The organism is Nocardia spumae (genome assembly GCF_020733635.1).
GTDB classification, from domain to species: Bacteria; Actinomycetota; Actinomycetes; order Mycobacteriales; family Mycobacteriaceae; genus Nocardia; species Nocardia spumae.
The window spans coordinates 3,559,585-4,482,330 of the sequence record NZ_JAJFZL010000001.1 but is presented as its reverse complement, the minus strand read 5'-3'; the positions used below and the strand labels follow the sequence as shown (position 1 = coordinate 4,482,330).

Annotated in this window: 799 protein-coding genes, 2 tRNA genes, 3 rRNA genes, 7 pseudogenes and 2 riboswitches (2 of these 813 cut by a window edge); of the genes and pseudogenes, 454 read left to right on the top strand and 357 right to left on the bottom strand. The window is 68.3% G+C overall.

Going from position 1 to position 922,746, the window contains the following annotated elements:
• Both LKD76_RS19980 and LKD76_RS19975 read right to left on the bottom strand, forming a co-directional pair.
• Positions 1–1,396: the 5' portion of a multicopper oxidase family protein gene (locus tag LKD76_RS19980; RefSeq protein WP_227982837.1), read on the bottom strand. Its footprint begins 125 nt before the window's first position; only the first 1,396 of its 1,521 coding nucleotides appear in the window; the start codon lies at positions 1,394–1,396; the stop codon falls past the left edge of the window.
• 101 nt (positions 1,397–1,497) lie between these two features.
• Positions 1,498–2,235, bottom strand: a complete 738-nt coding sequence (locus LKD76_RS19975) for a DsbA family oxidoreductase (RefSeq protein ID WP_227982836.1) — start codon at positions 2,233–2,235, stop codon at positions 1,498–1,500.
• A gap of 170 nt (positions 2,236–2,405) precedes the next feature.
• On the opposite strand from LKD76_RS19975, the gene LKD76_RS19970 reads away from it, so the two are divergent.
• From LKD76_RS19970 to LKD76_RS19955, 4 genes are all read left to right on the top strand, one after another.
• Positions 2,406–3,599 carry an NAD(P)/FAD-dependent oxidoreductase gene (locus LKD76_RS19970; RefSeq protein WP_227982835.1) on the top strand — a complete coding sequence of 398 codons (1,194 nt, stop codon included), beginning with the start codon at positions 2,406–2,408 and terminating at the stop codon, positions 3,597–3,599.
• A 53-nt stretch (positions 3,600–3,652) separates the two neighbouring features.
• A complete protein-coding gene (sigJ, locus tag LKD76_RS19965; RefSeq protein ID WP_227982834.1) occupies positions 3,653–4,606 on the top strand; it encodes an RNA polymerase sigma factor SigJ in 954 nt (317 codons plus the stop codon).
• A gap of 108 nt (positions 4,607–4,714) precedes the next feature.
• Positions 4,715–5,029, top strand: coding sequence for a DUF3761 domain-containing protein (locus LKD76_RS19960; protein ID WP_227982833.1), 315 nt, complete (start codon positions 4,715–4,717; stop codon positions 5,027–5,029).
• 49 nt (positions 5,030–5,078) lie between these two features.
• On the top strand, positions 5,079–5,699 hold the full coding sequence (locus LKD76_RS19955) for a DNA-3-methyladenine glycosylase (protein WP_227982832.1): 621 nt from the start codon (positions 5,079–5,081) through the stop codon (positions 5,697–5,699).
• Between the two features lie 6 nt (positions 5,700–5,705).
• On the opposite strand, the gene LKD76_RS19950 is transcribed toward LKD76_RS19955, so the two are convergent.
• Positions 5,706–7,382: a 2-isopropylmalate synthase gene (locus tag LKD76_RS19950; protein ID WP_227985322.1), complete on the bottom strand. Its 1,677-nt coding sequence runs from the start codon at positions 7,380–7,382 to the stop codon at positions 5,706–5,708.
• A gap of 212 nt (positions 7,383–7,594) precedes the next feature.
• On the opposite strand from LKD76_RS19950, the gene LKD76_RS19945 reads away from it, so the two are divergent.
• Together LKD76_RS19945 and LKD76_RS19940 are read left to right on the top strand one after the other, a co-directional pair.
• Positions 7,595–8,263 carry a FadR/GntR family transcriptional regulator gene (locus LKD76_RS19945; RefSeq protein WP_227982831.1) on the top strand — a complete coding sequence of 223 codons (669 nt, stop codon included), beginning with the start codon at positions 7,595–7,597 and terminating at the stop codon, positions 8,261–8,263.
• Between the two features lie 80 nt (positions 8,264–8,343).
• Positions 8,344–8,748 (top strand): DoxX family protein, encoded by a 405-nt coding sequence (locus tag LKD76_RS19940; RefSeq protein WP_227982830.1) that lies wholly within the window; start codon positions 8,344–8,346, stop codon positions 8,746–8,748.
• A gap of 61 nt (positions 8,749–8,809) precedes the next feature.
• Here LKD76_RS19940 and LKD76_RS19935 read toward each other — a convergent pair whose 3' ends face one another.
• Together LKD76_RS19935 and LKD76_RS19930 are read right to left on the bottom strand one after the other, a co-directional pair.
• Entirely contained in the window at positions 8,810–9,778 is a 969-nt protein-coding gene (locus LKD76_RS19935; protein ID WP_227982829.1) for an AraC family transcriptional regulator, read from the bottom strand.
• A 106-nt stretch (positions 9,779–9,884) separates the two neighbouring features.
• The gene (locus tag LKD76_RS19930; RefSeq protein ID WP_227982828.1) at positions 9,885–10,823 is read right to left on the bottom strand and encodes an SDR family oxidoreductase; all 939 of its coding nucleotides are present in this window, start codon (positions 10,821–10,823) and stop codon (positions 9,885–9,887) included.
• A gap of 181 nt (positions 10,824–11,004) precedes the next feature.
• Between LKD76_RS19930 and tyrS the strand changes: the two genes are divergently transcribed.
• The 4 genes from tyrS to rrf all read left to right on the top strand — a co-directional run bounded on the left by tyrS (position 11,005) and on the right by rrf (position 17,989).
• The gene (gene tyrS, locus LKD76_RS19925) at positions 11,005–12,288 is read left to right on the top strand and encodes a tyrosine--tRNA ligase (RefSeq protein WP_227982827.1); all 1,284 of its coding nucleotides are present in this window, start codon (positions 11,005–11,007) and stop codon (positions 12,286–12,288) included.
• Positions 12,289–12,794: 506 nt separating this feature from the next.
• Positions 12,795–14,311, top strand: a 16S ribosomal RNA gene (locus LKD76_RS19920).
• Between the two features lie 323 nt (positions 14,312–14,634).
• Positions 14,635–17,750: ribosomal RNA gene (locus tag LKD76_RS19915) — 23S ribosomal RNA — on the top strand.
• Positions 17,751–17,872: 122 nt separating this feature from the next.
• Positions 17,873–17,989 (top strand): 5S ribosomal RNA (rrf, locus tag LKD76_RS19910).
• Together the 16S, 23S and 5S rRNA genes form the textbook arrangement of a ribosomal RNA operon.
• Positions 17,990–18,232: 243 nt before the next feature.
• Here rrf and LKD76_RS19905 read toward each other — a convergent pair.
• Positions 18,233–19,225 (bottom strand): hypothetical protein, encoded by a 993-nt coding sequence (locus LKD76_RS19905; RefSeq protein WP_227985510.1) that lies wholly within the window; start codon positions 19,223–19,225, stop codon positions 18,233–18,235.
• Here LKD76_RS19905 and LKD76_RS19900 point away from each other — a divergent pair.
• Together LKD76_RS19900 and LKD76_RS19895 are read left to right on the top strand one after the other, a co-directional pair.
• Entirely contained in the window at positions 19,214–19,804 is a 591-nt protein-coding gene (locus LKD76_RS19900) for a hypothetical protein (protein ID WP_372465879.1), read from the top strand. The genes LKD76_RS19905 and LKD76_RS19900 overlap by 12 nt on opposite strands.
• A gap of 3 nt (positions 19,805–19,807) precedes the next feature.
• Positions 19,808–20,695, top strand: a complete 888-nt coding sequence (locus tag LKD76_RS19895) for an HAD-IIA family hydrolase (protein ID WP_227982826.1) — start codon at positions 19,808–19,810, stop codon at positions 20,693–20,695.
• A 56-nt stretch (positions 20,696–20,751) separates the two neighbouring features.
• On the opposite strand, the gene LKD76_RS19890 is transcribed toward LKD76_RS19895, so the two are convergent.
• Positions 20,752–21,477 (bottom strand): YdcF family protein, encoded by a 726-nt coding sequence (locus LKD76_RS19890; protein ID WP_227982825.1) that lies wholly within the window; start codon positions 21,475–21,477, stop codon positions 20,752–20,754.
• Positions 21,478–21,707: 230 nt separating this feature from the next.
• Between LKD76_RS19890 and LKD76_RS19885 the strand changes: the two genes are divergently transcribed.
• From LKD76_RS19885 to recN, 4 genes are read left to right on the top strand one after another with little or no spacing between them, the layout of a single operon-like run.
• Complete coding sequence (locus tag LKD76_RS19885) at positions 21,708–21,998, top strand: hypothetical protein (RefSeq protein WP_227982824.1); 291 nt, start codon at positions 21,708–21,710, stop codon at positions 21,996–21,998.
• A gap of 1 nt (position 21,999) precedes the next feature.
• Positions 22,000–22,839 (top strand): TlyA family RNA methyltransferase, encoded by an 840-nt coding sequence (locus LKD76_RS19880; RefSeq protein ID WP_227982823.1) that lies wholly within the window; start codon positions 22,000–22,002, stop codon positions 22,837–22,839.
• Positions 22,836–23,858 (top strand): NAD kinase, encoded by a 1,023-nt coding sequence (locus tag LKD76_RS19875; protein WP_227982822.1) that lies wholly within the window; start codon positions 22,836–22,838, stop codon positions 23,856–23,858. The genes LKD76_RS19880 and LKD76_RS19875 overlap by 4 nt, the downstream gene beginning before the upstream one ends.
• Positions 23,836–25,617, top strand: coding sequence for a DNA repair protein RecN (gene recN / locus LKD76_RS19870; RefSeq protein ID WP_227982821.1), 1,782 nt, complete (start codon positions 23,836–23,838; stop codon positions 25,615–25,617). Before LKD76_RS19875 ends, recN begins: the two co-directional genes overlap by 23 nt.
• A gap of 3 nt (positions 25,618–25,620) precedes the next feature.
• On the opposite strand, the gene LKD76_RS19865 is transcribed toward recN, so the two are convergent.
• The gene (locus LKD76_RS19865; protein ID WP_227982820.1) at positions 25,621–26,043 is read right to left on the bottom strand and encodes an SRPBCC family protein; all 423 of its coding nucleotides are present in this window, start codon (positions 26,041–26,043) and stop codon (positions 25,621–25,623) included.
• Between the two features lie 170 nt (positions 26,044–26,213).
• Here LKD76_RS19865 and steA point away from each other — a divergent pair, with 170 nt between their 5' ends.
• The 11 genes from steA (at position 26,214) to der (ending at position 38,631) form a co-directional block, all read left to right on the top strand.
• On the top strand, positions 26,214–27,428 hold the full coding sequence (steA, locus tag LKD76_RS19860) for a putative cytokinetic ring protein SteA (protein ID WP_227982819.1): 1,215 nt from the start codon (positions 26,214–26,216) through the stop codon (positions 27,426–27,428).
• Positions 27,429–27,443: 15 nt separating this feature from the next.
• Positions 27,444–28,355, top strand: a complete 912-nt coding sequence (locus LKD76_RS19855; RefSeq protein WP_255660203.1) for a copper transporter — start codon at positions 27,444–27,446, stop codon at positions 28,353–28,355.
• Positions 28,356–28,556: 201 nt separating this feature from the next.
• The gene (pyrG, locus tag LKD76_RS19850) at positions 28,557–30,296 is read left to right on the top strand and encodes a CTP synthase (protein WP_227982817.1); all 1,740 of its coding nucleotides are present in this window, start codon (positions 28,557–28,559) and stop codon (positions 30,294–30,296) included.
• The gene (locus LKD76_RS19845; RefSeq protein ID WP_227982816.1) at positions 30,293–30,937 is read left to right on the top strand and encodes an NUDIX domain-containing protein; all 645 of its coding nucleotides are present in this window, start codon (positions 30,293–30,295) and stop codon (positions 30,935–30,937) included. Before pyrG ends, LKD76_RS19845 begins: the two co-directional genes overlap by 4 nt.
• Before the next feature lie 143 nt (positions 30,938–31,080).
• Entirely contained in the window at positions 31,081–32,013 is a 933-nt protein-coding gene (gene xerD, locus LKD76_RS19840) for a site-specific tyrosine recombinase XerD (RefSeq protein WP_227982815.1), read from the top strand.
• A gap of 267 nt (positions 32,014–32,280) precedes the next feature.
• The gene (locus tag LKD76_RS19835; protein WP_227982814.1) at positions 32,281–33,252 is read left to right on the top strand and encodes a ParA family protein; all 972 of its coding nucleotides are present in this window, start codon (positions 32,281–32,283) and stop codon (positions 33,250–33,252) included.
• Positions 33,253–33,341: 89 nt separating this feature from the next.
• Positions 33,342–34,202, top strand: a complete 861-nt coding sequence (locus LKD76_RS19830) for a segregation and condensation protein A (protein ID WP_227985321.1) — start codon at positions 33,342–33,344, stop codon at positions 34,200–34,202.
• An 83-nt stretch (positions 34,203–34,285) separates the two neighbouring features.
• Positions 34,286–35,044: an SMC-Scp complex subunit ScpB gene (gene scpB, locus LKD76_RS19825; RefSeq protein WP_372465998.1), complete on the top strand. Its 759-nt coding sequence runs from the start codon at positions 34,286–34,288 to the stop codon at positions 35,042–35,044.
• 40 nt (positions 35,045–35,084) lie between these two features.
• Positions 35,085–36,422 carry a pseudouridine synthase gene (locus tag LKD76_RS32190; protein ID WP_227982813.1) on the top strand — a complete coding sequence of 446 codons (1,338 nt, stop codon included), beginning with the start codon at positions 35,085–35,087 and terminating at the stop codon, positions 36,420–36,422.
• 101 nt (positions 36,423–36,523) lie between these two features.
• Positions 36,524–37,192: a (d)CMP kinase gene (cmk, locus tag LKD76_RS19815; protein ID WP_227985319.1), complete on the top strand. Its 669-nt coding sequence runs from the start codon at positions 36,524–36,526 to the stop codon at positions 37,190–37,192.
• The gene (gene der, locus LKD76_RS19810) at positions 37,189–38,631 is read left to right on the top strand and encodes a ribosome biogenesis GTPase Der (protein ID WP_227982812.1); all 1,443 of its coding nucleotides are present in this window, start codon (positions 37,189–37,191) and stop codon (positions 38,629–38,631) included. The genes cmk and der overlap by 4 nt, the downstream gene beginning before the upstream one ends.
• A gap of 166 nt (positions 38,632–38,797) precedes the next feature.
• Here the strand turns inward: der and LKD76_RS19805 are convergent, their stop codons facing one another.
• The gene (locus tag LKD76_RS19805; RefSeq protein ID WP_227982811.1) at positions 38,798–39,475 is read right to left on the bottom strand and encodes a class I SAM-dependent methyltransferase; all 678 of its coding nucleotides are present in this window, start codon (positions 39,473–39,475) and stop codon (positions 38,798–38,800) included.
• Positions 39,476–39,559: 84 nt separating this feature from the next.
• Here LKD76_RS19805 and LKD76_RS19800 point away from each other — a divergent pair, with 84 nt between their 5' ends.
• Positions 39,560–40,420 carry a helix-turn-helix transcriptional regulator gene (locus LKD76_RS19800; RefSeq protein WP_227985318.1) on the top strand — a complete coding sequence of 287 codons (861 nt, stop codon included), beginning with the start codon at positions 39,560–39,562 and terminating at the stop codon, positions 40,418–40,420.
• Between the two features lie 184 nt (positions 40,421–40,604).
• Here LKD76_RS19800 and LKD76_RS19795 read toward each other — a convergent pair whose 3' ends face one another.
• Positions 40,605–41,213, bottom strand: a complete 609-nt coding sequence (locus LKD76_RS19795) for a TetR/AcrR family transcriptional regulator (RefSeq protein WP_227982810.1) — start codon at positions 41,211–41,213, stop codon at positions 40,605–40,607.
• A gap of 82 nt (positions 41,214–41,295) precedes the next feature.
• On the opposite strand from LKD76_RS19795, the gene LKD76_RS19790 reads away from it, so the two are divergent.
• From LKD76_RS19790 to LKD76_RS19780, 3 genes are all read left to right on the top strand, one after another.
• Positions 41,296–42,516, top strand: coding sequence for an FAD-dependent monooxygenase (locus LKD76_RS19790; protein WP_227982809.1), 1,221 nt, complete (start codon positions 41,296–41,298; stop codon positions 42,514–42,516).
• Between the two features lie 210 nt (positions 42,517–42,726).
• Complete coding sequence (locus LKD76_RS19785) at positions 42,727–43,791, top strand: alpha/beta hydrolase (protein ID WP_227982808.1); 1,065 nt, start codon at positions 42,727–42,729, stop codon at positions 43,789–43,791.
• A gap of 282 nt (positions 43,792–44,073) precedes the next feature.
• Entirely contained in the window at positions 44,074–45,687 is a 1,614-nt protein-coding gene (locus LKD76_RS19780) for an MFS transporter (protein WP_227982807.1), read from the top strand.
• 64 nt (positions 45,688–45,751) lie between these two features.
• Here LKD76_RS19780 and LKD76_RS19775 read toward each other — a convergent pair whose 3' ends face one another.
• Entirely contained in the window at positions 45,752–47,920 is a 2,169-nt protein-coding gene (locus LKD76_RS19775) for a putative bifunctional diguanylate cyclase/phosphodiesterase (RefSeq protein ID WP_227982806.1), read from the bottom strand.
• 116 nt (positions 47,921–48,036) lie between these two features.
• On the opposite strand from LKD76_RS19775, the gene LKD76_RS19770 reads away from it, so the two are divergent.
• Together LKD76_RS19770 and LKD76_RS19765 are read left to right on the top strand one after the other, a co-directional pair.
• A complete protein-coding gene (locus LKD76_RS19770) occupies positions 48,037–48,843 on the top strand; it encodes an SAM-dependent methyltransferase (protein ID WP_227982805.1) in 807 nt (268 codons plus the stop codon).
• Between the two features lie 46 nt (positions 48,844–48,889).
• On the top strand, positions 48,890–49,324 hold the full coding sequence (locus tag LKD76_RS19765) for a protease inhibitor I42 family protein (protein WP_227982804.1): 435 nt from the start codon (positions 48,890–48,892) through the stop codon (positions 49,322–49,324).
• Between the two features lie 73 nt (positions 49,325–49,397).
• Here LKD76_RS19765 and LKD76_RS19760 read toward each other — a convergent pair whose 3' ends face one another.
• Entirely contained in the window at positions 49,398–50,069 is a 672-nt protein-coding gene (locus LKD76_RS19760) for a TetR/AcrR family transcriptional regulator (protein WP_227982803.1), read from the bottom strand.
• 589 nt (positions 50,070–50,658) lie between these two features.
• Positions 50,659–52,308, bottom strand: coding sequence for an ABC-F family ATP-binding cassette domain-containing protein (locus tag LKD76_RS19755; protein ID WP_227982802.1), 1,650 nt, complete (start codon positions 52,306–52,308; stop codon positions 50,659–50,661).
• Between the two features lie 285 nt (positions 52,309–52,593).
• Here LKD76_RS19755 and LKD76_RS19750 point away from each other — a divergent pair, with 285 nt between their 5' ends.
• Positions 52,594–53,028 (top strand): DoxX family protein, encoded by a 435-nt coding sequence (locus tag LKD76_RS19750; RefSeq protein WP_227982801.1) that lies wholly within the window; start codon positions 52,594–52,596, stop codon positions 53,026–53,028.
• Between the two features lie 92 nt (positions 53,029–53,120).
• Positions 53,121–55,811 carry an ATP-binding protein gene (locus LKD76_RS19745; RefSeq protein WP_227982800.1) on the top strand — a complete coding sequence of 897 codons (2,691 nt, stop codon included), beginning with the start codon at positions 53,121–53,123 and terminating at the stop codon, positions 55,809–55,811.
• Between the two features lie 15 nt (positions 55,812–55,826).
• Here the strand turns inward: LKD76_RS19745 and LKD76_RS19740 are convergent, their stop codons facing one another.
• Complete coding sequence (locus LKD76_RS19740) at positions 55,827–56,651, bottom strand: alpha/beta fold hydrolase (RefSeq protein ID WP_372465877.1); 825 nt, start codon at positions 56,649–56,651, stop codon at positions 55,827–55,829.
• A gap of 261 nt (positions 56,652–56,912) precedes the next feature.
• Between LKD76_RS19740 and LKD76_RS19735 the strand changes: the two genes are divergently transcribed.
• The 3 genes from LKD76_RS19735 (at position 56,913) to LKD76_RS19725 (ending at position 60,376) form a co-directional block, all read left to right on the top strand.
• Positions 56,913–58,175 carry a cytochrome P450 family protein gene (locus tag LKD76_RS19735; RefSeq protein WP_227982798.1) on the top strand — a complete coding sequence of 421 codons (1,263 nt, stop codon included), beginning with the start codon at positions 56,913–56,915 and terminating at the stop codon, positions 58,173–58,175.
• Positions 58,176–58,247: 72 nt separating this feature from the next.
• Positions 58,248–59,216: a helix-turn-helix transcriptional regulator gene (locus LKD76_RS19730; RefSeq protein ID WP_227982797.1), complete on the top strand. Its 969-nt coding sequence runs from the start codon at positions 58,248–58,250 to the stop codon at positions 59,214–59,216.
• Between the two features lie 128 nt (positions 59,217–59,344).
• Complete coding sequence (locus tag LKD76_RS19725; RefSeq protein WP_227982796.1) at positions 59,345–60,376, top strand: alpha/beta fold hydrolase; 1,032 nt, start codon at positions 59,345–59,347, stop codon at positions 60,374–60,376.
• A 91-nt stretch (positions 60,377–60,467) separates the two neighbouring features.
• Here the strand turns inward: LKD76_RS19725 and LKD76_RS19720 are convergent, their stop codons facing one another.
• Both LKD76_RS19720 and LKD76_RS19715 read right to left on the bottom strand, forming a co-directional pair.
• Positions 60,468–60,791 carry a hypothetical protein gene (locus tag LKD76_RS19720; protein WP_227982795.1) on the bottom strand — a complete coding sequence of 108 codons (324 nt, stop codon included), beginning with the start codon at positions 60,789–60,791 and terminating at the stop codon, positions 60,468–60,470.
• 401 nt (positions 60,792–61,192) lie between these two features.
• A complete protein-coding gene (locus LKD76_RS19715; RefSeq protein ID WP_227982794.1) occupies positions 61,193–62,263 on the bottom strand; it encodes an NAD(P)H-dependent amine dehydrogenase family protein in 1,071 nt (356 codons plus the stop codon).
• Positions 62,264–62,576: 313 nt separating this feature from the next.
• On the opposite strand from LKD76_RS19715, the gene LKD76_RS19710 reads away from it, so the two are divergent.
• The 5 genes from LKD76_RS19710 to LKD76_RS19690 all read left to right on the top strand — a co-directional run bounded on the left by LKD76_RS19710 (position 62,577) and on the right by LKD76_RS19690 (position 68,937).
• Positions 62,577–63,317, top strand: a complete 741-nt coding sequence (locus LKD76_RS19710) for a glucose 1-dehydrogenase (protein ID WP_227982793.1) — start codon at positions 62,577–62,579, stop codon at positions 63,315–63,317.
• 164 nt (positions 63,318–63,481) lie between these two features.
• Positions 63,482–65,017 carry an aldehyde dehydrogenase family protein gene (locus tag LKD76_RS19705; protein ID WP_227982792.1) on the top strand — a complete coding sequence of 512 codons (1,536 nt, stop codon included), beginning with the start codon at positions 63,482–63,484 and terminating at the stop codon, positions 65,015–65,017.
• A gap of 244 nt (positions 65,018–65,261) precedes the next feature.
• A complete protein-coding gene (locus LKD76_RS19700; protein WP_227982791.1) occupies positions 65,262–66,785 on the top strand; it encodes an acetyl-CoA acetyltransferase in 1,524 nt (507 codons plus the stop codon).
• A 40-nt stretch (positions 66,786–66,825) separates the two neighbouring features.
• Positions 66,826–68,442, top strand: a complete 1,617-nt coding sequence (gene fadD8, locus LKD76_RS19695) for a fatty-acid--CoA ligase FadD8 (RefSeq protein WP_227982790.1) — start codon at positions 66,826–66,828, stop codon at positions 68,440–68,442.
• Positions 68,443–68,733: 291 nt separating this feature from the next.
• The gene (locus LKD76_RS19690) at positions 68,734–68,937 is read left to right on the top strand and encodes a cold-shock protein (RefSeq protein WP_227982789.1); all 204 of its coding nucleotides are present in this window, start codon (positions 68,734–68,736) and stop codon (positions 68,935–68,937) included.
• A gap of 64 nt (positions 68,938–69,001) precedes the next feature.
• Here LKD76_RS19690 and LKD76_RS19685 read toward each other — a convergent pair whose 3' ends face one another.
• Complete coding sequence (locus LKD76_RS19685) at positions 69,002–69,961, bottom strand: LysR family transcriptional regulator (RefSeq protein ID WP_227982788.1); 960 nt, start codon at positions 69,959–69,961, stop codon at positions 69,002–69,004.
• A gap of 395 nt (positions 69,962–70,356) precedes the next feature.
• On the opposite strand from LKD76_RS19685, the gene LKD76_RS19680 reads away from it, so the two are divergent.
• The 4 genes and pseudogenes from LKD76_RS19680 (at position 70,357) to LKD76_RS19665 (ending at position 73,844) form a co-directional block, all read left to right on the top strand.
• Positions 70,357–71,499 carry a Glu/Leu/Phe/Val dehydrogenase dimerization domain-containing protein gene (locus LKD76_RS19680; RefSeq protein WP_227985317.1) on the top strand — a complete coding sequence of 381 codons (1,143 nt, stop codon included), beginning with the start codon at positions 70,357–70,359 and terminating at the stop codon, positions 71,497–71,499.
• A 247-nt stretch (positions 71,500–71,746) separates the two neighbouring features.
• Positions 71,747–72,121 carry a hypothetical protein gene (locus LKD76_RS19675; RefSeq protein WP_227982787.1) on the top strand — a complete coding sequence of 125 codons (375 nt, stop codon included), beginning with the start codon at positions 71,747–71,749 and terminating at the stop codon, positions 72,119–72,121.
• Positions 72,122–72,318: 197 nt separating this feature from the next.
• Positions 72,319–73,090: pseudogene (locus LKD76_RS19670) on the top strand (SDR family NAD(P)-dependent oxidoreductase).
• 127 nt (positions 73,091–73,217) lie between these two features.
• Entirely contained in the window at positions 73,218–73,844 is a 627-nt protein-coding gene (locus LKD76_RS19665) for a DUF308 domain-containing protein (protein ID WP_227982786.1), read from the top strand.
• Here the strand turns inward: LKD76_RS19665 and ligA are convergent.
• Both ligA and LKD76_RS19655 read right to left on the bottom strand, forming a co-directional pair.
• Positions 73,841–75,832, bottom strand: a complete 1,992-nt coding sequence (ligA, locus tag LKD76_RS19660) for an NAD-dependent DNA ligase LigA (RefSeq protein ID WP_227982785.1) — start codon at positions 75,830–75,832, stop codon at positions 73,841–73,843. The genes LKD76_RS19665 and ligA overlap by 4 nt on opposite strands.
• A gap of 91 nt (positions 75,833–75,923) precedes the next feature.
• Complete coding sequence (locus LKD76_RS19655; protein ID WP_227982784.1) at positions 75,924–77,024, bottom strand: GGDEF domain-containing protein; 1,101 nt, start codon at positions 77,022–77,024, stop codon at positions 75,924–75,926.
• A 732-nt stretch (positions 77,025–77,756) separates the two neighbouring features.
• On the opposite strand from LKD76_RS19655, the gene LKD76_RS19650 reads away from it, so the two are divergent.
• The 6 genes from LKD76_RS19650 to LKD76_RS19625 all read left to right on the top strand — a co-directional run bounded on the left by LKD76_RS19650 (position 77,757) and on the right by LKD76_RS19625 (position 84,625).
• Positions 77,757–78,878 carry a terpene synthase family protein gene (locus LKD76_RS19650; RefSeq protein WP_227982783.1) on the top strand — a complete coding sequence of 374 codons (1,122 nt, stop codon included), beginning with the start codon at positions 77,757–77,759 and terminating at the stop codon, positions 78,876–78,878.
• Between the two features lie 144 nt (positions 78,879–79,022).
• A complete protein-coding gene (locus LKD76_RS19645; RefSeq protein ID WP_227982782.1) occupies positions 79,023–80,306 on the top strand; it encodes a sensor domain-containing diguanylate cyclase in 1,284 nt (427 codons plus the stop codon).
• Positions 80,307–80,386: 80 nt separating this feature from the next.
• Positions 80,387–81,043, top strand: a complete 657-nt coding sequence (locus LKD76_RS19640) for a hypothetical protein (protein WP_227982781.1) — start codon at positions 80,387–80,389, stop codon at positions 81,041–81,043.
• 160 nt (positions 81,044–81,203) lie between these two features.
• On the top strand, positions 81,204–81,413 hold the full coding sequence (locus LKD76_RS19635) for a hypothetical protein (protein ID WP_227982780.1): 210 nt from the start codon (positions 81,204–81,206) through the stop codon (positions 81,411–81,413).
• A gap of 387 nt (positions 81,414–81,800) precedes the next feature.
• Positions 81,801–83,408: a fatty-acid--CoA ligase FadD5 gene (gene fadD5, locus LKD76_RS19630; RefSeq protein WP_227982779.1), complete on the top strand. Its 1,608-nt coding sequence runs from the start codon at positions 81,801–81,803 to the stop codon at positions 83,406–83,408.
• A gap of 104 nt (positions 83,409–83,512) precedes the next feature.
• The gene (locus LKD76_RS19625; RefSeq protein ID WP_227985316.1) at positions 83,513–84,625 is read left to right on the top strand and encodes an epoxyqueuosine reductase; all 1,113 of its coding nucleotides are present in this window, start codon (positions 83,513–83,515) and stop codon (positions 84,623–84,625) included.
• 45 nt (positions 84,626–84,670) lie between these two features.
• On the opposite strand, the gene ligD is transcribed toward LKD76_RS19625, so the two are convergent.
• The 4 genes from ligD to LKD76_RS19605 all read right to left on the bottom strand — a co-directional run bounded on the left by ligD (position 84,671) and on the right by LKD76_RS19605 (position 89,418).
• Positions 84,671–85,636, bottom strand: coding sequence for a non-homologous end-joining DNA ligase (gene ligD / locus LKD76_RS19620; protein WP_227982778.1), 966 nt, complete (start codon positions 85,634–85,636; stop codon positions 84,671–84,673).
• Between the two features lie 94 nt (positions 85,637–85,730).
• A complete protein-coding gene (locus LKD76_RS19615; protein ID WP_227982777.1) occupies positions 85,731–86,732 on the bottom strand; it encodes a phytoene/squalene synthase family protein in 1,002 nt (333 codons plus the stop codon).
• Positions 86,733–86,744: 12 nt separating this feature from the next.
• Positions 86,745–88,280, bottom strand: coding sequence for a phytoene desaturase family protein (gene crtI, locus LKD76_RS19610; protein WP_227982776.1), 1,536 nt, complete (start codon positions 88,278–88,280; stop codon positions 86,745–86,747).
• 16 nt (positions 88,281–88,296) lie between these two features.
• Positions 88,297–89,418 (bottom strand): polyprenyl synthetase family protein, encoded by a 1,122-nt coding sequence (locus LKD76_RS19605; RefSeq protein WP_372465876.1) that lies wholly within the window; start codon positions 89,416–89,418, stop codon positions 88,297–88,299.
• A gap of 354 nt (positions 89,419–89,772) precedes the next feature.
• Between LKD76_RS19605 and LKD76_RS19600 the strand changes: the two genes are divergently transcribed.
• From LKD76_RS19600 to LKD76_RS19585, 4 genes are all read left to right on the top strand, one after another.
• The gene (locus LKD76_RS19600; RefSeq protein ID WP_227982775.1) at positions 89,773–90,675 is read left to right on the top strand and encodes a MerR family transcriptional regulator; all 903 of its coding nucleotides are present in this window, start codon (positions 89,773–89,775) and stop codon (positions 90,673–90,675) included.
• An 84-nt stretch (positions 90,676–90,759) separates the two neighbouring features.
• Positions 90,760–91,257: a DUF6764 family protein gene (locus tag LKD76_RS19595; RefSeq protein WP_227982774.1), complete on the top strand. Its 498-nt coding sequence runs from the start codon at positions 90,760–90,762 to the stop codon at positions 91,255–91,257.
• A 1,140-nt stretch (positions 91,258–92,397) separates the two neighbouring features.
• Entirely contained in the window at positions 92,398–116,868 is a 24,471-nt protein-coding gene (locus tag LKD76_RS19590) for a non-ribosomal peptide synthetase (protein WP_227982773.1), read from the top strand.
• 86 nt (positions 116,869–116,954) lie between these two features.
• Positions 116,955–117,767, top strand: coding sequence for an FkbM family methyltransferase (locus LKD76_RS19585; RefSeq protein ID WP_227982772.1), 813 nt, complete (start codon positions 116,955–116,957; stop codon positions 117,765–117,767).
• 116 nt (positions 117,768–117,883) lie between these two features.
• On the opposite strand, the gene LKD76_RS19580 is transcribed toward LKD76_RS19585, so the two are convergent.
• Both LKD76_RS19580 and LKD76_RS19575 read right to left on the bottom strand, forming a co-directional pair.
• Positions 117,884–119,674, bottom strand: a complete 1,791-nt coding sequence (locus tag LKD76_RS19580) for a carboxylesterase/lipase family protein (RefSeq protein WP_227982771.1) — start codon at positions 119,672–119,674, stop codon at positions 117,884–117,886.
• A 346-nt stretch (positions 119,675–120,020) separates the two neighbouring features.
• Complete coding sequence (locus tag LKD76_RS19575) at positions 120,021–120,848, bottom strand: SigB/SigF/SigG family RNA polymerase sigma factor (protein WP_227982770.1); 828 nt, start codon at positions 120,846–120,848, stop codon at positions 120,021–120,023.
• Between the two features lie 597 nt (positions 120,849–121,445).
• Here LKD76_RS19575 and LKD76_RS19570 point away from each other — a divergent pair.
• The 3 genes from LKD76_RS19570 to LKD76_RS19560 all read left to right on the top strand — a co-directional run bounded on the left by LKD76_RS19570 (position 121,446) and on the right by LKD76_RS19560 (position 124,948).
• Entirely contained in the window at positions 121,446–122,300 is an 855-nt protein-coding gene (locus tag LKD76_RS19570) for an SDR family NAD(P)-dependent oxidoreductase (protein WP_227982769.1), read from the top strand.
• Positions 122,301–122,772: 472 nt separating this feature from the next.
• The gene (locus tag LKD76_RS19565; protein ID WP_227982768.1) at positions 122,773–124,086 is read left to right on the top strand and encodes a prenyltransferase/squalene oxidase repeat-containing protein; all 1,314 of its coding nucleotides are present in this window, start codon (positions 122,773–122,775) and stop codon (positions 124,084–124,086) included.
• Between the two features lie 4 nt (positions 124,087–124,090).
• A complete protein-coding gene (locus tag LKD76_RS19560; RefSeq protein ID WP_227982767.1) occupies positions 124,091–124,948 on the top strand; it encodes an EamA family transporter in 858 nt (285 codons plus the stop codon).
• Here LKD76_RS19560 and LKD76_RS19555 read toward each other — a convergent pair.
• From LKD76_RS19555 to LKD76_RS19540, 4 genes are all read right to left on the bottom strand, one after another.
• Positions 124,887–125,585, bottom strand: a complete 699-nt coding sequence (locus LKD76_RS19555) for a phosphoribosylanthranilate isomerase (RefSeq protein WP_227982766.1) — start codon at positions 125,583–125,585, stop codon at positions 124,887–124,889. The genes LKD76_RS19560 and LKD76_RS19555 overlap by 62 nt on opposite strands.
• 196 nt (positions 125,586–125,781) lie before the next feature.
• Positions 125,782–127,290 (bottom strand): WS/DGAT/MGAT family O-acyltransferase, encoded by a 1,509-nt coding sequence (locus LKD76_RS19550; protein ID WP_227982765.1) that lies wholly within the window; start codon positions 127,288–127,290, stop codon positions 125,782–125,784.
• 301 nt (positions 127,291–127,591) lie between these two features.
• On the bottom strand, positions 127,592–129,601 hold the full coding sequence (locus tag LKD76_RS19545; protein WP_227982764.1) for an erythromycin esterase family protein: 2,010 nt from the start codon (positions 129,599–129,601) through the stop codon (positions 127,592–127,594).
• Positions 129,598–130,779 (bottom strand): site-2 protease family protein, encoded by a 1,182-nt coding sequence (locus LKD76_RS19540; protein ID WP_227982763.1) that lies wholly within the window; start codon positions 130,777–130,779, stop codon positions 129,598–129,600. The genes LKD76_RS19545 and LKD76_RS19540 overlap by 4 nt, the downstream gene beginning before the upstream one ends.
• Before the next feature lie 390 nt (positions 130,780–131,169).
• Between LKD76_RS19540 and acsA the strand changes: the two genes are divergently transcribed.
• The 6 genes from acsA to LKD76_RS19510 are packed head-to-tail and all read left to right on the top strand — an operon-like array spanning position 131,170 to position 137,495.
• A complete protein-coding gene (acsA, locus tag LKD76_RS19535) occupies positions 131,170–132,963 on the top strand; it encodes an acetate--CoA ligase (protein ID WP_227982762.1) in 1,794 nt (597 codons plus the stop codon).
• Positions 132,963–133,970 carry a pyruvate dehydrogenase (acetyl-transferring) E1 component subunit alpha gene (gene pdhA / locus LKD76_RS19530; protein ID WP_227982761.1) on the top strand — a complete coding sequence of 336 codons (1,008 nt, stop codon included), beginning with the start codon at positions 132,963–132,965 and terminating at the stop codon, positions 133,968–133,970. The genes acsA and pdhA overlap by 1 nt, the downstream gene beginning before the upstream one ends.
• On the top strand, positions 133,967–134,938 hold the full coding sequence (locus LKD76_RS19525; protein WP_227982760.1) for an alpha-ketoacid dehydrogenase subunit beta: 972 nt from the start codon (positions 133,967–133,969) through the stop codon (positions 134,936–134,938). Before pdhA ends, LKD76_RS19525 begins: the two co-directional genes overlap by 4 nt.
• A gap of 1 nt (position 134,939) precedes the next feature.
• A complete protein-coding gene (locus tag LKD76_RS19520; RefSeq protein ID WP_227982759.1) occupies positions 134,940–136,325 on the top strand; it encodes a dihydrolipoamide acetyltransferase family protein in 1,386 nt (461 codons plus the stop codon).
• 4 nt (positions 136,326–136,329) lie between these two features.
• Positions 136,330–136,587, top strand: coding sequence for a phosphopantetheine-binding protein (locus tag LKD76_RS19515; RefSeq protein ID WP_227982758.1), 258 nt, complete (start codon positions 136,330–136,332; stop codon positions 136,585–136,587).
• On the top strand, positions 136,584–137,495 hold the full coding sequence (locus tag LKD76_RS19510; RefSeq protein ID WP_227982757.1) for a ribose-phosphate diphosphokinase: 912 nt from the start codon (positions 136,584–136,586) through the stop codon (positions 137,493–137,495). The genes LKD76_RS19515 and LKD76_RS19510 overlap by 4 nt, the downstream gene beginning before the upstream one ends.
• A gap of 315 nt (positions 137,496–137,810) precedes the next feature.
• On the opposite strand, the pseudogene LKD76_RS19505 reads toward LKD76_RS19510, so the two are convergent.
• Positions 137,811–138,835: pseudogene (locus LKD76_RS19505) on the bottom strand (APC family permease); the annotation flags it as partial.
• Between the two features lie 393 nt (positions 138,836–139,228).
• On the opposite strand from LKD76_RS19505, the gene LKD76_RS19500 reads away from it, so the two are divergent.
• The 3 genes from LKD76_RS19500 to LKD76_RS19490 all read left to right on the top strand — a co-directional run bounded on the left by LKD76_RS19500 (position 139,229) and on the right by LKD76_RS19490 (position 140,906).
• Complete coding sequence (locus LKD76_RS19500) at positions 139,229–139,441, top strand: hypothetical protein (RefSeq protein ID WP_227982756.1); 213 nt, start codon at positions 139,229–139,231, stop codon at positions 139,439–139,441.
• 69 nt (positions 139,442–139,510) lie between these two features.
• Positions 139,511–139,933: an Hsp20/alpha crystallin family protein gene (locus LKD76_RS19495; protein ID WP_305082766.1), complete on the top strand. Its 423-nt coding sequence runs from the start codon at positions 139,511–139,513 to the stop codon at positions 139,931–139,933.
• Between the two features lie 55 nt (positions 139,934–139,988).
• Positions 139,989–140,906 carry a universal stress protein gene (locus tag LKD76_RS19490; protein ID WP_227982755.1) on the top strand — a complete coding sequence of 306 codons (918 nt, stop codon included), beginning with the start codon at positions 139,989–139,991 and terminating at the stop codon, positions 140,904–140,906.
• A gap of 170 nt (positions 140,907–141,076) precedes the next feature.
• Here LKD76_RS19490 and LKD76_RS19485 read toward each other — a convergent pair whose 3' ends face one another.
• The gene (locus LKD76_RS19485) at positions 141,077–141,913 is read right to left on the bottom strand and encodes an SCO6745 family protein (RefSeq protein ID WP_227982754.1); all 837 of its coding nucleotides are present in this window, start codon (positions 141,911–141,913) and stop codon (positions 141,077–141,079) included.
• A 109-nt stretch (positions 141,914–142,022) separates the two neighbouring features.
• Entirely contained in the window at positions 142,023–142,916 is an 894-nt protein-coding gene (locus LKD76_RS19480) for an amidohydrolase family protein (protein WP_227982753.1), read from the bottom strand.
• On the opposite strand from LKD76_RS19480, the gene LKD76_RS19475 reads away from it, so the two are divergent.
• Positions 142,909–143,277: a MerR family transcriptional regulator gene (locus LKD76_RS19475; protein ID WP_227982752.1), complete on the top strand. Its 369-nt coding sequence runs from the start codon at positions 142,909–142,911 to the stop codon at positions 143,275–143,277. The genes LKD76_RS19480 and LKD76_RS19475 overlap by 8 nt on opposite strands.
• Positions 143,278–143,473: 196 nt before the next feature.
• On the opposite strand, the gene LKD76_RS19470 is transcribed toward LKD76_RS19475, so the two are convergent.
• A complete protein-coding gene (locus LKD76_RS19470) occupies positions 143,474–144,085 on the bottom strand; it encodes a malonic semialdehyde reductase (RefSeq protein ID WP_227982751.1) in 612 nt (203 codons plus the stop codon).
• A gap of 32 nt (positions 144,086–144,117) precedes the next feature.
• The gene (locus tag LKD76_RS19465) at positions 144,118–144,537 is read right to left on the bottom strand and encodes a nuclear transport factor 2 family protein (protein ID WP_063002511.1); all 420 of its coding nucleotides are present in this window, start codon (positions 144,535–144,537) and stop codon (positions 144,118–144,120) included.
• A 186-nt stretch (positions 144,538–144,723) separates the two neighbouring features.
• On the opposite strand from LKD76_RS19465, the gene LKD76_RS19460 reads away from it, so the two are divergent.
• Together LKD76_RS19460 and LKD76_RS19455 are read left to right on the top strand one after the other, a co-directional pair.
• Positions 144,724–145,506, top strand: a complete 783-nt coding sequence (locus LKD76_RS19460; protein WP_227982750.1) for an SDR family NAD(P)-dependent oxidoreductase — start codon at positions 144,724–144,726, stop codon at positions 145,504–145,506.
• A gap of 15 nt (positions 145,507–145,521) precedes the next feature.
• Positions 145,522–146,016 carry an acetyl-CoA carboxylase biotin carboxyl carrier protein gene (locus LKD76_RS19455; RefSeq protein ID WP_227982749.1) on the top strand — a complete coding sequence of 165 codons (495 nt, stop codon included), beginning with the start codon at positions 145,522–145,524 and terminating at the stop codon, positions 146,014–146,016.
• Here LKD76_RS19455 and LKD76_RS19450 read toward each other — a convergent pair whose 3' ends face one another.
• On the bottom strand, positions 146,017–146,409 hold the full coding sequence (locus LKD76_RS19450; RefSeq protein WP_227982748.1) for a lipocalin-like domain-containing protein: 393 nt from the start codon (positions 146,407–146,409) through the stop codon (positions 146,017–146,019).
• Positions 146,410–146,438: 29 nt separating this feature from the next.
• Entirely contained in the window at positions 146,439–146,933 is a 495-nt protein-coding gene (locus tag LKD76_RS19445; protein ID WP_227982747.1) for a luciferase domain-containing protein, read from the bottom strand.
• A 93-nt stretch (positions 146,934–147,026) separates the two neighbouring features.
• Here LKD76_RS19445 and LKD76_RS19440 point away from each other — a divergent pair, with 93 nt between their 5' ends.
• Complete coding sequence (locus LKD76_RS19440) at positions 147,027–147,398, top strand: winged helix-turn-helix transcriptional regulator (RefSeq protein WP_036508201.1); 372 nt, start codon at positions 147,027–147,029, stop codon at positions 147,396–147,398.
• Here LKD76_RS19440 and LKD76_RS19435 read toward each other — a convergent pair.
• Genes LKD76_RS19435 through LKD76_RS19405 form a run of 7 tightly spaced genes read right to left on the bottom strand, consistent with a single transcriptional unit; the run spans position 147,377 to position 154,076 of the window.
• Entirely contained in the window at positions 147,377–148,138 is a 762-nt protein-coding gene (locus tag LKD76_RS19435) for an alpha/beta fold hydrolase (RefSeq protein ID WP_227982746.1), read from the bottom strand. The genes LKD76_RS19440 and LKD76_RS19435 overlap by 22 nt on opposite strands.
• A 25-nt stretch (positions 148,139–148,163) precedes the next feature.
• The gene (locus LKD76_RS19430; protein WP_227982745.1) at positions 148,164–149,414 is read right to left on the bottom strand and encodes an FAD-dependent oxidoreductase; all 1,251 of its coding nucleotides are present in this window, start codon (positions 149,412–149,414) and stop codon (positions 148,164–148,166) included.
• On the bottom strand, positions 149,411–150,343 hold the full coding sequence (locus LKD76_RS19425; RefSeq protein WP_227982744.1) for an MBL fold metallo-hydrolase: 933 nt from the start codon (positions 150,341–150,343) through the stop codon (positions 149,411–149,413). The genes LKD76_RS19430 and LKD76_RS19425 overlap by 4 nt, the downstream gene beginning before the upstream one ends.
• Positions 150,340–151,290 carry an aromatase/cyclase gene (locus tag LKD76_RS19420; protein ID WP_227982743.1) on the bottom strand — a complete coding sequence of 317 codons (951 nt, stop codon included), beginning with the start codon at positions 151,288–151,290 and terminating at the stop codon, positions 150,340–150,342. The genes LKD76_RS19425 and LKD76_RS19420 overlap by 4 nt, the downstream gene beginning before the upstream one ends.
• Positions 151,287–151,544 carry an acyl carrier protein gene (locus LKD76_RS19415; protein ID WP_227982742.1) on the bottom strand — a complete coding sequence of 86 codons (258 nt, stop codon included), beginning with the start codon at positions 151,542–151,544 and terminating at the stop codon, positions 151,287–151,289. The genes LKD76_RS19420 and LKD76_RS19415 overlap by 4 nt, the downstream gene beginning before the upstream one ends.
• A gap of 52 nt (positions 151,545–151,596) precedes the next feature.
• Entirely contained in the window at positions 151,597–152,811 is a 1,215-nt protein-coding gene (locus LKD76_RS19410) for a ketosynthase chain-length factor (protein ID WP_227982741.1), read from the bottom strand.
• Positions 152,808–154,076: a beta-ketoacyl-[acyl-carrier-protein] synthase family protein gene (locus LKD76_RS19405; protein WP_227982740.1), complete on the bottom strand. Its 1,269-nt coding sequence runs from the start codon at positions 154,074–154,076 to the stop codon at positions 152,808–152,810. Before LKD76_RS19405 ends, LKD76_RS19410 begins: the two co-directional genes overlap by 4 nt.
• A gap of 219 nt (positions 154,077–154,295) precedes the next feature.
• Between LKD76_RS19405 and LKD76_RS19400 the strand changes: the two genes are divergently transcribed.
• A complete protein-coding gene (locus LKD76_RS19400) occupies positions 154,296–155,966 on the top strand; it encodes an acetyl-CoA carboxylase carboxyltransferase subunit alpha (RefSeq protein WP_227985313.1) in 1,671 nt (556 codons plus the stop codon).
• Between the two features lie 15 nt (positions 155,967–155,981).
• On the top strand, positions 155,982–157,340 hold the full coding sequence (locus LKD76_RS19395) for an acetyl-CoA carboxylase biotin carboxylase subunit (protein WP_227982739.1): 1,359 nt from the start codon (positions 155,982–155,984) through the stop codon (positions 157,338–157,340).
• 11 nt (positions 157,341–157,351) lie between these two features.
• Here LKD76_RS19395 and LKD76_RS19390 read toward each other — a convergent pair whose 3' ends face one another.
• Positions 157,352–158,215: an AfsR/SARP family transcriptional regulator gene (locus tag LKD76_RS19390; RefSeq protein ID WP_227982738.1), complete on the bottom strand. Its 864-nt coding sequence runs from the start codon at positions 158,213–158,215 to the stop codon at positions 157,352–157,354.
• 512 nt (positions 158,216–158,727) lie between these two features.
• Between LKD76_RS19390 and LKD76_RS32375 the strand changes: the two genes are divergently transcribed.
• Entirely contained in the window at positions 158,728–159,033 is a 306-nt protein-coding gene (locus LKD76_RS32375; protein WP_227982737.1) for a hypothetical protein, read from the top strand.
• Between the two features lie 246 nt (positions 159,034–159,279).
• On the opposite strand, the gene LKD76_RS19380 is transcribed toward LKD76_RS32375, so the two are convergent.
• Entirely contained in the window at positions 159,280–159,516 is a 237-nt protein-coding gene (locus tag LKD76_RS19380; protein ID WP_227982736.1) for a hypothetical protein, read from the bottom strand.
• A 75-nt stretch (positions 159,517–159,591) separates the two neighbouring features.
• Complete coding sequence (locus tag LKD76_RS19375; protein ID WP_227982735.1) at positions 159,592–160,104, bottom strand: MarR family winged helix-turn-helix transcriptional regulator; 513 nt, start codon at positions 160,102–160,104, stop codon at positions 159,592–159,594.
• Between the two features lie 112 nt (positions 160,105–160,216).
• On the opposite strand from LKD76_RS19375, the gene LKD76_RS19370 reads away from it, so the two are divergent.
• On the top strand, positions 160,217–161,344 hold the full coding sequence (locus LKD76_RS19370; protein ID WP_227982734.1) for an NADH:flavin oxidoreductase: 1,128 nt from the start codon (positions 160,217–160,219) through the stop codon (positions 161,342–161,344).
• 241 nt (positions 161,345–161,585) lie between these two features.
• Positions 161,586–161,954, top strand: coding sequence for a VOC family protein (locus tag LKD76_RS19365; protein WP_227982733.1), 369 nt, complete (start codon positions 161,586–161,588; stop codon positions 161,952–161,954).
• Between the two features lie 201 nt (positions 161,955–162,155).
• Here LKD76_RS19365 and LKD76_RS19360 read toward each other — a convergent pair whose 3' ends face one another.
• The 3 genes from LKD76_RS19360 to LKD76_RS19350 form a co-directional block, all read right to left on the bottom strand.
• Entirely contained in the window at positions 162,156–162,629 is a 474-nt protein-coding gene (locus LKD76_RS19360; RefSeq protein ID WP_227982732.1) for an NUDIX hydrolase, read from the bottom strand.
• Between the two features lie 154 nt (positions 162,630–162,783).
• Entirely contained in the window at positions 162,784–164,025 is a 1,242-nt protein-coding gene (locus tag LKD76_RS19355; RefSeq protein ID WP_227982731.1) for an esterase/lipase family protein, read from the bottom strand.
• Positions 164,026–164,743: 718 nt separating this feature from the next.
• Positions 164,744–165,514 carry a GTP pyrophosphokinase gene (locus tag LKD76_RS19350; RefSeq protein ID WP_227982730.1) on the bottom strand — a complete coding sequence of 257 codons (771 nt, stop codon included), beginning with the start codon at positions 165,512–165,514 and terminating at the stop codon, positions 164,744–164,746.
• 275 nt (positions 165,515–165,789) lie between these two features.
• Between LKD76_RS19350 and LKD76_RS19345 the strand changes: the two genes are divergently transcribed.
• The gene (locus tag LKD76_RS19345; RefSeq protein ID WP_372465875.1) at positions 165,790–166,917 is read left to right on the top strand and encodes an agmatine deiminase family protein; all 1,128 of its coding nucleotides are present in this window, start codon (positions 165,790–165,792) and stop codon (positions 166,915–166,917) included.
• A 106-nt stretch (positions 166,918–167,023) separates the two neighbouring features.
• Positions 167,024–167,599 (top strand): TetR/AcrR family transcriptional regulator, encoded by a 576-nt coding sequence (locus tag LKD76_RS19340; RefSeq protein WP_227982728.1) that lies wholly within the window; start codon positions 167,024–167,026, stop codon positions 167,597–167,599.
• 481 nt (positions 167,600–168,080) lie between these two features.
• On the opposite strand, the gene soxR is transcribed toward LKD76_RS19340, so the two are convergent.
• A complete protein-coding gene (gene soxR, locus LKD76_RS19335; protein ID WP_227982727.1) occupies positions 168,081–168,536 on the bottom strand; it encodes a redox-sensitive transcriptional activator SoxR in 456 nt (151 codons plus the stop codon).
• A gap of 52 nt (positions 168,537–168,588) precedes the next feature.
• On the opposite strand from soxR, the gene LKD76_RS19330 reads away from it, so the two are divergent.
• The 6 genes from LKD76_RS19330 (at position 168,589) to LKD76_RS19305 (ending at position 178,512) form a co-directional block, all read left to right on the top strand.
• Positions 168,589–169,170, top strand: a complete 582-nt coding sequence (locus LKD76_RS19330; RefSeq protein WP_227982726.1) for an NADPH-dependent FMN reductase — start codon at positions 168,589–168,591, stop codon at positions 169,168–169,170.
• 35 nt (positions 169,171–169,205) lie between these two features.
• Positions 169,206–170,270 (top strand): nitroreductase family deazaflavin-dependent oxidoreductase, encoded by a 1,065-nt coding sequence (locus tag LKD76_RS19325; RefSeq protein WP_227982725.1) that lies wholly within the window; start codon positions 169,206–169,208, stop codon positions 170,268–170,270.
• 579 nt (positions 170,271–170,849) lie between these two features.
• Positions 170,850–171,839 (top strand): site-specific integrase, encoded by a 990-nt coding sequence (locus LKD76_RS19320; protein ID WP_227982724.1) that lies wholly within the window; start codon positions 170,850–170,852, stop codon positions 171,837–171,839.
• Between the two features lie 1,064 nt (positions 171,840–172,903).
• Positions 172,904–175,765 (top strand): DUF4365 domain-containing protein, encoded by a 2,862-nt coding sequence (locus LKD76_RS19315; protein ID WP_227982723.1) that lies wholly within the window; start codon positions 172,904–172,906, stop codon positions 175,763–175,765.
• Positions 175,766–176,202: 437 nt separating this feature from the next.
• Positions 176,203–177,585 carry a helix-turn-helix domain-containing protein gene (locus LKD76_RS19310; RefSeq protein ID WP_227982722.1) on the top strand — a complete coding sequence of 461 codons (1,383 nt, stop codon included), beginning with the start codon at positions 176,203–176,205 and terminating at the stop codon, positions 177,583–177,585.
• A gap of 15 nt (positions 177,586–177,600) precedes the next feature.
• Complete coding sequence (locus LKD76_RS19305) at positions 177,601–178,512, top strand: NAD-dependent epimerase/dehydratase family protein (protein WP_227982721.1); 912 nt, start codon at positions 177,601–177,603, stop codon at positions 178,510–178,512.
• Here the strand turns inward: LKD76_RS19305 and LKD76_RS19300 are convergent.
• Positions 178,509–178,730 carry a hypothetical protein gene (locus LKD76_RS19300; protein WP_227982720.1) on the bottom strand — a complete coding sequence of 74 codons (222 nt, stop codon included), beginning with the start codon at positions 178,728–178,730 and terminating at the stop codon, positions 178,509–178,511. The two genes, LKD76_RS19305 and LKD76_RS19300, sit on opposite strands and share 4 nt — an antisense overlap.
• Positions 178,731–179,078: 348 nt before the next feature.
• On the opposite strand from LKD76_RS19300, the gene LKD76_RS19295 reads away from it, so the two are divergent.
• From LKD76_RS19295 to LKD76_RS19200, 20 genes are all read left to right on the top strand, one after another.
• Positions 179,079–179,279 (top strand): hypothetical protein, encoded by a 201-nt coding sequence (locus LKD76_RS19295; RefSeq protein WP_227982719.1) that lies wholly within the window; start codon positions 179,079–179,081, stop codon positions 179,277–179,279.
• Positions 179,279–179,584, top strand: coding sequence for a hypothetical protein (locus tag LKD76_RS19290; protein WP_227982718.1), 306 nt, complete (start codon positions 179,279–179,281; stop codon positions 179,582–179,584). Before LKD76_RS19295 ends, LKD76_RS19290 begins: the two co-directional genes overlap by 1 nt.
• Complete coding sequence (locus tag LKD76_RS19285; protein ID WP_227982717.1) at positions 179,581–179,733, top strand: hypothetical protein; 153 nt, start codon at positions 179,581–179,583, stop codon at positions 179,731–179,733. Before LKD76_RS19290 ends, LKD76_RS19285 begins: the two co-directional genes overlap by 4 nt.
• A complete protein-coding gene (locus LKD76_RS19280; protein ID WP_227982716.1) occupies positions 179,730–180,047 on the top strand; it encodes a hypothetical protein in 318 nt (105 codons plus the stop codon). Before LKD76_RS19285 ends, LKD76_RS19280 begins: the two co-directional genes overlap by 4 nt.
• Positions 180,044–180,403: a hypothetical protein gene (locus LKD76_RS19275; protein ID WP_227982715.1), complete on the top strand. Its 360-nt coding sequence runs from the start codon at positions 180,044–180,046 to the stop codon at positions 180,401–180,403. The genes LKD76_RS19280 and LKD76_RS19275 overlap by 4 nt, the downstream gene beginning before the upstream one ends.
• Positions 180,400–180,909 carry a hypothetical protein gene (locus tag LKD76_RS19270; protein WP_227982714.1) on the top strand — a complete coding sequence of 170 codons (510 nt, stop codon included), beginning with the start codon at positions 180,400–180,402 and terminating at the stop codon, positions 180,907–180,909. The genes LKD76_RS19275 and LKD76_RS19270 overlap by 4 nt, the downstream gene beginning before the upstream one ends.
• Complete coding sequence (locus LKD76_RS19265; RefSeq protein ID WP_227982713.1) at positions 180,906–181,211, top strand: hypothetical protein; 306 nt, start codon at positions 180,906–180,908, stop codon at positions 181,209–181,211. The genes LKD76_RS19270 and LKD76_RS19265 overlap by 4 nt, the downstream gene beginning before the upstream one ends.
• Positions 181,208–181,945 carry a DNA cytosine methyltransferase gene (locus tag LKD76_RS19260; RefSeq protein ID WP_227982712.1) on the top strand — a complete coding sequence of 246 codons (738 nt, stop codon included), beginning with the start codon at positions 181,208–181,210 and terminating at the stop codon, positions 181,943–181,945. The genes LKD76_RS19265 and LKD76_RS19260 overlap by 4 nt, the downstream gene beginning before the upstream one ends.
• Positions 181,942–182,970, top strand: coding sequence for a hypothetical protein (locus LKD76_RS19255; RefSeq protein ID WP_227982711.1), 1,029 nt, complete (start codon positions 181,942–181,944; stop codon positions 182,968–182,970). The genes LKD76_RS19260 and LKD76_RS19255 overlap by 4 nt, the downstream gene beginning before the upstream one ends.
• Positions 182,971–183,074: 104 nt before the next feature.
• Positions 183,075–183,854, top strand: a complete 780-nt coding sequence (locus LKD76_RS19250) for a helix-turn-helix domain-containing protein (protein WP_227982710.1) — start codon at positions 183,075–183,077, stop codon at positions 183,852–183,854.
• Positions 183,851–184,651 carry a hypothetical protein gene (locus LKD76_RS19245; RefSeq protein WP_227982709.1) on the top strand — a complete coding sequence of 267 codons (801 nt, stop codon included), beginning with the start codon at positions 183,851–183,853 and terminating at the stop codon, positions 184,649–184,651. Before LKD76_RS19250 ends, LKD76_RS19245 begins: the two co-directional genes overlap by 4 nt.
• Positions 184,648–186,855: a hypothetical protein gene (locus tag LKD76_RS19240; protein WP_227982708.1), complete on the top strand. Its 2,208-nt coding sequence runs from the start codon at positions 184,648–184,650 to the stop codon at positions 186,853–186,855. Before LKD76_RS19245 ends, LKD76_RS19240 begins: the two co-directional genes overlap by 4 nt.
• Positions 186,852–187,430: a hypothetical protein gene (locus LKD76_RS19235; RefSeq protein ID WP_227982707.1), complete on the top strand. Its 579-nt coding sequence runs from the start codon at positions 186,852–186,854 to the stop codon at positions 187,428–187,430. The genes LKD76_RS19240 and LKD76_RS19235 overlap by 4 nt, the downstream gene beginning before the upstream one ends.
• Before the next feature lie 45 nt (positions 187,431–187,475).
• Positions 187,476–188,795 (top strand): coiled-coil domain-containing protein, encoded by a 1,320-nt coding sequence (locus tag LKD76_RS19230; protein ID WP_227982706.1) that lies wholly within the window; start codon positions 187,476–187,478, stop codon positions 188,793–188,795.
• Between the two features lie 124 nt (positions 188,796–188,919).
• Positions 188,920–189,621 carry a DUF2786 domain-containing protein gene (locus LKD76_RS19225; protein WP_227982705.1) on the top strand — a complete coding sequence of 234 codons (702 nt, stop codon included), beginning with the start codon at positions 188,920–188,922 and terminating at the stop codon, positions 189,619–189,621.
• 1 nt (position 189,622) lies between these two features.
• A complete protein-coding gene (locus tag LKD76_RS19220; protein ID WP_227982704.1) occupies positions 189,623–190,057 on the top strand; it encodes a hypothetical protein in 435 nt (144 codons plus the stop codon).
• Between the two features lie 76 nt (positions 190,058–190,133).
• Positions 190,134–190,562 carry an ASCH domain-containing protein gene (locus LKD76_RS19215; RefSeq protein ID WP_227982703.1) on the top strand — a complete coding sequence of 143 codons (429 nt, stop codon included), beginning with the start codon at positions 190,134–190,136 and terminating at the stop codon, positions 190,560–190,562.
• A complete protein-coding gene (locus LKD76_RS19210) occupies positions 190,559–191,584 on the top strand; it encodes a sigma-70 RNA polymerase sigma factor region 4 domain-containing protein (protein WP_227982702.1) in 1,026 nt (341 codons plus the stop codon). The genes LKD76_RS19215 and LKD76_RS19210 overlap by 4 nt, the downstream gene beginning before the upstream one ends.
• On the top strand, positions 191,574–191,870 hold the full coding sequence (locus tag LKD76_RS19205) for a helix-turn-helix domain-containing protein (protein ID WP_227982701.1): 297 nt from the start codon (positions 191,574–191,576) through the stop codon (positions 191,868–191,870). The genes LKD76_RS19210 and LKD76_RS19205 overlap by 11 nt, the downstream gene beginning before the upstream one ends.
• Positions 191,870–193,144, top strand: a complete 1,275-nt coding sequence (locus LKD76_RS19200; protein WP_227982700.1) for a site-specific integrase — start codon at positions 191,870–191,872, stop codon at positions 193,142–193,144. The genes LKD76_RS19205 and LKD76_RS19200 overlap by 1 nt, the downstream gene beginning before the upstream one ends.
• Positions 193,145–193,184: 40 nt before the next feature.
• Here LKD76_RS19200 and LKD76_RS19195 read toward each other — a convergent pair.
• Positions 193,185–193,261 (bottom strand) — tRNA-Pro (locus tag LKD76_RS19195).
• A 386-nt stretch (positions 193,262–193,647) separates the two neighbouring features.
• On the opposite strand from LKD76_RS19195, the gene LKD76_RS19190 reads away from it, so the two are divergent.
• The 3 genes from LKD76_RS19190 (at position 193,648) to LKD76_RS19180 (ending at position 196,318) form a co-directional block, all read left to right on the top strand.
• Positions 193,648–194,085: a hypothetical protein gene (locus LKD76_RS19190; RefSeq protein WP_227982699.1), complete on the top strand. Its 438-nt coding sequence runs from the start codon at positions 193,648–193,650 to the stop codon at positions 194,083–194,085.
• Between the two features lie 227 nt (positions 194,086–194,312).
• Positions 194,313–194,867 (top strand): CAP family protein, encoded by a 555-nt coding sequence (locus LKD76_RS19185; protein ID WP_227982698.1) that lies wholly within the window; start codon positions 194,313–194,315, stop codon positions 194,865–194,867.
• Positions 194,868–194,956: 89 nt separating this feature from the next.
• Positions 194,957–196,318 carry an NAD(P)/FAD-dependent oxidoreductase gene (locus tag LKD76_RS19180; protein WP_227982697.1) on the top strand — a complete coding sequence of 454 codons (1,362 nt, stop codon included), beginning with the start codon at positions 194,957–194,959 and terminating at the stop codon, positions 196,316–196,318.
• A 200-nt stretch (positions 196,319–196,518) separates the two neighbouring features.
• Here LKD76_RS19180 and LKD76_RS19175 read toward each other — a convergent pair whose 3' ends face one another.
• Together LKD76_RS19175 and LKD76_RS19170 are read right to left on the bottom strand one after the other, a co-directional pair.
• On the bottom strand, positions 196,519–197,040 hold the full coding sequence (locus LKD76_RS19175) for an NADH-ubiquinone oxidoreductase-F iron-sulfur binding region domain-containing protein (protein WP_227982696.1): 522 nt from the start codon (positions 197,038–197,040) through the stop codon (positions 196,519–196,521).
• A gap of 149 nt (positions 197,041–197,189) precedes the next feature.
• Entirely contained in the window at positions 197,190–197,957 is a 768-nt protein-coding gene (locus LKD76_RS19170; RefSeq protein ID WP_227982695.1) for a trans-aconitate 2-methyltransferase, read from the bottom strand.
• Between the two features lie 418 nt (positions 197,958–198,375).
• Between LKD76_RS19170 and LKD76_RS19165 the strand changes: the two genes are divergently transcribed.
• On the top strand, positions 198,376–200,001 hold the full coding sequence (locus LKD76_RS19165; RefSeq protein WP_227982694.1) for a DEAD/DEAH box helicase: 1,626 nt from the start codon (positions 198,376–198,378) through the stop codon (positions 199,999–200,001).
• 24 nt (positions 200,002–200,025) lie between these two features.
• On the top strand, positions 200,026–201,360 hold the full coding sequence (locus tag LKD76_RS19160; RefSeq protein ID WP_227985312.1) for an LLM class flavin-dependent oxidoreductase: 1,335 nt from the start codon (positions 200,026–200,028) through the stop codon (positions 201,358–201,360).
• A 31-nt stretch (positions 201,361–201,391) separates the two neighbouring features.
• On the opposite strand, the gene LKD76_RS19155 is transcribed toward LKD76_RS19160, so the two are convergent.
• A complete protein-coding gene (locus LKD76_RS19155) occupies positions 201,392–202,603 on the bottom strand; it encodes a GNAT family N-acetyltransferase (protein WP_227982693.1) in 1,212 nt (403 codons plus the stop codon).
• 192 nt (positions 202,604–202,795) lie between these two features.
• Between LKD76_RS19155 and LKD76_RS19150 the strand changes: the two are divergent.
• Positions 202,796–203,433 (top strand): annotated as a pseudogene (locus LKD76_RS19150) (SDR family NAD(P)-dependent oxidoreductase); the annotation flags it as partial.
• On the opposite strand, the gene LKD76_RS19145 reads toward LKD76_RS19150, so the two are convergent.
• A complete protein-coding gene (locus tag LKD76_RS19145; RefSeq protein WP_227982692.1) occupies positions 203,427–204,086 on the bottom strand; it encodes a TetR/AcrR family transcriptional regulator in 660 nt (219 codons plus the stop codon). The pseudogene LKD76_RS19150 and the gene LKD76_RS19145 overlap by 7 nt on opposite strands.
• A 103-nt stretch (positions 204,087–204,189) precedes the next feature.
• Here LKD76_RS19145 and LKD76_RS19140 point away from each other — a divergent pair, with 103 nt between their 5' ends.
• Complete coding sequence (locus LKD76_RS19140; RefSeq protein WP_227982691.1) at positions 204,190–205,743, top strand: MFS transporter; 1,554 nt, start codon at positions 204,190–204,192, stop codon at positions 205,741–205,743.
• 114 nt (positions 205,744–205,857) lie between these two features.
• Positions 205,858–206,895, top strand: a complete 1,038-nt coding sequence (locus tag LKD76_RS19135; RefSeq protein WP_227982690.1) for a Gfo/Idh/MocA family protein — start codon at positions 205,858–205,860, stop codon at positions 206,893–206,895.
• Between the two features lie 10 nt (positions 206,896–206,905).
• On the opposite strand, the gene LKD76_RS19130 is transcribed toward LKD76_RS19135, so the two are convergent.
• Complete coding sequence (locus LKD76_RS19130; RefSeq protein ID WP_227982689.1) at positions 206,906–207,697, bottom strand: SAM-dependent methyltransferase; 792 nt, start codon at positions 207,695–207,697, stop codon at positions 206,906–206,908.
• A gap of 412 nt (positions 207,698–208,109) precedes the next feature.
• Between LKD76_RS19130 and LKD76_RS19125 the strand changes: the two genes are divergently transcribed.
• Positions 208,110–209,615, top strand: a complete 1,506-nt coding sequence (locus tag LKD76_RS19125; RefSeq protein ID WP_227982688.1) for a flavin-containing monooxygenase — start codon at positions 208,110–208,112, stop codon at positions 209,613–209,615.
• A gap of 86 nt (positions 209,616–209,701) precedes the next feature.
• On the opposite strand, the gene LKD76_RS19120 is transcribed toward LKD76_RS19125, so the two are convergent.
• Positions 209,702–210,313, bottom strand: a complete 612-nt coding sequence (locus tag LKD76_RS19120; protein ID WP_227982687.1) for a dihydrofolate reductase family protein — start codon at positions 210,311–210,313, stop codon at positions 209,702–209,704.
• 11 nt (positions 210,314–210,324) lie between these two features.
• Here LKD76_RS19120 and LKD76_RS32370 point away from each other — a divergent pair, with 11 nt between their 5' ends.
• Positions 210,325–210,525, top strand: a complete 201-nt coding sequence (locus tag LKD76_RS32370) for a DUF4158 domain-containing protein (protein WP_372465874.1) — start codon at positions 210,325–210,327, stop codon at positions 210,523–210,525.
• 54 nt (positions 210,526–210,579) lie between these two features.
• Here the strand turns inward: LKD76_RS32370 and LKD76_RS19115 are convergent, their stop codons facing one another.
• On the bottom strand, positions 210,580–211,602 hold the full coding sequence (locus LKD76_RS19115; protein ID WP_227982686.1) for an aldo/keto reductase: 1,023 nt from the start codon (positions 211,600–211,602) through the stop codon (positions 210,580–210,582).
• Positions 211,603–211,797: 195 nt separating this feature from the next.
• On the opposite strand from LKD76_RS19115, the gene LKD76_RS19110 reads away from it, so the two are divergent.
• Together LKD76_RS19110 and LKD76_RS19105 are read left to right on the top strand one after the other, a co-directional pair.
• Positions 211,798–212,691 carry a helix-turn-helix transcriptional regulator gene (locus tag LKD76_RS19110; RefSeq protein ID WP_227982685.1) on the top strand — a complete coding sequence of 298 codons (894 nt, stop codon included), beginning with the start codon at positions 211,798–211,800 and terminating at the stop codon, positions 212,689–212,691.
• 612 nt (positions 212,692–213,303) lie between these two features.
• On the top strand, positions 213,304–214,545 hold the full coding sequence (locus LKD76_RS19105; RefSeq protein ID WP_227982684.1) for a PucR family transcriptional regulator: 1,242 nt from the start codon (positions 213,304–213,306) through the stop codon (positions 214,543–214,545).
• On the opposite strand, the gene LKD76_RS19100 is transcribed toward LKD76_RS19105, so the two are convergent.
• On the bottom strand, positions 214,508–215,593 hold the full coding sequence (locus LKD76_RS19100; RefSeq protein ID WP_372465997.1) for an alpha/beta hydrolase: 1,086 nt from the start codon (positions 215,591–215,593) through the stop codon (positions 214,508–214,510). The two genes, LKD76_RS19105 and LKD76_RS19100, sit on opposite strands and share 38 nt — an antisense overlap.
• Positions 215,594–215,926: 333 nt before the next feature.
• On the opposite strand from LKD76_RS19100, the gene LKD76_RS19095 reads away from it, so the two are divergent.
• Positions 215,927–216,970 (top strand): alpha/beta hydrolase, encoded by a 1,044-nt coding sequence (locus LKD76_RS19095; RefSeq protein WP_372465872.1) that lies wholly within the window; start codon positions 215,927–215,929, stop codon positions 216,968–216,970.
• Between the two features lie 7 nt (positions 216,971–216,977).
• On the opposite strand, the gene LKD76_RS19090 is transcribed toward LKD76_RS19095, so the two are convergent.
• The 3 genes from LKD76_RS19090 to LKD76_RS19080 are packed head-to-tail and all read right to left on the bottom strand — an operon-like array spanning position 216,978 to position 219,343.
• A complete protein-coding gene (locus LKD76_RS19090) occupies positions 216,978–217,577 on the bottom strand; it encodes a dihydrofolate reductase family protein (protein WP_227982682.1) in 600 nt (199 codons plus the stop codon).
• A 41-nt stretch (positions 217,578–217,618) separates the two neighbouring features.
• Complete coding sequence (locus LKD76_RS19085) at positions 217,619–218,419, bottom strand: metalloregulator ArsR/SmtB family transcription factor (protein WP_227982681.1); 801 nt, start codon at positions 218,417–218,419, stop codon at positions 217,619–217,621.
• Positions 218,420–218,452: 33 nt separating this feature from the next.
• Positions 218,453–219,343 (bottom strand): alpha/beta fold hydrolase, encoded by an 891-nt coding sequence (locus LKD76_RS19080; protein WP_227982680.1) that lies wholly within the window; start codon positions 219,341–219,343, stop codon positions 218,453–218,455.
• A gap of 88 nt (positions 219,344–219,431) precedes the next feature.
• On the opposite strand from LKD76_RS19080, the gene LKD76_RS19075 reads away from it, so the two are divergent.
• Both LKD76_RS19075 and LKD76_RS19070 read left to right on the top strand, forming a co-directional pair.
• Entirely contained in the window at positions 219,432–220,442 is a 1,011-nt protein-coding gene (locus LKD76_RS19075; protein ID WP_227982679.1) for a helix-turn-helix transcriptional regulator, read from the top strand.
• Between the two features lie 70 nt (positions 220,443–220,512).
• Positions 220,513–221,139: a hypothetical protein gene (locus LKD76_RS19070; RefSeq protein ID WP_227982678.1), complete on the top strand. Its 627-nt coding sequence runs from the start codon at positions 220,513–220,515 to the stop codon at positions 221,137–221,139.
• Positions 221,140–221,194: 55 nt separating this feature from the next.
• Here the strand turns inward: LKD76_RS19070 and LKD76_RS19065 are convergent, their stop codons facing one another.
• From LKD76_RS19065 to LKD76_RS19055, 3 genes are all read right to left on the bottom strand, one after another.
• Entirely contained in the window at positions 221,195–222,208 is a 1,014-nt protein-coding gene (locus tag LKD76_RS19065; RefSeq protein ID WP_227982677.1) for a M48 family metalloprotease, read from the bottom strand.
• Positions 222,205–222,606, bottom strand: coding sequence for a BlaI/MecI/CopY family transcriptional regulator (locus tag LKD76_RS19060; protein WP_227982676.1), 402 nt, complete (start codon positions 222,604–222,606; stop codon positions 222,205–222,207). The genes LKD76_RS19065 and LKD76_RS19060 overlap by 4 nt, the downstream gene beginning before the upstream one ends.
• A 145-nt stretch (positions 222,607–222,751) precedes the next feature.
• Positions 222,752–224,146: a PQQ-binding-like beta-propeller repeat protein gene (locus LKD76_RS19055; RefSeq protein WP_255661777.1), complete on the bottom strand. Its 1,395-nt coding sequence runs from the start codon at positions 224,144–224,146 to the stop codon at positions 222,752–222,754.
• 131 nt (positions 224,147–224,277) lie between these two features.
• On the opposite strand from LKD76_RS19055, the gene LKD76_RS19050 reads away from it, so the two are divergent.
• Positions 224,278–225,168 carry an IclR family transcriptional regulator gene (locus LKD76_RS19050; protein ID WP_227982674.1) on the top strand — a complete coding sequence of 297 codons (891 nt, stop codon included), beginning with the start codon at positions 224,278–224,280 and terminating at the stop codon, positions 225,166–225,168.
• Here LKD76_RS19050 and LKD76_RS19045 read toward each other — a convergent pair whose 3' ends face one another.
• A complete protein-coding gene (locus LKD76_RS19045) occupies positions 225,169–225,645 on the bottom strand; it encodes a hypothetical protein (protein WP_227982673.1) in 477 nt (158 codons plus the stop codon).
• A gap of 146 nt (positions 225,646–225,791) precedes the next feature.
• Between LKD76_RS19045 and LKD76_RS19040 the strand changes: the two genes are divergently transcribed.
• Together LKD76_RS19040 and LKD76_RS19035 are read left to right on the top strand one after the other, a co-directional pair.
• Positions 225,792–226,232, top strand: coding sequence for a hypothetical protein (locus LKD76_RS19040; RefSeq protein WP_227982672.1), 441 nt, complete (start codon positions 225,792–225,794; stop codon positions 226,230–226,232).
• A 7-nt stretch (positions 226,233–226,239) separates the two neighbouring features.
• Complete coding sequence (locus LKD76_RS19035) at positions 226,240–227,403, top strand: cation:proton antiporter (RefSeq protein WP_227982671.1); 1,164 nt, start codon at positions 226,240–226,242, stop codon at positions 227,401–227,403.
• On the opposite strand, the gene LKD76_RS19030 is transcribed toward LKD76_RS19035, so the two are convergent.
• Positions 227,400–228,446, bottom strand: coding sequence for an alpha/beta hydrolase (locus LKD76_RS19030; RefSeq protein WP_227982670.1), 1,047 nt, complete (start codon positions 228,444–228,446; stop codon positions 227,400–227,402). The genes LKD76_RS19035 and LKD76_RS19030 overlap by 4 nt on opposite strands.
• A gap of 249 nt (positions 228,447–228,695) precedes the next feature.
• Here LKD76_RS19030 and LKD76_RS19025 point away from each other — a divergent pair, with 249 nt between their 5' ends.
• From LKD76_RS19025 to LKD76_RS19015, 3 genes are read left to right on the top strand one after another with little or no spacing between them, the layout of a single operon-like run.
• Positions 228,696–230,117, top strand: coding sequence for a condensation domain-containing protein (locus LKD76_RS19025; protein WP_227982669.1), 1,422 nt, complete (start codon positions 228,696–228,698; stop codon positions 230,115–230,117).
• Positions 230,118–230,157: 40 nt separating this feature from the next.
• Entirely contained in the window at positions 230,158–231,684 is a 1,527-nt protein-coding gene (locus LKD76_RS19020) for a glycosyltransferase family 39 protein (RefSeq protein WP_227982668.1), read from the top strand.
• Between the two features lie 10 nt (positions 231,685–231,694).
• Positions 231,695–232,651, top strand: a complete 957-nt coding sequence (locus LKD76_RS19015) for a glucosyl-3-phosphoglycerate synthase (RefSeq protein WP_227982667.1) — start codon at positions 231,695–231,697, stop codon at positions 232,649–232,651.
• Here LKD76_RS19015 and LKD76_RS19010 read toward each other — a convergent pair.
• Complete coding sequence (locus LKD76_RS19010) at positions 232,578–234,659, bottom strand: acyltransferase family protein (RefSeq protein WP_372465869.1); 2,082 nt, start codon at positions 234,657–234,659, stop codon at positions 232,578–232,580. The two genes, LKD76_RS19015 and LKD76_RS19010, sit on opposite strands and share 74 nt — an antisense overlap.
• A gap of 207 nt (positions 234,660–234,866) precedes the next feature.
• Between LKD76_RS19010 and LKD76_RS19005 the strand changes: the two genes are divergently transcribed.
• From LKD76_RS19005 to LKD76_RS18990, 4 genes are all read left to right on the top strand, one after another.
• Positions 234,867–235,436 carry a TetR/AcrR family transcriptional regulator gene (locus tag LKD76_RS19005; RefSeq protein WP_227982665.1) on the top strand — a complete coding sequence of 190 codons (570 nt, stop codon included), beginning with the start codon at positions 234,867–234,869 and terminating at the stop codon, positions 235,434–235,436.
• 2 nt (positions 235,437–235,438) lie between these two features.
• Positions 235,439–235,708 carry a hypothetical protein gene (locus LKD76_RS19000; RefSeq protein WP_227982664.1) on the top strand — a complete coding sequence of 90 codons (270 nt, stop codon included), beginning with the start codon at positions 235,439–235,441 and terminating at the stop codon, positions 235,706–235,708.
• 60 nt (positions 235,709–235,768) lie between these two features.
• Positions 235,769–238,204, top strand: coding sequence for a beta-glucosidase (locus tag LKD76_RS18995; RefSeq protein ID WP_227982663.1), 2,436 nt, complete (start codon positions 235,769–235,771; stop codon positions 238,202–238,204).
• A gap of 117 nt (positions 238,205–238,321) precedes the next feature.
• Positions 238,322–240,385 (top strand): neutral/alkaline ceramidase, encoded by a 2,064-nt coding sequence (locus LKD76_RS18990; protein ID WP_227982662.1) that lies wholly within the window; start codon positions 238,322–238,324, stop codon positions 240,383–240,385.
• A 17-nt stretch (positions 240,386–240,402) separates the two neighbouring features.
• Here LKD76_RS18990 and LKD76_RS18985 read toward each other — a convergent pair whose 3' ends face one another.
• Entirely contained in the window at positions 240,403–240,990 is a 588-nt protein-coding gene (locus LKD76_RS18985) for a TetR/AcrR family transcriptional regulator (RefSeq protein WP_227982661.1), read from the bottom strand.
• 97 nt (positions 240,991–241,087) lie between these two features.
• Between LKD76_RS18985 and LKD76_RS18980 the strand changes: the two genes are divergently transcribed.
• Positions 241,088–241,921 carry an alpha/beta fold hydrolase gene (locus tag LKD76_RS18980; protein WP_227982660.1) on the top strand — a complete coding sequence of 278 codons (834 nt, stop codon included), beginning with the start codon at positions 241,088–241,090 and terminating at the stop codon, positions 241,919–241,921.
• Between the two features lie 31 nt (positions 241,922–241,952).
• Here the strand turns inward: LKD76_RS18980 and LKD76_RS18975 are convergent, their stop codons facing one another.
• The 4 genes from LKD76_RS18975 to LKD76_RS18960 all read right to left on the bottom strand — a co-directional run bounded on the left by LKD76_RS18975 (position 241,953) and on the right by LKD76_RS18960 (position 245,355).
• Positions 241,953–242,966, bottom strand: a complete 1,014-nt coding sequence (locus LKD76_RS18975) for a DoxX family protein (RefSeq protein WP_227982659.1) — start codon at positions 242,964–242,966, stop codon at positions 241,953–241,955.
• A gap of 83 nt (positions 242,967–243,049) precedes the next feature.
• Positions 243,050–243,535, bottom strand: coding sequence for a universal stress protein (locus LKD76_RS18970; RefSeq protein ID WP_227982658.1), 486 nt, complete (start codon positions 243,533–243,535; stop codon positions 243,050–243,052).
• A gap of 10 nt (positions 243,536–243,545) precedes the next feature.
• Positions 243,546–243,989 (bottom strand): MarR family winged helix-turn-helix transcriptional regulator, encoded by a 444-nt coding sequence (locus LKD76_RS18965; protein WP_227982657.1) that lies wholly within the window; start codon positions 243,987–243,989, stop codon positions 243,546–243,548.
• On the bottom strand, positions 243,979–245,355 hold the full coding sequence (locus LKD76_RS18960) for an MFS transporter (RefSeq protein ID WP_227982656.1): 1,377 nt from the start codon (positions 245,353–245,355) through the stop codon (positions 243,979–243,981). The genes LKD76_RS18965 and LKD76_RS18960 overlap by 11 nt, the downstream gene beginning before the upstream one ends.
• 106 nt (positions 245,356–245,461) lie before the next feature.
• Here LKD76_RS18960 and LKD76_RS18955 point away from each other — a divergent pair, with 106 nt between their 5' ends.
• A complete protein-coding gene (locus LKD76_RS18955) occupies positions 245,462–246,880 on the top strand; it encodes an amino acid permease (protein WP_227982655.1) in 1,419 nt (472 codons plus the stop codon).
• A gap of 25 nt (positions 246,881–246,905) precedes the next feature.
• Here the strand turns inward: LKD76_RS18955 and LKD76_RS18950 are convergent, their stop codons facing one another.
• From LKD76_RS18950 to LKD76_RS18940, 3 genes are all read right to left on the bottom strand, one after another.
• Positions 246,906–247,559, bottom strand: coding sequence for a hypothetical protein (locus tag LKD76_RS18950; RefSeq protein WP_227982654.1), 654 nt, complete (start codon positions 247,557–247,559; stop codon positions 246,906–246,908).
• Between the two features lie 114 nt (positions 247,560–247,673).
• Positions 247,674–247,955 carry a hypothetical protein gene (locus LKD76_RS18945; RefSeq protein WP_227985310.1) on the bottom strand — a complete coding sequence of 94 codons (282 nt, stop codon included), beginning with the start codon at positions 247,953–247,955 and terminating at the stop codon, positions 247,674–247,676.
• Positions 247,956–248,118: 163 nt separating this feature from the next.
• Positions 248,119–248,334 (bottom strand): hypothetical protein, encoded by a 216-nt coding sequence (locus LKD76_RS18940; RefSeq protein WP_227982653.1) that lies wholly within the window; start codon positions 248,332–248,334, stop codon positions 248,119–248,121.
• A 490-nt stretch (positions 248,335–248,824) separates the two neighbouring features.
• Between LKD76_RS18940 and LKD76_RS18935 the strand changes: the two genes are divergently transcribed.
• Positions 248,825–249,061, top strand: a complete 237-nt coding sequence (locus LKD76_RS18935; RefSeq protein WP_227982652.1) for a DUF397 domain-containing protein — start codon at positions 248,825–248,827, stop codon at positions 249,059–249,061.
• 127 nt (positions 249,062–249,188) lie between these two features.
• The gene (locus LKD76_RS18930; protein WP_227982651.1) at positions 249,189–250,088 is read left to right on the top strand and encodes a Sco1979 family transcriptional regulator; all 900 of its coding nucleotides are present in this window, start codon (positions 249,189–249,191) and stop codon (positions 250,086–250,088) included.
• A gap of 75 nt (positions 250,089–250,163) precedes the next feature.
• Here LKD76_RS18930 and LKD76_RS18925 read toward each other — a convergent pair whose 3' ends face one another.
• A complete protein-coding gene (locus LKD76_RS18925) occupies positions 250,164–250,415 on the bottom strand; it encodes a hypothetical protein (protein WP_227982650.1) in 252 nt (83 codons plus the stop codon).
• A gap of 509 nt (positions 250,416–250,924) precedes the next feature.
• Between LKD76_RS18925 and LKD76_RS18920 the strand changes: the two genes are divergently transcribed.
• A complete protein-coding gene (locus tag LKD76_RS18920; RefSeq protein ID WP_227982649.1) occupies positions 250,925–251,767 on the top strand; it encodes an acyl-CoA thioesterase domain-containing protein in 843 nt (280 codons plus the stop codon).
• A gap of 22 nt (positions 251,768–251,789) precedes the next feature.
• On the opposite strand, the gene LKD76_RS18915 is transcribed toward LKD76_RS18920, so the two are convergent.
• The 3 genes from LKD76_RS18915 to LKD76_RS18905 form a co-directional block, all read right to left on the bottom strand.
• Positions 251,790–252,617 carry a hypothetical protein gene (locus LKD76_RS18915; protein WP_227982648.1) on the bottom strand — a complete coding sequence of 276 codons (828 nt, stop codon included), beginning with the start codon at positions 252,615–252,617 and terminating at the stop codon, positions 251,790–251,792.
• An 89-nt stretch (positions 252,618–252,706) separates the two neighbouring features.
• The gene (locus LKD76_RS18910) at positions 252,707–253,993 is read right to left on the bottom strand and encodes a PucR family transcriptional regulator (RefSeq protein ID WP_227982647.1); all 1,287 of its coding nucleotides are present in this window, start codon (positions 253,991–253,993) and stop codon (positions 252,707–252,709) included.
• A 157-nt stretch (positions 253,994–254,150) separates the two neighbouring features.
• The gene (locus LKD76_RS18905) at positions 254,151–254,372 is read right to left on the bottom strand and encodes a hypothetical protein (RefSeq protein ID WP_227982646.1); all 222 of its coding nucleotides are present in this window, start codon (positions 254,370–254,372) and stop codon (positions 254,151–254,153) included.
• A gap of 176 nt (positions 254,373–254,548) precedes the next feature.
• Here LKD76_RS18905 and LKD76_RS18900 point away from each other — a divergent pair, with 176 nt between their 5' ends.
• The 4 genes from LKD76_RS18900 (at position 254,549) to LKD76_RS18885 (ending at position 260,055) form a co-directional block, all read left to right on the top strand.
• A complete protein-coding gene (locus LKD76_RS18900; RefSeq protein WP_227982645.1) occupies positions 254,549–255,763 on the top strand; it encodes a lipase family protein in 1,215 nt (404 codons plus the stop codon).
• Between the two features lie 308 nt (positions 255,764–256,071).
• On the top strand, positions 256,072–257,373 hold the full coding sequence (locus tag LKD76_RS18895; protein WP_227982644.1) for a lipase family protein: 1,302 nt from the start codon (positions 256,072–256,074) through the stop codon (positions 257,371–257,373).
• Positions 257,374–257,794: 421 nt separating this feature from the next.
• Positions 257,795–258,988 carry a PucR family transcriptional regulator gene (locus LKD76_RS18890; RefSeq protein WP_227982643.1) on the top strand — a complete coding sequence of 398 codons (1,194 nt, stop codon included), beginning with the start codon at positions 257,795–257,797 and terminating at the stop codon, positions 258,986–258,988.
• On the top strand, positions 258,985–260,055 hold the full coding sequence (locus tag LKD76_RS18885) for an alpha/beta hydrolase (protein WP_227982642.1): 1,071 nt from the start codon (positions 258,985–258,987) through the stop codon (positions 260,053–260,055). The genes LKD76_RS18890 and LKD76_RS18885 overlap by 4 nt, the downstream gene beginning before the upstream one ends.
• Positions 260,056–260,085: 30 nt before the next feature.
• On the opposite strand, the gene LKD76_RS18880 is transcribed toward LKD76_RS18885, so the two are convergent.
• Entirely contained in the window at positions 260,086–260,712 is a 627-nt protein-coding gene (locus LKD76_RS18880) for a YdcF family protein (protein WP_227982641.1), read from the bottom strand.
• Positions 260,713–261,095: 383 nt separating this feature from the next.
• Between LKD76_RS18880 and LKD76_RS18875 the strand changes: the two genes are divergently transcribed.
• Both LKD76_RS18875 and LKD76_RS18870 read left to right on the top strand, forming a co-directional pair.
• Positions 261,096–262,322: an esterase/lipase family protein gene (locus tag LKD76_RS18875; protein ID WP_227982640.1), complete on the top strand. Its 1,227-nt coding sequence runs from the start codon at positions 261,096–261,098 to the stop codon at positions 262,320–262,322.
• 246 nt (positions 262,323–262,568) lie between these two features.
• The gene (locus LKD76_RS18870; RefSeq protein WP_227982639.1) at positions 262,569–263,591 is read left to right on the top strand and encodes an alpha/beta hydrolase; all 1,023 of its coding nucleotides are present in this window, start codon (positions 262,569–262,571) and stop codon (positions 263,589–263,591) included.
• Between the two features lie 13 nt (positions 263,592–263,604).
• Here LKD76_RS18870 and LKD76_RS18865 read toward each other — a convergent pair whose 3' ends face one another.
• The gene (locus LKD76_RS18865; RefSeq protein WP_227982638.1) at positions 263,605–264,573 is read right to left on the bottom strand and encodes an Lrp/AsnC family transcriptional regulator; all 969 of its coding nucleotides are present in this window, start codon (positions 264,571–264,573) and stop codon (positions 263,605–263,607) included.
• 245 nt (positions 264,574–264,818) lie between these two features.
• On the opposite strand from LKD76_RS18865, the gene LKD76_RS31935 reads away from it, so the two are divergent.
• The 5 genes from LKD76_RS31935 (at position 264,819) to LKD76_RS18845 (ending at position 285,121) form a co-directional block, all read left to right on the top strand.
• Entirely contained in the window at positions 264,819–264,944 is a 126-nt protein-coding gene (locus tag LKD76_RS31935; RefSeq protein ID WP_255660143.1) for a hypothetical protein, read from the top strand.
• A 5-nt stretch (positions 264,945–264,949) separates the two neighbouring features.
• Entirely contained in the window at positions 264,950–265,213 is a 264-nt protein-coding gene (locus LKD76_RS18860) for a DoxX-related protein (protein ID WP_227982637.1), read from the top strand.
• The gene (locus LKD76_RS18855; RefSeq protein ID WP_227982636.1) at positions 265,210–266,598 is read left to right on the top strand and encodes an ABC1 kinase family protein; all 1,389 of its coding nucleotides are present in this window, start codon (positions 265,210–265,212) and stop codon (positions 266,596–266,598) included. The genes LKD76_RS18860 and LKD76_RS18855 overlap by 4 nt, the downstream gene beginning before the upstream one ends.
• 57 nt (positions 266,599–266,655) lie before the next feature.
• Complete coding sequence (gene ygiD, locus LKD76_RS18850; RefSeq protein WP_227985309.1) at positions 266,656–267,492, top strand: 4,5-DOPA-extradiol-dioxygenase; 837 nt, start codon at positions 266,656–266,658, stop codon at positions 267,490–267,492.
• A 217-nt stretch (positions 267,493–267,709) separates the two neighbouring features.
• Positions 267,710–285,121: a non-ribosomal peptide synthase/polyketide synthase gene (locus tag LKD76_RS18845; RefSeq protein ID WP_227982635.1), complete on the top strand. Its 17,412-nt coding sequence runs from the start codon at positions 267,710–267,712 to the stop codon at positions 285,119–285,121.
• On the opposite strand, the gene LKD76_RS18840 is transcribed toward LKD76_RS18845, so the two are convergent.
• Positions 285,114–286,076, bottom strand: coding sequence for a ferritin-like domain-containing protein (locus tag LKD76_RS18840; RefSeq protein WP_227982634.1), 963 nt, complete (start codon positions 286,074–286,076; stop codon positions 285,114–285,116). The genes LKD76_RS18845 and LKD76_RS18840 overlap by 8 nt on opposite strands.
• A 369-nt stretch (positions 286,077–286,445) precedes the next feature.
• Between LKD76_RS18840 and LKD76_RS18835 the strand changes: the two genes are divergently transcribed.
• The 4 genes from LKD76_RS18835 to LKD76_RS18820 all read left to right on the top strand — a co-directional run bounded on the left by LKD76_RS18835 (position 286,446) and on the right by LKD76_RS18820 (position 292,107).
• Positions 286,446–287,840, top strand: coding sequence for an ATP-binding protein (locus LKD76_RS18835; RefSeq protein ID WP_227982633.1), 1,395 nt, complete (start codon positions 286,446–286,448; stop codon positions 287,838–287,840).
• A gap of 25 nt (positions 287,841–287,865) precedes the next feature.
• Positions 287,866–289,818, top strand: coding sequence for a vWA domain-containing protein (locus LKD76_RS18830; protein ID WP_227982632.1), 1,953 nt, complete (start codon positions 287,866–287,868; stop codon positions 289,816–289,818).
• A gap of 254 nt (positions 289,819–290,072) precedes the next feature.
• The gene (locus LKD76_RS18825) at positions 290,073–291,185 is read left to right on the top strand and encodes a glutamate--cysteine ligase 2 (protein ID WP_227982631.1); all 1,113 of its coding nucleotides are present in this window, start codon (positions 290,073–290,075) and stop codon (positions 291,183–291,185) included.
• Between the two features lie 133 nt (positions 291,186–291,318).
• A complete protein-coding gene (locus LKD76_RS18820; protein WP_227982630.1) occupies positions 291,319–292,107 on the top strand; it encodes an alpha/beta fold hydrolase in 789 nt (262 codons plus the stop codon).
• Here the strand turns inward: LKD76_RS18820 and LKD76_RS18815 are convergent.
• On the bottom strand, positions 292,101–292,859 hold the full coding sequence (locus LKD76_RS18815; RefSeq protein WP_227982629.1) for a helix-turn-helix transcriptional regulator: 759 nt from the start codon (positions 292,857–292,859) through the stop codon (positions 292,101–292,103). The two genes, LKD76_RS18820 and LKD76_RS18815, sit on opposite strands and share 7 nt — an antisense overlap.
• Before the next feature lie 199 nt (positions 292,860–293,058).
• Complete coding sequence (locus LKD76_RS18810) at positions 293,059–293,748, bottom strand: class I SAM-dependent methyltransferase (protein WP_227982628.1); 690 nt, start codon at positions 293,746–293,748, stop codon at positions 293,059–293,061.
• A 219-nt stretch (positions 293,749–293,967) separates the two neighbouring features.
• On the opposite strand from LKD76_RS18810, the gene LKD76_RS18805 reads away from it, so the two are divergent.
• The 6 genes from LKD76_RS18805 (at position 293,968) to LKD76_RS18780 (ending at position 298,950) form a co-directional block, all read left to right on the top strand.
• On the top strand, positions 293,968–294,342 hold the full coding sequence (locus LKD76_RS18805; protein WP_227982627.1) for an SHOCT domain-containing protein: 375 nt from the start codon (positions 293,968–293,970) through the stop codon (positions 294,340–294,342).
• A gap of 78 nt (positions 294,343–294,420) precedes the next feature.
• Positions 294,421–294,624: a DUF8691 family protein gene (locus LKD76_RS18800; RefSeq protein WP_227982626.1), complete on the top strand. Its 204-nt coding sequence runs from the start codon at positions 294,421–294,423 to the stop codon at positions 294,622–294,624.
• Between the two features lie 407 nt (positions 294,625–295,031).
• Positions 295,032–295,637 (top strand): sigma-70 family RNA polymerase sigma factor, encoded by a 606-nt coding sequence (locus tag LKD76_RS18795; RefSeq protein WP_227982625.1) that lies wholly within the window; start codon positions 295,032–295,034, stop codon positions 295,635–295,637.
• 322 nt (positions 295,638–295,959) lie between these two features.
• A complete protein-coding gene (lpqS, locus tag LKD76_RS18790) occupies positions 295,960–296,451 on the top strand; it encodes a putative copper homeostasis (lipo)protein LpqS (protein WP_227982624.1) in 492 nt (163 codons plus the stop codon).
• A 103-nt stretch (positions 296,452–296,554) separates the two neighbouring features.
• Positions 296,555–297,673, top strand: a complete 1,119-nt coding sequence (locus LKD76_RS18785; RefSeq protein ID WP_227982623.1) for a PLP-dependent cysteine synthase family protein — start codon at positions 296,555–296,557, stop codon at positions 297,671–297,673.
• A gap of 47 nt (positions 297,674–297,720) precedes the next feature.
• Positions 297,721–298,950: an MFS transporter gene (locus LKD76_RS18780; RefSeq protein WP_227985308.1), complete on the top strand. Its 1,230-nt coding sequence runs from the start codon at positions 297,721–297,723 to the stop codon at positions 298,948–298,950.
• Here LKD76_RS18780 and LKD76_RS18775 read toward each other — a convergent pair.
• On the bottom strand, positions 298,899–299,945 hold the full coding sequence (locus LKD76_RS18775) for an alpha/beta fold hydrolase (RefSeq protein ID WP_227982622.1): 1,047 nt from the start codon (positions 299,943–299,945) through the stop codon (positions 298,899–298,901). The genes LKD76_RS18780 and LKD76_RS18775 overlap by 52 nt on opposite strands.
• Positions 299,946–299,982: 37 nt before the next feature.
• Between LKD76_RS18775 and LKD76_RS18770 the strand changes: the two genes are divergently transcribed.
• A complete protein-coding gene (locus tag LKD76_RS18770; protein ID WP_227982621.1) occupies positions 299,983–300,750 on the top strand; it encodes an alpha/beta hydrolase in 768 nt (255 codons plus the stop codon).
• 96 nt (positions 300,751–300,846) lie between these two features.
• Positions 300,847–301,716 carry an alpha/beta fold hydrolase gene (locus tag LKD76_RS18765; RefSeq protein ID WP_227982620.1) on the top strand — a complete coding sequence of 290 codons (870 nt, stop codon included), beginning with the start codon at positions 300,847–300,849 and terminating at the stop codon, positions 301,714–301,716.
• Positions 301,717–301,759: 43 nt separating this feature from the next.
• Here LKD76_RS18765 and LKD76_RS18760 read toward each other — a convergent pair whose 3' ends face one another.
• The 3 genes from LKD76_RS18760 to LKD76_RS32185 all read right to left on the bottom strand — a co-directional run bounded on the left by LKD76_RS18760 (position 301,760) and on the right by LKD76_RS32185 (position 305,275).
• Positions 301,760–302,194 carry a hypothetical protein gene (locus LKD76_RS18760; protein WP_227982619.1) on the bottom strand — a complete coding sequence of 145 codons (435 nt, stop codon included), beginning with the start codon at positions 302,192–302,194 and terminating at the stop codon, positions 301,760–301,762.
• A gap of 73 nt (positions 302,195–302,267) precedes the next feature.
• Complete coding sequence (locus LKD76_RS18755) at positions 302,268–303,749, bottom strand: MutS-related protein (RefSeq protein ID WP_227982618.1); 1,482 nt, start codon at positions 303,747–303,749, stop codon at positions 302,268–302,270.
• Positions 303,746–305,275 (bottom strand): MutS-related protein, encoded by a 1,530-nt coding sequence (locus LKD76_RS32185; RefSeq protein ID WP_227982617.1) that lies wholly within the window; start codon positions 305,273–305,275, stop codon positions 303,746–303,748. The genes LKD76_RS18755 and LKD76_RS32185 overlap by 4 nt, the downstream gene beginning before the upstream one ends.
• A 300-nt stretch (positions 305,276–305,575) precedes the next feature.
• Between LKD76_RS32185 and LKD76_RS18745 the strand changes: the two genes are divergently transcribed.
• A complete protein-coding gene (locus LKD76_RS18745) occupies positions 305,576–305,950 on the top strand; it encodes a VOC family protein (RefSeq protein ID WP_227982616.1) in 375 nt (124 codons plus the stop codon).
• 145 nt (positions 305,951–306,095) lie between these two features.
• On the opposite strand, the gene LKD76_RS18740 is transcribed toward LKD76_RS18745, so the two are convergent.
• Positions 306,096–306,965, bottom strand: a complete 870-nt coding sequence (locus tag LKD76_RS18740; protein WP_308188542.1) for a MerR family transcriptional regulator — start codon at positions 306,963–306,965, stop codon at positions 306,096–306,098.
• A 207-nt stretch (positions 306,966–307,172) separates the two neighbouring features.
• On the opposite strand from LKD76_RS18740, the gene LKD76_RS18735 reads away from it, so the two are divergent.
• From LKD76_RS18735 to LKD76_RS18720, 4 genes are all read left to right on the top strand, one after another.
• Positions 307,173–307,802, top strand: coding sequence for a lipocalin family protein (locus tag LKD76_RS18735; RefSeq protein WP_227982615.1), 630 nt, complete (start codon positions 307,173–307,175; stop codon positions 307,800–307,802).
• An 11-nt stretch (positions 307,803–307,813) separates the two neighbouring features.
• On the top strand, positions 307,814–309,133 hold the full coding sequence (locus LKD76_RS18730; protein WP_227982614.1) for a cryptochrome/photolyase family protein: 1,320 nt from the start codon (positions 307,814–307,816) through the stop codon (positions 309,131–309,133).
• A 22-nt stretch (positions 309,134–309,155) separates the two neighbouring features.
• Positions 309,156–310,616 (top strand): SDR family oxidoreductase, encoded by a 1,461-nt coding sequence (locus LKD76_RS18725; RefSeq protein WP_227982613.1) that lies wholly within the window; start codon positions 309,156–309,158, stop codon positions 310,614–310,616.
• A gap of 85 nt (positions 310,617–310,701) precedes the next feature.
• Entirely contained in the window at positions 310,702–311,100 is a 399-nt protein-coding gene (locus LKD76_RS18720; protein WP_227982612.1) for a hypothetical protein, read from the top strand.
• 32 nt (positions 311,101–311,132) lie between these two features.
• Here LKD76_RS18720 and LKD76_RS18715 read toward each other — a convergent pair whose 3' ends face one another.
• A complete protein-coding gene (locus tag LKD76_RS18715; RefSeq protein ID WP_227985306.1) occupies positions 311,133–311,555 on the bottom strand; it encodes a LysR substrate-binding domain-containing protein in 423 nt (140 codons plus the stop codon).
• A 369-nt stretch (positions 311,556–311,924) separates the two neighbouring features.
• Here LKD76_RS18715 and msrC point away from each other — a divergent pair, with 369 nt between their 5' ends.
• Positions 311,925–312,443: a free L-methionine (R)-S-oxide reductase MsrC gene (gene msrC / locus LKD76_RS18710; RefSeq protein WP_227982611.1), complete on the top strand. Its 519-nt coding sequence runs from the start codon at positions 311,925–311,927 to the stop codon at positions 312,441–312,443.
• A gap of 50 nt (positions 312,444–312,493) precedes the next feature.
• Here msrC and LKD76_RS32460 read toward each other — a convergent pair whose 3' ends face one another.
• From LKD76_RS32460 to LKD76_RS18695, 4 genes and pseudogenes are all read right to left on the bottom strand, one after another.
• Entirely contained in the window at positions 312,494–313,327 is an 834-nt protein-coding gene (locus LKD76_RS32460; protein WP_504828451.1) for a helix-turn-helix domain-containing protein, read from the bottom strand.
• Positions 313,328–313,369: 42 nt separating this feature from the next.
• A pseudogene (locus LKD76_RS32455) lies at positions 313,370–314,173 on the bottom strand (GAF domain-containing protein); the annotation flags it as partial.
• Between the two features lie 207 nt (positions 314,174–314,380).
• Positions 314,381–315,496, bottom strand: a complete 1,116-nt coding sequence (locus tag LKD76_RS18700) for an NDMA-dependent alcohol dehydrogenase (RefSeq protein WP_227982609.1) — start codon at positions 315,494–315,496, stop codon at positions 314,381–314,383.
• A 25-nt stretch (positions 315,497–315,521) separates the two neighbouring features.
• Positions 315,522–317,033 carry an aldehyde dehydrogenase family protein gene (locus LKD76_RS18695; protein ID WP_227982608.1) on the bottom strand — a complete coding sequence of 504 codons (1,512 nt, stop codon included), beginning with the start codon at positions 317,031–317,033 and terminating at the stop codon, positions 315,522–315,524.
• Positions 317,034–317,303: 270 nt separating this feature from the next.
• Here LKD76_RS18695 and LKD76_RS18690 point away from each other — a divergent pair, with 270 nt between their 5' ends.
• Entirely contained in the window at positions 317,304–317,708 is a 405-nt protein-coding gene (locus LKD76_RS18690) for a hypothetical protein (protein WP_227982607.1), read from the top strand.
• A 186-nt stretch (positions 317,709–317,894) separates the two neighbouring features.
• Here LKD76_RS18690 and LKD76_RS18685 read toward each other — a convergent pair whose 3' ends face one another.
• On the bottom strand, positions 317,895–318,656 hold the full coding sequence (locus LKD76_RS18685; protein WP_227982606.1) for a dienelactone hydrolase family protein: 762 nt from the start codon (positions 318,654–318,656) through the stop codon (positions 317,895–317,897).
• Positions 318,657–318,881: 225 nt separating this feature from the next.
• Here LKD76_RS18685 and LKD76_RS18680 point away from each other — a divergent pair, with 225 nt between their 5' ends.
• Positions 318,882–319,649 (top strand): class I SAM-dependent methyltransferase, encoded by a 768-nt coding sequence (locus LKD76_RS18680; protein WP_227982605.1) that lies wholly within the window; start codon positions 318,882–318,884, stop codon positions 319,647–319,649.
• A 147-nt stretch (positions 319,650–319,796) separates the two neighbouring features.
• Here the strand turns inward: LKD76_RS18680 and LKD76_RS18675 are convergent, their stop codons facing one another.
• On the bottom strand, positions 319,797–320,426 hold the full coding sequence (locus LKD76_RS18675; RefSeq protein ID WP_227982604.1) for a class I SAM-dependent methyltransferase: 630 nt from the start codon (positions 320,424–320,426) through the stop codon (positions 319,797–319,799).
• 138 nt (positions 320,427–320,564) lie between these two features.
• Between LKD76_RS18675 and LKD76_RS18670 the strand changes: the two genes are divergently transcribed.
• Complete coding sequence (locus LKD76_RS18670) at positions 320,565–320,804, top strand: MetQ/NlpA family ABC transporter substrate-binding protein (protein ID WP_227982603.1); 240 nt, start codon at positions 320,565–320,567, stop codon at positions 320,802–320,804.
• A gap of 275 nt (positions 320,805–321,079) precedes the next feature.
• Positions 321,080–321,430 (top strand): hypothetical protein, encoded by a 351-nt coding sequence (locus tag LKD76_RS18665; RefSeq protein WP_227982602.1) that lies wholly within the window; start codon positions 321,080–321,082, stop codon positions 321,428–321,430.
• Positions 321,431–321,458: 28 nt separating this feature from the next.
• Here the strand turns inward: LKD76_RS18665 and LKD76_RS18660 are convergent, their stop codons facing one another.
• From LKD76_RS18660 to LKD76_RS18650, 3 genes are all read right to left on the bottom strand, one after another.
• Positions 321,459–322,700 carry a fatty acid desaturase family protein gene (locus tag LKD76_RS18660; protein WP_227982601.1) on the bottom strand — a complete coding sequence of 414 codons (1,242 nt, stop codon included), beginning with the start codon at positions 322,698–322,700 and terminating at the stop codon, positions 321,459–321,461.
• Between the two features lie 8 nt (positions 322,701–322,708).
• Positions 322,709–323,818, bottom strand: a complete 1,110-nt coding sequence (locus tag LKD76_RS18655) for a ferredoxin reductase (RefSeq protein ID WP_227982600.1) — start codon at positions 323,816–323,818, stop codon at positions 322,709–322,711.
• 332 nt (positions 323,819–324,150) lie between these two features.
• Positions 324,151–325,485: a DUF2254 domain-containing protein gene (locus LKD76_RS18650; RefSeq protein WP_227982599.1), complete on the bottom strand. Its 1,335-nt coding sequence runs from the start codon at positions 325,483–325,485 to the stop codon at positions 324,151–324,153.
• Positions 325,486–325,748: 263 nt separating this feature from the next.
• Here LKD76_RS18650 and LKD76_RS18645 point away from each other — a divergent pair, with 263 nt between their 5' ends.
• From LKD76_RS18645 to LKD76_RS18610, 8 genes are all read left to right on the top strand, one after another.
• Positions 325,749–326,825: a ferredoxin--NADP reductase gene (locus tag LKD76_RS18645; RefSeq protein WP_227982598.1), complete on the top strand. Its 1,077-nt coding sequence runs from the start codon at positions 325,749–325,751 to the stop codon at positions 326,823–326,825.
• A 94-nt stretch (positions 326,826–326,919) separates the two neighbouring features.
• Positions 326,920–328,104, top strand: coding sequence for an acyl-CoA dehydrogenase family protein (locus tag LKD76_RS18640; RefSeq protein ID WP_227982597.1), 1,185 nt, complete (start codon positions 326,920–326,922; stop codon positions 328,102–328,104).
• A gap of 29 nt (positions 328,105–328,133) precedes the next feature.
• Positions 328,134–329,039 carry a VOC family protein gene (locus LKD76_RS18635; RefSeq protein ID WP_227982596.1) on the top strand — a complete coding sequence of 302 codons (906 nt, stop codon included), beginning with the start codon at positions 328,134–328,136 and terminating at the stop codon, positions 329,037–329,039.
• A gap of 14 nt (positions 329,040–329,053) precedes the next feature.
• The gene (locus LKD76_RS18630) at positions 329,054–330,760 is read left to right on the top strand and encodes a 3-ketosteroid-delta-1-dehydrogenase (RefSeq protein ID WP_227982595.1); all 1,707 of its coding nucleotides are present in this window, start codon (positions 329,054–329,056) and stop codon (positions 330,758–330,760) included.
• A gap of 1 nt (position 330,761) precedes the next feature.
• Positions 330,762–330,980 (top strand): hypothetical protein, encoded by a 219-nt coding sequence (locus tag LKD76_RS18625; protein ID WP_227985509.1) that lies wholly within the window; start codon positions 330,762–330,764, stop codon positions 330,978–330,980.
• Positions 330,977–331,513: a flavin reductase family protein gene (locus tag LKD76_RS18620; protein ID WP_227982594.1), complete on the top strand. Its 537-nt coding sequence runs from the start codon at positions 330,977–330,979 to the stop codon at positions 331,511–331,513. Before LKD76_RS18625 ends, LKD76_RS18620 begins: the two co-directional genes overlap by 4 nt.
• Before the next feature lie 114 nt (positions 331,514–331,627).
• Positions 331,628–332,071 carry an aminoglycoside 6'-N-acetyltransferase gene (aac(6'), locus tag LKD76_RS18615; RefSeq protein ID WP_227982593.1) on the top strand — a complete coding sequence of 148 codons (444 nt, stop codon included), beginning with the start codon at positions 331,628–331,630 and terminating at the stop codon, positions 332,069–332,071.
• 173 nt (positions 332,072–332,244) lie between these two features.
• Positions 332,245–333,111, top strand: coding sequence for an alpha/beta fold hydrolase (locus LKD76_RS18610; RefSeq protein ID WP_227982592.1), 867 nt, complete (start codon positions 332,245–332,247; stop codon positions 333,109–333,111).
• Between the two features lie 52 nt (positions 333,112–333,163).
• Here LKD76_RS18610 and LKD76_RS18605 read toward each other — a convergent pair whose 3' ends face one another.
• Positions 333,164–333,799, bottom strand: coding sequence for a TetR/AcrR family transcriptional regulator (locus LKD76_RS18605; protein ID WP_227982591.1), 636 nt, complete (start codon positions 333,797–333,799; stop codon positions 333,164–333,166).
• 192 nt (positions 333,800–333,991) lie between these two features.
• On the opposite strand from LKD76_RS18605, the gene LKD76_RS18600 reads away from it, so the two are divergent.
• The gene (locus LKD76_RS18600; RefSeq protein ID WP_227982590.1) at positions 333,992–334,774 is read left to right on the top strand and encodes an IclR family transcriptional regulator; all 783 of its coding nucleotides are present in this window, start codon (positions 333,992–333,994) and stop codon (positions 334,772–334,774) included.
• Between the two features lie 68 nt (positions 334,775–334,842).
• Here LKD76_RS18600 and LKD76_RS18595 read toward each other — a convergent pair whose 3' ends face one another.
• The 3 genes and pseudogenes from LKD76_RS18595 to LKD76_RS32365 form a co-directional block, all read right to left on the bottom strand.
• Positions 334,843–335,112, bottom strand: a complete 270-nt coding sequence (locus tag LKD76_RS18595; RefSeq protein ID WP_227982589.1) for a ferredoxin — start codon at positions 335,110–335,112, stop codon at positions 334,843–334,845.
• Positions 335,109–336,245: a 3-ketosteroid-9-alpha-monooxygenase, oxygenase component gene (locus LKD76_RS18590; protein WP_227982588.1), complete on the bottom strand. Its 1,137-nt coding sequence runs from the start codon at positions 336,243–336,245 to the stop codon at positions 335,109–335,111. Before LKD76_RS18590 ends, LKD76_RS18595 begins: the two co-directional genes overlap by 4 nt.
• A 136-nt stretch (positions 336,246–336,381) precedes the next feature.
• Positions 336,382–336,477 (bottom strand): annotated as a pseudogene (locus tag LKD76_RS32365) (cyclase family protein); the annotation flags it as partial.
• A gap of 206 nt (positions 336,478–336,683) precedes the next feature.
• Between LKD76_RS32365 and LKD76_RS18580 the strand changes: the two are divergent.
• A complete protein-coding gene (locus tag LKD76_RS18580) occupies positions 336,684–337,727 on the top strand; it encodes a YdcF family protein (RefSeq protein WP_227982587.1) in 1,044 nt (347 codons plus the stop codon).
• 39 nt (positions 337,728–337,766) lie between these two features.
• A pseudogene (locus LKD76_RS18575) lies at positions 337,767–338,305 on the top strand (SDR family oxidoreductase); the annotation flags it as partial.
• A 141-nt stretch (positions 338,306–338,446) separates the two neighbouring features.
• Here the strand turns inward: LKD76_RS18575 and LKD76_RS18570 are convergent.
• The 4 genes from LKD76_RS18570 to LKD76_RS18555 all read right to left on the bottom strand — a co-directional run bounded on the left by LKD76_RS18570 (position 338,447) and on the right by LKD76_RS18555 (position 340,724).
• Complete coding sequence (locus tag LKD76_RS18570) at positions 338,447–338,968, bottom strand: hypothetical protein (protein ID WP_227982586.1); 522 nt, start codon at positions 338,966–338,968, stop codon at positions 338,447–338,449.
• Between the two features lie 182 nt (positions 338,969–339,150).
• On the bottom strand, positions 339,151–339,618 hold the full coding sequence (locus LKD76_RS18565) for a nuclear transport factor 2 family protein (protein ID WP_227982585.1): 468 nt from the start codon (positions 339,616–339,618) through the stop codon (positions 339,151–339,153).
• Between the two features lie 138 nt (positions 339,619–339,756).
• On the bottom strand, positions 339,757–340,209 hold the full coding sequence (locus tag LKD76_RS18560; protein WP_227982584.1) for an RDD family protein: 453 nt from the start codon (positions 340,207–340,209) through the stop codon (positions 339,757–339,759).
• Positions 340,206–340,724, bottom strand: coding sequence for a hypothetical protein (locus LKD76_RS18555; RefSeq protein ID WP_227982583.1), 519 nt, complete (start codon positions 340,722–340,724; stop codon positions 340,206–340,208). Before LKD76_RS18555 ends, LKD76_RS18560 begins: the two co-directional genes overlap by 4 nt.
• A 277-nt stretch (positions 340,725–341,001) precedes the next feature.
• On the opposite strand from LKD76_RS18555, the gene LKD76_RS18550 reads away from it, so the two are divergent.
• Positions 341,002–341,400: a PPOX class F420-dependent oxidoreductase gene (locus LKD76_RS18550; RefSeq protein WP_227982582.1), complete on the top strand. Its 399-nt coding sequence runs from the start codon at positions 341,002–341,004 to the stop codon at positions 341,398–341,400.
• Positions 341,401–341,445: 45 nt separating this feature from the next.
• Here LKD76_RS18550 and LKD76_RS18545 read toward each other — a convergent pair whose 3' ends face one another.
• Positions 341,446–342,108 carry a TetR/AcrR family transcriptional regulator gene (locus LKD76_RS18545; RefSeq protein ID WP_227982581.1) on the bottom strand — a complete coding sequence of 221 codons (663 nt, stop codon included), beginning with the start codon at positions 342,106–342,108 and terminating at the stop codon, positions 341,446–341,448.
• Between the two features lie 82 nt (positions 342,109–342,190).
• Between LKD76_RS18545 and LKD76_RS18540 the strand changes: the two genes are divergently transcribed.
• Complete coding sequence (locus LKD76_RS18540; RefSeq protein WP_227982580.1) at positions 342,191–343,162, top strand: zinc-binding dehydrogenase; 972 nt, start codon at positions 342,191–342,193, stop codon at positions 343,160–343,162.
• Positions 343,163–343,294: 132 nt separating this feature from the next.
• On the top strand, positions 343,295–343,600 hold the full coding sequence (locus tag LKD76_RS18535; protein ID WP_227982579.1) for a putative quinol monooxygenase: 306 nt from the start codon (positions 343,295–343,297) through the stop codon (positions 343,598–343,600).
• Positions 343,601–343,652: 52 nt separating this feature from the next.
• Here LKD76_RS18535 and LKD76_RS18530 read toward each other — a convergent pair whose 3' ends face one another.
• Both LKD76_RS18530 and LKD76_RS18525 read right to left on the bottom strand, forming a co-directional pair.
• Positions 343,653–344,774 (bottom strand): acyl-CoA dehydrogenase family protein, encoded by a 1,122-nt coding sequence (locus LKD76_RS18530; RefSeq protein ID WP_227985305.1) that lies wholly within the window; start codon positions 344,772–344,774, stop codon positions 343,653–343,655.
• Between the two features lie 124 nt (positions 344,775–344,898).
• Positions 344,899–345,924 carry an AraC family transcriptional regulator gene (locus LKD76_RS18525; protein ID WP_227982578.1) on the bottom strand — a complete coding sequence of 342 codons (1,026 nt, stop codon included), beginning with the start codon at positions 345,922–345,924 and terminating at the stop codon, positions 344,899–344,901.
• Positions 345,925–346,072: 148 nt separating this feature from the next.
• Here LKD76_RS18525 and LKD76_RS18520 point away from each other — a divergent pair, with 148 nt between their 5' ends.
• Both LKD76_RS18520 and LKD76_RS18515 read left to right on the top strand, forming a co-directional pair.
• Positions 346,073–347,074, top strand: coding sequence for a zinc-binding alcohol dehydrogenase family protein (locus tag LKD76_RS18520; protein WP_227985304.1), 1,002 nt, complete (start codon positions 346,073–346,075; stop codon positions 347,072–347,074).
• Positions 347,075–347,158: 84 nt separating this feature from the next.
• Positions 347,159–348,082, top strand: coding sequence for an alpha/beta fold hydrolase (locus LKD76_RS18515; protein WP_227982577.1), 924 nt, complete (start codon positions 347,159–347,161; stop codon positions 348,080–348,082).
• 12 nt (positions 348,083–348,094) lie between these two features.
• Here the strand turns inward: LKD76_RS18515 and LKD76_RS18510 are convergent, their stop codons facing one another.
• The 4 genes from LKD76_RS18510 to LKD76_RS18495 form a co-directional block, all read right to left on the bottom strand.
• Positions 348,095–349,495: a WS/DGAT/MGAT family O-acyltransferase gene (locus tag LKD76_RS18510; protein ID WP_227982576.1), complete on the bottom strand. Its 1,401-nt coding sequence runs from the start codon at positions 349,493–349,495 to the stop codon at positions 348,095–348,097.
• A gap of 56 nt (positions 349,496–349,551) precedes the next feature.
• Positions 349,552–350,268, bottom strand: coding sequence for a polysaccharide deacetylase family protein (locus LKD76_RS18505; protein ID WP_227982575.1), 717 nt, complete (start codon positions 350,266–350,268; stop codon positions 349,552–349,554).
• Positions 350,269–350,314: 46 nt separating this feature from the next.
• Positions 350,315–352,345 (bottom strand): SDR family oxidoreductase, encoded by a 2,031-nt coding sequence (locus LKD76_RS18500; protein WP_227982574.1) that lies wholly within the window; start codon positions 352,343–352,345, stop codon positions 350,315–350,317.
• A 326-nt stretch (positions 352,346–352,671) separates the two neighbouring features.
• Positions 352,672–353,352, bottom strand: coding sequence for a biliverdin-producing heme oxygenase (locus LKD76_RS18495; RefSeq protein ID WP_227982573.1), 681 nt, complete (start codon positions 353,350–353,352; stop codon positions 352,672–352,674).
• A 358-nt stretch (positions 353,353–353,710) separates the two neighbouring features.
• Here LKD76_RS18495 and asnB point away from each other — a divergent pair, with 358 nt between their 5' ends.
• From asnB to LKD76_RS18480, 3 genes are all read left to right on the top strand, one after another.
• Complete coding sequence (gene asnB / locus LKD76_RS18490; RefSeq protein WP_227982572.1) at positions 353,711–355,555, top strand: asparagine synthase (glutamine-hydrolyzing); 1,845 nt, start codon at positions 353,711–353,713, stop codon at positions 355,553–355,555.
• A 190-nt stretch (positions 355,556–355,745) separates the two neighbouring features.
• Positions 355,746–356,981, top strand: a complete 1,236-nt coding sequence (locus LKD76_RS18485; protein ID WP_227982571.1) for a cytochrome P450 — start codon at positions 355,746–355,748, stop codon at positions 356,979–356,981.
• A 126-nt stretch (positions 356,982–357,107) separates the two neighbouring features.
• On the top strand, positions 357,108–357,827 hold the full coding sequence (locus LKD76_RS18480) for a TetR/AcrR family transcriptional regulator (protein WP_227982570.1): 720 nt from the start codon (positions 357,108–357,110) through the stop codon (positions 357,825–357,827).
• 3 nt (positions 357,828–357,830) lie between these two features.
• Here LKD76_RS18480 and LKD76_RS18475 read toward each other — a convergent pair whose 3' ends face one another.
• A complete protein-coding gene (locus tag LKD76_RS18475; RefSeq protein WP_227985303.1) occupies positions 357,831–359,213 on the bottom strand; it encodes a threonine/serine exporter family protein in 1,383 nt (460 codons plus the stop codon).
• 190 nt (positions 359,214–359,403) lie between these two features.
• On the opposite strand from LKD76_RS18475, the gene LKD76_RS18470 reads away from it, so the two are divergent.
• The gene (locus LKD76_RS18470) at positions 359,404–361,332 is read left to right on the top strand and encodes an acyl-CoA dehydrogenase family protein (RefSeq protein ID WP_227982569.1); all 1,929 of its coding nucleotides are present in this window, start codon (positions 359,404–359,406) and stop codon (positions 361,330–361,332) included.
• 56 nt (positions 361,333–361,388) lie between these two features.
• Positions 361,389–362,081 carry a phosphatase PAP2 family protein gene (locus LKD76_RS18465; RefSeq protein WP_227982568.1) on the top strand — a complete coding sequence of 231 codons (693 nt, stop codon included), beginning with the start codon at positions 361,389–361,391 and terminating at the stop codon, positions 362,079–362,081.
• Here the strand turns inward: LKD76_RS18465 and LKD76_RS18460 are convergent.
• Together LKD76_RS18460 and LKD76_RS18455 are read right to left on the bottom strand one after the other, a co-directional pair.
• Complete coding sequence (locus LKD76_RS18460; protein ID WP_227982567.1) at positions 362,052–362,933, bottom strand: nuclease-related domain-containing protein; 882 nt, start codon at positions 362,931–362,933, stop codon at positions 362,052–362,054. The two genes, LKD76_RS18465 and LKD76_RS18460, sit on opposite strands and share 30 nt — an antisense overlap.
• Before the next feature lie 111 nt (positions 362,934–363,044).
• Positions 363,045–364,739: a GMC oxidoreductase gene (locus LKD76_RS18455; protein WP_227982566.1), complete on the bottom strand. Its 1,695-nt coding sequence runs from the start codon at positions 364,737–364,739 to the stop codon at positions 363,045–363,047.
• A 276-nt stretch (positions 364,740–365,015) separates the two neighbouring features.
• Between LKD76_RS18455 and LKD76_RS18450 the strand changes: the two genes are divergently transcribed.
• The 7 genes from LKD76_RS18450 to gcvP all read left to right on the top strand — a co-directional run bounded on the left by LKD76_RS18450 (position 365,016) and on the right by gcvP (position 372,087).
• Positions 365,016–365,585: a CDP-alcohol phosphatidyltransferase family protein gene (locus tag LKD76_RS18450; RefSeq protein ID WP_227985302.1), complete on the top strand. Its 570-nt coding sequence runs from the start codon at positions 365,016–365,018 to the stop codon at positions 365,583–365,585.
• A 99-nt stretch (positions 365,586–365,684) separates the two neighbouring features.
• Positions 365,685–366,083 carry a glycine cleavage system protein GcvH gene (gene gcvH / locus LKD76_RS18445; RefSeq protein ID WP_227982565.1) on the top strand — a complete coding sequence of 133 codons (399 nt, stop codon included), beginning with the start codon at positions 365,685–365,687 and terminating at the stop codon, positions 366,081–366,083.
• Positions 366,084–366,302: 219 nt separating this feature from the next.
• On the top strand, positions 366,303–366,773 hold the full coding sequence (odhI, locus tag LKD76_RS18440) for an oxoglutarate dehydrogenase inhibitor Odhl (RefSeq protein WP_036500944.1): 471 nt from the start codon (positions 366,303–366,305) through the stop codon (positions 366,771–366,773).
• Between the two features lie 55 nt (positions 366,774–366,828).
• A complete protein-coding gene (ftsR, locus tag LKD76_RS18435) occupies positions 366,829–367,602 on the top strand; it encodes a transcriptional regulator FtsR (protein ID WP_227982564.1) in 774 nt (257 codons plus the stop codon).
• A gap of 80 nt (positions 367,603–367,682) precedes the next feature.
• On the top strand, positions 367,683–368,156 hold the full coding sequence (locus tag LKD76_RS18430; RefSeq protein ID WP_040719032.1) for a bifunctional nuclease family protein: 474 nt from the start codon (positions 367,683–367,685) through the stop codon (positions 368,154–368,156).
• A gap of 164 nt (positions 368,157–368,320) precedes the next feature.
• Positions 368,321–368,911 (top strand): MerR family transcriptional regulator, encoded by a 591-nt coding sequence (locus LKD76_RS18425; protein WP_308188541.1) that lies wholly within the window; start codon positions 368,321–368,323, stop codon positions 368,909–368,911.
• Positions 368,912–369,008: 97 nt separating this feature from the next.
• Positions 369,009–369,103, top strand: a riboswitch (glycine riboswitch).
• 170 nt (positions 369,104–369,273) lie between these two features.
• Positions 369,274–372,087 (top strand): aminomethyl-transferring glycine dehydrogenase, encoded by a 2,814-nt coding sequence (gene gcvP / locus LKD76_RS18420; RefSeq protein ID WP_227982563.1) that lies wholly within the window; start codon positions 369,274–369,276, stop codon positions 372,085–372,087.
• A gap of 99 nt (positions 372,088–372,186) precedes the next feature.
• On the opposite strand, the gene LKD76_RS18415 is transcribed toward gcvP, so the two are convergent.
• From LKD76_RS18415 to LKD76_RS18390, 7 genes are all read right to left on the bottom strand, one after another.
• The gene (locus LKD76_RS18415; protein WP_227982562.1) at positions 372,187–373,857 is read right to left on the bottom strand and encodes a substrate-binding domain-containing protein; all 1,671 of its coding nucleotides are present in this window, start codon (positions 373,855–373,857) and stop codon (positions 372,187–372,189) included.
• Between the two features lie 120 nt (positions 373,858–373,977).
• Positions 373,978–374,238 carry a WhiB family transcriptional regulator gene (locus LKD76_RS18410; protein WP_227982561.1) on the bottom strand — a complete coding sequence of 87 codons (261 nt, stop codon included), beginning with the start codon at positions 374,236–374,238 and terminating at the stop codon, positions 373,978–373,980.
• A gap of 30 nt (positions 374,239–374,268) precedes the next feature.
• Positions 374,269–374,811 (bottom strand): HNH endonuclease, encoded by a 543-nt coding sequence (locus tag LKD76_RS18405; RefSeq protein ID WP_227982560.1) that lies wholly within the window; start codon positions 374,809–374,811, stop codon positions 374,269–374,271.
• A 56-nt stretch (positions 374,812–374,867) separates the two neighbouring features.
• A complete protein-coding gene (locus LKD76_RS31925; RefSeq protein ID WP_255660133.1) occupies positions 374,868–374,999 on the bottom strand; it encodes a hypothetical protein in 132 nt (43 codons plus the stop codon).
• A gap of 240 nt (positions 375,000–375,239) precedes the next feature.
• A complete protein-coding gene (locus tag LKD76_RS18400; protein ID WP_227982559.1) occupies positions 375,240–375,998 on the bottom strand; it encodes an NAD(P)H-dependent oxidoreductase in 759 nt (252 codons plus the stop codon).
• A gap of 120 nt (positions 375,999–376,118) precedes the next feature.
• Positions 376,119–378,302, bottom strand: a complete 2,184-nt coding sequence (locus LKD76_RS18395) for a malate synthase G (protein WP_227982558.1) — start codon at positions 378,300–378,302, stop codon at positions 376,119–376,121.
• Between the two features lie 179 nt (positions 378,303–378,481).
• Positions 378,482–379,546, bottom strand: coding sequence for a hypothetical protein (locus LKD76_RS18390; RefSeq protein ID WP_227982557.1), 1,065 nt, complete (start codon positions 379,544–379,546; stop codon positions 378,482–378,484).
• 97 nt (positions 379,547–379,643) lie between these two features.
• Here LKD76_RS18390 and LKD76_RS18385 point away from each other — a divergent pair, with 97 nt between their 5' ends.
• Positions 379,644–380,249 carry a TetR/AcrR family transcriptional regulator gene (locus tag LKD76_RS18385; RefSeq protein ID WP_227982556.1) on the top strand — a complete coding sequence of 202 codons (606 nt, stop codon included), beginning with the start codon at positions 379,644–379,646 and terminating at the stop codon, positions 380,247–380,249.
• A 193-nt stretch (positions 380,250–380,442) separates the two neighbouring features.
• Here the strand turns inward: LKD76_RS18385 and LKD76_RS18380 are convergent, their stop codons facing one another.
• The 3 genes from LKD76_RS18380 to LKD76_RS18370 form a co-directional block, all read right to left on the bottom strand.
• Positions 380,443–381,156 carry a PaaI family thioesterase gene (locus LKD76_RS18380; protein WP_227982555.1) on the bottom strand — a complete coding sequence of 238 codons (714 nt, stop codon included), beginning with the start codon at positions 381,154–381,156 and terminating at the stop codon, positions 380,443–380,445.
• Positions 381,157–381,246: 90 nt separating this feature from the next.
• Entirely contained in the window at positions 381,247–381,891 is a 645-nt protein-coding gene (locus LKD76_RS18375) for a DUF305 domain-containing protein (protein ID WP_227982554.1), read from the bottom strand.
• Between the two features lies 1 nt (position 381,892).
• Positions 381,893–383,446, bottom strand: coding sequence for an LVIVD repeat-containing protein (locus LKD76_RS18370; protein WP_372465859.1), 1,554 nt, complete (start codon positions 383,444–383,446; stop codon positions 381,893–381,895).
• Between the two features lie 201 nt (positions 383,447–383,647).
• Between LKD76_RS18370 and LKD76_RS18365 the strand changes: the two genes are divergently transcribed.
• Both LKD76_RS18365 and LKD76_RS18360 read left to right on the top strand, forming a co-directional pair.
• Positions 383,648–384,088, top strand: a complete 441-nt coding sequence (locus LKD76_RS18365) for a DUF8021 domain-containing protein (protein ID WP_227982552.1) — start codon at positions 383,648–383,650, stop codon at positions 384,086–384,088.
• A gap of 25 nt (positions 384,089–384,113) precedes the next feature.
• Positions 384,114–384,587, top strand: coding sequence for a nuclear transport factor 2 family protein (locus LKD76_RS18360; RefSeq protein ID WP_227982551.1), 474 nt, complete (start codon positions 384,114–384,116; stop codon positions 384,585–384,587).
• 73 nt (positions 384,588–384,660) lie between these two features.
• Here the strand turns inward: LKD76_RS18360 and LKD76_RS18355 are convergent, their stop codons facing one another.
• The 4 genes from LKD76_RS18355 to LKD76_RS18340 all read right to left on the bottom strand — a co-directional run bounded on the left by LKD76_RS18355 (position 384,661) and on the right by LKD76_RS18340 (position 389,702).
• A complete protein-coding gene (locus tag LKD76_RS18355) occupies positions 384,661–385,557 on the bottom strand; it encodes a 3-methyladenine DNA glycosylase (protein ID WP_227982550.1) in 897 nt (298 codons plus the stop codon).
• Positions 385,554–386,618 (bottom strand): hemolysin family protein, encoded by a 1,065-nt coding sequence (locus tag LKD76_RS18350; protein ID WP_227982549.1) that lies wholly within the window; start codon positions 386,616–386,618, stop codon positions 385,554–385,556. Before LKD76_RS18350 ends, LKD76_RS18355 begins: the two co-directional genes overlap by 4 nt.
• Positions 386,611–387,993: a hemolysin family protein gene (locus LKD76_RS18345; RefSeq protein ID WP_227982548.1), complete on the bottom strand. Its 1,383-nt coding sequence runs from the start codon at positions 387,991–387,993 to the stop codon at positions 386,611–386,613. Before LKD76_RS18345 ends, LKD76_RS18350 begins: the two co-directional genes overlap by 8 nt.
• Positions 387,994–388,265: 272 nt before the next feature.
• A complete protein-coding gene (locus tag LKD76_RS18340; protein WP_227982547.1) occupies positions 388,266–389,702 on the bottom strand; it encodes a GuaB1 family IMP dehydrogenase-related protein in 1,437 nt (478 codons plus the stop codon).
• Positions 389,703–389,773: 71 nt separating this feature from the next.
• Here LKD76_RS18340 and LKD76_RS18335 point away from each other — a divergent pair, with 71 nt between their 5' ends.
• Positions 389,774–390,232 (top strand): PPOX class F420-dependent oxidoreductase, encoded by a 459-nt coding sequence (locus tag LKD76_RS18335; protein ID WP_227982546.1) that lies wholly within the window; start codon positions 389,774–389,776, stop codon positions 390,230–390,232.
• Here the strand turns inward: LKD76_RS18335 and LKD76_RS18330 are convergent.
• Positions 390,229–390,756: a DnaJ family domain-containing protein gene (locus LKD76_RS18330; RefSeq protein WP_227982545.1), complete on the bottom strand. Its 528-nt coding sequence runs from the start codon at positions 390,754–390,756 to the stop codon at positions 390,229–390,231. The genes LKD76_RS18335 and LKD76_RS18330 overlap by 4 nt on opposite strands.
• A gap of 150 nt (positions 390,757–390,906) precedes the next feature.
• Between LKD76_RS18330 and LKD76_RS18325 the strand changes: the two genes are divergently transcribed.
• Entirely contained in the window at positions 390,907–392,328 is a 1,422-nt protein-coding gene (locus LKD76_RS18325; RefSeq protein WP_227982544.1) for an ethanolamine ammonia-lyase subunit EutB, read from the top strand.
• A complete protein-coding gene (gene eutC / locus LKD76_RS18320; RefSeq protein ID WP_227982543.1) occupies positions 392,325–393,116 on the top strand; it encodes an ethanolamine ammonia-lyase subunit EutC in 792 nt (263 codons plus the stop codon). The genes LKD76_RS18325 and eutC overlap by 4 nt, the downstream gene beginning before the upstream one ends.
• An 18-nt stretch (positions 393,117–393,134) precedes the next feature.
• Here the strand turns inward: eutC and LKD76_RS18315 are convergent, their stop codons facing one another.
• The 6 genes from LKD76_RS18315 to LKD76_RS18290 form a co-directional block, all read right to left on the bottom strand.
• Positions 393,135–394,490, bottom strand: coding sequence for a DEAD/DEAH box helicase (locus tag LKD76_RS18315; protein WP_372465856.1), 1,356 nt, complete (start codon positions 394,488–394,490; stop codon positions 393,135–393,137).
• Complete coding sequence (locus tag LKD76_RS18310) at positions 394,483–395,457, bottom strand: M56 family metallopeptidase (protein WP_227982542.1); 975 nt, start codon at positions 395,455–395,457, stop codon at positions 394,483–394,485. Before LKD76_RS18310 ends, LKD76_RS18315 begins: the two co-directional genes overlap by 8 nt.
• A gap of 63 nt (positions 395,458–395,520) precedes the next feature.
• Complete coding sequence (locus LKD76_RS18305) at positions 395,521–395,958, bottom strand: BlaI/MecI/CopY family transcriptional regulator (RefSeq protein ID WP_227982541.1); 438 nt, start codon at positions 395,956–395,958, stop codon at positions 395,521–395,523.
• A 77-nt stretch (positions 395,959–396,035) separates the two neighbouring features.
• On the bottom strand, positions 396,036–396,983 hold the full coding sequence (locus LKD76_RS18300; protein ID WP_227982540.1) for an ABC transporter ATP-binding protein: 948 nt from the start codon (positions 396,981–396,983) through the stop codon (positions 396,036–396,038).
• Positions 396,980–398,014 (bottom strand): FecCD family ABC transporter permease, encoded by a 1,035-nt coding sequence (locus LKD76_RS18295; RefSeq protein ID WP_227985299.1) that lies wholly within the window; start codon positions 398,012–398,014, stop codon positions 396,980–396,982. Before LKD76_RS18295 ends, LKD76_RS18300 begins: the two co-directional genes overlap by 4 nt.
• Positions 398,015–398,127: 113 nt before the next feature.
• Positions 398,128–399,165, bottom strand: a complete 1,038-nt coding sequence (locus LKD76_RS18290; protein WP_227982539.1) for a FecCD family ABC transporter permease — start codon at positions 399,163–399,165, stop codon at positions 398,128–398,130.
• A gap of 117 nt (positions 399,166–399,282) precedes the next feature.
• Between LKD76_RS18290 and LKD76_RS18285 the strand changes: the two genes are divergently transcribed.
• Complete coding sequence (locus LKD76_RS18285; protein ID WP_227982538.1) at positions 399,283–399,990, top strand: hypothetical protein; 708 nt, start codon at positions 399,283–399,285, stop codon at positions 399,988–399,990.
• Positions 399,991–400,180: 190 nt separating this feature from the next.
• Here the strand turns inward: LKD76_RS18285 and LKD76_RS18280 are convergent, their stop codons facing one another.
• Together LKD76_RS18280 and LKD76_RS18275 are read right to left on the bottom strand one after the other, a co-directional pair.
• Entirely contained in the window at positions 400,181–401,506 is a 1,326-nt protein-coding gene (locus LKD76_RS18280) for a bifunctional o-acetylhomoserine/o-acetylserine sulfhydrylase (protein WP_227982537.1), read from the bottom strand.
• Between the two features lie 101 nt (positions 401,507–401,607).
• Positions 401,608–402,150 carry an OsmC family protein gene (locus tag LKD76_RS18275; RefSeq protein ID WP_227982536.1) on the bottom strand — a complete coding sequence of 181 codons (543 nt, stop codon included), beginning with the start codon at positions 402,148–402,150 and terminating at the stop codon, positions 401,608–401,610.
• Between the two features lie 204 nt (positions 402,151–402,354).
• Between LKD76_RS18275 and LKD76_RS18270 the strand changes: the two genes are divergently transcribed.
• The 5 genes from LKD76_RS18270 to LKD76_RS18250 all read left to right on the top strand — a co-directional run bounded on the left by LKD76_RS18270 (position 402,355) and on the right by LKD76_RS18250 (position 406,037).
• Positions 402,355–402,756, top strand: a complete 402-nt coding sequence (locus tag LKD76_RS18270; protein ID WP_227985298.1) for a PaaI family thioesterase — start codon at positions 402,355–402,357, stop codon at positions 402,754–402,756.
• Positions 402,757–402,866: 110 nt separating this feature from the next.
• Positions 402,867–403,169, top strand: a complete 303-nt coding sequence (locus LKD76_RS18265; RefSeq protein ID WP_227982535.1) for an urease subunit gamma — start codon at positions 402,867–402,869, stop codon at positions 403,167–403,169.
• An 11-nt stretch (positions 403,170–403,180) separates the two neighbouring features.
• Complete coding sequence (locus LKD76_RS18260) at positions 403,181–403,585, top strand: urease subunit beta (RefSeq protein WP_227982534.1); 405 nt, start codon at positions 403,181–403,183, stop codon at positions 403,583–403,585.
• The gene (locus LKD76_RS18255) at positions 403,582–405,303 is read left to right on the top strand and encodes an urease subunit alpha (RefSeq protein ID WP_227982533.1); all 1,722 of its coding nucleotides are present in this window, start codon (positions 403,582–403,584) and stop codon (positions 405,301–405,303) included. Before LKD76_RS18260 ends, LKD76_RS18255 begins: the two co-directional genes overlap by 4 nt.
• Positions 405,304–405,371: 68 nt before the next feature.
• Positions 405,372–406,037 carry an O-methyltransferase gene (locus tag LKD76_RS18250; RefSeq protein ID WP_227982532.1) on the top strand — a complete coding sequence of 222 codons (666 nt, stop codon included), beginning with the start codon at positions 405,372–405,374 and terminating at the stop codon, positions 406,035–406,037.
• Between the two features lie 4 nt (positions 406,038–406,041).
• On the opposite strand, the gene LKD76_RS18245 is transcribed toward LKD76_RS18250, so the two are convergent.
• On the bottom strand, positions 406,042–406,614 hold the full coding sequence (locus LKD76_RS18245) for a PadR family transcriptional regulator (protein WP_227982531.1): 573 nt from the start codon (positions 406,612–406,614) through the stop codon (positions 406,042–406,044).
• A gap of 109 nt (positions 406,615–406,723) precedes the next feature.
• Here LKD76_RS18245 and LKD76_RS18240 point away from each other — a divergent pair, with 109 nt between their 5' ends.
• A complete protein-coding gene (locus tag LKD76_RS18240; protein WP_227982530.1) occupies positions 406,724–407,122 on the top strand; it encodes a nuclear transport factor 2 family protein in 399 nt (132 codons plus the stop codon).
• A 34-nt stretch (positions 407,123–407,156) separates the two neighbouring features.
• On the opposite strand, the gene LKD76_RS18235 is transcribed toward LKD76_RS18240, so the two are convergent.
• The 3 genes from LKD76_RS18235 to LKD76_RS18225 form a co-directional block, all read right to left on the bottom strand.
• Complete coding sequence (locus tag LKD76_RS18235; RefSeq protein ID WP_227982529.1) at positions 407,157–407,549, bottom strand: rhodanese-like domain-containing protein; 393 nt, start codon at positions 407,547–407,549, stop codon at positions 407,157–407,159.
• A 40-nt stretch (positions 407,550–407,589) separates the two neighbouring features.
• Positions 407,590–408,114: a cysteine dioxygenase gene (locus tag LKD76_RS18230; RefSeq protein WP_227982528.1), complete on the bottom strand. Its 525-nt coding sequence runs from the start codon at positions 408,112–408,114 to the stop codon at positions 407,590–407,592.
• Between the two features lie 159 nt (positions 408,115–408,273).
• The gene (locus tag LKD76_RS18225; protein WP_227982527.1) at positions 408,274–409,017 is read right to left on the bottom strand and encodes a TetR/AcrR family transcriptional regulator; all 744 of its coding nucleotides are present in this window, start codon (positions 409,015–409,017) and stop codon (positions 408,274–408,276) included.
• Positions 409,018–409,102: 85 nt separating this feature from the next.
• Here LKD76_RS18225 and LKD76_RS18220 point away from each other — a divergent pair, with 85 nt between their 5' ends.
• The 4 genes from LKD76_RS18220 to LKD76_RS18205 all read left to right on the top strand — a co-directional run bounded on the left by LKD76_RS18220 (position 409,103) and on the right by LKD76_RS18205 (position 413,150).
• The gene (locus tag LKD76_RS18220; protein WP_227982526.1) at positions 409,103–410,623 is read left to right on the top strand and encodes an MFS transporter; all 1,521 of its coding nucleotides are present in this window, start codon (positions 409,103–409,105) and stop codon (positions 410,621–410,623) included.
• Positions 410,624–410,711: 88 nt separating this feature from the next.
• Complete coding sequence (locus LKD76_RS18215) at positions 410,712–411,587, top strand: SDR family NAD(P)-dependent oxidoreductase (protein ID WP_227982525.1); 876 nt, start codon at positions 410,712–410,714, stop codon at positions 411,585–411,587.
• Positions 411,588–411,622: 35 nt separating this feature from the next.
• The gene (locus LKD76_RS18210) at positions 411,623–412,465 is read left to right on the top strand and encodes a helix-turn-helix domain-containing protein (RefSeq protein ID WP_227982524.1); all 843 of its coding nucleotides are present in this window, start codon (positions 411,623–411,625) and stop codon (positions 412,463–412,465) included.
• A gap of 73 nt (positions 412,466–412,538) precedes the next feature.
• Positions 412,539–413,150: a dihydrofolate reductase family protein gene (locus tag LKD76_RS18205; protein WP_227982523.1), complete on the top strand. Its 612-nt coding sequence runs from the start codon at positions 412,539–412,541 to the stop codon at positions 413,148–413,150.
• Between the two features lie 90 nt (positions 413,151–413,240).
• On the opposite strand, the gene LKD76_RS18200 is transcribed toward LKD76_RS18205, so the two are convergent.
• The 3 genes from LKD76_RS18200 to LKD76_RS18190 form a co-directional block, all read right to left on the bottom strand.
• On the bottom strand, positions 413,241–414,068 hold the full coding sequence (locus LKD76_RS18200) for an alpha/beta fold hydrolase (RefSeq protein WP_227982522.1): 828 nt from the start codon (positions 414,066–414,068) through the stop codon (positions 413,241–413,243).
• Positions 414,069–414,175: 107 nt separating this feature from the next.
• Complete coding sequence (locus LKD76_RS18195) at positions 414,176–415,180, bottom strand: zinc-binding dehydrogenase (protein WP_227982521.1); 1,005 nt, start codon at positions 415,178–415,180, stop codon at positions 414,176–414,178.
• Positions 415,181–415,213: 33 nt separating this feature from the next.
• Entirely contained in the window at positions 415,214–415,783 is a 570-nt protein-coding gene (locus tag LKD76_RS18190) for a TetR/AcrR family transcriptional regulator (protein ID WP_227982520.1), read from the bottom strand.
• Positions 415,784–415,934: 151 nt separating this feature from the next.
• On the opposite strand from LKD76_RS18190, the gene LKD76_RS18185 reads away from it, so the two are divergent.
• From LKD76_RS18185 to LKD76_RS18170, 4 genes are all read left to right on the top strand, one after another.
• A complete protein-coding gene (locus LKD76_RS18185) occupies positions 415,935–416,774 on the top strand; it encodes an oxidoreductase (protein ID WP_227982519.1) in 840 nt (279 codons plus the stop codon).
• Between the two features lie 48 nt (positions 416,775–416,822).
• Complete coding sequence (locus tag LKD76_RS18180; protein WP_227982518.1) at positions 416,823–417,455, top strand: urease accessory protein UreF; 633 nt, start codon at positions 416,823–416,825, stop codon at positions 417,453–417,455.
• A gap of 112 nt (positions 417,456–417,567) precedes the next feature.
• Positions 417,568–418,296, top strand: a complete 729-nt coding sequence (ureG, locus tag LKD76_RS18175; RefSeq protein ID WP_227982517.1) for an urease accessory protein UreG — start codon at positions 417,568–417,570, stop codon at positions 418,294–418,296.
• Positions 418,286–418,972, top strand: coding sequence for an urease accessory protein UreD (locus LKD76_RS18170; protein WP_227982516.1), 687 nt, complete (start codon positions 418,286–418,288; stop codon positions 418,970–418,972). The genes ureG and LKD76_RS18170 overlap by 11 nt, the downstream gene beginning before the upstream one ends.
• A gap of 13 nt (positions 418,973–418,985) precedes the next feature.
• Here LKD76_RS18170 and LKD76_RS18165 read toward each other — a convergent pair whose 3' ends face one another.
• A complete protein-coding gene (locus LKD76_RS18165; protein ID WP_227982515.1) occupies positions 418,986–420,491 on the bottom strand; it encodes an NAD(P)/FAD-dependent oxidoreductase in 1,506 nt (501 codons plus the stop codon).
• 96 nt (positions 420,492–420,587) lie between these two features.
• On the bottom strand, positions 420,588–421,259 hold the full coding sequence (locus LKD76_RS18160; RefSeq protein ID WP_227982514.1) for a TetR/AcrR family transcriptional regulator: 672 nt from the start codon (positions 421,257–421,259) through the stop codon (positions 420,588–420,590).
• A gap of 87 nt (positions 421,260–421,346) precedes the next feature.
• On the opposite strand from LKD76_RS18160, the gene LKD76_RS18155 reads away from it, so the two are divergent.
• Positions 421,347–422,843 (top strand): cytochrome P450, encoded by a 1,497-nt coding sequence (locus LKD76_RS18155; RefSeq protein ID WP_227982513.1) that lies wholly within the window; start codon positions 421,347–421,349, stop codon positions 422,841–422,843.
• Between the two features lie 12 nt (positions 422,844–422,855).
• Here the strand turns inward: LKD76_RS18155 and LKD76_RS18150 are convergent, their stop codons facing one another.
• Complete coding sequence (locus LKD76_RS18150; protein WP_227982512.1) at positions 422,856–423,743, bottom strand: serine hydrolase; 888 nt, start codon at positions 423,741–423,743, stop codon at positions 422,856–422,858.
• Between the two features lie 126 nt (positions 423,744–423,869).
• Positions 423,870–424,076, bottom strand: a complete 207-nt coding sequence (locus LKD76_RS18145) for a hypothetical protein (RefSeq protein ID WP_227982511.1) — start codon at positions 424,074–424,076, stop codon at positions 423,870–423,872.
• 348 nt (positions 424,077–424,424) lie between these two features.
• Here LKD76_RS18145 and recC point away from each other — a divergent pair, with 348 nt between their 5' ends.
• The 3 genes from recC to recD all read left to right on the top strand — a co-directional run bounded on the left by recC (position 424,425) and on the right by recD (position 433,236).
• Complete coding sequence (gene recC / locus LKD76_RS18140) at positions 424,425–427,823, top strand: exodeoxyribonuclease V subunit gamma (protein ID WP_227982510.1); 3,399 nt, start codon at positions 424,425–424,427, stop codon at positions 427,821–427,823.
• Between the two features lie 197 nt (positions 427,824–428,020).
• Complete coding sequence (locus LKD76_RS18135) at positions 428,021–431,356, top strand: UvrD-helicase domain-containing protein (RefSeq protein ID WP_227985297.1); 3,336 nt, start codon at positions 428,021–428,023, stop codon at positions 431,354–431,356.
• Positions 431,353–433,236 carry an exodeoxyribonuclease V subunit alpha gene (recD, locus tag LKD76_RS18130; protein ID WP_227982509.1) on the top strand — a complete coding sequence of 628 codons (1,884 nt, stop codon included), beginning with the start codon at positions 431,353–431,355 and terminating at the stop codon, positions 433,234–433,236. The genes LKD76_RS18135 and recD overlap by 4 nt, the downstream gene beginning before the upstream one ends.
• 4 nt (positions 433,237–433,240) lie before the next feature.
• Here the strand turns inward: recD and LKD76_RS18125 are convergent, their stop codons facing one another.
• Entirely contained in the window at positions 433,241–433,942 is a 702-nt protein-coding gene (locus LKD76_RS18125) for a TetR/AcrR family transcriptional regulator (RefSeq protein ID WP_227982508.1), read from the bottom strand.
• A 132-nt stretch (positions 433,943–434,074) separates the two neighbouring features.
• On the opposite strand from LKD76_RS18125, the gene LKD76_RS18120 reads away from it, so the two are divergent.
• Together LKD76_RS18120 and LKD76_RS18115 are read left to right on the top strand one after the other, a co-directional pair.
• Complete coding sequence (locus LKD76_RS18120) at positions 434,075–435,640, top strand: succinic semialdehyde dehydrogenase (RefSeq protein WP_227982507.1); 1,566 nt, start codon at positions 434,075–434,077, stop codon at positions 435,638–435,640.
• Positions 435,641–435,675: 35 nt separating this feature from the next.
• Positions 435,676–436,503, top strand: a complete 828-nt coding sequence (locus LKD76_RS18115) for an SDR family NAD(P)-dependent oxidoreductase (RefSeq protein ID WP_227982506.1) — start codon at positions 435,676–435,678, stop codon at positions 436,501–436,503.
• 9 nt (positions 436,504–436,512) lie between these two features.
• Here the strand turns inward: LKD76_RS18115 and LKD76_RS18110 are convergent, their stop codons facing one another.
• The gene (locus LKD76_RS18110; protein WP_227982505.1) at positions 436,513–437,028 is read right to left on the bottom strand and encodes an NUDIX hydrolase; all 516 of its coding nucleotides are present in this window, start codon (positions 437,026–437,028) and stop codon (positions 436,513–436,515) included.
• Between the two features lie 85 nt (positions 437,029–437,113).
• Between LKD76_RS18110 and LKD76_RS18105 the strand changes: the two genes are divergently transcribed.
• The 3 genes from LKD76_RS18105 to LKD76_RS18095 are packed head-to-tail and all read left to right on the top strand — an operon-like array spanning position 437,114 to position 440,193.
• On the top strand, positions 437,114–438,253 hold the full coding sequence (locus tag LKD76_RS18105) for an SPFH domain-containing protein (RefSeq protein ID WP_227982504.1): 1,140 nt from the start codon (positions 437,114–437,116) through the stop codon (positions 438,251–438,253).
• Positions 438,254–438,278: 25 nt separating this feature from the next.
• Positions 438,279–439,688 (top strand): TFIIB-type zinc ribbon-containing protein, encoded by a 1,410-nt coding sequence (locus LKD76_RS18100; protein WP_227982503.1) that lies wholly within the window; start codon positions 438,279–438,281, stop codon positions 439,686–439,688.
• Position 439,689: 1 nt separating this feature from the next.
• Positions 439,690–440,193: a hypothetical protein gene (locus LKD76_RS18095; protein WP_227982502.1), complete on the top strand. Its 504-nt coding sequence runs from the start codon at positions 439,690–439,692 to the stop codon at positions 440,191–440,193.
• A 15-nt stretch (positions 440,194–440,208) separates the two neighbouring features.
• On the opposite strand, the gene LKD76_RS18090 is transcribed toward LKD76_RS18095, so the two are convergent.
• Both LKD76_RS18090 and LKD76_RS18085 read right to left on the bottom strand, forming a co-directional pair.
• Positions 440,209–441,030, bottom strand: coding sequence for a putative protein N(5)-glutamine methyltransferase (locus tag LKD76_RS18090; protein WP_227982501.1), 822 nt, complete (start codon positions 441,028–441,030; stop codon positions 440,209–440,211).
• 63 nt (positions 441,031–441,093) lie between these two features.
• Positions 441,094–441,948, bottom strand: coding sequence for a YdcF family protein (locus LKD76_RS18085; protein ID WP_227982500.1), 855 nt, complete (start codon positions 441,946–441,948; stop codon positions 441,094–441,096).
• Positions 441,949–442,148: 200 nt separating this feature from the next.
• On the opposite strand from LKD76_RS18085, the gene LKD76_RS18080 reads away from it, so the two are divergent.
• Positions 442,149–442,997: a bifunctional 5,10-methylenetetrahydrofolate dehydrogenase/5,10-methenyltetrahydrofolate cyclohydrolase gene (locus LKD76_RS18080; RefSeq protein WP_227982499.1), complete on the top strand. Its 849-nt coding sequence runs from the start codon at positions 442,149–442,151 to the stop codon at positions 442,995–442,997.
• On the opposite strand, the gene LKD76_RS18075 is transcribed toward LKD76_RS18080, so the two are convergent.
• Complete coding sequence (locus tag LKD76_RS18075; RefSeq protein ID WP_227982498.1) at positions 442,998–443,735, bottom strand: L,D-transpeptidase; 738 nt, start codon at positions 443,733–443,735, stop codon at positions 442,998–443,000. It lies immediately after the preceding gene.
• A 141-nt stretch (positions 443,736–443,876) separates the two neighbouring features.
• On the bottom strand, positions 443,877–444,533 hold the full coding sequence (locus LKD76_RS18070; protein WP_227982497.1) for a cyclodeaminase/cyclohydrolase family protein: 657 nt from the start codon (positions 444,531–444,533) through the stop codon (positions 443,877–443,879).
• Between the two features lie 228 nt (positions 444,534–444,761).
• Between LKD76_RS18070 and LKD76_RS18065 the strand changes: the two genes are divergently transcribed.
• The gene (locus LKD76_RS18065) at positions 444,762–445,799 is read left to right on the top strand and encodes an LLM class F420-dependent oxidoreductase (protein ID WP_227982496.1); all 1,038 of its coding nucleotides are present in this window, start codon (positions 444,762–444,764) and stop codon (positions 445,797–445,799) included.
• Between the two features lie 59 nt (positions 445,800–445,858).
• On the opposite strand, the gene LKD76_RS18060 is transcribed toward LKD76_RS18065, so the two are convergent.
• From LKD76_RS18060 to LKD76_RS18050, 3 genes are all read right to left on the bottom strand, one after another.
• Positions 445,859–446,197, bottom strand: coding sequence for an STAS domain-containing protein (locus tag LKD76_RS18060; RefSeq protein WP_227985296.1), 339 nt, complete (start codon positions 446,195–446,197; stop codon positions 445,859–445,861).
• A 226-nt stretch (positions 446,198–446,423) separates the two neighbouring features.
• Complete coding sequence (locus LKD76_RS18055) at positions 446,424–446,747, bottom strand: branched-chain amino acid transporter permease (RefSeq protein ID WP_227982495.1); 324 nt, start codon at positions 446,745–446,747, stop codon at positions 446,424–446,426.
• Positions 446,740–447,483 carry an AzlC family ABC transporter permease gene (locus tag LKD76_RS18050; protein WP_227982494.1) on the bottom strand — a complete coding sequence of 248 codons (744 nt, stop codon included), beginning with the start codon at positions 447,481–447,483 and terminating at the stop codon, positions 446,740–446,742. Before LKD76_RS18050 ends, LKD76_RS18055 begins: the two co-directional genes overlap by 8 nt.
• 81 nt (positions 447,484–447,564) lie before the next feature.
• Here LKD76_RS18050 and LKD76_RS18045 point away from each other — a divergent pair, with 81 nt between their 5' ends.
• Positions 447,565–448,005 (top strand): Lrp/AsnC family transcriptional regulator, encoded by a 441-nt coding sequence (locus LKD76_RS18045; RefSeq protein WP_372465996.1) that lies wholly within the window; start codon positions 447,565–447,567, stop codon positions 448,003–448,005.
• 20 nt (positions 448,006–448,025) lie between these two features.
• Here LKD76_RS18045 and LKD76_RS18040 read toward each other — a convergent pair whose 3' ends face one another.
• From LKD76_RS18040 to LKD76_RS18020, 5 genes are all read right to left on the bottom strand, one after another.
• Positions 448,026–448,814 carry an SDR family NAD(P)-dependent oxidoreductase gene (locus LKD76_RS18040; protein WP_227982492.1) on the bottom strand — a complete coding sequence of 263 codons (789 nt, stop codon included), beginning with the start codon at positions 448,812–448,814 and terminating at the stop codon, positions 448,026–448,028.
• A gap of 84 nt (positions 448,815–448,898) precedes the next feature.
• A complete protein-coding gene (locus LKD76_RS18035) occupies positions 448,899–449,324 on the bottom strand; it encodes a hypothetical protein (protein ID WP_227982491.1) in 426 nt (141 codons plus the stop codon).
• Entirely contained in the window at positions 449,321–450,508 is a 1,188-nt protein-coding gene (locus LKD76_RS18030; RefSeq protein ID WP_227982490.1) for a molybdopterin-dependent oxidoreductase, read from the bottom strand. The genes LKD76_RS18035 and LKD76_RS18030 overlap by 4 nt, the downstream gene beginning before the upstream one ends.
• Positions 450,505–451,188 carry a TIGR04282 family arsenosugar biosynthesis glycosyltransferase gene (locus LKD76_RS18025; protein WP_227982489.1) on the bottom strand — a complete coding sequence of 228 codons (684 nt, stop codon included), beginning with the start codon at positions 451,186–451,188 and terminating at the stop codon, positions 450,505–450,507. Before LKD76_RS18025 ends, LKD76_RS18030 begins: the two co-directional genes overlap by 4 nt.
• The gene (locus LKD76_RS18020) at positions 451,185–451,847 is read right to left on the bottom strand and encodes a glycosyltransferase family 2 protein (RefSeq protein ID WP_227982488.1); all 663 of its coding nucleotides are present in this window, start codon (positions 451,845–451,847) and stop codon (positions 451,185–451,187) included. Before LKD76_RS18020 ends, LKD76_RS18025 begins: the two co-directional genes overlap by 4 nt.
• A 115-nt stretch (positions 451,848–451,962) precedes the next feature.
• Here LKD76_RS18020 and LKD76_RS18015 point away from each other — a divergent pair, with 115 nt between their 5' ends.
• Genes LKD76_RS18015 through LKD76_RS18005 form a run of 3 tightly spaced genes read left to right on the top strand, consistent with a single transcriptional unit; the run spans position 451,963 to position 455,115 of the window.
• Positions 451,963–453,369, top strand: a complete 1,407-nt coding sequence (locus tag LKD76_RS18015; RefSeq protein ID WP_372465846.1) for a hypothetical protein — start codon at positions 451,963–451,965, stop codon at positions 453,367–453,369.
• A 5-nt stretch (positions 453,370–453,374) separates the two neighbouring features.
• Positions 453,375–454,064, top strand: a complete 690-nt coding sequence (locus LKD76_RS18010; protein ID WP_227982487.1) for a response regulator transcription factor — start codon at positions 453,375–453,377, stop codon at positions 454,062–454,064.
• The gene (locus LKD76_RS18005; RefSeq protein WP_227982486.1) at positions 454,054–455,115 is read left to right on the top strand and encodes a sensor histidine kinase; all 1,062 of its coding nucleotides are present in this window, start codon (positions 454,054–454,056) and stop codon (positions 455,113–455,115) included. The genes LKD76_RS18010 and LKD76_RS18005 overlap by 11 nt, the downstream gene beginning before the upstream one ends.
• A gap of 13 nt (positions 455,116–455,128) precedes the next feature.
• Here LKD76_RS18005 and LKD76_RS18000 read toward each other — a convergent pair whose 3' ends face one another.
• From LKD76_RS18000 to LKD76_RS17970, 7 genes are all read right to left on the bottom strand, one after another.
• Positions 455,129–456,187 (bottom strand): NAD-dependent epimerase/dehydratase family protein, encoded by a 1,059-nt coding sequence (locus LKD76_RS18000; protein ID WP_227982485.1) that lies wholly within the window; start codon positions 456,185–456,187, stop codon positions 455,129–455,131.
• A gap of 101 nt (positions 456,188–456,288) precedes the next feature.
• The gene (locus tag LKD76_RS17995) at positions 456,289–458,601 is read right to left on the bottom strand and encodes a SpoIIE family protein phosphatase (RefSeq protein WP_227982484.1); all 2,313 of its coding nucleotides are present in this window, start codon (positions 458,599–458,601) and stop codon (positions 456,289–456,291) included.
• Between the two features lie 43 nt (positions 458,602–458,644).
• Entirely contained in the window at positions 458,645–459,277 is a 633-nt protein-coding gene (locus LKD76_RS17990) for a SpoIIE family protein phosphatase (RefSeq protein WP_227982483.1), read from the bottom strand.
• A complete protein-coding gene (locus LKD76_RS17985; protein ID WP_227985294.1) occupies positions 459,270–459,668 on the bottom strand; it encodes an ATP-binding protein in 399 nt (132 codons plus the stop codon). The genes LKD76_RS17990 and LKD76_RS17985 overlap by 8 nt, the downstream gene beginning before the upstream one ends.
• A gap of 17 nt (positions 459,669–459,685) precedes the next feature.
• Positions 459,686–460,063: an STAS domain-containing protein gene (locus LKD76_RS17980; protein ID WP_227982482.1), complete on the bottom strand. Its 378-nt coding sequence runs from the start codon at positions 460,061–460,063 to the stop codon at positions 459,686–459,688.
• 13 nt (positions 460,064–460,076) lie between these two features.
• Positions 460,077–460,970 (bottom strand): STAS domain-containing protein, encoded by an 894-nt coding sequence (locus tag LKD76_RS17975; protein WP_025349596.1) that lies wholly within the window; start codon positions 460,968–460,970, stop codon positions 460,077–460,079.
• Between the two features lie 150 nt (positions 460,971–461,120).
• A complete protein-coding gene (locus tag LKD76_RS17970; protein ID WP_227982481.1) occupies positions 461,121–461,657 on the bottom strand; it encodes a MarR family winged helix-turn-helix transcriptional regulator in 537 nt (178 codons plus the stop codon).
• 303 nt (positions 461,658–461,960) lie between these two features.
• Between LKD76_RS17970 and LKD76_RS17965 the strand changes: the two genes are divergently transcribed.
• Positions 461,961–463,637, top strand: coding sequence for a fumarate hydratase (locus LKD76_RS17965; protein WP_227982480.1), 1,677 nt, complete (start codon positions 461,961–461,963; stop codon positions 463,635–463,637).
• 30 nt (positions 463,638–463,667) lie between these two features.
• Here LKD76_RS17965 and LKD76_RS17960 read toward each other — a convergent pair whose 3' ends face one another.
• Positions 463,668–463,889, bottom strand: coding sequence for a hypothetical protein (locus LKD76_RS17960; protein ID WP_227982479.1), 222 nt, complete (start codon positions 463,887–463,889; stop codon positions 463,668–463,670).
• Between the two features lie 185 nt (positions 463,890–464,074).
• Here LKD76_RS17960 and LKD76_RS17955 point away from each other — a divergent pair, with 185 nt between their 5' ends.
• On the top strand, positions 464,075–464,566 hold the full coding sequence (locus tag LKD76_RS17955) for a M15 family metallopeptidase (RefSeq protein WP_227982478.1): 492 nt from the start codon (positions 464,075–464,077) through the stop codon (positions 464,564–464,566).
• Positions 464,567–464,648: 82 nt separating this feature from the next.
• Positions 464,649–465,113 carry a hypothetical protein gene (locus LKD76_RS17950; RefSeq protein ID WP_227982477.1) on the top strand — a complete coding sequence of 155 codons (465 nt, stop codon included), beginning with the start codon at positions 464,649–464,651 and terminating at the stop codon, positions 465,111–465,113.
• Between the two features lie 44 nt (positions 465,114–465,157).
• Here the strand turns inward: LKD76_RS17950 and LKD76_RS17945 are convergent, their stop codons facing one another.
• The 5 genes from LKD76_RS17945 to LKD76_RS17925 form a co-directional block, all read right to left on the bottom strand.
• Entirely contained in the window at positions 465,158–469,360 is a 4,203-nt protein-coding gene (locus LKD76_RS17945; RefSeq protein ID WP_227982476.1) for a TIGR02680 family protein, read from the bottom strand.
• Between the two features lie 3 nt (positions 469,361–469,363).
• Positions 469,364–470,791 carry a DUF2398 family protein gene (locus LKD76_RS17940; protein ID WP_227982475.1) on the bottom strand — a complete coding sequence of 476 codons (1,428 nt, stop codon included), beginning with the start codon at positions 470,789–470,791 and terminating at the stop codon, positions 469,364–469,366.
• Positions 470,791–472,299 (bottom strand): TIGR02677 family protein, encoded by a 1,509-nt coding sequence (locus LKD76_RS17935; protein ID WP_372465995.1) that lies wholly within the window; start codon positions 472,297–472,299, stop codon positions 470,791–470,793. The genes LKD76_RS17940 and LKD76_RS17935 overlap by 1 nt, the downstream gene beginning before the upstream one ends.
• A 159-nt stretch (positions 472,300–472,458) precedes the next feature.
• Positions 472,459–473,220, bottom strand: coding sequence for a DUF2127 domain-containing protein (locus tag LKD76_RS17930; RefSeq protein ID WP_227982474.1), 762 nt, complete (start codon positions 473,218–473,220; stop codon positions 472,459–472,461).
• Positions 473,221–473,268: 48 nt separating this feature from the next.
• Entirely contained in the window at positions 473,269–474,408 is a 1,140-nt protein-coding gene (locus LKD76_RS17925) for an NsdA family TPR-like regulatory protein (protein WP_227982473.1), read from the bottom strand.
• A gap of 340 nt (positions 474,409–474,748) precedes the next feature.
• Between LKD76_RS17925 and LKD76_RS17920 the strand changes: the two genes are divergently transcribed.
• Positions 474,749–475,054, top strand: coding sequence for a hypothetical protein (locus tag LKD76_RS17920; protein WP_227982472.1), 306 nt, complete (start codon positions 474,749–474,751; stop codon positions 475,052–475,054).
• 77 nt (positions 475,055–475,131) lie between these two features.
• On the opposite strand, the gene LKD76_RS17915 is transcribed toward LKD76_RS17920, so the two are convergent.
• Positions 475,132–475,992 (bottom strand): PAC2 family protein, encoded by an 861-nt coding sequence (locus LKD76_RS17915; RefSeq protein WP_227985292.1) that lies wholly within the window; start codon positions 475,990–475,992, stop codon positions 475,132–475,134.
• Between the two features lie 171 nt (positions 475,993–476,163).
• Here LKD76_RS17915 and metH point away from each other — a divergent pair, with 171 nt between their 5' ends.
• The 9 genes from metH to hisG all read left to right on the top strand — a co-directional run bounded on the left by metH (position 476,164) and on the right by hisG (position 487,923).
• Positions 476,164–479,742: a methionine synthase gene (gene metH, locus LKD76_RS17910; protein ID WP_227982471.1), complete on the top strand. Its 3,579-nt coding sequence runs from the start codon at positions 476,164–476,166 to the stop codon at positions 479,740–479,742.
• A 149-nt stretch (positions 479,743–479,891) separates the two neighbouring features.
• The gene (locus LKD76_RS17905) at positions 479,892–481,511 is read left to right on the top strand and encodes a serine/threonine-protein kinase (RefSeq protein ID WP_227982470.1); all 1,620 of its coding nucleotides are present in this window, start codon (positions 479,892–479,894) and stop codon (positions 481,509–481,511) included.
• A gap of 25 nt (positions 481,512–481,536) precedes the next feature.
• The gene (locus LKD76_RS17900; RefSeq protein WP_308188539.1) at positions 481,537–482,202 is read left to right on the top strand and encodes an HAD family hydrolase; all 666 of its coding nucleotides are present in this window, start codon (positions 481,537–481,539) and stop codon (positions 482,200–482,202) included.
• A gap of 337 nt (positions 482,203–482,539) precedes the next feature.
• A complete protein-coding gene (locus LKD76_RS17895) occupies positions 482,540–483,394 on the top strand; it encodes a HalD/BesD family halogenase (protein WP_227982469.1) in 855 nt (284 codons plus the stop codon).
• A 29-nt stretch (positions 483,395–483,423) separates the two neighbouring features.
• The gene (locus LKD76_RS17890) at positions 483,424–484,239 is read left to right on the top strand and encodes a class I SAM-dependent methyltransferase (RefSeq protein WP_227982468.1); all 816 of its coding nucleotides are present in this window, start codon (positions 483,424–483,426) and stop codon (positions 484,237–484,239) included.
• The gene (locus LKD76_RS17885; RefSeq protein WP_227982467.1) at positions 484,236–486,053 is read left to right on the top strand and encodes a choline/carnitine O-acyltransferase; all 1,818 of its coding nucleotides are present in this window, start codon (positions 484,236–484,238) and stop codon (positions 486,051–486,053) included. The genes LKD76_RS17890 and LKD76_RS17885 overlap by 4 nt, the downstream gene beginning before the upstream one ends.
• 42 nt (positions 486,054–486,095) lie before the next feature.
• Positions 486,096–486,713: a GNAT family N-acetyltransferase gene (locus tag LKD76_RS17880; protein ID WP_227982466.1), complete on the top strand. Its 618-nt coding sequence runs from the start codon at positions 486,096–486,098 to the stop codon at positions 486,711–486,713.
• A 46-nt stretch (positions 486,714–486,759) separates the two neighbouring features.
• On the top strand, positions 486,760–487,023 hold the full coding sequence (locus tag LKD76_RS17875; protein WP_227982465.1) for a phosphoribosyl-ATP diphosphatase: 264 nt from the start codon (positions 486,760–486,762) through the stop codon (positions 487,021–487,023).
• Between the two features lie 48 nt (positions 487,024–487,071).
• The gene (gene hisG / locus LKD76_RS17870; protein WP_227982464.1) at positions 487,072–487,923 is read left to right on the top strand and encodes an ATP phosphoribosyltransferase; all 852 of its coding nucleotides are present in this window, start codon (positions 487,072–487,074) and stop codon (positions 487,921–487,923) included.
• Positions 487,924–487,932: 9 nt separating this feature from the next.
• Here the strand turns inward: hisG and LKD76_RS17865 are convergent, their stop codons facing one another.
• Entirely contained in the window at positions 487,933–488,796 is an 864-nt protein-coding gene (locus LKD76_RS17865; protein ID WP_227982463.1) for a RecB family exonuclease, read from the bottom strand.
• Positions 488,797–488,879: 83 nt separating this feature from the next.
• Here LKD76_RS17865 and LKD76_RS17860 point away from each other — a divergent pair, with 83 nt between their 5' ends.
• Positions 488,880–489,713, top strand: a complete 834-nt coding sequence (locus LKD76_RS17860) for a tRNA (adenine-N1)-methyltransferase (RefSeq protein WP_227982462.1) — start codon at positions 488,880–488,882, stop codon at positions 489,711–489,713.
• 77 nt (positions 489,714–489,790) lie between these two features.
• Here LKD76_RS17860 and LKD76_RS17855 read toward each other — a convergent pair whose 3' ends face one another.
• Positions 489,791–490,384 (bottom strand): WKL family lipoprotein, encoded by a 594-nt coding sequence (locus tag LKD76_RS17855; RefSeq protein ID WP_479687479.1) that lies wholly within the window; start codon positions 490,382–490,384, stop codon positions 489,791–489,793.
• Positions 490,385–490,566: 182 nt separating this feature from the next.
• Here LKD76_RS17855 and arc point away from each other — a divergent pair, with 182 nt between their 5' ends.
• Complete coding sequence (gene arc / locus LKD76_RS17850) at positions 490,567–492,327, top strand: proteasome ATPase (RefSeq protein WP_227982460.1); 1,761 nt, start codon at positions 490,567–490,569, stop codon at positions 492,325–492,327.
• A gap of 74 nt (positions 492,328–492,401) precedes the next feature.
• Here arc and LKD76_RS17845 read toward each other — a convergent pair whose 3' ends face one another.
• Positions 492,402–493,121, bottom strand: a complete 720-nt coding sequence (locus LKD76_RS17845) for a peptidylprolyl isomerase (RefSeq protein WP_227982459.1) — start codon at positions 493,119–493,121, stop codon at positions 492,402–492,404.
• A 159-nt stretch (positions 493,122–493,280) separates the two neighbouring features.
• On the opposite strand from LKD76_RS17845, the gene LKD76_RS17840 reads away from it, so the two are divergent.
• Positions 493,281–493,961 carry a TIGR00266 family protein gene (locus LKD76_RS17840; RefSeq protein WP_227982458.1) on the top strand — a complete coding sequence of 227 codons (681 nt, stop codon included), beginning with the start codon at positions 493,281–493,283 and terminating at the stop codon, positions 493,959–493,961.
• Between the two features lie 9 nt (positions 493,962–493,970).
• On the opposite strand, the gene LKD76_RS17835 is transcribed toward LKD76_RS17840, so the two are convergent.
• Positions 493,971–494,489 (bottom strand): NUDIX domain-containing protein, encoded by a 519-nt coding sequence (locus tag LKD76_RS17835; protein ID WP_227982457.1) that lies wholly within the window; start codon positions 494,487–494,489, stop codon positions 493,971–493,973.
• Between the two features lie 106 nt (positions 494,490–494,595).
• On the opposite strand from LKD76_RS17835, the gene LKD76_RS17830 reads away from it, so the two are divergent.
• The 6 genes from LKD76_RS17830 to LKD76_RS17805 all read left to right on the top strand — a co-directional run bounded on the left by LKD76_RS17830 (position 494,596) and on the right by LKD76_RS17805 (position 499,445).
• A complete protein-coding gene (locus LKD76_RS17830; protein ID WP_227982456.1) occupies positions 494,596–495,345 on the top strand; it encodes a LamB/YcsF family protein in 750 nt (249 codons plus the stop codon).
• On the top strand, positions 495,342–495,974 hold the full coding sequence (locus LKD76_RS17825; RefSeq protein ID WP_227982455.1) for a 5-oxoprolinase subunit B family protein: 633 nt from the start codon (positions 495,342–495,344) through the stop codon (positions 495,972–495,974). Before LKD76_RS17830 ends, LKD76_RS17825 begins: the two co-directional genes overlap by 4 nt.
• Positions 495,975–496,006: 32 nt before the next feature.
• Entirely contained in the window at positions 496,007–496,867 is an 861-nt protein-coding gene (locus tag LKD76_RS17820) for a 5-oxoprolinase subunit C family protein (RefSeq protein WP_227985290.1), read from the top strand.
• Positions 496,868–497,001: 134 nt separating this feature from the next.
• The gene (locus tag LKD76_RS17815; protein ID WP_227982454.1) at positions 497,002–498,546 is read left to right on the top strand and encodes an ArnT family glycosyltransferase; all 1,545 of its coding nucleotides are present in this window, start codon (positions 497,002–497,004) and stop codon (positions 498,544–498,546) included.
• A 58-nt stretch (positions 498,547–498,604) separates the two neighbouring features.
• Positions 498,605–498,973 (top strand): arsenate reductase family protein, encoded by a 369-nt coding sequence (locus LKD76_RS17810; RefSeq protein ID WP_227982453.1) that lies wholly within the window; start codon positions 498,605–498,607, stop codon positions 498,971–498,973.
• 106 nt (positions 498,974–499,079) lie between these two features.
• Complete coding sequence (locus LKD76_RS17805; RefSeq protein WP_227982452.1) at positions 499,080–499,445, top strand: nuclear transport factor 2 family protein; 366 nt, start codon at positions 499,080–499,082, stop codon at positions 499,443–499,445.
• 4 nt (positions 499,446–499,449) lie between these two features.
• On the opposite strand, the gene LKD76_RS17800 is transcribed toward LKD76_RS17805, so the two are convergent.
• Positions 499,450–500,367 carry a DUF4873 domain-containing protein gene (locus LKD76_RS17800; RefSeq protein ID WP_227982451.1) on the bottom strand — a complete coding sequence of 306 codons (918 nt, stop codon included), beginning with the start codon at positions 500,365–500,367 and terminating at the stop codon, positions 499,450–499,452.
• Positions 500,364–501,263, bottom strand: a complete 900-nt coding sequence (locus LKD76_RS17795) for an AurF N-oxygenase family protein (RefSeq protein ID WP_227982450.1) — start codon at positions 501,261–501,263, stop codon at positions 500,364–500,366. The genes LKD76_RS17800 and LKD76_RS17795 overlap by 4 nt, the downstream gene beginning before the upstream one ends.
• Before the next feature lie 98 nt (positions 501,264–501,361).
• Between LKD76_RS17795 and LKD76_RS17790 the strand changes: the two genes are divergently transcribed.
• From LKD76_RS17790 to LKD76_RS17730, 13 genes are all read left to right on the top strand, one after another.
• A complete protein-coding gene (locus LKD76_RS17790) occupies positions 501,362–502,117 on the top strand; it encodes a TetR/AcrR family transcriptional regulator (RefSeq protein ID WP_227982449.1) in 756 nt (251 codons plus the stop codon).
• 83 nt (positions 502,118–502,200) lie between these two features.
• Complete coding sequence (dop, locus tag LKD76_RS17785; protein WP_227982448.1) at positions 502,201–503,700, top strand: depupylase/deamidase Dop; 1,500 nt, start codon at positions 502,201–502,203, stop codon at positions 503,698–503,700.
• A 157-nt stretch (positions 503,701–503,857) separates the two neighbouring features.
• Positions 503,858–504,052 (top strand): ubiquitin-like protein Pup, encoded by a 195-nt coding sequence (locus LKD76_RS17780; protein ID WP_025349636.1) that lies wholly within the window; start codon positions 503,858–503,860, stop codon positions 504,050–504,052.
• 26 nt (positions 504,053–504,078) lie between these two features.
• Positions 504,079–504,897 carry a proteasome subunit beta gene (gene prcB / locus LKD76_RS17775; protein ID WP_227985289.1) on the top strand — a complete coding sequence of 273 codons (819 nt, stop codon included), beginning with the start codon at positions 504,079–504,081 and terminating at the stop codon, positions 504,895–504,897.
• On the top strand, positions 504,894–505,670 hold the full coding sequence (gene prcA / locus LKD76_RS17770; RefSeq protein WP_227982447.1) for a proteasome subunit alpha: 777 nt from the start codon (positions 504,894–504,896) through the stop codon (positions 505,668–505,670). The genes prcB and prcA overlap by 4 nt, the downstream gene beginning before the upstream one ends.
• A gap of 376 nt (positions 505,671–506,046) precedes the next feature.
• Entirely contained in the window at positions 506,047–507,405 is a 1,359-nt protein-coding gene (gene pafA / locus LKD76_RS17765; RefSeq protein ID WP_227982446.1) for a Pup--protein ligase, read from the top strand.
• Between the two features lie 120 nt (positions 507,406–507,525).
• Positions 507,526–508,521 carry a helix-turn-helix transcriptional regulator gene (locus tag LKD76_RS17760; RefSeq protein WP_227982445.1) on the top strand — a complete coding sequence of 332 codons (996 nt, stop codon included), beginning with the start codon at positions 507,526–507,528 and terminating at the stop codon, positions 508,519–508,521.
• Between the two features lie 40 nt (positions 508,522–508,561).
• The gene (locus LKD76_RS17755) at positions 508,562–509,566 is read left to right on the top strand and encodes a helix-turn-helix transcriptional regulator (protein ID WP_227982444.1); all 1,005 of its coding nucleotides are present in this window, start codon (positions 508,562–508,564) and stop codon (positions 509,564–509,566) included.
• Complete coding sequence (locus tag LKD76_RS17750; protein ID WP_227982443.1) at positions 509,563–510,606, top strand: 2-dehydropantoate 2-reductase; 1,044 nt, start codon at positions 509,563–509,565, stop codon at positions 510,604–510,606. The genes LKD76_RS17755 and LKD76_RS17750 overlap by 4 nt, the downstream gene beginning before the upstream one ends.
• Positions 510,607–510,732: 126 nt before the next feature.
• Positions 510,733–510,999 carry a Sec-independent protein translocase subunit TatA gene (tatA, locus tag LKD76_RS17745; RefSeq protein ID WP_227982442.1) on the top strand — a complete coding sequence of 89 codons (267 nt, stop codon included), beginning with the start codon at positions 510,733–510,735 and terminating at the stop codon, positions 510,997–510,999.
• A gap of 113 nt (positions 511,000–511,112) precedes the next feature.
• Complete coding sequence (tatC, locus tag LKD76_RS17740; protein ID WP_227985288.1) at positions 511,113–512,105, top strand: twin-arginine translocase subunit TatC; 993 nt, start codon at positions 511,113–511,115, stop codon at positions 512,103–512,105.
• Entirely contained in the window at positions 512,102–514,798 is a 2,697-nt protein-coding gene (locus LKD76_RS17735; protein ID WP_255661691.1) for a DEAD/DEAH box helicase, read from the top strand. Before tatC ends, LKD76_RS17735 begins: the two co-directional genes overlap by 4 nt.
• 104 nt (positions 514,799–514,902) lie before the next feature.
• A complete protein-coding gene (locus tag LKD76_RS17730; protein ID WP_227982440.1) occupies positions 514,903–515,646 on the top strand; it encodes a DUF4333 domain-containing protein in 744 nt (247 codons plus the stop codon).
• 64 nt (positions 515,647–515,710) lie between these two features.
• On the opposite strand, the gene LKD76_RS17725 is transcribed toward LKD76_RS17730, so the two are convergent.
• Positions 515,711–516,670: a 5'-3' exonuclease gene (locus LKD76_RS17725; protein WP_227982439.1), complete on the bottom strand. Its 960-nt coding sequence runs from the start codon at positions 516,668–516,670 to the stop codon at positions 515,711–515,713.
• A 102-nt stretch (positions 516,671–516,772) separates the two neighbouring features.
• Between LKD76_RS17725 and LKD76_RS17720 the strand changes: the two genes are divergently transcribed.
• Positions 516,773–517,900, top strand: coding sequence for a M24 family metallopeptidase (locus LKD76_RS17720; protein WP_227982438.1), 1,128 nt, complete (start codon positions 516,773–516,775; stop codon positions 517,898–517,900).
• Positions 517,901–517,903: 3 nt separating this feature from the next.
• On the opposite strand, the gene LKD76_RS17715 is transcribed toward LKD76_RS17720, so the two are convergent.
• The gene (locus tag LKD76_RS17715) at positions 517,904–518,311 is read right to left on the bottom strand and encodes a PPOX class F420-dependent oxidoreductase (protein WP_227982437.1); all 408 of its coding nucleotides are present in this window, start codon (positions 518,309–518,311) and stop codon (positions 517,904–517,906) included.
• 118 nt (positions 518,312–518,429) lie between these two features.
• On the opposite strand from LKD76_RS17715, the gene dprE2 reads away from it, so the two are divergent.
• Genes dprE2 through LKD76_RS17700 form a run of 3 tightly spaced genes read left to right on the top strand, consistent with a single transcriptional unit; the run spans position 518,430 to position 521,136 of the window.
• Positions 518,430–519,185, top strand: coding sequence for a decaprenylphospho-beta-D-erythro-pentofuranosid-2-ulose 2-reductase (gene dprE2 / locus LKD76_RS17710; RefSeq protein ID WP_227982436.1), 756 nt, complete (start codon positions 518,430–518,432; stop codon positions 519,183–519,185).
• Positions 519,182–520,402, top strand: coding sequence for a precorrin-6y C5,15-methyltransferase (decarboxylating) subunit CbiE (gene cbiE, locus LKD76_RS17705; RefSeq protein ID WP_227985287.1), 1,221 nt, complete (start codon positions 519,182–519,184; stop codon positions 520,400–520,402). Before dprE2 ends, cbiE begins: the two co-directional genes overlap by 4 nt.
• The gene (locus tag LKD76_RS17700; protein ID WP_227982435.1) at positions 520,399–521,136 is read left to right on the top strand and encodes a cobalt-precorrin-6A reductase; all 738 of its coding nucleotides are present in this window, start codon (positions 520,399–520,401) and stop codon (positions 521,134–521,136) included. Before cbiE ends, LKD76_RS17700 begins: the two co-directional genes overlap by 4 nt.
• An 8-nt stretch (positions 521,137–521,144) precedes the next feature.
• Here LKD76_RS17700 and cobJ read toward each other — a convergent pair whose 3' ends face one another.
• The 6 genes from cobJ to LKD76_RS17670 all read right to left on the bottom strand — a co-directional run bounded on the left by cobJ (position 521,145) and on the right by LKD76_RS17670 (position 525,992).
• On the bottom strand, positions 521,145–522,755 hold the full coding sequence (gene cobJ / locus LKD76_RS17695; RefSeq protein ID WP_227982434.1) for a precorrin-3B C(17)-methyltransferase: 1,611 nt from the start codon (positions 522,753–522,755) through the stop codon (positions 521,145–521,147).
• Positions 522,752–523,387, bottom strand: coding sequence for a precorrin-8X methylmutase (locus tag LKD76_RS17690; protein ID WP_227982433.1), 636 nt, complete (start codon positions 523,385–523,387; stop codon positions 522,752–522,754). Before LKD76_RS17690 ends, cobJ begins: the two co-directional genes overlap by 4 nt.
• A gap of 36 nt (positions 523,388–523,423) precedes the next feature.
• Entirely contained in the window at positions 523,424–523,996 is a 573-nt protein-coding gene (locus LKD76_RS17685; protein WP_227982432.1) for a hypothetical protein, read from the bottom strand.
• An 88-nt stretch (positions 523,997–524,084) separates the two neighbouring features.
• On the bottom strand, positions 524,085–525,278 hold the full coding sequence (gene cobG / locus LKD76_RS17680) for a precorrin-3B synthase (protein WP_372465839.1): 1,194 nt from the start codon (positions 525,276–525,278) through the stop codon (positions 524,085–524,087).
• A gap of 160 nt (positions 525,279–525,438) precedes the next feature.
• Positions 525,439–525,759, bottom strand: coding sequence for a hypothetical protein (locus LKD76_RS17675; protein WP_227982431.1), 321 nt, complete (start codon positions 525,757–525,759; stop codon positions 525,439–525,441).
• A 5-nt stretch (positions 525,760–525,764) separates the two neighbouring features.
• Positions 525,765–525,992: a hypothetical protein gene (locus tag LKD76_RS17670; RefSeq protein ID WP_227982430.1), complete on the bottom strand. Its 228-nt coding sequence runs from the start codon at positions 525,990–525,992 to the stop codon at positions 525,765–525,767.
• Positions 525,993–526,365: 373 nt separating this feature from the next.
• Between LKD76_RS17670 and cobN the strand changes: the two genes are divergently transcribed.
• Positions 526,366–529,998, top strand: coding sequence for a cobaltochelatase subunit CobN (gene cobN / locus LKD76_RS17665; protein ID WP_227982429.1), 3,633 nt, complete (start codon positions 526,366–526,368; stop codon positions 529,996–529,998).
• Positions 529,999–530,086: 88 nt separating this feature from the next.
• The gene (locus LKD76_RS17660; RefSeq protein ID WP_227982428.1) at positions 530,087–530,464 is read left to right on the top strand and encodes a PPOX class F420-dependent oxidoreductase; all 378 of its coding nucleotides are present in this window, start codon (positions 530,087–530,089) and stop codon (positions 530,462–530,464) included.
• 6 nt (positions 530,465–530,470) lie between these two features.
• Here LKD76_RS17660 and LKD76_RS17655 read toward each other — a convergent pair whose 3' ends face one another.
• Together LKD76_RS17655 and map are read right to left on the bottom strand one after the other, a co-directional pair.
• Complete coding sequence (locus LKD76_RS17655) at positions 530,471–530,857, bottom strand: PPOX class F420-dependent oxidoreductase (RefSeq protein WP_227982427.1); 387 nt, start codon at positions 530,855–530,857, stop codon at positions 530,471–530,473.
• 58 nt (positions 530,858–530,915) lie between these two features.
• Positions 530,916–531,683 carry a type I methionyl aminopeptidase gene (gene map, locus LKD76_RS17650; RefSeq protein WP_227982426.1) on the bottom strand — a complete coding sequence of 256 codons (768 nt, stop codon included), beginning with the start codon at positions 531,681–531,683 and terminating at the stop codon, positions 530,916–530,918.
• Between the two features lie 76 nt (positions 531,684–531,759).
• Between map and LKD76_RS17645 the strand changes: the two genes are divergently transcribed.
• Positions 531,760–532,026, top strand: a complete 267-nt coding sequence (locus LKD76_RS17645; protein ID WP_227982425.1) for a helix-turn-helix domain-containing protein — start codon at positions 531,760–531,762, stop codon at positions 532,024–532,026.
• A gap of 5 nt (positions 532,027–532,031) precedes the next feature.
• On the opposite strand, the gene LKD76_RS17640 is transcribed toward LKD76_RS17645, so the two are convergent.
• The gene (locus tag LKD76_RS17640) at positions 532,032–532,664 is read right to left on the bottom strand and encodes a TetR/AcrR family transcriptional regulator (RefSeq protein WP_227982424.1); all 633 of its coding nucleotides are present in this window, start codon (positions 532,662–532,664) and stop codon (positions 532,032–532,034) included.
• Positions 532,665–532,763: 99 nt separating this feature from the next.
• Between LKD76_RS17640 and LKD76_RS17635 the strand changes: the two genes are divergently transcribed.
• Positions 532,764–533,264, top strand: coding sequence for a nitroreductase/quinone reductase family protein (locus tag LKD76_RS17635; RefSeq protein WP_227982423.1), 501 nt, complete (start codon positions 532,764–532,766; stop codon positions 533,262–533,264).
• Positions 533,265–533,268: 4 nt separating this feature from the next.
• Here the strand turns inward: LKD76_RS17635 and LKD76_RS17630 are convergent, their stop codons facing one another.
• On the bottom strand, positions 533,269–534,657 hold the full coding sequence (locus LKD76_RS17630) for a metallopeptidase TldD-related protein (RefSeq protein WP_227985285.1): 1,389 nt from the start codon (positions 534,655–534,657) through the stop codon (positions 533,269–533,271).
• A gap of 82 nt (positions 534,658–534,739) precedes the next feature.
• Positions 534,740–536,263: a TldD/PmbA family protein gene (locus LKD76_RS17625; RefSeq protein ID WP_227982422.1), complete on the bottom strand. Its 1,524-nt coding sequence runs from the start codon at positions 536,261–536,263 to the stop codon at positions 534,740–534,742.
• A gap of 206 nt (positions 536,264–536,469) precedes the next feature.
• Here LKD76_RS17625 and LKD76_RS17620 point away from each other — a divergent pair, with 206 nt between their 5' ends.
• On the top strand, positions 536,470–537,123 hold the full coding sequence (locus LKD76_RS17620) for a TetR/AcrR family transcriptional regulator (RefSeq protein ID WP_227982421.1): 654 nt from the start codon (positions 536,470–536,472) through the stop codon (positions 537,121–537,123).
• Between the two features lie 7 nt (positions 537,124–537,130).
• On the opposite strand, the gene LKD76_RS17615 is transcribed toward LKD76_RS17620, so the two are convergent.
• Positions 537,131–537,898 carry a TSUP family transporter gene (locus tag LKD76_RS17615; protein ID WP_227985284.1) on the bottom strand — a complete coding sequence of 256 codons (768 nt, stop codon included), beginning with the start codon at positions 537,896–537,898 and terminating at the stop codon, positions 537,131–537,133.
• 101 nt (positions 537,899–537,999) lie between these two features.
• Between LKD76_RS17615 and LKD76_RS17610 the strand changes: the two genes are divergently transcribed.
• The 8 genes from LKD76_RS17610 to LKD76_RS17575 all read left to right on the top strand — a co-directional run bounded on the left by LKD76_RS17610 (position 538,000) and on the right by LKD76_RS17575 (position 559,699).
• Positions 538,000–539,202, top strand: coding sequence for a sensor histidine kinase (locus tag LKD76_RS17610; protein WP_227982420.1), 1,203 nt, complete (start codon positions 538,000–538,002; stop codon positions 539,200–539,202).
• A gap of 41 nt (positions 539,203–539,243) precedes the next feature.
• Positions 539,244–539,903 carry a response regulator gene (locus tag LKD76_RS17605; protein WP_227982419.1) on the top strand — a complete coding sequence of 220 codons (660 nt, stop codon included), beginning with the start codon at positions 539,244–539,246 and terminating at the stop codon, positions 539,901–539,903.
• A gap of 85 nt (positions 539,904–539,988) precedes the next feature.
• Entirely contained in the window at positions 539,989–540,471 is a 483-nt protein-coding gene (locus LKD76_RS17600; RefSeq protein ID WP_227982418.1) for an FxsA family protein, read from the top strand.
• 59 nt (positions 540,472–540,530) lie between these two features.
• Entirely contained in the window at positions 540,531–542,126 is a 1,596-nt protein-coding gene (locus LKD76_RS17595) for an amidohydrolase (RefSeq protein WP_227982417.1), read from the top strand.
• Between the two features lie 64 nt (positions 542,127–542,190).
• Positions 542,191–543,786: an apolipoprotein N-acyltransferase gene (gene lnt, locus LKD76_RS17590; protein ID WP_255661682.1), complete on the top strand. Its 1,596-nt coding sequence runs from the start codon at positions 542,191–542,193 to the stop codon at positions 543,784–543,786.
• Between the two features lie 369 nt (positions 543,787–544,155).
• A complete protein-coding gene (locus tag LKD76_RS17585; protein ID WP_227982415.1) occupies positions 544,156–557,808 on the top strand; it encodes a non-ribosomal peptide synthetase in 13,653 nt (4,550 codons plus the stop codon).
• Positions 557,805–558,794 (top strand): ATP-binding cassette domain-containing protein, encoded by a 990-nt coding sequence (locus tag LKD76_RS17580; protein ID WP_227982414.1) that lies wholly within the window; start codon positions 557,805–557,807, stop codon positions 558,792–558,794. The genes LKD76_RS17585 and LKD76_RS17580 overlap by 4 nt, the downstream gene beginning before the upstream one ends.
• A 104-nt stretch (positions 558,795–558,898) precedes the next feature.
• Positions 558,899–559,699, top strand: coding sequence for an ABC transporter permease (locus LKD76_RS17575; protein ID WP_227985283.1), 801 nt, complete (start codon positions 558,899–558,901; stop codon positions 559,697–559,699).
• Between the two features lie 637 nt (positions 559,700–560,336).
• Here the strand turns inward: LKD76_RS17575 and LKD76_RS17570 are convergent.
• A complete protein-coding gene (locus LKD76_RS17570) occupies positions 560,337–560,672 on the bottom strand; it encodes an RNA polymerase-binding protein RbpA (RefSeq protein ID WP_062996890.1) in 336 nt (111 codons plus the stop codon).
• A gap of 208 nt (positions 560,673–560,880) precedes the next feature.
• On the opposite strand from LKD76_RS17570, the gene LKD76_RS17565 reads away from it, so the two are divergent.
• On the top strand, positions 560,881–561,207 hold the full coding sequence (locus LKD76_RS17565) for a hypothetical protein (RefSeq protein WP_227982413.1): 327 nt from the start codon (positions 560,881–560,883) through the stop codon (positions 561,205–561,207).
• A 1,032-nt stretch (positions 561,208–562,239) separates the two neighbouring features.
• On the opposite strand, the gene LKD76_RS17555 is transcribed toward LKD76_RS17565, so the two are convergent.
• Positions 562,240–563,220, bottom strand: coding sequence for a glycosyltransferase family 9 protein (locus tag LKD76_RS17555; RefSeq protein ID WP_227982412.1), 981 nt, complete (start codon positions 563,218–563,220; stop codon positions 562,240–562,242).
• 238 nt (positions 563,221–563,458) lie between these two features.
• On the opposite strand from LKD76_RS17555, the gene LKD76_RS17550 reads away from it, so the two are divergent.
• Positions 563,459–563,809 (top strand): hypothetical protein, encoded by a 351-nt coding sequence (locus LKD76_RS17550; protein ID WP_227982411.1) that lies wholly within the window; start codon positions 563,459–563,461, stop codon positions 563,807–563,809.
• A 3-nt stretch (positions 563,810–563,812) separates the two neighbouring features.
• Here LKD76_RS17550 and LKD76_RS17545 read toward each other — a convergent pair whose 3' ends face one another.
• From LKD76_RS17545 to LKD76_RS17525, 5 genes are all read right to left on the bottom strand, one after another.
• The gene (locus LKD76_RS17545; RefSeq protein WP_227982410.1) at positions 563,813–564,535 is read right to left on the bottom strand and encodes a TetR/AcrR family transcriptional regulator; all 723 of its coding nucleotides are present in this window, start codon (positions 564,533–564,535) and stop codon (positions 563,813–563,815) included.
• A 117-nt stretch (positions 564,536–564,652) separates the two neighbouring features.
• On the bottom strand, positions 564,653–565,843 hold the full coding sequence (locus LKD76_RS17540) for a Dyp-type peroxidase (protein ID WP_227982409.1): 1,191 nt from the start codon (positions 565,841–565,843) through the stop codon (positions 564,653–564,655).
• Positions 565,836–566,468, bottom strand: a complete 633-nt coding sequence (locus LKD76_RS17535) for a copper chaperone PCu(A)C (RefSeq protein WP_227982408.1) — start codon at positions 566,466–566,468, stop codon at positions 565,836–565,838. The genes LKD76_RS17540 and LKD76_RS17535 overlap by 8 nt, the downstream gene beginning before the upstream one ends.
• Positions 566,469–566,694: 226 nt before the next feature.
• Positions 566,695–567,255, bottom strand: a complete 561-nt coding sequence (locus LKD76_RS17530) for a hypothetical protein (RefSeq protein WP_227982407.1) — start codon at positions 567,253–567,255, stop codon at positions 566,695–566,697.
• 60 nt (positions 567,256–567,315) lie between these two features.
• Positions 567,316–567,825: a GtrA family protein gene (locus LKD76_RS17525; RefSeq protein WP_227982406.1), complete on the bottom strand. Its 510-nt coding sequence runs from the start codon at positions 567,823–567,825 to the stop codon at positions 567,316–567,318.
• 101 nt (positions 567,826–567,926) lie between these two features.
• On the opposite strand from LKD76_RS17525, the gene LKD76_RS17520 reads away from it, so the two are divergent.
• Positions 567,927–568,727 carry a helix-turn-helix domain-containing protein gene (locus tag LKD76_RS17520; protein ID WP_227982405.1) on the top strand — a complete coding sequence of 267 codons (801 nt, stop codon included), beginning with the start codon at positions 567,927–567,929 and terminating at the stop codon, positions 568,725–568,727.
• On the opposite strand, the gene LKD76_RS17515 is transcribed toward LKD76_RS17520, so the two are convergent.
• The gene (locus LKD76_RS17515; protein WP_227982404.1) at positions 568,713–570,482 is read right to left on the bottom strand and encodes a hydroxysqualene dehydroxylase; all 1,770 of its coding nucleotides are present in this window, start codon (positions 570,480–570,482) and stop codon (positions 568,713–568,715) included. The two genes, LKD76_RS17520 and LKD76_RS17515, sit on opposite strands and share 15 nt — an antisense overlap.
• A gap of 112 nt (positions 570,483–570,594) precedes the next feature.
• Positions 570,595–572,055, bottom strand: coding sequence for an NAD(P)/FAD-dependent oxidoreductase (locus LKD76_RS17510; RefSeq protein WP_227982403.1), 1,461 nt, complete (start codon positions 572,053–572,055; stop codon positions 570,595–570,597).
• 234 nt (positions 572,056–572,289) lie between these two features.
• Between LKD76_RS17510 and LKD76_RS17505 the strand changes: the two genes are divergently transcribed.
• Positions 572,290–573,639 (top strand): WS/DGAT/MGAT family O-acyltransferase, encoded by a 1,350-nt coding sequence (locus tag LKD76_RS17505; RefSeq protein WP_227982402.1) that lies wholly within the window; start codon positions 572,290–572,292, stop codon positions 573,637–573,639.
• Positions 573,640–573,689: 50 nt separating this feature from the next.
• Here the strand turns inward: LKD76_RS17505 and LKD76_RS17500 are convergent, their stop codons facing one another.
• The 7 genes from LKD76_RS17500 to LKD76_RS17470 form a co-directional block, all read right to left on the bottom strand.
• Positions 573,690–574,748 carry a cobalamin B12-binding domain-containing protein gene (locus LKD76_RS17500; RefSeq protein ID WP_227982401.1) on the bottom strand — a complete coding sequence of 353 codons (1,059 nt, stop codon included), beginning with the start codon at positions 574,746–574,748 and terminating at the stop codon, positions 573,690–573,692.
• A 25-nt stretch (positions 574,749–574,773) separates the two neighbouring features.
• Positions 574,774–576,381, bottom strand: coding sequence for a PP2C family protein-serine/threonine phosphatase (locus LKD76_RS17495; RefSeq protein ID WP_227982400.1), 1,608 nt, complete (start codon positions 576,379–576,381; stop codon positions 574,774–574,776).
• A 60-nt stretch (positions 576,382–576,441) separates the two neighbouring features.
• Positions 576,442–576,957, bottom strand: coding sequence for an ATP-binding protein (locus LKD76_RS17490; RefSeq protein ID WP_227982399.1), 516 nt, complete (start codon positions 576,955–576,957; stop codon positions 576,442–576,444).
• 6 nt (positions 576,958–576,963) lie between these two features.
• A complete protein-coding gene (locus LKD76_RS17485; protein WP_227982398.1) occupies positions 576,964–577,323 on the bottom strand; it encodes an STAS domain-containing protein in 360 nt (119 codons plus the stop codon).
• 640 nt (positions 577,324–577,963) lie between these two features.
• Complete coding sequence (locus LKD76_RS17480; RefSeq protein ID WP_227982397.1) at positions 577,964–578,374, bottom strand: NUDIX hydrolase; 411 nt, start codon at positions 578,372–578,374, stop codon at positions 577,964–577,966.
• Between the two features lie 347 nt (positions 578,375–578,721).
• Entirely contained in the window at positions 578,722–581,385 is a 2,664-nt protein-coding gene (locus LKD76_RS17475; protein ID WP_227982396.1) for an excinuclease ABC subunit UvrA, read from the bottom strand.
• A gap of 199 nt (positions 581,386–581,584) precedes the next feature.
• Entirely contained in the window at positions 581,585–582,292 is a 708-nt protein-coding gene (locus LKD76_RS17470) for a DUF8020 domain-containing protein (RefSeq protein ID WP_227982395.1), read from the bottom strand.
• 336 nt (positions 582,293–582,628) lie between these two features.
• On the opposite strand from LKD76_RS17470, the gene LKD76_RS17465 reads away from it, so the two are divergent.
• The 4 genes from LKD76_RS17465 to LKD76_RS17450 all read left to right on the top strand — a co-directional run bounded on the left by LKD76_RS17465 (position 582,629) and on the right by LKD76_RS17450 (position 585,378).
• Positions 582,629–583,258 (top strand): TetR/AcrR family transcriptional regulator, encoded by a 630-nt coding sequence (locus LKD76_RS17465; RefSeq protein WP_227982394.1) that lies wholly within the window; start codon positions 582,629–582,631, stop codon positions 583,256–583,258.
• Entirely contained in the window at positions 583,255–584,124 is an 870-nt protein-coding gene (locus LKD76_RS17460; protein ID WP_227982393.1) for a fructosamine kinase family protein, read from the top strand. Before LKD76_RS17465 ends, LKD76_RS17460 begins: the two co-directional genes overlap by 4 nt.
• A gap of 120 nt (positions 584,125–584,244) precedes the next feature.
• Positions 584,245–584,631: an SMU1112c/YaeR family gloxylase I-like metalloprotein gene (gene gloA2 / locus LKD76_RS17455; protein WP_227982392.1), complete on the top strand. Its 387-nt coding sequence runs from the start codon at positions 584,245–584,247 to the stop codon at positions 584,629–584,631.
• 255 nt (positions 584,632–584,886) lie between these two features.
• Entirely contained in the window at positions 584,887–585,378 is a 492-nt protein-coding gene (locus LKD76_RS17450; RefSeq protein ID WP_227982391.1) for a peptidylprolyl isomerase, read from the top strand.
• A 77-nt stretch (positions 585,379–585,455) separates the two neighbouring features.
• On the opposite strand, the gene LKD76_RS17445 is transcribed toward LKD76_RS17450, so the two are convergent.
• The gene (locus LKD76_RS17445; RefSeq protein WP_227982390.1) at positions 585,456–586,175 is read right to left on the bottom strand and encodes an SDR family oxidoreductase; all 720 of its coding nucleotides are present in this window, start codon (positions 586,173–586,175) and stop codon (positions 585,456–585,458) included.
• Between the two features lie 101 nt (positions 586,176–586,276).
• Here LKD76_RS17445 and LKD76_RS17440 point away from each other — a divergent pair, with 101 nt between their 5' ends.
• Positions 586,277–587,149 carry a helix-turn-helix domain-containing protein gene (locus LKD76_RS17440; protein ID WP_227982389.1) on the top strand — a complete coding sequence of 291 codons (873 nt, stop codon included), beginning with the start codon at positions 586,277–586,279 and terminating at the stop codon, positions 587,147–587,149.
• Here LKD76_RS17440 and LKD76_RS17435 read toward each other — a convergent pair.
• Positions 587,087–587,797, bottom strand: a complete 711-nt coding sequence (locus LKD76_RS17435) for a metal-dependent hydrolase (protein WP_227982388.1) — start codon at positions 587,795–587,797, stop codon at positions 587,087–587,089. The genes LKD76_RS17440 and LKD76_RS17435 overlap by 63 nt on opposite strands.
• 42 nt (positions 587,798–587,839) lie before the next feature.
• Complete coding sequence (locus tag LKD76_RS17430) at positions 587,840–590,110, bottom strand: serine/threonine-protein kinase (protein WP_227982387.1); 2,271 nt, start codon at positions 590,108–590,110, stop codon at positions 587,840–587,842.
• Between the two features lie 338 nt (positions 590,111–590,448).
• Here LKD76_RS17430 and LKD76_RS17425 point away from each other — a divergent pair, with 338 nt between their 5' ends.
• Genes LKD76_RS17425 through LKD76_RS17410 form a run of 4 tightly spaced genes read left to right on the top strand, consistent with a single transcriptional unit; the run spans position 590,449 to position 592,519 of the window.
• A complete protein-coding gene (locus tag LKD76_RS17425) occupies positions 590,449–591,195 on the top strand; it encodes an SCO6745 family protein (RefSeq protein ID WP_227982386.1) in 747 nt (248 codons plus the stop codon).
• A gap of 53 nt (positions 591,196–591,248) precedes the next feature.
• Positions 591,249–591,521: a hypothetical protein gene (locus tag LKD76_RS17420; RefSeq protein WP_227982385.1), complete on the top strand. Its 273-nt coding sequence runs from the start codon at positions 591,249–591,251 to the stop codon at positions 591,519–591,521.
• Positions 591,518–591,925, top strand: coding sequence for a hypothetical protein (locus LKD76_RS17415; protein WP_227982384.1), 408 nt, complete (start codon positions 591,518–591,520; stop codon positions 591,923–591,925). Before LKD76_RS17420 ends, LKD76_RS17415 begins: the two co-directional genes overlap by 4 nt.
• Positions 591,926–591,976: 51 nt before the next feature.
• Complete coding sequence (locus LKD76_RS17410; protein ID WP_227982383.1) at positions 591,977–592,519, top strand: hypothetical protein; 543 nt, start codon at positions 591,977–591,979, stop codon at positions 592,517–592,519.
• A gap of 10 nt (positions 592,520–592,529) precedes the next feature.
• Here the strand turns inward: LKD76_RS17410 and LKD76_RS17405 are convergent, their stop codons facing one another.
• On the bottom strand, positions 592,530–592,979 hold the full coding sequence (locus tag LKD76_RS17405; protein ID WP_227982382.1) for an SRPBCC family protein: 450 nt from the start codon (positions 592,977–592,979) through the stop codon (positions 592,530–592,532).
• A gap of 311 nt (positions 592,980–593,290) precedes the next feature.
• The gene (locus LKD76_RS17400; protein ID WP_227982381.1) at positions 593,291–595,573 is read right to left on the bottom strand and encodes an FdhF/YdeP family oxidoreductase; all 2,283 of its coding nucleotides are present in this window, start codon (positions 595,571–595,573) and stop codon (positions 593,291–593,293) included.
• Between the two features lie 299 nt (positions 595,574–595,872).
• On the opposite strand from LKD76_RS17400, the gene LKD76_RS17395 reads away from it, so the two are divergent.
• The 4 genes from LKD76_RS17395 (at position 595,873) to LKD76_RS17380 (ending at position 598,941) form a co-directional block, all read left to right on the top strand.
• Entirely contained in the window at positions 595,873–596,256 is a 384-nt protein-coding gene (locus LKD76_RS17395) for a thioesterase family protein (RefSeq protein WP_227982380.1), read from the top strand.
• A gap of 249 nt (positions 596,257–596,505) precedes the next feature.
• The gene (locus tag LKD76_RS17390) at positions 596,506–597,624 is read left to right on the top strand and encodes an NAD(P)H-dependent flavin oxidoreductase (protein ID WP_227982379.1); all 1,119 of its coding nucleotides are present in this window, start codon (positions 596,506–596,508) and stop codon (positions 597,622–597,624) included.
• A 280-nt stretch (positions 597,625–597,904) separates the two neighbouring features.
• Positions 597,905–598,681 (top strand): HNH endonuclease family protein, encoded by a 777-nt coding sequence (locus LKD76_RS17385; RefSeq protein WP_227982378.1) that lies wholly within the window; start codon positions 597,905–597,907, stop codon positions 598,679–598,681.
• Between the two features lie 8 nt (positions 598,682–598,689).
• Positions 598,690–598,941 carry a hypothetical protein gene (locus LKD76_RS17380; protein ID WP_227982377.1) on the top strand — a complete coding sequence of 84 codons (252 nt, stop codon included), beginning with the start codon at positions 598,690–598,692 and terminating at the stop codon, positions 598,939–598,941.
• A gap of 4 nt (positions 598,942–598,945) precedes the next feature.
• On the opposite strand, the gene LKD76_RS17375 is transcribed toward LKD76_RS17380, so the two are convergent.
• Both LKD76_RS17375 and LKD76_RS17370 read right to left on the bottom strand, forming a co-directional pair.
• Complete coding sequence (locus tag LKD76_RS17375; RefSeq protein ID WP_227982376.1) at positions 598,946–599,386, bottom strand: SRPBCC domain-containing protein; 441 nt, start codon at positions 599,384–599,386, stop codon at positions 598,946–598,948.
• A gap of 49 nt (positions 599,387–599,435) precedes the next feature.
• Entirely contained in the window at positions 599,436–600,014 is a 579-nt protein-coding gene (locus LKD76_RS17370; protein WP_227982375.1) for a TetR/AcrR family transcriptional regulator, read from the bottom strand.
• A gap of 39 nt (positions 600,015–600,053) precedes the next feature.
• On the opposite strand from LKD76_RS17370, the gene LKD76_RS17365 reads away from it, so the two are divergent.
• From LKD76_RS17365 to mtnC, 4 genes are all read left to right on the top strand, one after another.
• The gene (locus LKD76_RS17365; protein WP_227982374.1) at positions 600,054–601,298 is read left to right on the top strand and encodes a KasA/KasB family beta-ketoacyl-ACP synthase; all 1,245 of its coding nucleotides are present in this window, start codon (positions 600,054–600,056) and stop codon (positions 601,296–601,298) included.
• A 368-nt stretch (positions 601,299–601,666) separates the two neighbouring features.
• A complete protein-coding gene (gene mtnA / locus LKD76_RS17360) occupies positions 601,667–603,322 on the top strand; it encodes an S-methyl-5-thioribose-1-phosphate isomerase (protein ID WP_227982373.1) in 1,656 nt (551 codons plus the stop codon).
• Positions 603,319–603,891, top strand: coding sequence for a 1,2-dihydroxy-3-keto-5-methylthiopentene dioxygenase (locus LKD76_RS17355; protein WP_227982372.1), 573 nt, complete (start codon positions 603,319–603,321; stop codon positions 603,889–603,891). The genes mtnA and LKD76_RS17355 overlap by 4 nt, the downstream gene beginning before the upstream one ends.
• A 277-nt stretch (positions 603,892–604,168) precedes the next feature.
• Positions 604,169–604,864: an acireductone synthase gene (gene mtnC, locus LKD76_RS17350; protein WP_227982371.1), complete on the top strand. Its 696-nt coding sequence runs from the start codon at positions 604,169–604,171 to the stop codon at positions 604,862–604,864.
• 15 nt (positions 604,865–604,879) lie between these two features.
• Here mtnC and LKD76_RS17345 read toward each other — a convergent pair whose 3' ends face one another.
• The 7 genes from LKD76_RS17345 to LKD76_RS17315 all read right to left on the bottom strand — a co-directional run bounded on the left by LKD76_RS17345 (position 604,880) and on the right by LKD76_RS17315 (position 611,618).
• Positions 604,880–605,461, bottom strand: coding sequence for a GTP-binding protein (locus LKD76_RS17345; protein WP_227982370.1), 582 nt, complete (start codon positions 605,459–605,461; stop codon positions 604,880–604,882).
• 6 nt (positions 605,462–605,467) lie between these two features.
• Complete coding sequence (locus tag LKD76_RS17340; protein ID WP_227982369.1) at positions 605,468–605,851, bottom strand: DUF742 domain-containing protein; 384 nt, start codon at positions 605,849–605,851, stop codon at positions 605,468–605,470.
• Positions 605,848–606,273 (bottom strand): roadblock/LC7 domain-containing protein, encoded by a 426-nt coding sequence (locus LKD76_RS17335; protein ID WP_227982368.1) that lies wholly within the window; start codon positions 606,271–606,273, stop codon positions 605,848–605,850. Before LKD76_RS17335 ends, LKD76_RS17340 begins: the two co-directional genes overlap by 4 nt.
• Entirely contained in the window at positions 606,251–608,710 is a 2,460-nt protein-coding gene (locus LKD76_RS17330; protein ID WP_227982367.1) for a sensor histidine kinase, read from the bottom strand. Before LKD76_RS17330 ends, LKD76_RS17335 begins: the two co-directional genes overlap by 23 nt.
• Positions 608,711–608,924: 214 nt before the next feature.
• A complete protein-coding gene (locus tag LKD76_RS17325) occupies positions 608,925–610,163 on the bottom strand; it encodes an MFS transporter (protein ID WP_227985282.1) in 1,239 nt (412 codons plus the stop codon).
• Positions 610,164–610,240: 77 nt separating this feature from the next.
• Positions 610,241–611,203, bottom strand: coding sequence for an endonuclease/exonuclease/phosphatase family protein (locus LKD76_RS17320; RefSeq protein WP_227982365.1), 963 nt, complete (start codon positions 611,201–611,203; stop codon positions 610,241–610,243).
• Between the two features lie 55 nt (positions 611,204–611,258).
• Positions 611,259–611,618 carry an Rv2640c family ArsR-like transcriptional regulator gene (locus tag LKD76_RS17315; RefSeq protein ID WP_227982364.1) on the bottom strand — a complete coding sequence of 120 codons (360 nt, stop codon included), beginning with the start codon at positions 611,616–611,618 and terminating at the stop codon, positions 611,259–611,261.
• A gap of 96 nt (positions 611,619–611,714) precedes the next feature.
• Between LKD76_RS17315 and LKD76_RS17310 the strand changes: the two genes are divergently transcribed.
• The 5 genes from LKD76_RS17310 (at position 611,715) to LKD76_RS17290 (ending at position 615,906) form a co-directional block, all read left to right on the top strand.
• The gene (locus LKD76_RS17310) at positions 611,715–612,245 is read left to right on the top strand and encodes an ArsI/CadI family heavy metal resistance metalloenzyme (protein ID WP_227982363.1); all 531 of its coding nucleotides are present in this window, start codon (positions 611,715–611,717) and stop codon (positions 612,243–612,245) included.
• A 74-nt stretch (positions 612,246–612,319) separates the two neighbouring features.
• Positions 612,320–612,691 (top strand): ArsR/SmtB family transcription factor, encoded by a 372-nt coding sequence (locus LKD76_RS17305; protein ID WP_372465833.1) that lies wholly within the window; start codon positions 612,320–612,322, stop codon positions 612,689–612,691.
• Complete coding sequence (gene arsB / locus LKD76_RS17300) at positions 612,688–613,794, top strand: ACR3 family arsenite efflux transporter (protein WP_227982362.1); 1,107 nt, start codon at positions 612,688–612,690, stop codon at positions 613,792–613,794. Before LKD76_RS17305 ends, arsB begins: the two co-directional genes overlap by 4 nt.
• Positions 613,791–614,201, top strand: a complete 411-nt coding sequence (locus LKD76_RS17295; protein ID WP_227982361.1) for an arsenate reductase ArsC — start codon at positions 613,791–613,793, stop codon at positions 614,199–614,201. Before arsB ends, LKD76_RS17295 begins: the two co-directional genes overlap by 4 nt.
• A gap of 151 nt (positions 614,202–614,352) precedes the next feature.
• Positions 614,353–615,906 (top strand): succinic semialdehyde dehydrogenase, encoded by a 1,554-nt coding sequence (locus tag LKD76_RS17290; protein WP_227982360.1) that lies wholly within the window; start codon positions 614,353–614,355, stop codon positions 615,904–615,906.
• 46 nt (positions 615,907–615,952) lie between these two features.
• Here the strand turns inward: LKD76_RS17290 and LKD76_RS17285 are convergent, their stop codons facing one another.
• Positions 615,953–616,285: a hypothetical protein gene (locus tag LKD76_RS17285; protein WP_227982359.1), complete on the bottom strand. Its 333-nt coding sequence runs from the start codon at positions 616,283–616,285 to the stop codon at positions 615,953–615,955.
• 127 nt (positions 616,286–616,412) lie between these two features.
• On the opposite strand from LKD76_RS17285, the gene LKD76_RS17280 reads away from it, so the two are divergent.
• On the top strand, positions 616,413–617,153 hold the full coding sequence (locus tag LKD76_RS17280; protein ID WP_227982358.1) for a M50 family metallopeptidase: 741 nt from the start codon (positions 616,413–616,415) through the stop codon (positions 617,151–617,153).
• Here the strand turns inward: LKD76_RS17280 and LKD76_RS17275 are convergent, their stop codons facing one another.
• From LKD76_RS17275 to LKD76_RS17265, 3 genes are all read right to left on the bottom strand, one after another.
• Positions 617,154–617,939 (bottom strand): tetratricopeptide repeat protein, encoded by a 786-nt coding sequence (locus tag LKD76_RS17275; RefSeq protein WP_227982357.1) that lies wholly within the window; start codon positions 617,937–617,939, stop codon positions 617,154–617,156.
• Between the two features lie 109 nt (positions 617,940–618,048).
• Positions 618,049–618,261 carry a hypothetical protein gene (locus LKD76_RS17270; RefSeq protein WP_227982356.1) on the bottom strand — a complete coding sequence of 71 codons (213 nt, stop codon included), beginning with the start codon at positions 618,259–618,261 and terminating at the stop codon, positions 618,049–618,051.
• Between the two features lie 182 nt (positions 618,262–618,443).
• Positions 618,444–618,986, bottom strand: a complete 543-nt coding sequence (locus LKD76_RS17265; RefSeq protein WP_227982355.1) for a DUF8020 domain-containing protein — start codon at positions 618,984–618,986, stop codon at positions 618,444–618,446.
• A 409-nt stretch (positions 618,987–619,395) separates the two neighbouring features.
• Between LKD76_RS17265 and LKD76_RS32180 the strand changes: the two genes are divergently transcribed.
• Entirely contained in the window at positions 619,396–620,550 is a 1,155-nt protein-coding gene (locus LKD76_RS32180) for a PucR family transcriptional regulator (RefSeq protein ID WP_308188537.1), read from the top strand.
• A 166-nt stretch (positions 620,551–620,716) separates the two neighbouring features.
• Positions 620,717–621,703 carry an Acg family FMN-binding oxidoreductase gene (locus LKD76_RS17255; protein ID WP_227982354.1) on the top strand — a complete coding sequence of 329 codons (987 nt, stop codon included), beginning with the start codon at positions 620,717–620,719 and terminating at the stop codon, positions 621,701–621,703.
• A gap of 27 nt (positions 621,704–621,730) precedes the next feature.
• On the opposite strand, the gene LKD76_RS17250 is transcribed toward LKD76_RS17255, so the two are convergent.
• The 5 genes from LKD76_RS17250 to LKD76_RS17230 form a co-directional block, all read right to left on the bottom strand.
• Complete coding sequence (locus LKD76_RS17250) at positions 621,731–622,726, bottom strand: phosphotransferase family protein (protein ID WP_227985280.1); 996 nt, start codon at positions 622,724–622,726, stop codon at positions 621,731–621,733.
• 47 nt (positions 622,727–622,773) lie between these two features.
• Positions 622,774–623,544, bottom strand: a complete 771-nt coding sequence (locus LKD76_RS17245) for an SDR family oxidoreductase (protein ID WP_227982353.1) — start codon at positions 623,542–623,544, stop codon at positions 622,774–622,776.
• A gap of 1 nt (position 623,545) precedes the next feature.
• Positions 623,546–624,769: an acyl-CoA dehydrogenase family protein gene (locus LKD76_RS17240; RefSeq protein ID WP_227982352.1), complete on the bottom strand. Its 1,224-nt coding sequence runs from the start codon at positions 624,767–624,769 to the stop codon at positions 623,546–623,548.
• Positions 624,770–624,805: 36 nt separating this feature from the next.
• Positions 624,806–625,624: an SDR family oxidoreductase gene (locus tag LKD76_RS17235; protein ID WP_227982351.1), complete on the bottom strand. Its 819-nt coding sequence runs from the start codon at positions 625,622–625,624 to the stop codon at positions 624,806–624,808.
• A gap of 142 nt (positions 625,625–625,766) precedes the next feature.
• Complete coding sequence (locus tag LKD76_RS17230; RefSeq protein ID WP_372465994.1) at positions 625,767–626,402, bottom strand: TetR/AcrR family transcriptional regulator; 636 nt, start codon at positions 626,400–626,402, stop codon at positions 625,767–625,769.
• A gap of 263 nt (positions 626,403–626,665) precedes the next feature.
• Here LKD76_RS17230 and LKD76_RS17225 point away from each other — a divergent pair, with 263 nt between their 5' ends.
• Positions 626,666–628,558 carry a vWA domain-containing protein gene (locus tag LKD76_RS17225; RefSeq protein WP_227982349.1) on the top strand — a complete coding sequence of 631 codons (1,893 nt, stop codon included), beginning with the start codon at positions 626,666–626,668 and terminating at the stop codon, positions 628,556–628,558.
• Between the two features lie 14 nt (positions 628,559–628,572).
• Here LKD76_RS17225 and LKD76_RS17220 read toward each other — a convergent pair whose 3' ends face one another.
• The 5 genes from LKD76_RS17220 to LKD76_RS17200 all read right to left on the bottom strand — a co-directional run bounded on the left by LKD76_RS17220 (position 628,573) and on the right by LKD76_RS17200 (position 634,346).
• Positions 628,573–629,706: a polyprenyl synthetase family protein gene (locus LKD76_RS17220; RefSeq protein ID WP_227982348.1), complete on the bottom strand. Its 1,134-nt coding sequence runs from the start codon at positions 629,704–629,706 to the stop codon at positions 628,573–628,575.
• 421 nt (positions 629,707–630,127) lie between these two features.
• On the bottom strand, positions 630,128–630,730 hold the full coding sequence (locus LKD76_RS17215; protein ID WP_227982347.1) for a TetR/AcrR family transcriptional regulator: 603 nt from the start codon (positions 630,728–630,730) through the stop codon (positions 630,128–630,130).
• Positions 630,731–630,751: 21 nt separating this feature from the next.
• On the bottom strand, positions 630,752–631,897 hold the full coding sequence (locus tag LKD76_RS17210; protein WP_227982346.1) for an LLM class flavin-dependent oxidoreductase: 1,146 nt from the start codon (positions 631,895–631,897) through the stop codon (positions 630,752–630,754).
• The gene (locus tag LKD76_RS17205) at positions 631,894–633,258 is read right to left on the bottom strand and encodes an NtaA/DmoA family FMN-dependent monooxygenase (protein WP_227982345.1); all 1,365 of its coding nucleotides are present in this window, start codon (positions 633,256–633,258) and stop codon (positions 631,894–631,896) included. The genes LKD76_RS17210 and LKD76_RS17205 overlap by 4 nt, the downstream gene beginning before the upstream one ends.
• A gap of 2 nt (positions 633,259–633,260) precedes the next feature.
• Positions 633,261–634,346: an LLM class flavin-dependent oxidoreductase gene (locus tag LKD76_RS17200; protein WP_227982344.1), complete on the bottom strand. Its 1,086-nt coding sequence runs from the start codon at positions 634,344–634,346 to the stop codon at positions 633,261–633,263.
• Positions 634,347–634,612: 266 nt separating this feature from the next.
• On the opposite strand from LKD76_RS17200, the gene LKD76_RS17195 reads away from it, so the two are divergent.
• Entirely contained in the window at positions 634,613–635,674 is a 1,062-nt protein-coding gene (locus LKD76_RS17195) for an ABC transporter permease (protein WP_227982343.1), read from the top strand.
• 25 nt (positions 635,675–635,699) lie between these two features.
• Here the strand turns inward: LKD76_RS17195 and LKD76_RS17190 are convergent, their stop codons facing one another.
• The 6 genes from LKD76_RS17190 to LKD76_RS17165 all read right to left on the bottom strand — a co-directional run bounded on the left by LKD76_RS17190 (position 635,700) and on the right by LKD76_RS17165 (position 642,454).
• Positions 635,700–637,313, bottom strand: coding sequence for a dipeptide ABC transporter ATP-binding protein (locus tag LKD76_RS17190; protein WP_227982342.1), 1,614 nt, complete (start codon positions 637,311–637,313; stop codon positions 635,700–635,702).
• Positions 637,314–637,449: 136 nt separating this feature from the next.
• Complete coding sequence (locus LKD76_RS17185; RefSeq protein WP_227982341.1) at positions 637,450–638,319, bottom strand: ABC transporter permease; 870 nt, start codon at positions 638,317–638,319, stop codon at positions 637,450–637,452.
• The gene (locus LKD76_RS17180; protein WP_227985279.1) at positions 638,312–639,268 is read right to left on the bottom strand and encodes an ABC transporter permease; all 957 of its coding nucleotides are present in this window, start codon (positions 639,266–639,268) and stop codon (positions 638,312–638,314) included. The genes LKD76_RS17185 and LKD76_RS17180 overlap by 8 nt, the downstream gene beginning before the upstream one ends.
• A gap of 5 nt (positions 639,269–639,273) precedes the next feature.
• Positions 639,274–640,881, bottom strand: a complete 1,608-nt coding sequence (locus tag LKD76_RS17175) for an ABC transporter substrate-binding protein (RefSeq protein WP_227982340.1) — start codon at positions 640,879–640,881, stop codon at positions 639,274–639,276.
• Positions 640,882–640,993: 112 nt separating this feature from the next.
• A complete protein-coding gene (locus LKD76_RS17170) occupies positions 640,994–641,584 on the bottom strand; it encodes a GNAT family N-acetyltransferase (RefSeq protein ID WP_227982339.1) in 591 nt (196 codons plus the stop codon).
• A 1-nt stretch (position 641,585) separates the two neighbouring features.
• Positions 641,586–641,677: riboswitch (SAM riboswitch) on the bottom strand.
• Between the two features lie 90 nt (positions 641,678–641,767).
• A complete protein-coding gene (locus LKD76_RS17165) occupies positions 641,768–642,454 on the bottom strand; it encodes a rhomboid-like protein (protein ID WP_227982338.1) in 687 nt (228 codons plus the stop codon).
• Between the two features lie 321 nt (positions 642,455–642,775).
• On the opposite strand from LKD76_RS17165, the gene LKD76_RS17160 reads away from it, so the two are divergent.
• The 8 genes from LKD76_RS17160 to sigJ (LKD76_RS17125) all read left to right on the top strand — a co-directional run bounded on the left by LKD76_RS17160 (position 642,776) and on the right by sigJ (LKD76_RS17125) (position 652,051).
• Positions 642,776–643,933, top strand: coding sequence for a L,D-transpeptidase (locus LKD76_RS17160; RefSeq protein WP_227982337.1), 1,158 nt, complete (start codon positions 642,776–642,778; stop codon positions 643,931–643,933).
• Between the two features lie 26 nt (positions 643,934–643,959).
• Positions 643,960–644,400: an META domain-containing protein gene (locus LKD76_RS17155; RefSeq protein WP_227982336.1), complete on the top strand. Its 441-nt coding sequence runs from the start codon at positions 643,960–643,962 to the stop codon at positions 644,398–644,400.
• A 348-nt stretch (positions 644,401–644,748) separates the two neighbouring features.
• Positions 644,749–646,056, top strand: coding sequence for a S8 family serine peptidase (locus LKD76_RS17150; protein WP_227982335.1), 1,308 nt, complete (start codon positions 644,749–644,751; stop codon positions 646,054–646,056).
• Positions 646,057–646,065: 9 nt separating this feature from the next.
• Positions 646,066–646,344 carry a hypothetical protein gene (locus tag LKD76_RS17145; RefSeq protein WP_227982334.1) on the top strand — a complete coding sequence of 93 codons (279 nt, stop codon included), beginning with the start codon at positions 646,066–646,068 and terminating at the stop codon, positions 646,342–646,344.
• A gap of 192 nt (positions 646,345–646,536) precedes the next feature.
• Positions 646,537–648,276, top strand: coding sequence for a SulP family inorganic anion transporter (locus tag LKD76_RS17140; protein ID WP_227982333.1), 1,740 nt, complete (start codon positions 646,537–646,539; stop codon positions 648,274–648,276).
• 619 nt (positions 648,277–648,895) lie between these two features.
• A complete protein-coding gene (locus tag LKD76_RS17135) occupies positions 648,896–649,858 on the top strand; it encodes an acyl-ACP desaturase (RefSeq protein WP_227982332.1) in 963 nt (320 codons plus the stop codon).
• Between the two features lie 124 nt (positions 649,859–649,982).
• Complete coding sequence (locus LKD76_RS17130) at positions 649,983–651,164, top strand: NAD(P)/FAD-dependent oxidoreductase (RefSeq protein WP_227982331.1); 1,182 nt, start codon at positions 649,983–649,985, stop codon at positions 651,162–651,164.
• Positions 651,161–652,051 carry an RNA polymerase sigma factor SigJ gene (gene sigJ / locus LKD76_RS17125; protein WP_227982330.1) on the top strand — a complete coding sequence of 297 codons (891 nt, stop codon included), beginning with the start codon at positions 651,161–651,163 and terminating at the stop codon, positions 652,049–652,051. The genes LKD76_RS17130 and sigJ (LKD76_RS17125) overlap by 4 nt, the downstream gene beginning before the upstream one ends.
• Here sigJ (LKD76_RS17125) and LKD76_RS17120 read toward each other — a convergent pair.
• Positions 652,048–653,466 (bottom strand): amidase, encoded by a 1,419-nt coding sequence (locus LKD76_RS17120; RefSeq protein ID WP_227982329.1) that lies wholly within the window; start codon positions 653,464–653,466, stop codon positions 652,048–652,050. The genes sigJ (LKD76_RS17125) and LKD76_RS17120 overlap by 4 nt on opposite strands.
• 82 nt (positions 653,467–653,548) lie before the next feature.
• Here LKD76_RS17120 and LKD76_RS32175 point away from each other — a divergent pair, with 82 nt between their 5' ends.
• On the top strand, positions 653,549–654,199 hold the full coding sequence (locus tag LKD76_RS32175; RefSeq protein ID WP_227982328.1) for a TetR/AcrR family transcriptional regulator: 651 nt from the start codon (positions 653,549–653,551) through the stop codon (positions 654,197–654,199).
• 75 nt (positions 654,200–654,274) lie between these two features.
• Here the strand turns inward: LKD76_RS32175 and LKD76_RS17110 are convergent, their stop codons facing one another.
• The gene (locus tag LKD76_RS17110) at positions 654,275–655,306 is read right to left on the bottom strand and encodes a hypothetical protein (RefSeq protein ID WP_227982327.1); all 1,032 of its coding nucleotides are present in this window, start codon (positions 655,304–655,306) and stop codon (positions 654,275–654,277) included.
• Positions 655,307–655,606: 300 nt separating this feature from the next.
• Here LKD76_RS17110 and LKD76_RS17105 point away from each other — a divergent pair, with 300 nt between their 5' ends.
• The 19 genes from LKD76_RS17105 to LKD76_RS17020 all read left to right on the top strand — a co-directional run bounded on the left by LKD76_RS17105 (position 655,607) and on the right by LKD76_RS17020 (position 672,710).
• Positions 655,607–655,978 carry a hydrogenase maturation nickel metallochaperone HypA/HybF gene (locus LKD76_RS17105; protein WP_227982326.1) on the top strand — a complete coding sequence of 124 codons (372 nt, stop codon included), beginning with the start codon at positions 655,607–655,609 and terminating at the stop codon, positions 655,976–655,978.
• The gene (gene hypB / locus LKD76_RS17100) at positions 655,939–656,784 is read left to right on the top strand and encodes a hydrogenase nickel incorporation protein HypB (RefSeq protein ID WP_227982325.1); all 846 of its coding nucleotides are present in this window, start codon (positions 655,939–655,941) and stop codon (positions 656,782–656,784) included. The genes LKD76_RS17105 and hypB overlap by 40 nt, the downstream gene beginning before the upstream one ends.
• Positions 656,785–656,867: 83 nt before the next feature.
• Positions 656,868–657,923 carry an NADH-quinone oxidoreductase subunit B family protein gene (locus tag LKD76_RS17095; RefSeq protein ID WP_227982324.1) on the top strand — a complete coding sequence of 352 codons (1,056 nt, stop codon included), beginning with the start codon at positions 656,868–656,870 and terminating at the stop codon, positions 657,921–657,923.
• 12 nt (positions 657,924–657,935) lie between these two features.
• Entirely contained in the window at positions 657,936–659,732 is a 1,797-nt protein-coding gene (locus tag LKD76_RS17090) for a nickel-dependent hydrogenase large subunit (RefSeq protein ID WP_227982323.1), read from the top strand.
• A gap of 56 nt (positions 659,733–659,788) precedes the next feature.
• On the top strand, positions 659,789–660,685 hold the full coding sequence (locus tag LKD76_RS17085) for a NifU family protein (RefSeq protein WP_504828448.1): 897 nt from the start codon (positions 659,789–659,791) through the stop codon (positions 660,683–660,685).
• Entirely contained in the window at positions 660,682–661,323 is a 642-nt protein-coding gene (locus LKD76_RS17080) for a DUF5947 family protein (RefSeq protein WP_227982322.1), read from the top strand. Before LKD76_RS17085 ends, LKD76_RS17080 begins: the two co-directional genes overlap by 4 nt.
• Complete coding sequence (locus LKD76_RS17075; protein ID WP_227982321.1) at positions 661,320–661,967, top strand: DUF6084 family protein; 648 nt, start codon at positions 661,320–661,322, stop codon at positions 661,965–661,967. Before LKD76_RS17080 ends, LKD76_RS17075 begins: the two co-directional genes overlap by 4 nt.
• Complete coding sequence (locus tag LKD76_RS17070) at positions 661,964–663,283, top strand: hypothetical protein (protein WP_227982320.1); 1,320 nt, start codon at positions 661,964–661,966, stop codon at positions 663,281–663,283. Before LKD76_RS17075 ends, LKD76_RS17070 begins: the two co-directional genes overlap by 4 nt.
• Positions 663,284–663,327: 44 nt before the next feature.
• Positions 663,328–663,447, top strand: a complete 120-nt coding sequence (locus LKD76_RS32360; protein WP_372465832.1) for a DUF6893 family small protein — start codon at positions 663,328–663,330, stop codon at positions 663,445–663,447.
• A gap of 34 nt (positions 663,448–663,481) precedes the next feature.
• Entirely contained in the window at positions 663,482–663,958 is a 477-nt protein-coding gene (locus LKD76_RS17065; RefSeq protein WP_227982319.1) for a hydrogenase maturation protease, read from the top strand.
• Positions 663,959–663,960: 2 nt separating this feature from the next.
• Complete coding sequence (locus tag LKD76_RS17060; RefSeq protein WP_227982318.1) at positions 663,961–664,203, top strand: HypC/HybG/HupF family hydrogenase formation chaperone; 243 nt, start codon at positions 663,961–663,963, stop codon at positions 664,201–664,203.
• The gene (gene hypF / locus LKD76_RS17055; RefSeq protein WP_227982317.1) at positions 664,200–666,482 is read left to right on the top strand and encodes a carbamoyltransferase HypF; all 2,283 of its coding nucleotides are present in this window, start codon (positions 664,200–664,202) and stop codon (positions 666,480–666,482) included. Before LKD76_RS17060 ends, hypF begins: the two co-directional genes overlap by 4 nt.
• Positions 666,483–666,494: 12 nt before the next feature.
• Positions 666,495–666,833, top strand: a complete 339-nt coding sequence (locus LKD76_RS17050) for a HypC/HybG/HupF family hydrogenase formation chaperone (protein WP_227982316.1) — start codon at positions 666,495–666,497, stop codon at positions 666,831–666,833.
• The gene (gene hypD, locus LKD76_RS17045) at positions 666,830–667,942 is read left to right on the top strand and encodes a hydrogenase formation protein HypD (RefSeq protein ID WP_227982315.1); all 1,113 of its coding nucleotides are present in this window, start codon (positions 666,830–666,832) and stop codon (positions 667,940–667,942) included. Before LKD76_RS17050 ends, hypD begins: the two co-directional genes overlap by 4 nt.
• On the top strand, positions 667,935–669,020 hold the full coding sequence (gene hypE / locus LKD76_RS17040; protein WP_255660112.1) for a hydrogenase expression/formation protein HypE: 1,086 nt from the start codon (positions 667,935–667,937) through the stop codon (positions 669,018–669,020). Before hypD ends, hypE begins: the two co-directional genes overlap by 8 nt.
• A gap of 71 nt (positions 669,021–669,091) precedes the next feature.
• The gene (nicT, locus tag LKD76_RS17035; protein ID WP_227982314.1) at positions 669,092–670,225 is read left to right on the top strand and encodes a Nickel transporter NicT; all 1,134 of its coding nucleotides are present in this window, start codon (positions 669,092–669,094) and stop codon (positions 670,223–670,225) included.
• Entirely contained in the window at positions 670,222–670,986 is a 765-nt protein-coding gene (locus tag LKD76_RS17030; protein ID WP_308188535.1) for a DUF6390 family protein, read from the top strand. The genes nicT and LKD76_RS17030 overlap by 4 nt, the downstream gene beginning before the upstream one ends.
• Before the next feature lie 34 nt (positions 670,987–671,020).
• Positions 671,021–671,920 carry an alpha/beta fold hydrolase gene (locus tag LKD76_RS17025; RefSeq protein WP_227982313.1) on the top strand — a complete coding sequence of 300 codons (900 nt, stop codon included), beginning with the start codon at positions 671,021–671,023 and terminating at the stop codon, positions 671,918–671,920.
• A 40-nt stretch (positions 671,921–671,960) separates the two neighbouring features.
• Positions 671,961–672,710, top strand: coding sequence for a MerR family transcriptional regulator (locus LKD76_RS17020; RefSeq protein WP_227982312.1), 750 nt, complete (start codon positions 671,961–671,963; stop codon positions 672,708–672,710).
• Here LKD76_RS17020 and LKD76_RS17015 read toward each other — a convergent pair.
• A complete protein-coding gene (locus LKD76_RS17015) occupies positions 672,682–674,076 on the bottom strand; it encodes a type I glutamate--ammonia ligase (protein WP_227982311.1) in 1,395 nt (464 codons plus the stop codon). The genes LKD76_RS17020 and LKD76_RS17015 overlap by 29 nt on opposite strands.
• A 174-nt stretch (positions 674,077–674,250) precedes the next feature.
• Here LKD76_RS17015 and LKD76_RS17010 point away from each other — a divergent pair, with 174 nt between their 5' ends.
• Positions 674,251–675,177, top strand: coding sequence for a cyclase family protein (locus tag LKD76_RS17010; protein WP_227982310.1), 927 nt, complete (start codon positions 674,251–674,253; stop codon positions 675,175–675,177).
• Here the strand turns inward: LKD76_RS17010 and LKD76_RS17005 are convergent.
• A complete protein-coding gene (locus tag LKD76_RS17005) occupies positions 675,174–675,602 on the bottom strand; it encodes a DUF427 domain-containing protein (protein ID WP_227982309.1) in 429 nt (142 codons plus the stop codon). The two genes, LKD76_RS17010 and LKD76_RS17005, sit on opposite strands and share 4 nt — an antisense overlap.
• 401 nt (positions 675,603–676,003) lie before the next feature.
• Complete coding sequence (locus LKD76_RS17000; RefSeq protein ID WP_227982308.1) at positions 676,004–676,609, bottom strand: TetR/AcrR family transcriptional regulator; 606 nt, start codon at positions 676,607–676,609, stop codon at positions 676,004–676,006.
• 43 nt (positions 676,610–676,652) lie between these two features.
• Here LKD76_RS17000 and LKD76_RS16995 point away from each other — a divergent pair, with 43 nt between their 5' ends.
• Positions 676,653–678,086, top strand: a complete 1,434-nt coding sequence (locus LKD76_RS16995; protein WP_227982307.1) for an amidase — start codon at positions 676,653–676,655, stop codon at positions 678,084–678,086.
• A gap of 51 nt (positions 678,087–678,137) precedes the next feature.
• Here LKD76_RS16995 and LKD76_RS16990 read toward each other — a convergent pair whose 3' ends face one another.
• Positions 678,138–678,416 carry a Tn3 family transposase gene (locus LKD76_RS16990; protein WP_227982306.1) on the bottom strand — a complete coding sequence of 93 codons (279 nt, stop codon included), beginning with the start codon at positions 678,414–678,416 and terminating at the stop codon, positions 678,138–678,140.
• Positions 678,417–679,024: 608 nt separating this feature from the next.
• Here LKD76_RS16990 and LKD76_RS16985 point away from each other — a divergent pair.
• The 3 genes from LKD76_RS16985 (at position 679,025) to LKD76_RS16975 (ending at position 681,924) form a co-directional block, all read left to right on the top strand.
• Positions 679,025–679,987 (top strand): acyl-ACP desaturase, encoded by a 963-nt coding sequence (locus LKD76_RS16985; RefSeq protein WP_227985275.1) that lies wholly within the window; start codon positions 679,025–679,027, stop codon positions 679,985–679,987.
• Positions 679,988–680,170: 183 nt separating this feature from the next.
• Entirely contained in the window at positions 680,171–680,986 is an 816-nt protein-coding gene (locus tag LKD76_RS16980) for an SDR family NAD(P)-dependent oxidoreductase (RefSeq protein ID WP_227982305.1), read from the top strand.
• Positions 680,987–681,009: 23 nt separating this feature from the next.
• Complete coding sequence (locus tag LKD76_RS16975) at positions 681,010–681,924, top strand: NAD-dependent epimerase/dehydratase family protein (RefSeq protein ID WP_227982304.1); 915 nt, start codon at positions 681,010–681,012, stop codon at positions 681,922–681,924.
• A 33-nt stretch (positions 681,925–681,957) separates the two neighbouring features.
• On the opposite strand, the gene LKD76_RS16970 is transcribed toward LKD76_RS16975, so the two are convergent.
• Complete coding sequence (locus tag LKD76_RS16970) at positions 681,958–682,395, bottom strand: hypothetical protein (RefSeq protein ID WP_227982303.1); 438 nt, start codon at positions 682,393–682,395, stop codon at positions 681,958–681,960.
• Positions 682,396–682,554: 159 nt separating this feature from the next.
• Here LKD76_RS16970 and hrpB point away from each other — a divergent pair, with 159 nt between their 5' ends.
• The 4 genes from hrpB to LKD76_RS16950 all read left to right on the top strand — a co-directional run bounded on the left by hrpB (position 682,555) and on the right by LKD76_RS16950 (position 688,427).
• Entirely contained in the window at positions 682,555–685,014 is a 2,460-nt protein-coding gene (hrpB, locus tag LKD76_RS16965; protein ID WP_227982302.1) for an ATP-dependent helicase HrpB, read from the top strand.
• Between the two features lie 43 nt (positions 685,015–685,057).
• Entirely contained in the window at positions 685,058–685,948 is an 891-nt protein-coding gene (locus tag LKD76_RS16960; RefSeq protein ID WP_227982301.1) for a PIG-L family deacetylase, read from the top strand.
• Between the two features lie 234 nt (positions 685,949–686,182).
• Entirely contained in the window at positions 686,183–686,500 is a 318-nt protein-coding gene (locus tag LKD76_RS16955; protein WP_227982300.1) for a complement resistance protein TraT, read from the top strand.
• A 169-nt stretch (positions 686,501–686,669) separates the two neighbouring features.
• On the top strand, positions 686,670–688,427 hold the full coding sequence (locus tag LKD76_RS16950) for a BCCT family transporter (RefSeq protein WP_227982299.1): 1,758 nt from the start codon (positions 686,670–686,672) through the stop codon (positions 688,425–688,427).
• Between the two features lie 100 nt (positions 688,428–688,527).
• Here LKD76_RS16950 and LKD76_RS16945 read toward each other — a convergent pair whose 3' ends face one another.
• Entirely contained in the window at positions 688,528–689,769 is a 1,242-nt protein-coding gene (locus LKD76_RS16945; RefSeq protein WP_227982298.1) for an FAD-dependent monooxygenase, read from the bottom strand.
• 928 nt (positions 689,770–690,697) lie between these two features.
• Between LKD76_RS16945 and LKD76_RS16940 the strand changes: the two genes are divergently transcribed.
• Positions 690,698–691,129 carry a pyridoxamine 5'-phosphate oxidase family protein gene (locus tag LKD76_RS16940; RefSeq protein ID WP_227982297.1) on the top strand — a complete coding sequence of 144 codons (432 nt, stop codon included), beginning with the start codon at positions 690,698–690,700 and terminating at the stop codon, positions 691,127–691,129.
• A gap of 117 nt (positions 691,130–691,246) precedes the next feature.
• On the opposite strand, the gene LKD76_RS16935 is transcribed toward LKD76_RS16940, so the two are convergent.
• The 5 genes from LKD76_RS16935 to LKD76_RS16915 form a co-directional block, all read right to left on the bottom strand.
• Positions 691,247–692,161: a D-alanyl-D-alanine carboxypeptidase family protein gene (locus LKD76_RS16935; protein WP_227982296.1), complete on the bottom strand. Its 915-nt coding sequence runs from the start codon at positions 692,159–692,161 to the stop codon at positions 691,247–691,249.
• Between the two features lie 370 nt (positions 692,162–692,531).
• Positions 692,532–693,308 (bottom strand): glycoside hydrolase family 19 protein, encoded by a 777-nt coding sequence (locus LKD76_RS16930; protein WP_227982295.1) that lies wholly within the window; start codon positions 693,306–693,308, stop codon positions 692,532–692,534.
• 1,252 nt (positions 693,309–694,560) lie between these two features.
• Positions 694,561–694,646, bottom strand: a tRNA-Leu gene (locus LKD76_RS16925).
• A 96-nt stretch (positions 694,647–694,742) separates the two neighbouring features.
• Entirely contained in the window at positions 694,743–695,057 is a 315-nt protein-coding gene (gene mihF, locus LKD76_RS16920; RefSeq protein ID WP_030516894.1) for an integration host factor, actinobacterial type, read from the bottom strand.
• Between the two features lie 218 nt (positions 695,058–695,275).
• Positions 695,276–696,142, bottom strand: coding sequence for an NAD(P)-dependent oxidoreductase (locus LKD76_RS16915; RefSeq protein ID WP_227982294.1), 867 nt, complete (start codon positions 696,140–696,142; stop codon positions 695,276–695,278).
• A 133-nt stretch (positions 696,143–696,275) separates the two neighbouring features.
• Between LKD76_RS16915 and LKD76_RS16910 the strand changes: the two genes are divergently transcribed.
• On the top strand, positions 696,276–696,629 hold the full coding sequence (locus LKD76_RS16910) for a winged helix-turn-helix transcriptional regulator (RefSeq protein WP_227982293.1): 354 nt from the start codon (positions 696,276–696,278) through the stop codon (positions 696,627–696,629).
• A gap of 39 nt (positions 696,630–696,668) precedes the next feature.
• On the opposite strand, the gene LKD76_RS16905 is transcribed toward LKD76_RS16910, so the two are convergent.
• Both LKD76_RS16905 and LKD76_RS16900 read right to left on the bottom strand, forming a co-directional pair.
• Entirely contained in the window at positions 696,669–697,328 is a 660-nt protein-coding gene (locus tag LKD76_RS16905; protein ID WP_227982292.1) for a response regulator, read from the bottom strand.
• Positions 697,325–698,632, bottom strand: coding sequence for a sensor histidine kinase (locus LKD76_RS16900; protein ID WP_227982291.1), 1,308 nt, complete (start codon positions 698,630–698,632; stop codon positions 697,325–697,327). Before LKD76_RS16900 ends, LKD76_RS16905 begins: the two co-directional genes overlap by 4 nt.
• 169 nt (positions 698,633–698,801) lie before the next feature.
• On the opposite strand from LKD76_RS16900, the gene LKD76_RS16895 reads away from it, so the two are divergent.
• The gene (locus LKD76_RS16895; RefSeq protein ID WP_227982290.1) at positions 698,802–699,704 is read left to right on the top strand and encodes a sterol desaturase family protein; all 903 of its coding nucleotides are present in this window, start codon (positions 698,802–698,804) and stop codon (positions 699,702–699,704) included.
• A 32-nt stretch (positions 699,705–699,736) separates the two neighbouring features.
• Here the strand turns inward: LKD76_RS16895 and LKD76_RS16890 are convergent, their stop codons facing one another.
• Positions 699,737–700,105: a hypothetical protein gene (locus LKD76_RS16890; RefSeq protein ID WP_227982289.1), complete on the bottom strand. Its 369-nt coding sequence runs from the start codon at positions 700,103–700,105 to the stop codon at positions 699,737–699,739.
• Positions 700,106–700,108: 3 nt separating this feature from the next.
• Complete coding sequence (locus tag LKD76_RS16885) at positions 700,109–700,762, bottom strand: hypothetical protein (protein ID WP_227982288.1); 654 nt, start codon at positions 700,760–700,762, stop codon at positions 700,109–700,111.
• A 233-nt stretch (positions 700,763–700,995) separates the two neighbouring features.
• On the opposite strand from LKD76_RS16885, the gene LKD76_RS16880 reads away from it, so the two are divergent.
• Together LKD76_RS16880 and LKD76_RS16875 are read left to right on the top strand one after the other, a co-directional pair.
• Complete coding sequence (locus LKD76_RS16880; protein ID WP_227982287.1) at positions 700,996–702,351, top strand: M20/M25/M40 family metallo-hydrolase; 1,356 nt, start codon at positions 700,996–700,998, stop codon at positions 702,349–702,351.
• Positions 702,352–702,384: 33 nt separating this feature from the next.
• Positions 702,385–702,936: a YbhB/YbcL family Raf kinase inhibitor-like protein gene (locus tag LKD76_RS16875; protein WP_227982286.1), complete on the top strand. Its 552-nt coding sequence runs from the start codon at positions 702,385–702,387 to the stop codon at positions 702,934–702,936.
• A gap of 88 nt (positions 702,937–703,024) precedes the next feature.
• Here the strand turns inward: LKD76_RS16875 and LKD76_RS16870 are convergent, their stop codons facing one another.
• From LKD76_RS16870 to LKD76_RS16855, 4 genes are all read right to left on the bottom strand, one after another.
• Complete coding sequence (locus LKD76_RS16870) at positions 703,025–704,857, bottom strand: AMP-dependent synthetase/ligase (protein WP_227982285.1); 1,833 nt, start codon at positions 704,855–704,857, stop codon at positions 703,025–703,027.
• A gap of 169 nt (positions 704,858–705,026) precedes the next feature.
• Entirely contained in the window at positions 705,027–706,121 is a 1,095-nt protein-coding gene (locus LKD76_RS16865) for a quinone-dependent dihydroorotate dehydrogenase (protein ID WP_227982284.1), read from the bottom strand.
• 3 nt (positions 706,122–706,124) lie between these two features.
• Positions 706,125–706,415 carry a DUF5703 family protein gene (locus tag LKD76_RS16860; protein ID WP_227982283.1) on the bottom strand — a complete coding sequence of 97 codons (291 nt, stop codon included), beginning with the start codon at positions 706,413–706,415 and terminating at the stop codon, positions 706,125–706,127.
• Complete coding sequence (locus LKD76_RS16855) at positions 706,415–707,440, bottom strand: NHL repeat-containing protein (RefSeq protein WP_227982282.1); 1,026 nt, start codon at positions 707,438–707,440, stop codon at positions 706,415–706,417. Before LKD76_RS16855 ends, LKD76_RS16860 begins: the two co-directional genes overlap by 1 nt.
• Positions 707,441–707,711: 271 nt before the next feature.
• Between LKD76_RS16855 and LKD76_RS16850 the strand changes: the two genes are divergently transcribed.
• The 3 genes from LKD76_RS16850 to LKD76_RS16840 are packed head-to-tail and all read left to right on the top strand — an operon-like array spanning position 707,712 to position 710,636.
• Complete coding sequence (locus LKD76_RS16850) at positions 707,712–707,945, top strand: hypothetical protein (RefSeq protein WP_227982281.1); 234 nt, start codon at positions 707,712–707,714, stop codon at positions 707,943–707,945.
• A 56-nt stretch (positions 707,946–708,001) separates the two neighbouring features.
• Positions 708,002–708,535, top strand: a complete 534-nt coding sequence (locus LKD76_RS16845; protein ID WP_227982280.1) for a WKL family lipoprotein — start codon at positions 708,002–708,004, stop codon at positions 708,533–708,535.
• A gap of 7 nt (positions 708,536–708,542) precedes the next feature.
• Positions 708,543–710,636: an MMPL family transporter gene (locus LKD76_RS16840; RefSeq protein WP_227982279.1), complete on the top strand. Its 2,094-nt coding sequence runs from the start codon at positions 708,543–708,545 to the stop codon at positions 710,634–710,636.
• Positions 710,637–710,804: 168 nt separating this feature from the next.
• Here the strand turns inward: LKD76_RS16840 and LKD76_RS16835 are convergent, their stop codons facing one another.
• The 4 genes from LKD76_RS16835 to LKD76_RS16820 form a co-directional block, all read right to left on the bottom strand.
• The gene (locus LKD76_RS16835; protein WP_227982278.1) at positions 710,805–711,752 is read right to left on the bottom strand and encodes a heme ABC transporter ATP-binding protein; all 948 of its coding nucleotides are present in this window, start codon (positions 711,750–711,752) and stop codon (positions 710,805–710,807) included.
• Positions 711,749–712,825 carry a FecCD family ABC transporter permease gene (locus LKD76_RS16830; protein WP_372465992.1) on the bottom strand — a complete coding sequence of 359 codons (1,077 nt, stop codon included), beginning with the start codon at positions 712,823–712,825 and terminating at the stop codon, positions 711,749–711,751. The genes LKD76_RS16835 and LKD76_RS16830 overlap by 4 nt, the downstream gene beginning before the upstream one ends.
• A 167-nt stretch (positions 712,826–712,992) precedes the next feature.
• Complete coding sequence (locus LKD76_RS16825) at positions 712,993–714,078, bottom strand: heme/hemin ABC transporter substrate-binding protein (protein ID WP_227982276.1); 1,086 nt, start codon at positions 714,076–714,078, stop codon at positions 712,993–712,995.
• Positions 714,079–714,149: 71 nt separating this feature from the next.
• The gene (locus LKD76_RS16820; RefSeq protein WP_227982274.1) at positions 714,150–715,112 is read right to left on the bottom strand and encodes an aldo/keto reductase; all 963 of its coding nucleotides are present in this window, start codon (positions 715,110–715,112) and stop codon (positions 714,150–714,152) included.
• Positions 715,113–715,381: 269 nt separating this feature from the next.
• Here LKD76_RS16820 and LKD76_RS16815 point away from each other — a divergent pair, with 269 nt between their 5' ends.
• The 5 genes from LKD76_RS16815 to LKD76_RS16795 all read left to right on the top strand — a co-directional run bounded on the left by LKD76_RS16815 (position 715,382) and on the right by LKD76_RS16795 (position 722,220).
• A complete protein-coding gene (locus LKD76_RS16815; RefSeq protein WP_227982272.1) occupies positions 715,382–716,131 on the top strand; it encodes a histidine phosphatase family protein in 750 nt (249 codons plus the stop codon).
• Between the two features lie 24 nt (positions 716,132–716,155).
• Positions 716,156–716,740 (top strand): DUF3090 domain-containing protein, encoded by a 585-nt coding sequence (locus LKD76_RS16810; protein ID WP_227982271.1) that lies wholly within the window; start codon positions 716,156–716,158, stop codon positions 716,738–716,740.
• Between the two features lie 6 nt (positions 716,741–716,746).
• Positions 716,747–717,580 (top strand): SCO1664 family protein, encoded by an 834-nt coding sequence (locus tag LKD76_RS16805; RefSeq protein ID WP_227982270.1) that lies wholly within the window; start codon positions 716,747–716,749, stop codon positions 717,578–717,580.
• Positions 717,581–717,752: 172 nt separating this feature from the next.
• A complete protein-coding gene (gene mshC, locus LKD76_RS16800; RefSeq protein ID WP_227982269.1) occupies positions 717,753–718,991 on the top strand; it encodes a cysteine--1-D-myo-inosityl 2-amino-2-deoxy-alpha-D-glucopyranoside ligase in 1,239 nt (412 codons plus the stop codon).
• A gap of 247 nt (positions 718,992–719,238) precedes the next feature.
• Positions 719,239–722,220: a type II toxin-antitoxin system Rv0910 family toxin gene (locus tag LKD76_RS16795; protein WP_227982268.1), complete on the top strand. Its 2,982-nt coding sequence runs from the start codon at positions 719,239–719,241 to the stop codon at positions 722,218–722,220.
• A 25-nt stretch (positions 722,221–722,245) separates the two neighbouring features.
• Here the strand turns inward: LKD76_RS16795 and LKD76_RS16790 are convergent, their stop codons facing one another.
• Complete coding sequence (locus LKD76_RS16790) at positions 722,246–722,899, bottom strand: enoyl-CoA hydratase-related protein (RefSeq protein WP_227982267.1); 654 nt, start codon at positions 722,897–722,899, stop codon at positions 722,246–722,248.
• Positions 722,900–722,909: 10 nt separating this feature from the next.
• Positions 722,910–723,524, bottom strand: coding sequence for a TetR/AcrR family transcriptional regulator (locus LKD76_RS16785; protein ID WP_227982266.1), 615 nt, complete (start codon positions 723,522–723,524; stop codon positions 722,910–722,912).
• Positions 723,525–723,631: 107 nt separating this feature from the next.
• Here LKD76_RS16785 and LKD76_RS16780 point away from each other — a divergent pair, with 107 nt between their 5' ends.
• Positions 723,632–724,471: a patatin-like phospholipase family protein gene (locus tag LKD76_RS16780; RefSeq protein ID WP_227982265.1), complete on the top strand. Its 840-nt coding sequence runs from the start codon at positions 723,632–723,634 to the stop codon at positions 724,469–724,471.
• 33 nt (positions 724,472–724,504) lie between these two features.
• Here LKD76_RS16780 and LKD76_RS16775 read toward each other — a convergent pair whose 3' ends face one another.
• The 4 genes from LKD76_RS16775 to LKD76_RS16760 all read right to left on the bottom strand — a co-directional run bounded on the left by LKD76_RS16775 (position 724,505) and on the right by LKD76_RS16760 (position 732,792).
• Entirely contained in the window at positions 724,505–725,863 is a 1,359-nt protein-coding gene (locus LKD76_RS16775; RefSeq protein WP_227982264.1) for a M1 family metallopeptidase, read from the bottom strand.
• Positions 725,864–725,875: 12 nt separating this feature from the next.
• Positions 725,876–729,817 (bottom strand): Pls/PosA family non-ribosomal peptide synthetase, encoded by a 3,942-nt coding sequence (locus LKD76_RS16770; protein WP_372465829.1) that lies wholly within the window; start codon positions 729,815–729,817, stop codon positions 725,876–725,878.
• 281 nt (positions 729,818–730,098) lie between these two features.
• Positions 730,099–730,887 (bottom strand): CPBP family intramembrane glutamic endopeptidase, encoded by a 789-nt coding sequence (locus tag LKD76_RS16765; protein WP_227982263.1) that lies wholly within the window; start codon positions 730,885–730,887, stop codon positions 730,099–730,101.
• Positions 730,888–730,920: 33 nt separating this feature from the next.
• On the bottom strand, positions 730,921–732,792 hold the full coding sequence (locus LKD76_RS16760) for an APC family permease (RefSeq protein WP_227985273.1): 1,872 nt from the start codon (positions 732,790–732,792) through the stop codon (positions 730,921–730,923).
• A 539-nt stretch (positions 732,793–733,331) separates the two neighbouring features.
• Here LKD76_RS16760 and LKD76_RS16755 point away from each other — a divergent pair.
• Positions 733,332–734,591 carry an MFS transporter gene (locus tag LKD76_RS16755; RefSeq protein WP_227985272.1) on the top strand — a complete coding sequence of 420 codons (1,260 nt, stop codon included), beginning with the start codon at positions 733,332–733,334 and terminating at the stop codon, positions 734,589–734,591.
• Positions 734,592–734,691: 100 nt separating this feature from the next.
• Complete coding sequence (locus LKD76_RS16750) at positions 734,692–736,245, top strand: serine/threonine-protein kinase (RefSeq protein ID WP_227982262.1); 1,554 nt, start codon at positions 734,692–734,694, stop codon at positions 736,243–736,245.
• Here LKD76_RS16750 and LKD76_RS16745 read toward each other — a convergent pair whose 3' ends face one another.
• Together LKD76_RS16745 and LKD76_RS16740 are read right to left on the bottom strand one after the other, a co-directional pair.
• On the bottom strand, positions 736,246–737,244 hold the full coding sequence (locus LKD76_RS16745) for an SMP-30/gluconolactonase/LRE family protein (protein ID WP_227982261.1): 999 nt from the start codon (positions 737,242–737,244) through the stop codon (positions 736,246–736,248). It lies immediately after the preceding gene.
• A gap of 77 nt (positions 737,245–737,321) precedes the next feature.
• Positions 737,322–737,693, bottom strand: coding sequence for a nuclear transport factor 2 family protein (locus tag LKD76_RS16740; RefSeq protein ID WP_227982260.1), 372 nt, complete (start codon positions 737,691–737,693; stop codon positions 737,322–737,324).
• A 163-nt stretch (positions 737,694–737,856) separates the two neighbouring features.
• On the opposite strand from LKD76_RS16740, the gene LKD76_RS16735 reads away from it, so the two are divergent.
• The gene (locus tag LKD76_RS16735; RefSeq protein WP_227982259.1) at positions 737,857–739,503 is read left to right on the top strand and encodes a flavin-containing monooxygenase; all 1,647 of its coding nucleotides are present in this window, start codon (positions 737,857–737,859) and stop codon (positions 739,501–739,503) included.
• Positions 739,504–739,513: 10 nt separating this feature from the next.
• On the opposite strand, the gene LKD76_RS16730 is transcribed toward LKD76_RS16735, so the two are convergent.
• A complete protein-coding gene (locus tag LKD76_RS16730; RefSeq protein ID WP_227982258.1) occupies positions 739,514–739,687 on the bottom strand; it encodes a hypothetical protein in 174 nt (57 codons plus the stop codon).
• Between the two features lie 18 nt (positions 739,688–739,705).
• Here LKD76_RS16730 and LKD76_RS16725 point away from each other — a divergent pair, with 18 nt between their 5' ends.
• Entirely contained in the window at positions 739,706–740,368 is a 663-nt protein-coding gene (locus tag LKD76_RS16725) for a hypothetical protein (RefSeq protein ID WP_227982257.1), read from the top strand.
• 127 nt (positions 740,369–740,495) lie between these two features.
• On the opposite strand, the gene LKD76_RS16720 is transcribed toward LKD76_RS16725, so the two are convergent.
• A complete protein-coding gene (locus LKD76_RS16720) occupies positions 740,496–740,831 on the bottom strand; it encodes a histone-like nucleoid-structuring protein Lsr2 (protein ID WP_227982256.1) in 336 nt (111 codons plus the stop codon).
• Between the two features lie 55 nt (positions 740,832–740,886).
• Between LKD76_RS16720 and LKD76_RS16715 the strand changes: the two genes are divergently transcribed.
• Positions 740,887–742,494, top strand: a complete 1,608-nt coding sequence (locus tag LKD76_RS16715) for an AMP-binding protein (RefSeq protein WP_227985271.1) — start codon at positions 740,887–740,889, stop codon at positions 742,492–742,494.
• 54 nt (positions 742,495–742,548) lie between these two features.
• Here the strand turns inward: LKD76_RS16715 and LKD76_RS16710 are convergent, their stop codons facing one another.
• A complete protein-coding gene (locus LKD76_RS16710) occupies positions 742,549–743,385 on the bottom strand; it encodes an alpha/beta fold hydrolase (RefSeq protein WP_227982255.1) in 837 nt (278 codons plus the stop codon).
• A gap of 63 nt (positions 743,386–743,448) precedes the next feature.
• Here LKD76_RS16710 and LKD76_RS16705 point away from each other — a divergent pair, with 63 nt between their 5' ends.
• The 3 genes from LKD76_RS16705 to LKD76_RS16695 all read left to right on the top strand — a co-directional run bounded on the left by LKD76_RS16705 (position 743,449) and on the right by LKD76_RS16695 (position 745,687).
• Positions 743,449–743,991: a helix-turn-helix domain-containing protein gene (locus tag LKD76_RS16705; protein WP_227982254.1), complete on the top strand. Its 543-nt coding sequence runs from the start codon at positions 743,449–743,451 to the stop codon at positions 743,989–743,991.
• A gap of 121 nt (positions 743,992–744,112) precedes the next feature.
• Positions 744,113–744,376 (top strand): YbhB/YbcL family Raf kinase inhibitor-like protein, encoded by a 264-nt coding sequence (locus tag LKD76_RS16700; protein WP_227982253.1) that lies wholly within the window; start codon positions 744,113–744,115, stop codon positions 744,374–744,376.
• A 330-nt stretch (positions 744,377–744,706) separates the two neighbouring features.
• Positions 744,707–745,687: a bacteriocin fulvocin C-related protein gene (locus tag LKD76_RS16695; RefSeq protein ID WP_227982252.1), complete on the top strand. Its 981-nt coding sequence runs from the start codon at positions 744,707–744,709 to the stop codon at positions 745,685–745,687.
• 44 nt (positions 745,688–745,731) lie between these two features.
• On the opposite strand, the gene LKD76_RS16690 is transcribed toward LKD76_RS16695, so the two are convergent.
• From LKD76_RS16690 to LKD76_RS16680, 3 genes are all read right to left on the bottom strand, one after another.
• A complete protein-coding gene (locus LKD76_RS16690) occupies positions 745,732–746,082 on the bottom strand; it encodes a UBP-type zinc finger domain-containing protein (RefSeq protein ID WP_227982251.1) in 351 nt (116 codons plus the stop codon).
• A 211-nt stretch (positions 746,083–746,293) separates the two neighbouring features.
• Positions 746,294–746,593: a hypothetical protein gene (locus LKD76_RS16685; protein WP_227982250.1), complete on the bottom strand. Its 300-nt coding sequence runs from the start codon at positions 746,591–746,593 to the stop codon at positions 746,294–746,296.
• 43 nt (positions 746,594–746,636) lie between these two features.
• Positions 746,637–747,083 carry a GreA/GreB family elongation factor gene (locus LKD76_RS16680; protein WP_227982249.1) on the bottom strand — a complete coding sequence of 149 codons (447 nt, stop codon included), beginning with the start codon at positions 747,081–747,083 and terminating at the stop codon, positions 746,637–746,639.
• Positions 747,084–747,289: 206 nt separating this feature from the next.
• Here LKD76_RS16680 and LKD76_RS16675 point away from each other — a divergent pair, with 206 nt between their 5' ends.
• On the top strand, positions 747,290–748,816 hold the full coding sequence (locus LKD76_RS16675) for a PucR family transcriptional regulator (protein ID WP_227982248.1): 1,527 nt from the start codon (positions 747,290–747,292) through the stop codon (positions 748,814–748,816).
• A 634-nt stretch (positions 748,817–749,450) separates the two neighbouring features.
• Here the strand turns inward: LKD76_RS16675 and LKD76_RS16670 are convergent.
• Entirely contained in the window at positions 749,451–767,687 is an 18,237-nt protein-coding gene (locus LKD76_RS16670) for a non-ribosomal peptide synthetase (protein WP_372465827.1), read from the bottom strand.
• A 796-nt stretch (positions 767,688–768,483) separates the two neighbouring features.
• Between LKD76_RS16670 and LKD76_RS16665 the strand changes: the two genes are divergently transcribed.
• The 3 genes from LKD76_RS16665 (at position 768,484) to LKD76_RS16655 (ending at position 772,515) form a co-directional block, all read left to right on the top strand.
• Complete coding sequence (locus LKD76_RS16665) at positions 768,484–768,900, top strand: Fur family transcriptional regulator (RefSeq protein ID WP_255661625.1); 417 nt, start codon at positions 768,484–768,486, stop codon at positions 768,898–768,900.
• Positions 768,901–768,936: 36 nt separating this feature from the next.
• Positions 768,937–771,162, top strand: coding sequence for a catalase/peroxidase HPI (gene katG, locus LKD76_RS16660; RefSeq protein ID WP_227982246.1), 2,226 nt, complete (start codon positions 768,937–768,939; stop codon positions 771,160–771,162).
• Positions 771,163–771,303: 141 nt separating this feature from the next.
• Positions 771,304–772,515: a TerC/Alx family metal homeostasis membrane protein gene (locus LKD76_RS16655; protein WP_227982245.1), complete on the top strand. Its 1,212-nt coding sequence runs from the start codon at positions 771,304–771,306 to the stop codon at positions 772,513–772,515.
• A gap of 56 nt (positions 772,516–772,571) precedes the next feature.
• Here LKD76_RS16655 and LKD76_RS16650 read toward each other — a convergent pair whose 3' ends face one another.
• A complete protein-coding gene (locus LKD76_RS16650) occupies positions 772,572–773,183 on the bottom strand; it encodes a TetR/AcrR family transcriptional regulator C-terminal domain-containing protein (RefSeq protein WP_308188534.1) in 612 nt (203 codons plus the stop codon).
• Between the two features lie 136 nt (positions 773,184–773,319).
• On the opposite strand from LKD76_RS16650, the gene LKD76_RS16645 reads away from it, so the two are divergent.
• Positions 773,320–774,459, top strand: a complete 1,140-nt coding sequence (locus LKD76_RS16645) for an FAD-dependent oxidoreductase (protein WP_227982243.1) — start codon at positions 773,320–773,322, stop codon at positions 774,457–774,459.
• Between the two features lie 342 nt (positions 774,460–774,801).
• Here LKD76_RS16645 and LKD76_RS16640 read toward each other — a convergent pair whose 3' ends face one another.
• The 3 genes from LKD76_RS16640 to LKD76_RS16630 form a co-directional block, all read right to left on the bottom strand.
• Complete coding sequence (locus tag LKD76_RS16640) at positions 774,802–775,920, bottom strand: PDR/VanB family oxidoreductase (protein ID WP_227985269.1); 1,119 nt, start codon at positions 775,918–775,920, stop codon at positions 774,802–774,804.
• Between the two features lie 2 nt (positions 775,921–775,922).
• Positions 775,923–776,828, bottom strand: coding sequence for a metal-dependent hydrolase (locus tag LKD76_RS16635; protein WP_227985268.1), 906 nt, complete (start codon positions 776,826–776,828; stop codon positions 775,923–775,925).
• Between the two features lie 152 nt (positions 776,829–776,980).
• Positions 776,981–777,634, bottom strand: coding sequence for a TetR/AcrR family transcriptional regulator (locus LKD76_RS16630; protein WP_227982242.1), 654 nt, complete (start codon positions 777,632–777,634; stop codon positions 776,981–776,983).
• Positions 777,635–777,882: 248 nt separating this feature from the next.
• Between LKD76_RS16630 and LKD76_RS16625 the strand changes: the two genes are divergently transcribed.
• Entirely contained in the window at positions 777,883–778,971 is a 1,089-nt protein-coding gene (locus LKD76_RS16625; protein WP_227982241.1) for a DUF6670 family protein, read from the top strand.
• Positions 778,972–779,369: 398 nt separating this feature from the next.
• On the opposite strand, the pseudogene LKD76_RS32170 reads toward LKD76_RS16625, so the two are convergent.
• Both LKD76_RS32170 and LKD76_RS16615 read right to left on the bottom strand, forming a co-directional pair.
• Positions 779,370–779,992: pseudogene (locus LKD76_RS32170) on the bottom strand (Tn3 family transposase); the annotation flags it as partial.
• A gap of 202 nt (positions 779,993–780,194) precedes the next feature.
• Positions 780,195–781,097 carry a LysR family transcriptional regulator gene (locus LKD76_RS16615; protein ID WP_227982240.1) on the bottom strand — a complete coding sequence of 301 codons (903 nt, stop codon included), beginning with the start codon at positions 781,095–781,097 and terminating at the stop codon, positions 780,195–780,197.
• A 161-nt stretch (positions 781,098–781,258) separates the two neighbouring features.
• On the opposite strand from LKD76_RS16615, the gene LKD76_RS16610 reads away from it, so the two are divergent.
• The 3 genes from LKD76_RS16610 to LKD76_RS16600 are packed head-to-tail and all read left to right on the top strand — an operon-like array spanning position 781,259 to position 782,899.
• The gene (locus tag LKD76_RS16610; protein WP_227982239.1) at positions 781,259–781,567 is read left to right on the top strand and encodes an EthD family reductase; all 309 of its coding nucleotides are present in this window, start codon (positions 781,259–781,261) and stop codon (positions 781,565–781,567) included.
• Between the two features lie 48 nt (positions 781,568–781,615).
• Positions 781,616–781,933 carry an ArsR/SmtB family transcription factor gene (locus LKD76_RS16605; protein ID WP_227982238.1) on the top strand — a complete coding sequence of 106 codons (318 nt, stop codon included), beginning with the start codon at positions 781,616–781,618 and terminating at the stop codon, positions 781,931–781,933.
• A 6-nt stretch (positions 781,934–781,939) separates the two neighbouring features.
• Complete coding sequence (locus LKD76_RS16600) at positions 781,940–782,899, top strand: SRPBCC family protein (RefSeq protein WP_227982237.1); 960 nt, start codon at positions 781,940–781,942, stop codon at positions 782,897–782,899.
• Here the strand turns inward: LKD76_RS16600 and LKD76_RS16595 are convergent.
• The 5 genes from LKD76_RS16595 to LKD76_RS16575 all read right to left on the bottom strand — a co-directional run bounded on the left by LKD76_RS16595 (position 782,884) and on the right by LKD76_RS16575 (position 786,153).
• Positions 782,884–784,296 (bottom strand): MFS transporter, encoded by a 1,413-nt coding sequence (locus LKD76_RS16595; protein WP_227982236.1) that lies wholly within the window; start codon positions 784,294–784,296, stop codon positions 782,884–782,886. The two genes, LKD76_RS16600 and LKD76_RS16595, sit on opposite strands and share 16 nt — an antisense overlap.
• Positions 784,293–784,856: an isochorismatase family protein gene (locus LKD76_RS16590; protein WP_227982235.1), complete on the bottom strand. Its 564-nt coding sequence runs from the start codon at positions 784,854–784,856 to the stop codon at positions 784,293–784,295. Before LKD76_RS16590 ends, LKD76_RS16595 begins: the two co-directional genes overlap by 4 nt.
• Before the next feature lie 125 nt (positions 784,857–784,981).
• Positions 784,982–785,425 (bottom strand): MarR family winged helix-turn-helix transcriptional regulator, encoded by a 444-nt coding sequence (locus LKD76_RS16585; protein WP_227982234.1) that lies wholly within the window; start codon positions 785,423–785,425, stop codon positions 784,982–784,984.
• A 96-nt stretch (positions 785,426–785,521) separates the two neighbouring features.
• Positions 785,522–785,845: a ribbon-helix-helix domain-containing protein gene (locus LKD76_RS16580; protein ID WP_227982233.1), complete on the bottom strand. Its 324-nt coding sequence runs from the start codon at positions 785,843–785,845 to the stop codon at positions 785,522–785,524.
• A complete protein-coding gene (locus LKD76_RS16575) occupies positions 785,842–786,153 on the bottom strand; it encodes a hypothetical protein (RefSeq protein WP_227982232.1) in 312 nt (103 codons plus the stop codon). The genes LKD76_RS16580 and LKD76_RS16575 overlap by 4 nt, the downstream gene beginning before the upstream one ends.
• A gap of 406 nt (positions 786,154–786,559) precedes the next feature.
• Here LKD76_RS16575 and LKD76_RS16570 point away from each other — a divergent pair, with 406 nt between their 5' ends.
• The gene (locus tag LKD76_RS16570) at positions 786,560–788,758 is read left to right on the top strand and encodes a hypothetical protein (RefSeq protein WP_227982231.1); all 2,199 of its coding nucleotides are present in this window, start codon (positions 786,560–786,562) and stop codon (positions 788,756–788,758) included.
• Between the two features lie 497 nt (positions 788,759–789,255).
• Here LKD76_RS16570 and LKD76_RS16565 read toward each other — a convergent pair whose 3' ends face one another.
• A complete protein-coding gene (locus LKD76_RS16565) occupies positions 789,256–789,924 on the bottom strand; it encodes an FMN-dependent NADH-azoreductase (RefSeq protein ID WP_227982230.1) in 669 nt (222 codons plus the stop codon).
• Positions 789,925–789,989: 65 nt separating this feature from the next.
• On the opposite strand from LKD76_RS16565, the gene LKD76_RS16560 reads away from it, so the two are divergent.
• Complete coding sequence (locus LKD76_RS16560; protein ID WP_227982228.1) at positions 789,990–790,439, top strand: MarR family winged helix-turn-helix transcriptional regulator; 450 nt, start codon at positions 789,990–789,992, stop codon at positions 790,437–790,439.
• A gap of 143 nt (positions 790,440–790,582) precedes the next feature.
• On the opposite strand, the gene LKD76_RS32420 is transcribed toward LKD76_RS16560, so the two are convergent.
• The gene (locus tag LKD76_RS32420) at positions 790,583–791,461 is read right to left on the bottom strand and encodes a DUF4158 domain-containing protein (RefSeq protein WP_255661607.1); all 879 of its coding nucleotides are present in this window, start codon (positions 791,459–791,461) and stop codon (positions 790,583–790,585) included.
• A 98-nt stretch (positions 791,462–791,559) separates the two neighbouring features.
• On the opposite strand from LKD76_RS32420, the gene LKD76_RS16545 reads away from it, so the two are divergent.
• Positions 791,560–792,054: a LysR substrate-binding domain-containing protein gene (locus tag LKD76_RS16545; protein ID WP_227982227.1), complete on the top strand. Its 495-nt coding sequence runs from the start codon at positions 791,560–791,562 to the stop codon at positions 792,052–792,054.
• Positions 792,055–792,123: 69 nt separating this feature from the next.
• Here LKD76_RS16545 and LKD76_RS16540 read toward each other — a convergent pair whose 3' ends face one another.
• The gene (locus LKD76_RS16540) at positions 792,124–792,561 is read right to left on the bottom strand and encodes a MarR family winged helix-turn-helix transcriptional regulator (RefSeq protein ID WP_227982226.1); all 438 of its coding nucleotides are present in this window, start codon (positions 792,559–792,561) and stop codon (positions 792,124–792,126) included.
• An 86-nt stretch (positions 792,562–792,647) separates the two neighbouring features.
• Between LKD76_RS16540 and LKD76_RS16535 the strand changes: the two genes are divergently transcribed.
• Entirely contained in the window at positions 792,648–793,889 is a 1,242-nt protein-coding gene (locus tag LKD76_RS16535) for an epoxide hydrolase family protein (RefSeq protein WP_227982225.1), read from the top strand.
• Between the two features lie 101 nt (positions 793,890–793,990).
• Positions 793,991–795,217 carry a cytochrome P450 gene (locus LKD76_RS16530; RefSeq protein ID WP_227985266.1) on the top strand — a complete coding sequence of 409 codons (1,227 nt, stop codon included), beginning with the start codon at positions 793,991–793,993 and terminating at the stop codon, positions 795,215–795,217.
• Positions 795,218–795,311: 94 nt separating this feature from the next.
• Here the strand turns inward: LKD76_RS16530 and LKD76_RS16525 are convergent, their stop codons facing one another.
• Entirely contained in the window at positions 795,312–795,995 is a 684-nt protein-coding gene (locus LKD76_RS16525; protein WP_227982224.1) for a flavin reductase family protein, read from the bottom strand.
• A 78-nt stretch (positions 795,996–796,073) separates the two neighbouring features.
• Positions 796,074–796,937 carry an oxygenase MpaB family protein gene (locus LKD76_RS16520; protein WP_227982223.1) on the bottom strand — a complete coding sequence of 288 codons (864 nt, stop codon included), beginning with the start codon at positions 796,935–796,937 and terminating at the stop codon, positions 796,074–796,076.
• A 133-nt stretch (positions 796,938–797,070) separates the two neighbouring features.
• Here LKD76_RS16520 and LKD76_RS16515 point away from each other — a divergent pair, with 133 nt between their 5' ends.
• Complete coding sequence (locus tag LKD76_RS16515; RefSeq protein WP_227982222.1) at positions 797,071–797,694, top strand: TetR/AcrR family transcriptional regulator; 624 nt, start codon at positions 797,071–797,073, stop codon at positions 797,692–797,694.
• 123 nt (positions 797,695–797,817) lie between these two features.
• The gene (locus tag LKD76_RS16510; RefSeq protein WP_227982221.1) at positions 797,818–798,804 is read left to right on the top strand and encodes an SDR family NAD(P)-dependent oxidoreductase; all 987 of its coding nucleotides are present in this window, start codon (positions 797,818–797,820) and stop codon (positions 798,802–798,804) included.
• A gap of 59 nt (positions 798,805–798,863) precedes the next feature.
• On the opposite strand, the gene LKD76_RS16505 is transcribed toward LKD76_RS16510, so the two are convergent.
• A complete protein-coding gene (locus LKD76_RS16505; protein WP_227982220.1) occupies positions 798,864–800,063 on the bottom strand; it encodes an epoxide hydrolase family protein in 1,200 nt (399 codons plus the stop codon).
• Positions 800,064–800,167: 104 nt separating this feature from the next.
• Between LKD76_RS16505 and LKD76_RS16500 the strand changes: the two genes are divergently transcribed.
• Positions 800,168–800,737, top strand: coding sequence for a CGNR zinc finger domain-containing protein (locus LKD76_RS16500; protein ID WP_227982219.1), 570 nt, complete (start codon positions 800,168–800,170; stop codon positions 800,735–800,737).
• A 50-nt stretch (positions 800,738–800,787) separates the two neighbouring features.
• Here LKD76_RS16500 and LKD76_RS16495 read toward each other — a convergent pair whose 3' ends face one another.
• Both LKD76_RS16495 and LKD76_RS16490 read right to left on the bottom strand, forming a co-directional pair.
• Positions 800,788–801,711 carry an NADP-dependent oxidoreductase gene (locus tag LKD76_RS16495; protein ID WP_227982218.1) on the bottom strand — a complete coding sequence of 308 codons (924 nt, stop codon included), beginning with the start codon at positions 801,709–801,711 and terminating at the stop codon, positions 800,788–800,790.
• Between the two features lie 70 nt (positions 801,712–801,781).
• Entirely contained in the window at positions 801,782–802,519 is a 738-nt protein-coding gene (locus tag LKD76_RS16490; protein ID WP_227982217.1) for an SDR family oxidoreductase, read from the bottom strand.
• 105 nt (positions 802,520–802,624) lie between these two features.
• Here LKD76_RS16490 and LKD76_RS16485 point away from each other — a divergent pair, with 105 nt between their 5' ends.
• Positions 802,625–803,464 (top strand): LysR family transcriptional regulator, encoded by an 840-nt coding sequence (locus LKD76_RS16485; protein WP_227982216.1) that lies wholly within the window; start codon positions 802,625–802,627, stop codon positions 803,462–803,464.
• Between the two features lie 42 nt (positions 803,465–803,506).
• On the opposite strand, the gene LKD76_RS16480 is transcribed toward LKD76_RS16485, so the two are convergent.
• Positions 803,507–804,418 (bottom strand): LLM class flavin-dependent oxidoreductase, encoded by a 912-nt coding sequence (locus LKD76_RS16480; RefSeq protein WP_227982215.1) that lies wholly within the window; start codon positions 804,416–804,418, stop codon positions 803,507–803,509.
• Positions 804,419–804,746: 328 nt separating this feature from the next.
• On the opposite strand from LKD76_RS16480, the gene dinB reads away from it, so the two are divergent.
• A complete protein-coding gene (gene dinB / locus LKD76_RS16475) occupies positions 804,747–805,970 on the top strand; it encodes a DNA polymerase IV (protein ID WP_227982214.1) in 1,224 nt (407 codons plus the stop codon).
• On the opposite strand, the gene LKD76_RS16470 is transcribed toward dinB, so the two are convergent.
• Complete coding sequence (locus tag LKD76_RS16470) at positions 805,956–806,402, bottom strand: NUDIX hydrolase (protein ID WP_227982213.1); 447 nt, start codon at positions 806,400–806,402, stop codon at positions 805,956–805,958. The two genes, dinB and LKD76_RS16470, sit on opposite strands and share 15 nt — an antisense overlap.
• Before the next feature lie 97 nt (positions 806,403–806,499).
• Between LKD76_RS16470 and LKD76_RS16465 the strand changes: the two genes are divergently transcribed.
• Positions 806,500–807,474, top strand: coding sequence for a patatin-like phospholipase family protein (locus LKD76_RS16465; RefSeq protein WP_227982212.1), 975 nt, complete (start codon positions 806,500–806,502; stop codon positions 807,472–807,474).
• Positions 807,475–807,480: 6 nt separating this feature from the next.
• On the opposite strand, the gene LKD76_RS16460 is transcribed toward LKD76_RS16465, so the two are convergent.
• Positions 807,481–808,584, bottom strand: a complete 1,104-nt coding sequence (locus LKD76_RS16460; RefSeq protein ID WP_227982211.1) for a winged helix DNA-binding domain-containing protein — start codon at positions 808,582–808,584, stop codon at positions 807,481–807,483.
• A 246-nt stretch (positions 808,585–808,830) separates the two neighbouring features.
• Between LKD76_RS16460 and LKD76_RS16455 the strand changes: the two genes are divergently transcribed.
• Positions 808,831–809,544, top strand: coding sequence for a YoaK family protein (locus LKD76_RS16455; protein ID WP_227982210.1), 714 nt, complete (start codon positions 808,831–808,833; stop codon positions 809,542–809,544).
• Between the two features lie 15 nt (positions 809,545–809,559).
• Here the strand turns inward: LKD76_RS16455 and LKD76_RS16450 are convergent, their stop codons facing one another.
• The 5 genes from LKD76_RS16450 to LKD76_RS16430 are packed head-to-tail and all read right to left on the bottom strand — an operon-like array spanning position 809,560 to position 814,472.
• Positions 809,560–810,438, bottom strand: a complete 879-nt coding sequence (locus LKD76_RS16450; protein WP_227982209.1) for a phosphoribulokinase — start codon at positions 810,436–810,438, stop codon at positions 809,560–809,562.
• 29 nt (positions 810,439–810,467) lie between these two features.
• On the bottom strand, positions 810,468–811,544 hold the full coding sequence (locus LKD76_RS16445; protein WP_227982208.1) for a class 1 fructose-bisphosphatase: 1,077 nt from the start codon (positions 811,542–811,544) through the stop codon (positions 810,468–810,470).
• Positions 811,529–812,545, bottom strand: a complete 1,017-nt coding sequence (locus tag LKD76_RS16440) for an AAA family ATPase (RefSeq protein WP_227982207.1) — start codon at positions 812,543–812,545, stop codon at positions 811,529–811,531. Before LKD76_RS16440 ends, LKD76_RS16445 begins: the two co-directional genes overlap by 16 nt.
• 4 nt (positions 812,546–812,549) lie before the next feature.
• Positions 812,550–812,972: a ribulose bisphosphate carboxylase small subunit gene (locus LKD76_RS16435; RefSeq protein ID WP_227982206.1), complete on the bottom strand. Its 423-nt coding sequence runs from the start codon at positions 812,970–812,972 to the stop codon at positions 812,550–812,552.
• Between the two features lie 57 nt (positions 812,973–813,029).
• Positions 813,030–814,472: a form I ribulose bisphosphate carboxylase large subunit gene (locus tag LKD76_RS16430; protein WP_227982205.1), complete on the bottom strand. Its 1,443-nt coding sequence runs from the start codon at positions 814,470–814,472 to the stop codon at positions 813,030–813,032.
• A 121-nt stretch (positions 814,473–814,593) separates the two neighbouring features.
• Between LKD76_RS16430 and LKD76_RS16425 the strand changes: the two genes are divergently transcribed.
• The 3 genes from LKD76_RS16425 (at position 814,594) to LKD76_RS16415 (ending at position 817,226) form a co-directional block, all read left to right on the top strand.
• Positions 814,594–815,529: a LysR family transcriptional regulator gene (locus tag LKD76_RS16425; RefSeq protein WP_227982204.1), complete on the top strand. Its 936-nt coding sequence runs from the start codon at positions 814,594–814,596 to the stop codon at positions 815,527–815,529.
• Between the two features lie 156 nt (positions 815,530–815,685).
• Positions 815,686–816,132 (top strand): MarR family winged helix-turn-helix transcriptional regulator, encoded by a 447-nt coding sequence (locus LKD76_RS16420; protein WP_227982203.1) that lies wholly within the window; start codon positions 815,686–815,688, stop codon positions 816,130–816,132.
• 110 nt (positions 816,133–816,242) lie between these two features.
• Positions 816,243–817,226, top strand: a complete 984-nt coding sequence (locus LKD76_RS16415; RefSeq protein ID WP_227982202.1) for an aldo/keto reductase — start codon at positions 816,243–816,245, stop codon at positions 817,224–817,226.
• Between the two features lie 17 nt (positions 817,227–817,243).
• Here LKD76_RS16415 and LKD76_RS16410 read toward each other — a convergent pair whose 3' ends face one another.
• Together LKD76_RS16410 and LKD76_RS16405 are read right to left on the bottom strand one after the other, a co-directional pair.
• Entirely contained in the window at positions 817,244–817,645 is a 402-nt protein-coding gene (locus LKD76_RS16410; RefSeq protein ID WP_227982201.1) for a PASTA domain-containing protein, read from the bottom strand.
• A 1,110-nt stretch (positions 817,646–818,755) separates the two neighbouring features.
• Positions 818,756–819,184 carry a CBS domain-containing protein gene (locus tag LKD76_RS16405; protein ID WP_227982200.1) on the bottom strand — a complete coding sequence of 143 codons (429 nt, stop codon included), beginning with the start codon at positions 819,182–819,184 and terminating at the stop codon, positions 818,756–818,758.
• A gap of 227 nt (positions 819,185–819,411) precedes the next feature.
• Between LKD76_RS16405 and LKD76_RS16400 the strand changes: the two genes are divergently transcribed.
• From LKD76_RS16400 to LKD76_RS16320, 17 genes are all read left to right on the top strand, one after another.
• Entirely contained in the window at positions 819,412–819,822 is a 411-nt protein-coding gene (locus tag LKD76_RS16400) for an Rv3143 family two-component system response regulator (RefSeq protein ID WP_227982199.1), read from the top strand.
• Positions 819,823–820,170: 348 nt separating this feature from the next.
• Entirely contained in the window at positions 820,171–820,551 is a 381-nt protein-coding gene (locus LKD76_RS16395; RefSeq protein WP_227982198.1) for an NADH-quinone oxidoreductase subunit A, read from the top strand.
• Between the two features lie 103 nt (positions 820,552–820,654).
• The gene (locus LKD76_RS16390; RefSeq protein WP_227982197.1) at positions 820,655–821,209 is read left to right on the top strand and encodes a NuoB/complex I 20 kDa subunit family protein; all 555 of its coding nucleotides are present in this window, start codon (positions 820,655–820,657) and stop codon (positions 821,207–821,209) included.
• A 170-nt stretch (positions 821,210–821,379) separates the two neighbouring features.
• Positions 821,380–822,006 (top strand): NADH-quinone oxidoreductase subunit C, encoded by a 627-nt coding sequence (locus LKD76_RS16385; protein WP_372465990.1) that lies wholly within the window; start codon positions 821,380–821,382, stop codon positions 822,004–822,006.
• Positions 822,006–823,334 carry an NADH-quinone oxidoreductase subunit D gene (locus LKD76_RS16380; protein WP_227982195.1) on the top strand — a complete coding sequence of 443 codons (1,329 nt, stop codon included), beginning with the start codon at positions 822,006–822,008 and terminating at the stop codon, positions 823,332–823,334. Before LKD76_RS16385 ends, LKD76_RS16380 begins: the two co-directional genes overlap by 1 nt.
• The gene (gene nuoE, locus LKD76_RS16375; RefSeq protein ID WP_227982194.1) at positions 823,331–824,101 is read left to right on the top strand and encodes an NADH-quinone oxidoreductase subunit NuoE; all 771 of its coding nucleotides are present in this window, start codon (positions 823,331–823,333) and stop codon (positions 824,099–824,101) included. Before LKD76_RS16380 ends, nuoE begins: the two co-directional genes overlap by 4 nt.
• Positions 824,098–825,438 (top strand): NADH-quinone oxidoreductase subunit NuoF, encoded by a 1,341-nt coding sequence (gene nuoF / locus LKD76_RS16370; RefSeq protein WP_227982193.1) that lies wholly within the window; start codon positions 824,098–824,100, stop codon positions 825,436–825,438. The genes nuoE and nuoF overlap by 4 nt, the downstream gene beginning before the upstream one ends.
• A complete protein-coding gene (locus LKD76_RS16365) occupies positions 825,435–827,903 on the top strand; it encodes an NADH-quinone oxidoreductase subunit G (RefSeq protein ID WP_227982192.1) in 2,469 nt (822 codons plus the stop codon). Before nuoF ends, LKD76_RS16365 begins: the two co-directional genes overlap by 4 nt.
• Position 827,904: 1 nt before the next feature.
• Positions 827,905–829,761 (top strand): NADH-quinone oxidoreductase subunit NuoH, encoded by a 1,857-nt coding sequence (gene nuoH / locus LKD76_RS16360; protein ID WP_372465989.1) that lies wholly within the window; start codon positions 827,905–827,907, stop codon positions 829,759–829,761.
• Positions 829,761–830,612 (top strand): NADH-quinone oxidoreductase subunit J, encoded by an 852-nt coding sequence (locus tag LKD76_RS16355; RefSeq protein ID WP_227982190.1) that lies wholly within the window; start codon positions 829,761–829,763, stop codon positions 830,610–830,612. The genes nuoH and LKD76_RS16355 overlap by 1 nt, the downstream gene beginning before the upstream one ends.
• Before the next feature lie 15 nt (positions 830,613–830,627).
• Positions 830,628–830,927 carry an NADH-quinone oxidoreductase subunit NuoK gene (gene nuoK / locus LKD76_RS16350; RefSeq protein WP_227982189.1) on the top strand — a complete coding sequence of 100 codons (300 nt, stop codon included), beginning with the start codon at positions 830,628–830,630 and terminating at the stop codon, positions 830,925–830,927.
• 1 nt (position 830,928) lies between these two features.
• Positions 830,929–832,833, top strand: a complete 1,905-nt coding sequence (gene nuoL, locus LKD76_RS16345) for an NADH-quinone oxidoreductase subunit L (RefSeq protein ID WP_227982188.1) — start codon at positions 830,929–830,931, stop codon at positions 832,831–832,833.
• The gene (locus LKD76_RS16340) at positions 832,830–834,482 is read left to right on the top strand and encodes an NADH-quinone oxidoreductase subunit M (RefSeq protein ID WP_227982187.1); all 1,653 of its coding nucleotides are present in this window, start codon (positions 832,830–832,832) and stop codon (positions 834,480–834,482) included. Before nuoL ends, LKD76_RS16340 begins: the two co-directional genes overlap by 4 nt.
• Positions 834,479–836,104 carry an NADH-quinone oxidoreductase subunit NuoN gene (nuoN, locus tag LKD76_RS16335; protein WP_227982186.1) on the top strand — a complete coding sequence of 542 codons (1,626 nt, stop codon included), beginning with the start codon at positions 834,479–834,481 and terminating at the stop codon, positions 836,102–836,104. Before LKD76_RS16340 ends, nuoN begins: the two co-directional genes overlap by 4 nt.
• A gap of 108 nt (positions 836,105–836,212) precedes the next feature.
• Positions 836,213–837,034, top strand: coding sequence for an SAM-dependent methyltransferase (locus LKD76_RS16330; protein WP_227982185.1), 822 nt, complete (start codon positions 836,213–836,215; stop codon positions 837,032–837,034).
• Positions 837,035–837,054: 20 nt separating this feature from the next.
• Complete coding sequence (locus LKD76_RS16325; RefSeq protein ID WP_227982184.1) at positions 837,055–837,414, top strand: VOC family protein; 360 nt, start codon at positions 837,055–837,057, stop codon at positions 837,412–837,414.
• A 41-nt stretch (positions 837,415–837,455) separates the two neighbouring features.
• Positions 837,456–838,265 carry a cyclase family protein gene (locus LKD76_RS16320; protein ID WP_227982183.1) on the top strand — a complete coding sequence of 270 codons (810 nt, stop codon included), beginning with the start codon at positions 837,456–837,458 and terminating at the stop codon, positions 838,263–838,265.
• Between the two features lie 192 nt (positions 838,266–838,457).
• Here the strand turns inward: LKD76_RS16320 and LKD76_RS16315 are convergent, their stop codons facing one another.
• A complete protein-coding gene (locus LKD76_RS16315) occupies positions 838,458–839,114 on the bottom strand; it encodes a TetR/AcrR family transcriptional regulator (RefSeq protein WP_227982182.1) in 657 nt (218 codons plus the stop codon).
• A gap of 106 nt (positions 839,115–839,220) precedes the next feature.
• Here LKD76_RS16315 and LKD76_RS16310 point away from each other — a divergent pair, with 106 nt between their 5' ends.
• The gene (locus LKD76_RS16310; RefSeq protein WP_227982181.1) at positions 839,221–840,321 is read left to right on the top strand and encodes a glycoside hydrolase family 113 protein; all 1,101 of its coding nucleotides are present in this window, start codon (positions 839,221–839,223) and stop codon (positions 840,319–840,321) included.
• Between the two features lie 145 nt (positions 840,322–840,466).
• Here LKD76_RS16310 and LKD76_RS16305 read toward each other — a convergent pair whose 3' ends face one another.
• The 4 genes from LKD76_RS16305 to LKD76_RS16290 form a co-directional block, all read right to left on the bottom strand.
• Positions 840,467–841,450, bottom strand: a complete 984-nt coding sequence (locus LKD76_RS16305; protein ID WP_227982180.1) for an alpha/beta fold hydrolase — start codon at positions 841,448–841,450, stop codon at positions 840,467–840,469.
• Positions 841,451–841,671: 221 nt separating this feature from the next.
• Positions 841,672–842,253 (bottom strand): DUF4232 domain-containing protein, encoded by a 582-nt coding sequence (locus LKD76_RS16300; RefSeq protein ID WP_227982179.1) that lies wholly within the window; start codon positions 842,251–842,253, stop codon positions 841,672–841,674.
• A gap of 49 nt (positions 842,254–842,302) precedes the next feature.
• Positions 842,303–842,905 carry a maltokinase N-terminal cap-like domain-containing protein gene (locus LKD76_RS16295; protein ID WP_227982178.1) on the bottom strand — a complete coding sequence of 201 codons (603 nt, stop codon included), beginning with the start codon at positions 842,903–842,905 and terminating at the stop codon, positions 842,303–842,305.
• 9 nt (positions 842,906–842,914) lie between these two features.
• Complete coding sequence (locus LKD76_RS16290; protein ID WP_227982177.1) at positions 842,915–843,541, bottom strand: DUF308 domain-containing protein; 627 nt, start codon at positions 843,539–843,541, stop codon at positions 842,915–842,917.
• 182 nt (positions 843,542–843,723) lie between these two features.
• On the opposite strand from LKD76_RS16290, the gene LKD76_RS16285 reads away from it, so the two are divergent.
• Entirely contained in the window at positions 843,724–845,133 is a 1,410-nt protein-coding gene (locus LKD76_RS16285) for a cytochrome P450 (protein ID WP_227982176.1), read from the top strand.
• Here the strand turns inward: LKD76_RS16285 and narI are convergent.
• Genes narI through LKD76_RS16265 form a run of 4 tightly spaced genes read right to left on the bottom strand, consistent with a single transcriptional unit; the run spans position 845,048 to position 851,761 of the window.
• Positions 845,048–845,776: a respiratory nitrate reductase subunit gamma gene (gene narI / locus LKD76_RS16280; protein ID WP_372465988.1), complete on the bottom strand. Its 729-nt coding sequence runs from the start codon at positions 845,774–845,776 to the stop codon at positions 845,048–845,050. The genes LKD76_RS16285 and narI overlap by 86 nt on opposite strands.
• A gap of 2 nt (positions 845,777–845,778) precedes the next feature.
• Positions 845,779–846,414: a nitrate reductase molybdenum cofactor assembly chaperone gene (narJ, locus tag LKD76_RS16275; RefSeq protein WP_227982174.1), complete on the bottom strand. Its 636-nt coding sequence runs from the start codon at positions 846,412–846,414 to the stop codon at positions 845,779–845,781.
• Complete coding sequence (gene narH / locus LKD76_RS16270) at positions 846,411–848,069, bottom strand: nitrate reductase subunit beta (RefSeq protein ID WP_227982173.1); 1,659 nt, start codon at positions 848,067–848,069, stop codon at positions 846,411–846,413. Before narH ends, narJ begins: the two co-directional genes overlap by 4 nt.
• Positions 848,066–851,761, bottom strand: a complete 3,696-nt coding sequence (locus LKD76_RS16265; protein ID WP_227982172.1) for a nitrate reductase subunit alpha — start codon at positions 851,759–851,761, stop codon at positions 848,066–848,068. Before LKD76_RS16265 ends, narH begins: the two co-directional genes overlap by 4 nt.
• Before the next feature lie 492 nt (positions 851,762–852,253).
• On the opposite strand from LKD76_RS16265, the gene LKD76_RS16260 reads away from it, so the two are divergent.
• Both LKD76_RS16260 and LKD76_RS16255 read left to right on the top strand, forming a co-directional pair.
• Positions 852,254–852,925, top strand: a complete 672-nt coding sequence (locus LKD76_RS16260; protein ID WP_227982171.1) for an SDR family oxidoreductase — start codon at positions 852,254–852,256, stop codon at positions 852,923–852,925.
• 2 nt (positions 852,926–852,927) lie between these two features.
• Positions 852,928–854,019, top strand: a complete 1,092-nt coding sequence (locus tag LKD76_RS16255; protein WP_227982170.1) for an esterase-like activity of phytase family protein — start codon at positions 852,928–852,930, stop codon at positions 854,017–854,019.
• Positions 854,020–854,025: 6 nt separating this feature from the next.
• Here LKD76_RS16255 and LKD76_RS16250 read toward each other — a convergent pair whose 3' ends face one another.
• Complete coding sequence (locus LKD76_RS16250) at positions 854,026–854,784, bottom strand: MerR family transcriptional regulator (RefSeq protein WP_227982169.1); 759 nt, start codon at positions 854,782–854,784, stop codon at positions 854,026–854,028.
• 76 nt (positions 854,785–854,860) lie between these two features.
• Positions 854,861–855,493 (bottom strand): TetR/AcrR family transcriptional regulator, encoded by a 633-nt coding sequence (locus tag LKD76_RS16245; RefSeq protein ID WP_227982168.1) that lies wholly within the window; start codon positions 855,491–855,493, stop codon positions 854,861–854,863.
• A gap of 47 nt (positions 855,494–855,540) precedes the next feature.
• Between LKD76_RS16245 and LKD76_RS16240 the strand changes: the two genes are divergently transcribed.
• Positions 855,541–858,714, top strand: coding sequence for a carboxyl transferase domain-containing protein (locus LKD76_RS16240; RefSeq protein WP_227982167.1), 3,174 nt, complete (start codon positions 855,541–855,543; stop codon positions 858,712–858,714).
• 28 nt (positions 858,715–858,742) lie between these two features.
• Here the strand turns inward: LKD76_RS16240 and LKD76_RS16235 are convergent, their stop codons facing one another.
• From LKD76_RS16235 to LKD76_RS16220, 4 genes are all read right to left on the bottom strand, one after another.
• Positions 858,743–859,534, bottom strand: coding sequence for an SAM-dependent methyltransferase (locus LKD76_RS16235; RefSeq protein ID WP_227985265.1), 792 nt, complete (start codon positions 859,532–859,534; stop codon positions 858,743–858,745).
• 169 nt (positions 859,535–859,703) lie between these two features.
• On the bottom strand, positions 859,704–860,870 hold the full coding sequence (locus LKD76_RS16230) for a coiled-coil domain-containing protein (protein ID WP_227982166.1): 1,167 nt from the start codon (positions 860,868–860,870) through the stop codon (positions 859,704–859,706).
• A 666-nt stretch (positions 860,871–861,536) separates the two neighbouring features.
• Complete coding sequence (locus LKD76_RS16225) at positions 861,537–861,836, bottom strand: hypothetical protein (RefSeq protein WP_227982165.1); 300 nt, start codon at positions 861,834–861,836, stop codon at positions 861,537–861,539.
• 204 nt (positions 861,837–862,040) lie between these two features.
• Positions 862,041–862,412 (bottom strand): MerR family transcriptional regulator, encoded by a 372-nt coding sequence (locus tag LKD76_RS16220; RefSeq protein ID WP_227982164.1) that lies wholly within the window; start codon positions 862,410–862,412, stop codon positions 862,041–862,043.
• Between the two features lie 129 nt (positions 862,413–862,541).
• On the opposite strand from LKD76_RS16220, the gene LKD76_RS16215 reads away from it, so the two are divergent.
• From LKD76_RS16215 to LKD76_RS32345, 3 genes are all read left to right on the top strand, one after another.
• The gene (locus tag LKD76_RS16215; protein WP_308188532.1) at positions 862,542–862,979 is read left to right on the top strand and encodes an Hsp20/alpha crystallin family protein; all 438 of its coding nucleotides are present in this window, start codon (positions 862,542–862,544) and stop codon (positions 862,977–862,979) included.
• Positions 862,980–863,534: 555 nt separating this feature from the next.
• Complete coding sequence (locus LKD76_RS16210) at positions 863,535–863,768, top strand: Rv3202a family protein (RefSeq protein ID WP_227982163.1); 234 nt, start codon at positions 863,535–863,537, stop codon at positions 863,766–863,768.
• A complete protein-coding gene (locus LKD76_RS32345; protein WP_339429194.1) occupies positions 863,737–864,183 on the top strand; it encodes a cold shock domain-containing protein in 447 nt (148 codons plus the stop codon). The genes LKD76_RS16210 and LKD76_RS32345 overlap by 32 nt, the downstream gene beginning before the upstream one ends.
• A gap of 178 nt (positions 864,184–864,361) precedes the next feature.
• Here the strand turns inward: LKD76_RS32345 and LKD76_RS16200 are convergent, their stop codons facing one another.
• Positions 864,362–864,835: a flavodoxin family protein gene (locus tag LKD76_RS16200; protein ID WP_227982162.1), complete on the bottom strand. Its 474-nt coding sequence runs from the start codon at positions 864,833–864,835 to the stop codon at positions 864,362–864,364.
• 88 nt (positions 864,836–864,923) lie between these two features.
• On the opposite strand from LKD76_RS16200, the gene LKD76_RS16195 reads away from it, so the two are divergent.
• Positions 864,924–865,697, top strand: a complete 774-nt coding sequence (locus tag LKD76_RS16195) for an enoyl-CoA hydratase (RefSeq protein ID WP_227982161.1) — start codon at positions 864,924–864,926, stop codon at positions 865,695–865,697.
• A gap of 70 nt (positions 865,698–865,767) precedes the next feature.
• Positions 865,768–866,535 (top strand): hotdog domain-containing protein, encoded by a 768-nt coding sequence (locus tag LKD76_RS16190; protein WP_227982160.1) that lies wholly within the window; start codon positions 865,768–865,770, stop codon positions 866,533–866,535.
• 464 nt (positions 866,536–866,999) lie between these two features.
• On the opposite strand, the gene LKD76_RS16185 is transcribed toward LKD76_RS16190, so the two are convergent.
• Entirely contained in the window at positions 867,000–867,779 is a 780-nt protein-coding gene (locus LKD76_RS16185) for an SDR family NAD(P)-dependent oxidoreductase (protein ID WP_227982159.1), read from the bottom strand.
• Between the two features lie 321 nt (positions 867,780–868,100).
• Complete coding sequence (locus tag LKD76_RS16180; RefSeq protein ID WP_227982158.1) at positions 868,101–868,589, bottom strand: YbaK/EbsC family protein; 489 nt, start codon at positions 868,587–868,589, stop codon at positions 868,101–868,103.
• Positions 868,590–868,684: 95 nt separating this feature from the next.
• Here LKD76_RS16180 and LKD76_RS16175 point away from each other — a divergent pair, with 95 nt between their 5' ends.
• The 3 genes from LKD76_RS16175 to LKD76_RS16165 all read left to right on the top strand — a co-directional run bounded on the left by LKD76_RS16175 (position 868,685) and on the right by LKD76_RS16165 (position 871,852).
• Complete coding sequence (locus tag LKD76_RS16175; protein ID WP_227982157.1) at positions 868,685–869,203, top strand: helix-turn-helix domain-containing protein; 519 nt, start codon at positions 868,685–868,687, stop codon at positions 869,201–869,203.
• Between the two features lie 509 nt (positions 869,204–869,712).
• Positions 869,713–870,903 carry an NAD(P)/FAD-dependent oxidoreductase gene (locus LKD76_RS16170; protein ID WP_227982156.1) on the top strand — a complete coding sequence of 397 codons (1,191 nt, stop codon included), beginning with the start codon at positions 869,713–869,715 and terminating at the stop codon, positions 870,901–870,903.
• Between the two features lie 10 nt (positions 870,904–870,913).
• Positions 870,914–871,852, top strand: coding sequence for a sigma-70 family RNA polymerase sigma factor (locus LKD76_RS16165; RefSeq protein ID WP_227982155.1), 939 nt, complete (start codon positions 870,914–870,916; stop codon positions 871,850–871,852).
• A 90-nt stretch (positions 871,853–871,942) separates the two neighbouring features.
• On the opposite strand, the gene rox is transcribed toward LKD76_RS16165, so the two are convergent.
• Positions 871,943–873,382, bottom strand: coding sequence for a rifampin monooxygenase (gene rox, locus LKD76_RS16160; RefSeq protein WP_227982154.1), 1,440 nt, complete (start codon positions 873,380–873,382; stop codon positions 871,943–871,945).
• Positions 873,383–873,667: 285 nt separating this feature from the next.
• Here rox and LKD76_RS16155 point away from each other — a divergent pair, with 285 nt between their 5' ends.
• From LKD76_RS16155 to LKD76_RS31890, 3 genes are all read left to right on the top strand, one after another.
• Positions 873,668–874,891: a site-specific integrase gene (locus LKD76_RS16155; RefSeq protein ID WP_227982153.1), complete on the top strand. Its 1,224-nt coding sequence runs from the start codon at positions 873,668–873,670 to the stop codon at positions 874,889–874,891.
• 82 nt (positions 874,892–874,973) lie between these two features.
• A complete protein-coding gene (locus tag LKD76_RS16150) occupies positions 874,974–876,236 on the top strand; it encodes an NAD(P)/FAD-dependent oxidoreductase (protein ID WP_227982152.1) in 1,263 nt (420 codons plus the stop codon).
• A 37-nt stretch (positions 876,237–876,273) separates the two neighbouring features.
• A complete protein-coding gene (locus LKD76_RS31890) occupies positions 876,274–876,396 on the top strand; it encodes a hypothetical protein (protein WP_255660097.1) in 123 nt (40 codons plus the stop codon).
• Between the two features lie 51 nt (positions 876,397–876,447).
• Here LKD76_RS31890 and LKD76_RS16145 read toward each other — a convergent pair whose 3' ends face one another.
• Positions 876,448–878,739, bottom strand: a complete 2,292-nt coding sequence (locus tag LKD76_RS16145) for a molybdopterin guanine dinucleotide-containing S/N-oxide reductase (protein WP_227982151.1) — start codon at positions 878,737–878,739, stop codon at positions 876,448–876,450.
• A gap of 172 nt (positions 878,740–878,911) precedes the next feature.
• Here LKD76_RS16145 and LKD76_RS16140 point away from each other — a divergent pair, with 172 nt between their 5' ends.
• Together LKD76_RS16140 and LKD76_RS16135 are read left to right on the top strand one after the other, a co-directional pair.
• On the top strand, positions 878,912–880,246 hold the full coding sequence (locus LKD76_RS16140; protein WP_227982150.1) for a glycoside hydrolase family 1 protein: 1,335 nt from the start codon (positions 878,912–878,914) through the stop codon (positions 880,244–880,246).
• Positions 880,247–880,341: 95 nt separating this feature from the next.
• Positions 880,342–882,051: a hydrogenase maturation protein gene (locus LKD76_RS16135; RefSeq protein WP_227982149.1), complete on the top strand. Its 1,710-nt coding sequence runs from the start codon at positions 880,342–880,344 to the stop codon at positions 882,049–882,051.
• A 67-nt stretch (positions 882,052–882,118) separates the two neighbouring features.
• Here LKD76_RS16135 and LKD76_RS16130 read toward each other — a convergent pair whose 3' ends face one another.
• Positions 882,119–883,618 carry a flavin-containing monooxygenase gene (locus LKD76_RS16130; protein WP_227982148.1) on the bottom strand — a complete coding sequence of 500 codons (1,500 nt, stop codon included), beginning with the start codon at positions 883,616–883,618 and terminating at the stop codon, positions 882,119–882,121.
• Positions 883,619–883,715: 97 nt separating this feature from the next.
• A complete protein-coding gene (locus LKD76_RS16125; protein WP_227982147.1) occupies positions 883,716–883,988 on the bottom strand; it encodes a hypothetical protein in 273 nt (90 codons plus the stop codon).
• A gap of 270 nt (positions 883,989–884,258) precedes the next feature.
• On the opposite strand from LKD76_RS16125, the gene LKD76_RS16120 reads away from it, so the two are divergent.
• The 3 genes from LKD76_RS16120 (at position 884,259) to LKD76_RS16110 (ending at position 888,637) form a co-directional block, all read left to right on the top strand.
• Positions 884,259–885,521 carry a KasA/KasB family beta-ketoacyl-ACP synthase gene (locus tag LKD76_RS16120; RefSeq protein ID WP_227982146.1) on the top strand — a complete coding sequence of 421 codons (1,263 nt, stop codon included), beginning with the start codon at positions 884,259–884,261 and terminating at the stop codon, positions 885,519–885,521.
• Between the two features lie 83 nt (positions 885,522–885,604).
• Positions 885,605–887,638, top strand: a complete 2,034-nt coding sequence (locus LKD76_RS16115; protein ID WP_308188531.1) for an ArnT family glycosyltransferase — start codon at positions 885,605–885,607, stop codon at positions 887,636–887,638.
• A 195-nt stretch (positions 887,639–887,833) separates the two neighbouring features.
• Positions 887,834–888,637 (top strand): SAM-dependent methyltransferase, encoded by an 804-nt coding sequence (locus tag LKD76_RS16110; protein ID WP_227982145.1) that lies wholly within the window; start codon positions 887,834–887,836, stop codon positions 888,635–888,637.
• 41 nt (positions 888,638–888,678) lie between these two features.
• On the opposite strand, the gene LKD76_RS16105 is transcribed toward LKD76_RS16110, so the two are convergent.
• Together LKD76_RS16105 and LKD76_RS16100 are read right to left on the bottom strand one after the other, a co-directional pair.
• Entirely contained in the window at positions 888,679–889,014 is a 336-nt protein-coding gene (locus tag LKD76_RS16105; RefSeq protein WP_227982144.1) for a hypothetical protein, read from the bottom strand.
• A gap of 714 nt (positions 889,015–889,728) precedes the next feature.
• On the bottom strand, positions 889,729–890,004 hold the full coding sequence (locus LKD76_RS16100; protein ID WP_227982143.1) for a hypothetical protein: 276 nt from the start codon (positions 890,002–890,004) through the stop codon (positions 889,729–889,731).
• A gap of 134 nt (positions 890,005–890,138) precedes the next feature.
• Here LKD76_RS16100 and LKD76_RS16095 point away from each other — a divergent pair, with 134 nt between their 5' ends.
• On the top strand, positions 890,139–891,482 hold the full coding sequence (locus LKD76_RS16095) for a family 1 glycosylhydrolase (RefSeq protein WP_227982142.1): 1,344 nt from the start codon (positions 890,139–890,141) through the stop codon (positions 891,480–891,482).
• Positions 891,483–891,509: 27 nt separating this feature from the next.
• Here the strand turns inward: LKD76_RS16095 and LKD76_RS16090 are convergent, their stop codons facing one another.
• From LKD76_RS16090 to LKD76_RS16075, 4 genes are all read right to left on the bottom strand, one after another.
• The gene (locus tag LKD76_RS16090) at positions 891,510–892,541 is read right to left on the bottom strand and encodes an alpha/beta hydrolase (RefSeq protein WP_227985262.1); all 1,032 of its coding nucleotides are present in this window, start codon (positions 892,539–892,541) and stop codon (positions 891,510–891,512) included.
• Positions 892,542–892,721: 180 nt separating this feature from the next.
• Complete coding sequence (gene lexA / locus LKD76_RS16085) at positions 892,722–893,378, bottom strand: transcriptional repressor LexA (RefSeq protein ID WP_227982141.1); 657 nt, start codon at positions 893,376–893,378, stop codon at positions 892,722–892,724.
• Between the two features lie 32 nt (positions 893,379–893,410).
• A complete protein-coding gene (locus tag LKD76_RS16080; RefSeq protein ID WP_372465987.1) occupies positions 893,411–894,904 on the bottom strand; it encodes an LCP family protein in 1,494 nt (497 codons plus the stop codon).
• A gap of 533 nt (positions 894,905–895,437) precedes the next feature.
• Positions 895,438–896,160: a TetR/AcrR family transcriptional regulator gene (locus LKD76_RS16075; RefSeq protein ID WP_227982139.1), complete on the bottom strand. Its 723-nt coding sequence runs from the start codon at positions 896,158–896,160 to the stop codon at positions 895,438–895,440.
• Between the two features lie 262 nt (positions 896,161–896,422).
• Between LKD76_RS16075 and LKD76_RS16070 the strand changes: the two genes are divergently transcribed.
• Positions 896,423–898,138 (top strand): GMC oxidoreductase, encoded by a 1,716-nt coding sequence (locus LKD76_RS16070; RefSeq protein WP_227982138.1) that lies wholly within the window; start codon positions 896,423–896,425, stop codon positions 898,136–898,138.
• Between the two features lie 60 nt (positions 898,139–898,198).
• Here LKD76_RS16070 and LKD76_RS16065 read toward each other — a convergent pair whose 3' ends face one another.
• On the bottom strand, positions 898,199–898,642 hold the full coding sequence (locus LKD76_RS16065) for an HAD family hydrolase (RefSeq protein ID WP_227982137.1): 444 nt from the start codon (positions 898,640–898,642) through the stop codon (positions 898,199–898,201).
• A gap of 219 nt (positions 898,643–898,861) precedes the next feature.
• A complete protein-coding gene (locus LKD76_RS16060) occupies positions 898,862–899,950 on the bottom strand; it encodes a TerD family protein (protein WP_227982136.1) in 1,089 nt (362 codons plus the stop codon).
• 130 nt (positions 899,951–900,080) lie between these two features.
• Here LKD76_RS16060 and LKD76_RS16055 point away from each other — a divergent pair, with 130 nt between their 5' ends.
• The 6 genes from LKD76_RS16055 to LKD76_RS16030 all read left to right on the top strand — a co-directional run bounded on the left by LKD76_RS16055 (position 900,081) and on the right by LKD76_RS16030 (position 907,275).
• Positions 900,081–900,641, top strand: a complete 561-nt coding sequence (locus tag LKD76_RS16055) for a DUF2599 domain-containing protein (protein ID WP_227982135.1) — start codon at positions 900,081–900,083, stop codon at positions 900,639–900,641.
• Between the two features lie 149 nt (positions 900,642–900,790).
• Entirely contained in the window at positions 900,791–902,119 is a 1,329-nt protein-coding gene (locus LKD76_RS16050; protein WP_227982134.1) for an aminotransferase class V-fold PLP-dependent enzyme, read from the top strand.
• Entirely contained in the window at positions 902,116–903,453 is a 1,338-nt protein-coding gene (locus LKD76_RS16045; protein WP_227982133.1) for a heavy-metal-associated domain-containing protein, read from the top strand. The genes LKD76_RS16050 and LKD76_RS16045 overlap by 4 nt, the downstream gene beginning before the upstream one ends.
• On the top strand, positions 903,450–904,928 hold the full coding sequence (locus LKD76_RS16040) for a type III PLP-dependent enzyme domain-containing protein (protein ID WP_227982132.1): 1,479 nt from the start codon (positions 903,450–903,452) through the stop codon (positions 904,926–904,928). Before LKD76_RS16045 ends, LKD76_RS16040 begins: the two co-directional genes overlap by 4 nt.
• On the top strand, positions 904,928–906,256 hold the full coding sequence (locus tag LKD76_RS16035; RefSeq protein WP_227982131.1) for a pyridoxal-phosphate dependent enzyme: 1,329 nt from the start codon (positions 904,928–904,930) through the stop codon (positions 906,254–906,256). The genes LKD76_RS16040 and LKD76_RS16035 overlap by 1 nt, the downstream gene beginning before the upstream one ends.
• Before the next feature lie 92 nt (positions 906,257–906,348).
• Positions 906,349–907,275 (top strand): 2-hydroxyacid dehydrogenase, encoded by a 927-nt coding sequence (locus LKD76_RS16030; RefSeq protein ID WP_227982130.1) that lies wholly within the window; start codon positions 906,349–906,351, stop codon positions 907,273–907,275.
• Between the two features lie 48 nt (positions 907,276–907,323).
• Here LKD76_RS16030 and LKD76_RS16025 read toward each other — a convergent pair whose 3' ends face one another.
• Complete coding sequence (locus LKD76_RS16025; RefSeq protein WP_227982129.1) at positions 907,324–908,754, bottom strand: FtsW/RodA/SpoVE family cell cycle protein; 1,431 nt, start codon at positions 908,752–908,754, stop codon at positions 907,324–907,326.
• Positions 908,755–908,858: 104 nt separating this feature from the next.
• Between LKD76_RS16025 and LKD76_RS16020 the strand changes: the two genes are divergently transcribed.
• From LKD76_RS16020 to LKD76_RS16010, 3 genes are all read left to right on the top strand, one after another.
• A complete protein-coding gene (locus tag LKD76_RS16020; RefSeq protein ID WP_227982128.1) occupies positions 908,859–910,727 on the top strand; it encodes a Na+/H+ antiporter in 1,869 nt (622 codons plus the stop codon).
• Between the two features lie 96 nt (positions 910,728–910,823).
• On the top strand, positions 910,824–911,462 hold the full coding sequence (locus LKD76_RS16015) for a TetR/AcrR family transcriptional regulator (protein ID WP_227982127.1): 639 nt from the start codon (positions 910,824–910,826) through the stop codon (positions 911,460–911,462).
• 78 nt (positions 911,463–911,540) lie between these two features.
• Positions 911,541–912,140: a dihydrofolate reductase family protein gene (locus LKD76_RS16010; RefSeq protein WP_227982126.1), complete on the top strand. Its 600-nt coding sequence runs from the start codon at positions 911,541–911,543 to the stop codon at positions 912,138–912,140.
• Here the strand turns inward: LKD76_RS16010 and LKD76_RS16005 are convergent.
• On the bottom strand, positions 912,122–912,901 hold the full coding sequence (locus LKD76_RS16005) for a TetR/AcrR family transcriptional regulator (protein ID WP_227982125.1): 780 nt from the start codon (positions 912,899–912,901) through the stop codon (positions 912,122–912,124). The two genes, LKD76_RS16010 and LKD76_RS16005, sit on opposite strands and share 19 nt — an antisense overlap.
• Positions 912,902–912,954: 53 nt before the next feature.
• Between LKD76_RS16005 and LKD76_RS16000 the strand changes: the two genes are divergently transcribed.
• Complete coding sequence (locus LKD76_RS16000; RefSeq protein ID WP_227982124.1) at positions 912,955–914,436, top strand: MFS transporter; 1,482 nt, start codon at positions 912,955–912,957, stop codon at positions 914,434–914,436.
• Here LKD76_RS16000 and LKD76_RS15995 read toward each other — a convergent pair.
• The 3 genes from LKD76_RS15995 to LKD76_RS15985 form a co-directional block, all read right to left on the bottom strand.
• Positions 914,345–915,028 (bottom strand): hypothetical protein, encoded by a 684-nt coding sequence (locus LKD76_RS15995; protein WP_227982123.1) that lies wholly within the window; start codon positions 915,026–915,028, stop codon positions 914,345–914,347. The genes LKD76_RS16000 and LKD76_RS15995 overlap by 92 nt on opposite strands.
• Positions 915,025–915,393: a hypothetical protein gene (locus tag LKD76_RS15990; RefSeq protein WP_227982122.1), complete on the bottom strand. Its 369-nt coding sequence runs from the start codon at positions 915,391–915,393 to the stop codon at positions 915,025–915,027. The genes LKD76_RS15995 and LKD76_RS15990 overlap by 4 nt, the downstream gene beginning before the upstream one ends.
• Before the next feature lie 246 nt (positions 915,394–915,639).
• Positions 915,640–917,160, bottom strand: a complete 1,521-nt coding sequence (locus LKD76_RS15985; protein WP_227985261.1) for a DHA2 family efflux MFS transporter permease subunit — start codon at positions 917,158–917,160, stop codon at positions 915,640–915,642.
• Between the two features lie 212 nt (positions 917,161–917,372).
• Between LKD76_RS15985 and LKD76_RS15980 the strand changes: the two genes are divergently transcribed.
• The 5 genes from LKD76_RS15980 (at position 917,373) to LKD76_RS15960 (ending at position 921,401) form a co-directional block, all read left to right on the top strand.
• Positions 917,373–917,612, top strand: coding sequence for an NfeD C-terminal domain-containing protein (locus LKD76_RS15980; RefSeq protein ID WP_227982121.1), 240 nt, complete (start codon positions 917,373–917,375; stop codon positions 917,610–917,612).
• Positions 917,613–917,626: 14 nt separating this feature from the next.
• A complete protein-coding gene (locus tag LKD76_RS15975; protein ID WP_227982120.1) occupies positions 917,627–918,733 on the top strand; it encodes an SPFH domain-containing protein in 1,107 nt (368 codons plus the stop codon).
• Between the two features lie 32 nt (positions 918,734–918,765).
• On the top strand, positions 918,766–919,149 hold the full coding sequence (locus tag LKD76_RS15970; RefSeq protein WP_227982119.1) for a cold-shock protein: 384 nt from the start codon (positions 918,766–918,768) through the stop codon (positions 919,147–919,149).
• Positions 919,150–919,269: 120 nt separating this feature from the next.
• On the top strand, positions 919,270–920,364 hold the full coding sequence (locus LKD76_RS15965) for an ATP-dependent DNA ligase (RefSeq protein ID WP_227982118.1): 1,095 nt from the start codon (positions 919,270–919,272) through the stop codon (positions 920,362–920,364).
• Positions 920,361–921,401, top strand: a complete 1,041-nt coding sequence (locus LKD76_RS15960) for a DNA polymerase domain-containing protein (RefSeq protein WP_227982117.1) — start codon at positions 920,361–920,363, stop codon at positions 921,399–921,401. The genes LKD76_RS15965 and LKD76_RS15960 overlap by 4 nt, the downstream gene beginning before the upstream one ends.
• A 1-nt stretch (position 921,402) precedes the next feature.
• Here LKD76_RS15960 and LKD76_RS15955 read toward each other — a convergent pair whose 3' ends face one another.
• A complete protein-coding gene (locus LKD76_RS15955; protein WP_227982116.1) occupies positions 921,403–922,059 on the bottom strand; it encodes a TetR/AcrR family transcriptional regulator in 657 nt (218 codons plus the stop codon).
• Positions 922,043–922,746, bottom strand: the 3' portion of a protein-coding gene (locus tag LKD76_RS15950; RefSeq protein WP_227982115.1) for an acyl-CoA dehydrogenase family protein. It continues 442 nt past the right edge of the window; the window shows 704 of its 1,146 coding nt (coding positions 443–1,146); its start codon lies off the right edge, out of view — the gene reads right to left on this strand; the stop codon is at positions 922,043–922,045. Before LKD76_RS15950 ends, LKD76_RS15955 begins: the two co-directional genes overlap by 17 nt.

Here is a 922,746-nt window from a genome sequence, read left to right as displayed (position 1 = left end):
GATGGTCGGGATCGGCCGGCCCGTCGAACCGCAGGAGCAGCCGCATGGATCCGCCGGGCGGCAGCAGCACGGTGTCCTTGCGACCGCGCAATTCCGGCGGTGGCGGGCGGTCGTCGACGGCCGCGACGGCGAATTGGACGTCGTGGACGTGGAAGTTGTGCGGCATGCCGTCGGTATTGCGGACGATCCAGGTCTCGGTGGTGCCGCGTTCGATCGTGGCGTCGATGCGGTCCATCGACATCGGGTCTCCGTTGATATACGGAAACCGCAGATCCATGGTTCGCTCACGCACCGAGTCCGCGGCGCGAGGCAACGACAGCGGTATCGGCCGGCGCGGCGTAACCGTTGTGGTGCGCAGGGTTTCGGCGGCCCGGAGTTCCAGCACGTCGAAGGTGTCGTCCCCGCCGGTGAAGCGGCGGTTCCAGAATCCGGCGCCGAGATCGGTGGGGTACCCGCGCAGCGTCACCCGTTCCGCGGGACGCATCCGGACCACGATCTCGGCCCGTTCGCCCGGTGACAGCCGGATGCGGGTGCCCGGCGCCGGCCGCTCCAGCAGTCCGCCGTCGGTGCCGACCAGGTCGAAGGTGCGGTCGTCGGCGAAGCCGAAGGTGAATATCCGCGCCGAGGCGGCGTTCAGCAGGCGCAACCGGATCAGCTCGTCGCCGACCTCCCGATACGGCGCGAGCGTGCCGTTGACCATCGTCCGGTCGCCGAGTATGCCGGTATCGGCGAAGATGCCCCGGCGGTGGTCGAGGGCGCCGCCGCGCAGCCGCACATCCTGCACGATCAGCGGGAGATCGTCGACGCCGTAGGTGGCGGGCAGGCCGGTATCGATGTCGTCGTCGACGAGGAACATCCCGGCCAGACCGCGCCGCACGTGGGATTCGGTGTCGCCGTGGGGATGTGGGTGATACCAGAGGGTCGCGGCCGGCTGGTCGACGGTCCACTGCGGCGACCACTGCGCACCCGGCGCGATCATCTGATGCGGACCGCCATCGGCCGCCGCGGGCAGATGCATACCGTGCCAGTGCACCGTCGACGCTTCCGGTAGCCGGTTGCGGATGTCGACCCGGACCCGCTCGCCGCGGTGGGCGCGCAGCGTGGGGCCCAGGTAGTCCCCGTTGAAGCCCCAGGTGGAGGTCGGCTTATCGGGCAGGAAACGGCTCGTGCCCGGGCGCATGTCGAGTTCGAACACCCGCGTCCCGCCGGCATCCACGCGACCGGCCGCCACCGGTGGAATCGCGAGTTCGTTCGTGAATTCGATCCCTACCGTCGAGGCTCTCGACGAGGTGTAGGCCCAGCCGATGGCAGCACCGGCGAGCACCGTGGCCGCCACCGTGAATGCACTGAGCCACAAGGCTGTTCGTCGCAGCCGCGATCGCCGTGTCGATGCCATGCTCCGACGCTAAGCGGGTGCCGCGCGCCGAAACATCGGTGAGCGCCCGGATTTCGCCCTGATCGTGCCCGGAGCCGACCCCGATGGGGTCGGAGCGCGGATCAGCTGTGGCCGGATGCGGGCTCTGCGTCCGGAACCGCGCAGCCGTCGGAACCGCATGCCTCGCCGTCGCCGAGGACCTGCAGTGCGGGAGCCTGATCGGCCCAGGCGCGTTCGAGTGCCTGGGCGAACACCTCGGGCGGCTGGGCACCCGACACCGCGTAGGTGCGGTCGAAGACGAAGAAAGGCACACCCCTCGCGCCGAATTGGGCGGCCGCCTGTTCGTCGGAGCGCACATCGTCGGCGTAGGCCTCGGGATCGTCGAGGACCGCGCGCACCTGTGCCGCGTCCAAGCCGGCCGACGCCGCCACCTCCGCCAGCCGCTCCCGATTTCCGAACAGTGGCTGCTCGTCGGCGAAATTGCTCTGGTAGAGCGCATCGAGCAGGTCATCCTGGCGGTCCTGCGCGAGGGCGTAGTGCAGCAGCCGGTGCATATCGAAGCTGTTGCCGAAGTCCCGGCCCTCGGTGCGGTAGGGCAGTCCGGCCGCCTCGGCCTGGGTCGCGATGCCGCGCTCGTTGGCGGCGGCCTGAGCGGGGCTGATCCCGTACTTCTCGGCGATGTGCTCGACCACCGGCCCGCTGTGATCGGCCGGAAGTGTCGGATCCAGCTCGAAGGACCGGTGCACGACCCGCACCTGATCGCGATGATCGAAACCGGCCAGCGCCTGTTCGAAACGCCGCTTGCCCAGATAGCAGAACGGGCAGTTGATATCGGTCCAGATCTCGACCTGCACGGCCATGGTCACCTCGTTCGTATTCGCGGAAGTCTTTGATACGTCAACCAGAGGTGTGGCCCCCCTGTTCCCGGTGCTGTGACGGGCATCACAATGCGCGGTGTCACGAATCCGAGTACCCGCTTGTCCCATCACCGACAGCAGATCCGATCCGACCGGAAGAGGCGAAGAAGACCATGACCGACACCACGCGACCGTACGAGATCGTCGTCCTCGGCGGCGGGTACACCGGAATGCTGGCCACCATCCGGCTCGCCCGCCGTACTCGCCGGCGGCCGGTGCGCATCACGCTGGTGAATCCCGCCGAACGATTCACCGAGCGCCTGCGTATGCATCAGATCGCGGCCGGCGCCGAACTGGCCGACCACCGGATCCCCGATCTGCTGACGGGTACCGGGGTGTCGTTCCGGTGTGCGGCTGCTACCGCGATCGACCCGGTGACCCGCCGCATCCGCTGCTCCGACGGCGCCGAACTCGGCTACGACACCCTCGTCTACGCCCTCGGCAGCACGACCGACACCGCCGCGGTGCCCGGTGTCGCCGAGCACGCCGGGACGTTGAACGATCCGCGGGCCGCGCACCGCATTTCGCTGCGGCTCGCCGAACTCGACGCGGCCGGGGGCTCGGTGGTGGTCTGTGGCAACGGGCTCACCGGTGTGGAGGCGGCGACCGAGATCGCCGAGTCGCGTCCCGGGATCTCGGTCACGCTGATCGGGACCACGGAACCGGGCGCGATGATGGGGCCACGGGCCCGCGCTCACCTGAATCGGGCCCTCGACCGGCTGGGTATCGCGCGCCGGATCGGTGACCGGGTCGTCAAGGTGCTGCCCGACGCCGTGGCATTGGACAACGGTGTGGTGGTCCCGGCCGGCCTGACCCTGTGGACCGCGGGTGTCCGGATGCCGGATCTGGCGGCCCGCGCCGGAATCGTCACCGACGCGGCGGGTGCGATCGTCACCGACACGACGCTGCGGTCGGTCTCGCATCCGGAGATCTACGCCGTCGGCGACGCGGCGGCGATCACCCAGCCCTGGGGGCGGGTCCACGGCACCTGCCAGAGCGGAATGCCCTCGGCGGCCTATGCCGCCGACGCGATCGCGCGCCGCCTGCGGGGAAAGCCGGTGCGGCCGTTCCGGTTCGGCTACTTCCATCAGCCGGTCAGCCTCGGGCGCCGCGACGCGGTCATCCAGTTCACCAACGCCGACGACACCCCGAAGCGCTGGTACCTCACGGGACGCGCCGCGGTCCGCTACAAGGAGACCGTCAGCGGCAGCCCGGTTCCGACGTTTCGGATGAGCCGCCGGATGAACGTCTCGGTGACGTTGTCGCGGGGCGGGCGCGCGACCCGCGCCGCCGGCCCGGCCGCGTGAACTCGGCCGTACCGGGCAGCCCGGCGGGGTCGGCGGCTCGCGTATTGCGAGCGATGACCGATGCGGGAGAGGATGAGCGGATGGACGGTGTCCCCGAGGGCGTCGCATCACAGAGCCCGCGGCCGGAGGAGTCGCGGGCCGAACCGGGCGATCCCTTCACCACCCACCGCCGGCTCCTGTTCGCCACCGCCTACCAACTACTGGGCAGTGTGGCCGACGCCGAGGACGTCCTGCAGGACGCCTGGCTGAAATGGTATGAGGCGGAACGGGATCGGGTCCGCCACCCCAAGGCCTATCTGGTCCGCACGGTGACCAATCTGTCGCTGAACCGCCTCACCAGCGCCCGCGCGGTGCGCGAGAACTATGTCGGTCCGTGGTTGCCGGAGCCGCTGCTCGGCACGCCCGATGCCGCCGAGGGGATCGAGGACTTCGACACCGTCTCGACCGCCATGCTGGTGGTGCTGGAGACCCTCGGCCCGGTCGAACGCGCGGTCTTCGTCCTGCGCGATGTCTTCGGCTTCTCCCCGGCCGAGATCGCCGGATTCCTGGACCGTCCCGAACCTACTGTCCGGCAGATCTCGCATCGGGCCCGCAACCATGTGCACGCGCGCCGCCCGCGCTACGACACCGACCCCGAGGCGCGCCGCCGGATCACCGAACAGTTCCTGTCCGCCGCCAACGGCGGTGACGTCAACGCGCTGATGCAGCTGCTCGCCCCCGACGTCACCCTGTGGAACGACGGCGGCGGTAAGGTCACCGCGGCCCGGCGCCCACTGCACGGACCCGATCACGTCGCGCGCTGGCTGCTCGGGGTGCTCGCCAAACCGATTCTGACCGGGATCGAGATCAGGGCGGCCGTGCTGAACGGGGAGTGGGGAATGATCGGCGAGATCGGTGGTTACCCGGTCGGCGCGATCACCTTCGATCTGCTCGACGGCCGGGTGGTCAACATTCGCTTCCAGGTCAATCCGGACAAACTCGATGGGCTGCGCGGCCTGGAGTCGTAGTCGCGATCGCCCGGATTTCGGCCGTAACAACCTGCGCGCCAAGGCGATGCATTGAGTTGTGAGCGCCGGATCGGTCCGGCCGAAATTTGAATGGTAGGAGTTTCACAAGTGAACAGTGCTGCGAGTCGTGCCCGTCGATCCCGCACCGGATACCCGTCTCGTCGAACCACGCTGACCGGCTGGCTGCTCGCGGCCGGCGTCGGCGTCGCCGCGGTCCTGGCCCCGGCGGCCACCGTCGAGGCCGCCCCGGCATTCGTCTCCTGCCCCGCGGGCGACTACGAGAACGTGGACCACGCGTGCGTCCCGCGGCCCGGACAGGATCCCGACGGCGCCACCGCCCAGTGCCGCGACGGCAGCTACAGCTACAGTCGCAATCACCGTGGCACCTGCTCCCATCACGGCGGCGTCGACCACTGGCTCTGACGAACCCTTCCGGCAGCACGGGCCCGGACTCGAGGGAGAATGGTCACCCGTGTCTGCCGAGGAACTAGCCGTCGAACCGCTGACCGCCGCCCGTCGCGTGCTCGGCGCGACGCTGCGATCGGGGCCGGTCGCGGTACGGATCGTGGAGGTCGAAGCCTACGGCGGCGATCCGGCCGGGCCCTGGCACGACCCGGCCGCCCACTCCGGACGCGGGCGCACCCCACGCAATGCGGTGATGTTCGGCCCGCCCGGCATGCTCTACGTCTACTTCAGCTACGGCATGCATACCTGCGTCAACGTGACCAGCGGACCGGACGGCGTGGCCAGCGCGGTTCTGCTGCGCGCGGGTGAGGTGATCGAGGGCCTCGACATCGCCCGCACCCGTCGCCCGGCGGCGCGCACCGACGCCGACCTGGCCCGGGGCCCGGGGAATTTCGGCAGCGCGCTGGGCGTCACGCTCGCCGATTACGGTACCGCCCTGTTCGATCCGGCAGCGCCGATCCGGCTGGAGCTGGGCCCCGCGATCACCGATTCGCGGATCGGGTCGGGCCCGCGGGTGGGGGTGAGCCTGGCGGCCGACCGGCCGTGGCGACTGTGGCTGCGCGATTCCGCGGCGGTCTCGTCCTACCGCCGCAGTCCACGCGCACCGGAGGTCGGCCGGTCGGCCTGACCTCCGCTATCGGGGTGCGGGTACCCGATGCCGCTCGGTGGCGGCGGCGACCGCCGCCAGTTCGGCCGTCGCCGCACACTCCCCGAAGCCGATGCCCCACACTGTATCCGGGCCGATGCGCACCTGTGCGTAGCAGACCTGCGCGGTATCGCCGGGCATCCGGTGCCGGGGCGAATCCAATACCTCGATCGTGACACCGTCCGCGCGCAGGAGGCCGATCAGTGCCGCGACGGCATCGCCCGGCTCCGCCGTCGTCTCGACCGGCCCGCCGGCCGTCGCCGCGAGGAGGGCGATGCGACCGGAATCCAGTACCTGCCAACGGATTCGGCTTTCCTCGGTGCCGGCATCCGCACCGTAGACCGAACGCAGCAGCTCCCACAGCATCCGCGCGTTCACCTCGGAGCCACTGTCGTCGGTGTGGCGCTGGACGTGGCGTGCGAAATCGATCTGCAGGCGGCGCGGCAGGTCGAGGCCGTATTCGGTCTGCAGCAGATAGGCGATTCCGCCCTTGCCGGATTGTGAGTTGACGCGGATCACCGCATCGTAGGCGCGCCCCACATCGGCCGGATCGATCGGCAGATACGGTATCTGCCAATCGATCTCGGATGCGTCGGCCCCGGCTGCGGCGGCCCGGCGGCGATGGTCGGCGAACCCTTTCTTGATCGCGTCCTGGTGAGTCCCGGAGAACGCGGTGTACACCAGATCTCCGGCGTAGGGATGCCGCTCCGGAACCGGCATCCGGGTGCAGTACTCGACCGTGCGGCGGATCGCGTCGATATCGGAGAAGTCGATCATCGGATTCACCCCCTGCGCATGCAGATTCAGCGCCAGGGTCGCGATGTCGACGTTGCCGGTCCGCTCCCCGTTGCCGAAGACGCAGCCCTCGACGCGCTGCGCACCCGCCAGCACCGCCAGTTCGGCGCACGCGACACCGGTGCCGCGATCGTTGTGCGGATGCACCGACAGGATCACCGCGTCGCGCCGGCTCAGATTCCGGTGCATGTACTCGATCTGGTCGGCGTAGACATTGGGGGTGGCCACCTCCACCGTCGCGGGCAGATTCAGGACTACCGGTCGTCGCGGGGTGGCATCCCACAGCGCCGTCATCGCATCACACACCTCCAGGACGAAATCCGGTTCGGTGAGCATGAAGACCTCGGGGGAGAACTGGAATCGGATATTCGGCCGGCCGTCGGCGAGCCGGGCGATTTCGCGGCCGCCGGAGACGATCAGCTCGGCGACCTCCGCGCGTGAACGGCCCAGCACCACATCCCGCCACAGCGGCGCGGTCGCGGTGTACATGTGAATCACGACGTCGTTGGTGATTCCTTCGACCGATTCCAGGGTGCGTGCGATGAGATCGGCTCGCGCGGGGGTGAATACGACGAGCGTGACGTCGGCGGGAGCCAGCTCGGCGTCGCGGATGAGGCGCACGAAATCGAAATCGGTCTGCGAGGCGCTCGGATACCCGGCCTCGATCTCCTTGTAGCCGATCCGGACCAGCATCTCGAAGAATCGGCGCTTGCGATCGGGATCCATCGGTTCGGACAGCGCCTGATTGCCGTCGCGCAGGTCGACCGGAACCCACAGCGGCGCCGATTCGATCCGGTTGGACGGCCACCGGCGCTCGGTCAACGGCACCGAAACCCGTTGGTATACATCATGATATCGATGTGAGGGCATGGCGGACGGGCGCTGGCGATTCCAGTGGATGGGGGGATTGTGCACGGTGGTTGCTCTCGCGTCGGAGGTGTGACCGGCGCAGCCCAGCAACCCGCGGGCAGGGTGCCGGTCGATCAGGCCCCGCCGCGGCGGCCGAGGAGAAGCAGTCCCTGTCCCATGTCGGCTAGGATACTGGGCGAAAACCCCTCAGACAAGTAGAGAGGTGAGGCCCGATGGCGACGGTGCAGAGACAACCGCTGGCAGCGCAGGCCGCGCGGTTGCTGCTCGATCGGGTCAAGGCCGGGGAATGGCAGCTGGGGCACAGACTGCCCGGCGAGACCACCTTGGCCGCGCAGCTGGGGGTCGGCCGGTCGACGCTGCGCGAGGCGATCCGCGAGCTGGCGGGCCAGGGTGTGCTCGAAAGCCGCCAGGGTGCGGGCGTTTTCGTGACCGCACTCGATATCGTCGAGGACTGGGACGCGATACTGCGCCGCGCCGACATCCGTGCCGTGATCGAGGCCCGGGTCGCCATCGAGGCCGAGGCCGCGGCGCTGGCCGCCCGGCGGCGTACCCCGGCGGATCTGCGCGCCATGCGCCGGGCGTTGTCGATTCGCGCGGAGGCCGGTGACTCGGTCGATCATCTCGTCGACGCCGACACCGCCTTCCATCGCACCGTGATCGTCGCGGCCCACAACGAGATTCTGCTGCAGTTGTTCGACGCCTTCGTCCCGCGCCTGCGCCGGGCGATGTCGGAGATGCTGCGCATCCGGCCGATGGTCGATCCGGCCGCCGATCACCGTGCGCACGAGGTGCTGTTCGACGCGATCCGCGCCCGGTCGGCCGAGACCGCCGCGACCGCCAGCCGGGTCCATCTGACAGCGCTGGGAATCGCTCTGTCCTGACCGATGAATTCCGCTCCGGCCCACCGTCTCTTGTGGTGAGCGCGCTCGAACCGATACCGAGCACCGGAAGGACATCCATCATGGCCGCCATCACCGCCCCCGCCCCGACCGTCGCCACCCACCCCGGCAAGATCCGCGACCGCGTGTTGTGGACCGTGCAGATCGTGCTGGGCCTGTTCTTCGTCATCGCCTCCGGGCTGCCCAAACTGGTCGGCCAATCCGATGCGATCCGCATCTTCCACGAGATCGGGTGGGGCGACTGGTTCCGTTATCTCACCGGCGTGGTCGAGATCTCCGGTGGTATCGGGCTCTTGGTCCCACGGTTGAGCGCGTGGGCCGCCGCCGGGCTGTCGGTGACCATGGTGTGCGCCGCGGCCACGCAGGCCTTCGTGCTCGACGCCCCGGGAAATGCGGCCTTCCCGCTGGTACTGGCCGCCGTTTTCGGGTGGATCGCCTACGAACGCCGTCCCGCGCGCCGGGGGTGACCTCGCGCCGAATCCGATGGGCCGCTTCCGGTACGCAACCGGATGCGGCCATCGCCGCGTTTCAGCCGCCCGTGCCCGCGTCGGGCAGGGCATCCGCTTCCGCGGCCGCCCGACGGCGGTGAATACCCGGACTCGTCCCGAAACGTCGTTTGAAGGCGGCGCTGAGGCTGAACGCGGTGCCGTATCCCACCTGACGGGCGATCGACTCGATCGTCGCGTCGGTTCCCCGCAGCAGATCCGCGGCCCGCGCCAGCCGCCATTCGGTGAGATAGGCGATGGGCGGATCGCCCACCAGCTCGGTGAATCGGCGGGCCAGCGCGGCCCGGGACGCTCCGACCGTGGCGGCCAGTTCGGCGACGGTCCAGTCGTGGGCGGGATTGTGTTCGAGCAGCCGCAGGGCCTGCCCGACGACGGGGTCGGCGTAGGCCCGGTACCACCGCGGCGCGTCCTCGCGTGCGAACCAGGCGCGCAGCGAGGCGATGGTCAGCAGATCCAGCAGCCGATCGAGTACCGACGCCTGTCCGGGGATATCGCGTCCGGCCTCGTCGACCAGCATGCCGAGCAGGCGTTCGTCGACCTCGTGACCGTCGAGCACGGCCCGGGGCGGCAGCGCCCGGAGCAGCCGATCGCTGACGGTGCCGGCCACCTCGTAGGTGCCGGTCAGCAAAGCGGTGGTCCCGTCCGGATTGGTGCCCCAGCTGCGCACTCCGAGATCCCATGTCGCACACAACAACTCGCCGTCCGGCGTAGTTGTCGTCTGGCCGGGGTGCACGATCGCCTGCGGCGGCGTGGACGGATCGTCGGCCACGGTGTAGGGTGCGGGGCCGCGGATGATCGCGACCGCCCCCTGTCCGAGGCGAATCGGCTCCTCGTCGTCCGGAACGAGCACCGCGTTACCCCGGGTGACCACGACGACCGTGAGGGGCGCCTCGTCCTGGATACGCAGCGACCACGGCGGGTCCAGCAGTGAGCGCATCACGAAGGCGCCCCGGGCGCGGGGGCCGTCGAGCAGATCGGCGAGGGCATCCATGCCTCGACCATCGCGCATCCCGGCGGACCCGGCAACCGGGTATCCCCGCCGCGGAGACGGGCGGCGACACCCGGCGAACTCGTTGACGAGTACCGGCATCGGCGCCTCACCCCCGGGCGGCGTCGCCGACCGGCACGAACCAGTCGCCGGCCGCGGCGGTGCGGCGGGCATAGTCGGCAAACGAAGCCGCGGGCCGGCCGAGGGCCTGCGCCACCCCGTCCGCGGTGGCGCTGTTGCGACCGTCGAGAACCGTGCCGAACAGATAGGTCAGCGATCCCACGACGTCGGCGGGGATCCCCATCTCCGACATGGCGGCGGTGTAGTCGGTCAGCGAAACCGGCACATACTCGATCTCACGACCGATCGCCGCGGCGATGGTCGCGACCGCGTCGGCGAAGGTCAGCGACTCCGGACCGGTCAGCTCGTAGACGCGTCCCGCATGTCCGTCCTCGGTGAGCGCCGCCACCGCGACATCGGCGATATCGTCGGCGTCCACGAACGGTTCGGTCACGGTATCGGCGGGCAATGTCACCCGCCCGGCCAGAATCTCCTCGGTGAGGAAGTCCTCGCTGAAGTTCTGAGCGAACCAACTGCAGCGCACGACCGTCGTCTCGAGTCCGCTCGCCAACGCGATCTCCTCGCAGCGCTGTGCTTCCGGCTCACCGCGGCCCGACAGCAGCACCAGCCTGGAAATACCGGCCCGGCGGGCCGCGGTGGTCAACGCGGCGATCGCCTCGTCCGACCCGGGTGCGGCCAGATCCGGCTGATAGGCGACATATACCGCCCGTGCCCCCGATAGCGCCGGCTCCCAGGTCGAGCGGTCCGTCCAGTCGAACCGGACGACCGTGGAGCGCGACACCGGCCGGGCCGGCACGCTTCGTTCGGCGAGCCGCGCCACGATCCGCCGGCCGGTCTTCCCGGTCCCGCCCAGCACCACCACCGGGCCCGCGGGGTTCGTCCGCTGCGTGCCGGCAATGGTGTGGGTGTCCTCGGAATGAACTGTGCCGCTGTTGTTTTCATTGCTGAGGTGTTTGCTCTCGGTCATGTTCTCAGTACAGTCCGGCCGGCCGCCGGATGCCATGGCCCGGACGCTCGCGGACATACGCGAGCGTCCACCGTGGGTCCGGGCGGCCCGGGAGCCGGACTTCGTGGCCTGTGCGCCGGCACCACGGCACCGGGCGGACCCAGCGTGGGCCGGTGGCACGGGTGCGGAAAGATAGGAGGGCGTGAACGCCGACATCATCGACGAACTGAGCTGGCGTGGGCTGATCGCGCAGTCCACCGATCTGGACGCCCTGCGGGCCGAAACCGCGAAAGGCCCGATCACGCTCTATGCCGGCTTCGACCCGACCGCGGCCAGCCTGCATGCCGGACACCTGGTTCCGCTGCTGACCCTCAGGCGGTTCCAGCAGGCCGGACATCGCCCCGTCGTCCTGGCCGGTGGCGCGACCGGACTGATCGGCGATCCGCGGGATGTGGGCGAGCGGGTGATGAACTCGACCGATACCGTCGCCGAGTGGGCCGATCGGATCCGCGGTCAGCTCGCGCGGTTCGTCGACCTGGACGATTCGCCGACCGGTGCGATCATCGCGAACAACATGGACTGGACCGGCAACCTCAGCGCCGTGGACTTCCTGCGCGATATCGGCAAACACTTCTCGGTGAACGTGATGCTCGCGCGTGAGACGGTCAAGCGCCGACTCGATACCGACGGCATCTCCTACACCGAATTCAGCTACATGCTGTTGCAGGCCAACGACTTCGTCCAGCTCCGTCGCACTCACGATTGCCGCCTGCAGGTGGGCGGTTCGGATCAGTGGGGCAACATCATCGCCGGGGTGGAACTGAACCGGCGCCTCGACGGGGAACAGGTCCATGCCCTGACCACGCCGCTGGTCACCTCCGCCGACGGGAAGAAGTTCGGAAAGTCGACCGGTGGCGGAAGCCTGTGGCTGGATCCGGAGATGACCAGCCCCTACGCCTGGTACCAGTACTTCGTGAACACCGGCGACGCCGACGTGATCCGCTACCTGCGCTGGTTCACCTTCCTCGACCGCGACGAACTCGCCGAACTCGAAACCGCCACGGCCGAACGGCCCCATGCTCGCGAGGCGCAGCGTCGCCTGGCCGCGGAGATGACGACGCTCGTCCACGGCGAGGCGCACACCCAGGCGGTCCAGCTCGCCAGCCAAGCCCTGTTCGGCCGGGGGGACCTGCACGATCTGGACGAGTCCACGCTGGCTTCCGCGCTGTCGGAGGCCGCGGGCGAGGGTTCGGTGCCGGAGGCCGCACCCGACTCGACCATCGTCGATCTGCTGGTGGCCGCCGGTCTGTCCGATAGCCGCGGTGCGGCCCGCCGGGCAGTCACGGACGGGGGAGCGTCGGTGAACAACGTCCGGATCTCCGATCCGGAGTGGGTGCCCGGCGACACCGACTACCTGCACGGACATTGGCTGGTCCTGCGCCGCGGCAAGAAGAACTTCGCAGGCGCCCGGCGAGCCGGCCGTTGATTCGGCCATGACCTGAATCACATCTTTGTGATTCAGGTCGGGCCGGGCCCGAACCGGTCCTCGTGACCTGCGCGGATGCTCGCTGACGTGCCGATTTGACGTAGCGTTCTCCGGCACGTAACTTATTCCAGGTCAGAGCGACACGGACACCGACCCGGAGCCGAGAGGCCCGGGACAACGAGGTTGGACGAGGAGCGCCTGATTGCCAGTGGGGCCCGATGAGATTGCGTTTGACTTCGCAGTGCTTGTTGGCTAGGCTGGAGAACCTGCCTCTCGAAAAAGTCGGAATAAAAACCGGCCGGATCGTGTGTGCGTGTGTTCTTTGAGAACTCAATAGTGTGTCGATGAATGTCAGTGCCAAAATTTTGTTTTTGGTTCCGATCTTCACCCCCCGTGTGAGGGTCGGATATTTTTGTCAGCTAATTTTCCGGCTGGCGTTTAAGTTAGGTTTTCGGACTCTGGTTCGAGATACTTCTGATTTGCTCTTCGGAGTGAGTTGAGAGTCTTCAACGGAGAGTTTGATCCTGGCTCAGGACGAACGCTGGCGGCGTGCTTAACACATGCAAGTCGAGCGGTAAGGCCCTTCGGGGTACACGAGCGGCGAACGGGTGAGTAACACGTGGGTGATCTGCCTCGTACTCTGGGATAAGCCTGGGAAACTGGGTCTAATACCGGATATGACCACGAATCGCATGGTTTGTGGTGGAAAGATTTATCGGTGCGAGATGGGCCCGCGGCCTATCAGCTTGTTGGTGGGGTAATGGCCTACCAAGGCGACGACGGGTAGCCGACCTGAGAGGGTGACCGGCCACACTGGGACTGAGACACGGCCCAGACTCCTACGGGAGGCAGCAGTGGGGAATATTGCACAATGGGCGAAAGCCTGATGCAGCGACGCCGCGTGAGGGATGACGGCCTTCGGGTTGTAAACCTCTTTCGACAGGGACGAAGCGAAAGTGACGGTACCTGTAGAAGAAGCACCGGCCAACTACGTGCCAGCAGCCGCGGTAATACGTAGGGTGCGAGCGTTGTCCGGAATTACTGGGCGTAAAGAGCTTGTAGGCGGTTCGTCGCGTCGATTGTGAAAACTTGCAGCTCAACTGCAAGCTTGCAGTCGATACGGGCGGACTAGAGTACTGCAGGGGAGACTGGAATTCCTGGTGTAGCGGTGAAATGCGCAGATATCAGGAGGAACACCGGTGGCGAAGGCGGGTCTCTGGGCAGTAACTGACGCTGAGAAGCGAAAGCGTGGGTAGCGAACAGGATTAGATACCCTGGTAGTCCACGCCGTAAACGGTGGGTACTAGGTGTGGGTTTCCTTCCACGGGATCCGTGCCGTAGCTAACGCATTAAGTACCCCGCCTGGGGAGTACGGCCGCAAGGCTAAAACTCAAAGGAATTGACGGGGGCCCGCACAAGCGGCGGAGCATGTGGATTAATTCGATGCAACGCGAAGAACCTTACCTGGGTTTGACATACACCAGAAAGCTGCAGAGATGTAGCCCCCCTTGTGGTTGGTGTACAGGTGGTGCATGGCTGTCGTCAGCTCGTGTCGTGAGATGTTGGGTTAAGTCCCGCAACGAGCGCAACCCTTGTCCTGTGTTGCCAGCGCGTAATGGCGGGGACTCGCAGGAGACTGCCGGGGTCAACTCGGAGGAAGGTGGGGACGACGTCAAGTCATCATGCCCCTTATGTCCAGGGCTTCACACATGCTACAATGGCCGGTACAGAGGGCTGCGATACCGTGAGGTGGAGCGAATCCCTTAAAGCCGGTCTCAGTTCGGATCGGGGTCTGCAACTCGACCCCGTGAAGTTGGAGTCGCTAGTAATCGCAGATCAGCAACGCTGCGGTGAATACGTTCCCGGGCCTTGTACACACCGCCCGTCACGTCATGAAAGTCGGTAACACCCGAAGCCGGTGGCCTAACCCTTGTGGAGGGAGCCGTCGAAGGTGGGATTGGCGATTGGGACGAAGTCGTAACAAGGTAGCCGTACCGGAAGGTGCGGCTGGATCACCTCCTTTCTAAGGAGCATCTGCACTGTTCGCTCCGAAGAGTCGGACGCGAAAGTGCCAGAGCCGCTTATGTTCCCGAATGTGGAACTGCGGAGCTCATGGGTGGAACACTGACAAACTCCTCGCATGTGAGACGGTCGGACGGCCGGCTCGCGGTGGATATATCGGCACACTGTTGGGTCCTGAAAGAACAGACGTTCTTTCCAGGCAAAAAAACGATCCGTTCGGGTCTTCCTTGATACCGCGAAGGTTTCTTCGGTCCGGTCTTGTGAAATTCGATTCGATGCGGGTGTGTTGTTTGAGAACTGCACAGTGGACGCGAGCATCTTTGTTAGTAAGTGTTTAAGAGCGTACGGTGGATGCCTTGGCACCAGGAGCCGATGAAGGACGTAGGAGGCTGCGATAAGCCTCGGGGAGCTGTCAACCGAGCTGAGATCCGAGGATTTCCGAATGGGGAAACCCAGCACGAGTGATGTCGTGTTACCCGCGCCTGAATATATAGGGTGTGTGGAGGGAACGTGGGGAAGTGAAACATCTCAGTACCCACAGGAAGAGAAAACAAGAGTGATTCCGTGAGTAGTGGCGAGCGAAAGCGGATGAGGCTAAACCAGGAGCGTGTGATAGCCGGCAGGCGTTGCGTTCTTGGGGTTGTGGGACCCATCTTCTTGGTTCTGCCGAGCCAAGCAGTAGTCAGAAAAGTTCGTGTTAGCTGAATTGGTCTGGGATGGCCAACCGTAGACGGTGAGAGTCCGGTAAGCGAAAACATGTTCTCTGCTGTGATGGGCACCCGAGTAGCAGCGGGCCCGTGAAATCTGCTGTGAATCTGCCGGGACCACCCGGTAAGCCTGAATACTCCCTGGTGACCGATAGCGGACTAGTACCGTGAGGGAAAGGTGAAAAGTACCCCGGGAGGGGAGTGAAATAGTACCTGAAACCGTGCGCTTACAATCCGTCAGAGCCTTCCATCTTCGGGTGGTGGGGTGATGGCGTGCCTTTTGAAGAATGAGCCTGCGAGTCATCGGTGTGTGGCGAGGTTAACCCGTGTGGGGTAGCCGTAGCGAAAGCGAGTCCGAATAGGGCGTTTGAGTCGCATGTCATGGACCCGAAGCGGAGTGATCTACCCATGGCCAGGGTGAAGCGACGGTAAGACGTCGTGGAGGCCCGAACCCACTTAGGTTGAAAACTGAGGGGATGAGCTGTGGGTAGGGGTGAAAGGCCAATCAAACTCCGTGATAGCTGGTTCTCCCCGAAATGCATTTAGGTGCAGCGTCACGTGTTTCACACTGGAGGTAGAGCTACTGGATGGCCTAGGGGGCCCACAAGCTTACCGAAGTCAGCCAAACTCCGAATGCCGGTGTGTGAGAGCGTGGCAGTGAGACTGCGGGGGATAAGCTTCGTAGTCGAGAGGGAAACAGCCCAGATCGCCGGCTAAGGCCCCTAAGCGTGTACTAAGTGGAAAAGGATGTGGGGTCGCTGAGACAACCAGGAGGTTGGCTTAGAAGCAGCCACCCTTGAAAGAGTGCGTAATAGCTCACTGGTCAAGTGATCCTGCGCCGATAATGTAGCGGGGCTCAAGTACACCGCCGAAGCCGCGGCACTCAGTCATTAGATCGCCTTCGGGCCAGTCGACTGGGTGGGTAGGGGAGCGTCGTGTAGCCAGGGAAGCAGCGGGGTGACCTAGTTGTGGAGGCTGCGCGAGTGAGAATGCAGGCATGAGTAGCGAAAGACGAGTGAGAAACTCGTCCGCCGAATGACCAAGGGTTCCTGGGCCAGGTTAATCCGCCCAGGGTGAGTCGGGACCTAAGGCGAGGCCGACAGGCGTAGTCGATGGACAACGGGTTGATATTCCCGTACCCGTGTATCCGCGCCCAATGGCGAATCAGTTGTGCTAAGTGCCCAAAAGCGGATGGACCTCCTTCGGGAGGCCGGATGTGGCTGCGCACGACCCTGGCTGTAGTAGTCAAGCGATGGGGTGACGCAGGAAGGTAGCTGGGCCCGGTGGTGGATTACCGGGTGTAAGCCTGTAGGGCGTTGTGTAGGCAAATCCGCACAGCATGTGCCTGAGAGGTGATGCGTAGCCGTTTGAGGTGAATTCAGTGATCCTATGCTGCCGAGAAAAGCCTCTAGTGAGTTGGTACACGGCCCGTACCCCAAACCGACACAGGTGGTCAGGTAGAGAATACTAAGGCGATCGAGATAACTGTGGTGAAGGAACTCGGCAAAATACCTCCGTAACTTCGGGAGAAGGAGGGCCACGTCTGGTGACCGGTCTTGCACCGTGAGCTGGGGGTGGTCGCAGAGACCAGAGAGAAGCGACTGTTTACTAAAAACACAGGTCCGTGCGAAGTCGTAAGACGATGTATACGGACTGACGCCTGCCCGGTGCCGGAAGGTTAAGAGGACCGGTTAGCGTTTTCGGACGCGAAGCTGAGAATTTAAGCCCCGGTAAACGGCGGTGGTAACTATAACCATCCTAAGGTAGCGAAATTCCTTGTCGGGTAAGTTCCGACCTGCACGAATGGCGTAACGACTTCTCTGCTGTCTCCACCACAGACTCGGCGAAATTGCATTACGAGTAAAGATGCTCGTTACGCGCGGCAGGACGAAAAGACCCCGGGACCTTCACTATAGCTTGGTATTGGTGTTCGGTACGGTTTGTGTAGGATAGGTGGGAGACTGTGAAGCGGGCACGCCAGTGTTCGTGGAGTCGTCGTTGAAATACCACTCTGGTCGTATTGGACCTCTAACCTCGGGCCATGATCTGGTTCAGGGACAGTGCCTGGTGGGTAGTTTAACTGGGGCGGTTGCCTCCCAAAATGTAACGGAGGCGCCCAAAGGTTCCCTCAGCCTGGTTGGCAATCAGGTGTTGAGTGTAAGTGCACAAGGGAGCTTGACTGTGAGACTGACAGGTCGAGCAGGGACGAAAGTCGGGACTAGTGATCCGGCACCGGCAAGTGGAAGCGGTGTCGCTCAACGGATAAAAGGTACCCCGGGGATAACAGGCTGATCTTCCCCAAGAGTCCATATCGACGGGATGGTTTGGCACCTCGATGTCGGCTCGTCGCATCCTGGGGCTGGAGTAGGTCCCAAGGGTTGGGCTGTTCGCCCATTAAAGCGGCACGCGAGCTGGGTTTAGAACGTCGTGAGACAGTTCGGTCTCTATCCGCCGCGCGCGTTAGAAACTTGAGGAAGGCTGTCCCTAGTACGAGAGGACCGGGACGGACGAACCTCTGGTGTGCCAGTTGTCCCGCCAGGGGCACGGCTGGTTGGCCACGTTCGGAAGGGATAACCGCTGAAAGCATCTAAGCGGGAAGCCTGTTCCAAGATGAGGTTTCTCACCCCCTCGAGGGGGTAAGGCCCCCAACAGACCATTGGGTTGATAGGCCAGAACTGGAAGTGCAGTAATGCATGTAGGTGACTGGTACTAATAGGCCGAGGACTTACCAACAAAGCTGCTACGCGTCCACTGTGCGGTATCTGAAACAACACACAGATATCAGCGAGACTTGATCCGGGATCCCTGTTGAGGGGTGAAAGGGTTGTGGCTCTCTGTGTCTAGTTTCATAGAGTTACGGCGGTTATAGCGGTGGGGAAACGCCCGGTCCCATTCCGAACCCGGAAGCTAAGGCCACCTGCGCCGATGGTACTGCACTCGACAGGGTGTGGGAGAGTAGGACACCGCCGGAACATACATTCGCGAAGGCCCCCAACCTGATGGTTGGGGGCCTTCCGCATATGAGCGCCAGCTCGTACGGATCGGCAGACGAACCCGAGTTCGTCGCGGGAAGTTCGCGACACCGGTCGGCGCACCCGCAGAGGCCGGGCAGGTGAGAGTGCGCAGGTGTCGCGTGATTGAATTTATGGTGGTTACGGATAGGTGCCGACCACCGGTACATCATCTGTATGTCGTTGCCGGCGATTCGTGCCGGATCAGAGAAAGGTTGCGCTGTGTCGGAGCATGACGACGGTAGGAGACCCTTCCGCCGTGGTAATAGCGGTCCGGAATCGGCCGGCTCCGGCAAGCCCGCGCGTGATCGGGCCGAGGGCGAGCGTCGTTCGGGCGGATTCCGCCGGGACGAAGGCGACCGTGCCCAGGGCGGCTTCCGCCGCGGCGAAGGCGAGCGGCGCGCCACCGGGCGCGACGACGAGCGGCGTGGCGCACGAGACTCCGATCGCCGGTCCGGCGAGTTCCGGCGCGGCGACGACGATCGCCGCGGTAGTGGATATCGCGGTCGCGGCGGCGATGATGCTCGATCCGGTGGCTACCGGCGCAACGACGACGACCGCCGTTCGGGCGGCCCAAGGCGCGACGACGACCGCCGTTCGGGTGGATTCCGTAGCGGCGGCGACGACCGTCGCGGAGGTGGCGGCGGATTCCGTCGCAATGACGACGATCGTCGGCCGGGTGGATTCCGGCGCGATGACGATCGCCGCTCCGGCGGGTACAGCCGCGGTGACGACGATCGCCGCTCCGGTGGGTACGGCCGTGGAGAAGGTGATCGGCGTACCGCTGGATATGGGCGCGACCGTGACGATCGGCGGCCCGGCGGTTACCGGCGCGGCGAGAACGACCGAGGCGATTCCGGTGACAACCGCCAGGGATATCGGCGTGGAGGAGACGATCGGCGCGGCGGACTCGCCCGCGGTGACCGTGGCCAAGGCGGTTTCCGTGGAGACGATCGCCGACGGCAGGACCGGGATGCCTCGGCCGCCGGCGGGGCCGAGACCCGCTCCGGTGATTTCGACGACCGGGGCGCGCGGCGGCGCGGTGGCGAAGGCACTCGCGTCGGTGGTGAGAGCCGTACCGGCCGCCCGGACGAGCCCGCGCTGCCCGACGAAGTGCAGGCCGCCGACCTGGACGGCGCCGTACGCCGCGATCTGCTGAGCCTGGACAAGAACAATGCCGAAACGGTGGCCCGGCACCTGGTGATGGCCGCTGATCTGCTCGACGAGGACCCCGAACGGGCGCTGGAACACGCGCGTGCGGCGCGCCGGCGGGCGGGACGGATCGCCGTGGTGCGCGAAACCGCGGGTGTCATCGCCTATCACGCGGGTGAATGGGCGGAGGCGCTGTCGGAACTACGCACCGCGCGCCGGATGTCCGGCGGATCCGGCCTGCTGGCGGTGATGGCCGATTGCGAGCGCGGGCTGGGCCGTCCGGAACGCGCGATCGAGCTGGGCCGCAGCGATGAGGCCCGGACCCTGTCCGGTGACGAGGCGACCGAGCTCCGGATCGTCGTCGCCGGTGCGCGAATGGATCTGGGCCAATACGATCAGGCCGTGGTGACCTTGCAGACATCCGAACTGGATCCGTCGCGATCCGGTCCGGCCTCGGCGCGACTGTGCTATGCCTACGCCGAAGCCCTGCTCGCCGCCGAGCGGTCGGCAGAGGCGCTGCAATGGTTCCTCAACGCCGCCGCGGCAGACGTCGACGGTGACACCGACGCCGAGGAGCGCGCCGAGGAACTCGCGGGCGCACAGGGCGACGACGACGTGGAGTAGCCAGTGGCAGCATCGCTACGGGAGGGCTTCGAGGCCCTCCTCCTGGACCTGGACGGCACCCTCTACCGGGGCGCTGAGGTGATCGCCGGCGCACCGGCCGCGCTCGAAGCCGGTGACGGCCAGCAACTGATGTACGTCACCAACAACGCCAGCCGATCGGCGGGCGTGGTGGCCGAACACCTGCGCGAGTTGGGATTTCGCGCGGACGACAGCGACGTCGTCACCAGCGCGCAGGCGGCCGCCCATGTGCTGGCGTCGCGCCTCACCGCCGGGGCCACGGTGTTGATCGTCGGCACCGACGACCTCGCCGCCGAGATCGAGAACGTCGGCTTGCAGCCGATCCGGCGCTTCAACGGCGTCGCGCCCGCGGCCGTCGTGCAGGGGCATTCACCGACTACCGGATGGCCCGATCTGGCCGAAGCCGCCTACGCCGTGCGCGCCGGCGCACTGTGGGTGGCCGCCAACGCCGACGCCACCCTGCCCAACGAACGCGGGCTGGCGCCAGGTAACGGCGCGATGGTGGCAGCGCTGCGCGCCGCGACCGATCACGATCCGGTCGTGGCCGGAAAACCGTATGCACCGCTGCTCGAGGACGCACTCGTCCGGGCCGGCACCCGCAGTGCGCTCGTGGTGGGGGACCGGCTCGATACCGATATCGACGGCGCGAGCTGTGTGGGACTGCCCTCGCTGATGGTGCTGACCGGAGTCAGCACACTCGACGATCTGCGCGCCCGCCCGGCCGACCGCAGACCAACCTACCTCGCCCGCGATCTCGAGGCGCTGAATCATCCCGTACTTCAGCAGGATACGGGCGCCGGCGATCCCATCGATCGAATCGCCGAACTGCTCGATCACCACCCGGGTCGCGCCATCGCGCTGGCCGAACGGTAACCCGGTGCGGCCCTGAGTCCGGTACCGGCACGGCGTTGCGGCCGGGTGTCGTCGGACTACCGCGGCGATCCCGGCTCGTGTCCGTCGCCGAGGACGGTGACCGGTGCCTGCCGCGGCAGTCCCGTGCGGCGCAACAGGGCGATGGCGCCGGCGCCGGCACGGCGGCGCGCGATCGCGGCCAGTTCGTGCGCGGCGGTGGGGACTTTGAGCCACCAGCGTTCCAACGGCCGGTAATCGTCGGCCCGGATGAGCCGTCGGGCGAGGTCCGGGCGTTGCGCACGCAGGTAGCGACGGGCCCGCGCGGCGTGCATCGGATCGGACGCGATCATGATGCGGTCGGCGTGCTCGATGCTCGGAATAGTGAATTCTATGTTCTGCCAAGTGCTTTCGGCGCGCGGTTCGATGCGGATGCGATCGGCGGGGACCCCGAGCCGGTCGCGGGCGTAGGCCGCCATGACCTCGGCCTCCACCCACCGCCCGTGCACGGCGCCCCCGGTGAAGACGAGGAAGCCGTCGCGGGCCGGATCGAGTGACCGGGCGCCGATCCGGCACCGCCACCGCTGCAGTGCGCGGGTGCGGCCGTCGGCGGTGGCGGGATAGCCCAGCACGACGACGGCATCCTTTCCGCCCGGGAGCGGATTCCGCACCGGACCGAGTAGTCGCCGTGAGGCCCGTCCGTGCACCCGTTCGGCCGCGAACACCACCGCGGCGGCGCCCGCCGCGAACACCGCGGCCACGAGCGCGGCCGGCCGGGACGGTCCAAGACCTCGGTCACCTCGCACGTCGCCATTGTGCCAAGAACCGATCCGAACCGGCGGCCGCCCGCGGTCCCGCACTGCCCGTCGAGGCCGATCACCGGCCGTCACCGCGCGGTCCAGCGTGCGGGACGACCGTCCCCGGCGGACACGCCGACGGCGCGGCGAGAATCCCGGGCGTCCGGGCGTTCGGCGTGCTCGACCCCCTCACACCGGCTGCATCCCGGCACCGGAACTCCGGTAGCGTTGACGGCACCATGACTACGCCGACTCCACGCCCGCAGCCGCCCGGTTCCCCCGGTGCACGCCCGGGTGTCCCGTTGCCCGGTCAGCATCTCGCGGGCGGAACCGAGGGGTTCGCCGATCCGGACCGGGTACGCGGTGAGGTCGAGGCCTTGCTGGCGGAATTGCCTGGGGGACAGCGCAACAGCGAGGGGGACTCCGACGGAGTGGACCGGGCCGCCGCAGATATCACCCGACGCGCCCGCATCCTCGAACAGGCACACGAGGTGCTGGTCGGCGCCCTGGCGACGGTGGACAAGATCTGAGGTGGCCAGGCGCGCGCGAGTGGACGCCGAACTGGTTCGCCGCGGATTGGCGCGGTCGCGAGAACACGCGGTCGAGCTGATCGGCGCGGGCCGCGTCCTGATCAACGGTGCGGTCGCATCGAAACCGGCTACCGCGGTGGAAGCCGGAACCCCGCTGCTGGTCCGCGACGAGCCCGACGAGGTGCAGTGGGCCTCCCGCGGCGCGCGCAAGCTGCTGGGCGCCCTCGAGACATTCGAACCGCTGGGCGTGAGTGTCACCGGCAAGCGGTGCCTGGACGCGGGCGCGTCCACCGGCGGATTCACCGACGTCCTGCTGACCCGCGGCGCACGCGAGGTGGTGGCGGTCGACGTCGGATACGGGCAGCTGGTGTGGCGGCTGCGCAACGACGAGCGGGTTCGGGTGCACGACCGCACCAATGTGCGGGCCCTGACGGCGGACGCGATCGACGGCCCGGTGGACCTGGTGGTCGCGGACCTGTCGTTCATCTCGCTCGCACTGGTCCTGCCGGCGCTGGCCGGCTGCTGTGCGCCGGGCGCAGATCTGCTGCCCATGGTGAAGCCGCAGTTCGAGGTCGGTAAACAGCGAGTAGGCTCCGGCGGTGTGGTGCGAGATCCGGCTCTGCGCGCCGAGGCGGTGACCGAGGTGGCCGCGGCGGCCGCCGAACTGGGCCTGCGTACGCGCGGTGTGGTGGCCAGTCCCTTGCCCGGCCCGTCCGGGAACGTCGAGTACTTCCTGTGGCTGCACAGGGACGCTCTCGGCGCGAAGGCGGCCGATGCCGGACCGGGCGCGGCGGAGATCAGCGAAATGGTGCAGCGTGCGGTCGAGGAGGGGCCACAGTGAAGCGGGAAATCCTGCTCGTCGCGCATCCGGGCCGTTCCGAACTGCTCGAGACCGCGCATCGGGTGGCCAAGATCTTCGCCGATGCCGGAATCGGCCTCCGGGTTCTCGAAGACGAGGCCTACAGCACCAAACTGGATTTCGACGAGACCGGTGAACCCGACGGATGTCCGGTGCGGGTGGTGGCGCACGGTCCCGAGGCCGCGGTGGGCTGTGAGATGGTGCTGGCTCTCGGTGGTGACGGCACTTTCCTGCGCGGGGCGGAGATGGCGCATCCGGCGCGGGTGCCGGTGCTGGGAATCAACCTGGGCCGCATCGGATTCCTGACCGAGGCCGAGGCCGAACATCTCGACGACGCGCTCGCGCAGGTCGTGCGTGGCGACTATCGCATCGAGCAGCGGATGACCGTAGATGTCAGTGTCCGCGTCGATGATGTGGTGGTGGAACGCGGATGGGCCCTCAACGAGGCCAGCATCGAGAATGCCGCCCGCATGGGTGTGCTCGAGGTCGTGCTCGAGGTCGACGGCCGCCCGGTATCGCAATTCGGTTGTGACGGTGTGCTGATCGCCACGCCGACCGGTTCGACCGCCTACGCCTTCTCCGCCGGCGGGCCGGTGGTGTGGCCGGAGCTGGAGGCACTGCTGGTGATCCCCAGCAATGCGCACGCGCTGTTCGCTCGGCCGCTGGTGACCAGCCCGGAATCGCGCATCGCGGTGGAAACCGTTGCGTCGGGCCATGATGCGATCATCTTCCTCGACGGCAGGCGCACCCTGGCCCTGCCGCGGGGTGCCCGGTTCGAGGCGGTGCGCGGCACCGAACCCGTGCGCTGGGTCCGTCTGGATTCCGCCCCCTTCGCCGATCGGATGGTGCGCAAATTCAGGCTCCCCGTGACAGGCTGGCGGGGCCGGCGGCCCGAACGGCCGAGCGCGGCGCCGACGGGCGAACTCACCGAGCAACCCGGCTCAGGCGATATCGAAGACCGCCGAACGGAGAGCACACGTGCTGACAGAGATCAGGATTGACGGTCTGGGCGTCATATCGACCGCCACCGCCCAGTTCCACGAGGGGCTGACCTGTGTGACCGGTGAGACCGGTGCCGGTAAGACGATGGTGGTCACCGGGCTGCATCTGCTCGGCGGCGCCCGCGCCGATGCCGGACGGGTGCGCCAAGGCGCGTCGCGCGCGGTGGTGGAGGGCCGATTCAGTGTCGACGAGGTCCACGACAGCGCCCGCGACGAGGTCGAGAAGGTACTGGAATCGACCGGCGCCCAGCGCGATGACGACGACAGCGTCATCGCCGTGCGGACCGTCGGCAGCGATGGGCGTTCGCGTGCCCACCTCGGCGGGCGCAGCGTGCCCGCGGCGGTGCTGTCGGATTTCACGGCTCCGCTGCTGACCGTGCACGGGCAGAACGATCAGCTGCGTCTGCAACGACCCGATCAGCAACTGCAGGCGCTGGACCGCTTCGCCGGTGACACCGTGGCCGGCTTGCTGCGCAAATATCAGCTGGCCCGGCGCACCTGGCTACAGGCTCGCAGCGAACTGCTCGAGCGTACCGAGCGCAGCCGCGAACTGGCCCTCGAAGCCGATCGGCTGCAGCATTCGCTGAACGAGATCGATACCGTCGCACCGGAACCCGGTGAGGACGAGCGCATCGTCGCGGAGGTCCTGCGACTCGGCGATCTGGATTCGCTCCGCGAGGCCGCGGGAGGCGCCCACGACGCGCTCGCGGGATCCGCCGACGATCCGGGCGAGGGGTCGGGCGCGCTGGACGCGCTGGGCGCCGCCCGCGCTCGGCTGGAAGCCGGTGACGATCCGGCTCTGGCGGCTCTGGCGCCGCGGCTCGGCGAGGCGATCGCCGTGGTCGTCGACGTGACCACCGAGCTGAGTTCCTATCTGTCGGATCTGCCGTCGGATCCGGCGGCGCTCGACAGCCTGCTCACCCGCCAGGCGGAACTGAAGACCCTGACCCGTAAATACGCGCCCGATATCGACGCGGTGATCGCCTGGGCCGACGACGCGCGCGCCCGGCTCGCGTCCCTCGACGTCTCCGACGAGGCTTTGGCGGCGCTGGCCGCCGAGGTGGAGACCGCGGCGGCGCAGGTGCGTGAGACGGCGAAGAAGCTGACCGCCGCGCGCCGCAAGGCCGCGCGCAAGCTGGCCACCGCGGTGAGTGCCGAACTGAGCGGTCTGGCGATGGGCCGGGCCAAACTCGAGGTGGAGGTGCGGGCGCTGGCGGCGGCCGCGCAGGACAGTGCGCCCATCACCATCGACGGTGCGGATCTGCACGCCGGCGCGACGGGCGTCGACGAGGCGGAGTTCCGGCTGTCCGCTCATTCGGGGGCGCAGTCGTTGCCGTTGAGCCGCAGCGCGTCCGGTGGTGAGCTGTCGCGGGTGATGCTCGCCCTCGAAGTGGTACTGGCCTCCTCCGACTACGGTTCCACCATGGTGTTCGACGAGGTCGACGCCGGTGTCGGCGGGCGGGCGGCGGTCGAGATCGGTCGTCGCCTGGCCCGGCTGGCCCGCACCCATCAGGTGATCGTGGTGACACATCTGCCGCAGGTGGCCGCCTTCGCCGACACCCACCTGGTCGTGGACAAGGTCGACGACGGCAAGGGCGTCAACAGCGGGGTGCACGCATTGACCACCGATGAGCGGGTCGTCGAGCTGGCCCGGATGCTGGCCGGGCTCGACGACACCGAGACCGGTCGTGCCCACGCCGAGGAGCTACTGGCCACGGCGCGGGCGGAGAAGGCCGACGCCGAGTCGGCGGCCGGGTGAGCGCTACTTCGCGACAGCCTTCTTGGCGCCCTTGAGGAACGGTGAGATCAGGGCGCGCAGGAACAACTCGGTCGCCTTGTCCGGTACGGGCAGCGAGGGCTCCGATTCCATCCGATACGACACCAGGGTGCCGCCGGGGGCGTCGGCGAAGGTGATGGTGCCGACGTGCCGTTTCACCGGAGCGCCGGCGACGATCCGGTACTCCATCCGCTCACCGGGCACCAGGTCGGTGGTTTCCTCGGTGACACCGATACCGCCCAGGCCGACCAGATAGCGTGCGCCCACCCCGGACGCCTCGGGGGCACCCGGCTTGCGCAGCGTAATCCGCACGGGCAGATAGCCGTTGAGGCTGTCGCGCTCGGTGAACAGCTTGTAGACGACGTCGCGCGGTGCGGGAATGACCGTGTCGACGGTGGTGCTGGCCATGGCGTTCTCCTTCGGATGCAGTGAGCCGAAGCATATCGGTACCAGTGGTTACACCGGCACGCCAGTCGACGGTGGGAAGAGTGGTCGTATTGGCGTCACAGTTGGGCATGTGCTAGGACGTCGGCGCGCCTCCAGCATAGGTTGAGGGTTTGCGTCCATTATCGGATGCCATGAAGATGCTGGCGCTGTTGTCACGCAACACCGAAACGCTTCCCGGTGTCACCGGAATGGCCCGGGTGGACCGCAACACCCGGCGTCTGCTCAAGCGGGTCGGCGCGGGTGATGTGGTGGTTCTCGACGAGATGGACATCGATCGTCTGACCGCTGACCGGCTCGTAGAGGCCGGCGTGGCGGCGGTGATCAACGCCTCGCCATCGATTTCCGGCAGGTATCCGAATCTCGGCCCGGAAGTTCTGGCGGCCAATGGAATCGTGTTGCTGGATGCTGTCTCCGCCGATGTCTTCGGCAAGATCAAGGACGGCAGCAAGGTCCGTATCGACGCCGGGGTGGTCTACTCCGACAAGCTGACCAAGAAGGAACCGGAGGCGCTGGTCGAGGGCATCGAACTCACCGACCAGGTCGTCGCCGAGCGGATGATCGAGGCCCGTAACGGGCTCGCCGATCACCTGGAGGCCTTCGCGGGCAATACGATCGAATTCATCCGCAGCGAAAGCGCGCTGCTCATCGACGGTCTCGGGGTTCCGGCGCTGGAACTGTCCATGCGCCATCGCCATGTCGTGGTGGTCGCCGACGGACCCGACGGCCGCGACGATCTCAAGGCGATCAAACCGTTCATCAAGGAGTACGCGCCGATTCTGGTGGGCGTGGGCCGGGGCGCGGATATCGTGACGAAGGCCGGATACCGTCCCGATCTGATCGTCGGCGATCCGGAGGAGATCACCGCCGGCACGCTCAAATGCGGTGCGGAGGTCATTCTTCCGGCGGATACGGACGGACATGCCAAGGGACTGGAACGCATCCAGGACCTCGGTATCGGCGCCACCACGTTCCCGTCGTCGGGCGCGGCGGCGGATCTGGCGCTGCTGCTGGCCGACCATCACGGTGCGGCTCTGATCATCACCTGCGGGGCTCCGGCCTCACTCGACGACTTCTTCGATCGCAGTCGCCGCGAGTCCAATCCCGCGATGTTTCTGACCCGGCTCAAAGCGGGGCCGAAGCTGATGGACGCCAAGGCCGTGGCCAGTCTGTATCGGCAGGGCAGCTCCGGCTGGGCGACCGCGCTGGTGGTACTCGCGGCGCTGGTGGCGCTGATCGTCGGACTGCTGGTGTCGTCGCATCTGGGCGGTGACGTGCTGGACTGGCTGGATTCGGTGTGGCGGCAGTCGCAGGACTGGCTACATCGACTAGCAGACCACCGGGGGTAGAGGTACGTGGGTTTCATGCGGCGACTGCTCGTCTCTCTGATCGCGATCTTCCTGGCGCTGGTCGTAGGTGCCGTGGTCGGTGCCGTCGTCCGCAACGGCGGTTCCGGCGGTGCCGATCTGTCCCGGCGCAACGATGCGCTGTCGGCGGCCAACGGCCGGCTCGAACGACAGGTCGGGGCGGCCGATGACTTCGTCGCCCGTTCGGCGGGGCGCATCCTGGGCGGCACGCTGGCCGACCGGACGGTGCTGGTGTTCACCACTCCCGATGCCGACGCCGCCGACGTCGATGCGGTCACCGCCGCGCTCACCACGGCCGGGGCGAAGGTCACCGGCCGGATCGCGTTGACCGATGCCTTCGTCGACGCCGCGCAGGGCGACCGGCTGCGGACCGCGGTCACCAACATGATTCCGGCGGGTGCGCAGTTGCAGACCGACGCGATGGATCAGGGCAGTCTCGCCGGTGATCTGCTCGGGCTCGCCTTTCTGACCGATCCCGGCGACGGCGCCGAACGCGCCACCGGACAGGAGCGTGGACTGATCGCCGACACGTTGCACGGGGGCGGCTTTCTCGCCGCCGGTGAGTTCGCGCCCGCCCAGTCGGCGATCGTGGTGACCGGCGCGGGGGCTCGGGCCGACCACAACGGGCAGGGATCGATCATCGCGCGTTTCGCGGGCGCGCTGCGCGGCCGCGGCGCGGGGGTGGTGCTGGCCGGGCGACCGGGGTCTTCGGCGGCCGCCGGGCCCATCGCTCAGGTGCGAAGCGACAACCGCCTGGATGCGACCGTGAGCACGGTCGACAATGTGGATCGCGAAACCGGCCGCGTCACAACGGTGCTCGGACTGGGGGAGCAACTGGGCGGCAAAACCGGGCACTACGGAAGCGGCCCGGACGCCACCTCGCTGTCGGTGGCCGCCCTGCCCGGCTGAGCCGATCGGCGGCGATCACGAGCCGATCGTCATGTGGGACGGAGTGCCGGGCGGCCCGGGCGGCAGCGGTGCGCTCGCCGCGGCGGTGTCATGAGGTTGCTGCGGCGAGTGAGACGTATGTGACACATGCACACGACAACCACCGGATTGCCGCGCGTGGCATTCGTTTCGCAACCGTTTTTCGTGTTAGCGTGGGGTTCCGTGAGTCAATCGCGGATTCCGGCGCGCTCCCCCCATCAGACGGCCACGAAACATATCTTCGTGAGCGGCGGTGTCGCCTCCTCTCTCGGTAAGGGTTTGACGGCCTCGAGCCTCGGCCAGCTGCTGACCTCCCGTGGATTGCGGGTCACCATGCAGAAGCTGGACCCGTATCTCAACGTCGACCCCGGCACCATGAACCCCTTCCAGCACGGTGAGGTGTTCGTGACCGAAGACGGAGCCGAAACCGACCTCGATGTCGGCCACTACGAGCGGTTCCTCGATCGCAATCTGTCGCGTGATGCGAATGTCACCACCGGTCAGGTCTATTCGTCCGTGATCGCCAAGGAACGGCGTGGTGAGTACCTCGGTGACACCGTGCAGGTCATCCCGCACATCACCGATGAGATCAAGGACCGCATCCTCGCGATGAGCGGTCCGGATCTGCAGGGACAGACCCCGGATGTGGTGATCACCGAGATCGGCGGCACCGTCGGCGATATCGAATCGCAGCCGTTCCTCGAAGCCGCCCGTCAGATCCGGCACGAAGTGGGCCGGGACAACTGTTTCTTCCTGCACGTGACGCTGGTGCCGTACCTGGCGCCCTCGGGCGAGCTGAAGACCAAACCGACCCAGCACTCGGTGGCGGCCCTGCGCAATATCGGTATCCAGCCCGATGCTCTGATCCTGCGCTGTGATCGTGAGGTGCCGCAGGGTCTGAAGAACAAGATCGCGCTGATGTGCGATGTGGATGTCGACGCCTGCATCTCCACCCCCGACGCGCCGTCGATCTACGACATCCCCAAGGTGCTGCACCGCGAGGGCCTCGACGCCTATGTGGTGCGCAAGCTGGGACTGCCGTTCCGTGACGTCGACTGGACGGTCTGGGGCGATCTGCTCGACCGGGTGCACAACCCTCGTGAACAGGTGACCGTGGCACTGGTGGGCAAGTACGTCGATCTGCCCGATGCCTACCTGTCGGTGACCGAGGCACTGCGCGCCGGCGGCTTCGCGGCCAAGGCCAAGGTGAACATCCGCTGGGTGCAGTCCGACGAGTGCGAGACCGCCGAAGGCGCGCAGCACCATCTGGGCGACGTCGACGCGGTGCTGATCCCGGGCGGATTCGGCATTCGCGGTATCGAGGGCAAGGTGGGCGCCATCCGGTTCGCCCGCACCCGCTCGATTCCATTGCTGGGACTGTGCCTGGGCCTGCAGTGCGTGGTCATCGAGGCGGCGCGTTCGGTCGGGCTCGAGGACGCCAATTCCGCTGAGTTCGAGCCGGAGACAACGCATCCGGTGATTTCGACGATGGCCGACCAGGCGCAGGCGGTCGCCGGTGAGGCCGATCTCGGCGGCACCATGCGGCTGGGCGCCTATCCGGCGGTGCTGGAGGCGGGCTCGGTCGTGGCGCAGACCTACGGCGCCACCGAGGTGTCGGAGCGTCATCGCCACCGCTTCGAGGTCAACAACGCCTACCGCGACAAGATCAGCCAGAGCAAGCTGCGCTTCTCCGGCACCTCGCCGGACGGTCACCTGGTCGAATTCGTCGAGCTGCCCGCCGATGTGCACCCGTACTTCGTCGCGACCCAGGCGCATCCGGAACTCAAGAGCCGCCCCACCCGCCCGCATCCGCTGTTCGCCGGACTGGTCAGCGCCGCGCTGAAGTACAAGGCGGCCGAGCGGCTTCCGGTGGAGTTTCCCGACGAGGTGGAGGCCACCGACACCGAACGGGTCGGCGGGTGAGCGAACCCGGTAGTCACGAGTTCCGGACCATCGACTCCCGGACGGTGTACTCGGGCGCGATCGTGGCATTGCGCTTGGACCAGGTCGAGATGCCCGGCGGGCGGGTCGCCGAACGCGAAGTGGTCGAACATCACGGCGCGGTCGCCGTCGTCGCGGTCGACGACGACGGCGCGGTGGTGCTGATCAACCAGTACCGCCATCCGGTCGGCCGGCGGTTGCTGGAACTGCCCGCGGGTCTGCTCGATGTCGTCGGTGAGGATCCGCTCGCGGCGGCCCGGCGGGAACTGGCCGAGGAGACCGGTCTGGCGGCGCGTGAGTGGTCGGTGCTGGTCGATGTGGTGTTGTCGCCCGGATTCACCGATGAGGCATTGCGCGTCTATCTCGCGACCGGGCTGTCGGAGACCGACCGGCCCGACCCCGAGATGGAGGAGGCCGATCTGGCCGTGGTGCGGATGCCGCTGGATGAGGCGGTCCGGGCCACCCTGTCCGGGCGGATCGAGAACGCCACCGCGGTGGCGGGTCTGCTCGCCGCCGCGACCGCGCGTACCAGCGGTGCGCAACTGCGCCCGGCCGACGCGCCGTGGCCCGGTATGCCGACGCAATTGCTGGATCGCAAGGCGGCCGAACACACCAGCGCCTGAGCGTGGATGCGCGATCGGCGCGCTGTGTTTCGTGCGCCGATCGCCGGTCGCGGCTGTCATGATGGCACCGTGAATCTCGCCGACGCCGCTCTGCCCGCCCGGGTGTGCGCGGATGCGCCGCCGGGCCCGGGCGGGTGACGCGCGTGGTGGACCGGCAGATCCAGGCATTCCTCGACCATCTGACGGTGGAGCGTGGGGTATCCGGCAATACCCTCAGCGCCTATCGCCGCGATCTGCGGCGCTATCGGGAATTCCTGCGCGCCCGGGATATTCCGGATCTGGATCGGGTGACCGAAAGCGGGATCGCCGATTTCGTCGTATCGCTGCGCGCCGGAGGTGACGGATATCCGCCACTGGCCGCGAGTTCGGCCGCCCGCGCGCTGGTCGCGGTCCGCGGACTGCACCGGTTCGCGGCCGCCGAGGGACTGACCAGCGGCGATGTCGCCCACAGCGTGAAGCCGCCGACGCCCGCGCGGCGTCTGCCGAAAGCGCTTCCCTACGACGATGTTTCGAGACTGCTCGAGGCGGCCGGCGGCGGCGAGGACGCCGGATCCGGCGGAGGCCCGCGCGGCCTGCGGGACCGCGCCCTGCTGGAGCTGCTCTATTCCACCGGTGCGCGCATCTCGGAAGCGGTGGGACTCGATATCGACGATATCGATACCGCCGGGCGTGCGGTGGTCCTGCACGGTAAGGGCGGTAAGCAACGCATGGTCCCGATCGGCCGGCCCGCACTCGCCGCACTGGAGGGCTATCTGGTTCGCGGCCGGCCGGCGTTGTCCGCGCGCGGCATCGGGAACGCGGCCCTGTTCCTCAATGCCCGGGGCGGCCGGTTGTCCCGGCAGAGTGCGTGGCAGGTACTGCAGGACGCGGCGGACCGGGCGGGGATCGGCGCGGCGGTGTCACCGCATACGCTGCGGCACTCGTTCGCCACCCATCTGCTCGACGGCGGCGCCGACGTGCGGGTGGTGCAGGAATTACTGGGGCACGCCTCGGTGACGACCACCCAGATCTACACCCTGGTCACCGTGAATACGCTGCACGAAGTCTGGGCTACCGCGCATCCGCGCGCGCGGTAGCGAGGGGCCGGCGGTTCGCACGGGTTTGGCCCAAAGGGTTTCGCAATGCGCTCGAAAGGCGACAGAATGCGGTGTCGGCGCTGCGCAATGACACAAGTGCGCAACGATGGGGCGGATTCCCCGAGCGTGTCCGATCGTCGGTCTTGCGCTCGGAGGCGGTAGCGTCTATGGCGGCGGTCCGGTACATCGGTCACCGATGGACCGACCGCCCGCTGTTCCGCAGCGCGCGGCGGGGCAATGGGCAAGACAATTGAAGGAGCAGCGGACATGACGACAGCCGGTGCGGCCGAGCCGCCGAACAGTGCTGCGGCAGAACCGCTTTCGAGTATCCGAACCGGCCTCCGAATCGAACAGGCGGCCCGAAGTCTCTGGGAGGCGAACGACATCGTGGCGGACGGCACCGAACTCGGCCCGACCGGACGCCCGTTGCGCGACATCCCCGAACCACCCCCGTTGTCGCGCAACGGTGACGCCCTGATCGTCGCCATGTGCAATCAGAAGGGCGGCGTCGGCAAGACCACTTCCACCATCAATCTCGGTGCTGCCCTGGCCGAATACGGCCGCAAGGTGCTGCTGGTCGACCTCGACCCGCAGGGCGCGTTGTCGGCCGGCCTCGGTGTGGCCCACCACGACTTGGATCTCACCGTGCACAACCTGCTGGTCGGCGGGCGTGCCAGGGTCGACGACGTGCTGCTCAACACCAAGGTCGAGGGTATGGACCTGCTGCCCAGCAATATCGATCTCTCGGCCGCGGAGATCCAGCTGGTCAACGAGGTCGGCCGGGAACAGACCCTGGGCCGCGCTCTGGCACCGCTGCGTGACCGCTACGACTACATCCTCATCGATTGCCAGCCCTCGCTCGGCCTGCTCACCGTCAACGCTCTGGCCTGTGCGGACGGCGTGGTGATTCCGATGGAATGCGAATACTTCTCACTGCGCGGGCTGGCCCTGCTCACCGACACCGTGGAGAAGGTGCGGGACCGGCTCAACCCCCAGCTGGCCCTGTCGGGCATCGTGGTCACCATGTTCGATGCGCGTTTGCTGCACTCGCGGCAGGTGATGGCCCGGGTGGTGGAGGTGTTCGGCGATCTGGTGTACGACACTGTGATCAACCGGACCGTCCGCTTCCCCGACGCCAGTGTCGCCGGCGAGCCGATCACCACGTGGGCGCCGAAATCCGGTGGCGCGACCGCGTATCGGGCGATGGCACGGGAAGTCATCCTCCGGTCGGGCCGGTGAGCGAGGCCGGACCACCGGCTGCCGAGGTCGTATCGGAAAACCCTGCCGTCGAGTTGTCGAACACCGAAACACCGCATGCCGCCACCGATGTGTCCCCGGGTGCGGACACCGAGAAGGCGGACAGACCCAGTGGGTTCCACCTGCGGTTGAGCAATTTCCAGGGTCCGTTCGATCTGTTGCTGCAGTTGATCAGCCAGCGTCGCCTCGATGTCACCGAAGTGGCGTTGCACCAGGTCACCGATGAATTCATCGCCTACACCAAGGAATTGACGGCGAGCCTGGAACGCGATCCCACCCTGCGCGCGGATCGCATTCTCGATCAGACCACCGAATTCCTCGTCGTCGCCGCGACCCTGCTCGATCTCAAGGCGGCTCGGCTGCTGCCCTCGGGCGAGGTCACCGACGCCGAGGATCTGGAATTGCTCGAGGCGCGCGATCTGCTGTTCGCCCGGCTGCTGCAGTATCGGGCGTTCAAGCAGGTCGCGGAATTGCTCGGCGAGCTGGAGGCGGCGGCGCTGCGGCGCTATCCGCGTGCGGTATCGCTGGAGGACCGATTCCTGGATCTGCTGCCGGAGGTGAGCCTGGGTGTCGACGCCGCGGGATTCGCGGATATCGCCGCGGCCGCGTTCCGTCCGCGCCCCGCGCCGACGGTCGGGCTGGACCATCTGCACAACCACGCGATCTCGGTGGCCGAACAGGCGGCGCTGGTGCTGGAGATGCTGAAGAAGCGCGGTGTGGGGGAGTGGTCGACCTTCCACGAGCTGTGCACCGATTGCGAGCTGCCGATCCAGATCGTCGCCCGCTTCCTGGCGCTGCTCGAGCTGTATCGCGGTAAGACGATCGAATTCGATCAGCCCGACCCCCTGGGCCCGCTGGCGGTGCGGTGGATCGGCGACGATGCCGACGGCCGGGCGCCCGAGCCGGTGACGATCGACGAGGACTACGGATGACGACTGCGGAAGGGCAGCAGATGCCGGAGGGACAGCAGCCCCAGAATCGCCCGGATGCCGGCATCGCCACCACCGAGGCCGATATGTCCGCCGAGACCACGGTGGCCGGGCCGCCGGTGGGCGAGCCGGTCGGCGCGGCGGCCGCCGATGGTGCTCGACCGGAGGCCGGACCCGATCCGGACGAGGTGGTGGATCCGGACGACGAGGAGGCGATCCGGCCGCTCGACGACGAGGAGCTGCGATCGGCGCTCGAGGCGATGTTGCTGGTGGTGGACGCGCCGGCGCCGGTGGAACTACTGGCGGCGGCCGTCGACGACTCCCGGGCGCGCGTCGAACGCGTACTGCTCGAGATGTCGGCCGAGTGGACCGCGCGTGACAGCGGAATCGACCTGCGATACGTCGGTGACGGCTGGCGTCTGTACACCCGTACCCGGTACGCGCCCTATGTCGAACGCATGCTTCTGGACGGCGCGCGGTCCAAGCTCACGAGGGCCGCTTTGGAGACTCTGGCCGTCATCGCCTATCGTCAACCGGTTACGCGAGCACGAGTGAGTGCTGTGCGCGGTGTGAATGTCGACGGTGTCATCCGCACTCTGGTGGCGCGAGGACTGATCGCCGAGGCCGGTACCGATGTCGATACCAACGGCACGCTCTATGTCACCACCGAACTGTTCCTGGAACGGATCGGGCTCGCGTCGCTGGCGGAACTCCCGTCGCTGGCGCCCCTACTGCCGGGCGTCGACCTGATCGATGAGATCAACGAGAGCCTGGACACCGATCCCCGGTACGCCAAGCTGAAGAAGCCCGCCGAATCGGATATCGATCTCGGCGCCGAGAATTGACAGGACTCCGCACCGGAGCCTGCGAACAACAGAGGACCACGTGAATACACCCGCTCGCCGAGATGGCACACCGGACCGTAGGAATCGACACAGCGACCCGCCGCGCGGCGGTGCTCGCGCCGCGCGTGGCGGAGCAGGACGCTCCGACCGGCGTGAGGACAGCCGCGGCGGCTTCGGCGCCGAGCGCGGCGGACAGCCCGGCCGAGGCGACCGATACGCTCGCGGGGACGACTCCTACGGCCGTGGTCGCGACGCCCGCGGCTCGCGGTCCGGACGGCCGGACGACCGCACCGCGCGGGGTGGGGACAGCTACGGTCGCAGCGCGCGCACCGGCCGCACCGAGGACCGCTACGGGCGGCCCGAGAGCGGCGGCAGCCGCGGCGGTGACCGGTTCGCCCGCGGCCGGGCGGCCGGTGAGGCCCGCGGGGGCGGCGAAGCGCGCTACGGCCGGGACGACGCGCGTACCACGCGCGGTGACGCTGCGCCCGGAGCGCGTGACCGCGGCGCCACCCCGGGACGGCCTCGTCCCAGCGCACCGAGACCGAAGAAGCGCAAGACTCCGCCGACCGTGCTGAGTTTCGCCAAACCGGCGCGTCACCAGAACGTCGAGGTGGAGGAGACCGGGCCCAAGAAGTTGCCGTGGGGTGAGGGCGAACGCCTGCAGAAGGTGCTCGCCAAGGCGGGTGTGGCGTCGCGCCGCGCCGCCGAAGAGCTCATCGAACAGGGCCGGGTCGAGGTCGACGGCGCGATCGTGCGGGAACAGGGTCTGCGCATCGATCCCGACACCGCGGTCGTCCGGGTCGACGGCGTCCGCGTGGTCGTCCGCGACGAGCAGGTTTATCTGGCACTGAACAAGCCCAAGGGCTTCCAGTCGACGATGTCGGACGAGCTCGGCCGCCCCTGCGTCGGCGATATCGTCGCAGAACGCGTGATGGCCGGTCAGCGCCTGTTCCACGTCGGCCGCCTGGATGCCGATACCGAGGGGCTGCTGCTGCTCACCAACGACGGAGATCTCGCCCATCGCCTGATGCATCCCTCGTTCCAGGTGTCGAAGACCTATCTGGCCACCGTGCACGGCGAGGTGCATCGAGGCGTCGGCAAGCAGCTGCGCGACGGCGTCGAACTCGACGACGGCCCGGCGAAGGTCGACAAATTCCAGGTGCTCGACGTCAGCGAAGGTAAATCGCTGGTCCGGGTGGTGCTGCACGAGGGCCGCAAGCACATCGTGCGTCGCTTGCTGGCCGAGGTCGGCCATCCGGTCACCGCGCTGGTCCGCACCCATATCGGTCCGGTCGCGCTCGGCGATCAGCGGTCGGGCACGCTGCGGGTACTGGGACGTGACGAAATCGGGAAGCTCTACGAGGCGGTGTCGTTGTGAGTGGTGTGGAAATGCTGGACGATCGGATCCGAGGAGGCCGCGACGTGAGTGCATCCGGCATCGGCGAGGACGACAGCACGGGTTCGGCGCTCGTGGTCGCTATGGACGGCCCGTCGGGCACCGGCAAGTCGAGCGTGTCGCGCCGGCTGGCCGCCCGGCTCGCCGCCCGATATCTCGACACCGGCGCCATGTATCGAGTCGCCACGCTGCAGGTGCTGCGCGGCGGTGTTGAACTTGCCGATGAGGCCGCGATCGCGGCCGCGGTCAAAGATCTGCCGCTGACCATCGGTACCGATCCGGGTCGTGAGGTCATCGAACTCGACGGCGAGGACGTCTCCTCCGAAATCCGTGGTGACGCCGTCACCAAGGCGGTGTCGGCGGTCTCCGCGGTCGCCGAGGTGCGTGCCCAGCTGGTCGCCATGCAGCGTGAGATCGCGGCATCGGCCGGGCGGATCGTGGTCGAAGGCCGCGATATCGGCACGGTCGTACTGCCCGGCGCCGACGCCAAGATCTATCTGACCGCCTCGGCGCAGGCACGGGCGGTCCGGCGCAATCAGCAGAACATCGCCGAGGGACGCGGCGACGATTACGAGGCGGTCCTGGCCGATGTGCAGCGCCGCGACAATCTGGACTCCACCCGCGCGGTGTCACCGCTGCGTCCGGCCGAGGACGCAGTCCGGGTCGACACCAGCGAGCTGACCATGGAGCAGGTTATCGACGAGCTGTACCGGGTTGTGGCACAGCAGATTACGGTGGGAGAGCGCAGATGAGCCCGAGTGTGACGCCGAGTTCGAATGCCGACACCGTCGCCGGTGACGGCATCTGGTCCGACGAATCCGATTGGGAGATCGCCGATTTCGAGGGCGACGCCGAGGCGCACGAGCATGTGCCGATGCCCACGGTCGCCGTCGTCGGCCGTCCCAATGTCGGCAAATCGACACTGGTGAACCGGATTCTGGGTCGTCGCGAGGCGGTCGTGGAGGATATTCCGGGCGTCACCCGCGACCGTGTCTCCTACGAGGCGAGCTGGGCCGGACGCCGATTCCTGGTGCAGGACACGGGCGGCTGGGAGCCTGATGCCAAGGGGCTACAGCAATCGGTGGCGCGCCAAGCCGAACTGGCGATGCATACCGCGGACGCGATCCTGCTGGTGGTGGATGCCACCGTCGGCGCGACCGCGACCGACGAGGCGGTGGCGAAGACGTTGCGCCGCTCCAAGACTCCGGTGATCCTGGTCGCCAACAAGGTCGACGGCGAGAAGGCCGAGGCCGATGCCGCCGTGTTGTGGTCGCTGGGCCTGGGCGAGCCGCGGATGGTCTCGGCGGCACACGGCCGCGGCACCGGCGATCTGCTCGACGACGTGCTGGCCGTCCTGCCGGAAACCCCGCGCGAGGGGGTCGGCGGCGGGGGACCGCGTCGTGTCGCGCTGGTCGGTAAACCCAATGTGGGTAAGTCGAGTCTGTTGAACAAGCTGTCCGGTGACGAACGCTCGGTGGTGCACGATGTCGCCGGCACCACCGTCGACCCGGTCGATTCGCTGGTCGAACTGGGCGGTAAGACATGGCGTTTCGTCGACACCGCGGGATTGCGCCGCAAGGTCGGCAATGCCGACGGGACCGAGTTCTACGCCTCGCTGCGAACCAAGGCCGCGATCGAGGCGGCCGAGGTAGCGATCATGCTGATCGACGCGTCGGAACCGATCACCGAGCAGGATCTGCGGGTGATCGGCATGGTGGCCGACACCGGCCGCGCCCTGGTGCTGGCATTCAACAAGTGGGATCTGGTCGACGAGGACCGCCGCTATCAGCTCGAGCGTGAGGTGGAGCGGGAACTGGTGCGGGTGCCGTGGGCACAGCGGGTCAACATCTCCGCTCACACCGGCCGCGCCGTCCAGAAGCTCGTCCCGGCAATGGAAACCGCACTGGACTCCTGGGATCAGCGCATTCCGACGGGCCGCCTCAACACCTGGCTCAAGGAGGTCATCGCCGCCACGCCGCCGCCGATGCGGGGCGGGCGGTTGCCGCGAGTACTGTTCGCTACCCAGGCGACCACCCGGCCGCCGACCTTCGTGTTGTTCACCACCGGATTCCTGGAGGCCGGCTATCGCCGCTTCCTGGAGCGCCGCCTGCGCGAGGAATTCGGTTTCGCCGGTTCTCCGGTGCGTATCTCGGTGCGTGTGCGCGAGAAGCGGGATCGCTCCAAGCGATAGCGACGGTGACGGTGCGGGCCGATCACGGCCCGCACCGACCACTATCCGCAGGACACACTATCTCACGGACATATAAGCATCTATGCATGAATGATCGGCGAGGCGGGCAGGCCCGGCATTCGCGTCGCCGCCCGGTTTCGACAGGCAGCGACGCGGCGCGGGGAGGTCAGTCCGGACGGGAGGCGCGGTAGTAGGTGATGCGGCCGATGCGCCGCAGCTTCCGGGAGGCGATCTCGGCGCAGTCCAGGCCCGCGGCCGCCAATCGTGCCGGGATTCCGTCACCCAGATTGTCGGCCACGTAGGGGTTGTGCAGGGCGCGGCGCGCGTTGAACCCGTCGGCGGCGGTGATGTGGCCGCCGACATCGACCAGATACAGGCTGCCACCCGGCTGCAGTACGCGCCGGATCTCCTGCGCTGCCGCTGTTTTGACATCGTCGGGCAGGTGATGCCACATCAGCGACGACAGTACTCGGTCGAACGTCCCGTCCGGGAACGGCAGGCGCTGGGCATATCCGCGCTCGAAGCGGATTCCAATCAGTCCGCGTGCTTTTCGCTGCGCGCGTGCCAAGGCCAGTGGGTCCGGATCCGAGCCCACCGCCACGATGGTGGGCTGGGCTCGCTTCGCGCGCACGATGAGATTGCCGGTACCGCACCCTATTTCGAGGACCTGGTCTCCGGGCCGGAGCGCCGCGTAGTCGAGGAGGGTGTCGTAGATCTTGGGCATACCGACCAGGTGGGTGAGTAGATCGTAGAACGGGAGTAGGGAGTCCCGGCCCGCGGCGGGCAGATAGTCGTGGCTGTCGTCCGCGGTCCGAGTCGCCCGGCGTGGATTATTTTCGGTCATGAATCGATGGTGCCGGTGCCGAGGCCAGTATTGTCGGGGGATATTCGGCAAAAGTAGGACTATTATCGGCGCATGAGCGGGGACCTGTTCGAGATGGCCCGGGCGGTGCGACATCGCGACGGAGTGCCGGTCTACGGCTACCGCGGCGATCCGGCCGTGGCCCCGGTATCGGTGGTGCACATCGACGTACCGGTGGCGTCCACGACCGGTCACCGCCATATTCACGAATTTCCGGCGCTGCTGCGCAATCCGGGGACGGACGCGGTGTATGTCGTGGCCGCGGGGGAGGTCATCGACGCGGCGGGAACGCCGGTGCTCGACGGTTGTGTGGTCGTGACCTTCGATCCGCTGGCGCTCGACGGCGCGGGACGGGCGCCGTGGCCGGCCTGGCGTGCGCATCCTCTGCTGTTCCCGTTTCTACACGGCCGGCGCGGTGGCCTGTTGCGGCTCGAACTTCCCGCCGAGCGGGCAGCGATGTGGGACAGCATGATCGAGTCCCTGGAGTCGGAATTGGCGCGTCGCGAGGACGGATATCGGGAAGCGGCGCTGGCCTATGTGACGTTGTTGCTCATCGATCTGGCCCGGATCGCGGTCGACTCGGTGGGCGATCTGCGGCGCAACGGGGAACCGTTGCTGGCGGCGGTATTCGATGTCATCGGTGCGCGGTTCGGTGCGGAACTGTCGTTACGCGATGTGGCCGAAGCGGTCGGTATGTCGGCGGGCCATCTGACCACCGTCGTGCGCCGCAGAACGGGGCGGACGGTTCAGGATTGGATCATCGAGCGGCGGATGGCGGAGGCGCGCCGCCTGCTGGCGGTCACGGATCTGCCTATCGGTGAGATCGCCCGCCGGGTAGGGATTTCCGATCCGGGATACTTCGCGAGGGTATTTCGGACCACCGCCGGAGTGTCGCCGCGGCGCTGGCGCGCAATGGGTTCCGAATGATTCCGTTCCGGTCGTTCTGTGACCTCGCTCACGCTATGGTGAATCCGCTTGGCCCACAATCGAAGAGGTCCGCCATGTGGAGCATCGCCATTCTGTCCGTGATCGCCGCCGCGCTCATCGCCGTCGGATTCTCGGTGTCTTTCCCGGACAAGTAGGTCCGGCGCGGGGAGTGCCGGGATCATCTCTATTCCGGCTCGTTCTCACTATCGATCCGTGCGGCGAGGAAGCGGATCGCGCGGGCGAGATCGCGCCCGCGGGGTGTGCTCTGGGCGTCGATGAGTTGATGGGCGGCCAGGCCGGTGAGCAACACCTGGCACAGGGCGCCGACCGCATCGGCGTCCGAAGACGGCGCGGTCGCGCGGCCGGACACCGCGGTGTCCGGCTCGTCGATGTCCTCGAGCAGGTGTGCCAGGCCGGTGCGGGCCTCGCCGAGATTGTCCGCCAGTCGCCGGCGAATATCCGGCCGGGCCAGCGCGTCGAAGGTGGCCGACCACAGACCGTGATGTGCGGCGATGCTGTCGATCACCGCGTCCCAGCGAGCCTCGAACCGGGGGGCGCCATGATCGGCGGCCGCGGGTGAATTCGCGACGGCTCCGGCGAGGTCGTCACCCCACTCGCGAGTCGCCTGTGCCAGCGCCTCGCCCAGCAGGGCCTCCTTCGTGCCGAAGTGATAGCCGATCGCGGCCATGCTCACCCCCGCCGCTGTCGCGATATCGCGCACGGTGGTTCGGTCGTACCCCTTGTCGAACAGGCAGCGCTGCGCGCCCGCCAGCAGATCCTCGCGATTACCCATGCCGAACAGAGTAGCGCATCCGCATTAGACGGACGTCTTGCGCAGTTGCGCAATTTTGTCGTACCGTCGTGCCATGCAGCAGATGAGCAACCGCAGAGTCCTGATTTCCGGTGCGAGCATCGCGGGGCCGGCCCTCGCGTTCTGGCTCGCGCGCCACGGCTTCGAACCGACGATCGTGGAGAAGTCCGGTTCCCTGCGAGCCGGCGGCCAAGCCATCGACGTCCTGGGTACGGCCACCGAGGTGGTGCGCCGCATGGGGCTGCTGGAGCACGTGCACGAACGCAGCACCGGGAAGCGGGGGACGTCGTATGTGGATGCGGCCGGGCGGGTGCGGGCGAGTATCGACAGTGAGACCTTCAACGGCGTCGGTGCGGACGGCGATACCGAAATCCAGCGCGGTGATCTGGCCGAAGTGCTCTACGAGGCGACCCGCGACGACGTGGAATACCTGTTCGGCGACTCGATCGCCGCGCTGAGCCAGGACGACGAGGGTGTGCGCGTGGTCTTCGAACAGGCCGGGCCGCGGACCTTCGACCTGGTTGTCGGGGCCGACGGAGTGCACTCGAACACCCGGAAACTGGTTTTCGGGCCGGAGTCGGACTTCCTGCGGCACATGGGCTACTACATCTCGATCTACACCATCCCCAATGTGCTCGGCCTCGACCATTGGGAACTGGATTACAACTCGCCCGGAAAGATCGCCGGCAGCTACAGCGCGCGGTCGAACTCCGAGGCCAAGGCGATTTTCGCGTGGGCGTCGGAACCGCTCGACTACGACTACCGTGATACCGCGCGCCAGCGCGAGATTCTGACCGAAACCTTCGCCGGGGAGGGATGGGAGGTGCCGGCGTTGCTCGAAGAGTTGCCCGCGGCACCGGACTTCTACTTCGACGCCATGGCGCAGATCCGGATGCAGACCTGGTCGTCGGGTCGGGTGGCGCTGGTCGGCGACGCCGGGTACTGCGCCTCACCGCTGTCGGGGCAGGGTGCGGACCTGTCGCTGGTCGGCGCCTATGTGCTGGCCGCCGAACTGGCCGCGGCCACCGGTGATCACCGCATCGCCTTCGCGCGGTACGAACAGCGCATGCGTCCGATGGTCGACGCCTGTCAGAAGTTCGCCGAAGGGGTGGGTGCGTGGTACGCGCCGAACAGCAGAGTGATGATCGCCTTCCGCAATCTGAACGTGCGGATGCTGCCCTATCTGCCGTGGCGCGGGCTCATCGGCGGGGCTCCGCAGAAGGTGGCTCGCACGATCGCGCTGGACGATGCCGGGGTGCGGGCGTCCGATCCGTCCGCCGCCTAGGTTCGGTCGGTATGTCTGTTATGCGGAAACGGCCGCCTCGGAAGTAAACATCACATTTCAGTAACGGTGCCGGTCGAACGGTCGATACGAGCGTGACACGCGCAGTGCGGCGACTCCGCCGAGGCCGGAGTCGGGCGGTGGTACTGCGCACCGTCTCGATGCGTCAGGGGGTCGCGGATCGCGGCGTTCGATCACGAAAGGTGCTTTTACATGCGAAGATTGCGTCGTCGGCCGAGATCCGGCCGCACCGGCACGACGCTCGGGCGGACCGTGCTCACCCTGGCGCTGGCAGTGTTCGTGCCGCTGACCGCCGCGGTGTCGGGCCAGGTACCGCGGGCGGCCGCGGCCTTCGATCCGTCCGGGTTCGACTTCTGGGTCGATTCGAATATGGGCCCGGTCAAGTCCCGGATCTTCCGGGCGGCCGACGGCAACACCGATCGCGTGGTCTACGCCCTCGACGGGATGCGCGCCCGCGACGACCTCAACGGGTGGGAGATCGAAACCGATATCGCCCGCCTGCTGACCTCGTGGAATATCAACGTCGTGATGCCGGTCGGCGGCCAGTCCAGCTTCTACGCGGACTGGAACGCGCCCTCGAGCTTCCTGGGGGTACCGCCCGGATCCGGGTCGGCGGCCGGCTCCTCTTCGGGATCGGGTGCACTGGACGCGTTCTCCGGCGGTCCGGGTAAGTCCTACACCTACAAGTGGGAGAGCTTCCTGACCGGCAACCTGCGCAGCGCGCTGCGTGACCGGCTGGGTTTCCGGGCCGACCGCAACGGTGTCTTCGGGCTGTCGATGGGTGGTAGCGCCGCGTTGACGCTGGCTGCCTATCATCCGGATCAGTTCAGTTTCGCCGGGTCCTTCTCCGGTTACCTCAACATCTCCGCGCCCGGTATGCGGGAGGCGATCAGGGTCGCGATGCTCGATGCCGGCGGCTACAACGTCGATTCGATGGCTCCGCCGTGGGGGCCGCAGTGGTTGCGGATGGACCCGTTCGTCTTCGCGCCCCGGCTGATTCAGAACAACACCCGGCTGTGGATCTCGGCGGGTAGCGGTCTGCCGACCGCGGCCGACGGGCCGAACGCCGGAACTGTCAACGGGATGGGTCTCGAGGCGCTGGCGCTGGCCAATACCCGGTCGTTCCAGGTGCGCATGGGGTCGCTGGGGGCGCGCAATGTCGCCTACGACTTCCCGGCCTACGGAATCCACGCCTGGAACAACTGGCGGGACGAGGTGTACCGGATGGCCCCGGACCTGTCGGCGAATATCGGCTGACCCGCCCTCGCAGCACCGGAAAGCTGCGGTGGCAGTTCACAATCCGAGGATGTGACTCAGCCGTTCTCCCTCGAGCAGTAGGTAGAACAAGCCGTAGTACAAGTTGAGCATCACAGCATTGTGCCCTGCACCGGTCGCCGCCGGTACCGGGTTCGGTGAGACGGGTAATCGAGAGGTGTATCAGTGAGACCGGTCCCACTGACCGGGCTCGCTGATACTCCGGGCTTCAGGAATGTGACACGGTTCACGCCATCTTGTTCACCTGTCACCTGGAGGACGCCAATGTCCACCTCCCTCGAAGCCACGACACCGCCGGAGCCGGCCGATACGAGCGGCCGGCTCGACGGTGCGTCGCCGCTGCGCATCTTCACGGTGCTCGCGGTCATCGTGCTTTTCACCGAAGTCGCGCCGATGCAGTTCGTCATGGTGTCGGCGGCGTTGCGTCAGATCGCGCCGACGTTCCCCGATCAGGGCGCCAACATCAACTGGGCGATCATCATCTTCGGTGTGATCGGCGCCGCGGCCTCACCGCTGATCGGCAAGATGAGCGATATCTGGGGTAAGAAGCGCATGTTCCTGCTCTGCGGGGTGCTCTTCCTGATCGGTTGCGCACTGTGCGCGACCACCAGCAACTGGATGTTGTTCCTGCTCGGGCGCGGTCTGCAGGCCACCGCGATCGCCACGGCGATCATCTCCTACGGCCTGATCCGGGATCTGATGCCGCGCAAGTACGTGCCGATCGGATTGGGTGTCGCGTCCACCGGTCTGGGCGTCTCCGCGGTGGCGGGGCCACTGATCGGCGGCTACATCGTCGATCACCACACCTGGCGGGCGATCTTCTGGTTCCTGTTCGTGTTCACCCTGATCATGCTTCCGCTGGTGGCGCTGATCGTGCCGGAATCGAAGCTGCGCACACCGCAGCGACTGGATGTGGTGGGTGCGGTCCTGCTGGCCGCGGGCGCGACGCTGACGCTGATCTACCTGGACAAGGGGCAGGACTGGGGTTGGTCGAAGCCGTCCACCCTCGTATGGCTGATCGCCGGACTGGTGTTGCTGGCCGCCTTTCCGCTCGTCGAGCTTCGGGTGCGCCAGCCGATCATGGATATGAAACTGCTGTTCAACCCGCGGGTGAGCGTCGTGCTGTTCATCGCGCTACTGGCCTCGTTCATGATCGGTTATCAGGGCTACGCGGTGGGATACATGACCCAGTCGCCGCCGGCCTCGGAGGTCACCGCCGGTGTCGTGCAGGGCACGATCGCCGAGATCCAGGCGCAGACCGGGCAGACCTTGCCGGCGCAGGCCGTCCAGGTGAGCCTCGATCCGGGCTACACCTACGGCGACGATCTGAGCCTGCTGGGATTCGCCGTGAACGTGACGCTGGCGCAGGCGATCGTCGGCATGATCGCCGGCCTGATCGGCGGATTCTGGATCCGTCGCTCGGGTGCGCGGTTGCCGCTGATCGTGGCCCTGGGCGTGATGGCGGTGACCGCGACGGCCCTGGGCGTCTTCGAACACAGCTGGCCGGTCATCGCGGTGATCAGCGCCGTCTACGGTCTCGCCTTCGGCCTGTACTACGCCTCGACACCGAACCTCATCGTGGAGGGAGTGCCCGCTGAACAGCAGGGCATCAGCGCGGGCATGCTGGGAGTGATGAACTCGATGGGTGCCGCGATCGGTATCGCGGTGGCCACCGCGTTCCTGAACGCCAATCCGGTACGCGCCGAGATCTCGGTGGCCGGTAATCACGTGGCCACCAAGGATATTCCGCTGCTGTTCGCCGATCGCGGGTACGAGCTGGGCTTCTACTTCGTCGCTGCCGCGGCGGCGGTCGCACTGGTCGGCGCGGTGATCATGAAGCACGGTCGCAGCGCGGCCACCGGCGGAACCGCGTTCTGATCCGGTAAGGGTGCACACCGGTGGTGAGGTGCTCACCGCACCTCACCACCGGGGGCCGGAAGCCTCAGGGAGCGTGCGGATCCGGAAGCACCGCCGGCAGATCGATCGGTGGAGATCCGGGTGCGGTGAGCTCACGCTCGAGCAGGTCCGCGATCACATCGGCGTGGACCGGGTGGTGGAAGTACCAGCCCTGGGCGGTATCGCAGCGCAATCCCAGCAGCCGGTCGGCCTGATGCCGGGTCTCCACACATTCGGCGGTGACACTCAATCCCAGATCGTGGCTGAGATCGATGATCGTCTCCAGGATCAGCAGATCGCTGCGGCCGACCGTTCCGGCGTTGCGGATGCGGTGGATGAACGGTCCGGCGAGTTTCACCACATGCAACGGAAGCTGGCCCAGATAGGCCAGATTGGAGTAGCCGGTACCGAAATCATCGATGGCGATGCGGATTCCGGACTCGGCGAGGGTATGCAACGCCTGCAGCGGGCGGCCGATCGCATGCATGAACGTGCGTTCGGTGAGCTCCAGTTGCAGACGATCGGGTGCGATTCCGGTGTCGGCCACCACCTTCTGCACCCGCTCGAGCCACGCCGGATCGGCGACCTCCTCGGCGGAGACGTTCACGCTCACCACCGGGGCCTGCTCACCGAACCGATCGCACCAGCGCCGACCCTCCCGGCACGCCTGTTCCAGCACCACCGTGCCCAGCGCGATGATGTGACCGCCGTTCTCGGCGAGATCGATGAACCGGGCGGGACTCAGAATGCCCAGTTGCGGATGATGCCAGCGCACAAGCGCTTCCACCGCGACCGGGCGATGATCGGCCAGCGAGACGATCGGCTGGTAGTCGAGGAAGAATTCACCGCGCGCCAGCGCTCCGGGCAGGTCCGCGAGTAGTTCGGCCCGGGTGTGCTCGCGCCGCCGGCGACTGGGATCGAAGACCGCGTAGCGGCCGCGGCCGTCGGTCTTGGCCCAGTACATCGTGGAATCGGCGGCCTGCAGCAGTTCCTCGGTGGTGGTCTCGGCGGCCTGTTCGGAGATGACGCCGATACTCACCCCGATCCGCAGCCGATGGCCGTCGATGTCGAACGGCACGGTGAACGCGTCGAGCACGGTGCGGGCCAGATCGATCAATTCGCGCCGGCGGCGGGTGCGGGGGACCAGGATGACGAATTCGTCGCCGCCCATGCGGGCCACGAGATTGTTCTCCCCGACCGCGCACGCGCACAGCCGGGCCGCGGCGCGGGTGAGCAACTCGTCGCCGATGGAGTGGCCGAAGGTGTCGTTGACGGCCTTGAAGTGATCGAGGTCGACGTAGCAGAGTCCCACCCGCGCATCGGGATCGGCGAAGGCCTCGGTGAGCGCGTCGAAGAACCGGGATCGGTTGGCCAGGCCGGTCAGCGGATCGTGATGGGCGCGGTAGCTGAGCCGCTCGCGCAGTTCCCGTTGTTCGGAGATGTCCTCGACCAGCACCAGCGTGTACTGGGGTCGGCCGTGATCGTCGCGGATCAGTGAGACGTTGATATTGGTCCAGACCGTGTGCCCGTCGCGATGACGGTAGGCCTTCTCCATCTGGGCGTGCTCGTGTTCGCCCCGCAGCACGCCGGCGTACAACTCCCACATGCCCGGCGGATCGTCGGGATGGGTGAGGTCGGTGACCTCGAGTTCGTACATCTGCTCCGGTTCGTAGCCGAGCATCGCGGCGAACGCGTTGTTGACCTCGATGATCCGGCCGGACATATCCGACAGCCCCGTGCCGATACCGGCCTGGGAGAACACGGCCCGCAAACGGGCCTCACTGGCGCGCAACTGTTCCTCCACCACACTGCGCGCCGCGATTTCGGCGGTGCGCACACTTTCCTGTTCGCTGAGCAGCCATGCCCGGAACGCGCGTACGTAGCCGACGGCGAAGGCGCCGATCAGTTCGGCGGCCCGACCCGAGGCCATGTCGAGTTCGGCGAAATAGGTTGCCAGAACGGTCATGGTACGTCCCAGCACCTCGTCGCCGACGAAATGTGCGCGGGCGAGCTCGCCGCCGAGTTCGGTGGCGCGTGCGGTTCCGCCGGATTCGGCGGCGTCGAGCAAACCCCGGGCAAGGGTCAGTAGCAGGTGGCGTGCCTCGGACACACTCATCGGAACGATGTGATCGCGGACCCCGCCGCCGAGCGCCGTCGCCCATCGATGCGCCAGGTCGGCGTGCGGACCGTCGTGTTCGGACCCATCCCACGCCATGTCGATGATCGTAGCCGGGGCATGGACTTCATGTGAACTGCGGGAGTTTCGCAAGCGTGTCGAATACGATTGCGAGGCTTCGTCTTCCGGCGGGGCCGAGTTCGGAAGAGGTTGCGATGACCAGACCTGGTTGGGCGCCCGAAGGCATCGACCTGGATCGTCCCAGCGCATCCCGGGTTTACGACTATTTCGTCGGCGGGATGCACAATTTCGAGATCGATCGCACATTGGCGCGTCAGATCGAGGCGTTCACGCCCGATGTCGCCGAAACCATGCGCGCCAATCGAGATCTGTTGCGGCGCTGTGTGCGTTATCTGGTGGATGCGGGTATCACCCAATTCCTGGATCTGGGCTCCGGAATTCCGACCGTCGGCAATGTGCACGAGGTGGCCCAGGCGCGCCATCCGGGGGCGCGGGTGGTCTATGTCGATATCGACCCGGTGGCGGTGGCGCACAGCCGCGCGATCCTGGACGGTAATCCGCATGCCGCGGTGATCCAGGCCGATATGGCCGATACCGCGCGCATCCTGTCCGATCCGCTGGTGCGTGAGGTACTCGATTTCGACCGTCCGATCGCCGTATTGCTGCTGGGTGTCCTGCATTTCGTGCCCGACGAGGCCGATCCGGCCGGCTGTGTGGCGCGGTTGCAGCAGGCCGTCGTCCCGGGCAGTTATCTGGCGATCACCCATGCCACCGCCGACGGCCAGCCGGCCGAGGTGCTGGAGGCGCAGAAGTTGTCGGGGCGCACCTCGACCGAGATCGTGCTGCGCGACAAGGACCATATCGCCGGATTCTTCCACGACTGGCCGCTGCTGGAACCGGGCCTGGTCCAGTTGCCGCTGTGGCGGCCGGACCATCCCGTGGAGGGAGGCGGGCATCCCGAATTCTCCGGTGCCTATGGTGGTTTGGCATTACTGAGCTGACCGCGACTGTAGGGTGTGAGCGCCGTTCGAATATGGAAGGAATGCGGTGCGTACACCTTTGCTGATGGTTGTTTTCGGTTTGGCGGTGGCTGCCGGTGGGGCGGATGCGGTTGCCGGGGCCGACCCGATTCCCGCTGTGCCCGGCGTCGTGCAGGCGGTCTCGGAGCCGATCATCGTCGGAACCGATGGCGATGGCGGGAACACGGATCTGTCGGTCGGTCAGGAACTGGCGGTCGCTCTGCCGGACAACCCGTCGACCGGATATGTCTGGCAGATCGGCGAGGTCGATCGCGGCGTGCTCGCCCAGGAGGGTGACCCGGTGTTCCGGCCGGGCAGTGTGATGCCGGGAGCGCCCGGGACCAGCGTCTGGACCTTCACCGCCGCCCGCGCGGGCAGCACCCGGTTGAGCCTGGTGTCGGTGCGGCCGTGGGATCAGGGCAACCCGGGACAGCGGTTCTCCATGACGGTGACCGTGAAATAGCTCGGCCCGAACCGAACGGCCCACCCCCTCGGGGGTGGGCCGTCGTCGTATCCGGCAACGACGGCGGCGCGGTTCACGCGGCCGGTGACAGGCCTCGCTCCACCGCGCGGCTCGCCGACTGCCGCATCCGGTCCGGATCGGCGCCCATCCCGATCATGATGTTCACCATCGAGGGCAGCAGCACCTCACCCACCCCTCGGTCACCGTAGAGCCCGGCCAGGTCGAGCTGCGCGAATCCGTAGAGCCCGGTCCAGAACTGGGCCGCGGCCGCGCGCGCGTTGCCCGTGCGGACCAGTCCGGCGTCCACCGCGCGCTGGGTCGCGCACACCATGTGGTCGAAACTTTCGGCGAAGTTGTCGAAGTCGCAATCGCCGGTCCCGGACAGGATGTTGCCGCGATGCAACTCGACCTCGACCTTCGGCGGTTCGGTCGCGAACATCACTCGGAACAGTTCCGGTTTGCGTAAGGCCTCGTCGTGGAAGGCGAAGCCCAGCACCAGAATGTCGGTCAGCGGGTCGTCGGACCGGCCGCATCCGGCCAGCCGGGCCGACAGCTGAGCGAAGCCCGCCGAGCCGACGGCGCGGAGCAGTCCGGGCATTCCCGTGAAGTTGGAGTAGATCGCCATCGTCGAGACGTCGCAGATCTGCGAGACGCGGCGCACGGTCAGCGAGCCGAGGCCCTCGGTGGACAAGAGGTGAATGGTGGCCTGGATCAACCGATCTCGCAGCGTCACCGGGATGGTCATCGGAGCCTCATCTACTTCCACGTCATCGGCCGCGACCCCGCGGGCCGTCGAATCACAACCGCAAGAAACTCTACCCACGAAATCCTCGTATCGACGCCTCATTCTGCGATCTCGAATGTGAAATACTCTGTACCGGAACGACTTTCGATTCGACCGCCCTGTCGGCGGACACGCAAGGATCGCCGAATCCGCCGATATGGTCTGTGGCGGCGGCGTTTCGATCGATCGAATGGTGAGTGACGTGTCCTGGCCGGAGTGCGGGAGATGCACCCGGTCGCGATGCCCGGGGAGTGGGGCGGACCGCGTCGCGGAGGTGACGGCGAGCGCCGGTGCGTCATGGATCGGTGGGTCAGGTCTCGCTTCCGGCTACGGGCAGGTCATGCGGTGTGCACACGATCCGCGCCTACGCTCGATCCGAGTGACACCGGATGCTGGTGTTCCCCGCGCGCCGCTGTCCGAAACACATTCTTTCGGTGCCCGGTGTCCCGGCTCGTCACCCGCCGTGAGCCGGCTCGTTCGGGATGCCGGATGCGGAGAATCCCTATGGTGCACCCGAAACGAGTCGGCAGGCGGCGGGACCGGGCCGGACCTAGTCCGGAGTGGTGAGTGCCGACCCCGACGTGCTGTCCGAGAGCCGGCCTTGCTCGAGCAACAGCCGGCGTCCGACGTTCACCTCGTCGAGGAAGCGTTCGTCGTGACTGACGACCACGATCGCACCCCGATACGAATCCAGCGCGTTGACCAGTTGTCCGACACTCACCAGATCGAGGTTGTTGGTCGGCTCGTCGAGCAGCAGCAATTGCGGTGCCGGTTCGGCGAACAGCACACAGGCCAGGGTGGCGCGCAGCCGCTCGCCGCCCGACAGCACGCCGACCGGCAGATGCACCCGGGGACCGCGGAACAGGAAGCGTGCCAACAGGTTCATCCGCTGCGCCGCCGGCAGATGCGGGGCGAAGTCGGTCAGATTCTCGTTCACCGTGCGGTCGAGGTCGAGCAGATCCAGCCGCTGCGACAGGTAGGCCATCCGCCCGTCGGCGCGGGTGAGGGTCCCACTGTCGGGAGTGAGCTCGCCGCCGATGATGCGCAGCAGTGTCGATTTGCCCGCGCCGTTGGCACCGGTCAGGGCGATCCGTTCCGGCCCGCGGATGGTGAGATCGACACCGTCGCCGGCGAACAGATCACGATCGCCGAGCCGGAACCGGAGGTGTTCGGCGGTCACGAGTGTCCGCCCGGCCGGGACTTCGGTATCCGGCAGTTCGAGTGCGAGGCGGTGATCGGTGCGCAGTGCCCGCCCGGCTTCGTCGAGGCGGCTCTTCGCCGCGTCCAGGCGCGCACTGTGGGTCTGGCTCGCGCGCCCGGCCGACTCCTGGGCGTTGCGTTTCATGGTGCCCGCGAAGATCTTCGGCAGCCCGGCGTTGCCGAGATTGCGCTGTGCGGTCCCGGCTCGCCGGGCGGCGCGTTCACGGGCCTGCTGCAATTCGCGCTTCTCCCGCTTGACCTCCTGTTCGGCATTGCGGATGTTCTTCTCCGCGACCTCGCGCTCGGCCGCGACCGCGGCTTCGTAATCGGTGAAATTGCCTCCGTGGAAACGGATGTCACCGCCGTGCAGTTCGGCGATGCGATCGGTGCGGTCGAGCAGGGCGCGATCGTGGCTGACCAGCAACAGGCAGCCGTTCCATTCGGCGAGCACGTCGTAGAGCCGCAGGCGCGCATCCAGATCGAGGTTGTTGGTGGGCTCGTCGAGCAACAGGACATCGGGGCGGCGCAGTAGCTGCGCCGCCAGTCCCAGTGTGACGATCTGCCCGCCGCTGAGGGTGTGCAGCCGGCGGTCCAGCGGCAGTTCGCCGAGCCCCAAGCGGTCCAGCTGGGCCCGGGTGCGCTCCTCGATATCCCAGTCGGTGCCGATCACGGTGAAGTGTTCCTCGTCGGTGTCGCCGGATTCGACGGCCGCCAGCGCCGCCAGCACCGGTGCGACGCCGAGTACCTCGGCGACGGTGAGACCCCCGGTCAGCGGCAGATTCTGGGGCAGATAGCCCAGCACCCCGTCCACCGAGACGCTACCGGCGGTGGGAGTGAGGTCCGCGGCGATCAATCGCAGCAGCGTGGTCTTGCCGGCGCCGTTGGGTGCGACCAGTCCGGTCCGCCCACCGGGGACGCTGAACGACAGGTTCTCGAAGACGGGAGTGTCATCGGGCCAGGTGAACGACAGGTTCGAACAAACGATGCGAGCATCGGACATGTGTATATGACCTCGGAAGTCGGTGTGAGTGAACGACGACATGGCCACCGCGGCGGCGCCGCTCGCGCCCGCCGGTGGCCGCATTTCCGGATTTATCCGGAGATGACGAGTTCACCAACCATGTCCGGTCTCCTCGATTCCGATTCCGATTCCGCCCGACCTTAACAGTGCCAACGCCTCCGAGGCAGCCGAGTATTTCCCCGCTCGGGCGCGGCCGTTGACCGATCCGGCGATCCGAGCTAATCTAGCCACTGTCAAGATTGCATCGCGGCCCCGGGAGTCCTCATGGCACCGCTCATCGTTCTCGTCGTCGTCACCGGACTCGCCCGGCTGGCCGGTTGGGTGGATATCGTCGACTGGCTCGACTCGTGGCCACACGCGCTGCGCATCGGCCTGGCCGCGATGTTCCTGCTCACCGCCTCGGCCCATTTCCTGCAGCCGCGTCGTGACGGCCTGATCGCGATGGTGCCGCCGCGGCTGCCGTCGCCCGCGGGGCTGGTCACCCTCACCGGTGTGCTGGAGGCGGCCGGTGCGATCGGGTTGCTGATCCCGCCCGTGGCACCGATCGCGGCCGGCGCGCTGGTGGCGCTGCTGGTGGTGATGTTCCCGGCGAACGTGCGCGCGGCGCGCGCCGATCTGGGGATCAAGACGATGCCGCTGCCGCTGCGCACCCTCGTGCAGGTGCTGTTCATCGCCGCCGCTGTCGTCGCGGCGTTCTGAGCGCGCGGGTGCCGGTAGGCTCGATTGCCGGTGATACCGCCTTGCGGTGATCGGCGTCGGCCGGTCCCGGAATCGGACAGGAGTGCGAGCGGATGGCGCTGGTCGGGCGGGAATCGGAGCTCAAATATCTCGACGAGATGATCGCCGGGATCTCCGAACGTGGCGGTGCGGTCCTGATCGAGGGCGAAGCGGGTATCGGCAAGTCCGCGTTGCTGCGGGAGCTGCTGGCCATGGCATCGGTCGCGGGCGTGCGGGCGGTGAGCGCGACAGGCGTTCCGGCCGAACAGGATCTGCCCTACGCCGGACTGCATCAGATCGTGTTCCCGCTGCGCGCGGGCATTCCGGCGCTGCCCGCCCCCCAGGCAGCGGCCCTCGACGCGGCCCTCGGGTTCGCGGAAGCGCCTGCGCCGACCGAGTACCTGATCGGCTCGGCGGTGCTGACCCTGCTGTCGGACCGGGCGGCCGACCAACCCCTGCTGGTCGTGGTCGAGGATCTGCACTGGCTCGATCGTCCGAGTGCGGCGGTGCTGGCCTTCCTGGCGCGGCGACTGGAATCCGAACCGATCGTGCTGGCCGCGACCGCACGTGACGGTGCCGGCACCCCGCTGTCGGACGCCGGACTCGCGGTGCTGTCGCTGTCGCGGCTGAGCGAGGACGAGGCAGCGCAATTGCTCGACAGCGACGTCCCCGGACTGGAGCGGGGCATCCGCGCGCGGGTGTTGCGCGCCGCGGACGGAAATCCGCTGGCGCTGAGGGAATTACGCGCGGATGTCGATGCCGCGGCGGCGGAACTTCCCCTCACCGACCGGCTGGAACGCGCCTTCGGTCTGCGCGCCGACCAACTGCCCGCGCCGACGCGCGCGGCGTTGCTGGTCGCGGCCCTCGACGAACTGTCGGTGGCGCAGACGCTGACGGCCGCGGCCCTGCTGCAGGGCGACCCGGTCGACGCCGGCGTTCTCACGCCCGCGCTCGACGCCCGCCTCATCGATATCGATTCCGGCGCGGTGCGATTTCGGCATCCGCTGATGTGCTCGGCGATCCCGGCGGCCGCCGAACCGGAGCTGCGGCGCCGGGCCCACGCGGCGGTGGCGGACACTCTGGTCGATCGGCCGGATCGCGCGGCGCGCCACCGCGCCGCCGCCGTCACCGGACCCGACGACACCACCGCCGACGACCTGGAAGCCACCGCCGAACGCGCTCTGCGACGCGGCGGTGTCGCGGCGGCCGTCACGGCCCTGGAGCAAGCGGCGTATCTGAGCGAGGCGGCACCGCGGCGCGCCGAGCGGCTGCTGCGTGCCGCCGAACTGGCGGTCGAGACCGGCGATCGCGACACGGTGACCAGGCTGCTCGACGCCGCCGGCGATCTCACACCCCGGCAGCGCGCCCTGGCGACCTGGCTGCTGAGCGGTTTCGACGACGGTGTCGGCGAGGATCCGGCCCGGGTGACCGAACTCGCGCGGCTGGCCGAATCCGTTGCCGCCGAAGGTGATCGGGAGTCGGCGATGCGGATCCTGTGGGCCACCGCGATGCGATGCTTCTGGTCCGAGCCGGGCCCCGAGGCGCGCCGGGTGCTGCTCGAGGTCGCCGACGCGATGTCGCTGCCCGCCGACGATCCCCGGATCGTCGCGATCACCGCGTACGTGGCGCCCTTCGAACGTGGTGCGCGGGTATGGGCCGCGCTGCGCGCGCTGGCCGGTACGACCGGCGCCGACCCGGAGGTGGACCGCTACCTCGGCAGTGCGTCCCTGCAGATCGGCGCCTTCGATCTCGCGTCGCGCTTCTCCGCCGCGGCCATCCCCGGCCTGCGTGCGCAAGGCCGGCTCGGCCTGCTGACTCGTGCGCTGGCGGTGCGGGCCTGGAGTTGCGCGCGCACCGGAGATCTGAGCGGCGCCGCCACCGCCGCCGCCGAAGCCGAGCGTCTCGGCCCGGAAACCGGCCAGCACTACATGTACGGGCTGGCGGTCGCGGTCACCGCCGAAATCGCCGCGCTGCGTGGCGATTTCGATGCCGCCGCCGATGCCGCCGACCGGGCGCGACGCATCGGGCTGGCCGTCGCCGCACGTCCGGTGCTGGCCACCGTGCAACGCGCCCGCGCTCTCATCGCACTCGGCCAGGGCCGGTACGAGGACGCGCTGGCCGATCTGCAACGCATCCTCGATCCCGCCGATCCGGCATATCAACCCGCGCTGCGCGGCTACATCCTGGGTGACCTCGCCGAGGCCGCCGTGCGATCGGGCCGCGCCGGCGAGGTCGAGTCGATCGTGGCCGAACTCGGCGACCTCGGCCGGCGCACACCGTCCCCGGCGCTGTGGATCGGAGTGCGGTGCGCGCGAGCGCTACTGGATCCCGCCGAGAACCGGTTCACCGCCGCGCTCGACGCCGATCTCACCGCCTGGCCGCTCGAACGGGCCCGGATACAGCTGGCCTTCGGTGAATGGCTACGGCGGCAGCGGCGCATCGTCGAATCCCGCGCGCATCTGCGGGCGGCCCGCGACACCTTCGACGCCCTGGGCGCGGGGCCGTGGGCCGATCGGGCCCGTCGTGAACTGCGCGGTGCGGGCGAGACCAGTCCGCGCCGCGATCCCGACGCCCGCGACACGCTGACCGCACACGAACTGGGTATCGCGCAATTGGCCGCCGAAGGGCTGACCAACCGCGAGATCGGGCAGCGACTGTATCTGTCGCATCGCACGGTGAGTACCCATCTGCACCGCATCTTCCCGAAACTCGGCATCACCTCGCGCGCCGAATTGGCCGGAGTACTCGCGACGGCCGGGGACTGACCGGGGGCGGGCGGTTCAGGATGTGCCCGCGTGTTCCTCGAAGAACCCAGCGATCAGCGAGTTGACCTGTTCGGGTACCTCCGCCGCGGCCAGATGCGCGGCATCGTCGAGGACGACCAGCCGTGCCGTGGGCACGGCGCGTGCCATGGCCTCCACCTCCGCGAGCGGAAAGGTGGGATCCTCGCGCCCCGCGATCACCAGCACCGGACAGGTGATGGAGGCGAACAGGGCGCGCTGGTCGGGCCGGCGCATCACCACCGACCGCACCGCCCAGGACACCGACGCGACGTCATGGGCCGCGGCGGCGGTCCGGACCCGGCCCACCACCTGCGGTCGTGTTCGCCTGCTGGTCGGGCCCAGGAAAGCCCGCACCACCGCCGGGGTCAGTGGCGGTCGCACGCCGCCGAGCAGTCGCGCGCACGTCAGCAGGAACGAGTATTCGAGTCGCTGGCGTCGTGGCGCCGGCGACGCGGTCCCGTTGAGCAGCACCGCGGTTCGCACCCGATCCGGGAAGGTCGCGGCGAAGGTGCCGCCGATCATCGCGCCCCACGAATTGCCGACGATATGCGCCCGGTCCACGCCGAGATGGTCGAGAACGGCGACCACGCATCGGGCGCATTCGCCGAAGTCGAAGACCCGGGTCAGCGGTGCGGACCGGCCGTGCCCGGGTGGATCGATCGCGACGGTGCGGTAGCGGCGGGAGAAATGGTCGACCTGGGCCTGCCACAGACTCGCGTCCATCAGCAGACTCGGCCACAGCACGATGGTCTCGCCGGTGCCCGCGACCGTGGCGTGCAGATCACCGAGCGGTGTGGTGACGATGATGTCGGAACCGGGCACGTGAACCATCCTCGCAGTGATTCGGACAACGGAGCGGTGTCGATTGTGCTCGCCGGGAGCGGGGCGCAGTTCACCAACCACGGGACGGCCGCCGCCGCACGGAAACCGTCTGCCCGGCAGTGGATTTCGCGAGCGCTCTTTCGGTGGGTGACAGCGCTCTTTCGGTGGGAGGCTGAGTGCGCCCGAGTGCGCGGTGGCCGGACGCGGTGGGCGTGATACTCGTCGGCGAATGCCGGGGCAGGGCCCGGCAAGGTGAAAGGAATGCCCGTGACCACCGCACTGCCCGCCTTTCCTGCCGCGAACGAGGCTCCGCTCGATACCTGCCTGCGGCTACGCGATATCGCCCCCGTCGTCGAGGTCGAGTTCCCCGGCGGGGTGGCGGGCTACCTCGCCCTGACCCACGACGCCGTGCGCGAAATCCTGGCGGGCGACAACGCCACCTTCGCCCGCGATCCGAAACATTGGCCCGATCTGCACAACGGAGTGATTCCACCGGACTGGCCGCTGCGCGCGGTCGTGCAGGGTGAGCATCTGTCGACCATGGACGGACAGGATCACCGGCGGCTGCGCGGCATGATCGGCAAGGCGTTCACCCCGGCCCGGGTGCAGGCGATGCAGTCGCGCATCCAGCAGATCATCGACGAACTGCTCGACGAGGTGGTGGCCGCCGGCGACGGGGTCGATCTGGTTCCGGCGTTCACCGAGGCGCTGCCGATGGCGGTGATCTGCGAGCTGTTCGGTATCCCGCCGGAAGATCGGAAGCGGCTGCGGAACTGGACCGCGGTGCTGTTGTCCCACAACACTTCTCCGGAGGAGGCGTTCGCCGCGCAGAACGGGCTGCTGACCTATCTGCGGGATCTGGCCGAGAGCAAGCGCCGCGAACCCGGCGACGATCTCACCACCGGACTGGTACAGGCCCGCGATCGCGACGACAAGCTGACCACCGAGGAACTGGTCGCGGTGCTGTGGATCATGCTGGTCGCGGGCCACGAGACGACGGTGCACATGCTCGGCTACGCGATCATCGCGCTGTCGCAACATCCCGAACAGCTCGCCGCCGCCAAGGCGGGGGACCGCTGGGCCGAGGTCGTGGAGGAGACGGTGCGCTACCGGCATTCGGTCATGATGACCAGCTGGCGGTTCACGCTCACCGATGTGACCATCGCGGGCGTCACGATACCGAAGGGCAATGCCGTCGGCGTGGTCTACCAGGCCTGCGGTCTGGATCCGCAGCGCTACGGCGACACCGCCGACAGCTTCGACATCGACCGCGAACAGCGCAGTGATCACCTCGGATTCGGGCACGGCCCCCGCTACTGCATCGGCGCCGGGCTGGCCCGGCTGGAGGGCCGGCTCGCACTGGCCTCGCTGTATCGGCGGCTGCCCGATCTCGAACTCGTCGTCGATCCGGCCGATATCGCCTATTCGCCGTCGTTCTTCACCATCGGACCGCTGTCGATTCCGATCCGGCTGGGCGCGGTGCCGCCGTCGGATCCGGCGCCGGCGGGTCACCAGGACCGGTGAGTGGCCGCGGTTGACCCGGTGGGGAAATCTGCCATGCTCGGCACCTGACACCTCGACGGATGGAGGGTCGCAGTGAGGCACTACCAGGTGACCGCGCGGAACTCACGAGCATGGACCACTATCGCCGACGGGTTCGTGCCCATGGATCACGACTACCGCGAAGAAGGGCACTGGGGCGCCACGCTGACCGTGCAGGAGTCCGTGGACCACCGGCTCCTGCACTGGGACCAGCGCGGCACCCGCACCTCCCATCGCACCGGTTTCCACATCCAGCGCGTGCCCGGGGACGATTTCTACTGGATCGTGTTCCCGCAGCAGGGCGGCTATACCGTGCGCTACCGCGATCAGGAGGTCGGAGTCGGGCCCGGCGGCGGTGTGGTGACCACCGTCGACGAGGTCTGCAGTATCCACATCCCGCAGTCGAAGGCCTACGCGTTTCAGGTGCCGCGCACCGAAATCGACAGTCGCATAGGGTCTCTCGCCGACCGCGCCCGGGTACTGACCCTCGATTCCGGCCTCGGTCGCATCACCCACGGCCTCATCCGCAGCACTCATGCCGAGGCGGGGGCGTTGACGGGCCGGGAGTTCGACGCCGTCTGCGGCCGGATCGCGGAACTACTGTGCATGCTGGCCCAGGGCGATACGACACCGCAGCGCAGCCATCACGGTCGGGTGGTCGACCAGGTCCGTCGGTACGTCCGCGCCAATCTCGGCTATCGCGATGTCCGGCTGCCCGCCGTGGCGGAGGCACTGGGCTGGTCGCCGCGGCAGGTGCGGACGCTCCTGCAACGGTCCGGCACCACATTTCGTGACATCCGGCGCGAGGAGGCATTACGCGCTGCCCGCAGCTCCCTGGAGGATCCGGCGTTCCTGAGCGTGCCGGTCCATCAGCTGGCGAGCCGGGTCGGCCTCACCCCGGCATGGTTCTCCACCGCGTTCAAGGAGGCGTTCGGTGAGACCCCGCGCGAATTCCGGCAGCGCCGCCACCGCGAGCTCTACTCGATATCGGCTCGTGACCCGGATCGCGCCGGGCCGCGGTGATCCGGCCCGGATGACGTACGTCGATACCGTCATCCGACGGGCGCGCCGGGGGGTTCGCGACTCATAACGTAGTGCTCATCCCAGCCGTGGCAGTGGGCGCGGCGGATGAGGACACGGGAGACGAGCGGATGTTCACCAGGAAACGATGGGCACAACTGGCCGCGGTAGCGGCGATCACGGCGTCGCTGGCGGCGTGCGCGCCGGGCGCCGAGGCGCCGTCGACCCCGACCCCGGCCTCGGTTCTGGGTGTGGGCGCCGGTGAACACACCGCTCTCGGGCCGATCGAACATATCCGCGCCGGGGTGCTCGATACCGCCTATGTCGAATACGGTCCGCAGAACGGGCCGGTGGTGGTGCTGTTGCACGGCTGGCCCTACGATCCGGCGAGCTACATCGACGTCGGCCCGCGGCTGGCCGCCCAGGGGTATCGGGTGATCGTCCCGTATCTGCGCGGATTCGGCCCGACCCGGTTCCTGTTCCCGGATACCGTCCGCAACGGTGAGCAGGCCGCGATCGCGCACGATGTCATCGCGTTGATGGATGCCCTGCACATCGACAAGGCGGTGCTCGGCGGCTACGACTGGGGTGCGCGCACCGCGGATGTGGTCGCCGCACTGTGGCCGCAGCGAGTGAAGGCGCTGGTCGCGGTGAGCGGATATCTGATCACCGATGTGGCCGCGCAGCAGCAGCCGCTCGCGCCCGCCGCCGAGGCCGGCTGGTGGTACCAGTACTACTTCGCCACCGAACGCGGCCGGCTCGGCTATCAGCGCAACGTGCACGATTTCGGCAAGTACATCTGGAAGACGGCCTCGCCGAAGTGGAACTTCGACGACGCCACCTACGCGCGTAGCGCCGGCTCGTTCGACAACCCCGACCATGTCGCCGTCGTCGTCCACAACTACCGGTGGCGGCTGGGGCTGGCACCCGGCGAACCCCAATTCGACGCCGAGGAGCGCACTTTGGCCGCGGGGCCCGTGATCTCCGTTCCAGCGATCACCATCGGCAGTGATTTCGACGGCGCCAATGCCGACGGGAAGGCCTATCGCGCCAAGTTCACCGGGGCCTACGACCACCGCGTCTTCGCCGGTGTCGGACACGACGTTCCACAGGAGGCGCCTGCGGCGTTCGCTCAGGCCGTGGTGGACGCCGATCACCTCTGACCGGCCCGAAGCCCGGCGCCCGCGTCGCGAGACCAGCGCGACGGGGGCGCCGGGCTCCCACTACGCCGAACCCGCGGCGCGCGTCCGGAATTCATTCACGCCGCGGTACTTCACCGGTGGCCCACCGGGCGTAGGTGTGTTCCGGCGACACCGTGATGACGTCGGTGATCTCGATGAGTTCGGCCGGTACGAGGTGACCGTCGAAATGGTCGGCGGTGGGGACGATGACCGCTTCGGCGTTGAGCTCGATCACGGTATCCATCAGCCGCTGGATCGGTTCGTGGGTGCCCGCGAGGATGATCTCGCTCAACTCGTAGCCCAGTCTTCGTGCCAGCGAACGTATCTGCGCCTCGTCCCATCGGCGTTGCCGCTGTGACACATCCGTGCGGAGATATCCGAGAGCCAGGAAGGTCATCTCAGTCCATCCTCGAGGTCGACCGTCCGCGCTGGCCGAGGCCGGACGGGTGAAACCGTCAGCATCTTTCTAGCAAATCCGACTGTAGTGGCGAATTTCGAGTTGCGACAACCCTTTGTCCTGAGGTCTGCCCGGGGGTGTCCTGTCGCGTTTGCTGATCGGGGTGCGTCGTTCGGCCAGGTGAGCCCGGTGGATTCGAGTTCGCCGTCGAGAAATGAATGGGTTGTGGTGCGCGGGAGGTCATTCCCATCGCCGCTCGGTGTCCGCTCCGCGGCCGGCTCCAATCCGGTCGCGGCGGGCGGATGTCGCCGCATACAGTCAGCAAACTATCGGTGGTCGATGCGGGCGTGGAATCGGAGGTGCGCGATCGACGAGCGGCGATGGCCTCGCGGTCGCCGAATTCAGTGCGGCAGTACGGTTCCGGCGATCAACGGCAGATCCAGTGAGGTGCGGATGCCCGGAGGCGCCGCGACCACGGCGGGGATGGCGTTGACGATGCGGCCCGCCGCCGCCACGATCGCGGCGTGGTTGTGGTCGCCGTGGCGACTGGTCGGGCAGATGTCGACGGTGTAGGACGGTTCACCGACGATCTCCACCCGATAGGAGCCGCCGGGTTGCGCGGGCCGGGGCCAGTCGGGACGCAGATCCTCGCGCAGCCGTGTGGTGTGCTCGATGACGATCAGGGGGCGTCCCTGTACCCGGCCCTGAATCTCGAACCGGATCGCCGCGACCGAACCCTTCGGGACCTGGCCGGCCGCGATCTCGAAAGTCTCCGGAGCCGGTTCGCGCTCATAGGATTCGGTGATCTCGTCGACGGTGACGTCCAGCCCGGCGGCGAGTTGCCGGATGGTGGTACCCCAGGCCAGTCTCAGCACACCGGGCTGCAGCAGCATCGGCACCTCGTCGAGCGGTTTGCCGAATCCCATGACGTCGAACATGACCGTCGCACCGTCGTAGGTCGCGTAGTCGGCGATCTCCGAGCACCGTATCTGCTCGATATCGCGGCAGGTGCCCGAAAAGGCCAGCGGGATCAGGTCGTTGGCGAATCCGGGATCGATGCCGGTGACGAAGACGCTCTTGCCGCTCGCCCGCGCGGCGTCCTCGATGGGCGCGAAGTACTTGTCCGGCAACACCTGCCAGGGATATTGGAGCATGCCGGGAGCGGAGCCGACCAGATCGACACCGGCCGCCAGAATGCTGCGGCAGTCGTCGAGCGCCTCGAGCGGCCGGGTGTCGCCCATCGCGCAATACACCGCGCAATCGGGTGCGAGCGCGAGTACGGCATCCAGGCTGTCGGTGGCGCGCACACCCGTGCTGACGTCCAGCCCGGCCAGTTCACCGGCGTCCCTGCCGACCTTCTCCGCGGACGAGACGCACACTCCGACCACCTCGAACCGCGGATCGGTGATGAGGCCGGCCAGTGCGAGCCGCCCGACATTGCCGGTGCCGATGTGAACGACACGAATGGGCATATTCTCTCCTCTGTCCATGGGCGCAGCCGACTGGCCCCGGGCGGCCGCGACCATGTCGGCCACGCGGGGGTTGTGTGCCGGAGCCGGTCGGCGGCCTTCTCGGCGGCGTCGATCGCGTGCGATCCGTCGCGGTCGACGAGACGTATGCCATGACTCTCCGATCGAGCCGTGCGGGATTAACCGGACAGAGTGCTGGACATGTGTCTGGACGTTACTGGCTCGATTGCGCCGGGGCAACCGCTCGCTCGGGGGCCGACCGGGGTGCTGGAAAGGTGTCTGGATTGTTGTCCAGAGTTCGGGTAGCGTCCCGGGTATGGGACGTGTAGACGGTAAAGTTGCGCTGGTCAGTGGGGGTTCGCGAGGTATGGGCGCGGCTCATGCCCGGCTGCTCGTGGCGGAGGGGGCCGCGGTGGTGATCGGCGACATTCTCGACGACGAGGGCAAGGCGCTGGCGGTCGAGCTGGGGTCGTCGGCGCGGTATGCGCACCTCGATGTCACCGAGCCCGAGCAGTGGAACGCGGCGGTGGCCACCGCGGTCGGAGAGTTCGGCAAACTCGATGTGCTGGTCAACAACGCCGGCATCGTCAACGGCAATTCGTTGCGCAGGTTCGAATTGGAGCAGTGGCGGCGGATTCTGGATGTGAATCTGACCGGGACGTTCCTGGGTATGCAGGCGGTGGTCGATCCGATGATCGCCGCGGGGGGTGGCTCGATCGTGAACGTCTCCTCGATCGAGGGGTTGCGCGGTGCGCCGTGGGCGCACGGTTATGTCGCCACCAAGTGGGGTGTGCGCGGCCTGGCGAAGTCGGCCGCACTGGAACTGGCGCATCACAACATCCGGGTGAATTCGCTGCATCCGGGTCTGATCCGGACCCCGATGACCGCCGATATTCCCGATGATCTGGTCACGATCCCGCTGGGTCGTCCGGCGCAGCCGGAGGAGGTGGCGACGTTCGTGTTGTTCCTGGCCAGTGACGAGTCGTCGTACGCCACCGGATCGGAGTTCGTGGTCGACGGCGGGCTGGTGGCGGCGGTGCCGCACAAGACCTCCTAGTCCGGGCGTCGGGCCCGTCGCGCCGTGTGGGAAATTTAGAACAGGTTCTCGCCAAGGGTAGACAGATTTGATAAGTTGTCTACAAGTCCGTGGGGATGTCCTGGTGCGCGATGGGCTCGACCGCGACATCCCTTGTGTTACACAGCAATCACGAGGGGAAGACGATGGCCATCGTGCACGCACTGCCGACGACCGACAGCGACCGGCGCAAGCTGGCCCTGGAGAGTCCGGTGGACCGCCGGCACATCGGTGAACTCGAGGTGCAGACCGCCGCCGAGGTGCAGGAGGCGGTGGCGCGTGCGCGTGCGGCGCAGCCCGCGTGGGCGGCGCGCGGTATCGCCGAACGCGTCGAGATCCTGCGAGCCGCGATCGGTGTGATCGTGGCCCGGCGCGCGGAGATCGTGGAGACCATCCGCGCCGAGACCGGTAAGCCCGAGGCCGAGGCGCTCGGCGTCGAGATCGTGCCGGCCTGCGATTTCCTCAACTACTGGACCGCTCGGGCGCGCCGCGATCTGCGAGCGCATCCGCAGAAGATCCACGGCTACCTCAAGCCGTTCAAGAAGCTCTACATGCAGTATCAGCCGCTGGGTGTGATCGGTGTCGTCACGCCGTGGAACGCGCCCTTCGTGCTGTCGCTCAATCCGGTCGTGCAGGCGCTGGTCGCCGGAAATACGGTCGTGTTCAAGCCGTCGGAGGTGACCCCTCGCTCCGGTGAGTGGGTGGCGCGGGTACTGCACGAGGCCGGAGTGCCCGCCGATGTCGTGCAGGTGCTGCACGGTGACGGTGAGACCGGCGCGGCGCTGGTGGATGCCGATATCGACAAGGTGTGTTTCACCGGCAGTGTCGGTACCGGACGCAAGATCGCCGCCGCGTGCGCGCCCCGATTGCTGCCCTACACACTGGAATTGGGCGGTAAGGACGCGATGATCGTGTGCGCCGACGCCGACCTCGAGCGCGCCGCCTCCGGCGCGGTGTACCTGTCGATGTTCAACACCGGGCAGGTCTGTATGAGTGTCGAGCGCATCTACGTCGTCGACAGCGTCGCCGACGAGTTCATCCGGCTGGTGACCGAGAAGGCGGCGGCGATCACCCACGGCCCCGGTGAGACCGATATGGGTCCGCTGTTCTGGGATCGCCAGCGCGACATCGTGGTCCGGCATATCGACGAAGCGCGGGACAAGGGCGCCGATATCGTCGTCGGCGGTGCGGCCGATGCGGGCGAGGGCCTGTACTTCCAGCCCACGGTGGTGATCGGTGTCCATCACGATATGCAGTTGATGACCGAGGAGACCTTCGGGCCCGTCGCGGCGATCATGCGGGTGCGAGACGAGGACGAAGCGGTCCGGCTGGCCAACGACTGCAAATACGGTCTGAGTGGTTCGGTGTTCACCAAGGATGCCGCCAAGGCTCGGCGCATCGCGGCCCGGCTGACCACCGGATCGGTGGTGCACAACGACGCGGCCGTGATCTACGGCGTGCCCGAAGCGCCGTTCGGCGGCCGCAAGGACAGCGGTGTGGGGCAGGTCAACGGCACCGGCGCGCTGCGTGGATTCACCCATGCGCAGCCGGTCCTGATCGATCGGTGGCAGCCGAAGCGGGAGAGCATCTGGTACCCGTACTCGGAGAAGACGATTCAGAGTCTCGACGGCCTCATCCGCTACGGATTCGGTAACCGGATCGTGCGGCGGCTGCTGTCGTGAGGTCGCTCCGGGTGGCGGGCGATATCTAGAACAGGTTCCAGTTTTCGTGATAGCGTCCCCGGCATGGGACGCGTAAGCGGCAAGTCGCACTCATCAGCGGAGGTTCGCGCCGGATGGGTGCCGCCCATGCGCGGTTGCCGGTGGTCGACGGCGGCCTGGTGACCGCGGTCCCGCACAAGTCCTGGGCCGGGCGAGGTGATCGGCGCGTCGGTATCCGATGATCCGGCGCGATACGAGGCGGTAGGTGTTGATTGATCCACGGACCCCGGTGATCGTCGGTGTCGGGCAGATTTCCGACAGTATCGACGGACCGGACTATCGGCGGATGTCGTCGGTGGAGCTCGCGGCCGAGGCGTCGCGGCGGGCCATCGCCGACACCGCGGCCGACCTCTCGCGGGTGGCCGCATCGATCGAGCTCATCGCCGGTGTGCGGCAGTTCGAGATCTCGGGGCCGATGCCCGCTCCGCTGGGCCGGTCGGACAACTATCCGCGCTCGGTCGCCGGGCGGCTGGGAATCGCCCCCGCCCGCGCGGTCCTCGACGTCGTGGGCGGTCAGGGGCCGCAGCGCCTGGTCACCGAATTCGCCGCCGCGATCGCCGCGGGGCGGCTGGAGACGGCCCTGATCATGGGGTCGGACGCGATATCGACCGAACGCTTCTACGCTCGCCGCGACGACAAACCCGACTTCACCGAAACCGCCATCGGATCACTCGAGGACCGCGGCTTCGGATACGAGATGTTCATCGACGAGAACCTGATCGAGCATTCGGTCATAGGTGCGCCGACCCAGTACGGGCTGCTCGAGAACGCCCGCCGCGCCCGGCTCGGAGCAGGTCCGGCCGAGTACCGGCGGCAGATGGCGGAGGTGTTCGCGCCGTTCACCTCCGTCGCCGCGAAGAATCCGCTGGCCGCCTCGCCGGTCGTGCGCACCGCCGACGAACTGGCCACGGTCGGTGCGGACAATCGGATGATCTGCGACCCGTTTCCGCGGCTGATGGTCGCGCGCGATCTGGTCAACATGGGTGCGGCGGCGCTGGTGATGTCGGTGTCGCGGGCACGCGAGCTCGGCGTGCCGCCGGAACGGATGGTCTATCTTCGCGGCCACGCGGATCTCGAAGAGCAGTCACTGCTCGAACGCGCGGACCTCGGTACCGCGCCGACGGCGTGGACGGCGGCCCGAGAAGCCTTGCGGGTGGCGAATATCGGGCTCGACGAGGTGTCGACCTTCGATCTGTACAGCTGTTTCCCGGTCGCGGTGTTCAACTTCTGCGACGGCATCGGCCTGTCCACCACCGATCCCCGTGGTTTGACCGTCACCGGCGGGCTGCCGTTCTTCGGCGGTCCCGGCAACAACTACTCGATGCACGCCATCGCCGAAACCGTCGGCCGGATGCGGGAACATCCGGGCGCTTTCGGACTGGTCGGCGCCAACGGCGGCATCATGAGCAAATACTCCGTCGGCGTGTACTCGACCGCGCCGGCGGACTGGGCCGCCGATCGCAGCGCACAACTGCAGCAGGAGGTCGCGCTCACCCCCGCCGTCACGGTGCGTCGCCGGGCCGACGGCCCGGCGCGGATCGAAACCTACACCGTGCGCCACGCATTCGAGCCACGCACCGGAGTGGTCGTCGGGCGATCGCAGGCCGACGGCAGCCGGTTCCTGGCGACGATGGCGCCCGAGAGTCTCGGCGCGGTCGATGACCCGATCGGCCGCGACATCATCGTCACGTCGAGTGCGAAGGGCAATACCGCGGTCATGGTGTCGTGAACGCAACAGCAACACCGGATTCGCCGAGGATCGGAGAGAAATGATCGAAACTGCACCAACCACAATGGATCCCGCGACCCGCCTGCGGCTGCCGCTGCACAACGGCCACGCTCTGCTCGCCGGGCTGCGGCGGCACCGCCGCGAGCCGGTCATGACGCTCGGCGACACGATCCTCACCGGCGCCGATGTGCTCGATGCCATCAGCCGCTACGTGTCCGCCTTCGCCGAGCACGGCGTCGTCACCGGCACGCCCAGTGCGCTCCTGGCGCTCAACCGCCCGGAGGTGCTGTTCATCCTCGGCGCCGGACAGGTGGCCGGGCATCGGCGTACCGCGCTGCATCCGATGGGCGGGCTCGACGATCACGTCCATGTCCTCAACGATGCCGCGATCACGAGCCTGGTCATCGACCCGCAGCCGGCGTTCGTGCAGCGGGCCCGGGAACTGGTCGATCGAGTGCCCGCGCTGAACAAGGTCCTCGTCCTCGGCCCGGTGCCGCCGGAACTGTCCGATGTGGGTATCGACCTGATCGCCACCGCGGCGCAATTCGAGCCGCGGCCGATCGAAGCGGTGGATCTGGAACCGGACGCGGTCATCTCGATCAGCTACACCGGCGGCACCACCGGAAAGCCCAAGGGCGTGATCGGCACCGCCGCCACGATGGCCACCATGACCCAGATCCAGCTGTCGGAATGGGAATGGCCCAAGCGCCCGCGCTTTTTGATCTGCACCCCGCTGTCACATGCCGGCGCTGCCTTCTTCCTGCCCGTCGTCGTGCTCGGCGGCCAATGCGTGGTGCTGCCCCGCTTCGACGCCGGAGACGTGTTGCGCGCCATCGAGGAACACCGCATCAGCGCGACGATGCTGGTGCCGTCGATGCTCTACGCACTGCTCGACCACCCCGATATCGACAAGCGTGATCTGTCGTCGCTGGAGACGGTCTACTACGGGGCTTCCTCCATCGATCCCGCCCGCCTGACCGAGGCGATCGAGCGTTTCGGCCCGATCTTCGCCCAGTACTACGGCCAGTCCGAGGCGCCGATGGCCATCAGCTACCTCGGTAAGAGTGAACACGATCAGGCCCGCCTGACCTCCTGTGGCCGGCCGTCGGTCGCACTGCGCACCGCACTGCTCGGATCCGACGGGCGCGCGGTGGAGCGTGGTGAGGCCGGCGAGATCTGTGTATCCGGCCCGCTGCTGGCCGGTGGCTACCTCAATCTGCCGGAGGTGACCGCGGAGACGTTCCACGAGGGCTGGCTGCATACCGGCGATCTGGCCCGCGAGGACGAGGACGGCTTCTGGCATATCGTCGGCCGCAGCAAGGACATGATCGTCACCGGCGGCTTCAACGTGTTCCCGCGTGAGGTCGAAGACGTCGTCGGCGCGCATCCGCGGGTATCCGGTGTCGCGGTGGTCGGTGTCGCGGATGCGCGCTGGGGCGAGGCGGTCACGGCCGTCGTGGTCCTCACGCCCGGCACCTCGGACGACCCCGCCGCCGTCGCGACCGTGATCGAGGAGATCGGTGCGGAGGTCAAGCGCCGCAAGGGTTCGGTGCAGGCGCCCAAACATGTGCTGATCGTCGACGAGCTGCCCTTGACCGGGCTGGGCAAAATCGACAAGAAGGCGGTGCGCGCCCACGCCGAAGCCCAACTCGCCTGAGTTCGTCGCCCGCGCATCGATACCCACCGGGGGCGAGGTGATCTCCGCCCCGGTGGGCATCGGGACGGCCTGACGGACGCGACCGCTCGGCCGGGCGAATCTTTGCGGATTCCATACCGGCGCCCGCCGGATCCGGTCGGAGTTCACACAGTGAGTCGAGCCTGCGCGCATCGATATCCGGGCAATCGCGACCTGCCGGTGTGGGGAGGTCCGCCACGGTATGAGATGCTGAGTACCGGGCACGAGCTGTTGACATGATCGCTCGGCTCGCAACAGGAAGTAAAAGATAAAGTGTCGCAAGGCAGTGTGAAGTGGTTCAACGGCGAAAAGGGCTTTGGATTCATCGCCCAGGACGGGGGAGGCCCCGACGTTTTCGTCCATTACTCGGAGATTTCCGGCTCCGGCTTCAAGTCCCTCGATGAGGGACAGCGTGTCGAGTTCGAGGTCACCCAGGGCCAGAAGGGTCCGCAGGCCCAGAGCGTCCGCGCCATCTAGGAGCTGACTCCCACCGAAACCCGCGCCCCGGCGCGGGTTTCGTGCTTTTCGCGGGGGTTCGTGTTCACGGCGCCGGCGGCACCGCCTGCACCCCGGTCGGGGTGGGTAGTGCGGCGTCGGCGCCCAGGCCCTTCGCCGCCGCGGCGGTCCGGATCGCGTCCACGACGAGCAGCAGCGCCGCCCGCCGCGCCGTCGTGGTGCGGTAGGCGAGCGAGACGGTCCGGGTGAGCACGTCACTGAGCGCGAGGATGTCGACGCCCGGCGGGCGCAGCGCCAGGCCCAGGTCGGATACCAGCGTCACACCCAGACCGGACGCGGCCATGGCCATCGCCGTGGGCTGCTCCTCTACTTCGTGGTCGATCCGCGGTGACATCCCCGCCGATTGGAAGGCGAGCCGGGCGGCGTGGCCGAAGTGCGACCGGGCCGGCGCGAGGATCCACGGGTGGTCGACCAGTTCGGCCAGCGACACACTGGCCGAGGGCACCGCACCGGCCGGGACGGCGGCATAGATCCGCTCGACCGCGATGACCGCTCGTTCCAGGCCGGCATCCCAGGTCATCGGATAATTCGAGTAGTCGAGTACGAACGACAGATCCAATGCGCCGTCGCGGACCGCCGCGGCGGTCGCTTCCGGAGCGAGCTCTCGGGTTCGCACCAGGATGTTCGGATGGGTGCGGGCGAGGGTGTTCAGCGCGTCGGGCAGCAGACCGGAGGCCACCGACGCCCATACACCGGCGGTGAGCTTGGCCGATACCGATTCGCCGGCCTCCTCGAGGGCCTGGGTCGCGCGCTCGACCGCGTCGAGGATCTCCTCGGCGTGTTCGGCGAGCAGGACGCCCAGATCGGTGAGCTGCACCCGGCGCCCGCGGCGCTCGAACAGCCGGCTGCCGACATCCCGTTCCAGCTGGGCGAGCTGCTGGGAGACCGCCGAGGCGGTGTAGTGCAGCGCCGTCGCGGCGGCGGTGATCGTGCCGCGCCGATGCAACTCGCGCAGCATTCGCAGTCGGGCCAGCGACAGGTCCATACGAACGAGCCTAAAGGGCCGACGAGCGGGGCAACTCCCGGAGTCGGGGGGAGCCGGGCGGAGCGGCGCGCGAACCCGCTGTGCAGGAACGCTGAACACAGCCGTGAACAAACCGTAAATAGACGGGGGGTGTAGTCCGGCCGCACGCTGGTGGCACCGGATGTGAGCCATCGGCGAGACGACGGAGTCCGCACGGGATGTGACGCCAGCCAGCGTCTCCCGATGGGTGGTGGTTACCGGCACTGAGCCCGACGAGGAGGTAATTCGCCGTGACGACGATGCAGAACCCAGTCGAGGGCAACCCGCAGACAGGGAATACCCCGCAGGTGACCGCCCAAACAATTCCGACCGTCCCGGTCGCGCCCGCACCCGCCATCGGCCGTTCCGAACCGTATATGCGCCTGCAGTGGACGGATTCGCCGACCGGTGCGGTCGGCTACCTCGTCGTGCACACCCTGCGCGCCGGCCTGGCCACCGGTGGCACCCGGATGCGGGCGGGCTGCACCGTGGGCGAGGTCGAGGATCTGGCACGCGGAATGGCCAACAAGACCGCCACTTTCGACCTCCCCGTCGGGGGCGCCAAGGGCGGGATCGACTTCGACCCCAAGGATCCGCGCGCGCTGGGCGTGCTGGAACGCTTCTGCGAAGCCATGCGCCCGTGGATCGACGCGCACTGGGTGACGGCGGAGGATCTCGGCGTTCCGCAACATCTGATCGACGAGGTCTTCGAGAAGCTCGGCCTGGGGCAGAGCTATCACGCCGCCATCAGTCGCGCCGTCGACCCGTCCGCCACCCTCGAACGGGTCCGGAAGGGGCTGAACGCGGCAGTCGACGGCGGCTTCCTGCTGGGCGATGTGATCGGCGGCTACGGGGTCGCACACGCCTGCCTGGCCGCCGCGGTCTCGTGGGGGCAGGGACCCGCCGAGACGACCGTCGCGATCCAGGGCGTCGGCACGATGGGTGGGTCCGCGGCCTACTACCTGCACGAGGCCGGAATGAAGGTCACCACTGTGGCGGATGCCGCCGGCACGCTGTACTGCGCCGATGGGCTGGACATCCCCGCGCTGCTGGACCTGCGTGACGGCTTCGGCGAGATCGACCGCGCACGTCTGCCCCAGGGAATCGATCAGCTGCCCCGCACCGCGATCCTGTCCGCCGACGTCGACATCCTCGTGCCGGCGGCGATCTCCTACGCCATCACGCCGGACAACTCCTTCGATGTCCGGGCCCGCATCATCGTCGAGGCCGCGAACGCCGCGACCACGCCGGAGGCGGAGGCCATGCTCGCCGCGCGCGGCGTCCCGGTGGTTCCGGACTTCGTCGCGAACGCCGGTGCGGTGGCCTGGGCCTGGTGGCTGCTGCTGGGCCAGGTCGACGACGTGCCGGAGAACTCGTTCGACCGGCTGCGCACCATCATGCACAGCAAGGTCGCGCAGCTGCTCACCGCGTGGACCGACGAGAAGGTGACACCGCGCGAGTCCGGCCATCGCTGGGCCGACGACCCGGCACCCGTGGCCGGTCCGGTCGTCATTCCCTGACCGCCTCGCCAGGTGCGGGCGGGGAGTGGTCGACGGGGATGCCCGCCGGTCGGCACGCTCCTCACCCGCGCCGGTGCTTCGCCGGCGGCACCTGCCTCGCGTAACACGCCGACTCTCGCGGCCGTATCCGTGGCCGGTCCGCTCGTCGACGCACCGGACTCCTTGTCGCACAGCCGTATCGCCGCACCGGCGGGCCGGGGTCACCCACGCGACGGCGTACGGATACTTCTCGGCCAAACAGCATCTGGTGACCGAGGCGTACTGGCACCGAATCCGGCAATGGTGTGCGACACCGGTTTCCGGTGACAGCGCGTTGCGGCGCCTGGCGGAAGTGTTCACCGAGATGGGTGAACTGATGGCGACCGAACCCGAACTGAGCACCGCGGCCTCGGCCGCGGTCCTGAGCCGCGATCCCGATGTGGCGCAGTTGCGTACCCGCATCGGCGCGGCGATCAACGACCGATTGCGCGCGGCGGTGGGGCCGCAGTGCCCGGGCCCGGTGCTGGAGGCGCTCGACATCGCGGTCAGCGGTGCGATGGTCCAGGCGGGCATGGGCTATTCGACCTACTCCGAGATGGCGGTGCGACTGACCCGGATCGCGCGCCTGCTCATCGACGAATAGACCTGGGCGCCTGAGGATTGCCGCGCGCGGCGTGGCGCGAGCGGGTGAGAGAGGAACAGGTGCAATAGTTCGATCGTGCCGAGAGGGAGTCGTTGCGGCCGAGCCGGCTGGAGATCGACCGGCGCGCCCGGGAGCAGCCCGCCGTGGCCGGAGCCCGAGGTCTCGGAGTAGCCCGGAAGATGATCAACGACAGTACGATCGGGCCGCGCTGGACGATGTCCGACGCGGGCGATCAGACCGGCCGGGTCGCTGTGATCACCGGCGCCGATACCGGCATCGGACTCGAAACCGCGCGGGCCCTCGCCCGTGCGGGTGCCACCGTGGTGCTGGCCTGCCGCACGCCGGCCCGGGCCGAGACCGCACGAGCCGACATCCTGACCACCGCACCGGCCGCCGACGTGCACACCGTGCGGATCGACACCGTCGATCTGAGCTCGGTCACCGGGTGCGCGGCGCGGGTGCGCGAGCGATGGCCGGTCTCGACCTGCTGATCAACAACGCCGGTGTGATGGCCAGTGCGCCCGGCCGCACCGTCGACGGATTCGACATCGATTTCGGGACCAACTTTCTCGGCCATTTCGCGCTGACGGGCCACCTGATCCAGGCACTGACCGCCGCGCCGGCCGCCCGGGTCGTGACCGTCAGCAGCATCACCCACCGCAGTCGCCGCGCAAGCCTGGACGCTGGTGCAGCTCGTCTACCGCCCCCGATCCGGCCGCTCTCACCGGATGGTTCACCCAGAGCCCGGCCGGTGGCGCGCAGCCGATCCTGCGGGCGGCGCTGGATCCGGCCGTTCGCGGTGGCGACTTCTACGGTCCCGGTGGACGTTTCGAACTCATCGGCCCACCTGTGCCGGTCCGGATCTCCGCCCGCGCCAGCGACCCCGAACACGGCGCACGGCTGTGGGCCGTGGCAGAAGAACTCACCGGCGTCCATTTTCTCGACGATCGGGCCGGGGCCGGGAGGTAGCCCCGTACAGCGGTCGGCTGAATCCGCCGATGACGTACGTCGACATATACGTCGGTCGACGGATGCCGGGCGAGTTGTTCCAGCGCGACAGTGGGAGCCGGTCACAACGATTGAACGGAGTACTCCCATGAACAGTCGAACGCCCTCGGTTGCCGCGTCCGGCCGCTCGTCGCTCATCCGGTTGTTCGCCATTCGCGGTGTGCTGGCGGTGATCTGGGCCCTGGTGTTCGCCTCCGCCCACCAGACGCTCGGCGCGATCGCGGTGATCCTGCTCGTGAGCTATCCGCTGATCGATGCGGTGTCGTCCGTCGTCGACCACGCGGCGACCGCCGACCCTTCGGCACGACGCGTCACCGCCGTCAACGGAATCGTCAGCGCCCTCGCCGCCGTGGCGGTCGGGATCGCCGGGGTGACCGGTGGCGTGCCCGCCGTGCTGGGTGTCTTCGGCGGCTGGGCGGTGGTGTCCGGTGCGGCGCAACTGGTCGTCGGCCTGCGCCGCCGGAGCGCGGCATCGGGTCGGCAGTGGCCGACCTTGATCTCGGGCGGGCTGTCCGTCCTGGTCGGTGCGTTCTACATCGTCCAAGCCACCGGCGCGGATCCCAGTCTGGACGTGCTTTCGGTCTACGCGACCGGTGGCGGCGTGTTCTTCCTGCTGCAGGCGTTGCTGCTGGTGGTCGAGAGTCGCCGGCAGCGCACCGTCGCGGCGGTGAGCGAGGCAGACCGGACCCTCGACCAGCAGCACGCCGCGGGCTAGACGACCTTGGCGGCGATGAGCAGATCCCAGATCTCGCCCTGATCGACGACCTCGACGCCGAGCTTCTCCGCCTTGGTCAGTTTGCTGTCGCCGACTCCGGCGCCGGTGATGAGCAGGTCGGTGTTCGCCGACACCGACGACGCGGCGGTCGCACCGGCCTTCTCGCACAGGCGCTGAAAGGTCGGGCGAGCGACCTTCTCCCCGGAGCGCGGGTCGCTGATCGCGCCGGTGATCACCACCGTCTTACCGGCCAGCGGGGCGCCGGCCGCGACGACCGGCGGGAGGTCCTCCTCCCGGACGTCCAGGTTCACGCCCGCGGCGCGCAGCCGTTCGAGTTCGGGGCGCAGCCGGGTGAGGTGCTCGACCAGGGATGCGGCGACCTTCGGGCCGATGTCCTCGACCGCCACGAGCCGTTCCTCACCCGCGTCGGCGACCTCCTCCAGTGATCCGAAGCCCGACCGGGCCAGGCGGGCGGCGGTGCCGTCGGAGGCCATCGGGATCGCCAGGCCGATCAGCGCGCGGCGCAGGCCGACACCGCGACTCGTGTCGATCGAATCGATCATGCGCGCGGCCGATACCTCGCCGACCCGGTCGAATTCGAGCAGCCGCTCCTTGGTGAGCGTGTAGAAGTCCGACGGGCGCTCGAGGATGCCCGCCTCGGCCAGCCGCTCGATCCACACCGGCCCGATGGCCTCGATGTCGGCCGCCGCCCGCGACGCCCAGTGGATCAGCCGGCGCACCGTCTGCGCGGGGCAGGAGACGTTGGTGCAGAACAGTTCCCGGCTGTTGCCCTGTTCGGTGACCGGATGCCCGCACGAGGGGCAGGCGGTGGGCGCGACGATCTCGCGTTCCTCGCCGGTGCGCGCGGACGCGTCGAGCACACCCGCCACGAACGGGATCACATCGCCCGCACGCCGCACCAACACCGTGTCCCCGATCTTGATATCGCGGGCCCGGATCACCTCCTGATTCGCCAGCGTCGCCTTCGTGACCGTGGTGCCGCCCACGAAGACCGGCTCCAGCCACGCGACCGGGACGATCTTGCCGGTCTTGCCGACATCCCAGACCACGTCGGCGAGCAGGGTGGTCTTCTCCTCGGCGGCGAACTTGAACGCCAGCGCGCCACGCGGGGAGCTCGATCGAGTTCCGGCGGCCGCGTAGGCGTCGCGGTCGGCCAGGCGAAGCACCGCGCCGTCGATGTCGTAGTCGAGCTCGTTGCGGCCCTGTTCGATCGCGCCGATCGCGGCTTGGGCCTGCCCGGCGTCGGCGCAGAGCCGCATCTGCGCACCCGCGACCCCCAGCGCCCGCAAACCTTCCTCCAGATCGACCGCGGCGCCGCCGGAATCGGTGTCGAGGTCGAAGCCGAAGAACCGCAAGCGTCGTTCGGCGACAGTGGCGGGATCCTTCGCGCGCAGCGTGCCCGCCGCCGCGTTGCGCGGATTGATCAGCGGCTTGTCCGGATGCGCGGCGTTGTAGGCGACGAAGGTCGACCGCAGCATCACCGCCTCGCCGCGGACCTCCACCCGTCCCGGCACATCGATCCGTTCGGGAACGCCGTCGACCAGGGCGCGGACCAGCATCGTCACATCGTCACCGGTGGTGCCGTCGCCTCGGGTGACCGCTCGCACCAGTTGCCCGTCCTCGTAGACCAGCGCCAGCGACAGCCCGTCGAGCTTCGGCATCACCACCACCGGCTGGCCGGGGAAGCGATCGAAGAACGCCGCGACCTGTTCGGGTTTGGTCGCCTTCTCGAGCGACAGCATCGGACGCGAGTGCCGGATCGGGGCGTGTAACACCGCGGGCGCGCCGACCTGCTCGAGCGGATTCGGGTCCGGCGTGAGTTCCGGATGCGCCTCGATCAGGCCGCGCAGCTCGTCCTCGATCGCATCGAACTCGGCGTCGGCGACCAGCGGCGAGCCCTGATAGTAGGCATCGCGCAGCACCACGATCCGATCCGCGAGCTGTTGAATACGTTCCCCAGTGTCCACAGCACCAGACGCTACCGAGACCCACCGACACCCGGTGGCGCTCGGGTGTCGGTGGTCCTGCCCGTGGTGATACCGCCACGCCGGGCGTGCGTTATCCGGTCGCGGGGTGGTGGTGGTCCGGCGGTGGGGTGAGGTGTTCGACCACCACCAGATTTCCGCCGGATTGTTTGGCCCGGTACATGGCGGCGTCGGCGGACTGCAGCAGGCGGTCCGGTGTCGGGCGGGGACAGCGAGGACAGATGGTCGCGTCGTAGACGGCGACGCCGACGCTCGCGGTGACCTCGACCGCGGTCTCCGGAGGTTCGGCGACCGCGCGGCGCATGCGTTCGGCCTCGGTGTGCGCGGCGGCGGCGATCGGCGCGGCCACCACGAACTCCTCTCCGCCCGTGCGCGCCACGACCGCGCTCTCGCCCGCGGCTGCGTGCAGTCGCCGGGCGGTTCGGACCAGCACGGTGTCACCGACGCGGTGCCCCCAGGTGTCGTTGACGTTTTTGAACCGGTCGAGATCGAGAGTCATCACGGCGAACGCGGGGTACCGGTCGACCAGGCGCGGCAGGCGGATCTCGAGGCCGCGCCGGTTGAGCAGTCCGGTCAGCGGATCCGACAGCGATTCGGTGCGCAGCAGCCAATACAGGATCTGCAACGCGGGTAACGCGCTGACCACCGAGACGAACAACAGCAAGGCGACCGCGAGGGCCAGCCGGATATCGCCGCCCCCGGTCACGATGCGCACCGAGAACACGATCACCGACAGCAGCGACCATGCCGAATGCGCCGCCAAAGCGCGCGCACTGTGAAAAAAGCCCAGGTAACTGCCGGTCACCACGAGCAGTACCGTTCCCATCGCCGCGAACAACCGATCCGGCACCTGAAGAAACTCCAGGATGAACAGCACATCGGCGCAACCGATCAGCACCAGCGATTCGACCCTGCCCGGCCAGCGCAGCAACCACCAGCGCACGGCCCACAGCGTCCCGCACAGCACCCCGACCGTCGAGGCGATGCCCGGGTGTCCGGGCGGTCCCACCGGTGAGCCCGTGATCACCGCGCCCATCACCGCGATCACGGCGCCCGCGACGCCGACCAGCACCTTCAGCGGGCCCAGCGCCGATCTGGCGGTCAGGGTGTGCACCAGCCAGCGGTAGTCGACCGGATCGTTCCACCAGGCCCGCAGTGTGTTGCTGTCATTCATCGACTCACCCTTGGTCCCGACCGCGTTGCCTCACCGCCGCTCGCACGAATGCGAGAACTCCAGGAAATCTCTCCGGCTGATCCGGAGCAGTCTAGACCGGGCATTCCGGCCCGATGGGCGAATATGGGCCGCGGGCAGACGGCTCAGGCTCCGGACGAATCCGGCCCGGCGAATCTGATAGCGGTGCGGGGGAGCTGTCGAATCCGTCGTCGCGAGTGCCGGCTCGCGATGACGGCCGGTCGCGCGGCACACGCATGGAGCTATCGCGCGGCATGCGCCGGAGCTATCGTGCGGCAACAAGTGCTGGGTGCCGGGGCCGCTGTCCTGGGCGCACCGCGCGGCCGGCGCCTCCGGCGAGGTCGGCATACCGCGGCGAGCGGAAAGGGCGCCCGCCCGTGAATCGCTCGCGGTGACACCGCGACAGCCGACCGTGACGGACGGCGGCCGGCCTATCGAAATATATTGCGGCCCTGTGCTTTCGGTGCTCGGTTCGGCGCCGATCCGTGGGTGCGGAGGGCCAGGGCGCGCGGGCCGGCTCGTCGACGGCTGCCCTCCGCACTCCGACAGTCCCCGGACCCGAGAGGAGCTCACGGCGTGGCTGCCGGCGGAAGACCGGCGACGGATTATTGTGTCGCGCAGGCCATCCCCGAGAATCTCGTCTACCATTGGCTGTGAGGTAGCTGGCCGCCGTTGGGCGGCTTGCGCTTGCGTTCGCAGATCGGGAGAGTTGTTGTGGCACAGAAATACACGCCGCAGGTCCAAGCCGAACTCACCGAGATGTACGAGCAATATCGGGCGCTACTCGACCAGGGGCAGCGCTGGTCGTTGCGCAGACTGTTCAGCACCGCGGACTGTGATATCGCCGAGTACTGCGGTGACTTCACGCCGAACCGCTTCGGCGAGCAGGCCTGCGCGGCGGTCGAGGACTTCTGCCGCGGCCACGACATCTGGCTGGAGAACGGTGGCGCGCAGTACAACAGCATGACGCCCTATCTGCACCCGAGGGCCACGACCGCCGAGCGGATGACGACCATCGGGATCTACAACGCGATCCTGTTCTGGCTCAACGACACCGTGGGCCGCGAGAAGTTCGGCCATCTGTCGCCCGCGCAGCAGGCGCGAGCGCTGCACGAGGTCGACCGGCTGTGCCGATTATTCGAGGCGGACCACACTCCGCCGCATTCCGCTCCGCCAGGATCCGCCCCCATCGAAGCCGCGGCCACGGAATTTCTGTCGATCATCGCCGAACAGTCCGATCCGGTCTGGTTACGACGCTTCCGGGAATTGACCGTCGCCCATCTGCAGCCGGCCATCCGCGATCAGAACGCCAGTGCGCGCCGCGATCTGCTCGGCGTCGGCGAGTACATCGAACTCCGCAATCAGATCTCCGGTATGTACCCCGCGATCGCGCTCTGCGATTTCGCGCGCGGGGTGGTCCTGCCGTGGGAGCGGATCCGCGACGCCGGGCTCGATGACGAGGTGCGTGTCCTCATCCGGTTGACCGCCGAGATCGGGGCCTTGATGAACGACGTCTTCTCCTTCGAGAAGGAGTGCATCGTCGATCGTTCCGATTTCAATCTTGTTCCGATACTGCTGCTCAACACACCCGGCGCGACGCTGACCGATGCCGTGGCCGCCGCCGCTACCGTCGTACGCGACCGGCTGACCCACTTCCGCAGGTTGCGGGCGCGAGTGCTGCGGCACTGTGTGAGCAGCGGAAACGGCGAGCTCACCGACACGATCGCCGACTATCTCGAGGATCTGGACCAGTGTGTGCAGGCGAGCTGGGTGTGGCAATGCACGACCGCCCGGTACAAAGGTAGGTCGATCTTCATGGAAGATCACGACGCCTAGAGGTGTTCCCTGTCGTGAGGATTCCGGCGTGCAGTACTTTTGCAGCAGCGACGTTTAGCGTTGCGTACAGAGCGGTACCAGCCGGAGGAGGCACTACCGGACGCCCGACCTCGACGGGCTCCCGAACCGGGCAGGGGAGTTGTAGTGGACGACCTGGAGTACACCGCGTTCGCCCAGCAGTGGCGACGCGCTTTGGCCTCGCTCGCGGATTCCAGTCCCTACACTGATGTAGAAATATCGCTGCTCCGTGAGTTGCTGCGCGATCTTCTGGCCGGACTGAACGCCGCGACCTTCGATCCCGCTGTCGGCTCGCGAGTGGGCGCCGCCTTGGCGCACGCGCGGCTGACCGACCCCGGGGTACCCGTCGTCTCGGCGCCGGTGCTGTACGGGCTGATCGATTACTGCGACCATCCCGAATCCGGTCCGCGGCTGGCGGCGGTACTCGCCGCCCTCGGCCAGGGGCACCATGACGCCTCGGTGGCCGAACGCGCGGCCCAGTCGGAGTACGACAAGCGTTTCCGGATCGTGTTCGACCACGCGTCCATCGCCATCGCGGTCGGTGATACCGACGGCGCCCTGCTGGAGGCCAATCCACATCTGGCGGCGATGATCGGTGTGCCACAGGAGGCGTTGTACGGGATCTCGGTCTACGACTTCGCGCATCCGGACGATCAGAACGAGATCCGACGGATGGTCTACGACAAGCTCGTCCCGGCCAAGGAGGGCACCGCGCGGATCGAGCGGCGATTGCTGCGCGCGGACGGGAGCGTCGGCTGGGCCGCCTTCGCCATCACCTACGTCAAGGGGGCCGGTGACGAGCCGGACTATCTGCTGGCGATCGGTGAGGATGTGACCGAGCGCCATCAACTCCAGGAGCAGCTGCACTACCAGGCCCGCCACGACGCGCTCACCGGCCTGCCCAACCGCCGGCATCTGCTCGAACAGCTCAGCCAGGTCATCGCGGCGGCCGGCGATTGCGATCGGATGGGACTGTGCTTCACCGACCTCGACCATTTCAAGGAGGTCAACGACCGCTACGGGCACGGAACCGGTGATCAGGTCCTGGCGACGGTCGGCCGGCGGCTGCACGACAGCCTGGACGGGCAGGGGTGTCTGGTCACGCGTATCGGCGGCGACGAGTTCGTGGTCATGGTGTTTCCTCCGGCGGACAACGAGCGGGTCACCGCCGTCGCCGATCGGCTGCGCGGTGCCCTGTCGGAGCCGATCATCGTCGGCGGTCATCGGTTGCATATCTCGGCGAGCATCGGCGCCGTGGTCACCCCGATCGCCGGCACCGATCCGGAATGGCTGCTCGATGCCGCCGATACGACCCTCTACCACGCCAAATCCGATGCCAAGGGCGATTGGATCCTGCACACCGTGCACCCGGTGGACGGTAGCGACGACCATCGCGTCGGATCCCGCTGACCGGAGAGTGGGTCCCTGCCCGAGGGCCCCGAATTCCGCAATCCAGCGCTTTCGCGCGGTGAGGCGTCCACGATTGATCGATGACCGATACGCCGGACAGCGGACCGTACCGCCAGTTGACGACGCTGCGTGCCGCGGCCGTCGCCGGCATCGTCTTCGCCGTGCTGTTCGCGACCAGCCTGGTGTTGATGCGACTGACACTGCCCAGCGATCCGTTCACGCCCTGGGCGACGCGCAACGATGCGAGGATCACCATCGCGGTCCTCATGATGCCGTTCGCCGGTATCGCGTTCCTGTGGTTCCTGGGCGTGGTGCGCGACCGGCTCGGGCACCTCGAGGACCGGTTCTTCTCGACGGTGGTACTCGGCAGCGGAGTGCTGTTCCTGGCGATGGTGTTCGTCGCGACGGCGACCGCCGGCGCCACACTCGCGCTCTCCCGGCATTCGCACAGTCCGCATGACGAGGTGATCTCCTTCGGTCGTGAGTTCATGTTGCACATCAGCAACGTCTACGGTGTGCGCATGGCCGCGGTCTTCATGATCTCGCTGGCCACGATCTGGTTCCGCACCGCGCTGGTGCCCCGCCTGCTGGTGCTCGTCACCTACCTGCTCGCCCTGGTTCTGTTGATAGTGGTCAGCCACAGCCTCTGGGTGACCCTCGTCTTTCCCTCGTGGGTGCTGGTGATCAGTGTCTATCTCCTGGCCACCGGCCGGCGCGAATCGAGTCACAGCCCCTGAACGACTGGGGCGACCACCGGCGTCGAGCCGGTATTCGCGGTGGTATCCGGACTGTTCGCCCGTTCCCTCCCCCTAATCTGAAAAACGCTGTAACCCAACCGAATACCGCAGGGATACCTGGATGACCTGTCCAATCCGATGAGGGGAACAACCGAACAGCATGAGTCTCGAACGGCTCACCGCCACCGCGATCATCCTCGCCGGCGTCGCCACCATCCCGCTGCTGGGCGCCCCACCGGCCGACGCCCACGACACCGACGTCGTCCGCGGCCACGAGCGCTGCGACCTCACCCACGACCAGCGGCACTACACGCACGGCGAGAGACCGCATCCCGGCCGGAGGCTGTCCACCGGTAGTGCGGGGCGTTAGTCATGGGTGAGAGGAAACCAGCGTTGTCGGCCGAGGATCTCGCGCACATCGAAAAGGTTGTCCACGAACGGCTCCCGTCCCCGGATCGGTCGCTTGTCGAGATCGCGCGGACGATCGTCGACTACTACCAGCAACACCCGGACCGAATCCCGAAATGATCCTGTCTCGGCGGTCCGACCCGCCGAGCCGATATCCGGATTGCGCCCCGGAGGTTCCCGTCGCCCGGGGCGCGACCGCTTCGAGGCATCACGACATGGCGGCCGGGACGTCGTCGGCGAATCGTTCGATCGGCGCCGGTCGGCGATCTCGTCTCGCTACTGTGTGACCGAGAGCACATAGTCCGCAGCGGCTCAGAGTGACCGGGTCGCGCGTACGACGGGAGCGAGCATGACCGCCACCACCGAGTCGACGAACGAATCGATCACCGAGCCGATGCGCTCGCGACGTAACCACTGGAACAACCAGGTGCAGCGGCATTCGTTCATGACGCCGGACCGGACCGCAATCACCTACCTCGACCGATCGACGTCGTGGCGCGCGCTCGACGAACGCTCCCGCGCGTTCGCCGCCGCCCTGCATCGGCGCGGAGTCCGGTTCGGCGACCGCGTCCTGATGGCGCTGCTCAATCGCACCGAGTACATCGAGGCCGTATTGGGAGCCAATCTGATCGGCGCGATTCCGGTGCCGGTCAATATCCGGATGAGCCCGGCCGAGGTGTCGTTCCTGGCGACCGACAGCGGCGCCCGGCTCATCGTGACCGAGAAACCGCTCGCGCCGCTGATGGATGCTGTGAGCGTGGCCACCGGCGCGATCGATACGATCATCGTGGTCGACGGCGGTGACGATCCGGCCCATCTCGATTACGAGGCGTTGCTCGCCGAGGAGTCGGCCGATCCGCCCGAGATCGATGTTCCCGAGGACACCGTCGCGGTCATCATGTACACCTCGGGCACCACCGGAAAACCCAAGGGCGCCATGCTCACTCACACTAATCTGCAGGCGCAGGCGGTGACCACGATCAACGCGAGCGACGGCGGCACGGACGACGATGTCGCCTCGGTCGTACCGCCCCTCTTCCACATCGCCGGTCTGGCGGCGTTCGCACCGGTCTTCTACCGGGGCGTACGGGCGGTGATTCATCCACTCGGCGCGTTCGACGCCGACGCCATGCTCGACATCATGGAACGCGAGGGCACGACCTCGGTGTTCATGGTGCCCGCCCAATGGCAGGCCATCTGCGCGGCGCAACAGGCCAGGCCGCGTGCACTCGCGCTGCGCACCATCAGCTGGGGCGCGGCCCCGGCCTCCGATACCGTGCTCACGGCGATGAACGAGACCTTCCCGCGGGCGCTCAACATGACCGCGTTCGGCCAGACCGAGATGTCTCCGGTCACCTGTGTGCTCGAGGGCAAGGACGCATTGCGCAAGATCGGCTCCATCGGCAAGGTGGTGCCGGCGGTCACCGCTCGCATCGTCGACCCGATGATGAACGACGTCAAACCGGGTGAGGTCGGCGAAATCGTCTACCGCGGACCGAATTTGATGAAGGGCTACTGGCAGAATCCGGAGGGCACCGCGGAGGCGTTCCGCGGGGGGTGGTTCCACTCCGGTGACCTGGTCCGCCAGGACGAGGAAGGATTTCTCTACGTCGTCGACCGGGCCAAGGACATGATCATCTCCGGCGGCGAGAACATCTATTGCGCCGAAGTCGAGAACGTCTTGTACGGGCATCCCGCGATCGCCGAGGCCGCGGTCATCGGTCGGGCGCACGAGAAGTGGGGCGAGGTGCCGGTGGCCGTCGTCGTACTCGTCGACGGTGTCGACGGGTTGACACTCGCCGAACTCGAGTCCCATCTCGACGACAATCTCGCTCGCTTCAAGCATCCGAAGGATCTCGTGATCGTCGAGGAACTGCCGCGCAATGCCAGCGGCAAGGTCGTCAAGCCGGAACTGCGCAAGGCCTACGGGAGCAAGGATGCGGGGTTGGCCCACTGAGCGCTGCCGCGCACCGAGCTGTCCGATGAGTTTCGGTGGTCCGCGGTGTCTATCTCTTCGAGGCCGTCGCGGTCTCGCAGAGATGGGAGGGCCCGATGTCGGTAATGGACCAGGAGCCAACGGGGTCGAAGCGTTCGGCGCAGCATCCGACCGTGAAGCGGATGGCCGAGAAGGCGCGAAGGAGACCGGATCCGGTGGTGACCGCTGCCCGGCTGCGCGACATCTGCCTCGCTGCCGGGGCGGACGATGTGGGCTTCGTCGCCGTCGACGATTCACGGGTGGCAGCGGAACTCGAGCATGCGCGGGCAATCCTGCCCTCGGCGCGCACGTTCGTGGCGTTCTGTGTTCGGATGAATCGCGACAATCTGCGCAGTCCCATGCGCAGTCTCGCCAATACCGAGTTCAACCACGCCGATGACGACACCAACGAGGTCTCGCGTCGTATCACCAGAGCGCTTCAGGATGCCGGCTATCGCGCCGTGTATCCCGCACCGGGATATCCGATGGAGGTCGATCGGTTTCCGGGGCGGGTCTGGGTGATCGCGCACAAGGTGGTGGCGCAGGCTGCCGGCCTGGGCGTCATGGGAATTCACCGCAACGTCATCCACCCGAAGTTCGGCAATTTCATTCTGCTCGGCACCGTGGTCACCGATGCCGAGATCGACGAGCCGAGCGCTTCGCTGGAGTTCAATCCCTGTCTCGAATGCAAGCTGTGCGTCTCGGCGTGCCCGGTCGGCGCTATCACCGATGGCGGTGGTTTCGATTTCCAGGCCTGCTACACCCACAACTATCGAGAGTTCATGGGCGGCTTCACCGATTGGGCCGAAACCATCGCCGACAGCGCAGACCGCGAGGACTATCGCGCGCGGGTGAGCACCGGCGAATCCTTTTCGATGTGGCAGAGCCTGTCCTTCAAACCGAACTACAAGGCGGGATACTGCATGGCCGTGTGCCCAGCGGGCGAGGATGTGATCGGCGCCTTCCTCGACGACCGCAGAGGACACCTCGACGAGGTCGTGCGCCCGTTGCAGAACAAGTCCGAATCCGTCTACGTGCTGCCGGGATCGGCCGCCGAAGAGCATGTCACGCGCCGGTTTCCGAACAAGACCCCGAAGCCGGTGGGCAATGGCTTCGGCGACGAGATCAACGCCCTGCTCGATCAGATCGGGCCACGACCCCGCCCGCGCGACGTGCCGGATCGACGAGGTCTTCGATGAGCACCCGAGCTGGTGGCAGCGATTCGTCGAAAGCCGGGGTCGTGCTCACGATGGGCGTGGAGCGACCTGGGACGGATGCATGTCCCGCAGTCCGCGCCACACCGGGTGGCGCAGAATCCCGTCGCGGGTCCATTCGGTGAACGCCACTTCGCCGACCAGCACCGGGTCGACCCAGAACAGGTCCGCGTCTGTGACCGCGTTGACGACGGGCGGTGTATCTCGTTGCAGTACAGACAGTCTCGCGTACAGGTCGGCCAATGCCCGGCGGGTGAACCCGGTTCCGACGTTGCCGGCCCACACCAGATTCCCGCTGCCGTCGGGAATCGCGACCAGCAGTGATCCGATCCAGCCGCCGCGGTTGCCGCTGCCGCGGCGCCAGCCCACCACGATCACATCGACCGTGGCGACGTTCTTGATTTTGGTCCACAGCGGACTCCGTTGCCCGGGCAGGTAGCGGCCGTCCAGACGTTTGGCCACCAATCCCTCCAATCCGAGCTCCCGGGATTGGGCGAGCAGATCGGCACCGCGCCCGGCCAGCCGGGGCGAGAGCCGCCAGTGCGCGCCCCGGAGGCCGATCTGCTCGAGCAGTTCGCGCCTGCGCAGGTAGGGAAGGTCGATCAGCGACCGGCTGCCGATGTGGAGGAGGTCGAATACGACGAATACCGCCGGTGTCGTCTCCGTCAGCGCGGCGATCGCGCGCGGATCGCGCTGGTGCATACGTGGTTGTAGCGCCTCGAACGAGGGCCGGCCGTCGACGAACGCGACGATCTCACCGTCGACGACATAGGGCGGGTCCGCGGGGGCGAGGCCGGTCAGCTCCGGCCAGGCCGCGGTGATGTCGTTGCCGTTGCGGGAGATCAGCCGCAAACTCTCGGTGACATATGCCGCGGCGCGGATGCCGTCGTACTTCAGTTCATAGGCCCAGCCGGTATCAGTGCTGGGCAGCCGCCCTGGGGCCGCCAGCATAGCCGCGTATCGCGGCAGTCTCACCACCGCTGGTCCACCGGTCATTACCGGCTCCTTCGCCGATATCTGCCACTTATAGCTAACTTACGGCATTCGGGTGGTCGGCCGGTAGGTGAGGCGCAACGGAGGTCCGCGCGACCTACGGCGAACTGTTCGGCACCGCCGCGAGATCCTTGGCTCCTTCCTGCGACGAGCTCAGCTGGTCACCGCCGTTGTCGGTGCGGGTCAGGCGTGACCAGTACGCGCGGGTCAGGCCGCGCAATCCGACGACCGCGCGGCGTGGAACGCCGACGCGGGCGCGGTGGGCGAAGATGTCGAAGTCGAGGTCTTCGATGCGGTCGAGAATCTCGGAGTAGAGGGTGAGGGCGGCATGGACGCACGGCCGTGAGTGCGGTGGCAACAGGGCGATGCCGGCCCGGGCGAAGGCGTAGATCTCGCGGGTGAGTGCGTGCTGGGCGGTGAGAGCGCGCCGGACCCGAGCGTCGGTGCGGCGGTGGGCCTGGCACCACTGCAGCAAGTCGCGATCCACGTCGTCGGCGGCCAGTTCATCGGCCGGCAGATACACCCGATCTCGGGCCAGATCTTCGTTCACGTCGCGGAGAAAGTTGGTCAGCTGGAACGCTTTTCCGAGCGCGGCCGCGTACGGCGCGGCTTCCTCCAGCGATGCGACGGTGCCCAGCACCGGAAGCACTTGCAGCCCGATGACTTCCGCTGAGCCGTATACGTAACGGTCGAGTGCGCGGCGATCGGGATAGTCGGTGATCGACAGGTCCATGCGCATCGAGGTCAGGAATGCCTCGAACAGGGAGTCGGGGATCTCGTAGGTGGCCACGGTGTGCAACACCGCGGGCATGACCGGCTCACTGCTGGTGTCCGCTGTGCGGAACTGTTCGGCGAGCCGGTTCAGCTGCGCTGTCCGATCGGCCGTGGTGCGGGTCGGGTCGATATCGTCGCAGATATCGTCGGCGCGGCGGGCGAAGCCGTAGAGAGCGTGAATCGCGGGTCGCTGCACGGGGGTGAGGAGCCCGGTCGCGAGGAAGAAGGTGCGACCGTGCCGGGCATTGAGTTCACGGCAGGCTCGGTAGGAGTGACGCAGGGCTGGATCGTGGGCATCGGTGCGGGACAAGGTGATGGGATACATGGGCTTCCCCGGTCAGCGGGCGAGTGGACGTCGGGCGGCGGTGACCTCGATGAGGCGAGCGGGTGACCGCGGGCGTGACGGCAGACCGGTGATGCGGTCCGCCGCCAAGCGGCCGGAAATCAGAACCGGAGGAATTCCGACGCCCGGTATGGTCGATCCACCGGCCAGGACGACATTGTCGAGACCGCGAATCATGTTGGCGGGCCGGAAGGGCCCGGTTTGGGACAGGGTGTGGGCGAGCGCGAACGGACTTCCGTCCGCCAGGCCCTGACGCGCCCAGTCCGCGGGTGTCGTCGAATGCAGCAGTTGCGCGTCGGAGATCGGCATCGGCAGGCGGTCTCGAACCGTCGACAGGATCTCGTGGGCGTAGGTGGGCGCGAACCGATCCCAATTGATCGGCCCCCGAACGAGGTTGGGTACCGGCACGAGAATGTAGATGAGGTCTCGACCGGGAGGCGCCAGCGTGGGATCGGAAGCAGTCGGTCGGGTGACCAGCAGAGAGGGATCGTCCATGACCCGACCGTGGGTGATGATGTCGCGGAAGGACTCCTTCCACGCATGGCCGAACAGCAAAGAGTGGTGGGCCAGTTCGGGGGTGGCGGCGCAGCCGATGTGCAGGATCACCGCGGAGGGCGCGACGGCCGGCCGTATCGGTCGATGTGACCGGTGCGTCAGAAGCCGGTAGGAATCGGCGAGTTCCGTGGTGAGTACCAGGGCATCGCAGGGTATGCGCTCACCCGTGTCGGTGATGACCGCGCGGATGCGAGATCCGCTGCGGTCGAGGGAGGTGACAGTCCTGCCGTAGTGCACGCGCACTCCGGCGGTCCGCGCCGCGGCGGCCAATGCCTCGGGTAGAGCACGCATTCCGCCCTCGGGAAAATAGACACCGGCCACGGTATCCATGTAGGCGATCACCGCGTAGGCCGCCAGCGCTCGGGTAGGTGCGACCCCGGCGTACAGCGATTGGAAGGTGAACACGCGGCGCAGGTCCGGATCGCTGATGTGATTGGCGATCGCGCGGTCCCAGCGCCGAAATCCGCCCAGTGCGGCAAGCCGGGCCAACGACACCGGCGACAGCGACATCGGGGAATCGATATTGGCGGAGATGAAGCTGTCGAACTCGGCGCGATAAAGGCGCTGAAGCCACTGCCGCAACCGGAGGTAGCCGGCCGCTTGATCGGGACCGGCGAAGTCGGTGATCGCCTCGGCCATTCGGTAGCGGTCACTGTGTACCTCGAGTTGCCGGCCGTCGGCGAAATGGGCCCGGTAGGCCGGACTGACGGGGTGCAGTACCAGGCGATCACGCGTGTGTTCGCCGACCGCGGCGAACACGTCGTCGATCACCTCCGGCATCGTCAAGACGGTCGGGCCGGTATCGAGGTGATAGCCGTCGATATCGGCCCGCCCCGCGCGTCCGCCGGGCAGCCGCTCCCGTTCCACGATCGTGACGGCCCTGCCTCGGCCGGCCAGGTGCAGGGCGGTGGACAGTCCGGCCAATCCGGCTCCCACCACGACCACGTGGTCGGTACGACCGATAACCGTGCGCATGCGGGACTCCTCTCACTCAGCTGTGACGGGCGGTGCAGATCAGCGCCATGCCGTAGAGCAGGTGACGCTGTGTGTCGGGAAGCGAGGTGGTGTCCAGAACGCGGCGTGCCTCGGCTATCCGGTTGGTGATCATCGACTCGATGCACTCGGGTGCGCCGGTGTCGGCGATGAGTGTGCGGAGCCGGGCGAGTGTGGTCGGGTCGGCGGACGGCGCGGCCAGCAGCTCGGTCAATTCGCGCCGAGCGCGGGGGTCGGCAAGTTGCGCGGCGGCGACGACCACGGTGGTGGCTTTGCGCTGTCCGAGGTCGGTGTCGCAGGGTTTACCGGTGATCTCGGCGGTGCCGAAAACCCCCAGCAGATCGTCGCGTAGCTGGAATGCCTCACCGACGGCGTCGCCGTAACGTCCCAGGGCGGCCAGTGTGCGATCGTCGCAACCGGCCATGGCGGCGCCCATCTCCACGGGCCGTCGCACCGTGTAGTTGCCCGACTTGGCCCGCGCGATGGCGAGCACCGAGCTCAAGGTCGGCTCCGAGCGGGCATCGTTGAGCAGATCGGCGAATTGCCCGAGCGCCAATTCGATGCGCATGCTGTCGTAGCGTGGCCACAACCGGTCGAGCGCCTGTTGGTCGATGCCACTGTCGCGCAACATCTTCTCCGACCACACCAGGCAGATGTCACCGAGCAACGTCGCCGCCGACTCGCCGAATCGCGATGCCGAACCGGGAAGGGCGTGGTCGCGATGACGCTCGGCGAACCGTCGGTGGGCGGCGGGGCGGCCGCGACGTAGGTCGGCTTGGTCCATGACATCGTCCTGGATCAGCGCGAAGGCGTGCACCAGCTCCAGCGCCGCAGCGGCCCGCACGGCGGCGGCGCTCGGCGCGGCCCCGCACAGCCACCCCAGATACATGAACGACGAGCGCAGGCATTTGCCTCCGCTCAGATAGTGACGGGCGATGTCGTCGACGGCGATACCGCAGATCGGGTCGACGCCGTTGTGGTCGAGGAATGTCTCCAGCTCCGACACCACCCGCGTCCGCACGGCGGTTCGCCACCGGTCGACCAGTGCGTCGGACCCCTTCGGGGTGCGGGTGAGATCGAGTTCGGGACCCGATGATCGATCGGATGCGGCGACGCTCACAGGTACTCCTCGAATCGTGAAACAGTGGGTCATACAAGGAAAGTCGGATATCCCGGTGCTACCGGGACCGAGCCGGGCTCGACGTGCGCGGTCACGTCTCGGAGGGGCGCAGCGGGCTCACCCCCACCGGCGCCGCGGCGTGGCCCCGCCGCCGACAACTCGACGTGCCGCGGCGACGGGATGGATCCGCTCCGAGGCGCGGCATCGTCTGCATACGTCCGGGTAGCGGGCTCTCGGCGATCGGGTGTGTGCCCATGCGGGCCTCTTCCTTCCTCGATGACTTCCCCAGGGTACCCCATTCGATGCAGAATCGATGCAACAATGTGCAGGCGGGATGGAACGAGAGGACATGAGATGACCGATCAATTCGCGCACAACCGCCCCGGCCTCGCGGACGCGATCGGTCTCGAGTCCTCCGCGGGTGCGGCGGTGGCGCTGTTTCCGGTCGCCGAAGCCGCCCGGCAGGTGGGTATTCCCGTTGCCACATTGCGAAGTTGGAACACGCGGTACGGACTGGGGCCGGCCGAACATCGCGCCGGTCGGCACCGCGTCTACACCGCCGCCGACGTCGAGGTGCTGCGTCGGATGGTGGAGCTGGTGCACTCCGGGGTCGCCCCGAGTGTCGCGGCCGCCATCGTGCGCGGTCCGGTGGTCGTAGCCGACGTGGATTCGCTGCTCGCGGCGGCTTTCGCGCTCGACACCCGGGCGACGATCGCGCAACTGTCCGGTCATCTGCGCACCGAAGGTGTGGTGGCGACGTGGGAGCATCTGTGCCGGCCCGCGCTACAGCGTGTCGCCGATCAGCAGGACGCGGGTCGTTCGTGTATCGAGGTCGAGCATTTCCTGTCGTGGTGCATCACGGCCGCTCTGCACCGGATCGGCGCCGCCGGTGCCACGCGAGCGGATGTCGTGCTCGCGTGTACGCCGGGTGAAACCCATACCCTCCCACTGGAAGCGATCCGCGCCGCCCTCGCCGCCCGTGACGTCGCGACCGAAATGCTGGGTGCCGACGTGCCGGTCGGCGCACTCTCCGACGCCGTGGCTCGTCACGCCGGGACCGTTGCGGTACTGCTGTGGTCGCAGCGCGAATCGACAGGCTCGGCCGCTGCGGTCCGAGCCTGCGCACAGGCGGGTGCCACCGTGTGTGTCGCCGGTCCGGGATGGGCCGATGTGCGCCTGCCGGACGGGGTCACCGTCGTCGGCGATCTGGCCGAGGCGCAGACATTGCTGACAGCAGGTCGAAGCCCTCGCAAATGACGCATCGCTAACGCATCGATTGCGCGTATAGTCGGAAGTCTGATCGACCTCGCTATGAAGACCGCTGTTCGGAGGAGGACTCGGATGTCTCATTCATTCACTCGTCGCGCCGCACTCGTCTTCGCGGCCGGCCCAGGGGCCGTGCTGACATCTGCCGTGCTGATGGCAGTGCCCGCACAGGCCGCCTCGACGTCATGCCCCGCACCGGGCGCAACCTCGGTCGCCGCCGCACAGGACGAGGCTCAATGCTCTGCCACCAGCGTCGGCGGCAGCGCGGCCGCCGCTTACGGCGTCGGGGGCGCCGCTTCCGCGAACGCCGGTCCCACCAGCCTGTCGCTCGCTATCGGCGAGAACGGCGGTACGGCCGTGTCGCGCTCGGACGCGCTGTCGGGCCCGGCGGCCCTGGCGATCGGGCCTGGAGCCAAGGCCGATGTGCAAGGCGTGCGTCCGGGCCTCTCGATCGGCATCGCGGGTCCCGGTGCGACCGTCACGGTGACCGGAGCCACTACCCCTTCCTGCTCGGGCGGCATGGCGTTCGCCGGAGATTTCCAGACCCTGCAAGGGTGCATGTCCATGGGATAACCGCGCGAGCCTGAACGGCCGCCGCGTCGACGGCCGGCTCGCGCGACCGTCCCGGGCTGGCCGGGACGGCGATCATGGACGACTCCCCGCACCTGCTCGAGCACGGGCAGTGCGGGCCGGTGCGCGGGGGCGTCTGCTAGCGCCCGGCCGGCCGGGCGTTGGCCCGGGCCCCCGTCGCGACCTCGCATCAGGTATCCGAGCGGCGACACGCATGAGGCCCCGGCCGCGGTGGCGGGGACGAATCAACGGCCGGTGCTGCTGCGGATACCGCCACTCGATTCCACTGTTCGACAAGTCTCGCGGTCGACGCACCCGCGATCGGAAGATGACGCCGAGTGATCGAAAGGCCCGAGGCCGCGCAGCGATCGACGGGACAGACGCGAATGCGATGTCGTCGTCGAGTCCGCCCCGTACATTCGCAAAACGGTCGAACCGTGCGCGGTGAACCGTCATGGGCGATACGGCGCGCATTCGAGGCGTATGGATTCCGATGGCGCCATGAAAGAGACTCCCCCTAATCCACAACGGGGTATGAGCGTGCGTCCGGTCCGTTTGCTTGCTGCAAATGTGCTTGCATTTGTAAGGGTGGTCAACACACGTTGCCTTTTCGCCGCGGAAAAGTGGTGATCTTGCTGGATCGGGATCGTGGCTGTTATGCTCGGAGGCCGCTGAGCATCAGATTTGTGCTGACCTAATTGCATTGGTTGTCAGCGGTTTTGGATCACGTGACCGGCTTCTCGTCGAATTTTGCAAGAGAGTGAATCCCGGCATATCTTCTGGAATGCAGTCGGGAATTCCGTAGGTCGAGTGCATCGCGGACGGGTCCGTGACAGGCGTTCTGCAAGTTAGCTGTAGTGCCAATTTCTGTGTTGCGTTACCAGATGTTCTAAACGTCCGATTTCTAATAATTCGAGATGCTGGGAGACATCGATACATGGGTGCTGCGAGGTGGACCGCGCTACACCGTGGCGTCGGGGTTGGGTTCCGGGGGATTCGGAACGGTGAGTTCTTCCTGATTCGCGTATTCGCGCGGGAGATAGGCATCGCTTCATAGGCGAAGCGCTCACACAGGCACATTTCGGGCACGAAGAGGTTCATTCGCCGTGCTCCGGTGTTTCCGAATCTTAGCGAGGGGTGCAGATGAATCCGAGTTCAGTCGAACCTGCCGTCGGTCAGTCGGATCTGATTCCGCTGTCGCGAGCGCAACACGGGATGTGGCTCGCCGACCACCTTCCCGGTGGGCAGCCCATGAACATCGCGCACTACGTCGAGATCGACGGGCCGATCGACGCCGACGCCTTCGCCGAGGCGGTCAACACGGCCGGGCACGAAACCGAATCCCTCATCGTTCGAGTCGTCGAGATCGACGGCGTCCCATATCAATTCGTCGACCACAGCATCTTCTACGACGAGACCGTACTCGATCTCAGCGGAAGCGACGATCCGTTCGCCGCGGCGATGGAATGGATGCGCCGTGACTACAACACCAAGGCTGTCGACCTGAGTCGCGAACGCCTGGCTGCCACCCGGTTGATCCGGATCGCCGACAACCGTCATCTGTGGTACGCGCGCGCCCACCATCTCATCATCGACGGCTACGGTGCCTTCAACGCCCTGACCAGGGTCGCCGAGCATTACAACGCACTACTCGAGGGCAGACCGCCGGCGCCCATGGCCGGCGCGAAACTGCGCGACATCATCGAGGCCGAGCACACCTACCGCGACAGTTCCCGCTTCGCCGACGACAAGGCGTACTGGCTCGCCAAGGTGGCCGATCTTCCCGCGCCGACGAGCCTCTCCGGCCGCGCCGCGCGCCTTCACGACGTGGATCGGGTTGCCGGACTGGAGCTTTTATCTCGATTGTCCGGAACTCTCGACCGCGTCGCCGCCGGCCTGAACGCATCGCCCGCCCAGGTGGTCGTCGGCGCCTTCGCGGCGTTCCTGGCGCGGATGACCGGATGCGACGACGTGGTCCTCTCGATGCCGGTGACCGCGCGCGTGACCAAGCGGCTGCGCAACGCGGCCGCGATGCTGGCCAATATGGTGCCGATCCGATTCACCGTGTCCGCCACGACCACGGTGGAGCAGCTCATCCGCGCCTCGATGTCCGAACTGGTTCTCGCCATGCGCCATCAGCTCTACCGATTCGAGGATCTGCGCCGCGACTCGAATGCCGTGGACGCCTCCGCGAATTCGTTCGGCCCGATCGTCAACATCCTCTTCTTCGATTCGGAGATTCGCCTCGGCGGCGCCACCGGCCGCTATCGCGCCTTGACCTCGGGCGCCCTCGACGATCTGCAATTGAACATGTATCGCTCGGGGCCCGACGCGCCACTGCTGATCGAACTGCACGGCAACGCGAATCTCTACGGCCAGGACGAACTCGACGCACATGCCCACCGGTTCGTCGAGTTTCTGCGGCGCCTGCTGGAGACGCCGCTGGATGCGCCGGTGACCGGTGTACCGCTCACCGCCCCCGCCGAGCGAGCCCGCATCATCGAAGAGCTGGCCGGGCGCGATGGCAGAACGAGTACGGCGACGCTCGTGGATCTGCTGGAGTGGCAGGCCGCGATGACACCGGACGCTGTCGCCGTCACCGCGAATGCGAACGCTCTCACCTATCGCGAGCTGGACGAGCGGGCCAATCGGCTGGCCCGCACCCTGATCGCCCGCGGCGCCGGACCGGACACCCTGGTCGCGATCGCGATGCCACGCGACGCCGCTCTCGTCGTCGTCGCGCTCGCGGTGCTGAAGTCCGGCGCGGGATACCTGCCGTTGGACTTCGCCCATCCGCCCGAGCGGCTGGCCTATGTGCTGGGCGACGCCGACCCGATCGCCGTCGTGACGACTCCTGCTGTGCGCGCGCATATTCCGGCGGATCCGAGCCGGGTCGTGCTTGTCGGCAAGGAGGCCGACGCGGGCGGCGAGGCTGCCGCCGCACCGATCACCGATGCCTGCCGGACCCGTCCGCTGCGGCTCACGAATATCGCCTACGTCATCTACACCTCCGGCTCCACAGGTCGTCCCAAGGGCGTTGCCGTCACCCACCGCGCGGTGGCCACCTATCTGGCGAACGCCTGCGACGAGATCGGCGTGCGGCCGGGCGACGTGTGGATGCTGTTCCATTCGTTCGCCTTCGACTACTCGGTGTGGGAGATCTTCGGCGCGCTGGTCAGCGGTGGCCGCCTCGTCGTCGTGGACGGTCCCACCACCCGTGCACCCGACGACGTCGTGCGCGTGGCCGCCCGGGAGAAGGTCACCGTCCTCAGTCAGACCCCCTCGGCGTTCCAGCAGTTCGGAGTCGCGAAGCGGCGGTACGACGATTCCGGTGCGGCCGACGGGCAGCTGTCGCTGCGACTGGTCGTACTCTCCGGGGAACGTCTCGATCCCGCGGGGCTGACGGATTGGTACGAACACAATCCGACGCTGCCGGTGCTGGTGAACAGTTACGGCATCACCGAGACCACCGTCTTCGTGACCCACCGTGGTTTGACTCCGAGCGTCGCGGTGCCGGGTGCGCCGAGCACGATCGGATCGGCGCTGCCGGGGCTGCGCACGTACGTTCTCGACGAGCAGCTGCGGCCGGCTCCGGTGGGCGCCTGGGGCGAGATCTACGTCGCCGGAACCCAGCTCGCTCGCGGGTACCTCGGCCGGCCCGCATTGACTGCGGCGCGATTCGTCGCCGGGCCCTTCGGGCCGCCGGGCGAACGGCTGTATCGCAGCGGTGACGTCGCGCGCTGGAATCACAAGGGCGAGTTGGAATATCGCGGCCGTGCCGACCAGCAGGTGCAGCTGCGCGGGTTCCGCATCGAGCTGGACGAAATCCGCAATGCGTTGCTGAGCCACCCGGCGGTCGCCGCGGCAGTGGTCAGCGTGCACCTGCCCGGTACGGAGGCCGCCCGGCTGGTGGCCCACGTCGTGCTCGACGGCGCCGACGCGCCGGCGGAGGACGGCTTGCGCACCCATGTCGCGACCTCGCTGCCCGAGTACATGGTTCCGGCTGTCGTCGTCACCGTGCCGCGCATCCCGCTGACGGTCAACGGCAAAGTGGACCATCGCGCGCTGCCGGAACCGGTCTTCGACTCCTCGGCAGGCTACGTCGCGCCGAGTTCGGCCGTCGAGGAGGCGATCGCGGATGTCTTCGCCGAAGTACTGGGCCTGGAGCGGGTCGGCGTCCTGGACAACTTCTTCGAACGAGGCGGCAACTCGCTCACCGCGACCGGTGCGGCGGCACGTATCGCCGAACTGACCCGTTCCACCGTGTCGGTGCGCGATCTGTTCGGCCGGCCGACGGTCGCCGAACTGGCGGCGGGCATCGGCACCGGTGACGGCTCCGGACGGCTCGCGCTGCGGCCACAACCGCGGGTGGGGCCGATTCCGCTGTCACCGGCGCAGAACAGAATGTGGCTGATCAATCAGCTCGATCCGGCCTCCGCCGCGTACAACATTCCACTGGTGGTGCGGTTGACCGGCCGCCTCGACGTCGGCGCGCTGCGCGCCGCCATGGCCGACGTGATCGATCGGCACGAATCCCTGCGGACGGTCTATCCGGACGTCAAAGGTGAAGGCACACAGGTCGTTCTGCCCGCCGATCAGGTGCTCGCGGAACTCGATCCGACGCCCGTGGTGATCGACCCGGCCGATCTCGCACATCGCATCGAGGAGCTGACCACGGCCGGATTCGACGTGCGCACGGCTGCCCCGATCCGGGTCGCTCTGCTGGCCTGCGCCCCCTTGGACCAGCATGTGCTGGTGCTGGTGCTGCACCATATCTGCTGCGACGGATCGTCGCTGGCGCCGCTTGCCGCCGATATCGCCACCGCCTACGAAGCCCGATCGCAGGACAAGGCCCCGGACTGGCTGCCGCTCACGGTGCAGTATGCCGACTACAGCATCTGGCATCGCGCTCTGCTCGGCGACGAGCACGATCCCGAGTCGAGGGCCGCACGTCGATTGCGCTTCTGGACAGCGCAACTGGCCGGGATGCCGCCGGTGCTGGACCTGCCCGCGGACCGCCCACGCCCAGCACACCGCTCCCTGGCCGGAGATGTCGCGGACAGTGTGATCCCGGCCGGGACCTTCGCCGGCATCGAACGCCTCGCGCGCTCTGCCGATGTGACGACCTTCATCGTCGTCCACGCCGCGCTGGCGGCTCTGCTGGCCCGGCTGGCGGGTTCGAGGGATATCACCGTCGGGACGCCGGTCGCCGGTCGTGGCGAGACCGCACTGGAGTCACTGGTCGGGATGTTCGTCAATACCGTGGCGCTGCGTACCGAGGTGCGGTCCGGTGAATCGTTCCTCGCCTTCCTGGCCCGGGTCAAGGACATCGACGTCGACGCCTTCAGCAACGCCGACCTGCCCTACGAGCGGGTGGTCGAGGAGGTGGTTCCCCACCGTTCGACCGCGCACGCCCCGGTATGCCAGGTTTATCTCGCCTTCGAGAATATGGTCCTGCCGAGTCTGGCGCTGCCCGAACTCACGGTCGAGCCGCTGGACCCGGGCCCGCAGCCGGCGAAGGTGGACCTCATCGTCACCATCGCCGAAAACGCCGCCGCGGGTGGTGATGTCGCCATGCGGATCAACTACGCCACCGATCTGTTCGATCGCGAGACGGTCCGGGAACTGGCCGGGCGATTGAATCGGGTCCTCGCCGAGATCGTGGCGAACCCGAGCGTGCGGGTGGGCGATCTGGATGTGTTGACCGGCGCCGAACGGGCACGACTGGTGCCGGCGTCGGGAGGGCCTGCCGAGGCCCCGCGAGTGCTGGCGGATCTGCTGACGGTCGCGGACCCCGACGCTGTCGCGGTGGTCGCGCACGAACGCACGGTGACCTACGCCGAGTTGGACGGCTGGTCGAATCGCATTGCGCGCCAGCTGATCGCATGGGGTGTGGGCCCTGGTGATCAGGTCGCGCTGGCGATGGGACGGTCGGTGGAGTTCGTGACCGCGATCTGGGCGGTCGCCAGGGCGGGCGCCGCGTTCGTACCGATCGATCCACGCAATCCGGCCGAACGCGTGGCACTCATGCTCGCCGACGCCGGCGTGCGCGCGGCGATCACCGTCGCGGCGTCGCGGAATCTGCTCCCGGGTTCGGTCCGGCGGCTGGTGCTCGACGACCCGGATGCGGCGGAGGGGATCGCATCGTGGTCGTCGGCCACGGTGACCGATGGCGAGCGAGTGCGGTCCTGCCACCCCGCGGCAACGGCCTACGTGCTGTACACCTCCGGTTCGACCGGGACGCCGAAGGGGGTCGCGGTCACCCATGAGGGATTGGCGAATTTCGCTGCCGAACAACGGGATCGCTACCGCGTCGACAGCTCGGCGCGGGTACTGCAGCTGGCCGCACCGGGTTTCGACGCGGTCGTCCTGGAGTTGCTGATGGCGCACGGCTGCGGTGCGGCGCTGGTCGTGGCGCCGCCCGACGTCTTCGCCGGCGCCGCGCTGGCGGAATTGATCGCCGTGCACCAGGTATCGCACGCCTTCGTGACGCCCAGCGTGCTGGCGACGATGCGGCCGGCCGGATCGGATTCGCTGCGGGTGCTGGTGGCCGGTGGCGAGGCCGTATCGGCGGAAACGGTCGCGGCGTGGGCGCCGGGGCGTCGCCTGTTCAACGGTTACGGGCCGACCGAGACGACGATCATGGTCGCGATCAGCGATCCGCTGCGCACCGAGGATCGTCTCACGATCGGTGGCCCGATTCGCGGTGTCGAGGCCATCGTCCTGGATACGGATCTGCGGCCGGTCCCGGTCGGAGTGCCGGGGGAGCTGTACGTCTCCGGGGTTCAATTGGCGCGCGGCTACCACACTCGTCCGGCCGCGACAGCCGCCGCGTTCGTGGCGAATCCATACGGCGATCCGGGCGCGCGCATGTATCGCACGGGCGATCTGGTGCGCTGGACCTCAGCGGGAACCCTCGAATATCTCGGCCGCGCCGACTTTCAGATCAAGATTCGCGGGCAGCGCATAGAACTCGGCGAGATCGAGGCCGTGCTCGCCTCGCACCCCGCGGTGACGGTCGCGGTGGTGGTCGGCGCCGAACACGCCGGTGAGTCGCGGCTCGCCGCCTACGTCGTGCCGGTCGACGACACCTCGGACACCGACGGCCTGCTGGGGTACGCGGCGCAACGGCTGCCCGCGCATATGGTTCCCGACGCGCTGACGGTGCTCGACGCGCTGCCGCTGTCACCGGTGGGTAAGGTCGACCGGTCGGCGTTGCCGGAGCCGGTGTTCGTCACCGCGGCAAAGGAATTCGTGGCGCCGCGGGACGCGTTCGAACAGTTGGTGGCCGACGTATGTGCCGCGGTGCTGGACCTGGAGCGCGTCGGCGCCTCGGACAACTTCTTCGAGCTGGGTGGCAATTCGCTGTCGGCGACCAGGGCAGCAGCACAGCTGAGCGCGGCATTCGGCGTCGATGTCTCGTTGCGCGCGCTCTTCGACGCGCCGACCGTCGCCGCACTGGCGCGAGGTATCCGGGCCGCGAACGCGATCGGCCGGGAGCCGCTGGTCCCGCAGGAGCGTCCGGACCGGATTCCGCTGTCGCCCGCACAGACGCGCATGTGGTTTCTCGCCCGGCTCGACCGGCACTCGTCCCTGTACAACATTCCGATGGTCGTGCACATGGCGGGCGAACTGGACGTGCCGGCCCTGCGCGCGGCGATCACCGATGTGCTCGACCGGCACGAGTCGCTGCGCACGATGTACCCCGACAGCGACAGCGGACCGCACCAGGTGATCGTGTCCGCCCCGGCGGCGCTACCCACGCTGGCGACGATCCCGATTGCCGCCGGCGAGATCGACGGGCACGTGGCGGCGGCGGCGAGTATCGGATTCGATGTCACCGCCGAGGTTCCCTGCCGAATCACCCTGCTGCGCAGTGCGCCCGATGACCACACGCTGGTTCTCGTCGTCCATCACATCAGCTTCGACGGGTCGTCGCTGGCTCCGCTGGCCGCCGACCTCGCGGCTGCCTACCAAGCTCGCGTCGACCGGCAGCGGCCGTCGTGGGCCCCGCTACCGGTGCAGTACGCGGATTACGCGGTGTGGCAACGAAAGATGCTCGGTACCGACCGAGATCCGGACAGCGTCACCACCGCCCAGATCGAATACTGGCGTTCGGCCCTGGCGGAGCTGCCGGAGGTGCTCGACCTGCCGACCGACCGGCCGCGGCCGGCCAGGCAGTCCTTCCGCGGCGCGACGGTATCGGCGACGGTGCCCGCGCACCTGCATTCCGAGCTGGTGGAGTTGGCGCGTCACCACGACGTGACGGTCTTCATGGTCATGCAGGCGGCGTACGCCGTCCTGCTGGCCCGGCTGTCGGGAACCGGCGATATCGCGGTGGGCACCCCGATCGCCGGCCGCGGCGAGCGCGGTCTCGAGGGCCTGATCGGCATGTTCGTCAATACCTTGGTGCTGCGCACACCGGTCGACCTCCGCGCGAGCTTCGCGGAGGTCCTCGAGCAGGTCCGGCGCACCGATCTGAGTGCCTTCGAGAACGCCGACATCCCGTTCGAGCGCCTCGTCGAGGTACTGAATCCGCCGCGCTCGACCGCACACGCGCCGTTGACACAGGTCGGATTCTCGTTCCAGAACATCGAGATACCTGTGGTGGAATTGGCGGGCCTGACGGTATCGGCCAGGATGATCGATCCGAACATCGCCAAATACGACCTGCACCTCAACATCGTCGACGCGCCGGGAAGGGACGGTCGGCACGGTGAGATGTCCGTCGAATTGAACTATGCCACAGATCTTTTCGACGACAGCACCGTCACCACGCTCTTCGAGCGCTACCTGCTGTTGCTGCGGGCGGTCGTGGCCGATCCGACCGGTGTCGTCGGCGATGTCGATCTGTTGATCACGGGCGAGTGGAACGACGTGGCGACCCGTTCGGCGGGGGAGACGACAAGTCGGTCGTCCGCGACCGTCCCGTCCGTGTTCGCCGCACAGGCGGACCTGTGCCCGGACGCGCCCGCGGTGGTCGATGCCGTGGGTGGTGGCCGGTACGGCTATGGCGAATTCGCGGCGCGGGTCAACGCGATGGCCCGGGTCCTGATCGGGCGCGGAGTCGGCCCCGGGACCGTCGTCGGCGTCGCGATGCGCCGCGGCGTCGATCTGCTGACCACGCTGTACGCGATTCATGCGGCCGGTGCGGCCTATCTGCCACTGGATCCGGATCATCCGGTCGAACGCGTGCGCGCGGTCGTCGCCGATGCACGGCCGATCGCAGTGGTGACCCGCCCGGCCGATGCGGCGAAATTGCCCGCCGAGGTCGTCCAGTGGTGGTTCGAACAACTCGGAGCCGAGTACGCCGACGCGTCCCCGGTCACCGACGCCGATCGAATCCGGCCCCTGCACCCGGACGATCTGGCCTACGTCGTCTACACCTCGGGCTCCACCGGCACACCGAAGGGGGTGGCGGTCGCACATCGCGCGGTGGTGAACCAACTGCGCTGGCTGCGTGATCATTACGGCCTCAGTGGTGAGGACGTCATGGTGTGGCGCACGCCGGTCACCTTCGATCTGTCGGTCTGGGAGTTGTTCTCCGCTCTGACCTGTGGCGCGTCGCTCGTCGTCGCGGGTCCGGACGCACACGCCGACCCCGGGGCGCTGGCCGGTCTGCTGGCCGAATACCGGGTGACCACCGTGGATTTCGTGCCATCGCTGCTGTCGGCATTCCTCGACGTGGCCGGTGCGCGCGAGCTTCCGGCCCTGCGGCGGGTGCTGTGCATCGGTGAGGCGTTGCCGGCCGACACCGTCCGGCGTTTCCGGCAGCTCGGCACGGCCCGTATCGACAATCTGTACGGGCCGACCGAGGCCGCGGTGAGCGTGACCGCTCACCGGATCGACGAACTCGACGGCGGCACGGTGCCCATCGGCCGTCCGGAAGCGAATGTGACCGTCCGCGTGCTCGATTCGCGGCTCCATCCCGTTCCCGCCGGAGTGACCGGAGAGTTGTATCTGGGCGGCGTCCAGCTCGCTCGGGGCTATCACCATCGCCCTGGCCGGACGGCGGCGAGTTTCGTCGCCGACCCGGGCGGCGCGCCCGGTGCCCGGTTGTATCGGACGGGCGATCTGGTCCGCTGGGGCGCGGACGGGAACCTGCGCTATGTCGGCCGTGCCGATACACAGGTCAAGGTGCGCGGTCTGAGAATCGAACTCGGGGATGTGGAAGCCGCGTTGATCGCGCACGAGCAGGTCGGGGCGTCGGTGGTGCAGATGCGCACCGATCGCGGGGAGCAGCGCCTGGTCGCCTATGTGGTGGCCCAGGGATCTCTCGATACCGCACGACTCCGCGGATTCCTGCTCGAGCGGCTGCCCGCCTACATGGTGCCGTCCGCGGTGGTTCGCATCGATACGATCCCGGTCACGGCCAACGGCAAGGTCGACTATCAGGTGCTGCCGGAACCCGATGTGCGAGCGGAGGACTCGGCGTATCGCTCGCCGCAGGGGCTGCTCGAGCAGGCCGTCGCCGGCATCTTCGGTGAACTGCTCGACGTTCCGGACGTCGGCGCGGACGACAACTTCTTCGAACTCGGCGGCAATTCGCTTCTCGCGACGCGGGCGCTGAGCCGGATCGGCGAGGTCGCCGGAGTGACCGTGCCGGTACAGACGATCTTCGAGGCGTCCACCGTCGCCGAACTCGCCGACCGTGTCGCACAGCTGCGCGACGTGCCGAATCTGCCCGCGCCGACGCGCGGACCACGTCCGGATCGGATCCCGCTGTCGCTGGCGCAGCCACGGATGTGGTTCCTCAACCAGTTCGATCCGTCCTCGGCCGAATACACAGTGCCACTGGCGATGAGACTGGACGGAGTGGTCGACATCGCCGCGCTGACCGCGGCCGTCGGCGACGTCGTCGAACGACACGAGAGCCTGCGCACCGTGTACCCGGCCGCCGACGGCGTACCCACACAGGTCGTGCTGGACTCCGACGTGGTCGTCGGCGCCTGGGACCTCGTGCCACGCCCGGTCGGCGAGCGTGAGCTGCGCGCCCGGCTGACCGAGTTCTTCGCCACCGGATTCGACGTGTCGGCCGCAGTGCCGGTGCGCAGCGCGCTGTATCAGCTGTCGGACCAGCGATGGGTGGTCGCGCTCGCGATCCACCACATCAGCTGCGACGGCTTCTCGGTGGCGCCACTGGCGGCCGATATCGTCACCGCCTACCGTGCGCGCTCGCACGGCCGGGCGCCCGACTGGGCTCCGCTGGAGGTGCAGTTCGCCGACTACGCCCTGTGGCAGCGGGAGGTGCTGGGTTCGGCCGACGATCCGGACTCCTGCCTGGCCCGCGACATCGCCTACTGGCGGAGGCAACTCGCCGATGCCCCCGAGGTCATCGATCTGCCCACCGATCGGCCCCGGCCGGCGGTGCGGACCAAGCGGGGCGCCGTCGTGCACACCACGATCCCCGGTGAGCTGCAGGGCCGGGTCGAGGCGCTCGCACGACACTGCGGCGCAACCACATTCATGGTGGTGCATACCGCGCTGGCGGTATTGCTCTCCAAGCTCTCGGGCAGCGACGACGTCACCATCGGTGTGCCGCACGCCGGTCGCGGCCACCGGGCGCTGGACGACCTCGTCGGCATGTTCGTCAACACACTCGTGCTGCGCAGCCGGATCGGCGCGGATCGATCGTTCACGAGCCTGCTGAACCAGATGCGGCGCACCGCCGTCGAGGCGTTCGATCACGCCGCGGTGCCGTTCGAGCAGTTGGTCGAGGTGCTCGATCCGGCTCGATCCACGGCCCACACGCCGCTGTTCCAGGTCATGCTCGCCTACCAGAACATGGCGCGGGGGCGGATCGAACTTCCGGGCCTCACCGTCGAGAACATGGATCCGGGCGCCGGCGCCGCGGTCTACGACCTGCTGCTGATGATGACCGAGGGGCACGGCTCCCACAACGAGCCCACCGGCATGACACTGCGCCTGACCTATGCGACGGACCTGTTCGACGAGGAGTCGATCCACGGCTTCGTCGAGCAGTTCGTGCGCGTCCTCGATGCCGCCACAACCGACGCCGACGTCGCTGTCGGCGAGATCGATGTGCTCGATCCCGCGCAGCGGCGGCAGGTGCTCGAGCGCTGGAACGACACCGGTGGTCCGGCGGCCTCGGGCCGCACGCTGGTCGACGCCTTCGACGACCAGGTCGCCCGCACCCCGGACGCCGCGGCCCTGTGCCTCCCGGACGGCACGGTGGTGACCTACCGGGAGTTCGACGCGGGCGTCAATCGGCTGGCCCGCTGGCTCATCGCCCACGGTGCGGGACCGGAAACCGTTGTCGCGGTGCATATCCGGCGATCGTCCGAGCTCATCACGGCACTGTACGCGGTGGTCAAGACGGGCGCCGCGTTCCTGCCGATGGATCCGGACCATCCCAGCGCCCGGATCGCCGACGTCCTCGAGGCCGCGCGGCCGATCCTGGTACTCACCACCGCGGCGGCCGGCGAGGGGCCGGCGGGCCGGTTCGAGACCGCCTGCCTCGACACCATCGACCTGACCGGTATGCCCCAGACGCCGCTCACCGACGACGAGCGGCACGCACCGCTGCGGCCGGGAAACGTCGCCTACGTATTGTTCACCTCCGGCTCGACGGGCGTGCCCAAGGGCGTGGCGCTGACCCATGCCGCGACGGTGAGCCAGCTGGCGTGGGCACAGCGACAGTGGCCGCACGGCACGTCCGACATCGTGCTGCACAAGACCCCGGTCACGTTCGACATCGCGGTCTGGGAGTTGTTCTGGCCCTTGCAGACCGGGGCGCGAATCGTGATCGCCGAACCCGGCGGACATCGCGATCCCGCCTATCTGGCACACGTCATCGCGACATATCGGGTAACCACCGCGCATTTCGTACCGTCCATGCTCGACGTGCTGCTGGACACCACCGATGCCACGCCGCTGCCCTCGATCCGGCGGGTGTTCCTCGCCGGTGAGGCGCTCGCGCAGCGCACCGTCGACGCGGCATCGTCCGTCTTCGCCCACGCCGAGGTGGTGAACTGGTACGGCCCGGCCGAGGCGGAGGTCGTCGCGTCCGCACGCTGCCTGCCCGGCACGCGCACTCGTGCGATGGTGCCGATCGGCACCCCGGTTGCCGGAATGGCGGCCTACGTTCTGGATTCACGATTGCGGCCGGTGCCGGTCGGGGTCGTCGGTGACCTCTACGTCGCGGGTGTGCAGGTGGCGCGCGGCTATCACGACCGCGCCGGCCTGAGCTGTGGCGCGTTCGTCGCACACCCCTTCGGTGCGGCCGGTGAGCGGATGTACCGGACCGGCGATCTCGTCCGGTGGACGAAGGCCGGTGAACTGGAATACGTGGGCCGCAGCGATTTCCAGGTGAAGGTTCGCGGCCAGCGGGTCGAGCCGGGCGATATCGAGGCGGCGCTGGCGACGCTGCCGGATGTCGCGCGCTGCGCTGTCGTCGCCACCCCGGAACACATCATCGGCTACGTCACCCTCGTGCCCGATGCGGACACCGACGGGCGCGCCCTTCGCGCCCGGCTCACCCGGTCTCTCCCGGCATATCTGGTCCCCGCGACGGTGCAGGTCCTCGACGCGATGCCGGTCACCCCCAACGGCAAACTCGATCGATCCGCCCTGCCGGAACCGGTATTCGACGACGGCGAGGGTTTCGTGGCGCCCCGCACCGAATACGAGTCGCGGCTGGCGTCGATCGTCGGGCACCTCACCGGCGGCGATCCGATCAGCGTGACGGCGAACCTGTTCGAGATCGGCGTCAACTCGCTGTCGGCCGCCCGTATCGCGGCCCGTGCCACGACAGCACTGAATGTCGAGGTCGGCATCCGCGATATCTTCGACGAACCGACGATCGCGGGCTTGGCCGAACGGCTCGGCACGCGAACCGCTTCCAGGGTGTTGCCGCTCGAGCCTCGGCCACGACCGGCGAGGATTCCGTTGGCGGCGGCGCAACGGCGGATGTGGTTCCTGAACCAGTTCGACACCGCCTCGGCGGCGTACAACATCTGCTTCGCGGCCCGGTTGACCGGCCGGTTGGACATCGATGCCCTGCAGGCCGCGGTACTGGACGTGGTCGCCCGGCACGAGCCGCTGCGCACGATGTACCCCGTGGCCGAGGGCGAGCCGTATCAGCTGGTGCGCGAGGTGGCGGATGTGGCCGCGGAATCGACGTTCGAACCGGAGCCGGTCGAGGACGAGCAGGAGCTGGCCGACCGGATTCGGCAGGTCGTCGAAACCGGTTTCGATGTCGCGAAATCGGTGCCGCTGCGGACGCGGATCCTGCGCACAGGTCCCGACCAGCACGTGATCGTGGTGGTGGTACACCACATCGCGGCCGACGGCTCGTCGACCGCTCCGCTGGCCGCGGATATCTTCACCGCCTACGCGGCTCGGGTGAAACACGAAGCACCGCAGTGGATACCGTGCGAAATCCAGTACGCCGACTACGCGATGTGGCAGCGCGACATGCTCGGCGCCGAGGACGATCCGTCCTCCCCGATCGCGCGGCAGATCGCCCACTGGAGAACGGTTCTCGGTGACGCTCCGGAACTGCTCGACCTGCCCACGGACCGGCCCCGGCCCGCCACCATGTCGATGGCCGGTGGCAGTATCCGCTTCGGACTGTCGCCGTGGCTGCACGACGACATCGTGCGGCTGGCGCACCGCGAGGGTGTCACGGTATTCACCGTGCTGCACGCCGCCCTGGCGATCCTGCTGGCGCGCACCGCGCACAGCGAGGACGTCTCGGTCGGCTCACCGGTAGCCGGTCGGGGCAGCCAGGCCCTCGACGATCTGGTCGGCATGTTCGTCAATACCGTGGTGCTGCGCACGCGGGTCCAGGACGACCTGTCGTTCCGCGAACTGCTGGCGCGAGTGCGCGAAGTGGATGTGGACGCGCTCGCTCACGCCGACCTGCCCTACGAGAGGCTCGTCGATGTCCTGGATCGCGGCAGATCCGCCGCGTACACACCGCTGTTCCAGGTGATGTTCGGACTGCAGAACATGCGCGAGGCCAGGTTCGAACTGCCCGGTGTGCGGGCCGAACTGCTCGATCCCGGTATCGCGCAGGCGAAGACGGACCTCACCGTGCTGATGACCGAACGCACCGACGGCGACCGTGCCGCCGGGATCGACGGCGAGATCATTTACGCCACCGATCTTTTCGTCGTGTCGAGCGCGCGGTCGTTCGCGAACCGGTTCGTCCGCGTCCTCGAAACGGTGACGGCCGATCCGGCGCGGCCGGTGGGCGGTATCGATCTGCTCGACACCGCGGAGACCGAACGACTCGTCCCCGCCCGTGGCGGCGCGAGCGTCACACCGCGCGTGCTGCCCGAGCTGCTGGCCGCGCCCGTGGCCGCGGACCCGGCCGCGACCGCGCTGACCGGAGGGGGCGAAACCCTCACCTATGCCGAGCTCGACAGCCGTTCCAACCGGCTCGCCGCGCATCTGCTGGCGCAGGGCGCCGGACCTGGGGTGTTCATCGCGCTGGCCGTGCCGCGGTCGGTCGGCTATCACGTCGCGATGTGGGCGATCGCGAAGACCGGCGCCACCTTCGTCCCCGTGGATCTGCGATATCCGACCGACCGGATCGCGCATATGGTGCGCGATTCCGGTGTGGCCGTGGGACTCACCGTCGAGGCTGCCCGCGTGTCGCTGCCCGGCGATGTCCGCTGGCTCGCGCTGGACGACCCCGGGACCGCCGCCGAGATCGCCGCGCGCGCCGACCGTGCCGTGACCGACGCGGAGCGTCCACGGGCACTGCGAATTCCGGATGCCGCGTATGTCGTGTACACCTCCGGGTCGACCGGCACGCCGAAGGGTGTCGTGGTCGGGCACGCCGGACTGGCCGGGTTCGCGGCCGAGGAGCGGGAGCGCTACCGGGTGCAGCCCACCTCCCGAGTCCTGCAGGTCGCCGCGCCGGCTTTCGACGCGGTGCTGCTCGAGGCGTTCATGGCGTGTGCGGCCGGCGCGTGTCTGGTCGTGTCGCCGCAGGAGGTGTACGGCGGCCCGGATCTGGCGGCGCTGATTCGCACCCATCGGGTGACGCACGCGTTCCTGACGCCCAGTGTGCTGGCCACGCTGTCGCCCGCGGACTGCACCTCGGTGCGGGTGCTGGCGGTCGGCGGCGAGAGGGTGTCCGCGGACCTGATCGCGACCTGGGCGCCGGGACGGCGGCTGCACAATATCTACGGTCCGACCGAGACGACGATCGTGGTCACCATCAGCGAACCGGTGCGGCCGGGTGAGGTGATCGATATCGGCGGCCCGATCCGCGGTGTCGACGCGCTGGTGCTCGACGCTCGCCTGCGCCCGGTACCGGTCGGGGTGCACGGTGAGTTGTACCTGGCCGGCGCCGCGTTGGCGCGCGGCTACCTGAACCGGCCCGGTGCCAGCGGTGCCGCGTTCGTGGCGAACCCGTACGGCGAGCCCGGAGCGCGGATGTATCGCACCGGCGATATCGTCCGCTGGACACCGCGGGGCGCGCTCGAGTACGTGGGCCGCGTCGACTTCCAGGTGAAGATCCGCGGCCAGCGCATCGAACTCGGCGAGATCGACGCGGTCCTGCTGGCGCATCCGCAGGTGTCGGCCGCGGTCACCGTCAGCCGCAAAGGCCCCGGCGGCCAGCCGACGCTCGCCGCGTACATCGTGGCCGAACCCGGGGCGGCCGTGGACACCCGCGCGATACTCGCTCATCTCACCGCGGGCCTGCCCGCCCACATGGTGCCCTCGACGGTCACCGTACTGGACAGTATGCCGCTGGCCTCGACCGGCAAGGCGGATCGAAAAGCGCTGCCCGAACCCGTGTTCGGCACTCCCGAGGACGATGCCGTCGCCACGGCGACCGATCTGGAGCGCACCATCGCCGCCGCCTTCGCCGATGTGCTCGGCGTGGCATCGGTCGGCGCGACCTCCTCGTTCTTCGAGCTCGGCGGCGACTCCATCATGTCGATTCAGCTGACCTCCCGGCTGAAGGCGGCGGGTGTCGTCGTGACGGCCCGCGACATCTTCGAGCGCAAGACCGTTCGTGGCCTGGCGCAGGTGGCCGCCGCCGAACGGGTGGGCCTGGCCGAGCTGCCCGGCGGCGGCGTCGGCGACATCCCGCGCACCCCGATCGTGTCCTGGTTCGCCGAACGCCCCGGCCCTGCCACTCGTTTCGCGCAGTCGGTCCTGGTCAGGCTCCCGGGGCACGCCCGGGTCGAGCAGGTCACGGCAACCGTGCAGGCGGTGCTCCACCAGCACGACATGCTGCGCTCGCGCATGCTCGACCAGGGCCTGCGGGTGTCGCCCGCCGACACCGCCGACGCCTCCGCGGCGGTGTTCACCCGGACCTTCGGCGCACATGAGACGCCGGGGACGGACCGCTTCACCGCGGTGGTGGAAGCGGCGCTGGCAGAGGCGTCCGGTCGTCTCGATCCCGCCGCGGGACGGATGCTGCAGGTCGTGTGCCTGCTTCCGGAGCCGGGCGTCGACTCCGAAGCCCGCGCGCTGATCGTGATCCATCACCTGGTGGTGGACGGTGTCTCCTGGCGAATCCTGTTGCCCGACTTCGTCACCGCCTGGCAGCAGATCGGCCGGGGCGATGCCGTCGAGCTTCCCGCGCAGGGGACCTCGATGCGGCGGTGGGCACACGCACTCGCCGCCGCGGCGACCGAGCGTGACGGCGAGCTGGCGCTGTGGCAGCGGATGAGTTCCGCGGCCGATCCGCTACTGGGAAGCGCGCAACTGGATCCGGCACTGGACACCCAGGCGACGGTGCGGAATCTGACCGCGACCATCCCGGCCGCGGTGACCTCGGCGTTGCTGGACTCGGTGCCGCGCGTCGCGCGCGCCGGCGCGGACATCGCACTGCTGGCCGGATTGGCTGCGGCCCTGACTGTTTGGCGCAGACGACGCGGCGTCGAGCACGCGGGGATGAAGGTACTGCTGGAGGGACACGGCCGCGAGGAACAGCTCGTGCCCGGATCGGATCTGTCCCGCACCGTGGGCTGGTTCACCAGTGCCTACCCCGTCGCGCTGGAGCCGACCGGAATCGATGACGCCGATCTGCGCACGGCGGTGCTGGCCGTCAAGGATCAATTGCACGAGATCCCGGACCGGGGCATCGGTTACGGCCTGTTGCGCTATCTGAATTCGGAGACGGCCGACCGGCTCGCGACCGCACCGCAGCCGCAGATCAGCTTCAACAACCTCGGCCGCGCCGGTGTCGACCTGGCCGCACTGTCGGATCTCGCGTGGATCCCGACCGGCGAGCAGTTCGACCGGTGGGGCGCCTTCGATCCGGATATGCCCGCCGCGGCGGCGATCACGATCGACGTCGACATCGTGGACACCGAATCCGGCCCCGAACTCCGCGCCCACATCGGCTACGCCTCACGCCTGCTCGAACGCGACGACGTGGCCGAACTCGTCGCCGGATGGGTCGACGCGGTGAGCGAGATCGCCGCCCTCGCGACGACCGGTGACCCGTGGCCGCTGACCCGGGCGGATGTTCCGCTGGTCGCACTCACACAGCGGGATCTGGACGGGTTCGTCGACCGCTACGGTCCGCTGAGCGAGGTGTGGTCGCTGGCTCCGCTGCAGGAGGGCCTGCTGTTCCACGCCGAATTCGCGGCCGGCGAGATCGACGTCTACACCGCGCAGTCGGTGCTGACCCTGGCGGGTGAGGTCGACGAGGATCGGCTCGAGCGCGCCGTGCGCGCGTTGCTCGACCGGAACCCCAACCTGCGGGCCGGATTCACCCGTACCGCCGACGGCGTCGCCGCCCAGGTCGTCCCGGCGGAGATCGCGGTGCCCTGGCGGCGTGTCGACATCCCCGGCGGCACACCGGAAGTGGACGCTCTGATCGACGCGGAGCGGGCGGTCGTCTTCGATCCCGCCGACCCGCCGCTGCTGCGGTTCCTGTTCATCGCCACGGCGCCGCACGAGTACCGGCTGGTGCTGACCGCGCATCATCTGCTCCTCGACGGCTGGTCGCTGCCGTTGCTGTGGCGCGAACTGATCGGCTTGTACGCCGTTGCCGCGCACGCGGAGCTGCTCCCCGCGCCGGCGTCGTATCGCGACTATCTGTCCTGGCTGGACGGACGCGATCGCGAGGCGAGCCTCGAGGTGTGGCGGGGCGCGTTGCGAGAGGTCGACGAGCCCACGCTCGTGGCCGATCCGCAGACCGCGACCACGGCCGAGATTCCGATCGATCTGCCCGTCGTCCTGGACAGCGTCACCACATCGGACCTGGTGGGCTTCGCGCGAGCGCGCGGCGTGACCATGGCGACGATCACGCAGTTCGCCTGGTCCGTGGTGCTGGGCAACCTGCTCGGCGCCGAGCGGGTGGCATTCGGCAGCACGGTATCCGGCCGTCCCGCCGAATTGCCCGGCGTCGAGTCGATGATCGGCCTGTTCATCAATACGATTCCGGTCGCCGCCGACGTCCGCCGAGATCTGACGATCGAGGACGCCTTGGACCGGATGCAGACCGGCAACACCCGCCTGCTCGACCACCACTACCTCGAGCTGTCGCAGATCATCGCGAACGCCGGCGGCGGTCTGCTGTTCGACACGCTCGTGGTATTCGAGTCGTATCCGGTCGACAGCAGCGGCCTGGGTGAGGCGGATATCGACGGTATGCGGGTGGTCGGCGCGGACGGACGCGACGCGGCACACTATCCGATCACCGTGCAGGCGCACCTCACCGACGAGTTGCACGTGCGGGTGCGGTACCAGCGGGCCCGTATCGACGACGCGACCGCGGAGGGTCTGGCGGCACGCCTGGAAGCCGTGCTGCGGGCCATCACCAGCGATCCGGGCGCCAGGATCGGCGCGATCGATCTGCTGACCGAAACCGAGCGGCGCGAGCTCGTCCCCGCCTCGGGTGGCCGCGCCGCGGAACCGCGGCACATGGCCGCACTGCTGTCCGACGGTGTCGCGGTGAATCCCGCTGCGGCGGCCGTGATTTCCGGATCGCGTTCGATGTCGTACGCGGACCTGGACGCCAGGTCCAACCAGCTGGCGCGGCAGCTGATCGACTGGGGCGTCGGCGCGGGCGACCGGGTCGCGCTGGCGATGCCGGGATCGACGGCATCCGTGGTCGGCCTGTGGGCGGTGACCAAGACCGGCGCGGCGTTCGTTCCCATCGATGCGCGCAATCCGGCCGAGCGTGTCGCGCTCATGATGACCGATGCCCGGATCCGGGTCGCGGTCACGATCGAGGAAGCGCGAAAGCTGCTGCCCGGCACGGTGCGTCCGCTGGTGCTGGACGATCCGGATGTCGAGAAGGCGATTGCCGCACGTCCGAGTGGCGAGCTCACCGATGGCGAGCTCATGCGGGCGCCGCACGTGTTGGACACGGCCTACGTCCTGTATACGTCCGGCTCCACGGGAATACCGAAGGGCGTCGCGGTCACGCACTACGGGCTGGCCAATTTCGCCGCGGCGCAACAGGAGCGGTTCGAGGCGGACTCCCGCTCACGGGTCCTGCAGGCCGCCTCCCTCGGATTCGACGTGATGGTGCTGGAGACGCTGCTGGCCCACACCTGTGGCGCCGCGCTGGTGATGGCGCCGCGTGGCGTGTTCGCCGGTGCCGAACTGGCGGAACTGATTCGCACGCAGCAGGTCTCGCACGCATTCATCACGCCGAGCGTATTGGCCACGATGTCGCCGGACGGTCTGGACTCGCTGCGGGTGCTGATGGCCGGAGGCGAGGCGGTCACCGCGGAAACGGTGGACAGGTGGTCGCCGGGCCGGACCCTGCTCAACGGGTACGGCCCCACCGAGGCGACGATCCTGGCGGGGATCGGTGGCCCGCTGCTTCCCGGCAGGACGGTCACCATCGGCGTGCCGATCCGCGGCATGCGGGCCGTGGTGCTGGACGCGTGGATGCGCCCGGTGCCGGCGGGGGTGGTGGGGGAGTTGTATCTCGCGGGTGACCAGCTGGCCGGTGGCTATCTCGAACGGTTCGCTACGACCGCGACCGCGTTCGTGGCCGATCCGTTCGGTCCGGCGGGTGCGCGGATGTACCGGACCGGTGACATGGTCCGCTGGACGCCGGACCATACGCTGGAATACCTGGGGCGCCGCGACTTCCAGGTCAAGATCCGCGGCCAGCGGATCGAACTCGGCGAGATCGAATCCGTGCTGGCCGGACATCCCGGCGTCGAGCAGGCAGTCGTGCTGCGGCGCACGGACGATCGCGGCGTCGAACGGCTCGTCGGATATCTCGTCACCGATGAGGAGATCGACCCGGGCGAGGTGCGGGCCGCCGCGCAGACGCGGCTTCCGGCGCACATGGTGCCCGAGATGTTCTCGGTGCTGCCCGAGCTCCCGCTCAACACGAACGGCAAACTGGACCGCGCGGCCCTTCCCGTGCCGGAGTTCACCGAGACCCGCGAACGGATCGCACCCCGCACCGACGGCGAGCGCCGGGTCGCCGAGGTGTTCGGCGGTGTGCTGGGCATCGCCGATATCGGCGCCACGGACAGCTTCTTCGACGTCGGCGGCGATTCGCTGTCGGCTACCCGCGTGGCCGCGCAACTGAGCACAACTCTGGGCGTACGGCTGGGGGTCAGAGATATTTTCGAGGCGCCCGTGGTCGCGGACCTCGCCGCGCGCCTGACCGTCGTCGAGCGGGGCCCGCGAGTGCCGCTGACCCGGCGTACCAGGCCCGAACGGGTCCCCCTGTCACCGGCTCAGCAGCGGATGTGGTTCCTCAACCAATTCGACACCGCTGTCGGCGGATACAACATCCCGCTGGTGATCCGCCTGCGTGGAGATCTCGATATCGGTGCGCTGCGGCGGGCATGTGAACTGGTCGTGGATCGTCACGAATCGCTGCGGACCCGGTTCCCGCTGATCGACGGGCAGCCCGCTCAGGTCGTCGTCCCGACCGAACAGGTCGTCGCGGCGCTCACGCCGGTCCGAGTGCACGAGACAGAGCTCATGGACCGCGCGATCGCGGTGGTGTCGGCAGGTTTCGATGTGACACAGGCGCCGCCGCTGCGGGTCGAGTTGTTCGAACTCGGCGACCGCGACCATGTGCTGGTCATCTGTGTCCACCACATCTGCGCCGACGGACAGTCGATGATTCCGCTCGTGCGAGATGTCGCGACCGCGTATCAGGCCAGCAGATACGGGACCGAGCCGGCATGGCCGGCGCTCGCGATCCAATACGCCGACTATGCGCTCTGGCAGGACGAGCTGCTCGGCTCGGCCGAGGACCCGGATTCGGCGATGTCACGGCAGCTGCGATTCTGGAAGGACACACTCACCGGGCTGCCCGAACTCCTCGAGCTTCCGACCGATCTGCCGCGGCCCGCGGTCGCGTCGATGCACGGTCGCGCCGTCGATTTCGAGGTCTCCGCCGAACTGCACGAGCGCGTCGTCACCCTTGCGCGACAGACGAATACGACGGTCTTCATGGTTCTGCACGCCGCGCTGGCAGTGCTGCTGTCTCGAGTCGCGGGCGTCGGCGATATCGCGATAGGCACACCGGTGGCCGGCCGTGGCGAACGCGATCTCGATGATCTGATCGGCATGTTCGTCAACACCCTCGTCCTGCGATCGCGGGTGCCGATGCGCAGGCCGTTCGACGAACTGCTCGCCGCGGTCCGCGAGACTGATCTTGCGGCCCTGGCCAATGCGGACGTGCCGTTCGAACAGGTGGTGGAGACACTGAATCCGCCGCGCTCGACCGCGCATCTGCCGCTGTACCAGGTCACGCTCGATGTCCAGAACCTGAGCAAGGCCGCGTTGCGGCTGCCGGAGCTCAGTATCGAGCCGATGGAGAGCGGGTTCGAGCGGGCGCAGGCCGATCTGAACGTGAAGCTGGTCGAGCGCTTCGGCGCTCGGGGCGGCCCGGGCGGCATGGCGGGGCGGTTGACCTTCGCCGCCGACCTGTTCACCGACGAGACCATGACACGGTTCGCCGGAACCTACACGCGGATTCTGGAATCCGTGACGGCGAATCCGTCGTCGGTGGTCGGCGATATCGAACTCCTGGACGCGGTACAGCGACGCGAAGTCCTGGACGCGGCAGGGCAGGACGGCGCGGTGGCACCCGACGCCACCCTCGCCCGGTTGTTCACCGCCCGTGCCCGATGCCGGCCCGATGCTATCGCCGTCACCGACGGCCACACGCAGCTGAGCTTCGCGGAACTGGAGCGGCGTTCCGCCCAGGTCGCGGCCCGGCTGACCGCGCTGGGTCTGGGACCGGAATCGCTTGTCGCCGTGGCACTGCCGCGGTCGATCGATCTGGTCGTAGCGCTGGTGGGGGTGATCCGGGCAGGCAGCGGGTATCTGCCGCTGGATGTCGCCTACCCGGCCGATCGCCTGCGGTTCGTGCTCGACGACGCGCGTCCGGCCGCGGTACTCGCCTGCGCCGACACCGTTTCCGCACTACCCGGATACGCGGCACCGCTGGTGCTGATCGACGAGATCGCCGAGGGCAGCGGCGGACCCGAGCCGGTGGCGCCGGATCTGCGGCCGGACAACGTCGCGTACGTGATCTATACCTCCGGCTCCACCGGCCGTCCCAAGGGGGTGACGGTCACCCACCGTGATGCGGTCGCCTTGTTCACCGGCACGGCGCGACGATTCGAGCTGGGACCCGATGATGTGTGGACGATGTTCCATTCGTACGCATTCGATTTCGCGGTGTGGGAGATGTGGGGTGCGCTGCTGTCGGGTGGCAGGCTGGTCGTCGTCGACTACGCGACCTCCCGATCGCCGGAGGCGTTCGTGGATCTGCTCGCGCGGGAGCGCGTCACGGTGGTGAGTCAGACCCCGTCGGCGTTCTATGGGTTCGCCGACGCGGAGCGCGACCGCCGCGCATCCGGTCGCGCCGACGGTCTCGCCCTGCGCTACGTCGTATTCGGCGGCGAGGCGCTCGACACCTCCCGGTTGGCTCCGTGGTTCTCCGCGCACGAGCCGGGGTCGCCTCGGCTGATCGATATGTACGGAATCACCGAGACCACCGTGCATGTGACATTCCGTGAGATCGAAGGCCCGGGTCCGGCCGGGATCGGACATGCGCTGCCCGGGTTGCGGGTGTACGTCCTCGACGACCGGTTGCGGCCGGTGCCGATCGGTGTCGCCGGCGAGATCTACGTGGCCGGTGAGCAGCTGGCCCGCGGTTATCTGCGGGCCTCGGTGCCGACCTCGCAGCGATTCGTCGCGAACCCCTTCGGCCCCGGTGGAACCCGGGTGTACCGTACCGGCGACCGTGGCCGCTGGACCAGGGCCGCACACGGACTCGAACTGACCTACGCCGGACGAGCGGACACGCAGGTGCAGCTGCGTGGCTATCGCATCGAACTGGGGGAGGTGGAGTCCGCGCTATTGCGGCACCCGGCCGTGACGCGCGCCGCCGCGACGATCCATCGCCATGCCCTGGGCGTCGACCAGCTGATCGGCTACGTCGTGAGCGGCGACGGCCGGCAGATCGATCCAGGCGAGGTCCGCGACAGCGCCGCTCAGGTATTGACGAGCTACATGGTGCCCTCGGCGGTGATGGTGCTGGCGGATCTGCCGTTGACGGTCAACGGGAAATTGGACCGAAAAGCTCTGCCCGCACCCGATTTCCACGCGCCGACCGCCGAATTCACCGCGCCGAGAACACCTTCCGAGAAAGCGGTGACCGAGGTCTACGCACAGATCCTCGGTGTGGACCGGGTCGGGATTTCCGACGGCTTCTTCGATCTGGGCGGGAATTCGCTGCTGGCCACGATGGTGGTGTCCGAATTGACCGCCCGAGGGGTCCAGGTGGCGCTGCCATGGATGTTCGAGGACGCGACACCGCGGGCCCTGGCGCACCGGGCCGACGAAGCGGCGGGAAGTTCGGGCCTGGAAGTGCTGCTTCCACTGCGCGCGGCCGGATCCAAGCCCCCGGTGTTCGGCGTGCATCCAGCCGGCGGCCTGGCATGGTTCTACGGCGGGGTGATCGAGCACCTGGACAAGGATCGGCCGGTCTACGGCCTGCAGGACCCGCATGTCGTGGCGAGCGAGCCACGCGCGGATTCCGTGGACGAACTGGCCGAGCGGTATGCCCGAGAGATTCGCCGCGTCCAGCCGGAGGGCCCGTATCACCTGCTCGGATGGTCATTGGGCGGCCAGATCGCGCACGCGATGGCGGTGCGATTGCAACGCGACGGCGCCCATGTCGGAACCCTGACGCTGCTGGATTCCGGAGTAGGCGAGCCGAATTCGGCCGGCGCACCGGAGAGCGCCGGACCCGACGCACCGGCGCCCGGCCACGTCATGGCGGACCTGCTGGGCGGATGGCGCGAACTGTTCGACCTCGACGATGTGGTGCGGGCGCGGACCCACGAACAGGCGTGGACGGTGATCCGCGACCAAGTGGTCGGGACCGGGCTGTTCAGCGCGGAGCAGACCGATCGGGTGATGGAGAGTTTCGAGACCGCGAGCGATCTGTCCGCCGGCTACCGGCCCGGACTCTTCGACGGCGACCTGATCTTCTTCACCGCGGGCAAGGAACGCGCGGATCGCGACGCCCTGGCCCAGGCGTGGCGGCCGTACGTCACTGGGGAGATTCACAACACGGTGGTCGACGCACGCCACCTCGAGCTCAGTCATCCGCAATCCCTGGCCGTGGTCGGGGCCGTGCTGGAACGTTTCATGAATCGCGTCGAGAAATGAAATGAGACATGACCGGCGACGCGGATCGGTCCGTGTCGATTCCCCGAGCTCACCGTCGTCGGTCCCGATCGCGAAAGGTGTCACCTATGCCGACCGCACTTCAGCGACTGCGAGTGGACGACCGAACTGTCACCTGTACCAGTCCCGCCGAGGCACATATGTTGTGGAACGAGGCGACGGCACCCGATGGTTTCTACCGGCACGCCGCGGCGGGTCTGCGCCCCGGGGATATCGTCCTGGATGTCGGTGCGAACATCGGGCTCACCGCCATGATGTTCGCACAGGCATGTCCCGGCATCAGGCTGATCGCGGCCGAGCCGGCTCCGACGATCTTCCATTGTCTGCAGCTGAATATGAGCGCCTACGTTCCCGAGGGGACCGCGCTGCGGACCGCGGTCGGCGCGGTGCCCGGCATCGCGCCCTTCACCTGGTATCCGCACGCATCGGCCAATTCCGGTCTGTACGCCGACCGCGCGGCAGATGACGAGACGACCAGGATTTTCCTGCGCAACAGCGGCCTGGACGACGCATCGATCACGTCCATTACGGCGGCTCTGCACGACGGCGAGCGTATCGACGTGGAGGTCGCGACGGCCTCGGCGATACTGGCCGAGCACGCCTCCACCGGCGAGATCGGATTGCTCAAGGTCGATGTCGAACGGGCGGAACTGGACGTGCTACTGGGCGTCGACGAGTCGGACTGGCCCCGCATTCGCGCCGTCGTCGCCGAGGTCCACGACATCGACGGCCGGCTCCGGCAATTCTGCGAATTGTTGAACCGCTATGGGCTGTCGCCGCGCAGCAGACAGGACCCGACCTTGGCCGGAACCGAACTGTACGAGGTCTATGCGACCCGGCCGACCGCCGGCGCCGCGGTCGTCGACCTCACCGACAAATAGCCGGATCCACCGGAATCCCGTATCGCCGCGGTCCGGGGCGGCGCGTCGCCTCGCGCGGCGCGGCATGGCCGGCGCATCGCGAACCCGCTCCTCACCAACGGGCGCCGGTCGCCTGCCTAGCCGATGTGGTCGATGCCGGCCCACAGGTCACAGTGATGCTGTGCGGCGAAGGTATCGGCCAAGCCGACGTGGTCGGTACCGAGCTCGAGGGTGACGGCGGAGTCGACGTTGGGCCACGGGGTGAGGGCCGGCGTGACGGGATCGCCGGTGTGGGCGAATTGAGCCCAGCTGTCCTGGATGTTGCGTGACAGCCCATCGGCGGCAGGTGACAACGGGATCGGCAGCCCCATGAGCGCGGAGAACACGTAGGGCACTTCGGCGGCGTGGAATGCGCCGGGCAACAGGGGATTGGGAGGCAGTGGTGTGTCGTTGAATTGGTATCGCCACACATGTGCGCCCCCTCGGTGGGCGGATTCGGCGGTGAATTGCGCCGGGCAGGCGAAGAACCCGTCGGTGAGGACGCGTTCTTTTGCGGCTGTGGGTGTGGGGTATGCGGCGGTGGGATAGCGCTGGAGCACGCGATCGGCGTTGCCGCCGAACAGTTCTCGGACCCACCTCGGGTAGTCGGCGCCGCTGGGCGCGGTCCCGTGCGCGTAGTCCAGGAGTGCGATGAAGGTCGCGCCCTCGTCGGCGTTGCTGCCGACGATCAATGGCATGTCGCGCACCGCGCCGTCGGCCAAGGCGTTTTCGGGAGTGTCGGTCACCACGATCCCGTCGCGGATGGGGGTCCAGGTGACGGCCATCGTGTTCAGCTGCGTCGTCGGGGAGTCGAGGAGTCGGTCGACGGGCAATGCCCGCAGGCAAGCCAACCGGGTGGCGGCGTCGCCACAGCCCACGCTGGACGCGTAGTCGCCGGATCGCTGGTAGGCGACTTCGGTGGTGGGTGGGGCGAGCGGACTTCGTGCGCACGAACCGCTTTCGACGATGGCTTTGGTGTAGAGGCCGCGGGCGGAGGGGGAGGCGAGCTGGGTGCAGACGCTCATGCCGCCGGCCGATTCGCCGAAGAGCGTGACATTGCCGGCATCGCCGCCGAGGGCCGCGGCGTTGTCGTGAATCCAGCGCAGCGCGGTCTGCTGATCGAGGGTCCCGTATGTGCCTGTCGCGCCGCCGTTTTCAACGGCGAGTTCGGGCAGGGCCAGGAAGCCGAACGGCCCGACACGATAGTTGGGGACCGCGACGATGACCTGTCCGTCGCGGACGAGTCGGGCCGGGGAATCGTATTGAGCATTCGATCCGAGGACGAACGCGCCGCCGTAGAGCCACACCATCACCGGCAGCGTCGTGCCGGCGGGGTGCTCCGGGATGTAGAGGTCGATACTGAGGCAGTCTTCGCTCGATGGCTGTAGCGCCACCCCGGGCACGGGGGATGACTGCGGGCATTGAGGGCTGTGGGCGAACGCCGGACGGACACCCGGCCAGCCCGGTGCGGGCTGCGGCGGCGAGAACCGGCCGGCCTGTGCGAACGGTACGCCGAGATATCGAATGACCCCATCGGCTCGTACACCGCGAATCTGCCCGCCGCTAACGCGTGCCACCGGCTCCGAGCCGGCGTCCGGTACGGCGTGAGCGGCCGGTGCCACGGCCGCGGCAGCAACCGCGACAACGCTGATCAGGATCGATGACAGCCACCGCGTTCGTGCGCGAGGGGCGGTGTGGATCGGCATGCGAAGCTCCCTGCCTCCATTTAATTTTGTAACAAAAGCACTGTAGGCGGGCCCGCTCGCTGGGGGCGCCCTTTCCGCGAAAGTCCGCCGATGTCGCGTGCGCATCCGTTTCCTCTTGCGGTGCAGGAGTATCGGCAGATGCCGGCGGTGGAGGCGCTCGTCGAAGGCCGAAGCCGCCTTCACGACCGCGGCCTCGGAGCAGCCGGTGCCGAGCCGACCCACCGATGGTCAGCGCAGGACTACACCCCGATCGACGAAGTTCCCTACGCCGGCCCCCTGCTTCCCGGAACCGACAGCATCCTGCTCGCCACCGGCTACGCGAAGTGGGGAATGACCAATGCCGTCGCGGCGGGTCTCGCCATTGCCGCGAGCCGGCTCGGCACACAGAAGCCGTGGGCCAACGCCTACCGCAGCCGTCGCGGCAGCGAGGTGACGGCGTGGCCCCGCGCACTGTCGATGAACGCCCAGGTGTCCCGTCACCTGGCTACCGGTTGGATCGGTTGCGCACGAGATCTTTTCGCTATCGCCCTCACGCAGGGGTGGCCGCGGTGTCGCTTTCGGCCCATGCGCGATCCCGGAGGGTGCCGAGGATCTGCGTCAACAGCCGCGAAATCTGCATTTGTGAGACTCCGAGCCGCTGGGCGATCTGAGCTTGAGTCTTCGACTCGAAGAATCGCATGATCAGGATGCGGCGGTCCTGCTCGGGGAGCGCGGCGATCAGCGGCCGGACGGCAGCGGCTTGCTCGAGCAGCTCGTAGCACGGTTCGTCGGCGCCGAGCGACTCGGCCAACGGAATGGAATCGCCGACCGCGGGGGTATCCAGCGAATCGGTGCGGTATCCGTTGGCCGCGACGAGTGCGTGAATCACCTCGACGGTTTCGACGCCCGCCGCCGCGGCCAGGTCTTCGGCCGTGGGCGTGCGCCCGATGCGTTGAGTCAGCGCGTCGGCTGTCGCGGCGAGTTGCTGTCTGAGTTCCTTGTACCGGCGCGGCACTCGCGTCGCCCAGGTGTGGTCGCGGAAATGCCTGCGTACCTCGCCCATGATGGTGGGCACGGCGAAGGCCAGAAAGGGCGTACCGCGATCCGAATCGAACCGCTCGACAGCAAGCACGAGCCCCATGCGGGCTGTCTGCAACAGATCGTCGAAGGGCTCGCCGCGGCCCGCGTATCTGCGGGAAATGTGTTCGGCCAAGGGCAGGCACAACTCGATGATGTGGTCGCGAAGTTCGCGCCGATGAGGATCGCCGGCCTCCAATTCGCGCATCTTGTCGAACCACGGCTCGATGTTGTCGTAGCTGTTGCTGTGATGGCGCGAGGGGTGCTGAGCTGCGGATCGCCGGGAAATCTGCTGTGTCATCGGAGGTGCTCCGTTCCGTCGAATGCGATGACATCGACGCGTCCATGGGACCGAGAAGAGGCGATATCTGCCTGGTTCGTTGTCCGAAGGGCCGATCGGTTTGCCGGTCTACCTGGAACAAACGCGAAATACGCCGGATATCATCGTTGGATGCAACCCGCGCCGTGGTTTCGAAACAGGTTGGTGCGCAATGGCTCACAGCTTCACCGCGACCTGGAGAGTTCGACGTCTTCCGGTCGCTCCTGTTGAGCATAAGACGAGATCGGGCCCCCGCGTCAAGGGGTATGCAGCAAGCTGCAACCGGCTCGTAGCCGCATGTGCGCACAAGTGTTCGAACAGCGGCGGGTTCTGGTGGTCTCGTCACCGTGGGCGGCGCGCTGCCGCGTCACCGCACCTACCCGTGGTCCGGCCCGCATCTGCCGGCCATGGGGGCGGTACCGTATCGAGGATGTTGCCGCCGGTGCGAGCAGCGACCACATCGGCTGGTCCGGGCGAGTGCGCCGATCGTCGACCGGATCATCACCTGGTTGCGTGTGAGCCGCGACCATGTGAATCACCGCTCGCTCGTGAACCGCGCATCAACCCCGGGAGGCCGCTGTGACCGATAGCCGATCGACTTCGAACCGCCGCCGCAGGACGATCGTGATCACCGGCGCCAGCGACGGCATCGGCGCGGTGGCCGCGCGAGCGCTCGCCACACCGGATGCCGACCTCGTCATCGCCGGTAGATCGGCGAACAAGCTCGCTGCCGTGGCCGCCGATACCGGCGCCACCGCGTTCACGGCCGACTTCGCCGTCCTCGACGACGTACGCGGGCTCGCCGAACAGATCGGTGCGCGAGCCGGCGCGATCGATGTGTTGCTCAACAACGCGGGCGGCCTCTTCGATCCGGGGCTGCGGACCATCGACGGGCACGAACCCAACTTCCAGATCAATCACCTCGCACCGTTTCTGCTCACCAATCTGCTGCGCGAGCGCCTCGCGGGGGCCGAGGGCGCGCTGGTGCTGAACACCGCGAGTGTCGGCAATCTGTTCGGGCGGGTCGACGTGTCCGATCTCGACTATGAGCGGCGGCACGCGTTCGGGTGGCGTGCCTACGGGACGAGCAAGCTGATGAACATCCTGTTCACTCGCGGTATCGCGCGGCGCTGGGTGGCCGACGGAATCGTCTCCGCGGCAGTGCATCCCGGTCCGGTGGCGTCGAGTTTCGGTAGGGACTCGCGGGCGGTGGGTCTGCTCTATCGCACTCCGTTGCGCCATATCGGGACGATCACTCCCGAGCGCGGCGCCGAACCGTTGATCGAGCTTGCCCGTCGCGGAGCCGACCCGGAGATCAACGGCGTCTACTTCCATCGTCACCGGGCGCGCGGCCCCGAGTCGCCGCAGGCGCACAATCGCCGGCTCATCGACGAACTGTGGTCCGCTTCAGCCGGTCTGGTCGGGATCGGCTGACAGCGGACCGCGCGCGGGTGGGGGATCGCAACGGCCTTGCTTACCTGTTCCTGTGACAGGCGAAGTACGCATACCGCGCACTGTCATCCGTGTGGCCGCTGGAAGTTCGGGTATGTCACGGGATTTGCGCGACACGCCGGCAATCGCGGGCGAAGCGGCCGGAGCGTGGGTTGCAATTCGAACTCGGACCGGCGCAGTTCCGGTCACGTGGTGACGGCCGGACGGTAAACCCTCGGTCGGGGTGGCCGACTCCGTGGCGGGGGCGAGGCGAATCCATGTGGCTGCCCGCGTATTTGGTGGAGTCGCCGCGCCGAACGCGCTCGGGGCCCCCGAAATGTTCCCGAAATATATTCGCTACCAATCGATTCGGGCGATCTTCGGGCGAGCGGGTTGTCGGACCATCCGAGTAACTTGGCGGTTATCAGCGCTTCACAAAAGTCTGCGGGGCGACGTTCTAAGGGGGCGGAGGGCCGTGTCGAACATCGACGAGCGAATCCGGATGGCCGTGGAATGGCTGCGCGGTAGTCAGATACCGCATCTCAGCGGGGGTGCGGGCTGGGGCTGGATACCCGATGTGCCACCCAACCCGCAGAACACCGCCGAGGTGGTCTGCGTTCTGCATCGCGCCGGTTGCGAAATCCCGCGTGCCGCAAAGGTCGCCATGTTGGTGCGGGCAACGGTCGTGCAACGGCCGAACGGTGACGAATGGTACTTCCGTACCCCCATCGACGTCGCATGGCGCATCCGCGCGCTGCGCTGTCTGGGGGTCGAAGAGTGCGATCGCGATCTGGCCGCGGCCGTGCGATCCCTACTGGATCAACAGGATTCCGAAACCGGGGGATGGCGGATCTCGGGATTCCTCGGCCCGGTATCGATTACCGCCACCGCGGCCGCCGTCGAGGCGCTCGTCGGTGACACCGGCCTCGACGGTGAACGCCACCAAGCCATCTCACGGGGGGTCGGTTATCTGGTCTCATCGATGTATCAGGATCAGCGTTCCCTGCCGATGTACGCCGCGGCTCATATCGCCACCGTCCTGGCCCGTCCCGAGATCGTCCGGATCGGTGACAAACGCGCCGAACGGGCCTGCACGATGGCGGTCAACCGGCTGCTGAACGGGCTGCGCCGCGGTGAATGCGAGATCGAGACCGAGATCTTTCGTCGTGACGATCTCGTCGATACCTGGCGTCATCTCACCCTGCATCTAGCGGTCGGTGCGGTGATATCCGCCGACAGCCGTACCATCTTCGACCCCGCGGTGCGCGCGGCGATCGTGGCGCTGCTGGATATGCAGGAGATGGATGCGCTGGCCATCTATCGAGGCGGCTTCCGCATCTCCGACGAGGGGCCGGTCACCTCCTACGCCACCACCCAGGCGCTGGAAGCCCTGCTGCAGGTGCGGCCCGCGATCAACGAACGAGTGAACCCGGCCAGGGTGTACGACGAGATCTGCCGTGCCGACGGTACCCACCGCACCGATCCCCAGGCGATCGCCTCGGTGCGTGGCCATCCGATGCTGATGAATTCCACTGCCGGAGAAGCGCTGCTGGTGCTCGGCGCGGCGGCCGGTGCCACCGTCTTCGCGTTGGCGGTAGGCTTCGACACCGTATTCGGCACGGTCGGTAGCCGGGCCCTGGTCGTGTGGGGCACGGCGCTCGTCGCCTTCGGCACCTACTGCGGGCTGGCCACGCGCTTTCCGCGATTACCGAAGAAGCGGGTGGCGAGCTCGGTGTTCGCGGCGTTCACCGCGCTCGTATTGCCGGTGGTCACCTATCTGCTGGCCTAGACCCGTGGCCGGCCCGATCGCCCTCATGATCGCGGTCACCTGTCTGTGGGGTACCTCCAGCGCGCTGCTGGCAGCGCTCGCCGCTCCGGCCACGGCGGGGCTGGTGGCTCTCGGCGGGGCGGTGCCGTTGCTGGTGTCGGCGCGGCTGCGCGGCCAGCATCCCTGGGCGACACTCACCACCTACCCGGCGCTGTACGTGCGATTGGGGGTACTGGAGGCCGCGAATCTGGCGTTGTACGTCGCGGCGCTGCGGATCGGCCCGCTGCCGGTGGTGGTCGCCCTGCACCTCACGGCGCCGGTTCTGATCATCGCGGTGGCTCTGCTGCGCGGGCGCCGGGCACGGACGCTTCCGGTGCTGCTGGAGTTGCTGCTGGTCGCGGCGGCCATCTGGCTGGTGACCGGGCGGCACCCGGGCGGTGCGGTGGCCGGCCCGGCGGTGGCCGGATGTGGCCTGGCGCTCGGCAGTGCGGCGTGCGTGGCAATGCTGGTCAGTGTGATCGCCCGGCAGCCGGGTCCGAACCACACGACCACCTCCGCGGCACTGCAATTGGTGCTGGGCGGTATCGCCAGCAGCCCGCTCCTCGCGCTCGACCCACCGTCGGTGCCGGCCGCGGTCGAGCTCGCCGCGGTGGGCGCCACCCTCCTGGGCCCGGGGTTCGCCCTCTACTGGCGGGCGCTGAGGTGGCTCGACGCGCCGACGGCCAGCGTCGTCGGTCTCAACGAGGCGGTGGTGGCAACACTGGTCGGGGCTGTGTGCACCCGGAGCCTGCCCAGCTCCGCGACGGCCGCCGCGGGCGTGCTCATTCTGATCGCGGTCGGGCTAGAGCAGCGCTCGGCGCCGCGAGACCGTGTGCCGCCCTGACGAAGTCGCTGCACGCCGAGGCGTCCTTGTCGCCGCGTGAGTCGTCGACGCCGGAGTTGACATCGACCCAGGACGGTGCCACCGCGTCGATCGCGGCGGTGAGATTGCGCGGGTTGAGCCCGCCCGCCAGCATGACCGGGAATTCCGATTCGCCGAGCAGGTCGACGATCCGTGCGCTGATCGACCAGTCGTGGGTACGGCCGGTTCCGCCGAGCCGGTTCGCCGAGCGCGAATCGAGCACCAATCCATCGCAATTCGGCGCTGCCCGCACAGCGTCACCGACCGCGCCCGGCCCGGTGACGTGGACCGCGCGGATCACCCTCCGCCCGGCCGCGCCGCGGCGGACCTCCCGCACGGTGTCGAGGGAGATCAGCCCGTGCAACTGGATGCAGTCCACGCCGATATGGTCGGCCAGGCGCAGTACGGCGCCGGCCTCGGTCAGGTGAGTGACCAGCACGCGCTCCATCGACGATGGCACCAGCCGCGACAATCGCCGGGCTCTGCGGACGTCGAGTTCGTCCTCGCTGAAATGTGTCGTGCCCGAAATGAACCCGGCCGCGTCGGCATCGGCCGCGACAACGGCCCGGAGGTCGGATTCGCTCCGGATACCGCAGATTTTCGCTCGGACGTTGATCATCGGCACACGATACTGCTCGGACTGTGCCCTTCGAGCGGACCGCGTCATTATTGGGTGCACTCCCAGTATGAACACTCTCGGCGAGTTCGGGCCGGAACCATCGCCCGGAAACGTTTCGACGTGGTGAAATCACCGCCCGCCGGCCTACTCCCGTGCCGTGGCGCCGGATGCTGCCGGCCGGGCGGCCCCGATCGAGCTAGGAATCCAGTTCGGTCAGGGCCTGCCGCAGATACTGTGCGATGTGCCCGACGTCGGGCACCGTGTCGGGGCAGGCGAGGATGCCGAAATCGAGCCGGCCGTTGTAGGACATCACGGTGATATTGAGACTGCCGGACAATTCGGTCAGCACCGAGACCGGGTAGCCGGCCAGGACGCGGATTCCGTTCAGATACAACGGTATCTGCGGTCCGGCAACGTTCGACACGATCACGTTGGCCAGCGGCAGGGCCGGTGCCGCGGCGCGGAGCAGCGCACGAGTGGGCACGCCGTGCAGTATCGGGCTCAGCAGCGAGGTGATCTGATGCAGCACGGTCGCCGGTTGCGCGCGGAAGCGTTCTTTGGCGACGAGTAGATCGTTGCGCAGCAGTTTGAGCCGGTGACGAGGGTCCGCCTCGTTGATCGGCAGCGGTGCGAGCATGACGGAGAACTGGTTGCCCGCCGTGCCGAACTGCTCGGGAGTGCGTACGGAGGTGGGCACCGCCGCCAGCAGTGGCCGGTCGGTGGGCAGGCCGCGGTCGCGCATCCAGTTCCGCAGCGCCGATGTGCACAATGCCATCACCACGTCGTTGACGGTCCCGTCGACGGATTTCTTGACGGCTTTCACCACGTCCAGCGGCAGCGAGACGTAGGCGACACTACGAATTGGTGTGATGGGGCCGTTGAACGGCACATCGGGATGCCGGTACCGGAGATCGTCACGGGCGCGCACCAGCGCCGGCCCCGCCTGCATCGCGGCGCGTGCGCGAGCCGACTGCCTGACCACCGCGTTGGGGAGACTGCGCGCGAGCATCTCGATCGGCGACGGTGTCCGATCGCGGCGCATACCGGACTCGGGCACCGGTGTGGTGGTGGGTGTTTCGGAGATATCGAGCACGGCGGCCATGATCTCGGCCGCGGAGACACCGTCGATCACCGCGTGGTGCACCTTGGTGTAGACGGCCTGACGACCACCGGAGAGCCCGGAGACGAGGTGGCATTCCCAGAGCGGCCGCGATCGTTCGAGTGGTTGCGCGTGGCACCGCGCGACGTACTCGGCGAGGTCCTCGTCGGTCGCGCCGTCCGGCAGGAGTACGTCACGGACGTGGAAGCCCAGGTCCACGGTTGTGCAATCCTCCCAGTACGGCTGGTCCAGACCGAGCGGGACCGTCCGTATCCGGTGCCGCAACGGTGCCACCAGGTGCAACCGTGCGGCGAACAGCCGGCGCAGGGCCGACACCTCGAGCGCGCCACCCGCTGCGTGGGCGGAATCGAGCAGCATGATCGCACCGATGTGCAGCGGCGTCGAGGAGGTTTCGCTGTCGAGCAGATGCAGATCCAGCGGGCTCAATCGGCGCGGGGGCCCGAAGGACGCGGCATGGGGGATGGTGGTGACCGAGCGGGCCGGCGCGGGGGCCGCCCGGTCCACGCCGGCTATCGATTCACCAGGTGTGCTGAGGTAGACCGTCGTGGTACGAGCGTCGAGAACTGTGGTGTCCGAGGGGCCCATGAGTTTCCTCCGGTCGTATCGACGTCCGGGAGGGATGTTCCGATGGCCGGGTGTGGTCCGCATCGATCCCGGAACGGGGGTGATGCCGCGGATCGCGGCGCGCGTGCGACGTTCGCGCGCCTTTGCTCGAACAGGAAGGTCGTTCCGGCTGTCGGGAACGTGGGTGCCAGTCTAGTTTTGCCCGTGATGCCGTGGGCTTCCCGCGGCGTTACACCGCGTAAATTGTGTGCAAACAGCGTCTGTGGCGCGGGATCTGCGGGGAATTCGTGGCGGGCCGCGCGGGTGTCGAGAGTCGAAGGATCTAGAGCCCGCTCGGATAGGTGTCCGGAGTGGCCGCGGTGGTCCACGCGGGTGACGGTTCCAGTGGCCGCACGGCTGTGGTGTTGTCGATGTGGATGATCGCGTCGTAGCGTTCGGCCGGCCGGGAATGGAAATAGTGGCTGTGCCGTTCGCTGCTCGGCCGATAGATCACGCCGATGGCGCGCTCCAGGCGGGGACTGCGCAGGATTTCGGTGACGCCGTCGGCATCGGTGCGGATCAGGAAACTGTGGCGGCCGGTGTCGTGCAGCAACTCCTCGATACTGCTGGCCAACGCGGGGCGCACGGTTTTGTGCTCGCACTCGCCGTCCCATTCACTCGCCGCGGTGACACTGCCGCGGCTGGTGGTGAAGCCGATGGTGCGGCAGTCGGTTCCGTGCCGCTCACGAACCAGTTGCCCCAGCGAGATTTGGCCGTCGGCGCCCATCTCCGTCGCTCGCGCGTCACCGACGTGCGAGTTGTGCGCCCACACCACGATGCGGGCCGGTTCGCCGTCGCGGCTCAGATGTGCCGAGAGCGCGTCGAGGGTGTCGGCCATATGTTCGTCGCGCAGATTCCACGACGACACTCGATCTCCGAACATCGCCCGGTAATAGGCCTCGGCGTTGCGGACCGCCCAGGCGTTGCGCAAGGCGTCGAAGGATGCCTCGCCATCGACGACCTGTTGATGGATACCGGCGTTGCGCTGCAGGTCCACCAGCTGTCGGACCGCCTCGGCTTGACATGAGTGTCCGGCGCCGAAGGCGGCGGCGAAACCGTAGGCCTGGCTGTCGTTTTCGCTGGTGCGGTCGAAACAGGCGTAGCGCCGCTGGGCCCGCTCGGCCGCGGCCGGATCCACCTCCCGGAGGTAGTCGACGACGTGGCGCATCGAGCGGTGCATGCTGTACAGATCGAGGCCGTAGAAGCCGGTCCGCGGCCCGCCGATGCGATGCTGGTAGTCGTTGTGCAGCCGCAGCCAGCCGATGAAATCACGAACGACCGTATTGCGCCACATCCAGGTGGGGAAGCGCTCGAATCCGCCGAGGGCGAGGGTCGGTGTCGATTGTTCGACGCCGCGGACGAAGCGGTCGACCCGGTGGGCGTCAGGCCAATCGGCCTCCACGGCGACACCGGTGAAGCCCTTCTCGGAGATGAGCCAACGGGTGATCGCGGCGCGCGCGGCGTAGAACTCGTGGGTGCCGTGTGAGCTTTCGCCGATGAGTACGAACCGGGCATCGCCGACCAGGTCGTCGAGTGTGCGCTGAGGTGGAACACCCTCGGGTGCGTCCACGGCGGCCGCGGCGATCACCGCCGCCGGGTCGCCGACCGTCGACGGTGCCCCGACAGTGGGCGCCGCCAGGAGCCGAGCCACCTCCTCGTCATCGACCTGAGTGAAATCCCAGAACGAGTCGCCGACGGCGAGGAACGGCGAAGGCATTGTCGCGCAGACCATCTCATCGACCAGGGCATCGAATTCGCGGCAGGTGGATTCGGGTGCGGCGGGAACCGCGACGACGATCCGTTCCGGTTCACCGGCGCGAATGGCCGCCACGGCGGCGAACATCGTCGCACCGGTGGCCAATCCGTCGTCCACCAGGATCACTGTGCGCCCGGCCACCGGCAGTGGCGGCCGGCCGGCGCGGTAGAGGTGTTCGCGTCGTGCCAGCTCGACTGCCTCTTCGCGCGCGATGGACCGAATCTGTTCCGCGGTCAGGTGCAGCCCGCGGATGGTGTCGTCGTTGACGACGACGCGGCCGTCGGGTGCGAGCGCGCCGATCGCGAATTCCGGATGTCCGGGCGCACCGAGTTTGCGGACGATGAGCGCGTCCAGCGGTGCTCGCAAGGCGGCGGCGACCTCCCAGGCCACCGGCATTCCGCCGCGTGCCAGACCGAGGACGACAACCTCCCCGCGTCCCCGATAATGCGCGAGCAGCCCGGCCAGAACGCGACCCGCCTCGCGACGGTCGCGAAATATCGGCTGCGAGGAATCGCGCAGGATGGGTGCCGCGGTCATGGCTGTGTCCTCCGGTATGTCGAATCGGTGGCGGGGCGGTATGACGTCTCGCCCGGGGGGAGGCCCAGAGCCGAGCGGTCACAGGCGGTGGCGAGATCGGTCGCGGTGATCAGACCCGTCAAGTGGCCGGACGAGTCGACCACGGCGACGGCGTCGAGCCGGGGCCGCAGCACGACGCGGGTGGCGACATCGGCGAGCAGCTCGTCCTGCCGGGCGATGGCGGTCGCCCGCAGCGGTCGCGCGACCGAACGCACGAAAGTCGTGGCCCGCGCTTCCGCCCGGGTCGAGAGGAGATCCGACCAGGCCAGAACGCCGGTCGGGTGGCCGACGGCATCGACGACCGGAAACACCCGGTGGCCGGTGTGCGGTGCGTCCGACCCCAGCAACTGCGCGATCGTCCACTCACCCGGTACCGCCATCGGAGTTCGGGTCATGACATCGCGTACCGTGGTGCCGCCCAGGCGATGTCGCAGTCCGGCCACCGCGAGCTCGCTGTTGGCGGCGGTCTGCAGGAACCAGCCGAGCAGGATCAGCCACAGCCCGCCCAGCTGTCGCAGCGCGATGATGTCGATCGCGCCGACGACGACGAGCATCGTGCCGAGCAGCCGGCCGCTGCGGGCGGCCACCGTCGCCGCTCGCAGGCGATCGCCGGTGCGCCACCACACGATCGCACGCAGGACCCGGCCGCCGTCGAGCGGCGCTCCGGGGAGCAGATTGAACAGGGCCAAGACGATATTGGTCACCGTCAACCACGCCAGGGCGGCCACGACCGCACTATCCGGCCACACCGCATCGGCCACGACGGCCGCCGCGGCGAAGACGACGCCCAGCGCGAAGCTGGTGGCCGGGCCGGCGATCGCGATCCGGAGGTCGCCGCTCGCATCACGCGGTTCGTCACGGAGTTCGGACGCACCGCCCAGCATCCACAGCACGATGCGCTCGACCCGCACCCCGTGCCGCCGGGCGACGATCGAATGCGCCAGTTCGTGCGCGATCAAGCAGGCGAACAGCGCGACCGCCGCGCATACCGCGATCGGCCACACCAACGCCGGGCTCCCGGTGCCGCGCAGCTGCAGACCGAGTATCCACACGAACAGCGTGATGGTCACCAGTACCGACCAGTGCGCGCCGATACGGATACCGGCGATCCGGCCCAGCGGAACTGTCTGTTGAAACATCCGGTTACCTCGTTTCCAGCGCTCGGCGCCGGCGGTTGCTGATGTCGCCGGGTCGGAGCGGGCCGTGGCCGCGAGGGACTCGGTGATGCGATGATCGAGCGCATCGCGCTGTCGGCCGCGAGGGTGGCGTGCGCATATCGCGAGTCTGCGCCTGCGCCGCGGCCCGCAGGAGGGGCGAGATTCCCACGGTCACGGGACCTATGGCCCGTGTCATGGAATCGGAGCCGGGACGGTGGGCGTGGTGGTGCCGTTCCCCGCTGGGATCACCGATCCCCGCAGGGACGACAGAGGTCACCGCCGCCGGGGTCTTTCCGCCCTCCTGCGGGCAGACCGCACACCGTTGACTGGAAACCGAGGGAACAAGGTCCTACGACGGGGAGCGGAGGCGCGATGGGAACCGTGCGGCACCACGAGGCGCCGGCGCGATGGGTGCCGATCGAGAAGTCCGAGGCGGAGATCGCGGGCGCCACCATCGGCGATTACGCGCGCGCTCGTCGTGAATTCTCGTGGTCCGCGGCGCGTTCGGAGCTCGCGGGGCTCGACGGCGGCGGGGTCAACATCGCCGTCGAAGCCGTCGATCGCCATCTCGCGGCATCGTCCGGACCGGCACCGTCGTTGCGGTGGCTGCCGGCATCGGGCGGTGCCACGGTACTCCGGTGCGCCGATCTGGTGGTGCTGAGCAACAAGTTCGCCAATGTCCTGCGCACTCTCGGGGTCTATCGGGGACAGCGGGTGTGCACCCTGCTCGGCCGGACACCCGAGTTGTATATCGCCGCGCTCGGCGCGTGGAAGGCCGGCTGTGTCGTATCGCCGCTGTTCTCGGCGTTCGGTCCCGAGCCGGTCCGGCAGCGCCTCGAGCTGGCGGAGGCGAGCACCCTGGTCACCACCACGGCCTCCTACCTGCGCAAGGTCGCCCCGATCCGGGACGCGCTGCCCGCTCTGCGTCACGTCATCGTCATCGACAGCGACCATGACCAGCCCGGAATCATCGCCCTGCCGCCCGCGATGGCCGCGGCGGACGCCGAATTCCCGGTCGTCCGTACAGCATTCGAGGATCCCGCACTACTGCACTTCACCAGCGGGACCACCGGCAGACCGAAGGGCGCCGTCCATGTGCACGGCGCGATCGTGGCACACCGGGCAACCGCCCGTGCCGCGCTGGATCTGCGAGCCGGCGACGTGTTCTGGTGTACCGCGGACCCCGGCTGGGTGACCGGCATGTCCTACGGGGTGATCGCGCCACTGAGCCTGGGCGCCACCGTCATCAGCGACGAGGCCGAATTCGATCCGCAGCGCTGGTACGACATCCTGACCGCGGAACGCGTATCGGTCTGGTATACCGCACCCACCGCATTGCGCATGTTGATGCGCCGCGGGGACGACCTGCCACCCGGAACCGATCTGTCCTGCCTCCGTTTCGTCGCCAGCGTCGGCGAACCGCTGAACCCGGAGGTAGTGGCGTGGGGAGCACGCGCACTGGGACACCCGATCCACGACAACTGGTGGCAGACCGAGACGGGGGCCATCATGATCGCGAATATCGCTGCCGCGCAGATCCGTCCCGGTTCGATGGGCCGGCCACTGCCCGGAGTGGAATCGACGATCCTGCGTCGCGGCCCGGGCGGGCGTACCGTCACCGCGGACGGCGCGGTGATCCCCGCCGATATCGGCGAGGTGGGCGAGCTCGCCCTGCGGGCGGGGTGGCCGTCGATGTTCCGCGGCTACCTGAACGAACCGGTCCGATATGCGCGGTCGTTCGCCGCGGGGTGGTATCTCACCGGTGATCTGGCGCGTCGCGACGATGACGACTACTACTGGTTCGTCGGTCGAGCCGACGACGTCATCAAATCCGCCGGACATCTGGTGGGGCCGTTCGAGGTGGAAAGCGCGCTCATGTCGCACCCCGCGGTGGCGGAGGCCGGCGTCATCGGCACCCCCGACCCGATCGCGGGAGAGCTGGTCAAGGCATTCGTGGTGGTGCGGCCGGGGTACGAACCCGGCGAGACGTTGCGAGCGGAGCTGACCGCGTTCGGCCGGCGAACGCTGGGTGCGGTGGCGCCGAAGCGGATCGACTTCGTCGAAGCGCTGCCGCACACTCGCTCCGGGAAGGTGATGCGCCGCCTGCTGAAAGCTCGTGAGCTCGGGCTGCCCGAAGGCGACATCTCGACACTGGAGGCCGTGTGATGAGCACGACCGAGCCGATCGCCTCGGCCACGCCGGGCGAAGCCTCGGTACCGTCGGAACGAGAGCTGTTGCTGCGCCAGATGATTCGGATCCGGCGTTTCGAGGAACGTTGCGTCCAACTCTACAGCGCCGAGAAGATCCGCGGATTCCTGCACCTGTATGTGGGGGAGGAAGCGGTCGCCGCCGGACTGCTGAGTCAGATCGGAGCCGAAGACGCGGTGGTGTCCACCTATCGCGAACACGGGCACGCGCTGGCTCGCGGCATCCCGATGTCGGAACTGATGGCCGAGATGTTCGGCCGCACCACCGGCTGCAGCCACGGCCGCGGCGGTTCGATGCACCTGTTCGACGCGCGGCGCCGGTTCTACGGCGGAAACGCGATCGTCGGCGGCGGATTGCCGATCGCGGCCGGCCTCGCCCTCGCCGATGTGCTTGCCGGACACGACCGGATCACGGTGTGCCTGTTCGGCGACGGCGCCATGGCGGAGGGGGAATTCCACGAATGCGCGAATCTGGCCGCGCTGTGGCGGCTCCCGGTGCTGTTCGCCTGCGAGAACAACCGATACGCCATGGGGACGGCCCTGGCGCGTGAGCACGCGATGATCGATCTGGCGTTGCGGGCGGCCGGATACGGGCTGATGGCATGGCCGGTCGACGGTATGGACGCGGTCGCTGTCGCCGCCGCGACGCGTCGTGCCGTCACCGCGATTCGCGGTGGTGCCGGACCCTGTTTCCTGGAATTGCGCACCTACCGGTTCCGCGCGCACTCGCTCTACGACGCCGACCGCTATCGCGACAAAGCAGAGATCGAGCGATGGCGGCAGCGCGACCCCATCGAACTGCTGGCCGGAGCACTTCGTGCCGCGGGCGAACTCGACAACGGGACGTTGGACGCGCTGGAAGCGGAGGCGGACGCGGAGTTGGACGCGGCGATCGCCGCCGCCGAGGAGGCGCCGGAGGAACCGGTATCGGAACTGACTCGGCACGTCTACGCGGAGCGATCATGACCACCACCTACCGCGAAGCGATGCGGGAGGCCCTGCGCACGGCTCTGATCGAGGACGAGCGGGTCTTCCTGATGGGGGAGGACGTCGGAGCCTACGGTGGCTGTTTCGGTGTGAGCCGGGGACTGCTCGACGAATTCGGACCTCGTCGAATACGCGATACTCCGCTGAGCGAATCGGCCTTCGTCGGCGCCGGGATAGGTGCCGCGCTCGCGGGAATGCGGCCGATCGTGGAAATAATGACCGTCAACTTCAGCCTGCTGGCACTCGATCAGATCCTCAACAACGCCGCGACACTGCGGCACATGTCCGGCGGGCAGCTCGGGGTGCCGCTGGTCATCCGGATGGCCACCGGGCCGGGACGGCAGCTGGCCGCTCAGCATTCACACAGCCTCGAGACCTTCTACGCCCACATTCCCGGACTGCGCGTGGTGTGCCCGGCAACCGTCGCCGACGCCCGGGGCATGCTGTCGACGGCGCTGACCGACCCCGATCCGGTGGTGATCTTCGAACCGATCGCGCTGTACAACAGCCGATCCGAACTGGCCGCCGACGCCGGTGCGGTCGATATCGATAAGGCCGAGGTCCGCCGGCGCGGCACCGATATCACCCTCGTCGCCTACGGGGCGACAGTACCCGTCGCCCTCGCAGCCGCCGAACTGGCTGCGGCCGAGGGGATTTCGGTCGAAGTGGTAGACCTGCGCACCCTGCGTCCGCTCGACGAGATCACGGTGCTGGAGTCGGTGCGCCGCACCCATCGGCTGGTCATCACCGACGAAGCCTGGCGCAGTATGAGTGTCGCTGCCGAAATCGCCGCCCGCGCAGCCGAATACGCCTACTTCGACCTGGATGCGCCGATCGGCAGGATCTGTGGCGCGGAGGTGCCGATCCCGTACGCCCGCCAACTCGAGGATGCGGCGCTGCCACAACCGGCGACGGTGCTGGCGGCATTGCGCGAGGCGGTGGCGTGACATGGCCGAATTCCGGATGCCGTCGCTGGGTGCCGATATGACCGAGGGCACCGTGCTGCACTGGCTCGTTCACCCGGGCGACCGAGTGCGCCGCGGCGATATCGTCGCCGAAGTCGATACCACCAAGGCCGCCATCGAGATCGAATGCTTCGACGACGGTGTCATCGACGAGATCATGGTGCCCGAGGGCGAAACTGTGCCGGTGGGTGCCGTGCTCGCGACGATCGGCACCGTCGGCGTGGCGGACGGGGAACCGGTCCTCCCGCGGGAGCCTGCCGCGGGCGCGCAGCCGCACGACCGCGCGGATGCCGCAGCCACATCCGCGACGTCGAGTGGCCCGCCCGTGCGGATGACACCATTGGTGCGCCACCTGGCCGAGCAGGCGGGACTCGAGCCGGCGGCCCTGCACGGCACCGGTCCCGGCGGTCGCATTCTGCGAGCCGACGTGGAAGCGGCTGCCGGGCAGCAGAACTCGACCCCGGCGCCGACCGCGGCGCCGACCGCGAGCGGCGGGCCGGGAACGACCGACCATATCCGAGCGTCCGGCTTGGCTCGCCGACTCGCCGACGCTCGCGGACTGGATCTGTCCGCGGCCTCAGGCAGTGGGCAGGACGGCGCCGTGCGTGCTCGCGATCTCGGTCCGGACACACCGAAGCCCGATACGCGGCGACCGAGGCCACCGTCGGATCGCGGCACGGCGCCCGAGACCGCGCCCACCCGTGACGCGGCCGCGATGCGCTCGACCATCGCCGCGGCGATGGTGCGGTCCAAACAAACCGTGCCGCATTACTACCTGTCCGACATCGTCGATGTCTCCGTGGCCACGTCCTGGCTGCGAGAGACCAATACCGGCGCGCCTGTCGAGAAGCGGATACTGCTGCCCGCGTTGCTCTTTCGTGCCATCGCGGGAGCGGCCCGCCAGGTGCCGGCACTGAACGGGCAGTGGATCGACGACGCCTTCCGTCCCGCCCGGGCCGTACATCTCGGCGTGGTGGTCTCGCTGCGCGGCGGCGGCATTATCGTGCCGACCATCCCCGATGCCGACTCCATGGACACGCCGGCCATGATGTCGGCGTTGCGCGCGGTCGTGGAACGCGCCCGCGCGGGACGGCTGCGTTCCTCGGATGCGACCGAGGCCACGATTACGGTGACCAATCTCGGTGACCTCGGCGTGGATTCGGTATTCGGTGTGATCGCCGTGCCTCAGGTCGCCATCGTCGGACTCGGCGCGGTCTCGGAAAAGCCCTGTGCGGTCGACGGACTACTGGGTATCCGGCCGCAACTCACCGTCACGTTGTCGGCCGACCATCGCGCCAGCGACGGTGCGACCGGCGCCCGTTTCCTGCACAGTGTCGCCGATCTGCTGCAACGTCCTCAGGAGCTGTGAAACCATGTCCACCACCGTCTCTCGCGAATCCGCCGATGCCGCCGTCCGCGACGCGCTGCGCGGCTTCGCCACCGATGCCGAACTCGCCGCATTGGCGCCGGAGGCACCACTGCGAACCGCCCTGGAACTGGACTCTCTCGACTTCCTGACGTTCGTGGAACGACTGTCGAGAGTTCGCGGTGACTCCATCGCCGAAGACGATTACCCGCGGCTGGTCACGATTCGCGCCTGCGTGGATTTCCTCACCAGCAGTTCGTCATGAGTTCGATTCGAATCGTCGGGGGCAGCGCCAACCCACCGCTGACCGACGCTGTGATCGCCCACCTCGACGGTCGCGCGGGCCAGTGCCGGCTGGACCGGTCGGCAGACGGTGAGCGCCGGGTGGCCGTGGCCGATGTGGCGGGCGCGGATGTGTATGTCCTACAGCCGACAGCGCCACCTGTGGCCGACCACACCATGGAATTGCTGTTGCTCCTGGACGCGTGCCGGCGCGCGGCTGCGAGGCGGATCACCGCTGTCGTCCCGTACTTCGGTTACGCGCGCCAGGACCGGCGCACGGTGGCGGGCGAGGCGATCGCCTCCCGGGTCGCGGTGGAGGCGATCGCCGGTGCCGGCGCCGACCGGATGATCGTGGTCGACCCGCATAATCCGACGTTGGAGGCGATATGTCCGATGCCGGTGGAGGTCTTGACGGCGGTCCCGCTACTCGCCCGTGAACTGGCCCCGGCACTGATCGGCCGGGGCGTGGCGGTGGCTCCCGATCTCGCCGCGGCCGAGCGGGCCGAGCACTTCGCGTCGATGGCGCGCGCCGCCGTGGCGGTCGTGCGTAAACATCGGGAAAGCGAAACCAGCGTCGAGGCGCTGGAGCTGCTCGGTGACGTCTCGGGCCATCCCGTGGCGCTGGTCGACGACATGATCTGCACAGGTGCCACGATCGAGGCCGCGGCCCGCCTGGTGCGGTACCACGCGGACGGTATGGTCGCGGCGGCCACCCACGGTCCACTGGTGGCCGGTGCGGTGGCCCGCCTGCACGAGCTCGGCCTGCACCGGATCGTGGTGACCGACAGCGTGCTGCATCACGAGGACACGGGGCAGATCGACGTCTGCTCCATCGCGCCGTTGCTCGCCGCGGCGATAACCCGGCTGCACCGTGACCACGGCGCCGAATAGCAGGGCCGAAAGTCACCGGCGAGACGAGGACCCCGGTTGCCGATCCGCCGGTCCCGACAGAGCCGGACGGCCCGGCAACCGCGTCGATAAGGCCTCTGTGCCAATGCCTTCGGATTCTGCGCGACAGCTGTGAACTGCATCACAATGGAGCTATCGAAACACCGGCGCCAACGTCGTCGTCGCATCGATGGAATCGCCACAACGAGGTGGATTCGATCCCACCGGAGTGTTGTTTTCAGGGGGCGGACTCGACGTGGGAGTTCCAGCGGCCGCATGCGGCGGGCGCTGTGCTCACCGCGACGTCGCGGCCGGTCGGCGGCGCAGCAGGATGACCAGCGCACCGGCGGCGAGGACCGCGGCGCCGGACAGGACAGCGGTGAGCGGAAGGGCGCATGCCAGGATCACGCACCCCGCCAGCCCGAGCGCGGGAATCGCGCGGGGCGGGCGACCTTCGCCGGCAGTGAGCGTCCAGGCGGAGGCGTTGGCGATGGCGTAATAGGCCAGCACGCCGAAGGAGGAGAACCCGATCGCGCCGCGCACGTCGATGACGGCGGCGAGCACCGCGACGACCACGCCGACGGCCAGCTCGGCGTGATGGGGCACCTCGAAGCGGGGATGTACCGCCGCCAGCGCGTGGGGCAGATGCCCGTCACGGGCCATCGCGAAGGTGTGCGTGAGACGCCGAGGACCAGCGCCAGCAGCGATCCCGCGGCCGCGGTCGCCGCGCCGACCCGCACTACCGGCACCAGAGCCGGTACCCCGGCCGCGCGCACGGTGTCGGCCAACGGCGCTGCGGCAGAACCCAATCCGTGCGGGCCGAGTACCACCAGGGCCGATATCGCGACGGTGGCGTACACGGCCAGCGCGATCCCCAGCGCGGCCGGAATCGCGCGGGGAATGGTGCGTGCGGGATCGCGCACTTCCTCGCCGAGAGTGGCGATGCGCGCGTATCCGGCGAAGGCGAAGAACAGCAATCCGGCTGCCTGCAGCACCCCGCGCACCGAAGCGTCGGACCCGATCGCCAGCTGCCCGGCACCGGCCGCGGAAAAGGTGAGTGCGGCGATCACGACGGCGACCAGCACGGCGAGCACCACCGCGACGATGATCCGGGTCAGCAGCGCCGACTTCTGCACGCCTCGATAGTTCACCGCTGTCAGCGCCGCCACCGCGGCAACCGCGACCACATGCGCTCGGTCCGGCCAGACGTAGGCGCCGACAGTCAGGGCCATGGCCGCGCACGAGGCGGTCTGGCCGATCACGAACCCCCACCCGGCCAGAAACCCCCAGAACTCACCCAGGCGTTCACGTCCGTAGACGTAGGTGCCGCCGGAGGCCGGATAGTCCCCGACGCCGAGCCGCTGCCGCAACCCGGAATCGGGATCGGGTGTGGTCGGCACGACGGGTGCTCCTGACTGGCTGGGCCGGACACCCGCCACGATATCCGATGACGACGTGGTGGGCCGACGGCCGATAACGGGGACGCGGCGGTGGTCGCGCGGCCGAGCGAAACCGCGTGTGGCAGCGCGGATCCGATCACGGCGGCGCTCCCCGATCGGACGGCCATCGGGGATATCGGTACCCCTCACACCTGCGTCGTCGTCGAGTCCGTTTGTCGTGTAGTCAGCGGCGAACCGTTCGATGCCGTGCCGGTCGAGGACCTTCGGATCTGTACCGGACGACGGCGTCCGCCCACCATCGGTTCATGACAACTTCTGTCGGATGAGGCGATCGGCATGGCTACCGAATATGCGGCATTCCCTGTTCGCGGCGCCGCCAACAGCCCTGTGGCGCCGGTGGTTCACCGCGGTCACGACACCGTGGCGGCAGCCGCGGTCGCCGCGGTGACCGGAGTGTTTCTGGTCCGCACCGTCGGTGCGGGCCGGCCCGCACACCGCACCGCGGAAACGGGGACTTCCGTCACCCCCGGTGAAGACGCGATGCCCTAGGACTTCCGTGGCGGTACCGGTGCAATCGACAAGGTAGGACCGATACCACCACACAGCCGAGGAATGATCATGAATCTGCTTCCTGCCCACCGACCCGGTTCGCTGCTACCGGACTTCACCGACTGGTGGAACGCGTTCACTTCCGCACGGGCGCCGATGTTCGACAATCATCTGTTACGGGTCGAGGACTCCGTCGACGACGGCCACTACGTCGTCCGCGCCGAGATACCCGGCGTCGATCCGGCGCGGGACGTCGAGGTGTCGGTGCACAGCGGGCTGCTCACCATCCGGGCCGAGCGTAGCGAAACCCATGAGGAGAAGGGGCATTCGGAGTTCAGCTACGGGTCCTTCGAGCGGACGGTCGCCCTGCCGGAGGGCGCTCAGGACAAGGGCATCGAAGCGACCTACGGCAAGGGAATCCTCACCGTCACCGTCCCGATGGGGGAGCCCGAGCAGAAGGTGACCAAAGTCGACGTCAAGTCCGCGGACTAACCGATCGCCGCATGACCGTCGAACCGGACAACGACCAGCCGCGAAGGGACGAGCCATGGCCGATCACAGGGGCAGCGGCGCGTCCGGGGCGCCGATCGTGGTGGCGACCGATGGCTCCACCGAGTCCTGCCGGGCCGTGGAATGGGCCGCGGCGGACGCGGCACGACACGGATGCCCACTGCATGTACTCGCCTCCGTCGCATTTCAAGGGGCGTACGGACCGGTCCCGTATGTGACGGCGGCGGCGGTCGATCAGATGGCCGACGACGGCGAACGGGTCGTCGACGAGGCGATACGCATCGCCGATGCGGTGATCTGTTCGGATGCGGTCCGGATCAGCCGAGAAGTGAGTTTCGATCCGATCATTCCGAGCCTGATCGCGCGCTCGCGGAGCGCGCGCATGCTCGTGGTCGGCAGCAGGGGCCGTGGCGCCTTCCAGCGCGCGCTGCTCGGTTCGGTGAGTTCGGCCGTGGTGCACCACGCGCACTGCCCGGTCGCCATCGTCCGCACGACGTCGGGTAACGACCCGGTCGCTGCGGACAAGGCGGTCCTCGTCGGTACCGATGGGAGTGCCAACAGCGCGCCGGCGGTCGTGATTGCGTTCGACGAGGCCGCACTGCGCGGTGTCGCGGTCATCGCGCTGCGGTGCTGGAGCGATTCCAGTGGCGGCGATGTGCCAACCGATGCGTGGGAACAGGCGCGCGACAAGGAGTTCACGCTCCTGGCGGAAAGCCTGGCCGCCCACCGCGAACGTCACCCCGATGTCCCGGTGCACAGTATCGTCGTCCGCGACCGGCCCGCCCGAGCGTTGCTGACCCACTCCGTGGATGCGCAGCTGGTGGTCGTGGGCAGCCACGGGCGTGGGGGATTCGTCGGAATGTTGCTCGGTTCCACCAGTCGCGCTGTCGTGCAGTCGGTCGAGTGCCCGATCATCGTCGCGCGCCAGCTGGTCGCCGACCAGGAGGGGCAGTAGATCTTGGGGAATACGCGCCGCCCTGCCCACGGTGAGTGCGCAGACGCGCCACCCACACAGCGGTATCAGCGCCGGGGCGCAGGTTTCGCCGCCGGCGTCCTCGGATTCCACGGCCGGGAACGTCATCAGTGCCCGCACACGTGATCGTCGCTATCGTTGTGGGAAGTGGTTCAGGGGCGGGGGAGGGCGCCGATGGGGGTGCGGCCGGGCATCGCGGCATGGGCGGCGCGGGCCAATGGGCGCAGCAGCGCGGCGAGGCGTTCGGTCGCTGTGACGCCGGACTCCCGCCACGGGCGAAAGGCCAATTCGTCGGTGCGTCTTTCGATTTCGGCGAACTCGGCATGCCCGGCCGTGGTGGGACGTCCGTGGTCGTCGAGCCAGCCTCGTTCGATCAATCCGGTGCGGGCACGGTCCCACTGCGCATCGTCCCAGCCGCGGGCCGGTTGCAGGATCTCGCGGTCGGCATCGGTGGCGGCGCGCCAGGCCAGGCTCTGGCATCCGGTGAGTCCGGCCGCGGTCAGGGCTGCGACATGGCCGTCGCCGCGGTGCTCGCGCAGCACCGTGCAGGCGTGCCACAGCATCGACAGGGGGTCGGTGGGCCAGACAAGTTCGGCGTTGGCGGCGGCGAGGGGCTTGCCCGCGATATCCACCGCGGTCGCGGCGCGTCGGGCGAGTTCGGCTGCTTCGGCGTAGTCGTCGTCGTGGGCGCCGAGTCGGGTCAGGGCGGCGCGGGCGCCCGAACTGCGGGCGGTGAGCACTTGCCGGGGGGTCGCCAGCTCCCAGACGCCGGGCAGTGCTCGGGCGACCATCGCCGGGGCGAAACCGAAGAATGTCGCCGTGACCAGGCCGGGACCGACCGGCCCGAGCGGTGCCGCTCGCCCGGCGAAATAGCCGCGCCAGAATCCGCGCAGGCCTGCCTGTTCGAACTCGGCCCGGCATTCGGGGGCGAAATAGGTCACGGCGTGGATCGGCTCGAACACTGCCCACAGCTCGCGTGCTGAAACCACCGGTGCCCCTTGTCTGTTCACGCTCTCCGGCAATCGGAATACCTCGATCCTAGGCCGCGGGTCCGTGCGATCGCCGAGGCACCGTCCTGACCGGGCCGCGGGCCCCGGTTCAGAGGATGCCCAGGAGCTTGCCCAGGTTTCCTCCGAGCACCAGGTCACGGACCTCGCCGGGAGGGGTGACCCGTTCTATGGCGGTGCGCGCGAGCACGGGATCACCGTAGGGGGCATCCGAGCCGAACAGCGTTCGCTCGGGAATTTCGTGTATCGCCAGACGCACCGCGAAGATGATGGTGGCTGTGGACAGTTCCAAGTACATGCTCGGTGTGTCCCGCACCAGTTCGATGGCCTCCATCCAGTTCATCCCGCCGAGCTGGCTGACCACCAGCGGAACCTTCGGATATTGCGCGGCGAGGCGGGACAAGGTGCGCAGGTCTTGGGCAGTGGTGGGGGCGAAACCGTGGACAACGACAGGCAGCCCACTGTGGTCGTGCGCTGCGGCGAGCACCGGCTCGATCCGGGCAGCCTCACCCGCGGGAGGTGTGAGTTCCCCGATGCCGCGTAGTCCGCGGCCCACCACTTCGCGGTCGATCAGGGCCGCGATGTCCCGCGCGGGCAGGTCCACCGGCACGGAGCCGAACCCGATGAACCGGCTCGGGTGCGCGGCCAGGGTCTCATGAAGCTCCGCCCACGCGGTGCGATATCTGTCGATACTGTTCTCGCCGCCCGCCAGCGCGTTGTCGAGGACACTCATTTCGCGACGCAGTGATACAAGATCCCCGGCCCGTTCCGGATGCGGTCTGGTCCCGAAGAGCACGGCGCGATCCACCCCCGCGTCGTTCAGGGCGGCCAGGTGGCTTTCGACCGGGTCGTGGACATGACTGTGAGCATCGATGATCAAGGGTTCCTCCAGAGCAGGGCCGGCGCCGGAATGCGGCAGGGCAACCCCACTGTTGCTCCTTGACACTGTTGGAAGGTCAAGCCTGAGAGGAAACACGGTGCTCATCGGAGAACTCGCCGAGCGGACCGGGACCAGCGACCGCCTCCTGCGCCACTACGAACGGGCGGGGCTGCTGCGGCCCGAGCGTCAGTCCAACGGGTACCGGACCTATGACGAGACCGCCACCACGACAGTTCTGCGGATTCGGTCTCTGCTCGCGGCCGGCCTACCCATCCGCATCATCCGCCAGATCCTTCCCTGCACCAACGCTGAGGCCGCGGTCCTGCCCTGCCCCGGCGTACTGGACGCGCTGCATGCCCAGCTGCGCGTCCTCGAGCAGCGGTCGGCCGAGATCAACGCAGCCAGAAACGTTCTGCTGCAGATCATCACCACCGCGGAAGCCGCCACCACCCGTGCCGCATCCTGAGCGCCCAGCACTGGGTGAACCACCCCGCGGCTCGCGGTTTCGAGATCCGGACCGATCAGCTGATCGCGCCAGGGTGGGCCGGCCGCATCCACCGGCAGGTACAGCGATGACCGGCGCGGCCTGTACGGGCACCTCACCGGCGGCCGGATCGGAATGCCCGACCGGGGTGTTCCGATCGGGCTCTCCGGCGTCGATGTCACATGGTCGTGACGACTTGGTCGTAGGCCAGTCGCGGTGAGCGTGGGTACCAGGCGTCGGGGCCCGGCTTGCCGATGTTGACCACGACGAGCGCGCTGTGCGTGCCCTCGGGGAAGAACTCCTTGTCGACACCGGCGGCGTCGAACCCGTTCATCGGGCCGGCCGCCAGGCCCGCGGCGCGGATGCCGAGAATGAAGTAGCCGATCTGGATCAGCGCGTTGAACCGCGCCGACTCGGCACGATAGTCGTCGTCGGCGAAGTAGTCCTTGGCGTCGGGGACGTGCGGGAAGACCTTCGGCAAGTGGTCGTGGAAATTGAGGTCGGCGGCCAGAATCGCGGTCAGTGGCGCCTTTTCGGTCTTGGGCTTGTTGTTGTCGAGCATGTGCTCGACGAGGGCGGCACGTGCTTCGGCGCCGCGGACCAGCACGATGCGCAGCGGCTGCTGATTCATCGAGGTCGGCGCGTATTTGACCAGGTCGTAGATCTCGCGGATCTGCTCGTCGCTCACCGGCTCGTCGGTGAAGGTGTTGGCGGTGCGGGCCGTGCGGAACAGCAGGTCCTGGGCTTCGGCCGCGAGGGTGAGGTGGGTGGTGGGCTGAGCGGTGCTCACAGCGTAACTCCTTGTCGGGGTTGTGGTTTCGGTCAGTCGTGGGTGACTCGGCGGGAGTGGGTGCGCAGTTCACCGTCGATGCGGACGAGCACGTCGTGCACCACACAGCTCGGCGCGATCTCCGGCGCTGCGCCGGGCCGGATCTTGACCACCAGGCAGTACATGGTGGCGCCGATGCTGCCGTCGTCGCGCGGGGAAAGGTTGATCATGTTGAACCAGTGCCGGCGTTGCATCGGATCGCTGTCGAACCGCTTGTGGAACTCCACCAGATCCGACACGATCCCGGCGCGGGTGCGCGCGGGCGGACGTCCGGGGGTGTGCTCGAATTCGGCGTCCTCGGTGAAGGTTTCGGCGTAGCCGGTGATGTCGCGGTTGTCCAGGCGTTGCATCTGATCGGCGTAGAACTGCTGGACCTCGGCGTACAGCTCGGCACGGCTGGCGACAGTGGTCATGGACGGCTCCTCGGAAGACGGTGTGGCCGCCGGGATTCCGGGCGGACCTCGATCGCGCTCCACGGTCGCCGACAGCGCTCGAGATTCGGTCGAGCCCACACCGATTTGACCGGTCTTATAGGGGCTTTCGCGACGCTGGTGGCCGGACGGGCCGGTGGAATCGGATCCAGCACCGATGGAGGAGATATGGCGGACAGTCAGCGCGTGGCGCTGGTCAGCGGAGCGACCAGCGGAATGGGCTTGCAGATCACGAAACACCTTGCGGCACAGAATATTTCGGTGTTCATCTGTGCCCGGGACGAGCAGCGGGTGGCCGATACGGCCAAACAGTTGCAGGACGACGGGTTCGCGGTGGACGGGGTGGGGTGCGACGTCCGCGACGCCGCCCAGGTCCGGGAGTACGTCGACGCCGGGGTCCGGCGGTTCGGCCCGGTCGACATCCTGGTCAACAATGCCGGCCGCAGCGGCGGCGGCGTAACCGCGCAGATCGAGGACGAACTGTGGCTCGACGTCGTCGAGACGAACCTGCACAGCGTCTTCTACGCCACCAAGGCCGCGCTCACCGCCGGCGGCATGCTCGACCGGGGCAGCGGCCGGATCGTCAACATCGCCTCGACGGGCGGTAAGCAGGGGGTGCTCCACGGCGCGCCGTATTCGGCCTCCAAACATGGGGTCGTCGGCTTCACCAAGGCGCTGGGGCTGGAGCTGGCCAAGACCGGGATCACGGTCAACGCGGTATGCCCGGGATTCGTGGAAACACCGATGGCCGAACGGGTTCGGGAGGTCTACTCGGGTCTGTGGGGTGTCGATACCGACGAGGTGCACGCGCGGGTGAGCGCCCGGGTGCCGATCGGCCGCTACGTCCAGGTCGACGAGGTGGCCGCGATGGTGGACTACCTGATCTCGCCGGCCGCCGCCGCCGTGACCGCACAGGCATTGAATGTCTGTGGCGGCCTGGGCAACTACTGACCGCGGAGCACCGTCATGACAACAATGGACGAAAATGTCACGTCCGCGGCGGAACTCGACTCCAGCCAGCACGACTACCTGCAGATACTCGACGCCATCCAGTCGGGTGCGCTGCGTCTGCTGGCCGGGTTCCCCGCCCAGCCCAGCGGGCTGCGGATCCAGGTCGGTGAGGTGACCGTCGAGGCGCAGTGGCCACAGGGCCCGGGGGAGACGGCCGTGAGTGCCGGCGTGGCACCGGCACCCGATACCGCGACCGAGGTGCCGGCTACCGATCCGGTGATCCGCGCGCCCAGCGTGGGAGTCTTCTACCGGAGCCCGCAGCCCGGTGCCGAGCCGTTCGTAGCGGTCGGCGACCGGGTGTCGCCGGGGCGTCAGGTCGGCATCGTCGAGGCGATGAAGTTGATGATCCCGGTGACCACCGACTCGGGCGGAGTCCTCACCGCGATCCTCAAACAGGACGGTGAATCCGTGCAATTCGATGAACCCCTGTTCTCGTACTCGCCGGAGTGATCAACACGGGCGGGCGGACCTGCGCCAAGTGAGAATGCGGCGCTGAGTCCGCCCGTCCACCCGCGCGGCGCCGACCAGCGTCAGCACGTCACCGTCGAGTGACAAGTGGCGTACCTGCTCGGTGCCGGCCCAGGCGGGATTCGAGCAGACGCTGATCGCGTGCATCACCGTCGCGGTTCCCGTCGTGCGCCAGGTCCCGGCATAGCCCATGAAGGCATTCGTCGCGGCGGTGCTGTCGGTGCGCATCATGCTCACCGAGACCGAACCCTGTGCGGTGTAGATCAGCAGACCACGCGGCGCCGGGCCGAGCGGCCCTTCGCTGCGCACGTCCGCGTCATCGATGTCGTAGTAGGACAACAGTTCCCAGGTGCCGACGAGATCAGTCGCAGTCATGGGCCTCACGATGCGTGCCGTCGCTCGAATCATGCTCGAGCGTTCCCGCGGGCGTAGTCGTAGGCGGTACGCACCAACTGCCAGACCTGCTCGAGTTCGTCCTCGTCGCGCGGGCCGTAGACCATCAGCAGTGTCGCCGGCAGGACGCCGGCGCGGGCCATCGGATGCTGTTCGGCCCAGCCCGCCGAAACGGCTTCGGCGGCAGCCGATTCCGGCAGTCGTAGATGCAGGCTGCCGTCGGCGCGCCCGTGCAGATGCGCGAACTCGGTGCCGGTCAGGAAGGCGTCGTCCGGTCCGTGCGCGACCTCGGGTCGCAGATGCAGGGCGCGCGTATCGGGCAGCGAGACCGCACTGCGGGCGGCCAGCGTGCCGTCGAGCGTGACCATGCGCGCCCACAGCGCTTCCTGGAGCCGGACGTCCGGATTCTGGGTGAGCTGCTGATGGGGATTATGTGGCCGGGTGAGCGGGCGTTCGCCCCGCCGCTGGGGCAGGCGCAGACTTCCGTGGGGTGCGGTCGCAGTCATCACTGTGCTCCTCTCGCGCCGGTGAAGGCTTCTGGTCACACAGTAGTTTCCAAAGTATAGTAGTTACCAAATGGAAAGTGCCTAGGAGTGATCATGACGCCCGTCACGCCGCCGCCCGTCGCCGATCCCTGTCCGATCTCGCCGGTGGTCGACCTGTTCTTCGGACGCTGGTCCACCCAGGTGCTGTGGGTGCTGATCCACGACGGCCGGATGCGTTTCAACGAAGTGCAGCAACGCATTCCGGGCGTCACGCCCAAGGTGTTGACCCAGCGGCTGCGCCAGCTCGAACGCGACGGTCTGGTGCAGCGGACCTACCATCCCGAGGTCCCCCCTCGCGTCGAGTACGCGGCCACCGCGCTGGCCGCCACCCTCACTCCGCTGTTCGACGGTCTCGCGCGGTGGTCGAACGAGCACCTGGCGCAGGTGCTGGCGGCACGCGCCGCCTACGACGCGGGCGAACGCTGAGCCGCCGATTCCAGGAGCAGCTCGGCGAATTCGCGCGGCATGGTGATCATGCAGTCGTGGCCGGTCGGCAGGATCTTGAGCCGTTCGGCGGGCAGGTCCGCCGGGGGCAGGGTCCGCGGCATCGCCGCTCGCATCGCCTTGAAGGCCTCGCCGCCCTCGCTGCAGTGGATGTGGGTGACGGGGACGAGTGCCAGATCGTCCGGATTGCGCAGTGTCAGCGGCTGGTGAAAGGTTTTGAGCGACTGGGCCGTCAGCATCGAGGCCACCCAGCTCAGATCGGGTTCCTCGGTGACGCCGTTGATTCCGCTGTCACCCATCGGTTCGGTCGGCGGGGGCACCCGCCAGCCGTCTCCGACGGCGGCGGCAGCGGTCGTGAACGCCTCGACCATGTCCGGCATGATGTCGGCGACGGCTTCGCCGTCTCGTGGCACGAAGGTGTCCACGTAGATCAGCTCGGCGATGCGGTCCGGGAACCGGTCCGCGAGCGCGGTGACCACGATCCCGGCATAGCTGTGGCCCACCAGGATCACCTCCCGCAGATCCTCGGCGACGATCAGCTCGGCGAGATCGTCGACGTGGGTGTCGAGTCCCACGTCGGGAGTGAGCTCGTCGGCGCGTTCGCCCATGCCGGCGAGTGAGGGCGCGAAGACACGGTGGCCGGCCGCGGTGAGCAGCGGGGTCACCCGCTGCCACGCCCAGCCGCCGTGAAACGCGCCGTGAACGAGGAGATAGGTCGACACGACAAGGTCCTCCTGGGTATGGGAATCAGGTACTGGAAACGAGCTGGTCGCCGTGTGCGGGCGGGACGTGCTCGGGCCGGATCCCGAGGCCGATCACCCGTGCCACCACGTGCGAGAGGCCGGGGAAGCGACGCAGCAGCCGGGCCAGCAACGGCTTGTCGGTGCTGGGTCCGCCCGCGTTCGGATACAGGTCGGCGAGCAGTCGCAATTGCGCGAATTGCACCACGCGCATGGGGAATTCGCGGCGGCGCTGCACCGCGCGCAACAGCGCGAGACCCGGCACACCGCCCCCGGCCAGTGTCGGCGCCAGCAGCCGCGCGGCGGCGACCGCGTCCTGGACCGCGAGATTGATACCGACACCGCCCGCCGGCGACATCGCGTGCGCGGCATCGCCGATCGCGAGCAGACCGGGCCGGCACCAGTGCCGCAGTCGGTCCACCCGCACATCGAGCGGTTTCACATCGTCCCAGTCGCGGATCGCGGCCTCGAGACCCGGCGCCAGCACCGGATAGATGGCCGCGAGCTGCGCCCGGAACGCCGACAGCCCGCCGGCCTGGATCGCCTCGAATCCGCCTTTGGGAATCATGTAGGCGACCTGCAGGTAGTCGCCGCGATCGATGCAGACGATGAAGAAGCCCTTGCCGCTGCGCACCGTCGGCAGGCTCTCGCCGGCGGGTTTGCCCACCCGGAACCACAACACGTCCATCGGCGCCCGGCTCGCCGCCACCGCGAGCGCACCGCTGGTGCGTACCAGGGAATTACGTCCATCGGCGGCGATGACAAGACGGGCCCGCACCTCCAGCGGACCGTCCGGGGTGGCAGCGCGTACGCCGGTGACGGTGCCACCGGACTCGAGCAGTGCGGTGACCTCCGCCCGCTGCAGCAGACGGAATCCCGGGTATCGGCGGCCGGTTTCGGCGAGGAAGTTCAACACGTCCCACTGCGGCATGAACGCCACGAACGGAAACCGGCCGGGCAGCCGGCGGAAGTCGGCGAACACCACCGGTCCCATCGCGGTCGCCATCGGCAGCCGCGGGGCCCGCACGTGCGGCAGCCGGAGAAATTCCTCGGCGAGCCCGAGTTCGTCCATCACCGTCAGCGTCGACGGATGGACGGTGTCACCGCGGAAGTCGCGCAGGAAGTCCGGATGTTTCTCCAGCACAATGACTTTCGCCCCTGAGCGGGCCAGCAGCACACCGGCGACCAGTCCCGCCGGCCCGCCGCCGACCACGCACACATCGACGGTCTCGGCCGTGCCGGGTTCTTGCTCGCTCATGCCAGGCACGCCGGTACCCGGCCGTCGTTGTAGCCGACCATCTCGTCGAAGATGGCGAGCACATCCAGCGGCGCCCCCGGTGCCGCGCCGTCCGCTTCGGCATAGGCGCGATGGAGATTGCCGACCACCCGCTCGGCATCCACCAGATTCTCGAACTCGCCGGGATCGGCCTCGAGCGCGATGCCCAGCGGAGTCAGCCCCAGCGCGCGGCCGTCGAGCGCCAGCCTGCCGATCCACTCCAGGTACCGGATCGTGTGATCGAAGATCTCCGGTCCGGTGACCGGGCCGTGGCCCGCCACAACGGTTTCCGCGCCCAGCCCGGCCAGGGTCCGGACCGCGGCGAGGGTGCCCGCGACCGAACCGAACAAGCAGAACGGCGCCGCACCCGACATCACCAGATCCCCGGCGAACAGCACCTTCTCCGCGGGCAGCCACGCCACCACGTCGTTGTTGGTGTGCGCCGCCGGACCCAGATGGATCAGCTCGACCCGCCGATCGCCGACGTGCAGGGTCAACCGGTCGGAGAAGGTGACGGTGGGCGGCGTCACGCGCACGTCACCCCACCGGACCTGCGGCCACAGCTGCGTCAGGGCCAGCCCGGTGTCGATCATCTCGGCGCGGATCCGATCGTGTCCGATGAGGACCGCGGCCGGCCCGAACAGATGGTTGCCGAAATTGTGGTCGCCGTGGTGATGGGTGTTGACCACGGTGCGCGCCGGTCCGCCGGCGACCCGATCGACATGCTCGATCAGGCCGCGGGTGCGGTCCTCGGTGGCGAGCGTGTCGATCACCAGCGCACCGTCGGGCCCGGCGACGACACCGGCGTTGCTGACGCACCAGCCGCCGTGGCCGTGGGTGTAGGCGAACACACCGTCGGCCACTTCCCGCACCACCGGTTCGGCGAGCTGCGGACTTCCGGTCGCCGTCATGACGGGGCTTTCGCGGATTCGGCGCGGCGGGCCGCGATGTATTGCGCCGCGCACAGCAGGGTGTTGCGGCTGTTGGTGCCGAGGGCCTCGCCGAGGTAGGCGCGCGCCTCGGCGAGACCGGTGCCGGGGCCGAGGATGTCGCGCGCGGCGGCGGGGTTGATCGCCACCGTGTGCCGCGCGGTGACCACCACGCCGGCGGGATCGTCGGCGAATTCCCATGCGCCACTGTGCCCGAACAGCATCGCGGGTGGCAGTTGCTGTTTGTAGTCGATGCGCTCGGCCGGGACACAGATCCGGATCGACCGCGTGGTGTGCGGGATACCGCCCTCGGTGACGGTGTCCATTTCCATCAGCTGCACCCCGTCGGCATCCTCGGTCAGATCCACCCGGCCGACGTGCGGAACGTGGTCGGGCCAGCGGTCGCTGTGGTAGACGAAGTCGTAGAGTTCGGCCGCCGTCGCGTCCAGGGTCACCCGATCCTCGAAGGTGACGATGATGTCGTCGACCGGATGCCCGAGCTCGGCGATCCGGGCCAGCGCCGCGAGTTCCGCCACGCTGTTGCGGTCGACCGCCCCGGTGATCACGTCCGGATCCACACCGTCGGCGACGGTGAAATGGTGATCGAGTGTGACAGTCGTTGTGCGCGGCCCGGTTTCGTCGAATGTCCACTGCCCGCCCATGGAGGCGATCGGCGCCCGGCTGCGTTCCTGCTCGAACGTGATGCGCCGGCCGGCGGCATCCAGGGTCCGCCGCGAGGTCCAGTCGATGACCTGACCGTTCACCGTCGCCCACAGCCGGAATCGCTCCTCGTCGGCGCCGCGGTGCAGATGCCGCACCAGCACGGACGGTTCGAAGATCACCGGCCAGCGGCCGACGTCGGCGACCAGCCCGTAGACCTCGTCCGCGGGCGCCTCGACGACCCGGGTGTGCGTTGTGCGGATGGTCATGCCACACCCGCCAGCTGCTCGTTGACGATGTCGATCAGCTCCTGCGGGGTCTTGACGTCGATGAGCTGTTCCTCGGGGACCGTCACCCCGAACTCGCGCTGGATGCGCGAGGCGGCTTCGATCAGGGCCAGCGAGTCGTAGCCGAGCTCCTCGAACTCGACCTCGGCGATGTCACCGGCGAGTTCGGGGGCGTCCTCGTCGCCGCCGGCGCAGGCCACGAGAATTCGGCGCAGGGTGTCGATGGTGATGGTCATGATCTGCTCCTGAGTGCATTCGAACGGATACTGCGATTGCTGTGAAGTCGGGTCAGCGCGGGTTCGCGCGCACGACCACCGCGGAGTTGAAACCCCACCGGCCGCGCGCGAGCACCAACCCGGCGCCGAGGTCGGCCGAGCGCGGTTCGCCGCGGACGAGGTCGATCCGGCATCCTTCGGCGAGTTCGGTGGTGGCCACGGTCGGCGGGATCACCGCGTCGCGCATGGCCAGCAGGCAGGTGACGATGTCGAGCGGGCCCGCGCCGGAGAGCAGCCGCCCGGTGAGCGGTTTCGTGGCGGTCACCGGGACCCCGCCGGGACCGAAGACGGCCTCGAGGGCCGCGGCCTCGGCGCGGTCGGCGTCGGGGACACCGGCGGCATCGGCGAAGACGACATCGATGTCGTCGCTGCGCAGTCCGGCATCGGCGAGCGCCAGCTCGATGGCCCGCTGCAGTCCCGGCGGGCGCGGCGAACCCGGCGGCGGGTCGAAAGTCTGCGCGTATCCGGCGATTTCGCCGTAACAGTCGGGCACACCGCGGGCCTGGGCCGCCGCGGCGTCCTCGAGCACCAGCATGGCCCCGCCTTCGCCCGGCACGTTGCCCGCCGCCTGCGCGTCGAACGGCAGATAGGCGCGCGCGGGATCGGTTGCGGTACTGATCGTTCCGGCCGCGATGTGGGACACCCAGCCCCACGGGTCGAGCGCCGAATCGACGCCGCCGGTGACCACCAGGGGTGTGCCGCGGCGCACGGTGCGCCGGGCGTGGCCGATCGCGTCCAGGCCGCCGGCCTGCTCGGCGACCAGCGCGCTGCTCGGTCCCCGCATGCCGTGCCGGATCGAGATCTGGCCGGTGTTCACCGCGTAGAACCAGGCGAACGACTCGTACACGCTCACGTGCTCGGAGCCGCGCGACCACAGCTTGTTGAATTCGCGGTGGGTGAATTCGAAACCGCCGGAGGCGTTTCCGGTGACCACACCCATGCCGTAGTCGGTCAGTGCGCTGGTGTCGACCTTCGCGTCGTCGAGTGCCCACTGCGCGGCCACCAGCGCCATCCGGGTGGAGACGTCGGTCTGCGGCAGCAGCCGGCTCGGCAGATACTTGCCGGCGTCGAACTCGGCCACCTGTCCGGCCAGGGTCGCGCCGAACCCGGTGGTGTCGAAGCGGGTCAGCGGCGCGATCGCCCCGCGTCCCGCCAGCACGGCATCCCAGAAGTGCTCCAGGCCCAGCCCGTTGGGCGCCACCACACCCATCCCCGTCACGACGCTCATGCCGGCACCCCCTGCGGCCGGCGCAGCACCATGGCGCTCTGGAAGCCGCCGAAGCCGCTGCCGACGCTCAGTACCGTGTCGATGCGGTGATCGCGCGCGGTGAGCGGCACGTAGTCGAGATCGCATTCCGGGTCCGGCTCGTGCAGATTCGCCGTCGGCGGCACCACTTGGTGCTGCAGCGCGAGCAGGCAGGCCGCGATCTCCACCGAACCGATGGCGCCGAGGGAATGACCCACCATCGACTTGATCGAACTCATCGGCGTGCGGTACGCGTGCTCGCCCAGACTGCGTTTCACCGCCGCCGTTTCGTGGCGATCATTCTGGCGAGTGCCCGACCCGTGGGCGTTGACGTAGTCGACGGCGGTGGGATCGACCCGCGATTCGTCCAACGCCACCCGGATCGCCTCGGCCATCTCCCGCCCGTCGGCCTTGAGACCGGTCATGTGGTAGGCGTTGCAGCGGGTCGCGTAGCCGGTGATCTCCGCGTAGATGCGCGCGCCGCGGCGGCGGGCGCTGTCGTACTCCTCCAGCACGAACATCGCCGCCCCTTCGGCGAGGACGAAACCGTTGCGCGAGTTGTCGAACGGGCGCGAGGCGTGCTCGGCATCGTCGTTGCGCGGCGTGGTCGCCTTGATCGCGTCGAAGCAGGCCACCACGATCGGCGTGATCGGGGTATCGGCGGCGCCGGCCAGCACCACGTCGGCGGAGCCCTCACGGATCAACTGCACCGCGTGCCCGACCGAGTCCAGTCCCGACGTGCACCCGTTGGACACCATGGCCACCGGCCCCTCGGCGCCCACGCTCCACGCCACCTCGGCCGGCATCACACTCGGCACCATGTAGTCGAACATGTAGGGCGAGACGTGCTTCTCGTCGACCACCCAATCGCGCCCGGAGTCCGACAGCACCAGATATTCCTGTTCCAGGCTCGTCGCCGCGGCGACGGCACTGCCCAGGCTGACACCGATGCGCTGCGGATCGAGCGTCTCGATGCCGAGACCGCTGTCGGCCACCGCTTCGCGGGCACACACCACAGCGAACTGCGCGGCGCGGTCCATGCGGCGAATCTCCCTGGGCGACAACCCTTCCCGGGCCGCGTCGAAATCCGCCTCGCCCGCCACCTGGGACCGGTAGGGTGAGGCGTCGAAGAAGCTGATCCGGCGGGTGGCGGTGCGCCCTTCCGACAGCAACTTCCAGAATTCGTCCTTGCCGTTACCACCGGGCGCACGCACCCCGAGCCCGGTCACGACGACGCGACGGTTCATGACGAACCTCCGAATGCATTGGCGTACACAGCTGTTGTCCCTTCTCGCCGAACAGTCCCGAAAGTCCCCGAGATCACGATCAGGGTGAAGCGGGCCGCTCGAGCCCCGCTCGAGCAGCGCGATCGAGCTGTCCTCGAGTGCGCAGCGCGAACCTGAGGGCACCGGACGCTGCGGTCCGGCTCACCGTGGCCGATCGAGCACAGGAGACACCCCGTGAAGATGCCGCCAAGCTCCCATACCGCGGACTGGGTACTATGCCCAGGCTGCCGTATTCCGCTGTATCGCAAGCGTTTCGAACGAGACCTCGGCGTGTGTGGCGAATGCGGTCGGCACACCACCGTGTCCGCCGAACAGCGGGTGTGCCAACTGGCCGACGAGGGCCGGTTCGAGCCGCTGCCGATCGCCGGCACCGAGGACGACCCGCTGAACTTCCAGGACGTGGTGCCCTATGCCGAACGGCTGGCGGGCGCGCGGGCGCGCACCGGACTGCGGGACGCGGTCGTATGCGTGACCGCCCGCATCGAGGGCTCCGCGGTCGTCATCGTCGCCATGGACTTCCGCTTCCTCGGCGGCAGCCTGGGCACCGCGGTCGGTGAAATGATCACCGTGGCCGCCGAATACGCTCTGGCCGAGCGTATTCCGCTGCTCCTGGTCACCGCCTCCGGCGGCGCCCGCATGCAGGAGGGTCCGCTGTCGCTGATGCAGATGGCCAAGACCAGCGCGGCGCTCGAACAACTCGATCGCGCGGGCATCCTGACCGTCAGCCTGATCACCGATCCGACTTACGGCGGTGTCGCGGCCTCGTTCGCGACGCTGACCGACGTGCTGATCGCCGAACCCGGCGCCCGGCTGGGCTTCGCCGGACGCCGGGTCATCGAGCAGACGATCCGCCAGGAACTGCCGCCGCAGTTCCAGACCGCGGAGTTTCTGCTCGACCACGGCCTCATCGACATGATCGTGCCCCGGTCGGGACTGCGTGCGACGCTGGGTTCGCTACTGCGCATCGCGGGACCGGTCGACCCCACCGGCGGACCGGACGGGGAGGCGGGCATCATTACCGATCCGCATTCGCTGCCCGAGACCGAAGCCTGGGACCAGGTGCGTCGGGCGCGGCAGATCACCCGGCCCACCGCTCTCGACTATGTCGCCCTCGCATTCGACGGATTCCTCGAACTGCACGGCGACCGCATCGGCGCCGACTGTCCCGCGATCGTCGGCGGACCGGCCCGGCTCGGCGATCAGCCGGTGATGGTGATCGGCCAGCAGAAGGGGCACGATCCCAAGGAGCTGATGGCCCGCAACTTCGGCATGCCGACGCCGGCGGGATATCGGAAGGCCGCCCGGCTCATGCGGCTGGCGGAGAAGCTCGGCCTGCCGGTCGTCACGCTCATCGACACACCGGGCGCCTATCCGGGCGCGTCCGCGGAGGAACAGGGCCAGGCCATCGCCATCGCCGAGAACATCCGTCTGATGTCCGCCCTGCGCGTTCCCGTGATCAGTGTCGTGATCGGCGAGGGCGGCAGCGGCGGCGCGCTGGCACTCGCGGTCGCCAACCGGGTGCTGATGCTGGCCGACTCGGTCTACTCGGTGATCAGTCCCGAGGGCTGCGCGGCCATCGTGTGGAACGACGCGAGCGCATCGGCCGAAGCCGCTGCGGCACTGCATATCACCGCTCGCGACCTGTTGCGGTTGGGCATCGTCGACGGTGTCCTGCCCGAGCCCGGCCACGATGGCGCGGCCGCGTCGCGGCCGGCGGCCGAGCGGCTGCGTCGCGCCCTGGCCGCGACGCTACAAGCCTTGATCGGGCGCAGCGGTGAGGAACTGGCCGCGCAGCGCCGAGCCAGATTCCGCCGCTTCGGTGTCCCCCTGGCCGCCCGCACGGCGGCGTGAGAGGTAGCAGGCGCGATGTTCGACAAAATTCTGATCGCCAACCGGGGCGAGATCGCGATGCGGGTGGCCCGCACCTGCCGGGAGATGGGCCTGCGCACCGTCGCGGTCTATTCGGCGGCCGACCATGATTCGGCTGTCGTGACATTCGCCGACGAGGCCGTGCGGATCGGTCCCGCCGCGGCCAAACGCAGCTATCTCGACGCCGCCGCCATTCTGACCGCCGCGGAGATCACCGGTGCCGATGCCATCCACCCCGGCTACGGATTCCTCTCGGAGTCACCGGATTTCGCCGATGCCTGCCGGGCCGCCGGGATCACGCTCATCGGGCCGCCCGCGGACGTCATGGCCGAATTGGGCGATAAGCAGTCGGCGCGCACGCTGATGGCCAAAGCCGGACTGCCGCTGTTGCCGGGCAGTCTGGACGCGCTCGAATTCGACGAGGCGCAGGCTCTCGCGGACCGGATCGGGTACCCGGTGATCATCAAGGCCGTCGCCGGAGGCGGCGGGCGTGGGATGGCGGTGGTGCACGACAGCGCCGATTTCGCCCGGGCCTACCGGGATACCCGGGCCACGGCCCGCATGCTCTTCGGCGACAGCCGGGTGTATGTAGAGAGGTACCTGGACCGCGCCCGCCATGTGGAGGTCCAGGTGCTGTGCGACACCTTCGGCGCGGGTGTCCATCTCGGCGAGCGTGATTGCTCGGTGCAGCGCAGGCACCAGAAGCTGGTGGAGGAGTCCCCGGCGCCCCGGCTGCCGGACGGACTGGCCGCGCGGATCGGCCGGTCCGCGGTCGACGGGGTCCTCGCCGCCGGATACACCGGCGCCGGCACCGTCGAATTCCTGCTCGACTCGGCCGGCAACTACTACTTCATGGAAGTGAATTGCCGAATTCAGGTCGAGCATCCGGTCACCGAGATGGTCACCGGTATCGATCTGATCGCCGAGCAGATCAGGATCGCCGCCGGCGAACCGCTGGCGTGGACGCAGGATCGCATTCAGCCGAAGGGCGCCGCGATCGAATGCAGAATCAACGCGGAGAATCCGGCGGCCGGATTCGCGCCGACACCGGCCAGGATCTCCGAATTCACCGCGCCCGGAGGGCCGTTCACCCGAGTGGACACCCATATTCGGGCGGGCTACTCGATACCGTCCCACTACGATTCGCTGCTCGCGAAGGTTGTCGTGTGGGCGCCCGATCGCGACGCCGCGATCGCCCGCATGCGGCGAGCGCTCACGGAATTCCAGGTCGACGGCGAACGATTGTGCACCACTCGTGATTTCCTGCTGGAGGTCCTCGATCAGCCGAAATTCCGGGCCGGTACCCATACGACCGCCCTGGTGGAAGAAATATTCGAGGGTACCGGCCCGGAATGACAGGCGCCGGGTCAGGCGGGCGTCGCGGAGCGTTCCGCACCCGCCTGCCAGCCGATCAGATATCCGGCATGCCGGCGCTCGAGCATCAGAGTCACCGATTCGTCGGAGGCATTGAGAATGTCGCCGTGCAACCGGCGCAACTTCACACAGGGATCCAGCCCCAGTTCCCGCTGCAGCGAACGGGCGAATTCATGGTAGGACTCGAGCGCGCGATGCCGCCGTCCGGAACGGCACAGGGCGTACATGTAATACGCCTGCAGTCGTTCGTGCAGGGGCTGTTCGGCGGTCAGTCGCGCCAGGTCCGGGCAGACCTCGCGGTAGCGGCCCAGCCGCAGCTCGGCTTCGATCCGCAGCTCGAAGTTGGTCAGCCGCAACTGTTCCAGATGCGACAGCTCGGCCGACAGTGGCAGGCCGCTGTCGACGTCCAGCAACGCCGGACCGGTCCACAGCGCTTCGGCCGCCGTGAAAAGGTCCACGGCGCGCATATCGTCTCCGGCATTCAACGCGCAGCGACCGGCGTCGGTCATCGTGCGATAATCGCGCAAATCCAATACGCAGTCCTGTGCGTCGAACATATATCCTTTGCTCCAGGTGCGGAGAAATCTATCCGCGATCTCGCCCTGGTCGACATGCAGGTACTGCGCCATCTTCTTTCGGATACCCAGTACGTAGGTCTGTACGACCGTTATCGCGCTGCGTGGCGGGTCGTCGTTCCACAACTCCTCGATCAAAGTCGTGACAGGAACCACCGTCGAATGCCGAATCAACAGCAATGCCAGCAATTTACGTTGTTTCTGTGCGGTCGGCGTCGCATTGCGGTTGTCGAGGGCGAGAGTCAAAGGGCCCAGAACGCGGGCATACACAGGATTCGACACGTAGCGTCCCCTTGTAGCATGAATTGCTGCGGTGAGCGTGGAATCATACGTCGCTGTAGACCGTTTCAGGGTACCGAGGGCATTGTGGCGAGACTGTAAACCCATGGTGATCATACCGTTAACGCCTACAACCGTTCTTGTTCCCCGCAGGTCGGGAATGATGTGGACGCCCGACTGGGACGTGGCCCGGCCAAACTTCCCTGAAACCGATTGTCACTGAACGTGATCCGTGCTGTACACCGCCCGGAAACGCGCCCGCCCGAGAAATGCGTCCCACATCGGCGGCGGTCGTGGATCGGCACGGGGATGAGTGTGTGAACGGTCCTCGACGAGATGTCCAGCTCGTGAGCATCCGCTGCCGGGCGGCTCGCCGGATCACAACCGCCCCATGCCGGGCTCGTTCCCGTACCGGTACGCCCGAGCGTGCTGCGGCTGCTGGACTGTCGGACCTGCCGGCGCTCGTACTGTCCGTCAAATCCGATGTGCTGGACTGAAATTCACTCGCGGAGGCAGTGCTCGGTGACTTCTCCCAGTTGCCGCCCCGCACAGCGCAATCTGCTACGCCGGCGATTCCTCTGTGCGGAGAGGGGCACACAGCGATGCTGCCCGAGCAGTCCGCACTCCATGCCGCTGACTGCGTCGGCTGCCTGCGCAGCGCACACGCGAAGTACCCTCGGGATCCGAGCCTCGCCCGGCTCATCACCGAACTGCATAGCGGCAGCGCACATTCGAACAGCTGTGGAAAGCCGGCCGTCCGCGTCACCGGGCTCGAGCAATTCCGACCCACGACGTACCGTCCCGGCGCAGCGAAGCGGTGAGCACGACGCATCGGCGCCGCTGGGCAAGCCGACTGCGAACGGACCACGACGCATCGTGCGCCGGGTCGGCCTGGTAGCGGCACGCGGTCGCCGATGGAGCAGGGCCAGGTGTCGCCGCTGCCGGAGCGGGAACGTGGCAGATCTGCCCGGGCATCTGCCTACGAGGGGGACTCGCCCCGTCGAAACGGCATGTCTCGAGTCGAGATCTCGGGGTCGTCACCGGTCCGCCGTGGTTGTGGCGATCCGTCAGTCGACAGGCCCTCGGGCGGTCAGGACGGTCCTGAGCACGTACTCGACCGCGGACTCGAACAGCGCTCCCCGTAGCTCATCGCGTGCCGCGAGGGTGCGGGTGGCGAGGTCGAGCCTCTGATCAGGGGTCAGGCGGTGCACTACCAGGGCGGCAACGTCTTCCAGATCGAGGTCGCTGTTCGCGTTGTCCAGTCTGGTCAGGGCGAACGAGACGACGATCTCCTCGTCGGTCATACTCCGCCTCCGCCGTTCGCTTTTTCGGCCACGTCGTGGTGGTCAGACCCGATACTACGGCGTTGGTCGATCGGTTCACCCCTTCCGATGGATGGGATGGGGCCGATCGGGCGCGCTCGACGGCTGGTCCGGTGAACAGCGGTAGGTGGACTGGCTGGTCGATCGGTGCTGGACGAAGACCCGTTCCAGGAGCGTGTACAGCTGGACGCGGTCCTCGTCGGCGAGCCTGCTCAGGCCTTCTCGGGTCTGGTGCATCGTCGCGCGGATCGCGTCGACGGCACGCTCGCCCTCGGGTGTGATGACCAGATTGGTGACGCGCCGATCGGATGCGCTGGCCTCCCGACGCACGAGACCCCGCCTTTCCAGCCGGTCGATGATCCCGGTGACGTTGGACGCATCGCACGCCAGTATCTCGGCCAGTGTGCGCATCGCGGCGGGGCCCCGGCGCAGCACCGTCAAGGTCTTGCCCTGGCTTGCCGTGAGGTTTTCACTCGCCGCTGCGACCGTGAAGTCGCTGTAGTAGACGCCCAGCGACACCGAGAGCAGCTCCATGAGCTGGGCGGTGTCGATGTGCGGGACGTGGGCCATGTAATTCATCCTACGTGTCGAAACTTGACCATCTCAACCATTCGCCCCTACCGTGGAAAATGCTTGAGTATGTCAACCATCAAAGTTGTCAAGTTTTTATGAGGAGCATCCAGTGACCGTCACCGCGTCCGACACCTCCCGCGCAGCGGAGATCCTGTCCCGGCCCGTCGCGCTGAACAACCTGACCGTCCCCAACCGCATCGTGATGGCGCCGATGACGCGCATGTTCTCCCCGGGCGGCGTTCCGGGTGACGATGTGCGGTCCTACTATGCGCGCCGGGCCGCCGCCGGTGTCGGCCTGATCGTGACCGAGGGGACCTATGTCGGCCACGAGTCGGCCGGTCAGAGTGATCGGGTACCGCGGTTCCACGGTGAGGAGCAGTTGGCGGGCTGGGCGAAGGTCGCCGCGGACGTGCACGCGGCGGGCGGCGCGATCGTGCCGCAGCTGTGGCACATCGGCATGGTCCGCAACCATGGCGAACAGCCCTACCCCGATGCCCCGGCCATGGGCCCCTCCGGTATTCGCGTCGACGGCACCGAGGCAACCGGCCGAGCGATGACACAGCGCGACCTCGACGACGTCATCGCCGCGTTCGCCGAGGCTGCGGCGGACGCCGAGCGGATCGGTTTCGACGGCGTCGAGCTACACGGCGCCCACGGCTACCTCGTCGATCAGTTCCTGTGGGCGCACACGAACCGCCGGACCGATACCTACGGTGGAGATCCCGTGGCGCGCACCCGGTTCGCGGCCGAGATCGTCGCCGCGGTCCGCGCGGCCGTATCGCCCGGCTTCCCGGTGATCTTCCGCTTCTCGCAGTGGAAGCAGGAGGCCTACAACGCGCGGCTCGCCGAGACCCCGCAGCAACTCGAGGCGATCCTGGCGCCGCTCGCCGCCGCCGGTGTCGACGCTTTCCATGCCTCCACCCGCCGGTACTGGCTCCCGGAGTTCGATGGCTCGGACCTGAACCTCGCCGGTTGGACCAAGAAGCTCACCGGTCAGCCCACCATCACCGTCGGCTCGGTCGGCCTCGACGGCGACTTCCTGCACGCCTTCACGGGCAAAGGCGCCGAACTCGGTAGCCTCGACAACCTCCTCGACCGCCTGGAACGCGACGAGTTCGACCTGGTCGCCGTCGGTCGCGCCCTCCTGCAGGACCCGCAATGGGCAACCAAAGTCCTCGGCGGCCGGATCGACGAGCTGAAGCCCTACGACGCGGCGGCGCTGAAAACGCTGAGCTAGGAGTCGGAATCGCCGCGAGCTCGAGAGGTGTGAGTGTGCAATCCCCGAATCGCTGGAATTCGCCACCGCGTGGGCGCCCTACGGCGGGACCGACGAAGAGGCGTTCATCCGATTGTGTTCGCACTCCGTGACGAGCCGCGATCGCCGCTGGCCACAGGCCGGCGTCGCGTTTTTGCAATACCGCCCGGCGTCGGTGTTGCAGGCTGGGCCGTCAGTAGTTTCGTTCCGGAGAGGAAAACCCATGGCAGTTGCTACGTTGAAGATGCTCACCCTGGACAGCGCCGACGCGCGGCGCGACGCGGAGTTCTGGGCGGCGGCGCTCGGTTGGACGATCGCGCACGTGCAGGACGAGTACGCCATGCTGACCGGGCCGGATCACGCGCTCGGATTCGGCACTGTCGCGGATTACCAGGCGCCGACCTGGCCGAACGAGAACGGCACGAAACAGTTCCACCTGGATCTGGCGGTCGAGGACCTCGAGGTGGCCAGTAAACAACTGGTCGAACTGGGTGCGACGGTGCCGGAGTTCCAGCCGGGCGAGACCTGGCGGGTGTTGCTCGATCCGAGCGGCCACCCGTTCTGCCTCACACTCGCCGCCAACTGGGGCTAGGGCCACGATCGACGCCGTCGACACCTCCGGCCCCGGTCCGCGCCGCGCTCACCGCGCGGCGCGGACCGGCGAGTCACGCGGGACAGCGGCGAATCCGTTGCGCACGCCGGTTGACCGGGGTTGCGGGAGCCCGAGCCGTGCCCGCAGAACTCCTGCGTACCCCGGCGCCATGGCCAACCAGGGCGAGGTGCTGGGCCATCCTCATCCCACGGTCTCCGATAGCGGGTTTCGGGCTTCGCCGAGCTTGCGGTAGTCCTCGAGGATGCCGCGAATGGAGGGAGTTACGCGGAGGTCGCTGCCCAGCGGCGCCCAGGTGTAGGCGGTGTGGGCCGACAGGCGGATGGGATATGTGGCGGCCACGTCGACGGCGAAATGCAGGCGGCGGACCGGTTTTCCGACCGGGGAGAGATAGTCGAAATGCCCTACGTGGCAACGGATTCGGGTAACGATCAGGCCTGTCTCGGTGGCGACGCCGCGTGCGACGGCAGCGTCGAGCGGTTCGTGGGGTTCGACGGTGGTGCCGGGGAGTTTGAGGGTTGCCTTGATGGGGCCGCTGTCGTCACGTTCGAGTAGCAGGACCTCCCCGCGGCGATCGATGATCACGCCGATTCGTAATGCGACACTGTCCTTTTCCGCGCGTTCGTACAGTTCGTTGAACAGAGATGTGGAGATCATCTGACTCACCAACTCTCGATCGGTGCACCACACGGGCAGAACAGTGATGACCCATTATTGCGGTAGAACGTGGTCGCCCGTGGCCGGAACACGTCCGCCGGCCGGTATTCGTCAAGACGTGGCGAGACCCCGTACATCCTGGCCGATTCGTCTGTCAGCCTGGACGCAGCGACTTCTGTTCGCGCTCGCCGCACAGCCAGTGGGTCAAGGCTTCATAGACTGTCTCGTGGTTGAGCAGGGTGAAATGATTCGCCCCGGTCAGGTGCAGACCGTTGGTGTCGTCGAAACCGATGCGGCGGGCGCGATTCCGGCCCGAACCGCTCGTGGTCAGCACCAAACCGTCCCCGATGACTCGGCCCAGGGGATGGCGCGGGCTGCGAGTTATCGTCGCGGTGACGAAATAGTGATCGGCGCCCTCGAGAAGCGGGACCTCGCGGATCGCTCGGCGACGCAACGCGTCCGGGTCCGCACCGTCCCAGTCCCCATCGACCAGTGAACCATGGCGCAGATCTCGGATGCCCGCACTGCGGCGGCGTAGTAGCCGTCCGAACGGGCGGGTCTCCGGGACGCGGACCAGTGCCGCGGAGAGGTAATGGACGAATTGCTCGAGCGGCGCACCCAGATGAGGTGACCCGAGGCAGACCACCTGGCGCACCTGCCGTACCCAGGAACGTCGGTCCTCGACGGCGGCGAAACACGCGCCACGGGCGATGAGCCCACCCATCGAATGGCCGACCAGCGACAACTGTTCGATCTCGACCGGCCAGTGCTCGACGAGGCGCTCTAACAGATCGTTCAGTTGCTGGGCGTTCTCGGAAATGTGCAGACCGCTGTTGTATCGCACCTGAACCGATGAGCAGCCGAGATCGGCCTCGAGTCGTTCGGCATAGGTCGGTCTGCCGCCGAGCCGCCAAGCGTGTTCGGTTTCCGCCAATCCGTGCAGGAAGATCACGACCCGACCGCTGGGGTTCGTGATGTGCTTCGCGAACCGCTCGGGTGCCGCTGCTTCGCCATCGGACCGAAACATCATGGGCGCGGCCAGGATCGGCCGCTGCTGCGCGAGAGTGTCGCCGATCAAGCCTTGTAGGGCCGCGAGGACGCCGGAGCCGAAAACCGTGCGCGACGGGGCGGGTATACCGGAAAACGTCGCGGCATGTTCGGCCAGCATGCCTGCCGACACCGCGGCACCGCTGACGATCCGGTACATGTTGTCGGCGATGGTGTCGTGTACCACCTGCGCCGGCCGTGCGGCTGGGCCGACCCCTTGCCGCACGGCCGCGAAGACGTGATCGGAGATGGCACGGTGCACCGCGGCGACCCCGTCGACGGCACCACCGAGTTCATCGCCGGCCAACCGGGCGAGCGCCCTGATCTCCGCCTGCTGCCGATCGCTCATCCAGTCAGTGTACGACTGTGCACTGACTGTGGGTGCTGGGCCAAGCGGAAACTGTGCCTGCCCCTGGACGATTACCCGGTGCGCGAGCACGCCCCGGTCCGGGCTTGGTGTGCGGGCAACGACGTCGGGCGGGTGTTCCTGCCGACCTGTTCGTCATGGTGAATCGCGTCGTGCGCGAGTGAGGGGAGCACCGGTGCTTTGCGCTGAACGGCACTGATCACCGCGGCCACGAAGAGCACGACGTCGCGATCGCCGGCTACATCCGCTGGCGCAACCGACATGCGGCCCCGGCCCGTGACGCGGGTCAAGGCTGGTGAGGGAGTCCGAAATCGTGGACAGGTGAAGAAGTCGCACAGCCGGCGGTGGCGCCGGCACCCGCGCTGCTGACCATCACGGCCCGCTACATCCCGGTGGGTCGCATCGGCGTGAACATGGCCGCCGGAGCGACCTGGTATCCGCGCAAAGTTCGTGCCCTGACCGTCGTCGGCGGGGTCAGCTGGGCGACGCATTCGGTCACGATGGCATCGGTGTTCGGAGAATGGTTCAGTGATCAGCCGATGTCGGTCACCCGCCGGGCCGCGATATCGGGCAGCGGGGTGACCGAATCGCTGCTGCCGACTCCGGATACGAAGTCCCGCAATCGAAGTGAACTGCCGCATCGGCTGCGAGGGGAGCTTGACCAGGCACGGCAGCGATCGGGCAGGGCATGGGGCCCGGCTCAGGTTCGCCGGCTGTGGGAGAGGTTCGTGGCGAGGCTGTACAGCCGGCCGAGGTCCAGTGAATCGAGAGGATCGGGCGGGGTGTGCGTGGTGTGCTCGACCTGTCGGTGCAGGGCCTCCATCTTCTCGTCCAGCTGCCCGGCCACCTCGGCGGCTCGGGCCAGATCGCCGCGGAGATTCGGAGGCACCTCGCCGCTGTACTTGTAGTGGATCTTGTGTTCGAGGCTCGCCCAGAAGTCCATCGCGATGGTGCGGATCTGGATTTCGACCGGCATCCGCTCGGTGCGGTCGGAGCGGAACACCGGGATCGACACGATCAGATGCAGGCTCCGGTAGCCGTTCGGTTTGCGGTGCGTGATGTAGTCGCGTTCGTCCAGCAGCGTGATGTCCTCCTGGCCGACGAGCATGTCTCTGATCACGACGATATCGGAGATAAAGCTGCAGACCACCCGGACCCCTGCGATGTCGAGCACGTTCGCTCGAATGGAGGATAGGTTCATCGCGTAGTTCTTGCGCTGAGCCTTTTCCAGAACGCTTTCGGGTGACTTGAGCCGCGACCTCACGTGCTCGATCGGGTTGTACTCGTGTGTGTTGCTGAAGTCCTCACGCAAGATGTTGATCTTGGTTGTGATTTCGTCGATCGCGAACTTGTAGCCGAGCATGAAATCGCGGAACTGCTCGCGAAGCGCTCGGACGTCATCGATGGTGACCCGCTCCCGGTTGCCGGGAGGCTCGTCGTCGGCGCTGGGACTCGGCTGCAGGGCTTTCATTCCTTCAATTGTGCCTTTGCCCGGGGTGTTCAGGTCAGGGAGAGATCAGTCACCGCTGCGGCCGGCGCGTTCGGAGCGGTCAGAACGCGTTGGCCTTGGGGTGACGCCTGTCGGTCACAACTTGACTGAAATTTTAGTCAGACACTAGCCTGGGGTTGCCAGCGGATCGCTCGACTCGTCCGGCGGCCTGCGCGCACCACAGAGGCAGTGCTAGCCGTCCGACGCGTTGCAAGGGACTCGTCGCACACATGTCCACGACATAGGAGAACCCCGTTATGCGGCGACGCGCATTCCTTCAGGCCTCGATGACTGCGATCGGCACCATGCTGCTGGCGGGCTGCGATGACCGAGACCTGCCGGGGGGCGGCGGCACGACCAGCAGCGGTACACACGATGGGAGACGGTGGATGATGCCCGAGGAAGGGCAGCCGCACGCGCGGACCTGGATGGCCTTCGGTGCCAGCGAACGCATCTGGGGCGCGAAACTGCTGCCGCAAGCCCAACACGACTTGGCTACCATCGCCACCACTATCGCCGGGTTCGAACCAGTGTCGATGCTGGTACGCCCCGGCGAGATGGGGCTGGCCCAGACTCTGGTCGGGGGCGCGAACGTCGAGTTGATCCCTGCTGAGATCGATGATCTGTGGATGCGTGACACCGGCCCGGTGTTCGTCACCGGCCCCAGCGGACATGCCGGGGTGGACTTCAATTTCAACGGCTGGGGCGGAAAACAAGAGCACCGCCGCGACGCGAAAGTCGCCGCGCTGGTCACCGGCCGCGCCGGGGTCGAGCGGCTACGCACCGACCTGGTGCTCGAAGGCGGCGCCCTCGAGGTCGACGGGGAGGGTACCGCGATCATCACCGAAAGTTGCGTGCTCGACAACAACCGGAATCGGGGCTGGAAGAAGCCCGACGTAGAGAAGGAACTCGCCTACCTACTCGGCATCGAGAAGGTGATCTGGCTGCCGGGCATCACTGGGCACGACATCACCGACGGCCACACCGATTTCTACGCCCGCTTCGCCGGACCCGGGGTGGTGGTCGCCGGGCTCGACAACGACGAGGAGTCCTTCGACTACGACGTGACCCGCCGGCACCTCGACATCCTGCACAACGCGACCGACGCGCACGGCCGTCCGCTCGAGATCGAAACGCTGGAGGCGCCAAGCGAATTGCGCTTTCGGGACGCCGGCGAAGACTTCGCCGCCGGCTACATCAACTTCTACGTCTGCAACGGCGGCGTGATCGCCCCGCAGTTCGGTGCCCCGGAAACCGATGCGGCCGCGCACTCCACGCTGCAGCGCCTGTTTCCGGATCGCCAGGTCGTGCAGATCGCCATCGACGGTATCGCCGCGGGCGGCGGCGGCATCCATTGCACCACCCAGCAGCAACCCGCAGCCTGACAGCGGCACCGTGCACGTCGGCTACAGCTGCAACTCGCCGACTCCGGCGATCGGTCCGAAACGCCGCCCGCCCGGACCGGTCACCCCGGACCTACTGTGAGGACTCGTGTCGAAGCGTCGAACCCAGATCTTGGAAGCCGCCGTCCGCGTCATCGCCCGCGACGGCGTCCGCGGATTGCGCATCGAGAAACTCGCCGCCGCGGCGGGAGTGTCCACTGCGCTCATCTACTACCACTTCCATGACCGCGCCGGAGTGCTGCACGCCGCACTCGAACACATCAACCACCGCGCCACGAACTACACCGACCACGCCCTCGCCCACGCAGATGCCCGCGTCCGAGTCGAAACCATGCTGCTGCTGGAACTGCAAGACAGCGACGACGTCCGGGAAACCAGTATCGCCTGGGGCGAACTACGCGCCAGCGCGGTGTTCCATCCCGACCTGCGCGAAGCCTTGCGCACCACCACCGACGCCTGGAACGCCGACATCGCGGCACTGATCGGCCACGCCCAAGACGCCGGTACGATCAGCACCGGGATCGACGCCATCGCCGCCGCTGAACGCCTCACCGCCCTTGTCGAAGGACTCAGCCAGCGCTGGAACAGCGGCTCGATCAGCCTCGACCGAGCTCGCGCACTGCTCACCGACGCCATCAGCGTCGAACTCGACCATCGCCGCTGAACCTCCGACCCCTCTCCGGGGCCGCACGCAGGGACAAGGCGTCCCGCAAACCCTCGCTGTGGTCGCCGAGTTCGAGGCTGACCCCAACCAACCGCGCACCCGCGAGGGAAGCCGAGGCCCGCGCGAGGGTCGTCTCGAGGGCCAGCAGCCGAAACTGCCTCTGACAGTACGGAAGATAGTCCACCGCCGAATCTCCGAGACCGCTCCCGACAATCGGGAGGCCCTCGAGCGGTGGGCGCGGGTGAGGACTCGAAAATCTGAGATTGCCGGTCGGGCGCCACGACAGCCCCCAAGCGTTGGCGCACACCGTCGCGGCGATGATGCGCCGCGCGGGCACAGGGCTGGTCCTCGTCGATGAGATCCATCGTCTGGACCTGACGACCCGCACGGGGAAAGACGCCTCCGACCAGCTGAAGTATTTCTTCGACGTGGCGAACCGCAGCAGTGTTCGAGGCCGACGATCCTGCGAGACAGCGACGCCTCAGTTGTCGAAGAGCCGCCGCGGACCCGAACCCTCTTTGCCGAGTTCGTCGTTCGGGTTGACGAGTGCGCATTGCTGGAACGACAGGCAGCCGCAGCCGATGCATTCGGAGAACCGATCGCGCATCCGCTCCAGCCGCGCGATTCTGGAGTTGATGTCCTCGGTCCAGCAATCGGACGCCCTGGCCCAGAACTCCTGGCCCGGTATTTCACCGGGTGGCAGCAGTGCCAGGACCTTGCCGATCACCGACAGGGGAATGCCCAGATGGTGTGAGGCGCGGATGAAGGCAACCTGCCGCAACGTCGCACGGGTATAGCGACGCTGATTCCCGGTGGTGCGACGACTGTGGATGAGCCCCTGCCGCTCATAGAAGCGCAGCGCCGAGGCCGGAACGCCACTGCGTTCGGCCAGTTCGCCGATCGTCACTTCGGCGACTTCAGGATGCGGCGGTGTCACGCGGCTCACACTACCTTGACTTGAACTCGTGTTTAAGTTCGAGGCTTTTCGTATGACCGCATCCGAAAGTCCACTGACCCTCGCCGTGATCGTCGGCAGCACCCGCACGGGCCGATTCGGCCCGACAGTCGCCAACTGGTTCGTCGAACACGCCGAGCAGCGTGCGGGAATCACCGTCGATGTCATCGACCTCGCGGAATCGCCTCTGCCCGAACGGCTGTCGACCGAACTCGGGGCGCAGGAGGCCGCGGCACCGGCGGCTGTCAGCCCGCGCCTCGCGGCCGCCGACGCATTCGTCGTGGTGACACCGGAGTACAACCACAGCTATCCCGCGCCGCTGAAGAACGCCATCGACTGGCATTACACCCAGTGGCAAGCCAAGCCGATCGGATTCGTCTCCTACGGCGGCATGGCAGGCGGACTTCGCGCAGTCGAGCACCTTCGGCAGGTCTTCACCGAACTGCATGCGGTGACTGTTCGCGAAACCGTGAGCTTTCACAACGCCATGAGCGCATCGGGCGAGCTGACATCCACGGCGGCCAGTGACGCCGCCGCCGCGAAGTTGATCGATCAACTCCTCTGGTTCGGCCGAGCCCTGGAAGTCGCTCGATCCGAGCACCCCTACGCCGCCTGAACCGCCCCCGACCACCGATGACCGGAGAGTGAATCATGATCGCCCGTAATGTATTGCCCGACATCGCACATCCCGACGTCGACACCGTCCTGATCGTGAGGTCGGCGGTGGCGGAGGTCTTCGCCGATCTGGAACGCGGCTCCTGGCCGAAGGAACTCATCTCGTGCACCGCGTTCGTGAGCACCGACGGTGAGAAGAACGTCACCTACACCCAGTGGCGAAACGGCGAAGCCGGCCGCGAATATCTGACCGGATTCGCAGGCATCGAAGCAGTTGAATATCGGCTGTATCGCAGCAGCGTTGGGGTGAATCCACCGGTTCCAGGATGCATCGTCATCCTCGACGTCGAGTTCGACGGACCCGATCACGATCGGCAACGACGCTGGGTCGATACGGTTTTCGACGCAATGGCCGGCGAAACCGACCCACACCCCGGCGGTATCTCCGGCCACTTCCACGTCAGCACCGACGGCACCCGAGTGCTCCCCTACGCGGAATGGACAACTGCGGACGCCCATCGCGACGCGATCGAACGGTCGGGCCAAGGCATGATCGGATCAGGCAGCGGCTGGCGGCGAGTGAAAGAATTCCCTGGGGTCACCGACAGCGGATTCACGCGATACCACCTGCTGCACAGCCTATCCGAGAGTTCGGCGCCCGAACCCGACGACGTCCACGACAGCCCGACAGACTGGGTGGCGGACCACATCCGAGACTACGTCGAGACCGACGGGCAGAGTGGCCACCTCTACCAGGGCTGGCCCTCGCTGCTGCTCACCACGCGCGGAAGGAAATCAGGAAAGCTCCGACGCACCGCGTTGATCTACGGAGAGGACGACGACCGCTACGTCCTGGTGGCCTCGAATGCCGGATCGCCCACCCACCCCGCGTGGTACCTCAACCTGCTCGCGGACCCGGACGTCACAGTCCAGGTCGGAGCGGAGAAATTCACCGGGCGTGCGCGACCGGCGACCGCCGAAGAGAAACCACCGCTGTGGCACCTCATGACCGCGATCTTTCCGCTCTACGACACCTACCAGGCGAAATCCCACCGCGAAATCCCGCTCGTTGTCATCGAACGCCGCACCCAAGAGGTCTGAACCCGCACCGCCTGGGTTCGAGACTTCGCGGCGGTGATCGGGCCCCGCGACGATAACGCCGTCCGGCCTTGGAATACGCCGATTACGCGAGCGCCCTCACGCAGGCCGGGACACCGCGTTCCGGCGGCACCGGATCGTCGACCGACACCTGATTCGGCCAGTCCCGCTGTGCTCGAACGATTTCCGGCGACACCGCGCGCCCGACCGAGGTATCCCGATCTGCGGTGCGGCGATACCCATGCCCTTGCTGAAAATGGCATCTCATCATTCGGGTGATGGTTTTCGAAACGCCATTCGAGCCGGTAGGGCCGCCGTTGGTCACGATCTCCGATCGGACGACCGGATACAACGGTGCGGACCTGATTGCCTACCCGCAGGGCAGGCGTGTCGACCCCACGGCAGCAGCCTGATGAGTGACGACCGGATCGACCTGGTGCCGCAGGGCGTCGCGTTGGCCGGCTACGTCGAAGTTCGAGGGAAGGCCGGCCGATGCCGGGCACGGGTGCCTTGGACCGATCCGGTCGCGAAGCGCCGTGACTCGACGTCTGAATCGTTCGCCACCGAGGAGGAGGCCAGAGCGTGGATCGAACAGGTCGAGAAACCGCCACATCGATCCTGGCCGAATACGGAAATGCGCACTGGGACAACGCGATGCGTGGGGTGGAGCCCAAGACTCCGGATCCGTATCGGGCGGTCTGGCGATCGCGGGTGGTGAAGTCGCTCGGACATTTGCCGATCACGATGGTGACAACCGGGGTGGTCGACCGAGCTGTCACGAAGTGGATCGAGGCCGGCTGCGGTGAATCGACCATCAAGAACACCCTCGCGGCACTGGCCCAAGTGCTGAATCAGGCCGTGGGAGACGAGGTGATCGACCGCAACCGCGTCGACGTGACCGGTTGGCAGCGTCAACTCGTCAAGTACGAGGACGAGATCGACGATCCGAGATCGCTGGCTCCGCCGAACTGGGAAGCGCTGCAACAGCTGGCTGACGCACTGGTGGAGGCATCACACGGTCATTATCGCGGTTGGGGAGACGCCGTCGTGTTCGCCGCGTGCACCGCGCCGCGGATCGGCGAGGTTTCGGGTTGCCGAGTGGGCGATATCGACACCGAGCAGTGGGTGCGGACCCTCCGGCGCCAGACAACACCGGGGCCGGGCGGGATGAAAGATAAGCGTACGAAAGGCAAACGGTCCCGGCTGGGGCCACAAGGAGGACGGATCGCAACCGCGGTCCTGCGGGACACAACGAACTGGGACCGAGTAGTGGCCCGACTCGGCTTCGAGCACCTCCGCCGCCACGACCTGCGGCATACAGGGCTCACCTGTTCGCCGATGCCGGTGTCCCGCTACACCGGCTGCAGCGGATCGCCGGCCACACCGATCCGCGCATCACTCAGCGTTACCTGCATCCCGATATCGAGGCTTTCCGGGATGACGGTCAGAAGCTGTCTCAGCACCCGCAGAGCGGCGTTGGCCCCAAATTGGCCCCGGATAGCCCGGCAACGAAAAATCCCCTCCGACCGAGGTCAGAGGGGATTTTCTGTCTGTCGGGCTGACAGGATTTGAACCTGCGACCACTTGACCCCCAGCTCCCTGTTGATATCGTTTGCGCACGTCACGCGCGAAATCTTTCCAAGGACGGCGCGACGAAAGTGCTGCCCGTGCAGAGCTGCTGACGACGTGTGGCCCCAAAATGGCCCCAGGATTCCTGGGTGCACGCGGTGGGGACCAGCTTCGTGGTTACCGGCTACAGTAGATCTGCTGGTGACACGACGCGGCACTCTGTCGAGCTAGCTGTCGCATCCCAAACGCTCAAAACGGAACCGAACAGTGCGTCGAGGTGTTCGGCCACAACCGCTCCACGCGATCGGCTAGTCGACCAGTCGACAGCCCGCCAACTGCCATCGGGTTTCCTGCGTGATGCGTTGGCCAGAGGTCGGAGTTCGGCCTGCAGACGATGTTCGAGGCCGAGACTGACTTCCTGCTCCCCGAACTGCTCAATCATCGATTGCGCCTCGGGAAGTCGAGGCCAGGAGACCACTGCAACGCGGCTCCAGATCTCCGGCGGGTATGTGCTAGCCAGGTGATGACTTTCGCCGATCGCGAGGTCTCGGAGCCGGCGACCCGCTTCGCCAGTTTGTCCGACGTACAGAAGTCCCCACTCCAGCCACACGCCGTACACGACGTGGCCGGATATCGGAGGCTCGCCGTTTTCTCCCATCCCGGCCAGAGCTTGCCCGAGCCGGTGAGCGAACTGGTACCGCGTGTGACGCCACGATTGGGCAGCTGCTCTGGTCGAAGTGAGTGCTCGTAGGGACTGCCGCCAATCGCTGAACACTGGCGTTGAACCTTCTTCCACGCAATCACGGTACAGCGCCACCGCACCTCAAAAGGGCTGTCAGGCAACATCTATCAATGCATAACCTCAGGCCCAGCGTCACCTCGAGGCCAGGTTTCTTCAGCCCGTTCGGCGGTCGAGCAGCAATCGTTCATGCTTCCGCGGTTCCTGATCAAACGAGGCGATGAGCCGGTGTAACGTTCCGAACATGTTGGGGGACTTGCTCAATGAGGTGACGCTGCAGTTTGTCCGAGTGAAACCTGATGGTTGCCGGTGAAGAGGAGAAGCGTAAATGCGTGCGAGCGAACAAGAAAGGATTGGCTCAACAGGGCAAAGTGCCGTAGAGCGCCAATTCAAGAGCTTGGGATGGGGAGTTACTGACAACGCATACCATGATTTGGGTACGGATCTCTGGCTAATGGTGCGCGACGATCGCAGATTCGACCTGGGTCTTCTGATCGGTGCCCAAGTGAAGACCAGCGAGAATTCTTCTAGAACGTCGAAATATTTCAAAGAACCTATCCGTTCGAGCGAGACTGGTGAGGTTACGGGTTGGGTTTTTCGGGAATCGCGGGATCATTTTCACTATTGGCTCAACCATTCGGTCGTCCACCTCGTCGTCTTACATGACCTTGAAACCGGCACTTCATATTGGGCGCATGTGACGACGGATGCGGTCGAGTGGACTGAGCGCGCTGGAAAACTCACGGTGCCCAAAACTCAAACAGTGTGTCAAGATATGCGCGACAAGCTGGTCGAGGCCGCGGCGACCCAACGAAGCTCGCCAGGCTGGGAAGGCTCCGCCTGGAGTGAGGCTAATGACATTTCTCCTCGTGATGAGTTGCGTCATGCGCTAATAACGCCGAGATTGGTCGCTCCCCACCCCAATTCAGAGCCCGACACGGTCTCTGCTATTCAGTCTATCGCGATGTTGACGCTATGCAGGATGAACCGTTTCCAATCCGCGCAAGATATCGAAAGGTTGACCGGAAAAACGTCGCCCTACCGCTCCATCGAGATCCTTAGACAACTGCCCGAATGGGACTGGAAGTTGTTTACCGCGATCTACGATTTCATAAACCAGGGATCCTTGGAACTGTTCCCCCCGCTCCTAGAAGCTAGTATTACGCCCGGAGCGCTTGCTAATCGACCTGAGCAGCATGCGGCTGCCGTTGTCGTCTATGCGGCGGCGCTGATCGAGAATGGACAGTCCGAACAGGCATTGGTGGAATTGGAATCCGCTCTTGATTTGGACAAATCGTTGCCTATGGATAACGCATGGCTACGAGTGCAGAAGGCGCGGGCCCTTCGCGAGCTAGGAAATATCAGAGAATCGCGTGACGTTGCTCTTGACGTACAGCGTGTTCGAGCCACCTCATCGCATGATCCCACAGGTACCGCGATTGCGGCCGCTGCAGCAGAGCTTATCTTCGCGACGAGCGGTTGGGGAGAAAGAAACCTTGCCCAAGCGATCTCCGATTCAGACACCCTCGCTGGCTGGTGGCGGAACCAGCAGGTCGCTTGGGGGCTGGGCAGCGACTTCGGCGAGCGATTTGAGGACTGGGCGAACACGGCCTCGTTGAAGTCGTCCATCAAGTTCGGGTCCAGCAACTCCGCATGGCTACATCTGCGATCGGCCACTCTCATGTCTGGCTTCGCCGGTGATCAGAGCGGATGGCGACATGCACTCTCACTACTCTCTCGACATATCCTTGGGTCATCAGATAGCGACAGTTCAGTTGATTTAATAGCCGGTGCGCTAACAGATCTTCGGCGGTCTGGCGACTCGGATTCACTTGAATTGGCCCTGAATCGTATCGTCTTGGCTGGACCGGCGCTAGCAGCTAGAAATGCTTCAAGAGATGTCGATCTGGATGAATCCACGGTCACTTCTGCAAACGCAGACTTGAAACTTATAACGTGCGCAGCCGACATCCTTGAGGCAGATGAGGCCGACCGATACGCTAGGTGGGCGCTGCGCATTCTGGAGGACCCTGAAGAGTATTGTGAAAGGGTTCAGCCGACATTTGCTGTGCGAATATACGTATTGAAGATGTTGGCGGCGCTAGTGTCGTCAACGTCCGAGGTAGTAGCCAGTGAAGTAGTTGCACACATCGTTAACCTTCCCGCTCAGTCCGATCAAGCCTATGCCCACTCCTACGCTGCCGTGGTTAGGGCGATTCCGAGCGGATCGTGGACTACGCAAGATAGAAGTGGGATACATGCGAGAGAAGGCGATAATTGGGAATTACACAATGCGCTCTCGGCGCTCTTAGCTGAAAACGACGAGGAGGCCCGCGAGCAACTGCTAGATGCCGCTCGCGGCGGCTCATGGAGAGCGCTCATAGCGCTTAATAGCGCTTCGTCGTTGCCGGGTGATGTAGTTGCGGCGCAGATTACGGCGCTAGGAGAGGGAATTCGAAACATTATTACCGAGGCGAGCAGGCATGCCTACGCCAATGGCAGAAGAGGATTTGGCAGGGCTCTGACTCTGCTCAATGCGTGGCATCCGGAGTGGGCTGACTGGAATCCGATAAAAGAACTGCTGAGCGATCCACGGGTCGATCCTCGAGATATATCAGGGTCCCTGACGGCGCTAACAGAGGTTTCAGAAAAATTGACTGATGAAATTAAAAATGATCTGGAGGCGGTTATTCGAAATCTAGAACTTCGCGAAGGAGTCTCCTTGCTCGGCTGGCCAGGCGTTCAGCATCTAGCCACGGAGGTGCTAGAAGCATTCAGGCCCGGTTCGGTCTCCACTGTACGAAAGTGGAGTCTTATTACGTCAGGGCCGGAACAGCGGAAAACTCTGGCTCGGATAATCGAACGACGTCGCAATCCAGAGGAGTTGGACCTTTTTGCAGTGCTGGCAGATGACACAGTCGCTGATGTTCGAGCAGAGGTTGGGTGGTGCGTAGCGCGCTGGGTGACGTTAGGGGTAGCTATTCCGGAATCCAGTCTGCTGTTGGAGACCTTGCTGGCGAGAGATACTGGGACGTTACTCGCGAGGTATGTTGCGGCCGCACTGTCTGGTACCGAACCGTCGGAAACGGTGGTTCCACACCTTGAAATGCTCAGCCATCACACCTCTTCCGCAGCACGGAAGATGGCGTTCGATGGGCTTGGCCGGCGCGAGCAGGAAGCTTCGAGCTGAACTTCTAACTGATCCGTGGGGTGGACAGTGGCGTACGGACTATAGTCCGTACGCCACTGTCCACCCCTGTTTGCCCCGCCGACCAGCAGTTTTCGTGGTGGTGTCTGCCTGCCTGCCGCAAGGACACTAAACACACCCTGCGGGCGCATTTAGTGTCCTTGCGGCAGGCAGGCAGACAGTTGGGATGGATGGGGCTGGTCGGCGGGGCCAACAGGGGAGAACAGAGTGACTGGACAGGAAGACTGGACTAGGGAGAACCGGCACTGGGTGAGTGTGAGGTTCGTGGAGACTTCGGATTTCCGGGTTCTGTCAGAAGTTGGTCGAGTAGGGACCGGCACCGGGAGGTGGATTTCGCTGGAATGGCGATTGTTGGTCTCAGCTCAGCACTTTGGTAGTACCCTGGGTGGATAGCCACCGTTGGGTGCCAGGAGGGGTGTATGTCGAATTCCGTGCACGATTCCCGCTTGCCGGACGTGATCCGTGCCTACATGCGAGCGCATGGGTTGACCAAGCATGAGGAAATGGCGCGCGTGCTCGGCATCGATCGAACCTTGGTTTCGAAGTATCTCAGTGGTAGCCGGGTCTGCCGTGATGTTGTGCAACTCCGGCACTTTGCACATGCGATGGACTTGCCTCCAGAGACCTTCGGACTCACGGACTTGCCCGACACCGTCCAGGCCCAACGCGTAGACGAGGTCACCGACTGGCGACTCGTGCGACAAACCCTGAACCGGAACCGGCACGAACTGACGGCCGCCGCCGCGCGTCTGTACTGGGATGTGACGCCGATCGAAGGTACTACTTGCATCACTCGGCCGAGCTGGATGGCGCCAGCGCCGATTGATCTCGATGCTATACAGCTTGATTTTCAGGACGATGCTTCTCCGCCTGCGCTTGACGGCACCGAACCCGAGTCGGAGCATTGCAGGCCCCTTCGGACGAACGGACTGCGGTACAACCGATACAGCCAAGCGATCAGGGCAATTGCCCGTCCATCCCTGTTCGAGAATCGAACGTCGTACCGATTGCTCGACGTATCGTTCGACGAGCTCGGCGGCCGGATGACATTCGGGTTGACGACGTACTTCGACATGGTGGATGTATGTGAGGTCGTCGCGCATGAGACCGCCGCGGCGTGGATAGCGCACAGCGGGCCTGGACGATTCACCCTTGATGACCTACCGTTCCGCCGCCGGATTGGTGACTTGTTTACCCCTGAGCGTCGCCCAATCCTGCCGAGTATCAATACGCTGACCATAAGACGTGCTCCCGAAGGAGATACGTTCTTCCTTCATCGTCGCGGCTCGACTCAGGTGACACTCGCGGCCGGGCTGACACACATCATTCCTGCGGGAGTATTTCAACCAGCAGCGATCGGGCAGGCGAATATATCGAGAGATTTCAGCCTGTGGCGGAACATGATTCGTGAGTTTTCCGAGGAGTTTCTGGACACTCCGGAACATGACGGAAGTAGTGGCACGCCCGTCGATTACGACATCGAGCCGTTTCGGACGTTGACCGACGGCCGTGCTTCCGGGAAGGTTCAGGCATGGTGCTTTGGAATGGGTATGGATCCATTGGCGCCGGCGGGCGAGATCCTCACAGCAGTTGTCATGGACTCTGAGGTTTTCGATGCTGCGTTCGAAGGACTGGTGTCGCAGAACTCTGAGGGTGAGATCTACCCGTCGGAGGCCGGCACGGTCGGAATCAGTTGGACGCCCGACAATGTCCGGCGTGTTCTGAACCACGAGCCGCTCGCCGCGGCCGCCGCTGCATGCGTCGCGTTGACGTGGCGGTACCGCCACGTATTGCTCCCCTAGTGTCATGATGGCCTGGTGCGCGTACTGGTCACCGGAGCAAATGGCTACGTCGGTCGAGCTGTCGTCTCCGCGCTGGATGCCGCCGGACACGAGCCAATGGCCATGGTGCGATCCGTCGGCGCCGACATCGCTGGAGCAGCGGACGTGCGGTCGGCAGATCTGCTTGACGTCGACTCCCTGAGGCGAGCGCTAGATGGTGTCGATGCCGTATGCCATCTGGCAGGGCTGACGCGCGCCCGAGATTCATTTGCCGAGGCCGCACGATACGTCCGGGCGAACGTCGGTGGGACGATTGCTCTCCTGGATGCAATGAATGCCAGCGGGGTCGGGCGGATAGTGTTCGCGTCGACCGGGTCAATCTACGGAGCGCCGGAACGTCAACCAATGAACGAGCAGCTCCCTGATGCGCCCCCTCATCCCTACGCAAGCACCAAACTTGCGGCCGAACTTGTGATCGAGGCCCAAGCCAGCGGTGGCGAACTCGCTGGCGTCATCGCCCGGGTTTCCAACGTAGCCGGGGGAGTTGATCCCGACCCGACTCGATTGCTGCCACGCGCACTGACGGCCGCGGCGAGGCACACTCCCCTGTCCGTCAACGGCGATGGTTCCGCTGTTCGCGACTACCTGCATATTCACGATGTGGCCGACGCCTTCGTGGCGTGTATTGAGCATATTCCCGCAGCTGGCCGAACGGCCCGGTACAACATCGGTAGCGGTCGCGGTACCAGCGTCATGGATGTCGTGACCGCCGTCGAGCGAGTCGTTGGTAACCAGATTCCGCTTGAGTACCGTCCTCCCGCTCGCGAACCAGCAGTGCTGGTCATGGATCCATCCAAGGCAGCCGCAGAAATCGGTTGGGAGCCAATGCGTTCCAGCATCGAGGAGATTGTGCAGGACGCTTGGTCTGCGAGCGCCGCGGTTCTCTAGTCTCGCTTTGGCGTCGCCCGGTCGGAGCCGCTTCGCCGGTCATCCGACGAGTCCGGCCTAGGCGGTAACTCATTCGTGTCGCCGGCCAGCCAGCTCAGGAAAGCGATCACGTGGGCGTTCATATTCGAACCGACCTGTTCAACCGCCGCCTGGGCGCGCTGGTACAGCTCCGGGTCCGGCCGGTAGACCCGGGCTGGATTCAGATGCTTGCTCGGCATAGATAAAAGCATGTCACGGTGGCTAGCCATTCGTCCACTAGTGCGGTAATATTGGAGGTGGCTAGCCACCGTGACCAGGGTGTGACGGATTGTCACACCGTTTGGCGTCGTCTCAGATCACGCTATACGTATAAGCACGCGCTAGCTCACGGAAAGGGGCTTGTACAAACAACTTTGATTCGAGCTTCCGCCTCAACGGCGTTCGGCCGGACAGATCGTTCCAGCGATTCTGCTTGAGCCGACAAATGAGAACTCCCCGGCAGTTCCAGCTACCGGGGAGCCAAGCACCAAAGCGGTTCCAGCCGCTTCAGCAATTTTCCCACTTCCAGGACGAAAGGTCCCTGAAGCATGTCCAGTGTATCTGGCCTGAAGGCCAAATCTGTCTCCCGTGCACGCCGCGGCAACGCCCGGCCTGCCTCCCTGAATCGCTTGGAGCGAGCGGTGGACCCGGACGGTCTGCTGTCGCCCGAGGAGCGCGCGTGGCGCGCCGATCAGTTGCGCACGATGCGCAAGGTCGCCCGCGTGAGCCGCCGGATCGAGGTGGCGTGATGCGGGACTTCATGGGAGCCCACGTTTCCCAAATCAATAAGTACGGACACCAAGAGGACGTTGACGGCGTCTTTGTCACCACCAGCGTCCGCGGCTCGTTCAAGGTCCGGTACGCCGAAAGCATCGACAGGTTGGTCGTTGCGGTCGAGCCCGGGACCTGCAGCGACATGTCGATGCAGCTGACGCTCGATCAGGCGATCCTGATGCGCGATTTGCTCGATGCCGGCATCGCCGACATGCAGGCTGCCCAGGCCGTCGAGGTCGCGCAGGTGCTGGAGTTGCCCGCTGGCGGTGATGCGGCGTGAGGCTGGCAACGGAGTTCCTGAGCATCCTGTTCGTTCTCGCGGTCCTGCTGTTCCTCGTCTCGCCGAGCACCGTTCTCGCCGTGGTGTTCCTGGTGGTTCTGTGGGCTGGCTGGCGACGCCGCCCGCGGCGATCGGGGGCGCGGCGATGAGCACCACGGACCGCTATTACTACACCTTCGATCGCAAGACCGGTGAGCCGTTCGGTATCGGAGATTCCTGGATCGGCGGCGGACTGCCCACGAGCGGCCGTTCCCGCCGGGCACCGATGCTGACCGCGCGGCAGCGCGCGGCGCTGTTGGTGCTGGCGTTGACGTTCGCGGCGGGGTTCTACGCCGCGGTTCTACTGCTCGACCGGCACGGGAACCAGCAACCGACCGTCGTGGTCTGCCCGCAGCCGGGCACCGGATCGGTCGCCGTCGTGCCCGCCGAATGCGGTGCCCCGCAGGGGGTGACGACGCGATGAAGCTGCCGAAGTCATGGGGACCGGCCGAGTGGGCGCGCGCCGCGGCACCGGCGATTCCTTCGATCACCGTCGACCACGGTGTCATGCGATCGGAGGCGACCGAGCACCGCGCGATGGACGTCGGTGACGGCAAATGGGCCTTCACCGGTCTTCCTGGCCGTCAGTTCACGCCCGATCAGGCACGCGCCGGCATGCGGTTGGCAGTCGCACCCGATCGGCTGGAAGCCCGCGAATGGGCCAGCACGCTCGGATTGACCGTGAACGAGGCGATCGGCCTCATCCGCACCACGACGCCGACGGTCGAGAAGACCTCGAATCCGACCGCTGTGGAGCGGGATTGGGGGTTGGACCGGTGAACACTCGTCTGACTCACGCCGCCAGGGCGGCCGGCGTACGTGTGGCGCCGAACCGGATGAGCTTCGACGATCTGCCGCACACCGCCACACTCGGCGAGCAGGGCTGGCAGGTGTCGTGGCTGCCCGGCCGCAATGACCTGACCGCGGAGGAAGCCCGCGACGCCTTGGTGGTCGCACGCCTGTCGAACACCCACCGGGTACGGGCGTACGCCCGGCGCGATTGGCCGCAGATCAAGACGCTGGCGCTCGGTATCGGGGTCGACCCGCGTGAGGCGGTCAAGCTGGTCCGCGCCTCGGAGGCGGAAGCCCAGAAGACCTCGATTCCCACGCCGGCGCAGCAGATCCCGCACCTCGCCAGCGCGGCGGCCCGGCATCCGGAGACCGCCGATCGGCTCGTCTCGGTCGACGCGCCGACACCGCCCACCGTGCGTACTCCAGGGCGGGTGCCCGGCCAGTGGCTCGGATCCGGTGCATTTCTGGAGCAGGACCGGGGGGTGGACCGATGACCCAGTCGCGTTCACAGATCCTCGATTACGCGCAGAACGTCGAGCAGGACGCGCTCGCGGGGCTGTTCACAGACGACCTTCTCCCCGAGTGCGAGTTGCTGGCAGACCGACGTCCCTGCGAAAATCCGGTGTGCTGGATTGTGACGACCTTGTGCTGCAGCACAGTCGTTTTCGCCTGCGATAGCTGTTTGACCGATCTCCGGGACACCTTCGATGCGTACCGGACCATCCGGTGCGGAGCCCGTCATTGCCGAGCCCGGCTGACCAGCTTCGAAGACGCCGTGCAGGTGATGCCGCTATGACCAAGTTGTCATTCCGAAGCGGGTCGACGCGGCCGCGGTTGCTGGACCTGTTCTGCAAGGCCGGTGGTGCCGCGATGGGCTACCACCGGGCCGGGTTCGACGTCGTCGGTGTCGATATCGTCGATCAGCCCAACTATCCGTTCGAGTTCCACCGCGGTGACGCCCTGGAATTCGTCGCCGCCCACGGCACGGAGTTCGACGCAGTCCACGCATCCCCGCCGTGCCAGGCGTCGTGCGCACTGACCACCGGGACGAATCAGGCCCTGGCAGACAAGTATCCGCAGCTGATCCCAGCCACGCGCGTCGCGCTGGCACGGCTGCGCGTGCCGACCGTCATCGAGAACGTGCCCGGCGCCAGAATTCGCCGTGACGTGACCCTGTGCGGGGAGATGTTCGGGCTCGGGGTGATCCGCCACCGGTACTTCGAGGTCGACCGATGGTCGGTGACTCGGCCTGACCATCCCGCCCACCGGGGGCGGGTGGGCGGCTATCGCCACGGTGAACTGCACGCGGGCCCGTATGTGGCGGTGTACGGGTCCGGGGGCGGTAAGGGCAGCGTGCCGCAGTGGCAGAAAGCCATGGGCATCGACTGGACCGATGTGCGCGGCGAACTCGCCGAAGCCATCCCACCGGCCTACACCGAACACCTGGGCCAGCAGCTGTACGACCAGATCACCGGCGCCGACACCACTCCCAGCGGGCAGATGGAGCTGGATTGGGGGGTGGACCGATGAACGCCCATGACCATTCCCACGGTGCGTCGTTCGACCGCGTAGTGGACGCGTTGCGACAGGTCACCGTCGAGGCGTCGAGCAACTCCGGGCAGTGGACGAAGTTCCGTTGCCCGGCGCACGAGGACTCCTCGCCGTCGCTGGGAGTGAAGTACGACCCACGTCGAGAGAAGACGATCGTCAATTGTTTCGCCGGATGCCCGCAGGAAGAAGTACTGGAGGCCGCACACATTCGGGTGCGTGATCTGTTCGATCACCTGCCCGAGCGTGGCCGCAACGGGCAGCGGGCCGGGCAGCAGCGCCGGCCGGCCGCAGCGCCGAATCCGGTTCGCCGTCCGCGGCCGCAGCAGCCTTCGCATGATCTGGGTGCTGTGACCGGGCAACGGCGGCGGGTGGCGACCTACACCTACACGACCGCGGCGAATGAGCCTGTCGGGCAGGTGGTCCGGACCGAGACCCCGCACGAGCACGGCATCGAGAAGGGCTTCTATCAGCGCCGCTGGGATACCTCCGACCGCACGTGGGTGTCGGGTGGGTTCAAGCCGGTGCTGTATCAGGCGCCGATCGTGGCGTGGGCGATCGAGCAGGGTCACCCGATTCTGGTGTGCGAGGGCGAGAAGGACGTCGATCGTGCGATCACCGCCGGGTACCCGGCCACCTGCAACGCGGGTGGTGCGGGCAAGTTCCGGCCCGAGCACGCCGAGCAGCTTCGCGGCGCCCGGCACGTGGTCATCGTCGCCGACCGCGATGGCCCCGGGTTCGACCACGCGATCAGCGTGCACGACCGCCTGCAGGGGATCGGTGGGCGCGTCGAGGTGATGCAGGCCGCGACCGGCAAGGACCTGTCGGACCACTTCGACGCCGGCCACGACATCAACGAACTCACCCGCATCCCGGCCGATCAGCTCGCCCTCTACCGCGAAGGCCCGGCCGGGCGAAGCACCGGACCACGTCAGGTTCCCGCGGTCAATGTTCCACGCCGCCCGAATATGGCGCGTCCGCAGATGGATTGGGGGTTGGACCGATGACGCGCTCCGACGCTCATCCGATGTGCAGCTGTGGTTGCGGCCGACCGGGCGATCAAGGCCACGGGATGTGCAAGGCCGCGTACAGCCGGCACCGGCGCCGCCAAATGGCGTACGGCCGTTGGCAACCGCGCGTCACGCCCGATAGTGCTCGTGCGCACGTCGAGCAGCTGTTCGCGGCCGGACTCAAGCCGAAGCACGTGGCGGAGCTGGCCGGGGTCAGCCAGGCGACGATGTCCAACCTTGCCCGCCCGGAAACTACGCACATCAGCGCGAAGACCGAGCAGGCGATTCTGGCGGTCGAGGTGCCCGAACGGGTCGGCGACGTCGCCGCGGACACGGCGTTGGTGCCGATCACCGGGGCGCGGCGGCGGATTCAGGCACTGATCGCCTACGGGTATCCGCAGAGCCATCTGGCCAATGAACTGGGGATCAAGCCCAATCACACCACGATAGCCGCGCTGACCGAGCGTGTGCTGCCCGACAGCCACACCGGGCAATCTCTGCCGGCCGGGCGTGACCGCGACATCAAAGCGCTGTTCGACCGGTTGCAGTTGACGCCGGGGCCGTCGGATCGGGCGCGTGCGTATGGCCGTGAGCGTGGCTGGGCGCTGCCGTTCGAGTGGGACGAAGACGCGCTCGACGACCCCGATGCACGTGCGGTTCGTGGCGGATGGCAACCGCGGACGAGCAAGGAGCTGCGGCGCGAGCGTCGCGCTCAGGTCGCCGAACTCACCGCTCAGGGGCGGTCGGCGCCGCAGATCGCCGAGCAGCTGCACACCACGACACGCACGGTCGTGCGTGATCGGCGGTTCTCGCTCGCTCAAACCACCACCTCAGCCGGCGCTACCGACCGGCCCGACATGGATTGGGGGCTGGACCGATGACACGTCCCAAGCCGAACCCGCGATTGCAGTGGACCGACCGCGACGAACAGGTCACCCGTTTCGCCTGCCAGCAGTGGTGTCTCGACTTCGCCGCCGTGCAATTGGCGTGCGGCACTGAGCGTTCCCGCACCTACACGCTGATCGAGCGGTGGCGTGACGGTTTCGGCGTGCTGCGGTCGGTGTCGATCCGCCCGGACAACGCTGATCGGGATGTGACGGTGATCTGGCCGTGGCCGACCGTGGCTGCCGAGCGCCTCGATCACGCAGTGTCGCCGTGGAATCCGACCGGTACCAACATCACTCACAAACTGGCCGTCTCCCGGGTGCGGGCCGCGCTGTGCGGACTGGACGAATCACTGTGGGTGCCCGAACGGAATCTGCTGCGCGATGCCGCGATCGCGGCCGGGCAGCGCCCCGGCGGGTTGATGGTCATCGACCGCGGCGGTCTCGTACCACGCAAGGCCGGATTCGGGCGTGCGCATGTGCACGACGGCCGGTATCTGCACCACGGGCGCTGGCTGGCCGTCGAGGTCGAGCTGACGCTGAAGCGGCCCACGAAGAAGCGGCTGGCCACCACGGTGGTCGACGCCTACAAGCAGGCCGCCGCGATCGACGCCGGCCTGCTCTACGTCTACGGCACCGAGCAGATCAGTCGCGCGCTGATCGGCGTGATCGAAGACCTCATCCACGCGGGCCGGATCCCGGCCCGTCCCGACATCCGTTTGCGGTCGCTGGCCGACGTCATCGCGCACCGCTCGATCGATCTGCCCGCAGCCAGACGGGAGGGCACCGCATGACCACGTTCGACAGAATCCCCGCACCGACCCAGTGCCAGCCGATCATCACCCCGCACGACTGCGACGCGGCCACCGCACCGGCACCGCAGCAGGCCGTCCCCGCGCCGGCGGGCGATTGCCAGCCGCTGATCACTCCGCAGGACTGCGGAAACGCGCCGGCGCCCGCGCAGCATCCGGTGTTCGAGGTGACGCCCCAGCACGGTGAGCAGACGAAAGAGCCGGGGTTGCTGCACTTCATGAACACCCACGATCCGTCGCTGCACCCGGGTAACGAATGGGTGCATCACTTGGGCGCGTTTCTCGCCGATGCCAGTGTCGGAGTCGGTGTCACCGGCGCGATGACCGCGGCGGCGATCTATCAGGCGCGGCGCATGGGGTGGGAGCCGGCGCGGCTGCGCAACTACGCGACGGCCTCGTTGATCCTGCCCGCGACCACCGCGGTGGTCGGCACGTCGCCGTGGGCGCCGCTGGAGTTGTTCGCCCACGGCACCGCGCTCGCGGTCGAGTCCGATTGGCTGCCGGCCATGCTGGACATGAGCGTCACCGGCATCCCGGTCGCCCTGGCGGCGGCGACGTGGTGGTGGGCGCGCAATCGCAACCAGCTCCACACCGTCGGCAAGAAGGACATTCCCGCTACCGAGCGTGCGCAGCGCCGCGAGATCGACGCCAAGTTCAACGCCGCCCGCGCGTTGGCAGGCCGCGCCACACCGTTGACCACGGTCACCGGCCGCGGGCGGGGCCGCCGCGCCATCGTGCTCGGACGGCAGGCCACCACGGTGAGCCAGCATCGCAAATCCGTTGCCGGGCAACTTCGCTCGACCACCGACACCTTGCTGACGATTCCGCATGCCGCGGTCCGCAAGCACGTCGGGATCCTGGGCGGTCCCGGTTCGGGCAAGACCACAGGTGAGTGCCGGTTGTCGGTGGCCTCGCACTTCGCCAGCCACGAACGCTATCTGGCCGCCGCGGGTATGCCAGCGGCGACGCGGAAGGCGTTGGGGATCAAGCCCAAACGCGCGGTGAGCGTCTTTCTGTCCTGCAAGGGCGGCATCGAGGACCTGGTCACCTACGCCGATCTGAAAGCGGCGCTGCTCGCCGGTGGCGTGCATCCGTCGCGGATCGCGATGGTCCCGGCCGACAAACTCAACATCTGGGCGCTGAAGCCCGGCCCGTTGCGGCACGTCATCGAGGACCTGGCGCCGACGGCGAAGGCCAGTGATTCGGCGCAGAAGTTCTACGAAGAACTCCGTATCTCGCTGGTGCACTTGATCGTCGATGCCCCCGGCCCGGACACGGGGAAGGGGCCGAGCGAGAACCCGCCGGCCAACTCGAAGGAGTTCATGTCGCGGTTCGACCCGGCGTGGCTGTGGCACGCGTGGGGCGGTGAATTCAACGGTGACGGGCATTTCGTCTTCCCGGATAAACCGGCGCACCGGGCGGAGCTGAACGCGATCGTCGCCGCGAACGACGGCAAGCAGCCGGTCCTGCCGGCCGAGACCGCGCGTTTCGACAACCTGTTCCGTGAGCTGGACGGGGTGTTCGACGGACCGTTCGATCTGCTGGACAAGGACTACTGGTTCATCACCGTTCCGGGCACCGCACAGAAGAGTGTCGCGATCTCGCAGGCCAAAGCCGTGATCAAGCTGGTCGAACAGGTCGCTTCGACCCCGCATGGCTGCGAGATCACCTTCACCATCGACGAATTCTCCCGAGTGTCCGAGGGCGCCAGCCTTACCGACGCGTGCGAGGCACTGCGATCGCAGGGCGTGGCGTGCATCGTCGGCGCGCACTCGTTCGAATCGCTGGCCGGCACCGACCGCGACGCCAAACAGCTCATGAAGGCCTGGTCCGGTGGACTGCTGTGCTTCGGCATGGAAGGTCCCGACGACGTCGTCACCCTCTACGGCACCCGCCGGGCACTGGAACCGTCGCGGCACACGATGAAGGACCGCCACGGCGACGAGGGCCAGGTCCGCATGCAGGACGCCCTGCTCATCGACCCGAATCTGTTGCGGCGCCTCGAACCCGGTGACTGCGTCTACGTCAACCGCGGCACCGCGACCTGGGGCCGGATCACCCCGCTGGATCCCGACACGATCCCGCTGCGCCCGATGCAGCCGAGCACCAAACACACCACCGCGAAGCAGGGCCGGTGGCGGCGTGCCGGTGGCGCGTTGATCCACGGCCGCGGAGCGCCCGCGTGAGCCCCGCCAAGGACTTCGGCGACCACGACGAGCCCGACGACCAGTCAGACAAATCCCAGGACCAGCAGGCAAAGGAGGACCCCGAAATGCTGCCCGAACCCATCGAACCCGACCACACCGAACCCGTCCCCGAGAGAGCGATCGAAGCACCCACACCGGCCGACGGTGCGCGCCTCGATGTCGAAACCCCCAGTATCGGACAGCTGTACGCGATGTTCCCCGACGCCATGCCCAAGAACACCCCCGAACGCCGGGCACGTCATCTGGCCGCGGTGCCGGACCTCGATACCAGCGACACCGCGGCGTTGCCGGCCGGTGACGCCGAGGACGACCTGGACGATCCGTGGGTTGCCGCCGCGCTGCGGTGGCGGGCGGTCATCGCGTTCTGGTGGCGTCCGGCGGCCACCGGTGTGGTGGTCGTCGCGATCACCGTGATCGCGTTCTTCGCCGTCGGCGCCGCGGTCGGTATCGCCTGGTTCATCTACGGCGTCGGCTGGACCGGTCACAGCGTGTGGACCACCCACGGCCGCCCCAACCTCCGCCAGTTCGCCCGCGCCAAGCGGGCCCGCTGGTAACCGAGTTTCCCATCGAACCCATCGAACAGAGGAGGACCAAACCCTATGCCTGACAACACATCCGAGACCGACCAGATCGTGAACGAAGTTTCCGGGCTGGCCCGCCGGGTCAACCACGTTCTTGCCTCCTGGCGGACCATGAATCCCAGCGCCACCCGCGTGCCGCGCAGTGTGCGGCGCGAGATCAACGCACTGGTCAAGGCCGACGCTCACCAAACCATGTTCGCCCACTCCCAAGAGCGCCGGCGGCTGACCGCCAGCTTGGTCGAATACCGGTGGCGACTGCTCAACGAACAGCAGATCCGCGCGTGGGACACCCCTGACACCTGGTTCGATCGCCAGCGCGAGCTCGACACCGCCCGGCAGCGGATCGAAACCCGCATCTACGCCTCCCAGCATCTCACCGCGACCGAACGCGGTCAGGCCGTGACCTCGCTGGCCACCGTCCACGCCTACCCGCGCCACCCGGTCCGCCCGGTGTTCCGGCCGACCTTCGGCCTGGACACCCTGCGTGCCCGAGCACGCGACGGATTGACCAGGCTGCGCGCCGGTCTCGCCGGCCCGACCGAACGGCGCCAGCTTCAGCAGTGGGAGCAGCTGCACCGCGAACGCGCCGTATGGGCAGCCCAACAGCGCACCTACCAATCGCCGTTCACGATGTCGGAGCGGCCGACCATCGATCAAGGCCCGCTGCACAATTCGGCTCGGGGCGCCTTCGCCTTCGCGGCCACCGCGGGCCCGGTGGCGGATCGGCTCATCGACTCCAACGCCGAGCCGAGCTACCAGGAGCGGTTCGAGCCCACGCAGCAGCCGGAACCGGCTGCCGAGGCCGCGGCACCCCAGCAGGAACCGGAGCGTGAACCGACGCGCTATTACGAGGTGGTCGTCGGCACCGCCGAGATGGTGCGCACGCACCCGGAACTGGCGAAACGAGCCGAGTTCACCAGCCTCCCCGAGGGGCATGAGTGGGCTCTGGACCAGCTCGCCGACGATTCGTACGGCTGGCCTGACAAAGCCGATCTGACCGTCCAGATCGGCGACGCCGGGACCCAGTCGCCGATCTACCACGCCATCGGGCAGCGGAACGCGGTCATCGACGAGGTCGCCGGATGGCAGATCGACAACGATCACGGCCCGGTCAGCGAAATCGATCAGCTGCGCGCCGAACTGCACCAGGCCCGCACCGAGAACGAGCAGCTCCGTACCGAGAACACCGAGCTGACAAGCAAATTCGCCGATCACGACCTGGACCGGCAGCAGTCGCCGACCGCCGACGGTCCCGCAGCGGCGATGCCGCGCCCCGCGCAGCCGATCTTCCACGGCCCGGTCATCACCAAACCGGTACTCAACGGGCTCGACCGATGACGGACCCCGATCAGGCCCTCGCGGGCCGAAACAGCAACCCGGCCACCGGAGCCCACCATCGGTTAACCCACCCGGTGCCGGTCACCGAGCCCGCCACCCACACAACGATCGGAGGCCCGCAGCAGTGACACCCGACCAGGCCCGCGACAAAGTCACCAAGCTCCGAGCCCACGCCGACAGCGTCAAAGGCACCCCCGAGGCCCTGCTGTTCTACGCCAAGGCCAACGAACTCGCCGCAGCGCACGGGCTCCCGCTCATCGACCACCACCAGACCACCGCCGAGACACCGCGCCCCGATCGGGCGCGGCCCCGCGGCACACAGCAATCCACCCCCACGAACGCGAGGAGGACCACCACCATGACCAGCACCGCAACCAAGACCAAGCCGGCCCGGCCCGCGGGCGACACCACGATGAGCAAGGCGTTCACACCCCGTACCCGCGCCGCGTTCAACCGCAACAGCGAGCCCGGCACGCAGATCGAGGGCGTCATCGTCGCCATCGAGGAAGAGCCCGATCTCGATTACCGCACCCGCGCACCGAAACTCGATGCCAACGGCAACGAACGCATGGTCCCGATCCTGATCGTGCAGACCGACGGCACCACCAAGCCCTACGGGCAGGGACTGCGGAAGGTCTGGGTCCGCACCGGCATCGCCGACGCCCTGATCGGCGCGTGCATGGACGCCGGCGCCACCCGCACCGTCGTCGGCGGCAAGGTCCGGATCCGGTACGAGGGACTCGGCGAACCACCAGCCCCGAACTTCTCCGCCCCCAAGCTCTACACCGCCAGCTACCAGCCCCCGATCGACCAGGAGGCCTGCTGACATGCACTCCGAACACGAACAGGCCATGCGCGCCGACTTCGTCCGCTACACCGCACTCGAACCCAGCACCGATTCCGAGCTCGACCTCAACATCGAACTCGAACGCACCGAGATCGACCGCCACTGGCAGCGCGGACCCCACGCCGAACACTGGCGCGACCTGTCCGGCCTCGACCGGCAGTACCGCCACGCGCCCCAAGACATGCTCAGGGAACGAGACCTGTTGCGCGCCACCGATCCCACCTACCCCGCCACCGTGTACGAGCGCAGCCTGGAACAGGCCACCGACCTCGCGTTCGACCGGATCCCCCACATGCGCCGCATCTCCGCCGGCTACACCGAAATCGACGGACAGGTCGTACACGACGGCACCCGAAACAGTCTGGAATACCCCGAATCCCGTTTCAGCTCCAACCCATTCGAGCTGGACCTGTAGCCGGCCGGGCCGATTCCACCAGACCAATTCCCACCACGCCCGTTACGCCCCCCCAGATCACCGAGGAGGACAACTCATGCCCCGACTGATGTCCGTCGCACTGACCGAGACCCAGGTCCGCAACCGCACCAAGACCGTCACCCGCCGCACCGGCTGGCAAATGCTCCGACCAGGCGACCGGATCACGCTGTGCCGCAAGGTCCAAGGACGCAAACCCGGCGAGCCGCTCGACCGCATCACCGACGTCGAAATCGTCTCGGTCAACCGGGAACGACTCGACGCCATCACCGCCGTCGACGTCGCCGCCGAGGGGTTCCACAACTGGACCCGTGCCGAGTTCATCGAATTCTTCTGCAACACCCACCGCGGCGTGCGACCCGACAGCGAGATCACGCGAATCGAATGGCGCTACCTCGATTCGATCATCGAACTCATGCTGATCCAAGAGGACTATCTGCTCCACGGTGCAGACGGACCACTCCAGCGCAACGGGGGCTACCTGTGACTCTCGAAATCACCTCACCGCCGCAATTCGCGCCGCTGGAAATCGGCTCCCACACCCTCTACATTCCGGGACAGCCGACCGCCAGCGCACACGACACCAACGAATCCGAACAGCCACCGGTGCGCAGCGCCAGCCCTGCGCACCACAACGCACCAGCCGAAACCTCCGTGGTGCGCAGCGCGCCGCGGGCCTGGCCGGTCCTCTTGCTGGCACTGCCGGCGTTCGTCGCGATCTGGTCCGGCTGGGTCGGACTCGGACAGCTCACCGGATTCGGTCCGGTCCGACCTTTGCCGGGAATCTGGGATCAGTTCACGATCAACACCGCGATCACGTTGCCCATCGGGATGGAGGCATACGCCTCCTACGCGCTCTACGTCTGGCTGTCCGGACGCATCCGATCCGACCGAACCCGCAGCTACGCGAAGTATTCAGCATTCGGAAGCCTGATACTCGGCGCCGTCGGACAGGTCGCCTACCACCTCATGCGCGCCGCCGGCGTCGACGTGGCGCCATGGCCGGTGACCGTGCTGGTGGCCTGCCTTCCCGTCGGGGTTCTGGGCATGGGCGCGGCGCTCGCACACATGATCATCCGCGAGCACCACACCCCGAACCTGCACACCGACGGTGCACAGGCAGTGCGTAGCCCGGAAGACGCGGTGCGTAGCGCAGATGCGGAACGTGTCGTCGCAGTCCGAGATGGGCATCAAGAGCCCCCCGGCGTGCCGGTCTCGTTGCCGACGGCGCACCAGCTCCAGCAGATCGAGGCAGGCCCGCCGAGCACCAGCGCACCGGCCGGTGCGCGCGACCGGTGGGCCGACATCGCTGAGGAAGTTTGCAACGCCGATCCCTCCAGGCGCCGTAATCCGGAAAAGGTCGCGACCATCCTCCGGCTGCGGTTCGAGCGGAACTGGCCGCACGCGCGCATCGCAGACAACGTCGAACTGAGCCGTACGACGGTCACCCGCACCATCAACGCCGCGCGTGACCACATCACGGAAGGAGCAATCGAAAATGGACAGTAAGGAGTACATGCAGACCACGGATGGCGACCAGTATGGACAAAAGGGTCTGTCCGTCATCAGCGCCAAGCGGGAGCGGACTGTACTGGAGCCTGCGGATTGGTACACCACCGAGGAGGTCGCGGCGATGCTGAGAGTGGATGCGTCCAGCCTGCGACGCTGGCGGACCGCAAGGCCCCCGCAAGGGCCGCCGTTCGTCACAATCTCCGATCGGACGACCAGATACAGCGGTGCAGACCTGATTGCCTACCTCAAGGGCAGGCGTGTCGATCCAACGGCGGCAGCCTGATGAGCGACGACAGGGTCGATCTGGCGCCGTTGGGCGTCGCGGTGACCGGCTACGTCGAAATTCGAGGGAAGGCTGGCCGGTGTCGCGCTAGGGTGCGCTGGACCGACCCGCTCACGAAGCGCCGCGACTCGAAGTCAGAATCTTTCGCCACCGAGGAGGAGGCGACAGCGTGGATCGAACAGATCGAGCAGGCTGCCAAGCGGGGAGTTGATCCGAAGACCGCCACGTCGACCTTGGCCGAATACGGAAATGCTCACTGGGACACCGCAATGCGCGGAGTCGAGCCCAAGACTCTCGATCCGTATCGGGCTGGCTGGCGGTTGCGGGTGGTGAAATCGCTAGGGCACCTGCCGATCACGATGGTGACAACCGGAGTGGTCGACCGCGCTGTCACGAAGTGGATCGACGCCGGCTGTGGTGAATCGACCATCAAGAACACCCTTGCCGCGTTGGCCCGAGTACTGAATCAGGCGGTGAGAGACGAAGTAGTCGACCGCAACCGCGTCGACGTGAGCGGCTGGCAGCGTCAACTCGTCAAGCACGAAGACGAGATCGACAATCCGAGATCGTTGGCTCTGCCGAACTGGGAAGCGCTGCAACAGCTGGCCGACGCACTGGTGGAAGCATCGCACGGTCGTTACCGCGGCTGGGGTGACGCCGTCGTCTTCGCTGCATGCACCGCAACGCGGATCGGCGAGGTCTCGGGTTGCCGGGTGGGTGATATCGATACCGAACAGTGGGTGTGGACTCTCCGGCGTCAGACAACTCCGGGACCGGGCGGGATGAAGGACAAGCGCACGAAAGGCAAACGGTCCCGGCCTATTCCGGTAATCGAGGAGATCCGCCCGATCGTCCTGCGCCGCATCAACGTGGCGGCGGTGCGGGTTGCCGCGGATCCGGCGCTGCGGGATGCATCCGAAAAAGAGCGCGGTGAAGCGCTGAGGGATGCCCGGGTATTCGTGGGGCCACGAGGCGGACGAATCGCGACCGCGGTCCTGCGGGATGCAACGAACTGGGACGAGGTAGTGGCCCAGCTTGGCTTCGAGCACCTCCGTCGCCACGATCTGCGGCACACGGGGCTCACCTGGTTCGCCGATGCCGGTGTCCCGCTGCATCGGTTGCAGCAGATCGCCGGTCACACCGATCCGCGCATCACTCAGCGCTACCTACACCCCGACATCGAGGCTCTCCGAGACGACGGTCAAAAGCTGTCTCAGCACCTGCAGAGCGGTGCTGGCCCCAGATTGGCCCCAACTCTACGGATAGCCCAATAACGAAAAATCCCCTCCGACCCTGGTCGGAGGGGATTTTTCTTGGTCGGGCTGACAGGATTTGAACCTGCGACCACTTGACCCCCAGTCAAGTGCGCTACCAAGCTGCGCCACAGCCCGTTGCTCCCGCTCGGCGGGTGCTCGAAGAGATTACCTCACCACCCCCCGGTTGGACCAAATCGGGTCCATGGTGGCTGGTTGTACCAGGTCGGCGGGGGCGTCGGGTGTGGGAGTATCGGTCGGTGTCGTCAGTGACTGGGGATCGGTTTCGCCGGCTCGCTCGCTCTTCGCCGTGGCGATGGCGAACGCTCGAATTCCGTTGGGGCAGTGGCGCGGAGGTTCCGTTGCATGCGTGGATTCGGCGGCCGGGGAGTGTGCGGGTGGAGGATGTGCGGGGGAGGGTTGTCGAGGTCGTCGCCGGGACGCGGCCGTTTCCGGGGGCCGGTATCGACAGGGGGCGGGGGTGGGAGCCGATGCCGGGGCGGTGGCCGTCGGAGGTGGAGCCGGTGTATGCCGACGATGGGCTCGTCGAGGTCGTCCCGGATGTGTTCGATGTGGATTCCGATGTGGACTACGACAGCCCCTTCTTCCGGGACTACCACTGGGTGGCCATGTTGAATCCGATCGAGTTGGCCGATGGGGTGCGTGATGGTGGTGTTGCCGCTGAGCTGGGCGATGTGACGGTCGTCGAGCATCACGGCCGACCGGCGTGGCAGGTGACCGCCCGGTCGACGAGCGCGTACGAACCGCGGTGTGACTGCTGTGCGCTGCTCGGCGGGCAGTTCGACTATGACCGGCAGATATGGATGCCGGGGCCGTCGTCGGCGATTCGGCTCGATGTGCAGACCGGGGTGTGTGTCGGGATCGAATCGGACGGGTTGACGCAGCTTGATGTGGAGATCCTTACCGTCGATCAGCCTCTCGGTGATGACCTTTTCCGGTGATCCTGGTGTGGTCCGCCGCCGAACCTCGTGCGGGAGTGTGGAATCGAGTCGGTCGTTTCGCCGTGTGAGCCGGACCGCCCCGCTACACTTGGCGCCCGACATCTACTCCACCCCAACGATTTCCGGTACATCTCCCGCTCTGTCCGGGCTGCCGATCCGAAGGGGCGGCGTGGAGGTTGATGGCACTGTCGTCCGCTGCACCGGTATAACCATCTCAGGAGATCACTATGCGCGCAGGCCGGTTCCCCTCGGTCGTAATGGCCCTGGCCGTGGTGGCCGCCATGACGGGCGCCGGTACGGCGTCCGCCCGGGAGGAACCGGACTACTCGTGCACCGATACCGTGTTCGGGGAGCGGATGCTGTCGTTGCACAACGATTTTCGTGCCCGTCATCAGGCCGCGGAACTTCAACTCGATCAGGCGTTGAACCGGGTGGCCGAGGAATGGGCGCAGCACCTGGCCCGGACCCACAGCTTCGAGCATCGGCCGAACTCCGGCTACGGCGAGAACCTGTTCATGATGTCGAGCGGTGGTTCCGACCATGCGGGGGCCGATCAGGCGTTTCGCTCCTGGGCGGACGAAGAGGGTGCCTACGACTACGGCAAGCCCGGATTCAGCGTGGAGACAGGTCATTTCACGCAGGTGGTCTGGAAGGGCACCACGCGGATCGGAGTGGCGCGTGCGTGTCTACCCGGTTCCTCCGAGACCTACGTGGTCGCCGACTACGATCCGCCGGGCAACTACGAGGGCCGTTTTCCCGACAACGTGCGGCCGTCCGCTTGACCGGCGATCGGTCGCCAGGCACGCATGGCCCAGCCGTTATGCGGTGAAGCTGTCTGCGTCGCCCTGGCGCGGTGGTTAGAGTGAGCGTCGTGAGTCCCGCGAAGATCGTGATCGTCGGCGGTGGTTTCTCCGGCGTCGAATGTGCCCGTTACCTCGAACGTCATCTGAACCCGGAGGAAGCGTTCATCCAGCTCGTCACGCCGGATGCGGGGTTGCTCTATCTGCCCCTGTTGCCGCAGGTCGCCTCCGGTGTGCTGAATCCGCGGTCGATCTCGGTGTCGCTGCGGCGGGTGCTGCGCCGGACCGAGGTGGTGCCGGGCCGGGCGATCGGGGTGCATCCGGAGACCCGGCAACTCGTGGTGAGCCGGTCGGCGGGTGTGGAGAGCGCACTCGAATACGACCATCTGGTGCTGGTGCCGGGCAGTATCACCCGGGTGCTCGATGTGCCGGGTCTCGACGAGTACGGATTCGGGATGAAAACCCTGGCCGAGGCCATGTACCTGCGCGACCACGTGTTGCGCCAGCTGGATGTGGCCGCGATGCGCGGCGGGGAGGACGAGGATCGGGAGCGGCTGAATTTCGTCACCATCGGCGCGGGCTATGCGGGCACCGAGACCACGGCGGTGCTGAACAAGGTCACCCGGGCTGCCGCGCGCCGCTATTTCCCGAAGGCGGAATCGGAAATGGTCCGTTGGCATCTGGTGACTCGCGGCGACCGGATCATGCCCGAGCTCGGGCAGCAGCTCGGTGAGCAGACCAAACGGATTCTGGCCGAACGCGGGATCGAATTGATCTGCGGCGCGTCGGCGAAAGAGGTTACCGCGCACGGTGTTCAGCTCACCAACGGCCGGTTCATTCCGTCGCGGACGGTGCTGTGGACCGCCGGAGTCGCGCCGAGTCCGCTCGCGGGGCATCTGGGTGCGGCGACCGAGAAGGGCCGCATCGTCACCGCCGCCGATTTCACTGTGCCGGGCCTGCCCGGTGTGTGGGCGTGTGGTGACGCGGCCGCGGTGCCGGACCTGACCGCGGGTGAGGGCGCGGTGTGCGCGCCGACCGCCCAGCACGCCATGCGTCAAGGGCGTCATCTGGGAAGGAATCTGGTGGCCGGGCTCCGTGGCGGGCGCCCGGAACCCTACCGGCATCCCGATCTCGGCATGGTGGTCGACCTCGGCGGCACGGACGCGGTCGCGCGGCCGTTGGGGATCGGATTACGCGGCGCCCCAGCGCAATTCGTGACCCGTGGTTATCATCTGATGGCATTGCGGACGCTCATCGCGCGCGCCCGGGTGGCCTTCGACTGGGCTGCGCACGGGCTCGGCGGCGACGACTTCCTGCGCATCGGGTACGGGGATTTCGATACCCGCACCATCGGCGGGTTCGAACAGACCGGCTGCTATCTGCCGGCCGAGGATGTCCCCAAGGTTCTGGGCTCGCTCGGCGACAAGGATTGATGGAACGCTATGGCGACACCTGGCCTCGGGCCGGGGAGAACGACGCCGTTGCCGCACCGCGTGATGTTTCTCGGAACATGCTGTCGGACATATATTCTCGCGCCGGAATGGCCGTCGCTCACTCACTGTGCGGCCGCGTCGGGCGGGCGTCGGACGTATGGTGCGGTCCTCCGGACGCCGGGCCGGCCGCCGTCCGGCGTTCACCGTCGCTTTCGGACGATGGACAGAGCAGAGCGCGGGCACAGCGCCACGGCATCCCGTGCGGCATCCGGGTGCGGTGCGGCGTCGCACGAACCGTGCCGATGCATGGCCAGATCGTCGGCGAACACCGACAGTGCCGACCGCGCCAGCCGGGCGGCGCCGTCGGGGTGATGGCAGGCGTCGCGGCCGTCGACCGATCCGGCGAGGCGCAGGATCTCGGCGGGATCGCCGGAGCCGCCACGCGCGAGCTCGTTCAGTCGGGTCGCCAACTGCGGCAATCCGTTCCGGCAGGGGCCGCAGCGGCCGGAGCTCTGGGCCGCCAGGTAGCCGAGGATGTCGGCGGTGGCGCGCAGTCCGCAACCCCGGTGGAATTCGGCCAGGCCGGTGCGCGGCAGCAGTATCGCCCGTCCCGATCGGGCGGTGATTCCCGCGACGAGTGCCACCGACAGCAGAACCAGCGCGACCACGCCGCTACCGCGCCCGAACGCCCGCAGCGCCTCGTCGATTCCGGATCGCGTCACAACGACTCTCCGTTCACTGGATCGTGCTGGCCGCATTGGCGACCACACACGATCCGGCTGCCACCGATACCGTCCGCCACACCGGTTCGGCGCAGAGCGCGGTGCGCGATCGACGATGTGGTGCACCAGGTTTCCGCCGCGCAGTTGGTTCAGCCGAGTGTGCGGGCCACCGCGAAGACGCGGCGGAACGGCAGCCAGGTCGTGCCGTCCGCGCGGCGCGGGTAGGCGGTGGCCAGCAATGGGGCCAGCTGTGCGGTGAAGCGAGCCCAGCCGGCGTCGTCGAGTGCGTTGCGGACCGGGCGCAGTGCGGTGCCGCTCACCCATTCCAGCACGGGATCCTCGCCGCTCAAGCGCTGCAGATAGGTGGTCTCCCAGGCGTCGACGGTGCATCCGGCCGCGGTCAGCACCGTCGCGTAGCCTTCCGGATCGAGGACGTCGCGGGGCTGCAGGATTCCGGTCGAGGCCAGGTGCGGACGCCATTCGTCGCGGGCGGCCAGTTGCCGGATGGCCACGTGGGACGGGGCGTCGAAATTGCCGGGAACCTGCAGGGCCAGCCAGGCTCCCGCCGGCAGGGCGGCGACCCACTCCGGCAGGAGTTCGACGTGGGTGGGCACCCACTGCAGGACCGCGTTCGCGACCACGACATCGGTATCGGGCGCGGGACGCCAGTCCTGTGCGGTACCGACCTCGGCGTCGACTCCCAGTTCCCTTGCCGCGGAGACCATTTCGGGGGAGGAGTCGAAGGCTTCCAGGTGTGCGCCGGGCCAGCGGCTGGTCAGTGCGGCGGACAGGTGTCCGGGACCGCATCCGAGGTCGACCACCCGCCGGGGCTTTTCGGCGCCGATGCGCCCGATCAGTTCGAAGAACGGGCGAGACCGATGATCGCCGAAGCTACGGTACTTCTCGGGATCCCACATGAACCGCTCCCATCGCCGGAGATATAACCGTACGCGCGTTATATTATCTTGTGTGGCGGCCGTCTCGCCGGGCGGCCGGACATCGACGGGGCAGGGACCGCGGAAGCGGCCGGGTGGCCCCTGACCTCGGACTCGGGCTGTCCGCGAAGCCCGGTTCGGGAAGTGCGGGCGCCGTCGGGTAGGGTGGGTGGCAACACGGCAGCTCATCGAGCTGTCGATGCGGGGACGGCACCGTGGTTCCGTCCAGCGTCGTAGACGGCATTCATTGCGCGACCGGTTCGCTGCGTTGCTGCGCTACTCCTACGGCGATCGATTTTGCCTCTCGGCAATCTCGCCACGTCGTGCGTGTCCCCGTGTGGACGATGTCCACAGCCGGGCGTGGCACGACCCTATGCCCGAAAGGCACTGTCGCACAGTCATGAAAACCTCTTCTCCTTCGTTCGCCCTGCTCGGCGTCCGCCCGCCGCTGGCCCAGGCGCTGGCGGCCAACGGGATCGCCGCACCGTTTCCCATCCAGGCCGACACGCTGCCGGATTCACTCGCCGGCCGGAATATTCTCGGCCGCGGACGCACCGGCAGCGGTAAGACGCTCGCCTTCACGATTCCGGTGATCGACCGGCTCGGCGAGACCGGTCGGCAAGCCGCGCCGAACCGCCCCGTCGGGCTGGTCCTGGCGCCGACCAGGGAACTCGCCACCCAGATCGCCATGACGATGGAACCGCTGGCCGCCGTGTACGGGATGTCGGTCACCACCGTTTTCGGCGGTGTGCCACAACAGCGCCAGGTGCGTTCGCTGCGCCGTGGCGCCGATATCGTCGTCGCGTGCCCCGGCCGGCTCGAGGATCTGATGCAGCAGGAGCTCATCGCTCTCGACGACATCCGGATCACCGTGATCGACGAGGCCGACCACATGGCCGATCTCGGATTCCTGCCCGCCGTCACCCGGATCCTGGCGGCCACCCCGTCCGATGGCCAGCGCCTGCTCTTCTCGGCGACGCTGGACAAGAGTGTCAACCGGCTGGTCGACCGCTTTCTGCCGGGCGCGGTGCGGCATTCGGTGGGCGAGGCGGACACTCCCGTCGCGACGATGGCACACCACATCTTCGAGTCCGCCGACATGACCGCCAAGAAGGCGCTCGTACAGCAGCTCGCGGCCGGCGCCGGCCGGCGAATCCTGTTCACCCGCACCAAACACCAGGCTCGCCGGCTGGCCCGGCAATTGCGGTCGGCGGGCATCGCCGCTGTGGAGTTGCACGGTGACCTGGCGCAGAACGCCCGCGACCGCAATCTGGCGGCGTTCGCCGGTGATGCCGCGACGGTGCTGGTCGCCACCGATGTCGCCGCCCGCGGCGTGCACGTCGACGATGTCGAACTCGTGGTGCACGTCGACCCTCCCGCGGAACACAAGGCCTACCTGCATCGTTCGGGCCGCACCGCACGAGCGGGCGGTTCCGGGGACGTCGTGACGCTCATGCTGCCGGCCGAGCGTGGCACCGTCACCACCTTGCTGCGCAAGGCCGGTATCGATGCCGCGGTGCAGCAGGTTTCGGAGGACTCGCCGGCGGTGTCGCGGCTCGTGGGACCGATCGCCGCGCTCGTCGACCAGTCGCAGCGCGGTGCGCTTGTGCCGTCGGCCGAGGCGAAAAAGTCCGCGGCTCAACCGTCGCCACGTGCGCAGAAGTCGCGGCGACACGGCGCCGGGAGCGGTGGCGGCGCTGCGGCCGGTGGTGGCGGGCGACGTCGTGCCACCAGGGACCGCGTGGCCGGTGACCGCGTGGCCGGTGGGCGTGTGGGTGACCGCGGCTCCGATGGGCGGCCATCCGGTGACCGCACTGCCGGCGCCCGGACCGCCGGAGACCGCAGTACCCGTGCGCGCACGAACCGTGATCGTGGTACCGGTGGACGCGTCACCGCCGACCGCGCCGCCGGTGATCGCGTCGCCGGTCGCCGGGGGGCCCGCGGCCACGGTCAGGGTGTTGCCCCGGCGGGCAGCACCGGTGGCCGGGCCGGATTCTCGCGCACCGCGGGCAGCCGTAGTCGCTGACCGCGGCCGGGTGGGCGGCGTTTCCTGATCGCCTCGCACGTCACCCACTCGCATGCGGCGTGGCGGCATCCGGGGTCGGAGACCGACTATCTGAGCCCCGGCTACTACCGCCGGGTCGCGCAGACCCTCGAGCGTGGCAAGTTCGACTTCCTGTTCTTCGCGGACCTGCTGGCCACACCGGTCCGCTACGGCAACGACATCCGGGTGCCGCTGCGCAGCGGCACCCAGGCCTCGGCGACGATCGATCCGGCGCTGGTGGCGGCGGCACTGGCCGACACCACCGACCGGCTCGGGCTCGCGATCACCAAGTCCACCACCTACTTTCATCCCTACGAGGTGGCCCGGATCTTCGCCACGCTCGATCATCTGTCCGGCGGGCGGGCCGCGTGGAATGTGATCACGTCGCTCAATCAGGCGGAGGCGCAGAATTTCGGGCTCGACAACCATCTGGGCCACGACGAACGCTACGACCGCGCCCACGAGTTCCTCGAGGTGGCCTACAAACTGTGGGGCAGCTGGGATCCCGACGCGCTCGTGCGGGACAAGGAATCGGGAGTATTCGCCGATCCGGACAAGGTGCGCGTCGTCGACCACGACGGGCGCTGGTTCAAGACCCGCGGGCCGCTGACCGTCCCGCATTCGCCGCAGAGCCGGCCGGTGCTGATCCAGGCCGGATCATCGCCGGTCGGCCGCGACTTCGCGGCGCGCTGGGCCGAGGCGATCTTCGAGATCGACCCGACCCCGGAGGGCCGCCGCGCCTACTACGACGACATCAAGTCGCGCGCATCGGATTTCGGCCGTGATCCGGACCAGGTGAAGATCTTCCCGTCGTTCGTGCCGTTCGTGGGGGAGACCGAGACCATCGCCCGCGAGAAGCAGGCGTTCCACAACGAACTGGCCGATCCGGTATCCGGGCTGATCACCCTGTCGGTGCACACCGACCACGATTTCTCCCGCTACGACATGGACGCGCCGATCGAGGATGTCGTGGTCCCGGGCACGCAGGGACTGTTCGACGTGGCCCGGCGGCTGAGTCTGCGCGACAACCTGACCCTGCGCGATATCGGCACGCTGTACGCGCAGGGCGTGTTGCTGCCGCAGTTCGTCGGCACCCCCGCCCAGATCGCCGATCAGATCGAGGCCGGATTCCACGGCGGTGAGGCCGACGGCTACATCCTGTCCGCGGCTCAGGCACCGGGCACCTTCGACGATTTCGTCGACCTCGTGGTGCCGGAACTGCAGCGGCGCGGGCTGTTTCGCACCGAGTACACCGGCGCCACCCTGCGCGATCATCTCGGCCTGAGCCCCGCGAGCCTGAACCCGGTCCCGCGTCGCGTCACCGCCGCCGCCGGCGGCTGACCGGCCGGTTCTCGGGAGCCTCACCCGTGCGTCAGAAATAGGTCCCCGCGAACGGCGCCGTCGTGGTGGCGAACAGGGCGTCCGCGTCGTCGGCCGCGCCGTCACGATGTTCGATCACCCGGCCGGCCAGGGCCAGCTGCCGCCAGCCGGTGCCGCCGAGATAGGCCGCGGCGAGGGTGGACACGTCGGTCGTGAGATCGGCGGGCGCGTCGACCCGGGTCACCGTGCCGGCGGCGATGCGATACGAGCCGGTGTTGGCGGGCAGGATCTCGTCGTCGACCGCGATCACCACCGGGGCCGAGTCGCGGTAGTCGCGCCGATCGAGTGCGGCGTGCACATCGATCAGGCGCAACCAGGTCTCGTCGTGCACACCGGCGACGGTGACCACCCGTTCGTCGGCGAACAGCTGCCGCAGCGGGCTGTCCACCGGCGCGAAGGTCACCACGATCCGTTCCACGATGTCGAGTGCGAGCAGATGGCGCAGCAGTCCGCGGTAGGCATCCGGTGTCGTGGCGACCCAGTCGTCGACCACGACCGTGCGGTGCGGGTTGCGCGGCCAGGCCGCGCCGTCGGCGGGACGGTAGCGCAGAAAGCCGTCCTCGGCTCCGGGGGCGCCGTGCACCACGGTCCACCCCGCCTCTCCGGTGAACAGTTCCTGCAGCCGCCACCAGTACGAGGGCCGCTCGATCGCACCGGTCCACGAGATGTCCGCGGCAGCATAGATTTTCGCCAGGGTCTCCCAGCGGACCGCGGGGTCGAGGTAGCGCACCGGGCCGCTCGCCGGCACGGAATCGCGCAGCCGGGCGCGCGCCCGATCCAGCTCGAGGGTCGCGTACGAACCGGCCACGCCGTAACCGAACCGTTCGTAGATACCGCCCTGGGTGGCACGCAGGCTCGCCACGATCTCACCGCGGCCGGCGATGTCGGCGAGCTGGTGGCGGAGCAGCGCGCTCACCACCCCGCGCCGGGTATGGGTGGGTAGGACACCCACATGGGTGACCGCGGCGTGCGGGACCCATCGTCCGCCCGGCACCACCAATCGGCTGGTGTAGGAATCCGCGCCCCCGACCAGCTCCCCGTTCAGACGCGCGCCCAGGGTGCGGCCCGGCTCCACCAGTCCGTCGGGATCGTCGGACCGTGGCGGCAACCCGACCATCGCGGTGCGGAAGATGGCGCCGGCGGTGCGCAGATCCGCCGCGTCGGTGAGCGTGCGAACCTCGATGGACGATGTGCCGCTTGCCATTTCGTCACCTCCGGTGATTCGGGTAGTCGGTCCGCGCCGACGGTGCGATCGGGTCGCCCCAGGGTCCGGCGCGATATCCACCGTAGCGATTCGCCGATCGGACCGCCGTTCGACAGCGGGCTCGGTCGTGCGCCGAGATCGAGTCGATGACGACGACCGAGCTGCGGGACGCGCGTAGCCGCGGTGGGCGCCGAGACGGGATCGCGCGTCGTCGCGATTCCCACCGACGCCGGAGACGATGAGCGGGTGCGGGAGCTGGTCGAGCGCACGGTCGCCGAGTTGGGCGGCGTGGACATCCTGGTCAACTCCGCTGCCACCCCCTGGAGTGCGGGATCGCCCGCGGATCTGAGCGCCACCAGCGACGATATCGTCCGCCGGGAGGTCGAGATCAAGGTGCTGGGCTATCTGCGCACGGCCCGTGCCGTGGCGCCGCATCTGATCGCGCAGGGCTGGGGCCGGATCGTCAACATCAGCGGACTCGGTGCGCGACAGGCGAATTCGATCGCACAGACGGTGCGCAACGTCAGTGTCTCCGCCTTGACCAAGAATCTGGCCGACGAGCTGGGTCCGCACGGGGTGAACACGGTGGTCCACCCCGGCCTCACCCGGACCGAGCGCGCCTGCATGCGCGACTGACCACGCAGGCCGCCGAATCCGGTACCACGATCGAGGCATTGGAATCCGGCCTGGCCGCCAATTCGATTCGCCGTGTCATCGATGCCCGTGAGGTCGCCGACGTCGTGACCTTTCTCGCCTCACCCCGCAGCGTCGCCATCACCGGGGGCGCGATCGCGGCCGGCGGTGGCGTACCCGGACCGGTGTACTACTGAGCGGGTGATCGCCGCGCCCGCAGCCGATTGCGGGTCGCGGTGCGATCGGAGGCGGCGCACGCGGCCAGGAAGTCGTCGACGATGCGGGCGCAGTCGGCACGGGTGGCCCGGCCGATTCCGGACAGCCGCACGAACACGATCGGGCCGATGAGTTGTGCCAGGACCGCGGTGAGATCCCGGTCGCCCAGCAGTGCCCGGGCATGGTCGTCGTCGAACAGTTCGTCGAACGGCCGGCGGTAGGTCTCGATGAGGTGGGCGCGCAGCGAACCCGCCCGGATTCCCTCCCCGCCGGACTGCTCGTCCTCGGTGGCCAGCCACGCGAGCGTGGTCAGATGCAGCGGTACGTCGTTGATGCCCTGGGCCTGCCGGGCGAGTAGTTCGATCAGCCGTTCCCGCAGCGCGCCCCCGACCGGCACCTCGACCACCGGCGGTAGCAGCTCTTCCAATGTGGCGGTGCGTAATTCGGTGACGGTGTCGAAATGCCGGTAGAGCGTCGTGCGCGCGACCCCGGAACGCCGGGTGACCGCGTCGATGGTGACCGCGTCCAGGCCGCCGTCGCGCAGCAGCTCGGTGGCGGCGTCGAGCAGGCGGCGGCGCGAGCGAACCTTGCGCGGATCGTCGTCGGATTCGATCGCGGCACTCGGTGTGGTCATGACTCCCAGGATTCCCCCTCGGCGGCGATCACCGGCCGAATAAGATAGAAACGATACCGCTAGTATCATAGCGAAACCGGCAGTAGCGTTTCTGGGAGGCCCGATGAACGCAACCATGACCGAGCCCGTCGTGGTGCGCCGCCGCTGGGTGGTGATCGTGTCCTGTATGTCGGTCGCACTGGTCGTCGCCTCGATGGCGGCGCTGTACACCGCACTGCCGGAAATCGCGTCGGCGACCGGGGCCACCCAGTCCCAATTGACCTGGATCATCGACGGTTACACCCTGGCGCTGGCCTGTCTGGTGCTGCCCGCCGGGGCACTCGGTGATCGCTACGGTCGGCGCATCGTCATGATCGGCGGACTGGTGATCTTCGCCCTCGCCTCCGCGGTTCCACTGCTGATCAGCGGAACCGGCTGGCTGATCGGCGCCCGCGCGCTGGCCGGAGTGGGGGCGGCACTGGTCATGCCGTCGACATTGTCGCTGCTGACCGCCGGAACTCCGCCGGATCGCCGCAATGTCGCGGTCGGCATCTGGGCGGGCACCGTCGGCGGCGGTGCGGTACTGGGCATTCTCGGCTCCGGCGTCCTGCTCTGGCGGTGGTCCTGGTTGTCGATCACCCTGGCGATGGCGGTATCGGGCGCGGTGCTGGCGATCGCGGCGTGCACGGTTCCCGAATCCCACGACAGCGTGCGGGCCCGTTTCGATCCCTGGGGCGCGGTCACCGGGGCGGCCGCGGTGGGGTTGATCGTCGTGGCGGCGCTGGAGGCGCCGCAGCGGGGCTGGACCGATCCGTTCGTCCTGGGCACGGTGGTCGCGGCGCTGGCGGTGGGCACGGCGTTCGCGCTGGTCGAACTGCGGGCCGAGCAGCCCCTCCTGGACGTGCGGCTGTTCGCCCTGCGGGGTTTCGGCGCCGGTACGGCGTCGGTCGCGGTGCAGTTCCTCGTCTCGTTCGGGTTGTTCATGCTCATCGTGCAGTTCTTCCAGTTGATCCTCGGCTATTCGCCGTTGCTGTCGGCGGTGGCGATGGCGCCGATGATCGTGCCCATGGTCGCGCTGTCGGTGATCGCGCCGTGGCTGGCCCAGCGATTCGGACTGCGGCTGCCGACCACCGCGGGGCTGGTGATCGTCGGTATCGGATTGCTGTGCCTGTCCCGGCTGACCGCCGACAGTACCTTCGTCGACGTGCTGTGGCCGTTGTTGATCATGAGCACCGGGCTCGGTTTGTCCGCCGCGCCCGCGACCGCGGCGATCGTCGACGGCGCACCGGACGACAAGCAGGGGGTCGCGGCCGCGGTGAACGACGCGGCCCGGGAGATGGGCGCGGCACTGGGGATCGCACTGGCCGGAAGTGTGCTGGCCGCCGGGTACAGCCGTCGCATCGGTGAGATCGCCGCGTCGATCCCCGAACCGATCCGGGGGCCGGTCACCGGTTCGCTGGCCGGTGCGCTGCAGGTCACCGAGCGACTGGGCCCACAGGCCGACCCCCTTGCCACACAAGCGGAATCGGCGTTCGCCTACGGCTTGCACCAAGCCACCCTCGTCCTCGGTCTGTTCACCCTCGCGGTCGCCGCCATCCTCGGCTGCTGGGCGCCCGCTCGCACCCGACCGAAACCGGCCGGGCAGGCGCAGAAGCCGTCCCCGGCGGCCGTGGACTGACACCCCGCGGGCCGGACGCCCGGAGTGTCGCCGCGTCCACGCATCCGGTCGTGTTGTGATGAGCACGATGCGACGCGGGCGGTGCGCGCCGCGGGAGGGACCGAAAGGGCGGCGATGACAGTGCTGAACGTGGCGGTGATCGGTTTCGGCTTGGCCGGTGCGGTCTTTCACGCACCACTGATCGCCGCCGAACCCCGGATGCGGCTGGCCGCGGTGGTGACCTCCTCCGCCGAGCGGGCCGACCGGGCCCGGGCCGAACATCCGCAGGCCGGGGTATTCACCACCGTCGACGACCTGCTGTCCGGCGGCACGGACCTCGATCTCGTCGTGGTCGCCACCCCCAACCGCACCCACGCTCCACTCGCGCGGCGGATGCTGGCGGCGGGGCTGCCGGTGGTGGTCGACAAACCGTTCGCGCTCACCGCCGCGGAGGGCGAATCCGTGATCGCCGTCGCGCGCGAGGCCGGGCTGCTGCTGACCGTCTTCCAGAATCGCCGCTGGGACAGCGACTTTCGTACCGCGCGGCAATTGATCGAGACCGGTGCGCTGGGACAGGTGTGGCGGTTCGAATCCCGGTTCGAACGCTGGCGGCCGCGCCCGAAGGGAGGATGGCGCGAACTCGGCGGCGCCGAGGAGGGCGCCGGCATCCTCTACGATCTCGGTAGCCATCTGATCGACCAGGCGCTCACCCTGTTCGGTCCGGTCGCCGAGGTGTACTGCGAGCTCGATGCCCGCCGCCCCGGAGTGCGAGCCGACGACGACGCCTTCCTCGCGCTCACCCACAGCGGTGGGGTGCGCTCGCAGTTGTGGATGAGCGCCGTCGCCGCGCAGCTGGGCCCGCGTCTGCGCGTGCTCGGTTCCGAGCGTGCCTACGTGTGCTACGGCCTCGATCCGCAGGAGGCCGCGCTGCGTGCGGGGCGCCGGCCGGGTGACGGACAGCCCTGGGGGAGAGTCGATCCCGAGCAATGGGGTCTGCTCGGCACCGATGGCGAGCTGGCACCGGCGCCGAGCGCGCCCGGCGCCTATCCGGACTTCTACGCGGGGGTGGCCGCCGCCCTGCTCGACGGCGCCGCACCGCCGGTGGATCCCGCCGATGCCGTTGCGACGCTGCGGATCATCGAACGGGCCCGCGACTCGGCGCGAGCCCGCTGACGATATCCGCTCAGGGTTTGCGGGCGACGCCGCCGAAGGCCGCGATCTCCGGGGTGCAGCCGACCTCGCTGGAGCCGGGCAGCCACCGGGTGATGCAGGTATAGCCCGGGTCGATCAGATCCAATCCGTCGAACGCGGCGGCGATTTCGTCGCGGGTGCGCGGATAATACGGCGTCCCACCGGATTTGGCGTACTCGGCGCACAGCTCGACGTAGGCCGGGCTGTCGTCGGTGCCATCCCACAGCACCAGATAACTGCCGGACGGGACCGCCGCCAGGACGGTGCGCACGATCCGCAGCAGATCCTCGTAACTGCGGGCGTGTCCGAGAACGCCCATGAACATCACAGCCACGGGCTCGTCCAGATTCAGGATCGTGCGCGCCTCGGCGACGATCTTCTCCGGCTCGTGGAAATCGGCGTTGACATACGTCGTCACCCCCTCGGCGGTGGTGCTGGTGAGGAGCGCCCGGGCATGGGCGAGCACCAGCGGGTCGTGGTCGACGTAGACCACCTTGGCCTCGGGCGCGATGCTCTGCGCCACCTCGTGGGTGTTCTGCATGGTCGGCAGTCCGGTACCGATATCCAGGAATTGCCGGATACCGGCCTCCTCGGCGAGGTAGCTGACCGCGCGGATCAGGAATTGCCGCGACTGCACCGCCATCGTCGAGATATCGGGATCGATCTGCAGACTGGCCTCGCCGACCACACGGTCGACCTCGTAATTGTCCTTCCCGCCCATCCAGAAATTCCAGATACGCGCCGAATGCGGAATATCGGTGCGGATCTGTGCTGGATCCTCCATGGCCATATGCGTTGAGCTCCCGTGATGTGTGGGCGCCGCCGAACCGCGCGGCATGTCGTCGGTGCGAATTACGCGAGTATAGACCCGCGATTCGATGACGCGGCGGAAGATGTTGCAGGAACGGAATATTCGGTCGCCGCGAGATGTGGTAGCGAGGGCCGGACTTCGCGCGCGGTCTCGGCTGTTGCGATTCATCACACTGTGTGACAACGCTGTTCGCGACTCGGGGGTGGGGGATCGGCCGTGGAATGTCGTCGTTGTGCCACGGGCCGGTAAGCGTCGACCGAGGTGTGCGGTACCGGCCGGGAGGCAACGGCTCCCCGCCCGGCTGCCGAGCGCGTCGACGGACAGCTAGGTAATCGCGCCACCGGCACGTAGGGTTGCCGATCGGTTACTGAATGTCTCTTCGCACATGGAGGTGGTAGAGGGATTGCACAGCACAGTGGTCGTCGTCGGATCCGGATTCGGGGGCATCGGCATGGGAGCGGCACTACGCCGCGCCGGGATCGAGGACTTCCTGATCCTGGAGGAATCGCCCGAGCTGGGCGGAGTATGGCGGGACAACACCTATCCGGGCTGCAGCTGTGATGTACCGGCCCATCTGTATTCCTTCTCGTTCGCCCCGTATCGCAGCACCCGCATCCGATACCCCGGGCGCCGCCGGACGCTGGAATATCTGCGCACCGTGGCGGCCGCCGAGGGCCTGCCCGCGCATCTGCGTACCGGAACCGCGCTCACCGCGGCCACCTACTCCGAGGCCGATGGCCGCTGGGAATTGTCGACCGCGAACGGAACTCGGATGACGGCCGATATCGTGGTCTTCGCCGTCGGGCAGTTGCACCGCCCGAATATCCCCGATATTCCGGGCCGGGACGATTTCGCCGGGCCGTCGTTCCACACCACCGAATGGGACCGCTCCGTCGAACTCGCCGGCCGCCGGATCGCGCTGATAGGCACCGGTTCCAGCGCGGCACAGTGTTTGCCGACCCTCGCCACGTCTGCGGCCTCGGTGCGGGTATACCAGCGGACGCCCCACTGGATTCTGCCCAAACCGGCCACCGAATTCGGCCGGCTCGCCCGCACCGCACTGCGGCTGCCCGGCGCGCAGCGCGCCTACCGGTGGGGGCTGCAGCAGGCTGCTGATTCGTTGCTGGCGCCGATCATGCGCCGGGGCTGGCCGGCGCGGCCCGCGGAGTGGGCTGCGCGGCGATATCTGCGGCGCGAGGTCGCCGATCCCGTCCTGCGGGCCCGGCTCACGCCCGACTATCCGATCGGGGCCAAACGTATCGTGTTCGACCGGCACTTCTACCGTTCTGTCTGCCGCGACGACGTGGAACTGATCACCGCGCCGATCACCCGGATCACGCGCGACGGCGTCGAGACCGCCGACGGCGTCGCGCACGCGGCCGACATCATCGTCTACGCCACCGGATTCCGCGCCGCGGAATTCCTGGCACCGATCACCGTGCGCGGGCGCGACGGTGTGCTGCTGCACGAGCAATGGCGCTCGGGCGCACAGGCTTTCATGGGACTGGCGGTGCCGGGATTCCCCAACGCCTTCCTCATCGCGGGACCGAACTCGTTCAATCCCGCCGGCAGTAATCCGGGGATGAAGGAGGAGCAGATCGCCTACATCATGCGGTGTCTGCGCTGGCGGAACAGGATCGGCGCGGCGGCGATCGAAGTGCGCGCCGACGCGATGGCGGCCTACCGGCGGTGGATCGACGAGGCGCTCGCCGCGACCGTCTGGTCGTCGAGCGTGCCGAGCTGGTACAAGCATCACACCGGGGCGGTCACCAACCCGTGGCCGGCTTCGGCGCGCACCTACGCCCGGATGTTGCGCCGCCCGCCCGCGCTGAGCTTCGCCCCGCTCGCCGGGACCGTCGCCGAGGTCGCGGCCGAACCGATCCGGTCGTGAGCGCTCCCAGGTGAAAGGTGGCCCGGCGGCGTGGTTTTCGCTGCCGGGCCGCTATCGGCTCCCACTGCCGCCGCAGCAGCGCGCGATCAGTTCCGCTCGTGCGGCAGATGCAGTTTGGCCTGCTCGTATTCCCCCTGGAGTGCCTGGCCCGGTCCGTAGACCGAATGCACGACTCCGGTGCGAAATGCGGTCGAGCGGAGCAGGGTCAGCGGCAGCGGCGTGTCGGCATCGTCGAACAGGCGCAGCCCGGAACGGACGGCGATCGGATGCACCAGCAGGTGCAGTTCGTCGATCAGCCCGGCGCCGAGCAGGGCGCGCACCACCGAGACCGATCCGGAAATGCCGATATCACCACCGGATTCCTGTTTGAGCGCGGTGGCGCCGGCGATCAGATCGCCGCGCAGCCGTTCGGAATTGCGCCAGGTGAAGGTCAGCTCCTGGGTCGACACCACGACCTTGCGGGCATCGCCCAGTTTGCGGCCGAACTCGGCATCGGGGCCGCCGGCCTGCTCGCGTTCGGGCCAGGCACCGGCGAAGCTGTCGTAGGTTTTGCGGCCGAGCAGCAGGGTGTCCGCGCTGCCCAGTTGTGCGTCGACCGCGACGCCCATTTCGTCGTTGTAGTACGGAAAATGCCAGTCCTGTGGATTCTCGACGACTCCGTCGAGTGCGATGAACAAGCCCGCGGTGATCCTGCGCATGATGTCTCCCGATGGTGCGGTGTGGCGTTCTTGCTCGATCCGACGGCGCGAGTACCCGGAATTCATCGTTGCCCCTCCGAGGTCGCGGGTGGAGTGGGAGCGGCTCTTCGATCGCGGCACGTCGCCAGGATCACAACAGGCTCGGGTTCGCGGTCCAGGTCGTGACGGTCCGCTACCTCGGCATGTCTCGCCGAGCAGCTGGAGATCGATGACCCGTCGTGGCTGGGGGGAGCACGATCCCGGAGGCCGGTGCAGAATTCGAGCGGTTAGCGGCCGAGCATCGACGTGAACCGTTCTGGGACGCGCGCACCCTTGACTCGCGCCGCGGCCACCTCGATGCGTTCCACGTCGTCGATCGTCAATTCGACGTCGAGCGCTCCCAGGTTCTCTTCCAAGCGATGCAGCTTGGTGGTGCCGGGGATCGGCGCGAACCACGGCTTCTGCGCCAGCACCCAGGCGAGAGCGATCTGAGCCGGCGTAGCTCCCTTGTCGTCGGCAATCTGCTGCAGCAAGTCGATCAGTGCCTGATTGGCCTGTCGTGCTTCAGGAGTGAAACGCGGCAGGATGCGGCGGAGGTCGTCGTCGGCCAGCGATGTCGTGGAGTCGATGGTGCCGGTCAGATAGCCCTTGCCCAGTGGGCTGTAGGGCACGAGGCCGATGCCCAGCTTCTCCAAGGTCGGAATCACCTCGCCTTCGAGGTCTCGCGTCCAGAGCGAGTATTCACTCTGCAGTGCTGTCACAGGCTGCACGCTGTGGGCGCGGCTGATCGTCGTCGCGCCGGCCTCCGACAAACCGAAGTGCTTGACCTTACCTTCGGAAATCAGCTCCTTGACCGTGCCCGCTACCTCTTCGATGGGTACGTCGGGATCGACGCGGTGCTGGTAGAGAAGGTCGATATAATCTGTTCGCAGACGCCGAAGCGAGGCCTCGGCCACTCGGCGGATCTGCTCGGGTCGGCTGTCGACCCCCGACGCCGGGGTCGGTCCGTTCTCTCCGTGCTTGATACCGAACTTGGTGGCGATCACCACCTGGTCGCGTACCGGCGCCAGCGCCTGGCCGACCAACTCCTCGTTGGTGAAAGGGCCATAGACTTCGGCGGTGTCGAAGAAAGTTACGCCGCGGTCGACTGCCGCCCGCAGCAGCTTCGTCATCTCGGCTGGGTCCGGGGGCGCACCGTAGAAGAAGCTCATGCCCATGCAGCCGAGCCCCAGGGCTGAAACTTCGAGTTGCTGACCCAGTTTGCGCTTTTGCACTAGACATGCTCCTTCGGAAAAGACCTTCTGGCCCATTGCTTTCCCTGCGTTCGGCCGGGAACCGACCACAGGTTAAGCAGGCCTTGCGGCCGGCAGGGAGACCCTGGTGAAACAGGTACCGAGAGAACCCCTTGCCTGATGGACCTGACACTCTGCGCATGTGGCGTTCTCGGTGCTGTGGGGTACCCGCAGTGCCTCCCCTGGGCTGCGGGCCGGGCTTACGGTGAGGGGATGGCCACGATGGATCTACGCACCGATATCCGGGAGTTTCTCAGCTCGCGTCGCGCCCGCATCGCACCAGAGCAAGCGGGCCTGCCCGCTCACGGCGGCAACCGTCGGGTCAAAGGCCTGCGTCGCGAGGAGGTAGCTCTACTGGCTGGGGTATCGGTCGACTACTACGTGCGTATGGAGCGCGGCAGCCTCGCCGGCGCCTCCGACGGTGTGCTCGACGCGTTGGCCTCTGCCTTGCAACTCGACGAGGCCGAGCGCGACCACCTGTTCCACCTTGCCCGGCAGTCCAGGGCGCCCAGCGGTCCACGCCGGCTCAGGCCTGCCGTGACGGTGCGCCCGGCGCTGCAGCAGGTGCTCGACGCCGTCTCCGAGGCGCCGGCCTGGATTTGCAACGGCCGCTATGACGTCCTGGCCATGAATCACCTTGCTCGCGCGCTGTTTTCACCGGTGCCGGCCGACCCGCGACGGCCGGCGAACACCGCGCGGTTCGTGTATCTGAATCCCGAAGCGGCACAATCGTTCTTCGTCGACTATGACCGAATCGCCTGCGATGTGGCCGCGAAGCTACGCATGGAAGCCGGCCGCAATCCGCACGACGAGGAGCTGATCGCCCTGGTCGGCGAACTGTCGACGTGCAGTGAGCTGTTCCGGCAGCGGTGGGCATCTCGGGACGTGCGGCTGCACCGGTCCGGACGCAAGCGGGTACACCATCCGATCGTGGGCCGGCTCGACCTGGACGTCGAGTCCCTGGAACTGCCCGCCGAGCCCGGCCTGCTCCTGAACGTCTACACCGCACCCGCGGGCACGCCGACCGCTGACAATTCAGCGCTCCTGGCGTCGTGGGCGGCCACCCGGCAGACGCCGGCGACCGAACTCGAAGCACACGACGGATAGTCCACCCCTTCAGCCGTACTGATCAGCGGACCATTCATGACGTGGGGCGGCAATCTGCCACACCCGTATCGAGATCGGGCGCATTCGGCATCGGCACCTCCTCGGCGCGTGCCGAGGATTCGTAGAGAAGGCGCCACAACCCCCGTTCTCGCAGCGGCGCATCCGATCCCCGGATCTCGGTGACCCGATCCCGGGACAGCGCCCGGCTGGTGTCCGGTGGTGCGGCCGGGCTCGCAATCGGACCAGCGGATTCACCACCGGTCAGCCAGCCCTGTTCATGTCGGTATCCCCACGCGGAGCCCAGCGCGGTGAGATTTGGTGAGATTCCCGCAATCCCTGGTCGCCGCGGGAGCGGAGTGAAAAGTGAGCGGATCCCCATTTTTTGGCCGCGAATATCGCCCGTGGTCGCTGTTGGGTGGAGTATCCGCAGGTGAGAGGTCCTGCCCCGAGGTGTCGACGATCGCCAAAACGGAGTAGAAGGTGAGCGCGGACTCGCATTACCGTTTCAACACGTAACAGATAGCCGGGGAGCGGGAGATGTCGGAATCGCCCGATCACCGTGCGGCGGGTTTCGCGCAGGCGCGAAATCCGGTCCGTGACAAGGAGGTCAGAGTGACTACAGCAAGCACGGTCGGTGCTGAGCGCACGACATCCGGGCGCGCGCTCTCGCTATCGATGCGCGACGCCCACGAGATGGCCCGTGAACTGGTCGCGCACCTCGCCGCCGTGGTGCCACCGTTCACCACCCTGCCGGCCGATGTGCTGGCCACCGAGGTCTCCCCGATGGCGCGGTTGTGCGTGGAGTGGGCGGTCCGGCGCGTGGCCGGTGGCGACCTGCCCGAGCGAACCGATCGGCTCCGGGCGGCCGCGGCGCGCTGGTGCCGGGCCGGAATACCGATCGAGGTGGTCGTGCACGCGGTGCACGAGGGCTTCAAGGCCGGACTCGACCTGCTGTTCGCCCGCGCCCGCGCCAGCGATGCCGCACTTGTCATCAAGGGCACCGCGACCGCGCTGGAACTGCTGGATCTCATCACCGCGGCGGTGAACAAGGCCTATGTCCAGGAGCGGCGTGCCGATGCCGCCGAACACCACACCGCCGTCCACACGCTCACCTCGGCCCTGCTCGGTGGGCACGCCACCACGAAGTTGGCGCGAGAATGCGGAATCCGTATCGCGGACCGGTATTTCGTTCTGGCGGTATGGATTCCACCGCATCCCGACGAGACCCATCCGCGGCTGGACAAGCAGGTCGTCGCGCGGCGGAAGCTGCGCCGGGTGCAGGCAGCGCTGGCGAAGCTGCTGCGCGACAACCCGCTGGCCATGTTGTCGGTCGACGGTGGCAGCATCCTCGTTCCCGAGTCCGCCTGTGCGGAGCCCGACCTCGACGAACTGTTCGCCCGGCTGTCGGAGCTGGCCGGGGTGCCGCTGACCGCGGCCGTGGTGAGCGCATCGGCCGCTGAGGTGCCCGCGGCCGCCCAGCAGGCACACGATCTGCTCGATACGGTGCGGCGGCTGGGGCGCGGACCGGGGGTGCACCGATTCGCGGAGCTGGCATTGCAGTATCAGTTGACCCGGCCGGGAATCGGTCGCGACATCCTCGATGCGCGGCTGGCGCCGCTGGATTCCCATCCCGAACTGCTGGAGACCTTGCAGGTCTTCTTCGGCACCGATCTCAACCGGCAGCGTGCGGCCCGTCAGCTGTGCATCCACCCGAATACGATCGACTACCGGTTGCGGCGCATCGGGCAGCTGACCGGGTTCGATCCGTCGCGGACCACCGGATTGTGGTATCTGCGTTCGGCATTGATCGCCCGGCTCAGTGCGGGCGATCAGGATACGCGCCGTCCCGCGTGACCGGGTCCGCGCCGACGGCGGTGGCGATCATCGGCCAGGACCGGTGCAGATCCTGCTGCCAATAGCCCCACGAGTGGGTGCCGTCCGGGCGCATGTCGATCGTGGCTGGGATACCGAGTTCGGTGAATCTGTCCCGCAATTCGCGAGTGCATCGCACCGCACCGGTCTCGAGTGCGCCGCCGACGAGCAGCTGATCGGCCAGAGTCGCGGGATTGTCGTGGATGCCGGGTCCGTCGAGGGTGTCGAGTGGGCCCGGTAACCCGGTCCCGGTCGAGACGTAGATCGCGGTGCCTCGCAACCGATCCGCGTGCAGATACGGATCATTGGCCGCCCACGCCGGATCCGTGGGCGGACCCCACATATTCACCGTGTTACCCATCCGCCCACCGACCACCGCATCGACGATCAACTGCCCCTGCGGATCACTGGTCCGCACACACCCCGAATACGAACCGATCGCCTTGTACAAACCCGGCGCCGCCAACGCCAACTGGAACACCGACGTCCCCGCCATCGAAATACCCGCGATCGCATTCACCCCACTACCACCGAAACCCGAATCGATGATCGACGGCAACTCCCTAGTCAGAAACGTCGACCACCGCTGCCGACCCAGCACCGGATCATCGGCACGCCAATCCGTGAAATAACTACTCGCCCCACCGAACGGCACCACCACATTCACCTGCTTATCCGCGAAAAACGACGCCACATCCGTACGGTTGAGCCAATTACCGCCGGCTCCGCCGTCGATGCCGTTGAGCAGATAGAGGGTGGGTGCCGGACGCGAACGATCCGGTGCCGCGAGAACTTCCAGGCGCACGGGCACATTCATGGCGGCCGAGTGCACGGTGACGGTGAGCGCGCGCGGCGACCCGGCCACGGCATCGGCGAGGTACGATCCGTCGGCCGCGGGCCGGGCCGCCGAACGCACCCGGTCGGTCGAGATCGATGCTGCTGCAGCGGTATTCGCGGGTGCGGAGGCCGGCGGCGGCACCGACGGGTCCTGTGCGGTGGCGGGACCGGTGACCGCGAGACCGGCCGCCAGGCAGGCCGCCGCGGCCGCCCGGCCCGACAGTTGGGAGAGGCCGTGCCGGACAGCAGAATCCACGTGCCGCCTTCTCTCGGATACGAACTGCGCGATCGCCGCCGACGATAGGGCGGGCGCCGATACCCGGCAATTGCCGGTACCCAGGTTTGGCCCGGATGCCAGTACGTACCGCGCGGCGCTGGTATCGGCCACAAATTCGGCGATATCGGATGACGTATTCGCAGTGACGCCGTTGACTGGTCGAAAACGTCGATCCCGGCTCCCGAATATCGTCGGCGGCTGTCGCGTGACCACGTTGCGAACAATGGTGTCCGAGATCGGAGTACGAGGATGGACAGGCCCCCGCCGAGAATTCGTATCGCGCGGGTCGTGGCCGTCGTGACGGCGATGGTCGCCGTGGCGGCCGCGACCACCGTCACCGGTGCGCGGGCCGCCGCGGATCCGGCCGGGGATTTCTCGGCGGTGAGCGCTCCCGACGGTTCGCGCATCCACGACGTCCGCACCCGCGGCGACCGGATCCTCGATGTCGGTGTGTATTCGGCGGCGATGCGCAATGTGACGCGAGTGCAGGTCCTGCGTGCCGCCGATCCGGATCGTCCGGCGCCGACGCTGTATCTGCTCAACGGCGCCAACGGCGGCATCAGCGACGGCAGCTGGTCCGATCGTACGGATGTGGCGTCGTTTTTCGCGGATAAGCAGGTGAATGTGGTGGTGCCGTTCGGTGGGGCGAGTAGTTATTTCACGGATTGGCGTGCCGATGATCCGGTGCTGGGTCGGCAGCGGTGGTCGACGTTTCTGACTAGGGAGTTGCCGTCGATCATCGATTCGGGTTTCGGTGGTAGTGGGGTGAATGCGATCGCGGGTATTTCGATGGCGGGGACGTCGGTGTTCCAGTTGGCGTTGGCGGCGCCGGGTTTGTACAAGGCGATCGGTTCGTATTCGGGGTGTGTGCGGACCAGTGATCCGCAGGGGCAGTTGATCGTCGATGCGGTGGTCGGTGGGCGGATGGGTAACACGGTGAATATGTGGGGTCCGCCCACGGATCCGGCGTGGGCGGCCAATGATCCGTATCTGCACGCGGATCGGTTGCGAGGCACCGCGATCTACGTCTCGACCGGGACCGGGTTACCGGGCCCACTCGACACCCTCGACGGTGCGCACGGCGACACCACGCAACTGGCCTATCAACTGGTCTTCGGTGCGGCGCTGGAAGCGGTCACCGATCTGTGCACCCATCAGCTCCACGATCGGCTGCGGCAATTGAATGTGCCCGCCACCTTCGACTTTCGTCCGTCCGGCACCCATTCGTGGGGTTATTGGCAGCAGGATCTGCACCGATCGTGGGAGCTGTTCGCCGACGCGCTGAGGCAGTGAGCGCGCGTCAGCGGACCCGATCGTAGACCAGTGCCATCTCACCCAGTTCTCCGGTTTCCTGATGGGTCAGCGTCCATCGGGTGCCGGGCAGGCCGTCGTCGAACAAACGCTGTCCGGCGCCGGCGATCTCGGGGCAGACGATGAGATAGAGACGGTCGAGCAGATCCGCGGCGAGCAGGTCCTTGATGATGCTCGCGCTGCTGTTGACGAGAATGTCGCCGGTGCCGGAGGCGCGCAGTTCGGCGACGACCTCGGCGAGCGGGGCGTCGACGATGCGGGCGTGCTCCCACGGGGCCTCGGTCAGGGTGGTCGACAACACCACTTTCTCGGTATCCACCAGCCATTTCGCATAGCCGCGGTCGCGTGGATCGGCCGTGTCATCGGCGGCGACCGACGGCCAGAATCCGAGGAACCCCTGGGCATTACCCCTGCCGAGCACCGCCGTGGTCGCGTCGGCGCACATCCGGGTGAGCTGATCGCGCGCGACCTCGGTGGTCGCGTAGGGCACGATGGCGCCGAGATCGGCGGGGCCGCCGGGGCCGTTGTAGCGGCCGTCGAGGGTGATGCTGATGTTCGCGGTCACCTTGCGTGTGGTCGACTCGGACATGGTCGTACTCCTGTTCTGGGTGCCGGCGTCGCCGGTCGGATTCAGTGGGTGACGCCGACGGCGTCGGCGAGGTTGTCGAGGACCCGGCTCCATCCGGTCTCGATTCCGGCGATGGCGGAGACCGCCGCGACGGTGGTTTCGGCGATGGTCAGTTCCAGCCGCAGGTCGGTGCCGTCGGCGGCCGCGGCGAGGGTGAGCGTGTAGTGCCCGGTGAACATCACCGCACCGGTCGGGTCGAGCACCGACAGCTCGAAGACGAGACGGTCGTGGCGGCTCACGGCCCGCACCAGACCTTCCGAGCGGTACCGGTGTCCCTCGGCATCGTGGTACTCGAGGACAGCGCGCCCACCCGGCCGGGGTTCGAGGACACATTCGGTGATCCGCAGCGGTGCCGGAACCCACCAGGCCGCCAGCAGATCCGGATCGACCCAGTGCCGCCACACCACTTCCGGGGCGGCGGCCAGGGTGCGGTCGAAGACGAAACGCCGGCCCTCGGCCCACCGGTCATGTTCGGCCGCAAGGGATTCCGCGTCGATCGCCGCACGATAGCGGGCGATGACGTCGCGCTCGCCGGCGTGCGACTCGGCGGTTTCCGCCAATTCCCGCAACCGCCCTCCGAGTTCACGCAGCGGCTGCGGGTCGAGTGCGTAGACGCGGCGCTGCCCGAGCGGAAAGACCGAGACCACCTCCGCCCGCGCCAGCGTCTGCAGGTGTTTGGTGGTCTGCGGCTGCCGCAAACCTGTCAGTTCGGCGAGTTCACCGACCGAGCGGGGTTGTTCGGCGAGCAGTTCGACGATGCGCCACCGGGCGCTGTCGCCGAGGGCGGAAACGATCCGATCCATGACCCAAAGTATTCACCGTAATGAATATTCGTGTCAAGGAATATCTTCGGGCCTGCGTTGGAGTTGCGCGTCGAGCACCTCGCGCAGCCGCGCGGCGAACGCCTCCGGCTGCCCCGCGTATCCCTCGTCGCCGCCGACGAATCCGCTGTGGTGACTGGGGAATACGGTGGCGGACAAGCCGAGCAGCGCCGCCGTGGCCTCGGCGGTTCGTCCGGTCAGCACCCCGGAGGACTCCTCGCCGACGCCGATGAGGATGTGGGTCGACGCGGTGGTCAGGGCGGGCACGTCCGGGTGATAGTCGCTCACCGCCCAGGAACGGTCCGACACCAGCGGATCATCACGGGTGCCGTCGTCCTCGGCCGGCATGCCGAACTGGGCCGGATCGGGCGCGGGCAGCGCGAAGAAGTCGTCGGTGAACTCGCCCTGCCACGACGCCATCATGATGAAGGCCGCCATCGCCGCCCCGAATCCCTTGGCCTCGTAGATATCTCGTACCGCGGCCTGAGCGCGGTGTGCCGCCGCCGCGTCGGGAAGGACGTCGATCAGCGGTGGCTCGTGGGCGACCAGTGTGGCCACATCATCCGGGTGCGCGGCTACCAGCGCGAGGGCGGTGACCGCGCCGCCGCTGCTGGCGAAGATCTCCACAGCGGTGCCGAATGTCTCGATCAGCGCGTGCAGATCCCCGGCCTGTACCACCGGGGAATGATCGGTCCGCCCGTCCTTGCGCACGCTACGGCCCAGTCCCCGCGGGTCGTAGGTGATCACGGTGCGATCGGGAAAATACGAGGCCAGCGCGGCGAAACCGCCGGCATCCATGGGCTGGCCGACCATGAGCAGCGGAACCCGTCCATCGGCGGCCGGCAGTGGTCCGCGAACGTCGTAGACGAGGTCGGCTTCGGGCGTGGTCAGCGTGTGTGTCTGCATACCCCTGAAGACGGCGCGGTGATCACGAATTCACCGCTCCGGTCGTTCGCGGTCGGAAACTGTCCTACTTCCGCGCGAGAATGTGCCGGTGACCGATACGACACAGCGCCTGCTGACCCTGTTGTCGCTGCTGCAGACCCCACGCGAGTGGTCGGGACCGGAGCTGGCGCAGCGGCTGGGGGTCAGTCCCCGCACCGTCCGGCGCGATATCGACCGACTGCGTGAACTGGACTACCCGGTGGACGCGACGATGGGCGTCTACGGGGGCTATCGCCTGGCCGCCGGTGCCGCGATGCCGCCGCTGCTGTTCGACGACGCCGAGGCGGTATCGACCGCGGTCGGCTTGCGCACCGTCGCGGCACACGCGCTGACCGGCGCCGACGAGGCGGCCGTGCGCGCGCTGGCGAAACTCGAGCAGGTGCTGCCCACCCGGCTGCGGGCCCGGGTGCGGGCGGTCGGCGCGGCCACCGAAACCTTGACCGCGCCGGCCTCCTCACCGGTCGACACCGCGGTGCTGACGGCGCTGGCGGCCGCGATCGCGACGGCCGAGCAGGTGCGTTTCGGCTACCGCTCGAACGCCGGAGCCGAGTCCCGGCGATTGGTCGATCCGCATCGGCTGGTCGCCGCCGGACAACGCTGGTACCTGGTCGCCTTCGATCGCGACCGCGACGACTGGCGGATCTTCCGCATCGATCGGATCACCGGCCCGCGGCCGATCGGGCTGGCCGCCGAGCGCCGCGAACTGCCCGCCGACGACGCGGCGAGTTTCGTCCGCGCCTCGATGTACGGACTGCTTCCGGTCTATCGCGCCGAGATCACCGTCTTCGCCGCGGCGGACGCGGTCGCGGGTGTGGCCGGGCACCTCGGTGACATCGAGGCCGTCGACGAGCACAGCTGCCGCGTGCATACCGCTGCCGACACCCTGTCGTGGCTGGTGTTTCGCCTGATCCAGCTCGGTCACGACTTCCGTGTCGACGGTCCGGCAGAGGTCGCCGATTACGTGCGCGAACTGGGCGCACGTCTCCAGCGTGCCGCGCCGCCGAACCGATCGGTGAGCGTTACGGTGACCGAATCCGGCGTCTCGCCGCCCAGGCGGTGATTCCGGGCCCGACAGCGTGATGTGTCGAATTCTCAGCAAGCCGTACCGGAAAACTCGAGGAGAACTGGTTATGCGTCGACTGAGTGTCACCCGTCGTCTCACCGCAGTGGCCGCGACAGCGGCGGCCGCGGCCGTCGTTGTCGCCGGTCCCGCCGCGGCGGATCCGGCGACCGTGGACTGGAACTCGGCGACCGCGCATCTGCGCGCCGCCGCGGCCGGCAATCCCGCCGCCGAACAGGCGATCGACCGGTTGTCGGCGTCGGGGCCCGCGGTGGAGCACGCGGCGCTGCCCGCCCAGCCGTTCCAGATTCCCGCGCAGTCCGATATCGGCCGCGGTGCGGGCGCGGGCGTCTACGGCTCCGGCGTCGCCCTGAACTACGACGGTTTCCGCCTCGGCTTCTTCGGCGGCCCGGGCACCATCGCCCCCAATCAGGCCGGGGCGAATATGCAGGTCGTCTGGTACAACCTGTCCAACGGCCGCAACGGCACCCAGACGTTGATCGAGCACAACGATGTCCCGGTGGACACCACGATCCGCACGTCGGTCTTCGATCCGGGCCCGGGGATGGTCGTGGCCGCGGTGTACGGGACCCTGTGGCACCGCTGGCCGGTCCCGGTCTCCGCTGCCAACCCGGACGGTTTCCAGTACCAGCTGGGCACGATTTCGGTCCCGTCGTTCGGCGCGATCTACAACTGAGGGTGAGTGCGGGGCCGGTTCGCCGGAACCGGCCCCGCCGCGCCGGTCGCCCGGCTCAGTAGATGAACGGCAGACAGCCCGCCATACCGAGCTGCACCAGCACATACCCCGAGGCCGGGACGGTGGCGAGGACGGCCGCGACTATCGCCAGGGGCAGTCCGCGCCCGGCCCGCCGCAGCCGCGACTCGGTGCCGAGCAGGCGGTCGACCCGGTCGGCGACGGCGAGTGTGCTCGTGCCCAGTGCGATATCGGGGACCGCGCGCGGGCCGTCCGAGTGATCCTCGTCCTCATCGGACACGTCGGAGAGGGTGAGCAGCGCGGTCAGGATCGTGGTCCGGCTGTGCCGCCCCGCCGCCCGGTCGTCGGCGCACATCTCGAGCAGGTGCGCGATGCGATCGTCGGCCGCCGTGAACAGCGGAACCCGCGGCAGTGTCGTCGCCAGGGCGCGCGTCGACGCCCGGATCAGATGATGGCGCCCGGTCAGATGGGCGTGCTCGTGCGCCAGCACCGCCGCCAGCTGCGGACGGTCCAGCGCGGCGACCGCGGCGCTGGTGACCACGACGGTCCCGGGTCGCCCGGCCACGCAGTAGGCCGCCTTCTGCGGCGCGTCGATGATCACCATGTCGGCAGCTCCGGGCAGCTCGGTCCCGGTCACCCGCCGCCCGATGATGGACGCCGAGCGCGCATGGCGGGCACTGGTACCGCGGGCGCGAACCACCGTCCGCACCACCCGCGCCCCGCGTGCGGATACGAATCCGATGACCACCAGCGCCGACAGCAGTGCGATCGCCTGGGCAACGGGACCGTGGCCGCCCTCGGCCGCGGCCTCCATGGCCACGACGCAGTTGTCGAACAGATGCGCCATCGGCAGATTCCAGGTATGGGCGACCTGCACGACCAGTGCGGCCGCCGCGGCCGTCCACGCGACGAGGACCGCAGCCACCGCGGTGAGCCAAGCCAGCACGCCGAGGCGGGGCACACTTCCGTGCGCGGTGAGCCGGGTCAGCACGGGAGGGCCGAGCACACAGACCAGTGCCGAATAACCCAGCAGGCACAGCGCGAGGGTCACTCGGCGGCTCCGGAGCCGGAGCGGCTGTCGGTGGAGGTGTTCTTGGCGCGCACCTTCCGCAGCACCTTGCGCAGCGCGGCGGTGTCGTCCTCGGAGATCTGCTCGACGAAATGGGCCAGTACCAGGTCGGCGCGACCACCGCCGAGCGCTTCGCGCATCAGCTGGGCGCTGTACTGCTCACGGCTGAGCCGGGGCCGGTACCGATACGCCTTGCCATCGCGTTCGCGTTCCAGCCACCCCTTGCGATGCAGATTGTCCATGGTGGTCATGACGGTGGTGTAGGCGATGTCGCGGCTGCGCAGCAGATCCTCGAACACGGTCCGCACGGTGATGGTGTCGGGTGCGGACCAGATGCGGTCCATCACCACCGCCTCCAGATCCCCGAAACGATGTGCCATCGCACCTCTCCACCTTCGACTACGTACCCGGATAGTACCTAGTGGTTCCCGTTCCGGTCGCCGGGAACACCTGTGGCCCCGCCGCGAGGGCGGGGCCACAGGCGTGGCGAATGTGATCGACGTCCCGGCGGCGCGCCGGATCGACTCAGTTCGGGGTGATCCGGAACAGTCCGGTCGTGGTGCCTTGATACTGCACCCGCCCCGGTGCGATGGTGCCCACCATCTGCAGGGTGTCGTGGACCGTACTGGTTCCGATCAGGTGGCTCGAGGTCTCGGCGCCGCGTTCGGCGTCGATCGCGACCAGGTGATAGGAATCGACCACCGCACCGGCGCTACCGGTGCCGATGCCGGCGACCTCGTTCTTGCGCGCCACTGTGTAGATCAGCCCGTCGGCCAGCGAAAGCCGGGGCACCGCAGCCGATTTCACGTCACTGGTCCACGCGCGCGTGCACCCGTTGCCGTCCGGGTTCACATCGATGCGAACCATGCCGCCGGTGAAATCGGCTTTCGCGGGATCGCTGGGACCGGCGTTGTCCGGCAGCGCCGGATACGGGTAGCCGTAGGTGCTGGCCACGAAGACGCTGTTACCGGACCCGATGGGGGAGTTCTCGGTGCCGTCGACCGCGGGCACCGAGCACACCGTCCGGCCGCTGCGGGTGTCGTAGACGAGCAGATTCTCCTGCGGCACCGCGTTGTCGGTGATCGCCACATAGTCGGTGCCGTCACGCGGCCCGAAGAAGGTCGGGCTGGCGCCGCTGCCCCAGCTGAGTTGTCCCGGTTTGCGGGCCGGCCCGCGATCGTAGGGCTGACGCCAGACCTGATGCGGTGCACCGGATCCGTCCGCGGTGAACAGATAGGTGGCGTGATCGGTGGTCACCGCGGTGCCCTCGGGTGCGGTGGAGATACTGTTGTCGACGTGCTCACCGGACAGCGCGATCGACTGTGCGGCACCGGATTCCGGGTCGACCGCGCCGACCGCGCCGTTGGCGGTGGCGAACCAGACCCGCCCCTGCTGATCGGGCATGAGCGAGGCCACGCTGTCGCAGCCGTTGCCGCCGCAGTGTCCGGTGACCGCGGACCCGATCGGGGTGGACGAGTCGATCGCCAGCTTCCAGTCGTTGCCGTCCCGGTGGTGGCCGATGCGCACCAGATTGTTGTCGCCGTCCACCATGACCATGCGATCCTGGTGGTCCAGATAGGCGTAGACCCCGCCGAGCAGGCCGCCCTTCGGCAGCGACAGCGAGGTCATCGGCTGGCCGTTGCCGGGATTGATCAGGAATACCTTGGGCGAGCGGTCGGTGACGGTGGTGCACAATGCTTGTGGCAGCCCGTCGCCGCCCTGCAGAATTGTCGGACATGCCGCGGCGAGTTCCCGGAACTGCGCATTCACCCCGCCGGTACCCACGCCGGGCAGGGGAGTGCTGTCGGAGGATTCCGAATCGCCGTGCATCGTGGCCGTCCCCACCGGCCCGAGGGCGGGATTGACCGGAGGTGGTGGGCCGAATGCGGCATTCGCGGTTCCGGCGCCGATGAACAGCATCGCCGCGACGGCGGCCGCGGCCGAGGTCACCGTGGTCCCGGCAAGACGTCGAGTTCGCACACGCACTCCTCGATATGATTATTCGTATCGCAAAATTCGATTACTCGTATCGCGACAGGTTAGGAGACCCCGTGCCGACTGGCAACACCGGGCGGGCCGAAAGCTCGCCGCCGACCCGGCGCGTGGTGTCGGTCGTGGAACTGCTCGCCGCGCACGAGGGTTCGCTGACCTCGGCGGAGATCGCCGACGCGCTGGCACTGAATCGCTCCACCGTCGGCGCGATCCTCGGCACCCTCGAGGAATCCGGGTGGGTGCGGCGGTTGCCGGACCTCGGCTATGTGCCCGGCCCGGCGCTGGTGGTGCTGGGTGGGCGGCTGGGCGCTCGGCTGCGCGACCACGAACATCTGACCCGGGAGCTGCGCCGGCTCGCCGAGCGGGTCGCGTGCGGTGCCGCCCTGACCTCGATCGCGGGCGCCGAGGTGATCTTCGTCGCGGTCGCCGGCGGTCCGGGCGTGATTCCGGCCGGCATCGAGGCCGGTACCCGGATTCCGCTGCGCCCACCCGCCGGCGCCGCCGTGCTGGCGCACGCCGGATTACCCGATCAGCGGACCTGGTTGCAGCAGGCGCCGCCGGAGCGACGGGCCGAATTCGAGCAGATCCTGGAAACCGTTCGGGCACTGGGATATTGCGCATGGGTCCTGGACGCCGACAGTCTGCCGACGATGCGCGTCCTCGCCGAGGTGGTCGACCATCTGTCCGGCCATCCGGCGGGCAAGGCACTGCGTGAACGCGTGCTGGCACTGCTCGGCACCATCGGCGGGCACGCGCACACCCGCGCCGATCTGGACAGCGACCGCGAACTGCCGATCAGTTATCTCACCGTCCCCGTCTTCGACAGCGAAGGACAGGTGGCGATGGAACTGCAGATCGGACCGTTGTGTCCCGCCGTCGATCGCGCGGCCCGTGCGGAGTACGTACGCGAAATGACCGCTGCCGCACAGAGGATCGTCTCCGCCGACTGATTACCGCGGTGGTGTGGCGGCGGCGACGACCGCGTCCGCGACGAGGTCGAACGCCGGCAGTTCGGCGGCGCGCGGTTCACATACCCACTGCCGCCGGGGATTGCCGGGAGTGGGCAGCGCGAGCAGTGCTCCCGGCCCCGCCTGGATGACGAAGCGGGTGAACAACGCCAGCGAGCGGGTCCTGGATTCCTCCGGCGGGGTGCCCGGGCATTCGGTCAGGAAGGTCCACACACAACGATCGGGCCCGCCCACACTGATCACCGGACCGGATCGCGGCCCGAGCGAAGCGAGTACGGCGACGCCGAGCAACTCCGGCACGATGACCGCGCGGATGTGATCGTTGCGGGTGACCAGGGCGGCGATCCGGTCGTCGTACCAGGTCGCGCCGAAAACCTTCCGGTATCGAGACCGGGCCTCGACGATCGATCCGTGCGGCCCGGCGGCGGAGTGATCCGCGAATGCAACGGTGGCTGTCATTCGATGATCGTGCTGTGCGTTCGATATCGGCTCGTAGCGACGACGTGACGGCTGTGCTACGGCTGCCTCCGGAGTCGTCCGGGCGGGTGCGGCGACAACCGGCGTGTCGGCATGGAGGAGGGATTTCGGCGGTGGACAGTATCGGAATGTCGAGCGAACCAACTTCCGTGCGCTGGCTGGACGAGCCGCAGAAACACGATTATCCGGCGGCGGCCGACTATCTCCGGCTGCTGGCCGACCCCGAAACCGTCGGAGACCTCGTGGCGAAGCTGCAAGCGGCGCCCGTCGTGCACAAGAAGGCCAAGGATATTCTGCGTGCGGCGCGGCTGGAGCTGGTCCCGCCGGACAATCCGCACGTCCGCGCGGACCTGGCGAAGATCCTGACTGGGCGGCCGTTGTCGCCGATCCTGCTGGTGCAGGGCGATCTGCGCACCGGAACGCCGCTGCAGATCGCCGATGGCTATCACCGGATGTGCGCCTGCTACCACATGGACGAGAACATTCCGATTCCCGCCAAATTGGTGCCGATGCGTGACGGACGACCGACAGCCGCCCCCGCGGACCAGAAGCGCGAATCCGGGAAGTAGGCGCGCGGTGAGTTTCTCGACGCTGGCCCTCGTGCTGGTGCTCGGCCTGGCCGGACCGGTGCTGGCGTGGCGGTCGGCGTGGCACATCCCGGTGATCGTCGGCGAGCTGACGGCCGGAATCATCGTCGGTACCACCGGATTCGGGATCCTCGACGCCTCGGATCCGATGTTCGTCTTCCTCGCCGATATGGGTTTCGCCCTCGTGATGTTCGTCGCCGGAACCCATGTGCCGGTGCGTGATCCGCGAGTCCGCCCGGCCCTCGGGGTGGGTGCGTTGCGTGCCGCGTCGGTCGGCCTGGTCGCGGCGGCGGCCGGATATCTGCTCGCCGCCGCGTTCGGCACCGGCCACGGCGCGATCTACGCCGTGCTGATCGGATCCTCCTCCGCGGCGCTGGTGCTGCCGATCATCGATGCGCAAGGGCTGCGGGGCAGGTCGGTGCTCGAACTGACCGCTCAGGTGGCCATCGCCGACACCGCCTCGATCGTCGCGCTGCCGCTGGTGATCGATCTGGCCGAGGCCGGCCGGGCGGCACTCGGCGCGCTGGCGGTGGCGGCCGCGGCGCTGGTGCTGTTCGTGGCGCTGCGGTGGCTGGAACGTTCCGGGTTGCGCAGGCGGGCGCATCGAGTGTCCGAGGATCGGAAATTCGCGTTGGAGCTGCGAATCAGCCTGGCCGCGGTGTTCGCGCTGGCGGCTCTCGCCACCCGCACCCACGTGTCGATCATGCTGGCGGGATTCGCGGCCGGCCTGGCGGTGGCCGGAATCGGCGAACCCCGGCGGCTGGCGCGGCAACTGTTCGCCGTCACCGAGGGATTCCTCGGTCCGCTGTTCTTCATCTGGCTCGGCGCGCGGCTGAATCTGCGGGAGTTCGCGGACCGGCCACAGTTGATCCTGCTCGGTCTCGGGCTGGGCCTCGCCGCGATCGCCGCGCACCTGCTGATGCGGGTGCTCGGGCAGCCGATCACGCTGGGCGCCCTGGCGGCCACCCAGATCGGAGTGCCGGTCGCGGCGGTGACCGTGGGTAGTCAGCTGCACGTACTGGCCCGCGGTGAGGGGGCGGCGATCATGCTGGGCGCGCTGGTGACGATCGTGATCGCGGTGGGGGCCTCGGTGGCCGCCGGGCGACCGGTCCGGGCGGCCGGTCGCGGCTCGGCCGCCACCGCGGCGGACTAGCGGTCGAGCGCCTGCCGGAACATCGGCCATGAGCGGTGCAGATCCTCCTGCCAGTAACCCCAGGAATGGGTGCCGGTGGCGCGTAGGTCGAATGTCGCGGGAATACTCAACTGCGCCAGCCGATCTCGCAACGTGATGGCGCAGTTGTGTGTCGCGGCCTCCAGGACCCCGCCGTAGACGAGCTGTTCGACGAGTTTGTGTCCGTTGCCGTGAATTCCGGGGCCGTCGAGACCGTCGAGCGGGCCTGGAACACCGTTACCTGTCGATACGTAGATCGCCAGACCGCGCAGCCGATCGGCATTGACGTACGGATCGTGCGCCGCCCACAGCGGATCATCGGGCGCACCCCACAGATTCAGCGGATCCCCGTGCCAGCGCACGACGACTCCGTCGACGAAAGCTTGTCCCAGCGGGTCGCTGGTGCGGGCGCAGCCGCTGTAGGAACCGACTGCCCGATACAGCCCGGGGGAGGCCAGCGCCAGCTGGAAGACCGATGTCCCCGCCATCGAGATACCCGCCACCGCATTGGCTCCCGAACCGTAGAAGGCCGAATCGATGATCGGGGGGAGTTCCGCGGTGAGGAAACTCGCCCACTTCTGCCGTCCCAGGACGGGATCATCGGCGCGCCAGTCGGCGAAGTAGCTGCCGTTGCCGCCCATCGGGGTCACCACCGTGACCTGTTTGTCGCGGAAGAAGCCGACGACATCGGTCTGCTCGGGCCAGCTGCTGGATTCCGATCCGCCGCTGGCCCCGTTGAGCAGGTAGAGCACCGGCGCTGGAGACGAACCATCGGGTGCCCGAAGCACTTTCACATCGATCTCGCGGTTCATCGCCGACGAGTGCACGCGCACGTTCAGCATGCCGTCCTCGCCCTGCTCGACGGCGACGAGATGGGCGCCGTCGGCGGCGGGCCGGGCGGCGGCGGTCAGCGCGGCGATGCTCACCGGCGCCGGTGGCGGGTCGTCCGCCGTGGCCGGGACGGCGCACAGGGCCACGGTCAGCAGTGCCGCCGGTAGGGCGGCGAGGAGTGTACGGCGATCCATCCGGTACCTCTCTCGATCCGGCGGGTTCGGTCGGCGGCCAACGTAGGCCCGCGAAGGAGGTGGTCGCAAGGAGATCCGGCAAGTGTTGGGACCGAGGGCCTATCGGGTTCGACCGGATCTGGGGAAGGTCACAAACTTCGGTGGTGACGGTTGGCGCGGAGGGCTCGGTGGGCGTTGACTCGGTCCGCGTGACCCGGCGGCGTGGCCGGTGCGGGTCGGTCCGTCACTTCTGGACGAAACGAGGTATCCGTGGTCGGTTTCGGTTTCTTCGACGATTGGCATCCGCTGCCCGGCAGGCTGATCGCCTGGTCGCCCGCTCCGCACTCACGCGCGGCGGTGCTCTCCGCGCCCGAGCATCCGATCGGCCCGTCCTACCAGCAGCGCGAATATCTGCGAGCGGCATATCGGCAGCGCGACAGCGGATCTCGCGGCTCCCGGCTGTGCATGATCGCCTTCGACTTCCCCAGTCCGCTGGATCGCGAGGCGATGACCCGGACGATCACCGCGTTCGCCCGCCGCCACGACACCTTCTGGAGTTGGTTCTCGCACGAGCCCGGTGACCGGATCGCGCGGCACGTCGCCGACCCGGACGATATCGAATTCGTGCCCACCGACCACGGCGAGTGCGTCGACAGCCAGACGGTACGCGATCATGTGCAACGCCAGGCGCGAGATGTATTCGACTGGGACTGCTTCGGTTTCGGCGTCATCGACCGCGGCGACTCGTTCACCGTCTACGCCGCCGTCGATCATCTGCACACCGACGGTGTGGGGCAGGCGCTGTCGTGTGTGGACCTGTTGCTGCTCTACGGCAACGAATTGTCCGGCGGCCGGGTGAGTATCGAGCCGGTGGATGGGCATCTGGCGTACTGCGAGCGCGAACTGGCCCACAATGCCGCGCTCACCACCGAATCCTCCCCGGTGCGACGCTGGCTGGATCTGCTGGTCCGCCACGACGGCGCGGTGCCGTCGTTTCCGATGGACCTCGGGGTGACGCCCGGCGGCGGATTCACCGACGGCGCCCAGATCACCGTACCGCTGTTCGCGGAATCGGAGGCGGTGCGGTTCGAGGAGGTCTGCCAGGAATTCGGCGGCAAGTTCCTCGGCGGCCTCTTCGCGGCGATCGCACTCACCGAATACGAATTGACCGGCCGGGACCGCTATTTCGTCTTCACGCCGGTCAACACCCGGTCCACGCCGGGGGAGCAGGCGTCGATCGGCTGGTACACCAGCCTGGTACCGGTCGCGGTGGCGGTGCGGCCGGACGACGGGTTCACCTCACTGGTCGGGCGCGCCCAAGCGCAGACCGACGCGGCCAAGGAACTGGCCGAGGTCTGTGTGCACCGGGTGATCGAACTGGCCGCCGACGATCCCCGCATCCGCACCCGGCTCGGATTCTCCGCGCCGATGGTCTCCTACGTCGACGTCCGGCGGATGGCGGGGGTGGAGATGTTCGACCGTATCAACGGTGGGCTGTACGGCAATCGGGCCAGCTCCAGCGAGGTCTACCTGTGGATCAATCGCTTCCCCGACATCACGACGCTCACCATGGTGTTTCCGGATACGCCCCGCGCGCACGAGGCGATCGACAAGTATCTGTCGACGCTGACCACCCGCTGTCGCGATATCGCTCTGACCGGCACCGAGCGGGTCGGGGCCGCCTTATCGTGACGGTCCGCCAGGGCCCGGGCGCCGCCTCGGAGTGGTGCGAGTGAACGGAGTCGCCGCGCCGACGACACCGGTGGCGCGCGGCACAGCCCCTTCCGCTCCGGTGTGGGTCGGCGTGATCGCGGCGGTGGCGACCGTCGTGCTGGTGGTGCGGGCCGCGCGCTATCGGTGGTTCGGCGACGAGCTGTATTTCTCTGCCGCGGGCCATCATCCGGCTGCCGGATATGTCGATCAAGGACCGCTGATTCCACTGCTCGCGCGGCTGGCCGACGTCGTCGCACCGGATTCGCTGACGGTGTTTCGGCTGCCGGCCATCCTGGCCGGTGCCGTGACGATCGCCGTATCCGCCGCGCTGGCACGGGAATTCGGCGGCGGACCGGCCGCTCGAATCCTGGCGGCGCTCGGATACGCGAGCTGCCCCTATCTGATCACCCAGACCGCGTCGCTGTCGACTTTCGCGCTCGACGGAACCGCGGTCGCGGTGCTGATGTGGCTACTCGTGCGGTGGGTGCGTACCCGTCGCGACCGGCTGCTGCTGGCCGCCGGTGTCGTGGCCGTCATCGATCTGCAGGTGAAACTGCTGCTGCCGGTCTTCGCGGTCGCGGTCGCCGGTGGTATCGCCTGGTGCGGGCCGCGCGATATCGTGCGCCGGCCGGCGCTGTGGTGTGCCGTCGCTGTCGCGACGCTCTCGGCGCTACCGGCCTTGATCTGGCAGTGGCGGCAGGGCTGGCCACAGCTGGCGATGGGTGCGGTGATCCGGGACGAACAACAGGCCGCGACCGGCGGACCGGCGGGGTTGCCGGTGCAGATGGCGACGATGGCCGGTGTGCTGGGAGCGGTCCTGATGATCTGCGGCGCTTACGCTCTCGTGAGCGCGCGGCTGCGCCCCTACCGTTTCCTCGCCGTCACCTCGATCCTCGTACTGCTGTTCGTCGTCGTCGCGGGTGGGCGGCCCTACTATCTCGCCGGGTTGCTGCCGGTGCTGTTCGCCGCCGGAGCGTGCGTGCTGACCGAACGCCCGCCGGTGCGATGGTGGCGGACGGTCAGCGCGGTCGCGGCGGCCGTATCGATCGCGATCGCCGGGGGTGTGGTGCTGGCTCTGCCCTCGCAGGCACCGCCACGGCAGGTGAGCACACGCGCCGAATTGTCCACGCGCATGCGGATATCGGGGACCACGGGCTGGGATGCGCTCGTCGCCGGTGTGGTGAGGGCCGCCGGAACGGGCCACCGGGACGGCGCGGTGCTGACCCGGACCTACTGGCAGGCCGCGGCTCTGGCCCACGCCCGCGATCCGCGCCTGCCACCGGTGTACAGCCCCGATCGCGGATTCGCGGCGTTCGGACGGCCGCCGCCGGCGGCCACGACGATCCTGTTCGTCGATACCGACGCCGCCGAATCACGGTTGCGCCGGACCTTTTCCGAGGTGGAACCCGTCGTGCGGCTCGATGATCCCCGCGGTTTCCCGGGGATCGACGCCCATGTGACCATCTGGCGATGCACCGGTCCGCACGCGGCCTGGGAGCGGATCTGGCCGGAGCTGACGACCAACATTCTGGACCCGGGAATCTGAGGAGATATCGATGTCGTATGCCGCTCCCGCCGCCGAACCGCGCTGCCCCGGCGCGGCCGACCTGATCCGCGCCAAGGGCGAGCGCACCGTGTCGGTCGTCGTACCGGCGCTGAACGAACGCGACACCATCGCCGGGGTGATCGCCTCGATCCGGCCCCTGGTGGGAGGTCTGGTCGACGAACTCGTGGTGGTCGACTCCGGTTCGACCGACGACACCATGGCGCGGGCGGTCGCCGCCGGCGCCGGAGCCGTTCACACCCGGGAGGAGGCGATGCCGGGGGTGCCGGTGCGGGCGGGCAAGGGTGAGGTGCTGTGGCGATCGCTGGCGGTGACGACCGGCGATATCGTGGTCTTCATCGATTCCGATCTGCACGATCCCGATCCGGGTTTCGTGCCCGCGCTGGTCGCACCGCTGCTGCGCGATCCGCGGCTGCATCTGGTCAAGGGGTTCTATCGGCGGCCGCTCGGTGACGATCCGCACGGCGATACCGACGGCGGCGGCCGGGTGACCCAGTTGGTGGCACGTCCGCTGCTGACCGCGCTCGCGCCCGAACTGGCCGATGTGCGCCAGCCACTCGGCGGTGAATATGCCGCAACCCGTGCGCTTCTCGCCGGTATTCCCTTCGCTCCCGGTTACGGCGTCGAGATCGGCATTCTGATCGATGCGTGGCATCGCTACGGGAGAGCCGCGATCGGCGAGGCCGATCTGGGGACTCGCGTCCACCGCAATCGGCCGACCCACGAACTGGCGGTGATGAGCCGACAGATCATCGCGACGCTGCTCGCGCGGCTCGGTATCGCTGATTCGGGGGTGGCGCTGACGCAGTTCCGTCCCGAGGGTCCGGGGTGGCGGCGGGTGTCGACCCCGGTGTCGGCGGCGGACCGGCCGCCGTTCACCACCATCCCAGCAGGGGCTGCAGCCGGCGGCCGAGTTCGGGGCTCAGCGAGCGGGCATAGCTCGCGGTGAAGTGATGCTCGTCGTGGTAGACGAGGATATTGCCGACTTCGACGGGACAGACCTCGGGTTCGCACACGGCGTCGGTGAGGTCGATCGGGAACACGGTCGGGAAGGCGGCCGAGGCGTCCAGCGCCGGGTCGACCGGTGCCAGGGCATCGGCACGCCGCATCCCGCAGCTCATCCGATCGCCGTGCCGGGCCAGGCAATCGATAGCGCGGTAGCGGACTCCGTTGCGGCGCAGCCACGGGGTGTCGCGTACGGCGATCACCTTGATGCCCCTGTCCGACAAGGCTTTCCACACGTCCTGATAATCCTGCGGGGTCTCGTCGCCTCCCGCGTCGACCGGGCGGGTGCCGGTGGTGAACACCCAATCGGGTTGTTCGCTGCCCAGCAGGTCGATCACCTCACGTGACCAGTCACGGCAGTCCGGATTCGGTTCGCCCTTGTACATCGCGTTCGGATCGAGGGTGAGCGGACAGCCCATCTTCAGATGCACCAGGATCCGGAACCGGTGTTGCTCGGCCAGTTGTTGCAGCGCCGGCATCCAGTGCTCGGCATGGGAGTTGCCGACGACCGCGATGGTGTGCGGGGCATCGGCGACACCGTAGGTGCAGGTCACCACATCGCGGTGATCCCAGTCGGCGATACAGCCGTCGACGGTCGGACTGGGTAGTTCCGCCGGCGCTTCGTACAGCGTGGGCCGCATCCGGGCCCGAGGTACCGAGGCACCGTCGGCCAGGGCCTCGGCGCCGGGATACAGCACCGGATCGAGGATGCCGACCGCGCGGGGCGGATGGGCCTGCACGACGGCACTCCACGCCACCGCGGCCGAGGCGACGACCGCCGCCGTCACCGACAGCGCGACCCCGGCGGTGCGGCGATACCGCGGCCCGAACGCCGGTGCGGCGGAGTCCTGCTGAGGGCGGCGGATCCGCAGCGGCTGTTCGATGTAGCGATGTGTGAGAAAGGCCAGCACCAGTGAGATGGCCACCACGATCAGCCCGCCGGCGAAGCCGGCGTGGGCGCCGCCGCTCTCGGCCAGCAGGAAGATCAGCAGCGGCCAGTGCCACAGGTACAGCGAGTAGGCGAGGTCGCCGAGTCCGACCAGTGGCGCTGAGGCGAGTAGCCGGTTCAGCCATGGCTGCCCCGCCGCCTCCACTCCGGCACCGGACAGGATCAGCGCGACGGCCGCGCCCACCGGCAGCAGCGCGACCGGTCCCGGGTACTGGTTCGCGCCGTCGGTGATCCAGCCGCCGCCCGCGACGATCAGCAGACCCGCGACGGCCAGGATCACCCGCACCACACGCGGCGCCCGCAGTGCGGTCGCGGCCAGCGCCAGCCCGGCGCCGACCAGGAGCTCCCAGGCCCGGGCCGCGCTGTCGTAGTAGTTCCAGCCCTGATGGGTCGCCGACCCGTGGGCGGCGTAGAGGAACGAAGCGATCGCGGCCACCGTGATCACCGCGGCCAAGGCCGGGCGGACCGCGCCGGGCCGCCCCAGGCGCCGGCACGTCCAGACCGTCGCCGCTACCGCGAGCAGGGCCACCAGATAGTACTGCCCCTGTACCGACATCGACCACAGATGCTGCAGCGGACTCACCGAGGGATCGGCGGCCAGATAGTCCGACCAGGTCAGCGCGAGCCGCCAGTTCTGGTAGTACAGCAGCGAGGCCAGCGTCTGGCCGGCCAGGTCGCCCCACTGTGTGTAAGGCCGCAGCGTGACGGTGGCCACGAGAACCGCGCCGAGTACTACGACCAGCGCCGGCAGCAGCCGTCGTGCGGTGCGTCGCAGCGTCTCGCCGACCCCGATCGTGTCGCCGTTCACGGCGCGCCGCAACAGCGAACCGGTGAAGAAATAGCCCGACAGCACCAGGAAGATATCGACCCCGCCGGAGACCCGGCCGAACCAGATGTGGAACACCACGACCAGCGCGATCGCGAGACCGCGCAGACCATCCAGATCCCGGCGGTAGGCGAGTGCCGCCCGCTCGGTCGCCGTCGCGCTCACCGTCGCGGGCATGGCGGCGCAGCGGTATCGACGGAGTGAACGGAAGGGGCGGATGACACGACAATTCCCTATCACACCGGCCGGACCCCGGACCAACTCCGCGCGCGCGTCGTGCCTCGGATCTTGATTGCGCCGACCTGGTGACGGTACGGTTTGGGCATTCACCTAAGGTGGTCGCCCAAGGCGACCGCCGAGTCCTGTTCGCGGAGAGGAGCCTCGATGGTCACCGCCGCCGAACAGGGCCGCGACACCCGCGACCGGCTGATGGACGCCGCGGTCGCCCTGATCGACGAACGGGGCTGGGGTGCGGTCACCACCCGGCTGGTCGCCGACCGTGCCGGAGTCCGCGCCGGTCTGGTGCACTACCACTTCCGGTCGGTGGACGATCTCCTGATCGACGCCGCGTTGCGGACGGTGCGCCGGCTCGTCGACGGCGTGGCCGCCACCGCCGTGGATGATTCCGGCTCGGGCATCGCGGCACTGCTGGCGCGCATCGCCGAATTCGACGATGCCGCCGCCGGCACCCGGATCTTCAGCGAAACACTGCTGGCCGCGACCCGGCGCGACCGGCTGCGCGCGGGACTGGCCGGTGTCCTCGCCGAATTCCGCGCCACCCTGTCCGCCCGGCTCGAGACCACCGTCGCCGATCCGGAGGCCACCGCGGCGGTGCTGGTGGCCGCGCTGGACGGACTCGTCCTGCATCGGCTCATCGACCCGCGCGTCCGCGCACTGGATGCCGGCGCCGCACTGGGCCGGCTGGCCGGAATCGAACCACCGTCGAAGGAGTAGCCATGACGCTCGCCGATACCGCCGCCGGCTTCGGCGCCCGCGCCCAGTGGTACCGCACTATCGAGGCCGAGCCGTCCGTGCGGGTGTGGGCGGGCCTGCGGCGCGCGATCCCGGCCCGGGCCGCCGCGATGGATGCCGTGGAATCGGCTGCGGCCCTCGACCATTACATTCGGGTGCGCCCCAGGGCGTGGGAGCGGCCGCGTGCGGTGATCGAGCGAGCCACCGGCGCACCGGTCGATACGTTGCCGATGGTTCGATTGAAGTCGCGGTAGCCGCCGACGCGCGATCCGAATGCGGCGCGGCCCCCGCTGTGTCCCGTAGCGTCGAGGCCGATGCGCAGTCGAGACGAAACGGGGCAGCCGATGGAAGACCGGATCGAGCAGCTGGCAACGCAATTGGATCTTCCGGCGAAATTGCGACTCATTTCCGGCGCCGGGATGTTCCGCATGGCCGGCGATCCCGCCATCGGTCTGGCCGAGATGCCGGTATCGGACGGTCCGTCTGGGGTGCGCGGCGAGAACTGGGACGAACGCGATCCGTCGGTGAGCCTGCCGTCGGGTACCGCGCTGGCGGCCACCTGGGATCGGGATCTGCTCACCGAGATCGGCGCCCTGATCGCGGCGCAGGCGCACCGCAAGAAGGTCCACGCCGTCCTGGGCCCGACCGTCAACCTGCACCGATCTCCGCTCGGCGGAAGGCATTTCGAGTGCTTCTCCGAGGATCCGATGCTCACCGCCGAGATCGCGGCGGCCTATGTGCGCGCGGTGCAGGCCCACGGCGTCAGCGCCTGCCCGAAACACTACGTCGCCAACGATTCCGAGACCGACCGCTTCACCGTCGACGTCCGGGTCGCCGCGCGCGCCCTGCGCGAGCTGTACCTGTATCCGTTCGAGCGCGCGGTCGAGGCGGGCACCTGGATGGTGATGGCCGCCTACAACAGCGTCGCCGGTGCCACCATGACCGAATCACCACTCCTGGACGAACCACTCAAGGGCAGTTGGGGATTCGACGGCGTGGTGGTGTCGGACTGGACCGCGGTACGCACCACCGCGAGCGCCGCCCACGGGACCGATCTCTGCATGCCGGGCCCCTCCCCACTGTGGGGCGCCGACCTGGCCGACGCGATCGCCGCGGGGACGGTCCCGGAAGCCGCCGTCGACGAAAAGGTCAGGCGCATCCTGCGTTTCGCCGAGCGGGTGGGCGGGCTGGCACCGGCGCCCGGGACCTCCGCGGCCGCGCGGCCGGAGGCGGAGATCACCGACGAAGGGGCCCGCGAGCTGGTGCGCCGTGCCGCCGCGGCGGCGATGGTGCTGGTGCACAACGACGGTGTGCTGCCGCTGCCCCCGCGAACCTCGGTCGCCCTGCTCGGTCCGGCCGCCGCCGAGCCGCGGTACATGGGTGGCGGGAGTGCGACCGTGATCCCGGATCACACCGTGACCCCGATGGAGGGTCTGTCCGCGGTATTGCCGGTGACCCACACCGCGGGCGTCCGGTTGAGCGAGGACCTGAGCCCTGTCCCGCTGGACCTGGTCACCGATCCGGTCACCGGAACGCCCGGGCTGTGCCTGCGCTACCTCGACGGTGACCGGGTTCTCGACACTCAGCACCGCACCGCCGGGCGGTTGGTGCTTTTCGGCGATCCACATGCGGCGGCCGCGACCGCGATCGAGGTGAGCGCGCGGTTGCGGGCCGATGTCGCCGGTGTGTGGCGGATCGGTGTCGCCGCGCTCGGGCATTGTGTCCTGGAACTGGACGGCGAGCGCGTGATCGATACCGAGATCGCCTTCGACGGCTCGGATCCGGTTGCCGCACTCCTGGATCCGCCGCAGCGTTTCGTCGAGCGCGACCTCGAGGCCGACCGGACGGTGCAGGTTCGGATCACCGTCGGCGCCGGTGAGGCGGCCGCGGGGCTGGGCATGATCCTCGGTGTGGGACTCGGCATCGCCCGCCCGCAGCGAGAACCGGAGGCCGAATTCGCGGCCGCGATCGAGGCCGCACGCGGTGCCGATGTCGCCGTGGTGGTCGTCGGGACCACCGACCAGCTCGAGAGCGAGGGGCGTGACCGGACCACTCTCGCGCTGCCGGGCCGCCAGAACGATCTCGTCGCGGCGGTGGCCGCGGCCAATCCGCGCACGGTCGTGGTGGTGAATTCCGGTGCGCCGGTGGAGATGCCGTGGCGCGAGGATGTCGCGGCGGTACTGCTCACCTGGTTCCCTGGCCAGGAATTCGGTGCCGCCCTGGCCGATGTTCTCACCGGTGCGGCCGAGCCCGGTGGCCGGTTGCCCACCACCTGGCCGAAGGAACTCGCGGACGTGCCGGTCTCGGATACGGTTCCCGATGCCGACGGCACCCTCGCCTATTCCGAAGGTGTGCACATCGGATACCGGGCCTGGCTGCGCGAGGGGGTGCAACCGGCCTACCCGTTCGGTCACGGGCTCGGCTACACGGTCTGGGAACTGAGCGATCTGGTGGTCGAGGGCCGCGAGGTCGAGGTGAGCGTGGCCAATATCGGCGAACGGACCGGAAAACAGGTCGTGCAGGTCTACCTGTCGCGTGAGGACAGCGCGATCGAGCGGCCGGTGCGCTGGCTGGCCGCGTTCGCCGCGGTCACCATCGAGGCCGGCGGGCAGCGCCGGGTGCGGATCACGGTGCCGCAGCGGTCGTTCCAGCATTGGACCGAGGAGGGGTGGGCGACCGAATCCGGGCCGTTCACCGTGCACGTCGGTACCTCGGTCATCGCCCTGCCGTTGACCGCGCCGATCGAGTGATCGCCACCGGCGGTGTGAAATCGGGGCTAGCATACTGGACGAGTGACCAGTAATCTCCGGTGCACACGGTTGGACGAGACGGCCGCGGTGTGGCGGCCGGTACCGAAGGAGCGATCAGTGACGTTTACCCGGCGATCGATGCTGGCCGGTACCGTAACCGCCGCAGTGGCGGCAGGCATGACGGCGACCGGCTCCGCGGGGGCGTCGCCGGGCCGTGCGACCGATGCGGGGGCGGGGTATCTGGTCGGCGCCGGAATCGCCGATGTCACCGGCGCGGTCGCCGGCCAGGGCATGATGGGCTATTCCGAGCTGGACCAGGTCGCCACCGGGCTGCTGATGCGGACCTGGGCGCGGGCCTATGTCGTGGTCGATCAGGCGACCGGCGACCGGGTGGCGTTCGTCAGCGCCGATATCGCCTGTCTGTTCCAGTCGGTCCACCTGGCCGTGATGCAGCGGCTGGCACAGCGTTTCGGCGGGCTGTACACCGAACGCAATGTCAATCTCAACGCCACGCACAATCACAACTCCTGTGGTGGCACCGCGCGCGAATACGCGTATTCGCTGGCCGCGTACGGATTTCAGGGCAACTCCCATCAGGCCGAGGTCGACGGCATCGTCGCCGCACTCGTGGCCGCGCACGAGAATCTGGCGCCCGGCACGCTGTCGCTCGGGCACGGCGAACTTCACGACGCCTCCGCCAACCGCTCCCGGGTGGCCTTCGACCTGAACCCGCCCGAGGACAAGGCGGAATTCCCGAACGCCATCGACCCGCAGGTGACGGTCCTGCGCCTGCGGCAGGGCTCGAAGGACATCGGTGCGATCACCTGGTTCGCGACCCACGGCACCTCGCTGACCGACGCCAACACGCTGATCTCGGCCGACAACAAGGGCTATGCCAGCTACCGCTGGGAGCACGACGAGATGGGCGTGCGCCACGGTGCCGGCACACCCGCGTTCGTGGCGGCGTTCGCGCAGACCAACGCCGGCGATATGACCCCGAACCTCGCGCTGACGCCGTGGCATCCCTCCGGCCCCACCGAGGACAACCGCGCCAACTGCGCATTGATCGGCGAGCGCCAATATCAGGCCGGGCGTGCGGCTTTCGATACGGCGCGACCGATGGGCAGCGGGGGAGTCGATGCCGCGCTGCGGTACCTGAACATGGCCGACATCGCGATCGACGGCTCCTATACCCCTGACGGCAAGCCCGCCCGCACCGCCCCCGCGATGATGGGTGCCGCCGCGGCGGCGACGAGTTCGGAGGACAACTGGAAGACCCAGCTATCGTTCCTGCAGGAGGGCGAGGCCAATCCGGTGATTGCGGCCCTCGGTGGGCTCGACGGGCCGATCGAGGGGTGGATGCGGGATGCGCAGGCGCCCAAGCTGATCGTCGCGCCGCTCGGTGTACTGCCGCCACGCCCGTGGGTGCCGCTGACCGTGCCCATCCAGATCCTGCGCATCGGAGATCTGGTGCTGGCTTCGGGCCCGGCGGAGTACACCGTGGTTTCGGGCCTGCGGATCCGGCGGGTGGTGGCGCACGCGCTGTCGGTCCCGCTGGAAAATGTACTGCTGCAGGGATATTCGAACGGCTACTGCGGTTATGTGACGACTCCGGAAGAGTACGCGTCGCAGCAGTACGAGGGCGGCGAGACCCTCTACGGCCGGTGGACGCTACCAGCCTATGTGCAGGAATTCGATCGACTGGCTCGTGCGGTCGCCGCGCGCACCGATCTCGGGCGGGGGCCCGCGCCGCTTGATTGGAACTCCGGCCCGCAGCCGAATCTGCTGCCACCGGTGCCCGCCGATATGCCGATGGCCGGCCGGGCGTTCGGTGAGGTGGTGACGGCTCCGAAGCCGGGTTACGGGCGCGGTGATACCGTCACCGTGGAGTTCTGTGGTGCCCATCCGAACAATGATTTCCACACCGGCGCTACGTATTTCGAGGTGCAGCGGGCCGAGGGATCAGGGTGGCGGCCGGTCTTCGACGACAACGACTGGTGCACCGAACTGCACTGGTCGCGGCCGTCCGGGCAGCCCGCGGCCTCGCTGGTCGCCGTGCACTGGACGGTGCCCGATCGGGCCGAGGCCGGCCGGTACCGCATCGAGTATCGCGGCGACCGGCGCGACGGCGCCGTGACGACCCCGTTCACCGGCACCTCCGCCGAATTCACCGTGGGCTGAACGACTCTCGCGGACGGCTACTCCCTGGGCAGGGTGTCGAGGTAGGCCGCCATCGCCTGCCCGGCCGAGGCGAGCGGTGTGGTCGATCGCAGGGTGCGGCTGAGGATGAACGAACCCTCGAGGGCGCCCAGCACCGCGATCACGAAGTCGTGCGCCGCCGTCGCCGCGAGGCCGCGTGACCGGAAATACGCACCGCCCTGATCGATCCAGGAGTCGATCACCTCGGCGGTGACCTCGCGCAATGCCGGTTCGCTGTCGGCGACCTCGCCGGCCACCGTGCCGACCGGGCACATGTTCATCCACCCGGACTGCTCGATCTGTTCGGCGGCCGCGGTGAACGCCGCGACGACCGCCTCGCGCAGATCCGGATGGGGGTCCATCAACAGCGGAAGCAGCTGGATGTAGGCGGCACCGCTGGTGCGCAGCGCCGCTGCCGCGATCTGCTGTTTTCCCTGCGGGAAATGGTGATACAGCGAGCCGATGGGGGCATGTGCGGCCGTGGTGATCTGTTTGACGCTGGTGGCGCCGTACCCCTGCCGCCGCATCAACTCCGCGGTCGCGGTGACGATGCGCTCGGCGGTCGGGCTTGACACGATCTCGGGCATGCTCCCATACTAGAACAAACGCTCTAGAGCGAGTGTTCTAGCAGGTGAGAGCGATTTTCCAAGGCCCGGATAGCGGGCGATGCGGAGGTGGGCCGATATGCCGGTGATCGACGTCGCTGCCGGGCCGATTCATTACGCCGACGAGGGGCAGGGCCCGCCGGTGGTCCTGCTGCACGGATTGATCATGGATCACACCGTGTGGGATCGGGTGATGCCGCTGCTGCCCAGCGGATTTCGATATCTGCGGCCGGTGCTGCCCCTGGGGGCCCACCCCGAGCCGATGCGCGCCGACGCCGATCTGAGCCTGCCCGGATTGAACGCGATCATCGCGGACTTCCTCGCCGCCCTCGATCTCGACGACGTCACTCTCGTGCACTCGGACTGGGGCGGGGGACTGTTCCTCACCGCCTACGGCCTCGACGAACGTGTCTCGCAGCTGGTGGCCCTGCCCTGCGAGGCCTTCGACAACTTCCCGCCGGGAGTACCCGGCAAACTGGCGGTGCTCGCCGCGCGGATACCCGGCGGGTTGTCGCTCGCGCTGCGGCAGCTGCGCATCGGGTGGTTGCGCCGGGCACCGTTCCTGTTCGGCCGGATGGCCCGCCGCCCGCTGCCCGACGACCTGATGGACGGCTGGACCACGCCGGCGATGCGCGAGCCGGCGATCCGCCGCGATATCCGGAAGTACGGACTGTCGCTACCGCCGCCGGAGCAGCTGATCGCGAATACCGATGCGCTGCGCAAATTCCCGGGCAGGTCGCTGGTGCTGTGGTCCTCGGCGGGCAAGGTGATGCCGCGCGGCCACGGGCGCCGGCTCGCCGAACTGCTGCCCCAGGGGCGGCTGGTCGAGCTCGACGACGCCTATGTGCTCTCTATGCTGGACCGGCCCGACGCCGTGGCCGCCGAACTCACCGCGTTCCTCACCGAGGCCTGATCGCCCGCGCCGCGCGGATCGCCTGATGCGCCTACTCGTGCGCGCGGGCCTCGTTGAGCCGCTGCCGCGCGGTCTCGGCCGCGTGTTCGGCGCGCTCGCGGGCCAGGTGGGACAACACCGCACCACGATGCTTGGCGGCCTCGGCCCATTCGCCGCCGTGTTCGCGAGCGGCCTCGGCCCATTCGGCGCCGCGGGCCCGCGCGATCTCTGCCCAGTCGCCACGGTGATCACCGGCGGTGGCGGCGAACTCGGTGCCCTTGCGTTTGGCGATCTCGGCCAGGTCCTCGCCGTGTTCACGGGCGGCCGCGGCGAGGGTCTCGCCGTGGCGTTTGGCCGTCTCGGCCCACTCACCACGATGGTCGAGGGCGTTCCCGGCCAGCTCGGCGCCGCGGTTACGGGCCAGATCCGCCCATTCGGTGCCGTGTTCGCGTGCTACCTCGGCGATCTCACCGCCGCGTGACTGGGCCACGGCGGCCAGATCGGCGCCGCGGTCGGCGGCCACGGCGGCGAGTTCCTTGCCGCGAACGGCCTGCTGCTGCAGCCGATCGCGCACGGTCTCGGTCGTCGTGGCGGTGAACGGCAGGGCGGCGGCGGCCCGGCGGGCGGCACGCCGGCCGCGCCAGCCCAGCGAGGGTTTGCCCTCGGTATCGGCGGACGCGATCAGCAGCCCGCCCAGTAGCCCGACGTCCTTGAGGAACGCGGTGCGTTTGGCGGCCCGATGCTGCGGATCGGATTCGTTCCAGAAATCCTGCTCGGTGACGGTGGCCGGAACCACGCTCGCCGCCAGGGCCAGGGCGGACAGGCGAGGCGCACGGCCGAGCGCCAGCAAGGTTCCGGCGCCGACCCGGACGACGGCGTTGATCCGGACGACCTTCGCCGGGTCGCCCGGGAGTTTGGCCGATACCGAATCCGGCAGGCGCTGCTCACCATGGGACACCAGGGTGGTGGCGGCCTGCGTTCGTGATTCGGGATGCATCAGAGTGTCGATGCCGTCGACGACGAATACCGATGCGAGCAGCGGACGGGCCAGGCGGCGAATCAACATATGGAAAATCCCTTCCTCAACGGTCTCGTTCCGGCGGATTCCCCCGATGCGGCGTCTCAATCACCCGAGACGCGAGGTGGGCCTCAGGGCACGACTGTAACCGGCCAGCGTCCGGCTTTCACCAGACGCACCGCGACCGATCCGATGATTCGATGTCCGGCCTTCTCCGAGGCGCCGACCACCACACCGTCGGCCTTCAGTTCGTCGGCTACCTCGGACAACACCGTGAACGGATCGCCGCGGCGGGTGATGAACTTCCAGCGGATGCGGTAGACGTCCTCGACCTTCTCCGCGTGTTCGCGAATCTGGCGGGCCAGATCCTCGGCCACCTCGGCGGTCGCGCCCTGCACATCGACGCCGTAGGCGCCGGCCATGGCCATCCACGGTTGCACGTAAATCATTGCCAGCAGGGCGTTCTGCCGCCGAGCCAGACCGGCGGCGTAGGAGGTCGCCCGCCAGGAGGCGTCCGAACCATCGATGCCGACCATGATCACGCGCGGCCCGTCGGTGCCCAGCTCGAAGCCCGACGACAGGCCCGGCGCCCACTCCGGAGTTTTCTCTTCGGCCACGCCGTCGAGCCTAGAGCAGGCCGAGAAGATCGCGCAGGGTCCGCAACTGGTCGGCAGACAGCGACGACAGGGTGGGCGGCGGCGGATCCGGGGTGGCCTTGGCCGCTGCGACCACCTCGCGGCCGGCGTCGGTGATGGTGACCAGTTTCGAGCGCCGATCGGCCGGATCCATCTCGCGCGCCACCAGCCCACGCTGTTCGAGATCGTTGACCACCACCGTGGTGGCCGGCGCGTCCATGGCGGCGCTGCGGGCCAGCTCCTTGAGCTGCAGCGGTCCGGGCAGCAACCGGCGCAGGACACGGAACCTGCTGAAAGGCATGCCTATCCGCTCGGTGACCGCGCGCTTCCACGGATCGCGGGTGTCCTGGACGATATGGGTCAGCAGCAGCCAGACCTCCTCGGGAGTCGGTGCTGCGGACGACACCGGCTGGGGGGACGGGGGTTCATCGAGCATGGACGGGCACCTTGTGTTCGAGCAGGGGAGCGATTCGGTCGCGCGAGCGTAGCGCCCACGCGGTGTTGGCGCCGATGCCCAGTGCCACGATGCAGGCGGCCAGGGCGGCGACCACCCACCACAGTCCCGCCCCGGTGAGCAGACCGCACAAGGCCACACCGACGCTCACCCCGACCTGACGGCTGGTGGAGGCCACCGCCGCCGCGGCTCCGGCCCGGTCGAGCGGCATCCCGCTCACGGCGGCCGTCGTGATGGGGGCGTTGACCATGCCGAATCCGATGCCGAAGATCGCGAACATGACGATCAGCTGCCAGATCGGGGTATCGGCCCGCAAGGTCGTCAGCAACGCGGCCGCGACCGCCAGCAGCGTGCCGGCCACCACCAGCGACGGCCGCGTTCCGTGGCGCCCGACCATCCGCCCCGACAGCGGTGAACAGATCAGCATGCCCAGGGCCATCGGCAGATACAGCAGTCCGGTGTGCACGGCCGAGTAGTGCCGGACCCCTTGGAGATACAGCGAGGCGCTGAACAGGAAAGCGCCCAACCCGGCGAATGCGCAGACCGCGGTCAGGGTGGCCGCCGAGAACGGGACACTGCGGAAGAAGCGCAGGTCGATGAACGGCGAGTGATGCCGCCACTCGACGTAGACGAATCCGGCCAGGGCCACAGCGGTCACCGCGAGGATTTCCGGCTGGTGTTCGATCAGCCCGAAGACCAGCGTGAACATCACGACGATCGCCAGCCCCTGGCCCAGCGGATCGATACCGCGAGCCGTCGCCGATTTCGATTCCGGGACGAAGATCGTGGTCAGTACCAGCGCGATCGCGCAGATCGGCAGGTTTATCCAGAACACCGACTGCCATCCCAGCGCATCGATCAGCACACCGCCGACCATGGGGCCCAGCGCGGTGGAGATGCCAACCACACCACCCCATACGCCGACCGCGCGCGCTCGCTCCATCCGCCCGGTGAAGACCGTGGTGATGATCGACATCGCGATGGGATTCAGCATGGATCCGCCGATCGCCTGCACGAACCGCGCGCCGATCAGAAGATCGATGGTCGGGGCCAGGCTGCACAGCAGTGAGCCGAGCGCGAAGACGGCCAGTCCGATGCGGAACATGCGCTTACGTCCGAAGCGGTCGGCGGTGGCGCCGGAGAGCATGAGAAGGCTGGCGAGCGTCAGCGTGTAGATATCGACGATCCACTGCAGGCGTGACAGCGGTGCGTCCATGTCCGAGCGAATGGTTGGTATCGCGACGTTCACGATGGTCGCGTCCATCGACGAGATCAGCAGGCTCAGACAGCAGGTGACCAGCACGATCGTCTTGTGGCGTGAACTCGGCGCCGAATTAGTTGTAGGCACACAATGATTGTGAGACCACAACTAAATCGAGGCAAGGGGTGTGAGCTAGTTCACTGCGTGGTCGCTGGAGTCGCACCTGCGGCCGGACCCGGTACGGTGCTGCGATATGACGACCGACCGGAAACCGGAGCCGACGGGTACGCCGGCGCTCGCCACCGCGGGTGAAGAGGGCTATCAGCGCGGCCTCAACCCGCGCACCATCCAGATGATCGCCATCGGCGGGGCGATCGGCACGGGTCTGTTCTACGGCTCCGGTGGCGCCATCGAACAGGCCGGCCCGGCGCTGATCCTGTGCTATCTGGCAGCCGGTCTGGCGATCTTCGTGATCATGCGCGCGCTGGGGGAGTTGCTCACCTACCGGCCGGTGTCGGGCAGCTTCGGCGAGTACGCGCACGAATTCCTGGGCCGCTTCGCGGGTTTCGTCACCGGCTGGACCTACTGGGCGGTGTGGGTCGCGACCTGCATGGCCGAGATCACCGTGGCCGGCAAGTACGTCAAGTATTGGTTCGCGGTCCCGGAGTGGGTGACGGCGCTGGTGGTGCTGGGTGTGCTGTTCGCCGCGAACCTGATCTCGGTGAAACTGTTCGGTGAGGGCGAATTCTGGTTCTCCACGATCAAGGTGACCGCGATCGTGGCGATGATCCTCATCGGAATCGGTGTGCTGATCTTCGGTTTCGGCCACGCACCCGATCCCACGGTGACCAATCTGTGGTCCGAGGGCGGGGTGTTCCCCAACGGATTCGGGCAGGCGCTGCTGGCCTTGCAGATCGTGTTGTTCGCCTATGTGGGCGTCGAGTTGGTGGGCGTCACCGCGGGGGAGGCAGCCGATCCGCGCCGGACGCTGCGCCGGGCGATCAACTCACTGCCCTTGCGTATCGGGCTGTTCTACGTCGGCGCGCTGATCGTCATCATGTCGGTGTCGAGCTGGCGGGTGTTCCATTCCGGCCGCAGCCCGTTCGTCGAGGTGTTCGAGCAGATCGGCATTCCCGGTGCGGCCGGCATCATCAATTTCGTGCTGCTGACCGCGGCGCTGTCGTCGTGTAACTCCGGTATCTACTCCACCGGCCGGATGGTGCGCAGTCTGTCGCTGCGTGGTGAGGCGCCGAGCTCGCTGGGCGGGCTCAGTGCCCGCAGGGTGCCCTGGGCCGGCATCGTGTTGTCGGCGGCGATGATGGTGATCGGCGTGGTCGTCAATGTCATCTCACCGGACAAGGCGTTCAACTACATCACCTCGGTGTCGACCATCGGCATCATCTTCGTCTGGGGCATGATCCTGGTCTGCCACCTCATCTACCGTGTCCGGGTGCGCCGCGGCGTGCTGCCCGCCAGTGACTACCGCCTGCCGGGCGCTCCGGTCACCTCGGTGCTGGCGCTGCTGTTTCTCGGCCTGGTCGTGGTGCTGCTGTTCTGGACCGACAGCGGCCGCACCGCGCTGATCGTGGGCCTGGTGTGGGCGGTGCTGGTGTGCGCCGGATACCCGATCGTGAACCGGCTGGTGGGCCGGCGCGAGGCCGCAGCGAGCTGAGCGCCGCGAAATCACCGCGAAGCGACTACTTTCCGCCGGGGTGCCCGACCGCGGCCAGCGCGGTGGTCCAGTCGGCGGCGATGGCGCTCTGCGCGTCCGCCAGTCCGACGGCGCCGGAGCACACGAGTTCGTGCAGCTGGTTCTCCACCGTGTCCTTGGGGTTGCGCGGACCGGCCCCGGAGCGGTGGTCGGGCGAGGGTGGTTCGACCCATAGATTGCGCGGATCGTTCGGATCGCCACCGAGTTCCAGGGAGATCAGGTGGTCGTATTCGGCATCGCGCAGATCACCGGTGTAGCCATAGGATTGGGCATTGGCCCGCTTCTCCCGGTCCGTGATCGATGCCGGTGGCCGGATGGATTGGGTATATCCGCCCACGCAGATGGTCGACCGGATCGTTTCCGGGGTCACCTTCGGATTGATCGCCCCCGGCGTGCACCGGGGATCGGGAAGTGGCTGGTTACCGCCGGTCTTGCCGTAGTGGCAGCTGCCGGGCGCCGGCTGTGGCGCCACGGTGTAGGTTCCGGAAGGCCCCGGGCCGGGCGCGGGAGCGTCCTTCCGGGCCAGCGGCGCCGGGTGGGCGGCCGGGCTCACCGGCGACGAATGGTGGTGGGCGCACCCACCGGTCGACAACGGTGCCGCGATCATCGCGGCGATCAGCAGGGTGACGCGTGTATTCATGATGTCCTCGGGCCGAGCTTCATCCGGCTCCCATTGTGCGGTACCGCGGCACAATTGCCGAGATGGCGGACGAATCCGCAGGCGACCTGGGGTATTCGTCCGGATTGTCGGAATCTACTGCCCGAGAATGGAATTCATGATCGTACCGGCGCTCGTGGCCATGGCGCCTCCGACGAGCGCTCCGGCCACCATCTTCGGCGAGTCCAGTCGTCCGCCGCTCCACTTCTCCCAGGCGAACCGGCCGCCGGCGAAGATGATCGCGCTGGTACCCGAAAGCAGCATGAACCAGGTGAAGTAGCGCACCAGCTGCAGGAGTTTGTCCGCCGCCGGAGGAGTTTCGGGCGTCGGATTGCCGACTTGGGCCACTATGACGTCGTGCACCGCGAGAAGCATCATGATGTGCTCGTTCTCGAGAGGGTGTGGTGCGATCACCGACCATCCTAGATCCCGGAACAGGCCCGGGGACAGACGATTGCGAGCGCCGACGCGGAAACTCGGTGTCGTCGACCGGTTTCGAGACGTTCAGCCGTCTTGACGAATGCTCGTCGAAACGCCTCGACTACTCGTCGTCGAGGCCGGCGGACAGATACGCCGCCGCGGCGATCCACTGCCGGCAGGTCATATGCCGGTCGTGCGCATGGAGAATCGCGCGAGCACGGGGGTAGGTCAGTCCGTGGGGTTCGGTGGCGCAGTCACCGGCCGGATCGGCGCCGGTCGCGCGGCGCTCGGACGTGCTGTGCTCGCATGTACCGGAATGCTGAAGCAGTTGGTTCATGGGATGCCCTGACCGTTGGCGAGAGGATGCGGAAGCGATATCGCGCCACGGCCTCCCGCTGCTGCCGGCCTGCCTGCTCCGGTGTGGTCCGGCCATGGCGTGCGATCGAGTTTACGGCGATGCAAGAAGCAAATGCAAGTACATCTGCACAGTCGTCGGTACGTCGGATTCGTTGCGCCACAGGGCGGATGGGCACCGTGAACGGGCCGAAAAACAGACCGGTTGGACAGTGTTTTCGGGCGGTTCACGGCGTGTTCGAAAGATGACGAGTCAATGGAAAAGTCCATGTCGCCCTTGGTTTTTTCTCTTTTCCCGGAGCGCTCGATCCGGGCCAATCTGCGTGCTATCGTTCAAACCGTCGGTTTCAAATGCAAGTACATTTGCTCGAACATATGCAAGGGCTGAAGATTGGCATCGGCCCGATCATCCGGAATCGCCGAGAACCGGCCATCGCGGCCGGACTCGGCCACCACGAGACCTGGAGACAGTCATGACCGATTCCACTGCCACTGCCACTGCCGCCGGCCGCCTGTCCGAGGCCGGGTGGCGCAAGAGCACGTTCAGCAATCCGAGCGGGAACTGTGTCGAATTGGCCGATTTGTCCAATGGCCTGGTTGCCGTTCGTAACTCGCGTGATCCCGAGGGCGCGGTCCTCGTCTACACCCGCCCGGAGATCGACGCGTTCCTCCGCGGCGCGAAGAGCGGAGAGTTCGACGATCTGGCGTGATCGGCGGTAGCATGGCACTCGGCGCGGTGTCGGTACGCGACGAGGCAGGGTTACCTGATGTTCGACCAGCTGCACTCGATGGCTGTACCCTCATTGCCGGTGATCGTCGAGCATCGGAGTAAACCTCATGATGGCAGAGCCCGTCCGGATCGGCCGTGTGGATTCGCTTGTCGCCGAACGCGGCCCGACAGCGCTTCGGATCGCGGTCGGTGGACAGCTCCGCAAACTGCGGGAAGGCGCCAACATCACCCGCGAGGCGGCTGGTGAGCACATTCGTGGCTCACACGCCAAGATCAGCCGACTCGAGTTGGGGCGCACCGGATTCAAGGAACGCGATGTTCGCGATCTGCTGACGCTCTACGGCGTCACCGACGACGAGGATCGCGAGCTGTTCCTCGATCTGGTGAGCAAGGCGAACCAGCCGGGATGGTGGCACCGCTACAACGACCTACTGCCGCAATGGTTCGAGACCTACCTGGGTCTGGAGCATGCCTCGAAGTCCATTCGCACCTTCGAGGGGCAGTTGGTGCCCGGCCTGCTGCAAACCGAGGAGTACACCCGCTCGGTGGTGGCGCTCGGTCATGAGAACGCCGAGGCCGCGCGCCGGGTGGAACTGCGCCGGAAGCGCCAGGAAATCCTGGATCGTCCCGGGGCGCCGACCCTCTGGGCGGTGATCGACGAAGCGGTGCTGCACCGTCCTATCGGCGGCCGGCAGGTGCTTCGTGATCAGCTCGACCACCTGGTGGAGGTTTCCAGTAAGCCGAACGTGACGATTCAGGTGCTGCCGTACGCGGCCGGTGGGCATGCGGCCGCGGGCAGCTCGTTCACGATGCTGCGCTTCGCCGAGCCCGAGCTGCCGGATATCGTGTATCTCGAACAGCTCACCAGCGCGCTGTATTTGGATCGCCAGCAGGATCTCGAGCTGTACCGGCAGGTCATGGATCGCCTCAGCGTGCAGGCCGAACCGCCGGAGCGTTCGCGCGAGATGATGAAGCAGGCGGCGGCCGAGCTGCCCGATCAGGACTAGGCCGCCTGCGGCACGATCACCGATAAGACAACAGTGGCCGCCGACCCGAAGGTCGGCGGCCACTGTCGTGTTCGATTACTGCTTGATACAACTGGATGCGATGCGCCAGAAGGCTTCCGGTTGCATCACGTCGAAATCCCAATCGTTGACCAGTGCGTGTGCAGTGGCAACGATGCGATCGATATCGAAATCGTCCCGTGTCGCCGCGCCCGTGGACTCGACCGCGTCGATGACGAAACATGTTGCGGTTTCCCGCGAATAGAGGTGAGACTCGCTCCGGTCCCGATCCATCAGACCGATCCGGCCGAGACTCATTGGCTGGTTCATACGTGCGCCCCTGACGCCAGGCCGCACGATTTCCTTCTGCGAAAATTGGCTTCCGGTTCACCCTGCGGCTCACGGGTAGTCCCCTGCTTTGACTTGCAGCTCGAGTCTAGGTCGCTGTCCAGATCGTATGCAAGCACATCTGCAACATCGAATCGCCGGTCAGGGCAAGGATTTCGGGTGCTGACGAGTTGCTGCGAACGACCGCCACGGCCGTCGTTTGCGGGATGCGCCGGATGCCGATCACGATAGCGGCGACGATAACATCCTGATCATGCCAGGCCGATCCCGCGAATGGCTTGCTGCGCTGTTTCCGAGCGGACCGGACGGGTGGTTCAAACGGAAAATATATGTGTTATGGCAGCATAGCTCGGCGCGCTGGTTGTGACGGGGCGTGCTATATCTGCCATGAGCAGCAAGATCAGTCGCCGCCGGCGAGCGCGGGCTGTCGCGGAGGCGGCCGGAACGAGGGCGCGCGCCGGTACGGCGACCAGAGGAGACGGGCACGCGCAATGGACGGGTCGCAGGGATACTTCGCGGTCGACGGGCAGGGGTTCGCCCCGCACCCGATGGCGGCCAGCCAGTGGTCGGCCGATCAGGTGGTAGGACCGGCGCTGTGCGGACTGCTGGCGCGTGCGCTGGACACCGAGCACGCCACTGACGGATTCGTACCGGTGCGCCTGACCGTCGACCTGTTCAAGCCGGCCCGCATGCGTGAGTTGTCGGTCGCCACCACCCGCGTGCGTAGCGGTAAACGGATTCGGCTGGCAGATGCGGTCGTGACCCAGGACGGCGAACCCGCGGCGCGCGCTTCGGTGGTCCTGCTGCAGCCGTCCGAGCAACCTCCGGGCGAGATCTGGACCCGGGAGCAGCAGCCGATGCCGCCGTCGCTGGAGGTGGCGCCACCGTCGGACGGGCCCACCGCCCCGCTGTGGCACAGTGACGAATCGGCGCAATGGTCCCGGGTGCCGTCGGAACATGAGAACGGCAGCCGCAAGCGCAGCTGGCAGCATCCGGTGCATGTGGTCGACGGTGAACGGCCGTCGCCGTTCGTCGTGGCGGCGATGGCCGCCGAGCAGACCAGTATGGTCACCAACTGGTCCAGTGCCGGTGTGGGATTCATCAATACCGATCTGACACTGGCCCTGGTGCGGATGCCCGAGGGCACCGAGATCGGGGTGGAGGCCGATAACCACCTGAGCCGGCACGGTATCGCGGCCGGCACGGCCACGCTGTTCGATCGCGACGGCGCGTTCGGCAGCGCGATGATCACCGCGGTCTCCAATGCCGCCCGGCAGATCACGGCAGGTCACCTGGATGGCGTGATCGCCGCGGCGAGCGGCGTCCGGTCCTGACCCGCGGCTCGGCGCAGGCGGATCAACGGCCGCGGTGGTCGGCCCATCGGCGGGCCGCGTCGCGGAGGCCGTGGGTCCAGATGTTGGGGCGTCGATTGGCCGTCGCGGTCCATTCGGCGGCCAGCGCGCCGGAGAATATCCGCAGGTCCCGCTCGGAGGCGTTGTGCCAGGCGGGGACTCGGGCCGCCCACGTCTCGGCCGTCGCCGGCTCGTGCCCGGCGAAGATCAGCCAGACGATCCAGCAGCCGGGGTCGATCCACGCGGCGCCGCGGGTCGCCCACGGCCAGTCCACGAGCCGGGCGCCGGCGGGTTCGTCGATGATGACGTTGCTGTAGTTCCAGTCCGTGTGCAGGAGTGCGTCGCCGGCGAAGACCGCGGTGTCGGCGTCCGCGTCGAGATAGGAGCCCCAGCGGACCTCGGCGTCCTTGAGCTCGATCTCGCCGGGGCAGCGCAACCGGCCCAGCGCCGCCATCGCGGCAGCGGTGGCCTCGAGGTCGGAGTCGACGCGGAAGTCGGCGAAATGCCCTGCGACGAACTCGAATCCGAGCAGATTCCAGCCGCCCGCCGCGATCTGCCATTCCAGTCGCGGGCCCACCGGAGTGACATGCCGGGCGAGGGTGGCCTCGCGGTGCTGGGTCCAGACCTCCGGATCTCGTTGCGGCACACCCTTGATGAACGTGCGGCCCCGCGCGGTCTCGATCACCGTGGCCAACTGACTGCTGAATCCGGCGATCACCGAATCGGCCCGCACGACCGGCCCGGTCACCGCTTCGACTGCCGCCCGGGTGGCCGGGGGCAGTTCTTCCCAGTTACGCCGGCGCGACGACGTCTGCGCCCGATCGACTGTCACCCTCGAAGACTTACCCCCAATGAGGTGGTCTGGCAAGCGGACTCGGAGATTCCGCACCTGGTCCGGAAAACGTTCTTTCACCTGTGCTTTCAGTTGGTGGTGTAGGTGCGTGCGACGAGGGCGGAGCGGAGGTACCAGAGTCCGCTGGCTTGGGTGGGGTCGAAGCCGGTGAGTTGGGCGATGCGTTTGAGTCGGTAGTCGACGGTGTTGGTGTGGACGTGGAGGAGTCGGGCGGTGCGTTGTCGGTTGAGGTTGTTGGCGATGTGGGTTTGGAGGGTGGTGAGGAGTTCGGGGTGGTGGTCGAGGGGGTTGAGGAGGGTGCCGAGGTGGTCGCGTCCGGGGCCGGGGCGGGTGAGTTGGTATTCGAGGGCGAGGTCGTCGAATCGGTAGAGGCCGGGGATGGATTCGAGGCGGGTGACCATGTCGAGGAGTTGGTGGGTTTGGTCGGTGGCGGTGGGGATGTCGGTGGTGGTGGTGGTTGTGGTGGTGGCGGTGATGGGGACGCGGGCGGCGTGGGAGAGGTGGGTGATGAGGGGGTCGAGGTCGGTGGGTGTGGTGTGGGTGGTGGGGATGAGCAGGGTGCCGCCGTCGGTGGACAGGAGGGAGAGTGTGGTGGTGTGGGTGGTGGTGGCGAGGGCGGCTTGGATGCGTCGGAGTTTGCGGCGGGCGATGATGGTGGGGTCGAGGTGGGGGTTGTGTTGGTCGGGGTGTGGGGGGATGTGGAGGGCGAGGATGTGGTAGTTGTCGGCGATTTCGATGCCGCATTCGCGGGCCATGGTGCTGGTGGGGTGGCCGCCGAGGAGTGCTGAGGTGAGGGTGTGGACGGCGTTGTGGTGTTCGGAGACGACGGCGCGGAGTTCGCGGACGTAGGCGTGGGAGACGGCGGTGGTCATGGTGTCGAGGATTTCGACGAGGAGTTTGGCGCCTTGGAGGAGGTTGGTGTAGTCGGTGTGGGTGAGGGTGAGTGTGGGTTCGGTGCTCGCGCTGGTGGTGCTGCCGGTATTGCTGGTGTTTTTGGTGGTGGCGTTGGTGACGACGAGGTCGAAGCCGATTTTGAAGCCTTCGTGGATGGCGTGGTGGATGGTGTCGATGGGGACGCCTTCGCGGGCCCAGGCGGCGGCGGCGTCTTTGAGGCGTTCGGTTTTTTCGGGGATGTCGCGGCCGTCGAGGAGGCTGATGGCGAGTTCGAGGCAGGTGCGGGTGATGGTGGTGATGTCGCCGTGGATGGCGTCGCCGGGCAGGGTGCCGCAGGGTGCGACGTTTTCGACGAAGTGGCCGACCATGTGCCGGGACAGGGACCATACATCCCTCAACGGCGACGACATCGGCCGTCCCGAGAAGGTGAGACTCGATCGGCTCGCGCTGTCGACTGTCATCGCTGACTCCTTCCGCTCCCGAACTATCTGTTCCGGCGATTAACGCTAACTGTCGTCCCGGAAAGCGAGGGCGCTTCACGAATCGTCTGTGCCGAAATCGAACCAGGTCGACATGTTGTTGTGATTCCTCACAGGCTCCCGGACTGTGAGACGTTCCTCAGTGCCACAATCGGCGGCACGGTAGCGGGCGCAATCCGGGGCGGATCATGCCGTCGACGGTGACCGCCAGTCCGGAATGCACGGCCGCGGCGGCGAACTCCCAGGCTTCGGCTCGCGTGGCGGCGTATTCGAGCACGAGCTCGTCGCCGGGACCGGTGCCGTCGAAGTAGACGGTGATCCGGCGGGTGGGCGCTTCGGGGACCGGATGGGGAATGTCCATGGCCGTGCTCCTTTGCATCGGTGCAGGATCGAAGCTACGTACTCGCCGGTAACCCGAACAGGTTTCAGTCCGGAATTCATCGCGTAACACAGGGGCTCGCGCGCGCGTCTTGTGATTTGTCAGGACGCGCCGGTCGGATTTCGGTGCCCTCCGCGCGCCCGATAGTCTGTTGGCTCATGGGCCTTACCGCGGTCCGGCGGGCGCTGTGCGTCGCCGCCGGCACACTGCTGCTGATCGCCGCCGCCACGACTTCCGCACCGGCGCAACCGATCTACCCGGCGCCGGATCCGGACCCGTTCTACGCGGCGCCCGCGGATATCGCCGAGCATCACCCGGGCGATGTCCTGGCGACCAAAACGCTACCGGCGCTGCCCATTTTCCCCGATACCGACATCACGCTGATCAAGTTCCGCTCCACCAACTCCGAGGGCAAGCCGATCGCGGCGACCACCACCGTGCTGACGCCCCGCAATCGCGCGGCCGACGGGCCGTTGCTGTCCTATCAGACCATCATCAACGGGCTGGGCACCGAATGCGGTATCTCCCACACGCTCTACACCAACAACCCGGATCTGATGGTGCGTGAGGCCCCGGCCTACAACGTGGTGCTGCAGCGTGGGTGGAGTATCGCGATGCCCGACCATCTCGGGCCGCAGTTCGCCTACGGCGCGGCGCGACTGGGCGGCCAGATCACTCTCGACGGCATCCGCGCGGTGCAGCGCGCCGCGGGACTGAAGCTCGAGCACAGCCCGGTGGCGATGGCCGGCTACTCCGGCGGCGGGATGGCCACCGCGTGGGCGGCCGCGCTCGCCCCGGTCTATGCGCCCGAACTGCGCATCTCCGGCGCGGCGGCCGGAGGGGTGCCGATGAACATGGTGAAGATGCTGGAGGGCTTGGGCTACGGGTCGCATCCGGCCTTCGGTCTGGCATTCGCTGCCGGGCTCGGCCTCGAACGTGAGTATCCCGACCGGTTCCCGATCTCGGATCAGCTCAACGACAAGGGCCTGACCGCACGCAAGGCCATGGCCGACAGCTGCACCAACGGCCTGCTGGCGACCGGTGCGGGACACGGTGTGACCGAGTTCGCCAAGACCACCTCGATGACCGAGGATCCGGTCGCGCGCAAGGTGGTCGAGGACAACAGTCTCGAGCTCTACACCGACAGTGTGCCGAATATGCCCATCTTCGAATGGCATTCGCCGATCGACGGGCTCATTCCGGTCGACTCCATCGTCAACACCGATCGGCGCTGGTGCCAGGCCGGCGTCACGGTGCAGTCGGAGGCGATTCCGGTACCGGACCACCTCACCGCCGCGGTCCTGGGCTTGCCGCAGGTCCTGGGCTGGCTGGATGGCCGGATGCACGCGCAGCCGGTGCCCAGCAACTGCTGACCGCGGGGGCCGCGCCGGCGGTTCGGTCTCGAAGCGGACTCGCACCGCGCACGATCCGAACACGCCAGTGGGGCAACCGGATCCGCGCCGGTAGTCTCGACACACTTGGTTCGGTGCGGAACCCGGGTCGGGGCGCGCACTTGGAGACCAGGGGTGAGCTCTAGTGGGGGTGCGCCATGCGAATCCGGCATGCTCTGGTCGCGATGCTGCTGATCGGTTGTGGTCCCGTGTGGGGGACCGCGACGGCACAGCCGCCGATACCCTTGCCCGCGTTGCCGTTACCCTCCATATCGTTACCGTCGGGACCGGTGCCGAATCCGGCGACGCCCGATCCGGCGACGGGATCGGAACAGTCGCCGTTGCAACGGTGGATCGATGCCCTGATTCCGCCACCTCCCATCCCGGCTCCGGAGCAGGCCGCCGGTGTCGAGGCCGGGGTATCCCCGGATCTGGCCCGGCTGCAGGACGCGGTGATGCCTTCGCCGGTGGGCGATCCGATGGTGGACGACTGGCCCGCGGATCTGGACCGGTTCCGTCCCGGCGACGTGATCACCACCCGCGATGTGACCCCGACCGCGGCGCCGTTGCTGGTGGTCCCGGTACAGCGCGCGCTGCAGCTGAAATTCCGCACCACCGACGCCCATGACGGGCCGTCGTATGCCACTGCGACACTGGCCGTTCCGGCAGCGCCCTGGGCGGGTCCCGGCACGCGGCCAGTGCTGGTGAACAATCTGCCGATCGATGCGCTGGGCCGCAAGTGCACGCCCGGCTACACGCTCGCGCACGGATTCACCGGTGATACCGGCACCACCGATTTCGTCCCACCGACAACCCAATTGGCGTTGTTGCGCGGCTACGCGGTGCTGATCCCCGATCACGAGGGTCCGCGGATGGCGTATGCCGAACCCTTCGTCGCCGGGCACGCGGTACTCGATTCGATTCGCGCGGTGCGCTCGGCGCTGCCGGCCGACTTCGGCAACAGCCGATACGCGATGCACGGATACTCCGGCGGTGCCATCGCCACCCGCGGTGCGGTGGCGCTGATCGATTCCTACGCACCGGAGCTGGCGTCGGTCGTGGTCGGGGCCGCCCTCGGCGGAGTGCCCGCCGACTATCAGATCCTGTCGACGAGCATGAACGCCAATCTGGCATCCGGGGTGTTCCTGGCCGCCACCTTCGGCGTCGGACGGGAGCGGCCCGAAATCCTGGCACGGATGAACAATCTCGCGCGCTGGGCGGCGCTGTCGCCGCTCAAGGACACCTGTGCGGGTGTATTCGCCGTCCCCGGCGTGCTGTCGCTTCCCATCGATATCGCCGCGGACAGTCCTGATCCGCTGCACAGCGCGCTGGCCGGCGACATCTACCGGGTCACGCGCATGCAGGGCATGAAATCGGCTGTACCGCTCTACGTCTACAACGGCGAACAGGAATTCTGGATTCCGGCCGCCGGTGCGCGTGAGCTCTACCACGATCAGTGTTCGATGGGTGTGGCAGCGATATACCGCAGTGTGCCGGGCGAACACATCATCGCGGCCGGGCTCGGATATCCGGAGGCGATGAGCTGGGTCGATCAACGGTTGCAGGGTGCGCCCGCACCAGACGAATGCTGATCGGCACTGCGCGCATTCACAGCGACGGGCTTTTGTGTCCGGACCCCAGCCGCCCTCGGTGCGGTTCATGAATTGTCATCGGATCAACGACGACCCGGACTCGACGCGAATTCGTGGCCGTACCGTGATATGAACGCGGCACCGGTTTTTGCGCGGACGGTGCCGCGTTCGGCACCGACGCACCGCACCTTCGGGAGATAAGGAGGTCGACAGTGCGGCGTCGGGCCGGCCACCGATGAGCGGCGCCCGAGACTCGAATTTGCCGCTCACGACGTACAGCTCGAGCTGCGGCACCAGGACTTCCAACCCCTTCCTCGACGTGGTGACTGTGCGTAGCAGTGGAACCGTCCGCCGGGTGCACCTTCACCCCAGGGCATCCGGTGGGCACACCTCGCGCGGGGAAAGATTCTGGAGCGACCCGATGACACCATCCGCACCCAGCCTGGCGGCGACCCTGACTCGCGGTGCGGGCGCCGAGGCCCCCGTCACCCGCACCGATACCACCGCCGAGCTCGGCGTCGGCGTGCGTGAATGCCTCGCACTGGCCGCAGATCTCGTGGTCGAACCCGATCCGGTGCCGGCCGACGCCACGCGCTTGGCCGAGCTCGTCGGTCGCGCGGGAGCGTGGGCGCGCGAGGGTGTCGATCTCGACACCGTGCTGCGGGCCTACCACGAGGCGGTACGGACGGCATTCATCGATCTCGCCGACGGTCGCGGCGACGGCGGGAATCTGATCGCCGACGCCGACCAGGCCCTGCGGCTGCTCGAGACGGTGACCGTGGCCACCTCGGCCGCCTATCTCGACGAACATCGGTGTGCCGCCCGGCATCATCAGACCGCCGCCCAGACCTTGGTGACCGCACTGCTGAGCGGGCACGGCCGGGCAGCTCTGGCGCGCCGCACCGGAATCGCCGTCGCGCCGTCCTACCAGGTGGTGGCGCTGTCGATCGCGCCACATCCGGGCGAAACCGATCCGCGGCGCAATGCCGAGACCGTCGCGCGCCGAAAACTGCGACGGTTGCAGAGTGCGCTCGCGCCTGTGCTGGGTTCCCGGGCACTGTCGTTGCTGTCGGTCGACGGCGGCACCATCCTGGTTCCCGCGGACTCCGGTGCGACCGCGCGCATCGATGCGCCGGTTCTCACCGCCGATACCCTCGAGGTCCTGTCGGCGGCGGCCTCGGTACCGTTGACCGCGGCCGTGGTCACCGGGGTGACCGCGCGCATTCCGGAACTCGCGGCGCAGGCACACGAATTGCTGGAGTTGGTGCGTGCGCTGGGCCGCCCGCCGGGACTCTACGACATCGCCGATGTGGCGGTGGAATACCAATTGACCAGGCCGGGACCGGCACGAGATCATCTCGCGGCGGTGCTGAGCCCGCTGACACCGTATCCGGAACTGCTGGAAACTCTTCGGGCGTACGTAGACTCGGGACTGGATCGCAAGTCGACCGCTGGGCGGCTCGCGATACACCCCAACAGTCTTTCGCATCGGGTCCGGCGGATCGAACGGCTGACAGGTATCGAGTTGGCTCGCCCGGACGGTATCGCTCGCGCCAGCCTGGCATTGCTGGCCTTCGATCTCGGCACCGACTCTCGCACCGAGGAGTACGCGTGAGCCCACGAACCGGCCGGACAGCGCCGGTGCTCGGCCGTGCGGCGCTGAGTGTGGCCGCGGCGGTGGCCGCTACCGCGATGGTGTCGGCATCGGTGTCCGCCGATCCGGCGCCGGTACCCGTGCCCGCACCGGCCGTGGATCCCGCGGTGACCCGAACCACACTGGTACGGAGCGAGAATCAGCGGCCCGGCTGGGACCGGTTGTATGTGGCATCGGCCGCCATGCGGCGCGTGGTGCCGATCGATGTGCTGCACGGGGCGGATACCGAACCCCGGCCCACGCTCTACCTGCTCGACGGTGTGGAGGGCGGACCGACCTCCGGCTGGCTCACCGATGGTGACGCCGCGCGGTTCTTCGCGGGTAAGCCGGTCGATGTAGTCCTGCCCGGAGGCGGCGTGGGCAGTATGTACACCGACTGGGATCACTACGACGGCACCCTCGGACTGAATCGCTGGGAAACCTTTCTGGTCGACGAATTACCGCCGATCGTGGAGAAGTACCTGCGTTCCGACGGCCGCCGGGCTGTCGCCGGCGTATCGATGGGAGCACAGGCCGCGATGATGCTGGCCCAGCGCCATCGCGGCTTCTATCGCGCGGTGGCGGGGATCAGCGGCTGTTACTCCACCTCCGACGAGGTCGGCCAAGCGGTCACCCGTATCACGGTCGCCTCGCGCGGCGGCAACCCCGAGAATCTGTGGGGCCCGCCGAATTCGCCGGAATGGGCGGCGCACGACAGCTATCTCCGCGCCGAGGATTTGCGCGGGACACCGATCTACCTGTCGGCGGCCACCGGTTTGCCGAGCCCGCCGGATCTGGGCGTGATCGCCACGGCACACGATGTGGCCGGCGCGCTGCGCTCGGCGGGCGGTGGCGTGGCTCTGGAAGCGGGTGCGCGCACCTGCACCGAACGCTTCGCCGCGCGATTGAGCCAGCTCGATATCCCGGCGACCGTGCGCTATCTCCCCGCGGGGACCCACTCCTGGCCGGACTTCACCGCCGCCCTGCCCTCGGCCTGGGACGCACTGGCGGCGGGCCTGGGGATCTCGCGGACATGGGGTCCGCGCTGAGTGCCCGACCCGCCGCCGGGAGCGCGCGGATCATTCCAGTGGGCCGAAGGCGGTCAGCACCCCGAGCGGGAGGTCCTGTGGGCTGACGGTGCCCACCACCGGTACTCCGGCATCGACGAAATCGGCTACCGCGCGGGGCATATGGTCGGCGGAGGTGACCACCACGGCGTCAGCGGCGCCGAGGGCGTGCATCAGCTCCGCCGAATTGACGGCGTTCTGGACCGTATCGGAGGCCCGGCTTTCGATGTGGATCCGTTCGGGGGCAATGGAGTGGGCGATGAGCCAGCGCGCCATCGCATCGGCCTCGGTGGTGCCGGCCTGCGGATTGCCACCCGTCACGATGATCGGTGAGGCCGGCGACACCATCGCCTGGACGAGTGCGGCCTGCAGGCGGGCGATGAGTTCGGGGCGCATGCTGCCGTCGGGCAGCAGGCCGTAGCCCAGCACCACGATCGCGGTGCCCGGGCCGTGCGGGGTAGGCATCAAAGGCAGTGGATCCGCGACGGCGCCGAGCTGTTCGATAGCGCCGACCGCGTCGGAGAGCGGATCGGCGGCGGCGAGGGGAGCGACTGCCGCGGTGAGGGCGCCGACGACCAGCGCGGTAGCGGCGACGAGACGAATTCCGTTGAGCCGGAAGGACGTACGAGTGCCGGGCATCAGGACTCCAGACGATGTGGGGGCCGTGTCACGTGGGGACGTGCCCCGGGCCGGTGCGGACAACGCGGTTTCGATAATCCGATATGTTTTCGTGATCGGGTCGTAATTGGTTGTATCGCTGGAATTTTCACGGCTCGAATGCCATTTGTGTTGTGACGGTACCGATGCCGGGATTTGTAATCGTTTCCCGGCCGCGTTCTTTCCCGCTGCGCTTGTGCAACTTCACTGTGACGTGATCGGTCACTCGTGAGATTCCGAAGACACCGGTCGAGCCGGTATCGCCAACTCGTACGCGACTTTAGCGTCTGAGGTCGGTTCCGGTGCCGAGGCGCGCCCTCGCCACCGCGACGAAGAACACCGATGTTCTGACGAAAGGTTCACGTATGAGGCCCACCATTCGCCGTTGGCCGCGCTATGCCGTGTTCGCGGCGGTGATCTCGCTGTCGGCCCTGGGCCTCGCGGGCCCCTCCGCCCAGGCCGATCCGACCGCGTCGCCGGGTGATCAGGCGCGGGAGCGGCAGTTGGCGGAGTTGATCACGCGTGGTTTGAAGGATCCGGCTGCGCGTGCGGTGGCGGATTCGGGGAGTTCGGGGACGGGGTCGGCGTGTACGTCGGGTAGTGGTGCGGGGTCGGGGAACGGGTCGGGGGATTGTTATGGGGGGTCGGGGTCGAGTTCGGGGTCGTCGGGTGGGATGTCGAGTGACACGGTGGGGTTCGGGCCGGGGCAGTCGTCGTTCTTGGCGGCGTTCGGGTATGGGTTGTTGCATCCGGATGTGGCGCCGCCGGGGGCCAATGATTGGAATTGTAAGCCGAGTGCGGCGCATCCGGAGCCGGTGGTGTTGGTGCATGGTACGTGGGAGAACGCGTATGACAATTTTTCGTTTGTGTCGCAGCCGATCAAGGATGCGGGTTATTGCGTGTTCACGTTCAATTATGGTAGGTCGAATGTGATTCAGGGGGGTGGTTTGGGTTCGGTGTTGCCGGGGGCGAACGGGACGGGGTATATCCAGGATTCGTCGAAGCAGTTGGCGGAGTTCGTGGATCGGGTGTTGGCGGCGACGGGGTCGGGGAAGGTGGATATCGTGGCGCATTCGCAGGGGGGTGCGATGTCGCGGTGGTATCTGAAGTTCGATGGTGGTGCGGGGAAGGTGCGTCGTGAGATCACGTTCGGTGCGACGAATCATGGGACGTCGTTGGACGGGATCGGTGCGTTGGGTCGTGCGGTGAATAATTTCGGGATCGATGTGCTGGGTTTGGTGGAGATCTTCGTGGGTCATTCGGGGATTCAGCAGACGATCGGTTCGGATTTTGTGAATCAGTTGAATGCGGGTGGGGATACGGTGCCGGGTGTGGATTACACGGTGGTGGGGAGTCGGTACGACGAGGTGACGAATCCGTATGATTTGACGTTTTTGAAGGCGGGGCCGGGGGCGACGGTGAGGAATATTACGATGCAGGACGGGTGTGAGCAGGATTTGTCGGATCATTTGACGATGATGTATTCGCCGCGTTCGTTGTCGATTATTTTGAATGCGTTGGATCCGGTGGCGTCTCCGGGTTTGGTGTGCACGTTCAATCCGTGGTTGCTGGGTGGTGGTGGGAAGCTGTGACCCTGACGATGTTCTGACCCTCGAACCTGCCCGCCGGAACGCGAAAGCCCTTCATTCCCATCGTGTTCCGGCGGGCCGCGCGCCGCCGTGGGGTCCAGCGCGGAGCAGGATACGCCGACCTCGTCTCCGCGCCTCGGAGTGCACACACCCACGGCGGTTCGCCCGCCGGGCGATGTCCTCACACCGCATCGCCCGGCGGGCCTCGTCGTATCGGCGGCCGATTCGATCCTCACTCCAGGAGTACTCATGTTCGCAAAGATGATGCGCGGCAGCATCATTGCCGTCGTCCTCGGTCTGACGGGCGCGGTCCCGACGGCCGCGCCGGCGGGCGCCCAGCCCGAGCCGGCCGCCGCCGACGGCTCGACGGTCACCGGTAGCTGGCAGCTCGACCCGCACACCGAGCAATTGCGCGTGCATTCGGCGGCGATGAACACCGACATCATGGTCAAGGTGCAGCTGCCGGCGGATCGAGACTCCGCCGCGCCCGTGCTCTATCTGCTCAACGGCGGGGGCGGCGGTCAGGATTCGGCGACCTGGGAACGCAATACCGACGTCGCGGGCTTCCTGTCCGGTAAGCAGACCTACGTGGTGCAGCCGGTCGGCGGTCGCTGGAGCTACTACACCGATTGGCGGGCGCCGGATCCGAAACTCGGTGTGTACAAATGGAAGACGTTCCTCACCGCGGAACTGCCGCCGCTGATCGACGGGCGGTACCGGACCACCGGGGCGAACGCGCTGGCCGGACTGTCGACCTCCGGCACCTCGGTGCTGCAACTACCGATCGCCGCGCCGGGACTGTATCGCTCGGTGGCCGCCTACTCCGGATGCGCGCAGATCAGTGATCCGATGGGCCGGGAGTTCGTGAAACTGTCGGTGCAGACCTGGGGCGGTGGCGATGTGGACAATATGTACGGCCCCGACGACGATCCGATGTGGGTGGCCAACGATCCGTACGTGCACGCCGATGGACTGCGCGGGCTGAACCTGTTCGTGTCCACCGGAACCGGTGTGCCCGGTATGTACGACGTCTACGGCGGTGAGCACATGCAACCCGGTCCGCGCGGATATCTGGACCAGTTGGTGATCGGCGGGGTGATCGAGGCGGCGGCCGATTGGTGCACGCACAATCTCGCGAGCCGGCTGGGGGAGCTGGGAATTCCGGCGACCTTCGATTTCCAGCCGACCGGCACCCACTCGTGGGGCTACTGGCAGGATGCGCTGAAGCGCTCGTGGCCGGTACTGGCGGCCGGGCTGGGTATCGCCGCGTGACAGTGCGGCCGGTTCACGGCAGGAATGTGGCGCCGGCGCGTTTGACCGTGCGCATGATCGGTGCGGTCTCCACTCGCTGCAGTCCGGGCAGGGCGCCCAGGTCGGTGGCCAGATAGTCGAACAGGGCGTCGGCGTCCCGGGCGGCGGTGAAGGCGACCACATTGGTGGGGCCGGTGGTGGCCGCGGCGAAGGCGATCTCGGTGTGGGTCCGCAGTGCTGAGGCCATCTCGCCGAGCTGGGCGGGGGAGATCGTGAGCCACAGCATGGCCTCGATCTCGTAGCCGAGTGCGGCCGGATCGAGATCGACGTCGTAGTACATCGCACCGGAATCGAGGAGTTGATCGATGCGCCGGCGCACGGTCGATTCGGGATATCCGCTCGCCGTGACCAGTGTCCGGTAATCCGCTCGCGCGTCGCGGGCCAGCGCCCGGATCAATCTCTCGTCGGCCTCGGACGGCTCGATCGGCCTGGTCGCGGCGCGGACCGGGGTCAGCGCCGCGACCTGGTCGGGGGTCAGCGCCGAGGTGCGGGCCGACCAGCCGCCCACACCGACCAGGTAACGCAGCAGCCGGTGCGCGGTGATACTCACCAACCGTGGTGTGCGGGAGAGCTTCTGCAGGAACAGGTCGTCGCTGTGTCGTTGTGAGCGGGTCCGCGCGATACAGGTGATCTCGGCGCCGCCGGAGGTGATGGTGACCCAGGAGACATCGCTACGGCGAGCCAGGCCGGCGGCCATACCCGCGGCCGCCGCGGGGGCGCACTGGATGCGGACCAGCCATTCGACATGTCCGGGCTGCCGGGCGTCGGGTACCGCCACCACCCGCAGCGCGTTCGTGGTCCGCAGTCTGCGGTACCGGCGCGCGATCGTCTGGTCCGAAACGCCCAGTACGACCGCGATCCGGCTGAACGGGGCGCGCGCGTCGAGTTGCAGGGCATGGATCAGCCGGTGATCCAGCTCGTCCAGGGTGGTATGGGAATCCACCGCGGAATCCTATCCGATGTCGGATTTCACCGATGTGCGTCGTATGGCTGTCGATTCCCTGGTATCTGGGCCGATGCTGGGGCCATGACCACAGTCGCGACATTCGCTACGCCATTCCCGAAGGTATGACATGCAGACCCTGTTCCTCCTCGGCGCCGTCCTGCTGATCCTGCGACTGGCCGGCGCTCTCGGCGTCCGGCGCTTCGCCACCTGGCACAGTTGCGCCGCCCCATGCGCTGGCGGCGATGCTGGTAATGACCGGTACCACCCACTTTCTGCCGGACGCGCTGGCCGGCGGTCCCGCACCCACTCACGGCGATCTGGTGCCGATGGTGCCGCCGCCTGTTCCCTTCCCCGACGCCATGGTGTAGACGCCATGGTGTATCCGACCGGTGTGCTGGAACTGCTGGGCGCCGCCGGGATGGCACTCACCGCGACCCGCCGCCGGGCCGCACTCGGTGTGGTGGCGCTGTTCGCGGTGATGCTGCCCGCCAATATCCACGCCGCGCTCGCGGTCGGCCGCGTCCACGGGCGAGCCGGCGGGGCGGACGTAGACTGTGCACTTACGCTTACGACGATGGGACGGTCGCGACGAATGATTCGGGCAGGTCAGCAGGCGGTCGGCGGAGACCAGCGGTGACGGCGGCCACCGAGACCGCAGCCGGGTCCGGTGCGGACACGCCACCGCCGGTACCCCCGCTGGAGAAATTCGGCTTCTCCGAATTCCGGCGCACCGCCGCCATCGGCACGGTGATCGGTAGTCGGGTGGCCCGTCGAGTGCTGCGTGAGGGGATGCGTCCCGCGCGGCGCCGCCGCGCGATGGCGGACGGGACGGTCGACGGCTTCGAGGTGCTGGGCCCGATGTTCGTCAAGCTGGGCCAGCTCATCGCCTCGTCACCGGCCTCGTTTCCCGACGAACTCGCCGATGCCTGCCTGCGCTGCCTCGACGATGTGCCGCCGTTCCCCTCCACCGACGCCCGCGCGGTGATCGAGGCCGATCTCGGCGCCCCGGTCGAGGAGCTGTTCCGCGAATTCGACGACACCCCGCTGTCGGCGGCGTCGGTGGCGCAGGTGCACGCCTGTGTGCTCGCCGACGGCCGGCCCGCGGTATTGAAGATCCAGCGCCCGGATATCGCGCGCCGCATGATCGTCGATCTGCGCGCGGCCTACCGGCTGGCCGGGGTGCTGACCAAGCGATCGGAGAATGCACGGATCGCCAATGCCGAGGGCGTGGTGCGGGATCTGTACGACACCACCGTGGCCGAGCTGGATTTCCGCAACGAGGCCCGGAATCAGGCCCAGGCCCGCGCCGATCTGGCCGCGTTCGGCGACAATGCCGGCGTCGCGATCCCCGAGGTGTATTGGGAGTACTGCGGTCCCCGGGTGCTGTGCATGGAGCGGATGCGAGGTATGCCGCTGGACCGCTTCGACGATATTCGCGCCGTTCATCCCGATCCCGAACTGCTGATCCGCCGCCTGGTCAAGGCGTGGGTGGAAAGCGTTGTGGTACACGGACTCTTCCACGGCGACGTGCATGCCGGCAATCTGTGGCTGCTGGACGACGGTCGTGCCGCGATGCTCGATTTCGGCATCGTCGGCACAATGACTCCGCAGTGGCGCGCCTTCGTGCGCGCACTGTTCCACGCCAGCGCCATCGACGGCGATTTCCGGCCGGTCGCGCGGGCGCTGCGCGAGCTGGATCTCGTCGACGGTGACGCCGAGGACGACGCCACCATCGGACGGCAGCTGGCCACCGCGCTGGCGCCCGTGCTGTCGGGCAAGCTGGCACAGCTGGATATGGGTAAGGTCGCGGCCCGCCTGGTGGAATTCGGGAAGCGACGGGGTGCGTCGGGCCCGCAACAGTTGCTGCTGATGGGCAAGCAGCTGGGCTATTTCGAGCGGTACGCGGTGGCGCTGGCTCCGGGCTGGCGGCTGGGACAGGACCTCTACCTGTTCCGCAACATCTTCCCCGAGGAGGTGGCCGCCAAGGTCGCCGCCGACGGGGTGGAACTGCCGGCCGACTGATTCCGCGGCGGTAGCGCCCGCGCCTACGACAGGAGTGCTCCGATGTCGCCGGATCCGATGCCCGCTGTCTTCCTCGGTCACGGCAACCCCATGAACGCGCTCGACCGCAATCGCTACACCGAGGCCTGGGCGGCGGTCGGACGTTCGGTGCCGCGCCCGCGCGCGATTCTGGTCGTCTCCGCGCACTGGTACACCAACGCCACCGCGGTCACGGCGATGCCGCGCCCGCGCACCATCCACGACTTCTACGGCTTTCCGGACGAACTGTTCGCCGTGCGGTATCCGGCTCCCGGTCTGCCCGAACTGGCCGATCAGGTCGCCGATGTGGCGCATCCGCAGTGGGTCGGCTGCGATACCGACAGCTGGGGTCTGGACCACGGCACCTGGTCGGTGCTCGTGCACGCCTTCCCGGACGCCTCCGTTCCGGTGGTGCAGCTGTCGCTCAACGCCTTCGAGCCGCTGGACTACCACCTCGAACTCGGGCGCAAACTGGCACCGCTGCGGTCCGACGGTGTACTGATCGTCGGCAGCGGCAACATCGTGCACAATCTGCGTGCCGTCGATTTCGGAATACCGGACGACGGTTACGACTGGGCCCTGCGATTCGACGAGGCCGCGCGCGAGGTGCTGACCAGCTCGCCGGCCGACGCCGCCGCGCTCGACGCCCATCCCGATTTCGCCGCCGCGGTCCCGACTCCGGATCACTACCTGCCGCTGCTGTATATCGCGGGTCTGGCCGATTCGGAACCGCTCGTGCCGATCGTCGAAGGTCATTGCGCCGGTTCGATTTCCATGGCGGCCTACCAACTCGGCGGTACCTGTCCGCCGCCGTCGCCGGGGGAGGGCGCGCCGGGCCTGCCGGCGGGCGTTCCGGCCATCGACAGCAATATGTGATGTCGTTTGTCCCCGCGAGCGCTCGGCTCCCGGCAACTCGCCGAGCTCCGTGCTCCCGGTGACAACTGCGCGGGGCCGTCGTTCGAGGTTCGCCACAGAGGTGGATTGCCCGCGTTTCGCCCATGGAATCCGGGGCACGCGGCCGGGGGGTTCGAGCGGTTAGGGTGAGCGCGGTCGGGGAATTCTTTCACTCATTCGTTTCGTGGCAGGACAAAGCGTGGTCAGCTCCATCGGCAATTCCCGGCCCACCGGCGGCACCGAATCGGTGCGGCACGAAAGGCTTCCGCTCACGGCGGCGCAACTGGGGGTGTGGCATTCTTCTCGGTTGCTCGACGCGTCGATGACGATCGCGATGTACATAGAGGTCGTCGGAGACCTCGACATCGTCGTCCTCGAACGCGCCGGGCGCACCGCCGGGCTCGAAATGGGCTCGGGCTACGTGCGGATCGGAATCCAGGACGATGAGCCGTACCAGGTCGTGGACCCGGACGCGTATACCCCGGTGGATTACGTCGACCTACGGGAATCGGCCGACCCGGCAGCCGAAGCACACGCGTGGATGCGGCGAGATTCGCTGCGGCACATCGATATTCTGCGGGAACGACTGATTCGCACGGCGTTCCTCCGGGTCGGCGACCGGCGCTGGTTCTGGTACCTGGCGGCGCACCACATCGTGCTGGACGGTTTCGGTGCGATGAACCTGATTCAACGCACCGCCCATCTGTACACGGCGATGCTCACCGGCGGTGAGCCGCAGCCGCTCGCCGCCGGGAATCTGCGCGATCTGGTCGACTCCGATCTCGCGTATCGCAACAGCAGTCGGTTCGAGACCGATCGTGCGTATTGGCGGCAACGGCTCGCGGACCATCGGGAGCCGGCGATGCCGATGCCGCTGGGCGGCCGCGGCGCGGCGGAGACGGTGAACCTCGGAACCGAACTGCCGCAAGCGGTATCGGAGTCGGTGCGTCCAGCGGCCGAGCGGCTCGGCGCCTCCGAATCCGAACTCTTCATCGCCGCCTCCGCGGGATATCTGGCCCACCTGTCGGGTAGGGGTGATGTGATCCTGAGCCTGCCTGTCGCCGCCCGCACGACGGCGGTTCTGCGCCGGTCGGCGGGCATGCTGTCGAATATCGTCCCTTTGCGCCTCGAGGTGGGCCGTCGTACGACGATCTCGGAGTTGCTGCGCGCGGTTCGGCTCGCGGTCACCGGGGCACTGCGTCACCAGCGATACCGTTACGAGGACATTCGTCGTGAAACAGCCACTGCCGGTATGCCTTTCGGTACAGCGGCCGGGCCGCGGATCAATGTCAGCCCGGTGCACATGGAGATCGGGCTGGGGGCAGCGGCGGGGCAGGTACATGTGCTGTCCACCGGGGGCGTCGACGATCTGACGGTCAGCTTCTACCGGTCGGCCGCCGCACCGCGGTACCGGGTGGATCTGGAGGCTCGCGCCGGACTGGATGCCGACGACGAGGTGCGGCGATACCACGACCGTCTCCTGGAATACTTCGCCCGGTTCGTGCACGCCGACGCCGAGGACCCGGTGTGGTCGATCCCCGTTACCGGCGATCGGGAACGGCGGCGACTCCTCGACCTCGGCAGTGGCCTTCGCCCGGCCGGCGCACCGGCAGCGGATCCCCCGACGCTCGCGTCGGCGTTGGCCGTCCAGGCCCGCCGCACGCCCGGCGCGACCGCGGTGACGTTCGAAGGCGAGAGGCTGTCCTACTCCGAACTCGCCTCCCGTGTGCATCGTCTGGCCCGGTATCTGGTGCGGGTCGGCGTCGGCCCGGAGTCGATGGTCGCCGTGCATCTGCGCCGTTCGGTCGACCTGGTGGTCGCCGTCCACGCGATCGCTGAGGCGGGCGGCGCGTTCGTTCCCCTCGATCCCGATCATCCGGTCGATCGCACTCGCTATGTGGTGGCGGACACCCGGCCGGTGTGTGTGCTGACCAGCAGCCGGGATCGCCCCGGCACCGCCGGCGACGCCGGGATCGTCGAAATTGATCGGGTGGATCTGTCGCCGTACTCCGCCGCGCCACTGACCGACGCGGACCGGAAATCCCCACTGCGGCAGTCGAATACCGCTTACGTGATCTTCACCTCCGGGTCGACCGGCCGCCCGAAGGGCGTTGCGGTCAGCCACGCGGCCGTCGCGAACCGGATGTCGTGGATGCCGGTCGGCTACGAGCTCACCGCCGCCGACACGGTGCTGCAGAAGACGCCGGTGAGCTTCGACGTGTCGGTGTGGGAACTGTTCGGGCCGTTGCGCAGTGGAGCGCGTCTGGTCCTCGCCCGCCCGGACGGCCACCGCGATCCCCGCTACCTCGCCGAGGTGATCGTGGCTGAACAGGTGACCGTCGTTCATTTCGTCCCCTCGATGCTGGCGCTGTTCCTCGCCGAGCCCACAGTGCGTGAATGTTCATCCCTGCGTGCGGTTTTCGCCTCCGGTGAGGCACTGCCGGCGGCCGTCGCCCAGCGCCTCACCGAGCTGACCGGTGCCTGTCCGCACAACCTGTACGGACCCACCGAAGCCGCGATCGAGGTCACCGCCCACCGGGTGACGGCGCAGGACACGGCGTCGGTGCCGATCGGCCTGCCCATACCCGGCACCCGGGTGTACGTGCTGGACTCGTGGTTACATCCGGTTCCGGCCGGGGTAGCCGGTGAGTTGTATCTGGCGGGAGTGCAACTCGCGCGCGGCTACGCCGGCCGCGCCGCTGCGACCGCGGCACGGTTCGTGCCGGACCCGTTCGGCACCGGCGAGCGGATGTACCGCACCGGGGACCTGGTGACCTGGACCGCGGCCGGTGAACTGGAGTACCTCGGCCGCACGGACCTGCAGGTGAAACTGCGCGGGGTCCGCATCGAACCGCGAGAAATCGAATCCGTGCTCACCGGCATGGAGTCGATCGTGCAGGCGGCCGTCGCCGTGCACACCGACGAGCGGCTCGGCGACCAGCTCGTCGCCTATGTCGTCACAACGGCGGTGATCGACACGGCCGCGGTGCGTGCCGAACTCACCGCCGTACTTCCGCCCAGCCTGGTGCCGTCCGCGATCGTCGTCGCGGCGGCCCTCCCGCTCACTGCCTCCGGAAAGCTCGACCGTGCCGCGTTGCCGGCCCCGGTGTTCGCGTCCCGCGCGTTCCGGCCGCTGTCGACACCCACGCAGCGAACCGTCGCCGATGCGTTCAGCGCGGTTCTCGGCGCCGCACGCATCGGCTCGGACGACAACTTCTTCGAGCTCGGCGGCAACTCGCTGGTCGGGGCTCAGGTCGTGGCACGGCTGACCGACGGGCTCGGGATCCGGCTGGCAGTACGGGATCTGTTCGAGGCGCCGACCGTCGCCGCTCTGGCCGAGCGCGTCGAACACATCGCCGCCGAACCGGCGCGCCCTGCGCTGGTGTCGCGCCCGCGCCCGGCACACGTTCCACTGGCGTTCGCCCAGCGGCGCATGTGGTTGCTGAACCAGCTCGACACCACTTCGCCGGTCGACAACATGCCGGTGGCGATCCGATTGTCCGGCGCGGTCAACGTGCGGGCCCTCGAGCGGGCAGCGCGCGATCTCCTCGCCCGCCACGAGATCCTGCGCACGCGATACCCCGAGACACCGGACGGTCCGGCGCAGCAGACGCTGCCACCGGAAGCGGTCCCGATCGACCTGGCGCCGCGGCCGATCGACGCCGACGATGTCGCGGCCGCGGTAGCCGATGTCGTTTCCGGCGGATTCGATGTCAGCACCGAGATTCCATTCCGGCTGCGCCTCTTCCACACGGGCACAACCGAATACGTCCTGGCCGCCGTCGTGCACCACATCAGCGCGGACGGATGGTCGCTGATGCCGTTCACCCGGGACCTGATGATCGCCTACTCCTCCCGGCTCCGCGGCGAGGCACCGTCCTGGTCACCGTTGCCGGTTCAGTACGCCGACTACAGCCGTTGGCAGCGCGAGCTGCTGGGATCGGCGGACGACCCGGACAGTCGGCTGGCCCGGCAGGCGGCATTCTGGCGCCGCACCCTGGCGGGACTACCGGACGAGCTGAGCCTGCCGACCGACCGGCCGCGCCCACCGGCCCGCTCGTTGCGCGGGGGACGCGTGACGTTCCGGATCGGTCCCGAACTGGACCATCGGCTCCGCCGGCTCGCCCGCGAATACGACGTGACCACTTTCATGGTCGTGCACAGTGCGTACGCCGTCCTGCTGGCCCGTCTGTCCGGCAGCACCGATATCGCTGTCGGTACGCCGATCGCGGGCCGGGGTGCGGCCGAACTCGACGACCTGATCGGCATGTTCGTCAACACTCTGGTCCTGCGGACGACGGTGGCGCCGGAAGAGACCTTCACCGCACTGCTGGCCCGGACCAAGGCCGCGGACCTGGCAGCGTTCGACCACGCCGACATCCCGTTCGAGCAGGTGGTGGACCTGCTGCGTCCGCAGCGCTCGCCGGCCCGGCATCCGCTGTTCCAGGTGGCACTGTCGTTCGACAACACCCCGGACAGCTCGTTCCAGCTGCACGGAATACGAGTCCGTCCCCTCGATCTCGGCGTCGACACCGCGAAATTCGATCTGGCCCTCACGATTCGGGAGAACTCCGACCCGGGATCGGGGATGGCGGCGTCGTTCTCCTACGCTCGGGACCTGTTCGACGAGGCCACGGTCGAGGTGCTCGGACAGCGGTTCCTGCGATTGCTGTCGGCCGCGACCACCGAACCCGACACCCCGGTCGGTGAGCTGCCGATCCTCTTCGCCGACGAGTATCGGATGCTCACCACCGGACCCGAGGACCGGGCCCTCACCGCGGGACCGGTGGATACCGGCCTGCTGCCCGATCTGCTGGCGCACGGGATGCGCCTGCGCCGCGAGCGGATCGCCGTCCGCGACGCGGGCCGGGCCGTCACCTACGGTGAACTCGACGACGACTCGTCGCGGCTGGCACGCCTGCTGATCGACCGCGGTGTCGGTCCGGAAAACGTTGTCGCCGTGGCCTTGCCGCGCTCCTACGACCTGATCGTCGCGGTCTCGGCGATCGCCGCGGCGGGCGGCGCCTACCTTCCGCTCGACCCGGCTCATCCGGCGGAGCGCATCGCCTATATGCTCACGGACCCGGCTGCGGTACAGGGCATCACGAGCTCGACCTACGCGGACACGCTGCCCGGCGAGGTGGAATGGCTGGTCCTCGACGACCCCGCGACGGCGCGGCAGTGCGCCGCGCGGCCCGCCGGGCCGATTACCGACGCCGACCGGCATCTCCCGGTGCGGGCGGCGCATCCCGCGTACCTGATCTACACCTCCGGGTCGACGGGAAAACCCAAGGGGGTCTCCGTAACCCACGCCGGTCTGGCCGGTCTGGTCGCCGAAGTGGCCGGCGCCATGCGGTTGACCGCAGGCCATCGGTTTCTCGGTCTGAGCTCCCCGAACTTCGATCCGTCGCTGCTCGAGTACCTCTGCGCGCTGCACACCGGCGCCACTCTGGTGATCGCGCCGCGGGACCTGGTGGGCGGCCCGGACCTGGCCGCGTACCTGCGCGCCGAACGAGTGACGCATATCGCGACCACCCCCGGCGTGCTCGCGACGATGGAACCCGACGGCCTGGAGCAGGTGACCGCCATCGGCATCGGTGGTGATGTGGCTGCCCCGGAACTGGTCGCGAAGTGGTCGACAGGACGCGACCTGTTCAATTTCTACGGCCCCACCGAGACCACGATCCTGTCCTCCTACACCCGGCTGACGGCCGGCCGCCGCGTCACGATCGGTCGTTCCGTGCGCGGCATGTGGGCCCTGGTGCTCGATTCCCGGCTGTGTCCGGTGCCGCCCGGGGTGACCGGTGAGCTGTATCTGATCGGCGCCGGGCTGGCCCGCGGCTACCGGGGCAGCGCCGGCGCGACAGCCGAGCGCTTCCTGGCGGCCCCCTGGGGTGCGGCCGGCGCCCGGATGTACCGCACCGGCGATCTGGTGCGCTGGTGTGCCGTGTCGGGAGAGCTGCACCTCGAGTTCGTCGGCCGTTCCGACTTCCAGGTGAAGATTCGCGGATTCCGCATCGAACTCGGCGAGATCGACGCGGTCCTCGGGCGGCACCGCCGGATCGAATTCGCGGTGACCACCGGCCGGCGCACCCCGGCCGGCACCACGGCTCTCGTGTCCTACGTACTGGCCACCGGCGACACAGCGCTCGACCCGGCCGACGTCATCGAACACGCGCGGCGCAGCCTGCCACGTCATATGGTCCCCGCGGCCGTCGTGATCCTGGACGAGCTGCCGTTGACCCCGGTGGGGAAACTGGACCGCGACGCCCTGCCGGAACCGGCGGTGTCGCAACGAGAGTTTCGCGCGCCGGTCGGCGAGGTCGAGCGCACGGTGGCGGAGGTGTTCGCGGCAGTTCTCGGCCTCTCGAACGATGTCGGCCGCGACGACGACTTCTTCGAACTCGGCGGGAATTCGCTCGTCGCGACCCACGTGGTGGCCCGCCTGGGCGCGGCGCTCGATACCCGGATCCCGGTCCGACTGGTATTCGAGGCGCCGACTGTCGCGGCCCTGGCACGCAGGGCCGAGGAGCGGGCGGGCCGAGGCCGCCGCGCCGTGCGAGCCGGTGCCCGGCGGGAACGAATTCCGCTGTCACCGGCGCAGCGACGGATGTGGTTCCTGAACCGGTTCGATCGGCAGTCCGCCGCATACAACATGCCGGCCGCGGTGCGGCTGACCGGTGTGCTGGATGTCGACGCCCTCCGGTTGGCGATCTCGGATCTGGTTGCCCGTCACGAGATTCTGCGAACGGTGTATCCCCAGACCGACAGCGGCCCCGTACAGGTGATCCTGCCGCCGGAGCAGGCGGTTCCGGCACTCGCGCTCCGGACGGCGGCCCCGGACCGTGTCGAGTCCGCGGTGCGGGAGCTGGCCACGACCGGATTCGACGTCACCACCGAGGTGCCGATCCGCTTGGCGCTCATCGACATCCGGGATTCCGGAACCTCCGGTCCCGGGGACCACGTGCTGGCGATGGTGATCCACCACATCTCCGCCGACGGATGGTCGGCGGGGCCGCTGACGCGCGACCTGATGACCGCCTACGCGGCGCGAGCCGCCGGTACCGCGCCGGATTGGGCGCCGCCGGTGCTGCAGTATGCCGACTACAGCATCTGGCAGCGCGAACTCCTGGGCGACGAGGACGATCCCGAATCGGTGGCGGCCGAGCAGATCGCCTACTGGCGGCGGGAGCTGGCGGAATTGCCGGACCAATTGGACCTGCCGGCCGACCACCCGCGTCCGGCGGTGCAGACCTACGCCGGGGCGCGGGTCGCTGTCGCCGTCGACGCCGATACCCATCGCGGCCTGGTCGAACTGGCGCGCACGGAAGGCGCGACGCTGTTCATGGTGTTGCACACGGCGTTCGCGGTGCTGCTGGCGCGGTTGTCGGGCACCGGCGACATCGCGATCGGGACACCGAGCGCGGGGCGTGGGGAACCCGAACTGGACGATCTCATCGGCATGTTCGTCAACACCCTGGTGTTCCGGACTCGGGTGCGGAGCGGGGAGCCCTTCACGGCCGTGCTGGCCCGACAGCGGACAGCCGACATCGAGGCGTTCGCGCACTCGGATGTGCCGTTCGAGCGCCTGGTGGAGGTGCTCAACCCGCCGCGGTCCACGGCACGGCATCCGCTGTTCCAGATCGGATTCTCGTTCCAGAACCTTCCGGTCACGCGTTTGAGCCTGCCGGGACTCCAAGTGTCGGAACTGGTGATCGACACGGGCACTTCGCAATTCGATCTGCATCTGAACATCGCGGACAGGTACGGGGCGACCGGTGAGCCGGCCGGGATCAGCGGATTTCTCACCTACGCCACCGATCTGTTCGAACCCGCCACGGTGCGCCTGCTGGTCGAGCGCTTCGTCCGGTCGCTGGCCGAGATCACGGCCCGCCCGCGGACACCTGTGGGCGACCTCACCCAGCTGGGCCGGGAGGAACGCGCCGGAATCGTGCTGGCACGCAACGAGACCCGGCACCCGCTCGGCCCGGAGACAACCCTGGCGGCCCTGCTGGCCGCCGCGCTGCGGACGCACGGCCATGCGGTGGCGCTGCTCGACCCGGACGGCGGGCACCTGACCTACGCGGAGCTGGGCGAGAGAGTGAATCGGCTGGCGCGGCACCTGATTTCGCTCGGAGTCGGCCCGGAATCGCCAGTGGGTGTGGCCCTGCGCCGGTCGGTGGATCTGGTGGTCGCGGTGTACGCGGTGACGGTCTCCGGTGGAGCGTATGTACCGGTGGATCCGGACCAGCCCGCCGAACGCGCCGACGCCATTCTCCGGGCGGTGGCGCCGGTCTGTGTACTCACCGACTCGAATACGCGGGCCCGCCTCGACGCCGGCCGAGATGAGCCGGCTGCCGATACCGGAACGGCGGGCCTGCGGACATGCGGGCCGTGCACCACCGGTGAGCGACGAGTAGTGGTGCTCGACGAACTGGAGCTGTCCACGGTGTCGAGCGAACCGATCACCGATCGTGAGCGCGTCGGGTCGGTGCGACCGCAGAACACCGCGTATGTCCTCTTCACCTCCGGCTCGACGGGGCAGCCGAAGGGGGTCGCGGTGCCGCACTCGGCCGTCGTCAACCAATTGCTCTGGAAGGCGCAGGCATTCGGCCTCGACCCGAGCGATGTGATGGTGCTGAAGACGACCGCGACCTTCGACCTGTCGGTATGGGAGTTCTGGTCGGCCGTGGTGTGCGGAGGCCGGCTGGTGATCTCCGACCCCGAGAGCGATCCGGCGGATCTGAACGAATTGATCGTCCGTGCGGGCGTGACCACCTTGCACACGGTGCCGTCGATGCTGGATGTGCTGCTCGCCGGCGCACTGGGCGGGATCGGCGCGCCCTCGGGTTCCGGCGGTCGTTCCCTGCGCCGGGTACTGGCGATCGGAGAGACGTTGCCAGGGCCGATGGCGCAACGATTCCGTGCCGCGCGTCCCGACACGGCCCTGTTCAACCTGTACGGGCCGACGGAGACGGCGGTGTCGGTCACCTGGCATCCGGTGACCGACCGGGACCGGGTGTCGGTGCCGATCGGCCGGCCGGAGTGGAATTGCCGGGTGTACGTGCTGGATTCGCGGCTGCACCCGGTTCCCGACGGTGTACCGGGCGAGCTGTACGTCGGTGGTGCTCAGGTCGCCCGCGGCTATGCCGATCGTGCGGATTCGACCGCGGTGGCGTTCGTCGCCGATCCCTACGTTCCGGGCGCTCGCATGTACCGCACCGGTGATCTGGCGGTGTGGAAGCGCGACGGTGAGCTGGAGTTCCGCGGCCGTGGTGATTCGCAGGTGAAGATCCGCGGGTTCCGGATCGAACTCGGCGAAATCGAAACGGCACTACTGGCGCTGCCCGAGATATCCCAGGCGGCGGTGCTGGTCCGTTCGGCCGAGCGCCTCACCGCCTACCTGGTGCCCGCCGTCGACGACATCGATATACCAGGGGTGAAGTCGGCGCTCGCCAGGGTGCTGCCGTCGTATATGGTCCCGGTCGCATTCGTGGTCTCGGCCGCGCTGCCGCTGACGGTGAACGGCAAACTCGACCGAAAGGCGTTGCCGGAACCGAACTTCGACGTTGCTGAATTCCGCGCTCCGGCCACACTCACCGAACAGCTCGTGGTCGGCGTCTTCGGTGAGGTACTCGGCCGGCACTCGGTGGGCGCCGACGACGACTTCTTCGCCCTCGGCGGCAACTCGCTGTCGGCTACCCACGTCGCCGCCCGACTCGGTGCCGCACTCGGTACTCGGATCCCGGTGCGGTCGATCTTCGAAACTCCCACCGCCGCAACACTGGCCGCCGCGGTCGACCCAGGGCCCCGCGCGAATGCTCGGCCGGCGCCGGCCGCCGGGCAGCGCCCCGACCCGGTTCCGCTGTCGCCCGCTCAGCAGCGCATGTGGATCCTCAATCGGCTCGACCCGCACTCCGCCGCCTACAACGTGCCCGTCGCGGTGCGCCTGACCGGAAAACTCGACACCGACGCGCTCGGCGCCGCGGTCGGTGACCTGATCACCCGGCACGAAGTGCTGCGCACCGTCTACCCGGACACCGGCACCGGGCCGATTCAGGACATCCTGCCGCCCGGGCGGGCCGTGCCCGAACCGGCGCCGTACGATATCGCGGCCGAGGACGTGGCGGCCGGGCTCGCCGAGTTCTTCGCCGCCCCGTTCGACGTCACCGGCGACATCCCCATCCGGATCCGGCTCTACCGGATTACCGGCGGCACGCGCGACAGTGAGTCGGATGAGCACATCCTGGCCGTGGTGGTTCACCACATCGCCGCCGACGGATCGTCCATGGGGCCGCTCACTCGCGATCTGACGACCGCCTACGCCGCGCGCACAGCGGGCGAGGCGCCCCGCTGGGCGCCGCTGCCGATGCAGTACGCGGACTTCGCTGTCTGGCAGCGCACCCTGCTCGGTGACGACGATGATCCGGAATCTCTTGCCGCCGAACAGATCCGGTACTGGATCCGGGCGCTGGACGGACTGCCCGACCAGCTGGAGCTGCCCACCGACCGCCCGCGGCCCGCGGTCCGGTCCGCGACCGGGGGCCGGGTACCGATCACCATCGACGCCGCACTCCACCGTGCGCTGATCGACCTGGCGCGCGGCGAAAACGTCACCCTGTTCATGGTGGTGCAGACCGCGTTCGCGGTGCTGCTGGCCCGCTTGTCGGGCTCCGACGACATCGCCCTCGGCACCCCGACAGCGGGTCGCGGCGAGGCGGCGTTGGACGGCGTCATCGGAATGTTCGTCAACACGCTGGTGCTGCGCACCCGGATCGATGCGAGCGAACCGTTCAGCGCGCTCCTCGCACGCCAGCGAGAAACCGATATCCACGCGTTCGCCCACGCGGACGTGCCGTTCGAACGGCTGGTCGAGGTACTGGATCCGCCGCGGTCACCGGCGCGGCATCCGCTGTTCCAGGTCGGATTGGCGTTCCAGAACCTGCCACCGACTGTGCTGCACCTGCCCGATGTCCGGGTCTCACCGGTCGAGGCGGATGTCGCTGTCGCCCAATACGATCTGCATCTGATCGTGGCCGACGGGTACGACGGGTCGGGCGCGGCGGCCGGCATCGACGGAGTCGTCGTCTTCGCTCGGGACCTGTTCGACGACGAGACGGTGCGCGTCCTCGCCGACCGATTCGTGCACCTGCTGGGTGAGATCGTGGCACACCCCGCTGCCCCGGTCGGTGAGATCCCACTGCTGACCGCGCCGGAGCGCCGCGCGATCGCCGCGAGCGGCACCGGCGCCACACACGAGGTCGACCCCACGCTGACCTTGGCCGCCCTGTTCGATCGCGCGGTATCGGCCGCTCCGCGGCGAACGGCCCTGGCGGACCTGTCGTACGCGGAGCTGGGCGCACGGGTGAATCGACTGGCGCGGCATCTGATCTCGCTGGGCGTGGGCCCGGAGTCACGGGTGGGTGTGCTGTTGGGACGATCGGTGAACCTGGTGGTGGCCGTGTACGCGGTCAGCGTCGCCGGCGGCGCCTACGTGCCGGTGGATCCGGACCAGCCCACGGAACGTATCGGCGCCATTCTCCGCACCGCGGATCCGGTCTGCCTGCTCACCGACTCGGCCACTCGGGCCCGCCTCGACGAGAGTCGGGCAGCGGTAGCGCCCGACACCGAGGGAGACGACCTGCGAACACGACGGCCGCGCACCGCGGAGCAGCGGGTGGTGGTACTGGACGAGCTCGATGTGTCGAGCCTGCCCGGCGCGCCGCTCACCGACCGTGAACGGGTCGCTCCGCTACAGGGAACGAACGCGGCGTACGTCATCTTCACATCGGGTTCGACGGGTGTGCCGAAGGGGGTGATGGTCCCCCATGCGGCGATCGTGAATCAGTTGCTGTGGAAGAACGCCGCATTCGGCCTGGGCCCCGATGACGTGATGCTGTTGAAGACGACGGCGACCTTCGACGGGTCGGTGTGGGAGTTCTGGTCGCCGGTGGTATGCGGTGGCCGGCTTGTGATCGCCGCGCCCGAGGGACATCGGGATGCGGAGTATATGGACGAGCTGATCCGACGCGAAGGTGTCACCACCGTGTTCGTGGTGCCGTCGATGTTGGATGCCCTGGTGGTCACGGCCGAGGGGCGGCGTGGCCCGAGCGAGGTGGCCGCTTCGGGCGCGTTGCGCCGGGTGCTCGCGGCCGGGGAAACCCTGCCCGGACCGCTGGCGCAACGCTTCCGCGCCGTCTACCCGGATGTGGAGCTGTTCAATCTGTACGGCCCGACCGAGGCGGCCGTCTCGATCACCTGCCACGCCGTGACCGACGCCGACCGCATCTCGGTCCCCATCGGCATCCCGGAGTGGAACAGCCGGGTGTACGTTCTGGATTCACGCTTGCATCCCGTACCCCGCGGGGTGGTGGGCGAACTCTACCTGGCCGGTGCGCAGCTGGCGCGGGGCTATGCCGGCCGCAGCGATTCGACCGCCGAGCGCTTCGTCGCCGACCCGTTCCGGCGCGGTGCCCGCATGTACCGCACCGGCGATCTGGTGACGTGTAACCCGCAGGGCCAGTTGGAGTTCCGTGGTCGTGGCGATCTGCAGGTGAAGGTTCGCGGCGTCCGGATCGAGCTCGGCGAGATCGAAGCCGGATTGCTCGCAGTGCCCGGTGTTGCGCAGGCCGCGGTGCTGGTTCGCTCCGGCGATCCTCGTGGTGACCTGCTGGTCGCCTACCTGGTGCCGACCGGGAATCACCTCGAGGTGGGAGCGGTGAAATCGGCACTGTCCGAGCGGATTCCCTCGTACATGATCCCCACGGCGTTCGTGGTGCTCGACGCGCTGCCACTGAACGCGAACGGCAAACTCGATCGAAAAGCGGTGCCGGAGCCCGTATTCGGCACCGCCGAATACCGCGCGCCCACCGGCCCCGTGGAGCAGATCGTGGCCGGTGCGTTCACCGAACTGCTCGGCGCGGAACAAATCGGCGCCGACGCCGACTTCTTCGACCTCGGCGGTAATTCGCTGCTCGCCACCCGGCTGGCGGCGCGGGTGGGCGCCACCCTCGACAGCCGGATCCCGGTACGAACGGTCTTCGAGGCGCCGACGGTCGCCGGCTTCGCCGCACGGATCACCTCGAACGCCGGTTCCGGTGGTCTGCCCGATCTCACCCCGGGGCCACGACCCGAGCGGCTCCCGCTGTCACCGGCACAGCGGCGCATGTGGATCGTCAATCAGCTCGACACCGGATCCGCGGCTTACAACATCCCGGTCGCGCTGCGGCTCACCGGCGACCTGGACGTCGCCGCGCTGCAGAGCGCCGTCGCCGACGTGATCGCGCGGCACGAGACCCTGCGCACGGTGTACCCGAAGCGGGACGACACCCCGTACCAGCTGATCCTGCCCGCCCTCGACGTGGTGGTGGACCTGACCCCGAAGCCGGTGTGCAGCGGGGAAGTCCACGATCGCATCCACGATCTGATCTCGGGCGGCTTCGACGTCACGGCCGAGGTGCCGCTGCGGATGGCACTGTTCCGGATCGACACTGGTGAGCACGTCCTCGTCGTGGTCGCGCACCACATCGCCGCCGACGGCTGGTCGTCGCGACCGCTGACGCGTGACATGATGGCCGCCTACGCCGCGCGCGTCGCGGGCGGGGCGCCGGTGTGGGAGAGACCAGCGGTCCAGTACGCCGACTTCACCTCCTGGCAGCGGGCGGTTCTCGGCGCCGAGGACGACCCGCGGAGTACAGCCGCCACGCAGATCCGCTATTGGCGCGACGCGCTCGCCGGAATGCCGTCGGAATCCACCTTTCCCGCCGATCGCCCACGTCCGATCGTGGCGTCCCGGGCCGGCGGGTCGGTGCCCCTGACCATCGACGCCGAGACCGCACAGGGACTGCGAGACCTCGCCCGAGCGCACGGCGCGAGCCTGTTCGTGGTGGTACACACCGCGCTGGCGGTGTTGCTCGCCCGGTTGTCGAATGCCTCGGACGTGGCGATCGGCGCGCCGATCGCCGGCCGCGGCATCGCCGCCCTCGACGATTCGATCGGCATGTTCGTCAATACCCTCGTGCTGCGAACCCGGTTCGACCCGACCCGGACGTTCATCGATGCGCTCGTGCGGCAACGAGATACCGACATGGCAGCGTTCTCGCACGCGGAGCTGCCGTTCGACCGGGTGGCGGAATCCCTCGACCTGCCCCGGCAGCCGTCGCGGTCGCCACTGTTCCAGGTTGCGTTGTCGTTCCAGAACTTTCCCTCCGAGACCGTCGAATTGCCCGGTGTGCGAGTGGCTCCGGTCGATATCCCGGCATCGACCGAAATGTTCGACATCACCGTCGTCCTCGGCGAGGATCCCCGTGACGGCTCCGTATCCGGCCGGATCTCCTACTCCCGCGACCTGTTCGACGACCGGACGGTGCGGCACGTGGGCGAGCGGCTGCTGAGTGTCCTGCGGACCGTTGTCGCCGACCCGGCAGCCGTGGTCGGCGACATCGATCTGCTGTTGCCGGGAGAGGGGGCCGAAACGTCGTGCGCCGCGGGCCTTCCCGGCGCAGATCCCGCCCGGACCACGGTGCTGGACCTGGTGGGCACGCAGATTCGTGACCGGCCGGACGACGTCGCCGTACGGGCCGGTGCGGAATCGCTCACCTACGCCGAACTGTCCCGGCGCGCCGATGCCCTCGCCCGGCTGCTGATCTCCCGGGGTGTCGGGCCGGGGTCGGTGGTCGCGGTCGGGTTGGATCGGTCGGTGCGCATGCCGATCGCCCTGCTGGCGGTCCTGCGCGCGGGCGCGGCCTATCTTCCGCTCGATCCGTCCTATCCGCGGGCACGGCTCGAATTCGTGGTGGCCGATGCCGCCCCTGCCTGTCTGATCACCAGTGCGGCGCTGCTCGAGACCATGCCTGCCGACTCGACGCCGGTGCTGCTGATCGAAGACATGGCAAACGGGCCCGCGCAAGCCGCTCTGCCCGTGCCGGTCCGGAGTGACGACCTGGCCTACGTCATCTACACCTCGGGATCCACCGGCGTCCCCAAGGGGGTGGCGGTGACCCACCGCAACCTGGCGCATCTGCTGTCGAATGCCCTGCGGTACTTCGATATCGGCGCCGGCGACGTGTGGACGGTCTTCCACTCCTTCGCCTTCGACTTCGCGGTGTGGGAGTTGTGGGGCGCGCTGAGCACCGGCGGTACCGCGGTCGTCGTCGACCATCTGACCTCGCGCTCGCCGGATACCTTCCGGGACTTGCTGATTCGGGAAAAGGTGACCGTCTCGAGTCAGACCCCGTCGGCGTTCCGTCAACTCGACGAGGCCGATCGGCGCGCGGGCGATCCATCGCTCGCATTGCGTTACGTGGTGTTCGGGGGAGAGACGCTGGAAACGCCGACCCTCACCGGCTGGTTCGAGCGATACGCCGACGACTCCCCACACCTGGTCAACATGTACGGGATCACCGAAGCCACTGTGCACGTGACCATTCGATCGCTCGACCGGCAGGCGACCGTCGGCGCGTCGGTCGGAAGCGGCATCGGGCACGGGCTACCGGGAGTGGGCACCCATGTCCTCGACGACCGGTTGCATCCGGCGCCGACCGGCACACCGGGCGAGATGTACGTAACCGGACCCCAGGTGGCGCGAGGTTATCTCGGCCGAGCGGGCCTCACCGCCACACGGTTCGTGGCGGATCCGGCCGGCCCGCCCGGTGCCCGGATGTACCGATGCGGCGATCTCGTCCGCCGCACCACTCGAGGGCTGGAATACCTCCGCCGCAGCGATCACCAACTCCAGTTGCGCGGATTCCGCATCGAACCCGGCGAAATCGAGGCCGTGCTCACTCGATGCGGCGGTGCAGATGCGAAGGTCATCGCCCGGGACGGCCGGCTGCTGGCCTACCTCCGCGGCGCCGACCCCGCCGCCGCGGCCGACATCCGGCGGGCGGCCGCCCTATACTTGCCCGAGCACATGGTCCCCGCGGCGATCACCGTGGTCGACAGCTGGCCGATGACCGTCAACGGCAAGCTCGACCTCCGGGCCCTGCCGGACCCCGACTTCGCGGCGCTGTCCACCGCCCGGGCGCCCCGCACCGATCGCGAGCGGGCCCTGGCCGCGATCGTCGCAGAAGTGCTCGGCCTCACCGAGATCGGCATCGACGACGACTTCTTCCAGATGGGCGGCGACTCGCTGAGCGCGGTGCGGCTGCGTTCCCGGATCCGGCACGTTCTGGGCGAGGACATCCAGGTCCAGGACATATTCCAGCAGCGCACCGTGGCGGGCCTCGCCACTGTCGCGACCCGACCGTTGGGACTGCCCGCCCGGGCCGACAGCGTCCGCACCGTGCCGGTGCCGCTGTCCTACCCGCAGCGGCGGCTGCTCGAGCTGAACGACCGCGAGCAATCCGGGCCGGGACCCGGCCGCGCGTACGCGATGATGCTCCGGCTGCACGGCTCGACACCTCCAGCGGCCATCGCGCAGGCGCTGGCCGATCTGACCGCGCGTCACGAGATCCTGCGCACGGTCTTTCCCGGACAGCAGCTGATCCTCGACGAGGCCATCGATGTCGAGACCGTCGTCACCGACGACATCCCGGCCGCCACCGCCGCCTGCCTCGCGCGGCCGTTCGATCTGCGCACCGAGGTGCCGCTGCGGGTGCGGCTGTATCCCGACGGCGACTCCGATCTGCTGCTGATCGTGCTGCACCATATGGCCGCCGACGGCTGGTCCGTGGCACCTCTGATCCACGACTTCGCCACCGCACTGCACGCCCGTGGCGGCGGCACCCGGCCGCAGTGGGATCCGTTGCCGATCCAGTACGCCGAGCACGCGATCTGGCAGCACCGCGTCACCGGTGAGCCGCAGACCAGTGTCGTGACCGACACCCAGCTGGCGTTCTGGCGCACCACCCTCGCCGGGCTGCCCCCGGCCGTGGGCCCGTCGCGGTCCCCGGACTCTGCGCAGCCGATGGCCGGTCGGGTCCTCCTCTACGTCGAACCCGATCGGTATCGGCGGAGCGTGAGCTTCGCCGCCGCGCACGACGCGAGCGTCTTCATGGTTGTTCACACCGCCTTCGCGCTCACCCTCCGCGAGTTCGGTTACGGGAACGACATCGCCGTCTGCGCCCCGACGGCCGGGCGCACCGAGGTGGGTATGGAGGATATGGTCGGCCGTTTCACGAACTTCCTCGTGCTCCGGACCGCGGTGGACGACCACCAGGATTTCGTGGCTCTGCTCGAGCGGGTCCGCGACACCACCCTGGCCGCCATGGACCACCAGGACATACCGTTCGAATTCCTGACCGATGCGCTGGGTATCGGCGACCGGCTGCGAATCCGCCTGGCGTTCCAGAACATTCCGACCTCCGACCTGCGGCGCGCCGGGCTTCCGGCCACCTGGGAACCGGTCGAGGCACCCGCCCCCGCCGACTGGGACCTCTCCCTCGTGCTCAGCGAGGAGAAGGACGACGGCGGACACCCACGAGCGCTGTACGGACTCGTCGAATACGCCACCGATGCCGTCGACGCCCCGACGACGCGGCGTATCGCGACGAGATTCGACGAGATCCTGTCGGCCGGCATCGAGAGTCTCGAATATGCGACGAGGAACGGGCCCGGGCCGGCGACAAGGTCCGGATCTTCGGCCGCGGTCCGAGCGGACCGGCTCAATTGAGACCGGTGACCTCCTGGGCGATCGCGGCGAGCCGGGTCTGGGCGGCCGAGACGACGCCGTTGCGGTTCTTGCGGGCCTCCTCGTAGGCGACGATCGCGCGGATGTCGGCGGGGTCGGTGAGCTCCTTCACCGCCGCGACGGCTTGGGAGACGTTCAACTCGTCGTACTCGCGGACCGGCAGTTCTTCGGGTTCGAGGACGCCGGTGGCGGTGCGAATCGAATGCAGGGCGTGGGCGGCGGTGTCGGCGCCTTCGTGGCGGGTGACCTGCTCGGCGGTCTCGAGCGCGGCGTCGCGCGAAGCCGAGAGCGTTTTGACGGCCACATCACCCGCATGTGCCCCGCGGGCGAGCAGGTCGCCGAGTGCGGGCGGAGTGGAGCGCACGGTGTCCAGCGCTCGGTCCAGGCCGCGTGCCGACCAGGTGACGGGGATGTTGAACAGCTTCACCGCGGTGCCGGTGGCGGCCTGTAAAGCGGTGCGGCGCAATGCCGCCGGGCCGCCCAGGGCATCTTCGGCCAACACGGTCGTCAGCCATTCCACGGTCGCGGAATGCGCGGTGACCAATCGCTGAGCCAACGCGATCACCTCGCGCTGCCCGGCGGCGGACGCCAGGGCCTTGATGTAGCGGGCGCGGTCGAGCAGTTGATGTTCCAGGGCCAAGTCACCGAGCAGCGCCTCGTCGAAGGGCTGAGCCTGTTCGGCCATCGCCTTGAGCGCGGCGACCGCGCGGCCGAGGAACGGCCCGACCACCTCCGGCACCCCGCCCAATTCGCGGATCGCCGCCTCGACCGCCTCCGCGCGGGCACGCCCCTTGTCGGCGTTCTCGGACAGTTCCCGGCGCACCGCCTCGGTCCGCGCCTGGGCGATACGGGTCTCGGCCACCTGGATCTCGGTGTTGGTCAAGGTCAGCACAGCGCGCAACTGTGCCAGCAGAGTGGAGGTCTCGGGAGTGCTCATGCGAATCTCGTCCTTCAGCGATAGACAGCATCGGTTCGGGCGCGGCGCTGCACCTGTTCTGCGGCTACCCGGGTGGGGCGACGATTAACATGTGGCTGGTGAGGTAGTCGATTCCTGGTGGCACTCTTGCGCTTTCGTGGTGTTGAGGGCCGTTTTCCGGATCGCGGCGGGGATGGGCGGCGCTGAATACGCCCGGTTTCCAGCGGCCACCCACAGGACATCGACATCAGGAAGTGCGATGCATCGCATAACCGGTTTGTCGTAACCAGCCGCGCATCGGAGCGTTCGACCACGGTGATCCGCGCTGTCCGCGCGCAGCGAACAGCGAAGCCGTTGTCGGAGTCGCCGGATCGTCGTAGCGTCGCTGTGGTGAGTGTTCCCCAGCATCTGCCCGCCACCGCGGGCGCACTGCGCGCCGCCGGTTATCAGCCGCGCGGGGTGAAAACCGAGATCCGCGAGAATCTGCTCGCCGCACTGCGGTCGGGAACCGATCCGTGGCCCGGCATCGTCGGTTTCGACCGCACGGTCGTCCCGCAACTGGAGCGAGCGCTGCTGGCCGGCCACGATGTGGTCCTGCTCGGCGAGCGTGGCCAGGGAAAGACCCGCCTGCTGCGCACCCTGGTGGGCTTGCTGGACGAGTGGACGCCGGTCATCGACGGCGCCGAACTCGGCGAACACCCGCTCGCGCCGATCAGTCCCGCGGGCCGGCGCCTGGCGGCCGAACTGGGTGACGATCTGCCGGTGGCCTGGCGGCATCGCAGCGAGCGATACGCCGAGAAGCTCGCCACTCCCGACACCTCCGTGGGCGATCTGATCGGCGACGTGGACCCGGTGAAGGTGGCCGAAGGGCGCAGTCTGGGCGATCCGGAAACCATTCATTTCGGGCTGGTGCCGCGCGCCCACCGCGGCATCGTCGCCCTCAACGAGCTGCCCGACCTGGCCGAGCGGATTCAGGTCGCGCTACTGAACGTGATGGAGGAACGCGATATCCAAGTGCGCGGCTACACGCTGCGCCTGCCGCTGGATGTGCTGCTGGTCGCCACCGCCAATCCCGAGGACTACACCAACCGCGGCCGCATCATCACCCCGCTGAAGGATCGCTTCGGTGCTGAGATCCGCACCCACTATCCGCTCGACGTCGAGGCCGAGATCGCACTGGTCCGGCAGGAAGCCGAGCTGGTCGCCGAGGTCGGCGATCCGCTGATCGAGGTGCTGGCGCGATTCGTGCGATCGCTGCGCGAATCCTCGGCGGTGGACCAGCGCTCCGGCGTATCGGCCCGGTTCGCGGTCGCCGCCGCGGAGACCGTGGCCGCCGCCGCACTGCGTCGCGCGGCATTGACCGGGGAGCAGCCCGCGGTCGCCCGGCCGGTGGATCTGGAGTCGGTACCGGCCGTCCTACGCGGCAAGGTGGAGTTCGAATCGGGTGAGGAGGGCCGCGAGACCGAGCACCTCACCCACCTGCTGCGACGCGCCTTCGCCGATACCGCGCGCGGTCGCCTGGCCGGAGTGGACCTGCGGCCGCTGGCCGAAGCCGTCAGCGCGGGCCATCCCGTCACGACCGGAGAACGCGTGCCCGGGCAGGAGGTGCTCGCGGCGCTACCGGAATTGCCGGTACTGCAGGAGGTCGCCGACCGGCTGGGGGTCGGTGCCACCGATTCTCCCGCCCGGATCGCGGCCGCCGTCGAATTCGCCCTGGAGGCACTGTATCTGGGGCGGCAGCTGGCCAAGGATTCCGAGGACGGCACCGCCACCTATGGATCCTGATCACCGAACGATGGTGTGAGACAACATGACAGCCCCCGATCGCTATTCCTACGGCCCCTACCACGACGGACCCGATCCGCTGGCGCCACCACTGGATCTGCGCGACGCGCTCGACCAGGTCGGTCGAGACGTGATGGAGGGCAGCTCACCGCGCAGCGCGCTGGAAGAACTGCTGCGTCGCGGCACCGCCCACGCACCGGGCCTGGACGAACTGACTCGCCGGCTGTGGCAGCGCCGCGCGGAGATCACCCGCCGGCATCGGCTCGACGGCACCTTGCGGCAGGTGCGGGAACTGTTGGAGGAGGCGCTCGAGGCCGAGCGCGCCGCGCTGTTCCCCGATCCCTCCGACGACGCCCGCTTCGCCGAGGCGCAACTGGACGCGCTGCCGTCGAGCCCGGCCGGTGCGGTCACCGAACTCGCCGACTACGCGTGGCGTTCGCAGACCGGCCGGGAGAACTACGAACGCATTCGTGAACTGCTGGGACAGGAACTGCTCGACTCCCGGTTCCAGGGCATGAAGCAGGCGCTCGAGAATGCCACCCCCGAGGATGTCGAAGGCGTGCGCCGGATGATGTCGGATCTCAACGATCTGCTCGCATCGCACGCGCGCGGAGAGGACACCGCCCAGCAGTTCGCCGAGTTCATGGCCGAACACGGTGAGTACTTCCCCGAGAATCCGCGCGACACGGAGGAATTGATCGACGCGCTCGCGGCCCGCGCGGCGGCCGCGCAGCGGATGATGAATTCGCTGACACCGCAGCAGCAGGCGGAACTGAGCGAACTGATCGGTCAGGCGTTCGGTGATTCACGCATCGCCGAGCAGATCGCCGCCCTCGACGCCAACCTGCGTGCGCTACGCCCCGGTGAGGATTGGGAATCGGGACAGCGCTTCCGCGGCCAGGACCCGATGGGCATGGGTGAGGCCGCACAGGCCATGCAGGATCTGGCCGAATTGGACGCGCTGGCCGAACAACTCGGCCAGTCCTATCCAGGAGCCCGGCTCGAGGATATCGACCTCGACGCGTTGACGCGCCAACTCGGTGCGGAGGCGGGTGTCGAGGCCGGTCGACTGGCTGAGCTCGAGCGCGAACTGCGCCGCCAGGGCCTGTTCGAGCGCGCGCCCGACGGGTCGCTTCGCCTGACGCCCAAGGCCTTACGCCGACTCGGTGAGGTGGCGCTGCGCGATGTGATCGGCCGCCTGCGCACCCAGCGCGGACAACGCGACACCGTGACCGCCGGCGCCGCGGGGGAGCCGACCGGCGCCAGCAGGCCGTGGCAATTCGGCGATACCGAACCATGGGATGTGTCCAAGACCGTGCGCAATGCCGTACTGCGTTCGGCATCGACCGGTAGCCGGCGGGTATCGCTGGCGGTCTCCGATGTGGAGATCGCCGAAACCGATCAGCGCTCGCGCGCGGCGGTGGCGCTGTGCGTCGACACCTCCTGGTCCATGGTGCAGGACGGCCGCTGGCTGCCGATGAAGCGGACCGCGCTGGCGCTGCACCAGCTGATCAGCACCCGGTTCCGTTCCGACGCACTGGAAGTGATCACTTTCGGCCGCCATGCCGGCACCGTCGACATCGGCGAGCTGACGGCCCTGGAAGCGGTGTGGGAGCAAGGCACCAACCTGCATCACGCCCTCCTGCTCGCGGCCCGCCATCTGCGCCGTCACCCCGATGCGGTGCCGGTCGTCCTGGTGGTCACCGACGGCGAACCCACTGCCCACCTCGAACCCGACGGCACCTCCTACTTCAACTGGCCGCCCGAGACGCGCACCCTGGCGGTGACCATGGCCCAGGTCGACACCCTCGCGAAACTCGGTGCCTCGGTATCGGTTTTCGTGCTGGGAGAGAATCCCAGGCTCGCGGCGTTCGTCGATCTGATGGCCCGCCGCAGTGGCGGGCGGGTGATCGCGCCAGATCTGGACGGGCTGGGTGCGGCGGTGGTCTCGGACTATCTGCGCGGCCGGCGGCGCTAGACCGCGCCGCCGCGCCGACACGCTCTTCGTCGAGGTGTTTGGCCTGTCGGGGCCGGGGTAGCGCGGTGTGGAACGGGTAAACACCGGCGCATCGGATCGGAGGACGCCATGGGATTCGGCGAACAGCAGCGAGATGTTGCCGGGGTGCGGTCGCGGCTGGCTCCACCGCTGTGATGCTCGCATCCTCGCCACGAGTGCCGCCGCGGTGTGCCCCCGCCGCGAATCCCGATGACCGCCGCGGAGTGTGAGACCCGGTGAATGTCGCGGATGTGACGGTCGGTGTCGAGGAGGAATTCCTGCTCGTGGACCCGGTCTCCCACGCCCCCGTCCCGAAGAACACCGAGGTGGCTCGGTCGGCCCGGCACTCGGGAGTGGAGCTACAACTGGAGCTCACCAGCTGCCAGGTCGAGACTGCCAGCGGGGTCCACACCCGGGCCGAGGATCTGCTCCGGGAACTGCGCGGGCTGCGCGGCGCGGTGGCGCGCTGCGCCCGCGACAACGATGCGCGACTGTTGGCGGCGGGGGTCCCGCCGACCGTGCCCGACTCCTATCCGGTGACCGATACGCCCCGTTACCAGCGAATCGCCGAGCGTTTCGGCAGGCTGGCCCACGAACAAGGGCTGTGCGGCTGTCATGTCCACGTCGCGGTGCCCGACCCGGACATGGCGGTGCAGGTCAGCAACTTCTTGCGCCCGTGGCTGCCGGTGTGGCTGGCGCTCACCGCGAACTCGGCGGTCTATCGCGCCGCCGACAGCGGCTATGCCAGCTGGCGCAGTATTCTCTGGCGGCGCTGGCCCAGCGCGGGGCCGCCGCCGTATTTCCGGTCCGGTGCGGAATACGACGCCGCGGTGGCGATGATGCTGGCGTGCGGCAGCATCCTCGACCCGGACATGGTGTACTGGGATATTCGGCGGTCGACCACGTTCCCGACCCTCGAGGTCCGGATCAGCGACGTACCCGCCACGGTCGAGGAGTCGGTGCTGCTGGCGAGTCTCGTCCGGGCCGCGGCGATCACGGCCGAGGAGGCGGTGCGGCACGGCGACCGCGCCCCTGACGTGTCGGCGGCGGCACTGCGCGCGGCGTACTGGAAGGCTGGGCAGGCCGGACTCGACGGCGAGGGAGTGGACCCGGTATCGGCGCGGGTCGAGCCTGCGGGCACGCGGCTCGACCGGCTCGTCGGCTACGCCGCTCCGGCTCTGCGCGAGCTCGGGGAGTACGAATTCGTCACCGATATCCTGGCGCGGGTGCGAGCCCGCGGCAACGGTGCGCAACGGCAGCTGGCGGCGTTGCGCAGGCGCCACGACATCGACGATGTCGTGGCGGAACTCGCGCGCGCGACGACAGCCGGATGCCCGGACGGTGCTTGACCGGCGCGGGTCGGACGAGATCGCCGCCGCGGCAACCGGTGCCGCGATCGGACAGACACGGCGCACAGGCCAGACTAGAACGTGTTCCTGCTAGATTGGGCGGCGGATTACCCGAGAGGAAGGCGTTGTTGTCATGCCGCACGTGACCTCGGCCGGCGCGAAGGTCCACTACAGCGACCCGGGTGGCGACGGCCCGGTCGTAGTGCTCGGCCACGGCTACTTCTTGGATCGGCAGATGTTCGATGCCCAGGTGGCCGGACTGGCGCCGCGGTTCAGAGTGGTGACGGTCGATGCCCGCGGTCACGGCCTGACCGAGGACGACGGAACGCCGTTCAGCTATTGGGATCTGGCGCGTGATTCCTGGGCAGTGCTCGACGCGCTCGGCGTGGACAAGGCTGTCGTCGGCGGGATGTCGCAGGGCGGATTCACGGCATTGCGGATGGCGCTGTTGCATCCGGGCCGGGTCGACGGGCTGATCCTCATCGGTACTTCGGCGCAGGCCTACAGCCCGAAACAGAAGATCGGCTACCGCGAGGTGATGGACACGTGGATGGGTACGGCGCCGCTGGCCCCGCTCGCCAAGACCATGGCCTCGGTGATGATCGGCGGTACCCGCGATGACCAGCAGCCGTGGCTCGACAAGTGGCTGAACTCCGACCGGACTCGGCTTCGGCTGGCGGCGGACTGCCTGATCAACCGCGAAACCATCACCGAAATGATCGGTGCCATCACCTGTCCGGCCGTTCTCGTCCGCGGAGTCGGTGACCAGGCGTTCAGCAATGAGGAGATGGCCGCGCTCGCCGAAGCGCTCGGCGGTTCGGCCGCCCTGCACAATGTGGCCGGAGCGACCCACGCGGTGAACATCACCCATCCGGACGAAGTCAACGAACTCGTGCTGGACTTCCTGAACGAAATCTACTGAGCGCCGGCGCGATCGGTCAGCAGACCGACCACCATCCGCGCCGGTCGACCATTTCCGGCCGTGCGGAACTGTTGCGTCAGTACCGCGTACACGGCTCCCGAGCGTGGATTGCGTAGGCGCACCACGGGATCCGTCCGGTGCGTGACGACGCGCCCGGAGCTCCACAGGCGGCGGAAGTCCGGGTGCTCGGCCAATTCGTCGACCAGTTCACGGACGTGCCGCCGATCCCGCGGCCGGGCCGCGTAATGCCGCAGCGCGCCCACCGCCAGGCCCGCCTCGCGCTCCCACTCCTCGAGTACCAACCGGGCATGAGGGTCGGTGAAGATCCAGCGCAAGGTGTTGCCGCACTCCCGCACACCGGGAAAGGCGGCCTCGAAAGCTCGGTTTCCTACGACGATGTCGAATCGATCGGTCAATACCACCGCCGGGTTGGGGGCGAGGGCGTCGAGGGTCTGCCCCAGGACGGATTCACGGAGCGGATCGTCGTCCCGGGCCGGTTCGGTATGGCCCGCGAGACGATAGAGGTGCGCGTGTTCGTCCACGTCGAGGCCGAGGGCCGTGCTCAGGGCATCCAGCACGCCCGTGCTCGGGCTGACCGCGCCCCCCTGTTCGATCTTGGCTATGTAGCCGACACTCGAATGCACCGCCGTCGCGAGCTGTTGCCGGCTCGAGCCCGACGGGGCCGACGCGGTGGCGCGGGTGCGACGGCCGCGCACGAATCCCCCCAGATCGGGCAGGTCTAGCTCATCCACTGGCCCTCCGGACGCCGTGCTCGAATCGATCCGTTCACTAGTACCACTGATGAGTAGTACTACTGCGCGGTGGGCGGGCCGGATGAGGGTCGGTGGCCGTATTGCCTCGTCATCGCTCGGGCTGGTGGCATGGACGGGTGAGCCTGCCACCGAGTCCGATATGGAGGGGAGGACTCGGTGGCCGCTCCGCGCGGGCCTGTCAGCCCAGATGAGCCTGCAGCAACCAGGCGGGCACCGAGGTGCGGCCACCAGGTTCGTCGTGGACGTCGTCGAACCGGATCGGTGACCGGTCGTCGCGCGGAAGATTGTTGCCGTGGATGCGTGCCGGGCGGATATCGTCGATCACCCAGTACTTCGAGACCACTTCGCGCAGTTCGTCTTCGGTGACCGGGTTGGGGCCGAATCCCTCCGGCGGGTGCGGCAGCGCCTTGCGATCGAAGACGAGGACGAAATACGACGCCGCGGGGGCCGCGGCACGGACGATCGCCTGCTGGTAGCCCTCCCGCTGGTCCACCGGAATGGAATGGAACAGGGTGCTGTCGACGATGGTGCCGAAGCGGCCGTCGTATCCGGTGAACGAGGCGATGTCGGCGACCTCGTAGGAAGCGGTGGTCAGTCCGCGTCGCGCCGCTTCGGCGCGGGCCATGTCGACGGCGGTCGGGGCGGAGTCCAGCCCGACGGTCGTGTGGCCGCGTTCGGCCAGATACAGCGAGATCGCGCCCTCGCCGCACCCCACATCGAGTACGTCACCGTGGAACCTGCCCTGGTCGATGAGCGCTTTCAATTCCGGCTGCGGCTCGCCCAGACTCCACGGGGGTCTGGCATCCAGGAACGGGCCGGCCTCGCCCTGGTAGGCGCTCTCGAACGTGAATTCGCCTGGTGTGGTCATGATTCCCTCCGGATCGGTCGGGGCTATCAGACAGGGTCGAGCTCGTTTCGATGCTACGGCGCTGCTGACAGGTCACCCGCAACGGGTGAAGCGCCGGCGCGCGTCGGCGGGTGAACTGGTCGGGTGCCGCCACGGCTGCCGCGATGGCCGCGGTCCGCGACGGTGACGCGCAGAGCCGTTCGGCCCCACGAAGCCGGACGCCGGCACCGAGGAGACGTCATGCCCGTATGGGATGTGTTCTGGCTCATCATCATGAGTTTCGCGTTCGTCGCGTATCTGATCCTGTTGTTCTCGATCATCACCGACCTGTTCCGGGACCACACCACGTCCGGCTGGGTGAAGGCGATCTGGGTGGTGTTCCTGTTCATCCTGCCGCTGATCACCGCGCTGGTGTATCTGATCGTGCGCGGGGGCGGTATGTCGGAGCGTTCCGCGGATGCGGCGAGGCAGGCCCGAGCGGCCCAGGACGCGTACATCAAGGACACGGCCGGGACGAGTTCGGCCGCGCAGATCGCCGATGCGAAGAAGTTGCTGGACGACGGCACCATTACCGCGGAGGAATTCGACCGGCTCAAGGGCAAGGCGCTGTCCTGAGCCGGTCGCGGCGGCTGTGGGCGTGAACGGGCGGAGGCGTGACCGGGCGAGGCGGCGGTGTGCGGAAGGTGGGTGGCGATGCGGTACGAATTCGTCCTCGACAGCGAATTGTCCGAGCGCCTGCTCGCCGAGTTCCCCGAGCTGACTCACAGTGTCGTCGGGTCCGCGGGGACGACGACACTGTTCGGCTCGCTGGCCGACTACACCGCGATGCGCAGTGTGCTGGCCCGCATCGATGCGCTGGGATTGACGCTGATCGAGATGCGTCGCTTGCCGGATTGAGGCGCGACCCGGCTCGCTGGTCGCGACCGGGCGCGCGAAGGGGGGACCGGCAGCGGCGACCGCCCAATGCGAAAACATTCGGACTCGCATTATTTTGCGGCCGATTCGAGTCACAGGGGAGGGAATTGTCGCATTTTCGATGCAGACTGGCCGGTTCTGCTGAACCCGGCCGGAAACTAGTGCAAAATTAATTTTGTGTCGCGGTTAACATCCCGCATCCCGGATTCGATGCTTCCAATGTCGTCTCTTGGACGGCACCGGTCGGTCGGTCACGGCTGTCCGCCCGGGCACCACGCTCTTGGACGCGCGCATCGACGCTCGGCGCTGCACGCAGTGAAAAGGCGATTCGGCAATGGGGCCGATCTCGTCTCCGGTATGACTATCCCGCGAAATGAGAACGGTGTGCGATGGACATCGATGAGCGTTCCCGCAAGGGCACCTCGGCCACCACTGCGGCGAAGCTAGCAACCTTGCTGCATGAGACTGCGGACGGCAATGCCGATGCGTTCGCCGAGTTCTACCGCCGTACGAACGCCCGCTTGATGTCGCGGCTGACCGCGATTCTGCGCAGTCCTGTGCTGGCCCAGGAGGTCAGTCAGGAGGTCTATCTGCAGGCGTGGGCGGCAGCGGGTGAGTACGACGCCGGCCGGGCCAGTCCGATGGCCTGGCTGATGATGTTCGCGCATCGCCGTGCGGTGGATCGGGTGCGTTCGGAGCAATCGATGGCCGATCGCGAACGTGCCTTCGGTCGCGGTCAGTTTCTGCGTGAGCGGGACGTGGTCTTCGACGAGGTCACCCAGCGCATGGACGAGCACTCCGTCGCCGGGGAGGTGAACCGGCTCGGGCATCGGCAGCGGGAGGCGATTCTGCTCGCCTTCTACGGCGACCGCACCTATCCGGAGGTCGCGCACGACCTCGGGATACCGGTGCCGACCGCGAAGGCCCGGATCCGGGCCGGACTGAAAACGCTGGGTACCAGACTTTCGGCGGCCGCGCGCGACGATATCCGGTGAGCGGAAGCCGCCTGCGGGCGGCGTCGCCGGCCCCTCCGGGGTGAATCCCGCGGCGCACCGGTGCGGTGGTGCGCATCCGGGTGCCCGTGGCCTGTGCGGCTTGTCGTAATTACCCCCCGGGGGTACTCTCGTATGTGTTCGGGTGAGTGTCGGGCGGGCGGGTGTCGCCGTCGCCTATGATCTACTGTGTACGTACGCACGTAGTAGGTCGAGGCGTTCTTCCGGTCGACGATCCGGGCGTCTGTTCGTGAAAAACACTGCGGTGCACATGTATTCGAGGAGGCCGGTTCGTGAACCACTGTCCCGACCGTGGTTTCGTCACGTGCCTCGCGATGGTACCGGCTGGTCGCGTGCGCGTCCGGATCCCGTCGGTGCGCCATCGGCCGTGGCCGGGTGCGCGGTGGTGAACTCGAAGTCCCGGCCACGACGATCGATCGCGGCCGTACTGCTCGCCGCGGTACTGGCCGTGCTCGCGCTGCATGTCGACTGCGCGGTCGCCGGCTCCGCCATCCATGATCACCCGGTCGCCACTCACTCCGCGCCGTCGGTGTCGCAGTTCGCTCACCTCGGCTCACACCTGCCCGCATGGGACGACTGCTGTGTCCGCGATCGGCACCTGGCCCTGGATACGGTGCTTCCGGCGGATTCGGCGAAACCCTGGGCGGGCGCCGCCACTCTGTGGTGGTGCGTGCCGGCCACGATCGTGGCCGCCGTGCGGCGTGGCGTGATCGCCGGGCGTGGACCGCCGGGCGTGCTGCCGCGCCCCCTGTCCGGCCGCGAAATTCTGACGCACGCAGGTATCGCTCGCCGCTGATCGGCCAGCGACAGGCCGGCGGCTTCCGCCGTCGGCCGGTGTCCGCTGCCCGCATCCGCTGTGCCACCCGATCCGGGTGGAATCGATATCGAAAGCGACAGTCATGGACAACGCTGTGTTCGACCTCCCACGCGGGGATTCGGCGGTCGTACCCCCGCCGGTGCGACGCCCGCGCGGACTGGTCGGCAATACGCCGGTGCTGTGGATCGGTGCGCCGCTGGCGCCACGCGATCGTGGCTTCTGGGCGAAGCTCGAGGGCGCCAATCCCGGTGGGATGAAGGACCGCCCCGCGCTGCACATGGTGCGTCGCGCGGCACAGCGCGGCGAGCTGCGCCCGGGTGCCCGCATCATCGAATCATCGAGCGGCACACTAGGTCTGGGCCTGGCACTGGCCGGCACGGTGTTCGCGCATCCGGTCACGGTGGTCACCGATCCGGGGATGGAGCCGATGGTGGTGCGGCTGCTACGGGCCTACGGCGCGCACGTGGAAACGGTCACCGAACCGCACCCCAGCGGTGGCTGGCAGCAGGCGCGACGCGATCGGGTGGCACGCCTGCTGGCCGCCGAGCCCGGGGCGTGGTGCCCCGATCAGTACGGCAATCCCGACAATGTGGACGGCTATGAATCGCTGGCGCTCGAACTGGTCCGGCAACTGGGCCGCATCGATGTCCTGGTCTGTGCCGTCGGCACCGGTGGCCATTCGGCAGGTGTGGCCCGGGTACTGCGCCGGTTCATGCCGCGACTGCGGCTGATCGGCGTGGATACCGTGTCCTCGACCATCTTCGGGCAACCGGCCGGGCCGCGCCTGATGCGGGGGCTCGGCTCGAGTATCCACCCGCGCAATGTCGACTACGGCGCCTTCGACGAAATCCATTGGGTCGCACCGGCGGAAGCGGTGTGGGCCTGCCGGACCCTGGCCGCCACCCACCATGCCGGCGGCGGCTGGAGCGTCGGCGCGGTCGCGCTGGTGGCAGGCTGGGCCGCACGAGTGCACGAGGACGGAACCCGGATCGCCGCGATCTTCCCCGACGGTCCGCATCGCTACGCCGACACCGTCTACAACGACGCCTACTGCGCCGAACACGGACTGCTGGAAGCCGATCCGCCCGTGGAACCCGATACCATCGCCCATCCGGCCGCGCGAGTGGTGACCTCCTGGACGCGGTGTGCCACGGTGGTCGACCCTCGCGCCCTCGGCCTCGACCCGGAGCTCGCACAGTGAACCCGATCGCCCAGTTCCGCAGTTTCGACCTGACGGCCAGGCTGCTGATGGTCAACCAGTTCGGTATCAACCTGGGCTTCTACATGCTGATGCCCTACCTGGCGGGATATCTCGCCGGCCCACTCGGGTTGGCGGCGTGGGCGGTGGGCCTGGTGCTCGGCGTGCGGAACTTCTCCCAGCAGGGCATGTTCCTCGTCGGCGGCACCCTGGCCGACCGGTTGGGTTACAAACCGCTCATCGTCGCCGGATGTCTGTTGCGCACAGCAGGTTTCGCGCTGCTGGTCTTCGCCACCTCGCTGCCGATGCTGCTGATCGCCTCGGCCGCCACCGGATTCGCCGGCGCGCTGTTCAATCCCGCGGTGCGGGCCTATCTCGCCGCCGAGACCGGGGAGCGCAGGGTGGATGCCTTCGCGGTGTTCAACATCTTCTACCAGGCCGGGATCCTGGTGGGCCCGTTGGCGGGCCTGGCCCTGATGGTGTCGGACTTCCGGGTGACCGCCGCGGTCGCCGCGGTGGTCTTCGCGCTGCTGACTCTCGCGCAGTTGTTCGCACTGCCGGCCCGGCGGGCGCCGGTGTCGGCGGCGTCGGCCTCGGTGCTCGCGGATTGGCGCACGGTCGCGGGCAATCGCCGATTCCTGGCGTTCGCCTGCGCGATGGTCGGTTCGTACGTGCTGTCGTTCCAGATCTATCTGGCGCTGCCGTTGCAGGCCGAATACCTGTACGGCGATCGCGCGCAAGTGGTGACATCGGCATTGTTCGTGGTGTCCGGTGTCGTGGCGGTGGCCGGGCAGTTGCGTATCACCGCGTGGTTCCGCCGCCGCTGGGGGACCGGCCGCGCGCTGGTGGTCGGCATGGGCGTGCTGGCTGCCGGGTTCGTGCCGCTGCTGCTCGTACCCGGTCCACAGCGGTTCGGAACCGCGACAGCCGTTGCGGCACTGCTGCTCTCGGCGGCGGTCGTCGCGGTCGGCACCGCCGCGGTATTCCCGTTCGAGATGGACACCGTCGTCACGCTCTCGGGCGGCACCCTGGTGGCCACTCACTACGGCTTCTACAACACGGTCGTCGGCGTGGGGATCCTGATCGGCAATCTGGCCACCGGCGCGGTGCTCGGCGCCGCGCGCGCGGCCGGGCTGGACGCACTGGTGTGGGCGGCGTTCGTGCTGATCGGTGTGCTGGCCGCACTCGCGCTGGCGGTGCTGGACCGTTCGATCCGGGTCGCGGCCGATCACGCCGGGGGAGAGACGGATTCGATCGGACCGGTGCGCGAATCAGCGTGACCGGCAGATGCGCGAGGGCGGCCCGCGCGCCGGCCCCGCGCGTCGATATCGCACGCGGTCGCCGCGATGATCCGGGCGATCTCGGCGGCCACCGTGGCGGGCCGTTCGGTGGGCACCATATGACCGCAGTCGGCGACGAGATGGCGGCCGTCGGGCATGCGATCGGTCCGGCTCCGATGTGCGGCGGTGAGGGCGGCGCGCGATCGCACCGAGATCCCCGGCGACGTCGAGGCCGCCGAAACGATCGTCATCGGCAGGTCGGGACGATCCGGATCGGCGGCGCGCAAGGATTCGAGATCGGTCGTGTACGAGGCGAGTTCGGCGCCCCGCGTGCGCATGGCCGCCCGGGTGAAGCCCTCCACGCGGAAGTCGTGGCGGGCATCGTCCGGTAGCGCGGCGAGCGTGGATCGATACACCAGCGGCAGCGCGCCGATTCGAGCCAGCGCGACGCTCAGCAGTTGCACGCGCCGGTTGGCGCGGCGGTTGGCGGTGGTGAACAGGTCGCCGCAGCCTTCGTCGGTCGGGTCGAGCAGGACCAGCCCGGCGATTCGCTCGGGACGATCGGCCGCGGCGAGCCGCACGATCGGGCCGCCCCAGCTGTGGCCCACCAGCACCATGGCCGAGGGGGCGAGTCGTTCGTCGACATAGTCGACCACATCGATCAGGTCGTCGGCCAGCCGCCGCAGGGTGCGCGGACGGTTGTCGGGCGCGCTACGGCCCAGTCCGCTGCGGTCGTACACGATCGTCGGCGCCGATCCGGCCAATTCCCGTTGCACCGCGGCCCAATAGGATCGGCCACAGGCGAGTCCGCTCTCGAACACCACCGCGGGCACCCGGTGGTCGTCGTGCGTGGCGGGTTTGTACTGGTAGTGCAGTCGACGTCCGTCCTGGGTGGGCGCAATGCCCGCCGTGCCCTGGCTGTGCGGTCCGGTGCGAGTGCCCCGGCGCCCGCGCGACGACCGATCTGTCCGGCTCCCCTGCGTGCTCCCAATCACATTGGTTAGCCTAACCTAAAGATGTCAGCATGCCAGGATGCGGTTCTTTCAGGGTGTCAGCGGCGCGGTGCACTATCGAGTGTGGACGGCCGAACGGCCGCACTCGATAGTGGTGCTGCTGCACGGTCTCGGTCAGCAGAGTGCGGATTACCATCGCTTCTCGCGTGCGCTGAACCGAGCCGGCACAACGGTATTCGGCATCGATCAGATCGGTCACGGGCTCAGCGAGGGCGACGAGGGGGCGCTGGCGCCGATCGAGGATCTGGCGGCGAACGCGCTCGCGCTGATCGAGCTCTCGCACGCGGCGAATCCGCGTCTTCCACTGACCCTGCTCGGACATTCACTCGGCGCCGCGACCGCGGTCGTGGCGATGAGTTCCCACGTCGAGACGACCGCGCACATCACCTCGATCGTACTGCTCGGTACTCCGGAACAGATTCCGGCGCAAGGCTATTCACCGCCGCACGGGCCCACGCTCATCCTGCACGGCGGTGACGATCGCCGCGCTCCGATCGCGGCGATTCGCGCCTGGGCCGCCGATGGGCAGAGCTGCCGCCTGGTCGAGGTGGCCGACGCCGGACACGATCTGCTCCATGAACCCGTCCATCGCCGGATCACGAACGACATCATCGACTTCCTGCGCGTCGATCGAACGCCGCGCCCCGCGCGCACGCATACCGGTCGCCGGGGCGCCGCCCTCCCGGTGGCGCGGCGCGTGGCCGTCCGAGGTGGCCGATCACCGAGTTCGGCTGTGCTGTCGAGCCTCGCGTACCCGCTGTCGCGGAATCCGCCCGCGGGTGGATGAGCCGGATTCGGCAACGGGCTAGTGTCGGCACGGCGCCGATCGAACCGCGTGCCCGGTGGTGAATCGGTTCGCCTGCCGAGGGGAGAGGTACGACCGATGGAGACGTTCGCCCATGCCGGGTTCACCTTCGAGGTGACCGATACACCCGCGGAATCCGGCGGCGAGGTCACGGAAACCGTTGTGCTGCTGCACGGTTTTCCCGAGGATCGTCACAGCTGGGACCGGGTGGCGCCGGTACTGGCCGCGGCGGGATACCGCGTACTGGCACCGGATCTGCGTGGCTACTCGCCGCGAGCCCGGCCGGTGGCGCGCTCGGCCTACGCGCTGGCCCGACTCGGCGACGATGTGCTGGCCCTGGCCGCCGCGGCCGATATCGAGCGCTTCCACGTGGTCGGGCACGACTGGGGAGCGGCGCTGGCCTGGTATCTGGCGGCCACCCACCCGCACCGGCTGCGGTCGCTGACCGCGCTGTCGGTGCCGCATCCGATGGCGTTCGCGCGGGCGATGTTCACCGGGAGTCAGGCGGTGCGGTCCTGGTATATGGCTGCCTGCCAAGTGCCGTGGCTACCGGAAGCGGTGCTGTCCGCCGGCGGCGGCCGGATGCTGCGCGACGGGCTCATCCGGTCCGGTCTGGATCCCGAATCCGCGGCTCGGTACGCCACCCGCGCGTCGCGGCGGCGGGATCTGCGCGGACCCGTGAACTGGTATCGCGGCCTGCCCTTCGGCCTGCGCCGCCCGGTTGCCCGCATCGAAGTCCCGACGCTGTACGTGTGGGGTACCGGCGATCGCTACATCTCACGTGCCGCGGCACAGCTGTGCCGGCGACAGGTCACCGGTCCCTACCGCTACGAAGCGCTCGACGGTGCCTCGCACTGGTTACCCGAAGCCGACTCCGAGCGGATATCGGTGCTGCTGTCCGAACATCTCGCGGACGTCTCGGCTCGCGCGGCACGGTCGTCCCGGTAGCGGCGGCCGCCCGGTCCGGGGGATGACGGCTGTGCGAGGCCGATCATGCTGGGGCAGTGGCCGATTCGCCCGGCACACCGACGATCGATGTGTTGCCGAGCGACGAGGGCGGCGGTGAGCAATTCTGCCCGCCGGGGCCGGAGATCAGGATGACGAGAACGTAGCCGCACATCATGGCGACGATTCCGCAGCTGCTCGCCGAACGCCGCAGCAGCCCGATTCGACGATGCCGCACCCACAGATCGGCCAGCAGCGCCACTCCGATCGCCAGCATGACGACCGATCCGGTGACTTGAAATATCTGGACGGACCGGAATTCCGCCTCTCGCGATGCCGTGTCACCGTGTACCGCGTCGCAGTAGTCACCGACGCCGTGTGCGAAGAACAACAGCCCGCACCAGAAGATCGCCGGTCCGAAAACGCACGAGGCGACGATATAGAGCAGTGTCAGTACCACGGGACGTTCCAGGGGCTTCACCGTATGGACCGTAGATCGTTTCCGGCCGCGACAATCCCCCGCCGCGGGAAGGCGGGGCGCCCGAAGAGCTCGGCTACCGGGAAATGCTCCGGTCCGGGAGCATCCGGCCGAAGATGTCCCCGCCGTGACTCGTGGTTTCCGGTGCGCCGGGCACCAGCCGATAGGTACGGGTGCCGTCGGCCAGGCGTTCGGCGCGCAGGAAGACGGCGTCGGGTCGGTCGCGCTCGTAGAGGCCGTGCGCCAGATCGTAGAGATGTGTGACCAGAACGAGTTTCGCGCCGCGTGCGCACAGTGCGCGCACGATCGGCGCGGCGATCTCGGCGGCTTCGCGCTCGTTCGTGGAGGAGAACGGCTCGTTGCACAGCACGAGGGAGGTGTCGCCGATCCCGTCCACGATCCCGCGCATCCGGACCATCTCCTCAGCGAGCTTTCCGTACGTCATCGTCGCGTCCTCCGGCGCGCGGAAATGCGTGAAGATCCCATCGCGCACATCGGCGGCGAAGGAATCGGCCACGACGAACAAGCCGGCCTGCATCATCAGATGTGCCGAGCCGACACCGCGCAGAAAGGTGGACTTCCCACCGCTGTTGGCGCCGGTGGCCACCACCAGTGATACGGCCGGTGCGGTGAGCGTGTTCCCCGCCACCGGGAGCGGCGACGACAGGCACAGCGCCGGATCCCGCAATCCGGCGAACTCGAGCCCGGGCGTGCCGGACGGTAACGGATCAGGGAAGCAGGCCGGGTATCCCGCGGCGCGGACCGCCTCGTACAGATTCAGCCCGCCGAGGTAGAAGGCCAGCTCGGTGCGCAGATCGGAGAAGAATCGCTGGACCAGATCGGTGGCGTGCGAGACGGTGTCGGCCACCGAGCGCAGTCCCCGCCCGAGCAGTGCGGTGACGTAGTCCGAGCCTGCCTCATCGTCGTTGGGAACCTGAAACGACCGTCCGCTACGCAGAGCGAGCCGTCGCCGCCGCGGCGCCGTGGGTTCGTGCAGCACGATCTCGGTCGCCTTGTTACCCCGGCCGAGTCCGGCGCTCATGTGGTAGCCGTTGTCGAATCGCAGACCCCGCAGACAGGTGCGGATCGCGTCGAGATAGTCGTCGTTCAATTCGGCGTCGAGTCGGGTGGTGAGCCGGGTGAAGCCGTCGGACCGCAGCAGCGGAGCGTATCGCCGCAGGGCCGCACGCAGCTGCCCGGCACAGGTCAGCATGCCGTCCAGGGGTTCCAGCGACAGATTCAGCTTGGTGCGCGGCTCGCGGTTGCGCGCGGCCGTCCAGCGCCGGACCTCGGTGGCCTCGGTGGCGATCCGATACAGCTCGCGCACCGCGTCCGGATGCGCGCAGCAGTCCGCGAGGACCTGCTGGCGGTACCGGATCGCGGCCGGATCCACCAGACTCTGCGGTACGAGCGCGCGCACCACCTCGCCGATGAAGGCGTCACCGTGAGCCATCGTGTCGAACAGGACGCTCCAGCCCAGATCGTCGATTACGGCAGGGCCGTTGCCGACCGCTTCGTAGCGCACTCCCGGCGCGGAATCGAGCAGTTCGGCCTTCATCGGTGCCTCCCGTCGACGATGGCGTCGTAGGTCAGGCCGAATTTCTCCGCCATCGCCACCGCGTGAGCCTTACCGTCGGCGGGCCGCCGTTCCAATCGGAAGGTCCGCTCGTCGGGATCGCTGTCCACGCCGGCGACCATACTGACCACGGCGGGCAGGGCGGCCAATTCGTCGAGGAAGGTGACGAACACGGTCAGCGTGTGGGTGGCGACGAGACGGCCCAGCACCTCCGTGCCGATGTCGAGCGCGTCGGCGGTGGTGGTGGAGCTGAAGCTCTCGTTCATGACGACCAGGCTGTGATCGGTCACGGCGCCGAGCGTGGCGCGCATCCGCGCGATCTCCTCCTGCAGGGTGCCCTCCGGATCCGACAACTCCTCCGAGCGCTCGAAATGGGTGAACAGCCTGTCCACCAGTGGGAAGCGGGCATGGCGTGCGGGGACGGGGCAGCCGAGCGCGGTCAGATGGGCGAGCTGGCCGATCGACCGCGCGAATGTGGTCTTCCCGCCCTGATTGGGTCCGGTGACCACCAGGACGTATTCACCCCGCCCGGTTCCGTCCAGCGCGAAGTCGTTGGCCACCGGTCCGGTCCCGTCCCGTCGGAGTGTCAGCGCCAGCGCCAGATCGTAGGCACCGACGACCGCTATCGAGTCGTAGGTCTCGGTGACGTCCGGGTAGCAGAAGTTCTCGGGACCGAGGCGGTCCATCATCATGCGGTAACGCAGATAGAACGTGATCTCGTGGTCGAAGGTCGCGACGGCGGAATCGATGAATTCGCGATGCGTGGTCCAGAACGCGTCGAGTGCGGCGAAAGGTTCGGGAAACAGCGCGACCAGATGGTCGAGGATCCGTTCCTCGACGTGATTCATATCCGGCCATTCGTGGACCGTCGCCGTGTCGGCCGGTCGGCTCTCGCCCAGCAGAGGGTGGAACAACTGCTGAACCGCCGCGGTGTAGTCGGCCCGCCCGTCGTGCCGGTCGACGGTGATCTGCTGGTCTCGGAGGGATACCGAGAAGCGCACCGCGCGCAGGCGCTCGTCGAGGGCGCGGCTGTCCGCACGCAAGGCGGTGAACGCGGCGGTCGCGAGATATTCGGTGAGATGGTCACGCCATGCGCGCAGGCCCGCCGAGCGCACGGGCGCCGCCGACAGCGCGCGATGCAATTCGATGAGCAATGCGCAATAGGCGAGGACGGCGTCGAGATGGAAGCGGTGTTTCTGCTGCGGGTGGGAGACGCGCGCGGAGATCGTCGAATAGCTGCGCATCGCGGCCATTTCTCGCACGAATTCGACCAGCGCTGTGCGAATTCCGTCGTTGGCCACATCGCGGAAGACATCATGGCGGTAGATCACCGCGTCGCGATCGCTCAGTCCGAGATCGAGGTACTCCCGGAACTCGGGATCCGGATCGGCCCGGATGGCGGCGAAGATCCGGTCCAGATTCAGATCCCGCACCGCGTCCTGGCGGATTCGACGTCCACCCCCGTTCGTCGACGGCCGCGGCCACAGGATGCTGTGAAAGCGAGTCACGACGACCACTGTAAGTGGTGGCGGCCCACGGGTGTTCGCGAACGAAACCCGGCGGCGCGCCGCGGCAGCGACTGTCGGCGCACGATCCGATGCGCCGCCTGTTCGACCGAACCGGCGCCGAGCGGCTATACTCGGCGGCGATGACTACCGGGACGGCCTTGTGCCACACACGGATTGGTGACCCGGTGCTGCGCTGAGCGCGCTGCGGGCCGGTGGCCCGCTCCAGGTATCACGCCCATCGCGCGCGCCCCCTGTCGGCTGATCGTCGATCGAGAAGTTCAGCCACCCACAGGAGGATTCATGACCGCACGTTTCAATCACACCATCATCGCCGCCGTGGACCGCGAGGAGTCCGCGGCCTTCTTTCGCGATATCTTCGAGTTCGCCGACGCTCCGAACTGGGGCGTCTTCACCAATCTGCTCTGCTCCGACGGAGTGCTGCTGCAGTTCGCCGAGCCGCCGGTGGAGATCCAGATGCAGCACTACGCCTTCCTGGTCGACGACGCGCATTTCGATCGCGCCTGGGCGTATCTGCGCGAACGCGGGATCGACCATTGGGCGGACCCGCAGCGGACGCGGGCCGGGGAGATCAACAACGAGCACGGCGGCCGGGGTGTCTATTTTCTCGATCCCGCCGGCCACGGAATCGAGATGATCACCCGGCCCTATCTGTGACAGCGGTGCGAGTGGCCCGCGTGGCGGTCGTGTGATCGCCACGGACTCGGGGTCCGGTGCATCGGTGACGCATCGCTGACCGTGACCGGGTGAGCCGGTGATATCCGTCCCGCGTGCGGGCGAGCGGGGATGGGGATGCCGGCGATCAGCGCGCGCCGATCGGGAGTAGATGTGCGAGAGCCGATTCGAGGTCGTCGACCGTGACGGCATCGGCCGGCAGTGCGGCGTCCGCCCAGCCCGGCCCGGCCAGGACCGGGTGGGCGCCGCCTTCGGTGCAGGTGCGCACCGCCGAGGTCAGGGCAGTCGATTCGTGGTGCGACCACAGCACCACGGTGGTGGGCGCGGAAGTCCTGGTGAGGGTGTCGGCCAAGGCGTGGGTCGGCACATCCGGGCCGAGCATGTTCGCCGGGGCGCCGCGTTCGGCCAGTGCGGCGCGCAGCACCTCGAGCGGCAGCGCATGGGCCTCACCGCTGGTGCAGGCGAGGACGATATCGGCCACCGCGCTCGCCGGGGGCGGTGGCACCACGCGATGCAGCGCCGAGGTGACACACCACGACAGCAGATGTTCGACGTCGATGCAGCCCTCGCCCGACCCTTGGCGTCGCACGATCTCGGCGAAAGTGGGGCGGCACAGCCGGTTCCAGGTCGACACCACCCCGAAGGTGCGCAAATGGCTCATGAGCAACGCTGAGGCGGTGGCGCTGTCGAGTGCGAAGACGGCCGCGAGCAGGGAGGAACAGTCACCTTCGGCGGGGGCGGGGCCGCGCACCGACGATGCGGCGCGCGCCGGACTCGCTCCGGCGCGCACCAGCAGCACCATCCGTTCCAGCACCGCGATATCCGCCTCGGTGTAGAGGCGGTGCCTGCCGGGCCGGTGTCCGGTGGGGCCGATACCGTAGCGCTGATTCCAGCTCCGCAGGGTTGCGGTCGGAATGCCGATGCGCTCGGCGACCGTGCCGATCGGGAAACCGGCCGACTCGATCTCGGGTGCCGGGTCGGTGGGCATGACGGTCATTCTGCCCTCCTCTGTGCCCACTCTCCCTACCCACTCGACGATATGCATCGTTTGTGCATCGCTTGTCTGCTAGCATACATCCAACGATCGAAATCGAGGCGTCACCCAACCGAGGAGTCTCCAGTGCTCGAACGTTCATCGGCTCGCATGCCCCAGAACCCGGCCCGCGACAGGGGCTCAGGTCCGGCGCGGTCCTCCCGTCGGACGGTGAGATCGGCCCGGCGAACGGCCCTGCGGGCACTGACCGTCAGCGCGGCGGTCGCCTTCGGTGTCGCCGCGGCGGCGGTGACGGGCCCGGCCGCGCCCGCCGGTGCCGATGTCCCGGCAGCGGGGCCCGCTCCGGTGCCCCAGCTGGATCTCGATCGCTACGTGGGCACCTGGTATCAGCTGGCCGCCGTCCCGCAGTACTTCAACCTCGTCTGCGCGCGCGACACCCGTGCGGAGTACGCGCCCCTGCCGAACGGTGATGTCTCGGTGCACAATTCGTGCACCACCTGGAACGGTTCGAACAACGAGATCCAGGGAGCCGCCCGGGTTCAGGACCCGCGGACGCGGGCGCAATTGCGGGTGGCCTTCCCCGGGGTTCCCACGCAGGAGAGCCTCGATGGCCCGGTCAACTACATCGTCACCGCACTCGGTCCGGACTACTCCTGGGCGCTGGTCACCGATCCGGCGCGCATCTCCGGATTCGTACTGTCGCGCGGGCCCGCTCTCTCGGGTCAGCAGTGGCAGGAGGTCGTCTCCGCGGTGCAAGCCGCAGGTGAACAACCCTGTCTGTATCTGACCAGTCCGACTACCGGGGGCCGGTCAGACATCACCCCGCTGTGCCGATTGTGAGGTCCGGGGCCGTGGCGGCGACCGTTGCCCTGTTCACCCGCGATCTGCGGGTGCACGACAATCCGGTACTCACCGCCGCGCACGCCGGCGGGGATGCCGTGGTTCCTCTTTTCGTCGTCGACGATTCGATGATCGTGGGGCCGAACGCCGCGCCCAACCGGCTGCGTTTCCTCGAGGCCGCGCTGCGCGAACTCGACGAGCAACTGCGCGGCCGCGGTGGCCGGCTGATCCTGCGGCGCGGCAAGGTCGCCGACGAGGTGGCGCGCATCGTTTCCGAGGTGGGTGCGCAGACCGTGCACATCGCGGAGGAGGTGAGCTATTACGGTCGGATCCGCGAGGCCGCGCTGCGGGAACGGCTCGCGGCGCACGACTGCCGGTTGCGCAGCCACGCCGCGTCGGTGATGAGCGTGGATCCCGTCGAACTCCGGCCGAGTTCCGGGCGCGACCACTTCGCGGTGTTCAGCCCGTACTTCCGGCGATGGGAGTCGGCGCCGCGGCGCGCGATACAGGATCCGCCGCGGCGACTCACCGTCCCCGAGATCGAGAGCGAGGATCCGGCTCAGGTCGGGCTCGATGCGGGAACAGCGTCGCCACAACTGCGGGTCGGCGGGGAGACCACGGGCCGAAAACTGTTGCGTCAGTGGCTGTCCGGGCCGATCACCGACTATGCCGAGCGCAACGACGATCTGACCGCGGACGCCACCTCCCATCTGTCGCCGTATCTGCATTTCGGCTGTCTGTCGGCGGCGGAGGTCGTCTCGCGAATCGATATGTCGGAGCCCGGCGGATACAGCTTCGCCCGGCAAGTGGCATGGCGGGATTTCCACCATCAGATCCTGGCGGCCCGGCCCGATGCGGCCTGGGCCGACTACCGGCCCGGCCCGATCGAGTTCCGTGACGATCCACAGGCATTCGACGCCTGGGCCGAGGGGCGGACCGGTTTTCCCATCGTCGACGCACCGATGCGGCAGCTGCGCGCGGCGGGGTGGATGCCGGGCCGGGCGCGGTTGATCACCGCGTCGTTCCTCGCCAAAACCTTACGTATCGACTGGCGTCGGGGTGCCGACCATTTCCGTTACTGGCTGGTCGACGGCGATGTGGCGAACAACCAGATGAACTGGCAATGGGTGGCGGGAACAGGAACCGATACGCGTCCGAACCGAAAGCTCAACCCGCTTCGCCAGGCACAGCGTTTCGATCCCGACGGCGTCTACGTCCGGCGGTGGCTGCCCGAACTGGCCGAGCTGTCCGACGACGTGCATCGGCCGTGGCGGGCCGACCTCGATCCGGCGGTCTATCCCTTGCCCATCGTCGAAGTTCCGGGAATGTGACCGGCGGCAGGAGGTAGGCGATATGCGCTGTGTGGTGTTCGGCGCCACCGGATACATCGGTGGCCGACTGGTTCCGGAGCTGCTCGCCGCCGGCCACGAGGTCACGGTCATGGCCCGCACTCCGGCCAAACTCGACGATGCGGACTGGCGCGACAGCGTCGAGGTCGTGCGCGGTGACGTCCTGAACGCCGATGAGGTGGCGGTCGCGCTGCGCGGTGGCGAGGTCCTCTACTACCTCGTTCATTCGCTGACCCGAACGGATTTCGACGATGTCGATCGCCGTGCCGCCGCGCTGGTGGCCGAACAGGCGGCCCGCGCCGGTATCGGCCGGATCGTCTATCTGGGCGGAATCGCACCGGGCGGCCAGCGGTTGTCGCGGCACCTGTCCTCCCGGGCCGAGGTGGGCCGGATCCTGCTGGAGGGAACGGTGCCCGCGATCGCGCTGCAGGCCGCGGTCATCATCGGCTCGGGTTCGGCCAGTTTCGAGATGCTGCGATATCTCACCGAGCGGCTGCCGATGATGGTCACCCCGCGCTGGGTTCGTAACCGGATCCAGCCGATCGCGGTCCGCGATGTGCTGTACTACCTGACCCGGGCGGCCGGGCTCCCGCCCGAGGTGCGTGGCGCCTTCGATATCGGCGGACCCGACGTCCTCAGCTACGAGCGGATGATGCGCGAGTACGCGGTCGTAGCCCGGCTACCGCGCCGGGTGATCGTGCCGGTGCCGGTGCTGACGCCGTGGCTGTCGGCGCAATGGGTCAATTTCGTGACGCCGGTGCCGAAGGCGATCGCGGTGCCGCTGATGGAATCGCTGGTCAACGATGTCGTATGTGCGGATCACGCGATAGCGCAACATATTCCGGATCCGGACAACGGCCTGATCGGCTACCGCCACGCCGTCGAACTGGCGTTGGCCCGGGTGCGGAATCTGGATGTCCCGACCCGGTGGTCGGACGCCGATCAGACACGTGGCGAACCGTCGGCGCCGCTGCCCACCGATCCGGCCTGGTCGGGTGGGTCGCTGTATGAGGATGTGCGCGAGCGACGCAGCTACGCCGACCCGGCGACGTTGTGGGCGGTGATCGAATCCATCGGCGGTGAGCACGGGTGGTATTCCTTCCCGCTGGCCTGGTCACTCCGTGGCTGGATCGACCGGCTGGCCGGCGGCGCCGGACTACGTCGCGGCCGGCGCGATCCGCACCGGTTGCACGCCGGCGAGGCCCTGGACTGGTGGCGGGTCGAGCGCATCGAGCGGCCCCGGGTGCTGCTGTTGCGCGCCGAGATGCGGGTGCCCGGGCGGGCATGGCTGGAACTGGGCGTCGACACCGATGAGCGCGGTGCGGTGTACCGGCAGCGCGCGCTGTTCGAACCACACGGGCTGGCCGGGCATCTGTACTGGAAGGCCGTCCTGCCGTTCCACGCGATCGTCTTCGGCGGCATGACCCGCAACATCACCGGGGCGGCCGAATCGAAGGCCGCGTAATCGATCGGCCGGCTCCGGTCACCGGGCCCTCCTGTGCGACGATCACGCGATGTACTCGACCGGATCGGGATCTGCGAGGTCGGATGTGAGCTTCAGCGACGGGGACGCGAGCCGGGGACGAATTCCGCTCCCCGGACCGGCCGCCTGGGTGGTGGCACTATGGGGCGCCGTCGTCGCGATCTGCTCGGCTCCCTTCGCCGCCGCCCTGGTCGCGAGCCTGTACCGTTTTCCGATCCCGTTCGGCGACTACGCCCGGGGCCTGAACGAGGCACTGAACGCGGCGCTGGCCTCGATCTTCTATCTCGTGATCGGTGGCATCGTCCCGCTGGCGCTGGCGGGGGCGATCGCAGGATTTCTTCTCGCACGCAGGAACGTGCGCGGTCGCGCCCGCTGCCTCGCGCTCACCGCGGCGACGGGCTTCGCGATGGCGTGTGTGTGCGCGCTGCTGCTGGCCCTGCTGGAGTATGCGATCGGGCCGTGGTGACCGGCCCGACCGTGAAAGTGGTTGTGTGGCAATCAGTGCAGACCGGCGCCGAGGGTGTCGCTGATCGTGTCGCGCAGCCAGCGTTGCGCGGGATCGGCATCGAGCCGGGTGTGCCAGGACAGGCGCACCTCGACCTCGGGCAATTCGACCGGAATGGGGAACCAGCGGATACCCAGGGTGTCGCCGTACTGTTCGGCGAGCCGCTGCGGGACCAGACCGACGTACCGGCTCGACGACACCAACAGCGCCGCGACGGCGGAAGTCGGGACCACCGCCGCGATGTGGCGGCGCAGCCCCGCGGCCTCGAGTGCGCCGTCGAGCGGTCCGCGGGCACGGCCGCGGCGAGAAGCCGGGACAGGCGGATAACGGCACAGCTGTGACAGTGTCGGACGCCGATGCCGGCCCAGCGGACTGTCGGTGTGCACGACGCCCACCAGACGCTCGCGATAGAGCATCGCCACCCGTGAGCTGCAGGACTGGACACCGTCCGGGCCGACGCTGCTCGCCGATATCCGAGCCGGCGCCCACGCCGGATCCTGACCGGAGGCAACGGGTTCCGGCGAGCGCCGCACCGAGATCGGTTCGATCGGCTCGGACGCCCGCCGTTCCCGGCCCCAGGATTCCGGCGCCGGGGGAGCGGGCGCCTGAGCGGTGCTGCGACGGGCTGTCCGGGCCCATCGGAATCAGCTCGAGTGGAGGTGTTCTCCCGAGGCCCGCAACAGCGCACACTGGTCCGATGAGCTACCACGCCGACGTGCCGCATTCCGGTCCGCCGATCCCCGCGGTGCGATATCGCGGCACCGAGATCACGGCGGTGCACGCGGATGAGTAGCGGCGATCGAGCGGTGGTGGACCACTACCGTGAGCTGGCCGCGGCGGCCGCGGGACTGCTCGCGGGCGAACGTGACCGGATTGCCAACGCGGCCAATATCTCCGCGCTGATCTATCACGGCATCGCCGGCGTGAACTGGGTGGGGTTCTACTTCTTCGACGGGCACGAACTCGTCGTCGGTCCTTTCCAGGGCCGTCCGGCCTGTGTGCGAATCGGGCTGGACCGCGGCGTGTGCGGAGCCGCCGCGCGCACCCGCCGCACCCAGCGGGTCGCGGACGTACATGCCGTCGCCGACCACATCGCCTGCGATCCGGTGAGCAGATCCGAGCTGGTCGTTCCGCTGGTCCGTCACGACACGCTGATCGGGGTCCTCGATCTCGACAGCCCGATCCTCGATCGCTTCGGTCTCGACGATCAGCGGGGCTTGGAGGAGATCGCCGGGCTGTACCTCGATTCGCTGGGGCCGCGGGCCCGACCGTCCGGTGAATCCACCCGGACTCCGGATCGGTGAGCGTCGGTTCGCGCTGAATCGACGTGGTGCGCAGGGACTTACGCCGCGGCTCACCGCACGGCGGACGCGTGCCCGTCGGTGATACGCAGGGCCTTGAGCCGGGCGTAGAGCGTGGTGCGGCTGATTCCGAGCTCGTGTGCGGTGCGCAGCTTGTTGCCGTGGTGGCGGCGCAGCGCGTCGATGATGGCGTCGCGTTCGGCGCGTTCGCGCCCCGACAGGGTGCGTGCCCGCGAGGACACCCGATAGCGGGCCGGTAGATCGCCGATGGTGACATCACCGCGATGGCGGTGCTGCAGCACATGGGCCAGCACGGCTTTGAGTTCGTGCAGGTTACCGGGCCAGGGGTGGGTGGCGAGCAGTTCGATCACACTCGGGAGCAGACGCAGCTCGGCGGACGGATCGAGTTCGCGCAGTATGTCTTTCGTGATCGCGGGCAGTTCCGCGGCGCGGTCGCGCAGGGGCGCCAGCTCGATACGATCCACACACATGGCCGCGAGCGCGGCATGGGCTCCGGTGGTCGCTCGGAGTGGCAGCGAGGTGAGGATCAGCGCGCCGGCCGGCGCGTCCTCCATCGCCCCGATCAGCTGATCGACCATCGGCTCGGGCAAGGCGTCGACGCATACGGTGACGCCCGGGCGTGCCACGCGATCGCGCAGCAGGGCGAGCCATTCCTGTGTTCCCGCGTCCGCGATATCGGCGCACTGATGGAACTCCACCTCGCGTGCGCGCGCGAGCCGGCGTGCCTCGGTGCTGCGACCGGTGCCGCGATCGCCGACGATCAGCACCGGGCCGGTGACGGCGGGTCCCCGCTCGAGCGGCCGGGTACTGCCGCGCACCGACGTGGTGAAGGTGGAATCCTCGATCGGTTCGAAATGGAAGAGCATTCCGGTGCTCGCTCCGGCCACCCGCGACAGGTGGATGCGGACCGACGTCCCCGAGGCCAGGCGGACGTCGGTACTCCCCGGGCGGGAGGACGATTGTTCCGCGAGCAGATGCAGCAGGGCGTAATCCGACGGGTCGAGCAGATCGACAGCGCTGCGGTTGGTGAGCACGATGTCGTCTCCGACGGCGGCGACCGCACGGCGTTGCCGCGAAAGTGTCTGGAACGCGGCCAGCAGCGCGCGTTCGGATGCCTTGGACTGATCCAGCAGCCGCTGCTCGATATCGTGGACCGCACGCTGCAGAAACGGGCCGAGTATCGGGTCGGCATGGGAATTGGTACTGGTGATGTCGAGGACGCCGGCCAGTCGCCGGGTGACCGGATGCCGGATGGGGTGGCCGTAGCAGGTGAATCCCTTGAACCGCTCGATGAAGTGTTCCGACCCGTTGACGGTGATGCCCTGTTTGGTTTCCAGTGCCGTACCGAGCGCATTGGTGCCGACCGCGTCCTCGGCCAGGCTGGCGCCGTCCCGGATACCCAGCATGTCGAGCGCGGACTCGAACCGGGGATCGTCGAACCATCGGTACACCAGCCGGCAATCGCGATCGCCGAGCAGCAGACTGTAGGCGGTTCCGGTGAGCGCGGCCGCCATCTGATCGAGCACCACCGACGCGGCGTCGAGCAGTCGGCTGCGTGGATCCACCTCCGCCACCGGAAGATCGGAGAATCCGTCGAACTCCGGCGCCACACCGAACAGTCGCGAGCGGCGCCACGACAGTTCGATCTCCCGGCGCGGCACCGCGGGTTGTGCACCGTTGCACTGCGTTGAGGTCATCTGGTGCTCACTCCTGTCCTGCTCGGTGCCGTGCCGCTCCCCGTCTGCCGGGCGCCGGGACTCGGCGTTCGACGGGCGATCGACCTGCCGTTGATCAGCCTACTGACCGGTCTGTGTCGTGGGTCACCGAATGGGCGCTCCGCAACAGTCTGCGCGACCGGCGGTCCGGCGCGGTGTTCAGTTTCTGAACACCGCGCCGAACTCGTGCCGGCCCGCCGAGGATCAGCTCCGGGCGTGGATCACGACGCCGCGGATGTTCTTGCCGTCGCGCAGATCCTGATAGCCCTGGTTGATATCTTCGAGTCGGTAACGGGTGGTGATCAGCTCGTCGAGTTTCAGCTGGCCGCTGTCGTAGAGCCGGAGCAGTCGCACGATGTCGTACTGGGGGTTGGCCGACCCGAACAGGGTGCCCTTGATGGTCTTCTCGTTCAGTGTCAGCATGGCCCCGGAGACGTGGATGGTGGCCTTGGCCGGATCGGCCAGGCCGGTGACCACGACGATCCCGCCCTTGCCGACGATGTCGAACGCGGCGGAGACGACCTGTTCGGTCACCGTACCGACGGTGATGATCGCCTGGTCGGCACCCTGCCCCCAGGACAGTTCGCCGACCTTCGCCGCGGCCTCCTCGGATGTCGAAAAGGCATGGGTGGCACCCATTTTCAACGCGGTTTCCCGTTTGAAGTCCACCGGATCGACCACGACCACATACTTGGCGCCCGCGTGTACGGCGCCCTGCACCGAATTGATGCCCAGTCCGCCGATGCCATATATCACGGTGATGTCGCCGGCCCTGACGTTGCCGGAATAGACCGCGCTGCCCCAGCCGGTCGGCACCCCGCAACCCACCACGACGGCGGTCTCGAGTGGTAGCCAGTCGTCGACCTTGACCACCGAGTGCTGGGAGATCGTGGCCCGTTCGGAGAAGGTGCCGAGCATGCACATGGCACCGAAATCCTTACCGCCGGAATGGAATCGAAAGGTTCCGTCGGGCATGCAGCCGTCCAGGATGGTGGCGCCCATATCGCAGAGGTTCTGCCGCCCGGTCGAGCAGTAGCGGCAGGTGCCGCAGTTGGGAATGAAACTGCAGACCACATGATCGCCGGGGGCGACCTTGGTGACCCCCGGACCGACTTCCTCGATGATGCCCGACCCCTCGTGGCCACCGACGATGGGGTAGCGCGGTGGCAGATCACCGTCGGTCAGGTGCAGATCGGAGTGACACAGGCCGGCGGCGGTGTAGCGGATGAGCACCTCGCCGGGCCCGGGGCCGTCCAGTTCGAGTTCCATCAGCTCGAACGGCTTACCGGGTTCCAGCAGTACTGCGGCGGTGGTTTTCATGATTTTCTCCCGAGTGCTGTGCGAGTCAGAGGGCGACGTTGACCGACTTGGTCTGCAGATACAGATCCAGGCCGGCCGGGCCGAGCTCGCGACCCCATCCGGACTGCTTGTAACCGCCGAACGGCATCGCCGTGTCGAAGCCGTTGTACTGGTTGATCCACACCGAACCGGCCTTCAGCTGGCGCGCGGCCCGGTGGGCCTTGGAGATGTCGCGGGTCCAGATCCCCGCGGCCAATCCGTAGAGCGAATCGTTGGCCTGCTGGGCCGCCGCGGCGACACCCTCGTCGGCATCGAACGGCAGCGCCGCTACCACCGGACCGAAGATCTCCTCGCGAACGACGCTGAATTCCGGTCGTACATCGACGAATACGGTCGGCTCGACGAAGTATCCGATGTCGCCGTGGCGCTTTCCGCCGGTGAGTGCCCGCGCGCCGTCGGTGAGACCGGCCTGCAGATAGCCGGTCACGCGATCGAACTGCTCCTGCGATACCAGCGGCCCGAGTTCGGTGGCCGGGTCCAGGCCGGGGCCGATCTTGACCTGTGCGGCGGCCGCGGCGACGGCTTCGGTGAAATCGCCGAAGATCTTGTCCTCCACGTACAGTCGGGTTCCCGCCACACAACACTGGCCGTGATTGAACAGCCACGCGTTCAGCGATCCGGTGACCGCGGCATCGAAATCGGCGTCGGCGAAGACCACGTTGGGACTCTTGCCGCCGAGCTCCAACGAGACCTTCTTGAGGTTGCCCCGGGCCGCGTCGACGACCAGCTTGCCGACCTCGGTGGACCCGGTGAAGGCGACCTTGTCGACGCCGTCGTGGGCCGCCAGCGCGGCACCGGCCGCACCGAATCCGGTCACGATATTGACCACGCCGGGCGGGAATCCGGCCTCCTGGAACAGCTCACCCAGCAGCAGCGCGGTCAGCGGCGTCTGCTCGGCGGGCTTGAGGATCACGGTATTTCCCGCGGCCAGGGCCGGGGCCAGCTTCCACGCCGCCATCAGCAACGGGAAGTTCCACGGCACGATCAGCCCGCACACCCCGACCGGCTCGCGCAGGGTGTAGGCATGGAATTCGCTGCCGGGCGGCGCGAACGGCATCGACACGTTCACCGTGCTGCCCTCGATCTTGGTGGCCCAGCCCGCGTAGTACCGGAACACGTCGGCTGCCCAGGCGGTGTCCACGGCGGTCGCTATACCAGCGGATTTGCCGTTGTCCAGCGCCTCGAGCTGGCCGAACTGCTCGGCGCGCTCGGACAGCAGATCGCCGACCCGCCAGAGCAGGCGTTCGCGTTCGTTCGGCTTCATCCATTGCCACGGGCCGTCGTCGAAGGCGGCCCGGGCAGCGCGTACGGCGCGATCGATATCGGCCGCCTCCCCGTGTGCGACCTCCGCCAGGGGACTGCCGTCGGCGGGATTGTGCGTCGTGAACGTCCGACCCGACGCGGCATCGACCCATGCGCCGTCGATCAGCAGTTGCTTGCGGCCGGCCAGCAGCGCGCGAACATCCGCCCGGATCGGGAATTCGGAGACGACCGTCATCGAAACCTCCTGAGTACCTCGTGATGTGACACACGACATACTCCGGTGGATTCGGCGCGGCGAAGTGTTCGGAAACTGAACACGGTGAACGGCCCTGAGGCGGGCTCGTCGTCGCGCCGCCTGCACCCCTCGGTGCCGAACCATCCACTCATTCGTATTCGCGCATGAGTTGTACCGGTTGCCTAGGTGTTGCTATACGCTGATGACGAGCTCATTCGACATGAACTCGTCCGGCTGTCTCCTTCCCCTCACGCAGGAGGATGAAGATCAATGGCCCACCTTCGGAACTTCCAGCGTCCCGCGCTTGTCGTATCGGTGTTCGCGGCCATGGGGGCGGCTGTCGTCTCCCTCGCCACCGCGGCGCTCGCCGATAACTCCATCAAGGTCGACGGAGTCGGTCCGGCCAATGTGGCGGTCCAATACAGCTGCGATCCCGCTGCCGGAGTGACCGCGATCAAGGCCATGACGGGCGATCCCGCAGCCGACCGGCCGTCGGCCACCGGCACACAGGACCAGGTCACCTGTGATGGCAGCCCCCAGAAGGCCGTGATCACACTGACCGGAGCCGAGCTGGCGGCAGGGCAGCGGGTGCAGGTGCGCGTCGCCCTGGTCGATCCCGCCGACACCGTCGTCTCCGGATACGCCAACGTGTTCACGCTGGGGCAACCCGGCTGACCGCGCATGTGACGACCGCGGGGTCTCGGTCGCCGACGCTGTGAACGAGTCGCACGTCAGCTCTTCGATATCCAGGACGTCTGTGTGGTCGACTCGCGCGGCGGCAGATTGATCAGCAGCCCTCTTCGATTGCGCCACTGTGGTTTTCGCTCACACATCCGGTTGTGGGGCCGGGGGTCAACCGGGTCACGAACGCAGGGTCGCGGCGAACAGTTCGGTGACGCGCTGCCAGGAATCCGCCGCTGCCGCCGCATCGTGCACCGGTCGTCCGGGAAAGAAATAGGCATGTTGCGCACCGGGATAGACGACCAGTTCGTATTCCGCTCCCGCCTGCGACAACGCGATATCGATGGCCGCGCGCTGCCCGGCGTCGATCACATGATCGTGCTCGGCCAGCAACAGCAGCAGCCGGGTTCGGTGTTCCGCGATCGCCGGAGTGTGGGTGAGCAGCGGGTCCGGGATGCTCAACGCGGTGCCCGCGGTCGGCAGCCATCCGGGATAGAAGACGGCGGCGGCGGCGAGATCGAGCCGGGTCGCGGCGAAGTAGGTGATGTGGCCGCCGAGGCTGAAGCCGAGAGCGCCGGTGGTGTCGCCGCCGTCGCCCTGCTCCCGCGCGAAGGCCACGGCCGCCCGCAGATCCGTCTCCACGCCGTCGCGGGTGAGCGTGCTCAGCAGGTCGAAGGCCCGCGCCCGGTTCTCGTCCGACTCGGCCAGACCGGCCGCCGTCTCGGGCCCGCATCGATGGTACAGATTCGCGACCACCGCGACGTAGCCCTGTGCGGCCACCCGGTCGACCACCGCACGCACTTCTGTTGTCAGACCCCACAATTCGGCACCGACCAGCACCACCGGGAACCGGCCGCTACGGGCCGGCCGCGCCAGGTACACCGCCATGACCGAACCGTCCACCTCGACTTCGGCATGCCGGCCGACGATTTCCTCGGACATTCTCGCCTCCACTGGGCGCGCCCTGCCGATCAGTGTGCGCCCCAGGCATTCTGCCGCACCCGGGATGTTGTCCCCAGTGGGGGAGCGGGGGTTGTGACGGACCGCGCGTTCGGCCGGACCCGCACAGTGACGAGGACCGAGAGCGCGCAGCGCGGCCACCGACTTCCTGAACATCCCCGCCCCATCGCTGGGCCATGGGTCCGTGCGTCGTGTCAGGATGGGCGCATGACTCCGGTTCCAGAAGGCCGTGCAGTTACTCCCACTGATCCGGCCCGGCCGAACGCCTACGACAGCTTCGCTGAGGGCTACACGGCGGAGAACGAAACCAGCCTCCATAACGCGTACTACAACCGGCCCGCGATGCTGGAGCTCATCGGGGACGTCACCGGGCGGCGGATCCTGGATGTCGGCTGTGGCTCGGGGCCGCTGTTCGCCGCGCTGCGCGAGCGAGGCGCGATCGTGACCGGGATCGACGCGAGTGGGGGGATGCTGGCGCAGGCTCGGCGGCGCCTCGGTGCCGATGCCGACCTGCGAGTAGTCGACCTGGCCGACCCGCTGCCCTTTCCCGACTGCGCGTTCGACGACGTCGTCGCGTCCCTGGTGCTGCACTACCTACAAGACTGGGGACCGACACTGGCCGAACTCCGACGCGTACTCACTCCCGGCGGCCGACTCGTCGTGTCGGTCGAGCATCCGTTCGCGAACTTTCTCGGGCAGCGCTTGGCCGGCGAGGAGACCAACTATTTCCAGACGCGTCACCGGACCGAGGAATGGACCATGGGCGGGCAGACCGCCCGGCTGAGTTTCTGGGACCGGCCGCTGCACGCGATGACCGACGCCTTCACCGTCGCCGGCTTCCGCATCGGTGTCATCAGCGAACCGCCGGCCCTGCCCGCCGCCCGCGATCTGTTCCCCGAGGGATTCGACGAGAGCACCGGCATGAGATTCCTGTGCTTCCTGTTCTTCGTCCTGTACGCCGATTCGGCCAACTAGAACGACTCGCGGCCCAGCTCATAGGGGCAACGCCGATGGATCGGCGGACGCCGGCGGCGCTACTGGGCGGACGGTCCGCCGGCGAGCGCCCGGACCGACCGCGGAGGAGACTGCTGCCCGGAGTCGTTCCCGCACAGCGCGACACCACTACTCGGGCAGATATCGGTCCCCGCGCGAGAACACTGCCACCAGGAAGTCGGATTCGTCGGTGAAAGGCCGGAGATCCCATGTCGAAAGCCGAATATCCACAGTGAGTCCCGCCTGTTCGGCGTCGGTGAAGAACTGCGGGAAATCGTAACCGCGATCGGCGCCGAAGCCGACGACGACCCGGCCGGTGGGGCAGAGATGGCGGGCGAAGCCGGCCAGCACCGCGTGCCGGGTGGGAGGCGCCAGAAAGGTCATGACGTTCCCCGCGCACACGATGACATCGAAATCGGCCTCGATCCCGCGCACCGGCAAGTCCAGTTCGGCGAGATCACCGACCAACCAGGTCGGACCGGGATGATCCTGTTCGGCCGCGGCGATCAAGACCGGATCGACGTCGACGCCGACCACCACGTGACCGGCTCGATGCAGATAGCCGCCGATACGCCCCGGCCCGCACCCGGCATCCAGAACCCGGCCACCCCGGCCGAGCATCGCGTCGACCAGTCGCGCCTCGCCGACGATATCCTTGCCCTCGGCCGCCATGGTCCGGAACCGCTGCACGTACCAGGTCGAATGCGCGGGGTTGGCGGCGGTGAGCTCCTCCCACTGACTCGGGGTGCGTCGGCCCATGCTGTCTCCTGTCGCCCGGTCGTCTCCGCTCTCACTGTGCCACCACGGCACCGATGCGGCGCTCGCGGCCCGAGGTCGCGGGCATCCTGTCGACCGCGCGAGATCCGTGCGCGCACCGACGACCCGCGCCGGCCGGAGTTGAAGCAGTACATCAACGTCTTCGCCGCCCGCGCCGCCGACACCGACGATCCGAAGCTGCTCGCCGTGGCCCGGCTGTACCACGATCCCGAGGTCGAGGCCGCTATCCGCGCGGAATCGGGGTACGACGGGATTTTCGAGAACAACGGGATTTTCGAGAACGACGGGATTTTCGAGAACAACGACCCGGCCGATCTGCGGGCGACGCTGCACGAGCTCGAGGCCGAGTTCGGAGAATAGTCTCGGCGTGCCGGATGGTCGCGGCCCTCTCGGCTCGGTGGCCGTCGGCCCCGCGGAGATCGGTCTGCGAGTTCGGCCAGAGTTCGGGCAAAGCCCGACATGCCTTCACGACCCGCGTGAATCGGACGAAACGGTTGAACCGGCTTTACCGTTGTTTCCGCGAACTCTCGGCAGGCCACGCGTGGTTCGCAGCTCCATCAGCTCGACCTGCTCGTGTCGCCGCTGCCCGCCCGGCGGCGGTGGCTTCCGATCGCAATGACATCAGGAGGTCGTCGATGATGTTGTCCCGCGGGATCCGTACTGCCCTGCCCGTGACGATCGCCGCCGCGGCGGCCCTGCTGACGGTGTGGGCGCCGGGCGCTTCGGCGCGACAGCCCGGACCTGAGCCGACCTATACCTGCACACTCGCCCACGACGAGGGCGACGGACTCACGGCCGAAGGATGTCGTGATGGCGGCACACATCCGCCTCAGGACGGTGACGTCGTCGAATCGACGTTCGTCGTCGTGAACCAGCACCCGACGGACGCCGCCCCCAAGTACGAATGCCGCGGCGCCGTGTTCGCCCTCGAGGACGAGGACGCGCCGCCGGTTCTGCACGCCCGCGAATGTGCCCCGGTGGCCTGACGCGGCGTCATCGCCACCGGGTTCGCCGTCAGCTCGCGGCCCTGATCGGTGCGCGCCGCAATTCCCGCAGCGCGGTGCGAAGGCCCCGGCGCTTGCCGGTCTCGGGATCCACGCCGAAATGCTCCTGCATGCCTTCCCGGATGGCGAACCGGAGTTCGGAGGCGGTCTCCGGCGCATCGTCGGAGGTCGCCGCGAGCAGTGCGTTCGGCAGCGCCAGTTTCGCGATGGTCCGGAACGTCTGCAGGTATTGGTGGCCGATCGAACCGGTCGTGTAGGGCAGGTCGTATTTGTCGCACAGCTGGCGCACCCGCACGCCGATCTCCTCGTAGCGATTACTCGGTAGATCGGGGAACAGGTGATGCTCGATCTGATGACTCAGGTTGCCGCTCATGAAGCGCATCACCGGTCCGGCACGAAAGTTCGCCGATCCCAGCATCTGTCGCAGATACCAGCGGGGCTGATCCTCCGCCGACAGCTCGGCGAGGGTGAACTTCTCGGCCCCGTCGGGGAAATGGCCGCAGAAGATGACCAGATAGGCCCAGTAGTTGCGGATGAGGTTGGCGGTGGCGTCGGCGGTCAACGTCGTCTTCCAGTTCCGTCCCGACAGCGCGGGAAAGATCAGATAGTCCTTGGCCGCCTGTTTGCCGACCTTGGTCCCGATGATCCGCAGATCCCGCAGCGCCTGCCGCCAGCTCTTGTCCTTGTTGCGGAGTTTCTCGACCTCGAGGTGGTGTAGCGCGACGCCCCACTCGAAGCCGGTAGCCAATGCCAGGTTGTAGACCGGATTTCCGACGTTCCACCACTCCCACCGCTGGTCGCGGGTCACGCGCAGAATGCCGTAGCCGACATCGTCGTCCATGCCGACCACATTGGTGTACTTGTGATGGACGAAGTTGTGCGAGTGCTTCCACTGCACGCTGGGGCAGGTGGTGTCCCACTCCCACGACGAGGAGTGGATCTCCGGGTCGTTCATCCAATCCCATTGGCCGTGCATCACATTGTGGCCGAGCTCCATGTTCTCGATGATCTTGGCCAGCGCGAGCATCGCCGTACCCGCCAGCCAGGCCGGTCGCCGGTTGCTGAACATCAGCGTCGCCCGACCGGCCGCGGCCAGCGCCCGCTGCGCCGTGATGGTGCGATGGATGTACCGGGCGTCGCGCTCACCGCGGGAGTCCTCGATGTCGCGGCGGATGGTGTCGAGTTCGGCACCGAGTGCCTCGACGTCGTCGGGGGTCAGGTGGGCATAGGCGTCGATATCGGTGATGGCCATCGGGCCTCCTACACGTCGAGGGTGCATTCACCAGACACGCTGCTGATGCACGTCTGGATTCGTTCTCCTTCGCGCCGTTCGGCGCCGGTGCGCAGATCCCGCACATATCCCCCCGCGAGCGGAAGGACGCACGTCTGGCAGATACCCATCCGGCAGCCGAAGGGCAGCGCTATCCCCAGGTTCTCACCCGCTTCCAGAAGTGTTGTCGCACCGTCGATCTCGGCCTTCTTGCCGGAGACTGCGAAGTACACTGTGCCGCCCTCGCCGCCGTGGTCGGTGCGGGCGATCGTGAATCGCTCGGTGTGCAGGCGGTGGCGCAGTCCGCCGGACTCGTAGTGCGACTCCATCGCGTCGAGCAGGGCCGGCGGCCCACATGCCCAGCAGTCGCGTTCGCGCCAATCGGGCACCCACTCGTCGAGGCGGGCGGCGTCGAAATTGCCCATCTCCCGGGTGAGCTGGAGTCTCAGGTCGTACTCAGGGGCGGCGGCGCGGGCCTGCATCTCGTCGAGGAAGATGACGTCGTCGCGGGTGGGCGCGGAGTGCACGTGGCAGATGTCGGGGGTCTGTCCTCGTGCTTCGAGGGCCCGCAGGATCGCGATGACCGGGGTGATGCCGCTGCCCGCGGTGACGAACAGGACCTTGCCCGGCACCGGTTCCGGCAGATGGAAGTCACCTCGGGGGGCCGCCAGCCGGATGATGGTATCCGGGACGACGCCGTCGACCAGGTGGGTCGACAGGAAGCCGTCGGGATTGGCCTTGACGGTGATCGAAATGGTTTTGTCCCCGGTCGCGCCGATGGAGGTCAGCGAGTAGGAGCGCCAGTGCCAGCGGCCCGCGATCTGCAACCCGATGCCGACATACTGCCCGGGTTCGTAGGTCGCGGGGAACCCCCAGCCGGGGCGAATCGTGACAGTGGCCGAGTCGGCGGTCTCCTTGACGACCCTGACGACCTTTCCGCGCAGTTCGCGGGCGGTCCAGAGCGGATTGACCAGGCGCAGGTAGTCGTCCGGCAGCAGGGGCGTGGTGGCCCGCGCGAGCAGTCCGCGCACGATGTTGACGCGAGGTCGCTTCGCGTCGATGTCGGCGGCGGGCCGTTTACTCCACTTCAGCAGATCCATCACAGCCCCCTGATTTTGTGTACGACCGTACACCCATAATGGGTAGACGGCCGCCGATTGGGCCGGCTACCTCGCGTTATCGCAGCCCGCGACAGGCCGACGACAGGTCGATCGCGGCCGACGGGACTGCCGACATGTGGAACGGTGTCAGCGGGGGTCATGCTGGGGGATATACCACCAAAAGTGAGCGGTATGCACCCGCGTCGCGACCTTTTCGGCGAATTCGGCGCCGATCGCTACGCGCGGTGTCCCGCGGTGGCGCCAACCGCACGTTATTGAGTGGACAACTGTGCTCCGAGTGACGTCGTCGATCGCGATCGTTACGGTACGGTTCACGGTTGCTTGCCGAGACGTCGCCACTCGGCCGTGATCTGGTCGTGCAGGGCTCGGTACCGGCGTAGGACGTCGGTGCGATCGGGTTCCTCCGGTATGGCCCGGACGGCGTGCTCGATCATCGTCGCCTGCTCGAGCAATACCCGGAGTCGTTCGGGATCGGTGACGCGGTCGGCGATCTGCGCCAGCGCGTCCAGCAGGCGGATCATCACGGCCGGCTGCCCCGCGCCGGCCTGGCGGAGCTTCTCGAAGGCGCGCTGGACCAGGCGCTCGTAGCTCACCTGTGCCGCCAGCACCCGGATGTGACCGTCCCTGTCCCGGCGTACCGGGTTGGGATCCCAGGTGACCGCGATCCGGGACAGGCAGTCGCCGAGCCAGTCGACGCAGGTCAGCACCGTGAACGTGTCATTGGTCGCCGAAGCGAGCGCGCGCAGCGCGATCTCGACGATCTGATCGACCCCGAAGGACACGTCCTGCACCAGGGTGCGCATCGAGCCGGTGACGTGCCCGCGGGAGAACTGCTTCTCGATCCCCTTCGTGGCCCGGGTCGGCCAGACCCGCGCGACCACCTGCCCCTCGGTGACGAAATGGCCTGGGCGATAAGGTAAAAGGATCACCGCCTCCGCCTCGGCGGCCACCCGGACCAGTCGCTCGTAGCGGATGTACTGCAGATAGCCGCTGCTGGTGGTGCGGACCTCGCCGCCCGACCGGGTCAGCAGATCCCGCAGCTCGCGCGCTGTCGGACCGCGTTTCGCGCCGGTCGCGGTCGTATCCGCGTTGGCGTCGACCGCGGTCCGTACCTCGCGTGCGATATCGGCGACCACATTCGGCAACTGGATCTGCCCGCCGATGTGATTGATGAAGTAGATGAGGACCGCCAGATCGACCACCAGCGAGCCGATCGACACCGTCGCGCTGATGTGCGGAACGAAGTTCTCGCCGACCGAAACCAATACCGCGATCGCGTAGACGAAGGTCGCCACGAAGGTACCCAGCGTCAACTGGGTCCCCCGGTCGCGAATGAAATTGCGCAGCATTCGCGGTCCGAACTGGGTCGAGGCCAGCGTCAGCGCGAGGATCGTGATCGAGAAGACCACACCGACCACGGTGATGATCGCGGCCGCGATGGCGGTCACGACCTGACGGGCCGCATCCGGCGTGCCGCCCAGCACCCAGCCCGGCAACTGAGTTCCACTGTGATACGCCGAGCGATCGAGGGTGAAGGTGAGCGCGAACAGCGCCACCGCGCCCAGGACCTCCAGGGTGGGCACGAACCACAGGTTCGTCCGCAGGCGTTCGGCCCACCGGTCCGCCTCGAGCGAGATCCCGTGCACGGTGCTCTCCTTCCGCTGTCGCGGACCGCAACATCCGGCGTCGCCCCGAACCTACCTCCGCTCGCTCCACCAGGGGCGATGCTCGGCAGCGGTTTCGTGAGATCGGCGGCCGGCCGACAGTGGCCGGGACGGCGGTGACAGGCCCCCGGTCCGGCCTTCCAGTCAGCGAGACGTCGCGATCTTCGGGGTGTGCGCCGGCCGTACCCTTCCGATGCCCCGGCCCCGACCGCGGGCGGGCGGGCGACTGACGATCAGGAGGGCCGATGGCAACCGAAACCACTGTCGACGCGGATCTCCTCGCCGGGCCGGACGCGGCTGTGCGGGGCTCCGGCGGATACTTCGTCCGGGTGGCGGAGGTGATCGAGGAGACGCCGGACGCGCGTTCGTTCGTGGTGGAGACGGTCGCCCCGGGCGGGCCGCCCTACCGGCCCGGCCAGTTTCTGACCGTCCGGGTGCCCGACAGCGGCCGCGGTGCGGCGCGTTGCTACTCGTTGTCGAGTTCGCCGCACACCGACACCGCGATGAAGTTCACGGTGAAGCGGGTCGAGGGCGGGCACGGATCGAACTGGCTCTGCGATTGTGTGTCGGCCGGAGACGAACTCGAGGTGCTGCCACCCGCGGGAACCTTCACGCCGGGCTCGCTCGACGAGGCGGTGGTGCTGGTGGCGGGCGGTAGCGGTATCACTCCGGTCATCGCGATCGCGAAGTCGATTCTGTTCGGCGGCGACGGCGATGTGGTGCTGATCTACGCCAACCGGGATCAGGAGTCGGTCATCTTCGCTCGCGAGCTGCGCGCACTCGAGGACCGGTTCGCCGATCGCCTGACCGTGATCCACGTGCTCGAATCCGTCCAGGGCTATCCGACGCGGCGCATGCTCTCGATACTGTTGCGGCCGTTCATCGATCGGTCGGTCTTCATCTGTGGACCGGCGCCCCTGATGGATCTGGCCGCCGATGTCTGTGCGTCCGTGGGGTTTCCACAGGCCCAGGTGCATACGGAGCGGTTCCTGTCGCTGCGGCGTGACCCCTTCGCGGTCACCGCGGAAGCCGGTGACGCGGCGGGCGAGCTCGTGTGCGCCGTCGAGGTATCCCTCGACGGCGCCGACCATCGCGTGCCGTGGACCTCGGGGCAGAAGCTTCTCGATGCGCTGCTCGCGGCCGGACTCGACGCGCCGTACTCGTGCCGTGAGGGGGCGTGCAGTGCCTGTGTGTGCTCGCTGACATCGGGGCGAGTCGAATTGGCGCACAACGAGATCCTGTCCTCCGACGATATCGCCGACGGCTACATTCTGGCGTGCCAGGCCGTTCCGGTCAGCGACGAGATCTCGATCGAGTACTGAGCCCTGGGCATCGGAAACGAGGCGTTCGATTCGGTGTTCCGATGAGTAGGAGATTCACGTCACAGGGGCGGTCCGAGCGGCCAAGCTGAGCCCCATGTCCAACACAGTGATCGGCAATATCGAACGCATCGCCGCGGAGATTCGCAACGGGGCCGAAGAGGGTGACTCGCTGGGCCGGCTGCCCGACGACATGGCCGAACGGCTGAAGGACGCGGGCATCATCCGGATGCTGCAGCGCAAGAAGTACGACGGCTACGAGGCGCATCCGCGTGAGTTCGCCGAGACGGTGATGAAGACCGCGAGCCTCTACGGCTCGGCGGGCTGGGTGGCCGGCATCGTCGGCGTGCACCCGTGGCAACTCGCGTTCGCCGATCCCCGAGTCCAGGAAGAGGTGCTGGGCGAGGACACCGACATCTGGATGGCATCGCCCTATATGCCGGGCGGTGTCGCGGTACCCGCCGACGGCGGATATGTCATGAGTGGGCGCTGGCAGTTCTCCTCCGGTACCGACCACTGCGACTGGATCTTCCTGGGCGCCCTGGTGGGCGACGCGGACGGTGAACCGCTGATGCCACCGCAGCCGCTGCACGTGATCCTGCCCCGGTCGGACTACGAGATCGTGGCGGACTCGTGGGATGTCGTCGGGCTGCGCGGCACCGGCAGCAAGGACATCGTGGTGAAGGGCGCGTTCATTCCCGACTACCGGGTGATGGACCAGGCGAAGGTCATCGACGGGAGCGCGGCCCTGGAATACGGCGTCACCGAAACCCTGTACCGGATGCCGTGGTCGACCATGTTCCCGCTGGGCATCACCTCGGCCACCATCGGTATCTGCGAGGGCGTACTCGCCGCCGGGATCGACTATCAGCGAAACCGGGTGGGAGCCACCGGAACCCTGGTCAAGGACGACCCCTACGTCCTGCACGCGCTCGGCGAATCCGCCTCGGAGATCGACGCCGCCCGCCAGCAGTTGCTGGCCAATGTGGACCGCATCTGGGACCTGGTCGACGCGGGTGAGGAGATCGATTTCGGCATGCGCGCCCGAGTCCGCCGCGATCAGATCCGCGCCGCCTGGCGGGCGGTCCGCGCCGCCGACGACATCTTCGACCGCGCGGGAGGCAACGCGCTGCGGATGGACAACGCGCTGCAGCGGTTCTGGCGTGACGCCCACGCCGGCCTGCACCACGCCATCCACGTCACCAGCACCACCTATCACGCCTCGGCGATGGCCTCGCTGGGTGTGGAAGTACCGCAGGGTCCCCTGCGCGTGATGATCTGACCGACCCCGAGAGAGAACGTGAGTTGTCGATGAGTGAAATCAAAGGGCTCGGCTACGTCCGGGTGCTTGCCACGGATATGGATCGCTGGCGGGAACTGGGCTTCGACGTCCTCGGCTTCGCACCGGGATTCGGAGACGAGACCGACGCGCTGCACTTCCGGATGGACGAGCGGCCATCGCGGATCACCGTCGAGCGCGCCGATGTCGACAGGGTGAGCGCGGTCGGCTGGGAAGTGCGCGACGCGCCGGCGCTGCGCCGCCTGGCCGCGACTCTGGACGCCGCGGGATTCGAGTACACGGTCATGTCGACCGAACTCGCCGACCGGCGCAAGGTCGAAGCGGGTCTGTGCATGACCGACCCCGGTGGCACGCCGCTGGAGTTCTTCCACGGTCCGGTTCTCGAACACAGCCCGGTGGTCACCAAGTACGCCCAGCGGTTCGTCACCGGCGCACAGGGTCTCGGTCATGTGGTGATGCCGACCGCCAACTTCGAGGAGTCCTACGCTTTCTACACCGAGACGCTGGGGTTCTTGTCCCGCGGCGCGTTCCGGATGCCGTCGCCTCCCGGGGCCGGACCGCTGCGCATCCGATTTCTCGGCGTGAATCAGCGACATCACAGCTTGGCGATCATGCCGGCGCTGGAGGGACGCGATCCCGGTCTGATCCACGTGATGGTCGAGGTCGACTCACTCGATGCCGTGGGCCGGGCCCTGGATCAGGTGGTGGCCAGGGACTTCCCGGTGTCGTCGACGCTGGGCCGGCACACCAACGACAAGATGATCTCCTTCTACGTCGGGGTACCGGGCGGCTGGGATATCGAATACGGGACCGCGGGCGAGCCGGTCGATGAGGCCTACTACACCGCCGAGGAGATCACCGCCGACAGCTACTGGGGGCACGAATGGCTGTGGGCGAAGCAGATGAAGCAAGCGTGAAAGGCCGGACCGCGATGAACTCCACCGAAAACAACACACCCATGGCACAGCACGAGGTCGATCTGCTGATCGTGGGGTCGGGAACCGGTCTGGCGGCTGCCCTGACCGCCGCCGAGGCCGGATTGTCGGCCCTGGTCGTGGAGAAGTCGGGATATGTCGGCGGCTCCACGGCACGTTCGGGCGGGGCATTCTGGGTGCCGGGCAATTTCGTGCTCGCCGACCGGCAGCCCGCCGACGGCGCCGCCGCCGCATCGGCGTATGTCGAAGCGGTCGTGGGGGATTCGGCTCCGCGCGAGCGGGGCGCGGCCTTCCTCGCACACGGGCCCGCCACCGTCGAGATGCTCGCGCGGACCACACCGATGAAATTCATGTGGGCCGACGGCTATTCCGACTATCACCCCGAACTGCCCGGCGGATCGGCGGCGGGGCGCACCTGCGAATGCACACCGTTCGATGCCGCGCAGCTCGGCTCCCAGCGGTCGCGCCTGCGCCCCGGCGTGATGGAGGCGTCGGGCCTGCCGATGCCGGTGACCGGTGCCGACTACAAGTGGCTGAATCTGATCGCGAAGACTCCCCGCAAGGCGCTCTGGCGTGGCATGAAGGCCATGGCGACCGGCGTCGGCGGTCTCGCACTCAAACGCGAATACATCGCCGGCGGACAAGCATTGGCCGCGGGTCTGTTCGCGGGCGCTCTGCGCGCCGGAATTCCCATCTGGACCGACACCGCCCTGGTGCGGCTGATCGAAGCGGACGGAGTGGTCACCGGAGCGGTCGTCGATCGCGAGGGGACGCTCACCGCGGTGACCGCACGCCGGGGAGTCGTACTCGCCGCCGGAGGGTTCGACCACGACACGCAGATGCGGCGAAAGTTCCAGTCGGACAGGTTGATCGAGCACGCCAGCCTGGGCTGCGAGGCCAATACCGGTGACGCCATCAAGCTGGCGCAGGAAGCCGGTGCCGCGATCGGCCTGATGGATCAGGCCTGGTGGTTCCCGGCCGTGGCGGCATTACCGGGCGGGGAGCCGGCGGTGCTGCTGGCCGAGCGCGCGCTGCCCGGGTCGTTCATCGTCGACCAGCGCGGCCGCCGGTTCGTCAACGAGGCCACCGACTACATGTCGTTCGGACAGCGTGTCCTCGAGCGGGAGCGCGCGGGCGATCCGGTGGAGGATATGTGGCTGGTCTTCGACCAGCGCTACCGCAACAGCTACATCTTCGCCGCGGGCCTGTTTCCCCGCCAGCCGCTGCCGCAGCCCTGGTACGACAACGGCATCGCGGTGACGGCGCTCGATCCGGCCGGGCTCGCCCGGGCCATGGGTGTGCCCGCGGAGGAGTTCGGCACGACCTTCGACACCTTCAACGCCGCCGCGGAACTGGGGGTCGATCACGAATACTCCAGGGGCGCCAGCGCATACGACCGCTACTACGGCGACCCCACCATCGCCCCCAACCCGAATCTGCGGCCGCTGGGCCGCACGGGGGCGCTGTACGCGGTGAAGCTGGTGCTGTCGGATCTGGGCACGTGCGGCGGTCTGCGTGCGGACGGATCGGCTCGGGTACTGCGCGAGGACGGCAGCGTGATCGACGGCCTGTACGCGATCGGCAATACCGCGGCCAACGCTTTCGGCAACACCTATCCGGGTGCCGGCGCGACGATCGGCCAGGGACTGGTCTTCGGTTACATCGCCGCGAAGACCGCCGCGGCGTCCGCGGGGCGGGGCTGATATGGGCGCGCACGGTATTCCCGATGTGCTCGCTCCGGCGCGGCTGGGACCGGTAACCCTGCGCAACCGGCCCATCAAATCGGCCACTTTCCACCGGATCGACGCCGACCATTCGGTGAAATCGCTGTGCGTTCACCGCAACAAATGCATGCCGACGATCTTCTCCGACACCCACTGCGTGCCGGCGGTGCCCGAGACGAATGCGGTGAGCGGATCATGACCGGCCCTCGATTCGTCGCGGCGGAGCCGGCCGGCGTGGATATCCCGGAAGTCGATCCTGCCGTGATGCGCAGTGTCCTCGGACATTTCGCGACCGGCGTCGTCGCGATCACCGGTATCGACCCACAGACCGGGCAGCCGACCGGCCTGGCCGCCAACTCGTTCACCTCGGTGTCACTGGATCCGCCGCTGATCGCCTTCTGTGTGGCCGCGTCGAGTACCTCGTGGCCGTCGGTGCGGGCGGGCGGGCGCTATGTCGTCAACATCCTGTCCGACAACCAAGAAGGCGTCTGTCGTCAGCTGGCGGCCCGCGGCGGGGAGAAGTTCCGGGGAATCGACTGGGATTCGTCACCACTGGGCGCGCCGGTCCTCACCGACTGCCTGGCCTGGATCGAGGCGGAGCCGGAGGCGGAGTATCCGGCGGGTGACCACACCATCGTGGTGTCGCGGGTACGTCGTCTGCACGCGTCGGGGCGCTCGCCGCTGGTGTTCTTCCGCGGCGAGTACGGACGCGTCGTCACCGGACCGCTCTAGTACGCGGTCGTCGATCGTCGCGGGGTCCGCTGATGGGGCGGGCGTCAGCGGGGACCGGTGACCGATCGGCTCGACGGATCGCACTGTCGCAGCTTCGGTATATAGGGTCCGAGGGTGAGAATCGATCGTTACCGTGATTCCGATCTGGATGTGCTCGCGGGTATGCGTGCACGGCTGTGGCCGGACGCAACGGTGGCCGAGCATCGCGCCGACGTCGAAAAGACCTACGGCGGCGAGCGCCCTGCCGTGGCGTTTCTGGCTCGTAGCGAGGACGGCGCCGTGATCGGATTCGGCGAAGCCACACTCCGCAACGACTATGTCAATGGTTGCGACACCTCGCCGGTGGTGTTCCTCGAAGGGATCTACGTCGAACCGGGGCAGCGGCGGTCCGGCGCGGCCCGAGCGCTGTGCGCCGCCGTGGAGGAATGGGGTCGCGAGTCGGGCTGTACCGAGTTGGGTTCCGATGCGTTGATCGACAATTCGGCGGGCCACGAGATGCACAGGGGTCTCGGCTTCGAGGAACGCGAACGAGTCGTCTACTACCGCAAACTCCTCTGACAGCGGCCATTCGCACCACGATCTACGGCCTGAGTACCGGAGGCCCTGGCGAGATCCGCTCGATCGCAGCGGCTTTCACCCGGCCGGACCCGGATCTCGGGCAGGGTGAACCAGCGTGCCGCTCACCGGGAAAAGACGGCGTCGCGGTGCGTGGGCGGTGGCAGGCTCGGGATATGAGTACATCCGTCGACACCCGCGCGGTGCCCGAATTGCTGGAATTGCCCACCGAACACGGCGTGCTGCGTTATCGCGACAGCGGAGAGGGCCCGCCGCTGCTGTTGCTGCACGGGTCCGGGCCCGGCGTGACCGGCTGGCGCAATTTCAGCGGTAACGTGCCGACGTTCGCACAGCACTACCGCACGCTCGTCCTGGAGTTTCCCGGATTCGGAGTGAGCGACGATTTCGGTGCGGTGCATCCGATGATGTCGGCGCAGCGGGCGGTCACCGCCTTCCTGGACGGGCTCGGTCTCGACCGCGTCCGGATCATCGGAAACTCGATGGGTGGTTTCGTCGCAACGGAATTCGCGCTGGCCGCGCCGCAGCGCGTCGACCGTCTGGTCACCATCGGCGGCATCGGCACCACGATCTTCGGTCCGCAGCCGGGGGAGGGCATCATCCGGCTCAGCGAGTTCGTCGAGAACCCGACTCGCGACAGTCTGGTGGCATGGCTTCGATCGATGGTCTACGACCACACGCTGCTGACCGAGGAACTGATCGAACAGCGGTGGGAGCAGGCGACCGAACCGGACGTGCTGGAGAACTCGCGGCGGATGTACGGGCGGGCGGCACTGGCCCGCATGGCGGAGGCGGCGCGCGATGCCGACACCGTCCCCGGCTGGGCGAATCTGCGCCGTATCTCCGTGCCGACCCTGATCACCTGGGGACGTGACGACCGGGTGAGCCCGGTCGACATGTCGCTGATCGCGATGCGGACACTGCCGAACGGTGAGGTGCACATCTTCCCGAACTGCGGGCACTGGGTGATGATCGAGCAGAAGCAGGCATGGGAGGCGACCGTTTCGGCGTTTCTCGCCCGATAGCCGCGGCGTCGGCGCCGGTGCGATCACCGGCGCCGACGCGGGGGCGGGGCGGCTAGGGCGCTGGGACCGCCGGTTGCGTCATGACCGCTCGGAGCCCGACCAGCAGCATCTTCATGCCCCGCAGCTGCAGTGCCTCCACCTCGGAGAAATCGCCGCAGTCCTCGTTGTCGACCCATTGGATATAGGCCTGGCGGCTGGTGTGCACGATCAACTCGGCGGGCAGCTTCCGCAGGAACGGGTCGTCCCCGAGATCGACTCGCGCCGAGAGGAATTCCGTGATCGGGCCGCAGAGCTGCTCACCCCACTCCAGCCATCGCAGCCGGTACTGCGGCGTGTTGATCATCAAAGTCATGAATGTGCGGTCGGATTCGGGAGTCTTGCGGTTGTAGACCTCGGTGGTGAACGCGCGGGCCAGGGTCTCCGCCGCGTCGGCGTCGGCCGGCGCGTTCTTCAGGAAGTCGATGATCAGCGCCTGGCTGCGCCGGAACAGCGGACCCATGACGTCTTCCTTCACCGGGAAGTGCCGGTGGAAGGTCCTCGGCGCGATGCCGACGGTCTCGCAGATCCGCTCCACGGTCGCGGAGGTGTCCCCGTCGGCGACGAACATGTCGCGCGCGGTGTTCGCGATGGTGAGGCGGAGCTCCTCCGCGCGGCGTTCGGTCAGCGTGGGCCTGGACGGCTTGCTCACGGCCACTGTCCTCCTTGGTCGCAGTCCACAGTATCGCGGTCGGGAAATCGCTGGTCGCGTCCGTGTCTTTCCTACTGGGCGGACAGATCGGTGTGATCTGCTTTACATCCATCAGCGCCCTCCTTACACTCGATTATGTCAGATTCTGACAGGTAGACAGAGTCTGACATGACTGGCGGTTGGAGGTAACAGGTGGCAACGGTGCAGCTCGAACAGACCCCTCACGCGATGATCGATCGGGTGGCCTCTCTGCTGGAGGCTTTCGTCGGACAGCGGCCCATGACGTTGGCCGACATCGCCCGGCGGTCACATCTGCCTCGCTCGTCGGCGCATCGAATCCTGCAGCGGCTCGTGGAGCTGGGCTGGGTGGAACGCCACGGGTTCGAATACGCACTGGGGATCAGGATGTTCGAGTTCGGATCACAGGTGATGCGCCAGCGCAGCGTGAACGATGTGGCGATGACCGTCATGACCGGGCTGCACCGGCGTACGGGTTTGACCGCGCACCTGAGTCTGCTGTCCGGGGGAGAGATTCTGCATCTGAACCGGGTCGGGGCCTGGCCGAACCCGGGGCGGCAGTGGGCGGTCGGGGCGCGCCAGCCCCTCGAACTCACCGCCGCCGGACATGCGCTGCTGGCCGCGATGGAGCCGCAGCAGTGGCCCGAGTTGCCGTTCGCGAACGCACCCACCGTCTACAGCGTGCGAACCCGCCGGCAGCTCGAACGCGAACTGGACAAGGTGCGCGATCGCAGCGGGGTGGCGGTGGACGCGCAAGGATGCGAATTGGGCGTCACCGTGGTGGCGGCCGCCCTCGACGTCGATGTGGACCGAGGCCGGGTGGCGGTGTCACTGTGTGGTCCCACGCGGACGATCAATACCGACGCGGTCGTCACGCAGGTGCGCCGCGCGGCGTACGAAATCTGGCGGCTGGCCGTCGGTGCGCCACGCCTGAGCCCCCGCCCGATGCACGTCTGAGGTCTCCGGCAGCGAGATCGGCCCTACCCGTCGCACGACGGTAGGGCCGATTCGTGGGCGAAGCTCGCTCAGCCGACCGGATTGTCGAGCACCGACAGTTCCCCGGATTCCGCAGCGGCCCAGATGGATTCGCGAAGCGCGGAACAGTGCCGCATGCCGGCCTCCGACAGCGCGCTCGCGGCATGACGTTCCATACACGCCGCGGTCGATGCCGCGTCCCATTGAATACTCGTCTGCGCCCGACTGCTCTTGCGAGCGAGAACGCGGGCGCCACACCGATGGCACCCGACCGGCGCCATGGGAACGTCCCGGATGCGTTCATCGATGGGAGGGGTCATGAGGTCGCCTCCGCGGCTTTGCGGGCCACGTTCTCGGTGACCTCGGCATTCCAGGCGGCCAGCGGTCGGGTGGTGTCGAGTTCGAATTCGAACCTGTCGACCATCTCCGGGGCCACGTCGGCGACATCGACGTAGAACTGCTGATACCAGCGGCGCAGTTGATAGACCGGGCCGTCCTCCTCGCACAGCAGCGGATTGTCGATGCGAGCCTTGCTCTTCCAGATCGCGACGTCCTGCTCGAAGCCGATCTTGACCCAGTCCCCGAGTGCGACGGCGGTGGCCATCGCCTGATCCTCGGGCAGCGTGTCGGACTTCTCGACGATGATGCCGTATTGCAGGACGAACGAATTCGCGTCGATCGGATAGTGGCAGTTGAGCAGCACGGTCTTGTAGTCGCCGTGCTCGTAGTGATAGACGAGGTCGTCGATCATGAACGAGGGCCCGTAGTATGAAGCGACCGACGAGGTTCCGAGCAACTGCGGCTGACCGACCGGTCCGGGGAGGTCGGCGCGGGCGCCGCTTTCGAAGTACTGGGTTGCCACCGTTCCTTCGAAGACATTCTTGAAATAGGTCGGCAGCGATCCGTGGATGTAGAAGAAGTGCGCCATATCCACGACGTTGTCGATGATTTCGCGGCAGTTGGTGTTGACGATCGTGGTGTACCAGTGCCACTCGGTCCAGTTGTCCGCGCCCGCGCCCTCGATGCGCGGAATGGTCACCTCGGCCGGCGGCGGGTGGCCCTCCGGATCGTTCCAGACGAACAGCATGCCGTCCTGTTCGAGCGTCGTCCAGGCCCTGGTACGCGCCAGTGGCGGCACCCGCCGGCCGTAGGGGATCTGCTTGCAGCGCCCGTCCCCGCCCCAGCGCCAGTCGTGGAAGGGGCAGGCGATCTCGTTACCCTTGACCTGCCCGTCGGACAGATCGCCACCCATGTGCCGGCAGAACGCGTCGAGCACGCTGACCCGGCCGTCCGCACCGCGAAAGACCACCAGCTTGGTGCCGAAGGCCTGGATCGAATGCGGTCGGCCGTCGGAGAAGTCCCTGAGCAGGCCCAGGCAGTGCCAGCCGCGTGCGAACCGTGCCGGCACCGTCTCGGCCTCGATCTGGCGAACCTCGTCGTGCACCGTTGTCATGTCCACCGTCCTTCGAACGAAATATGTGGTGGAAGCGGGCTGTATATCCGCGCCGTCGCGGACAGCTTCCACCACATATTCGTTCTAACACCGCGAACACGGTTGTATCGCAGCCGATTTCACTGGCTGGAATGCCTTACCGAATTGTCAGCGGATTGATCGGGGATCCCACGCCCCGGGTGAATTTCAGCGGCGCCCCGGTATAGAAGAAATCGTAGATTCCGTCCGCCGCGCTCCACGCCCCAGTCGTCCGAACCCACGACCGCGATGTCGCGGTCGCCTTCCGCGGATCTGTGTGCCGGAGCGGGTGTTTCCGCGATGCCGGAAGGGGAATACGTCGATACGTCGGCCGGTCGCCGCGGATCCTTCGCCGCACCGACGACGTCGGGAGTGCTTCGGCGAGAAGGCCTGACGGTGGCCAGAGGGAGTCGCGGGCGGATGCAGACAATGGCGTACCTGTCGATCGGCGGGGTCTCGATGGCCGCCGGGCTCGTCCTGGCGTTCGTCGGTGCGATCCGAGTGGCGCGGGAGCCGCGCCGGATCTCCTCGGGCTTCGTACTGTTGGCCGCGGTCACGATGCTGGGTGCGGGATGCGCGACCGTGATCGTCCGATTGTTCCCGGGCATGCCCTCGCAGCTCGGCCTGATCGCGGTGCTGGCCGTTCCGCCCGCCGCGATCGGTATCGCGTTGCTGGTCAACGGGATCGGGCTGATGTCTCGAGAGGGAGTCGCGGCGATCACCGCGTTGCCGGTGGTCGCCGGCGTCGGCTTGGTCGGCGCGGTTTCCGCGGCCGTGACGGCCGGAACCGGTCCGGATATTCCGAGTTGGGCCACCCGGCTGATCGTCCCGGCCACCGCCATCGGGGTCTACTTCGTCACGCATCTGATCGCATTCGGCGGCTACGCCCTGATCTACGGAAGTCTGGCGGCACGTCCCGAAGCCGATGCCGTCGTGATCCTGGGATGTGGCCTGAATCGCCGGTCGGTCACTCCGTTGCTGGCCGCGCGGCTCGACCGCGGCATCGACGCCTACCGCACGGCGGTGAGGTCCGGGCGCCATCCGGTCCTGGTCACCTGCGGCGGGCAGGGGCCCGATGAGGCGACGACCGAGGCCGACGCCATGGCTCGCTATCTGACCCGCCGCGGAGTGCCCGGACAGGTCATCGTCCGAGAACGGCACTCGCGCAACACCGCCGAGAATCTGCGCAACTGCCTGCGGGAACTGAACCATCGCGGCGCGGCTCCGCAGGATCTGCGAATCACGGTGGTCACCAGCAACTTTCATGTGCTGCGCACGGCGGCGCTCACCCGTCGCCTCGGTATCGACGCCCAGGTCCTGGGAGCGCGGACCGCTGCCTACTTCCTGCCCGCGGCCTTCCTGCGCGAGTTCGTCGCCGTACTGGCGACCCACTACCGGCGCAGCCACATCACCGTCGCGGTCTCCTTGCTGATCGTGCTGCTCGCCGTCATCGCCCTACCGTGAATTCGGCAGCGCGGGCGCCCGGCGACCTGAGAGAATCCGATCATGTGGTCGCCGGATCGTGACGCACTTCGTGACAAGATCGCGGTGGTGGCCGGGGCGACGGTCGTGTGCACCGGGCGGAGCAGCAGCCATCCCGATCCTTCGATACGGTCGGATTACGACCGCCCCGAGACCATCGAAGAGACCGCCGAACTGGTGAACCGGCTGGGCGGGGTGGGCGTCGCGGTCCAGGTCGATCATCTGGACGCGCGGCAGGTGGGGCGGCTGGCCGAGCGGCTGCGCGCCGACTACGGTCACCTCGACGTTCGGTCAACGACATATGGGGCGCAGAAGTTCTCAAAGGCCCTCCGGCGACGTGGAATACGCCGATCTGGGACCACGACCTCGACACCGGACTGAGGATTCTGCGGCTGGCGATCGACACCCATCTGATCACCTCGCACCACCTGTTGCCGCTCATGCTCGACCGGCCTGGAGGGCTGTTGGTGGAGATGACCGATGGCACGGCCGACTTCAACGCCGACCGGTATCGGATCTCGGTGTACTACGACGTGGCGAAGGTCGCGGTGAACCGGCTGGATTCTCTCTTCGTATAGCAAACTATCGGCAATCGATTCGGGGCATCGCGGGTCCGACGGGCGGAAGCCCGGAGTCGGTGGACTCCGGGCTTCCGGACGCTGTGCGGTGTTCCCGATGCCGGGACGTCACCGCGGGGTCGATCAGTTCGGCTGCATCTGGCGGACCTGCTGGCGCATCTGGTGCATCTGCAGTTCCCACTGCATCGCGCGATCCTGCGCGCGGGTGGCCTGATCCTCGGCCTGCTGGGCCAGCTGGGCCGCCTGCTCGGCCTGATCCTGGGCCGCCTGCGCCCGCTGGTTGGCCTGGTTGGACTCACCCTGTGCCTGCTGGGCCTGATTCTGTGCCCGGTCGGCCTCGCTTTGGGCCTGTTGCGCCTGGTTCTGGGCCTGCATCGCCTGCTGGCGGGCCTGTTGGGCCTGCTGGTTGGCCTGGTTGGCGTCGTTCTGCGCGGACTGGGCCTGATGGACCACCTGCCGCGACTGCTGCTGCGCCTGCCGAGCGAGGTTCTGTGCCTGCTGGGCGTACTGGCGAGCGCTCTGTGCTTCCTGTCGCAATTCGTCCAGACCCGACCGCATGGCATCCAGGCCCGACCGCATGCCGTCCATATCCTGGGAGTCACGAAGGCCGTTCCGGGTTGCCGTAGCAGTGCTGTCTTGCGCCATCTGAGCTTCCTTCCAGTGATGTGAATGGAACTCGAGTGAATGGAGCGAACCGTGAAGCAGATGCAATCTTTGCACACGAGAGAGGCCATGGCTACATTTCGGCAATCACTATGAAATGAAGTGTTCACGCGTCTGAACTGGAACGATTCAGATCGCTGAGGAGGGCGCTCGAGACTGCGCTGTCAGACCTCGGGGTCGTGAGCGGCGGGCACGGTCACCGGTACGTGCTCGGTGAAATCCACCACGAGTTCGCGGCGGGAGAACAACCAGGCGTCCGCGGTCCGCGCGAAATCGTCCCGGTACCGGAGGGCGACTCGCCTGTCCCGGTACTCGTCGCCGCGTCGATGGATGTGGTGTGCCGTGCAGTAGGTCTCACCCCGCGCGCGGTCGCGCGAAATCGTCTCGAGCACCTGCTGTTCCACGACGTGCCGGGTGGCGCGATAGCGGGACACCGCGTCGATCACCGCGGAAACCAGCGCCTCCCGTCCTGTCAGCACGCTCATGGCATCCGTCCCGTTCAGGACCGGTGGCAACACGAGTTCCGCATCCGGGGTGAACAGCGCTGCCAGAGCGGTGGCGTCCCGGCGGTCGACGGCCTGCGCGTAGCGCGCCGTGAGCACAGTCAGGGCAAGGCGGTCCGTGGGTTCCACACCTCCATCTTCGCGCGGTCGAACCCGGTGCGGAACAGGGGTTTCCGGTGGGTGGGACCTTGCTCGCCGTCTCCCGATCCGCCACGACGACGGCGAGCATCACCGGCGAACCCGACGGTGTCCGCGCGGCCTCGGACCCTACACTCGTGGATAGGGCTCCGGATGCCAGTCGTAGACGACGGTGGTGCGCAGGAGGATGTCCTGTAGCGAGTGGCGGTGTGAATCGACCACCACCCAGAGCAATCCGAACGCGAACATGACACAGAGCACCGCCCGCACCAGCGCCCGCGGCCATCCCATGAGTTCGCCGTGGCGGGTCACCAACCGGAGCCCCATCAACACCGCGCCGACGGTGCGTCCGCTCACGGCCCAGCATCCGGTGAGGTACAGCACCGAGACCGTCAGAAATATCCCCATCGACAGGACCGCCCCCGCATCCGGCCACCTGAAGTCCTGCGGTGAGAACAGCAGCCGGGCGAACGCCAGGCCCACGTAGATCGCGGCCATGATCGCCAGGACGACGGCGACATCGATCCCCGATGCGATCGAGCGGGTCACGATGCCTGCGGGACGGTGGGCGGGGCTACTCACTCCGTGCCCGATCCGGGCCGGGCCCGCCCGAGCACCTTCCCGACGAAACCCGCGACGGCGTCGTCCGCGTGCATCCCCTGGCTTCGGATGCCCAGAACCGCCTCCGCGGACATCGAGTCGGTGGATTCCCGGATGATCCGGGGCAGGTCGACGCCCTCGATCACGGTGTCGGCCAGCGCGACCAGGTCGACCCGGTGGATGATCTTGTCGACATCGATCCGTTCGGCCACGGCATCGAGATCCACATTGTCGACGACGATCGCCGTGAGATCGACGGCGTCGAGCGCGGTCTGCACGATCCGGCGAATCACGCCACCCAGTACCCGCGCGGTGAGGTCGTCGACGGCGCCTCGGGTGTCGGCGGCGCGCTGTCCGAGTTCCGCGAGCACCGGCTCGACGCCGGGTACCTGCCGGGCCACGCCCAACCCGAACCCCAGCATGCGCCCCGCCGCTCCGCCGACTCGCGCAGCGGTTCCCGCCATCGGATTCGCCGACCTCGATGTCGTGCCGTCCATACCACCATCAAACTCCGTCGACACCGGATCGGGTGCGTATTTCGGGTGCTTCAGCGCCTGTCGGCCTGTCCTTCGAGGGGTGCCGGGAGAGACGTGCGGGTGGGGGCGCGCCGAAATATGGGGTGCCGGACGGATACTCGGGCGATCGGATGAAATCTAGCAGCGCTAGACAAGGTAGCGATGAAATGCTACCGTTGCTCCAGTTGCTAGCGGCGCTGGAGATTCCGGCTGATCGCCGGGGCGCGTCCGATATCGAAACCACCGAGGAGTAACCGACATGACCTTCACCAGCAATGAACAGCAGTTCCTCGCGGAGGCCGGGATAGGCCGGCTGGCCACGGTGTCGCCCGACGGCGTCGTGCAGAACAACCCGACCGGTTATCGGGTGAACGCCGACGGCACGATCGATATCGGCGGCATGCGGATGCGTGCCAGTCGGAAGTATCGCAATGTCGTTGCGGGCAGCCGGGTGTCGTTCGTCGTCGATCAGCAGGTTTCATCGGAGCCGTACGTGATCCGCGGCATCGAGGTGCGCGGCACGGCCGAGGCGCTCGACGATCAGGAGCCACCGTTTCCGCCTCAGGAGCGCGCGGTCATCCGAATCCACCCCGAACGGGTCATCTCCTGGGGCCTCGACGGCGGATCCTTCGACTTCACCAGTCGTAGCGCCGAATAGCTGAGCATCGTGGGCGACCGGCGAGAAGGCCTGTCGGCGAACGCTTTACGTGCCACCGGCCCGGCGCGGCCCGGTCGCAGTCCCTGAAAGTGCCGAGGGAATCAAACGCGGCACCGGCGGCAGCGGTGCGGACACGGGGGAGGCCCGGAACGCTTGGATCATGAGGGCGGCGAAGCGCCGGGAGGCCGCGATGCGCGCCGCCGGCGTGCTCGCGTCGATGCCGTTGTTGGCCATGATCATGAGAATGAGGTCGTCGAGCACGATGTCGGGGCACAGGCGCCCGGCGTCCTTGGCGCGGCGGATCAATTCGGCAGCGCCGGTCAGCGATGACCTGCGGATCGCGGCGAAATCCAGCGCGTGAGGGAAGGCGGACATGAAGGCCGCGGTGAAGCCGTGGTCGCGTGCTTGCAGTTCGCAGAGCTTCTCGACTGCCAGGCAGAATCCCTGCCAGGGATCCGGTTCGGCCAGTCCCTCGTCCACGATGGACCGGCAGGCGAGCATCTGGTCGACGAACGCCTCCGCAACCAGCATCTCCTTGGTCGGGAAATGGCGGTAGAGGGTCGCGGGCCCGACCCCGGCCCGCCGGGCGATCTCCCGCAGTGGCACCTCCAGGCCGGCGCTGACGAATACCGTGCGAGCCGCCTCGAGGATCCGTTCGCGATTGTCACGTGCGTCCGAACGCAGTGCGTGAGGCAAATGAGCGGTCACCACTCTCACTTTAGCTAAACGGACGGGGGCGTCCGTTACGTTCCGCTGGTTGGTTCCCATCGAGAAGAACAGGGAGATACCAGTGAAAGCAGTGATGGTCCAGGCGTTCGGGGGTCCCGAGGTGCTCGCGGTCGCCGACCTCGCCGGCCCGCGTCCGGCGGCCGGGCAGGTGTTGATCACCACCGAGGCGATCGGTGTCGGCGGTGTCGACGCCCTGATCCGAAGCGGCGCCCTGGCCGGGTACGGCGCCACGCCCGGTCGCATCCTCGGCAGCGAGGTGGCGGGCATCGTGACCGGGGTCGGAGAGGGCGTCGACACCGCCTGGGTCGGCCGGCGCGTGTGGGCGCTCACCGGGGAGAGCGGCGGCTATGCCGAACAGGCCGTCGCACCGGCCGAGACTCTCGTCCCCGTCCCCGCGGCCCTCTCGCCGGTCGACGCGGTGACACTCGGCAGTTCGGCGGTGGTGGCGCACTTCGCCCTGCGCCATGCCCATTTCGGTCGTGGTGATTCGGTGCTGGTGCGCGGCGCGGCCGGTGGCATCGGGGTCATGGCGGTCCAGCTCGCGGCGCGCGGAGGAGCCGGTGCGGTGGCGGTCACGACCTCCTCGGCCGAGCGTGGCGAACGCCTGCGTGAACTGGGCGCGACCGATGTACTCGACCGGCTCGGCCAGGGCGCGCCGGACGCTCCCGCGGGCTTCGACGTCATCATCGACATCGTCGCAGGCGCGGATCTGCCGTCCTTTTTCACCAGGCTCGACCCGAACGGTCGCATGGTGGTCGTCGGTGCGATGGCAGGCATGCCACCCGCGGACTTCGGCGCACCGATGGTCGAGGCCTTCAGGAAGTCGATGTCGTTCGCGACCTTCAGCGCGGACACCGTGCCCGTGCCCGAGCGCCGCGCCGCTACCGCCGAACTGTTCGCCGCCGCGGTTCGTGGCGAGCTGAAAGCGGTTGTGCACGACATACTTTCCCTGGATCAGGCAGGTCTGGCCCATCGGAAGATGGAAACCGGCGAGGTCTTCGGTCGAATCGTGCTCACCCCATCGGTGCGATAGGCGTGGCGCCGAGCTGGTCGGGCGCCGGGGTGCACCGGTCCTTCTCGGGGTTCTCGGGGGCAGAAGCCGGCGACCATCTGCGGTAGACGCGGGCCCGGCCGTGGCGGTCGACCGGCTGGTACCCTCGCTGCTGTGCCTGTGATCGTTGCCACCATTACGCCGAAGCCCGACAAAGTCGACGAGGTAGCTGAAGTCCTCACCCGGCTCATCCCGGAGGTGCACAGCGAGGACGGATGTGAGCTGTACGCCTTGCACAAGGGCAAGGACCGTTTCGTGTTCGTGGAGAAGTGGCGGGATATGGCGGCTCTGGGTGTTCACGGCGGTGCGCCGAGCATCAAGGCCTTGAACGAGGGGCTCGAGGGCTTGGTGGCAGGCCCGCCGGACATCCAGATCCTGGAAGCCCTCCCCGCGGGTGACCCGGCGAAGGGTGCCGTTTAGCCGCCCACGCCGGCGCTGGACCGCCGACGCGGAACAGTGCCCTCCCGGTGTTCTACAAACTCCGCCCGATTATCAGCTTCATGATCTCGTTCGTCCCGCCGTAGATCTTCTGGATCCGCGCGTCGGTGAACACCCGCGAGATCGGGTATTCGGCCATGTAGCCGTAGCCGCCGAACAATTGCAGGCATTCGTCGGCGACGCGGCACTGCTGTTCGGTGAGCCACCACTTGGCCTTGGCCGCGGTGGGGATATCGAGTTCCGCGCGTAGGTGTTTGGTGACGCAGTCGTCGAGGAAGGCCCAGGCGACCGAGGCGATGGTGTCGCATTCGGCGAGGGTGAATTGGGTGTTCTGGAAGTTGAAGACCGGTTTGCCGAAGGCCTGGCGTTCCTTGGTGTAGGTGACGGTCATGGCCACGGTGGCCTCGATCGCCGCGGCGGCGGCCACCGCGAGGATCAGCCGCTCCTGCGGCAACTGCTGCATGAGCTGGACGAAGCCGGTGCCCTCGGCGGTGCCCAGCAGATTGGTCTTCGGCACCCGCACGCCGTCGAAGAACAACTCACAGGTGTCCTGACCGTGCTGGCCGACCTTCTCCAGGTTGCGCCCGCGCCGGAAACCGTCGCGGTCGGTCTCCACCACGATCAGCGAAACCGACTCCGCGCCTTTGCCTTCGGAGGTCTTGGCGGCGACGATCACCAGGTCGGCCAGCAGGCCGTTGGAGATGAAGGTCTTGGCGCCGTCGATGACGTAGTGGTCGCCGTCGGCGACCGCGCGGGTCCGGATGCCCTGCAGGTCCGAGCCGGTGCCGGGCTCGGTCATCGCGATCGCGCCGACGATCTCGCCCGAGGCCATCTTCGGCAGCCACGCCTGCTTCTGCTCCTCGGTGCCGTAGGCGTTGATGTAGTGCGCCACGATCGTCGAATGCACCGGATTGCCGAGGCTGGGCGCCATGGCCCGAGTCTGCTCGATCGCGATCACCGCCTCGTGGGCGAAGGTGCCGCCGCCCCCGCCGTATTCCTCGGGAATCGAGATGCACAGCAGGCCCAGTTCACCGGCGCGATTCCAGATCTCACGGTCGACGTGATGCTGGCGGCCCCACCGATCCTCGTTCGGTGCGCATTCCTTCTCGAAGAATCGCCGCGCCAGGTCGGCGAGCGCGTCGAGATCTTCGTCCATCCACGGGGACCGATGCACCGGCACGGGGGAACTCCTCTGGTCGACAATAGTGCTCACCGGCGACGGTAGAAGTCCGGCGGGCGCGGGCCAATGACCGCAGCGCTCGAACTGTTGACCGGATCGCTCAGGCCCGCGCCGGGAGGTCGGTGGATGCCTGGTAGGAGCCGGGTGAGCTGCCGGTCCAGCGGCGGAACGCGCGGGAGAAGGCACTGGGTTCGGAGAATCCGAGCCGTCGGGAGAGGGCGGTGACGGTTTCGTCGCCGCGCACGAGCGCCGCGATGGCGTTGTCGCGCAGGATCTGTTCGCGGATATGGCTGGTGGAGGTGTGTTCGTCGCGGAGTTTGCGACGCAGCGTCGCGGGGCTGACGGAGAGTTCGGCGGCGATCTGTTCGACGGTGGGCCAGTCACGTGGCCCGCCGTGTTCGAGGATGAGCCGCACCCGGGCCGCGGTGGAGACCGCGTCGTCGCGGCGGCCGATCACGGCTTCGGGGGCGTTGCGCAGGAACCGGATCAGGTCGTCCTCGTCGCGGACCAGCGGGGTGGCCAGGACCGCCGGATCGACCACGAGTGCCGGGTGCGGAGCCGAGAATCGCACCGGCGCACCGAAGATCAGTTCGTAATCGTCGAGTTCATTGGGCGGATAGGGAACTTCGACTCGCAGCAGCCGCAGCGACCCGCCGACGGCCCAGTCCAGGAACCGATAGGAGACCATCAGCATGGTATCGATGATCAGCTCGTTCGGATGACGAATACCGTTGAGGTCGAACGAGATCCGTGCCTCGTCGGCGCCGGCGGTCACGGCCAGTGGCGGGAATCCCGGCAGCGCTTTCTGGAACAGGCGGAACCGGTGGAGGGCGGCACCGACATCGCGCGAACCGAGAAGAGCGAAGCAGACCAGCCGGAAGGTGCCGCGCGGCATCGGCGCCCGCCCCAGGCCCAGTATTTCGTCGTCGGTCGCACGCCACAGTTGCTGCACGAGATGCACGGCCTGGCCGGCCGTGACCCGGGCGCGGCCCTGGGCGAGCAACTGCGGCGCGATGCCGGCTTCGGCGAGCAGTGCCGTGGTGTCCCAGCCACGCCGGGCCGCCAGGTCGACGATCGCGTGCACGCGGCCGATCGGCAAGGTGAAGTCGGTCGGTGTCGCGGGCACGCAGCGACGCTATCAACGGCCGGGCCCCGCCACCGCCGCGCCCGGTGACCGGCGTTCGGCGGGCCGGCGCGAAGGCGCGAACTACCATCGATCTCTCCACCGGGGCGCGGTGACCCGGGTCGGAAGGAGCGTGATGAATCCTGCGACGATGACCGCCTGGCAGGTAGTGCGACCAGGGCCGATCGACGATTCTCCGCCGGTGCGGGCCCGGATCCCGATTCCGCGACCGGATGTCGGCGAAGTGCTGGTGCGGGTGTTGGCCTGCGGAGTCTGCCGCACCGATCTGCATGTCGCCGAGGGCGATCTGCCGGTCCATCGATCGGCCGTCGTGCCGGGCCACGAGATCGTCGGCGAGGTCGTCGCGGTGGGTGATGCTACTGCCACCGGCGTGGCGCCCGGGGACCGCGTCGGCATCGCGTGGTTGCGGACCACCTGCGGGGTGTGCGCGTACTGCCGCCGCGGGGCGGAGAATCTGTGCCCGAATTCGCGCTACACCGGCTGGGATGCCGACGGCGGATACGCCGAATACGCCACGGCGCCCGCCGATTACGTGTATCCGCTGCCGTCGGGGTATGCCGATGCCGAGCTCGCGCCGCTGTTGTGCGCGGGCATCATCGGTTATCGCGCTCTGCGGCGGGCGTCGCTGCCGCCCGGGGGCCGGCTGGGCATCTACGGATTCGGGGGAAGTGCGCATCTGGCGGCACAGGTCGCCCTCACGCAGGGAGCCGAGGTGCATGTGATGACCCGGGACGGCGCGGCGCGACAGCTCGCACTGGACCTCGGCGCGGCCTCCGCCCAGGGGGCGGCCGATCCGCCCCCGGTGCCGCTGGATTCGGCGATCCTGTTCGCGCCGGTCGGTGATCTCGTGCCACCCGCGCTCGCGGCGCTGGACCGCGGAGGTGTGCTGTCGATCGCCGGAATCCACCTGACCGATATTCCCGCGCTGAACTATCAACGACATCTGTTCCAGGAGCGCGAGATTCGCTCGGTGACCGCCAACACCCGCGACGACGGGCGGGAGTTCCTGAGTTTCTGCGCCGAGCACCGGGTTCAGGTGCGGATCAATCCGTATTCGCTGGCATCGGCCGACAGCGCCCTGGCCGATCTCGCGCACGGGCGGTTCGCGGGCGCGGCGGTGTTGCTGCCCTGAGCGTGGTCCTCGCCTCCGCCCGGTACCATCGGAATTGCAACGTGTTCTAATACGTGGCCGATCCACGGGATTCGGAGGGATGCGATGACAGCAGATCGGCAGGCCGGCGCCGGGCGTGTGAGTGCTCCGGCCGGCACCCGCTTCGGCTCCCGGGTCTCCCGGGCGACCTCGGTGCCGGCCGGGCGGATGGTGGACCTACCCGGGCGCGGGCGGACCTATCTGGTCGACATTCCGGGGCCGGAGGGCGCTCCAACGGTGATCTTGCTGCACGGGCTGGTGACCACGGCGATGCTCAACTGGTTCCCGGCGTTGGACGAGCTGTCCGAACACTATCGGGTGGTGCTTTTCGACCAGCGCTGGCACGGTCACGGAATCCGTTCGCCCCGTTTCGATCTCGACGATCTCGCCGACGATGTGGCCGCGGTGGCGGAGGTGACCGGGGTGCGACGGCCCATTCTGGCGGGCTATTCGATGGGCGGCATCGTCGCCCAGCTGCTCGCGCATCGGCATCCGGAGCTGGCCGGTGGCCTGGTGTTGTGCGCGACGACCTATCGATTCCGGGAGAAGTGGCGGGAACGGTTGTTCCACGGCGGTATGGCGCTGGTGGCGGGTGCGATGACCGATACCGCGGCGCGCCGGGTGGAGCAGGCGGGAAGCCGGCTGCCGCTGCTGCCCGACGTCTCGTGGGAAACCGGGCGGCTGGATCGCTGGGCGTTGAAGGAATTGCGCACGACCAACGGCTGGGCGATGACCCAGGCGATAGCGGAGCTGGGGCGCTTCGACTCCTCGTCGTGGCTGCCGAGCCTGAACGTGCCGACGGCGGTGGTGATCACGACACACGATCACGCGCTACCGGTCTACCGGCAGCTGGAAATGGCGAAAATGATTGCGGGAGCGGAGATCTTCCTCGCGCCGGCCGGCCACGCGGCCTGTGTACTCGAGGCGGACGCCTTTGTCCCTGTGCTCCTCGAGGCCTGTGCGGCGGTCGCCGCCGAACGGCAGAAGTGATCCCTCGGCGACTCAGCGCGGTGCGCGGGCGGCCTCGAGCAGGATCGTGATGGTCTCGTGCACGGCCTCGGCCATGCGCTGGACGTCGGGCACCAAGTCACGGCAGGCGATGAAACCGATGTCGAGGTCACCGTTGGCCGACAGCACTGTCACATTGAGACCCGCGCCGTGGAAGACCGGTCCGAACGGGAACAGCGCGTCGATGCGATGGCCGAGGAAATGCAGTGGTTCCTGTGGCCCCGGCACATTGGAGATCACCAGGTTGTGCACCACCGGATGGCGTTCGGCGAGTTTGAAGGAGGAGTAGGCGCGTACCGCGACGCGGAAGGTGTTCGGCGGCGCGTACTCGGCCCAGTCCTGCAGGAAGTCCGCCCCGATCACCTCGTGGTCCGCCTTGGCGCCGCGATTGGCCTGCGCGATGAGTCCCAGGCGCTCGACCGGATCGTCGATCTCGGTGTAGAGCTGGGTGAACAGCGTCGAGACCTTGTTGACGCCACGCTCGTGCCGGGTGGTCTCGTGAGTCGACACCGGGATCGAGGCGATGAGCGAGGTCTCCGGCAGCTCGTCGTGGTCGCGCAGGTATTGCCGCAGTGCGCCGGCGATGACGGTCAGCACGACGTCGTTGACCTTGGCGTCGAAGGCCGCGCGGATCTCCTTGATATCGGCGAGGTCGGCGGTGGTGAACGCGACGCTGCGATGCGGTGTGATGGTGCGGTTGAACGGCGTGCGCGGCGCGGTGAAGGGCATGGCCATCCCCTGTTTGTCGGCACGGCGACGCTGCACCAGACCGCCGAGCTTACCCAGCGTCTTGGGCACCATCCCCACCACGCCGAGCTTGCCCGGCATGCGCACCAGCCCCTCCGCGGCGAGGGCGAGGTCGTTGGGAGACTCGGCGTCGGAGTGGATTTCGGCCGGCGGATCCGGATAGCGCGTGCCGGGCTCGGGATCGCAGAGGTAGGCCATCATGTTGGCGCCGGTGATGCCGTCCACGGCGGCGTGATGGTATTTGGAGACCACCGCGATCTTGCCCTCGGCCAGGCCCTCGATCACCCACATTTCCCACAGCGGCCGCGATCGGTCCATCGGCTGGCCGGCGATATCGCCGACCAGCTCGGCCAGTTCGTAGGATCCGCCGGGGGACGGCAGTCCGAGACGGTGGACATGGCGGTCGAGATCGAAGGTGGCGTCGGTGACCCAGACGGGGTGGTCGAGATCCAGCGGTACCCGGTGCACCTTGCGTCGCATGGAGGGCACGAGGTGGATTCGGCGCCCCAATTCCTGTTTGAGCTCGCCGAATTCGTACGTCGTGCCGCCGGCGGCGGGGTCCAGGATCAGCAGTGCGCACACGTGCAGCAGTTGGGTATCGGTCTCCAGATACAAGAAGCTGGCGTCCAGCCCGGTCAATCGTTCCATCCAGCCAGGGTATTAGAACAGGTTCTAATTTTCTGACGATCGGGAAACCGGAAAGGTTACGGTCCGGAGGGATTCTCGGCGGTAACCAATTGCGAGACGGTCACGAAATCATAACCGCGCGAGCGGAGTTCCGTGGCGATTCGGCCGATCGCGTCGAGCGCGTTGGGCTGATACATGGCGTGCAACAAAATGATCGATCCGGGGCGGGTCCGGGTGACGGTTTCGGCGACGATCGTATCGGTGCCGGCGCCGCCGGTGGAGTCGGATTCGACATCCCACATCACCGTGGTGCGGTCGTGCTGGGACAGATACCGGGGCAGCGCGAGGAGCTTCTTGCCGTAGGGAGGACGCACGGTCACCGGTCCGCGATAGCCGGTACGCGCGATTTCGGCGTCGGTCCGCTCGATCTCCGCGCGCACCGTGGCGGGGGTGACGAACACCAGTCGCCGGTGGGTGTAGCTGTGATTGCCGATCTCGTGCCCGGCCGCAGCGATGGCGGCCCCGTAGTCCCGATGTGCGGCCAGATCGCGGCCCACGAGATAGAAGGTCGCCGGAATGTGGTGTGCGGCCAGCGTTTCGAGGATGGCCGGGGTGCGATCGGTGGGGCCGTCGTCGATCGTCAGCGCGACGAGTGCGCGCTCGGTGGCGACCCGGTGCACCAGCCGCCCGCCGAGCTGATATGTGCGTGAATTCATCAGGACGTAGGCGCCGCCGGAGACCGCCACGAGGACCGTGAGCACGATCGCGCCGACGAGTAGCAGCCTTCGTGTCACCCGCGCAACCTATCACCGGGCGGGTGGCCCGGTGACAGGTCCGCCTTTACCAGTTCAGCCCGGGCAGGCGATTGACGATGCGCGCCGCGGGGGTCGGCATGCCCATCAGTGGCTGCACCACCGGCGCCAACGCCAGCAGCGGGCTGCGACCGGTGGCCGCCGCCGGTGGTTCGGCTGCCACCACGACCGGCCGGCCCGTCCCGCGCTGGGCCGCGGTGGATTCGCCGAACCTCCGGAACCCCTGGGCCAGAATCGCTTTCTTCACCGACGGCATCACCGTGTCGACGAGCTGGGCGAAGGTGCCGATGGGGGTATCGATACGCGCCGGGCGCTCCTCGAGTGCGCGCACGACGATCGCCGCGGCCTGTTCCGGGCTGTGTACCGGCAGCGATCGATACATCTCGGTCGGCGCGATCATCGGTGTCCGCACCAGCGGCATCCGCACCGAGGTGAAGGTGATGCCGGCATCGGCGTTCTCCACCGCCGCGATCTCGCTGAAGGTGTCCAAGGCCGACTTGCTCGCCACATACGCCGCGAAGCGCGGCAGTTTGGTCTGCACCGCGATCGAGGAGATGTTCACGACATGCCCGAATCGGCGCTCCCGCATGGCAGGCAGCAGTGCGAGGATCAGCCGGACCGCACCGAAGTAGTTGACCGCCATCGTCCGCTCGAAATCGTGAATGCGGTCGGTGGAGTTGAGCACCGAGCGCCGGATCGAGCGCCCCGCGTTGTTCACCACGTAATCGACGTGCCGGTGATCGGCGAGCACCTGCTTGACCAGCAGCTCGACGGCTTTGTCGTCGGTGATGTCGCACGAGTAGCTGTAGGCGGCGCCGCTGTGCTCGCGGACGTCGGCGGCGGCGGCCTCGAGTTCGTCGACACCGCGAGCGACCATCAGTACCGTCGCGCCTCGCGCGGCCACCGCGTGCGCGGTCGCCAGGCCGATGCCGGAGGAGGCGCCGGTGATGAGCACGATGCGGTCGCGCAGCCGATCCCCGCCGTTGTGGCGGCGTGCCCGATCGGGATCGAGATGTGTGCGCCAGTACCGCCACAGTGTGTCGGCGTAGTCGTCGAACTCGGGCACCTCGAGCCGGGCGCGGCGCAGCAGCGCCCGAGTGGAATCGGAGACGAACTCCGAGGCGAACGAGACGTGTGGTGCGACCTCGGCCGGGATGCCCAGCTGTGCGAGCAGGAAATCGCGGGCGGCAGCGACTCCGGGCAGCCGGTTCAGGGTCTGCAGCACGGTGTGGCTGCCGGGGACCGGCCCCAGGCCACCGGGCGCACCCGCCGCCCGCGAGAGCGCGCCGTAGATCTCGGTGAACGGCTGCGGACGCGGGTTGACCAGGTGGAAGGTGCGTTTGTTCAGGCCCGGCCGGCCGATGAGCTCGACCATCGCCGCGGCCACGTAGTCGACCGGCACGATATTGGTCGCGCCCAGATCCGGCAGTGGCAGCGGCAGCCCGTCGGGCAGTGCCGCGAGCCCCGCGATCGCCGGGAAGAAGTAGTAGGGGCCGTCGAGTTTGTCCATCTCGCCGGTGCGGGAGTCGCCGACGATGATCGCCGGGCGATAGACCCGCCAGCGCAGGCCGCGTGCCTCACGAACCAGCCGCTCAGCGGCGAATTTCGTTCGGTGGTAGGGGGATTCGAGATTCTGTCCGAGGTCGAAATCGTCCTCGAAGAACTTGCCGCGATGATCGCCGGCCACCGCCACCGACGACACGTGGTGCAGCATCGCCCCCCGCTCACGAGCCAGCGCGATGACCGCGCGTGTGCCGGTGACATTCGCCGCGTAGGCGGCCTCCTCATCGGCGGTCATGTCGTAGACGGCGCCCAGATGCACCACGTGCTCGGCGGCGGGCGGCTCGTCGGCGAGCCCCAGGCCCGGCTCGGTCAGGTCTCCGATCAGCGGAAACACCCGATCGGTAGCGTCCCAGCGGGTGGCGAGTTCGGCGAGTTTGGCCGCCGACGCCTCGCGCACGAGAATGTGCACTACCGCATCCGGATCGGCTGCGAGCAGGCCCTCCACCACTCGCCGTCCCAGAAATCCCGTTCCCCCGGTCACGATATAGCCGGTCACAACCCCTCCTGCATGTTGTCGAACCTGTTGTCGCGCAACGGTGTTCGTCCGACATGCATCGGTGGATGCGGACGTGAGCGAAATGAGAATCGGCCCCTAGCAGATGTGGGGCCGCTGTAGGAACACCTTCGTGCCTAACTGATGAGTAACTTTAGCCGCTCGAGCTTTGTGCTCGCAACCAAACGGCGCCCCCGGCGGTGTGGGACTTGTCACCACGTGGGGGCGCCGTTTGGTGTGTGTAACAACAGTTTTGATGTAACCCCGCGACGCACTTGGCAACTGGGCGGCAACCATTCGGTCGCTTGTCCAGGTGTTTGCCGAGCGGGTCAGCCTTCCCGTCGAATCGGGAATTCGGTTGCCAGCTCGGCGAATACGGCGGTGTTGAGGTCGAAGGCGCGGCGGCATTCACCGAGGACGCGCTGCTTCTCGAGATCGTCGACGGCCAGCTCGTCGAGCAGGGTGCGGTACCCGCGCTTGAAGGCGGCGGGGTTGGTGATCTGATCGAAGACGTAGAAGCGGACCCCGTCGCCGTGCTTGGGGAGCTGCCACAGCTTCGCCGCGGTGCCGCGGATGACCTGACCGCCGGACAGGTCGCCGAGGTAGCGGGTGTAATGGTGGGCGACGTAGCCCGCGGGCCACTGCTGTGCGCATTCGGCGATGCGGTCGGCGTACTCGGCGGTGGCGGGCAGGGCCGTGATGTCGCCGCGCCAGTCCGGGCCGCCCAGATGCGCGAGATCGTCCTCGAGATGCGCCAGGCGCGCGAGTTCGGGCCGGATGAACGGACCGGCGACCGGGTCGGCGGCGAGAACATCCCAATGTGCCTCGAGAGCCTGGTAGATGTGCCAGAGCTGGCCGGTGTAGCGATAGAAGGCCCGGACGTCCAGGGCGCCGCCCAGCATATCGCTCATGAAGGTGGAGTTCTCGGCGCGCTCGTGCTGTTCGGCGGTGGCGGAGCGGATCTGCGCGGAGAACGGCACGGGGTGCTCGGGAGGGGTGGCATCCGGCATGATCGGAGATTTCCTCGCTTCGTGGGGCGACAAGTATGGGTAACCTAACTTCGCCTCCGACGATACCGGTTCACGGGATCGGCGGAATCAAACTTTCGGACGAGAAAGCGGCGTGTGAGCGCCCGGGCGCCGGTGGCCGATGGCCGGTGAACCAGGGTGGGGAGGGGCGCGCGGGCGAAGGTTGTCGAACTTTCGCCTGGGCCGGGGGTGCCGAACTATTCGGTCGAAGGCGGCAAGTCCGGACAAGCCCGGACAAGCCCGGACAAGTCGGGCGTATGGTAGCGCCCTCGATTCTCCTTGTGTTACAACGGTTTTACGGATAATTCCCTAAGCTAATTAATTATTGAGAGGCGGCGGAATGTGCGGAATCGCGGGCTGGGTGGCGTTCTCCGAGGATCTCACCCGGCAGCAGGGGGTCGTCGATGCGATGACCGAAACCATGGCCTGTCGCGGGCCGGACGGGCGAGGCACTTTCGTTCGTGAACACGCGGCGCTGGGGCACCGGCGACTGGCCATCATCGACCTGCCCGGCGGGGCGCAGCCGATGACCGTGCCGACTCCGGCCGGCGATGTCGGAATGGTGTATTCGGGCGAGGCCTACAACTTCCGCGAGCTGCGCGACGAGCTGCGCGGGCTCGGGCACTCCTTCGACACCGACAGTGACACCGAGGTGGTCCTGCATGGATACCTGCAGTGGGGTGAGGCCGTCGTCGACCACCTCAACGGCATGTACGCCTTCGCGATCTGGGACGAGCGCGACCAGAAGCTGGTCATGGTGCGGGACCGGATGGGGATCAAGCCGTTCTACTACTACCCGACTTCGGACGGGGTGCTGTTCGGCTCCGAGCCGAAGGCGATCCTCGCCAATCCGCTGGCGGCCGAGACGGTCGATCTCGACGGCCTGCGCGAGCTGTTCGCGATGACCAAACAGCCCGGCTGGTCGCTGTGGAAGGGAATGGAGGAGGTGCTGCCCGGAACGCTGGTCACGGTGGACCGCGACGGGATTCGCACTCGCACCTACTGGCGGCTCGACGCCGTCGAGCACACCGACGATCGGGAGCGGACCGTCGATCGGGTGCGCGAGCTGCTCACCGATATCGTCGACCGCCAGCTCATCTCCGACGTCCCGCGCTGTGTACTGCTCTCCGGCGGGCTGGACTCGAGCGCGATCACCGGCCTGGCCGCGGCCCGGCTGGCACGCGACGGCGAGCAGCTGCGGACGTTCTCGGTGGATTTCGCCGACCAGGAGCGGAACTTCGTTCCCGACGAGATGCGCGACACCCCGGATTCGCCGTTCGTGCGCGAGGTGGCCGCGCTGGTGCGCTCGGCGCATCGTGATGTGGTGCTGAACCCGGCCGATCTGGCCGATCCCGCGGTGCGGCGCGCGGTGATCACCGCCCGCGACATCCCGGCCGGACTCGGCGATATGGACACCTCGCTGTATCTGCTGTTCGCGGCCATCCGGCAGCAGTCGACGGTGGCGCTGTCGGGGGAGTCGGCCGACGAGGTGTTCGGCGGGTACCGCTGGTTCCACGACGAGGTCGCGCTGAAGGCGGACAACTTCCCGTGGCTGGCGTTCAACAGCGCTCTGACCGGCGACGCGCGCTGGCAGATCCTCGACCCGGCTCTGCGTGAGCGGCTGCGGCTCGAGGAGTTCATCGCCGATCAGTACCGCGCGGCGGTGGCCGAGGTCGAGCATCTCGACGGCGAATCCGAGGTCGAACACCGGATGCGGACCGTATGTCATCTGCACCTGACCCGGTTCGTGCGCACCCTGCTCGACCGCAAGGATCGCGCGTCGATGGCGGTCGGGCTCGAGGTCCGGGTGCCGTTCTGTGATCACCGCCTGGTCGAGTACGTCTACAACGCGCCGTGGTCGCTGAAGACCTTCGACGGCCGGGAGAAGAGCCTGCTGCGCCACGCCGCCGAGCACGTCCTGCCGGAATCGGTCGTGCGGCGGGTCAAGAGCCCGTATCCGTCGACGCAGGATCCGGGCTACGCGGCGGTCCTGCAGCAGCAGGCCAAACATGTGCTCGCCGACGATGATTCACCGATCTTCGAACTCATCGACCGGCAGTGGCTGCAACGGGCGGTAGCGCTGGACCCGGCCGGCATCGACAGCTACATCCGTGCCGGACTGGACCGGATCATCGACATGCACACCTGGCTGGAACTGTATTCACCGCAGTTGCAGCTGGACTGAGCATCGGTTCCGCGGGCCGGCTCGGACCTCGCGTCTGGGCCGGCTCGTGATCTGTCGGTGCTGGTCATCGGTGGTGACGAGGGTGATCTCGGCGAGCGGAAGAGGCGCGTGAACATTATTTACTAATAGGTGTTCACAAATCGAGTGTGGTGTGGTTCACTCCATAGGAACGTGTTCCAAAGGAGGTACCGTGTCCGCGCCGTCTCTGCCGTCCATCAGCCACGAATTCGACTTCACCGATCCCGATCTGCTGGCCAACCGCCTGCCCGTGGCCGAATGGGCCGAACTGCGCCGCACCGCCCCGGTGTGGTGGGTCGATCAGCCCAAGGGTGTGAGCGGCTTCGACGACGGCGGTTACTGGGTCGTCAGCCGGCTCGACGACATCAAGGAGATCTCGAAGAACTCCGAGGTCTTCTCCACCCAGGAGAACACCGCGGTCATCCGCTTCAACGGTGAGATCACCCGTGAGGAGATCGAGATCCAGCGCGCCATGCTGGTCAACACCGACCCGCCGGCCCACGACAAGCTGCGCCGCATCATCTCCCGCGGCTTCACCCCGCGCGCGGTCGAGAGCCTGCGGGTGGCGCTGCGCGAGCGCGCCGAGCGGATCGTCCACGAGGCCAAGAAGACCGGCGGCGGCGACTTCGTGCAGCAGGTCGCGTGCGAGCTGCCGCTGCAGGCGATCGCCGAACTTCTCGGTGTGCCGCAGTCCGATCGCGGCCAGCTCTTCGAGTGGTCGAACCAGATGATGGGCTACGACGACCCCGAATTCGCCGACAGCTACAAGATGGCCAACGCTCAGGTCATGGGTTACGCGTGGAATCTCGCCGAAGAGAAGCGCAAGTGCCCGGCCGACGACATCGTCTCGCAGCTGCTCAACGCCGATATCGATGGCGAGGCCCTCGGTTCGGAGGAATTCGCCTGGTTCGTGATCCTGCTGGCGGTCGCCGGTAACGAGACCACCCGTAACGCCACCACCCACGGGATGAAGGCCTTCGTCGACAATCCGCAACAGTGGGAGCTCTACCGGGCCGAGCGCCCGCGCACCGCGCCCGACGAGATCGTGCGCTGGGCCACCCCTGTCATCGCCTTCCAGCGAACCGCACTGTCCGACACCGAAATCGGTGGCCAGGCGATCAAGAAGGGGCAGCGGGTCGGGCTGTTCTACTCCTCGGCGAACTTCGACGAGGAACGCTTCGACAAGCCGTTCGAATTCGACATCATGCGCAATCCGAATCCGCACGTCGGATTCGGTGGCACCGGCACGCACTACTGTGTCGGCGCGAATCTCGCCCGCCTGCAGCTGGATCTGATCTTCAACGCGATCGCCGACGTGATGCCCAACCTGCGTCAGATCTCCGAACCGGTCCGGCTACGCTCGGGCTGGTTGAACGGAATCAAGAGCTGGCAGGTCGCCTACGAATGAGCGTCCGGGCCGACAGGGGTGCCACCCGTGTCGGCCCGGGCCTCGACGGCCCAGGACACAGTGTGCGCACCGGCCTCGACGTACCCGTGACGTCGAGGCCGGTGCGTATGCGACGAAGGACAACGCATGACACCCGCACGACGGGGCCGCATGCCCGCGGTGAGCGACGCCGACATTCGTCGGGTGGCTCGCACACTGCTGGTCGAGCAGGGGCCCGAGGCGGTGACGCTGCGCGCGATAGCGCGCGACCTGGGCATCACCGCACCGGCGCTGTATCGGTACTACGCCTCGCGCGACGATCTCGTCGGCGCGCTGCGCAGCGATATCTGCGCCGACCTCGCGCGGGAACTGGCCGGTCAGGTGGCCGCGCTGCCCGAGGACGGCGTTGTGCAGTTGTTCGCCATCTGCCGGGGTTTCCGGCAGTGGGCGCTGGCCCACGCCCACGAATTCACCCTGGTGTTCGCCTCACCCGCCGGTGATTCCACCAGTGCCATGCGGCAATTCGACGAACCGTTCGGCCGCATCTTCCTCGAGGCGGCCGGCCGGCTGCTGACCACCTACGACATCGTCACCCCGCCGACCGACGTGATCCCCACCGCGCTGCGCGAGGATCTGATCGGATTCCAGACCGAACTGCTGGCCGTACTCGCCGAATCGGGCCAGAAGTTCCCGGCCGAGAAACTGGATCTCGGCGTCACCTATCTGATGATCCAGTTCTGGGCCCGGCTCTACGGACATGTCACCCTCGAGGTCTTCGGCAACTACCCGATGCCGGTGCGCAACCCCGACGCTTTGTTCGACGCCACCCTGGCCGATCTGGCTCGTTCCATCGGTTTCGCGGCCTGACCCTCAGTCGAAGTCGTCGGGGCGAACCCCGGTGACCCGCCGCAGGATTCGCGGCCGCCGCAGCCAGCGGGCGAACCATTCACCCAGCGTGATACCGCCGCCGAGCGCGCAGCCGACCACCAAGGCGGCGAACATCTGGTTCAAGCCGGCCACCAGGTCGTCGTTGAGCAATGAGAACAGGCCTCGGTAGACCTTCAGACCGGGAAGCAGCGGGGTGATGCCGGCGATGGCCACCACCAGCGGGGGAGTCACCGCACGACGAGCCAGCAGACCACCGGCGAGGCCGATCACGGTCGCGGCGACGGCGGCGGCGATCACCGGGCCGAATCCGGCGTGCTGGACGAACAGGTAGCACACGGTGATCCCGGCGCCCGTGATCGCCGCGACGGTCAGCGCGCGACGTTCGGCGTAGCAGGCCAGTGCGAAGGCCGCCGCCGCCAGGGCACCGGCGACGATCTTCAGCGGCAGATTGTTGATGTCGTAGGTCGGCGACATGTCGATCGGTGGCGCCTGGGCGCCGAAGGCTTCCGCACCGCGCAGTGCCACCGCCACGCCGGCGATGATCGCACCGGTCATGACGAGTACTTCGAGCATACGGGCGGCCGCGGTGATCGGCGCCCCGGTGATCGCGTCCTCGACCGCGCCGACCAGTTGTAAACCACTGAGCAGCACGGTGATTCCCGCCGCGACGATCAGGCTGGGATTGATGTCCAGCCCCTCGGCGAAGGTCTGCAGCAGGATCGCGGGGACGGTGGCGATGACGCCGCCCATCATATTCTGGAAGAAGAACGGCAGGCCGCGCTTGTTGAGCGAGCGATTGGTCCGGTCGATGAGCAATGTGGTGGCGAAACTCACGGCCGCCACCAGGACCCCGCCGCCGAGCAACAGCGAGATCGACGCCGCCAGCAGCGACCAGCCGAATGTCGCGATCCATCGGTTGTAGGGATGCGGTGCGCCGGTGATCGCGTCGAGTGCCGCGTGCGCGTCCTGCGGCGGCACCATCTCGCGGCGGATGCGCCGGGTGAGGCGATCGACGGCCGAGAGCCGGGTGAAGTCCAGTGATCGATACTGCACCACCCGCATGGTGCTCGCGGGCGGGAGCGAAGGACCGCGATCGGCGGAGATGCGAATCGAGTTGTAGGTGACGTCGATATCGCATTGCGCCAAACCGTAGGTGGCGGCGATGAATTCGACCTGGGTGCTGGTATCGGTGACCGCGGTGCCCGAGGCGAGCACCACCTCCCCGACGCGCTCGGCCAGGTCGAGCACCTCGGTGACCGCCGCGTCGTCGGTCAGATCGATCGGCCGTAGCGGTGCGGGCGCCTCGACCACGGCGTCGACGGTGGCCCGACGCTGGGCGACCAGCCGATCGGTTACCGCTCCCATCGCCCGATGCCACAACGAACTCGGCCGGGTCTCCGGCCCCGTGCGGACGAGTTCGGGCTCCAACTCATCTGTCACAGCAGATACGTTAGTCGGACGACACGCGGACGCACGGTGGCGTCCCTCACCCCGGCCGTTTCGGCAACGCGCTGGTTATCGCCGGGGGTCCGCGAGTACCGCTACAGTCGGTGCCATGGGCACCGAGATTTCGACAGCCGACCATCTGCGGGCGGCACTGGACGGACCGTGGCGTGACGTGCGGGAACAGGCGAGGCGGCAACTGCTCGACGACCGGCTGTTCGGCGACCCCTACCTCGACTACCGACAGGCGCGGGCGCGGGTCCTGGAGCAGATGCGGTTGGTTGCCGAGTTCGGTTATGCGGAAAAAGGTTTCAGCCTCGAACACGGTGGCAGCGCCGATCCCGGCGGGGCCGTCACCGGTCTGGAGATGCTCGCCTACACCGATCTGTCGCTGTGGGTGAAGGCCGGTGTGCAGTGGGGGTTGTTCGGTGGCGCGGTCGAGAATCTCGGCACCGAACGTCATGCCGATGTGGTCAAGCGGCTGCTGTCGCTGGATCTGCTGGGCTGTTTCGCGATGACCGAATCCGGGCACGGCAGCGATGTCGCCAATCTGGAGACCACCGCCACCTACGATCCGGGCACCGGCGAATTCGTCGTGCACAGTCCCACCGCCTCGGCCCGCAAGGACTACATCGGCGGCGCCGCCGAGCACGCCCGGATGGCGGCGGTGTTCGCGCAGCTGATCACCGGCGGCGAAAGCAAGGGCGTGCACTGCTTTCTCGTCCCCATCCGCGATGAGCGCGGCGCCGATCTGCCCGGCGTGACCACCTCTGACTGCGGTCTCAAGGGCGGTCTGCCCGGTGTGGACAACGGCCGCATCCAGTTCGATCAGGTCCGCATCCCGCGCGAGAACCTGCTCAATCGCTACGCCGATGTCGAGCCCGACGGCACCTACAGCTCCGAGATCGAGAATCCGAGCCGGCGATTCTTCACCACCCTGGGCACCCTGGTGCGCGGCCGGGTCAGCGTGGGCGGCGCCGCGGCGGCGGGGGCGCGGGTCGCACTGAGTATCGCACTGCGCTACGCCGACAAGCGGCGCCAGTTCTCCGATCCCGACGACGGTGGCGAAACCCTGCTGCTGGACTATCGCAGCCATCAGCGCCGCCTGCTGCCGCATGTGGCGCGGGCGTTCGCGCTGTCGTTCGCCCAGAACGACCTGGTGCGCCGGATGCATCTGGTGCAGACCGGCCAGAACCTCGACCCCGAGGCTCAGCGCGCACTGGAGAAGCGCGCCGCCGGACTCAAGGTCGCCCAGACCCGCCACGCCACCCGATCCATTCAGGAATGCCGGGAAGCCTGCGGCGGCGCGGGCTACCTCACCGAGAACCGGCTGGTGACGCTGAAGGCCGACACCGATGTGTTCACCACCTTCGAAGGTGACAACGTGGTGCTCACCCAGTTGGTCGCCAAGGAACTGCTCACGTCCTACTCCGACGAGGTGCGCGATCTGGACGCCCTCGGCTGGGTGCGCTTCGCGGCGACCATGGCGCGTGACGTGGTGCGCGAGACCTCCGGCGTGCGCCAGCTCATCCAGCGGCTGCGCGATCGCTCCGACGACGGCGTCGACGACGGCGATCTGTCGCGGCGTTCGGTGCAGCTGCAGCTGTTCGCCGACCGCGAGGACTATCTGACCCGGACCGCGGCTCATCGATTGCGCGCGCGGGCGGAGGAGACCGGCCCGTTCGAGGCGTTCAACAACGCGCAGGACCACATCCTCGCGGCCGGGGAAGCACATATCGACCGGCTGGTGCTGGAGGCGTTCATCGAGGGAATCGCCGATATCGAGGATCCCGATGCCCGGGCGCTGGCCGATACCGTCTGCGATCTGTTCGTCTACTCCGCCATCGAACAGAATCAGGCCTGGTACATCATGCACCGGTTCATGTCGGTGGATCGGGCCAAGGCGGTGCGCCGCGGGGTCAACGAACTCGTGGACCGGTTGCGGCCGGAGTCGGGTGTGCTGGTCGAGGCGCTCGGCGTCCCCGAGGCGATGCTGCGTGCGGCGATGCTCGACGATGCGAGCGTGCACCAGGGCGACTGATTCGGCCGGCGCCGCGACGGGGCGGGGTGGTGTCGCGTCCGGGCTATCGTCGAGAGGTGCATGCTCCGCCTCCGATCACCTGGTATCGACCGCAGCCCGTCCGCACCGCCGTCGTCGTCCTGATCGGGCTGCTGATCACGGTTACCGTTCCCCTGACCTTCCCCCCGGACAGGGGGCCGACCGGTTTCGATCGTGCGGTCGGTGACCGGGTCCACGCCGGTCTGGACGGCCATCCGGGGATCTATCACGCCCTGGTGATCCCCAGCGACGCCTATATCGTGTTGCCGCTGTTGCTGATCGGCATCCTCTGGTGTGCCTGGCGGCGGGACTGGTGGGCAGCGGGATTCCTGCTGGTGGCACCGGAATTGGTGGTGGCGATCAATACCTGGGCACTGAAATCGCTGTGGGACAGGCACTTACAGCACTACCTGGCCTACCCGAGCGGGCACACCGTCCAATTCGTCGCCATCGCCACCGGTTCGGCGCTCGTCGCGGCCACCGCACGGGTCCGGATCGTGGTCGTGGCGGTCGCGGTGGTGGCGCTGTTCGCGGTGGCGGTGGGCATGATCGGGCTCGGCTACCACTATCCGACCGATATCGTCGGCGGCGCCGCCCTCGCCGTCGCGGCCGTCACGGCATGCTGGGCGGCGGTGGCGTCGGTGCGGATCCGCTACGCCGAGCACCCGCGTGCCGCGGTCACAGCGGGGCAGACGGCCGGATCAGCCCGGGCCGTAGGTCAGGATCAGTGAGATCGCGAACCACAGCACCCAGGCGACGCCGATGAGCATGCCCACCGCCAGCAGGATGCGCAGGACCGCGCGCCCGGGGTCGACGCGCTCAGGCTCCTTCGGATAGAGATTCCACGGGCTGTACCAGGGCATGGTGATCGCCGGTGCTCGCCCGTAGGACTGTTCGAGCTGTGCCTGTTCCTCGAAGAACGCCTCGGCCTGCGCCTGCTGCGGTCCGCCGTACCACAGCGTGGTGTCCACCGGACCGCCGAAGCCCTCGCCGACGAGGTCCTGCGGGGCGGGCAGATACGGCAGGATGCCCAGTCCGCGGAAGGTCAGAGCGATCTCGTTGACCGTCCATTGCGCGCGGCCCTGCGCGGTCAGCGCGGTCAGGCACTCGGCCAGCCGCCCCGGCCCGTCACCGAGCAGCACCTGCAATCCCGGATCGTTCCACAGCTGGCGGATGCGGGGTTCGGCGCCGTGCGGTGGCACCACAACGACCACACCCTGGACGACCCGCTGTCCCAGACCCCGCTCGGCCAGCCAGTTCTGCAGTGCGTGGGTGTGTTCCCGGGAGCGGTCGAGCGGGGTTCCCCGGTCGCCGCCCTCGAAATTCACCACCTGGCCGCCGACGCGCCAGGGGCCGTTCAGCGGTACCTCCAGCTCACCGGTGACCCGCTCGACCAATGCCTCGGCCTCGACCACCACGCAGGTGGTCGGGGTCCAGATCACCGCATCGAACTGATGCAGCCGATCGGCATAGAACAGGCTGCAGTTGACCACGGCGACACCCTGCGGATCGTGGTGACCCTTCCAGGTGCGCAGCCAGTCGATGAGGGCCCGTTCGGCCAGGGACCCGGCCGCATTCTGCACTCGCACGAGCATTGGCGACCGCCCTTCCGTCGATACTCGATATCGGAAAGCATAAGGGGCGCTACAGGTCCGGGGGAGGCTCCGACGCGCCGGTGGTGACGAATCGAGAGGTCAGCGGTCGGCGGTCGCCGGATCGATCGGTGCGATGGGCAGCCGCAGCGCACCCGGTGCGGTGTCGGGCACGGTCGCGAAATGCGGTGCGACCGGCTCGATCCGGCGGTACGGCGTACCGAGTTCAGGCCGGGGATCCGGCTCGCCGTTGTTGGGCCAGAACGCCATCGCGCGCTCGGCCTGCGCGGTGATGGTCAGCGACGGGTTCACCCCGAGGTTCGCGGTCACCGCGGAGCCGTCGGCGATGTGCAGGCCGGGATGGCCGAACACCCGCTGATACGGATCCACCACGCCGCTCTCGGGCCCCTCGCCGATCACGCAGCCGCCGATGTAGTGCGCGGTCGCGGGGATATTGAACACATCCATGACCAGCCCGTGCACATCGCCGTCGACCTTGTCGCCGAAGCGGCGGCCGATCTCGTGCGCCATCGGAATCCAGGTGGGATTCGGTTTGCCGGTGCCCTGCCGGGTCTTGAGCTGCCCCCAGCGGCGGAACGAGGTCAGCGAATTGTCCAGTGACTGCATCACCAGCAGGATCACCGACTTCTCCGAGGCACGGCGGGCGTTGAGGCTGCGCGCGAAGACCACCGGATGCAGCAGGATGGCCAGCAGGAATCGCAGGAACCGGAAGGCGCCGCCGTCGACGATCGGCACCGACATCGGGAACAGCGCGTTCTGTCCCTTGCCGTAGTGGCAGACCTCGATGTGGGTATCGGGTTCGGGATGGATCGACGAGGTGATGGCGATGCCCTCGGCGAAATCGCGCCGCTGGCGGCTGACGACGTTGAGAATCGCCTCGGAGTTGCTGCGGGTGAGCTCACCCAGCCGCGGTGACAGATTCGGCAGCACCTTGTCGTCGCGCATCTTGTGCAGCAGCTTCTGGGTGCCCAGCGCCGCCGCGGCGAAGACCACCTGCTGGGTGGTGAACGTCTTGCGGCCCTTGCGGATCCAGCGATCCGAGCGTTGCGTCTCGATGGCGTAGCCGCCCCCGGTCATCGGGCGCACGCTGGTGGCCGTGGTCAGGTCGAAAACCTTGGCCCCGGCCTGTTCGGCGAGGTACAGGTAGTTGGTGGGGGTGGTGTTCTTGGCGTTGTGCGGGCAGCCGGTGAAGCAGCGGGCGCAGTGGATGCAGCCGCTGCGGCGTGGGCCGGCGCCGCCGAAATAGGGGTCGTCGACCTCGACGCCGGGCTGCTCCTCGTTGAAGAACACCCCCACATTGGTGGGGTGATAGGTATCACCCACGCCGAGATCGTCTGCGATGGAACGGATCACCTCGTCGGCCGGCGTGACGCGCGGATTCGGCGCCACGCCCAGCATCCGCTTGGCCTGGTCGTAGTAGGGCGCCAGCTCGCTGCGCCAGTCGGCGATATGGGCCCACTGCCGGTCGGTATAGAAGTTCGGAAGCGGTTCGTAGAGGGTGTTGCCGTAGATCAGCGATCCGCCACCCACGCCCGCGGCCGAGAAGACCGCGCACTTGCCGAGCACACTGATGCGCTGCGGGCCGGTGAGTCCCAGCCGGGGCGCCCAGATCGACTTGCGGACATTCCAGTTGGTACCCGGGATGGATTCGGCGGGCCAGCGGCGTCCGGATTCGAGGACGGCCACTCGGTAGCCCTTCTCGGTCAGGCGAAGCGCGCTGACACTGCCACCGAACCCGGAGCCGATCACCACCACGTCGTAGTCGAAGTCGGGCATGTCATCCTCTCGTCATCGCATCACAATGAAACGATTCTCGACGCACCGTGTCTTCGACAGTATCCACCGGCTCGATGCGACGGGTAAACATATCGCGCATCGCGACCACCGTCGCCGGGCGTCCGCCCTCCGCGTGCGGCGTGCCCGAATGGCGTCGCCGCAGGCATTGGGGTAAGCACACAGGCTGTGACCACTCCAGCGGGCGGCGGGCCCGTCCCCGATCCCCGGCCGTCCGAACCGGACGCCGACCCGACGTCGAACGCGAACGAGGACCGCATCCTCACAGTGCCGAACGCGCTGAGCGTGGTGCGGTTGATCGGCGTGCCGGTGCTGTTGTGGCTACTGCTGGTCGAGCACGCCGACGGCTGGGCCTTCGCCCTGCTGATCGCCAGCGGTATCACCGACTTCCTGGACGGCAAGCTCGCGCGGCTGCTCGATCAGTCCTCACGGCTGGGCGCGCTGCTGGACCCCTTGGTGGATCGGCTGTATCTGATCGCCACCGTGCTCGCCTTCCTGGTGCGCGGCATCCTGCCCTGGCCGTTCGTGGCCGTGCTGATCGGCCGGGATCTGGTCCTGGCCGCGGTGTTGCCGATCTACCGGCGCCGTGGTCTGGAACCACCCGAGGTGATCTACCTGGGTAAGGCCGCGACCTTCGCGCTGATGTCGTCGGCGCCCTGGCTGCTGGCCGGGCAGATGGACTGGGCGGCAGCCGGTTTCAGCCGGGCCTTCGGCTGGGCCCTGCTGTGGTGGGGTGCCGCGGCCTACGTGTGGACCGGTCTGCTGTACCTGTGGAAGGCGTTCGCGGTCGCCCGGACCATACCTGTTGTGCCGCGAGCAACTTCGTAGCGGGTGTGTGGGTCGCGGTGTCGGCCCGGCTCGATACAGTTGTCGCGATACCGGCGAGAGGACGCCTGTGAAAGGACGCCCCGTGAAAGGAATCAACCTGTGACCGACCTACCCGAGGATCTTCGCTATACCGCCGAACACGAGTGGGTACGCCGCGTCGCGCCGACCCGGGTGCGGGTCGGGATCACCGATTACGCCCAGTCGCAACTCGGTGATGTGGTGTTCGTGCAGCTGCCGGCGGTCGATACCGCGGTGGCGTCCGGTGAGGCCATCGCCGAGGTCGAGTCGACCAAGAGCGTGTCCGAGATCTACGCACCGCTGCAGGCGAAAGTCGTTGCGGTGAACGAGGAATTGGACGCCGCACCGGAGCAGCTCAACACCGACGCCTACGGCGCGGGGTGGATGTTCGAGCTCGAGCTCGACGACGCCGCGGCACTGGATTCCGCGTTGGGTGGCCTGCTCGATGCTGCGGGTTACCAAGGAGTTATCGAGGGCTGAGTCAGCCTTCCCAGTTCTACCTGCACGGGTGCGCCCGAGCAGGGTACGGTCAACACCAACAGATGTGCCGGCGGCCGGTGCCGGGAACTCTGCCGGAACTTGCCGGTGACACCTGACAGCGCGACAGCCGGTCGCGATGAGTGGTGGCGGTGAGGGCAGTGCGCTCAGTATTGGCGCCGGATACCGGTACGGATAATCGGTTCGAGGAGGAGAGCAAGGGTGAGCGAGAACAAAGACCCGGGTTACGGGGAGAGCGCGGCCGAAACGACTTCGGTGTTCCGCGCTGACTTCCTCAACGAGGTCGACGCGTCGCGCTCCGGTGAGCAGACCGGCGAACAGCCGGTGCAAGGGGTCGAGGGTCTGCCTGCGGGCGCTGCCCTGCTGGTGGTCAAGCGTGGACCCAACGCGGGTTCGCGATTCCTGTTGGATCAGCCCACCACCTCGGCGGGGCGGCACCCCGACAGCGACATCTTTCTCGACGATGTCACGGTGTCTCGTCGGCACGCGGAATTCCGGCAGGACGAGGACACCTTCCAGGTTGTGGACGTGGGCAGCCTGAACGGCACCTACGTCAACCGCGAGCCGGTGGACTCCTCGGAGCTGCAGAACGGTGACGAGGTGCAGATCGGCAAGTTCCGGCTGGTGTTCCTGACCGGACCGCGGCCTCAGGTCAACGAGCCGAGCGCGTAACGAGCCGAGGCGGATTCCACTGATGACTGGCGCAGCGCAATGGACACGCGGAGGGATGTCGATCGGCTCCGTGCTGGACCTGCTGCGTCCGGATTTTCCGGACATCACCATCTCCAAGATCCGGTTTCTCGAATCCGAGGGACTGATCCGCCCGGAGCGCACGCCTTCGGGTTATCGCAGATTCTCGGTCGCCGATGTCGAACGGCTCAAGTTCGTCCTGACGGCGCAGCGTGATCAGTATCTGCCGCTGAAGGTGATCAAGGAGCAACTCGAAGCGATCGACCGCGGCGCCGCGACCCTGGGCGTGCGTGAAGCGCGCGCCCGGGCCGACGGCGCCGGTGCGGACGGTTCGGGGCGTGCGCCCGACGCCGGCCGCGCGGTGGGCGCGACCGCCGTGCCGCGCCGCCTGGGCGTGGTGCCCGGCGAGGTGTCGCCGGACGAACTGCGGCTGGACCACGAAATACGTGTCACCCGTGCCGATCTGCTCGACCAGGCCGGGATCGATGAGAAATTTCTCACCGAATTGATCCGCGCCGGGCTCATCACGCCCGGCGCAGCCGGGTTTTTCGACGCCGAGGCCGTCACCTTGGCCCGGACCGCCCAGGCGATGAGCGAATTCGGTTTGGAGGCACGGCATCTGCGGGCGTTCAAGCTGGCCGCGGATCGCGAGGCGGCCATGATCGCCCAGATTGCCGCGCCGATTGCCAAGAGTCGCGACGCCGATGCCCGCGCCCGCGCGGAGGAGACGGTACGCGAGTTGGCGGCCCTGTCGCTGACCTTGCATACCAGCTTGGTCAAGACGTCGGTGCGCGCTTCCCTCGGCGGCTGAATTCATCGCCTAGACTCGGTGATACGGCCTGCCCGGCTGGGCTCGTGCGGGTGGTCGGTGAGTATTGGGAGGCCAGTGCGATGAGTGAAATGCGTGTGATCGGCATCCGGGTCGAGCAGCCCCAGAATCAGCCCGTGCTCCTGCTGCGGGAGGAGTCCGGCGACCGCTACCTGCCGATCTGGATCGGTCAGGCCGAGGCGACCGCCATCGTGCTCGAGCAAGAGGGTGTCACCCCGATCCGCCCGTTGACCCACGACTTGATCAAGATTCTGATCCACGACCTCGGCCACACCTTGAAAGAGGTGCGAATCGTGGACCTGCAGGAGGGCACCTTCTATGCCGACCTGGTCTTCGACAACGATGTGCGGATCTCGGCGCGGCCCTCGGATTCGGTAGCCATCGCCTTGCGGGTCGGTTGCCCGATCTATGCCGAGGAACCGGTCCTCGAGGAAGCCGGGCTGGTGATGCCCGACGAACGTGAGGACGAGGTGGAGAAGTTCAAGGAGTTCCTGGAGTCGGTCTCTCCGGACGACTTCAAAGCCACCGATAGTTGATGCGACCCGGCGGCAGCCGGACTGTGCTCTATACCTCACCTAGAGGGTGAGAAACACGCCGCACGCGGAGTTTGGTTCCACGCCCGTGCTGCCGAGACAATCGACAGAGTAGCCTCGACAGTTAGGCCGTTGTTCTTCTTCGGCGATGCAGTGAGGGAGTAGCAGTGGGAGACCGACCGCAGCAACCAGCACCCGACCCGCGGCCCACCGCGGTCGTGCAGCCAGGGCTGTTCCCTGACGACACCGTTCCCGACGAACTCGTGGGTTACCGGGTTCCCAGCGCCTGCCAGGTCGCAGGCATCACGTATCGGCAGCTCGACTACTGGGCTCGGACCGGGCTCGTCGTTCCGTCGATCCGCAGCGCCACCGGTTCCGGCAGTCAGCGCCTGTACTCCTTCAAGGACATCCTGGTTCTCAAGATCGTCAAGCGTCTGCTCGACGCCGGGATCTCACTGCAGAACATTCGCATCGCCGTCGATCATCTGCGCAGCCGCGGGGTCGAGGATCTGGCCGGCATCACCTTGTTCTCCGACGGCACCACCGTGTACGAATGCTCCTCGCCGGAGGAAGTGGTCGATTTACTGCAGGGCGGGCAGGGTGTCTTCGGCATCGCGGTCAGCGGTGCGATGCGTGAGTTGACCGGTGCCATCGCGAACTTCCCGGCCGAGCGGGCGGAGGCGCACGCCGCGAGCGAGCGTCCCGAGGACGAGTTGGCCTATCGCCGCAAGGCGCGGGAGAACCGTAAGACCGGTTAGGCGGGCGGACCGCACACGGATGTGACCAAGGTGACCGCTCGACGGCGAGGGTCGGAAACATACCGGTAACGACGCTCCGCTTAGACTGTAGGCGCGTCGCAACCGTGCGGGAGAGTTCCGGGTTCGGCCCGGACGCCGAAGGAGCAGCACCTCCCCGTCAATCTCTCAGGCACCAGGGACCGTGCGGAGTTGGACGCCTCTGGAAAGCGGTGGCCGCACACAATGCGTGTCACCCGCCCATGGGGAAAGGGAACGCCGCGCGGTCCCGAATCTCTCAGGCGCCACGACAGAGGGGGAGGGCCGACACTCGTCGACGTGTGGCATCCGGTGTCCCGGTCGACGTGCCCGAACCTGGAGCTGCCGTGACCCGTAGTTTCGCCGATCGCCACATCGGTCCCGACGCCACCGAAATCGATCGAATTCTCGCCACCGTCGGTGTCGCGTCGATGGAGGAACTGGCCGGTCGGGCGGTGCCCGCGAGCATTCTCGACGCCGCCGGCGATACCGGACTCGATGTGCTGCCGCCCGCGGTGTCCGAACACGATGCGCTCACCGAACTGGCCGCGCTGGCGCATGCCGACACGGTGGCCACCTCGATGATCGGGCTCGGCTACTACGACGTGCTCACCCCGCCGGTGCTGGTGCGCAATCTGCTCGAGAATCCGGCCTGGTACACCGCGTACACGCCGTATCAACCGGAGATCAGCCAGGGTCGGCTCGAAGCGCTGCTGAACTTCCAGACCATGGTCTCGGATCTGACCGGTATGGAGGTCGCCAACGCCTCCATGCTGGACGAGGCCACCGCCGCCGCGGAAGCGATGACGCTGCTGCAGCGCGCCAACCGCAAGAGCACCTCGCAGCGACTGCTGATCGATGCCGATCTGTTCCCGCAGACCCGCACGGTGCTGGCCACCCGGGCCGAACCACTCGGTATCACCCTGGTGGAGGCCGATCTCAGCGCGGGCCAGCTGCCCGACGGAGACTTCTTCGGCGTGGTGCTGCAGACCCCGGGGGCCTCGGGCCGCATCGTCGATCCGGCCGAACTGATCGCGGCCGCCCACGAGCGGGGCGCGCTCGTCGCGGTCGGCACCGATCTGCTGGCGCTCACCCTGATCACCCCGCCGGGCGAACAGGGTGCCGACGTGTGTTTCGGCACGACCCAGCGCTTCGGTGTCCCGCTCGGGTTCGGCGGTCCGCACGCCGGCTATCTGGCGGTGCGCACCGCGCATGCGCGCCAGCTGCCGGGACGCCTGGTCGGGGTCTCGGTGGACGCCGACGGCGCCCGCGCCTACCGACTCGCGCTGCAAACCCGGGAACAGCACATCCGCCGGGAGAAGGCCACCTCCAACATCTGCACCGCACAGGTGCTGCTGGCGATCGTCGCCGCGATGTACGCCTCCTACCACGGCGGGGACGGATTGCGGGGGATCGCCCGGCGGGTCCACCACCACGCCGAGCAACTCGCCGCCGGACTCGGTGACGCGGTCGTGCACGATCGTTTCTTCGACACCGTGCTGGTGTCGGTGCCCGCCGGTGCCGAGGCCGTGGTGGGTAAGGCGAAGGGCCGCGGTATCAACCTGCGGCTGGTGGACGCCGATCATGTCGCGGTGGCCTGCGACGAGGTGACCACCGACGTGGAGGTGGCGATCGTCCTGGAGTGCTTCGGCGCCGATGCGGCCGTCGAGGCGGCGCAGCTGCCGTCGATCGAAACGCGGACCTCGCCGTTCCTGACCCATCCCGCGTTCACTCGCTACCACACCGAAACCGCGATGCTGCGATACCTGCGGCAGCTGTCGGACAAGGATATCGCCTTGGACCGCAGCATGATTCCGCTCGGATCGTGCACGATGAAACTCAACGCCACCGCCGAGATGGAGCCGATCACCTGGCCGGGATTCGCGCGGTTGCACCCCTACGCCCCGGTGGAGGACGCGGCGGGCATGCTGCGGGTGGTCGAGGATCTCGAGCACTGGCTCGCGGCGGTGACCGGTTACGACCGGGTCAGCCTGCAGCCCAATGCCGGCAGTCAGGGCGAATATGCCGGTCTGCTCGCCATCCGCCGCTATCACCTCGATCGTGGCGACACCCACCGCGACACCTGCCTGATTCCGTCCAGTGCGCACGGCACCAACGCCGCATCGGCCGCGATGGCCGGACTGCGGGTCGAGGTGGTCACGTGCCGCGACAACGGCGATGTCGATCTCGACGATCTGCGGGCCAAAATCGCCGATCACGCCGATCGGCTGGCCTGCATCATGATCACCTACCCGTCCACGCACGGGGTCTACGAGCACGAGGTCGCCGAACTGTGCGCCCTGGTCCACGATGCCGGCGGCCAGGTCTACGTCGACGGCGCGAATCTGAACGCCCTGGTCGGGCTGGCTCGTCCGGGTCGGTTCGGTGGCGACGTCTCGCACCTGAATCTGCACAAGACCTTCTGTATTCCGCACGGTGGTGGCGGTCCCGGGGTCGGGCCGGTCGCGGTCCGCGATCATCTGGCGCCGTACCTGCCGGGCGATCCGTTGCAGCCGGATTCCCACGCGGTGTCGGCCGCACGCTACGGGTCGGCGTCGATCCTGCCGATCACGTGGGCCTACATTCGGATGATGGGCGCCGACGGGCTGCGCCGGGCCACGCTCACCGCGATCGCCTCCGCGAATTACCTTGCGCGGCGTCTGGATCCGCATTTCCCGGTGCTGTACACCGGGGACAACGGCATGGTCGCCCACGAGTGCATCCTGGATCTGCGCGAGATCACCAAGCGGACCGGCGTCACCGTCGACGATGTGGCGAAACGGCTGGCCGACTACGGATTCCACGCTCCCACCATGAGCTTCCCGGTCGCCGGGACCCTGATGGTCGAGCCGACCGAGAGCGAGAACCTCGAAGAACTCGACGCTTTCGTCGAGGCGATGATCGCGATCAAGGGCGAGATCGACGCCGTGGCGGCGGGCACCTGGCCGGTGGAACAGAGCCCGCTGCGCGGTGCCCCGCACACCGCGGCGTCCCTGGTCGGTGAGTGGGATTACCCCTACAGTCGTGAGACCGCCGTGTATCCGCTGGGCGTGCACGCGGCCCGCGCGAAGGTGTGGCCGGCGGTGCGGCGTATCGACGGCGCGTTCGGTGACCGGAATCTGGTCTGCTCGTGTCCTCCGCTCGAGGCCTACGCCGACTGAGCGGATCGGGGGGCGGCTCGCCGCGGGCGGCGACCGCCTCCGGATACGCCGTGGCCGATCGTGCGGTCGCGGCGGCCGCCCCGGCCGGGCCGGGTGCGCCTACGGCGTGGTCAGTGCGTGGTTGACCGCGGTGCCGAAGCTCATATCGTCCGAGGTGCTCACCTTGGTATAGGTTCCGCCGGTCTTCTGGGCCAGATTCTGCAGTGTCTGGGTGCCCTGGCCGCCGATGACGATCACATCGATGCGGACCTTGTGGGCGCCGTCGGTCGCACTGGTGAGCTGAGTGAGCAGTTGATCGCCACTCACCGACGACTCGTCGTTCGGTCCACCGGTGATCAACAGCACGGAGTTGGTCTTCCCGGTGGCGTAGTCCTCGACCGCGCTGCGGTAGGCCGCTTCGAGCGCCGGATAGGTGCGGTCGGTGGTGGAGCCGTTGAGCGCGACACGGCCCAGGGCCGTGGACAATTCGGAACGATGCGCAGTGCTCAGCGCGGCCGTCGGCGCGACCACCCGATAGGGTTTGCCGCCCTCGATATCGCGGGCGTAGACCCAGGCCCCGGCGCCGAAGTCCGGCGGCATGGTATCGAGGGTGGACTGCACGGCGGCGAGGGTGTTGTTCAGCCGCGACATCGAGCCGTCGGTCACCGCCATCGAGGCCGAGGTGTCGATCAGAATCGTGGACTGCACCCCGAGGACCGGATGGGCCAGCACCGATTGCACGCCGTCGAGCACCGATTTCGGAGGGGTGGGGGCAGGGGTGGCGGCCGCGGGCTCGAATCCGTTGTCGGTGAACAGCTTCTGCTGTGCGGGGGCCCGCAGATAGTCGGCGAACATACCGGCGACCAGATTCTGGGTCTTGTCGACCCAGTTGCCGGTCAGCATGGCCGCGGGGTGATCGGCGACCGGCGCGGCACCGGTGGGCCGGAATGCGGAGACGCCCTTGGCTTTTGCTTGCTGTTCGGTAACTGCCACCGCGTGGATCGGTGAGGTGGCGGCGTGTGCGGAGTCGGCGACCGCTGCCAGCGCGGCGCCCGGATCGGAAGATTCGGGCGCCTCGGCGGCCAATCCGGAAATGGCGGCCACCACCTGACCGGATCGAGCGGAATCGTCGGTCAGGGGGTCGGAGCCCGAGACCGCCGAGCCGACCGCCACCGCGGCGGCCAGCGACCCGTCACCCGGCGGCAGGGCCATCTTCAGCCCGCCCCAGCTGCCGAGGCCGATATCGCCGAGTGATCCGCGCTGCAGGCGCGGCAGATCCGACCAGCTCAGATCGGCCTTGGTCAGGGCCTGCGCCAGCTGGTCGGGTGCGGCCACCACGATCGGGCTGACCGCCACGGAGGCCGGGGCGCCCTGAACCAGACCCGGTACCCGCATCTGCTCGACGGCCCGGGTGGAACTGGGAATCCACAGCCCAGGCTGCTGCCCGAGCCCGGCATCCCAGTTCGGCGCGGTGAGCCCGGCCACCATCGCGGCCGTGGGCTGGACGGTGACCGCGATCTTCGCGCAGTGATCACGCACCTGTGGGGAGGTGGCGTTGTAACGGTCGGCGGCCGCGCGCACGGGTCCGGCGATATCCGGATCGACGGTCACCGGGAGGGTGACCGGGCCTTCGATGCACTGTCCGGCGGCGCTGCGGTTCTCCGATGCCGACCGGTTGCTCAGCCACAACCAGCCGCCGACTGCCGCGATCAACAGCAGGACCGCCACCACGGTGATAACCAAACTTTTGCTGACGCCCCGTGATCCGTCCGCGCTGCGATGTGTGCCCACGGTCTGCCAGTGTATGGTCAGCCGAAAAGCAGCGCTCGGCTGGTACCGGCAGAGGACACGGTCGGGGCCGGGAATCCGGGAGCGCGGGTGGTGAAGGCCACCCGCACCCCGGATCGGCTATCAGTCCCGGATCAGTGTGCCGCGGTCGAATTCGTGACCGCCCCACACGCCGGACTGTCCGGTCGCCGCCGCGAACTCCGCGCACTGCGCCACGATAGGGCAGGCGGCGCAGATGGCGCGGGCGTAGTCGAAGTCCTGCGACGGGTACGGGAACCACGCGTCGTGGTTCGGGTCACCCTTGCAGGCGGCCTGTTCCCAGCTCGGCGTATCCGAGAGCGGGAGCAGATCCACCAGGGTCGGTGCGGGCATCGTGTTCGTCATATCGGTCCCTCCTTCCTCGGGATACGGTTGTCAGCTCGCGCCGGCGAGCCGGCGCCAGATGTGACGCTGCCGGCGGTGCATATCGTTGGGGGCCTTGGGTTCCCAGAGCAGCCGCATCCCGGCCTCCTCGGGAGTCCGGTCGGCCTTGCGGGTATTGCACGGGCCACAGGCCGCGATCAGGTTGTTCCAGGTGTTGGGCCCGCCGCGGCTGCGCGGGCGGATGTGGTCGACGGTGCGTGCCCAGCCGGAGCAGTACCCGCACCGGTGGCCGTCGCGGCGCAGCACCGCGGCCATGGTGGCCCGGCTCTCGTCGTGGACGAGTACCCGGTGCTCGAGGTAGACGTAGTGCCGCAGCCGAATCGTCTCGGGCAGTGCGATTTCCAGGTGCTTGGATCGGATCGGGAACTGCGGCTGCCGCTCGGCGATCGTCTCGGCGGCTCCGCTGATCAACAACACCACCGCCCGATCGGCGCGGATATCGGTCAGCGCCTCGTAGGAGGCGTTGAGGACCAGCACCTGCACGTGTATCCAGTTGTCGGGGGACACTTCGGGGTCGGCGTGACGGAACAGCATGGGAGTCACCATGTTTCGTGAAAGGGAGACGAGCAACGAAGCGAGAAGGGACCGGATCAGGCCTGCTGGACGAGGCGGCCGGAATCGCGCCCGCAGGACTGCGAGAACTGCTCCGCCCGCATAGTGCAATGCGAAAAGCGTTGTCCGGCACTGATGTACAGCACGCCGCACATGGTCTTCGGATTCATCGGCCACCTCCTCCTTCCCGTTGCTCGTCGAGCGGCGACGCCTCGCCGGCGCGCCGTTTGTTCATCGTTGCCATGGTGACACAGCGTTACCGCCGCTGTCGGGTCATTTTTTCGGCGCCGCGGTGGATCTGCGCACGCCCGTCCCCCGGTTGTGCTGGATACAGCATCCGGTCGGTGTCGTTTATTCCGCGCGCGCCGGCGGTGCCGGTGTGTGGTCGAACACCCGGGCGCCGGAGCGGCTCACGAGGCTCGGTGCAGACCGAATCCGGCGGTGCCGGCGGTGTCGACGTCGTCGCGCAGCCGCAGGGTGCGGTCGTAGTCGCCGCCGGCCTGCGTGCGGTAGGGGATGGGTTCGAGCTCGTCGATCCGTGACAATCGCGCGCGCAGTTCGTCGGCGAGATCGTCGAAACGCCGCTCGTCGACGCGCAGCGAGCCGTGCACCAGGAAGGGCGGGAGGACATCCATGCCCGGGTAGTACAGGATTCCGTGGTGGATCGGGAACAGCAGATCGTCGATGTGGCCGTTGATCCCGCGCTCGGAATAGGCGGGTTCGCGGCCGCCGATCGACACCACCAGCATGGCCCGGCGTCCGCTCAGCGCCCCGGCGCCGTAGCGAGGCAGTGCGGTACTGCCCGCGCCGTAGGCGAACCCGTTGGTGAACACCCGGTCCACCCAGCCCTTGAGGATCGCCGGCATCGAGTACCACCAGAGCGGGAAATGCAGCAGCACGACCTGGGCCCAGCGCAGTTTGTCCTGTTCGGCGCGAATATCGGCCGACAGGGTGCCGCCGGAGTAGGCCACGCCGGAGGCGAGCATGAAGTTGGTTTCCTCGACGGTGCCGAAGTCGGCGGCGTCGGCATGCGCCTTCCAGCCCATCGCGTAGAGATCGCTCACCACGACCTCGTGCCCTTCGTCGCGAAGGTGTTCCACCGCAACGTCTTTGAGCGAACCGGTGAGGGAATCCGGTTCGGGGTGCGCGTACACGATCAGGATTCTCATATCTGCTGACAACCCGGCGCGACTCCGGCGAATTCCGTGGAGTCCCCGGCGCCGGGCGTGAGCCGTGGACGCCGCAGCCCCGGCCGGGAGCCGGCCGGGGCTGCGGACGTGCGGGTTTGCTCAGCCCTTGGCGGCGAGCGCCTTGGCCTCGCGGCGACGGCGGTGCAGGATCGGCTCGGTGTAGCCGTTCGGCTGGCACGCACCCTCGAGGATCAGCTCCTTGGCGGCCTGGAAGGCGACGCTGCCCGCGAAATCGGGAGCCATCGGCTTGTAGGCGGCGTCACCGGCGTTCTGCCGGTCCACCACCGGTGCCATCCGCTCCAGGCTCTCGACGATCTGCGCGTCGGTGACGATGCCGTGGCGCAGCCAGTTCGCCATCAGCTGGCTCGAGATACGCAGGGTTGCACGGTCTTCCATGAGCGCGACATCGTTGATGTCGGGCACCTTGGAGCAGCCGACGCCCTGGTCGATCCAGCGGACCACGTAGCCCAGGATGGACTGCGAGTTGTTGTCCAGTTCGTTGCGGATGTCCTCGGCCGACCAGTTGGTGTCGGCGGCCAGCGGAATCTCGAGGATCTGGTCGACCGTGGCGCGGGGGCCGCCCTTGGCGATCTCGGCCTGCCGCTTGAACACGTCCACCAGGTGGTAGTGGGTGGCGTGCAGCGTGGCGGCGGTCGGGGACGGGACCCAGGCGGTGGTGGCGCCGGCCCGCGGGTGGCCGATCTTCTGCTCGAGCATGCCCGCCATCAGGTCCGGCATCGCCCACATGCCCTTGCCGATCTGCGCCTTGTGCGGCAGACCGGTCGCCAGGCCGGTGTCGACGTTCCAGTCCTCGTAGGACAGGATCCACTGCTGCTGCTTCATCTCGGCCTTGCGGATCATCGCGCCGGCCTCCATGGAGGTGTGGATCTCGTCGCCGGTGCGGTCCAGGAAGCCGGTGTTGATGAACACCACGCGGTCGCGCGCGGCGCCGATGCAGGCCTTCAGGTTGACCGTGGTGCGGCGCTCCTCGTCCATGATGCCGACCTTGAGGGTGTTGCGGGGCAGGCCCAGCACATCCTCGACACGGTCGAACAGTTCGTTGGCGAAGGCGACTTCGTCGGGACCGTGCATCTTGGGCTTGACGATGTAGACCGAGCCGGTACGCGAATTGCTCACCGCGGCCTTGCCGTTGAGCGAGTGCACCGCGATCAGCGAGGTGATCAGGCCGTCCAGGATGCCCTCGGGCACCTCGTTGCCCTCGGAGTCGAGGATGGCGTCGGAGGTCATCAGGTGGCCCACGTTGCGGACGAACAGCAGCGAACGGCCGTGCAGCACCACATCGTTGCCGTCCAGGCCGGTGTAGACCCGGTCCGGATTCATGGTGCGGGTGAAGGTCTTGCCGCCCTTGGTGACCTCTTCGGCGAGATCGCCCTTCATCAGGCCCAGCCAGTTGCGGTAGCCGGCGACCTTGTCGTCGGCGTCGACCGCCGCGACCGAGTCCTCGAAGTCCATGATCGTGGTCACCGCGGACTCCAGCGCCACATCCTTGACGCCGGCGTCGTCGGTCTTGCCGATGGGCGACTCGGGATCGATCTGGATGTCGATGTGCAAACCGTTGTGGCGCAGCAGGACCGAGCTCGGCGATGCCGGATCGCCCAGGTAGCCGACCAGAGCGGAGGCGTCGGCCAGGCCGATGTCGGTGCCGTCCTCGAGGGTGACCTCGAGCTCGCCGTCGACGATCTTGTAGGCCTTGGAGCCGACATGTGAACCGGTGATCAGCGGCACGGCGTCGTCGAGGAAGTTGCGGGCCCACTCGATGACCTTGTCACCGCGAACCTTGTTGTAGCCGGTGCCCTTCTCGGCACCGTTGGCTTCGGAGATGGCGTCGGTGCCGTAGAGCGCGTCGTAGAGCGAGCCCCAGCGCGCGTTGGCGGCGTTGATCGCGAAACGGGCGTTGCTGACCGGCACGACCAGCTGCGGGCCGGCGGTCGTCGCGATCTCGTCGTCGACGTTCTGGGTGCCGATGGAGAAATCGGCGGGTTCCTCGCGCAGGTAGCCGATCTCGGCGAGGAAGTTCTTGTAGGCGGCCTTGTCGTAGCCGGTGCCCGGGTTCTCGGCGTGCCAGGCGTCGAGCTTGCCCTGGATCTCGTCGCGTTCGGCCAGCAGCGCGCGGTTGCGCGGCGCGAGATCGTTGATCACGCCCTCCGCACCGGTCCAGAACGCGGCGGAATCTACGTCGGTGCCGGGGAGCGCCTCGTTCTCCACGAAATCGTGAAGAACCTTGGCCACCTGGAGTCCGCCGACCTGAATCCGCTCTGTCATCTACTGCCTCATTTCGAGAAAGCCGGATGGAAAAAGTACGCCTGTCATATTACCCGTGGGTAGTTTCGCGTTGTCGGCGGCATCGATCGAGCCGGCCCGATTGTATCGTGGGCCACAATCGGCCAGATCGAGTACGGGCTAACTCGGGGCGAACTCCGGGCATCGGGTGCGGGCAGTGCTCAGGTCGTCGGGACGGTAGCTGTTGCCGCGGCTCGACCGGCCGGGCGGGCCAGGCGCACCGGGCGGGGAATGGTGGCCAGCAGCAGTCCGCCCAGAGCCCAGCAACCCAGAATCCCCAGGGCCGCAGCCGATCCCGCGCCGTCGAAATAGGCCGTCGAGCGCAGTGCGGTGGCGGCCGCGCCCGGTGGCAGGAACGCGCCGAGGGTGCCCCAGCCGCTCGGCAGCAACTCCGGGGCCGACATGGCGCCGGACAGGGGGATGCCCAGTGCGACAAGGATCCCCGCGCCCACGCCGATCCCGGCGATGCCGAGGGTGGCGCGCAGGCCGAGTACCGCCATCGCCGTCGCCGCGATCGCCAGGGCCGCCACAGCCGCATCGGCGAGGTAGCTGCCCGTGACGACGCCGAGCCAGGTCTGCAGCACGGCGGTCACCGCGCATCCGGTGACGACCGCCACGGTCAGGGCGGCTCCGATCCGTGCCGCGCGGCCGACGGGTAGCAGTGACAGGGCGGCCCCGGTCAGCAGGCCGCCGATGACCATCGGCACCAGCGTGAGGCCGAAGACCGCGCCGCGTGGGTCGGCCGGCGGGGCCGCGACGACATCGGTGGTCAGCGGTTGCGGGGCGGGGGAGAGGTGGTGTGGGGGTGCGGTATTCGAGTTCGGATCCGCGGCCGTGGCGGAGGGCGAGTCGACCCGCGACATGGACACGGCGGAACGGCGCGCTGCCTCACTCAATGCCTGGGCGACCGCCGGGCTCGCCGCGGACGCGGTCAGCACCTCCGGGCCGCTCGCCGAGATCACGATCGCGCCGTAGATGTCGCGGTTCTCGATGGCGGTCACCGCGGCGGCCCGGTCGGGGAAGACGGTGGCGTCGAGGGCGTCGGGGCCCAGCGTGCCGAGTCCGGTCCGGACCTGTTCCACCGCGGGGGCGGGCCCGGCCAGCCCGACCGGTAGATGCCGCGGAGCCAGCTGGGAGGTCGGCCAGGCGAATGCCGTGACGAGCAGGGTGATCAGCGCGGACAGGCCCAGAATCGGGCCGAGCACGGTGACGAGCGGCGGTCGCATCACGCCTCCAAAGAGAAGGAACGTTCGTTTTGTGGTTCGAGCATGCGCTCGCCGCGTCGGCGTTGTCAAGAACGAACGTTCTTTTTATGATGCGGACATGCCGCGACTGACGGAAGCGCGCCGGGCCGCGCGCCGCGATCAGCTCATCGCCGCCGCGGTGCGCTGTGTGGCCCGCGAGGGTTTCCACAAGACGACGATGGCCGCGGTCATCGCCGAATCCGGTATGTCGGCGGGTGCGGTCTACGGCTACTTCAAGTCCAAGAACGACATCATCCGCGCCATCGCCGATTCGGTGCTGGGACGTATGACCGCGAATCTGGCGCGGCTGACCGATGCCGAGACGCCGGTGTCGCCGATCGACGCGTTGGAATCCGTCCTCGAGCAGATCCGAGAGCTCGCACGCGACGGAGACGGGGATATTCCGCGCGTGGCCGTGCAGGCGTGGGCGGAGGCGGGGCGCGACGAGGCGGTGGCCGAGATCGTGCGAGAACGAATCGGACAGGTGCGCGCGGCCTGGCGTGAACTGCTGGTCCGGGCGCGGTCCGCCGCGATCCTGCCGCCCGACGCCGATGTCGACGCGATCGCGCAGGTCATGCTCGGTGCGACGATGGGTTTCATCCAGCAGTACCTGTTGATCGGCGATGTCACCCCGCACGCCTACGCCGGTGGCTACCGTGCCCTGGCCGCGATATCGGGCGCCTGACCCACAACCGGTTCCAGTGCGGAGCGCCGGGGAGCCCGGAGTGCTCCGGACGGGACCGGCCGTGGTCACGGATCATGCGGCGGGCCGCGCGGCTACCTGCGGGACCGCGTCGCCGCGCTGCGACCCCGGGAATCGGCGATGGATCATCAACGCGAGCGGCAGGTGTGAATCTCGGCCGAGGCGAGGGGGTCGGCTACCGCCGAGGCTCGATCCAGAGCGCCTCGGCCACTACCGCGAGATCGCCGTCCGGTGTGGAAATCGCTACGCCCACGGTGTATTTGCGGCCGGAAGCCGCGATCGGCCAGGACCAGACCAGGTACTTCTCGCCGGCGTGCACGGGGGCGATGTGCCGGGTGGTCAGCGCGGCGGTGACCCCGCCGGGACGCATCCCGGCCAGATCGATCGCGGCCCAGCCGCCCGGACAGTCGACGGCCGACCAGATGTTCTCGGTGGTCAGATGGCCACCGGGGCCCGCCAGTTCGATATCGGGAGTCCACGCGGCCGCGACGAGGTCGTGTCCGCGTAGCCGCCACGGGTACAGCCGCAGGCCACGACCGGGGGTGTTGGCGGTGCCGCAGCCATAGCAGTCGGGAATGGGGCGGCCCGCGGCGAAGGAGTCGCGGGACGCGAGCACGGCCTGCTCCCACGACGGCGGGGGCAGCACCGCCAGTTCCACCGCGCCGGGACTCGCCTCGGCCAGCACGGTGCCGTCGAGATCGGTGAGGACGCAGCCGGATTCGGAATCGGTGATCAGGACCGGAGTCCGTACCGGAACGCCGCGGCGGAAGTCGACGCGCACCTCACCACCGACCCGATCGGCCAGCATCCCGGCGATATAGCCGCCGAACGCCAGGTCCGGATAGCCGTGTACATGGTCGGGAATGGTGATCGCCGTATCGGCAGTCATTCGCGTCCATACCTTTCGAGTGCCCGGGTCGGTCTCAGGGACCATAACCGCGCCCACCGACAACCGCGGTCCCGGTGCGGTGCGCGACCGTTACGGCAGCGGTCGCGCACCACGCTGATCGAGCATCAGCGCCATCAGCCCGGTTTCCTGTCCCTGGGCGACGATCATGGCTCTGACCTGCTCCTTGACCGGACCGGAGGCGATCTCGCGGTCGGCGGCGCGGGCCATCGCCAAGCCCCCCTGATGATGTCGGTACATCAATTGCAGGAAAAGGACTTCCGCCGCACCTCCCCGGGCGGCCGAAAGCCGGTCGAGGTCGGCCATCGTCGCCATTCCGGGCATGGCCGACGGTGCGGCCGCGACGGCGGTGTCACCGTGCTGGTGGGCCGCTGTCGCGCCGGATGTCATCCAGGCCATGGGGCGCTCGGCGGTGGGGGCGGCATTCGCCAGCCGCAACCAGCCCAGCATCGTGCCGATCTCGACGCGCTGGGACTGGTCGATCTGCTGGGCCAGGCGTTGCACCTGCGGATCCACTCCTGGGGCCAGACGCTGCACGATCTGGATCGCCTGCTGATGGTGGGCCGTCATGTCCTGCGCGAATCCGACTTCGGTCGCGTCGAGAACCGGTGTGGCGGTGTGTTTCTCGGGCAGCACCACCGGCCGCAGTGCCGCGCCGACCACCAGCAGCAGCAATGCGGCGGCCGCATACGAGGCCCAGCGAAACCAGCGCGACATCTCAGGAGCCCACGATCGAGTTCTGGTCCGGCGGTGGCGAATAGACGTCGTTGTCCAGTTGCAGCACCATGAATCCGTTGTCGTTGCAGCTGGTCCACAGCTGACTGCCGTGCCATTCGGGCGGCGCGAAGCACCAGTCGGAGGACACGTCACCACCGGCGATCATGCCGCTGCGCGGCGAAAGCGCCTGCGCCGGATCGAATTTGCCGTCCAGGATGGCGCGTGCCACCGAGAAGCCCTCCAGCGCGGGCGGTCCGATCAACGAGGCCAGCGCGTGCGGGGAATTCCACAGCTGCAGGTTCTGCCCGGTGCGGGCCGGGGGATTGAAATAGGCCAGCTCGCGCACGTGGAACGGGTCGCGCACATCGAATACCCGGATGCCCGACGATTCCCACCCGCAGGCCAGTGCCGTCGGATTCTCGGGACGATCGGCCGCGCAGTAGTGCGGATCGTAGGAGAACACCGAACCGCCCATCGACGAGGCGAGCATGCTGTCCTGGTTTTCGGGCAGGTCGATCCGGAGCTTGATCTTGTTGACCACCTTCGGATTGTTCTCGTCGGAGATGTCGACGAGTTTGACGCCGCCGGCCCCGGCTTCGTCAACGGTGAACAGATACGGCCGGCCGTCGTAGCTGACCGGGACGCTGTGCTGAGTGGCCCAGCCGTCGGTCCAGAACACCCGGCCGATGTGGTTGACCCGAGGATCGGGATCGCGGCGCTGTACGGCGCTGATGTCGAGCACCGTGAACCCGCCCAGCGCCGACAGGTACATCCGGTTGCCGTCGGGACTGATCCCGAAACCGTGCGCCTCGATACCGGTCAAGCCCTGCCAGACCACATGCGGATTCGCCGGATCGGTGAGGTCGACGGCGCTGACGAATCCGGGCGCGATACCGGAAGCCCAGTAGGTGCGGCCGTCGGGGGAGAAGCCGCCCTCGTGTGTCGTGATCGGCAGTGGCATGCCCAGATTCGAGCCGGGCCCCGGATTGAGCAGGCGGGGATGCGCGCAGTCGGAGATGTCGTAGACCGAGAGATACCCCACGCCTTCGAGGAACGGAACACCGGTCCCCACGAGCAGTTTGCGCGCGGCGTTGACTTTCAGGCTCTCCCAGGTGCCGGCCAGCATCGCCGGTTCGGTGAGGGTGGCCGTCAGTGCCGGATGTGCCGGATCGGCGGCGTCGATCACCTGCACGCCCTGGGCGGGGCCCAGGAGGTTGCCGGGGAAGAACGATCCGGTGTAGGAGCAGTGATCGTAGGTCGTGGAGGTGATGCCGGCCCCGCGCCCGGCATAACCGCCCACGAACGACATATTGCAGGTGTAGCCCTGGGTGCTGCGCCCGGAGGCGCGGTCGGCGGCCGGAACATCGCCTTGCATCCCGGTTTCCGGGCGCGATCCCGGACCGCAGTCGGCGGGTGGCGCCGCGGCCTTGCCGATATCGAGGAATTCCTGCACCTGGGTGGCGATATCGGACTGCAGATCCGCCGAGGCGCCACCGATGGGCAGTACCGCGGCGGCGAGCAACGCCGCGACCAGGACGAACAGGGGTCTGGGCATCCTCGATAACCGCGCCATTGCGGTCCCCCACTTTCCACATCGAAACGGGTGTCGCGATCGCCGAGATGACCGGTACCATCGGTCCCGGCAATGCACCGAAACGGTAACCCAGTCACCTTCTCAGCGGGTCCGTTTTCCGGGAAAGAGCCGGAGCGGTCGGGAGCTGTTGCGCCACAGCCACACTTGGGACAAACTCCCCGCATGGGAATGAAACACGTTGCAGTCATATCGGGTGCGGTGGCTGCCGCGTTGAACGCGGGAGCGGCTGTTGCCGCGGCAGCACCGAATCCGGCCGATACGCCACGCGAGGCCGTCGCCCGCACCTACATCGACGCGCTGGTCTCCCACGACGCGAGCGCTGTGCCCTTCGCGCCCGATGCCACCCGGGTCGAAGCGGGTCTGAAGACCGGGTACTCGGGGCCGCAGCTGACCCAGGAGCTGAACCACGGCGTGCAGTATTCGGTGATCCAGGACATCCGCGATGTGCGTATGACCGAGTGCGGTGATGTGGTGACCGCGCGGTATCTGCTCGACTCCGGTGTCGCGGGCGTGCGGCTGATGACCGTCGACATCACCGAAACCTTCGTCATTCCCGACGGGACCATCCACACCATCAACGCCACCATCGATCCGGTGTTGTAGGGGAACGCGAAAGCGAGGAAACGGTATGTCCGACAACGATGATCCGCAGGCGGTCGTTCTGCGATTATGGGCGGCCCTGGCCCGGCGCGACTGGGACGAGGTGGGCTCGCTGCTGAGCGAGGACTGCATCTATCTGGATGTGCCCACCGGTCCCACCCTGGCGGCGAAGGGGCCGGCCGATACGGTCAAACGTCTGCGGATCGGACTCGCCGGGCTGTCCGAATACACCAACCACGACGGGCTGCTGGTCGCCAACGGCCCGGACGTGATCTACGAGCACTCCGAGACCTGGGTATGGCCGACCGGCGAGCGCGCCGACCTGCCCTTCGTCTCCGTCCACCGGGTCGATCGCGGGCGGGTGTCGCTGTGGAAGGACTACTGGAACTTCGACACTCTGTCCTCCGCGGCGCCGCCCTCCTGGATGGAGGATTTCGCCGCGGCGGATATGTCGTGGATCTACGACGCGACCGCGGAGCTGAGCGCTCGCAGCGGTCGCTGAAATACGCGGCGCGGCACATCTATTCCGGTGTGCCGCGCTCCGGCACATTCGGGCCGGCGCGGTGCCACGCGTCTCACTGCTCGGCGAGCAGACGTCGGCAGCGCTGCAGGAGGGTGGCACGCAGGCCGGTCGCGCGGGCGGCGAGATCGGCCTGCGCGCGGACGTAATCGGCTCGGCCGCTAGGGGTTTCGATGGGAATCGGTTCGTAACCGAAGCTGGACAGATCGTACGGGCTGGCGCGCATATCGATCTCGCGGGCGGCGCGGGCCAGTGCGAAACAGTCCAGCAGCAGATCCGAATCGATCAGCGGGATGAGCTTGAAACCCCACTTGTAGAGATCCATGCCCGCATGCAGGCAACCGGGTTGTTCGCGGCGCACCTGGTCGTCGCGGGTGAGCTGTTCGGCATTGCGCGGGGCGGCGCCGGGGGTGAAGAAGCGGAACGCGTCGAAGTGGGTGCAGCGCAACGACATCGAGTCGACCACCGCATCCGTCCCGGCGCGGCCCAGCCGCAGCGGCACGTGCTGGTGGCGGACGTCGTCGCTGCGGTAGACCATCGCCCATTCGTGCAGCCCGAAGCAGGACAGCTGCGGCGAGCGAGACGCCGTGGCCGCCAGTAGGTCCGCGACGAAGGCGATGGTGTCGCGGCGCCGGTCGACGAAGGCCGGATCGGCGGTGTGCACGGGGCCGGCCGCGCCCGCGACCTCGATCCGGTGATAGCCGCGCCGCTGCGCGTATTCGTCCGAATCCGCCAGCGCCACACCGAATCCCGGATGCCAGCGACGCAGTTGCGCGGGTTTGTGGCCGTAGTAGGTGAACAGGAAGTCGATCACCGGATGCTTACGGCCGTCGGCGCGGCGGCGCAGATACGGGCCGACGAGATCGTCGACCCGATCCCGATGGGCCTGTGCCCGGGGCCGCCACTGCTGCGCGGTCAGTGTCGCGAGCAGCGGAGGCGCCTGCGCGGTCATTCCGCCACCCGGTGCGTCGCATCGCGCACCGTTCCGACGAATTCCTCGACCAGATCCTCGAGTGCCACGATGCCGACGGTGTTGCCGCGGCTGTCGATCACCCGGCCCAGATGGCTGTTGGTGCGGCGCAACCGGGCCAGCGCCTCGTAGAGCGCGGTACCCATGCTCAGCGTTGGCAGTGGGCGGATATCGGTGCGCGGAATCGGTGTCGCGGGTCCGGCGGAATCGTCGGCCACCTTGTCCAGCACGTCTTTGACGTGCAGATATCCCACCAGCGAGCCATCGGCGGTACGCACCGGATACCGGGAGAAGCCGGTCTCGGCGACCGCGGATTCGATATCTCCCAGTGTGGTGCCGTCGCCACGCAGCGGAACACACCGGGTCGTGGCCAGCGGCACCATGACGTCGGCGACGATCCGGTCGGTGGTGCCCAGCGCCTGGGTGAGCCGGCGATGCTCCTCCTCGTCGATGAGTCCCTCCGATCGGGATTCACCGATCATCTCCGCGAGTTCGACCGAGGAGACGGTGGCATCGAGTTCGTCCTTGGGCTCGACCCGCAGCGCGCGCAGGGTCAGGTTGGCCGCGAGGTTGTACAGGCCGATCAGCGGCCGGGCCAGGCGCAACCACCACAGCATGATGGGGACCAGCAGCAGTGCGACCCGTTCGGGACCGGCGAGGGCGATATTCTTCGGAATCATCTCGCCCATCAGCATGTGCAGGATGACGACCAGCGCCAGAGCCAGTGCGAATCCCACCGGATGCAGCAGTTGATCGGGCACGCCGGCCAGATCGAAGGGGCGCTCGAGCAGGTGCGCGATCGCCGGTTCGCCGATCCGGCCCAGCAGCAGCGAGCAGATCGTGATGCCCAGCTGTGCGGCCGCCAGCATCATCGACAGATGCTCGGCCGCGCCGATCACCGTTCCGGCGCCCCGCTTTCCTTGGGCGGCAAGGGTTTCCAGCCGGTCGCGGCGGGCGGAGATGAGCGCGAATTCGGCGCCCACGAAAAAGGCGTTGGTGCCCAGCAGCACGAAGGTCAGGAGCAGTCCGAACAGATCACCCATGGCTGAGCTCCCACGTCGTCACCGCATCGGCGTCCACCGGCTGCAGCAGTACCCGGTCGATGCGCCGGCCGTCCATTCGTTCCACCCGGGCCAGCCAGCCGCCGTGGGTATGTGGCTGCATGACGTGATTGCCGCCGGCGCCGTTGGCCGGAAGCAGCACCTCGTCACCGGCCACCGGGATCCGGCCCAGGGTGGTCAGCACGAGTCCGCCGAGGGTGTCGTATTCGCCGTCGGGGGCGGCATAGCCGGTGGATCGCGACACCTCGTCGATGCGCAGCAGGCCCGAGCAGTTCCAGCCCAGCGCGGTGCGCCGCACGTCGAGTTCCTCCTCGTCGTGCTCGTCGCGGACGTCGCCGAGGATCTCCTCGATGATGTCCTCCATCGTGACCAGGCCCGCGGTGCCGCCGTATTCGTCGACGACCAGCGCCACCTGCATACCGTCGGCACGTACTCGCTCCAGCACCGTGTCACCGTCGAGGCTGGCCGGCACGATCGGCACCGGCCGCGCGATCGTCGACAGCGCGATCGTGCCGCGCCGCGCGACCGGGTGCAGGAATGCCTGTTTGACGTGCACGATGCCGAGGGTGTTGTCCAGATCGCCGTCGATGACCGGGAACCGGGAGAATCCGGTGCGGCCGGCGGCTGCGATGAGATCGGCGATGGTGTCGTGCTGATCGAGGGATTCGATCTTCACCCGTGGGGTCATGAGATCCTCGGCGCTGCGCTCACCGAACAGCAGCGAACGGTCCACCACCAGCGCGGTGCGCTGATCGAGCGACCCGCGCAGTGCCGACGTGCGGACCAGTGACCCCAGCTCCTGCGGTGAGCGTGCCGATCGCAATTCCTCCGCGGGCTCGATGCCGAGCCGTCGCACCGACCAGTTCGCGGCGCCGTTGAGCAGTTTGATCAGCCAGGAGAAGATCGTGCTGAAGACGACCATCGGCCCCGCGGTCCAGCGCGCGGTCGTCAGCGGTTCGGCGATGGCGATGTTCTTGGGGACCAGTTCGCCGTAGGTCATCGACAGCGAGGTCGCCAGGACCAGGGCCAGGACCAGCGAGACGCCCTGTGCGGTACCGGGACCGGCGCCCAGCGCGGTGCAGATCGGCTCGATGAGCCGGGCCAGCACCGGTTCGGCGATATAACCGGTGACCAGAGTCGTGATGGTGATGCCGAGCTGTGCGCCGGAGAGCTGGAACGACAAAGTGCGGTGCGCGTGGCGGACCTGACGGGCGCGGCGGTCACCGTCGCGGGCATGCGCCTCGACGGTGCTGCGCTCCAGTGCGGTGAGGGAGAACTCCGCGGCGACGAAGATCGCCGTGCCCGCGGTGAGTGCGATGAATCCGAGCAGGCTGACGATGGTGAGCACAATGGACACGATCAGCACCGCCCGCCGGATAACGGAGGATCTGCGGAGACGGAGGCGCCGGGTTGGTCACCCGGCTCGGTAGAGGAGCCCTCCCGTGTGGCGCCCTCGGACGCGGGTGACAACTGGTTCCTTTCGCAGTGGACGAGCCGAAACAATACACAATGCCGGTCGGCGGAGACGTGCTCCACCGGTCGGCAAACCCTATGCTACCGGGCGCGGGCCCGCGGCTCATCGCCGCGGCGCGTCGCGACTCCGGCCGCCGTCGCCGGAGCGGCGGCGCCTCACCAGCCCGAGGGCAGCGGCCGTCCCTCCGCGAAACCGGCGGTCGACTGCACCCCGAGTACGGCCTTGTCGTGCAGTTCGGTGAGGGTGCGCGCACCGGCGTAGGTGCAGGCACTGCGCACGCCCGAGCAGATGTGGTCGATCAGATCCTCGACTCCGGGGCGTTCCGGGTCCAGGCGCATGCGCGAGGAGGAGATGCCCTCCTCGAACAGTGCCTTGCGGGCCCGGTCGAAACCGCTGTCGGCAGCGGTGCGGGCCGCGACAGCGCGCTTGGAGGCCATGCCGAAGCTCTCCTTGTAGGCATTGCCGTCACGGTCGACGCGCAGATCGCCGGGCGATTCGTAGGTACCGGCGAACCAGGAGCCGATCATCACGTTGGCGGCGCCCGCCGCCAGTGCCAGCGCCACATCGCGCGGATGGCGCACGCCCCCGTCGGCCCAGATGTGGACGCCGAGATCCTTTGCCGCCGTGGCGCATTCGGCTACCGCGGAGAACTGAGGCCGGCCCACGCCGGTCATCATCCGGGTGGTGCACATGGCGCCCGGCCCGACGCCGACCTTGATGATGTCGGCACCGGCCTCCGCCAGATCGCGGGTTCCCGCCGCGGACACCACATTGCCCGCCGCCAAGGGGACGCCGAGTTTCAGATCGGCGACCGCGCGCAGCGCCTCGAGCATCTTCACCTGGTGGCCGTGGGCGGTATCGATGACCAGCACATCGGCGCCCGCGTCGACCAGCGCCTTCGCCTTCGCGGGGATATCACCGTTGACCCCGACGGCGGCGGCGATACGCAGCGCGCCGTTACCGTCCACGGCCGGGGTGTAGATACCGTCCCGCACGGCGCCGGTGCGGGTCATCACACCGGCGAGGGTGCCGTTGTCGTGGACGAGTACCGCCAGGTCGGCGTGCGCGGCGTCGAGCAGGTCGAAGATCTCGCGGGGCGAGGTGGTCGCGGCGGCGGTGACGAAGTCGGCGTCGGCGACGGTCCGCAACCGCGCGAACCGGTCGACATCGGCGCAGGCGGCCTCGGTGACCACGCCCACGGGTTTGTCGTCCTCGACGACCACCACGGCCCGGTGGGCGCGCTTGTGGATCAGTGCCAGCGCTTCCGACACCGAATGGTCGGGTCCGAGGGTGACGGGGGTGTCGGCGGTCAGCGATCGGCTCTTGACGAACGAGATCGTTCTCGCGGCCGCGCTGATCGGCAGATCCTGGGGCAGGACCACCAAACCGCCCCGTCGCGCGACCGTCTCGGCCATGCGGCGCCCGGCGACCGCGGTCATGTTCGCGACCACGATCGGGATGGTGGTGCCGGTTCCGTCGCTGGTGGACAGGTCGACATCGAACCGCGACGACACGTCGGTGCGATTGGGGACGAGGAACAGATCGTCGTAGGTGAGGTCGTACGGCGGCGTGTGTCCTGGAAGAAACTGCACTCCGGCCATTGTAGGGGAATCGATCATGGGGGAGGGTGGGCTCGACAGGACCGCGGCGAAAGGATCGGACCATGCCACGTATCGCGACCGCCACCGAGGTCGGCCGGACGGAACTGCTCGACTTCGCCCGGCCGCGTCATCGAGCGGTACTGGTCACCACCCGGGCCGACGGCAGCGCGCAGATGTCACCGGTCACCTGCGGTGTGGACGCGGCCGGACGGATCGTGATCTCCACCTATCCGAGCCGGGCCAAGACCCGCAACATCCGGCGCCGGCCCCAGGTGTCGATCTGCTTGCTGTCGGACGAATGGGACGGTCCCTACGTTCAGATCGACGGGCGCGCAGAGGTATTCGACATGCCCGAGGCCCTCGACGGGCTCGTGGACTACTACCGCTGCATCGCCGGGGAGCATCCGGACTGGGAGGAGTACCGCGCGGCGATGGCGCAGCAGGGCAAGGCACTGATCCGGATCGATATCGAGCGCTGGGGTCCGATCGCCACCGGCGGCTTCCCGCCCGCCGACGACTAGCGCCGCGGGCGGCCGAGCCGGAGCAGGCGCCGCCACCACACCGGGCGTTCCACGTCGAGTCGTCGCCGTTCGGAAGTGGCCGCCGCGGAAGGATTGTCGGCGCGCTGCGGGGTGCCCCGCCCGGGCCGGGCCGCACGCCAGTCGGATACGACGTCGTCGGCCCGCACCGGAGCGATCCGGACCTGCGGACCGTGCGGTCTGCGGATCCACTCCACGATCCGGGAGTTGAGTTCGGTGACGTAGGCGCGGACCTCGGCCTCGGAATCCATGTCCGCCACGGTGGCGGGCAGACGCTCCAGATCTCTGCGCAGCACCAGGGAGGTGGGCAGCAGCGCCTCGCCACCCACACCCTCGCGTCGCAGGTAGTTCCGCAGCCACCAGTTCTCGTCGTAGGGTTCGCCCACTCCGGGCAGCGGCTTGCCGGCGCCGGTCAGGTTGTCGAATTCACCGCGTTCGCTCGCCTCCCGGATCTGTTTGTCGATCCAGGACTCGAAACCCATGCCGGCCGGTTTGCGTTCGGTCATCGGCACCTCCGCGCATCATCGGCGTGTCACCCGATCGTAACGCGTTGGGACATAACGGACATCGGCGCACGTCGCGTGCAGCGGTACGCTGGCTGCCGGCACAGGCTGTGCCGCAGCGGGCACGCACGCGGATGCGCCAGGAGAACGCCGATGACGCGGTACACCCAGACTCTGCACGGCACCACCTACACCTTCGACGGACCGGTCGACTTGCTGGCGAAGGCGACGCCGCAGCGCAGCGGTGACGAACTGGCCGGCTGCGCGGCCTCGTCGGACGCCGAACGGGCCGCGGCGCAATGGGCGCTGGCCGAGGTGCCGCTGACCACGTTCCTGAACGATCCGGTGGTGCCCTACGAGACCGATGAGGTCACCCGGCTGATCCTCGACGGCCACGATCGGGCGGCCTTCGGGCCCATCGCACATCTGAGCGTCGGTGGGTTGCGGGACCGGCTGCTGGCGATCGCCGCCGGGACCGGCCCCGGCGCGCCGGCCGAGGTGCTGGGTGCCCTCGCACCCGGGCTGACCCCGGAGATGGTGGCGGCGGTCAGCAAGATCATGCGGAATCAGGATCTGATCAGCGTGGCCCGTGCCGTCGAGGTGCGGTCCGGCTTTCGCACCACGATCGGGTTGCCGGGACGGCTGAGCACCCGGCTGCAGCCCAACCATCCCACCGACGATCCACGGGGGATTGCCGCGGCGGTGCTGGACGGGTTGCTGCTCGGCTGCGGCGACGCGGTGATCGGGGTCAATCCGGCGACCGATTCGCCGCACGCCGCCGGTGAGCTGCTGCGATTGCTCGACGAGGTACGGACCCGCTACGACATTCCGGCCCAGTCCTGCGTCCTCGCGCACGTCACCACGACCCTCGGGCTGATCGAGGCCGGTGCACCGGTCGATCTGGTCTTCCAGTCGGTCGCGGGCACCGAGGCGGCCAACCGGGGATTCGGCGTGGATCTGGCCCTGCTGCGCGAGGCGAACGCGGCCGGCCGGTCCTTGGGCCGCGGCACCGTCGGCGACAACGTCATGTATCTGGAAACCGGTCAGGGTTCGGCGCTGTCGGCCGGGGCGCACCGCGGTAGCGGTGACAAGCCGGTCGATCAGCAGACCCTCGAAGCCCGTGCCTACGCGGTCGCACGTGATCTCGACCCACTGCTGGTCAATACGGTGGTCGGATTCATCGGCCCGGAGTATCTCTACGACGGCAAGCAGATCGTCCGGGCGGGACTCGAGGACCACTTCTGCGGCAAACTGCTGGGCCTGCCGATGGGCGTGGACGTCTGCTACACCAACCATGCCGAGGCCGATCAGGACGATATGGACACGCTGCTGACCTTGCTCGCGGCGGCGGGGGTGGCCTTCGTCATCGCCGTGCCGGGCGCCGACGACGTCATGCTGGGCTATCAGAGCCTGAGCTTCCACGACGCCCTCTACGCGCGCCGCGTCCTCGGCCTCGCGCCCGCACCGGAATTCGAGCAGTGGCTGGCGCGGCTGGGCATGATCGACGCGGCGGGCGGTATCGCCGCCGTGGAACCGCTGTCCTCGCCGCTGCGTGAACTGGGCGCCGCCCGATGACCGCGCCGGCCGGGATGCGCCCGGACCCCGACGAGTTCTGGGCGGACCTGCGGCGCACCACGCGAGCCCGGATCGGGCTCGGCCGGACCGGCGACGCGCTGCCCACCACCCGGGTGCTGGAATTCCGGGCCGCGCACGCGGCCGCTCGCGACGCGGTCCACGCCCCGCTGGATGTGGACGCGTTGACCGTGCGGGTCGGCGCGGTGGGGCTGGGCGTCCCGGTCCATGTGCCCAGTCGCGCCCGCGACCGTGCGGAGTATCTGCGCCGGCCCGATCTGGGGCGGCTGCCGACGCACACCTCGGCGGTCACCGGCAGCGATGCGGATGTGGGTTTCGTTCTGGCCGACGGACTTTCGCCGCAGGCGCTCGCCGAGCACGGCCCGGATCTGCTCACCGCCCTGGTCGCCGAACTATCGCCGCGATGGACCCTCGCCGCACCCGTGATCGCGACGCAGGCGCGAGTGGCGATCGGCGATCACCTCGGGGCGGTCATGGGTGTGCGGACGGTGCTGGTGCTGATCGGCGAACGGCCCGGGTTGTCGGTGGCGGCCAGCCTCGGCATCTATCTGACGCACCGTCCGCGGCCCGGCCGCACCGACGCCGAGCGCAACTGCGTCTCCAATATCCATCCGCCCGCGGGCCTCGGATACCGGCAGGCCGCCGCGGTGGTGGCGGGGCTGGTCGTGGGAGCCCGCGCGCTCGGCCGATCCGGGGTGGAGCTGAAGGACGGCTCCCGCGCCGCGGCGATCGATGCGAACGCGGGCGTCGATCTTCCGGGCCTGCCGTAGTGGCCGCCCGTGCACGGATCAGTGTGCTCGACGCTTGCCGCGGCGTGCCGGGTGCGGCGGCCTGCCCGAATGGCGCCGGGGTTTACCGGGCGTGTCGGCAGGCGGCCGCGGGGCGGCGGGAGCAGCGGGATCGGAAACCGGGCGCCCGGTCGGGAGACGCGCCCCGGTCATCTCGGTGAGGTGCGGATCGCCGGGACGCACCCGGGAGACCCGGTGCGCGACAGCGGCATCGCGGAGGACGGCCGTCGTATCCTCCTCCGTCCCGGTGACGATCGTGACGACCGTTCCGCCCGCGCCCGCGCGGCCGGTACGGCCGGAGCGGTGCAGGTAGTCCTTCGCGTCGGCGGCCGGATCGACGTGGACCACCAGCGTGATGTCGTCGACGTGGATACCGCGGGCGGCGACATCGGTGGCGACCAGAACCGGTGCGGCGCCCGCGGAGAACGCGGCGAGTGTGCGGACTCGCTGGTTCTGGGTGAGCCCGCCGTGCAGGGCTACCGCGCCGATGCCGGATTCGCGCAGTCGCCGCGCCAGCTTGTCCGCGCCGTACTGAGTGCGCACGAACAGCAGGGTGCGTCCGGATCGGGCCGCGATCTCGGTGACCACCGCCCGCTTGTCGGCGGGGCGCACCCGCAGCAGGTGATGGGTGACCGCATCCGTGTCCGGCGGGGCGGGCGCCGTGGCCGGGTCCGGCGGCGCGACCGGCTTTTCCGCCTCGGTGACATCGTGGCGAACCGGATCGTCGAGATAGTCCCGGACGAGGGCGTCGACGGCCTCGTCGAGCGTGGCGGAGAACAGCAGATGCCGGCAGTCGCCGGGCAGCAGATCGAGGATCGCGCGAACGTCATCGATGAAACCGAGTTCGGCCATATGGTCGGCCTCGTCGATCGCGACCGTGCGAACCGCGTCGACGGCGACCGTACCCCGATCGAGCAGATCGCCGAGCCGGCCCGGCGTGGCGATCAGCAGGTCCACACCACGGCCGAGACGCTCGGCCTGGCGTTTGATCGGCAGCCCGCCTACGGCCGTGGCCAGTCGCAACCCCAGCGCCACCGCGGCCTCGTCGAGCGTTCGCTCGATCTGCAGCGCGAGTTCGCGAGTCGGCGCGAGGACCAGACCCCGCGGCCGGCCGGGGGCGGAGGCGCCGCGCCGCAGCCGCACGAGCATCGGCAGCCCGAAGGCGAGAGTCTTTCCGGAGCCGGTGACGGCTCGCCCGAGCACATCGCGTCCGGCGAGGATGTCCGGAATCGCCGCCGCCTGAATCGGGAAGGTGGTCTCGAGTCCTTCGCGCCGCAGGGCCTGTACGAGTTCGACGGGCAGGCCCATCGTCGCGAAGGCGGGTCCGGCCGCTCCGCCGCCGGGGCGCTCAGGCACGAAGTAGCCGGTTCAGTTCGACCAGCCAGGGGATGGCGACGGCCAGGGTGGGAACCACCAGAATCGCCGCGGCGGTCGCATAGGCGGCGCTCGCGATGCGCAGATCACCCAGTGGCCCGGTCAGGCGCTGAATCCGGATCAGGGTCGTGGGTCCGCCGACGGCCATGGCGCCCTGGGGCGCCGTGGAATTCGAGCAGGTGACCAGCGCACGCGCCAGCGGGGTGGGGCCGGTGATCTTCACCGCGGAGTCGTCGGCGAGCAACTCGATCAGCAGTTTCACCGAATCCAGCGCCGATTTGCTGCGGACCACGCGCGGGAACGCCTCGTGTGCCGCGGTGAAGGCCTCCAGCACCAGATCGTGGCGGGCTCGCAGATGGGAGCGTTCGTGGCTGACGATCGCGGTGAGCTCGGACCGCGACAGATTCGCGAAGGTGCCCTGGCTGAGCACCACTCGCTGGCGCAGACCGGGCAGGCAGTACGCGATCGGCTCCGCGGCGGCGAGGATGCGGATATCGGCGGCCCGGGTACCGGCGAGGGGGGAGCTCGCGATCAGATCGCCGTGTGTGTCGTCGCCCTGATCGAGCAGATCGACCAGCATGCGGTGGCGGGCGCGACGGCGACGGGTGTGCACGCCGACGCGGACCACCGCGTAGATCAATCGCGCGCCGACCATCAGGGTGAGGGCGAAAACCACCACGTAGATCAGCCACACCGCCAGCCCGAGCGCGTCGATCTCCTTGGTGGGCGAGGTCGTGGGGCGGCCGTCGGGACCGGGAACCAGCAGCAGGCTCGCGATCGCGAGGCCGGATCCGAAGGCGGACAGCACCGCTGCGAGCGCGACGGCCTGCCACAACACCAGCGCCGCGCGCGGTGTTCGGTACGGCCAAGTGGCTCGACTGAGCAGCGCAGGGACCGGTCCCGCGAGAAGCAAGGCGAGACCGGCGAAGACCGGCGCTGTTGCGTTCATACTCAGCTCACTGCGTTGTGGGGCCAGGACCCGAGATCGCGGCGGCCGGAGAACGCCGCGCAGCTACTGCGGCGGGGCGACTCCGTTGTCGTCGGACGCGGTGTTCTCGTCATCGGACGGGTTGCGCGCGGCCTCGGTTGCTTCGAGCTTAGCGAGTGCATCGCGGAGTGCGGCAGCCTCGTCCTTTCCGACCTGTTCGACGAAGTGCACGAGGGCCGCCCGGCGGGAGCCGACCTCGTCGGCCTGCTGCAGCGCGTCGACCATCAGACTCGCCACGAGCTCGTCGCGAGTGTGCACCGGTGCGTACCGATGCGCGCGGTCGTCGCGTTGCTGGACCACCAGATCCTTCTTCGCCAGTCGCTGCAGCACGGTCATCACCGTGGTGTACGCGAGCTCGCGGCGCGCGGCGAGGGCTTCATGGACCTGCCGGACCGTCTGCGGTTCATCGGCCGACCACAACTGGTCCATAACCGCTTTCTCGAGTTCACCAAGACCTGCCATCCCTCAAGCTTACGGAGGCAACGACACAAATGCGTACTACAAGTCGTCGTAACCGGTCGGTAGCTGTGTGGGATTTTTCATAGCCCGGTCGGGGAACTCGTCCCGGCCTGCGCGGAGCCCGCTTCCCGCGGCGGTGCCGCACTCGCCGCCCGATCGCTCGCGCGCGGTCCGCCGACCGCGCCGATGACGTGACGGGAACCGATCGGGACGATCATCGGCCGTTCCGACACCGGGTCGGTGTGCACCTCGGCGCGCAGGCCGAAGACGGTGTGCAACAGGTCGGCGTCGATGACGTCGCCGGGGGAGCCCTGGGCGACGATGCGGCCCTCGCGCATGACGATCAAGCGATCGCTGTAGCGGATGGCCAGATTCAGATCGTGCAGCACCATCACCACGGTCCGGCCCAGATCGTCGTGCAACCGGTCGACCAGATCGAGCACCTCGAGCGAATGCGCGAGATCGAGGTAGGTGGTCGGTTCGTCGAGCAGCAGGATGTCGGTGCCCTGAGCCAGCGCCATCGAGATCCAGGCCCGCTGCCGCTGTCCGCCGGACAGCTCGTCGAGGGTGCGGTCGGCCAGATCGGACACCCCGGTCTGAGCGAGTGCGTGAGCGACCTCGGATTCGTCGTCACCCGACCACTGCCGCAGCCAGGACTGATGGGGATGGCGCCCGCGCGCGACCAGATCTGCGACGGTGAGGCCCTCGGGCGCGACCGGTGTCTGTGGGAGCATGCCCACGATGCGGGCCACCTCCCGAGTCTTCATGGTCGCGATAGCCTTGCCGTCCAACAGGACCCGGCCCGCGTTCGGGCGCAGCAGCCGGCCGAGTCCGCGCAGCAGGGTGGACTTACCGCAGCCGTTCGGGCCGATGACGGTGGTGATCAGACCGGGCTCGATATCGACGCTCAGGCCGTCGACGATGATCCGGCCGCCGTAGCCGAGGGTCACCCCGTCGGCGGCGAGGCGGTGGGCCGGCCGGTCGGTGGATTCGTCGGTGGTGATCCGGTCCGAGGTTCGGGTGGTCACAGGGTCGCCTTCCGGTTCACGCGGATCAACAGCAGCAGCAGGAACGGACCGCCGAACGCGGCGGTGACGAGGCCGACCGGCAGGTCGACGGGTACGACGGTGCGGGCGGCGACATCGGCGGCGATCACGATCACCGCACCGGTCAGCGCCGAACCGATCACCGGCTCGCCCGGGGTGCGCAGGAGCCGGCGGGCGATCTGGGGTGCCGCGAGCCCGACGAAGGCGAGCGGGCCGACCGCGGCCGTCGCCAGGGCCGCGGCCATCACCGCCGCGCCGATCAGGACCATCTGCTGAGTCTGCACTCGCACACCCAGCGCGCGGGTGGTGTCGGAGCCGAAACGCAATGCGGCCAGTGTGCGGGCCGAACCGGCGGCGATGACGACCACCACGACCAGGCCGGCGACCGCCGCCGTGGTCCTGGGCCAGTCCGCGCCGTTGAGCGATCCGGTGAGCCACAGCTGCGCCCGTGACGCGTCGTCGAGGCTGGCGCGGGTGATCAGCCAGTTGATGCCCGCCAGCAGCAGAGCGTTCACGCCGATGCCGATGAGAATGAAGCGCATACCGCCCAGCCCGGTATCGCCGGAGCCGCCACGTCCCAGCGCGAGTACTCCGATGATCGCCGCGGTGAGCAGGCCGCCCGCCAATGCGGCGAGCGGAACACCCAGGGAGGCAATGATTCCGGTGGCGGTCCCGCCAACCCCGGCCAGCACGGCGACGGCGGCGAAGCTCGCGCCCGAGGTGATCCCGAGGACATCGGGACTGGCCAGCGGGTTGTGCAGGATCGACTGGGTGATGGCCCCGGCGATGCCGAGCGCCGCGCCGGCCACCAGCGCGGTCACCGCGCGCGGCAGCCGCGATTGCGTGATGACATAGCGCTGGGAGCGGGTGCCGCCGCCGGTCAGCACATCCACGACGCGGCCGAGCGCGATGTGATAGTCACCGACCGAGATATCCACCGCGAACAGCACGACGATGGCGACCGCGAGGGCGGCCAGTGTCAGCAGTGCGGACAGGCGCAGGACCGCGGACATACCGGCGATCCGGACGGCCGGGCGCACCCGCCTCAGCGCCGCGGTGGGCGCCGCCGGGTCCGTGTGCTGCGGACCGGTGACCGGCTCGCCGACGTCGATATCGGTGCGCGGGTTCACAGTTCGGCCACCTTCCGCCGGCGCACGAGGGCGATGAAGCAGGGGGCGCCGATCAGCGCCAGCACGATGCCGGCCTGCAGTTCACCGGGCGGAGCGATCACGCGGCCGACGATATCGGCCAGCAGCAGCACGATCGCGCCGAGCACTGCCGAATACGGAATCAGCCAGCGATGATCCGGGCCGGTGATCATCCGGCCCAGATGCGGAACCACCAGGCCGAGGAAGGCGATCGGCCCGACCGCGGCGGTGGCGGCTCCGGTGAGCAGGACCACCGCGATCAATCCGACGGCGCGATTGCGGGCGATGTTCACCCCGAGGCCGCGTGCCACGTCCTCGCCGAGCCCGATCGCGTTGAGCCCGGGCGCGGCCAGGATCGCCAGGACGGCCCCGGCCAGGATGAACGGCGCGATCTGGGCGGCCACCTCGGGCTCGTGACCGGCCGGTGTGCCGACCACCCAGAAGCGGTAGGTGTCCAGTGCCGCCGGATCGAGCAGGATCACGGCATTGGTCAGCGCCTGGAGCAGCGCGGTGACCGCCGCACCGGCCAGGACCAGCGTCAACGGTGTGGATCGGCCGCCGCCGGTGGCCGAGGCGGCGAACACCACGACACCGGCGATCAGGGCCCCCGCGAAGGCGAGCCAGATGTACTGCCCGGGCTGGGTCAGGGCGAAGAGGTGGATGCCCAGCGCGGCCAGGAAGGCCGCGCCGGCGTTGAGCCCGAGCAGGCCCGCGTCGGCGAGCGGATTGCGCGTGTAGCCCTGGATCAGCGCACCGGCGATACCCAGTGCGGCGCCGGTGAGAAGGGCGAGAATCGTTCGGGGGAGACGCAATTCGCGCACGATCTGCTCCGCCTGCCCGTCGGCGGGGCAGGTGAACGGCACTCCGCCCGGGCAGGTGACGGCATGCAGCACCGCGGCGGGGGAGACGGATTTGGCGCCGACGGCGAGTCCGGCGACGACGGCGATCAGCAGCACTCCGATCAGGAGCGCCAGACCGCCCGCGCGCCGGCGGGAGGTGGTTACGGCTGCGGACACGGCGGCGGGCGACTCCTGGTGACGCGTTTCATGGCGGTGGAACTCTGGCTCATCAAGTCTGGTAAGCCTAACCTATGTTTCGTTGTCGTCCGTAATGCCGAGCGTTGAGGGGGTTCGATGTCCGAACCGGTGACGATATTCCCGGATCGCCGTGTGGAGCCGGCGTTCGAACAGATCTGCGTCCGGCTGCGGGCGTTACAGCCGGGGCATCCGCGGGTGTACGCGATGGCGGCGATGGCCGAACAGGGGCGACGCCGCTGGTGGCGGCTGGCCGACGGCGTCCGCGAAGGGCGCATCGAACTGATGTACCGGCGCCATGCCGCGGAGATGGTCAACGCCGATATCGCCGCGGAGGTCGTCGCCACCGCACTCATCCACGCCGTGGTGGGCCGGGTGACGGCCCTGGTGGTCTGTGACAACCGGGCCTGGGATCCGGGACTCGAGAATCTGTGGGTGCACACCGACAACGACGGCGGCCTCGACTGGGCGGGGTTGTCCGACACCACGATTCGCGTCGTGGCGGGCGATCCGCTGGCCGGGCGGCTGGGGGTGGTGACGCTGCCGTGCGATCGGGCGCTGGACGTGTGGCTGGCGCATCGTTGTGAAGCGTCGCTGCGGTTGGTCGGTGACACGCTGTCGCGGTGCGGTGGGCTGAGTCCGGGGCGCTTCTGGGGTCTGGTGGGCGAGGCCGTCGTCGGCGCCGCCACGTATGTCCCGGAACTCGCGCGGACCGGCGCCGATCGAGGCATCGAACGAGGGCAGGCGGTGCTGGCGGCGATGGCCGATCGAGGACAGCCGGTGCGTCGGTCTTGCTTTGTTAGGTAAGCCTGCCCTACACTCAGTTCCGGCGTCAGGATCGAGCGAGAGTCCCGAGGGCTGCGGTCGACTCCCCGATCCCCTGCCCGCGGCGGGCCCTGTGTCACGAAGGGCCCGCCGCGTCGTTCCGGCCCCGACCGGATCCGACGACACGCGAAGCCCGGCTCCCGCGGGGGAGCCGGGCTTCGATGTGCGGAACTCAGCGCGTGGCGGCCAGACCGGCGCGCAGATCGGCGATGATGTCGTCGATGCCCTCGATCCCGACCGCGAGGCGGACCAGCCCCGGCGTCACACCGGCGGCGGCCTGCTCGTCCGGGGTCAGCTGGGAGTGGGTGGTCGAGGCCGGGTGGATGACCAGCGAGCGCACATCGCCGATATTGGCGACATGGCTGTGCAGGCTCAGCGCATCGACGAACCGCTTACCCGCGTCGACACCACCGGCGAGCTCGAATCCGACGATGGCGCCCGTGCCCTTCGGGGCGAGTTGACGGCCGCGCTCGTACCAGGGCGAGGACGGCAGACCCGCGTAGAAGACCGTGGTGATTTCCGGCTGCTCGCTGAGGAATTCGGCGACGGCCTGCGCATTCGCGACATGCCGCTCCACTCGCAGGCTCAAGGTCTCGATGCCCTGACCGATCAGGAAGGCGTTGAACGGGGCGATCGCCGACCCGAGGTCGCGCAGCAACTGCACCCGCGCCTTGAGCGCATACGCCGGCGCGCCCAGATCGGCGAAGACCGCGCCGTGGTAGCTGGGATCGGGGGTGGTGAAACCGGGGAAGCGGGAATTGCCCTGCTCATCGGTCACCGTCCAGTCGAAGGTGCCGCCGTCGACGATGACACCCGCGATCGCCGCGCCGTGTCCGCCCAGGTACTTGGTGGCCGAGTGCACGACGATGTCGGCGCCGTGGCGCAGCGGCTGGATCAGGTACGGCGTCGGCACCGTGTTGTCGACGATCAGCGGCACGCCCGCGGCGTGAGCGGCCTCGGCGATACCGGGCAGGTCCAGAATGTGGTTCTGCGGATTGGACACGGTCTCGCCGTAGAACGCCTTGGTGTTCGGCCGGACCGCGGCGCGCCACTGCTCGAGATCGTCCGGGTCCTCGACGAACGAGACCTCGATACCCAGTTTCGGCAGTGTGTAGTGGAACAGGTTGTAGGTGCCGCCGTACAGCCGCGGGCTCGACACGATGTGGTCACCGGCGCCGGCGATGTTGAGGATCGCGAAGGTCTCGGCGGCCTGCCCCGAGGACAGCAGCAGTGCGGCCACGCCGCCTTCGAGGGCGGCGATCCGCTGTTCCACCGCGTCCTGGGTGGGGTTCATGATGCGGGTGTAGATGTTGCCGGGCTCGGCCAGCCCGAACAGCGCCGCCGCGTGCTCGGTGTCGCGGAAGGTGTAGGAGGTGGTCTGGTAGATGGGTAGCGCGCGAGCATTGGTGGCGCCGTCGGGGACCTGGCCGACGTGCACCTGTTTGGTCTCGAAGCTCCAGTTCTGCGCCGGATCGGTCGGCTCGACGGAGTCGGTCATGGATTCTGCTCCAGGGGATCGATGGGATGGGAAGGGGTCGCGCACGGGCGGCGGGTGCCGCCCCGGAAGGCCTGGATCGCGGTAGTGATCAGGCGGAACGGTCAGGCGGAGACGGTGGAGTGTTCCAGCTCCGGTGTCACCAGTATGGTCCGCACGGGCGTGTGCCCGGTGGAGATGTCGAGGACGGGGCACCGTGCGTCCACGACCTGCTGCAACTCGGCGTAGCGCTGGGCCGGTTCGGGGCCGTCGATGTGGACGGTGACCCGGACCTGCTGGAAGCCGGCGCGCACGCCGTCCTCGAGGCCGAAGAAACCGCGGACGTCCAGGTCGCCCTCGGCGCTGATACGCAGGTCGCCGACTTCGATGCCGAGCCGCTGCGCCCAGAATCGGTAGGTCACCACCTGACAGGAGATCAGCGCGGCGAGGTAGAACTCGACCGGATTCGGCGCGGTGCCGTCACCGCCGAGCGCCGCCGGCTCGTCGACGCGCACCGTGTACTTGCCCGCTGTGACGGCACTGCCGACGGCGCCCTCCGCGACTCCGTCGGCGGCGAACACCACCTGCGCCTGCGCCGGATCGTCCGCCACGGCCTGTGCGGTGGCCTCGATGATGTCGTTGAGCGGCGTCCCCGATTCGGCTGTCATGGCCGACACCGTAGGACGGGCCGCGCTCGGGAACGAGGGTTGCATTCGGCGTGATCGCAACGGTAGCCGCGATCGGGCGCCGGCGCCGCTGTCGCCCGCGCGCGGATACCGGCGGACCGAGCGGTCCGCAGGTGGTGTAAGTGTTCTTCTATGACACAGCACGACCGGTTCGAGGGCTCGCTGGCGGATGTGACGCCGGAACAGATGACGCGCTACAGCGAGGGAACCTTCAGCGATCTGATCGGCCTGAAGTACACCGAGATCGGACCCGATCGCGTCGCCGGGGAGTGGGTGGTCTCGCCGCAGCTGCACCAGCCCGCCGGAATCGTCAACGGCGGGGTGTACTGCACCATCATCGAAACCCTCGCCAGTGTCGGCGGTGGTGTCTGGTTCGGCGACCGCGGGCACGTGGTCGGAGTCAACAACAACACCGACTTCCTGCGGGCGGTGCGCGAGGGCACGCTGCGCGGGGTGGCGACCCCGGTCCACCAGGGGCGATCGCAGCAGCTGTGGCAGGTGCAGATCACCGATGAGCAGGACCGGCTGGTCGCGCGGGGTCAGGTGCGGCTGCAGAACCTCACCGCCGAGGGTGCCGCCAAGGCCTAGCCCGGCCCGCCCCATGCCGCCGAGCGCGGTCCGTACGACCGTGCCAAAATATCGAGCACCGAGATTCGCGCGGGCCCAGCGCCGCCGACCCGAGCCGCCGAGGAGCCGATGTGCGTTTGTCGCCGCACGAGCAGGAACGACTCATGCTCAGCTATGCGGCCGAACTGGCCCGCCGGCGGCAGGCCCGCGGATTGAAGCTCAATCATCCCGAGGCGGTCGCGATCATCACCGATCACGTCCTCGAGGGTGCCCGTGACGGCCGCACGGTCGCCGAGCTGATGTCGTCGGGCCGCACCGTGCTCACCCGCGACGACGTGATGTCGGGCGTCCCGGAGATGATCGCCGATGTCCAGGTCGAGGCCACCTTTCCCGACGGCACGAAATTGGTGACCGTCCATCATCCGATCGGCTGAGGTCAGACATCATGAGCACGACGTCCATCGGGGACGAATCCGGCGTGGTGCCGGGCCAGTACCTGCTCGCCGCCGATCCGATCGAGATCAACGCCGGTGCCGACCGCATCGAATTCGAGGTCGTCAACACCGGTGATCGTCCGGTGCAGGTCGGTAGTCATGTGCACTTCCCCCAGGCCAACGCCGCCCTGGAATTCGATCGGAACGCCGCCCACGGCCGCCGTCTCGATATTCCCGCGGGGACCGCGGTGCGTTTCGAACCCGGTCTGGCGCAACGCGTGTCGCTCGTGCCGCTGGGTGGCACCCGCGAGGTGTACGGCATCGGCCCCGGCGCTCCGGGACCACTGGGACCCGTTGTCGCGGCGGGCGCCCCGCCGGCCCGGGACAACGCCGACGAAAGGCCGCTCGACCGATGACCGAGCTCTCCCGCGCCCGCTACGCCGCGCTGTTCGGCCCCACCGCCGGTGACCGTATCCGCTTGGCGGACACCGATCTCGTCGTCGAGATCACCGAGGATCGCAGTGGCGGACCGGGTCTGGCCGGCGACGAGGCGGTATTCGGCGGCGGCAAGGTGCTGCGGGAGTCGATGGGCCAGGCCCGGGCCACCCGGGCCGAGGGAACTCCCGACACCGTGATCACCGGCGCGGTGATCATCGACTACTGGGGAATCATCAAGGCCGACATCGGTATTCGTGACGGCCGGATCTGCGCGATCGGCAAGGCCGGCAATCCCGAGACCATGGACGGGGTGCATCCGGATCTGGTGGTCGGCCCGTCGACCGAGATCATCGCTGGTAACGGCCGCATTCTCACCGCCGGTGCCATCGACTGCCACGTGCATTTCATCTGCCCGCAGTTGCTCGAGGAAGCGCTCGGCGGGGGCATCACCACACTGGTCGGCGGGGGCACCGGCCCGGCCGAGGGCTCCAAGGCGACCACGGTCACCCCGGGCGCCTGGCATCTGGGCCGCATGCTCGAGGCCACCGACGGCTGGCCCGTCAACGTCCTGCTGCTCGGCAAGGGCAACACGGTGCGGCCCGAGGCCATGTGGGAGCAATTGCGCGGTGGCGCGGGCGGTTTCAAGCTGCACGAGGACTGGGGCACCACCCCCGCGGCGATCGACGCCTGCCTGAGTGTGGCCGATGCCGCCGGGGTGCAGGTCGCATTGCATTCCGACACCCTCAACGAGGCCGGATTCGTGGAGGACACGCTGGCCGCGATCGCCGGCCGGGTCATCCACTCGTATCACACCGAGGGGGCGGGCGGTGGCCACGCGCCCGACATCATCACCGTCGCCGCGCACTCCAACGTGCTGCCCAGCTCCACCAACCCCACCCGTCCGCATACGATCAACACCCTCGACGAACATCTCGACATGCTGATGGTGTGCCACCATCTCAATCCGGCCGTGCCCGAGGATCTGGCCTTCGCGGAGAGCCGGATCCGGCCCTCGACCATCGCCGCCGAGGACCTGCTGCACGATATGGGCGCGATCTCGATGATCGGCTCGGATTCCCAGGCCATGGGCCGGATCGGCGAGGTGGTGATGCGCACCTGGCAGACCGCCCACATGATGAAGCGCCGCCGCGGCGCACTGAGCGGTGACGGCGCCGCCGACAACAACCGGGTCCGGCGCTATATCGCGAAATACACCATCTGCCCGGCGATTACGCACGGAATGGATCACGAGATCGGATCGGTCGAGGTCGGCAAGCTCGCGGATCTGGTGCTATGGGAACCGGCCTTCTTCGGCGTGCGCCCGCACGCGGTGCTCAAGGGCGGCGCGATCGCCTGGGCCGCGATGGGTGATGCCAATGCCTCGATCCCGACCCCGCAGCCGGTGCTGCCGCGGCCGATGTTCGGTGCCGCCCCGGTGGTCGCCGCGGGGACCTCGCTGCATTTCGTCTCCCCGCAGGCCGTCGAGGACGGCCTCGCCGAGCGCTTGCAGGTGCGGCGCAGGCTGGTGCCGGTGGCCGATGTCCGGCGCCGCACCAAGGCCGATCTGCCGCTCAACGACGCCATGCCGCGCATCGAGGTGGAACCGGACACCTTCACGGTGCGGATCGACGGTGAGGTCTGGGATCAGCAACCGGCTACCGAACTCCCCATGGCGCAGCGGTACTTCCTGTTCTGACCCGCGCGGCCTCCGCCGGCCGTCCGGCGTACGGGCGCACCGCGGATCGTGGTGGCAGACTGGCGCTCATGACGGATACCGAATGGGGCGCGGTCGATCGTTATCTGGTGGACACACTGATCGGGGACGGTGATTCCGATGTGGCACAGGCCAATTCGGACGCGGGGTTGCCGCCGATCGACGTCTCACCGCCACAGGGCAAGTTCCTGCATCTGATCGCGCTGTCGGCGGGGGCGCGGCGGGTGCTGGAGATCGGCACCCTCGGCGGTTACAGCACGGTGTGGCTGGCGCGTGCGGTGGGACCGCGGGGCCGGGTGGTGACGCTGGAATTCGATCCACACCATGCCGAGGTCGCCCGCGCGAACCTCGACCGCAAGGGAGTCGGGGAGCGGGTGGAGATCCGGGTCGGCGCGGCGCTGGACAGCCTGCCGGACGTCGTGCGGGACCACTCCGAACCCTTCGATCTGGTCTTCATCGATGCCGACAAGATCAACAATGCCAACTATGTGCAGTGGGCGCTGCGCCTGACCCGTCCGGGCTCGATCATCATCGTCGACAATGTGGTGCGCAACGGCGCGCTGGTCGACGGCGATGCCGGCGATCCGGGAGTGCGCGGCGGCCGCGAGGTGCTGCGCCTGCTCGCCGACGAGCCGCGGGTGGAGGCCACGGTGCTGCAGACCGTCGGCGGTAAGGGCTGGGACGGTTTCGCCTACGCGGTGGTCGTCGGCGAGTGATCGGCTAACCCGCTCGGTCCCGGGACCGCGGGCCGCCGGGGCCGTGTTCCGGATCCTCGGCGAGTGCGGTCCAGAAGTCCACCTGGGCCTGTTCGTGGCCGATGCCGAGTTCGAGGACGCGCGAACGGGATCGGGCGCGTACGGTGTCGTCCGGATCGATCGCGGCGAGCAGCGCGCGATAGCGATCGAGCCAGCCGCGGTGCTCGGCGGCCTGCTGCCGCGCCAGCGCGACCACATCGCCCGGCGCGCCCAGATCGGCGAAGAACAGCTTCACCTGCGCCGGATCGCGGGTCTCCGGCGGCGGGCAGTCCGGGTCCGACAGCCAGTCCCGCAAGGCTTCGCGCCCGGCGTCGGTGAGGTGGAAGACCCGCCGGCGCCGCCCGGTCTCCTCGGCGTCCTCGTGTAGTAGCCCGCGCTCGGCCAGCCGGGCCGGAATCCGGTAGAGCTGCGCGTGCGGCACCGGCCAGAAGTATTCGACGCTCTCGTCCATGTGGGCCTTGAGCTCGTACGGGGTCAGCGGGCCGTGGCGGGCGATGAGCCCGAGCACGATGTGGTCCTGCGCTCCCGAATCCGCCATGGTCGTCTGCTTTCGGTTCGATGCGGCCGCGGTCGCTCATTGACATGGTCTCGTTGAGACTATAGCTTCATCTCGGCAATACCGTATCAATGAGACTATTGGAGTTATCGTGCGCGACTTCGGAATCGAACTGTTCGATCGGTGGACGGCGATGTGGAACGGCGAACTCGAACTCGCCGAGCGGATCATGGCGCCGCGTTTCACTCTGCGCTACGCCCAGCCGGGCGCCGAGGTGTACGACACCGTGCGCGATCCCGCGGCGTTCGCGCGCCAGATCGCGACATTCCGCGCGGCGCTGCCGGGGCAGCGGTTCGAGGTCCAGGGTGTCGCCGTGGTCGACATCGACCACGGCCGCACCGGATTCGTCGCCCGCCCGTACGGTTCGCGGCGGCCCGGCGCCGACGGTGAGATCGCGATCAGTGGCACCGATATTCTGCGCGTCGTCGACGGGCTGATCGTGGAGGTGTGGTCGGTGTCGGGTGGGATTGCGGGGCGGTCGTACTACTGATCGGCAACCGGCCCGCCGTCCGCGGGTGTCGTCGCTACGGAACCGCGGGGGTGCCGCCGGGCGATACCGGCAGGCCCGCGGCCTTCCAGGCCCGGAACCCGCCGACGAGATCGGTGGCGTGGGCCAGCCCGAGCCGGCGGGCGTCGGCGGCGGCCAGGCTCGAGGCGTAGCCCTCGTTACAGACGATCACCACCTCGGTCTCGGGCGACAGGCCGGGCAGCCGGTGGCTCCCGGTCGGGTCGAGGCGCCACTCCAGCACGATGCGCTCGACCACGACGGATCCCGGAATCTCCCCCTCGGCGAGCCGGTTGGCGTGCGGGCGGATATCGACGACCAGCGCGCCGTGTTCCAAGCGCCGCTGCGCCTCGCCGGGGGTGACCCGATCCAATCCGGCCCGCGCCTGTGCGAGTAGATCCTCGGCGCTCATACCCGTTTCTCCTCTCGTGCGCGGTGATCCACCCGTATGGTCACACACCCGTGAAATCGGTCAGTGCCCGGTAATCGCGGACCGGGCGCAACGGCGGTGAGTAGGCGTGCACCGTGGCGGCTGGACGGGCGCCGCGGTTGAGCAGCTGATGGGCGCGCTCGGGTCCGAACGCCACCGTGTCACCGGCCTGCCAGGTCGCCGAACGCACGGGCCCGGCCCCGTGGCGGTACTCCTCGTGGAGTTCGCCGATGGAGACGGTGAACGATCCGGCCGCGCCGCCGTGGTCGTGTGGTTCGGTACCCTGCCCGGGCGCCCAGGACAGCAGCCACAGTTCCACGCCCATGGTGAGTGCGAGCCGGGCCCACCAGCGCTGCGTGGTGTCGAATCGCACGATATCGAGCAGGGGGGTCGCCAGCTCGCTGGCCACGACCGCGGTCAGCTCGTGCAACTCCGCCGGTGACCACAGCGCTCGTTCCGGGACAACGGCCTCGTGTAGTAGCGGCACGTCGAGGCTCGGATGAATATCTCTGGCATGCTTCAGATTCACTGGCAAAGCCGTGGTCACACTACCCCTTATGTGTCGTGCGGATCAGGGGCCGCTCGGGTGGCACACCGAGTGGCCGCACGAATTATCCTCGGCCGCGGCCGTTTTGCCACCACCAAGACTCACCGTGAGCGAAAACCTCCGCCGAAGTCGTTGCGGGGCGGCGGGATCCGGCGCTGGTCAGTGCCTGGCGGCGAATCCGTCGCACATCGCGATCAGGCCGGAGTGCAGTTGCCGCTCCGGATCGAGCAGATCGCCGGTTCCTGTCCCCTCGAGCGGCGCCAGTGCCGGGGGGCTGGGCCAGCGCGGCGTGCCTTCCAGTAGTGCCGTCAGACCGGAGGTCTCCTCGTCGTCGGCATCGCGTTCGGCCAGCATCGACGCGCTGACCTGCTGCAGGGCGATGCCGGCGATATAGCTCCACACCTGCAGCGCCATCCGGGTGGCCTCGCGCCGATCGTCGGTCAGCTCGGTGAATCCTTCGGTCAGCCAGGCGAGACAGGCCAGGCTGTGCGGCCCGAAGTTGTAGCGCGGCACCGCGAAGGTGAACAGCACCCACGGGTGCAGCCGGTACAGCTGCCAGTCGATGTCGGCGGCCGCCCGCACCCGTTCGCGCCAGGTCCAGCCCGAATCCGGCTCCGGATACGGATAGCGGCGGGCGACCTCGTCGGTCATCTCGGCCAGCAGCGCGTCCTTGTTCGGCACATGCCGGTACAGCGACATCGCGCCCACACCCATCCGGTCGGCGATGCGGCGCATCGACAACCCCTCGATGCCGTCGGCGTCGGCCAGGGCGATGGCCGTGTCGACGATCGCCGCGCGGGTCAGCCGCTCGGAGTGGGATCTGCCCCGCGCCGGTGCGTGGGGATCGTCCGGTGCGGGTGGGTGGGAATCGTCCGGTGCGGGTGGGTGGGAATCATCCGGCATGGAATCTCGCTTTCCTTTCCGCGGCCCGATGCGTACGCTGTACCCGGGCCGCGTACGACGTACGCATCGTGGAGAAGGATAGGTGATGGTCGGCATACATACCTCGGCGGCGGTGCGCGCCGCGCCGAGCGCTACTCCCCGTCGGGCCTGGTTCGGCCTGGCAGTGCTGGTGCTGCCGGTACTGCTGGTGTCGATGGATATGTCGGTGCTGTATCTGGCGATGCCGACACTGACCGAACACCTCAACCCGTCGGCCGAACAGCAACTGTGGATCCTCGACATCTACGGATTCATGATCGCGGGGCTGCTCATCACCATGGGCAATCTCGGCGACCGCATCGGCCGCCGGACCATTCTGCTCGCGGGTGCCACGGTGTTCGGACTCGCCTCGCTGATGGCGGCCTTCGCCTCCGGCGCCGGCATGCTCATCGTGGCGCGGGCGCTGATGGGTGTCGGCGGTGCGACCCTGCTGCCGTCGAGTCTGGCGCTGATCTCGAGCCTGTTCGCCGATGCGCGGGCGCGCGGGACGGCCATCGGCATCTGGACGGCGTTCTTCGCGGGCGGCTCGGCGGTGGGCCCGGTGATCGGCGGGCTGCTGCTGCACAAGTTCTGGTGGGGTTCCATCTTCCTGATCAACACACCGGTGTTGCTGGTACTGCTGGCGCTGGCTCCGCTGCTGCTACCCGAACACCGCTCGTCCGGGCGTGGACCGCTCGATCCGGTCAGCGTGGTCATGTCGATCGGTGGCATCCTGCCGCTGGTGTACGCGGTCAAGCGCGCCGCCGCCGAGGGCGTCGACGCGGTGTCGGTGGTTCTCGCGATCGCCGGTATCGCGGTGCTGGTGGCGTTCGTGCGGCGGCAGCGGGTGCTGACCGATCCGCTACTGGATCTGAGCCTGTTCCGCCGCGGGCTGTTCCGGGTGGCCATCGGATCCTCGACGGTGGGCATGATGTCGCTGGCGGGAATGAGCTATCTCACCAGCACGTATCTGCAGACGGTCGCGGGGCGCGACGTCCTGGGCGCCGCGCTGCTGGGTATTCCCGCGGCCATCGCGGTCTTCGTCTGCTCGATGGGCGGCGCCCGGGTGGCACGCCGGCTCGGCACCCGGGGGTCGTTCGTGCTGGCGCTCAGCGCGGCCGCCGTCGGCAATCTGGCGCTGCTGGGCATCGGTGTCGACAGTGGAATCGGCTGGTACCTGGCGGGTTCCACGATCGCGGGCCTCGGCTACGGCATCGTGTTCACCCTGGTGTCGGAGGTCGCGGTGTCGTCGGTTCCGGCCGAGCGCGCGGGCTCGGCCGTCGGTATCAGCGAGACCAGTTTCGAACTGGGCAATGCGCTGGGCTTGTCGCTGCTGGGCTCGCTGGCCGCGCTGATCTTCCGGTCCGGCGGCGACTTCGCCGACACATTGGGGGAGACGATCGTGGAGCACCACGGCGATGCCGGGGTCGTCCGCGCGGCGCAGACCTCGTTCGTCACCGGGATGCACACCGCGGTGGCCGTCGGCGCGGCGCTGCTGATCGCGATGGCGGTCGCGGCGGCGGCAACCTCGTCGCGGCGGCGCCGGCGTGCGGTGGATCCGGCGACCGCGCAAGCCGGTCCGGACTGAGCCGGTTTCGGCGCTCGATGGCGCCGGCGCGATTCCGGTGGGGCCATTCCGGCCCCGCGGTGCCGGGCCCGCCAATACAGTTTCGGCTGTGACAGACAGTGTCTCGAACGATTCCCCCGGGCGTCCGCTGGCCGAACGGATCGCCACCCGGCTGCTGTACCCGACCACTCGGCCGCGCGCGAAGGATCTGCGCGCGGCCGTCTCCGGGCGGGTGGTGCTGGTGACCGGCGCATCGCACGGCATCGGCAAGGTCGCCGCCGGCAAACTGGCCGCCGCGGGCGCGGTGGTGGTGATGGTCGCCCGATCCGGCGACGAACTCGAAGCAGCGGCCGACGCCATCACCGCCGCGGGCGGCGTCGCGCACAGCTACCGCGCCGACCTCACCGATATGGACGCCGTCGACGAACTGGCCCGCACGGTGCTCGCCACACACGGCCGGGTCGACATGGTGATCAACAACGCCGGTCGCTCGATTCGTCGCTCGATCGACGAATCCTACGACCGTTTCCACGATTTCACCCGCACGATCGATATCAACTACCTCGGCCCGGTGCGATTGTTGCTGACGCTGCTGCCCACGATGCGCGAGCGCCGGCAGGGACATATCGTCAACATGTCCACCTGGGGTCTGCGGATGCCGCCGGCTCCGCGCTGGGCCGCCTACGGCGCGTCGAAAGCGGCCTTCGATCAGTGGTTACGGACGGTGGCCACCGAAATCGCCGCGGACGGGGTCAGCACCACCTCGATCTACATGCCGCTGGTGCATACGCGCATGAGCGCACCGACCGATTTCGGATCGATGCCCGGACTCACCGCACACGAGGCCGCCGACCTGGTGTGCCACGCGGTCACCGCCAAACCGGTCGAGATCTCGCCGTGGTGGAGCGGCCCGTTGCAGGCGTGGACCGATATGACCCGCGGTCCCGCACAGCGATTGATGGCGCGCAGCTTCCGCGCGACCTAGGCAACCGGGGCCGGCCCATCGGCGACACTTGACCCATGCGATACGTCGCCCGGGTGCCCGCCCCGCCGCTGGACCGTTTCGTCGACGACATCTATGTCCTGACCGGGATCCCGCGCCACCGCCGGATGACCGTCCCGCCGATGCCGTCGGCGCACCTGTTCGTCAACCTGGGCGAGCCGGTCCGCCTGTGGGACGGCGAGCCTTCGATGCCACCGGCCCTGATGTGCGATGGATGGTTCATGGGGGTATGGACCAGGCGTTTCGTAGTCGAGTACCCCGCCCGCCTGCGGCTGGTCGGGGTGCATTTCAAGCCGTGGGGCATGGCGCCGTTCGTCGGCGTCCCGGCCGGTGAGCTGCGTGATCGATGGGTGCCCCTCGACGAACTCTGGCAGCGATCCGCGGATCGCATCCGCAACCGGGTCGGCGCCGGCGTCTCGGCTGCCGAGGCGCTGGATGTGGTGGAGGAGGAACTGCGCTCGCGGCTGGCCGAAACACCCGTTCGCGGCCTCGACCTGGTTCGGTACGCGGGCGCGCGGTTGGCGAGGGCCCACGGCGCGATGCCGGTCGGCGCGCTGACCGATGCGGCCGGCGTGAGCGCCAACTATTTGGCCGCGCAGTTCACATCGCATATCGGGGTGACGCCGAAGCGGGTGGCGCGAATCTACCGCTTCGCGCGGGTGATCCTGTCCGTGGACGCCTCGCGCCCGGTCGACTGGACGGAGATCGCCTACACCGCAGGCTATTTCGACCAGGCTCACTGCAGCAGAGAGTTCAAGGACTTCACCGGCCACACCCCGACCCAGTACGTGGCGCTGCGGCGCCGGTTTCCGGCCGCGCGGGGCTTTCCGCCCGACAGCGGTCCGATGCCCGCCGAGTGATTTTCTACAAGCCCGGCGCCGTCCGGATCGGCACGATCGAAACGACATCCGCACGGGCATTCGAGGAGAATCTGTGGGCACGGTAATCATGCACAACGTGGTGTCGCTGGACGGCTTCATCGCCGACGAGAAAGACGATGTCGGACCGCTGCACGAGTGGTACTTCAGCGGTGACACCCCGATCACCGACACCGACGACCCGCTGTTCGATCATTCCGGAGCGGGTCTGGGCTTCCGGGTGTCGGCCGCCTCCGCGGAATACGTCCGGTCGATGTGGCAGTCGATCGGCGTGATCGTGATGGGCCGCCACCTGTTCGACCTGGTGAACGGCTGGGAGGGCCGCCCGCCCGCGGGCGAACACGTGGTGGTGGTGTCGCATCGGCCCAAACCCGAAGGCTGGCATCCGGAGGCGTCGTACCACTTCGTCGACGGGGTGCGAGCCGCGATCGGCAAGGCCCGAGAGCTGGCGGGGGAGCGAACGGTCAGCGTGAACGCCGGTGAGGTGGGAGCTCAGATTCTCGCCGCCGGGCTGGTGGACGAGGTCGCGATGGATATGGTGCCGGTGGTGTTCGGCGCGGGGAAACGCTACTTCGGCGGTATCGACGGGCATTGCCTGCTGGAGGATCCGCACGTGGTCGTCCGGGGCGAGCGGGTGCTACACCTGAAATTCAAGGTCCGCCGCTAGGCCGTCCGAGCGGGCCATCGCGCTTCGGGGACACGGCGATGAGCGCCGATTCCCCGCTCGCGGGTATGTTGCCCGCGAGCGGGGTCCGGTTCAGCTCTGCAGGAATGTCAGCAGATCGGTGTTGAAACGCTCCTTGTCCCCGGGGACCAGCGCGATACCGTGGGAACCCCCCTCGTAGACGGTCAGGGTGGCGTTCGGGATGATCTTGGCCCCCTTACGGGCGGTGGCGTCGATGGGGACGACCTGGTCGTCGTCGCCGTGCACCAGCAGGGTGGGCACGTCGAATTTCTCGAGGTCGGCGGTGAAATCGGTGTATCCGAAGGCGTCCACGCAGCGCACGCCGGCCTCGATCGACTCGTGCATCGCCATGAACCAGAACGCGTCCCGATTGCCCTGGGTGGCCTTGGTGCCCGGCCGGTTGGCGCTGAAGAAGCCCTCGGAGGTGTCGCGCCAGAACTGCGAACGTTCGTTCAGGATGCCCTTCTTGATCTGATCGAACACCTCGTCGGGCACGCCTTCGGGGTTGTCGGCGGTACGAGCCATCAAGGGCGGGATAGCCGACAGCAACACTGCGGAGCGGATGCGGTCGGTCCCGTGACGGCCGATGTAGCGAGCCAGTTCGCCGCCGCCCATGGAATGCGCGACCAAGGTCACATCGCGTAGGTCGAGTTGGGTGAGCAGGTCGTCGAGATCGTCGGCGAAGGTGTCGAAGTCGTAGCCGCTCCACGGCTGCGCCGAGCGCCCGTGACCGCGGCGATCGTGCGCGATGCCACGAAATCCGTTGTCCGCGACGTGTTTCAACTGATCGTCCCAGGCGTCGGCATTGAGCGGCCAGCCGTGGATGAACACCACCGGGCGGCCCGACCCCCAATCCTTGTAGTAGATGTCGACCCCGTCGCGCGTGGTACACACAGGCATGGACGAACCTCCTCTGCGTGCGCCCGCCGGCCTCCGTCGCGGGCCGTGAGAACGAGACGCGACCTCCAGCGTAGGAGCCGCGAGCGACGCGGGAGGCTACGAATCAATTACGTCAGCAATCTTACAGTTATCGACCGTGAGGGCTCGAGAATCACCTTCCCGACGGTGGCCCGCCGCTCGAGCGCCCGATGCGCGGCGGCGGCATCGGTGAGGGCGAAGCGATGTACGGCCGGTCGTAGCCGTCCGGATGCGGCTTCGGCCAGGGCGCGGGTCTCGAGGGCCGCGATCCCGCCACCGCGTTCGAGCATCGCCGGACCCAGGGTCGAGCGCGAGGTGATGCCGCGGGCGGCAAGGTGGCCGCGGTCGATGTCCAAGGCGGTGTCGCTCCAGCCGAACACCAGATGGGCACCGCCCGGTGCGAGCAGTTCGACCGCCGCTCGACCGGCCGCCCCGCCGACCCCGTCGAAGACCCAGTGGGCGGGCCGCTCCCCGAACCGTGCGCGCACCGCCTCCGGCCAACCGGGGTCGGTGTAGTCGAGGGCGAGGTCGGCTCCGTTGGCCGCCACCGTGGCGACCTTGTCCGGCCCGCCGGCCAGTCCGACGACCGTGAGCCCCGATGCGCGCAGATACTGCACCAGCAGCGTTCCGATACCGCCCGCCGCCGCGGGAACCACCGCGAGGTGTCCCGGTTCGAGTTCGGCGAATCCGAGGATGCCGAGTGTGGTGCGGCCGGTGCCGATCATCGCCACCGCCGCGGCCGGGTCCAGTTCGCTCGGAATCGAGTGCAGCCGGGCCGCGTCGGCGACGGCCAGTTCGGCGTAGCCACCCGGTGCCGTGCCCAGGTGGGTGACGACGGCGGTGCCGAGTAGATCCGGGTCGACGCCGGGGCCCACCAGATCGACGGTGCCGGCGACCTCCCGGCCGGGAATGGTCGGTAGCTGCGGCAGCGGGTAGGGGCCGGGCAGTCCTCGGCGCAGATGGGTGTCGACCAGATGAATCCCGGCCGCCGCCACGGTGATCCGGACCTGGCCGGCCGCGGGCAGCGGATCGGGCGCCGATTCGTAACGCAGATTCTCGGCCGGTCCGAATTCGTGCAGACGTATCGCTTTCATGATCTCACCCTGCAACCTCAGCCAATGTTGAGGTCAAGTGCCGGGTCCGCGCTCCGCTTCCGGGACGTTGCCGACACCGTGCAGCAGGGTGTCGACCACGACGTCGGCGGCGCGGGCGGGGTCGAGGTCCGGTAGGTCCTCGGCGGCGTTGACCGTCAGCTGGGCCAGCAGTGCCGATACCCAGCCTTCGGGGAGGCCGGGGCGCAACAGCCCGTCGTCGGTGGCTCGGCGCAGAAATGTGTCGACCTCGGCGATCAGTGGGGCGCGCCGTTCCCGGATGGTCTCGTCGGCCACCAGTCGGGCCGTCTGTACGGGCCAGCGACGGTTGACGGCGACGATCGCCTCGACGTATCGATGCAGGGCGACCGCGACCGGCGCCTCCCGCAGCCGGGCGCTCACGATGGCCTCCTCGACCGCGTCGTAGCGCGCTCGATACACCGCCGCCAGCAGGTCGTCGCGGGAGGCGAAGCGGCGGTAGACGGTACGCCGGTCGACGTTCGCGGCGGCCGCGATGGCCGACAGGCTGGCCGACGGATCGTCGGCGAGCAGCCGGGCGCCGGTGGTGAGCACCAGTTCGATATTGCGGGCGGCATCAGCTCTCACCCGGCCAAGGTAGCCAATAGAGCAGCAGTTGGTCCACTATTTGCTGCTTTACAGTAGCCAAAAATGAGGTAAGTGCTACAGTGGTGATACATTTGATGGATGTCCGGATCCCTCGCCGAGGGTGTCCGGACCGTCGAACGGAGAGCTGAACATGGCCCGAACCTGGCTGATCACCGGTGCGTCACGCGGCCTGGGCCGCCATCTGACCGAGGCCGCGCTGGCCGCCGGAGACCGGGTCGCCGCCGGTGCGCGTCATCCCGAGCAACTCGACGAGCTGCTGCGGCGATACCGATCCCGCCTGCTGCCGGTCCGGTTGGATGTCACCGACCCGGCGGCGGCCGAGGCTGCGGTGGCCGCGGTCACGCAGACCTTCGGCTCCCTCGACGTCGTGGTCAACAACGCCGGGTACGCCGACAGCGCACCGATCGAGGAGACGGCCATCGACGACTTCCGGGCGCAGATCGAAACCAACCTGTTCGGCGTCGTCAACGTCACCCGGGCAGCGCTGCCGGCGCTGCGGACGCAGCGGTCGGGGACCTTCGTCCAGATCTCCTCGATCGGCGGGCGGGTCGGCGGCTCACCCGGATTGGGCGCGTATCAGACGGCGAAATTCGCGGTCGAGGGATTCTCGGAGGTGCTCGCGAACGAGGTGGCGCCGTTCGGGATCCGGGTCGTCATCGTCGAGCCGGGGGCATTCCGCACCGATTGGCAGGGTGCCTCGATGACCATCCATCCCGTCGGGCCCGACTACGAAGCCACCGTCGGCGAGATCCATCGCTTCCGCCGCGACAACAACGGATCCCAGCCCGGTGACCCGGCGCGCGCCGCCCGCATCATCACCGAGGTGGTCCAGGCGGCCGAACCGCCGCGACGGCTGCTGCTGGGCAGCGACGCGCTGGCCGCGGCGCGCGCGGCCGGTCGAGCGCGTGCCGAGGAAACCGAGAAATGGGCCGCCGTGAGCGTCGCGGCGGACTTCGCCGCGGCCGGTTGAGCGCGCGGTTCTAGGATCGGAGACCGTGATCGGCCGCGGAGGATGCCCATGAGTCTCGCGATGGTGATGTCGCTCGCCGATTCGCGGCTGCCCATCGGCGGGCACGTCCATTCCGGCGGTGTCGAGGAGGCGATCACCTCGGGGATCGTGCGTGATGTCGATACGGTGACGGCATATCTGCGGCGCCGGATCCGCACCACCGGGCTGGTGTCGGCCTCGCTGGCGGCCGCCGTGTGCGCCGCAGCACTGACGCCCGCCACGGCCGACGCGGAGGCCGATGCCCGAACTCTCGCACCGGCCGCGCGCACCGCCTCGCGGGCGCAGGGTCGCGGGCTGCTGCGGCTGGCGAAATACGTCTGGCCACACCATGATTGGTCCGCCCTCGATGCGCGGCCGCATCTGTCCACGGTCTTCGGGGTCGTGGGCCGGGCGGCGGAGCTGGAACCGGTCGAGATCGCCGGCGTCGTGGTCTATACGACGATGACCGGCGCGGCGACCGCGGCGCAGCGGCTGCTCGCGCTGGATCCGGCCGCCGTCGCGGCGACCACCCTGGCGCTCGCCCCGCTGTGTGAGGAGACCGCCCGCGCGGCCACCGCCGGCCCGGCCGCCCTCTCCGATCCGCTCGGCGACGTCCTCGCCCAGCGCCACCTCGACCGAGAGATGCCGCTGTTCGCGTCCTAGCGCCACCGCGGGGATCGGGCGTGGTCTCGGTTCGCTCACCGGGCCGGTAACACCGGGTTCACATGCATCGGCCACGATGATCAGCCGAGAGGCCGATGCGAGAGGAGAGCCCATGGCGCCCCATCTGATCGATGGTGAACCACACGATCATGCTCACGACCGACCCAAGCGGGTGCGCACGCCCGGGGAACCGGTGCGTATCGGGATCGGCGGGCCGGTCGGCTCCGGGAAGACGGCGCTGGTCGCCGCTCTGTGCCGGCAGTTGCGGGAGGAGTTGTCGCTGGCGGTGCTGACCAACGACATCTACACCACCGAGGACGCCGACTTCCTGCGCCGGCATGCGGTCCTGCCCGATGAGCGCATCACCGCCGTGCAGACGGGCGGCTGCCCGCACACCGCGATCCGTGACGACATCACGGCCAATCTGGATGCCATCGACGATTTGATCGAGGCCAACCCGCGGCTGGATCTGATCCTCGTCGAATCCGGCGGCGACAACCTCACGGCGACCTTCTCCGCCGGTCTGATCGATGCGCAGATCTTCGTGGTCGACGTCGCGGGGGGCGACAAGGTTCCGCGCAAGGGTGGTCCGGGCGTGACGTATTCGGATCTGCTGGTGATCAACAAGACCGATCTCGCGCCGATGGTGGGCGCCGATCTCGAGGTGATGCGCCGGGATTCGGCGGCGGTCCGCGAGGGCCGCACCTTCGTGTTCACCTCGCTGACCGAGGATCCGGCCGCGACACCGGTGCTGGGCTGGGTACGCGACCAGTTGCGCGCCGCGGCCGGGCAGGGCGACGTGCCGGCGTCGGTCACCGGGGAAAGCGCTGTTGCGCACTGAGATTCGCATCATCGCCCGCGCCGGAACGTCGCCGCGGGTGGCCGCCGTCGGCGGGCTCGCGGTGCGGACCACCGGACCCGACACCGTTCATCTGATCGGTGCCGCCGCCACGCCGCTCGGTGGCGACGACATCGATATCGGCATCGTCGTCGAACCCGGCGCACGGCTGGTGCTGCGATCGGTGGCGGCCACGATCGCGCTGCCCGGCCGGGACACCCGGCTGTCGACGGCCCGCTGGCATGTCGAGGTCGGCGCGGGCGCGGAACTCGATCTGGATCCGGAGCCGACCGTCGTCGCCGGTGGCGCCGACCATCGCAGCGTCACCGTGGTCCGGCTGGCCACCGACGCCCGGGTGCGGATCCGCGAACGCGTCCAGATCGGCCGCAGCGGTGAGGATCACGGATTCTGGTGTGGCGATCTGATCGCCGATGCCGCCGGGGCGCCGCTGGTGCGCCACCGGCTGGAACTGGGCGCCGGATCCGCCGCCGACGATCTGCTGGCCATGCCCCGCGCGGTCGCGAGCGAACTGCGCTATCCGGATGAGCGAGCCGCGGCCACAACGGGTCTGACCGGTGCGCTGCTGCCGCTGGCGGCCGGTGGCACGCTGTCGACCTGGACCGGCGCGCACCTCGGCGAGGCCGGCCGGATCGGACGACCGGCCGCCGCGGTGGGCTGATCGAATCCGGCGGTCAGCCCGCCTTCGGCTGTGCGGTATCCGATCTCGCGGATTCGCTGGTACCGGGTGCGGTGTCGCCGTCGGCACCGGAAGCCGCGTGGCTGCCGGCGGACGGTGTCGCCGCACCGGGTGAGGCGGGTTTCTCGCCGACCTCGGCGCGTACTTCGCGCGCGTCGGTGTCGTTGCCGTTCATGGCCTCGAGCGCCAGCCGGGCGAAGACCCACTGCTCGGTGGCGGCCATCTGACCACGGTTGCGGCCCAGGAAGGCGACGAACCACTGGAAGACGGTGACCGTGCGGCTGCGGTATCCGATCAGGTAGTACAGGTGCAGGACCAGCCAGATGAGCCAGGCGAGGAAGCCACTGAACTCGAGCTTGCCGATCTGGCAGACGGCGTTGAACCGCGACACCGTCGCCATACTGCCCTTGTTGAAGTACTTGAACGGCTTGCGCTGCTCCGGTGTCTGCTTGCCCGCGACCTCGGCCTTGATCTGCTTGGCCGCGTAGGTGGCGCCTTGGATCGCGCCCTGGGCCTGGCCGGGGACACCGGGCACCGACATCAGATCGCCGACGACGAAGACGTTGGGATGGCCCTTGATGGTCAGATCCGGTTCGACGACCACGCGCCCGGCCCGGTCGGTCTCGGTGCCGTCGGAACCGTCGGCCAGCATCTTGCCGAGCTCGCTGGCCTGCACGCCGGCCGACCACACCTTGCACGCCGACTCGATCCGGCGTTCGCTGCCGTCCTTGTCCTTCACCGTGACACCGCGCGCGTCCACATCGGTGACCATGGCGTTGAGCTGGATCTCCACCCCCATCTTCTCGAGGCGGCGTTGCGCTTTACCGCCGAGTTTGGGACCCATCGGCGCCAGGACCGCGCCGGCGCCCTCGACCAGCAGCACACGTGCGTCGCGGGGATCGATGTTGCGGAAGGTGCCGACCAGGGTGCGATCGGCGAGTTCGGCGATCTGCCCGGCCAATTCGACGCCGGTCGGGCCCGCGCCGACGACGACGAAGGTCAGGAATCGATCCCGTTCCTCCTGCGTCTTGGCCAGTTCGGCCTCCTCGAACGAGCCCAGGATGCGGGCGCGCAGTTCGAGCGCGTCGTCGATGGTCTTCATACCCGGCGCGTACGTCGCGAACCGGTCGTTGCCGAAGTAGGACTGCTGGGCGCCGGTGGCGACGATCAGACTGTCGAAGGAGGTGACCGTGTCCTGGTTGAGCAGTTCCGAGGTGACCGTCCGGTTCACGAGGTCGATGTCGTGGACCTCGCCGAGGATCACCCGGGTGTTGTGGTGTTTACGCAGCACGATGCGGGTCGCCGGGGCGATCTCACCGGTGGACAGGATGCCGGTGGCGACCTGGTAGAGCAGCGGCTGGAACAGGTGCGTGGAGGTCTTGGAGATCAGTACGACGTCGACGTTGTCGTGTTCGAGATGTTTGCACGCGAACAAGCCGCCGAAGCCGGATCCGATCACCACCACTCGGTGGCGTCGGTTCTCGACAGTTTCGGTTCCCATCTGCGCTCCTCGCCGGACGTGCGGTCTACGACAGGCTCAACGGTAGTCGGCGACCCGGAGGCAGTCACGGCGAGCATCGATTGTCGGCGCGTCCGGTCACTTCGGTACCGGTGCCGCCGCCTCGGCGCCGACCAGCGGCCCGCTGAGGCGGTCGCCGCCGATACTCTCCACCGTCGGCCACAGGAAGGCCGCGAGTTGATCGATGAATTCGGTGCGTGAGCGGGTCGGTTGCTGCATCCACGCCTCCGCCGACATCAGGATCGCGCCGACGGTCGCGGTCGCCCAGATCCTCGCCAGCGCGGGATCGGCGTCCAGCCTGCGCAGGATGGTGTCGAAAACCGATGTGGCCCAATCCGATACGCGGGTGAAGAACGGCCGGTGCTCGGCATCTCCGCTTTCCAGGCGCTGCATCATGACGTGGTGCAGATTCGGGTTGGTGTCGACGAAATCGCACATCAGCGCCACTACCGCGCGGAGCAGCCGGCGGGCCGGCAGCGGCTGGGCGAGTAGTTCGTCGGCGGCGCCGATGATGGCGTCCATATGTCGTTGCGCGAGCGCGTCGATCAGTGCCGGCATATCCGGGAACACGGCGTATACCGCGGTACGGGCGTAGCCGGCCTCGGCGGCGACCTGCGCGATGCTCATCCGGGCCCCGGCGGTCGCGACCACGCGTTCGGCGGCGTCGAGGATCTCCGCGCGCCGCCGCTCCGGATCGCGGGGTGGCCCGGGCGGCCGGCCCGGCCGCCGCACCTCTGTGTCCCTTGTCACAGCGCGATTCTACCTCTAATGTACGAGGTGTACTTTTTCTGCGGCCGCGCGGTGTGGCGGGGCCGCTGTGTTCGGGAGGCTCCAATCATGGTCAGCGCCGACCCGCGTCCCGCCGGCACCGCGGGATCCACTGCCGGGGTGTACACCGTCGCGGACCGGGAGAACATCGATTTCCTCGAGATTCCGGATCGCCACCGCGTCGATCGGCTGCTGCGCCGATTGCCCGTCCGCGAACAGGTGCTGGCCACCCCGCCGCCGGGCAGCACCGCGGCCGCGGTGCGCGGCGACTCCGGACTGCCGGTCATCGGCCGCTCATTGCAGTATCTGCGCTGGGGCCCCGCTGAGATGCTCGACCGGTATCGGCGTTACGGCCCGGTCAGCTACAACAAGTCCTTCGGTGTCGACCGCGTCCTGGTGGCCGGTCCGCAGGCCGTGGACGAGGTACTCGGCAAGCGGCGCAACGACTTCGGGCAGGGCTGGGACTTCCTGATCGGCTCCTTCTTCCGCCGCGGACTGTTGCTGCTGGAATTCTCCGAGCACATGTTCCACCGCCGGATCATGCAGCAGGCCTTCACCCGCGAACGGCTCGAATCACATCTGGCGCATCTGAGCCCGGTGCTCGACACCGCGATCGCGCGCTGGAGTCCCTCCGGTACGCGGAGTCTGCGGCTGTATCCGACGATCAAGGATCTGACCCTCGAGATCGCCACCGAGACGTTCATGGGGGTCGACGCGGGTCCGCAACGACAGCGGCTGGGGCAGGCCTTCCTCGATTGCACGCACGCACCGCTGGCGCTGGTCCGCCACCCCGTACCGGGTGGCGCCTGGCGGGCCGGCCTGCGTGGCCGCACGGTACTCGAGCGGTATTTCGCCGAGATGGTGCCGCGCAAGCGCCGCGGCGAGGGGGACGATTTCTTCTCGGCGCTGTGTCATGCCCGGACCGAGGACGGTGCGACCTTCTCCGACGCCGACGTGGTCAACCACATGATCTTCCTGATCATGGCCGCCCATGACACGACCACCACGACCGCCACCGCGGTCGCCTACTACCTGGGCCGGCATCCGGACTGGCAGCAGCGGGTGCGGGCGGAGGCCCAGGCGCTGTTCGGCGATCTCGGCGGCGCCACGCCGACCATCGCCGACCTGGACCGCCTGCGCGATCTGGACCTGGTGATCAAGGAGAGTCTGCGCCTGGTCCCGCCGGTGCCGGGACTGGTGCGGCGCGCGGTTCGCGATACCGAGGTGGCCGGTCACTACATCCCGGCCGGAACCCACGTCGATGTCGCCTACGCGGTCAACCACCTGATTCCGGAACTGTGGCGGCATCCGGCGCGGTTCGATCCGGAACGGTTCGCCGAAGGCCGGCGGGAGGACAAATCCCACCGGCTGGCGTGGATGCCGTTCGGCGCCGGGGCGCACAAATGCATCGGCATGCATTTCGGCACCCTCGAGGTGAAGGTGGTCATCGCCGCGATGGTGCGCGCGTACCGGTGGGATATCCCGGAGGACTATCTGATGCCGTGGGGTTTCAACACCATCCCGTTCCCACGCGACGGTGCGCCCATGCGGCTGTCGCGGCTGTGATCGCCCGGCGGCTCACCGACCGGAGAACAGCAGCTGCGCGACGTGCGTGGTGGTCTCCTCGCCTTCGGTATAGCCGCCCTGATCGCCCAGCGAGTTCATCACGGCCAGGGTGTAGCGCTCACCGGGTCCGGCGAATCCGACGGAGTTGACGACCCAGCCGCCGTTCTCGTCGGACCAGCCGTTCTTCAGGCCCGGCCGCATCGCATCGCCCGCGCCCCACACGCCCCAGTGCTGGTTGGTGTCGACCTTGCGCATGCGATCGAGCAGGTAGCCGCGGTCGTCGGGGTTCATGTGGTCGAGCACATTGTTCATCAGCCGGTCCAGGTCGGCCGGAGTGCACTGCTGAAAACCCCAGTCCGGGAACGCGTGTCCACCCGTCGGCGGCTGCGGGACGAGACCGGTCATGCCGTTGGCGCGGAAGGCGTTGTTGAACGCCAGCCGGTCGGGCCCGGCGTATTTGTTCCACAGATAGTCGGCGGCGGAATCGTTGGAGGTCGCCAGCATCGATTCCATCTGGGTCCGGTCCTCGGGCGACAGCACGATCGCGCCGACACGGGCCCGGTTGAGCAGATCCTCGGCGATCGCGAGCTTGATCGTCGACGCGGTCCAGAACATGGTGTCGGCCTGGCCGTTGCTGTAGGTGCCGCCGGTGACGCGGTCGCGCACCACGTAGCCGGTCACACCCGGGCGAGAGGCCAGATAGTTGTCGACGGCCGCGATCCGGCTGCCGAAATCGCAGTCGAAGCCGTCGCGGCAGCCCTGCATGCGCAACGGCACGGCGCCGGCCGGGGCCGGGTCGAGTGCGGGCGCGCTCGCCATCAACGCGGCGGCGACGACGCAGGCGCCGGCGGCGAAGCGGGTGGTTCGAATGCCGCGTGACGCGGTCCGGGGATAACGCACGGTGAGCCACAATAGCCATGAATGCGCCGATGATGCACGTCTTGAGCTGGACCCGCGGTTGTGGTAGCTGCGCAAAGTTCCTTGCGGGCCAGCGTATTTCGGCCACCGTGCGGGTATCCGCGCAGGTCAGCGGAAGGCCGCGAGTAGATCCTCGACGCTGCGGCCGTTGAGTCGATAACAGTGCGCGAAGGCCTCGGAGTGCTCGTCCCGGGCCCAGGTGTGCAGGACGACGCCACGGCCGTAGTGCCGGGAGTTGATCAATTCCCACGTCTCGCCCGATCGTCGTACCGTGAACCCGGATCTCGGTACGAGGGGGACCACCGTCGCAGACATGAATCGAACCAGCCTTTCGATACCGCTTCTCCCAACCCTCCCCGCAAAGCACTGTGACATACCGTGAGCCCGGTGTACGGGTGACACGCGGTGGCGAATCCTGTTCGCGACCGACGCGGGTGCGAAACGACCGGATTCGATTGTGTTGCCAGAAGTTTGGTGACATGCTGCCGAAGTCGGCAATTCGGAGTTCGCGGGCGGTATCGGTGTGGTTGCGGATATGGTCGGCTGGTGGCGGCGGACGCGACAGAGGGTCGGGACGGACGCACCCGGGGGCCGGGTTTGTAGGATCGTCCCGCCGGACCACCCCGACAGCGGATCGAGTGAGGACAGAGAGGCGGGGAGCAGGTGCTGCACATTCACCGGGCGGAGTCGGCGAGCACCCTGGCCGACGCGCTCGCGGCGATGCTGGCCCATCCGCTCCCGGATCCGTTCTCCGCCGAGGTGGTCGCCGTCGGCGCACACGGCGTGCAACGCTGGCTCAATCAACGGCTGGCCTCGGTACTGGGCGGCCCGCGCGGAGACGGCGTCTCGGCGAATATCGACTACCGCACACCGGCGGCGCTGGTGGCCGACATATCGGCGGCCGCTGCCGATATCGCGGCCGACCACGACCCATGGGCGCTCGACCGGCTGGTGTGGCCGGTGCTCGACGCGCTGGACGCCTCGCTCGGTGAGCCGTGGGCCGCGGTGCCGGCCCGGCATCTCGGTGTGGGCGCCGGGCCCGGTGAGGGCTACCGCGCCGGGCGGCGACTGGCCACCGCCGCGCATATCGCCGCCCTGTTCGACACCTACGGAACCGCTCGCCCGTCGTTGATCGCCGAGTGGGCCGACGGCGCCGACACCGATGGCCGCGGCGTCGAACTGCCGGAGGACCTGCGGTGGCAGCCGCGGCTGTGGCGTCGGGTGCGGGACCGGATCGGGACGCCCGCGCCCGCGGAACGGCTCGAGGCGGTTTGCCGCCGATTGCGCACCGAGCCCGCGAGTATCGATCTGCCCGAGCGGCTTTCGCTGTTCGCGCCGCATCGGATGCCGGCCGGGCAACTCGCGGTCCTGACCGCCCTCGCGCACCATCGTGACGTCCATCTGTGGCTCGTTCATCCCAGCCCGGCACTGTGGAAGGCGGACGAGCCGATCCGCGACGATCTCGCACCGGCGGCGGTGGCGACCGCGCGAGCGGTCCTGGTGGCGCCGCGGCGGCGCACCGCCGCCGAGCCGCTGACCGCGCACCCGCTGCTGGCGGCTCTGGGACGCGATGTGCGGGAGCTGCGACACCGGCTGGCGGCGGTCGAATGCGTCGACACCCACCACCCCGCGGTCGGCGGGGACGATGAGAACGATTCGGGCACAGTACTTTCCGGCCTGCGGGCCGCTGTCCACGCGGGCCGCCGCCCGCAGCGCACGGCGACGGCCGAGCACGACGACAGCGTGCAGATCCACGCCTGTCACGGCCCCGCGCGCCAGGTCGAGGTGCTGCGCGATGTACTGCTGGGCCTGTTCCGGCGCGATCCGACCCTGGAACCGCGTGAGGTGATCGTGCTGTGCCCGGATCCCGAGGGATTCGCACCGCTGGTGCGAGCCGCGTTCGGGCAGGGGCCGGCCGGCCCGGACGATCCCGATGCCAATCCCGCCCACGGTCTGCGCGTCCGTCCGGCCGAACGCAACGCCGGCGCCGCCAATTCCGTGCTCGCCGTCCTGGACGACCTGCTCGGGCTGGCCGAGGGCCGGGTGGGCGTCACCCAGGTACTCGATCTCGCCGCGACCGAACCGGTTCGATACCGCTGCGGATTCGACGACGACGATATCGAGCGGCTGCGCGAATGGGCAGCCGAAACCGGCGCGCGCTGGGGCATCGGACAGCGGCAGCGGCAAGCCTTCGGACTCGCCGAATTCGGCCAGAACACCCTGAACGCGGCGGTCGACCGCATCCTGCTGGGCGTCGCCGCCGGTGAATCCGGGGCGGACTGGCTCGATCTGGCGTTGCCCCTCGACGATGTCGACTCCGGCGACGTCGATCTCGCCGGGCGCTTCGCGGAATTCGTCGACCGGCTGGCGGTCTGTGTCCGTGATTTCAGCGGCCCCAACGCCGCCGACCCCGCCGGTACGCCGCGCCCGGCCCGGCAATGGTCACAGTTGCTGCACCGGGCCCTGGACCTGCTGACCGACCTGCCCGCCGCGGCGGCGTGGCAGGGGATCGCGGCGCGGCGGGAGGTGGTCGCGGCGTTCGAGCACGCCGGTGAGACCGAACTTCGGTTGCCCGATGTCGTCGCGGCCCTGCGCGCGCGGTCGCGGGCGCGCGCCGCGCGGTCGAACTACCGCACCGGTGAACTCACGGTGTGCGGACTGGCCCCGATGCGGGCGGTGCCGCATCGGGTGGTGGTCCTGCTGGGACTGGACGACGAGGTGTTCCCACGGACCGGAGGTATCGACGGCGACGATGTGACCGCACGCGAACCGCTTGTCGGGGAACGGGATCCGCGCAGTGAGGATCGCGGTCTGCTGCTGGATGCGGTACTGGCCGCGCAGGAGCATCTGGTGGTGCTCTACACCGGCGCCGACCCGGTCACCGGGGTGCCGCGCCCGCCGGTCACACCGCTGGCCGAACTGATCGATGTGGTGCGGGCACACCGGGGCACCGACGCCGTCGTGCGGCGGCATCCGCTGCAGGCCTACGACCGAAGCAATTTCGATGCTCGCGACCCGTTCGGTTTCGACACCCTCGCCCTGGCCGCCGCCGAGGCGGCCGCCCGTCCCGCCCAGCCGCCGCCGCTGTGGTTGCCGGCACCTCTGCCGGCGCCGGCGCGCACCGATGTCGAACTGTCCGAGCTGGTTTCCTTCGCCGAACATCCGATCCGGGCCTTCCTGTGGCAGCGGCTGGGTATCCGGGTGCCGGAAGAGGACGAGGACATCGACGAACGGCTGCCTATCGAACTGAGCGGGCTGGCGACCTGGAATATCGGCGAGCGCATGCTGGCGGCCCGGCTGACCGGCGCCGATCCGGCCGCCCTGCGCGCGGCGGAATGGCGGCGCGGCACCCTGCCCCCGTTCGGCCTGGGTGCGACGGTGCTGGCCGATGTCGAAGCGACCGTCGACCGCCTCGTGGAAGTCGCCGCACCGATTCAGCAGGCGCCCGCGCGCACCCTCGATATCGCGGTCGATCTGGGAGCGGGACGGCGGCTGTCCGGAACGGTCGCCGATGTGCACGACGACGCCATCGTCCGGGCCACCTTCTCCCGGCTCGCGCCCAAACATCGCATGGCCGCCTGGGTGCGGCTGCTGGCCCTGGCCGCCACCGAACGGCATCAGAGCTGGCGAGCGATCAGTATCGGGCGCGGCAGATTCGGTCGACCGGCCTGGCGTTCGACTCTGACCGCACCGGCTCCGGCCACGGCCGCCGAACTACTGCGCGAGCTGGCCGAGCTGCGCGATGAGGGGCTGGCCGAACCGTTGTCGTTCGCGCCGTCGGCCTCGGCGGTCTACGCCGAACGCCGCTGCCGCGGAGCCGATCTCGACTCCGCCCTCGCCGCGGCCGAGGAGGAGTTCTTCGGCGGACCCAAGGGCCCGCGGCCGTTCGGCGATCACACCGACCGCTATCTCACCTATATCTGGGGGCCCGATCCCGCCTTCGACGAGCTGGCGGCGCCGCTGCCCGCACCGGATCGCCACGGGGAGACGACCGCCTTCGGCTCGGTCGCGCGACGGATGTGGAATCCGTTGCTGACCAACGAATCCCAGGGGCAACCGTGACCGAAGAACTGTTCCCGAGCGCCGAACTCCGCGGCGTCGACGTCGCGACCCGCCCGGCCGCGCGGCGCCGAGGCGAGCGCCCGGGGAGCATCGAATCGCGCGGTGCGACCGAACCGGCGGAGCCGGGCGCGACCGAACCGGCGGAGCCGGGCGCGACCGAACCGGCGGAGCCGGGCGCGGCCGGCGCCGATGCTCGGATCCCGGAGGCGAGCGCCACCACGCCCGGTCACTTCGACCTGTGTGGCCGGCTGCCCGCCGGTACCACCGTGCTCGAGGCCAGCGCCGGTACCGGGAAGACCTACGCGATCGTCGGACTCGCCGTGCGCTTCGTCGCGGAGGGCGTCGTCGACATCTCCGAGTTGCTGCTGGTCACGTTCAGCCGGGCCGCGACCCAGGAGCTGCGGGAGCGCACGCGCGAGCGATTCGTCACCGCCGCGAACGCCCTCGACGATCCGGACACCGCCCGCGCGAGTGCCGACGAGCTGATCTCGTATCTGGCCACCGCCGACGCGGAGGAGGTGGACCGCCGCCGGGGCCGGCTGGTCGCGGCACTGTCGGATTTCGACGCCGGAACCATCTCGACCACCCACGGATTCTGTCAGCGCATGCTCGACGAACTCGGCATCGCGGGTGAGCACGACCCGCGGGTCCGGCTGGTCGAGGGAATCGACGAGCTGGTGGGCACCGTGGCCGAGGATCTGTACTTGGCCCGGTACGCTCGCGGCGGTGCGCCGATGCCGATCCGGCAGGCGGTGTCGCTGGCCGTCGCGGCGGTGGCCGACCGGCGCGCGCGGCTGGTGCCGGGGGAGGAACTGGGCGATCATCCCGCGGCGGAGGCGGCCGCCTTCGCCGCCGCCGTCCGCGCGGAAGTGGAACGGCGCAAACGTCTTTCGGGAATTCGCGATTTCGACGATCAACTGGTGCTGCTGCACGAGATACTCGCCGATCCGGCCCACGGCGAACGGGCCTGCCGTCGCATCCGCGAACGCTTCCCGGTGACGCTGGTCGACGAATTCCAGGACACCGACCCGTTGCAGTGGGACATTCTGCGCCGGGTGTTCCACAACCACTGCACGCTGGTCCTGGTCGGCGATCCCAAACAGGCGATCTACGCCTTCCGCGGGGCGGAGGTGCTGAGCTATCTCGACGCGGTCGCGCATGCCGATGCCCGCCGGGAACTCGATACGAATCGGCGCAGCGACGCGGGACTGCTGGCGGCACTGCGGCATCTGTTCGGTGGCGCGGCGCTGGGACATCCGGAGATCACGGTGCCCGAGGTGCGGGCGGTACGGCCGCGCACCCGGCTCGGCGGCGCCGCGGACTCCGCGATTCCGTTGCGCCTTCGGCTGTTACCCCGGCAGGGCGCCGGTGCGTTGAACGGCAGTGGCTTCCCGGCGGTGGTCCGTCAGCGCGATCGGGTCGCCGCCGATCTGGCCGCCGACATCGTGCGGGTGCTGGAATCGGGCCTGCGCATCGACGACCGGGAGCTGGGTCCGGGCGATATCGCCGTGCTGGTCCGGACTCGCGCCCAGGTCGATGTGGTGCGCGCGGCACTGGACCGGGCCGGGGTGGCGTCGGTGCTCGCCGGCGGCGCCAGCGTCTTCGCCACCCGCAGCGCCACCGACTGGCTGTGGGTGCTGCGCGCGCTGGAACAGCCGCATCGTGGGGACCGGGTGCGGCTGGCGGCGACCACGCCGCTGCTCGGGCACTCGGCCGCCGAGATCGATGCCGGCGGTGCGGATCTGGTCGGCCGGCTCAGCACCCAGCTGCGCGACGCGGCCCGCCTGTTCGCCCGGTCGGGCTTCGCGGCGGTCTTCGACCGGCTCAGTGCCCAGGCCCGGCCCGCGCCGCGGCTGCTCGGCCAATCCGGCGGCGAACGCCGGCTGACAGACCTCCGCCATATCGCACAACTGCTCGACGAGGTCGCCGCGCGCGAATCGCTGGGGCTCACCGCCCTGACCCGGTGGCTGGCCGATCGGGTGCGGGATCCGGCCTCCGGCACCGTCGCCGGGCGCAGCCGCCGCCTCGATCGGGATGCCGCCGCGGTCCAGATCGCCACCGTTCACGCCAGTAAGGGCCTGGAGTTCCCGCTCGTCTACCTGCCCTTCGCCTGGGACGGCGCCAAGAATCCCAAGCCGTCGACCCTGCTGTTCCACGACGGTGACGAGCGAGTCCTCGACGTGGGCGGTCCCGATGCGCCCGGATACGCCGAGCACAAGCGGTGGTGCGAGGCCGAGGAGGCGGGCGAGGAACTGCGCCTGCTGTACGTGGCGTTGACCCGGGCCCAATGCCAGGTGGTGGCCTGGTGGGCGCCCACCTACGGCACGGCCGCGTCACCGCTGCACCGGATGGTCCTCGGCCGCACGCCCGGCAGTGCCGATGTGCCGCCGCGCTGCGACGTCGCCGCGGATCCGATGGTGCTGCAACAGCTGCGTGACTGGGCCGGCTCGGCGGGCCCGGGACTGATCGCGATCGAACCGGTCCGGGCTCCCGAACCGGCCCGGCTGCGCGGCGAACGCGGCGATCTCGGCGCCGTCGACCTGGCGGCCGCGCGGTTCGAGCGCACCGTCGACCACGACTGGCGCCGCACCTCCTACTCCGCGCTGACCGCCTCGGCCCACGATCAGCAACCGCTCGCGGACTCCGGCGCCCCGGATACCCCCGCCGGCGGCACCGACGAACCACTCTCGCCCGCACCGGAATTCCAGACCGCCGACGCCGCCGAGGACGAATTCTCCGGCGCCGCACCGTCGTTGATGAACGACCTGCCCTACGGCGCGGAATTCGGCACCCTGGTCCACGGTGTCCTGGAACTCGTCGACACCGACGCCCCGGATCTGGCCGCCGAGGTGCGGGCGCGCTGTGGCCGGGCCATCGCCGAACTGATGGCCGATATCGACCCCGACGACCTGGCCCGGGCTCTGGTGGCGGTGCTGCGCACGCCGCTCGATCCGGTCGCGCTGGCCGATATCCGATCCCGGGACCGGCTGAACGAGCTGGAATTCGAACTGCCGCTGGCCGGCGGCGACGATCCGGTGGCCCAGCGGGTGACACTGCGCCGCATCGGCGCGCTGTTGCGCACGCACCTGTCCGCCGACGATCCGTTCGCCGGCTACGCCGACGCCATCGACCGGCTCGACGACGTCGTGCTGCGAGGCTATCTGACCGGCAGTATCGATGCCGTCCTGCGCACCGCCGGCCCACGTTTCGTCGTCGTCGACTACAAGACCAACCGGCTCGGCGCGGGCGATCTGACCGTCGCCCATTACGGGCGTGACCGGATGGCCGAGGAGATGATGCGCTCGCACTACCCGCTGCAGGCCCTGCTGTATTCGGCCGCGCTGCACCGATATCTGCGCTGGCGGATGCCGGATTACGATCCGGCCCGCCATCTGGGCGGTGTGCGGTATCTGTTCGTGCGCGGCATGATCGGCCCGGCGACCCCGCCGGGATACGGCGTCTTCGACTGGGATCCGCCCGCGGACCTCGTCGTGGCGCTGTCGGATCTACTGGCCGGGGTGGATCCGCGATGACCGCTATCGGACTCGCGCAGCGGGCCACCGGTCTGCTGCGGACCTTCAACACCGCCGGGGTGCTGTCGGCGGCCGATGTGCACGTGGCACTGCGGTTGGGCCGTCTCGGCGGGGAATCGGGGGAGCAGGTGCTGCTGGCCGCGGCGCTGGCGGTGCGCGCGGTGCGCTCGGGATCGGTGTGCCTGGAATTGCGGCGCATGCACGAAATCGGCGTCGACGGTGAGGGTTTCGACCTCGGCGAGACCGAACCGATGGATCCCGCGCTGCTACCGTGGCCGGAGGTCGAGGCGCTGTGCGCGGCGCTGCGCGAGAGCCCGCTGGTGGCCGGGAGCCCGGCCGGTCCGTTACGGCCGCTGCGACTGGTCGACTCCCACGGCGGGCCGCTGCTGTACCTGGATCGCTACTACCGCCAGGAGCAGACGATCCGCGCGGCTCTGGACGAGCGCGCCGGCGGACATCCGCTCATCGATCCCGAGACGGTGCGTCGGGAGCTGGATCGGCTGTTTCCCGGTACCGGCGCTCCCGGCGCGGCTCCGGACCGGCAGCGCATCGCGGCCGCCGTCGCCGCCACCAGCTGGACCACGGTGGTCGCCGGTGGCCCGGGAACCGGCAAGACCCACACCATCGCCCGCATCCTGGCACTGCTGGTGGCGCATCAGCGTGCGCTCGCCGACACCGCCCCGCTGCGGATCGCGCTGGCCGCCCCGACGGGTAAAGCCGCTGCGCGCCTGCAGGAATCGGTGCGTGAGCAGGCTGCCGACCTGGATCTGCCGGAGCTGACCGCCGCCACCGTGCACCGCCTGCTGGGCTGGCAGCGCGGCGGCACCACCCGCTTCCGCCACCACGCCCACAATCGGCTGCCCTACGACGTGATCGTGGTCGACGAGACCTCGATGGTGTCGCTGACGATGATGAGCCGCCTGCTGCCCGCGGTGCGCCCGGACGCCCGGCTGGTCCTGGTCGGCGATCCCGATCAGCTCGCGTCCGTCGACGCCGGCGCCGTGCTCGCGGATCTGGTCGCCGGGCCGGTGCTCGGCCCGCCCAATCCGGTCCTCGACCGGATCCTCGACACCGGCGCCGCCGAACCCGCCGCCGGAGCGGAAGAACTCAGTGTCCGGGAGCGGAATCGGTTGCGTGGTGGCATGATTCGGCTCACCAGGGGTCGCCGGTTCGGCGGCCGCATCGCCGATCTGGCGGTCGCGGTGCGAGCCGGAGACGCCGATACCGCACTGGCGCTGCTCCACGAGGCCGGTGCGGAGCTGTCGCTGCACGGGCCGGACGATATCGCCGAGGTACGGTCCGATGTGGTCGCCGCGGCCCGCGAATCCACCGCGGCGGCCGAGAACGGCGACGCGGCCGCGGCACTGGCCGCGATGGAATCGCATCGCCTGCTGTGCGCGCACCGGCAGGGCCCCTTCGGTGTGGAGCGGTGGGACCGGATGGCCGGGGCCTGGGTGGCCGCGGCCGGGATCGGCGCGGAATCCGTTGCCGGGCACTGGTTTCCCGGACAGCCACTGCTGGTCACGGCCAACGATCACGAGGCTCGCATCTACAACGGCGATACCGGGGTGATCGTGCGCGCGGCCGACGGCGGCCTGCGGGCGGCACTGCAGCGCGGCAGCGAGCCGTATCTGGTGCATCCCACCCAGTTCCCGGGCGTCACCACCGTCTACGCGATGACGATCCACCGCAGCCAGGGCAGTCAGTACGGTGCGGTGACCCTCGTCCTGCCCGGTCCGGAGTCGACCCTGCTGACCCGCGAACTGCTCTACACCGCGATCACCCGCGCCCGGCAGCGGGTGCGGATCATCGGCACGGCGGAGGCGCTGCAGGCGGGTATCTCGCGGCGGGTCCTGCGGGCGAGCGGGCTGCGCGGCTGATCGTTCAGCGCTGGGCGGGCGTGAAGATGCCCGGAATCGTCAGGGCGAGTTCGACATCCTCGCGCCGGCCCAGGGTGACCAGGACATTGCGGATCATCGTGAGTCGCGCCTGCGCCACCTCCGCGGGATCGGGCTCGGCACCGGGGGCGGTACCCAGCGACACCCGGTAGACGACGAATTCGCATACCTGCAGGGCGGTGTCGAGATCGAGCGCGGTGGGCCGCTCCCGGCCCAGCGCGTGGAACTTGGACCGCACCAGGGCGCGGATATCGTCGAACGCCTCCTCCCGATACGCCGATACCGGTGAGGCCGGATCGTGCAGTTCGGCGAATACCGGCCGCAGCATCGGGCCGTGCCCGCGCGCCCAGTCCAGGTAGGCGTCGATGATGCCGATGCCCAGCGCCACCGGTTCCTCGGATCCGGCCAGTGCGGTGCGAATTCCGCCCACCAGCCCTTCGTTGGACAGGGTGAGTACCACATCGAGCGGTGCCGTGGCGTTGGCGAAATAGCGGTAGAAGGTGGGCCGGGAGATCCCGGCCCCGCCGATGATGCGCGCGACGCTGAGGCCGCGGGAACCGAATTCGGTGAATACCGCCGCGGTGGCGGCGACGATGCGGGACCGGACCTCGTCGGCCTGTTCGCGGGTCTGTGGCGGGCGGCCGCGGCGGGCGCCGCTGTGAGTGGTGACCACCGCATCCTCGGACATCTGTGGTACCTCCCTGATCGCTCGCCACGGACTTGACAGCACGCGGCCCACCGCCATTAATCTAACAGCGGTGTTAATCTAACACTGGTGTTCAGCGAATTGTTGGACGCCCGCCGATCGAGAGGGCCGACAATGACGACCGCCCCGGAACTGACCACCGCGCTGCCGCGGGAGCTGGTGGAGCGTCTGCTGGCCCGCGCCCGCGCGGGCGGCGCCGCCTCGGTGGAGATCTTCGCGCCGGCCGACGGGACGAAGATCGCCGATCTGCCGCAGTCCTCGACCGCCGATATCGAATCCGCCTTCGCCACCGCCCGCATCGCCCAGCAACGCTGGGCGCGGGTGCCGGTCCGTGAGCGCGCGGCGGTGCTGCGCCGCTTCCACGATCTGGTGCTCGCCGAGCAGGACACCGTTCTCGACATCGTGCAGACCGAGGCCGGAAAATCTCGGGTGCACGCCTTCGACGAGGTCGGCGACGTCGCCGTCAACGCCCGCTACTACGCCGCGGCCGCCCCGCGCCTGCTCGCCTCGCGCAGCCCGCGCGGCGTGCTCCCGGTGCTCACCCAGGTGGAGGTCCGCAACCGGCCCAAGGGTGTGGTCGCCGTCATCTCGCCGTGGAACTATCCGCTCGCACTCGCGGCCTCCGACGCGCTGCCCGCGCTGATGGCGGGCAATGCCGTGGTCGCGCGGCCGGACAATCAGACCGCGCTGACCGCGCTGTGGGCGATCGATGTCGCCGAACGCGCCGGCCTGCCCGAGGGGCTGTGGCAGGCGGTCCTCGGCCGCGGATCGGTGATCGGCGGCGAGGTGATCGCGCGCGCCGACTACGTCGACTACACCGGGTCCAGTGCCACCGGCCGGACCATCGCGCAGCAGGCGGGGGAGCGGCTGATCGGCTGCTCACTGGAGCTGGGCGGAAAGAATCCGCTGCTGGTCCTGGAGGACGCCGATGTGAGCGCGGCCGCCAAGATCGCGGTGCGGGCCTGTTTCGCCTCCGCCGGGCAGCTGTGCGAATCGATCGAGCGGATCTATGTGCACGACCGGGTCCACGATCGGTTCGTCGCCGAATTCACCGCGGCCACACAGGCATTGCGACTGGGCACGGACCTCGACTACTCCTACGAGATGGGGTCGCTGACCTTCCCGCGCCAGCTGGAAACGGTGACCGCTCACGTCGAGGACGCGGTCGCCAAGGGCGCTACCGTCCTGGCCGGCGGGCGCGCGCGCCCGGATCTGGGCCCCTACTTCTACGAACCCACCGTCCTGGCCGGCGTGCGGCCGGGGATGACGGTCTACCGCGAGGAGACCTTCGGCCCGGTCGTCTCGATCTACCGGGTACACAGCGACGACGAGGCCGTCGAACAGGCCAACGACACGTCCTACGGTCTCAATGCCAGTGTGTGGAGCCGGGATACCGGCCGTGCCCGGGCGATCGCCGCCCGTATTCACGCCGGATCGGTGAACGTCAACGAGGGCTTCATCGCGGCCTGGGGCAGTGTCGCGGCTCCCTCGGGCGGGCTCGGGATCTCCGGCAACGGCCGTCGGCACGGTCCGGAGGGGCTGCTGAAATACGTCGACACACAGACCATCGCCGTCCAGCGGGCCCTGCCGATCGCACCGCTGCCGGGGATGTCGGAGGCGCTGTGGGCGAAGACCATGACGCTGTACTTCGGTGTGATGAAGACCTTGCGGCAGAAGTGATTTCGCCCCTCGGGCGCCTCTGGAAAGGAACGGATATGGATACGGTCGCGGGCAAGCGGGTGCTGATCACCGGCGCTGCGATGGGTCTGGGCAAATCCTTCGCCCAGCGGGCGGTGCGCGAGCAGGCCGCCGATGTGGTGCTGTGGGATATCAACGAGACCGCGTTGAAACAGACCGTGGCCGAACTGTCCTCCGGGGCGGTGAGCCGCGTGCATCAGTACGCGGTCGACGTCTCCGATCAGCAGTCGATCGCCGCCGCCGCGGCCGCGGTGCGTGACGAGGTCGGCGATATCGACGTGCTGATCAACAATGCCGGAATCGTGCGCGGCAACGGCTACTTCTGGGAGACCGACAACCGCGCCGACATCGACAAGACGATGGCCATCAACTCGCTCGCGCCCATGTACACCGCACTGGAATTCCTGCCCGCGATGGTGAACCGCAAGACGCCCGCGCGCATGCTGAACATCGCGTCCTCGGCCGCGCTGGTCTCCAATCCGCGGATGAGTGTCTACGCCGCGTCCAAGTGGGCGGCGCTGGGCTGGTCGGATTCGGTGCGGCTGGAACTCGAGCAGTCCGGCAACGAGCACGTCAAGATCACCACCGTGTGCCCGACCTACATCAACACCGGAATGTTCGACGGCGCCAAGGGATTCTGGTTCACCCCGATCCTCGAGCAGGAAGAGGTCGTCGACACCGCCTGGCAGGAGATGAAGAACGGGACGCCGCTGGTGGTGCTGCCGTGGACCTCCCGGTTCAACCGGGCCATCTCGGGCCTGCTGCCGCTGAAGTTGCGAGACTTCTACCTGAACAAGGTGGGCGTGTACCACTCGATGGACGAATTCACCGGCCGCAAGCCCTGATCCGCCGGATCAGGAGGTTTCCGCGGACCGGTCGCGCCAGGGCAGCGTGACCGGTTCCGCCGGTCTCCGTCCCGCCAGCAGCTCGCTCAGCAGTGCGGCGAGTCCGAGCGGGTACACGGTCTGATCGGTCCTGGCGAGATCATCGACACTCCACCAGCGGTATTCATCGATGGCGGCGCTCTCGTAGTGCAGCAGCCCGCTGGTGTCCAACGCGGTGCCCGCGGTCGGCAAGCGGTGGAAGAAGTAGTCCTCGCGGAACACCCCCGCCAGCCACCCCGGTATCTCGAGATAGCCGGAGGCGATGGCCACCTGCGGCCCCAGCTCGTCCGGCGTGAGCCGCACGCCGGTCTCCTCGCCGAGTTCTCGCACCGCGGCCTCGGCGGGCGACTCCGCCTCGTCGATACCGCCGCCGGGAGTGATCCAGTACAGCGGATCGAGCGTGCCGCGGTAGGCGATGAGCAGGATCCGATCGTCGATATCGGCGAGGATCACCCGGCCCGATCGCCGTACATAGCGCTGCTCCACGACGATTCATGCTAGCGGCCCCGCCGAATCGGGGTGTGCCATACTCGGCGCGGCGGAATGCGCCGAGGGAGGACGGAGCCAACGCATGGGCCTGATGGACAAGATCCGTGGCGAATTCGTCGACATCATCGAATGGCTCGACGATACGAATACCACACTGGCGTGGAGGTTTCCGCGCTACGACAACGAGATCAAGAACGGCGCCGAGCTGATCGTGCGCGAGGGTCAGCAGGCCGTCTTCGTCTACCGCGGGCAGCTCGCCGACCGCTACGGTCCCGGTCACTACACGCTGACCACCGAGAACATGCCGATCATGTCCACCCTGCAGGGCTGGAGGCACGGCTTCGACAGCCCGTTCCGCTCCGAGGTGTACTTCGTCAACACCCGGCCGGTCACCGATCTGCGATGGGGCACACCGCAACCGGTGACCGTGCGCGATCCCGACTTCCGGATGGTGCAGGTGCGGGCCAACGGCACCACCATCGTCAAGGTGCTCGATCCGGCCGTCTTCCTGCGGCAGGTGATCGGCACCGAGAGCGTGGTCGAGATGGAGCAGATCACCGATCTGCTGCGGCGCAATATCGTGCTCGCGTTCTCCGATATGGTGCTGGCCAGTGGTCTGGGGGCGATCGATCTGCAGGGGCGCCAGGTCGAATTGTCCGACAAACTGCGCGAATTCGTGGCGCAGCGGGTGGCGTCGTTCGGGTTGGGCGTCGACGCGGTCACCATGACGATCTCGCTGCCCGAGGAGATCCAGCAGGCGATGACCCGCGGCGTGGCCCGCGGTGTGGAGGCGAGCGGATTCGCCGACAACGTCCGTGATCCGAACCGCTATCAGCAGGTGCAGGCCGCCGACGCGATGCTGGCGGCGGCGCAGAACCCCGCTCAGGGTGCGGTCGGCGCCGCGATGCAGGCGGGGATGGGGGTCGCGCTGGGCGGACAGCTCGCCGGCGCGGTCCAGGGCGGATTCGCCCCGCGGCAGCCGCCGCCGCTGCCCGGGCAGCCACAGTTCCACGTCGATCTGAACGGGCAGGCGGCGGGACCGTTCCCGGTCGACCAGCTGCGGCAGTTCGTCTCGAGCGGTCAGCTCACACCGCGGACCAATGTGTGGACCGACGGTATGCAGGCCTGGGCGGCCGCCGGATCGGTACCGGCCCTGCAGCCGTTGTTCGCCGGACCGCCGCCGCTGCCGGGAACCCCGCCGCCGATGCCGCCCGCGGGCTGAGCGACGTCCGATCTCGGGGGAGTAGATGAACGACATACCGTCGCCACCGGACCGGAGGTTTCCGCCACCGCATGCCGCGGCGCCGTATCCTGCTGCGCCGCCGCCGTTTCCGGCGCCGGGGTCGGTGCCCCCGCCGGCGATGGCGCCGCCGCCGCTGCCCTCGGCGCTGGGCGCGCCGACGCCCGGGGTGCCATCGGCCCCCGCCTGCGCCGGCCCGCCCGGGCGGTTCGCCCCGCCCGTGGAGCCACCGCCCGGGCCGCCCCCGGCGGCACCGGATCGCGCCATGCTGCATCGGACCGAGCTGACCCGCACCTATCCCTGCGCCGCCTGTGGCGGGCAGCTCGTCTTCGATATCGCCGCACAGCAGTTGCGCTGCCCGAGTTGCGGTAACTATTCGCCGCTGTCGGCGCCGCACGCACCGGTCTTCGCACGCGATCTGCGACAGGCGATGGGCGAGTTGCGGGCCGCTCAGGCCGTGACGGCGGGGCCGCAGGTCACCGGCGACCGCGAGGTGAAATGCCAGAACTGCGGGGGCACAACGACGTTCGTCGGCAGCCTGACCGCGACACGATGTCCGTACTGCGCCACCGCGATCCAGCGTGAAGATGTGCACAATGCGCCGGCCCGGCTGCGGGTCGACGGCGTCGTACCGTTTCGTATCGACGAGAAGGCGGCCCGCGAGCGGGTCGAGAAATGGGTCGCCGGACGCTGGTTCGCGCCGACCGCCTTCAAGAAGTACAAGCGTCTCGGCTCACTGGCGAGCGTGTACCACGCCTACTTCACCTACGACGCCGATGTGCACACCCGGTATCGCGGCGAACGTGGCGAGGAGTACCAGGAGCGGTACTGGGACGACGGAGAACTCAAGAGCCGCACCGGGATCCGCTGGTATCCGGCAGGCGGTGAGGTCGGCAATCGGTTCACCGATCTTCCGGTCCTGGCCAACGATACCGACGACCGGGATCGGGTCGCCGAACTCGAGCCGTGGCCGGTAGCCGAGGCGACGATCTATTCGCCCGAATACGTCGCCGGACATCTGGCCCGCACCTACGACCGTGACGCCGAGCAGATGTTCCCGGTCGCACGCGGGCGGATGGAGAAGGTGATCGAGGACACCGTACGCCACGATATCGGCGGCGACCGGCAGCGCATCCACGATCTGCGCTCGACCTGGAACTCGCTGGCGTACAAGCATCTCCTGCTGCCGATCTGGCTGCTCACGGTGATGTACGCGAACACACCGTTCCAGCTCTACATCAACGGCCTCACCGGTGAGGTGGTCGGCCGCCGCCCCTGGAGCAAGGTGAAACTGGCCGCGTTGGTTACCGCGATCACCCTGCTGATCATCGGCCTGGTCGTCGCCTTCTCGATGTGGCACGGCGGCGGGAGCACCCACCACAGCACCGGGCACACCACCATCCACCACGGGAGATGACATGGTTCTGCTGCTCCTGCTTGCATTCCTGGTCGTCACCGGCGGTGTGATCGCGGTCGGTGTGGTGGCCTGGAATCATCAGCGCCGCCGCATCACGGCCGAGAACCAGGTGGTGCCCGGCATCGCGACGCGCGCTCCGGAGTCGTGGGCGAGGTCCCACGATCCCGAGGCGCGCTTGCATCGGCGACTGCGGGACGCGGTCGCGGCGCTGCGTGCGGTGCCGGCCTACGACACCGCCGCGACCGTCACCCTGCGCGCCGATCTGGAGCAGTCGGCGGCGGCACTGGACGACCATCTGGTCGCGATCTCCGGTCTGCGCCCGGAATTGCGGCAACCACCACGGGACCGGGCCGCCGAGGCGGTGACGACGATCGAAGCCGGGGTGGCCGAATATGCCCGGGCCGCAACACAACCGGATCCTTCCGCCGTGGCCGCCGGCCTGGCGGGGGTACGGGAACAGCTGCGGATCGTCGGCGATATCCAGCAGGGGCTCGGACGCGGGTGAGCACCGCCCCGGCGATCACCGCGCACGGCGGCTCCCGCCGACGACGATCGTGCCGTCCGGCGCCGACCGGTCGATCGAGGACGTCAAACCGGACTGTTCGATGATCGCGGCCGCGGTGTCCTGCTGCGATTCGCCGGTCTCGACGAACATCTGCCCACCGGGGGCGAGCCAGCGTGCGGCCTCGGGAGCCAGCCGGCGCAGGACGTCGAGGCCGTCCGCACCGCCGTCGAGGGCGGCACGCGGTTCGTGATCGCGGGCCTCCGGCGGCATCCGCGCGATCATCGCGGTCGGCACGTACGGAGTGTTGGCCAGCAGCAGGTCGACGCGCCCGATCAGCTCCGATGGCAGGGCCGCGAACAGATCACCCTGAAACACCCTGGCGCCCAATGGTTCCAGATTGCGGCGGGCGCAGACGACCGCCGCGACATCGATATCGGCGGCGACCAGATGCACCCGCACACCCGCGGTGCGCAGGGCGGTGGTGGCAGCCCACCCCAGGGCGCCGGAACCGCAGCACAGGTCGACCACGGTGCGTTCGTCACCGGCCGCGGCGGCGGTTCGCGCCAAGGCTCGGTCGACGAGAAAAGCGGTGCGTCGCCGCGGCACGAAGACGCCGGGACCGACCGCGATGCGATGCCCGCGGAACTCCGCCCAGCCGAGCAGGTGTTCCAGTGGCGTACCGCGCACCCGCCGCGTCACCAGCCCCGCGAGTTCCTCGGAGGAGGAGGCCGCGCCTCGCAACAGCGCGGCCTCCTCTTCGGCGAAGACACATCCCGCACCCCGCAGGGCCGCCACCAGGGCGGCGTCGTCGGGTGCCTCGGGTCCGGGGTCGCTCACCTGTTCATTGTCGGCCGGTGGTCAACCGGATATCGACCGGGGCACCGGATTTCGGGGGGCGTGCTACCGGGAGGCCGGGAGCAGGAAGGTGCGGGTGGCATCGAGGTAGATACCTCGTTGCGCGGCCTTGTTGGGCGGGGGCAGTTGCGACACCAGCTGATCGAGCGAGGTCGTCGCGCCGACCACCCGCGTTCCGGCGACGATGAAATCGGCCACCGAACGGCGGATGTGGTTGGGCGAGGTCACCACGATCGCGCTGGTCGCGCCGGCATCCCGCAGCATCTGCGAGCTGAACAACGCGTTCTGCACGGTGGAATTGGCACGATCCTCGACCAGGACGCGGTTGGCGGGAATGCCGTGACCGATCAGCCAGCCGGCCATCGCTCCCGCCTCCGGGACGCCGTTCTGCGGATTGCCGCCGGTGACGACGATCGGCGACATCGGTGCGGCGAGAGCCTGCAACCACGCCGCGGTGAGCCGGTTCACCAGCTCGGGCCGCAGTGAGCCGTCGGGCAGCAGCCCGTAGCCGAGCACCACGATCCCGGTCTGCGGACCGGCGATCGCCGGGAGCGGATTGGGCAGGGTGCCCACGGCCGCGCCGATGGCGCCGATGACACCCCGTGCGCCCTGGGCCATCTCGGGATCGATGGCCGCGAGCCGGTTGAACGCGGTCTCACGGGTGACGAAGTCGCCGGTGTAATCCGACCAGATGCCCTGCAGGGCCAATGCCTGCGCATCGTCGGGGGTGTTGTCCAGCAGCGCGCGCAGGTCGGCCAGGCCGGCCGCGTCGTTGCCGTTGACGAAGTTGGATTGGGCGGAGTTGTAGAGCGGCGCCGGTCCGTCGGCGGCCGTGGCAGTCGCGGTGAGGGGGCCGGCCAGCAGTGTGGTGGCCGTTGCCGCGACGAGAAGATGTGTCATACGTCTGGCGATGTTCAAGTCGGTAGACACCTTTCCGGGCGAGCGGGATCACGCGCTTGTTTCGGCACGATCGTTGGAGACAACCGTGCCCACCATACGGCCCGAGTCGGTCACGAGCCCGGATTTGCCCCGTCGGATCCGACTCCCGTCCCGGTGGCGGCGGCCGTCGACGCTGGTGCGCGGCCCGATAAGGTGACCGGGTGGACACCATTTCGCTGACCGGCAAACAACTCGCCGCCGACCTCAACGCCGAGACGAAGCAACGCGCGGCCACGCTCACCGAATCCGGGGCCGCGCCGCGGCTGGTGCTGGTGATCGCCAATGACGATCCGGCCAGCGGGTGGTATGTCAATTCGCTGCAGCGCGCCGCGGGACGGCTCGGCATCGAATGCGAGAAGACCGATTTCGGAGCGCAGGCGAGTGCGGAGGAGATTCGCGGGGCCCTGGCGACATTGAGCGAGGATCCGGCGGTGCACGCGGTGATGCTGCAGACACCGCTGCCGGCCGGAGTGGACCTCAACGATGTCAGCTCCGCGATCGCCGCCGTCAAGGATGTCGACGGGGTGAGCCCGCTGTCACTGGGCCTGCTGGCCGCCGGACTGCCGGGATTTCCGCCGGCCACCTCCCAGGCGGTGGTGGAGCTGGCCAAACATCACGACATCGCGCTGGCCGGCCGTCATGTGGCGGTCGTGGGCCGGTCGAATGTCGTCGGCAAACCTCTGGCACAGCTGCTGCTGGCCGAGAATGCGACGGTGACGGTCTGTCATTCGCGGACCACCGATCTGCCCGCTGTCACCTCGGCGGCCGACGTCGTGGTCGCGGCGGCCGGGCGGGCCGGGCTGATCGGAGGTGACCATGTGCGTGCGGGCGCGGTGGTGATCGACGTCGGCACCAACGAGGGTCCCGACGGCGGCATCGTCGGCGATGTCGACGCAGCGACGGTCGAGGGCCGGGCGGGAGCGCTCAGTCCGGTACCCGGTGGTGTCGGGCCCGTCACCACCGCGCTGCTCATGCGCCATGTGGTGGAGGCGGCCGAAGCCGCGCGCTGATCACCAGTGGGTGGTCACCGGATCGCCCACGCTCACGGTGTCGTAGTACCACTCGGCATCGGCGGGCGCGAGATTGATGCAGCCGTGGCTGACGTTCGCGTTTCCCTGGTCGCCGACCGACCACGGCGCCGAGTGCACGAACACACCGCCGGAGGTGAGGCGCTCGGCGAACTCACCGGTGAGGTAGTACCCCTCCGGATCGTCGAGCGGGATGCCGATGGTGCGCGAATCGAAGATGATGGTGCGGTCCTTCTCCATGACGGGGAAGGTGCCGACCGGAGTCTCACGCCCCGGCTTGCCCATCGATGCCGGCATCACCCGCGGCGCCTGGCCGGGGACGAAGACGGTGAAGGTGTGCGCCGACATATCGGCGTCGGCGCTGGTGCCGCCGTCGGTCCGGAAATCCGCGCGGGCGTTGCCCGCATACACCGTGAATCGGGTGTCGGCGGGCAGGTATCCGGTGGCGGTCCAGACCAATTCGCGGTCGCTGGTCCAGGAGAACGTGCCGGGGTAGGTCCCGATGTGCACGGAACGCTCCGCACGGGTGCGATCGGTGACGGGTGCGGTGAATCTGACGGTCACCGGATGCGCGATCCCGACGACCGCGCCGCCGGCGGGGGAGATCGAGGCTACGGGCGCGATCCGCGGTGCCACCGTCGCGGCCGCGGTGCCGGTCGTAGCCGCGGCGATGAGTGCGATAACTGCTGCCAGGAGTACATGACGTATCATGTTCCGCATGGCTCCACCCCCTCAGGTGGGTTGCGTACCGAAGACCTCGATTCTAGATCCGGATGATCATGATCCGCCGGATAGTTCTCGCTTCGTGATCACAGTTACGGCGTGGCTAATCGAGGTTTCGCGAGGGGTGTGGTAAGGCTCTCAGCCGACGACGGCGGCGAGTACGTCGGTGTGCAGCGCGTCGGCGCGGGCGAAGATCTCCTCCACCCGCCGCAGCGCGGGGGCGAATTCCTCGGCCTCGTGATCACCGAGCGAGCCGACGTTGATGGCGATGTTCAGCTGCGAACTCGCGGCCGCGGCGCGGGCGGCGTCGGCCGCCGCTCCGATATCGGTCACGACGTTCGGATTGCCGATCGGCAGCAGGTCCGCGGCCAGCGACAGCACCTCGTCGGCCTCGGCGACCACCGCGGCCGGGACCCGCGCGGCTTCGAGAAGTGCGGCGGCGATGGCGTCCTTGCGTGCCGTGATCTGCTCGTCGGTGTCCTTGGGGAGCTTGTAGGCGGCTCCCACGGCGGTGAAGGCGGTGGCATCGGCATCGGCCAAGGCCAGCGCACGCGCGCGTGCGGCATCCGCGGCGGCGATGATCCGGTCGATCGCCGGGCGGTTGTCGGCGTCTTTGGCTCGGGTGGTGTAGCGGGCCACCATGGCCACCAGGGCGGCGCCCTGTGCGGCGTGCAGTGCCGCCACCGCGCCGCCGCCGGGTGCGGGGATCTTGGCGGCGAGATCGTCCAGGTATCGGCCGATCGTCGAGTCTCCGAACGTCGTGGTGTCCGGCGACGATGCGGTGTCCTGAGACATGCTGCGGGGCCTCCCGTTTCGAGGAATGGGCGTGCGGTACGCGAACAACCGTACCGGGCGTGCGCGGCGGTCGCGGATCGGGCCGGGCCGCCCTGGTGATCGCGGTGTGCGGGCGGTGTGCAGGATGGAAGCTGCGCGACCCGGCTGGTGTCGTGGATCGCATTTGTTACGGGTAATGGGGTGCTATAGCCTCATTGCAACTGGTTGCATATGAACGGAGTTGCATAGATGCGGATCGGATTGGGCATCAACTATGCGGGGGGCTTCAAGGAGGTCGCGGCCGAGGTCGCCGATCTCGAGCGGGCCGGCCTGGACATCGTCTTCGTCCCCGAGGCCTACTCCTACGACGCGGTGAGCGGACTGGGCTATCTGGCGGCCAAGACCGATCGGGTGCAGCTGGCGTCGGGCATCCTGCAGCTCTACACCCGTACGCCCACCCTGACCGCGATGACGGCCGCGGGACTGGACTACGTCTCCGACGGCCGCTACATCCTCGGTCTGGGCGCCTCCGGTCCACAGGTGATGGAGGGTTTCCACGGCGTGCCCTACGACGCCCCGATCGGCCGCACCCGCGAGGTGGTCGAGATCTGCCGCAAGGTGTGGCGGCGTGAACGTCTCGAATATCAGGGCAAGTACTACACGATCCCGCTGCCCGCCGATCGCGGCACCGGTCTGGGCAAACCGCTCAAGCTGATCAATCATCCGGTGCGCGAACGCATTCCGGTGCTACTGGCCGCGCTCGGCCCGAAGAACGTGCAGCTGGCCGCCGAACTCGCCGAAGGCTGGCAGCCCATCTTCTTCCTGCCGGAGAAGGCTCGGGACGTGTGGGGTGAGGCGCTGGCGGCGGGTACCGCGAAACGCGATCCCGCACTCGGCGAACTGGACGTCTACGCCGGTCCCGCGCTGGCCATCGGTGACAACGTGGAGCCGCTGCGCGAGTTCATCAAGCCGCATCTGGCGCTCTACATCGGCGGCATGGGCGCCAAGAGCAAGAACTTCTATCACACCCTGGCCACCAAATACGGCTACGGCGCCGAGGCCGACCGCATCCAGGAGCTCTATCTGGCCGGTCGCAAGGAGGAGGCCGCCAAGGTGGTCCCCGACGATCTGGTGCGCGACATCTCGCTGATCGGTTCGGCCGGCTTCGTCGCCGAACGGGTCGCGGCGTTCCGTGAGGCGGGCGTCACGGTGCTCAACGTGGTCCCGCTGGCCGAGACGGCGCCGGAACGGGTCAAGCTGATCGAACAGCTGCGCGAGCTGGTCTGAACGGATCCGCCGGCAGTTCGACGACGAACTGCCGGCGGTCCCTCGGGCCCCGGGTGAGGTCAGTCCTGCCGCAGCGCGGCGAGGGCGGCATCGAGTGTCGGGTGCAGAGCGAACACCTGATCGAGATTGGTGAGCTTGAGTTGCCTGCTGGTGGCGGGACCCTCGGCGACGAGAACGATGCGAGTCGTGGTGCCGGCCCGCTGATGGGCGGCGACGAGGGCGGCCATTCCGGCCGAAGCCAGGAAGCTCACCTGCAGCAGATCGATGATCAGTGTCGCCGGTTCACCGCCGAGGGTCGCCTCGATCGCACTCTGCAGTGCGGGAGCGGTTGCCAGATCGACCTCGCCGGCCACGGTGAGCACGGTCGCATCGTCGTGCACGGCGACCGAGGTGGTCATCGCGTCGGCGAGGGGATACGCGTCTCCGGAAGTGTTGGTCACGGTCCACAATGTACCCGGTGGGTGTGCCGGGGTCTCGCCCGCCAGGCAATCCTCTTCTCGCGCAAGGGGTTAGGTATCGCTTCGTGGTGCGCTCGCGTAGCTCGCGCGTCCGAGCGCCGCGTTCCGGTACTTCCGATCGGAAATGGCATCGGATGCCGCGTGCCCGCGCCGCCGGATATCGGCGCTAGGTATTCGCCAGGCAGGTGGCGAGGGCGACGTGGACCGCGGTGCCGGTCAGCACGCTGAGGGCGGCGTGGCGCCGCCACAGGTGCAACCCGACGGTCACGGCCAGGCAGAGCGCGGTGGGCCACAGCTGAGCCGGGGTGATATCGCGCACGGTGTACCCGGCGAGTACGACCATGACGCCGACCGGCATGGTCCGGCCGAGGTAGTCCACGGTGGCGTCGGTGCGCAGCGGTGTCAGCGCGGCGAACGGCAGTGCGCGCAGCGACCACGTGACGACGGCGCATACCGCGACGGCGGTCACCAGATAGCGGGTGTCAGGCACGGGAGGACTCTTTCCGGGTGCGGACGCGTCGGATCGACAGGGTGACGGTGAACAGTCCCAGTGCCACCGGGAGCATCTGCCCGGGCAGTGCGAACCGGGCGATCAGCGCGCAGACCAGAGCCGCCACCGGGACCGGCAGATCCGGCCGCGCCCGGTAGCCGTCCACGGCGAGTACGGCGAACAACGCCGTCAGGGCGAAATCCAGGCCGTCGAGCCGGATCGGCAAGACGGCCGCACCCGCGGCGCCGAGGGTCGCTCCGGCAACCCAATACCCCTGACACAGAAGCTGCAGCAACAGGATTCGGCGCCCGCTCCACCGGCGGGCCGATGCCCCGGTGGTCAACGCGTAGACCTCGTCGGTCAGCGCGAACGTCGCATATCCCTTCGCCACGCGGCCGGGCATGCGATGCAGCGGAAAGGACAGGGCGTAGAAGACGTGCCGGGAATTGACCAGAAATGCCGTCAGCGCCACCTGGGCCAGCGGGGTGGTCGCGGTCAGCAGTCCGATCAGCAGGAATTCCAGCGATCCGGCGTAGATGAAGCCCGCGAATACCGGCGCCCACCACCAGGCCAGGTGCGCGTGGACGACCAGTACCCCGAGCGCCAGGCCCAGTGGAACCAGTGCCAGGCCGACCGAGCCCGAGTCGGCCAGCGCCGCGCGCAGATCCGATCGCGCCGGGTCGGTCGTCGCGACAGCGGGTTCGGTGGTCGGTGTCGATGTCGTACTGATCCTCACCCGGGTAATTTTATGTGTTACTCGACGTAATATGGTGTCCGAAAGTGGCCACCGTCAGCGTCGGAGAGATACGAAATGCGCCTGGATTCGGTCGATAGAGATATTTTGTTTCAACTCGGTCGCGACGGCCGGTTGACGAACGTCGAACTGGCCAAGCGCGTCGGCCTGACCCCGCCGCCGTGTCTGCGACGCGTCAAACGGCTCGAGGACGCCGGAATCATCAGCGGTTATCGGGCGCGCATCGATACCGCCGCGATGGGCCGGGCCTTCGAGGTCGTGGTCGCGGTCGAGATCAGCATCAACGACTTGCAGACGGTCGAGGAATTCGAGCGGGCGGTCGCCTCCTACGACGAGGTCGTGGAATTCCATCGACTCTTCGGGCGGCCCGATTACTTCATCCGGGTCGCGGTGGCCGATCAGGCGATCTTCGAGACCTTCTTGACCAGCCGGCTGATGAGCCTGGCCGCGGTGGCCCGCGTCGATTCGCATCTGATCATGAAGAAGATCAAGACCGACGACTGACCGATCGCGGGCGGATTCCGTTACGGCAGAATCGAATCCACGTATCCGCCGTCCACACGGAGCGCGCCCCCGGTGGTCGCCGAGGCGAACGGCGAGCTGAGATAGACCACCATATTGGCGATCTCCTCCGGCTCGATCAGGCGCTGGATCAGCGATTGCGGCCGATGCTCGCGCATGAACTCGCGCTGTGCCCGGTCCCAGGGCAGTGACCGGTCCACGAGCTGATAGACGAAATCCTCCACACCGGCGGTGTGGGTAGGCCCGGCGATGACCGAGTTGACGGTGACGCCGGAGCCCGCGGCGTCCTTGGCGAAGCCGCGCGACAGTGCCAGCAGTGCGGTCTTGGATACCCCGTAATGGATCATCTCCTCGGGCACGACCACCGCCGAGTCACTGGCGATCTGGATCGCGCGGCCCCATTCCCTGGCGATCATGCCGGGCAGATAGGCACGGATCAGCCGCGCGGCCGACAGCACGTTGACCTCGAAGATGGTGCGCCACTGCGCATCCGTGATCTCGCGGGCCGGTACCGCGCCGAAGATCCCGAGATTGTTCACCAGAATGTCCACCGCGGGAAGTTCGGCGAGCAGTCGGTCCACGCCCTCGGTACTCGTCGCATCGGCGGTGACGCCGAGGACGTCGGCGCCGTCGGCGCGCAGTGCCGACACCGCTTCGTCGACTCGGTCGCGGGTGCGGCCGTTGACCGCGACCCGCGCGCCGCTGCGCGCCAGACCCTCGGCGATCGCCAGCCCGATTCCCTGCGTCGAGCCGGTGACCAGTGCGGTCCGGCCGGTCAGATCGATGATCATGGGCGAGACTCCTTCACGATCGGAGGGCTGCTGCGGGCGAGGTGCGGCTCGACCGCCCGGCGCGCGGGCGCGACCTATCGAACACTACGCGTCACCCGGGGTGCGGCGGCGACCCTCGCGCCGCCGGCGCCGTAGTACCGCGCCGCCGACCCCCGCCCAGACCAGCGCCACCGCGATCGCCAGGCCCACGCCGTAATCGCGGTCCAGCACAGTCGGATTCGCGACCGCGCCACCGCGCCGGACGACGGGGACCGCTACCACCACCAGCGTGACCGTGGCGACGGCACCGATCGCCACCGGCGCGACGACGCCGGCGGGCACCCAGCGGCGGCCGATCGCACCCACGCCCGCGGACAGCGGTGCGAAGACGGCATCGTGCAGCACGATCACACCCAGGAACCAGATCGCGATGGACAGCAGTTCGACGGGCCTCATCGTCAGCACGAGGTCGATCCCGTACCCGGCCGCCGCGAGGCCGGACAGCAGCAGCACCGCACGCACCACGGTCATGGCCCGGCCTCGATCCGTGACAGCCATTTGGTCTGCAGCACACCCGGCCGGTTCGGTGCGATGAGACGACACGGGAACCCGTGATCCACATCGAGATCGGATCCGTTGAGCCGCAAGGCGATCAGAGTCGAATCGTCCACCACGTGCGGATGCGGGAGCGATGAACTGCTGTAGAGACCGCCCTGTTCCAGGGAGCGGACGGTGACCTCGCCGCCGCCGTAGCCGCCGACCGCGGCGAGCAGGTCGCGCAGCCGTATTCCCGACCAGTGGGCCGATACGCTCCACCCCTCCACGCAGGCCATCGGGAGGACGGCGGCATGCTGCGGCAGGCTCGTCAATTCCGCCCGCGAGAACGCGCGGATGCGAGATCCCACCGCGACGGTCAGCCGGTAGTCCGGATCGAGGGCTCGCTCGACCACGGCGGCCTGCCGGGCGGTGCGGTTGATCGGCACCGCCTGCGGTCCGGTTCCGCTGCGCGGGGCGAGCACGGAGACCCGGCGCAGCCACGGCACCGACTGGCCGGCGATGGACAATCCCGCCACGGCGGCCGAAACGGCCGCGGCGGTCAGCACCACACGTCTCGGGGCCACCGCGGCCGCCGTCGATCGCCGCGGCCGGTGCGCGGCGTCGGCGTCGGCTCGCGGCCCGGGTCCCCGCCGGGTGAGCACGTCTCGCACGACAGGCAATGTGACCGCCAGATGGATCGCGAGAGCGCCGAAGGCGATGTAGGCCATCGCGTAATGCGTGGTCGTGAAGAAGAACCGCCACGGGTAGAACTGAGCGATGTTGCACAGTCCGGTCGCCAGTTGGAAGAGTATCGATCCGACCAGCATCGCGATGGCACCGCGTTCGGCCACCCGCAGCGGGTTACCGAGGATCGGCCGGGCGAACAGGCGGGGATATACCGACCACAGTTTCACCAGCACCAGCGGAATCGTGATCACTCCACTGACCACGTGGGTTCCCTGGGTGACCCGGTACAGCCACACCGGATGCGCCGGCCAGGCGAACCACGAGGGCGGATGCTGGATCCAGTGGCTGATCAGGCCGGTGACGAAGCACAGCGTCACCGTGCCACCGATCGCGATGCCGATCCGTGCCGCGACCTCCGGGGAGCGCGCCGCGGCGATGCGGGCGCGCACCGCGGCGGGCAGCAGCAGTCGATCCCCGGCGCCCGCCGTCATCGGTGGTGGCCGGCGGCAGCCGAGATGAGCCGCGCCGCGGCGGTGGCGAACAATCCCTGGCAGCCGGCCGCGACCCCGGCGATGTCGTCGTAGCGGTCGACATCGTCGAGCTCGGGAAGCAGTGCGATGTGACATCCGATACGCGACAGCGCCTCTCGAGTCATCTGCCCGGTCCGATCGGTGGACATCGGCACCTCCGCGAGCACTCTGGCATGGCGCGGATCCGACAGGCCGAGCGCCCACCAGCCACCGTCGGCGGCCGGTCCGAGAACCGAATCGCCTTCCGACAGCAGCCTTTTCCCGCATTCGGTCAGCAGGACCGAGTCGGCCTGCGGGGTGTCCATCCCGATCTGCAGAACCGGAAATCCGGCGCGGGCGGCATCGGCGTGCGCGTTGGCCAGCCGAATCCCGAAATCGGCCCCGCGCTGAGCGACGATATCGAAATCCCGCAACGCCGCGTCGATCTCGCGCCGGCGCTGCGCGCGATCCAGCTCACCGGTCCAGGCCACCACCGCTCGCGCGGCGCTGCTGGCCCGTACCGCGGCCAGGGTGTCCAGCAGTGAGGCGGCGGCCAGGTCGGCGGCCTCACCCGGTGACAGGGGTGGTGTCAGCCGCGTTTTGGCGAATCCGGCCACCGGAGCCTTCGCCACGACGAGCAGCGTGAACGGCAGTGTTGTCATCGCACACTCCAGAAGTCGCGGGCGGCACGGATCGTGCCGACTACCGAACCGGACACCTTGGACACCCCATGGGTTCTCGGCCGGTAGGTGACGTCGCGTTCGACGACCCGCCAGTCGGCTCGCGCCGCCCCCGCCAGCAACGCGAGCGGATAACCCGAGCGGGGATGCAGCGGTCCCAGTGCGAGCAGTTCGGCGCGGCGGATCACCCGCATGGCCGCCAGATCGTGCACCGGCAGGTGATACCTGTGCCGGAGCCAGCCAGCGAGCAACCAGTTTCCGAGCCGGGCATGCCAGGGCCAGGCGCCCGGCACCGGTCGCCGCCGACCGGCGACCATCGCGATCCCGGGGGTGAGTTCGGAGACCAGCAGCGGGAGTTCATCGGGGGCCATCGAGCCGTCGCCGTCGAGCACCGCCACCAGTTCGGTGGAGGTGGCGGCGATCCCGGCCTGCACGGCGGCCCCGTATCCAGGGGTGGGTTCGGTGACGACCGTGGCCCCGGCGGCACGAGCCACCTGCGCGGTGGCGTCGGTGGATCCGTTGTCCACCACGATGACCCGGTATTCGGCGGGCACCGCCGACAACACACCGGGCAGGGCGCCCGCTTCGTTGCGGCACGGGATGACCACCGTCAGCGGGGGCGAGGTCTCGACTGGGTTCACAGGTTCGACCGTATGCCCGCTCGGTCGGAAATTAGCTGGTCGCAACGGTGACGAAACTGTGACGGCACGGTCTCGGAAGCATGGAGCAGCGGCCGGCGGGGCCTACGGTGAACCGGTGAGCGATACCCGCAGCACCACCGAATCGCGCGCGCGGCCCGTCTCCGGCATCCGCGCCGACATCACGTGCGCGGTGGGCGCCGCGATACTGGTCGCCGCCGCCTTCGTCGTCCCGTGGGTCGGCACCGCGCACTATCGCGATTCGTTGTACGCCGCGTCGGCGCCGATCTTCGGCTCCTGGTTGCCGCATATCGGCTGGGGGACCGGACCGGCCGTGCTGGTCGCCGTCGGTGTCGTCGTCCGGGGACCCACCGTCGCCGCGTCGGTCGGCTGGCGTCGCCTGTTGCTCGTCACCTGGATCACGGCGCTGGCGTGGGCCTTCGCACTCGCCATGGTCGACGGCTGGCAGCGCGGCTTCGCGGGCCGACTGACCACTGGCCACGAATATCTGCACGAGGTCGGCGGTGTCACCGATATCCCGGCGATGCTGCACGGGTTCGCGGGCCGGATCCTGGATTATCAGCCCGACTCCTGGACGACTCACGTCTCCGGTCATCCTCCGGGTGCGTTGCTGGTTTTCGTGTGGCTGGATCGTCTCGGATTGGGCGGTGGCGTATGGGCTTCCACGGTGTGCACCCTGGTCGGATGCAGCGCGTCGGTGGCCGTCCTGGTGGCGCTGCGGGCGCTGGGCGCCGAGCATCGGGCGCGTGCGGCCGCACCGTATCTCGCGCTCGCGCCCGCGGCGATCTGGCTGGCGGTCTCGGCCGACGCGTTCTTCGCGGGCGTGACGGCGTGGGCCGTCGCGGCGCTGGCGGCCGGACTGAGTTCCGTGCGGCGCCGTCCCGTGCTGGTCGGCGTGGCCGGGGTGTTGTTCGGATTCGGCATCTATCTCAATTACGGGCTGGTGCTGATGGTGGTCCCGGCTGCCGCCGTGATCGCGGTGCGTGGGGTGCGGGCGGTGTGGCCGGCGTTGCTGGGCGCGCTGGCGGTGGTGGCGGCGTTCACGCTGTCCGGATTCTGGTGGCTGGAGGGCTATCACCTCGTGGTGCGGCGCTACTACCAGGGCATCGCGACCACGCGGCCGGTGTCGTACTGGATCTGGGCGAATCTGGCGGCGACCGTGTGCGCGGTCGGGTTGGCGGCCGCCGCGGCTCTGCACCGGTTGCCGGCCGGTGTCGGCCTGCCCGGTCCGGGTGAGCTGCGGGCGGGCCCCGGACGTGCGCTGGCGCGTTGGCGCAACCGCGTCGATCCGGCGGCGCTGCTGGCCGCGGCCGGTCTGGCGGCGCTGCTTCTCGCCGATGCCAGCGGCCTCAGCAAGGCCGAGACCGAGCGGATCTGGCTGCCGTTCGACGTCTGGGTACTGGCGGGCACCGCGCTGCTGCCGGCCCGGACCACGCGCGTGTGGCTGGCCGTGCAAGCGGTCGGCACACTGGTTCTCGCCCACCTCGTCCTCACGAATTGGTGACCGATATGCGGATTCTGATCGCCGACGACGACCCGGTGGTGCGCGATGTGGTGCGTCGCTACCTCGAACGGGACGGATTGCAGGTCACCGAGGTCGCCGACGGTGAACACGCCGCCCGCGAGCTCACCGGCGGTGCGATCGATCTCGCGATCCTGGACGTGATGATGCCGGCGCCCGACGGCATCGAACTGTGCCGGGCGGTGCGCGAGGGGGATCGGTGCGAGATGCCGATCATCATGCTCACCGCGCTGGGTGAGGAAGAGGATCGAGTGGTCGGCTTGACCGCCGGTGCGGACGACTATCTGACCAAACCCTTCAGTCCCCGGGAACTGGCGCTGCGAGTCGCTTCGGTGCTGCGTCGCACGCACGGTCCGGCACCGGCGCCCGGGGTACTGAGCAGTGGTGAGATCCGGCTGCGTCCCGCGGCGGCGACGGTCGAGGTCGCCGGGCGCCCGGTGGCGCTGACCGCCCGGGAATTCGATCTGCTGGCCTTCCTGCTGGCTCATCAGCAGCGGGTGTTCAGCCGGGCGGAACTGCTCGAGCGAGTGTGGGGCTGGAGTTTCGGCGATCAGTCGACGGTCACGGTCCATGTCAAACGGCTACGCGCCAAACTCGGCGCCGCGCACCGCATCGAGACGGTGTGGGGCCGCGGATATGCCTGGGGGACCGGAACGGGAGGCGATCGTGCCGAATGACGTCGCGGGATTGATCGGATGGGCCCTCGCCGGTTGCGTGCCGGTGGTGGCGATCGGAGCGGTCGGGCTGCGACTGTTCCGCAATCGCTCCCTGGGGCTGTCGATGGTCATCCTGGTGTTGATACCGACCGTGGCGACACTGTGTGGTTTCGTCGCGGTCAGCGGCCTGATGTTCTCGGATGCGCTGGCCAGGATGGCGGTGGTGCTCGCCGTCGTCACCGCCGTCACGGTCCCGGCCGCGGTCGTACTCGGCCGGGTGCAGGCGCGAGCGCTGGTGTGGGAGAAGCAGATGCTGGATCAGGAGCGAGCGGCCGAGGCCTCGCGCCGCGAGCTCGTCGCCTGGGTCAGCCACGATCTGCGTACCCCACTGGCGGGGATCCGCGCGATGGGCGAGGCATTGGCCGACGGCGTGGTCGCCGGGGCAGGTGACGTGCGGCGCTACGGGACGCAGATCGTCCGGGAGACCACCCGGCTGTCGGGCATGGTGGACGACCTGTTCGAGATGTCGAAGATCAACGCGGGCGCCCTCCGGTTGCGCCTCGAGCCCCTGGATCTGCGTGAGCTGATCGACGATGTCCTGGCCGCGAGCCGCCCGGCCGCTGCCCGGGCCGGGCTGAATGTGCGGGCCCGGCAGCCGGATTCGGCGATCATGGTGGCGGGCAGCGATCAGGCGCTGACCAGGGTGCTGACCAATCTGCTCGCGAACGCGATCACGCACACGCCACCGGGCGGCGAGATCGAGATCGCCGCCGGGAGTGAGCACGGCCGAGCCTGGGCCCGGATCGACGACACCGGTCCCGGTATCGCCGAGTCGGATCTGCCCCGCATCTTCGAGGCCGGTTATCGCGGCACCACCGCGCGCTCCCCGGCCGCCGACGGGGGAGGTGGCGGTATGGGGCTGGCGATCGCCGCCGGGCTACTGTCGGTGCACCACGGCGAGATCTCGGCGCGGAATCGAGAACGAGGCTGCCGCTTCGAGATTCGTCTTCCACTGCTGACCGATTCGGCGGCGGGGCACCCGGCGCGCGTCGACTCGGAGACGGCGGTCTGAACACCGGCGGCGGTCACCATCGCGGGGGTTCGGTTCCGGCGGCCACGCGTAGCGGCGCGCCGGCGAATTCGGTGAGTCCGCGCGCGGGATCGACGGCGGCGCTGAATCCGAGCAGTTCGCGCGCGCGAGCCGGGCTGGCGACGATGTGGCGGACGTCGCCCGGGCGGAATTCGCCGGTCACCACCGGTTCGGGGCCTCGATGCGCACGGGCGAGTACCCCTGCCACGGTAGCGATATCGATCGGGTGCCCGGAGGCGATGTTCAGTGCCGTGAATCCGTCGAGTGGTCGTTCGACCGCCAGGACGTTGGCCGCGGCGACATCGGCGACGTGGACGAAATCGCGCATCTGGGCGCCGTCTTCGAACACGCGCGGCGCGCACCCCGCCTCGAGTGCCGAGCGGAAGATGGCGGCGACGCCGGAATACGGTGTGTCCCTTGGCATATCGGGGCCGTAGACGTTGTGGTAGCGCAGTGCCGTGACCGACGATCCGGTGGCGGCGGCCCAGGCGGCGGCGTAGTTCTCCTGGGCCAGCTTGCTCGCGGCGTAGAGGCTGCGCGGGCACAGGGCGGCGTCCTCGGTCACCGGCGACCACAGCAACGGCGCACCGGTGTCGGGATCGAGATGGTCGAACACCCCGTGTTCGAGGTCCACGCGGCGGCGTGGGCGCGGTGTCATCGCGATGGAATCCGCTGTCCGATAACCTCCTTCGCCGTACACCACCATCGATGACGCCAGTACCAGCCGGCGGCATCGGGCACGATCCATCGCGGCGAGCAGGACCGCGGTGCCCAGGTCGTTGTGGCTGGCGTAGGCGGGCGCGTCCTGCACGGTCACCCCGGCCCCGACCACGGCGGCCTGGTGGCAGACGACATCGACTCCGCGCAACGCGGTGTCGAGCGCGTCCGGATCGCGCACGTCGGCGCATCGCACCCCGTCGGGAGGCCGGGCATCGCGACCGTGAGCGGCGCCGAGCATCACGTCGATCGCCACCAGTTCGTGTCCGGCCTCGGCGAGCGCCTGCCGGATTCGAGATCCGATGAACCCGGCCGCACCTGTCAGCAGAATCCGCATGGTGTGATTGTCGACGCAGAGCCGGCGTGGCGGCAGGCTCGAACCGCCCCGGTAAGCAAACCGTCACATTCGGCGCCCCGCGCGACCCGGTGGCGCCGGGCTCACACCGTACTGGCCGCGGAGAACGTCACCGAGGGCAGGGCGGCGGTCAGCCGGACGCGGGTGCCCGTGTCGGTGTGATCGATGTCCACCTCGTCGGCGAGCGCGCGCATCATCGCCAATCCGCGGCCGCGGTAACCCGGATCCTCGGGCAGCGGCCGCCAGGTGCCGGTATCGATCACCTCGATGAGCACCGATCCGTGCGCGCACTGGGCGGTCACCACCACCCGGCCCGCGGCGCCGGTTCGGTAGGCGTGCTCGATGCTGTTGGTACAGGCTTCGTTGGCGGCGGAGACCAGATCGGCGGCCAGGTCGTGTCCGACGGCGGCGGACGCCAGCCACGCGGCCAGCGCACGGCGCACGCCGGTCAGCCGGCCCGCCTCGGCGGGGATGTCGAGCCGCAGCGGGCGCGGCGGCTGCCGGTACACCACCATCGCGATATCGTCGTCGTAGCCGGCTTCCGGACGCAGCCGGTTCAGCACCGCCTCGGTGACCTCGCGCGGCGGATACGGCGCGGCGCCGGACAATTCGTCGGCGATCTGCTCGAATCTGACGTCGATGTCCACGCCGCGCTGTTCGACCAGACCGTCGGTGAACAGCACGAGCGTCGAGCCCGGTTCCAGCGCGGTGGTCGCCTCGGGCCGCTGCGGGGTGTCGAAGGTCGCCAGCGGCACCGCCCGGCCGCCCTCGAGCAGCCGGCCGGTACGTCCGGGCGCGGCCAGCACCGGCGGCATATGGCCGGCGCTCGAGTAGCGGACCAGTCCGCGAACCGGATCCAGAATGGCCGCGCATACGGTCGTGCACATGGCGCCGGGGATGCGGGCGGCCACCGTGTCGAGTTCGGCGAGGAGCTGGGCAGGCCCGGCGCCGCGCAGCAGGAGAGCCTGTGCGGCGGTACGCAATTGGCCCATCACCACGGCTGCGGACAGACCGCGCCCGACACAGTCGCCGACCACGATTCCGAGGGTGCCGTCGCGCAACTGCACCACGTCGTACCAGTCGCCGCCGATTTCCAAGGGGGGCAGTGCCGGTTCGTAGTGGACCGCGAAACCCGGTGGCAGTTCGATCGGGCCGAGCATGGCGCGCTGCAGGGTCAACGACGTCGAGCGAGCCTGATCGAAGTTGCGGGCCCGCTGCACGGCCAGGCTGAGATGACCGACCAGCAGGGAGAACAACGACCAGTCGCCGGGACTGATGGCACGCGGCGCGGCGAATCGCACCCACAGTGCCGCGTCGCCGAATTCACCCAGCGGCGCCACGATGCCCTCGGAGCTCGCCGCGCCCTCCGGGATGGGGAACATCGCCCGATGCGGCCGCATCCGGGTCCGATCCAGCAGTGCCCGCGCCCGGGCGTCGAGCACCGTCCGTGAGATGGCCGCAGCGCCGTCCCCGGCCGCGCCGGTTCCCGGTGACGGTGCCGCCGAGGCGGTTTCGCCGTCGGCGACCGGACCCGAGACGTACAGTTCCGGGGCGTTCTGGGTATTCGGCCACATCGACACCACGGCGGTCTCGGCGCCGATGGCGCGGCGCAGCTCCTCGAGCCCCACCGACAGCACCTCCGCCACGGTGGTGGCGGCACCGACCGCCGTGGCCAGCCGCGAGACCGCCTGATCGCGAGCCTGCGCATCGTGTTCGGCGGTCACATCGCGCACCGTGCCCACGAAGATGCGTTCGTCGTCCTCCGGAAGGCGCAGCGAGGACGTGCTCACGGCCAGCCACACCCGCCGCCCGTCGCGGTGGCGGGCCGGCATCACGAATCGGGTCGCCTCGGTGCCCAGTGCCGGATACCGGGACTCGGAATCGTCGGACCACGGATGCGGCTGCCGGTAGGGCGCGGTGTCGGGTCCGTATCCGGTCAGCGCGCCGAAGGCGGAATTGACCTCGGTGACGGTGCCGTCGGCAGCCGCGACGAAGAATCCGTCCTGCAGCGATTCCACCAATGCGGTACGGAAAGCGTCGCGGTCGGCGAGATCCTCGGCGCGCAGGCGCTGCAATTCGTAGCTGCGCGTGCTGTCCAGGAAACCGCGGGTCGCGACGTCGAGCGCGGCGAGGGTCTGCAGCAGGAACTCCAGAGCCGCTTGCGCGCGCGAGGCCGTCTCCGCCTTCGGGAGCGATGGCGCGGAGGGGGCGATGAGGCCCTGTTCGTCGAGCACGCGGAAGTGGTGCTCGGTCAGATCCAGGATGCTGACGCCCTCGACCAGCGCTCGCCGGCCGAGTTCATACCCCTCGGCGAGCGTGTTCTGGGTGGGCGAATCCATATGCAGCCGAAGCGCATTGCCGTACGCCTCGCGAAATGCGGCCAGCACCGCACTCATCGCACCGGCCTCCGCTGTGAACCGTTCATCCGCCGGCCCGGGTTCACGACGCACCCGCCGAGGGACCGCGGTGGCGGGCGGCCAGTACCAGCGCGTCGTCGGTGTCCTTGACGTGCTGACGCAGAATGTCGTCGGCGATATCGGTGGTCGGCTGCGCCAGATCGAGGGTGTCGACGAAATCGGGGGCGATGCCGTCGGTGGACATCAGCAGCACATCGCCGGGCCGGATCGGCACGGTCTGGGTCTGCAGATTCGGCGGTAGCAGATAGCCGACGATGCCGCCGGTCAGCAACGCGGTGGCGCGCACCTCGGGCTTTCCGGGACCGATTGCGACGACCCGTGATTCGACGTTGCCGACACCGAGCCACTGCACCTGATCGTCGCCGCCGAACAACACCAGCGACACCGCCGCGCCGCGAGTATCGGACATCGCTCGGTGGCACAGCACCATCAGCACATCGAGAGGTTCGGCGCGATTGTCCGCCAGCACCTGGGCGGCCCGATCCGCGGCGTCCGCGGCGGCCGCGCCGTGCCCGAGCCCGTCGAGGACCGCGAACAGCACCGACCCCTCACCCGCGTCCAGCACCACGGAGCGATCACCCGATACCCGCTGCCCCGGCAGCGCGCGTCCGGCGACCGCCCATTCCACCGTTCCGAGGGATCCGTCCTCACGCACCGGCGGGTACCCACTTCCACATCTCCACCAGCGTTCCCTGCCCGGGCGCCGATTCCACGATCAGCCGATCCATCAACCGTCGCGCGCCCGGCAGTCCGAGACCGAGACCGCGCCCGGTCGAATAGCCGTCCTCGAGCGCGCGAGTGATGTCGATGATCCCCGGTCCCTGATCCTGTGCCTGCACGACCAGAGCCCGGCGACCCTCACGATCGGCCACCGAGACCCGGATCTCGCCGGTGCCCGCATAGCTGGTGATGTTGCGGGCGATCTCGGAGATGGCCGTGGAGATCATGGTGATGTCGGTGAGGGTGAAGCCGAGCTCGGCGGCCAGCTCCCGCCCGGCTTGACGTGCGGTCACGATGTCGCCCGACACCTTCACCGCGATCACCATGTTGTCGGAGGCCACGATCACCGACCGTCTCGTCGGCCGTTGCGGCGTAGCTGTATGTCGAGCCAGGCCAGCCCTTCCTCGAGATCGAGGGCAGTATGCATCCCCTCGAAGGTAAGTCCCAGCTGCACCATGGCGAATGCCACTTCGGGCTGCAGGCCGACGATGACCGTCTCCGCACCCCGCAGCTTGGTCATGTGCGCGATGGTACGCAGTGAGCGTGCCGCGAACGAGTCCATGACATCGATCGCGGTGACGTCGACGATGATTCCCTGAGCGCGGTACTTGCTGACGTAGGTCATCAAGTCGTCCTGCAGCCGTTCGGTATCGGCGTCGGTCAGCGCCGACTGCACGGACGCGATCAGGTAGGTGCCCTGCTTCAGAATGGGTACCGGCATGGGGGCGCCTTGACTACCGTCCGTCGCGGTCGGTGAGTCTCGAGATCTCGTAGCCGAGCAACCGCTCCGCCTCCTCGATACCACCTTGCAGGTCGCCGACCGCGTTCATCTTCGTGAGATCGAGCCCGATGGTGACCAGGGCGAGCGCGATCTCCGACGACAAGCCGGTGATGATGACGTTGGCGCCCATGAGATTCGAGGCGTCGACGGTCTGGACCAGGTGATTGGCGACCGTGGAGTCGATCATCGGAACACCGGTGATGTCGATGACGACTACCTTGGCACGATTGGCGCGGATGGCCCGCAGCAGCTGTTCGGTGAGCTGGCGGGCGCGCTGGCTGTCGAGCACGCCGATGATCGGCAGGATCAGCAGCTGCTCGCGCACCTGCAGCACCGGCGTCGACAGCTCGCGGATGGCTTCCTGCTGCTGGCGGATGACGCGCTCGCGCTCCTGCACGAACGAGATGGCCACGGTGTTGGCGATGCGGTTGGCCGCGGGTTCGTAGGCGTCGAGCACTCGCTTGAGCAGCTCGAAATCGGACTGGTACTTCTCGAACAGGCTGCGCGCGAGGACATCTCGTAGCAGGAGCACGATGCCGACGACCTCGTCGGTCTCGACGCCTCGGGGAATGATGCGCTCGGACAGATCGCGGGCGTAGGCCTGCAGTGCCTCGACGCTACCGGTCTGCAGCGCCTCGACGTAGTTGTCGTAGATCGAGGTCGCCTCGGAGAAGATCTCCTCCGGGGTCATCGCGGTCAGCAGTGCGGCGTCCCCGATGCGACGTGCCCATTCCTCACGCAGTTCCGTGCGGTTCTGGCGCAGGTGTTCGACCAGTTGTGGCAGCAAGTTGTCGACCGGGCCGGCCGGTAGCGAATCCGGCGAGAGGCCGATGGACACGTCGGACATGAAAACTCGTGCCCCTTTCGTTAAGGGAGGTCGGTTCGTCGGGTTCGCTCACGCGCGGCTGCCGTCGCTGCCGCAGTCGAGCCTAGTCTTACCCGGTACCCGCTGGTGAACAAATCAAACACACCGCGGGGGTGTGTGCTCGGCCACGGTTCAGCTCGGCTGCGGTGTGGGCTCGGGCCGGACGTGGGCGGGGGAGCCGTGGTGGTCGATACATCCCTCACCGTGGTGATCGGGGGCGCGGTGGTGAGTCAGCAGCGTGTCGTAGATGTCGGCCAGCGCGGCCAGCTGGTCACGGTCGAGGACATCGATCATGTGCCGTCGCACGCTGTCGACGTGGGCGGGAGCGGCCGTGGCCAGCACCTCGGCCCCCTTCGGGGTCAGTACCGCGGCGGTACGGCGGGCGTCGTCGGGAATGGCCTCGCGGGCGACCAGGCCACGCTTCTCCATCCGGGTGATCTGGTGCGACAGCCGGCTCTGCGACCATTCGAGCACGGCGGCCAGTTCGGCGAAGCTGCGGCGGTAGTCGGTGGTGTCGGCCAGCCGGGCCAGCACCGTGTACTCGACATAGGTGAGGTTCGACGCGCGCAGGGAATCGCGGCCCACGGCCGCGGCGATGAGATCGCGGGTGAAGACGAAGCCGAGCCAGGCGCGCGTTTCGAGATCATCGAGCCAACGGGATTCGGTCACGATTCCTCTCCAGGTCTGTGCGTGGTCATGGTATGGCCTTCCCGCTGTCGGCGACAGCCGATGTCGCGCGCTGTCGGCGACAGCCGATGTCGCGCACTGTCGGCGATACCCGAAGTCGCCGCTGGAAACGACACCTACACCCACAACATTGAAGGTGCAACCTTTGTGATCGGCAATGAAGATTAGGCTGGCCTCACCTCGGCCGGACCCGGCGCCGTGATTAGAGTCGATTCGTTGTTTCGGCCGATCGAGAGGGAACCCGTCCGGCCGAGTGCGCCCGCAGACACACAAGGAGTGCGATTCGTGACCGCGCCTGAGTTCCGCTATTCGGATCTGCTGCCCACCGGAGCCGACGACACCCCCTACCGGTTGCTGACCACCGAGGGCGTGCGCACCTTCGAGGCCGGTGGCCGCACCTTCCTGCAGGTCGAGCCGGACGTGCTGCGGATGCTGACCGCCGAGGCCATGCACGACATCAGCCACTACCTGCGCCCCGCGCACCTGGCGCAGCTGCGCAAGATCATCGACGATCCCGAGTCCTCGGGCAACGACCGGTTCGTGGCGCTGGACCTGCTCAAGAACGTCAACATCTCCGCGGGCGGCATTCTGCCGATGTGCCAGGACACCGGCACCGCGATCGTGATGGGCAAGAAGTCCGAGGGCGTGCTGACCGGCGCCGACGATGCCGAGTGGATCTCCCGCGGCGTCTTCGACGCCTACACCAAGCTCAACCTGCGCTATTCGCAGCTCGCGCCGATCACCATGTGGGACGAGAAGAACACCGGCTCGAATCTGCCGGCGCAGGTCGAGTTGTACTCCGCCCCCGGTGATCCCGCGCATCCCGCCTACAAGTTCCTGTTCATGGCCAAGGGGGGCGGTTCGGCCAACAAGTCGTTCCTGTTCCAGGAGACCAAGGCCATTCTCAATCCGGCTGGAATGCTGAATTTTCTTGACGAGAAGATCCGGTCGCTGGGCACCGCGGCCTGCCCGCCGTACCACCTGGCGGTCGTCATCGGCGGCACCAGCGCCGAATTCGCCCTGAAGACGGCGAAATACGCCTCCGCGCACTACCTGGACGCGATGCCGACCGAGGGCTCGATGGCCGCGCACGGGTTCCGGGATCTGGAGCTGGAGGAGGAGGTCTTCAAACTCACCCAGTCCTTCGGCATCGGCGCGCAGTTCGGCGGCAAGTACTTCTGCCACGACGTGCGGGTGATCCGGTTGCCGCGCCACGGCGCCAGCTGCCCGGTCGCGATCGCGGTGTCCTGCTCGGCGGACCGCCAGGCGCTGGCCAAGATCACCCCCGAGGGGGTTTTCCTCGAACAGCTGGAAACCGAACCGGCGCAGTATCTTCCCGAGCAGACCGACGCCATTCTCGGCGGCGATGTGGTGCGGGTCGACCTGAATCGGCCGATGTCGGAGATCCGGGCCGAACTGTCCAAATACCCCGTGAAGACCCGCTTGTCGCTCTCCGGCCCACTGGTGGTGGCGCGTGACATCGCCCACGCCAAGATCAAGGAGCGGCTCGACGCGGGCGAGCCGATGCCGCAGTACCTGCGGGATATGGCCGTCTACTACGCCGGTCCGGCCAAGACGCCCGAAGGGTATGCCTCCGGTTCGTTCGGCCCGACCACCGCGGGCCGCATGGATTCCTACGTCGATCAGTTCCAGGCGGCGGGCGGCTCGTTCGTCATGCTGGCCAAGGGCAACCGCTCCGCGCAGGTGACCAAGGCGTGCAAGGAGCACGGCGGTTTCTATCTGGGCTCGATCGGTGGCCCGGCCGCGCGCCTTGCCCTGGACTGCATCAAGAACGTCGAGGTCCTCGAGTATCCGGAACTGGGTATGGAGGCGGTCTGGAAGATCGAGGTGGAGGACTTTCCGGCCTTCATCGTCGTCGACGACAAGGGCAACGACTTCTTCGCCGAGACCCAGAAGCCGATCGCGCTGCGCGTGCGGACCCGTTCCAAAGAACGGGTCTGACCGTTCCGGAGGACCCCCGGCCCGGATGTGTCAGTGCGACACGGTCATCCGGTGCCGGGTGCGCGCGGCGTGGTGCCGTCCCGCCGGCGCGACCGCGCCCTGGCGCATCAGCCGGCGCCGGGTCAGCTCGTCGGCCCGGGCGGGGATCCGGCGGGTGCGGCCGGGCGCGAGTGTGGCGAGGGCGACCAGTGCGCTCGCACCGAGCGCGGCGGCCAACGGCACCACCGTATTCGCGGTGAGCGGCAGTGCCATGTGAGCCTCCTCGTCGTCGGGCGGACAGAACACGCGACCGATTCGCACGTTATCGGGTGCCGCCCGCGGCACCAGTGCGACACGCGTGCGGGAATTCCGCGGGATCCGGCCGGGACCGGCTGTCGGTGAGCCGCCACGGCGCGGCCTCGACCGACCGGCGATCGGCGCTGGTTACGATCGCGGGCATGCTGCGAGGACTCGCTGGAACTGCCCTGGTTGCCGGTATCGCACTGGCCGGGGTCGCCGCCCCGGCGGCGGCCGAGGAACCCGCTCCTACCGGGTCGGCCGCCGGCACCGACGGGCTGGAACCGATGCTCGCGACGGCCTACACGCTGGCCGAACGGCAGGCGCATCAGGAGGGCGTACCGCTGTGGATCGCCTCCGGGCACCGTAGCCCCGCCGAGCAGGAGCGGCTCTGGGAAGAGGGCATCGCCACCTACGGCAGTCCCGGGGCGGCCCGGCAGTGGGTGCTTCCGCCGGACGAGTCGACCCATGTCACCGGTAGGGCGATCGACGTCGGACCGGAGCAGGGCGCACAGTGGTTGCAGGACAACGGAAATCGCTGGGGGCTGTGCCGGACCTTCGACAACGAGTATTGGCATTTCGAGGTGCAGACCGTCCCCGGCGGGGTGTGCCCGCCGCGCTGGCCCGATGCGAGCGTCCGCCCGAAAGTCTGACGGCACTTTCCTCAAAAGTTAGCTACCGACCGGTATTCAGCAAACTTTCGGAGACACGCCGATTGTCCTGACCATAACCGGTGTGGCGGTCTCGCGGATCGGGCACTGTGATCTCTGGCGGTATCCCGGCAAACCGGCCGGGACGCTCGAAGCGATGGAGGTTCGGGTGCGAGGGCGGGTTCCGGGGCGGCGGAGCGGGGCGGTATCGATCGCGAGTTCGCAGGCAGGGTCCGGGAGTTCGGCGCTGGACTATTACTACGAGGCGCGGGTGCGGCCATCGGGCGATGCCCGGGCAGGCAATTCCGGCACGCTCAGGCGGGGGCGGGAGATACCCACGGTGCAGCTGGTTCCCGAGACCGGACTGGCCTCGATTCCGGCCGGGTGGCTACTACCGGAACTGCCCACGGCGTTGCTGCTCGCGGTGTTCGTCGGCACCGGGTGGCTGGGCTACGCCGGCACCGACCGGCCGGTGCCGGATCCACCCCTCACCGCGGTCGTCGCACCCGGTGGCCAGGATTCGCTGTCGGTCACCTTCGGTGAGCGCTGAGTCGAATCGGGCCACCGGCAGTGGCGAGCAACCGCTTTCGACGCTCAGCTCGTCGGTTCGAGGGCTTCGTCGAAGGTGATACCGCCCTCCACCGTGTGCGGGGTGCGGCGCCGATTGGGGGAGCCGAGGGCCGTGGTCAGATCCGTGCCGTCGTGTTCGGCCAGCAGCGCCGCGGAGTCCCACACCAGTAGCGTCGCGCTGACCGTGTTCTCCGCCGCGGAGTGCGCCAGATCGTAATGCGCGCAGGCGGGTACGTGATCGTAGGTGATCCACAGGTCGTAGCCGGTCATGAACAGATCCAGATCGAAATCGACGGACAGGCCGAGCAATTCGCTGCGGCCGTTGTCGTCGACACCGGCGAACGCCTCGTCGAGCGCGAGCAGTCGCGGCGCCTGCGGATCGGCGGAATCCAGCATCACGTGGGCGGCCGCGAACAGCGGCAGATGCAAGGACACCGACTGCTCGCCGCCCGAGAGCGCGCTGTGGCGGGCCACCGTCAACCGGTCCTCGGAACCGTCGGCGGTCACCAGCGTGAACGAGAACACCCGCCAGGCCCGGTAATCGAGGGTCGTCGCCAGTATCTCCGGATAGGACCGTTCCGGATGGGCCGCCCGGGCGGCGCGGATCTCGGCGGCGAAATGCGCACGCACCGTGGCCAATTCGTCCGGGCCGAGATCGGCGGCAGCGCGATCGAGCAGTTTGCACACCGCGCGCGCCGACTCGGGCAGGGTGTCCGCCAGGACCCAGTGCACCCCGATGGTGTTGCCCGACGACATCCGCCGCTGCTTCATCTCCGCACCCATGCGGGCGATGAGATCGCGTGCGTCGCACGTGCGTTCGTGGATCTGCTGGGCCAGTCCGGTCAGCAGCGCGTCCTCGAGGATGCGGCGTTCGGCATCGGTGAGCAGCAACTCCTGATCCGATCGGGCGGCGGCGATCCGGTCGGCGAAGTCGGCCAGCGCGGCCACGCCGTCGTCGTCGTGCACCTGCACCACGGTCAAGCCGTCCGCGGCATCCCATTGCAGCCGATAGTCCTGGCGTGCCGCGGCCAGCGCGGCGTCGAACTCCTGCAGTGCGGCGGTCACCGCGCTGCGGGTCGACTTGCGAGCCGACTCACCGGCGCGTACGGAGGTGGTCGCGGCGCCGAGATTGTCGAACAGTTCGCGAACCTCGGCGGGCAACACCGCCGGTTCGGCCTCCGGGCCACCGGATTCGATGCGATACAGCAGCTGATCCGCGGTCGACCAGGCGGCCGGTGAACTCGGCCAGCGGCCGTCGGTGGGCGCCCCCAGCAGCGACAACAGATCCGGGCGCGCGTACGGGGCGAGCGCCCTGACGTCGGTGAGCAATTCGGTGAGGGCGGTGCCCAGTGCCTCGTGCGCGGCACGATAGGCGCCCTCCGCGGACCCGACCGCCTCGATCGCCTCCGCCGCCGCCTTCCGGGCGGCCCGCTGTTCGGCGCGGGCGGCCTCGATGCGTTCGCGTGCCCGCTCGAGTTCGCGATCGATATCGGCGGCATCGGCGCCCAGCGCCTCACGCAGCGTGTCGAGCTTGCGTACCTGCTCGTCGTAACCGGCGCGGGCGATCTCGGCCTCCTCGGCGAAAGCCTCGGCCAGATCGCGGGATTCGGCGAGCCGGTCACCGGCCTCGCGGCTGCGTTCGGTCTCGCGTTGCTGATCGCCGCGCAGCCGCAGCAGAGCGGTGCCGGTGTTCTCGAAGTGGCGGACCGCCGCGGCGAGCGCGTCCAGCTCGGCCGGATCCCGAGGTGTGTTGCGCGCCGCCGCCACCGCGCGCACCTTCTTGTCGGCGGCGGTGAAGCCCGCGACCGCCGAATCCAGATCGTGGTCGGCCTGAACGGCCGCCTCGGTGTGTGAGCGCAGCACACCGGCGGCCTCCGAGACCGCGCGCAGGGCGGCGGTGACCGCATTGCTGCGCGGCAGGCCCTTGGCGGCTGCCGCCAGCTCCGACAGCCGGGCCGAGGCGTCGTCGGCGTCCTCGCCGGCGCTGCGCTCGGCCTGCTCGGCGGCGGCGATCTCCGTGCCCAGATCGGCGAGCCGCCGTTCCCGTCGCCGGGAACGCGCGGTGGCGCCGATGAATTCGGCTTGCGGTTTGTGGTGGCGCCCGACGGTCACACCGTGGCGGAAGGCGCCGCCGTCGCCGATGGCCGCGAGGTCGTCCGTATCCGCGCGAAGATCGCCGTCGCGCAGCGCGATGGAGGAAAGGAATCCGGTGAGGCGCTCCCGCGACGCCGCGCCGACGCCGTCCTCGATCACCAGCACCTCGGCCAGTGTGCGGCCGCCGGGGCGTGCGCTGTCGGGCAGGGCGATCAGGAAGGAATCCGAATCCTGGCGCGGCACCTCGTCATCGGCGCACACCCAGGCGTCGAGCAGTCCCGCCGCGTGCAGGGCCGCCTCGATCCCGGCCGCGCGCTCGGCGTCGATCGCGTCGGCGAAGCGCACCAGCTGCCACAGCGGCGCGCCCGCACGATCCGCCCGCGAGTCGCTGCGGCCGGGAGTGGGCGGCGGCGCGTCGTCCTGTTCGGCCGCGATCAACTGCTGTTCGGCCCGCAGCGCCGCGGCCCGATCCCGGGCGTGCTCGGCGGCCGCGCGCGCTTGGCGCCGCCGATCCCGCAGCGCCTCGGTGAGCGGTCCGCTGTGCTCGGCGAGGACCTGCGTCACTGTCGGCGCATCGTCGGCGCCGGCCTGGCCCAGTGCGGCGTCGAGTGCTTCGAACAAGCCCTCGGCGACGGGGGCGTGGAGATCACGGTGGCGCTCCCACCAGGTACGCAGTGCCGCGGCGGCATTCGCGCGAGCCAACTCGACCCCGGCCTCGGCCTCGGCCAGTTCGGCGGCCGCGGTATCGCGGTGCCGGATCGCGCGTTCGGCCGAACGTTCGGCCCGGGTGCGTTCGGCCGCCGCGGCGTCGGCCACCGTCATAGCCTGCCGCACCGCGCGCACGTCGGCGTCGCGTTCCTCGGCGTGACTGCGCACCGTGGTGGTCAGCTGTTCGGTGCGGGCCTGCTCCGGCAACGCCGCCCATCCGACACCGGCCTCTTCGGCCGCCGCCCGCAACTCGTCCTCACCCCGGGCGAGGGCGGCCGCGGCCGTGGTCACCGCGGCGGTGGCGCGTTCGAATTCGTCGGCGCGCTGATCGGCGGCCTGCTGTGCCTTGGTCGCCTTGTCGCGATGCACGGCAGCGGAGGTCTCGAGCCGCCGGACCGCATCGGCCAGATCGTCGAGTTGCTGTTTGCCCTCGTAGGCGCTGGAACGCTGCAGCGTCTCCCTATCGGTGAGGGCCTGCTCGTAGGCACGGTCGGCCTCCTCGGCCCGGTGCTCGGCGGCCGTGCGCTCGGTTTCGCGTTTTCCGCGCAGCGCGGCGGCGGCGAACAGCGCGGTACTGCCGTGGGTGACCGTATCCAGCCGCGAACGCACCTGCTCCACATCGGATTTGGCTTGCACCGCGAGATATTTGCGATAGACGTCGACGAAGGTGCGGGTGGCGGAGTCGGCGGCGACGAGCCCTTCGAGGGTGCGCCCGACCTCTTCCATATCGCTGAACGAGCGTGCCGCGTCGAGAATCAGCTGGTCGTCGAGCGGGCGCAGACCGTCGGTCAGTGCCTGGGACAGGCCGCGCGGATCGAGGTTCTTGGCCAGCTGCGGGCGGCGCAGCGTCAGAATAAGATTGATGAGCTGGTCGTAGCGCTGCACGCCGAGACCGAACATGCGCGCATCGATCGCGGCGCGGTAGTCGACCGGACGATCCACGATCGCGTCCGTGCCGATCTGTTCGGCCAATTGCTTGCGGGTGAAGGGCCGGTCGTCCGGACCGATCAGCGAGAAGTCGACGCCCACCCGCCCGTCGGCGACGAAGTACCAGCGCGTCACCTTGTCCGAGGTGCGGGTGGCGCGCATGCCGATGCCGACGGTCACCACCTCGGGCTCGGACCACCGCCCGCGCGCGAACTCCATCCACACATACGAATAGGCCGAATCCTGTTTGCGGTAGAGAAGATTCGACTTCATGGTGCGTTCTTCACCGGCGAACGGATTCAGTCGCCGCGGTTCGATGCGACCGTCGAAGACGAACGGGAACAGGACCTCGAGGGCCTTGGTCTTCCCCGAGCCGTTCGGGCCGCGCAGCACCAGCCGGCCGTCGGCGAAGCAGAATTCCTGATCGCGGTAGTCCCAGAGATTGACGATTCCCGCGCGCGTGGGAATGAAGCGGACACCACCATGAATGAGGTCCATGGGTTACTCCGTCCCCTTTCCTGAGGTGTTCGGGCTCGTGGCCGCGGGTTCGCCGGTGGCGTGGGTGCCCAATGAGCGTGCGGAGGCGAACAATTCGCTCTCGGCGCGGGTGCGCACGGTGACGACCGCCCCTCGGTAGCGGGCCAGTGCGGGCAGCGCCAGCAGCCCACCGTCGACCACTTCCACCAGATCCTGTCGTGCCAGCAGTGAGATCACCTCGGCGGTGAGCCCGGCGACGTCGGCCTGCCACTGCGCGGCGAAGGTCGAGCCGTAGCGTTCGGTCAGCGCGTGAACCGTCGCGCGAATCCAGTCGTCGCCGACGAACGGATGGGTGATCGGTTCCGGGGTGTCGCCGCCGTCGGCGAGATCCTCGTCCGGATCCGGCTCCGGCGAGGGCGTCGCCAGCGGTGCGAAGACGGTCGCCGCGGGAATTGCGGTGTCGAGCCCTTCGGCGACCGCGGTGGATTCCGGCGGGCGCGCCCGGCGCGGTAGCGGATTGTCCAGGTCCAGAACCAGATCGGCGATCTCACCGATCAGCAGCAGCGCGACCTGGGCGAGGGTTCCGGTGCTGGGGAATCGCACATCGGAGAAGCGTCCGGAGGTGTCGATCAGCGCCACGCCCTCACCGCGGCGTTCGGCGCGCAGGCCGGTCAGCAGTTCGACCTCCGCCACCACTTTGTCGTTGCCGAGCGCGGATTGCTCTGCGGCACCGAGGGTTTCGGTGTACACCACCGGCAGCTCGATCAGTGCGCGCCGCACCCGGCGGGCGGCGGCGGTGCGTCCCGGACCGCCGGGAGCGCCGGACTCGGTGTCATCGGCGAGCAGCGCCCGCACGCTGTGCAGATGCTGCAGAGCCCGCGGTGGCCGGAAGATCGCGAAGACCACCGAGCGATCGATGTCGTAGAGCGCCTCACCGGCTTCGGGATCGGTGGCCCAGCCGCCGGCGTCGCCGTCGGCGAGAGCGACGGCGCCGCGGGCGGCCAGCCAGGCCACCGCGTCGACGAAGGCGTCGCGGTCGGCGGCTCGTTCGGTCGACAGTTCCAGTCCGTCCACCCGTCCGGCGTAGGCGGCCACCTGATCGGCCAGCTCGGACAGGGTGATCTGATCACCGGCGCGACCCAGCGCGGCCAGGGCCAGCGACAGGTAGGCGTAGCGGCGCCGGTCGAAGACGCGGTCGCCGGGGGTGCGTGCGGGCCGGCCGCTGTCGAGGCGGTCCGGTATCGGAAACAACCGCGCCGTGGTTTCGGTGACCTCCAGGCGATAGCCGAGCAGATCGGACAGATCCTCACGAAGTTCGGTGGCCCACCGCCGGATCAGCGGCAGTGCGATGCGGTCCGGGAAGGTGCGGGTGACCAGATGATTGGCCAGCAGCACCCGCGCGGCGCGCTGATAACTGTCCAGGGTCAGCGGATCGATGGTTCGCGCGTGCATCACGACCGCCCGGAACCGCTGCGGGCGCGCGAGTTCTCCCGCACGTCCAGGCGGCGATGATCGAGATACAGCAGCCCCCGCGCGGTACGCACCACGGTGGAGCCGGAGTGCGCCGAGACGGTCAGGGTGACACCGGAATCGGAGCCGCTGGTACCGACCTTGCCGCTGACCGGCACCCAGGCGGTCGAGGCGGCGTCGAGCAGGCGCAGCAGCACCTCGGTCTCGCGTTCGTCGAGGATCCGATCGTGAATATCGGAGGAGGCCAGCGACATCGCGGCCGCGGCCCGGGCGCGCTGCACCTCCAGCTGTGCCTGACGCAGCCGCCGCACTCCGGCGTCGTTGCGTACCAGCCGCGCGGGCGCACCGGGACCGGGTGCGCGGCCGGTCTCGGCGAGGGTGCGCGCGATCTCCAACGGCGCTGCCTCCCACCAGGATCGATGCGGGGGAATGATGTCGGCGTCGGGATGTTCCATCGACAGATGCCGGGGTTTGCCCAGTCCGAAAACGACGTCGAACAGGGCATGTGCGCTGTCGGTGGTGGGCGCGGCGGCGAACCAGCCGGCCAGATGGCGCAGTGCCGACTCCCGGCTCACCCCGCCCTTGCGGGTCTCGGTGACCCGGCGCAGCAGCGACAGCACCGCCGCGATGGCACTCATGGTCGCCTCCCGCAACCGCTCGGCCTCGGTCGCCGGGGCGCTGTCCGCGCCGGAGTCGGCGGCGCCGCGGTCGCGGACCGCGACGAACCATCCGCGCAATCCCTGCCAGCGGGCACGCCAATCGGCTTCCCGATCGGCGACGTCGAGAAGTATCCGCTCGTCACAGGACGCGGCGCGGGTGATGAGCGGTTCGGCGCCGGTGTCGTCCACCTCGGCGATGGCCGCCGCCAGGCGGGGCGCGTAGCGGGCCAGATCCATGCTGAATTCGCGCATGTGGGCCAGCAGCGCGTCCTTGTGCGCGAGAAAGGCTTCCGGTGTGGCCTCGGTCGTGCGTACCAGGTCGCCGAGGGTCAGGTAGAAATGCGCGGCGCGATCGGCGAGTTCGGACAGGGCGGTATCGAGCCGCTTGAGGATCCGGTACACCCGCTCGGCGTCGCCGTCGCGGTTGGCCTGGGCGAGGGCCTGGAGATCGGCCAGCAGTTCCGGAAGGACCAGCCGCGACAGCGAGGCCTCGTCGAGTCGCGCGCCCAGCACCTCGTTCACCGCCCGGTACGCCTGATAACCGGCCTGGGAGAACTGATAGACGTAGTGGCGATTGCGATATTCGGCGAGTGTGGCCGCGCGGGTGCCGTCGTAGCTGCGTTCCAGCACACCCCAGGTGTGCAGTTGCTCGAGCAGGGGACCGACCTCGGTCGCGGTCGGATGCGGCGCCTCCGGCATGCGCGCCAGGGTGTCGGCCACGTCGCTGGCGTGCAGCAGCACGACATAGGCGGCCCGCGCCTGATCGAAGGCGCGCAGTACCCACAGGTAGTCGTTGCGTTTGTCGGCGGTCGCGAAGGAGAACAGTCGCAACCGGTCCGCACCCTCGAGTTCGGGCCCGCGACGCTCGTGGGAGGTGCCGTCGAACAGTGCGGGTTCGGCGGGCAGCAATCGGTCAGCGGACTCGGTCACCGGCACGAGCGTAATACCTGCCCGCACGCCACGGCGGCGCACCCGGGCATCGGCGTGCCGTCAGTCCGCGGCGGCCACCGCGGCGCGTTCCACGGTCAGCAGGCTCTCCTCGCTGTGCTCGGCGTGATAGGCGGCCGCACCACCATTGATGCCGAACAACCGCTTCGACCACAGCAGCCAGATCACCGCGGCGATATTGATCACCAGGGCGCCCGCCCGGACGACGGTGATGCGCTCGGTGAGCTCGTAGATCTCGAGCGGCAGGAACAGCGCGGTGGCGACCACCGCGAAATATTCACCCCACCGCTTGACGTACCAGAGTCCGACGGCCTCGATGAACTCGATCGCCGCATAGGCCAGCAAACCGGCCGCGATCCAGGTGAGCACGGTGGGCGACAGCGTCCAGCCCTTCTCGACGAACTCCACGATCTTGGAATTGTCTGGATTCCAGCCGATCTGATCGGCGAGCGGGCGGATCAACGGCAGCTCCCGATCGAAGGCGGCGTGCAGCTGCTGCTGCGAATTGCGCACCTTGAACACGCCTGCGGCCAGGACCACGAAGACCACGCCGCGCACCACGCGTTCGGCGGCCAGCAGCCGCATGATCAGGCGATCGCGCAACAAGCGCCCGCGTGGCACCTCCGGCGCGGCATCGGCGGGACCGTGCCCTCGCGGTGCGCCGATCACGAAGGTGCCGCACCGCAGGCACCGCCACGCTTCCCCGGCGGGTGTCGAAACATGCAGGCGCGCAGCGAGTTCGGCCTCGTCGGGCGCGTAGGTGGCATGCCCGTGCCACGAACAGCTGCGCAGACTGAAATCCATTCGTCGCAGCGTACAACCCGCTGCCGCAGGTCGATCCGGCGGACGAGCTCAGCCGACCGACAGCACTCGCATCTGTTCGAGGTAGGCGCGGGTCCGTGGATCGGAGGGGTAGCGCTCGATCATCTCGCGCGCGGCCTCGCCGGCGATCCACAGCAGCGAGGGCAACGACCGCCGTTTACCCGCGAAGGCCCGCATGGCCTCGTCGACGGCGAGCTCCAGATCGCGATCGCGCACCGCGACCACGGCCAGGGTCAGCTGCGCCTCGGACACCCGCATCGGCTGGCGGACGGTGCCGTCGAGCCCGATGGAACTGCGGATCACCTGGCGGGCATAGCTTTCCGCCGGGCGATTGTCTCCCGCGACCCGGCAGCAATCCATGGCGTAGAAGTCGAACTTCTGCGCGTCGACCACGAAGTGATTGTCCAGATTCACCGGATTGTCCAGTCGCTGCAGGATATCCCGGCCGCGTTCGAGGGCGCGTTCCATCGCCTCGCGATCGCCGATGCGCGCCCATGCCTTGGCCTGTTGCGCGGCGAGCTGCACACCGACGCCGAGACTGCGGCAGTCGTCCAGTGCGCCCTCCGCGACCTCGATCGCGCCCCGGTAGTTGCCCTGGGTGATGGCGAACCAGGCGGCCATTTCCGCACCCCAGCCGATGATTTCGGGATGTTCGGCCTCCTGGCCCAGCGACAACGCCGCGCGCCGGGTCGCCTCGGCCGCGGTCCGCCGGCCCAGGTCGTAGTCGACGCAGCCCACCAGCAGTGCCACCCACCCGGCGAGGACCAGCACCTCCCGATGCTGGGCCAGGGTGAGCCGCCCGTCCAGCAGCGAGGTGATGCGCCGGAGCCACGCGGCGCCCTCGGTGTGCAGTTCGTGTGGATCGGCGAAGGGGTACTCGCAGCACAGCCGCTCGGCGGTGATGCGAATGGCATCCAGTGTGGCCGAAGAGATGTCGGACATCCGCAGCCGGCCGATGAATTCGAGCGTGTCCATCCCGGTAGACGACAACAGCTCATCATCACGATTCGGTCGCGCCTTCGGAAAGAAAGCGGCCGTGACGGTGTCGAACGCCGCGGCGATGATCGGCGCGTAGAAATCGTCGGGGCGCGACTCGCCCGATTCCCAGCGGCGCCAGTTGCGCAGCAGAGTACTGTCTGTCGGCAGGTTGTGGGATGACTTGGCGCGCATAGCGCGGACGGCATCCGCTTGGGACCACCCCCGTGCATCGCGTTCGGAGCGCATCCTGACAGCCCAGACGGGTCGATCATCACTCACGGCCACGGCTGTAGTATCCCACCAGTTAACGCGGGATGGACCCAAGAGGGCATGCAGATGTCCGTCATTGACATCTGCAATTGCATTTGCAGATGACGGATGCTCGAATCAGGCGGGATTCCGCCTACCGCAGGACCGGATTTCGCAGCGCAGTAACTCGTTAGCGCAGTAACTCGTTACAGCAGGACCCCGCGACTGCGGGGTGATCCACAACAGAACAGCGAGTCCCTTACACATCCAAACGGAGGTTCGGGTGGAAGCGTTGATCTATGGATACGTGCGTGACGACTTAGCCGACGGTCACGCCGCCGAACTCGAGGATGCCATGTGCACCCTCGCCAGCGAGGTGGGCCTCTGCTTCGCCGCAACGTTCCATGAATCGACCCAGGGTGACGGCGCCGCGTTCGCGGAGCTGACGGCCGAGCTCAAGCGCGCCGAGGCACACCACGTCGTGGTTCCGTCACTCGATCATCTTGCGGGCCAGACCATTCCGCGTGACATTCTGATCGCGAAGCTGGCGCACGACGCGGAGGCCCAGGTGTTGACCATCGACAGCTGACCCCGTGCGCGACCGGGCGCCGGACACCGGCTCGCGGGATCCGCCCGCGGCCAACGTATCCGGCGCCGCCCTTACTCCTACAGGCCGAACCCGCCCTTGCCGCCGCCGCGGCGGCGCAGGTACTTCTCGAATTCGGCGGCGATCGCATCGCCATCGATCTTGGCCATCGCATCGTCGAGATCCACCGCGGCGTCGCCGCGTTCCTCCAACGACCGCACGTACTCGGTGACCTCTTCGTCGCCCTCGGTCATCTCGTCGACCGCGGACTCCCAGTCCTCGGCCTGGGCGGGCAGCTCACCCAGCGGCACCTCGATGTCGAGGACGTCCTCGACCCGGCGCAGCAGCGCGATGGTCGCCTTCGGATTCGGTGGCTGGGACACATAGTGGGGAACCGCCGCCCAGAACGAGATGGCGGGGACGCCCGCTCGCACGCAGGCATCCTGCATCACGCCGGTGATCCCGGTCGGTCCCTCGTAGCGGGTCTGCTCCAGGTTGAACTGCTCGGCCGCCTCCTTGCTGTAGGCGGTGCCGGTGACCGGAACGGGCCGGGTGTGCGGGGTGTCGGCGAGCAGTGCGCCGAGGATCACCACGGTCGAGACCTGCAGTTGTTCGATCAACTCGATGATGTCGGAGCAGAACGCGCGCCAGCGCATATTCGGCTCGATGCCGTGCAGCAGGACGATATCGCGTTCACTGCCCGGCGGTGAGCACACCGACAGGGTGGTCGAGGGCCATTGGATCTCGCGGGTGACGCCGTCTACCTGGCGGACGGTCGGCCGGTTGACCTGGTAATCGTAGTAATCCTCGGAATCGAGCTCGGCCAGCGGTTCGGCGTCCCAGATCAGTTCCAGATGTTCGACAGCACCGCTGGCGGCGTCGGCGGCGTCGTTCCAGCCTTCGAAGGCGGCGACGAGAACCGGGTCACGCAACGCCGGCATGGCCGGATCGGATGAGGCACTGGGGTTCACCCGGTCAGCCTACGGCGTGGTGGCGGTGTCGTTCACCGCATATCGTGGGATGCCGCGTGTCGAGGTGGGTGAGGTGGGTGTGGTGCGGGCCGCCCGGTCCGGTGGTCGGGATCGTCGGGGCCGCCCACTACTCTGGAGTACATGTCTGTGTCCTCCCGCGCCGAGTTCGATACCACGTTTCTCGACACGCTCGCCCGGCGTGTTGTGATCGGCGACGGTGCGATGGGCACCATGTTGCAGGCCGCGGACCTGACCCTGGACGATTTCCGCGGTCTCGAGGGCTGTAACGAGATTCTCAACGACACCCGGCCCGACGTGCTGCGCGCCATTCACCGCGCCTACTTCGAGGCCGGAGCCGACGCGGTCGAGACCAATACCTTCGGCTGCAATCTGCCCAACCTGGCCGACTACGACATCGCCGACCGCATCCGGGATCTGTCCGAACGCGGTACCCGGCTGGCCCGCGAGGTCGCCGACGAGATGGGCCCGGCCGCCGACGGCGCACCCCGCTATGTGCTCGGGTCGATGGGCCCGGGTACCAAACTGCCGACACTCGGGCACGCGCCCTATGTCGCCCTGCGCGACGCCTACGCCGAGGCCGCCCTCGGCATGCTCGACGGTGGCGCCGACGCCATCCTGATCGAGACGTGTCAGGACCTGCTACAGGTCAAGGCCGCGGTGACCGGTAGCCGCCGGGCCATGGAGCGGGCGGGGCGGCGCATTCCCATCATCACCCACGTCACCGTCGAGACCACCGGCACCATGCTGGTCGGCAGTGAGATCGGGGCCGCGCTCACGGCGATCGAACCGCTCGGCGTCGATCTGATCGGTCTCAACTGCGCCACCGGCCCGGACGAGATGAGTGAACATCTGCGCCACCTGTCCAAGCACGCCCGGCTCCCGGTCTCGGTCATGCCGAACGCCGGCCTGCCGGTGCTGGGCGCCAACGGCGCCGAATATCCGCTGACGCCGGGCGAATTGGCGTCGGCGCTGCACGGGTTCGTCACCGAGTTCGGACTGGCGCTGGTGGGCGGGTGCTGCGGCACCACCCCGCAGCACATCCGCGAGGTCGCCGACGCGGTCGCGAATGTGGCTCCGGCGGTGCGCGATCCGCAACACGAGCCGAGTGTGTCCTCGATGTACACCGCGGTCCCGTTCGAGCAGGATGCCTCGGTCCTGATGATCGGCGAGCGCACCAACGCCAACGGCTCCAAGGCATTCCGCGAGGCCATGCTCGCCGGCGACTGGCAGAAATGCCTCGATATCGCCAAGGACCAGACCCGCGACGGCGCGCACATGCTCGACCTGTGTGTCGACTACGTCGGCCGCGACGGCAGTCTGGACATGGCCGAGGTGGCGAGTCGGCTGGCCACCGCCTCGACGCTGCCGATCATGCTCGACTCCACCGAGCCGCCGGTGCTGCGGGCCGGTCTGGAACATCTGGGCGGGCGGTGCGCGGTCAACTCGGTCAACTACGAGGACGGTGCCGGTCCGGATTCGCGATTCCAGCAGATCATGCGGCTGGTCGCCGAACACGGCGCCGCCGTGGTGGCGCTGACCATCGACGAGGAGGGTCAGGCCCGTACGGCGGAGAAGAAGGTCGAGATCGCCGAACGGCTGATCGCCGACATCAGCGGCAACTGGGGGCTGGCCGAGAGCGACATCATCGTCGACTGCCTGACCTTCACCCTGGGCACCGGGCAGGAGGAATCCCGGCGCGACGGCGTCGAGACCATCGAGGGCATCCGCGAGCTCAAACGCCGCCATCCGCAGGTGCAGACGACGCTGGGTCTGTCGAATATCTCCTTCGGCCTCAATCCGGCCGCTCGTCAAGTGCTGAATTCGGTCTTCATGCACGAATGCGTGGAGGCCGGACTGGACTCGGCGATCGTGCACGCCTCCAAGATCCTGCCGATCAGCCGGATTCCCGAGGATCAGCGCACGGCGGCCCTGGATCTGGTGTACGACCGCCGGCGCGAGGGCTACGACCCGCTGCAGACCCTGATGGCGATGTTCGAAGGGGTGTCGGCGGCCTCGGCGAAGGCCTCGCGCGCCGACGAACTGGCCGCTCTGCCGCTGTTCGAACGGCTGGAACGGCGCATCGTCGACGGCGACCGCAACGGCCTGGAAGCCGATCTGGACGCGGCGATGCAGGAGGTGCCGCCGCTGCAGATCATCAACGAAACGCTGCTGTCGGGGATGAAGACCGTCGGTGAGCTGTTCGGCTCGGGTCAGATGCAGCTGCCGTTCGTCCTGCAGTCCGCGGAGGTCATGAAGACCGCGGTGGCGCATCTGGAACCGCATATGGAGGCCACCGACGATTCGGGCAAGGGCCGTATCGTGCTGGCCACGGTCAAGGGCGATGTGCACGATATCGGCAAGAATCTGGTCGACATCATCTTGTCGAACAACGGCTACGAGGTCGTCAATCTCGGTATCAAACAGCCCATCGCGGCGATTCTGGACGCCGCCACCGACAAGAAGGCCGATGTCATCGGCATGTCGGGACTGCTGGTCAAGTCGACGGTGGTGATGAAGGAGAACCTCGAGGAGATGAACACCCGCGGGGTCGCCGACCAGTTCCCGGTGCTGCTGGGCGGCGCCGCGCTGACCCGCGCCTATGTCGAGAACGACCTGACCGACGTCTACGCCGGCGATGTGCACTACGCGCGCGACGCCTTCGAGGGCCTGCGCCTGATGGACGACATCATGACCCGCAAGCGCGGGGGCGCCGTCGATCCCGACAGCCCGGAGGCACTCGCCGAACGTGCCAAGGCCGCCGAACGCAAGGCTCGCCACGAGCGGTCCCAGCGCATCGCCGCCGAGCGCCGGGCCAACGAGGTGCCCGTCGAGGTGCCCGAGCGTTCCGACGTGGCGGCGGATCTGCCCGTGCCGCTGCCGCCGTTCTGGGGTACCAGGGTCGTCAAAGGGCTTGCGGTGAACGAGTATTCGGGCCTGCTGGACGAGCGCGCACTGTTCCTGGGGCAGTGGGGACTGCGCGGCCAGCGTGGCGGGGAAGGGCCCAGCTACGAGGAACTGGTCGAAACCGACGGCCGCCCGCGGCTGCGATACTGGCTGGACCGGTTGTCGACCGAGGGCGTGCTCCAGCACGCCGCCGTCGTCTACGGATACTTCCCGGTGGTCTCCGAGGGCGATGACGTGATCGTTCTCACCGAGCCCGATCCGGCCGCGCCGCAACGGTATCGATTCACCTTCCCGCGTCAGCAGCGCGATCGCTTCCTGTGCATCGCCGACTTCGTGCGCTCACGTGAGCTGGCGGCGCAGCGCGGCCAGGTCGACGTCCTGCCGTTCCAGCTGGTCACCATGGGGCAGCCGATCGCCGATTTCGCCAACGAGCTGTTCGCCGCGAACAACTATCGCGACTATCTCGAGGTGCACGGAATCGGGGTGCAGCTCACCGAGGCGCTGGCGGAGTACTGGCATCGCCGAATCCGGGAAGAGCTTGTGCTGGAAGGGCATTCGGTCGCCGAGGAGGATCCGGCCGAGGTGACGGACTACTTCAAACTGGGGTACCGCGGCGCCCGCTACTCCTTCGGCTACGGTGCCTGCCCCGATCTCGAGGACCGGGCGAAGCTGGTGTCGCTGCTCGAGGCCGACCGCATCGGAGTGTCGCTGTCGGAGGAGCTGCAGCTGCATCCGGAACAGTCCACCGATGCCTTCGTCCTCCTGCATCCGGAAGCAAAATACTTCAACGCGTAAACTTTTGGCGTTTCCGGGCTTTCACGCAGAGTGGCTGGACGGCCCGACATGAGCCGGCAGGTCCGGAGGCGGCAGCGGAGCGTCACCACGCAGGGCCGGGGCTCATGGCGCGAAGACACTGCGTGTGAGCGCAAGAGGGGTAGAACTGCATGACTTCAGATCGGCTGATCTCCGGGCGGTATCGACTGGCCGATCCCATCGGCAGCGGGGCCATGGGGGTGGTGTGGCGCGCCAGTGATGTCCGGCTGCGCCGCACCGTCGCGGTCAAACAGCTGCTGCTGGCGCCGGGGCTGACCAAGGCCCAGGCACTCGAGGCGAAGATGCGCGCGATGCGCGAGGGGCGTATCGCCGCGCGGCTGCATCATCAGAACGCGGTGACCGTCTTCGACGTCGCCGAGGAGGATGGCCAGCCGTGGCTCGTCATGGAGTACGTCGACGCGCCGAGTCTGGCGGCCCTGATGCGCGACAAGGGCCCGCTCGATCCGCACGAGGTCGCCCGGATCGGCGCGAAGGTCGCGGCCGCGCTGGCGGCGGCGCACGACGCGGGCATCGTGCACCGGGATGTGAAGCCCGCCAACATCCTCGTCGCCGACAACGGCACCGTGAAGATCACCGACTTCGGCATCTCCCGCGCCGTCGGCGATGTCACGGTCACCTCCACCGGCTTCCTGGCCGGGACACCGGCGTATCTGTCCCCGGAGATCGCCCGCGGCGAGGATCCGGAACCGGCCTCCGACGTCTTCGCGCTGGGCTCGACGCTGTATGCGGCGGTCGAGGGCGCGCCGCCGTTCGGCGAGGGTGACAATCCGCTGGCGGTACTGCATTCGGTGGTGAGCGCCAAGGTGCCCGAACCGAAGCGGGCGGGTGCGCTCGGCCCGGTGCTGATGAGCCTGCTCGCGCCGGACGCCGCCGACCGGCCGACCATGCGCGAGGCGCAACAGGCGCTCGAGGCCGTCGCCGAGGGTCGTTCCGCGGGGCTCGTGCCCGCCGCGACGAAGGTGCTGCCGTATCCGGGCGCGGATGCGGCCGAGACCGCGGTGCTGTCCACACCCGAACAGGCCTCGCCCGCCCCGGCGCCGGTCACGCCCACCGCGCGCACCGCGGTGGCACCGGAGAAATCGGGAGTGCTGCGCGATCGTCGCCTCTGGCCGGCTGCCGCCGTGGCCGTGGTCGTCATCGCGGTGGTCGTCGGGCTGGTGTCGACCTCGGGATCCGATGACCACGGCCGATCCGCGGCCGGTGGGACGGTCGCCACCGCCACGGATGGCGCCGCGCAGCCGTCCGCGACGGCTGGCGCCCCGCCCGACGCGCCCGGCGGCTCCTCGGCCAACGGTTCCGGCGGCAGCGCCTCGCTGGGCAATCCGCAGCCCGACGGCCGCAGCTCGTCCGCCCCGGCGCCGAGCGGGACGGCGGGTGTCCCGGCTCCGGGCACGAGCGGGGCGCCGCGCAGCAGCGCCGCACCGGCCCGCCCGGCCGATGTCGCGAGCTTCATCTCCGGGTACTACAGCATGCTGCCCGGCAACACCAGCGGCGCCTGGGCGCAACTGGCCCCGTCGTACCAGTCCCAGACGGGTGGGTTCGCGCAGTATTCGAACTTCTGGTCGACGATCTCGGCGGTCCGCGTCGGCGGGGTGAGTGAGAGCGGTCCCGGCCGGGCCGTCGCGACCCTCACCTATACGCTGAGGGACGGGACCGTCACCTCCGAGAGCCGCTGGTTCACGGTGGATACGGCCACCGGCCGGATGCTCATCACCGCGTCGGGAACCTGATGCGGCCTCGAAAGGAGAGCTCCGGGTGAGCGTGGTCGCGGTGCTGTGGGATATGGACGGCACCCTGCTGGATTCGGAGAAGCTCTGGGATATCGGGGTGCGCGAACTCGCCGTGGAGCTGGGCGGCCGGATGACCGATCCACTGCGGCACGCGCTGATCGGCGCCGACGGCCCCAGCGCGCTGCGCATCCTGTTCGAGGGGCTGGGGCTGGAGCGCGATCCCGCGGCGATGACGGCGGCGGGGCACTGGCTCGAGCGCAGGGTCACCGAACTGATGGCGGGACCCGTGCCGTGGCGGCCGGGCGCGCGTGAAGCGCTGACGACCTTGCGCACGGCGGGACTACCCGCCGCGCTGGTCACCAATACCAAGCGATCGATCACCGAGCTCTGCCTGGAAACCCTGGGCCGGGACATGTTCGAGGTATCGGTGTGCGGCGACGAGGTCGATTACGGTAAGCCCGCACCCGACCCGTATCTGCGCGCGGCGCGGCTGCTCGGCGTCGCCCCGGGCGACTGTGTGGCCGTGGAGGATTCGCCCACCGGATCGGCCGCCGCGCTGGCCGCCGGGTGTCAGGTGCTGGTGGTGCCCTGCGAGATCGAGGTTCCGCGCCGGCCGGGCCTGAACTTCCGCGAGTCGCTGGTGGGGCTCACCGTCGGCGATCTGGACGAGGTGCACGCCGGCGCGAGCTGACGCCGGCGCGAACGATTCACCGTCGAGCCGGACCACGTTCCTCCGCGTCGCGTGGAGTCCGACCGGTCCGTATTCCGTGCGGCCGTGTGCCGCTCACAGCGCGCGAGATGATCGCGCGCGCTATCGTTGTGGTGGCGAATATCGCTGGCGCGCAGGGTTACTCGAGAGTTTGTGACCTTTCCCAACGATATCCGTGAATCGGCGGTACAACCGCGTCCGGCGGGTCACAATGATCTTCATGGCGGCGACAGGGGGTTGTGGCAACGTGGGTGAATCGAGCCGGGCGAGCAGGGAAAACGCTGAGGGAGAACGGTCTTCGGGAGAAATCCCAGCGGCGGTGGACAGGCTCACCACCATCGTCGATACCCAACGGTATCCGCTCGACGCGCCGGGTGGCGAGCGGTGGGACGAGGTGGTGTCGCGCGCCAGGGCCGAACTCGCCGCCGATGGATGCACCGTCCTGACGGGTTTCGTGCGACCGGAGATGTGCGCCAGACTGCGTGCCGAGGGAGCGGAACTGGCCCCGCACGCGTATTACACGGTGGAGAAGGTCAACGCCTACAACATTCCGCTCGACAGCGAGCTCGCACCCGATCATCCGGCCACGATCGTGCTCGAACGCGGAAACGCGTTCGTCGCACGCGATCTCATCCCTCCGGCCGCGCTGATCCAGGTCCTCTACACCAGCGCGCCGTTCCAGCGGCTGATCGCCGAATGTTTCGGTCTGCCGCGTTTGCACGAATACACCGATCCTCTGGCCGGGCTGTGCCTGAATGTGGTGGCCCCCGGTATGTCGCATCCGTGGCATTTCGACACCAACGAGTTCACGGTGTCCATGCTGACCCAGGAGCCCGACGCGGGCGGAGTGTTCGAATACTGCCCGCGCATCCGCACGCCGGAATCGGAGAATCTGGACGATGTCCGGGCCGTACTCACCGGATCCGGTGAGCGGCTCGTCCGGAGGCTGACACTGCGCCCTGGAGATCTGCAACTGTTCCAGGGCAGGTTTTCCCTGCACCGGGTATCGCCGGTGGAGGGCACCGCCCAGCGGCACAGCGCGATCTTCGCCTACAGCGACCGCCCCGGCATCGTGGGTGCGGTCGAACGTACCCGGCAGCTGTTCGGGCGGGTCCTGCCGGACCATCTGGCCGCCGCGGGTAATGCCGTGCGCGGTGACCGACTTCTCGACTGATCACCCCGTTCGACTCAGGAGGATCGCCCGTGACGGTTTCCATGCACAGCACCGGAAAAGCCTCGTTCGACGATATCTACGATCGCCCGGATCCGAGCGCCTACTGCAGGCGTATGGCCGAATTGGATTACTGCATACCGGAGTTGGCGAAACCGACCTTCCTGGATCTGGTGGCGGACTACGAGGCCGAGACCGGCGCCGTGCCGACCGTCCTGGACCTCGGTTGTTCCTATGGCGTGAACGCGGCGGTGCTGCGGTTCGGCACCACCGTCGCGGAACTGGCGGAGCACTACGGTGATGCCGACACCGCCACCTGTATCGCCCGCGACCGCGCCCGGCTGAGCGCCGACGACAGGCTGCCCGGGCTGCGGATGATCGGAATGGACGCGTCGGCGCCGGCGTTGGACTACGCGGCCGCCACCGGTCTGCTGCACGAGACCGTGCACGCCGACCTCGAATCCGGGGATCCGACCGAAACGCAGCGGCGGATACTCGGATCGGCGGATCTGGTGGTGTCCACCGGATGCGTCGGCTACGTCACCGGCCGTACCCTGACACGGGTGGCCCGTGCGCACGGTACGCGGCTACCGTGGATGGCACACTTCGTCCTGCGGATGTACGCCTTCGAACCGATCGCGCGCGAGCTCGCCGCATTGGGCTACCGGACCGAGCGCCGCCCCGGTACCTTCCGGCAGCGCCGCTTCGCATCCGCCGCCGAACAGCAACAGGTCGTGAACACCTTGGCCGCCGGCGGAATCGACGCCACCGGTTACGAATCCGACGGCTGGCTGCATGCCCAGCTCTACATATCCAAGCCCGCATCGACCCTCGAGGACCGCCAGTGACAGACCGTACCTTCGCCTTCGACGACCAGCTGCCGCGTGTGCCGCTGCCCACGCTCGACGACAGTTGTGCGCGTTTCCTGCAGTGGTCGCGGCCGCTGCTGTCGGAGGACGAATACGCCGCCACCGAGGAGGCGGTCGCCGATCTGCTGCGCGCCGACGGCCCGGCCCGCACCCTGCACGCCGACCTGGAGCGGTTCGACCGGACTCCCGGGGTAGGCAGCTGGCTCGACGAATTCTGGCCGTCGCGGTATCTGGGCCGGCGCGACCGGATCGCCGTGAACGCCAACTTCTTCTTCTTGTTCCGCAACGACACCGCACTGGCACAGTCGAGTTCGGATCAGCAGGCCGATCGCGCGGCCGGCCTCATCACCGCGGCGGTGAACTACAAGCTGCTGCTCGACCGGGAGGCGATCCCGCCGGTCGTGCAACGCGGGGCGCACTTTTCGATGGCACAGAACAAATTCCTGTTCTCCGAGACCAGAATTCCTGGAGATCCGCAGGACAGCGTCCGGGTGCCCTACAGCGACGAGTGGCCCGGCCCCTCGCAGGCGCGCCACATCGTGGTCTTCCATCACGGCACCATGTTCCGGATGGAGGTCATCGGTGCGGACGGCGCGCCGCACGCACCCGAGGATCTCGCCGACGGACTGCGCGCGGTACTCAAGGCCGCACCCGAACAGGCGCCGATCGAGACCTCGGCCGGACACCTGACGACGATGGCGCGGGCCGAATGGGCCGGGGTCCGTGGCCGGTTGGCCGCCGATCCGGTCAACGCGGCCGCGCTGGAGACGATCGAGACCGCGCTGTTCGCCGTCTGTCTCGACGATGTGACACCCGCCGACGAGCTGGCGGCGTGTGATCAGCTGCTGCACGGTGACAGCGGCAACCGGTGGTTCGACAAGGCCGTCTCGCTGATCGTCTTCGCCGACGGCACTGCCGGAATCAACGTCGAGCACTGCGGGCTGGACGGTACGACGATTCTGTCGTTCGTCGACTTCCTGCTCGAGACGCCGGTCGCCGAACACGCCGCCGGCTCGGGCGCGCGAGCGCAGGGCCTGCCCTCGGTGGAACCGGTGGAATTCCGTCTCGACGACTCGATGCGCGCGGAGATCTCCGGGGCGGCCGCCGCATTCGCGCAGTTCGTCGCCGACAACGCCACCACGACGGTGTCGTTCGACGGCTTCGGCACGAGCCGGGCCAAGCAGCTCGGCATTTCGCCGGACGCGTTCGCTCAGTTGAGCTATCAGCTCGCCCATCAGCGCAGTAAGGGCAAGCTCGGGGCGACCTACGAATCGATCGCCACCCGCCAGTACCGCAACGGCCGCACCGAGGCCATGCGGGTGGTCACCCCGCAGCTGCTGGAATTCGTTGCCGCCATGGATGATTCGTCGGCCGATCCGGCTACCCGGCTGGCGGCCGCGCGGGCGGCGGCCACCGCGCACGTCGAACGGGCCAAGCAGTGCCAGCGCGGTGAGGCGCCCGAACAGCATCTGTGGGAACTGGAGTGGATTCAGCGTCGGCGCGGCGCAGAGCTGGGCGCTACCGAGACGATGCCGTTCTACACCAGCCCCGGCTGGGTGATCACCCGCGACGACTACCTGAGCACCAGCTCCGCCCCGTCGGTGAATGTCGAATATTTCGGTTTCGGCTGCACCAGCCCCACCTGTATCGGTGTGGCCTATGTTCTGCTGCCCGATCGGTGGAACCTCTACCTCGCCACTCCGACGACCGTGGCGGACCAGATGTTCCGGTTCGCGGAGGAATTGCGCCGGGCGGTATCGGAACTGGAGGCGCTGCTGGACTCGGCGTCCTGATCCCAGCGTCACGGCCGGACCGCGGTTGTTACTCTCGGCCGTGTGGTCGAGTCGGTACCGCCGCGGTTCACTTGGCGCGCGGTCACGCCCGGGGATTTCGCCCTGCTCGGGCAGTGGCTGGCCCAGCCGCATGTGCGGCGCTGGTGGAATCACGACCACGATCCCGCGTCGATCGAGCGTGACTTCGGGCCCACTGCCCGTGGTGAGGTCGCGGCCGAGGATCTGCTCGTCAGCATCGGCGCCGAACCCCTCGGTTTGGTGCAGCGGATCCGGTGGTCGGATTGGCCGGACTACGTGGACGAGATGCGGCCGATAGTCGCACTGCCCGACGAGGCGGTCTCGCTGGACTATCTGATCGGTGACCCGCTGCGTGTCGGCCGCGGACTCGGTTCGGCCATGGTGCGGGCCGTGGTGGCCGCGACCTGGGCGGATTACCCGCGCGCCGGAGCGGTGGTGATTCCCGTGGCCGCGGCCAACCGGGCTTCTCGGCGAGCGCTCGAGAAGGCCGGGCTGCGCCGGGTCGCCGAGGGGCCGCTCCCGCCCGACAATCCGATCGACGACGGGTGGCACTACATCTATCGCGTCGATCGTCCGGCCCAGGATCCGGCCGGCGGTAGTGAGCGCGCCCACATCGCCGGTCACGACGCCGGCGCGCCGTGATAACCGATTGCGGGACATATGCGGTCGTCTGAAAGAATGGCGTCCCGTGAAGACTTTCGAATCCCTGTTCGCCGAGCTGCAGGATCGTGCGGCCAACCGTCCGGAAGGTTCCGCAACCGTCGCGGCATTGGACGCCGGGGTGCATGCGCAGGGCAAGAAGGTGATCGAAGAGGCCGGCGAGGTGTGGATCGCGGCCGAACACGAGACCGACGATCAGCTGGCCGAGGAGATCTCTCAGCTCCTCTACTGGGTGCAGGTGCTGATGGTGGGCCGCGGTCTGCGGCTCGAGGATGTGTACCGACATCTGTGACGGCCGCGTCCGTCCTGTCCGTCACTCGTCCCGAAAGGACATCCATCCATGCTTCGCGTCGCAGTCCCCAACAAAGGCGCCCTCTCCGAATCGGCCGTCGAGATCCTGACCGAGGCCGGTTATCGCAAGCGCAGCGATTCTCGCGATCTGTCGGTACTCGATAACGCCAATCAGGTCGAGTTCTTCTTCCTGCGCCCCAAGGACATCGCCATCTACGTCGGTTCGGGCGAGCTCGATCTCGGCATCACCGGGCGTGACCTCGCCCTCGACTCGGGTGCGCCGGTGCGGGAGCGGCTGGCGCTGGGCTTCGGCCGTTCGACGTTCCGCTACGCGGCTCCCGCGGGCCGGGACTGGAAGCCCGACGATCTCTACGACAAGCGCATCGCCACCTCCTACCCGAACCTGGTGCTGGCCGATCTGCAGCGCCGCGGAATCCAGGCCGAGGTCATCCGGCTCGATGGTGCGGTGGAGATCTCCATCCAGCTGGGTGTCGCGGACGCCATCGCCGATGTGGTCGGCTCCGGGCGCACGCTGCGCCAGCACAACCTCGTACCGTTCGGGGATTCGCTGTGCGATTCGGAGGCGGTGCTGATCGAGGGCGGCGGTTCCGATCGCACCGACAAGGTTCGCAATCAGCTCGTCGCCCGGATCAAGGGCGTGGTCTTCGCGCAGCAGTACCTGATGCTCGACTACGACTGCCCCAAGGACCTGCTCGAGCGCGCCGCCGCGATCACCCCCGGGCTGGAGTCGCCGACGGTCTCGCCGCTGACGGATCCGGGGTGGGTCGCCGTGCGGGCGCTGGTGCCGCGCTCGGCCGGCAACGACCTGATGGATCAGCTCGCCGAACTGGGTGCCAAGGCGATTCTCGCCACCGATATCCGGTCCTGCCGCGCGTTCTGAGCGGGCCGGTCAGGGCCGGGGCACGGTGCCGGCGGCATCGGCGGGCCATCCGGGGTACGGCGGCGGTGTGCCGCCGAAGGCGGGGCACAGCGGCTGGTAGTCGCAGAATTTGCACATCCATCCGGGGCGTGGCGGGAAGTCTCCGTCGCGCCCCGCGGTGGTGATCGCCGACCACAGTGCCGACACGATGCGCTCGAACCGCTCGAGTTCGTCCGACTCCGGGGCGTAGGTGAGGATCTCACCGTCGCGCAGGTAGATCAGCCGTAGTTGCGACGGTGTCACCCCGCGGGTGCGGTAGACGATCAGGGCGTAGAACTTGAGCTGGAACAGTGCGCGCTGTTCGGCATCGGGCGCCGGGACGCGGCCGGTCTTGTAGTCGACTACCCGCAGCCGGCCGTCGGGAGCGATATCGATCCGATCGACATAGCCGCGCAGTGGGGAGCCGTCGGCGAGGCGGACCTCCACCAGCGATTCGCAGGATTCCGGGTCGAACCCGGTGGGGTTCTCGAGCCGGTAGTAGCCGTGTACCAGCTGGGCCACCTCGTCCAGAAATGGTGTGAGACCGCCCTGTTCGAGTACCACCTCGATCTCCGGGCGATCTTCCAGCAAACGCTGCCACGCCGGTTTCACGAGTGCTGCCGCGCGGGCGGGAACGCGTTCACCGCTGGGTAGCCCGTACAGCGATTCCAGGACCGCGTGCACGACCGTGCCGCGCACGGCGTCGCGGCCGGGAGTTTCCGGAATGCGGTCGATCGCGCGTAATCGGTATTTCAGCGGACATTGTTTGAAATCCATTGCCCGAGAGGGCGACAACGCCGGGCCGCTGGAAACGGCCGGCAATTCGGGCGGGGTCGCCGTCGGTGGTGCGGACATACCTGGCAGGCTATCCGCGGGTACCGACACATTCGGCGGCGCGATACCGCCCGCGGAAATGACGCGCAGGAGAACGGAGATACATGACGGCCAGACGGACCGGCCCATTCGCCACGGGGGACCGGGTGCAGCTGACCGATGCCAAGGGCAGGCAACACACCGTCGTCCTGGAGCCGGGCAAGGAGTTCCACACCCACAAGGGGCAGATCCGGCACGACGAGCTGATCGGCGCCGACGAGGGAAGTGTGGTCCAATCCGCCAACGGCACACCGTATCTGGCGCTGCGGCCACTGCTGACCGACTATGTGTTGTCGATGCCGCGTGGCGCCGCTGTCATCTATCCCAAGGATGCCGCGCAGATCGTGCACGAGGGTGACGTGTTCCCCGGTGCGCGGGTCCTCGAGGCCGGCGCCGGCTCCGGCGCGCTGACCTGCTCACTGCTGCGCGCGGTGGGGCCGGAGGGCACCGTGCGGTCCTACGAGATCCGCGAAGATCATGCCGAGCACGCGGTCCGCAACGTCGAGCGATTTTTCGGCGAACGCCCGGACAACTGGACGCTCACCCTCGGCGACGTGGCCGAATACGACGGTGAGCAGGTCGACCGCGTGGTGCTGGACATGCTCAAGCCGTGGGATGCGCTACCGGCCGTGGCGGGTGCGCTGATTCCCGGCGGCGTGCTGATGGTGTACGTGGCCACCACCACGCAGCTCTCCGAAGTGGTGGAGGCGCTGCGCCGCCAGGAGTGCTGGACCGAGCCGCGCGCATGGGAGTCGCTGGTGCGGCCGTGGCATGTGGTCGGTCTGGCCGTGCGCCCGGAGCATCGCATGCAGGGCCATACGGCCTTCCTGGTGAGCGCCCGGCGCCTCGCCGACGGTGTGGTGGCACCCAAACCGCAGCGCCGCCCGTCCAAGGGCTGAGCGGCCGAATACGCCCGATGTCGACGACTCGGCCCCGGTTCGCTCTCGGCGCACCGGGGCCGAGCCCGTCGAGGGAATCAGGGCTGGCAGGGCGCCATGCCCATGGCCAGGATCTGGCAGGCCGAGGCATCGGAGAGCTGCCAGCCTGCGGCGGAGTGCTGCCAGGTCATCGGCATCGGGCCGGCGGGCCCGTGCGGCGAGGTGATGGTCACCTGGCCGGTGGCCTGGTCGCCCTCGGTCTTGATGTCGGCGACGGTGAAGGTGATGGTCCCGTAGTTGGCCAGCCCCTTGGTCATGGTGTCGATGTTGGCGGCGCGCTTATCGCCTCCGACCACCAGTTTCTCCTTGTCGGCGGTCGGCTTGGCCGGGTCGACGAAGCCGTTGAGGGTGGCCTGTAGCTCCTCGGCGCCGGGCGTCGCGACGGTGGCGGCCCCGGTCGCGGACGCGGCGGCCGAGGTTGCCGGAGCGCTGCTCGTCGGCGTGGAGTCCTCGGAATTGTCGGACCCGCATGCTGTCATAGCGGTGACGGCGAGCGCCGCGAACGCGGTAGCCGTGGCAAGACGGAAGCCGGGGCGCCGCTTCCGGGAAACAGTGGTGGCCCGGTTGGCGTTGCTCCTGGTGTGGGTACTGCCACTGGAGGGAGCAGCACTGTGGCGGGTAGGAAGGAGCATCGACTAGACCTTTCGGTTCGGTCCGGCGAATTCACTCGCCGAATGCAGGTTAGGGCAGGCTAACATGGTTGCCAGAGCAGGTAGACCGCAGCTGAGATGTGATCACGACGAAACCATGTCGGAAAGCGAGAACGGTTCGCGCCCGGTAGCGTTGATAGACCGGGACTGGGAGGAGCAGCATCATGAGCCCCATCGAGAATTCGGATTCGGCGGCCTGGAGAGAACTCGAGGTGGTACGCGCCGAGGCGGCTGCACTCCGTAGGCAACTCGCCGACTCGCCGGATCGTTCAAGGGAATTGGAAGCTCGTATCGATTCGCTGACGATTCGCAACACCAAACTGATGGACACCCTGAAAGAGGCCCGTCAGCAATTGGTGGCGCTGCGTGAGGAGGTCGACCGCTTGGGCCAGCCGCCCAGCGGCTACGGCGTGCTGATCGGTGTGTACGAGGACCAGACGGTCGACGTGTTCACCTCCGGACGCAAGATGCGCCTGACGTGCTCGCCGAATATCGACACCTCCGAACTGCACTACGGCCAGTCCGTACGCCTGAACGAGGCGCTGACGGTGGTCGAGGCCGGTGCCTTCGACCAGACCGGTGAGATCGGGACCCTGCGCGAGGTTCTCGACGACGGCCGCCGCGCCCTGGTGGTCGGGCACGCCGACGAGGAGCGGGTGGTGTGGCTGTCGGGCCCGCTGTCGGCCCTGGTCGACGCCGACGACGTCGGTGACCCGCTGGCGCCCACGCGGCGCCTGCGCCCCGGTGATTCGCTGCTGGTGGACACCAAGGCCGGATTCGCGTTCGAGCGCATCCCCAAGGCCGAGGTCGAGGATCTGGTCCTCGAAGAGGTGCCCGATGTCGGTTACGAGGACATCGGCGGTCTGGGCCGCCAGATCGAGCAGATCCGCGACGCCGTCGAACTGCCGTTCCTGCACAAGGACCTGTTCCGCGAGTACGCGCTGCGCCCGCCCAAGGGTGTGCTGCTCTACGGCCCGCCGGGCTGCGGTAAGACGCTGATCGCCAAGGCGGTCGCCAACTCACTGGCGAAGAAGATCGCCGAGGCACGCGGTGAGGACGCCAAGGAGGCCAAGTCCTTCTTCCTCAACATCAAGGGCCCCGAGCTGCTGAACAAGTTCGTCGGTGAGACCGAGCGCCACATCCGGATCATCTTCCAGCGGGCCCGTGAGAAGGCCTCGGAAGGTACCCCGGTGATCGTGTTCTTCGACGAGATGGACTCGATCTTCCGCACCCGCGGTTCCGGTGTGTCCTCGGATGTGGAGACCACCGTGGTGCCCCAGTTGCTGTCGGAGATCGACGGTGTCGAGGGCCTCGAGAACGTCATCGTGATCGGTGCCTCCAACCGTGAGGACATGATCGATCCGGCGATCCTGCGACCCGGCCGCCTCGATGTGAAGATCAAGATCGAGCGCCCGGATGCCGAAGCGGCACAGGACATCTTCTCGAAGTACCTCACCGAGGGGCTGCCGCTGCATTCCGACGATCTGGCCGAGTTCGCCGGCGATCACGCCAAGTGCGTGAAGGCGATGATCGAGCGGGTCGTGGACCGGATGTACGCCGAGAGCGAGGACAACCGCTTCCTGGAGGTCACCTACGCCAACGGTGACAAGGAGGTCCTGTACTTCAAGGACTTCAACTCCGGCGCCATGATCCAGAACATCGTGGACCGCTCGAAGAAGTACGCGATCAAGTCGGTGCTCGAGACCGGGAGCCCGGGTCTGCGCATCCAGCACCTGTTCGATTCGATAGTCGACGAGTTCTCCGAGAACGAGGACCTGCCCAACACCACGAATCCGGATGACTGGGCACGTATTTCGGGTAAGAAGGGCGAACGGATCGTCTACATCCGGACGCTGGTTACCGGTAAGAACGCTTCGGCCAGCCGGGCGATCGACACCGAGTCCAATACGGGTCAGTACCTCTAGGAGTACCGCACAACCGTCCGAAAACACGAAGGCCGCGCCCGCAACTGCGAGCGCGGCCTTCGCCGTATCCGGTGTCAGCGCCGGGCAGTGGCTACCGAGTCGAGCACAATATCGGTGGCCGGTGCGCCGTCGCCGGATCCGTCCTTGGTACCACCCGCGGCGATGTTCTGCAGCACATCCAGGCCGCCGGTGATCCGGCCGAACGGGGTGTAGCGGGGCGGCAGCTGGCTGTCGGCGTAGACCAGGAAGAACTGGCTGCCGTCGGTGTTCGGGCCGGCGTTGGCCATCGCGACCGTACCGGCGGGGTAGGTGGCCCCGGCGAGGTTCTCGTCCCCGAACTGGTAGCCCGGTCCGCCGCGGCCGGTGCCGGTGGGATCGCCGCACTGCAGGACGAAGATGCCCTCGGTGGTCAGGCGGTGGCAGCGGGTGTGGTCGAAGAACTTCTCACCGGACAGGAAGGAGAACGAGTTGACCGTCTGCGGGGCGTGGGCGGCGTCGAGTGCGATGGTGATTGTGCCGCAGTTGGTTTCCAGCGTCGCGTCGTAGCCGGCGTTGGGATCGACGGTCATCCCGGGCGGGGCCGGCCACTGCTTGCCGTTGGGCTGGGCGTCGCCGGGAGTCATGCATCCGGGCGCCTGGGCGTGCAGTGGCATCGGGGCCGCCGCGGCGGTTCCGCTCGCCAGCAGGGCGATCGCCGCTCCCGCCGCCGCCAGGACGCTGCGCACCGCCGGTCTGCGCGATCGGCGGGCGGTGTGGTCGTGATCGGGCTGCGGAATTCGGCTTTCGATATGCACCGGGGCGGGCCTCCGAGATTCGTATCGTGGGTATCGGGTTCGATCGTGGCGCGGCCGATTCGGTCCGGCCGCGCCACGATGCCCGGCATCATCGCATGCCCGGGACAGGGACGCAGGTGAATGGGACATCGCGGGCTCGCCGCTGCTAACGTCGCGGACATGAAGGTGGTGTTGCGGCATAATCCGTCGTCTACGGTCGCACGGTGCTTTCTCGCCGGCGGGGAGTCGCTGCGCGCGGAAACCGGTGCGATGGTGGCCCATTCGGCGGGAGTGAACCTCACGGTCAAAGCCGAGGGCGGATTCCTGGCGGGGCTGAAGCGTTCGATGCTGGCGGGGGAGTCGTTCTTCGTCTCGACGTTCACCGCACCACCGCAGGGCGGCTGGGTCGACGTCGCACCCGCACTGCCGGGGGACATGCTGTCACTGCCGATCGCCGCGGACCGCCCGTACTTCATCAGCCGCGGCAGCTGGATCGCCAATTCCCATGGCGTCCAGGTGGAGGCGAAATGGGGCGGGTTCACCAACATGTTCGGTGGTGAGGGCGGATTCGGCCTGCGCGCCCACGGCGAGGGGGAAGTGGTCGTCGGAGTCTTCGGTGCGATCGACGGGATCGACCTGCAGCCGGGGGAATCGGTCACCATCGACTGCGGGCATGTCGTCGCCTACGACCTGGCGATGAAATTCAGTATCCGCCGGGCGGTTTCGGGCCGCTCGCTGCAGTCGTTCACCTCCGGCGAAGGGCTGGTGTTCGACTTCTCCGGTCCCGGCCGGGTCCTGTTGCAGACCCGCAACCCCGGCGCGTTCGCGGCCTGGGCGGGCGCGGTCACCTCCTCGGGTTAGCGGGCCGGATCACCGGTCGCGCAGGAGCCGGTCGACCAGGACGCGGGTGTCCGGGACGAACGGCCAGGACGGATCGGCCAGGTGGCCGCGCAATTGCGCGTCGGTCCACCACCATCCCGCGGCGATCTCGTCGCGCTGATGTGTGATCGGCCCGTCGGAGCGGACCTCGTAGGCGAACAGGTGACATCGCATCGGCCGCCCGTTCCACAGGCCGTCCCAGGCGGTGCGCGCCAGCGGTCGCGGACCGGGCGCGGAGGCGACGATGCCCAGTTCCTCGGCGAGTTCCCGCGCCGCGGCAGCCCCGGGATCCTCTCCGGGCGCCAGGACACCTCCGGCCAGGCAATCGTGCATTCCCGCGAAGACCATCTTGGTCTCCGTGCGCCGATGAACGTAGAGCCGGTGCCCGTCCAGCGAGCGCACCAGCACGCCGGCGCTGGCGTGCCACAGACCCCGTTCGTATACCTCGGCGCGGTCCGCGCTCCCGATTTCGGCACCGAGGTTGTCGTAGACGGCGATGACCTCACCCATTGCCGCAGCCTATGTGGTGGGCCGAGATCGCGGGACGGCGGCACACGGGCCGCCGCCGCGGGAGATGATGGTGGGGAAGTCGGTGAGAGACGGGAGGCGGCAATCCGTGGTGATCGATCTGAACAGCGATCTGGGGGAGGGATTCGGCGCGTGGACGATGGGCGACGACGCGGCGCTGCTCGACATTGTCACCAGCGCCAACATCGCCTGCGGATTCCACGCCGGTGATCCGGCGATCATGCGCCGCACCTGTGAGCTGGCCGTCGCGCACCAGGTGCGGATCGGTGCCCACATCTCCTATCGCGATCTCGCCGGATTCGGCCGTCGCCGCGTCGAGGTGCCCCCGGCGGAATTGACCGCGGAATCGCTCTATCAGATCGGAGCCCTCGACGCGCTCGCGCGGGCCGCGGGCGACCGGGTGCGGTATGTGAAACCACACGGGGCGCTCTATCATTCGGCCGCGAGCGACCGATCCGCCGCCGAGGCCGTGGTCGCGGCGCTGGTGGCCTTCGGGGGTCTGAGCCTGCTCGGGCCCGCCGATTCCGCTCTGGCCTCCGCCGCTGCCGCTGCCGGGATACCGTTTCACGCCGAGGGTTTCGCCGACCGCGGCTATACCCCCGAGGCCACACTGGTGCCCCGCGGCCGGGAGGACGCGGTACTGGCGTCGGATGCCGCGTTGCGGCAGGCGATATCGATCGCGGTGGACGGGCGGGCTCGCACCGCCGCGGGGGACGAGGTGCGAGTCGAGGTGCGCAGCCTGTGTGTGCACGGTGATTCCCCCGATGCCGTGCACATGGCCCGATCGATCCGGCAGTCGTTACTGGACCAGGGCGTCGAACTGCGGAGCTTCACATGAATGGCGTCATCGTCCGGCAGGCGGGCGACCGCGCGCTGCTGATCGAACCGGCCGACGCCGCACAGTTGCCCCTGCTGCTCGACAATCTGCGGCGCGCGCCGATCGACGGAGTGGTCGATCTGCTGCCCGCGGCCCGGACCGTCCTGCTGACCCTGTGTCCCGGAGTCGATCCCGCCGTGGTCGAAACCCGTGTGCGCGCACTGGTTCTCACCCCCGGCGCCGATTCGCCGGTCTCGGCTGCCGCGGAGGTGGTGACGGTGCCGGTGCGATACGACGGACCCGATCTGGCCGAAACCGCCGCCCTGCTCGGCATACCCCCCGACCGACTGGTCGAGCGGCACACCGGGGCGCGGTGGCGATGCGCGTTCATCGGATTCGCACCCGGTTTCGGATATCTGCAGGCACCCGGGCCCGGCCTGTCGGTGCCGCGCCGAGCGCAGGCCCGCACCGTCGTGCCGGCCGGTTCGGTGGCCCTGGCCGGCGGATACAGCGCCGTCTATCCGCGGGACTCGCCGGGCGGCTGGCAGATCATCGGGCATACCGAGCTGGCCCTGTGGGACCCCGGCCGCACCGAACCGGCGTTGCTGCGGGCCGGCATCGAGGTCCGCTTCGAGGCGGTGGATCGGTGAGTCCCACCCGCAGGTCGTATCCGACCCCGCGCATGCGAGTGCTCGAACCCGGTGCGTCGAGCACCGTGCAGGACCTCGGGCGCCCGGGCTGGTTCCGCGCGGGGGTGGGCGTCTCCGGCGCGGTCGACCGCGGTGCGCTGCGGCTGGCGAACCGGCTGGTGGGCAATGCGGAATCCGCCGCGGCCATCGAATGTGTACTGGGCGGGCTGAGCGTGGAGTTCGATCTGCCCACGATGGTGGCGGTGACGGGCGCGCCCGCGCCGATCACCGTCGACGGCCGCCGGGAGCCACCGGCCTCGGTGCTGTTCGTCGGTGCGGGGCAGCGGGTGCGCCTCGGCACCGCCGTGACCGGTCTGCGCTGCTATCTGGCGGTGCGCGGCGGTATCGCGGTGGAGCCGGTACTCGGCTCGCGCAGCCGGGACACCATGGCGGGGCTCGGTCCGGAACCGCTGCGCCGGGGTGACACGATCCCGGTGGGGGTGCCACCGCGCGATTGGCCGAATGTCGACATCGCACCCGTCGCGCCGATCAGCGACGATCCGCTGCGCCCGCGTGTGCTGCTCGGCCCGCGTGCGGACTGGTTCGTCAATCCCGAGGCCCTGTTCGCCGGTGCGTGGCGGGTCTCGGCCGATGCCGACCGGATCGGAATCCGGCTGGACCGCTGCGGTGGCGCGCCGTCTTTGCGGCGCGTCGACGACGCCGAATTACCTACCGAGGGAATGGCATTGGGTGCGATTCAGGTGCCACCAGCGGGCCGCCCGGTGGTCCTGCTGGCCGATCGTCCCATTACCGGCGGCTATCCGGTCGTCGGGACCGTCATCGACGCCGATATCGATCTGCTCGGTCAGGCCCGCCCCGGCCAACTCGTCGAATTCCGTTCGCGGCCGCCGTGATCCGAGGCCGGGGCGCGGCAGGGCGTACCTCTCGAGGCTGATCCCGGATCGGTCTGTGGGGCGACGACACGGCCGTGCGGGATCGATAGTGTCACCGAGGATTCACTGCACAGGGGCGGTACAGGAGGGAACCGGTGACCGAAGTACTCGATTCCGACGCCGAAACTCGTGGCGCGGCGACACCGGAGGTAGTCCCGGCACTCGCGTGGGCGGTCGTCGTGCCGATCGCCGCGGTCGGCGGCGCGGCCGTGTCGTTCGCGGCCTCGAAATACGGCTATTTCGGCGATGAGCTGTACTTTCTGGCGGCCGGCCGACGTCCGAGCTGGGGCTACGCCGATCAGGGGCCGGTGCTGCCGCTCCTGGCCCGGACGATGGACGTGCTGGTACCGGATTCCTATCCCGCGTTGCGCTGGCCCGCGGTGCTGATCACGGTCGCCGCGATCGTGCTGTCCGCGATGATCGCTCGCGAATTCGGTGGCGAGCGCGCGGGGCAGGCCATCGCCGCACTGGCGTATGCGTGCTCGCCGTTTCTCCTGCTGCAGGGTGCGATGCTCACCACCAACGCCATCGATACCGCGCTGTGGGTGCTGATCACCTGGCTGGTGGTGCGCTGGGTACGCACGCGCCGCGATCGGCTGCTGCTGTTCGCGGGCGTGGTCACGGCACTGGATCTGCAGATCAAGTGGCTCATCCCGTTCTTCTGGCTCGCCCTGGCCGTGAGCTGCGTGGTGTTCGGGCCACGGGAGTTGCCGCGGCGCCCGCTCCTGTGGGCCGGTGCGGCGCTGACCGTGGTTTCGGCGGTGCCACAGCTGATCTGGCAGGCGCGCCACAGCTGGCCGCAGCTGTCGATGGGCGCGGAAATCGCGTCCGAACAGGCAGTGCTGGGTGGCCGCCTGCTGTTCGTGCCGATGTCGTTGATGCTGGCCGGTGTGCTCGGACTGCCGGTGCTGCTGTGCGGGGTGTGGGCTCTGCTGCGGTGGAAACCGCTGCGGCCCTACCGATTCCTCGGTGCGACCCTGATTCTGGTGGAGATCGCCTTTTTGATCACCGGTGGCCGGGTGTACTACCCGGCCGGGCTGTACGCGGCGGTGATGGCGGCGGGCGCGGTCGGCCTCGTGCACTGGCTGCGCGCGCGCTCGTCGAGGCGCGTGCGCATCGGGTCCGCGGTGACCGCTCTGGTGGCGGCCGCGGCGGTGGCCTCGATCGCGGTATCGCTGCCGTGGCAGCCGGCGTCGGCGATCGCGCAGCCCCGCGACGATGCGGCCGCAGCGATCCAGATCGGCACCTACGGACAGTTCGGCTGGCCGGAGCTCACGACCGCGGTCGTCACCGCCTATCGTGGCCTGCCTGCCGATCGCCGCGAGCATGCCGTGGTCATCACCGACACGTATTGGCAGGCGAGCGCGCTGGACCAGTTGGGCCGCGCCGACCTGCCGCGGGTCTACAGCCCCAGTCGCGGCTTCGGTTACTTCGCGACCCCACCGGACACCGCGAGCACCGCGCTGATCGTGGGTGGCAACGAGGCCGCGTTGCGCGGCCAATGCGCGTCGCTCACCGCGATCGGCCGCGTCGACACCCGGCTGGGTTTCGCCGGAAACACCCGGGATGTCACCCTGTACGACTGTTCGGGACCACGCCGCCCCTGGTCCCGGGTCTGGCCGGGCTGGATGCATCTGTGACGCGGAGTGATGGGCCGGCTTTCCGAGCGGGCCGGATCCGCGCGCTAGGGTTGCGCGTATGACCTCCGGACAGGTGCAGATCTGGCACAACCCCCGATGCTCGAAGAGCCGTGCCGCCAAGACGGCGCTGGACGAGGCCGGCGTGAACTACATCGAGCGGCGCTACCTCGAGGATCCGCCCACCACCGACGATCTGCGGGCGGTGCTGGCCCAACTCGGCCTGGAACCGTGGGATATCACCCGGACCGCCGAACCCGACGCCAAGCAGCTGGGCGTCTCCGGCTGGTCGCGGACAGCGGCCGACCGGGAACAGTGGATCGAGACGCTGGCCGCCAATCCGACACTGATCCAGCGGCCGATCGTGGTCACCGCCGACGGCCGGGCCGTGGTGGCGCGCGATGAGCAGGCGCTGAAATCGGTGCTGTAGCACGCTCGCGCCGAATCGATTCGGCTGCGCGGCAACGGCTTCGGTTCGCGAGCGCATTACCCGACGGGTAATCGACTGTGCGCCCGCCGTGGAACATGCTCGATACATGAGCGAATACGAAACCCACACCACCATTGCCGAGCGCTACATCGAGACCTGGAACGAGGGCGACGACGCGGTCCGGCGCAAGCTGCTCGACGAACTGTATCTGCCCGGGGCCACCTATACCGATCCGCTCGCCGCGGTCACCGGCGTCGCCGAGATCGGCGAGATGATCGCCGGGGTCCGGCAGCAGTTCGCCGGGATGCGTTTCACCCTCGGTCCGGTCGACGGACACCACGATCAGGCGCGGTTCACCTGGAGTCTGGGACTGCCGGATGCCGAACCGCTGATCGTCGGCTTCGATGTGATCGTGCGCGACGGCGACCGCATCGCCTCGGTCTACGGATTCCTGGACCGGGTGCCGTCCTGACCGGTCATCGAATATCGGTGTCCGCCATGGGAAACGGCGGTCGCCCGATACCGGCGATACGCAGATTGCCCCACGGGTCGCGCTCCTGCAGGCGGCCCGTCGCGGGCGGTGCGCCGGGCACTCGCAGCGATACGGCGCCGCGGCCGGGGGCGGGCAGCGCGTCGGCATCGGATCCGTGGAGGCGACCGTACCAGTGATATCGGCCGTCGATCGGATCGGAGTGTCCGCTGAGCGTGGCCGTCACCGCCACCTCGGCGCCGGGAGCGTCGAGTATCGCGGGACCCGCGTAGTCGTGGGCCGGAACCCGATCGGCGGCCACCGTCAGATCGAAATGGACGTCGTCCGGACTGGGCATATGGCGTCGCGGACGCGGATCCGCGGCCCAGCGCCGAGCCGATTCGTGCTGCACCGCACGGCGCAGCCGGATGCGGGTACATCCGGTACGACGCATTTCCGCCGTGCATCGGGCCGCGTACTCGGCGCGTGCGGTGCTCGAATACCCCGGCCACACCGCCGATGCGGGGGTGTGTGTCCAGAACAGGTTCGGCAGGTCGTGCAGCGCCACCCCGAGATGAGCCGCCGGTCCGCGGTCGAGGACCTCGCGCAGGGTGCGGCCGTCGGCGCCGAGGACGCGGCGTTCGTCCACGACGGCATCGGACATGATCACCACCGCGGCCGTCACGATGCCGGCCGCGGTGTGCAGGTGCCAGATATCGCGGGTACCGTCGAATTCCATGCGGTGCACCGATTCCGGTGCCGCGGTGGCGTGGGAGGGGGCCGAGCCCAGCACCGTCACATCGTCGATCCCGTGGCGCCGCAGGGCTGCCACGACCACGGGTGCGGCCGGGCGTTCGGCCACCACGATCACGCCGCGCCCCGGCCGGCCGGTGGTCGCGCGCCCGGTTCGTCGATGCGGCCTCATCCGAGGAGTCCGCAGCGCCGCCAGATCCGCTGACCGATCGGGCCCAGCAGTCCGTGCTCGCCGAGGAAGGCGCCGAGATCGGCCGCCCCGGCCGCCAGTGCGCGCCGGGCGTGCGGGTTGGCCACCGCGACCCGCCGGGCCGCCCGGCCGTCGAGCCCCGCGCGAACGTACATGTGCGGGTTGATGATCAGGCGGACGAACAGCGGCGCCGCCACCGCCACGCACGTCCGGACGTAGATCCGTTCGGCCGTCGACATCGAGGGCACGCGGCGTGCGAGCGAATCACGGGCGAATCCGATGTGGCGCGCCTCCTCGGTGACGTGGATGCGGAAGGTCCGCGCCACCACCGGCTGCAACTGCGGATCGTCGATGGTCCGGCGCTGCAGAGCATCGAAGATCTCCTCGCCCACCAGCGCGCCCACCCACACCATCGGGCCGTGCAGGAGCAGTTGCAGCGACGAGATCGCCAGCCGGGCCGGAGCTTTCGGCCAGTAGGGTCGCGCGTCGATATGGTCGATCAGCTTGCCGAACATGGTCATGTGCCGGCATTCGTCGGCCATCTCGGTGAGCGTGTAGTGCGAGCGGTGCGAGGACGGATCGCCGTTCATCAACTCCCGCAACAGCAATCGGTTCAGGATGTTCTCGAACCAGATCCCTACCGACAGGATGTTCGCCAGCTCCTGGCGGGACAGCTCGCGGCGCTGCCGCGGGGTGAGTGTTTCCCAGATCTCGGTGCCGTAGAGGGAGACGACCTCCGGCGGCAGGAACAGTTTGTCCGGATCCAGCGGGGCGTCCCAATCCAGATCGACCACGGGGTCGTAGGACTTGCGCACCGAGCCCAGTAGCAGGCGCTGTGCGAAGGAGTCCCGGGGGAGCAGGGTGGCGTCGTTGCCCATGGTTGCGCTCCGAATGTTCGAATTACCGATACGTCGTGTCACACCAATATTAGTGAGACGGCATGTCTCAGTCAATACCGCGCGGGTATCGTTGACCTGTGAGCGAGACCAGTGCCAAGCGCCCCGCGCGGCCGGCCCAGCGGGGCGCGCAGGCCGGTGTGGACGGCCGCAGCACGCGCTGGAACAGTCATAAACAGCGGCGCCGTATCGAGGTGATCGATGCCGCGGTGGCGGTGATCGAGGACAGCGGCGCCGAGGTGTCGGTCCAGCAGATCGCCGATCGGCTCGGTCTGCCGCGTCCGGTGGTCTACCGCCATTTCGACGGCCGTGCCGATCTCGACGAGCAGATCCGCGGCCGGATCCTGGAATCACTGCTTACCGCGATACTGCCCACGCTGCGTGCGGACGGGACCGTTCGCGATGCCGTGAGCGGCGCGGTCGGTACCTACGTGGGCTGGGTGGCATCCCACCCGCAGCTGCACAGATTCCTCGCCGCCGGTGCGCCGCAGGGGGATTCGTCACATGCCCTGGCCGGAGCGCGGGACCGGATCGGCGCCCGGCTGGCGGATCTGTTCGCCACGGCCGCGGCCCGTGTCGGCATCGATCCGGTGCGGGCGCGGCCGATGGCCTTCGGCATCGTCGGATTCGTCGACGGCGTGGTCAACAGCTGGCGGGCCGACACCGCCGCGGAACTCGGTTCGGAACAGATCGAGGCGATCGTGACCGAATCGGTGCTGGGGCTGCTGGAGAGCAACGCGCGCAGTCTCGGGGTGCCGCTGGACCGTGATTCGACCGTCGCCGACCTGGTCGCACCGTCGGAGGCACCGGTTCCGGACCCGCTGGCGGTCAACTGAATTCGCGTCGCCGCGCGGTACCCCGGACGTTTCCGGACACCCGGACGTCCCCGGGAATCGTGCGCGTCGCATAGGCTCGACGCATGCAGCGCATCATCGGAATCGAGGTCGAGTACGGCATCTCCACGCCCACCGAACCCTCGGCCAACCCGATTCTCACATCCACCCAGGCGGTGCTGGCCTATGCGGCGGCCGAGGGCGTGCCCAGGGCCAAGCGCACACGCTGGGACTACGAGGTGGAATCGCCGCTGCGCGATGCGCGTGGTTTCGATCTGGGCCGGCTCAACGGGCCGGCGCCGGTGATCGACGCCGACGAGGTCGGCGCGGCGAACATGATCCTCACCAACGGTGCCCGGCTCTATGTCGACCACGCGCATCCGGAGTACTCCGCTCCCGAGGTCGTCGACCCGCTCGACGCGGTGATCTGGGACAAGGCGGGCGAGCGTGTGATGGAGGCCGCCGCGCGGTACGCCTCGAGCGTGCCCGGAGCGCCGCCCATGCAGCTGTACAAGAACAACGTCGACGGCAAGGGCGCCTCCTACGGCACCCACGAGAACTATCTGATGAACCGCGATACGCCGTTCAACCAGATCATCGTCGGCCTGACCCCGTTCTTCGTCTCCCGCCAGGTGGTGTCCGGTTCGGGCCGCGTCGGCATCGGCCAGTCCGGTGATCACGCCGGATTCCAGCTCTCGCAGCGCGCGGACTACATCGAGGTCGAGGTGGGTCTCGAGACCACCCTCAAGCGCGGCATCATCAACACCCGCGACGAACCGCATGCCGATGCCGACAAGTATCGGCGCCTGCATGTCATCATCGGTGACGCCAACCTGGCGGAATGGTCGACCTATCTCAAGGTCGGGACCACCGCGCTGGTGCTCGACCTCATCGAGGCGGGCGAGGATCTGTCGGATCTGCAGCTGGCGCGCCCGGTGACCGCGGTACACACCATCAGCCACGATCCGACCCTGCGCGCCACCGTGGCCCTGGTCGACGGCCGCGAGCTGACCGGCCTTGCGCTGCAACGCATCTACCTCGATCGGGTCGAGAAGTTCCATGATCGCGAAGGCACCGCCGATGCCCGGGTCACCGATGTGCTCGAGAAGTGGGCGCACGTGCTCGACCTGCTGGAACGCGATCCCATGGAATGCGCGCATCTGCTGGACTGGCCGGCCAAGCTGCGCCTGCTCGAGGGGATGCGCAACCGCGAGGGTCTGGGGTGGGCGGCGCCCAAGCTGCATCTGATGGACCTGCAGTACTCCGACGTGCGCCTGGACAAGGGGCTCTACAACCGTCTGGTGGCGCGTGGCTCGATGGAACGCCTGGTCACCGAACAGCAGGTCACCGAGGCGATGACGGCCCCGCCGACCGATACCCGCGCCTATTTCCGCGGCGAATGCCTGCGCCGTTTCGGCGCCGATATCGCGGCGGCGAGCTGGGATTCGGTGATCTTCGATCTGGGCGGTGACTCGCTGGTCCGTATTCCCACCCTGGAGCCGCGGCGCGGCACGAAGTCCCACGTCGGCAAGCTGCTCGAGGGGGCCGGCACCGCCGCCGAGCTGGTCAAGCAGCTCACTTCTTGATCGGTTCGCGGGGTGAGGTCCGACCGTGCGGTGACGTTGCGGCGGGGGCACATTGCGAGGTAATCCGGCATGTTGTCGCCGTCGCTGGGTAGTGTTGAGACACGAGCATCGGACATATCCGATGCTCGCCGATGATCAGTAGAGGAGGTCGGCTGCTATGGCACAAGAGCAGACCAAGCGCGCCGGTGGTGGCGACGAGGACGACGACGCGGCCGGTGTCGATGCCGCGGGACAGGAGCGCCGCGAGAAGCTGGCCGACGAGACCGACGACCTGCTCGACGAGATCGATGACGTGCTCGAAGAGAACGCGGAGGACTTCGTGCGTGCCTACGTCCAGAAAGGCGGCCAGTGACATCAGGTGACCCCTTGCGGCTCCACATGGGGTACGCCCTCTCGTCATTCTCCGAATATCTACGGGAAAACGCGCCGGAACTGTTGCCGGGCAACGGTTTCGGCGCGGCCGCCAAGGCCTCCGGAAGGGCCGAGGACTTGGCGCCCCACGGCACCACCATCGTCGCGGTGACCTACCGCGGCGGTGTGCTGATCGCCGGTGACCGCCGTGCCACCCAGGGCAACCTGCTGGCCAGCCGCGATATGGAGAAGGTGTACATCACCGACACCTTCTCCGCGGCCGGGATCGCCGGTACCGCCGGGGTCGCGGTGGAGATGATCCGGCTGTTCGCCGTGGAGCTCGAGTACTACGAGAAGATCGAGGGCGTGCCGCTGACCTTCGACGGTAAGGCCAACAAGCTGTCGAAGATGGTCCGTGACAACCTGCCCGCCGCGCTCCAGGGCCTGGCGGTGGTGCCGATCCTGGTCGGCTATGACCTCGAGGCCACCGATCCGGAACGGGCCGGCCGTATCGTGTCCTACGACGTGGTCGGGGGCCGCAGCGAAGAGCGCTTCGGCTACACCGCCACCGGTTCGGGCTCGATGTTCGCGAAGTCGTCGTTGAAGAAGACCTACAGCCGCGGCATGGACGAAGACGGCGCTCTGCGCATCGCCGTGGAATCGCTGCTGGACGCCTCCGACGACGACACCGCGACCGGCGGACCGGACCTGCTGCGGGGGATCTACCCCACCGCGGTGGTCATCAATGCCGAAGGGGCACTGGACGTTACCGACGAGCGGCTCGAGCAGATCGCGCGCTCGATCGTCGACGAACGTGCGGCCGAAGAAGGGGGTGCGCGTCCATGACACTGCCGTACTACGCGTCGGCCGAACAGATCATGCGCGACAAGACCGAACTTGCGCGCAAAGGCATCGCCCGGGGCCGCAGTGTCGTGGTGTTGGTGTACGACAAGGGTGTGCTGTTCGTCGCCGAGAATCCGTCGGCGACACTGCACAAGGTGAGCGAACTCTACGACCGCATCGGATTCGCCGCGGTCGGTAAGTACAACGAGTTCGAGAGTCTGCGTCGTGGCGGCATCCTGCAGGCCGACCTGCGGGGATACCAGTACGACCGGCGCGATGTGGCGGGCCGGGCGCTGGCGAACATGTACGCCTCCACGCTGGGCACGATCTTCACCGATCAGCTCAAGCCCTACGAGGTGGAGATCTGCATCGGTGAGGTCGGGTATCCGGAACAGACATCCAATTCGGTGCTGTACCGGATCAACTTCGACGGCTCGATCGTCGACGAGCGTGATTTCGTGGTGATGGGTGGCAATACCGAGCCCATCAGCACCGCGCTCAAGGACAGCTATCAGCCGGGGCTGGAACTGCGCGCCGCGATCCGGACCGCCGTGGACGCCCTGCAGCAGGGTGCGCCCGACAACGGCGACAAGGACAAGCGCACGATCGCGGTGTCCTCGCTCGAGGTGGCGACCCTCGAGCAGGCCCGCCCCCGCCGGGCGTTCCGGCGGGTTCCGCACGCCACACTGGAATCGCTGCTGTCCGCCGACGGTGCGGCCGCCGACGAGAACGCCGAGCCGGAAACTCCCTCCGCCGGCGATCCGTCCAACGCGTAGGCACCGGCAGGCGAGGCGAAGTATCCGGGCCGGCCCCGTGCACCACACGCGGTGCGCGGGGCCGGTCGGCGTCCGGGCACGCCGCTGTTCGCCTGCGCGCCCACCCGGCTCGGAGCCACTGGCGTCGGCCATTGCCGCGGAGTCGGTATGCCATCCGCTCGGTCGGCGCCTCTACCTGGCGATATAGGTATCCCGCATCAACCCGGTGGCCTGTCGACCGCGGCCGCGCTCTCCGCGGTCCGGCGTCCTGGCCAGGCGCGGGGACCGCAAACCCCGCCCCCACGGCGGTGGGGCCGCCGATATTGTTGTGAAGCCGTATGCAACCGTCTGCTCGCACAGCCACTTTCGGAGTTCGCTTGGCTGTACTGTCGATGGTGTGCAGCGACGAATTATGGGGATCGAGACCGAGTTCGGGGTGACGTGCACGTTCCACGGTCACCGTCGGTTGAGTCCTGACGAGGTGGCCCGGTATCTGTTCCGCCGGGTGGTGTCCTGGGGCCGTAGTTCGAACGTATTTCTCCGCAACGGAGCGCGGCTCTATCTCGATGTCGGTTCCCATCCGGAGTATGCGACGGCCGAATGCGACTCGCTGGTGCAGCTGGTCACCCACGATCGTGCGGGTGAGCGAGTGCTCGAGGAGTTGCTGATCGACGCCGAGCAACGCTTGGCGGAGGAAGGGATCGGCGGTGACATCTATCTGTTCAAGAACAACACCGATTCCGCGGGCAACTCCTACGGCTGCCACGAGAACTTCCTCGTGGTCCGTGCCGGGGAGTTCTCGAGGATTTCCGATGTCCTGTTGCCGTTCCTGGTGACCAGACAGCTGATCTGCGGTGCGGGCAAGATCCTGCAGACGCCCAAGGCGGCGACGTTCTGCCTGTCGCAGCGGGCCGAGCACATCTGGGAGGGGGTGTCCTCGGCGACGACGCGGTCGCGGCCGATCATCAACACCCGCGACGAGCCGCACGCCGACGCGGAGAAATACCGCCGCCTGCACGTGATCGTCGGCGATTCCAATATGGCCGAGTCGACCACCATGTTGAAGGTGGGCACCGCGGCGCTGGTGCTGGAGATGATCGAGGCGGGTGTGTCGTTCCGCGATTTCGCGCTCGACAATCCGATCCGCGCGATCCGCGAGGTCAGCCACGATCTGACCGGCCGCCGTCCGGTGCGGCTGGCGGGCGGTCGGCAGGCCAGCGCGCTCGAGATCCAACGGGAGTACTACGCCCGCGCGGTCGAGCATCTGCGCAATCGTGAGCGTGATCCGCAGGTGGACGCGGTGGTGGATCTGTGGGGCCGCACCCTCGACGCGGTGGAGGCGCAGGATTTCGCGAAGGTCGACACCGAGATCGACTGGGTGATCAAGCGCAAGCTGTTCCAGCGGTATCAGGACCGGTATTCGATGGAGCTGTCGGATCCGAAGATCGCTCAGCTCGATCTGGCCTATCACGACATCAAGCGTGGTCGTGGTGTCTTCGATCTGCTGCAGCGCAAGGGGCTGGTCAAGCGGATCACCGAGGACGATTCCGTCGACGCGGCGGTCACGACGCCGCCACAGACCACCCGCGCGAAGTTGCGTGGTGATTTCATCACCGCGGCGCAAGAGGCCGGCCGGGACTTCACGGTCGACTGGGTGCATCTGAAGTTGAACGATCAGGCGCAGCGCACGGTGCTGTGCAAGGACCCGTTCCGTTCGGTCGACGAACGGGTGGATCGGCTGATCGCCTCGATGTGAGTACATGAGCCCCGGGAAGCCCCCGGGGCTCAATGCCGCGCCGGGGCCGGCGCGCAGGATTCGAGGCTGATCGGTGCGGTGGCGCATCGTCGTCGCGGCATGCCGATTACTCTGTGTCGGGTGGCGATTTCCAAGGTCGAACGGCTGATGAATCTGGTGATCGCGCTGCTGTCGACCCGGCAGTTCCTCACCGCGGAGCGGATTCGCGACAGCGTCGCCGGTTATGAGGAGTCGGCCAGCGATGAGGCGTTCAGCCGGATGTTCGAGCGCGACAAGAACGAATTACGGGATCTCGGTATCCCGCTGGAGGTCGGCCCGGTGGGCCGATACTCCGGCCAGGAGGGGTATCGGATCAACCGCGATGCCTACGAACTGCCCGATATCGATCTGACCAGCGCGGAAACGGCGGCGGTCGCGGTGGCGGTGCAATTGTGGGAGTCTCCGGAGCTGGCCAGCGCCGCCGAGAGCGCGGTACTGAAGTTGCGGGCGGCCGGCGTGCACGTCGATCCGGATGCGGCCTCGGCGTCGGTGCCGTCGGTGCCGGCGCGCACCCGTGGCTCCGAAGCGGCGCTGGGCCGCTTGCTGGCGGCGATCGATGCCGGCCGGGCGGTGCGATTCCAGCATCGGGTGACCCATAACGCGCCGTACGCGATGCGCGATGTGGAACCGTGGGGTGTGGTGACGCGGCACGGCCGCTGGTATCTGGTCGGGCACGATCGCGATCGGGACGCGGTTCGCACGTTCCGCCTGTCGCGGATCGGCGCGGAGGTCGAGGTCTACGGTCCCGAGAACGCCGTGCACAAACCGGCGGAGGTCGATCTGCGGCGGATCGTGGCGCAGGTGACGGGCGCGTCGCCGGTCACCGGGTCGGCGACGGTCTGGGTCGCTCAGGGCCGGGGGCAGGAGATTCGCCGGTTGGGCGTGGTGCTCGCCGAGCGTACGGTCGACGGCCGGTCCGGGTCGGTGGTGGAGGTCCCGGTGCGCTCGCGCGACTGGCTGGCCCGGCTGATCACCGGTCTGGGGCCGGATGCGCTGGTACTGGCGCCGGAGGATCTGCGGGCCGACGTGATCTCGCGGCTGCGGTCGGTGCTGGAGCGGACGGAGGTGTCGGCGTGAGGGGCGTGACGGGCGTGACGACCGGGGGTGTGGTGTGGCGATGAGCAGTCGACTGTCGACGCGATTGTCGCGGCTGCTGAACATGGTTCCGTATTTCCTGGCGAATCCGGGCATCAGCGCGGCGGAGGCGGCGGGGGAGCTCGGGGTCAGCACCAAGCAGCTGATGAGCGATCTCAACCAGCTGTGGATGTGCGGACTGCCCGGGTACGGGCCCGGCGACCTGATCGACCTGTCGTTCTCCGAGGAGAGTATCGAGGTCACCTTCTCGGCCGGGATCGACCGGCCACTGCGACTGACCTCGATCGAGGCGACGGCACTGCTGGTGGCGCTGCGGTCGATCGCGGATCTGCCCGGCATGGTGGATCCGACCGCCGCGCGTTCGGCGATCGCGAAGATCGAATCCGCCATCTCCGGTGAGGCCGACCACCGCGGCGAACCGGATTCCGCGGTGCCGGCCGAGGCACCCGCGGTGACGACGGTGCGTTCGGCGCTGGCCGACGGGCGGGCCTTACGGCTGGTGTACTACTCCGCGAGCCGGGACGTGGTATCCGAGCGGATCGTGGATCCGATCCGGATCGTGCTGGTGGACAACAACTCCTATTTACAGGCATGGTGCCGGCAGGCCGAGGGCGTGCGGTTGTTCCGGTTCGATCGGATCGAGGAGGCCACCGAACTCGAGGAGCCGGCCGACCCGCCCAGCCACGCCACCGAGGAATCGGCGGGTCTGGACCTGTTCTCCGATGATCCGGCGGTGGCCTTGGCGCGCTTGCGGATTCGCGGGGACTACGGATGGGTGCTCGACCAGTATCCGATGCATCCGGTGGTGGTCCACCCCGACGGCAGCGTGGAGGCGACGATGCGCTTCGCCACGCTGGACTGGATCGCGCGGCTGCTGCTGGGGTTCGGTTCGGGAGTCACGGTCCTCGGTCCGCCGGAACTGGTGAACGCGGTGCGTGATCGGTCGGCCGCCGCGCTGGCAGCCTACGACGATCTCGGCGACCTGGGCTACGACGAGGCCGTGATCGAGGAGGTGGGTCCCGCTTGACATTTCGGGTGACGGTGCTCGGCGCCGGAAGTATCGGCCTGTTCGTGGGCGGGAAGCTGGCGGCGGCCGGCGCACAGGTGAGTTTCGTGGGCCGCCCGCGGATGCTGGACGAGATCGGTGCGCACGGGCTGCGGCTGACCGACCTCGACGGTGGTGACGATCGAGTGGCCACGAGCGGGTTTCGCACCGAAACCGAACCCGGCAGCGCCGCGACCGCCGATCTGGTGTTGATCACGGTGAAATCCGCGCAGACCGCGGCGGCCGCGGCACAACTGCGCGATCGGGTGCGGGCCGACACGGTGGTGATCAGCCTGCAGAACGGCATCGGCAACGATGCCGTGATCCGGGAGGCGCTGCCGGCGCCGGTGGTGTCGGCCGGGATGGTGATGTTCAACGTCGTCCATCGCGGGGCGGGCCATTTCCATCGCGGTACCGATGGCGGGGTGGCCGTCGCCGACGATCCCGCGCTGGCCCGGTTCGCGCCGCTGTTCGATCGGGCCGGTCTGCCGCTGGAGCGTCATCCGGATCTGCGCCCGGTGCAGTGGGCGAAACTGCTGCTCAACCTGAACAATCCGATCAACGCCCTGTCGGGCCGTCCGCTGCGCGACGAACTGGGCGACCGTGACTACCGTCGCTGTCTGGCACTGGCACAGGCCGAAGCCCTGGCCGTGATGCGCCGCGCGGGCATCCGGCCGGCCCGGCTGACCACGCTGCGGCCGCGCGCGATGGTGCGGTTGCTGCCGGTTCCGGACGCGATCTTCACCCGGGTCGCGGGGCGGGTGCTGGCGGTGGATCCGATGGCCCGCTCCTCGATGGCCGATGATCTGGCCCTGGGGCGCCGCACCGAAATCGATTGGCTCTGCGGGGAAATCGTGAATCTCGGCCGGATCGTCGGGGTACCTACTCCGGTCAACGCCCGGCTGACCGAGTTGATCCGGGCGGCGGAGAACGGCGATGATCGCCGCTGGTCGGGGGCGGATCTGCTGGCCCGGTTGCGCGATGCGAGCGGTTCCGGGCGGGTGGGCGCGGGCGAGCGCTGACCCGGTGGCGGCGAGCGCCGGCCGGTGGCCCGCGTGGCCGGCGCCGACGCCGAGAGCGGCGACCCTCGCCACCGGCGGATTCCGGTCCGGTAGCATCGGACATACCACAGTCTTGGGAGGTTTTCGATGGGTTCATTGAGCCCGACGCACTGGCTCATCATTGCGTTGGTGATCCTGCTGCTGTTCGGCGCCAAGCGGCTGCCCGACGCCGCCCGAGGTCTCGGACGTTCCTTGCGCATCTTCAAGAGTGAGATGAGCGAGATGCAGTCCGAGGGCTCCGGGTCGGCGACCGCATCCGGCACCGCACAGCAGTCGGCTCCGGCCGCCGAGCTGCCGTCCGCGCAGCCGGCGAATCCCGCACCGCAGGCCGACAAGGATCGCCACACGGCCTGATCCGCCCTCGCCACGAGGCCGTCACTCCAGCCGCGCCCGCGGAGACGGCCCGATGAGGAGTGGGCGCTTCATCCGGATCCGGTCGCCAGGTGATCAGCGAGGCAGTCACATCCATGCGCATTCCGTTCGACCCCCGCCGCAGTCGGCGCAGGACGAATCCCGACGGCACCATGTCGTTGGTCGACCATCTGCACGAGTTGCGTTCGCGGTTGTTGAAGGCCTTGCTGGCGGTCGCGCTGACCTCGGTGCTCGGATTCCTCTGGTACTCGCATTCGTTCCTCGGGATCGACAGCCTGGGTGACATCCTGCGGGGACCGTACTGTTCGCTACCGCCGGAGCATCGCGCGCAGCTGACCGTCGACGGTACCTGCCGGCTGCTGGCGACCGCGCCGTTCGAACAGTTCATGCTCCGCTTCAAGGTGGCCCTGACCGCGGGTGTGGTGATGGCCTGCCCGATCTGGCTGTATCAGCTGTGGGCATTCGTCACCCCGGGGCTGTACGCGAAGGAGCGCAAGTACGCGATCAGCTTCGTCGCCTCCGGGGTCGTGCTGTTCGTGACCGGTGCGGTACTGGCGTACTGGGTGGTGGCCCACGCCCTGAGCTTCCTGATGGGCATCGGCAGCAATGTGCAGATCACCGCGCTCAGCGGTACCCAGTACTTCGGGTTCATCATCAAGTTGCTGATCATCTTCGGTTTCAGTTTCGAGACTCCGTTGCTGATCATCGGGCTGAACATGGTCGGTGTGCTGACCTACGAGCGGCTGAAGAAATGGCGCCGCGGCATGATCTTCGGCCTGTTCGTCTTCGCCGCGATCGTCACCCCGCAGGACCCGTTCTCGATGCTGGCGCTGGCCGCCGCGCTGACCGTGCTGTTCGAGGTGGCGGTCCAGGTGGCCCGGGTCAACGACCGTCGCCGGGCCCGCCGCGGTGACAACTGGGGTGCGCTGTCGGACGACGAGGCCTCCCCGCTGCACGGGCCGGACGGGGTCGACGGGGTGACACCGGTCGATTCCGCGCAACCGGTGACATCGAGCGGGCCGGTATCGGCGAACGGCGTACCGCGGAAAACCCCGCGCCCGGTGTCGGACTACTCCGATACCCTCTGAACGTGGGACAACCGTCGCTGACTGGCGAACTCGCGGCATTCGCCGCCGACCTGAAATTCTCTCTGGATCCGTTTCAGCAGCAGGCCTGCGCGGCGCTGCAGAACGGTCACAGTGTGCTCGTCTGCGCCCCGACCGGCGCCGGCAAGACGGTGGTCGGTGAGTTCGCGGTGCACCTGGCCCGGGTAGCGGGCAGGAAGTGCTTCTACACCACTCCGATCAAGGCACTGTCGAACCAGAAGTACGCCGACCTGGTGGATCGCTATGGCCGCGACGCGGTCGGGCTGCTGACCGGCGATCAGTCGATCAACCCGGACGCGCAGGTGGTGGTCATGACCACCGAAGTGCTGCGCAACATGCTCTACGCGGGTTCCGATGCGCTGGCCGCGCTGTCGTATGTCGTCATGGACGAGGTGCACTACCTGGCCGACCGTTTCCGCGGGGCGGTGTGGGAGGAGGTCATCCTGCATCTGCCGCCGGAGGTACGGCTGGTCAGCCTGTCGGCGACGGTGAGCAACGCCGAGGAGTTCGGCGCCTGGATGGAGACCGTGCGCGGGGATACCGCGGTCATCGTCGACGAGACGCGCCCGGTGCCGCTGTGGCAGCACGTCATGGTCGGCCGCCGGATGTTCGATCTGTTCGATGCGAAATCCAGCGATCAGAAGGTGCTCGTCGACGAGGATCTGGTCCGCTACATCAAGCATCGCGAAGCGGCCGATCGGATGAACGGCTGGTCGAATCCGCGTCATCGCGGGGGACCACGCCGTGATTACCGCCCGGTGCCACGCCCGGAGATGCTCGCCCGCCTCGACGAGGAGGGGCTGCTTCCGGCGATCACCTTTATCTTCAGCCGGGCGGGATGCGACGGTGCGCTGGCCCAGTGCCTGCGGTCACGGCTGGATCTGAGCCGCCCCGACGACGCGACGGAGATCGAGGCCGTCATCGAGCGCCACACCGGTGATCTGCCGCGCGCCGATCTGGACGTGCTCGGCTACTGGGAATGGCGGGAGGCGCTGTTTCGGGGTCTGGCCGCCCATCACGCCGGGATGCTGCCCGCCTTCCGCCACACCGTCGAGGAGTTGTTCGTACGAGGTCTGGTGCGGGCCGTATTCGCAACGGAGACACTGGCTCTGGGCATCAACATGCCGGCCCGGACGGTGGTGCTGGAGCGGCTGGTGAAATTCAACGGGGAAACCCACGCCGAACTGACGCCGGGCGAATACACCCAGCTCACCGGTCGCGCCGGGCGTCGCGGTATCGACGTGGAGGGGCATGCCGTGGTGATGTGGCATCCCGATGTCGATACCAGTGCGGTGGCCGGTCTGGCCTCCACCCGGACTTATCCGCTGCGCAGTTCGTTCCGGCCCGGATACAACATGTCGATCAACCTCATCGACCGGATGGGGGCGGCGCAGTCACGCGAACTGCTGGAACGGTCCTTCGCGCAGTTCCAGGCCGATCGCTCGGTCGTGGGTCTGGTGCGGGGGATCGAGCGCAACGAGGCCCAGATCCGCAAGGTACGCACCCAGATCGGCGATGACGATTTCCTCGAGTATCTGTCGCTGCGTGAGCGGATCAAACAGCGGGAGCGGGAACTCGAGCGGCAGGGCCGGGCCGATCGGCGCGGGGCCGCGGTGGCGTCACTCACCTCTTTGCGCCGCGGCGATGTGGTGGCCATTCCCACCGGTCGCCGCCAGGGACTGGCGGTGATTCTGGAACCGGATTCGAGTCCCGGTGATCCGCGGCCGCTGGTGCTCACCGCCGACACCTGGGCCGGACGCGTGTCGGCGGCCGACTTTCCGACCCCCGCGCAGCCGCTGGGCCGGATGCGGTTGCCCCGCCATGTCGACCACCGCACGGCCCGGGCGCGCCGCGATCTGGCGTCCGCGCTGCGCAGCACCGGAATCTCGGTACCCGGTCGTGGCCGCCGCGGTGCCCGGGCGCGAGCGGCCGACGATCGGGAGCTGGCCACGCTGCGTCGTGCCCTGCGCGCCCATCCGGCGCACACCCGGCCCGACCGGGAACAGCTGGCCCGGCTGGGGGAGCGGTACAACCGGCTCGAGCGCGAGACCGAGTCGATGCGCCAGAAGGTCGCCACCACCACCAATTCACTGGCGCGCACTTTCGATCGGATCGTGGCGTTGCTGACCGAACGCGGGTACGTCGACGCCGGGGAGGTCACCGCCGACGGGCGTCGCCTGGCCCGGATCTACACCGAGGCCGACCTGGTGGTGGCCGAATGCCTGCGCCAGGGAATGTGGCGCGGCCTCGGCGCGGCCGAACTCGCGGCTGTGGTCTCGGTGCTGGTCTTCGAATCGCGGCAGGAGGGCGGATATCTCGGCCCGTCCGGTCCGACCGAACCGGTGCGGCGCGCGGTGGGCGCCACGATCGGGGTCTGGAGCCAGTTGCGCACCGATGAGGCGCGGCACAAGCTCGCGCCGACGCGGGAACCCGATCTGGGGTTCGTGACCGGCATCTACAAATGGGCGCGCGGTGATGGATTGGCCGAATCGTTGCTGGCCAGCGGCGATCAGGGTAGTGCGCTGTCGGCGGGCGATTTCGTGCGCTGGTGCCGCCAGGTGATCGATCTGCTCGATCAGATCCACCAGACCGCCGACGACGTCGAAATCGCCGCCACCGCCGCGAAGTCGGTGCGTGCGATCCGGCGCGGCGTTGTGGCGGTGGACGCCGCGTAGCGTGTCCGGCTGTGATTGGATGACTACCGGTACCGACCGTGGTGAGGGCCTGATCACCTCACGCGGGGGGAAGTGAGACGACGAGTGCGAGTGGAGGCAGGCACATGAGCGGCCCGTACGGACCGAACGAGACCCCAGGTCCAGGGGAGGGACACAGCGGCGACCCGACCCAGCAGTGGTCGGGGCAGCCGCAGCCCGGCCAGCCCGGGCCGTCACCGCAGTGGGGTGGACAGCCTCAGCAGCCCCAGCAGTGGAGCCAGCCCGCGCCGCCGCAACAGCAGCAGTGGGGTCAGCAACCGCAGGCGCCGCAGCCGCAGTGGGGTCAGCAGAGCCAGCCGTCCTGGCCGCAGCAGCCGCCCGCCCAGCCGCAGCCGTGGGAGCCGACCCAGCAGCAGTGGGGGCAGCCGCCGCAGCCTTCGCAGCAGCAGTGGAGTCAGCCCACTCAATCGCAGCAGCAGTGGAACCAGCAGCCGCCCGCCGATCAGCCACAGCAGCAGTGGGGGATGCAGGAACCCCAGCTGACCACCACCCCCACCAAGAAGTCGAAGAAGGGCCTGCTCTTCGGCGGCATCGGTGTCCTGGTCGTGGTGGTGGTCGCGGTGGTCCTCGCCTTCGTCTTCCTCGGTAGCGACAAGCTGGACAACAAGGCCGTTCAGGACGGGGTGCAGAAGGTTCTCAAGGATTCCTACGGCATCGACGACGTCGAGAGCGTCAGCTGTCCGTCGGGGCAGAAGGTATCGGTCGGCGGCACCTTCGACTGCACCCTCGAGGTCGGCGGTGAGCAGAAGAAGGTCACCGTCAAGATCACCAAGGACGACGGAACCTACGAGGTCGGCCGACCCAACTGACACCTCGGCCGCCGAGGCCGGGGTGGGACCGCTCACGGTCCCACCCGCCTCGTAGCCGTCGGCGCTACCCGCGAGCGGCGAGTGCGGCGGTCAACCGCTCGATCGGGCTCTCGGCGTTGTATCCGGCCGCGAGCGCGCGCAGCCGGTCGGGGTCGACGGGTCCGTCGGGAAGCCGGTCGGGACCGGAGAACTCCACCTCGGCGTCGCGCACCACCCGCACGACCGGCGCCGCGGCCTTCAGATATTCCTGCGCCGCAACCAGTTTCGCGCGGACCCCGCGCGCCAGCTCGGTATCCGGGTCGTCGACGGCGGCCACCAGCGCCTCGAGCGAACCGAAACGAGAGATCAAGGTCGCCGCGGATTTGTCGCCGATGCCGGCCACCCCGGGCAGTCCATCGGAGGCATCGCCCCGCAACGTCGCCATGTCGGCGTAGGCCGGGCCCGCGTTCTCCTGTGGCACACCGTATTTCGCGGCTACCTCGGCTGGCCCGAGCAGTTCGGCCTTGGCCAGGCCGCGCCCGACGTAGAACACCCGCACCGGCGGGTCGTCGGCGCGCACCAGCTGTAGCAGATCGCGATCGCCGCTGACCACGATCACCTGGTCGTCGCGCTCGCGGGTGGCGAGAGTGCCGATCACGTCGTCGGCCTCGAGACCCGCGGCGCCCGCGGTCGCGATCCCGGCCGCCGCCAGCACCTCGGCGATCATGTCGACCTGCGGTATGAGGGTATCGGGCACCTCCTCGGCGCCGGGCGGTGCCTCGGCCGCGGTATCGAGGCGATGAGCCTTGTAGGAGGGCACCAGGTCGACCCGGAAGGCCGGACGCCAATCGAGATCCAGACACACCACCAGCCGCCCCGGCCGGTGGCGGGTGATCAGCGCGGCCACCATATCGGTGAATCCGCGCAAGGCGTTCACCGGACGGCCGTCCGGCGCGGTGATCTTCTCCGGAATGGCGTAGAACGCCCGGAACCACAGACTCGCGCCGTCGAGCAGCAACAGCGGCCGGTCACTCGCACTGGACATGGCGCAGACGCTACCGGGCCGCACCGACTCCTCGGGCACGACCCGGTCGCGAACGCCGTGATCATCCGAACGGTTCACGAGCGGCGGGTAACGTCGTATCGCATGAGCGCGCAGACGGAGTCACGATTCGGTGCCGAGATCTACGGCAAGCGGTTGGAGCGGGCGGCGGAACTGACCCGCGCGGCACATCTGGACGCACTGTTGATCACGCCCGGCCCGGATCTGCGATATCTGCTGGGTTCGGCGGCCCAGTCCTTCGAGCGGCTGACCTGCCTGGTGATTCCGGCCAGCGGCGAAACTCCGTCGGTGGTGGTGCCGCAGCTGGAACTGGCCTCGCTCGACGGCTCGGCCGCCGGGGAACTGGGCTTGCATCTGGTGCCGTGGGTCGACGGCACCGATCCCTACGCGGTCGTGAAATCCACGCTGAACGCCGGCGCCCGGGTCGCGGTCGGCGACGCCATGCCCGCCTTGCACCTGCTGCCGATTGCGGATGCGCTGACCTCGCTGCCGGTGTCGGCGACCCCGATCCTGCGCCGGATCCGGATGATCAAGGACGGCGCCGAGATCGACGCACTGCGGCGGGCGGGTGCGGCCATCGATCGCGTGCACGCCCGGATGGGTGAGTGGCTGCGGCCCGGGCGCACCGAGGCGGAGGTCGCCGCGGATATCACCGCCGCGATCGTCGAGGAGGGCCACGACTACGCCGACTTCGTGATCGTGGGCAGCGGCCCGAACGGCGCCGACCCCCATCACGCCGTCTCGGATCGGGTGATCGAAGCCGGTGACGTCGTGGTGATCGATATCGGCGGACCGGTGACGCCCGGCTACTTCTCCGACTCCACCCGCACCTACGTACTGGGCGAGCCGGCGCCGGAGATCGCCGAACCGTATGCCGTCCTCGAGCGTGCGCAGGCCGCCGCGGTCGCGGCCGTGCGTCCGGGTGTCACGGCCGAATCGGTGGATGCCGCGGCACGAGATCTGTTGTCGGAGGCCGGATTCGGTGCGGCGTTCATCCACCGCACCGGCCACGGAATCGGCCTGTCGGTGCACGAGGAGCCCTATATCGTGGCCGGAAACGACATCGTGCTCGAGGCCGGGATGGCCTTCAGTGTCGAACCGGGCATCTACTTCCGCGGCGAATGGGGCGCCCGCATCGAGGACATCGTGATCGTCACCGAGGACGGCGGCGAATCGATGAACCAGCGGCCGCACGGGCTCACCGTGCTGTGACGGTCACTCGCGCAGGGTGCTGCTCGACAGCACCCGCGATACGCGCACCGCGATGACCACGCGTTGCGGATTCTCGCGCGGGGTCCGATAGCGCTGGGCGTAGCGGTGTTCGGCGTCGGCCACCTGGGCGGGCTCGGTCCACACCTCGGCCGGGCCCTCCAGGGTGAGCCAGCGCGCACCGTCGACCTGGCTCAGCGCCGCGTATCCGCCCCGTCGCACGTTGCGGGCCTTCGTGGTGGGGCCGCCGGTGATCACCCGCGCGATTCCGGCCTCGGGATCCCAGGTGAAGCCGATGGCGACGACATGCGGGGTGCCATCGGCGCGCAGGGTGGTCAGCGTCGCCAGATGCCGCTCGGCGACGAATTCCGAAGCACTGGGGGTCAGCTCGATGCGCTGGGCGGTACCGGTCATGGATGCGACGCTAGCAACTCGCCCGGCCCCGCCGCACGCACGGTGGATCCGGCGGGGCGGGGCGGGGCACGGCGGTCGGTTGCCGGGTGCTGCCGGTGCCGATGGCACACTGTGCGGCATGGGAGTGCGGGAACTCGACGACGGCGTCATCGTGCTGCTGGGCGGGCGCAGTGAAATGGGACTGCAGGTGGTGCGCCGGATCTGCGGCGGACGCGACGTGGTCCTGGCCGCCCGGCGCAGCGGTGACCTGTCCGAGGAGCGCGCCGAGCTGGAACGGGCTGGAGCCCGTTCGGTGCAGACCGTGGAATTCGATGCCGACGCCCTGGACACGCATCAGACGCTGCTGGATCGAGTGGTCCACGATCACGGCCGGATCGGTGTCGCGATCCTCGCCTTCGGCGTGCTGGGCGACCAAGCGCGTGCGGAGCGGGATCCGGCCGCCGCGGTCGCGGTCCTGCACACCGATTTCCTCGCCCAGGTCAGCGTGCTGACCGTCCTGGCGAATCTGCTGCGCGCTCAGGGCAGCGGGCAGCTGGTGGTGTTCAGTTCGGTCGCCGGGGTCCGGGTGCGGCGCGCCAACTACGTCTACGGTGCGGGGAAGGCGGGGCTGGACGGATTCGCGTCCGGACTGTCGGACGCGTTGCACGGCAGCGGTGTTCATCTGTTGCTGGTGCGCCCCGGGTTCGTCACCGGCCGGATGACCGAGGGGATGAGCCCGGCGCCGCTGTCGAGCACTCCCGACCAGGTCGCCGCGGCCGTGGTGGCGGGCCTGCGCCGCCGGGCCGGCCGCATCTGGGTACCGCGTGCGCTGGGGCCGGCCTTCGCCGTGGCACGCCTGGTGCCGCAGGCGATCTGGCGCCGGATGCCGCGCTGATGCCGCCGATCGCGGTGGTCGGGATCGGCGCGGACGGCTGGCCCGGGATCGCCGCCGCGGCGCGGGCGGAGGTCGCCGGCGCCGAGGTCCTGTTCGGTTCGGCCAGACAACTGGATCTGGTACCCGCGCAGGCGACGCCGGCGCGGCGGCTGCCGTGGCCGACCCCGCTGCTGCCCGCACTCGCGGAGCTGCTCGAGCGTCATCGCGCGGCCCGGATCTGCGTGCTGGCCAGCGGTGACCCCATGTTCTACGGAATCGGTGTGACGCTGGCGAAAATGCTGGGGCCGCATGCGATCCGGGTGTTTCCGCAGCCCTCGTCGGCGACGCTGGCCTGCGCGCGCCTGGGCTGGGCGAGTGCGCACACGCCCGTGGTGAGCGCCGTGGGCCGGCCGATGGAGACGGTGCTGCCCGAACTCGACGACGGTCGTCGGCTGCTGGTGCTCGGTGCCGACGAGCATGCCCCGGCCGCGCTGGCGGAGCTGTTGTGCCGCAACGGATACGGCGCCTCCCGCATGACCGTCCTGGAACAGCTGGGCGGGCCCGGGGAGCGCATCGTCGACGGCATCGCGGCACACTGGGCCGCGCCCGCGGGTGATCCGCTCAACATCGTCGCCGTCGACGCCGTCCGCGATCCCGGCACGCCGCGACTGACCCGGCTGCCGGGGCTGCCCGATACCGCCTACGGCGGGGACGGACAGCTCACCAAGGCCGAGGTCCGCACCCTGTCGGTGGCCGCGCTCGCACCCGCGCCCGGTGAACTGCTGTGGGATGTCGGTGGTGGCTCGGGCACGATCGCCATCGAATGGTGCCGCACCCATCCCGACTGTCGCGCCGTCACGTTCGAGCGCAGCGCGGCGCGGCGCGAGCAGATCACCGCCAACGCGATCACGCTGGGTGTGCCCGCGATCTCGGTGCGCGCGGAAGTACTGGGCGAGCTGGCCGCCGGCGACGCGGCGGCGCCGGATGCGGTGTTCCTCGGCGGCGGACTGACCCAGGGCGGCGTCTTCGAGGCGTGCTGGCAGCGGCTGCGGCCGGGTGGGCGCCTGGTGGCCAACGCCGTCACCGCGGAATCGGAGGCGCTACTGCTGCGCTGGGCCGCCACCCACGGCGGTGACCTGCGTAAATTCCAGATCTATCGGGCCGAACCGCTGGGCGGGTTCACCGCGTGGCGGCCACAGCTACCGGTGACGCAATGGGTGGTGACCAAACCGGCGTGACATCGAAGGTACTGATACTGGGCGGTACCCGGGAGGCCCGGGAGCTCGCCGCGATCGCCGGCGGAGAGCGAGAATTCGAGATCGTCTCTTCGCTCGCCGGACGAGTGCGCGAACCCGTACTGCCCGAGGGACAGGTCCGCATCGGCGGATTCGGCGGCACCGCCGGGCTGCGGAAGTGGCTGACCGACAACGATATCGACGCCGTGGTGGACGCCACCCATCCCTTCGCCGGCACCATCTCGGCGCACGCGGTGGCCGCGGCCCGGTCGGTGGGAGTGCCCATTCTGCATCTGCGGCGCCCCGGATGGTCGCCCGAGCCGGGCGATCGATGGATCCGGGTCCCGGATCTGACCGCGGCCGCTCGCGCGGCGGCGGAGCACGGCCGGATATTCCTCACCATCGGCCGCCAGGGTGTCGCCCACTTCGCCGGCCTGAGTGAGTCCTGGTTTCTCATCCGCGCCATCGACCCGCCCGCCGGACCCGTTCCGCCGCGACATCGACTGCTGCTGTCCCGCGGGCCGTTCACCGTGGCGCGGGAACTCGAGCTGCTGCGCGAGCATCGGATCGACGCCCTCGTCACCAAGGACAGCGGCGGCGATCTCACGGTGGCCAAGCTGACCGCGGCTCGTGCGCACGATATCCCGGTGATCGTGGTCGACCGCCCTCCCACTCCCGAGGGCGCCGACCGGGCGGACACCGTCGCCGCGGCATGGGAGTGGTTGCGCGGGCGCTGAGCGGATCGTCAGCGGTCGGCCGATACCGGTGACGGGTGGCGTTCGGCCCCGTACCGGCGCGAGGTGTAGACCCTGGTGCCGTGCGGGGTGTCGACGGTCGCGGTGGTGGAGGCGCCGATGATCAACAGGGTGCGCATATCGATGTCGTCGGGGTTCAGCTCGGTGAGAGTGGTGACCCGCACCGATTCCTCCGGCCCGCCCACATCGCGGCCGAGGACGACCGGGGTCTGCGGATCGCGGTGTTCGAGCAACAGGTCCCGCATGGCCGCGACCTGCCATCGGCGCTGCGTGGAAGCGGGGTTGTAGATCGCGATCGCCATATCGGCGCGCGCGACCGCCGAAATCCGCTGTGCCACGGTGTCCCACGGCTTGAGCCGGTCCGACAGCGAGATCATCGCGAAGTCGTGGCCCAGGGGTGCGCCGATCCGCGCGGCGACCGCACTGGCGGCCGTCACCCCGGGCAGCACCCGCACGGGCACATCGCGCCACTGCGGATCCGCCGACTCCTCCACGACAGCGGCGGCCATCGCGAATACGCCCGGATCGCCGGAGGACACGACCACCACTCGCGCCCCCGATTTCGCCAGATCCAAAGCCATCGCGGCACGTTCGGATTCGACTCGATTGTCGCTGAGGTGGCGGCGCTGGCCGGGGCGCACCGGTACCCGGTCGACATAGGTGCTGTAGCCGACGATATCGGTGGCCGCCGCGAGCGCGCGGGTGACCTCCGGGGTGGTCCACTGCGGCGATCCGGGGCCCAGCCCGATCACCACCACCTCGCCCGTCGTGGACGGGACATCCGCGCAATCCGCCGGTGCCGCGGTCGTTTCCGCTGCGATGTGGCCATCGGTGAACGGAATCTCGGTGGTCGGCGCCGGGCCGGGCACGATGGTGATGGCGAAGTAGGGGACATCGGCGTCGGAGACCTCGGCGGCGGGCAGGATCCGCTGCCGCCCGGTGCTGGCGCGTTCCACATAGTAGGCGTCGGCGAGTCGGCCCGAATCCGACAGTGCTTGCCGCACACCGGGATAGGTCCGGCCGAGTTTCATGATCGCCGCGGCGTCGGTGTCGGCGAGCCGGGCCGCGAGCTGATCGGGCGGCATGGTCCCCGGCAGGACCGTCAGCACCTGCTCACCCTCCACCAGCGGGGTGCCGAGAGCCGCCGACGCGGCACTCACCGAGGTGATCCCCGGAATGATCTCCGCCGGGAATCGGTCGGCCAGCCGGCGATGCATATGCATGTAGGAGCTGTAGAAGAGGGGATCACCGGCCGCCAGCAGGGCCACCGTGCGGCCCGCGGCCAGGTGGGTGGCCAGGACCTCGGCCGCGCGTTCGTAGAACTCGTCGATCGCACCCTGATAGCCGCCGGGATGATCGGTGGTCTCGGTGGTGACCGGATAGACGAGATGTTCCTCGAGCTGGCCGGGCCGCATATACGGTGCCGCGATCGATCGGGAGATGCTGCGACCGTGGCGAGCGCTGTGGAAGGCGATGACATCGGCGTTCTCGATGATCCTGGCGGCTTTCACCGTCACCAGTTCCGGATCGCCCGGTCCCAGCCCCACACCCCACAGTTTGCCGGGCGCCGATGCCGCTGCGGGTCGCTGTGTGTCGCTCATTCCCGCTCACTCGCGATCGCGTTGAGGGCGGCGGCGGTGATCGCGCTGCCACCGCGCCGGCCGTGCACGGTGAGGTATTCGACGCCGCCGAATTCGGCCAGGGCCTGTTTGGATTCGGCGGCGCCGATGAAGCCGACCGGGATGCCCAGGATCGCGGCCGGGCGGGGCGCGCCCGCGTCGAGCATGTCGAGCAGATGGAACAGGGCGGTGGGGGCGTTGCCGATCGCGACCACCGCGCCGTCGAGCCGGTCACGCCACAACTCCAGTGCCGCGGCCGATCTCGTGTTGCCCATCCGCTGCGCGAGATCGGGCACCCGCGGATCGGCGAGCAGGCACAGCACCTCGTTGTCGGCCGGTAGCCGCTTGCGGGTGACACCGGAGGCGACCATCGTGGCGTCGCACAGGATCGGGGCGCCGGCGCGCAGCGCCGCGCGTGCCGCGGCCACGACCTGCGCGGTGTGCGAGATATCGGTGGTCAGATCCACCTGGCCGCAGGCGTGGATCATGCGCACCACGACCTGTGCGACATCGTCCGGGAACCGGGCCAGATCGGCCTCGGCCCGGATGGTCGCGAACGAGCGCCGATAGATCTCGGCACCGTCGGTGAGGTAGCTGGTACGCACGTCGGACATGGCGTTCACCCTAGCGGCAGGGCGTGGGCCGCTCTGTCAGAAGGGCATCCGCACCCGCCACGGCGAGCGGGCCGGATCGTGCAGCGGATTGGCGAGGACCAGATATCGGAACAGGGCCAGCGGACCGGTGAGCAGCAGCAGCGCCAGCGGGATCTCCGCGAACACCGCGGTCGCGATCGACAGCCGGATATCGTCGGGTCCGGCCGTGGTGGTGTCGAACCACGCGTCGACGAGCAGCAGCACGCCGGTGCCGAAGGCGGGCAGGATCAGCAGCGCCCGCCGCCGCCAGCCCAGATATGCGGTGGTCGCCATCATCAGCACCAGCAGGATGTCGAATCCGATCCACGCCAGGGCCCAGTGATTGGCGGTGTAGTCCTGCGGCAGGGTGAACCCGAGGTACACCAGCCAGGGAATCATCGCGATCGATCCGCCGGTCATCAGCGACAGTCGCAGGCCACGCGCCACCCGCACCCGGCGCGGATCGGGCAGTGCCCGGTTCGGGCGCAGCCGGATGATCAGCTCCCGCCGCTGTCCGGGGGTGAGTCGCTCGATCTGAGCGTCGGTGAGCAGCTCGGCGGTCGAGCGGGGATGATCCGCGGACGGGTCCATCGCTCCAGTGTGCGCGACTCCCGATGCCGGATGGAGCATCGAACGGCACATTCCGGCTCGCCGGTCGCCGAGGCCGGCACGGGATCGATCAGCGCCGCGTGGCGGGCCCGATGATGTGATAGCCGCCCGGTTCGGCGACCACATCGGTGACCGCGCCTGCCGGCCGTCCACAGCGCCGCTCACAACCGGACCAATGCTGGCGGCCCGCCGCGACGACCTCGTCGGCATCGATTCCGCTCGAATCGGACACCGATTCGCCGTCCGCGAGCACCCGGCCGGATATGACGGCCGCGCCGGCGTCGGCTCGCACATCGGTCAGCGATTTCGCGCAGCCGGGACGCCCCGCGCAGGCGGACACCTGCAGCCACGGCGATGCGGCGTCGAAGACCAGGCCCATGGGCGCGAGCACCCGCACCACCTGTTCGGCGGTCCACTCGTCGAGATCGGCGAGCACCAGGCTGCGCCACGGCGTGACGACGATCGGATGTTCCACCGCCGCCACGAATTCCGCGGTGCGCGCGGGCAGCGCGCCGAGCGGGACCGCCGCGCCCAGTGCCACCCGATCGTCGGCCTGCGGCAGCCATCCGATCGGAATATCATGGTGGACAGCGAATTCCAAAGGCTTCGTCGCCGGGGTGAGCCCGAGTTCGGCGAGGACCCGGGCCGGCCCGTCCTCGACTTCCCGTAGCCGCCACTGCTCACCGCGCAGGCGCTGGAAACTGTGCGCCGCCGCGAGCACGGTCGACACCGCGTCGTGCACGCGGACGCGTGCGCCGGTGTCGGCGCCGGCCAGCACCAGTGCGTACTCCCCGCCGCCGGTGGCGTGCACGCCGATATCGCCACCCAGCCCGCTGATATCGCCGCGACCGTCGTCGAGGGTGAACAGCACGCGCCCGGGCAGATCGGCGAGCGCCGGTTCGGCCCGCAGGCCCGCATCGAGATCCGCGGCCAACGGACGCACATCGCCGACACCGCCGATCCGCCCCGACAGCGGGGAGGCGACGATATTGCGAACGCGCTCGTGGCTGGGGGCGGGCAGCAGATCCGCCTGCTCGAGCCGCTGGGCCAGAGCCGTCGCGTCGTGCATCTGCCGCAGTTGCACATTGCCGCGCGAGGTCAGCTCGATGCTGCCGTTGCCGAGGTCGCTCGCCGCGGCCGCCAGCGTCCGCAACTGATCGGGGGTCAGCGCGCCGCCGGGCAGCCGGATCCGGGCCAGCGGACCGTCGGCGGCGCGGTGCAGGCGCAGCACACCGGGGCAGGAGTCGGGGACGGAACGAGTCATGATCAGTCCAGCCTACGAGCCGTGCGCGCCGGGGACGCGACGAGTCCACAGCGGCGGTGCCGCACGGACTGCACAGCGGCGGTGCCGCACGGACTGCACAGCGGCGGTGCCGCACGGACTGCACAGCGGCGGTGCCGCGGGACAGTGCCGCGGCTGACCTTCAGTGGCCGCGTCGCAGCCGGGGCCGGGGATCGCGTGGCGGGTCGGGCGGGCTCAGGGCCGGTCCGGGCCAGGAATCGGAGAGCAGATTGGGGATGGCGTGATGGGTGACGTGGTCGTGATGGGCGGTGGTGCCGAACAGCGTGATACCGCCGATGAGCGCGACGGCACAGATGATCCCGGCTGTCAGGGCCCAGCCGGTATGGCCGGTGCCCGCGGCGGTCAGCCCCATCGCCAAGGTCGCGAATCCGGTCAGGACGCAGAAGTAGCTGGTCCAGGCGACCCGGCGATTACGCCGGACCCAGGCGGGGGTATCGGACATGCCGATCACCGGCCTTCCGGCCCGCTCCCGCCGCGTGCCCGCATGACCGCCTGCCACAGCGTCTTGTCGGGGTAGGTGTTGTCCAGCAGGTGGGGAGTGGCGTGCCGGTCGGCGCGATCACGGCGCACCGTGGACTCGAAGACCAGCAGTCCGAAGATCGCCACCGCCGCACAGGCGCCGGCCGCGAGGAGCAACAAGCCGTTGTGTCCGCCGGCCGCAGCCGCCAAAGCCATTGCTAGCAACGCAACAGCAATCATCATGCATGTGATTCCTGACCAGGCGGCGAAGCGATTCCGCCTGGCCCATCCCGGTGAGTTTGGCATATTCACAGCGTACGCCGGGGCGGAGGATTCGGGAATACCGGTCACCACGGTGGTGGACCGCACTGCGGCGCAACGGAAGCCGCATCGAGACCCGGTGCCCGCCGGATCGGCGGGCACCGGTACCGCCGGGCGGACGTCGGCGACCCCGTGCGGCGCGATAGCATCCCGATGCCCGCCGACGTGAGGAATCCGGTGAAATTCCGGTGCGGTCGCGCCACTGTGACAGTCAGACCCTCCGGGTGGGCAGCCGAATCCGCATAGGGCGCGTCACCCGAGGAGAACTGTGATCCTGCTGCTGTCCACCTCCGACACCGATCTGCTGTCCGCGCGTGCCAGCGGTGCCGACTACCGGCTGGCCAACCCGGCCCGGCTGCTGGTCGAGGATCTGCCCGGCCTGCTGCGCGATGTCGAGCTGATCGTGGTGCGGATCCTGGGTGGGCGCCGCGCCTGGGAAGAGGGGCTGGACGCCCTGCGGGCCAGTGGGATCGCGCTCGTGGCCCTCGGCGGTGAGATGGCTCCCGACGCCGAGCTGATGGAATGCTCCACGGTCCCCGGCGGTGTCGCCGCCGACGCGCACAACTACCTGGCCGCGGGCGGGCCCGGCAATCTGCGTCAGCTGCACAACTTCCTGTCCGATACCGTCCTGCTCACCGGTCACGGCTTCGAACCGCCGGTGCAACTGCCGTCCTGGGGTGAGCTCGAGCGGGTGCGGGAGACCGTGGCCGACAACGACTCTCGTCTGGCGGACACCACGCCGACGGTGGCGGTGCTGTACTACCGCGCGCAGCATCTGGCCGGGAACACCGCCTATGTGGAGGCCCTGTGCGCCGCGCTCGAGCGGGCGGGCGCCCGGCCGTTGCCGCTGTACTGCGCCTCGCTGCGCAACGCCGAACCCGAACTGCTGGCGACACTGCGCGGCGTGGACGCGCTCGTGGTGACGGTGCTGGCGGCGGGCGGTACCAAGCCCGCGACCGCCTCCGCCGGTGGTGACGACGAGGCGTGGGATATCGGCGCGCTGGCCGATCTGGATGTGCCGATTCTGCAGGGGTTGTGCCTGACCAGTGGTCGAGCGCAGTGGGAGGACAACGACGACGGCCTGTCGCCGCTGGATGTGGCGACCCAGGTCGCGGTGCCGGAATTCGACGGTCGCATCATCACGGTGCCGTTCTCGTTCAAGGAATTCGATGCCGACGGGCTGTCGGCCTATGTGCCGGACCCGGAGCGGGCGGCGCGGGTCGCCGGAATCGCGGTGCGCCACGCGCGATTGCGTCATCTGCCGGCCGCGCGGCGCCGGATCGCGTTGATGCTGTCGGCGTATCCGACCAAACATGCCCGCATCGGCAACGCGGTCGGACTCGACACCCCGGCCAGTGCCATCCGCCTGCTGACCGAGATGCGCACGGCCGGATACGAACTCGGCGCACCGGGTGATGTGCCGGGTCTCGAGGAGCGCGACGGCGATGCGCTCATCCACGCGCTGATCGCGGCCGGCGGCCAGGATCGGGACTGGTTGAGCGCGGAACAGTTGGAGGGCAACCCGATTCGCATCGGAGCCCGGCAGTACTCGGCCTGGTTCGCCACCCTGCCGGAGCAACTGCGCACGGCCGTCGTCGAGGCGTGGGGGCCGCCACCGGGGGAGTTGTTCGTCGACCGCTCCGCCGACCCCGACGGCGAGATCGTCATCGCCGCACTGCGTTTCGGCAATATCGTGCTGCTGGTGCAGCCGCCGCGCGGATTCGGGGAGAATCCGGTCGCGATCTATCACGATCCGGATCTGCCACCCAGCCACCACTATCTGGCCGTGTACCGCTGGTTGTCGGCCACCGTCGAGGAGGGTGGGTTCGGCGCCGACGCGATGGTGCATCTGGGCAAGCACGGCAACCTGGAGTGGCTGCCCGGCAAGACACTGGGCATGTCCGCGGCCTGCGGGACCGACGCCGCACTCGGTGACCTGCCGCTGGTGTATCCGTTCCTGGTCAACGATCCCGGCGAGGGCACGCAGGCCAAGCGCCGGGCGCACGCCACCCTGGTCGATCACCTGATTCCGCCGATGGCGCGGGCGGAAACCTACGGCGATATCGCCCGTCTGGAACAACTGCTCGACGAGCACGCCAACATCTCCGCCCTGGATCCGGCCAAACTGCCCGCGATCCGCCAGCAGATCTGGACGCTGATGCGGGCCGCGAAGATGGACCACGATCTGGGTCTGGACGAACGGCCCGACGAGGAATCCTTCGACGACATGCTGCTGCATGTCGACGGCTGGCTGTGCGAGATCAAGGACGTGCAGATTCGCGACGGCCTGCATGTGCTGGGCAGCGCGCCGGTCGGTGAGGGCGAGCTCGACCTGGTGCTGGCCATGTTGCGTGCCCGCCAGCTGTGGGGCGGCGAGGTCGCGGTGCCGGGGCTGCGCGAGGCACTGGGCCTCGACGAATCCGGGGACGAGTCCCGCGAGCGTGTCGACGCGGTCGAGGAGCGAGCCCGGCGCGTGCTCGCGGCGCTGCAGGCGGCGGACTGGTCGCCCGAGGTGGTCGAGGAGCTGGTGGCCCGGCACGAACCGGAGGTATCGCGCCCGGACACGCTCGCGGCGGTACTGCGTTTCGCCGCCACCGAGGTCGTGCCGCGACTGCGGCAGACCGGGGTCGAGATCGCGCGGATCCTGCACGCGCTCGATGGTGGTTTCATTCCGGCGGGGCCGAGTGGCTCACCCCTGCGTGGGTTGATCAATGTGCTGCCGACCGGACGCAACTTCTACTCGGTGGACCCGAAGGCGGTACCGTCGCGGCTGGCCTGGGAAACCGGTCAGGCCATGGCGGATTCCTTGCTCGAACGCTATCGCGCCGATCACGGTGAGTACCCGCGATCGGTGGGGCTGTCGGTCTGGGGCACCTCGGCCATGCGTACCTCCGGTGACGATATCGCCGAGGTGTTCGCACTGCTGGGCGTACGCCCGGTCTGGGACGAGGCCAGCCGTCGCGTCACCCGCCTGGAAGTGATCGACCCGGCCGAGCTGGGCCGCCCGCGCATCGATGTCACGGTGCGCATCTCCGGCTTCTTCCGCGACGCGTTCCCGCACGTGCTCGCGCTGCTCGACGACGCGGTACGCCTCGTGGCCGAGCTGGACGAGCCCGCGGAGTCGAATTACGTTCGCGCGCACACCGATGCGGATCTCGCCGACCACGGTGACCGGCGGCGGGCCACCACTCGCATCTTCGGGTCCAAGCCCGGCACCTACGGCGCCGGACTGCTACAGCTGATCGACTCCAAGAGCTGGCGCACCGACGACGATCTGGCCCAGGTGTACACCGCGTGGGGCGGGTACGCCTACGGCCGGGATCTGGACGGCGCCCCCGCCGCCGACGATATGCGTGCCGCCTACCGTCGGATCGCGGTCGCGGCGAAGAACACCGACACCCGCGAGCACGACATCGCCGATTCTGACGACTACTTCCAGTACCACGGCGGTATGGTCGCCGCGGTCCGGGCGCTGACCGGCACGAATCCGGAAGCCTATATCGGCGACAGCACTCGTCCCGACGCGGTGCGCACCCGCACGCTGTCGGAGGAGACCACCCGGGTGTTCCGATCGCGGGTGGTCAATCCGCGCTGGCTCGAGGCGATGCGCCGGCACGGCTACAAGGGCGCGTTCGAGATGGCGGCCACGGTCGACTACCTGTTCGGTTACGACGCCACCACCAATGTGGTTGCCGACTGGATGTACGAAAAGCTGTCCGAGAGCTACGTTTTCGACGAGGTGAACCGCAAGTTCATGACCGAGTCGAATCCGTGGGCGCTGCACGGCATCGCCGAGCGGTTGCTCGAGGCCGCCGAACGCACGTTGTGGGAGGCTCCGCGGCCCGAGACGCTGGACCGGCTGCGCCAGATCTATCTGGAGACCGAGGGCGAGCTGGAGTAGACCGGGCCCGCCGCTACGTCGGCGGTCGCAGTGGCGGGTGCGTCGCCGGACGGATGTGCGCACCCGCACTCGCCTCTACCGTGGGTACATGACCTGGAACGATCTCGCACAGCAGAAGTACGTGCTGCTCACGACCTACAAGAAGGACGGCACTCCGGTCGGCACCCCGGTCTGGGTGGCCCCCGACGGCGATGAGCTGGTGGTGTGGACCAATCCGAAGACCGGAAAGGTCAAACGCCTGCGCCGCAACGCCGCGGTGACCCTGCGGGCCTGCGACAGTCGCGGCCGCCCCACCGGATCGGAGGCCAGCGCCGCGACGGCCCGTATCCTCGACACCGCGGGTACCGAGCATGTCCGCGATCTGATCGCGGGTAAATACGGACTGATCGGTACCGTGCTCATTCGCGGGCACACACTGATTCGCGGGAAGAACGCCTCGGTCGGTCTGGCGATCACGGCCGCCTAGACCGGATCAGTCGGCGGCGGCGGTGATTTCGATGCCGATGGTGCCCTCGCGGCCGCGCCGCAGCACACTGCCGGTGACGGTCAGCCAGCCCATGATCGAGTATTTGCGCTTGATCAACGTCCGGACCCGGTCGCTGCCCGATTCGTCGAGCACCTCGCCGGTGCCCCGGACGATCTCGCCACGTGGTTTGCCCGACACGCTGCACGGCTGCACGGTGAGTTCCGGATTGCGGCGCAGCCGCTTGACCTTCCAGCTGTTGGTCTCGGTCCAGACATACAGCCGGGAGTCGTCCAGCGCGGCCCACACCGGGGTCGCGACCGCGCTGCCGTCGGCGCGGAAGGTCGTCAGCAGTACGTAGCTCGCGGTGCCGGCCTGCCCGAAAGGATTGTCCACAGCGAGCCAGCCTATCCGGTGGCCGGGGACCGAGTGGTGCCGCGGCCGCGCTCGCCGATCACGCGGCCCGCGTGAGGATTTCGGGGCCGTCGTCGGTGATGGCGACGGTGTGCTCGGAATGGGCGGTCCGGGAGCCGTCGGCGGACCGGATCGTCCAGCCGTCGGGATCGGTGAAGATGCGGTCGGTGGTGCGCGCGAACCACGGCTCGATCGCGATGGTCAGGCCCGGGATCAGCCGCATACCGCGTCCGGCGCGCCCGCTGTTGGGGACGTGCGGATCCTCGTGCATGGTCCGGCCCAGGCCGTGCCCGCCGAATTCGGTGTTGACCGGATAACCGTGACGGCGGGCCACTGCCGCGATCGCCGCCGAGATATCGCCGAGCCGTCCACCCGGGCGCGCGGCGGCCACCGCCGCCGCCAAGGCTTCCTCGGTGGCGCCGACCAGTCGGGCATCTTCGGGATCGGCGGTGCCGACGATCGTCGTAACCGCGGCGTCGGCGACCCACCCGTCGACCGATACCGCCAGGTCGATGGTCAGCACGTCACCGTCGCGCAGGACGTAGTCGAAGGGCAGTCCGTGCAGGACGGCGTCGTTGACCGATAGGCAGACGGTATTGCGGAACGGCCCACGGCCGAACGACGGCGAGTAATCCCAGTAGCACGACACCGCGCCGCGTTCGTGAATTCGGCGGCGAACGTGCTGTTCGAGGTCGAGCAGATTCACGCCGACCACGGCCCGCTCCCGCACCTCGGCGAGTACCTGGGCTACGAACTGCCCGGCGATTCGCATCCGCTCGATCTCGGCGGGGGTCTTCAATTCGACCACGACACCTCCCTGCTCGGTATTTGTATACCGACTGTAGCGGTGGCGGTATTTAAATACCAACTCTATGCTGGAGCGCATGGTTCGTCTTCCGCTGACCGCGGCACAGGTCGATGCCGGTCGTCGCCTGGGAGCGCATCTGCGCGCGGTGCGGGGTGATCGGGATCCGGTCGCCATCGCGCGGGCCGCCGGTATCTCGCCGGAGACGCTGCGCAAGATCGAGTCCGGCCGGCTGCCCAGTCCGGCGTTCGGCACGGTGGTCGGGCTCGGTATCGCCCTCGGTGTTCCGCTGCAGGAGCTGGCCGAGGTCTGGCAGTCCGACAGCGGTCTGAGCGCGTCCGCGTGAAGGTCTCAGGGCGCCGTCGCGGGCAGGAACAGCGGTAGGGCCGCGTCGGCGATCGCCTCGGGGGAGGGCAGGGCCGCCTGCGCTTCGGCCGGGCTCATCCGGTGTTGCAGGGCGCGCTGGTGTGCCGCCCCCACGATGAGCAGCGCGGCCGTCCGGGGTTGCGCGACGATCGTGTGCCGCGCCGACAGATGGGCGATGACCGCGTCGACCGCGCGGTGCGGGCCCAGATCGAGATCGCGGCTGCGCGCGGAATAGGCCGCCCGCAGATCGGGATCGGACTCGATGGCCGCGAGCACCGGTAACGCGGCGTGGAAGAAGTTCTCCAGCACGGTGAGCAGGCGTACGAGATCGGTGCGCAGATCGTCCGGTTCGTTCGCCTCGGCGGTGCCGGAGTGGTCGGCGAGCATATCCTTCAGCGGTCGCAGATGGTGGTGAATCACCGCCTGTAGCAGGCCTGTTCGATCGCCGAAGTGGTAGAAGATGCTGGATTCGGCCACGCCGGCGCGAGTGGCGACCTCCTTGGTGGTCAGTCGTGCCCCGCCCGAGTTCGTGAGAACCTCCTGGGCCGCGGCGATCACGGCCTCGCGGACGCCCCTGCGGGGTCGTCCGCGGGTACGCGCGGTCCGTTCGGCGGTCACCGGCTCTCCCTTCTCATCGGCTCCGGCTCTTGCAGTATGCCGCATCCCGTTCTATTTTCTGAGTATATACTCGAAAAATAGGGACGAGGAGATTCGCTCATGTCCGTATCCAGCACACCCGAATCCGCAGCGCCCGCCGCCCCGTCCGGCCGCCGGCGACTGCGTCTGCAACCGGCGGTCGATGCCATCCTGCGCACCCTGCTGCGATCGCCGCTGCACCGCCTGCTCGGCGACAAACTGCTGATCATCACGGTGGTCGGGCGGAAATCCGGTCGCGTATACGCGAATCCGGTCGGATATGCCGAATCGGGCGGCGTCCTGCTGGTCGGCACCGCCGCCGGCTGGCGGCGCAACCTACGATCCGGGGAACCGGTGCGCATCACCTGGCACGGTCGCGACCGGCTGGCCGACTGGGAGGTGGTCTCGGACGAACACGAGATCACCGAGCCCTACCGCGTCATCCTCAGCCGGAATCCCACGCACGGCCGCTTCGCCGGGATCTCCCTGGACCCCGACGGCGAGGTGAACCGCGCGCAACTGCGCGCGGCACTCGCGCGCGGCACGGTGGTGGTGCGGCTGCGCCCGCGCTCGCTCCCCTGACCGCTCAGGTGGCCTGGCTCACCGACGACATGTGGAAGTCGGGAATCCGCATGGGCGGCATGGCCGTACGAGTGAACCAGTCCTTCCACTCGCGCGGCAAAGTGATCTCGGTGGCGCCGACCTCGGTGGTGCGGCGCAGCAGATCCAGCGGACTCTCGTTGAAGCGGAAGTTGTTGACCGCGGCGGTCACCGCCCCGTCCTGCACCAGGTACACGCCGTCACGGGTCAGACCGGTCTGCAGCAGGGTCGCCGGATCGACTTCGCGGATGTACCACAGGCAGGTCAGCAGCAGGCCGCGTTCGGTGCCGGCGATCATCTGCTCGAGTGTGGTGTCCGTCCCGCCGGTCAGCAGCAGATTGCGGCCCGCCACGGTGACCGGCGCGTCGAACTCGGCAGCGGCCGCGCGCGGATAGGTGAGCGCTTCGATCACCCCGGCCCGCAGCCAGTCGACGCGATCGGCGGCCAGGCCGTTGTCGAAGACCGACGTCGTCTCCGACGACGCCGCGGTAGCGACGAACGGCCGGTACTCCAGGCCCGCGGCGCGCGGATCGGAATACATCGTCAGCGCGATGTCGGTGAGCCGCTCGCCGATTCGGGTGCCGCCGGCGCGGGCGAAGGCGGTATGCCCCTCCTGCGCGCCGCGCCCGTCCATCGACCACAGCATCGGAATCAGCAGGTCGGCGACTGCCGAGGGCGGCAGCAGGGTCGGATAGCGACCGGCCGGCAATTCGATCCGGCGCGCGCACCAATCGAGCCGGCGTCCCAGCTCCGACAGCAGCGCGGAGACGCCGATATCGGCGAAATCGGCGGTCGGCGCGCCGACCCAGGCACTGGCCGCGTCGCCGTTCCCGCCGCGTTTGCCGTTGATCTCGATCGAGCCGGTGGGCTCGGTCCAGCGGCGGCGAATCCCGGTGGAGGTGCCCAGCCAGGTGGTGTCCAGCTGGTGGTGGGCGAAGCCGTAGAGCCGGTCGGCGCCGGCGAAGCCGGTCGCGAGGTCACCGGCGATCCCGGTGAACACCTCGATCCCGGTCTCGGGCACCGCGGCGGCCCACGCCGCATCCGCCGCGGATCCGGCGGTGTCCGGATCCAGGAGCGGCATCGCGTCGGTGGCCGGTTCGGCCGTACGCGCGGCCTCTTCGGCGGCGCGCACCACGGACTCGATCTCCGCCGGATCCACGCTGGTGGATCCGACACTGCCGACCCGGGCCGAACCCGGCCCGTCCCGCACAATCGACACCACCGACCACGCCCGCGACACCGATGCGCCGTTGGTCGTCATGGAATTGCCGGCCCAACGCAGCGAGGCCTCGGACGCATCGGTGACGATGACGATCGTCTCGTCCGCGCGAGCGGTGGCCAGCGCCCGTTCGACGACCTCGCCGCCGTGCATCATCGTCACCGGCCGGCCTCCTGTGCTGTCGATACGAACAAGAAACTCACCCGATCGGGCGAATGGGTGGCCGCGCGAGTGTGACTCACCCCGCCTCCTGTCGTGTATTGAGAACGTTGACGCCGCGCACCAGCACCGACGGGCATCCGTGCGAGACCGCGGCGATCTGACCGGGCTGAGCCTTACCGCAGTTGAACGCGCCGCCGAGCACCCAGGTCGACCGGCCGCCGACCGCCTCCATCGACCCCCAGAAATCGGTGGTGGTGGCCTGATAGGCGACATCGCGGAGCTGTCCGTCGAGCTGCCCGTTGCGAATCCGGAAGAACCGCTGCCCGGTGAACTGGAAGTTGTAGCGCTGCATATCGATCGACCACGACCGATCGCCGACGATGTAGATGCCGTCCTCGACCCGCGAGATGAGATCGGCGGTGCTGGTATCGGTCTCGGGGTCGGGCTGCAGCGAGACGTTGGCCATCCGCTGGATCGGCACATGATGGGCCGAATCGGCGTAGGAGCAGCCGTTGGATCGGTCCACGCCCAGCCGCGGCGCGAAGGCGCGGTCGAGCTGGTAGCCCACCAGGACACCGTCGCGGACGAGATCCCAGCGCTGCCCGGCCACCCCTTCGTCGTCGTAGCCCACGGTGGCCAGCCCGTGCGCCTGGGTGCGGTCGCCGGTGACGTGCATGATCGCGGCGCCGTACCGGAGCGTCCCGAGTGTGTCGGGAGTGGCGAAGGAGGTTCCGGCGTAGGCCGATTCGTATCCGATGGCCCGGTCGTACTCGGTGGCGTGCCCGATCGACTCGTGGATGGTCAGCCACAGGTTGCTCGGATCGATCACCAGATCGGACGGGCCCGGCGTCACCGACGGCGCCGCGATCTTCTCGGCCAGCCACTGCGGGATGCGGGCCAGCTCGTCGTCCCAGTCCCATACTCCGTCGGCGCCGGTGACGTACTCCCAGCCGCGCCCGGCCGGTGCGGCCAGCGTGCGCATCGTCTCGAAACCGCCGGTGCCGGCGTCGACGGAGATCGCCTCGAGTTGCGGATGCAGCCGCACCCGCTGCTGGGTGATCGTGGAGCCGGCGGTGTCGGCGTAGTACGTCTGCTCCTTGACCTGCAGCACCGACGCGGTGACGTGGTCGACGCCCGCGGCAGCCGCCAGCCGCTGCGAATAGTCCTGCAGCAAAGCGACTTTTTCCGGCGTCGGGACGGCGAACGGGTCGAGGTCGTAGGGCGAGGACCAGGTCGCGTCCCGGTACACCGGTTCGGCGGCGAGTTCGACCCGCTCGCGGTTGAGCGCGCGCAGCGTGCCCGCCACCTCGACCGCGCGCCGGGCCACGGCCGCGGCCGTCTCGGGCGTCAATTCGCAGTGCGAGGCGAAACCCCAGGTGCCGTCGACGATCACGCGGACCGCGAAGCCGAGGTCGACCGCATTGTCGATCGACTCGACACGGCCGTCCCGCAACCGGATCGATTGGGTCACCAGCCGATGCACCCGCAGGTCGGCATGATCGGCGCCGGCCGCGCGCGCCCCCGACAACGCCGCGTCGGAGAGTGCGGCCAGCGGTAGCGCCCGGAACTGTTCGTCCACGGTCGCGGATGCGATGCTCACCCGGCCTACGCTAATTGCTGAACCGCCGCCGGTTCAACAGATTCGGTGAGCGGCCTCGCGAAACCCGCTGGGAGCCATCGCGACACGCCGTGCATGTTTGCATGCGATGCAAACATGCACGACATGCGGGTCGGCACGAGATGAAACGCGCGCGAAACGCCCAGCCTGCCACAGGTTTCGCCGCCGATGCCGTACTGTCCGTCCGCGTGCCGCCATCCGCACTCCGTGACCGCAAGCGGGAACGCACCCGCCGCGCCCTCCTCGAGGCTGCCGCCGATCTGTTCGAATCCCGTGGCTACGAGGCGACCACCGTCGCCGATATCGCCGCGACAGCCGAGGTGGGTACCAGAACATTCTTCAACTATTTCGAGAGTAAAGAGGAACTGCTGTTCCCCGAACCCGATGAACGGGTGACCGCCGCGGTCAGCGCGATCGCGAGCCGCCGCGCCGACGAGCGTCCCGTGGAGGTCCTGCTGCGCGCGCTGCGGGCCGCCGGGGACAATCCCGGTGATCACCTCGGTGACGATCTCGCCGCCCGGATCGCGGTGTTGCGGGCGCGGGTCTCGCGCACGGTGCCCGCGGTGAGCGGGCGCGCCGCACACGCCCAGCTGGCCGCCCAGCAGGAGATCGCGCGGCAGTTGCGGGACGCCTTTCCCGAGGAACTCGACGAGGTCGGCGCGGCCGCACTGGTCGGTGCGGTGGTCGGCGCGGTATCGGGTGCGCTGACCGTACTGTTCCAGGGCCGGCACGCGATCGAGGACGGGGAGCGGTTGCATCGCACCATCCGCGAGACCACCTCGCGGGTGCTCGCGCCCTGGTTGTCGGCCGGCCGGCACCTGACCGCCGAGGCGCGCTGCTGAGCGGCGATCAGCCGAACTGCTGCCAGCCCAGCCGCACCACCATGGCCGCCACCACGATCAGCAGGACGGCGCGGACGAAGCCCGCGCCCCGCGCGATCGCCATCCGCGAACCCACCACGGCCCCGGCGATATTCGCCGCCGCCATACCCAGGCCGATCGACCAGATGACATGGCCCGTCGCGGTGAGCAGGATCAGTGAGCCGAGGTTGGAGCCGCAGTTGATCACCTTCGCCATCGCCGCCGCCCGCACGAATTCGGTGCCCAGCAGGGTGGCGAAGGTGATGATGAGGAAGGTGCCGGTCCCCGGGCCGAGCAGACCGTCGTAGGCGCCGATGAGACCCGCGGCCAGCCCGATCACCAGCATCGTGCGGCGGCGCGTCGGAGGATGGGTCGCCATGGTGACCCCGACCGAGGGCCGCACCGTCACCACGATCGCCACCCCGATCAGCACCGCCATGACGATCGGAATGAAATACCGCCGATCGATCAGCGCGACCGCGGCCGAGCCCGCGGCGGCCGCGCCGGCGGCGATGATCGCACCGGCGACCAGTGGCGGCCAGCGCAGCGGCACCCGGCGCGCGAAGGTCACCGCGGCGGCGCTGGTCCCGGCGAATCCGGCGAGCTTGTTGGTCCCCAGCGCGGTCTGCGGCGGCACTGTCGGCGCCACCAGCAGCAGGGTGGGCAGGATGATCAATCCGCCCCCGCCGACCACGGCGTCCACCCACCCCGCGGCCGCGGCGGCGGGCAGCAGTACCGCCCAGTCCGCCACATCCACGGCGGCGACACAATCAGAGTTCACGACTTCGGGCAAATCGTCGCGGTCCCGGGTGCCGTCCGGGCGGCCGGCCGGTCCCCGGCGCCGCATAGTCTGAACGAGTGCGCCGATTCAGTCTGTGGCTTCGCGGCAAACCCCTGGTCGCCGATTCGATGCTCGCGGCCGTGCTGGTACTGCTCGATCTGCTGACCATCGGCGGTAAGGACCACACTGTCCTCTACCTGCTCCTCGGGCTGGTGATTCCGATACCGGTGATCTGGCGCCGGGTCTATCCGCGCGCGAGCGCGGTGGCGCTGCTGGTGTTGTCGATCACCACCACCGCGGTGAGCATGGTCATCGGCGAGGATCTGCAACCGCCGGCGCTGCTGGCGGTCGGTGTCGCCCTCTACACCCTGGTGGCCTACGTCGGTCGTCGCGACGGTGTGGCGTATCTGATCGGGCTGGCCGTGGACGGGGCCTTCTCGCTCGCCGTGGTCGGCCAGTCGATCCTCGTCGTCACCGGATTCCTGATCATGTACTACGCGCTGTGCTGGACGCTCGCGGAATTCCTCGGCGCCCGGCACGCCTACGACGCCGAGGTCGCGGCCCGGCTGGCGGTGGCCGACTACGACCGCCAGCGCAGTGCCCACGACGCGGTCGCGACCGAACGCACCCGCATCGCACGGGAATTGCACGATGTGGTGGCGCACGCGGTCAGCGTGATCATCGTGCAGGCCGACGGCGCCAAATACGCGCTGCGCGACGATCCCGCGGTCACCGAGCAGGCCCTGGGCACCATCGCCGCGACCGGGCGGGAGGCGCTGCGTGAACTGCGGCGCACCGTGGAACTGCTGCGCACCGAACACGCCCCCGAACAGCTGCCACAGCACGGCACCGCGGGGTTGGCGAAGGTGGTCGAGATGATGCGCAGCGCGGGACTGTCCGTAGAACTGGAACTGACCGGCGAGCTCGACGAGGTGGCTCCGGAGGTCAGTCTCGGCGTCCATCGCATCGTCCAGGAGTCGCTGACCAACACCTTCCGCCACGCCGGGCCCGATCCGCAGGCCTGGGTGCGGGTACGCCGGCGCGACGCCGATGTTCTGGTCGAGGTGCTCGATCGCGGGCACGGCGCCGGCGCCGCGGCCCCGGCGGCCGCGACCACCGACGTGGCGGCGCGCAACGGGATCGCCGGTAGCGGGCTCGGCCTGGTAGGGATGCGGGAGCGGATCGCGGTGCTGGGCGGCACACTCGAGGTGGGACGGCGTCCGGAAGGCGGCTGGCGGGTGTGCGCGAGCATCCCGCTGCAGCGCGAGCTGCCCGATTGACCGCCCGGCGTCGCGCGCCGGTCGGCCGATAGATTGGAGCCGTGCCGATCACCGTACTCGTCGTCGACGACCAGGAACTGATGCGTGCCGGACTCAAGATGGTGCTGGGTGCGCATCCGGATGTGGAGGTCGTGGCCGAAGCGGACAACGGCGCCACCGCGGTGCGCCTGGCCGATGAACTCACCCCCGATGTGGTGCTGATGGATGTGCGCATGCCCATCGTCGACGGTGTGACCGCGACCGCGCAGATCCTCGAATCCGGATGTGGCAGCCGGGTTCTGGTGATGACCACCTTCGACCTGGACGAGCACGCACTGGGCGCGTTACGCGCGGGAGCGAGCGGATTCCTGCTCAAGGACACCCCGCCGGAGGATCTGATCTCCGCGATCCGCAGTGTCGCCGCGGGGGATGCCGTGGTGTCGCCGAAGGTCACCAAACGGCTGCTGAACAGGTTGATCGCCGCCGATCCCACGCGGGCGCGCGACCCTTCGGTGCTGGATGTGCTCACCGCGCGCGAACGCGAGGTGCTCGAACAGATCGCGGCCGGCCGGTCCAATGCCGAGATCGCCGCGCAACTGTACCTGTCGGAGGCCACCGTGAAGACCCATGTGGGCCGGGTGCTGACCAAACTCGGGCTGCGCGACCGGGTGCAGGCGGTCGTACTCGCCTACGAGACCGGATTGGTCACCCCGGGCACCTGACCGGCGGGGCGAGGAAAATGTCCGGATCGGGAGAAAATCCGGGCCGTCGCGCGTTGGGCAGGGTAGATCGTGGAAAGGATCACCGATGCCCGCCCTCTTGTTCGCCCTCTATCTCGTCGTCGAGATCGCGGCGCTGGTCGTGGTCGGTCACCTGATCGGTGCCGTACCGACCATCCTGTTGCTGATCGCCGGATCCGCGCTGGGGCTGATCCTGGTGCGTTCCCAGGGACGCCGTGTCTTCCAGCAGTTCCGGCGCGCGCGGCGCGGTGAGATCGGTGCGGGTACCGCGGTGGCCGACGGGGCGCTCGTCGGCGCGGGCGCGGTACTGATGTTCGTGCCCGGTCTGGTCACCTCCGTCTTCGGCCTGCTTCTGCTGCTGCCCACCCGCGCGCTGCTGCGGCCGCTGGTATCGGCCGCCGCGCTGCGCCGTATCGACCGGCTGACCATGGCGGCCGGATATCGCGGTGTCGTGGTCGATCCGTCCGGCGAGGTCGTCGACGGTGTGGTGGTCGAGCAGTACTACGACGACGGCCAGGGCACGACGCGGCGGATGATCGACCCGCACTGACCGATCCGGCCCGGAGGCGGGATCCGCGCCCGCGACCGCGTGCGGCACACTGGTCACCCGTGAGTACCCAGTTGCTGGTCGGCGGCCGAATCTACAGCTCCAGTTCTCCCGATGCCACGACGATGGCGGTCACCGACGGCACCGTGGTCTGGCTGGGCGCCGAACGCCCGGGACGCGCGCTGCATCCGGACGCCGAGATCATCGACCTGGGCGGCGCTTTCGTCGCTCCCGCGTTCGTCGATCCGCATGTGCACGTCACCGCCCTCGGCCTGCAGCTGACCGGTCTGGACCTGTCCGCGGCGACATCGCTGCCGCACTGCCTCGAGCTGATTCGTGCCTATGCCGCGACGCATCCGGGCACCGTGATCGGGGACGGCTGGGACGAGACCCGCTGGCCCGAAGGCCGCCCGCCCACCCTCGAGGAGATCGATACCGCGACCGGAGGCGCTCGCGCGGTGTATCTGGCTCGCGTGGACGCGCATTCCGCCGTCGTTTCCTCGGCTCTGCTCGACTCCGTCGTCGCCGCGCGCGAAGCGGTGGGATACGCCGCCGGGCAACCACTGCGCGCGCAGGCACACCATCTCGTGCGCCGCGCCGCCCTCGGCGGTCTCGACCGGGCGCAGCGTGACCGCGCCCGCGCCGCCGCCCTCGACCACGCCGCGGCACACGGTGTCGTCGAGGTCCACGAATGCGCCGGACCGGATATCTCCGGCCGTGCCGATGTCCGCGAACTGCTGGAATTCGACCACGGTGTGCGGGTGCGCGCCTACTGGGGCCAAGCGGTCACCTCCGCCGAGGATGCTCGCGCCCTGATCGAGGAACTCGGTGTGCACGGACTGGCCGGGGATCTGTTCGTCGATGGTTCCTTCGGTTCGCACACCGCCCTGCTGCGCGAGCCCTACGCCGATCGCGACACCACCGGGGTCGGCTATCTCGACGCCGCGGCGATCGCCGCCCATGTGCGCGCCTGCACCGAGGCAGGCGTGCAGGCGGGATTCCACGCCATCGGCGACGCGGCCATGGACGCGGTGGTCGAGGGCTTCTCCCGCGTCGCCGCCGAGCTCGGCGCACCGGCCGTGGCCACCCGCGGCCACCGCGTCGAACACGCGGAGCTGCTCGACGGCGGCCATATCGCGAAACTCGCCGAATTCGGCGTGATCGCCAGTGTGCAACCGGGTTTCGACACCGCCTGGGGTGGTGCGGAGGGGATGTACGCGGCGCGCCTGGGCGCCGAGCGTGCCGCCGCGGCCAATCCCTTCGCGGCGATGGCGGCGGCGGGGATCTCGCTGGCGATCGGCTCGGACGCACCTGTCACCGGTCTGAACCCGTGGCAGGCCGTGCGCGCGGCGGCCCATCACCGCACCCCCGGACACCACATCTCACCGCGTGCCGCTTTCGCCGCCGCCACCCGTGGCGCCTGGCGGGCCGGCGGCGTGCGGGACGGTGTCGCGGGCACCCTGGTGCCCGGGGCCCCGGCGTCCTACGCGGTGTGGGAGGCCGAGGACCTGGTCGTCGCGGCGGCCTCGGATACCGTCCAGCGATGGTCGACCGATCCGCGCTCCCGGGTTCCGGGGTTGCCCGCGCTGGACCCGGATGCCGCGTTGCCGCGGTGCCTGCGCACGGTCCGCGAGGGTGTTGTCATCTACGAGGCCTGACCGGCGCGAATCGGGTGACCCGCGCCCGGCGACGGCGGGCCCGGCCAGTAGCATCGGCGCGGTGCTGGGCGTGACGTGGCGGGTGTGGGGTCGGATCGGTGCCGCTGTCGTCGCCGGATTGTTGTTGTTCGCCAGTTTCCCGCCGCGCACCTGCTGGTATCTCGCGCCGATCGGGATCGCCGCGCTGACCCTGGTCGTCCGCGACGCGGTGCGGTTACGGGGCGGCTTCGGCTACGGCCTGCTGGCGGGGCTGGCCTTCTTCCTGCCGCTGCTGCCGTGGACCGGCATCTATGTCGGCCCGATCCCGTGGCTGGCGCTGTCGGCCGCCTGTGCGGTGTACGTCGGCCTGTTCGGGTTGTCGGCGCGCCTGGTCGGCGCGCTCCCGGGCTGGCCGGTGTGGGTCGCGCTGATGTGGACGCTGACCGAATGGGGCCGCTCGAGCTTTCCCTTCGGCGGATTCCCCTGGGGCCGTGTGGCGTTCGGTCAGGCCGACGGCTGGTTCCTGCCGCTGGCGTGGCTCGGTGGCGCACCCGTGGTGAGTTTCGCGGTGGCGCTGACCGGCACATTTCTCGCGGCGGCGGTCGTGGCGGCCTGGCGGTCGCGGGAGCGTGCGGGTGGGCGCCGGATCCTCGGAATTATCACTCTCGCAACGGTTGTGGCTATCATCCCGGTGTCCGGAGTGATCCTCCGGACCGCGCTGCCCGCCCCGGACGACGGAGACCGGTCGATCACGGTCGCCGCGATCCAGGGCAGCGTGCCGCGACTGGGATTGGACTTCAACGCCCAGCGTCGCGCCGTGCTGGACAACCACATTCGCCGTACCGAGGAGTTGGCGCGGGCGGTTGCCGCCGGTACCGCCGCACAGCCGGATGTGGTGATCTGGCCGGAGAATTCCTCCGATATCGATCCGCTGCGCAACGACGACGCCTACACCGAGATCACCGCCGCCGCTCGCGACATCCACGCGCCGATCCTCATCGGCGCGGTTCTGGTCAACGACGATCGCACCACCACCAACTCGGTGATCGTCTGGGACGGTGACGGGCCGGGGGAGCGGCACGACAAGAAGATCATCCAGCCCTTCGGCGAATATCTGCCCTACCGCGGCTTCTTCCGTCATTTCTCCAGCTATGCCGATCGGGCCGGATACTTCGTTCCCGGGCACGGTGACGGAGTCGTGCACACACCACCGACCGGCGGTTCCGATGTCGCGATCGGTGTGGCGACCTGCTACGAAGTGGCGTTCGACCGGGCCTTCGAGGATTCGCTGCGCGCGGGCGCGCAGGTGCTGACCGTGCCGACCAACAACGCGACCTTCGGCGACAGCGATATGACCTATCAGCAGCTGGCCATGTCCCGGGTACGGGCCGTCGAACACGGACGGGCCCTGGTGGTCGCGGCGACGACTGGGGTGAGCGCCATCGTGACCGCGGACGGCGTGGTGCGTCAGCAGACGCCGAAATTCGTACCCGCCGCCTTGGAGGCCGAACTGCCGTTGCGGAGCGACACCACGCCCGCGACCGCGATGGGCCCGCTTCCGGAGCGGGTGTTGTGTATCCTTGCTGCGGCCGTTGCCTTGGTCGCGGCAATCCGGCGGCGAACGGTGCGCTCGGCGCACCGCACCGATGAGGGCGTCTCGGACGACCGAGCATTCCACTGACGGCTGTTGAAACTCTCCCGGACAATCGAACATCGCGGGCAGGTGCGGGCCGGCGGCCGTCGAGATCGACGTTGCCCGTGCCGCTCATAACGTTCGCCGGACAGTTGCAGAACTGGATACCGTGCGCACGAACCTGGCGTTATCGGCAATTCTCCGCCAGCCCTAAGCAATGTTTGCGACCCATTAGCTGAACTATCTCCTTCGCTGCCATTGGCGTTCGAGGCCAAACATCACGACATCGTTACCAGTCCGGCCGCACCGAGGCTCCGAATCATAGGGCGTGGATCACGTCCTACCGTTGGCGCGCGCTTTTCCGCCGCGGGATGGGGACCGGGGAGATGCGTCAACAGCGGCAGAACGGAGTGATTGATGAGTTCATTGGCCACCGATCGTGTCGACCAATGTGCTTCCGGCGAATTCTCAGCACAGCCTTTCGCTCTGTCACCGGCGCAAACCGCGCTCTGGTACGCACAACGGATTCAGCCCGATGTGCCGTTGACCATCGCTCAGTACGTCGAGATCCACGGTGACCTGGATGTGGGCCGGCTGCTCTACGCCATCGAACGGTTCGGCGCCGAGTCCCAGGTGGGTCAGCTGCGGCTGGTCGAGATCGACGGCGTGCCACATCAGGTCGTCGACGCGCTGCAGCGCCCGGGCTGGGCCCGTATCGATCTGCGGCACGAGGAAGATCCGCACGCGGCCGCCCTGCACTGGATGAACGAGCATGCCAGCAGCCCGATCGATCTGGAACATGATCCGTTGTCGGTCAACGTCGTTCTGCGCACCGGCGAGTACGACTACATCTGGTACGGCCGCGCCCATCACATCGTCATCGACGGTTACGGCGCGATGAACGCGCTCACCCGCACCGCCGAGATCTACACCGCGCTGGAGAATCAGACCGAACCGGTCGTCTCGCGTGCGACGTCGCTGGCCGAGCTCTACGCCGGTGAGACGCAGTACCGCGAATCCGCCCGCTACCGCAGCGATCAAGAGTACTGGCGGGGGCAACTCGAGGGAGTCGGCGCGACGCTGACGCTGTCGTCGACCGGAATCACCGCCGCCGCACCGGATCCCGGCCGTCGCATCGCCGCCGCGGTGCTCGACGCCGATACCGAGGACGAGCTCGCCAGGGCCGCAACCACATTCGACTCCCAGAACTCCGCCCTGTTCGTCGCGGCCCTGGCCGGTTACGTGCGCGCGGCGACCGGCACCCAGGATGTGGTGCTGAGCCTGCCGATGTCGGCGCGGACCACGGTGGCCCTGCGCCGCTCGGCGGGTGTGGTGTCCAACGTCGTACCGATCCGGGTGCGGTTCGATTCCACCACCACCGTGGCCGATGTCGTCCGGGCCACCGAATTGCAGATCACCGGCGCGCTACGCCATCAGCGCTACCGGCACGACGACATCAGACGCGACTGCGGGTATTCCCGTGAGGCCCGCGGATTCTTCGGACCGATGGTCAACATCATGCTGTTCCACAGCGAACTGAACTTCGGCAGCCTGGTCGGATCGCTGAACGTGCTGTCCACCGGGCCGGTCGAGGATCTGTCGATCAACCTCTACAACGGCGAGGGCGGGCGTATCCACGTCGACTTCGAGGCCAACCCGCGGCTCTACGGCAAGGCCGAACTGGCCCGCCACCACGAGCGTTTCCTCGACTACCTCACCCGCTTCCTCACCGCCGATCCCACCGTGCCGATCGCGGCGGTGCCGGTGATCACCGACGCAGAACGCGACCTGGTGCTGCGGCAGTGGAACGCCACCGAGGTTCCGGCGCGCCCGGGTACCCTCGCCGATCTGTTCGGCGCGCAGGCCGAGGCCACGCCGGATGCCGTCGCGCTCGAATTCGAGGGCGCCACCCTGACCTACGCGCAGCTACGCCGGCGCGCGGACCGCCTGGCCCGGGTGCTGATCGCGCGCGGCGCGGGCCCCGACACCGTCGTGGGCCTGGCCATGCGACGGAGTCTGGACCTGGTCGTGGGTATGTACGCGATCGTGCGGGCGGGGGCGGCCTATGTGCCGATCGATCCGGATCATCCCGCCGAGCGCACGGCCCACATCCTCGACCAGGCCGCGCCGCTGTGCGTGCTGACCGCGGCAGGCGACGAGGTGGTCCTGCCCGCCGGGGTGGCCGTGGTCGATGTGCGGAGCGCCGACGGCGATACCGACCCGCGGGCCGAGGCGCCGATCACCGACGCCGACCGGCGCGCACCGCTGCGCGGAGACGATCTGGCCTATGTGATCTTCACGTCCGGATCGACCGGTCGGCCCAAGGGGGTCGGCATCACGCACGCGGCGATCGTGAACCGCCTGGCCTGGATGCAGGATCGGTATCCGCTCGACGACAGCGATGCCGTCCTGCAGAAGACCCCCGCCACGTTCGACGTGTCGGTATGGGAGTTCTTCTGGCCGTTGCAGATCGGAGCGCGGCTGGTGATCGCGGCGCCCGACGGCCACCGCGATCCGGCGTATCTGGCGCGGATCATCGCGGACCGGGGCATCACCACCGCGCACTTCGTTCCGTCGATGCTCTCGGTGTTCGTGACCGATACCGACGTGCGCGACTGCGGCGGCCTGCGCCGGGTGTTCTGCAGTGGTGAGGCGCTGCCCGCGGCGACAGTCCGCGATTTCCACGCCGTCGTTCCCGGCGCCCGCCGCGCCGGCTCGGCGAACCCCGCCGGTGGTCCGCAGTTGCACAATCTCTACGGCCCCACCGAGGCGGCCGTCGACGTCACCTACTGGGCCTGCGCACCGGAGAACGACGTCGTCCCGATCGGTGCGCCGGTCTGGAACACACAGGTCTACGTGCTGGACGAAACGCTGCGCCCGGTGCCGCCCGGCGTGGTCGGCGAACTCTATCTGGCCGGTGTCCAGCTCGCCCGCGGATATCTGGGCCGCCCGGGCCTGAGCGCCGACCGGTTCGTGGCGAATCCGTTCACCTCCGGCACCCGGATGTACCGCACCGGTGATCTGGTGCGGTGGCGGACCGATTCGATCCCGCCCGCCGGCGGCGGATCGCAACTGCCGCCCGCGCTGGAATATCTGGGGCGCAGTGACTTCCAGGTCAAGATCCGCGGTCAGCGGATCGAACTCGGTGAGGTCGAGGCGGCCCTGCTCGCCGACGAGCGGATCGCGCGCGCGGTCTGCGTCGCCCATACCGGCCCGGCCGGTGACGAGCTGGTCGGCTATGTGGTGGCCGCACCCGGGCAGACCGTCGACGGCGCCGCGCTGCTCACCGAGGTCCGGGGCGTGCTGCCCGGCTATATGGTGCCCGCGGTGATCGTCGTCCTGGACGAGTTGCCGCTCAGCGCCAACGGCAAGATCGATCGCAAGGCGCTGCCCGCGCCCGAGCTACCGGCCCGGCGCGGCGGAGCGGGCATCGTCGCACCGCGCACGGATACCGAGCGCGACCTGGCCGCGATCGTCACCGAGGTGCTCGGTTGCGAGGAATTCGGCGTCGACGACAGCTTCTTCGATCTCGGCGGCAACTCGCTGTCGGCGGCGCGGGCGGTGGCCCGGATCAACGCGGCCTTCGGAGCCGGGCTCACCATCCGGGATCTGTTCGAATCGCCGACCGTCGCGGCACTCGCGGACCGGGTCGGTGCGCAGAACGTCGATCAGGCATCGCCGAAACTGGTGGCCGGCCCACGGCCGCAACGTCTTCCGCTGTCGCTGGCACAGCAGCGGTTGTGGATTCTCAACCGGTTCGCCGAGCACGCCGGCGCCTACAACATGCCGCTGGCGGTGGAGCTGACCGGCCGGCTGGATGTCGAGGTCCTACGGGCCGCGCTGCTCGACGTGCTCGCGCGGCACGAGAGCCTGCGCACCACCTTCCCCGATTCGCCCACCGGCCCGGTGCAGGTCATCCATCCCGCCGCCGAGATTCCGCTGGCGCTGGAGGCGATCGACGCGACCGGGGCCGACGCCCTGGCGCTGGCCACCGAATACGCCGGATACGGTTTCGATCTGCGCAGTCAGGCGCCGATGCGGGTGGCGCTGTACGCCACCGGACCGGATCGGCACGTCTTCCTGCTGGTACTGCATCACATCTGCGGTGACGGCTGGTCGGTGGCGCCGCTGGCGCGCGACCTGATGGGCGCGGTGGCCGCCCGCACCACCGGACAGGCGCCCCAGTGGGCGCCGCTGCCGGTGCAGTACGCCGACTTCGCGCTGTGGCAGCGCGAACTGCTCGGTGACGAGACCGATCCCACCAGCGCGCTGTCGCGGCAGCTGGCCTACTGGCGCACCGCACTGGCGGATCTGCCCGATCAGCTGGATCTGCCCCTGGATCGGCCGCGGCGGCGCCAGCGCGAAACCACCGGCGGCCGAGTCGAATTCACCATCGCGGCCGCAACCCGGCGCGCGGTCGCCGAGCTGGCGGCCGAGCGTGGCGTCAGCACCTTCATGATCCTGCACGCGGCGCTGGCGAGCCTGCTCTCACGGCTGTGCAACACCACCGATATCGCGATCGGCACCCCGATCGCGGGCCGGTCCGACCCTGCCCTCGACGATCTGGTCGGCATGTTCGTCAACACCCTGGTGCTGCGCACCGAGGTCGATCCGGCCGCGGGCTTCGACCGCATGCTCGATCGGGTGCGCGAGACCGACCTCGACGCCTTCGCCAATGCCGATGTGCCGTTCGAGCGCCTGGTCGAGGTCGTCAACCCGTCGCGCGACTCCGGACGCCACCCGCTGTTCCAGGTGATGCTGTCCTATGAGGACTCCGCCGAACTCGAGGTGGAGCTGGCCGGGCTCAGCGCCCGGGTGCTGCCGATGGATGTCGGTGTCGCGAAGTTCGATCTCCAGCTCATCGTCCACGACAGCGATGCCGGCGATGCCGCCGACGGGCCGCTCACCGCCGAATTCGGTTATGCCGCCGATATTTTCGATCACGCCACGGTGCAGGGTGTGGCCCTGCGGTTCGTGCGGCTGCTCGAGGCCGCGGTCGGTTCACCCTGGACGCCGGTCGGCGATCTGCCGATCCTCGATGCGCGCGAGCTCGGCAATCTGGTGCCGATCACCGGTGCGCCGGGTGTCCCGCCGCTGAGCCTGGCGCGGTTGCTGAGCGAAACCGCGGAGCGGGTGCCGGACGGTGTCGCGATCCGGTACCGCGGGCTCGATCTCACCTATCGCGAGATCGACGAGGCCTCCAACCGGCTGGCCCGGGTGCTCATCGAGCACGGCGCCGGGCCGGAGGTCGTGGTCGCGATCGCGCTGCCGCGCGGTCCGGCATCGATCACCGCGATCTGGGCGGTCGCCAAGACCGGTGCGGCGTATGTACCGGTCGACCCCGATTACCCGGCCGACCGGATCGAGCACATGCTGCGCGACTCCGGTGCCATGCTGGGGCTGACCGAGCCGCGCAGTCATGCCGCGATGCCGACCTGGCCGATGCGGCCCGGCCGGCATCGCAAACAGGGCGCCGACTGGCTGCTGCTGGGCTCGGATGTGATGACGGCCGCTCTCAACCGGGTCGCCTCCACCCCGGTGACCGACAGGGATCGGCATCTGCCGCTGCGGATCTCGCATCCGGCCTACCTCATCTACACCTCCGGCTCCACCGGTCTGCCCAAGGCGGTGGTGGTCACCCACGGCGGTATCGCCTCCCTCGCGCACGAGCAGATGCATCTGTTCCGCGTCGGCGATTCGGCACGGACACTGCACTTCTCGTCACCGTCGTTCGATGCCTCGGTACTGGAACTGCTGCTCGGCTTCGCCGCCGGCGCGACGATCGTGGTCGCCCCGGCGGGCATCTACGGCGGCGCCGAACTGGCCGCACTGTTGCGCGAGGAGCGGATCACCCACGCGTTCATCACCCCGGCCGCGCTGGCCACCGTATCGCCGGAGGGCCTCGACGATCTGGAAACGGTCATCGTCGGCGGCGACGCCTGCCCCGAGGATCTGGTCCGCACCTGGACCGCGGGACATCGGATGCACAACATGTACGGCCCGTCCGAGGCGACCGTGGCCGCCACCGCCACCGAACCGATGGTCGCGGGACAACCCGTACCGATCGGGAAACCGGTGCGCGGTATGCGGTTGTTCATCCTCGATCAGCGCCTGCACCCGGTGCCGCCCGGTGTCGCCGGTGAGCTGTATCTGTCCGGGCCCGGTGTCGCACGCGGCTACCTCGGCCGCCACGGGCTCACGGCGCTGCGCTTCCCGGCCAACCCGCACGGCCGCCGTGGCGAGCGTATGTACCGCACCGGCGATCTGGTGATGACCGATTCCTCCGGCACCCTCCGGTTCCTGGGCCGGGCCGACGATCAGGTCAAGATCCGCGGCTTCCGGATCGAATTGCGCGAGATCGACCATGTCCTGCGCGCACATCCCGGCGTCACCTTCGCCATGACGGTGGTGCACACCGGCGGTGAGCACGGCGCGGCCCGGCTGGCGTCCTATATCGCCGCCGATATCGACATCGATCCGGCCGAGGTCGCGGAGACCGCGCGCCGGCAGCTGCCCGCCTACATGGTTCCCGCCGCGATCACGGTGCTCGAGCGAGTCCCGGTGACCCCCGCCGGCAAGGTCGACCGCAAGGCGCTGCCCGCACCGGTGTTCACCGCCGCCGGTCCCTCACGGGCCCCGGAATCCGAGCTGGAACGGCGGGTCGCCGAGGTCTTCGGCGCGGTTCTCGGTCACCCCGTCCCCGGCGCGGAGGACAGCTTCTTCGACGCCGGCGGCAACTCGCTACTGGCGACCCGCCTCACCGCCGCGCTGCACGCGGAGTTCGGGGTCGAGCTGCCGGTCCGGGAGATCTTCGAGACACCGACCGTGGCCGGGGTGGCCGCGCATCTGGCGCACGCGCCCCGCACCCAGCGGGTGGCGTTGGCCCCCTACACCCCTCGGCCCGCCCGGATCCCGCTGTCACTGCCGCAGCAGCGCATGTGGTTCCTCAACCGGCTCGCCCCCGATTCCAGTGCCTACAACATCGCGTTCTCGCTGCGCATCGACGGCGATCCGGACATGCGGGCGTTGCGTGCCGCCTTGGGCGATCTGGTCGAGCGCCACGAGGTGCTGCGCACGATCTTCCCCGAGGACGAGTCCGGCCCGTTCCAGCTGGTCCTCGATGCCGAACGCAGTGTGCCGACGCTGGAGCCGGTGGTGACCGACGAGCGCGGCGCCCGGCTGGCCCTGCGGAAACTGGCCCGGCGCGGCTTCGACCTGACCCGGGAGATTCCGCTGCGAATGACGGTGCTGCGCACCGGAACCCGCTCCTACCGGCTGGGCATCGTGGTGCACCACATCGCCGCCGACGGCTGGTCGCTGGGACCGCTCACCCACGACCTGATCGTGGCCTACACCGCCCGGCGCGACGGCGTGCCCCCGGCCTGGGCGCCGCTTCCGGTGCAGTACGCCGATTTCAGTCTGTGGCAGCGCCGATGCCTCGGCGACGAATCGGATCCGGCCAGTCCGGCCGCGGTGGCTCTGGGGTTCTGGCGCGACGTTCTGGCGGATCTGCCCGAGGAGCTGCCGCTGCCCTACGACCGTCCGCGTCCGGCCGAACCGACCAACCAGGCCGGCACCGTGCGGGTCGAGGTGCCGCCCGCCCTGCGCTCGGCGCTCGACGAGCTGGCGCGGGGACAGGGCAAGAGTCTGTTCATGGTGTTGCGCTCGGCGCTGGCGGTGACGCTGCGCACCGTGACCGGCGGCCGCGATATCGTCATCGGCACACCGGTCGCCGGTCGATCCGACACCCGTCTCGACGATCTGGTCGGCATGTTCGTCAACACCCTGATGCTGCGCTCCGACGTCGACCCGGACCGCAGTTTCGCCGAGCAGTTGAGCGCCGATCTCGACGGCGAACTGTCGGCCATGTCCCATGCGGGACTGCCCTTCGAACGTGTCGTGGAGGAGCTGGGCCGTGGTCACGGCGGAATGCGGCCGACGCTGCAGGTCGCACTCACCGTGCAGGACACGATGCCGCCCGCCCTGGAGTTGCCGGGGCTGCGGCTGCAGGCCGAGGAACTCGATATCGCCGTCGCGAAGTTCGATCTGGAACTGCGGGTGCCCGCCGACGGGCGGACTTTCGACATGGTCTACGCCGCAGAGCTTTTCGACGAGGACACGGTGCGCACCCTGGTGCAGCGGTTGCTGATGGTGCTGGAGTCGGTCACCGCCGAGCCGCGAGTCCTGGTGCGCGACATCGACGCTCGGACCGCCGTGGAGCGCACGGAGTTCACCCCGCGCCGTGGTGCGCCCGCCACCCCCCAGTGCAGTCTGTCGAACTACTTCACCGCCACCGCGCATCTGCACCCGGATCGCGTCGCCATCCGCAGCGGAGACCACGAGATCACCTACGCCGAACTGGACCGCTACTCGAATCGGGTGGCCCGCGCGCTCATCGGGCGCGGTGTGGGCAGCGGTGACCGGGTGGCGATCGGCCTGACCCGGTCGGTGGAGTCGGTCGCGGCCGCGCTGGCGGTCGCCAAATCGGGTGCGGCCTTCGTGCCCGTCGACCCCAACTATCCCGCCGACCGGATCCGGCACATGCTCACCGACTCCGGATGCGTGCTCGGCCTCACCCTGACCGCACATCTGGACGGGCTGCGCCGAGCCGTCACCGAGGGCAACGGATCCACGCGCGGTGCCGAATGGCTGCTGCTCGACGACGCGGCGTTGCACGCCGAACTCGACGCCCAGGACGAGCGCACGATCACCGATGCCGAGCGGCCGCGGTCGGTGTGGACGTCCGATCTGGCCTATCTGATCTACACCTCCGGCTCGACCGGCAAGCCCAAGGGCGTGGCGGTCACCCACGCGGGCCTGTCGAACTTCGCCGACGAGATCCGCGACCGGATGCGTGTCGACCGCGACGCGCGCACCCTGCACTTCGCGAGCCCGAGTTTCGATGCGGCGATGCTGGATCTGCTGCTGGCCATCGGTTCGGGCGCGACCATGGTCATCTGCCCGCCCGATATCTACGGCGGTGACGAACTGGCCGCCCTGATGGATCGCGAACGCATCAGTCACACCTTCATGACGCCGGCCGCCCTGGCCACCATCGACCACCGGCGCTGGTCGCTGCCGCACCTGCGGGCGATCATGGTCGGCGGCGAGGCGCTGGGGGCGGATCTGGTCGAACGGTGGGCGCCCGGCCGGGCGCTGTTCAACGGATACGGCCCGACCGAAACCACCATCGTGGTGACGATCGCCGGTCCGCTCGAGGTCGGCGCGCCGATCACCATCGGATCGCTGGTGCGCGGGGCACGAGCCCTGATCCTCGACGAGCGGCTGCGACCGGTCCCGGTGGGCGTGCCGGGCGATCTCTACCTCGGTGGTCAGTCGCTCGCGCGCGGCTACCTGGACCGGTTCGGGCTCACCGCGGGCCGGTTCGTCGCCGATCCGTACGGCCCCGAGGGGTCGCGCATGTACCGGACCGGTGATGTGGTGCGCTGGCGGGCCGACGGCGAGATCGCCTACCTCGGGCGCAGCGACCACCAGGTGAAGGTGCGTGGTTTCCGCATCGAACTCGGTGAGATCACCGAGGTGCTGGCCGCCCACCCAGCACTTCGCTTCGCGCACACCGAGGTTCGCGAGATCGCCGGTGCCGCGCGGATCGTGTCCTATGTCCAGCCCGCCGAATCCGGCGCGCCGGTGGACGCCGACGCGATTCGCTCCCATGTGGCCGCGCAGCTGCCGGCGCATATGGTGCCCAGCAGCATCACCGTTCTGGATCGGATTCCGCTGACTCCGGTCGGCAAACTCGACCGGGATGCGCTGCCGGAGCCGCAGCAGGCCGGTACCGCGGCCCGCGAGCCCGAGACCGACAGTGAGCGGCTGGTCGCGCAGGTGATGGCGGAGCTGGTCGGCACCGAATCCGTCGGCGCCGATGACAACTTCTTCGATATCGGCGGAAATTCGCTGCTGGCAACGCAATTGGTGGCTCGGCTCGGTGCGGCCGCCGGCGTCCGGGTCGAGGTCCGCACGGTCTTCGCCGCCCCCACCGTCGCCGAACTGGCCGCGCTGCTCGACGGCACCGAGCACACCGGTGACCGCGGTCCGGCCCTGGTCCGGCGGGACCGTCCGGCGCGGGTGCCGCTGTCGGCGGCGCAACGGCGGCTGTGGTTCCTCAACCGGTTCAACGCCTCCGCGGACGCGGATCTGTCCGGCGTCTACAACGTCCCGGTCGCGCTGCGGCTGCGCGGAGCGCTGGATGTGGACGCCCTGCGCTCGGCCCTGCACGCCGTGCAGCGCCGCCACGAGACGCTGCGCACGGTCTTCCCGGAGATCGACGGCGAGCCGTACCAGCGGGTGCTGGGATCGGGGGAGGCCGCGGTGGCCCTGCCGGTCGTCGCCCTGGACGAGGCCGAGATCGACGGTGTGATCCGGCGTTTCGCGGCGACGGGCTTCGATCTGGCCGCCACCGCGCCGGTACGCGCCCAGCTGCTGCGGCTCGGCGCCGAGGATCACGTGCTGGTGCTGGTCGTGCACCACATCGCGATGGACGGCTGGTCGCTGGAGCCGCTGGCCGCCGATATCGCCGGCGCCTACGCGGCCTACGCCGCGGGAACGGCGCCCGAATGGGAAGACCTGCCCGTCCAGTACGCCGACTACACGCTGTGGCTGCGGGACACCCTCGGTGACGAGGACGATCCGGAATCGCCGATCAGCCGCCAGCTCGACTACTGGCGGAACGCGCTCGAGGGCATTCCCGAGCGGCTGGCCCTGCCGACCGACCGGCGCCGTCCGCCGGTGCCGAGCTATCGCGGCGGCACGGTCGACTGCGTTCTCGATGCCATCACCCACGGTGAGTTGCAGGCGGTGGCCGCGCGGCACGGCGTGACCATGTTCATGGTCCTGCACGCCGCGCTGGCCGCACTGCTGCACCGGGTCAGCACCGAGGACGACATCACCGTCGGTACGCCGATCGCGGGTCGCGGGGATCAGGCTCTCGACCCGATGGTCGGTATGTTCGTCGGCACGCTGGTGCTACGGACCCCGGTCGGGGGCGGGGAGTCGTTCGCCGAACTGCTGCACGCCGTGCGCGACCGGGACCTCGAGGCCTTCGCGCACGCCGACGTCCCGTTCGAGCGGCTGGTCGAGGTGCTCAACCCGGCCCGATCGCAGGCGCATCACCCGATGTTCCAGGTCATGCTCTCGGTGCGGAACCAGCCGGTGCGGAACCTGGAACTGCCCGGGCTGAGCATCGAGGCCTGCGACGCCGATCCGGGCATCGCGAAATTCGATCTGCAGTTCACGCTCACCGAATCATGGACCGCGCAGCGGGAGCCGGGTGGCATCACCATCTCGGTGAACTTCGCCCGGGACCTGTTCGGCGAGGACAGCGCCACCCGCCTGGGCGAGCGCTTCGCTCGGCTGCTGCGGGCCGTGGCCGCGAATCCCGAACTGCCCGTGGGTGATCTGGATCTGCTCGAGCCCATGGAGTGGTCGTCGCTGGCGCCGGTGCGTGGTGCGGTCGCGGACCGGCCGCAGACCCTGGCGGAGGTGTTCGCCGCCGCTGTGCGCGCCGATCCCGGCGGGGTCGCGGTGCGCAGCGGGACCACCGAGCTCACCTACGAGGGGCTCGATCGGTGGACCAACCGGCTGGCCCGGGTGCTGCTCGGCCACGGTGTGGGCCCGGAAATGCTGGTGGCACTGGGGATTCCGCGATCGATCGAATCGGTGGCGGTGACCTTGGCGGTGGCCAAGACCGGTGCGGCGTTCGTTCCGGTGGATCCGAACTATCCGGAGCACCGCATCGCTCATATGCTCACCGATTCCGGTGCGGCACTGGGGATCACGTTGTCCGAGCACCGGGACCGGATGCCCGGCGGCGCCGACTGGATCGTGCTGGACGCCCCACCGCTGCGGGAGCGGATCCGGGCGACCCCGGATGCGCCGATCGCCGCCGCCGAACGCGGGGGCATCCTGCGGATCGAGAACCCGGCCTACATCATCTACACCTCCGGTTCGACCGGTACGCCGAAGGGTGTCGTGGTGACCCACGGCGGCCTGTCGAACTTCGCGGCCGAAACCGCCGAGCGGTTCGAGGTGGGCCCGGGCAGCCGAGTGCTGCACTTCGCGACCCCGAGCTTCGACGCGGCCATGCTCGACCTGCTGCTGGCACTGGGCGGAGCCGCCACCCTGGTTATCGCCCCGGCCGGTGTGTACGGCGGTGCCGATCTGGCGCGGGTGCTGGCAAACGAGCGGATCACCCACGCCTTCATCACCACCGCCGCGCTGGGCACGGTCGACCCCGCCGGACTCGACGAGTTCGGCCACGTGCTGGTCGGAGGGGAGGCGCTGCCGCCGGAACTGGTGGCACGCTGGGCGCCGGGCCGGCGGCTGCACAACGTCTACGGGCCCACCGAGACCACCATCGTCACCGTCATCGCCGAGCCGACCGCACCGGGTCGGCCGATCGTGATCGGTGAGCCGATTCGCGGCGTGCACGCCGTGGTGCTCGACCGGCGGATGCATCCCACCCCCGCCGGCGTGGTCGGCGAGCTGTATCTGTCCGGCGCGGCGCTGGCGCGCGGTTACCACGACCGGGCCGGGCTCAGCGCCGCGCGCTTCGTGGCCAACCCGTTCGGCAAGCCCGGAGAACGCATGTATCGCACCGGTGATCTGGTGCGCTGGGTAACGCGCGGTGAGCGTCCCGAACTGGAATATGTGGGCCGCACCGACCATCAGGTGAAGATCCGCGGCTTCCGGATCGAACTCGGCGAGATCGACACCGCGCTGTGCCGTCACCCCGAGGTCGAATTCGCCACCACGATCGGGCACCGCACCGCGGCCGGCGCGACCGCGCTGGTGTCGTATCTGAAGGCCCGGCCGGGCGCCGCCCCGACGGTGGCGGCCCTGCGGGCTCACGTCGCGACCCTGGTCCCCAGTTACATGGTGCCGCAATCGATCATGCTGCTGGATACGGTGCCGTTGTCACCTGTCGGCAAGCTGGATCGAAAGGCGTTGCCGGAACCGGTATTCGGCGCCGAGCACAGCTACCGCGCGCCCGAGGGCCCGACCGAAGCGGCGGTCTGTGCCGCGTTCGCCGACGTCCTCGAGGTCGAGACCGTCGGCGCCGACGACGGCTTCTTCGATCTGGGCGGCAATTCACTGCTGGCCACCAAGGTGGTGGCCCAGTTGCGTACGGCCGGGATCGAGATGCCGGTGCAGCTGATGTTCGCCGAATCGACTCCGGCGGGCATCGCCCGGCAACTGGACGCCTCGGCCGAGGATGCGTTGTCGGTGGCGATGCGGCCGCTGCTGCCGATCCGCCCGGCCGGGCAGTCGCAGGTGCCGCCGCTGTTCTGCGTGCATCCGGCGATCGGGCTCTCGTGGTGCTACGCGGGACTGCTCGCCCATCTGCCCGGCGACCGCCCGGTCTACGGCTTGCAGGCGCCGCACATCACCGGCGCCGACAACCATGATTCGATCGGCGCGGCCGCGAAGGACTATGTGGCGCATATCCGTTCGGTGCAGCCGGAGGGGCCCTACCATCTGCTCGGCTGGTCGCTGGGTGGTTTGATCGCCCAGGAGATCGCGGTCCAGCTGCAGGAGGCGGGGCAGCGGGTGCGGCTGCTTGCCATGATGGACAGCTACCAGCTCGGCGATCGCTGGCTCGACCAGGCGATGCCCGGGCTGGCCGACATCATCGGCGAATTCGGCAGCGATCTGGTCGGCGGTGACCACGGCGTGGATGCCGGGCTCACCCTGAGCGAGGCGGCCGAGCTGCTGCGCAATCAACCCGGTCCGTTCGCGGCGCTGACCATGGATCATCTGCAGCGGCTCTACACCGGTTACGAGAACGGGACGGTGCTCGCCAACGGGTTCCGCCCCCGTGTCTTCGACGGCGATGTGCTGTTCTTCACCGCCGCCGACGACGAGGTGAACCAGGCCGACCCGGAGCGCTGCGCGCAGGCGTGGGAGCCGTTCGTGACCGGTGTGGTGCACGACCGCAAACTGCGCTGCCGGCATTCCGGCATGACGACACCGGAGGCACTGGCCGTCATCGGCCCGGTGCTGCGTGAACAATTCGAGGCCGCCGACGGCGGAGACACGGAGGAGACACGGTGAGCCTGGCAGTGGAAGTCACCGGTCTGGTCAAGAACTACGGTCGGATCCGAGTGCTCGACGGCATCGACCTGGAGATCCCGTCCGGGACCGTGATGGGGCTGCTCGGTCCCAACGGCGCGGGCAAGACCACGACCGTCCGCATCGTCACCACACTGTTGAAACCGACGGCCGGTGAGGTCCGGGTCGCTGGTGTCGACGTGGTGCGGCATCCGGCGCAGGCTCGCACTCGCATCGGACTGTCGGGGCAGTACGCCGCGGTCGACGAGAATCTGTCGGGGTTCGAGAACCTGCGGATGGTCGCCCGGCTGTACGGCATGAACCACAAGAAGTCCGCCGCACGGGCCGACGAACTGCTCGTGGCGCTGGGACTCGAACACGCCGCCGGGCGGCGGGCGGGCACCTACTCCGGCGGTATGGCCCGGCGCCTCGACCTGGCCGGTGCGCTGGTGGCGCGCCCGACGGTGGTGGTGCTGGACGAGCCGACCACCGGACTCGACCCGCGCGGACGCCAGGACATGTGGAAGATCATCGGCGATCTGGTCGACGACGGCACCACGGTCCTGCTGACCACCCAGTATCTGGAGGAGGCCGATCAGCTCGCCGATCGGATCCTGGTGATCGACCGGGGCCGGGTGATCGCGCGAGGTTCCGCCGACGAACTCAAGACCTCGATCGGCGGCGATCGGCTGACCGTCACGCTCGCCGAGGGGCAGGATCCGGACCCGGCGAAATCGGTGCTGAGCGAGGTCGGTCTCGGGGAGCCTATCCACGAGCCCGGCGCCGATCACGTCTCGATCGTGGTGGGTGACGGCACCCGCACCATGGTCGAAGCCCTGCGCCGGCTCGACGACGCCGGGGTGTGCGTGGTGGACGCGGCGGTCAGCCGGCCCAGTCTCGACGATGTGTTCCTGTCGCTGACCGGCACCCCCGCGGCGCCGGTAGCGGAATCCGAAAACGAAGAGGTAGCAGAGGAGATCATGTCGTGAGTACCGCGGAAGCGGCAGTCGCCGAGAAGGACTCGGCGGCGGAGTCCGCCCAGCTGACCGATGAGGCCGGAAAACGCCCGGCCATCGATAGCGATGTCGAATCGATCGGCGCATCGGTCCGGGTCTTCCGCGACAGCGCCATCATCGCCTACCGGAACATCCTCACCATCCTGCGGGTGCCGACCCTGCTGGTGACCGCGACCATCCAGCCGCTGATGTTCGTATTCCTGTTCGCCTACATCTTCGGCGCCTCGCTGGGCGGCGGCCAGTATCGCGAATTCCTGCTGGCCGGCATCTTCACCCAGACGGTGGCCTTCAACGCCGCGTTCACCACGGTCGGTCTGGCCAACGACCTGCAGAAGGGCATTATCGACCGGATGCGGACCCTGCCGATGTCGCGGATGGCGGTCCTGATGGGGCGCACGCTGTCCGACACGGTCGTCAACGTGGTGGCGCTGGCCGTCATGGTCGCCTGCGGTTACATCGTGGGGTGGCGGATCAACGGATCGATCGCCGATGCCGCACTGGCGTTCGCCATCCTGCTGCTGTTCGCGTTCGCGATGTCGTGGGTGGGTGCCCTCACCGGCCTGATCTCACCGAATGTCGAGGTCGCGCAGAGCGCCGGCCTGATCTGGCTGTTTCCGGTGACCTTCATCTCCTCGGCCTTCATCTCGGCCGAGACGCTGCCCGGGCCGCTGCGTTCGGTCGCGGAGTGGAATCCGATCACGGCGGTCGCGGCGTCGGGCCGCAAGCTGTTCGCCAACGGGTCGCCGCCCACCTTCACCGCACCACACGGCTGGCCGGTCGATCACTGCGTGGAGTACGCGGTGGCGTGTTCGGTGGCGATCCTGGTGGTGGCGGTACCGCTGGCGCTGCTGCAGTACCGCAAGGTCGCCAGTCACTGACCCCGGCGGGGCCGGGATCACGGTCAGAACTTGCCGGAATGCCGTCGGCCTCGCACGCGCCGCAGCGCACCGCGCCGGTGCCGGTCGACTGCCAGGCGGAGATGGCCCGCGTGACAGGTTCCCAACGGGCGTAGTCGGGTTCGAGCTGCGGATATCCGAAGATGACGATCCGCTCATCGCAGCGTGGACATTCGGCGAACTCCGCCTCACTCATCCCTTGTCCGCCGCAGTGCGCGTGCGGTCCCACGATGACGGCGACCGGTCCGGGATCCCAGCCCGGATGCTGCACCGCGGTGGCCCAGTTCGGGCCCGGGACATATCCCTGGTCGGCGTCGAGACTGTAGACGCCCTCGGCGCTGAGCTGCGCGGTCAGAACGCCTTCGGCGACGAGCCGGTCGACCAGTCGCGCCGCGAGTCGCGGGGCCTCGGCCGCCGTGACCTCGACATCGACGATGCGCTCGAAGAAATCCCCCATGATGTGCCACCACTGCCTCGTCTCGGTGCGGCGGATTCTGGCACAGGGCGGTGACATTCCCAGGACGACGTTCCAGGGACGACAGTGGGCCCCGACACGCGACATCCCCCCCGCACCGGGGTGCGGGGGGGGATGTCGTCGGCTCGTATCGGCCGAGCGGTCTCAGCGACCGCGCCGGGTCTTGAGCAGATCCAGGCGCTCCTGCAGCAGCTCCTCGAGTTCCTCCTTGGAACGCCGCTCGAGCAGCATGTCCCAGTGGGTGCGCGGGGGCTTGACCTTCTTGGGCTCCTGGGTGGTGCCCTCGATCAGGATGCCTTCCTGGCCGTTGCGGCACAGCCAGGTGGGCGGGATCTCGGCGTCGTCGGCGAAGGGGACGTCGAACTCCTCGCCGTTGTCGGTCCGGTACCGCGCCACTCGACGTGGTGCCAGGTCGTGGTCGCGGTCCGTCTCGTAGCTCACCGCTCCGAGCCGGCTACCTCGGAGTACGCGATCTGCCATGGTGTGCGGTCCTCTCTGGCCTGTCGGCAACGTTCTACTGCACTGTCAACGCGCCAGGGGCCCGATCGGTTCCCGGTGACGGTCAATCGGTGTATTTTACGGTCCCGGCCGGGGGCTCGTGCCGCGGCCCCGGTGTGGCTCGCGGGCATCGGACGAAATCGGCGTGGTCGGGATAACGGCGGCGGGCAGGACGATAAGGTGTCGGGTCATGTCGCGCCGTGTGCTGTCGTCGTGCCTGTGGTGCGGCCGGGAGATCGCCGATTCCGAGATCGGCCGCCGCCGCCGATACTGCCGGCAGTCGTGCCGGCAACGTGCCTACGAACATCGCAAGGGGTTGGAAGGCACCGGAATCCCCGAGGACTCGGTGGTGCTGAGCGCTCAGGAGGCCACCGATCTCGCCGATCGCTGGTTCGCTGCCCGCTGTGCCGCCGAGGATGTGGCCACGGCCGTGTCCGAGGGCGCGGGCCGGGAGGAACTGGCCGAATTGGCCGCGAATCTGGTGGCGCTGGCCAAGGATGCCGAACGCTTTCGATAGCCGAACCCGAGGACCGCGATCGCGGCGGCGAGCGTCACCGCGACCAGCGCCGCACCGGTCAGCAGTGTGCTCCGGTCGGGATGGATCAGCGCCTGTCCACGCAGTGCCTGCCACAACAAAAGCGCCACCAGGCCCGCGTATCCGAGTGCCAGCACGCCGACCAATCGGGCGCGCACGCCTTCGTCGAGCCAGGGCCGGCGCCGGGCGAACCAGGCGGTGACGGCCACGACGGCCAGCAGGATCTGAATGCCGTGCAGACCCGCGAAATGCGGGATCCGCAGATCGCCGCCCAGGGTGCTCCAATGGGTGATCGGCATATCGCGCACGCCGTCGCGGACGGCGAGTCCGGGATCGGCGACGGTGTGCCCGGCGGCCAGTCGCACGAGGTGTCCGTCGGCGGCTTGCACCGTCTGCTCGCCGGTGAACCCCATCAGATAGCCCAGCGCCATACCGGCCACCGCGATCGCGAGCCCGGCGTGCACGGCCCGGCTGGTCGGCCGGTCGAGCAGACGTTGCCACGAGACGATCACCGCGACAACGAGATTGGCGATGAACAGGCCCGGAACGCCGGACGCGAACACCAGCTGCCCGATGGAATTCACCGGATCGGTTTCGGTATCGAAATGGCTGAAGGTGCCCCGGGCGGCTTGGAGGACGATGAATCCGACATCGACGAGCCCGGTGACGGCGAACAGCGTTCCCATCCACCAGGTCACCCGGGCGCCGCGATGCGGAATCGACAGCAGCCAGGCGAGGGTCAGTGTGTAGGTGAGGAAGGCGAATCCGAATTTCGCGGGTTTGAGCCAGACGGATTCGCCGAGGATCCGGCGATCGTCGATCATCATGGCGCACAGGCAGGACACGGCGAGCACACCCATCACACCCGCGGTCACCAGCAGGGGCCGATGCCACCGGCGCGGAGTGGGGGACAGGGGAATGGTCATGGGATGATGCTGAATTCGCCGGACCGGATCCCGCGTCCCCCGGCGGTGCCATCGTGTCCTGATACCCCGGTACTACCGGAGCGGGTGATCAGCCCACGCGGCGATAGGCGGGCCCGCGGCGGTCGGCCTCGGCCCACCGGCGCCGGCTCAGCTGGGTGTCGACCGCTTCGATCACCTGGGGGACCGTGATCTGCAGCAGTCCCGGGTCGGTGCTGTCGCTGTACCGGTCACCGGTGTGACCGGCCCACAGGGCGATATGGCGGCCCGACAGGTGCGGTGGCGGTCCGCTGAGGCCCGGTGCGGTGGGGCCGAACAACGTCACGGTGCGGGTCCCGAACGCGGTGGCGAGATGAGCCACCCCGGTATCGCCGCAGACCACCAGGGCGGCCTCGGCGACCGTGGCCGACAATTCGATGAGATTCTGCTGACCGGCCAGCACCTGATCATGTGACAGGCCGGCGCGCGCGGCGATGCCGAGGGCCAGATCGCGTTCGAACTCGTCACCGGTCACCACCACTTCGCGGCCCTGCACCAGCAGATGCCGGATCACGGCGGCGAAACGTTCACCGGGCCAGCGGCGCGCGGGCGCCCCCGCGCCGACGTGGACGACCACGCAGTCGCGGTGGCTGGTGGTGGCCACCGGCGGAACCAATCCCAGATTGCGGCGATCGGCGCTGATACCGGCCGACTCCAGGAGATGGCACCAGCGATCGATCTCGTGCATCTCGGGTTGCCATGCGGGGCCGTCGAGTTCGGGGAAGGAGCTGTTGCGATAGCTCAGCAGGCGGGTGGGCTCGGTGCGGGTGAGCTCGACGATGCCCTCGGCGCCGGCGCTGTGCAGATTCACCGCCAGCGCGGGAGCCGGTCCGTCCCAGCGCAAGCCCTGCGGATGCGCGGCCGGAACCATCTCGTCCACCGAGGTGATCAGGTCGACGATGGGCTTGAGGCGATGTGGCGCCGCCAGCACGATGTGATCGCGTGGCCTGGCCCGGCGCAGCGCACGAAGTGCGGGGACCGCGGTGAGAAGATCACCCAGTCCACGTGCGCGCAGCACGAGTACAACCGCCACCCTCTTCTCCTAGCCATTCACCGAGCGACACAGCAGTTCCCCGACCCACCCGAATTCGTGCCGCTGGGACGGCGCGACCGAAGAGAGCCACCTCAGAATGACTACCCGGGCCGCTCGGGCGTGAAACGCACGTATTTCCGCCACCTCGTCGATCCCGGGGCGGGCGCGGATACCGCGTGACAGGCGAAACTACTACATGCTGTCGTTGACGAGCCGTCGATGATTTACGCTGTGTGCCATGACAGTCGTCTACAACCTGGTGGTCATCACCCACCTGCTGGGTCTCGCCGCGGTCATCGGTGGCTACGCGGCCGGACGTCCCGCGGTGTCACAGGTGATGCTCTGGGGTGCCCGAGCGCAGATCGTCACCGGCTTGATCCTGGTCGGGATGGCCGACGGGATCGACTCTCTCGACAAGAATCTCGATATGGCCAAGATCGTGGTCAAACTGGTGATCGCGGTCGCGGTGGCCGGACTGGCCGAGGTGGCGCACGCGGATGCCAAGCGCGGCAAGACGATTGCCTGGATGGTCGACGCCGCCGGTGTGCTGGCGATCGCCAACGTCTTCGTCGCCGTGCTCTGGCACTGAGCCTCAGCCGGCCGAGAATGCCCGGTACAGCGGTGCGTCCGGGTCGACGGCGATGCCGTTGACCCGGGCCGAGGTCTGCATCAGCGCGGAAATGATCGCGGTGAGGTACTCGATGAACTCCTCGGCGGACATCGCCGCCGGTGACAGGCGCCGCGCGCCGAGCCACCAGTCGGTGGCCGAGGCGACCGCCCCGAACATCGAATAGATCACCAGCTCGGCACTGTCCACGTCGACCGGTGCGTCGGCCACGCTCGCGACGAGGGTCGCTGCCCGCCGCGCGGCACCCCGCGCCGACTGCAGGGCGCGTTCGGATTCGTCGGCGTGCTGGGTGAAGTGGCTGTGCGCGATGAACCGGAAGACATGGGGATGTTCGCGGACCGCCGCGGCGTATTCGATCGCTCCGCGCCGCACGAGTTCGGTGGCCGAGTCGTGGGTGAGATCGATGCGGGACATGATCCGCTCCCACAACATGTCGCCGATACGGTCGACGATCGCGTTGTAGAGATCGGTCTTGTCCGAGAAATGGCGATACAGCTTGGGTTTCGCCGCACCCGCCGCTTTCGCGATCTCGCCCATGCTGACACCCGGGCCGTGATCGTCGAGCGCCCGCAACGCCGCGTCCACGAACTCCGCGCGGACCCGGCGCCGGTGCTCACGCCACCGTTCGGTTCGGGCGTCGACCCGCTTGCTGCCGGGTGGGAGCGTGGGTGCTGGGCCTGTCTGCACCCCGCGATGCTACAAGCCGGGCCGCCGTGACCGGGTTCTCACCGCATGCGGGTGCAGTGAGTGCACCACGGCAATCACTACCGGAGCGCACTCACTGCTTCCGCGACGGATATCGGCTCAGCCCTCCAGCAGGCTCTGCCCGAGATAGCCCTGCGGATCGGAGATTCCGGGCGGGATGACGAATACCGCGGAACCGACCGGGGTGGTCCAGGTGTTGAGGGCGTCGAATTCGGCGAGCCGCCGTTGCACCGGCAGATACTGTGCCGCGATATCGCGCTGGTAGGCGGCGAACAGCAGGCCCGAATTCGAGGTGGCGCCGGGACCGGGCGCGTCGTCGTAGTTGTACCCGCGACGCAGGAACCGCTCGGAGTCGGCGGTGTGATGCGCCCGCGCGATATGCGCCGACGGCGGGATGACCGGGATGCCGTGCGCATCGACCGCCGCGAAATCCGGATCGTCGGTCTCCCGGGTTCCGGTCAGCGGGGCGCCGGTCGCGATGCGCCGGCCCACGGTCAGCTCCCGACCGTCCGGGTCGAGTTCGTCCCAGGTGTCCAGATTCATCGCGATCCGCCGCAGCACCATCGATGTGCCGCCGCGCAGCCACGGCCGGGTGGCTCCGTCGTCCCACACGAGCCGGTCGAAGTCGGCGCCGGGGGAGATGTTGACGGTGCCGTCGACCTGGCCCATGAGATTGCGCATCGTCTGCCCGGGGGCGGCGTCGCGGAACCCGCGCTGGGTCCAGCGCAGCGTGACCAGCGATGTCACGCTGCGCGACAACGCCCGCACCGCGTGCGCCACCGTCGTCGCCTCCTCCGCGCAGACCTGCAGCAGCAGATCGCCGGCGCAGAATCCCGGATCGAGGCGGTCGATGCCGAAGGGCGGCAACGGAGCCAGGGATTCGGGCCGCGCCGATTCCAGTCCGGCCACCGTGAACAGCCGTGGACCGAAGCCGACGGTCACCGTGAGCCGGGCCGGTCGATGGGCCAGCTCCGGCTCGGTGTCGGCCAGTGCGGGCTCACCGCCGGTGAGGCGCGCGGCGTCACCGGACCAGATGCGCAGCAGTCCGATGATGTCCGCGCGTGCCGTGCCGGGGCGCAGATCGAAGGCGACGAACGCCGCGTGGCGCTGGGGTGCGGTCGCGACCCCGCCCTGATGGGGTCCGTAGAACGGTTCGCGAGCGGTGCCGGAATCCGAGGGGGCGGCCGGGCGCCACCGTTCGGCGCCGAGAGCGATACCCGCGCCCGCGGCGGCTCCCGCCGCGGCGACCCCACCGCCGAGCAGGCGCCGCCGCGACAGCCGCTCAGCCACCGTGCGCGGGGGCCGTGGCGTCCCCGGTCGGTGCGTAGTTCTCCTGGTTCCCGGCGAAATCCCGGACCTGTGCGGCGAAGGTGGTGCTGGTCCCGTCAGCGAATTTCACCGTGACCGGGGTCTGCGCGCCGGTGCGCAACGGTGCCTTCAGATCGATGAACATCAGATGGTCGCCGCCCGGCGTCAACGTGGCCCGGCCGTGCGCCGGAATCACCAGACCACCGGCCTTGGGTCGCATCGTCATCCCACCGGCGGCCGGCACCACCTCGTGGATCTCCATCCGCGCCGAGGCCGGGCTGGTCGCGTCGACGATCCGGATCTCGTGGTCGCCGTTGTTGGTGAAATCGGCGAACGCCGCCGACATACCGGCCTCGGCGGCCTTGATCCACTGATTGCTCACGGTCACCGAATCGGCCGCCGCGCCGGTGGTTCCGCTGTCGGAGGAACATCCGGCCAGTGCCAGCGCCACGGCGCAGATCGCACCGACCGCCGGCGGATACTCGAACCGGCGTCGCTTCGCGGGGGCGATGCCGACGCCGTGGGACAGGCCGTCGGGCGCCGCGCGCCGGACCGGCCGATCGCGCACCCGGCGAGCGGTGACGGGCGAATGGGGTACGGAAAACATGTCAGGACTCCAGTGTGGTGAAAGATGCTTCGATCCCGTCGGGGCGCATGCGGGCGCCTGCCGCTCCCGGAGAATCGGTACTCGAGCGGACGACCGGACGGCCGGCGGGTGATGGAGGGCGGCGGTGATGGAGGGCGGCGGTGATGGAGGGCACTGCCACCGGTGTCGACGCCGGATCACGCGCGCCACCGCGGACCGGCGGAGTATCCGCCGGCGCGGCCGAAATCTACGCCCGCGACAGCCCGGCGAGATACGGGCCGGCGAACGAACCGGCGGCGCCCGGCGGACCTCGTCGGCCGGTACCCGATGCCAGCACCAGTCGCCGGTGCGGCGCGATCGCCTCCGGTGCCGACACGATGGTGACGACATCGCGGCATCCCGGTGCGCGCAAGGAGCGGTGGATGGCCCTGCGGATTCGCGAAACCGCGCGCAGTAGCGTCGTTTCCGCACCGCGGATCAGCAGCGCCGCGGCCACGATCGCCACCAGGTGGGCGATGAGCATCGGCACCGTGAACAGGTCGGTACGGCAGTGCGCCGGCACCGACAAGGCGGTATGTCCGAGCAGCTGGCCCAGCGCCAGCAGACCCATCACCCCGAGCGGGCCGGTCCGAGTGTGCGCGGCCACGACACCGGTGACGGAACTCGCGGCGATGAGCAGCATGATCGCGGCGGAGCCCGGGAAATCGGTACCACCGGCGAGGGCGTGGGCGGCGACACTCACCGTCGCCGACGCCGCGGCGACACAACTGCCACGCAGCCGCATGGCCGGGTCCGCAGTCGCTCGCACCCGCCCATCGTATCCAGGACCGCGACGGCGGCCGATGCCCAGGTCCGGCCGCCACGCTCGTCACAGGATCTCGAGTTCGGCCTCTCGCAGGTCCTCGGGGAAGACGAAGCGTCGCAAGGCCCAGAATCGGAACGCCATCGCCAGCAGTACGCCCAGGATCTGGCCGGTGATGAAGTTCGACACCGCCTGGGTGAACGCGGTGACGTGCGGGACCCGGATGTCGAAGACATACAGCGCCACCGCCTGCGGAATGACCGTCACCCCGACCGCCAGGGCGCTGACCGCGAAGAACAACGCGGCCTCGTGATGGCGCTGGCGTCCGCCACGGGTGTTGAACGACCACTCCCGGTTCAGGATGTAGGACACGATCGTCGCGATCAACACGCCGAACGCGCGCGCGGTCAACGGCTTGTCCTGCAGGACCGTCAACTTCAGCGTGTACACCACCCCGGTGTCCACGAACCAGGTGATCGCGCCGACGACGGCGAATTTCATCAGCTCCCGGTGCGCGAGCAGCAACGCCCGCCAGCGCTCGGGTAGCCGGTCCAGTCCAACCTGCACCAACGACACGCATTCCACCCTAACCGCGCTGCGCGGGACCGGCATCCGCACAGCGACCATGACCCCGCAGGTAATCGTGCCGCGCACCGGTCCCGCCTACCATCGGACAGGTGCCCACCCTCACCGCCGGGGATCTGCTGCGCCACTGGCGTCGCACCCGCCGCCTGAGCCAGCTCGAACTGGCCGGCCGCGCCGAAACCTCGACCCGTCATCTCAGCTTCGTCGAAACCGGCCGGTCCACACCGAGTCGCCAGCTCATCCTGCATCTGAGCGAAGAGCTGGAAATCCCGCTGCGCGAACGCAACCGGATGCTGCTCGCCGCCGGATACGCCCCTGTCTACGCCGAACCCGCATTGGACACCCCCACCATGGCTCCCGTCCGCACCGCGATGCGGCAGATCCTCACCGGTTACGAGCCCTATCCCGCCCTGGCCGTGGACGCGCAGTGGAACATGGTCGACGCCAATTCCGGTGTCGCCCTGTTCCTCGACGGCATACCCGCCGAATTGCTCACCCCACCGGTCAACGCGTTGCGGCTCAGTCTGCACCCGGAGGGGCTCGCCCCGCGCATCGCCAACCTCGCGCAATGGCGCGGCCACCTGTTCGAACGGATCGAACGCCAGATCGACGCGACCGGTTCCGCGGATCTGGCCGCACTGCGCGCCGAACTGCTCACCTATCCCGGCGGACGCGACGATCCGGGACTTCCCGAGCCGGATCAGGCCGTCGTCCCGTTGCGTCTGCGCCACCACGACCCCGTCCACGGCGATCTCGAACTCGAATTCATCAGCACCATGACCATCTTCGGCAGTCCGATGAATGTCACCGTCGCCGAACTGGCCATCGAGTCGTTTCTGCCCGCGAGCCCCGCCACCGCCGAATTCTTGCGTCGCCGTTCACAGATCGAGTAGATGCGGCAGCCCGGCCCGGTAGCGATCGGCATCGATCCGCTTCAACGGTTCCAATTCCGGCGGGGCGTACATCGGAAACACCGCCGCGCGCGGTGCGCCGTCGCCGGCGGCGTCCAGTAGCGCGTTGACGGCCTTGCGCCCGGCCTCGCAGGCGCCTTCCATCGTGGCCAGGTCGATTCCGGTGCGCACGTGGTCGCCGCACAGGAACATGTTGCCGATGGCCGAACGCGCCTCGGGCCGGTGGTCCCACGATCCGACGGTATTCACCAGCAAGGGGGTGTCGTTGTGGTTGCCGCCTTCGGCGAAATGCACGCCCGGGTCGATGAACCACGATTGCAGATCCTCGTCGCGCAACCAGCCGGTGCCGGTATTGAGCCATCGCTTCAGCTGCGCCCAGACCTCCTGCACCACTTCGTCCTTCGAACACTGCTTGGCCGGTTTTCCGTACACAATCCCGGGCGTGTCCCAGTCCGAGACGTCGACCGACAGACATTCCACGACCGATCCGTCGCCGTAGCGTGCCGCGAAATCCCCCCGCCACATCGGCGCCTGCCGCAGTGCCGTGATCGCCCACGGTGAGCCCAGCGCCGCGATATGGCCCTGTGGGACACCGGTCGGCTGACGCAGATAGAACTGCACGCCGACCATCCAATCCATTACGAGTTCCCGCATACCGGCCAGCGCCGGATCGGCGGCGAGCACGGCGTCGTCGAGGATCGTCGCCGCTCGGTCGGCGGGCATCGCGCACACATACCAATCCGCGTGCACCGCACGCCCGCCCACATTCGCGGCGGTGATCCGATCGCCCGACACGCGTAGCCCGGTCAGCCCCGCGCCGGTCACGAACCGCACGCCCGAACCGGACAGATACGCCACCCACGGATCGATCCACGCCTCGTTGGTGGGGCCGTTCAGAATCCGGTCGACCCCGCCGCGGTACTGGGGTGCGATACCGGAACCCGCGAAAACCAGAGCCTCGCCGATGGTTCCGATGGTGCGCGCCGAACTGGTCTCCGATTTCGCGGCCACGGTGATCCGGGTCAGCGCCCGCGCCAGATAGTCCCGATAGGCCTGCGACTTCCCGGCGGCACCGACCGCGTCCATCCACGATCGGTACTCCCATTGGCCGAAGCGGCGTTCGGGGGAGCTGGTGAACCACATCATCATCCGGTCGCCGAAGAACGCCAGTTCCTGCGGCGGCAACTGCGGGATGAATCCGAGACCTGCGATGAGCGAGTTGCGGATGCGGTCGGGGTCGAGCTCGCGGAGTCCGGCGATCTCGGTGGGCACGGTCACCGGCGGCAGATCCGGGAATCCGGCGACCGTGGACTCCACCCGGATCAGATTCCCGGCCACGCCGTTCGCGTTGCCGGGGAAAGGGATTCGCGCCATGGTATCCGGTACGTGCTGATAGCAACCGGGGAAGAACCGGAAGCCGTGTTCGCCCGGCAGGTCCGCGCGCCCGCCCGCCCCGGTGCCGGGCACGCTCATGCTGCGCGCCTTGCCGCCGAGCGCGTTCGGCTCGTACACCGTGACCGCATAGCCGCGTTCGGCCAGTTCGTGCGCCGCGGTCAACCCGGATACGCCACCTCCGAACACCGCCACCGTGCGTCCCGGGCGTACTTGGCGGCGTGGTGGATTCGCGCGCGCGGCCGTGGCCCATGCGCCGCTCGTCGCGAGGGCCGCGCCCGCTACCGCCGCCCCTCGCAGCAACTGCCGCCTGCCGAATCCACCCGCATCGTCTCGACCGGTCATGTCCACTCCTCGAATCAGCGAGCGGGATCGGCCGTGCGTCGATCCCGAAGCATGAATTGCTGTGCCTGCGAATCTTTTTCACCGAGGTCCGGCAGTATCGAGGGCCCGCCCCTCACTTCGGCGCCGCCACCGGCCACCGCGGCCACGCCGAACCCCACCGCGCCGCCTGACGTTCCCGCCAGTCCCGCGCGCTGTCGCGCACCTCGCGAAGCACGGTGTCCACCACCGTGGCCGCCGGCGCGTGCGCCAGCGCCCGCAGCGCGAACTTCGCCGCCCGTGCCGGGGTCAGCAGTTCGTCGGGGGTCCGCGCCCGGGTCATCACATCCAGCGCGAGGCCGGCCAGGTTCGGGTCGGCCGCACCGGCGCGGTACAGCTGCACCTCGAGCGGTGACATCTCGGTGCCGCGGGCGAGCCGGTTGGTCCACTGGTACATGGGCAGGCAGTCCTGTTCCCGCCGGTGCTCCCATCGGATCAGTGCCCGGTCCAGCGCGGCCGCGTCGTCGAGTACCGGCGCCGCGTATTCGCCGAGCAACCGTCCGTAGCGCATCGCATCGCGCATTCCCTGTGCGGTGACCGGATCCTTGAAATGGCCGGCATCGCCGGGCAGTGCCCAGCCCGGACCGGTGGAGCGGCGGAAGTAGGAGACGATGCCGGTGGCCGAGCGCACCCGGCCGATCGGCTCGCAATCGGCCAGTCGCACAGCGAGTTCCGGGATCGCGGCCACCATGTCGCGGTAGCGCTGCTCGGTCTGCCCGGCGGTGCGCGGCCCGTGGGCGACCGGCGGCTGGATCAGCGACAGCACCGCACCGTCCTCGCACGGGAAGGCGGTTCCCAGAAGATCCCCGGCCCGCCACTGCGCGGCCGTCGACCGCCATTCCGGGCGGCCGTCGCGCCAGTAGGCGAAATAGCACGCCCGTCCACTGGGCTTGCTGCGGTACGGGTCCAGGGCTCCGGTCAGCCGCGCCACGGTGGAGCGGCGCCCGTCCGCGCCGACCACCAGGCGGGCCCGGATCTCGTGGGTGGTCCCCGCGCGATCGACCGCGCGCACACCGGCGACCCGGCCGGCGTCGCGGATGAGTTCGATGACCCGCATCGATTCGTGGACGGTCGCACCGGCCGCGCGGGCCGTGGACACCAGGGCTGCGTCGAATCCGGTGCGCCGCACGCACATCGCGTAGTCGATGCCCTCCACGGCGGTGAACGGCGCCCGCACCACCTGCCCAGCGCCGGCGGCGAACGCGACTCGCAATCGGGGCGCGCCGAGTGCCAGCACCCGCTCCAGCGCGCCCAGCGCGGCTACCTCGGCGAGGCCGGCCGGCCACAGCAGATGGGTCGAGAGGGTGTCGGAGGGGAATCGGGCCGAGTCCACGACGACGACGTGCCGTCCCGCGCGGGCGAAGGCGACGGCCGTTGCCGACCCCGCGCAGCGCGCTCCGACCACCACCACGTCGGTGAATTCGATGTCCGGGCAGTCGTTCTCACCGTGATCGCGGTCATTCGCCGGATGTTCCCGGACGGTCGCGTGGATGCCCGAATCGGTCGGCGAGGAGTCGGCAGGTTCGTCGGTAGGCATCGGCGCCGCCTTCGGGGTCACTATGTTCGGACACTGTGTCCTACTGAGAGAATGAAGTGACTCCTCTCACATTGTCAATATGTTTGGACCGATTGTTCGCGGCAATTACCGACGCTCGAGCCGCCCGCGCCGGTGAGACTCCGGATCGCCCACCCGATCCGGTCGCATCCGCGATGATCACCGGAAGGCGTGGCCGCCCGGCCCGATCGGAAACGACCGTGATGAGGTACCGCGATGGCGTTGATGTCACCCCTGGACTCGGTATTCCTGATGCTCGAATCGCGCGAACACCCCATGCACGTCGGCGGCCTGTCGCTGTTTCGTCCCTCGGACACGCAGACACGATCGGCACGGCAGTTACACGAGGAATTGGCCTCGGGCAGCGACCAACTCACCTCGGTGTTCCGGCGCCGGCCCGCGCGGTCGCTGGCGAGTTTCTCCCCGCTGCGGTGGGATCTCGACGACGACGTCGATCTCGACTACCACGTCCGGCTGCTCTCGCTGCCCGCGCCCGGGCGGGTGCGTGAACTGCTGGAACTGGTGTCGATGCTGCACGGATCGCTGCTGGACCGCCATCGCCCGCTGTGGGAGGTCTACATCATCGACGGGCTCGCCGACGGCCGGATCGCCCTGTGCACCAAGACACATCACGCGCTGATGGACGGCGTGTCGGCGGTCCGCACCTGGCAGCGAGCCCTCTCGCCCGACCCCGCCGCCCGCGACTGCGTGCCGCCGTGGCGCTCTCCCGGCCGACATCCCAGCGGCTCGAGCACGCTGTTGCGCCGCTCGGCCGACGCGGTGCGCGCGGCCGGGCGGATCGGCACCGCCGTACCCGAATTGCTGTCGGGCGCATACACGATCGCGCGGGATTATCCCGAACCGCGCCCGTTCGGGGCCCCGCACACGATGTTCAATGTCGCCATCACCGGTGCCCGGCGGTTCGCCGCGCAGTCGTGGCCGCTGCCGCGGTTGCGTGCGGGCGGAGCGCGTGCCGGGGCGACCGTGAACGACGTGGTGCTGGCGATGTGCGCGGGCGCGCTGCGGCGATATCTGCTCGCCGAGCAGGCGCTACCGGCCGAGCCGCTGATCGCGATGGTGCCGGTCTCGCTGCGCGGTACCGCCGAAACCGCAGCGGGAGAGGGCAACTCGGTGGGTGCGGCACTGTGCGACCTGGCCACCGACGAACCGGACCCGGCCGCACGACTCGCCCGCATCCATTCCTCGATGGCGCGGACCAAGAACGCCATGTCGCGGCTGACGCCGCTACAGATCCTGGGGCTGTCGGCGGTCAATGTGGCAGGACTGGCATCGGCGGCGCTACCGGTGCGGCTGCCGGCCGTCGCGCCGCCGTTCAACATCGTCATCTCCAACGTCCCCGGCGCCGCCGAACCGCGGTACTGGAACGGCCTGCGCTTGGAAGCCGCCTATCCGGCGTCGATTCCCCTCGACGGACAGGCGGTCAACATCACGACGATCAGTTCCGATGGCGCCATGCACTTCGGCATCGTCGGGTGTCGCCGCAGTGTGCCGCACCTGCAACGGCTGCTGACCGGACTCGACGAGTCCCTCGCCGAACTGGAGTAGCCGGGCTGTGCGCGGCAACCGGACGCGATGCGATGGTCGGCGCTCGATGGTCAGGTGATGCGGGCGGTTTCGGTGAGGGCGTCGGTGGCGGCGGCGAGAATCCGTCGCGCCCGCGGAAAGTCCTGCAGCTGCCCGCCGAGCAGATCGAGAACAGGAAACAGCGATTGCGCGGGCACCGCGCGTGCGCTCAGCACGCGCGCGGTCCACGTGACGAAGGTGGTGAACAACTCGGCGTCGTCCAGATACAGTGCGGTAGCGAGGAATTCGAGTATCTGCGCGATATCCTCGGCGGTGCGTTCCCGCTGGAATTCGGAATACTCCCGCATCGCGGGGAAACGGTGCTCCAGCTCCGCCATCGTGGTCGCCAGCAACTGCGGTGTGCCGCGGGCGATCATGGTGAATTCCTGATCGGTCAGATGCGGCAGCGTCCGGTGCGCCTGCTGCTCGTGTCGCAGCCCCCGGGCGAGCAGCTCGGCCGCGGTCGCGGCGTCCGGCGCCCAGGCGTCCGCACCGAGCAGGTCCGCCCAGCGGCCCTGCGGCCCGAACGCCGCACCGCCTACGAGCACCGGCACTCCGGCCGCCTGACATGCGGTGATCGTGCCGTGCGCCGACGGCAGGCGGGTCGGCAGCGACGACGACAGCAACACGGCATCGGGTCCGGTGTTGTGCAGGTGCGCGATCAGGTGCCGCGTGGGCACCTGGGCGCCGAGGAAGTCGACGTGCCAGCCACGCAGCCGCAGCACCTCGGCCACCAGCCGGGCGGGCAGCGCATGCCATTCGCCGTCCACACACGCGACGGTCACCCGCCCGGCCGAAGCGGGGTGCGAACCGGCCGCGTGGAGAGCCAGTGCCGTCACGGCACGATCGTTGATCGCGGTGGCGGTGTGCTCGTCGGCGACACTGAGGGTGTTCGCGGCCCATTCCGCGCCCACCCGGCGCTGCACCGCGGCGACCACATCGAGCAGGACCGCCTCCGGTTCAAGACCCGAATCCACTGCCGCGAGCACGATGCCGATCGCCGCCCGTTCGTCACGGCTCGTGACCGCCGTCCACAGCTGTTCACGGAATGCGTTGGCGTCGCCGGAGATTCGGCGATCCGGCTCGGACATGAACGGCGGCTCCTTCGTGTGCGGGTCAGTCGATCACGAGGGTCGGGGTGCGCGGCGCGGTGATCGCGACGACCGCGATGTCGTCGTGCTGGTTGCGGCCGACCCACTGGGTGGTGAGCATGTGGACGCGCTCGACCACCGCCTCCGCGGGCATATCCACACACTGGGCCAGCGCGGCGATCAACCGCTGCTCACCGAACATGCGCCGGCCCAGCGGCCCGCCGCGGGCCTCCGTCACACCATCGGTGTAGAGCAGGCAGGTCTCCCCGGGGGCGAGCGAGGTCCGGAATGTCGTGGCGGTGATGTCGGGGAGCGCACCGACCAATTGCCCACGCGTGTCGGCCGTTTCGACGGACCCGTCGGCCCGCACGATCAATGGCGGCGGGTGCCCGGCGGAGGTCAACCGCAGCAGCACCCGCCCTTCCCGATGCACGGCCGATGCCAGCACCAGTGTGGCGAACCGATCGTGGCGCGAGGACACCAGCGCGTCGTTCAGCAGGGCGAGCATCCGCTGGTGATCGTCGGCCATCGGCACCAGCGCGTGAACGGTGTTGCGGATCTTGCCGGTCAGCACGGCGGCCTCGAGACCTTTACCGCAGACGTCGCCGAGCACGACGAGGGTTTCCCCATCCGGTGTCGCCGCGCGGTGCACGTCGTAGAAATCCCCGCCGATGATGTCGTGATTCTCCGAAGCCCGGTAGGCCCCGGCCAATTCGATTCCGTGGACTCGGTGCAGTTGCGGTGGCAGCAGCTCGCGCATCAGGATCCCCGTGATACTGGTCTGCTCGGCATACAGCCGTGCCGCCGACAACGCGATACCCGCGCGGCCGGCGAACAACTGGGCGAAGATTTCGTCGCGCTCGTCGAAGATCTGCTCGCCGGAGTGCCGCAGCAGTACCAGCGCCCCGGCCGAAACTCCATGGCCGGGAAGCGGAGTCACGATCACCGAGCCCGTTCGGTTCGCGAAACCGGGCGGCAGCAGCCACGCCGGCACCGCCGCGGCGTCGAGCCACTGCGAGGGAATCGGCGGGAACCCGCGCAGCGCCTCGCTCAGCCCGGCCACCGCGTCGGGATCCTCCTCGACGACGTTCACCCGCACCACACCGTGTTCGTCACACGAGACGACCGACAGCGCCCGCCCGGCCGGGGGAGTGACGACCACCGCGGCATCGGCGAGATGGCGGGCGGCGAGCCGGACTGTCGTCTCCAGGCACCTGTCGACGTTCAACGAGGCCAGCAGCCGCTCGGAGGCTTGCGACAGGAACGCGGTCCGTTCGCGTTCCTGCTCCAACTCCGAACGGCTCTCGTGCAGCGAGCGCGCGGTGTCGCCGAGCAACCACCAGACGATCGTCCCGTCGGCGCCCGGGGAGGCGACCGCATGCAGTTCGCGCCCGCCCACGCGCCCGGACACCGAGGCGGGCGACGGCGCGCTGTCCGATGCGGCCGTCGCGTCGTGTGCCGCGGACAACCAGGGCAACGTGGCGCGGGGTAACGGCTCACCCACCGCCACGTCGGGTAACAGCGCCGACGCTTCGCCGGTCAGCGCCACCACCGTGCCCGCCCGATCGACCACCACGGCCGGATGCGGTATCGCCGACCATCGGTCCACACCAGTCACGACGGATTCGGGCATGGCGACCTCCTCACATCCCGTCGCACATGCGAAATCCGCTGCGCCGCGGTCGAACCGGTGTCACGGCTGCTCCGCCGACGTGCGCTGGGACCATTGTCCGGTGCCGGAATCGGAATGCTCCTCGGCGGTGGTCGAGACCACGAATTCGACGGTCGTACCGTCGGCGTCCGAGACGACGCGGATTCCGGGCATCAGGGCTTTCATCATCGGCAGTCCGCGACCGCGATCGATTTCCTCGTCCGCTCGCGGTGCGCGCCAGGTGCCGCTGTCGGAGACGGTGACGCGGATCGAATGCGCGGCCGTGGCGTGCAGCACGATGGGCCGGCCGTCACCGCGATGCCCGTGCTCGACCGAGTTCGTGCACGCCTCGTTGACGGCCAGCAGCAGATCGTAGGCACGATCCGGTCCGAGGTTCGTGCCCGCGAGCCAGGACCGCAGCAGGGCCCGCACCCGCTGCAGCTCCTCGGACCGGGCCCGGAATTCGATGTGCAGGTCCTCGAGCGATCGCTGCCCGCGGTCCGTCGCGGCCTTCCGAGCTCTGCTCTCGGGGTGACGTGGGCTCTCGGGGTGACCCATCCGATATCAGCCGTTCGTGTGTGTGCCCGCGTTCGCGACCGCGGCATCGATGTCGTCGAAGAGGGCGAATACCGTCGCCAAGCCGGTGACCTCCACGACGCGCCGCACCGGCCGCGGCGCCACTACCAGCACCCGTCCCGCCTGGCGCAGGGCGCGGACCAGCACATTCATTCCCGAGGAGTCGAAGAACTCGACAGCGGACAGATCCACGATCAGCTGTCCGGGCTGGCGAGCCACGGCCTGCTGGACTGCCGTATCCAGCCGCGGCGCGGTATGCGAATCGACCTCACCGGCCGCGACCACCACCACGAAGCCGCCGACCGAGATCACATCGGCGGTGCAGCCGCTGTGGCCTTCGCATCCCACGTGTTCACCCTTCCCTACACTCCCGGCATCCGTGCCCGGCCCACCACGAGTATGAATCGTGACGACCGAGCGGATGTGCAGGTCCATCTGCGCATGACGAACACCGCGATACTCGGCGTAGTTTCGCGGTGCCGCGCGCGGCTGTGGTCTCAACCTCGCAAGATCACCGAGTGTAACGGCCGCTGCGCGCCCACCGGGACACGCGTCGACCGGCGCGCGCCCAGCCTCGTCCACGGCGGACCTGCCGCATTCGTCGCGCGATGAGCGAAATCGCATACGCCGATGGACGATTGGAAGGCGAACAGCACGCCGGGGTGGCATGGCGCGGCATTCGCGGGCCCGGTCCGGTGTGTCTGCCGCGACACCCGACGTGTCGCCGACATGTCCCGGGCGCCGCGTGGCTATATCGCGCGACGACGTTCACGGAGGTGTTCGGTGACGACAGCGGGTCTCATCCTCGCGTGCCTCGCGGCCGCGAGTGTCGCGGCCGTCGCGCGCCTGGTTTCGCGGGCCAGATGAGCGACGGGGCTGAGATTGGCCTTACTCCCGGTCTGCGGCTACGAACGAACAGCCGACCGGGCCGTTGCTCATCGCCGCGAAAACGGCTTCGGGGATCGCAGTGTGCGAGTGTCTCCGTGCCTTACCTGATGACTGGGTATGCGCCTGAACGCCAGTCGTCGATGCGCCGACGGATGCTGTCGACCATGGGCAGTCGGTCCACTTCATCAGCGCGGAACCAGGAGACCTCATGCGACTCGTCCGACAGCGCGAGGGTTCCGCCTATCGGCTTGCCGAGGAGGCAGATGGAAAACTCCTGCCGCACTTCACCGTCGTCGTAGGCGAAAACGTGGCCGGGATTTGTGTAAGTGCCAACGATGCCGACTATTTCGACGTCGAGCCCGGTCTCCTCCTTCGTCTCTCGAACACCGCATTCGGTCAGCGACTCGCCGAGTTCCATCTTCCCGCCGGGGAGCCCCCACATACCGTTGTCCACCCGGCGCTGAAGGACGATCAACAACGTGATGCATCTTGCCGACATTGAAATCGTCACGCCTCGCCTGTCGTTCGCGCGCTGGTCGGCTGTTGGAGGAGTGAGATGATCGGTTGGGAGACAGGGCTGGTCATCGTTATCGCCATTCCGGCGGTGGTGTTCATCGCGGCGTGCATGTGGCCACCGCTAGTGCACGGCGGGCACCGAAAAGGTGTTCACCTACCGAGTGCTGGAGAACGGGGCGCTCGAACCCACCGGTGAGCCGCCGGCCGAAACCGGGTGGTGTGGTGTTCTCCGACGGTGCCACCGGCGTGTTCGTCACCCCAGGCGCATGAAACCGTAACGCGCGGGCGCTGGCGTCGAGCGTTCTTTCTGCCTGGCTGTGAACACTACGCGGCGACCGCGTGTCAATGTCCCAGAGCCGCGGCGAGATAGGGGGCGGTCGCGCTGGCGGGATCGGCGGCCGCCTCGGCCGGGGTGCCGGTGACGACGACTCGGCCGCCCTCGTTGCCGGCGCCGGGCCCGAGGTCGATGACATGGTCGGCCTGGACCACAACACGCATATCCAGTTCGGCGACCACGACGGTATTGCCCGCGTCCACGAGTTTCTGCAGGTGCAGCATCAGCCGGTCGGTGTCGGCCGGATGCAGCCCCGAGGTGGGTTCGTCGAGGAGATACAGAGCGTCGCCGCGATGGGCGCGCTGCAGTTCGGTGGCGAGTTTGACTCGTTGGGCTTCGCCGCCGGACAGTTCGGTCGCCGGCTGTCCCAGCCGGAGATAGCCGAGCCCCACGTCGCACAGAACCGTCAGCGAGCGCAGGATGTCGGTATCGCCGTCGAAGAACGCGCGCGCCTCGTCGACGCTCATCTCCAGAACCTCGGCGATATTGCGGCCGTGCCACGTGATTTCGAGTGTGCTCGCCTGGTAGCGGGTGCCGTGGCAGTCCGGGCATGGCGTGTAAACGCTGGGCAGGAACAGTAATTCGACCATCACCCAGCCTTCGCCCTCACATGTCGGGCACCGCCCGGACGCGACGTTGAACGAGAACCTGCCCGCGTTGTAGTGCCGGCGCCGCGCCTTGGGTGTACTGGCGAAACGGCGACGGATGTAATCGAACATTCCGGTGTAGGTGGCGACATTCGAACGGGGAGTGCGGCCGATCGGTTTCTGATCGATGGACACCACCCGGCGAAGATCGCCGACTCCGCCGACGATCGTGCCGTCGACGGCCTGCGACTCGTCCGAGAGCAGCAGGTCGTCTCCGTCGTCGTCGGCCGTGATCACCGGATGGCCCAGATGCTCGCCGACCAGCGCGGGGAGTGCCTGACTGACCAGGCTGGACTTCCCGGAACCCGAGACCCCGGTGACCGCCGTCAGGCATCTCAGCGGAAACGCCACCGACACGTCACGCAAGTTGTTGCGGCGCACCTTCTTCAGGCGCAACCATTCCTCCGCCCGCCGCGGCGGCCGGGGTGCGGGCCGTTCGTGGCCGAACAGATAGCGACGTGTCGCCGATTCATCGATGTTGCGTAAGCCGTCGGGCGGTCCGCTGTGCAGAATCCGGCCGCCGTTCTCGCCCGCTCCGGGACCGAGATCGACCAGCCAGTCCGCGGCGCCGATGATGTCGAGCGAGTGCTCGACGACGAACACGCTGTTGCCGCGGCGCTTCAACCCCTCCAGGATTCCCAGCAGGGCGTCCCGGTCGCGCGGGTGCAGCCCCGCCGACGGCTCGTCGAGGACGTACACGACTCCGAAGAGCTGCGAAGAGAGTTGCGTCGCCAGCCGCACGCGCTGCAACTCGCCCGACGACAGGGTCGGTGTGGTGCGATCCAACGACAGATAACCCAGGCCCAGGTCGGTGATCGGACGCAGCCGGTCCAGCAGTTCGGCGACCAAACGCTGTGCGGCAGCACGCTTTTCGACCGACATATTCGGCGTGTGACGGACATCCGGAGCCGCGTCGTGTGCGGAGCCGCCGGCCGCGACCCGTTCCTCGACCGCCGTGCGCCGCGCCGACTCGTCGAGGACGGCGTCGGAGCCGATATCGGCCGGGCGCCAGTTCTCGGCGAGCACCGACGACAACAACTCGGCGAGGCGGGCCAAGGGAAGTGCGGAGAATTCGGCGATGTCGAGCCCTTCGAACGTCACCGACAGGGCCTCCGGTTTGAGCAGTGTGCCGTCGCAGGTGGGGCACACCGCACTGCTGATGAATCGGGACACCCGCTTCTTCACCGAGGCGCTCTTGGTGTTCGCGAACGTGTCGAGGACGTACCGGCGCGCGCCGGTGAACGTGCCCTGATAGCTGGGCTCGATCTTCTGCTTCAGCGCGCGGCGCGTCTGCGCCGGGGTGAACCCCGCGTACACCGGCACCGTCGGATGCTCGTCGGTGTAGAGGATCCAGTCGCGGTCCTTCTTCGGCAGGTCTCGCCAGGGCCGGTCGACGTCGTAGCCGAGCGACACCAGGATGTCGCGGAGGTTCTGACCGTGCCAGGCCGGCGGCCAGGAGGCGATCGCCCGGTCGCGGATCGACACCGACGGGTCGGGCACCATCAGCTGCTCGGGCACCTCGTACACCCGGCCGATACCGTGACAGGTGGGACAGGCGCCTTGGACGGTGTTCGGCGAGAAGTCCTCGGCGTACAGCATCGGCTGCTTCGCGGGGTAATTACCGGCCCGCGAATACAGCATGCGGACCAGGCTCGACAACGTCGTCACACTGCCGACCGAGGATCGAGCACTACCGCCGCCGCGGTGTTGCTGCAGGGCGACCGCCGGCGGCAGCCCCTCGATCGAATCGACATCGGGAACGCCGACCTGATCGATGAGCCGCCGCGCGTACGGCGCCACCGACTCCAGATACCGGCGCTGGGATTCCGCGAACAACGTGCCGAAGGCCAGCGACGATTTCCCCGAGCCCGAGACGCCGGTGAAGACGACCAGCGCATCACGCGGGATATCGACATCGACGTCGGCGAGATTGTGCTCCCGCGCGCCGCGCACCTGGACGCAGTCGGGGACGGCGATCGGCGGATCCCCGCCGGATGCCCGCTTCCGCGCGGAAGTACCTGTCATTTGCCGGCCTCCCGTCCTCGGTGGTCGATCCGGTGCCGAAAGGGTGCTCTGGTCTCATCGGTTACCCGGGACCGGTCGCTTCTATCATGGGCGAACAGCCCGCACGAGGCCCCGCCGTGAATCTCCGTCACCTGCGACGATGCCCTCACAGCAAACTGCTGTGAGGGCATCGTCACGGAGCCTAGCGGCGGTAAGCGCGTTATTTGCTCGGCGCCGGCTTGAACGGGGCGTTGATGGTCGCGAAGTACTGGATCGCGGCGCCGATCGCGACCGGAGCGGTCACGAAGATCTGGCCGGCGAGCACTCCCAGGAAGCCGACTGCGGCGGCACCGGCGATGCAGCCGCCGAGCGGGCCGAGGCCGAACAGGGTGGCCAGGGCGCCGGTGGCGACGACACCGAGGGCAGCGCCCGCGATGCAGCCGATGGCCGCGCCGCCGATACCGCCGGCGAGGGTGCCGATGGTGGCGCCGGTGGAGATGGTGTCCTTCAGGCGGTTGAAGGCGGCGGTCTCACGGTCGTAGGGGGTCTTCCACGGGGCCGAGTCCTCGAAGGGGAGGGCGACCGGCTTGTATACCGCGTGCTGCACGTCGTACTGCGGGGTGAGGGTGGCGGTGTTGCCGGAGATGTCGGCGGCGATCGGGAACTCGAAGTCGTCGACCCGGAAGTTCAGCGGGGTGCCGGCGAGCACGGTGCCGTTGGCGGCCTTGATCTTCAGTATGCCGTCTTCGTTGACGATCGAGCCGCCGTCGGTCTTGATGACGGCTTTGTCGTTGTCTACGACGCTGGCCTTGTAGTAGACGCTCTCGGGCGCCGCGGGGGCAGCAGGGTCGGCGTTGGCGGTACCGGCCGCGACGCCGACAGCGGCGACCAGCATGGCGGCGGTCGCGACGAATTTCCTCATCATCATTTTCTGCGGAACCTCGAGACGGAGTGGTTCAGGGACGAAGGAATCACAGACGACGCCAGCTAACAGACAGTGAACGCCCGGAGTTCATTCATTCGGATCCCGTTCACCACGCCCGCTCCGCTGCCGACGAGACGTCTGAAACCTTCAGTGCGAGTGATGCTTTCTCGCGAGCCCGAAATGACGCAGAATGCGGCTGAACTGCCGTTTGTGGCTGTTATCACAGACTTTTCCCAGCATGACGACCGAATCTTCCGGCGATTCCCTCCGGTGCTCACCTGCGTTGTCTCGGGACTCGAGCGACAATGTGCCCATGGCCGTCCTCGACGAACCCACGACATGGCGTCGCTGACCCGCCCCGGCTCGCGGTCTCGTGAGCGCGACGAACGGCGTGACGCGGTGGAGCGGCGGGTGCTCGCGGCCGTGGATCGGCTGCTGGATACGGGCGTCATCTACACCGAACTGCCGGTGGCCCGGATCGCCGCTGAGGCCGATATCGCCCGCTCCACCTTCTATCGCTACTTTCCCGATAAGAGCCAACTGCTGATCCGGATGGCCGACCTGGCGACCGACGATCAATTTCGCACGGCCGAACTGTGGTGGGCCGCGGATCACCTCGACGGAGAGGCCGGGGTGGTCACCGCGATGCGGCTGATGATCGCCGGAACCCGGGCACACCATCGCGTGTTGCGCGCGCTCACCGAGGTGGCGGGGTACGACCGCGATGTGGGCCGCTACTGGCAGCAGCGGGTCCAGCGCTTCACCGAACTCGTCCGTCTGCGGCTCGACCGCGAGCGCGCGGCCGGCCGGGTTCCCGCCGACCTGGAGGTGGAGGCCACCGCCATCGCCCTGACCTGCATGGTCGAGCGTGCCATCGACTTCACCTTCGCGGCCGGGAATCCGGTGGACGACGAACAACTGGCGCGGGCGCTGGGACATGCGATCTGGCAGACGGTCTACGCCTCGTGAGCGATCTGTCGGCGCATCTGGAGTCCCTGCTGGGCATGCCGGTGGTGGCCGAGCGCACGGTCGGCCGCGGACACGCCTGGACCCTGGTTCGCGCGCGGCTCGCCGACGGCCGCGACGCCTTCGTGAAAAGTGCTGTGGGCCAACCGGGTTCGACTGCGGACCACGCCTTGATCGCGGAGGCGGCCGGCCTGCGCTGGTTGCGCGAGGCCGACGCCGCCGGTCTGATCCCACAGGTTTTGGGCGCCGACGACCGCACACTCGTCCTGCCGTGGTTGAACTCGACAGCGCCCGGCCGCGAAGCCGCGGAACAGTTCGGCGCGGCGCTCGCCGACCTGCACACGCACACCGTCGACCGGTACGGGGCCCCGTGGGTGGGTCGTATCGCCACCGTGCCGCAGGACAACGCGATGGTCGCGGGGCAGTGGGGACCCTGGTATGCCCGGTATCGACTGCAGCCGCTGCTGCCCACCGCCGCATCCGTGCTGGGCCGCAACGGTATTCGGCTCGTCGAGCGGGTGATCGACGAGATCGGCGTACTGGCCGGCCCGCCGGAACCGCCGTGCCGCATTCACGGCGACCTGTGGTCGGGCAATGTGCTGTGGACCGAGCGCGGCGTGATGCTCATCGATCCGGCCGCCCACGGCGGTCATCGCGAGACGGACCTGGCGATGTTGCGGCTGTTCGGCGCTCCGCATCTCGGCCACATTCTGGGGGCATATCAGGAGCGCTTCCCCCTTTCGCCCGGCGTGGAGCATCGGGTCGCGCTGCATCAGCTGTACCCGTTGCTGGTGCATGTCGTGCTGTTCGGTGGGGGATACCGGGAACAGGCCATCGCTGCCGCGGAAGTGGCGTTGTCCGCAGGGTGAAAGCGTCTGGGCAGCAGACTGTATGCACAGCTACGCATGTGACGCTCTAGCGTCGTCGCGGTACACCGCCAACTCGCCGAGCGACAACCACAGCCACGACGGAGTGGCTACGGTCGGGCAATGGAGTTGCGGAGGATTCACCACGCGGCGATCATCGCGTCGGACTATCAGCGATCGAAAGAGTTCTACACCGAAGTGCTCGGGCTGCGGGTGGTAGCGGAGCACTACCGGGCCGAACGTCGTTCGTGGAAGCTGGATCTCGCACTGCCGGACGGCGCCCAACTGGAACTGTTCTCGTTCCCGGATCCGCCGCCTCGGCCGTCGCGGCCGGAGGCGTGCGGGTTGCGTCATCTCGCCTTCGCCGTCGAGGACGTCGCCGCGGGCCTGGCGGAGCTGCGGGGGAGGGGAGTGGTCGTGGAGGACGTCCGCGTCGACGAATTCACCGGTCGCCGTTTCGGTTTCTTCTTCGACCCGGACGACTTACCGCTGGAGTTGTACGAGGCCTGAGTCCGTTCCGGCCGCTCTCGCGTCCGGGAGGCGCCGGCGTTCGGGACCATGCCGGACGGCACTGCGGGGATGAAGAGCATAAAACAATACGAGATGGAGATATGCGCATCTGACTATGTCACTCCGAATGGCACGCCGGAGACTTCCAGCTCAAACAGCGGAAACCACAAGAAGCACATGACGAAAAGGGTCTCTTCGTACGTCCGGAGTGAGGGGTTGTCCGCCGGGTGAGGGCGGCTGCCATACGATGGCCGGATGACCACAGTGTTGCTCAACACATCAGCCGGGGACATCACCCTCGAACTGGACGAGACGAAGGCGCCGCAGACGGTCGCGAACTTCGTGGACTACGTCAAGTCCGGTCACTACGAGGGAACGATCTTCCACCGTGTGATCCCGGGGTTCATGGTGCAGGGCGGCGGACTCACCGCCGATATGCAGCAGAAGCCGGCGCCCAACCGGGTGCAGAACGAAGCGAAGAACGGGCTGCGCAACGACAAGTACACCGTCGCGATGGCGCGCACGTCGGATCCGCATTCGGCCAGTGCGCAATTCTTCATCAACACCTCCGACAACAATTTCCTGAACTACCCGGGCCAGGACGGCTGGGGTTACGCGGTCTTCGGCAAGGTCGTGGACGGCAACGCCGTCGTCGACTCGATCGAGGGTGTCCGTACGGGCTCTAAGGCCGGTCATCAGGATGTGCCGGTGGAGCCGATCACGATCGTGTCCGCCCAGGTGGCCTGAGCCCCGCCGCGACTACGCCCCGCATACCGGTTCCGTCGGGGAGCCGGGGTGCGGGGCGTCCGTGTGTCCGGGACCGGTCAGACGAGCCGGTGGCCGCCGTCGACGTGCACGACGGTGCCGGTCATGAAGTCGTTGTCGAGGACGGAGTGGAAGGCGGCCGCGATATCGGCCGGTTGCCCGATGCGGCCGACCGGCAGGCGTTCGGCCATGGCGGCCAGGCGGATGTCCTTGTCCGCGCCCGCGAAGTCGTCCCAGATCGGGGTGTCGACCCAGCCGGGGGAGACGGCGTTGACCCGGATCGGCGCCAATTCCAGGGCGAGCGCCCGGATCAGGCCTTCCAGTGCGGCATTGGCGGTGGCGACCACCGATCCGCCCACGGCCGGTCGATAGGCCGCGATACCCGAGGTCACCGTCAGGGACCGGCGAACGCGGGGGGCGGCGTACTTGGCGACCAGCCAGGGGCCGAGGACCTTGATATCGAGGACCGTGCGGGCGGCGTCGGCGGGAAGTTCGGTGAGGGGGCCGTACCCGTGGCGCATGTCGGCGGCGGTGATCACCACGTGGTCGACGGTGTCGACGGCATCGAAAAGAGCCGCGACGGTGCGTTCTTCGGCGATATCGACGCGATGGGATACGAGCCGCTCCGGGTGGTTCAGCTGTGCGGTGGCCGTGTCCAGTCGGGCGGTGTCGCGGCCGGCGATCGTCACGTGGTGGCCGGTGTGCAGGAGACGCTCGGCGAGGGCCAGGCCCATGCCGGAGCCGCCGCCGATGATCAGGGTGTGGGTCGTGTCGGTCATGATTGTCACCGTCCGCCGTTTCGGTCGTGTCCGGAAGGCCGCTGCAGGCCTGGTCCTGGCGGGACCACCCCTCTGTCCCGGGAACCGGGCACACTGGTGAGGTGAACGATCGTCGTGCCCTGGGGGACTTCCTGCGTGCCCGTCGTGCGCGGATCCAGCCGTCGCAGGTCGGTTTGCCGCCGGGAACGCGGCGCCGGCAGACCGCCGGACTGCGGCGGGAGGAGGTGGCGGCGCTGGCCGGGCTGAGCGTGGACTACTACATCCGGCTCGAACAGGGCCGGGACCGCAACCCCAGTCCGGAGGTGCTGGCGGCGCTGGCCTCGGCGTTGTTGCTCGATGCCGACGAGACGGTCCATGTGCAGCAACTGGTCCGGCTGGCGGGGGGACGGCCGGCGACGGCGGCGGCGCCGATCGCCGCAGCCGGCCGTGGTCTGGTGTTGTTGCTGGGTTCCATCCGCCCCACCCCGGCGTTCGTGCTCGACCAGGTGAGCAACGTCCTGGCCGCGAATCCGGAGGGCTGGCGGCTGCTGTGGGGCATCGAGGAGTGGGAGCCGGTGCGACGCAATCTGATTCGCTACGTGTTCACCCATCCGGCGGCGCGCACGGTATTCGAGGACTGGACGGGGATGGCGCGCGACAGTGTCGCCCATCTGCGGGTCGTGCAGGGTGCGGGCACCCACCGCACCGAACTGGCGGCGCTGACCGATGAATTATGTGCGGCCAGTGCGGATTTCGAGGCGTTGTGGGCGCACTACGAGGTACGGACGAAGCGGGGAACGCGCCGGATGTTCCGGCATCCGGTCGTGGGGCGGATGGAGTTGACCTCGGAAATCCTGACAGCGCCGGACGGTCAGCGGTTCGTCGCGTTCCAGGCCGAACCGGGCAGCCCGGACCGCGACGCGGTGACGCTGCTAGGGCTGGTGGGTGATGACGTACCAGAGCGCGGCGAGGGTGCCGAGCACGAACAGCGGTGACAGGATCCAGGTCTCGACCTTGTTGCCGGTGCGGTCGATGATCGGTACCCGGGTGCGGATTCCGAGCGGCCAGAACAACCGGCAGCCGCGATCGGTGAGACAGTCGCCGATGAGATGAGCCAGCGCCCCCAGGCCGACGGAGAAGGGCAACCAGGAGGGTTTGTCGGAGATCCACTGGTCCATGGCGAAGGTGCCGGCCACCGCGAGCACGGCGATGGTGGCGTAGGAGCGGAAGCCTTCACCGGGTGGGCACAGGTTCAGCGCCCGGACCGCGAGGGCGAGCAGGAAGAAGACCAGTCCGAGGGTGAACCAGCGCCCCAGCCAGTGTTCGCCGGCCCAGGTGCCGAAGGCGATCGCGACGACGAAGGCCAGCGAGTGGGTGGCGTGGCGGTGCCCGCCGGAGACGCTGGAGATGATGCGGCAGGCGGTGTGCGTGACAGGTCCGAGCGCATGCGAAATGGTGCCGTTGGGATGGTCGGCGTCGGGCAGCAGCGCGGCGCCGGCGGTGAGAAAGGTTCCCAAGAGCAGGTCGGCGGTGCCGATGTGGCCGATCGTGGCCGCGGGGAAGGTGAGAATCGAAAGTGGTAGCGCGGCAGCGGCTCCCGCCCACGCCAGCGCACCACTGGTCGCATGTGAATGTCCTAGCACCGACTCGAGATTAGCCGATCTTGGTCGGGCGACCGAAGCGGGTCAGGAGTGCGGATGCGGGTCGAGTACCCGATCGAGGGCGTTGAGGTCGGATTCCAGTGCGTAGAAGGTGCGCAGGGTGATCAGGAACGCGAAAAGCCCTCCGACACAGAGTCCGACGATGGGGCCGATCACGGTCTGCTGCTGGTCGGGGGTGAGGAAGACCAGTCCGGCGGGCACGCCGATCAGCGGTACGCAGGCGGCGACCCCGAGGTAGATGCGGCTGCGGTGGACCATGCGCCGCAACATGGCGGCGTCGGCGGGGGTGGTGGCGCCCGCGGCGACCAATCCGGGGTAGTACCAGCGCAACACGAAGTAGGTGACGGGGAAGTAGGTGTAGACCACGGCGACGCAGGCGGCGACGAGGTTGCAGGCGATGAGGCTGGTGACGAGTCCGGCGTCGAGCCCGCCGAGAGTGTGCAGCTTGATCAGGAAGATGCCCAGTGCCGCAAGCCATCCCACGAAGGTGGCAATGGCGATCCGGTCGCCGCAGGCGAGGGTGTCGGCGCGGGCTCCGGCCAGGGTGGCGGCGTCGAACTGTCTGCCGCGGCGCAATCCGTTGGGTACCACGAACACCGAACGGCACCAGTACAGCAGGACGCCGATGGCGACGGGGTAGGCGATGACGATCATCAGCAGGCCGAGTCCGGCCATCTGCTCGGCGGCGTCGGGGCCGAGGGCGTCGCGGATGAGGCGCAGGTTGTGCGATCCGAGGTAGAGACCGGCGAGTAGATGGCCGAGCAGGCTGGACAGGGTGACCACGGGCATCGGGCGCATGCGCAGCCGGGCGCGCAGGCTGTTGGCGGGCGGATCGACGAGATCGCGCGCGGCGCGGTCCTGGCTGAGGTCCAGTTGCTGGGCCAGTTCGGCGCCGGTGGCGTAGCGATCGGCGGGATCCGGTGACAGGCAGGTGAGCAGGGCGTGCCGCAGTAGCGCGGGAGTGTCGGCGGGGAGGTCGGCGTCGAAGCGCGCGGCGACCGGGTTGCGGCGCCGTTCGATCATGGCTTCCAGCGACTCTTCGGTTTCGCCGGCATCGTGGCCGTCGTCGAACGGGATGCGGCCGGTGAGCAGTTCCCACAGCACCACGGCCAGGGCGTAGAGGTCGGTGCGGGTGTCGAGGTCGGCGGCGGTGGTGTCGAGGTTGGGGTGACAGGCCTCGAGTTGTTCGGGCGCCATATAGGGCAGCGAACCGCCGAAGTAGGCGACGGGGTTGGCGCCGGGGAGGTGGCGGCTGAAGCTGATGTTGAAATCGGCGAGTTTGGGCTGGCCGTCGGAGGTGAGCAGTACGTTGGCGGGTTTGATGTCGCGGTGCAGGACGCCGCGCCGGTTGGCGTAATCGAGGGCCGCGGCCAGCCGGCTGCCGAGCCAGGCAACGGTTTCGGGCCAGCTGAGCCGGGCGAGTTCGGTACGGGTGGGTGAGGGCTGGGGTTCGAGGACGCCGCCGGTGGTGGTGGCGGCATCGATGGCCTCCAGGAGCAGGCCGCCGTCGCGCATCCCGGGTGCCGTGCGCCGGAGCATGCGCAGGACGCCGAGCAGGGTGCCGCCGGGCACGTACTGCATGTACATGAGCTTGAGGTGCTGCTCGGTGATCTGGCGCTGGTCGAAGACACGGACGATGTGGTCGTGGTCGAGCTGGGCCAGCGTTTGCGGTTCGCTGCCGCGATCGTGGGAGATCTTGACCGCCACGAGGCGGCCCATGGAGCGTTGCCGGGCGAGGAAGACGCGGGCGAAGGCGCCTTGACCGAGCGGCAGCAGCAGGTCGAAGTCGTCGACGGTGGCGCCCGGATTGATGGTGTCGAGGGCGTCGAGTGCGGTGGGGTCGGCGAGCATGGTGGTGCGCAGTCCGGGCTCCGCGGTGGGCGCGGCGTCGAATCCTTCGGTGATGCGGGCCATCTGGGTGGGATAGTCCTGTTCGTATTCGTCGAGGTCGACGGAGTGGTGGTCGCGTCGGCTGCGGGCGGTGATCTCTTCGTAGATCAGGTCGGGCGGCAGGGGGGCGGCGCCGAGTTCGGGGAATCGCGCGCGGTAGTCGGCGAGGCGCAGGGCGTCGGAGTCGCGCTGCCAGCGTTCGTGCAGGTCGACCTTGATCAGTTCGATGAGCGCGGAGCGCCGCAGGGCGGGTTCGGTGGGCAGATGCGCGGACAGATCAGGGGGTTCGCCCGCGGTTTGCCACTGCTGGGCGAAGCGGGCGACCAGGGACGTCAACGCGGTCTGCGTCGCGGTGGCGCGGTCGGCACCGGGGTCGGGTGCGGTCGCGCCGAGGTGATCTGTCATCCTCGCTCGCTTCGAGTCGGTGGTACCCGGGCCCGCACCCGAGATTAAGTGAATCCTCCCATGAATAATTGGGAACGTGCCGATACCGTTACGTTATACGGGAATTCGCGCATCGCGTGCGCGGACGTCGGCCGGGTGCGCGCGATCGGCCGGTTCGCACCGCCGGGGGTCGCGGCGCCGGACGGCGGCGGCCGGGTTCGCGGGTTAGCTCGGCGGCTGTCGTGACGGTGGTGTGCCGTCGAGGGCTGGCATCAGCAGACAAAAGCGAGATAGGCTCCGCGCGAATGTCGAAGCAATCGAGCGGCCGTCGCGGTCGTTCTCGTCGAAAGGGGTCCGCCGTGTCGGTGCCGGCCGCGGTGAAATCGGAGATTCAGAACATCGGGGGCGCGTTCATGTTCTCCCGCGAGGCCAAGGCCTTCGGTGCCGGCACCGGAGTGGACGGTTTCATCGGTCCCTACACCCGGGGCCGGGCCGGTGTCCTCGGTGACGTCGACGCTGCCGTCGTGACCGCCGCCTTCGGCTTCTTCGAACCGGCGACCGTGCGTGCGGCATGGGAATCGGTGCCGGTGGCCCCCGCCGCGGCGGCCACCGGATATGTGCGCGCCTGCCAGGATTTCGGCCGCCGCAAACTGGCCGGTTTCGACTCCGCCGACCGGCTGGCCGAACTGCTGCAGACCGTGGCCGACACCGCCGAGGTCGCGGGGGTGCCGCTGTTCGCGGGCTGGCACGCCCTGCCGCAGGCGCCGGATGCCGCCGGCCGGGTGCTGCAACTGATCCACTCGTTGCGAGAGTTGCGCGGCGGTGTGCATCTGATCGCGGTCCGCGCCAGTGGGCTGTCGCCGTTCGAAGCGGTCCTCATCGGTGGTTCGCCGCGCGCGGACGGACCGACGCAGGCCCGGCTGTTCGGCTGGGGCGATCGGGTCGACGCGACGGAGGTGACCACCGCGATGCGACAGCGCTGGGATGCCGCCGAGGCGCTGACCGACGAGTTGATCGCACCGGCCTTCGCGGGGCTGGACGAGCAGGGCGGCAAGGAACTGGTCGCGCTGCTGCAGGAGGCGCACACCACCGTGTTCACGCGGTGACAGGGCCGCGGCACCTGTCATCGGTCGTTGCCATACTGAAGTAAGCTGATGGTATGGCGGAGACGAAGAAGGTGACGATCTCGGTCCCCAAGGACGATGTGTCCACCCTGGAGCGGTGGAAGGCGTCGGGACGGATCGACAACGTGTCCGCCTATGTATCCGCGGCGCTGCGTGATCGCATGCATCGCGATATCTCCCTGGACGCGATCGAGGCGACCTTCGGGGGTGTGCCGCCGCTCGAACTGGTGAATCAGGCCCGCAGCATGCAGGGCCTGCCGCCGTTGTCGGCGGAGGATCTGGATCGTCCCAGCGCCGGCGCCGCGTGAGCCCGGCCGCACTCGGCGGCGTGGTGTTCGACACCGCCGCGGTGGTGGGCTGGACACGGCGGCTGCCGTACGTGCACGCGGTCGCGTGGGCGACCGCCGAAGCAGGGCACACGATCGTCGTACCCGCCGCGGTGGCCGCGGCGGGGCAGGCCCTGATCCGGGCGGACCGGCTCGATATCCTCGCGGTGTTGCTGGATCTGCCGCATACCGTGGTCACCGGTCTGGACACCGGTGCCGCGTCACGGGTCGCGGGGTTGCTCGCCGGCCGATCCGATGCCGATGCGCTGGTGGCGGCCGGTCAGGCCGCCAGTGAGGCGGTGGCGCGCAACTGGCCGTGCCTGACCGCGCGGCCCGATATGTTGCGGCGCATCGACCACAAGGTGCTGGTGGATCCGCTGCCGTGACCGGCCGCGACCGTGGCCGCCCTGCGACGATGAGGAGAGGACACCGCGACGATGGCACAGACCGTGAGCCCCAGGATTTCCCGGCTGCGTCAGTTGATCGACCATCCCGCCACCGGCGCGGCCGAACGTGATGCGGCCCAGCGCATGCTGGATCGGATCCTCGCCAAGCATCCGCACTGGGCCGGACCGGGTGGCGATCGCGACTACGGACAGCGCTACCACCGGATCGGCCGCCACGCCACGCTCGCGAGCATCGCGGAGATGATCGGTCAGGACATCGCTTTCGCGAAGATCTTCAGCATGCCGCAGCATCGCGCCGAGATCGTCGAACGCTCGCCGATTCGCGACGCCCCGATCGAGATCGGCTATTCGGTGGGTGCGCCCTATGTCGGCAAGATCATCGTGACCATCGAGGGCGTGCCCCGGGAATGGGGATGGGTCACCGACTGTGGGATCGACAGCCCCAGCCCGGCGCTGCAGGAGCTGGCCGACGAGGTCGCCGAGATCATGAATGCCTACAACCACGACGGTAGCGATATCGGGAAACGCTTCTTCGCCGGTGTGCGGGTTCCGGAACGCACGTTGATCTGGTGAGCGGGGCGGCTCAGGCCTCGATCCGGTCGAGGACACCGCCGAGTCGTGACAGGGCGCCGCGCCACCCTCGCTCCATCGCGTTGCGGGCCATCTTCTGGCGGCGATCGCCGATATCGAAACCGGTCTGGGTCAACAGCACTCGCGAACCTCGCCCTTGCGTTTCGAGGCCCCACTCGACCACCCAGCGGGCGGGATGCCGCGCGCGCAGATCGACCCAGCTGTAGCTCAGTTGCCGGGTGGGCCGCGCTTCGAGAACTTCGCAGGCGATTTCGGCGCTCGGTTCGGTCGGCACCACGAAGAGAAAATGTGTCCCGACCGACGGCAGCAGGCCGATCGATCGCATCAGCCATTGCTCGACCAGATCCGATTCGGTGAGGGCTCGCCAGACCAGTTCCGGCGCCTGGGGGAAGAAGCCGCCGATCTCCACCGCGGCCGGATCCAATTCCGAGTCGAAGTTCACCGCTGCACCTCCTGCGTGAGGCCGTTCTCGGCACGAGCATGGCACGCCCGTACCGGGCCCTGCTGAAACCGGGCGAACTCGGCGTTTCTCGCACGCTCGGTCCAGGTCATCGAGCTGCCCCGGGCACCAGCCTACCGGCCCGATTGCGCTGTCCCGGAACTTCTTTCACCTGCCCGAGGTCCGCGCCCGCGCAACGCCACGCGCGCGCCGAAATTCGAGGTGAGGCCGTGGGATCCGCTGTCGGGCGGCGGTCGGCGAGAGTCCCGAGGACGACCTCGATCGCGAGCTGGGTCGGTGTCCGCCGACGACGGTCAGCCGCACCGCCGGACGGTGACCGTCAGGTTCTTCATGATCGGCTGGTCGCTCTGGGTGCTGTAATCGCCGATCGCGCACAGCACGTTCAGTTCCGGCATGTAGCCGGCCGCGCATCCGGACGGGATGTCGTAGCCGATCACCGTGTAGTCGTGCACCGAACGGGTGCTGCCGTCGCGGGCGGTGCTGGTGATGTCGACCCGGTCGAACTGCGACAGACCGCGCTCGCGCATGTCGTCGGCGTTCATGAAGATCAGCGTGCGCAGGTTGCGCACCCCGCGATACCGGTCGTTGTCGGAGTAGATGGTGGTGTTCCACTGGTCGTGTGAGCGCATGGTCGCCAGGGTCAGCGTCCCGGTTTCCCGCGAGATCTCCGGCAGTGGCGCGGCGGAGAACTCGGCGCGTCCCGTGGGCGTCCGGAAGACCAGTTCCCGTGCGGGCTGGCGGATTCGGAACCCCAGTGGCAGGCGCACCCGGCGGTTGAAGTCCTCGAATCCGTCGAGCACCTGCGCCATGGTGTCGCGGATACGGTCGTAATCCTCGACGTAGTGCTCCCAGGGGGTGGCGCTGTGCGGCAGTGCGGCGCGGGCGATTCCGGCGATGATCGCCGGTTCCGACAGCAGTCGCGGGGATGCAGGCTTCTTCATGCCCTTCGACAGGTGGACCATACTCATCGAATCCTCCACCGAGGTCTGCTGCAGGCCGCCACGCTGCTCGTCGCGTTCGGTGCGGCCCAGACACGGCAGAATCACCGCCCGGCGGCCGTGGACCAGATGACTGCGATTGAGTTTGGTGCTGACCTGCACGGTCAGATCGCACTTGCGCAGCGCGTCGAAGGTATAGGCGGTATCGGGCGCGGCGAGGGCGAAATTGCCGCCCATCCCGACGAAGACCCGCACGGAGCCGGCGTGCATGGCGTCGATGGTGCCGACGGTGTCGAGACCGTGCGCGCGCGGCGGGTCGATACCGCACACTCGCGCGAGCCGGTCGAGGAATTCCGGCGCCGGTCGGTGATCGATACCGCAGGTCCGGTTGCCCTGCACATTGCTGTGTCCGCGCACCGGGGACGGGCCCGCGCCCTCCCGGCCCAGATTGCCGCGCAACAGCAGCAGATTCACGATCTCGCGTACCGTGTCGACGCCGTGTTCGTGCTGGGTCACGCCCAGACACCAGCTGATGATGCTGCGATCGGCATCGCAGTAGATGCGCGCGGCCTTGCGGATATCGGCGGCGCTCACGCCCGAGTGCTGTTCGATCTCGGCCCACGCGGCGGCCTCGCAGACCGCGCGATAGTCCTCGAAACCGGCGGTGTAGCGGGCGATGAATTCCGCGTCGACCGCCTTGGGATTCGAATTCGACTCCTCCAGAACGGCTTTCGCGATCCCGCGGACCAGTGCCATATCGCCGCCGATACGCGGCTGCAGATTCAGCGTGCTGGTGGCGGTGGCGTGGAAGGTCGCCATCCGAGTGAGGTCGTGGGGGATGATCGCGCGCCGCGCGGCGGCCTCCACCAGCGGATTCACATGCACGATCTGCGCGCCCCGCTGATGCGCCTCCACCAGCGAGGTGAGCATGCGCGGCGCGTTGGACGCGGCGTTGACCCCGAAGATGAACAGCGCGTCGGTGGCCTCCCAGTCGACCAGGTCGACGGTGCCCTTGCCGGTGCCCAGCGCGGCCTGCAACGCCCGGCCGCTCGCCTCGTGACACATGTTCGAGCAGTCGGGCAGATTGTTGGTGCCCAGCTCCCGAGCCATCAGCTGGTACAGGAATGTGGCCTCGTTACCCAGCCGGCCGGACGTGTAGTAGGCGGCGGCGCCGGGATCGTCGAGGCCGCGCAGAGTGCGGCCGATCAACTCGAAGGCTTCGGGCCAGCCGATCGGCACATAGCGGTCGGTGTCGGGGTCGTAGCTCATCGGCTCGGTGAGCCGGCCCTGATCCTCGAGGTCGAAATCGCTCCACCGCGCCAGTTCGGCGACCGTGTGCGCGGCGAAGAACTCGCGGTCGACGCGCTTGTGGGTCATCTCCCAGGCGACGTGCTTGATGCCGTTCTCACAGATGTCGAGGCGCAGGCCCTTGCGGTCGTCGGGCCAGGCGCAGCCCGGACAGTCGAATCCGCCGTTCTCGTGATTCATCTTCATGATCGCGTGCGGTCCGGCGATCGGCTCGCCCTCGCGCAGCAGGAATTGGGTGACGCTCTTGGCCGCGCCCCAGCCGGCCGCGGGGTGGTGATACGGGTGGAATTCGGGCTCGTCGGCCCGGTCTGCACGCGAACTGACGGCCATGACCTGTCCCTTCGACGATTCCGAGATTCCGGCTGTGACGCGGTCGAGAAATGCGAAGTTCGTGCCCGCATCCGATTCTCGCCGCGAAACCGCCGAATCACAATGTCGACACCGCGGCGAATACACCGTGCCCGGCGGCGGCGAGGCGCCGGCCGTCCGCGATCCGCTGCCGGCCTACGCCGGTACCGGCCGCTGGGCCTGCCCGGCGCCCTGGCCTCGTATCCGATGCCCGCCGGTCGGCGACACGCTGCGCCGCGTCTCCGCATCCACGCCGTGGTGCGCGGCGCTACCGTAGCGGCGTGAAGCTGCGGCCCGGTCTGGAAGCCGAATTCAGCGTCGAGGTGACCGCCGCGGACACCGCCGTCGCACTCGGCAGCGGCGATGTCGACGTCCTGGCGACCCCTCGTATCGTCGCGCTCGCCGAGGAGGCCACGGTGCGCGCGGTTCGAGACGCGTTGCCGCACGGGCGGACCAGCGTGGGAACCGAGGTGTCGGTGCGCCACCGCCGCCCGAGCCCGCCGGGCACGATGCTCACCATCGGAGCCCGGCTGGTGGAGGTCGACGGTCCGCGCCTGACCTTCCGTGTGGTGGCTCACGTCGGCGAGGTGCTGGTCGCCGACGGTACCGTGCGCCGCACCGTGGTCGAGCGCCGCGACTTTCTGGCGCGCGCTCGCGGCGACTGAGGCGGGCCCGTCCGGCCCGGTGCCGGCGGCGCGCGACGCCGATTCGATCAACTAGAACATGTTGTGCTGCCGAAATCAGTGCTGGACACCTTTCCAGCGCAGGTCGGGGCCGCATCATCGCAACCGATCGAAGCATGTTTTCGGCTCGACTATCGATTCCTGACCGACGAGTCACTAGTCTGAATATGAAACGTGTTCTAGTCTTGTCTCGAAGTTCCAGCGCCGGAAGACCAGAGGAGTCACCCCGCCATGCATACCGAGATCTGCGAACGACTGGGCATCGATGTCCCCATCTTCGCTTTCACCCATTGCCGCGACGTCGCCGCCGCGGTGAGCAACGCCGGTGGTCTCGGCGTCCTGGGTGCGGTCGGTTTCACCGCCGAGGAGCTGGAGGTCGAGCTGGCGTGGCTCGATGAGCATGTGCACGGCGTGTACGGCGTCGACCTCGTGATCCCCTCCAAATACGAGGGCAAGGGCATCGACGACCTGAGCCCGGCCCAGCTGGAAGCCGAGCTGGCCAAGCTGGTTCCGCAGGGGCATCGTGATTTCGCCGAGAAGCTCCTCGCCGACCACGGCGTCCCGAAGCTGCCCGAGGGTGAACATCACGAGCAGCTGCTGGGCTGGACGGCCACCACCGCCGGCCCGCAGGTCGATGTGATCCTGAAGCACCCGAAGGCCAAACTGGTCGCCAACGCGCTCGGCACTCCGCCCGACGACATCATCAAGAAGGTGCAGGATTCCGGCCGGTTGATCGGCGCGCTGTGCGGTTCGGTCAAGCACGCGCTCAACCACAAGCGCGCGGGTCTGGATTTCGTGGTGTGCCAGGGCACCGAGGGCGGCGGTCACTGCGGTGAGATCTCCTCGCTGGTGCTGTGGCCACAGGTGATCGACGCGGTCGGGGATCTGCCGGTGCTGGCGGCCGGTGGTATCGGCAACGGCCGTCAGGTCGCCGCCGCGATGGCGATGGGTGCCGCGGGCGCGTGGACCGGTTCGATCTGGCTCACCGTGGAGGAGGCCAATGTGCCGCCGGCGCAGATGCAGACCTACATCGATGCCAGCAGCCACGACACCGTGCGTTCGCGCTCGTGGACCGGGAAGCCCGCGCGCATGCTCCGCAACGACTGGACCGAGGCATGGGAGCGCTCCGACACCCCGGATCCGCTGGGTATGCCGCTGCAGATGATGGTCGCCCTCGACGGCGTCAAGCGTGGCCACCGCTATCCCGAGGCCGCCAAGGACGTCAATTTCAACCCGGTCGGCCAGGTCGTCGGCATGATGAACAAGGTCGAGCGCACCTCCGATGTCATGCAGCGACTGATGGAGCAGTACCTCGAATCCTGTGAGCGGCTGAACAAGCTCAACAGCTGACCGATCCTGTCCGGCAGGGCCGCCGAGCCCTGCCGGACAGTCCGGTTCCCGATTCGCCGCTGTGGAACCGGCTGGTGCACTTGCGGTTTGCCGGTGTCGGTTGACACTCTGTATCCGCGATGAGAATTACATATGGTGAGCGGCCCGAATGCCGCCGACAAGCAGAACAGGTCCCCGCGATTCCGGCGTTTGCCCGGATCGCACTCGATACCACCGGATTTCGGCCGCGGCCGTCCCACGGCCCGCGGCGTGTGCCCGCCGAATCGATCGGGGCACGGTGGTGAAGATTCGCTCACGCGGACTGCGCCGCTTGGTCGCGGTCGTGGCCCCCGTCGTACTCGCCGTGATCGTGGCGGTGGTCTACAGCTTCGTCGACGACAAAGCGACGACCACCGATCCGAAACCCGATTCCGCGGCCGCGGCAACATTTTCCGGAAAAGACGTCAACGACCTCTTGTCGAAATTGGTGGTGGCGACCGAGGCGCCCATGACCGGCTACAGCCGGGAACAATTCCCGCACTGGGATCAGGACACCCCGGTCCACGGATTCGGCGATACCTTCGCCCAGTACGCCAAATGTTCCACCCGTGATGTGATGATGCTGCGCGATGCCACCGGATCGGTGAAACTCGACGCCTCGACCTGCAAACTCACGGTCGGTAAGGACGGCGGCTGGCGTGACCGCTACGGGGTGCTCGACGCCAAGACCGGAAAACTCAAGCCCTACAAGTGGATCACCGATCCGGCCGGAGTCGATGCCGAACATATCGTGCCGCTCGCCGAGGCGTGGCGTTCGGGAGCGCAATCACGCGATACCGACACGCGGCGCAATATCGCGAACGACGCGATCAATCTGGTCGCTTCGGACCCCTCGGCGAACAGGTCCAAAGGCGATCAGGACGCCGCGAATTATCTGCCGCCCGGTGTGTTCCGCTGTGAGTACGTCCAGCGCTATATCACCATCAAGGTAAAGTACGGCCTGACCATCGACCAGCCGGAGCAGACCGCATTGCGGACCGCGGTCGACGACTGCCTGCACAAGGGAGAATTCAAATAGTCGACATCATGGAGATCACCGGTAAGGCCGCCGTCATGACCGACGAGGAAGGGACGGTGTCCGGCGATCTCGATGTGACCGTCGACGACCAGGGCAGGGGACTGGTTCGCTATCGAGGTACCGAAACCTGGTATCACATCGGAAATCTCGATGGCGACCCTGCCCGCACCTGGACCGATGTCGCTGAACTGGTCGCCGCGATCGACACCGGCCGCGGCGAACGCGACGCCGCGGGCAATGTGATTCCGTTCGAGGCCTGAGCGCTCAGCCCAGCTGTTCGGCGCGTGTTTTCAGCGCGGCGGTCATCCCGCCGAATCCGGCGTGCAGCGCCTTGCCCATCGCGGTGGTGACCACCGGCGACAACCAGCCGCCCAGCTCGAAATGCGAGCGGTACCGGCAGCGTCCGCCGTCGAGCGGGGTCACGGTATGTGAACGCCGGCTGTGCAGGGCTCCCAGCGGTACCGGCTTCATGCTGTAGCTGAATTCGACGCCGGGGGTGTTGGTCCGGATGAACTCGCGCTGATTGCGCGGTTTCGGTGAGCCGAGGCGCACCAGCATATCGATCGGGTCGCCGGGTTCGAGGGTGCTGTGGCATTCGGTGACGAAGGGGTTCCACTCGCCGTAACTGCCGAGATCGGTCAGTACCTTCCACACCACCTCGGCCGGTGCGTCGATCTCCACGGTGTCATCGATCTCGAGAGCCATAGCCGTCACAATACTGAAACTTGTTCCATACGCGGTATTCGCGGGCCGCTCACCGGTCCACGGCCGGCACCGTCAGCGACTGGGTGATCAGCAGCCGTGCCGCCCGTGACACCCGCGCGGTGTCCCCGGTGACGAACCGGTCCTGTAGCAGGCCGCGAACGCCCGAAACGAGCAGGGTCGCGGTCGATTCCGGATCCGGCACCGTGGGCTCGAAACTCCGCAGGACATCGGTGAGAGCGGTGACCAGTGTGCGCACCGCCTCCTCGGCGTAGGTTCGAAACGGGCTGCCGGGGACGGTGGCCACCCCCAGTACCTGGTGCAGCACCCGGGTGCTGGCCACCCACTCGGTGGTGATGTTGACCGAGAACGATTCGATGAGCCGGCGCCGCAGTGCGGGGAGATCCGGCACGTCGGCGAACATGCCGGGGATATCCGGTCGTTGTGTTTCCAGCGCCGCCACCAGCATCTGCTCCTTGGTGCCGAAATAGTGGATCAGCATCCGCGAACTGGTTCCCAGGTACTGCGCCAGAGGTCGTAGTGACAGTTCGGTCAAGCCGTACTCGCCGATATAGGCGATGACTCCGGCGAGTAGTTCCGCGCGCCGGGCCTGGTCGAGTGGTCGAGGCACCTGTTGACTGTAGCGGTCGCTACGGGTATTCATATCGGCATGAGTGTAACGACTGCTACACAAACGGCGCGGGAGGTGGTCGTCACCGCGATGGCTGCCACCACCTGCCTGGGTTCGGATCTGGACAGCACCTGGGCGGCGCTGGTGGCCGGCAAGAGCGGTATCGGACCGCTGACCGACGAGTTCGTGACCCGCTACGAGCTCCCGGTCCGGATCGGCGGCCGCTTGACCGAACACCCGGGCGCCCATCTGACCCGCATCGAGCAGCGCCGCCATTCGTATGTCCAGCAGTTGGCACTGGTACTGGGCCGTCAGGTGTGGCAGGAAGCCGGAGCGCCGGATATCGACGCCGAACGATTCGGCGTGGCGATCGGCACCGGACTCGGCGGCGGCGACGCGTTCCTGACCGCGGTCGACGCGATGCGTGCGGGTGGCTACCGCAAGGTGCCGCCGCTGACGGTGCCGATGGTGATGCCCAACGGTCCCGCCGCCCGGGTCGGCCTCGAATTCGGCGCCAAGGCAGGCGTTTACGCGCCGACCTCGGCGTGCTCGTCGGGCGCGGAGGCGATTGCGCAGGCGTGGCGGCTGATTCGCACCGGCGAGGCCGATGTGGTGATCGCCGGTGGGGTGGAGGGCTACATCGAGGCGATTCCGATCGCGAGTTTCGCGATGATGCGCGCGATGAGCACCCGCAACGACGAGCCGGGACTGGCCTCGCGCCCGTTCGATCGCGACCGCGACGGATTCGTCTTCGGAGAGGCCGGCGCGCTGCTGGTGCTGGAATCGGAGGACTTCGCGCGAGCGCGCGGCGCGACGGTGCACGGCCGGATCCTCGGCGCCGGAATCACTTCCGACGGCTATCACATCACCGGGACCGCACCCGACGGCGCGGGTGCCGCGCGGGCCATGCGCAAGGCCATCGAGGCCGCCGGCCTGACCACCGCCGATATCGACCACATCGATGCGCACGCCACCTCGACTCCGGTGGGTGACGCCTCGGAGGCCAATGCCATTGCGGCCGTGGCCGAGCACGCCTCGGTGTACGCCCCGAAGTCGGCGCTCGGACATTCCATCGGCGCGGTGGGTGCGCTCGAGGCGATCCTCACCCTGTGCACACTGCGGGATCAGACCGTGCCTCCCACACTGAATTTCGACAATCCGGACCCGGGAGTGGACCTCGACATCGTGGCCGGCGCCGCGCGTCCACAGCGAATCTCACAGGCGTTGAGCAATTCCTTCGGCTTCGGAGGACACAACGTCACGCTCGCATTCGGCCGGGCGTGAGCGGCGGTTCCCCACAGCCGGCCCGGATTGTGGAATGCCGGATGTTCACGCTTGTCCACCGAATGCTGTGGATAGCCTCGCCGGCTGTGCACAACCGCTCCGCGGAATAACGGCACTACCAGCGGATTTCGGCATTTCGGGCACTGAACCCATTGACCGCCAAGAGGTTCGCGGCGGCCGGTACCCCGCGCCGGCCGCGGCCACCGTCGCACATGCCAGGCCGCGTTCGGTGCCGTCGGTGGTGGCGCTGTGCTGGGACTTCACCGGCTGATCGGATCCGGGCGAGGCTAAACCTGGTGCGGGCCGGTGAGCACTGATTCGCTACCGTTTGAGCGGTATCCGATCGAGTGGTGAGGTTTGTGCGCGCAATGGGTGAGAGTTCGATCACGTGGGTCGACGGCGCCGTGGTGACGATCGATCAGCGCGCCCTGCCGCACGAACTGCGTGAGCTGCGGCTCACCACGGTCGACCAGGTCATCGAGGCGATCTCGACCCTGGCCGTGCGCGGCGCTCCGGCGATCGGGGTGTCGGGGGCGTTCGGTGTCGCACTGGCCGCGTTGGCTCACCCGGGGGATCCGGCCCGGGTCGAGACCGAGGCGACTCGCATCGAGGCCGCGCGCCCGACCGCGGTCAATCTGTCCTGGGGGGTGCGGCGGGCACTGGCGAAACTGCCCGAGGGGGCGGCGGCGGTGCTCGCCGAGGCGCAGGCGATGCTCGTCGAGGACGGCCGCGTCAATCGCGCCGCCGCCGAACACGCCGCCGACCTGGTCCAGCGGCTGTGCCCGGCGCGGCCGTTGCGGATGCTCACCCACTGCAATACCGGCCGCCTGGCCACCACCGCGGTCGGCACCGCGGTCGGCGCGTTGGGCGTGCTGCACGCGCGCGGCGCGATCGACAGCGTGCTGGTCGACGAGACGCGCCCGTTGTTACAGGGCGCGCGACTGACCACCTGGGAACTGGCCGAGGCGGGTATCCCGCATCGGCTGACGATCGACTCGGCCGCGGCGTGGGCGATGGCGTCCGGGCAGGTCGACTGCGTGATCGTCGGTGCGGACCGGATCACCGCCGACGGATCGGTGGCCAACAAGATCGGCACCTACGGTCTGGCGCTGGCCGCACGTCACCACGGCATCCCCTTCATCGTCGTGGCGCCGGAATCGACGCGTGATCCCGCGACCGGCACCGGCGCCGAGATCGTCGTCGAACAGCGATCCGCGGCCGAGGTGACCCACCTCGGCGGACATGCGAACGCACCGGTCGACACCGCGGTGTTCAATCCGGCCTTCGATGTCACCCCACCGGAATTGGTGACCGCCGTGGTCACCGAGAACGGACCGGTCGCCGAGTCCGGGCCCGCGAGCAGCGCGCCGGATCCGGGCGATCCGGCCGGCGCCGAGATCGCGGCCATCGCGCGGGCGCTCTACATCCGCGGGTGGATGCCCGGTACCGCGGGCAATATCTCCGTTGTCGAGGCCCCGTCCGCGGCGGACGGGCGGACTGCGCGCACCGCGCTGGTCACCGGCAGCGGTTTGTCCAAGGGGGAGCTGACCCCGGCGGATATGGTGCGGGTCCGGGTCGAGGACTCCGAATCGGTAGCCGGGCAACGGTGTCCCTCCGCGGAGACCGCCATCCACACCGCGATCTACCGCGCCACCGACGCGGGTGCGGTGGTGCACGTGCACCCACCGCATGCGACGGCCACCTCCGTCGATGCCGCGGATCGGCTGCGATTCACCGGATTCGAACTGATCAAGGGGCTGGGCGCGACCGGCGCCATCGACATCCCGGTCTTCGCCAACCACGCCGATGTGCCGCGCATCGGCGCGGAGATCGAGCGGTACCTGCGCGCACATCCGGACGCGCCGCCGGTGCTGTTCATCGCGGGACACGGCATCACCGCCTGGGGCGCGGGCCTCGCGCAGGCCCGTGACCGCGCGGAATGCCTGGAAGCCCTGTGCGAACTGGTGTCGCTCACCGGACGCCGTGACATCTCATCCGATCTTCCCGAGGAGCGCACGCAATGACACTGTTGCACATCGCCGCTGATTCCGATCCCGCGCAGGTGCGCCTGCACACCGGCGATCCCGAGCGGATCGCCGCCGAACTCGCTACGCGCGGTATCGTTTTCGACCGCTGGCCCGCCCGGGTGGTCACCGCCGCGATCTCGACGCAGGACATCCTCGACGACTACCGGGATCGGATCGACGAGCTCAACGGCGACGGCCGCTACCGCCATATCGACCTGGCCCGGCTACATCCCGACGACACCGATCCGCAGTGGCCCGCACAGGCCCGCGCGGCGCGGGAGAAATTCCTCTCCGAACACCGGCACGCCGAGGACGAGGTGCGGTTCTTCGTGTCCGGGCGCGGATGCTTCTATCTGCATCTGGAACCGGAAGTCGTGGCGGTGGTGTGCGAGGGCGGTGATCTGGTGTCGGTCCCGGCGGGGACCCGGCACTGGTTCGATATGGGTACCCGCCCGGATTTCGTGGCCATCCGGTTCTTCGAGGAGGCCGATGGGTGGGTCGGCGATTTCACCGGTGACGCCATCGCCCAGCGGTTCCCGAGCCTGGACGAGCTCGTCGCGGCATGAGAGGACCAGGCCCGGAGGCGGCAGCGTGCGTAACCACGCAGGGCCCCGCTCATGCCGATGGACCCAGCATGAGCGGACCAGGCCCGGAGGCGGCAGCGTGCGTAACCACGCAGGGCCCCGCTGATGCCGATGGACCCAGCATGAGAGGACCAGGCCCGGAGGCGGCAGCGTGCGTAACCACGCAGGGCCCCGCTCATGCCGATGGACCCAGCATGAGCGGACCAGGCCCGGAGGCGGCAGCGGCACCGAGCACCACCCTATTCCGCAGGAGCACACCGTGATCAGCGCCGTCGTCGTCGATATCGAGGGCACCACCAGCCCCACCAGCGCGGTGCGGGAGGACCTGTACGGCTACACCCGTCGTCGATTGCCGCAGTGGCTGGCCGACCATCGCGGTGGTGCCGCGGACCTGGTGATCGAGCAGACCCGGGAACTGGCGCGACGTCCGGACGCCGATACCGGCGAAGTGGCCGATATTCTGCGCGGCTGGCTGAACTCGGACGTCAAAGCCGCCCCGCTCAAGGCCGCGCAGGGATTGATCTGCGCCGAGGGATTTCGCGACGGCGCGCTGTCCGGCGAATTCTTTCCCGACGCGCCCGACGCGCTCCGCGCCTGGCACCGCGCCGGAATCGCGCTGTACGTCTACTCGTCGGGATCGGTGCGCAATCAGCGGGACTGGTTCGCCTATGCGCGCGGGGGAGAGCTGGCGTCGCTGATCGGCGCGTGGTTCGACCTCGCCAACGCCGGCGCCAAACGGGAAGCCGAGTCCTATCGGCGGATCGCCGCGGCGATCGGGGTGCCCGCGCACGAGATCCTGTTCCTGTCCGACCATCCCGATGAACTCGACGCGGCGGTGGCGGCGGGCTGGCAGGCGGTCGGCGTCACCCGAGCGGGCGAACCGAACTCACCCCGGCCGCCGCATCGCTGGATCTCCGGCTTCGGCGAACTGGATCTCGCCGCGGCCGGTCACTGACCGGCCCGCGGGCGCTCAGGCCACCGAGCTGGTGGCCCGGGCGATGAGGTGTTCGACGAGCGTCATCAGCACCGTCTTGCAGGAGCTGCGGTCGCGGGCGTCGCAGAGCACCACCGGAATGTGGGCGTCGAGATCCAACGCCTCGCGCACCTCTTCGGTGGTGTAGATCGGCGCGTTGTCGAAGCAGTTCACCGCGATCGCGAACGACAGGCCCCGGCGCTCGAAGAAGTCGATCGCGGCGAAGGAGTTCTCCAGCCGACGGGTGTCGGCGATCACGACCGCGCCGAGCGCGCCGCGCGCCAATTCGTCCCATAGGAACCAGAATCGGTCCTGGCCGGGGGTACCGAACAGGTACAGCACCAGATTCTGATCGATGGTGATACGACCGAAGTCCAGCGCCACAGTGGTGGTGGTCTTGCCCTCCACGCCCGACAGATCGTCGATGCCGGTGGACATTTCGGTGATCAGTTCCTCGGTACGCAGCGGCGTGATCTCGCTGATCGAGGACACCATGGTGGTCTTCCCGACGCCGAAACCGCCGGCTACGAGGATTTTGACCGACGCAGCCAGGTCGGCCGAGGACGAAGTATCAGGCACGGTGTTCTACAGCTTTCGGATTCCATCGAGTACTGCTCGCAAGATGTTCAGTTCGCCGGTCGCACCGGTGTCGGTGTCGGCCCGGGCCGGGGCTCGGAAGTTCAGTAGACCCTCGCCGATGAGATCACCGACGAGAATCTTGGTCACCGCCAGCGGCAGCTTCAGTCTCGCGGAGACTTCGGCCACCGATTGCGGGGCCCGGCAGAGCCGGACGATTTCCGCGTATTCGGGTTCGACGCGCCGCAGCGGCGGACCCGGTGACACGGTCACCACCAGGGTGAGCATGTCCAGATCGTGTCCCGCCCCCATTGTGCGGCCCCGAGTTACGGCGTACGGACGGACCAGAGGACCGGCCGCATCGTCGAACCACGGTTGACCGAAGCGCGTCATGACAATCTGTGCTCCACGTGCTCGGCCAGACCGTTTCGCGGATCGGTGGACAGGTAGTTACCGACACGCTGCACGGTCAGATTCATTTCGTACGCCACCATACCCAGATTCGCGTTCTCGTTGGCCTGCAATGCGATACATGCGTTGTCACCGGCCGCGGTCACGAACAGGACCGCGCGGTCGAGTTCGATGACGGCCTGGCGGACTCCGCCACCGTCGAAGCGGTTGCCGGCACTGCGCGCGAGACCGTACAGGGTGGCCGACATGGCACCGAAGTGCTCGGCGTCCTCGCGGCTCATCGATGTGGACCGGCCCAGCAGCAGCCCGTCGGTGGAGTGCACCACCGCGTAGCGCACCCCGGCCAGGCGATCGACCAAGTCGTCGAGCAGCCAGTTCAGATCACCTGCGTGGGAAGTAGTCACCTTCGCCTTCCTGTTCGTCCGGGCTGGAGTAGCCGGGCTGCGACTGTGAACGCCGGCCCTGCCTGGTCCCGTTCTCGATGGCGGACATCAGGTCCCGGGCCTGTTCCGCCGAGCGCGGCCGTTGCGGGGCCGCGTCTTCGGGTTGGGGGTCGTGCGCCAATTCCGGTGCCAGACTGGCCTGTCGGCGGCGGCGGGGCAACGGTGGGCGAGCATCGCTGCCAGTGTAGGACGGCCGCTGCGGCGTGCGACGCCCTGGTTGGTCGGTGGGCGCGGGCAGCTCGTGCCGGGGCTCGTATCGGCCGCCCGGCTCCTCGCGGTCGGGCGTCTCGTACCCGCCCGGCGGGTCGGTCCGCGGCACGGTATCGGTGCGGGGAAAATCCGACCACGACTGGGGTCGCGACAGGGTCGCCAGACCGGTTGCGGCCGAGGTGGATTCACCGGCCGAGATGGCCGGCATCTCGCCGGTCATGATCGGTTCGGGACGACGGCCGGCGAACCGCTCGGGCAGGTGGTCGGCCACCGGGGCCTCGGCGGCGACGACGGCGGTCGGGATCAGCACGATCGCCCGGATCCCGCCGTAGTCGGATTCCGACAGCCGCACCGTGATGCCGTGCCGGGCGCCCAGCTGGGCGACCACGAACAGGCCGAGGCGGGAATTCGCGGACAGCGTCGCGACCCCGAAATCCGGTGGATTGCGCAGCATCTCGTTGGCGCGTTCGAGTTCGTCGGCGGGCATGCCCATGCCCTGATCGCTGATCTCGAGGGCCACGCCCTTGCCGACCACATTGCCGTTGACCTCGACCCGTGACTGTGGTGGGGAGAACGAGGTGGCGTTGTCGACCAGTTCGGCGAGCAGGTGGATGAGGTCGGCTACCACGTTGCCGACGATGAACACCTGCGGCATGCGGTGCGCGCGCACCCGCGCGTAGTCGAGGGTTTCACCGATGGCGCTGCGGACCAGCTCGACCAGCGGAACCGGGCGCCGCCACTGCCGGCCGGGTTCGCCGCCGCCGAGGATGATCAGATTCTCGGCGTTGCGGCGTTCGCGAGTGGCCAGGTGGTCGAGCCGGAAGAAGGTCTCGAGCAGCGTGGGATCCTCTTGCCGCCGTTCGGCTTCGTCGAGGATCTCGAGCTGGCGGTGCACCACGATCTGGCTGCGGTGGGCGATGTTGAGGAAGACCGCGCGCACGCCCTCGCGGGTGCGGGCCTCGGTGACCGCCGCCGCCACCGCCGCAGTGTGGGCACGGTTGAACGCCTTGGCGACCGAGCCGATCTCGTCGTGCCCGAAATCCAGCCGGGCGGCCTCGGTTTCGGCGTCGATGTTCTCGCCTTCGCCCAGCCGGCGCATGGTCTCGGGCAACCGGACCTCGGCCAGGGCGAGGGTTTCGGTGCGCAGTCGTTTGAGCCGGCCGATCAGGCGGTTGGCCAGCCACAGTGACAGCAGGAAGGCCAGAATCGCGATCGCCATGACCCCCGCCCCCGCCCACAGCGAGTTGGTCGCGGTGCGCTCACCGTCGCGCACGGCGGTCTGGTTGGCGTGATCGTTCTGGTACTGCCAGGCGGCGAGCAACTGATCGCCGAGTTGTTCGGCGGCGGCGCGCCAGTCGGCGAAACTCATGGGCGGCGGGGGGATCTCACCGGCCTTGTTCGGCGCCGGCGGCTGGATGAGGTAGTCCTCCATCGCGGCCAGCTGCTGCCAGATGGGGGAGGCGAGGACGGCCTTGATCTTGTCGGCGGGCGGTCCGCTGAGTTCACCGGCCAGCTGCGGGATCTCGGTGCGGTAGTAGCCGACCAGGTTGCGGTAGTCCTCGCGGAGCGGGCCGGCGAGGATCTGGCCGTTGAGTTCGGCGGCGGTGAGGGCCGCGCTGCGCGACATGCCCTCCATCGCGTGCAGGGTGCGCAGACCGCCGGAAAGTTGCTGGGCGACGGCCGCATCGGGTGCGGTGGGGATGACGATATTGGTCCCGAGAACGACCGCGTCCAGGATCCGGTTGTAGATCGCGTAGGTGTCGGGAATGGGAAGGGCGCCCGCGTCGATGCCGCCGCGGATGGCGGGCAGCGACTTCTTCAGCGTTTCGAAGCCGCCGGTGTCGGAGCCCATTCGTCCGGCGTCGTCGCTGGCCATCAGCTGGGTTTCGGTGGAGGCCAACGCTTGTAGCGCGTTGTCGAGCCGGGTCCGCGCGGCGACGAGGGCGCCCGGATCGTTGTGCTGGCCGGAGAGCTGCCACAGCGACAGCATGCGTTCCTGCTCGACCGCGGCGATCATTTCGCGAGTGTGGACATTGGCATTGGCCAGGATCGATGCCCAGTCCTTCGCGTGTTGCCCCTCCCGAACCAGATAACTCGCTGTCCCCACACCGATTCCGAGCAACGCCAGGCTTGGAACCACGGCGATGGCCAGGATGCGGGTCCGGATTCCGAGCCTCGCTCTCAACATCGGCACAACATAACTGGCGATGTTTCAAACTTCAGGTCGGATACCGCTCAGTGGGACTTATATTGACTTTCGTAGTGCGATATGAGTTCGCAGGTGGGAGGCGAATCCGTACATGTGTCCAGTGAGACGAGGGCGAGGTCTTTGTGGCAAGTCACACGTTTGACCGACCGGACATATAGCTGTGCCGAAATGCGATGTGCGGCACAGGGATAGGTTACCGGCGTGTCGGCCGCCGTCGGCGTGTCGTGAGTGCGGCCATGATGAGCAGCGCCGCACATTCGATCGTTACGACGGTGACGACCAATGCGGAATACGATGTGTCCGACAGGAATCCCGTGATCGCGCCGCCCGCGGCGGTGGCCGCGCCGAGAACCGCGGCGTAGGTGCCGTAGGCGGTGGCGCGGCGGTCGCCGGGTACCAGATCGGCGACCATCGCGCGCAACGTCGACTCCTGGACGCCGACCGTCGCACCCCACAGCAACGCGCCCGCCAGGACCGGGCCGAGCCCGCCGGTGAATCCGAAGATCGGCACGAGCGCGGTCGAAATCGGCAGTAGCAGTAGCGTTCTGGAGCCGATCCGATCGTAGAGCCAGCCGGAGGTGAGGGCGGCGACCGCATCGGCGCCCATCGCGGCGGCGTAGACAACCGGTACCGCCGCCGTGCTCAGGACTCCGGCGGCGACCATGTGCAACGAGAGCACGCCGTAGGTGGTCGCGCCGAGCATGCAGACGGCGGTGAACAGGCAGTAGAGCCAGAACTGCGGCGGTAGCGGCGTTTTCGCCGGACGAGGGGCCGGGCGTTCGGACGGTTCGTATCGGGACGGATCGGGCACCTGGTGCCGGATCCGCGCCAGCAGCACAAGTGCGGCGGCTCCGGGGATCGCGAGCATGATCAGCGCGGGTGTGTAGTCGGTTTCGGTGATCGCCAGTACGGCCGCGACGGTGAGTGGACCGGCGACCGCGCCGATCTGGTCGAGGGCCTCGTGGACGGCGAAACCGCGACCCCGCCCGGTCACCGCGGTGGCATGGGACAGCAGGGTGTCCTTGGCCGGGCTGCGCACCGCTTTGCCCACCCGTTCGGCGATCACCAGGGCGCACGCCACCCACAGCACCCCGGCGACACCCAGGAGCGGCACGCTCAGCAGGGTCAGGACATATCCGGAGACCGTCCACGCCCAGAATCGCCGCGTCCGATCGGTGAGCGGGCCCGATACCAGGCGCAGCCCCAGCGCCGCCGCCTCGCCGATTCCGGTGACCAGTCCGACGACGAAACCGCTCGCTCCCAGGGAGCCGAGCAGTGGCCCGGTGATCGACCGGGCGCCCTCGTAGACGAAATCCGCCAGCAAACTGATGATTCCGAATCGGGCGACGAATCCCCACGCGCCGATTCGCGGGGTGTGGTCGTCGGCGGCGTGGTCGACGCCGGCACGTTCACGAGTCCGTCTCGCCGCCATCGCCGCCTCCGGATTGCCTGCTGTCACCCGAACCGAACCCCGCGCCCTGCCATCATCGCACCGTCGGCGCGCGGGCTCTACCGCTCGGGGCCCGGGCTGTTCAGGTGAATCCGTGCGACGAGGGCGCGATGGTCCGAACCGGGCAGCGATACCGTCGCCACCTCGGCGGCATTCCCCTCGGCGATCAGGATGTGGTCGATGCCGACCAGGGGCGGGTACGGCTTGTCGGTCGGATAGGTGACCAGTGGTCCGGCACCGGCCTGCTCGGCGGCGTCGCCGAATCGTCCCGTCAGCAGGGCGCGGAACTGCCGGTGATCGTAGGTGGCGTTGAAGTCGCCGCCGGCGATCACCGGGCGATCCGCCGGCGAGCGGTCGAGAATTGCTCCCAGCCGGGACAATTCGTCGGCCCACACGCTCGCGCTGTAGACCGGCGGCACCGGATGGAATGCGTACACCGTCACCGGTCCGGCGTCGGGGACGGTGACGGTCGCGGAGAGCTGGTTCAGTACGAATCCGTCGTATTCGGCAGGGTCCGACAGTGGATAGCTGCTCCAGATGCCGGTCCCCGTCGCGGTCCGGCCGGGGGAGAGGTGCCGGTAGGGCAGTAGCTGATCGAGGCCCGCGCGACCGAGTTCGGTGACCGCCGCGGCGGTGAGCTCGTCGACCGTGAGTATCTCGATATGCCGCGACCGCACCTGCTCGACCAGCGCGTGCGGATCCGCCCCGTCGAACAACAGATTCGCCTGCATCACCAGGACGGCGCGCCCGTCGGCGTCGCCGTGACCGGTGTAGAGCGGAATTTGGGTCCACACCGCAGCCGCGGAGACGGCCACCGCGACCCCCGCGTGGATCCAGCGCCGTCCTGCCAGGAACGCCACGGCCCCGGCCGGCGCGGCACACATCAGGTACGGCGCCACCGACGCCGCCAGGATCGGCCAGCGGGATCCGGAACGGCTGAAATGCACCGCGATTCCGGCAATCCCGGCGACAGTGGCGAGCCACGCGAATACGTAGGCGCCGTCCCGGAGAAGTTTCGCCATCACAGCGGACAGACAAGCACAGACCGTCGGCGCGTCCCGTGGGCGGTGAACCGATTCAGCGGCAGCAGTCGGGATCCAGGACGAAGCAGAGCGCCGCCAACGCGTCGCGTCGCGCGCGATGGACCACTGTCATCCCCGTTCGCTCGGCGTCGACGAGACCGGCCCTGCGCAGCTGACCGAGGTGATGGCTGACGGTCGATTCCGACAGTCCGACAACCGCGGCCAGGTCACTGCCCTTCTGGCCCTCGGACGCCCCGGCGAGCAGCAGGGACATGAGTTTGACCCGCACCGGATCGGCGAGCGCCTTGAGGCGCAGCGCGACCTCGAGCGCGGCGGCGTCGTCGACCGGTCCGGCCGCCACCGGCGCACAGCACACCGGGGCGGACATGTCGATCACGGGCAGAGCCTTGGGCATGTCGGCCATGGTATCCAAAAGTTTGACATATGTCGAAAAGGTGGCAAACTCGGCCGTGCCCAGTTTTTCGATATATGTCTCATCCTGGAGGTTCTCATGTCTCGCGTGCAGCTCGCCCTCAATGTCGACGACCTGGAACGAGCGATCGCCTTCTACTCGGCCTTGTTCGATGCCGAACCCGCCAAGCGCAAGCCCGGCTACGCCAACTTCGCCATCGAGCAGCCGCCGTTGAAGCTGGTCCTGCTCGAGAACGCCGGTCGTGGCGGCACGATCAACCACCTCGGTGTCGAGGTCGAGACCTCCGAACAGGTCCACGTCGAGATCGCCCGTCTCTCGGAAGCGGGACTGTTCACCGAGGAGCAGATCGCGACCACATGTTGTTTCGCCACCCAGGACAAGGTGTGGGTCACCGGACCCGACGCCGAGAAATGGGAGGTCTACACCGTCCTCGCCGACACCGAGAACTTCGGCGCCGCACCGGAATTCGCCACCGCCGCCGAAGCCGCGCAGGCCTGCTGTGGCGCCGGCGACACGGCTCCGGCCGAACCCGCCGCGGAATCGGCCGCCTGCTGCGCGCCCGAAGCGAAGAGCGAGGCGATCGCCACCGGCGCCACCTGCTGCCACTGACCCCACCGTCGTGGCGGGCGTGTTCACCGGACGTTCGCTTGCCCTCCGGTATCGACATCGGTCAATATCGATGAATGTCTAAACCAGAGGCGCCGTTGGCCGCGCCGATCGGCTGCGAGCCCACCCCTACGGTGGGGCGCACGCTGACCGGCGCGGAAGCGGGCGAGTTGGCGGCGATGTTCAAGGCCCTCGCCGACCCGGTCCGGTTGCGGGTGCTGTCGGCGATCGCGGCCCGCGCCGGTGGTGAAGCCTGTGTGTGCGATGTCTCCGACGGGCTCGATGTCACCCAGCCGACCATCTCCCATCACCTCAAAATCCTGCGCGAGACCGGTCTGGTCACCAGCGAACGCCGCGCTTCCTGGGTCTACTACCGCGTCGTTCCCGAGGCCCTGGAGCGACTGTCGCTGGTGCTGGGCCGCCAGGCCGGTGCGAAGGTGCCGGCGTGACGGCCACCGAACGCGCCGATCACCCCGCGGTGGTCGCGAAGCTGTCGACGCTGGACCGGTGGCTGCCGATCTGGATCGGCGTCGCCATGGCCGCCGGTCTGCTGCTCGGGCGCCTGATCCCCGGTCTCGGGGACGGTCTGTCCGCGGTCGAAGTCGACGGGATCTCGCTGCCGATCGCGATCGGACTGCTGGTGATGATGTATCCGGTGCTGGCCAAGGTCCGCTACGACCGCCTCGGTGCCGTCACCGGCGACCGCCGGCTGCTCGTGGGCTCCCTTGTCCTGAACTGGCTGGCCGGGCCGGCCCTGATGTTCACTCTGGCCTGGCTGCTGCTCCCGGATCTGCCCGAGTATCGGACCGGCCTGATCATCGTCGGTCTCGCCAGATGCATTGCCATGGTGATCATCTGGAACGACCTCGCCTGCGGCGACCGTGAAGCCGCCGCCGTGCTGGTCGCGTTGAACTCGCTGTTCCAGGTCGTCATGTTCGCCGTCCTCGGCTGGTTCTACCTCTCGGTCCTGCCGGGGTGGCTCGGCCTCGAGCAGACCGCCATCGAGACCTCACCCTGGCAGATCGCGAAATCGGTGCTGATCTTCCTGGGTCTGCCGCTCGTCGCGGGTTTCCTCACACGCCGAATCGGTGAAAAGGCACGCGGTCGCGACGTCTACGAGCGGACCGTGTTGCCGCGTATCGGTCCGTGGGCGCTGTACGGCCTGCTGTTCACGATCGTGATCCTGTTCGCCCTGCAAGGCCGCCAGATCACCGCCCGCCCCTGGGATGTCGTGCGGATCGCGGTGCCGCTGCTGGCCTATTTCGCGATCATGTGGGGTGGCGGTTACCTCTACGGTCGCCTGGCCGGCCTCGGTTACGAGCGCACCACCACGCTGGCGTTCACCGCCGCGGGCAACAACTTCGAACTCGCCATCGCCGTCGCGATCGCGACCTACGGCGCCGGCTCCGGCCAGGCCCTCGCCGGTGTCGTCGGCCCGTTGATCGAAGTTCCGGTGCTGGTCGGTCTCGTCTATGTCTCCCTCGCGCTGCGCCCGCGCTTCCGGGGGGCGCCCGCCGCCGCGCCTGCCGGGAAAGGGGTTGCGCGGCAATGACCGCCGTACCGAGTGTGTTGTTCGTCTGCGTACACAACGCGGGCCGGTCGCAGATGGCGCAGGGCTTCCTCGCCCAGCTCGCCGGCGATCGCATCGATGTCCGGTCCGCCGGGACCGCGCCCGCCGCGACGACCAATCCGGTCGTGGTCGAGGCCATGGGTGAGGTCGGGGTCGACATCACCGCGCAGACCCCGAAGATCCTCACCCCCGATACCGTGCACACCAGCGATGTCGTGATCAGGATGGGATGCGGTGACAGCTGCCCCTATTTCCCCGGCGTCGACTATCGCGACTGGACGCTCGCCGACCCCGCCGGACAGGGCCTCGACGCCGTGCGCCGGATCCGCGACGAGATCCGGTTGCGCGTGGAACAGCTGGTCCGGGAGCTGCTGCCGCGCCAGATGTGACCGATCCGCCGGGCGTGCCCGAGCCGAGGGTCGACACGTGATCGCAGCAGGTCCCGACAGTGAGAAGTCGCCGATGAATGGCGGTCGGATCCGAGCGGCGGGCGCGGTAGATTATGTGTATCCGAAGGTTACTCACAAGTAGGAGGCGACGATGCCCGTGCCGGAAGCTGCGGTATTCGAGCGTCTGCGGGCGTTCGCGTCCGTCGACGGTTCCACCGAGCACGCGAACAAGACCATCGCCGAGACGTTCACCGGACGGCCGCTGGGTGAGGTGCCGGTCGGCACCGCCGAGGATGTGAGCGCCGCGTTCACCAGAGCGCGTGCGGCGCAAGCCGAATGGGCCGCACGCCCACCGGCCGAGCGGGCGGCGGTCCTGGAGCGCTACCGGGCACTGGTGGTCGCCGAACGTGAATACCTCATGGACGTGATCCAAGCGGAAACCGGAAAGGCCCGCTGGGCGGCGCAGGAAGAGATCATGGGCCTGATGTTCGCGGCCCGCTACTTCTCCCGTGTCGCGCCCGGTCTGCTGGCGCCGCATTCGGTGCCCGGCGCGTTCCCCGTGTTGAACAAGGCCCGGGTGCGTAGCCAGCCCAAGGGTGTGGTCGGCGTGATCGCGCCCTGGAACTATCCGATGCTGCTGTCGATCGGCGATTCGATCCCGGCGCTGCTCGCCGGGAACGCGGTCATCGTCAAACCCGACAGCCAGACTCCGTACTCGTCGCTGGCGAATGTGGAACTGCTGTCGCGTGCGGGAGTGCCGCGCGATCTACTGCAGGTGGTCACCGGTCCGGGCACCGTGGTCGGCACCGCGATCGTCGAGCAGTGCGACTACCTGATGTTCACAGGTTCCTCGGCGACCGGCAGCACCCTGGCGCAGCAGTGCGGTAAGCGGTTGATCGGCTTCTCCGCCGAACTCGGTGGTAAGAACCCCATGATCGTCACCAGGGGCGCCGACCTGGGCAAGGTCGCCAAGGCCGCGGTGCGCGCCTGTTTCTCCAACGCGGGGCAGCTGTGCATCTCGATCGAACGCATCTATGTCGAGCGGTCGATCGCGGCCGAGTTCACCGAGAAGTTCGTCGCGGCGGTCCGGGCGGCGAAACTCGGTGCCGCCTACGACTTCTCGGCCGATATCGGCAGCCTGATCTCACCGGCCCAGCTGGAGACGGTCACCAAACACGTCGCCGATGCCACCTCCAAGGGCGCCGAGGTCCTCGTCGGCGGTAACGCCCGTCCCGACCTCGGGCCGCTGTTCTTCGAACCGACGGTGCTGACCCAGGTCACCGACGAGATGGAATGCGGCCGCAACGAGACCTTCGGCCCACTGGTATCGATCTATCCGGTGGCCGACGCCGAAGAGGCGATCGCGCGGGCCAACGACACCGAATACGGTCTCAACGCCAGCGTGTGGGCGGCCAGTGCCGCCGAGGGCGAGGCCATCGCCGCCCGGCTGCGCACCGGAACCGTCTGTGTCGACGAGGGCTACGCCCCGGCCTGGGGGACCACCGGTGCGCCGATGGGCGGTATGGGTATCTCCGGCGTGGGCCGGCGGCACGGTCCCGACGGACTGCTGAAGTTCACCGAACCGCAGACCGTCGTGGTCACCCGCGGCATGAATCTCGATGCCCCGTTCGGCCTTCCACAGTCGAAGTGGCAGGGTGCGCTGATGACCCTGGCCCGCAGTCTGCGCCTGCTGCCCGGACGCTGACCCGCCACCGCCGGGCGCCGGTGCACGAACCGGCGCCCGGCCGGTATCACTGCTGGTTGAACAGGATTCCCGTCAAATTCGCGTTCTTGATCGGGGTATCGCTGTTGCGCTGATTGGCGCACAGGAAGTCGGCCGCGGCCATACTCGCGTCGACCGCCGTGCCCGCGGGCTCGTGGTCGCTGCCCGACTGCTGTTTGACGAACTTGGTGATGGTCACCCGCTTGGTGTCGACATCCTGTTTCACGTAGTCCTTGCAGGGGGTGTCACCACCTTGGTTGAGGGCCCGCTCGACATCCGAACATCCGGTCAGCAGACCCGCGCTCAGAGCGGCTGCGACGACGGTTCCGAGCAGCGCGGTGCGGATGGGCCTGGATGTCATCTGGATCTCCTCGTCGAGGCGGCGTGCCGGGCCGATCCCGGCAATTCGACCGCAAGCCTAAGGCGTTCGCCCGCCGGCCACCCCGGCGCATCGGGCCGAATCCCGGCGGAGTCGCTACCCTACGGCGGTGCAGCAGTCTCAGGTGGCCGATGCGGTGTCGTCGGTAACGGATCGATTGACGACGATATCCCCGCAACCGCCGGTGTGGGTGGTGCTGGCCACCGCGGCGGTAGCCGTGGCGGTGGTGCTCTACCGGCCGGTCTGGCGGGTGTTGCGGACCTGCGTGACGATCGCGCACGAAATCGGTCATGCCGTGGTCGCGGTGTGCACCGGTAGGACTCTCAGCGGTATCCGGCTGCACTCCGATACCTCGGGGGTGACCGTATCACGTGGGAAACCACGAGGATTCGGCATGGTGCTGACGACGCTGGCGGGCTATCCGGCGCCCTCGGCGGTCGGTCTCGCCTTCGCCGTCCTGCTCGGCGCCGGACGCCAGACCCTGATGCTGTGGATCCTGATCGTGGCGCTGGCGGTGCTGATCCTGGTGATCCGCAACCTGTTCGGCTTCCTGGCGGTGATCTGCGCGGGCGGCGCCGCCTTCGCGGTGTCGTGGTACGGGGACGCGGTGTGGCAGGGCGTCTTCGGCTACACGGTGACCTGGTTCCTGCTGTTCGGCGGGGTACGCGCGGTGATCGAGTTGTGGCAGGTCTCGGTGCGTGGCGACGGCTCCGACGCCGACCAGCTCGCCTGGCTCACCCGCGTTCCCGCCCGCGTCTGGGTGGTGGTCTTCGGCCTGCTCACGGTCGCGGCGCTCGTGGTGGGCGGCAGTGGGCTGCTGGGGATCCGGCTCGGTGGCGCCCACGGCTGATCAGTGCCCGCCGCGTGCCTGCGCGCGCCAGTGCGTCGCGGCCCGGGTATCGCCCTGGCGCTCCAGCACTTCGGCCAATCCGGCCATCGCCCGGGCATCGCCCCGTTCGGCGGCCAGCCGCCACCATTGTTTTGCCTCACCGAATTCGCGTGCGCGATAGCCGAGTACACCGAGGTCGTAGGCGGCTCCGGCATGACCCATATCGGCGGCCTGCCGTAACAGGCGGCGGGCCTGATCGGCGTCACCGCGGCCCTGCGCGACGATCCCGCGATCGTAGAGTTCGGTCCCGGGCAGCCGTCGTTCCACGGATTTCGCCGATACCGTCACGATCAACTCGCCGAAATCGGGTGGGCCGACGCCGGCACTGCACCGCAGCACCATCGATCCGGCGGCCGCGCGTTCGATGACCACCCCGTAGTTGCCCGTCCACGACTCGACGGCACCGCTGGTGGTCATCCAGACCGGGGTGAGGGTGTAGCCGGCCTCCGGGCCGGTGGGAACGAGCCGGAACTCCACACCTTCGGCGATGGCATCGGTCCACACGTCGACCCCGGGCAGCTCCCGGTCGTGCAGCAGGACGTGCCCGTCGAGCACCGACAGCCCGATGCCCAGGCCCAGTAGTCCCGGCGGGGGAACCGAGGCATGTAGTGTGAGCCGGACGACGGTCGCCGCGGTTCCCAACTGCTGGGAGTACATCGGATGGACCGTGACTCCGTGCCAGTCGAGGGGCTCGGTGCCCGGATATCGTTCGGCCAGAGGGCGATTCGCCTCACCGGTACCGGCCATCGTGCCGCCTTTCGCTGCAACCGTCGCAACGCCGAGCAGTGACAGGATCGATGCACTGCCGCGCACACCGTAGTACCCGCGAGCGAAAAATGCTGCCGAACCGGCAGGTTCATTCCTCGTTACCGCTGCGGTGCCCGACGAACGCCCGCAATCGCGGATCGGATGAGACGATCCGGCCGACCTGATCGCCGCCGGTGCATTCGAACAGGCCGATGGTCAGGTCCATGCCACGCCGGCCGAGTACCCGCCAGACGCCGCCGCTGTCCTGCCAGCGGATCAGCGCGGCGAGTGCGTCCGGGGGATGCTGTGGCGAATCGGGCACCACACCATTGTGTCCCGGCCGCGTGCGGGGGGCAGTGTCACCGGATCAGCGCCGGACGCCGAGCGGTGGGCAGTTCACCTCGCCGCGCAGCCCCCTCCGCGCCGTCCCGCAGCCCGCCGGGAAGGACGGCCGCGGCCGTGCGGAGGGTGCCTTCCGCACAGCCGCGCGACGAACGGGATCGGCTACGGGGTGGAGTAGCCGACCAGTGCGCCGATGCCGGCACCGATCGGAATGGTGACCAGTGCGCCGACCCCGCCGAGGAAGAAGCCCAGCACGGCGCCGATACCGCCGCCGATCAGGGCCCCGATCCCCGCGTTGTACTGCTTGCGGGCAAGGGTGTCGGAGGCCTCGTCGATGGCCTGAGCGGTGCGCTCGGTGGCAGACTGCGGTGTCAGTGTGAGCGTGCGGCCCGCGTTCTCGATGCGCGGGCTCAGGCCCACGGTGCCGGACGCGGTGCGCAGTCCCAGCGGCACCGAGGCGACCGCCCGGCCCGCGGCGTCGGTGAGTGTGACCGAATCACCGGTGACGGTGAAGGATCCGGCGTCGACCGTGGTCGTGAGACCGGCGTGGTCGGCGGTCGGCGCGGTGACGAAACCGACTCCCTGTTCCACGCCGCGCACCGCGACCTCGGCGGAGGTGGCGGGTGCGGCCTGCACCACACCCGCGGTGGCCGCGGTGGCTCCGACTGCCAATAGCGCGGTGGCGGCGAATTTCTTGGCTCTCATGATCTTTCCCCACATTCCGTCGGCCCGACTGCGGCCGATCTGTCCCCTGTGGCCGAATCTCGGCCGTCCTCATTCTTACCCAGATATCGCGCCGGTGTTCGGTTTCCGATTCGCGGTGACCGAAAGGGCAACTCCCACAGCGTGATCGCTGACTGTTCGCTACCGGAGGTGTGCTCATCCCCTCGAGAAGGGCGGCGGCTTTCGGGCCGATCGATTGCCGCGCGGATGCTGCGCAGCGGATGCGGGCCGCCGGATCGGCGGCGGCGCGAGTGCGCGCGGCCGGCTGCTCTCCCCGAGCGGGCGAGGATCCACCGCAGGGCGTGCGAGCAGGGAAGACAGGGGTCCGAATCGGCGTGCCGACCGCCGTAACGCTGCTGGGATCGGCGGGATCGCCGTATCGTCGGTCGATGTGAGCGACGACGACGGTTCGACGCGCCCCCGGTTGCGGCACTCCGTGCTCGGCGATCCCGTCGCGTTCGCCGAGCACGTCTGTGCCCGCCTGCAGGCCGAGGTTCCCGCTTACCGGGGGATTGCCGCCGCATCCCTGGTGCCGTCGATCTCGTCCGCGATCGACCGGCTGATAACCGCCACCGCGGAAGATCGTCCGCTCGACGGGCCGGCGCTGGCCCAGTTTCGGGAGTACGGGGCGCTGCGCGCCGAACTCGGGGTTCCCCTCGACGGCATGCTGCGGGGCTGGCAGATCGCGGTGCGGGAACTGATGCGCCGGATCGGGGCCTCGCACTACTGGGCCGCGCAACCGGGATCGGCGCTGCTGGCCATGCTCGGCGCCCTGCTGCGCGCCTCCGATGCCGCCACCGTCGCCTTCAGCTCCGGCCACCGGGAGGCCGAGGCCCAGATCACCCGGCGCCTCGACACTCGCCGCGACGACACGGTACGGGCCCTGGCCGAGGGCACCCTGCCGACCGGCGAACTGCGCCGACGTGCCCAGCTCATCGGGCTGCGCCTGGACGGGGCGTACGCCGCGTTCCGGGCGATCACCGCCGAACCCGAGCAGACCGAATGGGATCTGCGCCAGCGGCCGGGGTTCCGGCCGCCCCGCGGAGTGGTGGCCATCCTCGACGGCGATGTGGTGGGCGTGTGCGATCCGCGCGACCACGTGAGGCCCGCGGCCGGGGTGTTCCTGGGGATCGGGCCGGAATGCCCACTCGAGCGCGTCCCGCACTCACTGCACGTCGCGGGGCGGGTGGCCGAGACCGCGCGCCTGTTCGGCCGGCCGGGCCGCCACACCCTCACCGACCTGGGCGTGCTACCGGCAGTGGTCGGTGACAGCGATGTCGGCGCCGCCCTGATGCTGCGCTACATCACCCCTGTCGACGACGCGGAGGCCGGTTCCATCCTGTCGACGGTCGACACCTATCTGGCGGCCGGGCTCAACGCGAGCGAGACGGGTAATCGGCTCTATCTGCACCACAACACCGTGCGCTATCGGTTGTCGCGGTTCGAGGAGCTGACCGGGGCCTCGCTGAAGGATCCGCACGTGGCCCAGCAGGTGTGGTGGGCGTTGCGCTACCGCGAGCTCGACTCCGGGCCGGCCGTGCCCTGATTCGCGAGATCGACGAATTCGCCGGGGGTCGTTTTGTGAACTATTACGAAACTCTGCGCGACCGCGTGCGGTTTATCGATAGAGGGGTTCGATTCGGTGACCGGCGATCCCGGCCGACCTTCGATCCACATCGCCCGCGCGACGCTCGAAAGGCAGAACCTGCACCATGACAGTCGCTCCATCGATCACCGATGTCTTCGCCGATGCCGTGCACATGGCGGTGCGCGCGCCGTCGGTGCACAACACTCAGCCGTGGCGCTGGTCGCTGCGCGCGGACACCATCCATCTGTATGCCGACGAGACCAGGCATCTGACGGTGACCGATCCGCTGCAGCGGGCGCTGCTGATGAGTTGTGGCGCGGCGCTGCACCACATGCGGGTGGCGCTGGCGATGCTGGGCTGGTCGGCGCGGGTGACCTATCTGCCCGACGACGCCGACTCCGACCACCTGGCGGCCATCGACCTCACGCCGCGGCGACCCACGGCCCGCGATATCGAGCTCGCCGCGGCCATCACCCAGCGGCAATCCGACCGCCGCCGCTACAGCGCGCGGCCGGTTCCGCAGGCATGTGTGCGGGAGGTGTCCGGAAGTGTGCGTACTTACGGGGCCGCGGCGCGGCAGGTGCCGCCGATACTGCGCCCGAAACTGGCGACGGCGGCGCGAACGGCCGCATCGCGGCATGCCGCCGATCCCGCGTATCTGCACGAACTGACGCTGTGGAGTGGCCGGCACGGCACACCGGACGGGGTTCCCGCCGCCAACACGCCCGCCCCGCGCGGCGACAGCGAGATCGCGCAGCGCCGCTTCGACTCACCCGAACTCGCCGATCTCGCCACCCAGCCGGAAGCGGCCGAATGGCTCGTGCTGTGCACGCTCGGCGACGATCGCCGGGCACGGTTGAGTGCCGGTGAGGCCGTCAGCGCCCTGCTGTTGTCGGCGACGGCGTTGGGGCTGTCGTCGAGTCTGCAGTCCGAGCCCCTGGCGCTGGCCGAGCTGCGCGCCGAGATCCGCCGCACGGTGCTCTCCGAATGCGCTCATCCGCAGACCATGATCCGGCTGGGGTGGCGGCCCTCCGAGGCCGCGCCGCTGCCGCGTACTCCGCGCCGGCCCGCCGCCGAAGTGATGACCGCCGGCGAGGCCGTCCTGCGCTGATGCCGTCGTAGCCCGTGGGTGCCGGCGTTACAGCCCCGCGGCAGTGGCGATATCGCGCGCCTCGGCGACGATGGCATCGATCCGCTCGACCGTGGGAGTTCCGGCGGCGGCCTTGTTGCCGGGGGTGTCGGCTGCCCGCCGCATCACCCCTTCGGCGATGATCGCGAGCTTCCACAAGCCGAGCACATGCCAGAACGTCAGCGCGTCGCGGTCGCGGCCGGTTGCCTCGAGATACGCGTCCGCCATCTGCGCGCGATCCGGGAATCCGGGCAGCGCCGAGGCCGGGAAATCGCCACCGATGTCCTCGCCCGGCTCGACCCAGTAGGCGAGCAGACTGCCCATATCCGCCAGGGGATCGCCCAGGGTGGACAACTCCCAGTCCAGCGCCGCCACCACCGCGCCGGTTTCCCGGGAGGTGATCACGTTGCGCAGGTGGAAGTCGCCGTGCACGAGCGTGGTCTCGCGCTGGGGCGGGACGGCATCGGTGAGCCTTCGGGTGAGCTCGTCGAGTTCGGGCAGATCGCGGGTCTTCGACTGCTCCCACTGCCGTGACCAGCGGTTCAACTGCCGTTGCGCATAGGGTTTGTGACTGGCCAGATCGGCCAGCCCCACCGCGTCCAGATCGACCGCGTGGATCCGCGCCAGGGTCGCGATCAGCGATTCGGCGATGGCGCGGCGTCGCTGCGGCGCCATCGCACCCACGATGTCCATGGTGTCGACGACCTGACCGTCGACGAACTCCATCAGCACCGCCGGCGCCTCGCACACCGCGGTATCGGTGGTGACGGCCAGGATCGCCGGAACCGGCACATCGGTGCCGGCCAGGGCCGACATGATCCGCGCCTCGCGCACCACATCGTGGGCGGAGGCGAGGAGATGGCCCAGCGGCGGACGGCGCAGCACCCAGCGGTGCCCGGCGTCGTCGCTCACCAGATAGGTGAGATTGGACTGCCCCAGCCCGATCCGGGTGAAGGCCGGGGTGCCGGTCAGAGTGGGGGCGTGGGCGGCGATCCATCGGGTCACCGCGGCGGTCTCGAGTCCCGGGACCGTCCCGGATCCGGGTGGCACGGTCACGGGGCGGTCCGGAATGCCGCCGGATGACCGAGTCGCTGCCCGCCGTCGACCACCATGACCTCCCCGGTGACCCACCGCGCCGCATCCGACACCAGGAAGGCGATGGCCGCGCCGATATCGTCGGGTTCGCCGACCCGGTCCAGTGCGGTGGCCCCGGCCACCAGGTCCTCGTGCTCGCGCCACAGCGCCTCGGCGAGCTTGGTGCGCACCACGCCGGGGGCGACCGCGTTCACCCGGACCTTGGGTGACAGTTCCAGTGCCATCTGCTTGGTCAGGTGGATCAGAGCGGCCTTCGAGGCGTTGTAGAGCCCCAGATTCGCCTCGAATCCCATTCCGCCGATGGAGGCCGTATTGACGACAGCGCCGCAGTGCTCACCCATCCAGGCCTCGTTGGCCAGTGCGGTCCACAGGATCGGCGCCCACAGGTTGACGTCGAAGATCTTGGCGAAGCGGGCGTGATCCTGGGCGACGACCGGGCCGAAGGCCGGATTGGTCCCGGCGTTGTTCACCAGGATGTCGACGCTGCCGAACCGCTCGAGGGTGCGATCGATACACGCGCGGGCGGCTTGCTCGTCGACCGCGTGCGCGCCGACACCGATCGCGGTGCCGTCCACCTGTGCGGCCGCGGCGTCGGCGGAGGCCTGTTCCCGCGCGGTGAGCACGACGTTGGCACCGGCGGCGGCGAGCGCCTGCGCGGTCGCCAGGCCGATGCCGCGGGAGGCGCCGGTGATGATCGCGGTGCGTCCGGTCAGATCCGTGGTCGCCATATCAGTTGCCTGCCTTGTCATCTCGGTACTTGCGCAGTTCCCCGCGGGCGATGGTGCGCTTGTGCACCTCATCGGGTCCGTCGGCCAGTCGCAGGGTGCGCAGATGCGCCCAGGCCATGGCCAGCGGGAAGTCGTCGGTGACACCGGCGCCGCCGTGGACCTGGATGGCGCGGTCGACCACCTTCAGCGCGATCGCGGGCGCCGCCACCTTGATCGCCGCGATCTCGGTGCGCGCCTCCTTGTTGCCGACGGTATCCATCAGATAGGCCGTCTTCAGCGTGAGCAGCCGGATCATCTCGATATCGATGCGTGATTCGGCGATCCAATCCTGGATATTCGCGTTCGCGGCGATCGGCTTGCCGAAGGCGACGCGGGTGCTCGCGCGCCGGCACATCAGTTCCAGGGCCCGTTCGGCCATGCCGATAGCGCGCATGCAGTGATGGATGCGGCCGGGGCCCAGCCGGGCCTGGCTGATCGCGAACCCCTCACCCTCGCCCGCGAGCACATCGGTGACCGGCACGCGGACGTCGTGGAAATCGATTTCGGCGTGCCCTTCGCGATCCTGGTAGCCGAAGACCGGTAAGCCGCGCAGCACGGTGACCCCGGGAGCGTCGATCGGCACCACCATCATCGACTGCTGGCGGTGCGGCGCCGCGGCCGGATCGGTCTTGCCCATCACGATCAGAACGGTGCAGTGCGGGTGCAAGGCGTTGGAGGCGAACCACTTCCGGCCGTTGAGCACGTATTCGTCGCCGTCGCGAACCATCGACAGTTCGACGTTGGTGGCGTCGGAGCTGGCGACCGCGGGTTCGGTCATCGCGAACGCCGAGCGGATGGTGCCCGCCAGCAACGGCTCGAGGTATTTCTTCTTGTGCTCGTCGGTACCGAAGAGGGTCAACACCTCCATGTTCCCGGTGTCGGGGGCGCTGCAGTTGCAGGCCTCCGAGGCCAGGTGGCTGCGGCCCATGATCTCGGCCAGCGGCGCGTATTCGAGATTCGTCAGGCCCGGCCCCCATTCGGGGTAGGGATGGAACAGATTCCACAGCCCGCGCCGCCGGGCCTCGGCTTTGAGCTCCTCGAGGATCGGCGGCTGGAAGTGCGGGTCCCCGGCGTCGCGCATCTGTTCGTCGTAGACGGCCTCGGCCGGATAGATGTGGGAATCCATGAACTCCAGCAGCCGGGTGCGGTAGTCCTGCGCCCGCTCGGAGATGTCGAACATCGACATGTGTACTCCTGATCGTTGTGGAAACTGGTGTCGGGTTCAGTTCTCGTCGAGCAGACTGTGCTGGTAGCGGCGCATTCCGGCCAGCCAGCGGTCGTAGTCGGCCCCCTTGCGCCGATACATCTCGAGGACGCTGGGATGCGGCAGGATCAGGAACTGCTCGGCTTCGACGGCGGCCAGGACCGCCGCCGCGACATCCGCCGGTTCGAGGACCGCGCCGGCGGCGGTCACCGCGCGGGTGGAGGCCGCGCCCAGCCGGTCGCCGGAATCACGGCCGGCGTAGAGCAGGGGAGTGTCGACCCCCATCGGGCACAGGCAGCTCACGCGAATACCCTTGTCGCCGTATGTGACCGACAGCCATTCGGCGAAGCCTACGGCGGCGTGCTTGGTCACCGAATAGGTCGCCGATCCGATCTGGGTGAGCAGCCCCGCCGCCGAGGCGGTGCTGACGAAATAGCCCGTGCCGCGCTCGAGCCACCCCGGAATCAGCTGTGTGGCCGCCCGGATATGGGCGCGGACATTGACGTCGAAGGAACGGTCCCACTCGGCCTCGGCGACGTCCAGCCCTACCGCGCCGGCGATTCCGGCGTTGGCGAAGTACATGTCCACCGGGCCGAAGGTGTGCTCCGCGAACGCGATCAGCCCGGCGATCGCGTCGGGATCGCTGACGTCGGCCCCCGTGCTCACGCACGCACCCGGGTGGGCGGCCGCGATGTCGTCGGCGACCGCTCGTGCCGCGGCCCCATCGATATCGGCGACCACGACCCGGGCTCCGGCGGCGGCGAGGGCGGCGGCGATCGCGCCGCCGATACCACCACCGCCACCGGTCACGATGGCCACTTTCTGCGCAACCTGCACTGGCGTCCCCTGTTCGTGCTCGAGATGTGGCCCCACCGTAGTTTATGTTGACGTCAAGTTCAATTACGGGGGCGGATTCGGGTCATTGTGAGCTGTTCTAGCAGGTCCGCGCGGTATACGAGGTCGAAACCGGAGAGCCCGGTCAGGATTTACCGGGGATGCGCAATGCGTTCACCCAGAGCCGGGTGGCGGTGAAGGTGAGCTCGTCGAGGTCGATCGGCCGGTCGTCGTCGACAGTGACGAAATATCCGAATGCCAGTCTGCTGACCATGCCGGACAGCGCTCGTGAGGCGAGCAGGGGATCGAGGTCGGGATCGGCGAGCCCACGACGCTGTAGCGACTCGATACTGCGCGCGTTGCGGTCGATGAAGGCCTCGGCTCGTCGTTGCCGCAGCACCCGGAACTCGGGATCGATATTGGCGACCTGCTCGAGCAGGCCCATCAGCTGGGCGTTGCGCTGATACGCCTCGAAATAGGCTCGATTGCTGGCGGCGACGACGGCGGCCGGATCGTCGGCGTCGGGGACGTGCGGCATCCCCGGATGCAGCATGTCCTCCTGGGCGACTTCGAGCACGGCCGCGAATATCTCCTCCTTGCTGGAGAAGTAGGTGTAGAAGGTGCCGGAGGAGCAGTGGGCGGCGGTGGTGATATCGACCAGCCGGGTGTCGAGGTAGCCGTTGGATTCGAATACGCGCCGGGCCGCGGCGATCAGGGCCGATCGAGTCCGCAATCCCCGCTCGGTGGTGGGCAATTCCCGCAGCAGGGAAGTCCGGGCCATCGACGGCACCGCCCCCGTGCTGCCATTGTCGTCGGCGGACTTTCCCATGCAGCAGTTATAGCCCATTGCGCTGTGTGTCGGCGCGGGCACCCGTTCGGCCCGGACGATGCGCTGCGCACGGTCTGGAATGTCGTATACGTACTCTTTCATGACAAGTTCATGAGGAATGAATTCGAGTGCGCCGGCAGGCCGTTCGGCTGCGTATGGTCGGTCGATCTTGTGCATCACCGAAGTTGGAGAGAATGTCGATATTTGCGAGGCTGGTGACGACAGTGGCCGCCGCGGTGGCTGTGTCACTGGTAGTGGTTCCGGTGCGGGCCCAGGAGCAGAAGCCGGAGTACGCGCCCACGATGCTGGTGCTCGACGCATCGGGCTCGATGCAGGCGGCCGATCCGGGGGGCGGTACGAAAATGGATGCAGCCAAGGCGGCCGTGCACAGTTTCGTGGGCGCGGCACCGGCCGAGTCGAAAGTCGGACTGACCGTATACGGAACCGGGACGGGGTCCTCGGATGCGGAGAAGACCGCCGGATGTAAGGATGTCCGCACTCTGCGCACCCCCGAAACTCTCGACCGGGCTGCGTTGAACAGCGCGGTCGACGGAATTCAGGCCAGTGGCTACACCCCGATCGGCACGTCGTTGCGCGAGGCCGCGAAGTCGCTGCCGTCCTCGGGGCCGCGTTCGATCGTGCTCGTCTCCGATGGTGAGGACACCTGTGCGCCACCGGATCCGTGCGCGGTCGCACAGGAACTGAACCGCCAGGGCGCAACGATCGTCATCCATGCGATCGGATTCGGCGTGGACAGTGCCTCGCGAGCACAGCTGACCTGTATCGCGCAGCGGACCGGGGGTACGTACACCGATGCCGCCGACGGTAAAACCCTCGAGCGCATCCTGCCGCGAGTCAGCCAAGCGGCTTTGCGAACCTACAAGCCGATCGGCACACCGATCTCCGGCACCGCGACCTACCGCGACGCTCCGGTCGCGACACCCGGCCAGTATCTGGACACGATCGGCCAGCACGAGAGCAAGTATTACGCCGTCGACGTGCCGCAGGGCGCGATGGCCTACTTCAGTGCGACGCTGGCGTTTCCCCATTTCCGGCAGAAGGATCTGGGCCAGGACAACAGTGTGCTGTACCTGCGGGTCTACGGTGCGGACGGGAGAGACTGCAACGTCTTCGAGTTCGAGCAGGTGGTCAACACCAGCGACGGGGTCGCGCTGACGGTCACCAAGGCATGGGACGGCGCGACACAGAAGAAATCGGAGTCCGGCACCGACGCGGATAAATGCAAGGGTGGCGGCCGCTATTATTTCGTGCCCGAATGGCACGGCGTTGCCGACGGAATGCCGCAGCAGATGCCGATGGAACTGCTGGTCGGGATCGAACCGGCGGTGAGCGACGCGGGCCCGCCGTCCTCGACGACACCCACGGCCTTCACGGCGCCGACCGGCACCGCCGTTCCGGTCACCGGTAGCGGATCGTTCAATGCCGCCACGACATTGAACGGCTCCGGCAGTTACACCGACACCCTGCAGCGGGGTGAATTCGTGTTCTATCGGGTCAAGCTGGATTGGGGGCAGGGCCTGGCGTACCGGGTGAACTTCCTGGAATCCGACCGGCGCGGGCTCGACGGCCTGTCGAGGGTCACGACCACGCTCTACTCGCCGATACGCGAAGAGATCGCTCACGATTTCAGCAGCTACAACGGTGAAGCGGATGGGATGCCGACCAACGATCCCGCACTGGCGACAGTGCCGGTGCGCTACAACAATCGCGACTCCGGATTCGGTAACGGTAAGGATCAGAGTATCGACGGCTGGTACTACATCGCTGTTTCCGTCGGTCCGTCGCATACCGAAGGAGTAGGTGGCCCGGTACCGATCCGGCTGGATCTGACGGTCGCGGGCACCGCGGAGCCGGGACCGAAGTACGAATCAGCCACGGCGGACGGCACTTTCGGTGAGAACGCCGTCACCATGAAGCCCCCGCAGCAGTCGGCCGGCGGCTCGCAATCGGCAGGCGCTGTGGACGCGAACAGCGACGACGGTGTATCCACCACCGTGGTCCTGTTCACCGTTGTGGGCGCACTCGTGGTGGCCGTGCTGATCGGTGTGGCGGTGCTGCTCGGACGCCGCAGCGGTCGCCGGAGGTAGTCACGGCAGCGCGATCACCGATTGCGCTGCACCACAACGTGAGCGAGCGTGACGAGATCGTCCACGACGAGGCCGGCGGGCAGGCAGGTGAGCGCGGCGCGCAGCGCTTGATCGGCGCGGCGCTGGGTTCGCTGCCTGCCCCCGGCCTCGTCCACCAGTTCGGCGGCACGCACCGCGTCGGCGTCCGACATCGGCCGCGGATCCCGGTACATCCGGGCCAGCTCCGCTCCGGCCGGAGTTCCGGAGGTCAGGGCACAGACGATCGGGAAGGAACGTTTGCGCGCCCGGAGATCGCTGTGGCGGGGCTTCCCGGTGACCACCGGATCGCCCCAGATATCGATCGCGTCATCGACCAGTTGGAACGCCAGGCCCAGGTTCCGGCCGAAGGTGTTGAGTACGGCGACGGTTCGCGAATCGGCCCCGGCGCACAAGGCGCCCAGCGCACACGAGCACCCCAGCAGGACCGCGGTTTTGCCGGCCGCCATGGACAGATAGTCCTCGACGGTCACATCGGGACGAGTCTCGAAATCGCAATCCTGGTACTGACCGTGGCACAGGGTCGCGGTGGTGCGCGCCAGCCGGATCACCGCGGGCGCGCCGGCGGATTCGGGTACGCCGCCATCGGAGAGCACGGCGAACGCCAGCGCCTGCAGCGCGTCACCGAGAAGAGTGGCGTTGGTGGAACCCCAGATCCGCCACACCGTCGGGCGGCCGTGCCGCAGCGGGTCGGCGTCCATCACGTCGTCGTGTACCAGCGAGAAGTTGTGCAGGAGTTCGACCGCCGCCCCGGCGTGGACGGCGTCGGCGGGGCTGGCGCCGCAGGCGGCGGCCGCGGCCAGGGTGAGCGCGGGGCGCAACCCCTTGCCGTGGGCGCCCGCGCGCAGATTCCCGTCGGCGTCACACCAGCCGAAGTGGTAGCCCGCCATGCGATCGAGGGGATGACCGAGGGTCGCGACGGCGGCCCGCAGTACGGGTGCGATGGCGGTTCTGGCGTCGGCGAGCAGGGTTCCCGCGGCCCGCTTTCCCGGCGGCGCGTCGGTCGCGCCGCGCCTGCGACGCGCGGATTCGGGAGCGGCCGCGCAATCCTTGCGCTCGGCCGCGGGCTCCGGGAGTGCCGGTGAACAGGTCGTGGGTTTCGATGATCGCATGACGGTCCCGCTCGCTCGGACGCAGCCGCCGCGACTGCTCGGCGTCGCGGGCGGCGGTGCGTGAAACTTCAATCGTCGCATCGGAACCCGCGGGCGCGGTGGTCGCCGCGGTTGCGTTTGCGCAACTCCTGCCGGCGGGTTCGTTCGTTATCGGACCCGGAGTGCGCCGGTGTCGTACACCTCCTCCGCCGCGGTCGGGGCCGCCGATGACCGGCTGCCCGGCCGCCACGCTCGGCCGGCGATTCGGGACGGCAGGTGGCCTCGAATCGAACGGTGTGCAGGTCGCTGGGCTATGTGCATCGAAACCCCCTATCTCGCAGGCATTTTAACGCGAGGTCGACAATTCGGGCACCCGGTTCGACGGTGCGCACCTCGTGCGCGCGTGCACCTCGGTCACCGTTTCGCATCGGATCGGGGCCGCTCAGCCGGGTGTGTGCCCCCGGCACAACGCCGCGATGCCGGTGTCGAGTGCCGCTTCCAGGAAGCCGATATCGCCGGTCGCCAGCAGGATGCCCACTCCGCCCTGAATTCCGGCCAGCAGAGCCGCCGCCGCTCGCTCGGCATCGACGTCGGCCGAGACCTCGTGCTGGGTCTGCATATCGCGGACGCCGCGGGCGATATCGCCGTGCCACTGCCGCAGCAGAGCCGCGCTCACCTGCTGGGCGCCCGGTGTGGTCCGGCCCAGCTCGGACATCAGCACCGACAGCGGGCAGAACCGCCCTTGTCGCCGATACCGTTCGACGACGGTATCGCGCCAGCGCCGCCATGCCGCCCACGAGTCGAGTGCGCCCAGGTGCGGCTGCTGATCGGCCAGCACCGCATCGGCCTCGTGCTGGGCCACCGCCAGGAGCAACTGTTCCTTACCGTCCGGAAAGTAATGGAACAGCTGGCTTTTCGAGGTTCCGGTGCGTGCCCGGATATCGTCGAGAGTGGCCACCGTGACTCCGCGAGTGCGAATCTCGGCGGCCGCGCCCTCGATGATGCGTTGCCGGGTGGCCGCGCCCTTGGCGGTTAGTGGACTCATCGGTCCATTCTAGCCGCGCGGTCAGGCCGCTCGCAGACGTGGCAGACCCCATTCGGCGGCAAGCAGCTCATGTGAGCGCAACCGATCCTCATGACTGTGGGTCACGCTGGTGACCACGAGTTCGTCGGCATCGGTGAGCTGCTGTAACGCCGCCAGGCGTGCGGCCACGGTCGCCGGTGAACCGACGAACTGCGTGGTGACCCGATCGTGGACCAGTCGCTGCTGCTGTTCGGTCAGCGCGGGCGCGGTGTCGGGGTCCTGATATTCGGCGGCGCCCGCACCGCTACGAATGCTGTAGACCCAGTGCCCGTACGTCGAGGCCAGATGTGCGGCCGCCGCGTCGTCGTCGGCGACCACCACATCCGCCGAGACCACCAGATACGGCCGCGGGTACCGGACGGACGGCCGGAACGCGGCGCGATAGGCCTCGACCGTCTCCGCGATGGTGCCCGGTGACACGTGATAGTTGGCCGCGAACGGTAGTCCCAGCCGGCCGGCGACCTGAGCGCTCTCCCCGCCGGAACTGCCGAACAGCCACAGCTGCACCTGCGCGCCCTCGCCCGGGACGGCGTGCAGCGCGATACCGCCGGAGCTGCGATAGGTGCCGTCCAGCAGTTCCCGGATCTCGCCGACCTGGCGCGCATAGTCCAGCGGCTGCGTCCCGGGCAGTTGCAGCGCCTCGAAACTCGCCGCCAGCCGGGCCGTGTCCAGCAGCCGCCCGGAGCTGAACGGCGGGGGGATCACCACACCGTCGTGCACCCGCGTCGGGCGATCCCGGTTCGGGACGGGCGGCACCCCGGCCGACCGCACCTCCGCGATGCGATGCGCGGACCGGCCCAGCCCCAGATCGAGCCGTCCGGGATACAGCGCGTCGATGGTGCCGAAGGCCTCGACCACCGCCGCCGAGGTGTGGTGGCCGGCCTGGACGGCCGCCGATCCGACCCGGATGGTGTCGGTGGCGGCCGCGATCAGCGCGATGAGCGTGGTCGGCGCGGACGACGCGACCGCGACGAAATGGTGTTCGGCGACCCAGAATCGGCGATACCCCCACGATTCGGCGTGCCGGGCCAGATCGATCGTATTGCGCAGCGCCTGCTGCGCCGTGGAGCCGGAGCTGATGGGTGACAGATCCAGCACCGACAACGGTACGGAGGTACTCCCGGTCATGATGCGCGCACTCCTTCGCCGCCCTGCTGCGGATGCCGCAGCTGCAGATGATCTCGCAGGGTCGTGCCGTGATACTCGGTCCGGAAACTGCCGAGCTCCTGCAATTCCGGCACCACCTTCGCGACGAAGTCGTCGAGTCCGGTGGGGGTCAGATGGGGAACCAGCACGAATCCGTCCGCGGCATCGGATTGCACGTATCGGTCGATCTCCGCGGCGATCTGCGCCGGCGTTCCGACGAACTGCTGGCGCGCGGTCACCTCGATGATCAGCTCCCGGATGCTGAGCTTGTCCGCCTCCGCCTTCGCGCGCCAGTCCCGCGCCACCGCCAGCGGATCCCGCGCATGGCGCACCCGGCCGCGGGTGATGGTGGCGTTGTCGACCGGATCGATGTCGGGAAGTGGACCGTCGGGGTCGTAGCCGGAGAGGTCACGGCCCCAGACCTGTTCGAGGAACGCGATCGCGGTCTGCGGGCCTACCTGGCGCAGCCGGATATCGCGCGCCCGGTCCTGGGCGTCATCGGCGCTGTCGCCGATGACGAAGGTCGCGGCGGGCAGGATCTTCAGATCGTCGCGGCCGCGGCCGTATTTCGCGAGGCGCGATTTGACATCGGTGTAGAACGCCCTGCCGTCCTCGAGTTCGCCGTGACGGCTGAACACCGCATCGGCCTTCGCGGCGGCGAATTCGCGTCCTTCATCGGAATCACCGGCCTGAATCTGCACCGGATAACGCTGTGGACTCGCGGGCAGTGGATACGTGCCCTGAATGTCGAATTGCGTGCCACGATAAGCGAATCGGGGCGCCGGGGCGCCGAACACCCCGCGTGCGCGGTCGACGACTGGCGCCCCGCCCACGCGACTGTCCCAGATCGCGCGGGTCGCGTCGATCATCTCGGCGGCGCGCACATAGCGCTGCGAGTGATCGAGATATCCACCCCGGCGGAAGTTCTCACCGGTGAACGCGTCGGAGGAGGTGACCGCGTTCCAGGCGGCCCGGCCACCGGAGAGGTGGTCGAGCGTGGCGAATTGCCGGGCCAATTCGAAGGGTTCGTTGAAAGTGGTGCTGATGGTGCCCGCCAGGCCGAGGCGGGTCGTGACACCGGCCAGCGCGTTGAGGACGGTGAAGGTGTCGGGGCGGCCCACCACGTCCAGGTCGAAGATCCGCTCCCGATGCTCACGCAGGCGCAGCCCCTCGGCGAGGAAGAAGAAGTCGAACAGCCCCCGTTCGGCGGTGCGGCCGAGATGGGCGAAGGATTCGAAGTCGATCTGGCTGCCCGATTCGGGAACGCTCCACACTGTGGTGCTGTTGACTCCCGGAAAGTGGGCTGCCAGATGAATCTGCTTGCGTACCTTGCTCTTCGGCATAGTCATCCTCGGGCGAGTGCATAGCGATTGGCGGGCCGGGCCAGGCCGAGCCGCGCGCGCAGGGTGCGCGCGGGCCGGACGAGGCCGGCGGTGAACGCGGGTAATGCCAGTGGCCGCAGCACCACACCGTCACCGGCGCAGTCCTGGCGGAACTGCTCGAGTACGGCGTCGAGACCGTCGCGGGTGCCGACATAGCGCGCGGTGGCCGGTGCGGCGGACCCGTCCCAGTCGTCGAGTTGGTCGACCTCGGCCCGGGCCTGTGCCTCGGTCGGCGCGAGATGCAGCTCGAGATCGAGCAGGATCCGCACCTGATCGGGGATCCGTCCCGCCGCCGCGACCGCGGATCGCAACCGGGAGCGGGTGGCGGCGGCCTCGTCCGGATCGAATGCGCTGATCCGGATCAGATCGGCCCGGTGCACCGCGATCCGGGTGCTCGCGGGCGAATCGGCGCGCACCGTGATCGGCGGTTGCCCCTGGGGCGGGCGCGGTGTGATCGACGGCCCCTTCACGGAGAAGTGCTCCCCCACGAAATCGATGTAGTGCAGCCGATCGCGGTCGATGAAACGTCCGGTGGGGATATCCCGGATCTCGGCGTCGTCCTCCCAGCTGTCCCACAGCCGGGTCACCACCTCGATCGCCTCGCCGGCCTCCCGCCACAGCCCGGCCTCGTCCTGTTCGGGCTTGCGGCCGAACAATCGGGCCTGCCGCGCGCCCGGTGAGACGCCGACCTCCCAGCCGGCCCGCCCGAAAGTGGCGTAGTCGAGGGCGGCGATCGCCTTGGAGAGGTGGAACGGTTCGGTGTGGGTGACCGTCGCCTGCGGGATCAGGCCGATGTGGCCGGTCGCGGCGGCCGCGCGGGCCGCGAGAGCGACCGCGTCGAGCGGTCCGAATCCGCCCGCACCGTGTGCGCCGAAGGAGTCGGGCAGGAATGCCAGGTCGAAACCCGCCCGATCCACCGCCGCGATCGCGTCGAGCCAGTACTCGGCGGTGAACAGTTCCTCGGCACGTGAGTCGATGCGCCGCCACGACGCGGGGTGCGCACCGGTACCGGACAGTTCCACCCCGAGCAGCGGCGGCAACGACGACATGCGAGACGTCCTTTCGATCGACACGAGATACCTGCGCGCCGGCGCCACGAGATGGGCGGGGAGATGTCCCGCGATCGCTGGACGGGCAGGAGCTCAAACTATGAGAAATCACCTGCGGCGTCAGCACTCTCGATCGCGCTGAATTCTATTCTTGCCCGCTGAGGGCCCAGGGTGTGGCGGCCGTGGCCGCCCGGGGCCGGAATCGGGCCGTACGTCGCCCGCGAGTGCTTCCCGGATCCGGCGGCGTGGCCTTCTAAGGTGGCGGCATGTCCGAGCGCGACAAGCCGACCGGACCGGCGCCGCCGCCGCAGGGCCGGGCTCGATGGCACGGCTGGTGGGAGCGGTTCCGGCACTCGCCGTATCTGCCCGCGACGGTGCTGCTGCTCATTCTCGCGGTCGCGGCCGGACTGTTCGCCGGCTCCTACACCTACATCCTGGCCAACCCGACACCGCACCGGATCCCCGTGGCGGTGGTCGACGGCGGTGTGGCCGTACCCGCGGCCGGTCGGAGCTTTCTGGACGGGATGAACGGCGTGCTGAACGGATCGCTGCACATCATGCGGTACCCCAGCACGGCCACGGCGCGCGATGCGGTCCAAGCGCAGCAGGTCTTCGCGATCCTGGACGTGCGCAGTCCCGAGCGGGTGCCGGTCGAGGTGTCGGGCGCCTCCGGTTCGTCGGTGGCCGAGGTCGTATCCGGTGCGGCCGCGCAGGCCGGACAGCAGGCGCGGACTCCGGTCGCGGTCACCGACATCAATCCGCTGCAGCGGGGCGATCCCCGCGGGCTGGCGATCTTCTACATCACCCTCGCCGCGGTGATCATCGGATTCGTGGGCGCCATCCAGCTCGGGGTGCACGCGCGCGCACTGGGCGCGGCACAGCGGATCGCATTCACCGTCGCCTACGCTCTGCTCGGCGGATTCGCGATCGCCGCGGTGGTGGACTGGTGGCTCGGCGCCCTGAGCCTGCCGTTCGTGCGGTCGTGGGCGATCCTGTCGTTCACGATGTTCACCTCGGGCATGATCTTTTCGATGTTCAGCGCCCTGTTCGGGCGCTGGGCGATGATTCCGACCTGGGGTGTGATGGTGCTGTTGGGCAACCCGTCCTCCGGTGGCGCGGTGTCGTGGCCGCTGCTGCCGTCGGTCCTCGGCGCGATCGGCCGCTGGCTGCCACCGGGCGCGTCGGTCAACGCCCAGCACACCGCGGTGTACTTCCGCGGGCACCAGCACGTCTTTCCCTACCTGGTACTGGCGGGCTGGGCGCTGGTCGCCTGTGCGGTGTTCTGGGTCCGGCGGGACCGTCGGGACGACGCGGACGGCGCCGACTAGTGCCGGCGCCGAGCGGTCGTGCGCCTCAGGCGGATCGTCCGATCCCCGGCCGCGGGAACGCCCCCGGCACCGCGGCCAGCAACTCCCGGGTGTATTCGTGCCGTGGATCGTCGAACAGTGCTGCGGTAGACGCGGTTTCGATGATCCGGCCCCGCCGCATCACCGCCACCCGGTCGCTGACGCGGCGCACCACGGCCAGATCATGCGAGATGAACAGATAGCTCAGCTCGAGCTCTGCCTGAAGTTCTTCCAGCAGGGTCAGGATCTGCGCCTGCACCCCGACATCGAGCGCCGATACCGGCTCGTCCAGCACCAGCACATCCGGGCGCAGCGCCAGTGCCCGCGCGATCGCCACCCGCTGCCGCTGACCGCCCGACAGCCGATCCGGACGTCTGTCGGCCACCTCACCGGGCAGGGCGACCTGTTCCAGCAGTTCGGCCACCCGCGCGTGGCGTTCACCGCGATCTCCGATACCGAAGGCCTGCAACGGTTCTGCCACGATCCGTGCGACGCTCAGCGTGGGATTCAGCGAGGTGTAGGGGTTCTGATACACCACTTGGACGCGCCGGCGGAATTCTCGCAATCCGGCGCCACGCAATCCGGCGATATCGCGGCCGTCGAAGCGGATGCTGCCCGCATCGGGGCCGGTCAGCCGGGTGATGATGCGGGCGGCGGTGGTCTTGCCGGAACCCGATTCGCCCACCAGGGCGAGTGTTTCGCCGCGATCGAGCTCCAGCGACACCTCGTCGACCGCGTCGGTGCGCACGCCTCGCGCGACGCGGAAACTCTTCCGCAGTCCCGTCGCCACCAGCAGGGGACGTTCGGCGCGCGGGCGGCCGCGGCGCACCGGTGCGTCGAGGCGCGGCGCGGCGGCCAGCAACCGGGCGGTGTATTCGTGCTTCGGGTCGGTGAGAACGGCTGCGGTGGTTCCGGATTCGACGATCCGCCCGCCCCGCATCACCGCGATCCGGTCGGCGCGGTCGGCGGCCACGGCGAGGTCGTGGGTGATCAGCAGCACGGCGGTGCCGAGCTGTGCGGTGCGCTCGGCGAGGTGGTCGAGGATCCGGCGCGCGACGGTGACATCGAGTGCGCTGGTCGGTTCGTCGGCGATCACCAGTTCCGGCTCGCACGCCAGCGCGATCGCGATCAGCACCCGCTGGCGCTGACCGCCGGACAGGTCCTGCGGATACTGCCGGGCCCGCACCTGCGGCCGGTCCAGGCCGGCCTCGGTGAGCAGCCGCACCGCCTCCACCCGCGCGGTGCGGCGGTCGGCGCGACGATGAATACGCAGCACTTCGGCGACCTGATCGCCGATGCGCTGCACCGGATTCAGCGATGTTCCCGGATCCTGGGGCACCAGCCCGATTCGCGCGCCCCGGAAACCGCGCAGGGTGCGTTCGGACGCGGTGTCGAGCCGGTCACCGTCGAAGACGATTCCGCCACCGGACACCGTCGCCGACTCCGGCAGCAGTCCGATCACGGCATGGGCGAGAGTGGATTTGCCCGAACCGGATTCACCGACCAACGCGAGGGTCTCCCCGCGCGCGACCTCGAGCGTCGCACCGGCCACCGCCTCGGCGTGCGTGCCGGGGTACCGAACGCGCAGATCATCGACCCGCAACAGGATTCGATCCGTCATCGGTCCTCCTGTGCACTGCGGGACACCCGCACCCGGTGGGACCGGTGAGCGGCTGCGCGAGTGTGTCTCATGGGTCCTCGAGTCTTGCGGGACACCCGCACCCGGTCGGACCGGTGAGCGGCTGCGCGAGTGTGTCTCATCGGTCCTCCTGGTTCCCGATCGCGCGTCCGACGCGCTGGGCGGCGAGCACCACCGCGACGATCACCGAGCCGGGCAGGGCGGTCATCCACCAGGCGAGGACGAGGTAGTTGCGGCCCTCCGAGATCAACGATCCCCATTCCGGCGTCGGCGGCGCGGCGCCGTAGCCGAGGAAGCTCAGCGACGAGATCGCCAGTACCGCGACACCGAATTCGACTGCCGCGAGCGCGGCGACGGGTGCGTACGCGGTGCGCAGGATGTGGCGCAGCAGGACCGTGTGCCAGCGCACGCCCGAGGCGAACGCCGCCTCCACATAGGGTGCGCGCCGCACCCGCAGCACTTCCGCGCGCATCACCCGCGCGAACCGCGCGATGAGCGCCACCCCGACCGCGATGGCCACATTCCGGGTACCCAGTCCGAGCACCGTGATGAGGACCAGTGCCGACAGCAGCTCCGGAATCGCCAGCAGCACATCGACACCGCGCATGACGAGCGAGTCGAGGGTCCCGCCCAGAGTTCCGGACACGAGACCGATCGCCGAGCCCACGACCAGCCCCAGCAGCACGGCGCATACCGTCGCCGAGAGTGTCAGCGCCGCCCCGTGCGCCACCCGGGTGTACAGATCGCGGCCGAGATTGTCGGTGCCGAACCAGTGCTGCGGGCTCGGGCCGCGGAACTTCTCCGCCGGTACCCCGGCGCGCGGATCGCCGCCGGCCAGCAGCGACGGCGCCACCGCCCAGCCGAGGACCACGACCAGCACGAGCACCGACACCGCCAGCCCGGCGCGGGCGCGCAGGCGTGCGGGCGCCAGCGCCCGGCGCAGGTCCGCGACGCGGGCGGGATGGGCGATGATCAGCGTGTCAGACATGAGCGCGCACTTTCTCGCCGGCACCGGCGACGCGGGGGTCCAGCAGGGGATAGAGCAGGTCCACCGCCAGATTGACCACCACGAAGGCGAGTGCGGCGACCAGCACGATGCCCTGCACGACCGGAATATCTTGATGCAGTACCGCGCTCTGCGTCAGCCGGCCCAGACCGTCACGCGAGAACACCGTTTCGACCACCACCGAACCCGCCAGCACCGTGCCCACCCACAGTCCCGCGACGGTGAGCGCCGGTCCCGCCGCGGCCCGCAGCACATGCCGCCACTGCACCCACAGCCGCGACGCCCCCTTGGCGAAGGCCACATCGACGAACGGCTGCCGCCAGGTGGCCGCCAGGCCGCTGTAGAACACCTGCGCGATGACCGCGCCGACGGGAACGGCGAGTGTGATCGCGGGCAGGATCGTGCCCTGGAATCCCGTCCCGCCGAATGCCGGGACGAGCCGCAAGCGGAACGAGAACAGTTGCAGCAGTATCAATCCCACCCAGAAGGTGGGCATCGCCGCACCGATCGGTGGCAACGCCGTCAGCAGATTCCGCAGCCACCGCCGCCGGGTGTAGGCCGCGGCCACCGCCAGCGCGGCCCCGAAGACGATCGCCAGAATCAGCGCGAACCCGGCCAGCGCCAGGGTGGAGGGAATCGACTGCGCCAGCGCGCCGGTGACGGATTGCCCGGTGTTCAGGGAGCGTCCCAGGTCACCGCGCACAGCATGGGTGAGGGCGGTCCAATACTGTTCCGGCACCGAACGGTCCAATCCGTACCTGGCCTTCAGTTCCGCGATCGCGGCCGGGTCGGGGGCCGCGCCCGGATCGGCGTCGACGGCGAGCTGCACCGGATCCGAGGGCAGCAGGAACAGCACCGCGAACGAGATCGTGAACGCGGCCCACAACACGCCGATCGCCTGCAGCACACGGACGATCGCATAGCGCGTCAGCGGACTCATCGTGTGCTCAACCAGGTGTCGTGGAACTGCAGCCGCGCCGAGGCCTCGAAGGTCAGGTCGTGCACCGCGCCGGACACGCCGATCGCCTGCGACAGTTCGATGGTCGGCAACCACAGGCCGTTGTCGATCACCGCCCGCTGCGCCTGCCCGATGACCGCGGCCCGCGCGGCCGGGTCGGTGGTCGACAGCTGCTCGGCCAGTGCACCGTCCAACGCCGGAATCGGCCCGCGCTGGTTGAGGTTTCGCTGGCCACGGCCGAAGGTGGTACGCAGGATGTCGCCGTCGGCACGAGTGGTGTTGTAGTAGGTGGCGTCGAAATCTCCGGCGTTCTGCCGGGCGGTGTAGTCGCCGGCGGCCGCGAGTTCGAGCCGCAGATCGACCCCGATCGCGCGCAGTTGCTGTTGCACCAGCTCCACGGTGGCCTGATTGCCGGCGAACGCGGTGCTGAACAGCACCCCGAACGACAGGCGGCGCCCGTCCTTGACCCGGATACCGTCACCGCCGGGCACCCATCCGGCCTGATCCAGGATCCGGCGCGCCTGGCCGGGGTCGTAGCCGAGCTGCGCGGAAAGGTCGACGTAGGCGGGTGTTTTCGAGGCCAGGGAACCGGTCGCCGCACGGAACTGCGGCCCCAGGACGGTATCCACGAGCTGTCTGCGGTCGATCCCGTGCAGGAGCGCCTGACGCACCGCGGGGTCCGACAGTGGCGCCCGGCTCAGATTCGGTTGCAGACCGAACGGCACGCCCGGATTCGAGGCGAACTGTACCTTCGCGCCGGTGGCCTCGAGCTGCGGAACATCCTGTGGCAGGGCGTCACTGACGGCGTCGAGCTGGTTCGACGACAGGCTCCCGGTCCGCACCCCGGCCTCGGGCACCACCGTGAATTCGATGCGATCCAGATACGCTTCGCCGGGGTGCGCGAAGACCGCTGATCCCCACCGGTATCCGGTCCGTTTCACCAGGGCCGCCGATACGTCCTGCCGGTAGCCGGCATAGACGAACGGGCCGCTGCCGATATCGTCGCCGAGGCAGCGCTGTTCGGCCGGTTTCGCGGTGGTCGCGTCGGCGAGGATACCCAGCTGCGGTGTCGAGGACGCCTGCAGGAATTGGGCGTTCGGCGCGTCGAAGTGAACTTCGGCGGTCAGCGGAGCGACCACGGTCGTACCCGCGTATCCGGACAGGTAGCTCGCCCCCAGTGGCGCCTTCGCCGCCGTGAGGGTGTGCACCACGGCGTCGAAGTTCTTCTGCACCGAGGTGGCGGTCAGCGGGGTGCCGTCACTGAAGGTGACATCGGGCCGCAGGTGGAAGGTGAAGGTCTTCGCGTCCGGGCTCACCTGCCAGGACGTCGCCAGCCAGGGCTTGATCTCGCCACTGGCGGGATCCTGGTCGGTGAGCGAATCGACGATCTGCCGGGTCACGTACAGGGTCTGGTTGGTGCCGGCCTGGGCGGGGTCCGAGCAGGTCGGCGCCTGCGACAAACCGTAACGCAGGGTGCCGCCCGGTTGCGGCGGCCCGGCGTCGCCGCCGGTGCCGGAGGTGTTCGCACAGGCGGCGATGGCCACCGTCGCGGTGAGTGCGAGCGCCGGCGCGATGATTCGTTTCATGCGGTGGCTCCGGGTGGATCGATTCGGTAGCGGTCGGTGCCCAGTGCCGGGCGGCGGACGGTGTGCCGTGGTGACGGCGCGATGTCGGCCCGGTACGGCAGCAGGCGGAACGTCATATGCGCACGACACCGGCCTCGTCCCGGATCTGCCGGTAACCGCGCACCGGCCGGTAGCCACTGTCGCGCCCGAAACGGTTGCGGCGCTGGGATATCGCGGGCGTCCGGGTCGGAAACCGCTCGAACGAGTGCGCGGGCGGGCCGCCGCGGTGGGCGAACGTGCTGTCGGCCGCGGTGTAGCCCGCCGACAGATACAGCGCCACGGCTTCGGGCTGGCGCGGACCGGTGGCCGCGACGATGCGCCGATAGCCTCGGCGCACGATCTCGGTCTCGAGTTCGTCGAGGACGAAGGTGGCCAGACCGCGGCGGCGATGTTCGCGCGCCGTCCAGATCCGTTTCAATTCGGCGGTCCGCGCGTCGTGGCGGCGGAAAGCCCCTCCGGCGACCGGTTCACCGTCCTCGACCACCACCAGCAGATCGCCGTGCGGCGCCGCGAAATCCGCGGCCGGGTGGTTCACCAGATCCGCGTGTATCGCACCGACGCTGCCGCCGTAGCGGCTGCTGTATTCGATCGCCAGTTCGGCCAGCAGTGGCGCGGCCATCGGATCGTGTTGGCCGATATGAAAGACACTGCGCACCATGATCATTCCTCCATCGGTTCCGGCGGTAGCACCCAACACCCGGTCGGGGGGTTGCTGCGACGTCGTGGAGCCGGATCTCTCGGTCGCTCTGGATGGGTGAGGGGAACGCTAGGGGAATTCCGGTGTGCCGTCAGCACTCCCGATCGCGGTGAATCCAATCCTTGCCGCGCGGGCGGATCGGCGGTGTCATCACCCCCGTGCCGAAGATCCGAATCGGGCCCGTGTCGCGGCGACCGGATCCCACGGTCCCGGCCGCCCCCGGGTCAGCGGATAGCAGGCGAAACCGAGGGTCATCGCACTGAAATGACCGATGTCGGTGAAGGTTCGGCCGGCGAAGACCGGCACAGTGTAGAAAATGATCACTCCGACGAGATAGAGGTAGCGCCACGGTGTGGCGATGCGATAAACGAGGACCGCGACCACGCCCGCCAGCGCGTAGCTGACCCCGTAGTCGAGAGTGTTCACCGCCGACTCCGGCGCGTAGTCGTGGTGGATCGCCCAGTAGAGCACGCCCTCGCTGATGTAGGTGGCGCCGACATGGGCGATCAGCACGACGATCAGCCAGCGCAGGGTGCCCAGCCAGCGCTCGGCCTGGGCGTGGAAGACGGTGTAGGACACGGCGTAACCCAGCCAGCCGCCGCCGGCGAGCCAGAAGGCGCTCGAGATCAGGACTCGAACCGGATCCTCCCGCAGGTGATGCAGGTTGGTCGAGCGATTGCCCAGCACGATGTCGGCCTGTTGCGGGGTCAGATGACGCACCACGAGGGTGGAGACCAGCAGGATCGCCAGCCACATGTAGGTGCCCGGGGCACGCCGGATATAGGTTCCGACCGCGCTCGGCACGGACGTCCAGCGGGCGGTGCCTCGGCTCGGCATCGGTCACCTTCCTCGACGGTGCGTACCCACCGCTCCACTATCGGCTCCGGCGGGCGGGGCCGGAATCACCCATGGCGGGTGAGAACAACCGACACGCGGCAAATGCCGCTAATACGGCAAAACGCCTGGTGAACGGGTGCCGATCGCGCGCGAATCCGTGCCGACACGTACTCTGCTGCTGCAGCGCGATACCGGATTCATGGTGTCCACTGGAGGGTGCTGTGTTCCCCCGGCGGTCCGGTGGACGTTGTGTATGCGAGGGTGCGAGCGGAGGCGGTGAGGGACGTGCGCGGGCGTCGATCTCTACTGGTGGTGTCGGCGATGTTGACGGCGATCGTCGCCTTGACCGGAGGCTGTGGTTCCCACGGCGCGACCTCGGCGGCGCCGCCGTCGAAGGCTCCCGAAATCACGGCGCCGGCCGCCGTCGATGTGCCGGCGGCCGATCACGGTCCGCTCAATCCCTCGACTCCGATCGTGGTGAACTCCGCCGACGGCATGTTGACCGCGGTGACCGTCACCGACGGGGACGGCAAACCCGTCGCCGGCACCTTCGCCGCGGACCGGCACAGCTGGACCTCCAAGGATCCGCTGGGATACGGGGCCACCTATCGGGTGCAGGTCCAGGCGGTGAATCTGGCGCAGGTGGCCACGACCAAGACCGCGACGGTCACCACGATCGACGCCGCGCACAAGGCGTACGCCAATGTCGTGCCGGCGCCGGATCTGGTGGCCGAATCCGGTATCGGGGTCGGACAGCCCATGGTCTTCCAGTTCACCGCGCCCGTCGCGAACAAGGCCGAGGTACAGAATCATCTGAAGATCACCGTCAGCCCGCCCCAGCCCGGCGCCTGGTACTGGGTCGACGACAAGGACGTCCACTATCGCGCGGCCCAGTACTGGCAGCCGGGCACCAAGATTCATATCGAGGCCGATGTGTTCGGGGTCGACTTCGGGGACGGCGTCTTCGGGGCGGAGAACAACAGCGCCGACTACACCGTCCACGACGCGTGGGTCGCCAAGGCCGACGGCAACACCGAGCAGTTGACGATCTTCCGCAACGGCGCGCAGGTGAATCAGATGCCGATGAGCCTGGGCTCCCCCGGCTTTCCGTCTCACGAAGGGCCGCATGTGATTTCGGAGAAGTCGCCCTCGATCGTCATGGACTCCTGCACCTACGGGGTATGCCAGGGGCAGGCCGGTTATTACCGGGAGAAGGTCGATCTGGACGAACGTATCTCCAACGACGGCGAATTCGTGCATTCCGCGCCCTGGTCGGTGGGACAGCAGGGGTCGAGCAACGTCTCGCACGGCTGTGTGAATCTCGCACCGGACAACGCGCAGTGGTTCTTCGACCATTTCGGTGTCGGTGACGTCGTGGAGATCACCAATTCCGGCGGGCCGACGCTGCCGGTATGGGACACCTACGGGGACTGGGAGGTCCCCTGGGATGTGTGGCAGGCGGGTAACGCGAGCAGTTGATTCGCGCCGCTCGCTAGCATCGACGTATGGTGGCGAACTTTCTGCGAATCTTTCCGGTGCTGGCGTTGCTCGCCGGGGGAGTCGCCTGTTCCGGGGGAACCGATGCCGCGCCGACGAATTCCGGTCCGGAATCCCCGGCAGGCCGGGCCTATATCTCGACCACCGTCGAAGGTTCGCACATTCCAGGCGACGGCCCATTACGCCTGACCTTCGCCGATGCCGGCCGCCTGAGCGCGAACGCCGGGTGCAACACCCTGATGGGAACGGCCGATCTGGCCGATCACACCCTGCGCACGGGCCCGCTGGCCGGCACCCGGATGGCGTGCGCGGGCGACCGCGCCGGCGCCGACGACTGGGCGACGGCACTGTTGCAGGCGAATCCGTCCTGGAAACTCGACGGCGAGACCCTCACCCTCGCGACCGCCGACCGCACGGTCACACTGCGAGAGACCGAGGACGCGCACTGATCCGTGCGGCCGGACCTCACATCGGGTCCGGGTACCCACGAGTTCCGCGAGGTGCGCTCGGCCGCAGCGGTATTCGCGGTGGCGTGGGCGGCGTGTGCCGTCGGCCCGGCTCTCGCCGTCGTCGATATCGGCCGGATAGCCGCCGGAATCGCGGAGCCGGGTCAGGGCCGCCGGTGGGTCGATAGCCTTCGGCTGGGCCTGGCGGATCACCCGGTACATCGTGGCGGCGCTGTGCCCGGTGTTGTCGGTGGGCGCGGTGATACACACCGGGCCGCACCGGCGCCATCGCTAGCAGGCTGTTCGCTGGATAGGTGGGAAATTTGGGCCCGATGACGGCAGGATGACCGTATGCGTGCACTGATTCAACTCCGCCCCTCCGCCGATCTGATTGCCGCAGTTGCCGATCCGAGCGTCTCGGTGGCCGCCTCCGATGTCGCCGGGGAGCTTCCCGGCTTCGATCTCGACCATTCGTATGCGCCGCTGTCGATTCCCGAGGCGAGTACCGCCCAGGGAGTTGTCGCCGCGGACACCGTGGTGGTCCGTGGTGAGATCGCCGATGCCGAACTCGACGCCACCGTGGCCCAGCTGACCCGAAGTGGTTCCGTCACAGGTGTTTTCGCCGATCCGAGAATCGAGACCACGCTCACCTGCGGTGGCGATCCGGCCGTGGGTACCGCCGCCGATGTGGCGAATCTGCTGCACGCCGGTGATCTGGCGAGCGCCGGCATGGACGGTCGCGCGGTCGCGCTCGCGATCGTCGACACCGGTATCAACGTCGCGCGGGTTCAGCAAGTGCGCGGCGGTCAGGTGACCATCGATGCCAAGCGCAGCTGGAATCCGCCGCGGGTGTCCGGTGCCCCGGGCCAGTTCCCGGTCGCACACGGATCGATGTGCGCTTTCGACGTCCTGCTGGGCGCACCGCAGGCCACACTGCTCGATATCCCGGTGCTGCAGAGCAAAACTCAGGGCGGCAGCCAGATGGACGGATTGCTGTCGGACGCGCTGGCCGCCTACGCGCATCTGCGCACCGTGCTCACCGATCAGCCCGAGGCCACCCGCGCGCTGGTGGTCAGCAACAGTTGGGGTGCGTTCTCGCCGGATTGGGATTTCCCGGTGGGGCAACCCGGTAACTACTCCGACAACCCGTCGCATCCGTTCAATCTGATCGTCGGCTCGCTGGAGGCCGCCGGCGCCGACATTCTGTTCGCCGCGGGCAATTGCGGCCGCGATTGCCCGGATTCGCGCTGCGCCTACAAGGATCATCCGATCGGCGGCGCCAACTCGCATCCCAGCGTGCTGAGTATCGGCGGCGTGGACACCAAGGGGCAGCGGGTCGGCTACTCCTCGCAGGGGCCGGGCCGGCTGGCCGATCGCAAACCCGATATCTGCAGCTACACGCATTTCCTCGGCTCGAAGGTGTTCGGCGCCAACGACCCCGACAGCGGGACGTCGGCGGCCTGCCCGGTCGCGGCGGGGCTCGTCGCCGCGATCCGCACCGTGTATCCGGCGAGCAAGGTGTCCCCCGCGCAGCTGCGCGGGGTACTACAGCGAACGGCGACGGCGCAGCCCGGTGGCTACAACTACGACTACGGCTACGGTGTCGTCGACGCCGCCGCGGTCCTCGCGGAGCTGAAGAACACCGAAGTCCGCGCGTAGCGTGGAACCATGCCGCTGCTGACCATCCGGCTGCGCGCCGATGCCACGCTGGCCGCGGCGCGCAGTCAGTTGCATCTCGCCGACGACGAGGTCGATCACGATTTCGGCCTCGTCGCGGTGGATCCGGCACAGGATCTCTACGCCCTGCGGGTGACCGATACTGCCGCCGATCGGATCGCGGCCGCCGCCTCCGGCACCGCGGAGGTCTTCGCCGACCCGCGCATCACTCCCGCGGCGGATTCCGGATCGGCACCTCCCGACGACGCCGTGGGCGGCCCGCTCCGCTGATCAGCTCACCGGAGCCGCCGCGGATCCAATCGAATCCCCGCGCCGATCCCGTCTCGCCGACGCGATGGCCGCCGGCCGAAGCGGATTTCACCCGGAACGTGTGACGAGTAGTGGGACCGCCACTGGTTACCGTGCGGGCAACGGGCTCGTCCGGCGGCGGCGGGCCGCGACCGATCCCGGCAGGAGGGCACAGTGGCGGCACGCTGGGTGTTCGAATCCTTCGCGGGATATCGCCCGCAATGGCTGCGTGCCGATGTCGTCGCCGGGCTGACGGTCTGGGCGGTACTGGTGCCCGAGGCGCTGGCCTACGCTTCGATCGCCGGAGTGCCGCCGGTGGTCGGGCTCTACGCGGCGGTGCCGGCGCTGGTTCTCTACGCGCTCGCGGGTAGTTCCCGGCATCTGGTGGTGGGGCCGATGTCGGCCACCGCCGCCTTGTCGGCGGCGATCGTGACGCCGCTGGCCGGCGCCGACGGTGGCCGCTACATCGGATTGTCGGTGGCCCTGGCGATCGTGACGGGGGTGGCGGGGTTGATAGCCGGGGTGATCCGGCTGGGATTCGTCGCGGCGTTCATTTCCGAACCGGTGCTCAAGGGATTCATCATCGGCCTGGCGCTGACCATCATCATCGGCCAGGTGCCCAAACTGTTCGGCATCGACAAACACGAGGGCGATTTCTTCGAGCAGGCGTGGGGCGTGCTGAGTCACCTGGGCGACACCCAGTGGCGCACACTGGTCGTCGGTGTGCTGAGCCTGGCGATCGTGCTGGTGGTCAAGCGCTGGCTGCCACTGGTGCCGGGGTCGCTGCTGGCGGTGCTGGTCGGCATCGTGGCGGTGGCGGTATTCGATCTGGACGACAAGGGGGTCGCGATCGTCGGCCACATCGATTCCGGGCTCCCGGTGCTCGGGTTGCCCGCTGGCGTGGATTTCTCCGATTACATCGATCTGCTCGGACCCGCGGTCGGAGTGCTGCTGATCGGCTTCGCCGAGGGGCTGGGCGCGGCGAAAACCTATGCGGCCAAGGCGGGTTACCAGGTCGACGCCAACCGTGAACTCCTGGGTTTGGGCGCCGCCAATGTCGGCGCGGGGCTGGCCTCGGGGATGGTGGTCAACGGAAGTCTGTCCAAGACGGCGGTCAACGGCTCGGCGGGTGCCAAATCGCAGGCCAGCGGTTTGGTGGTCGCGGTGCTGACCGTACTGACCCTGCTGTTCCTGACGGGGCTGTTCGAGAAGCTGCCGGAGGCGACCCTGGCGGGTGTGGTGATCGCGGCGGTGATCGAGCTGGTCGACGTCGCCGCGCTGCGCCGGTTGTATCGAGTCTGGACCGAGCGGCTGGGCGGCATCTACGGCAAAGCGGCCCGGGCCGATTTCGCCGCGGCGATGGCCGCGATGCTGGGCGTGCTGTTCTTCGATACGCTTCCGGGCCTGCTGATCGGGATCGGCATCTCCATGCTGTTGCTGGTGTATCGCACCTCGCGGCCGCATGTGGCACAGGTGGTCCGGTCCGGCACCCTGTGGCTGGACGTGGACCGGCATCCGGATCTGCGGCAGCGTCCGGATCTGGTGGTGGTGCGGGTGGAGTCGGGCTTGTTCTTCGTCAACGCGGATTACGTGCGCGAGCGCATCGAGCGGTTGTGCACCGATCGCACCCGGTTGGTGGTGCTCGACGCCGAGACCTCGCCGAGTATCGATGTGACGGCCGCGGCGATGCTGGCGGATCTGCGAAACGAGTTGGGCCGCAGGAGAATCGACTTCCGCATCGCTCGCTCGATCGGTCAGTTCGGGGACGAGCTGGGAACCGCGGAGCGGGGGGCGACACCGGTGGGGTTGTACCCAACCGTCACCGCGGCGGTGGCGGATCTGCCCGACAACGGTGCCGCGGCGGAGGACGGGACCTCGAACGAGGGCGGTAGCGGGGGAGCGCAGACATCGTGAGCCGCTGCCCAGAAGTTACTGTAACTCGAAGTTACACCTACATTGTCCCACCCGAGTATGTGATGCGTTCACTATACCGATTGCCGGAACCGGCCGAAACTCGGGTGGCTCACGCCGACCGGAGCCCGGTCGTTCCCGGGCCGGACACCATCGAGTGATTGTTGTAGCCGGCGATCGACTCGGTCAGCGCCACACCGGCGCGGCGGGCCCGTCCGAGGCGAGAGCTCGTCGATGATCGCGTGCAGCGTCGCGATCCACTCCGGATGGAAGCGATTTTCGGTGTCACGCTCACCTCGGTCGCCGAGATGCGCAATGAATACGGACCCGTCCCGGCGCAGATCAGGCACGCCGGGCAATGGAGCCGTTGCGGCGCCGGATCGGGGTCGACACTCCGGGATGGCGCCGAGTGCGTCGTAGCATCGATCCGATCGATGACGTTCGAAAGGGGTGTCGAGCCGTGCGACAGGCGGCCGGCGCCGTGCGAGGTGGGCGAGGACTCCGGCTCGAAAGCGGCCGTGGCCATCGGTCCACCGGGTAGCGTGTCGCCCCGCAACACCGCTACCGGAACAACTCTGGTGTGTCGCGAGTGCCGATGGTTCATCATTTCGAAAGGGATTGTATGCCAAGGGATTTGACGCAGTTGCAGTTGCTCACCGAACTGGAGCCGGTGGTCGCCACGACCCTGGACCGGCACCTCGCCACGGCGAAGGAGTGGAACCCGCACGACTATGTGCCGTGGGATGAGGGGCGCAACTTCGCCGCGATGGGCGGGGTCGACTGGGAGCCCGAACAGTCCCGCTTGTCCGAAGTGGCGAAGGTCGCCATGATCACGAACCTGCTCACCGAGGACAATCTGCCGTCCTATCATCGGACCATCTCCGAGAACTTCTCCAGCGATGGCGCCTGGGGCACCTGGGTCGGCCGCTGGACGGCCGAGGAGAACCGCCACGCCATCGCGATGCGCGACTATCTCGTCGTCACGCGCGGGGTGGATCCGGTGGCCCTGGAACACGACCGGATGGTGCACATGACCCGCGGCGTCCACGCACCCGATGATTTCGGTGGCGTCCTCGACCAGGTCGCCTACGTGACGTTCCAGGAACTGGCGACCCGCATCAGCCATCGCTCCACCGGCCGGGTCTGCGGTGACCCGATCGCCGACAAGATGCTCGCGCGGATCGCGGCCGACGAGAACCTGCACATGATCTTCTATCGGACACTCACCGCGGCGGCATTCGATCTGGCGCCTGATCAGACGATGGAGTCGGTCACCACGGTGGTCCGGAATTTCGCCATGCCGGGAACCGGGATGCCGAACTGGCGGCGCAACGGTGTGCTGATGGTCAAGCACGGGATCTACGATCTGCGCCAGCATCTCGACGAGGTACTCAATCCGGTGCTGCGGACCTGGAATGTCTTCGACCGCAACGATTTCACCGCGCGTGGTGAGCGGGCTCGCGAGGAACTCGCCGAGTATCTCGAGAAGCTGGGCCGCGATGTCGTCCGTTTCGAGGAGCAGCGCGCGCGCATCCTGGCCCGCGAGGCCGCCAAGGCCGAAGGCCGGGACCCGGTCGAGGTGTAGCCGGCGCGATCGGAGGAGGGGTGTGCGGGCGGCCGGGTCGCGGCGGTCCGCACACACCACTGAACCGTGGCGCGCGTCACATCCTGGCATGTCATATTTCGGCCGCGCGCGGTGTCTTGGGGGCATGAGCGAACAGCACACACACCACAGGGTCCTCGTCATCGGCGGCGGCTACGCCGGAACGGTCGCGGCCAACCACCTGCGAATGCGACCGGATATCGACATCGCGGTGGTCAACCCCCGTCCGCATTTCGTGGACAGGGTCCGGCTGCATCAGCTCGTCGCGGGCACCGGGGAGGCGACCCTCGACTACGGCACTCTGCTCGGCGAGGGCATCCGGCTGATCGTCGATACGGCCTCCCGGATCGATACCGCGGCCCGCACCGTGCGGCTCGAATCGGGCCGCGTACTCGATTACGACCATGTCGTCTACGCGGTCGGCAGCACCGCCGCGATACCGTCGGTGCCGGGGGCGGCCGAATTCGCTGTCGCCCTCGCCGAATTCGAGAACGCCCGGACAATCCGCTCCCGCTTGGAAGAGCTTTCCCCCGATGCGCCGATCACCGTGGTCGGCGGGGGGCCGACCGGTATCGAGACCGCCGCGGAACTGACCGAACAGGGACGGTCGGTGACCTTGGTCTGCGGCTCGACGCTGATGCCGTCGCTGAGTCCGGCGGGCCGTCGCTATGTCGCGAAATGGCTTTCGCGGCACAATGTCACGGTGCTCGAGGGCGATGTGGTGACCGAGGTCCGGCCGGATGCGGTGGTCCTCGGCGGGGGTGCGGTGTGTCCCAGCGCGCTCACCATCTGGACGACCGGTTTCGGCGTGCCGAGGTTGGCGGCGGCGAGCGGATTGCGCACCGATGCCGTGGGCCGGCTGCTGACCGACGAGACCCTGACCAGTATCGACGACAGCCGAGTCGTCGCGACCGGCGACGCCGCGGCGCCGTCGGGGCAGCCGTTGCGGATGTGCTCACAGGCCGCGGGCGCACTCGGGGCACAGGCCGCCGACACCGTGCTGAGCCGGATCGCGGGGACCCAGCCCGCGGTGATCGATCAGGCCCTCGTCGGAACATGTGTCAGTCTCGGCCGTCGTGCCGGTATCCGGCAGCTCGCCCGCAAGGACGACACCGCCGTCAACCTCTACATCGGCGGCCGCATGGGTGCCAGGATCAAGGAGATGACCTGCACGTTCGGTGTGGGGAAGATCCGCAGGGAGGCCCGCAAACCCGGTTCGATGTTCTGGCCGAAGGGCGGCCCGCGGCCCGCGCAGGCGGCGCCCGCATCGGCGGGCGCACCCTCGTGACGGCCGACGAGCATGCCGCGCGGTTCACGCTGCTGCGGCCGCTGCTGTTCACCATCGTCTACGAAATCCTCGGCTCGGCAACCGAATCCGACGATGTGCTGCAGGAGAGCTACCTGCGGTGGTCGACGGTCGACCTGACGACCGTGCGCGACACCAGGTCCTATCTGGCGCGGCTGGTGACGCGCCAGGCGCTCAACACCCTGCGGGCCGGAGCTCGCCGCCGTGAGGACTACATCGGCCCCTGGCTGCCGGAGCCGCTGCTGATCGACGAGCAGGACGCATCGGCGGATATGGTGCTGGCCGAATCGGTGTCGATGGCGATGCTCGTCGTGCTGGAAACCCTCGGCCCCGACGAACGCGTGGTGTTCGTCCTGCGCGAGGTGTTCGGATTCGACTACGACGAGATCGCCGCGGCCGTCGGCAAATCGGTGACGACGGTGCGGCAGGTGGCGCACCGTGCCCGCGGGCACGTACAGGCGCGGCGCCGGCGCTTCGAACCGGTCGACGCCGGCGCGATCACGCGGATCACCGAACAGTTCATGGCGGCGACGACCACCGGCGATGTGGACGGCCTGCTCTCGATGCTGGCGCCGGACGCCATGTTCATCGCCGACAGCGGCGGCAAGGCCCTCGCCGCGCGCCGGCCGGTGGTCGGCGCCGAGCGGGTAGCCCGGTACCTGCTGGATCTGTTCCGCAAGTCGACGCCGGACCTGCGGATCGAGATGGTCAACTGCAACCATGCGCCGGCCCTGGCGGTCTATCGCGAGGGCCGTCCGGCCGGGGTCTACCTGATCGAGATCGCGGATGGGAAGATCGCCACCCTCTACGCCATCCGCAATCCCGACAAACTGCTCACCGTGGCGGTGCCGCGGCGAATCAGCCGTTAGGTGAGCGCCGCGCTACTGGACCGCTCGATCCGCGGGAAGGGATGTTCGGCCTCGAGCAGATACGCCAGTTCGATCAGTGTGCGTTCATCTCCGTACGCGCCGGACAGCTGCACACCGACCGGCAGTCCGTCGTCGGTGCGGCCCATCGGCAGCGAGACCGCCGGGGTACCGGCGATGTTGTTCAGTGGCGTATAGGCCACGTAGTTGGTGAGCCGGTCGATCAACTCGGGGAACGGCACGGTCGGCGCGATGAAGCCGAGTTTCGGAGCCGAGTGCGAAAGTACCGGCGAGACAACGACTTCGTGCCGTGCGAACATACGCGCATAGGTGTCGGGGATGCGGCGCAGCCGGCGCAGCGCACCCGGGGTGCGCTGCCAGGTGCGGCGGTGATGGGCGCGCAGGCCCTGGGTCAGGCCGTCGGTGGCGGCGGCCCGGAAGGATCGGTCGAGGATGAGTTTGCCGGTGCTGACCGCGAGTTCGGCCAGCAACGCCCAGTACTGGACGAAGTCGGTGGCGAACTGCCCGGTCACCGGTAGCGCGATCGGCTCGACGATATGCCCGGCCTGCTCCAGTAGCGCCGCGGTGCGCTCGACCGCGGCGCGGGTGGGGTCGTCGACCCGGGCGCCGGTCACGCTGTCCATCACCAGTCCCACCCGCAGGCGGCGGCGGGCGGGCCCGCACACGTCGCCGATGGGCGCGAGTTTCGGGTTGCGCCAATAGTTCTCGGCCGCGGCGACGAAGGCGGCTGTGTCGCGGACGGTGCGGGTGAGCACGCCCTCGGAGATCATGTGAATCGGCACGTGGGCGACTTGTTCACCATCGATGTGGCGGCCGCGACTCGGTTTGAGTCCGACGAGCCCGCCGCAGGCGGCCGGGATGCGGATCGACCCACCACCGTCGTTGGCATGGGCGATCGGGACGACACCCGCCGCGACGAGTGCAGCCGATCCGCCCGAGGACGCGCCGATCGAATGATCCGGATTCCACGGGTTTCGCGTCGGCGGTTCGGTCATGAACTCGGTGGTGGCGTTGAAACCGAACTCCGGCAGGCGGGATTTGCCGATGAGGGTGAGGCCGGTGCCGAGAAACTGTGCGGTGTAGGCGCCGTCCTTGCCGGCGGGCCGGGCGCGGAAGGCCTCGCTGCCGTGGTTGGTCGGCATGCCCGCGACATCGGTGTTGTCCTTGATGAACGTCGGTACGCCGTGGAGGGCGGCCTCGGACCGGGCGCCGTAGCGGGGAGCGTCGAAAGCCGGGTGCGCGACCGCGTGCAACCGGGCGTCGACCAGGCGGGCCCGGTCGATAGCGGCGGCGGCGAGTTCCCGGGGACTCACCGCGCCGTCGCGAACCAGTTCGGCGAGGGCGACCGCATCGTGCTCGCCGAGTGCGTCGTCGCGGAAGGCGTGGATGGACGTCATGCCGGTCAAGACTAGAAGAACTTACAGACTTTGCCCAGAGCGATTCTGTAAGAGTTTCCAGATCTGCTCTAGGGTGGTCGGCGTGACCACGCGCCGCCACCGTCCGAGCGCCATGGCTCGGCGCGAAGCCCTGCTGAAGGCCGCCGTCGAAGTGGCCGCTGCCGTCGGCGCCTCCGGGGTGACCCATCGCGCGGTGACCGAGCAGGCCGGTCTGCCACTGACCACCGTCGGCTATTTCTTCGACTCGATCGACGCGCTCACCGAGGAAGCGTTGCGCGTGCACACCGAAGCCGATGCCGATGCCCAGGTCGCCCTCGCGGAGACCCTCGCCATGGCGCGGAGCACGCCCGACGAGGTCGCGGCGGCCCTGGCCGCCACCGCCGCGCCGCGCACTCCGGAAACGCTCGCCCTGTTCGAGGCGTACCTGCACGCCGCGCGTCATCCGGAGTTCGGCGATGCCGCCGCCCGCGCTCTGACCGCCGCCCGGCGGGTGGCCGCCGCGGGTGTGCGGGCGGCAGGCGGGCCCGAACCCGACACCGCGGCACCGGCTTTCACCGCGTTGGCGCACGGGCTGGCGCTCCACGAACTGGCCGTGCCGGGCGCACTGCCGGCCGAGTCCGTGCACGCGGCCTTCCGGGCACTGTTCCTGGGATTTCTGCTAGACAACGGGCATGTCGAACTCGCTCTCGCCCTACGGCAGCAGCCGCACGGGGACGAGATCGGCACCGGGTAGGCCACTGCGGGGTGCCGGCGGCCGCGATTGCGCTTCCGCGGGACGGTCCGCCGCACCGTATCGCCCGGTCTTCGGTCAGTCGGCGAGTCGGGCGGCGCGGGCAATGAGGTCCTCGGCTACCGGCCGGGACCGCCTGCCGAGTCCACACGGAGCGGCGACGCCGTCGACGGGTGCGCCCAGCGCGGCCTCGATATCGGCCAGCGTCGCCTGTTGCTGCGCGACCGTGGGCGCATCGTGCACCAGACCCGGGTAGAACCGGGTGCCCACCGGCAGCGACAGATCGGCCAGCCGCCGGTAGAACCGGGCGCCGGTCGGCGGTGCGTGGTCGCCCGCGGCGAACGGTGCGTGCACGTACTCCAGCGTTCGGTTCTCGGGCCAGTGCCGGACCAGCGAATTGGCCAGTTCCACGACCGGCCGGGCGTGTGCGGCGGCGGCTGCTTTGTTGCGCAGACTCCCCAGGCACAGATGGACGCCGATCCGGGTGCCCGCGGGCGTCGCGGCGGCCAGCTCGGCGATACCGGCGCCGAGGCGCAACGCCCGTTCCACCGAGCGGCTCAGCGGGCCGCCGCGGGCGGTGAGCACGAGTTCGGCGGTGGCCTCCAACTGGATGACGACATCGTCGCCGGCCAGCTCGCGAATCGCGGCCACATCCCGCACCGTCGCCTCCAGAAACGCCTGCCGACGCGATATCGCGCCCTTCGGTCCCAGCGCGATGGCCGCGAGCGTGAGAGCGGTGGGCATCCCGAGTTGGAGCGCCAGATCGGGCCGGTCGTACTCCGCTCGCAACCGCTCGAAGATCGGCCAGGCCTCCTCGGCCTCGCGCAGATAGCCGAGATCGATGTCGTCACCACGGAATTCGACACCGCGCGGGACCCGGTAGACCGTCCGGTCGATGAGCGAGCGCCACTGACCCGGGCGTACGACCTCCAGCTTTCCCTGCGTCACCAGATCGTCCAGAATGGGCACGACATAGAGTTCGTAGCGCCGAGTTTCACCGGTCGGCAGGGTCCGGAGCCGACCAGCGCTACCGTCCAGCATCGCGCGCATAGCGGTTTCCGTGCCGTCGGCGGGGAAGCTGCCGACGAAATGCACTGCACGAGAACTCATTCCATCATGGTAAGCGCGGCGGGCGCGGTCCGGGGCGCGCCGGTTAGCCGCGCTCGCCGGGCCGGTGGGTCCGTACCGTCGCCCGCCGACGGCGACTTTTCCGGGAGTCCGAGATCTGCCCGCTCCGACCCGGCAGCTCGGTGATCTGCGGTTCGCCCTCCGCGGCGAGCGGCCGCAGACGACGCTCCCGGCAGAGTTCAGCGAATTCCGAGTAAACCGATCAGCCGCCCGGTGCGCGAGTAATGTTGATCACTACGTGGCGATCGACGATCCCGGCTGACGGAGGAATCGAGATATCGCATGCACGAGTTGGCGATCGCCGAGGCGATCATCGGCGGAATAGAGCGCAACGCGGCGGGACGGCGAGTTCACAGCGTGACCGTCGCGGTGGGGGATCTGTGCGCGGTCGTCCCCGATGCGCTGCGATTCTGCTTCGACCTGGCCGCCGAGGGCACGGTGGCCGAGGGCGCGCGGCTGTCGATCGAGCCGGTACCGGGCCGGGCGCGCTGCCGACGCTGCGGCGCCGATTTCACCCTGCGCGACCCGATCCTGCTGTGTGGATGCGGCAGCGCCGACGTCGAACTCGTCGCGGGCCGCGAACTGCGAATCCGTTCGATGGAGGTGAGTGATCCATGTGCGCAACCTGCGGATGCGGAGACGACACTGCCGTGATCACCGTCCCGCACGACCACGACCACGACCACGACCACGAAGTCGGCCATGTGCACGACCACGGGCCGGGCGGTCACAGCCACGCCGGCGGCGATGAACATATCCACCTTCCGGTGACCGAGACCGTCACCCTCGAGGAGAAGGTGCTGGCCAAGAACGATGAACTGGCACAGCGAAATCGGCAGTGGCTGGCCGCGCAGAACATCGTGGCGCTCAATATGACCAGCTCGCCCGGGGCGGGGAAGACCACCCTGCTGGAGCGGACCGTGCGCGATTGCGCCGATATCCCGATCGCGGTGATAGAGGGTGATCAGGAGACCCTGCTCGACGCGGACCGGATCCGGGCCACCGGTTGCCGGGTGGTGCAGATCAATACCGGCGCGGGATGCCACCTGGACGCGCAGATGGTGCGGCAGGCGCTCGATACGCTGGATCCGCCCGCGGGATCGGTCGTCTTCATCGAGAACGTCGGAAATCTGGTGTGCCCGGCTCTGTTCGATCTCGGTGAGCGGGCCAAAGTGGTCATCGTCTCTGTTACCGAGGGAACCGACAAACCGCTGAAGTATCCGCACATGTTCGCCGCGGCGGGCCTGGTTCTGATCAACAAGGTGGATCTGCTGCCCTATGTCGATTTCGATCTGGATCGGTGCTCGGAGTACGCGCGTTCGGTCAATCCCGATGTGACGATCCTGCCGGTCTCGGCCGCGACGGGAACAGGAATGTCGGACTGGTACCGGTGGCTGCGCGAGCAGTACCGATCGAATGAAGCGTCAACAGCTGTTGTCGCAACAAACCGACCGGCCTAAACTGATGTGGTCTGTATCACAGATCGTGACGGCTTCGAGCCGGATCGGCCAGCCCCCGCCCGGTTCGGGAAGGCGGCAAACTCATGCCCACGAAGGAAGCAGTTCGGGCCGAGGAAACGCTGATACACGTCTTGTGGATCAACGCCGGCCTCAGTTGTGACGGCGATTCGGTGGCGCTGACTGCCGCCACCCAGCCCAGTGTCGAAGAAATCGCACTGGGCGCCCTGCCCGGTCTACCCAAGATCGCCGTACATTGGCCGCTCATCGATTTCGAGTGCGGCCCGACCGGGGGAGCCGACGACTTCCTCGAATGGTTCTTCAAGGCCGATCGCGGCGAACTCGAGCCGTTCGTCCTGGTCGTCGAAGGATCGATACCGAACGAGAAGTTGCACACCGAGGGATACTGGTGCGGATTCGGCAACAACCCGGACACCGATCAGCCGATGACCACCAGTGAATGGCTGGACCGGCTGGCGCCGAAAGCGACCGCGGTCGTCGCGGTGGGCACCTGCGCCACCTACGGCGGTATCCACGCGATGGCCGGTAATCCGACCGGGGCGATGGGAGTCCCGGACTATCTGGGCTGGGACTGGAAATCCAAGGCCGACATTCCCATCGTCTGCGTTCCCGGATGCCCGATCCAGCCGGACAATCTGTCGGAAACGCTGACCTATCTGCTCTACATGGCGACCGGTCAGGCGCCGATGATCCCGCTCGACGAGGTCCTGCGTCCCAAATGGCTCTTCGGCGCGACCGTGCACGAGGGCTGCGATCGCGCGGGCTATTACGAGCAGGGTGACTTCGCCGACGAATACGGTTCACCCAAATGCATCGTGAAACTGGGCTGCTGGGGTCCGGTGGTGAAATGCAATGTGCCCAAACGCGGTTGGATCAACGGCGTGGGTGGGTGCCCGAATGTGGGCGGTATCTGCATCGGATGCACCATGCCGGGATTCCCGGACAAATTCATGCCGTTCATGGACGAGCCGCCCGGGGGAAAGCTGTCCTCGACGGCGTCGGGACTGTACGGCTCGGTGATTCGCAGCCTGCGCCACATCACCGGCCGCACCGTGGACAAGGAGCCGCACTGGCGGCACAAGAGCGCGACATTGGATACGGGCGCGACACGCACCTGGTAGGAGGGTCGCTCGATGACACAGATCATCCCGGAGCCGTCACACAAGAAGATCGACCCGGATTCGCTCGTCGAAATGGCGTGGGACCCGATCACCCGGATCGTCGGCAGCCTCGGCATATACACCAAGATCGACTTCGAGAATCGCGAAGTGGTCGAATGTCACAGCACGTCGTCCATCTTCCGCGGCTACTCGATATTCATGCGCGGCAAGGATCCGCGCGACGCGCATTTCATCACCAGCCGGATCTGCGGCATCTGCGGTGACAACCACGCCACCTGCTCGTGCTACACGCAGAACATGGCCTACGGGGTCAAGCCACCCCATCTGGGCGAGTGGCTGGTGAATCTCGGCGAAGCCGCGGAATACATGTTCGACCACAACATCTTCCAGGAGAATCTGGTCGGCGTGGATTTCTGCGAGAAGATGGTGTCGGAGACCAATCCGGGCGTCCTGGCGCAGGCGGAGAAGACCTCCGCACCGCACGCCGACGCGCACGGCTATCGCACCATTGCCGACATCATGCGCGCGCTCAACCCGTTCACCGGCGAGTTCTACCGCGAGGCCCTGCAGGTGAGCCGGTACACCCGCGAGATGTTCTGCCTGATGGAAGGGCGCCACGTCCATCCGTCGACGCTGTATCCCGGCGGGATCGGCACGGTCGCGACAGTGCAGCTGATGACCGATTACACCAGCCGGCTGATGCGCTATGTGGAATTCATGAAGAAGGTCGTGCCGATGCACGACGATCTGTTCGATTTCTTCTACGAGGCCGTTCCCGGCTACGAGAAGGTCGGCCTGCGCCGGACCCTGCTCGGCTGCTGGGGTTCCTTCCAGGATCCCGAGGTCTGCAATTTCGACTACAAGGATATGGAGCAGTGGGGTCGCGCGATGTTCGTGACGCCCGGCGTCGTGGTCGATGGGAAACTCCTGACTACCTCGCTGGTGGATATCAATCTCGGCATCCGAATCCTGCTGGGCAGTTCGTATTACGAGGACTGGACCGATCAGGAGATGTTCGTCACCCAGGATCCGCTGGGCAATCCGGTGGATCGACGCCATCCCTGGAATCAGCACACCAACCCGAAACCGCAGAAGCGGGATATGGACGACAAGTACAGCTGGGTGATGTCACCGCGCTGGTTCGACGGCGAGAACCATCTGGCGCTCGATACCGGCGGCGGTCCGCTGGCCCGATTGTGGTCCACGGCCCTGGCCGGACTCGTCGATATCGGCTACGTGAAGGCGACCGGGCACAGTGTGCAGATCAATCTGCCCAAGACCGCCCTGAAACCGCCGGTGGAGCTGGAATGGAAAATTCCCGTTCACGGCAGCAACACCATCGAGCGGGATCGCGCGCGCACCTACTTCCAGGCCTATGCCGCGGCCTGTGCCCTGCATTTCGCCGAACAGGCGCTCGCCGAGATCCGGGCCGGTCGCACGAAGACCTGGGAGAAGTTCGAGGTGCCCGACAGCGGAATCGGCTGCGGATTCACCGAAGCGGTGCGCGGCGTGCTGTCGCACCACATGGTGATCCGCGACGGGAAGATCGCCAACTACCACCCCTATCCACCGACCCCGTGGAACGCGAATCCGCGCGACAGCTTCGGCACGCCGGGCCCGTACGAGGACGCGGTGCAGGGGCAGCCGATCTTCGAGGAGAACGATCGCGAACATTTCAAGGGCATCGACATCATGCGCACGGTGCGCAGTTTCGATCCGTGCCTGCCGTGCGGCGTGCACATGTACCTCGGTAAGGGCAAAACCCTCGAGACGGTGCATTCACCGACCCAGACGTTGACCGCCGAATAGGCAACGGGCCCGCCCGACCGGCGGGCCCGGAACGCGAAGAGGAGGCGGTAGACGCGGTGCCCGAACACTCCGAGACCGGCCACATCGCGGTGGACCAACAGCGGTGGCGTGGCGCGGGCGAACGAATAGACACCTTGCTCGATGCCATGTCCACCGGTGGCGCGGCAGCACGCGACCGTGCCGAACAACTTGTCGGAGAGGTCGTCGATCTCTACGGTGCCGGTCTCGGCCGGATCATCGAACAGCTCGACCGCGATACCGTGCGGCGCCTGCTCGACGACGATCTGATCGCCAGTCTGCTGCTGGTCCACGGCCTGCACCCCGACGATGTGGACACGCGGGTGGCGACCGCACTGGATTCGGTGCGGCCGTATCTGGGATCGCACGGCGGCGATGTGCGATTACTCGATGTCACCGGCGCCGTGGTGCACTTGGAGCTCACCGGCAGTTGCCGCGGCTGCCCCTCCTCCGCGGTGACCCTGGAGCTGGCGGTGGAGGATGCGGTGCGCGCCGCGGCGCCCGAGATCGACGCCATCGAGGTCGTCACGGCCCGGACCGATGACCACGGCGCGGTGATCGCACCAGATTCGCTGTTCGCACATGTTCGTTCGGCCGGAAGCTGGGTCGCGGTACCCGAACTGGACGCTCTCGCCGCGGGTGAGGTGGGCGGATTCGAGGTGGCCGGATCTGCCGTGCTGGCCTGCCGGGTCGGCGACGAGATCTACGTCTACCGCGATCACTGTCCGGCGTGCGCGCGATCACTGTCCGGCGCGGTCCTGCATCGGGGAGCCGGCCGAGCCGAGCCGGTGCTGCGGTGCCCGGCGTGCCGCGCCCATTACGACGTCGTGCATGCCGGAGCGCGCCTCGACGGTGAAGGGCATCTCGAACCGCTGCCCGTGCTCGTTCGTGACGGGCAACTGTCGGTCGCCGTGCCGGTGGGGGTGAGCGGATGACCGGGACCGCCCGCACACTGCGCCGCCTGGCGGCGGATCGCCCGCCGCCCGCGCCGCCCGGCGAGCGGTGTGAGATGTGCGCGGAATCCATCGCCGAGCAGCATCAGCATGTCGTCGACGTCGAGGCCCGGCAATTGATGTGCGTCTGCCGGGGCTGCTATCTCCTGTTCACCGATCAGCGGGCCGCGCTGCGCTACCGCGCGGTGCCGCAACGCTATACGGCGTTTCCGGATTTCACCATGAGCCAGGCGGAATGGGACGGTCTCGAGTTCCCGGTCGGCCTGGTTTTCCTGTTCCGCAGTTCGGCGGTGGGACGGATGGTCGCGTTCTACCCGGGTCCGGCCGGGGCCATCGAATCGGAACTGCCGCTGGAGAACTGGCGGTCCATCCTGGATCGGCACCCTGCCCTGGACACCCTCGCCGAGGATGTGGAGGCGCTGCTGCTGCGCGTCCCCGATCGGGATGGCGCCGGGGCGAGCTGTCTGCTCCTGCCGATCGACGCGTGCTACGAGTTCGTGGGCCGAATCCGGCTGCTGTGGCGCGGTTTCGACGGTGGAAGTGAGGTACGCGACTACATCGAGGAATTCTTCGCCGCGGTATCGGCGCGCGCGGGGATGGCGAGCGGAGCCGGCGGATGAGCCCCGCGTACTCCACGACCTTCGCCGTCCTCGACATCCGGCCCGAGCCGTATGCGGTGACCCCGATTCTGTCCGCGCGGATCGGCATCGCGTCGGTCGGCGACGAACCGGTGCACGCGATCGCCCTGCGGGCGCAGGTTCGCATCGAACCGCACCGCCGCGGCTACTCCGACGAGGAGGCCGCGGGCCTGCTGGATCTGTTCGGCCCGCGTGAGAGGTGGGCCGACACCCAGCGATCGTTTCTGTGGATGCATTGCGCGACCACGATTCCCGGATTCACCGGTGGCGCCGAAGTGGATCTGCCGATGTCGTGCACCTACGACTTCGAGGTCGCCGGTTCGAAGTATCTGCACGCCCTGCGCGACGGCACGGTGCCGCTGGTATTCCTGTTCAGTGGCACCGTATTCATCCGCGGCAGTCACGGTTTCGCGATCCAGCAGATCCCGTGGGACCGCGACGACACCTACCGGATGCCGGTGTCGGTGTGGCGGGATCTGATGGGCGCGCATTTTCCCCATATGGGCTGGGTGCGACTGAACCAGGAGACCCTGACGGCGTTGGCGGCCTTCAAATCGGGACACGGCCTGCTCGGCTTCGACGAGGCCGTCGACCGCCTGCTCGCGGCCGCCGAGGAGCGGTCGTGACCGCGGCACAGGATGCCGGCCGGGCCCGCGCCCGGGCGGTCGCCGACGCCGTGCTGTACGAGGGCTACCTGCTCTATCCGTATCGCGCCGATGCCGCGAAGAACCGATCGCGCTGGCAGTTCGGGGTATTGGGCCCCGAGGGAGCCGCCGCGGCGGGAACCGGTGAGGACTCGTGTCTGCGGGGGCAGGTGCTGATCACCCCCGACGCCGGTGCCGTGCTCCGGATCGCGGTTCGTTTCCTGCAGCTGCAACATCGCGGACTACGCGACGGCGCCGGAGCGGAAATCGACGAACTCACGATCGGGCCGCAATCGTTCCGGGCCTGGGACGAAGCCGTCGAACAGGAGATTTCGATCGGCCCGGCGGCGCCCGGGGCGACCACTGTGCCGTTCCGCATTCCAGCGGCCACCGAGACCGAACCCCTGGGCTCGTCCGCGACGGTGGTGCGCGTCCGCGCCGCAGTGAGCGGCGAGGTCGAACTGGGCCTCGACGAGGCCGGCGGATATCGGCGCCTGACCGTGACGGTACGCAACACCGGAGCGCCGGCCACCGATGCCCGCGATGCCATCACCCGCTCGCTGATCGGCGCCCATGTGATCGCGGAGATCGCCGGCGCGCAATTCGTGTCGCTGCTCGAACCGCCCGCGCGGGCCGAGCGCGCCGTCGAACAGTGCGCCCACCACCGGTGTTTCCCGGTCCTGGCCGGACCACCCGGCGATCACAGCCTGATGCTGTTCTCGCCGATCATCCTCTACGACCACCCGCAGATCGCGGAGCAGAGCCGGGAGCCGCTCTACGATTCGACCGAAATCGACGAGATCCTGTCCCTGCGTGTGATGACCATGACCGATGCGGAGAAGGCCGCCGCCCGCGCCACCGATGCCCGCGCCGCCCGCATCGTGGACCGATGCGACGCCATGACCGCCGAGGATCTCGCCCGGCTGCACGGCGTACTGCGCGACCCGCACGCCGAGGCGCCGCATCCGATTCCGGAGATCCCGTTCGGGATGAACTGGTGGGATCCCGAGGCCGACGGCGCGGTCAGCCCGGACTCCGATGCCGTGGCCATCGCCGGAACCCTGGTGCGCAAGGGCAGCCGGGTGCGGCTGCGCCCGACCCGGCGCGCCGACATCCACGACATGTTCTTCGACGGCCGCGAAGCCCGCGTCACCTCGGTGCACGCCGATGTCGACGGCCGCACCCACGTGGGCGTCGTCATCACCGATGATCCCGGCGCCGATCTGCACGAATCGTACGGGCGCTACCTGTATTTCGATCCCGATGAGCTCGAACCGCTCGACGGACCGGACAACTGAACAGCGAAATCCGCGACAGCACAGCGGGAAAGGAGAGACCTCTCATGGAGATTGTGGGAATGGTTGCGTTGGCGGTCGTCGCCGTGGCAGTGGCGGTAGCGGCGGTCGTCGGCCTGCGCTCGATCCCGGATATGCGCCGCTATCTGCGAATCCGGCGGATGTGAACGTCGGGGACACGACACGGCCCGGCGATCCGCGATGACCGGGCGCGTACTCGTCGCGGGAATCGGCAACATCTTTCTCGGCGACGACGGCTTCGGCCCCGAGGTGGTGCGGCGGATGCCGCCGGGCCCCGATCCGCGCGTGCGCATCGTCGACTACGGCATCCGCGGTATGCATCTGGCCTACGACCTGCTCGAGCCCTGGGACGCCTTGGTCCTGGTCGACGCGCTGCCGGACCGGGGACAACCGGGCCGGCTGGAGATCCTGCGCGCCGAGCCGGACCCGGACCACCCGGCCGCGCTGGACGCGCACGGGATGGACCCGGCGGCGGTGTTCGCCGGTGTGCGGGCGTTGGGGGCGACACCACCGCCGACGGTGGTCGTCGGCTGTCAGGTGGCCTCGACCGCGGAGGAGATCGGCCTGTCGGAGCCCGTCGCCGCGGCGGTGGCACCGGCGGTGGACGCGGTCGGCCGGGTCGTCGCCGGATTGCTGGTACAGCGGACGGAGGTCTGAACATGTGTCTGGGAATTCCCGGCCGAGTCGTCGAAATCCTGGACGGCTACGGCGGCCAGCTCGCCCTCGTCGACGTCGCCGGTGAGAAACGAAAGGTGAATATCGGCCTGCTGGAGGAGGATCCGGTGCAGTCGGGGGACTGGGTGATCATCCACATGGGTCTGGCCGTCGAACGCACCGACGAGGCCGGCGCCACCCAGGCGATGGCGGGCCTGCGATTGCTGGGCCGAGGCGAGGGGCCGTGAACGGCGACCGTGGCCGGTGCCGGCTGCTGGTGCGCGGTGTCGTGCAGGGCGTCGGGTTCCGGCCGTTCGTCTACACCACCGCGGCCGAGCTGGCGCTCACCGGCAGCGTCGCCAACGACAGTGCCGGGGTCACCATCGATGTGGAGGGCACGCCCGCGGCCCTGACCGAATTCGCCGACCGCCTGCGCCTGCGTCCTCCGCCGCTGGCGGTGATCGAATCCGTCGAACGCGTCGAACTACCACCGCGCGGCGGCACCGGATTCCGCATCGCCGACACCACCCGCGGCACGGGACGCACCTTCGCCTCCCCGGATGTGGCGGTATGCGCCGATTGCGTCCGGGAACTGCGTGATCCGGCCGACCGGCGGTATCGGCACCCGTTCGTCAACTGCACCAACTGCGGGCCGCGATTCACCATCATCGCCGCCCTGCCCTACGACCGCGCGCAGACCTCGATGGCCGATTTCGAGATGTGTGATCGGTGCGCCCGCGAATACCGAGATCCGGCCGACCGGCGCTTCCACGCGCAGCCGATCGCCTGCCCGGACTGTGGCCCGACCCTGCGCTACGCCGGTCCGGGCTCCGGCGATCCGCTGTCGGACGCGCGAAAGCTGTTGCGCGCGGGCGGGATTCTCGCGATCAAGGGGATCGGCGGCTATCACCTGGCCTGCGACGGCGCTGACGAGATCGCGGTCGCGCGATTGCGCCGCCGCAAGCGGCGCGGAGACAAACCGTTCGCCGTGATGGTCCCGGATCTGGCCACCGCGCGCGCGATCGCGCGCGTCGACACCGCGGCAGCGGCACTGCTGAGCGGACCGCAGCGGCCCATCGTGCTGTTGCCGCGCGGACAGCGCGCGGTGGCCGCCGCCGTCGCCCCCGGCAATCCCGATCTCGGTGTGCTGCTGGCCTACACCCCGCTGCATCTGCTGCTGTTCGGATTGCCGGGTGACCCGCCCGGCCCGGCCACCCTGGTGATGACATCGGCGAACCTGGGCGGCGAGCCGATCTGCTACGAGGACGACGACGCGGCCCGGCGCCTGGCCGACCTGGCCGACGGCAGGCTCTGGCACGACCGCCGAATCCTGGTGCCCTGCGACGATTCGGTGGTCCGCCTCGTCGACGGCGCCGAACTGCCGATCCGGCGCTCGCGCGGCTACGCGCCGCTGCCGCTTGCGATGCCGGTCGCCGCCGCGGCCACGGTCGCCGTCGGCGCCGATGTGAAGAACACCTGCGCCGTCGCCGACGGTGCGTACGCGTGGCTGAGCCAGCACATCGGAGATATGGACGATGTGGCGACCCTGCGCGCCTTCGACGCCGCCGAACACCACCTCGAGCAACTGACCGGGGTGCGGCCGGTCCGGCTGGCCGCCGACGCGCATCCGGGATACCGGTCGACGGCGTGGGCGCACCGCAATGCGGCCGGACGGCCGGTGCGCACGGTTCAGCACCACCACGCGCATATCGCGGCGGTAATGGGAGAGCACGGCCTGCCCGATACCGCCACCGTCACCGGAATCGCCTTCGACGGCACCGGATTCGGGCCCGACGGCGCGATCTGGGGCGGTGAGGTGCTCGAGGCCGGCTACAAGGGGTTCCGGCGGCTCGCGCATCTGAAGTACGTTCCGCTGGCCGGTGGCGACACCAGCGTGCGACGGCCCTACCGGATGGCGCTGGCACATCTGCACGCCGCCGGAATCGGCTGGCCGGAATCGATCCCGTCGGTGGCGGCCTGCCCGGAGATCGAGCGCGGGGTGCTGCGCCACCAATTCGAGACCGGACTCGGATGCGCCGCGACCTCCAGTATGGGCAGGCTGTTCGACGCCGTCGCCTCGCTGGCGGGAGTGCGGCAGGTGGTGGACTTCGAGGCGCAGGCCGCCATCGAGCTGGAGGGGCTGTCCCGTGGCGCCGACCCCGGCGACCGGGTCTACCACTTCGAGATCACCGACAGCCCCGGTGCGGCCGAAGCGGCGACGGTGATCGATCCCGGGGGTGTGCTGGCCGCGGTGGTCTCCGATGTCACCGCCGGCCTCGATGCGGCCGTGGTCGGCGCTCGGTTCCACCGGGCGGTGGCGAATCTGATCCTCGAACTGGCCCGTCGCTTCGCCGGTCCGGACACCACGGTGGCGCTGTCGGGCGGTGTCTTCCAGAACGCGTTGTTGCTCTCGGCGGCGCGCACGTTGCTGCGAGACAACGGCTTCCACGTCATCACCCATCACCGGCTGCCGCCCAACGACGGCGGCCTGGCATTCGGGCAGCTGCTGGCTGCCGGGGCGGAATGAAAGGAGAATTCCATGTGCCTGGCGGTACCGGGGAAAGTGCTCGACCTCTACGAACGCGACGGCACCCTGATGTCGGTCGTGGATTTCGGCGGCGTCCACAAAGACGTCTGCCTGCAATACATTCCGGACGCGGCGGTCGGCGACTACGTGGTTGTCCACGTCGGTTTCGCCATTCAGCGGCTCGACGAGGAATCGGCCTTGCGCACACTGGCCGAATTCGAACATCTCGGAGTGCTGAACGAGGAGTTCGGTGACGGCTTCGCCATCGCCGCCCGTCAATCCGGGTTGCCCGATCCCACCGCACACGGCGCGGGTGTCGCGCCCGCCGACGACAGCGAGGTGCAGCGATGAAATATCTGGACGAATTCAGCAATCCGGATCTGGCACGGCTACTGCTGGACCGGATCCGCGCCACCACCACCCGGCGCTGGGCGATCATGGAAGTCTGTGGCGGCCAGACACATTCGATCATCCGCCACGGCATCGACCAGCTGCTGCCGGATCAGATCGAGATGATCCACGGCCCCGGCTGCCCGGTATGCGTCACCCCGCTGGAAGTGATCGACAAGGCGCTCGAGATCGCCGCCCGCCCCGGCGTGATCTTCTGCTCGTTCGGCGACATGCTGCGCGTGCCCGGCAGTGACAAGGACCTGTTCCGGGTCAAGAGCGAGGGCGGTGACGTGCGGGTGGTGTACTCGCCATTGGACGCGCTCAACCTCGCCAAGGAGAACCCGGACAAGCAGGTGGTGTTCTTCGGCATCGGATTCGAGACCACCGCCCCCGCCAATGCGATGACCGTCTACCAGGCCCAGCGCCTGGGCATCCGGAACTTCTCCCTGCTGGTCTCCCACGTGCTGGTACCGCCGGCGATCGCGGCGATCATGGAATCGCCGGACTGCCGGGTGCAGGCGTTCCTGGCCGCCGGGCACGTGTGCTCGGTCATGGGCACGAGCGAGTATCCGCCGCTGGCACAGAAGTACCGGGTACCGATGGTGGTCACCGGCTTCGAACCGCTCGACATCCTGGAAGGCATCCGCCGTGCGGTCGGCCAGCTCGAGCGCGGTGCCCACGAGGTCGAGAACGCCTATCCGCGCGCGGTTCCCGCGGCGGGCAATCCGGCCGCCAAGGCGATGCTCGACGATGTGTTCGACGTGACCGATCGCGGCTGGCGCGGGATCGGGGTCATACCGCGCAGCGGATGGCGGCTTTCGGAGCGCTACCGCGACTACGATGCCGAATACCGGTTCTCGGTGGGCGATCTGCACACGGCCGAATCCTCGATCTGCCGGTCCGGCGAGGTATTGCAGGGCCTGATCAAACCCAACGAATGCGAGGCCTTCGGTACCCGGTGTACACCGCGCAACCCGCTGGGCGCGACCATGGTCTCCTCCGAGGGCGCCTGCGCGGCCTACTACCTGTATCGCCGGCTGGAGCTGCCGCCGGAGGTGGCACATGCTTGAGGACACCGAAACCTCGCCCGTGGCGCCGACTATCGACCCGGAAGGCTGGGTCTGCCCACTGCCACTGCGGGATTCGCCGACCATCGTGATGGCCCACGGTGGTGGCGGGGCGATGTCGGGCGAACTGATCGAGCATCTGTTCCTGCCCGCATTCGGCGCCGCCGCCGAAGCCGGTCTCGGTGACGCCGCGGTGATCGGTGTCGGCGGGACCCGGCTGGCCTTCTCGACCGACTCGTTCGTGGTGAAGCCGATCGTGTTTCCCGGCGGCTCGATCGGGGAGTTGGCCGTCAACGGCACCGTGAACGATCTCGCCATGTCGGGTGCCCGGCCGTTGGTGCTGTCGACCGCGTTCATCCTGGAGGAGGGCACCGAACTCGCCGAGATCGCCCGGGTGGCCCAGGCGGTCGGCACCGCCGCCACGGCGGCGGGAGTGAAGCTGGTGACCGGTGATACCAAGGTGGTCGATTCCGGGCACGGGGACGGGATCTTCATCAACACCGCCGGCATCGGCGTCCTCGACGACGGTGTCGACATCCGCCCGGAGCGCGCCCGGCCCGGTGACGTGGTTCTGATCAGCGGTGATATCGGCGTCCACGGCGTGGCCGTGATGAGTTGCCGGGCGGGCCTGGAATTCGGCACCACCGTGCGCAGCGATACCGCCCCGCTCAACGGTCTGGTCGCGGCGATGCTGGCCACCGGCGCCGATGTCCACGCCCTGCGCGACCCCACGCGCGGTGGCGTTGCGGCGACACTGAACGAGATCGCGAGGCTCGCGAAAGTCGGTGTTACCGTTGACGAGCGGAAGTTGCCCATCCCCGATGCCGTGCGCGACGCCTGCGGGCTGCTCGGGCTCGACCCGCTGTATGTGGCGAACGAGGGCAAGGCAGTGGCTTTCGTCGCGCCGGAGGACGCGGACATGGTGCTGGCGGCGATGCGGGCCCACCCATTGGGTGCGCACGCGGAGGCCATCGGCGTGTGTGTCGCCGATCATCCGGGCATGGTGGTGGCCCGCACCGCCCTCGGCGGCACCCGTGTGGTGGATCTGCCGGCGGGTGAGCAACTGCCGCGGATCTGCTGAGCACGAGGCGGATCCGCCGAGGACGCACATCGGCGCTGGGACCGCCGGGTGCCCGACCACGAGGATCGACCATGGTGCGGATCGGTACGGTCGCCGCGAGAGCCCGGCGCGCGTGGTCGGAGTGGGATCGCGGCCAGCGCCGCAGCGTGGTGTCGATGGTCGCGGCCGTCGTGGCACTGCACCTGATCGGCTGGGGTGTGCTGGTGCTGCTCGTCGCGCCGGGCGGGTACACCGTGCAGGGCGCGGCCTTCGGCGTCGGTCTGGGCGCGACCGCCTACACCCTGGGCATGCGACACGCGTTCGATGCCGACCATATCGCCGCGATCGACAACACCACGCGGAAACTGGTGGCGGAGAAGAAGAAACCGATGTCGGTCGGATTCTGGTTCTCGCTGGGACATTCCACCGTCGTGTTCGCGATCGTGGCCTTGGTCGCGATCGGGATCCGCGCGCTCGCTGCCGGGGTCGAGAACCCGGATTCGGGTCTGCAACGCTGGACGGGTGTTTTCGGGACGGGAGTATCGGGGACCTTCCTGATCCTCATCGGTCTGCTCAATCTGGTGTCGCTGGTCGGCATCTGGCGGGTACTGCGCCGGATGCGCCAGGGTGAATACGATGAGCGCGCGCTGGAACAGCAACTGGATTCGCGGGGCGCCCTCACCCGATTCCTGGGACCGCTGTTGCGGGCGGTGCGCTCGCCGTGGCAGATGTATCCGATCGGATTGCTGTTCGGCCTGGGCTTCGACACCGTCACCGAGGTCAGCCTGCTCGTCCTGGCCGGTGGTGCCGCCGCCACCGATCTGCCCTGGTACGCGATCATCGTGCTGCCGGTGCTGTTCTCGGCGGGGATGTCGCTGTTCGACTCCCTCGACGGCGCGTACATGAACTACGCCTACGGCTGGGCCTTCGCCGAACCGGTGCGCAAGATCTACTACAACGTCGTCGTGACCGGACTGTCGGTGACGGTGGCCCTGCTGATCGGAGCGCAGGAGATCATCTCGATTCTCGCCGACAAACTCGATATCGCCGCGGGGCCGCTGGCCTGGATCGGCAATCTGGATCTGGGGGCGATGGGTTTCATCATCGTCGCGTTGTTCGTGGGCACCTGGGCGGTCGCGGTGGCGGTGTGGCGGTACGGCGATGTGGAGCGCCGCTGGCGGGCGGGATTGCATTCGGCCGCAACGAATTCGGAAGCGCCACCGTGAACCGGCGCAGCGACGGGGTCGAGATGTTCGCCCGGTACGCCTACGCACCCAATGCGCTGGGCTATTGCGGGCCGACGGACAGCACGGCACTGGCCACGGGCACCGAATCCGAAATCCGGGACGCCGCCCGGGAGTTCTCCGGCGCCTGGCCGTACCTGCGGATCATGGCCTCGATGACCGGTGTCGACGACCCATTGGACCGGCGGCTGGTCGAATCGTATTGGCTCGGTGGGGGACTCGGCGCCCGGCTCGACTCCGCCGCATTCCTCTCACACCTGCTGGCCCTCATCGGTCCACTGGCCCAGGGGTACTGGCGGCACCTGACCCCGGCGCTGGCCGCGGAGGCGAACGCGAACCACAGCTTTCACGTCTTCGGTGTCTATCCGTGGTCGTGGCTGCTGGGGCGCGGCCCGGCCGAGCAGCCGTTGCGCGTTCTGGACGGCTGCCGGATCTCGTGGGCGCGGGTGTGCGATCGAAACTCCTGCGAGGTGACGGTGCGCTCACGGCAGTTGCGCTGGGACGGCCGCCGGCTGAGTCTGTCGCCGAATACCGTTCGCGCACTTGATATCACCGGCGGTGCCGCGTGGCCGGGCCTCGAGCGAATCGGCGTCGGCGATCATGTCGCACTGCACTGGGACCACATCTGTGGTCGGCTCGATCTCGCCCAGCTCCGCACTCTCGCCGCGGCCACCGTGCGGCAGCTGAGGGTCACCAACCGCCGGCTGGCCGCGCGGCTCGACGGTGAGCCGGTGCGGAGTTGACCTTGACGCTGCGTCAGGGTCGGAGTCTGCTTCCATGACGAACAACAGCACATCCGCGGCCCGGCTGGATCCGCCGGTCGCGGGGTTTCAGGACATCGACGGCAGACGGATTTTCGTCCATCGGGCGGGCAGCGGGGGACCGGCGGTCGTGTTCCTGCCGGGCGCGGGCGCTGTCGGACTCGATTATTTCACTGTCCAGCAAGGGGTTTCGGAATTCACCACCGCCGTGGTGTACGACCGCGGCGGCACGGGGTACAGCGATCCGGTCCCGCTGCCGCGGACGGCCGCCGCGGTCGCCACCGAACTGCGCGACGTCCTGCGCGCCGAGGGCCTCGCCGGACCGTACGTGCTCGCCCCACACTCGCTCGGCGGTTTGTACGCGCATCGGTTCGCGCAGTTGTATCCGCGAGAGGTGGCCGGGCTGGTGTGGCTCGACGGTCTGCACCGCGACTGGGACTCGTTCATGCCGTCGGCGGCGAGTCTGGCGGCGACCGAGCGGATGACACCGGATCCGGACCGGCTTCGCGAGCTGCGCGCGGCCGTGCGCGCGATGAGCACCGAGCTGTACGCGCGGTACCCGGAGCACATCCGGCAGCCGCTGATCGACGCCAAGGCCGGCGATGATTGGCTGCGCGCCGGGCTCGCCGAACGCCGCGCGCTCGTCGAACTCGCCACCGAACTGCGGTCCGGGCCGGATATCCCCGATGTCCCGGTGGTCGCCCTCACCGTCCTGGGCGAGGACCCCGATGGGAACCGGATCTCGCGGGAGATCCAGGAGGGCAGAAGAGCGATGGATGCCGCTCTGGCCGGCTCGGTCTCGTGCGGGCAGCAGCGCATCGTGTCCGGCACCGTCCACCACCGGCTCTGCTTCGATCGTCCCGACGCCGTGATCCGGGCGATCCGTGATGTTCTCGACCGGGCCGCATCCGTTTAGAATCGTCGAAGTTCGGGTGTCGCGGCGACCGAGGAGGACGGTGCTCACCATCGGTCGGCTCGCCGCGGCGGCGGGCGTCACCGTGCGCACCGTGCGCCACTACCATCACGTCGGCCTGCTGCCCGAGCCCGAACGTGACGAGTCCGGCTATCGCCGCTACAGCGCCCGAACGGTGGTGGACCTCCTCCGGATCAGGACCCTCGCCGATGCCGGTGTTCCCCTGGCCCGGATCGAGGCCCTGCTGCACGCGCAACCGAGCGAGTTCGCCGCCGCGCTGGCCGATATCGATACCGAACTACAACGCAGAATCGACCGGCTCGGCGAGTACCGCCGCCGGATCGCGCAATTGGACAGCGGTGAACGGCTCGTGCTGCCGACCGAGGTGGTCGCGCTCCTGGACCGGATGCGCGACCTGGGCGTCAGCGAACGGCGAGTCGGCCTCGAACGCGACGCGTGGATCCTCATGCGGGCACTGGAACCCGGCCTCGTATCGCAGCGGCTCCGGGAGAAGAACGCCGCCTTCGACGATGCCGAGACGACGCGGCTGTACCTCGCGTGCGATCGGGCGGTCGACTGGGATCCCCACGATCCACGGCTGGATCGTCTGATCGACGATCTGGACGGCTGGCGGATCCGGCACGAACGAGACGGTGTCCCGTCCGGTCATGTGCCGATGGTCTTCTCCCGGATAGCGGAGGAGACACCGGCTTGGCACCGGATCGTCGCCGCGCTCACCCATCGGGCGCAGCGGCGCGCCGCGCTCAATACCGCCAGCGAGACGCGGCGGTGATCTGTTCGGCGGTGGCGTCGGCGAACAGCGCGATCTCACCGCGCCGGACGCTGGCGATGGTGTCGACGAGTTCGGCGCCGAACGCGGCCGCCAGGACGTCGTCGGATTCGAAGGCGGCCACCGCCGCCGCCAGGGTCCCGGGCAGCGGGTCGATTCCCCGCGCCGACCGGGTCTGCGGGTCCAGGTGGTCCGGATCGCCGGCGACGGGGTCGGGCAGCGTGGCCTCCGATCGCACCCCCGAGCGCCCGGCCGCGATCAGGCCCGCCAGTGCGAGGTAGGGGTTCGCGGCGGCGTCGAACGCCTTCACCTCGACGTTGGCCGCGCGAGCGTGTTCGCCCTCGCTTCCGCTGATGTAGCGCAGAGCCGCTTCGCGGTTCTCCAGCCCCCAGCATCGGTAGGCGCCCGCCCAGCGGCCGGGCCGCAAACGCAGGTAGCTCGCGACCGAGGGGCAGCCCAGGGCGAGCAGTCCCGGCAGATGTTGCAGGATTCCGGCGGCGAAGCCCTCACCCGCGGCGGACATGCCGAACGGTCCCGAGCCGCCGGACATCTGGTTGACGCCCCGGTGCCACACACTCATGTGCACGTGCCCGCCGTTGCCTACGGCGTCGGCGGTCGCCATCGGCCCGAAGACGGTGCGCAGGCCGTGAGCCGTCCCGGTCGCCCGGACCACCTCCCGCACCAGCACGGCCGTGTCGGCGGTACTCACCGGATCGCTCGCGGCGACCGACAGTTCGAATTGGCTCAGCTCGTACTCCGGATGGATCTGCTCGACGGCCACACCGCTGTCTCGCAACATGGTCAGCACATCGCGCAGATAACCGGCCAGCTCGCTGAGCCGGGCCATCCCGTAGGCGGGTGCCGTCGTAGCCGGGTGGAACCGGTCCGGATCGAGCGGATCGGGCCGCGCCACATTCCATTCGAATTCGATCGCGGTGCGCAGGCTCGCGCCGTCGGCCCCGAATTCGTCGACGAGACGGCGCAGCAGCAGCCGTGCGTCGCGCGGATGCGGCATGCCGCTCTGGGTGTAGCGGTCGGCGGGAGCCCATGCCCAGCCCGGTAGCGCGGCCAGCGGAGTGACGCGGTCGAGATCGGGATACAACCGCAGATCACCGGTGGGACCGCCGGCGAAATGCCCGGTCAGGATCGAGTCGTCGAGCAGGAATGCGTCGAAGACCGGCGAGGCGCCCACACCCCACGCCGCGGCATGCGAGAACCGTTGCACCGGTACGGCTTTGACACGTGCGATCCCGCTGGTGTCGATCCAGGTCACCGCCACCGCGATGATGTCGCGAGCGCTCAGGTCCGCGCTGAGGGCACCCGCCCGGATCGCCCGATCGTGGCGTTCTTTCGCGGTCAAACCTTCCATATCGGCTCCCCGATGATCAGAGGCTTGCGAGATGTTCCGGCCGGGACTACTGCAATTATTCCGGTATCGGCGCGCCCGCAGTGCCGATGTGATGAAAAGCCGGATCGATATCCGGAATCCCGCTCGGTGCACACCGGGATTGGCAGCCGCCGGAACTGTCGGTAACTTGCCGGTATGCCGGATCTGTCTGTCTTCCGTGACATCGCTGACCGTGTGAACAACTGGGGGCGCTGGGGCGCCGACGACGAAATCGGGACGCTCAATTTCATCACCGACGAGGTGGTCCGGGCCGCCGCGGCGACGGTGCGCACGGGACGGCGGGTCGGGCTGGCCCTGCCGTTGACACAGCGTGGGGTCCAGACCGGACTGGTGCCGGGGCGGGTGAATCCGCTGCACACCATGGTTGCCGTGAACTGGGAGCTGTTCGGCCCCGGTTTCGTTGCGACCAGCGATGATTCGGTCACCATGGGGCTGCAGGCAGGCACGCACTGGGATGCCCTGCCGCATGTCTCCCATAGCGGCCGCATCTACAACGGCCGCCCGGCCGATTCGATCACCGCACATCGCGGTGCGCGTTTCGCCGGGATCGACAAGGTGGCCCATATCGTCTCCCGCGGCGTGCTGCTCGATGTCGCACGGGCACGCGGGGTGGACCGGCTGCCCGGCGATCACGCCGTGTCCCCGGAAGATCTCGACGCCGCCGAGGCGATGGCGGAGGTCAGGGTGCGGGCCGGGGATGTGGTGCTGGTGCGGACCGGGCAGATGGGGCGGTATCTGGAGGGTGACCGGGACGGTTACGGTACCCCGTCACCGGGATTGTCGATGCGCTGCCCGGAATGGTTCCACGCGCGCGATGTCGCCGCCGTCGCGACCGACACCCTCACCTTCGAGATCTGCCCACCCGAGGTGGACGGTCTGTGGCTGGTGGTCCATGCCCTGCATCTGGTCGAGATGGGCATGCTGCAGGGACAGAACTGGAACCTGGAGGATCTTTCCCGGGTCTGTGCCGAGGACGGTCGCTACCAATTCCTGCTCTCGGCCATGCCCGAGCCGTTCGCGGGTGCGACCGGAACCCCGGTCGCGCCGGTGGCGATCTTCTAGTCGCCGGCGGCCGGGGCCTTGCTGGGCCGGGCGCGCTGTGTGCGGCCGCTGACCGCCGGGGTCGCCACACCGACCTCGAGGCGGACACGGTCCTGATAGAAGCCGATATGGTCCCGCATCAGCGCGACTTCCGGATAGGGGTCGTGATACTCCCAGGCGACGGGCTCGGTCCCGTCGCTCGGTCGCCAGTACCGGGCCTGCCCCTTGAACGGGCACCGAGAGGTGTACTCGTCCGGCACGAGCTGATCGAAGCGCACGTCGGCGGTGGGCACGTAGAACACGATCCCGTGATCCTGCTCGGCGACCAGCAGGCTCGCGGTCGTCTCGGCGAGCAGCCGGTCACCGGCCGTGATCCGGACCAGATTGCGGATGCGCTGCACATCGACGCGATAGTCGGGCCATTCGGCGAATCCCGACGGTTGCATGCTGTTCCTCCGTTGTCTCGGCCGGTGTCGTCAGAGAACGGTGCCGGCGGGTGCGCGCGCGGCGGGATCGTCCGGCCGGAATCCCCGCACCATCGCGTGCACACTGTAGGACGCCATCAATCGTCCGCCGGCGCTGTGCAGGCAGGCCGTATCCGGGGTGTCCCGGAATCGCGTCCGGACGAACAGTTCCGGCGGGTCGACATCGGGTATCGGTGCCGCCGAGCGGATCAGATCCGGCGCACCGGCGTCCAGCAGTAGGATTCTGACCCATCATGCCCACGGCGGCATGCGGCAGAACAGTGGCGTTCGCCGACATCCGTGAGAACGCGATGAGTTGCTTGGCGGGGAAAGTCCTGGGCGATGGTCTTCGGCCCGAACCGCGATCCCGCTCAATGCTGGGGTTATTGCGCTGACTTGCACTCCTTCTCGGCCAATGCCGCCCACGCGGCGATCAACAAATCGTAGGCGTCGACGACGATATCGTCGGGGATCCCGTTGGGGGTCAGTAGCTTCTGAACCAGAAGGCCGTCTTCGAGGGCGTGCACTATCAGCGCCAGGAAAGCGGGGGCGGCAGGAGGATGCGGTAATTCGTGGGTGATTCCGGTGGCGATGGCGTTGCGAGCGGTGAGTTCGCGTTCGGCTAGGCGTGATCGCAGTTGGGGGTTACGCAGTACATGGAGTACGAGTTCGAGCCGTAGCGCCAGCCATTCGTCGAGGTGACGGGCACGGGCGCGATTGAACTCGCGCAACGGTTCCCGGCTGGTGTGGTCGAGTCCGGCGACTTCATCGAGCTCGCGCTGCGTTCGTCGGGTGAGGAGTTCGAGTGTGAGTTCATGCTTGTCCGCGAAGTTGCCGTAGAAGGCTCCTCGGGAGTATCCGGCGCGCTCGGCTATCTGCTCTACCGAGGTGCCGTTGACACCCCTTTCGGCGAACAACTCCGCGGCGGCGTCGAGCAGCCGGTCCCGGGTCTGTCGTCGGCTCTCCTCGCGGCTGAGACGCTGATGCATATTCAACAGTGTATCCGAATACGGCTATGTATATTTCTACGTTGTGGAGCATCTTTACGAGGCGACCGCCGTGCAGGTCGCCGCAGCCGTGGCCGCGGGCGAGATCAGCGCGGTCGAGGTGGTCAGAGCGCATCTGGCGAGGATCGATGCGGTCAACCCGGCAGTGAACGCGGTAACGAACGTGCTGGCCGACGGCGCCCTCGACACCGCACGCACGATCGACCGGCGGCGCGCGGCGGGCGAAGCCGTGGGTCCGCTGGCAGGAGTCCCGTTCACGGTGAAGGAGAACATCCATGTCGCGGGCTCGGCCACGACGATGGGTGTGCCGGCCATGCGGAACCTGGTAGCCGCCGCCGATGCGCCACCGGTGCGTCGGTTGCGCGCAGCCGGGGCGATCGCTATCGGCCGAACAAACCTGCCTGATCTGACGATTGCCGGTCTGCACACAACGAGCACGCTGTACGGCGATACGCGCAATCCGTGGGATACGCATGGTCGGACGCCGGGTGGGACAAGTGGTGGCGACGGTGTAGCGGTAGCCACCGGCATGGCGCCACTGGGACTGGGCAACGATTCTGGTGGCTCCCTACGCAATCCGGCGACATTCAATGGGATCACCGCACTCAAGCCCAGCTACGGCCGATTCGCCGCGGACCACCGAATCAGTGGTCGCGAACCGACACTGGCGTCGCAACTGTTCCCGGTCGATGGTCCACTCGCCCGGTCGGTGGCGGATCTGCGCCTGGCATTCGAAGTGCTGTCCGGTGCCGACGCGCAGGATCCGCGGGCCGTTCCGGCACCGCCCGACGGTCCGCCGCTCAGCGGTCCCGTCACAGTCGGGCTTGTGACCGATCTCGACGGTGACCGAATGCATCCCGACGTGCGCGCCGGATTGGCCGATGCGGCAGACGCATTGACCGATGCCGGCTACCGGATCGAAGAAGTACAGGTACCCGCGCTGGCCGAAGCGCTGGAGGTCTATTCCGGATTGATCAGCACCGAATTCTCTTTGGTCTGGCCCACACTGCAGCCGCTGCTGAGCAAAACCAGCCGCCTGCACATGGAGCTGATGATGGGTCGGCAACCACCATCAGACCTGCCCCGCTACATCCAGCTGACCGCCGCGAGGCTGGGTGTGCAGCGTGTATGGACGCAGTTTCTCGACCGGTATCCGCTACTGCTCGGACCGGTTTACACCGAATTGCCGCCACCGCCATCGGTTCCGGTCGACGCAGACGAACAGCAGCGAATGATGAACCCGTTGCGGTTGTGCACCGCCACCACCCTGGTAGGAGTTCCAGCGGTAGCTGTTCCGGCTGGTGTTATCGGCGGGCTACCTCAGGGCGTTCAGGTCATCGGCCGAATGTATAGGGAAGACCTCTGTCTGGCCGCGGCAAGCGCCATCGAGCAACGCTTGGGAGTGCCGACCCCGATCAACCCGACAGCGGCCGGTGTCCGATCGCGTTCGCGCGCGTGAATGGACTCGCCCTTATTCGCGGGTGGCGGGGGATCGTGCGCCGATAGTCCCCTAGCGTGCCCGGACTTCAGTGACCACGCCAACCGCAGCAGATCGTCGTAGCACATACCACTCCGCTGCCCAGGTCAGGATGTCATAGGAGATACCGGACGCTTCGGCCATGTTCGTCAGTCCGAGGTTGGTGGAGTAGGCCAAAGGACCGCGATCAGATTCCGTTTCAACCGGCCTGCGGGCTTGCTTGTCACCGGCATGGGCGAAGCAGTCCAGGTAGCCGGTGCGTTCGTCCAGCTCGATCAGCAGAGCGTCCGCCACCGCGTGGTGACGGACCACGCATATAGTTATATGCGCATCGATGAATCTAACTTTGCGCGTGTATGCCGACAGTGCCGTGGGTGGGGGAGGGTATATGCGGCAGGAGGGTCACCCCCCAGGGGAGTGCGCGTGCGTGAAACGGCGGGTGCCGGCCGGAGACAGGAAGCGAAATACGCAGGCGGAGAATGCGGCCGCCCGCATCATTCGGTCATCGCAGATCGACGCCTCGCGTCTTCGATCTGCATTCAATATTGGTACGTTGATATGCGCATCTACGCATGTGTGACCGATCACCGTATCTCGCGGTCACAGCACACCTCGCGGTCGAAAACAGCACAGACGCCGAGGGGCCGGATCGAACGCGATGCTCTTCGGGGCACGCCCGGGGGCGTCGCCGCCGCTGAGACCGGTTGAGAAAGAGGGACTTTCGGCCCTGTAGGCGGGCTCGCGTTACTGGCACTGTCGGGTTGTCAGTGACGGAGGGTGCGGCATGGCTGCGTGTAGACGGTCTGCCGTTCGCGTTCTTCACCGATTCCGACAGCGGCCGGGGCAACTGCGTTACCGCCGCCACGATCGCGACCTCGCCCTCGGCACCCCGACCACGATGCAGAAAGGTGAACACCGCAGTGAGCGTTCCCTTGACCCAACGGCAGATTCTCACCGAGCTCGAACCGGTGGCCGAGTCGGCAGTGAACCGGCACCTGAGTTTGGCCAAGGACTGGCATCCGCACGACTACATTCCGTGGGCGGAGGGCCGGAACTTCGCCCTGCTCGGTGGAATCGATTGGGACCCCGAGCAATCCCGGCTGTCGGAGGTAGCGAAAGCGGCGCTGGTGACGAACCTGCTCACCGAGGACAATCTGCCTTCCTACCACCGTGAGATCAGCGCGAATTTCGCGCAGGACGGAGCGTGGGGGACATGGGTGGGGCGGTGGACGGCCGAAGAGGCCCGGCACAGTATCGCTATCCGGGACTACCTCGTCGTCACCCGGGGTGTGGACCCGGTCGCGCTGGAGCGGGACCGGATGCGGCACATGACGGACGGGTTTCATGCCACCGGCGACGTCGGCGCCACGGATGAGCCGGGGTTTCTGTATTCGGTGGCGTACGTGTCCTTTCAAGAACTGGCGACCCGGATCAGTCACCGCAACACCGCCGACGCGTGTGGTGATCCGATCGCGGACCGGATGCTGCAGCGCATCGCCGCCGACGAGAACCTGCACATGATCTTCTATCGGACCCTGTGCGGGGCCGCACTGGATCTGGCGCCCGATCAGGCGATCACGGCCATCGATCTCATCGTGCGCAATTTCCGTATGCCCGGAACCGGCATGCCCAATTTCCGGCGCAACGGCGTGCTGATGGCCAAGCACGGCATCTACGATTTGCGCCAGCATCTGGAGGAGGTCCTGCAGCCGGTGCTCCGTCAGTGGAACGTGTTCGACCGCAACGATTTCGGGCCTGACGGTGAGCAGGCCCGGGAACGTCTGGCCGATTTTCTCGACGACCTGGAAAATGTGCGGCTTCCTCGATTCGAGGAACACCGGGACCGTGCGCTCGCTCGTGCGGCCGCCCGGTGCACCGGGTGAGGCACTGACCGACGCGCGATCGGATGTCGGGATGAACTGTCCGCCGATTCTCTGGCGGTAGGCGGCCGCCGCTTCGACGCCGTCTCGCGCGATGGGCGGGGCCGGCGGGTGTGCGGGGACGAATTCTTCCGCCAGCCGGGAAGATGGGTGTCGCCGGCGCCGCCGATGATCTGTAATTCGTCGATGACCGATTTCAGCCCATTCAGTCCCGGTCCGATGCTGGCGGGCCGGCGCGCGGTGGTCACCGGTGGCGCGGCGGGGATCGGTGCCGCCGTGGCGCGGGCGTTCGCCGCGCACGGCGCCCACGTTCTGGTCGCCGACATCGAACCGGTCGGCGTGCTCGAGTTCGACGGTGCCGCGGGTGGTTCCCTCACCGATGTCGTCTGGGATGTGCGCACGACGCCGTGCCCGTCCGTACTCGCGGAGCACCGGCCGGACATTCTGGTCAACAATGTCGGCCACCATTTGCGAGCACCGCACACCTTCGCGACCGATTCGCCGTCGCTGTGGGATGAACTGCACGACATCAACTTCGCGCACGTACTGCGGGTGACGCGGGCGCTGCTCGAGGGGATGATCGAGCGGGGTGCCGGGTCGATCATCAATCTCACGACGGTCGAGGCCCATCGGGCGATTCCCGGCCACGCCGTGTATTCCGGGTACAAGGCGGCGTTGACAGGGTTCACCCGGTCGCTGGCGGCGGAGGTGGGTCCCCGCGGTATCCGGGTCAACGCGATCGCTCCCGACCTCATCGAATCGGTTCAGGTGCCCTACTCGCAACTGGTTCCCGAACAGGACCGGTCGCTGTGGCCGATCTGGTCGCCGCTGGGTGGTCCCGGACAGCCGCGCGATGTTGCCGGGGTCGCGCTGTTTCTCGCCTCCGACCTGTCGCGTTTCGTGACCGGCGGGACTGTTCATGTCGACGGTGGCACCCATATCGCCGGCGGCTGGGTCGCGCGCCGCTCCGGCGGCTGGACCAACCGTCCCCGCAATCCCTGACTCCTGTCGAAAGGTATGTGTTCATGAAGATCCTGATCATCGGCGGCACCGGCATGATCGGTGCGCACGCCGCGCGGCATCTGCGCGACTGTGGTGACGAGGTCACCGTCGCGGGCCGTGGTCCGGTCGGCGACGATTCCGCGGTCGCGGGTTTCGCGCTGCTCACGGGCGATTACATTGTTCCCACCTTCACCCCGGAGCAGTTGGCGCCGTTCGACGGGATCGTGTTCGCCGCGGGGCAGGACGTGCGGCACAAGCGGGCCGAGGACGATGCCGAGCGGTTCTGGGAGAACACCCAGAGCCTCGGTGTTCCCCGCCTCGCCGAGCTGGCCAAGCGGGCCGGTGTGGGCCGGTTCGTGCAGGTCGGCAGCTATTACCATCAGCTGCGACCCGACCTCGCCGAGCGCAATCCCTATATCGCGGCGCGCAAGGCGGCCGACGACGGCGCGCGGGCGCTCGCGGACGAATCGTTCAGCGTGTGTACGGTGAATCCGCCGTCGATCATCGGTGCCGTGCCGGGGGCGTCGGCGCGCCGTTACCGTCGAATGGTGTCATGGGCGGCCGGGAACGAGCCGGACATCCCCGATTTCGCTCCGCCCGGCGGCACCAATTACATGTCCGCGGCATCGTTGGCGCAGGCGATCGGCGGCGCGCTGCGCCATGGCGAACCGGGTGCGGCATATCTGGTGGGGGATCAGAACTTGTCGTATCGGCAGTTCTTCCAGTTGCTGGTCGACGCCGCGGGCGGTGGGCGTGTCATCGGCGAACGTGACGAGCCGCACCCGTTGCAACCGGATGCCTCCATCATCCAGGGGCGCGGCAACACGCTGGCCTACGAACCGGGGGGCGACGTGGTGGATCGGTTGGGTTTCGCTCGCGACGACTGTGTTCGGGCCGTGAAAGAGCTTGTCGACGTGGTTGTTTCGGCCTCGCGCTGATGTCGCGGCGCCTGTCGTGGCATGTGGGCGGGGTCAGACGGTGACGCTGATCTCGCCGGGGTTGGTGGTGATGGTGACGACCACGGTGCCGGGACCGGTGTCGGCCAGGGCTCGCTTGTAGCCGTGGTCGGTGGGGAAGGGGCCGATCGATTCGGGCACGGAGGAGACGGTGACGTCTTGGGATCCGGTGGCTCCGGAATCGACGTTTCGCCATGTCATGGTCGCGGTCGTCGCGCAGGCGGGGTCCTGGCGATCGGCCCGGAACATCACCGCCACCGCGACGCCTTCGGCGTTGGTCGGCAGGGGGGCGACGGATACCTCGGTCCGGACCGTGCCGGCGCATCCGGGCGACACCTCCACCCGGGTGTCCTCGAAATCACCGGCGGTCTGGGCGCCGGCCGATACCGCGAACGGGAGCAGGGCCGATGCGGTCAGTGCGCCGAGAACCAACGGACGCAGAAGCATTCGCACGACGATTGTTTCCTCTCTGGGGGCTTCGGCGCCGATTACCCCACGGCAGGGTCTCGGTAAACTCGGTCGGCGGGTGCGCGGTGGGTGTTCGCGCGGTTTCGAGGTGGATCGACGAGCCCGGCGTCGACGGTCGCCGTCGAGGCCTCAGACTGGTCGGTGATGAAACTTCCCGAACTTCCCGATCTGCCGGTTCGCGGCGTTCTCGATCGCCTGGTCGCCACGCTGATCGACAGCGGTACCGCTGTGCTGGTCGCGCCGCCGGGAACCGGGAAGACGACGCTGGTGCCGCCGGCGCTCGCGGCCGGTTTTTCGGGTCGGGTGCTGGTGGCCGAGCCGCGCCGGCTGGCGGCTCGGGCCGCCGCGGGGCGGATGGCGGCACTGCTGGGCGAGCAGGTGGGCGAAACGGTCGGTTATTCGGTCCGGGGCGATCGGCGAGTGGGGCGGCGGACGCGGGTCGAGGTCGTGACATCCGGTCTGCTGGTGCGGCGATTGCAGGACGATCCCGAATTGGCGGGGGTCGATGTGGTGCTGTTGGACGAATGTCACGAGCGGCATCTGGACGCGGATCTGCTCCTGGCGTTGTTATTGGACGCCCGGGCCGGGTTGCGGCCGGATCTGCGGGTACTGGCCACGTCGGCGACCGTCGCGGCGGACCGCCTGGCGGCGTTGCTGGGCGGGGACGGCCCGGCGCCGGTGGTGCGAGTGCGGGGCCGGAGCTATCCGGTGGAGGCGACGTATCTGCCGTCGTTGCCGCGGGAGCGGATCGAAGCGCAGGTCGCGCGTGCGACGCGTGCGGCGCTCGCGGACAGCGAGGGCGATGTTCTCGTGTTCTTACCGGGCGTGGCCGAAATCCAGCGAACGACAGCTCTGCTGGCGGACCTGGACGGCGTGGATGTGGTGGCGTTGCACGGCAGGCTCTCGGCCGCGCGGCAGGATGCGGCGCTGCGGCCCGGTGCCCATCGGCGGGTGGTGTTGTCCACGGCGGTGGCGGAGTCCAGCCTGACGGTGCCGGGTGTGCGGGCGGTGGTGGACTCGGGATTGGCGCGGGTTCCGCGTATCGATCGGGCGCGCGGATTGTCGGGGCTGGCGACGGTGCGGGTGTCGGCCGCGGTGGCCGAGCAACGGGCCGGCCGGGCCGGGCGTGAGGCCGCGGGACGGGTGTGGCGATGCTGGCCGGAGTACGAGCACGCCACGCTGCCCGCGTATCCGGAGCCGGAGATTCGGACGGCGGATCTGACCCGGTTGGCGTTGGAGCTGGCGTGTTGGGGCACCGCGGACGGGAACGGCCTGAATTGGTGGGATGCTCCGCCGCCGGGTGGTTTGCGTGCGGGACGGGATGTGTTGCGCGCGTTGGGTGCCACGGACGAGGACGGTGTGGTGACCGAGCGTGGCCGGCGGATGGCTCGGATCGGGCTGCATCCGCGGCTGGCACGCGCGTTGCTCGACGGTGCGGTCGTGGTGGGTGCGCGGGCGGCGGCGGAGGTGGTCACCGTCCTCGACGACGATTCTCATATCTCGGGGGTCGATCTGGTGGCGGGTCTGCGGGTGCTGCGGCGGGAGCGGCCGCCGCGCTGGTTGCGGGAGGTCGAGCGACTGACGCGGTTGGTCGACGGGCCGGAGGGGGTCGATGATCCGGCTTTCGTTGTCGCGCTGGCTCATCCGGAGCGGCTGGCGCGGCGGCGGGGCCGGGATTCGGCGAGCTTTCTGATGGCCGGCGGCACCGCGGTGACGGTGCCGCCCGGTTTTGGAGTCGGTGACGGGCAGTGGCTGGCTGTCGGTGTCGCGACGCGTGATCCGGGGCGTTCCGAGGGGTATGTCCGGTTGGCCGCGGTCGCGGATGAGCAGCTGGCTCGCCGGGCCGCGTCGAACCTGCTGAGCACCGCCGAGGAGGTCGATTGGATCGACGGTGACGTGGTCGCGCGTCGGATCGAGCGGTTGGGTGCGATCGTCCTGGCGGAGCGGACCATTCGAGATCCCGATCGCGGGCTGCTGGGGGCTGCGGTCCGGCGCGGGCTGACCTCAGTGGGGTTGGGTCTGCTGTCGTGGGATGCGGAGGCGATCGGTCTGCGTCAGCGGCTGGACTTCCTGCATCGCAGCCTCGGTGCCCCGTGGCCGCCGGTCGACGACGAATCGCTGCTCGCCGTCGCCGACACCTGGCTCGGTCCCGAACTCGACGCTGCCCGTCGTCGCGCCGATGTCGAACGTATCGATGCGGGGCAGGCGTTGCGCCGGGTGTTGCCGTGGCCGGATGCGGTCGCAATGGACGATCTGGCGCCGGAACGGCTCGTGGTTCCTTCCGGTAGCCGGGTGCGTGTCGATTATTCGGCCGACTCGCCGGTGCTCGCGGTGAAGGTGCAGGAGGTGCTGGGGTGGGCGGAGGCGCCGCGGCTGGCCGGCGGTCGGGTGCCGATCGTGCTGCACCTGCTCTCGCCCGCCCGGCGTCCGGTGGCGGTGACCGCGGATCTGGCTTCGTTCTGGCGTACCGGCTGGGCGCGGGTCCGTGCCGATCTGCGCGGTCGTTACCCGAAACACGCCTGGCCGGAGGATCCGACCACTGTGCCCGCGCACCGCGGTACGGCCCGCAACGCCGGTGGTGAGCGGTCGAAGTCCGGGCGCTGAGTCCGGTGTGGGGCCGTTGGTGTGGACGTCGGTGGGGGAGCGGGTGGAATCAGCGGTCCGGGTGTCGGTGTTGATTCGTAGAGTGGCAGCAACGCAGCGCCGAGCAGACAGACAGGGACTCATGGCCGAGCAACTGACGATCATGGCGGTACACGCCCATCCCGACGACGAGGTCATCAGCACCGGTGGGGTGCTCGCGCGGTGTGCCGCCGACGGTATCCGGACGGTTCTGGTGACCTGCACCAATGGCGAGCAGGGTGACGCGCCCGGCGGGATCAAGCCCGGCCGGCCCGGCCACGACGCGAGTGCGGTACGGGCGCAACGACTCTCCGAACTGCGGGAGTCGGCGGCACTGCTGGATATCGAGCATGTCGAGTTGCTCGGTTATCGCGATTCGGGGATGGACGGCTGGGATGGCAACCAGGATCCGGAGGCCTTTCGCAACATTCCCGTCAAGCAGGCGGCCGCGCGAGTGGCGGAGCTGATGCGGCGCTACCGCCCCCAGGTGGTGGTCACCTACGACGAGAACGGCAACTACGGCCATCCGGACCACATTCAGGCCAATCGGGTGGCGCGGGCGGCGGCCGCCGCGACCGATATTCCGGACAAGCTGTACTACACGGCGATTCCGCGCGAAAGCTCCTCTGAGATGTTCACGGCGCTGCGGGAGCGGGGCCTGATCGATGTCGAGCCTCCGCAGGACTTCGGTACGCCGATGGAGTTGATCACCACGGTGGTGGACGTGGCGGGTTTCGCCCAGCGCAAGGTCAAGGCGCTCGAAGCGCACGGCAGCCAGGGCGATAGTGTGCCGTTTCTGCGGATGCCCGCCGATCTGCAGCAGATGATCTTCGGGACCGAGAGCTTCGTGCGTCATTTCAACCGTGTGCAGGGCGCGCCCGAGCGCGAAACGGATCTGTTCGCCGGGCTTCGCTGATCTGTGGCTGTCCTGGTGGTGGCCGCGCCGTGATCTCCTCTACGCCGACATGTTATGTCGATGGGCGATGAGATCGACTGTCCCACAGTATCGTTGGATCTAGCGCGGTGGCCGTTGAGGTCCGGTGCTCCTGCGCAGCGGGGTGCGGCGCCGCTCGGTGTGGCTTCGGTTGTGCCGGTGGGTGGAAAGGGCGGGGAAATGCCTCGAGACATTCTGTTGGCGACGAGGCGTGTGGTGGCGGTTGTGGCGCTGCCGCTGGCCGCGACGGCCGTTTTCGCCGGGGGCGCCGCCGCTGGTCCCGGGTCGGCGGCGGGTCCGGTCGCCGGTATTCCGCTGCAAAGTCAGGACACGGCCACCAATCCTGATGCCCTGATTCCCGACCCGGTGCTGAACGGTTCGTCCGCGGGTGCTTCGGTCGGTTCGGCGGTCGGTTCGGCTGTGGGTGTGGCGACGGGCTCGGCGACCGGTTCCGCCGGTTCACTGCTCGGCGCCGCGATCGGTGCTCTGGTCGGTGCGGCGAACCCGGGTGTGGTGCCTCAGGTTCTGCCCTGACCTGCGCCGGTCGGTCGGTCGCGGAATCCGAACCGTGTGGTGGACAACGTAATTTCGACGCGGGTGCGGTTCGGGTGACGCGTGGTGATCCGATGCGGGCCGGGGCTCGCGCCGGAGCGGCGGCTGTTCTCGATTGCCCATCTGCGCCCGGTGCCTATGTTGTGATCGTGTGAATGCCCGTACAACCGCCGTCACCGGGTGGATCATGGTGGGTGTCAACGTTGTCGGTGGAGGGGGAGCAGGGGTGGCCGATTCCGGCGATGACATGAAGACCGCTGAGGAACCTTCAGAGGAATTGCCGGAGGAGCCGTTGGAGCGGCCGCCGACCGGGCTGCCGGCGCCGCGGTCGAAGGATCACGAAAAGACGAGTTGGCGCGCCGGAATCGACATGCCGGTCACGCTGGTCGCCGCCACTGTGACGCTGGCGTTCCTGGTGCTCGGGGTCGTGTTCCCGGACCGGATGGAGATGGTGGCCGAACAGGTCTACGCGGATATCTCGAGAGAGTTCGGCTGGGTGTTCGTATTGTCGACGGCCGGTTTCGTTTTCTTCATCCTGTATCTCGCGTTCAGCAGATACGGGCGGGTGAAACTCGGTGGCCGCGAGGAGAAGCCGGCCTACTCGACGTTCTCCTGGATCGCGATGATGTTCGCACTCGGCGTGGGTATCGGCCTGATCTTCTACGGTGCGTACGAACCGGTGACGTTGTGGGCGCAGCCGCCACCGGGCGGGCCCGCGCCTCGCACCGATCAGGCGGCGGTGGTCGGTATGCAGTATTCGATCTTCCATTGGGCGTTGCATCCGTGGGCGTTCTTCGGTGTCGCCGGTCTCGCATTCGCCTATACGACGATCGGCAGAGGACGGCCCTCACTGGTGAGCGCCACGTTGCGGCCACTACTGGGTAGGCGTTCGGAGGGGCCGATCGGGCGAGGCATCGACACCTGGGTCGTCATGACCACGACCGTCGGTAACGCGGTGACGCTCGGGCTCGGCACGCTGCAGATCATCGCCGGGCTCGGATTCATTTCGAGCATCCACAGTTCTACGCTGGTCCTGACCGTGGTTGTCGGGTTGCTCACCGCGGGATTCATCGTGTCGGCGGTCGCGGGTGTGGACAAGGGCATCAAGCGACTGGCCGATCTGAACACTCTGATCGCCATCGCGCTCGCGCTGTTCGTCCTGGTGATCGGGCCGTTTCGGTTCATTCTCGATCTGCTGTCGGAAGCGTTGGGCGGCTACCTGTTCAATTTCGTGCCGATGTCGTTCCAGACCGGGGCCTTCGCGGATGGTCGGTGGATGCAGGACTGGACCATCTTCTTGTGGGCGTGGGGGATCTCGTGGGCGCCCTATGTCGGAAGTTTTCTGGCGAAGATTTCCCGGGGCCGCACGATTCGCGAGTACGTCTTCGGAGTGTTGATCGCGCCGAGTCTCGCCACGATCGTGTGGTTCGCCATTCTCGGTGGCGCCACGTTGGATCTGCAGTTGACCGGTAAGCGCGATATCGCGTCGGTGGCATCGCAGAGCGCCCAAGCGGCGTTCTTCGAAGTTCTGAACGCGTTTCCGCTGTCCACCGTCACCAGTGCGGCGGTGGTCGTTCTGGCCGGGGTGTTCTTCATCAGTGGCGCCGACGCGGGTGCGATCGTGCTCGGCACCTTCTCCTCGAAGGGTGTCGATGAACCGAAGAAGTGGCTGGTGGTCGCGTGGGGACTGCTCGTCGGCGCGGTCGCGTTGGCGCTGCTGGTGATCGGTGGGCTGGACGCGCTGCAATGGGGGGCGATGATTGTCGCGTGCCCGTTCGTGCTGGTGCTGGTCGCGATGTGTGTCGGGCTGGGGCGGGAGTTGCGTGCCGATGTGGAGTCCGGCCGGGCCACCATGGTGGGTGCGCGCGCGTGGGCGGGTGGCGCCCGCGCATCGGATCCTCCTGGGTAGCGCCGTCGAGCACGGTGAACGCCTCGCGGCGCCGAGGCTCGAAGTCGACGGCGTAATCCAGCGCGTGGCACGTAATCCAGCGCGTGGCAAGGGATTACGTCTATCTCGGTGTCCGGAGGGGAAGTGGACGTCGCGGCGAGCGCGGTGTCATCGCGTGTTCACCTCGTCTGGCGGCGCGCCACCACCGCTGTCCGGAGTTGATGGCACGCCGGATCTTTCGCACCGCGCGCAGTTGCGTGAGCAGGTGCAGCTGATATCGCCACGGCATTTGCATCCCGTGGCGGGCCGCCATCGCATAGGCGAACTGCACGGCGTCGCGGTCGAGATACCGGTCGGCGTGTTCGAACCAGACCATGCTGGTACGGGCGGAGGCCTGTATCGGGCGCATTGCGGCACGCCGCTGCGCGTCGTAGTTCTCCAGCGCGTCGGCGAGCTGGTCGTGCTCGTACAGGTTCTGTGCGAGCACGACGGCGTCGACGATTGCCAGCCGGGTGCCCGAACCGATGGTGAAGTGCGTCGTGTGCGCGGCGTCGCCGAGCAGCACCACATTGTCGTGATACCAACGTTTGTTGGTTACCTCGGGAAAGCGGCTCCACGTTGCGAACTCGCCTCGTGTCTTGCTGATCAACGAGTGACCGCCGAGAGGGTGGGTGAAGATGTTCTCCAGAACCCGCAAGTTCTCGAGGTTGTCCAGGGAATCGAATCCCAGTCCGTGCCACGTCCGTGGTTGGCACTCGACGATGCAGGTGCTGATTCTGTCGGCGACCGACGGGTAGGCGTGGAACCAGATCCAACCGGCCGAAGTGTGTTCGAAGGCGAAAGTGAATCGGGTGAAGACCTTGTCGGTGCCGAGCCAGATATATCGATTCTCGCCGAGTGTGACGGATGTGCCGAAACAGTGACTGCCCAGCTGCCGTAGCCGGCTGTTCGCACCGTCTGAGGCGACGATGAGGTCGGCGTCGTCGAATCCGGACAGATCGTGGACCTCGCGCCCGTGCAGGATATCGACGCCCAGATCGCTTGCCCGCCGGGAGAGTACGTCGAGCAGTGCCGCGCGGCCCATGCTGAACCCGTAGCCCCCGAAATACGCGGTCTGGCTGTCTCGCACATGGATTGCCTGTTCTCGCCATACGACCGAACCGGCACGCAGCGCCTGGGCGCTGTCGGGGTCGTTGCGATACAGAATGTCGAGCAGGTCGTCCCAGTACACGACGCCCCAGCCATAGGTGGACCCGGCCGGATGGTGGTCGATCACCGTGATGTCGTGGGCCGGGTCGCGCCGCTTCATCGAAATGGCGAAATACAACCCGGCCGGTCCGCCACCGATACACACGATCTTCATCTGGTCACCCGCTCCGGCCCGGGTCGGTCGAACCCGGCTTCACGTGATCGGCACTCGAGGCAACCGAGCCCGGCACGCCGTGCGTGTCCGGGCTCGGTCGTCGGCACTAGAAGCTGCCCCAGCCGCCGAGGAATGGGTTCCACCAGCCGGGGTTCCATCCCCAGCCACCATTGCCCCAACCACCGTTCCCCCAACCACCGTTCCCCCAACCACCGTTCCCCCAGCCGCCGTTCCCCCAGCCGCCGTGACTCCAGCCGCCATTGCCCCAACCACCATTGCCCCAACCACCGCCGTGACCCCAACCGGGGCTGTCTACGCGTTGGGTTGCGGACGTGGACGTCGTTGTTGGCGCGGCAGTCGCATGGGTCGCGGCGGCGACGACCGGAACGGCGGCAGCTGCCGCTATACCGGCGGCGGCTGCCAACCGAGTGAACTTCGTGTGTGAATTCCTTCTCTTGATCATGATTGGGCTCCAGATAACAGTCCCGACCTGGTGAAATTCTACGCGTTCCGCTGAACTTCAGCAGGCATTGAATATTCCAGGTACAATGCTCGCCACATTCCAGGCCGTTGCCCGATACCCGGATGTCCGTGTGCACTCCGTGACCGATGTTCTCGGCGCCGCACGAGCCGAGGGATTCGGCCGGCTCGGGGCACGAGCCCGCAGCGGCGTGGAATCCATAGGGCGACTGGGCGTTTCGGACATCGTCGCGACCCGGAGGAATCGATCGTCGCGCGACGGTTGTCGAATTGGCCGAGGCCGGCCACCATCCGATGATGGATCAGCCCCTTCCGCTCGTGGCGACCTTGCGTACCGCCCTTGCCCAGTGGGATTCGACTCGTCCGGCACCCCGCCGGACGCCCTCGCCCTGCGCCGGCCGGGGAGACCGACCGGAATAACACCCCTGCCCCCATCGTTCGACGTCACATGCCGAAACCCTTCTCCGAAACCGAGCGTCAAGAGTTCCTCGCAGGCAAGCACATCGGCGTTCTGTCGGTCGCCACGACCGACGGGCGTCCGCCCGCCACCGCGCCGATCTGGTACGACTACACACCGGGCGGCGATATCCGCGTCAATACCGGCGCCACGCGGCGCAAGGCCCGGCTGATCCGGGAGGCCGGCGTGGTAACCCTGACGGTGCAGCGCGAAGAACTGCCCTATCAGTACGTCATCGTCGAGGGCACCGTTGTCGACGCCGCTACCCCCTCGCCCCGGGACGCGCGGGTGAGTATCGCTACCCGCTACCTGGGCCCCGAGGACGGCCGTGCCTTCGCCGACAAGATGGACGGCAACGACTCCGTCCTGTTCACCATCCGCCCCGACCGCTGGATCAGCCAGGACTATTCGGGTGATCTCTGACCGCGCCCGCTGAGCGAAAAACATCGCGGGTGGGCATCCTCGATGTCGGCTCGGGGCCGGTCGAGGCCGGGACTGTTCGGTCGCCTCTTCGCGCGCGGCACCCCGGCGGGTTCTCGCTCATCCGAGTGGCAGGGAGCTGAGGATCGGGACGAAACCCCAGTCCATCATGCGTTCGGCGTCGGCTGTCGTGGCCGCGGGATCATCGGGTGAGCTGTTCAAGACCACACCGATCAGCCGCTGTCCGCCCCGGGAGGCTTCGAACAGCAGGCAGGTGCCGGCGGCGTCGGTGGATCCGGTTTTGATTCCCGTGGCGCCCGGATATTCACGCAGCAGCCCGTTGGTGGTTTCCCAGACGTGGTCCCGGTTCGCGGGACCGGCGGGCTGGTGATAGATCTGTGATTTGACGATTTCCCGGAAAACCGGGTGGCCCATCGCGTTCCGGCCGAGTCGCAACAGGTCCGCGGCCGTGGAGTACGTGGAGAAATCATCGGGGACGGGCAGGCCGCTGGGGTCGGTGAAGTGCGTGTTCACAAGTCCCAATCGCTGCGCGGTGGCGTTCATCTTGGCGACGAAGCCATCCTGGCCGGGGCCGTAGGCGTCGGCCAGGGCATAGGCGGCGTCGCAGCCGGAGGGAAGCATCATGGCGTACAGCAATTGGCGAGTGGTCAGCACTTCGCCGGCAGCCAGGCCGGCGCTACTCCCGTCATTGGCGGCGGCATAGTCGACCGCCGCCTGGGGCACCGTGATCGGGCGTTCGAGATCGCCGGACTCGAGCACGACCATCGCGGTCATGACCTTGGTGATACTGGCGATCGGGACACGGGCATCCGGCTGTCGGGCCCACACGATCACCCCGGTGTTGGCTTCGGCCAGTGCCGCCGTCGGCGCCCGCACTCCGTCCGGTTGCGCACTCAGTGGAAAGGGAGGCTGAGCGTGGGAGATGCCGGAGACCGACACGGGTGCGGCGAGGGGAGCGAATACGGCCAGTAGCCCGACAACGGCCGCCGGCAGTACGCGGGCATAGGGTCGCATCGCCACATTGTGTCGGCTGAACACATCGAACTGTGGGATTTGCGGCCCGAGGCGCGGGATCACCCGGAACTACTCGGGGGTCGCAGTGGCAGCGGTATCGGGCACGAGAGCACCTTCCGATCGGGTATCGGCGTGCATCCCGGGGCGGGTATCGACGAAATCTGCAGGGCTGCAGGGCTATTCGCGATCCGGTGTTGAGGGGTCGACCATCGCCGCGGCGTCATCGTTCTCGGGCCGTGCCGCAGTACGACCGGATTCGAACGCGCCGGACCGGGGCCGAAGGCCGCCCTTCGATTCCACCGTTGAACCAACTGTGATCACCGGCCGGCGCGGTGCGAATACCGGCACGGCAGGGTGAGGATGCGTAGGTTCAGGGGCACTTCAGAACTTGGCATACCTGGATGAAGTGGTCGCGCCGGACGGTTTTCCCGTTGGAACCGCCGTTGATGATCTGCGAGACGGGGTCGATGCTCGCGGGGTCCTGGGGGTGGGCGTTGTCGGCGGCGGCGTTGAGGTTGTGGCTGGTCCAGTACCACGCGGCCGTGGCGAACGCGTATCTCGGATCCGCCACCAGCTCCGGGTGGTTGACGAAGTCGACACCCAGTGCCTGGCTCGCACGCTCGTAGTTGTGGCGGCCGGTGAGTTGGAGTCCACCTCGACCCTTGTATCTGGGTCCGTCACCGGGTTGTGTGTTGCCGAGATCCGCCCGGCCGTTGTAGTCGTCGCCGTCGCTGTACTCGGTCAAGGTGGCGAAACCGGCTGTTTCCTGCCCAACCTGAGCGAGGAATGCGGCAGCGCGCTGCGGTGTGTCGATACCCGCTGACGCCATCGCACTGTTGATCTGCGGTAGCCATGCGGTGACATTCGCCTGATCGGCGCCGGGCAACGCCGCTGGTGCCGCAATAGGCTGGGGGGCCGGCGCCGGGGCCGGGGCGGGGGCTGGGGCGGGCGCCTGACCTGCTCCAGGCGCGCCCGTTGCGGTGACGGGAGTCGACAGCGCGTCCAGCGCGGCCGCCTGTGCGGTAGACGGCTCGCGACCGCCTGCGGTGGTGACGATGGTCGCGACCGCGGCGGCGGCCAGGGTCACGGTGCCGGCGGTGCGGGCGATCGAGGTCACCGACTTGCGACGTGCGGGTGTTGAAGACATGCGGTCTGATTCCTGTTCTCGACTGTTGGGCCGTGTTCGGGCACGCAGCGGCACCGCGCTGCCAGGCGGGATCGGAACGAGCTCGCCTCTGCGCCGTGTGCTGTGGGGATGACTTGACCCGGAACGACCGAACTGCTGCGATGCTGCGGGCGCTGCGATGTGCCGCGCCTCGACCCGAGTCGGGCGCGCGTCCTGCCGCGATCAGTCCGCCAACCGGGTTCTCACGCCCGAAGGCGCGGTCGAATATGGCGACGGTTTCAATTGGGAGACACGAATTGCGATTCGCATTACATATTCGAACCAGATAAGCCGAATATATTTCAATACGATAACGCTAGGGCATCACGGCGGCAACGATGGAGCCTTCGAGGTGGGGTTGCCCCAACGGTCTAGTGCCGACTTTTCGCACCTCTGACCGGCACATCTTTCTTAAACTGTGTCGCTGCTCACAGTTGGCTATTCTGTATTCCAGATCACGTATGTATCACGAACGCTGTTATGTGTTCGAGTTGTGCGGGCTTGTTCGACGGCCTCGTTGTATTGCGACAGCCGAGAGAAACCGCCGTTTCTGATCAGGACCGCGATCCGGTGCGGAGCAGGCTCCCCGCCGGATTGTGGCGACGCCTTGCGGGTCGGATCGGTTGTTCGCGAAACATGTTCAGCGCCAGTGTGTTTCCACTGATGGATCCAGACGTGTGCCCTGCAGGCAGGCCCGGATCCGGAAGTCGGCGCAGATCTGTTCAGGGACCACTGGGCGAAATCCATACCTGCTGCCGCTCGCGGTCCTCGGAAGCTCCGGCAGGTGCGGGCGCTGATCGAACGGTCGTCACCGGGTGACGAGGGGCCGCGTGGGCTCGGGCACCGCACTCGACGCGACCGACGCGGCTATGTCCACCGGTTGGTCGACCAATCGGCAACATCGCGTCCCACGCGGGCGGAAACCGCCGATCGCCGTTCGGTGTCCGCGGCTGTGGTCGTCTACCCAGGGCTCGCATCGCAACGACGCCGACGCCATGACCTGTGTAGGCGCCGGGGCGGCCCGCGCTGGGGTCCCTGGGAACCTGCCCGCGCTTCGGGGCGAGTGGCGGCTGTCCGGTACGCGATTCGACCGCGGAGGTAGGGCGCTGAGGCCCCCTGGAGCATCAGTGGAGTTCGCCGACCCCCGCAGGGCTTCGCGGCGGAAGGGCCGAATCCGCGCCGACCCGAGAAATGACGAAAGCCGTTGCGTTGCAACGGCTTTCGTTTCGAACTGTGTCCGGAGGGGGACTTGAACCCCCACGCCCGTTAATAGGGCACTAGCACCTCAAGCTAGCGCGTCTGCCATTCCGCCACCCGGACCGGTGGTGCTCAGCAAGGTTAACGGATCAATCCGCAAGGTCCAAATCACCGGTGTTCGTGCAGGTCCCGGGCTGCTGAGCGCCGCCTTCCGGAGGGTTAGTTCGTCAACGCCTCGAGTAGTGCGGCACGCTGACGTGAACCCAGGCCGCCGATACGACGATCGACCGGAATATCGGCCTCGTCCATGAGCTTGGCGGCCTTGACGGGGCCGATACCGGGCAGGGCCTTGATGACCGCGGCGACCTTCGTTTTCTTGACCAGGTCCTCCTTGTCGGCACGCTCGAGCACCTGGGCCAACGAGACCGAGCCCTTGCGAATCTGCTCGATCAGTTCCGACCGCGCCTTTCGGACCGCGGCCGCCTTGGCCAGCGCTTCGGAGCGTTGCTCGGCGGTCATGGTGGGAAGTGCCATGTCTCTAACCTTTCACTCGTTCGCTGGAACCTCAACGGCACCGATTGAACATCACCGGCGGCCCGGTGATGGGTCGACACACCGCGAGGATAATCCCGGTTCGACGGTGGCGTCAGGGTTCGAGCACCCCAGATGCGGGATATTTGCCGTGCGGTCGCAGCGGTGCGGGCTGCCGGTCGTCGGTTCGAATCGGTCCCTGCGGGCGGGCGTCCACCGGATCAGCCCCGCAGGCCCTCCACGATCCGGGCGAAGGCCTGCTCGCCGTAACCATCGGCGACTTGCTCGTCGATCAGGGCTTTGACCGGCCGAAGCACGTCGACGGCTATTCCGGCCTCGCGCCCGGCCCGCACGATCGCATCGAGGGCGGCCTTGTTGAAGTGCAGGTTCTGCACCGAGGTGCGGTAGTCGCCGCTGTCGATGAACTGCGCTTGCCACGGCAGTGAGCCGGTCATCGCCGTCAGCCATGGAACCGCGCGTTCGGCGAATGCCGCGGCGCCGACCCCCGCCGAGCGCAGCATCGCCGCGCCGTGCGCGAAGCCCGCGAACATGGCGTACATCGCCGCCAGCAGGGCGAAATCGTGGGCCGCGGCCAGGCCGGGGTCGGCGCCGAGGAATTCGGCGGACCCGAACAGCTCGAGGACCTGCTGTGCGCTGTCGAAGGCCGCGGCGTCGCCGCTGTAGAGGATCGAGGCGGCGGGGCCGCCGATCATGTCGGGGACGGCCATGATGCCGCCGTCGAGAAAGGCGATGTCGTGGGCGCGGGCCCAGCTCGCCAGTTCCCGTGACTCCCCGGGGGTGGTGCTGGTCAGGTTGACCACCGCGACGTCCGACAGTTCGGCCGCGATCGGATCGAGCACGCTGTGCACGGAGGCATGGTCCAGCAGGCACACGATGACGAGGTCGCTGCCGCTGATCGCCGCCGCCGGAGTCGCCGTGTGACGGGCGCCTGCGGTGACGAGATCGGTGTCCTTGCCGGCGGTGCGGTTCCACACCGGGACGCGGTGGCCGGCGCGCAGTGCGGCGCCTGCCAGCGCCCGCCCCATCGCGCCCAGGCCGAGTACGCTGACTGTTCGCTGGTCGGGCATATCGGGTCACTCCTTCGGATGTTCGGATCGGGTGGCGCGCCACTGCTGATCCTGGCCCGTATTGTCCTGCGCGCCAAGTACTTACTAATTTGTGCAGTACTTACCGGCGGGTGTGTGAGCAGGTGGAAGGCGTATGAGCGAACGGCGAGGTCCGTATCTGTGCGGGATCGATGCGGCGATGGATGTGGTCGGCGGCAAATGGAAGGCCCTGATCCTCTGGGATCTCGATACCCACGGCACCCGCCGGTTCGGTGAATTGCGCCGGGGACTGCCCGGAGTGTCGGAGAAGGTGCTCATTCAGCAGCTCCGCGAACTCGAACAGGACACCATCGTGCATCGCGAGGTCTACCCCGAAGTGCCACCGCGAGTGGAGTATTCGCTGACTCCGTTCGGAGCGGAGCTGAATTCCGCGCTGGCCCCGCTGGGTGCCTGGGGCCGGGCACGCATGGACCGCATCGGCGCCGAGCAACTGCCGCATCCGCCGTGATCCGGGGCCTCGATCACCGGTGGAGGCGTCGCCGCGGCGCTACCGGCCCTGATCCGGGCGGACCAACCCGCTGCGATATGCGTGGACGACGGCCTGGATCCGGTCGCGGACCTGCAGTTTCGCCAGAATCCGGGAGACATGGGTCTTGACCGTCTCCTCCCCGACACCGAGGGCAGCCGCGATTTCGCTGTTGCTGCGGGCGTCGGCGAGCAAGGCCAGCACCTGCTGTTCGCGGGCGGTGAGGGAGTGGACCGGGGGCGGCGCGGGGGCCAGGGTGCCGGCGAACTTCGGGGCGAGCCGGCGCGTCATCGACGGATCGATCACCGCGTCACCACGCACCGCCACCCGGATCGCGGCGATCAACTCTTCCGGAGGCAACGTCTTCAACAGGAATCCGCTGGCACCGGCCTGCAGGGCCCGGGCCAGGCTCTCCTCGCTGTCGTAGGTGGTCAGCACCAGTACCCGGGTGCCACCGGCGGCGACGATGGCCTCGGTGGCGGCCAGGCCGTCGAGTTTGGGCATCCGGACGTCGAGGATCGCGACGTCGGGGCGCAGCCGGGCGGTTTCGCCGATCGCGCTGCGACCGTCACCGACCTCACCGACACAGTCCAGGTCTGGGGTGGCGTCGAGGACGGCGCGCAGGCCGGACCGGAACACCGCGTGATCATCGGCGATCAGGATCCGCAGCGGGCCGGTCACGACGATGTCCCCGGCAGGCGCACCGTGACCTCCCAGCGCTCGGCGGCGGTGCGGCCCCATGACACGGTTCCGCCGAACAATTCCGCGCGCCGCCGGATGCCGTCGAGTCCTCGCGGCACAGCGGCGGGCGGGCGCTGTGGTGCGTCGTCCACGTGTCCGGCCGCACTGGTGCCGGGATTCGATCCGACGTCCGGGATATCTTGTAAGGCAACCGGATTGGACTGGGTGACGACGACGCCGCCGGTATCGGCGCCGACGGTCAGCTCGGCGGTGCCGGTGCCGTGGCGCAGTGCGTTGGTGAGCAGTTCCTGCACGATCCGGAACACCGTGATGTCGAGCGAACGCGGCAGTGCGGTCTCGGTGGTCACGACCGATACCTCGAGCCCGGCGGCGCGGACCCGGTCCACGAGATCGTCGATATCGGCCATTCCGGGCTGACGATCTCCGCGATCGTCGCGGCCGTGCAGCAGGTCGAGCTGGCGGCGCAGATCCACCATGGCCGCGCGGCTCTCCGACTCCACCGCGGACAGCGAGCGTGCGGCCGGATGCTCGCCGGTGGTCGTGCCGTCCAGTGCCATGCGGGCCGCTCCGGCGTGTATTCCGATGGCGCTGACATGGTGGGTGATGACGTCGTGCAGGTCACGGGCGATGGCCGCGCGTTCGTCGGTCAGGGCGCGTTCGAGCGCGGCATGCTGCTGCTGGCGGGCCAGCCGCTCCCGCTGCTCCAGTTCGGCGATATAGGCGCCGCGACCGGCGGTGTAGCGGCCCACCAGCCAGGGCACCAGGCCGCCGGAGATCGCGGCGGTGAGCAGCAGCCGCCAATCGCCGGTCACCGAGCCGCGCGAGATCAGCGGTGCGCCGACCGCGCCGGACATCAGGATCGGCACCGTGACCAGAGATGCGCGCCCGGACATCCACGCACCCGCGCGATAGCCGGCGACGAGGAATCCGACGTCGGCGATCCGGAATGTCAGCCCGTGCCGGTGCAGCAGCCAGGACACGATCAGGCGCAGTGCGACCTGGGCGACGGCGACGATCGCGGCGGTACTGGGCGGTGCGGCGAAGGCGAGGTCGACGGCGATCATGGCGGCCAGCGCCAGGCTCGCCGATGCGGGGGCGACGGTGAAGATGCCCGACAGTGCGAACACGACCGCGTCCACGGCCGCCGCGACCACCGCGACCGCGACCGACTGGCGGACCAGCGATCGCCGGACCGCGACCAGCTCCCCGGCATGTGGTGTGGCCGTGTCGCCGAGGGAGGTGCCCCGCCGCAGCGTCGAGCTCACTGTCCGCCGCACCAACACCTGGGCGACGATACCGGCGTCGCGGGGCGTGCGAGTCCCTCGCGCGGGGGACCACTCGTCCCTCGCCGGCCTGATGTTCGCGCCGGTCGCCGCCGTTACCGTCGACATGGGCCGGCCGGCCGGAGGTAATCGTGGCGCGGGCCGGATCGGATCGGGACAGGGAGTTCGGATGAACAACGCGCACCTGGCGATGTATGCGGTGCCCGCTTTCGTGGTGTTGATGCTCGTGGAGTGGTGGGCCGCGCGCCGCGACCCCGACCGCGTGCCCACCGGTCGCTACGACCGTGAGGTGGCCACCAACTGGGCCACCTACGTCTTGGGGCAGGTCACCAAACCGCTGCTGCAGTACGCGCTGCCGTTCTCCGCGGTCGTCGTCGCGGCCGCGGTGACACCGTGGCAGTTGTCACCGGGGGACTGGTGGGTGTGGGTCCTCGGCCTGGTGGTCACCGATTTCTGCTATTACTGGGCGCATCGCGCCGATCACCGGGTGCGGTTGTTGTGGACGGCGCATTCGGTGCATCATTCGAGCACCTACTTCAATCTGACGACAGCGATCCGGTTGCCGTGGTTGAACCCGATCGCCTCGACCGTGCGCGGGCTGGCATGGGTTCCGGCGGCGCTGCTGGGCCTGCCGGCGTGGATGATCTTCCTGCTCATCAGCCTGGGCCTGCTGTACCAGTTCCCGATTCACACGCAGCGGGTCGGGACGCTGTGGGGCCCGGTGGAATTCGTGTTCAACACCCCCGCTCACCACCGGGTGCACCACGGTGCCAATCAGCCCTATATCGACACCAACTACGGCGGTGTGCTGATCGTCTGGGATCGGCTGTTCGGCAGTTTCGCCGCCGAATCCGAGCCGATTCGCTACGGCTTGACCCACAACATCGACACCCGCAATCCCGTGAAGGTGAACTACCACGAGTTCGCGGCCATGCTGCGCGATGTGCGCGACGCTCGCACCTGGCGCGGGCGGCTGGGCTATATCTTCGGGCCGCCCGGATGGCGAGAGGACCGCAAGGCGCCCACCGGACAGACGTCCGGCCTGACCAGCGCTGTCGCCACGCCCCGGTGAGACGTCGGCGGGCCTGCCGTACACGGCCGGTGTCAGTACTCCACGACGTCGGTCTCGGCCTCCGCGGGGGCGGACCGGCGGCGCGCCCACAGTAACGAGAGGTACACCACGGTGGTGATCACGACGATATGCGCCGCGAACATCACCAGGAACGGCAGGACGAATCCTTCGTCGGTGAGCGCGCCGCGTGCGCTCACGCAGTAAAGCGTGTAGTTCACCGACGTTCCGTCGGAATCGTGGAAGGTGTCCGACACCACCATCGGGTCCGGATGGGCGGGCGAACAGAACAGCGGCGCGGTGAGGCGGGCCTCGCCGGGCCAGATCGCCAGCGGCGATACGAAGCTGACGAGTGTTCCGGCGCCGACACCGGTGGCGAGCGCGGAGGTGAGTGGTCTGGCCATCGGTCACACCTGCCGGATCCGGAGAAACTCACCGGCGGAGTCGAATTCGGCGATCATGTCCGAGCGCGGGGAGAAGACGTCGGCGACGATCCGGATGTCGTGGCCGAATCTGGCCACCACGATCACCGGGACGGTGCCGTCGGGAAGGGCGCTGCGGGCGCGGGCGGTGTCGACGATTGATTCGAGCCGGGTGAGGCCGGGTACCTCGCCGAGGGTGAAGCATTCGCCGTCGAGGTCGTCGAAGGCCGACACGCGTACCGGTCGCGGTGGGCTCAATGCGCCGAGCAGGTAGGTGTAGTCGTCGAGTTCGTGGGGGCGCTGCGGAGATCGGATGCGTAGGTGTACGGCCGGTTCGCGCGCGCCCGAGCCGTCGCGGTCGGCGAGGAATCGAGTCACCGAAGCCGGCTGATCGGCCAGTACGAGCCGGAACCGTGTCGAGTCCGGCGCGGCCAGCAGCAGCACATCGGCCTGAATATCGCTGGTGCCCAGCCGGTTTCGCAGGGCCTGGAACGCGGCGGCGGGCAGGGCGCCGACCAGTCCGCCGCCGCGGGCACGGATCTGCTGTTCGAAGGTGTCGCGTTCCACGGCGCCGACGCAGCCGCAGGTGATCATGACCACCGAGCACACCGCGGCTATCAGCCACCTACGACGGCGCATGCCGGAATGATATGTGCCGGCACCGATATCCGCGCGCCCGATATGCGAAGAACCTGCTCGTCCCGGCCGGGATTCGATCAGCGAGATCGCAACGCGATCCGGGCCCGGCGGGCGTGGCCGGGCAGCACGGCTGCCGGCGCGAGGTGTGCCCAGGCCCGGTCAGCGCGTGGTTTCGCGCGCCCGAGGGGGTCGGGCGGGATTCACCGGTTCGTGGCGCGTGGTAGGAAAGGGGCGTGACAGCTACCGGTGAATCCCGCCCGTCGCGCTCCCGCGCGGAATCCGAAGTGGTGGAATTGGTCAGCACGTTGATCCGCTTCGACACCTCCAACACCGGAGTGCTGGAAACCACCAAGGGTGAACGCGAATGCGCGCAGTGGGTGGCCGATCAGCTGCAGCAGGCCGGGTACACCACCGAGTACGTCGAGTCGGGTGCGCCCGGGCGCGGCAATGTCTTCGCCCGGCTGCCCGGTGCCGATCCCAGCCGCGGCGCGTTGATGATCCACGGACATCTGGACGTGGTCCCCGCCGAGGCCGCCGACTGGAGTGTGCATCCGTTCTCCGGTGCGGTCCGCGACGGCTACGTGTGGGGCCGTGGCGCGATCGATATGAAGGATATGGTCGGGATGATGCTGGCGGTGGCGCGCCAGTTCAAGATCGAGGGCACGGTGCCGCCACGCGATCTGGTGTTCGCCTTCCTCGCCGACGAGGAGAACGGCGGCAAATGGGGGTCGCAGTGGCTGGCCGACAACCGGCCGGATCTGTTCGACGGGGTGACCGAGGCGGTCGGTGAGGTCGGTGGCTTCTCGCTGACGGTGCCGCGCCGCGACGGTACCGAGCGGCGGCTGTATCTGGTGGAGACCGCGGAGAAGGGCCTGGGCTGGATGCGGTTGCGCGCCAAGGCCCGTGCCGGGCACGGCTCGTTCCTGCACGACGACAACGCGGTGACCATTCTCGCCGAGGCGGTGGCCCGGCTCGGTAAGCACACCTTCCCCCTGGTGCTGTCGGATTCGGTGGCCGAATTCCTGGCCGCGGTGAGTGAGGAGACCGGGATCGAATTCGATCCCGACAGTCCGGATATCGAGGGCCAGCTCGCCAAACTGGGCACCATCTCGCGCATCATCGGCGCCACCCTGCGCGATACCGCGAATCCGACGATGCTGCGCGCCGGATACAAGGCCAATGTGATCCCGCAGACCGCCGAGGCCACTGTGGACTGCCGCGTGGTACCGGGCCGTCAGGCCGCCTTCGAACGTGAGGTGGACGAGCTCATCGGTCCCGATGTGGAGCGGGAGTGGATCACCAAACTCGATTCCTACGAAACCACATTCGACGGTCATCTGGTCGATGCGATGAACGACGCGATCCTCGCCCACGATCCCGACGGCCGCACCGTGCCGTACATGCTTTCCGGTGGTACCGATGCGAAGGCGTTCGCGCGCTTGGGTATTCGCTGTTTCGGTTTCGCGCCGCTGCGATTGCCGCCGGAGCTGGATTTCTCGGCTCTGTTCCACGGTGTCGACGAACGGGTGCCGGTGCCGGCGCTCGAGTTCGGCGCTCGTGTGATGGAGCATTTCCTGTTGCACAGCTGACGATTCGCTCGACAAGCCGAAAGGACGGTTCTCGTGCCCGACTATTCCTACAATCCGTATGCGGCGTTGCCGCGGCTGCCCGAGTTCACCCTCACCTCCACCGACGTCACCGACGGACAGCCGCTGGGTAACGAACAGGTCAGCGGCGTGTTCGGCGCGGGCGGCAAGGATATCTCCCCGCAGTTGTCCTGGAGCGGATTCCCCGCCGAGACCAAGAGTTTCGCGGTCACCGTCTACGACCCCGACGCACCGACCGGCTCGGGTTTCTGGCACTGGGCCGTCGCCGATATCCCGGCGTCGGTGACTTCGCTGGAATCCGGTGCCGGCAGTGCCGGTGAGGGCAGTGAGGGTGGCGCGCTGCCCACCGGCGCGGTCCAGTTGCGCAACGACGGCGGATTCGCCGGATTCGTCGGTGCGGGCCCGCCGCCGGGACACGGTTACCACCGCTACTACGTGGTCGTCCATGCCGTGGATGTCGAATCGCTGGGTGTAGGGGCGGACGCGACGCCCGCGTTCCTGGGTTTCAACCTGTTCTCGCACGCCATCGCGCGGGCCACGCTGGTCGGCACCTACGAACAGAAGTAACCCGGCATACCGGGCGGGTGGTCTCCGATGCCATCGGAGACCGCCCGCCCGGCAGGGAAACGGTGGTGTACCCGCCCGGATCGGCCGGTCACATGTTGTGCACGCCCCGGGGCGCCGGGTCGGTGTAGAGGTCGGCGATATCGGCGGCGTATTCGGCGGCGATGGGGGAACGCTTGAGCTTCAGCGTGGGGGTGAGCTCGATGCCGCCGGGCTCCCAGGCCCGCGCGAGGATGCGGAAGCGTTTGATCTGCTCGACGCGGGCGAGTTTGGCGTTGCCGGCGCCGATGGCGGCCCGGATCTCGTCGACGATCTGCGGATGTGCGGCCAGCGTCTCGAGATCGGCGTCGGGAATGTCGAGCGCCTTGGCGCGCACCGCGGCGGTGTCGGGGTCGAGTACCACCAGTGCGGCGATGTAGGGGCGTGCTTCGCCGATGGCCACGATCTGGCCGACCAGTGAGGAGGCGGCCTTCGCCGAATTCTCGATATTGGTGGGGGAGATGTTCTTTCCCGCCTCGGTGATGATCAGTTCCTTCTTGCGGTCGACGATGGTGACATAGCCGTCACCGTCGATGGTGGCGATATCGCCGGTGTGCAGCCAGCCGTCGTCATCGATGGCCTCACTGGTCTTCTCGGGCATCTTGCGGTAGCCGTGGGTGACGATGCCGCCTCGGATCAGCAGTTCGCCGTCGGCGTCGAGACGGATCTCCACCCCGTCGGCCGCGCGGCCGACCGAACCCGGGCGCGGTTTGTCGAGTTCGGTGAAGGTGCCCACGCCGGTGGTCTCCGACATGCCCCACACCTCGCTGACCGTGAAGCCCAGGCCCAGCAGGAATTCCAAGGTCTCGGGCGGGATCGCGGCCGCACCCGAGGAGGCGACGGTCAGCTCGTCCATGCCGAGGGTGGCGCGCAGTTTCGGCAGCACCAGCGCATCGGCGATTTTGTGCTGGGCCACCAGCAGCGGTCCGCCGGTGCCACCGGCCAGGCGGGCGCGGGCGGTAGCGACGCCGACGCCGACGGCCCACTGCGCCAGTGCCTTCTTCACCGGGCCGGCCTCGGTGGCGATCGCGGCATCGACACCGGCCTTGATCTTCTGCCACACCCGCGGCACACCGAAGAAGATCGTCGGCCGGGCATCGGGCAGTGCGGCCGCGATTTCGCGCGGATCCGGCACACAGGTGAGGGTGACGCCGGTGAACAGATTGAGGCAGTGCCCGGAGATCCGGTCGGCGACGTGCGCGGCGGGCAGGTACGACACCGCCCGCGCGTCGATGTCGGCGACCAGTGCGCCGTTGGTGAGTGCCACGATCTGGGCGACGATATTGGTGTGGGTGATCTCCACCCCCTTCGACGGCCCGGTGGTGCCGGAGGTGTAGATGAGGGTGGCCAGATCATCGGGCCGCACCGCCTGCCAGGCGGCGTCGAAATCGAAATCCTCGGCCGGATCGTTCTCGACCTGATCGAGGGTCAGCCCGCCCTCGGGGGCGGCGCCGTCGACGACGATCACGTGCGCGAGTCGCACTCCCGATGCGCTGATCGGGGCCAGGAAGGCCTGTTCGGTCACGACCACGGCGTTCTCGGCGTTTCCGAAGACGTGCGCGATCTGTCCGGGAGAGCTGGTGTTGTACACCGAGAACGGGGTGGCGCCCAGATGCAGGATCGCGGTGTCGACCAGATTGAACTCGGGCCGGTTGGTGAGCATGATGCCGACCGTGTCACCGTGTCCGACTCCGAGTTTCGCCAGGCCCGCCGCGATAGCGCGCACCCGCTGCGCGTATTCGCTCCAGGTGATCTGCGCAGTGCCCCCGACGGTCCGTAGCGCGACCTGATCCGGGCGTAGCGACGCGGTCTGCTGGAAGGCCTCGGGCACGGTGGTGATCGTGGTGCCGTTCTGGTGGGTGAAAGCGATCTCTGCTGTGGTCATATCCCTTGTTCCCGGTCAGTGCACGACCATCACGCCCGTGGGCGTGATGTGGATCACCCATCCTAAACGTGAAATCGGACATTCGGGGAGTGCTTCCGGCCGGTAGGAAGACCGGCCTCGAGCGCGGGAATCGGACGTCCGGCCGCGGCGGTGACCGGGCCGGTGCGGGTCAGGTGCGGGTGGTGTGGGCTGCGCCGACGGCATCGGCGAGGCAGGTGTATCCGCCCGCGCGCAGGCGGGCCGCCAGGCCACGGTGCAGTCGTCGTGTCCAGAACGGGCCGCCGTAGATGAATCCGGTGTATCCCTGCAGTAGCGATGCCCCGGCGAGGATGCGTTCGAAGGCCTGGTCGGCGTTCTCGATACCGCCGACCGAGATCAACGTCAGCCGGTCTCCGACTCGGGCGTACAGCCGCCGCAGCACCTCGAGGGAGCGATCGGCGACCGGTGGGCCCGACAACCCGCCCGCACCCATGGCGGCGACCTCGGCCTCGGGGGTGGCCAGGCCGTCGCGTCGAATGGTGGTGTTGGTGGCCACTATTCCGGCCAGGCCGAGTTCGACGGCCAGATCGGCGACCGCGTCGATATCGTCGTCGGACAGATCGGGTGCGATCTTGACCAGCACCGGTTTGGGCTCCGCGCCGGCGGCGACACTGTCGAGCACGGCCCGCAGCAGCGGGCGCAGCGATTGCACGGCCTGCAGATCCCGCAGTCCGGGAGTATTGGGGGAGCTGACGTTGACGACGACGAAGTCGGCCAGCGGTCCCAGCAGGCGGGCGCTGACGGCGTAGTCCTCGGCGGCGTGTTCGGCCTCGACGATCTTGGTCTTGCCGATGTTGGCGCCGATCGGCACACCCCCGGCCCGGCGGGCGGCCAGTCGCTGCGCCGCGGCGGCGGCGCCGTGATTGTTGAAGCCCATCCGGTTGATCAGCGCGTGGTCGGCGGGTAGCCGGAACAGCCGCGGCGCCGGATTGCCCGGCTGGGCCTGCGCGGTGACGGTGCCGATCTCGGCGAAGCCGAAACCCAGTGCGCCCCAGGCGTTCACACCGCCGGCGTCCTTGTCGAAGCCGGCGGCCAGGCCCAGCGGCGCCGGGAAATGCACGCCGAAGACCGTGGTGGACAGGATCGGATCGGTGGCCGCGGTGAGTGTGCGGGCCAGCCATCGGGTCGGCGGGAAAGCGGTCGTGAGCCGGATGACGGTGAACACGAGGTGGTGGATACGCTCGGGCGGCACCAGGAACAGCAACCGCAGGAATAAGGAATACATCCCTCACATCCCCGTTTCGGTCACGGGGAAGCTGGTTTTGCGCCGCCGCAACAACACTCGCCGGCTGCCGTCGGTGTAGGCCCGCACCCGCGACAGCTCCCAGCCGCCGAATTCGGCCTGGATGGCCAGGCGCATCGACGCGGTGACCCGATTCACGTCCGGGGGTAGTCGTAGCGGCACGTACTCGTATTCTCCTTCGTCGCTGGTCTCCTCCCATTCCGAGGGGAGTGACCTTCTGCGCTGGGCGCGGTGTGCGGCACCGGCCGCGGACTCGTATCGAGGCGTTCGAGCCATCACTGACCTCTCTTCCTCTGGTCCGCACCGATGCGTTGCAGACCGTCTCCGGTTGCCGACCCGACGAACATGTCGCCGGTGCGGCTGTCGATCGTCAGCGAATTGGGCTGTCGCACCGTCGCGAAGCGACCCACTTCTTCCGGTATACCGGTCGACAGATCGAAACCGACCACCTCGTTGCTTCCGGTGAGGGTCAGCCACACAGTGTCGGACCGTTCATCGTAGGCCAGCGCGTACGGCGCGGCACCGACCGGGAAGCGCTGGCGCAGCAGCAGCGGATCGGCGGTGTAGACCAGCAGTGCGCCGCCGGAGGTGTCGGTGGCCAGCAGGCGTCCGAAATGGTCGCTGATCACGTGGGTGGCGCCGAGTCCGGCTCGCAGCGCCAGGCCGGGACGATTGCGGTCGAGATCGAGTTCGGTGAGGCTGGTCTGATCCAGATCCAGGGTCGCGATCGCGGTGGAGGTCGTGGCGATGGCGTCGACGGCACCCAGGCCGGAGACGGTGCGGTTCGGGTGGCCGTCGGGATCGAGGAGTTGCACGCGGCCGCCGTCGAGCCCCACCGCCACAGCGCCGTCGGCGCGCCGGGTCACCGTCCGTGCCTCACCGTCGACGGCTATCGCGCGCACACCCGCGGTGGCGATATCGACACGCAGCACCTCCCGGCCCGCGGCCACCAGCACTTCACCGGCGGCGCCGGGCGCGATGCCGGTCGCCTTGGCCGGCAGGGTGATCGCGTGCACGGCACCGGGATCGGCGGGATCGACGATGCGCAGGCTGAGCCCGGTCGGATCGAGCGCGGCCAGCCGTCCACCGCCGGGCACGGTCACCAGCGCCCCGATCGGGCCGAAAGGGGTGACGGTCCCCCGCACGGGTGCGGCGGCGGGTGCCGGTGCCACGGCCGCGGTTCCGGGCGCGCCGGCCGAGGGGGCGGAGGTGTCGTCGCTGTGGGACGAACATCCGGCGAGGAGCGCCACGGCACTGGCGACGGCGAGTGCGGCAGACACTGCCGACCGGTTCCCGCGCATGCTCCGAACTCCTTCGTGGCGATACTTATGCGTACTGCTTCATCTGACCATGATCGGACACTCGGCCCGCTCACCGGGGTGGTTCCGGCGTGGCATGCGCCTCACCCGTTACCGTGAACACCTACCCGACAACGAACCAGGGGAGCCTCGGTTGGAAACAGACCACACGTCTGAATTCACACTTGAAGATCTAACCGTAGGTCCGTTCGCGCACGGTTTCGGTACGACGGCCGAGGGACAACCGTTCGCCTTCCGGACGGTTCGCGCCACCTTGACCCTCGAGATCTACCGCAGCGATGCCGAAACCGATGTGCCCGGACCCGAGGATGTGGTGGCCATGGTCGAAGCCGCCGTCACCGATATCGACCTCGACGACGCGCGCAGTGTGCGCGCGCTGGTCCGCGACCTGGTTCCCACCGCGGTACCGGTGTCCGAGCAGCGCGGCGCCACCACCACCGTGCGTGCCCTGCTGAACCGGTTGAGCGCGGTCATCGAGGGTCGCTGACCTCCCGTGCCAGACTGTAGGAACCACCGGTTACTTTCGACACCTTCGAGGACGTAATGGCATTGCGACGCACGGTCTACGGCGCATTCGGAATCACGATGCTCGCGCTGACGATCGCCGCCTGTGACACCGGCCCCGACGAGGCCTCGGTGGACGCGGCCCGCTCCTCGGCCTATGCCGCGCTCACCTCGTCGGCACAGGTGGCCGCGTCCAGCAGCGCCAACCGGCCGCCGATCCCCACGGCCCCCGAGCTGGACGCGCAGATCAAACGCGCGCTGGACCCGTCACTGCCCGACAGTCAGCGCACCGACCTCATCGAGGACGGCGCGGCGTTCACCGATGCCATCCCCGACATGTACAAAGCGCTGCACGACAATCCGCGCGCTGTCTACGGAGTCGTCGACCCGGTCTTCGACAATCACGACGGCACCCTGACCGCCACCATGCGGCTCGACAAGGACGGCTCCGGGGAGAACGTGCGCACCACCATCGTGCATTTCGTCGACAACGACGGTAAGTGGAAGATCTCGCGCAACGACCTGTGCGGAATTTTGCGTTCGGCCGACTACCGCACCCCGGCCTGCGGCTGATTCGCGCATGCTCGAAGATCTTCTGCTGCGCTGGGGCAGGTTCGTTCATCGGCATCGATATCTCGTCTTCGCGATCTTCGTCCTGATCGTCGCGATCTCCGGATTCTTCGGCCGCGATCTGGGATCGCGGCTGACCCAGGGCGGCTGGTTCGACGAACACAGCGAATCGGTGGTGGCCTCCAAACTCGCCGATCAGACCTTCGGCCGCGATACCGACGCCGATGTCATCGTGCTCTACACCGCGCCCGACGGGCACACCGTCGACGATCCACCGATCCGCGACGCGATCACCGCGGCACTGTCGGGGCTGCGCGACCGCTACCCGGACCGCATCAAGAAGATCGACAGCTATTTCGACGGCTCGATGATGGGCCAATTCGCCGACGCCTCGCGCACCCACGCCTTCGCCAGTATCGGCCTGTGTGGCTCCGACACCGCCACGGTGGACAACTATCTGGCCATCCGGGCCGACCTGGGTGCCAGTGGCCCCGGCGCCGGACCGGGTGGCACGACCGTGCAACTGGCCGGGCTGCAGCCGGTGGTGGAAGGCATCAATATCGGCATGCAGGACGATATCCACCGCGCGGAGCTGATCGCACTGCCGGTGGTGGCGATCCTGCTGTACTTCGTCTTCGGCGGGGTGGTCGGGGCGCTGCTGCCGGTGTTGATCGGCGGGATGACCATTCTCGGCAGCCAGGGCATCATGCAGCTGCTCACCGATCACATCGATGTCAACGTCTTCGCCAGTGCGGTGGTCACATTGGTCAGCCTCGGGCTGGCCATCGACTACGGGCTGTTCGCCGTGACACGATTCCGGGAAGAACTGGCGGCCGGGCGCAGCGTGGAGGAGGCCACCGCGCGCACCGTCGCCACCGCCGGGCGTACGGTGCTGTTCTCCGCGGCGATCATCGCGGTCAGTCTGGCCGCGCTGTTCATCTATCCCAACGGGGTCCTGCGATCGGTGCCCTACGGCGGTATCAGCTCGGTGCTGCTGGCGGCTGTGTTGTCGGTGACAGCGTTGCCCGCCGCGTTGAGTATCGTGGGCCGGCGCATCGATCTGTGGGGCTGGCACCGATTCGCCGGAGTCCGCAACGCCGAGCAGATCGACAACGGATTCTTCTCCAAGCTGGCGCTTTTCGCGATGCGCCATCCCGCCAGGGTGATCATTCCGGTGGTGGCGGGTCTGCTGTTCCTGCTGATCCCGTTCCGCAACATCGAATTCGGCGGACTGTCCGAGCGATATCTGGCCGCCGACAATCCGGCCCGGGTGGCGCAGGAGCGATTCGACGCGCTGTTCCCCGAATTCCGTACCGAGCCACTGAAATTGGTGGTGGTGGGCGCCGATCCGCAACAGTTGTCCGACATCAGATTCCAGGCCAACTTCACCCCCGGGCTGACCGGCCCGTTCGAGGCATCGGCACCGACCACCGACGGCATCAATGTGCTCTCGACCGGCCTGGTGCGCAAATCCGGCGCCGACGACGCCATCGCCGCACTGCGCGCGATCGCGCACCCACCCGGGGTGGAGGTGATGGTGGCCGGTGTGCCGGCGCTGGAACGCGACGCCATCCACGGACTCATCGCCGGACTGCCGCTGCTGGCCACGATCCTGGCGACCGCCGCGCTGGTGCTGATGTACATCGCGTTCCGTTCCCTGGTGCTGGCGCTGAAGGCCGTCCTGATGAGTGCGCTGAGTCTGGGTGCGGCACTGGGCATTTTGACCTGGCTGTTCGTGGAGGGGCACGGGGCCGGACTGCTCGGCTTCACTCCCGGGCCGCTGATGTTCGCGGTGCTGGTGCTGATCGTGACCGTGCTGTTCGGACTGTCCACCGACTACGAGGTCTTCCTGCAGTCTCGGATGGCCGAGGCCCGGGCGGGCGGGGCGCCGCCGGCCGAGGCGATCCGCTACGGTATCGCCCACACCGGTGGTGTGATCACCTCCGCGGCCGCGATTCTGATCGTGGTGACCGGGGCATTCGGCTTCTCCGATCTGGTGCTGATGAAATACATCGCCTACGGCATGATCGCCGCACTGATCCTCGACGCCACGGTCATTCGCATGCTCCTCACTCCGGCGGTACTCAAACTGGTGTGGCGGTGAGGCCGTGAGTGCGGTCAACCGGGGCCCGGCGGCGCGCGGCCCTCAACCGCTGGAAGCCGACAGTGCGCGGGCGCACCGAGTTTCGGGACCGACGGGCTGACCCGGACGAAATCTACTGACCGGCACGGTTTTACGAGCTCGCGGTCCCGCCGATGCCCGATCGGTGCCTCAGCGGCGCACCGGCAGGATCAGCTGCGCGCCGGTGACGGGGTGGTCGACGACCTCGATGGGGTGGCGATACACACTGGTCAGCAGGTCGGTGGTGAGGATGTCGCGCGGGCCCCCGACAGCGGTGAGACGCCCCTCGGCCAGAACCGCTACCCGGTCGGCGTAGGCGGCCGCGAGGCCGAGGTCGTGCAGCACCACGACCACCGCCGCGCCGGCGCGGGCACGGGCCGCGGCCAGCCCCAGCACCTGTTCCTGATGGCCCAGATCCAGGGCCGCGGTCGGCTCGTCGAGCAGGACGGTCTCGGTGTCCTGGGCCAGTACCCGCGCCAGTGCCACGCGGGCTCGCTCGCCACCGGACAACGCCGGGAAGGGGCGGGCGGCGAGGAATTCGACATCGGTGGCGGCCATGGCGTCGGCCATGATGCGTTCGTCGGCGTCCTGGCGGGCCGTGCGAGCCCACGGGGAGCGGCCCATCGCGACGACCTCGCGCACGGTGAACGGGAATCCGACGGTGTGGTTCTGGGGCAGGACCGCGCGCCGCCGGGCCATATCGGTCGGTGTCCAGTGCGCCAGTGGCTGCCCGTCGAGTTCGACCGTGCCGCTGCTGGGTTCGAGTTCCCCCGACAGCGCGGCCAGTAGTGTCGACTTGCCCGCGCCGTTGGGGCCGACCAGCGCGAGAACCTGCCCGGCCACGACCTCGAGATCGACACCGTCCAGGACCGGGCGACCCTCCCGGATGACGCCCACACCGTGTGCGGCCAGGGTGACCGCGCCGGGCGTCGCGGGTTGTGGAATCCCGTGGGCGGGGCGCAGTGCCCGCACCACCGCGCGCACCCAGGTCCCCGGGCCGGACCGAGCCGGCGGGGACGGGGCTGGGACGGTATCGCCGCGGGCCGGCACCCGGACGGTCTCGGACACCTCCGCGGGGCCGGCCGGTCGCTCGCTCATGCCCAGCCTCCCGAGCGAGCGCGGGTGCGGCGCAGCAGCCAGAAGAAGAACGGCCCGCCGACCAGGGAGGTCAGCATGCCCAACGGGAGATCGGCGTTGTGCACCAGCGTGCGGGCGCCGATATCGGCGGCCAGCAGCACCACCGCGCCGAGGATCGCCGACAGCGGGATCAGCACGCGGTGGGCCGGACCGACCAGCATGCGCACCACATGGGGCACGATCAGGCCGACGAACAGGATGATTCCGGTGAACGCCACCCCCGCGGTGGCGAGGATGGCGACGACCACGATCACGTTGCGGCGCAGCCGTTCCACATCGACGCCGAGATGGCGGGCCGCCGCCTCGCCCAGGGCCAGCAGGTCCAGCCGCGGTGCCATCAGTACCGCGGCCACGACTCCGACCGCGGTGAGTGGAGCGACGACCGTCACGGCCTGCCAGGTGGCGCCGTTGAGGCTGCCCATCTGCCAGAACACGATCTGATCGCGCGCCGCCGGGGAGGCGGTGAACAGCAGAAACGACATCAGCCCGCCGGCGAAGGCGTTGACCGCGACACCGGTCAGGACCAGCGTCACGGTTTCGGTCCGCCCCCGCGAGCGCGACAGCAGGTACACCGCGAGAGTGGTGCCCAGGCCCGCGACGAACGCGCCCGCGGCCACCGACCAAGCGGCGACGAACGCGCCGCCGACCACGATCACCACACCGGCGCCGACCGCGGCTCCCGCCGAGACACCGATGACACCGGGCTCGGCCAGCGGGTTGGCGAATACGCCCTGCAGGAGCGCACCGGCGGTGGCCAGGGCGGCGCCGACGAGAATCGCCAGCACGACCCGCGGGAACCGCACCTGCCACAGCGTCACCTCACCGGCGGGATGATGCGGCATCGGACCCCAGTCGAGCCCGATGCGGTGCAGCACACTGCCGGCGACTTCCCATGGTGTGGTCGGCACCTGGCCGACCGCGGCCGAGATCAACGCGAGCGCGATCAGCAGGGCGATCGCCACCACGAACACGATCGTCACCCGCGACCGGCCGCGTCGGGCGGATCCGGCGGGCGGGGACGTCGCGGCGGCCACGGCGGTCCGTGGCCGGGGCCCGGTCGCCGGCGCGGCCGGACCGTGGTCGCCGGTCACCCCGGGCGGGCCGGCGTCGTGATCGGCGCGGGCGCTTCGCTGTCGCGCCGCATCGGCACTGCGGTGTGCGGCCACCGGCTCGCCGCCGGCCGAGGCGGAATCGCTCACGCTCATGCGGGCCGAGTGCCGTAGACGGCCTTCGACAGTGCCTCGAGGACGTGGCCGGTTTCGGGGCCGAAGCTGAGCAGGACCGCGTCGGACATGTCGACGACACGGTGGTTGCGCCCGGCGGGGGTCTGCGCGACGCCGGGCACCTTTTCCAGCCCGGCGACGCCGCCGACCGATTTCAGCCCGTCCGACATCACCAGCAGCACATCGGGTGCGGCGCCGATCATGGCCTCGCTGGTGATCGTGGTGAACGGTTCGCTCAATCCGGCGGCGGTACCGGCGTCGACGCCGCCGAGGGCGGTGACCAGCGAGTCGGCGCCGGAGCCGGGCCCCGCGAGCATGGTGATCGCGGTGCTGCGCAGGTAGACGAACCCGATCTTCAGCGGTGGTGCGTGCTCGGGTACCGCCGCGGTGGCGGCGGCGATCTCACCGCGGCTGCGTTCGGCCAGTTTCACGCCCTGCTCGTGCACGCCGAGCGCGTCGGCGACGGCCTGGATCTGCGGACCCACACCGTCGATGGTGCGCTGCGGATCGAAGTAGACGACCGTGATGCCCAGCGCGCGCAGCTGGTCGCGCATGGTGGGGGTGGCGCTGGTGGGGTCGGTGAGAAAGACGGTGGGCCGCGCCGCCGCGACCGCCTCGACATTGATACTGCCGTTGCCGCCGGCGACATTGGGCACCTCGCGTACCGCCGGGAACGCCGCCGAGGTCGACCGCCCGACCAGTTTCGGGCCCAAGCCCAGGGCCCACACGGTTTGGGCGAGGGTGCCGTAACGGTCCACCGCGACGATGCGGTCCGCGGAGGTGACGGTGACCTCGGCGCCGTCGTAGGAGTGCACGGTCACCGGGAGCGCCGGTGTGGGTGGCGGGCCGATCGGGGCAGGGTCGAGGTCGGCGAGGGTGGCGGTCGACGGACCCCGCTGATCGCCGGTGCCGCCACCGCTGTCGCCGCAGCCGGCGCCCACGGCGATCACCAGGACGGCGCCCAGCAGCGCGATCAGCGATCGGGTGGCCGGGCGCGTGGTCACCGCGGTATGTCCCGCCGCGGAGATGGTGCGAGCCGAACGGACACGGTCGAGACACCTCATGTAGGCAAGCCTAAGTGGTCGCGGGAACGGGCTGCCACCGGCCTGTACGGCGGCGTCGGCACGGGCGGGTCTCAGATGCCGCTGACGTCGTCGAGCGCGGCGGCGATGGCGCGCGGAAGTTCGAGGGTCTCCGCGGCCAGCACTCCGGTGAGCTGTCCGATATCGCGGGCGCCGACGATCATCGAGGCGACACCGGGGCGGTCGCGGATCCAGGCCGCGGCCACCGCGAGCGGTGAGGTGCCCAAGCCGTCGGCGGCGGTGACCACCGCGTCCACGACACGGGTGGCGTGTTCGTCGAGGCGCTCGCGGATCTCGGCGGCGGTGGCCTCGTCGGCTCCGCGCGAATCCGCGGGCACACCGTCACGGTACTTGCCGGTCAGGATTCCCCCGGCCAGTGGGGAGGAGGCGATCAAGCCGACTCCGTGATGGGTGGCCGCGGGCACCAGGTCGTATTCGGCGCCGCGCGCGAGCAGTGAGTACGAGGCGTGGGTGGCCACGATGGGGGCGGCCGCGGCGAGGGTGGCCAGCTGCCAGGCGGTCAGGCCGCGCGCGCCCGCGTAGCGCACCTTGCCCGAGCGCACGGCGTGGTCGAGGGTCGCCGCGATCTCGTCGAGGGGAGTGTGGCGGTCCCAGGCGGCCACGCACCAGATATCGAGGTGGTCGGTGCCGAGTTCGGCCAGGGTGCGGTCGAGCTGGCGCATCAGGGTGCGCCGGGAGGCGTCCACACCCCAGTGCAGGCCGGCGGCCGGACCCCCGTCGGGATCGGTGACGCCGGGGGTGGGGACGAGCCCGGCGCAGCCGCTGATCACCAGATCGTCGCGCGGGATGAGTTCACCGACGAGTTCGCCGAGCATGCGCTGGGCAGCGCCGCCCTGGTAGACCGGGGAGGTGTCGACGAGCGTGCCCCCGGCCTCGACGAACGCCACCAGTTGCGCCGCCGCGTCCTCGGCGTCGGTTTCCCGGCCCCAGGTGTGCGTGGCCAGGCCCATCCGCGACACCCGCAGGCCACTGCGCCCCACCGCCCGCTGTTCCATCACCGCACCACCCCAGCTCTTGTCACAGTGCCCGAGCCTAGGGCCACAACCGGTCCCGGATACGGATACCGCTCGCGAACCGCCGGAGGATGCGAGCAGCGCCACAGTGCCACGAGGTACGCGCATCCTCGGGCCCGGGCCGCGGTCCCGATTCCTCCGAGGGCGAAATACCTTGTTGTACAGGCATGTTCGGTGTTCTACCGGGGTTCTCGAGGTGGTGGGAATGTGACTGCGCGAGCCGATCGGGCGTGATCGCCTAGTCTGGTCCCATGACGGTGATCCTGCTGCGGCACGGGGTGTCGACCTCCAACACCGCGCGCACGCTGGCCGGTCGCAGCCCCGGAGTGGAGCTCACCGAACGCGGTGCCGAACAGGCGCTGACGGTGGCAGAACGCCTGGCGCCGTTGCCGATCGAGCACATCGTGCACTCGCCGCTGCTGCGGTGCACGCGCACGGTGTCGCCGCTGGCCGACAAGCTCGGTATCGACGCCGAACCCGACGAACGCCTGCTCGAGGTCGATTACGGTGAATGGACCGGGCGGCCGCTGTCGGAGTTGGTGAGCGAGCCGCTGTGGAAGGTCGTGCAACAGCACGCCTCGGGCGCGGTGTTCCCCGGTGGTGAGGGTTTGGCGCAGGTGCAGTACCGGGCGGTGGCGGCGGTGCGTGCCATCGACGCCGATCTGGCCCGGCGCCACGGTCGAGACGTGCTGTGGGTGGCGTGTACCCACGGGGACGTGATCAAGTCGTTGCTCGCCGATGCCTTCGGTATCCATCTCGACGGATTCCAGCGCATCGTGGTCGAACCGGCGTCGATCAGCGTGGTCCGCTACACCCCCGCCGGCCCCTACGTGTGGCGGGTCAACGACACCGGAACCGACCTGTCCGCGCTGGCCGCGGTGCACCAGCAGTCCGAGCAGCGGGCCGGGCCCGTCCCCGGCGGTGAGGTGGATGCCGCGCCCGAGGCGGATAATGGGAATATTGCGGATCCCCCCGATTCGGGGAGCGAGCGTAATCAGTGATGCAGTCGGTTTCAGGAGGTGCAGATGGCCCGAGCGATCCATGTGTTTCGCACCCCCGACCGTTTCGTCGCGGGAACCGTCGGTGAGCCAGGAGATCGAGCCTTCTATCTGCAGGCCGTGCAGGAACCTCGTGTGGTGAGTGTGCTGCTGGAGAAGCAGCAGGTCAAGGTGCTCGCTGATCGGATGGGGCTGTTGTTGGACGAGGTGGCCCGTCGCTTCGGCGCGAGTGTGCCGCCGCAGGCCGAGGACGTCTCCGACATCGCCCCGCTGCAAATGCCGATCGATACCGAATTCCGGGTCGGCACAATGGGGTTGGGGTGGGACGCCGATGCCGGCGCGGTGGTGGTGGAGTTGCTGGCCATCACCGAGACCGAAGTCGACGAGTCGGTGGTGCTCGACGACACCGAGGAAGGTCCGGACGCGGTACGGGTGTTCCTGACCCCGGAGCAGGCTCGCGAATTCGCGTTGCGCTCGGCGAAGGTGATCGCGGCGGGTCGGCCGCCGTGCCCGCTGTGCGGGGAACCGCTGTCACCCAACGGCCACATGTGTGTGCGCACCAACGGTTACAAGCGCGGCGACATCTTCGGCGCGACCGATCTGGAGGACTGAGTAGCGGTGACCACACGCGCGGCGGCCGCGGACGAGGGTGCGGCCCGCGACGGCCTGTGCACGGGCGAGTTGTCGATCATCGGCCGGGTCACCACCGCCAGCAATCTCACCCTGGTCTGTGAGATCGAGTCCGCCGGCGCCGGTGAGCCGATGCGGGTGGTGTACAAGCCGGTACGCGGTGAGCGGCCACTGTGGGATTTTCCGGACGGCACTCTGGCCGGGCGGGAGGTGGCCTCGTATCTGGTGTCGGCCGCGCTGGGCTGGTCGGTGATTCCGGAGACGATTCTGCGCGACGGCCCGCTGGGTCCGGGCATGGTGCAGCGGTGGATCGATACCGTCGACGCGGCCGCGGTGGTGCCGGATCGGCTGGATCTGGTGGATCTGGTGCCCGCGGGTGCGGTGCCCGACGGCTTCCGTGAGGTGCTGCGGGCGGTCGACGGCACGGGAGCGCGGGTGTCACTGGTGCATGCCGATGATCCCCGGTTGCGCCGGATGGCGGTGCTGGATGTGCTGCTCAACAACGCCGATCGCAAGGGCGGCCACGCGCTGGAAGGGGTCGACGGCGGCGTGTACGGGGTCGATCACGGTATCTGCCTGCACAGCGAACCGAAGTTGCGCACCGTGCTGTGGGGATGGGCCGGGGAGCCGGTGGGCGAGGATCTGCTGGATGATATCGCCGATTTCGCCGAGCGGTTGCCAGGGCCGGTCGCCGCGGAGCTGGCCGAGCACATCACCGACGCCGAGATCGAGGCGCTGGGTGTTCGCGCGCGGGATCTGCTCAACGATCCGGTGCTTCCGCAACCGATCAGCTCCCGTCCGATTCCGTGGCCGGCGTTCTGATCCGGCGCCGGTGCCGGCCGCGGCCGACTTCGGCGTGCGGCGCGCGCAACGGTTGACTTCATCGCGGTATTCGGCCTCCGCCGAGGTCGGATATGGTGGCCGGTTCGTAAAGGAAGGCCCGCTGGACGGGGGCGGCGGGCACGACGGCGGCCCGCACCCTTACCCTCGAATCATGCAGTCCTGGTCCGAAATCTCCGTTCCCGCCGTCCCCGGATCCGGACCGCCGTTGCGGTTGTTCGATACCGCCGACCGGCAGGTGCGCCCGGTGACACCGGGCGCGACCGCCACCATGTACGTCTGCGGCATCACACCCTACGACGCCACCCATCTGGGGCACGCGGCGACCTATCTGGCATTCGATCTGGTCAACCGGATCCTGCGCGACGCCGGCCACGAGGTGCACTATGTGCAGAACGTGACCGATGTCGACGATCCGCTGTTCGAGCGGGCCGAACGCGACGGCGTCGACTGGCGTGACCTGGGCGCCGGGGAGATCGAGTTGTTCCGCGAGGATATGTCGCAGCTGCGGGTGCTACCGCCGCGCGACTACATCGGTGCGATCGAGTCGGTCGGCGAGGTCGTGGAGCTGGTGGACAAGTTGCTGGCCTCGGGTGCGGCGTATGTGGTCGACGATGCCGAGTTCCGTGACATCTACTTCCGTCACGACGCCACCGAGCAGTTCGGTTACGAGTCCGGCTACGACCGGGCCACGATGGAGCGGTTTTTCGCCGAGCGCGGCGGCGACCCCGACCGTCCCGGTAAACGCGACTCGATCGACGCGTTGCTGTGGCGGGCGGCGCGACCCGGTGAGCCGATGTGGGCGGCGCCGTTCGGGCAGGGCCGTCCGGGCTGGCACATCGAATGTGCGGCGATCGCGTTGAACCGGCTGGGGCCCGAGTTCGACATCCAGGGCGGTGGCAGCGACCTGATCTATCCCCATCACGAGTATTCGGCCGCGCACGCCGAGGCGCTGGTCTCCCATCGCCGCTTCGCCCGCCATTACGTGCATGCCGGGCTGATCGGTTTGGACGGGGAGAAGATGTCCAAATCGCGCGGCAATCTGGTGTTCGTGTCGAAGCTGCGGCGGGCGGGTGTGGATCCGGCCGCGATCCGGCTGGGGTTGTTCGCCGGGCACTACCGCACCGATCGGCAGTGGTCGGATGCGGTGCTCGACGAGGCGCAGGCGCGGTTGACGCGCTGGCGGCAGGCGGCGGCGCTGGAGTCGGGTCCGGTGGCCGAGGACACCGTCGCCCGCCTGCGGCAGCATCTGGCCGATGATCTCGACACCCCGAAGGCCCTTGCGGCCGTGGACAACTGGGTGCAGCAGGCGCTGGAGTACGGGGGCCCGGACGCCTCGGCGCCCGGACTGGTGAGCCAGGCGGTGGACGCGCTGCTGGGTGTCCGGCTCTGACAGCTCGAATTCGACACGGCAGGGTCCGCGGCCACCGACGGCCACGCGCCGATCTTCTCGGCCGGCGGATGCGCAGCGCCCATCGCGCCCACCGACAGCCCGGTCAGGGCCGCCGCGCGCGGGGTTACGGCGGCCCGGCGCGGGCGCGGCACCGAGCGAGTTCCGGCCTGTAACGCGGGCCACAACTCTTTGACGCCTCGAAAGAGTTGATGATTAATTGTCTCGAGACGCAACAAGGAGGTTGTCGGTGTCGCCATTTCCGGGATCGGACCGAATCCGCGCCGCGCGCAGCGGATTACAGGCGGGCAGCGCACTGTTCTCGGCGGTGCGCAAAGATCCCCGCATCGCACGGGACCTGGTCACCGGACTGGTCGCCGCCCGGCGCGGACACGGCGCCGGTCCGTCCGGCGCCCCCACGCCGGCGGCCGTGGACGACGGCTATATCGCCCCGGCCGGGTTGTCCGATTACCCCAAATCCGCGCACGCGCGCCGCGTGATCGCGGCGGCCCCGCAGACGGTGGTGGCCTACCTGTCGGATCTGCACCGGCTGGCCGACTGGTTCAGCCTGCACGCCGGGTGGCGCGGCCAAGCGCCGGGCGCGGCGCGCGAGGGACTGAGTTTCGTCCAGCAGGCACTCGTGATGGGAATCCCGGCCGAATTGCGCTGGACGGTCGCCGCGGCCGGCGACTCCGGATTCGAATTGCGCGGTGAAGGTCCGCAGGGGGTGCGGCTGGCGTATTGGCTCACCGTCGCCGGATCCGGGGAGCGCTCGACGGTGTATTTCGATGCCGGACTGGGCGGTGCTCCGGTGGAGGGGCCACTGGGCGCCTCGGTGGCGCGCAGCCTCGGCGAGGCGATGGAGCAGTCGCTGGATCGGCTGCCGGACGCGATCGCCGCGGCCGGGCCGCTGCGCCGGGCCGCGCAGCCGATCCTGCACGCCGCCTCGGGCACCGAGATCGATCCGCGCACACCGGTACTGGTCGGCGTCGGGCAGATCACCCAGCGCACCCCCGATCCCGGCTACGGCGATCCGGCCGCACTGGCGGTGACGGCACTGCGGCGCGCCGCGGCCGATGCCGGTGCGGGCGAGACGCTGCTCAACCGCGCGGACGCGGTGTTCGCGGTGGCGTGCACCTCGTGGCAGTACCGCGATATGGCGGCGGTGGTCGCCGAGCGTCTGAGTATCGCCGGGGTGGAGACCGCGCAGTCGAGCCCGTTCGGCGGGGACGGCGGTCAGCTGGTGATCAACGAGGCGGCGGCCGCGATCGCCGCCGGCGACTACGACACGGTCCTGGTCACCGGCGCCGAGGCCGGTGCCACCCAAGCCGCCGCCCAGCGCGCCGGCGTCGAGCTGTCGTGGCCGCGGCAGGGCGCCGACGTCACCCCGAACCGGTCGATCGGCATCGACAAAGCCGCCAACAACGAAGCCGAGACCGCGGCCGGACTGATCGCCCCGATCAATATGTACGCACTGCTGGAATCGGCGAATCGCCACCGGCTCGGCCGTGGCCGCGCCGAACACGCCGAGGCGGTCGCCCAGCTGTGGTCGCGGCTGTCGGCGGTCGCGGCCGGCAACGAATACGCCTGGCAGCCGGAGGCATTCGACGCCGAGACGATCGCGGCAGCGACCCCGGACAACCGGATGATCTCCACCCCGTACACCAAACTCGAATGCGCCAACCTCACCGTCGATATGGCCAGCGGCATCGTGGTGTGCAGTGCCGCGGCCGCGCAGGAAGCCGGAATCGCGCAGGACAAATGGATCTTCATCCACGCCGGCGCCTCCGGTCACGACGAATGGTTCACCACCGAGCGCGCCGAACTGGCCGCTTCGCCGGCGATCGCGACCCTGGGCCGGGCGGTGCTCGACCACTCCGGCATCGGCGTCGAGGCGCTGTCGCAGGTCGACCTCTACGCGTGTTTCCCGGTGGCGGTGCAGATCGCCGCCCGCGAACTCGGTCTGGCGATCGACGATCCGGCCCGGCCGCTGTCGGTGACCGGCGGGCTGACCTTCGGCGGCGGTCCCGGCAACAACTACGGCGGCCACGCCGTGGCCACCATGGTGACGCGGCTGCGCGCCGAGCCGGGCACCTACGGGCTGGCCAGTTCGCTGGGCTGGTATGTCACCAAACATGCGCTGGCCGTGTATTCGTCACTGCCGCCCGCCAAGCCCTACCGGCATCTGCGCCCGATCATCGACACCCCCGCCGCACGCCCGGCGCGCGGCAGCCACGACGGGCCGGCGGTGATCGAGGCCTACACCGTGCCCTACGGGCGCGACGGCGAGCCGGAGTCGGCGGTGCTGAGCCTGATCGAGCCCGCCGGGGCGCGCATTCTGATCCGCACCACCCAGGACGATCTCATCGGCGAGCTCGTCGACGACGATCTACTCGGACTGCCGGTGACCGTATCCGGCACGCGGATTCGCGTCGAGGGCCGCGAACCGGTGGCACTGCCGGCACCGCCGCCGGCGCCGGTGCTGGTGGAGCGGCGTGGGCCGGTCACGATCATCACGCTGAACCGGCCCGAGGTCCGCAACGCGGTGAATCTGGCCACCGCGCTCCTGCTGGAGCGGGCCCTGGACGCCTACGAGGCCGACCCGGACGCACAGGTCGCGATCATCACCGGCGCGGGCGGATACTTCTGCGCCGGAATGGATCTCAAGGCCGCCGCCCGCGGGGAGACCCCGATGACCGAGCGGCGCGGCCCGCTGGGCATCACCGCGAAACCTCCGGTCAAACCGCTCATCGCGGCTGTGGAGGGGCCCGCGCTGGCCGGTGGCTGTGAGCTGGCGCTCGCGGCGGATCTGGTTGTCGCGGCCCAGGATTCGACCTTCGGCATCCCGGAGGTCAAGCGCGGACTGGTCGCGGTCGGCGGGGGTGTGCTGCGGCTGGCGCAGCGGTTGCCGCGCGCGGTGGCGATGGAGCTGGCACTGACCGGAGATGCCATCGGTGCCGACCGTGCGGCCGCCCTGGGCCTGGTGAACGAGGTGACCACCTCGGGTAACGCACTCACCGCCGCCCTGGAACTGGCGCGGCGGATCGCGGTCAATGCCCCGCTGAGCCTGGCGGCGAGCAAACGCATCATCGACGAGTCGCCGGACTGGGCCACCGATATCGCGTTCACGCGTCAGCTGGAGGTGTCCGGTCCGGCGCTGTCGTCGGAGGATGCCGGGGAGGGTGTGCTGGCCTTCGCGCAGAAGCGTGCCCCGGTGTGGAAGGGCCGCTGAGGCGTGGGCGTAGCGGGCGTCGCCGTCAGGCGGTCAGCGCGGTGTGCGCCGAGGCGTAGAACACCGATTTGATCGAGCCGAGGGTGGCCTGGTCCTTGGCCCCCAGCGGCGCCAGCAACTCGATCGCGGTGTGTACGTGCGCGCCGGCGGCCGCGGTGGCATCGACCAGGCCGCACCGCTGTGCCTCGGCGCCGCCGAACCGGCGGCCCGTCAGCACTGCCGCGGTGATCGCTCCCGGCGCCAGTTTGGCCTGCACGAGTGCGGCCAGGGCCGGGGTGAACGGCACCCGGATGTCGACCTCGGGGAAACAGAAGTAGCCCCGGTCGGCGCGCATCACGCGCTGGTCGTGGGCCAGAGCGAGCATGGCGCCGGCGCCGAACGCGTGGCCGGGCAGCGCCGCGACCGTGGGCAGCGGCAGGGTCAGCACCCGCGCCATCAGCGCGTGCACCCGCTCGACGTACCACGGTGCGCGCTCGCCGTTGGCGGCCAGCCAGTCCAGATCCAGTCCGTTGGAGTAGAACCTGCCGGCGGCGGTGGTGACGACCGCGGTCGCCGCGTCGGCGACCGCGGTGTCCAGGTGCGCGTCGAGCGCGTCGAGAAAGTCCGGGGAGAAACGATTTTCGCCGTCGCCGAGGTCGATGACCGCGATCGAGTCACGGTAGCCGAGGGTAGGGGACACGGAGGCTCCTTCAGGGGTGGGGTGGTGTGGTGGCGGTGACGGCGGCGCGGACCGCCGCGCGCAGCCTGATGCGGGTATCGGGGTCGGTGACGCGGTCGCGGGTCAGCAGCAGCGCGGTGGGCAGATCGACGACGCAGGCGGTGACGACATCGACCGCGCGCGCGTCGCGACGGCCCCACAGGCGCTCGGACAGCGTGCGCAGCAGCGCGATCAGCGCGCGTTGCTGCGCGCGGACCTCATCGGCCACGGCGTCGGGCAGCTCGGTGGCCAGCAGCTGGTCGTGACGCAGCACGGTGAGCAGTCGCGCCGAGGCCGGATGGCGTTCGGCGAATACCGCGGGAGCCTCGGCCGCGCCGACGACGGCCGCGATGGCGGCGTCGGGACCGGCTCCGGGCGCGGTGTCGACCAGTTCGCGCTGGACGTCGAGGAAGCGGCGGGCGGCGCGAATCCACATGCGCGCCACCAGTTCCGCGCGTGATCCGAAGCTGTGGTAGATCGCGCCGTTGGACATGCCGCTGGCGGCGGCGACCGCGCGAATCGTCACGGCCGCCACCCCGTCGGCCACGGCGAGTGCCTCGGCACGGTCGAGGACGGTGTCGAGATCGTGAATCCGGGGGCGGGGCACCACTCGACAGTAACAGAGCAACTGCTCTATTATTGGGTGGTGTGCGCCACATGCTCTGCTCGCCGAAGCACGGGCAAGCCACACCCGCCGCCGGTAGGGTCGCGACCATGCCCGCCGACTCGACATCGGAACGATTTCCCACGGCCCTGGTTCTGGGCGGAGGTGGACCCGTCGGCATCGCGTGGCTGGCGGGCCTGATCGTCGGATTGCGCCGCGCCGGAATCGATCCCGCCCGCGCGGACCGCATCGTCGGCACCTCCGCGGGCGCGGTCGTCGGAGCGGTGCTGGCCGCCGGCGGCGATCTCGAGGCACTGGGCGCCTCCCGCCCGCGGACCGTCGCCGGCGCGGCGCCGGATATGAGCCGGCTGGGTGCGATCTTCGCGCTGCGCGCCGCCGGCGGCGACGCGCGCGACAACCGGCGCCGGATCGGCGAACTGGCGCTGGCCGCCGAAGTCGGCGAGCCCGGCGCCCATATCGACCGCATCGCCGCGCTCGCCGGTGCCGGTGACTGGCCCGCCGCCGATCTACGTGTCACCACCGTCGATATCGGCACCGGCGAATTCCGGGTCTGGACCCGCGACAGCGAGGCGAGTCTGGCGCAGGCGCTCGCCGCCAGCACCGCGGTACCGGGAGTGTTTCCGCCGATTCCGATCGCCGGGTCCCGCTACATCGACGGCGGGGTGCGGTCGGCGCTCAACGCGGATGTGGCCACCGGCGCGGACACGGTGGTGATCATGGAGCCGCTGGCGCACCTGTTCCCCCGCACCCGCGCCGACCGCGCGCACGGCGCCGGTCGCGAGATCTCGATCGTGCCCGATGCCGAGACGGTGCAGATCTTCGGCGCCGACGTATTCGATCCGGCCGCGCTGACCCCCGCCTACGCCGCCGGACTGCGCCAATCGGCCACGGCGGCAACAAGTCTGACCGAGTGCGGACTCGACGGCTGAGGGCCCGGCTCCCGCGCCGAGCGCGCCGCCCGATCAGCTGCCGACGGCGCCCAGCCCGTGCTGGGGCAGCTCCGGCAACGCGGTGCGATACAGCCAGCTGTCCCACAGCTCACGCAGCGAGACCTGACTGTAGTGACCGGCGAGGTCGGCGAAATCCTCGGTGGTGACACTGCCGTGGCGATGGCGTGCGGTCCAGTCGCGCAGCAGGGTGAAGAACGCGGCGTCTCCCAGGCGCAACCGCAGGGCGTGCAGGGTCAGCGCACCACGCTTGTAGACCCGGTCGTCGAACATCGAGGCCGGGCCCGGATCGCCGACGACGATGTCCTGCGGGGAGCGAGCCAGATTCTGGCGGGCCGCACGCGCCTGCTGATCGGTACTGGGCCCACCGGCGGCCTGCGACCAGATCCACTCCGCGTAGCAGGCGAAACCCTCGTGCAGCCAGATATCGCGCCACTGCCGCACGGTCAGGCTGTTGCCGAACCACTGGTGGGCCAGTTCGTGCGCGATGAGCCGCTCCGCTCCGCGCTGCCCGTCGCAATGATTGGCGCCGAAGGTCGACAGTCCCTGCGCCTCCACCGGGATCTCGAGTTCGTCATCGGTGACCACCACGGTGTATCCGGGGAACGGATACGGCCCGAACCGGCGCTCGAATTCGGCCATCATCTGCGGCTGGCGCGCGAAGTCGTGGTCGAAGCGGCGCCGCAGCCGCGGCGGCAGCACCGCCGTCATCGGCACCTTCACCCCGCGACCGGTATCGATGCGGTGCGAACGGTAGGGCCCGATCGAGATCGTCGCCAGATAGCTGGCCATCGGCTCGGACTGCTCGTAGACCCACGTGGTCTGGCTGGCCTTGGTGGTGCGTTCGGTCAGCACCCCGTTGGCCACCGCGTGGTAGGGCGAGTCGGTGGTGATGGATATGCGATAGCTGGCCTTGGAACTGGGGTGGTCGTCGCAGGGGAACCAGGACGCGGCGCCGTTGGGCTGGCCGGCCACCAGCATGCCGTCGGTCAGCTCTTCCCAGCCGACCTCACCCCACGGCCCGCGCACCGGCCGCGGCGTCCCGCCGTAGTGCACGACGATCGACAGCGCCCCGCCGACCGGAATCGGTGTGGCGGGGGTGACGGTCAGCTTGCCGCGGCTGTGCAGATATTTCGCGGGCTTGGCGCCGTTGACGAAAACCTTGGCGACACTGAGCGTCTGCGTCAGATCCAGCGCGAAACGGGGCTGCACCGCGGTGGTCACCGCGGTGATCGTGGCCTTGCCCGACAACCGGTTGGCCGCCACCCGGTAGGCCAGCTCCAGTTCGTATCGCGACACGCGGTAGCCGCGATTGCCGTTCTGCGGCAGATAGTCGTCGATCGCCACCGCGCCACCGCCCTTGCCCGTCTTCACGCCGACCCACTTTCACTTCCCGCCGTGCCGCGAATCCGGCCACGGCGCAATCGGATTGCCCTGCCATCGCGTCGACGGCGGCACCGTGTCACCACGCATCACCAGCGACGCCGGCCCGACCGTCGCCGCCGCCCCGATCCGGGCTGCGGGCAACGCCACACAATGCGGTCCCAGTGTCGCACCGGGTTCCAGGGTCACGGTATCCATCGACATGATCCGATCATGGAACAGGTGAGTCTGCACGACACAGCCCCGTTCCACGGTCGCGCCGTCACCGAGACCGACCAGATCCGCCTCGGGCAGCCAATACGACTCACACCACACCCCGCGCCCGATCCGGGCGCCGAGCCCGCGCAACCAGATGTTCATCACCGCGGTGCCGGTGGCCGCGCGCGCGAACCACGGTGCGGCCACGGTTTCGACGAACGCGTCGCACACCTCGTTGCGCCAGACGAACGAACTCCACAGCGGATGTTCCACCGCGCCGATACGGCCCACGATCAACCATTTCGCGGCCACCGCCAGCGCGCCGGCGACCGCGCCCGCCACCAGCAGCACCAGCCCCGAACACAGCGCGGCCAGCCAGTACCCGGGCCCCGACGCCAGCCACGCCAGCGCGAACAGCACCGCCAACCCGATGCCGAAACTGAGCACGACCGGAATCAGCCGACACGTCTCCACGACGGCACGAGCCAATTTCAGCCGGGCCGGCGGATCGAAGGTACGACCGGTATCGGAATCATCGGCGGTGCGCCGCAACCGGACCGGCGGGCTGCCCAGCCACGACGATCCGGCCTTCGCCTTCTCCGGAGCCGCCGACAACACCGCCACCAAACCGTTCTTCGGCACCCGCCGTCCGGGTGCGGTCATCCCGGAGTTACCCAGAAATGCCCGCTTTCCCACCTTCGCGCCACCGATGTGCATCCAGCCGCCGCCGAGTTCGTACCCGGCGATCATGGTGTCGTCGGCCAGGAAGGCGCCGTCGGCGACCTTGGTGAATTTCGGCAGCAGCAGCACGGTGGAGGCCTCGACCCCCTTCCCGACGCTGGCGCCCAGCAGCCGCAACCAGACCGGGGTCAACAAGCTGGCATACAGCGGGAACAGGAAGGTGCGCGCGGAATCGGTGAGCCGTTCGGTGGCCCAGGCCTGCCAGCCGACCCGGCTGCGCACCGGGTGGTAGCCCTCGGTCAGCCCGATCGACAGCACCCGGATCGAGACGACGGTGACCGCGGCGAACACCGCCAGCACGATCAGCGCGGCCACCGGCAGCATCGCCATCGCATGCCCCAGCGCCCCCGCCAGGGTGGTCTCGTCGCGGACCCACCAGGCCAGCAGCAGCCCACCGGCGGCCAGGGCGAGCACCGGCAGCGCCGACAGCAGCATCGAGGTCACGCCGAACACCAGCACCCATGACAACGCGCGCGGCGGTGTGGCGGCGGGCCAGCGATGTTCGGCGGGCCCGACCTTCACTGCGGGCGATCCGGCCCAGCACTGGGCGGCCTTCACTTTGCCGAAGACCGCCGAACCGGGTTCGACCACGGCGTTGCGGCCGATCACCGCGCCCGGCAGCAGCGTAGAGCGTGAACCGATCACCGCGCCGGAGCCGACGCGAATCTCGCCGATATGCACGATATCGCCGTCGATCCAGTACCCGGCCAGGTCCACCTCGGGTTCGATACTGCATCCGTCGCCGAGTTCGAGCATGCCGGTGACCGGCGGCAAGGTGTGCAGATCCACCCCGTTGCCGATCTTGGCGCCCAGCGCCCGGGCGAACGGGACCATCCACGGCGCCCCGGACAGGTTCTCCGCACCCGCGGCCTCGGCCATCCGCACCGCCGTCCACAACCGCAGATGCACCCGCCCGCCGCGCGGATAGGCGCCGGGCCGCACATCGTGGAGCAGCAGGCGGGCCCCGGCCACACAGATCGCCATCCGCCCGGGCGGGGAGATGAACAGCACGAATCCGGCCAGCGCCCACCACCACGACAGTCCGGGCATCCACGGCAGCGCACCGAACCGGGAGGCGATATTGGTGATCACGCCGAGCCAGGTCACCCACTGCAGCCCGGTCAATGTCGTCAGCGGCACCGACGCGAGGAGCTGGAACCACTGCGCGCTGCGCGGAGTGGGCGCCACCGTGCGCTCGGGTGCCTGCTCGGCGGGGGCGGCGGCGTCGATCAGCTCGGCCAGCGCGCCCAGGCGCGGATGATCGTAGAGATCGGCGACCGTGATTCCCGGTATCCGCGCCCGCAACGCGGTGACCAGTTGCGCGGCCGACAGCGAGCCGCCGCCGAGGTCGAAGAAATCCGCGTCCAGCCCGGTCACCTCGGCGCCGAGTACCGAATTCCACAGTCCCGCAAGCCAATGCGCGGTGCCGGTGAGTCCGGCGCCGGGTTCGCCGTCGGCGCCGGGCAGCGGCCACGGCAGCGCCGCGCGGTCGACCTTGCCCGAGGTGCGCACCGGTAGTTCGCCGAGTATCGCCAGCCGCGGCACGAGAGCGGCGGGCAGTCGTTCGGCGAGCAGTTCCCGCGCCCGCGCCACATCGAAGTCGTCCACCCCGCACGACAGGTAGCCCACCAGGATCGGGGTGCCGGCCGCGGTGGTGCGGACCGCGGCCGCGGCGGCGGTCACTCCGGGCAGATGTTGCAGCGCCGCGTCGAGTTCGCCGAGTTCGATCCGTCGTCCGCCGACCTTGACCTGGTCATCGGCGCGGCCGAGGAAAATCAGTCCCGCGGGATCGTTGCGCACCAGATCCCCGGAGCGGTAGGCGCGCTGCCAGCCCAGCGTGGGCATCGGCGCGTACTTCTCGGCGTCCTTGGCCGGGTCGAGATAGCGGGCCAGGCCGACACCGCCGATCACCAGTTCACCGGAGTCGCCCTCGGCGACCGGTGTGCCCTCGGCGTCGACGACGGCCAGATCCCAGCCGTCGAGCGGTAGCCCGATCCGCACCGGCGGCGTTCCGCTCAGCTGCGCCGCGCATGCCACCACCGTCGCCTCGGTGGGGCCGTAGGTGTTCCACACCTCGCGTTCGCCGGTGCCGGCGAGGCGTTCGGCAAGCTCCGGCGGGACCGCCTCACCGCCGAAGATCAGCAGCCGCACCGCGTCGAGCGCTTCCGGCGGCCACATCGCGGCCAGCGTCGGCACGGTGGATACGATGCTGATGCCGCGACGCACCAGCCACGGACCCAGATCCATCCCGCTGCGCACCAATGCGCGCGGAGCCGGCACCAGGCAGCCGCCGTGGCGCCATGCCAGCCACATCTCCTCGCACGAGGCGTCGAAGGCGACCGACAGCCCGGCCAGCACCCGATCACCCGGGCCGATCGGCGCCTCGCGCAGAAACAGCCGCGCCTCGGCGTCGACGAAGGCCGCGGCATTGCGGTGGGTGACCGCGACCCCCTTGGGGGTGCCGGTGGAGCCGGAGGTGAAGATGATCCACGCGTCGTCATCGGGCTCCGGGATCACCCGCACATCGGCCGCGCTTGCCGCGCACGCGGATTCGGCCCGATCGCCCGCGGCGGTGATGCCGTCGGCGGTGACGACGGCGGCCACCGCGGCCTCCCCGAACACCAACTCGGCGCGTTCGTCGGGATCATCGGCGTCGACCGGCACGTACGCGGCGCCGGCGTGCAGCACCGCGAGGATCATCGTGTACAGACGGGCGGTTCCCGACGGGACCCGGATGCCGACCCGGTCACCGCGCGCGATTCCGGCGGCGCGCAGTTCGGCGACCGCGGTATCGATCTCGTCGAGCAGTTCCCGGTAGGTCAGGACCTGGCCGCCGTCGTCGAGTGCGGCGGCGTCGGGGTGGGCGTGGGCGGTCTCGGCGAGGATGTCGACCAGCGTGCGCTCCGGGGCCGCCGCACCCGAACGCCGCAGCGGCGAGGGGATAGCGGCCTCCAGGACCGCCGGCGCGGGAGCGGCCGTGTTCCCCTCGTCGTCAGGCGAGGGCACCGGCGACCGGTTCGATGCTCCGGCATCCGATTGCGAACCGACGATCACGTTCTGCCTACCTCTCCCACACCCGCTGATCCGACGTTCGGTTGTCTCACATCCGGGTTACCGGTGAGCGAACATCAGCTGTCCGATCGGCCCGTGTTCCGTATCGTGCGCGGGCGACATCATCGCCCGGTCGGGCCGCACCATTGTCCCAGCGCACACCGCTGACCGCCGGCGCGGGTGCGGTCGGCGTGTTCGCCCGGAATATGCCCGACCGTGACAGGGTGCGGCGGCCCTTATTCGACGCCGGAGACGGCCACCGCGACAGCCGGGTCGCGCCTGCGCGCCGACGAGACGGCCGCCGCGATCGCGGCCAGCGGCAACGCGGCCACCAGCGGGATCACCGCGGCGTCGTAGTCCGGCGTACAGGCCGCGGTCACATTGACGGTGGTGTGAGCGAGGACGGCGACGCCGACCCCGCCGCCGCGATTGTGCAGCCACACGATGATCACCCGGGTCGCGACGGTGCCGGCGAACCAGCCCGCGACCCACATCACACCGTGTCCGACCTGCGTCAGCGGCAGCAGATGCCACAGTGCCCAGTAGAACCCGAGGATGAGTCCGGCGGCGGGCGTGCCGATCCGGTCCTGTAGCGGATCGGTGGCATAGGCGGTCCAGCCCAGCTCTTCTCCGATGGACGCGATCGCGAACGCCACCGCGAGGACCGGGATCGCCACCGGGGACACCGGCAGACCGGACCCGGCCGCGCCGACAGCGCGCGCGAACGCGTAGGCGAGCGCCGCGACCACGACGAACAGTCCGACCGAGGTCACATACCAGCGCGCCTGCGCTGGTGGGCTGTCACGCACTCGGCGCACCAGCCGCCACGCCGCCGTGCGCCCGCCCCCGCGCCATGTCAGCACGACCGCGACAGTGCCGGGGACCACGAACATCAACGCGCTCAACGGCAGTCGCAGCGCCCCCACCCGAATCTCGCCGAACGCTCCAGCGAGATACAACGGCAACGACAGCAGCGTCACCGCGACCAGAAAGGTCAGTGGCCGGCGCGAGAGATCGGTGGGCACCGGACCACCCTAGTGCCGTCCGGGTGGGCCAGATCAGCTGTCGACGTGGACGTGCGGGCGCTGATGCGGGTCGGCGACCGCGCGGCGCAGGATCTCACGAGTCACCGGCGCCACCTCACCCTCACCGACGAACAGGAATTTCAGCAGGTTCAGCAGCGGATTGCCTTCGGTCCATTCGAAATACACGTGCGGGTTCATCCCGGTGCGGTCCCGGATCGCGAGCAGGATGGCGGCGATCGAATTGGGCACGGCGGCGGCCTCGACCGACAGGATCTTGTAACAGTCGATCTCGACGGCGCCCACATGCAGATCGGTGGAGAATTCCGACGCGTCCTTGACGATCACCTCGAGGAACAGGATCGGGTCCTTGGCGGGGATGTGGCTTTCCACCCGCTGCTCGGTTTCCTTCTGGCGGTATTCCTCGGGTGCGCGATCGTCGACGTCGTCGAGATCGTGGGTGACGATGCGGATCGTGCCCGAGGACGCGATCTTGTCGATCAGCCAGGCCGCCCGATCGTCGAAATCGACCTCGATCGCTCGCAATTCGAACGCGCGCCGTGCTCGCGACACGAACGACACCACGATGATCGCGATGATGAACAGCGACGCCAGCTGCACACCCTCGGGTCGTTCGACGATATTGGCGATCGTGGTGTAGACGAAGACCGCCGCGACCGCGCCGAATCCGAACGTCTTGCCGCGTTGATGTTTCCGGGCCGCCGACAGCGTCACCGCGACCGCGGCGGAGGTGATCAGCACCAGCACGCCGGTGGCGTAGGCGCCGCCCTGGGCGTCGACGTCGGCGTCGAAGTACCAGGTGATCCCGAACGCGATCACCGCGAACACCAGCACCAGCGGCCGGGTGGCGCGCGCCCACTCCGGTGCCATGCCGTAGCGGGGCAGATAGCGCGGTACCAGGTTCAGCAGCCCGGCCATGGCCGAGGCGCCGGCGAACCACAGGATGGCGATGGTGGAGATGTCGTAGACGGTGCCGAATCCGTTGCCGAGGTAATCGTGCGCCAGATAGGCCAGCGCGCGGCCGTTGGCCGAGCCGCCGGATTCGAATTCGCGCTCCGGGATCAGCACGACGGTGATGAAGCTGGTGACGATCAGGAACGCACTCATGATCAGTGCCGCGGTGGTGAGCAGTTTCCGGGCGCCGGCGATGCGCAGGACCGGCTGGTCCTCGGTGTCACCGGGTCCGCCCTTGATCTGCGGCATCACCGCCACACCGGTTTCGAATCCCGACAGGCCCAGTGCCAGTTTCGGAAATACCAGCAGTGAGATGCCGATCATCGCGAAGACGCTGCCGTGCTGGGCGGTCATGGCGTGCCCCCAGTCCACGACCAGGTGCGAGGCCGTGATCACTTTCCACACGCCGACGACCGCGACCACGAGATTCAGTGCCAGATACACCCCGACCAGGCCGATCGCGATCCGGATCGCCTCGGCGAAGCCCTTCAGGAAGATCGCCGCCAGCAGCGCCAGCAGTGCGAGGGTGATCGCGGTGGCATGTCCGTGCAGCGCCTGCGGCACGAACGGGTTCTCCACGATGTGGGCGGCGCCGTCGGCGGCCGACAGGGTCATGGTGATCACGAAGTCGGTGGCGGCGAAGCCGAGCAGCACCAGAATGAACAGCTTGCCGGTCCAGCGGGGCAGGATGTCGGTGAACATCGCCAGCGAACCACCGCCGTGCGGGGATTCGCGCGCCACCCGCCGATACACCGGCAGCGCGCCGAGCAAGGTCAGCGCTACCAGCACCAGCGTCGCCAGCGGGGACAGCACACCGGCGGCCAGCGCCGCGATTCCGGGTTGATATCCGAGGGTGGAGAAATAGTCGACGCCGGTCAGGCACATCACCTGCCACCACGACCGCTGATGCTGCTCCTCGGCCTGCTTGACCATCGGGCCCGGGTGTCGCGAATACCGGTCCTCGTCGGCTCCCCGCAGTAACCATTCCGTCAACGCCGAACGCGATCGTCCGGTGGTGGCAGCGGTCACGTGGTCCCCCTCGGGAGCTCATCTCCGGTCGATCCGGAATCGGGCAACATCCGCGTCAATGTACGCGGGCCGCTAATGTACGTGGGCCGCTGCCGCCACACCGCACACCGGATCTGCCGACCCTCAACATAAGCGACATAACGGACAGTATTTCCGGCAAATGCGGCGCAATACCGGCCGGTATCCGGCCTGGGACCCGCCGGAACGAGACTGTGAGCGGAGTCACCCACCCCGATATCATCGCAGGTGGACCACACCTGCCGCCCAGGACCCGCCGCCCACGCTCCGTTTGGCGAGCCGACGACCGGGTACCCGAGGACTTCGTGTTCACGTCGCGCGATGGCGGCCGGGCACCCAGCAATCGGATAACCAGGTCAGGAGGAGCGCGCGTGAGCACCAGCCTGCCGCCCGCCCAACAACGACGCTCGGTCGCCGCCGCGGCGATGGGTAACGCCACCGAGTGGTACGACTACGGCGTCTACGCAGCCACGGCAACCTATCTCACCGACGCGTTCTTCCCCGGGTCGTTAGGCACCCTGGGCACCCTGCTCGGATTCGCGATCTCCTTCGTCCTGCGACCGGTCGGCGGCATGGTGTGGGGCCCGCTCGGCGACCGCATCGGCCGCAAGGTCGTCCTGGCCACGACCATCCTGCTGATGGCCGCCGCCACCGGCTGTATCGGCCTGCTGCCCACCCACTCCGCGGTGGGCATCCTCGCCCCGATCCTGCTGATCCTGCTGCGCGTCGTGCAGGGCTTCTCCACCGGCGGCGAATACGGCGGCGCGGCCACCTACATCGCCGAATCGACCGATGAACGCCGCCGCGGATTCCTCGGCAGCTTCCTCGAATTCGGCACGCTGTGCGGATTCGTCGGCGGCTCGCTGGTGGTGCTGATCATGCAGGTGCTGCTGTCCGACGACGCGATGGAGTCCTGGGGCTGGCGGGTTCCGTTCCTGCTGGCAGTGCCCCTGGGCCTGATCGGCTGGTACCTGCGGAGCAAACTCGACGAATCTCCGGTGTTCACCGAGGTCGCCGATCACGAGCGCCCCGAAGGGGGCCTGCGAGTGCTGCTGCGCGACTACCGCCGTGAACTGCTGACCATCGCCGGACTGGTGGTGGCGCTCAACGTGGTCAACTACACCCTGCTCGCCTACCAGCCCACCTATCTGCACACCACGCTGGGCATGAGCAACGACGCGACCACCGCGATGGTGCTGGTCGGGCAGATCGCGATGGCAGTGGTGCTCCCGGTATCGGGCGCGATCTCCGACCGGGTGGGGCGGCGCCCGATGTGGCTGGTGTCGCTGATCGGATTGGCGGTCTTCGCGATACCGATGTACTGGCTGATGGGTCAGGGCGCGGCGTGGGCGATCATCGGGTTCGTCGTACTCGGTCTGCTCTACGTCCCACAGCTGTCCACCATCTCCGCGACGTTCCCGGCGATCTTCCCCACCCAGGTCCGGTACGCGGGATTCGCCCTCGGCTACAACATCTCTACCGCCGCGTTCGGTGGTACCGCGCCGCTGATCAACGAATCGGTCATCGATGCCACCGGCTGGCATCTGTTCCCCGCCTACTACATGGTCGGTGCCTGCCTCGTCGGACTGGTGGCCTGGTGGTTCCTGCGCGAAACCGCGGGAGTGTCGCTGGCCGGCACCGAAGTCCCCGACGCCGACGACGACCCGGTCCCGCAACCCAGCTGATCCCGCCACCCGGGCGGGTTGCGACCGCTGCCGCGCTCGTGTGTGATCGAGCGCAGGCCTGCGGCGGCAGGCGCTCGATGGGAAGGGAAGACAAGTCCATATGCGCCCACTGGAACCCGGTGATCCGGCGAGCATCGGTCCGTACCGGATACTCGGTGTGCTCGGCGCGGGCGGAATGGGCCGGGTATATCTGGGCCGCAACGCCGGTGGCCGTACCGTCGCGGTGAAGGTGGTTCGCCCCGACCTGTCGGGCGATCCCGAATTCCGCACCCGATTCCGCCGCGAGGTCACCGCCGCGCGGCGGGTCACCGGCGCCCATACCGTTCCCGTGCTCGATGCCGACGCGGACGCCGACCGCCCCTGGCTGGCCACCGGATACGTGGCCGGACTGTCACTGGGCGAGGCGGTGGAAACCTTCGGCCCGCTGCCGGAATACGCGCTCGCGCCGCTGGCCTCCGGATTGGCCCGCGCCCTGCTCGACGTGCACGCCGCCGGCGTCGTCCATCGCGACCTCAAACCATCCAACGTCCTGCTCACCGTCGACGGCCCACGCCTGATCGACTTCGGCATCGCCCGCGCCGTCGACGACGGCACCTCCCTGACCGGCACCGGACAGGTCATCGGCTCACCGGGTTATATGGCGCCCGAACATATTTCCGGCCGATCGCCTGTCGGACCGGCCGCCGACATCTTCGCCCTCGGTGGTGTGCTGGTGTACGCGGCCACCGGCCGTGGCCCGTTCGGCTCGGGCGATTCGATCACCATGCTGTGGCGGGTGATGCAGGAACCGGCACGCCTGGACGGCGTCCCCGACACCGTGCGCGCACTCGCGGCCGCCTGCTTGGACAAACAACCCGGCAACCGCCCGGCCCTCACCCGGATCGACAGTCTCGGCCCCCCGGCCGTCCGGTTGCCCGCCCCGATCCTCGAATCGATCAGCCGCCAGGCGGTGATGCTGCTCGACCTCGACTCGGCACCCGTCCCCGCCGCCACGGTGACCACCGCGCCGCCGAACGCGCCCACCCCCGCCCGGCAACCGGCCCCGCCGCCGCCGAACACCCCCGAACCCGTACGGCCGCAGCGAGATCCGTCGCGACGGCGCACCGCCCTGGGCATCACGGCCCTGGTGCTCGTGCTGGTGGCGGTCGCCGCGATCAGTACCGTCCTCACCTTCCGCAGCGCGACGACCGGCCCTTCGGCCACGACCACCGGCGCTGAGACCACCGCCCCTGAGACCGCCGCCGTGGCCACGGCCGACAGCGACGTCACGACATCGGCGGGCGCACCCGAGGTCACCGAGCAGGCGAGTGCGCACACCGCCCTGCCCGACGCGTTCACCGGGACCTGGCGCGGCACCGCCACCGACGGCCTGGCCACCTACGACATCCTCCTCACCCTGCACCCCGGCGCGGTGGGCACCCCGCTGGGCACCGCCAGCAATACCGGCCACCGCGGCGGCATCACCTGTCAACGCACCGAAACCCTCACCGCGGCAACCTCGACCAGCATCACCTTGCGCGCGCACCTGGTCTCGGGCGCCGGCTGCATGGACGACAACCAGCCCTCCACCCTGACGCTGCACGGCGACGGCACCGCCGCCTACTCGATGACCGGACCGATCGGATCGATCACCGGAACCCTGACACGTCGGTGATCACGGCCGGGGCACGTCGAGCACCGCCACCGCCGGCTCGCTGAGACTGCCCAGGTACAGCCGACCATCCGCCTCAGCGACCCCGGTGACCATCGAGTAGTCGTCACTGTCGCGCTGCAGATCGTGCACGAGCGCACCATCGAAACCGAACGCCTGGACCCACGTGGTGCGCGCCGGTGCGGGCTGCAGCGCCGCCGGCACCGCCCGCACGATATGGCGCAGCACGCCCGGCAGCGGAAGTAGCGTGTCCAGCAACCGGTTTCGCGGTGTCACCAGCGCCACCCAGACCAGCCCGTCGCTGCCCAAGCCCAGATTATCGGGGCAGCCCGGCAGATTCTGCACCAGGTAGTCGGTGGTCCGGGCGCGCGGGCCGTCGAGGTGGTAACGCGCGATCCGGTACGCGGCGGTCTCGGCGACCAGCACCGACGAACCATCCGGCGCGAGCACGATCCCGTTGGCGAACTGCAACCCGTCGACCAGGGTATCGACCCGGCCGTCGGGGGTCAGGCGAAACAGGCGCCCGGTCCCCGAATGTTCGAGGATGTCGCCCATGTAGTCCTCGAGCGGATACCGCCGGGTCGATTCGGAGAAGTAGACGGTTCCATCCGGTGCGGCGACGACATTGCTGGTGAAGGTCAGCCGCTGCCCGTCGACCCGATCGAGCACCGTCTCGATGGTGCCGTGCGGCCGGTCCAGGCGAAGCAGTCCGCGCTCGGCGTCACAGATCAGCACCGACCCGTCGGCGCCGGCGTGCAGCCCCAGCGGCCGCCCGCCGGTGTGGCCGATCTCCTCGACGGCGCCGGAGTCCGGATCGACGGCCAGCACGGCACCGGAGGCGATGCCGGTGAGCACCCGGCCGTCGGCGGCGATCACCACATCCTCGGGACCGGGACCCGGCAGCGGCACCAGCCGCGGTGGCGGCATCGGCGGGTCGCTGACGGGGTGACGAGCGCGGTCGGGCGCGGGCGGGGGAGTCCAGCGATTCGGGCGAAACGGCATGGCTCACCCTATCCAGCACACCCGCTGCAGCGGGGAATTCGAGTGAATCGAGGCGATGCCGCAGGGGCCGCTCGCGGTCAGCCGAAGGTGATGTCCTCACGCGACCAGAAGGCGCGCATGCTGGTGATACGGGCGTCTTCGTCGAAGGTCATCACATCGATGGGTTCGATGACGGTGGTGCGGTCACCGGATCCGGTGGTCACCCGGAAGCCGAACGCGGCACTGTCGCCGGCCACCCGCACGGTCAGCAATTCGGTGGCCACCTGCGCCGAATCGAGTGCGCTGTAGAACTTTTCGATGGCCGCGCGCCCGGTGTGCGCGGGTGAGCCCACCGGATCCTCGACCGTGGCGTCGTCGCTGTAGAGGGCGGCGATATCGGCCGATGTCCCGGTGGCGACGGTGTCGAGATAACGCTGAATCGCCGAGCGGATCTGCTGTGCTGAAGCCATCGGCCGACCGTAGACGCGATCGCCGCCACCGGTGCCCGGTCCGTCCCGGTCACCGGGAGGGCCGCCGACGAGTGCCGGTCATCGGGACGCGATGTGCTCCGGCGGCGCGGGCGTCCCTACCGTCGAATGCGGAGAGACTGGTCTCCGGCGAAAGGTAGCGACTGTGAACCCCGAGACGTCATCGTCACCAGGGAATATCGGAAACGGCGTCGATGTGGTGGTGGTCGGAGCCGGCATCGCCGGCCTCTACGCGATCCACCGTTTTCGCAGCCGCGGACTCACGGTGCAGGCGTTCGAGACGGCCGAGGGGGTGGGCGGCGTGTGGTACTGGAACCGGTATCCCGGCGCGCGCTGCGATGTCGAGAGCATCGACTACTCGTACTCGTTCGACGACGCGTTGCAGCAGGAATGGAACTGGAGCGAGAAGTACGCGACCCAGCCCGAGATCCTCGCCTATCTCGAGCACGTCGCCGATCGTTTCGATCTGCGCCGCGATATCCGATTCGGAACCCGGGTCACCGATATCGTGCTCGACGAGACCACATTGCGCTGGCGGGTCCGCATCGACACCGGCGCCGAGGTCTCGGCACGCTTCGTCGTGCTGGCCACCGGGCCGCTGTCGAATGCGAACACGCCGGCGATCGAGGGGCTGAACAGTTTCGCCGGACGTCTGCTGCACACCTCGAGCTGGCCGCACGACGGCGTCGACCTCACCGGCCAGCGCATCGGCGTGATCGGCACCGGTTCGTCCGGTATCCAGGCCATTCCGCACCTCGCCGAGCAGGCCCAACGGCTGTTCGTCTTCCAGCGCACCCCCAATTACAGTGTCCCCGCGGGCAATACGGCACTGGACGAACACACCCGGCGGGCGCAGAAGGCCGATTACGCCCGGCGGCGGCGACTGTCGATGGCCAGCGGCGGCGGCTCACCGCATCAGCCGCACCCCAAGCTCACCCTCGAGGTGTCCGAGGCCGAACGGCGGGCGGCCTACGAGCAGCGCTGGCAACTGGGCGGGGTGCTGTTCAGCAAGACCTTCGCCGATCAGATGGTGACCATGGAGGCGAACGACCCCGCCCGCTTGTTCTGGGAGGAGAAGGTACGCGCGCTGATCGACGATCCGCGCGTGGCCGAGCTGCTGATTCCCCGCGATCATCCCATCGGCGCCAAGCGTATCTGTACCGACACCGACTACTATCAGACCTACAACCGCGACAACGTCGAGCTGGTCGATCTGCGGTCGACGCCGATCGAGCGGATCGACGCCGCGGGCGTGCACACCGCCGCCGCGCACTACGAGCTGGACACCCTCGTGCTGGCCACCGGATTCGACGCGATGACCGGATCGGTCGCGCGGATGAACATCGTCGGCCGCGGCGGCGAAACCCTCAACGAGGCATGGAGTGAGGGCCCCAAGACCTACCTGGGGCTCGGCATCGCGGGCTTTCCGAATCTGTTCAACCTCACCGGTCCCGGCAGCCCCTCGGTGCTGGCGAATATGGTGTTGCACTCGGAACTGCACGTGGACTGGGTGGCCGATGCCATCGGCTTCCTCGACAGCACCGGCGCCACCGCACTCGAGGCACGCCCCGACGCGGTATCGGACTGGGTCGCCGAATGCGCCGACCGTGCGGCGAGAACACTGATGCCGCAGGCGAATTCGTGGTATCTGGGCGCCAACGTACCGGGTAAGCCGCGGGTGTTCATGCCGTTCGTCGGCGGGTTCGGCGTCTACGGCGACATCATCGCCGCGGTGGCCGCCGCCGGTTACAAGGGATTCGACGTCATCGATGGCGTATCGGCGCGGCGGTAACCGATAGCCGTCAGCCGCCGGTGCCGTCCTCGGGTCCGGCGGCCTCGCCGATTCGTTCGTGCAGGCGCGCACGGATCTGTTCCGGTGTGTAGGAACGCCTTTGCCGCTCCGCCCGCACGATCACGACTCCGGTGGCGGCGACGCCGGCCGCTCCTGCCAAACCGAGTACCTTCCACCAGCGCATGTCCCTAGGCTACTGGGTATGGCGGGTAGGAGTATCGCTCTCGAGCAGGCTGTCGAGCTCACGAGGACGGGGGATCTGTGGTTGTTTCGCGGCAGTTCGGCCGCCGACAGGGCCATTCGGATGACGACGAACAGTCCCGTAAATCATGTCGGAATGGCCGTGGTGATCGATGATCTGCCCGTGCTGATCTGGCATGCCGAACTGGGGAAGGCATTGCCCGACATGTGGTCCGGTAGCCGCCACCGCGGGGCGCAGCTGCACGATCTGCGCGATGCGGTGCTGGTGTGGACCCAGCGCTACGGTCAGCGGGCCTGGTTGCGCCAGCTCGATCGGCCGGTGACCAGGGAGATGGAGGACAACGCGCTGCGGGCCATCGCGCGCTTGGACGGCGTGCCGTTTCCCTCCACCTCGACGCTGGCCGCGCGCTGGTTCAGCGGAAGGCTCGCCCGGGTGCGGCGCACGCCCCGGGCCGAATCCGGTGCCGTGCCCGGCCAGGACCTGCGCAGCGCCTACTGCGCCGAGATCGTCGCCTCGACCTATCAGGCCATGGGATTACTGCCGCAGCGCCGCGCCAATTGGTATGACCCGGGCCGATTCTGGAGCGGGGACACCCTGCGCCTGCAGGACGGCTACCGCCTCGGTGGTGAGATCCCGGTGGAGGTGCCAGGATCGGCGCCGTGATCACGGCGCGGTCCTGGACCGGCCCACGATCACCAATCCGCCCGTCACCGGCACTGCCGGGCCGGCGACGGGCGCGCCACGCTCGGCCAGGATTCCGCGGCGGTGGCGGTCGGTCCGGGCCGAGCCGCTAACTGGCCTTGTTGTACGCGGCGATGATGTCGGCTTGGATTCGGCCACGGCTGGATACGTTGTAGCCGTTGCTTTTCGCCCATTCGCGAATCGCGCCGGTCTGCGCTTTGCCGGCGGCGGTGCGGGCGCCGGTGGCGTTCTTGGCCCGAGGGGAACGGCCCACTTTGCGAGCGGACTCGATCCATGGTCGCAGGACCCCACGCAACTTGCCCGCGTTCTTGCTCGACAGGTCGATCTCGTAGGCCACGCCGTCGAGACTGAACGACACCGTTTCCTGGGCTTCGGATTTGCCGTCCAAATCGTCGATCAGTTCGACGATGATCTTCTGTGCCACGTGGTAGATCCTCCATAGTTGTCGAAATGCGTTGACCGACAGGGAAGAGATGATGGTGGAGTTCAACATAGCCGACGTCTTCGAGGCGGTGGCCACGGCGGTGCCCGAGCGGACCGCGCTCACCTATGCGGGCGAGAACCTGACGTACGCGCACGTGGACGGCCGGGCCGACCGGGCGGCGCGACTGTTCGCCGGGGCCGGTATCGCGGCCGGAGAACATGTTTCCCTGTTCCTGAAGAACAGCGTCGAACATGTCACGAGCATTCTCGGCCTGATCAAGATCCGGGCGGTGCCGATCAACGTCAATTATCGGTACACACCCGCCGAGCTCGAATACATCTTCGTCGATTCGGATTCGGTCGCGGTCGTGGTCGAACTTCCCGAACATCAACGCGTGCTGGCCGCTCTGCTCGGCTCGTGCCCGCTGCTGCGCACCGTCGTCGTCATCGGCGCGCTCACCCAGCAGCTGCGCGACGCCGCCGGGGCGGCATCGATCGCGGTGGTGCTGTTCTCCGACGCGCCGGCACTGCCGGCCGGCGCGGAATTCGCCCCGCGCACCGGTGACGACCTCTACGTGCTCTACACCGGAGGTACCACCGGATACCCGAAGGGGGTGATGTGGCGCCACGACGACTTCTTCCGCAAACCGCTCTCGGGTGGCAACCCCTACGGCACCGACGACCGCCGGAGTCTGGACGAGGTCGCCGCCGCCGCCGAGGAATTCCCGGAACTCGCCTTTCTCATCGCCGCGCCGCTGATGCACGGGGCGGCGTTGTTCTCACTGTTCACCTTTTTCACCCTGGGCGCCCGAGTGGTGCTGATGCGAGATTTCCAACCACGCGCCGTGGTCGAAGCGATCGAGCGGGAGTCGCTGCAGGTGATCTTGATCGTCGGTGACGGTATGGGGCTGCCGCTGGTCGACGAGATGGAACGACGCAAGGACGATATCGATTTCAGCTCGCTCCACTCCATCACCTCCGGCGGCGCGATCTGGTCGGTCGGTGTGCGGCAGCGGATGCTCGCGGTCAAACCCGATCTGCTGTTGCGTGACAATTTCGGTGCGTCGGAGACCGGCAGCGACGGCGCCTTCACCGTCGACGAGACCGGTAGCCTGCGAATGCCCCCGTCGCGCAACCTGATCGTGGTCGACGAGAATCTCGACGAACTGGCGCCGGGGTCGAAGCAGGAGGGCTACATCGCGCGCATAGGCAACATCCCGCTCGGCTACTACAAGGACGAGGAGAAGACCGCGCGTACTTTTCCGACCCGCGCCGACGGTACTCGGCTGGCGGTGCTGGGGGATATGGGCCGGGTCGAATCCGACGGCAGCATCGTATTTCTCGGCCGTGGCTCGCAATGCATCAACACCGGCGGTGAGAAGGTGTTCGCCGAGGAGGTCGAGGCGGCCCTGCACGCCCACCCGTCGATCGCCGACGCCCTCGTGGTCCCGGTGGCGGACGAGCGCATGGGCCAGCGGGTGTGCGCGGTCATCGAGATCTACCCCGGCGCGGCCCAGCCGACGCTGGCCGACATCCAGCAGCACTGCCGAAAGACCCTGGCCGGTTACAAAATCCCCCGGTCGATGGTGCGAGTGGACGAGGTGAAGCGGACACCGGCGGGTAAAGCCGACTACCGCTGGGCCGTCGCGGTGGCCTCGGCCTAGGGATCGAACCGAGTCCGCCCGCGAAACAGGGCGGCGCACTGCCGTTGTCGACGACTACGCCGCCACCATGCGGCGCACGGCCGCGGCGACTTGCTCGGGCCGCTCGGCGGGCACGATGTGCTCGGAATCGGCGTCCTCGAATCGTCCGCCGACCTGTTCGGCGTAGCGGCGCTGGTACTCGCGCACGGTGTCGAAGTTGCGGGCCTGAAGCCGGTTGGCCCGGCTCGCGGAGATGACGATGACATCGCATTCGGGTAGTTGTGGTGGCCGGCTTCGAAATTCGCCGATCGCGGTGGCGACAGCCGCTATCTCACATCGGGTCCGCGCGATGCCCGCGGGGGAGAAATCCTCCGTCAGCATGGTGGTGTAGGTGTCTGCGGGGAACATGCGACCGTAGGATCGGGTCGCGATCCGCATGAGGGGGCGGCAGCGCGCGAGGGTCTGTTGCACGGCCAGAATGCGATCGGTCTTGCTGACCGTGGGTCCCCAGTCGTCGTAGCACGGCGCGGCTTCCGGGGTGGGGTCGATCAGCACGAGCCCGGCGGGTCGGGGCGAAAGGTTCTCGATCGCACGGCGCGCGATCAGACCACCCATGCTGTGCGCCACCAGGATTACTCGGCGCGGTGCCAGTGCCGCGACCAACGCGCTGAGAGTAGCCGCCATCTCATCGATGCTCTGTCGCTGTTCGATCCGGCCGCTTCGCCCACGCCCGGCGCGGTCGTAGGCGACCGTGCGCACGGAGTCCGCCAGTGTCGCGACAACCGGATCCCATAGCGAGCGCCCGGCGCCCGCGCCGGATTCGAAGACGACGGCGGTATCTCCGGTACCGGACTCTTCGACGTAGATCTCATTGCCGCACACCGTCATCCGACGCCCTGACTCGAACCGCATCACACCGTCCTTCTGAACAATACCAATTATGGAAACGGTACCAGAAATGGGATAGTTAGGGGTATGGACCCCACGAACTTGCTGCTCCACCCAGTGCGGCTACGCATCGTGCACGCGCTATCGGGTGGGCGACTGCGCAGTGCCAATGAGTTGTGTGCGCGGCTGCCGGATGTGCCCAGGACGAGCATCTACCGGCAACTCGGCCTGCTGGTGGACGGCGGCATGCTGGAAATCGGCGACCAGCAGCGAGTACGCGGGGCCGTAGAACGCTACTACCGCCTGCGTACCGACCGACGTCCGATCGGACCGGACGCGGGGAAGACGATGACCCCGGAAGCCCACCGTCGAGGATTCGCGGCAGCGATGGCGGTACTGATCGCCGAGTTCAACGCCTATCTCGACAGGCCGGGTGCGGACCCGTACGCCGACTCCGTCGGCTACCGGCAGGGCACACTCTGGCTCACTGACGACGAACTCGCCGCCATGCTGGCCGCGCTCGGTGAGATCGTCGCCCCGCTCGCCGAGAACAAGCCGGGACCGGGACGCAAACCCTATCTGATCAGCCCGATCCTATTCCCCAGCGACGGACCGCCCGCCGCCGGCTGAGCAGCCCGGCGCCTTCCGTGTAGTCGCGCACAGAGTCACGGCCGCCGAGTCGGATGCGCGGTCTCGGTCCAGGGATGCGAACCCGCTGACACTCGACAACGGGCGGACCAATCCAGCAGTTATGAAACAACTGCCACGCAACGCCTTACGCGCCGATACCACCGAAGCGGGTGTACACCTGCTACGTTCCGGCTGGAGTCGCGGATATACCGGCCCCGCCCCGATCAAGGGACACGGCCCGCACCGGTACGTCTTTGAGCTGTTCGCCCTCACCGACCCGATCACCACCGTGGCCGGCAAGTCGGTCGCCGCGGCGAAACCGCGCGCGGTACTCGCCGCAGCCACCGCCACCGCCCGCATCGACGGATTCTTCGAGCGCGGATAGCAATACCGGGCGACTCTCACCAGTAGACCAGCCGCATCCGAGCACAGCCGCGCCATCGCCGGCCACACCCTGTGGCGTCTTTCCGTAGGTACATACGGGGGGTTCTGGGCGACTACCTAGTGCCTACCGATGCGGACAGTGTGGACAGCAGGCAATATTGCGCCGTCAGCCGAAAACTGAACCGGCTGTTCCGAAATCGCGGTGGTGAACGAAGATGCACCCGACCCGGCACACGCCCCGGCATCGGGCGTGGTTGCCGCAAGAGATCAATGAGATCCAGTGGGACGGCACGGTCATCGCATGTCACCTCTCTCGCAGTAAGGACGGTCCATGACCCAACAGCGCTGGATTCTGGCCTTCGACGCCTCATGCGGAACCTGTCGAAACGTCTCTGCCGTGGTCGGCGAGGCCTGCCAGGACAGGATCGAGATACGGTCACTCGCCGACGCCGACGTGACACGGTGGCGGGAGCGCGCGCTCGGGGCCGACCCCGAATGGGCGCCCACGCTGCTGCGGGTCGACAGCGCCGGCGAGCAGGCACGGGCCTGGACCGGCAGCGCGATCGCCATCCCGCTCGCCCGCCGGCTCGGGCTCGCTGCCACCATCCGCGTCGTGCATGCGCTGGGCAGGCTGCGCCGGCGCGCCAACGGCGCGGCGAGTGAACTCCCCGGCGCGCCTGCGGGCACAACCGCGATCGGCCGTGCGCAGTTCCTGCGGCTCGCCGGCGGTGCGGGCGTAGCGGCCGGGCTGATCCTCACCGGCAACGTGCCCGCGTTCGCCGCGAAAGAGCACGAATCCGCGCAGGCCTGGGTAGACGCCCACCGAGACAACCTTCCCCGGGCGTACGAGCATGTCGTCGAATACCCCCTCTCCTACCGGCGGCAAATCTTCAACGCGCATACCCCTGAGGTGCGCAGCACCCTGTGGACCGATCACATCGATCACGTCCGCCGTCAGCACACTCACCTCACCGCCGCGCAGCGCGACGTCCTCGACCGCGCCTCGGCGCTGTTCGGCAAGGAATCGACCTTCGACCGGCGCCACCGCGCCACGGTCGCAGACCAGCTGGGGAATTTGAAGAAGGCCGCTATCGATGCCTTCGGTCTCGACCGCGCCTACGCCGCCATCGGCATGCTCGGCCCCTCCACACGCACCGAGATGACGGCCAAGGCCGCCGGGAACGCCTGCCCCTGCGCGACCAACGACGGCTGGTGCAGCGACCTGCACTGCTATCCCGCCACCGACTGCGAGATCACTCGCGGTGGCTGCGGCACCGCATGGACCGAACCCTGCGACGGCCGCTGCAGCTGAGCGGGCTCAACAGGCCCGCGAAATCTATTGCGGCGGCCTATATTTCAGTGAACGTGTGACTGCCAATCGGCGGGCACCCGCCCGGCCGGGCCCGGCACCGGCTGATCCTCGGGGTGACTGGTCGGCGCCGCCAACTCCGGCCCTTCGCCCACAGCGCCATCGCGATAGTCGTAGAACCAGTCCTCACCCGGCTCGTAACTCTGGATGACAGGATGGCCGGTGCTACGAAAATGCGCGGTCGCGTGCTGGGCGGGGGAGGAGTCGCAGCAGCCGACATGCCCGCACTGGGCGCAACGGCGCAAATGGACCCACCAGCCGCCCGCCGCCGAACATTCGGCGCAGCCGGCGCCGCTGGCGGGCACCTCGACATCGATCACGGAACCGGAATCGGTCATCGCACTCGTCCTTTCCGGGACGCGACAAGTGATTCGCCACGCCGCGGGCTCGCGGGTTCGGTCTGCAGATCGAACGCTACCGCGCCCACGCGGCAAACAGGCCCTGATGCCGAGGTAAAGCCCCACGCCGCGCCGATCAACTCCGACTCAAGGCTCATACCGGGACTTCGGCGCCCTGATCCTCACGGCAGTACTCGGCATCGCCTGCCCCTCATCCCTGCTCGGACGCCTGACGCGCTGAACCCACACCGCCACCACGGCGCTCGTCATCGAGAAAACACCGGCATCGGCACCGCGTCGCCTGCCGGCCACCGGTGCCCTCACACGCGATCAGCAACCCCGCGTCCACGGCACTGCGACACCGGCCCGACACCGGGTCGTGAACGATATTCGAATGCCCGCACGTCGAACACAACCGGCGCTTGACCCTGCGCGGCACCAGAATCACCAGCAGCACCACCGAGAACGCGACCGTGACACCGACGAACCGCAGCATATGTGGCCAATCCATGTCACACCTCACAATCCGACGTAACCGTCTCGGGCAACCGAACTCAACGCCGCCGCAGATGCATGCCGTAGGGGACCGCCTCGAGCAGAGTCACCGTCATCGACGCGCCACTGGGAATCCGATACGACCGCACCTGCCCCGGCCGCGCGCCCGCCAGCGCACTACCCAACGGCGAATCCAGGGAATAGACCTCCAACTCCTCGGTATCGGCCCCATCACGGCGACCCAGCAGAAACGTCTCGGTCTGCTCATCGTCGAATCGGACCGTCAGCACCATTCCGGGCTCGGCGATACCGTCATCGGCCGGAGCCCGGCCGACCACCGCGCGATCGAGCAACTCCTCCAACTCCAGCCGCCGCATCCGACGACCGGCCGCGGTCTGCCCGTCCACATCGCCACTGCCGTGCGGCGCCGCCCGCAACTGCGCCAACTCCTGCCGCAGCCGCTCATACGCGTCTTCCGTCAACCAGACGCCTTCGATTTCGGTCATCTCATTCTCTTCGTCGACCCGCCAACACACCATCACCCGAACCACAGCGCGGCACACCGACGCCGCACCCGGGATTCACCTACAGATTGACCCGCCGACGCACCCACTATGTTGTTACAGACGCACAATCTGCTTCACCACCGTTGTAATTTTCCAACACCAACAACAGCCACTCCGCACTCGGAAAGGACCCGTGATCAGCACCGATGGTCAAACTGGACCGCCTGATCAACATCTTGAGCCGATACGGAGCCCGACTCCACGGGCCCGCCGCGGCCCGCACCATCGAAATGCACAGCGTCGCCGTCCACGACCCCATCCGGCCGCACTCGGCCACCGGCGACGTCTTCCTCGCCGTCGGCGCCGCACACCTGACCGAGGCACTCACCCTCGCCGCCGAGGCCCGGGCGACCGTGATCGTGGCCCGCACCACCGAAACCCCGAACGAATACATCCGCCGCACCCTTCAGGACTCCGGATCCGCGCTGATGCTCGTCGACCCCAGCGTCTCCTGGAGCCAGATCGCCTCCGTCGTCTACGGCCTCGTCCTCGAAGGCCGCGAAACCGAGTCCGGCCGCGGCCCCAGCGATCTGTTCGCCCTCGCCGACACCATCTCCGCATCCGTCGACGGACCCGTCACCATCGAAGACCAACTCTCCCGCGTGATGGCCTACTCGACCGCACCCGACGACACCGACCCGGTCCGATCCGACACCATCCTCGGCCGCCGCATCCCCGAACACGTGCGCCTCTACTTCGAAGGCCAGGGAATCTTCGCCCACCTCGCCGCATCCGATGCACCCCTGCACATTCCGCCGTCACCCGAACACGGCCTCCACGGGCGCACCGTCGCCGCCGTGCGAGCCGGTCGCGAACTCCTGGGCTCGGTCTGGGTTTCCTGCCGTGAACCACTGTCGCCCAGCCGGGCCACCATCCTCCGAGAAGGTGCACACACTGTCGCTTTGCACCTCCTGCGTTCGCGCGTCAGCGCCGACCTGGAACGCCAAGTCGAGTCCGAACTCGTCATCGAACTGATCGAAGGCAGCCCCGACGCCGACGCCGCGATCGGCAAACTCGGCATTCCCGCACAGAACCTGCGCGTGATCGCGCTACAGGCACACGCCCAACAGGAACGCAACGCCGGCATCCTGCTCGCCTTCGAACGCGCCACCACCGGATTCGGATGGTCACGCGTCGGCCGCAGCACCCTGTTCGGAAATACCGTCTACACACTGCTACCGGCCGGCGCCGATCCCGCTCCCGCCTATCGGTGGATCGCCGATATCGTCGGCAGCCTGCCCGCCCACATCGACGTCGTCGCCGGCATCGGCGGGGTGGCCGACGCACGCGATGTACCCGCCAGCCGCCAGGAAGCCGACGAATGCATGGCGCTTCCGGCCACCACGCCCCGCGAACCGCACTGCTACGACACCGCCTGGGATCGCGTCCTGATACAGCGACTGAAGTCGGTCGCCTCGACCGGCCGGCTCCCGTCCCGCGACCCGGTCGCCCAACTGGCCGAATCCGACTCACTCAACGGCACCCATCACGTATCGACCGTGAAGGCCTGGCTCGAAGCACACGGCGACCCCAACGCCGCCGCCCGCACACTCGGCGTCCACCCCAACACCGTGCGACACCGGATGCGGCGATTGCGCGAACTGCATGTCCTCGATCTGGACGATCCGGAGAAGCGGACAGCCATGCTCATCGCACTGTCGATTCACACCTGATGCCACGGCAACTGCGGTAGGACGGGAACCCTCCCATTTAAAACGTCACAGTGACGTTTACTGGTCGACAGTCGGGGGGAGGGGCGACAGGGGAGATGGCTCGGTCGGCGTCGAATTACTCGACCGACCGCCGGATCTCTCGATGGAGGTGCGCGGCGAGTGGTGATACTGCCGATGTGCGGCCGATCGACAGTGTGGGTGTGCGCGCAGTCGTGATCGCCGGGTGCCGACTGCCGCAATGGTGATCGGACCGTCCGGGTGACCTGCGATCGGGGGTCGTCGAGTATCAATACGTCACTGTGACGTATTGATACTCGACGACGGGGCGTGAGCCTTGGGGGGCACTGGAAAGGCTCGACAGCGCCGATGGACATTTTCCCGTGAATGGGCAGATTCGCCGAAAAGTATCGAGATGCGGCTGGTTCGGTTCATCGGATCGCGGAGACATGTCACCGGCGGGATGATGGGGCTCGCGATGTCGGGCCTCATGGCCCGGCGAGCAATGCCCGGCACGCCCGGGTGGCCGATCGCGCTGTAGCGCAACGTCAACGAGCGCCTTCGGCAGCTGTTCCACTGCGCCGATAATCTACATTATGTCAAGTAATCTCCGATGGGCTCCTCACCCGGTGTGGTCTCATCCGTCCAGCCGGTCATCGAGGATCCGGGCGATCTCCGCGACCGCCGCCGGTTCGGTCATGGCCAGATGCTCCGCGTCGATATCGACGTTGACGATCTGCCCGCGCACCACGTCGGCCCAGCCACGGTGGCCCGCCGCATCCTCTCTCCGGTCCTTGGCCGCGGTGAAATACAGCATGTCGGCATCGACCACCGGCGGCTGCCAGACACTGGCGGCGCTGATCGACAGGTTGTAGGCGTCGGTCATGCGTTCGATCGTGGCGCCGTCGATGTGGAAACCGTCGCCCAGGTGCTGCGAGATCAACTCGGCGGCCTCCTCGGCGGTGGCGCCGGCATCCACGAAGTCGATACCCATCACCGGACCGAGGTTGCTGATCAGTTCACCGGCCGTGACCGTGAGCACCTCCGACGGGGCGATGCCGTGAGCCTCGGCGTCCAGCAGCGCCAGCAGCGCCACCTCCTCGCCGGCGGCGCGGATTTCGGCGGCCACGGCGTGGGCGAGCTGACCGCCCAGCGACCACCCGAGCAGGTGATACGGGCCGTGCGGCTGGACCGAACGGATGGCCTCGACATAACGGCGGGCGATGTCCTCGAACGACCTCGGTCCCGGCACTTCCCCACCGATCTGCGGCGCCTGCAGGCCGTAGATCGGCCGCCCCTCGGCCAGGTACTCGTCGAACGGCCGGTAGCACCACGACAATCCGGAGGCCGGATGGATGCAGAACAGCGGCGGTTTGTCACCGGTGGTCCGGATCGGTAGCAGCACCTCGAATCCGAGCGCCGGCGCTCCGGTCGGCCGCTCCCCCGAACGCATTCCCGATTCGATGCGCTTGGCGAGATCGGCCGGGCAGGGATCGGACAGCATCCAATTGACCGGGACGTCGAAGTGCAGCTCCCGCTTCAGTTCGCTCACCACCTGCACCGACCGCAGCGAGTTGCCGCCGAGCGCGTAGAAGTCGTCGTCGACTCCGACCCGGGCGACACCCAGGACGTGTTCGAAGGCGCGAGTGATCTCCTGCTCGACCCACGACTCCGGTGCCCGGAACTCCCCTACCTCGGCCACCGGCTCGGGCAGCCGCTTTCGATCCAGTTTGCCGGAGGCGGTCAGCGGTGCCGTGTCGAGAACCATGATCGTGCTGGGCACCATGTAGTTGGGCAGTTCGGCGGCGGCGTGCGCGAGAACCGCGGCGGTGTCGATGGTGGCTCCGGCGGCGGGCACCAGGTATCCGACGAGTTGTGCCGCGGCGTCGGTGGAATGGACCACGGCGACCGCTCGGGCGACATCGGCGCATTCGGCGAGTACGGTTTCGATCTCGCCGAGTTCGATGCGCAGGCCGCGTAGTTTGACCTGGAAATCGGTGCGGCCCAGGTATTCCAGTTCGCCGTCGTGCCGTCGCCGTCGCACCAGGTCTCCGGTTCGGTACATGCGCCCACCGGGGCGGTGCGGGTCGGGTACGAAGCGCTCGGCGGTCAGACCGGGGCGGGCCTGGTAGCCACGCGCGATCTGGAAGCCTGCCAGATACAGCTCCCCCGCCACCCCGGGTGGCACGGGGTTCAGCCGGGCATCGAGGACGTGCGCTCGGGCGTTCCACACCGGCATTCCCATGGGCACGCTGCCCGTGTCGGCGTCGCTGACGTGGTGCGAGGTCACGTGGACCGTGAATTCGGTCGGCCCGTACAGGTTGTGCAGCTGGGTGGAGGGCAGTACCCGGCGGACGGCGGACACGGTGTCGGCGCCGAAGGCTTCGCCACCGATCAGCAGCGCCCGCAGTGAGGTCATGGCGTGGACGGGTTCGGTCTCGGCGAAGACCGCGAGCATCGACGGTACGAAGGATGTGATCGTAACCTGTTCCGCCGCAATGGTTTCGGCGAGGTAAGCGGGATCGGTGTGGCCGTCGGCGCGAGCGATGACCATCCGGGCGCCGACCGACAGTGTCGCGAACAGTTCCCATACCGACACATCGAAGGTCGCCGGAGTCTTCTGCAATACCACATCGGCGGAGCCGAGTGCGTATTCGTCGCTGAGCCAGCGTATCTGGTTGACCGCGGCGTCGTGCGGGACGGCGACGCCCTTGGGGCGGCCGGTGGAGCCCGAGGTGAACAGGACGTAGGCGACGTTGTGGGATCGCAGTGGGGTGAGGCGGTCGCGGTCGGTGACGGGGCTGTCGTCGAAGTCCGACAGTTCGAGTCCGTCGAGTGTCGTCAGCTCGACGACGGGGGCCGCGATGGCGCGCATGTAGTCGATACGATCGGCGGGCAGGTCGGGGTCGATGGGGATGTATCCCCCGCCGGCGGCGTGGACCGCGTACAGGGTCGTGACCTGGTCGAGTGAGCGTCGCATCCGCACGGCGACCAGTGATTCCGGGCCGACGCCGCGGGAGATGAGCCAGCGAGCGAGCTGGTTGACGCGGGCGGCGAACTGGGCATAGGTCAGCGACAGATCGCCGTATGTGATCGCGATGCGGTCGCGGTATGCCGGTACCGCGTCGGCGAACAGGGCGGTGAGGGTGTCGTGCGGGTCGAGGGGGTGTGCGGTCGAATTCCATCGGACCATCACGTTGTCGCGTTCGGTGTCGTCGAGCAGATCGACGTCGAGGACCGGTTGGGAGGGGTCGGTGGCCAGTGCGTTCAGGAGGCGCAGCAGGCGCTCGACGATGGTGGTGGCGGTGGCGGGGTCGAACAGATCGCGGGCGTAGGTCAGGGTGCCGGTGATGCCGGTCGGGTCGCCGGTGTGGTCGTAGGAGTCGGACACGGTGACCTGCAGGTCGAACAGGGAGGTGCCGATGTCGGCTTCGACGGCCGACAGGGTCAGCTCGGGCAGGTCGAACTCGGTGGCGGTGAGGTTCTGGAAGGCCAGCAATACCTGGAACAGCGGGTGGTGAGCGTGGGAGCGGGCGGGGTTGAGTTCCTGGACGAGTCGTTCGAACGGGACGTCGGCGTGTCCGAAGGCGGCCAGGTCGGTGTCGCGGACCTGGTCGAGCAGGTTGGTGAACGACATGTCCGGGGTGAGGCGGGTGCGCAGGACGAGGGTGTTGACGAACATGCCGACGAGGTCGTCGAGTTCGGGTTCGCCGCGTCCGGCGTACGGGGTGCCGATGGTGACGTCGTCGGTGCCGGCGAGGCGGGCGAGGACGGCGGCCAGTGCGGCGTGGAAGACCATGAACAGGGTGGTGTTGTGGGCGCGGGCGATGTGTTGCAGGGTCGCGTGCAGGTCCGCGTCGACGGTGATCGGGACGGTGGCGCCGGCGTAGCTCTGCACGGGTGGGCGGGGCCGGTCGGTGGGCAGGTTGAGCAGGGCCGGTAGGTCGGCCAGTTGTGTTGTCCAGTAGTCGATTTGTGAGCGCAGCAGCGATTGCGGGTCGTGTTCTTCGCCGAGGACGGTCCGTTGCCAGATGGCGTAGTCGGCGTATTGGACCGGTAGTGGCTGCCAGGTGGGCGCGTCGCCGGCCAGGCGTGCGGAGTAGGCGGCGGTCATGTCCTGGGCCAGTGGGCCGAGAGAGGAGCCGTCGCCGGCGATGTGGTGGACGACGAGGGCCAGGACCCAGTGGTTGTCGCCGAGGTCGAACAGCCGTACCCGGATGGGCATGGTGTCGGTGACGTCGAACGGGGTGGTGACGAGTGCGGTGATGGTGTCGGCGAGTTCGGTTTCCGGGAGGCGGGTCACGGCGATGGGCAGGGTGGCCTCGGGGGGTGTGAGGACGTGCTGGGTGGGCTCCCCCGCGATGGCCGGGTAGACGGTGCGCAGTACTTCGTGGCGTTCGATGACGTCGCCGATCGCGGCGCGGAGTGCGTCGATGTCGAGGCGTCCGGACAGCCGGATGACGATGGGGATGCTGTAGGCGGCGGTGTCGGGTTCGAATCGGTTGAGGAACCACATGCGCTGCTGGGCGTAGGACAGTGGGATGTGTGGTGGGCGGGGCTGTTCGGTGAGCGCGATGCGCTGGGTGTCGGTGTGTGATTCGGCGCGGGCGGCGAGTTTGGCGACGGTGGGTGCCTCGAAGATCATCGAGACGGGTACGCGGGTGTCGAGTGCGGCGCCGATGCGGGCGGCGACGCGGGTGGCGACGAGGCTGTTGCCGCCCAGTTCGAAGAAGTTGTCGTCGGCGCCGACGGTGCCGGTGAGGCCGAGTACTTCGGCGAAGACGCCGGCCACGATTTCTTCGACCGGTGAGGCCGGGGCGCGGAAGTGCCTGGTTTGCAGGACGGGTGCGGGTAGTGCTTTGCGGTCGAGTTTTCCGTTCGGTGACAGGGGGATGTCGTCGAGCAGCATGATGGCGGCGGGGACCATGTAGGCCGGTAGTGCGTCGGTGAGTGCGCTGGTGAGGTCGGTGCTGGTGACGGTGGTGCCGGGTGCGGGGACGACGTAGGAGACGAGCATCGTGGGGCCGGTGCCGTCGCGGTGCGGGAGGGTGGTGGCGAAGGCGATGTCGGGGCGTGCGCCGAGAACGGCGTCGATTTCGCCGAGTTCGATGCGGAAGCCGCGGATCTTGACCTGGAAGTCGTTGCGGCCCACGAACTCTATGTTGCCGTCGTTGTTCCAGCGTACGAGGTCGCCGGTGCGGTACATGCGGTGTCCGGGTCCGGCGAAGGGGCAGGCGATGAAGCGGGTGGCGTTGGTGGCGGTGCGGTGGAGGTAGCCGCGGGCCAGGCCGGGTCCGGCCAGGTAGAGCTCGCCGACGACGCCGGTGGGTACGGGGTGGAGCCGGCTGTCGAGGATCAGGGCTCGCATGTCGGGTAGTGGGGTGCCGATGCTGGGGCGTTGTCCGGGCCGGATGGGGGTGGTGGCGGTGGCGAGGACGGTGGTTTCGGTGGGTCCGTACAGTACTCGGAATTCGCGGGTGCCGTTGCTGTCGGTGCCGGCCCAGCGGTTGATGAGTTCGGTGGGTACTTCTTCGCCGCCGGACAGTACGACGCGTAGGTCGTCGAGGCCGGTGGGGTCTACCGAGGCGAGGGCCGCGGGGGTGACGAAGGCGTGGGTGACGCGCTGGGTGCGGAGCAGGTCGGCGAGTTCTTCTCCTCCGTAGGTGCCGGTGGGTGCTACGACGAGGGTGGAGGCCTCGGCGATCGCGTAGAGGATTTCCAGCAGTGAGGCGTCGAACGACGGTGACGCGAAATGCAGGACGCGGGAGTCGGGTTCGAGGCCGTAGTCGGTGCGCTGGGTGGCGGCGAGGTCGGCGAGGCCGGTGTGGGTGACGGCGACGCCCTTGGGGGTTCCGGTGGATCCGGAGGTGAAGACCACGTAGGCCAGGTTGGTGGGGTGTAGTGGGCGTAGCCGGTGGGTGTTGTCGATGGGGCCGGCGGGGTGGTCGGTGAGGCGGGTGGTGGTGTCGGGGTCGTCGAGCACGATCCAGTTGGTGGTGGCGGGCAGGACGTCGCGGGCGGTGGTGACGGTGACGCCGAGTGCGGCTTCGGAGTCGGCGACGATTTGCGCGATGCGGCCCGCGGGGTAGGCGGGGTCGATGGGGACGTAGGTGGCGCCGGTTTTGACGACGGCCCACCAGGCGAGGACGGATCGGTGGGAGCGTGGTGCGGCGACGAGTACGGGGGTTTCGGGGCCGGCGCCGTGTTCGATCAGCAGTCGGGCCAGCTGGTTGGATTGTTCGTCGAGTTCGGTGTAGGTGAGGTGGGTGTCGGTGGTGAGGACGGCGATACCGTCGGGGTTGCGGTGGACGGCGTCGGCGAAGATTTCCGGTAGCAGTGGTGGTTCGGTGGGGTGTGCGGCGTGGCGGCCGATGGTGGAGACGAGGGTGTCGTGTTCGGTGGGGTCGAGCCAGTCGAGGTCGCCGATCGCGGTGGTGGGCCGGGTGGTGATGGCGTGGAGTATGCGGAGCAGGCGTTGGCGGAATCGGGTGACGGTGGGTTCGTCGAAGAGATCCAGCGCGTAGGTCATCGTTCCCGTGATGCCTTGTGCGGCGCCTGTTTCGGTGTAGGAGTCGGCGAGGATCAGTTGCAGGTCGAATTGGCACATGCCGGTGTTGACGTCGGAGCGGGTGACGCAGACGTCGGGTAGTGCGACGTCGACGTCTGCCATGTTCTGGAAGGCCAGTGCGACTTGGAAGAGGGGGTGTTGTGCGGTGGATCGTTGCGGGTTGAGTTCTTCCACGATGCGTTCGAAGGGGACGTCGGCGTGTTCGAGGGCGGCCAGGTCGGTTTCGCGGGTGCGGGCGAGCAGGTCGGTGAAGGGTTCGCCGGTGTCGATGGGGGTGCGTAGGGCGAGGGTGTTGACGAACATGCCGACGAGGTCGTCGAGTCCGGGTTCGCCGCGTCCGGCGACGGGGGTGCCGATGACGATGTCGTCGGTGTCGCCGAGTCGTGCGAGCAGGACTGCGAGGGCGGCGTGGACGACCATGAACAGGGTGGTGTTGTGGGCGCGTGCCAGTTCCAGCAGGCGGGCGTGCAGGGGTGCGTCGATGTCGAGTGGGATGCGGTCGCCGGTGAGTGTGGCGACGGCGGGGCGGGGACGGTCGGCGGGCAGGTCGAGGTGGTCCGGGCAGTGGTCCAGGGTGGTGCGCCAGTAGCGCAGTTGGGCCGACATCAGTGAGGTGGGGTCGTCGGCGGCGCCGAGGACTTGGCGTTGCCAGAGTGCGAAGTCGGCGTACTGGACGGGCAGGGGTTGCCATTGTGGGGCTTGTCCGGTGAGGCGGGCGGTGTAGGCGCTCATGACGTCGCGGGCCAGGGGGCCCATGGATTGGCCGTCGCCGGCGATGTGGTGGACAACGAGGACGAGCATGTATTGCCCTTTGTCCTCGCCGTTGTCGGCACCGAGGCCGAACAGTCCGACGCGGATGGGTACCTGGGTGGAGACGTCGAATCCGCGGCGGATGAATTCGCCGAGTGTGGGTGCGATGGCGTCGGTGGCCAGGTGGGCGGTTTCGACGGGTATCCGGGTGTGGTGGAGGACGAGTTGCCGTGGTTCTCCGGCGGTTTCGGGGTAGATGGTGCGCAGGACTTCGTGGCGGGCGACGACGTCGTCGAGTGCGGCGGTGAGGGCCGCGGTGTCGAGTTGTCCGGACAGTTGCAGCATCACGGGGATGTTGTAGGCGGCGGATTCGGGTTCGAATCGGTTGAGGAACCACATGCGCTGTTGGGCCAGCGACAGTGGGATGGGGTCGGGGCGCGCGGCGGGGGTGAGTGCTACGCGGGTGCCGGCGCCGAGGGTGCCGGCGCGTTGGGCGAGGCCGGCGACGGTGGGTTCTTCGAAGACGGTGCGTACCGGCATGCGGATGTCGAGGGCGGCGCCGATGCGGGCGACGACCAGTGAGGCGCTCAGGGAGTCGCCGCCGAGGTCGAAGAAGTCGTCGTCGGCGCCGACGCGGTCGAGGTCGAGGACTTGTTCGTAGGCGCGTGCGACGACGCCTTCGAGCCAGGTGGAGGGTGCGCGGAAGCGCCGGGTGGGCAGGTCGGGCTGTGGTAGCCGGTCGCGGTCGAGTTTTCCGGTCGGAGTGAGCGGTACGCGGTCGAGGAGGATGACCGCGGCGGGCACCATGTAGGACGGAAGTGCGTCGGCGAGTGCTGTTTTCAGGTCGGTGCCGGTGAGTTCGGCGCCGGGTGCGGGCACGATGTAGGAGACGAGGAAGGCGGGGCGGTCTGCGTCGGTGCGGGGCACGGTGACGGCGAAGGTGATGTCGTCGCGGGCGCCGAGAACGGCGTCGATTTCGCTGAGTTCGACGCGGTTGCCGCGGATTTTGATCTGGAAGTCGTTGCGGCCCACGAATTCGAGGTTGCCGTCGGTGTCGCGGCGCACGATGTCGCCGGTGCGGTACATGCGTTGTCCGGGGGTGCCGAAGGGGCAGGCGAGGAAGCGGGCGGCGGTGAGTGCGGTGCGGCCGAGGTAGCCTTCGGCGAGTCCGGGGCCGAACAGGTAGAGCTCGCCCGCGACGCCGTGTGGGGCGGGGCGTAGCCAGGTGTCGAGGACGGTGCCGGCGACGGGTCCGGCGGGGGTGCCGATGGTGATGGGCGCGTGGGGGGTGAGCGGGTCGCTGGCGGTGGCCCAGATGGTGGTTTCGGTGGGTCCGTACAGGTTGACCATGGCGCGTTCGCGGGCCCAGCGGTCGACCAGTTCTCGGCCGACGGGTTCGCCCGCGGTGGCGAGTACGCGCAGGGTGGTGAGGTCGTCGGCGGGCAGGGTGGATAGTGCCGAGGGGGTGAGTACGGCGTGGGAGATCTGTTCGCGCTGGATGAGGTCGGCGAGTTCGGGGCCGCCGTAGATGTCGGGTGGGGAGACGACCAGGCGCCCGTGGGAGCCGTGGGCCATGAGGATTTCGAAGAGGGAGGCGTCGAAGCTGGGTGAGGCGACTTGCAGCACGGTGGAGGTGTGGTCGACGCCGAGCAGGCGTCGTTGTGCGGCGACGAGGTCGGCCAGGCCGCGGTGGGTGACCAGGACGCCCTTGGGGGTTCCGGTGGATCCGGAGGTGTAGATGAGGTAGGCGGTGTGGTCGGCGGTGATCGTGGCGCCGCGTTCGTGGTCGGTGATCGCGGTGGCGGGGATGGTGTCGAGGGCGCGCTGGGTGTCGGTGTCGTCGAGGGGCAGCCATGGGATGTGGTTTGGGAGCCGGTTGGCGGCGGCGGTGCTGGTCAGGCCGAGTGCGGCGCCGGAGTCGGAGAGCAGGAAGGTGATTCGTTCCGGTGGCAGGTTGGGGTCGATGGGGACGAAGGTGGCGCCGGCTTTGGCGGCGGCCCAGACGGCGATGATCGCGTCGAGGGAGCGCGGGAGTGCGCAGGCTATGACGGTGCCGGGGGTGATGGAGCGGCCGAGCAGCAGGCGGGCGAGGCGGTTGGATCGTTCGTCGAGTTGCCGGTAGGTGAGGGTGTCGGGGCCGCAGGTGAGGGCGGGGGCGTCGGGTGCGGCGGTGGCCGAGGTGGTGAGGATGGCGGCGAGGGTGTCGGGGATGTGGTGGCGGCCGGTGGTGGGCCGGGCGGGTTCGGGTTCGTCGGACGGTGTGATGCGGCTCAGGCGGGCGGTGGGTTCGGTGGCTATGCGGCGCAGCAGGTCGACGAAGCCGTCGAGGATGGTGCGGGCGCGGTGGGTGTCGAATTCGTGGTCGAGGTAGCGCAGGGTGATGGCGAGTCCCTGCGGGTTCGTGGGGGTGGACGGTTCGGGTGGTTCGGTGTGTTCGGGTGCGATGACCAGGCTCAGTGGGTAGGGGGTGGCGTCGACGCCGGTGATGTCGTCGACGCGCAGTCCGGCGTCGTCGACGAGTTGTTGGAGTGCGGTGCGGTCGACGGGGAACGATTGGAAGGCGATGGCGGTGTCGAACAGTGCGTTGATTCCGGCGCTGCGGTGGATGTCGGGCAGGCCGATGTAGTGGTGGTCGAGCATGCGGGCGTGTTGTTGCTGGATGCGGGTCAGTAGTTGCCGGAGGGTGAGGGTGGGGTCGAGTTGGACGCGGACGGGGATGGTGTTGAGGAACATGCCGAGGGTTTGGTCGACCAGTGCCAGTTCCGGTGGGCGTCCGGACACGGCGGTTCCGAAGATCACGTCGGTGTCGCCGGTGAGGGTGCGCAGGTTCAGCGCCCAGGCGGCGGCGATGGCGGTGTTGAGGGTGACGGCGTCGTCGGCGGCGACTCGGCGCAGTTGTGCGACGTGTGTGGCGGTGAGGTGGGTGCGCACTTCTGCCGCGGAGACGTCTTTGGTGGCGGCGTCGGCGCGGGTGACGCGGGTGGGTTCGTCGACGTCGGAGTATTCCTGTGCCCATGCGGCTTTGGAGGCTTCGAGGTCCTGGCGGGTGAGCCATGCGAGGTAGTCGCGGTAGGTGGGGGCGGGTCCGGCGGTGTCGGCGTGTGCCGGTGTGGCGTAGTTGTCGAGTAGTTCGCGCATGAGCAGTGGCATCGACCAGCCGTCGAGGATCACGTGGTGGTTCGTGATCAGCAGGCGGAAGGTGTTGGGGCGCAGCCGGATCAGGGTGAATCGGATCAGTGGTGGGGCGGTGAGATCGAATCCGTCGGCGGCGTCGGCGGCGGCGAGCCGGTCGGCTTCGGTGGCTGCTGCCGCGGAGGCGCCGAGGTCGATTTCGCGGAATCGGACGTCGGCGTGGTCGACGACGATCTGGCACGGTCCGGCGCTGGTGTCGGCGAAGGCGACGCGCAGGATGTCGTGGCGGTCGACGAGGGTTTGGGCGGCGTGGCGCAGGCGGGCGCCGTCGAGGGTGCCGGTGAAGTCGATGGCGGTCTGGACGGCGTAGTTGTCGCCGGCGTCGGGGTTGTAGGTGGAGTGGAAGTGGATTCCGGCTTGCATCGGTGACAGCGGCCAGACGTCGGCCAGGCTGTGGTAGCGATGTTCGAGTCGTTCGACGTCGGCTTGGGTGAGGGTGACCAGTGGGAAGTCCGAGGGACGGGCGGGGCGGCCTTCGGCGCGGTGCGGGGCGGGTTGCCGGGGGGTGGGGTCGATTCCGGCGGCGACGGCGTCGTGGACGATGTCGGCCAGTGCGGCGACGGTTTTGCGTTCGAAGACGTCGCGTGGGGTGAGGGTGAGCCCTGCTTCGCGGGCGAGGGCTACCAGGCGCATGGAGACGATGCTGTCGCCGCCGAGGGTGAAGAAGTTGCTGTCGGCCCAGACGGTGTCCAGGTGCAGGACCTCGGCGAAGAGTTTGGCGATGATCTGTTCGTCGAGGGTGGCCGGTGGCCGGCCCGCGACCTGTTCGGATCGGAAGGCTATCTCCCGCAGTGCTTTCCGGTCGATCTTGCCGACCGGGGTGCGTGGCATCTCGTCGAGTTCCACGATCGCGGTGGGGTTCATGTAGTGCGCGAGTGAGGTCTCGAGCTCGGCGTGCAGGGCCTGCGGGTCGAGGGTTGTGCCGGGGGCGGCGACGACATAGGACACCAGGACCGGTTCGCCGGCGGGGCCGCGCTGGGCGACGGTGGCGACACCGGCGACCGAGTCGTGGCGGGCGAGGTGGGCGTCGATCTCCCCCGGTTCGATGCGCAGGCCGTGGATTTTGACCTGCTGATCGCTGCGGCCGAGGTATTCGAGTTCGAGGCCGGCGCGGGTGCGGATCCAGCGCACGCTGTCGCCGGTGCGGTAGAGGCGTTCGCCGCGTGGGGATTCCGGGTCGGCGACGAAGCGGGCGGCGGTGGTGCCGGGCCGGCCGTAGTAGCCGCGGGCGACGGCGGGGCCGCCGAGGTAGAGCTCGCCGGTGACACCGACCGGGACCGGTCGTAGCCACATGTCCAGGACCGAGACGGCGAGTCCGCGGATCGGGCTGCCGATGGTGACCGGTTCGCCCGGGGTGAGGGCGTCGGAGCCGGTGGCCCAGATGGTGGCCTCGGTGGGTCCGTAGTGGTTCATCAGCCGGCGGCCGGGTGCCCAGCGGGTGACCAGGTCGGAGCCGGTGGCTTCGCCGACGACCGCGATCGTGTGCAGGGTGGGCACGTGGGCGGGGTCCATGGTGTTGAGTGCCGAGGGGGTGATGACGGCGTGGGTGACCGTGTGGGCGGTCACGAGGTCTTCGAGCGGGGTGCCGGCGTAGACCTCGGGTGGTGCGATGACCAGGCAGCCGCCGTTGCCGTGTGCGAGCAGTATTTCCGACAGGCAGGCGTCGAAGCCGGGTGAGGCGACCTGGAGGACCGCCGAGGTGGTGTCGACGTCGAATGCTTCGGTCTGCTCGGCGACGAGGTCGGCGAGGCCGCGGTGGGTGAGGTGGACGGCTTTGGGGGTGCCGGTCGATCCGGAGGTGTAGATGAGGTAGGCGGCGTGGTCGAGCCGTACCGTGACCTCCGGGGTGTCGTCGGGTTCGGGCGGTGTGTCGGTGGTGTCGGCGATGAGCCAGTCGATGTCGTGTGGAAGGTGTTGTGCGACTGTGTCGACGGTGACGCCGAGGGTGGTGTGGGCGTCGGCCAGCAGATCGGCCAGGCGGGTGGCCGGGTTGGCGGGGTCGAGTGGGACGAATGCGGCGCCGGTGCGTGCGACCGCCCAGATCGCGACGGCGAGTTCGATGGAGCGGGGCACGACGACGGCGACGAGCGTTTCGGGCCGGGCGCCGTGGGCGGTGAGCCGGCGGGCGAGTGTTTCGGCGCGGTCGGCGAGTTCACGGTAGGTCAGTGTCGAGGTGCCTGAGCGCAGCGCTGTCGCGTCCGGGTATTTGCGGGCGGTGTCGGACAGGATGTCGCGCAGGGTGCGTTCGGGGGTCGGGGCGCTTCCGCATTGGGCCCGCAGCAGTTCGGCGCGTTCGGGGCCGCGGGTGGGGGTGATGGCGGCGACGGTGCGGTCGGGGCGGGTGGCGATCTGGGTGAGGATCAGGTCGAATCGGTCGAGCAGGGTGGCCGCGGCGGCGTTGTCGAAGCGGTCGGCGGCGAATCGCAGTGTGACGGTGTGGGTTCCGGTGTCGCCGTCGAGGCCGGGCCGGGGCGGGGTGACCTGCAGGCTCAGCGGATACGGGGTGGCGTCCTGGGCGTCGATGTCGACCAGTCGCAGGCCGGCCGTGTCGAGGGTGCCTGCCAGCCGATCACGGTCGAGGGGGTAGGACTCGAGCACGGTGACGGTGTCGAACATGTCGGTGAAGCCGGTGGCGCGCTGCAGTTCGGCGAGGCCGAGGTGGCGGTGGTCGAGGGTGGTGGCCTGTTCGGACTGCACCCGGGCCAGCAGTTCGGCGATACCTTCGCCGGGGTCGATGCGCACGCGCACGGGCAGCGTGTTGATGAACAGTCCGATCATGCGTTCCACGCCGGGCAGCTGCGGCGGCCGGTCGGTGACGGTGTTGCCGAAGACGACGTCGGATCGTCCGGTGACGACGCTGAGCAGGACTGCCCACGCGACCTGCACGGTGGTGTTGGCGGTGACGCCGTGGGAGCGGGACAGGTCGAGGATCGCGGCGGTGGTTTCGGGGGCGAGGTTGCGGGTGATCTCACCGCCGGCCGCGGGTGCGGTCCGGTCGGGACGGCCTGTGACCAGGGTGGGGGTTTCCATGCCGGCGAGCATGTGCTGCCATGCGGCGACGGCGGCGTCGTGGTCTTGTGCGCGCAGCCAGTTGAGGTAGTCGCGGTAGGTGCCGGCGGGCGGGAGGTCGGAGGTGTCGCCGTCGCCGATGTAGAGGGTGAGCAGTTCGTGGATCAGCAGCGGCATCGACCAGCCGTCGAGCACGATGTGATGGTTGGTGAGCAGGAGCTCGAATTCCGTTGTGCCGGTGCGGATGAGGTGCAACCGCAGCAGCGGCGGGCGGGCCGGGTCGAAGGGGCGGGAGGCGGCGGCGGACAGCCGTGCGCGTTCGCGGGCGCGTTCACCGGGGTCGCCGATTTCGGTGAGGTCGCTGTGCTGCCAGTCGGCGCGGACACCGCCGACGACGAGCTGGCGGGGTCCGGCGGCGCTCTCGACGAAGGCGGTGCGCAGGCTGTCGTGGCGATCGACGAGGGCCTGCGCGGCGCGTTGCATCCGGTCGGCGTCGAGCTCACCGGACAGGGTCAGGGTGGCCTGCACGGTGTAGCCGTCCTCGCCGGCGGTGTCGTAGACGGCGTGGAACAGCAGTCCGGATTGCAGCGCGGTCAGCGGCCACACGTCGGTGGTGGTGGGGTATTCCAGTAGCCACCGGTCGATATCGTCCTGGGTGACGGTGACCAGCGGGAAGTCGGAGGGGGTGAAGCCGCCGGCGGTGTCGGATTCGATGTGGGTGGCCAGCCCGCGCAGTGCCCGCACCCACAGCGCGGCAAGTTCCTCCACCTCGTCGACGGTCAGGACCTCGGTGGCGAATTCCCAGGTCGCGTCGAGTTCGAGTCCGTCGGGTCCGGGTTCGGCGATGGCGTTGACATCGAGCACGGCGGGCAAGGCCATGCGCGCGTCGCCGGTCGCGGTCAGGGATGTGAATTCGGTCGTGGGGGTCCACGGGCCGGAGTGTTCGTGGACGCCGACGCGGCCGAGGTAGTTGAACGCGATCTGCGGTTCGGGAGTGTCGCCGAGCTCGTCGCCGCCATGCGGGTCCAGGCAGCGCAGCATGCCGTAGCCGATGCCGTTGTCGGGCACCGCGCGCACCTGTTCCTTGACGCGTTCGATCGCGCGCCCGGCGGCGGGGCCGCCGGCGAAGGCGTCGTCGGCGTCGATGCCGCGCAGATCGAGCCGCACCGGGAAACGGGTGGTGAACCAGCCGACGGTGGCGCTGAGGTCGGCGCCGGGAACGGCGTGTTCTTCGCGCCCGTGGCCCTCGAGGGAGATCAGTTCGGAGTCCGCGGCGCTGCCGTGGTGGTGGCGCCACTGTCCCAGCGCCAGGGCCAGGGCAGCCAGCAGCGGATCGTTGGCGGTGCCGTGGAAGCGTGCCGGGACGGTGGTCAGTACGGCGTCGGCGACGTCGGCGGGCACCCGGACCTGGATGCGGCCGGCGGTGGCGGCGGTATCGCGGCGGGGGTCCAGCGGCCGGGTACCGAGCAGTTGTTGTCCCGGTGCGAGTACTTCGGCCCACCGGTCGAGTTCGCTGGCGCGCCGGTGGGGCGCCTGGTCGACCAGCCCGTGGTGCCAGCGGCGTACCGAGGTGGTGGCCGGGGCGAACTGCACGGCGGCGCCGTCGGCGATCTGCTGCCAGGCCTGGGCCAGATCGGCGAGCAGGATCCGCCACGACACGGCGTCGACGGCCAGGTGGTGGATCACCAGCCACAGCAGGTCGGGGCCGCGGTGGGCGGGGTCGCTCATCCAGACCGCTCGGACGAGGACACCGTCGGTGGGGTCGAGCCGGTCGGCCGCGTCCTGCAGGACGGCGTCGATTTCGGCGTCGTCGCGTCGTTGCAGCCGCACCTGTCGCAGCGCTGCCTCGGCGTCGACGGTGTGCGCGGGCAGCACGTCGACGTAGGGGTCGAGCGACTGCGCTCCACGCAGCACCGCGCGCAGCATGTCGTGGCGGTCGATCACGGCCTGCAGCGCCCGCACGAGATGGTCGCGTTCGAGGTTTTCGGGAAGTTGCACGAGGGTGGCCTGGGCGAAGCGATCGAAGTGGCCGCGGCCGATCATCGCGTTCATGATCGGCGACAGCGGCATGGGCCCGGCTCCCCCGCCGGGTAGTTCGGGGAGTTGCGCGGCGGCGCCGGCCTCGGTCGCGGCACCGGCCAGGCCGGCGACGGTCTTGTATTCGAATACGTCCTGGGTGGAGAAGCTCACGCCGAGGGCTTTGGCGCGCGCCACCAGCTGGATCGACAGGATGCTGTCGCCGCCGAGGGCGAAGAAGCTGTCGTCTGCGCCGACCTCGTCGATGTCGAGCACCTCGGTGAACAGGTGCGCGATCTGGCGTTCGCGCGGTGTGGAGGGCGGGCGTCCGGCGGGGGCGGCGCCGAAGGCGGGGGCGGGCAGGGCGTCGCGGTCGAGTTTGCCGAAGGCGTTCACCGGCAGGGCGTCCAGCGGCATGATCACCGCCGGCACCATGTGCGGCGGCAGTGTTTCGCGGGCGAACTGCTGCAGTTCGAGCGGGTCGAGGCGGTGGCCGTGCAATGCCACGACGTAGGAGGCGAGCACGGTGGCGCCGGCGGTGTTGCGGACCGGCACGGTGACGGAGATGTCGACATCGGGGTGGGCGGTCAGTGCCGCGTCGATCTCGCCGGGTTCGATCCGGTATCCGCGGATCTTGACCTGGAAGTCGCTGCGCCCCAGCAGTTCCAGTGTCATCGCCGAGTCCTCGCCCACCCAGCGCGCCATATCGCCGGTGCGATACATCCGTTCGCCGGAGGCGCCGTGGGGGTCGGCGACGAAGCGGGCCGCGGTTTCACCGAAGCGGTGGTTGTAGCCGCGCGCCACCCCGGGTCCGGCCAGATACAGCTCACCCGCGGTGCCTTTGGGCACAGCTTGCAGCGTGCGGTCGAGCACCATGGCCGAGACGCCGCGCAGCGGGCCGCCGACGGTGAGGTCACGGTGTGCGGTGATGGTCGCGCTGGCGGCGGTGACGGTGGTTTCGGTGGGCCCGTATTCGTTGAACATGGTCACGGTCGGGGTCCACCGCTCGATGACGTGTGGCGGGCACACGTCTCCCCCGACCACGACCACTCGCAGGTCCTCGAGCGGGCGTGGGTCGACGGTGGCCAGCATCGCCGGGGTCAGCGTCAGGTGGGTGACGTGCTGGTCGGCCAGCAGCCGGGTCAGCGGTTCGCCGCCGATCATCTCCGGCGGCACGATCAGCAGGGTCGATCCGTTCGCGAAGCAGATCAGGAATTGTTCCAGGGAGGCGTCGAAACTCGGTGACAGGGCGTAGGAGATCCGCGCGCCGGAGTCCACCTCGCAGGTTTCGGTGCGGTCGGCGATGAGGTTGGCCAGGCCGGTGTGGCTGACCTGCACGCCTTTCGGGGTGCCGGTCGATCCGGAGGTGTAGGTGATGTAGGCCAGGTTCGACGGCCGCAGCGGCCGGGTCCGTTCGGCGTCGGCGATCGGATGGTCGGCGAGCTCGTGGCATGCGGTGACGGTGTCCGGATCGTCGACGACTACGGCGCGCACCGTCTGCGGGAGCCGGCCGCGGTGGGCGTCGACGGTGATGCCGGCCTGTGCGCCGCTGTCGGCGATGATGTGCTCGATGCGTTTGGCCGGATACTCCGGATCCACCTGCACGATCGCGGCGCCGGTCTTGGCGACCGCCCACGCGGCGGTGACCGATTCCACCGAGCGGCGCAGCATGATCGCGACGGCGGTGTCGGGGCCGCATCCCAGCTCGATCAGGTGGCGGGCCAGCCGCGAGGAGCGGGCATCGAGTTCGGCGTAGGTGAGGCTGGTTCCGGGTGCGGCGATCGCTTCGGCGTCGGGGTGGCGGCGGGCGCTGTCGGCCAGGATGTCGGGCAGCATCCGGGTTTCGACGCCGCGGGGTCCGCGCACGGGCAGCAGCGCGGCTTGTTCTCGTGCGTCCAGCAGCGGTAGTCCGCTGATCCGGTGGCGGGTTCCGCGGGCGAGGAATTCGTGCAGGAACATCAGGAAGCGCCGGTGGTGGTCGGCGAGTTCGTCGTGGGTGTAGATGTTCGGGTTGCCCTGGAAGTCGATGTGGGTGCTCTCTTTTCCGGCGCTCGGGTAGATGTTGACGAACAGGTCGGCGGTGGGGCCGGAGGTGAGCACGTTCAGCCGTCCCACGGTGTCGCCCAGTATCACGTCGTTGTCGACCATCATCAGGTTGACCGCGGGCCCGAACGATGCCGCTTCGTCGCGGGCGATGCCCATGTCGTGGAAGATGTCCTCCTGCCGATAGCGCTGGCGGCGCAGGGCGCTGGTGAGTTCGCTCTGCACGGCGTCGATCAGTTCGCCCGCGTCGCGGCTGCCGACGCGCACCCGCAGCGGGACCACGTTGGCGACCATGCCGCCGGAGCGGCGCAGCACGGCCGAATGCCGGCCAGACACCGGCAGGCTCAGCAGTACTTCCTCACTGCCGGTCATGCGGGCCAGGTAGGCGGCGAAGGCGGCGACGATGATCGGGGTGACGCTGGTGGCGCGTTCGGCGACGACGGCGTCGAGCAGTGTGGCGGTGGCCTCGGACATCGGAGTGCCGACCACTGCCGGATGAATGGTGGGTTTGCTGATGCGTCCGGCCAGGCTGACCACCGGTGGCGCCCCGGCCAAATGTTCGGTCCAGTAGGTGCGATCGTTGTCGAAACGTGTCGAACCCCGATATGCGAGGTCCTGTTCGGTGATTTCGGATAGGTCTTTCGCCCCGGTCGGCGTCGCCTCTTCGCCTCGGATCGCCGCGTTGTACAGCTCGATAATTCGTTGCAGCATCGTGACCGCGGCGAATCCGTCGAGCGCGATATGGTGAGCGCGCTGATACCACAGGTAGTGGTCCGTGCCGACATGGAAGACGACGCATTTCATGAGCGGGTCGTGCAGCAGATCCAATGGCGCGGAATAATCCTCGGTCATCAGCCGGTGCGCGGTCGCCACGGGGTCGGTATGGCGGCGCAGGTCCATGACCGAAACCGGTGCGCCGCGCAAGGAATCGACGAATTGGCACGGCTCGCCGTCGACCTCGATCATGTGCAGATGTCCGGAGCCGAATTCGACGCTGGCGATCCGGCAGGCCTCGAGGAGCAATTCCGTATGCAATTCGCCGACGATCTCGACGTATTGCGCGACCGAAATCGGTGACGATCCCGCGAGATGCTGGGCGAACCAAATTCCGCGCTGCGCCGCCGTCAGCTTGAAGATGTCGCCCGGTCGCGACTCCACGAAGCCCCCCTCCAGGGAAATCGCGCGAAATCCCTGGTCCGCTACCTGGTGGCCGTTCGCATCCGAGGTGGAAGAACCGATCCGCGGTGACTCCGACTCGCGCCCAGCGCCGTCGAAGTTGCTCTTGAATTGGGTCACCGGACCTCCATCGATTTTGTTACCTCAGGGCAGTCGCCGAATATTTCCGGAATCCGGTTTCTGCGGTAGAAATTGCCGTGCTGTCCGTTCGGAGGGCGCGCGTTGTCGACGCGGCTGGACAGTCGTCGCGCTATAGGAGATTTGCATTGGTAACGAAATATGCGGGTTGAAGCGGAAAGCTTCAGCCCGCGCGTTTGCGCCTGAGCCGAAGGGCTCGCAGCCGCTGCACGGCGAACTCTCCGCCGCGCCGGTTTCCGAAGGTATCGCCTACACCACTGCCGCGGCCGCTGTTCAATGCGCCCGGTGCAGTGACAGACCCCCCGGGCGGGTCCGGCTCGGCGAGTCGATTACCGACATCGTTGACATTCATCGGAGTCACCGATCAACCTTCCGGTACAAGACGTACCTCACCTCTGTGTGTAGTACTTGATTCGGTGACCAACTCGTCGTGGATAAAAGAAATTTCGCGCCACCAGGCCGTTTCGTGGCCGTTGCGCGGTCGCGCCGCCGAATATTCGGAATGTCACTGCCGCCCCCATGGTGGTGACGTGGGGATATCGAAAAGCCGTTACGAAAACGAGGCGCCGGAGGGAATCGGATATCGAATCGGTCACCGACATCAGGAGTCACAGGAATCACACATGACCGGGGCCGGCGGCCGGCCGCGTCCGGCGGCGCGGGCGGGTGCGCCGCGGCGACCCGGCCCCGGCGGAAATTCGGTTCTCAATTCCGCACCTACCGGTTACTTGAATGAGTCATACTTCGGACTGTGTCCACCACGGCGGATTTCGAGCGCATGCTGCGCCGGGCCGCGCTGCGGGTCACCGCCCCGCGGATCGCGGTGATGACCGCTGTGCACGAGCATCCGCATTCCGATACCGACACCATCCTCGGTCTGGTCCGAGTCACCCTGGGCACGGTGTCTCACCAGGCGGTATACGACGTCCTGCGCGCGTTGACCGAGGCGGGCCTGCTCCGCCGGATCCAGCCGATGGGTTCGGTGGCCCGCTACGAGACGCGCGTCGGCGACAACCATCATCACCTCGTGTGCCGCTCGTGCGGTGTCATCGCCGATGTCGACTGCGCCGTCGGCACCGCGCCGTGTCTGACCGCGGCCGACGACAACGGCTTCCTGCTCGACGAGGCCGAAGTCATCTACTGGGGTCTGTGCCCTGCTTGCTCCCCGTCGTCCACGTCTCGATCACAGCCGTGATCACAGCCCGATTCACTCACTCGGAAAGGAAATACCGTGCCTGAGGAACATCCGCCCATCGCCGAGGCCAATACCGAACCCCCGGAGAGCGGTTGCCCCGTCGTGGGTCGCATGAAGCCCCCGGTCGAGGGCGGCGGTAACCGGGACTGGTGGCCGGAACAACTGAATTTGAGGATCCTGCAGCACAATCCGGCCGAGATCAATCCGCTCGGCGCGGATTTCGACTACGCCGCGGAATTCTCGACGCTGGATCTGGCCGCGGTCAAGGCCGACATCGTCTCGGTCATGACCACTTCGCAGGACTGGTGGCCCGCCGATTTCGGTCACTACGGTCCGCTGTTCATTCGCATGGCCTGGCACGCCGCGGGCACCTACCGCATCGAGGACGGGCGCGGCGGCGCCGGCGCGGGCATGCAGCGGTTCGCCCCGCTCAACAGCTGGCCCGACAACGCCAGCCTGGACAAGGCGCGCCGGCTGCTGTGGCCGGTGAAACAGAAGTACGGCCGCAAGCTGTCGTGGGCGGATCTGATCGTCTACGCCGGCAATGTGGCGCTGGAGTCCATGGGGTTCGAGACGTTCGGTTTCGGCGGTGGCCGGGTCGACGAATGGGAACCCGAAGAGGTCTACTGGGGCCCGGAGCTGGAGTGGCTCGGCGACGAACGCTACTCCGGCCGGCGTGACCTCGAGAACCCGCTCGCAGCGGTGCAGATGGGTCTGATCTACGTCAATCCCGAAGGGCCCAACGGCAATCCGGACCCGCTGGCGGCAGCCATCGACATCCGTGAGACCTTTCGCCGGATGGCGATGAACGACGTGGAAACCGCGGCGTTGATCGTGGGCGGGCACACCTTCGGCAAGACCCACGGTGCCGGTCCGGCCGATCTGGTGGGACCCGAGCCCGAGGCCGCCCCGCTCGAACAGATGGGACTGGGCTGGAAGAGCGCGTTCAACACCGGTGTCGGTAAGGACGCGATCACCAGCGGTATCGAGGTGACGTGGACGCCCACCCCCACCACATGGGACAACAGCTTCCTCGAAACCCTCTACGGCTACGAGTGGGAGAAGACCAAGAGCCCCGCCGGCGCCTGGCAGTGGACTCCGAAGGACGGCGCCGGTGCCGGTACCGTGCCCGATGCCTTCGATCCGGCGACCACACGCGCACCGGCGATGCTGACGACCGACCTGTCGATGCGCGAAGACCCCGTCTACGGCCCGATCACCCGGCGCTGGCTCGACCACCCCGAGGAACTGGCCGAGGAATTCGCCAAGGCCTGGTACAAGCTGATCCACCGCGATATGGGACCCAAGGCCCGGTACCTGGGTTCGCAGGTTCCCGAGCAGACGCTGCTGTGGCAGGACCCGGTTCCGGCCGTCGACCACGAGCTGATCGGCGCCGCCGACATCGCGGCGCTCAAGGCCAAGATCCTGGCCTCGGGCCTGAGCGTGCCGCAACTGGTCGCCACCGCGTGGGCCGCGGCGTCCTCGTTCCGCGGTAGCGACAAGCGCGGTGGCGCCAACGGTGGCCGCCTGCGCCTGCAGCCGCAGAGCGGTTGGGAGGCCAACGATCCCGATGAGCTCGCGCGGGTGATCCGCACTCTCGAAGGTGTGCAGGAGGCGTTCAACGCCGAGCAGAGCGGCGCTGTGCGGGTGTCGTTCGCCGATGTGGTGGTCCTCGGCGGTGTCGCCGCGATCGAGAAGGCCGCCGCGGACGGCGGGTTCGAGGTCTCGGTGCCGTTCGCGCCGGGTCGCGCCGATGCCACCCAGGAACTCACCGATGTGGAGTCGTTCTCCCACCTCGAGCCCAAGGCCGACGGCTTCCGCAACTACCTGGGCAAGGGCACCCGGTTGCCGGCGGAGTATCTGCTCGTCGACAAGGCGAATCTGCTGACCCTGACCGCGCCGGAGATGGCGGTCCTGGTCGGTGGCCTGCGCGTGCTGGGCGCGAACCACAAGCAGGCGTCGCTGGGTGTGTTCACCGCCAACCCCGGTGTACTGAGCAACGACTTCTTCGTCAATCTGCTCGATATGAACACCGAGTGGAAGCCCTCCCCCGCCGACGACGGCACCTACGTCGGCTCGGACCGGGCGACCGGCGCACAGCGGTGGACCGCCAGCCGGGTCGATCTGGTGTTCGGATCCAATTCGCAGTTGCGCGCGATATCGGAGGTCTACGGCACCGACGACGCGAAGCGTAAGTTCGTCGACGATTTCGTCGCCGCCTGGACGAAGGTGATGAACGCGGATCGATTCGATCTCGGCTGATCACCGGGACCGGATGCCCCGTGGACCGGATCGGGTCCACGGGGCATTCTCGTGTCGCGGGATGTGTGCCTGTCGATGGCGGCCGAGCGCGGCAGGCGACGGATACAGTCACCGCGAGACCCCACGGGTGCAGGAGGCGACGTGACCGTTCCGCTGCTGGCTTGGCTGGGCGCGCTGGCGTTGATCGTGGCGTTGCTGGCAGTCGACTTCGTCTTCCATGTGCGCGGCCCGCATTCGCCGACGCTGTCGGAGTCGGCGGTGTGGTCGGCGGCCTACGTCGGGGTGGCGGTGGCGTTCGGGTTCGTGGTGTGGGGGTTCGGCGGTTCGGAGATGGCCGTGGAGTACTTCGCCGGCTACATCACCGAGAAGGCGTTGTCGGTGGACAACCTGTTCGTCTTCCTGGTGATCTTCTCCGCCTTCCGCGTCCCCGCCGCCGCCCGGCAGAAGGTACTGCTGGTGGGGATCACGATCTCGCTGGCGGTCCGGACGGGATTCATCTTCCTGGGAGCGACGCTGATCAACCGGTTCGCGTGGGTGTTCTACGTCTTCGGCGCGGTGCTGCTGGTGACCGCGGGCAACATGCTGCGGCCCGAAGGTGAGGACCCCCGCGCCGGTGACGGCGTGATTGCCCGGATCACGCGAAAACTGTTGCGCACCACAGATTTCTACGACGGCGACGCGATCACCACCGTAGTGGGCGGCCGTCGCCGCCTGACCCCCATGGTCTCGGCGATGATCGTGATCGGCGGCACCGACGTGCTGTTCGCCCTGGATTCGATTCCGGCCATCTTCGGGCTGACCCAGAACGTATTCCTCGTATTCACCGCCACCGCGTTCTCCCTGCTCGGGTTGCGGCAGCTGTTCTTCCTGCTGGAAGGATTGCTCGACCGGCTGATCTATCTCGGTTTCGGATTGGCCGTGGTGCTCGGATTCATCGGCGTGAAGCTGATCCTGCACGCGTTGCACCACAACAGCCTCCCCTTCGTCAACGACGGCGACCCGGTGCCGGTGGCCGAGATCTCCACGGTGTGGTCGCTGGTGGTGATCGTGGCCGTGCTCGTGGTGACGGTGGTGGTGTCACTGTGGAGCCCCGCCGGGCGGGCGCAGACCGCGGTCGCCGGCGCGCACCGATACGCGATGCGATACCTGGATCTGGGCTACGAGGCCGATCAGACGCTGCGCGAGCAGACCTACGCTCGGATGCTGGCCGACGAGCGGGCGATGGCCGAACTGCCGGACAAATATGTGCGCCGATTCCGCGCCGACGACCTGACAACGCAACTCCAGCGCGCGCATGCCGTGCACGAGGACCGGATGGCGCGCATTCGCGCGGGCCTGCCCCTGCGCATGTGAGAGCCTCGGCACCCGCCCCGGAACCGGCCAGGGCGCCGCGGCTTCGATGAGAGCCGTCAGTTCGCGATGCGGGCTCGGATGCCGTCGAGGAGGAACTCGAGACCCGTACGGAAGGTTTCGTCGGCGTCCAGGTGAGCGCCGTCGCGAACGACCGTGGCCAGTGCGGGAAATCGGCCGGTGGCGAAGGTCCGTTCCAGATAGGGCCCGAATGCGGACTGCCATTGCCGCTGGTCCATTCCGGTCGCGCGCTCGGCACGCTGCTCGGTGATCTCCCGGCGCACCGCGCCGATCACATACGCGTTGACCGCGTCGACCACCGGCATGACCAGGTCCACGCCGACCTCGCCCATCGCGGCCACCACCGCCTCGCCCCTGGCCAGCGCATGCGGCCCGAGCTGAGGCCGCCCGCCGATCAGATCGGCCAGCCATTCGTGCCGATGAGCGGCCTGCCGGGTGGTTTCGGCCAGCGAGCGCAGCACGTCGCGCCAGCCGTCTCCGGCCGGGCGGATCTCGGCGTAGACCGCATCGACCATCAGATCGAGCAACTCCTGCTTGGTGGCGATGTAGCCGTAGAGCCGCATCGGCCCGACATCCAGCGCCGCGGCGACCTTTCGTAGCGATACCGCCGCCAGCCCGTCGGCGTCGGCCAGCCGGATCGCCGCTCGCACGATCCGCTCCCTGCTCAATGGGGCCGGCGCCGGTCGATCCGGCGGCTCCGGCCGCTCCCACACCAACATGGCGCTGACGATACAACGCATCCGGCGATACAGTGTATTGATCAATTCGGTGTATTGAAGGGTGACCATGACCATCGCCATCGTCGGAGCCGGACTGGGCGGCCTGGCCCTCGCCCGCGTGCTGCACGTGCACGGCATCGACGCCGTCGTGTACGAACGTGAAACCTCGCGCGAGGCCCGCGGCCAGGGCGGTATGCTCGACATCCATTCCGGGCAGCATGCGTTGCGCGAGGCCGGGCTGATCGATCGGTTCTTCGCGATCGCCCGCGGCGAGGGGCAGGACATGCGCCTGCTGGAACCGGACGGCACCTTGCTGCTGCAGGAGGACACCCCCGACGACGCCCCGCTCGCACGACCCGAGGTCGACCGCGCCGATCTCCGTGACCTGCTGCTGGATTCCCTGCCCGACACAACGGTGCGCTGGGGGCGGTCCGTCGCATCCGCCGACAACGGACTGCTGCACTTCACCGACGGCGGCAGTGCGACATACGACCTGCTGGTCGGTGCTGACGGCGCGAACTCGCGGGTCCGCGGACTGCTCACCGACGCCCGCCCGGCGCATACCGGCGTCAACGTCGTCGAGGTCGGCATTCCCGACATCGACCACACCCACCCCGACCTCGCCGCGATGGTCGGGCGGGGCACCTACTGGGTGCTCGGCAACGGACTGTCCCTGGCGGCGCAGCGCAACGGCGACGGTCGCGTCCGCATCGGCCTCAGCTTCTACCACACCGCCGAGGACTGGTTCGCTACCAGTGCGATCCCGTTCGAGGACCCGGCCGCCGCCCGCGCGCGGCTGATCGAGCTACTCCCCGGCTGGGATCCGCGGTTCACCGCGCTGATCGCGGCCTGCGACGACACGGTCGTCCCGCGATCGATCACCACCCTCCCGGCGGGCCTGACCTGGCCCGCGAACCCGCGCGTCACGCTGGTCGGCGATGCCGCGCATCTGATGCCGCCGGTAGGTGAGGGCGCCAACATGGCATTGCTCGACGGCGCGCTGCTCGGACTCGCGCTTGCCGCGCACCCGGACGACCGGCGCGCCGCCGTCGCGGCATACGAACGCGAGATGTTCGAACGCACCAGCGCGGCCGCCCGGATGTCCGCGGACATCCAGCAAGTACTGATGGCGCCGGACGCCGCCCGGAAGATGCTCGCATTCTTCCAGCCCGAGAAGGGGGCCGGCCAAGGTACGGCGGATACGTGACCTCATCTACGCCCACGCGGGAGCGGTGCCCGGCGCTGGTCACGAACGCTGTGATCGCCTGGACCACAGAGTATTACGGGCTCGCCGGTTTCCCGGAATCACGGTTTCGGCGTCGCGCCACGAGACTCGGATCGGCTCGACTGCCTGTTCTCCACGCGCCGGCTCGATTATCTGGGGCAACGACGACGCTCCGGCGGGGCTGCCGAGCACGTGGCATGCGGCAGATTAGTACGTTCCCCGGAGGTGCTGCGGCGGTTCCATAGCGGCTCTTGGCTTGGATGCCGAACCCGGGTACCTCAGTTCGGCGAGGAGAGCCGACGGTCCGGTCGAGTGCATGGGTTGTCAGAGATCCAGAGTGAGAGAACCGCTTTCTGCTCTCGACACACACAGCAACATCATTCCCGCTTCGCGGTCGGAAGTGCTGAGCATGGTGTCGCGATGATCGACCGTGCCTGCGACGACGCGCACGCGGCACGCTCCGCAGAAGCCCTGTCTGCACGAGTACGGCGTGCGGGAGTCGACCTCGAGCACGGCTTCCAACGCGGTCTCGTGCGCATCGACGTGCACGACCTCGCCTGAACGAGCGAGTTGGATGCGGAAAGGGCGTCCATCGACGACTGGTTTCGGTGAGAACCTTTCCGAGTGCAGCTCGACGCCCGGGGCGTCGCGAACGCGCGCGGCGACCATGTCCATCAATGGGATCGGACCACAGCAGTAGATGACATCGCCGGTGTGTAGGTCGACCGGTAGTAGGTCATCCGCGGTGGGAAGTCCGTGGTCGTCGTCGGTGCGTACGACAACTCGCTGGCCCAAGCGCGCCAGCTCGTCGAGAAAAGGTAACGCGCCCCGGTTCCTGCCCACGTAAACCAGTGTCCAGTCCAGGCCCATGTGTTCGGCCTCGCGAACCATGGGAAGGATCGGCGTGATCCCGATACCGCCGGCGATGAATCGGACGCGTCCGGTATCGGCGACTCGTACGGGTTCGATGAACCCGAAGGCGTTTCGAGGACCCCGAACATGCACGACGCTACCCACGGGCAGGCGGTGTAGCTCACGGGATCCGCCGCCGCCGTCGGGTACTCGACGGACGGCGATGCGGTAGCGATGACGGTCGGCGGGGTCCCCGCACAACGAGTACTGGCGGATGCGACCGGACGGCAGCTGGATATCCAGATGCGCGCCTGGATACCACGCCGGCAGCTGTGCACGGCGAGTTCCGCCGAGGGTGAGGGCGACGACGTCGTCGTCGCCGGCGACGACGTCCCGCTCGCCGACCCGCAGTGGAAACAGGCGGTTGTTGACCGCAGGTGTCGGGTGGCGGCGGCTGTGGGTAATCGCTGTCCAGCGGACTCGCAGTTCGAGCAGTGCCTCCAATGAATCCAGGAGGCGATCCGGGCGATCTCGGCCCCAAGGGTTCGGCGGGCGGGTCTGTGGGACAACCAGTCTGGGCGTGCCGCGCATGGTCACGACTGAACCCGCTTGGCCGCCGGGGATTGCGCGATGTACGCCAGTGCCTGCGCTGTGGACCCCACCGATTGCGGGTCGAATCCGGGGACGAAGGTCGACAACCCGCTCCAGGTCCACGCCGCTACGCCCGGTAGGAGCCCGCGGTTCATAGCGCTGAGCAGCCCGAGCATCAACCGTGGGTAACCGATGTTCGGTGTGGACGGGTCGTTGCGGCTCAGATACATCGCCCCGCGAGCCAGCAACGCCAGGAAGAACGGCCAGGTGATGATCATCGACGCGCCTCGCCGGAGGTATCCGACACCGAAGTAGCGGGCCACATCGTGGGCGACGCTTCGGTGCTCGACTTCCTCCGCGCCGTGCCAGCGGTACAGATCGAGCATTTGCGGATCAGCCCCGAATCGCTCGAGGTCGGCATTGAGCGCCCAGTCCCCCATGAAGGCGAACATGTGCTCCGAGGACGCGGCTATACCCAGACGCTCGATCAGGCGTTGCCGGCGCAGCCGCGGTCCGTCGCTGTCACGAGCACCCAGGATCCTGCGAAACAGGTATTCGATGGATTGCATGAACGGTGCCGGGTCGATGCCGTGGGCGGTGAACACTTGCCTCATTACCGCGTCATGGGCCTGTGCGTGCTGTTGCTCCTGCCCCATGAAGCCGAGCATGTCCTCGCGCAGCTTGTCGTCACGCACGTCAGCGAGCGCTTCGTCGAACGCCTGGATGATCATTCGCTCGCCTTCCGGGATCACCAGATTCAGCGAGTTGAGGAAGTAGCTGGCCACGGGCTCGGAAGGGATCCAGATCAGCGGCGCCCCGCGCCAATCGAATTCGACCCGCCGGGGCCGAATCGCCACGGGCCCCGGCGGATTCGCCGGAATCGTTCGAAAGCTGGGGAGTATGCCCATCATCCACTCCTTCGTGGGACTACCGCGTGACATTCATAAGTACGCACGAGTTCTTATAAAGAGGATGGAGGCGCCATATGACTTTGTCAACATGTGGTCGGGCGGCGCGGTCCGGGCGCGAGGACTCGCCACGGTGGCGCTGGAGGAGGTTCTCAGCCGAGCACAGCGAGCACGAAGCTCGCCATCGCCCCTTCGAGATCGGGAAGATCGGAGGTGCGATCAGCGGCGACGTAGCGATAGAACAGCTCGTGGCAGCCGCCGATCAGCGCCAAGTACGTGGTCTCGGGCAACGCCTCGCGCGCGGATCCGAGGCCGGCGTCGATGTGCAGGCGTCGCAGTACGTCCGCGAGGATGTCGAAGTACTCGTTGCGCTTGGCGAGTCCGGCCGCGCCGGAGATCGGAAGCTCCAAGGTCCACGCGCGCGTGAACTCGGGTTCGGCCGCGCTCACACGCAGATACGCGCGCAGCACGGCGCGGATCGACGCCTCGAAATCGGTCTGATCGCCGGTTTCGGCACCACTGGCCGCGACCACTGCCGCGACGGTTTCGATACCGGCGTCGATCGCCGCGATCAAGCAGGCTTCCTTGCTGTCGAACTGACGATAGAACGCCTGACGCGACACTCGCGCACGACCGACGATGTCCGCGATCGTGGTTGCGGCGAAGCCGTTCTCGGCCACCGCTGCGATGGCCGCACGAAGCAGTCGCGGGCGCTGCGCGGCCAGCACGTCATCGGTGACCATCCGGCCCCGGCCGCGAGGCAGACCCGGCAGGTCTTGGTCGAACGATCCCGCTAGCGTTCCCACCTCACGACCATAACAATCCGGCGCCAGCGCCTACGAGCACAACGGCAAGTACGCAACTCGCCGGGCGAATGTTCCTGCACTGCACCATGTTTGCGGTTCACGGCCGCACGCGACCGAACCGGTCATCGTGGCCCGCGGCGGGTGCTCACGTCCGGCGGCGAGTAGTGAACAGCCCGAAGACGTATCCGACAATGTGTATGTAACCAATCGTTGCAGACAGTTTCCCGGGATGTGTATCGTCTCGGCGCATGCGACCGAACATCCTCTGGCGAACCGTGACACCAGCGGCATTGCGGATAATGCCCTGGATCTCCCGGCCGGCGGTCCGCGCGACAGCGCGCCCGTTCACGCGACCGCACATGCTCGCGCCACACGTCGGCGGGCGTCGTTACGGATGGACGCATTACGGGGTGATGATCCCGAACCTGCCCGAGCCGCACCGATACTTCAGCACCATGGTGATCGCCGGACTCCCGGGCGCGACCGCTCTGGATAACGACGACGCGGTCACTACCACTCCACGCGACACGGTTACCGTATCGGCGTCGACCGCCGCTCGCGGAGCGGCGTTCTACCAGGCGTACTCGATGACCGAGCAATGCCGGCTCGAAGACGACGGATCGCTCCTGGACTTCGGTGGCGATGTCGTCATCGAAGGCACCTATCCCGACTTCCGTGTTTCGGTGAAAACCCAGGACTTCAGCGCTGACCTGCAACTGCGCGCGACCGGCCAGGTGGCCTGGTTCATGCGCTCACCGGTCTACGACCACCTGAGCCTGTGCGTCGAGTACGACGGCAGCATCACCGTCGGCGACGACCGAAGCGACGTGTCGGGAGTCGGCACCTTCGAATACGCCGCATGCGCAGGTCTGCACGGGCTTGTCGACCGCACCCTGCCCCCCGCGTCCAAAGCCCCGATCGACTTCTTCACCTACCAAGTGATCGGCGTCGACGATCACTCCCATCTGCTGCTGGTCGACGTACACGCCACCGGCCAACCTCTGCTGACCGCTGCCTATCACCGAGCGATCGGACAACCGACGTGGGTCACGCACAAGAAGGTTCGATTCGAGGTCACCGAATATGCCACGGAAACAACCATCGACCCCTACGGCAACGCCATGCGGCTCCCCGTGAGGTTCACCTGGACCGCAGGCGACGACCTGCTCGTCCACGGCACAGTCGACTCGCCACCGCGTTTCGGAGTCGGCCGCGGCTACATTCTCGGCTACCACTGCCACGGCATATTCGGCGGTGAGACCTTCGACTCGCGTGGCTATATGGAGTACATCGACAAGGAAGCCGTAAATCGAGCCGCGGCAGACTTCCTCGCCTGACTCACAACAGCCCGGACTCCCAACAGTTGAATCCCGTACTCACGGGCGTGCCGATACGTCGGCTGGCACAGATGAGCACAGCCGGTTGATCTTCGACGGCCAACCACTGGCCGCTCCGGTCGGCGCGCCACACGGCCGGCAAGAGGCTGGAGTCAGGATCGGCTCCCGCCAAAGGTTTATTCCAACAACAGGATGGCTCGAGGGTGTGCGACCGAACTATCCAGCTTGTCCTCTAACGACGCGCTTGCCCGACCGTCGTGAGATCGCGCTCCGTCGGCTGCGAGGGAATCCGACCTGAGGCCGCCATGTCGAAGGCCGACAGGCAGCTTGTGCCACAGCGTGTAATCGGCATTACAGGATGACGACGAGAAGGTCTGGAGCGCCGGGGCCAGGGGTCGGAAGGGGGTGTCGCGGACCCGCAGCGGCCGGTAGCCGGTCGGGCCGAGCTGGGCGAGTTCGCCCTCGATGTCGACCTCGATCGCGCCGAGGAAGTTGATGTTGGCGCTGTGCGCCGGGGAGATGTGGGCCAGGACGTCGTCGTCGATCCGCTGTCCGGCCCGGCGCATCTGCTCCACGGCCAGCCCGTAATACTCTGTAGTCCAGGCGATTACCGCGTCCGGGCCAACGTCAGGCATCAGGCTTGTTCGGCCTGCTGGCCGAGGTGACGGGCCCGGATCATGCCCTCGTGGGCGTAGAGCACGTCGCGGCGCAGCGCGTGCAGCGACTCGCCCTTGTTGAGCTGACGGGAGATCTTGCGCCGATAGTCCGGATCGGAGAGGTATTTCGCGGCGTAGATGGTGCGGCGGAGCGCGCCGTACTCTTTGGGCGCGGCCGCGAGAGTGTTCTGGCGGCCCGAGGCCGAGAGCTTGCCGACCAGCAGAGAAGCGGTGGCATGACCGAACTTCAACGAACCGGCCAACCGCCGCAGGTCATCCCAGTGCTCGGCGATCAACTCCAGGTTCAGCCTACGGGTCAGCAACGGCCCCACCTGCTGCGAGCCCCGCGCCGAAGCCGAGGCCCGGCCCACTGCGGCGACGGCAGATCCGTTGTCTTTTCGGCGGTTACTACCGGAACCTCTCGAAGTCGCCACGGAGCTGATCCGCAAGCCGATCCGCCACCGGAACACCACGATGTGACGGCTCCACCTCTGGAGCCCCGTGACACCGGCGGCCGTCGCTCGAGCAGTTCGGGCCGGCGCCGCGCCGGGGCCCCGGCGGTGCGGGTCAGTCCGGCAGCCAGTGCAGCTCGTGTGCCAGGGTTTTGGCGACGGTACGGATACGGCGGTGTAGTGGTGACTGCACGCGCGGGAGGACCAGGTGGATCGTCAGGTCGGGCGCACCCCGCAGCGGTCGCCACGTGAGACCGGCCGATGACACCGTGACCGCGGCTTCACCGGCCGGGGCGAGGGTGAGCCCGTCGCGTAGGTCGCGCTGAGCCATGTCGAAAGAGACTGCGGGCGTGTGGAATCGAGGGTTCAGCCGGGTATCGCGGAACAGTGCGGACAGCTGATCGTGGATCACGGGGTTGGCCACGCGGTCGGGCACTCTCAGCGGATACGCGGCCGCAGCGGCGATCTCGATCTCCGGGTGTCCGGCCAGCGGATGATGCTGTGCCAATTGAACCCCGACGCGCTCACGCCGCAGCAGGAATCGGCGCACGCCACGACCCGGCTGTTCACCGCGGGTGATCCCCGCATCGATGCGGCCGTCGGCGACCGCGGGAGAGATCTCCGGAGTCGCCATCGGGACCGCGCCGACCTCGAGTCCCGGGCTGCCGTGAATGAGCCTGTCCACCAGGGCCGGTGCCGTCTCGGCCCCCGTGCTGAGGCTGTATCCGATGCGCAGCGTGCCCAGTTCACCGGCCCCCGCATTCCGGGCGATGTCCCATGCCCGGTCCAGCGCCGCCAGCGCGGGCGGCGCGGACTCCGCCAAAGCCGCACCGGCCGTGGTCAATACGACGCTACGCGTGTTACGAACCAGCAGGCTCGTACCGAGTTCCGCCTCCAATCGGCGCATCCGGGCACTGAGCGCCGGCTGGGCGATACCGATCCGCGCGGCCGCGCGGGTGAAGTTCAATTCCTGCGCCAGCACCAGAAAGTACCGCAGGCTCACCGTATCCGGCGCCACATGCCCTCCCTGCCGATTGATAACGATCCGTTCTGAGCCTATCCCGTCCCGGTCTTTCCCTCGACCACGCATCAAGCCCTAACCTGCGCATATGACGATTCAACCGACCGTGGTGCCGGACACCGCACTCACCCGCACCGCCGGCGATACCGGAGGTAGTCGTGCATAAGCTGGTGGTCCTGTATCCCGAGCCCGTCGACCCCGACCACTTCCGCGACTACTACGTGACCAACCATCTTCCACTGGTCAGGAAGTGGCCCGGCCTGCTTGCGTGGCGCTACAGCTTCGACGTGGCGGCGACCAAGGGAGAAGCGCCGTACTTCGCCGTCTTCGAAGCCGACTTCGCCGACGCCGCCGCCATGGCCGCGGCGCGGGCGTCGGCGCACGGCCTGCGGGCGGCCGCCGATGTCGTCAACTACGCCACCGGCGGTGTGGTCGTCATCGACTATCCGGTGCAGGAGGGCTCCTGAACCCGTCCGAACCCCGCGTGTATATTCCAGATCAGCTATATTGCCGATATGGCATCTACGTTCGAGGCGTTGGCCGAACCGCGGCGTCGCGAGATCCTGGATCTGCTGCGGCAACGTGAACGCCTGGTCGGCGAGCTGGTCACGGAGTTGCGGCTGGCCCAGCCGACGGTGTCGAAACATTTGAAGGTGTTGCGCGGCGCGGGCCTGGTGGAAGTCCGCCACGACGCCCAGCGCCGCTGGTATCGGCTGCGGCCGCAGCCGCTGTCGGAAATCGACCTGTGGCTGGCGCCGTACCGGCGGCTGTGGGAGTCGAGTCTCGACGCCCTCACCCGCCATCTCGACGTGATGGCCACCGAGGAGGAATGAGCAGCAATGCCCACCGACGACTCATCCGCGGAGCTCACCACCATCGATGGTGTGCCGACACTGCGGTTCGAACGCCGCCTCGCGCATCCGCCCGAGCGGGTGTGGCGAGCCGTCAGTGAACCCGCCCAACTGGCGGCCTGGTTCCCGGCCGCGGTGGAGACCGAATTGCGTCCGGGAGCGCCGATGCGGTTCACCTTCGGCGACCAGGCACCCGTGGACGACTCGTGGGACGGTGAAGTGCTCGAGGTCGATCCGCCGAAGGCGTTCATGTTCCGCTGGAACCGCGATGTGCTGCGATTCGAGCTGATCGCCGAGCCGCCGGGCTGCCGACTGGTGTTCACCCACGCGCTCGGGCACGGAACGCTCGGACGGCTCGGTGCGGCGCGCACGGCTGCGGGCTGGGACGGCTGCCTGACCGCGCTGGCGGCCGTACTCGACGGCGTCGACCCCGGCTCGCCGCAGGAGCGCTGGCTGACGCGGGCGCAAGCTTATGTCGAGAAGTTCGGCCTGGGCCGTGGCCGCGCCGAGACCGACGCCGACGGCCGCACGCGATTGCGGTTCACCCACGATCTGGTGCCGCAGACCGCCGAGGGAGCGTGGGCGGTCCTGGTCGAGCACAGCCGACCGCGGGTGGGTGCGATGCCACCGGAACGGGCGGCCAACCCCGTGATCGAGCCCGGTCCGCTCACCGCGGCGCAGCCCCCCGGCCTGCTCGAATACGAGGCCACCGTCGACTCGGTGCCCGCGGGCCGGGTGCGCTGGGAGATCATCGCCGATCCCGACACCGGGACGCGCCTGGAACTGGTGCACACCCTCCCCCACGATCTGGGCCCGCAGCGGGCACGACTGCTGGCGGCCTGGCAGGTGCATCTGGAGCTGTTCTACGCCGCCAACCGCGGCGAGATCCGCTGTCCGTGGCCGGCGCAGCGGGTCACCGATCTGACCGCGACCTACGCCGACGCCTGATCCGCGTGCGACCCCGTGCGCAGCGGAATCCTGCCGTCGAGCACCGTCATCAGCCCGATCGCGCCACCCAGGCCCAGGATCACCCAGGCTATGGCGTGCAGTCCGGCGTCGGTGGTGGCGGGTCCGAACGTGAGCGCGATGAGACTCGAGGAGAAGATCGCCCCCAGATAGGCGAAAGTGCGAAACAGCCCGGAGGCCACCGCGACCTGATCGCCCGGCGCCTGCACGTAGAGCGTGGCCTGATTGGCGAATCCGCTGAATCCACTGGCCAATCCGAACAGCAGCGACATGGCGATCAGCACCGGCACCGGTGAGGTGTGAGTGATGAACCGCAGCATCACCCCGGTCGCCGCCAGCGCGAGGCCGCTGGTGATCAGCGGCCATCGGATCCAGCCTCGATTGGAGACCAGCCGTGCGACCACGATGCTGATCGCCGACAGCGGCAGCAGGATCAGCCCGACCTGGGAGGCGCTGTAGCCCGCCGCCTGTTCCATCCACTGACTGGTGCCGTAGAGGGCGGTGTAGGTGCCCAATGAGACCACCGCCTGGCGCAGATAGGTCCGCAGCAGATCACCGTTGCCGACCAGCATGCGCACATCGATGAGCGGACTGCGGGCCCGCCGCTCCCAGCCGATCAACGCCGCACCCAGCACCAACGCCACCGGCAGCAGCGGCCACATCGGGGTCCGCAGATCCGACAGCAGGATCAGCACGCTGATCACGGTGCCCGCGAACAGCACGATGCCGACCAGATCGACCGCCGCCGCCAGCGACCCCCGCCGCCGAACCGCCGGCTCATCACCGGGTACCCCTTTCAGAGTCGTGATCAGCGCCGTCAGCGCCAGCGGGATATTGACGAAGAAGATCGCGCGCCAGCCGAACACCCCCGCCAGCACACCGCCGAGCGGCAGGCCCACCACCGTGGTGACCTGGGCCGCGATGGAGAAGTTGCCCAGCACCCGTGCCGGGACCCCGGTACCCGCGGCGTCGGCACGGTGCCGTACCAGCGCCATCGCGGTCGGAAACGCCGCCGAGGTGCCCACGCCGATCAGAGCCCGCGAGATGACCAGGAAGGCGAATGCCGGTGCGGCCGTGCCGATGACACCGGCGACGATGAGGACGATCAACCCACCGACGAAGACCCGGCGCGGCCCGAACAGGGTGGCCAGCTTGCCCATCGTGGGCTGCATGACCGCACTGCACAGGTACAGCACCGAGATCAGGACGGCCGTGGCGCCGGGACCGCGATGGAAGTCGACGCCGATGCCGACCAGGGCGGTGGCGATGGTGGAGGTGTTGATCGGGTTGAGGGTCGAGCCCAGCAGCAGCGGCCCGGCGAACCGGGCGGGAAACGGATCGCTGGGTACGGCCGCGGTATCGGTGGGTGCGGCTGTCACGCGCGCGCCGCCAACAGCCGCAGCACGTCGTCGGTGGTACCGGTTTCGGCGATACGGCCGAAGATGTGGGCGATGCTGTGCTCGTGCCGCTCGCTATCGGAATCGGTCATGGCGTCGACCGGAAGGGTGACGTGAAACCCCTGCTCGTGGGCATCCCGAGCCGTCGATTCCACACCGGCGCCGGTAGCGATGCCGATGACGACGACCTGGGTGACGCCGTCGGCGCGCAGCCGGTCGGCCAGTCCGGTGCCGGCGAAGGCGCTGCGCGCGTACTTCGTGACCAGGATGTCGCCGGGCTGCCGATCGAGTTCGGGGATCAGGGTGGCCCAGTCCGCCGGCAGATCACCCGACGCCGTGGCCCCGGCGTCGGTACGCCCGGGCGGGGTACCCGCGACATTGACCAGCACGACTGGCAGATCGCGGTCGCGGAAGGCCTGTGCCAGCGTGGCGGCACGAGTGACGACCGGCTCGACCGGATGCGCCAGCTCCCGGCTCACGATCCCCTGCTGCAGGTCGATGACGATGAGGGCGGTGGCGGGATCGACAGCGGTAACGGGCATAGCGAATTCCTTTGCTGGTACACGGTTTTCGTCGCGTCGCCGGGCGGCGGTGCGCATGACGGGTCGGCGCGGATCCCGTGCCGGGATCGCGCTGCGGCGCTTCGAGGTGATCGGGCGGTATCCGGTCAGGTGGAACGGGCGATGCGTTCGAGGAGGGTGACCGCCGCGGCGAGCTGATCGATCTCGGCGTCGCTGAATTCGGCCTCGATCACCCGGGTGAGCCAATCCTCTTTCGCGCGACGGCCGGTGGCGAACTCGTCCCGGGCGGCGGCGGTGAGGTCGAGGACGGTCTTGCGGCCGTCGGCCGGATCGGGCCGGCCCGCGATCAGTCCCGCATCTTCCAGTGCGCGAACGATTTTCGCCATCGACTGCGGACGCATACCGGCCGCTTTGGCGAGTTCGGTGGCGGTGGCCGGACCGCCCTGCTCCAAGCGGATCAGAACCGAACTCTGTGACTTGGTGAGATCGGTGCCCTCGGCCTGCGCGCGCAATTGCCGTAGCAGCCCACTGACCGCGACGCGCAGATCACCGGCCACGGCGGAGGCTGTCGGCGCGAGTTCTCTGCTCATGCCTCCACGGTACATCTTATGCAGCCAGCTGTACAGCTGGCTGCATAACTTCGCGATCGTCCGGTTCGTCTTCTCGCTATCGGGCGGGGATCGGATTCACGCCGAGGGGCGCAGGCTGCTGAGCACCCGGATCGCATCCGACAGCGGAATCATCCGGCCGGGCTGCTCGGACAGCAATCCCATCTCGATGTACTGGCGGATCAGCATCGACGGCGTGATGCAGTGTTCGGCCGCCGCCTCGCGCAGCCGGTCGCGCAGATCCTTCGGCAGTTTCAACGACGTCGTGACCATGCCGCGTTCGATCTCCGCGCCGGTGGGGGGCAGCGCGGGCGTGGCGGCGTCGTCGTCGAAGACCAGCCCGTCCACGATCGTGCGCGGGTCGGTGCCGGGGTCCGGTTCGAAGGTGTCGTTGTCGCTCATCGGTTCGCCTCCCAAGCCGTGAATTCCTCGAGCTGTTGCGAGCGCATCTGTGCGGCCATGAGGATTTCCCACGTGCCTCGAGACTGTATATCCCGGGTGCGCGAGGGCGGCGGCAGCTCCCGGAGCAGCACCACCAGCGGCCGGCCCGACTCGGTGCGTCCCCACACGGTCGTGACCGGCAATCCCTCGGCGGTGCGGGCCGGGCGCGGCCAGCGCTGCGACGAGTACAGCACCTCCATCACCTCCCAGGGCGCCACATCCGCCCGAGCCAGGAAAGAGTGGACTCCGATCCACCACGCGTACTCCACGCGGACACCATAATACGCGGGTATTACTCAGACGGGAATCGGTGTCCGGCGCTGTGGGAGCACGATCGTGCGATCGAATGCGGTCGGATGTGCGGCGGCGTGATCCACCGCCGCGTTCGTCTCGTCGAGTCCGAAGGTCGTCACCGTCTGCTGCGACAGATCGAGCCGGCCGCAGCGGATCAGCTCGATCAGGCGCGGGACCGCGGTCCGACAACCCGATCGAGCTGGGCGTCGAGGTCGAACGCGGCCTCACGCCGCTGTTCTGGTCGCATGCACTCCCTTACCGCGAGGTCAAGCTCGACATGAACACTCGCCTCGCCCTCGGCGGATAGATGACGCCCCCTACCCGATCGAGTAACCAACTCTGGTCGACTTCCCAGCCAGGGGCAGTGGCTAGTTTGTCGACATGGTGACAGACCCGGTGTGGGGCGGCTTGGAATCGGTGTCGTGGGCAGAGCTGGGTCATGCCTATGGATCGGCCGAGGATGTGCCGGAGCTATTGCGCCGACTCCAGGGCGCCGAAGGCGAGGCAGCGGAGGCGTTGCGGGAGCTGTTCGGCAATATTTGGCATCAGGGCACGGTCTACTCCGCGACTGCGCACGCGGTGCCGTTCCTGGCTCGATTGGCCGGGGCCGGCATCCAAACCCGTGGTGTCCTGGATCTCTTGGCAGAGATCGCCGCCGGCACTGGTGAACGAGGGGGTGCCGAACCCGGTGCCGCTCGACACGCAATCGCACAGCAATGGCCGCTACTGCGCCCCTTCGTGGACGACGCCGACGAGCAGACCCGACGTTCTGCGCTCCACATCATGATCCGGACACAACCCGCCGAACTGGTTTTGCCCTTGTTGCTCGAGCGGTGGGAGGTCGAGACCGAGCCATCGCTACAGAGTGACATCCTCACTGCTGCAGGAAAGCTCGACGACCCGCTGGCGCGTGAGCTGGCGATCGCAGCGTTGGGACCGGCCGAAGCCCCGCAGACGCGCCTGCGCGCGGCGACAACCTGCGTCGCGGCTGGCATGCCATGGGAGGGTGAGGTTTACGCAGCCGGAACCGCCTGGCTCACCGATGACTCGGTGCACAACATCATCGGACAGCTGAACGACCACATCACCGGCCTGGTGGACGCCCTCGTTGATCACTGTGACATCGCGACCGCCACGGACCTGATCACCCTCGCGCTCACCAGCTCGGGCCCTTCCGCTGAGTTGATCCGGCGTCGCGGCATGTCCGAGGCCGAGCGGCTTTGCGCCGGATTCCGCAGCGCCGCACCGGCACTCGCACCCGTGCTGGCCACGGTGGTGGCAGAAGGGTTGGTGGATGAGTATGCCAGGCGTTGTGCAATAGATCTGCTGTGCGCGTTCGGCCCGGAGTCCGCCCCGGACGTGGCCGACACACTGGCCACACTCGCAGGACACCCGGAAAGCCCAGTGCTTGCCGATCGAGCAGTGGCGTGTCTGGTGCAATGGCGAGATCCACGGGCCACCCTATTGCTGGCCCGCGAGTTGGCCACACGGCCGGAAGCTTTGTCCCAGATGGCCGAGGCGTGCGCGTCGTTCGAGTTATCGGTGCCCTTGCTCGATGCGATCCGGAACCGGCTCTCACAACTGGCCGAGCCACCCTCATCCTCCGACAGCCTCGTCTCAGGCGCCTCTCGGCACAACGAGCTCATCAACCTGTTCCGGATCCTTGGCACCTGGGCGGCACGCGCCCACATCGCCGGACCCGAGGTAATCCACCTCCTCACCAGTGGATCGTTGAGCCGTATTCAAGCAGTGGCCGCACTCACCGCGCTCGCCGCGATGGGCATCGAACCGCGACGCACCGCTGACATGCTCACGCAGTTTGCCACCCAGAAAACCGGCTTCAGCACCCTCGATGCGGCAACCGCACTGCACGAACTGACCGGACGCGCCGAGCCCCTGCTGACAGCCATCGAAACGGCGGTCCAGAAAAGCCCTGTCGCACGCATGGTGGCAGACGCTGGCCTGGCACTCGCTCCCTCCGAACGGCTGGTGACCGCATTGGCAAACAAGGTGGCTCAGCCGCCGGCACTGGACGCCCCCGCATATGTACTCAGCGAGCATGTGCAGATCGCGCGGCTGTGGGTGCATCATGGCGGTGAACCGACAGCGGTTCTCCCAGTCCTGACTCTGGTGCTGCACCTACCTCCTCGGACCGACCTCTGGACAGTGATCGACGCCGCAAACCTGGCCGCACGAATCGGTCCAGCGGCCGAACAACTATTCCCCGCGCTGGTTCCATTGCTCGATTCCGCCCCACTCCGCCCAGCCGCAGTCCGCGCACTACTGAATATCGCCCCAGCCCAATACGACACCGAGACAGCCAGAGCCGAACTGATCGACATGATCGTGGCAGACCTTCCGAAAACCGCCTCCCTCTACCAGCAACAGCCCATCGAGCTGCTCGAAGAGCTGGGCCCCTCAGTCTTGACCCCTGATGTCGTGAATACGTTGCGGCAGCTCGCCGTACAAGACCGCAGGATGGTGAAGGCCAATTCAGCCCCCGAATCGATTCAGAACGACGAGTCGTTCCGCCTCAGCATTCTCGCGATCATCGCTGACCAGACCCCACCCAAGCCCTGATTCACTTCACTGCCCCGAAACTGTCACGAAGTGCAAGGTTCGAACGGTGTCATTGGCGTAGTGGTGTTCCGTAGGCCGATCGGCTTACGGAACAGCTTCGGATGCCGTCACGACATCGACCTGCACGCCTCGGATGGAGTTGATCAGTACAACAATCGCCATCGTCGGTGCCTCCTGTCGGATGCTGCTCACCCGATAGGAGGCACCGAGCACTGCGCTATCCGCCTGCGTGTGGGGCGCGTGCGGCGGAGGATCCTTCTCGGAGGACCTCTCCGGTGAGGTTGCGGTTGGCCTCCGATCCCAGGAACACGATCAGGCGGGCGACATCGTCGGGATCGGACAGTCGCCGGGTCGGTGTGCCCGCGGCCCAGCGCCTATGCCTTTGGAGGCTCCGGTCACCAGTACCACACGGCCCTTCATCCCTGTATCCATGTTTCTCCGATTTCCGTTGTTTCCGGGCTTGCGAGCGAGCGCCCGAATGAAGTTGTCGCAGGAGCTCAGCTCGACGGTTGGAGCCGTCGGCCGATCGAGGTGGCGAGCGCGGCAGCGGCTTTCAACGCGGCGGCTCGCGAGGTCTGGTGAGCGTCCTTGAACTCGGCGAGGAACGGGACGTGCAGTGCGTTGGTCAGTTCCGTATGGATGAAATGCAGATCCGTGAGCCCGAGTGTCTCGAAGTAGGCCCGCAGGTAGGGCTCTTGGTAGTCGTACGGTGCACGTGGTGTTCCCGGCGCGTATGAGCCGCCCCTGGCGGTGACCACGACGGCGGCCCGCCCGGCCAGGGGCAGCCAGGGAAACGAGATCTGGTCGATCCACGCCTTGAGCGTCGAGGGGACTGAGAAGTTGTACATCGGGCTCGCGATCAGCAGGACATCGGCGGCGAGCAGTTCTTCGATGAGTGGCCGGCTCACCGCCCAACTTCTCTCCTGCGCCAGTGTCCGCACCACGTTCGACATGCCGGTCAGCTCTCGGATTCCCGCGGCGGATGCCTGGATCGCGATCTCGGTGCGGGCCTCGTCGACCGGCGGCACGGGATCGGCACCCAGATCCCGGTAGGTGTAGTCACCGCCGGGGTGTCCGGTGCGCCATTCGGCGGCGAACACTGCCGAGACTTCGCGGGAGAAGGAGTTCCTTCTGGGACTGGTATCAATGTGCAGGAGATGAACCATTACGCCTCCGGGAATATCAAATTACATAGCCGGACATATAATAGCCGACTGTATAATAGTCGGCTATGGAACCGCTTCCGCGTGGATCGGGCCGCGACATCGCTCGCGACGTCGGTCCCATCGGCTACGCTCTCGCTCTCGCCGCGCGCGTGCACCGGGTCGATCTGACGCATCGCCTCGCCGAGCTCGGGCTGCACCCCGGCCAAGAACTCATCGTTGTCGACCTCCATGAGAATCCGGGGTCGACGCAGGCCGAGTTGGTGGAGCGCATGGGTATCGAGCAGCCCACCGTCGCCAAGGCCATCAGCCGTATGGAGCGTTCCGGCTTCGTGGAACGGAGCCCCGACGACTCCGACCGGCGGGTGATCCGACTGCGTCTGTCCGCGCGGGGACTACAGGCGGTCGATTCGGTGCGAGCCGCGTGGCGCGACGCTGAAACCGTGGTCACCAGGCATCTCAGCGGGGCCGAACGCCGGCAACTTGTGAGTCTGCTGCAACGGGTCGGTGAAGTGTGATTGCGGGACACCGTGGCCAGAACAGGGGTGTCGCGCACCTCCAGAACCCCCGAACTACGCGGATTGCAGGTGTCAAAGGCAAACTGCGCGAATACATCTCGCGCTGAGCCTGATCTCGGTCACCGAGGGGGTCGGTCAGTTGTTCAAGAATCCGCCAAAGTGAGACGGCTGTTCATGTTCAGCTTGACCTCCCCATATCCTGGATCATCAGGACGTTGACATAGACCAGGGCGGCCTGGCAGATCCGCAGGCACAGCACACTCATTTCCTGTTCGTCGCGCCGGTTGGACGCGATTTCGGAGGTCTTGCCGTAGTAGATGATCGAGTTCCCCGACCGCGCAGACCGCGTCCAGCTTGGCGATTTCGGTCAGCATCGTGTTCAGGCTGACGTCGCCTGGGTCCGACCGGATCGCCGCCAGCACCGCCGGCCCGTCCTCGGCGTCACCGTCCAGGGTTTCCTCGCCACCGCCGACCGGTGCGATCAACGCCAGCAGCCGCGCTCGGACCGGCTCCGGCAGTCTGACGTTGACCTGCGTGAACAGCAGTTCCTCACCGCGGTGCAGCGCCGAGCGCACCATCCGCTCGATCCGCCCGGCCGTAGGTGGCTCCACCTTCACCTCGCGCAATCGCGCCAACAGGTGTTCCCGAACCCGTTCGCCACTGGGCTCACGCCGGGGCACGTGCTCGACCAGCCACCCCACGATCTCCTCGGCGTCGCTCACACTGCATTCCCGATACCCCAGCGACTCCCGGATCTGCGTCCGGTGCGCCTTGCTGGTGCGGCCCGTGAAGTCGTAGAACGCGATCTCGGTTCGCTCCACCCCTACCTGGCGGGCAACGTCATCAACCGCGGCGTCAGGGATTTCGGCACACCCACGCCGAAACCGGCCCCGCTCGGTATAGAACCGCAGCATCAGCCCGAATCCGAGCGTCGCCGCACCTCGCTTCGTGGCGACCAGGTCCGGTTCCTTGCCCAGCAGCGTCCACCGGTCGATCAGCTCGTCCTGGTCCAGCTCCCTCATCACGCGCGAAAGCTACACCGCACCAACGGGTTCGCAACCCCGATTCACGCAGGCTTCATGTACCTGGTGACACGATCCTTACCAGCACCCAACTGGCCGTGATCACCTCACGTCCACCGCACCTGCCGCCCGACACCGAACTACCGCAGCTGGCCGTCGACCATCTCACCGACGTGGAACTGCTGGTGGCCGCACCCGCCGATCGGTTCGCCGGGCGCAGCACGGTCACCGTCGACGAACTCTCCGGCGCCGCGTGGATCGCGAGCCCTGCGGCCGGCACGGAACCGCTGCTCGGGGTGTGGCCGGGTCTGCCCGGCCGTCCTCGCATTGTGCATCGCGCCCGCGACTGGCTCACCAAACTGGCGCTGGTGGCCGCGGGCTGCGGGCTGACCACGGTGCCCGCGGGACTGTTCTCCGCACCGCCGGACGGGGTGGTGTGCCTGCGCGTGGTCACCGGTCCGCACTGCCGCGCCGCCGCTGAAATGCGCCGAGTCTCGCTGATCCGCATGCCCACCGCACCCACGCCGGCGATGTCGGCGGTGATCGAAGCGCTGCGCGACAGCGCGGCCGCCGTCGGCGCACTGCCGCGGTAACGGGTCGGCGATGTGCCGGTGCGGACAGGTTGCCCGCCCTCCGCGCTCAGCGCGGGCGGACCGGCTGTGTCAGCGCTCTCGCTCCAGTTGGGCGAGGCGGGTGAGGACGGGCAGCGCGGCCGCGAGTGCCCGGCGCTCGGCCGGGCTCAGCTGGCGAACCGTCGGGGCCAGATGTCGAACCCGGTCGTCGTGGCGGCTCTGCCGCACCCGCCGGCCCGCCTCGGTGAGGTGCACGATCACGGCCCGGCCGTCGCCGGGATGACGGCGGCGCAGCACCAGCCCGTCGCGCTCCAAGCGTGCGATGAGTTGGGTGATACCGGGCTGGGTCATCTGCTCGGTCTCGGTCAGATCGGTCAGCCGCACCGGTCCCCGCTGAGCCAGGGTGTCGAGCACCGACAGGGTGGTGAACGGCAGTTTCTCCCGCATCGGGATGCGGATGTAGACGCGGTTGAAGTCCTCGATCGCCAGGGCGAAGGTGTCCACGTCGAAATCGTCGATGTCGTCCACGCGGCCAACTATATCCGGAACTTATAGAAGTTGCTTAAATAAGTTGCTTATGTAAAGTGTGGGCATCCCACGGCGCAGGAGGCCAGATGAGCGACAGCACCCGCGATCCCCGACCGTTCCCCTTGACGCCGACCGAGATTCACGTCCCCGACAACGTCCTCTCCGACCTGCGGCAGCGCCTGGATCTGACCCGGCTGCCCGACGATGTCGGCAACGACGACGGGTACTACGGCGTGCCCCGCGGCTATCTCCAGGAACTCGTCGACTACTGGCGCAGCGGATACGACTGGCGCGCGGCCGAAGCCCAGATCAACATCTATCAGCACTACCGGGTCGACATCGACGGAGTGCCGGTGCATTTCATGCGCAGGCCCGGCGTCGGGACGAATCCGACGCCGCTGATCCTGACGCACGGCTGGCCCTGGACGTTCTGGCACTGGTCCAAGGTCGCCGACCAACTGGCGGATCCAGGAGCGCATGGCGGCGATCCGGCCGAGGCGTTCGACGTGATCGTCCCGTCGTTTCCCGGCTTCGGATTCTCCAGCCCCTTGCTGAACCGCCCGGATCTGAACTTCTGGAAGGTCGCCGACCTCTGGCACACACTCATGACCGATGTCCTGGGCCACCGGAAGTACGGTGCCGCCGGGTGCGACGTGGGTGCGCTGGTCACCGCGCAACTCGGCCACAAATACGCCGACGAGTTGTATGCCATCCACATCGGATCCGGGTTGAAACTCACCCTGTTCAACGGTGACCGCGCCTGGGACTTCAGTGGCGGACAACCGATTCCCGAGGGCGTTCCCGCCGAGGTACGCGCGCGAATCGTGGAGCTGGACAGCCGCTTCGCCGTCCACCTGGCCGCACATCTGCTCGCCCCCAGCACCCTCGCCCACGCCCTGTCCGATTCCCCGGCGGGGATGCTGGCCTGGATCCTGGAACGGTGGTCCGCGTGGAGCGACAACGGTGGCGATATCGAGACCGTGTTCAGCCGAGACGATCTTCTCACCCACGCCACCATCTACTGGGTCACCGGCACCATCGGTACCTCGATTCGCCTCTACGCCAACAACAATCGCTACCCGTGGACTCCGTCCCACGACCGCTTGCCGGTCGTGCAGGCGCCCACCGGGATCACCTTCGTCGGCTACGAGAATCCGCCCGGCATCAGCACCGCCGAGCGTGTCCGGCACTTCCGCACCGGCGATCGTGCCCGGTGGTACAACCACGTCAACCTCACCGTCCACGATCGCGGTGGCCACTTCATTCCCTGGGAAATTCCGGATCTGTGGACCGCCGACCTGCGCCGCACCTTCCGCGGCAGGCGATGAGCGCGCCACCGCCCGGTCCCGGTTTCGCCGAAAGCCGGGTGTCTCGCCGGCTCGACCCCTCAAGATCGTGAGGTGTGACGGACGAGGAGGGTTACGCGCCGATGGACAACGACATCGACCTCACCGATCTGGACCGATTCGTCGGTGGGTTCCCGCACGACGTCTTCGCCCGCCTGCGCGGCGAGGCGCCGGTCTGGTTTCATCCGCCCACCGCCCACACTCCGGGAGGTGACGGCTTCTGGGTGCTCAGTCGCTACGCCGATATCGTGCGCGCGGCCAACGACGCTGCCACTTTCTCCTCCGAGACCGGCGGCGGCCGCGACGGCGGCGGCACCACCCTGGAGGACATGCCGCTGGGCTTCGCGGTCGGTTCGTTACTGAACATGACCGACGATCCGCGGCACGCGCAGGTCCGAAAACTATTGGCGCCCAGCACGACACCACGCGCCCTGCGGGCCATGGAGGACGATCTGCGCCGGCGGGCAATCGGCATCGTGGACGCGGCACTCGCCCGCCGCGACTGCGACTTCCTCGTCGACGTGGCCGCCGAGCTTCCCCTGCAGGCCGTGGCCGAGCTCGCCGGGGTGCCGCAGGCGGATCGTCACGAGCTCATGGACTGGGCCGATGTCACCCTCGACTACGACGAGCGCGAGGTCGGCCAGCTCGACGACCGGCTGACGCGAGCGCAGGCCCGCATGTTCGCCTACGGCACCGGGCTGCTCGAACGCAAACGTGCCCGGCCGGGCACGGATCTGCTGTCGATCGTGACACACGCGCGCATCGACGACGAGCCCCTGACCGAGAACGAGCAACGGATGTTCTTGAGCCTGATCGTCGCCGCGGGGAGCGAGACCACCCGCAATTCCATCGCCTTGGGGATGTCGGCCCTGAGCGAAGACCGCCGGGCGTGGGAACGGCTGCGACACGATCGACGTCTGCTCCCGTCCGCGGTGGAGGAGATACTGCGGTGGGCGTCATCGACGCCATACAACCGGCGCACCGCCACCCGCGACGTCGTCGTCGGTGATCAGCACATCAGCGCGGGTGACAAGGTGACACTGTGGTGGACCTCGGCCAACCGTGACGAGACGGTCTTCGACCGCCCCGACACCTTCGACATCAGCCGCGATCCCAATCCCCATCTGGCCTTCGGGCGGGGCGTGCATTTCTGTCTCGGCGCCGCACTGGCGCGGATGGAGATACGGGTGCTGTTCGACGTCCTGCTGGACCGCGTCGAAACCCTCACGCTCACCGGGCCCGTCGAATACGTTCGCAGCAACAAGCACACCGGCGTGCGCCACATGCCGGTCACCATCGACCCCCGCTGACATCGATCGCCGTGTGCGAGCGCGCTCATGGTGATCCGAGCGCTCGACAGCGGCGGTCGCCAGGCGTGTCGGATGACATCCCGATGGGATGCACTCAGGAGGCCGCTGCCCGCTCGATATCGGGTGTCCGGTAGAGATCTTCGGGAACCTGGGCCAGCTGTGACGAATGCACGCGGGGGCCGAGGCCGTAGAACTGCTGGAAGCTCATGATCAGTGGCCGCCAGGCGTCCGGGTCGATGCGGTCGGTCGTGTTCGCCATCCGGATGTCGTCGTGCACATGCACGCGCTGGACCCGTACCTCGATACATGTCACGTGGCCCTCCTGGCGCGGATCGTCGGCCGCCAGCGGATGCACGGCCTCGACCACGGCCTCCATCGCGACCGGGCATTCAGCCACTCGCGGCGGCGAAACTGTTTCCGACGCGGCAGGTGTCAGTCCGGACGTGCCGAATTTGTCGGGCTCGTAACGGTATCCGCGCTCGCGCTTCAGCTCCGGCAGCGGGTTGCTGCCGGTGGTCAGCGCCAGCCTGTCCACCGCCGAGGCCAGCGCGTCGGAAGGCAGATTCAGCACGCACTCTCCGGTGCGGATCATGTTCTGCGGCGTCTTGGAGCCCGCGCCCAGTCCGAGCACGGCCCGCCACCCGAGCCAGAAGACCGACGACATCGGCGATAGATTCGCACTGCCGTCCTCGTTCACCGTCGAGATCAGTACTACCGGCGTGCCGAAGTAGAGAATGCCCGGCTCGATAGCGGTGTGAGTCATCGTCGTGGTAGTCACGCGTCCCAGTCTGTCGCCGTCCGGGGAGGCTGTGCTGGCGGATTCCGGACCGAGCATTTGAACCGACGGCCGCGACGGCTACCCGTCGGCCTGCTCGGCGGCCACGATCTTGCGGTAGACCCGCCGGTCGTAGCGCAGCGGCCGGGGTACCAGCCGCCAGGTCGTGCGGATCGCACCCGACAGTGCCCGCAAGCCCAGCTCGTCGCGCCGGCTCCACTCGATGCCGAGGATCTCGCGTCCACGCTCGGGCATGAGCGCGGCCAGCAGCCACACATTGAATTCCATGAACGGCCGCCGGATCACCGTCCACACCCACTGCGGAACCCCGGGCACCGGCGGAATCGGGATGACCGCGGACCGTAGCGCGAAGTCGGTGGTCTCGTTGGCCTCGAGCTCTTCGGCCAGCATCTGCGACCAATACGCCTGGAACTCTTCGTAGGTCCCGAATACCGGCTGCATGGACAGCCCGTAGCGTTCCCACCAGGTCACGCTCTCGGCCCACAGTTGCTGCTTCTGCGCATCGGTGAGCGGCGTGCCGAAGTGCTCGTTCATGGTCATGACGGCCTCGACGAAGGTGACGTGCGTCCACCAGAAGATGTCGGGGTTGAGGGCGTGATACCGCTGTCCGTGCTGGTCGACGCCTTTGATGTCGCGATGGTAGTCGCGCACACGCGCCGCAGCGTCGGATTCGGGCGGATCGTAGATCGAATCCTCGATCCGCGGCACCGAGCGCAGCAGTCGATCCCACGGGTCGTCGAAGAAGTTCGAATGCTGTTGCAGCGCCGCGGAAACGGCGGGGTGCATGTTCTGCAGGGTGCCCGAACGCCCGAAGAACAGTTTGAGGCGGCGGTCGCCGAAGTACTCCCACAGCAGTGAGCCGGGCCCCAGGGGCGCTCCCTCGGGCACGGTGGTCGACGGTTCGGTCTGTGCTGCGCCGCTCACGGCAGGGCCTCCATGTCATCGGAAAACAACTGCCGAAGAGTGCAACATATGATCTCTCTTTGTCGCAAGACTATGCGACATATTTTGTCGTTCTGTCGCACAGTGGGTAGTATCCGGTCAGGAGGTGCGCTCGGTGGAATCCCCGTTGTCGCTGCAGGCCCTGGTCACAGCTGTCGAACCCGACGACGCCTTGGACATCCGCATCAAAGAGGCCGCCCTGGAACAGTTCTCACTGGTCGGCATTCGTCGGACCAGCGCCGACGACATCGCCAAACGGGCCGGCGTGAACCGGGCCACTCTCTACCGGCGGATGGGCGGGCGCGAGGAGATCACGCGGGCCGCGCTCTCCCACGAGGTGCGCCGCACCCTGGCCGAGATCGAGGCCGGTGTCGGCGATATCGCCGATCCCCTGGAACGGCACACCCGGGGGTTCATCGTCACCGTCACCACCCTGCGCGACCATCCACTGCTGCGCCGGCTCGTCGCGGTGGACCGCGACGAGGTGCTCGGATGGCTCACCCTCGAGGCCGGCGACATACTGCGCATCGCCACCGCCTTCGTCACCGAGCAGGTGACCACGAGCCGGGCGCAGCTCGGCCTCGACGCGGGAGAGCCGGCCGAGTTCTACGCCACCACCATCGTCCGGCTCATCCACTCTCTGGTGCTGACGCCGGACGCGCCGCCGCTGCTGGACTCCGAGGAACGGCTGCGCGACTACGCGATCCGCTATCTGGAACCGCTGCTGACCGCTACCTGAAGCCGACCGGGCCGAGCCACGGCGCATGCTCCACCGCTGCCGCTCGGGTACGCCGATCGGTGTGGGTCCGCGCGCCAGTGCGATGTAAGGGCGATGCAAGGCGCCGGTGTCAGTGTCGGGGACATGACGTGGCACAGCGGCCGTCGAGCCGAGGGGAAAACGATTCTGGTGACCGGCGCCAGCGCCGGTATCGGATACTTCGCGGCCGAGCAACTGGCGGCCGAGGGCGCCACCGTCGTACTGGGCTGTCGTGACACCGCTAAGGCCGATCTCGCGATGCGCGCGATCCGGGCGCGGGTTCGGGACGCTCGCATGCGATCGGTGCGCATGGACCTGGCGGATCTGTCCTCGCTGCCTGCGGCGGTGGACGCCCTCGGCGTGGACAGCCTGGACGCGGTCGTGCTCAATGCCGGAGTGCTCCTGTCGGGCCCCGAACGCCGCATGACCGCTCAGGGACACGAATTGATGTTCGCGACAAATCATCTCGGGCACTTCGCGCTGGTCGCCCATCTGGGGCCACTGCTGGCCGCCGCGCCGCGCAGCCGGGTGATCACGGTGGGCAGCTTCGCCGCGCGATCGGAACGGCTGGATCTCGCCGATCTGCAGTCGGAGCGCGACTATCGGTCCAAACGCACCTACGGGCGATCGAAACTGGCGCAGATGCTGTTCGGTTTCGAACTGGATCGCCGGCTGCGGGCACGCGGCGCCGACACCGCCGCAGTCGTCGTCCACCCCGGCGGCGCCCTGGACGCGCTGACCCCGTCACGGCCGCCGTTGTTCGTCCGCAGCACCACCCAGCGTCTGCGCGCACTGCCCGCGGGCATCGTCGTGCAGGGTAAGCAGGCGGGGGCCGAAAGTAGCGTCCGAGCCGTCCTGGACATCGAGATCACCGGCGGGCAACTGTGGGGGCCAAGGGTTTTCGGTCTTCGCGGACGACCACACCGCGAGACACCCCGCGCGCATATGACCGACCTCGATACCGCCGCCGCGCTCTGGACCGCCAGCGCCGCCCTCACCGGGGTGGATCCACTGGAGCGTCCGGCTACGCCGGTCCGGCCTTTCCCGCCGCAGCCCATCCGTCCCGAGTCAGCAGCTGGGACCCATCGATGAATGCGGGTCGATCCTGACCGGCCCGCCGAAGATCAACCGGCAGAACGGATGTCGGCCCCTCACCGGGTGCGAACCCGGCGTGTGTCCAACACCGCCGCCAAGCCCTCTCGCAGGTCGTCGACGAAATACCCGGGAACCTCCAGCGACGGGAAATGTCCCCCCGTTTCGGGCGAACTCCATCGGACGATCTGTCGGTACCGCTGCTGTGCCCAGGGGCGCGGGCACTTGTCGATGTCGCGGGGATACATGGTGATTGCCGACGGGACGTCGACGCGAAGTTCGGGGTCGAGTGAGTTGTGGCTTTCGTAGTAGATGCGGGCCGCCGAGGCGCCGGTCCGCGTCAGCCAATACAGGGTGACGTCGTCGAGAATCCTGTCCCTGGAAATCGTCTCGAACGGGCTGTCTTCGGTATCGCTCCACTCGGCGAACTTGTCGAGGATCCAGGCCAGAAGCCCGACCGGTGAGTCGACGAGCGAATAGCCGATGGTCTGCGGTCGGGTCGCCTGCTGCTTCGCGTACGCCGCGCGATGACGCGTCGGCGATCCGCCCCAGAAATCGCGGGTCTCCTCGGCCCACTCGCGCTCGACCGCCGTCAGCCCGTCCGTTGTCAACCCGGGCGGCGCCTCCGCGAACGTGGTGTGGATGCCGAGCACGTGCTCAGGGAACCTGCCGGCGAGAACCGTGCTGATATTCCCTCCCCAGTCGCCGCCGTGCGCGACGAACGTGCGGTAGCCGAGCCGTCCCATCAGTTCCACCCATGCCGCCGCGATCTTCTCGGTTCCCCATCCGGTGGTGGCCGGTTTGTCGCTGTAACCGAACCCCGGTAGCGATGGGACCACGACGTGGAACGCCGGCGCGTCCGCCCTGGCCGGATCTGCCAGCTCGTCCACGACATCGATGAACTCGGCGATGCTGCCCGGCCAACCGTGCGTCACGATCAGCGGAGTGGCATCCGCGCGCGTGGATCGGCGGTGCAGGAAGTGGATTCCCAGACCGTCGATCCTCGTGCGGAACTGGCCGATTCGATTCAGGCGCTCTTCGAACGCCCGCCAGTCGTACCCGGTGCGCCAGTAGTCCACGACATCGACGAGGTCGGCCAGGGGAACACCCTGCTCCCATCGGCCGGGGCCGGGCGCGGCGCGATAAACCGTCTCGGCCTCCGGCAGCCGCGCCGCGGCCAATCGCGCGCGTAGATCGTCGAGCTCGGCGTCGGGTGCGTGGGCTTCGAATGCTCGCACGTCACCGGTTGGGCGGGGCATGAGACCTCCTGGCCATCGGGGAAACCGGCCGCGGTCTTTCGAGAACCGGCTAAGACGGTTCTAACATGTCCTGATATCCGCGTGCAACCGGCTAAGGTGGTTCCATGCCTGCTGGGTTCCCCGACTTTCGCCTCGGCAGCGTGCTGGCGACCAGCTTCACGGCGACACTGACGGAGCGTCGCGGCGACGCTGTGGAGCGCATTCCCACCCCGCAGCGACTCGTCGACTGGCTGGCGGTGAACGGCCTGGCCGTGGAGTCCTGCACCACCGCCCAACTCGAACTCGCTCGGGAACTGAGGGAATCGATTCATGCCGCCGCGACAGCGGCCGCGCTCCGAGACGCTCTTCCCGCGTTCGCTGTCGGAGTCATCAACGACTGCAGCAGTCGAGGTCGGGCGGCGGCCGTCCTGACGCCCGAGGGCAAGCGGCAATGGCGACTGAGCTCGGGCTCCCGCGTAGCAGATGCCCTGGGTGTGATAGCCGCCGACGCGATCAGCATCATCGCGGGCGAACGGGACGGACGATTGGCCCTGTGCGCGTCGCCGACCTGCCGAGCCGCTTTCTTCGACACCAGCCGAAGCCGCACCCGCAAATGGTGTGACATGAATACGTGCGGGAATCGTCAGAAGAAGGCGCGCTTCCACGCCAACCAGCGCAAGAACGCCGCGGGCTGACGTGGGTCGGGCCTGCCCATCACCGGATCGTCGGCTTCATGGCGATGCGGTCAGGGTGTGAGCACGATTTTGCCGTGGGTGTGTCTGCGTTCGAGTTCGGTGTAGGCCTGACGAACCTGTGTCAACGGGTAGACGTTCGCGATCGGGACTTCGAGGTGCCCCTCGGCGATCAGGCCGGCCAGTTCGGCGAGGACTTCGGCGCCCGGCCTGCCGTTGGGCCCGGGTTCGGTCTTGACCCCGTGCTTCGCGGCTGCCGGGAAATCGATGAGGGTGTCGATCCGCTCGACTGCGACGCCGAGCCCGAGGGCACATTCGACGTAGCCGTCGCCGTAGGTGTCGATGAAGGCATCGATGCCGCCCGGTGCGGCCGCCTCGATCCGGTCCGTGACACCGTCACCGTATGCGACGGGGATCACGCCGTGTCGTCGCAGCCACTCGTGGTTGCGCTCGCTCGCCAAGCCGATGACCGTGGCTCCGGCACGGCGCGCGAGCTGAACGGCGAACGAGCCGACCCCTCCGGCGGCTCCGGAGACGACAACGGTCTCGCCCTGCTCGAGCTGTACGGAATGCACCGCCCCCCATGCGGTTACGCCGGCAATGTACAGGCCGCCCGCCACCTCCCATGGGACGTTGGGCGGTTTGGGGGTGAGGTTGTCGACGTCGACGAGGGCCAGCTCGGCCTGGGCTGCCCGCCGGTCGGTGAAGCCGATCACCTCGTCGCCGGGCGAGAATCGGTCGGCTCCGGCGCCGATCTCGACGACGATTCCGGCGAGATCGCTGCCCTGCCCGGACGGAAAGGTCGAGGCAAAGATGTGCGTCATCGCGCCGGTGCGCAATGCCGCCTCACCGGGGTTGATGCCTGCCGCTCGCACCTGGACGAGGACCTGCCCTTCCCCGGGCACGGGCCGGTCGACCTCGTCGATCCGCAGGACGTCGATTCCACCGAATTCGTCGTACCTGACTGCCTTCGTCATCGTTCTTCTCCTGCGGAGTGCCATGCGCGGCCGACTTCGGGAACGGAAACGGTTCGCACGGGAGTGCCGGTCACCAGGCCACCGTTCCCGCGTCGTCGAAGAATCCGCCGGTCGGTCCGCCGTCGGGCAGGGTCGCGAGGCGAATCGCGATGGCCGCACCCTGTTGCGGAGTACGGAGGCCGCGAAAGCCGTTGAGGTCGGTGGCGGTGAAACCAGGACAGCCGGAGTTGATCAAGATATCGGTGTCGTTCAGCTCCTTGACGTATTGGATCGTGACGGCGTTGAGAAACGTCTTCGATGCCATGTATGCGGTGATGGCAAAAGAACCGATCTCGGTACTGGGCAGACCCGGCGTGGTTTGCAGGGTGAGCGAGCCGACACTGCTGGACATGTTGACGATGCGCGGTGAGGCCGAGGCGCGCAGCATCGGCAGCATCGCGTTGGTGACGCGGATGACCCCGATCACGTTGGTTTCCACAACGATTCGCACGGTCGCGGGATCGACCGTGGTCGGCGTCTGCGGCGAACCACCGGTGATCGCGGCGTTGTTGACCAGAACATCGAGCCCGCCGGCACGGTCGGCGATGAATTCGGCTGCCGCGGCCACACTGTCGTCGTCGGTCACGTCGAGCGGCACGCCGAACGCATCGGCGCCTGCCGCGCGCAGCGTCTCCACCGCGGTGTCGCGGCGTTGCCGATCCCGCGCGCCCACTCCGATTCGCCAGCCGAGTGCGCCCAACCCGGCGGCGATCTCGTATCCGATTCCCTTGTTCGCGCCGGTCACCAGCGCGATCGTCTGTTCACTCACACCGCTGAGCTTGCTCCGGCTCCGGGGGCGGCGTCCAAGACCGATCGGGTGGGCGGCGATACCGCACGGGTATCGGTCGTGGTGAGCGCCGGATACCATGCCCTGATGGAGACGCGGGAGATGCGATATTTCGTCGCCGTCGCCGAGGAGTTGCACTTCGGGCGGGCGGCACAACGGCTCGCGATCGCGCAACCACCACTCTCGCGAGCCATCCAGCAGCTCGAACGGCGGCTCGGAGTCGTCCTGCTGCACCGCGCCGCTCGCGCGATCACCTTGACCGAGGCCGGGTCGGTACTGCTACAGGAGGCCCGGCTCGCTCTCGAAGCGGTCGAAGCCGCCGAGCGCCGTACCCGCCGCGCCGCCGCCGACCGGCCCGGTGTGGTGCTGGCCGTCAAGGCGGGAGCGTCCAAGGAACTGTTGTCGAAACTGCTGCACGCCTACGCCGCCGAACCGGGCGCCGTGGCGGTCGAGGTGATGCTGTGCGGACCCGGCGAACCGGAAGCCCTGCTACGCACTGGGCGAGCCGATGTTGCTCTGCTCCAGCGGCCGTACGACACGACAGCCGGATTCGACACCGAGGACCTGCACACCGAACAGCAGGTCGTGGTCCTGCCCGCGGGTCATCCCCTCGCCAACCGGACGCATATGCCGCTGGCCGAGGTCGGCACCCTGACGAACCTGCCCCTGCCGCGCTGGCCCGGACGGGATGGCAGCTATCCGGACGGCCCCGGCCCGCAGGTGCGCGACCATACCCAGTTACTCCAACTGATCGCGCTCGGACTGGCCTGCGCCGTCGTGCCCGAGTCGCTGCGAACCCAGCTCCGCGACGACCATGCCGTCGTGCCCGTGCCGGACGCACCGGCCGTCACGACGGTCATCGCTTGGCCACCGCACAGCAGATCCAAAGCCGTGGCCGACCTCGTTCACACCGCGACACGCCTGTGAAGAAATCGGTCCGCGGTGCCGAACGTGGCGACGCGCCTGTTGTCATCCAGCACGATTTTTCGCGCGCCGGGGCCGTGCGGCCACCACCTCGGACGCCACCTCGAGGAAGTTCGGGTCGGTGACGGCCGGGACCAGGATGAATTCGTCGCATCCAGCGCGCTCCGCGCCGTCGAGAATGCCGGCGAGCACCTCGGGACTCGACGCGCGCGCCGACGCGGCGACCATGTCGGCCAGGTCGGGTCCGAGGAAGCCGAGGTAGCGAGCGGTGAAGGAGTGCAGCGCCTCGGAGGCATCGGTGACGCCCAAGGCGGTGAAACACCCGCTGACCTTGCGCGGGGTCGTCGTACGACCGGCCTCGGCCCAGCACCGGTCGGCGAGTTCGCCTGCCTTGGCGATCTCCTCGGCGTCGCCCGGGATGCTGAAGCCGGAGATCCCGTCGGCCCACCGCGCCGCCCGACGCATCGCCTTGGGCCCCATCGCGCCGGCGAGGATGATGGGCCCGCCCGGCTGCACGCACGCCGGCCCGACCGGGTCCGCGCCCTCGAACGGGGGCTCGCCGGCGAGCAGTGACTTCAGCTCGGCGACCTTGTCGTCGAGCCGCTGGTGCCGCCGTGTGAAGTCGGCGCCGAGAGCGCGGTAGTCGTGCTCGCGACCGCCGACGCCGACGGCTACCTCGAAACGGCCGTTCGCGAGCTGATCGAGGGTGCCGATCTGCTGGGCGACCATCGCCATCGGGTGCTGGGGAAGGACCCAGAGGTTCGCCAGCACCCGCACTCGCTCGGTGACCGCGGCGCAGGCACCCAGCGTCGCGACCATCTCCGGATTCGAGAACGTCACCCGCTCACCCACGGAAACGCTCGAAAACGGGCCCGCGTCGATTCGCCGAGCCCAGTCGAGCGTCGTACCCGGTCCGTAGCCGGGAGCCATCTGTGGAAGTGCGACACCGATCTTCATACGGCGACCCTCTCAGACCCACCCGGCCCCGGTCACGCGATCCGGCACGCTTCAGTGGCGCGTTCTCCCATCGGCCGCGGCCTCGGGAACATCCGCTTCCACATCCCGACCGATACCGTGCTCGCACCGCGCCGTCGCGCTGTCTGCGCGGCGCTCATTTCACCGGACAGCACCGACAACACCACCCGCACACCTCGTCCTCGGCGGGATCATCCACCGCCGGGACCTCGGGACCGGGTCGGCGGCGCCGTGGCTCGGTGTGCTCGAAGCGTAAACCGAGCAACCCTGCCGAGCGGTTCCGTTCGCCGGAGGCGGTAGTATCGAACATATGTTCGCATCGAACAAGGAGCGGTCGGTATCCAGGCGGGACCGGGCGGCGATTCTGCATGCCGATCTGGACTCCTTCTATGCCTCGGTCGAGCAGCGGGATGCGCCGCAGTTGCGGGGGCGTCCGGTCATCGTGGGCGGCGGGGTGGTGCTCGCGGCCAGTTACGAGGCCAAGGCGTACGGGGTGCGCACTCCGATGAACGCACGTCAGGCGCTGCGGCTGTGCCCGCATGCCGTGGTGGTCCCGCCGCGGATGAAGGCGTACTCGCAGGCCAGCCGTGAGGTGTTCGCGATCTTCCGCGACACCACCCCCGAGGTGGAAGGTATCTCCATCGACGAGGCATTCCTCGATGTCGGTGGACTGCACCGCATTTCGGGTGCCCCGGTCGATATCGCGGCCACCTTGCGGGCACGAGTCCGCGCCGAGGTCGGGTTGCCCATCTCGGTCGGGGTGGCGCGCAGCAAATTCCTCGCCAAGGTGGCCAGTGCGGTGTCCAAACCCGATGGGCTGCTGCTGGTCCCACCCGACGGCGAGCTGGAATTCCTGCATCCGCTACCGGTGGAGCGGCTGTGGGGCGTCGGCGAGGTGACCGCGCGGACGCTGCACGAACACGGCATCGTGCGGATCGGGCAGCTGGCCGACACCGATCCGATGGAACTGAGCGGCCTGCTCGGGCGCGCCGCCGGCCGGCACCTGCACGCGCTGGCATGGGCGCGCGATCCCCGCCGGGTGGACACCGGGCGGCGGCGCCGCTCGATCGGCGCACAGCGGGCGCTGGGCAACCGGCCGCGCTCCTCCGCGGAAGTCGAGGCCTACCTGCACGGACTGGCCGATCGCCTCGGCCATCGATTACGCGCTGCGCACCGAATCTGCCGGACTGTGGTGCTGCGCTTGCGATTCGCCGATTTCAGCCGCGCCACCCGCTCGCACACGCTGGCCGCGGCCACCGACGACGGCGAGACCATCCTGCGTGCGGCCCGCACCCTGCTGGCCACCGCGCAACCGCTGATTCGCGAGCGCGGTCTGACCTTGATCGGACTGGCGCTGACCAACCTGCAGAACTCCGACCCCCGACAGTTGGCGCTTCCCTTGGAGACCCGCGCCGAGACCACCTTGGACGCCGCGCTGGACGCGGTGCGTGACCGGTTCGGCGCCGGCACTGTCACTCGCGCCGCCCTGCTGGGCCGAGGCGAGGGGCTGTCGATGCCGCTACTGCCCGACTGAGCGGTCGCCCACCGAATCCTCCGGCAGCAGTCCGCGCGCCACCAGATCGTCGAACAACGCCTGGTCGACCGGCGGTACCTCGTCGCGTTCGGCATATCCGAACCACGCGATCTCCGCGATTTCACTGCTCGGGGTGAGGGTGCCGATGTAGTCGGCGGTATAGCAGGCCATGCGCACCGAAACCGTTGTGTCGCCAGGTAGTTCGGCCTCGTAGGTGCCGACGTGGCGCGCCGATTCGGGAATCAGAGCCACCGTGAGCTCCTCGTCGATCTCCCGCAGCAAGGTCTGCAGGTCGCTCTCCTGCCCCTCGCGCTTACCGCCGGGAATGTAGAACTCGTGCTTGCCGCACGGCCGCGCGCACAGGATCCGCCCGTTATCGATCAGCACCCACGCCACGGTATCGATGAGCCGGCGCGACGATTCGATCCGCATTCGCGCAGCCTACCTGCGCGCCGACGACGCCGACGGCGGCCCGCGCGAGCGGCCGTGATAGACAGAATCGAACTCGTGAGTAGGAAAGAGTGGTGCGATGCCGGACAGTGTGCAGCCTCCTGTGCGCCCCGCCGAGTTGATCGCACAGCGGTTACGGGCCGGCACCGCGGCCGGTGCGCACGGTGACGGCGCCCGGCTGGCGCTGGTGATCGAGGGCGGCTCCGCGCGTGGCGCCTACTCGCACGGCATGGTGATGGGACTCGAGGAGTTCGGGATTCTGGGGTGCTTCGACGCCGTCTACGGCGCGTCGGCGGGTGCGCTCAACGGAGCGTGGTTGCTGTGCGGGCGGGCGGTCCGGGCTCGCCGGGCCTGGCACGCCGATGTCGTGCGCCGCGTCATCTCACCGGCCCGGGCGCTGCGCGGTGGCCCGGTGGTGGATACCCGTTATCTGGTGCACACCGTCTACGAGCGCATCGTTCCGATGGATTTCCCCGCGATCCTGACCAGCGCGGTGACTTTTCACCCCATCGGCACCGATATCGCCGACGGGCGCGCGGTCGATCTGCGCCCGCACATCCGCGACACCGGCTCCTTACAGCGCGCACTGCGGGCCAGCACGTGTATGCCGGTGCTGGCCGGGCGTCCGGTAGCGCTGGCCGGTAGCCACTACGTCGACGCGGGTCTGTCGGAGTCGGTCCCGATTCACACCGCCCGCGCGCAGGGCGCCACCCACATCGTGGTGTTGCGCACCCGTCGAGAGGACGAAATCCCCAGCGGTCCTTCGCAATTCGAACGCAAGGTGGTGGGCCGCGTACTGGGCGGCTACGGTCCCGGCGTGGTGCGCAGCTGGGCGAACCGTTCGAACCGCTACGCCGCCGACGAACTGCTGATGGCCACCGATCCCTCGTTCCTGCAGATCCGACCGCCCCTGGGCGCTCCCGACATCGGTCGCGTGGCCCGTGATTCGGCGGTGTTGTTGCGAGCACTGGACGTGGGCCGGGCCGCGACACTCGCGGCCCTGCGCCATGCCGTGGCCGCCGGCGGTGAGCGTCCGGACGAGGTCACCGCCTGAGCGCGATCACCCCAGGCGCAGCTCCGCGCGGCCGGTCGCCCGGGCGACCTCGGCGACCTCGGCGTTCAGCAGATCACGGTCAACTCCCCCGCCGGCGTCGAATATGCTCACCTCGATCCGATCGTCGACGATCTCCCACGTTCCGCCGATACGCCCACCGACCAGCACCAGGGCCGAAATCCACCCGGCCGTGCGGCTGACCCGGGCCCGATGTTCGGCGGGCAGCAATGCCGTGTCACCGGTGCCCGGTCCCAGCACGTACTGATCGAACGGCCCGAGCAACCGCACCTCGGGGGCCGGATCGGTCGCGGCCAGCTCCGCGGCGTCGGCGGTGCGGATCCAGGCTCGCCGCCCCTGCACGTCGACTTCCGTCAACCGGTCGCCGAGATCGGAGAACCATTGCCGCACCGTCGTTTTGCGCAGGGCGCCACGAATCAGCCACGCGTTGAACGCTTCCGGGGTGCCAGGACCGTAAGCGCCCAGATACGCGTCGATCAGCCGCGGCGCGGCGACGTCCTGCGCGGGCAGTCCGGTCCAGCCCGGTACCCCCGCGGCCGGTGCGGTGAAGGTCACCGAAGTGCCGCGCACCGGACCGTGGCACAGCGCGCCCTGCCAGGCCAGGGGTTTGAGCACCGCGCCCCAGCCGGAGTTCAGTTGCTCGGCCATCGCGGCGAACCGGCTGTCGCGCAGTAACGCGGCCACCAGCTCGGAGCGGGTGAGCACGGCGCCGTCGAGTCGTTCGGCGACGGCCTCGGTCAACGCCCGCATCTCGTCCGGTGTGGCACCGAAGTTGCGCTGCCAGCTGGGTTTCTCCCAGGTTCGCGCGGAGGCGAGCAGGGCCAGTGCCGCCGCCGCGGTATCGGGGGGCAGCGCGTGCAAAGTGCCGCGCATGGCCCAGGTCTTCATCAGCTCACCGGACTCGAGCGCGGCGGCCACCGCGCCGGGTGCGCCCCGGTGTCGTAGCGCCACCGCGGTCTCCGCCGCGGATGCCACCTGCGCCTGCACCCCGGCCAGCCGCTCGGCGACCTGCACCGCACCGGCCGCGTCGCGGCGGTCGACGAAGCCGCGGCGCATCCGCCACGCGAACACCTGATCCCATGTGACGTCCATCGCACCTCCACCTACCCGATCGCCGCGCTCACCTTACGTCCACACCCCGACACCGCCGCGCGAGCCAGCGTGAGGCGGCCGACACCTGTCGGCATTCGCGCTGCTCGGCACGTAGTATCGGCAGTCCGGCCGGCCGCCGATGACCGTGGCGCCGCACGGTCGTCCTCCGTTCCGCACGTCGAGCACGACGTCGGGGGCCACCTCACAATCCATGCACTATCCTGCATATATTGCTAGCCTGTTGCCGTGACTCCGAACTCCGAAGACTCCCGTGAGCCGTTCTGGAATCTGGAGACCCGGCTGGCCTCGGTCCTGCTGATCCTCGCCGGATTCGTCGGCGCCGCCGCGTACACCCACTCCCAGGGCTACTTCGTCACCTTCATGACCGGTAACACCGAGCGGGCCGTCATCGGCGGTTTCCTCGGCGACTACACCCTCGCCGCCGGCGCCTTCGCGCTGATCGTGTCCTTCCTCGCCGGTGTGCTGGTGGCCTCGCTGTGCCGCCGGCACTGGTGGCGCAACCATCCGCACGGCGCCACCATGCTGGCCACCGCCGCCCTCACCGGCGCCGCGATCATCGACACCATCCTCTATCGCCACGACACCGATCTGAGTCTCGTTCCGATCCTTCTGGTGGCCTTCGCCATGGGTTCGCTCAACACCTCGTTCGTGAAGAACGGTGAGGTATCGATTCCACTGACCTATGTCACCGGCACCCTGGTCAAGTTCGCCCAGGGCGTGGAACGCCATATCGCCGGTGGCACCCACCGCGAATGGCTGGGCTACGCCGTGCAGTGGCTGTCGTTCGCGCTGGGCGCCCTGATCGGCGGACTCGTCGGACTGGTCGTCAACGGCGGCGACATGCTGTACACCGCGGTCATCGCGTCCGCGATCGTGTCCGCCTACACCTGGCGAGCCGATCTCGGCCTGGTACACCGCCACACGGCGTCGTCGGAATGACGTGCGCGTGCAGGACTATTCGCGTGAGCCGGGGCGCTTGTCCATCAGCCGGAGGATCAGCGGTGCGAAGATCAGCTGCATCGCCAGATCCATCTTCCCGCCGGGCACCACGATGCAGTTGGGCCGCGACATGAACGAGTCGTGCAGCATCGACAGCAGATACGGAAAGTCGATCACCTTCGGATCGGCGAATCGGATGACCACGAAACTCTCGTCGGCGGTCGGAATGCTGCGCGCGGTGAACGGATTGGACGTATCGACCGTCGGCACCCGCTGAAAATTGACGTACGTGCGGGAGAACTGCGGGCAGATGTAGTTCACGTAGTCGGGCATGCGCCGCAGAATGGTGTCGATGACCGCCTCACTGGAATATCCCCGTTCGGTCTTGTCTCGAATGACCTTCTGAATCCACTCCAGATTCACGATCGGCACCACGCCGACGAGCAGATCCGCATATCGGGCGACATCGATGTCACCGGCGATCGCCGCACCGTGCAGACCCTCGTAGAACAGCAGGTCGCTGCCCGGCGCCAACTCCTCCCACGGGGTGAAGGTGCCCGGCGCGAGACCGTAGGGTTTGGCCTCGGTCTCGTCGTGCAGATAGCGGCGCACCAGCCCGACCCCGGACTTGCCGTAGTCGCGGAACAGGCTTTCCAGCTCCGCCAGCAGATTCGCATCCGGACCGAAATGTGAGAAATGCAGATTCAGAGCGGCTTCGGCATCGGCCATCGCCTGCTGCATCTCACCGCGATCGTAACGGTGGAACGAATCGCCCTCCACGATCGCGGCATTGATGCCCTCCCGGCGGAATATCTCCTGAAATGTGCGGGTGACACTGGTCGTTCCGGCGCCGGAGGATCCGGTGATGGCCACCACGGGATGTTTGCGCGACATGACAACTCGATTCGATCCGGTGGCATCGCTCAATGGCGCGCCGGGCGAAACAGGGTACGGGTGCCGAACAGCGAGGCGTCGAACGGCGGGCCGGCATCGGGTTCGCGGTGATAGCGCTCGATCCGGCGCACCTCGTTACGCGATCCGAACACCAGCGGAATCTGCTGATGCAGTTGCCCGGGAGCCACCTCGAGCACCCGTTCGTGGCCGGTGGTCGCGGCCCCACCGGCCTGCTCGATCACGAAAGCGATGGGATTGGCGCCGTAGAGCAGCGACACCCGGCCCGGCCGCTCCGGATCGCGAGTGTCGTAGGGATACAGATACACCCCGCCCCGGGTCAGGATGTGGAACGCGTCGGCGACCAGCGAGGCCACCCAGCGCATATTGAAATCACGCGACCGCGGCCCCTCCACCCCGTCCAGACATTCGTGCACATACCGCCGCACCGGACGCTGCCAGAATCGCTCGTTGGCGGCATTGATCGCGAAACCCGAGGTGTCCTCGGGAATTCGCATCCGCGGATGGGTCAGCACGAACGCGCCGATCTCGCGATCGAGGGTGAAACCGTCGACCCCGCTGCCCGTGGTGAGCACCAGCATCGTCGCCGGACCGTAGAGGGTGAACCCCGCGCACACCTGCCGCACACCCGGTTGCAGGAAATCCTCCGCCGCCACCGCACGCCCGTCCTCCGGGGCGCGCAGCACGCTGAAGATCGTCCCGACCGGCAGATTCACATCGATGTTCGACGAACCGTCCAGCGGATCGAACGCCAGCATGTATTTGCCACGCCGCACCTGCCCGGGAACGGGATGAAATCCGTTCATCTGCTCCGACAGCAACGCCGACAGCGGCCCACTGGATTCGGACTGCTCCACCATGATCTCGTTGGCGATCGCATCCATTCGCCGATGCAACGTCCCGGGCAGGTCCCCGGACGCCGCGGCGCCCAGCGAGCCGACGATCCGACCCCGGGTCACCTGATTGGCGACGATCTTGGCCGCGGTGGACACCACGTTCAGCAGTGCCGAGAATTCACCCGACGAGCCGGGATGGCGGTGTTCCTGCTCGATCGTGTAGCGGGTGAGGGTCTTCATTCCGTCGGGCATGCCGGCGCCTCCTCGTCGCCGAAAACACTGCTGCCGTAGATATCGTCGGCGGTCAACGTCATGAGGTCGGATCGGCCCAGCGGCTCGTTGCGCCGCACGAGCCGATCGGCCTGACGCAGCCGGCACCGGTCGATCGCGTTGCGGACGCTGCGCGCGTTCGAGAAGCGCGGGCGCGCCATCCGCAAGCTCAGATAGCGCTCGAAGGCGCCCACCGCGGAGTCGGTGAGCCGGAAATTCTGCTGCGCCACCATGATCCGCGCGATGGCCAGCAGTTCCCCCAGCGAGTAGTCCGGGAATTCGAGGTGATGGGCCACCCGCGAGGACAACCCCGGATTGGCGGAGAAGAAGGTCTCCATCCGATCCGGATATCCGGCGAAGATCACCACCAGACTGCTGCGCTCGCTCTCCATCTCCTGCAGCAGGATTTCGATGACCTCCTGGCCGTAGTCGCGTTCGTTCTCCGGCCGGAACAGGTAGTAGGCCTCATCGATGAACAGCACCCCGCCCGCGGCCTTGGCCAGTGCCTCTTTCGTCTTGGGGGCGGTGTGACCGATGAACTGGCCGACCAGATCGTCCCGGGTCACCGTGTGCACCTTGGGCTTTCGGATATAGCCGAGCGCGTGCAGCATCTCCGCCATGCGCAGCGCCACCGTCGTCTTCCCGGTCCCCGGCCCGCCGGTGAAACTCATATGCATGGTGGGCCGGGCCGCCCGCAGGCCGAACCGCTGCCGCGCGCGCTCGACCAGCAGCAGTGCGGCGATCTCGCGCACTCGCGCTTTCACCGTCGCCAGTCCGATCAGCTCCGTGTCGAGCCGGCCCAGGGTGTCCTCGACGTTCTTACCGGCCAGATCGGTCGACAAATCGACCGTGGCGTCCTCGGGCAGCACCGGGTCGGCGCCCTCGCCGTCCTCGTGCGCCGCGACGTTGTTCGCCTCCGGCGGCGGCACGCCGGGCCGATACATCCGGAATCCCGGCGCGCCTCCGCGCGCATCGTCCACCATCGCCCTAGCCCCGATAGCGGGCGCCGCTGGGTTCGTCGGTGGCGTACGACCGCAGGCCGTAACGTTGACGCCGATCCTCGGCATCGGTGCGGACCAGCGCGAAGCCCGGCTCGGCGGCCGGTCGTTGCACCAGGAAACTCAGTGCCGTGGTCTGGCGCCCGTAACCGGCGTCGTAGGCGTTCACCCGGACGTAGTGATGCGGGAAGGTCGAGCGGCAGGCGTCGATCTCGGCCAGCACACCGTCGGGCTCGTCGAGGTCGAACAGCGGCAGACCCCACATCTCCCAGTACACATTGCGCGGATGGGGATCGTCGGTGTACTCGATCGACACCGGCCAGTTGTTCAGCAGCGCATAGCGTATCTGGGCGCCTATCTCGGTGTCGGTCAGCTCGGGCAGATGGGAGAACGTGCCTTGACGCAGATACATTGCGCCTCCTCACATTTCGGTCTGGGTAGATTCGGTCGGCTCGTACCGCGGCGGCGCTCAGGCCGTGACGGTCGGCACCGCATCGGGAGCGTCGGTCGAGGTGTAGTCGAAGGTGACATCACCCCAGGTCGCGAGGGCGACATCGAGCGGCGGACAGGACCGGGCGGCGGCTCGCAGCGCATCCGGCCCTTCCTTCAGCAGATCGCGACCTTCGTTGCGCGCCTTGACCATCGCCTCGAGAGCGACCCGATTGGCCTCGGCGCCGGCCGCGATGCCCATGGGATGCCCGATGGTGCCGCCGCCGAACTGCAGAATCGCGTCGTCGCCGAACAGATCCAGGAGTTGATGCATCTGACCGGCGTGGATTCCGCCGGATGCCACCGGCATCACACCGGGCAGACTCGCCCAATCCTGGTCGAAGAAGATCCCGTTACGTGGATTCGCCGGAATGTGGTTGTCGCGCAACGTATCGTAGAAACCCTTGACGGTGTGCGGGTCGCCCTCGAGCTTGCCGATGACCGTGCCGGCGTGCAGGTGATCCACTCCGATGAGCCGGCACCATTTGGCCAGCACGCGGAAGCTCACGCCGTGGGTCTTCTGCCGCGTGTAGGTCGAGTGTCCGGCGCGGTGCAGATGCAGCAGCATGCCGTTGCGCCGGGCCCATTTCGACATCGATTGCATCGCGGTGTAGCCCACCGTCAGATCCATCATCACGATCACGCTGCCGATCGATTTCGCGAACTCGGCGCGCTCGTACATATCCTCCATACTCGCGGCCGTGATGTTGAGATAATGACCCTTCAATTCTCCGGTTTCCGCGGTAGCTCGGTTCACCCCTTCCATGGCGAACAGAAAGCGATCACGCCACCGCATGAAGGGCTGAGAGTTGATGTTCTCGTCGTCCTTGGTGAAGTCGAGTCCCCCCTTGCATGCTTCGTACACCACGCGCCCGTAGTTACGCGCCGACAGGCCGAGTTTCGGCTTGACGGTGGCGCCCAGCAGCGGCCTGCCGTACTTGTTGAGATACTCCCGCTCCATCACGATTCCGTGGGGTGGCCCCTGAAAGGTCTTGACATACGCGACCGGAATGCGCATGTCCTCGAGCCGAAGCGCTTTGAGCGGTTTGAAACCGAAAACATTGCCGATCACCGACGAGGTGAGATTGGTGATGGAACCTTCTTCGAAAAGATCCAGATCGTAGGCGATATAGGCGAAATACTCCCCCGCCCGGCCCGGGACCTCCTCCACCCGGTAACACTTCGCCCGGTAGCGATCATGTGCGGTGAGCCGGTCGGTCCACACGACAGTCCATGTCGCAGTAGAGGATTCGCCCGCCACGGCGGCGGCGGCCTCGATCGGATCCACACCCGGCTGCGGGTTCACCCGGAACACCGCGAGCACATCGGTATCCGCGGGTTGATAGTCGGCGTCGTAATACCCCATCGACGCGTACGAGTGCACGCCCGGATCCCAGCGGTCACGCGTGGATTCGTCGGTCATCGGTCCTCCTGTGCTGGTGCGGAGTCGGTGCAGATTCAGGATGCGGGCACCGCACGACAAGGACAATTCGATTGTTTCTCGTCTCGCTCAACCGAATCGTTGAGTTTGCTACCGTCTGTAGATGGGAACGGTGAGTGCGGTCCGAATGGAAACGTTTCTGGCTGTGGCCCGTCACAACAGCATTCGGCGCGCAGCGGCCCAACTGCACATCACCGAGGCCGCCGCATCGGCGGCAGTGGCACATATCGAAAAGCAACTGGACGCGAAACTCATCGCGAAATCCGGTCGCGGTATCGTGCTCACCGAGGCGGGCCGGGTGTATGCCGAATACTGCCGGAGCATCCTCGGATTGATGAAAGAGGCCCATGCCGCGGTCCGCCGCGCCGAAACCGGGCGGTTGCGGATCGGTGTGGTCGCCACCGCTGGTGAATACGTGCTGCTGCGACTGCTGGTGTCGTTTCGCGATCGCTACCCCGAGATCGAGGTCGGCCTGTCCATTCACCCCCGAGATCTGCTGTTCATCGAACTGCAGCACCATGAAACGGATCTCGTGATCGCCGGTCGCCCGCCGCGCGATACCGGCCTGGTAGTCCGTGCCCGCCGGCCCAGCCGCCTGGTGGTCGTCGGCGCGCCGGGCCGCTGCCACGATCCGCGCGCCGCGACCTGGCTCTTGCGCGGTCCGGGTTCGGGCACCCGCGACACCACCCTGGCACTGCTGGATCGACTGCAGATCCGTCCGCCGGCGCTGACCCTGGGGACGCACGGCGCGGTGCTGGCCGCGGCCCGGGAAGGACTGGGGCTCACGCTGATCCACAGTGATGCGGTGGAATCGGATGTGACACAGGGCAATCTCGTCGTCGTCCCGATCGACGGCACCCCGCTCGATCGTCCCTGGCATGCGGTGACGACCGAGACTCCCACTCCCGCGGCCCGGCTGTTCGTCGCGCATATGGTCGACCACGGCCGGGTCGGCGATCGCGCCTTCCAGCCGATCGGCGACGACCCGGTCGGCACCGGCCCTGTGCGCCGGCTGCCGCGTCCCGCGGCGCCCGCGTGAACCACCGCGCCCGGCATCCGGAGTCGCCGCGCCGCGAGTGCGCGGACCTGCGGGCCGGACTCGAGGGGGTCGGACGAGAGGGCATACTTACCGAATCGGATATTGCCGTCGATGCGAGGATCGGCGGCACCAGCACCCGGGTAGGAGCGACACCGGATGATCCATCAGGAGCGCACGCGCAGCGCCGAGGAACTCGCCGAGGCGGCGGATCTGTACTTCGCCCTCGGTCGCATCACCCGGCTGTTGCGCCGCTCCGGCGATCTCGGTGCGCTGAGTCCCGGATCGGCGGCGGCGCTGGGCACTCTCGTTCGCAGCGGACCGATGCGGCTGGGTGATCTCGCCGCTGCCGAACACGTCACCGCGCCGACGATGTCGCGCATCGTGTCGGGGCTGGAGAAGTACGGCTACCTCGAACGCACCGCCGATCCGGCCGATGGGCGCGCACAGTTGCTGACAGTCACCGACCAGGCGAAATCTCTGGTGAACGGGCTCACCTCGGCCCGGATCCAGCGCTTCGCCGACGCGCTCGACGATATCGGCCCCGACCAGCGCCGAACCCTCGGTGCGGCGCTCGCGACCCTGGTGAAACGACTCGACGACTGAACCCGGCCCCGGGAATTTGACTTGGAGCACACTCCAAGTCGTAGCGTCGGCGCAGTGAGTTCACCGCGGCTCACGTATTCACTCGACGCCACCTCAGGAGGACGGCTCGCATGATCGCGACCAGGAAACTCGGCGAATTGACCGTCGGCGCACAGGGACTCGGCTGCATGGGGATGAGCCAGGCCTACGGTGTGCGCGACAACGACGACGAGTCGATCGCCACCATCCACCGTGCGCTCGACCTCGGCGTGACCCTGCTCGACACCGCGAATGTCTACGGCGCCGGCGCGAACGAGGAGCTGGTCGGGCGTGCGATCGCCGATCGGCGCGACCAGGTCGTGCTCGCGACGAAGTTCGGCATCGTGTGGGGCGCCGACGGCTCGATGGGCGCCCGCGGTGACGCGGCCTATGTCACCGAGTCCTGCGACCTGTCGCTGGCGCGCCTCGGCGTCGATCACATCGACCTGTACTACCAGCATCGCGTCGACCCGAACGTGCCGATCGAGGAAACCTGGGGTGCACTGTCGGACCTGGTCACCGCGGGCAAGGTGCGATACCTCGGCATCTCCGAGGCGTCCGCGCAGACCATCCGCAGCGCGCACGCGGTCCATCCGGTGACCGCGCTGCAGAGCGAATGGTCGCTGTGGACGCGCGGTATCGAAGCCGAGATCGTGGCCACCTGCCGCGAACTCGGTATCGGCATCGTGCCGTTCTCCCCGCTGGGGCGCGGATTCCTCACCGGTGCGATCACCTCGACCACCGATCTGCCCGCCGACGATATGCGCCGCTCGCTGCCCCGGTTCGCCGACGACAACATCGATCGCAACCTGGCCGTGGTCGCCGAGTTGCGCGCCATGGCGGAGGAGAAGGGCGTCACGGCGGGACAACTGGCGCTGGCGTGGGTGCAGTCCCGCGGTGAGGACGTGGTGCCGATCCCGGGCACCAAGCGCCGTACCTATCTCGAGCAGAACGTCGCGGCCACGGAAATCGAGCTCACCGCCGCGGATCTCGCACGGATCGAGGCCGCGGCGCCCGCCGAGGCGTTCGCCGGCGCCCGGTATCCGGAGCATCTGGCGCGGGCCGCCGGCAAATAGCACACGCCCGGCGCGGCTCAGTGCGGCGCTTCGACGGTCAATGTGACCGGCGTGTCGGCGGCGACCGAGGTGCCCGCCGCGGGCTGCTGCCCGGACACCGTCCACGGGGTGGTCGCGGCCGTGGGATCGTTCATCACATCGTGTCCGTCGGCCGCGGTGATCGACGTGATGGCGAAACACAGTCCCGCGCCGACAACGGTCTCGCCCAAACGCTTGCCGCGAAAATCGGGCAGTGGCCGGGGCCAGGGCTGCGCGGCGCAGTCCTGGCCCGCCGCGGGACCGTTCGAGGCGGCACCGCCGGCCTGCGCCACGGCTGACGTCGACGGGGCAGGGCTGCCGTGATCGTCGGTGGAACCGCCGCACGCCCCGACCGCCAGGGCGGCGGCGATCAGAGTGGCGGCGAATACGGTGCGGCGCATGGGTTTCCTTCGGATCGAGCGGCCGGTTCGGCGCCGCCGATTGTGCCGACCGGCATGCGCCCACGAACCCTAATACGGGATCGACCACCGATCGAATCGACGAAGGCGACAGGCAGCACCCAGGGGTGGTCGGCGGCCGTTCGGAACGCCTCCACAGCGCTATGGCCGGGCGGTGGGCTCCGAGGGACTGCGCACGTCTCGAACCCCACCCGATACACCGATGCCGGCACCAGCGAACTCGTGGTTCCGAACGAACCGCCCGCACAGCATTCTGCCCCGAAACGCCCCGCCACATACCGGATTTCACGGTCACGAATCGATGAATATCCAATCACCGTGCGGCAATTGCGGATTCGCCGGCGGGCCGCGATCCGGGTCGGACCCCGCCGAATGGTCACGACCGAATGCGGACGGACCGGACATCTTTGGGCTCACATCGATCGGCGTCGTGAACGGTACGCCGATTTCGGTTGCCACAGCGTATCCTCGTCGGTAGCCGAAAAGGCCTGTATGCCAACATCTCGGCGATCCACCCTTGTACACCCGGGTCGCCGAATGGATAGCCGAGCAATTGCCCACCGCTTCACCTCATGGAGCGACAGTCCTACCGAAAGGAGCGCCCACCATGGACCTGCTCAGCCTCGGATCGTCGGCGTTGAATCTGGCCAACAATTTTCTCTCGCTCGTCGCCAACTTCGAGAGCCTGCTGTCGTCCTGGGGCTCGCTGTAGGACGTGCGCCGCAGCGTTCGGCTTGATGTGGAACACCTCGGCTTCAAACTGTGAATTGGCACACCGCGAGAGCCACCCGGATATCGTCCTGGGTATCTGCCCGGTAGTGAAACAGTCACGGCCGCAAACGTTCAGCACGCTACGGCGCGGCCGGTCGGCAGCAGGTGACCGGATACGGTCACATTGCCGCCCGTCCCGCGCCGCCCTACCGTTGACCGGCACTGGTTTCACGAAGAATGGAGTTTTTCCGTGCCGATCCTCGATGCCGGCTCCGCCGTGCTGAATCTGGCCAACACGGTGACGTCGATCGCCGCCAACATCACCTACCTGCTGCAAGCGTGGGGACTGGCCTGATTCGACGTCCGTGACCCGGCACCGGGTCAGCCTTGCAGGTACTGCTCGAGGTGTTCGCGCTCGTCCTGCAACTCCGAGATCGCGCTCTTGACCACATCGCCGATACTGACGATGCCGACCATGCGGCCGCGATCGACCACCGGCAGGTGGCGGATCCGGTGCTCGGTCATCGTCGCCCGCAGGCTCTCGACTCGATCCTCCGGTGAGCAGGTATGCACGATCGCGGTCATGATGCCGGACACCGGCTCTCCGAGCAGTCGCGCACCCGTCCGATGCAGGCATCGGACCACGTCCCGCTCCGAGACGATGCCGTCCAGTGTGCCGCCCGCGCCGCATACCACCACCGCGCCGACATTGTGCTCGGCCAGCACCTCCAGCAGCCGGCTCACGGTCGCCTCCGGTTCGATCGTGACCACCTCGGCGCCCTTGTTACGTAGAACCTCCGAAATTCGCATCGCGCACCGCCCTGTGCCTGTCGTTGTTTCGCCCGGCCTGGCGACGGTCCGGCCAGGAACTGCCGCCGGTTATCAGGATCCCGCTTTTTCTCCTCGTTGACCAGCAACGATTCCGATCGGGACGATCAACCTCGCGGTGCAGTGGGGATCCGGCGCCACGCCGGGCCCGGGGAACGCTGCGGCCGAAGCTGCCACGGCATCGGCCCCGGTAGACGTAGCATCCGACTATGTCCGATGCGAACGGCCCCGCCGCGCTGCAGGTTCTCGTGTACAGCAGCGATGCCGATACCCGTGATCAGGTGATGTCGGCGCTGGGTAAGCATCCCCACCCCGACCTGCCGCGGTTCGAATATCACGCGACCGCGACCGCGCCGATGGTGATCGAGCGACTCGACGCCGGTGACATCGACCTGGTCGTTCTCGACGGCGAGGCCGCGCCCACCGGCGGAATGGGACTGGCCAAACAGCTCAAGGACGAGATCGCGGACTGTCCGCCGATCGTCGTGCTCACCGGCCGCGCCGACGACGTATGGCTGGCGGCCTGGTCACGAGCCGAAGCGGCGGTCGCCCATCCGCTCGACCCGTTCGAGCTCACCGCGGCGGTCACGGCCGCCCTCGAAACCCGCCCCGCGGCCTGATCCCCACTCGTCACGGCCGGTCGCCATGGTGTCGATCGGCCGTTTCGTCATGTCCGCTTCCGCCCCCGGCGCGCCCGGGTACGGGGCGTCGATTATGCCGTTTCGGTCATAAGTGACAGTTTCGAATTCGATCAAAGACCCCGGCAGAACGCACGGCATTCAGAAAGAGCGGTTGTAGGCTGTGCTGTAGCTCACATGAGCGTGGGTGTTGATATGAACGGTCGCCCTGCCTGCCGGCCCTGTCGTTCTGCGCTCCTTGCGAGCTGCGCCTCGGGGTGAGACTGGCCCGGCAGACGACGATGTCAGCCCCGCCTCGGCAATTGCCGGCGAGGGAGAGGTTGTGCCGCTGTGAATACCCAGGTGCCGACTCTTGTGCTCGGTGCGATCGCGGCCGCGTTCGCACTGGGATCGATACTGCTGGCCGCCGTGGTCGGCCCCAAACGCTACAACCGCGCCAAACTCGAAGCCTACGAATGCGGTATCCAGCCCACCCCCCACGCCCTCGGTGGCGGGCCCGGAAACGCTACGGGACAACGCTTTCCGGTGAAGTACTACCTCACAGCGATGCTGTTCATCATCTTCGATATCGAGATCGTGTTCTTGTATCCGTGGGCAGTGCACTTCGATGCCCTCGGCGTCTTCGGGCTGGCCGCCATGGCGCTGTTCATCTTCAACGTCTCGGTGGCCTACGCCTACGAGTGGAGGCGCGGCGGTCTGAGCTGGGACTGAACGTGACGGGCGCGGCCCGCCCGTCGGTACCACACACCCAACCCGTCGTCCCGGCAGCAGCCGGGACCGAGGATTCGCACACGGAAGTGAGAGTAGATCCAAGATGGGGCTCGAGGAGAAATTGCCCAGCGGCTTCCTGCTGAGCACGGTCGAACAGTTCGCCGGATATATGCGCAAGGGCTCGCTGTGGCCCGCGACGTTCGGATTGGCCTGCTGCGCGATCGAGATGATGGCCACCGGCGCCGGCCGCTTCGACAGCGCCCGATTCGGGATGGAGGTGTTCCGCGCCTCCCCCAGGCAGGCCGATCTGATGATCGTCGCCGGCCGGGTCAGTCAGAAGATGGCTCCGGTGCTCCGGCAGGTCTACGACCAGATGACCGAACCGAAGTGGGTGCTCGCGATGGGCGTCTGCGCCTCCTCCGGGGGCATGTTCAACAACTACGCGATCGTGCAGGGGGTGGATCACGTCGTGCCCGTCGACATCTACCTGCCCGGATGTCCGCCCCGGCCGGAGATGCTGTTGCACGCGATCCTGAAACTGCACGAGAAGATTCAGGAGATGCCGCTGGGCGTCGATCGCGCCGAGGCCGTGCGCGCGGCGGAAGCCGCGGCACTCGCCTCCACCCCGACCATCCAGATGAAGGGGCTGCTGCGATGACCGTGGACACACCCAGGAACGCCGGGGATCCCCTCGGCAGCGAGACACCCCCCGAGAACACCGCCGCGACAGGCGGATACGAATCCGCGGAGGAGCCCGCCATCGAGCCGGAAGCCCGCGGTCGCGACGACGACCGCCCGGACAGCGAGGTCATCGGCGTACGACGCGGCATGTTCGGCAGCCGTGGCTCCGGGGATACATCCGGATACGGACGCCTGGTTCGCACCGTCAGTCTGCCCGGAAGTACACCACCGCCCTACGGCTCCTACTTCGACGAGCTGGTGCTGGCTTTGCGAAATACGTTGGGCGAGCAGGATTTCCACGCGGCGATCGAGAAGATCGTGGTGTTCGCCGACGAACTCACCCTGCACGTGCGGCGCGAGCGCGTGCTCGAGGTGGCACGCGCCCTGCGCGACGAACCGGCACTGCGCTTCGAACTGTGCCTGGGCGTCGACGGTGTGCACTACCCCGACGACACCGGCCGCGAACTCCACGCCGCCTACCATCTGCAGTCGATCACCCACAATCGGCGCGTCCGGGTCGAGGTGTCGATGCCCGATGCCGATCCGCATACGCCGTCGCTGTTCTCGGTGTATCCGACCACCGATTGGCACGAGCGCGAAACCTACGACTTCTTCGGCATCGTCTTCGACGGCCATCCGTCACTGACCCGGATCATGATGCCCGACGACTGGCGTGGGCATCCGCAGCGCAAGGACTACCCGCTCGGCGGGATCCCGGTCGAGTACAAGGGCGCGCGGATACCGCCGCCGGACCAGCGGAGGGCCTACAGCTGATGAGTCACACCGACACCACCGACACCACACCGGCTCCCGCCGACGATCCGATCGTCACCGTCGTCGGGCAGGACTGGGACGACGTCCGCGAAGCGCTCGACGGCGCGGCCGAAGAGCGGATCGTGGTCAATATGGGTCCCCAGCACCCGTCCACCCATGGGGTGCTGCGACTGATTCTCGAGATCGAAGGTGAGACGGTCACCGAGGCGCGGTGCGGAATCGGCTACCTGCACACCGGCATCGAGAAGAATCTCGAATTCCGCAACTGGGTTCAGGGCGTCACCTTCGTGACCCGCATGGACTACCTGTCCCCGCTGTTCAACGAGACCGTCTACTGCCTGGCGGTGGAGAAGCTGCTCGGCATCACCGACGACATCCCCGAACGGGTCAGCGTCATCCGGGTGATGCTGATGGAACTCAACCGCATCTCCTCGCATCTGGTGGCACTGGCCACCGGAGGTATGGAACTCGGGGCGCTGACCCCGATGCTGTTCGGCTTCCGAGAGCGCGAACTGATCCTCGACATCTTCGAGAACGTCACCGGTCTGCGCATGAACCACGCCTATATCCGGCCTGGCGGACTGGCCCAGGATCTGCCCGCCGACGCGGTCGGCAAGATTCGAGATCTGCTGGCGCTCATGCCGAAACGGCTGCGCGATATGGAACTGCTGCTCAACGAGAATCCGATCTTCAAAGCTCGCACCCGCGGCATCGGCTACCTCGATCTGAGCGGGTGTATGGCATTGGGCATCACCGGACCGGTGCTGCGCTCGGCCGGGCTGCCACACGATCTGCGCAAGAGCCAGCCGTACTGCGGATACGAGAACTACGAATTCGATGTCGTCACCGATTCCGGATGCGACTGCTACGGCCGCTACCTGATCCGGATCGAGGAGATGAAGGAGTCGCTCAAGATCGTCGAACAGTGCCTGGACACCCTGCGTCCCGGTCCGGTCATGGTGAGCGACAAGAAGATCGCCTGGCCCGCCGACCTCGAACTCGGCCCCGACGGGCTCGGCAACTCGCCCGAACATATCGCCACCATCATGGGCTCGTCCATGGAAGGACTCATCCACCACTTCAAACTGGTCACCGAGGGGATGCGGGTGCCGCCCGGACAGGTCTACGCGGCGGTCGAGTCGCCGCGCGGGGAACTGGGAGTACATATGGTGTCCGACGGCGGAACCCGGCCCTATCGCGTCCATTTCCGCGATCCCTCGTTCACGAATCTGCAGGCGGTGGCCGCGATGTGCGAGGGCGGCATGGTCGCCGACGTGATCGCCTCGGTCGCCAGCATCGATCCGGTGATGGGTGGTGTCGACCGATGACCGCCGAACCGATCCAGGCCGCATCGGCCGAGCAGGCCCCCATCCTGCTGCAACTGTCGCGACGTCCCGTGCCCTATCCGCCCGAGGTGCGAGCGGATCTGGGGCACGAGGCCCAGCGGATCATCGCCCGCTATCCGCAGTCACGGTCGGCCCTGTTACCGCTGCTGCATCTGGTGCAGAGTGTCGAAGGCTACGTCTCCGGTACCGGAATCGCCTTCTGCGCCGAACAACTCGGCCTCACCGATGCCGAAGTCACCGCGGTGGCCACCTTCTATTCGATGTACCGGCGCACCCCCACCGGGGAATATCACGTCGGCGTGTGCACCAACACGCTGTGCGCGGTCATGGGCGGTGACGAAATCCTGGGGGCTCTGACCCGGCACCTGGAGATCGCGCCCGGCGAGACCACGGCCGACGGCGCCATCACACTCGAACACGTCGAGTGCAACGCCGCCTGCGATTACGCCCCGGTCGTGATGGTGAATTGGGAGTTCTTCGACAACCAGACCCCGGAAACGGCTCGGGCCCTCACCGATGCGCTGCGCTCGGGTGAACCCGTCACCGGCACCCGCAGCGGCGCGCCGCTGTGCAGCTTCCGGGAGACCGCGCGCATCCTCGCCGGATTCCCCGATCGGCGCCGGGGCGCGAACGACGGCGAGGCCGGCCCCGCGACCCTGGCCGGACTGCAGGTCGCACGCGAGTTGAGCTCGCCGGAAAGTCCCACGTCCCTGCGTGATTCGTCGTCCGGACAGGGGGAACAGTCATGACGCTGGCACCCGTGCTCACCCGCTACTGGGACCAACCGCAGTCCTGGACCCTGGAGACCTACCGGCGCCACGACGGCTACCGCGCGCTCTCACACGCACTGGGTATGCGTCCCGACGAGGTCATCGCCACCGTCAAGGACGCCGGTCTGCGCGGGCGCGGCGGCGCGGGATTTCCGACCGGAATGAAATGGGGGTTCATCCCGCAGGACCGGGAGGGCTCCCCCGCCGCTGGTAAACCGCACTACCTGGTCGTCAATGCCGATGAGTCCGAACCCGGTACGTGCAAGGACATACCGCTGATGATGGCCACACCGCATGTGCTGGTCGAGGGTGCCATCATCGCCGCTTACGCCATCCGGGCCTCGCACGCGTTCATCTACGTCCGCGGGGAGGTCGTTCCGGTCCTGCGACGGTTGCAGACCGCGGTCGAGGAGGCCTATGCGGCAGGCTATCTGGGCCGCGACATCCTCGGTTCCGGATTCGACCTCGAGCTGATCGTGCACGCCGGCGCCGGCGCCTACATCTGCGGTGAGGAGACCGCGCTGCTCGACTCCCTCGAGGGCCGCCGGGGCCAGCCCCGGCTGCGGCCGCCGTTCCCCGCCGTCGCCGGTCTCTACGCCTGCCCGACGGTGGTCAACAATGTGGAATCCATCGCCAGCGTGCCCCCGATCATCACCAACGGCATCGAGTGGTTCCGCTCGATGGGGTCGGAGAAGTCACCCGGCTTCACCCTGTACTCGCTGTCCGGCCACGTCACCCGCCCCGGCCAGTACGAGGCGCCGCTCGGTGTGACCCTGCGGGAGCTGCTCGGGCACGCGGGCGGGGTACGCGACGGGCACACCCTCAAGTTCTGGACGCCCGGAGGTTCCTCCACGCCGCTGTTCACCGCCGAACACCTCGACGTCGCACTCGATTACGAGAATGTCGGCGCCGCCGGGTCGATGCTCGGCACCAAGGCGCTGCAGATCTTCGACGACACCACCTGCGTGGTGCGCGCCGTCCTGCGCTGGACCGAGTTCTACGCCCACGAGTCGTGCGGAAAATGCACACCCTGCCGCGAAGGCACCTACTGGCTGGTGCAGTTGCTGCAACGCCTCGAGTCCGGCGCCGGCACCGAATCCGATATCGGCACCCTGCTCGACATCGCCGACAACATCAACGGCAAATCGTTCTGCGCGCTCGGCGACGGTGCCGCGAGCCCGATCGTGTCTTCCCTCCGATACTTCCGTGCCGAATACGACGACCACATCCGGTTGGGCCGATGCCCGTTCGATCCCGCTCGCTCGACCGCCTGGGCTGTGCCCGCCGAAGCGACGGCCGCCGAAGGAGTCCGATGACAGCGACAGTCAGCCACGACAGCAGTGGCGTCCTCCCCCAGGACCTGGTCACGGTCACCATCGACGGCACCACGGTCGCGGTTCCCGCGGGAACGCTGCTGATCCGCGCCGCCGAACTGATCGGCATTCAGATCCCGCGCTTCTGCGATCATCCGCTGCTCGATCCGGTCGGTGCGTGCCGCCAGTGCCTGATCGAGGTGGAGGGGCAGCGCAAACCCGTGGCCTCGTGCACCATGGCCGTCGCCGACGGGATGGTGGCCCACACCCAGCTGAGTTCCCCCGCCGCGCAGCAGGCGCAGTCCGGTGTGATGGAGCTGCTGCTGATCAACCATCCGCTGGACTGCCCGGTCTGTGACAAGGGCGGCGAATGCCCCCTGCAGAACCAGGCGATGTCCACCGGACGGCCCGAATCACGGTTCGAGGGCGTGAAAAGGACCTATCCCAAGCCGATTCCGCTGTCGTCCGCGGTCCTGCTGGACCGGGAGCGGTGTGTGCTGTGCGCGCGCTGCACCCGCTTCTCCCAGCAGATCGCCGGGGACCCCTTCATCGAACTGCTCGACCGCGGCGCGCTGCAGCAGGTCGGCATCGCCGAAGGGGAGCCGATGGACTCCTACTTCTCCGGCAACACCGTCCAGATCTGCCCGGTCGGCGCACTCACCGGCAGCACCTACCGCTTCCGGGCCCGCCCCTTCGACCTGGTGTCGAGCCCCGCGGTCTGCGAGCACTGCGCCGCCGGCTGCGCACAACGCACCGATCATCGGCGCGGAACCGTGTTGCGCCGCCTGGCCGGTGACGATCCGCAGGTCAACGAGGAGTGGAACTGCGATAAGGGGCGCTTCGCCTTCGCCTACGCCACCGAACCGGATCGGCTCACCACACCTTTGGTGCGCGACGACAGCGGGGAGCTGGCGCCCGCGTCCTGGTCGGAGGCGCTCGCACGGGCCGGAGCCGGCCTGGCCGCGGCGCGCGGTGACGCCGGAGTTCTGGTGGGCGGCCGTGCCACCGTCGAAGACGCCTACGCCTACGCGAAATTCGCGCGGATCGCCCTGGCCACCAACGATATCGACTTCCGTGCCCGCGCCCACTCCGGTGAGGAAGCCGAATTCCTGGCCGCCAGGATCGCCGGACACGGCGTCCAAGTCGACTACGGGGCACTGGAATCGGCACCGGTCGTGCTGCTGGCCGGGCTCGAACCCGAGGACGAATGCCCCATCCTGCATCTGCGACTGCGCAAGGCGGCCCGCACCGCCGGCACCGCGATCTACGCGCTGTCCGCCTACGCCACCCGGGGGCTCGCCCGGATATCGGGTCGATTGATCCCGACGGTCCCCGGGGACGAGGCACGACTGTTGCAGGCACTGGCGGTATCCGGCGCCGGCTACGAATGCCCGCCCGATCCACCCGGGCTCGACGAACTCGCCCGGGCGCTGCGCGGTCCGGGCGCGGTGATCCTGGCCGGAGAACGGCTCGCCGCGCTGCCCGGTGCCTTGTCCGCGGTGGCCGCACTCGCCGAGAGCACCGGAGCCGCGATCGCATGGGTACCTCGCCGCGCCGGCGAGCGGGGGGCGCTCGAGGCGGGCGCCCTGCCGCATCTGCTCCCCGGCGGCCGCCCGATAGCGAATGCGCGCGCACGGCAACAGGTTCAGCGAATCTGGCAGGTCGACGAACTGCCCCTCACCGCCGGCCGCGATACCGGCGCGATCCTCGATCCGAGCCGGCAACCGGGCGCGCTGCTGATCGGCGGCGTGGAACTCACCGATCTGCCCGATCCCGGCGCCGCCCTGGCCGTGGTGGAGGCGGCCCGATTCGTGGTGAGCCTCGAGCTGCGCCGCAGTGCGGTCACCGAGCGCGCCGATGTGGTGTTCCCCGTCGCCTCCGCCATGGAGAAGGCGGGTACGTTCGTCACCTGGGAGGGCCGGCCGCGCCCGTTCGGTGCCGCGCTCGCCGACGCGACCGTCCGCCGCCGGGCAGCGCCGCTGGCCGACCACCGGGTGCTGCACTCACTGGCCGACGAGATGGGGGTGCGGCTCGGCCTGCCGACCGTCGATGCCGCGCGGGCGGAACTGCGGGCCCTCGGCTCCTGGGACGGTCCGCGACCGCAACCGCCGGCGTACTCACCCGGCCCGCTGCCCGACACCGAGACCGGGACCGCCATCCTCGCCGGCTGGCGCATGCTGCTCGACAACGGCCGCATGCAGGACGGTGAACCGAACCTCGCCGGTACCGCCCGGCGGGCGGTGGTGCGGTTGTCACCGGACACCGCCGCCGAAATCGGCGCCGCCACAGGTGATTCGGTGCGGATCAGCACCGGCCACGGCCGGATCGTCGCGCCGCTCGAGATCACCGATATGCCCGATCGCGTTGCCTGGCTGCCGTGGAATTCGGCGGATTCGACGGTCAACGACCGCCTCACCGTCCCGCTCGGCCATCGGGTGCGCATCCAACGGGAGGAACACCATGAGTGAGATGTCGTCGGCGGTAACCCTCGCCGCCCCCGCCGATCTGTCCGCCTTCGGCCACGATCCGCTGTGGCTCGTCGTCGTCAAATCCATCGGCATCTTCGTCTTCCTGCTGCTCATCCCGCTACTCGGAGTGGTCATCGAACGCAAGGTCGTGGCGTGGATGCAGATGCGGGTCGGCCCCAACCGGGTCGGACCCCGCGGATCGCTGCAGTCGATCGCCGACGGCGTCAAGATGCTCCTCAAGGAGGACATCGTCCCGGCGATGGTCGACAAGCCGATCTACATCCTCGCCCCGATCGTCGCCCTCATCCCGGCGGTGATGGCGTTCGCGGTGATCCCGCTCGGGCCCGAGGTATCGATCTTCGGCACCCGGACACCGCTGCAACTCACCGATATGCCCGTCGGGGTGCTCTACATCCTCGCGATGGCCTCCATCGGCGTGTACGGCATCGTGCTGGCCGGCTGGTCGTCCGGCTCCACCTACCCCCTGCTCGGCGGGCTGCGGTCCACCGCCCAGGTGATCTCCTACGAGATCGCGATGGCGGCCTGTTTCGCCGCGGTATTCCTGCTGGCCGGCACCATGTCGACCTCCGGCATCGTCGCACAGCAGTGGGGCACCTGGAATGTGTGGCTGCTGCTGCCGTCGTTCCTGGTCTACGCGGTGTCGATGGTCGGCGAAACCAACCGCGCGCCGTTCGATCTGCCCGAGGCCGAGGGCGAACTCGTGGGCGGGTTCCACACCGAGTACTCGTCGCTGAAATTCGCGATGTTCATGATGGCCGAGTACATCAATATGGGCACCGTCTCGGCACTGGCGACCACCCTGTTCTTCGGCGGCTGGCACGCACCCTTCCCGGTCAACCTGTGGGACGGAGCGAATTCGGGCTGGTGGCCGCTGCTGTGGTTCACGCTCAAGGTGTGGACGTTCCTGTTCGTGTTCATCTGGTTGCGCGGCACTCTGCCGCGGCTGCGCTACGACCAGTTCATGAATCTGGGCTGGAAGCTGCTGATCCCGGTCTCCCTGCTGTGGGTGATGATCGTGGCCACGCTGAAGGTGGTGCAGGACAACGGCCACAACGTGCAGACCACCGGCCTGGTGGTCGCGGGAGTGGTCATCTCCGTCGGCCTCGTCGCACTGATGTTGCGCGCCGGACACGCCCGTGACAAGCGTGTCGTGCCGAAAACGCAGGAATCGCAACAATTCTCGGACTTCCCCGTGCCTCCGATACCCGACGTTCCGGCCCGGGCCGCCGCCGAACCCGGTCTCCTGGATCCGCTCGCCGGATTCTGGGTCACCTTCGCCACGATATTCAAGAAGAAGAACACCGAGTTCTATCCCGAGCAGAAGGTGCCCACCGCGCCCCGCTACCACGGCCGCCACCAACTCAACCGTCATCCGGACGGACTGGAGAAGTGCATCGGCTGCGAACTGTGCGCGTGGGCCTGCCCGGCGGACGCGATCTACGTCGAAGGCGCGGACAACTCCGAGACCGAGCGCTACTCCCCCGGTGAACGCTACGGCCGGGTCTACCAGATCAACTATCTGCGCTGTATCGGCTGTGGCCTGTGCATCGAGGCCTGCCCCACCCGTGCCCTGACGATGACCAACGAATACGAGCTCGCCGACGACAACCGCGCGGATCTGATCTACGAGAAGGACCGTCTGCTGGCACCACTGGGCGACGGCATGCTCGCACCTCCGCACGCCGCCTACCCCGGCTCCACCGAGGAGGACTACTACCGCGGCGCCGTTCCCGCCGCATCCGGCACCGACCGCGACACCGGACCGGACACCGAGGGCGCCGCGGCCGAGGACACCGGCAAGGCACCGGCCGCCGCCGGCGCACAGGGAGGCGCGTGATGTATTCCGCCACGAACATCCTCGCCGCCGAAGCGGTCACCCGGACCTCCACCGGTGAGGCGGTGCTGTTCTGGGTGCTCGCCGTCGTCGCGGTGGCCGGTGCGCTGGGCATGGTGTGCGCGCGCAAGGCCGTGCATTCGGCACTGTGCCTGGCCGCCACCATGATCACGCTCTCGGTGTTCTACATCGCCCAGGACGCGCTGTTCCTGGGAGTGGTGCAGATCGTCGTGTACACGGGCGCGGTCATGATGCTGTTCCTGTTCGTCCTCATGCTCGTCGGCGTCGATTCGGCCGAATCGCTGCGAGAGACGCTGCGCGGGCATCGCCTCGCGGCGATCGTGGTCGGGATCGGTTTCGGACTGCTGCTGATCGCCGCGATCGCCCGTGGCGTGCGAGAGGATTCGGTCGCGGCCACCGGACCCGGATTCGGTGCGGATCCGATTTCCGCCCTGGCCGATCTGCTGTTCATCCGCTACGTGTGGGCCTTCGAACTGACCGGCGCCCTGCTGATCACCGCGACCATCGGCGCGATGGTGCTCGCACACCGTGAGCGATTCGGCCCGCGCACCGGCCAGCGCGAGCAGTCCCAGCGGCGCTTGCGCGAGGGACACCGGATCACCCCGCTGCCCACGCCCGGCGTCTATGCCCGCCACAACGCGGTCGATGTACCGGCCCGGCTGCCCGACGGCTCCTTCGCCGAAGAGTCGGTCAGCACCATCCTGCGGCATCGCCTGCAACGCGCGCACACCGAATCCGCGGTGATCGGCATGCGAAACGGCGACGGCGACAACGGTTCCGACACCGCTCCCGCCGCCCCCGCCGATAACGATTCCCCGTCCACGCACGGCTGAGAGAAAGGCTCCGCGGTGAATCCGGACAACTACCTGTATCTGTCCGCCCTGCTGTTCACCATCGGCGCGGCCGGGGTCCTGGTGCGGCGCAACGCGATCGTGGTCTTCATGTGCGTCGAGTTGATGCTCAATGCCGTCAACCTCGCCTTCGTCACCTTCGCCCGCCGGCACCACGATCTCGACGGGCAGGTGTTCGCCTTCTTCACGATGGTGGTCGCCGCCGCCGAGGTGGTCGTCGGGCTCGCGATCATCATGACCATCTTCCGCACCCGCCGCTCGACCTCGGTCGACGACGCCAACCTGCTGAAGTACTGACGTGGGTACCGGAAATCTGCTCTGGTTGCCGCCGGCCCTCCCCGCCGTCGGCGCACTGATCCTGCTGCTGGCGGGACACAGGAGCAACCGCTGGGGACACTGGCTGGGATGTGCCGCGGCGCTGGCCTCCTTCGGCGTCGCGGTGTGGGCGTTCGTGGCGATGCTCGGGCGTTCGGGACCGGACCGTCCGATCGCTCACAACTTCTTCGACTGGGTGCCGGTGGCCGGTCTGCAGGCGCAGTTCGCCCTGCAGCTCGATCAGCTGACGATGTGCTTCGTGCTGCTGATCACCGGGGTCGGATCGCTGATCCACATCTACTCGGTGGGCTATATGGCCCACGATCCGGCGCGACGGCGATTCTTCGCCTACCTCAACCTGTTTCTCGCCGCGATGCTCGTGCTGGTCATGGCCGACAACTACCTGGTGCTCTACCTCGGCTGGGAAGGCGTCGGTCTGGCCTCGTATCTGCTGATCGGATTCTGGCACGAGAAGCCCAGCGCCGCCGCCGCGGCGAAGAAGGCGTTCATCGTGAACCGGGTCGGCGATATGGGTTTGGCGATCGCGCTGTTCATCATGTTCGCCACCTTCGGCTCGGTCGATTTCGGGCAGGTTTTCGCCGGTGTTCCGCAGACGGGCGAGGGCACGCTCACCGCACTGGGCCTGCTGTTGCTGCTCGGCGCCTGCGGTAAGTCGGCTCAGGTGCCACTGCAGTCGTGGCTCGGTGACGCGATGGAGGGCCCCACCCCGGTGTCGGCGCTGATCCACGCGGCCACCATGGTCACCGCCGGCGTGTACCTGATCGCTCGCTCGAACCCGATCTTCGACGCCGCCCCGGACGCGCGGGCCGGCGTCCTGATCGTCGGCGCGGTCACCCTGCTGTTCGGCGCCGTGGTCGGTTGCGCGAAGGACGACATCAAGAAGGCGCTCGCCGCCTCCACCATGAGCCAGATCGGCTACATGGTGCTGGCCGCCGGTCTGGGACCGGCCGGTTACGCGGTGGCGATCATGCATCTGCTCACCCACGGCTTCTTCAAGGCCGGGCTGTTCCTCGGTGCCGGATCGGTCATGCACGCGATGAACGACGAAACCGACATGCGCCGCTACGGCGGACTGCGGAAGTATCTGCCGATCACCTTCGCCACCTTCGGACTCGGTTATCTGGCGATCATCGGCGTCCCGCCCTTCGCCGGCTTCTTCTCCAAGGACCGCATCATCGAGGCCGCGTTCGGCTACGGCGGCGCCACCGGGATGACGCTCGGCGCCGCGGCCCTGCTCGGCGCCGGTATCACCGCCTTCTACATGACCCGCGTGGTCCTGCTGACGTTCTTCGGTGACAAGCGCTGGGCCGCCGATGATTCCGGAGCCGCGCCGCATCCACACGAGGCGCCCGCCTCGATGACCGGGCCGATGATCGTGCTCGCGCTGGGATCGGTGTTCTCCGGCGGCATCTTCGTCTTCGGCTCCTCGCTGCAGAACTGGCTCGCACCGGTCGTCGGGACCGGACACGGGGAAAGCGATATTCCGGCATGGGCGGTCACCGTAGCCGCCCTCGTGGTCGTCGCCGTGGGCGTCGCCATCGCCTACCGCCTGTACGCGCGGCGGCCGGTACCTCGGACCGCCCCCGCCGAGGTGACACCGTTGACTGTGGCGGCCCGCCGCGATCTGTACGGTGACGCGTTCAACGAGGCCGCGTTCATGCGACCGGGCACGTATCTCACCCGGTCGCTGGTATTCCTCGACAACCGCGGAATCGACGGCGTCGTGAATACGACCGCGGCGGTGATCGGCGGTCTGTCGGCGCGAATCCGCCGTGTGCAAACCGGTTTCGTGCGCTCGTACGCCCTGTCCATGTTCACCGGCGCGGCCCTGGTGGTCGCGGCCCTGCTGGCGGTGAGGTTGCTGTGACGGAGTTTCCCTGGCTGACCACGCTGTGGGTACTGCCCCTCGTCGGTGCCGTCGTCGTGCTCGCGGTCCCGGCCGCGCAGCGCACCCTGGCACGGGTGACCGGTCTGGTGTTCGCCCTGGCCACCCTCGCGATAGGGATCGTGGTGGCGGTCCGGTTCGATCCCGCCGGCTCGCAGTATCAGCTGATCGAATCACACCGCTGGATACCGGCTTTCGGGGCCGGGTACACCCTCGGCGTGGACGGTATCGCATTGGTGCTGGTGTTGCTCACCGCGGCACTGGTGCCGCTGCTGATCCTCGCCGGCTGGAAGGATGAGCGCGAGGCCGGTACCGGACGCCGCGTCGCGCACATCTACGTGGCGCTGACGCTGATCGTCGAGGCGATGGTGCTGATCTCGTTCGTCTCACTCGACATCCTGCTGTTCTACGTGTTCTTCGAAGTCATGCTGATCCCGATGTACTTCCTGATCGGCGGATTCGGGCCGCGCACGGTGGAGGGGCAGTCCGCGGAGTCCGAACTCGCCCTGCGCCAGCAGCGTTCGCGCGCCGCGGTGAAGTTCCTGTTGTACAACCTGTTCGGCGGACTGATCATGCTGGCCGCGGTGATCGGGCTGTACGTCCTCACCGCCCGACAGCAGCTCGGTGGCGACGGTGGCGGCACCTTCGATTTCCGGGCGGTGATGCTCGCGGCGAATTCGGGTCAGCTCGGAGCGGGCCCCGCGGTGCTCAACGCGTTGTTCCTGGGATTCATGTTCGCCTTCGCGGTGAAGGCGCCGCTGTGGCCGCTGCACACCTGGCTGCCCGGCGCCGCGGTCTCGGCGACTCCGGCCAGCGCGGTGCTGATGATGGCCGTGGTGGACAAGGTCGGCACCTTCGGCATGCTGCGCTACTGCCTGCTGCTGTTCCCGACGGCCTCCACCACTTACGCGCCCCTGATCAGCGTGCTCGCGGTGATCGGAATCCTCTACGGTGCGCTGCTGGCCATCGGTCAGACCGATGTCATGCGCCTGATCGCCTACACCTCCATCTCGCATTTCGGGTTCATCATCCTCGGCATCTTCGCGATGACGAACCAGGGCGGCTCCGGTGCGACGCTTTATATGGTCAATCACGGCATCTCGACCGCCGCCCTGTTCCTCATCGCCGGATTCCTGGTCTCGCGCCGCGGCACCCGGGTCATCGCCGAATTCGGCGGCGTGCAGAAGGTGGCGCCGGTGCTGGCCGGCACCTTCCTCATCGCGGGTCTGGCCACCCTGTCGCTGCCCGGCCTGGCACCGTTCGTCAGCGAATTCCTGGTCCTGGTCGGCACTTTCACCAGATATCCGGTCGCCGCCGTCTGCGCTACCGGCGCTCTGGTGCTGGCGGCACTGTACGTGCTGTGGCTGTACCAGCGGATGATGACCGGCCCGGTGCGCAAGGGGGTCGAGCGACTGCCTGATCTGCTGCCGCGCGAATTGGTGGTCGTGGTGCCGCTGCTGCTGGCTCTGCTGGTACTGGGCGCCTACCCGAAACCGGTGCTGGATCGCATCAATCCCGCGGTGGCCGGCACCTTGACCACGATCGGCAAACACGATCCGGCGGCCACCGTGACACCGGATGCGGCGACCGTCCCGGCCGCGACCACTTCGAGTGGAGGTAACCACAGGTGAATCAGCTTCTGGCCGCGACGGTTCCGGCTCCCTCGATCGAATATCACGCGCTGTCACCGATGCTGATCGTCTTCGGTGCCGCGGTCGCCGGAGTGCTCGTCGAGGCGTTCCTGCCCCGATCCTGGCGCTACCGGCTGCATCTGGTGCTCGCCCTCGGCGGCCTGGCGGCCGCCTTGGCCGCGGTGATCGCGCTGGCCGGCACCCATGCCACCGTCGCGGTGGGCGCCGTCGCGATCGACAACGTGACACTCATGCTGCAGGGCACCATCCTCGTGGTCGCGATCCTGGCGGTCGCGCTGATGGCCGAGCGCGGTATCGAGGCGCGCATGGCGCGGGCCGGCCGCGAGGGGCCGGGCACCTGGAGCCGCGCCGCGGCGACGGCCTCGGGTGCGGTGGTCATCGATGCGTTCACCCCGCAGGCCGCCGCGGTTCCCGGTAGTTCGGACGAGATCGCCGCGGCCCGAGCCGGAATCACCACCACCGAGGTCTTTCCGCTCACACTGTTCGCGGTGGGCGGCATGCTGCTGTTCCCGGCCTCCAACGATCTGCTGTCGATGTTCGTCGCCCTCGAGGTGCTGTCGCTGCCGCTGTATCTGCTGTGCGGACTCGCCCGCCGGCGGCGGTTGCTCTCGCAGGAATCGGCGATGAAGTACTTCCTGCTGGGCGCTTTCGCCTCTGCCTTCTTCCTGTACGGGATGGCGCTGCTGTACGGATATGCCGGTACCGTCCGGTTCTCCGGTATCGCCGCGGCGGTGGCCCGGGATTCCGGCTCGAAAACCCTTGCGGTGCTGGGCGTCGCCATGCTGGCGGTCGGATTGCTGTTCAAGATCGGCGCCGTGCCGTTCCAGTCGTGGGTGCCCGATGTGTATCAGGGCGCGCCGACGGCCGTGACCGCGTTCATGGCGGCCGCCACCAAGATCGCCGCGGTCGGTGCGCTGCTGCGCGTTCTGCAGGTCGCGGTCCCGGGACTGAGTGCGGATTGGCGTCCGATCCTCGCCGCGGTATCGATCGCCACGATGGTGCTCGGCGCCGTGCTGGCCGTCACGCAGACCGATGTGAAACGGATGCTGGCCTACTCCTCCATCGCACATGCCGGCTTCATCCTCACGGCGCTGGTGGCGGCCGACGCCGACGGTGTGTCGTCGGTGCTGTTCTATCTGGCCGCCTACGGCGTCAGCACCGTGGGCGCGTTCGCGGTGGTCACCCTGGTCCGGGACCGGGTGGGCGACGAGGCGACCGCGTTGTCGGCCTGGGCGGGGCTCGGCCGCCGATCTCCGTGGCTGGCCACGGTTTTCGCGTTGTTTCTGCTGTCCTTCGCGGGTATTCCGTTGACGAGCGGGTTCATCAGCAAATTCGCGGTGTTCGCGGCGGCCGCGGGCGCCGACGCGGCGGTGCTGGTGATCGTCGGTGTGATCTCCAGCGCCATCGCGGCGTTCTTCTACATCCGGGTCATCGTGCAGATGTTCTTCACCGACCCGCCGGACGCGCCGCCGGTCGTGATCACCGCACCGGTCACGACGGTCGTCATCGCGTTCACCGGCGCGGTGACCCTGGCCCTGGGTATCGTCCCTCAGCCGCTGCTGGATCTGGCTCGCAACGCGGTGGGCTTCGTGAGCGGATGACGACGGTAACCGGCGCGCCCGCAAGGGTTCTCGGCAACGATGTTCCGCAACGCCAACGGCCCCTCTAGGATCGGCCGCACCACAACCCCGCGCACAGGAACAGGTGTCATGACCGACAGCGCCGCCCAGGTGGATCAGTCCAAGCCCAGCATCGCCCGCGTCTACGACTACCTGCTGGGCGGCCGCGACAACTATGCGGTCGACCGGGAGGTCGGGGACTTCTTCATCAAGGACCTGCCGGGATCGGTGGCGATCGCCTACGCCAACCGGCAGGCCATGATCCGAGCGGTCGGTGATATCGCCGGCTCCGGTGTGCGGCAGTTCATCGATATGGGCAGCGGTCTGCCGACCGTCGACAACGTCCATCAGGTGGCGCAGCGTCATCTCGACAGCCCCCGGGTGGTGTACGTGGACAACGATCCGATCGTGCTGGCCCACAGCCGCGCGCTGCTGTCCGAGGACGAGAACACCACGGTGCTGCATGCCGATCTGCGCGAGCCGGACTCGATCTTCTCCAACCCGGATCTGCGCGCGCTCATCGATTTCGATCAACCGGTCGCGGTGCTGTTCAGCGCGATCCTGCATCACCTCAACGACGACGAGAATCCCGCCGATCTGGTGGCGTGGTGGGCCGACCGGATTCCGTCGGATTCGCAGGTGTACATCTCGCACTTCCGCACCGGTTTCAACGAGGAGACCCAGGCCGCGGAGGGCAAGTTGCAGGCCACCTTCGGCCGTGGGCGCTGGCGTTCGGACGAGGAGATCCTCGGTCTGTTCGGCGACCTCGAGGTGCTCGAGCCGGGTCTGGAGATCTGCGCTCGCTGGCGGCCCGCCGAGCCCGACGAGACGGTCTCGCGCATCGGTCCCGCCGTCCGTGAGCTCACCCTGTGGGAACAGCTGATTTCGTGCGCTCTGGCCCGCAAACCGTAGTGCACTGATAGCTTGGGCGCATGATCATCGGTGCGCATACCATCATGTACGCGGCCGACGCCGATCGCGCCCGTGCTTTCCTGCGCGATGTGCTCGGTCTGCCCCATGTCGATGCCGGCCACGGGTGGCCGATCTTCCGGTCGCCGCCGGCCGAACTCGCCGTGCACCCCGCTCCCGTGGCCGCGGGTGGAATGCTGGAGCTGTATTTGATGTGCGACGATCTGACGGCCACGGTCGCGGATCTGCGAGCCAAGGGCGTCGAATTCACCAGTGAGATCACCGAACAGCGGTGGGGACGCCTGATCACTCTCGCTGTCCCGGGCGCCGCGGACATCGGCCTGTACGAACCGCGGCATCCGACCGCCTACGATCTGGAGTGACCTGCCGCCGCCGGTGCGGCAGCGGTTAAGCTGCGGGGCATATGTGCGCACCTCGCATTGTCCAACTCGCCCACGACGGCGCCGATCTCACGCCGCGCCCGCCACGCCGCGCCCTACTCGGCGCCGCCGGTCTCGCGGCGCTCGCGATGGCCTCAGCCGGCCGCGGCGGATCGGTGGTCGATCTGACCCATCCGCTGGGACCCGATACTCCCGTGTGGCCGGGTAATCCGCCGTTCGCGATGGTCCCGGTGGCCGGACATGTGCTGGGCGGATTCGATCAGAACGCGATAGCGCTGTGGGAGCACACCGGAACGCATCTCGATGCGCCGCTGCATCGAGTGCCGGGCGGGGTGTCGGTCGATACGCCGTCGGCGACCGATCTGGTCGCACCGCTGATCGTCATCGATATCAGCGCGAAGGCCGCCTTCCACGTCGACGCCACGGTGACCATCGACGATATCGACGCGTTCGAACGGATCTACGGCCGCATTCCCGAACGCGCCTTCGTCGCTATGTATTCCGGATGGGAGCATCGGCTCGCGGTGCCCTCGGCCTTCGTCAATCTCGACAGCCAAGGGACCCCGCATGCGCCCGGATTCGCCACCGATGCCGCGGAATACCTGGTGGCGCAGCGCGATATCGTCGGCGCCGGCGTGGATACGCTGAGCCTGGATCCGGGCTCGGATCGTGAATACGGTGCGCACACCGCCTTTCTCGGGGCCGGGCGCTACGGCGTGGAGATGCTGGCCAATCTGGGCGCGGTTCCGCCGACCGGCGCGAGCGTCGTCGTCGGCGCGCCCGCGCACGTCGGCGGCACCGGCGGCCCGTGCCGGGTGCTGGCGTTGCCCTGACGGGGTCGCCACAGTATCGGCCGAAAATCGTGCGGATATCGCCTAGCCATCACGTTCGCCACCATCGGCCCACCTCTCCGCCACGCTCTGGACAACAGGGCCGAGTCGCATTGTGCCGCAGCGGGATCGCTGCCTGGCAGGATCCGGCGATACCCCCGATGAATAGACCATCATCCGGGGCGGAAAGGCCCCTCACCGATGTGCGGGTTGAGCTCGCGGCCCCTTCTCTGCTGCGTCGAATGCCGGTACGAGTGGGGCGAGCGCGGCGCGAAGCAGGTCGGGCAGCGAGCCGGACACGACGACGAAGCCTGCGGTGTCGGGCACGCCTGCCGGCGGCTGCAGCCATTGTTCGAGTCCGACGCGGATGGCGGCGCCCACGCTTGCCGCGAGCACACTGGCAGTGAGTTCGTCGCGATCGCCGAGGCGCTCGGCGATCGCGACGGCGAGGGGTTTCGAGATCGTGTCGGTGGCGCCGAGGAACACCGCACGCAGTGCCGGATGTGTGGTGATCAGCCCCAAAGCGTCGCGACGGCATTCATCCGGGTCGGCGTATTGCGCCAGGATCGCCTCGATGACGGCGTCGGCGAGGCGAATCTCCGTAGGCTGAGCCGTTACCGCCGATGCGACTCGCGCCTCTCGCTCGGCGGTGATGGCGGCGACGATCGCCTGCTCGCGGCTGGAGAAATAGTTGTTGTAGGTCCGTGGTGAGACACCGGCTGCCTCGGCGATGTCCTCGACCCGCACGTGGTCCGGTCCGTGTTCCAGGGCAAGTCGCAGCGCCGCTTCCCGCAGTGCCTCGCGAGTGGCCTGCTTCTTTCGCTCGCGCAATCCCGCCGACCTTGTTGTCACGATCCAATCGTGCCACAGAAAGATGCGTATGCGAAATATTGCGTGCACGCATATTGGTGGTTAGTGTGGCGTCGACCGAACCTGATCGACGGAAAGGACCACACCTATGCGCGGCAAAGGGATGACCTATGACACCGGTTTCCTCTCGAGCGGCCAGACCTCACGGAAGGAATTCGCCCCCGAGATCGTCCGGCGGGAGCTGACCATCATTCGAAATGATCTGCACTGCAATGCCGTTCAGATCGTCGGCGGTGATGCCGACCGGCTGGAACTGGCGGCCCGGTGCGCCGCCGAACTGGGGCTCGAGGTGTGGTTCACGCCCTACCCCCTGGAACTGACGAATACGCAGATCCTGTCCCTGTTCGCCGAGTGTGCGCGGCGGGCCGAGCGGCTGCGGCAGACGGGGGCCGAGGTCGTGTTCGTCACCGGCGTCGAGTTGAGTCTGATGAACCCGGAATTCCTGCCCGGCGACACCGTCTGGGAGCGGCTCGAGTCCCTGCTCGGAAATCCTCACGCCCGCAACGAGCGAGTCGGCGAACTGGTCGCTCGGCTCGACGATTTCCTCGGCAAGGCCGTCACCGTGGTGCGCGAGCATTTCGGAGGCCGACTCACCTATTGCGCCATACCGTTCGAGCGAATCGACTGGACACCATTCGACATCATGTCGATCGAACTCATCCGCTCCGCCGAGGTGGCCGATCAGTTCCGTGCGGGCGTTCGCGATCTGGTCGCGCAGGGAAAACCGTTAGCGGTCACCGGATTCGGCACGGCCACCTGGCGCGGCGCGGCCGATGTGGCACCACGCAGCAACGAGATCGTCGAATACGACATCGCCGGCGCGCCGATCCGCCTGAACGGGGAGTACGCCCGCGACGAGGCGGGTCAAGCCACCTACCTGCGGGAGTTGCTGGAGATCTTCGACACCGAAGGTGTCGACAGTACTTTCGTGTTCCTCTTCGCGTTGCACAGTCACCCACACCGCCCCAACGGTGATCCCCGCGACGACCTCGACCTCGCCAGCCTAGGCATCGTCAAGGTGCTGGAGGGCCGCTACGGCCGCACCTACCCTGACATGGGCTGGGAACCCAAAGCAGCCTTCGCCGCCGTCGCCGAACACTACGCCGACGGACACGACACGCAGATCCCTGGCGGCACCGGCCTGTTGGGCGAGAAGCAGCTTTCCACCACGGATCCGAGGCAGCGGTGAACTGTGTGCCTGTCGCTCGGCACGACGTCGTCGAGATCACGCTGGGGGGTGGATCGTTCGACTCCAGAATCGGCGATCGTGGACGCAATCTTCGCCGACGGCCGGCCCGACACCCGAGATAGACCCGACATTCCCGGTATCTGCTCTACCGAGTGAATCGGGCGATGTCGTCGGCAACGCGGTCCGGCGCTTCGAAGGGGAACGCGTGACCGAGCCCGGGGTAGATTCGCAATTCCGAACCATGAGTGTAGTGATGGAGCACGATGGCGTTGGCCGGGGGTTCTTGTTCGTCGTTTTCGGCGCCCAGGATGAGGGTGGGCAGCCGCAGGGTGGGCAGGAGGCCGACGACATTGGTGGTGGGGTTGGCGAGCCAGTCGGTCATTGCAGCGCGTTGACGATTGAGGCCAGTCAGGTTCACCCCGACCCTGTTGGGCCGCAATGCTGTTCGTTGGCGCCACGCGTCCAGCGCGTCGGGGTGGCCGCTGAAGTACAGCGGAATGACCTGTTCGGCGGATGCAAGCGGGTCGAACGCGGGCAGCCCTCGTACCAGACTGGGCAGATCGGGCAGTACCTGCTGAAATCCGCCGGGGCCGGTACCCATCAGGATCAGGGCGCCAACCTCATCGGGGTGGTCAACAGCCGCCCGTTGCGCGACGAATCCTCCGAGGGAATAGCCCACGATGGTGGGGCGGTCCAGGTGGAGAGCTCGGATCAGACCAGCGGCCTGATCGGACAGTTGTGGAACCGTCACGACGGGCGACGAGCTGGCCGGGGTCCGTCCCACGCCGTCGGAGTCGAAGATGACAACGTGGTTGGTCGCTGCCAGGCGGTCGAGCAGCGCAGGGTCCCAGTCGTCCATGCTGAATCCGAGGCATGAGGTCAAGACCAGGGTTGGTCCGTGTCCGAAGCTGCGGTAGGCGATCGGTAGCCCCGCGACGGTGACGACATTGGTGGGTGCTGTCAACGACGACAACCGGTCGGCGTCGGCGACTGTTGTCGATGCGATCCGATGCGATGCGATGTCGGTAGCGGGGGCGGGCTGACCGGCCCCAGCGTCGGCGGCTGCGGGGCCGGGGGCAATCGACAGGGTGCTGATCGCCAGCGCCGCCATGACGGCCAGGGCCGGCATCCGGCGTCGCGAGCCGTACCACCGAGGCTCGTGCAACGGCCCTGTATCTGGCGTTGCTGGGCTCGGTTGCGGCCGGTGGAGAGCGGACATGCGGGCTCCTTGTGGTTGTGTGATGGACCGGGATCGACGCTGTGGTGCGCCGGACGCACAACCATGAGAGCGTCCCCGCCCGAGAAAGGATTCGAACCAGGTAGGAGTTTCCTCGCTGATCGCGCCGGCGATCAGCCGGTCACCGGATGCACCTGCAACGCGCAGGTGTCGATGGTGGTGTGCACGGTGCGGGTCTCGGTCGAATTCGGTACCGTCACAACCAGACTCGTATACAGCGGGCAGTCCTCACCGGCGGGGCCCATGGCCGACCCCTCGACGACGGCGCGGGCTGGTCGGCCGGGTAGCACCGTCACGACCGGCGGGGCGTCGTCGCCTTGTGGGAGCCCGCCCATATATCCGCGCGGGGTGCGTTCGGCGTGGAGTACCGGCCCGCCCTCGTCCGTATCGACGCCCGGGTAGCCGCCGATCGTGCAGGGTGGTGTGTCGGCGGCAAGGGTGAAAGTCAGGGCTACGCCGCGGTGCATCATGCCCGGCGACATGGTCTGCGCGCCGAGATCGAGCTGTCCGGGCCCGCAGGCTGCGGTCGGCGCCTCCGACGTGGTCGTCGGTGCCGGGCTCGCGGCGGACGCGGTCACCGAATGTGGTTGTGCGGCAGTCGTCGTGGTGGCCGATTCGGTGGATGAGGCGGGGCCCGAATCGGTCTGCGAGCAACCGCCCAGGACCGTGCCGCAGGCCGCGCTCGCTGCCGTCACAGCGGCGGCTCGGTGTAGGTACCCGCGGATCCTCCCGCCGATCATCCCATCAACTCCTCCCGGATTCCTCGCCGGCACTCGTCGGCGCAGGGTTCTCCCTCGCCTCCAGCACGATGCCTCGTGCCGGGGCGCCCTCCGCATCGGTCCAGCTCGAAAGCGCCCAGCCGCGCCGGGATTCGGGCGCCGCGGCCGGAGTGCGATGGACGCGCACCGACAGCGACACCTGCGGATCGGCGGTCACCAATTCGACGGTCCGCGCCGGAGTATCGCTGAGATCCTGGTCCTGCGCCGTGGCCGCGCCGGTGAGCAGTGCGGTGAACTGCGCGACCGCGACCGGGTCGGCGGCGGCGTCGTAGATCCAGCGCCGTCCCAGCACGCCGTGCTCGGAGGTGCCGACCAGCGCGGCCTCCGCCCCGGGCAGCGGCGCACCCCGATAGGTCAGCGGGACGTGGTAGGCGGGCCGCGCCGGATCGGCGGTATCGATGACGATCATGCATTCGATCCCCACCTCGCCGGCGGGGTCGTCGAGCCGGAATCCGCCGCCCCGGTGCAGCTGAGGTGTCGTCCCGGTGAACCATTGCCGGGTCGGCAGCCAGGTGGTCAGCAGATCGAGTTTGCCCGGACGCAGCGTAGTGCGGTGAACGACAGCCATTCCGCGACCCTAGTCAGCGAGCCGCGCGGGTGTGTCGGCACGTGGCCCCAGCAGCGCCCGGACACCTGCCTGGTCGCCGCCGGTGACGGGACGCCGGATGCGGGTGGCGAGCCGGATCTCCATGACGCCCAGCAGGATCAGGCAGACCCCGACCAGGATCGACAACGCCGCGATGGTGTCGATCGGCCAGATCAGCACGATCAGCCCCGCCAGCAGGGTCGCCAGCCCGTACCCTTCCCGGCGGCCGGATCTGGGCAGATCGGCCGACCAGGACGCGACGATCGCCTGCACGATGCCGCGAATCATCCAGGCCATCCCGATCCACATCGCGAGCAGCGCGACCGAATCGTCGCTGCGCATACACCACAGTGCCAGCAATACCGACAGCAGCGCGCTGAGGAATTCCAGCGCTTTGAGCCACCCGCGGATGCGGGCGCGAAACGCGACTGTGAACTGCCATGCCGCCGTCAACAGTAGGGCGATTCCGAGCAACAGGTCCGTTATTCGAACGGACTTATCGGGCCACACGAGCAGGACGACTCCCGCGCCGATCGAGGCGCAGCCGATCGCACAGGCCATCTGCCATGCATCACCAGCGAAGACATCGGTACGTCCGGCCACTCGGAAGGTGGGCATAGCCCGATGATATGGGTCGTTTCGGCCACGATCGCGCAATTTCGCAACCTCGGCCGGTCATCGACCGGCTATCGAGCCGCCGTCCCAGCGGTCCCGGCGCCGGTGGTCGGGCCGCGGGGACCCGGTTACGGTAGGGAGATAGCGGATCTCGCGCCGCCAGCGAACCGCCGGAAGGTTGGGCCATGACCGCTGCGTATCCGCCGGGTCCCCGGCTGCCGAGGGTGGTGCAGACCCTGTTGCACGCCAAGTGGCGCGCCTGGTTCGCCGGTGTCACCGCCCGCCGCTACGGCGACGTCTACACCATGCGCATGATCGCACCGTATGCCGAACATCTGGTGGTGTTCTCCCGCCCGGACCACATTCGCGAGATCTTCGCCGGTGATCCCGCGGATCTGCACGCCGGTGAGGGCAACCGGGTGCTCGGGCCGATCATGGGACAGCATTCGCTGCTGCTGACCGACGAGGGCGAGCATGCCCGGGCCCGGCGGCTGCTGATGCCCGCGTTCACCGGCTCCTCCCTGCGCGGCTATCGCGGCATGATCGAGACGATCGCCCAGCAGCACGTCGACCGGTGGGAACCCGGCACCACCCTCACCACCCTGGACCGGATGAACGCGCTGACCCTCGATGTGATCACGCAGGTCGTCTTCGGTGTCAGCGAACAGCGCGGCCGCGAGGAGCTGGCACCGCGGCTGCGGCGTCTGGTCGATATCGGCCCGCTGATCTATCTCGGCTCGAAATGGCAGTCGCTGCAACGTTTCGGCTCGTGGAAGCGCTTCGCCGACAATCAGGCCGCGATCGACACCCTGCTCTACGACGAGATCGCGCGGCGGCGCGCCCATCCGAATCCGGGCGAACGCGCCGATGTGCTGTCACGGCTACTGGCGGTGGGCACCGATACCGGGGATGCTCCGCTGTCCGATGCCGAACTGCGCGATCAGTTGGTGACCCTGCTGCTGGCCGGGCACGAGACCACCGCCTCCGCGCTGTCGTGGACGATGTACGAGTTGTCCACGCACCCCGAGGTGCAGCGGCGCGCGCGCCGGGCTGCCGCCGAGGGCGACGACAAATATCTCGAAGCCGTCCTGAAGGAGGCCATGCGCCGCCATCCGGTCATCGGCGGCACCGTGCGCCGGTTGACCCGGGAGATGATGGTGGGTGGCTATCGGCTCCCCCGCGGCACCGTCGTACAGACATCGATCGTGCTGGCCCACGCCGACGCGGGCAATCATCCCGAACCGGAGCGATTCCGTCCCGAACGCTTCCTCGACGGCAGCGTCGCCGCCAACACCTGGCTCCCGTTCGGTGGCGGTGTGCGCCGGTGCATCGGCGCCGGCTTCTCCCTCATGGAAGGGACGACCGTACTCGCCGAGGTGCTCGGGCGTTTCGAATTGGCCCCGGTGCGTCCGCGCGAACGTGGCCGCATCCGCAACATCACCAATGTGCCCGCCCACGGCGCGCCGGTCGTGCTGCGATCACTGACCGAGACAACCCGGCCGCACCCGATTACTGCACCCGCTCCCAGCCGCGTGGATGCCGATGCGCACCCAGGGCGGCGTCTCGGCTGCGATACACCAGATACGGGCGCGTGATGTAGCCCAGCGGTGCCGAGAACACATGCACCAGCCGGCTGAACGGCCAGAACGCGAACAGCACACAGGCCGACAGAACGTGCAGCCGAAACCCTAGTGGAGCACCGGCCATCAATTCCGGATGCGGGTCGAGGTAGAACAGCGACCGGAACCAGGGCGAGATATCTTCTCGATAGTTGTGCGGGTGCCCGGTGAGGTTGCCGTACAGCGTCGCCGCCAGGCCCAGCGCCAGAGTCAGCCCCAGCAGGACGTACATGACTTTGTCGTTGCGGGTAGTAGCCGAGAACACCGAGCCGACGGTACGGCGACGATAGATCAGGATGATCAGGCCGGCCACGGTCGCGCCGCCGGCCAGAACGCCCAAGCTGAACGAGACGGCGTGATAGGCGCTTTCGCTGATGCCGAGCGCTTCGGTCCACGATGCGGGGATCACCAGCCCCAGCACATGGCCTGCGAAGACGAACACGATGCCGTAATGGAACAGGGGGCTGCCCAATCGCAGCAGCCGGTTCTCGTACAGCTGTGACGAACGGGTGGTCCAACCGTATTTGTCGTAGCGATAGCGCCAGATCAGGCCCACCACGCAGATGGCCGGCGCCGCATACGGCACCGCCACCCACAGCAGCACATCGGATGCGCTCACGGTCATCGGCGGTCTCCGATCGGTCTCGGCATGTGAGCCGGCGGCGCGAACGGTTCGGTGCCGACCTCCTCCCCGGGCGGTCCGGCGGCGATCAACCGGGCCACCGCGTCGCTGTCGGATCCGCGCAGCGCGGGCAATGTCGCCGAGACCGAGTCCAGCACCCCGGCCCATGGCGAACCCGATTCGCGCAGTGCCGAACGCATTACCTCGACACCGGCGCGGTAGTCGGTCAGCACCCGCAGTCCGCGCTCCGGTTCGGTCGCCGCGAATTCCAGAACTACCGCCAGATGATCGGGCAGTTCGCCGTCGTCGAGTTGCCAGCCCGCACCGCGATAGAGCTGTTTGAGTCGCAGCAGCGCCATACCGCGTGCGCGGGTGTCGCCGTGCGAGAAGTAGGTCAGATAGGGGCTGAATCGCTTGCGGTGGTCGAAGGTGTCGACGTATTCCGAGGCCAGTCGTACCTGTGGAGTGCTCGCCAGGTGCGACAGCAGCGGACGCAACGGTGCACCGACTGCCAGCGGAAGTGCCGCGGTGGCGCGTTCGAGCAGCGGCAGCGAAGTCAGCAGCGCCGCATCGGGATAATTCAGCAGCAGTGATTGGGTCTGCCAGGCCGCGCGGCGAATATCGGTCCGGGTCATCGGCGGTGCCTTCCCACGCGTCGTGCGGGGAGTAGCCCGTCCGGACGGCCGCGGCCGTCCCAATTCAGCAGATTCACCCGCGGCGCCGCGGAGGTGGAGGTGTCCGCGGTCTGGCGGTCCCGCAACATGCGGAAGTTCTCCACCGCCACCGGGGTCGGCCCGCCGGAACTCTCCCCGAACGGACCCCAGCCACCCATACCGGGCCCGCCGTCGCGATCGAGATCGCATTCGGTGGCCAATTCCTCGAGGCCGTGGGCCTGTTCGGCGTGGGCGGCGGGAACGACGTAGCGCTCTTCGTATTTCGCCAGCGCCAGGAGCCGGTACATGTCGTAGAGCTGTTCTTCGGACATGCCGACCGCCTCGGGAATCTCCGGCCGCGGCGCCCGGCCGAGATTGATATCGCGCATGTAGCTGCGCATCGCGGCCATTCGCCGCAGCACCGCCTCGACCGGCGCGGTGTCACCCGCGGTGAACAGCTGCGCCAGATAGTCCACCGGAATCCGCAAGGCCTCGATCGCGGCGAACAGATTGCCGTGTTCCTCGGCGTCGTGGCCGGTGTCACGCAGGGCGTCCACCACGGGCGACAAGGGCGGGATGTACCACACCATCGGCACGGTGCGGTATTCCGGATGCAGCGGCAGCGCAACGCCGAAGGTACGAATCAGCGCGTACACCGGTGAGCGCTGCGCGGCCTGGACCCAATCGCGTGGAACCCCGGCCCGTTCGCATGCCGCGACGACCTGTGGATCGAACGGATCGAGAAAGGCGTCGCGCTGCGCGGCGAACAGGTCGTGCTCGTCGGGAGTGGCCGCGATATCGCCGACGGTATCGGCGTCGTAGAGCATCACCCCGATATAGCGGAGCCGGCCCACACAGGTTTCCGCGCACACGGTCGGCAGCCCGACCTCGAGCCGCGGGAAACAGAAGGTGCATTTCTCGGCTTTGCCGGTGCGATGGTTGAAATACACCTTCTTGTAGGGACATCCCGACACGCACATGCGCCAGCCGCGGCAGCGGTCCTGGTCCACCAGCACGATGCCGTCCTCGGCGCGCTTGTAGATGGCGCCCGAGGGGCAGGCCGCCATGCAGGCCGGATTGAGGCAGTGCTCGCAGATACGCGGCAGATAGAACATGAAGGTCTGCTCGAATTCGAACTTGACCTTGTCGCCGACCTTCTCCAGCAGCGGATCCGCGGCGGCCAGTTCCGGCGCCCCGCCGAGATTGTCGTCCCAGTTGGCCGACCAGGTGATAGCGGTATCGCGCCCGGTGATCAGCGAGCGCGGCCGGGCCACGGGCGTATGTTTCTGCAGCGGCGCGGTGGTCAGCGTGTCGTAGTCGTAGGTCCAGGGCTCGTAGTAGTCCGAGAGTTCGGGCAGGGTGGGGTTGTCGAAGATCGTGAACAGCGTCCGCATGCGGCCGCCGCGGCGCAACCGCAGTCGGCCCTTACGGTCGAGAATCCAGCCGCCCTTCCAGCGTCGCTGATTCTCGTAGGTGCGCGGATAGCCCTGCCCGGGGCGGGTTTCCACATTGTTGAACCAGACGTATTCGACGCCCGCGCGGTTGGTCCACGTCTGTTTGCAGGTCACCGAACAGGTGTGGCAGCCGATGCATTTGTCGAGGTTCATCACCATCGCCAGCTGCGCCATAGGCCTCATCGGTAGGTCACCTCCTGACCGCGACGGCGGATCACGGTCACCTCGTCACGTTGATTACCGGTCGGGCCGAGATAGTTGAAGGCGAACGACAATTGGGCGTAACCGCCGATCAGATGGGTCGGTTTGATCAGCAACCGGGTCAGTGAATTGTGAATTCCACCGCGTTTGCCCGAGGTCTCCGCCAGCGGCACGTCGATGAGCCGGTCCTGGGCATGGTTCATGTAGACCGTGCCTTCCGGCATGCGATGTGAGACTACCGCCCGGGCCACGACCACCCCGTTGCGGTTGACCGCCTCGATCCATTCGTTGTCGCGCACACCGATTTTCGCGGCGTCGCGATCGGACAGCCAGATCGTGGGCCCGCCACGCGACAGGCTCAGCATCAGCAGGTTGTCCTGGTATTCGGAATGAATCGACCATTTCGAATGCGGGGTCAGATATCGCAGCGCCAGCCCGTTTCCGTCGCGCTGACCCGGCCGGGGTTCGGCGAACAGCGCCGACATATCCAGCGGGGGCCGGAAGATCGGCAGCTGTTCGCCGACCTCGGCCATCCAGTCGTGATCGAGATAGAAATGCTGGCGCCCGGTGAGGGTGTGCCACGGTTTCGCACGTTCGACATTGACGGTGAACGGGGAATACCGGCGCCCGCCGCTTTCGGATCCCGACCATTCCGGTGAGGTGATGACCGGAACCGGCGCGACCTGGGTATCGGCGAAGGTGATGCGTTTACCCTCGTGTTCGGCGGCCAGATCCGCCAGCCGGGTACCGGTCCGACGTTCGAGGGTCCGGAAACCCTGGACGGCGAGGCGGCCGTTGGTGGTGCCCGAGAGCGCGAGGATGGCCTCGCACGCGTCGATATCGCGCTCGAGGCTGGGCCGTCCGGCCGCCGGACCACCGTGTACGAGCCCGTTGCGCGCGCCCAGCTCCGCCACCTCGGCGCCGACGTCGAAGGTGACCCCCTTGGTCGCGGCCCCGAGCCGGTCCACGACCGGGCCCAGCGCGCCCATCTTCGCGCGGACCGCGCCGTAGTCGCGTTCCACTACCGTGAGCCGGGGCATGGTCGATCCTGGAACCGGTTCGCACGCACCCGTTTTCCAGTCCCGCACCACACCGTGCGGAGTGGCCAGTTCGTCCGGGGTGTCGTGCAGCAGGGCGGTGGCCACGATATCGGTACGCACACCCAGGTGCCTGCGGGCCAGGCGGCTGAATTCGGCGCCGATGCTCGAGAATGCGTCCCAGTCGGTGCGGGTCTGCCACGGCGGCGCGATCGCCGGACTGAACGAATGCACGAACGGGTGCATATCGGTCGAGGACAGATCGTATTTCTCGTACCAGGTCGCCGCCGGCAGCACCACATCGGAGAACATGGTGGTACTGGTCATCCGGAAGTCGAGGGTCAGCAGCAGATCCAGCTTGCCGGTCGGCGCCTCCTCGTGCCAGACCACCTCGCGGGGGCGGTTGTGCGGTGGGCACTGCTGGGCCCGCAGCGACGAGTCCGCGCCCAGCAGGTGACGCAGGAAGTACTCGTTACCCTTCGCCGAGGACCCGAGCAGATTCGAGCGCCAGATCGACAGCACTCGCGGCCAGTTCCCGGGATCGTCGGGGTCCTCGCACGCGAACCGCAACGTCCCCGACTTCAGTTGCGCCACGATATGTTCCGCGGGACTCAGTCCCGCTTGCTGTGCCTCGTCGGCCAGGTCGAGCGGATTGCGATCGAATGTCGGATACGACGGGGTCCAGCCCATCCGCGCGGCCTGCGCGATCAGATCGGCGGTGCTGCGTCCGGACAGCTCCCCCGGGCCGGTGGTCGTGGTGAGCGCGTCGGCGCTGAACGGGTCGTAGCGGAACTGGTCGGTGTGCAGATACCAGTACACCGTCTGATTCATCTGACGCGGCGGGCGGGTCCAGTCCAGCGCGTTGGCCACCGTCGCCCAGCCGGTCACCGGCCGGCACTTCTCCTGCCCGACATAGTGGGCCCAGCCGCCGCCGTTGCGGCCCTGACAGCCGGTGAGCGTGGTCAGGGCCAGGAATGCGCGGTACATGGTGTCGGAGTGAAACCAGTGATTGGTCCCGGCGCCGAGGATAATCATCGAACGGCCCTGTGTCTGTTCGGCATTCGCGGCGAATTCGCGTCCGATCCGCGCGGCGATCGCGGCGGGGACACCGGTGATGGTCTCCTGCCAGGCCGGGGTGCCGGGCCGGCCGGCATCGTCGTAGCCGGTGGGCCACTCCCCGGGCATGCCGTCGCGGCGCACACCGTAGCGGGCCAGCATCAGATCGAAGACAGTGGTGACCAGGTGCCCGCCGACCGTTCGCACCGGTACCCCGCGGCGTACGGTGCCGGCCGCGCCGTCGGCGGTGTCGAAGCGCGGTAGTTCCACCACCACCGCATCGGCCCCGGCGGCCGACAGCATCGGCTCGACCCCGTCCAATTCCAGATTCCACCGGCCCGCGCCCTCGTCGCCGTAGCGGAATCCCAGAGAGCCGTTGGGCAGCACCGGTGCTGCGTGCGCGTCGAGCAGGACGGTCTTGAATGCGGCGTGCTCGGTATCGGCGAACTGGTCCAGATCGGCGGCGGTGAGGAATTTGCCCGGCCGGAATCCGCCGGCGGTCTGCTCCAGCCGCACCAGGAACGGCAGGTCGGTGAAGCGCCGCACATAGTCCTCGAAGTAGGGCACCTGCCGGTCGACGAAGAATTCCCGCAGGATCACATGTCCCATCGCCACGGCCAGCGCGGCATCGGTGCCCGGGCGCGGGGCGAGCCATTCGTCGGCGAATTTGACGTTGTCGGCGTAGTCCGGCGCTATCGCGATCACCTTCTGCCCGCGATAGCGGGCCTCGGTCATCCAGTGGGCGTCGGGGGTGCGGGTGACCGGGACGTTGGACCCCCACATCATCAGATAGCCCGCGTCCCACCAGTCTCCGGATTCGGGCACATCGGTTTGATCGCCGAAGACCTGCGGCGAGGCGACCGGCAGATCGGCGTAGAAGTCGTAGAACGACAGCATCGATCCGCCGATCAGTGAGATGAAGCGGGAGCCGGCGGCGAACGAGACCATCGACATGGCCGGAATCGGCGAGAATCCCGCGACCCGGTCCGGTCCATAGGCTTTGATGGTGTGCACGTGGGCGGCGGCGATCAGTTCCACCGCCTCCTCCCAGCCCGCACGGACCAGGCCACCGCGTCCGCGGGCGCGCTTGTAGCGCCGCGCCGACTCCGGATCGGAGACGATCGACTCCCACGCGGTGACCGGATCTCCGGTGCGCGCCTTGGCTTCTCGATACATCTCGAGCAGCACGCCGCGGATGTACGGATACCGGATGCGGGTCGGAGAGTAGGTGTACCAGGAGAAGGCCGCGCCGCGAGGGCAGCCGCGGGGCTCGTACTCCGGCCGGTCCGGACCGACCGAGGGATAGTCGGTGGCCTGGGTCTCCCAGGTGATGATGCCGTCTTTGACATACACCTTCCACGAACACGATCCCGTGCAGTTGACGCCGTGGGTGGAGCGCACCACCTTGTCGTGGGCCCAGCGATCCCGATAGAACTCGTCGGCCTGGCGGCCCCCGCGGACGTATTCGGTGCGCAGATCCGAGGACACGGTGGCGCGGGTGAAGAATCGCCGAGTGCGGATCAGCGCCGCCGTCAGCTCCGAATCCAGTGCTGCACCGTCTCCGCGTGCGGTACGTGCCATCTGCCCGCCTCTCGCCCCGACCGCGGCGTGGCGCGATCGTTTCACCCCGTCACACGAACACTCGCACCGTAGTCGCTAACTGTCGGCTACCGATGTATTTAGGGAGGAACGGATACCGCGTCGGCCGTGCGCCGGATCCCGGCGCGAGACCGGAATTCACTGGTGAGAGCACGGGCACTCGAGACCGGCGCCAGACGTCGCCGGCGACCGGGTCCGATCGCGTCTCGCGCATTTCCGGCAATCGCCGAATCCCGCCGTATCCCGGACGATCGCGGAACCCGGCGACTGCCGGAGCAGTCCGGCAGTTGTTCGGCACCGTGTCTCTGCCCTCAACGTCTCTGCCCTCAACGTCTCTGCCCTCCACCCCGAACTCGCGTGCGGCCCGCTGTGGCCGCGGCGCCCGAGCGTGACTTCGGCACCCGCGCGCGAGGAAGCCCGGCACGGAGGCGACAATCGGGTGGACCGCATTCGCCGACGGAGAGGTGATCACTCGTGAAGGTGTTCCAGATCGGCGCGGCGGGCGGTGTGGGCCGCCGCCTCGCGCAACTGCTCACCAACCGCGGTGACCAAGTCACCGGTATGCACCGCAACCCCGATCAGGGCCAGGTCGTCGCCGCGACCGGAGCCACGCCGCTGAGCGGCGATCTGATCGAGGACACCGCCGAGGAATTGGCGGCCAAGATCTCAGGGCACGATGCGGTCGTCTTCTCCGCAGGCGCGCACGGCACCGGCACCGACAAGACCACCGCCATCGACGGCGCCGGGCTGGAGAAGGCGGCCGCGGCGGCCGCCCGTGCGGGCGTCTCCCGATTCGTGCTGGTGTCGGTTTTCCCCGATGCCGGGCGCGACCGTGAGACCTCCGCGGGATTCGAGCACTACATGCGGGTGAAGAAGTCCGCGGATGTGTATCTCACCCACACCGGCCTCGATTGGCTGATCGTGCGGCCGGGGACCCTGCTCGACGATCCGGGCACCGGCACGGTCACCGCGGGTCTCGCGATCGAATACGGATCGGTGACCCGAGACGACGTCGCCGCGTTCATCGACGCCGCACTGCACGAGCCCGCGTTGAACCGGGTTCTCGTGGAATTGACCGGCGGCAGTACACCGGTCGCCGATGCGGTGGCCGAACTGGTCGCCGTCACCGGTCCCCGCGGCAGGTAGGCGTGCCGTTCGTCCGCCGGGCCGGTGTGGGCGGCTCGATCACGATCCTGGCCGCCGCCCTGGCCGCCGCCGCGACCGCCGCGCCTCCGGTGTCCTCGGAGGCCGCGGTCCGGTTGCTCGGTGAGCAGATCGTCGCCCACGGGCTGCGGGTCGACGCGACCACCGTGGGCGGGCTGTCGGGTATCGACTATTCGCCCCGGACCGATGAGTACGTGCTGATCAGCGATGACCGTTCGATCCGCGATCCGGCGCGGGTCTACACCGCGCGCATACCCGTCGGCGAGCACGGCGTCGGGCCGGTCACCTTCACCGGCACCCGGACGTTGCGCGGTCCCGGCGGCGACACTTATCCGCCCGATTCGATCGACCCCGAAGAGCTTCGGGTCGATCCCTGGACCGGCGACTACCTGTGGAGTCAGGAGGGCGATCGAGGCCCGCACGGCCTGCGGGATCCGTCGGTTCGGCTGGCCCGGCCCGACGGCAGCTATCTCACGGACCTGCCGATTCCGAACAACGAACGCATGCAACCGGATTCGGGGCCGCGCGGTAACGGAGTCCTCGAAGGCGCGACCTTCGCCGGCGGGGGCGCGCTGGTCGTCACCTCGGTGGAGGCACCGCTGCTGCAGGACGGGCCGGAGGCCACCGCCGGGGCGGGTGCGCTGACCCGGATCACCGTGCAGGCCCGGACCGGACAACTGCTGGCGCAGTACGCCTATCCGCTGGAACCGGTCTTCGCGCCCGGACCCGGCGCCAACGGAGTGGCGTCGATCCTGGCCGCAGATCCGCTGGATCCGACGAAATACCTCGTCCTGGAGCGCGCCTTCGTCGAAGGCGCCGGAACCAGGATCCGGATCTACTCCGCCGACACCGGCCCCGCGACCGATGTGCTCGATGCGCCCCTGACCGGAGCGCACCCGGTGACCAAACAGCTGCTCACCGACCTGTCCACTCTCGATCTGCCGGCGGTCGACAATATCGAGGGTATGACCTGGGGGCCGCGACTGCCCTCGGGTGAACGCACACTCGTGCTGGTCAGCGACGACAATTTCGCGGACAACCAGATCACCCAGATCGTCGCGCTGGCCGTGCGGTAACCACGATCAGTCGTCGAGGTTGTGCTCGGCGTAGACGGCCATGGCGTCGCGCTGGTACTCGGCCAGCCCGTCGGCGATCTTGTCGTAGTTGGCCTTGAACCGCTCGTCGTCGACATACATCTGCCCCAGACAGGTGTAGGCGCTGCGGTTCGGTGTCCAGAACCGGCAGATACCCTCGTACTGAGCCTGGATCTCGGCCTGGACAGCGGCATCGTCGACGGGTGTGCCCGCGGCCATGAGTTCGGCCATGCGGATCATCGCCGCCGTCAGCTCGCGCTGCATCCGGTCGATATCCTCGGCGGTCATATCCGCGCTGGCCTGTCGCGAACGCTCGAATTCCTCGGGCCACCGTTCGCGGGCCTCGTCGTCGTACTGGGTGTGGTCGAAACCCTCGAACAGGTTCTCCGGTCGGTTGATCCGGACTGTCATTTCCGTCTTCCCTTCGAGTTCGGCGATGGTGCGTGCCACCGTGTCGGCCATCCGCCCCAGACGGTCGCGTTCGGCGAGCAGGCGGGTGTGCTGACGTTTCAGCGCCACCAGGGTGTCCGGCTCGGAGTCGACCGCCGCGGCGATCTCGGTCAGGCTCAGGCCGAGTTCGCGCAGCACGAGAATCTGCTGCAGCCGCAGCAATTGCTCGTTGTCGTAGTAGCGGTAGCCGTTGCCACCGATATAGGCGGGTGGGAGCAGCCCGATGTCGTCGTAGTGGCGCAGCGTGCGGGCGGTGACGCCCGACATCTTCGCCACCTCCGCGATCGACCAGCTCATGATGGTCTCCATCGTTTCCGATCGGCCGGTCCTTCCGGCCGTGTCTTCGACGGTAGAAGTTTCCGCTACGTGAAGGTCAAGCCGGATCCCCGGGACCCGGCCGCAGTCCCAGCAGGGTTTCCGCGAGCTGCCGCAGTTGTGTCAGATAGCGCGCTCGTGCCGCGGGTGGATCGTCGCGGCGCGCGAGGATGCCTTGTGTGAGGGCGTAGCCGATGGTTTCGGCCACGATCGGCACCGGTGCGGCCGCCACGATGGTGCCGGCCCGTTGCTCGCGTCGCAGGTATCGCACGAAGCGGCGGATCGGGCGTTCGGAGATCTCGGCGGCCAGTGCGGCGAGGGCGGGATCGACGGCTCCACGCTCCTCGATCAGTCGCAGCAGGGGCCCGGCCTCCAGAACCGCTGCGGCGAAGGATTCGATGGTGGCGCGCAGCATGTTCCGCGGTTCGCCGCTGTCGAGCCCGGGCTCTTGGGCGGCCAGGAATTCGTCGCGTATCCGGACCGCCAACGCGTGGAAGATCTCGTCCTTGGACGCGAAATACACATACAGGGTGGCTCTGGATACGCCCGCGCGGGCGGTGATCGCGGCCACCGTCGTCGCGGCATAGCCGCGCTCGATGAAGATCTCGGCGGCGGCGTCGAGCAGCGCGTGGTGGCGATCGGTATCCGAGCGCTCCCGGGCCGCGCGCACACTCCAGGCGGAGGAACTCACCGGTCCAGCATATTGACGTTGACGTCAATGTCAATCAGACTGGCGGCATGCAGGTCGTGGTGGCGAACCGGGGTGAAGTGGCAGTGCGAGTGGTGCGCGCGGCGCGGGAACGGGGCTACCCCACCGTCGCGTTGTCGACGGCCGACGAGCCCGACGCGATGGCGGTGCGCCTGGCCGACGAATCGGTGTGCCTGCCCGGTACAGGTGCCGCGGCCTACCTCGATATCGCCGCTGTCGTCACGGCGGCGCGCAGTGCGGGATCCGAGGTCTTGGTCCACCCGGGATACGGATTTCTCAGTGAGAGCGCCGATTTCGCCACCGCCTGCGCCGAAGCAGGACTGATCTTCGCCGGCCCCGCACCGGCGGTGCTGCGAGCCTTCGGTGACAAGGTCGCCGCGCGCGCCGCCGCCGCACAGGCCGGCATCGCCGTGGTCCCCGCGACGTCGGGTCCCGCAGGCCCCGAGCAGATCGCGACCCTGCTCGCCGCGCATCCGGCCGGTGTGATGGTGAAGGCCACCGCGGGCGGCGGCGGACGCGGTATGCGAGTGGTGCGCGCCCCCGGCGATATCGCCGAAGCGTACGCGCGGTGCCGCGCCGAGGCGCAGGCCGGATTCGCCGACGACACCGTGTACGCGGAGGCGTTGATCGAGCACGCTCGCCACATCGAGGTGCAGATCGCCGCCGACGGCGTCCGGGCCGTCGCACTCGGCGATCGCGACTGCAGTGTGCAGCGACGACGGCAGAAACTGATCGAGATCGCACCGGCCCCCGATCTCGACCACGCGGTGCGCGACGCGCTGCACGAGCAGGCGGTCCGGCTGGCGGAATCGGTGGGCTGCCGCGGGGTCGTCACGGTGGAGTTCCTCGTCCGCGGCGACGAATACTGGTTCCTCGAGGTCAATCCACGCTTACAGGTCGAACATACGGTGACCGAGGAGGTGACCGGTCTCGACCTGGTGGCCACCCAATTCGATCTCGCCCTGGGCCGTTCGCTGGACGAGCTGGGCCTGTCCCCCGTCGCCGCCCGCGGATACGCCGTACAGGTCCGGGTGAACGCCGAACTCGTCGGCGCCGCCGGAGATGTCCTGCCCAGCTCCGGCGTGCTGACGCGATTCACCCCGCCGACCGGGGCCGGGGTCCGGGTCGACACCGCCGCCGGCCCCGGCATGCGCCAGGGCGCCCGGTTCGATTCGTTGCTGGCCAAGATCATCACCCGCGGGCACACGCACGAGGCCGCGCTCCGCAGGGCCGGGGACGCGCTGGCGGAAACCGTGATCGAGGGTGTGGACACCACGGTGGCGCTGCAGTGCGCGATACTCGACGCCCTGCTGCGCGGACCCGTCGTCGACACGCTGTGGTTCGAACGCCACACTGCCGAACTACTCGGCAAGGCCACCGAATTCACGCCCACGCCCGCCCCGGAGACGGCGCCCCCGGACGACACGCAACCGGTGCACGACGACGAACAGACTGTGCGCTCCCCCCTGGGCGGCACGGTGATCAGTATCGCCGAGCCCGGCACCGTCGTCGCCGCGGGCGCGGAGGTCGCCGTCGTGGAGGCGATGAAGATGCATCACGTGATCCGCGCCGACCGGGCACTGCGCGTGCTGCGAGTGCCGGCCGGGCCGGGCACGGTGGTCGATCCGCACACCGTGCTGATCGTGTGTGACGACGCCGATCACGACGGCGAGTCCGCCGATATCGGCGCGATCGATCTCGATACCGAGCGCGCGGATCTCGCCGAGGTCCGGGATCGTCATCACGCCGTGCTCGACGACGCCAGGCCCGAGGCCGTCACCAAACGCCACCGGCTGGGCCGCCGCACCGCGCGCGAGAACATCGCCGCTCTCGTCGACGACGACAGCTTCGTCGAGTACGGCGCGCTGGCGGTCGCGGCACAGCGGTCGCGGCGCAGTATGGCGGACCTGATCGCGAAGACGCCCGCCGACGGCCTCATCGCCGGTATGGCCACGGTCAATGCCGACCGGTTCGGCTCCGAGCGTGCCCGCGCGGTGGTGATGTCCTACGACTACACGGTCCTGGCCGGCACCCAGGGCATGCGCAATCACGCCAAGACCGACCGCATGCTCGAACTCGCGCGCGAACGGCAACTGCCGGTGATCCTGTTCGCCGAGGGCGGTGGCGGGCGGCCCGGCGATACCGACCATTCGGGGATTTCCGGGCTGGACGTCACGACCTTCCGGGCTATGGCGGCATTGGCGGGCCACGTTCCGCTGATCGGCATCGCCTCCGGCCGCTGCTTCGCCGGCAACGCGGCACTGCTCGGGATGTGCGACGTCGTCATCGCCACGCCCGATGCGAATATCGGGATGGGCGGGCCGGCGATGATCGAGGGTGGCGGTCTGGGCGTGTACGCGCCCGAGGACATCGGACCCATACAGGTGCAACGCCGTAACGGCGTGGTGCACATCGTGGCCGCTGATGAAGCCGAAGCGGTGGCGCTGGCACGCGACTACCTCGCATACTTCCAAGGGCCACTGGCTGATTGGGACGAACCCGATCCCCGGCTGGCCCGGCACGTGGTGCCCGCCGATCGGCTGCGCGCCTACGACATCCGGGCGGCGCTGGCCGCGGTCGCCGACATCGATTCGGTGCTGGAACTGCGCCGGGACTGGGGTGGCGGCGTGGTCACCGCGCTGATCCGGGTGCTGGGCAAGCCGTTCGGGGTCATCGCCAACGACTGTCACCATCTCGGTGGGGCGATCGACGCGCCGGCCGCCGATAAGCTCAGCGCATTCCTGCGACTGTGTGATGCGCACGGCCTGCCGATCGTGTCGCTGTGTGACACGCCGGGTTTCATGGTCGGACCGGACGCCGAGAAACATGCCACCGTCACGAAATTCAGCCGGTTGTTCATCGATGCGGCGGCGATGACGGTGCCGTGGGGCACGGTGATTGTGCGCAAGGGCTACGGTCTCGGCGCGCAGGCCATGGCGGCCGGATCGTTCAAGGCACCGCGTTTCGTGATCGCCTGGCCGACGGGTGAGATCGGCGGCATGGGACTCGAGGGTGCGGTACGGCTGGGATTCGCGAAGGAATTGGCGGCTATCGAGGATCCGGCGCAGCGTGCGGAGGCATTCGACAATCTCGTTCGCGCCGCCTACGACAGCGGCCGTGCCCTTACGGCCGCAACGGTTCTCGAACTCGACGACGTCATCGATCCGGCCGAGACCCGCCGGTGGATCGGCACCCTGCACTGAGGTGCAGGGCGCCGATCCACCGTGCGGTTCACGCCACTTTGCGGGCCAATCCGGCGACGATGAGCTGTTCCCACACACTCAGCTCCCGGCCGCTGTCCTCGGCACTGGTTTGCGGCCACCACTGCGCACACGGCCGCAGTCCCGGTTCGATCAATTCCAGATCACCGAACAGGGCCCGCACCTCCTCGTCGTTGCGCCACCGGCCGCGGCCGAACGCGTCGAGGATCTTGCGTTCGGTGGTGTTGGTTTCGCGGTTGTGCCCGGATCGGAAGTGCGACACATAGACCTGGCTTCCGGCCGGGATTCGCTCCACCCAGGAACTCACGACCCCGGCGGGATCCTCGTTCTCCTCCACGAACGCCAGCACGATACCGAACAGCAGGCCGACCGGCTCATCGAAATTGATCAGCCGAGCCACATCCGGATGTTCGGCGATATCGGCCACCGAGCACAGATCGCCGCCGATCACCGCGATCCGATCGTCGATCGACAGCAGTGCGCGCCCGTGCGCGACGACGAACGGATCGTTGTCGACGTAGATGATCGGCGCTTCGGGATGGGCACGCCGCACCACGTCGTGCACGTTCTCGCTGGTCGGCAGCCCGCATCCCAGATCGATGAACTGGCGAATCCCGTTGGCGCACATACTGCGCACCGCACGTAGCGTCGCCGCGCGGGCGGTGATGGCCACCTGCTCGGAGCCGGGCAGGAAGTCGATGAAGTAGTCGGCGAGATTCTGGTCGACACCGTAGTTGTCGCGCCCGCCGAGAATGTAGTCGTATACCCGTGCCACGCTCGGCCTTGCTTGCCGCGCTCGCATGGCGTCGTCGTTCACTTGTCACCTCTCGATTCCCGCGAAGCCCGTCGCGGGGGTGGCTGATTCAGTTGTCGAGCATAGCGGTCGATGGGGGGCGAAGCCGACGATCGCACCCGGTCTCGGCGTGGTTTTTCGGTGTCTTCGCATACTGCTCGCACACCCTGTCGCCGAATCAGCGGAGATCGGCCACTTCCGGTGCGCCCGTATCGGATTCGGCCGCAGCGGGAACCACCTGCCTGGACCGCCGAGCCAGTTCCGCGTCGAGCTGGGACTCGGCGCGCTCGGCGCGGGCGAGGGTCTGCCGCCGGGCGTCGTCGAGGGCTGCCAGCCGAGCCGCCGTCTGCTGGGCGACATGATCGGCGCTGGCGGCCGCTTCGGCGCGCACCGCGGCGATATCGTCGGCGGCGCGTTGTCGCGCGTCCTTCGCCTCCGCGCGCACGCGCTCGACTTCCGCGCGCACGCGCTCGACTTCCGCGCGGACACGGTTGAGCTCGTCTCTGGTCTCGGCGAGGGTTCGGGTGCGTTCCGCCACCGCGGATTCGGCGCGATCGATCGCTCGTTCGGCGTCGGCGGCGCGCTGAACGGCGAGATCGCGTTCGGCGCCGGCGGCGGTGATCCGCTGGGCACTGTCGCGGCGCACCTGCTCGATCTCGGTGGCGGCTGTGCTGCGCGCCAATTCGATGTCCTCGTTCGCCTGTCGGCGCGCTTCCTCGATGTCCTGTGCGCAGTGCAGACGGACAGCGCGGATCTCGGCCTCGGCGTCGGCGCGGGCAGCGAAGACCTCATCGGCCGCCTGTTTGCCGGCGCGCTCGACTTCGGTCATCGCATCGTCGCGCGCGGCGAGTGCTTCCGCGATGCGCGCCTCGGCCTGCTCCGCTGCCGTCGCGGCGTCCTCGGCCGCGGATTCGGCTGCGGTGCGGGCCTGTTCGGCGTCACGGCGGGCCTGCTCCGCGGCGACGGCCGCAACCTCCGCCTCGGCGATGCGGCGCCCGGCATCGGCCTGGACCGCCTGCACCTGAGCTTCGGCGATCGCGGGATCGGACAGTGTCGACAGTTCCGCCACAGCCACCGACAGGGTGGTACTCATCTGATCGGCCAATGTCCGGAACTGGGTGAGTAGTTCGTCGGCGCGGAGCCGGGCGACCGTCACCGGGCCCTGTTGTGTCACTGTGACGTTGGCCTCGGTCCCCTCCGCCTCCTCCTGCTGCCGGCGCTGCCGTTCACGCCAGGCCCGCCATCGCGTGTGTTCGGGATGGTCGCAATATTCCGAGGGCCGCCCGGGCGTTCCGCCGCGAGTGATGGTGCGGGTACAGCCTGGGTAGTTACATATGCTCGACACCCAAGAATCGTAGCGTTTGTTTCGTCATTTCAAACGTAACAACACGAAACGAAATGTGGTCCGCCCCAAACGGATACCTGCGCTTCTGACCTCCGATAAGTGAACCTTATCGGAGGTCAGACTCGGAAGTCCGCGACACTCTTCCTGCGGTGCGGCCGCTTACGTTTGGTCGCGAGCGACGCAACGAAATGCCAACGCAATCGGTGAAAAACTGTGCTCGCTGGTACGGCCGTACAGAAATTCACCGGATGGCGCCGACAGCGGGCTGCCTGTCCGGATCGAGCGCATCACCCGTCCGGCGTTGCGCCGGGGCGGTGTGTCCTGATCGATGGGGACGCCGTCACGGCCGGCGGCCACGACTGCGGCGAACCCGGACCCGCCGGTGGCTGAGCGGGGCGGTGCGCCGAAGGACGGCACCAGCGGCCCGGCCCCCGGCCAGCCGGCGCACAGCCTGGAGGTCTCGGGCGATACCGCCGAGGCGGCGCTGCCGCCTGGTATCACGACGTTGGATCGGCCGGTCACCGAAGGCAAGCAGGTTCGGAGCAGTCCGGGGGCGGCGATGTCGTCCGTTGGAGGACTTCCTCCAGCGGGTGCGGCGCTCTCACCTGAACGAGTGGATCGAGGGCCGATCAGGGATCTGGTCCACTGGGCCGGTATCCGGATGTCCTACTCGCGGCGCGGGCGTAGCGCTGCGAAGAGACCGAGCACGACGAGGCCAACCAGCCACACCGCTAGTCCGAGGCCTGCGAGGGCGACCGTTCCGCGCGGCATGATGAACGGCCCGTAATACGACACTCGGGCCCAGTATCCGCAGGGGCCCACGTCTTCCGGTATGGTCGCGCACTCGGGGTGGCCGATGGCCGCGAAGGCCAGGGTCGCGAGCATCGGAATCTCAACGGCCACACCGAGTACGACCGCCAGGCTTACGATCGCCAGGCTCACAGTGGGGCGGGTGGGGGCTGCCATGCGGTCAAACCATAATGCGCGGCCGACGACGATTTCCACGCGCGCCCGCAGCCATCAGGGGGCGGCCAGTTCCTCGTGCCGGTAATCCGACTCGGTTCGCATCCCAGAACTACATCAGGATTGCCTGCGCTCCGGGCCGGTGCCCCGAAAGGGAGGCCGGACGCCGGACCGGATCGCCCGCGCATCGCTGAGGCGCCGGATTTCTCAAGTCTGGACCCCACGGGCCGAATCGCGCCCGCGGAGCTGGTCGCGTTCGGCGGTGAGCGCGGCGTTGGTGTCGCGCAGTTCGGTGTTGGTGTCTTCGAGGTCGAGAATCCGCGCGATCGCGGCGAGATTGATCCCCTGCCCGGCGAGGGCGGCGATACGGGCCAGCCGTGCCAGGTCGTCGTCGCTGTAGCGGCGGGTGCCGCCTGCGCTGCGGGCCGGCGTGACCAACCCGTGTTGCTCGTACAAGCGCAGCGAATGTGCCCCCATCCCGGCCAGCTCGGCGGCCACCGAGATGCCGTACACCGCCTGCCCCGGGCCGGGCCGGTGCTCCGCGCCGGAACCGGGCAGGTGGTCGTGTCGATCCGGCATCCTGCTCCTCTTTCTCGTTGGATTCAGATTACCTCAGAGCATCACTTGCACTCTCCTGCGTAGAGTGCTAAAAAAATCTCAGCCGGATGACAGAGGTTATCTGAGCAACTTCGACTGAGAATGGAGTGAGTGGAGGTGGCGACCATGCTGATGCGCACCGATCCGTTTCGGGATCTGGATCGCCTGACCCAGCAGGTGTTCGGCACGCCGGCGCGGCCGGTGGTGATGCCGATGGACGCCTGGCGCGAGGGTGACGAGTTCTTCGTGGAACTCGACCTGCCCGGCATCGATCCGGAATCCCTGGACCTGGATATCGAACGCAACGTGGTGACCGTGCGCGCGTCGCGCCCGCAGCTGGACCCCGACCGATCGATGATCGCCGCGGAACGCACCCGGGGAGTGTTCAGCCGCCAGTTGTTCCTCGGGGAGAACCTCGATACCGACGCCATCCGTGCCGACTACCGCGACGGGGTACTGCGCCTGGTGATCCCGGTCGCGGAGAAGGCCAAGCCGCGCAAGATCGAGATCACCCGCCACCACGACGAACATCAGGCGATCAACGCCTGATCCGGGCGGCATCACGGGAGGACCCGGTGGTGGTGGTGGTGCCGGTGACGACGCGCCGCATCGGCGCAGTCCCTGCCGCCACGCGAACGCCGGACCCTCCCGCCCGCGACCGGGTTCGTGGTGGCGCGATCAGCGCCCCGGACGCCGACCCCGCGTTGCCCGCACGGGAACGCGGCCGGGCCGGGTACACAAGCCGGCTCGATGGCATATCCGATGACGAGTGAGAGCGAGGTGATGCCAGTCGCAGATATCGAAGACAACGCAGACCACATGAAACGTTCTCCTACACACGTGTTCTCGCGACCAGGGGCCGGGGCTCGGGCCCGTACACCGGCGCCGGCGCGGCAGGACACCCCTCGGTCCGGCGCGTGCGCAACCACGGTGATGGCGATCAGCAGGCGGGCACGGCCCGCGGCCCTCGCGGAAACACGACCCAAAGTTCCGGTTCAGATTCCTTCCGTCGACGGGTGAGCCCGGTCAGCATCGGGCTTTCCGGGCTCACCCGGCCCTTCGGCCGCGCCGAGAACACGATGGACATCAGAGGAGGGGACCGCTATGACCAGTACCTGGACCTCCGTCCCGGCAGGCAGCGACTTCGACCGCGCCGACCAGAACATTCTCGTCCGTGACAGCGACCGCGACGTCGGACTGGACGCGACCGCGATGCACCCACCGGCCGAAACCGTGCGCGCCGCGATCGATTCCGCCGAGCTCACCGACCGTATCGACCAAGCCTGGATAACCCCGCTGGACTTCGATGACGACTACGACTACGGCAACGCCGACTGACCCCGTCCCCGCCGCCGACACCATCGGGTGCGGCTCACCCGCCCGCAGCGGGCAGCGATACCCGCGCCCGCAGCGTGGTCGGGTCGCCTGGTTCGATACCGAGAAGGGCTTCGGGTTCCTGACTCCCGAAACCGGTCCCGCAGTGTTCGTCGACTTCCAGTCGATCGACGTCCCGGGATTCAGAACCCTCGTCGCCGGGCAGCCGGTGGTGTTCACCGCCACCGACACCCCGCGTGGCCCCGAAGCCACTCGCGTCGTGCCCTGCACCCGCGCAGACAGCACCCCGCGGCTGCTGCCGCAGCCCCACCCGCACTCCGCGCGACAGGACGGGCTGCCCTGCCGATGCCCACGCCGCAACCCGGCCCGATGGCCAGAAGAACTCTCCCCCGGTACGCGTCAGCGCGCCGACCGGTAACCGGCACAAGGACCACCATGGACCCCCGATCACATATCGTCGCCCCGGCCGATCACACCCTCGCGGTGCGCCACACCGATACGGCCGCAACTGATTCCGACGACTCGCCGGTCGTGCACTGGCCTGAACCCAGCCCGCTGGAATCCTGGTGGAAAGCCGTCATGCGGCCCGGCCGGGATCAGGGCCGGGCCGCCACGCGATCCCTCAGGCCCTCGGCGAAGGCGCGCGCGGCCTGCACATCCGCGGCGTCGGGATGACCCTTGCTGACACCGCCGACGATCCGCATCGGCAGCCAGGTGTCGAGGCCCCGGCAGCTGAAGGTGTCGACCACGTCGTAGCCGCGGCCGATGAGAAGCTTTGTGAGAGAACGGATATAACGCCGGAACGGCGGCTCGGGCATACCGCTGGTGGCGAAGACGAAGGCCTTGCGCCCGTTCTGTGGCGGCAGGGTGGCGATCAGTTCGCGCAGCCTGGGATGGAAGTTCATGGTGAAGATTCCCGACCCGAAACCCACGAGATCGCAGGCCGCCAATTCGGCGGGATCGATGTCGCCGGGGCCGACGACGCGGGCGCCGAGCACCTCGGCCATGGCTTCGGCGATGCGCTGGGTGTTGCCGTGTGATACCGAGACGCACACGATCACAGCCTTCATGATGGCTCCTCGCTCGTCTGTCCGTTCGTCTGGTCCGTAGAGGGCTACTCCGGATGTTATCGGCCGGGTCCTCACTACGATGGCGGCCATGGCGGAGATCACGATGGAACGGCAGGACAAGGTCGCGGTGGTCACGGTGTCGGATCCGCAGCGTCGAAATGCGTTGACACTGGCACTGTCCGAACAGTTGGCGGCCGCGATCGCCGAGGCCGAGAACGACACCGGCGTCCACGCGGTCGTGATTACCGGCGCGCCACCGGCCTTCTGCGCGGGCGCGGACCTCAGTGCCCTCGGTGAGGCCGCCGAGGCCGGCCTGCGCGCCATCTACGCCGGATTCCTGGCGGTGGCCGACTGCGCGCTGCCCACCGTCGCCGCGGTCGGGGGTGCCGCGGTCGGCGCGGGACTCAATCTGGCGTTGGCCGCCGATGTCCGTCTCGCCGGGCCGCAGGCTCGCTTCGACGCGCGTTTCCTGCGACTCGGCATACATCCGGGCGGCGGGATGACCTGGATGCTGCAGCGCGCGGTCGGACCGCAACAGGCCGCGGCCATGACCTTGCTCGGTGAGATCCTCGACGCCGATGCCGCGTTCGGCGCCGGGCTCGTCCACCGCGTCGTACCGGGAGAACACGACGATCTCCTGGCTGCCGCGGTCGAAGCGGCGGCCGGAGCGGCGGCGGCGCCGCGCGATCTGCTGATCACCGCCAAGCGCACGATGGGCATCACCCGGGCGCTGGATTCGCACGCCGAGGCGGTCGATACCGAGATCGTGGCGCAGGTGGCCTCGTTGGAGTCCGAGGAGTTCGCCGCACGGCTCGCCGCTATGCGCGAGCGCATCACTTCGCGACCCGACCCGGAGAATTGAATTCTCCGTGAAGTAGAATCCAATATGCATGCCTCGGTTCAGGGCGGCACGCCGATCGGGAGGAGATGCCGTGAGCGTCGAAAGCAGACCGTCCCCGCGCCGCCATGTGCTGCTCGAAGTCGGCTTCGCCACCCGGCGTGTCGGCGACGAACTGCACGGCTCGGCCACCATCGTGCCCGAGTTGCACGTTCCAGGAACCGAGCATCTGCGCACGTCGATTCTCGCGACCTGGGCCGACACCGTCGCCGGGCTGCTGGCATCGCTGGTGATGCATCCGCGGGTGCCGGTCACGCTCGAACTCGACGTCACCCTGTACCGCCCCGCCCCCGCGGCCGGCCGCGTCGAGGCGATCGGGCGGACCATCAAGGTGGGCCGGTCGGTTTTCGTGGCGGAGATCGAATTCGCCGTCGACGACGAACCGCTGGCCCTGGCCGGCGCCTCGTTCATGGTGGCCCCCGATCCCGGGCTGCAGCTGCCCCGCGCACTGAGCATCGATATGCCGGCCGGGCGCCGGCGCCTGGCCACTCCCCTGGCCGAACGCGTTCCCTGTGAACGCGTCCGGCCGGGTGTGGCGGTGCTACCGCGCACCGACGAGGTGCTCAATGCCGCGGGCACGGTGAACGGTGGCCTCCTCGCCGTCGCCGCCGAGGAGGCGGTGCTGTCACTGGCGCCCGGCGACACCCTGAGCTTCCTCGGTCTGCGTTATCTGCAACCGGCCCGGGTCGGCCCGGTCACCGCGACGGCTGCGCTGCGTGGCGGGGTCGGACGAATCGAGTTGCGCGACAGCGGAAGCGACGACCGCCTCGCCACCCTCGCCACCGCGCGAACCTTCGGTTGATGTGAACATGTGCGCCGGCGACACGGCGCAGGCCGGCTTCCAGTTCCTCGGCGGTGACGGGGGTGGTTCGGTCGGCGGGGTCCATCGAGCTCGACGGTGAGGAAGCGGCCCGGCACGGGGCCGAAGGTATAGATGCCAGTGGTGAAATCGAATTCGGCGAGTGTGCGAACCAGGCCGCGGCCTCCGTCGCAGCCGACCAGCCAACTGGTGCGCACAATACGATTACCGCAGTCCACGGTGACGCCTATGCCGGCGGCGGCGAAGCCGCTCACCTCGACACCGCGCCTAACACCCGCCGATACACGGATCCCTGCGCGATGGGCCAGAGCGTGAACCCTGGATCACGTTGTGCGGCGGCCGTTCCCCCCGGCCTCGAACGCGAAGGTCGGCTGACGAACACGGTCGATCTCCCTATCTCGTCTTGTGCGGCGGCATCACGTGGCGCTTCATTACTGGGTGAGACGTCAGTGTGCGGTCCATCCGCCGTCGACCGGCAGTACAGCGCCGGTGAGGTAGGAGGCTGCCGGACTTGCGAGCAAGACTGCCGCACCGACGAGTTCCTCCGGATCGGCCCACCTGCGCATCGGAACTTGGTGGTCGAGGAAGTCCCGGACGTAGGGATCGTCATCGATGTCGTCGTTCAACGCTGTGCGGAACGGGCCGGGCGCCAGCGCGTTGACGCAGATACCGGTGCCCGCCAGTTCAGCGCCGAGGCTGCGAGTGAGTTGGACCACCGCGCCTTTGCTCGCCGCGTAGCCCGCGCGGCCGGCGGCGCCCACCAGACCCAGAGCGCTGGCGAGAGTAACGATGCGACCGTATCCGGCTTGCCGCATCGGCGCCAGGGCCGCCTGGCAGGCCAGGAATGTGCCGACGACGTTGACGTCGAGACAGTCGCGCAACGTGCCGGCGTCGAGCGTGTCGAGGCTACCGCGGGCCTGGATTCCGGCGCTGGTGACAAGCACGTCCAGGCGCCCGTAGCTGTCGAGTATGGCCTGGATCAGGTGGTGAACGGAATCCTCGTTGGTCACATCACACGACACTCCCTCGGCGACCTTGCCGGTGCGAGAGGCGATCTCGGCCGCGGTTCGTTCGCTTGCCTCCAGCCGTCGCCCGGCGACGATCACCGCTGATCCGGCGGCCGCCAGCCCCAGCGCGATGGCGCGACCCAGTCCGGACGAACCGCCGGTGACCAATGCCACCTGCCCGGTCAAGTCCGTCTCGGATCCGACTGACAGCTCGGCCATAGCCTCGAGTGATGGAAATTTCCGGTTCATCATCGCCTCCCTTCGATACTCATCCCATGAGTCGTTCCGTATACAGAACACTCTTGCAGCGGCAGATTAGCGCCGTTTCGGCCTCGGATCAACCGGTTATCCATAAGGCTCGCGGCGAGAGCGGCTGTCCCACAGCCAGACTCCGCGAACGACTCGACTCCGCCGCCGACAGCAACCACTCGACGAGCCTCGACGCCCCAGCATGCCTGCATTCACAGGACCGACCCTGTCCGGTAGGTCGATGCGCCGGTGGTGCCGTCGACGTCGATCGGCAGCGGAAGTCGTTCGCGGTTATGGCCTGACCGGAAGGAGCAGCCCGCCGGTAAGGCGGAGCAGTTCCTCGGCAGTGGTGTGAAACACCGTGTGCGGTGTTCCGGCGGCAGCCCAGAGCTGGGAGTATTCGGTCAGCGCGGCGTCGACCACAGTGGGCAGGGCCCGCGGATGTCCGACCGGAGCTACGCCGCCGATTGCCTGGCCGGTGACCTGGCGTACTTGTTCAGGGGTGGCGCGCTGGAGTTCGCCGCGGCCCCATCGCGCCGCGAGGGCGGTGGTGTCCACTCGGTGCCGGCCGCTGGTCAGGACCAGGACGGGCTCGCCGGCGGCGAGGAACACCAGGCTGTTGGCGATCGCGCCGACATCGCAGCTCAGTGCCGCGGCGGCGTCGGCGGCGGTCCTCGCCGAGCGGGTCAATTCGCGGACGCGGCCGTGGATTCCGGCCTGAGCCAGGGCTCGAGCCACGGCCTCACTGCGAGCGGGCAGAGTGCCTTCATCGGTTGCCACTCGATTCCACCTCACGATCCGACTGCCTACCGAAGTGTTCTGTATACAGAACAATAGACTGTGGAAGTTCCGGATCAACAGCCGAGGGGAGAACTATGGATCTGGCTGCGAGCGTCGGTGCGCGTGTGCGGCAGTTGCGCGAGGCGCAGGGGTTCTCGTTGTCGGAACTCGCGCGCAGATCCAGGGTCGGCAAGGGGAGTCTGTCGGAATTGGAAAGCGGACAGCGTAATCCGACGCTGGAAACGCTCTACGCTCTGACCACAGCGCTGGGGGTACCGCTCAGCACCGCCTTCCATTCCGTCGGGGCGGGGATGAGGATCTCCGGTGGCGCGGTGGACGCGATACTCACCGAACGCTTCGAGACCCCCCTGGCCGTCACCGAGACGTATCGAATCCGGATCCGCGCCGGACAGCGACAGGAATCGTCTGCCCACACGCCGGGCACGACCGAGCACATCATTGTTTTCGCCGGTACAGCACGCGTCGGCGCCGTGGCGTCCCCGGTCTCGATCGGCCCGGGCACGCACGGGAGCTGGATCGCCGATGTCCCTCATCTGTATCAAGCGCTCGACGAGGATGTGGAAGCCTTGCTAGTCGTCCGCTATCCACGATGACATCGCACTACAGGGTCGGCTGGTACACGATGCCGGCTTTCGAGGCCTGGACCGACCACCTCGGGATCAGACCTTCGCCGCGCGTGCTGGTCGTTGCGTAGCCTGCGGCGGTCCGCTCTGGCCGGTTGAGCTCTTCGATGTCGAGCCGAGCAGTTCCTCTGCGCGAGCCGAGGTTTCGTACAGCTTCCGCGACCGTGTTCTCTTCCGCAGGGAATTGCGCCGCGGGCGACGAGCCGGTCGATCGAGGTGCGTGAGCGCACCGGGGTGCCGGCACATGCGGTTCAGTAACGCGGAAAGTCGCGCTGAGCGTCTCGGCTGATGATTCCGGGCCCAGGAATGTCGGCGTGCCTTCGTCGATGGCCTTGGGGCGTCCTCCGTGGTTGCCGGGGGCTCGGACGATTTCCCGGCGGCAGAGCGAACTGCGGAGTGACCCACATCACCGGCTGGTGCTGTCAGGGATGTGGGGGCTGTCTCGTTCAAGGAGCACACGAGCCAGACAGGAGCGAACCATGAAGCATCGCATCGTCGTCCTAGGGGCCGGATACGCAGGAGCATTCACCGCTGGTTGCCTTGCCCGCAAACTCCACTCCGGCGACTTCGAGATCACCGTCATCAATGCCGAACCCGATTTCGTCGAGCGGCTGCGCTTGCATCAACTGGCCGTCGGGCACGAGCTCCCGCACCGGCCGCTGGCGGAGGTGTTCGCGGGCACCGGGATTCGCCTGCGAGTGGCCCGGGTGACCGAGGTCGATCCAGAGCACCGGACCGTCACGGTCGCCGCCGGGGAGGGGTTCGATCGGCTCGGGTACGACACCCTGCTCTATGCGCTCGGCAGCACCATCGCCGACCACGGCGTTCCGGGCGTCGGCGAGCACGCGTTCCATGTGGCCGACCGGCCTTCGGTGGCACGCTTGCGCGCCCGCCTGAACACGCGGGGCGCGAACGAAAAGGTGCTGGTCGTCGGTGGCAACCTGACCGCGATCGAGACTGTTACCGAGATTGCCGAAGCTCAACCGGGAATTCCGATCAGCCTCGCCACCAGCGGCGAGCTGGGCGGCTGGCTGGGCCAGAAAGCTCGCCGTCACTTGTTGCGAGCCTTCGACCGGTTCGGTATCGAGCTGCACGAGTACACCCGCGTCGAGCGCGTCGAGGCCACGGCGGCCGTGACCACCGACGGCACGGCTCTCCCTTCCGGCGTGACCGTGTGGGCCGCGGGCTTCGCCGTTCCCCCGATCGCGGCGGCCAGCGGCCTCACGGTGGAAACCAACGGCCAGATCACGGTCGATCGCCAGATGCGTTCGGTCTCGCACCCGCAGGTCTATGTGGCCGGAGACAGCGCCTTCGTGATCGGTGACAACGGCCTGCCGCTGCCGATGTCGTGCGCGTCGGCCGGATACACCGGCATGCAGGCGACGGCCGCGATCATCGGGGACCTGACCGGGCGCAAGATCAAGTCGACCGCCCTGACCTACTTCGGCAACCACATCAGTCTCGGCCGCAACGACGGTATCTTCCAACTGGTCGACGAAGACGCGCGATCGAAATCCGGCGCGCTGGTGGGCCGGCCGGCGGCGCGTGTCAAGGCGGCGATCATCGCGGCCAGCGGTTGGAGCACCAGCCATCCGACTTTCGGACTACCGGGCCGCAGATACCGTTCGGCCACCACCCCGGAACACTTGCTGCATGCGGCCACCGCATAGCGTGGCGCTCATGGACAGTGTCACCGTGGCACGTTTCGAGGCCAGCCGGGCTCGGCTGGCCGCGATCGCCTACCGGCTGCTCGGCTCGGCCGCCGACGCCGAAGACGCGGTGCAGGACGCGTTCCTGCGATGGCAGGCAGCCGACCGGGAGCGCATCGAGGTGCCCGAGGCCTGGCTGACCAAGATCGTCACCAACCTGTCCTTGGACCGACTCCGTTCGGCGAAGGTGCGGCGTGAACGCGCAGTCGGAGCGTGGATGCCCGAACCGCTGCTCGACGGCGACCCGATGCTGGGTCCTGCCGACACGGTCGAGCAGCGCGAGTCGGTGACCCTGGCCGTGCTGACTCTGATGGAGAATCTGTCCCCGGTCGAACGTGCCGCTTACGTACTACGCGAAGCCTTTTCGTACAGCCACGCCGAAATCGCCGAGATCCTCGGCATCTCCGAGTCTTCGAGTCAGCAACACATCCACCGAGCTCGGCGTCGCATCGCCGTCGCCGCCAACAACACCGACATCGACCCGACCTCCGCGCGCCGAATCGTTCAGGCCTTCGTCGATGCCGCCACCTCGGGCCGCACCGAACGCCTCATCGCACTGTTGACCGACGACGCGACCGGCGTCTCCGACGGCATCGGCGGGCTCGCCGAGAAGCTGATCGAGTACTCGTCCCCCGATCAGATCGCGAGCGTGGTGCGCGCCGGGCTCACACCGACTCCGGCCAAACGCCGACTCGTCGGTGGGATGCCCTCGATCCATGCCGCGGTGGTCAATGGCTGCCCGGCCATGCTCATCACGATCGATGATCGGATCGTGGGCGTCGCGATTCTGGAGATCCGCGGCGACAAGATCGCAGGCGTGCGCGGCATCGCCGCCCCACATCGGCTCGGTCGCCTCACCGCGCAATGGCAGCGGCAGCAGCGCGATGTCGCGCTGCTCGAATCGTGGTAGCCGGCCGCCCGATTCGATCGCAGGACGGTTCGATTCCCGATACCGGTCGATCTCATCACCTTCGGCCGGTGGTGTGTTTGCACGCGAGCCCTACCGGAACGCCGTTCCCGCGGGCGCACCGAACCATTTCGGCAGCGCGTCGAGCAGATCCTGCTGATCGCCTCCGACCCACGCCACATGCCCGTCGGGGCGCAGCAGCACCGCGGGCACGTCCAGTTCCTCGCTGCTGTCGACGATGTGATCGATTCGATCCGTCCAGCCGGTGACCGACAGCATCCCGGTTCCGTCCAGCAGCAGCCCGCGGCCCTGGTGCATGCGCTCGTAGAGCCGTCCCTGTTTCAACGGCACATCACGCAGCCGGCGGCCCAGCAGCTCATGCCCGGTGCCGAAGTCGTAGCGGATCGCGGTCGCGGTGATCTTCTCGGTCAGGAACCGGTTGACCTCGGCGAAATCCATCAGTTCGGCTACCAAGCGCCGGACCGCCTGGGCACCGGGCTCGAGCGACATCAGCTCCATCTGCGCGCGCGTGTTGTCCAGCACCGCGGCGGCCACCGGGCGGCGTTCGGCCTGATAACTGTCGAGCAGCCCGTCCGGCGCCCAGCCGGCGACCGCGGCCGCCAGTTTCCAGCCGAGATTGAACGCGTCCTGAATACCCAGGTTCAGGCCCTGTCCCCCGGTCGGCGGATGGATATGTGCCGCGTCCCCGGCCAGGAGCACTCGCCCGATGCGGTAGCTGTCGGCCAGCCGGGTGGCATCGCCGAAGCGTGAGAGCCAACGCGGTGAGTGCGCCCCGAAATCGGTGCCGGCGACCGCCCGCAGTTGCCGCTTCAGATCATCCAGCGTCGTCGGCACCGTACGGTCGGCCACCACCTCCGCGGCCGGCACCACCACCCGGAACACCCCGTCGTCCAGGGGTGCGATACCGAAGCGCCGTTGTGTCTTGCGGACCTCTGCCATCACCTCGCCGATCGTGTCGAGCGGTGCGTCCAGCTTCACCTCGCCGAGCAGCGTCTCCACCCTGGCGGGCTCGCCGGGGAACGCGATGCCCGCCAGTTTGCGCACCGTACTGCGGCCTCCGTCGCAGCCGACGAGATAGCCTGCGCGCAAGTGTGTTCCGTCACCGAGTTCGACGCTCACCCCATCGGCGTCCTGATTCAGGCCGATCACCTCGCAGCCACGGCGGATCTCCACCCCGATCTCGACGGCGTGCTCGGTCAACAGGCGATCACTCACGGTCTGCGGAATGCCGAGCACATAGCCGTGCGCGGTGTCCAAGCCCTCGGGTTGCGGCGCCGGAATTCCGGCGAAGAAGCCGCCCACCGGATGCCGCCGACCGTGCGCGAGGAACCGGTCCAGCAGACCGCGCTGATCCATCACCTCGATACTGCGCGCGTGCAGACCCATCGCGCGCACGACCTTCGTCGGTTCGGCCTCCTTCTCCAGCACGAGCGCGCGCACACCGTGCAGCCGCAACTCGCAGGCCAGCATGATGCCGGTGGGTCCGCCACCGACAACGATCACATCAATCACGAAACCCCATTCGACCCGGTGGTGACCGATCCGCGAAACAGGTGAACTTCGCAGGTCGGACGGTTGGCTCGATGATTGTGCAGCACCACCCGGGCCTTGCCGCAAGGCCCCCGGTGCGTTATAAGTTGAGGTGGGAGCAATGGCCGAGGCGGTGCGGGTTCGACGGTCGTGAAGCGCCGAGCACGACGCACGCGGTAGGTCCGCCCCCTCACCGCGGCATCTCGGTCCATCGTTCGCGGCGTGGACGGGCACAGCGCGGCTCGACTCCCGGTAGCCTTGCCCGCGATGAGCGCCTCACCGGATCCCGTTGTCGTCGATATCGCTGTGCCGGATGTGGTTCGGACGGAATTGCGCCGGGGTGTGCGCAGTGTGCTCGTCGACACCGTCGCCTTACGGATGGTGCGGGAGCGCTTCGATGCCGAACAGGCCGCGGCGTTGAGCCGCTACCTCGAGGCATCCCAGTCACCGAATACGGTGCGCGCCTATCGATCCGACTGGATCGCGTGGTCGGCGTGGTGCGCCGCCGAGGCCCGCTGCGCGCTGCCGGCCGACGCATTGGATGTGGCGGTGTATCTGGCCGCCGCCGCCGATGCGCGAAAACCGTCCGGCGACTGGGCATTCGGACCCGCGACCCTGGAACGCAAGAGCGCCGCCATCGCGGCGGTGCACGCGGCCAACGGGTTGCCCTCCCCCACCCGATCCGACGTGGTGCGGTTGACCCTGCGCGGTATCCGCCGCACACGCAGAAGTGTGCCCAACCGCAAACGCCCGGTCCTGTTGCACACCCTCGAGCAACTGCTGGACGGATTGCCGGCACCGGGCTGGCCGACCGAACCCGCCCGCCGCCGCGATCGCCTCCTGCTGCTCGTCGGATTCGCGGGCGCGTTGCGACGCAGTGAACTCGCCGGACTGCGTATCGGCGATGTCGTGGTGGCCCTCGATCATCGGACGGGCGAACCGGTTCTGCTGGTCCGGCTACCTGCCACCAAGACCGATCCCACCGGCGCGGCCGCCCATTCGGTCGCATTGCCGCGCGGTGTGCGCCCGGCCACCTGCCCGGTGTGCGCGTTCGCGGACTGGATCGCGTTGCGCGACATTCATTCCGACGGCGGCACCAACGCACTGCGGGCCTGGATCGCCGAGACTGCCGCGGACGCCTCCGCCGATATCCATCGCTGCCACGGATTCACCGGCGCGACAACCCGGGCGAACCCACACGACGCCCTGTTCCCGCCCGTCTCACGACACGGCGGTATCGGCGCGAATCCGATCTCGGGCCGTGCGGTGGCCGAACTGGTCAAGCGTTACGCCGCCCGCGCCGGACTCGATCCCGCCCTGTTCTCCGGGCATTCGCTGCGGGCCGGATTCGCCACCCAGGCGGCGCTGGGCGGGGCCAGCGATCGCGAGATCATGCGGCAGGGCCGCTGGTCCAATCCGCGCACCGTGCACAGCTACATCCGGACAGCGAATCCGTTGGAGGACAATGCCGTAACCAAGCTCGGACTGTGACGTCAATGTCGAGACGTCTCATTCGCGCATCCGCGCGACGAGTGCCGCGGTGCAGGTCGGGGGCGACTTGTACGCTGGCGATGTGGACCGGCGAGCGCGACACGCGAAGCAGATCGTCGTTCTCGGCGGTGGATTCGCGGGCCTCTGGAGCGCGGTCGGCGCCGCCCGGAAACTCGACGAACTCCCCCGGAACCGCACCGGCCCGGTGCGGGTGACGCTCGTCGATCGCAGCGCTTTCCACCACATTCGGGTACGAAACTACGAAGCCGACCTCACCCCGGCGCGACTGCCCCTGGACGACGTTCTGCGACCGGTCGGCGTGGCCCGCGTCCAGGGCGAGGCGGTGGCCGTGGACACTGCCGCCCAGGTGGTGCGGGTTCGCGGGGATGACGGGCCGCAGCATATTCCTTACGACGGGCTGGTGCTCGCGCTGGGCAGCGAGCTCGTGCGGCCGGCGGTTCCCGGGCTCGCCCAGTTCGCCTTCGATATCGACACCTACGACGGCGCCGCCCGGCTACACGCCCACCTCGCGTCGCTTCCGGGAAAGCCCGCGGGTACGGGCCGCTACACCGTTGTCGTCGTGGGCGCCGGTCTGACCGGTATCGAGGCGGCCACCGAAATGCCGGCGCGCCTGGCCCCGATCATCGAGCAGAGCGGCGGGAAAGGCGCCCCCCGGGTGATACTCGCCGACCACAACCCGCGCATCGGATCGGATATGGGCGACTCCGCGCGGCCGGTGATCGAGGCCGCACTGCGCGAACTCGGCGTCGAAACATTGCCGGGGGTCGAGATCGCCGCGGTGAGCCCGCGAGGCGTCGAACTCGCGTCGGGGGAACTGATTCCCGCGGCGACGGTGGTGTGGTGTGCCGGGATGCGAGCCAACTCGTTGACGCTGCGGCTGCCGGTCGAGCGCGACCGGCTCGGCCGGATCCCGGTCGACGAATATCTCAGGGTCGAAGGTGTAGCCGATGTGTTCGCAGCGGGTGATGTCGCGCGAGCCATGGTCGACCAGGACCGGCCGTCGGTGATGTCGTGCCAGCATGCTCGGCCGATGGGGCGGATCGCCGGGCACAACGTGGTGTCCTCGATGTTCGGCGCACCGATGATTCCGTTGCGCATCGGGTGGTACGTGACGGTGCTCGACCTGGGCGCCGCGGGCGCGGTATACACCGAGGGTTGGGATCGGCGCGTGGTGGCCACCGGTGCGGCAGCCAAGGAAACCAAACAGGCCATCAACTGTGCGCGGATCTACCCGCCCCGCACCGGCGACCGCGCGGCCATTCTCGCGGCGGCGGCTCCGCTCATTCAACAACCACCCGAAACCGATGTGGACCCGCAGCTGTGACGGCGGCGGTAGAGCCGCCGTCGTAGGCGACGCCGGGGTGTCATCCGAAATCGGGATGCGCGGCTCGGCCGGCTCGGATCATCTCGACGCGCACGAGCCGGCACCCGTTGCGCTGGAACGGATCCGCCGGATCATCGCCGAGGACAGGGACCGGCGCTGAGGTGCCGGGGACGATCGCGGGCTCGACCGGAGCGACCGCGATCGTCTCCGCTCACTGTTCGGGCTCGATCTCCGGGGCGTGCACGACCGACAGTGCGGGCAGCTCACCGCGATAGGCCTCCAGCTGCACCAGGGCGAGTTGGCCGACACTGCCCTGGCTGAGGGTGGAGGACGGGCGATCGGCGGTGAGTACGTTCGGGTTACCGTGCCGGCAGAAGGACGGATCGTCGGGGTCGGGGTCGTACCAGGCGCCGGTCGACAGTTGCGCGACTCCGGGTGCGACGGCGTCGTCGACGATCAGCCCGGCCAGGCATGATCCCCGATCGTTGAACAGCCGGACGATATCGCCGCCGGTCAGGCCCCGGGTGTGCGCTTCGGACGGGTGCAGGCGCACCGGTTCGCGGTCGTGGATCTTCACCGATCGGCTGTGAGCACCGATATCGAGCTGGCTGTGCAGTTTCGTGCGCGGCTGATTGGCGACCAGCTGGAGCGGAAAACGTTGTGCGGCAGCGCCACCCAGCCATTCGTCGGGTTCGATCCATACCGGATGTCCCGGGCAGTCGGGAAGGTCGTAGCCGGTGATGGTGTCGGAGGAGATCTCGATCCGTCCGGTCGGGGTGGCCAGTGGATAGCGTTCGGGGTCGGCGCGGAAATCGGCGAACGCCACCTGCGGCGGATCGGCCACCGGCAACTCGAGGCCCGGACCGGACCAGAATTCCTCGAAGTCCGGGAACTGCCGGCCCCGATCCGCGAGGTCGGCCAGCCACTGCCGGTACAGGTGCGACAGCCATTCCTCGGTGGTGCGGCCTTCGGTGAATTCCTTACCCGTGCCCAGCCGTTCGGACAGTTCGGCCAGAATGGCGTAATCGTCGCGTGCTTGGCCGTGCGGTCGGGTCAGGGCCGGCATCGGCCACAGGAACCCGTCGTTGTCGCCGGTGCCGAAATCGTCGCGCTCGATGGACATGGTGGCCGGCAGGACGATGTCGGCGTGGCGGGCGGTGGCGGTCCAGAACGAGTCGTGTACGACCACGGTGTCGGGTCGCTCGAACGCGCGCCGCAGCCGCGCCAGATCCTGATGATGATGGAAGGGATTGCCGCCGGCCCAGTAGATCAGCCGGATATCGGGGTAGCGCAGGTGTTGTCCGTTGTAGCGAAAGGTTTCGCCGGGGTGCAGCAGCATATCGGCGATACGCGCCACGGGTATGTAGCGGTCGATGGGGTTGGCGCCCTGCGGCAGCCGTGGCAGCGGCACGGTGCGGGTGGGTTCGCCGATACCGGCCGCGGATCCGTACCCGTGCCCGAAACCTGCTCCGGGCAAGCCGATCTGGCCGAGCATCGCGGCCAGCACCACACCGAGCCAGGTCGGCTGCTCGCCGTATCGCGCGCGCTGCAGTGACCAGCTCACCGTGATCAGGGTGCGGGCGGCGGCCATCTCGTGCGCCAGCGCGCGAATGCGATCGGCGGGTACGCCGGTGATCGCCGCGGCCCATCGCGGATCCTTGACCACACCGTCGGTGGTGCCGCGCAGGTAGTGCGCGAACGGCTCGTATCCGACGGTGTGTGATCGCAGGAAGTCCGTGTCGGCCAGTCCGTCGGCGTCGAGTACCTGCGCCAAGGCCAGCATGAGCGCGGCATCGGTGCCGGGACGCGGGGTGATCCACTCCGCGTGCGCCGACGCGGAGATGTCGTCGCGCAGCGGGGTGACGGTGACGAAGCGGCAGCCGCGCTCGTGTGCCCGCGCGAGCCAGTCGTGAGTGTGATGGCGCGAGACGCCGCCCGGGTTGACCGCGGCGTTCTTCGGTGAGATGCCGCCGAAGGCGACCACCAGTTCGGTGTGTTCGGCGATCACCGATTTGGCGGTGAACCGCCCCATCAGTGCGAACAGATCACCCAGGACATAGGGCAGCAGGACCGTGGAGGTCCCCAAGCTGTAACTGTTGACGTGACGAACGTATCCGCCCAAGCAGTTGAGGAATCGGTGCAGCTGGCTCTGCGCGTGATGGAAACGTCCGGCACTGGCCCAGCCGTAGGACCCGCCGTAGACGGCCTCGGCGCCGTGATCGGTGTAGACACGCCGCAATTCGCCGCCGAGTAGATCCAGGGCGCGGTCCCAGGACACGGCGACGAACGGTCCGGTCCCCCGTCCCGGTGCGCCCGGACCGTTCTCCAGCCACGATTTGCGGATGTGGGGACGGTCGATGCGAGTCGGATGATGTTGTGCCGAGGCCACATTGCCGATCAGGGGTGTCGGTTCCGGATCCCCCGGCCACGGCCGCACATCGAATAGCCGGTGACCGTCGCTGTCGGCGTCGAACGCTCCCCAATGCGTCATATGCGTGGCCATGTTCCGAGCCTAACCGCGGGAACCGGCACCGGCGAACGAATTCCCAACACCTGGACACTCGCCCAATTGGGGGTCAGAATGACTGCGCCACGTCCGGCCGCGCGTCAGCGGTGGCCGGGGTTAGCGTTGCCGGGAATGCCGACCACGTCCGCACCAGATACCGAGGAGTTCGATGCGCAACCTCAGCCGCCGCCGGGTTTTCGGTCTGTTCGCCGCCGGAACCGTCGCCGCACTGGCCGGCCCCGCGGTCCTCGCCCAGGCGCGTCCGGCGACGCCGGCCACGGTCCCGGGACTGGGCGCCGATTTCCTGTGGGGTGTTGCCAGCGCCGGATTCCAATGCGAAGGCCATGCACCCGACAGCAATTGGACCCGCTATGTCGAGGCCCACCCCGATTACGACCGGTACGGCGACGCGGTCGATTTCTACCACCGCTACCGCTCCGATATCGCATTGGCCGCCGGGCTCGGCGTCGGCGTGTATCGGATCAGTGTGGAATGGGCCCGGGTACAGCCTCGCCCCGGCGAATGGGACGAAGCCGGATTCGCCTTCTACGACAGCGTTCTCGACACCATGGCCGCGCACGGTATCCGCCCCATGCTGACCCTGGACCACTGGGTGTATCCGGGCTGGGCCGCCGAACGCGGCGGCTGGGCCCATCCGGCGATGCTCGACGACTGGCTGGCCAACGCGCGCACAGTGGTACAGCGTTACGCCGCGCGCAATCCGCTCTGGGTGACCTTCAACGAGCCCGCGTTCTACGTCGTCAACGAAACCACCAACGGCGGATTGTCGCCCGCCGCCGTTCCGCTCATGCAGCGGCGGCTCGCCCAGGCGCACAACACCATCTACGACGACATCCACCGCGCGCAGCCCGGTGCCATGGTGACCAGTAACCTGGCCTATGTCGTGGGTAGTGCCGAACCGGTGGTCAACGGCCCGATGATCGACGCCATCGCCGCGAAACTCGACTATGTCGGCATCGACTTCTACTACGGCCACACGCCGCAGGACCTGACCCGCCTGTCCCCCGGCGATACCAAGCAGCTGTGGAAGATGCCGTTGCAGCCCGAGGGCATCTACTATGCGCTGGAATACTATTCGCGCCGCTTTCCCGGAAAACCGCTGTACATCGTGGAGAACGGAATGCCGACCGAGAACGGCGCGCCCCGCGCCGACGGTTACACCCGCGGTGACGATCTGCGCGACACCGTGTACTGGATCCAGCGCGCCCGCAACGACGGTATGAACGTCATCGGCTACAACTACTGGTCGGTCACCGACAACTACGAATGGGGCAGCTACACACCGCGTTTCGGACTGTACACCGTCGATGTGCTGGCCGATCCCGGGTTGACCCGCCGTCCCACCGACGCCGTCGAGGCCTATCGTGCGATCACCCGCGACGGCGGAATGCCCGCCGATTACCGTCCCACCCGGGAACCGGTGACGTGTTCACTGGTCGATCTGCCGGCCAGTTGCGCCGATCCGCTGACCGTCGGGCACTGATCCGCACCACCGGATATGCGCCCGGGCGGTGCGAAGGCTAGTTTCGGAAGGCGAACGATTCCTCGGGGACGGTGAGGGGTCGACGTTACAGCCTGATGGAGGACGAACCCGTGCGCATCCTGTTGGTCGCCAGCGCATTCAACAGTCTCACCCAGCGAGTGCATGCCGAATTGCGCGAATGCGATCACGAGATCGGTGTCGAGCTCGCGCTCGGTGAGGATCTGCTGCGCGCCCGGGTGGCACGTTTTCGGCCGGATCTGATTCTGGCGCCGATGCTGACCACCGCGATCCCCGAGGATGTGTGGACCACCTATCCGGTGTTCATCGTGCATCCGGGCCCGATGGGCGATCGCGGCCCGTCGTCACTGGACTGGGCGATCACCGAGGGCGCCACCCGGTGGGGTGTGACGGTGCTGCAGGCGGTCGCCGAGATGGACGCCGGCCCGATCTGGGCGTCGGTGAATTTCGATGTGGCCCAGTGCGGTAAGAGCGAGCTCTATCGCAACGAGGTCTCCGATGCCGCGGTGGCGGCGGTGCTGACGGCGGTGCGTCGTTTCGAATCCGGCGATTACGTGCCCGAACCCCTGGACTACGGCCGTCACGATGTGACCGGGCAGCTGCGCCCGTTTCTGACCCAGCAGGTGCGGCGCATCGATTGGGCTCGTGCCGATACCGCCACGGTGCTGCGCACCCTGCGTGCCGCCGATTCGCAACCGGGCGTACTCGACGCGCTGTTCGGCCGCGAGTATTTCATCCACGGCGGCCACTACGAGGATCGACTGCGCGGTGAGCCGGGCGCGGTGATCGCCACCCGTGACGGCGCGATCTGCCGCGCGACCGTCGACGGCGCGGTGTGGTTGCCGCAGTTGCGCCCGCGCCGGGTGCCCGGTGGTCCGGTGACGTTCAAGATGCCGGCCGCCGACGCGCTGGGCTCCGATCTGCCGGCCGGGGTGCCCGAGGTCGGGGTCTCCTCCGCCGAGGCCGCGGTCCGCGACACCTGGTCGGAGCTGCGCTACCGCGAGGAGGCCGGTGTCGGCTATCTCGAATTCGCCTTCGCCGGTGGGGCGATGGACACCCGGCAGTGCCGGCGGCTGCTGGCCGCCTATCGTGATGCCTGCGCCCGGCCGGTGGAGGTGCTGGTACTCGGCCCACAGCGCGACTTCTTCTCCAACGGCATCCATCTCAATGTCATCGAGGCGGCGGCCGATCCGGCCGAGGAGTCGTGGCGCAACATCAACGCGATGAACGATCTGGTGGAGGCGATCCTCACCACCACCGACACACTCGTGATCGCCGCCCTGGCGGGTAACGCCGCCGCCGGCGGGGTGATGCTGGCGCTGGCGGCCGATCATGTGTGGTGCCGGGAGTCGGCGGTGCTCAATCCGCATTACCGGCTGATGGGCCTGCACGGATCGGAGTATTGGACCTACACGCTGCCGCAGCGGGTCGGTGCCGAGGTCGCCGAGCGGCTCACCACCCGGACATTGCCGGTCGGGGCGCGCGCCGCCGCGTCGATCGGACTGGTGGACAAGGTCTTCGGTGGATCGACCACCCAGTTCCGCGATCAGGTTCGCCGCGAGGCCGAAAACCTCGCCGCCGCACCCGAGCTCGAGAATCTGCTGCTGGCCAAGAAACAGCGGCGGGCGGCCGACGAGGCGGTGCGGCCACTGGCCGAGTACCGGTCCGAAGAGCTCGCGCATATGCATCGCAACTTCTTCGCGCCCGACGAGCCCTACCGGCGGCTGCGTTACGAGTTCGTCGCGGGGGTCAAGCCGTTGGCGACCCCGGCGTATCTGCTGGGCTGATTCGCCCGTGCCGTCCGGTCGGGGCCGTGCGCGCCACGACCGGACGAGGGATTGCGCCGGAAGATATTCAGGCGGAACGGGATTCGGCGGCCGGGCGAGCGGCCGTCGAACGGGTGCCGAAGCGCAGAATGCCGTCTTCGAGGTCGGCTTTACGCAGCAGTGCGCGGTCGCGGTAGTAATTGTTGATGACCTTCCACGGGCCGCGGCGGCCCTGCCGCGGCATCACCGCGTCACCACGGGCGATGTATCCGGAGGTCAGCGCGCCGCCCATCATCGATTCGGGCGCCCGGTCGGCTTCTTCGGCGACCGCGACGAAGGTCGAATAGCCGCGCGCCTTCATGTGATTGAGCAGCCGGCAGAAGTATTCCGCGGCCAGATCCGCCTTCAAGGTCCACGAGGCGTTGGTGTAGCCGATGATCATCATGGCGTTGGGCAGCCCGCTCATCAGCGCGCCCTTGTAGGCCACCAGGTCCCGGGTGGCCAGCGCCTCACCGTCGACCTCGAGACTCGCCCCGCCCAGCATCTGGATGTTGAGACCGGTCGCGCTGATCACAATGTCGGCGGGCAGTTCCTCCCCCGATTCCAGGCGGATGCCGGTTTCGGTGAACGAGGCGATGCGATCGGTGACGATCGAGGCCCGCCCGCTGCGCAACACCCGGAACAGATCACCGTTGGGAACGATGCACAGCCGCTGATCCCAGGGGTTGTAGCTGGGGCTGAAGTGACGCATGTCGACGTCCGGCCCGACTGCCAGGCGCACGGCCTGCAGCAGCAGCTTGCGCGAGAGCGCCGGATTGCTGCGCGAGAGCGCGAAACTGGCCCGCTGCAGCGCGATATTGCGGGCTCGGCCCGTTTTGTAGGCCAGCGCGGCGGGCAGCTTGGCCTTCTGCATGCCGACCGCGACGGGATCGTCGGCCGGTAGCGGGGCGATGTAGGTGGGCGAGCGCTGCAGCATGGTGACGTGTGCGGCGTCCTCGCTCATGGCGGGCACGAGTGTGATCGCGGTGGCGCCGCTGCCGATCACCACGACCCGCTTGCCCCGGTAGTCCAGGTCCTCGGGCCAGTGCTGCGGATGCACGATCCGGCCGGCGAAGTTCTCCTCACCGGGGAACTCGGGCCGGAAGCCCTTGTCGTAGTCGTAGTAGCCGGTGCAGCCGACCAGGAAATTGCTGGTGTAGGTCTCGGTATCGCCGGTGCGCTCGTCGACGGCCTGGGTGCTCCACAGCTGCTCGGCACTCGACCAGCTCGCGGTCACGACCTTGCGGCCGAATCGGATATGGCGGGTGACGCCGTACTCCTCGGCGGTTTCGGCGATGTACTGGCGGATGTGCGGGCCGTCGGCGAGGACCTTGGTGCCCAGCCACGGCCGGAATCCGTAGCCGAAGGTGAGCATGTCGGAGTCCGAGCGGATGCCCGGGTAGCGGAACAGGTCCCAGGTGCCGCCGACCGCGTCACGCCGTTCGAGGATCGCGTAGCTGCGTCCGGTGTTCTCCCGGCTGAGATGGCAGGCCATCCCGATTCCGGACAGTCCCGCACCGATGATCAACACGTCGACATGCCGCGCCATTGAGGTATCCGTTTCGTCCGAATGTGAAGCCCGGACCTCGCCGTCCGGATACCCGAAGATTACGTGTTATTTCTGGTTACGTCTAGGCGCGGGGCGGTCAATGCATCGCCGCGCCGAGAATCTCACCGGCCCCCGCGGTGGCAAGCCCCAGAATCAGCACGCCCACGGCCACACTCGACACCTTGGCCCGCGCCACACCGCGCCGAGCGGCCAGATGAATCCAGCAACCGACCGCGACAAGGGTCGCCAGCAAATGCAGCCAGAGCAGATTGCGCAACACGACCCGCGTCACCCCCGTCCCCGGTGGAGCCTGTGGCCCGACATTGTCCAGCTGAGCAGTAAAGATCTCGTGTACAGCGTGAATGTTCATCTCGGGCACCCCTTCCCTAGCCCGGCCCGGACGCTCGCGCCGTGTACGGAGCAAACATCCGTGACATTCAACGGTACGCCACCGGTTAACTGCTGGCATCCCCTCGGACCGGCCCTCGCGCGGGCCGCGGGGGGCTAGGCTGACCGAGGCGCACCGCCTGCCGGTCGACGGCGGGACGGCACCGGCGACGGCGAGGTCACCGGCGGCCGCGCGGGTGCGGCCGTTTCGTGTCTGGGGATCAGAGGGACCGACAGTGAGGAATCGACGAACGTGCGCACGCTCGACACCAGTTTCAGCACCCGCAACGGCGGGTTCCGCGAAGTAGTCGTCACCGCCGTGGAGATCACCACCTCCATCGGCTCCGACACCGAGAGCACCTGGCAGGCCCTGCTTTCCGGGACCAGCGGCATCAAGGTTCTCACCGACGAGGACATCACCCGTCACAACCTGCCGAATGCCATCGGCGGCAAACTGATTCACGACCCCACCAGCGATCTGGACCGGGTTCGCAAGCGTCGCATGTGCTACGTCCAGCAGATGTCGTACGCCATGGGCAAGCGGCTGTGGGACACCGCCGGCACTCCCGAGGTGGACAAGGATCGTCTGGGCGTGTGCATCGGCACCGGACTCGGCGGCGCCGACACCATCGTCGACGCGAACGACGCGATGCGTGAGCACGGCTACCGCAAGGTCTCACCGTTCGCGGTGCCGATGAGCATGCCCAACGGCGTCTCCGGCGTGGTCGGACTCGAGATCGGCGCCCGGGCGAGCCTGGTGACCCCGGTGTCGGCGTGCGCGTCGGGTAACGAGGCCCTGGTGCACGCCTGGCGCTCGATCGTGCTGGGCGAGGCGGATATGGTCGTCGCCGGCGGCGTCGAGGGCTACATCAATCCGATGGCGATCGCCGGCTTCACCATGGCGCGGGCGCTGAGTTCGCGAGTCGACGAGCCCGAACGCGCGTCGCGCCCGTTCGACCGCGACCGCGACGGTTTCGTCTTCGGTGAGGCCGCGGCACTGCTGCTGGTGGAATCGGCAGAGCACGCGCTGGCCCGCGGGGCGACGCCGCTGGCCCGGCTGCTCGGCGCCGGACTCACCGCCGACGGCTATCACCTGGTCGCACCGGACCCCGAGGGCCTGGGCTGCGCGCGGGCGATGCGGCGGGCGATCGAGACCGCGGGCGTCACCGCCGCCGATGTCGATCACGTCAACGCCCACGCCACCGGCACCTCGATCGGCGATCTCGCCGAGGCCAAGGGCATCGCCGCGGCCATCGGCACACATCCGTCGGTCTACGCGCCCAAGTCGGCGCTCGGCCATTCGGTGGGCGCGGTCGGCGCGCTCGAGGCCGCGATCTCGGTTCTGACCCTGCGCGATCAGGTCATCCCGCCCACGCTCAATCTCGACAACCAGGATCCCGAGGTCGACCTCGACATCGTGCACGACAAGCCACGCCACGCCGATGTCGAGTTCGCGATGAACAATTCCTTCGGGTTCGGCGGTCACAACGCGGCGGTGCTGTTCGGCCGGTACTGATCGCGGCGGCCGCGAGCGGCATTCACAGAAAGCTCCAAGGTTTCCGACAGGGTGGTCACCGGATCGGCTGAGAGGCTCCCGCGGTGACAGTGACGACTGCCGACACCGCCATGCCCGTATCGTCGGAATCTCCGCCTCCACCACCGGATTCGCGGCTACTACCGCCGCCGCGGCGCCGGGACCGGATCGCCCTGGCGCTGCTGCTGCTGGCCACCGCGGCCGCCTACCTGTGGAACATCACCGTCAACGGGATGGGCAACGGGTTCTATGCCGCGGCGGCCTGGTCGGGGTCGCGGAACTGGAAGGCCCTGCTGTTCGGATCGCTGGATCCGGCGAATTTCATCACCGTCGACAAACCTCCGGTCTCCCAGTGGGTGATGGGGCTGTCCGGGCAACTGTTCGGCTTCTCCAGTGCGTCGATGCTGGTTCCGCAGGCGGTGATGGCGGTCGGCGCGGTCGCGCTGATGTACGCATCCATCACCCGCGCGACCGGCAGTCGTGGCGCGGGCCTGCTGGCCGGGCTGCTGCTGGCCGTGACACCGGTGGTGGCGTTGATGTTCCGGTTCAACAATCCGGACGCGGTGATGGTGCTGCTGATGACCGCGGCCGCCTACTGCACCGTCCGCGCCCTGGGCCGGGCGAACCCGCGCTGGCTGGCGCTGGCCGGAGTCGCGCTGGGTTTCGCCTTCCTGGCCAAGATGCTCGAGGGCCTGATGGTGCTGCCGGCACTGGGCTTGGCCTACCTGGTGGTCGCCCCGGCAACCCTGGGCAGACGCATCGCGCATTTGCTGGGCGCGGCAGTGGCACTGCTGCTGTCGTCGGGCTGGTATGTCCTGCTGACGATCCTGTGGCCGGCCGGCACGCGTCCGTATCTCGCCGGATCCAAGGACAACACGTTCATGGATCTGGTGCTGGGCTACAACGGATTCGCCCGCTACCTCGGTCACAACCACCAGGGGCGCAAACCCTTCCAACTGCCCGCGGGCTACGAGCTGCCGCGCAGCGCGCACGGCGGCTTCGGCGGCTTCGGATCGGGTCCGGAGCGACTGTTCACCGGGGAGATCGGATTCGAGATCTCGTGGCTGCTGCCGGCGGCCGTGCTCGGATTCCTCATCGTCGTCGTGGCTCGGTGGCGGTATCCGCGCACGGACGTGTTCCGTGGCGCGGCACTGGTTTTCGGCCTGTGGTTGCTGATCGACGGGATCGCCTTCTCGGCCATGAAGGGCGGGATGCACGCCTATTACACCTTGGCCGTCGCGCCCGCTGTGGTGGGCAGCTTCGTGCTCGGCCTGGCCGAGGTGTGGCGCTGCCGCGATCACGTCCGGGGGCGCGTCGGCGCGGCCGGGCTCATCCTCGCGACGGGAATCTGGGGATTCGTACTGCTGGATCGCAATCCGGACTGGCAGCCCTGGCTGCACTGGGCGATCCTGGCGGTCACCGTCGTGGCCGGCGCCGGATTGGTGGTCACGACGGTGCCGTTCCGTTCGCGGCGCGCACCGCGGCGAGTGGTCACGGTGCTGGTGGTGGCCGGGGTGCTGGCGGGACTGGCCGGCACGTCGGCCTATGCGGTGACCACGCTGCCGCAGTCGCACACCGGCGGAAGCCCGGTGGTGGGTCCCGACCGCCCGCAACTGCCCGGGGCGCTCAACCCGCTCCGCCGGCAGATGGGCATGCTGATGGGCGGCGAGGACGCCGATCCCCGGCTGGTGGCCATGCTCCGCGCGACGTCGACGACCTGGTCGGCGGCCATCGATCGGTCCGGGCCGGCCGCGGGGCTCGAATTGGCCAGTCGCACACCGGTCCTCGCGATCGGCGGATTCACCTCCGAGGACCCGGTGCCGACGGTGCGGCAGTTCGAGGATCTGGTCCACAACCATCAGCTGACCTACTACCTCGCCCCCGAGGTGCATTTGCCGGATGCGTGGAAGGTGCCCGATCACGGCCGTTCCCCTGACGCCCGGGGCCCCCGCGGCGCGCCCGGACCCGCGGCGCCCAACGATGAGCAGGGCACATGGCATCCGGTCGGCGACACCGACATCTACGCCTGGGTCTGCGCGCACTACACCGCGCGACATCTGGGATCGATGGAGGTGTTCACCCTGACCGAGGGTTCCTGATCTCTCGGCCGCCGCGCGGTGCCTCGAAATGGGCAGTCCCGGCGCGGCGGCCGAAAGTGGTTCCAGGGCTCACGATCTCGGTGCCAGCGGGCCGGGCCGGCCAGGAGCTGGGGTCTGGCGTGACGAGTAGACTCGCGCGACAAGCGCGGATCAGTCCTGCTCGCGTGACGTTGCTTTGTGAAAGGAACTCCCACCGTGGAACCCGGCTCCCCTGTCGACCTGCGGCAGCACCAGCCTCACACCGCCCGCATGTACGACTACTATCTCGGCGGCCAGGACCACTACAGCGCGGACGCGCAGGCGGCCGAACAGGTGGTGACGATCTGGCCGGGGGTGCGCACGGCCGCACAGCAGAACAGGGCTTTCATACATCGGGTGACCCGGTTCCTCGCCGAGGCGGGGGTGCGTCAATTCCTCGATATCGGCACCGGTATCCCGACCGAGCCGAACCTGCATCAGGTCGCCCAGCAGGTCGCGCCGGACTCGCGAGTGGTGTATGTCGACAACGATCCGATCGTGCTCGTTCACGCCAGGGCGTTGATGGTGAGTTCACCGCAGGGGCGCACCAACTACGTCTCCGCCGATGTCACGACACCCGAAAAGATCCTCGACGCCCCGGGATTGCGCGACACGCTGGACCTGACCCGCCCGGTCGCTCTCAGCCTCAACGCGTTGATGCATTTCGTGCCCGACGAGCAGGATCCCTACGGCATCGTCACCACGCTGATGGACAGCCTCGCTCCCGGATCCTATCTCGTGATGACCCATGTCACGCCGGACTTCGACCCGGCGGTCATCGCTTCCGTGGTCGACATCTACCGCGGCAGCGGGCTGCCGTGCCAGGTCCGCAGCCGTGAGGAGTTCCTGCGGTTCTTCGAGGGATTGGAACTGGTCGACCCCGGTGTGCAGGTGCCCCACTGCTGGCGCCCGGACGGTGTGGCGCCTCCGAAGAAGATGGACGCGCAGGTGTCCGCCTACGCGGGCGTGGCACGCAAGTAACCCGTCGTCGTCGCATCCGGATCCTCATGTGTGCCAGCGGTTCACAGCCGTTCGGCCGGCGACATCTCCCACTCCTGCCAGTGCGCGTAGATGTGTTCCGGGGCCACGGTGATCACATCGGTGATCGCGACGAGTTCGGCGGGGATGATGTGGTCGGCGAAGTGTTCGACGCTGGGGACAACGACCGCGTCGGCATCGAATCGGACAACGGTGTCGAGCAGTTGCCGGACCGGATCCCGGGTGAGGTGGCTGAACGTGATGGTCTTGCTCAGCTCGTACCCCAAACGCCGTGCGACATGCCTGACCTGAGTTTCGTCCCACCTCTGGCGTTGCCGCGAGACGTCTTTGCGTAGGAATCCGAGGGCCACGAAGCTCATCTCAGTCCTTCCTGAAGGCCGACCGCGTCACGCGGCGAGCAGCATCGAGCGAAGAGAAAGTGTTCACGCGGGTGGTCCGGACACGCGTGCCCGGAACCCGAGTCGCCGGTGAGCCGCGAATCTCGTGCGCTACGAACCGATTACCGCCATACAGCATCTTTCTGGCAAACAACAGATTAGCGGCGGACCGGGTGCCACGGCAATCACACCCGCGAGAATCGGCCCTCCACCACACCCCGTCGGATTTGCTGGCGATGCACAGAAACCGATCTCCGACGCCGCGAAGACACACTCCGCGGGATCGATGATCACCCTGCTGGGACAACAGCGGACAACCCCATCGCCTGCCCCCTCTCCTCGTCGCCTCCCCGGCTCGGATGCGACCGGTGGCGAACCGGCATCCGTCCCGCAGCCGATGACTCGTTCGCTCACTCCGGCAACCGAATACGGCATCCCTGCACGCGGAGGCTACGACCCGAACCGAGTCCACCCGGCAACGCCGGATAGCCCGGCATCGATGCGACACAGCAGGTATCGGGTCTCGTCATCGCAATATCATTGGGTAACGGTTGTTTTCGGGCCCAGCAGCCATCTTGGCGAGTCGGGGCACGCTCAACGGCGATCGAAACCACTGCGATGCGGTGGCCCTGTCGTATCGCACATCCGTTGCGATCGGATCAGCAGCGCGGCTCGCTGTCGCGAAGTCGAACGCGTTCAGTGCGAATGTTCGCTGGCCGCGGTCCGGTCGAACACCTCCACATTCGTGTTGGGAACATAGTCGTCGGCAATCAGGCGAGCATCGAATCCAGCACCCAGCAGAATTTCGTGGATCGCGGTGGCCATGATGCGCCGTATCCGGTCGCGATAGGCGTAGGGCGAGGACGAGAACAGTTCATCGAGGCCAGCCACGAGACAGTCACCGGAAGGTCGTCCCCGGCACGCCTGATTCCCGCCACTGGACACTGCCCCACCCGCGAGATCCGCCATCACCGCCGGATTGTCGGCGAATGCTACGGCGACCCCACGAAGGACCCGGACCGGCGAATCGGACAGGGCGGGCCCGTCTCGCTCGACACGCCCTGTTCACACCCGGATTTCAGCAATCTCATAGCTACGATTGCTGGATGCGAGAGCCGAATCGCCGCCAGGTGCTGGCCACCGGATTGGCGGCGGCAGCCGCGCTGCTGCTACCGGTCCCGGCGGGCGCCGACCCCGCACGCCGGGCGGCGTCGGCCCTCGCTCCCCTGGGCCCGGATTTCGTGTGGGGGGTGGCCACGTCCGGCTTCCAGACCGAAGGCCACGCACCCGAGAGCAATTGGACGCGCTACGTCGCCTCCGGCGCGGTCGAACCGTACCGGGATTCGGTGCGGTTTCTCGACAGCTACGCCGACGATGTCGACCGCGCCGCGCGGCTGGGTGCCACGAGTTTCCGGATGAGCGTGGAATGGGCGCGGGTACAGCCGAGTCCGGACGGGTGGGACGAGCAGGCCTTCGCCGGCTACGACCGCATCGTCGAGGCCGTCCGCGCCGCGGGCATGACTCCGATGCTGACGCTGGATCACTGGGTGTATCCGGGCTGGGCCGCCGATCGCGGCGGCTGGCGTAACCAGGGCATGGTCGACGATTGGCTGGCGAACGCGCGGAAAGTGGTGGAACGCTACGGATCCCTCGACCCGATCTGGGTGACGATCAACGAACCGGCCGCCTATCTGGGCACCGAGGTTCGCATCGGCGCCTTGGCGCGCGAGGAGTGGCCCGCGGCGATGGACCGGCTGGCCAGTGTTCACAACGAGATCTACGACGTCATCCACGCCGCTCACCCGGATGCGATGGTCACCAGCAATATCGGGTTCGTGCCCGGATCCGAGACCGAGGTGAATCAGCCCTATATCGACAAGGTGCGCGACAAACTCGATTTCGTCGGCGTCGACTACTACTTCGGCCCCACCCCGAGTACCGGTGACTCACCGACCTCGGCGGGCGCACCGGCCATGTGGGAGCTGCCGCTGCAGACCGAGGGCATCTACTACGCGCTGCGCCACTACGCGCGTCAGTTCCCCGACAAGCCGCTGTACGTCGTGGAGAACGGGATGCCGACCGAGAACGGCGCACCCCGCCCCGACGGCTACACCCGGGCCGATCATCTGCGCGACACGGTGTACTGGATTCAACGCGCCAAGGCCGACGGTATCGATGTGCGCGGCTACAACTACTGGAGCCTCACCGACAACTACGAATGGGGCAGTTACACACCGCGTTTCGGCCTCTACACCGTCGATGTGGGCTCCGATCCCGACCTGGTTCGCCGGCCGACCGACGCCGTGGAGGTGTTCGCTGCGCTCAGCCGCGCGGGCGGGGTGCCGGCCGATTACCGGCCGACCCGGACTCCGGTGTCGTGCTCGCAGGTCGATCCGCCCGCCAGTTGTGACGAGCCGGTGATGCTGCCGGGAGCCGATCCGGCGCTGTAACGCCGAGGCGCCGGATCGGGTCCTGGTTCAGGCCGGCAACTCGAGTCCGGCGGCGAGTACCGGCCACGACTTGATCAGCGCGTCGTGCCAGTAGCCCCAGGAATGCGTTCCGGTCGGCGGGAAATCGTAGGTCGCGGGGATGCCCAGGTCGTCGAGTTTGGTCTGCAGGTTGTGACTGCAGTAGTTCACCGCCGCCTCGATCACGCCGCCGATCACCACCTGATTGACCAGGCCACCGACCCCGGGCAGCGTGTACGGCCCGTTGAGGGTGTCCCATTGGCCGGGCAGCCCGGATCCGCTGGAGATGAACAGGTGCAGCCCCCGCAGCTGGTCGGCGTGCACATACGGGTCGTTGGCCGCCCACATCGGATCGTTCTGCGGCCCGTACATGTTCACGGTGTTGCCGCCACCCCACACGTTGACCGCGAGGTTGACGAAGGTGTAGCCGGTGGGGTCGCTGATCTGCGCGCAGCCGCTGTAGGCGGCGACCGACTTGTACAGCCCCTGTTTGGCGATCGGCAGCTGCAGTACCGAGGTGCCGGAGGTGGACAGCCCGGCGATAGCGTTGAGCCCGTTGGTGCCGAAGGCGCCGTCGACGATCGGCGGGAGTTCCTCGGTGAAGAAGGTCTGCCATTTGTTCACGCCCAGGTGCGGATCGGGCGCGCGCCAATCGGCGTAGTAGCTCCATGCCCCGCCGATGGGCTGGACCACGTTGACGTCCTTGTCGGCGAGGAATTTCAGGGCGTCGGGCGCCTGGGCGTCCCAGCTGGCGGTGTCCTCGCCGCCGCCGGCGCCGTTGAGCAGATACAGCACCGGACGCGGTGTGGAGGTGTCGGCGGGCCGCTGCACTTCGACGGTGATCGGTGTGTCCATGGCCGCGGAATACACCTTCATGGTGATGTTGCGGCTGTCGACGACGGAGAAGTCGACGATCTTCGATCCGTCGGGTGCCACCGGATGGGCCAGTGGCGCACCGGACTCGACGACCGGATCGGCGGCCGCGCCGGCCGGTCCGGCCGCCATGGTCGCCGAGACCACCGCGACCGCGGCCGCGGTCATCATCGCCGCTGTTCGTGCGCGCCCGCCTCTGCGGCCTGCCACGGCCGATCGCTGCGCTCGATCACTGCTCGTCACGTGCACCTCCGACTGCCGTTCGGTCTTGCCCGGACCCTGCTCAGGGCAGATTAATTCAGGAGCAACCGTTTGGCGATCGGCATCGGTGGCGCGTCGGGCAGGTGATCACATTCGCCGCATGACCGAGACGACCTTGCCCAGGATCACCGCGTGATCACCGTCGATGATCGAATAGGCCGGATTGCGCGGTTCCAGGTGCACATGTCCGTTGCGGCGGCGGTACACCTTCACGGTGGCCTCGTCGTCGATCATGGCGGCCACGATGTCACCCGAGTGCGCCTCGTGCTGCTGCCGCACGACGACGATGTCGCCGTCGCAGATGGCGGCGTCGATCATCGAGTCGCCGCGCACCCGCAGGCCGAAGACGGTGCCGCGGCCGACCAGCTGCCGCGACAGGGTGAGCTGATCGTCGGTGTGTTCCTCGGCCAGGATCGGGGTTCCGGCGGCGATATCGCCGACGACGGGCACGGTGACCGAATCCTGTTCGGCGGCGCGGGTTTCGGCGGGCGCGAGGAACACGCGTACATCGATCGGCCGGGAGACGGTCTCGCTACGCCGCAGCAACCCCTTGTCCTCGAGATCCTTGAGATGTTTCGACACCGAGGAGGCCGACCGCAATCCGACCGCGGCCGCGATCTCCCGGGTCGACGGCGCATAGCCGTTGCGCTGCACCGCGTCCCGGATCACCGTGAGAATTCTGCGCTGCCGTTCGGGCAGCCGGGAAGTGTCGAGATGGTCGAATGCGTCGTCGTATCCGGTCACCGGAAAATCGTAGACGGCCCCGTCCGGCGCGCTCAGTTCACACAGGGTATGTCGGATCCGATGCTGGTGGTGACCGCCTTACCGGAATCGGGGCGGCCGTCGGTCGTGGCCGTGGCCGAGGTGCCGCCGGTGGTGGTGCTCGTCGTCGATTCGGTGGTGGCGTCGGTGGTCGGGGAATCGGAGGTGGACGAGGAGCCCAGCGTCTCGGGCATGCTGAAATCGCTGCCGATGACGATCTTCACATGGCCGGGGTCGAGCGTTTTCGATGCCGCGGTGGGCAATCCGCCGAGCATGTCGGCGGCCTGGGTGGCGTCGGTGTCGGCGCCGGTGCCGAAGTACACGACCGAGCTCGAACCGTCACTGTAGGTGGCGTTGCCGACCTCGCCCTTGTGAAATCCCTTGTCGGCCAGCGCGGTGGACACCTTGGCGGCCATACCGGTCGCACCACCGGCATTGACGACGTCGACGGTGCTGGTCGGCGTGGTGGTCGGCGCGCTGGGCTGCGGTTCGGCGACGCCGAACGCGGTCCGCACCGCCTTCTTGATCGCCGAGGGATCCACGACGTTGACGTCCTGGCCGTCGACGGTGTCGTAGGCCTTGACCGGCAGGGTCTGGAATTCGATCGGAATCGATCCGGCGCGTCCGAGAGTCTGGGCGAAGTCGAGCAGATTCCAGCCCTGCGACAGCACGATGTCGTTCTGCGCCGCGGTGATCAGATCCTGCAGTTTGCCGATATTGGTGAGCGTCCCGGAATCCTTGAGCTGTTTGGCGACCGAGGTCAGGAATGCCTGCTGGCGGTGAGTGCGGTCCAGGTCGCCGTTGTCCAACCCGTGACGCTGTCGCACGAACGACAGGGCGTTCGCGGCGTCGAGATGCTGTCGGCCCGCGGGAAAGACCGCGCCGGAATAGTACTCGTCGTCGACGGCGTGGTTGAGGCACACATCGACACCGCCGAGGATGTTGGCCAGATCGTAGAAGCCGACCAGCGAGATCTCGGCGAACCGGTTGATCGGCACCCCGGTGAGCTGTTTGACCGTCTGCACGATCGATTCGCGCCCGGCCTCGCGGCCCTGCCGTTCCAGCTCGACCTTGTCCTTGACGCCCTGGTTCTCCAGCTTCTGTTCCACCGCCGCCTTCTTCAGCCCGTAGGCCTCTTTGATCTTGGCGTGGTCGTAACCGGGAATGCCCGATACCGCGACGTAGTCGTCACGCGGGATGGAGAATGCGGTGACCTTCTTCAGGTCCTTCGGAATGTGCACCAGGATAAGAGAATTGGCGTTGTAGCCGCCCTCGCTGCCGTCCCCGGCGTGCAACTGGTCGAGGATGTTCTTGGGCAGATCGTTACCGTTCTGGTCCTTACGGGTGTCCAGTCCGATCAGCAGGATGTTCAGATCGCCGTCGAGCGCGGCGGCATCGGCCTCGCTGATCGCGTTCGAGCGGGTGAACCCCTGATCGACGCTGCGCTCGGTGTAATAGGCGAAACCCGTACCGGCGATGACAACCACCGCGGTGGCCGCCGCCAGCATCCGCCCGCCGATACGCGTGGCCCGATGCCCGCGATTGGGCCGCGGCGGCGGTGCGGTGCGAGCCCGGCGCGCGCGCCGGTTCGGTGGCGGGATGCTCGACCCGTCGGCGGCATCGGCGTCCGCGCGACTGCCCGACCGGCGCGGCCAGTCGCTGCCGGCACGCTCGGATTCGCCGTTGCGCGAGGACGACCCACGGCGATGTTCGCCGGATTCCGCGGCGGCACGGCCTTGCGCGGACGCCGCCGAGCGCCGAGCGGCCCCGCCCTGCTCCTCGGAACCATTGGCGATGCCCCGGCTCCACGGCGGTGTGCCCGCCCGTACCGCGCGAGACGACCGGCCGGACCGATCCTTCGGCGACTCGTCGTCGGGTCGCGCGCGTCGCGCTGAGCCGTTGCCGCCGCGGGGATCCACCACCGGAATCGGTTCGGTTTCGTCGTTCATGTCGCCGTTCAGTCTTTCATTCCCGGGTATGGGAAAGCTGAGAAGAAGCTTCATCGGGTTGTGACATCGTGCACGATGACGGTCGCGAATGCCTACCCGCCGCGCGTCCAGTTCACCGGTGTGGCACGGAATCCGAGGATCGCGCCCAGATTGTCCAGGTGAATGTCGAAAACCTGTGAACGGTCGGCGAAGGTCTGGGCGCCGTACATATCGAAGACGTCGAAGCTCACCGCGCCGAACAGCCCCGTCCACGCGGTCAGCGTCCGCACCATCGCCCAGTCGGGGATGCGCAGGTCGAATTCGTCGCGAATGCGGACGATGTCGGCAGCCAGTCGTTCGGGCACCTCCGGCACCGGGTCCGGAGCGGCGATTTCGCCCGTGCGGCAGGCGGTTTCGACGACCTGCAGCAGGGCGGCGATCACCCTGGTCCCGGGCACGGTGGTCTCCTGCGCCGGGGCGTCGTAGCCGGGAACCGGGGTACCGAACAGCAGGCCGTAGCGGGCCGGTTCGGCCAGTGCCCAGTCGCGCACGGCGTGTGCGAGCACCCGCCACCGGGTGGCGGCATCGTCGGGCGCGGCGTCCAGCGCCGCGTCGACGACGTCGGCCAGTTCGGTGTACCCGTCGACGACGAGCATGGTCAGTAGTTCGTCGCGACTGCTGACGTAGCGGTACACCGCCGAGGACACCACGCCGAGATCACGGGCGACCGCTCGCAGTGACAGCGCCGCCGCGCCGTGCACGGCCAGATGGTCGCGACCGATGCGCACGATTTCCTCCATCGTGCGAGCGCGAGCGCGGGATCGTGGGGTGCTCATCTCTTCAGCCTGCCATATAGAGAGCAGTGCTTACAGCAGCGATCGCCGATCTGTACGAATAAATTCCGCGAATCCGGGCTTCGGCGCAGGTGAAAAGGCCGGAAACGATTACGGGTACCGGACGACACACTTAACGTACTCGGGAGTAGCGTTGACCCCCGTCACCGGCGACACACACTTCAGGAGGCTCGATGAGTTATCCCGCCCAGCCCTTCACCGGGCTCGCCGTGCACCACGGCCCGGATCCGCGCGGGAGCCACCGATGAGCGGGCGCGACACCGATTTCGACGTCCTGATCGTCGGCTCCGGATTCGGCGGCAGCGTCACCGCGCTACGCCTGGTCGAGAAGGGCTACCGCGTCGGCATCCTCGAGGCCGGCCGCCGCTTCGCCGACGACGAGCTGCCCGACACCAGCTGGGATCTGCGCAAATTCCTGTGGGCGCCCGCGCTGGGCTGCTACGGCATCCAGCGCATCCACCTGCTGCGCGATGTGCTGATCCTCGGCGGCGCCGGGGTGGGCGGCGGCTCCCTCAACTACGCCAACACCCTCTACGTGCCGCCGGCGCCGTTCTTCGCAGACAAGCAATGGCGCGACATCACCGACTGGCACGCCGAACTCGGCCCCTACTACGAGCAGGCGAGCAAGATGCTGGGTGTGGTGCGCAATCCGCACATCACCCCCGCCGACGAGGTGTTCAAACAGGTCGCCGACGATATGGGGGTCGGTGACACGTTCGTGCAGACACCGGTCGGCGTCTTCTTCGGCGAGGCCGGAAAGACCGTCGAGGACCCGTACTTCGGCGGGGTCGGGCCGCGCCGCACCGGCTGCCTGGAATGCGGCGAGTGCATGACCGGCTGCCGCCACGGCGCCAAGAACACCCTGGTGAAGAACTACCTGTACCTGGCCGAGCAGGCCGGCGCCCAGGTGCTGCCGATGACCACGGTGACCGCGGTGCGGCCTCAGCCCGACGGCAGCTGGCAGGTCGACACCCGCCGCACCGGCGCTGTCCTGCGCAGGTCACCGGCCACCTACACGGCTGCCCATGTCGTGCTGGCGGCCGGAACTCGCGGCACCCAGAAACTGCTGTTCGATATGCGCGACAAGGCGATTCTGCCGAAGCTGTCGCCGCGGCTGGGCGAGCTGACCCGCACCAACTCCGAATCAATCCTGGGTGCGGCGACCCCCAAGCTCGAACCCGGCCGCGACTTCACCCGCGGTGTCGCGATCACCTCCTCGATCCACCCCACCCCCGACACCCACATCGAACCGGTGCGCTACGGCAAGGGCTCCAATTCGATGGGGCTGCTGCAGACACTCATGGTCGACGGCGGCGGCCGCGTTCCGCGCTGGCTGCGGTTCCTGCTCGAGGTGCTCCGGCATCCGGTGCGGCTGGTGCGGATGCTCAGCGTGCGCAATTGGAGCGAACGCACAGTGATCTCGCTGGTGATGCAGCATCTGGACAATTCCATCACCACCTACACCAAACGCGGTGTCTTCGGGCGCAAGCTGTCGTCCAAACAGGGTCACGGCGAACCGAATCCGACGTGGATCCCCGCCGGCAACGATGTCACCCGCCGGGTCGCGGACAAGATCGGCGGCGTGGCCGGCGGCACCTGGGGCGAGGTGTTCAACATCCCGCTGACCGCGCACTTCCTCGGCGGTGCGGTGATCGGCGCCGACCCCGACCACGGTGTCATCGACCCTTATCATCGCGTCTACGGCTACCCGACCCTCAGCGTCGTCGACGGCGCCGCGGTCTCGGCCAACCTGGGTGTGAACCCCTCGCTCACCATCACCGCGCAGGCCGAACGCGCCGCCTCGATGTGGCCGAACAAGGGTGAGCGCGACACCCGCCCCGATCAGGGCAGCCCCTACCGTCGCCTGTCCCCCGTCGCACCGCGGCATCCGGCGGTGCCGGCCTCGGCGCCGGCGGCGCTGGTACTGCCGATCGTCGACATTACGTGCGGCACCGCCTGACCGCCCGACGCTGTCCCGATTCCGGCCGCCGCCGCGACCACGATCGCACGGCGGCCGGAATCAGTTGGCGCTGATGTGGGCGAAACCCATCGGTGAGGTCGGCGGCGGGGCCGCGGTGAGTGGCGCCCGGAACTCCTGCAGCGCGGCAAGCACATCCACGTGCCGGCCCGCATAACAGCGAACCTGCGGTAACGCGTGCGCGACCTCGCTGCGTTCCATGGCCTCGGCATCGATGTAGCCGATCGCGTCCAGCTCTATCCGCAACTGTGCCGCGATCCGGGTGATCGCCGAGGATTTGCGTCCCCACCCGACCTCCACGGCAGCGAATACCCCGTGCAAGCCGTGGCGCTCCAATTTGTCGGTCGTCCACGACCATTCACCGCGACTGGCCACCGCGTGCATCACCCCCCTGGCACTCAGGGTGTGCAGCGCCCGCACCGCGTCCGAGCGCAACGCACCACTGGTCGAATCGCAGACCACGCCGTCCCATACGGTGTTGTCCACTTCCCAGACAAGACATTTCACTGCCGGTGCTGTCATCTCGCCCCTACGGTCCACTCTCCTCAACACCCGTCACGGCCGCACCACGGGCACGGCCGACGGGTACCGGCACCATCGAGGTCGATGGTGCCGGACCGGCTCCCGCTTGGCAGCGGGCCGGTCCCGCGAGAGGTCATAGTAGGGTTGCCGGGCCGCACACACCAGCCCTGGCAAACCGCTCGCTCACAGCTCCGGCGCGACCAGTGGTACCGCCTCCACCGGATGACCGGCCTGAATCGGGGTGCCGATGGAGGCGACCCGCCAGGCGGTGCCGTCGCGATACACCTTGGCCACCACCATGCCGGTATGCGCGCCGCCACCGCGCAGATTGCCGCGCGCGAGCTCGGCGGTCGTGGAGCCGTCGACCATCCGCCAGTAGCCGTTGCGGATGCGCTCGAAAGTGTGGCCCGCGTAGGAGGTCACCACGAACACCACCGCCGACACCTGCTGCGGCAGCCGCGCCAGATCGACCGTGATGACCTCGTCGTCGCCCTTGCCGTCACCGGTCAGGTTGTCCCCGGAGTGACGCACCGCGCCGTCACGAGAGGACAACTGCTGATAGAACGCGACATCGACGAGGGTCTGCCCGACGAACAGCAGCGCCGAGGCGTCCAGGTCGATCTCGAGGGCGCGCAGCCCGCGCGGGCCGTGCACCTTCATCGGGTCCCAGCCGACGCCCATCTTCACCATCGACAGCTCACCCTTGCGGATCTGGCTGAGCGACACCTCCTGGCCGGGCGCCAGCACCGCGGGACCCCGATAGGGCAGCTCGTCGGCGGCGGCGCCCACATTGACCCCGTGCGCGGTCACCAGCGCCGCGAATCCGGCCGCGAATCCGTGCCCGAGCGGACGCACCTGCCAGCTGCTGCCCACCCGATCCAGGTCGGCCACGATGACCGCGGGCTCGGTGTCCAGACCGTCGACGGTGTACTCGTACATCGCATTTCCCGCCTGATCGGCCACGGTGAGCTGCAGCGGCGGATAGCCGCCGAAGCGGTCCTCCTGATCGGCCAGCGACGCCACGATCCGCACGTGCTCGACATCCGATGGCAGCGAACGCAATCCGATCGACAACTCCGGACGCCCCGACGCCAGACGCACCCCGTGCGCGGCGGACTGGTTGTAGAAGATCAGATCGGATTCGTTACGGACCTTGCCGGCCGAATTCAGCAGCAGCGCCGAAACATCGACGGGTTCGCTGTGGCGGACGGAGACGACGACATCGTCGTGGGTCAGCCGGTCCACCTGTCCCTTGGTCAACTGTGCGGCCACCCGCACTAGTCTACGTCGATTGCGGCGCGATCCGGGCAGGACGGGTATCGCGCCCGGCGGTTCCCGCGTGGCACGCCACGGCGAGTAGCGTGAGCGCCACTGTCGATCGAGACGCCGAAGGGGACGCCGGGTGAGTGTGGCGCCACAGCGAGCATCCGGTCGCGGGCACCGCCTGACGGCGGCCGCCGCGGCCCTGTTCGCCCTGCTCGCCGCCGGTTGCGGCAGCGACACCGAGACGGCCACGGCCCCCAGCGAATCCGTGGCCACCAGCACGGCCGGCGCGAGCACCACGCCGGCGTCGGCGTCCGCGCCCCCGCCGCGCCCGTACGCCACCGAATCGCCCACCACCGAACCCGCCACGGACCCCTACGCAGACAGTCCGCTGATCGACCACACCGTGTGGTCCGACGATTCCGACGGCCGCCGCTTGCACGTCTACCCGACCGCGGCCGGTCGCGCCGATCAGTTCCCGGCGGCACAGGATCGGGCGTGGGCCGAAATCGTCGCCGATGCCCCCGATGCCGATTCGCCCGGGATGTACGACCAGTTCACCTGCCACTGGGTGTGGGCGCGGCTGGTCGCACCGAACAAGCCCGCGTGGAACCTCGAACCCTGGCGGCCGGCGGTCGGCTATCAGGCCACGGTCGAGGCGATGTGCAACCCGGGCGGACCCGACACCCCCGGCAACTGATCGCCACTTCGGCCCGCTCCGGCCGCAACCCCCGCACAGCTGGACACGTGACCGGCGAAATGTGTTGTCCGCGACCGGCTCCGAGAGATTCCGCAACAATGGGTATCGTGGATACGGTCGCCAGCGTACGAGCCGAAGGGAGCGTCACGTTGCGGTCGCCAACGTCCGATCCCGCCCGCCCGGCCGCCGCCGCAGTGCCGCCGACGGCGCATTCCGCTTCTGCCGCACCGTCGACGGACTCGATCCGCGCGCTGTTCCCCGCGCTCACCGACAACGGCCCGGTCTATCTCGACAGCGCCGCCACCACCCAGAAACCGCTGCCGGTCATCGAAGCCGTCGACGGCTACCACCGCCGCCACACCGCCAATTCCGGTCGCGGCACCTACCCGTGGGCCACCCGGCTCGCCCGCGAGGTCGAACAGGTACGCGCCGACACCGCCCGCTTCCTCGGCGCCCGGCCCCACGAGGTGGTGTTCACCGCGGGCGCGACCGCCGGGCTCAACGCCGTCGCCCTGGCCTGGGCTCTGACCGCCCTCGACGACGGCGACGAAATCCTCTACAGCCCCCGCGATCACGCCTCCAACGTCTATCCCTGGCTGCAACTGCGGGCCACCCTGGCCCATTTCGGCCGCCGGATCCGGCTCGTCCCCTACCGCACCACCGCGCTGGGAGAGGCCGACGTCGACGACATCGCCGCCAAAGCCGGGCCCCGGACCCGGCTGTTGACCCTCAGCCACATCCATCACGTGTTCGGCGCCCTCAACACCCTCGAGGAAGTGCGTGACCGCCTCGACCCGCGGGTGGTGGTGTGCTTCGACTGCAGCCAGAGCGCCGGCCACATCCCGATCGACGTCGGCGAACTCGGCGCCGACTTCGCGGTGGTGTCGGCGCACAAGATGTTCGGGGCGCCGGGGACCGGTGTGCTGTTCTGTCACAGCCGCCTCCACGACCAGCTCACCCCCTTCCTGCCGGGCGGCAATTCGGGTGTGCGCGTGCGGGATTCGACATTGCTGCCGATGCGGATGCCGGACCGGCTCGAAGGCGGCACCCACAACATTCCCGGAATTCTGGCGCTCGGCGCCGCCGTGGGTGTGCTCGACGCCCTCGGTGTCGACACCATCGCCGAACACAATCGCGTACTCACCCGCCGCCTCGTCGACGGTATGCGCGCCCTGCCGGGGCTGCGGTTGCTGCCCGGGCCCGCGCACGCACCGTGCGATATCGGCTACGGCATCGTGTCGTTCACCCTCGACGGGATCACCGCCACCGACCTGGGTTTCGTGCTGTCGGAACTGGGTTTCCTCGTCCGCACCGGCGCGCACTGTGTCCCCGCCGACACCGCGACACCACCCGGCGACATCGATATCGTTGCCGCCGAAGCCGATTCGGTACGAGTAAGCACCCACATCTACACCACGACCGAGGAGGTCGACCGGTTCCTCGACTGCCTCTCCACCCTCGCCACGGAGGTCCGATGACCACACGCCGCGACATCCCCGCAGCCCCCGACACCCCCGCGGCCCCCGACATCCCCGCGGTCACCAACATCCCCGCGGTCACCAACATCCCCGCGGTCACCGGCGAACCGGCCGCCGCCGATTACGATCGCCGCGGCGCGGCAAGGATTCTCGCCGAACTCGCCCACCCCGGCCTGTTCGCCACCACCGCCACCACCGGACCACGCACGATCGCGGTCACCCGCACCGCACTGCGGCCCGAACCCGGCAGCCGGCTCACGGTGTCGCAACGGCTGTATCTGGAGGCGTTCATGCGGCCCTGCCGCGCCGATCAGGTCACCAGCGCCACCCACCGCGTCGTGTGGACCGACAGCGACGGCATCCCCAACACCGGCCACTTCCACCGCGCCGGCCTGGGCCCGATCGTGCCGGTCGCGGTCCGCGAAACCGTGCTCGCGCTGTGGCACAGCCTGCACGCCGACGCCGGCCTGGCACAGCGCATCGCGGCGCTCACCGCCCACGACCACGCGATCCTGTCCGCCACCACCACCGATCACGATCCGATCGACATCTTCCGCGTCGGCATCGAGGCCACCGGGCGCGCCCTGGCCCAACATGCCCTGCTGGCCGACACCACCCCGTATCGCACACCTGCCGAATTCGCCGCGGGCCTGCGCGATTCGGGAATCTTCGCCGCCGTCGCCACCCGCTGGTACTGGGAACAGCAAGCCTCCACCTACCGGCGCGGCATGATCGCGGCCGCCTTCGACACCCAACCCGACGGCACCGTCCGCTACACCGCCGACACCGTCACCACGCTGCGCGCGATGAAGGACGCCACGCTGCGCGACGCACGCACCGTGATGACGCGCGCCACCACCGAGGAAGGACTGCCGGTCGAAGCCGCCATCGCCCGCTACCACGACGAACTCGATCTGATCTCACGCCAGTACGCCCTGCTGCCCGCCGGTGCGCGGCCCGCGTGCCTGGCCGCGATGCCCCATCACATCGACGGTGCCCACTACAGCCTGCTGTCGCAGGTCGTCGACCGGTTCGTGGACCTGTTCACCCGCACCGTCGGCGAGATCGAGATCGTCGAATCCACCGACGCGGCCACCGAATTCAGCGGCCCGGCCGAGCACCTGTTCTATGTGCCGGACATGAACTGCAAACATTGCGTGCGCACCATCGGCGGCGTGCTGGAATCGATGCTGATCACCGTGCACGAGATCGACCTGATCAGCAAACGCGTACGAGCCGAATTCCGCAGCGCCCGCAACCGGCACCGCGCCTTCGAAGCCTTGCGCGACAGCGGCTACAACCCCACCCTCGCGGCCCCGGACACCGCCGGATGAGCACACCACCCGCCCTACCGGCACTGCTCCATCCTCTCGTACGCGCCTACCTCGACACCCCCGATGCGCTCGGCACCGCCCTGACCCGCTACGGCACCCCCGTGCACCTGCTGTTTCCGCAGGTCTACCTGGACAATCTGACCCGGTTGCGGGCGGTGCTACGACAGCACCGCCTCGCGCACCGAATCTGCTACGCGCACAAGGTGAATCACTCGCGCGCGATACTGGCCACCGCCCATCGGGCCGGCATCGCCGTCGACGTCGCCTCCGCACAAGAGCTCGCCGCCGCCCGCCAAGCAGGCTTCGATGTGGCAGATATCGAGGTGACCGGACCGAAAGGACGGCGGCTGCTCGCCGCCATCACCGGAACCGGGGTCACCGTCAACGTCGACAATTCGTGGGAGCTGCGCGAACTCACCGCCCGCGCCGACCCCGCCACCCCCGTGCCGGTACTGCTGCGCCTGACCGGATTCCCCGGCCCCGACGGACGCAGCCCGGTCAGCCGATTCGGTATCGCCCCCGGCGAGGTCGACGGGCTGCTGGCGCTGCTCGCCGACCATCGCGACCGGATCCGGTTGCGCGGATTCGCCTTCCACCTCGATTCCGGCGAGGTCGGTGAGCGCGTTCGCGCCGTGCAGGCATGCCTGGGCTGGATCGAACACGCGCACACACACGGCCTGGCCCCCACCGTGATCGATATCGGCGGCGGATTCCGGCAGGTCTTCACCGCCGACCCCGACCGTTTCGACCACTACACCCGCACCCTGCGGCAGTCACTGCTCGGCCACGGCGAACCGATGAGCTGGGGCGCCAACACCTTCGGCTACCAACTCGACGACACCGGCGCCCACGGCATCCCCGTATTCCACAAATACGCCAACACCGTGCCGGCGGCGCACATGCTCGCCGAGTTGCTCGAGACACCGCTACCCGCGCACGGCGGGCAGACCGTGGCCCGGGTGCTGGCCGACAACCTGCTCGAATTGTGGTGCGAACCCGGCAAAGCGCTGCTCGACCATGCCGGGATCACCGTGGCGGGCGTGGAATTCGTCAAACGGACCGCCGACGGCAGCACCGTGGTGACCGTCGACATCGGGCGTGACACCGTCACTCCCGCCGACCAGGAGGTGATGGTGGATCCGCTGCTACTGCCCGGCCCCGGCACCGGCGATATCGATCACGCCGCCACCGGCCCGGCCGGGGTGTACATCGCCGGACATCTGTGCCTGGAACGCGATCTGGTCAGCAACCACAAGGTGTGGTTGCCGCGGCTGCCGCAGCCCGGTGACGTGCTGGTATTCCCCAACACCGGCGCCTACCACATGGATTTGTCGGCAGCGCGCGCATCCATGCATCCGCTGCCACCGAAACTGGCCGTCGACCATCGCGACGGGTTCCACCTCGCCGCCGACGCCGACTACCGGCCCGCACCGGCCGAGCCGGTCCACGAGACCGCGACGGCGGGGTGGTCGTGATGCGCTACGACCACATCACCGACCTCATCGGCAATACCCCGCTGCTGCGCCTGGATCCCGCGGTGCACGCACTGCCCGGTGTCGAGCTGTACGCCAAACTCGAGTACTGCAATCCCTTCGGCTCGGTGAAAGATCGCGTCGCCTGGGGCATGATCCGCGACGATATCGACGACATCGCCGCGGCCGGGCAAACACTCATCGAAGCCTCCAGCGGCAACACCGCCAAGGCATTACGGATACTGGGCGCCCAGCGCGGTATCGGACTGCACGCGGTCACCAACAGGATCAAAGTCGACGAAGTTCGCGATCTGCTGCAACTGTTCGGCACCCGGATCGAGGAAATGCCCGGGCTCTCGGAATGCCCGGACCCCACCACCCCCAACGACGTGTACTCCGTCATCGAGACCACGATGGCGAAAAACCCCGGCGCCTACCATCATCTGTCGCAGTACACCAACGAGAAGAACATCGAGGCCCACTATCACGGCACCGGGCGGGAGATCCACGACGATCTGACCGCGGCCGGACTGCACGCCGACTACCTCATCGGCGGCCTCGGCACCACCGGCTCGACCCGCGGAACCGCCACCTATCTGCGCAAACACCATCCCGAACTCCGCACCATCGCGGTCGTGTCGCAGCGTTCGGATTTCATCCCCGGCATCCGGTCGGAGGCCGAGATGTGGGATGTGGGACTGTTCCAGCCCGAGTTCTACGACCGGATCGTGACCATCGACTCGGCCCGCGCCATCGACGCCACCGTCGAACTGGCCACCGGCTACGGCATCATGGCCGGACCGACCAGCGGCGCCGCCTACGCCGCGACCCTCGAGGTCCTGCGCGCACAGCCGCCCGAACAGACCCCCACGGTGGCGGTGCTCATCGTGTGCGACCGCATCGAACCGTATCTGTCCTACATCAAGAAGCGACGCCCGGATCTGTTCGGCCGCACCACCTCCGCCGCCACACCGCCCGGCACCGCCGAACTCGACGCGGTCGCGCAGCTGTCGCCCGAGCAACTGCGCGATCTGGACGCTACCGCACGTCCCACCATCGTCGACACCCGCGGCGCCATGGCCTACCGCATCGGGCACATCCCCGGCGCGATCAATATCCGCGACGACCAACTCGACGACATGTTGGCCCACGGCATGCCGTTCTCCCGTTCCCGCCCTGTGGTTTTCGTCTGCCCGGTCGGTGATCTGTCGCGCCGGTTCGCGGCGACCGCGGCCCGCGCCGGATTCGACGCCTACAGTGTCACCGGCGGCCTGCTCGCCTGGCGCGACGCCGGATTTCCGCTGGAAAGTTCGGCCGCGCCGGAGATCTGAGCGGCCCGGGCACTGCCCGGCCACCGCCCGCACACCGCCCCCGCCCAGGAAACGCCGACCGGCGGCGACCCCGCTGACTACCGTGACACGATATGGCGGTAACGGTGCTGGTTCCACACCAAATCGGGATGTCGGCCCTGGCACATCTCGACGGTGTCACCACCGTGCACTACCGCCACGACGACGCCCTGCCCCCCGGCGCGGAATCCGCCCATGTACTCATTCCCGACGTCCGCGCCGGCGCCGACACCGTCGCTCTGGCCCACCGGCTGCCGGACCTGCGGCTGGTGCAACTGCTCACCTCGGGCGCCGACCGCTGGATCGGGCGCCTGCCGGGCGGGGTGCAGTTGTCCACCGCGCGCGGCGCCCACGGGACCGGTGTCGCCGAATGGGTGCTGGGTGCACTGATCGCCCTGTACCGCGATTTTCCGGCCTTCGCCCGCGCCCGCCAGGAACGCCGCTGGGCCACCCACGACACCGACACCCTCTACGGAAAACGAGTGCTGATCGTCGGCGCCGGCGATCTGGCCCGCGCCGTGACCGCCGTACTGGCACCGTTCTCGACCCCGGTGACCGTGGTGGCGAGCACGCCCCGCCCGGGTGTGCACGCGGTCGCCGAACTGCCCGCACTGTTGCCACGCCATGACGTCGTGGTGCTGGCGGTGCCGTTGACCGCGGCCACCCGCGCGCTGATGGACGCGACCATGCTGGCCCGGCTGCCCGACGGCGCCATCCTGGTCAACGTCTCGCGCGGGCCGGTGGTCGATACCGACGCGCTGGTCGCCGAGCTGCACACTCACCGCCTGCGCGCCGCCGTCGATGTCACCGACCCCGAACCGCTACCCCGACATCATCGGCTGTGGGGTGCGCCGGGATTGTTCCTCACCCCGCACACCGCCGGCACCAGCAGCCACAGCACCGCCCGCGCCTATGCGGTCGCCGCGACCCAGATCCAGCGTTTCCTGTCCGGGCAACCGCCGGAGAACCTGATCGGCGCCGCGCCCGCGCCGCGGGACTGACACCGGCGGGCGGCCCCGGATCCGGATGCCGCCCACCGGCTTCGGCGATCAGGCCGTGCCGGGCCGCCGAATATGCTCGGTCGCCGCCTCCGCGATCGGAGCCGGCGGCGGTGCGGCGGGTGCCGCGCGGACCCGGCCGTCGTGGGAGATCCGGATCAGCAACGCCACGATCACATAGTTGGCCAGCAGCGACGATCCGCCGTAGGACATGAACGGCGTGGTCAAACCCGTCAGCGGAATCAGTTTGGTCACCCCGCCGACCACCACGAACAGCTGCCAGCCCACAGAGAACGCCAGCCCGCCCCCGAGCAGTTTGCCGAATGCGTCGCGGGTGGCCAGCGCCGCCGCGAACCCGCGCACGGTGATCACACCGAACAACAGGATCACCGCTGTCAACCCGAACAGCCCCAACTCCTCCCCGATGGTGCTGATGATGAAATCGGTTTTGGCGAACGGCACCTCCTGCGGGCGGCCCGCACCCAGTCCGGTACCCCACAGTCCCCCGGTACCCAGCCCGAACAGGCCCTGCGCGATCTGAAATCCGTTGGTGTAGTAGGTCGCCATCGGGTCCTCCCAGACCCGCACTCGCACCCGCACATGGGAGAACAACCGATAGGCGATGACCGCACCCACCGCGAACATCGCCACCCCGATCAGCAACCACGACGCCCGCCCGGTCGCGATGTACACCATCGCCAGCACCGTGCCGAACACCAGCAGCGAGAACCCCAGATTCTTCTCGTACACCAGCACGAGCACCGATACGAATGTCACCACCAGCAGTGGCCCCAGATCCCGCAGCCGCGGCACCGTGAACCCCAGCACCCGTGTGCCGGCGGCACCGAAGAGATCCCGATTCGCCACCAGATATCCGGCCACGAAGATCAGCAACAACACCTTCGCGAACTCCCCGGGCTGAATCGAGAACCCGGACAGCAGAATCCAGCTCTTACCGCCGTTGACCTCGCTGAAACGCGACGGCAGCACGGCCGGGATCAGCAGCAGCACCACACCGGCCAGCCCGCAGGTGTAGGCGTAGCGCGCCGGTCGGGCGTGATCACGCACGATGATCAGCACCAGCGCGAACAACGCCACACCGGCCGCGGTCCAGATCATCTGATGCGCGGCATCCGATGACGGCGCAGGCTGCCCCGCCGCGGCCGCGGCCGCCGCCTGCGCGCGGTCGAGCCGATCGATGAGCACCAGCCCGAGCCCGTTGAGCACCACCACACACGGCAGGATCACCGGATCCGCGCGCGCCGCGAACATCCGCACCGACACGTGCGCCACCAGCGTCAACCCCGCGAACACCAGCAGCGACCACCGCAGCGAACTACCGTCCTCACCACCGGCCGCCGCGGACATGTTCCATGCCGCGATCCCCACCACGGCAACCGCCGCGACACACAGCAGCAGTTCCGCACGCCGGGGATGGCCACCCACGACCGGCCTCGACAACCTGTCCCGCACCGCATTCATCGTGTCCCAGTATGCGGATCCCGGCCGCTGCTCGCCGCCCGGCCGCTGCTCGCCGGATTCGCCCGGATTCGAGCGGAACCGGGCGGAGCTGGCACGATGAGCGGGTGCATATCGCGTTCGGGGTCGTAGCGCTGCTGGCTGTCGCGGTCGCGCTCGCAGCGCTGGCCCGCCGCATCGGCATGGCCGAACCGCTGCTGCTCACCGTGGCCGGCGTCATCGCCTCCTATCTGCCGTTCGTCCCGCAGATCGACATCGACCCGGAATGGGTCCTGCTGGGTCTGCTGCCACCGCTGCTCTACACCGCCGCGATCAGCACCTCCCTGCTGGAGTTCAAACCGAAGAAGCTCTCGATCGCCCTGCTGTCGGTCGGGCTGGTACTGGCCACGACCTTCGCAGTCGCGCTGGTGGTGTGGCAGTTGCTCCCGGTGCCGTTCGCCGCGGCCGTCGCACTCGGCGCGGTCGTCGCGCCCCCGGACGCGGTGGCCGCGACCGCGGTCGCCCGCCGGGTCGGGATGCCACGGCGCATCGTCACACTGCTCGAAGGCGAATCACTGTTCAACGACGCCACCGCACTGGTGTCACTGCGGACCGCGATCGCCGCACTGGCCGGCAGCTTCAGCGTCTGGCAGGCCGGTGGCGAATTCGTCTACGCCGCCGCCGGCGGCGCGGTGATCGGCATCGTGGCCGCGGCCGTTCTGGTGTTGCTGCGCCGCCGCATCACCGACCCGGTCCTCGACACCGGCGTGTCACTGCTGGCGCCGTTCGCGGCCTATCTGCCGGCCGAGGCCGTGCACGCGTCCGGCGTGATCGCGGTGGTGGTGTGCGGATTGATCCTCGGCCAGGGCGCCCCGGTCTGGCAGTCGGCCGCGTCGCGGGTGGCCGAGCGCACCAACTGGCGGACCATCCAATTCCTGTTGGAGAGCGCGGTATTCCTGCTCATCGGCCTGCAGGTACGCCATATCGTCGACGACGCCTGGAACAGCGGACTCGACCACACCACCATCGTGGTCACCGCGGTGGCGGTCCTGCTCACCGTCGTCGTGGTCCGCCCGATCTGGGTGTTCCCCGCGACCTATTTCTCCTGGTTCGTCGAAAGCCGCCCGCGCGGCAAGCCGCGCCCCACCTGGACCGGTCCGGCCGTGGTGTCGTGGGCCGGTATGCGCGGGGTCGTCACCCTCGCCGCGGCGACCCTGCTGCCCGACGACACCCCGCAATTGGCGACGCTGAAACTGCTGGCCCTCGTAGTGGTCGGCGGCACCCTGCTACTGCAGGGCATCTCACTGCCCGCACTGGTGCGGGTGCTGCAACTTCGCGGTCCCAGCCGCGCCGAGGACGCACTGCAGGAAGCAGCGCTGCTACAGCAGGCCACCAGCGCCGGACTCGAAGCGCTCGACTCGGCCGTCGCCCCGGAAACCCCGCCGGAGGTCGTGGCGAGCCTGCGCGACCGGGTGGCCCGCCGCAGCCACGCCGCATGGGAGCAACTGGGCCGCGCGGAATCGCTGCGCATCACCCCCAGCGGTGAATACCGGCGCCTGCGCCTGGTCATGTTGCACGCCGAACGCGAGGCGGTCCTGCGGGCCCGCGACGCCGGCGGGATCGACCACGAGGTCCTCGAACAGGTGATGACCGCCATCGACCTCGAGGAGTCCACCATCGACCGGATCGGCGAAGCCGACGACGACGAAGCCTCCGGTCTGCTCGCCGCGCCGGTCTCCGGCGGCTGCGAACATCTGCTCGAGGCACCGCACACCCGCGTGCCCGACCATCCCGACGCCTGTACCGAGTGCCTCGCCGAGGGGTTGATGTGGGTCCATCTGCGCATGTGCCTGACCTGTGGGCATATCGCCTGCTGCGATTCCTCGGTGGGCAACCACGCCACCAAGCACTTCCACAGCACCGCCCACCCGGTAATGCGCAGTGTCGAACCCGGCGAAACCTGGCGCTGGTGCTACGTGGACGAAATCCTGGGCTGACCGGCCACGAACCACCACCCGCGCCCGGTGCGCGCCCGGCACCGGCGGTGGTCGGGCACTGCCGGGCGCGGGAGAACAACCGTTAGGCTCGGGCGAGTGCAGACAGGTCAGGACTCCACCGACAACGACACCCGAATCTGGGGCGGGACCACGCTCACCGAGCGCCGCGAAGCCCGCCGGACCGCGTTGCTGGAGGCCGCACTGGATCTGATCGGCGAGGCCGGCGCCGGCGCCGTCACGATGCGCGCGGTCTGCCGCCGGGCGGGGCTGACCGACCGCTATTTCTACGAGAGCTTCACCGGCCGCGACGATCTGCTCGATGCCCTCTACCGGCTGGTCGCCGACGACTTCCGCGAACCGATGACCGCCTTCGCCGCCGCCGCCGACCCCGCGCGCGACCGGGAGCTGGCCGCTGTCCTGGTCGACAAGGTGCTGGCCGACCCGCGCAAATCACGCCTGTTCCTGGTCGAACCGTATTCCAGCACCGGGCTGGGCCAGACCACGATCTCGGTGATGCCCACCTTCACCCGCCTGATCCAGGACCACCTGTTCACCGATATCGAGGATCCGATGCGCCGGCGGATGGCCGCGGTGACGATGGCCTCCGGCAACGCGGGACTGTTCGCGGCCTGGCTCAACGGTTCGCTGCGCGCCGATCGCGATCAGGTCGTCGATCACCTGGTCGCGGTGATCGGCGCCTATCGCGCGATGTATCGCGAGCAGCCGCACCGATGATTCCCGGACCCGGCGGTCGTCTGTTCCGGTGAGCGCGTCGGATCGGCCCACGGCGCCACGAACGAAGGAGCGCGAGCGATGACGACAGTGGTGTGCGGTGCGAGTATGTCGCTGGACGGTTATATCGCCGGGCCGGACGAGTCGGGGTTCGAGCACCTGTTCGCCTGGTACGAGGCCGGCGACCACAGTGTGCCCAGCACGCATCCGGAAGTGCCGTTCCACCTGAGCGCGACCGACCACGCCCACGTCAGCGCCTACCTCGACGCGGTGGGCGTCTTCGTGGTGGGGCGGCGGCTGTTCGATCTCACCGACGGCTGGGGTGGTATCCATCCCTTCGATCGGCCGATAGTCGTTGTCACCCACCGCGTTCCGCGGCAGTGGATCGACGCTCATCCCGAGGCCCCGTTCACCTTCGTCACCGACGGCGTACCGGCGGCGATCGAGCGAGCGGCGGCGCTGGCCGGTTCGAAAGCGGTCGGCCTCAACGGTGGAACCATCGCCTCTCAGGCCCTCGAGGCCGGGCTGCTCGACGAGATCTGGGTCGATCTGATTCCGGTGCTGCTGGGTGCGGGTACACCGCTGTTCGCCGGGCTCGGTGCGCAGCCACATCTGCTCGAGGACCCGGTCGTCGTCCAGGGCACCCGCGTCACCCACCTGCGTTATCGCGTGCGCCGGTGAGCCTCGCCGGGTGATACCGCCTCCGGTTCCGGACGCGCGTCCGGGCCGAGGCCGGCGACGGTCGGCACCCCCAATCGCGCCGCGAGCCCGTCGAGAACACTGACCAGCCCGAAATCGAAGGCCAGCGCACGGGCCACCTCCGGATCGTTGGGCAGGGCGTGGCGGTAGTCGTCACGCAATTGCGGATAGTCCGCGGCCAGTTGGTCCATCGAGGCGAGCATCGAGTCGTGGTCGACTTCGGCACCGCCGCTGGCCTTGCGGAAGCTGATCTCCGGAAGTACCTGTCCCAGGACGAAACTCATCAGCAGGCTGGTCGCCAGGTAGACGTCGGTGCCCTCGAATCCGGCCTGCAGGAAGGTGCGTCGCAGCCGGTCGGTCAAGGCGAAGGCGCGGGGCCCGACGCTGGGCAGCTGTCCCAGCAGGGTCGCCGCCCAAGCGTGCGATCGCAGGGTGACGCGCAGACTGTAGGCGAAGGTCGTGAGGACCGCCCGCCAGTCCTCGCCTTCGGGCTCGGGGACCTCCACCAGGCCCCACACTTCGTCGAGTGCCAGCTCGAGCAGTTCGTCCTTGTTGGCCACGTACCAGTAGATCGAGGTCGCGCCGGCGTTCAGGCGGGCGCCGAGTTTGCGCATACTCAGTGCCTCGAGGCCGTTGGCGTCGAGTAGTTCCACGGTGGCCGCGACGATCTGATCGCGCGTGAGCCCCGAACTGCGGGGCGGGCGGATCGGGCGGGTCCACACCGAGCTGAACGGTTTGGTCACGGCCTCACTGTAATTCCCTCGCACACTGTTCGAGATTATCGTACGCTGCTCCAGTGGAATCGAACACTGTACGAGAATCCGCCGAGCCGACCGCTCGCGATCCCCGACGCTGGTGGATCCTGGGCGTCCTCTGCCTATCCCTGCTGGTGCTGATGATCGACGGCACCGTCCTCAATCTGGCCATCCCGTCCCTGATCCGCGGGCTGGGCGCGAGCCCATCCGATATCCAATGGATCCTCGACGCCTACGTCCTGGTCTTCGCGGGCCTGCTCCTCACCGCCGGCAGCCTGTCCGACCGATTCGGCCGCCGCCGCATGCTCATCACCGGCCTGGCCGTCTTCGGCGCCGCCTCCCTGCTGGCGGTGCTGGCCACCGAACCGTGGCAGGTCATCGCCGCCCGCGCCGCCATGGGCGTCGGCGGATCACTGCTGATGCCCTCGACCCTGTCGATCCTGATGACGACATTCGACGAGGACGAACGCCGCAAGGCCATGGCCGGCTGGTCGACGGTGTCGATGGTCGGCATCGTCCTCGGCCCCACCCTGGGCGGTTTTCTGCTGCAGCACTTCTGGTGGGGCTCGGTCTTCCTGCTCAACATCCCCGTCGCGATCATCGCGATCATCGCCGCGGTGGTGTTGATGCCGGAAACCTTCGGTCAGCAACGCCCGGTCGACCTCGTCGGGGTGGCGCTGTCGATCGTGGCACTGACCGCGACGGTGTACGTGATCATCGAACGCGAATGGAATATCCCGGTCATCGTCCTCGCCGTCCTGGCGGCCGCCGGATTCATGTACTGGGAGTACCGGTCCCCGCATCCGATGCTGCCGTTGGCGATCTTCCGCAACCGCGATTTCACCGGCACCTGCCTGACCCTGCTGCTGATGGTGTTCGGCATGGGAGCGGTCATGCTGATGCTGACCCAGTACCTGCAGTTCGTTCTCGGCTACAGCCCGATGAAGGCCGGACTCGCGCTGCTGCCCTATGCGGTGGCCGCCGCGGTGTGCAACGGACTGGGCGCGACCCTCGGCAAAACCCTGAGCAACAAGACCCTGATCGTCAGCGGTCTGACCGTGATGGCCGCGGCGTTCGCGACCCTCGCCAACGCCGACAGCTACGCCTGGGTCCTGGCGGCGATGCTGGTGATGGGTGTCGGCGGTGGTCTCGCCGGGCCCGCGGCCTACGCCGCGATCATGAGCGCGATCCCGCTCGAGCACGCCGGTGTGGGTTCGGCGATGAACGACACCATCCAGCAGGTCGGGATGGCGATCAGCATCGCGGTCCTGGGCAGCGTCCTGGCGGGGGTGTTCACCTCGCACATGCCCGCCGACATTCCCGCTGCCGCCCGCGACAACATCGGCAGCGCCTTCGCGCTCGGCTTCGGCGAACCGGCGAAATCGGCGTTCACCGCCGCCATGTCCTACGGGTCGTGGATCAGCGCCGGCTTCAGCCTCGCCGCAGCCGCACTGGGACTGGTACTGCTGCGCCGCCGCAAGCCGCAAGCGGCTCCTGCGCCGGAACCGACGCCGGCGAGCTGAACCGGGCCGGGACCGGATCGGCGGCGGGTGGAAGACCCGCCGCCGCCCGCGCGGGCAGCCAGCGCGAGAACCGTTCGACCAGGTGCAATGCGCCCAGCCGCACACATCCGGTCAGCACACTCTCGGCGAGGGTCATATCGTCTTCGCGCAACCCGTAGATCGAGATCAGCACGGTGTGCCGGGCGTCATCCGACAGCGCACCGGCATCGCGGCCGGGCAGCCGTGTCTCCTGCACCACCGCCGGACATCCGGAATGCAGCACCACCACGGCCTGCAACCCGGCCGCCAGATCGGGCACCGGCGCACGGTGTCCGGCCACTGCCGCCGAGATGAACGCGGCGGGCAACTGTTCGGCCCCGTCGAGATATCCGGATTCGACCGCCCGCCAGCGTTGCAGCGGCGGGAAGTGCTCACAATCCGCGTGGCCCGACCATCGCCGGTAGGCCCGCTCCAGCAACACCGCGGTCGCGGCCTGGCAGCGGGACTCGTCCTCGATGACGGCCAATTGCTGCACCAGCCGGCAGCGCGGGCCGCGCTCCGGCCGCATCCGATCGCCTTCGGCGATACCGAGTTCGAAGTCGGTGATACTCATCGGCCACCGCCGATACCCGAGCGTGGTAGCGACTTCGCCGCGGTCACCGTCAACCCCCGCGCGCGCCGCGGCGTCCGCGCCTGCCGCCACGCGGAGACGAACAGCGCCACGCCCGTCGCCATCGCCACGACAACGGCGAGCGCGGCCAGCACCAGGGGGGTCGTCGCGGCGGCGTCGGTGCGGCCCGCCCCGCTGGCCCGGATCAACAACGCCGCGACCAGGGGGCCGATCAACGCCAATCCGGCACCGGTGAGCAGCAGGCCGCCGGTCGTCAAGGTTTCGGGGGGCAACGACGTCCCGACAGGTTCGACGGACTCCTTCACCGGCGTCGTTCGAGATCCCAGCAAACTTCTGCGCAGCGACATGACCTCCCCTTTCGATCACCTGCTCCTCGATGCATTTGAACTGGGAATTCAAACGTACAACTCGAATCGCCGGTGGCTCACCGAAAGTGACGAAACTGTCACACGATTATCGCCAGCAATTCACCAGCGATCGATGCGTCACGCCCTCGAAAACGGCGAATGCCGCCCGGGCAGCGGCCGGAAACAGCCTGCCCGAACGGCATTCGATGCACGGTTGCACTGAGTGCGCAACCGAAACCGACAGGTTCAGTGCCCCATCAGAACCGGTGCGTCGGCCCCTTCGGGCAGCTTCGGTTTGGTACGCGGCAGGAACGCCGCCGGAATCAACGTCACCAGCACCAGCACCAGCGCCACGATGTAGGTGTGGCCGTAGGCGGTGGCGGCCTGATCGAAACCGGTGTCGAGCGCACCGGGCGGCAGCTTCTGCACGATGGTCGGATCGAACTGCGACCCGATGGCGGCCTGGGCCAGCGGGCGATTCTCCAGCATGTTCGTCAACAGCACCGACATGATCGCGGTACCGATCGACCCGGCGGCCTGGTTGACGATGTTCATCAAGGTCGAACCACGCGCCACCTGGGAGTGGGTCAACGTCTGGATCGCCGCGGTCATGGTCGGCATCATCGTGCAGCCCATGCCCAGGCCCATCACGAACAACGCCACACACATCAGCGGTATCGAGGTGTCCGCGGACAGCTGCGTGAAGAACACCAGGCTCAGCGCGATCACCGACAGGCCCGTCATCACGACCTTGCCCGGCCCGATCTTGTCGACCAGCTTGCCGCCGATCGGCATGGTGATCATCGCGCCCAACCCCTGTGGGGCGATGAGCAATCCGGTCACCAACGTCGATTTACCCTGCACCTGCTGCAGATAACTGGGCAGCAACAGACCGGATCCGAAGAACGCGACCGCGAAGAACACCGCCGTCAGCACCGCGAACGTCAATTGCCGGTTGCGGAACAGATGCAGATCGATGAGCGGATGTTCGGTCCGCAGCGCGTGGAATACGAAGCCCGCCATCAGCGCCAGGCCGATCGCGGCCGGAACCAGTACCCGCGCCGAGGCCACCGTGTGCTGTTCGGGAATCGAGGACACACCGAACAGGAACAGCGCCAGACCGGGTGAGGCCAGCAGCATACCGAGGAAATCGAAGGATTGGGTCGGCTCGGGTCTGTCCGAGGGCAGCACCACCACCGCCAGGATCAGCGCGACGATGCCGACCGGCAGGTTGATCAGGAAGATCCAATGCCAGCTGAAACTGCCGATCAGCCAGCCGCCGAGAATCGGGCCCAGGATAGGTCCCAGCAACATCGGCACGCCGAGAACCGCCATCACCCGCCCGATCCGTTGCGGACCGGCAGCATGGGTCATGATCGTCATGCTCAGCGGCATCAACATGCCGCCGCCCAGGCCCTGCAGCACGCGGAAGCCGATCAGGGATTCGATATTCCACGCCGTGGAGCACAGCACCGAACCGATGACGAAGAAGGTCAACGCCAAGACGTAGAGGCGTTTGGTGCCGAACCGGTCGGCGGCCCAGCCCGTCAGCGGGATGACGCTGGCCAGGGCCAGCGTGTAGCCGGTCATGGTCCAGGCCGCGACGGCGTAACTGGTGTCGAATTCGTGTTGGAACGTCGGCAGGGCGACGGTCACGACGGTCACGTCCAAGATCGACATGATCGCGCCGAGCACGACCACGCCGGCCACCTTGAACACCGCCGCGTCGAGTTTGTCGGATGCGGGATCCGACGCCGTCGCCGGCATATCCGGAGGAGGGGTCACCGCTTCAGCCTGCCAGGTGCCGGATCTGTTGGCCAGCCCCCTTTCCCAGCGGAGGCCATATTGAAACCTCGAGATATATGTGACCGTTTTGCCCGGAGTCATCGTTATCTCGGCTCAGCCGCCGAACCCCCATCCGGCACCGAACTACATTGGGATCTCACCGTTCATACGTTGTCCGCCAAGGAGTTCCCCACATGGACGACCCGGTACTGGGTTCGACCGGTAAGCTCACAACGCCGATCCGGGGCGCAGGCATGCTCGGGGAGGTCCTGGTCGCGATCAGAGGGGGCACGGAGCTGTACATCGCGCGATCCACCGAAGCCCTGGACACCGGCACCACCGTCCTGGTCGTTCAGGTCAATCCCGGCCGGATCGTCGATGTCGTCCCGTGGATCCCACTCGACCTCGGACCGGGTGGGGAAATACCGAAATAACAAGGGAGACACCAGTGCTGGGCTATCACGTGCCCGATCCCGACGAAGCCATGCTGATCAGCGGCGGCCGCGTCAAGGACAATGCCCCGTTTCGCGTCATCACCGGCCACGGCGCCTGGGTGATGCCGTTCTTCCGCAAGGTCAGCTACCTGTCCCTTGCCATGTTCGAATCCGAGATCCAGGAACGCTGCGTCACCCGCCAGGCCATCCAGCTCGACGTCCGCGCCGTGATCGCGTTCAAAGTCGCCAACGACACCCAGTCGGTCGTCAACGCCGCCCAGCGCTTCCTGTCCGAACAGGAACGCGAGATGTCGGTGCTCACCGGCCGCATCTTCTCCGGCCACCTGCGCTCCATCGTCGGCTCCATGACCGTCGAGGAGATCATCCGCGAACGCCAGAAACTCGCCGACGAGGTCCTCGTCGCCTCCAAAGTCGAAATGAGCAATATCGGCCTGTGGGTCGACTCCTTCCAGATCCAATCCATCGACGACGGCGGACTCGGCTACATCACCGCCCTGGCCGCCCCGCACAACGCCGCCGTCCAGCGCGACGCGCAGATCGCCCAGGCCGCCGCCTCGCAGGCCGCCGCCGAAGCCGAACAGGAATCACTGCGCAAACGCGCCGAATACCAGCGCCAAACCGAAATCCTGCAGGCCGAATACCAGCGCGACATCGACAAGGCCCGCGCCGAAGCCAGCCAGGCCGGCCCACTCGCCGAAGCCATCGCCCTCCAGGAAGTACTCACCGCACAGGCCGAACGCGCCCGCAAGGAAGCCCAGCTGCGCGAACAGCAACTCCAGGCCGAAGTCGTCAAACCCGCAGAAGCCGAGGCCGAACGCGTCCGCGTCCTCGCTCAAGCCGAAGCCGACCGCACCCGCATCCAAGCCGAAGCCGCCGCCTCCAACAACCGAATCGCGTTGGACCAGTTGCTGATCGAACAACTCCCCGAAATCGTCAAACAGGCCGCACAGGGCCTGTCCAACGCCAACCTCACCGTCCTCAACGGCCCCGACGGCGTCGGCGAACTCGTCAACGGAATGGTCGGCCAGGGCCTCACAGTATTCAACTCACTGCAAAAGGCTCTTTCCACCGACAACCACTCCGACGCACCTATAGAGTGACCGAACACGCACGGCAAGAGGAGCAGGTGTAGGTGTCGATCGGGAAATTGGTGTCCTTCGACAGTTCTCGGGGGTTCGGATTCATCCGTCCCGAAGACGGCGGTCCCGACGTATTCGTTCACGTGAACGATATCGGCCTGGACGAGGACGAACTACGTCAGGGACGGGTATTCGAATTCGAGGTCACCGAGGGGGACCGAGGCCCCAAAGCGATCAACCTCACCGCCGTCGGCGGCGCACCGGCCCCGCCCCGCCACCGCGGCCGCGGCACCGGACCACTCACCGCCGCCGAGCACAAACGGCTGATCACCGAGCTGCTGCTCGACGCCAGCCCCGCCCTCACCGCCGCGGAGATCATCACCATCCGCGAGCGCCTCACCGAATTCGCCGACCACCACGGGTGGCTCGAGAACTGAGCCGGGCGCGCTGCGATCGCGACCACGGCTCTCGGCCTACGATCATGACGACGGCGCCGGGCGATGAATTTCGCGCGCCCGCTCCGTCGGCATGGGTGAGACCGACCCGAGGAGGATCGCGTGGACCTGCCCGTCATGCCACCGGTGAAACCGATGCTGGCCAAATCCGCCTCCGCACTCCCCCGTGAGGACACCGTTCTCTACGAACCCAAATGGGACGGATTCCGGTGCATCGTCTTCCGCGACGGCGCCGACATCGAACTCGGCTCGCGCAACGACCGGCCGCTGACCCGCTACTTCCCCGAAGTAGCCCAGCGCCTCGGCGCCGCCCTCCCCGAACGCTGCGTCCTCGACGGCGAAATCGTCGTCGTCACCGACCACGGCCTCGATTTCGACGTCCTGCAGAACCGCCTGCACCCCGCCGCCTCACGCGTCAGCAAACTCAGCGTCGAGACCCCCGCCTCCTTCGTCGCCTTCGACCTGCTGGCCCTCGGTGACGACGACCTGACCACAACCCCCTTCCACGAACGCCGGCGACTACTGGAAGCACTGCTCGACACCCCCCACGACGGCATCCACCTCACCCCCCTCACCTCCGACCCCGACATCGCTCAGGACTGGTTCACCCGCTTCGAAGGCGCCGGCTTCGACGGAGTCATGGTGAAATCCCGCGACCTGCCCTACATGCAGGACAAACGCGTCATGATCAAGGTCAAACACGAACGCACCGCCGACTGTGTCGTCGCCGGCTTCCGCTGGCACAAAGACGGCCTCGGCGTCGGCTCCCTGCTACTCGGCCTCTACGACGACGAGGGCAACCTCCACCACGTCGGCGTCGCCAGCAGTTTCACCGCCGCCCGCCGCGCACAACTGGTCGACGAACTGGCACCACTGCGCACCGACGCACTCACCCACCACCCCTGGCGACAATGGGCCGACGCCGCCGCACAGGCCAAAGCCGACGGCAAGATGCCCGGCGGAGTCAGCCGCTGGACCGGCGGCAAAGACCTCTCCTGGGAGCCGCTGCGCCCCGAACTCGTCGCCGAAGTCCGCTACGAGCACCTCATGGCCGGACGCCTGCGCCACGGCGGCCGCCTGGTCCGCTTCCGCGACGACCGCACCCCGCAATCGTGCACCTACGCCCAACTCGAGGAAATCGCACCCGCCGAACTCTCCGACATCTTCACCACCGCGAAAGAGCAGGCCCGGCGATGAGCGAAGCCCTCGACATCGACACCGACGGCGTTACCGTCCGCATCACCAACCCCGCCAAGGTCTACTTCAGCACCCGCGGCGAAACCAAACTCGACCTCGTCCGCTACTACCAGGCCGTCGCCGAACCCATCATGCGCACCCTCGGCAACCGGCCCGTACTGCTCGAACGCTATCCCGACGGTGCCGGCGGCAAATCCTGGTTCCAGAAACGCGTCCCCAAATCGGTACCCGACTGGCTGCAGACCGTCCAGGTCTCCACCCCCAACGGCACCACCAGCGACGCCCTCGTCGCCGCGAACCTCGCCCACCTGCTGTGGGCCGTCAACCTCGGCTGCCTCGGATTCCACGTCTGGCCCAATCACATTCCCGCAGGCGGAGTCCCGGCCCGCACCGAAGGCGAGATCGGCGACCTCGACATCAGCGACGAACTACGCATCGACCTCGACCCCTCCCCCGGCATCGGCTTCGACGACCTCCGCCACGTCGCCGTCCTCACCCGCGACCTGCTCGCCGAACTCGGCATCGACGCCCGCGTCAAAACCTCAGGATCCCGCGGCCTGCACATCTACGCACTGCTCGAACCACTCTGGGACGGTTACCAAGTACGCGCCGCCGCCGTAGCGCTCGCCCGCGAACTCGAACGCCGCCACCCCGACCTCATCACCGCCCAATGGTGGAAAGAACAACGCGGACAACGCGTATTCATCGACTACAACCAGAACGCCCCGCACAAAACGGTATTCGGCGCCTGGTGCGTACGGCCCAAGGTCGGCGCCCAGGTCTCCACCCCGATCTCCTGGGACGCCCTCGAAACCGTCGTCCCGGCGGATCTCACCATCGCCACCGTCCCCGACCGCCTCGCCGCCCTCGGCGACCCCTGGGCAGAGCGCACCCCGCAATCCATCCAGCCCCTGCTCGAAATGTCACGCCGCGACTTCGATTCCGGACTACTCGACGCCCCGTGGCCACCCCAATACCCCAAGATGCCCAACGAGCCCCCACGCGTCCAGCCGAGCCGCGCCCGCACTCCCAGCTGAGTCAGCGACCCCGCTCGATCCGCGGAAACGTGGTGTCGACCAACGCCATCAACACGTCCGACAGCAGAAAATGCACCTGCTCACGGTCCAGCGTGCCACGAGTAATCCACTCCCGACCGGCAGTTTTCACCAACCCGCTGTACGCCCGCACCAACGCCCGCAATTCGTCGTCACGCGCCGAACCGCTCAAGCCGACCATCTGCAGCAGCCGATCCGCCGCCGCGTCATCGGCCTCGTCCAGAATGCGCTGCACCTCCGGATCGTCCCCGATGCCCTCATATCCGGTGACCTTCACCCAGGTACTGCCCAGACCGCTGATCGTATCCAGCAACCAGGACACACTCGCATCCACCCGCTCACGCGAACTCCCCGTCGGAGTCACCATGTGATCGGGTCGCGGCAGCGTCACCATCCGGCGAACCACCGCGAGATACAGATCCCGCTTATTGCCGAAATAGTGATTGATCAGCCCGCGCGCCACCCCAGCACGCTGCGCCAGCTCGGCGGTCGACACCGCCGCGTACGGGCGTTCACCGAACATCTCGATGGCGCACGCCAAAATCTGCGCGCGCCGTTCGTCCGGCTCCAGCCGGCGCCGCCGTGCCGACTCGGCATCGACCGGCGCCGACCCGGTCGTGGTATCAGAGTGAGCGGGCAATGAGATCCTTCATCACCTCGTTGGAACCGGCGAGGATCCGCAACACGCGCGCACCGGTGTACAGCTGGGAAATCGGGTACTCCGTCATGTATCCGTAGCCACCGAACAATTGCAGGCAGCGGTCCACCACAATACCCAACTGGTCGGTGAGCCAGTACTTCGACATCGCAGCCGTGGGAATATCGAGTTCCCCCCGCAAATGCTTACCGATCGCATCGTCGAGGAACGTCCGGCTCACCCGCGCGATCGTCGCGCACTCGGCCAATTCGAACTTCGTGTTCTGCATCGCGAACAGCGGCTTACCGAAAGCCTCACGGCCCTTGGTGTATTCGACCGTGAGCTCCACCGCCCGCTCCATCATCGCCACCGCCATGATCGCGGTCACCAGCCGCTCTTGGGCCAGCAACTGCATCATCTGATAGAAACCCTGGCCCTCGGCCTCGCCCAGCAGATTCGACGCCGGCACCCGCAAGCCGTCGAAGAACAACTCGGCGGTGTCCTGCGCCTTACCGCCGATCTTGTTCAGAATTCGACCCCGGCGGAACCCCGGTGTCTCGTCGTTCACCTCGGCGAAGATCAGCGATACCCCGGAAGCGCCCTTGGTCGGATCCGTCTTGGCCGCGATGATGATGCCGTCACACAGCCAGCCATTGGAGATGAAGATCTTCGACCCGGTGATCACGTACT

What these genes read in the sequence shown, in the direction of transcription:
- LKD76_RS19975 (WP_227982836.1), bottom strand. Translation starts at nt 2,235, where the DNA reads ATGGCCGTGCAGGTCGAGATCTGGACCGATATCAACTGCCCGTTCTGC.
- LKD76_RS19970 (WP_227982835.1), top strand. Translation starts at nt 2,406, where the DNA reads ATGACCGACACCACGCGACCGTACGAGATCGTCGTCCTCGGCGGCGGG.
- sigJ (WP_227982834.1), top strand. Translation starts at nt 3,653, where the DNA reads ATGACCGATGCGGGAGAGGATGAGCGGATGGACGGTGTCCCCGAGGGC.
- LKD76_RS19950 (WP_227985322.1), bottom strand. Translation starts at nt 7,382, where the DNA reads ATGCCCTCACATCGATATCATGATGTATACCAACGGGTTTCGGTGCCG.
- LKD76_RS19945 (WP_227982831.1), top strand. Translation starts at nt 7,595, where the DNA reads ATGGCGACGGTGCAGAGACAACCGCTGGCAGCGCAGGCCGCGCGGTTG.
- LKD76_RS19940 (WP_227982830.1), top strand. Translation starts at nt 8,344, where the DNA reads ATGGCCGCCATCACCGCCCCCGCCCCGACCGTCGCCACCCACCCCGGC.
- LKD76_RS19935 (WP_227982829.1), bottom strand. Translation starts at nt 9,778, where the DNA reads ATGGATGCCCTCGCCGATCTGCTCGACGGCCCCCGCGCCCGGGGCGCC.
- LKD76_RS19930 (WP_227982828.1), bottom strand. Translation starts at nt 10,823, where the DNA reads ATGACCGAGAGCAAACACCTCAGCAATGAAAACAACAGCGGCACAGTT.
- LKD76_RS19885 (WP_227982824.1), top strand. Translation starts at nt 21,708, where the DNA reads ATGACTACGCCGACTCCACGCCCGCAGCCGCCCGGTTCCCCCGGTGCA.
- LKD76_RS19865 (WP_227982820.1), bottom strand. Translation starts at nt 26,043, where the DNA reads ATGGCCAGCACCACCGTCGACACGGTCATTCCCGCACCGCGCGACGTC.
- steA (WP_227982819.1), top strand. Translation starts at nt 26,214, where the DNA reads ATGAAGATGCTGGCGCTGTTGTCACGCAACACCGAAACGCTTCCCGGT.
- LKD76_RS19855 (WP_255660203.1), top strand. Translation starts at nt 27,444, where the DNA reads ATGCGGCGACTGCTCGTCTCTCTGATCGCGATCTTCCTGGCGCTGGTC.
- LKD76_RS19835 (WP_227982814.1), top strand. Translation starts at nt 32,281, where the DNA reads ATGACGACAGCCGGTGCGGCCGAGCCGCCGAACAGTGCTGCGGCAGAA.
- scpB (WP_372465998.1), top strand. Translation starts at nt 34,286, where the DNA reads ATGTCCGCCGAGACCACGGTGGCCGGGCCGCCGGTGGGCGAGCCGGTC.
- cmk (WP_227985319.1), top strand. Translation starts at nt 36,524, where the DNA reads ATGGACGGCCCGTCGGGCACCGGCAAGTCGAGCGTGTCGCGCCGGCTG.
- der (WP_227982812.1), top strand. Translation starts at nt 37,189, where the DNA reads ATGAGCCCGAGTGTGACGCCGAGTTCGAATGCCGACACCGTCGCCGGT.
- LKD76_RS19805 (WP_227982811.1), bottom strand. Translation starts at nt 39,475, where the DNA reads ATGACCGAAAATAATCCACGCCGGGCGACTCGGACCGCGGACGACAGC.
- LKD76_RS19795 (WP_227982810.1), bottom strand. Translation starts at nt 41,213, where the DNA reads ATGGGTAATCGCGAGGATCTGCTGGCGGGCGCGCAGCGCTGCCTGTTC.
- LKD76_RS19790 (WP_227982809.1), top strand. Translation starts at nt 41,296, where the DNA reads ATGAGCAACCGCAGAGTCCTGATTTCCGGTGCGAGCATCGCGGGGCCG.
- LKD76_RS19785 (WP_227982808.1), top strand. Translation starts at nt 42,727, where the DNA reads ATGCGAAGATTGCGTCGTCGGCCGAGATCCGGCCGCACCGGCACGACG.
- LKD76_RS19780 (WP_227982807.1), top strand. Translation starts at nt 44,074, where the DNA reads ATGTCCACCTCCCTCGAAGCCACGACACCGCCGGAGCCGGCCGATACG.
- LKD76_RS19775 (WP_227982806.1), bottom strand. Translation starts at nt 47,920, where the DNA reads ATGGCGTGGGATGGGTCCGAACACGACGGTCCGCACGCCGACCTGGCG.
- LKD76_RS19770 (WP_227982805.1), top strand. Translation starts at nt 48,037, where the DNA reads ATGACCAGACCTGGTTGGGCGCCCGAAGGCATCGACCTGGATCGTCCC.
- LKD76_RS19760 (WP_227982803.1), bottom strand. Translation starts at nt 50,069, where the DNA reads ATGACCATCCCGGTGACGCTGCGAGATCGGTTGATCCAGGCCACCATT.
- LKD76_RS19755 (WP_227982802.1), bottom strand. Translation starts at nt 52,308, where the DNA reads ATGTCCGATGCTCGCATCGTTTGTTCGAACCTGTCGTTCACCTGGCCC.
- LKD76_RS19750 (WP_227982801.1), top strand. Translation starts at nt 52,594, where the DNA reads ATGGCACCGCTCATCGTTCTCGTCGTCGTCACCGGACTCGCCCGGCTG.
- LKD76_RS19745 (WP_227982800.1), top strand. Translation starts at nt 53,121, where the DNA reads ATGGCGCTGGTCGGGCGGGAATCGGAGCTCAAATATCTCGACGAGATG.
- LKD76_RS19735 (WP_227982798.1), top strand. Translation starts at nt 56,913, where the DNA reads ATGCCCGTGACCACCGCACTGCCCGCCTTTCCTGCCGCGAACGAGGCT.
- LKD76_RS19725 (WP_227982796.1), top strand. Translation starts at nt 59,345, where the DNA reads ATGTTCACCAGGAAACGATGGGCACAACTGGCCGCGGTAGCGGCGATC.
- LKD76_RS19720 (WP_227982795.1), bottom strand. Translation starts at nt 60,791, where the DNA reads ATGACCTTCCTGGCTCTCGGATATCTCCGCACGGATGTGTCACAGCGG.
- LKD76_RS19715 (WP_227982794.1), bottom strand. Translation starts at nt 62,263, where the DNA reads ATGCCCATTCGTGTCGTTCACATCGGCACCGGCAATGTCGGGCGGCTC.
- LKD76_RS19710 (WP_227982793.1), top strand. Translation starts at nt 62,577, where the DNA reads ATGGGACGTGTAGACGGTAAAGTTGCGCTGGTCAGTGGGGGTTCGCGA.
- LKD76_RS19705 (WP_227982792.1), top strand. Translation starts at nt 63,482, where the DNA reads ATGGCCATCGTGCACGCACTGCCGACGACCGACAGCGACCGGCGCAAG.
- fadD8 (WP_227982790.1), top strand. Translation starts at nt 66,826, where the DNA reads ATGATCGAAACTGCACCAACCACAATGGATCCCGCGACCCGCCTGCGG.
- LKD76_RS19685 (WP_227982788.1), bottom strand. Translation starts at nt 69,961, where the DNA reads ATGGACCTGTCGCTGGCCCGACTGCGAATGCTGCGCGAGTTGCATCGG.
- LKD76_RS19680 (WP_227985317.1), top strand. Translation starts at nt 70,357, where the DNA reads ATGCGCCTGCAGTGGACGGATTCGCCGACCGGTGCGGTCGGCTACCTC.
- LKD76_RS19665 (WP_227982786.1), top strand. Translation starts at nt 73,218, where the DNA reads ATGAACAGTCGAACGCCCTCGGTTGCCGCGTCCGGCCGCTCGTCGCTC.
- LKD76_RS19655 (WP_227982784.1), bottom strand. Translation starts at nt 77,024, where the DNA reads ATGAATGACAGCAACACACTGCGGGCCTGGTGGAACGATCCGGTCGAC.
- LKD76_RS19640 (WP_227982781.1), top strand. Translation starts at nt 80,387, where the DNA reads ATGACCGATACGCCGGACAGCGGACCGTACCGCCAGTTGACGACGCTG.
- LKD76_RS19635 (WP_227982780.1), top strand. Translation starts at nt 81,204, where the DNA reads ATGAGTCTCGAACGGCTCACCGCCACCGCGATCATCCTCGCCGGCGTC.
- fadD5 (WP_227982779.1), top strand. Translation starts at nt 81,801, where the DNA reads ATGACCGCCACCACCGAGTCGACGAACGAATCGATCACCGAGCCGATG.
- LKD76_RS19625 (WP_227985316.1), top strand. Translation starts at nt 83,513, where the DNA reads ATGGACCAGGAGCCAACGGGGTCGAAGCGTTCGGCGCAGCATCCGACC.
- ligD (WP_227982778.1), bottom strand. Translation starts at nt 85,636, where the DNA reads ATGACCGGTGGACCAGCGGTGGTGAGACTGCCGCGATACGCGGCTATG.
- LKD76_RS19615 (WP_227982777.1), bottom strand. Translation starts at nt 86,732, where the DNA reads ATGTATCCCATCACCTTGTCCCGCACCGATGCCCACGATCCAGCCCTG.
- crtI (WP_227982776.1), bottom strand. Translation starts at nt 88,280, where the DNA reads ATGCGCACGGTTATCGGTCGTACCGACCACGTGGTCGTGGTGGGAGCC.
- LKD76_RS19600 (WP_227982775.1), top strand. Translation starts at nt 89,773, where the DNA reads ATGACCGATCAATTCGCGCACAACCGCCCCGGCCTCGCGGACGCGATC.
- LKD76_RS19595 (WP_227982774.1), top strand. Translation starts at nt 90,760, where the DNA reads ATGTCTCATTCATTCACTCGTCGCGCCGCACTCGTCTTCGCGGCCGGC.
- LKD76_RS19590 (WP_227982773.1), top strand. Translation starts at nt 92,398, where the DNA reads ATGAATCCGAGTTCAGTCGAACCTGCCGTCGGTCAGTCGGATCTGATT.
- LKD76_RS19585 (WP_227982772.1), top strand. Translation starts at nt 116,955, where the DNA reads ATGCCGACCGCACTTCAGCGACTGCGAGTGGACGACCGAACTGTCACC.
- LKD76_RS19575 (WP_227982770.1), bottom strand. Translation starts at nt 120,848, where the DNA reads ATGACACAGCAGATTTCCCGGCGATCCGCAGCTCAGCACCCCTCGCGC.
- LKD76_RS19555 (WP_227982766.1), bottom strand. Translation starts at nt 125,585, where the DNA reads ATGATCAACGTCCGAGCGAAAATCTGCGGTATCCGGAGCGAATCCGAC.
- LKD76_RS19550 (WP_227982765.1), bottom strand. Translation starts at nt 127,290, where the DNA reads ATGGGCCCCTCGGACACCACAGTTCTCGACGCTCGTACCACGACGGTC.
- LKD76_RS19545 (WP_227982764.1), bottom strand. Translation starts at nt 129,601, where the DNA reads ATGACCGCGGCACCCATCCTGCGCGATTCCTCGCAGCCGATATTTCGC.
- LKD76_RS19540 (WP_227982763.1), bottom strand. Translation starts at nt 130,779, where the DNA reads ATGTTTCAACAGACAGTTCCGCTGGGCCGGATCGCCGGTATCCGTATC.
- acsA (WP_227982762.1), top strand. Translation starts at nt 131,170, where the DNA reads ATGGGAACCGTGCGGCACCACGAGGCGCCGGCGCGATGGGTGCCGATC.
- pdhA (WP_227982761.1), top strand. Translation starts at nt 132,963, where the DNA reads ATGAGCACGACCGAGCCGATCGCCTCGGCCACGCCGGGCGAAGCCTCG.
- LKD76_RS19525 (WP_227982760.1), top strand. Translation starts at nt 133,967, where the DNA reads ATGACCACCACCTACCGCGAAGCGATGCGGGAGGCCCTGCGCACGGCT.
- LKD76_RS19520 (WP_227982759.1), top strand. Translation starts at nt 134,940, where the DNA reads ATGGCCGAATTCCGGATGCCGTCGCTGGGTGCCGATATGACCGAGGGC.
- LKD76_RS19515 (WP_227982758.1), top strand. Translation starts at nt 136,330, where the DNA reads ATGTCCACCACCGTCTCTCGCGAATCCGCCGATGCCGCCGTCCGCGAC.
- LKD76_RS19510 (WP_227982757.1), top strand. Translation starts at nt 136,584, where the DNA reads ATGAGTTCGATTCGAATCGTCGGGGGCAGCGCCAACCCACCGCTGACC.
- LKD76_RS19500 (WP_227982756.1), top strand. Translation starts at nt 139,229, where the DNA reads ATGGCTACCGAATATGCGGCATTCCCTGTTCGCGGCGCCGCCAACAGC.
- LKD76_RS19495 (WP_305082766.1), top strand. Translation starts at nt 139,511, where the DNA reads ATGAATCTGCTTCCTGCCCACCGACCCGGTTCGCTGCTACCGGACTTC.
- LKD76_RS19490 (WP_227982755.1), top strand. Translation starts at nt 139,989, where the DNA reads ATGGCCGATCACAGGGGCAGCGGCGCGTCCGGGGCGCCGATCGTGGTG.
- LKD76_RS19480 (WP_227982753.1), bottom strand. Translation starts at nt 142,916, where the DNA reads ATGAGCACCGTGTTTCCTCTCAGGCTTGACCTTCCAACAGTGTCAAGG.
- LKD76_RS19465 (WP_063002511.1), bottom strand. Translation starts at nt 144,537, where the DNA reads ATGACCACTGTCGCCAGCCGTGCCGAGCTGTACGCCGAGGTCCAGCAG.
- LKD76_RS19460 (WP_227982750.1), top strand. Translation starts at nt 144,724, where the DNA reads ATGGCGGACAGTCAGCGCGTGGCGCTGGTCAGCGGAGCGACCAGCGGA.
- LKD76_RS19455 (WP_227982749.1), top strand. Translation starts at nt 145,522, where the DNA reads ATGACAACAATGGACGAAAATGTCACGTCCGCGGCGGAACTCGACTCC.
- LKD76_RS19450 (WP_227982748.1), bottom strand. Translation starts at nt 146,409, where the DNA reads ATGACTGCGACTGATCTCGTCGGCACCTGGGAACTGTTGTCCTACTAC.
- LKD76_RS19445 (WP_227982747.1), bottom strand. Translation starts at nt 146,933, where the DNA reads ATGACTGCGACCGCACCCCACGGAAGTCTGCGCCTGCCCCAGCGGCGG.
- LKD76_RS19440 (WP_036508201.1), top strand. Translation starts at nt 147,027, where the DNA reads ATGACGCCCGTCACGCCGCCGCCCGTCGCCGATCCCTGTCCGATCTCG.
- LKD76_RS19430 (WP_227982745.1), bottom strand. Translation starts at nt 149,414, where the DNA reads ATGAGCGAGCAAGAACCCGGCACGGCCGAGACCGTCGATGTGTGCGTG.
- LKD76_RS19425 (WP_227982744.1), bottom strand. Translation starts at nt 150,343, where the DNA reads ATGACGGCGACCGGAAGTCCGCAGCTCGCCGAACCGGTGGTGCGGGAA.
- LKD76_RS19420 (WP_227982743.1), bottom strand. Translation starts at nt 151,290, where the DNA reads ATGACCATCCGCACAACGCACACCCGGGTCGTCGAGGCGCCCGCGGAC.
- LKD76_RS19415 (WP_227982742.1), bottom strand. Translation starts at nt 151,544, where the DNA reads ATGACCATCACCATCGACACCCTGCGCCGAATTCTCGTGGCCTGCGCC.
- LKD76_RS19410 (WP_227982741.1), bottom strand. Translation starts at nt 152,811, where the DNA reads ATGAGCGTCGTGACGGGGATGGGTGTGGTGGCGCCCAACGGGCTGGGC.
- LKD76_RS19405 (WP_227982740.1), bottom strand. Translation starts at nt 154,076, where the DNA reads ATGAACCGTCGCGTCGTCGTGACCGGGCTCGGGGTGCGTGCGCCCGGT.
- LKD76_RS19400 (WP_227985313.1), top strand. Translation starts at nt 154,296, where the DNA reads ATGCCGCCAAGCTCCCATACCGCGGACTGGGTACTATGCCCAGGCTGC.
- LKD76_RS19395 (WP_227982739.1), top strand. Translation starts at nt 155,982, where the DNA reads ATGTTCGACAAAATTCTGATCGCCAACCGGGGCGAGATCGCGATGCGG.
- LKD76_RS19380 (WP_227982736.1), bottom strand. Translation starts at nt 159,516, where the DNA reads ATGACCGACGAGGAGATCGTCGTCTCGTTCGCCCTGACCAGACTGGAC.
- LKD76_RS19375 (WP_227982735.1), bottom strand. Translation starts at nt 160,104, where the DNA reads ATGGCCCACGTCCCGCACATCGACACCGCCCAGCTCATGGAGCTGCTC.
- LKD76_RS19365 (WP_227982733.1), top strand. Translation starts at nt 161,586, where the DNA reads ATGGCAGTTGCTACGTTGAAGATGCTCACCCTGGACAGCGCCGACGCG.
- LKD76_RS19360 (WP_227982732.1), bottom strand. Translation starts at nt 162,629, where the DNA reads ATGATCTCCACATCTCTGTTCAACGAACTGTACGAACGCGCGGAAAAG.
- LKD76_RS19355 (WP_227982731.1), bottom strand. Translation starts at nt 164,025, where the DNA reads ATGAGCGATCGGCAGCAGGCGGAGATCAGGGCGCTCGCCCGGTTGGCC.
- LKD76_RS19350 (WP_227982730.1), bottom strand. Translation starts at nt 165,514, where the DNA reads ATGAAAGCCCTGCAGCCGAGTCCCAGCGCCGACGACGAGCCTCCCGGC.
- LKD76_RS19345 (WP_372465875.1), top strand. Translation starts at nt 165,790, where the DNA reads ATGCGGCGACGCGCATTCCTTCAGGCCTCGATGACTGCGATCGGCACC.
- LKD76_RS19330 (WP_227982726.1), top strand. Translation starts at nt 168,589, where the DNA reads ATGACCGCATCCGAAAGTCCACTGACCCTCGCCGTGATCGTCGGCAGC.
- LKD76_RS19325 (WP_227982725.1), top strand. Translation starts at nt 169,206, where the DNA reads ATGATCGCCCGTAATGTATTGCCCGACATCGCACATCCCGACGTCGAC.
- LKD76_RS19315 (WP_227982723.1), top strand. Translation starts at nt 172,904, where the DNA reads ATGCGTGCGAGCGAACAAGAAAGGATTGGCTCAACAGGGCAAAGTGCC.
- LKD76_RS19310 (WP_227982722.1), top strand. Translation starts at nt 176,203, where the DNA reads ATGTCGAATTCCGTGCACGATTCCCGCTTGCCGGACGTGATCCGTGCC.
- LKD76_RS19300 (WP_227982720.1), bottom strand. Translation starts at nt 178,730, where the DNA reads ATGCCGAGCAAGCATCTGAATCCAGCCCGGGTCTACCGGCCGGACCCG.
- LKD76_RS19295 (WP_227982719.1), top strand. Translation starts at nt 179,079, where the DNA reads ATGTCCAGTGTATCTGGCCTGAAGGCCAAATCTGTCTCCCGTGCACGC.
- LKD76_RS19290 (WP_227982718.1), top strand. Translation starts at nt 179,279, where the DNA reads ATGCGGGACTTCATGGGAGCCCACGTTTCCCAAATCAATAAGTACGGA.
- LKD76_RS19280 (WP_227982716.1), top strand. Translation starts at nt 179,730, where the DNA reads ATGAGCACCACGGACCGCTATTACTACACCTTCGATCGCAAGACCGGT.
- LKD76_RS19275 (WP_227982715.1), top strand. Translation starts at nt 180,044, where the DNA reads ATGAAGCTGCCGAAGTCATGGGGACCGGCCGAGTGGGCGCGCGCCGCG.
- LKD76_RS19265 (WP_227982713.1), top strand. Translation starts at nt 180,906, where the DNA reads ATGACCCAGTCGCGTTCACAGATCCTCGATTACGCGCAGAACGTCGAG.
- LKD76_RS19260 (WP_227982712.1), top strand. Translation starts at nt 181,208, where the DNA reads ATGACCAAGTTGTCATTCCGAAGCGGGTCGACGCGGCCGCGGTTGCTG.
- LKD76_RS19255 (WP_227982711.1), top strand. Translation starts at nt 181,942, where the DNA reads ATGAACGCCCATGACCATTCCCACGGTGCGTCGTTCGACCGCGTAGTG.
- LKD76_RS19250 (WP_227982710.1), top strand. Translation starts at nt 183,075, where the DNA reads ATGGCGTACGGCCGTTGGCAACCGCGCGTCACGCCCGATAGTGCTCGT.
- LKD76_RS19245 (WP_227982709.1), top strand. Translation starts at nt 183,851, where the DNA reads ATGACACGTCCCAAGCCGAACCCGCGATTGCAGTGGACCGACCGCGAC.
- LKD76_RS19240 (WP_227982708.1), top strand. Translation starts at nt 184,648, where the DNA reads ATGACCACGTTCGACAGAATCCCCGCACCGACCCAGTGCCAGCCGATC.
- LKD76_RS19230 (WP_227982706.1), top strand. Translation starts at nt 187,476, where the DNA reads ATGCCTGACAACACATCCGAGACCGACCAGATCGTGAACGAAGTTTCC.
- LKD76_RS19220 (WP_227982704.1), top strand. Translation starts at nt 189,623, where the DNA reads ATGCACTCCGAACACGAACAGGCCATGCGCGCCGACTTCGTCCGCTAC.
- LKD76_RS19215 (WP_227982703.1), top strand. Translation starts at nt 190,134, where the DNA reads ATGCCCCGACTGATGTCCGTCGCACTGACCGAGACCCAGGTCCGCAAC.
- LKD76_RS19205 (WP_227982701.1), top strand. Translation starts at nt 191,574, where the DNA reads ATGGACAGTAAGGAGTACATGCAGACCACGGATGGCGACCAGTATGGA.
- LKD76_RS19200 (WP_227982700.1), top strand. Translation starts at nt 191,870, where the DNA reads ATGAGCGACGACAGGGTCGATCTGGCGCCGTTGGGCGTCGCGGTGACC.
- LKD76_RS19185 (WP_227982698.1), top strand. Translation starts at nt 194,313, where the DNA reads ATGCGCGCAGGCCGGTTCCCCTCGGTCGTAATGGCCCTGGCCGTGGTG.
- LKD76_RS19170 (WP_227982695.1), bottom strand. Translation starts at nt 197,957, where the DNA reads ATGTGGGATCCCGAGAAGTACCGTAGCTTCGGCGATCATCGGTCTCGC.
- LKD76_RS19165 (WP_227982694.1), top strand. Translation starts at nt 198,376, where the DNA reads ATGAAAACCTCTTCTCCTTCGTTCGCCCTGCTCGGCGTCCGCCCGCCG.
- LKD76_RS19155 (WP_227982693.1), bottom strand. Translation starts at nt 202,603, where the DNA reads ATGGCAAGCGGCACATCGTCCATCGAGGTTCGCACGCTCACCGACGCG.
- LKD76_RS19145 (WP_227982692.1), bottom strand. Translation starts at nt 204,086, where the DNA reads ATGACCACACCGAGTGCCGCGATCGAATCCGACGACGATCCGCGCAAG.
- LKD76_RS19140 (WP_227982691.1), top strand. Translation starts at nt 204,190, where the DNA reads ATGAACGCAACCATGACCGAGCCCGTCGTGGTGCGCCGCCGCTGGGTG.
- LKD76_RS19135 (WP_227982690.1), top strand. Translation starts at nt 205,858, where the DNA reads ATGACAGTGCTGAACGTGGCGGTGATCGGTTTCGGCTTGGCCGGTGCG.
- LKD76_RS19130 (WP_227982689.1), bottom strand. Translation starts at nt 207,697, where the DNA reads ATGGAGGATCCAGCACAGATCCGCACCGATATTCCGCATTCGGCGCGT.
- LKD76_RS19125 (WP_227982688.1), top strand. Translation starts at nt 208,110, where the DNA reads ATGGAGGTGGTAGAGGGATTGCACAGCACAGTGGTCGTCGTCGGATCC.
- LKD76_RS19120 (WP_227982687.1), bottom strand. Translation starts at nt 210,313, where the DNA reads ATGCGCAGGATCACCGCGGGCTTGTTCATCGCACTCGACGGAGTCGTC.
- LKD76_RS32370 (WP_372465874.1), top strand. Translation starts at nt 210,325, where the DNA reads ATGGTGCGGTGTGGCGTTCTTGCTCGATCCGACGGCGCGAGTACCCGG.
- LKD76_RS19115 (WP_227982686.1), bottom strand. Translation starts at nt 211,602, where the DNA reads ATGGGCCAGAAGGTCTTTTCCGAAGGAGCATGTCTAGTGCAAAAGCGC.
- LKD76_RS19110 (WP_227982685.1), top strand. Translation starts at nt 211,798, where the DNA reads ATGGCCACGATGGATCTACGCACCGATATCCGGGAGTTTCTCAGCTCG.
- LKD76_RS19095 (WP_372465872.1), top strand. Translation starts at nt 215,927, where the DNA reads ATGGACAGGCCCCCGCCGAGAATTCGTATCGCGCGGGTCGTGGCCGTC.
- LKD76_RS19090 (WP_227982682.1), bottom strand. Translation starts at nt 217,577, where the DNA reads ATGTCCGAGTCGACCACACGCAAGGTGACCGCGAACATCAGCATCACC.
- LKD76_RS19085 (WP_227982681.1), bottom strand. Translation starts at nt 218,419, where the DNA reads ATGGATCGGATCGTTTCCGCCCTCGGCGACAGCGCCCGGTGGCGCATC.
- LKD76_RS19080 (WP_227982680.1), bottom strand. Translation starts at nt 219,343, where the DNA reads ATGCAGACACACACGCTGACCACGCCCGAAGCCGACCTCGTCTACGAC.
- LKD76_RS19070 (WP_227982678.1), top strand. Translation starts at nt 220,513, where the DNA reads ATGCGTCGACTGAGTGTCACCCGTCGTCTCACCGCAGTGGCCGCGACA.
- LKD76_RS19060 (WP_227982676.1), bottom strand. Translation starts at nt 222,606, where the DNA reads ATGGCACATCGTTTCGGGGATCTGGAGGCGGTGGTGATGGACCGCATC.
- LKD76_RS19055 (WP_255661777.1), bottom strand. Translation starts at nt 224,146, where the DNA reads ATGCTGTTCATCGGCGCCGGAACCGCGAATGCCGCATTCGGCCCACCA.
- LKD76_RS19045 (WP_227982673.1), bottom strand. Translation starts at nt 225,645, where the DNA reads ATGACAGCCACCGTTGCATTCGCGGATCACTCCGCCGCCGGGCCGCAC.
- LKD76_RS19040 (WP_227982672.1), top strand. Translation starts at nt 225,792, where the DNA reads ATGTCGAGCGAACCAACTTCCGTGCGCTGGCTGGACGAGCCGCAGAAA.
- LKD76_RS19030 (WP_227982670.1), bottom strand. Translation starts at nt 228,446, where the DNA reads ATGGATCGCCGTACACTCCTCGCCGCCCTACCGGCGGCACTGCTGACC.
- LKD76_RS19015 (WP_227982667.1), top strand. Translation starts at nt 231,695, where the DNA reads ATGTCGTATGCCGCTCCCGCCGCCGAACCGCGCTGCCCCGGCGCGGCC.
- LKD76_RS19010 (WP_372465869.1), bottom strand. Translation starts at nt 234,659, where the DNA reads ATGCCCGCGACGGTGAGCGCGACGGCGACCGAGCGGGCGGCACTCGCC.
- LKD76_RS19005 (WP_227982665.1), top strand. Translation starts at nt 234,867, where the DNA reads ATGGTCACCGCCGCCGAACAGGGCCGCGACACCCGCGACCGGCTGATG.
- LKD76_RS19000 (WP_227982664.1), top strand. Translation starts at nt 235,439, where the DNA reads ATGACGCTCGCCGATACCGCCGCCGGCTTCGGCGCCCGCGCCCAGTGG.
- LKD76_RS18995 (WP_227982663.1), top strand. Translation starts at nt 235,769, where the DNA reads ATGCGCAGTCGAGACGAAACGGGGCAGCCGATGGAAGACCGGATCGAG.
- LKD76_RS18985 (WP_227982661.1), bottom strand. Translation starts at nt 240,990, where the DNA reads ATGCCCGAGATCGTGTCAAGCCCGACCGCCGAGCGCATCGTCACCGCG.
- LKD76_RS18980 (WP_227982660.1), top strand. Translation starts at nt 241,088, where the DNA reads ATGCCGGTGATCGACGTCGCTGCCGGGCCGATTCATTACGCCGACGAG.
- LKD76_RS18975 (WP_227982659.1), bottom strand. Translation starts at nt 242,966, where the DNA reads ATGTTGATTCGCCGCCTGGCCCGTCCGCTGCTCGCATCGGTATTCGTC.
- LKD76_RS18965 (WP_227982657.1), bottom strand. Translation starts at nt 243,989, where the DNA reads ATGCTCGATGAACCCCCGTCCCCCCAGCCGGTGTCGTCCGCAGCACCG.
- LKD76_RS18955 (WP_227982655.1), top strand. Translation starts at nt 245,462, where the DNA reads ATGACGACCGACCGGAAACCGGAGCCGACGGGTACGCCGGCGCTCGCC.
- LKD76_RS18950 (WP_227982654.1), bottom strand. Translation starts at nt 247,559, where the DNA reads ATGAATACACGCGTCACCCTGCTGATCGCCGCGATGATCGCGGCACCG.
- LKD76_RS18945 (WP_227985310.1), bottom strand. Translation starts at nt 247,955, where the DNA reads ATGATGCTTCTCGCGGTGCACGACGTCATAGTGGCCCAAGTCGGCAAT.
- LKD76_RS18940 (WP_227982653.1), bottom strand. Translation starts at nt 248,334, where the DNA reads ATGAACCAACTGCTTCAGCATTCCGGTACATGCGAGCACAGCACGTCC.
- LKD76_RS18935 (WP_227982652.1), top strand. Translation starts at nt 248,825, where the DNA reads ATGACCGATTCCACTGCCACTGCCACTGCCGCCGGCCGCCTGTCCGAG.
- LKD76_RS18930 (WP_227982651.1), top strand. Translation starts at nt 249,189, where the DNA reads ATGATGGCAGAGCCCGTCCGGATCGGCCGTGTGGATTCGCTTGTCGCC.
- LKD76_RS18925 (WP_227982650.1), bottom strand. Translation starts at nt 250,415, where the DNA reads ATGAACCAGCCAATGAGTCTCGGCCGGATCGGTCTGATGGATCGGGAC.
- LKD76_RS18920 (WP_227982649.1), top strand. Translation starts at nt 250,925, where the DNA reads ATGGACGGGTCGCAGGGATACTTCGCGGTCGACGGGCAGGGGTTCGCC.
- LKD76_RS18910 (WP_227982647.1), bottom strand. Translation starts at nt 253,993, where the DNA reads ATGACAGTCGACAGCGCGAGCCGATCGAGTCTCACCTTCTCGGGACGG.
- LKD76_RS18905 (WP_227982646.1), bottom strand. Translation starts at nt 254,372, where the DNA reads ATGGACATTCCCCATCCGGTCCCCGAAGCGCCCACCCGCCGGATCACC.
- LKD76_RS18900 (WP_227982645.1), top strand. Translation starts at nt 254,549, where the DNA reads ATGGGCCTTACCGCGGTCCGGCGGGCGCTGTGCGTCGCCGCCGGCACA.
- LKD76_RS18890 (WP_227982643.1), top strand. Translation starts at nt 257,795, where the DNA reads ATGACACCATCCGCACCCAGCCTGGCGGCGACCCTGACTCGCGGTGCG.
- LKD76_RS18880 (WP_227982641.1), bottom strand. Translation starts at nt 260,712, where the DNA reads ATGCCCGGCACTCGTACGTCCTTCCGGCTCAACGGAATTCGTCTCGTC.
- LKD76_RS18875 (WP_227982640.1), top strand. Translation starts at nt 261,096, where the DNA reads ATGAGGCCCACCATTCGCCGTTGGCCGCGCTATGCCGTGTTCGCGGCG.
- LKD76_RS18870 (WP_227982639.1), top strand. Translation starts at nt 262,569, where the DNA reads ATGTTCGCAAAGATGATGCGCGGCAGCATCATTGCCGTCGTCCTCGGT.
- LKD76_RS31935 (WP_255660143.1), top strand. Translation starts at nt 264,819, where the DNA reads ATGCTGGTAATGACCGGTACCACCCACTTTCTGCCGGACGCGCTGGCC.
- LKD76_RS18860 (WP_227982637.1), top strand. Translation starts at nt 264,950, where the DNA reads ATGGTGTATCCGACCGGTGTGCTGGAACTGCTGGGCGCCGCCGGGATG.
- ygiD (WP_227985309.1), top strand. Translation starts at nt 266,656, where the DNA reads ATGCCCGCTGTCTTCCTCGGTCACGGCAACCCCATGAACGCGCTCGAC.
- LKD76_RS18840 (WP_227982634.1), bottom strand. Translation starts at nt 286,076, where the DNA reads ATGAGCACTCCCGAGACCTCCACTCTGCTGGCACAGTTGCGCGCTGTG.
- LKD76_RS18830 (WP_227982632.1), top strand. Translation starts at nt 287,866, where the DNA reads ATGACAGCCCCCGATCGCTATTCCTACGGCCCCTACCACGACGGACCC.
- LKD76_RS18820 (WP_227982630.1), top strand. Translation starts at nt 291,319, where the DNA reads ATGCCGCACGTGACCTCGGCCGGCGCGAAGGTCCACTACAGCGACCCG.
- LKD76_RS18810 (WP_227982628.1), bottom strand. Translation starts at nt 293,748, where the DNA reads ATGACCACACCAGGCGAATTCACGTTCGAGAGCGCCTACCAGGGCGAG.
- LKD76_RS18805 (WP_227982627.1), top strand. Translation starts at nt 293,968, where the DNA reads ATGCCCGTATGGGATGTGTTCTGGCTCATCATCATGAGTTTCGCGTTC.
- LKD76_RS18800 (WP_227982626.1), top strand. Translation starts at nt 294,421, where the DNA reads ATGCGGTACGAATTCGTCCTCGACAGCGAATTGTCCGAGCGCCTGCTC.
- LKD76_RS18795 (WP_227982625.1), top strand. Translation starts at nt 295,032, where the DNA reads ATGGACATCGATGAGCGTTCCCGCAAGGGCACCTCGGCCACCACTGCG.
- LKD76_RS18785 (WP_227982623.1), top strand. Translation starts at nt 296,555, where the DNA reads ATGGACAACGCTGTGTTCGACCTCCCACGCGGGGATTCGGCGGTCGTA.
- LKD76_RS18780 (WP_227985308.1), top strand. Translation starts at nt 297,721, where the DNA reads ATGGTCAACCAGTTCGGTATCAACCTGGGCTTCTACATGCTGATGCCC.
- LKD76_RS18770 (WP_227982621.1), top strand. Translation starts at nt 299,983, where the DNA reads ATGCGGTTCTTTCAGGGTGTCAGCGGCGCGGTGCACTATCGAGTGTGG.
- LKD76_RS18765 (WP_227982620.1), top strand. Translation starts at nt 300,847, where the DNA reads ATGGAGACGTTCGCCCATGCCGGGTTCACCTTCGAGGTGACCGATACA.
- LKD76_RS18755 (WP_227982618.1), bottom strand. Translation starts at nt 303,749, where the DNA reads ATGAAGGCCGAACTGCTCGATTCCGCGCCGGGAGTGCGCTACGAAGCG.
- LKD76_RS18745 (WP_227982616.1), top strand. Translation starts at nt 305,576, where the DNA reads ATGACCGCACGTTTCAATCACACCATCATCGCCGCCGTGGACCGCGAG.
- LKD76_RS18740 (WP_308188542.1), bottom strand. Translation starts at nt 306,965, where the DNA reads ATGACCGTCATGCCCACCGACCCGGCACCCGAGATCGAGTCGGCCGGT.
- LKD76_RS18725 (WP_227982613.1), top strand. Translation starts at nt 309,156, where the DNA reads ATGCGCTGTGTGGTGTTCGGCGCCACCGGATACATCGGTGGCCGACTG.
- LKD76_RS18715 (WP_227985306.1), bottom strand. Translation starts at nt 311,555, where the DNA reads ATGCTCTATCGCGAGCGTCTGGTGGGCGTCGTGCACACCGACAGTCCG.
- msrC (WP_227982611.1), top strand. Translation starts at nt 311,925, where the DNA reads ATGAGTAGCGGCGATCGAGCGGTGGTGGACCACTACCGTGAGCTGGCC.
- LKD76_RS32460 (WP_504828451.1), bottom strand. Translation starts at nt 313,327, where the DNA reads ATGCTCTTCCATTTCGAACCGATCGAGGATTCCACCTTCACCACGTCG.
- LKD76_RS18700 (WP_227982609.1), bottom strand. Translation starts at nt 315,496, where the DNA reads ATGAAAACCACCGCCGCAGTACTGCTGGAACCCGGTAAGCCGTTCGAG.
- LKD76_RS18695 (WP_227982608.1), bottom strand. Translation starts at nt 317,033, where the DNA reads ATGACGGTCGTCTCCGAATTCCCGATCCGGGCGGATGTTCGCGCGCTG.
- LKD76_RS18690 (WP_227982607.1), top strand. Translation starts at nt 317,304, where the DNA reads ATGGCCCACCTTCGGAACTTCCAGCGTCCCGCGCTTGTCGTATCGGTG.
- LKD76_RS18685 (WP_227982606.1), bottom strand. Translation starts at nt 318,656, where the DNA reads ATGTCCGAGGAAATCGTCGGCCGGCATGCCGAAGTCGAGGTGGACGGT.
- LKD76_RS18680 (WP_227982605.1), top strand. Translation starts at nt 318,882, where the DNA reads ATGACTCCGGTTCCAGAAGGCCGTGCAGTTACTCCCACTGATCCGGCC.
- LKD76_RS18675 (WP_227982604.1), bottom strand. Translation starts at nt 320,426, where the DNA reads ATGGGCCGACGCACCCCGAGTCAGTGGGAGGAGCTCACCGCCGCCAAC.
- LKD76_RS18665 (WP_227982602.1), top strand. Translation starts at nt 321,080, where the DNA reads ATGATGTTGTCCCGCGGGATCCGTACTGCCCTGCCCGTGACGATCGCC.
- LKD76_RS18660 (WP_227982601.1), bottom strand. Translation starts at nt 322,700, where the DNA reads ATGGCCATCACCGATATCGACGCCTATGCCCACCTGACCCCCGACGAC.
- LKD76_RS18655 (WP_227982600.1), bottom strand. Translation starts at nt 323,818, where the DNA reads ATGGATCTGCTGAAGTGGAGTAAACGGCCCGCCGCCGACATCGACGCG.
- LKD76_RS18645 (WP_227982598.1), top strand. Translation starts at nt 325,749, where the DNA reads ATGGCAACCGAAACCACTGTCGACGCGGATCTCCTCGCCGGGCCGGAC.
- LKD76_RS18640 (WP_227982597.1), top strand. Translation starts at nt 326,920, where the DNA reads ATGTCCAACACAGTGATCGGCAATATCGAACGCATCGCCGCGGAGATT.
- LKD76_RS18635 (WP_227982596.1), top strand. Translation starts at nt 328,134, where the DNA reads ATGAGTGAAATCAAAGGGCTCGGCTACGTCCGGGTGCTTGCCACGGAT.
- LKD76_RS18630 (WP_227982595.1), top strand. Translation starts at nt 329,054, where the DNA reads ATGAACTCCACCGAAAACAACACACCCATGGCACAGCACGAGGTCGAT.
- LKD76_RS18625 (WP_227985509.1), top strand. Translation starts at nt 330,762, where the DNA reads ATGGGCGCGCACGGTATTCCCGATGTGCTCGCTCCGGCGCGGCTGGGA.
- LKD76_RS18620 (WP_227982594.1), top strand. Translation starts at nt 330,977, where the DNA reads ATGACCGGCCCTCGATTCGTCGCGGCGGAGCCGGCCGGCGTGGATATC.
- LKD76_RS18610 (WP_227982592.1), top strand. Translation starts at nt 332,245, where the DNA reads ATGAGTACATCCGTCGACACCCGCGCGGTGCCCGAATTGCTGGAATTG.
- LKD76_RS18595 (WP_227982589.1), bottom strand. Translation starts at nt 335,112, where the DNA reads ATGACCCCTCCCATCGATGAACGCATCCGGGACGTTCCCATGGCGCCG.
- LKD76_RS18590 (WP_227982588.1), bottom strand. Translation starts at nt 336,245, where the DNA reads ATGACAACGGTGCACGACGAGGTTCGCCAGATCGAGGCCGAGACGGTG.
- LKD76_RS18580 (WP_227982587.1), top strand. Translation starts at nt 336,684, where the DNA reads ATGCAGACAATGGCGTACCTGTCGATCGGCGGGGTCTCGATGGCCGCC.
- LKD76_RS18570 (WP_227982586.1), bottom strand. Translation starts at nt 338,968, where the DNA reads ATGGCGCAAGACAGCACTGCTACGGCAACCCGGAACGGCCTTCGTGAC.
- LKD76_RS18555 (WP_227982583.1), bottom strand. Translation starts at nt 340,724, where the DNA reads ATGGACGGCACGACATCGAGGTCGGCGAATCCGATGGCGGGAACCGCT.
- LKD76_RS18550 (WP_227982582.1), top strand. Translation starts at nt 341,002, where the DNA reads ATGACCTTCACCAGCAATGAACAGCAGTTCCTCGCGGAGGCCGGGATA.
- LKD76_RS18530 (WP_227985305.1), bottom strand. Translation starts at nt 344,774, where the DNA reads ATGGACGAAGATCTCGACGCGCTCGCCGACCTGGCGCGGCGATTCTTC.
- LKD76_RS18520 (WP_227985304.1), top strand. Translation starts at nt 346,073, where the DNA reads ATGACCGCCTGGCAGGTAGTGCGACCAGGGCCGATCGACGATTCTCCG.
- LKD76_RS18515 (WP_227982577.1), top strand. Translation starts at nt 347,159, where the DNA reads ATGACAGCAGATCGGCAGGCCGGCGCCGGGCGTGTGAGTGCTCCGGCC.
- LKD76_RS18510 (WP_227982576.1), bottom strand. Translation starts at nt 349,495, where the DNA reads ATGGAACGATTGACCGGGCTGGACGCCAGCTTCTTGTATCTGGAGACC.
- LKD76_RS18495 (WP_227982573.1), bottom strand. Translation starts at nt 353,352, where the DNA reads ATGCCGGATGCCACCCCTCCCGAGCACCCCGTGCCGTTCTCCGCGCAG.
- asnB (WP_227982572.1), top strand. Translation starts at nt 353,711, where the DNA reads ATGTGCGGAATCGCGGGCTGGGTGGCGTTCTCCGAGGATCTCACCCGG.
- LKD76_RS18480 (WP_227982570.1), top strand. Translation starts at nt 357,108, where the DNA reads ATGACACCCGCACGACGGGGCCGCATGCCCGCGGTGAGCGACGCCGAC.
- LKD76_RS18475 (WP_227985303.1), bottom strand. Translation starts at nt 359,213, where the DNA reads ATGGGAGCGGTAACCGATCGGCTGGTCGCCCAGCGTCGGGCCACCGTC.
- LKD76_RS18470 (WP_227982569.1), top strand. Translation starts at nt 359,404, where the DNA reads ATGGGCACCGAGATTTCGACAGCCGACCATCTGCGGGCGGCACTGGAC.
- LKD76_RS18455 (WP_227982566.1), bottom strand. Translation starts at nt 364,739, where the DNA reads ATGCCCGACTTCGACTACGACGTGGTGGTGATCGGCTCCGGGTTCGGT.
- ftsR (WP_227982564.1), top strand. Translation starts at nt 366,829, where the DNA reads ATGTCGATCGGCTCCGTGCTGGACCTGCTGCGTCCGGATTTTCCGGAC.
- LKD76_RS18430 (WP_040719032.1), top strand. Translation starts at nt 367,683, where the DNA reads ATGAGTGAAATGCGTGTGATCGGCATCCGGGTCGAGCAGCCCCAGAAT.
- LKD76_RS18410 (WP_227982561.1), bottom strand. Translation starts at nt 374,238, where the DNA reads ATGACGAACACGATGCCCGCACCGACCCTGGTGGATCTGCTCCCGCTC.
- LKD76_RS18405 (WP_227982560.1), bottom strand. Translation starts at nt 374,811, where the DNA reads ATGCTGTTCCGTCACGCCGACCCCGAAGTGTCCCCCGACAACTGGATA.
- LKD76_RS31925 (WP_255660133.1), bottom strand. Translation starts at nt 374,999, where the DNA reads ATGAATCCGAAGACCATGTGCGGCGTGCTGTACATCAGTGCCGGACAA.
- LKD76_RS18400 (WP_227982559.1), bottom strand. Translation starts at nt 375,998, where the DNA reads ATGAGAATCCTGATCGTGTACGCGCACCCCGAACCGGATTCCCTCACC.
- LKD76_RS18395 (WP_227982558.1), bottom strand. Translation starts at nt 378,302, where the DNA reads ATGACAGAGCGGATTCAGGTCGGCGGACTCCAGGTGGCCAAGGTTCTT.
- LKD76_RS18390 (WP_227982557.1), bottom strand. Translation starts at nt 379,546, where the DNA reads ATGCGACCGCCGCTCGTCACCGTGCTCGGCCCGATTCTGGGCCTGTCC.
- LKD76_RS18385 (WP_227982556.1), top strand. Translation starts at nt 379,644, where the DNA reads ATGCCGCGACTGACGGAAGCGCGCCGGGCCGCGCGCCGCGATCAGCTC.
- LKD76_RS18380 (WP_227982555.1), bottom strand. Translation starts at nt 381,156, where the DNA reads ATGACTGCCGATACGGCGATCACCATTCCCGACCATGTACACGGCTAT.
- LKD76_RS18375 (WP_227982554.1), bottom strand. Translation starts at nt 381,891, where the DNA reads ATGTCGCGCTGGTTTCGCTGGGCCTCGTATGCGGCCGCCGCATTGCTG.
- LKD76_RS18370 (WP_372465859.1), bottom strand. Translation starts at nt 383,446, where the DNA reads ATGCCCAGACCCCTGTTCGTCCTGGTCGCGGCGTTGCTCGCCGCCGCG.
- LKD76_RS18365 (WP_227982552.1), top strand. Translation starts at nt 383,648, where the DNA reads ATGGGAATGAAACACGTTGCAGTCATATCGGGTGCGGTGGCTGCCGCG.
- LKD76_RS18360 (WP_227982551.1), top strand. Translation starts at nt 384,114, where the DNA reads ATGTCCGACAACGATGATCCGCAGGCGGTCGTTCTGCGATTATGGGCG.
- LKD76_RS18355 (WP_227982550.1), bottom strand. Translation starts at nt 385,557, where the DNA reads ATGACCGCGCAGGCGCCTCCGCTGCTCGCGACACTGACCGCGCAGCAG.
- LKD76_RS18350 (WP_227982549.1), bottom strand. Translation starts at nt 386,618, where the DNA reads ATGGGTGATCTGTTCGGACTGCTCCTGACCTTCGTGCTGCTGGGCACC.
- LKD76_RS18335 (WP_227982546.1), top strand. Translation starts at nt 389,774, where the DNA reads ATGCCACGTATCGCGACCGCCACCGAGGTCGGCCGGACGGAACTGCTC.
- LKD76_RS18330 (WP_227982545.1), bottom strand. Translation starts at nt 390,756, where the DNA reads ATGACCGAACGCAAACCGGCCGGCATGGGTTTCGAGTCCTGGATCGAC.
- LKD76_RS18325 (WP_227982544.1), top strand. Translation starts at nt 390,907, where the DNA reads ATGACGCGGTACACCCAGACTCTGCACGGCACCACCTACACCTTCGAC.
- eutC (WP_227982543.1), top strand. Translation starts at nt 392,325, where the DNA reads ATGACCGCGCCGGCCGGGATGCGCCCGGACCCCGACGAGTTCTGGGCG.
- LKD76_RS18310 (WP_227982542.1), bottom strand. Translation starts at nt 395,457, where the DNA reads ATGAACGCAACAGCGCCGGTCTTCGCCGGTCTCGCCTTGCTTCTCGCG.
- LKD76_RS18305 (WP_227982541.1), bottom strand. Translation starts at nt 395,958, where the DNA reads ATGGCAGGTCTTGGTGAACTCGAGAAAGCGGTTATGGACCAGTTGTGG.
- LKD76_RS18295 (WP_227985299.1), bottom strand. Translation starts at nt 398,014, where the DNA reads ATGTCCGCGGTCCTGCGCCTGTCCGCACTGCTGACACTGGCCGCCCTC.
- LKD76_RS18285 (WP_227982538.1), top strand. Translation starts at nt 399,283, where the DNA reads ATGTCCGAACCGGTGACGATATTCCCGGATCGCCGTGTGGAGCCGGCG.
- LKD76_RS18280 (WP_227982537.1), bottom strand. Translation starts at nt 401,506, where the DNA reads ATGACCGACTCCGTCGAGCCGACCGATCCGGCGCAGAACTGGAGCTTC.
- LKD76_RS18275 (WP_227982536.1), bottom strand. Translation starts at nt 402,150, where the DNA reads ATGACAGCCGAATCGGGGACGCCGCTCAACGACATCATCGAGGCCACC.
- LKD76_RS18270 (WP_227985298.1), top strand. Translation starts at nt 402,355, where the DNA reads ATGACGCGCTACAGCGAGGGAACCTTCAGCGATCTGATCGGCCTGAAG.
- LKD76_RS18260 (WP_227982534.1), top strand. Translation starts at nt 403,181, where the DNA reads ATGAGCACGACGTCCATCGGGGACGAATCCGGCGTGGTGCCGGGCCAG.
- LKD76_RS18255 (WP_227982533.1), top strand. Translation starts at nt 403,582, where the DNA reads ATGACCGAGCTCTCCCGCGCCCGCTACGCCGCGCTGTTCGGCCCCACC.
- LKD76_RS18250 (WP_227982532.1), top strand. Translation starts at nt 405,372, where the DNA reads ATGACGGATACCGAATGGGGCGCGGTCGATCGTTATCTGGTGGACACA.
- LKD76_RS18245 (WP_227982531.1), bottom strand. Translation starts at nt 406,614, where the DNA reads ATGGCGGATTCGGGAGCGCAGGACCACATCGTGCTCGGGCTCATCGCC.
- LKD76_RS18235 (WP_227982529.1), bottom strand. Translation starts at nt 407,549, where the DNA reads ATGAGCGCCGAGGATCTACTCGCACAGGCGCGGGCCGGATTGGATCGG.
- LKD76_RS18225 (WP_227982527.1), bottom strand. Translation starts at nt 409,017, where the DNA reads ATGCCGGATGATTCCCACCCACCCGCACCGGACGATTCCCACCCACCC.
- LKD76_RS18220 (WP_227982526.1), top strand. Translation starts at nt 409,103, where the DNA reads ATGGTCGGCATACATACCTCGGCGGCGGTGCGCGCCGCGCCGAGCGCT.
- LKD76_RS18210 (WP_227982524.1), top strand. Translation starts at nt 411,623, where the DNA reads ATGCGATACGTCGCCCGGGTGCCCGCCCCGCCGCTGGACCGTTTCGTC.
- LKD76_RS18200 (WP_227982522.1), bottom strand. Translation starts at nt 414,068, where the DNA reads ATGCCTGTGTGTACCACGCGCGACGGGGTCGACATCTACTACAAGGAT.
- LKD76_RS18195 (WP_227982521.1), bottom strand. Translation starts at nt 415,180, where the DNA reads ATGAAAGCGATACGTCTGCACGAATTCGGACCGGCCGAGAATCTGCGT.
- LKD76_RS18185 (WP_227982519.1), top strand. Translation starts at nt 415,935, where the DNA reads ATGGCCCGAACCTGGCTGATCACCGGTGCGTCACGCGGCCTGGGCCGC.
- LKD76_RS18180 (WP_227982518.1), top strand. Translation starts at nt 416,823, where the DNA reads ATGAGTCTCGCGATGGTGATGTCGCTCGCCGATTCGCGGCTGCCCATC.
- ureG (WP_227982517.1), top strand. Translation starts at nt 417,568, where the DNA reads ATGGCGCCCCATCTGATCGATGGTGAACCACACGATCATGCTCACGAC.
- LKD76_RS18165 (WP_227982515.1), bottom strand. Translation starts at nt 420,491, where the DNA reads ATGGGAACCGAAACTGTCGAGAACCGACGCCACCGAGTGGTGGTGATC.
- LKD76_RS18155 (WP_227982513.1), top strand. Translation starts at nt 421,347, where the DNA reads ATGGTCAGCGCCGACCCGCGTCCCGCCGGCACCGCGGGATCCACTGCC.
- LKD76_RS18145 (WP_227982511.1), bottom strand. Translation starts at nt 424,076, where the DNA reads ATGTCTGCGACGGTGGTCCCCCTCGTACCGAGATCCGGGTTCACGGTA.
- recD (WP_227982509.1), top strand. Translation starts at nt 431,353, where the DNA reads ATGACCGCTATCGGACTCGCGCAGCGGGCCACCGGTCTGCTGCGGACC.
- LKD76_RS18125 (WP_227982508.1), bottom strand. Translation starts at nt 433,942, where the DNA reads ATGTCCGAGGATGCGGTGGTCACCACTCACAGCGGCGCCCGCCGCGGC.
- LKD76_RS18120 (WP_227982507.1), top strand. Translation starts at nt 434,075, where the DNA reads ATGACGACCGCCCCGGAACTGACCACCGCGCTGCCGCGGGAGCTGGTG.
- LKD76_RS18115 (WP_227982506.1), top strand. Translation starts at nt 435,676, where the DNA reads ATGGATACGGTCGCGGGCAAGCGGGTGCTGATCACCGGCGCTGCGATG.
- LKD76_RS18105 (WP_227982504.1), top strand. Translation starts at nt 437,114, where the DNA reads ATGGGCCTGATGGACAAGATCCGTGGCGAATTCGTCGACATCATCGAA.
- LKD76_RS18100 (WP_227982503.1), top strand. Translation starts at nt 438,279, where the DNA reads ATGAACGACATACCGTCGCCACCGGACCGGAGGTTTCCGCCACCGCAT.
- LKD76_RS18095 (WP_227982502.1), top strand. Translation starts at nt 439,690, where the DNA reads ATGGTTCTGCTGCTCCTGCTTGCATTCCTGGTCGTCACCGGCGGTGTG.
- LKD76_RS18085 (WP_227982500.1), bottom strand. Translation starts at nt 441,948, where the DNA reads ATGACACATCTTCTCGTCGCGGCAACGGCCACCACACTGCTGGCCGGC.
- LKD76_RS18075 (WP_227982498.1), bottom strand. Translation starts at nt 443,735, where the DNA reads ATGCGGAACATGATACGTCATGTACTCCTGGCAGCAGTTATCGCACTC.
- LKD76_RS18070 (WP_227982497.1), bottom strand. Translation starts at nt 444,533, where the DNA reads ATGTCTCAGGACACCGCATCGTCGCCGGACACCACGACGTTCGGAGAC.
- LKD76_RS18065 (WP_227982496.1), top strand. Translation starts at nt 444,762, where the DNA reads ATGCGGATCGGATTGGGCATCAACTATGCGGGGGGCTTCAAGGAGGTC.
- LKD76_RS18060 (WP_227985296.1), bottom strand. Translation starts at nt 446,197, where the DNA reads ATGACCACCTCGGTCGCCGTGCACGACGATGCGACCGTGCTCACCGTG.
- LKD76_RS18040 (WP_227982492.1), bottom strand. Translation starts at nt 448,814, where the DNA reads ATGATCATCGATCTGACCGGCCGGACCGCACTGGTCACCGGCTCGACG.
- LKD76_RS18035 (WP_227982491.1), bottom strand. Translation starts at nt 449,324, where the DNA reads ATGACCGTGGTGCGTGCGGTGCTGCTGCTGTCCGGCCTCGCGGCGGCC.
- LKD76_RS18030 (WP_227982490.1), bottom strand. Translation starts at nt 450,508, where the DNA reads ATGACGGCGGGCGCCGGGGATCGACTGCTGCTGCCCGCCGCGGTGCGC.
- LKD76_RS18025 (WP_227982489.1), bottom strand. Translation starts at nt 451,188, where the DNA reads ATGACAACACTGCCGTTCACGCTGCTCGTCGTGGCGAAGGCTCCGGTG.
- LKD76_RS18010 (WP_227982487.1), top strand. Translation starts at nt 453,375, where the DNA reads ATGCGGATTCTGATCGCCGACGACGACCCGGTGGTGCGCGATGTGGTG.
- LKD76_RS18000 (WP_227982485.1), bottom strand. Translation starts at nt 456,187, where the DNA reads ATGCGGATTCTGCTGACAGGTGCGGCCGGGTTCATCGGATCTCGAATC.
- LKD76_RS17995 (WP_227982484.1), bottom strand. Translation starts at nt 458,601, where the DNA reads ATGAGTGCGGTGCTGGCCGCATTTCGCGAGGCGTACGGCAATGCGCTT.
- LKD76_RS17985 (WP_227985294.1), bottom strand. Translation starts at nt 459,668, where the DNA reads ATGGTGATCGCGGTGAAGGTGTCGGGCGACATCGTGACCGCACGTCAA.
- LKD76_RS17980 (WP_227982482.1), bottom strand. Translation starts at nt 460,063, where the DNA reads ATGCCGGTACCCATTCTGAAGCAGGGCACCTACCTGATCGCGTCCGTG.
- LKD76_RS17975 (WP_025349596.1), bottom strand. Translation starts at nt 460,970, where the DNA reads ATGTCCGACGTGTCCATCGGCCTCTCGCCGGATTCGCTACCGGCCGGC.
- LKD76_RS17960 (WP_227982479.1), bottom strand. Translation starts at nt 463,889, where the DNA reads ATGGCACTGCCGCTCACCGCGAATACGGTGGTGCCGTTGGCCGCCGCG.
- LKD76_RS17955 (WP_227982478.1), top strand. Translation starts at nt 464,075, where the DNA reads ATGCTGCGAGGACTCGCTGGAACTGCCCTGGTTGCCGGTATCGCACTG.
- LKD76_RS17945 (WP_227982476.1), bottom strand. Translation starts at nt 469,360, where the DNA reads ATGGACCTCATTCATGGTGGTGTCCGCTTCATTCCCACGCGCGCGGGA.
- LKD76_RS17940 (WP_227982475.1), bottom strand. Translation starts at nt 470,791, where the DNA reads ATGCACGCGCGAACCATCGATCCGCTGACCCTGGACAGTTATCAGCGC.
- LKD76_RS17930 (WP_227982474.1), bottom strand. Translation starts at nt 473,220, where the DNA reads ATGGATTTCAGTCTGCGCAGCTGTTCGTGGCACGGGCATGCCACCTAC.
- LKD76_RS17925 (WP_227982473.1), bottom strand. Translation starts at nt 474,408, where the DNA reads ATGCGCGCCAAGTCATCCCACAACCTGCCGACAGACAGTACTCTGCTG.
- LKD76_RS17915 (WP_227985292.1), bottom strand. Translation starts at nt 475,992, where the DNA reads ATGCCGGCGTTGCGTGACCCGGTTCTCGTCGCCGCCTTCGAAGGCTGG.
- metH (WP_227982471.1), top strand. Translation starts at nt 476,164, where the DNA reads ATGTCTGTGTCCTCCCGCGCCGAGTTCGATACCACGTTTCTCGACACG.
- LKD76_RS17905 (WP_227982470.1), top strand. Translation starts at nt 479,892, where the DNA reads ATGACTTCAGATCGGCTGATCTCCGGGCGGTATCGACTGGCCGATCCC.
- hisG (WP_227982464.1), top strand. Translation starts at nt 487,072, where the DNA reads ATGCTTCGCGTCGCAGTCCCCAACAAAGGCGCCCTCTCCGAATCGGCC.
- LKD76_RS17865 (WP_227982463.1), bottom strand. Translation starts at nt 488,796, where the DNA reads ATGTCCGCACCACCGACGGCGACCCCGCCCGAATTGCCGGCCGTTTCC.
- LKD76_RS17860 (WP_227982462.1), top strand. Translation starts at nt 488,880, where the DNA reads ATGACGGCCAGACGGACCGGCCCATTCGCCACGGGGGACCGGGTGCAG.
- LKD76_RS17855 (WP_479687479.1), bottom strand. Translation starts at nt 490,384, where the DNA reads ATGCTCCTTCCTACCCGCCACAGTGCTGCTCCCTCCAGTGGCAGTACC.
- arc (WP_227982460.1), top strand. Translation starts at nt 490,567, where the DNA reads ATGAGCCCCATCGAGAATTCGGATTCGGCGGCCTGGAGAGAACTCGAG.
- LKD76_RS17840 (WP_227982458.1), top strand. Translation starts at nt 493,281, where the DNA reads ATGAAGGTGGTGTTGCGGCATAATCCGTCGTCTACGGTCGCACGGTGC.
- LKD76_RS17835 (WP_227982457.1), bottom strand. Translation starts at nt 494,489, where the DNA reads ATGGGTGAGGTCATCGCCGTCTACGACAACCTCGGTGCCGAAATCGGG.
- LKD76_RS17825 (WP_227982455.1), top strand. Translation starts at nt 495,342, where the DNA reads ATGAATGGCGTCATCGTCCGGCAGGCGGGCGACCGCGCGCTGCTGATC.
- LKD76_RS17820 (WP_227985290.1), top strand. Translation starts at nt 496,007, where the DNA reads ATGCGAGTGCTCGAACCCGGTGCGTCGAGCACCGTGCAGGACCTCGGG.
- LKD76_RS17810 (WP_227982453.1), top strand. Translation starts at nt 498,605, where the DNA reads ATGACCTCCGGACAGGTGCAGATCTGGCACAACCCCCGATGCTCGAAG.
- LKD76_RS17805 (WP_227982452.1), top strand. Translation starts at nt 499,080, where the DNA reads ATGAGCGAATACGAAACCCACACCACCATTGCCGAGCGCTACATCGAG.
- LKD76_RS17800 (WP_227982451.1), bottom strand. Translation starts at nt 500,367, where the DNA reads ATGAGGCCGCATCGACGAACCGGGCGCGCGACCACCGGCCGGCCGGGG.
- LKD76_RS17795 (WP_227982450.1), bottom strand. Translation starts at nt 501,263, where the DNA reads ATGGGCAACGACGCCACCCTGCTCCCCCGGGACTCCTTCGCACAGCGC.
- dop (WP_227982448.1), top strand. Translation starts at nt 502,201, where the DNA reads ATGCAGCGCATCATCGGAATCGAGGTCGAGTACGGCATCTCCACGCCC.
- LKD76_RS17780 (WP_025349636.1), top strand. Translation starts at nt 503,858, where the DNA reads ATGGCACAAGAGCAGACCAAGCGCGCCGGTGGTGGCGACGAGGACGAC.
- prcB (WP_227985289.1), top strand. Translation starts at nt 504,079, where the DNA reads ATGGGGTACGCCCTCTCGTCATTCTCCGAATATCTACGGGAAAACGCG.
- prcA (WP_227982447.1), top strand. Translation starts at nt 504,894, where the DNA reads ATGACACTGCCGTACTACGCGTCGGCCGAACAGATCATGCGCGACAAG.
- LKD76_RS17755 (WP_227982444.1), top strand. Translation starts at nt 508,562, where the DNA reads ATGAGCAGTCGACTGTCGACGCGATTGTCGCGGCTGCTGAACATGGTT.
- tatA (WP_227982442.1), top strand. Translation starts at nt 510,733, where the DNA reads ATGGGTTCATTGAGCCCGACGCACTGGCTCATCATTGCGTTGGTGATC.
- tatC (WP_227985288.1), top strand. Translation starts at nt 511,113, where the DNA reads ATGCGCATTCCGTTCGACCCCCGCCGCAGTCGGCGCAGGACGAATCCC.
- LKD76_RS17730 (WP_227982440.1), top strand. Translation starts at nt 514,903, where the DNA reads ATGAGCGGCCCGTACGGACCGAACGAGACCCCAGGTCCAGGGGAGGGA.
- LKD76_RS17725 (WP_227982439.1), bottom strand. Translation starts at nt 516,670, where the DNA reads ATGTCCAGTGCGAGTGACCGGCCGCTGTTGCTGCTCGACGGCGCGAGT.
- LKD76_RS17720 (WP_227982438.1), top strand. Translation starts at nt 516,773, where the DNA reads ATGAGCGCGCAGACGGAGTCACGATTCGGTGCCGAGATCTACGGCAAG.
- LKD76_RS17715 (WP_227982437.1), bottom strand. Translation starts at nt 518,311, where the DNA reads ATGACCGGTACCGCCCAGCGCATCGAGCTGACCCCCAGTGCTTCGGAA.
- dprE2 (WP_227982436.1), top strand. Translation starts at nt 518,430, where the DNA reads ATGGGAGTGCGGGAACTCGACGACGGCGTCATCGTGCTGCTGGGCGGG.
- cobJ (WP_227982434.1), bottom strand. Translation starts at nt 522,755, where the DNA reads ATGAGCGACACACAGCGACCCGCAGCGGCATCGGCGCCCGGCAAACTG.
- LKD76_RS17690 (WP_227982433.1), bottom strand. Translation starts at nt 523,387, where the DNA reads ATGTCCGACGTGCGTACCAGCTACCTCACCGACGGTGCCGAGATCTAT.
- LKD76_RS17685 (WP_227982432.1), bottom strand. Translation starts at nt 523,996, where the DNA reads ATGGACCCGTCCGCGGATCATCCCCGCTCGACCGCCGAGCTGCTCACC.
- cobG (WP_372465839.1), bottom strand. Translation starts at nt 525,278, where the DNA reads ATGACTCGTTCCGTCCCCGACTCCTGCCCCGGTGTGCTGCGCCTGCAC.
- LKD76_RS17675 (WP_227982431.1), bottom strand. Translation starts at nt 525,759, where the DNA reads ATGTCCGATACCCCCGCCTGGGTCCGGCGTAATCGCCGGGTCGCCTGG.
- LKD76_RS17670 (WP_227982430.1), bottom strand. Translation starts at nt 525,992, where the DNA reads ATGGCTTTGGCGGCTGCGGCCGGCGGACACAACGGCTTGTTGCTCCTC.
- LKD76_RS17660 (WP_227982428.1), top strand. Translation starts at nt 530,087, where the DNA reads ATGACCTGGAACGATCTCGCACAGCAGAAGTACGTGCTGCTCACGACC.
- LKD76_RS17645 (WP_227982425.1), top strand. Translation starts at nt 531,760, where the DNA reads ATGGTTCGTCTTCCGCTGACCGCGGCACAGGTCGATGCCGGTCGTCGC.
- LKD76_RS17635 (WP_227982423.1), top strand. Translation starts at nt 532,764, where the DNA reads ATGTCCGTATCCAGCACACCCGAATCCGCAGCGCCCGCCGCCCCGTCC.
- LKD76_RS17630 (WP_227985285.1), bottom strand. Translation starts at nt 534,657, where the DNA reads ATGATGCACGGCGGCGAGGTCGTCGAACGGGCGCTGGCCACCGCTCGC.
- LKD76_RS17600 (WP_227982418.1), top strand. Translation starts at nt 539,989, where the DNA reads ATGCCCGCCCTCTTGTTCGCCCTCTATCTCGTCGTCGAGATCGCGGCG.
- LKD76_RS17585 (WP_227982415.1), top strand. Translation starts at nt 544,156, where the DNA reads ATGAGTTCATTGGCCACCGATCGTGTCGACCAATGTGCTTCCGGCGAA.
- LKD76_RS17570 (WP_062996890.1), bottom strand. Translation starts at nt 560,672, where the DNA reads ATGGCAGATCGCGTACTCCGAGGTAGCCGGCTCGGAGCGGTGAGCTAC.
- LKD76_RS17565 (WP_227982413.1), top strand. Translation starts at nt 560,881, where the DNA reads ATGTCGCGCCGTGTGCTGTCGTCGTGCCTGTGGTGCGGCCGGGAGATC.
- LKD76_RS17550 (WP_227982411.1), top strand. Translation starts at nt 563,459, where the DNA reads ATGACAGTCGTCTACAACCTGGTGGTCATCACCCACCTGCTGGGTCTC.
- LKD76_RS17535 (WP_227982408.1), bottom strand. Translation starts at nt 566,468, where the DNA reads ATGTTTTCCGTACCCCATTCGCCCGTCACCGCTCGCCGGGTGCGCGAT.
- LKD76_RS17515 (WP_227982404.1), bottom strand. Translation starts at nt 570,482, where the DNA reads ATGACCGGTCGAGACGATGCGGGTGGATTCGGCAGGCGGCAGTTGCTG.
- LKD76_RS17510 (WP_227982403.1), bottom strand. Translation starts at nt 572,055, where the DNA reads ATGCCTACCGACGAACCTGCCGACTCCTCGCCGACCGATTCGGGCATC.
- LKD76_RS17505 (WP_227982402.1), top strand. Translation starts at nt 572,290, where the DNA reads ATGGCGTTGATGTCACCCCTGGACTCGGTATTCCTGATGCTCGAATCG.
- LKD76_RS17500 (WP_227982401.1), bottom strand. Translation starts at nt 574,748, where the DNA reads ATGTCCGAGCCGGATCGCCGAATCTCCGGCGACGCCAACGCATTCCGT.
- LKD76_RS17495 (WP_227982400.1), bottom strand. Translation starts at nt 576,381, where the DNA reads ATGCCCGAATCCGTCGTGACTGGTGTGGACCGATGGTCGGCGATACCG.
- LKD76_RS17490 (WP_227982399.1), bottom strand. Translation starts at nt 576,957, where the DNA reads ATGGGTCACCCCGAGAGCCCACGTCACCCCGAGAGCAGAGCTCGGAAG.
- LKD76_RS17475 (WP_227982396.1), bottom strand. Translation starts at nt 581,385, where the DNA reads ATGACAGGTACTTCCGCGCGGAAGCGGGCATCCGGCGGGGATCCGCCG.
- LKD76_RS17470 (WP_227982395.1), bottom strand. Translation starts at nt 582,292, where the DNA reads ATGATGATGAGGAAATTCGTCGCGACCGCCGCCATGCTGGTCGCCGCT.
- LKD76_RS17465 (WP_227982394.1), top strand. Translation starts at nt 582,629, where the DNA reads ATGGCGTCGCTGACCCGCCCCGGCTCGCGGTCTCGTGAGCGCGACGAA.
- gloA2 (WP_227982392.1), top strand. Translation starts at nt 584,245, where the DNA reads ATGGAGTTGCGGAGGATTCACCACGCGGCGATCATCGCGTCGGACTAT.
- LKD76_RS17450 (WP_227982391.1), top strand. Translation starts at nt 584,887, where the DNA reads ATGACCACAGTGTTGCTCAACACATCAGCCGGGGACATCACCCTCGAA.
- LKD76_RS17445 (WP_227982390.1), bottom strand. Translation starts at nt 586,175, where the DNA reads ATGACCGACACGACCCACACCCTGATCATCGGCGGCGGCTCCGGCATG.
- LKD76_RS17430 (WP_227982387.1), bottom strand. Translation starts at nt 590,110, where the DNA reads ATGACAGATCACCTCGGCGCGACCGCACCCGACCCCGGTGCCGACCGC.
- LKD76_RS17420 (WP_227982385.1), top strand. Translation starts at nt 591,249, where the DNA reads ATGGCGGAGACGAAGAAGGTGACGATCTCGGTCCCCAAGGACGATGTG.
- LKD76_RS17410 (WP_227982383.1), top strand. Translation starts at nt 591,977, where the DNA reads ATGGCACAGACCGTGAGCCCCAGGATTTCCCGGCTGCGTCAGTTGATC.
- LKD76_RS17400 (WP_227982381.1), bottom strand. Translation starts at nt 595,573, where the DNA reads ATGGCCGTCAGTTCGCGTGCAGACCGGGCCGACGAGCCCGAATTCCAC.
- LKD76_RS17390 (WP_227982379.1), top strand. Translation starts at nt 596,506, where the DNA reads ATGCATACCGAGATCTGCGAACGACTGGGCATCGATGTCCCCATCTTC.
- LKD76_RS17380 (WP_227982377.1), top strand. Translation starts at nt 598,690, where the DNA reads ATGGAGATCACCGGTAAGGCCGCCGTCATGACCGACGAGGAAGGGACG.
- LKD76_RS17375 (WP_227982376.1), bottom strand. Translation starts at nt 599,386, where the DNA reads ATGGCTCTCGAGATCGATGACACCGTGGAGATCGACGCACCGGCCGAG.
- LKD76_RS17365 (WP_227982374.1), top strand. Translation starts at nt 600,054, where the DNA reads ATGAGTGTAACGACTGCTACACAAACGGCGCGGGAGGTGGTCGTCACC.
- mtnA (WP_227982373.1), top strand. Translation starts at nt 601,667, where the DNA reads ATGGGTGAGAGTTCGATCACGTGGGTCGACGGCGCCGTGGTGACGATC.
- LKD76_RS17355 (WP_227982372.1), top strand. Translation starts at nt 603,319, where the DNA reads ATGACACTGTTGCACATCGCCGCTGATTCCGATCCCGCGCAGGTGCGC.
- LKD76_RS17340 (WP_227982369.1), bottom strand. Translation starts at nt 605,851, where the DNA reads ATGACGCGCTTCGGTCAACCGTGGTTCGACGATGCGGCCGGTCCTCTG.
- LKD76_RS17330 (WP_227982367.1), bottom strand. Translation starts at nt 608,710, where the DNA reads ATGTTGAGAGCGAGGCTCGGAATCCGGACCCGCATCCTGGCCATCGCC.
- LKD76_RS17325 (WP_227985282.1), bottom strand. Translation starts at nt 610,163, where the DNA reads ATGGCGGCGAGACGGACTCGTGAACGTGCCGGCGTCGACCACGCCGCC.
- LKD76_RS17320 (WP_227982365.1), bottom strand. Translation starts at nt 611,203, where the DNA reads ATGGCGAAACTTCTCCGGGACGGCGCCTACGTATTCGCGTGGCTCGCC.
- LKD76_RS17315 (WP_227982364.1), bottom strand. Translation starts at nt 611,618, where the DNA reads ATGCCCAAGGCTCTGCCCGTGATCGACATGTCCGCCCCGGTGTGCTGT.
- LKD76_RS17310 (WP_227982363.1), top strand. Translation starts at nt 611,715, where the DNA reads ATGTCTCGCGTGCAGCTCGCCCTCAATGTCGACGACCTGGAACGAGCG.
- LKD76_RS17305 (WP_372465833.1), top strand. Translation starts at nt 612,320, where the DNA reads ATGTCTAAACCAGAGGCGCCGTTGGCCGCGCCGATCGGCTGCGAGCCC.
- LKD76_RS17295 (WP_227982361.1), top strand. Translation starts at nt 613,791, where the DNA reads ATGACCGCCGTACCGAGTGTGTTGTTCGTCTGCGTACACAACGCGGGC.
- LKD76_RS17290 (WP_227982360.1), top strand. Translation starts at nt 614,353, where the DNA reads ATGCCCGTGCCGGAAGCTGCGGTATTCGAGCGTCTGCGGGCGTTCGCG.
- LKD76_RS17285 (WP_227982359.1), bottom strand. Translation starts at nt 616,285, where the DNA reads ATGACATCCAGGCCCATCCGCACCGCGCTGCTCGGAACCGTCGTCGCA.
- LKD76_RS17275 (WP_227982357.1), bottom strand. Translation starts at nt 617,939, where the DNA reads ATGGCCGGTACCGGTGAGGCGAATCGCCCTCTGGCCGAACGATATCCG.
- LKD76_RS17265 (WP_227982355.1), bottom strand. Translation starts at nt 618,986, where the DNA reads ATGAGAGCCAAGAAATTCGCCGCCACCGCGCTATTGGCAGTCGGAGCC.
- LKD76_RS17255 (WP_227982354.1), top strand. Translation starts at nt 620,717, where the DNA reads ATGACAGTCGCTCCATCGATCACCGATGTCTTCGCCGATGCCGTGCAC.
- LKD76_RS17245 (WP_227982353.1), bottom strand. Translation starts at nt 623,544, where the DNA reads ATGGCGACCACGGATCTGACCGGACGCACCGCGATCATCACCGGCGCC.
- LKD76_RS17240 (WP_227982352.1), bottom strand. Translation starts at nt 624,769, where the DNA reads ATGTCGATGTTCGACATCTCCGAGCGGGCGCAGGACTACCGCACCCGG.
- LKD76_RS17230 (WP_372465994.1), bottom strand. Translation starts at nt 626,402, where the DNA reads ATGGCCCGGACTTCCCTGCTGCGGGAATTGCCCACCACCGAGCGGGGA.
- LKD76_RS17220 (WP_227982348.1), bottom strand. Translation starts at nt 629,706, where the DNA reads ATGCGATCATCGAAACCCACGACCTGTTCACCGGCACTCCCGGAGCCC.
- LKD76_RS17215 (WP_227982347.1), bottom strand. Translation starts at nt 630,730, where the DNA reads ATGAGTCCACTAACCGCCAAGGGCGCGGCCACCCGGCAACGCATCATC.
- LKD76_RS17210 (WP_227982346.1), bottom strand. Translation starts at nt 631,897, where the DNA reads ATGACCGGGAGTACCTCCGTACCGTTGTCGGTGCTGGATCTGTCACCC.
- LKD76_RS17205 (WP_227982345.1), bottom strand. Translation starts at nt 633,258, where the DNA reads ATGCCGAAGAGCAAGGTACGCAAGCAGATTCATCTGGCAGCCCACTTT.
- LKD76_RS17200 (WP_227982344.1), bottom strand. Translation starts at nt 634,346, where the DNA reads ATGTCGTCGTTGCCGCCGCTGCTCGGGGTGGAACTGTCCGGTACCGGT.
- LKD76_RS17195 (WP_227982343.1), top strand. Translation starts at nt 634,613, where the DNA reads ATGTCCGAGCGCGACAAGCCGACCGGACCGGCGCCGCCGCCGCAGGGC.
- LKD76_RS17190 (WP_227982342.1), bottom strand. Translation starts at nt 637,313, where the DNA reads ATGACGGATCGAATCCTGTTGCGGGTCGATGATCTGCGCGTTCGGTAC.
- LKD76_RS17185 (WP_227982341.1), bottom strand. Translation starts at nt 638,319, where the DNA reads ATGTCTGACACGCTGATCATCGCCCATCCCGCCCGCGTCGCGGACCTG.
- LKD76_RS17175 (WP_227982340.1), bottom strand. Translation starts at nt 640,881, where the DNA reads ATGAAACGAATCATCGCGCCGGCGCTCGCACTCACCGCGACGGTGGCC.
- LKD76_RS17170 (WP_227982339.1), bottom strand. Translation starts at nt 641,584, where the DNA reads ATGATCATGGTGCGCAGTGTCTTTCATATCGGCCAACACGATCCGATG.
- LKD76_RS17165 (WP_227982338.1), bottom strand. Translation starts at nt 642,454, where the DNA reads ATGCCGAGCCGAGGCACCGCCCGCTGGACGTCCGTGCCGAGCGCGGTC.
- LKD76_RS17160 (WP_227982337.1), top strand. Translation starts at nt 642,776, where the DNA reads ATGTTGACGGCGATCGTCGCCTTGACCGGAGGCTGTGGTTCCCACGGC.
- LKD76_RS17155 (WP_227982336.1), top strand. Translation starts at nt 643,960, where the DNA reads ATGGTGGCGAACTTTCTGCGAATCTTTCCGGTGCTGGCGTTGCTCGCC.
- LKD76_RS17150 (WP_227982335.1), top strand. Translation starts at nt 644,749, where the DNA reads ATGCGTGCACTGATTCAACTCCGCCCCTCCGCCGATCTGATTGCCGCA.
- LKD76_RS17145 (WP_227982334.1), top strand. Translation starts at nt 646,066, where the DNA reads ATGCCGCTGCTGACCATCCGGCTGCGCGCCGATGCCACGCTGGCCGCG.
- LKD76_RS17135 (WP_227982332.1), top strand. Translation starts at nt 648,896, where the DNA reads ATGCCAAGGGATTTGACGCAGTTGCAGTTGCTCACCGAACTGGAGCCG.
- LKD76_RS17130 (WP_227982331.1), top strand. Translation starts at nt 649,983, where the DNA reads ATGAGCGAACAGCACACACACCACAGGGTCCTCGTCATCGGCGGCGGC.
- LKD76_RS17120 (WP_227982329.1), bottom strand. Translation starts at nt 653,466, where the DNA reads ATGACGTCCATCCACGCCTTCCGCGACGACGCACTCGGCGAGCACGAT.
- LKD76_RS17110 (WP_227982327.1), bottom strand. Translation starts at nt 655,306, where the DNA reads ATGAGTTCTCGTGCAGTGCATTTCGTCGGCAGCTTCCCCGCCGACGGC.
- LKD76_RS17105 (WP_227982326.1), top strand. Translation starts at nt 655,607, where the DNA reads ATGCACGAGTTGGCGATCGCCGAGGCGATCATCGGCGGAATAGAGCGC.
- hypB (WP_227982325.1), top strand. Translation starts at nt 655,939, where the DNA reads ATGTGCGCAACCTGCGGATGCGGAGACGACACTGCCGTGATCACCGTC.
- LKD76_RS17095 (WP_227982324.1), top strand. Translation starts at nt 656,868, where the DNA reads ATGCCCACGAAGGAAGCAGTTCGGGCCGAGGAAACGCTGATACACGTC.
- LKD76_RS17090 (WP_227982323.1), top strand. Translation starts at nt 657,936, where the DNA reads ATGACACAGATCATCCCGGAGCCGTCACACAAGAAGATCGACCCGGAT.
- LKD76_RS17080 (WP_227982322.1), top strand. Translation starts at nt 660,682, where the DNA reads ATGACCGGGACCGCCCGCACACTGCGCCGCCTGGCGGCGGATCGCCCG.
- LKD76_RS17075 (WP_227982321.1), top strand. Translation starts at nt 661,320, where the DNA reads ATGAGCCCCGCGTACTCCACGACCTTCGCCGTCCTCGACATCCGGCCC.
- LKD76_RS32360 (WP_372465832.1), top strand. Translation starts at nt 663,328, where the DNA reads ATGGAGATTGTGGGAATGGTTGCGTTGGCGGTCGTCGCCGTGGCAGTG.
- LKD76_RS17065 (WP_227982319.1), top strand. Translation starts at nt 663,482, where the DNA reads ATGACCGGGCGCGTACTCGTCGCGGGAATCGGCAACATCTTTCTCGGC.
- LKD76_RS17060 (WP_227982318.1), top strand. Translation starts at nt 663,961, where the DNA reads ATGTGTCTGGGAATTCCCGGCCGAGTCGTCGAAATCCTGGACGGCTAC.
- LKD76_RS17050 (WP_227982316.1), top strand. Translation starts at nt 666,495, where the DNA reads ATGTGCCTGGCGGTACCGGGGAAAGTGCTCGACCTCTACGAACGCGAC.
- hypD (WP_227982315.1), top strand. Translation starts at nt 666,830, where the DNA reads ATGAAATATCTGGACGAATTCAGCAATCCGGATCTGGCACGGCTACTG.
- hypE (WP_255660112.1), top strand. Translation starts at nt 667,935, where the DNA reads ATGCTTGAGGACACCGAAACCTCGCCCGTGGCGCCGACTATCGACCCG.
- nicT (WP_227982314.1), top strand. Translation starts at nt 669,092, where the DNA reads ATGGTGCGGATCGGTACGGTCGCCGCGAGAGCCCGGCGCGCGTGGTCG.
- LKD76_RS17025 (WP_227982313.1), top strand. Translation starts at nt 671,021, where the DNA reads ATGACGAACAACAGCACATCCGCGGCCCGGCTGGATCCGCCGGTCGCG.
- LKD76_RS17015 (WP_227982311.1), bottom strand. Translation starts at nt 674,076, where the DNA reads ATGGAAGGTTTGACCGCGAAAGAACGCCACGATCGGGCGATCCGGGCG.
- LKD76_RS17010 (WP_227982310.1), top strand. Translation starts at nt 674,251, where the DNA reads ATGCCGGATCTGTCTGTCTTCCGTGACATCGCTGACCGTGTGAACAAC.
- LKD76_RS17005 (WP_227982309.1), bottom strand. Translation starts at nt 675,602, where the DNA reads ATGCAACCGTCGGGATTCGCCGAATGGCCCGACTATCGCGTCGATGTG.
- LKD76_RS17000 (WP_227982308.1), bottom strand. Translation starts at nt 676,609, where the DNA reads ATGCATCAGCGTCTCAGCCGCGAGGAGAGCCGACGACAGACCCGGGAC.
- LKD76_RS16980 (WP_227982305.1), top strand. Translation starts at nt 680,171, where the DNA reads ATGACCGATTTCAGCCCATTCAGTCCCGGTCCGATGCTGGCGGGCCGG.
- LKD76_RS16975 (WP_227982304.1), top strand. Translation starts at nt 681,010, where the DNA reads ATGAAGATCCTGATCATCGGCGGCACCGGCATGATCGGTGCGCACGCC.
- hrpB (WP_227982302.1), top strand. Translation starts at nt 682,555, where the DNA reads ATGAAACTTCCCGAACTTCCCGATCTGCCGGTTCGCGGCGTTCTCGAT.
- LKD76_RS16945 (WP_227982298.1), bottom strand. Translation starts at nt 689,769, where the DNA reads ATGAAGATCGTGTGTATCGGTGGCGGACCGGCCGGGTTGTATTTCGCC.
- LKD76_RS16940 (WP_227982297.1), top strand. Translation starts at nt 690,698, where the DNA reads ATGCCGAAACCCTTCTCCGAAACCGAGCGTCAAGAGTTCCTCGCAGGC.
- LKD76_RS16935 (WP_227982296.1), bottom strand. Translation starts at nt 692,161, where the DNA reads ATGCGACCCTATGCCCGCGTACTGCCGGCGGCCGTTGTCGGGCTACTG.
- LKD76_RS16930 (WP_227982295.1), bottom strand. Translation starts at nt 693,308, where the DNA reads ATGTCTTCAACACCCGCACGTCGCAAGTCGGTGACCTCGATCGCCCGC.
- mihF (WP_030516894.1), bottom strand. Translation starts at nt 695,057, where the DNA reads ATGGCACTTCCCACCATGACCGCCGAGCAACGCTCCGAAGCGCTGGCC.
- LKD76_RS16915 (WP_227982294.1), bottom strand. Translation starts at nt 696,142, where the DNA reads ATGCCCGACCAGCGAACAGTCAGCGTACTCGGCCTGGGCGCGATGGGG.
- LKD76_RS16910 (WP_227982293.1), top strand. Translation starts at nt 696,276, where the DNA reads ATGAGCGAACGGCGAGGTCCGTATCTGTGCGGGATCGATGCGGCGATG.
- LKD76_RS16895 (WP_227982290.1), top strand. Translation starts at nt 698,802, where the DNA reads ATGAACAACGCGCACCTGGCGATGTATGCGGTGCCCGCTTTCGTGGTG.
- LKD76_RS16890 (WP_227982289.1), bottom strand. Translation starts at nt 700,105, where the DNA reads ATGGCCAGACCACTCACCTCCGCGCTCGCCACCGGTGTCGGCGCCGGA.
- LKD76_RS16885 (WP_227982288.1), bottom strand. Translation starts at nt 700,762, where the DNA reads ATGCGCCGTCGTAGGTGGCTGATAGCCGCGGTGTGCTCGGTGGTCATG.
- LKD76_RS16870 (WP_227982285.1), bottom strand. Translation starts at nt 704,857, where the DNA reads ATGACCACAGCAGAGATCGCTTTCACCCACCAGAACGGCACCACGATC.
- LKD76_RS16865 (WP_227982284.1), bottom strand. Translation starts at nt 706,121, where the DNA reads ATGTATTCCTTATTCCTGCGGTTGCTGTTCCTGGTGCCGCCCGAGCGT.
- LKD76_RS16860 (WP_227982283.1), bottom strand. Translation starts at nt 706,415, where the DNA reads ATGGCTCGAACGCCTCGATACGAGTCCGCGGCCGGTGCCGCACACCGC.
- LKD76_RS16855 (WP_227982282.1), bottom strand. Translation starts at nt 707,440, where the DNA reads ATGCGCGGGAACCGGTCGGCAGTGTCTGCCGCACTCGCCGTCGCCAGT.
- LKD76_RS16845 (WP_227982280.1), top strand. Translation starts at nt 708,002, where the DNA reads ATGGCATTGCGACGCACGGTCTACGGCGCATTCGGAATCACGATGCTC.
- LKD76_RS16840 (WP_227982279.1), top strand. Translation starts at nt 708,543, where the DNA reads ATGCTCGAAGATCTTCTGCTGCGCTGGGGCAGGTTCGTTCATCGGCAT.
- LKD76_RS16835 (WP_227982278.1), bottom strand. Translation starts at nt 711,752, where the DNA reads ATGAGCGAGCGACCGGCCGGCCCCGCGGAGGTGTCCGAGACCGTCCGG.
- LKD76_RS16825 (WP_227982276.1), bottom strand. Translation starts at nt 714,078, where the DNA reads ATGAGGTGTCTCGACCGTGTCCGTTCGGCTCGCACCATCTCCGCGGCG.
- LKD76_RS16820 (WP_227982274.1), bottom strand. Translation starts at nt 715,112, where the DNA reads ATGGAACAGCGGGCGGTGGGGCGCAGTGGCCTGCGGGTGTCGCGGATG.
- LKD76_RS16815 (WP_227982272.1), top strand. Translation starts at nt 715,382, where the DNA reads ATGACGGTGATCCTGCTGCGGCACGGGGTGTCGACCTCCAACACCGCG.
- LKD76_RS16810 (WP_227982271.1), top strand. Translation starts at nt 716,156, where the DNA reads ATGGCCCGAGCGATCCATGTGTTTCGCACCCCCGACCGTTTCGTCGCG.
- mshC (WP_227982269.1), top strand. Translation starts at nt 717,753, where the DNA reads ATGCAGTCCTGGTCCGAAATCTCCGTTCCCGCCGTCCCCGGATCCGGA.
- LKD76_RS16780 (WP_227982265.1), top strand. Translation starts at nt 723,632, where the DNA reads ATGCCCGCCGACTCGACATCGGAACGATTTCCCACGGCCCTGGTTCTG.
- LKD76_RS16760 (WP_227985273.1), bottom strand. Translation starts at nt 732,792, where the DNA reads ATGGTCAAGCAGGCCGAGGAGCAGCATCAGCGGTCGTGGTGGCAGGTG.
- LKD76_RS16755 (WP_227985272.1), top strand. Translation starts at nt 733,332, where the DNA reads ATGGGTAACGCCACCGAGTGGTACGACTACGGCGTCTACGCAGCCACG.
- LKD76_RS16750 (WP_227982262.1), top strand. Translation starts at nt 734,692, where the DNA reads ATGCGCCCACTGGAACCCGGTGATCCGGCGAGCATCGGTCCGTACCGG.
- LKD76_RS16745 (WP_227982261.1), bottom strand. Translation starts at nt 737,244, where the DNA reads ATGCCGTTTCGCCCGAATCGCTGGACTCCCCCGCCCGCGCCCGACCGC.
- LKD76_RS16740 (WP_227982260.1), bottom strand. Translation starts at nt 737,693, where the DNA reads ATGGCTTCAGCACAGCAGATCCGCTCGGCGATTCAGCGTTATCTCGAC.
- LKD76_RS16730 (WP_227982258.1), bottom strand. Translation starts at nt 739,687, where the DNA reads ATGCGCTGGTGGAAGGTACTCGGTTTGGCAGGAGCGGCCGGCGTCGCC.
- LKD76_RS16725 (WP_227982257.1), top strand. Translation starts at nt 739,706, where the DNA reads ATGGCGGGTAGGAGTATCGCTCTCGAGCAGGCTGTCGAGCTCACGAGG.
- LKD76_RS16710 (WP_227982255.1), bottom strand. Translation starts at nt 743,385, where the DNA reads ATGCGGTTCGAGTCAGGGCGTCGGATGACGGTGTGCGGCAATGAGATC.
- LKD76_RS16705 (WP_227982254.1), top strand. Translation starts at nt 743,449, where the DNA reads ATGGACCCCACGAACTTGCTGCTCCACCCAGTGCGGCTACGCATCGTG.
- LKD76_RS16700 (WP_227982253.1), top strand. Translation starts at nt 744,113, where the DNA reads ATGAAACAACTGCCACGCAACGCCTTACGCGCCGATACCACCGAAGCG.
- LKD76_RS16695 (WP_227982252.1), top strand. Translation starts at nt 744,707, where the DNA reads ATGACCCAACAGCGCTGGATTCTGGCCTTCGACGCCTCATGCGGAACC.
- LKD76_RS16690 (WP_227982251.1), bottom strand. Translation starts at nt 746,082, where the DNA reads ATGACCGATTCCGGTTCCGTGATCGATGTCGAGGTGCCCGCCAGCGGC.
- LKD76_RS16685 (WP_227982250.1), bottom strand. Translation starts at nt 746,593, where the DNA reads ATGGATTGGCCACATATGCTGCGGTTCGTCGGTGTCACGGTCGCGTTC.
- LKD76_RS16680 (WP_227982249.1), bottom strand. Translation starts at nt 747,083, where the DNA reads ATGACCGAAATCGAAGGCGTCTGGTTGACGGAAGACGCGTATGAGCGG.
- LKD76_RS16675 (WP_227982248.1), top strand. Translation starts at nt 747,290, where the DNA reads ATGGTCAAACTGGACCGCCTGATCAACATCTTGAGCCGATACGGAGCC.
- LKD76_RS16665 (WP_255661625.1), top strand. Translation starts at nt 768,484, where the DNA reads ATGCTGCGCCGGGCCGCGCTGCGGGTCACCGCCCCGCGGATCGCGGTG.
- LKD76_RS16645 (WP_227982243.1), top strand. Translation starts at nt 773,320, where the DNA reads ATGACCATCGCCATCGTCGGAGCCGGACTGGGCGGCCTGGCCCTCGCC.
- LKD76_RS16640 (WP_227985269.1), bottom strand. Translation starts at nt 775,920, where the DNA reads ATGCGCGGCACGCCCAGACTGGTTGTCCCACAGACCCGCCCGCCGAAC.
- LKD76_RS16635 (WP_227985268.1), bottom strand. Translation starts at nt 776,828, where the DNA reads ATGGGCATACTCCCCAGCTTTCGAACGATTCCGGCGAATCCGCCGGGG.
- LKD76_RS16625 (WP_227982241.1), top strand. Translation starts at nt 777,883, where the DNA reads ATGCGACCGAACATCCTCTGGCGAACCGTGACACCAGCGGCATTGCGG.
- LKD76_RS16605 (WP_227982238.1), top strand. Translation starts at nt 781,616, where the DNA reads ATGGCATCTACGTTCGAGGCGTTGGCCGAACCGCGGCGTCGCGAGATC.
- LKD76_RS16600 (WP_227982237.1), top strand. Translation starts at nt 781,940, where the DNA reads ATGCCCACCGACGACTCATCCGCGGAGCTCACCACCATCGATGGTGTG.
- LKD76_RS16590 (WP_227982235.1), bottom strand. Translation starts at nt 784,856, where the DNA reads ATGCCCGTTACCGCTGTCGATCCCGCCACCGCCCTCATCGTCATCGAC.
- LKD76_RS16585 (WP_227982234.1), bottom strand. Translation starts at nt 785,425, where the DNA reads ATGAGCAGAGAACTCGCGCCGACAGCCTCCGCCGTGGCCGGTGATCTG.
- LKD76_RS16580 (WP_227982233.1), bottom strand. Translation starts at nt 785,845, where the DNA reads ATGAGCGACAACGACACCTTCGAACCGGACCCCGGCACCGACCCGCGC.
- LKD76_RS16570 (WP_227982231.1), top strand. Translation starts at nt 786,560, where the DNA reads ATGGTGACAGACCCGGTGTGGGGCGGCTTGGAATCGGTGTCGTGGGCA.
- LKD76_RS16565 (WP_227982230.1), bottom strand. Translation starts at nt 789,924, where the DNA reads ATGGTTCATCTCCTGCACATTGATACCAGTCCCAGAAGGAACTCCTTC.
- LKD76_RS16560 (WP_227982228.1), top strand. Translation starts at nt 789,990, where the DNA reads ATGGAACCGCTTCCGCGTGGATCGGGCCGCGACATCGCTCGCGACGTC.
- LKD76_RS32420 (WP_255661607.1), bottom strand. Translation starts at nt 791,461, where the DNA reads ATGAGGGAGCTGGACCAGGACGAGCTGATCGACCGGTGGACGCTGCTG.
- LKD76_RS16535 (WP_227982225.1), top strand. Translation starts at nt 792,648, where the DNA reads ATGAGCGACAGCACCCGCGATCCCCGACCGTTCCCCTTGACGCCGACC.
- LKD76_RS16530 (WP_227985266.1), top strand. Translation starts at nt 793,991, where the DNA reads ATGGACAACGACATCGACCTCACCGATCTGGACCGATTCGTCGGTGGG.
- LKD76_RS16510 (WP_227982221.1), top strand. Translation starts at nt 797,818, where the DNA reads ATGACGTGGCACAGCGGCCGTCGAGCCGAGGGGAAAACGATTCTGGTG.
- LKD76_RS16505 (WP_227982220.1), bottom strand. Translation starts at nt 800,063, where the DNA reads ATGCCCCGCCCAACCGGTGACGTGCGAGCATTCGAAGCCCACGCACCC.
- LKD76_RS16500 (WP_227982219.1), top strand. Translation starts at nt 800,168, where the DNA reads ATGCCTGCTGGGTTCCCCGACTTTCGCCTCGGCAGCGTGCTGGCGACC.
- LKD76_RS16495 (WP_227982218.1), bottom strand. Translation starts at nt 801,711, where the DNA reads ATGACGAAGGCAGTCAGGTACGACGAATTCGGTGGAATCGACGTCCTG.
- LKD76_RS16485 (WP_227982216.1), top strand. Translation starts at nt 802,625, where the DNA reads ATGGAGACGCGGGAGATGCGATATTTCGTCGCCGTCGCCGAGGAGTTG.
- LKD76_RS16480 (WP_227982215.1), bottom strand. Translation starts at nt 804,418, where the DNA reads ATGAAGATCGGTGTCGCACTTCCACAGATGGCTCCCGGCTACGGACCG.
- dinB (WP_227982214.1), top strand. Translation starts at nt 804,747, where the DNA reads ATGTTCGCATCGAACAAGGAGCGGTCGGTATCCAGGCGGGACCGGGCG.
- LKD76_RS16470 (WP_227982213.1), bottom strand. Translation starts at nt 806,402, where the DNA reads ATGCGGATCGAATCGTCGCGCCGGCTCATCGATACCGTGGCGTGGGTG.
- LKD76_RS16465 (WP_227982212.1), top strand. Translation starts at nt 806,500, where the DNA reads ATGCCGGACAGTGTGCAGCCTCCTGTGCGCCCCGCCGAGTTGATCGCA.
- LKD76_RS16460 (WP_227982211.1), bottom strand. Translation starts at nt 808,584, where the DNA reads ATGGACGTCACATGGGATCAGGTGTTCGCGTGGCGGATGCGCCGCGGC.
- LKD76_RS16450 (WP_227982209.1), bottom strand. Translation starts at nt 810,438, where the DNA reads ATGTCGCGCAAACATCCCGTGGTGGCCATCACCGGATCCTCCGGCGCC.
- LKD76_RS16445 (WP_227982208.1), bottom strand. Translation starts at nt 811,544, where the DNA reads ATGCCCGACGGAATGAAGACCCTCACCCGCTACACGATCGAGCAGGAA.
- LKD76_RS16440 (WP_227982207.1), bottom strand. Translation starts at nt 812,545, where the DNA reads ATGGTGGACGATGCGCGCGGAGGCGCGCCGGGATTCCGGATGTATCGG.
- LKD76_RS16435 (WP_227982206.1), bottom strand. Translation starts at nt 812,972, where the DNA reads ATGTATCTGCGTCAAGGCACGTTCTCCCATCTGCCCGAGCTGACCGAC.
- LKD76_RS16430 (WP_227982205.1), bottom strand. Translation starts at nt 814,472, where the DNA reads ATGACCGACGAATCCACGCGTGACCGCTGGGATCCGGGCGTGCACTCG.
- LKD76_RS16425 (WP_227982204.1), top strand. Translation starts at nt 814,594, where the DNA reads ATGGGAACGGTGAGTGCGGTCCGAATGGAAACGTTTCTGGCTGTGGCC.
- LKD76_RS16420 (WP_227982203.1), top strand. Translation starts at nt 815,686, where the DNA reads ATGATCCATCAGGAGCGCACGCGCAGCGCCGAGGAACTCGCCGAGGCG.
- LKD76_RS16415 (WP_227982202.1), top strand. Translation starts at nt 816,243, where the DNA reads ATGATCGCGACCAGGAAACTCGGCGAATTGACCGTCGGCGCACAGGGA.
- LKD76_RS16410 (WP_227982201.1), bottom strand. Translation starts at nt 817,645, where the DNA reads ATGCGCCGCACCGTATTCGCCGCCACTCTGATCGCCGCCGCCCTGGCG.
- LKD76_RS16405 (WP_227982200.1), bottom strand. Translation starts at nt 819,184, where the DNA reads ATGCGAATTTCGGAGGTTCTACGTAACAAGGGCGCCGAGGTGGTCACG.
- LKD76_RS16400 (WP_227982199.1), top strand. Translation starts at nt 819,412, where the DNA reads ATGTCCGATGCGAACGGCCCCGCCGCGCTGCAGGTTCTCGTGTACAGC.
- LKD76_RS16390 (WP_227982197.1), top strand. Translation starts at nt 820,655, where the DNA reads ATGGGGCTCGAGGAGAAATTGCCCAGCGGCTTCCTGCTGAGCACGGTC.
- LKD76_RS16385 (WP_372465990.1), top strand. Translation starts at nt 821,380, where the DNA reads ATGTTCGGCAGCCGTGGCTCCGGGGATACATCCGGATACGGACGCCTG.
- LKD76_RS16380 (WP_227982195.1), top strand. Translation starts at nt 822,006, where the DNA reads ATGAGTCACACCGACACCACCGACACCACACCGGCTCCCGCCGACGAT.
- nuoE (WP_227982194.1), top strand. Translation starts at nt 823,331, where the DNA reads ATGACCGCCGAACCGATCCAGGCCGCATCGGCCGAGCAGGCCCCCATC.
- nuoF (WP_227982193.1), top strand. Translation starts at nt 824,098, where the DNA reads ATGACGCTGGCACCCGTGCTCACCCGCTACTGGGACCAACCGCAGTCC.
- LKD76_RS16365 (WP_227982192.1), top strand. Translation starts at nt 825,435, where the DNA reads ATGACAGCGACAGTCAGCCACGACAGCAGTGGCGTCCTCCCCCAGGAC.
- nuoH (WP_372465989.1), top strand. Translation starts at nt 827,905, where the DNA reads ATGTCGTCGGCGGTAACCCTCGCCGCCCCCGCCGATCTGTCCGCCTTC.
- LKD76_RS16355 (WP_227982190.1), top strand. Translation starts at nt 829,761, where the DNA reads ATGTATTCCGCCACGAACATCCTCGCCGCCGAAGCGGTCACCCGGACC.
- LKD76_RS16330 (WP_227982185.1), top strand. Translation starts at nt 836,213, where the DNA reads ATGACCGACAGCGCCGCCCAGGTGGATCAGTCCAAGCCCAGCATCGCC.
- LKD76_RS16325 (WP_227982184.1), top strand. Translation starts at nt 837,055, where the DNA reads ATGATCATCGGTGCGCATACCATCATGTACGCGGCCGACGCCGATCGC.
- LKD76_RS16320 (WP_227982183.1), top strand. Translation starts at nt 837,456, where the DNA reads ATGTGCGCACCTCGCATTGTCCAACTCGCCCACGACGGCGCCGATCTC.
- LKD76_RS16310 (WP_227982181.1), top strand. Translation starts at nt 839,221, where the DNA reads ATGCGCGGCAAAGGGATGACCTATGACACCGGTTTCCTCTCGAGCGGC.
- LKD76_RS16305 (WP_227982180.1), bottom strand. Translation starts at nt 841,450, where the DNA reads ATGCCGGCCCTGGCCGTCATGGCGGCGCTGGCGATCAGCACCCTGTCG.
- LKD76_RS16295 (WP_227982178.1), bottom strand. Translation starts at nt 842,905, where the DNA reads ATGGCTGTCGTTCACCGCACTACGCTGCGTCCGGGCAAACTCGATCTG.
- LKD76_RS16290 (WP_227982177.1), bottom strand. Translation starts at nt 843,541, where the DNA reads ATGCCCACCTTCCGAGTGGCCGGACGTACCGATGTCTTCGCTGGTGAT.
- LKD76_RS16285 (WP_227982176.1), top strand. Translation starts at nt 843,724, where the DNA reads ATGACCGCTGCGTATCCGCCGGGTCCCCGGCTGCCGAGGGTGGTGCAG.
- narJ (WP_227982174.1), bottom strand. Translation starts at nt 846,414, where the DNA reads ATGACCCGGACCGATATTCGCCGCGCGGCCTGGCAGACCCAATCACTG.
- narH (WP_227982173.1), bottom strand. Translation starts at nt 848,069, where the DNA reads ATGAGGCCTATGGCGCAGCTGGCGATGGTGATGAACCTCGACAAATGC.
- LKD76_RS16265 (WP_227982172.1), bottom strand. Translation starts at nt 851,761, where the DNA reads ATGGCACGTACCGCACGCGGAGACGGTGCAGCACTGGATTCGGAGCTG.
- LKD76_RS16250 (WP_227982169.1), bottom strand. Translation starts at nt 854,784, where the DNA reads ATGAGCTGGTCGATCGCGGAGGTGGCGAAGATGTCGGGCGTCACCGCC.
- LKD76_RS16240 (WP_227982167.1), top strand. Translation starts at nt 855,541, where the DNA reads ATGCAGGTCGTGGTGGCGAACCGGGGTGAAGTGGCAGTGCGAGTGGTG.
- LKD76_RS16235 (WP_227985265.1), bottom strand. Translation starts at nt 859,534, where the DNA reads ATGCGAGCGCGGCAAGCAAGGCCGAGCGTGGCACGGGTATACGACTAC.
- LKD76_RS16225 (WP_227982165.1), bottom strand. Translation starts at nt 861,836, where the DNA reads ATGGCAGCCCCCACCCGCCCCACTGTGAGCCTGGCGATCGTAAGCCTG.
- LKD76_RS16220 (WP_227982164.1), bottom strand. Translation starts at nt 862,412, where the DNA reads ATGCCGGATCGACACGACCACCTGCCCGGTTCCGGCGCGGAGCACCGG.
- LKD76_RS16210 (WP_227982163.1), top strand. Translation starts at nt 863,535, where the DNA reads ATGACCAGTACCTGGACCTCCGTCCCGGCAGGCAGCGACTTCGACCGC.
- LKD76_RS32345 (WP_339429194.1), top strand. Translation starts at nt 863,737, where the DNA reads ATGACGACTACGACTACGGCAACGCCGACTGACCCCGTCCCCGCCGCC.
- LKD76_RS16200 (WP_227982162.1), bottom strand. Translation starts at nt 864,835, where the DNA reads ATGAAGGCTGTGATCGTGTGCGTCTCGGTATCACACGGCAACACCCAG.
- LKD76_RS16195 (WP_227982161.1), top strand. Translation starts at nt 864,924, where the DNA reads ATGGCGGAGATCACGATGGAACGGCAGGACAAGGTCGCGGTGGTCACG.
- LKD76_RS16185 (WP_227982159.1), bottom strand. Translation starts at nt 867,779, where the DNA reads ATGGCCGAGCTGTCAGTCGGATCCGAGACGGACTTGACCGGGCAGGTG.
- LKD76_RS16175 (WP_227982157.1), top strand. Translation starts at nt 868,685, where the DNA reads ATGGATCTGGCTGCGAGCGTCGGTGCGCGTGTGCGGCAGTTGCGCGAG.
- LKD76_RS16170 (WP_227982156.1), top strand. Translation starts at nt 869,713, where the DNA reads ATGAAGCATCGCATCGTCGTCCTAGGGGCCGGATACGCAGGAGCATTC.
- LKD76_RS16165 (WP_227982155.1), top strand. Translation starts at nt 870,914, where the DNA reads ATGGACAGTGTCACCGTGGCACGTTTCGAGGCCAGCCGGGCTCGGCTG.
- LKD76_RS16155 (WP_227982153.1), top strand. Translation starts at nt 873,668, where the DNA reads ATGAGCGCCTCACCGGATCCCGTTGTCGTCGATATCGCTGTGCCGGAT.
- LKD76_RS16145 (WP_227982151.1), bottom strand. Translation starts at nt 878,739, where the DNA reads ATGGCCACGCATATGACGCATTGGGGAGCGTTCGACGCCGACAGCGAC.
- LKD76_RS16140 (WP_227982150.1), top strand. Translation starts at nt 878,912, where the DNA reads ATGCGCAACCTCAGCCGCCGCCGGGTTTTCGGTCTGTTCGCCGCCGGA.
- LKD76_RS16135 (WP_227982149.1), top strand. Translation starts at nt 880,342, where the DNA reads ATGGAGGACGAACCCGTGCGCATCCTGTTGGTCGCCAGCGCATTCAAC.
- LKD76_RS16130 (WP_227982148.1), bottom strand. Translation starts at nt 883,618, where the DNA reads ATGGCGCGGCATGTCGACGTGTTGATCATCGGTGCGGGACTGTCCGGA.
- LKD76_RS16125 (WP_227982147.1), bottom strand. Translation starts at nt 883,988, where the DNA reads ATGAACATTCACGCTGTACACGAGATCTTTACTGCTCAGCTGGACAAT.
- LKD76_RS16105 (WP_227982144.1), bottom strand. Translation starts at nt 889,014, where the DNA reads ATGAGCTTCGTGGCCCTCGGATTCCTACGCAAAGACGTCTCGCGGCAA.
- LKD76_RS16095 (WP_227982142.1), top strand. Translation starts at nt 890,139, where the DNA reads ATGCGAGAGCCGAATCGCCGCCAGGTGCTGGCCACCGGATTGGCGGCG.
- LKD76_RS16090 (WP_227985262.1), bottom strand. Translation starts at nt 892,541, where the DNA reads ATGACCGCGGCCGCGGTCGCGGTGGTCTCGGCGACCATGGCGGCCGGA.
- LKD76_RS16080 (WP_372465987.1), bottom strand. Translation starts at nt 894,904, where the DNA reads ATGCTGGCGGCGGCCACCGCGGTGGTTGTCATCGCCGGTACGGGTTTC.
- LKD76_RS16075 (WP_227982139.1), bottom strand. Translation starts at nt 896,160, where the DNA reads ATGAGCACCCCACGATCCCGCGCTCGCGCTCGCACGATGGAGGAAATC.
- LKD76_RS16070 (WP_227982138.1), top strand. Translation starts at nt 896,423, where the DNA reads ATGAGCGGGCGCGACACCGATTTCGACGTCCTGATCGTCGGCTCCGGA.
- LKD76_RS16045 (WP_227982133.1), top strand. Translation starts at nt 902,116, where the DNA reads ATGACCACACGCCGCGACATCCCCGCAGCCCCCGACACCCCCGCGGCC.
- LKD76_RS16040 (WP_227982132.1), top strand. Translation starts at nt 903,450, where the DNA reads ATGAGCACACCACCCGCCCTACCGGCACTGCTCCATCCTCTCGTACGC.
- LKD76_RS16035 (WP_227982131.1), top strand. Translation starts at nt 904,928, where the DNA reads ATGCGCTACGACCACATCACCGACCTCATCGGCAATACCCCGCTGCTG.
- LKD76_RS16030 (WP_227982130.1), top strand. Translation starts at nt 906,349, where the DNA reads ATGGCGGTAACGGTGCTGGTTCCACACCAAATCGGGATGTCGGCCCTG.
- LKD76_RS16025 (WP_227982129.1), bottom strand. Translation starts at nt 908,754, where the DNA reads ATGAATGCGGTGCGGGACAGGTTGTCGAGGCCGGTCGTGGGTGGCCAT.
- LKD76_RS16010 (WP_227982126.1), top strand. Translation starts at nt 911,541, where the DNA reads ATGACGACAGTGGTGTGCGGTGCGAGTATGTCGCTGGACGGTTATATC.
- LKD76_RS15995 (WP_227982123.1), bottom strand. Translation starts at nt 915,028, where the DNA reads ATGAGTATCACCGACTTCGAACTCGGTATCGCCGAAGGCGATCGGATG.
- LKD76_RS15990 (WP_227982122.1), bottom strand. Translation starts at nt 915,393, where the DNA reads ATGTCGCTGCGCAGAAGTTTGCTGGGATCTCGAACGACGCCGGTGAAG.
- LKD76_RS15985 (WP_227985261.1), bottom strand. Translation starts at nt 917,160, where the DNA reads ATGCCGGCGACGGCGTCGGATCCCGCATCCGACAAACTCGACGCGGCG.
- LKD76_RS15980 (WP_227982121.1), top strand. Translation starts at nt 917,373, where the DNA reads ATGGACGACCCGGTACTGGGTTCGACCGGTAAGCTCACAACGCCGATC.
- LKD76_RS15960 (WP_227982117.1), top strand. Translation starts at nt 920,361, where the DNA reads ATGAGCGAAGCCCTCGACATCGACACCGACGGCGTTACCGTCCGCATC.